The organism is Streptomyces sp. NPDC104814 (assembly GCF_055583185.1).
This window is the reverse complement of record NZ_JBVJOL010000001.1, coordinates 1,084,060-1,996,127: the sequence shown is the minus strand read 5'-3', so window position 1 is coordinate 1,996,127 and position 912,068 is coordinate 1,084,060. Positions and strand designations below refer to the sequence as shown.

757 protein-coding genes, 16 pseudogenes and 1 riboswitch (2 of these 774 only partly in view) are annotated in these 912,068 nt (G+C 72.7%); of the genes and pseudogenes, 360 read left to right on the top strand and 413 right to left on the bottom strand.

The genetic code is table 11. From position 1 onward, the window contains the following. Both ACZ64A_RS08380 and ACZ64A_RS08375 read right to left on the bottom strand, forming a co-directional pair. Positions 1-892, bottom strand: the 5' portion of a protein-coding gene (locus tag ACZ64A_RS08380) for an MDR family MFS transporter (RefSeq protein WP_469808992.1). 692 nt of this gene lie to the left of the window's left edge; 892 of the gene's 1,584 nt are visible here — the first part of the coding sequence; it begins with the start codon at positions 890-892; its stop codon lies beyond the left edge, outside the window. Positions 893-952: 60 nt separating this feature from the next. Next, a complete protein-coding gene (locus ACZ64A_RS08375; RefSeq protein WP_469808991.1) occupies positions 953-1,558 on the bottom strand; it encodes an NADPH-dependent FMN reductase in 606 nt (201 codons plus the stop codon). A 116-nt stretch (positions 1,559-1,674) separates the two neighbouring features. On the opposite strand from ACZ64A_RS08375, the gene ACZ64A_RS08370 reads away from it, so the two are divergent. From ACZ64A_RS08370 to ACZ64A_RS08355, 4 genes are all read left to right on the top strand, one after another. Then, the gene (locus ACZ64A_RS08370) at positions 1,675-2,412 is read left to right on the top strand and encodes a TetR/AcrR family transcriptional regulator (protein ID WP_469808989.1); all 738 of its coding nucleotides are present in this window, start codon (positions 1,675-1,677) and stop codon (positions 2,410-2,412) included. Between the two features lie 552 nt (positions 2,413-2,964). Beyond that, positions 2,965-3,792 carry an FAD binding domain-containing protein gene (locus ACZ64A_RS08365; RefSeq protein WP_469809102.1) on the top strand — a complete coding sequence of 276 codons (828 nt, stop codon included), beginning with the start codon at positions 2,965-2,967 and terminating at the stop codon, positions 3,790-3,792. Then, complete coding sequence (locus ACZ64A_RS08360) at positions 3,789-6,506, top strand: molybdopterin-dependent oxidoreductase (protein ID WP_469808988.1); 2,718 nt, start codon at positions 3,789-3,791, stop codon at positions 6,504-6,506. The genes ACZ64A_RS08365 and ACZ64A_RS08360 overlap by 4 nt, the downstream gene beginning before the upstream one ends. A gap of 6 nt (positions 6,507-6,512) precedes the next feature. After that, a complete protein-coding gene (locus tag ACZ64A_RS08355) occupies positions 6,513-7,484 on the top strand; it encodes an antibiotic biosynthesis monooxygenase (protein WP_469808987.1) in 972 nt (323 codons plus the stop codon). Between the two features lie 403 nt (positions 7,485-7,887). On the opposite strand, the gene ACZ64A_RS08350 is transcribed toward ACZ64A_RS08355, so the two are convergent. Beyond that, complete coding sequence (locus tag ACZ64A_RS08350) at positions 7,888-8,670, bottom strand: GvpL/GvpF family gas vesicle protein (RefSeq protein WP_469808986.1); 783 nt, start codon at positions 8,668-8,670, stop codon at positions 7,888-7,890. After that, positions 8,667-9,074, bottom strand: a complete 408-nt coding sequence (locus ACZ64A_RS08345; RefSeq protein ID WP_469808984.1) for a gas vesicle structural protein GvpA — start codon at positions 9,072-9,074, stop codon at positions 8,667-8,669. The genes ACZ64A_RS08350 and ACZ64A_RS08345 overlap by 4 nt, the downstream gene beginning before the upstream one ends. 318 nt (positions 9,075-9,392) lie before the next feature. On the opposite strand from ACZ64A_RS08345, the gene ACZ64A_RS08340 reads away from it, so the two are divergent. After that, on the top strand, positions 9,393-10,157 hold the full coding sequence (locus ACZ64A_RS08340; RefSeq protein ID WP_469808983.1) for a MerR family transcriptional regulator: 765 nt from the start codon (positions 9,393-9,395) through the stop codon (positions 10,155-10,157). 219 nt (positions 10,158-10,376) lie between these two features. Here ACZ64A_RS08340 and ACZ64A_RS08335 read toward each other — a convergent pair whose 3' ends face one another. Then, positions 10,377-11,066, bottom strand: coding sequence for a hemerythrin domain-containing protein (locus tag ACZ64A_RS08335; protein ID WP_469808982.1), 690 nt, complete (start codon positions 11,064-11,066; stop codon positions 10,377-10,379). Positions 11,067-11,151: 85 nt separating this feature from the next. Here ACZ64A_RS08335 and ACZ64A_RS08330 point away from each other — a divergent pair, with 85 nt between their 5' ends. Next, positions 11,152-11,598 (top strand): MarR family winged helix-turn-helix transcriptional regulator, encoded by a 447-nt coding sequence (locus tag ACZ64A_RS08330; RefSeq protein ID WP_469808981.1) that lies wholly within the window; start codon positions 11,152-11,154, stop codon positions 11,596-11,598. A gap of 61 nt (positions 11,599-11,659) precedes the next feature. Here ACZ64A_RS08330 and ACZ64A_RS08325 read toward each other — a convergent pair whose 3' ends face one another. From ACZ64A_RS08325 to ACZ64A_RS08315, 3 genes are all read right to left on the bottom strand, one after another. Beyond that, positions 11,660-12,892 (bottom strand): RNA polymerase sigma factor, encoded by a 1,233-nt coding sequence (locus ACZ64A_RS08325; protein WP_469808979.1) that lies wholly within the window; start codon positions 12,890-12,892, stop codon positions 11,660-11,662. Between the two features lie 13 nt (positions 12,893-12,905). After that, entirely contained in the window at positions 12,906-13,307 is a 402-nt protein-coding gene (locus ACZ64A_RS08320) for a YciI family protein (RefSeq protein ID WP_469808978.1), read from the bottom strand. A gap of 246 nt (positions 13,308-13,553) precedes the next feature. Then, entirely contained in the window at positions 13,554-14,201 is a 648-nt protein-coding gene (locus ACZ64A_RS08315) for a TetR/AcrR family transcriptional regulator (protein WP_469809100.1), read from the bottom strand. Between the two features lie 216 nt (positions 14,202-14,417). Here ACZ64A_RS08315 and ACZ64A_RS08310 point away from each other — a divergent pair, with 216 nt between their 5' ends. From ACZ64A_RS08310 to ACZ64A_RS08295, 4 genes are all read left to right on the top strand, one after another. Next, positions 14,418-15,872: an MFS transporter gene (locus tag ACZ64A_RS08310; RefSeq protein WP_469808977.1), complete on the top strand. Its 1,455-nt coding sequence runs from the start codon at positions 14,418-14,420 to the stop codon at positions 15,870-15,872. A 201-nt stretch (positions 15,873-16,073) separates the two neighbouring features. Next, the gene (locus tag ACZ64A_RS08305) at positions 16,074-17,621 is read left to right on the top strand and encodes an MFS transporter (protein ID WP_469808976.1); all 1,548 of its coding nucleotides are present in this window, start codon (positions 16,074-16,076) and stop codon (positions 17,619-17,621) included. A gap of 356 nt (positions 17,622-17,977) precedes the next feature. Then, the gene (locus ACZ64A_RS08300; RefSeq protein ID WP_469808975.1) at positions 17,978-18,778 is read left to right on the top strand and encodes a MerR family transcriptional regulator; all 801 of its coding nucleotides are present in this window, start codon (positions 17,978-17,980) and stop codon (positions 18,776-18,778) included. After that, complete coding sequence (locus ACZ64A_RS08295; RefSeq protein ID WP_469808974.1) at positions 18,775-19,989, top strand: glycosyltransferase; 1,215 nt, start codon at positions 18,775-18,777, stop codon at positions 19,987-19,989. The genes ACZ64A_RS08300 and ACZ64A_RS08295 overlap by 4 nt, the downstream gene beginning before the upstream one ends. 59 nt (positions 19,990-20,048) lie before the next feature. Here ACZ64A_RS08295 and ACZ64A_RS08290 read toward each other — a convergent pair whose 3' ends face one another. Beyond that, a complete protein-coding gene (locus ACZ64A_RS08290) occupies positions 20,049-20,492 on the bottom strand; it encodes a nuclear transport factor 2 family protein (protein WP_469808973.1) in 444 nt (147 codons plus the stop codon). Between the two features lie 141 nt (positions 20,493-20,633). On the opposite strand from ACZ64A_RS08290, the gene ACZ64A_RS08285 reads away from it, so the two are divergent. Beyond that, positions 20,634-21,227, top strand: coding sequence for a TetR/AcrR family transcriptional regulator (locus ACZ64A_RS08285; RefSeq protein WP_469808971.1), 594 nt, complete (start codon positions 20,634-20,636; stop codon positions 21,225-21,227). A gap of 492 nt (positions 21,228-21,719) precedes the next feature. On the opposite strand, the gene ACZ64A_RS08280 is transcribed toward ACZ64A_RS08285, so the two are convergent. From ACZ64A_RS08280 to ACZ64A_RS08235, 10 genes are all read right to left on the bottom strand, one after another. Beyond that, positions 21,720-22,805, bottom strand: coding sequence for an endo-1,4-beta-xylanase (locus ACZ64A_RS08280; protein WP_469808970.1), 1,086 nt, complete (start codon positions 22,803-22,805; stop codon positions 21,720-21,722). Between the two features lie 64 nt (positions 22,806-22,869). Further along, positions 22,870-25,092, bottom strand: a complete 2,223-nt coding sequence (locus ACZ64A_RS08275; RefSeq protein ID WP_469808969.1) for a beta-xylosidase/alpha-l-arabinosidase — start codon at positions 25,090-25,092, stop codon at positions 22,870-22,872. 54 nt (positions 25,093-25,146) lie between these two features. After that, the gene (locus tag ACZ64A_RS08270; protein WP_469808967.1) at positions 25,147-25,992 is read right to left on the bottom strand and encodes a carbohydrate ABC transporter permease; all 846 of its coding nucleotides are present in this window, start codon (positions 25,990-25,992) and stop codon (positions 25,147-25,149) included. Further along, entirely contained in the window at positions 25,989-26,978 is a 990-nt protein-coding gene (locus ACZ64A_RS08265) for a carbohydrate ABC transporter permease (protein ID WP_469808966.1), read from the bottom strand. The genes ACZ64A_RS08270 and ACZ64A_RS08265 overlap by 4 nt, the downstream gene beginning before the upstream one ends. A gap of 6 nt (positions 26,979-26,984) precedes the next feature. Then, complete coding sequence (locus tag ACZ64A_RS08260; RefSeq protein ID WP_469808965.1) at positions 26,985-28,319, bottom strand: extracellular solute-binding protein; 1,335 nt, start codon at positions 28,317-28,319, stop codon at positions 26,985-26,987. Between the two features lie 125 nt (positions 28,320-28,444). Next, positions 28,445-29,506, bottom strand: a complete 1,062-nt coding sequence (locus tag ACZ64A_RS08255; protein ID WP_469808964.1) for a LacI family DNA-binding transcriptional regulator — start codon at positions 29,504-29,506, stop codon at positions 28,445-28,447. A 126-nt stretch (positions 29,507-29,632) separates the two neighbouring features. Beyond that, complete coding sequence (locus ACZ64A_RS08250) at positions 29,633-30,634, bottom strand: acetylxylan esterase (RefSeq protein WP_469808963.1); 1,002 nt, start codon at positions 30,632-30,634, stop codon at positions 29,633-29,635. Positions 30,635-30,699: 65 nt separating this feature from the next. Beyond that, positions 30,700-32,676, bottom strand: a complete 1,977-nt coding sequence (locus ACZ64A_RS08245; protein ID WP_469808962.1) for an alpha-glucuronidase — start codon at positions 32,674-32,676, stop codon at positions 30,700-30,702. Between the two features lie 199 nt (positions 32,677-32,875). Continuing rightward, positions 32,876-34,330: a glycoside hydrolase family 30 protein gene (locus ACZ64A_RS08240; RefSeq protein ID WP_469808961.1), complete on the bottom strand. Its 1,455-nt coding sequence runs from the start codon at positions 34,328-34,330 to the stop codon at positions 32,876-32,878. 609 nt (positions 34,331-34,939) lie between these two features. Next, positions 34,940-35,323, bottom strand: a complete 384-nt coding sequence (locus tag ACZ64A_RS08235) for a family 20 glycosylhydrolase (RefSeq protein WP_469809099.1) — start codon at positions 35,321-35,323, stop codon at positions 34,940-34,942. On the opposite strand from ACZ64A_RS08235, the pseudogene ACZ64A_RS08230 reads away from it, so the two are divergent. The 3 genes and pseudogenes from ACZ64A_RS08230 to ACZ64A_RS08220 form a co-directional block, all read left to right on the top strand. Continuing rightward, a pseudogene (locus ACZ64A_RS08230) lies at positions 35,309-36,016 on the top strand (ABC transporter ATP-binding protein); the annotation flags it as partial. The gene ACZ64A_RS08235 and the pseudogene ACZ64A_RS08230 overlap by 15 nt on opposite strands. Further along, positions 36,013-36,861, top strand: a complete 849-nt coding sequence (locus tag ACZ64A_RS08225; protein WP_469808959.1) for an ATP-binding cassette domain-containing protein — start codon at positions 36,013-36,015, stop codon at positions 36,859-36,861. The pseudogene ACZ64A_RS08230 and the gene ACZ64A_RS08225, both read left to right, overlap by 4 nt. 353 nt (positions 36,862-37,214) lie before the next feature. After that, positions 37,215-37,595, top strand: coding sequence for a cupin domain-containing protein (locus ACZ64A_RS08220; protein WP_469808958.1), 381 nt, complete (start codon positions 37,215-37,217; stop codon positions 37,593-37,595). A gap of 163 nt (positions 37,596-37,758) precedes the next feature. Here ACZ64A_RS08220 and ACZ64A_RS08215 read toward each other — a convergent pair whose 3' ends face one another. Then, positions 37,759-38,682 carry a helix-turn-helix transcriptional regulator gene (locus ACZ64A_RS08215; protein ID WP_469808957.1) on the bottom strand — a complete coding sequence of 308 codons (924 nt, stop codon included), beginning with the start codon at positions 38,680-38,682 and terminating at the stop codon, positions 37,759-37,761. A gap of 195 nt (positions 38,683-38,877) precedes the next feature. Between ACZ64A_RS08215 and ACZ64A_RS08210 the strand changes: the two genes are divergently transcribed. Next, positions 38,878-39,468, top strand: coding sequence for a non-oxidative hydroxyarylic acid decarboxylases subunit B (locus tag ACZ64A_RS08210; protein WP_469808956.1), 591 nt, complete (start codon positions 38,878-38,880; stop codon positions 39,466-39,468). 62 nt (positions 39,469-39,530) lie between these two features. Then, the gene (locus ACZ64A_RS08205; protein ID WP_469808955.1) at positions 39,531-41,018 is read left to right on the top strand and encodes a UbiD family decarboxylase; all 1,488 of its coding nucleotides are present in this window, start codon (positions 39,531-39,533) and stop codon (positions 41,016-41,018) included. A 166-nt stretch (positions 41,019-41,184) separates the two neighbouring features. On the opposite strand, the gene ACZ64A_RS08200 is transcribed toward ACZ64A_RS08205, so the two are convergent. Both ACZ64A_RS08200 and ACZ64A_RS08195 read right to left on the bottom strand, forming a co-directional pair. Next, the gene (locus ACZ64A_RS08200; RefSeq protein ID WP_469808954.1) at positions 41,185-41,655 is read right to left on the bottom strand and encodes a hypothetical protein; all 471 of its coding nucleotides are present in this window, start codon (positions 41,653-41,655) and stop codon (positions 41,185-41,187) included. 518 nt (positions 41,656-42,173) lie between these two features. Continuing rightward, entirely contained in the window at positions 42,174-43,595 is a 1,422-nt protein-coding gene (locus tag ACZ64A_RS08195; RefSeq protein WP_469808953.1) for a non-reducing end alpha-L-arabinofuranosidase family hydrolase, read from the bottom strand. A gap of 703 nt (positions 43,596-44,298) precedes the next feature. On the opposite strand from ACZ64A_RS08195, the gene ACZ64A_RS08190 reads away from it, so the two are divergent. Beyond that, positions 44,299-45,729: an endo-1,4-beta-xylanase gene (locus ACZ64A_RS08190; RefSeq protein WP_469808952.1), complete on the top strand. Its 1,431-nt coding sequence runs from the start codon at positions 44,299-44,301 to the stop codon at positions 45,727-45,729. A 266-nt stretch (positions 45,730-45,995) separates the two neighbouring features. After that, complete coding sequence (locus tag ACZ64A_RS08185; protein ID WP_469808951.1) at positions 45,996-46,517, top strand: hypothetical protein; 522 nt, start codon at positions 45,996-45,998, stop codon at positions 46,515-46,517. A 91-nt stretch (positions 46,518-46,608) separates the two neighbouring features. On the opposite strand, the gene ACZ64A_RS08180 is transcribed toward ACZ64A_RS08185, so the two are convergent. From ACZ64A_RS08180 to ACZ64A_RS08155, 6 genes are all read right to left on the bottom strand, one after another. Beyond that, on the bottom strand, positions 46,609-47,016 hold the full coding sequence (locus ACZ64A_RS08180; protein ID WP_469808950.1) for a hypothetical protein: 408 nt from the start codon (positions 47,014-47,016) through the stop codon (positions 46,609-46,611). A 235-nt stretch (positions 47,017-47,251) separates the two neighbouring features. Further along, on the bottom strand, positions 47,252-47,989 hold the full coding sequence (locus ACZ64A_RS08175) for a flavodoxin family protein (protein WP_469808949.1): 738 nt from the start codon (positions 47,987-47,989) through the stop codon (positions 47,252-47,254). 369 nt (positions 47,990-48,358) lie between these two features. Beyond that, positions 48,359-48,664, bottom strand: coding sequence for an SHOCT domain-containing protein (locus ACZ64A_RS08170; protein ID WP_469808948.1), 306 nt, complete (start codon positions 48,662-48,664; stop codon positions 48,359-48,361). A 186-nt stretch (positions 48,665-48,850) separates the two neighbouring features. Beyond that, positions 48,851-49,294, bottom strand: a complete 444-nt coding sequence (locus tag ACZ64A_RS08165; protein WP_469808947.1) for a DUF6325 family protein — start codon at positions 49,292-49,294, stop codon at positions 48,851-48,853. Positions 49,295-49,625: 331 nt separating this feature from the next. Further along, positions 49,626-50,933, bottom strand: coding sequence for a chloride channel protein (locus ACZ64A_RS08160; RefSeq protein WP_469808945.1), 1,308 nt, complete (start codon positions 50,931-50,933; stop codon positions 49,626-49,628). 481 nt (positions 50,934-51,414) lie between these two features. Continuing rightward, on the bottom strand, positions 51,415-51,990 hold the full coding sequence (locus tag ACZ64A_RS08155) for a rhodanese-like domain-containing protein (protein WP_469808944.1): 576 nt from the start codon (positions 51,988-51,990) through the stop codon (positions 51,415-51,417). A 76-nt stretch (positions 51,991-52,066) separates the two neighbouring features. Between ACZ64A_RS08155 and ACZ64A_RS08150 the strand changes: the two genes are divergently transcribed. Next, positions 52,067-52,348 carry a metal-sensitive transcriptional regulator gene (locus ACZ64A_RS08150; RefSeq protein ID WP_010358257.1) on the top strand — a complete coding sequence of 94 codons (282 nt, stop codon included), beginning with the start codon at positions 52,067-52,069 and terminating at the stop codon, positions 52,346-52,348. Between the two features lie 48 nt (positions 52,349-52,396). Here the strand turns inward: ACZ64A_RS08150 and ACZ64A_RS08145 are convergent, their stop codons facing one another. From ACZ64A_RS08145 to ACZ64A_RS08125, 5 genes are all read right to left on the bottom strand, one after another. Further along, positions 52,397-53,149: a sulfite exporter TauE/SafE family protein gene (locus ACZ64A_RS08145; protein ID WP_469808943.1), complete on the bottom strand. Its 753-nt coding sequence runs from the start codon at positions 53,147-53,149 to the stop codon at positions 52,397-52,399. Beyond that, complete coding sequence (locus tag ACZ64A_RS08140; protein WP_469808942.1) at positions 53,146-53,508, bottom strand: rhodanese-like domain-containing protein; 363 nt, start codon at positions 53,506-53,508, stop codon at positions 53,146-53,148. The genes ACZ64A_RS08145 and ACZ64A_RS08140 overlap by 4 nt, the downstream gene beginning before the upstream one ends. 38 nt (positions 53,509-53,546) lie before the next feature. After that, positions 53,547-54,923, bottom strand: coding sequence for an MBL fold metallo-hydrolase (locus ACZ64A_RS08135; RefSeq protein WP_469808941.1), 1,377 nt, complete (start codon positions 54,921-54,923; stop codon positions 53,547-53,549). A 375-nt stretch (positions 54,924-55,298) separates the two neighbouring features. Next, on the bottom strand, positions 55,299-56,156 hold the full coding sequence (locus ACZ64A_RS08130) for a dioxygenase family protein (RefSeq protein WP_469808940.1): 858 nt from the start codon (positions 56,154-56,156) through the stop codon (positions 55,299-55,301). A 34-nt stretch (positions 56,157-56,190) separates the two neighbouring features. After that, complete coding sequence (locus ACZ64A_RS08125; protein WP_469808939.1) at positions 56,191-57,129, bottom strand: helix-turn-helix domain-containing protein; 939 nt, start codon at positions 57,127-57,129, stop codon at positions 56,191-56,193. Between the two features lie 106 nt (positions 57,130-57,235). On the opposite strand from ACZ64A_RS08125, the gene ACZ64A_RS08120 reads away from it, so the two are divergent. Further along, entirely contained in the window at positions 57,236-58,318 is a 1,083-nt protein-coding gene (locus ACZ64A_RS08120) for a LysR family transcriptional regulator (protein ID WP_469808938.1), read from the top strand. Positions 58,319-58,386: 68 nt separating this feature from the next. After that, positions 58,387-59,745, top strand: a complete 1,359-nt coding sequence (locus ACZ64A_RS08115) for a carbohydrate-binding protein (protein ID WP_469808937.1) — start codon at positions 58,387-58,389, stop codon at positions 59,743-59,745. A 480-nt stretch (positions 59,746-60,225) separates the two neighbouring features. Here ACZ64A_RS08115 and ACZ64A_RS08110 read toward each other — a convergent pair whose 3' ends face one another. The 3 genes from ACZ64A_RS08110 to ACZ64A_RS08100 all read right to left on the bottom strand — a co-directional run bounded on the left by ACZ64A_RS08110 (position 60,226) and on the right by ACZ64A_RS08100 (position 61,569). Beyond that, complete coding sequence (locus tag ACZ64A_RS08110; RefSeq protein ID WP_469808936.1) at positions 60,226-60,408, bottom strand: hypothetical protein; 183 nt, start codon at positions 60,406-60,408, stop codon at positions 60,226-60,228. 64 nt (positions 60,409-60,472) lie between these two features. Beyond that, complete coding sequence (locus ACZ64A_RS08105) at positions 60,473-60,715, bottom strand: NAD(P)H-dependent flavin oxidoreductase (protein WP_469808935.1); 243 nt, start codon at positions 60,713-60,715, stop codon at positions 60,473-60,475. Between the two features lie 374 nt (positions 60,716-61,089). Next, positions 61,090-61,569 carry an ATP-binding protein gene (locus ACZ64A_RS08100; protein WP_469808934.1) on the bottom strand — a complete coding sequence of 160 codons (480 nt, stop codon included), beginning with the start codon at positions 61,567-61,569 and terminating at the stop codon, positions 61,090-61,092. A 169-nt stretch (positions 61,570-61,738) separates the two neighbouring features. Between ACZ64A_RS08100 and ACZ64A_RS08095 the strand changes: the two genes are divergently transcribed. After that, positions 61,739-62,116, top strand: coding sequence for an STAS domain-containing protein (locus ACZ64A_RS08095; RefSeq protein WP_469808933.1), 378 nt, complete (start codon positions 61,739-61,741; stop codon positions 62,114-62,116). 77 nt (positions 62,117-62,193) lie between these two features. Here ACZ64A_RS08095 and ACZ64A_RS08090 read toward each other — a convergent pair whose 3' ends face one another. Continuing rightward, positions 62,194-63,393 (bottom strand): PP2C family protein-serine/threonine phosphatase, encoded by a 1,200-nt coding sequence (locus tag ACZ64A_RS08090; RefSeq protein WP_469809098.1) that lies wholly within the window; start codon positions 63,391-63,393, stop codon positions 62,194-62,196. 383 nt (positions 63,394-63,776) lie between these two features. Between ACZ64A_RS08090 and ACZ64A_RS08085 the strand changes: the two genes are divergently transcribed. The 4 genes from ACZ64A_RS08085 to ACZ64A_RS08070 all read left to right on the top strand — a co-directional run bounded on the left by ACZ64A_RS08085 (position 63,777) and on the right by ACZ64A_RS08070 (position 68,197). After that, a complete protein-coding gene (locus ACZ64A_RS08085; RefSeq protein WP_469808932.1) occupies positions 63,777-63,968 on the top strand; it encodes a hypothetical protein in 192 nt (63 codons plus the stop codon). Between the two features lie 474 nt (positions 63,969-64,442). Beyond that, positions 64,443-65,519, top strand: a complete 1,077-nt coding sequence (locus ACZ64A_RS08080) for a hypothetical protein (protein ID WP_469808931.1) — start codon at positions 64,443-64,445, stop codon at positions 65,517-65,519. A 53-nt stretch (positions 65,520-65,572) separates the two neighbouring features. After that, a complete protein-coding gene (locus ACZ64A_RS08075; protein WP_469808930.1) occupies positions 65,573-66,664 on the top strand; it encodes a hypothetical protein in 1,092 nt (363 codons plus the stop codon). A gap of 261 nt (positions 66,665-66,925) precedes the next feature. After that, positions 66,926-68,197, top strand: a complete 1,272-nt coding sequence (locus ACZ64A_RS08070; RefSeq protein WP_469808929.1) for a hypothetical protein — start codon at positions 66,926-66,928, stop codon at positions 68,195-68,197. A 635-nt stretch (positions 68,198-68,832) separates the two neighbouring features. Here ACZ64A_RS08070 and ACZ64A_RS08065 read toward each other — a convergent pair. Then, entirely contained in the window at positions 68,833-69,192 is a 360-nt protein-coding gene (locus ACZ64A_RS08065; protein ID WP_469808928.1) for a DUF4190 domain-containing protein, read from the bottom strand. 411 nt (positions 69,193-69,603) lie between these two features. On the opposite strand from ACZ64A_RS08065, the gene ACZ64A_RS08060 reads away from it, so the two are divergent. Beyond that, positions 69,604-71,064: a nucleobase:cation symporter-2 family protein gene (locus ACZ64A_RS08060; protein WP_469808926.1), complete on the top strand. Its 1,461-nt coding sequence runs from the start codon at positions 69,604-69,606 to the stop codon at positions 71,062-71,064. 99 nt (positions 71,065-71,163) lie between these two features. On the opposite strand, the gene ACZ64A_RS08055 is transcribed toward ACZ64A_RS08060, so the two are convergent. After that, on the bottom strand, positions 71,164-71,871 hold the full coding sequence (locus ACZ64A_RS08055) for a transcriptional regulator (protein WP_469808925.1): 708 nt from the start codon (positions 71,869-71,871) through the stop codon (positions 71,164-71,166). A gap of 666 nt (positions 71,872-72,537) precedes the next feature. Between ACZ64A_RS08055 and ACZ64A_RS08050 the strand changes: the two genes are divergently transcribed. Further along, complete coding sequence (locus ACZ64A_RS08050) at positions 72,538-73,827, top strand: MFS transporter (protein WP_469808924.1); 1,290 nt, start codon at positions 72,538-72,540, stop codon at positions 73,825-73,827. A gap of 2 nt (positions 73,828-73,829) precedes the next feature. Here ACZ64A_RS08050 and ACZ64A_RS08045 read toward each other — a convergent pair whose 3' ends face one another. After that, on the bottom strand, positions 73,830-75,065 hold the full coding sequence (locus ACZ64A_RS08045; protein WP_469808923.1) for a PucR family transcriptional regulator: 1,236 nt from the start codon (positions 75,063-75,065) through the stop codon (positions 73,830-73,832). A gap of 322 nt (positions 75,066-75,387) precedes the next feature. Here ACZ64A_RS08045 and ACZ64A_RS08040 point away from each other — a divergent pair, with 322 nt between their 5' ends. After that, entirely contained in the window at positions 75,388-75,996 is a 609-nt protein-coding gene (locus ACZ64A_RS08040) for a helix-turn-helix domain-containing protein (RefSeq protein ID WP_469808922.1), read from the top strand. Here ACZ64A_RS08040 and ACZ64A_RS08035 read toward each other — a convergent pair. Next, complete coding sequence (locus tag ACZ64A_RS08035) at positions 75,935-77,464, bottom strand: APC family permease (protein WP_469808921.1); 1,530 nt, start codon at positions 77,462-77,464, stop codon at positions 75,935-75,937. The two genes, ACZ64A_RS08040 and ACZ64A_RS08035, sit on opposite strands and share 62 nt — an antisense overlap. Positions 77,465-77,979: 515 nt before the next feature. On the opposite strand from ACZ64A_RS08035, the gene ACZ64A_RS08030 reads away from it, so the two are divergent. The 15 genes from ACZ64A_RS08030 (at position 77,980) to ACZ64A_RS07960 (ending at position 95,329) form a co-directional block, all read left to right on the top strand. Then, positions 77,980-79,515 carry a flavin-containing monooxygenase gene (locus ACZ64A_RS08030; protein ID WP_469808920.1) on the top strand — a complete coding sequence of 512 codons (1,536 nt, stop codon included), beginning with the start codon at positions 77,980-77,982 and terminating at the stop codon, positions 79,513-79,515. Further along, positions 79,508-80,443 (top strand): alpha/beta fold hydrolase, encoded by a 936-nt coding sequence (locus ACZ64A_RS08025; RefSeq protein ID WP_469808919.1) that lies wholly within the window; start codon positions 79,508-79,510, stop codon positions 80,441-80,443. The genes ACZ64A_RS08030 and ACZ64A_RS08025 overlap by 8 nt, the downstream gene beginning before the upstream one ends. After that, a complete protein-coding gene (locus ACZ64A_RS08020; protein WP_469808918.1) occupies positions 80,427-81,821 on the top strand; it encodes a flavin monoamine oxidase family protein in 1,395 nt (464 codons plus the stop codon). The genes ACZ64A_RS08025 and ACZ64A_RS08020 overlap by 17 nt, the downstream gene beginning before the upstream one ends. Next, the gene (locus tag ACZ64A_RS08015) at positions 81,818-82,522 is read left to right on the top strand and encodes a transporter (protein ID WP_469808917.1); all 705 of its coding nucleotides are present in this window, start codon (positions 81,818-81,820) and stop codon (positions 82,520-82,522) included. Before ACZ64A_RS08020 ends, ACZ64A_RS08015 begins: the two co-directional genes overlap by 4 nt. Beyond that, the gene (locus ACZ64A_RS08010; protein WP_469808916.1) at positions 82,519-83,907 is read left to right on the top strand and encodes an NAD-dependent succinate-semialdehyde dehydrogenase; all 1,389 of its coding nucleotides are present in this window, start codon (positions 82,519-82,521) and stop codon (positions 83,905-83,907) included. Before ACZ64A_RS08015 ends, ACZ64A_RS08010 begins: the two co-directional genes overlap by 4 nt. A 31-nt stretch (positions 83,908-83,938) precedes the next feature. Beyond that, complete coding sequence (locus ACZ64A_RS08005) at positions 83,939-85,054, top strand: Zn-dependent alcohol dehydrogenase (protein ID WP_469808915.1); 1,116 nt, start codon at positions 83,939-83,941, stop codon at positions 85,052-85,054. Positions 85,055-85,092: 38 nt separating this feature from the next. Next, a complete protein-coding gene (locus ACZ64A_RS08000; RefSeq protein ID WP_469808914.1) occupies positions 85,093-86,328 on the top strand; it encodes an aspartate aminotransferase family protein in 1,236 nt (411 codons plus the stop codon). A 98-nt stretch (positions 86,329-86,426) separates the two neighbouring features. After that, positions 86,427-87,983, top strand: a complete 1,557-nt coding sequence (locus ACZ64A_RS07995; RefSeq protein ID WP_469808913.1) for a long-chain-fatty-acid--CoA ligase — start codon at positions 86,427-86,429, stop codon at positions 87,981-87,983. Between the two features lie 42 nt (positions 87,984-88,025). Beyond that, positions 88,026-89,705, top strand: a complete 1,680-nt coding sequence (locus ACZ64A_RS07990; RefSeq protein WP_469808912.1) for a class I adenylate-forming enzyme family protein — start codon at positions 88,026-88,028, stop codon at positions 89,703-89,705. A gap of 54 nt (positions 89,706-89,759) precedes the next feature. Next, positions 89,760-90,068 carry an SDR family NAD(P)-dependent oxidoreductase gene (locus tag ACZ64A_RS07985; RefSeq protein WP_469809096.1) on the top strand — a complete coding sequence of 103 codons (309 nt, stop codon included), beginning with the start codon at positions 89,760-89,762 and terminating at the stop codon, positions 90,066-90,068. Then, positions 90,025-91,263, top strand: a complete 1,239-nt coding sequence (locus tag ACZ64A_RS07980; RefSeq protein WP_469808911.1) for an acyl-CoA dehydrogenase family protein — start codon at positions 90,025-90,027, stop codon at positions 91,261-91,263. The genes ACZ64A_RS07985 and ACZ64A_RS07980 overlap by 44 nt, the downstream gene beginning before the upstream one ends. Then, positions 91,263-92,363 carry a phosphotransferase family protein gene (locus ACZ64A_RS07975; protein ID WP_469808910.1) on the top strand — a complete coding sequence of 367 codons (1,101 nt, stop codon included), beginning with the start codon at positions 91,263-91,265 and terminating at the stop codon, positions 92,361-92,363. Before ACZ64A_RS07980 ends, ACZ64A_RS07975 begins: the two co-directional genes overlap by 1 nt. 99 nt (positions 92,364-92,462) lie before the next feature. Continuing rightward, complete coding sequence (locus tag ACZ64A_RS07970; protein WP_469808909.1) at positions 92,463-92,738, top strand: hypothetical protein; 276 nt, start codon at positions 92,463-92,465, stop codon at positions 92,736-92,738. After that, positions 92,735-94,300: a sodium:solute symporter family transporter gene (locus ACZ64A_RS07965; RefSeq protein ID WP_469808908.1), complete on the top strand. Its 1,566-nt coding sequence runs from the start codon at positions 92,735-92,737 to the stop codon at positions 94,298-94,300. Before ACZ64A_RS07970 ends, ACZ64A_RS07965 begins: the two co-directional genes overlap by 4 nt. A 162-nt stretch (positions 94,301-94,462) precedes the next feature. After that, complete coding sequence (locus ACZ64A_RS07960; RefSeq protein ID WP_469808907.1) at positions 94,463-95,329, top strand: phytanoyl-CoA dioxygenase family protein; 867 nt, start codon at positions 94,463-94,465, stop codon at positions 95,327-95,329. A gap of 49 nt (positions 95,330-95,378) precedes the next feature. Here the strand turns inward: ACZ64A_RS07960 and rpsR are convergent, their stop codons facing one another. From rpsR to rpmG (ACZ64A_RS07940), 4 genes are read right to left on the bottom strand one after another with little or no spacing between them, the layout of a single operon-like run. Further along, on the bottom strand, positions 95,379-95,621 hold the full coding sequence (gene rpsR / locus ACZ64A_RS07955; RefSeq protein WP_469808906.1) for a 30S ribosomal protein S18: 243 nt from the start codon (positions 95,619-95,621) through the stop codon (positions 95,379-95,381). A gap of 18 nt (positions 95,622-95,639) precedes the next feature. Further along, on the bottom strand, positions 95,640-96,794 hold the full coding sequence (locus tag ACZ64A_RS07950) for a GTP-binding protein (RefSeq protein WP_469808905.1): 1,155 nt from the start codon (positions 96,792-96,794) through the stop codon (positions 95,640-95,642). After that, positions 96,791-97,048, bottom strand: coding sequence for a type B 50S ribosomal protein L31 (locus ACZ64A_RS07945; protein ID WP_469808904.1), 258 nt, complete (start codon positions 97,046-97,048; stop codon positions 96,791-96,793). The genes ACZ64A_RS07950 and ACZ64A_RS07945 overlap by 4 nt, the downstream gene beginning before the upstream one ends. Before the next feature lie 5 nt (positions 97,049-97,053). Continuing rightward, positions 97,054-97,218, bottom strand: a complete 165-nt coding sequence (gene rpmG / locus ACZ64A_RS07940) for a 50S ribosomal protein L33 (protein WP_469808903.1) — start codon at positions 97,216-97,218, stop codon at positions 97,054-97,056. An 83-nt stretch (positions 97,219-97,301) separates the two neighbouring features. On the opposite strand from rpmG (ACZ64A_RS07940), the gene rpmB reads away from it, so the two are divergent. Both rpmB and rpsN read left to right on the top strand, forming a co-directional pair. Then, a complete protein-coding gene (rpmB, locus tag ACZ64A_RS07935) occupies positions 97,302-97,538 on the top strand; it encodes a 50S ribosomal protein L28 (RefSeq protein ID WP_469808902.1) in 237 nt (78 codons plus the stop codon). Further along, on the top strand, positions 97,538-97,840 hold the full coding sequence (rpsN, locus tag ACZ64A_RS07930) for a 30S ribosomal protein S14 (RefSeq protein WP_469808901.1): 303 nt from the start codon (positions 97,538-97,540) through the stop codon (positions 97,838-97,840). The genes rpmB and rpsN overlap by 1 nt, the downstream gene beginning before the upstream one ends. 83 nt (positions 97,841-97,923) lie before the next feature. On the opposite strand, the gene ACZ64A_RS07925 is transcribed toward rpsN, so the two are convergent. Beyond that, positions 97,924-98,724: a TIGR03943 family putative permease subunit gene (locus ACZ64A_RS07925; protein ID WP_469808900.1), complete on the bottom strand. Its 801-nt coding sequence runs from the start codon at positions 98,722-98,724 to the stop codon at positions 97,924-97,926. Continuing rightward, complete coding sequence (locus ACZ64A_RS07920) at positions 98,721-99,779, bottom strand: permease (RefSeq protein WP_469808899.1); 1,059 nt, start codon at positions 99,777-99,779, stop codon at positions 98,721-98,723. The genes ACZ64A_RS07925 and ACZ64A_RS07920 overlap by 4 nt, the downstream gene beginning before the upstream one ends. A gap of 419 nt (positions 99,780-100,198) precedes the next feature. Between ACZ64A_RS07920 and ACZ64A_RS07915 the strand changes: the two genes are divergently transcribed. Then, positions 100,199-101,419 (top strand): S53 family peptidase, encoded by a 1,221-nt coding sequence (locus ACZ64A_RS07915; RefSeq protein ID WP_469808898.1) that lies wholly within the window; start codon positions 100,199-100,201, stop codon positions 101,417-101,419. Between the two features lie 492 nt (positions 101,420-101,911). On the opposite strand, the gene ACZ64A_RS07910 is transcribed toward ACZ64A_RS07915, so the two are convergent. From ACZ64A_RS07910 to ACZ64A_RS07885, 6 genes are all read right to left on the bottom strand, one after another. Then, positions 101,912-105,331 carry an amino acid adenylation domain-containing protein gene (locus ACZ64A_RS07910; protein WP_469808897.1) on the bottom strand — a complete coding sequence of 1,140 codons (3,420 nt, stop codon included), beginning with the start codon at positions 105,329-105,331 and terminating at the stop codon, positions 101,912-101,914. Between the two features lie 90 nt (positions 105,332-105,421). After that, entirely contained in the window at positions 105,422-106,684 is a 1,263-nt protein-coding gene (locus ACZ64A_RS07905; protein WP_469808896.1) for an MDR family MFS transporter, read from the bottom strand. Continuing rightward, positions 106,681-107,973, bottom strand: a complete 1,293-nt coding sequence (locus tag ACZ64A_RS07900; protein WP_469808895.1) for a condensation domain-containing protein — start codon at positions 107,971-107,973, stop codon at positions 106,681-106,683. Before ACZ64A_RS07900 ends, ACZ64A_RS07905 begins: the two co-directional genes overlap by 4 nt. Beyond that, complete coding sequence (locus ACZ64A_RS07895; RefSeq protein WP_469808893.1) at positions 107,963-111,106, bottom strand: amino acid adenylation domain-containing protein; 3,144 nt, start codon at positions 111,104-111,106, stop codon at positions 107,963-107,965. The genes ACZ64A_RS07900 and ACZ64A_RS07895 overlap by 11 nt, the downstream gene beginning before the upstream one ends. Then, positions 111,103-111,309, bottom strand: coding sequence for an MbtH family protein (locus ACZ64A_RS07890; RefSeq protein ID WP_469808892.1), 207 nt, complete (start codon positions 111,307-111,309; stop codon positions 111,103-111,105). Before ACZ64A_RS07890 ends, ACZ64A_RS07895 begins: the two co-directional genes overlap by 4 nt. Before the next feature lie 53 nt (positions 111,310-111,362). After that, complete coding sequence (locus tag ACZ64A_RS07885; protein ID WP_469808890.1) at positions 111,363-114,101, bottom strand: non-ribosomal peptide synthetase; 2,739 nt, start codon at positions 114,099-114,101, stop codon at positions 111,363-111,365. Between the two features lie 190 nt (positions 114,102-114,291). On the opposite strand from ACZ64A_RS07885, the gene ACZ64A_RS07880 reads away from it, so the two are divergent. Next, complete coding sequence (locus ACZ64A_RS07880) at positions 114,292-115,041, top strand: thioesterase II family protein (RefSeq protein ID WP_469808889.1); 750 nt, start codon at positions 114,292-114,294, stop codon at positions 115,039-115,041. Between the two features lie 85 nt (positions 115,042-115,126). Here the strand turns inward: ACZ64A_RS07880 and ACZ64A_RS07875 are convergent, their stop codons facing one another. The 8 genes from ACZ64A_RS07875 to ACZ64A_RS07840 all read right to left on the bottom strand — a co-directional run bounded on the left by ACZ64A_RS07875 (position 115,127) and on the right by ACZ64A_RS07840 (position 124,627). Continuing rightward, positions 115,127-116,680 carry an AMP-binding protein gene (locus tag ACZ64A_RS07875; RefSeq protein WP_469808888.1) on the bottom strand — a complete coding sequence of 518 codons (1,554 nt, stop codon included), beginning with the start codon at positions 116,678-116,680 and terminating at the stop codon, positions 115,127-115,129. Continuing rightward, positions 116,677-117,321: a 4'-phosphopantetheinyl transferase family protein gene (locus tag ACZ64A_RS07870; protein ID WP_469808887.1), complete on the bottom strand. Its 645-nt coding sequence runs from the start codon at positions 117,319-117,321 to the stop codon at positions 116,677-116,679. Before ACZ64A_RS07870 ends, ACZ64A_RS07875 begins: the two co-directional genes overlap by 4 nt. An 8-nt stretch (positions 117,322-117,329) precedes the next feature. After that, positions 117,330-118,691 (bottom strand): KamA family radical SAM protein, encoded by a 1,362-nt coding sequence (locus ACZ64A_RS07865; protein WP_469808886.1) that lies wholly within the window; start codon positions 118,689-118,691, stop codon positions 117,330-117,332. After that, positions 118,688-120,367, bottom strand: coding sequence for a carbamoyltransferase C-terminal domain-containing protein (locus ACZ64A_RS07860; protein WP_469808885.1), 1,680 nt, complete (start codon positions 120,365-120,367; stop codon positions 118,688-118,690). Before ACZ64A_RS07860 ends, ACZ64A_RS07865 begins: the two co-directional genes overlap by 4 nt. A 99-nt stretch (positions 120,368-120,466) precedes the next feature. Next, complete coding sequence (locus ACZ64A_RS07855) at positions 120,467-121,648, bottom strand: acyl-CoA dehydrogenase family protein (RefSeq protein ID WP_469808884.1); 1,182 nt, start codon at positions 121,646-121,648, stop codon at positions 120,467-120,469. Next, positions 121,641-122,831 (bottom strand): acyl-CoA dehydrogenase family protein, encoded by a 1,191-nt coding sequence (locus ACZ64A_RS07850; RefSeq protein ID WP_469808883.1) that lies wholly within the window; start codon positions 122,829-122,831, stop codon positions 121,641-121,643. The genes ACZ64A_RS07855 and ACZ64A_RS07850 overlap by 8 nt, the downstream gene beginning before the upstream one ends. Then, a complete protein-coding gene (locus tag ACZ64A_RS07845) occupies positions 122,828-123,079 on the bottom strand; it encodes an acyl carrier protein (RefSeq protein ID WP_469808882.1) in 252 nt (83 codons plus the stop codon). The genes ACZ64A_RS07850 and ACZ64A_RS07845 overlap by 4 nt, the downstream gene beginning before the upstream one ends. A 351-nt stretch (positions 123,080-123,430) precedes the next feature. Beyond that, the gene (locus tag ACZ64A_RS07840) at positions 123,431-124,627 is read right to left on the bottom strand and encodes a phosphopantetheine-binding protein (protein ID WP_469808881.1); all 1,197 of its coding nucleotides are present in this window, start codon (positions 124,625-124,627) and stop codon (positions 123,431-123,433) included. A 361-nt stretch (positions 124,628-124,988) separates the two neighbouring features. Here ACZ64A_RS07840 and ACZ64A_RS07835 point away from each other — a divergent pair, with 361 nt between their 5' ends. From ACZ64A_RS07835 to ACZ64A_RS07820, 4 genes are all read left to right on the top strand, one after another. Further along, positions 124,989-125,696 carry a maleylpyruvate isomerase family mycothiol-dependent enzyme gene (locus tag ACZ64A_RS07835; protein ID WP_469808880.1) on the top strand — a complete coding sequence of 236 codons (708 nt, stop codon included), beginning with the start codon at positions 124,989-124,991 and terminating at the stop codon, positions 125,694-125,696. Between the two features lie 67 nt (positions 125,697-125,763). Beyond that, on the top strand, positions 125,764-127,377 hold the full coding sequence (locus ACZ64A_RS07830; protein ID WP_469808879.1) for an AMP-binding protein: 1,614 nt from the start codon (positions 125,764-125,766) through the stop codon (positions 127,375-127,377). A gap of 115 nt (positions 127,378-127,492) precedes the next feature. After that, positions 127,493-128,908: a type I glutamate--ammonia ligase gene (glnA, locus tag ACZ64A_RS07825; RefSeq protein WP_469808878.1), complete on the top strand. Its 1,416-nt coding sequence runs from the start codon at positions 127,493-127,495 to the stop codon at positions 128,906-128,908. A 199-nt stretch (positions 128,909-129,107) separates the two neighbouring features. After that, positions 129,108-129,932 carry a DUF1684 domain-containing protein gene (locus tag ACZ64A_RS07820; RefSeq protein WP_469808877.1) on the top strand — a complete coding sequence of 275 codons (825 nt, stop codon included), beginning with the start codon at positions 129,108-129,110 and terminating at the stop codon, positions 129,930-129,932. Between the two features lie 63 nt (positions 129,933-129,995). On the opposite strand, the gene ACZ64A_RS07815 is transcribed toward ACZ64A_RS07820, so the two are convergent. Next, positions 129,996-131,015, bottom strand: coding sequence for an LLM class flavin-dependent oxidoreductase (locus ACZ64A_RS07815; protein WP_469808876.1), 1,020 nt, complete (start codon positions 131,013-131,015; stop codon positions 129,996-129,998). 225 nt (positions 131,016-131,240) lie between these two features. On the opposite strand from ACZ64A_RS07815, the gene ACZ64A_RS07810 reads away from it, so the two are divergent. Together ACZ64A_RS07810 and ACZ64A_RS07805 are read left to right on the top strand one after the other, a co-directional pair. Beyond that, entirely contained in the window at positions 131,241-132,440 is a 1,200-nt protein-coding gene (locus tag ACZ64A_RS07810) for a cytochrome P450 (protein ID WP_469808875.1), read from the top strand. 32 nt (positions 132,441-132,472) lie between these two features. Next, complete coding sequence (locus ACZ64A_RS07805; RefSeq protein WP_469808874.1) at positions 132,473-132,688, top strand: ferredoxin; 216 nt, start codon at positions 132,473-132,475, stop codon at positions 132,686-132,688. Here the strand turns inward: ACZ64A_RS07805 and ACZ64A_RS07800 are convergent. Both ACZ64A_RS07800 and ACZ64A_RS07795 read right to left on the bottom strand, forming a co-directional pair. After that, entirely contained in the window at positions 132,648-133,691 is a 1,044-nt protein-coding gene (locus ACZ64A_RS07800; protein ID WP_469808873.1) for an LLM class flavin-dependent oxidoreductase, read from the bottom strand. The genes ACZ64A_RS07805 and ACZ64A_RS07800 overlap by 41 nt on opposite strands. Before the next feature lie 331 nt (positions 133,692-134,022). Then, positions 134,023-135,516: an MFS transporter gene (locus tag ACZ64A_RS07795; RefSeq protein ID WP_469808872.1), complete on the bottom strand. Its 1,494-nt coding sequence runs from the start codon at positions 135,514-135,516 to the stop codon at positions 134,023-134,025. 170 nt (positions 135,517-135,686) lie between these two features. On the opposite strand from ACZ64A_RS07795, the gene ACZ64A_RS07790 reads away from it, so the two are divergent. After that, positions 135,687-136,292, top strand: a complete 606-nt coding sequence (locus ACZ64A_RS07790) for a TetR/AcrR family transcriptional regulator (RefSeq protein WP_469808871.1) — start codon at positions 135,687-135,689, stop codon at positions 136,290-136,292. A gap of 53 nt (positions 136,293-136,345) precedes the next feature. Continuing rightward, positions 136,346-137,725: an NtaA/DmoA family FMN-dependent monooxygenase gene (locus ACZ64A_RS07785; RefSeq protein WP_469808870.1), complete on the top strand. Its 1,380-nt coding sequence runs from the start codon at positions 136,346-136,348 to the stop codon at positions 137,723-137,725. On the opposite strand, the gene ACZ64A_RS07780 is transcribed toward ACZ64A_RS07785, so the two are convergent. From ACZ64A_RS07780 to ACZ64A_RS07725, 12 genes are all read right to left on the bottom strand, one after another. Then, positions 137,709-139,253, bottom strand: a complete 1,545-nt coding sequence (locus tag ACZ64A_RS07780) for an ABC transporter substrate-binding protein (RefSeq protein ID WP_469808869.1) — start codon at positions 139,251-139,253, stop codon at positions 137,709-137,711. The genes ACZ64A_RS07785 and ACZ64A_RS07780 overlap by 17 nt on opposite strands. A gap of 78 nt (positions 139,254-139,331) precedes the next feature. Further along, the gene (locus tag ACZ64A_RS07775; RefSeq protein WP_469808868.1) at positions 139,332-140,150 is read right to left on the bottom strand and encodes an ABC transporter ATP-binding protein; all 819 of its coding nucleotides are present in this window, start codon (positions 140,148-140,150) and stop codon (positions 139,332-139,334) included. Then, positions 140,140-140,955 (bottom strand): ABC transporter ATP-binding protein, encoded by an 816-nt coding sequence (locus ACZ64A_RS07770; protein WP_469808867.1) that lies wholly within the window; start codon positions 140,953-140,955, stop codon positions 140,140-140,142. The genes ACZ64A_RS07775 and ACZ64A_RS07770 overlap by 11 nt, the downstream gene beginning before the upstream one ends. Continuing rightward, positions 140,948-141,817, bottom strand: a complete 870-nt coding sequence (locus ACZ64A_RS07765; RefSeq protein WP_469808866.1) for an ABC transporter permease — start codon at positions 141,815-141,817, stop codon at positions 140,948-140,950. Before ACZ64A_RS07765 ends, ACZ64A_RS07770 begins: the two co-directional genes overlap by 8 nt. A 10-nt stretch (positions 141,818-141,827) precedes the next feature. Then, positions 141,828-142,859 (bottom strand): ABC transporter permease, encoded by a 1,032-nt coding sequence (locus ACZ64A_RS07760; RefSeq protein ID WP_469808865.1) that lies wholly within the window; start codon positions 142,857-142,859, stop codon positions 141,828-141,830. Beyond that, entirely contained in the window at positions 142,859-143,857 is a 999-nt protein-coding gene (locus ACZ64A_RS07755) for an aldo/keto reductase (RefSeq protein WP_469809095.1), read from the bottom strand. The genes ACZ64A_RS07760 and ACZ64A_RS07755 overlap by 1 nt, the downstream gene beginning before the upstream one ends. A 68-nt stretch (positions 143,858-143,925) precedes the next feature. Further along, a complete protein-coding gene (locus tag ACZ64A_RS07750; protein ID WP_469808864.1) occupies positions 143,926-147,075 on the bottom strand; it encodes a type I polyketide synthase in 3,150 nt (1,049 codons plus the stop codon). 275 nt (positions 147,076-147,350) lie between these two features. Further along, on the bottom strand, positions 147,351-157,847 hold the full coding sequence (locus tag ACZ64A_RS07745; RefSeq protein WP_469808863.1) for an SDR family NAD(P)-dependent oxidoreductase: 10,497 nt from the start codon (positions 157,845-157,847) through the stop codon (positions 147,351-147,353). Positions 157,848-157,973: 126 nt separating this feature from the next. Next, positions 157,974-159,005, bottom strand: coding sequence for a 3-oxoacyl-ACP synthase III family protein (locus ACZ64A_RS07740; protein WP_469808861.1), 1,032 nt, complete (start codon positions 159,003-159,005; stop codon positions 157,974-157,976). Between the two features lie 6 nt (positions 159,006-159,011). Continuing rightward, positions 159,012-159,536 carry an allene oxide cyclase barrel-like domain-containing protein gene (locus tag ACZ64A_RS07735; RefSeq protein WP_469808860.1) on the bottom strand — a complete coding sequence of 175 codons (525 nt, stop codon included), beginning with the start codon at positions 159,534-159,536 and terminating at the stop codon, positions 159,012-159,014. Between the two features lie 143 nt (positions 159,537-159,679). Further along, positions 159,680-178,393 carry an SDR family NAD(P)-dependent oxidoreductase gene (locus tag ACZ64A_RS07730; RefSeq protein WP_469808859.1) on the bottom strand — a complete coding sequence of 6,238 codons (18,714 nt, stop codon included), beginning with the start codon at positions 178,391-178,393 and terminating at the stop codon, positions 159,680-159,682. Between the two features lie 261 nt (positions 178,394-178,654). Then, positions 178,655-180,526: a helix-turn-helix transcriptional regulator gene (locus ACZ64A_RS07725; protein WP_469808858.1), complete on the bottom strand. Its 1,872-nt coding sequence runs from the start codon at positions 180,524-180,526 to the stop codon at positions 178,655-178,657. Positions 180,527-180,785: 259 nt separating this feature from the next. Between ACZ64A_RS07725 and ACZ64A_RS07720 the strand changes: the two genes are divergently transcribed. Further along, the gene (locus ACZ64A_RS07720; RefSeq protein WP_469808857.1) at positions 180,786-181,646 is read left to right on the top strand and encodes a 2-oxo acid dehydrogenase subunit E2; all 861 of its coding nucleotides are present in this window, start codon (positions 180,786-180,788) and stop codon (positions 181,644-181,646) included. Beyond that, positions 181,643-182,740, top strand: coding sequence for an alpha/beta hydrolase (locus ACZ64A_RS07715; RefSeq protein WP_469808856.1), 1,098 nt, complete (start codon positions 181,643-181,645; stop codon positions 182,738-182,740). Before ACZ64A_RS07720 ends, ACZ64A_RS07715 begins: the two co-directional genes overlap by 4 nt. 63 nt (positions 182,741-182,803) lie before the next feature. On the opposite strand, the gene ACZ64A_RS07710 is transcribed toward ACZ64A_RS07715, so the two are convergent. Continuing rightward, positions 182,804-183,067, bottom strand: a complete 264-nt coding sequence (locus ACZ64A_RS07710) for a DUF6059 family protein (RefSeq protein ID WP_469808855.1) — start codon at positions 183,065-183,067, stop codon at positions 182,804-182,806. Positions 183,068-183,227: 160 nt separating this feature from the next. Between ACZ64A_RS07710 and ACZ64A_RS07705 the strand changes: the two genes are divergently transcribed. Genes ACZ64A_RS07705 through ACZ64A_RS07685 form a run of 5 tightly spaced genes read left to right on the top strand, consistent with a single transcriptional unit; the run spans position 183,228 to position 187,546 of the window. Then, the gene (locus tag ACZ64A_RS07705; protein ID WP_469808854.1) at positions 183,228-183,998 is read left to right on the top strand and encodes an AfsR/SARP family transcriptional regulator; all 771 of its coding nucleotides are present in this window, start codon (positions 183,228-183,230) and stop codon (positions 183,996-183,998) included. 33 nt (positions 183,999-184,031) lie between these two features. Beyond that, positions 184,032-184,814, top strand: a complete 783-nt coding sequence (locus ACZ64A_RS07700; protein WP_469808853.1) for a thioesterase II family protein — start codon at positions 184,032-184,034, stop codon at positions 184,812-184,814. 14 nt (positions 184,815-184,828) lie between these two features. Next, the gene (locus tag ACZ64A_RS07695) at positions 184,829-186,772 is read left to right on the top strand and encodes an HAD-IIIC family phosphatase (protein ID WP_469808852.1); all 1,944 of its coding nucleotides are present in this window, start codon (positions 184,829-184,831) and stop codon (positions 186,770-186,772) included. Then, positions 186,769-187,035, top strand: coding sequence for a phosphopantetheine-binding protein (locus ACZ64A_RS07690; protein WP_469808851.1), 267 nt, complete (start codon positions 186,769-186,771; stop codon positions 187,033-187,035). The genes ACZ64A_RS07695 and ACZ64A_RS07690 overlap by 4 nt, the downstream gene beginning before the upstream one ends. Next, complete coding sequence (locus tag ACZ64A_RS07685; protein WP_469808850.1) at positions 187,025-187,546, top strand: flavin reductase family protein; 522 nt, start codon at positions 187,025-187,027, stop codon at positions 187,544-187,546. The genes ACZ64A_RS07690 and ACZ64A_RS07685 overlap by 11 nt, the downstream gene beginning before the upstream one ends. Before the next feature lie 32 nt (positions 187,547-187,578). Here the strand turns inward: ACZ64A_RS07685 and ACZ64A_RS07680 are convergent, their stop codons facing one another. The 3 genes from ACZ64A_RS07680 to ACZ64A_RS07670 all read right to left on the bottom strand — a co-directional run bounded on the left by ACZ64A_RS07680 (position 187,579) and on the right by ACZ64A_RS07670 (position 190,388). Then, positions 187,579-188,106 carry a hypothetical protein gene (locus ACZ64A_RS07680; protein WP_469808849.1) on the bottom strand — a complete coding sequence of 176 codons (528 nt, stop codon included), beginning with the start codon at positions 188,104-188,106 and terminating at the stop codon, positions 187,579-187,581. 177 nt (positions 188,107-188,283) lie between these two features. Further along, positions 188,284-188,520, bottom strand: coding sequence for a hypothetical protein (locus tag ACZ64A_RS07675; protein ID WP_469808847.1), 237 nt, complete (start codon positions 188,518-188,520; stop codon positions 188,284-188,286). Positions 188,521-188,621: 101 nt separating this feature from the next. Further along, entirely contained in the window at positions 188,622-190,388 is a 1,767-nt protein-coding gene (locus tag ACZ64A_RS07670; protein ID WP_469808846.1) for an ATP-binding SpoIIE family protein phosphatase, read from the bottom strand. 413 nt (positions 190,389-190,801) lie between these two features. Here ACZ64A_RS07670 and ACZ64A_RS07665 point away from each other — a divergent pair, with 413 nt between their 5' ends. From ACZ64A_RS07665 to ACZ64A_RS07655, 3 genes are all read left to right on the top strand, one after another. After that, positions 190,802-191,557, top strand: coding sequence for a dienelactone hydrolase family protein (locus ACZ64A_RS07665; protein WP_469808845.1), 756 nt, complete (start codon positions 190,802-190,804; stop codon positions 191,555-191,557). 303 nt (positions 191,558-191,860) lie between these two features. Continuing rightward, entirely contained in the window at positions 191,861-193,099 is a 1,239-nt protein-coding gene (locus tag ACZ64A_RS07660) for a PP2C family protein-serine/threonine phosphatase (protein WP_469808844.1), read from the top strand. Positions 193,100-193,369: 270 nt separating this feature from the next. After that, the gene (locus ACZ64A_RS07655) at positions 193,370-194,650 is read left to right on the top strand and encodes a geranylgeranyl reductase family protein (protein WP_469808843.1); all 1,281 of its coding nucleotides are present in this window, start codon (positions 193,370-193,372) and stop codon (positions 194,648-194,650) included. Between the two features lie 47 nt (positions 194,651-194,697). Here ACZ64A_RS07655 and ACZ64A_RS07650 read toward each other — a convergent pair whose 3' ends face one another. The 3 genes from ACZ64A_RS07650 to ACZ64A_RS07640 form a co-directional block, all read right to left on the bottom strand. Then, entirely contained in the window at positions 194,698-195,354 is a 657-nt protein-coding gene (locus ACZ64A_RS07650) for a fasciclin domain-containing protein (protein ID WP_469808842.1), read from the bottom strand. A gap of 80 nt (positions 195,355-195,434) precedes the next feature. Next, complete coding sequence (locus tag ACZ64A_RS07645) at positions 195,435-197,000, bottom strand: sulfite oxidase (RefSeq protein WP_469809093.1); 1,566 nt, start codon at positions 196,998-197,000, stop codon at positions 195,435-195,437. Positions 197,001-197,265: 265 nt separating this feature from the next. Further along, positions 197,266-197,682: an ATP-binding protein gene (locus ACZ64A_RS07640; RefSeq protein ID WP_469808841.1), complete on the bottom strand. Its 417-nt coding sequence runs from the start codon at positions 197,680-197,682 to the stop codon at positions 197,266-197,268. 283 nt (positions 197,683-197,965) lie between these two features. Between ACZ64A_RS07640 and ACZ64A_RS07635 the strand changes: the two genes are divergently transcribed. Together ACZ64A_RS07635 and ACZ64A_RS07630 are read left to right on the top strand one after the other, a co-directional pair. Continuing rightward, positions 197,966-198,550 carry a sigma-70 family RNA polymerase sigma factor gene (locus tag ACZ64A_RS07635; protein WP_469808839.1) on the top strand — a complete coding sequence of 195 codons (585 nt, stop codon included), beginning with the start codon at positions 197,966-197,968 and terminating at the stop codon, positions 198,548-198,550. After that, positions 198,547-199,305: an anti-sigma factor gene (locus ACZ64A_RS07630; RefSeq protein WP_469808838.1), complete on the top strand. Its 759-nt coding sequence runs from the start codon at positions 198,547-198,549 to the stop codon at positions 199,303-199,305. The genes ACZ64A_RS07635 and ACZ64A_RS07630 overlap by 4 nt, the downstream gene beginning before the upstream one ends. Positions 199,306-199,461: 156 nt before the next feature. Here the strand turns inward: ACZ64A_RS07630 and ACZ64A_RS07625 are convergent, their stop codons facing one another. Then, the gene (locus tag ACZ64A_RS07625; protein WP_469808837.1) at positions 199,462-200,514 is read right to left on the bottom strand and encodes a glucose 1-dehydrogenase; all 1,053 of its coding nucleotides are present in this window, start codon (positions 200,512-200,514) and stop codon (positions 199,462-199,464) included. Positions 200,515-200,995: 481 nt separating this feature from the next. Between ACZ64A_RS07625 and ACZ64A_RS07620 the strand changes: the two genes are divergently transcribed. Together ACZ64A_RS07620 and ACZ64A_RS07615 are read left to right on the top strand one after the other, a co-directional pair. Next, positions 200,996-207,568 (top strand): RHS repeat domain-containing protein, encoded by a 6,573-nt coding sequence (locus tag ACZ64A_RS07620; RefSeq protein ID WP_469808836.1) that lies wholly within the window; start codon positions 200,996-200,998, stop codon positions 207,566-207,568. A 103-nt stretch (positions 207,569-207,671) separates the two neighbouring features. Continuing rightward, complete coding sequence (locus tag ACZ64A_RS07615) at positions 207,672-208,343, top strand: hypothetical protein (protein WP_469808835.1); 672 nt, start codon at positions 207,672-207,674, stop codon at positions 208,341-208,343. A gap of 82 nt (positions 208,344-208,425) precedes the next feature. Here the strand turns inward: ACZ64A_RS07615 and ACZ64A_RS07610 are convergent, their stop codons facing one another. The 3 genes and pseudogenes from ACZ64A_RS07610 to ACZ64A_RS07600 form a co-directional block, all read right to left on the bottom strand. Continuing rightward, positions 208,426-209,346 (bottom strand): L,D-transpeptidase family protein, encoded by a 921-nt coding sequence (locus ACZ64A_RS07610; RefSeq protein WP_469808833.1) that lies wholly within the window; start codon positions 209,344-209,346, stop codon positions 208,426-208,428. An 85-nt stretch (positions 209,347-209,431) separates the two neighbouring features. Then, positions 209,432-214,369, bottom strand: a complete 4,938-nt coding sequence (locus ACZ64A_RS07605; RefSeq protein ID WP_469808832.1) for a LamG-like jellyroll fold domain-containing protein — start codon at positions 214,367-214,369, stop codon at positions 209,432-209,434. A 429-nt stretch (positions 214,370-214,798) separates the two neighbouring features. Then, a pseudogene (locus ACZ64A_RS07600) lies at positions 214,799-215,236 on the bottom strand (MarR family winged helix-turn-helix transcriptional regulator); the annotation flags it as partial. Between the two features lie 249 nt (positions 215,237-215,485). Here ACZ64A_RS07600 and ACZ64A_RS07595 point away from each other — a divergent pair. Then, positions 215,486-216,250: an alpha/beta hydrolase family protein gene (locus ACZ64A_RS07595; RefSeq protein ID WP_469808831.1), complete on the top strand. Its 765-nt coding sequence runs from the start codon at positions 215,486-215,488 to the stop codon at positions 216,248-216,250. 77 nt (positions 216,251-216,327) lie between these two features. On the opposite strand, the gene ACZ64A_RS07590 is transcribed toward ACZ64A_RS07595, so the two are convergent. Next, positions 216,328-217,167, bottom strand: a complete 840-nt coding sequence (locus ACZ64A_RS07590) for a COG4705 family protein (protein WP_469808829.1) — start codon at positions 217,165-217,167, stop codon at positions 216,328-216,330. 270 nt (positions 217,168-217,437) lie between these two features. On the opposite strand from ACZ64A_RS07590, the gene ACZ64A_RS07585 reads away from it, so the two are divergent. Further along, on the top strand, positions 217,438-218,043 hold the full coding sequence (locus tag ACZ64A_RS07585) for a dihydrofolate reductase family protein (RefSeq protein ID WP_469808828.1): 606 nt from the start codon (positions 217,438-217,440) through the stop codon (positions 218,041-218,043). A gap of 49 nt (positions 218,044-218,092) precedes the next feature. Here ACZ64A_RS07585 and ACZ64A_RS07580 read toward each other — a convergent pair whose 3' ends face one another. Further along, entirely contained in the window at positions 218,093-219,289 is a 1,197-nt protein-coding gene (locus tag ACZ64A_RS07580) for a Cmx/CmrA family chloramphenicol efflux MFS transporter (RefSeq protein WP_469809091.1), read from the bottom strand. A gap of 336 nt (positions 219,290-219,625) precedes the next feature. Between ACZ64A_RS07580 and ACZ64A_RS07575 the strand changes: the two genes are divergently transcribed. Beyond that, positions 219,626-220,204, top strand: coding sequence for an antibiotic biosynthesis monooxygenase (locus tag ACZ64A_RS07575; protein ID WP_469808827.1), 579 nt, complete (start codon positions 219,626-219,628; stop codon positions 220,202-220,204). Here ACZ64A_RS07575 and ACZ64A_RS07570 read toward each other — a convergent pair. The 3 genes from ACZ64A_RS07570 to pdxR all read right to left on the bottom strand — a co-directional run bounded on the left by ACZ64A_RS07570 (position 220,188) and on the right by pdxR (position 223,484). Then, complete coding sequence (locus tag ACZ64A_RS07570; RefSeq protein WP_469808826.1) at positions 220,188-220,988, bottom strand: polysaccharide deacetylase family protein; 801 nt, start codon at positions 220,986-220,988, stop codon at positions 220,188-220,190. The two genes, ACZ64A_RS07575 and ACZ64A_RS07570, sit on opposite strands and share 17 nt — an antisense overlap. A gap of 136 nt (positions 220,989-221,124) precedes the next feature. Then, positions 221,125-221,883 carry a metallophosphoesterase gene (locus ACZ64A_RS07565; RefSeq protein ID WP_469808825.1) on the bottom strand — a complete coding sequence of 253 codons (759 nt, stop codon included), beginning with the start codon at positions 221,881-221,883 and terminating at the stop codon, positions 221,125-221,127. A gap of 194 nt (positions 221,884-222,077) precedes the next feature. Further along, a complete protein-coding gene (gene pdxR / locus ACZ64A_RS07560; protein ID WP_469808824.1) occupies positions 222,078-223,484 on the bottom strand; it encodes a MocR-like pyridoxine biosynthesis transcription factor PdxR in 1,407 nt (468 codons plus the stop codon). A 157-nt stretch (positions 223,485-223,641) separates the two neighbouring features. On the opposite strand from pdxR, the gene ACZ64A_RS07555 reads away from it, so the two are divergent. Then, on the top strand, positions 223,642-224,037 hold the full coding sequence (locus tag ACZ64A_RS07555; protein ID WP_469808823.1) for a VOC family protein: 396 nt from the start codon (positions 223,642-223,644) through the stop codon (positions 224,035-224,037). A gap of 46 nt (positions 224,038-224,083) precedes the next feature. Here ACZ64A_RS07555 and ACZ64A_RS07550 read toward each other — a convergent pair whose 3' ends face one another. Continuing rightward, positions 224,084-224,824 (bottom strand): class I SAM-dependent methyltransferase, encoded by a 741-nt coding sequence (locus tag ACZ64A_RS07550; protein WP_469808822.1) that lies wholly within the window; start codon positions 224,822-224,824, stop codon positions 224,084-224,086. A gap of 135 nt (positions 224,825-224,959) precedes the next feature. Continuing rightward, positions 224,960-225,892: an alpha/beta fold hydrolase gene (locus ACZ64A_RS07545; RefSeq protein ID WP_469808821.1), complete on the bottom strand. Its 933-nt coding sequence runs from the start codon at positions 225,890-225,892 to the stop codon at positions 224,960-224,962. Positions 225,893-226,011: 119 nt separating this feature from the next. On the opposite strand from ACZ64A_RS07545, the gene ACZ64A_RS07540 reads away from it, so the two are divergent. Both ACZ64A_RS07540 and ACZ64A_RS07535 read left to right on the top strand, forming a co-directional pair. Beyond that, positions 226,012-226,635, top strand: coding sequence for a TetR/AcrR family transcriptional regulator (locus tag ACZ64A_RS07540; protein WP_469808820.1), 624 nt, complete (start codon positions 226,012-226,014; stop codon positions 226,633-226,635). A 153-nt stretch (positions 226,636-226,788) separates the two neighbouring features. Further along, the gene (locus ACZ64A_RS07535) at positions 226,789-227,205 is read left to right on the top strand and encodes an ester cyclase (protein WP_469808819.1); all 417 of its coding nucleotides are present in this window, start codon (positions 226,789-226,791) and stop codon (positions 227,203-227,205) included. A 167-nt stretch (positions 227,206-227,372) separates the two neighbouring features. Here the strand turns inward: ACZ64A_RS07535 and ACZ64A_RS07530 are convergent, their stop codons facing one another. Beyond that, positions 227,373-227,543 (bottom strand): hydrophobic protein, encoded by a 171-nt coding sequence (locus ACZ64A_RS07530; protein WP_121790737.1) that lies wholly within the window; start codon positions 227,541-227,543, stop codon positions 227,373-227,375. 105 nt (positions 227,544-227,648) lie between these two features. Further along, positions 227,649-228,280: pseudogene (locus ACZ64A_RS07525) on the bottom strand (LysE family transporter). A 270-nt stretch (positions 228,281-228,550) separates the two neighbouring features. Between ACZ64A_RS07525 and ACZ64A_RS07520 the strand changes: the two are divergent. Further along, complete coding sequence (locus ACZ64A_RS07520; RefSeq protein ID WP_469808818.1) at positions 228,551-229,375, top strand: isocitrate lyase/PEP mutase family protein; 825 nt, start codon at positions 228,551-228,553, stop codon at positions 229,373-229,375. 117 nt (positions 229,376-229,492) lie between these two features. On the opposite strand, the gene ACZ64A_RS07515 is transcribed toward ACZ64A_RS07520, so the two are convergent. Further along, positions 229,493-230,008 carry a 2'-5' RNA ligase family protein gene (locus tag ACZ64A_RS07515; RefSeq protein WP_469808817.1) on the bottom strand — a complete coding sequence of 172 codons (516 nt, stop codon included), beginning with the start codon at positions 230,006-230,008 and terminating at the stop codon, positions 229,493-229,495. Positions 230,009-230,193: 185 nt separating this feature from the next. On the opposite strand from ACZ64A_RS07515, the gene ACZ64A_RS07510 reads away from it, so the two are divergent. From ACZ64A_RS07510 to ACZ64A_RS07485, 6 genes are all read left to right on the top strand, one after another. Next, positions 230,194-230,478 carry a cupin domain-containing protein gene (locus ACZ64A_RS07510; protein WP_469808816.1) on the top strand — a complete coding sequence of 95 codons (285 nt, stop codon included), beginning with the start codon at positions 230,194-230,196 and terminating at the stop codon, positions 230,476-230,478. 21 nt (positions 230,479-230,499) lie between these two features. Next, entirely contained in the window at positions 230,500-230,814 is a 315-nt protein-coding gene (locus tag ACZ64A_RS07505; protein ID WP_469808815.1) for a DUF6980 family protein, read from the top strand. A 137-nt stretch (positions 230,815-230,951) separates the two neighbouring features. Continuing rightward, complete coding sequence (locus tag ACZ64A_RS07500; RefSeq protein ID WP_469808814.1) at positions 230,952-231,662, top strand: alpha/beta fold hydrolase; 711 nt, start codon at positions 230,952-230,954, stop codon at positions 231,660-231,662. Between the two features lie 82 nt (positions 231,663-231,744). Beyond that, positions 231,745-232,032, top strand: a complete 288-nt coding sequence (locus ACZ64A_RS07495) for a hypothetical protein (protein ID WP_469808813.1) — start codon at positions 231,745-231,747, stop codon at positions 232,030-232,032. 198 nt (positions 232,033-232,230) lie between these two features. Further along, the gene (locus ACZ64A_RS07490) at positions 232,231-232,755 is read left to right on the top strand and encodes an HPP family protein (RefSeq protein WP_469808812.1); all 525 of its coding nucleotides are present in this window, start codon (positions 232,231-232,233) and stop codon (positions 232,753-232,755) included. Between the two features lie 242 nt (positions 232,756-232,997). Next, positions 232,998-234,266 (top strand): extracellular solute-binding protein, encoded by a 1,269-nt coding sequence (locus ACZ64A_RS07485; RefSeq protein WP_469808811.1) that lies wholly within the window; start codon positions 232,998-233,000, stop codon positions 234,264-234,266. Positions 234,267-234,444: 178 nt separating this feature from the next. Here the strand turns inward: ACZ64A_RS07485 and ACZ64A_RS07480 are convergent, their stop codons facing one another. Beyond that, positions 234,445-234,984: an allene oxide cyclase barrel-like domain-containing protein gene (locus tag ACZ64A_RS07480; protein WP_469808810.1), complete on the bottom strand. Its 540-nt coding sequence runs from the start codon at positions 234,982-234,984 to the stop codon at positions 234,445-234,447. A gap of 107 nt (positions 234,985-235,091) precedes the next feature. Here ACZ64A_RS07480 and ACZ64A_RS07475 point away from each other — a divergent pair, with 107 nt between their 5' ends. After that, positions 235,092-235,991 carry a LysR substrate-binding domain-containing protein gene (locus ACZ64A_RS07475; RefSeq protein WP_469808809.1) on the top strand — a complete coding sequence of 300 codons (900 nt, stop codon included), beginning with the start codon at positions 235,092-235,094 and terminating at the stop codon, positions 235,989-235,991. Positions 235,992-236,441: 450 nt separating this feature from the next. Beyond that, positions 236,442-236,660, top strand: a complete 219-nt coding sequence (locus ACZ64A_RS07470) for a DUF5133 domain-containing protein (RefSeq protein WP_469808808.1) — start codon at positions 236,442-236,444, stop codon at positions 236,658-236,660. A 109-nt stretch (positions 236,661-236,769) separates the two neighbouring features. On the opposite strand, the gene ACZ64A_RS07465 is transcribed toward ACZ64A_RS07470, so the two are convergent. Further along, positions 236,770-238,023, bottom strand: a complete 1,254-nt coding sequence (locus tag ACZ64A_RS07465; RefSeq protein WP_469808807.1) for a cytochrome P450 family protein — start codon at positions 238,021-238,023, stop codon at positions 236,770-236,772. A gap of 184 nt (positions 238,024-238,207) precedes the next feature. On the opposite strand from ACZ64A_RS07465, the gene ACZ64A_RS07460 reads away from it, so the two are divergent. After that, positions 238,208-238,621, top strand: a complete 414-nt coding sequence (locus ACZ64A_RS07460; RefSeq protein WP_469808806.1) for a YunG family protein — start codon at positions 238,208-238,210, stop codon at positions 238,619-238,621. A 293-nt stretch (positions 238,622-238,914) separates the two neighbouring features. Beyond that, the gene (locus ACZ64A_RS07455; protein WP_469808805.1) at positions 238,915-239,616 is read left to right on the top strand and encodes a hypothetical protein; all 702 of its coding nucleotides are present in this window, start codon (positions 238,915-238,917) and stop codon (positions 239,614-239,616) included. Here the strand turns inward: ACZ64A_RS07455 and ACZ64A_RS07450 are convergent. From ACZ64A_RS07450 to ACZ64A_RS07440, 3 genes are all read right to left on the bottom strand, one after another. Then, complete coding sequence (locus ACZ64A_RS07450) at positions 239,601-240,197, bottom strand: HD domain-containing protein (protein ID WP_469808804.1); 597 nt, start codon at positions 240,195-240,197, stop codon at positions 239,601-239,603. The two genes, ACZ64A_RS07455 and ACZ64A_RS07450, sit on opposite strands and share 16 nt — an antisense overlap. A gap of 141 nt (positions 240,198-240,338) precedes the next feature. Next, positions 240,339-240,797, bottom strand: coding sequence for a hypothetical protein (locus ACZ64A_RS07445; RefSeq protein WP_469808803.1), 459 nt, complete (start codon positions 240,795-240,797; stop codon positions 240,339-240,341). A 167-nt stretch (positions 240,798-240,964) separates the two neighbouring features. Next, a complete protein-coding gene (locus ACZ64A_RS07440; protein ID WP_469808802.1) occupies positions 240,965-241,576 on the bottom strand; it encodes a hypothetical protein in 612 nt (203 codons plus the stop codon). A gap of 306 nt (positions 241,577-241,882) precedes the next feature. On the opposite strand from ACZ64A_RS07440, the gene ACZ64A_RS07435 reads away from it, so the two are divergent. After that, the gene (locus ACZ64A_RS07435; protein ID WP_469808801.1) at positions 241,883-243,220 is read left to right on the top strand and encodes a helix-turn-helix domain-containing protein; all 1,338 of its coding nucleotides are present in this window, start codon (positions 241,883-241,885) and stop codon (positions 243,218-243,220) included. A gap of 52 nt (positions 243,221-243,272) precedes the next feature. Here the strand turns inward: ACZ64A_RS07435 and ACZ64A_RS07430 are convergent, their stop codons facing one another. Next, entirely contained in the window at positions 243,273-243,476 is a 204-nt protein-coding gene (locus ACZ64A_RS07430) for a cold-shock protein (RefSeq protein WP_469808799.1), read from the bottom strand. Between the two features lie 295 nt (positions 243,477-243,771). After that, positions 243,772-244,302: a GNAT family N-acetyltransferase gene (locus ACZ64A_RS07425; protein WP_469808798.1), complete on the bottom strand. Its 531-nt coding sequence runs from the start codon at positions 244,300-244,302 to the stop codon at positions 243,772-243,774. Between the two features lie 76 nt (positions 244,303-244,378). Here ACZ64A_RS07425 and ACZ64A_RS07420 point away from each other — a divergent pair, with 76 nt between their 5' ends. Continuing rightward, the gene (locus tag ACZ64A_RS07420; protein WP_469808797.1) at positions 244,379-244,957 is read left to right on the top strand and encodes a TetR/AcrR family transcriptional regulator; all 579 of its coding nucleotides are present in this window, start codon (positions 244,379-244,381) and stop codon (positions 244,955-244,957) included. A 167-nt stretch (positions 244,958-245,124) separates the two neighbouring features. After that, entirely contained in the window at positions 245,125-245,826 is a 702-nt protein-coding gene (locus tag ACZ64A_RS07415; protein ID WP_469809090.1) for a hypothetical protein, read from the top strand. Positions 245,827-245,943: 117 nt separating this feature from the next. Here the strand turns inward: ACZ64A_RS07415 and ACZ64A_RS07410 are convergent, their stop codons facing one another. Then, positions 245,944-246,486, bottom strand: coding sequence for a GNAT family N-acetyltransferase (locus ACZ64A_RS07410; protein ID WP_469808796.1), 543 nt, complete (start codon positions 246,484-246,486; stop codon positions 245,944-245,946). 151 nt (positions 246,487-246,637) lie between these two features. On the opposite strand from ACZ64A_RS07410, the gene ACZ64A_RS07405 reads away from it, so the two are divergent. Then, positions 246,638-246,811 (top strand): hypothetical protein, encoded by a 174-nt coding sequence (locus tag ACZ64A_RS07405; RefSeq protein ID WP_469808795.1) that lies wholly within the window; start codon positions 246,638-246,640, stop codon positions 246,809-246,811. Positions 246,812-246,871: 60 nt separating this feature from the next. Here the strand turns inward: ACZ64A_RS07405 and katG are convergent, their stop codons facing one another. Beyond that, complete coding sequence (katG, locus tag ACZ64A_RS07400) at positions 246,872-249,064, bottom strand: catalase/peroxidase HPI (protein ID WP_469808793.1); 2,193 nt, start codon at positions 249,062-249,064, stop codon at positions 246,872-246,874. 403 nt (positions 249,065-249,467) lie between these two features. Between katG and ACZ64A_RS07395 the strand changes: the two genes are divergently transcribed. The 4 genes and pseudogenes from ACZ64A_RS07395 to ACZ64A_RS07380 all read left to right on the top strand — a co-directional run bounded on the left by ACZ64A_RS07395 (position 249,468) and on the right by ACZ64A_RS07380 (position 250,965). Next, positions 249,468-250,298: an SDR family NAD(P)-dependent oxidoreductase gene (locus ACZ64A_RS07395; RefSeq protein WP_469809089.1), complete on the top strand. Its 831-nt coding sequence runs from the start codon at positions 249,468-249,470 to the stop codon at positions 250,296-250,298. A 106-nt stretch (positions 250,299-250,404) separates the two neighbouring features. Then, positions 250,405-250,665: a hypothetical protein gene (locus ACZ64A_RS07390; protein ID WP_469808792.1), complete on the top strand. Its 261-nt coding sequence runs from the start codon at positions 250,405-250,407 to the stop codon at positions 250,663-250,665. Then, positions 250,656-250,793: pseudogene (locus tag ACZ64A_RS07385) on the top strand (MFS transporter); the annotation flags it as partial. The gene ACZ64A_RS07390 and the pseudogene ACZ64A_RS07385, both read left to right, overlap by 10 nt. 10 nt (positions 250,794-250,803) lie before the next feature. Further along, positions 250,804-250,965 carry a hypothetical protein gene (locus ACZ64A_RS07380; RefSeq protein ID WP_469809109.1) on the top strand — a complete coding sequence of 54 codons (162 nt, stop codon included), beginning with the start codon at positions 250,804-250,806 and terminating at the stop codon, positions 250,963-250,965. Positions 250,966-251,079: 114 nt separating this feature from the next. Here the strand turns inward: ACZ64A_RS07380 and ACZ64A_RS07375 are convergent, their stop codons facing one another. Next, on the bottom strand, positions 251,080-251,910 hold the full coding sequence (locus tag ACZ64A_RS07375; protein ID WP_469808791.1) for a dienelactone hydrolase family protein: 831 nt from the start codon (positions 251,908-251,910) through the stop codon (positions 251,080-251,082). Between the two features lie 121 nt (positions 251,911-252,031). On the opposite strand from ACZ64A_RS07375, the gene ACZ64A_RS07370 reads away from it, so the two are divergent. Beyond that, positions 252,032-253,072, top strand: coding sequence for a GlxA family transcriptional regulator (locus tag ACZ64A_RS07370; protein WP_469809087.1), 1,041 nt, complete (start codon positions 252,032-252,034; stop codon positions 253,070-253,072). 35 nt (positions 253,073-253,107) lie between these two features. Here ACZ64A_RS07370 and ACZ64A_RS07365 read toward each other — a convergent pair whose 3' ends face one another. The 8 genes from ACZ64A_RS07365 to ACZ64A_RS07330 form a co-directional block, all read right to left on the bottom strand. Then, positions 253,108-253,992 (bottom strand): TauD/TfdA dioxygenase family protein, encoded by an 885-nt coding sequence (locus ACZ64A_RS07365; RefSeq protein WP_469808790.1) that lies wholly within the window; start codon positions 253,990-253,992, stop codon positions 253,108-253,110. A 56-nt stretch (positions 253,993-254,048) separates the two neighbouring features. Further along, positions 254,049-254,885, bottom strand: a complete 837-nt coding sequence (locus ACZ64A_RS07360; RefSeq protein ID WP_469808789.1) for an ABC transporter ATP-binding protein — start codon at positions 254,883-254,885, stop codon at positions 254,049-254,051. Continuing rightward, complete coding sequence (locus ACZ64A_RS07355; RefSeq protein WP_469808788.1) at positions 254,872-255,921, bottom strand: taurine ABC transporter substrate-binding protein; 1,050 nt, start codon at positions 255,919-255,921, stop codon at positions 254,872-254,874. The genes ACZ64A_RS07360 and ACZ64A_RS07355 overlap by 14 nt, the downstream gene beginning before the upstream one ends. Before the next feature lie 144 nt (positions 255,922-256,065). Continuing rightward, entirely contained in the window at positions 256,066-256,944 is an 879-nt protein-coding gene (locus ACZ64A_RS07350) for an ABC transporter permease (protein WP_469808787.1), read from the bottom strand. Between the two features lie 350 nt (positions 256,945-257,294). Continuing rightward, a complete protein-coding gene (locus tag ACZ64A_RS07345; RefSeq protein ID WP_469808786.1) occupies positions 257,295-258,164 on the bottom strand; it encodes a DMT family transporter in 870 nt (289 codons plus the stop codon). 205 nt (positions 258,165-258,369) lie between these two features. Then, positions 258,370-259,062 carry a histidine phosphatase family protein gene (locus ACZ64A_RS07340; protein WP_469808785.1) on the bottom strand — a complete coding sequence of 231 codons (693 nt, stop codon included), beginning with the start codon at positions 259,060-259,062 and terminating at the stop codon, positions 258,370-258,372. 117 nt (positions 259,063-259,179) lie between these two features. Continuing rightward, the gene (locus ACZ64A_RS07335; protein ID WP_469808784.1) at positions 259,180-261,159 is read right to left on the bottom strand and encodes an oxidoreductase; all 1,980 of its coding nucleotides are present in this window, start codon (positions 261,157-261,159) and stop codon (positions 259,180-259,182) included. A 21-nt stretch (positions 261,160-261,180) separates the two neighbouring features. Beyond that, positions 261,181-261,759 carry a TetR/AcrR family transcriptional regulator gene (locus ACZ64A_RS07330; RefSeq protein WP_469808783.1) on the bottom strand — a complete coding sequence of 193 codons (579 nt, stop codon included), beginning with the start codon at positions 261,757-261,759 and terminating at the stop codon, positions 261,181-261,183. Positions 261,760-261,868: 109 nt separating this feature from the next. Here ACZ64A_RS07330 and ACZ64A_RS07325 point away from each other — a divergent pair, with 109 nt between their 5' ends. After that, positions 261,869-263,326: an APC family permease gene (locus tag ACZ64A_RS07325; protein WP_469808781.1), complete on the top strand. Its 1,458-nt coding sequence runs from the start codon at positions 261,869-261,871 to the stop codon at positions 263,324-263,326. A gap of 25 nt (positions 263,327-263,351) precedes the next feature. Here the strand turns inward: ACZ64A_RS07325 and ACZ64A_RS07320 are convergent, their stop codons facing one another. Next, positions 263,352-263,741 (bottom strand): VOC family protein, encoded by a 390-nt coding sequence (locus ACZ64A_RS07320; protein ID WP_469808780.1) that lies wholly within the window; start codon positions 263,739-263,741, stop codon positions 263,352-263,354. A gap of 115 nt (positions 263,742-263,856) precedes the next feature. Between ACZ64A_RS07320 and ACZ64A_RS07315 the strand changes: the two genes are divergently transcribed. The 4 genes from ACZ64A_RS07315 to ACZ64A_RS07300 all read left to right on the top strand — a co-directional run bounded on the left by ACZ64A_RS07315 (position 263,857) and on the right by ACZ64A_RS07300 (position 267,262). Next, positions 263,857-264,504: a TetR/AcrR family transcriptional regulator gene (locus tag ACZ64A_RS07315; protein ID WP_469808779.1), complete on the top strand. Its 648-nt coding sequence runs from the start codon at positions 263,857-263,859 to the stop codon at positions 264,502-264,504. A gap of 137 nt (positions 264,505-264,641) precedes the next feature. Then, a complete protein-coding gene (locus tag ACZ64A_RS07310; protein ID WP_469808778.1) occupies positions 264,642-265,427 on the top strand; it encodes an alpha/beta fold hydrolase in 786 nt (261 codons plus the stop codon). Between the two features lie 128 nt (positions 265,428-265,555). Continuing rightward, positions 265,556-266,209 (top strand): HEAT repeat domain-containing protein, encoded by a 654-nt coding sequence (locus ACZ64A_RS07305; RefSeq protein ID WP_469808777.1) that lies wholly within the window; start codon positions 265,556-265,558, stop codon positions 266,207-266,209. Positions 266,210-266,227: 18 nt separating this feature from the next. Next, positions 266,228-267,262 carry a MerR family transcriptional regulator gene (locus tag ACZ64A_RS07300; protein ID WP_469808776.1) on the top strand — a complete coding sequence of 345 codons (1,035 nt, stop codon included), beginning with the start codon at positions 266,228-266,230 and terminating at the stop codon, positions 267,260-267,262. Between the two features lie 67 nt (positions 267,263-267,329). Here ACZ64A_RS07300 and ACZ64A_RS07295 read toward each other — a convergent pair whose 3' ends face one another. From ACZ64A_RS07295 to ACZ64A_RS07265, 7 genes and pseudogenes are all read right to left on the bottom strand, one after another. Further along, entirely contained in the window at positions 267,330-267,629 is a 300-nt protein-coding gene (locus ACZ64A_RS07295; RefSeq protein WP_469808775.1) for a hypothetical protein, read from the bottom strand. A 242-nt stretch (positions 267,630-267,871) separates the two neighbouring features. After that, complete coding sequence (locus ACZ64A_RS07290; protein WP_469808773.1) at positions 267,872-268,795, bottom strand: RNA polymerase sigma-70 factor; 924 nt, start codon at positions 268,793-268,795, stop codon at positions 267,872-267,874. Positions 268,796-268,975: 180 nt separating this feature from the next. Then, positions 268,976-269,449: a carboxymuconolactone decarboxylase family protein gene (locus tag ACZ64A_RS07285; RefSeq protein WP_469808772.1), complete on the bottom strand. Its 474-nt coding sequence runs from the start codon at positions 269,447-269,449 to the stop codon at positions 268,976-268,978. Between the two features lie 88 nt (positions 269,450-269,537). After that, positions 269,538-269,967: pseudogene (locus tag ACZ64A_RS07280) on the bottom strand (hypothetical protein). A 261-nt stretch (positions 269,968-270,228) separates the two neighbouring features. Then, entirely contained in the window at positions 270,229-272,133 is a 1,905-nt protein-coding gene (locus ACZ64A_RS07275; protein WP_469808771.1) for an SMI1/KNR4 family protein, read from the bottom strand. 93 nt (positions 272,134-272,226) lie between these two features. Beyond that, positions 272,227-273,057: a methyltransferase domain-containing protein gene (locus ACZ64A_RS07270; RefSeq protein ID WP_469808770.1), complete on the bottom strand. Its 831-nt coding sequence runs from the start codon at positions 273,055-273,057 to the stop codon at positions 272,227-272,229. A 164-nt stretch (positions 273,058-273,221) separates the two neighbouring features. Next, entirely contained in the window at positions 273,222-273,959 is a 738-nt protein-coding gene (locus tag ACZ64A_RS07265; RefSeq protein WP_469808769.1) for an alpha/beta fold hydrolase, read from the bottom strand. A 292-nt stretch (positions 273,960-274,251) separates the two neighbouring features. On the opposite strand from ACZ64A_RS07265, the gene ACZ64A_RS07260 reads away from it, so the two are divergent. From ACZ64A_RS07260 to ACZ64A_RS07245, 4 genes are read left to right on the top strand one after another with little or no spacing between them, the layout of a single operon-like run. After that, positions 274,252-275,169, top strand: a complete 918-nt coding sequence (locus ACZ64A_RS07260) for an SDR family oxidoreductase (protein ID WP_469808768.1) — start codon at positions 274,252-274,254, stop codon at positions 275,167-275,169. Beyond that, entirely contained in the window at positions 275,169-276,044 is an 876-nt protein-coding gene (locus tag ACZ64A_RS07255) for an amidohydrolase family protein (RefSeq protein ID WP_469808767.1), read from the top strand. Before ACZ64A_RS07260 ends, ACZ64A_RS07255 begins: the two co-directional genes overlap by 1 nt. Positions 276,045-276,056: 12 nt before the next feature. After that, positions 276,057-277,616, top strand: coding sequence for an o-succinylbenzoate--CoA ligase (gene menE / locus ACZ64A_RS07250; RefSeq protein WP_469808766.1), 1,560 nt, complete (start codon positions 276,057-276,059; stop codon positions 277,614-277,616). Continuing rightward, positions 277,613-278,068: a MaoC family dehydratase gene (locus ACZ64A_RS07245; protein WP_469808764.1), complete on the top strand. Its 456-nt coding sequence runs from the start codon at positions 277,613-277,615 to the stop codon at positions 278,066-278,068. Before menE ends, ACZ64A_RS07245 begins: the two co-directional genes overlap by 4 nt. Positions 278,069-278,281: 213 nt before the next feature. Here ACZ64A_RS07245 and ACZ64A_RS07240 read toward each other — a convergent pair whose 3' ends face one another. Further along, entirely contained in the window at positions 278,282-279,814 is a 1,533-nt protein-coding gene (locus tag ACZ64A_RS07240; protein ID WP_469808763.1) for an MFS transporter, read from the bottom strand. Positions 279,815-280,089: 275 nt separating this feature from the next. Here ACZ64A_RS07240 and ACZ64A_RS07235 point away from each other — a divergent pair, with 275 nt between their 5' ends. From ACZ64A_RS07235 to ACZ64A_RS07225, 3 genes are all read left to right on the top strand, one after another. Next, the gene (locus ACZ64A_RS07235) at positions 280,090-280,710 is read left to right on the top strand and encodes a TetR/AcrR family transcriptional regulator (protein ID WP_469808762.1); all 621 of its coding nucleotides are present in this window, start codon (positions 280,090-280,092) and stop codon (positions 280,708-280,710) included. Positions 280,711-280,850: 140 nt separating this feature from the next. Continuing rightward, on the top strand, positions 280,851-281,858 hold the full coding sequence (locus ACZ64A_RS07230; protein WP_469808761.1) for a YihY/virulence factor BrkB family protein: 1,008 nt from the start codon (positions 280,851-280,853) through the stop codon (positions 281,856-281,858). 196 nt (positions 281,859-282,054) lie between these two features. Further along, on the top strand, positions 282,055-282,306 hold the full coding sequence (locus ACZ64A_RS07225; RefSeq protein ID WP_469808760.1) for a DUF5133 domain-containing protein: 252 nt from the start codon (positions 282,055-282,057) through the stop codon (positions 282,304-282,306). Positions 282,307-282,381: 75 nt separating this feature from the next. On the opposite strand, the gene glgX is transcribed toward ACZ64A_RS07225, so the two are convergent. The 8 genes from glgX to ACZ64A_RS07185 form a co-directional block, all read right to left on the bottom strand. Continuing rightward, positions 282,382-284,475 (bottom strand): glycogen debranching protein GlgX, encoded by a 2,094-nt coding sequence (glgX, locus tag ACZ64A_RS07220; RefSeq protein ID WP_469808759.1) that lies wholly within the window; start codon positions 284,473-284,475, stop codon positions 282,382-282,384. A gap of 199 nt (positions 284,476-284,674) precedes the next feature. Further along, entirely contained in the window at positions 284,675-285,232 is a 558-nt protein-coding gene (locus ACZ64A_RS07215; protein ID WP_469808758.1) for a MarR family winged helix-turn-helix transcriptional regulator, read from the bottom strand. A gap of 44 nt (positions 285,233-285,276) precedes the next feature. Beyond that, the gene (locus tag ACZ64A_RS07210; RefSeq protein WP_469808757.1) at positions 285,277-286,281 is read right to left on the bottom strand and encodes an SDR family oxidoreductase; all 1,005 of its coding nucleotides are present in this window, start codon (positions 286,279-286,281) and stop codon (positions 285,277-285,279) included. Positions 286,282-286,285: 4 nt separating this feature from the next. After that, positions 286,286-288,052 carry a glycoside hydrolase family 15 protein gene (locus ACZ64A_RS07205; RefSeq protein ID WP_469808756.1) on the bottom strand — a complete coding sequence of 589 codons (1,767 nt, stop codon included), beginning with the start codon at positions 288,050-288,052 and terminating at the stop codon, positions 286,286-286,288. A 19-nt stretch (positions 288,053-288,071) separates the two neighbouring features. Then, a complete protein-coding gene (locus tag ACZ64A_RS07200) occupies positions 288,072-289,883 on the bottom strand; it encodes a thiamine pyrophosphate-requiring protein (protein WP_469808755.1) in 1,812 nt (603 codons plus the stop codon). Between the two features lie 60 nt (positions 289,884-289,943). Then, a complete protein-coding gene (locus ACZ64A_RS07195; RefSeq protein WP_469808754.1) occupies positions 289,944-293,021 on the bottom strand; it encodes an FAD-binding and (Fe-S)-binding domain-containing protein in 3,078 nt (1,025 codons plus the stop codon). A gap of 167 nt (positions 293,022-293,188) precedes the next feature. Next, a complete protein-coding gene (locus tag ACZ64A_RS07190; RefSeq protein ID WP_469808753.1) occupies positions 293,189-295,978 on the bottom strand; it encodes a S9 family peptidase in 2,790 nt (929 codons plus the stop codon). Next, positions 295,975-297,756 carry an N-acetylglutaminylglutamine amidotransferase gene (locus tag ACZ64A_RS07185; protein WP_469808752.1) on the bottom strand — a complete coding sequence of 594 codons (1,782 nt, stop codon included), beginning with the start codon at positions 297,754-297,756 and terminating at the stop codon, positions 295,975-295,977. Before ACZ64A_RS07185 ends, ACZ64A_RS07190 begins: the two co-directional genes overlap by 4 nt. 159 nt (positions 297,757-297,915) lie before the next feature. Here ACZ64A_RS07185 and ACZ64A_RS07180 point away from each other — a divergent pair. Continuing rightward, a pseudogene (locus ACZ64A_RS07180) lies at positions 297,916-298,110 on the top strand (SPW repeat protein); the annotation flags it as partial. A gap of 83 nt (positions 298,111-298,193) precedes the next feature. Here the strand turns inward: ACZ64A_RS07180 and ACZ64A_RS07175 are convergent. Together ACZ64A_RS07175 and ACZ64A_RS07170 are read right to left on the bottom strand one after the other, a co-directional pair. Next, positions 298,194-299,399, bottom strand: a complete 1,206-nt coding sequence (locus ACZ64A_RS07175; RefSeq protein WP_469808751.1) for a cation:proton antiporter — start codon at positions 299,397-299,399, stop codon at positions 298,194-298,196. Between the two features lie 146 nt (positions 299,400-299,545). Further along, on the bottom strand, positions 299,546-300,484 hold the full coding sequence (locus ACZ64A_RS07170) for a UTP--glucose-1-phosphate uridylyltransferase (RefSeq protein WP_469808750.1): 939 nt from the start codon (positions 300,482-300,484) through the stop codon (positions 299,546-299,548). Between the two features lie 113 nt (positions 300,485-300,597). Between ACZ64A_RS07170 and ACZ64A_RS07165 the strand changes: the two genes are divergently transcribed. Then, positions 300,598-300,921 (top strand): HAD-IA family hydrolase, encoded by a 324-nt coding sequence (locus ACZ64A_RS07165; protein WP_469808748.1) that lies wholly within the window; start codon positions 300,598-300,600, stop codon positions 300,919-300,921. A 2-nt stretch (positions 300,922-300,923) separates the two neighbouring features. Here the strand turns inward: ACZ64A_RS07165 and ACZ64A_RS07160 are convergent, their stop codons facing one another. The 10 genes from ACZ64A_RS07160 to ACZ64A_RS07115 all read right to left on the bottom strand — a co-directional run bounded on the left by ACZ64A_RS07160 (position 300,924) and on the right by ACZ64A_RS07115 (position 311,736). Beyond that, entirely contained in the window at positions 300,924-302,156 is a 1,233-nt protein-coding gene (locus ACZ64A_RS07160; protein WP_469808747.1) for a GNAT family N-acetyltransferase, read from the bottom strand. Positions 302,157-302,293: 137 nt separating this feature from the next. Next, on the bottom strand, positions 302,294-303,583 hold the full coding sequence (locus tag ACZ64A_RS07155) for a JmjC domain-containing protein (RefSeq protein WP_469808746.1): 1,290 nt from the start codon (positions 303,581-303,583) through the stop codon (positions 302,294-302,296). Further along, complete coding sequence (locus ACZ64A_RS07150) at positions 303,580-304,803, bottom strand: hypothetical protein (protein ID WP_469808745.1); 1,224 nt, start codon at positions 304,801-304,803, stop codon at positions 303,580-303,582. Before ACZ64A_RS07150 ends, ACZ64A_RS07155 begins: the two co-directional genes overlap by 4 nt. Then, positions 304,800-307,151: a DUF4135 domain-containing protein gene (locus ACZ64A_RS07145; protein ID WP_469808744.1), complete on the bottom strand. Its 2,352-nt coding sequence runs from the start codon at positions 307,149-307,151 to the stop codon at positions 304,800-304,802. The genes ACZ64A_RS07150 and ACZ64A_RS07145 overlap by 4 nt, the downstream gene beginning before the upstream one ends. A 90-nt stretch (positions 307,152-307,241) precedes the next feature. Beyond that, entirely contained in the window at positions 307,242-307,397 is a 156-nt protein-coding gene (locus tag ACZ64A_RS07140; RefSeq protein ID WP_361624005.1) for a hypothetical protein, read from the bottom strand. A 148-nt stretch (positions 307,398-307,545) separates the two neighbouring features. Beyond that, positions 307,546-308,622: an NADPH:quinone oxidoreductase family protein gene (locus ACZ64A_RS07135; protein WP_469808743.1), complete on the bottom strand. Its 1,077-nt coding sequence runs from the start codon at positions 308,620-308,622 to the stop codon at positions 307,546-307,548. Positions 308,623-308,668: 46 nt separating this feature from the next. Next, positions 308,669-309,034, bottom strand: coding sequence for a MerR family transcriptional regulator (locus tag ACZ64A_RS07130; protein WP_469808742.1), 366 nt, complete (start codon positions 309,032-309,034; stop codon positions 308,669-308,671). A gap of 18 nt (positions 309,035-309,052) precedes the next feature. Beyond that, positions 309,053-309,580: a hypothetical protein gene (locus tag ACZ64A_RS07125; RefSeq protein ID WP_469808741.1), complete on the bottom strand. Its 528-nt coding sequence runs from the start codon at positions 309,578-309,580 to the stop codon at positions 309,053-309,055. A gap of 194 nt (positions 309,581-309,774) precedes the next feature. After that, on the bottom strand, positions 309,775-311,070 hold the full coding sequence (locus tag ACZ64A_RS07120) for a phosphatase PAP2 family protein (RefSeq protein ID WP_469808740.1): 1,296 nt from the start codon (positions 311,068-311,070) through the stop codon (positions 309,775-309,777). Positions 311,071-311,256: 186 nt separating this feature from the next. After that, the gene (locus ACZ64A_RS07115; protein ID WP_469808739.1) at positions 311,257-311,736 is read right to left on the bottom strand and encodes a cupin domain-containing protein; all 480 of its coding nucleotides are present in this window, start codon (positions 311,734-311,736) and stop codon (positions 311,257-311,259) included. Positions 311,737-311,945: 209 nt separating this feature from the next. Between ACZ64A_RS07115 and ACZ64A_RS07110 the strand changes: the two genes are divergently transcribed. The 3 genes from ACZ64A_RS07110 (at position 311,946) to ACZ64A_RS07100 (ending at position 314,485) form a co-directional block, all read left to right on the top strand. Next, positions 311,946-312,368 carry a CASTOR/POLLUX-related putative ion channel gene (locus ACZ64A_RS07110; protein ID WP_469808738.1) on the top strand — a complete coding sequence of 141 codons (423 nt, stop codon included), beginning with the start codon at positions 311,946-311,948 and terminating at the stop codon, positions 312,366-312,368. 337 nt (positions 312,369-312,705) lie between these two features. After that, positions 312,706-313,449, top strand: coding sequence for an SOS response-associated peptidase (locus ACZ64A_RS07105; RefSeq protein WP_469808737.1), 744 nt, complete (start codon positions 312,706-312,708; stop codon positions 313,447-313,449). A 340-nt stretch (positions 313,450-313,789) separates the two neighbouring features. Continuing rightward, positions 313,790-314,485: a GAF and ANTAR domain-containing protein gene (locus ACZ64A_RS07100; RefSeq protein WP_469808736.1), complete on the top strand. Its 696-nt coding sequence runs from the start codon at positions 313,790-313,792 to the stop codon at positions 314,483-314,485. 53 nt (positions 314,486-314,538) lie between these two features. Here ACZ64A_RS07100 and ACZ64A_RS07095 read toward each other — a convergent pair whose 3' ends face one another. The 16 genes from ACZ64A_RS07095 to ACZ64A_RS07020 all read right to left on the bottom strand — a co-directional run bounded on the left by ACZ64A_RS07095 (position 314,539) and on the right by ACZ64A_RS07020 (position 349,469). Then, positions 314,539-315,408 carry a class II glutamine amidotransferase gene (locus ACZ64A_RS07095; protein ID WP_469808735.1) on the bottom strand — a complete coding sequence of 290 codons (870 nt, stop codon included), beginning with the start codon at positions 315,406-315,408 and terminating at the stop codon, positions 314,539-314,541. An 85-nt stretch (positions 315,409-315,493) separates the two neighbouring features. After that, a complete protein-coding gene (locus ACZ64A_RS07090) occupies positions 315,494-317,062 on the bottom strand; it encodes an alpha-L-arabinofuranosidase B (RefSeq protein WP_469808734.1) in 1,569 nt (522 codons plus the stop codon). 222 nt (positions 317,063-317,284) lie between these two features. Next, positions 317,285-318,016 (bottom strand): 4'-phosphopantetheinyl transferase family protein, encoded by a 732-nt coding sequence (locus tag ACZ64A_RS07085; protein ID WP_469808733.1) that lies wholly within the window; start codon positions 318,014-318,016, stop codon positions 317,285-317,287. 9 nt (positions 318,017-318,025) lie between these two features. Beyond that, on the bottom strand, positions 318,026-319,279 hold the full coding sequence (locus ACZ64A_RS07080) for an MFS transporter (protein ID WP_469808731.1): 1,254 nt from the start codon (positions 319,277-319,279) through the stop codon (positions 318,026-318,028). 183 nt (positions 319,280-319,462) lie between these two features. Beyond that, positions 319,463-320,008 carry a hypothetical protein gene (locus ACZ64A_RS07075; RefSeq protein WP_469808730.1) on the bottom strand — a complete coding sequence of 182 codons (546 nt, stop codon included), beginning with the start codon at positions 320,006-320,008 and terminating at the stop codon, positions 319,463-319,465. Next, on the bottom strand, positions 320,005-321,297 hold the full coding sequence (locus tag ACZ64A_RS07070) for a glutamate synthase-related protein (RefSeq protein ID WP_469808729.1): 1,293 nt from the start codon (positions 321,295-321,297) through the stop codon (positions 320,005-320,007). The genes ACZ64A_RS07075 and ACZ64A_RS07070 overlap by 4 nt, the downstream gene beginning before the upstream one ends. Further along, positions 321,294-323,705, bottom strand: coding sequence for an amino acid--tRNA ligase-related protein (locus ACZ64A_RS07065; protein WP_469808728.1), 2,412 nt, complete (start codon positions 323,703-323,705; stop codon positions 321,294-321,296). Before ACZ64A_RS07065 ends, ACZ64A_RS07070 begins: the two co-directional genes overlap by 4 nt. Next, positions 323,702-324,124 carry a cobalamin B12-binding domain-containing protein gene (locus ACZ64A_RS07060; protein WP_469808727.1) on the bottom strand — a complete coding sequence of 141 codons (423 nt, stop codon included), beginning with the start codon at positions 324,122-324,124 and terminating at the stop codon, positions 323,702-323,704. Before ACZ64A_RS07060 ends, ACZ64A_RS07065 begins: the two co-directional genes overlap by 4 nt. A gap of 153 nt (positions 324,125-324,277) precedes the next feature. After that, on the bottom strand, positions 324,278-324,484 hold the full coding sequence (locus tag ACZ64A_RS07055; RefSeq protein ID WP_469808726.1) for an MbtH family protein: 207 nt from the start codon (positions 324,482-324,484) through the stop codon (positions 324,278-324,280). Then, entirely contained in the window at positions 324,481-331,599 is a 7,119-nt protein-coding gene (locus ACZ64A_RS07050) for an amino acid adenylation domain-containing protein (protein ID WP_469808724.1), read from the bottom strand. The genes ACZ64A_RS07055 and ACZ64A_RS07050 overlap by 4 nt, the downstream gene beginning before the upstream one ends. 756 nt (positions 331,600-332,355) lie before the next feature. Then, positions 332,356-337,659, bottom strand: coding sequence for a condensation domain-containing protein (locus ACZ64A_RS07045; protein ID WP_469809086.1), 5,304 nt, complete (start codon positions 337,657-337,659; stop codon positions 332,356-332,358). A gap of 11 nt (positions 337,660-337,670) precedes the next feature. Then, positions 337,671-339,512 carry a non-ribosomal peptide synthetase gene (locus ACZ64A_RS07040; protein WP_469808723.1) on the bottom strand — a complete coding sequence of 614 codons (1,842 nt, stop codon included), beginning with the start codon at positions 339,510-339,512 and terminating at the stop codon, positions 337,671-337,673. A gap of 8 nt (positions 339,513-339,520) precedes the next feature. Further along, complete coding sequence (locus ACZ64A_RS07035) at positions 339,521-340,567, bottom strand: TauD/TfdA family dioxygenase (RefSeq protein ID WP_469808722.1); 1,047 nt, start codon at positions 340,565-340,567, stop codon at positions 339,521-339,523. Positions 340,568-340,621: 54 nt separating this feature from the next. Next, a complete protein-coding gene (locus ACZ64A_RS07030; protein WP_469808720.1) occupies positions 340,622-341,410 on the bottom strand; it encodes a thioesterase II family protein in 789 nt (262 codons plus the stop codon). An 11-nt stretch (positions 341,411-341,421) separates the two neighbouring features. Further along, positions 341,422-347,799 (bottom strand): amino acid adenylation domain-containing protein, encoded by a 6,378-nt coding sequence (locus tag ACZ64A_RS07025; protein WP_469808719.1) that lies wholly within the window; start codon positions 347,797-347,799, stop codon positions 341,422-341,424. Positions 347,800-347,927: 128 nt separating this feature from the next. Then, the gene (locus ACZ64A_RS07020; RefSeq protein WP_469808718.1) at positions 347,928-349,469 is read right to left on the bottom strand and encodes a helix-turn-helix domain-containing protein; all 1,542 of its coding nucleotides are present in this window, start codon (positions 349,467-349,469) and stop codon (positions 347,928-347,930) included. A gap of 279 nt (positions 349,470-349,748) precedes the next feature. On the opposite strand from ACZ64A_RS07020, the gene ACZ64A_RS07015 reads away from it, so the two are divergent. Further along, positions 349,749-349,976, top strand: a complete 228-nt coding sequence (locus ACZ64A_RS07015) for a hypothetical protein (protein ID WP_469808717.1) — start codon at positions 349,749-349,751, stop codon at positions 349,974-349,976. A 69-nt stretch (positions 349,977-350,045) separates the two neighbouring features. Here ACZ64A_RS07015 and ACZ64A_RS07010 read toward each other — a convergent pair whose 3' ends face one another. Continuing rightward, positions 350,046-353,618 (bottom strand): AfsR/SARP family transcriptional regulator, encoded by a 3,573-nt coding sequence (locus tag ACZ64A_RS07010; protein WP_469808716.1) that lies wholly within the window; start codon positions 353,616-353,618, stop codon positions 350,046-350,048. 324 nt (positions 353,619-353,942) lie between these two features. On the opposite strand from ACZ64A_RS07010, the gene ACZ64A_RS07005 reads away from it, so the two are divergent. The 3 genes from ACZ64A_RS07005 to ACZ64A_RS06995 all read left to right on the top strand — a co-directional run bounded on the left by ACZ64A_RS07005 (position 353,943) and on the right by ACZ64A_RS06995 (position 356,117). Further along, complete coding sequence (locus ACZ64A_RS07005) at positions 353,943-354,275, top strand: nuclear transport factor 2 family protein (protein ID WP_469808715.1); 333 nt, start codon at positions 353,943-353,945, stop codon at positions 354,273-354,275. Positions 354,276-354,504: 229 nt separating this feature from the next. Further along, positions 354,505-355,041 carry a hypothetical protein gene (locus ACZ64A_RS07000; RefSeq protein ID WP_469808714.1) on the top strand — a complete coding sequence of 179 codons (537 nt, stop codon included), beginning with the start codon at positions 354,505-354,507 and terminating at the stop codon, positions 355,039-355,041. A 164-nt stretch (positions 355,042-355,205) separates the two neighbouring features. Further along, entirely contained in the window at positions 355,206-356,117 is a 912-nt protein-coding gene (locus tag ACZ64A_RS06995) for a poly-gamma-glutamate hydrolase family protein (RefSeq protein ID WP_469808713.1), read from the top strand. Positions 356,118-356,342: 225 nt separating this feature from the next. On the opposite strand, the gene ACZ64A_RS06990 is transcribed toward ACZ64A_RS06995, so the two are convergent. Continuing rightward, a complete protein-coding gene (locus ACZ64A_RS06990) occupies positions 356,343-356,804 on the bottom strand; it encodes an ATP-binding protein (protein WP_469808712.1) in 462 nt (153 codons plus the stop codon). Positions 356,805-356,980: 176 nt separating this feature from the next. On the opposite strand from ACZ64A_RS06990, the gene ACZ64A_RS06985 reads away from it, so the two are divergent. Beyond that, positions 356,981-357,376 carry an STAS domain-containing protein gene (locus tag ACZ64A_RS06985; protein ID WP_469808710.1) on the top strand — a complete coding sequence of 132 codons (396 nt, stop codon included), beginning with the start codon at positions 356,981-356,983 and terminating at the stop codon, positions 357,374-357,376. 83 nt (positions 357,377-357,459) lie between these two features. Here ACZ64A_RS06985 and ACZ64A_RS06980 read toward each other — a convergent pair whose 3' ends face one another. Further along, positions 357,460-357,894: a hypothetical protein gene (locus ACZ64A_RS06980; RefSeq protein WP_469808709.1), complete on the bottom strand. Its 435-nt coding sequence runs from the start codon at positions 357,892-357,894 to the stop codon at positions 357,460-357,462. 302 nt (positions 357,895-358,196) lie between these two features. Here ACZ64A_RS06980 and ACZ64A_RS06975 point away from each other — a divergent pair, with 302 nt between their 5' ends. The 5 genes from ACZ64A_RS06975 to ACZ64A_RS06955 all read left to right on the top strand — a co-directional run bounded on the left by ACZ64A_RS06975 (position 358,197) and on the right by ACZ64A_RS06955 (position 363,795). Beyond that, positions 358,197-359,318: an AI-2E family transporter gene (locus tag ACZ64A_RS06975; protein ID WP_469808708.1), complete on the top strand. Its 1,122-nt coding sequence runs from the start codon at positions 358,197-358,199 to the stop codon at positions 359,316-359,318. 367 nt (positions 359,319-359,685) lie between these two features. Next, positions 359,686-360,606 (top strand): NAD-dependent protein deacetylase, encoded by a 921-nt coding sequence (locus ACZ64A_RS06970; RefSeq protein ID WP_469808707.1) that lies wholly within the window; start codon positions 359,686-359,688, stop codon positions 360,604-360,606. Between the two features lie 163 nt (positions 360,607-360,769). Further along, positions 360,770-361,858: a carboxylate-amine ligase gene (locus tag ACZ64A_RS06965; RefSeq protein ID WP_469808706.1), complete on the top strand. Its 1,089-nt coding sequence runs from the start codon at positions 360,770-360,772 to the stop codon at positions 361,856-361,858. Between the two features lie 49 nt (positions 361,859-361,907). Next, positions 361,908-362,042 carry a hypothetical protein gene (locus tag ACZ64A_RS06960; protein ID WP_469808705.1) on the top strand — a complete coding sequence of 45 codons (135 nt, stop codon included), beginning with the start codon at positions 361,908-361,910 and terminating at the stop codon, positions 362,040-362,042. A 124-nt stretch (positions 362,043-362,166) separates the two neighbouring features. Continuing rightward, positions 362,167-363,795, top strand: a complete 1,629-nt coding sequence (locus tag ACZ64A_RS06955) for an alkaline phosphatase D family protein (protein WP_469808704.1) — start codon at positions 362,167-362,169, stop codon at positions 363,793-363,795. Between the two features lie 198 nt (positions 363,796-363,993). Here ACZ64A_RS06955 and ACZ64A_RS06950 read toward each other — a convergent pair whose 3' ends face one another. The 6 genes from ACZ64A_RS06950 to ACZ64A_RS06925 form a co-directional block, all read right to left on the bottom strand. Next, positions 363,994-364,536 (bottom strand): DUF3618 domain-containing protein, encoded by a 543-nt coding sequence (locus ACZ64A_RS06950; RefSeq protein ID WP_469808703.1) that lies wholly within the window; start codon positions 364,534-364,536, stop codon positions 363,994-363,996. Next, on the bottom strand, positions 364,533-364,904 hold the full coding sequence (locus tag ACZ64A_RS06945; protein ID WP_361624062.1) for a phage holin family protein: 372 nt from the start codon (positions 364,902-364,904) through the stop codon (positions 364,533-364,535). The genes ACZ64A_RS06950 and ACZ64A_RS06945 overlap by 4 nt, the downstream gene beginning before the upstream one ends. A 191-nt stretch (positions 364,905-365,095) precedes the next feature. After that, complete coding sequence (locus ACZ64A_RS06940; RefSeq protein ID WP_469808702.1) at positions 365,096-366,661, bottom strand: phytoene desaturase family protein; 1,566 nt, start codon at positions 366,659-366,661, stop codon at positions 365,096-365,098. Positions 366,662-366,839: 178 nt separating this feature from the next. Beyond that, positions 366,840-367,979, bottom strand: a complete 1,140-nt coding sequence (locus ACZ64A_RS06935; protein ID WP_469808701.1) for a winged helix DNA-binding domain-containing protein — start codon at positions 367,977-367,979, stop codon at positions 366,840-366,842. 87 nt (positions 367,980-368,066) lie between these two features. Next, on the bottom strand, positions 368,067-369,623 hold the full coding sequence (locus ACZ64A_RS06930) for a prenyltransferase/squalene oxidase repeat-containing protein (RefSeq protein ID WP_469808700.1): 1,557 nt from the start codon (positions 369,621-369,623) through the stop codon (positions 368,067-368,069). A 71-nt stretch (positions 369,624-369,694) separates the two neighbouring features. After that, a complete protein-coding gene (locus tag ACZ64A_RS06925) occupies positions 369,695-370,180 on the bottom strand; it encodes an NUDIX domain-containing protein (RefSeq protein WP_469808699.1) in 486 nt (161 codons plus the stop codon). Positions 370,181-370,321: 141 nt separating this feature from the next. Between ACZ64A_RS06925 and ACZ64A_RS06920 the strand changes: the two genes are divergently transcribed. Continuing rightward, positions 370,322-371,602 (top strand): cytochrome P450, encoded by a 1,281-nt coding sequence (locus tag ACZ64A_RS06920; protein ID WP_469808698.1) that lies wholly within the window; start codon positions 370,322-370,324, stop codon positions 371,600-371,602. Between the two features lie 19 nt (positions 371,603-371,621). Here the strand turns inward: ACZ64A_RS06920 and ACZ64A_RS06915 are convergent, their stop codons facing one another. The 12 genes from ACZ64A_RS06915 to ACZ64A_RS06860 all read right to left on the bottom strand — a co-directional run bounded on the left by ACZ64A_RS06915 (position 371,622) and on the right by ACZ64A_RS06860 (position 386,314). Continuing rightward, a complete protein-coding gene (locus ACZ64A_RS06915; RefSeq protein WP_469808697.1) occupies positions 371,622-372,731 on the bottom strand; it encodes a ferritin-like domain-containing protein in 1,110 nt (369 codons plus the stop codon). Between the two features lie 212 nt (positions 372,732-372,943). Then, entirely contained in the window at positions 372,944-373,360 is a 417-nt protein-coding gene (locus tag ACZ64A_RS06910) for an ATP-binding protein (RefSeq protein ID WP_469808696.1), read from the bottom strand. A 135-nt stretch (positions 373,361-373,495) separates the two neighbouring features. Next, entirely contained in the window at positions 373,496-374,995 is a 1,500-nt protein-coding gene (locus ACZ64A_RS06905; RefSeq protein ID WP_469808695.1) for an APC family permease, read from the bottom strand. A gap of 150 nt (positions 374,996-375,145) precedes the next feature. Continuing rightward, positions 375,146-376,513: an aminotransferase family protein gene (locus tag ACZ64A_RS06900; protein WP_469808694.1), complete on the bottom strand. Its 1,368-nt coding sequence runs from the start codon at positions 376,511-376,513 to the stop codon at positions 375,146-375,148. A gap of 69 nt (positions 376,514-376,582) precedes the next feature. Continuing rightward, entirely contained in the window at positions 376,583-378,055 is a 1,473-nt protein-coding gene (locus ACZ64A_RS06895; protein ID WP_469808693.1) for an aldehyde dehydrogenase family protein, read from the bottom strand. 318 nt (positions 378,056-378,373) lie between these two features. Beyond that, on the bottom strand, positions 378,374-379,303 hold the full coding sequence (locus tag ACZ64A_RS06890; RefSeq protein WP_469808692.1) for a LysR substrate-binding domain-containing protein: 930 nt from the start codon (positions 379,301-379,303) through the stop codon (positions 378,374-378,376). 237 nt (positions 379,304-379,540) lie between these two features. Continuing rightward, positions 379,541-380,965 (bottom strand): MFS transporter, encoded by a 1,425-nt coding sequence (locus ACZ64A_RS06885; RefSeq protein WP_469808691.1) that lies wholly within the window; start codon positions 380,963-380,965, stop codon positions 379,541-379,543. 63 nt (positions 380,966-381,028) lie between these two features. Further along, entirely contained in the window at positions 381,029-382,471 is a 1,443-nt protein-coding gene (locus ACZ64A_RS06880; protein WP_469808690.1) for an aspartate ammonia-lyase, read from the bottom strand. A gap of 139 nt (positions 382,472-382,610) precedes the next feature. After that, the gene (locus ACZ64A_RS06875; protein ID WP_469808689.1) at positions 382,611-383,816 is read right to left on the bottom strand and encodes a M20 family metallopeptidase; all 1,206 of its coding nucleotides are present in this window, start codon (positions 383,814-383,816) and stop codon (positions 382,611-382,613) included. Positions 383,817-383,875: 59 nt separating this feature from the next. Beyond that, complete coding sequence (locus ACZ64A_RS06870; protein WP_469808688.1) at positions 383,876-384,550, bottom strand: DUF1028 domain-containing protein; 675 nt, start codon at positions 384,548-384,550, stop codon at positions 383,876-383,878. Beyond that, positions 384,547-385,017: a RidA family protein gene (locus ACZ64A_RS06865; protein WP_469808687.1), complete on the bottom strand. Its 471-nt coding sequence runs from the start codon at positions 385,015-385,017 to the stop codon at positions 384,547-384,549. Before ACZ64A_RS06865 ends, ACZ64A_RS06870 begins: the two co-directional genes overlap by 4 nt. Before the next feature lie 10 nt (positions 385,018-385,027). After that, entirely contained in the window at positions 385,028-386,314 is a 1,287-nt protein-coding gene (locus ACZ64A_RS06860) for a flavin-containing monooxygenase (protein WP_469808686.1), read from the bottom strand. A gap of 251 nt (positions 386,315-386,565) precedes the next feature. Between ACZ64A_RS06860 and ACZ64A_RS06855 the strand changes: the two genes are divergently transcribed. Further along, positions 386,566-386,985 (top strand): YciI family protein, encoded by a 420-nt coding sequence (locus ACZ64A_RS06855; protein WP_469808685.1) that lies wholly within the window; start codon positions 386,566-386,568, stop codon positions 386,983-386,985. Further along, the gene (locus ACZ64A_RS06850; RefSeq protein WP_469808684.1) at positions 386,982-388,127 is read left to right on the top strand and encodes an RNA polymerase sigma factor; all 1,146 of its coding nucleotides are present in this window, start codon (positions 386,982-386,984) and stop codon (positions 388,125-388,127) included. The genes ACZ64A_RS06855 and ACZ64A_RS06850 overlap by 4 nt, the downstream gene beginning before the upstream one ends. 106 nt (positions 388,128-388,233) lie before the next feature. Here the strand turns inward: ACZ64A_RS06850 and ACZ64A_RS06845 are convergent, their stop codons facing one another. Then, the gene (locus ACZ64A_RS06845; RefSeq protein WP_469808683.1) at positions 388,234-388,818 is read right to left on the bottom strand and encodes a cysteine hydrolase family protein; all 585 of its coding nucleotides are present in this window, start codon (positions 388,816-388,818) and stop codon (positions 388,234-388,236) included. Positions 388,819-388,961: 143 nt separating this feature from the next. Between ACZ64A_RS06845 and ACZ64A_RS06840 the strand changes: the two genes are divergently transcribed. Further along, positions 388,962-389,960 carry a GlxA family transcriptional regulator gene (locus ACZ64A_RS06840; protein WP_469808681.1) on the top strand — a complete coding sequence of 333 codons (999 nt, stop codon included), beginning with the start codon at positions 388,962-388,964 and terminating at the stop codon, positions 389,958-389,960. 18 nt (positions 389,961-389,978) lie between these two features. Here ACZ64A_RS06840 and ACZ64A_RS06835 read toward each other — a convergent pair whose 3' ends face one another. Next, on the bottom strand, positions 389,979-390,902 hold the full coding sequence (locus ACZ64A_RS06835) for an NADP-dependent oxidoreductase (RefSeq protein ID WP_469808680.1): 924 nt from the start codon (positions 390,900-390,902) through the stop codon (positions 389,979-389,981). A gap of 130 nt (positions 390,903-391,032) precedes the next feature. On the opposite strand from ACZ64A_RS06835, the gene ACZ64A_RS06830 reads away from it, so the two are divergent. Next, a complete protein-coding gene (locus tag ACZ64A_RS06830; protein WP_469808679.1) occupies positions 391,033-392,076 on the top strand; it encodes a GlxA family transcriptional regulator in 1,044 nt (347 codons plus the stop codon). Positions 392,077-392,110: 34 nt separating this feature from the next. Here the strand turns inward: ACZ64A_RS06830 and ACZ64A_RS06825 are convergent, their stop codons facing one another. Then, positions 392,111-392,716 carry a TetR/AcrR family transcriptional regulator gene (locus ACZ64A_RS06825; protein WP_469808677.1) on the bottom strand — a complete coding sequence of 202 codons (606 nt, stop codon included), beginning with the start codon at positions 392,714-392,716 and terminating at the stop codon, positions 392,111-392,113. A gap of 78 nt (positions 392,717-392,794) precedes the next feature. Here ACZ64A_RS06825 and ACZ64A_RS06820 point away from each other — a divergent pair, with 78 nt between their 5' ends. The 3 genes from ACZ64A_RS06820 to ACZ64A_RS06810 all read left to right on the top strand — a co-directional run bounded on the left by ACZ64A_RS06820 (position 392,795) and on the right by ACZ64A_RS06810 (position 395,118). Continuing rightward, positions 392,795-393,487, top strand: a complete 693-nt coding sequence (locus ACZ64A_RS06820; protein ID WP_469808676.1) for an NAD(P)-dependent oxidoreductase — start codon at positions 392,795-392,797, stop codon at positions 393,485-393,487. An 83-nt stretch (positions 393,488-393,570) separates the two neighbouring features. Further along, entirely contained in the window at positions 393,571-394,392 is an 822-nt protein-coding gene (locus ACZ64A_RS06815; RefSeq protein ID WP_469808675.1) for an SAM-dependent methyltransferase, read from the top strand. Positions 394,393-394,608: 216 nt separating this feature from the next. Next, a complete protein-coding gene (locus ACZ64A_RS06810; RefSeq protein ID WP_469808674.1) occupies positions 394,609-395,118 on the top strand; it encodes a molybdenum cofactor biosysynthesis protein in 510 nt (169 codons plus the stop codon). A gap of 60 nt (positions 395,119-395,178) precedes the next feature. Here the strand turns inward: ACZ64A_RS06810 and ACZ64A_RS06805 are convergent, their stop codons facing one another. Continuing rightward, positions 395,179-396,975 carry a RecQ family ATP-dependent DNA helicase gene (locus ACZ64A_RS06805; RefSeq protein ID WP_469808673.1) on the bottom strand — a complete coding sequence of 599 codons (1,797 nt, stop codon included), beginning with the start codon at positions 396,973-396,975 and terminating at the stop codon, positions 395,179-395,181. 229 nt (positions 396,976-397,204) lie between these two features. Here ACZ64A_RS06805 and ACZ64A_RS06800 point away from each other — a divergent pair, with 229 nt between their 5' ends. The 4 genes from ACZ64A_RS06800 (at position 397,205) to ACZ64A_RS06785 (ending at position 400,361) form a co-directional block, all read left to right on the top strand. Continuing rightward, positions 397,205-398,056: an MBL fold metallo-hydrolase gene (locus ACZ64A_RS06800; RefSeq protein WP_469808672.1), complete on the top strand. Its 852-nt coding sequence runs from the start codon at positions 397,205-397,207 to the stop codon at positions 398,054-398,056. Positions 398,057-398,204: 148 nt separating this feature from the next. Continuing rightward, positions 398,205-398,777, top strand: a complete 573-nt coding sequence (locus tag ACZ64A_RS06795) for a hypothetical protein (RefSeq protein ID WP_469808671.1) — start codon at positions 398,205-398,207, stop codon at positions 398,775-398,777. A gap of 215 nt (positions 398,778-398,992) precedes the next feature. Further along, the gene (locus tag ACZ64A_RS06790) at positions 398,993-399,703 is read left to right on the top strand and encodes a YqjF family protein (RefSeq protein WP_469808670.1); all 711 of its coding nucleotides are present in this window, start codon (positions 398,993-398,995) and stop codon (positions 399,701-399,703) included. Next, complete coding sequence (locus ACZ64A_RS06785) at positions 399,669-400,361, top strand: hypothetical protein (RefSeq protein ID WP_469808669.1); 693 nt, start codon at positions 399,669-399,671, stop codon at positions 400,359-400,361. Before ACZ64A_RS06790 ends, ACZ64A_RS06785 begins: the two co-directional genes overlap by 35 nt. 24 nt (positions 400,362-400,385) lie before the next feature. Here ACZ64A_RS06785 and ACZ64A_RS06780 read toward each other — a convergent pair whose 3' ends face one another. After that, entirely contained in the window at positions 400,386-400,949 is a 564-nt protein-coding gene (locus ACZ64A_RS06780) for a TetR/AcrR family transcriptional regulator (protein ID WP_469809085.1), read from the bottom strand. Between the two features lie 263 nt (positions 400,950-401,212). On the opposite strand from ACZ64A_RS06780, the gene ACZ64A_RS06775 reads away from it, so the two are divergent. From ACZ64A_RS06775 to ACZ64A_RS06765, 3 genes are all read left to right on the top strand, one after another. Continuing rightward, positions 401,213-402,637, top strand: coding sequence for an APC family permease (locus ACZ64A_RS06775; RefSeq protein ID WP_469808668.1), 1,425 nt, complete (start codon positions 401,213-401,215; stop codon positions 402,635-402,637). A 91-nt stretch (positions 402,638-402,728) separates the two neighbouring features. Then, positions 402,729-404,372, top strand: a complete 1,644-nt coding sequence (locus ACZ64A_RS06770; RefSeq protein ID WP_469808667.1) for an amidohydrolase — start codon at positions 402,729-402,731, stop codon at positions 404,370-404,372. Between the two features lie 84 nt (positions 404,373-404,456). After that, a complete protein-coding gene (locus ACZ64A_RS06765) occupies positions 404,457-405,230 on the top strand; it encodes an SDR family NAD(P)-dependent oxidoreductase (protein WP_469808665.1) in 774 nt (257 codons plus the stop codon). 143 nt (positions 405,231-405,373) lie between these two features. Here the strand turns inward: ACZ64A_RS06765 and ACZ64A_RS06760 are convergent, their stop codons facing one another. Further along, positions 405,374-406,210 (bottom strand): enoyl-CoA hydratase/isomerase family protein, encoded by an 837-nt coding sequence (locus ACZ64A_RS06760; protein WP_469808664.1) that lies wholly within the window; start codon positions 406,208-406,210, stop codon positions 405,374-405,376. A 355-nt stretch (positions 406,211-406,565) separates the two neighbouring features. Here ACZ64A_RS06760 and ACZ64A_RS06755 point away from each other — a divergent pair, with 355 nt between their 5' ends. After that, positions 406,566-407,381: an alpha/beta fold hydrolase gene (locus ACZ64A_RS06755; protein ID WP_469808663.1), complete on the top strand. Its 816-nt coding sequence runs from the start codon at positions 406,566-406,568 to the stop codon at positions 407,379-407,381. 32 nt (positions 407,382-407,413) lie between these two features. Here ACZ64A_RS06755 and ACZ64A_RS06750 read toward each other — a convergent pair whose 3' ends face one another. Beyond that, a complete protein-coding gene (locus ACZ64A_RS06750) occupies positions 407,414-408,718 on the bottom strand; it encodes a YhgE/Pip domain-containing protein (protein WP_469808662.1) in 1,305 nt (434 codons plus the stop codon). A gap of 298 nt (positions 408,719-409,016) precedes the next feature. Here ACZ64A_RS06750 and ACZ64A_RS06745 point away from each other — a divergent pair, with 298 nt between their 5' ends. Further along, the gene (locus ACZ64A_RS06745) at positions 409,017-409,565 is read left to right on the top strand and encodes a hypothetical protein (RefSeq protein WP_469808661.1); all 549 of its coding nucleotides are present in this window, start codon (positions 409,017-409,019) and stop codon (positions 409,563-409,565) included. A gap of 43 nt (positions 409,566-409,608) precedes the next feature. Here the strand turns inward: ACZ64A_RS06745 and ACZ64A_RS06740 are convergent, their stop codons facing one another. Then, on the bottom strand, positions 409,609-410,940 hold the full coding sequence (locus tag ACZ64A_RS06740; RefSeq protein WP_469808659.1) for a phosphatase PAP2 family protein: 1,332 nt from the start codon (positions 410,938-410,940) through the stop codon (positions 409,609-409,611). Positions 410,941-411,121: 181 nt separating this feature from the next. Beyond that, complete coding sequence (locus tag ACZ64A_RS06735; RefSeq protein ID WP_469808658.1) at positions 411,122-411,667, bottom strand: helix-turn-helix domain-containing protein; 546 nt, start codon at positions 411,665-411,667, stop codon at positions 411,122-411,124. Positions 411,668-411,811: 144 nt separating this feature from the next. On the opposite strand from ACZ64A_RS06735, the gene ACZ64A_RS06730 reads away from it, so the two are divergent. The 3 genes from ACZ64A_RS06730 to ACZ64A_RS06720 all read left to right on the top strand — a co-directional run bounded on the left by ACZ64A_RS06730 (position 411,812) and on the right by ACZ64A_RS06720 (position 416,674). Continuing rightward, positions 411,812-413,083, top strand: coding sequence for a benzoate/H(+) symporter BenE family transporter (locus tag ACZ64A_RS06730; RefSeq protein ID WP_469808657.1), 1,272 nt, complete (start codon positions 411,812-411,814; stop codon positions 413,081-413,083). 25 nt (positions 413,084-413,108) lie between these two features. Then, positions 413,109-413,780 (top strand): maltokinase N-terminal cap-like domain-containing protein, encoded by a 672-nt coding sequence (locus ACZ64A_RS06725; RefSeq protein WP_469808656.1) that lies wholly within the window; start codon positions 413,109-413,111, stop codon positions 413,778-413,780. 239 nt (positions 413,781-414,019) lie between these two features. Then, positions 414,020-416,674, top strand: a complete 2,655-nt coding sequence (locus ACZ64A_RS06720; protein WP_469808654.1) for a glycosyl hydrolase — start codon at positions 414,020-414,022, stop codon at positions 416,672-416,674. Between the two features lie 68 nt (positions 416,675-416,742). Here the strand turns inward: ACZ64A_RS06720 and ACZ64A_RS06715 are convergent, their stop codons facing one another. From ACZ64A_RS06715 to ACZ64A_RS06700, 4 genes are all read right to left on the bottom strand, one after another. Further along, a complete protein-coding gene (locus ACZ64A_RS06715; RefSeq protein ID WP_469808653.1) occupies positions 416,743-417,849 on the bottom strand; it encodes an XdhC family protein in 1,107 nt (368 codons plus the stop codon). 125 nt (positions 417,850-417,974) lie between these two features. Next, positions 417,975-419,378 carry an MFS transporter gene (locus tag ACZ64A_RS06710; protein ID WP_469808651.1) on the bottom strand — a complete coding sequence of 468 codons (1,404 nt, stop codon included), beginning with the start codon at positions 419,376-419,378 and terminating at the stop codon, positions 417,975-417,977. A gap of 90 nt (positions 419,379-419,468) precedes the next feature. Beyond that, complete coding sequence (locus ACZ64A_RS06705) at positions 419,469-420,041, bottom strand: hypothetical protein (RefSeq protein ID WP_469808650.1); 573 nt, start codon at positions 420,039-420,041, stop codon at positions 419,469-419,471. 206 nt (positions 420,042-420,247) lie between these two features. Beyond that, on the bottom strand, positions 420,248-420,871 hold the full coding sequence (locus ACZ64A_RS06700; protein ID WP_469808648.1) for a TetR family transcriptional regulator: 624 nt from the start codon (positions 420,869-420,871) through the stop codon (positions 420,248-420,250). 83 nt (positions 420,872-420,954) lie between these two features. Here ACZ64A_RS06700 and ACZ64A_RS06695 point away from each other — a divergent pair, with 83 nt between their 5' ends. After that, the gene (locus ACZ64A_RS06695; protein WP_469808647.1) at positions 420,955-422,382 is read left to right on the top strand and encodes an FAD-dependent oxidoreductase; all 1,428 of its coding nucleotides are present in this window, start codon (positions 420,955-420,957) and stop codon (positions 422,380-422,382) included. Positions 422,383-422,425: 43 nt separating this feature from the next. On the opposite strand, the gene ACZ64A_RS06690 is transcribed toward ACZ64A_RS06695, so the two are convergent. The 3 genes from ACZ64A_RS06690 to ACZ64A_RS06680 are packed head-to-tail and all read right to left on the bottom strand — an operon-like array spanning position 422,426 to position 423,971. After that, complete coding sequence (locus tag ACZ64A_RS06690; protein ID WP_469808646.1) at positions 422,426-423,256, bottom strand: hypothetical protein; 831 nt, start codon at positions 423,254-423,256, stop codon at positions 422,426-422,428. Continuing rightward, positions 423,253-423,627: a TraR/DksA C4-type zinc finger protein gene (locus ACZ64A_RS06685; RefSeq protein WP_469808645.1), complete on the bottom strand. Its 375-nt coding sequence runs from the start codon at positions 423,625-423,627 to the stop codon at positions 423,253-423,255. The genes ACZ64A_RS06690 and ACZ64A_RS06685 overlap by 4 nt, the downstream gene beginning before the upstream one ends. A 29-nt stretch (positions 423,628-423,656) precedes the next feature. Beyond that, positions 423,657-423,971 carry a TraR/DksA family transcriptional regulator gene (locus tag ACZ64A_RS06680; RefSeq protein WP_469808644.1) on the bottom strand — a complete coding sequence of 105 codons (315 nt, stop codon included), beginning with the start codon at positions 423,969-423,971 and terminating at the stop codon, positions 423,657-423,659. 326 nt (positions 423,972-424,297) lie between these two features. Here ACZ64A_RS06680 and ACZ64A_RS06675 point away from each other — a divergent pair, with 326 nt between their 5' ends. The 3 genes and pseudogenes from ACZ64A_RS06675 to ACZ64A_RS06665 form a co-directional block, all read left to right on the top strand. Further along, entirely contained in the window at positions 424,298-425,287 is a 990-nt protein-coding gene (locus ACZ64A_RS06675) for a HAMP domain-containing sensor histidine kinase (RefSeq protein ID WP_469808642.1), read from the top strand. A gap of 3 nt (positions 425,288-425,290) precedes the next feature. Continuing rightward, positions 425,291-425,974 carry a response regulator gene (locus tag ACZ64A_RS06670; protein ID WP_469808641.1) on the top strand — a complete coding sequence of 228 codons (684 nt, stop codon included), beginning with the start codon at positions 425,291-425,293 and terminating at the stop codon, positions 425,972-425,974. Positions 425,975-426,219: 245 nt separating this feature from the next. After that, a pseudogene (locus ACZ64A_RS06665) lies at positions 426,220-426,522 on the top strand (hypothetical protein); the annotation flags it as partial. Here the strand turns inward: ACZ64A_RS06665 and ACZ64A_RS06660 are convergent. From ACZ64A_RS06660 to ACZ64A_RS06625, 8 genes and pseudogenes are all read right to left on the bottom strand, one after another. Further along, a complete protein-coding gene (locus tag ACZ64A_RS06660) occupies positions 426,470-427,624 on the bottom strand; it encodes an enolase C-terminal domain-like protein (protein WP_469808639.1) in 1,155 nt (384 codons plus the stop codon). The pseudogene ACZ64A_RS06665 and the gene ACZ64A_RS06660 overlap by 53 nt on opposite strands. 126 nt (positions 427,625-427,750) lie before the next feature. Further along, a complete protein-coding gene (locus ACZ64A_RS06655) occupies positions 427,751-428,662 on the bottom strand; it encodes an alpha/beta hydrolase (RefSeq protein ID WP_469808638.1) in 912 nt (303 codons plus the stop codon). 146 nt (positions 428,663-428,808) lie between these two features. After that, positions 428,809-430,059 (bottom strand): D-inositol-3-phosphate glycosyltransferase, encoded by a 1,251-nt coding sequence (gene mshA / locus ACZ64A_RS06650; RefSeq protein WP_469809083.1) that lies wholly within the window; start codon positions 430,057-430,059, stop codon positions 428,809-428,811. Positions 430,060-430,115: 56 nt separating this feature from the next. After that, on the bottom strand, positions 430,116-431,498 hold the full coding sequence (locus ACZ64A_RS06645; protein ID WP_469808636.1) for an L-serine ammonia-lyase: 1,383 nt from the start codon (positions 431,496-431,498) through the stop codon (positions 430,116-430,118). Positions 431,499-431,646: 148 nt separating this feature from the next. Beyond that, positions 431,647-432,825, bottom strand: a complete 1,179-nt coding sequence (locus ACZ64A_RS06640; RefSeq protein WP_469808635.1) for an NAD(P)/FAD-dependent oxidoreductase — start codon at positions 432,823-432,825, stop codon at positions 431,647-431,649. Positions 432,826-433,051: 226 nt separating this feature from the next. Next, entirely contained in the window at positions 433,052-435,757 is a 2,706-nt protein-coding gene (locus tag ACZ64A_RS06635) for a SpoIIE family protein phosphatase (protein WP_469808633.1), read from the bottom strand. A gap of 290 nt (positions 435,758-436,047) precedes the next feature. Further along, positions 436,048-436,464: pseudogene (locus tag ACZ64A_RS06630) on the bottom strand (SRPBCC family protein); the annotation flags it as partial. A 3-nt stretch (positions 436,465-436,467) separates the two neighbouring features. Next, positions 436,468-437,859, bottom strand: a complete 1,392-nt coding sequence (locus ACZ64A_RS06625; RefSeq protein ID WP_469808632.1) for an MFS transporter — start codon at positions 437,857-437,859, stop codon at positions 436,468-436,470. 262 nt (positions 437,860-438,121) lie between these two features. On the opposite strand from ACZ64A_RS06625, the gene purU reads away from it, so the two are divergent. Together purU and ACZ64A_RS06615 are read left to right on the top strand one after the other, a co-directional pair. Beyond that, positions 438,122-438,994 carry a formyltetrahydrofolate deformylase gene (gene purU / locus ACZ64A_RS06620; RefSeq protein WP_469808631.1) on the top strand — a complete coding sequence of 291 codons (873 nt, stop codon included), beginning with the start codon at positions 438,122-438,124 and terminating at the stop codon, positions 438,992-438,994. Between the two features lie 98 nt (positions 438,995-439,092). Beyond that, positions 439,093-439,890, top strand: coding sequence for an IclR family transcriptional regulator (locus ACZ64A_RS06615; protein ID WP_469808630.1), 798 nt, complete (start codon positions 439,093-439,095; stop codon positions 439,888-439,890). Positions 439,891-439,906: 16 nt separating this feature from the next. Here ACZ64A_RS06615 and ACZ64A_RS06610 read toward each other — a convergent pair whose 3' ends face one another. From ACZ64A_RS06610 to betA, 14 genes are all read right to left on the bottom strand, one after another. After that, positions 439,907-441,169, bottom strand: coding sequence for a MalY/PatB family protein (locus tag ACZ64A_RS06610; RefSeq protein WP_469808629.1), 1,263 nt, complete (start codon positions 441,167-441,169; stop codon positions 439,907-439,909). A gap of 83 nt (positions 441,170-441,252) precedes the next feature. Then, on the bottom strand, positions 441,253-442,203 hold the full coding sequence (folP, locus tag ACZ64A_RS06605; RefSeq protein ID WP_469808628.1) for a dihydropteroate synthase: 951 nt from the start codon (positions 442,201-442,203) through the stop codon (positions 441,253-441,255). A 46-nt stretch (positions 442,204-442,249) separates the two neighbouring features. Next, complete coding sequence (locus tag ACZ64A_RS06600) at positions 442,250-442,852, bottom strand: sarcosine oxidase subunit gamma (protein WP_469808626.1); 603 nt, start codon at positions 442,850-442,852, stop codon at positions 442,250-442,252. Further along, a complete protein-coding gene (locus ACZ64A_RS06595) occupies positions 442,845-446,126 on the bottom strand; it encodes a sarcosine oxidase subunit alpha family protein (protein ID WP_469808625.1) in 3,282 nt (1,093 codons plus the stop codon). The genes ACZ64A_RS06600 and ACZ64A_RS06595 overlap by 8 nt, the downstream gene beginning before the upstream one ends. A gap of 10 nt (positions 446,127-446,136) precedes the next feature. Next, on the bottom strand, positions 446,137-447,369 hold the full coding sequence (locus ACZ64A_RS06590) for a sarcosine oxidase subunit beta family protein (protein ID WP_469808623.1): 1,233 nt from the start codon (positions 447,367-447,369) through the stop codon (positions 446,137-446,139). After that, positions 447,366-448,649, bottom strand: a complete 1,284-nt coding sequence (glyA, locus tag ACZ64A_RS06585; protein WP_469808622.1) for a serine hydroxymethyltransferase — start codon at positions 448,647-448,649, stop codon at positions 447,366-447,368. Before glyA ends, ACZ64A_RS06590 begins: the two co-directional genes overlap by 4 nt. Next, positions 448,646-449,506, bottom strand: a complete 861-nt coding sequence (locus ACZ64A_RS06580) for a bifunctional methylenetetrahydrofolate dehydrogenase/methenyltetrahydrofolate cyclohydrolase (protein WP_469808621.1) — start codon at positions 449,504-449,506, stop codon at positions 448,646-448,648. Before ACZ64A_RS06580 ends, glyA begins: the two co-directional genes overlap by 4 nt. Positions 449,507-449,528: 22 nt before the next feature. Then, positions 449,529-451,994, bottom strand: coding sequence for a GcvT family protein (locus ACZ64A_RS06575; protein WP_469808620.1), 2,466 nt, complete (start codon positions 451,992-451,994; stop codon positions 449,529-449,531). A 218-nt stretch (positions 451,995-452,212) separates the two neighbouring features. Continuing rightward, positions 452,213-453,175, bottom strand: coding sequence for an ABC transporter substrate-binding protein (locus tag ACZ64A_RS06570; protein ID WP_469808618.1), 963 nt, complete (start codon positions 453,173-453,175; stop codon positions 452,213-452,215). Positions 453,176-453,188: 13 nt separating this feature from the next. Beyond that, positions 453,189-455,165 (bottom strand): ABC transporter permease, encoded by a 1,977-nt coding sequence (locus tag ACZ64A_RS06565; RefSeq protein WP_469808617.1) that lies wholly within the window; start codon positions 455,163-455,165, stop codon positions 453,189-453,191. Beyond that, the gene (locus tag ACZ64A_RS06560) at positions 455,165-456,256 is read right to left on the bottom strand and encodes a quaternary amine ABC transporter ATP-binding protein (RefSeq protein WP_469808615.1); all 1,092 of its coding nucleotides are present in this window, start codon (positions 456,254-456,256) and stop codon (positions 455,165-455,167) included. The genes ACZ64A_RS06565 and ACZ64A_RS06560 overlap by 1 nt, the downstream gene beginning before the upstream one ends. Before the next feature lie 20 nt (positions 456,257-456,276). Beyond that, positions 456,277-457,746, bottom strand: a complete 1,470-nt coding sequence (locus ACZ64A_RS06555; protein WP_469808614.1) for an aldehyde dehydrogenase family protein — start codon at positions 457,744-457,746, stop codon at positions 456,277-456,279. A gap of 147 nt (positions 457,747-457,893) precedes the next feature. After that, complete coding sequence (locus ACZ64A_RS06550; protein ID WP_469808613.1) at positions 457,894-458,727, bottom strand: methylenetetrahydrofolate reductase; 834 nt, start codon at positions 458,725-458,727, stop codon at positions 457,894-457,896. A 2-nt stretch (positions 458,728-458,729) separates the two neighbouring features. Continuing rightward, positions 458,730-460,400: a choline dehydrogenase gene (gene betA, locus ACZ64A_RS06545; protein ID WP_469808612.1), complete on the bottom strand. Its 1,671-nt coding sequence runs from the start codon at positions 460,398-460,400 to the stop codon at positions 458,730-458,732. A 157-nt stretch (positions 460,401-460,557) separates the two neighbouring features. Here betA and ACZ64A_RS06540 point away from each other — a divergent pair, with 157 nt between their 5' ends. Then, positions 460,558-461,355, top strand: a complete 798-nt coding sequence (locus tag ACZ64A_RS06540) for an IclR family transcriptional regulator (protein ID WP_469808611.1) — start codon at positions 460,558-460,560, stop codon at positions 461,353-461,355. A 110-nt stretch (positions 461,356-461,465) separates the two neighbouring features. On the opposite strand, the gene ACZ64A_RS06535 is transcribed toward ACZ64A_RS06540, so the two are convergent. The 5 genes from ACZ64A_RS06535 to ACZ64A_RS06515 form a co-directional block, all read right to left on the bottom strand. After that, on the bottom strand, positions 461,466-462,599 hold the full coding sequence (locus tag ACZ64A_RS06535) for an aromatic ring-hydroxylating oxygenase subunit alpha (protein WP_469808610.1): 1,134 nt from the start codon (positions 462,597-462,599) through the stop codon (positions 461,466-461,468). Positions 462,600-462,769: 170 nt separating this feature from the next. Beyond that, positions 462,770-463,930 carry an NAD(P)/FAD-dependent oxidoreductase gene (locus ACZ64A_RS06530; RefSeq protein WP_469808609.1) on the bottom strand — a complete coding sequence of 387 codons (1,161 nt, stop codon included), beginning with the start codon at positions 463,928-463,930 and terminating at the stop codon, positions 462,770-462,772. After that, positions 463,927-464,289 (bottom strand): bifunctional 3-phenylpropionate/cinnamic acid dioxygenase ferredoxin subunit, encoded by a 363-nt coding sequence (locus ACZ64A_RS06525; RefSeq protein WP_469808608.1) that lies wholly within the window; start codon positions 464,287-464,289, stop codon positions 463,927-463,929. Before ACZ64A_RS06525 ends, ACZ64A_RS06530 begins: the two co-directional genes overlap by 4 nt. Positions 464,290-464,619: 330 nt before the next feature. Continuing rightward, positions 464,620-465,255 carry an MBL fold metallo-hydrolase gene (locus ACZ64A_RS06520; protein ID WP_469808606.1) on the bottom strand — a complete coding sequence of 212 codons (636 nt, stop codon included), beginning with the start codon at positions 465,253-465,255 and terminating at the stop codon, positions 464,620-464,622. After that, positions 465,252-466,337: an S-(hydroxymethyl)mycothiol dehydrogenase gene (locus ACZ64A_RS06515; protein WP_469808605.1), complete on the bottom strand. Its 1,086-nt coding sequence runs from the start codon at positions 466,335-466,337 to the stop codon at positions 465,252-465,254. The genes ACZ64A_RS06520 and ACZ64A_RS06515 overlap by 4 nt, the downstream gene beginning before the upstream one ends. A 499-nt stretch (positions 466,338-466,836) precedes the next feature. Between ACZ64A_RS06515 and ACZ64A_RS06510 the strand changes: the two genes are divergently transcribed. From ACZ64A_RS06510 to ACZ64A_RS06500, 3 genes are all read left to right on the top strand, one after another. Then, a complete protein-coding gene (locus ACZ64A_RS06510; protein WP_469808604.1) occupies positions 466,837-467,562 on the top strand; it encodes a GNAT family N-acetyltransferase in 726 nt (241 codons plus the stop codon). A gap of 271 nt (positions 467,563-467,833) precedes the next feature. Continuing rightward, the gene (locus ACZ64A_RS06505; protein ID WP_469809082.1) at positions 467,834-468,889 is read left to right on the top strand and encodes a PP2C family protein-serine/threonine phosphatase; all 1,056 of its coding nucleotides are present in this window, start codon (positions 467,834-467,836) and stop codon (positions 468,887-468,889) included. Positions 468,890-469,071: 182 nt separating this feature from the next. Beyond that, positions 469,072-469,422: an ANTAR domain-containing protein gene (locus ACZ64A_RS06500; protein WP_469808602.1), complete on the top strand. Its 351-nt coding sequence runs from the start codon at positions 469,072-469,074 to the stop codon at positions 469,420-469,422. Between the two features lie 3 nt (positions 469,423-469,425). Here ACZ64A_RS06500 and ACZ64A_RS06495 read toward each other — a convergent pair whose 3' ends face one another. Next, entirely contained in the window at positions 469,426-470,379 is a 954-nt protein-coding gene (locus ACZ64A_RS06495; protein ID WP_469808601.1) for a helix-turn-helix transcriptional regulator, read from the bottom strand. A 275-nt stretch (positions 470,380-470,654) separates the two neighbouring features. On the opposite strand from ACZ64A_RS06495, the gene ACZ64A_RS06490 reads away from it, so the two are divergent. Then, positions 470,655-471,008 (top strand): STAS domain-containing protein, encoded by a 354-nt coding sequence (locus ACZ64A_RS06490; RefSeq protein ID WP_469808599.1) that lies wholly within the window; start codon positions 470,655-470,657, stop codon positions 471,006-471,008. A 173-nt stretch (positions 471,009-471,181) separates the two neighbouring features. On the opposite strand, the gene ACZ64A_RS06485 is transcribed toward ACZ64A_RS06490, so the two are convergent. Both ACZ64A_RS06485 and ACZ64A_RS06480 read right to left on the bottom strand, forming a co-directional pair. Further along, entirely contained in the window at positions 471,182-471,658 is a 477-nt protein-coding gene (locus tag ACZ64A_RS06485) for a (2Fe-2S)-binding protein (protein ID WP_469808598.1), read from the bottom strand. A gap of 9 nt (positions 471,659-471,667) precedes the next feature. After that, the gene (locus ACZ64A_RS06480) at positions 471,668-473,998 is read right to left on the bottom strand and encodes a molybdopterin cofactor-binding domain-containing protein (protein ID WP_469808597.1); all 2,331 of its coding nucleotides are present in this window, start codon (positions 473,996-473,998) and stop codon (positions 471,668-471,670) included. A gap of 175 nt (positions 473,999-474,173) precedes the next feature. On the opposite strand from ACZ64A_RS06480, the gene ACZ64A_RS06475 reads away from it, so the two are divergent. After that, the gene (locus ACZ64A_RS06475; protein ID WP_469808596.1) at positions 474,174-475,382 is read left to right on the top strand and encodes a PucR family transcriptional regulator; all 1,209 of its coding nucleotides are present in this window, start codon (positions 474,174-474,176) and stop codon (positions 475,380-475,382) included. Positions 475,383-475,562: 180 nt separating this feature from the next. Continuing rightward, positions 475,563-476,312 carry a hypothetical protein gene (locus ACZ64A_RS06470; RefSeq protein WP_469808595.1) on the top strand — a complete coding sequence of 250 codons (750 nt, stop codon included), beginning with the start codon at positions 475,563-475,565 and terminating at the stop codon, positions 476,310-476,312. 69 nt (positions 476,313-476,381) lie between these two features. On the opposite strand, the gene ACZ64A_RS06465 is transcribed toward ACZ64A_RS06470, so the two are convergent. Next, positions 476,382-478,016 carry a sigma-70 family RNA polymerase sigma factor gene (locus ACZ64A_RS06465; RefSeq protein ID WP_469808594.1) on the bottom strand — a complete coding sequence of 545 codons (1,635 nt, stop codon included), beginning with the start codon at positions 478,014-478,016 and terminating at the stop codon, positions 476,382-476,384. 491 nt (positions 478,017-478,507) lie between these two features. Between ACZ64A_RS06465 and ACZ64A_RS06460 the strand changes: the two genes are divergently transcribed. Next, positions 478,508-480,016: an MFS transporter gene (locus tag ACZ64A_RS06460; RefSeq protein WP_469808593.1), complete on the top strand. Its 1,509-nt coding sequence runs from the start codon at positions 478,508-478,510 to the stop codon at positions 480,014-480,016. Positions 480,017-480,168: 152 nt separating this feature from the next. On the opposite strand, the gene ACZ64A_RS06455 is transcribed toward ACZ64A_RS06460, so the two are convergent. The 6 genes from ACZ64A_RS06455 to ACZ64A_RS06430 all read right to left on the bottom strand — a co-directional run bounded on the left by ACZ64A_RS06455 (position 480,169) and on the right by ACZ64A_RS06430 (position 488,772). Then, positions 480,169-482,925, bottom strand: coding sequence for a bifunctional YncE family protein/alkaline phosphatase family protein (locus ACZ64A_RS06455; RefSeq protein ID WP_469808592.1), 2,757 nt, complete (start codon positions 482,923-482,925; stop codon positions 480,169-480,171). Between the two features lie 4 nt (positions 482,926-482,929). Beyond that, positions 482,930-484,288, bottom strand: a complete 1,359-nt coding sequence (locus ACZ64A_RS06450; RefSeq protein WP_469808590.1) for an ABC transporter permease — start codon at positions 484,286-484,288, stop codon at positions 482,930-482,932. Beyond that, on the bottom strand, positions 484,285-485,229 hold the full coding sequence (locus ACZ64A_RS06445; protein ID WP_469808589.1) for an ABC transporter ATP-binding protein: 945 nt from the start codon (positions 485,227-485,229) through the stop codon (positions 484,285-484,287). Before ACZ64A_RS06445 ends, ACZ64A_RS06450 begins: the two co-directional genes overlap by 4 nt. A 258-nt stretch (positions 485,230-485,487) precedes the next feature. After that, positions 485,488-486,435: a hypothetical protein gene (locus ACZ64A_RS06440; RefSeq protein ID WP_469808587.1), complete on the bottom strand. Its 948-nt coding sequence runs from the start codon at positions 486,433-486,435 to the stop codon at positions 485,488-485,490. 67 nt (positions 486,436-486,502) lie between these two features. Then, on the bottom strand, positions 486,503-487,867 hold the full coding sequence (locus ACZ64A_RS06435; protein ID WP_469808586.1) for an APC family permease: 1,365 nt from the start codon (positions 487,865-487,867) through the stop codon (positions 486,503-486,505). Continuing rightward, a complete protein-coding gene (locus ACZ64A_RS06430; RefSeq protein WP_469808584.1) occupies positions 487,864-488,772 on the bottom strand; it encodes a carbon-nitrogen hydrolase family protein in 909 nt (302 codons plus the stop codon). The genes ACZ64A_RS06435 and ACZ64A_RS06430 overlap by 4 nt, the downstream gene beginning before the upstream one ends. 243 nt (positions 488,773-489,015) lie before the next feature. On the opposite strand from ACZ64A_RS06430, the gene ACZ64A_RS06425 reads away from it, so the two are divergent. Next, positions 489,016-489,735 (top strand): TetR/AcrR family transcriptional regulator, encoded by a 720-nt coding sequence (locus ACZ64A_RS06425; RefSeq protein WP_469808583.1) that lies wholly within the window; start codon positions 489,016-489,018, stop codon positions 489,733-489,735. 148 nt (positions 489,736-489,883) lie between these two features. Here ACZ64A_RS06425 and rpmG (ACZ64A_RS06420) read toward each other — a convergent pair whose 3' ends face one another. Beyond that, the gene (rpmG, locus tag ACZ64A_RS06420; RefSeq protein WP_469808582.1) at positions 489,884-490,048 is read right to left on the bottom strand and encodes a 50S ribosomal protein L33; all 165 of its coding nucleotides are present in this window, start codon (positions 490,046-490,048) and stop codon (positions 489,884-489,886) included. Positions 490,049-490,202: 154 nt separating this feature from the next. Here rpmG (ACZ64A_RS06420) and ACZ64A_RS06415 point away from each other — a divergent pair, with 154 nt between their 5' ends. Next, positions 490,203-491,189, top strand: a complete 987-nt coding sequence (locus ACZ64A_RS06415) for a tetratricopeptide repeat protein (RefSeq protein WP_469808580.1) — start codon at positions 490,203-490,205, stop codon at positions 491,187-491,189. A 13-nt stretch (positions 491,190-491,202) separates the two neighbouring features. On the opposite strand, the gene ACZ64A_RS06410 is transcribed toward ACZ64A_RS06415, so the two are convergent. After that, positions 491,203-491,760: a pyridoxamine 5'-phosphate oxidase family protein gene (locus tag ACZ64A_RS06410; protein WP_469808579.1), complete on the bottom strand. Its 558-nt coding sequence runs from the start codon at positions 491,758-491,760 to the stop codon at positions 491,203-491,205. A 156-nt stretch (positions 491,761-491,916) separates the two neighbouring features. Here ACZ64A_RS06410 and ACZ64A_RS06405 point away from each other — a divergent pair, with 156 nt between their 5' ends. From ACZ64A_RS06405 to ACZ64A_RS06385, 5 genes are all read left to right on the top strand, one after another. Beyond that, the gene (locus ACZ64A_RS06405) at positions 491,917-493,176 is read left to right on the top strand and encodes an MFS transporter (protein WP_469808578.1); all 1,260 of its coding nucleotides are present in this window, start codon (positions 491,917-491,919) and stop codon (positions 493,174-493,176) included. Between the two features lie 414 nt (positions 493,177-493,590). Beyond that, complete coding sequence (locus tag ACZ64A_RS06400; protein WP_469809081.1) at positions 493,591-494,202, top strand: phosphatase PAP2 family protein; 612 nt, start codon at positions 493,591-493,593, stop codon at positions 494,200-494,202. Positions 494,203-494,756: 554 nt separating this feature from the next. Beyond that, the gene (locus tag ACZ64A_RS06395; RefSeq protein ID WP_469809080.1) at positions 494,757-496,115 is read left to right on the top strand and encodes a uracil-xanthine permease family protein; all 1,359 of its coding nucleotides are present in this window, start codon (positions 494,757-494,759) and stop codon (positions 496,113-496,115) included. Positions 496,116-496,122: 7 nt separating this feature from the next. Further along, positions 496,123-497,556, top strand: coding sequence for an amidohydrolase family protein (locus ACZ64A_RS06390; protein WP_469808577.1), 1,434 nt, complete (start codon positions 496,123-496,125; stop codon positions 497,554-497,556). 31 nt (positions 497,557-497,587) lie between these two features. Further along, on the top strand, positions 497,588-498,298 hold the full coding sequence (locus ACZ64A_RS06385) for a sulfite exporter TauE/SafE family protein (protein ID WP_361638211.1): 711 nt from the start codon (positions 497,588-497,590) through the stop codon (positions 498,296-498,298). Between the two features lie 222 nt (positions 498,299-498,520). On the opposite strand, the gene ACZ64A_RS06380 is transcribed toward ACZ64A_RS06385, so the two are convergent. From ACZ64A_RS06380 to ACZ64A_RS06370, 3 genes are all read right to left on the bottom strand, one after another. Further along, positions 498,521-499,576 (bottom strand): LacI family DNA-binding transcriptional regulator, encoded by a 1,056-nt coding sequence (locus ACZ64A_RS06380; protein ID WP_469808575.1) that lies wholly within the window; start codon positions 499,574-499,576, stop codon positions 498,521-498,523. Between the two features lie 167 nt (positions 499,577-499,743). Further along, positions 499,744-501,039: an amidohydrolase gene (locus ACZ64A_RS06375; protein WP_469808574.1), complete on the bottom strand. Its 1,296-nt coding sequence runs from the start codon at positions 501,037-501,039 to the stop codon at positions 499,744-499,746. Continuing rightward, positions 501,036-502,457 (bottom strand): MFS transporter, encoded by a 1,422-nt coding sequence (locus ACZ64A_RS06370; RefSeq protein ID WP_469808572.1) that lies wholly within the window; start codon positions 502,455-502,457, stop codon positions 501,036-501,038. Before ACZ64A_RS06370 ends, ACZ64A_RS06375 begins: the two co-directional genes overlap by 4 nt. A gap of 125 nt (positions 502,458-502,582) precedes the next feature. Here ACZ64A_RS06370 and ACZ64A_RS06365 point away from each other — a divergent pair, with 125 nt between their 5' ends. Further along, entirely contained in the window at positions 502,583-503,584 is a 1,002-nt protein-coding gene (locus ACZ64A_RS06365) for an AsnC family transcriptional regulator (RefSeq protein WP_469808570.1), read from the top strand. 37 nt (positions 503,585-503,621) lie between these two features. Here the strand turns inward: ACZ64A_RS06365 and ACZ64A_RS06360 are convergent, their stop codons facing one another. After that, a complete protein-coding gene (locus tag ACZ64A_RS06360) occupies positions 503,622-505,235 on the bottom strand; it encodes a glycosyltransferase family 2 protein (RefSeq protein ID WP_469808569.1) in 1,614 nt (537 codons plus the stop codon). Between the two features lie 618 nt (positions 505,236-505,853). On the opposite strand from ACZ64A_RS06360, the gene helR reads away from it, so the two are divergent. Continuing rightward, the gene (helR, locus tag ACZ64A_RS06355) at positions 505,854-508,046 is read left to right on the top strand and encodes an RNA polymerase recycling motor ATPase HelR (RefSeq protein WP_469808568.1); all 2,193 of its coding nucleotides are present in this window, start codon (positions 505,854-505,856) and stop codon (positions 508,044-508,046) included. A 145-nt stretch (positions 508,047-508,191) separates the two neighbouring features. Here helR and rox read toward each other — a convergent pair whose 3' ends face one another. Then, positions 508,192-509,619 (bottom strand): rifampin monooxygenase, encoded by a 1,428-nt coding sequence (gene rox / locus ACZ64A_RS06350; protein ID WP_469808567.1) that lies wholly within the window; start codon positions 509,617-509,619, stop codon positions 508,192-508,194. Between the two features lie 331 nt (positions 509,620-509,950). Here rox and ACZ64A_RS06345 point away from each other — a divergent pair, with 331 nt between their 5' ends. The 3 genes from ACZ64A_RS06345 to ACZ64A_RS06335 all read left to right on the top strand — a co-directional run bounded on the left by ACZ64A_RS06345 (position 509,951) and on the right by ACZ64A_RS06335 (position 514,445). After that, positions 509,951-510,748, top strand: a complete 798-nt coding sequence (locus ACZ64A_RS06345; protein WP_469808566.1) for an SAM-dependent methyltransferase — start codon at positions 509,951-509,953, stop codon at positions 510,746-510,748. A 277-nt stretch (positions 510,749-511,025) separates the two neighbouring features. Next, positions 511,026-512,147 carry a tryptophan--tRNA ligase gene (gene trpS / locus ACZ64A_RS06340; RefSeq protein WP_469808564.1) on the top strand — a complete coding sequence of 374 codons (1,122 nt, stop codon included), beginning with the start codon at positions 511,026-511,028 and terminating at the stop codon, positions 512,145-512,147. Positions 512,148-512,294: 147 nt separating this feature from the next. After that, complete coding sequence (locus ACZ64A_RS06335) at positions 512,295-514,445, top strand: FUSC family protein (RefSeq protein ID WP_469808563.1); 2,151 nt, start codon at positions 512,295-512,297, stop codon at positions 514,443-514,445. Between the two features lie 130 nt (positions 514,446-514,575). On the opposite strand, the gene ACZ64A_RS06330 is transcribed toward ACZ64A_RS06335, so the two are convergent. After that, positions 514,576-515,583 (bottom strand): DNA polymerase Y family protein, encoded by a 1,008-nt coding sequence (locus ACZ64A_RS06330; protein ID WP_469808561.1) that lies wholly within the window; start codon positions 515,581-515,583, stop codon positions 514,576-514,578. 147 nt (positions 515,584-515,730) lie between these two features. Between ACZ64A_RS06330 and ACZ64A_RS06325 the strand changes: the two are divergent. Together ACZ64A_RS06325 and ku are read left to right on the top strand one after the other, a co-directional pair. After that, positions 515,731-515,934 (top strand): annotated as a pseudogene (locus ACZ64A_RS06325) (DUF6233 domain-containing protein); the annotation flags it as partial. A gap of 274 nt (positions 515,935-516,208) precedes the next feature. Continuing rightward, positions 516,209-517,345 (top strand): non-homologous end joining protein Ku, encoded by a 1,137-nt coding sequence (gene ku, locus ACZ64A_RS06320; protein WP_469808560.1) that lies wholly within the window; start codon positions 516,209-516,211, stop codon positions 517,343-517,345. Between the two features lie 110 nt (positions 517,346-517,455). Here ku and ACZ64A_RS06315 read toward each other — a convergent pair whose 3' ends face one another. Beyond that, positions 517,456-519,906: an ATP-binding protein gene (locus tag ACZ64A_RS06315; protein ID WP_469808558.1), complete on the bottom strand. Its 2,451-nt coding sequence runs from the start codon at positions 519,904-519,906 to the stop codon at positions 517,456-517,458. A gap of 181 nt (positions 519,907-520,087) precedes the next feature. On the opposite strand from ACZ64A_RS06315, the gene ACZ64A_RS06310 reads away from it, so the two are divergent. Both ACZ64A_RS06310 and ACZ64A_RS06305 read left to right on the top strand, forming a co-directional pair. Further along, on the top strand, positions 520,088-520,543 hold the full coding sequence (locus tag ACZ64A_RS06310; RefSeq protein WP_469808557.1) for a carboxymuconolactone decarboxylase family protein: 456 nt from the start codon (positions 520,088-520,090) through the stop codon (positions 520,541-520,543). A gap of 166 nt (positions 520,544-520,709) precedes the next feature. Then, the gene (locus ACZ64A_RS06305; RefSeq protein WP_469809079.1) at positions 520,710-521,105 is read left to right on the top strand and encodes an iron chaperone; all 396 of its coding nucleotides are present in this window, start codon (positions 520,710-520,712) and stop codon (positions 521,103-521,105) included. Between the two features lie 66 nt (positions 521,106-521,171). On the opposite strand, the gene ACZ64A_RS06300 is transcribed toward ACZ64A_RS06305, so the two are convergent. The 3 genes from ACZ64A_RS06300 to ACZ64A_RS06290 form a co-directional block, all read right to left on the bottom strand. Then, positions 521,172-522,446, bottom strand: coding sequence for a hypothetical protein (locus tag ACZ64A_RS06300; RefSeq protein ID WP_469808555.1), 1,275 nt, complete (start codon positions 522,444-522,446; stop codon positions 521,172-521,174). Positions 522,447-522,524: 78 nt separating this feature from the next. Next, positions 522,525-523,097 (bottom strand): dihydrofolate reductase family protein, encoded by a 573-nt coding sequence (locus ACZ64A_RS06295; RefSeq protein ID WP_469808554.1) that lies wholly within the window; start codon positions 523,095-523,097, stop codon positions 522,525-522,527. A gap of 151 nt (positions 523,098-523,248) precedes the next feature. Further along, positions 523,249-523,674 (bottom strand): OsmC family protein, encoded by a 426-nt coding sequence (locus ACZ64A_RS06290; RefSeq protein ID WP_469808552.1) that lies wholly within the window; start codon positions 523,672-523,674, stop codon positions 523,249-523,251. 162 nt (positions 523,675-523,836) lie between these two features. On the opposite strand from ACZ64A_RS06290, the gene ACZ64A_RS06285 reads away from it, so the two are divergent. Then, on the top strand, positions 523,837-524,757 hold the full coding sequence (locus ACZ64A_RS06285) for an LLM class F420-dependent oxidoreductase (protein ID WP_469808551.1): 921 nt from the start codon (positions 523,837-523,839) through the stop codon (positions 524,755-524,757). 7 nt (positions 524,758-524,764) lie between these two features. On the opposite strand, the gene ACZ64A_RS06280 is transcribed toward ACZ64A_RS06285, so the two are convergent. Further along, a complete protein-coding gene (locus tag ACZ64A_RS06280; protein ID WP_469808549.1) occupies positions 524,765-525,223 on the bottom strand; it encodes a GNAT family N-acetyltransferase in 459 nt (152 codons plus the stop codon). 328 nt (positions 525,224-525,551) lie between these two features. Then, on the bottom strand, positions 525,552-526,292 hold the full coding sequence (locus tag ACZ64A_RS06275) for an SDR family NAD(P)-dependent oxidoreductase (protein WP_469808547.1): 741 nt from the start codon (positions 526,290-526,292) through the stop codon (positions 525,552-525,554). Between the two features lie 174 nt (positions 526,293-526,466). On the opposite strand from ACZ64A_RS06275, the gene ppk2 reads away from it, so the two are divergent. Then, entirely contained in the window at positions 526,467-527,270 is an 804-nt protein-coding gene (ppk2, locus tag ACZ64A_RS06270; protein WP_469808546.1) for a polyphosphate kinase 2, read from the top strand. Positions 527,271-527,358: 88 nt separating this feature from the next. Here the strand turns inward: ppk2 and ACZ64A_RS06265 are convergent, their stop codons facing one another. Together ACZ64A_RS06265 and ACZ64A_RS06260 are read right to left on the bottom strand one after the other, a co-directional pair. Further along, positions 527,359-528,258 (bottom strand): universal stress protein, encoded by a 900-nt coding sequence (locus ACZ64A_RS06265; protein ID WP_469808544.1) that lies wholly within the window; start codon positions 528,256-528,258, stop codon positions 527,359-527,361. 181 nt (positions 528,259-528,439) lie between these two features. After that, positions 528,440-529,558 carry a DUF2637 domain-containing protein gene (locus tag ACZ64A_RS06260; protein ID WP_469808543.1) on the bottom strand — a complete coding sequence of 373 codons (1,119 nt, stop codon included), beginning with the start codon at positions 529,556-529,558 and terminating at the stop codon, positions 528,440-528,442. 374 nt (positions 529,559-529,932) lie between these two features. Between ACZ64A_RS06260 and ACZ64A_RS06255 the strand changes: the two genes are divergently transcribed. After that, positions 529,933-530,337 carry a cupin domain-containing protein gene (locus ACZ64A_RS06255; RefSeq protein ID WP_469808542.1) on the top strand — a complete coding sequence of 135 codons (405 nt, stop codon included), beginning with the start codon at positions 529,933-529,935 and terminating at the stop codon, positions 530,335-530,337. A gap of 15 nt (positions 530,338-530,352) precedes the next feature. On the opposite strand, the gene ACZ64A_RS06250 is transcribed toward ACZ64A_RS06255, so the two are convergent. Then, the gene (locus ACZ64A_RS06250) at positions 530,353-531,099 is read right to left on the bottom strand and encodes an SAM-dependent methyltransferase (protein ID WP_469808541.1); all 747 of its coding nucleotides are present in this window, start codon (positions 531,097-531,099) and stop codon (positions 530,353-530,355) included. A gap of 149 nt (positions 531,100-531,248) precedes the next feature. On the opposite strand from ACZ64A_RS06250, the gene ACZ64A_RS06245 reads away from it, so the two are divergent. Continuing rightward, on the top strand, positions 531,249-531,926 hold the full coding sequence (locus ACZ64A_RS06245; RefSeq protein WP_469808540.1) for an adenosylcobinamide amidohydrolase: 678 nt from the start codon (positions 531,249-531,251) through the stop codon (positions 531,924-531,926). 205 nt (positions 531,927-532,131) lie between these two features. Here ACZ64A_RS06245 and ACZ64A_RS06240 read toward each other — a convergent pair whose 3' ends face one another. After that, a complete protein-coding gene (locus tag ACZ64A_RS06240; RefSeq protein ID WP_469808539.1) occupies positions 532,132-533,103 on the bottom strand; it encodes a LysR substrate-binding domain-containing protein in 972 nt (323 codons plus the stop codon). A 216-nt stretch (positions 533,104-533,319) separates the two neighbouring features. On the opposite strand from ACZ64A_RS06240, the gene phnA reads away from it, so the two are divergent. From phnA to ACZ64A_RS06225, 3 genes are all read left to right on the top strand, one after another. Next, complete coding sequence (gene phnA, locus ACZ64A_RS06235) at positions 533,320-534,600, top strand: phosphonoacetate hydrolase (RefSeq protein ID WP_469808538.1); 1,281 nt, start codon at positions 533,320-533,322, stop codon at positions 534,598-534,600. A gap of 206 nt (positions 534,601-534,806) precedes the next feature. Beyond that, entirely contained in the window at positions 534,807-536,108 is a 1,302-nt protein-coding gene (locus tag ACZ64A_RS06230; protein WP_469808537.1) for an MFS transporter, read from the top strand. A gap of 40 nt (positions 536,109-536,148) precedes the next feature. Next, entirely contained in the window at positions 536,149-537,285 is a 1,137-nt protein-coding gene (locus tag ACZ64A_RS06225; protein ID WP_469808536.1) for a TIGR03364 family FAD-dependent oxidoreductase, read from the top strand. Between the two features lie 59 nt (positions 537,286-537,344). Here ACZ64A_RS06225 and ACZ64A_RS06220 read toward each other — a convergent pair whose 3' ends face one another. From ACZ64A_RS06220 to ACZ64A_RS06205, 4 genes are all read right to left on the bottom strand, one after another. Beyond that, positions 537,345-538,829, bottom strand: coding sequence for an aldehyde dehydrogenase family protein (locus ACZ64A_RS06220; protein ID WP_469808535.1), 1,485 nt, complete (start codon positions 538,827-538,829; stop codon positions 537,345-537,347). A gap of 103 nt (positions 538,830-538,932) precedes the next feature. After that, entirely contained in the window at positions 538,933-539,796 is an 864-nt protein-coding gene (locus tag ACZ64A_RS06215; protein WP_469808534.1) for an oxygenase MpaB family protein, read from the bottom strand. A 111-nt stretch (positions 539,797-539,907) separates the two neighbouring features. After that, a complete protein-coding gene (locus tag ACZ64A_RS06210; RefSeq protein WP_469808533.1) occupies positions 539,908-540,222 on the bottom strand; it encodes a hypothetical protein in 315 nt (104 codons plus the stop codon). Between the two features lie 91 nt (positions 540,223-540,313). Next, a complete protein-coding gene (locus tag ACZ64A_RS06205) occupies positions 540,314-541,294 on the bottom strand; it encodes a hypothetical protein (protein ID WP_469808531.1) in 981 nt (326 codons plus the stop codon). A 178-nt stretch (positions 541,295-541,472) separates the two neighbouring features. On the opposite strand from ACZ64A_RS06205, the gene ACZ64A_RS06200 reads away from it, so the two are divergent. After that, positions 541,473-543,731 carry a heavy metal translocating P-type ATPase gene (locus tag ACZ64A_RS06200; protein ID WP_469808530.1) on the top strand — a complete coding sequence of 753 codons (2,259 nt, stop codon included), beginning with the start codon at positions 541,473-541,475 and terminating at the stop codon, positions 543,729-543,731. 122 nt (positions 543,732-543,853) lie between these two features. After that, entirely contained in the window at positions 543,854-544,144 is a 291-nt protein-coding gene (locus ACZ64A_RS06195; protein ID WP_469808528.1) for a heavy-metal-associated domain-containing protein, read from the top strand. 253 nt (positions 544,145-544,397) lie between these two features. On the opposite strand, the gene ACZ64A_RS06190 is transcribed toward ACZ64A_RS06195, so the two are convergent. Next, positions 544,398-545,606, bottom strand: coding sequence for a cytochrome P450 (locus ACZ64A_RS06190; protein ID WP_469808527.1), 1,209 nt, complete (start codon positions 545,604-545,606; stop codon positions 544,398-544,400). A 202-nt stretch (positions 545,607-545,808) separates the two neighbouring features. On the opposite strand from ACZ64A_RS06190, the gene ACZ64A_RS06185 reads away from it, so the two are divergent. Together ACZ64A_RS06185 and ACZ64A_RS06180 are read left to right on the top strand one after the other, a co-directional pair. Next, entirely contained in the window at positions 545,809-547,038 is a 1,230-nt protein-coding gene (locus tag ACZ64A_RS06185) for a cytochrome P450 family protein (protein WP_469808525.1), read from the top strand. Positions 547,039-547,090: 52 nt separating this feature from the next. Then, complete coding sequence (locus ACZ64A_RS06180) at positions 547,091-547,861, top strand: class I SAM-dependent methyltransferase (protein ID WP_469808524.1); 771 nt, start codon at positions 547,091-547,093, stop codon at positions 547,859-547,861. A gap of 33 nt (positions 547,862-547,894) precedes the next feature. Here ACZ64A_RS06180 and ACZ64A_RS06175 read toward each other — a convergent pair whose 3' ends face one another. The 3 genes from ACZ64A_RS06175 to ACZ64A_RS06165 all read right to left on the bottom strand — a co-directional run bounded on the left by ACZ64A_RS06175 (position 547,895) and on the right by ACZ64A_RS06165 (position 549,716). Then, the gene (locus ACZ64A_RS06175) at positions 547,895-548,074 is read right to left on the bottom strand and encodes a hypothetical protein (protein WP_469808522.1); all 180 of its coding nucleotides are present in this window, start codon (positions 548,072-548,074) and stop codon (positions 547,895-547,897) included. Positions 548,075-548,114: 40 nt separating this feature from the next. Next, on the bottom strand, positions 548,115-548,468 hold the full coding sequence (locus ACZ64A_RS06170) for a hypothetical protein (RefSeq protein ID WP_469808520.1): 354 nt from the start codon (positions 548,466-548,468) through the stop codon (positions 548,115-548,117). A 231-nt stretch (positions 548,469-548,699) separates the two neighbouring features. Continuing rightward, a complete protein-coding gene (locus ACZ64A_RS06165; protein WP_469808519.1) occupies positions 548,700-549,716 on the bottom strand; it encodes an urea transporter in 1,017 nt (338 codons plus the stop codon). A 202-nt stretch (positions 549,717-549,918) separates the two neighbouring features. Here ACZ64A_RS06165 and ACZ64A_RS06160 point away from each other — a divergent pair, with 202 nt between their 5' ends. Next, complete coding sequence (locus tag ACZ64A_RS06160; RefSeq protein WP_469808517.1) at positions 549,919-551,115, top strand: cytochrome P450 family protein; 1,197 nt, start codon at positions 549,919-549,921, stop codon at positions 551,113-551,115. A gap of 16 nt (positions 551,116-551,131) precedes the next feature. Here ACZ64A_RS06160 and ACZ64A_RS06155 read toward each other — a convergent pair whose 3' ends face one another. From ACZ64A_RS06155 to ACZ64A_RS06145, 3 genes are all read right to left on the bottom strand, one after another. Beyond that, entirely contained in the window at positions 551,132-551,923 is a 792-nt protein-coding gene (locus ACZ64A_RS06155) for a VOC family protein (RefSeq protein ID WP_469808515.1), read from the bottom strand. 122 nt (positions 551,924-552,045) lie between these two features. Next, positions 552,046-552,531, bottom strand: coding sequence for a flavin reductase family protein (locus tag ACZ64A_RS06150; RefSeq protein ID WP_469808514.1), 486 nt, complete (start codon positions 552,529-552,531; stop codon positions 552,046-552,048). An 82-nt stretch (positions 552,532-552,613) separates the two neighbouring features. Further along, positions 552,614-553,357 (bottom strand): AraC family transcriptional regulator, encoded by a 744-nt coding sequence (locus tag ACZ64A_RS06145; RefSeq protein ID WP_469808513.1) that lies wholly within the window; start codon positions 553,355-553,357, stop codon positions 552,614-552,616. Between the two features lie 54 nt (positions 553,358-553,411). On the opposite strand from ACZ64A_RS06145, the gene ACZ64A_RS06140 reads away from it, so the two are divergent. Beyond that, on the top strand, positions 553,412-554,599 hold the full coding sequence (locus tag ACZ64A_RS06140) for an MFS transporter (RefSeq protein WP_469808511.1): 1,188 nt from the start codon (positions 553,412-553,414) through the stop codon (positions 554,597-554,599). A gap of 37 nt (positions 554,600-554,636) precedes the next feature. Then, positions 554,637-555,485, top strand: a complete 849-nt coding sequence (locus ACZ64A_RS06135; protein ID WP_469808510.1) for an aldo/keto reductase — start codon at positions 554,637-554,639, stop codon at positions 555,483-555,485. Between the two features lie 24 nt (positions 555,486-555,509). On the opposite strand, the gene ACZ64A_RS06130 is transcribed toward ACZ64A_RS06135, so the two are convergent. From ACZ64A_RS06130 to ACZ64A_RS06120, 3 genes are all read right to left on the bottom strand, one after another. Further along, the gene (locus ACZ64A_RS06130) at positions 555,510-558,122 is read right to left on the bottom strand and encodes a SpoIIE family protein phosphatase (RefSeq protein WP_469808508.1); all 2,613 of its coding nucleotides are present in this window, start codon (positions 558,120-558,122) and stop codon (positions 555,510-555,512) included. 638 nt (positions 558,123-558,760) lie between these two features. Further along, on the bottom strand, positions 558,761-560,194 hold the full coding sequence (locus ACZ64A_RS06125; RefSeq protein WP_469808507.1) for an aminotransferase-like domain-containing protein: 1,434 nt from the start codon (positions 560,192-560,194) through the stop codon (positions 558,761-558,763). 106 nt (positions 560,195-560,300) lie between these two features. After that, on the bottom strand, positions 560,301-562,061 hold the full coding sequence (locus ACZ64A_RS06120) for an MOSC domain-containing protein (protein ID WP_469808506.1): 1,761 nt from the start codon (positions 562,059-562,061) through the stop codon (positions 560,301-560,303). A 168-nt stretch (positions 562,062-562,229) separates the two neighbouring features. Between ACZ64A_RS06120 and ACZ64A_RS06115 the strand changes: the two genes are divergently transcribed. From ACZ64A_RS06115 to ACZ64A_RS06105, 3 genes are all read left to right on the top strand, one after another. Next, positions 562,230-563,414 carry a PP2C family protein-serine/threonine phosphatase gene (locus tag ACZ64A_RS06115; RefSeq protein ID WP_469808505.1) on the top strand — a complete coding sequence of 395 codons (1,185 nt, stop codon included), beginning with the start codon at positions 562,230-562,232 and terminating at the stop codon, positions 563,412-563,414. A gap of 342 nt (positions 563,415-563,756) precedes the next feature. Next, complete coding sequence (locus ACZ64A_RS06110) at positions 563,757-564,623, top strand: SGNH/GDSL hydrolase family protein (protein WP_469808504.1); 867 nt, start codon at positions 563,757-563,759, stop codon at positions 564,621-564,623. Between the two features lie 49 nt (positions 564,624-564,672). Then, complete coding sequence (locus ACZ64A_RS06105) at positions 564,673-565,203, top strand: GNAT family N-acetyltransferase (protein ID WP_469808503.1); 531 nt, start codon at positions 564,673-564,675, stop codon at positions 565,201-565,203. A gap of 57 nt (positions 565,204-565,260) precedes the next feature. Here ACZ64A_RS06105 and ACZ64A_RS06100 read toward each other — a convergent pair whose 3' ends face one another. Continuing rightward, the gene (locus tag ACZ64A_RS06100) at positions 565,261-566,784 is read right to left on the bottom strand and encodes an alpha/beta hydrolase (RefSeq protein ID WP_469808502.1); all 1,524 of its coding nucleotides are present in this window, start codon (positions 566,782-566,784) and stop codon (positions 565,261-565,263) included. Between the two features lie 90 nt (positions 566,785-566,874). Here ACZ64A_RS06100 and ACZ64A_RS06095 point away from each other — a divergent pair, with 90 nt between their 5' ends. The 5 genes and pseudogenes from ACZ64A_RS06095 to ACZ64A_RS06075 all read left to right on the top strand — a co-directional run bounded on the left by ACZ64A_RS06095 (position 566,875) and on the right by ACZ64A_RS06075 (position 573,801). Then, a complete protein-coding gene (locus ACZ64A_RS06095) occupies positions 566,875-567,819 on the top strand; it encodes a helix-turn-helix domain-containing protein (protein WP_469809077.1) in 945 nt (314 codons plus the stop codon). Between the two features lie 213 nt (positions 567,820-568,032). Next, complete coding sequence (locus ACZ64A_RS06090) at positions 568,033-569,604, top strand: APC family permease (protein ID WP_469808501.1); 1,572 nt, start codon at positions 568,033-568,035, stop codon at positions 569,602-569,604. Positions 569,605-569,753: 149 nt separating this feature from the next. After that, on the top strand, positions 569,754-570,509 hold the full coding sequence (locus ACZ64A_RS06085; RefSeq protein WP_469808500.1) for a DedA family protein: 756 nt from the start codon (positions 569,754-569,756) through the stop codon (positions 570,507-570,509). An 81-nt stretch (positions 570,510-570,590) separates the two neighbouring features. Then, positions 570,591-571,055, top strand: a pseudogene (locus ACZ64A_RS06080) (SRPBCC family protein); the annotation flags it as partial. Between the two features lie 478 nt (positions 571,056-571,533). Continuing rightward, complete coding sequence (locus ACZ64A_RS06075; protein ID WP_469808499.1) at positions 571,534-573,801, top strand: catalase; 2,268 nt, start codon at positions 571,534-571,536, stop codon at positions 573,799-573,801. 225 nt (positions 573,802-574,026) lie between these two features. Here ACZ64A_RS06075 and ACZ64A_RS06070 read toward each other — a convergent pair whose 3' ends face one another. Beyond that, positions 574,027-574,440 (bottom strand): SRPBCC family protein, encoded by a 414-nt coding sequence (locus ACZ64A_RS06070; protein WP_469808497.1) that lies wholly within the window; start codon positions 574,438-574,440, stop codon positions 574,027-574,029. A gap of 164 nt (positions 574,441-574,604) precedes the next feature. Here ACZ64A_RS06070 and ACZ64A_RS06065 point away from each other — a divergent pair, with 164 nt between their 5' ends. Then, positions 574,605-575,993, top strand: coding sequence for a diacylglycerol/lipid kinase family protein (locus ACZ64A_RS06065; protein ID WP_469809076.1), 1,389 nt, complete (start codon positions 574,605-574,607; stop codon positions 575,991-575,993). 7 nt (positions 575,994-576,000) lie between these two features. On the opposite strand, the gene ACZ64A_RS06060 is transcribed toward ACZ64A_RS06065, so the two are convergent. Together ACZ64A_RS06060 and ACZ64A_RS06055 are read right to left on the bottom strand one after the other, a co-directional pair. Then, entirely contained in the window at positions 576,001-576,174 is a 174-nt protein-coding gene (locus tag ACZ64A_RS06060; protein ID WP_469808496.1) for a hypothetical protein, read from the bottom strand. Positions 576,175-576,369: 195 nt separating this feature from the next. Further along, positions 576,370-576,636: a hypothetical protein gene (locus ACZ64A_RS06055; RefSeq protein ID WP_469808495.1), complete on the bottom strand. Its 267-nt coding sequence runs from the start codon at positions 576,634-576,636 to the stop codon at positions 576,370-576,372. A 331-nt stretch (positions 576,637-576,967) separates the two neighbouring features. On the opposite strand from ACZ64A_RS06055, the gene ACZ64A_RS06050 reads away from it, so the two are divergent. The 5 genes from ACZ64A_RS06050 to ACZ64A_RS06030 are packed head-to-tail and all read left to right on the top strand — an operon-like array spanning position 576,968 to position 580,807. Continuing rightward, complete coding sequence (locus ACZ64A_RS06050) at positions 576,968-577,147, top strand: hypothetical protein (RefSeq protein WP_469809108.1); 180 nt, start codon at positions 576,968-576,970, stop codon at positions 577,145-577,147. 21 nt (positions 577,148-577,168) lie between these two features. Next, the gene (locus tag ACZ64A_RS06045; protein WP_469808493.1) at positions 577,169-577,861 is read left to right on the top strand and encodes a hypothetical protein; all 693 of its coding nucleotides are present in this window, start codon (positions 577,169-577,171) and stop codon (positions 577,859-577,861) included. Further along, positions 577,858-578,805: a DUF6895 family protein gene (locus tag ACZ64A_RS06040; RefSeq protein WP_469808492.1), complete on the top strand. Its 948-nt coding sequence runs from the start codon at positions 577,858-577,860 to the stop codon at positions 578,803-578,805. The genes ACZ64A_RS06045 and ACZ64A_RS06040 overlap by 4 nt, the downstream gene beginning before the upstream one ends. Beyond that, a complete protein-coding gene (locus ACZ64A_RS06035; protein ID WP_469808491.1) occupies positions 578,802-579,719 on the top strand; it encodes a DUF6895 family protein in 918 nt (305 codons plus the stop codon). The genes ACZ64A_RS06040 and ACZ64A_RS06035 overlap by 4 nt, the downstream gene beginning before the upstream one ends. Beyond that, positions 579,716-580,807 carry a serine hydrolase domain-containing protein gene (locus tag ACZ64A_RS06030; protein WP_469808490.1) on the top strand — a complete coding sequence of 364 codons (1,092 nt, stop codon included), beginning with the start codon at positions 579,716-579,718 and terminating at the stop codon, positions 580,805-580,807. The genes ACZ64A_RS06035 and ACZ64A_RS06030 overlap by 4 nt, the downstream gene beginning before the upstream one ends. A 74-nt stretch (positions 580,808-580,881) precedes the next feature. On the opposite strand, the gene ACZ64A_RS06025 is transcribed toward ACZ64A_RS06030, so the two are convergent. Beyond that, positions 580,882-582,252: an alpha-lytic protease prodomain-containing protein gene (locus ACZ64A_RS06025; protein WP_469808488.1), complete on the bottom strand. Its 1,371-nt coding sequence runs from the start codon at positions 582,250-582,252 to the stop codon at positions 580,882-580,884. A gap of 522 nt (positions 582,253-582,774) precedes the next feature. Between ACZ64A_RS06025 and ACZ64A_RS06020 the strand changes: the two genes are divergently transcribed. Then, positions 582,775-583,416, top strand: a complete 642-nt coding sequence (locus ACZ64A_RS06020) for a class I SAM-dependent methyltransferase (RefSeq protein ID WP_469808487.1) — start codon at positions 582,775-582,777, stop codon at positions 583,414-583,416. Here ACZ64A_RS06020 and ACZ64A_RS06015 read toward each other — a convergent pair. Then, entirely contained in the window at positions 583,346-584,632 is a 1,287-nt protein-coding gene (locus tag ACZ64A_RS06015) for an amidohydrolase (protein WP_469808486.1), read from the bottom strand. The genes ACZ64A_RS06020 and ACZ64A_RS06015 overlap by 71 nt on opposite strands. A 175-nt stretch (positions 584,633-584,807) precedes the next feature. Between ACZ64A_RS06015 and ACZ64A_RS06010 the strand changes: the two genes are divergently transcribed. The 5 genes from ACZ64A_RS06010 (at position 584,808) to ACZ64A_RS05990 (ending at position 589,002) form a co-directional block, all read left to right on the top strand. Next, positions 584,808-586,271, top strand: coding sequence for an aminotransferase class I/II-fold pyridoxal phosphate-dependent enzyme (locus ACZ64A_RS06010; RefSeq protein WP_469808484.1), 1,464 nt, complete (start codon positions 584,808-584,810; stop codon positions 586,269-586,271). 102 nt (positions 586,272-586,373) lie between these two features. After that, a complete protein-coding gene (locus ACZ64A_RS06005) occupies positions 586,374-587,048 on the top strand; it encodes a nucleotidyltransferase family protein (protein WP_469808483.1) in 675 nt (224 codons plus the stop codon). Then, on the top strand, positions 587,045-587,290 hold the full coding sequence (locus ACZ64A_RS06000) for a BON domain-containing protein (protein WP_469808481.1): 246 nt from the start codon (positions 587,045-587,047) through the stop codon (positions 587,288-587,290). The genes ACZ64A_RS06005 and ACZ64A_RS06000 overlap by 4 nt, the downstream gene beginning before the upstream one ends. Further along, entirely contained in the window at positions 587,287-588,051 is a 765-nt protein-coding gene (locus tag ACZ64A_RS05995; RefSeq protein ID WP_469808480.1) for a metallophosphoesterase family protein, read from the top strand. Before ACZ64A_RS06000 ends, ACZ64A_RS05995 begins: the two co-directional genes overlap by 4 nt. 15 nt (positions 588,052-588,066) lie before the next feature. Continuing rightward, positions 588,067-589,002: a hypothetical protein gene (locus ACZ64A_RS05990; protein WP_469808479.1), complete on the top strand. Its 936-nt coding sequence runs from the start codon at positions 588,067-588,069 to the stop codon at positions 589,000-589,002. A gap of 37 nt (positions 589,003-589,039) precedes the next feature. Here the strand turns inward: ACZ64A_RS05990 and ACZ64A_RS05985 are convergent, their stop codons facing one another. Together ACZ64A_RS05985 and ACZ64A_RS05980 are read right to left on the bottom strand one after the other, a co-directional pair. Next, positions 589,040-589,816 carry a chitosanase gene (locus ACZ64A_RS05985; RefSeq protein WP_469808478.1) on the bottom strand — a complete coding sequence of 259 codons (777 nt, stop codon included), beginning with the start codon at positions 589,814-589,816 and terminating at the stop codon, positions 589,040-589,042. A gap of 233 nt (positions 589,817-590,049) precedes the next feature. Beyond that, positions 590,050-590,763 carry an ANTAR domain-containing protein gene (locus tag ACZ64A_RS05980; RefSeq protein ID WP_469808477.1) on the bottom strand — a complete coding sequence of 238 codons (714 nt, stop codon included), beginning with the start codon at positions 590,761-590,763 and terminating at the stop codon, positions 590,050-590,052. A gap of 136 nt (positions 590,764-590,899) precedes the next feature. Here ACZ64A_RS05980 and ACZ64A_RS05975 point away from each other — a divergent pair, with 136 nt between their 5' ends. From ACZ64A_RS05975 to ACZ64A_RS05965, 3 genes are all read left to right on the top strand, one after another. Beyond that, on the top strand, positions 590,900-591,247 hold the full coding sequence (locus ACZ64A_RS05975) for a helix-turn-helix transcriptional regulator (protein WP_469808476.1): 348 nt from the start codon (positions 590,900-590,902) through the stop codon (positions 591,245-591,247). Between the two features lie 115 nt (positions 591,248-591,362). Then, a complete protein-coding gene (locus tag ACZ64A_RS05970) occupies positions 591,363-592,421 on the top strand; it encodes an ABC-2 transporter permease (protein ID WP_469808474.1) in 1,059 nt (352 codons plus the stop codon). A gap of 76 nt (positions 592,422-592,497) precedes the next feature. Then, positions 592,498-593,028, top strand: a complete 531-nt coding sequence (locus ACZ64A_RS05965; RefSeq protein WP_469808473.1) for a DoxX family protein — start codon at positions 592,498-592,500, stop codon at positions 593,026-593,028. A 91-nt stretch (positions 593,029-593,119) separates the two neighbouring features. Here the strand turns inward: ACZ64A_RS05965 and ACZ64A_RS05960 are convergent, their stop codons facing one another. Further along, entirely contained in the window at positions 593,120-593,308 is a 189-nt protein-coding gene (locus ACZ64A_RS05960; RefSeq protein WP_469808472.1) for a hypothetical protein, read from the bottom strand. Here ACZ64A_RS05960 and ACZ64A_RS05955 point away from each other — a divergent pair. Further along, positions 593,307-593,579 carry a MarR family winged helix-turn-helix transcriptional regulator gene (locus ACZ64A_RS05955; protein ID WP_469808470.1) on the top strand — a complete coding sequence of 91 codons (273 nt, stop codon included), beginning with the start codon at positions 593,307-593,309 and terminating at the stop codon, positions 593,577-593,579. The genes ACZ64A_RS05960 and ACZ64A_RS05955 overlap by 2 nt on opposite strands. A 93-nt stretch (positions 593,580-593,672) precedes the next feature. Next, a complete protein-coding gene (locus tag ACZ64A_RS05950) occupies positions 593,673-594,359 on the top strand; it encodes an alpha/beta fold hydrolase (RefSeq protein WP_469808469.1) in 687 nt (228 codons plus the stop codon). Between the two features lie 113 nt (positions 594,360-594,472). On the opposite strand, the gene yicI is transcribed toward ACZ64A_RS05950, so the two are convergent. After that, positions 594,473-596,743 (bottom strand): alpha-xylosidase, encoded by a 2,271-nt coding sequence (yicI, locus tag ACZ64A_RS05945; RefSeq protein ID WP_469808468.1) that lies wholly within the window; start codon positions 596,741-596,743, stop codon positions 594,473-594,475. Positions 596,744-596,970: 227 nt separating this feature from the next. Between yicI and ACZ64A_RS05940 the strand changes: the two genes are divergently transcribed. From ACZ64A_RS05940 to ACZ64A_RS05925, 4 genes are read left to right on the top strand one after another with little or no spacing between them, the layout of a single operon-like run. Continuing rightward, a complete protein-coding gene (locus ACZ64A_RS05940; RefSeq protein ID WP_469808466.1) occupies positions 596,971-598,188 on the top strand; it encodes an ABC transporter substrate-binding protein in 1,218 nt (405 codons plus the stop codon). Between the two features lie 12 nt (positions 598,189-598,200). Continuing rightward, positions 598,201-599,148, top strand: a complete 948-nt coding sequence (locus tag ACZ64A_RS05935) for a carbohydrate ABC transporter permease (protein WP_469808465.1) — start codon at positions 598,201-598,203, stop codon at positions 599,146-599,148. Between the two features lie 7 nt (positions 599,149-599,155). After that, entirely contained in the window at positions 599,156-599,992 is an 837-nt protein-coding gene (locus tag ACZ64A_RS05930; RefSeq protein WP_469808464.1) for a carbohydrate ABC transporter permease, read from the top strand. Positions 599,993-600,009: 17 nt separating this feature from the next. After that, entirely contained in the window at positions 600,010-601,392 is a 1,383-nt protein-coding gene (locus tag ACZ64A_RS05925; RefSeq protein WP_469808462.1) for a GH1 family beta-glucosidase, read from the top strand. A gap of 30 nt (positions 601,393-601,422) precedes the next feature. Here ACZ64A_RS05925 and ACZ64A_RS05920 read toward each other — a convergent pair whose 3' ends face one another. Together ACZ64A_RS05920 and proP are read right to left on the bottom strand one after the other, a co-directional pair. After that, on the bottom strand, positions 601,423-602,268 hold the full coding sequence (locus tag ACZ64A_RS05920) for a DUF72 domain-containing protein (RefSeq protein ID WP_469808461.1): 846 nt from the start codon (positions 602,266-602,268) through the stop codon (positions 601,423-601,425). Positions 602,269-602,469: 201 nt separating this feature from the next. After that, positions 602,470-603,978 carry a glycine betaine/L-proline transporter ProP gene (gene proP, locus ACZ64A_RS05915; protein WP_469808459.1) on the bottom strand — a complete coding sequence of 503 codons (1,509 nt, stop codon included), beginning with the start codon at positions 603,976-603,978 and terminating at the stop codon, positions 602,470-602,472. 320 nt (positions 603,979-604,298) lie between these two features. Between proP and ACZ64A_RS05910 the strand changes: the two genes are divergently transcribed. The 3 genes from ACZ64A_RS05910 (at position 604,299) to ACZ64A_RS05900 (ending at position 612,152) form a co-directional block, all read left to right on the top strand. Further along, complete coding sequence (locus ACZ64A_RS05910) at positions 604,299-606,809, top strand: SpoIIE family protein phosphatase (protein ID WP_469808458.1); 2,511 nt, start codon at positions 604,299-604,301, stop codon at positions 606,807-606,809. Between the two features lie 997 nt (positions 606,810-607,806). After that, complete coding sequence (locus tag ACZ64A_RS05905) at positions 607,807-610,614, top strand: SpoIIE family protein phosphatase (RefSeq protein WP_469808457.1); 2,808 nt, start codon at positions 607,807-607,809, stop codon at positions 610,612-610,614. Between the two features lie 173 nt (positions 610,615-610,787). After that, entirely contained in the window at positions 610,788-612,152 is a 1,365-nt protein-coding gene (locus ACZ64A_RS05900) for an FAD-dependent oxidoreductase (protein WP_469808456.1), read from the top strand. A gap of 58 nt (positions 612,153-612,210) precedes the next feature. Here the strand turns inward: ACZ64A_RS05900 and ACZ64A_RS05895 are convergent, their stop codons facing one another. Together ACZ64A_RS05895 and ACZ64A_RS05890 are read right to left on the bottom strand one after the other, a co-directional pair. Then, positions 612,211-613,227, bottom strand: a complete 1,017-nt coding sequence (locus ACZ64A_RS05895; protein WP_469808455.1) for a hypothetical protein — start codon at positions 613,225-613,227, stop codon at positions 612,211-612,213. Continuing rightward, positions 613,224-613,607 (bottom strand): PadR family transcriptional regulator, encoded by a 384-nt coding sequence (locus ACZ64A_RS05890; RefSeq protein ID WP_469809075.1) that lies wholly within the window; start codon positions 613,605-613,607, stop codon positions 613,224-613,226. The genes ACZ64A_RS05895 and ACZ64A_RS05890 overlap by 4 nt, the downstream gene beginning before the upstream one ends. 222 nt (positions 613,608-613,829) lie before the next feature. On the opposite strand from ACZ64A_RS05890, the gene ACZ64A_RS05885 reads away from it, so the two are divergent. From ACZ64A_RS05885 to ACZ64A_RS05875, 3 genes are all read left to right on the top strand, one after another. Further along, positions 613,830-614,528, top strand: coding sequence for a hypothetical protein (locus ACZ64A_RS05885; RefSeq protein ID WP_469808454.1), 699 nt, complete (start codon positions 613,830-613,832; stop codon positions 614,526-614,528). A 384-nt stretch (positions 614,529-614,912) separates the two neighbouring features. Next, entirely contained in the window at positions 614,913-615,233 is a 321-nt protein-coding gene (locus ACZ64A_RS05880; RefSeq protein ID WP_469808453.1) for a hypothetical protein, read from the top strand. 120 nt (positions 615,234-615,353) lie between these two features. Next, entirely contained in the window at positions 615,354-616,796 is a 1,443-nt protein-coding gene (locus ACZ64A_RS05875) for a hypothetical protein (RefSeq protein WP_469808452.1), read from the top strand. On the opposite strand, the gene ACZ64A_RS05870 is transcribed toward ACZ64A_RS05875, so the two are convergent. Next, positions 616,739-617,425 carry a maleylpyruvate isomerase N-terminal domain-containing protein gene (locus ACZ64A_RS05870; RefSeq protein ID WP_469808451.1) on the bottom strand — a complete coding sequence of 229 codons (687 nt, stop codon included), beginning with the start codon at positions 617,423-617,425 and terminating at the stop codon, positions 616,739-616,741. The genes ACZ64A_RS05875 and ACZ64A_RS05870 overlap by 58 nt on opposite strands. 127 nt (positions 617,426-617,552) lie before the next feature. Here ACZ64A_RS05870 and ACZ64A_RS05865 point away from each other — a divergent pair, with 127 nt between their 5' ends. The 3 genes from ACZ64A_RS05865 to ACZ64A_RS05855 are packed head-to-tail and all read left to right on the top strand — an operon-like array spanning position 617,553 to position 621,212. Then, positions 617,553-618,101: a (2Fe-2S)-binding protein gene (locus ACZ64A_RS05865; protein ID WP_469808450.1), complete on the top strand. Its 549-nt coding sequence runs from the start codon at positions 617,553-617,555 to the stop codon at positions 618,099-618,101. After that, the gene (locus tag ACZ64A_RS05860; RefSeq protein ID WP_469808449.1) at positions 618,098-619,090 is read left to right on the top strand and encodes an FAD binding domain-containing protein; all 993 of its coding nucleotides are present in this window, start codon (positions 618,098-618,100) and stop codon (positions 619,088-619,090) included. The genes ACZ64A_RS05865 and ACZ64A_RS05860 overlap by 4 nt, the downstream gene beginning before the upstream one ends. A 22-nt stretch (positions 619,091-619,112) precedes the next feature. Then, entirely contained in the window at positions 619,113-621,212 is a 2,100-nt protein-coding gene (locus ACZ64A_RS05855) for a xanthine dehydrogenase family protein molybdopterin-binding subunit (protein ID WP_469808448.1), read from the top strand. A gap of 159 nt (positions 621,213-621,371) precedes the next feature. Here ACZ64A_RS05855 and ACZ64A_RS05850 read toward each other — a convergent pair whose 3' ends face one another. Continuing rightward, on the bottom strand, positions 621,372-622,472 hold the full coding sequence (locus ACZ64A_RS05850; protein ID WP_469808447.1) for a hypothetical protein: 1,101 nt from the start codon (positions 622,470-622,472) through the stop codon (positions 621,372-621,374). A 1,115-nt stretch (positions 622,473-623,587) separates the two neighbouring features. Here ACZ64A_RS05850 and ACZ64A_RS05845 point away from each other — a divergent pair. The 3 genes from ACZ64A_RS05845 to tgmB all read left to right on the top strand — a co-directional run bounded on the left by ACZ64A_RS05845 (position 623,588) and on the right by tgmB (position 625,127). Further along, complete coding sequence (locus ACZ64A_RS05845; protein ID WP_469808446.1) at positions 623,588-623,725, top strand: hypothetical protein; 138 nt, start codon at positions 623,588-623,590, stop codon at positions 623,723-623,725. A gap of 206 nt (positions 623,726-623,931) precedes the next feature. Beyond that, positions 623,932-624,123, top strand: a complete 192-nt coding sequence (tgmA, locus tag ACZ64A_RS05840) for a putative ATP-grasp-modified RiPP (protein WP_469808445.1) — start codon at positions 623,932-623,934, stop codon at positions 624,121-624,123. A 17-nt stretch (positions 624,124-624,140) separates the two neighbouring features. Further along, positions 624,141-625,127, top strand: a complete 987-nt coding sequence (gene tgmB, locus ACZ64A_RS05835) for an ATP-grasp ribosomal peptide maturase (protein WP_469808443.1) — start codon at positions 624,141-624,143, stop codon at positions 625,125-625,127. A 30-nt stretch (positions 625,128-625,157) separates the two neighbouring features. Here tgmB and ACZ64A_RS05830 read toward each other — a convergent pair whose 3' ends face one another. Further along, the gene (locus ACZ64A_RS05830; protein WP_469808442.1) at positions 625,158-625,373 is read right to left on the bottom strand and encodes a hypothetical protein; all 216 of its coding nucleotides are present in this window, start codon (positions 625,371-625,373) and stop codon (positions 625,158-625,160) included. 185 nt (positions 625,374-625,558) lie between these two features. Then, a complete protein-coding gene (locus tag ACZ64A_RS05825) occupies positions 625,559-625,816 on the bottom strand; it encodes a DUF5133 domain-containing protein (RefSeq protein ID WP_469808440.1) in 258 nt (85 codons plus the stop codon). A 264-nt stretch (positions 625,817-626,080) separates the two neighbouring features. Here ACZ64A_RS05825 and ACZ64A_RS05820 point away from each other — a divergent pair, with 264 nt between their 5' ends. Next, the gene (locus ACZ64A_RS05820) at positions 626,081-626,410 is read left to right on the top strand and encodes a hypothetical protein (protein WP_469808439.1); all 330 of its coding nucleotides are present in this window, start codon (positions 626,081-626,083) and stop codon (positions 626,408-626,410) included. A 168-nt stretch (positions 626,411-626,578) separates the two neighbouring features. On the opposite strand, the gene ACZ64A_RS05815 is transcribed toward ACZ64A_RS05820, so the two are convergent. Then, positions 626,579-627,160, bottom strand: coding sequence for a hypothetical protein (locus ACZ64A_RS05815; protein ID WP_469808438.1), 582 nt, complete (start codon positions 627,158-627,160; stop codon positions 626,579-626,581). A 295-nt stretch (positions 627,161-627,455) separates the two neighbouring features. Here ACZ64A_RS05815 and ACZ64A_RS05810 point away from each other — a divergent pair, with 295 nt between their 5' ends. Together ACZ64A_RS05810 and ACZ64A_RS05805 are read left to right on the top strand one after the other, a co-directional pair. After that, positions 627,456-627,686 carry a DUF397 domain-containing protein gene (locus ACZ64A_RS05810; protein WP_469808436.1) on the top strand — a complete coding sequence of 77 codons (231 nt, stop codon included), beginning with the start codon at positions 627,456-627,458 and terminating at the stop codon, positions 627,684-627,686. Positions 627,687-627,817: 131 nt separating this feature from the next. Then, positions 627,818-628,732: a helix-turn-helix domain-containing protein gene (locus ACZ64A_RS05805; protein ID WP_469808435.1), complete on the top strand. Its 915-nt coding sequence runs from the start codon at positions 627,818-627,820 to the stop codon at positions 628,730-628,732. A gap of 97 nt (positions 628,733-628,829) precedes the next feature. Here ACZ64A_RS05805 and ACZ64A_RS05800 read toward each other — a convergent pair whose 3' ends face one another. Beyond that, positions 628,830-629,648, bottom strand: coding sequence for an SAM-dependent methyltransferase (locus ACZ64A_RS05800; RefSeq protein WP_469808434.1), 819 nt, complete (start codon positions 629,646-629,648; stop codon positions 628,830-628,832). Between the two features lie 292 nt (positions 629,649-629,940). Here ACZ64A_RS05800 and ACZ64A_RS05795 point away from each other — a divergent pair, with 292 nt between their 5' ends. After that, positions 629,941-630,168, top strand: a complete 228-nt coding sequence (locus ACZ64A_RS05795; RefSeq protein ID WP_469808433.1) for a hypothetical protein — start codon at positions 629,941-629,943, stop codon at positions 630,166-630,168. 130 nt (positions 630,169-630,298) lie between these two features. Then, positions 630,299-631,183, top strand: a complete 885-nt coding sequence (locus ACZ64A_RS05790; RefSeq protein WP_469808432.1) for a Gfo/Idh/MocA family protein — start codon at positions 630,299-630,301, stop codon at positions 631,181-631,183. Here ACZ64A_RS05790 and ACZ64A_RS05785 read toward each other — a convergent pair. Beyond that, positions 631,180-631,521, bottom strand: a complete 342-nt coding sequence (locus ACZ64A_RS05785; RefSeq protein WP_469808430.1) for a hypothetical protein — start codon at positions 631,519-631,521, stop codon at positions 631,180-631,182. The genes ACZ64A_RS05790 and ACZ64A_RS05785 overlap by 4 nt on opposite strands. A gap of 129 nt (positions 631,522-631,650) precedes the next feature. On the opposite strand from ACZ64A_RS05785, the gene ACZ64A_RS05780 reads away from it, so the two are divergent. Beyond that, positions 631,651-632,760: a PP2C family protein-serine/threonine phosphatase gene (locus tag ACZ64A_RS05780; RefSeq protein ID WP_469808429.1), complete on the top strand. Its 1,110-nt coding sequence runs from the start codon at positions 631,651-631,653 to the stop codon at positions 632,758-632,760. Here the strand turns inward: ACZ64A_RS05780 and ACZ64A_RS05775 are convergent. Further along, positions 632,717-635,032, bottom strand: a complete 2,316-nt coding sequence (locus ACZ64A_RS05775; protein WP_469808428.1) for an MMPL family transporter — start codon at positions 635,030-635,032, stop codon at positions 632,717-632,719. The genes ACZ64A_RS05780 and ACZ64A_RS05775 overlap by 44 nt on opposite strands. Positions 635,033-635,311: 279 nt before the next feature. Here ACZ64A_RS05775 and ACZ64A_RS05770 point away from each other — a divergent pair, with 279 nt between their 5' ends. Beyond that, entirely contained in the window at positions 635,312-635,518 is a 207-nt protein-coding gene (locus tag ACZ64A_RS05770) for a hypothetical protein (RefSeq protein ID WP_363268192.1), read from the top strand. A gap of 96 nt (positions 635,519-635,614) precedes the next feature. Here ACZ64A_RS05770 and ACZ64A_RS05765 read toward each other — a convergent pair whose 3' ends face one another. Then, positions 635,615-636,091: a DUF5709 domain-containing protein gene (locus tag ACZ64A_RS05765; RefSeq protein WP_469808426.1), complete on the bottom strand. Its 477-nt coding sequence runs from the start codon at positions 636,089-636,091 to the stop codon at positions 635,615-635,617. 321 nt (positions 636,092-636,412) lie between these two features. On the opposite strand from ACZ64A_RS05765, the gene ACZ64A_RS05760 reads away from it, so the two are divergent. Further along, positions 636,413-637,885 (top strand): APC family permease, encoded by a 1,473-nt coding sequence (locus ACZ64A_RS05760; RefSeq protein ID WP_469808425.1) that lies wholly within the window; start codon positions 636,413-636,415, stop codon positions 637,883-637,885. 15 nt (positions 637,886-637,900) lie between these two features. Next, positions 637,901-638,887 carry a hypothetical protein gene (locus ACZ64A_RS05755; RefSeq protein ID WP_469808424.1) on the top strand — a complete coding sequence of 329 codons (987 nt, stop codon included), beginning with the start codon at positions 637,901-637,903 and terminating at the stop codon, positions 638,885-638,887. On the opposite strand, the gene ACZ64A_RS05750 is transcribed toward ACZ64A_RS05755, so the two are convergent. The 3 genes from ACZ64A_RS05750 to ACZ64A_RS05740 form a co-directional block, all read right to left on the bottom strand. Continuing rightward, positions 638,823-640,331: a hypothetical protein gene (locus ACZ64A_RS05750; protein WP_469808423.1), complete on the bottom strand. Its 1,509-nt coding sequence runs from the start codon at positions 640,329-640,331 to the stop codon at positions 638,823-638,825. The two genes, ACZ64A_RS05755 and ACZ64A_RS05750, sit on opposite strands and share 65 nt — an antisense overlap. 215 nt (positions 640,332-640,546) lie before the next feature. Beyond that, positions 640,547-642,889: a glycoside hydrolase family 65 protein gene (locus ACZ64A_RS05745; protein ID WP_469808421.1), complete on the bottom strand. Its 2,343-nt coding sequence runs from the start codon at positions 642,887-642,889 to the stop codon at positions 640,547-640,549. Beyond that, positions 642,886-643,626 carry an HAD family hydrolase gene (locus tag ACZ64A_RS05740; protein WP_469808420.1) on the bottom strand — a complete coding sequence of 247 codons (741 nt, stop codon included), beginning with the start codon at positions 643,624-643,626 and terminating at the stop codon, positions 642,886-642,888. Before ACZ64A_RS05740 ends, ACZ64A_RS05745 begins: the two co-directional genes overlap by 4 nt. Before the next feature lie 85 nt (positions 643,627-643,711). Between ACZ64A_RS05740 and ACZ64A_RS05735 the strand changes: the two genes are divergently transcribed. Together ACZ64A_RS05735 and ACZ64A_RS05730 are read left to right on the top strand one after the other, a co-directional pair. Further along, the gene (locus ACZ64A_RS05735) at positions 643,712-644,356 is read left to right on the top strand and encodes a nucleoside/nucleotide kinase family protein (protein ID WP_469808419.1); all 645 of its coding nucleotides are present in this window, start codon (positions 643,712-643,714) and stop codon (positions 644,354-644,356) included. A gap of 91 nt (positions 644,357-644,447) precedes the next feature. After that, complete coding sequence (locus tag ACZ64A_RS05730) at positions 644,448-646,106, top strand: ArnT family glycosyltransferase (protein WP_469808418.1); 1,659 nt, start codon at positions 644,448-644,450, stop codon at positions 646,104-646,106. 174 nt (positions 646,107-646,280) lie between these two features. Here ACZ64A_RS05730 and ACZ64A_RS05725 read toward each other — a convergent pair whose 3' ends face one another. Both ACZ64A_RS05725 and ACZ64A_RS05720 read right to left on the bottom strand, forming a co-directional pair. Then, entirely contained in the window at positions 646,281-646,679 is a 399-nt protein-coding gene (locus tag ACZ64A_RS05725) for a DUF3662 domain-containing protein (protein WP_469808417.1), read from the bottom strand. 13 nt (positions 646,680-646,692) lie between these two features. Beyond that, a complete protein-coding gene (locus ACZ64A_RS05720; RefSeq protein ID WP_469808416.1) occupies positions 646,693-646,887 on the bottom strand; it encodes a hypothetical protein in 195 nt (64 codons plus the stop codon). 139 nt (positions 646,888-647,026) lie between these two features. On the opposite strand from ACZ64A_RS05720, the gene ACZ64A_RS05715 reads away from it, so the two are divergent. From ACZ64A_RS05715 to ACZ64A_RS05685, 7 genes are all read left to right on the top strand, one after another. Further along, positions 647,027-647,944, top strand: a complete 918-nt coding sequence (locus ACZ64A_RS05715) for a MurR/RpiR family transcriptional regulator (RefSeq protein ID WP_469809074.1) — start codon at positions 647,027-647,029, stop codon at positions 647,942-647,944. 257 nt (positions 647,945-648,201) lie between these two features. Then, positions 648,202-648,567 (top strand): hypothetical protein, encoded by a 366-nt coding sequence (locus ACZ64A_RS05710; RefSeq protein ID WP_469808415.1) that lies wholly within the window; start codon positions 648,202-648,204, stop codon positions 648,565-648,567. A gap of 725 nt (positions 648,568-649,292) precedes the next feature. Next, complete coding sequence (locus ACZ64A_RS05705) at positions 649,293-649,868, top strand: antibiotic biosynthesis monooxygenase (protein ID WP_469808413.1); 576 nt, start codon at positions 649,293-649,295, stop codon at positions 649,866-649,868. A 59-nt stretch (positions 649,869-649,927) separates the two neighbouring features. Next, entirely contained in the window at positions 649,928-652,474 is a 2,547-nt protein-coding gene (locus tag ACZ64A_RS05700) for a SpoIIE family protein phosphatase (protein ID WP_469808412.1), read from the top strand. Positions 652,475-652,561: 87 nt separating this feature from the next. Continuing rightward, on the top strand, positions 652,562-653,338 hold the full coding sequence (locus ACZ64A_RS05695) for a TetR family transcriptional regulator (RefSeq protein ID WP_469808411.1): 777 nt from the start codon (positions 652,562-652,564) through the stop codon (positions 653,336-653,338). Between the two features lie 160 nt (positions 653,339-653,498). After that, positions 653,499-653,933: a Zn-ribbon domain-containing OB-fold protein gene (locus ACZ64A_RS05690; protein ID WP_469808409.1), complete on the top strand. Its 435-nt coding sequence runs from the start codon at positions 653,499-653,501 to the stop codon at positions 653,931-653,933. Between the two features lie 300 nt (positions 653,934-654,233). Beyond that, positions 654,234-656,972 carry an alpha/beta hydrolase family protein gene (locus ACZ64A_RS05685; RefSeq protein WP_469809072.1) on the top strand — a complete coding sequence of 913 codons (2,739 nt, stop codon included), beginning with the start codon at positions 654,234-654,236 and terminating at the stop codon, positions 656,970-656,972. A gap of 99 nt (positions 656,973-657,071) precedes the next feature. Here the strand turns inward: ACZ64A_RS05685 and ACZ64A_RS05680 are convergent, their stop codons facing one another. Next, on the bottom strand, positions 657,072-657,461 hold the full coding sequence (locus ACZ64A_RS05680) for a PPOX class F420-dependent oxidoreductase (protein WP_469808407.1): 390 nt from the start codon (positions 657,459-657,461) through the stop codon (positions 657,072-657,074). 328 nt (positions 657,462-657,789) lie between these two features. Here ACZ64A_RS05680 and ACZ64A_RS05675 point away from each other — a divergent pair, with 328 nt between their 5' ends. Together ACZ64A_RS05675 and ACZ64A_RS05670 are read left to right on the top strand one after the other, a co-directional pair. Continuing rightward, the gene (locus ACZ64A_RS05675) at positions 657,790-658,590 is read left to right on the top strand and encodes an SAM-dependent methyltransferase (protein WP_469808406.1); all 801 of its coding nucleotides are present in this window, start codon (positions 657,790-657,792) and stop codon (positions 658,588-658,590) included. Positions 658,591-658,689: 99 nt separating this feature from the next. Continuing rightward, on the top strand, positions 658,690-660,045 hold the full coding sequence (locus ACZ64A_RS05670; protein WP_469808405.1) for a S1 family peptidase: 1,356 nt from the start codon (positions 658,690-658,692) through the stop codon (positions 660,043-660,045). Between the two features lie 341 nt (positions 660,046-660,386). Here the strand turns inward: ACZ64A_RS05670 and ACZ64A_RS05665 are convergent, their stop codons facing one another. The 3 genes from ACZ64A_RS05665 to ACZ64A_RS05655 all read right to left on the bottom strand — a co-directional run bounded on the left by ACZ64A_RS05665 (position 660,387) and on the right by ACZ64A_RS05655 (position 662,099). Next, positions 660,387-660,572: a hypothetical protein gene (locus tag ACZ64A_RS05665; protein ID WP_469808404.1), complete on the bottom strand. Its 186-nt coding sequence runs from the start codon at positions 660,570-660,572 to the stop codon at positions 660,387-660,389. A 129-nt stretch (positions 660,573-660,701) separates the two neighbouring features. Next, the gene (locus tag ACZ64A_RS05660; RefSeq protein ID WP_469808403.1) at positions 660,702-661,400 is read right to left on the bottom strand and encodes a L,D-transpeptidase family protein; all 699 of its coding nucleotides are present in this window, start codon (positions 661,398-661,400) and stop codon (positions 660,702-660,704) included. 78 nt (positions 661,401-661,478) lie between these two features. Further along, complete coding sequence (locus ACZ64A_RS05655; RefSeq protein ID WP_469808401.1) at positions 661,479-662,099, bottom strand: maleylpyruvate isomerase family mycothiol-dependent enzyme; 621 nt, start codon at positions 662,097-662,099, stop codon at positions 661,479-661,481. Between the two features lie 70 nt (positions 662,100-662,169). Here ACZ64A_RS05655 and ACZ64A_RS05650 point away from each other — a divergent pair, with 70 nt between their 5' ends. Continuing rightward, the gene (locus ACZ64A_RS05650; RefSeq protein ID WP_469808400.1) at positions 662,170-663,093 is read left to right on the top strand and encodes a LysR family transcriptional regulator; all 924 of its coding nucleotides are present in this window, start codon (positions 662,170-662,172) and stop codon (positions 663,091-663,093) included. A gap of 71 nt (positions 663,094-663,164) precedes the next feature. After that, on the top strand, positions 663,165-663,707 hold the full coding sequence (locus ACZ64A_RS05645; RefSeq protein ID WP_469808399.1) for a hypothetical protein: 543 nt from the start codon (positions 663,165-663,167) through the stop codon (positions 663,705-663,707). 172 nt (positions 663,708-663,879) lie between these two features. Here the strand turns inward: ACZ64A_RS05645 and ACZ64A_RS05640 are convergent, their stop codons facing one another. The 4 genes from ACZ64A_RS05640 to ACZ64A_RS05625 form a co-directional block, all read right to left on the bottom strand. Beyond that, on the bottom strand, positions 663,880-664,794 hold the full coding sequence (locus ACZ64A_RS05640; RefSeq protein ID WP_469808398.1) for an SDR family oxidoreductase: 915 nt from the start codon (positions 664,792-664,794) through the stop codon (positions 663,880-663,882). A 107-nt stretch (positions 664,795-664,901) separates the two neighbouring features. Beyond that, a complete protein-coding gene (locus tag ACZ64A_RS05635; RefSeq protein WP_469808396.1) occupies positions 664,902-665,534 on the bottom strand; it encodes an MBL fold metallo-hydrolase in 633 nt (210 codons plus the stop codon). Beyond that, positions 665,531-666,619: an S-(hydroxymethyl)mycothiol dehydrogenase gene (locus ACZ64A_RS05630; RefSeq protein ID WP_469808395.1), complete on the bottom strand. Its 1,089-nt coding sequence runs from the start codon at positions 666,617-666,619 to the stop codon at positions 665,531-665,533. The genes ACZ64A_RS05635 and ACZ64A_RS05630 overlap by 4 nt, the downstream gene beginning before the upstream one ends. A 176-nt stretch (positions 666,620-666,795) precedes the next feature. Beyond that, on the bottom strand, positions 666,796-667,086 hold the full coding sequence (locus ACZ64A_RS05625) for a hypothetical protein (protein ID WP_469808393.1): 291 nt from the start codon (positions 667,084-667,086) through the stop codon (positions 666,796-666,798). 176 nt (positions 667,087-667,262) lie between these two features. Between ACZ64A_RS05625 and ACZ64A_RS05620 the strand changes: the two genes are divergently transcribed. The 4 genes from ACZ64A_RS05620 (at position 667,263) to ACZ64A_RS05605 (ending at position 671,376) form a co-directional block, all read left to right on the top strand. Further along, positions 667,263-667,628, top strand: a complete 366-nt coding sequence (locus tag ACZ64A_RS05620; protein WP_469808392.1) for a nuclear transport factor 2 family protein — start codon at positions 667,263-667,265, stop codon at positions 667,626-667,628. 111 nt (positions 667,629-667,739) lie between these two features. Continuing rightward, a riboswitch (ZMP/ZTP riboswitch) is annotated at positions 667,740-667,823 on the top strand. A 21-nt stretch (positions 667,824-667,844) separates the two neighbouring features. After that, the gene (locus tag ACZ64A_RS05615; RefSeq protein WP_469808391.1) at positions 667,845-668,699 is read left to right on the top strand and encodes a bifunctional 5,10-methylenetetrahydrofolate dehydrogenase/5,10-methenyltetrahydrofolate cyclohydrolase; all 855 of its coding nucleotides are present in this window, start codon (positions 667,845-667,847) and stop codon (positions 668,697-668,699) included. 90 nt (positions 668,700-668,789) lie between these two features. Continuing rightward, positions 668,790-670,019: a glycosyltransferase gene (locus ACZ64A_RS05610; protein WP_469809071.1), complete on the top strand. Its 1,230-nt coding sequence runs from the start codon at positions 668,790-668,792 to the stop codon at positions 670,017-670,019. Between the two features lie 103 nt (positions 670,020-670,122). Beyond that, positions 670,123-671,376: a YncE family protein gene (locus ACZ64A_RS05605; protein ID WP_469808389.1), complete on the top strand. Its 1,254-nt coding sequence runs from the start codon at positions 670,123-670,125 to the stop codon at positions 671,374-671,376. A 220-nt stretch (positions 671,377-671,596) separates the two neighbouring features. Here ACZ64A_RS05605 and ACZ64A_RS05600 read toward each other — a convergent pair whose 3' ends face one another. Next, a complete protein-coding gene (locus ACZ64A_RS05600; RefSeq protein WP_469808388.1) occupies positions 671,597-672,097 on the bottom strand; it encodes a metallophosphoesterase family protein in 501 nt (166 codons plus the stop codon). Positions 672,098-672,237: 140 nt separating this feature from the next. Between ACZ64A_RS05600 and ACZ64A_RS05595 the strand changes: the two genes are divergently transcribed. Then, positions 672,238-672,693 (top strand): MarR family winged helix-turn-helix transcriptional regulator, encoded by a 456-nt coding sequence (locus ACZ64A_RS05595; RefSeq protein WP_469808387.1) that lies wholly within the window; start codon positions 672,238-672,240, stop codon positions 672,691-672,693. A 77-nt stretch (positions 672,694-672,770) separates the two neighbouring features. Further along, a complete protein-coding gene (locus tag ACZ64A_RS05590; protein WP_469808386.1) occupies positions 672,771-673,355 on the top strand; it encodes a hydrolase in 585 nt (194 codons plus the stop codon). Positions 673,356-673,413: 58 nt separating this feature from the next. Here the strand turns inward: ACZ64A_RS05590 and ACZ64A_RS05585 are convergent, their stop codons facing one another. The 3 genes from ACZ64A_RS05585 to ACZ64A_RS05575 all read right to left on the bottom strand — a co-directional run bounded on the left by ACZ64A_RS05585 (position 673,414) and on the right by ACZ64A_RS05575 (position 676,673). Beyond that, a complete protein-coding gene (locus ACZ64A_RS05585) occupies positions 673,414-673,596 on the bottom strand; it encodes a hypothetical protein (protein ID WP_469808384.1) in 183 nt (60 codons plus the stop codon). A gap of 148 nt (positions 673,597-673,744) precedes the next feature. Continuing rightward, positions 673,745-674,164: a CBS domain-containing protein gene (locus ACZ64A_RS05580; protein WP_469808383.1), complete on the bottom strand. Its 420-nt coding sequence runs from the start codon at positions 674,162-674,164 to the stop codon at positions 673,745-673,747. 67 nt (positions 674,165-674,231) lie between these two features. After that, positions 674,232-676,673 (bottom strand): SpoIIE family protein phosphatase, encoded by a 2,442-nt coding sequence (locus tag ACZ64A_RS05575; protein WP_469808382.1) that lies wholly within the window; start codon positions 676,671-676,673, stop codon positions 674,232-674,234. Between the two features lie 193 nt (positions 676,674-676,866). On the opposite strand from ACZ64A_RS05575, the gene lanKC reads away from it, so the two are divergent. From lanKC to ACZ64A_RS05555, 4 genes are all read left to right on the top strand, one after another. Beyond that, positions 676,867-679,431 carry a class III lanthionine synthetase LanKC gene (gene lanKC / locus ACZ64A_RS05570; RefSeq protein WP_469808380.1) on the top strand — a complete coding sequence of 855 codons (2,565 nt, stop codon included), beginning with the start codon at positions 676,867-676,869 and terminating at the stop codon, positions 679,429-679,431. Positions 679,432-679,495: 64 nt separating this feature from the next. After that, positions 679,496-679,612, top strand: a complete 117-nt coding sequence (locus ACZ64A_RS05565; RefSeq protein ID WP_361629739.1) for a SapB/AmfS family lanthipeptide — start codon at positions 679,496-679,498, stop codon at positions 679,610-679,612. Positions 679,613-679,711: 99 nt separating this feature from the next. Then, positions 679,712-681,448 (top strand): ABC transporter ATP-binding protein, encoded by a 1,737-nt coding sequence (locus tag ACZ64A_RS05560; protein WP_469808379.1) that lies wholly within the window; start codon positions 679,712-679,714, stop codon positions 681,446-681,448. Beyond that, the gene (locus ACZ64A_RS05555) at positions 681,445-683,340 is read left to right on the top strand and encodes an ATP-binding cassette domain-containing protein (RefSeq protein WP_469808377.1); all 1,896 of its coding nucleotides are present in this window, start codon (positions 681,445-681,447) and stop codon (positions 683,338-683,340) included. The genes ACZ64A_RS05560 and ACZ64A_RS05555 overlap by 4 nt, the downstream gene beginning before the upstream one ends. Here ACZ64A_RS05555 and ACZ64A_RS05550 read toward each other — a convergent pair. Next, a pseudogene (locus ACZ64A_RS05550) lies at positions 683,263-683,841 on the bottom strand (LuxR C-terminal-related transcriptional regulator); the annotation flags it as partial. The gene ACZ64A_RS05555 and the pseudogene ACZ64A_RS05550 sit on opposite strands and share 78 nt — an antisense overlap. Positions 683,842-684,182: 341 nt before the next feature. Here ACZ64A_RS05550 and ACZ64A_RS05545 point away from each other — a divergent pair. Next, on the top strand, positions 684,183-686,327 hold the full coding sequence (locus tag ACZ64A_RS05545) for a PP2C family protein-serine/threonine phosphatase (protein ID WP_469809070.1): 2,145 nt from the start codon (positions 684,183-684,185) through the stop codon (positions 686,325-686,327). Positions 686,328-686,435: 108 nt separating this feature from the next. Here ACZ64A_RS05545 and ACZ64A_RS05540 read toward each other — a convergent pair whose 3' ends face one another. Continuing rightward, entirely contained in the window at positions 686,436-687,836 is a 1,401-nt protein-coding gene (locus ACZ64A_RS05540; protein ID WP_469808376.1) for a S1 family peptidase, read from the bottom strand. Between the two features lie 176 nt (positions 687,837-688,012). Here ACZ64A_RS05540 and ACZ64A_RS05535 point away from each other — a divergent pair, with 176 nt between their 5' ends. The 5 genes from ACZ64A_RS05535 (at position 688,013) to ACZ64A_RS05515 (ending at position 695,066) form a co-directional block, all read left to right on the top strand. Beyond that, a complete protein-coding gene (locus ACZ64A_RS05535; protein WP_469808375.1) occupies positions 688,013-688,426 on the top strand; it encodes a PaaI family thioesterase in 414 nt (137 codons plus the stop codon). A gap of 483 nt (positions 688,427-688,909) precedes the next feature. Continuing rightward, positions 688,910-689,125 carry a type A2 lantipeptide gene (locus ACZ64A_RS05530; protein WP_469808373.1) on the top strand — a complete coding sequence of 72 codons (216 nt, stop codon included), beginning with the start codon at positions 688,910-688,912 and terminating at the stop codon, positions 689,123-689,125. 94 nt (positions 689,126-689,219) lie between these two features. Then, entirely contained in the window at positions 689,220-690,026 is an 807-nt protein-coding gene (locus ACZ64A_RS05525; protein WP_469808372.1) for a hypothetical protein, read from the top strand. Further along, positions 690,023-692,248 (top strand): NHLP family bacteriocin export ABC transporter peptidase/permease/ATPase subunit, encoded by a 2,226-nt coding sequence (locus ACZ64A_RS05520; RefSeq protein WP_469808371.1) that lies wholly within the window; start codon positions 690,023-690,025, stop codon positions 692,246-692,248. The genes ACZ64A_RS05525 and ACZ64A_RS05520 overlap by 4 nt, the downstream gene beginning before the upstream one ends. 1 nt (position 692,249) lies before the next feature. Beyond that, entirely contained in the window at positions 692,250-695,066 is a 2,817-nt protein-coding gene (locus ACZ64A_RS05515) for an NHLP bacteriocin export ABC transporter permease/ATPase subunit (RefSeq protein ID WP_469808369.1), read from the top strand. Between the two features lie 149 nt (positions 695,067-695,215). Here ACZ64A_RS05515 and ACZ64A_RS05510 read toward each other — a convergent pair whose 3' ends face one another. Both ACZ64A_RS05510 and ACZ64A_RS05505 read right to left on the bottom strand, forming a co-directional pair. Beyond that, entirely contained in the window at positions 695,216-695,743 is a 528-nt protein-coding gene (locus ACZ64A_RS05510; RefSeq protein ID WP_469808368.1) for an SRPBCC family protein, read from the bottom strand. Between the two features lie 6 nt (positions 695,744-695,749). Then, positions 695,750-696,124 (bottom strand): ArsR/SmtB family transcription factor, encoded by a 375-nt coding sequence (locus ACZ64A_RS05505; protein ID WP_469808367.1) that lies wholly within the window; start codon positions 696,122-696,124, stop codon positions 695,750-695,752. Between the two features lie 91 nt (positions 696,125-696,215). On the opposite strand from ACZ64A_RS05505, the gene ACZ64A_RS05500 reads away from it, so the two are divergent. The 5 genes from ACZ64A_RS05500 to ACZ64A_RS05480 all read left to right on the top strand — a co-directional run bounded on the left by ACZ64A_RS05500 (position 696,216) and on the right by ACZ64A_RS05480 (position 699,643). Continuing rightward, positions 696,216-697,226, top strand: coding sequence for a Ppx/GppA family phosphatase (locus tag ACZ64A_RS05500; RefSeq protein ID WP_469808366.1), 1,011 nt, complete (start codon positions 696,216-696,218; stop codon positions 697,224-697,226). Continuing rightward, positions 697,223-697,426 carry a hypothetical protein gene (locus tag ACZ64A_RS05495; RefSeq protein ID WP_469809107.1) on the top strand — a complete coding sequence of 68 codons (204 nt, stop codon included), beginning with the start codon at positions 697,223-697,225 and terminating at the stop codon, positions 697,424-697,426. Before ACZ64A_RS05500 ends, ACZ64A_RS05495 begins: the two co-directional genes overlap by 4 nt. 287 nt (positions 697,427-697,713) lie before the next feature. Then, entirely contained in the window at positions 697,714-698,739 is a 1,026-nt protein-coding gene (locus ACZ64A_RS05490; protein WP_469808364.1) for an iron-containing redox enzyme family protein, read from the top strand. A 21-nt stretch (positions 698,740-698,760) separates the two neighbouring features. Further along, positions 698,761-699,414: a HemK2/MTQ2 family protein methyltransferase gene (locus tag ACZ64A_RS05485; protein WP_469808363.1), complete on the top strand. Its 654-nt coding sequence runs from the start codon at positions 698,761-698,763 to the stop codon at positions 699,412-699,414. Next, positions 699,395-699,643 (top strand): CDGSH iron-sulfur domain-containing protein, encoded by a 249-nt coding sequence (locus ACZ64A_RS05480; RefSeq protein ID WP_469808361.1) that lies wholly within the window; start codon positions 699,395-699,397, stop codon positions 699,641-699,643. The genes ACZ64A_RS05485 and ACZ64A_RS05480 overlap by 20 nt, the downstream gene beginning before the upstream one ends. A 282-nt stretch (positions 699,644-699,925) precedes the next feature. Here ACZ64A_RS05480 and ACZ64A_RS05475 read toward each other — a convergent pair whose 3' ends face one another. Beyond that, positions 699,926-700,348 (bottom strand): subtilase-type protease inhibitor, encoded by a 423-nt coding sequence (locus ACZ64A_RS05475; protein WP_469808360.1) that lies wholly within the window; start codon positions 700,346-700,348, stop codon positions 699,926-699,928. A 379-nt stretch (positions 700,349-700,727) separates the two neighbouring features. Between ACZ64A_RS05475 and ACZ64A_RS05470 the strand changes: the two genes are divergently transcribed. The 3 genes from ACZ64A_RS05470 to ACZ64A_RS05460 are packed head-to-tail and all read left to right on the top strand — an operon-like array spanning position 700,728 to position 703,908. Then, on the top strand, positions 700,728-701,897 hold the full coding sequence (locus tag ACZ64A_RS05470) for a lactate 2-monooxygenase (protein ID WP_469808359.1): 1,170 nt from the start codon (positions 700,728-700,730) through the stop codon (positions 701,895-701,897). Then, positions 701,894-702,868, top strand: a complete 975-nt coding sequence (locus ACZ64A_RS05465) for a 2-hydroxyacid dehydrogenase (protein ID WP_469808358.1) — start codon at positions 701,894-701,896, stop codon at positions 702,866-702,868. Before ACZ64A_RS05470 ends, ACZ64A_RS05465 begins: the two co-directional genes overlap by 4 nt. A 23-nt stretch (positions 702,869-702,891) precedes the next feature. Beyond that, positions 702,892-703,908, top strand: a complete 1,017-nt coding sequence (locus ACZ64A_RS05460; RefSeq protein ID WP_469808356.1) for a YhjD/YihY/BrkB family envelope integrity protein — start codon at positions 702,892-702,894, stop codon at positions 703,906-703,908. A 20-nt stretch (positions 703,909-703,928) separates the two neighbouring features. Here the strand turns inward: ACZ64A_RS05460 and ACZ64A_RS05455 are convergent, their stop codons facing one another. Then, positions 703,929-705,335: an MFS transporter gene (locus tag ACZ64A_RS05455; RefSeq protein WP_469809068.1), complete on the bottom strand. Its 1,407-nt coding sequence runs from the start codon at positions 705,333-705,335 to the stop codon at positions 703,929-703,931. A gap of 13 nt (positions 705,336-705,348) precedes the next feature. Further along, a complete protein-coding gene (locus tag ACZ64A_RS05450; protein WP_469808355.1) occupies positions 705,349-707,262 on the bottom strand; it encodes a glycoside hydrolase family 15 protein in 1,914 nt (637 codons plus the stop codon). A gap of 203 nt (positions 707,263-707,465) precedes the next feature. Between ACZ64A_RS05450 and ACZ64A_RS05445 the strand changes: the two genes are divergently transcribed. The 3 genes from ACZ64A_RS05445 to ACZ64A_RS05435 all read left to right on the top strand — a co-directional run bounded on the left by ACZ64A_RS05445 (position 707,466) and on the right by ACZ64A_RS05435 (position 711,123). Beyond that, positions 707,466-710,114: a winged helix-turn-helix domain-containing protein gene (locus tag ACZ64A_RS05445; RefSeq protein WP_469808353.1), complete on the top strand. Its 2,649-nt coding sequence runs from the start codon at positions 707,466-707,468 to the stop codon at positions 710,112-710,114. Positions 710,115-710,286: 172 nt separating this feature from the next. Next, a complete protein-coding gene (locus tag ACZ64A_RS05440; protein WP_469808352.1) occupies positions 710,287-710,805 on the top strand; it encodes a hypothetical protein in 519 nt (172 codons plus the stop codon). Between the two features lie 120 nt (positions 710,806-710,925). Next, positions 710,926-711,123, top strand: a complete 198-nt coding sequence (locus tag ACZ64A_RS05435) for a hypothetical protein (protein WP_469808351.1) — start codon at positions 710,926-710,928, stop codon at positions 711,121-711,123. 45 nt (positions 711,124-711,168) lie between these two features. On the opposite strand, the gene ACZ64A_RS05430 is transcribed toward ACZ64A_RS05435, so the two are convergent. Beyond that, positions 711,169-712,590 (bottom strand): DUF2252 domain-containing protein, encoded by a 1,422-nt coding sequence (locus tag ACZ64A_RS05430; RefSeq protein WP_469808349.1) that lies wholly within the window; start codon positions 712,588-712,590, stop codon positions 711,169-711,171. Then, complete coding sequence (locus ACZ64A_RS05425; protein ID WP_469808348.1) at positions 712,587-713,207, bottom strand: potassium channel family protein; 621 nt, start codon at positions 713,205-713,207, stop codon at positions 712,587-712,589. The genes ACZ64A_RS05430 and ACZ64A_RS05425 overlap by 4 nt, the downstream gene beginning before the upstream one ends. A gap of 193 nt (positions 713,208-713,400) precedes the next feature. Between ACZ64A_RS05425 and ACZ64A_RS05420 the strand changes: the two genes are divergently transcribed. The 5 genes from ACZ64A_RS05420 (at position 713,401) to ACZ64A_RS05400 (ending at position 717,993) form a co-directional block, all read left to right on the top strand. Further along, a complete protein-coding gene (locus ACZ64A_RS05420) occupies positions 713,401-714,093 on the top strand; it encodes an HdeD family acid-resistance protein (protein ID WP_469808347.1) in 693 nt (230 codons plus the stop codon). A gap of 24 nt (positions 714,094-714,117) precedes the next feature. Continuing rightward, a complete protein-coding gene (locus ACZ64A_RS05415) occupies positions 714,118-715,491 on the top strand; it encodes a hypothetical protein (protein WP_469808345.1) in 1,374 nt (457 codons plus the stop codon). Positions 715,492-715,617: 126 nt separating this feature from the next. Beyond that, complete coding sequence (locus ACZ64A_RS05410) at positions 715,618-716,097, top strand: SHOCT domain-containing protein (protein WP_469808344.1); 480 nt, start codon at positions 715,618-715,620, stop codon at positions 716,095-716,097. Positions 716,098-716,124: 27 nt separating this feature from the next. Then, the gene (locus ACZ64A_RS05405; protein WP_469808343.1) at positions 716,125-716,577 is read left to right on the top strand and encodes a DUF7144 family membrane protein; all 453 of its coding nucleotides are present in this window, start codon (positions 716,125-716,127) and stop codon (positions 716,575-716,577) included. A 48-nt stretch (positions 716,578-716,625) separates the two neighbouring features. Continuing rightward, positions 716,626-717,993: a diacylglycerol/lipid kinase family protein gene (locus tag ACZ64A_RS05400; RefSeq protein ID WP_469808342.1), complete on the top strand. Its 1,368-nt coding sequence runs from the start codon at positions 716,626-716,628 to the stop codon at positions 717,991-717,993. A 907-nt stretch (positions 717,994-718,900) separates the two neighbouring features. On the opposite strand, the gene ACZ64A_RS05395 is transcribed toward ACZ64A_RS05400, so the two are convergent. The 4 genes from ACZ64A_RS05395 to ACZ64A_RS05380 form a co-directional block, all read right to left on the bottom strand. Next, the gene (locus ACZ64A_RS05395) at positions 718,901-720,520 is read right to left on the bottom strand and encodes an RICIN domain-containing protein (protein ID WP_469808341.1); all 1,620 of its coding nucleotides are present in this window, start codon (positions 720,518-720,520) and stop codon (positions 718,901-718,903) included. A 435-nt stretch (positions 720,521-720,955) separates the two neighbouring features. After that, positions 720,956-721,333 (bottom strand): toxin Doc, encoded by a 378-nt coding sequence (locus ACZ64A_RS05390; protein ID WP_361629685.1) that lies wholly within the window; start codon positions 721,331-721,333, stop codon positions 720,956-720,958. 3 nt (positions 721,334-721,336) lie between these two features. Beyond that, on the bottom strand, positions 721,337-721,582 hold the full coding sequence (locus ACZ64A_RS05385; RefSeq protein ID WP_469808340.1) for a hypothetical protein: 246 nt from the start codon (positions 721,580-721,582) through the stop codon (positions 721,337-721,339). A gap of 123 nt (positions 721,583-721,705) precedes the next feature. After that, on the bottom strand, positions 721,706-724,804 hold the full coding sequence (locus ACZ64A_RS05380) for a glycoside hydrolase family 2 TIM barrel-domain containing protein (RefSeq protein WP_469808339.1): 3,099 nt from the start codon (positions 724,802-724,804) through the stop codon (positions 721,706-721,708). A gap of 271 nt (positions 724,805-725,075) precedes the next feature. Here ACZ64A_RS05380 and ACZ64A_RS05375 point away from each other — a divergent pair, with 271 nt between their 5' ends. Next, positions 725,076-727,490: a SpoIIE family protein phosphatase gene (locus ACZ64A_RS05375; RefSeq protein ID WP_469808337.1), complete on the top strand. Its 2,415-nt coding sequence runs from the start codon at positions 725,076-725,078 to the stop codon at positions 727,488-727,490. A gap of 50 nt (positions 727,491-727,540) precedes the next feature. Beyond that, a complete protein-coding gene (locus tag ACZ64A_RS05370; protein ID WP_469808335.1) occupies positions 727,541-728,236 on the top strand; it encodes a DUF4232 domain-containing protein in 696 nt (231 codons plus the stop codon). A gap of 69 nt (positions 728,237-728,305) precedes the next feature. Here ACZ64A_RS05370 and ACZ64A_RS05365 read toward each other — a convergent pair whose 3' ends face one another. Both ACZ64A_RS05365 and ACZ64A_RS05360 read right to left on the bottom strand, forming a co-directional pair. Continuing rightward, complete coding sequence (locus tag ACZ64A_RS05365) at positions 728,306-729,274, bottom strand: aldo/keto reductase (protein WP_469808334.1); 969 nt, start codon at positions 729,272-729,274, stop codon at positions 728,306-728,308. A 93-nt stretch (positions 729,275-729,367) separates the two neighbouring features. Next, positions 729,368-729,826, bottom strand: a complete 459-nt coding sequence (locus tag ACZ64A_RS05360) for a nuclear transport factor 2 family protein (RefSeq protein ID WP_469808333.1) — start codon at positions 729,824-729,826, stop codon at positions 729,368-729,370. A 138-nt stretch (positions 729,827-729,964) separates the two neighbouring features. On the opposite strand from ACZ64A_RS05360, the gene ACZ64A_RS05355 reads away from it, so the two are divergent. Further along, the gene (locus ACZ64A_RS05355) at positions 729,965-730,516 is read left to right on the top strand and encodes a TetR/AcrR family transcriptional regulator (protein WP_469809067.1); all 552 of its coding nucleotides are present in this window, start codon (positions 729,965-729,967) and stop codon (positions 730,514-730,516) included. Between the two features lie 506 nt (positions 730,517-731,022). On the opposite strand, the gene ACZ64A_RS05350 is transcribed toward ACZ64A_RS05355, so the two are convergent. The 3 genes from ACZ64A_RS05350 to ACZ64A_RS05340 form a co-directional block, all read right to left on the bottom strand. After that, positions 731,023-731,223, bottom strand: a complete 201-nt coding sequence (locus ACZ64A_RS05350) for a ferredoxin (RefSeq protein WP_469808332.1) — start codon at positions 731,221-731,223, stop codon at positions 731,023-731,025. A gap of 14 nt (positions 731,224-731,237) precedes the next feature. Beyond that, positions 731,238-732,449, bottom strand: coding sequence for a cytochrome P450 (locus tag ACZ64A_RS05345; protein WP_469808331.1), 1,212 nt, complete (start codon positions 732,447-732,449; stop codon positions 731,238-731,240). A gap of 275 nt (positions 732,450-732,724) precedes the next feature. After that, positions 732,725-733,639 (bottom strand): cation diffusion facilitator family transporter, encoded by a 915-nt coding sequence (locus ACZ64A_RS05340; protein ID WP_469809066.1) that lies wholly within the window; start codon positions 733,637-733,639, stop codon positions 732,725-732,727. A gap of 183 nt (positions 733,640-733,822) precedes the next feature. Here ACZ64A_RS05340 and ACZ64A_RS05335 point away from each other — a divergent pair, with 183 nt between their 5' ends. Both ACZ64A_RS05335 and ACZ64A_RS05330 read left to right on the top strand, forming a co-directional pair. Continuing rightward, positions 733,823-734,842: a glutathione S-transferase family protein gene (locus tag ACZ64A_RS05335; protein ID WP_469808330.1), complete on the top strand. Its 1,020-nt coding sequence runs from the start codon at positions 733,823-733,825 to the stop codon at positions 734,840-734,842. A 40-nt stretch (positions 734,843-734,882) separates the two neighbouring features. Then, positions 734,883-735,185 (top strand): DUF4235 domain-containing protein, encoded by a 303-nt coding sequence (locus ACZ64A_RS05330; protein ID WP_361629656.1) that lies wholly within the window; start codon positions 734,883-734,885, stop codon positions 735,183-735,185. Positions 735,186-735,228: 43 nt separating this feature from the next. On the opposite strand, the gene ACZ64A_RS05325 is transcribed toward ACZ64A_RS05330, so the two are convergent. From ACZ64A_RS05325 to ACZ64A_RS05315, 3 genes are all read right to left on the bottom strand, one after another. Beyond that, on the bottom strand, positions 735,229-735,621 hold the full coding sequence (locus ACZ64A_RS05325) for a VOC family protein (protein WP_469808329.1): 393 nt from the start codon (positions 735,619-735,621) through the stop codon (positions 735,229-735,231). A gap of 68 nt (positions 735,622-735,689) precedes the next feature. Then, positions 735,690-736,154, bottom strand: coding sequence for a pyridoxamine 5'-phosphate oxidase family protein (locus tag ACZ64A_RS05320; RefSeq protein WP_469808328.1), 465 nt, complete (start codon positions 736,152-736,154; stop codon positions 735,690-735,692). A 47-nt stretch (positions 736,155-736,201) separates the two neighbouring features. Continuing rightward, the gene (locus ACZ64A_RS05315; RefSeq protein ID WP_469808326.1) at positions 736,202-736,918 is read right to left on the bottom strand and encodes a TetR/AcrR family transcriptional regulator; all 717 of its coding nucleotides are present in this window, start codon (positions 736,916-736,918) and stop codon (positions 736,202-736,204) included. A gap of 136 nt (positions 736,919-737,054) precedes the next feature. Here ACZ64A_RS05315 and ACZ64A_RS05310 point away from each other — a divergent pair, with 136 nt between their 5' ends. Beyond that, positions 737,055-738,533, top strand: a complete 1,479-nt coding sequence (locus ACZ64A_RS05310; RefSeq protein WP_469808325.1) for an APC family permease — start codon at positions 737,055-737,057, stop codon at positions 738,531-738,533. 50 nt (positions 738,534-738,583) lie between these two features. After that, on the top strand, positions 738,584-740,215 hold the full coding sequence (locus ACZ64A_RS05305; RefSeq protein ID WP_469808323.1) for an amidohydrolase: 1,632 nt from the start codon (positions 738,584-738,586) through the stop codon (positions 740,213-740,215). 4 nt (positions 740,216-740,219) lie between these two features. Here ACZ64A_RS05305 and ACZ64A_RS05300 read toward each other — a convergent pair whose 3' ends face one another. After that, positions 740,220-741,179, bottom strand: coding sequence for a GlxA family transcriptional regulator (locus ACZ64A_RS05300; RefSeq protein WP_469809065.1), 960 nt, complete (start codon positions 741,177-741,179; stop codon positions 740,220-740,222). Between the two features lie 113 nt (positions 741,180-741,292). On the opposite strand from ACZ64A_RS05300, the gene ACZ64A_RS05295 reads away from it, so the two are divergent. Together ACZ64A_RS05295 and ACZ64A_RS05290 are read left to right on the top strand one after the other, a co-directional pair. Then, positions 741,293-742,246, top strand: a complete 954-nt coding sequence (locus tag ACZ64A_RS05295; RefSeq protein ID WP_469808322.1) for an NADP-dependent oxidoreductase — start codon at positions 741,293-741,295, stop codon at positions 742,244-742,246. A 158-nt stretch (positions 742,247-742,404) separates the two neighbouring features. Next, entirely contained in the window at positions 742,405-742,785 is a 381-nt protein-coding gene (locus ACZ64A_RS05290; protein ID WP_469808321.1) for an anti-sigma factor antagonist, read from the top strand. A 78-nt stretch (positions 742,786-742,863) separates the two neighbouring features. Here the strand turns inward: ACZ64A_RS05290 and ACZ64A_RS05285 are convergent, their stop codons facing one another. Continuing rightward, positions 742,864-743,820 carry a ribose-phosphate diphosphokinase gene (locus ACZ64A_RS05285; RefSeq protein WP_469808320.1) on the bottom strand — a complete coding sequence of 319 codons (957 nt, stop codon included), beginning with the start codon at positions 743,818-743,820 and terminating at the stop codon, positions 742,864-742,866. A 158-nt stretch (positions 743,821-743,978) separates the two neighbouring features. On the opposite strand from ACZ64A_RS05285, the gene ACZ64A_RS05280 reads away from it, so the two are divergent. The 3 genes and pseudogenes from ACZ64A_RS05280 to ACZ64A_RS05270 all read left to right on the top strand — a co-directional run bounded on the left by ACZ64A_RS05280 (position 743,979) and on the right by ACZ64A_RS05270 (position 745,843). Next, the gene (locus tag ACZ64A_RS05280) at positions 743,979-744,581 is read left to right on the top strand and encodes a TetR/AcrR family transcriptional regulator (RefSeq protein WP_469808319.1); all 603 of its coding nucleotides are present in this window, start codon (positions 743,979-743,981) and stop codon (positions 744,579-744,581) included. 25 nt (positions 744,582-744,606) lie between these two features. Further along, positions 744,607-745,101: pseudogene (locus ACZ64A_RS05275) on the top strand (GTP-binding protein); the annotation flags it as partial. 67 nt (positions 745,102-745,168) lie between these two features. Next, complete coding sequence (locus tag ACZ64A_RS05270; RefSeq protein WP_469808318.1) at positions 745,169-745,843, top strand: DUF4230 domain-containing protein; 675 nt, start codon at positions 745,169-745,171, stop codon at positions 745,841-745,843. Here the strand turns inward: ACZ64A_RS05270 and ACZ64A_RS05265 are convergent, their stop codons facing one another. The 6 genes from ACZ64A_RS05265 to ACZ64A_RS05240 all read right to left on the bottom strand — a co-directional run bounded on the left by ACZ64A_RS05265 (position 745,844) and on the right by ACZ64A_RS05240 (position 749,781). Then, on the bottom strand, positions 745,844-747,604 hold the full coding sequence (locus ACZ64A_RS05265; RefSeq protein WP_469808317.1) for a complex I subunit 5 family protein: 1,761 nt from the start codon (positions 747,602-747,604) through the stop codon (positions 745,844-745,846). Then, positions 747,604-747,951 (bottom strand): sodium:proton antiporter, encoded by a 348-nt coding sequence (locus ACZ64A_RS05260; RefSeq protein WP_469809064.1) that lies wholly within the window; start codon positions 747,949-747,951, stop codon positions 747,604-747,606. The genes ACZ64A_RS05265 and ACZ64A_RS05260 overlap by 1 nt, the downstream gene beginning before the upstream one ends. After that, entirely contained in the window at positions 747,951-748,721 is a 771-nt protein-coding gene (locus ACZ64A_RS05255; RefSeq protein ID WP_469808316.1) for an MnhB domain-containing protein, read from the bottom strand. The genes ACZ64A_RS05260 and ACZ64A_RS05255 overlap by 1 nt, the downstream gene beginning before the upstream one ends. Next, a complete protein-coding gene (locus tag ACZ64A_RS05250; RefSeq protein WP_469809063.1) occupies positions 748,718-748,987 on the bottom strand; it encodes a Na(+)/H(+) antiporter subunit B in 270 nt (89 codons plus the stop codon). Before ACZ64A_RS05250 ends, ACZ64A_RS05255 begins: the two co-directional genes overlap by 4 nt. A 162-nt stretch (positions 748,988-749,149) precedes the next feature. Beyond that, entirely contained in the window at positions 749,150-749,602 is a 453-nt protein-coding gene (locus tag ACZ64A_RS05245; RefSeq protein ID WP_469808315.1) for a monovalent cation/H+ antiporter complex subunit F, read from the bottom strand. Continuing rightward, positions 749,599-749,781, bottom strand: coding sequence for a hypothetical protein (locus tag ACZ64A_RS05240; RefSeq protein ID WP_469808314.1), 183 nt, complete (start codon positions 749,779-749,781; stop codon positions 749,599-749,601). Before ACZ64A_RS05240 ends, ACZ64A_RS05245 begins: the two co-directional genes overlap by 4 nt. A gap of 219 nt (positions 749,782-750,000) precedes the next feature. Here ACZ64A_RS05240 and ACZ64A_RS05235 point away from each other — a divergent pair, with 219 nt between their 5' ends. Continuing rightward, positions 750,001-750,534: a VanZ family protein gene (locus ACZ64A_RS05235; protein ID WP_469808313.1), complete on the top strand. Its 534-nt coding sequence runs from the start codon at positions 750,001-750,003 to the stop codon at positions 750,532-750,534. A gap of 175 nt (positions 750,535-750,709) precedes the next feature. Next, positions 750,710-751,978: a lectin gene (locus ACZ64A_RS05230; protein ID WP_469808312.1), complete on the top strand. Its 1,269-nt coding sequence runs from the start codon at positions 750,710-750,712 to the stop codon at positions 751,976-751,978. 12 nt (positions 751,979-751,990) lie between these two features. On the opposite strand, the gene ACZ64A_RS05225 is transcribed toward ACZ64A_RS05230, so the two are convergent. The 3 genes from ACZ64A_RS05225 to ACZ64A_RS05215 are packed head-to-tail and all read right to left on the bottom strand — an operon-like array spanning position 751,991 to position 754,120. Then, complete coding sequence (locus ACZ64A_RS05225) at positions 751,991-752,230, bottom strand: hypothetical protein (protein ID WP_469808311.1); 240 nt, start codon at positions 752,228-752,230, stop codon at positions 751,991-751,993. A gap of 35 nt (positions 752,231-752,265) precedes the next feature. Further along, a complete protein-coding gene (locus ACZ64A_RS05220; protein ID WP_469808310.1) occupies positions 752,266-753,300 on the bottom strand; it encodes a DNA topoisomerase IB in 1,035 nt (344 codons plus the stop codon). A 10-nt stretch (positions 753,301-753,310) separates the two neighbouring features. Further along, on the bottom strand, positions 753,311-754,120 hold the full coding sequence (locus ACZ64A_RS05215) for an SDR family oxidoreductase (protein WP_469808308.1): 810 nt from the start codon (positions 754,118-754,120) through the stop codon (positions 753,311-753,313). Positions 754,121-754,299: 179 nt separating this feature from the next. On the opposite strand from ACZ64A_RS05215, the gene ACZ64A_RS05210 reads away from it, so the two are divergent. From ACZ64A_RS05210 to ACZ64A_RS05195, 4 genes are all read left to right on the top strand, one after another. Further along, on the top strand, positions 754,300-755,340 hold the full coding sequence (locus ACZ64A_RS05210) for a PHP domain-containing protein (protein WP_469808307.1): 1,041 nt from the start codon (positions 754,300-754,302) through the stop codon (positions 755,338-755,340). Positions 755,341-755,379: 39 nt separating this feature from the next. Next, the gene (locus ACZ64A_RS05205; RefSeq protein WP_469808306.1) at positions 755,380-756,036 is read left to right on the top strand and encodes an HAD family hydrolase; all 657 of its coding nucleotides are present in this window, start codon (positions 755,380-755,382) and stop codon (positions 756,034-756,036) included. Between the two features lie 43 nt (positions 756,037-756,079). Further along, positions 756,080-757,246, top strand: coding sequence for an FUSC family protein (locus ACZ64A_RS05200; RefSeq protein WP_469808304.1), 1,167 nt, complete (start codon positions 756,080-756,082; stop codon positions 757,244-757,246). A gap of 399 nt (positions 757,247-757,645) precedes the next feature. Beyond that, positions 757,646-758,617, top strand: a complete 972-nt coding sequence (locus ACZ64A_RS05195; RefSeq protein WP_469808303.1) for an SDR family NAD(P)-dependent oxidoreductase — start codon at positions 757,646-757,648, stop codon at positions 758,615-758,617. 7 nt (positions 758,618-758,624) lie between these two features. Here the strand turns inward: ACZ64A_RS05195 and ACZ64A_RS05190 are convergent, their stop codons facing one another. After that, positions 758,625-759,656: an alpha/beta fold hydrolase gene (locus ACZ64A_RS05190; protein WP_469808302.1), complete on the bottom strand. Its 1,032-nt coding sequence runs from the start codon at positions 759,654-759,656 to the stop codon at positions 758,625-758,627. On the opposite strand from ACZ64A_RS05190, the gene ACZ64A_RS05185 reads away from it, so the two are divergent. Beyond that, positions 759,622-760,650, top strand: coding sequence for an SDR family oxidoreductase (locus tag ACZ64A_RS05185; protein WP_469808301.1), 1,029 nt, complete (start codon positions 759,622-759,624; stop codon positions 760,648-760,650). The genes ACZ64A_RS05190 and ACZ64A_RS05185 overlap by 35 nt on opposite strands. Before the next feature lie 140 nt (positions 760,651-760,790). Here ACZ64A_RS05185 and ACZ64A_RS05180 read toward each other — a convergent pair whose 3' ends face one another. The 3 genes from ACZ64A_RS05180 to ACZ64A_RS05170 form a co-directional block, all read right to left on the bottom strand. After that, positions 760,791-761,051: a hypothetical protein gene (locus ACZ64A_RS05180; protein WP_469808300.1), complete on the bottom strand. Its 261-nt coding sequence runs from the start codon at positions 761,049-761,051 to the stop codon at positions 760,791-760,793. A gap of 105 nt (positions 761,052-761,156) precedes the next feature. Further along, complete coding sequence (locus ACZ64A_RS05175; protein ID WP_469808299.1) at positions 761,157-762,446, bottom strand: ROK family protein; 1,290 nt, start codon at positions 762,444-762,446, stop codon at positions 761,157-761,159. A gap of 116 nt (positions 762,447-762,562) precedes the next feature. Continuing rightward, a complete protein-coding gene (locus ACZ64A_RS05170; RefSeq protein WP_469808298.1) occupies positions 762,563-765,751 on the bottom strand; it encodes a cytochrome P450 in 3,189 nt (1,062 codons plus the stop codon). 141 nt (positions 765,752-765,892) lie between these two features. Between ACZ64A_RS05170 and ACZ64A_RS05165 the strand changes: the two genes are divergently transcribed. Then, positions 765,893-766,540 carry a PAS domain S-box protein gene (locus ACZ64A_RS05165; RefSeq protein ID WP_469808296.1) on the top strand — a complete coding sequence of 216 codons (648 nt, stop codon included), beginning with the start codon at positions 765,893-765,895 and terminating at the stop codon, positions 766,538-766,540. A gap of 290 nt (positions 766,541-766,830) precedes the next feature. On the opposite strand, the pseudogene ACZ64A_RS05160 reads toward ACZ64A_RS05165, so the two are convergent. Further along, positions 766,831-767,685, bottom strand: a pseudogene (locus tag ACZ64A_RS05160) (DUF3626 domain-containing protein); the annotation flags it as partial. Between the two features lie 76 nt (positions 767,686-767,761). On the opposite strand from ACZ64A_RS05160, the gene ACZ64A_RS05155 reads away from it, so the two are divergent. The 4 genes from ACZ64A_RS05155 to ACZ64A_RS05140 all read left to right on the top strand — a co-directional run bounded on the left by ACZ64A_RS05155 (position 767,762) and on the right by ACZ64A_RS05140 (position 772,399). Then, a complete protein-coding gene (locus tag ACZ64A_RS05155) occupies positions 767,762-768,256 on the top strand; it encodes an FBP domain-containing protein (protein ID WP_469808295.1) in 495 nt (164 codons plus the stop codon). Between the two features lie 262 nt (positions 768,257-768,518). Continuing rightward, positions 768,519-769,838, top strand: a complete 1,320-nt coding sequence (locus ACZ64A_RS05150; protein WP_469808294.1) for an FUSC family protein — start codon at positions 768,519-768,521, stop codon at positions 769,836-769,838. A 50-nt stretch (positions 769,839-769,888) separates the two neighbouring features. Further along, positions 769,889-770,950, top strand: a complete 1,062-nt coding sequence (locus ACZ64A_RS05145) for a hypothetical protein (RefSeq protein WP_469808292.1) — start codon at positions 769,889-769,891, stop codon at positions 770,948-770,950. A gap of 237 nt (positions 770,951-771,187) precedes the next feature. Further along, a complete protein-coding gene (locus tag ACZ64A_RS05140) occupies positions 771,188-772,399 on the top strand; it encodes a lactonase family protein (RefSeq protein WP_469809062.1) in 1,212 nt (403 codons plus the stop codon). Here the strand turns inward: ACZ64A_RS05140 and ACZ64A_RS05135 are convergent. Then, complete coding sequence (locus tag ACZ64A_RS05135) at positions 772,367-773,092, bottom strand: DUF2470 domain-containing protein (RefSeq protein WP_469808291.1); 726 nt, start codon at positions 773,090-773,092, stop codon at positions 772,367-772,369. The two genes, ACZ64A_RS05140 and ACZ64A_RS05135, sit on opposite strands and share 33 nt — an antisense overlap. An 81-nt stretch (positions 773,093-773,173) precedes the next feature. After that, positions 773,174-773,782 (bottom strand): TetR/AcrR family transcriptional regulator, encoded by a 609-nt coding sequence (locus ACZ64A_RS05130; RefSeq protein WP_469808289.1) that lies wholly within the window; start codon positions 773,780-773,782, stop codon positions 773,174-773,176. A 108-nt stretch (positions 773,783-773,890) separates the two neighbouring features. Between ACZ64A_RS05130 and ACZ64A_RS05125 the strand changes: the two genes are divergently transcribed. Continuing rightward, positions 773,891-775,429, top strand: coding sequence for a cytochrome P450 (locus tag ACZ64A_RS05125; RefSeq protein WP_469808288.1), 1,539 nt, complete (start codon positions 773,891-773,893; stop codon positions 775,427-775,429). Between the two features lie 6 nt (positions 775,430-775,435). Here the strand turns inward: ACZ64A_RS05125 and ACZ64A_RS05120 are convergent, their stop codons facing one another. The 9 genes from ACZ64A_RS05120 to ACZ64A_RS05080 form a co-directional block, all read right to left on the bottom strand. Continuing rightward, the gene (locus ACZ64A_RS05120) at positions 775,436-776,338 is read right to left on the bottom strand and encodes a sigma-70 family RNA polymerase sigma factor (protein WP_469808287.1); all 903 of its coding nucleotides are present in this window, start codon (positions 776,336-776,338) and stop codon (positions 775,436-775,438) included. Positions 776,339-776,373: 35 nt separating this feature from the next. Next, positions 776,374-777,114: a PIG-L deacetylase family protein gene (locus tag ACZ64A_RS05115; RefSeq protein WP_469808286.1), complete on the bottom strand. Its 741-nt coding sequence runs from the start codon at positions 777,112-777,114 to the stop codon at positions 776,374-776,376. 79 nt (positions 777,115-777,193) lie between these two features. Continuing rightward, on the bottom strand, positions 777,194-778,495 hold the full coding sequence (locus tag ACZ64A_RS05110; RefSeq protein WP_469808284.1) for an alpha/beta fold hydrolase: 1,302 nt from the start codon (positions 778,493-778,495) through the stop codon (positions 777,194-777,196). A gap of 113 nt (positions 778,496-778,608) precedes the next feature. Then, positions 778,609-779,631 (bottom strand): LacI family DNA-binding transcriptional regulator, encoded by a 1,023-nt coding sequence (locus tag ACZ64A_RS05105; RefSeq protein ID WP_469808283.1) that lies wholly within the window; start codon positions 779,629-779,631, stop codon positions 778,609-778,611. A gap of 52 nt (positions 779,632-779,683) precedes the next feature. Next, positions 779,684-780,004: an L-rhamnose mutarotase gene (locus ACZ64A_RS05100; RefSeq protein WP_469808282.1), complete on the bottom strand. Its 321-nt coding sequence runs from the start codon at positions 780,002-780,004 to the stop codon at positions 779,684-779,686. Positions 780,005-780,025: 21 nt separating this feature from the next. Continuing rightward, on the bottom strand, positions 780,026-781,108 hold the full coding sequence (gene rhaS / locus ACZ64A_RS05095) for a rhamnose ABC transporter substrate-binding protein (RefSeq protein WP_469808281.1): 1,083 nt from the start codon (positions 781,106-781,108) through the stop codon (positions 780,026-780,028). Positions 781,109-781,232: 124 nt separating this feature from the next. Further along, positions 781,233-782,231: an ABC transporter permease gene (locus ACZ64A_RS05090; protein WP_469808280.1), complete on the bottom strand. Its 999-nt coding sequence runs from the start codon at positions 782,229-782,231 to the stop codon at positions 781,233-781,235. Beyond that, a complete protein-coding gene (locus ACZ64A_RS05085) occupies positions 782,224-783,294 on the bottom strand; it encodes an ABC transporter permease (protein ID WP_469808279.1) in 1,071 nt (356 codons plus the stop codon). The genes ACZ64A_RS05090 and ACZ64A_RS05085 overlap by 8 nt, the downstream gene beginning before the upstream one ends. Further along, positions 783,291-784,805, bottom strand: coding sequence for a sugar ABC transporter ATP-binding protein (locus ACZ64A_RS05080; RefSeq protein ID WP_469808278.1), 1,515 nt, complete (start codon positions 784,803-784,805; stop codon positions 783,291-783,293). The genes ACZ64A_RS05085 and ACZ64A_RS05080 overlap by 4 nt, the downstream gene beginning before the upstream one ends. Before the next feature lie 290 nt (positions 784,806-785,095). Here ACZ64A_RS05080 and rhaI point away from each other — a divergent pair, with 290 nt between their 5' ends. The 8 genes from rhaI to ACZ64A_RS05040 all read left to right on the top strand — a co-directional run bounded on the left by rhaI (position 785,096) and on the right by ACZ64A_RS05040 (position 795,357). Next, positions 785,096-786,256 (top strand): L-rhamnose isomerase, encoded by a 1,161-nt coding sequence (gene rhaI, locus ACZ64A_RS05075; protein ID WP_469808277.1) that lies wholly within the window; start codon positions 785,096-785,098, stop codon positions 786,254-786,256. Positions 786,257-786,396: 140 nt separating this feature from the next. Next, entirely contained in the window at positions 786,397-788,436 is a 2,040-nt protein-coding gene (locus tag ACZ64A_RS05070) for a bifunctional aldolase/short-chain dehydrogenase (protein ID WP_469808276.1), read from the top strand. Then, positions 788,433-789,881, top strand: a complete 1,449-nt coding sequence (locus tag ACZ64A_RS05065) for a rhamnulokinase (RefSeq protein ID WP_469808275.1) — start codon at positions 788,433-788,435, stop codon at positions 789,879-789,881. The genes ACZ64A_RS05070 and ACZ64A_RS05065 overlap by 4 nt, the downstream gene beginning before the upstream one ends. 72 nt (positions 789,882-789,953) lie before the next feature. After that, positions 789,954-790,709, top strand: coding sequence for a (Fe-S)-binding protein (locus tag ACZ64A_RS05060; RefSeq protein WP_469808273.1), 756 nt, complete (start codon positions 789,954-789,956; stop codon positions 790,707-790,709). Then, on the top strand, positions 790,706-792,196 hold the full coding sequence (locus ACZ64A_RS05055; protein ID WP_469808272.1) for a lactate utilization protein B: 1,491 nt from the start codon (positions 790,706-790,708) through the stop codon (positions 792,194-792,196). Before ACZ64A_RS05060 ends, ACZ64A_RS05055 begins: the two co-directional genes overlap by 4 nt. Continuing rightward, entirely contained in the window at positions 792,193-792,837 is a 645-nt protein-coding gene (locus ACZ64A_RS05050; RefSeq protein ID WP_469808271.1) for a LutC/YkgG family protein, read from the top strand. The genes ACZ64A_RS05055 and ACZ64A_RS05050 overlap by 4 nt, the downstream gene beginning before the upstream one ends. Positions 792,838-793,135: 298 nt before the next feature. Next, a complete protein-coding gene (locus ACZ64A_RS05045) occupies positions 793,136-793,993 on the top strand; it encodes an AAA family ATPase (RefSeq protein ID WP_469809061.1) in 858 nt (285 codons plus the stop codon). Next, positions 793,990-795,357, top strand: coding sequence for a vWA domain-containing protein (locus ACZ64A_RS05040; protein WP_469808270.1), 1,368 nt, complete (start codon positions 793,990-793,992; stop codon positions 795,355-795,357). The genes ACZ64A_RS05045 and ACZ64A_RS05040 overlap by 4 nt, the downstream gene beginning before the upstream one ends. Before the next feature lie 22 nt (positions 795,358-795,379). Here ACZ64A_RS05040 and ACZ64A_RS05035 read toward each other — a convergent pair whose 3' ends face one another. The 5 genes and pseudogenes from ACZ64A_RS05035 to ACZ64A_RS05015 form a co-directional block, all read right to left on the bottom strand. Next, entirely contained in the window at positions 795,380-795,736 is a 357-nt protein-coding gene (locus tag ACZ64A_RS05035) for a cupin domain-containing protein (RefSeq protein WP_469808269.1), read from the bottom strand. 166 nt (positions 795,737-795,902) lie between these two features. After that, entirely contained in the window at positions 795,903-796,874 is a 972-nt protein-coding gene (locus ACZ64A_RS05030; RefSeq protein ID WP_469808268.1) for a pyridoxal-phosphate dependent enzyme, read from the bottom strand. Further along, positions 796,871-797,542 carry a helix-turn-helix transcriptional regulator gene (locus tag ACZ64A_RS05025; protein WP_469808267.1) on the bottom strand — a complete coding sequence of 224 codons (672 nt, stop codon included), beginning with the start codon at positions 797,540-797,542 and terminating at the stop codon, positions 796,871-796,873. Before ACZ64A_RS05025 ends, ACZ64A_RS05030 begins: the two co-directional genes overlap by 4 nt. A gap of 94 nt (positions 797,543-797,636) precedes the next feature. Beyond that, positions 797,637-798,062, bottom strand: a complete 426-nt coding sequence (locus ACZ64A_RS05020) for a CBS domain-containing protein (RefSeq protein ID WP_469808266.1) — start codon at positions 798,060-798,062, stop codon at positions 797,637-797,639. 138 nt (positions 798,063-798,200) lie between these two features. Continuing rightward, positions 798,201-798,652: pseudogene (locus ACZ64A_RS05015) on the bottom strand (flavodoxin family protein). A gap of 92 nt (positions 798,653-798,744) precedes the next feature. Between ACZ64A_RS05015 and ACZ64A_RS05010 the strand changes: the two are divergent. Together ACZ64A_RS05010 and ACZ64A_RS05005 are read left to right on the top strand one after the other, a co-directional pair. Then, on the top strand, positions 798,745-799,197 hold the full coding sequence (locus ACZ64A_RS05010; RefSeq protein ID WP_469808264.1) for a YbhB/YbcL family Raf kinase inhibitor-like protein: 453 nt from the start codon (positions 798,745-798,747) through the stop codon (positions 799,195-799,197). 50 nt (positions 799,198-799,247) lie between these two features. After that, positions 799,248-800,126 carry an SDR family oxidoreductase gene (locus tag ACZ64A_RS05005; RefSeq protein ID WP_469808263.1) on the top strand — a complete coding sequence of 293 codons (879 nt, stop codon included), beginning with the start codon at positions 799,248-799,250 and terminating at the stop codon, positions 800,124-800,126. A gap of 133 nt (positions 800,127-800,259) precedes the next feature. On the opposite strand, the gene ACZ64A_RS05000 is transcribed toward ACZ64A_RS05005, so the two are convergent. Then, positions 800,260-800,928: a dienelactone hydrolase family protein gene (locus ACZ64A_RS05000; protein WP_469808261.1), complete on the bottom strand. Its 669-nt coding sequence runs from the start codon at positions 800,926-800,928 to the stop codon at positions 800,260-800,262. A gap of 166 nt (positions 800,929-801,094) precedes the next feature. Here ACZ64A_RS05000 and ACZ64A_RS04995 point away from each other — a divergent pair. Both ACZ64A_RS04995 and ACZ64A_RS04990 read left to right on the top strand, forming a co-directional pair. Then, positions 801,095-801,286 (top strand): annotated as a pseudogene (locus ACZ64A_RS04995) (hypothetical protein); the annotation flags it as partial. A gap of 186 nt (positions 801,287-801,472) precedes the next feature. Continuing rightward, positions 801,473-802,051: a DUF6069 family protein gene (locus ACZ64A_RS04990; RefSeq protein ID WP_469808260.1), complete on the top strand. Its 579-nt coding sequence runs from the start codon at positions 801,473-801,475 to the stop codon at positions 802,049-802,051. A 107-nt stretch (positions 802,052-802,158) separates the two neighbouring features. On the opposite strand, the pseudogene ACZ64A_RS04985 reads toward ACZ64A_RS04990, so the two are convergent. After that, positions 802,159-802,828 (bottom strand): annotated as a pseudogene (locus tag ACZ64A_RS04985) (alpha/beta fold hydrolase). A 173-nt stretch (positions 802,829-803,001) separates the two neighbouring features. Here ACZ64A_RS04985 and paaK point away from each other — a divergent pair. Then, positions 803,002-804,300 carry a phenylacetate--CoA ligase PaaK gene (gene paaK, locus ACZ64A_RS04980; protein ID WP_469808259.1) on the top strand — a complete coding sequence of 433 codons (1,299 nt, stop codon included), beginning with the start codon at positions 803,002-803,004 and terminating at the stop codon, positions 804,298-804,300. A 158-nt stretch (positions 804,301-804,458) separates the two neighbouring features. On the opposite strand, the gene ACZ64A_RS04975 is transcribed toward paaK, so the two are convergent. Then, positions 804,459-805,616, bottom strand: coding sequence for an FAD-dependent monooxygenase (locus tag ACZ64A_RS04975; protein ID WP_469808258.1), 1,158 nt, complete (start codon positions 805,614-805,616; stop codon positions 804,459-804,461). Between the two features lie 111 nt (positions 805,617-805,727). On the opposite strand from ACZ64A_RS04975, the gene ACZ64A_RS04970 reads away from it, so the two are divergent. Then, the gene (locus ACZ64A_RS04970; RefSeq protein WP_469808257.1) at positions 805,728-806,285 is read left to right on the top strand and encodes a TetR/AcrR family transcriptional regulator; all 558 of its coding nucleotides are present in this window, start codon (positions 805,728-805,730) and stop codon (positions 806,283-806,285) included. Positions 806,286-806,291: 6 nt separating this feature from the next. On the opposite strand, the gene ACZ64A_RS04965 is transcribed toward ACZ64A_RS04970, so the two are convergent. Beyond that, complete coding sequence (locus ACZ64A_RS04965; protein ID WP_469808256.1) at positions 806,292-807,791, bottom strand: acyl-CoA synthetase; 1,500 nt, start codon at positions 807,789-807,791, stop codon at positions 806,292-806,294. Positions 807,792-807,983: 192 nt separating this feature from the next. Between ACZ64A_RS04965 and ACZ64A_RS04960 the strand changes: the two genes are divergently transcribed. Then, positions 807,984-810,386 carry a penicillin acylase family protein gene (locus ACZ64A_RS04960; protein WP_469808255.1) on the top strand — a complete coding sequence of 801 codons (2,403 nt, stop codon included), beginning with the start codon at positions 807,984-807,986 and terminating at the stop codon, positions 810,384-810,386. Positions 810,387-810,441: 55 nt separating this feature from the next. On the opposite strand, the gene ACZ64A_RS04955 is transcribed toward ACZ64A_RS04960, so the two are convergent. Further along, complete coding sequence (locus ACZ64A_RS04955) at positions 810,442-810,861, bottom strand: hypothetical protein (protein WP_469808254.1); 420 nt, start codon at positions 810,859-810,861, stop codon at positions 810,442-810,444. 19 nt (positions 810,862-810,880) lie between these two features. After that, a complete protein-coding gene (locus ACZ64A_RS04950; RefSeq protein WP_469808253.1) occupies positions 810,881-811,414 on the bottom strand; it encodes a DUF2231 domain-containing protein in 534 nt (177 codons plus the stop codon). Between the two features lie 105 nt (positions 811,415-811,519). Here ACZ64A_RS04950 and ACZ64A_RS04945 point away from each other — a divergent pair, with 105 nt between their 5' ends. After that, complete coding sequence (locus tag ACZ64A_RS04945) at positions 811,520-812,266, top strand: helix-turn-helix transcriptional regulator (protein ID WP_469808252.1); 747 nt, start codon at positions 811,520-811,522, stop codon at positions 812,264-812,266. Positions 812,267-812,343: 77 nt separating this feature from the next. Beyond that, positions 812,344-814,218 carry a serine hydrolase domain-containing protein gene (locus ACZ64A_RS04940; protein WP_469808251.1) on the top strand — a complete coding sequence of 625 codons (1,875 nt, stop codon included), beginning with the start codon at positions 812,344-812,346 and terminating at the stop codon, positions 814,216-814,218. A 79-nt stretch (positions 814,219-814,297) separates the two neighbouring features. Here the strand turns inward: ACZ64A_RS04940 and ACZ64A_RS04935 are convergent, their stop codons facing one another. The 4 genes from ACZ64A_RS04935 to ACZ64A_RS04920 form a co-directional block, all read right to left on the bottom strand. Then, positions 814,298-814,867 carry a GNAT family N-acetyltransferase gene (locus tag ACZ64A_RS04935; protein WP_469808250.1) on the bottom strand — a complete coding sequence of 190 codons (570 nt, stop codon included), beginning with the start codon at positions 814,865-814,867 and terminating at the stop codon, positions 814,298-814,300. Positions 814,868-815,014: 147 nt separating this feature from the next. After that, positions 815,015-817,435, bottom strand: coding sequence for a serine/threonine-protein kinase (locus ACZ64A_RS04930; RefSeq protein ID WP_469808249.1), 2,421 nt, complete (start codon positions 817,433-817,435; stop codon positions 815,015-815,017). A gap of 62 nt (positions 817,436-817,497) precedes the next feature. Next, positions 817,498-818,346 carry an oxygenase MpaB family protein gene (locus ACZ64A_RS04925; RefSeq protein WP_469808248.1) on the bottom strand — a complete coding sequence of 283 codons (849 nt, stop codon included), beginning with the start codon at positions 818,344-818,346 and terminating at the stop codon, positions 817,498-817,500. A gap of 194 nt (positions 818,347-818,540) precedes the next feature. Next, entirely contained in the window at positions 818,541-819,554 is a 1,014-nt protein-coding gene (locus tag ACZ64A_RS04920; protein WP_469808247.1) for a methyltransferase, read from the bottom strand. A gap of 37 nt (positions 819,555-819,591) precedes the next feature. On the opposite strand from ACZ64A_RS04920, the gene ACZ64A_RS04915 reads away from it, so the two are divergent. Beyond that, positions 819,592-820,107 (top strand): DinB family protein, encoded by a 516-nt coding sequence (locus ACZ64A_RS04915; RefSeq protein WP_469808246.1) that lies wholly within the window; start codon positions 819,592-819,594, stop codon positions 820,105-820,107. 78 nt (positions 820,108-820,185) lie between these two features. On the opposite strand, the gene ACZ64A_RS04910 is transcribed toward ACZ64A_RS04915, so the two are convergent. Then, entirely contained in the window at positions 820,186-820,560 is a 375-nt protein-coding gene (locus ACZ64A_RS04910) for a four-helix bundle copper-binding protein (RefSeq protein WP_469808245.1), read from the bottom strand. A 122-nt stretch (positions 820,561-820,682) separates the two neighbouring features. On the opposite strand from ACZ64A_RS04910, the gene ACZ64A_RS04905 reads away from it, so the two are divergent. Continuing rightward, positions 820,683-821,087 carry a ChaB family protein gene (locus ACZ64A_RS04905; RefSeq protein WP_469808244.1) on the top strand — a complete coding sequence of 135 codons (405 nt, stop codon included), beginning with the start codon at positions 820,683-820,685 and terminating at the stop codon, positions 821,085-821,087. 37 nt (positions 821,088-821,124) lie between these two features. After that, positions 821,125-821,481 carry a DUF6479 family protein gene (locus ACZ64A_RS04900; protein ID WP_469808243.1) on the top strand — a complete coding sequence of 119 codons (357 nt, stop codon included), beginning with the start codon at positions 821,125-821,127 and terminating at the stop codon, positions 821,479-821,481. Between the two features lie 679 nt (positions 821,482-822,160). On the opposite strand, the gene ACZ64A_RS04895 is transcribed toward ACZ64A_RS04900, so the two are convergent. Next, positions 822,161-823,033, bottom strand: coding sequence for a fructosamine kinase family protein (locus ACZ64A_RS04895; RefSeq protein WP_469808242.1), 873 nt, complete (start codon positions 823,031-823,033; stop codon positions 822,161-822,163). Between the two features lie 173 nt (positions 823,034-823,206). On the opposite strand from ACZ64A_RS04895, the gene ACZ64A_RS04890 reads away from it, so the two are divergent. Then, the gene (locus ACZ64A_RS04890; protein ID WP_469808241.1) at positions 823,207-824,037 is read left to right on the top strand and encodes an MIP/aquaporin family protein; all 831 of its coding nucleotides are present in this window, start codon (positions 823,207-823,209) and stop codon (positions 824,035-824,037) included. Here ACZ64A_RS04890 and ACZ64A_RS04885 read toward each other — a convergent pair. Continuing rightward, the gene (locus ACZ64A_RS04885; protein ID WP_469808239.1) at positions 823,958-824,701 is read right to left on the bottom strand and encodes a hypothetical protein; all 744 of its coding nucleotides are present in this window, start codon (positions 824,699-824,701) and stop codon (positions 823,958-823,960) included. The two genes, ACZ64A_RS04890 and ACZ64A_RS04885, sit on opposite strands and share 80 nt — an antisense overlap. Before the next feature lie 269 nt (positions 824,702-824,970). On the opposite strand from ACZ64A_RS04885, the gene ACZ64A_RS04880 reads away from it, so the two are divergent. From ACZ64A_RS04880 to ACZ64A_RS04865, 4 genes are all read left to right on the top strand, one after another. Then, positions 824,971-826,398 (top strand): amidase, encoded by a 1,428-nt coding sequence (locus tag ACZ64A_RS04880; RefSeq protein WP_469808238.1) that lies wholly within the window; start codon positions 824,971-824,973, stop codon positions 826,396-826,398. A 2-nt stretch (positions 826,399-826,400) separates the two neighbouring features. Beyond that, a complete protein-coding gene (locus ACZ64A_RS04875; protein ID WP_469808237.1) occupies positions 826,401-826,619 on the top strand; it encodes a hypothetical protein in 219 nt (72 codons plus the stop codon). A gap of 133 nt (positions 826,620-826,752) precedes the next feature. Continuing rightward, entirely contained in the window at positions 826,753-828,231 is a 1,479-nt protein-coding gene (locus ACZ64A_RS04870; protein WP_469808236.1) for an SPFH domain-containing protein, read from the top strand. 44 nt (positions 828,232-828,275) lie between these two features. Further along, complete coding sequence (locus tag ACZ64A_RS04865; protein ID WP_469808235.1) at positions 828,276-828,722, top strand: type II toxin-antitoxin system PemK/MazF family toxin; 447 nt, start codon at positions 828,276-828,278, stop codon at positions 828,720-828,722. On the opposite strand, the gene ACZ64A_RS04860 is transcribed toward ACZ64A_RS04865, so the two are convergent. Continuing rightward, positions 828,707-829,534 (bottom strand): TIGR02452 family protein, encoded by an 828-nt coding sequence (locus ACZ64A_RS04860; RefSeq protein ID WP_469808234.1) that lies wholly within the window; start codon positions 829,532-829,534, stop codon positions 828,707-828,709. The two genes, ACZ64A_RS04865 and ACZ64A_RS04860, sit on opposite strands and share 16 nt — an antisense overlap. Positions 829,535-829,805: 271 nt before the next feature. Between ACZ64A_RS04860 and egtA the strand changes: the two genes are divergently transcribed. From egtA to egtD, 4 genes are read left to right on the top strand one after another with little or no spacing between them, the layout of a single operon-like run. After that, positions 829,806-831,128, top strand: a complete 1,323-nt coding sequence (gene egtA, locus ACZ64A_RS04855; RefSeq protein ID WP_469808233.1) for an ergothioneine biosynthesis glutamate--cysteine ligase EgtA — start codon at positions 829,806-829,808, stop codon at positions 831,126-831,128. Beyond that, a complete protein-coding gene (gene egtB, locus ACZ64A_RS04850; protein ID WP_469808232.1) occupies positions 831,125-832,444 on the top strand; it encodes an ergothioneine biosynthesis protein EgtB in 1,320 nt (439 codons plus the stop codon). Before egtA ends, egtB begins: the two co-directional genes overlap by 4 nt. Beyond that, on the top strand, positions 832,444-833,226 hold the full coding sequence (egtC, locus tag ACZ64A_RS04845; protein ID WP_469808231.1) for an ergothioneine biosynthesis protein EgtC: 783 nt from the start codon (positions 832,444-832,446) through the stop codon (positions 833,224-833,226). The genes egtB and egtC overlap by 1 nt, the downstream gene beginning before the upstream one ends. Continuing rightward, positions 833,223-834,185 carry an L-histidine N(alpha)-methyltransferase gene (egtD, locus tag ACZ64A_RS04840; protein ID WP_469808230.1) on the top strand — a complete coding sequence of 321 codons (963 nt, stop codon included), beginning with the start codon at positions 833,223-833,225 and terminating at the stop codon, positions 834,183-834,185. Before egtC ends, egtD begins: the two co-directional genes overlap by 4 nt. Before the next feature lie 23 nt (positions 834,186-834,208). Here egtD and ACZ64A_RS04835 read toward each other — a convergent pair whose 3' ends face one another. Then, complete coding sequence (locus ACZ64A_RS04835) at positions 834,209-835,468, bottom strand: extracellular solute-binding protein (RefSeq protein ID WP_469808229.1); 1,260 nt, start codon at positions 835,466-835,468, stop codon at positions 834,209-834,211. Between the two features lie 241 nt (positions 835,469-835,709). Here ACZ64A_RS04835 and ACZ64A_RS04830 point away from each other — a divergent pair, with 241 nt between their 5' ends. After that, positions 835,710-835,925, top strand: coding sequence for a dodecin (locus tag ACZ64A_RS04830; protein WP_469808228.1), 216 nt, complete (start codon positions 835,710-835,712; stop codon positions 835,923-835,925). A gap of 16 nt (positions 835,926-835,941) precedes the next feature. Here ACZ64A_RS04830 and ACZ64A_RS04825 read toward each other — a convergent pair whose 3' ends face one another. After that, on the bottom strand, positions 835,942-836,457 hold the full coding sequence (locus ACZ64A_RS04825) for a phosphatase domain-containing protein (RefSeq protein WP_469808227.1): 516 nt from the start codon (positions 836,455-836,457) through the stop codon (positions 835,942-835,944). Positions 836,458-836,498: 41 nt separating this feature from the next. Here ACZ64A_RS04825 and ACZ64A_RS04820 point away from each other — a divergent pair, with 41 nt between their 5' ends. Beyond that, positions 836,499-836,954: a (2Fe-2S) ferredoxin domain-containing protein gene (locus tag ACZ64A_RS04820; RefSeq protein ID WP_469808226.1), complete on the top strand. Its 456-nt coding sequence runs from the start codon at positions 836,499-836,501 to the stop codon at positions 836,952-836,954. 6 nt (positions 836,955-836,960) lie between these two features. Here the strand turns inward: ACZ64A_RS04820 and ACZ64A_RS04815 are convergent, their stop codons facing one another. Beyond that, entirely contained in the window at positions 836,961-837,761 is an 801-nt protein-coding gene (locus tag ACZ64A_RS04815) for a chaplin (protein WP_469808225.1), read from the bottom strand. A gap of 169 nt (positions 837,762-837,930) precedes the next feature. Between ACZ64A_RS04815 and ACZ64A_RS04810 the strand changes: the two genes are divergently transcribed. Beyond that, entirely contained in the window at positions 837,931-838,926 is a 996-nt protein-coding gene (locus ACZ64A_RS04810; protein WP_469808224.1) for an LLM class flavin-dependent oxidoreductase, read from the top strand. A 40-nt stretch (positions 838,927-838,966) separates the two neighbouring features. Then, entirely contained in the window at positions 838,967-841,300 is a 2,334-nt protein-coding gene (locus ACZ64A_RS04805) for an ATP-binding cassette domain-containing protein (RefSeq protein ID WP_469808223.1), read from the top strand. Between the two features lie 160 nt (positions 841,301-841,460). Here ACZ64A_RS04805 and ACZ64A_RS04800 read toward each other — a convergent pair whose 3' ends face one another. From ACZ64A_RS04800 to ACZ64A_RS04780, 5 genes are all read right to left on the bottom strand, one after another. Further along, a complete protein-coding gene (locus ACZ64A_RS04800) occupies positions 841,461-842,330 on the bottom strand; it encodes a lysophospholipid acyltransferase family protein (protein WP_469808221.1) in 870 nt (289 codons plus the stop codon). Further along, the gene (locus tag ACZ64A_RS04795) at positions 842,330-843,103 is read right to left on the bottom strand and encodes a GNAT family N-acetyltransferase (RefSeq protein WP_469808220.1); all 774 of its coding nucleotides are present in this window, start codon (positions 843,101-843,103) and stop codon (positions 842,330-842,332) included. Before ACZ64A_RS04795 ends, ACZ64A_RS04800 begins: the two co-directional genes overlap by 1 nt. Positions 843,104-843,298: 195 nt before the next feature. Further along, positions 843,299-844,048, bottom strand: a complete 750-nt coding sequence (locus ACZ64A_RS04790; RefSeq protein WP_469808219.1) for a succinate dehydrogenase/fumarate reductase iron-sulfur subunit — start codon at positions 844,046-844,048, stop codon at positions 843,299-843,301. Further along, positions 844,045-845,994 carry a fumarate reductase/succinate dehydrogenase flavoprotein subunit gene (locus ACZ64A_RS04785; protein ID WP_469808218.1) on the bottom strand — a complete coding sequence of 650 codons (1,950 nt, stop codon included), beginning with the start codon at positions 845,992-845,994 and terminating at the stop codon, positions 844,045-844,047. The genes ACZ64A_RS04790 and ACZ64A_RS04785 overlap by 4 nt, the downstream gene beginning before the upstream one ends. A gap of 1 nt (position 845,995) precedes the next feature. After that, positions 845,996-846,667 carry a succinate dehydrogenase gene (locus ACZ64A_RS04780; protein WP_469809059.1) on the bottom strand — a complete coding sequence of 224 codons (672 nt, stop codon included), beginning with the start codon at positions 846,665-846,667 and terminating at the stop codon, positions 845,996-845,998. A 120-nt stretch (positions 846,668-846,787) separates the two neighbouring features. Here ACZ64A_RS04780 and ACZ64A_RS04775 point away from each other — a divergent pair, with 120 nt between their 5' ends. Continuing rightward, complete coding sequence (locus tag ACZ64A_RS04775; protein ID WP_469808217.1) at positions 846,788-847,672, top strand: LysR family transcriptional regulator; 885 nt, start codon at positions 846,788-846,790, stop codon at positions 847,670-847,672. A gap of 224 nt (positions 847,673-847,896) precedes the next feature. Here the strand turns inward: ACZ64A_RS04775 and ACZ64A_RS04770 are convergent, their stop codons facing one another. From ACZ64A_RS04770 to ACZ64A_RS04760, 3 genes are all read right to left on the bottom strand, one after another. Then, positions 847,897-850,032, bottom strand: coding sequence for a putative bifunctional diguanylate cyclase/phosphodiesterase (locus ACZ64A_RS04770; RefSeq protein WP_469808216.1), 2,136 nt, complete (start codon positions 850,030-850,032; stop codon positions 847,897-847,899). After that, positions 850,029-850,841 carry an SAM-dependent methyltransferase gene (locus tag ACZ64A_RS04765; RefSeq protein WP_469808215.1) on the bottom strand — a complete coding sequence of 271 codons (813 nt, stop codon included), beginning with the start codon at positions 850,839-850,841 and terminating at the stop codon, positions 850,029-850,031. Before ACZ64A_RS04765 ends, ACZ64A_RS04770 begins: the two co-directional genes overlap by 4 nt. 290 nt (positions 850,842-851,131) lie before the next feature. Then, positions 851,132-852,079: an SCO0930 family lipoprotein gene (locus ACZ64A_RS04760; RefSeq protein ID WP_469808214.1), complete on the bottom strand. Its 948-nt coding sequence runs from the start codon at positions 852,077-852,079 to the stop codon at positions 851,132-851,134. A 760-nt stretch (positions 852,080-852,839) separates the two neighbouring features. Here ACZ64A_RS04760 and ACZ64A_RS04755 point away from each other — a divergent pair. From ACZ64A_RS04755 to ACZ64A_RS04745, 3 genes are all read left to right on the top strand, one after another. Next, positions 852,840-852,968, top strand: coding sequence for a hypothetical protein (locus ACZ64A_RS04755; RefSeq protein WP_469808213.1), 129 nt, complete (start codon positions 852,840-852,842; stop codon positions 852,966-852,968). 18 nt (positions 852,969-852,986) lie between these two features. Then, positions 852,987-853,751 carry a bestrophin-like domain gene (locus ACZ64A_RS04750; RefSeq protein ID WP_469808212.1) on the top strand — a complete coding sequence of 255 codons (765 nt, stop codon included), beginning with the start codon at positions 852,987-852,989 and terminating at the stop codon, positions 853,749-853,751. A 323-nt stretch (positions 853,752-854,074) separates the two neighbouring features. After that, positions 854,075-854,626: a hypothetical protein gene (locus tag ACZ64A_RS04745; protein ID WP_469808211.1), complete on the top strand. Its 552-nt coding sequence runs from the start codon at positions 854,075-854,077 to the stop codon at positions 854,624-854,626. A 146-nt stretch (positions 854,627-854,772) separates the two neighbouring features. Here the strand turns inward: ACZ64A_RS04745 and ACZ64A_RS04740 are convergent, their stop codons facing one another. Beyond that, a complete protein-coding gene (locus ACZ64A_RS04740; RefSeq protein ID WP_469808210.1) occupies positions 854,773-855,270 on the bottom strand; it encodes a hypothetical protein in 498 nt (165 codons plus the stop codon). Positions 855,271-855,602: 332 nt separating this feature from the next. Here ACZ64A_RS04740 and ACZ64A_RS04735 point away from each other — a divergent pair, with 332 nt between their 5' ends. Continuing rightward, complete coding sequence (locus ACZ64A_RS04735) at positions 855,603-856,274, top strand: class F sortase (RefSeq protein ID WP_469808209.1); 672 nt, start codon at positions 855,603-855,605, stop codon at positions 856,272-856,274. 37 nt (positions 856,275-856,311) lie between these two features. Here the strand turns inward: ACZ64A_RS04735 and ACZ64A_RS04730 are convergent, their stop codons facing one another. Together ACZ64A_RS04730 and lysX are read right to left on the bottom strand one after the other, a co-directional pair. Continuing rightward, positions 856,312-857,148 (bottom strand): polysaccharide deacetylase family protein, encoded by an 837-nt coding sequence (locus tag ACZ64A_RS04730; protein ID WP_469808208.1) that lies wholly within the window; start codon positions 857,146-857,148, stop codon positions 856,312-856,314. Between the two features lie 147 nt (positions 857,149-857,295). Further along, positions 857,296-860,574 carry a bifunctional lysylphosphatidylglycerol synthetase/lysine--tRNA ligase LysX gene (gene lysX, locus ACZ64A_RS04725; protein ID WP_469808206.1) on the bottom strand — a complete coding sequence of 1,093 codons (3,279 nt, stop codon included), beginning with the start codon at positions 860,572-860,574 and terminating at the stop codon, positions 857,296-857,298. A gap of 89 nt (positions 860,575-860,663) precedes the next feature. Between lysX and ACZ64A_RS04720 the strand changes: the two genes are divergently transcribed. Further along, the gene (locus ACZ64A_RS04720; protein WP_469808205.1) at positions 860,664-861,140 is read left to right on the top strand and encodes a universal stress protein; all 477 of its coding nucleotides are present in this window, start codon (positions 860,664-860,666) and stop codon (positions 861,138-861,140) included. A gap of 231 nt (positions 861,141-861,371) precedes the next feature. Here the strand turns inward: ACZ64A_RS04720 and ACZ64A_RS04715 are convergent, their stop codons facing one another. Both ACZ64A_RS04715 and ACZ64A_RS04710 read right to left on the bottom strand, forming a co-directional pair. Continuing rightward, positions 861,372-861,995, bottom strand: coding sequence for an ankyrin repeat domain-containing protein (locus ACZ64A_RS04715; RefSeq protein ID WP_469808204.1), 624 nt, complete (start codon positions 861,993-861,995; stop codon positions 861,372-861,374). A 148-nt stretch (positions 861,996-862,143) separates the two neighbouring features. Then, positions 862,144-862,716, bottom strand: coding sequence for a GlcG/HbpS family heme-binding protein (locus ACZ64A_RS04710; RefSeq protein ID WP_469808202.1), 573 nt, complete (start codon positions 862,714-862,716; stop codon positions 862,144-862,146). A 290-nt stretch (positions 862,717-863,006) separates the two neighbouring features. Between ACZ64A_RS04710 and ACZ64A_RS04705 the strand changes: the two genes are divergently transcribed. Then, positions 863,007-864,446, top strand: coding sequence for an amino acid permease (locus tag ACZ64A_RS04705; protein ID WP_469808201.1), 1,440 nt, complete (start codon positions 863,007-863,009; stop codon positions 864,444-864,446). Positions 864,447-864,603: 157 nt separating this feature from the next. On the opposite strand, the gene ACZ64A_RS04700 is transcribed toward ACZ64A_RS04705, so the two are convergent. Continuing rightward, positions 864,604-865,761: a CapA family protein gene (locus ACZ64A_RS04700; protein ID WP_469808200.1), complete on the bottom strand. Its 1,158-nt coding sequence runs from the start codon at positions 865,759-865,761 to the stop codon at positions 864,604-864,606. A 211-nt stretch (positions 865,762-865,972) separates the two neighbouring features. Here ACZ64A_RS04700 and ACZ64A_RS04695 point away from each other — a divergent pair, with 211 nt between their 5' ends. The 3 genes from ACZ64A_RS04695 to ACZ64A_RS04685 all read left to right on the top strand — a co-directional run bounded on the left by ACZ64A_RS04695 (position 865,973) and on the right by ACZ64A_RS04685 (position 868,153). After that, positions 865,973-866,527 carry a sigma-70 family RNA polymerase sigma factor gene (locus ACZ64A_RS04695; protein ID WP_469808199.1) on the top strand — a complete coding sequence of 185 codons (555 nt, stop codon included), beginning with the start codon at positions 865,973-865,975 and terminating at the stop codon, positions 866,525-866,527. Between the two features lie 132 nt (positions 866,528-866,659). Beyond that, positions 866,660-867,163: a hypothetical protein gene (locus ACZ64A_RS04690; protein WP_469808198.1), complete on the top strand. Its 504-nt coding sequence runs from the start codon at positions 866,660-866,662 to the stop codon at positions 867,161-867,163. Between the two features lie 339 nt (positions 867,164-867,502). Further along, a complete protein-coding gene (locus tag ACZ64A_RS04685; RefSeq protein ID WP_469808197.1) occupies positions 867,503-868,153 on the top strand; it encodes a zf-HC2 domain-containing protein in 651 nt (216 codons plus the stop codon). Here the strand turns inward: ACZ64A_RS04685 and ACZ64A_RS04680 are convergent. The 4 genes from ACZ64A_RS04680 to ACZ64A_RS04665 form a co-directional block, all read right to left on the bottom strand. Further along, on the bottom strand, positions 868,134-868,598 hold the full coding sequence (locus tag ACZ64A_RS04680) for a universal stress protein (RefSeq protein ID WP_469808195.1): 465 nt from the start codon (positions 868,596-868,598) through the stop codon (positions 868,134-868,136). The genes ACZ64A_RS04685 and ACZ64A_RS04680 overlap by 20 nt on opposite strands. 15 nt (positions 868,599-868,613) lie before the next feature. Continuing rightward, positions 868,614-869,861, bottom strand: a complete 1,248-nt coding sequence (locus ACZ64A_RS04675; protein WP_469808194.1) for an SLC13 family permease — start codon at positions 869,859-869,861, stop codon at positions 868,614-868,616. A gap of 66 nt (positions 869,862-869,927) precedes the next feature. Next, positions 869,928-870,791, bottom strand: coding sequence for an Fpg/Nei family DNA glycosylase (locus ACZ64A_RS04670; RefSeq protein WP_469808193.1), 864 nt, complete (start codon positions 870,789-870,791; stop codon positions 869,928-869,930). A 127-nt stretch (positions 870,792-870,918) separates the two neighbouring features. After that, a complete protein-coding gene (locus tag ACZ64A_RS04665) occupies positions 870,919-873,024 on the bottom strand; it encodes a SpoIIE family protein phosphatase (protein ID WP_469808192.1) in 2,106 nt (701 codons plus the stop codon). Positions 873,025-873,180: 156 nt separating this feature from the next. Between ACZ64A_RS04665 and ACZ64A_RS04660 the strand changes: the two genes are divergently transcribed. Both ACZ64A_RS04660 and ACZ64A_RS04655 read left to right on the top strand, forming a co-directional pair. Then, positions 873,181-874,602: a lipase maturation factor family protein gene (locus tag ACZ64A_RS04660; RefSeq protein WP_469808191.1), complete on the top strand. Its 1,422-nt coding sequence runs from the start codon at positions 873,181-873,183 to the stop codon at positions 874,600-874,602. A gap of 123 nt (positions 874,603-874,725) precedes the next feature. After that, complete coding sequence (locus ACZ64A_RS04655) at positions 874,726-876,192, top strand: serine/threonine-protein kinase (RefSeq protein ID WP_469808190.1); 1,467 nt, start codon at positions 874,726-874,728, stop codon at positions 876,190-876,192. A 69-nt stretch (positions 876,193-876,261) separates the two neighbouring features. On the opposite strand, the gene ACZ64A_RS04650 is transcribed toward ACZ64A_RS04655, so the two are convergent. The 6 genes from ACZ64A_RS04650 to ACZ64A_RS04625 are packed head-to-tail and all read right to left on the bottom strand — an operon-like array spanning position 876,262 to position 885,736. Next, positions 876,262-879,276 carry an alpha-mannosidase gene (locus ACZ64A_RS04650; protein ID WP_469808189.1) on the bottom strand — a complete coding sequence of 1,005 codons (3,015 nt, stop codon included), beginning with the start codon at positions 879,274-879,276 and terminating at the stop codon, positions 876,262-876,264. A gap of 29 nt (positions 879,277-879,305) precedes the next feature. After that, entirely contained in the window at positions 879,306-881,339 is a 2,034-nt protein-coding gene (locus ACZ64A_RS04645) for an endo-beta-N-acetylglucosaminidase (protein WP_469808188.1), read from the bottom strand. Next, positions 881,336-882,592, bottom strand: a complete 1,257-nt coding sequence (locus tag ACZ64A_RS04640) for a glycoside hydrolase 5 family protein (RefSeq protein ID WP_469808187.1) — start codon at positions 882,590-882,592, stop codon at positions 881,336-881,338. Before ACZ64A_RS04640 ends, ACZ64A_RS04645 begins: the two co-directional genes overlap by 4 nt. A 49-nt stretch (positions 882,593-882,641) precedes the next feature. After that, positions 882,642-883,547 carry a carbohydrate ABC transporter permease gene (locus ACZ64A_RS04635; RefSeq protein WP_469808185.1) on the bottom strand — a complete coding sequence of 302 codons (906 nt, stop codon included), beginning with the start codon at positions 883,545-883,547 and terminating at the stop codon, positions 882,642-882,644. Next, positions 883,544-884,437, bottom strand: coding sequence for a carbohydrate ABC transporter permease (locus tag ACZ64A_RS04630; protein WP_469808184.1), 894 nt, complete (start codon positions 884,435-884,437; stop codon positions 883,544-883,546). The genes ACZ64A_RS04635 and ACZ64A_RS04630 overlap by 4 nt, the downstream gene beginning before the upstream one ends. A gap of 6 nt (positions 884,438-884,443) precedes the next feature. Next, the gene (locus ACZ64A_RS04625; RefSeq protein ID WP_469808183.1) at positions 884,444-885,736 is read right to left on the bottom strand and encodes an ABC transporter substrate-binding protein; all 1,293 of its coding nucleotides are present in this window, start codon (positions 885,734-885,736) and stop codon (positions 884,444-884,446) included. Between the two features lie 281 nt (positions 885,737-886,017). On the opposite strand from ACZ64A_RS04625, the gene ACZ64A_RS04620 reads away from it, so the two are divergent. The 4 genes from ACZ64A_RS04620 to ACZ64A_RS04605 all read left to right on the top strand — a co-directional run bounded on the left by ACZ64A_RS04620 (position 886,018) and on the right by ACZ64A_RS04605 (position 893,656). Beyond that, complete coding sequence (locus tag ACZ64A_RS04620; protein ID WP_469809058.1) at positions 886,018-887,028, top strand: LacI family DNA-binding transcriptional regulator; 1,011 nt, start codon at positions 886,018-886,020, stop codon at positions 887,026-887,028. 50 nt (positions 887,029-887,078) lie between these two features. Next, positions 887,079-887,432, top strand: a complete 354-nt coding sequence (locus ACZ64A_RS04615) for a CU044_2847 family protein (RefSeq protein WP_469808182.1) — start codon at positions 887,079-887,081, stop codon at positions 887,430-887,432. Between the two features lie 2 nt (positions 887,433-887,434). After that, on the top strand, positions 887,435-892,183 hold the full coding sequence (locus tag ACZ64A_RS04610) for a trypsin-like peptidase domain-containing protein (RefSeq protein WP_469808181.1): 4,749 nt from the start codon (positions 887,435-887,437) through the stop codon (positions 892,181-892,183). A gap of 117 nt (positions 892,184-892,300) precedes the next feature. Continuing rightward, complete coding sequence (locus ACZ64A_RS04605) at positions 892,301-893,656, top strand: amidase (RefSeq protein ID WP_469808180.1); 1,356 nt, start codon at positions 892,301-892,303, stop codon at positions 893,654-893,656. Positions 893,657-893,665: 9 nt separating this feature from the next. Here ACZ64A_RS04605 and ACZ64A_RS04600 read toward each other — a convergent pair whose 3' ends face one another. Then, complete coding sequence (locus tag ACZ64A_RS04600) at positions 893,666-894,652, bottom strand: helix-turn-helix domain-containing protein (RefSeq protein WP_469808178.1); 987 nt, start codon at positions 894,650-894,652, stop codon at positions 893,666-893,668. A 57-nt stretch (positions 894,653-894,709) separates the two neighbouring features. Here ACZ64A_RS04600 and ACZ64A_RS04595 point away from each other — a divergent pair, with 57 nt between their 5' ends. After that, positions 894,710-896,023: an MFS transporter gene (locus ACZ64A_RS04595; RefSeq protein WP_469808177.1), complete on the top strand. Its 1,314-nt coding sequence runs from the start codon at positions 894,710-894,712 to the stop codon at positions 896,021-896,023. Positions 896,024-896,127: 104 nt separating this feature from the next. Here ACZ64A_RS04595 and ACZ64A_RS04590 read toward each other — a convergent pair whose 3' ends face one another. Then, a complete protein-coding gene (locus tag ACZ64A_RS04590; RefSeq protein ID WP_469808176.1) occupies positions 896,128-896,610 on the bottom strand; it encodes a GNAT family N-acetyltransferase in 483 nt (160 codons plus the stop codon). A gap of 60 nt (positions 896,611-896,670) precedes the next feature. Further along, positions 896,671-896,844 (bottom strand): hypothetical protein, encoded by a 174-nt coding sequence (locus ACZ64A_RS04585; RefSeq protein WP_107082809.1) that lies wholly within the window; start codon positions 896,842-896,844, stop codon positions 896,671-896,673. Between the two features lie 468 nt (positions 896,845-897,312). Between ACZ64A_RS04585 and ACZ64A_RS04580 the strand changes: the two genes are divergently transcribed. Continuing rightward, positions 897,313-897,762: a hypothetical protein gene (locus ACZ64A_RS04580; RefSeq protein WP_469808174.1), complete on the top strand. Its 450-nt coding sequence runs from the start codon at positions 897,313-897,315 to the stop codon at positions 897,760-897,762. A 46-nt stretch (positions 897,763-897,808) separates the two neighbouring features. Here ACZ64A_RS04580 and ACZ64A_RS04575 read toward each other — a convergent pair whose 3' ends face one another. From ACZ64A_RS04575 to ACZ64A_RS04555, 5 genes are all read right to left on the bottom strand, one after another. Further along, entirely contained in the window at positions 897,809-899,302 is a 1,494-nt protein-coding gene (locus ACZ64A_RS04575) for an SDR family NAD(P)-dependent oxidoreductase (protein WP_469808173.1), read from the bottom strand. A gap of 103 nt (positions 899,303-899,405) precedes the next feature. Beyond that, positions 899,406-900,755 (bottom strand): wax ester/triacylglycerol synthase family O-acyltransferase, encoded by a 1,350-nt coding sequence (locus tag ACZ64A_RS04570; RefSeq protein WP_469808172.1) that lies wholly within the window; start codon positions 900,753-900,755, stop codon positions 899,406-899,408. A gap of 327 nt (positions 900,756-901,082) precedes the next feature. Next, positions 901,083-902,303 (bottom strand): glucose-1-phosphate adenylyltransferase, encoded by a 1,221-nt coding sequence (glgC, locus tag ACZ64A_RS04565; protein WP_469808171.1) that lies wholly within the window; start codon positions 902,301-902,303, stop codon positions 901,083-901,085. 50 nt (positions 902,304-902,353) lie between these two features. Then, positions 902,354-903,526, bottom strand: coding sequence for a glycogen synthase (gene glgA / locus ACZ64A_RS04560; protein WP_469808170.1), 1,173 nt, complete (start codon positions 903,524-903,526; stop codon positions 902,354-902,356). A gap of 51 nt (positions 903,527-903,577) precedes the next feature. Continuing rightward, complete coding sequence (locus tag ACZ64A_RS04555; protein WP_469808168.1) at positions 903,578-904,450, bottom strand: (2Fe-2S)-binding protein; 873 nt, start codon at positions 904,448-904,450, stop codon at positions 903,578-903,580. Positions 904,451-904,677: 227 nt separating this feature from the next. Between ACZ64A_RS04555 and ACZ64A_RS04550 the strand changes: the two genes are divergently transcribed. Beyond that, positions 904,678-905,955: a DMT family transporter gene (locus ACZ64A_RS04550; RefSeq protein WP_469808167.1), complete on the top strand. Its 1,278-nt coding sequence runs from the start codon at positions 904,678-904,680 to the stop codon at positions 905,953-905,955. Here the strand turns inward: ACZ64A_RS04550 and ACZ64A_RS04545 are convergent. Beyond that, a complete protein-coding gene (locus ACZ64A_RS04545) occupies positions 905,945-907,204 on the bottom strand; it encodes a transglycosylase family protein (protein WP_469808165.1) in 1,260 nt (419 codons plus the stop codon). The two genes, ACZ64A_RS04550 and ACZ64A_RS04545, sit on opposite strands and share 11 nt — an antisense overlap. Positions 907,205-907,519: 315 nt before the next feature. Here ACZ64A_RS04545 and gndA point away from each other — a divergent pair, with 315 nt between their 5' ends. Continuing rightward, complete coding sequence (gene gndA / locus ACZ64A_RS04540; RefSeq protein WP_469808164.1) at positions 907,520-908,959, top strand: NADP-dependent phosphogluconate dehydrogenase; 1,440 nt, start codon at positions 907,520-907,522, stop codon at positions 908,957-908,959. A gap of 1,045 nt (positions 908,960-910,004) precedes the next feature. Here gndA and ACZ64A_RS04535 read toward each other — a convergent pair. The 4 genes from ACZ64A_RS04535 to ACZ64A_RS04520 form a co-directional block, all read right to left on the bottom strand. Beyond that, on the bottom strand, positions 910,005-910,478 hold the full coding sequence (locus ACZ64A_RS04535) for a carboxymuconolactone decarboxylase family protein (RefSeq protein ID WP_469808163.1): 474 nt from the start codon (positions 910,476-910,478) through the stop codon (positions 910,005-910,007). 117 nt (positions 910,479-910,595) lie between these two features. Next, positions 910,596-910,940 carry a GNAT family N-acetyltransferase gene (locus ACZ64A_RS04530; RefSeq protein ID WP_469808162.1) on the bottom strand — a complete coding sequence of 115 codons (345 nt, stop codon included), beginning with the start codon at positions 910,938-910,940 and terminating at the stop codon, positions 910,596-910,598. Between the two features lie 32 nt (positions 910,941-910,972). Beyond that, entirely contained in the window at positions 910,973-911,392 is a 420-nt protein-coding gene (gene panD, locus ACZ64A_RS04525) for an aspartate 1-decarboxylase (protein ID WP_469808160.1), read from the bottom strand. Between the two features lie 419 nt (positions 911,393-911,811). After that, a protein-coding gene (locus ACZ64A_RS04520; protein WP_469808158.1) for a hypothetical protein crosses the window boundary here: on the bottom strand, positions 911,812-912,068 show its 3' end. Its footprint extends 5,731 nt past the window's final position; only the last 257 of its 5,988 coding nucleotides appear in the window; its start codon lies off the right edge, out of view — the gene reads right to left on this strand; its stop codon occupies positions 911,812-911,814.

Genomic DNA, 912,068 nt, shown 5'->3' with positions numbered 1-912,068 from the left:
GGTACTGAGGCAGGTAGTTGATCACGCTGACGAGGACGGCACCGACCAGGAAGCTGAGGACCTGGGCGAGGGTGAACGCGCGGCTGCGGAACAAGCCCGGGGGTGTGATCGGGTCCGTCGCGCGCAGCTCGACGCGGGCGTAGCACGCCAGGCTCGCTGCGGCCAGGGCGCCGAGCCCGGCGATCTGGGGAGAGGACCAGGCGTAGCTGGTGCCCGCCCAACTGGCCAGCAGGCTGAGGGCGAGGATGCCGGTGGTGAGGAGAACCGCACCGAGGTAGTCGACCCGGATCATTACGCGTTCGGTGTGCAGCCGTACGCCTCTGGAGACTGCCAGCAGCGCGGCGACGCCGACCGGTACGTTCACGTAGAACGTCCAGCGCCAGTCCATGGAGTCGGTGATGAACCCGCCGAGCAGTGGTCCGCCGACGAAGGCGACGGGCAGCATCATGCCGACCATCGACTGGACACGGCCCCGCTCCTGCGGTGGCACCAGCACCCCGATGACCGAGAGCGCCCCGACCATCAACCCGCCGGCACCAAGCCCCTGGAAGGCCCGGAAGGCGATGAGCTGGCTCATGTCCTGTGCCAGGCCGCACAGCATCGATCCGATCAGGAAGACGACCACCGCCGACACAAAGGCGCCCTTGCGGCCGTGCAGGTCACCGAGTTTGCCCCAGAGCGGGGTGGAGGCGGCTGTCGTGAGCAGGTACGACGTCACCGACCATGAGAAGCTGTCGAGGCCTCCGAGGTCACCCACGATCGTGGGAAGTGCGGTACTGACGATCTGACCGTCCAGGGTGGCCAGGAAGATGCCGAGCATCAGTCCGAAGACACCGAGGCGGGGAAGGCCTGGCCGGACGCTTGCGGAGGCGCCGGCTGTGCGGTCGATCATGGGTTCCCCCATCCGTGTGTGGCGTGGTGTGTCAGGCGACGTACGGGCGGGAGCGTGGCGTCAGGCGACGTACGGGCGGGAGCGCTTGGCCTCACGCAGGGCGTGCCCCCACCAGTTGAGCTGGTCGAGCATGGCCTTGACGGCCACATCGCTCCCTGGGTCCGACGGCTTGCCGTCGGCGCCGAAGACCGTGCCGTAGTTGTGGAAGCTGACGGTGTTGCGAATGGTCACCGCGTGCAGCTCCGCCAGTACGACGCGGAGCTGTTCGACGGCGCGCAGCCCCCCGGCGAGACCGCCGTAGGAGACGAATCCGACCGGCTTGGCGTGCCACTGCTCGTTGTGCCAGTCGATGGCGTTCTTCAACGGCGCCGGGAAGCTGTGGTTGTACTCCGGCGTGACGATGACGAAGGCATCGGCCGCTGCCAGCCGCGGTGACACAGCGCCGAGCAGCCGCACGACTTCTTCGCGCGGTGTCTGCCCGAAAGCCGGGAACACCGTCGGCAGGGGCGTCTCGACGAGGTCGACGACGTCCGCCGTCATGTCCTCCTGCTGCTGGATGTGGTCCTGCAGCCAGTTGGCCACGACGGGACCGAACCGTCCGTCCCGGGTGCTGCCGATGATCACAGCGGTGCGCAGAGGGCTGTCACTGTCATTGCGGTCGCCCATGGGAACCCCTCCGATGTGTACGTCGTATTCGATGCGTACAACGTACACAGGCGCGCGTACGGCGTCCACTCTTGATACGATGTACACGAGTTACTTGACAGAGGGAGTCCCGATCGATGCCGGCCCAGAAGCGACACGTACAAGGCGAGGACGGAGACCAGGTCTCCCTGTGGGAACGCCTCGACCGCCCGGCACCCGCGCCTCGCACGGCCCTCACCGCACGGCGGATCGCCGAGGCCGCGGTCGGAATCGCCGACGCGGAGGGACTCGACGCCGTCACCATGCGGCGCCTGGCCACCGAACTCGGCGCAGCACCCATGGCCGCGTATCGCTACGTCTCCGGCAAGGACGAACTCCTGGAGCTGATGGTCGACTTCGTCTACGGTGAGCTGGAACTCCCCGAGGAGACGATGGACTGGCGTGAGGCCATGCGGACCCTCGCCCTGCGCATCCGTGCCGTCCTCCTCAAGCACGCGTGGGTGACCCGCGCGACCTGGTGCCCACCGACCCCGAACCAGTTGGCGGTGCCGGAGAGGGCTTTGGCCGCGCTCTCCGCTCTCGACCTCGACGCCGACACGGCGATGGCGGTCTTCAGCACCGTCACCGCATATGTACATGGAGCCGTCGACTCCGAAATCGGCCTGACACAGATGCTGAGGGGCCGCGGCTGGTCGAGCCGCGAGGAAGCGCGCTCCGGACTGGCCTCACACATGACGTGGCTCATGAACACCGGCCGCTACCCGAAGTACGAGCACTACCTCGGCAACGCCACACGCAAGGACGACCTGCAATGGCAGTTCGAGACCGGCCTCGACTGTGTCCTCGACGGAATCGCGGCACGCCTCGGCACCTGAAGCGCCCGCGCCCGTCACGCGTCCCCCCGCGCCTCCTCCGCGCCGCAGACCGCCCGCTGCGCCGGTATGACGGCCGCGGACCAACGTCGCGGACGACGCCCTTCGTAGCGGCGAGGGCGGGGCAGGAATCCGTCCAGGTCCCTTGCGATGACGCGCCACCCCTGAAGCAGCCGCTCCGCGATGACCTGACGGGCATCGAAGTCGGCGTCGCAGTCACCCTGAGGGATCTGGGCCGGCGTATGCCTGCCTGACGCAGGGACAGCCGGACCTGAATGCAGCCTTCGCCGCTGGCCTCCCCAGGTCGATCAGAGCCCAACAGTCTGCGGCGTGACTGTCCGGAGTGCATCGGCCACTCTCAGCTGTCCTCACCCGCGCCGTCATCCGCATGCTGCGATAAGCTGAGGCAAAACTGTGTGTGCCCGCGGTCCCGTCGCGATTCGGCCGCCCGACAGTGCGGCACTGTGGTACCTGCTCGGTCAGCGGGAAATCCACGCCAACAGCCCCGGGGACGATTGCCTTCCCCTGGATGCGTTCTCCCGTAGGTCGGTTTTCATGGACCTCAACACCATCACCGACGTAGTCCGGCAGCCGTCCGAGCAGCCAGGCATGGACTGGCACGAGGGCGACGCCTGGCTCGCAGGCGGAACATGGCTCTACTCCACGGAGCAGCCGGACCTGCGACGGCTGATCGACCTGACGGCGTTGCATTGGGAGCCCCTTGTTCCGACGGACGAGGGTCTGGAGATCAGCGCCACCTGCACCATTCGCGACCTGTACGCCTTTCCATGGCCGCAGACCTGGACCGCCGGAATTCTCTTCCGCAAGAGCTGCGAGGCATTCCTGTCCTCGTTCAAGGTCTGGAACGCGGCCACCGTCGGCGGAAACATCTGCATGTCCTTGCCCGCCGGCCCGATGATCACGTTGACGGTCGCGCTCGAGGCGCGGTACGAACTGTGGGCGCCCGACGGCTCCGTACGCTTCGTCGACGCCCTCGATTTCGTCACGGGCGCCCACCGCAACATTCTCGCCCCCGGAGAGATCCTTCGGCGCATCACGATTCCGGAGTACGCGCTGCGCAAACGCACCGCGCACCGTCGCTTCACACTGACCCGGCTCGGCCGCTCGACGGTGTTCCTCGTCGGCACGCAACGTCCGGGAGCGAATGACCTGCTGCTCACCGTCACCGCCGGCACCACACGGCCGGTCCGCATCGCCTTCGTCTCCCTGCCCGATGCCCGGACCCTGCGGCAGAGCATCGACGCCGTGCCTGCCGACGTCTGGTTCGCCGATCCCAACGGGGCCCCGGACCACCGTCTGCACCTGTCACGGCACTTCGCCGAAGAGATCCGCCGCGAACTCACGGCTGGGGACCTGCCATGACCTACATCGTGAACGGCCGCAGATTCGACCGGGAACCGGCTCCGGGCCAGTGTCTGCGCACGTTCCTGCGCGCACTCGGCCACTTCGGCGTCAAGAAGGGGTGCGACGCGGGCGACTGCGGCGCCTGCACGGTGTGGCTGGACGGCGTGCCGGTACACAGCTGCATCACCCCCGCCTTCCGCGCGAACGGCCGTGAGGTGACCACGATCGAGGGCCTTGGGCGGCCAGGCGCCCTGCATCCCATGCAGCGGCAGTTCGAGGACGCCCCGGGATTCCAGTGCGGTTTCTGCACCGCAGGCATGATCATGACGTCGGCGACCTTCACCGAGGACCAGAAGGCGGATCTGCCACGGGCGTTGAAGGGTAACCTCTGCCGCTGTACCGGATACCGGGCGATCGAGGACGCCGTGAAGGGCGTCAGTGCGGTGGAGACGGCAGCACCGGGCAAGGCCGTCGGGACGAGCGTCGGCGCGCCCGCGGGCCATGACGTGGTGACCGGTCACGCCGAGTTCACCATGGACACGCGGATCGACGGCATGCTGCACCTCAAGGTGCTGCACTCGCCCCACGCCCACGCCAGGATCCTCTCGATCGACAAGAGCGCCGCCCTCGCGGTGCCCGGCGTGCATCGGGTCTACACCTGGGAAGACGTACCCCGCAGACGCTTCACCACGGCGATCCACACCGACCACCTGGTCGACCCGGACGACACCTACATCCTCGACGACACGGTCCGCTTCGTCGGCCAGCGCGTCGCCGCGGTCCTGGCCGACACGGTCGGGGCGGCGGAGCAGGGCTGCCGGCGTCTCGCGGTCGAGTACGAGGTGCTACCCGCGGTGTTCGAACCCGAGGCGGCGATGGCCGACGGCGCACCCCAGCTGCACGGCTCCGACGATCCGTTCGTCCGCGACCCCGGCCACAACGTCCTGCTCGAACTCCACTCGCACATCGGTGACGTCGACGTGGGCTTCGCCGCGGCCGACGTGATCCACGAAGGCACGTACTTCTCACCGCGGGTGCAGCACGCGCATCTCGAGACCCACGGCTCGATCGCCTGGATGGAGGACGGCCGGCTGAACGTCCGCACCAGTTCGCAGTCTCCGTCGATCGCGAAGGTCAAACTGGAGTACCTGTTCGCGCTGCGCCCGGACCAGGTGAGGGTGTTCTGCAAGCGCGTCGGCGGCGGATTCGGCGGCAAGCAGGAGGTGATCGCCGAGGACCTGGTCGCGCTCGCCACCCTGGACACCGGACGGCCCACCTGTCTCGAGTACACCCGCGAGGAGGAGTTCACCACGGCCTCGCCGCGCCACCCGATGACCCTGACGGTCAAACTCGGCGCGAAGGCCGACGGAACGCTCACCGCCTTCCAGGTCCGCAACGTGTCGAACACGGGCGCCTACGGCAACCACGGCGGCGAAACGGTGTACGCGGGCGGAGCCGCCGTCATGATCTACCGCTGCCCCAACAAGAAGTACGACGCGTACTCCGTCTACACCAACTCCGTGCCGAGCGGGGCCCTGCGCGGCTACGGCATGACGCAGCCGGCGTTCGCCGTGGAGTCGGCGATGGACGAACTGGCCCGCGCCCTGCACATCGACCCGCTCGAACTGCGCCGGCGCAACATCGTGCGGCCGGGTGAGCCCCTGCTCGCCATGCACGAGGGCCCCGACGACGTGATCTTCACCGAGGACGGACTCGCCAAGTGCATCGACCTGGTGGGCGACGCCCTGGCCCGTACGGCCGACCGGCCGCCGCCCGGCCCCGAGTGGCTCGTCGGAGCCGGCGTGGCGAGTTCCCTGCATGAGACGGCGCCCCCGACGGAACACATCTCCGAGGCCTGGGTCACGCTGGGCGACGACCTGATCTACGAAGTGGCCGTCGGCACCGCCGAGTTCGGGGAAGGGACCTCCACGGCCCATGTCCAGATCGCAGCCGGCCAGCTGGGTACGACGCCCTCGCGGATCCGACTGGTGCAGTCCGACACCGACCGCACGGGATTCGACACGGGTGCCTTCGCCAGCGCGGGCCTCTTCGTGGCGGGCAACGCGGTCCTGCGGGCGGCCAATGCCGTGCGCGACCGCATCCTGCACTTCGCCGCGGCGCACACGGGCGTCCATGTCGTGATGTGCACGATGGACGACGACGGTGTCGTTTGCGGGGACCGCCGGGTGTCGCTGGCCGAACTCGTCGCGCTGGCCCGGATCCGTGGAATCCGTTTCACCGCCGCCCGCAAGGCATACGGCTCACCCCGTAGCGTCACCTCCAACACGCAGGGGTTCCGGGTCGCCGTGCACCGCGTGACAGGTGAGATACGGATCCTCTACAGCGTGCACGCGGCCGACGCCGGGGTGATCATCAACCCGGCGCAGGTCCGGGGACAGGTGGAGGGCGGTGTCGCCCAGGGAATCGGCTTCGCGCTGACCGAGAACCATCAGGTCGACGGCAACGGCGTCATGGCCAACCCGAACCTCCGAAACTACCGCATCCCCACGTACGCCGACATCCCCCGTACCGAGGTCCTCCTGGTGGGCTCGGCGGATTCGGTCGGGCCCCTGCGGGCGAAGGGGATGGCGGAGTGCTGCATCAACCCAGTGGCCCCCGCGCTCGCGAACGCGGTGCATGACGCCACGGGTGTCCGCTACCGTGCGCTGCCGCTGACTCCGGAACGCATTTACGGCCGACTCCCCTCGGAGCAGTCGGTGCCGACAGGTTGAGCCACCATGAACACCGAAAAGAACGTAGCCGCCGCGGCGACGGCGATCATCGGCCAGAAGGTCCTGCCCGGGACGGAGCGGGAGTTCCGGTCATGGCAGGAGGATCTCAACGCCGCGGCCGCCTACTACCCCGGTTTCCTCGGCGCCGAGATCTCCCCGCCGACGGCGCTGCAGTCCGACTGGGTCGTCGTGTACCGGTTCGACTCGGTGGCGCATCTGCAGGCGTGGATCAACAGCGCGACGAGGCAGACGTATCTCGACGTCGGCGCCAAGTACTTCGACGGTCCAGCGACCCAGCAGGTGGTCAGCAGCGGCACCCAGTCACTGGATCCGCTGGTCACCGTGGTGGTCACTCACCGCGTTTCCCCAAACCAGGTCGACGACTTCCTCGCCTGGCAGCACCACATGGTCCAGGAGGAGAGCAAGTTCGAGGGGTTTCGCGGGACCGAGCTCTTCCGCCCCATCGAGGGGCTTCAGGAGGAATGGACCACGCTGTACCGCTACGACAGCGCGGAACACCTCGACGCGTGGCTGACGTCGCCCCAACGGCAGCGGATCCTGGCCGAGGGCGAGAAGTTCAGCGACTTCCAACTGCGTACGATCGACAACTCGTTCGGCAGTTGGTTCGCCTTCGAGGGCAACGGCAAGGAGGCACCGCCGCCACCCTCCGAGACCAGGACCTCCCTCGCAGTCTGGGTCGGCCTGTACCCGACTGTCGTGCTGCTGACGCTTGCTCTGTCCCCGCTGCACATGCCGCTCTGGATCGGCCTGCTCGTGGGCAACCTGCTGTCGAGTTTCCTCATGAGCTTCCTGACCATGCCCTACTACGTGAACCCGATACTCGGGCGATGGCTGCGGCCGGCACCGAACGAACCGGCCAGGGCCAACGTCCGTGGTCTAGGCATCGTCGCGGTGTCGATGGCCCTCTGGGCCGTCGTCTTCTACCTCGTCACGGTCAGGTTCTGGACGCTGCCCTGACCGGCGGCATCGATAGCTGCCGCCCTGAAGCCGAGCGGCTTCTGCACGACGCAGTGCTGGTCGTCCCCTCGCCCGCGGGGATGGCCCCGTCGTTGTCGCGCCATCGACGACGACTACCACCTGATCCACTCAGACTGGGACGCCAGCATTCGCCGGTAAGGGGACGCCCTCGACGCACCTATCGGTCAGGATCACACGTCCGCCGTCACAGCCCAGGTAAGACGGTCTGGTTCGTGCTGCCGAAAGGCGGCTGCCCCGACGACGCAGCGGCCGGGGCCGGGCCCTCCTGCAGCTTCGCGGACAGCCGTGGGGCTGCATGACCGGCCAGATGCCGCGAACGAGAGGGGGCTGGGAGGATCTCGTCGTCGGGCATACGGCATCTTCACTTGCGGACAGTCGCGGCTCACGCGTTGGTCTGATCGGCTGCGGCTCCGAATGCTTCCGCGGTGCCCTCGGCATGCTCGGAAGCGTCGTCGACGAAGCTGTACGGCGGCAGGGGGCCGTTGACGCGGAGCTCGAGGTGGGGGTGGCGCCGGCGCAGTTCGTCGACCGCGGTGAAGAACCCCTGGGCCGAGCCGGCGTCGACCAGGAAGGAAAGATTGGCCAGCCAGCCGGTACTTCGCGGTCCGACGCTGACCGCCGAGGCCGTCGGGCCCAGTTCCCGCTGGAGCAGCTCGGCATCTGCTGCTTCCCGTGCCGTGAGCGCGGCGGCGATCATCTCTCCGAGACGGACCTTGTCCTCGTGCGAGCCTCCGCCGGCCTGTCGGTTCGCTTCCGCCAGGGAGCGGATCTCGTCGTTGTCCTCCACCACCAGCCGCAGCACGGCGTCTTCGTCGTGATGGGCCTTGAGGTTGTACTCCGTCTTGCCGTCCAGCGCCCGCAGCCGCCCCCACAGGTGATCCGCGCGTTCGGCCAGCACCGTGGCAACCGTCGCGTCGTCCGGTGAGACGCTTGCGAACCGTATCGGCAGGACGACGCCGCCTTCCCCGGCCGCGTCCAGCACGCGCTGGTGGGCGAGCAGGTCACGCCGCTTGGGTCGCAGCTCGTCGGGGGCGTCACTGACGAGGGCGGCCAGCTCGTCCTGGCGCACGACGCGTACTGGCCGCGGCGGATCGCCGACGCCGTCCACGTCCACGGGAAGCGAGGGGTTCGAGGCGTGGGTGATCCCGTAGACGTAGGTACTCATCGCCCTTCCTCCCGCTGGCGCGCGGACCGCGTTCCCTGCCTCTGGCGCCCCTCGTCACGGGCTTGCTGGAAGGCCTCGGAGATCGTCTCGGCGGCCCCGGACAACGCTCCCTTGGTCTTGCCGCGAGCGCCGGACTCGGTGAGCTTTCCCGTGAGCTCGGTCAGCCCGGCCGGCTTGCGCGGCCCCGCCTCCAGGTCGAGGCGGTTGCACGCCTCGGCAAACCGCAGATACGTGTCGACGCTGGCCACCACGACCCGTATATCGATCTTGAGTATCTCGATGCCGACCAGGGAGACCCGCACGAACGCGTCGATCACCAGCCCCCGGTCGAGAATGAGCTCCAGCACGTCGTAGAGACCGCTGGAACCTCCACCACCGCCGCCCTGCTGCGTTGCCACCGTCATCACAACCAGCCCCTCGCCATGTTTTCGACGTCCGCCCGCGTGAGCCTCGCCCCGCCACACCCGAGCTCCCGATACGGGAGTGCCGTGCGCATTCCCACAGGGCACCAGGAGCTTCAGCCGCGGGCGAGGTTCTGATTGCGAGTAGCCCCCCGCCCAGGGTGGCAAACATATGTACGAGGCAAGCCGCCGAAACTCGTCCGCAGCCACGCCCTGCCGCTGCTGCCCGCAGGCGCGCACGGGGCTTGCGCTTTCCGTTGCGGCAACTTCTACGGTCATGTGTGTGGCCGGAGAGACCGGCCCGGCGAGGGAGGCACCGGCATGGCCTGGTCGATCGCGGAGGTGGCGCGGATGTCCAAGGTGACATCGCGGACGCTGCGGCACTACGACGAGATCGGTCTGCTGCCGCCCGCATGGATCGGGAGCAACGGGCATCGCTACTACGAGGAGGCCGATCTGCTGCGGTTGCAGCAGATCCTGCTGATGCGGGAGCTGGGCCTGGGGCTGCGCGAGATCCAGGCGGTCCTGAACAGTCAACTCGACCAGGTGGCCGTGCTCCGTGAGCACCACCAACGGCTGCTCGCGGAACGGGACCGGCTGGAGACGCTGGCCCGTACGGTCGGCCGCACCATCGCCGAACTGGAAGAAGGCAGGGATCACGGGAAGATGGCGAAGATCAACAAGCCGGAGAACCTGTTCGAGGGTTTCCAGGCCTCCTCCGAGGCCGAGGCCGAGGTACGGGAGCGGTGGCCGCAGGCGTGGGAGCAGTCCCGGCAGGCAGTCGAGGCGATGAACTCCGAGGACACCGAGCGCTGGCAACGTGAGGTGACGGCGCAGATGATCCGTATGGCGGAGTTCATGGTGGCCGGCACGCCGGTCTCCGACCCCGCGGTACAGGCCGAGGTGGACGTAAACTACCAGCAGATCTGCCGGTTCTGGACCCCGAACGCGGCCGCGTACAAGGGAGTGGGCCAGGCCTATGTCGATGATCCGCAGATGCGGGCCAACTTCGACAAGATCGCCGAAGGTCTCGCCGTCTACCAGCGCGATGCGATGACCGTGTACGCCGACGCCCGGCTGAGCTGACCGATCGGGACTGGCGGCGATCCGTGCGTGGTCGACGCGCCGGGTGGCGGTGTCGGCGGGCCTGTGACGGATGCCGGAGCGGCCTTGCCGGTCCAGGACCGTGGCGGTGGCGTCGTCCGGTAGTGACCCGGCCGTCGCATGGCCGGGGACCGCGCCGGTCATAGTGCGGACCGCACCACCGGGCGTGCGTCGGGGCCTGCGTGGCCGGAGAGCCGCAGGTCAGGGCTGAGCCTGGAGCGCCCCTGCCTCTGGCGTGCCGAGGTCTTCATGCAGCTGCCGGCGCTGGCTGGGGCTGAGGGTGGTGGTGACCGCGGACAGGAGGCCGGCCTCCTGTCCCGCCGCCGCCTCGACGACGCTCCGCACGATGTCCGACCGCACTGCCGGCGGGAGTGCGGGCAGCATCCGCTGAAGGTCGGTGAGAGCTTCCTCGGATGTGCGGGAGGCGCGGAAGGCGGCAAGGACGGCGCCCAGTTCTGTGTCGCTCGCGTACTGCCGCAGGGCCGGCATCGCGACCGTCTCCTCCAGGTGAAGGTGTGCGAGGTAGGCGCTGATGACCTCGTTCAAGGCGAGGTAGAGCGCGTGCTGGGCCTCCGGCAGGGTCTCGGCGGGGGTGCCGGGCAACGAGCGCGCCTGCTCGTCGAGTGTGGCGAAGGCGGCGTCGAGACGTATGTGCTCGGCGTCGAGTGCGTCGGCTGCCTCGGGGGCGCGCTCGCGCAGGAGCTGGTGGATGAAGGCGTCCTCGTGGTCGGCGTGCTCGCGCAGTTCCGCGGTCATGGCCAGGCAGCGCTGGGCCTGCTCGGCGGCGGCTCCGCTGCGGGTGATGTCCGCGGCGCCGAGTTCGGTGGCGAGGGTGAACAGGCGTGCACGCTGTCCCATGTGGACGTTCCGGTAGAGGTCGATCTTCGGCATGGTCTGTCCTTCCGTAGGGCCCGATCCGGTACGATGACAACACATTGTCGCTCTAGCAATATGTTGTCAAGTGAAGGAGTGTGGGATGACGGACGAGGCAGCCCTGCTGATCGCCGACGTCTTCGAGGCAGCCGGGGCCCTGCGCCGGCTCGGCGAGCAGACCGCCGCCACGGAGGGACTCACCCAGGCCCGGTGGCAGGTCCTCAGCGTCGCCTCCGAGGACCCGCTCACGGTGCCCCAGGCCGCGCGTCGCCTCGGCGTCAGCCGTCAGAACGTCCAGCGCGTCGCCAACGACCTCGTCGCCCAGCGCCTCGCCGCCTACGAGTCCAACCCGGACCACCGCGGATCTCCCCTGCTGGTACTGACCCCTCAGGGCAGGGAAACACTCACTCGCGTCACCGCAAGGGCCGAAGAACTGCACCGCACCCTCTTCGCGGCCATTCCCGAAACGGAGATCCGCGCCACCAGAGCATCACTACGCCGTCTGCTGACCGAACTCGACCGCCACGAAGGCAAAGCAGGCGAGCGTTAGCGAAGCCGCGTACCGGAGGAAGCGTTCGGTGACGTGCGTCGGCTCGGGCATGAGCGGCACGTCAAGTGATGTCGCCGAGGCGGGCCGCGCGGGCCCGGAGGTAGCGCTGTTCGGGCAGGCTCAGGGTCTTGGCGGCGGCCGACTCGTAGGCGGCCCGGGCGGCCTCGGGGTCGCCGGCGCGTTCCAGGAGGTGGGCGCGGACCGAGTCCAGGCGGTGACCCGTGGTCAGCTCCGGTGCGAGCAAGTCCAGTTCGGCCAGTCCGGCCGTCGGTCCGTGGACCATGGCTACGGCCACGGCACGGTTGAGGCGTTCGACAGGGCTGGGGACGAGGTGGATGAGGATGTCGTAGAGGCCGAGGATCTCGGGCCAGTCGGTGCTGTCGGGCGAGTCCGCCTCGTCGTGGACGGCGGCGATCGCGGCCCTCAACTGGTAGGGACCCGGACGGCGTTGGGACAGAGCCCAGGTCACCAGGGCCACGCCCTCCTCGATCGCGGCCTTGTCCCAGAGCCCGCGGTCCTGCTCGTCGAGGGGGATCAGTTCGCCGCCCGCCCCGGTCCGCGCGGCGCGCCGGGCGTCGGTGAGGAGCATCAGGGCGAGGAGGCCGGTGACCTCACAGTCGCCAGGCAGCAGACGATGCACCGCACGGGCCAGCCGGATGGCCTCGCCCGCGAGTTCGGCCCGCTGGAGGGAGGCTCCGGAGGTGGCCGTGTAGCCCTCGTTGAAGATCAGGTAGAGCGTGTGGAGGACGGCGGGCAGCCGCTCCCCCCAGTGATCGGGGCGGCCGAAACGCGTGCCCTTCACCCGCTGCTTGGCCCGGCTGATCCGCTGGGCCATCGTGGCCTCCGGCACCAGATACGCGCGGGCGATCTCGGCCGTCGTCAGACCGCCGACGGCCCGCAGCGTCAGCGCGATCTGGGCGGACGGGGGCAGATCCGGGTGGCAGCACAGGAAGAGCAGGGTCAGCGTGTCGTCCTCGGAGGGCGCACGATCGGGGCCGGGCGGCGGCGCGGTGAAGGCGTCGCGCGGGGTGAGCGCCACCGCCTTCTCCTCACGCAGCCGCCGCGCCTGATCGCTGCGCAGCGCGTCCGTGAGCCGCCGCGAGGCGACCCTGATCAGCCAGCCCCGCGGATTGTCCGGAACCCCCGACTCGGGCCACTGGCCGGCCGCTGCCAGCAGCGCCTCCTGTACGGCGTCCTCGGCGGCGTCGAAGTGCCCGTACCGGCGTACGAGCGCACCGAGGACCTGCGGCGCGTGCAGGCGCAGCAGGTCCTCGACCTCGTTGGTACGTCTCAAACCTCTCCCCTGCTCACACTTCGCCGAGCGGCCGGATGACGACGGGGTACGTCTTCGCGCCCTCGGGAACGGGGCACTGGGTGACCCGCGCCGCGATCTCCGTGACCCGCTCCAGGCTCTCGCACTCCAGGAGCCAGTAGCCGGCGATCACTTCCTTGGTCTCGCCGTACGGCCCGTCGGTGATCACCGGCTTGCCGTCCGTGCCGGCGCTGACGAGGCGGGTCCTGGCGGGCTCGGCCAGCCCCTGGGCATCGATGAACTCGCCCGTCTCGGCGAGGTCGTCGTTGATCGCCCCCATGTGCTGGAACATCGCCTGAATGTCCTTCTCGCTCCAGACCGGGAGACCGGCGGCGGGCTTGCCCGCCTGGGCCTCGTAGTCCGCCTGCGTGCCCTGCACCATCACCAGGTACTTCATGAGTCCGCTCCTTCGACTCGGACCGCCCGTCGTGGGCGGCTCTCACAGGGGACGTCGGAGCCGGCCCGCGCTTCTCTACACGATCGCGGAAGTTTTTTCTGGCTCATGGGAAGAGCGCCAGGAGGCCCGCTGCTCGGCCCTGTCGACCGCCGGTCCGCCCTCCGTGGTGGACGAGCTCCGACTCGGTCTCTTCCGCCTCGTTCGCCTGGCACTCAGGGTTCTTGTCCTCCGAGAATATGACCCAGGTCAGGTTCCCGCCTGGAGGCGCAGGCCTGCCAGGGTCAGGTCCAGAGCGGCGAGGAACTGGTCCCGGTCGTCGTGCCCCGCGAACTCGTCGACGATCTGGTGCACGAACGGGAACTCCGCGGCGTCGAGTGAGCGCCACATCGTGGCGAAGCGCCCGAGGAACGCGTCGCGGTCCACCTCACCGTCGAGCAGCTCCTGCGGGATCTCCATTCCGAGGTCGGCGGCCGTACCGACGACGACGCCCGTGATCGCCGAAACGGCGTGGAACCGCTGGCGAGGCGTGAGGTCGAGGCGCAGTGTCTGCTCGCCGAGCTTCTCGTACAGCCTCAAGGTATTGATCTGGACGTCGGTGTTGCGCATGAAGTAGGCCGACAGCCATGGCCGGTCCACGATCGCGTCGAACAGCGTGACGGCCATCGCGCGCAGGTCGGCGATCGGGTCGTCGCTGCTGGGCTGCTCTTCGACGGCGGCCAGGATCTCCCCCACCGCGTGGTCGGTGGCGCGGTCGAGCAGCTCGTCCTTGTTCGCGACGTACCAGTAGATGGTGCCGACTCCGGTGCCGAGCCGGGCGGCCAGAGCGCGGAAGGTCAGCGCCGATCCGCCGGCCTCGTCGAGGAGGGCGACGGTTGCGGCGAGGACGGCCTCCAGGGAGTGCGCAGCGCGCTTGCGCCCACGAGCGGGGGCTGCGGCGGCGGGGCGGGTTCGCGGGGGTGCCATGTCACTCATCCAATCACGACTTGCATGACATCGAACGTCGTTCTACTCTCGAACCACGTTCCATCATCGAACAACGTTCGTTCATCGAATGTTGTTCCACAGAGAGCGTCGTTCGATGTCAGGCGACGTTCGGAGAGGAGGCCGGCCATGACCACGACCACCGAGCCCGCCATATCCCGCACCTACGCGTCGCTGAGCGCGGCGTGGATTCCCCTGGCCGCGCTCTGCCTGGCCTTCTTCGTCGAGATGGTCGACAACACGCTGCTCTCGATCGCGCTGCCCACGATCGGCCGCGATCTCGGCAGCGGCACGACGGCCCTGCAGTGGGTCACCGGCGCCTACTCGCTGACGTTCGGCGGTCTCCTGCTCACGGCCGGCTCCATCGCCGACCGCTTCGGACGCCGCCGCGTGCTGCTGATCGGCCTCGCCATGTTCGGCCTGCTGAGCCTGTGCGTCATCGCCGTCGACTCCACCGGACAGCTCATCGTCCTGAGGGCCGGGCTCGGCGTCGCCGCCGCGGCCATGGCCCCCATCACCAACTCGCTGGTCTTCCGGCTCTTCGACGACCAGGCGCTGCGTATGCGCGCCATGACCCTGATGATCGTCGTCGGCATGTCCGGTTTCATCCTCGGCCCGCTGCTGGGCGGCACCGCGCTCGCCCACGTCAGCTGGCAGTGGCTCCTGCTGATCAACGCGCCGATCGCGTTGATCGCAGCCATCGGCGTGCGGCTCGGCGTCGCGGCGGACGACCCCAAGGGCCTGACCCACGACCGGCTCGACCTGCCCGGCGCAGCCCTGAGCGTGCTGACCATCGGCCTGGCCTGTTACGCGCTGACCAGCGGCGTCGAGCACGGCTGGCTCTCCGCCCTCGCCCTCTCCTCGATCCTCGGCGCCGTGGCCTCGGGCATCGCGTTCTTGTGGCACGAGCGCCGCAGCAAGGCGCCCATGCTGGACCTCAGGATCTTCACCGGCGGTACCGTCCGCGGCGCGGCCATCGCCCAGGTCGGAACGTCCATCGCGATGGCCGGTGCGATGTTCGGGCTCATCCTCCATTTCCAGTACGCCTACGGGTGGAGCCCCGTGCGGGCCGGCCTGGCGAACCTGCCGCTCATCGCGACCATGATCGTCGCGACTCCGCTGTCGGAATGGCTCGCGAAGACGTTCGGCCACCGCATCGCCTGCCTGGTCGGGGCGGCCTGCCTGGCCGGCGCGCTGGCCGGCCTCGCCTGGGGCGTCGGCCACGGGTACGCCGCCATCGCCGTCTGCATGGTCGTGATGACCATCGGGCTGCGCACCGTCATGACGATCTGCGCCATCGCCCTGGTCGAGGCGATGCCGGAAAACCGCACCTCGATCGGCACGGCGCTCAACGACACCGCCCAGGAGGTCGGAACCAGCGTCGGCACCGCCGTGGTCGGCACCATGATCGCCGCCCTGGTCACCACCCGGCTGCCCGCGGGTGTCTGGAGCAGCGACCTCGTGCAGTCGTTCTTCCACGGCGAACGCATCACCTACGCCGTACTGGCGGTGATCGTCGGCCTGATCGCGGGAGGCGGCGCCCTCACCCTCACCGACTCGCACTCCGTCGAAGAGCCCGCCTGAACGACACCCTCTACGGGGCGTATGGCCTCCACCGCCCGCTGGCACGTCACCCGAGATCGTCAACGGCCGGTGGGCCGGTCGCGCAGCGCTCGGCGTGGGTACGGAGCGTTTCGGACCAGGGTGGCAAGTGGTAGGGGGCGTGAGTGCAGTGTCATCGACGGGCTGGCGGCAGGCGCGGCTGCGGATCTAGGTTGAGGTGTGATGTCAGCTCGGTACTGGCGCGGCACCAGGGAGCGGCGGCCGGCGGCCCCCGAGGGGCGGGCCAGGCCGCCTGCCCCGGGCGGTGGGTTGCTGGTGCGGTCGCCCGCGGGGCGGTGGGTGCTGGCGGCGACGGTGCTGGGCTCGGGGATGGCGCAGCTGGACGCCACGGTGGTGAACGTGGCGTTGCCGTCGATCGGACGGAGCCTGCACGCCGGGGTGGGTCCGCTGCAGTTGGTGGTGACCGGGTATTCGGTGACGCTGGCCGCGCTGATCCTGCTGGCCGGCACGCTGGGTGACCGCCTGGGGCGGCGGCGGGTGTTCGTGGCCGGGGTGGTGTGGTTCGCTGTGGCGTCGCTGCTGTGCGCGCTGGCCCCGACGGTGGGTGTGCTGGTCGGGGCGCGGGCGCTGCAGGGCATCGGGGGCGCGTTGCTCACGCCGGGCAGTCTGGCGATCATCGAGGCGAGCTTCGAACCCGCGGAACGCGGCCGGGCGATCGGGGCCTGGTCCGCCCTGGGAGGTGTGGCCGCGGCGGTCGGGCCGCTGATCGGCGGATACCTGGTGCAGACGGTCTCCTGGCGGGCGATCTTCTTGCTCAACCTGCCGCTCGGCGCGGTGGTGTGGTGGCTGGCGGTGCGGCACGTGCCGGAGAGCCGCGACGAGACGGTCACGGGCCGGCTCGACTACCCCGGCGCGGTCCTGATCACCGCTGGGCTTGCCGGGGCGACGTATGCGATGGTCTACGGGCCCGCCCGCGGACTGGGCTCGGCGCCTGTGGCGGTCGCGGCGCTGGTCGGCATCGTGGGGCTGGGCGGATTCGTGCTGGTCGAGCGTCGCAGCGCCCACCCGATGCTGCCGCTGGACATCTTCGCCGCGAGGCAGTTCACCGCTGCCAACCTGGTCACCTTCATCGTCTACGCCGCGCTGGGCGGGGTGTTCTTCCTGCTCGTGGTGGTGTTGCAGGGCGCACTGGGCTACTCGCCGGTCCAGGCCGGCGCCGCGTCGCTTCCGGTGACCGCGCTGATGCTGGGGCTGTCCTCGCGCGCCGGCGCGCTCGCACAGCGGATCGGGCCGCGGATCCCGCTCACCGTCGGGCCGCTGCTGATCGCGGCCGGGATGCTACTGATGACTCGGATCGGGCCCGGTGCGGGCTACGTGTCGGCCGTGCTGCCCGCGGTGGTGGTGTTCGGCCTCGGCCTGGCGGCCACCGTCGCCCCGGTGACCGCCACGGTTCTCGCCGCCGCCGGCCCACGGCACGCCGGGACCGCCTCCGGGGTGAACAACGCGGTGGCCCGTACCGCCGGGCTGCTCGCCGTCGCCCTGCTCCCGCCGATCGCCGGGCTCACCGGTGACACGTTCACCCAGCCCGAAGCGCTGGCCACCGGCTTCCACACGGCCATGCTGGTCACCGCCGCCCTCGCCGCCGCAGGGGGTGTGCTCGCCTGGTTCACCATCTCCAACGAGGTGCTCACCGGCACACCGCCCCGCGATCATCCCCGGTCCTGCCCCCTGGCCGGCCCGCCGGCATACCCGCGGCGACCGTCGAGCTGATTCGGACAGTGGGGGGCCTGGGGACACCTGCGCCCGGCTCACCCACGACGAGGTACGCGACTACAAGCAGCCTGCGGCTGGGGGAAAGGCCGGCGACCTCCGTCGGCCAGGGTGCGTCAGTCGATACGAGCTCGACCCCAGCCGGCCGGTGCAGCGGGAGACGGAGGCGCTCGACCCGACCGAGCCTCAGCGCCGGGCCTCGCCGCCACGGACACGCCGTACATGGACCGCACCCTCCTCACGGAGCGGATCGCGGACGAAGAACGGCAGGTGACCCTAGCCGACGCGCGGGCCGCGCGAGTTGACCCTCCCCTTACGTCAGGCTTGAGGCTGTGTGCCGACGAAAGGGCAGGTGGATGAGCTACTCCGTAGGACAGGTCTCGGCCTTCGCCGGGGTGACGGTGCGGACACTGCATCACTACGACAAGGCGGGACTGCTCTCGCCCAGTGACCGCAGCCACGCCGGATACCGGCTCTACAGTGAGGCTGATCTGGTCCGTCTCCAGCAGATCCTCTTCTACCGCGAGCTCGGCTTCCCCCTCGACGAGATCGCCTCGATCTTCAAGGATCCGCAGGTGAACCCGTTGGAACGGCTCCGGGCACGGCAGCGGCAGCTGAGTGAGGAGATCACCAGGCTGCAGCGGCTGGCCGAGGTGGCGGAACGGGCGATAGAGGTGCAGAAGACCGGGCTGTCGCTTACTCCTCAAGAGCGTTTCGAGGTCTTCGGTGAGGTCACGTTCGACTTGAGTTACGCCACCGAGGCCGAGCTGAAGTGGGCGCACTCACAGGGACAGCGTGAGGCAATGGCGCGCGCGGCCGCCCACACCAAGGAGGACTGGCGCCGGCTCATGGGCGAAGCCGCCGCTTGGCGTGCCGAGCTGCTCGCGGTCTTCGACGAGGGGGAGCCGAGCGACGGCGAGCGGGCCATGGACCTCGCCGAGGAGCATCGGTTGCACATCGCGCGCTGGTTCACCGCCTGCCCGCCCGACATGCATCGGCGCATCGCGGACGACTTCGTCGCCGATCCGCGCGCGTTCGCTCTCGTCGTACCGCCCTCGCAGCAACGCCCGGGCCTGGCCGCCTATACGTGCAGAGCGGTCCACGCCAACGCAGCCCGCCACGCAGGTGGCGGCCCCGAACACGAGGAGAACCGTTGAGGATCCTGATCGCCGCGGCCGGATCGCGCGGCGACGTCGCGCCCTACACGGGCCTGGGTGCCGAACTGCGCCGGGCCGGGTACGACGTTGCCATCGCCGCCACAGATACATTCGCACCCCTCGTACGTGACGCAGGACTGGAATTCCGCAGCCTGCCCGCAGACACACGGGTACGTGGCGGCGGCACAGGCAAACGTGACCTGATGCGTACCGCTGCGGCGTTCATCACCGAACTGGGCCAGGGATTCGCAGACGCGATGGACGACGGCGCGGACCTGCTCCTGCTGTCGACCACCACGGCCCCACTCGGCTGGCACCTCACCGAGGCCACGGGCACACCGAGCCTCGGCGTGTACCTCCAGCCCACCACACCGACCGGCGACTTCCCGCCCGTGGTGACGGGCTCCCGCTCACTGGGCCGTCTCCTCAACCGAGCAACGGGACACTTCGCACTGCGGATGGCCGACCGCGTCTACGAACCGGCGGTCGCAACGCTGCGCCACCGCCTCGGACTACCGCCGACCACCCCTTCCGAGATGCGCCGACGACAGGAACAGGCGCATTGGCCCGTCCTCCACGGCTTCAGCACGATCCTCGTGCCTCGCCCCTGCGACTGGCGCTCCGGCCTGGAGGTCGTAGGCAACTGGTGGCCCCATCACGATCCGATCGAACAGCTGCCTCCTGATCTTGAGGACTTTCTGCGCGCTGGGCCGCGGCCCGTTCTCATCGGCTTCGGAAGCATGGCGTCCGGCGACGGACAACGTCTGAGCGAGATCGCCGTACAGGCCCTGCGCCGCGCCGGGCTGCGCGGCATCCTCCAAGCCGGCAGCGCAGCCCTCGCCGCCGACGGGGACGACGTGCTCACCATCGGGGACGTACCGCACGCCCTGCTGTTTCCACGGCTGGCTGCGGTGGTCCACCATGGCGGGGCCGGCACCTCGGCCGCCACGTTGCGCGCCGCAGTGCCCTCGGTGGTCGTGCCGGTGACCGCAGACCAGCCGTTCTGGGCGCGGCGACTCGCCGCCCTCGGCGCCGCCGCCGCCGCGATACCTTTCCGCGCCCTCACCGCCGAACGGCTCGCCGACGCGCTCGACCAAGCGGTGAAGCAGCCGGCACACAACCAAGCCGCCGCGAAAGCCGCGCACCACCTGGCAGCCGAGAACGGAGCGGCTCAGGTAGTCAAGGCCCTCCAGCAACTGACCGATGCATGACGCCCAAGCCGGTACTCGTCGTCATCGGCTGTTCATCACCCTCGTCGCCCAGAGCGTCCTCACCCCTGCTGGTCCAGCGCTGCGAGCAGCTGGCTCGCGCGTCCGTCCGCCGCGGCGAAGGCGAGATGATCGTGGTAGTCACGGGTCTCGACGATCAGCCCGTCCCTGACGCGTAGGACCTGGATGTTGGCGGTGCGGAAGGTGCGGCCAGTGGCGGGGTACAGGCCCTCGTAGTCGAACTCGGCGATCACCACTTCGGGGTCGTCGGTCTCGTGGAGGCGGATGTTCTCGGTACGCAGGCGGATGGCGTTGGAGGCCTCCAGGGCGTCGAAGCGCTTACGGAGCTCCGCCCGGCCGTGGACGCGGCGTGGGGGAACCGGCGAGAAGACGATCTCCACCTCGGCGTCCTCCGCGTAGAGCTCGCAGAGTTCGCTCCACTTGCCCGCCGAGATGAGACCCGTCAACTGCCCGAAGATCTCGCGGGGCGTAGCTGGTGCAGACATGGCTGACCTCCGCAATCCGCCGCCTATAATCGGATAGGCGACTCCGGTTCCGACGATACGGATACGCGACTCCGTTTGTCCAGGCATGATGAGGATCACTTGACGACAGACCAGACTCCCCCCGCCCCGGGCGCTAAGCCCTTGCGCGCCGACGCACGGCGCAACCGCGCGCGGCTGCTGGAGGTCGCCGAGGCGGTCTTCACCGAGCGGGGCACCGGCGCGTCGACGGAGGAGATCGCCCGGGAGGCGAAGGTCGGCATCGCCACCGTGTTCAGGCATTTCCCCACCAAGGAAGCACTGCTCGAAGCGGTGCTCGTCCGGCGGTTGGAACGGCTGGCCGAGGAGGGGCGACGCCTGATGGCCGAGACCGGGCCTGCGTACGCTCTCTTCGCGTTCTTCGACCTGGTACTGGATCAGTCTCCGGTCAAGAATGCCTTCGCCGCGGCGCTCGCGGACGCGGGAGTCGATGTACGGGCCGCCACCTCTGAGGCCGGGCGTGCCCTGCGCGAGGTGCTCACCACGCTCCTCGACGATGCCCAGCAGGCTGGTGTGGTGCGACGGGACCTGGAGGTACCGGAGCTGACGGCGATCCTCGTAGGCACCTGCCGCATGCTGGAGCACCTGGAAGGACACCCGGAGTCCGCGAAACGTGCCCGAGCGGTGGTCCGCGACGGGCTGAAGACATGCACCGGCAGCCCGGAAGAGTCTTCGCCACAAGGACATGCCCACTCCTGACGGAGGACCGGGCCGGCAGATCGTCGCACGTCGGAGTCTGCTTGCCGTTCTGCAGGCGCGACACCTTGGACATCTGTCAGCCGAGCCCGCCCGCAACGTCCCTGCCTTCCAGGGCGCAACTGCCAGGCCTGCCCGGGTGAGGTGGCCGGTGGCCTCCCCCGCCGCGGCATTGCCGGGCGCGCCGGCGAGCGGGAACCGACGCCCGATGCGGCGGGCCGGTCGCACGGGTGGGTTACGGCCGCTGCGCGAGGCGGAGTGGCGGGGGTACGTCCCCGGACGCGAACGGGGGTGGCCTCCGTGTCGGCCGGCGGCGTCCACTGAGATGGCGGGGTGGGTCGCGTCCGGCTGAGGGGCGATCAGCGGGCCCGTCGACGACCACTGGAAGGTGCTGCTGAGCCGCCGTCGGCCGTCGCGGCGGGCGCCGTATCGAGCACGGCGACCAGGGCGGCCACCGCCGCCGCGACACTGGACCGGCGGGTGCGGATACGAATCTCAGTCCTTCTGCGCGGCCGCGGCGAGGGCGTCGTGAATCGCGTCGTACGCCGGCTTGTGCCGCAGGTTCTCGTCCCACGGCAGGGCGGCGCCCTCGCCCGGGAAGACCGACGGGATCCACGAGTGCCGGTCGGTGTAGCCCCACACCGTGATGCCGACGCAGCGCCGCACAGCCAGGCAGGCGTCGGTCACCTTCCCGTACCAGTCGGCCTGCTCGGCCAGCTTGGCCGGGTCGGACGGCAGGATCATGCGGATGTCGAGCTCGGTGATGGCGACATCGACACCGAGGTCGGCGAACCGCTGGATGTTCTGCTGGAGCCGGTCGGGAAATCCGTACTGCAGCGCGAGGTGGGCCTGCATGCCGAAGCCGTCGATCGGGACGCCGTCGGCCTTGAGCCGCTTGATGAGCGTGTAATAGGCGTCCGACTTGGGTCCGATGGCCTCGACGTTGTAGTCGTTCAGGTAGAGCTTGACGCGCGGGTCGGCGGCGCGGGCCCAGCGCAGGGCGTCGGCGATGTAGGACGGGCCGATGGTGTTGTAGAAGATGTTCTGGCGGTACGTGCCGTCCTCGTTCATGATCTCGTTGGCGACGTCCCAGGCGAAGACCTTGCCGCGGTAGTGCTTGACGACGTTCGTGATGTGGTTCTTGAGGATCGAACGCAGTTCGTCCTTGGTCCAGGTGCCGGAGGTGAGCCAGCTCGGCAGCTGGTTGTGCCACAACAGGGTGTGGCCGCGCACCTTGAGGTGCTCGGCCTTCGCGTAGTTCACGATCTCGTCACCCGCGGTGTAGTCGAAGACGCCGCGCTGCGGTTCGGTGGCGTACCACTTCATGCCGTTCCCGGGCGTCGTCTGGCCGAACTCCTTGCCGAGCAGATCGGCGAACTCGGTGTCGGCGAGCTCCGGGTTGTCGACGGCGGAGCCGAAGTAGCGCCCGGTCTCACGGGCGAGCTCGTGCAGCGTCCTCGTCTTCTTCGCGCCGTCGGTGCCGGCCTGGGCGGCCGGGGCGACGGCGAGGCCGAGCAGCAGGGCCGCCGAGGCAGCGAGCGCGGCGGATCCGATGCGCAGACGGCGTGCGGGTGTGCTCATTGTTGCTCTCCTCAACTGTCATGACAGGTAGGTCGGTTGCCTTGCGCGGGGCTGGTCCGTGGGGTCACTTGACGCGGAGCTCGCAGCGCATCCTGCGGTCGTGGCCGACCTCGCGCACCGGACCCGTGAGGGTGAGCGGCACGGTGTGGTGGACGTGTTCGCTGGATGCGGCGACGCGCAGCTCGAGGGCGCCGGGTTCGACGACGCGGCGGCCGTCGGCGCCGGTGTACGCGGCGAGGTCGGCCGGGAAGGTGGCGTGCACCTCGGCCGACGCTCCGGCGTCGAGCGTGACGCGGGCATAGCCGACCAGCCGGACTTCGGGCCGGGCGACGGTGCCGACGGGGTCGTGGAGGTAGAGCTGGACGACGTCGGTGCCGGGCCGATTGCCGGTGTTGCGGACGGTGAGGCGCAGGGTGGTCTCGCCGTCGGTGGGCAGCTCGGGGGTGTCGCACCGGGGCGCGTCCCAGGCGAACGTCGTGTAGGACAGGCCGTGGCCGAACGGGTACAGGGGGGTCGGGTCCACGGTGCTGGGGAAGCCGTGCCGGCCGAGCGGCGGGGCCAGGTACGGGGCGGGCTGGCCGCCGGGCGTGCGGGGCACCCCGATGGGCAGGCGCCCGGACGGGTCGACGCGCCCCGACAGAACGCCCGCGACTGCGGCGCCACCCGCCTGCCCGGGGAAGAACGCCTGGACGACCGCTGCCGCCCGGTCGGCCCAGCGGCCGAGCGCATAGGGTCTGCCGCTGAGCACGACGATGACGACCGGCACGCCGGAGGCCATCGCCTCGTCCAGCAACTCGCCCTGAGCATAAGGCAGTTCCAGGTCCTCGGCGTCGCATCCCTCACCCGACGAGCCGCGTCCGAACAGACCCGAGCGGTCACCGACGACAACGACGCAGACATCGGCGGCAGCCGGGTCCTCGCCGAGGACGGTGCCCGGCAGTTCGGCGCGGAGCGCCTCGGCGAGCGTGGGCACCTCGACGCCGGTCGGCAGGCCGGGGTGGTGGACGCCCACATGCCGCGGGAAGGTGTAGCAGCCGAGCATGGCCGCCTGCTCGTCGGCGAGCGGACCGAGGAGCGCGATGCGCAGCCCGTCGCTCAGCGGCAGCACCCCGGAGCCGTTGGCGAGCAGGACGACCGACTCCTCGGCCACCTTCTGCGCCAGCTCCCGCATGTGCGGGGGGTTCAGGTCGACGGGCGTGTCGCCGGTGACCGGTTCCCAGTCGGCGTCGAGCAGTCCCAGCTCGCACTTCTGGGTGAGGACGCGCAGCACCGCCCGGTCGAGCAGCTCCTCGGGCAGCGGGTCCGCCGGGCTGAAGCAGCGGGCCGCCGGCAGTTCCACGTCGACACCGGCCGCCAGCGCAAGGCGCGCCGCCGCGCCCTCGCCGTCGGCGATGCGGTGGGCCTCGTCGAGCAGCGAGACGCCGTAGTAGTCCGAGACCACGGTCCCCGCGAACCCCCACTGATCGCGCAGGAGTTGGGTGAGCAGTCCGGCGTGGGCGTGGGCGGGCAGGCCGTCGATGTCGTTGTAGGCGGGCATCACGGAGCGGGCACCGCCCTCGCGCACTGCCATCTCGAACGGCGGCAGGATCACGTCGGCGAGCTCACGTGGGCCGATCGAGGCGGGGGCGTGGTTGCGCGCGGCGCGCGAGGCCGAGTATGCGGCGAAGTGCTTCAGCGTGGCGACGACGCCCGCGGCCTCAAGTCCCCGTACGTACGCGGTGCCGATGGTGCCGACCAGGTACGGGTCCTCACCGATGGACTCCTCGGTGCGGCCCCAGCGGGCGTCCCGCACGACGTCGAGGACCGGGGCGAGTCCCTGGTGGATGCCGACCGCGCGCATCGACGTGCCGATGGCCTGGGCCATTTCCATGATCAGCGCCGGGTCGAAGGTGGCGCCCCAGGCGAGCGGCGTCGGGAAGACGGTGGCCTGCCAGGCGGTGAAGCCGGTCAGGCACTCCTCGTGGGCGATGGCAGGCAGGGCGAACCGGTTGCCCGCGCGGATGGTGCGCTGCAGTTCCGCGAGGCGGGCCGCACCCTCGGCCGGTTCGACGGGCACGGTGCCGAACGGCCGGGTGAGGTGGCCGAGCCCGAACGGGAGCAGCGCGTCGAGGGCGGCGCTGCGGGAGGCGTAGGTGTGCTGGCCGGGGGCGACGTCGGCGCCTTCGGTGTCGGCGCCGATCCATACGCTGGACAGCTGGGCGGTCTTCTCCTCGGTGGTCATACGGGCGAGCAGGTCCGCCGCCCGGGTGTGCGCGGGCAGGGTGGTGTCCTGCCATGGCTCGACCATGGAACTCCTCAAGCTCACTGGAAGGTAGGGGGTGTTGACGGATAGGCGGTGCTGTCAGCCCTTGGTCGCGCCCATCGTGATCCCGCCGATCAACTGCCGTTCGGCCACCGCGTAGAAGCCGAGCGCGGGCACCATGGCGAGGACGAGGTACGCGAAGACGCGGGCGATGTCGGCGGCGTACTGGCCTTGGAACTGCTGGACGCCGACGGGGATCGTCCACCAGGTGGGTTCGCTGAAGACGAGCAGCGGGAGCAGGAAGTTGTTCCAGCTGCCGACGATGGCGAGGACGGAGACGGTGCCGAGCGCGGGCCGCGCCATCGGCAGCAGGATCCGCCAGAAGAAGCCGAACGGGGAGCAGCCGTCGAGCGTGGCGGCCTCCTCCAGCTCGCCGGGGATCTCCCGGAAGAAGCCGCGCAGGATGACGATGGTCATGGGCAGACCGAACGCTGCCTGCGGCAGGATCACACCCCACGGGTTGTCGAGCAGCCCGAAGGTGCGCAGCAGGATGAACAGCGGCAGGATCGCCACGGCGAAGGGGAACATCAGCCCGATGGTGAAGAGAGTGAACATCAACTCCCTCCCCTTGAAGGCGAATCGGGCGAGCGCGAACGCCGCGAGCGCGGCGGCGCCGACGGTGAGGACCGTGGTGCCGACGGCGACCAGCGTGGACGAGCCGAGCATCCGCCAGAACGAGCTGTCGGCCAGGATGTCCGTGTAGTTGGACACGACCCAGGGCGAGGGCAGCCCGAAGGCGTTCTGTGAGAGCTGGGCGGTGGACTTGAAGCCGGACACCAGCGCGTACAGGAGCGGGGTGACCATGACCACGCCGACCAGCCACACGATGACGTACAGCGGTGTGGAGCGCAGCCGCCGGCGGGCTGCGGGTGTCAGGCCGCTCATCGGTTGCCTCGCATGGTGGTGAGGGCTCCTTCGGTGTCACGGCGCAGCACGAACCGCTGGTAGGCGAGGGCGAAGACGAGGCTGATGAGGAACATGGCGATGCTGATCGCGCTGGCGTAGCCGATCTGGTAGCGCTTGAAGCCGAACTGGAAGAGGGTGACGGCCATCGTCTCGGAGTTGTGGTCGGGGCCGCCCTGGGTGGTGACCCACACCAGGTCGAAGAGCTGGATGGCGCCGATCACGGACAGGAAGACGCTGATCCGGATGGTCGGTCCGAGCAGCGGCAGGGTGATGGTGCGAAAGCGCTGCCAGGGGCCCGCGCCGTCGATCCGGGCGGCCTCGTGCAGCTCGGCGGGAATGCCCTGCAGGCCGGCCAGGTAGAGCATCATGTGGAAGCCGAAGTACTTCCACATCATGACGAGGAACAGAGTGGGCAGGACCCAGTCCTGGTCGGCGAACCAGAGACCGCCGAGGCCGTCGAGGCCGATCGAGCCGAGCACCTTGTCGGCGAGTCCGTCGTCCGGCGCGAAGATCATGGAGAACAGGACGCCGGTGATGACCTCGGACAGGACGTACGGGGCGAAGAACAGCATCCGGTAGACCGCACGGCCACGCAGCTTCTGGTTGAGCAGGACGGCCATGGCGAGCGCGAACGGAAGCTGCAGGCCGACGGAGAACACGACCAGGAGCAGGCCGCGCCACAGGTCGCCGAGGAAGACCGGGTCGTCGAACAGGCGGGTGTAGTTGTCGGTGCCGGTGAAGTCCGAAGGGGCCCCGAAGCCGCCCCAGTTGAAGAAGCTGACGTAGAGCGCGTAGAGGATGGGCGTGAGGACGAACAGGGCGAACAGAACGAGGGCCGGCACCGTGAACGAGAAGGCGGTCAGCCAGTCCCGGGCCCTCAGCACCAGCGGGCGCCGGTTCTGCGCCGGGGCCGCCGGTTCCTTGGCGAGAGCGGGCGGCGCGTCGTTGATCTGGGTCGAGGTCATCGTGGGCTACTGGCTCTTGGCGACCTGCGTGATGGAACGCGCGACCTGCTCGGGAGACTTGGCGCCGGCGATGAGGGCGGCGACCGAGTCGTTGATCTCCTGGCCGACGGCGGGCGGGTACGCCTGGTCGAGGTAGAGCTGGAATCCGGTCGCCTTGTCCAGGGCGGCGGACACGAGTTTGAGGTTGGGGTCGGTGAGGGAGCCGGTGGCGTCCTTCACGACGGGCATCATCGAACCCTTGGACACGAGGATCTTGTCGGACTCGGCCGACAGGAAGAACTTCAGGAAGTCGACGGCCGCCTTGGGCGCGCCCTTGCGCACGGCGTAGCCGCCGCCTCCGCCGAAGATGTCGGTGGCGGCGCCCTTGCCTCCCGCCACGGTCGGGAAGGTGAAGAACCCGAGGTCCTTGCCGATGCCCTTGCCCGCGTCGGCCTGCACGACCGGCGCCCACTGGCCCATCAGCTCCATCGCGGCCTTGCCGTTGCCCATGGCCGCGGCCTCGCCGTTGGGCGTGGAGTACGCGGCGCCGAGGAAGCCCTTCTGGAACGGCTGCAGGGCGATGAGCTCCTTGAGGCGTTCACCGGCCTTGACGAAGTCGTCGCCGGTGAAGTCCTTGGCGTCGGCGGCCTTCTGCATGCCGTCGACACCGGCGATGCGCATCGCCAGGTAGGCCCAGAAGTACATGCCGGGCCACTTCTCCTTGCCCGCCAGGGCGATGGGCGTGATTCCGGCGCTCTTCAGCTTCTTCACGGCATCCAGGTAGTCGTCCCAGGTGGCGGGCGGGGAGGTGATGCCGGCCTGCTGGAAGAGCGCCTTGTTGTACCAGAAGCCGACGCCGCCGATGTCGAAGGGCATCGCGTACGACTTGCCGTCGAACTCGTAGGCCTTTGCGGAGACCCCGACGAGGGTGCCGGCCATGGGCTTGACGGTGTCGGTGAGGTCCTCGACGAGGCCCGCGTCGATCTGCTGCTTGAGAACGCCGCCACCCCACGTGTGGTAGATGTCCGGAAGCTTTCCGGAACTGGTCAGTGCCGTCATCTTCGATTTGTAGGCATCGTTCTCCAGCGTGACGAGCTTGATGTGCACGTCGGGGTGCTCGGCCTCGAACGCCTTGGCCCGCTCGGGCCAGACGCTCTTGGAGGGCTCGGTGGTCTGGATGTTCCACCACTCCACGACAGTACGGCCCTTGCTGTCGGTGGTGCCGGAGTCGGAGTCGGAGCAGGCGGACAGACCGGCCGCGCCCAGGCCCACCGCTGTCGCGGCGCCCAGGAACCGGCGACGGGAGAAGGCAGATGACGCGGCGCTGGAGGCGATCGCAGCGACTCTGTCGAAGGTTGACATGGCGCACCTTCCGGAAGTGGATCCGAAACTGTCGGGACAGGCCACGAAAGTTACGGGCACGCGTCGGGGGTGTCAACGGCCTTAACAAAAAGGGCCGTCGACACCCCCGGGAGTGTCTCCTTCCGCTACGCCCGGCGCGGCGGCGCGGTACTCGCGCGGACCACCAGCTCGGTGGCGACCTCCACGCGTGGTGACGCGGGTACGACGGACCGGGCCAGGTCCAGTACGACCCGTGCCGCCAGCTTGCCCATGTCGGACAGCGGCTGGCGGACCGTCGTCAGTGGCGGCGACGACCAGCGCATCTCCGGCAGATCGTCGAAACCGACGACGCTCATGTCCTCGGGCACACGCAGCCCTCGGCGGCGCAGTGCCTCCATCGCGCCGAGCGCCATCTGGTCACTGGCCGCGAACACGGCGGTCGGCGGGTCGTCCAGGTCGAGCAGCTGGTTGCAGCCGGTGAACCCGGACTCGTGGTAGAAGTCGCCGGGCACGATCAGTTCGCCGTCGACCGGTACTCCGGCGACGTCGAGTGCGGCCCGGTAGCCGTCGAGCCTGGCCCGTGAGCACATCAGGCGGGACGGCCCCTCGATGAAGCCGATCCTGCGGTGTCCGAGGCCGAGCAGGTGTTCGGTCGCGGCCATGCCGCCCGCCCAGTTGGTGGCGCCGATGGTCGGCTCCTCGGACGCGGGCGAGCCGGCCGGGTCGATCACCACCAGCGGCACACCCAGGCGCCGCAGTTCGTCGTGGAGTTTCGGTTCCAGGACGGAGGTCACCAGGATCACTCCGTCGGACGCGCGGGCCCGTAGATTTGTCATCCACTGACGGGCCGCTCCGGTCCGGTTGTGGATCGCGGAGACCACCGTCCCCACGCCCGACTCGTGTGCGACCTCTTCGACACCGCGGATGATCTCCACGGCCCAGGGGCTGTCGAGGTCGTTGAAGACCAGGTCGAGCAGGACCGCTCGGGCGCCGGGCGCGGGCGGGCGGCGCCGGTAGCCGTGCCGGTGCAGCAGGTCCTCGACCCTCGCCCGGGTGGCCGGCGCCACGTCGGAGCGTCCGTTGACGACCCGCGAGACGGTCGGCACGGAGACCCCGGCCTCCCGGGCGATCTCGGTGATGGTCACCTTGGCCGGCCCGTCCGGGCTCCGCGTGGCTGTCTTGTGCTGGGCGCCGTTCCGGGCCACCATCCCCCACCTCCGTAGCTCTGCGCCCGGAAAGCTTCCGCGCATCTTCCGGAAAGCGTAGAACACGCCACCGACTCGCTCACCGTCGCGACGGCGTCCGTCCGGCCCGTCGGATGTGCGGACTCACATCTACGCCTGCTCGCCGTCCAGCACCGCGTGCAGCCAGGTGAGTTGCCGCCGGGTATGCACGGCGTCTCCGTGCTCGTGCCCGTTGAACGGATACGCGTGGATCTCCCGCGGGGGATCCTGCCCGGTCAGCTCGCCATAGCGGTGGTAGGCGGCGTACGCGCCGCTGGGCGGACAGACCGTGTCGCGCAGGCCGACCCCGAAGTGGGCGGGAGCGTACGCCCGGCGCGCGAAGGAGATCCCCTCGACGTACGCCAGCGTCCGGTACGCGGCCTTCTCGGCGCCCCGGTGCACGGCCAGATAGGCGGCGACCTCTCCGTAGGGCCCGTCGTCGGTGAGGTCCAGGGCGCGCCGGATGCCACACAGCAGCGGCGCGCTGACCAGCACGGCCGCCAGGTCCGGGACGAGTCCGGCGACGGCGAGGGCCACTCCCCCGCCCTGACTGTTGCCGACGGCGGCGACCCGGTCCGCGGCGACGCCGGGCAGCGCGCGCAGCGCGGCGACGGCGCACACCGCGTCGGTGATCAGCCGCCGGTAGTGATGGTCGTGCGGGTCGAGGATGCCGCGCACGATGGCGCCGGGGCCACCGGGCGCGCTCGCGTGCGGGTCGGGGGTGGCGCCGCCGTTGCCGTACTGGTCGCCCTGGCCGCGGTTGTCCATGAGCAGGTGCGCGTATCCGGCGTTCGCCCAGGTGAGCCGCTCGTGGGGGAGGCCGCGTCCGCGCCCGTACCCGGCGAACTCCACGACGGCGGGCAAGAGTCGGCCGTCGGTGCCGGCAGGCCGGGTGTACCAGGCGCTGACCGGGTCGCCGGCGAATCCGCGGAACGTCACGTCCCATGTCTCGACGAGCCGCAGCCCGCTGTCGATCCGTTCGGCGCTGACGACCGGCCGCGGATGTTCGGCGCCTTTCAGGGTGGTCTGCCAGAAGGCGTCGAAGTCGGCGGGTTCGTCGAGGGATGGGCGGTGGCGCTCGAGCTGGTCGAGGGGGAGATCGACGGCGGGCACGGACACCTCACACGGGTCTGGGGAGCCAACTCCCTCATGGACGTCACACTGCGTTGGCCGAAACTTCAGTAGATGCGTCTGCCGTGCGCGTCCGGCACCCCGGACTTGCGCAGGAAGTAGCTGTTGATCTGGTCCCGCCACTCGCGGGCGCAGCGCAGCTGCTCCTCGTACAGCTCGGTCACCCGGGTGTGCCGGGCGGGCGTGACCAGATCGGCGAGCTCGGCCCAGGCCGCGCGGGCGGCCTCGACCTCCTCGACTCCCTCGAAATGGGTGTCGTAGATGTGCTGCACGACGGTCTTGCCGCTGTGCAGCACGTGTGTGTAGGGCACATGGTGGAAGAAGAGCAGCAGTTCGTCGGGGCAGCTGTCCACCCGTTCGTACGTGTCCGCCCACGGCTTCGCGTACTGCGCCGCGTATCCGGTGCCGGTGGCCCGGCTGCGGTCGACGCCGACGCCGTCGCGGTCGGCGAAGTGGTACGTCCCCCAGGGGCTGTACTCGTAGCCGTCGACGCTCGGCCCGTAGTGGTGCCCGGGCTGCACCATGAAGCCGACGCCGAGGGGCGCGGTGTACTTCTCGTACGTGGCCCAGGAACCGTGCAGCACCGCCCGCAGCCCCGCGCGAAGCCGTTCGGGGTCGCCAGTGAGATCCGGCGTGAACGTCGACTCCGCCCATTCTTCCAGGAGTTGATGTGGCTCCGCGATGGGATCCCAGGCGAGGCGGCCATACGTGTAGAGGTTGGCCTGGGCGAGGGGATGGCCCGTCCAGAAGGGATCGTCACCGACGTTCGCCACCGCCACCAGCCCTCCACCGGCAGCCAATTGGCCGACGGTCCGGCCGCCCTCCCCCTCCGGCCGGAAGGCGAGTACCTGGGACCACATCGGCGCGAGTGCGCACACGTGCCGCTGCTGGCCCGTGTACTCCTGGGTGATCTGCAACTCGACGGCGACGCGGGTGCGGGGCAGGGCGCCGATCACGGGCGAGACGGGCTCGCGAACCTGGAAGTCCATCGGCCCGTGCTTGACCTGGAGGATGACGTTGTCCGCGAACTGGCCGTCCAGCGGGGCGAAATGCTCGTACGCGGCGCGAGCCCGGTCCGTCGAGCGGTCGCGCCAGTCCTGCCGGTGGTCGTAGACGAAGGCCCGCCAGTGGACGGTGCCTCCGTGCGGGGCGAGCGCGTCGGCCAGGAGGTTCGCGCCGTCTGCGTGGCTGCGGCCGTAGGCGAACGGGCCCGGCTGCCCCTCCGAATCGGCCTTGACGACGAAGCCGCCGAAGTCCGGCACCAGCGCGTAGACCCGGTCGGCCGCCTGTCTCCACCACGCACGCACACCCTCGTCGAGCGGATCGGCGGAGTCGAGATCGCCGAGCTGGAGAGGTGCGGCGAAGTTCACGGAAAGGTGGGTTCGGATGCCGTACGGCCGCAACACCTCGGCAAGGGCGGCCACTTCCTCGAACCGTTCGGTGAGCAGGCGGGTCTCGCTCGCGTGGACGTTGACGTTGTTGACCGCGAGCGCGTTGATGCCGCAGGAGGCGAGCAGCCTTGCGTATGCGCGGATCCTGGAGAGGTCACCTCGCGCCCGTCCGTCCCGCCAGAACAGCGAGCCGCCCGCATAGCCCCGCTCGACCTGCCCCATCACGGGGTGCACGTCGACGTTGTCCCAGTGGTCCAGCATGCGCAGGGTGAGGGCGGGGCGGTGGATCTCGTCGGGGCCTTCCGTGAAAGCGGCCTCGCCGATCCGTACGACATGGAAGAAGCCGTAGAGGAGCCCGGCCGGGGCTGCGGCGGTGACGGTGGTGTTCCGCGCGGTCCGTGTCAGCGTGAACCCCTCGGGACCTTGGTCACCGCCGGCGGCCACCTTCAGCAGCAGGTCGCACGTCCCCTCGTCCGCGTCGTCAGTGCCGCCGAACTCCACGCACGCACGACCGACTTCGGCCCGTACGGTGTCGACGAGTAGCCCTTCACCGCGCACGCACACCCTCCGTGTGCCCACGCCGCGCAGTGCCTCGTCGGGCAACCAGGCGGGGTCGATTCCGTCGGTGGTCATGACGCCGCCACCTGAAGGGCCGCGATGCCGAGGGCGCCCTCGACGGCTCCGGGCTTGCTGCTGGTCATGTCGGGGCGGATCCTTCCGGTACGTAGGACGTCGAAGGACGGTGCCGTACCGCCGGTTCGGCGGCGCGGGGTGCAGCAGTCGGGCCGGCCCGCGACGCCCTCCTGTTGCTTCAGCCCGGGACGAGCCCGTGTCAGCCCCGGGACCGGCCCTGATTGAGGACCACGGTGACGACCGAGCGGGCCGGGAGCTTCGCCGTCAGATGTCCGCGTGTGACCTGTGCGATGCCCTCCACCGCCGTCGTCTCGTGATCGCCGTCGGTGAGGTGTCCGATCACCCTCCGCTCCTTCGTGCCCTTCAGAGCCATGTCCGTCGTCGTGGCGTGGGTACCGGTGTTGATGAGGACGGCCACGTCGGTCCCGTCCGTGTTCCGGTACGCCGACGCGAGCACCGCCTCGTCACCGGTGGAGGCCTCCACACGGACTGCACCGGGGCGGATGAACCGGCTGAACGCGGTCATCGCCCGCAGCCGTGTGGAGACCAGGTAGCTGTCGCCGTCCATGCGGATGAGCGCGCCGGTGTCGCCGATCGAGGCGCCGAGCCAGAAGAGGTAGGCGGAGGCGTCAGCCCGGGCAAGGGCGTTGTGGATGTTCTCGGCCACGTACAGTCCGGCCGCGTTCGTGCCGTCGTCCCACTTGCTCGGCCAGACGCCGCTGCCGGCCCATTCCGACATCCACGTCGGCTTGTCACTGGCGATCAGCGGGCTGGTGGCGGCGGAGGCGTAGCCGTGTGCGCTGTACGCGGCCACCTCCTTCTCGGCGGCCGGGTCGGCCGCGATGGCAGCCGCGTACGCCTTACCCTCGTTCCAGCCGAAGCTGTCGCAGCAGTACAGCTTGGTGCCGGGGGCCTCGGCGCGCAGCACCGGGCCGATCGCCTTCACCGCGTCGGCGGCCTGTGCGGGGGTGAAGAGCATGGAGGCGTACGACGCCTTCCAGTCGGGCTCGTTGGTGAAGTTCAGGTCGGTGATGCGGATGCCCTCCTGCTTGTAGAACTTCACGTACTGGGCGAGGTACTTGCCGTAGGCGGTGCGCCAGTCACCGGTAGCGCAGTCGGTGCCGACGACTCCGCACAGGGTGCCGCCGTTCGAATCGGAGTTGTTGTCCTTCATGTACGCGGGGGCGCTCCACGCATCCGCGATGAACCGCTTCACCCCGTACTTCCGGGCCTCCTTGGCGAGCCAGACCTGACCGCCGTCGTTTCCGTCCCAGGTGTACGTCAGCGGATCGCCGGGGCTCACGGGCGCGTTCGGGGCGATGGTCCGCATGTGGTCGTACACCTCGTCCGTGGACGAGCCGACGCCGAGGCGCAGCATGCTCAGGCCCGCGCCGTCCTTCGTTGAGAAGAGGAGCTTGACGATCTCGTCGCCCTTCTCGGCGGACAGGCCCTTCAGGCCGTGGATGACGGCGGCGCGCTGGAAGGCCTGCGAGACGCCGAAGCCGTCGATGCGCTGGTGGCGTGCCGAGAAGTCGATGCTGCCGGGCGCGGTGCGGGCGCTTGCCGGGGGTCCGGCCAAGGTGAGCGCGGCCGAGGCCAGCGTCAAGGCGGAGGCGAGCAGGGTGAGGCGGCGGGGTGTGAGCGTCGACGGCATCCATGTGCTCCCGTAGTCCGGTGAACCTGTGATCGAAAGGTGCATGCGGTGCGGTGGCCGGTACACGTGCGTCGTGCTCCAGGTACGGTCGCCAGCGGCGACCAATCTGTCAAGGCACTTAACAAATTCAGCCCGAGGTCGGGAGCGGCCCTTGCCCGACGGACATCCCGGCGGACAGGATGTGCGCGCTCACGCACAAGAGGGCCGCGATGGGCCAGGAGGGGCAAGCGGCAGGGCGTCGACCGTGGAACCCGACCTCGACTCCCCCGACCCCCTGGCCGTGTCCGCACACACACCTTTCCCATCGCCGCCCGGCAACAACGGCCCGCACCATCGCACCGTCGCTCCTCCGGCCTTCGCCCCGGCCGTGCTCACCGTCGGCCGGCGCCGTGGACCGCGACGCCACGGGCGGGACGGACGGGGAGTGGGCGCCGACGCCGCAGCCCTGCCCCAGCCGCAGGCCGCCCTCACCGCGCTTCCTTCCCGAGTGTGCGGGCTCCTTCTGGAAGCGCCGGGAATCCGTCGCAGCCGGCGGCCACGGACGGCGCCGACAGCACCCAGCTACCCGAACCGATCACCTCATCGAAGCGGCGGGCCACGCCGCGGCGGTCACGGCCACGGAATCTCCTTGGACGCCAGGTACGTCAGGCCTCGCTCTTCCCAGATCCGTGCATGGTGGGCCAGACGGCCCCGGTGGTCCGTCCACTGCGGCGCGCGGCCGGTCCACGCGGTCTGCGCCACGGACACGAGGCGCGGCAGCAGCAGTGTCGTCACGTCGTCGAACCCTGCGACCGACTCGCCGAAGAGTGTCGCCTCGATCCCCGCGATCCGCGCGTCGGGGATCGCGTGGGAGGCCGGGTCCCATGCGGCGGCATGACGGACCCCGCGCGGCCGGTACATGGGGAATCCCAGGCGGGCGGAAGCAGCCTGTTCAGGAGGCGTCACGTCCGCGGCGTAAGGACGGTCCAGGTAAAGGTGGGACTGGGGGGACAGCAGGCCGCTTTCTCCGTGCTCGGCATCCTGCCGGACGGCGGGCGGATCGGTGCCGGAAGCATCACGGTCAAGGGACAGGAAGTCGTCGGCCTGCCCGAGCGCGCCCATCGCGCCCTGCGAGGGGCCACCATGGCCTACGTCCCCCAGGAACCGATGAGCAACCTCGACCCCGCCTTCACCATCGGCAGCCAGCTCATGGAACCCATGCGCCACGTCCTCGGCGTCTCCCGCCGGGAAGCGGCCCGCCGAGCCGCCGACCTGCTGCGTTTGGTGGAAATTCCCCACCCCGAGCGCACGCTGCGTCTTTACCCCCACGAGATCTCCGGAGGCATGGCCCAACGCGTCCTCATCGCCGGCGCGATGTCCTGCGACCCCGAACTCCTCATCGCCGACGAGCCGACCACCGCGCTCGACGTGCGCGTCCAAGCGGAGGTGCTCGACCTGCTGCGCCGTCTGCAGAAGGACCGCGGCCTGGGCGTACTCCTTGTCACCCACGACCTCGGCGTCGTGGCGGATCTGTGCGATCGCGTCGCCGTGATGAACGCCGGCCGGATCGTGGAGACCGGCACCACCGAACAGGTCCTCCACGCTCCCCGTGATCCCTACACCCGGACCCTGCTGGGAGCCGTCCTCGACGACGCACCGCCGAGGGCGCCCTGGCAAGCCAGAGAGACGAGGAGCGCCACCGCATGACCGCGATCGAAGCCACCACCGGGGACGCTCTGCTCCAAGTGCGGGACCTGCGGGTTTCCTTCCCCGGCAAGGGCTGGCGTGCTCCGCGCAACGAGGTCCTCAAGGGCGTGTCGTTCGACATCCGACCGGGGGAAACCCTCGGGCTGGTCGGCGAATCCGGCTCGGGCAAAACCACCATCGGCCGTGCGGTCCTCGGGCTGGTCCCGGTCCGGTCGGGCACCATCACCTTCGCCGGGGAGCGCATCGACCAGGCCCGTCCAGCCGTCCGCCGCCGGCTGAGCCGTGACCTGCAGGTCGTCTTCCAGGACCCGTACACCTCGCTGAACCCCTCCCTCACCATCGGGGACACGCTCGCCGAACCCCTGCTCGGGCACGGCATGAGCGCCAAGGAGGCGCGGGACCGGGTCGGCGACCTGCTCGCTCGCGTCCGCCTCCCCGCCGACGCTGCGGCCCGCCTGCCCCGCGAGTTCTCCGGCGGGCAGCGTCAACGCGTCGCCATCGCCCGGGCGCTGGCTCTGCGGCCCCGACTCGTCATCTGTGACGAGCCGGTGTCCGCCCTCGATCTCACCACCCAGCGAACCGTTCTCGACCTGCTCCTGGAAATCCAGGAGGAGACCGGGATCGCCTACCTCTTCGTCACGCACGACCTGTCGGTGGTGCGCTTCATGAGCCACCGGGTCGCGGTGATCCACCACGGGAACATCGTGGAGGCCGGCGAAGCCCTCACCGTCACCACCGCACCGCTGCACGACTACACCCGGGCCCTGATGCTCTCCGCCCCGGTGGCGAACGTCGCCGAGCAGCGCCGGCGCAGGGAGTCCTCCCGCGGATCGTGCAATCCCTGAGGGAGGGGGCTGCCGAGGACGCCGGGGCGCCGGCCGATGGGGCTCCGGTGGCGGTGGCCGCCTGCCAAGAGCAGGCCTCGCGGCCGACAGAACCACGCGCCTGGGCTGCCAGGTTCCCTATTGCTACTCGACTGCCCGGGCGATGACAGCCAAGCGGTGGGTGGGGGCCTGCTGAGGAGTGCGGTGAGGCCCACTCCGCGTCCTGCCGTCCGGCGAGGCCGGGCGGCGGCCACGGGTCGCCCGAGGCCAGCTGAACGGGGGAAGTACCTCGCCGATCGGGTGTGGCGGCTGCGGGAGGGATCACCGGTTCGTCATCCTCCAGACATGTCGCCCGAGGCCTAAGGAGTGAACGGATGCCGAAGGTGTCCAAGCAGTCAGCAACGACGGTTCAGGAGTTCGGCCCGGTGACCGACCGCCGGGAGGAGATGAACGGCTACACGGTGGAGTTCGTTTCTTTCGGCGCCGACTCCGACCTCGACGGACCACTTCAGGCGCTCCCCGGCGGAATGTGTCATTGCCCGCACTGGGGTTACGTCATCGCTGGACGCATGCGCTTCGCCTTCGAGGACCACGAGGAGGTGTACGAAGCCGGTGACGCCTTTTACCAACCGCCGGGCCACCGGCCGTACGTCGACGCCGGCACCGAACTGCTCCAGTTCAGCCCCACCGACCAACTGGCGAGGACCGAGCAGGCGATCGTCGACTGGATGAGTCGGCAAAACGGTACGCCATAGCCACCACTCGCTGGAACATCACGCCGTAGCCGCCACCCGCTGGGCAGCCGCGGCAGCACCCACAATCCGGGACACAGGACCGGTGTCAGGCAGCGCAGCTGCACCGCTCGGCTCGCCAGGAGTGCCCCGCCGCGCGGGCCCGGTCGTCCGGGCTCGCGCGTTCCTACGTCCTGGGCGCGCCGCGCGGGCGTCCCCGGCCGGAGGGCGGTGGTGAAGGCTGTGCGCGTCGGGGACGGACTCGGAAGCCGGTGGGGGTGTCGCCCGTGCGGTGGCGGAAGAATCTGGCGAAGGCCGTCGCGCTGGGAAAGCCCAGGCGTTCGGCGATGGAGGCCGCGGGGAGATCCGTGTGCAGCAGCATGCGGCGCGCCTCCAGCAGGACCCGGTCGTCGACGAAGCGTTTGGCGCCGAGTCCGACGGCCGCCTGGGTGACGCGACTGAGGTTGCGCACGCTGTAGCCGAGCCGGGCCGCGTAGTCCTCCACGCGGTGGGTGTGGGTGAAGTGGTCCTCGACGGCCTGGTGGAAGCGGTGGAAGGCTTCGCTGCCCGCCGCCGGCGCCCGCGGTGTGGCCGGCAGATGGGTCAGCCGCAGCAGGAGGACCGCGAGCAGATGGCGGACCACCTGGGCATGCGCTTCCAGGGGCAGCAGTCCGAGCTGACGGTACTCGTCGGTGAGCATGGCCAGGGTCTGGCGTACCGAGGTGTCGGCGTCGGCCGCCAGAGTGACCGGCAGACGCCACGCCCGCTGGTCGAGTCCGATGGCCGTGACCGCGTCCGCTCCCAGCGCGTGGGCCATGAACAGCACCGCCGTCCCCTGGGTCTCCAGGCTGCCCGCGCCGAGCTGGAGCACCTGCCCGGGGCGCACCCACAGCCAACTGCCGCTGGTCACCAGGCATTCGGTGTCGTCGACGGCGCACACCAGGTGCCCGGTGTGCACGGTGAACAGCAGATGGAAGGCGGGCCGCATCGGATCGAACCGGCCGTCCGCGGGGCGGGCCGCACGCTCCAGGAGCTCCGGCAGGTCGACCACCTGCACACCGGGGAGGCTTCCCGGCCGGTGGGGGAAGGCCAGCTGCGGAATCCCTGTCATAGGTGACTGCACGTCTCCTTTTGCACATCACGTGGCGACTTTTCTGCCCGGATCGACCGGGTCCGATGCCTAGAGTCTAAGAAGTCCCAGGTCAGGAGCCAATCGGGCATGCGGTCCGCTCTCATGGACGCATGGCCGAACTTGTCCTGCCCGCGACCTGGGCCGCAGGAAACGAGTGAGAGACGAGGTGGTCCGATGCGGCTGATCGTGGGGATGACCGGCGCGACCGGCGCTGTTCTGGGGGTCCGGCTGCTGGAGGTGCTGCGGGGCCTGACGGAGGTGGAGACGCATCTGGTGCTCAGCCGCTGGGCCCGTACCACCATCGAGCTGGAGACCGGCCGCTCGGTCCGCGAGGTGTCGGATCTCGCCGACGTGGTCCACAATCCCTCCGATCAGGGGGCGGCGATCTCCTCGGGTTCCTTCCGCACCGACGGCATGGTCATCGTGCCGTGCAGCATGAAGACCCTCGCGGGCGTGCGCGCCGGCTATGCCGAGGGCCTCGTGGGCCGGGCGGCCGACGTGGTGCTCAAGGAACGCAGGCCCCTGGTGCTCGTGCCGCGTGAGACCCCGCTCAGCGAGATCCATCTGGAGAACATGCTCGCCCTGGCCAGGATGGGCGTGCGCATCGTGCCGCCGATGCCCGCCTTCTACAACCACCCGGCCTCCGTCGACGACATCGTCGACCACCTCGTCTGCCGCGTCCTCGACCAGTTCGACCTGACCGTTCCGCAGGCCCGTCGCTGGGACGGCATGCGCGAGGCCCGCCGCCGGGCCCCGGCGGCCTGACCGCGCCGGCGGAGCGCTTGAGTCACCGATCCCGTACGTCCGTCATCACCAGGAGAGATCTCATGCCCCAGCACGGCCCGGCACTGAATTTCCGGGACTTCGTCGATGAACTGCTGCGCCGCGAGGACGCCGTACGGATCGACAGGACCGTGGATCCGCATCTGGAGGTCGGTGCGGTGACCCGCCGGGTCTACGAGACGCACGCCCCCGCGCCGCTGTTCACCTCGCTGTCCTCGGGCTCCGCCGGGATGCGGATCCTCGGCGCTCCGGCGGGCCTGAGCAGCGCCCAGGGCGGCGCCCACGGCAGGCTCGCCGCGCACTTCGGCCTGCCCGGCCACAGCACGCCGCGGGACATTGTGGAGAAGCTGGTGGCAGCGATGCACGCCGACCCGGTGCCGCCACGGATCGTGCCGACCGGGCCGTGCAAGCAGAACATCCTGCTCGGTGAGGACGTCGACCTTGAGGTGCTGCCCGTGCCGCTGCTGCACCAGGAGGACGGGGGCCGTTACCTGGGCACGTACGGCTTCCATGTGGTGCAGAGCCCCGACGGCACGTGGACGAGCTGGTCCGTGGCCCGCACCATGCTGCACGACCGCAGGACGCTGGTCGGACCGGCCATGGCCCAGCAGCACGTCGGCATGATCCGCGACATGTGGCGCGCGCAGGGCGAGCCCACGCCGTGGGCCATGGTCCTGGGCGCGCCTCCGGCGGCGCTGGCGGCCGCGGGCATGCCGCTACCGGCCCGGGTGAACGAGGACGGCTACGTGGGCGCACTCACCGGCACCGGCGTCGAGGTCGTACGGACGGAGACGAACGGCCTGTACGTGCCGGCCAACGCGGAGATCGTGCTGGAGGGGTACATCAGCGCCGACGAGACCCTGCCCGAGGGGCCGATGGGCGAGTATCACGGCTACGCGTTCTCCGACAGCAAGCCCCAGCCGGTGTTCCATGTGGAAGCGATGACCTTCCGCGACCAGGCCGTCCTGCCGGTGTGCGTGGCGGGTCTGCCGCCGGAGGAGAACCACACGATCTGGGGCACGATGATCGCCGCGGAGGCCACGGACGTGCTGCGCTCGGCCGGACTGCCGGTCGACCTGGCGTGGTGCTCGTACGAGGCGGCGACCTGCTGGATGGTGGTCTCCGTCGACCGGCGCCGGCTGGCAGCCCGCGACACCACGGAGGCGGAGCTGGTCCAGGACGTGGCGAAGGTGCTGTTCGACTCGCATGCCGGCTGGCTGGTGCCCAAGGTGATCCTGGTCGGCTCCGACATCGACATCACCGACATCGGCCAGGTCGCCTGGGCTCTGGCGACTCGCTACCGGCCCGGCACCGAGTACACCTTCCCCGACGCCCCCGGGATCCCCATGGTCCCCTACCTCACCGCGGAACAGGTCCGCACGGGCCGGGGCGGCAAGTCGGTGCTCAGCTGCCTGCGACCGGAGGAGTTCGGCGGAAAACTTCGTGGTACGACCGCCTCGTTCGCGACCTCCTATCCGCGGGAGCTGCAGCAGAGGGTGCGCGACAACTGGGTTGCCTACGGATACCGCTGACGACGCCGGCCGACGACCTCGGCGGGTGGATCGTCACCGGCGGCGGTGAGGCTCACACCCGGAGCTGGTGGCACCGGCCCGTCTCATCCCCAGTGCCGGCACGCCGCCATGTGCGGAAGTGCGCCCCGCCGGCTGCGAGAGCAGGCGAGGCGCGGCGGCACCGCGGTCAGAAGCAGGTGCTCGGGGACTCCACCCAGGACGATGTGTACGTACCGTTGGTGAACCATATGCGGGTGTAGTAGCAGTTCCCCGCAGCGCCCAGGTGCGTCGGATCCTTGAAGTCCTGGGGCACATAGTCGTAGGTGGTCGGGGAGACGACACCGCCGGTGACCGGCGCGTCGAAGTAGATCGGTTCCCCGGACAGGTACCACGGCTTCCAGCCGACTTGCAGCCAGATGCGAACGTCGGTCTGAGGGCTCTTCGCGTGGCCGAAGATGTCGCTGTAAACGCCCCCGGTCACCCCGTTGCACGGCTGCAGCTGGACGCCGTAGGGGTAGAAGCCCTCTGGCGTCATGGCGCGGCACGGGTTGGCCACGGAGGCACTGGACGGTGCTGCGGTGCCGATTGTGAGGCCGGCGACGGCTGCGGCGATGGCGGCGATCGTGGTCATGGCGTGACGTGCTCGTTCGATCAGCATGATCTCCCCCTGTGGGTGACTGAAGCACGACCGCGAGGGACTATTCCACCAATAACCGGACGTGTACATGCTCAATTCCTGACAACGAGTAACCAGCGCCTGATCACCGGAGCCGGACTGGTCATCCAGGCCGGAGCCTGGCAGGTCACCACGGCGGCGGACAGCGTTGGCCACACCTGGCCTGACTGAATGGCTCTGCTGACCCCACGTCAGCGGCGTTCCGCCTCAGCGCGAGCCACCTCGGCGTCGTACTGGCTCGCGTCGAAATGGAGTTCCGGCGGAGGGTGGGGCGCAGGGGTGTGCGTCGCCCACGGAACTTCCCAGTCGGACCACTGAACGATGTCCCCGAACCGCTGGACAACCTTGTTCTTCACGCGGCCATGCCGCCGGCCACCGCCGACAGCGCCGCGCGGCGCCTGAGTCGTACGTCCGGAACCGAGGGGAACCCCGGCCGCCCGAACGGCTGGGGTTCCCGCAAACATGAGTGTCGGTCAGCAGGTGGAAGGGGTCCGGGGAGGTCAGCGGCGCAGGGTGAGGACACCCGGCCGCCATGGCAGCTGGTCGTAGGGGCCGCCCGCGGTGGGGGACTTGCCCTGGTAGAGGAGCTGCAGGTTGCAGGGGTCGATGGTCATGGTCTGGTCGGGGTTGTTGCGGACCAGGTCACCGTGGCTGATGTCGTCGGTCCAGGTGGCACCGCTGTTGGCCTTGCCCGCGAAGGGGTTGCTCTCGCTCGCGGCCTGCGGGGTCCACGAGCCGCTCAGGCTGGAGGCCGTGAAGGAGCGGAAGTAGCGCTGCTCATTCGCACCCCGAGCCTCGACGATCATGAGGTACTGGTTCTGGCCCTGAACCTTGTAGACCTGCGGAGCCTCGAACAGGTTCTTCACCGTGTCGCTCATGACCGTCGTGTACGACGAGCCGAAGTTGCCCGGGAAGTTCCCGATCGGCATGCTCGCCCGGTAGATCTTGCCGTTGTCACCGGCAAAGAACAGGTACATGTTCTGGCCGTCACCGATCAGGGTCTGGTCGATCGGGCCGGTGCCGGAGTCGGGAAGGCTCCCGGTGAACAGGGGCTGCGGAGCCGACCAGCCGTTGGGGTTGGTGGGGTCGCTCGACGTGCGGTAGACGAAGGGAGACGCACCCCACTGGTAGGCCAGCACCCAGATGTTCTTGGGCGCGAAGTAGAACAGCGTGGGTGCCACCGCGGCCTGGCTCATCCCGGTCTGGCCGGCCGACGCCATGTCCGACCAGTTCGTGAAGGGACTGAACGCCATCGAGCCGTAGGACGATCCCGACACGTTGGACGCGTAGACCAGGTGCTTGCCGTTGTAGACGACGTCGGTGAAGTCCTTCAGCGCCGCCCACCCGTTCGCCGGCTGTGCCAGGACACCCGTCGACGTCCACCGGTACGTCGACGGAAGGGAACACGTGCCCGGCGTGGTCCCGGTCAGGCCGGTCCACTTCTGGCCGTTGCCGCCGTTGCACGTCCCGATCTGCACCGTCGTACCGTTGGCCGTACCGGAACCCGCGGCCTCGAGACACAGCCCGGACTCCATGCCGACGACCGTGCCGTCGGAGTTCACCTGCCACTGCTGGTTCGCACCACCCGAGCAGGACCAGATCTGCACGCGGGTACCCGGCAGGGTGGCGTGACCGGGAACGTCCAGGCACTTGTTGCCGTACACGGTCAGCTGATGGGCATCCGTCAGCGTCCACTGCTGATTCGTCCCACCCCAGCAGTCGTAGAGCTGCAGGTACGTGCCGTTGTCCTGGGCGGCGCCCGGCACGTCGAGACACCGGTTCGAACCGACACCGCGCAAGGCGCCGCTGGTGGCCGCCTGAGCCGGGGTGACGGCAAGCATCGCCGCCACCGCGGCCAGGACCGCGATCACGGCGGCGAGCACCGCAGACGTGTGCCTGCGGCTGAGCATTCCTGTGTGCATGGGGGCTTCCTCAACCTAGAGGGGCGATTCCGGCACGCTGTTTGGCAAGGTCATGACATGCACCTGCATGCGACACGACCCCTGCGGCTTTGCGTTCGAGGCGGTGCTGTCGGAGCTGCCACACAGAGGACGACGCATTGGGTGTTCGATATAACGAACGCAAGTCGAGGTGTCGAGCATCTGAATGATAGGCAACCCGTGAAGGGCGTCAACCGCTCACGCATGATTCGCCGTCAACTCCGAAATGAGTGAGGTTACCTGCGCGCGAGACGACACCCATCGACAGTCACCTTGCCGGCGTGCGGGACCACCCGATCAGACCCCGCTCCGGTTCCACGACTGACAGCACAAAGACCGTCAGGAGGCACACCTCACCGTTTGCCGATCCCGAATGTTTCGACATAGCGGTTGAAACTTTATTGGCGATGAGTATTGACGATGCGTCACCGTCACCTCAATCATTTCTGCCGGAGCAACCGGCCACAGGTCGGCATCCCGAACCCGCACGGGCCTTGGGCAGCCCGTGCCGCACGGCAGACCCCCGCACAACCGCACCATCCGCACACCAGCACACCGAGGTGTCCGGTCATCCCGTGCTGCCCGGACTCCGGCCTGCCGCGTCCGTTCCCCTGCCGCACGGCAGCGCAGGACGCAGCACCCCTGCGCTTCAGTCCTTCCGTGATTCCCCCTTGGAGGCACAGTGATGGGCTCGTACGCCCTTCCCCGGTCCGTTGTCCGCCGCCGGACCCGCGGCCCGTTATTGACGCTGGTCATCGGCGTCCTCGTCGCGGCCGCCGCACTGGTCGCGCCGCCGGCGGCACAGGCCGCCGAGAGCACGCTCGGCGCCGCGGCGGCGCAGAACGGCCGCTACTTCGGCACCGCCATCGCCTCGGGCAGGCTGGGTGACTCGACATACACGTCGATCGCGGCCCGTGAGTTCAACATGGTGACGGCCGAGAACGAGATGAAGATCGACGCCACCGAACCGCAGCGCGGCCAGTTCAACTTCACCGCCGCCGACCGCGTCTACAACTGGGCGGTGCAGAACGGCAAGCAGGTGCGGGGCCACACCCTGGCCTGGCACTCCCAGCAGCCCGGCTGGATGCAGAGCCTCAGCGGTAGCCAGCTGCGCCAGGCGATGATCGACCACATCAATGGCGTGATGGGCCACTACAAGGGCAAGATCGCGCAGTGGGACGTCGTGAACGAGGCCTTCGCCGACGGCAGTTCGGGAGGCCGCCGCGACTCCAACCTGCAACGCACCGGCAACGACTGGATCGAGGTCGCCTTCCGCACCGCGCGCGCCGCCGACCCGTCGGCCAAGCTCTGTTACAACGACTACAACATCGAGGACTGGACCTGGGCCAAGACCCAGGGCGTGTACGCCATGGTCCGGGACTTCAAGCAGCGCGGTGTGCCGATCGACTGCGTCGGCTTCCAGTCGCACTTCAACAGCGGCAGCCCCTACAACAGCAACTTCCGCACCACCCTGCAGAACTTCGCCGCGCTCGGCGTCGACGTGGCCATCACCGAACTCGACATCCAGGGCGCCCCGTCCTCGACCTACGCCGCCGTCACCAACGACTGCCTGGCCGTCGCGCGCTGCCTCGGCATCACCGTCTGGGGGGTACGCGACACCGACTCCTGGCGCTCGGGTGACACGCCGCTGCTGTTCAACGGCGACGGCAGCAAGAAGCCGGCCTACACCGCCGTACTCAACGCGCTCAACGGCGGCTCCACCACGCCCCCTGCGGGTTCCGGGCAGATCAAGGGTGTCGGTTCGGGTCGTTGCCTGGACGTGCCGAGCGCCAGTACCACCGACGGCACCCAGCTTCAGCTGTGGGACTGCCACAACGGCACCAACCAGCAGTGGACGTACAGCGGCGCCGGCGAGCTGAGGGTCTACGGCGACAAGTGCCTGGACGCCGCGGGCACCGGCAACGGCGCGAAAGTGCAGATCTACAGCTGCTGGGGTGGCGACAACCAGAAGTGGCGCCTCAACTCCGACGGTTCCATCGTCGGCGTCCAGTCCGGCCTCTGCCTCGACGCCGTCGCAGGCGGAACCGCCAACGGCACCCTGATCCAGCTCTATTCCTGCTCGAACGGCAGCAATCAACACTGGACCCGTACCTGACGGCACCTCCCACGAACGACGGCTCGCATCGATGACGACCCACGGTGCGCTCTCTCCCGCGCCGCCAGGGAGACGTCGCTGACGGATTCCGGGCCGCCGCCGTCCTGGCGGCGGCCCACGCCACCGGCATGCCCACGGCGGCACATCCGGCACCATGCGGAACCGGAGGTGAGGAGCCGGGATCAGCCCCTCGGCGCGCAGCCCATCTCGGCCGCCTGCGCCCAGCCCGCGGACCTCGTATGGTTCACGTGGGAGGGGAACTGACTTTGGCACGCAGGACGAGGTCCGCCGGCAGTGCCGTGGCGGCCGTCCTGGGCGGGCTCCTCGCGGGCTGCGCCTCGGGCGGCGGACATGGCTATCAGGCCGATTACAGCGATCACCAGCCGCTGCATGTCGTCGGCTACCCGTCCGCGGGAAGCCTGGAGGCCGTGCAGAAGGCCGTGTGGCGGCTCGCGGACGGGGACACCGAGGGACTGGCCGCACTGGGCATCGACGACAAGGACGCCGACGCGACGGCCCGCAACTGGGTCAGGTCGTTCGGCACGGCGGCCAAAGGCGAGGTGACGGCGGATTTCTACGACGAGGGATCGGTACGGCAAGTGGTCGTGCTGTACTTCGCCAGAACCGGCCAGATGAAGGAGATCGAGACCCGCGTCGGCGAGGGCGACGCCTGGGGACTGACCCTCGCCGAACCCGACCCCGACCAGGCATCCGCCAGGCCGAAGTGGGCCCCGGCGAAGCCGGGCGCCACCGGCTCCCGCACGCCGGGCACGCGGCCGAACAACTGACGCTCACGACGTACAGGGCCGGCTGCGGCGACCGCGTAAACGGCGGCGGGTGGAAGCCGCCGAAACCCGCCCTGCCTGGCCGCAGCAGCCGCTATCCCCAGCGGCTGCACTTCTGCGGGTCGTACCAGTTTTCCTTCCCGAGGCAGACCCGCACCAGCACGCGATTCTTCTTCCGGTACGTGAAGCTCACCGGCTTCGCGGTCCCCTTGGGGCAAGCCCTCGCGCCGGCGCTGTACACGGTGCCGTCCACCCAGACCTGGGCCTTGGCGCAATATCCGTCGGCCTTGGTGTCCTCCACATACCCGGACACCTTGCCGCTGTAAGGCCCGCGGCCCGTCCATGAGATGTCCATGTTGCCGAACGCGCCGCTGGTGGACACCTTGGCGTTGCGAACTGCTTGAGCGCTCGCGGTGTCCGCGCTCGCCGACGGTGCGATGGCTGCCGTAGCCGTGATCAGCGCCAGGGTGCTCCCTGCCACCAGTGCCTTCCGCAGATCCATGTTTCCTCCCCGATATGTGGTGAAGCACGAAGCTACGGCCGTAGCCGGGAAAGGGCATTCACCGCAGGGTTGGTGTCCACCTACCGCGTACGGTGGAGCGGCGCCACGTGTACATCCAGTGCGGTAGGTGGGTGGGTGCGGCTCAGCCGACGTCCGCATCGGCCGGCCGGGAAGCGCCCGACGCTCCGGTGGGCAACCACCGCGTCCCTGCTGCAGCCGTCGAGCCGTGGATGTGCTAACGGTGTTCGGGGTTCTCGTAGTCGTGGCGGCAGCCGGCGTCCCAGGCGGTGCGCTGGTTGCCGTAGGCGGGGATGCCCCCAAGGTCCTTCAGCGCCCGGGCCAGGTGCAGGAGGTTCCATGTCATGAAGGTGGTGTTGCGGTTGGTGAAGTCATTCTCCGGGCCGCCCGAGCCGGGGTCGAGGTAGGAGGGGCCGGGCCCGGCCTCGCCGATCCATCCGGCATCCGCCTGGGGCGGGATGGTGTACCCCAGGTGCTGCAGGCTGTAGAGGACGTTCATGGCGCAGTGCTTGACGCCGTCCTCGTTGCCCGTGACCAGGCAGCCACCGACACGGCCGTAGTAGGCATACTGACCCGCTTCGTTGAGCAGGCTGGAGCAGGCGTAGAGGCGCTCGATGACCCGCTTGGTCACGGAACTGTTGTCACCCAGCCAGATCGGGCCCGCGAGGACCAGGATGTCGGCGGCCATCACCTGCCGGTACAGGTCGGGCCAGGCGTCCCTCTCCCAGCCGTGCTCCGTCATGTCGGGCCACACACCGGTGGCGATGTCGTGGTCCACCGCGCGTACGACATCGACGTGCACTCCCTGGGCGTCCATGATCGCGGTGCTCCGGTCGATCAGGCCCTGAGTGTTGCTGGTCTCCGGGGAACGCTTGAGGGTGCAGTTGATCACCAGGGCCCGCAGATCGTCGTAGCGGGCCGGCGGCGTGTCGGTGGCGGGCGACGAAACGGTCACACGGTCCTCCCAGACCCTCTGCGCGGCACAACGTTCGCCGGCGCGCGTCCACATCCGGCCTCAGCTTGCAGGCAGCCCGCCGCGGTCGCCATCGCAGTGCCTCCGAACGGTTCCGGCATCCGGCGTCGGACGCCGCACGGGAACCTGCCTTGACTCACAGTCGCGGGCCGGGCTCGGGGTGGTGCTGGGGACTTCGGACATCGGTGACGGTCCCGGTCTCGGCGATGCGTGTCGCTCCAGGTCACCGTGGGCGCACAAGCCCCGCTGTAGCGCAGTCGTCAGTGAGCGGGACGCCCGCGATGCTTCCGATCATCTGGCTTTCGGCCAGGCGCATTCCGTGGGCCTGGCCATGACGTGCCAGTGTGGGCGTCAGGCGAGCAGCCGTCGCTTCTGTTCCTCGAACTCGGCCTCCGTGAGGATGCCTTGTGCCTTGAGCTCACCGAGTTGCTTGAGCTGGTCGATCTTGCCGGTCATGTCGTCGGCTGGGGGCGCCGCCGGTTCGGGCGGAGGCGCCGGATAGGCTTGCTGGTAACCCTGGGGCTCCTGGTAGACGGGCTGTTGGGCTGTCTGGGCGGCCCAGCGGCCCTGCTGCCGGCGGGACACCCGGTTGGAGACCGCGGTCGCCGTGCCCGCGACCACGGCAGTGCGGGCAATTCCGCGAAGAAGTCCGGGCATGGTGATCGCCTCTCACCCGGTCGATGGAAGACTCCGTGTCCATTGGACCATTGCCCTGTCCGGAGGGCATCTCGATGGCGCCCGCGCGTCAGCGGCCTGCTTCTATGAGCTGCTCACGTGCGGTACGACGAGATCAGGACACGGGGCCGGCGGTACGGTGCCGTGTTCCCGCGCCTGTACATCACGTCACGACGCGGCCTCGGCCGCTTCGAGGGAAGCGAGGATGGCCTGAACGGGCAGGCGTCCCGAGGCGACCAACTGTGCGCCGCCGCGGCGCAGAGCGGTGGCGAAAGGTGCCGCCCACAGGTTCTCGTAGATCAGCAGGCCGGCTGAGCTGCCCGGCTCGATCGCCGAGGCGGCCTCCTCCACGTCGTCCTGACCCAACAGGCCAGAGCGCGCGCCTTCGAAGACGGCGAGGTCGTGCGGTCCGCCACCGGTGATGTCGGAGATCTCCAAAGCGATCACCGAGCCGTCCTCGTTCTTCTTGACGAACAGCAGGTCCAGGATTCGGATGATGCCCCTCTCCACCAGGTCGACCAGCAGTGGGAAACCCTCACCCGTCCGGTGATCGTTCGGAAACTCCACCACCACGTAGTCGATGGGTCCCATTTCGTCCAGTTGCTCGCTCATGGCGATCACCTCTGTACGTGTGAGCCCTCTGTACATTGCAGCACCGGCGATGTACAGGCGCACCCCGTGTCACTCCGCCGGTGCGGTCGTCGTCCGCGCATCCTGGGCCGTCGTCTGGGCCCACCCGTACCAGCCTCCCCTGCCCTCCGGCGGTTCCTCGGCGGACGGGCCCGCGCCCGGCACTCCGTCGCTGCGGTTGCGCTCTTCCTTCGGGTGACCGATGGGGAGGGCAGACCGGACCGGGCAAGCGGCACCACGTCTCCGAGTTACATGACGGAGAGGGTGTCGGATCAGGACAGCCTCGCGCAGCTCTGCCTCCGCGGCCCGCTCGTCATGCCCCCGGCATCCCTTGGCCACTCGTCCGGTCGGCCCCGCGTTCGCCGAACGCCGGAATGCGGGGGCCCTGCGGCAGCCGCTGGCTGAGGACGAAGGACGCAACCGCGGCAAGCACCACCAGCGCCACTGTTTCCACGTTGCCCAGCAACAGCACGACCAGGACGACACCGCTGACGGGCAGCCGCAGGGCAGCGGTCACGGAGGCTGCCATCCCGATCGCCATGGCCGGCACCAGCCCGAGACCCGGCAGCGGTGCCAGCAGGACTCCGGCAGCACCTCCCAGGAACAGCGCGGGGAACACCGGACCACCGCGAAGGCTGCCCAGACACAGCGTGTAGGCAAGGCCCTTGAAGACCAGTACCGCGACGAGGGCGCCCACCGGCCAGGCGTGCGGATCATGCGCCAGGCCGGACAGCGCCGACTCCCCCGACAGAGCGGCCTCCGCCGGTGAACGGCCGGTGACGAGCGCGTAGAGCGTGACACAGCCCGCCGCGCCCAGCGCGCACACCACGGTGTTCCGTACGATGCGGCTCGCCACGAAACGCGCGGCGAATCGCCCGCAGACGAAGACCCAGTGGACGACAAAGGCAATCGCGGGCGCCAGCACCAGCACCCAGAGCACGTCCGCCCCGTCGAGGGGTGGTGGCTTGGGCAGGCCGATGTTCAAGCTCCCGGTCTCGAAGCCGGTCCAGTGAACGAACCCGGTGAAGATCAGGTCTCCCACACCGCTGGCCAGCAGAGCCGGCAGCATCACCGCGAACAGTTGTGGGCCGCCCACCCCCGCCACTTCCATCAGGAGTACGGCGCCCACCACGGGATTGCCGAAAAGCGCCGAGATGGCTGCCGCCGACCCGGCGGCACCGAGCAGAGCCGTGCTCGCTTCGGTCCGCGGCACCCGGACGAGACTCGCGAAGAGCAACGCCAGTCCACCGCCCAGCGCGATCAGCGGAGCCTCGGGGCCCAGGACGGCACCGAGCGGCAGACCGACCAGCGCGGCGATCACGACGCCCGGCAGCGCCCCTTTCGTGACCCCGCCCGCATGCAGCCCGCCCGCCGGAATGTGTCCGCCCCGGCCGGGAAGGCGTGCGACCACCAGGGCGACCACAAACCCGGCCGGCGTCAGCAGGGGAAGCCCCCACCACCAGGGAGCCTGCCGCCATCCCATGTCCTTGGGCCAGTCCGTCCAGATCAGCTGTTCCAGCTGGTGCACCGCCACGAGGAACCAGAAAGCGGCCAGCGCCACTGGAACACCGATCAGTCCACAGAACACCAGCGCCCTGCGGTACTCGGGTCGGCCGAGCATGGTCCGCAGCAGGTCGGCTTCCGGAGGCTGACTTCCCGAGACGATCCCGGAGCCGCTCTCCGACGTCGTTCCGGCGATGGGTCCTCCTGAGTCCTGTGCGACGCATGTGGCCGCGTCACTGTGAACACCTGATGCGCCATGGCCACATATCGGGTTGAACATACCTACAGCGGGAGCTGCATGCTCGTCGTCCTGCTTCTGGCGAGGCGGCTCGGCCCCGCCTGGCCGCCTGGTCCGCAGGGCGGTGAGCGGCAGTGACGACGGACGGCACGACGCCGTGCCACGGGCATGGCGGATGAGCCTGTCCGATCGCGTGGAAGCCGACCGTGTGTGCTCCCCCGCCAGGCGGGTGAGGTGCAAGGCGGCCCTTGCGGCTGTGGTGGCAGCCGCGGCCCGGGCCGACTGCGCAGCGCCCGTGTGACCAGGTCCTGAGGGCGCGGGCTGTGGGTGAAGGTCGGGGCCCCGCGTTGCGGGCAGGGTGTCAGCCGGTCAGGGCGGCGAGGGTGTCGTCCAGGTCGGTGGCCTTGGGCTGGTTGTGGGGGAGCTTGGCCAGGATTTCGGCCATGCCGCAGGTGTTGGTGAGGGCAGAGAAGACCAGGCCGCCGGCGACGCCCGCGGCAAGCCAGCGGCCGGCACGGCAGCGTTCTCCGGTGATCAGGCCGGTCAGGACCAGTGATCCGGCGGCGAGGCGGACCTGGCGGTCCATGGCCCAGGGAGTGCGGGTGCCGGCCGGGCGGTGGGTGTCGTGGCCGAGTTGCGTCCAGGCCGTGGTACCGCCGGTGAGAGTGGCGGCGGTGATGCCCTGGTCGGCGAGGCGCCGGCATGCCTGGGCGGAGCGGGCGCCGGAGGCGCACACGAGGAGGAGGTCGCCGCGCTCTGCGGCGGCCTTCAGCGCGGCCAGGGCGGCATCGAGGCGGTCGAGGGGGATGTTGTGGGCGCCGGGCAGGTGGCCGGAGGCGTATTCGCCGGGGGTGCGCACGTCGATGACGGTCAGCTCGTGCAGGCGGGCGTGGGCCTGTTCGGCAGTGAGGGCGGTGAGCGCGGTGAGGGGTGCCACAGGGATTTTTCCTTGCTCGGTTCGGGTTACCCCTTCGATAGGATACCCAAGGGGGTATCTCGAAGGAGTGTGGACTGTGGAACTGGCGATGGCGGCCGAGGAACTGAAGACGGTGGTCAACCGACTGCGCCGAGCGCAGGGCCAGATCGCCGGTGTGATCAAGATGATCGAGGAGGGGCGGGACTGCGAGGACGTCGTCACCCAGCTCGCCGCGGCGTCCCGGGCCCTGGACAAGGCCGGTTTCGCGATCATCGCCACCGGTCTGCAGCACTGCCTGACCGACGCGGACATGGCCGCCTCCGGCGACCGGGAGCAGATGCGCACCCGGTTGGAGAAACTGTTCCTGTCTCTGGCCTGAGCCATGGTGTGCCGCGACGCCCGATCATCCGTCTGATGCTCGTGATTCTCAGGTGAGGGCGTCGACGAGCATGAAGGCGGCCACGGCCAGCAGCACGACGGCGAAGGTGCGCTGCAGCAGGGTGCCGGTGACCTTGGCCGCCAGACGTTTGCCGTCCCAGGCGCCCAGGATCGCGGCCCCGGTGAAGGGGCCGATCACCGCCCAGTTGACGCCGGCAGTGGTGGCTCCGCGGGTGACCAGGGAAGCCAGCGAGTTCGCCGAGATGACCAGCAGGCTGGTGCCGACGGCAGCCTGCATCTCGAACGCCAGCACGGTGACCAGGGCCGGGACGGCGAGGAAGCCTCCCCCGACCCCGAGCAGACCGGTCAGTGCGCCCAGCCCGGCGCCGGTTCCGGCGGCCCGGGCGGACCGCGCCGCGCCGGCCGCCTCTTTGGAGGCGGTGCGGCTGGGGCGCAGCATCCTGACGGCGGCGAGTGCGGCGATGGCAGCGAACGCGGCGGTCAGTACCGGCTGGGGCAGGCGCGATGCCATGGCTCCTGCCACGGCCGCGGGCAGAAGTCCGGCCGCGGCGAACAGGAAGCCGGCTTTCCAGCGGACGTTGCCGGTGCGGGCGTGGACGTACAGGGCGGTGAGCGAGGTGGCCGTGACGATGAGCAGGCTCGCGGTGGTCGCGGCGGCCGGTGTGAAGCCGAGCAGGTAGATCAGCGCCGGGACGGCCAGGACGCTGCCGCCCCCGCCGAGCGCGCCGAGCGCGAGCCCGACCGCGGCCCCCGCGATCAGGGCCAGGATCAGAGCACTCACGCTATGACGCCGTTGCTGCCGCTCGGACCGATGACCGGCAGGCCCGCACGCGCCCAGGCGGTCATGCCGCCAGTGACGTCCGTAGCCCGCACGCCGCGTCCGGCCAGCACCTTGGCAGCCTGCCGGGAGCGGTGTCCGGAGCGGCAGATCGTGACCACTGGCCTGCCCTGAGCGGCTGCCGGGAGCGACGCCCCGGCCACCAGACGGGAAAGGGGCAGGTGCAGTGCGTCGGGCGCGTGCCCGGCGTTCCACTCCGGCGTTTCGCGTACGTCCAGCAGGACGGCGGTGCGGTCACTGGTCTGCTGGTGGGCCGGCTGAGGGGTGAGGCGGCCAGGGCCGCGGCGGAGAAGCGAGAACATCGTGTGATCGCTTTCGTGCAGGGGAGCGGAAGGACGTGTCAGTCGGTGCCGTGGGGGCGGGTGAGGGTCACTCCCGCCTTGGTTGCGGCGTCGAAGGCGTCGTCGATTGCGATCACGTCGCGGCCGGCGGCGTCGAGCAGGGAGGCGGCGATCGCCGCGCGCATCCCGCCCGCGCAGTGCACCCACACCGTCCCGTCCGGCACCTCGCCGATGCGGCCGTGCAGCTCGGGGACGGGAATGTGGACGGAGCCGTCGATGTAGCCGCCCGCACGCTCCGCGTCCCGGCGTACGTCCAGAACGACCACGTCGTCGCCGTGCTCACGGACCTCGGCGAGCTGAGCGAACCGCGCGCGGGGGAAGGAGGCGAGCTGCTCGCCCTCGCGGATCCAGCCGGCCGGCTCGCCGGTGGCGGCGGCGGCCGGGCGGTCGATGCCCAGCCGCGCCAGCTCCCGCTGCGCGGCGGCGATCTGCTCGGGTGTGTCGGCGAGCAGAGTGACGGGCTTGCCCCACGGGATCAGCCAGGCCAGGTAGGTGGCGAGCTTGCCCTCGCCCTCGAAGTTGAACGACCCGGCCACATGCCCCGCGGCGAAGGCCATGCGGCTGCGCAGGTCCACCACCCACTCCCCCGCGGCCAGCCGGGAGGCGATCTCCTCGGCGTCCGCCCGCCTCGGCGGGGTGAGGTCGACCGGCGCGGGACCTGCGGCGTTGGCCGGGCCCATGTGGGCGTAGTACGCGGGCACGTCGTCCAGCCCGGCGAGGATGCGGGCGACGAAGGTGTCCACGTCCAAGGTCAGCGCGTCGTTGGTCTTGCGCTCCGTGCCGATCGTGGTCGCGTCCCCCTCGGCCTGGGACGAGGAGCAGAAGCTGCCGAAGCCGTGGGTGGGCAGCACCTGCACCTCGTCGTCCAACTCGTCGGCCAGTCGGCGCGCGGAGGCGTGCTGGGCTCGGGCCAGCTGCTCGGTCAGCCGCGGCTCGACCAGGTCGGGGCGGCCCACGGTGCCGATGAGCAGCGATCCGCCGGTGAAGGCCGCGACACCGCGCCCGTCCTCGGTGAGGACGTAGGAGGTGTGGTGCGGGGTGTGTCCGGGAGTGGCGATCGCGCGCAGCACCAGCCCGTCGTCGACCGTCACGGTCTCGCCGTCGGCGACCGGGGTACGGGGGAACGACACATGCGCCCCGGCCGGCACCAGGTACTGGGCACCGGTGACTCGCGCCAGCTCCGGACCGCCGGTGACGTAGTCGTTGTGCACATGAGTCTCGGCCACCCAGGCGATGCGCACCCCGCGTCGGGCCGCTGCCGCAATGACCTGGTCGATGTCCCGCGGCGGATCCACGACCACCGCGGCACCGGCTCCGCCGGCCAGGTAACTGCGATTGCCCAGGCCCTCGAACTCCAGGGTGTCGACGAAGAACACGACTCATGACTCCTCTCGGACGCTGTACCCCGGGGGGTATCTGACACCCACAGTAACAGCTATACCCAGGGGGGTATTCCGGAGGCAAGAAGTCGGGCCCGGGTTTCTGGCGAGGGGTTCCTGGCGGCCGAGCCGAGCTGGGGCCGTGCGTCGGTCGCGGGCCGGGCAAGGGGCGACCTGATGCGTTGCGGCTGTGCGGCAGTGTGGGTGGTCGGAGACGTCCTTGGAGGCGTGTGAGACCGGTGGGGGAAGCTGACGAATCCCTCAGGGGGACGTCAGTGACCCCGTGGGGGCGGACGGTAGCCCGTCCGCCCCCAGGCCCCCCGGTGCGGCGGTCTTCGGTGGGCTAGCGGTGGCGGATGCGCGGCGGCTTGCTCAGGCAGCCCGCCACAGGGCCGGCACGGCCGGCGGCTCCCAGCCCGGCTGCGCGGTGTGCGGCTGGAGGCAGACGTAGGCGCGGCCGGCGTACGTGACCCGGTCACCCGCCCGGTAGGCGGTGCCCACCGCCCAGGTCCCCGCCGGCGGTGGGGTGGGGCCGGGCCCGGGTTCCTGCGCGACGTCCAGGACGAAGTCGAACGCCGCCTCCCGGCCGCCGCCCCCGTCCCGTACGGTCATCAGCAGCCGCGGGTCGAAGATCGTGTCGGTGTTGTTGCGTGGCTCGTTCGGGAAGTAGAGCTGCGTGGTCAGGACCGGACGGCCGGGCGCCTGCAACTTGACGTGCAGATGGCGCGTACGGCCGGGATACAGGCCCGGCACGATGGTGGTCAGCGCGAAGGAGCCGCGGGAGTCGGTGAACTGGTGCCCGCGCAGCCTGAAGCCCGAGTTGTCGTAGGCGCCGTTCGCGTCGGCCTGCCAGAAGTCCAGCAGGACGCCGGCCAGCGGAAGGCAGGCGCGGCCGAAGACGTAGCCGCTCACCGTGAGCGGGGTGCCGGGCATGCCGGGCTCCAGCAGACTGGTGCGCTGCGGCGAGTTCGGTTTGAAGTAGGGGCCCTCTATCTGCTCCGGGGTCGGGTGGTCGCCGTCGTCGCAGGACGGCGTGAGGGCCGGAGCCGTACCGCTCGCCGCCGCGGTGCGGGCGAGAGCCGGGCCGCCGACCAGGGCAACGGGGATCGCGGCGGTGGCGGCGAGCGCCGCGCGCAGCACCGTCTTGCGGCGCACGAGCCGGGGGGATCCGGCCTCGCTGTCGGCTCCGGGGTCGTCCTGGCCCGCGCCGTGCCTGCCTGCTCCGTCCATGTCTCCTCCTCGTGGGGGACGGTGGGCAACGAAACTAGGCGGGCCCGGACGGAGCTTCGAGGGACTGATGGTGGCGGTCGTGGTGTTTTCGGAAGGCTCCCGGACTGCTTCCCGTCTCGCGCCGGAAGAACCGGCCGAAGTAGGCGGGGTCGCTGAACCCGGTGCGCGCGGCGACCTGCCTGACCGACAACCGGCTGTGGGCCAGCAGCTGTTGTGCCTGGTACACCCGCGCCTCGATCAGCAGCCTGCCGGGCGGGCGGCCGGTGGCGGCCCGCACCGCCTGAGTGAGGTACCCGGGCGTGACCCCCAGCCGGCCGGCGCACTGCTGCACGCTCCACCCCGCCGCCTCGGAACGGGCGATGAGTTCCGTGAATGCCTCCGCCACGGCGGCCGCACGGCCTTGCGCACGCGGCCCGGCGCCGTGTCCGGCCGGGCCGGGGAGCCGGGCGGCGCGCAGGACGAGTACGTGCAGCAGGGACCGCAGCACGCTTTCGAATCCCGCCGCGCGCTGACGGTGTTCCGCGACCAGTTCGGCGAACAGGCGCCCGATCGCCCGGTCGTGCTCCGGACGCAACGCGAACAAGCACCGGGTCCCGAGCTCCCGCAGCACCTCGCGGTCGCCGGGGTGGTCCACCAGGAAGTCGTCGGTGAACAGCGCAAGCGACCCCTCCGGGCCCCGGCCGCCCTCCCAGTGGTGCACCTGACCGGGCAGGATCACGGCCAGCTGCGGAGGGCGTACCTGCCAGCGGGCGAGATCGACGACATGGGTACCCGAACCGGCGGTGATGTGCACTATCTCGTAGAAGGTGTGCCGGTGCGGCCGGTCCCACCGGGAGAGCGGACCCACCTCCTCGAAGGAGCCCACGGCGAACGGCGGGGCGCCCGGTGTGGCCACCTCCAGCCGGTGCAGCGCCACGTCCCCCGCGCCGGGGGGCAGGCTCGGAACTCCTGGTAAGACCGTGGTGCTGCGCATCGGGCGCACTCCTTCCTGGGGCACCGGCCGGATCGGGCACATCCGTTCCCCCTCTGGTCTGAACCAACCCCTTGCCCCTCGCCGCTGTGCGTCGCAAGCTCCCTGCATGGAGCTGGAGTTGCGGCATCTCAAAACCATCCGGGCCATCGCCGACGCGGGCAGCCTGACCAGGGCGGCCACGGCGCTCGGCCTCGCCCAGCCCGCCCTCAGCGCGCAGCTGAGACGCATCGAACGGGCTCTGGGCGGGGCCCTGTTCGAACGCGGCCGGCACGGCGTCCGCACCACGCCCCTCGGTGAGCTGGTCCTGGAACGCACCCGGATCGTGCTGCCCGCGGTGAGCGAACTCCAGCAGGAGGCCGCTCGGTTCGCCCGGACCCGGCGGGTCGGACAGCGACTGCGTCTCGGCGCCACCCACGGACCGCTGCTGGGGGCGCTGGTGGACCGGCTGGCCGACGCCGCACCCGGCACCACCGTGACCACCTGCGCCTCCTGGTCGGAGCGACAACTGGCGGAACTGCTGGCCGAGGGACGCCTGGACTTCGCACTCACCGGCACTTGCGGTACCGCCCCGCCGCCGGACCCGCCGCACCTCGTCTGGGAGGACATAGCCGTCGACCCCGTCTTCGTCATGCTCGCCGACGGTCATGGGCTGGCCCACGAGCGGGAGATCGACCTGGCCGCGCTGGCCGGCGAGGAATGGGCCTGCGTCCCTGGCGACGGCTGTTTCGCGGACTGCTTCACCGCGGCCTGCGCCCGCGCCGGCTTCACCCCGCGACGCATGTACGAGACGGACACCGCATCGTGCGTGCACCTGGTGCAGGTGGGCCGGGCGGTGGGGCTGTGCCGGGCCACGTTCCCGCCGACACCCGGTCTCGCGATCCGTCCGCTCGTCGGGGCGCCCCTGATGTGGCGTCACCTGCTCGGTCGTGACCCCGCCGGACAGCGGCAGGAGATCGCGGACACCGTGCTGACCCAGGCCCGCGAGGCGCACGCGGGCGCGGCGGCCCGCAGCGACAGCTATGCGCACTGGCTCGCGCAGCGCCGTCCCGCACCGGACGCCGTGCCCCGGCCGACACCGGACCCCACGTCCTGCCCCGTACCGGCGACGGCGCCCACGACGGCGCCCCCACCGGCACCGGCGACGGCGTCCCGAGCGGCTTCCATAACGCGCGGGCAGGGGGTCGGCTGACGTCTTACGGAGCGAGGCGGAGCCTTCCTACGGTGTCGCCACCCCACCGAACCCGAGGAGACCTCCCCATGCTCCAACGACAGCTCAGAGCCGCGTGCGCCGCAGCCGCGGCGGCGGGTGCCCTGCTCGTGGCCGGGCTCAGCGGCTCCGCGAGCGCCCTGCCGTCCCCTTCTCCCGCCGCACCTACGGCGGCCGAGACCCTGCGCACCGACGCGGCCACGCCCGGCCTCCTCGCCGCGCTCCAGCGGGACCTCCACCTGAACCGGCAGCAGGCGGACCGCCGGCTGGTCAACGAGGCCGAGGCGGGCGCCACCAACGGCCGGCTGCGTACCGTCGTGGGCGCGCACTACGCGGGCGCCTGGGTGAGCGGCACGCTGTCGGACACCCTGACGGTGGCCACGACCGATCCGGCCGACGTGCGCGCCATCCGGGCCCAGGGCGCCGACGCTGTGGTCGTGGACCACTCGCTGGCCGCGCTGGACGCCGCCAAGGCCCGCGTCGACCGGGCCGCCGAACACCACGGCACCACCGACGCGCCGGTCTGGTACGTGGACGTACACACCAACACGCTGACGGTGGAGGCGGTACGACCGCAGGCCGCCCGCTCCCTGCTCGACGCGGCGGGCGTCGACACCTCCCTCGCCCGGATCGTACGGTCCACCGAGCAGCCGCGCCCGCTCTACGACCTGCGCGGTGGCGACGCCTACTACATCGACAACAGCAGCCGCTGCTCGATCGGCTTCCCGGTGACCCGCGGCGCCCAGCAGGGGTTCGCCACGGCCGGCCACTGCGGACGCGCCGGCAGCAGCACCATCGGCTCCAACCGGGTCGCGCAGGGTACGTTCCAGGCGTCGGTCTTCCCCGGAAACGACATGGCGTGGGTGGCCACGAACGCCAACTGGACGGCGACACCGTACGTCAACGGCTCCAACGCGCAGGTCACGGGGTCCACACAGGCCGCGGTCGGCTCCTCCGTGTGCCGCTCCGGCTCCACGACCGGCTGGCATTGCGGCACGGTGCAGCAGCTCAACTCCAGCGTGACGTACCAGGAGGGCACCGTCGCGGGGGTCACCCGCACCTCGGTGTGCGCCGAACCGGGCGACTCGGGCGGCTCGTTCATCTCCGGCAGCCAGGCGCAGGGCGTCACCTCGGGCGGCTCGGGCAACTGCACGAGCGGCGGCACGACCTACTTCCAGCCGATCAACCCCATCCTCCAGAACTACGGCCTCACCCTGAAGACCACCGCCTCCGGCCCCGGGGACCCGGGCGACCCCGGCGACCCGGGCGGCACCTGGGCGGTCGGCACGGTCTACCAGGCGGGCGCGACTGTGACGTACGGCGGCGCCACCTACCGCTGCCTGCAGACCCATCAGGCCCAGCCCGGCTGGGAGCCCCCGAACACGCCGGCCCTGTGGCAGCGGGCGTGAGCGGCTGACCCGCCAGGCGAAAGGCGGCCCCGGCCCCTGAGACCGGGGCCGCCCCGCGCGTCCCGGCGCCGTCGAGCCAATAATCCCGGCAGAACGGAGGCTGTGCCCGAACTCCCAGTCTCCACACCCTCGCTTCCCCGTCTGGTGCCCACTCACGGGCGGATCGCGACGTTTCGCGCACTTACCGTTGTTTGGTCAGCATCCGCGCCGCTTGTGAGAAGCAGATCAACGCAAAGCCGAGGCCGACGGCCAAGTCTGCATCGCTCCTGCCCGTGTGGTCTCCCAGCAGAAGCCAACAACCTCCTGCAACGAGGAGAAGGGCTCCCGTTGCCAGCAAGCCGATCGTCAGTCTGCGGTCGTTCATCACGGGCCCCGCTCCTCGTCATTGTCGCGTCCCAACAGCCGGCCAGGAAAGTCAAACTCGCCAGTTGAACAAGCGTAGTAGTCAGGCACCCTTTCCGGTCGATGTCGCCCCTTGTTTCACCGGCGAAGTTCGGCGAGGCGACCGATGACCTTCTCCACGTCGGTCACGATGCCGGTGACGATCTCCTCGCAGGTGCGGACGGAGTCGATGAGGCCCTCGGCCTGGCCGGCCCACCACAGACCGTCGTCCATGTGCCCCTGCTCCAGCACCCGGGTGCGGCCCCGGACTCCGGAGGCCAACCCTCGCGGTGTTGTCGAACTCTCGGAAGACCAGCTGGGTGGCGTGTTCGTCGTTGGCGACGATCTACTCCTTGAGGTTGCGGTGCACCGGCGCCTCCTCGCTGGCGACGAAGCGGGTGCCCATGTTGATGGCGCTCGCCCCGAGCACGAGGGCGGCGGCCAGGCCGTCGCCGGTCGCGAAGCCGCCGCTGGCGATGACCGGGATGTCCAGCTTCCGCACGGCGGCAGGGATCAGGATCAGACCGGGGATGTCCTCGTTGCCCGAGTGCCCGGCGCACTCGAAGCCATCGATGCTGACGGCGTCCACGCCGAGACTCTGCGCCTTGAGGGCGTGCCGTACGGCCACCGCCCGGCGCTTCGGCCGCGGCGTTCATTCTGCTCGCCCTCGACGGGGCAGGTCGGCGGGCCGGCGCGTTCGCGCCCGAGGACTGGGCCGATCCCGATGCCTTCTACGAAGCCCTCGAACGGGTCGGTGTCCCGCGGGCGGAGATCGTGGAGAGGACCGGACCACAGCCGAGCAGGCCCGGGTGATCCAGCGAAGGGTGGGGCTGGGCGCCGATCCAAGATCGTGTGGCGTGTGAGTGCCACTGCCTGCTCGGCTTAGTCAGCCGGCGTGCCGGGCGGTCGCCATGCCTGTGGCGGCCGGCGCCACTGCCGGTCAGCGGAATCCGGGATCGCGCACTAGAGGCGGCTGCGCCCGAAGACGGCGCCGCCTGGGTCGTCGGTCAGGGCGATGCGCACGGTGATGCGTTTGCCGACCGGCTGGCGCTGGACTTCGAAGCCCTGGGCGACTGCCATCACGATCTCCAGGCCGTGCTGCCCGACCCGGCCCGCGTCCCCGGCCCGGGCCACCGGCAGGACCGGGTCCGAGTCCCACACGACAATCTCCACCAAGTCCCCGAGGATGCGCAGATCCAGCAGCACCGGGCCGGGGGCGTATTTGCGGGCATTGGTGACCAGCTCGCTGACCACCAGCTGCGTCAGTTCCATGGCGCGCTGGGAGACGGGCAACCCGTGTTCGGCCTGGACACGCGTGAGGAAACCGGCGGCCATGTGGCGCGCCTGTGCGATGACCGCACCATCGCCGTCCAGGGCCACCGTGGTGTGCGGAACCTGCTCGTCGGGCATCGTGCCGTCCTCGCCCACGGGCGTTGAATACATTCCGACCGCTTTCCTTACCCCGTTCACGACACGCGTTTACCCTCGCCCACGTGATCGACGCCTGTCGGCGCTCGAACAGCTGCGTCACATTTGCATCACGCCCGGGATCAGCCGGTGGCTGCGGGGGCAGCGATCCACAGCAAGGGCATGATGTGCCAGGATCACCGACATGGGTGAGGAAGAAGTGCCAGGTAGCGATCACGCGGTGCAGCCGGGTCAGCTGTCCGTAACGGCCTCCGCCGCAGACGGCATCACCGTGCTGAGCCTGGCCGGGGAGATCGACCACCACACCGCTGACACGCTCCGCCAGGCCCTCGACCCGGCCGACGGCGCCCGTCCCCGCGTCGTGGTGGACATGCGGCAGGTGACCTTCATGGACTCCAGCGGAATCAACATCCTCATCGCCTCCCACCACGCTCTGGCACAGGGCGGCGGCTGGCTGCGCCTGGCAGGCGTCGGCCATTCCGTGATGCGCACCCTGCAGCTCGTCGGCATCGACGCCCTGATCGACATCCGCGAAACCCTCGATCAGGCGCTCACTGACTGAAGGGTATGGCCCCGCCGTACACACGGTCCTCGTCGTCGGCGGCCGGCGCTGCTCTTCCTGCCGCAGGCAGTGCGGGCTCAGGTGTTGGAACCGCCGTCGGTGTGGCGCTGTCCGGTGAGACTGCCGTGCCAGTCGAGGACCATCGTGGTGGCATCGTCGGGCAGAGATCCCCGGCAGGCCTTGTGGACCGCTGAGGTCAGGGTCCGGACCACTTCGCGGGGGTGTTCGTCGCGGGTGGCGTGGAGGAGGGCGGGGAGGTCGACGGTGGCGGCCGCGCGTTCCCGCATGCCGTCGGTGATCAGGACCAGTCGGTCGCCGCGCCGCAGGTCGAGCCGCTGCACCTGGTAGGCGACCGGGGCCGGCACTCCGAACGGCATGTTCACCTTGATGGTCAGCTCCTCCACGCTGTCGCCGCGCAGGCGCAGTGGCCAGGGGTGGCCGGCGTTGACCAGTTCGCAGGTGCCGGTCTCCAGCTGGATGCGCAGCAGCTGGCCGGTGGTCATGCCGCGGCCGTGGCTGGTGATCGCCCGGTGGGCGGCGTAGGCCTGGTCGAGGAGGCTCTGGCCGGCGCGTCGGGCGCCGCGCAGGGCGTTCACCGTCAGGGTGGCGAGCAGTGCGGATGCGGTGTCGTGCCCCATGGCATCCGTGATCGACAGGTAGAGCGCGTCTTGGTCGAGGGCGTAGTCGTAGGTGTCGCCGCCGATCTCATCGGCCGGGACCAGACCTCCGACCAGGGTGAACTGTGCGGCCTCACAGCAGGACGCCGAGGGCAGCAGCTGGTGCTGGATCTCCGCGGCCAGGCTCATCGTGGTCGTGCGCCGGCCCCAGTGGTAGAGGTCGGTGAAGCGACGGTCGGTGACCACGATGTACGCCAGGGCATGCGCGGCGTGCCCCACCGCCTCCCGCACCGCGTCGTCCGCTTCGGGTACGACCAGGTCCAGAACGCCGATGCAGTCACCGCGGTTCGTCACCGGGGCCACCAACCGGCAGCCGCCCTCGCCGTCCGGCTCCTGGTGCAGGCGCTGGGAGCGCAGCACCCGGTCGTAGACGCTGCCTGCCAGCCCGCGTCTCTGCGTCTCGCCGCGCATCTGCGCGGCCGTGCCGGCCCTGGGCAGCCGGACGGCTTCCTGCCCGATCATGTCCACGAGCCAGAAGGACACCTCGCTCGCCGAGAACCGCTTCTCCAGGTTCCGGGCCACCACGTCGACCGACTCCACGGGCGCGGCATCCTCCGCGGCGCGCAGCACCTCATCCAGGCCCAAGCCCTCACCGTCCAGCACAGGCACCACCTCCCTCTCCTCCACCCCGCATTCCCGGGACGGCCGTCCTGCAAGCCGACGTCGCTGGACGATCATCGCGCTGAGGGCGGTCGTGGGCGAAGTCAGCGCCACGTGGACCCTCGCCAGCAAGGTCATCACGGGGGCGCCGGCCGCTCTGCCGGCCCTGGCTGCCAGTCCGGCGACCCGCGCGGCGGGGCGCGGGTAAGCCCGAGCAGATATGCCGACGCCTTACACATAGCGCTGCTGAGCCTTCAGAGGCGGGCGAGGACCGTTGTCCCGTCCATGCCGGCCGCAGTCGTCCGCCTTCGGGGTCCGCGCGTCACCCGGCGTTTGCTGGGGACCCGGACCGCAGCACGCACCACCACGAGGAGGTCCCGAGCATGCCGAATCCGCAGCAGCCCGAAGTACGGCGCGACGACAAGGGTGCCGCCACCCCCGAGGACAGCCGCCAGTTGAAGGCCGGCCAGGCGGGCGGCAGCGCAAGCGGCCACCCGCATGGCACGGACAAGGGAGCGAAGGGCGGAGGAGAGGGCGGCGGAGTGCCTCCGGCACAGCAGCCCGATCACCCCTGAGCCACATCGCAATACCCGGCACGCAGTGAACGGCCCCCGATGGGGCCGTTCACTGCGTGCCGGACCCATCAGACCTATGCCTGCGTGAAGGTCCTTACGACTCAGTCGGCCACCGGCGTCGCCTAGCTCGCCGCGGCGGAGGTTCCAGTCGCCGCCACTCTGCACCTCTCCCCGCATCTGCAAGCTACACAGCCGACTTTCTGGGTAGATGCTAGGCCAAGTCGTTGCTATAGTCCGCACTTGCTGCTCTCAAAAGGGCGGCGAGATGGCCGGCCCGACACCCCCGTCTGCCCCTGAGCGGCGTACATCCGCGAGGCAGTCGGCCGTTGTGATGCCGTGGCGCTTCCGCATCCGTGACGCCCGTGCCTCTCTTGCGGACACCGTTCGTACCAACCCGAGCCGCGCCACGCCCCTTTCGAGGCCCTCGCCCGCTCAGCGCTTCTTGCTCATCGCCCGACAGACGGGGAGATCCACATGAACACAGGACTTCTGCACCGCTTCGCCCCAGGCAGGACGGTGCTGCTGGGTGCCGTCCTGGCCCTGGCCGTGCCGGGTACGGCGTACGCCAACACCGTGAGCGTGACCGTGAGAACTCCCGGGGCCACCAGCGGCCCCGCCACGTCCAACTCCGAGATATCGGCCCACGGGGACTGCTCCAGTGGGCTCGTTTCCGGCGGTGGCATCAACCAGGCCATCGGCACCGGCACGGGGGTGAACGGCAACCACGTCAACGGCACCTCGCCCAGCGCCGACGGCACCACCGAATACACCGGCTCCACCGGTGTCGTCGGCACCGATGCGACCCACTGGCTCGGCATCGGCGGAAGCGGAGGCCAGGTCAACGCCTCCTTCTCCACCACTCCTTACGCCATGTGCCTCACCAGCAACCTGATCATCCACACCCAGGTCGTCATGAACAAGGCCAACGCGCCCACCGCCGGAGCGACAGCGGGCGCCGTCACGGCGACCTGCCCGGCCAACACCCGCCTGCTGGGCGGCGGAGCCCGGACCACTCCGGGCACCACAGGCACCCTCAAGACGATCGCCGGCTTCCCCACCTTCAACAACTCCGCCCACAGTTTCGGCTTGAAGGCCGCAGCGGACGGAGAGTCCAACCCCGACTCCTGGACGGCCGTCGGCTGGGATTCGGGCCCCAACAGCTCCAACACCACCTACGTCTACGCGATCTGCAGCGGGACCGGCATCGACGTCAGCGGGGCAACGGTGAAGGTCCGCTATACGGAGGTGAGCGGACCGACTTCCGGGAGCGCCGGGCAGACGGCGACCGTGGGCTGCGCCGTGGGTGACGGAAAACTGGTCAGCGGGGGCGCCGCCATCAGCGGAGGCAGCGTGACCTCCACCAACTTCACCGGCCCGGCTTCGGGCGGCGACCACCTCAATGGAAGCTTCCCCAGCACCTCCGGCGGCGCGGCGGTCGGCGACGGGGCCACGACGGCGGCGTACTGGACGGCCTCCGGCCACACCGGAGGACAGTCGTCCCCCGGTACCTACACCGATGCCTGGGCGCTGTGCGCCAACGACGGCGTCTGAGGCAGCCGTTGCGGACAACCGACCCTGCACGAGGAAACAAGAGAGAGAATCCGATGAGAACGACACTTCGGCGGGGCTCCGCCGCGGGCAAGGCCCTGATCCTGGCCGCCCTGCTGGCCGTGGCGGTACCGGCGACCGCGTACGCCAAGACCGCGGACGTCACCATCAGCACCCCAGGCGCCACCCTGGGCCCCGCGACCCCCTTCACCGGGGTCTCCTCGCACGCGGACTGCGCCGAGGGCCTCGTCTCCGGCGGCGGTGCCGACCAGACCATAGGGAACGACGGAAGTTCCAACGGCAACCACGTGATGGGCATGGCGCCCAGCGCCGACGGCACCACGGAGTACACCGAGAGCCCCGGGATCGTCGGCACCGACGCCACACACTGGATGGCCTTCGGGGGAAGCGGGAGCCACAGCAGCCCCGACTTCTCCACCACTCCGTATGCGATGTGCCTGCACAGCAACCTGATCAGGCACACCCAGGTGGTCATGAACAAAGCCCCCGGGCCCTCCGTCGGGCTGTCGTCCCTCATCGTGACGGCGACCTGCCCGGCCAACACCGTCCTGCTCGGCGGCGGCGCCCGCACCACTCCCGCGAGCGTCGGCAGCCTGAAGCCGATCGCCGGCTTCCCCACCTTCGACGACGCCGAGCATCACTTCGGCGCCATCGCCGCGGGCGACGGGGAGACGGACCCCGACTCCTGGACTGCCGTCGGCGGGATCGGCGGCGGACGCGACCAGAACAACATGACCTACGTCTACGCGATCTGCAGCGGGAACGACATCGACCTCAAGCACGTAGCGACGACGGTCCGCTTCACTGAGATGAGCGGACCGAACACGGGCTCCACGGGACAGACCGCGACGATCGGCTGCTCCCGCGAGGACGGGCAGTTGGTCAGCGGGGGCGCCGCCATCAGCGGGGGCAACGTGACCACGACGGACTTCACCAAGGCGACCTCGGGCGGCCCCCACCTCAACGGCAGCTTCCCCAGCGACGCCGCCGGCAACCCGTACGGCGACGGCAGCTCCAACCCGTCGTACTGGACGGCAGCCACCCACAGCGGGGGGTCGCCCTCCCCCGGCAGCTACTCCGACGTCTGGGCCCTGTGCTTGGACGTGCGGCACGGGCACAAGCGGTAACTGCCCGGGGCAGCTTCGCCTGTACGGCGGTCGACCCAGGCACTGTCCTCAGACAGGCGGGGCCGCGCTGCCCGGATCTGCCAGGCCTCGACCGGCACACACCACAACGACCGAGCCGCGCAGAAAGAGCGATCCGGCCTGCGGGCGTGGCAGGCATTTCACCTACTCGTCATCTGCAGGCTGCCATTGATGCCATGTTGCGCTTCCCCCGGATCCAGTTCACTGGGGCGCCCCCCTCAACTGGATCTGAAAAAGGGACGCATGTTTAGACGCACGCTGAAGCGCGGACTTGTCACGCTCGTCGCCGTCGGTCTTGCCTCTTCTGTGGGGCCGGCGGCCACGGCGTCGCCGGCCGACGGTCCACTGACGCTCGCCGTCTTCGGCGACTCGCCGTACGGCAGGTCGGCGTACGCGCCTGCGGGCCAGACGGCCGACACCTCGCAGTTCCAGAAGACCCCGGCGTTCATCGGCACCATCAACGGTGACCCGGCCGTCAGCGATGTCATCCACGTGGGCGACATCCACTCGGGCAAGGAGTTCTGCACAGAGGACTACGACGCCTCGATCGCGTCCGAGTGGCAGACCTTCACCAAGCCGCTCGTCTACACGCCGGGCGACAACGAGTGGGCCGACTGCCACAAGGCATCAAGCCTCACCTCCCCAGGTCAGGGCGGTGGCTTCTACGACTCGGCCACCGGTGACGTCAACTACATCGGTACAAGCGGCCTGTCGACCAACCCGCAGGACTGCGTCAGCTACCACTGCGGCAACCCGCTCGACAACCTCGCCGAAGTCCGGAAGGACTTCTTCGCGCAGCCCGGTCGCACCCTCGGCAGCGGCACACTGAACGTGGTGTCCCAGGCCACCGCCTACGACCCGAGCCATCCCGGCGACGCGCAGTACGTCGAGAACGTGATGTGGGAACAGAACGACATCGTCTTCGTGACCATCAACGTGCCGGGCGGCTCGAACAACGACAGCGACCCCTGGTACAAGGCGCCGACCGCGACTCAGGCGCAGACCGACGAGCGGACCAACCGGACCGGGGCCGACGTCCGCTGGCTCGATGCTGCCTTCGCCGACGCGCGGGCCCAGCACGCCAAGGCGGTGGTGATCACGTCACAGGCCGACATGTGGGACCTCGACGGCAAGACCAAGGACCACCTGACGAACTTCGAGCCGATCATCAGCAAGGTCGCGGCGAAGACGACCGAGTTCGGCCGGCCGGTGCTGATGCTGAACGGTGACTCGCACCTGTACCGCTCGGACAACCCGCTGTCGCCGACGTCGACCTGCACCGGCGAGACGGACCCGGCCACCGGCGCCAGCGTGTGCGCCCACGACCCGGGCAACAACGCGTGGAACGAGCACCCGTACTACGACGTCTCGAACTTCCATCGGATCGTCGTGCACGGCAGCACCACCCCGCTTGAGTGGCTGAAACTGACCGCAGACCCCAACGCCAACCACGCCGCCACGGGCACAACCTACGGACCCTTCACCTGGCAACGGATGCCGCAGCCCCAGCTGTAACCGACTGAGCGCACACGACCTCCCAGGGGACCTCGGCGCCCGCTGGGAGGTCGACCTGCTGCCGGGGGGGGGCCGCCACGTGCAGCCCCTGTCACGAAGCCACACCCTCGCGCACCGTTGCTGCCGCGGGCTGGGGGTCAGCCTCGCCGGTATCGAACAATCGCCATGCCCGCACCGACTGCGAGGATCACAGGAAGGGAATAGAGCCAGGCCTCCTTCGGCGCTGATCCGCTGACACTCCCGATCACGCCGAACAGTACGTACACGGCCAGGGCCACGCCCGCAATCATCAGCAGGCCGCGTGTGCGATGGGCAGCTCTCTCGCCACCATCTCGGTTCATCATCACCATCCCTTGTCGGCACAGAGGATCGTCATGGAGTCCAACGTGCCCGCCGGTTCGCGGATGAATCCGGTGTTTCCTGGTGACCCGGCAGCGGCGTGAGGAACGGCTGCCCTGGCTGAGCCCGGGTGCCCGCACCGAATCATCGCTGGGACCTGTCCGGGTCCGGACGGTTCTTTCACTTACTCTGTCGCGGCGCCGGCTGGGGCTTGCAGGTCCACTCCTCACACCACCTGGAGGCGAATACTCCGACGGGTCGACGCACCAAGTCCAGCCCGGGCGCCGGCGGAGCGGTCAGTGAAGGGCTCCGAACAGCACGGCGAATCCGGCGAACAGCCCGACAACCACCACCATGACAAGACTCGCGTACACCGCGCACGCCCACCCCGTCACGATCGAGGCGAGCGCCAGCCATCGGCCGGGCAGTTTCTGGCGCTTGGCCCGACGGCGCGCCACATGACCAGAGACGATTGCGGTCAGCGCGGACAACTCCACCAACAAGAACCAGCCGACCGTCGCCGGCATGTAGAAGCTCGCCGCCGACGCCCACATACTGCCGCTCGCCACGATGGCCGCCGTGAGGGCGGCGCCAACGCTGATCGAAGCGGCGCGGTTCTCCGGTTGGGTCTGTACCTCTTCCCCCGTCACGACCATGGCTGGAGCTTAGCAATCGCCCGCGCCCTCATCCGCCGCACCTACCCAGGCACTCACGGCGCGCAGGGATCCTTCGTATCCAAGCCTCCGGGCTGCACTTCACCCCTTCTTCTTGCCTTCCATGGGCAAACGGCCCGTCAATTCCGAGGACGGATGGTCTCAGGGCAGTGAAGAGATGATCACGGATCGCCCTGACGTGCGGGTAACCCCGTCCCGGGCTTCTACTGTGTGCCCTTCCGTCCCTCTGTCCGTCCCCCACCCCATCGGCGGATCGACCTCCGCCGCGACGGACGTGTTCCCACTCCTGCCATCCAGGACATCCGCTGCGCCCTGCCCTCCCACCCGAGGATGCACGCCGGCCCGCAGCGGCCCTCCTCTCTCATTCACCTACCGCTCAAAGGCAAGGCAGAGATGGCACATCCGACCCCGGCTCCCGACACGGCCCGGCGCCGGCACCCCCACCCCGTCGACGAGATACTCCCGCTCCCCCGGCTGTCCCTGTACGGCTTCCAGCACGTGCTCGCGTTCTACGCCGGTGCGGTGATCGTCCCCGTCATCCTCGGCGGCAGCCTTGGGCTGAGCGACGAGGACCTCGTCCACCTGATCAACGCGGACCTCTTCACCTGCGGCATCGCCTCGATCATCCAGGCCCTCGGGTTCTGGCGGATCGGCGCCCGGCTGCCCCTGGTCCAGGGCGCCACGTTCACAGCGGTCTCCCCCATGATCGCCATCGGCCAGGGGGCCGGCGGCGGCACGGCCGGCCTGCTGCTGATCTACGGCTCGGTGATCACGGCCGGAATCGCCACGTTCCTCGCGGCACCGTTCTTCGGAAGGCTCGTGAAGTACTTCCCGCCCGTGGTCACCGGGACGATCCTGACCATCATCGGCTTCACGCTGATCCCCGTGGCCCTCCAGGACATCGGGGGCGGCGCCGCCCTGAAGGACTCCCCCGCGTTCGGCGACCCGGTGCATTTGGCGTACGGCGGCGGCACGCTGCTGTTCATCCTGGTCGTGTCGCGGTTCGGCGGGGCCTTCGTCAGCAGCATCGCTGTCCTGCTGGGTCTCGTCGGCGGCACCGGCGTCGCGTATCTGCGGGGCGACGCCGGCACCTACGCCGTCTCCCAGGCGGACTGGTTCGGGCTCACCACGCCGTTCCACTTCGGCTTCCCCACCTTCGAGCCATTGCCGATCCTCGCGATGGTGGTCGTCATGCTGATCACCATGATCGAGACGACCGGCGACGTGTACGCCGTCGGCGAGGTCACGGGCAAGCGCGTCGACGGCGAGACCGTGGCCCGGGCGCTGCGCGCCGACGGCCTCTCCACGGTGCTGGGCGGGGTGTTCAACTCCTTCCCCTACGTGGCGTTCGCCGAGAACATCGGTCTGGTTCGCATCACCCGGGTCCGTAGCAGGTACGTGGTGGTCGCGGCCGGCGTCATCATGATCGTCCTGGGTCTGCTGCCGAAGGTGGCGGCTGTCGTCGCCTCGGTGCCGCAGCCGGTGCTGGGCGGCGCGGCGGTCGCGATGTTCGGCATGGTGGCGACCGTGGGCATCCAGATCCTGGCCAAGGTCGACCTGCGGGACGAGCGCAATGCGCTGATCCTCGCCGTCAGCCTGGGGGCGGCCCTGCTGCCGACCGCGTTGGAGGCGGTTTTCGACCGGCTGCCGGGCGGGCTCCAGGCGGTGCTCGACAGCGGAATCACCCTCGGCAGCCTCACCGCCATCCTCCTCAACCTCTTCTTCCACGCCTTCAACCGCAGTGCGCCGGCGAAGATCGGCTGGGACGAGCTGGCGGCTCCGGAGGCGGACACCGGGCTGGTGCCCGGGGTCTCGTCGCCGTGGGGCAACGGGCCCACAGGGGACCGTTACTGAGGTGAAGGCCGCCGTATCCGGCTGAAGGCTCCGCGGGGTGTGACGCACCGTCCGTTCCGCACCCCGCGGGCCCGATGCCGGACCGCGATGAGATCGTGGTCAGCTTCGCGGGAACCCGGCGCCGTCGGCGAGAAGCTCGCGGAAGCGGTAGGGCAGGGCCCTCAGCCAGGCGGCCCGTTCCCGTGCCGTCTCCCTCAGCCGGGCATCGCCGTTGCGAGCGACGAGATGCCCCATGTACCGCTCCTCGAAGGCGGCGTACTCCTCGCACAGCGTGCGCAGGGCGTCGGCCACCAGCGACTCGGCTGCACCGGTGGCCCGCGACAGTGATCTGACGTGCGGCTTCCACCGGCCCGCGACCGCCGTCCGCAGCCGCTCGACCAGCTCGGTGTCCTGGCCGATCACCGCGATCAGGTACGGCAGCGGCACGCCGAGGACCTCGGACAGCTCCCTGGTCTGGACGGAGTCCCCGGTCCAGAACTCCTCGTACTCCGCGCGGCCGTACTCCCCGGGGTCCATGCCTATGCGGGCCGCCACCTGGTCGGCGTTCAGCTGCCGCGCCAGGCGGAACTCGCGCAGCGTACGCGGCTGCACGCCCATGAGGTCGGTCACCGCGCACCACAGAACCGATGCCAGCGCGAACAGGTAGGACTCGCCCGGCCGGTGTACTCCCTCCTCCGCGGCGACGACGGTCCGCGGCAGGGTCGGTACGCCGATCCGCGTCATCGCCTCGGCGACCTGATCGGGGGTCATACCCATGCGGAGCCGGGCGGCTTTGGCCCCGGCGGGAAAGAAGGGAACTTCGGACATGTCGTCGGCACCTCGCTGGAGCCCGCCACGAGCCGGACAGGGCTGGGGACAGGACGGGGGGGGAAGGGGTTCCAGGAGGCCGTGACCTTAGCAATCGGACCCTGCGAGGCGCTGTCCGAGCGACTCCGTATCCGTCGCGACCGTTGACGCCGTCGGAGCGCCTTGGCGGAACGTCCTAGTGCGCCGCGCTGACCTGGGCTGATCCGCCACACGTCGGACCGGCGACGCGAGGGGAGGCTGGTCCGACGGGCGACACCCGAGGCCACTCGCCATGTCGCCACAACGGATCGAGTAGATATTCCGCCGAAATTCGACGGAAAGACGCCTATCGGAGGGGCTAATTCTACGAATTCCGTGGCCACCTTACCGTGGGTATTCAAGTCGTCGCTACCCGCTCCCGGCGGAGGCGGCCCTGCCCGCGTGCCGCCTGTCACCGCTCCGCGGTGCGAATGCCCGCCACGGGGGCGCTGGACATGCCCCGGTAGTGCCGAGTGCACAGGGCAGCGCAAACCCAGGTGCAGTGTGCCGTACCCAAGGACGATCCGGATCGCGACAGTGGAGCACCCCCGATCGACCGACAAGGACAATGAGATGCCGGAGTTGTCGACCGCTCGGCGACGAGCGCGCGGAGCTGCCGCCGTAGGTGTAGGCGCAGTCGCCACAGTCATGATCCGACGCAGCGCCCGGAAGCGCGGCGAGTCGTTCGGTCGTCACGCGCCCCTCACCAGCGCGAACGAGAACGCACGCGTCGCCGCGATGACGGCTGCGCCGCACGTCGAGCAGCAGGCGAAGAGCCGGTGGTCGGTCTTCCTCGCCTACGGACTCCTGGCGGCCGCGACCCAGGCGCTCTTCGTCAACTACGCGCCCGTTACGCAGGACGCCGCGCGGCACTTCGGCGTTTCCATCGGCGCGATCGGCCTGCTGTCCCAGGTCTTCCCGCTGATCTACGTCCTCCTGGCCATCCCTGCGGGCATCGCGCTCGACAGGTTTCTTCGTCCATCCCTCGTGGTCGGCGCGATGCTCACTGCGTCAGGGGCGTTCTTGAGACTGGTTGCCGACGACTTCACGTGGGCGTTCATCGGACAGGTCGTCGCCGCTGTGGGACAGCCCTTCATCCTGAACGCCATACCGGGCCTTGCCGTGGGCTACCTCGCCGAAAGGCACCGCGCCACCGGCATCGCCGCCGCCTCCTCCGCCACGTTCGCCGGCATGGTCCTGGGCTACCTGCTCGGCGCGTTTCTGCCGGGCGAGAGCCACATCCGTACCCTCACCCTCATCACCGCCCTGATCGCCCTCGACGCCGGGCTGTGTCTCGTCGGGGCACTTCGCTTCCCACCGCGGGCGAGCCGCGAGTCCGCCTCCGTGACCAGCGGGCTGCGGGCATTTCGCGCGGCGATCGGCAATCGCCACGTACGCCGTTTGTGCGCGGTCGTCGCCATCCCGATGGGCACGTTCATCGCGCTCGCGACGTTCGTGCAACCACTGTTGGCGCCGGCGGGAGTTTCGGAGTCCACTGCCGGCCTCATCCTCGCCCTGACCATGATCGCCGGTGTGATCGGCTGCGCTGTCCTGCCCATCTGGGCGGATCGGCGCGGCCGCGAGGTTCAGGTCATGGGCGCCGCGATCGCTTTCACCGCCGGGGCCTGCCTCCATCTCGCCCTGGTCCCGAGCGCGCCCATGGCCTTCCTCACGCTCCTCGGGACAGGCTTCGTGCTGCTCCCGGCTCTTCCCATCGTGCTCTCCCTGAGCGAGCGGCACGCACCCGAGGCCGAGAGCACGGCGGCTGGGCTCATCTGGATGGCGGGCAATCTGGGAGGAGTACTGCTGACCACAGCAGTCGGACTCTTCGTCACCCGCCCCGAGATCGCGTTCGGAGTCCTGTCCGCCGCCACCCTGCTCGCTCTCCCGGCACTTCACTGGTTCAGGAAGCTCGAGCACCACGACCCTGTGACGTGAGCTCAGCTCGGTCCGGTCGCCACGAGGTCAGGCGCGATGTCCAGCACCAGGAGCGCCGCCGCCACATGGGTCGGGTTGTCCTCCACCTTGACGGCCGAGAGCTCGTTGGCGCGCGAGACCCGCCGCTCGACCGTGTTTCGGTGCGCGTAGAGGTTGGCGGCCGCTCGGGTGGTGTTGAACCCGCACTGCACGTAGGTGAGCAGTGCCTGCCGTAGTGCTGTGTCTGCTTCGGCCAACGGCCCGAGAGTGTTGATGACGAACCGACGGGCGCCGGCCCGGTCCTTTGTGAGCGCGTCGATCAGCTCGACGTCGGCGTAGGCGGTGAATCGCCGGTCGGACCCGAGGCGGATGATCAGGGCCTGCGCCGCGAGGGCGTCCTGGTGGCTGGACCTGAACCCTTCAAGTCCGCGTCCGGGCCGACCCACGGCAGCGCGCACCTCGTCAGCCATTGCCAGGACCTTCTCCACATGGTGAAGGTCCGGGACACCCGGCCCCGAGAGCCAGATCCACCGCGATGTCGCACTGGCACGCGCCACCAGGGCGCTTCGGCCTGCGGCTGTGGAACGCGCGGCCGGGATCGCCTCGTCCAGTGCATCGACGTGCTCAGGATCATCGACCCACAACACGAGACCCACGTGCCACCGTGCCAGCCGGTACCGCAGGCGCCCTTCGGCGAGGTCCTCCGCCATCGGCGCCCCGCTGGCGATCAGCTGAATCAGTGCGATCGCATCGGCACCCGCATTTCCCATCGCAGCGGCGAGGCCGGCCTCGCGCAGGGCAGCGACCGAATCGAGGGCGTACTGCACCAGCGACTTCCCCGACACGTCCAGGACCCCCACGAGCAGGTCGGGGTCGGCGCAGTGCGCCACGCATTCCTCCAGCCATCGCCGCCAGCCGATCCCCAGTGCCACACGCCAGGCACCAGCGAAGTCGGGTGCGATGCCACGGGAGACGAGATCGTTGATGTACGCCGTGGTCCGCGGGCCGACGTAGGGCTCCACCCGCCGCCCCGGTTGCTGGATGTTCGCGGTCAGCCATTGGACGAGATCCGAACGGTTGAGCTCCCGATCCTCCTCGACCAGCGAGGCGTCGGCGAGGAGGGCGGGATCGTTCTGGGCCACGAGAGAGGGCCTTGCGAAGGCGTCGACCAGGGCGTCCGTCTCCGTCAGCAAGCGCTGGCACAGTGACCTCATCGCATCAGCGACCTCGCGGGAGGGCGGGGGCCACAGATCTTCCATTTCTCAAGTCTCCCTCTGATCCTTTGAAGCCGACGCTCCCGACGTGCCGTGTCACAGACAGAGGAAGGGCCGGCCGGCGGCATGGCCGCCGGCGAGGTCGGGTGCCATGCCACCGGCCGACGACAGCGAGAGGCGCCGTACCGCCACACCAGCGGCGGCTTCCGGCCCCGCAGGTGGTCTCCAGCAGCGTGGTGTTTAGTATGAGTAAACGGCGGAAGGTTTATCACGCCGTCAGGGGTGCTGCAAGGGGTTCGGCGACGTCGTCGCCCCTTCTCCCGAAGGGCCACATGATGTCGACCTCAGGACGGGCGGTGAGCACACCATGGCCATCGATGACAGTGGACGAGCAGGCGGAGCAGCCAAGGGCTCCCCTGCCCTCGAAGCGTCCACAGGCGCGCAACTGAGGGAGATCAGGCTCAGCCGCGGGTTGTCGTTGACGGAGGTTGCGCAGCAGGCAGACGTCACCAAGGGCTTCCTGAGTCAGTTGGAACGTGGTCTCACCAACGTCTCCGTCGCGACGTTGCTGCGGGTCTGCGATGTGCTGAAGATCGGGGTCGGCGAGCTGTTCGCCTACCCCGAGGAGCAGGTCGTGGAGGGCGGAAGCCGGATCGACATGGGCGGTGAAGGAGTGACCGAGTACCTGCTCACGCCCGCCGGCACCACGGCGTTCCAAGTCTTCCGCTCAGTGATCGAACCAGGCGGGGGAACAGGCGGCCCCTATCGGCTCGACACCACCACGATCTTCGCGCTGGGACTGAGCGGCTCGACCCGTCTGATCGTCGGGGGCGAGACCCGGATGCTGTCAGCCGGTGTGTCCACCTCGTTCTCCGGTCGGACGCTGCACCAGTTCGACAATCCGGGTACGACGGTCAGCGAGGTCCTGTGGGTCCTGTCGCCTCCGCTCCTTCCTGTCGCCCGCGAACCCTCCTAGAGCCGCCCGCATCGAGTCGCTCGTAGACAGCCGGACGGCACGCCCTCAGGACGAGCGCCTGCACCAAGCCGGCCACGGCCGAGAGGGCGACGAACCCTCCGATCACCCAGGCGCCCTCGGTGGTGCCGACGAGGAGCGGGAAGTTGGCGACCACCAGGTAGACCACACAGGTCAGGCCGAAGAAGGCCAAGGCCGGGGCCACGGCCGTGCGCCACACCGACCGCTGCCCATCCTGCTCATCGACGTGCCGGAAAAACCCGATCACCGCAAGGCTGGTGGCCGCCATGAGCAGGACGATGCCGAGGGTGGCGGCGCCGGAGAACCAGGCGTAGACGTTCGTGATCGGGTCCAGGCCGAGCTCGACGACGACGATCGTGGTGACGCACGCGACCGCCGAGACGACGCCCGACGACGCTGACGGCGCCCGGTGCCGGGGATGAACGACGCTCAGCCGCGCCGGAAGGGCGCCGGCCCGGGACAGCGCGAACTGGTAGCGCGTCACGACGTTGTGAAAGGCGAGCGCGCACGCGAACTGACTGGTGATCAGGAGCAGCTGCATCACGTCGAACCAGACGGGTCCGACGTAGTTCCGCGCCAGTGTCAGGACCAGGCCCTCGGGGTCCGCCTTCGCCGCGCCGGTCACCGCGTCGACGCCGGCGCCCACCACGACCGCCCACACGGTGAACGAGTAGAAGATCCCGACCACCAGGATCGCGACATACGTCGCTCGCGGAACCGTGACGTCGGGATCCTTGGCCTCGTCGCGGAACACGGCCGTCGCCTCGAAGCCGATGAACCCGAAGAAGGCGAACATCATGCCGAGGCCCGGGGAGCCATTCCCCAGGATCGAAGGCAACAGCGGCTTCACTGTCAGGCCATGGGTGCCACCGTGGCCCACGATGCCGAGGTCCATGACGAGGAGCAGGAGGGATTCCAGCACCAGGACGACACCAAGCACCTTGGCACTCAGCTCGATGTCCCGATAGCCGAGGAAAGCGATGATCCCCAGCGAGACGAACGCCCACACCCACCACGGGGAGCTGAAGTCGGCATACCGCTTGATGACATTGCTCGTCGCGACGCCGACGTAGGCGTTCACCCCGACGAGAATCAGCGTGTAGGAGAAGAGCGCCAGAGTCGCGGCCGAGAGACCGGGTATCCGGCCCAGCCCAGCCTGGACATAGGCGTAGAAGGCGCCCGCGTTGCGCACCCGTGCAGCCATCAGCGTGAAGCCGACCGCGAAGATCAGCAGCATCACGGTGGTCAGCGCGAAGAACAGCGGCATCCCCGGGCTGCCGCTCACGGCGAAGGCGATCGGCACCCCGCCGGCCACCAGCCCGAGCGGCGCCGCCGCGGCGACGACCATGAACACGATCTGCGGTACACCGAGCCCGCGGTGCAGCGGGTTGCCCGGGCCCGCTTCCCTGCCGGGTGCTTCGAAGTGCCCTGTCTCGGAGAGGTCGGCCATGTCGACCACCTTTCAGCTCACGGGCCGGTGACGGCTCGTCATGAGTAAGGAGTTGGGTGCGGGCACGTGCGCGGGGTGCATCAGGGCGTGCCTCGCTCGAGGGCTCGAAGCGGGCTCAGTCCTGAGAGGTCGTGACCGAGAGCGGCATCCCGGACCGCCAGTCGTCCCCTTGGGCCACGGCCGCACGTCCCGGGAAATCTCCATCGACGCGACCGCGCAGGTGTTTAGTACTGGTAAACGCCGCAAAGCTCTATCACGCCAGTGAAGTCACCGCAAGAGACGCGGCGAGGCCGGCCACGTCGGAGAGATCCGCGGATTCCCGGCTTCTTCGAGAGCCGGCCAGACCTCGGCCAAGGCCGTGTTCGGGTGTCGACAAGCGCCAGCGGACGGCGCTGCCGGACCGGCTTGTGCATCGTGCACCGAGCCCCGGGCCCAGCCGGTGCACGCTGTCGTTCCGCCCGTGGCCGTGGCTGGCGACAGTGAGATCACCACCCCGGGAACAGCGAGGAAACACCATGACAACTGAGGTGCTTGACGCCGTCGAGGAGTTCGACGTGGTCATCATCGGAGCGGGGATCTCCGGAATCGGCGCGGCCAGCTATTTCAGCCGGGAACTCCCCGGCAAGTCCCTGCTCGTGCTCGAGGGACGGGACAACATCGGTGGCACGTGGGATCTCTTCCGCTACCCGGGCATCCGCTCGGACTCGGACCTCCACACGTTCGGCTACGAGTTCAAGCCGTGGCGTCACGAAGCCGCGATCGCGGACGCGCCGCTGATCCGGGACTACCTTCGGGAGACGGTCGAGGAGAACCACCTGGAGCCCCTCATCAGGCTGCGCCACCGGGTCGTCGGGGCCGAATGGTCCTCGCACGAGGCGCGGTGGACCCTCACCGTCGAGGCAGCCGACCCCGCCGGCGGAGGCACGGTAACCAAGACGATCCGTGCCGGATGGGTGTTCGCCGCCACCGGCTACTACCGGTACGACGAGGGGTTCTCCCCCCAGTTCCCGGGACGCGACGACTTCGAAGGCACGATCGTCCATCCGCAGCACTGGCCCGAGACGCTCGACTACAGCGGCAAGAAGGTCGTCGTCATCGGCAGCGGCGCGACCGCGATCACGCTGGTGCCGGCCATGACCAGCGGGACGGGCGCGGCCCGGCACGTGACGATGCTGCAGCGGACGCCCACGTACGTGCTGGCGCTGCCTCGCGTCGACAAAGTCGCCCTGGCGCTCACGAAGGTGCTCGGGGAAGAGCGCGGGTACGCCGTGACGCGGTTCAAGAACATCTGGCTCGACCGCGCCGTCGTCAAGGGACTGCGGACGTTCCCGAAGGCCGGGCGGCAGTTGATCCGGCGCGAGAACGTGAAGCGGCTGCCCAAGGGGTTCGACGTCGACAAGCACTTCAATCCGCCGTACGACCCGTGGGACCAGCGGCTGTGTCTGGCGCCGGACGGCGACTTCTTCGACGCGATCAAGAAGGGTTCCGCGACCGTCGTCACCGACACGATCGCGCGGTTCAGCAAGCGCGGCATCGTGCTGAGCTCGGGTGAGGAACTGGAAGCCGACGTCATCGTCACCGCGACGGGGCTGAACCTGCAGCTCTTCGGCGGCATGCCCATCGTGGTCGACGGGCGTCAGGTCGACGTCGCGGACGCGCTCTGTTACCGCGGAATGCTGCTGAGCGGGATTCCGAACTGGGCGATGGCGATCGGCTACACCACCTCGTCCTGGACGCTCAAGGTGAGCCTGATGTGTCGCTACTTCATCGACCTGGTCAGGCACATGGACGCCCGCGGATACGACACGGTGGTTCCGGTCGCGCCGGCGGGGACGGAGCGCAGGCCCGTCATGGACCTTCAGGCCGGGTACGCCAAGCGCGCCGAGAAGCGCATGCCCAAGCAGGGCCTCGAAAAGCCCTGGCGGATGGCGATGTCCTACCCCGAGGACGCCAAGGCCCTTCGCGGCCCGGTGGCCGACGAGCACCTCCAGTTCGGCTCCCGTGTGGCGGCCGCGCAGTCGCCCGGTGGGAGGCGAGCCACCCATGTCTGAGGCGAGCAGCGCGGAGAGCAGCGACCTGTACGCGGCCCTCCCGTCCGGGATGAGGATCTGCTTCCGGGACTTCGGCGACAAGGCCGACCCCGCCATCCTCCTCATCGCCGGAATGGGCGAGGACCTCACCTTCTGGACCGACGCGTTCTTCGGCTCGCTCGTCGCCCGCGGCTTCCGGGTCGTCGCCATCGACAACCGTGACGTCGGCCAGTCGACGTTCGTCGCCGCACCCCCACCGGCGCTCTGGCGTCAGATCGCCGCGCGCCCGCGCAGCGACGCGTATGCGCTGGCCGACATGGCCCAGGACGCCGTCGGCGTACTCGACTGCCTCGGGATCTCGCGGGTGCACCTGGTGGGGCGGTCGATGGGCGGGATGATCGCGCAGACGATCGCGGCCACGGCCCCCGAGCGCGTTCTGTCGCTGACCTCCATCTACTCGACCACCGGGGCGAAGAAAGTGGGCCAGCCGGCGCTGTCGACGATCCGGCTCCTGGCCGCCCCACCGGCGAGGACCAGAACCGCGGCGGTCCGGGCCCACCTGCGGCTCACCAGGCATATCGCGGGAACGGGCTATCCCATCGACGACGCGGCCGAGGCGGCCATCGCAGCCCACGGCTGGGATCGCAGCGCGGGTGACCCGGCGGCCGGCGTGGCGCGCCAGGTCCAGGCGATCCAGCGCTCCGGAGACCGGACGGCCCAGTTGAGCAGCATCACGGCACCGACGCTGGTCATCAACGGCGACCGGGACCTGCTGGTCCACCCGAGCGGCGGTGAAGCGACGGTGAAGGCGATCCGCTCGGCTCAGCACGTGGTCATTCCCGGCATGGGCCACCACATTCCCCAGGCCCTCGTCGGCCCCGTCACCCAGTACATCTCGCAGCACGCGGACCGCGTGGGCGAAGGAGGCAACCATGTCCGGATCTCGTAATCCCGGCTCCGGGGACACCGCGGTCGACGTCGTGGTCGTCGGTGCCGGCTTCGCCGGCCTGAGCGCTGCCGAGCGACTGGCGAGCATGGGGCAGTCCGTCCTGGTCGTCGAAGGCCGCGACCGGGTCGGAGGCCGATCGCTCTCCGGCGAGGTGGCAGGCGTGAAGGTCGACCTCGGAGCAACGTGGGTGGCACGGCGCCACACTGCCATCCGGGACCTTGCGAGCCGGGTGGGGTGTACCACGACCGACCAGTTCAACCAGGGTCGCAACGTGCTGTGGATGGCAGGCCGGCGCCGCACCTACAGCGGCACCATTCCCAAGGTCTCCCCCGCAGCCCTGGTGGACATGGCCCGCATGCAGATGGCGGTGAACAAGCTGGTCTCCACCATCGACGTGGACGCCCCGTGGGAGTCGCCCGAGGCCGGCCGGCTCGACGCCATCTCGTTCGGCGAGTGGCTCGACCGGAAGAACGCGCTGCCCGGCACCCGTGCGCTCATGACCGTCATCAGCAAGGTGCAGTGGGGCTGTACCCCGTCGGACGTCTCCCTGCTGCACGCACTGCGCTACATCCGTGCAGCGGGCGGCATCGACCACATGCTGGACGTCGAGGGCGGCCAGCAGCAGGACCGGCTCGTCGAGACCACCCAGGAGATCGCCAAGCGGGTGGCGGAGAAGCTCGGCGACCGCGTGCGCCTGGGGACACCGGTGCGCCGTATCGCGCAGCACGACAACGGCGTCACCGTCCACACCGACTCCGGGGAGATCCACGCCACGTACGGGATCGTCACGGCCGCGCCGGCGCACCGCGCCGCCATCGAGTTCTCGCCCGCTCTGCCCGAGCAGGCCGAAGGGCTCACGCGAACGTGGCGCATGGGCGTGCTGAGCAAGGCTTTCGCGGCCTACGACGTGCCGTTCTGGCGGGCCGGCGGACTCTCCGGTGAGGCAGTGACCGACACCGGAACCGTGTTCATCACCTTTGATGTGTCACCCGCCCACAGCGGACCGGGCGTGCTGATGGCCTTCTGCGATCCGCGCGTCTTCGACGGATTCAGCCCCGAGACCCGACGCGGCCGGGTCATCCAGCAGCTCGTCGACCTCTACGGTCCGCAGGCCCGCAACCCCATCGACTACGTGGACCACTGCTGGGGAGCGGAACCGTTCGCCCCGGGTGGCCCCAATCCTGCCGTCGCCCCCTACGCGACCACCAGCTACGGCAAGGCGCTGACCGAGCCCCACGGGCGCATCCACTGGGCCGGTACCGAAACCGCCGGCGAATGGGCCGGCACCATGAACGGCGCGGTCCTGACGGGCCAGCGTGCCGCCGAGCGCGTCGCCGCCCTCCTGTCCCGCGACGTGCGAGAGGGGGCGCTGCGATGAAGGAAACGGTCTTCCTGCTGGCCGACCTGTGGATGATCTTCGCCGGCTACTTCTACGGATGGCGGTTCATCCGCCGGTACGGCAATTACCTCCTCGGTCTCGAGTGGATGGTCGTCGCGACGTCCGGCAGCAACTTCCTGCTCTGGTCGCTGCTCGGAGCCAACAGTGGCAGCGTCCTGTACGACGTGGCCTACTTCTTCGACGCGTTCTCCAGGTCGGTCGGCATCACGCTCATCCTGATCATGGGCTTGATGCAGGTCACCCATCGCTACAAGCCGAGCCTCGGCGTCGATGTGGCCGTGTTCGCGGTCGCAGTGGTGGCCGGCCTGTTCCTCCGGCACTTCCACGGCGCGGATCTCCACACCGACCGCGCCGCGTTCTCGGTCGCCGTGTTCTACCTCGTCGTCAACCTCCTCACGGCCGTCTTCCTGGGCTACTTCGTCAAGCGGCTCTGGAACGCGGGCGCGAGGCGGCCGGCGATCTGGACGGGACTGGTCACGGCCGCAGGAACCGCCATCGCGATCACCTACGACCTGTTCCCCATGCCGTTCGACGACGCGAACCGCACGATCTTCTACACCGCCGCGCTGGCGACCTGGGGCACCCAGGGATTCGTCTACTTCCGCGCCTACCGCGCGCTGGACCAGCACAACGCGGCCGTGGACGCGAACCCGGCCCGCGCGACCGGGGCCCTCGCATGAACCCCGAACACGAAGAAGGAGTCAGTATGGCGAGCAGGCGTGTGTACGCGGTGGTGGACCCTGCCAGCGGCAAGTTGGTCAAGGAGTACCCCATCGCGACGGACGAGGCCGTCGACAGGGCGCTCGACTCGGCGGCGAAGGCCTACGCGCACTGGTCGAGGCAGACCTCCGTGGATCGGCGCGCCCAGTTGCTGAACACCGTCGCCGCCCTGCACGTCGAGCGCAGCGGACAGCTTGCCGAGATCATCCACCGGGAGATGGGCAAGCCGGTGGACCAGGCCGTCGCGGAGGTCGAGTTCAGCGCCTCCATCTACCGGTACTACGCCGAGAACGCGCAGAAGTTCCTCACCGACGAACCGATCGAGCTTCTCGAGGGAGAGGGCACCGCTTTCATCCGTCGCCAGCCGATCGGCGTGCTGCTGGGGATCATGCCCTGGAACTACCCGTACTACCAGGTGGCTCGATTCGCCGCGCCCAATCTCGCGCTGGGCAACACCATTCTGCTGAAGCACGCATCGCAGTGTCCGGAGTCGTCCGCGGCTCTCCAGCAGTTGTTCACGGACGCGGGCTGTCCCGAGGGCAGCTATGTCAACGTCTACGCCACGAGCGAGCAGATCGCTCGCGCCATCGCGGACCCCAGGGTGCAAGGCGTCTCCTTCACCGGTTCGGAGCGGGCCGGCGCGGAGGTCGCCGAGAAGGCCGGGCGCAGCCTCAAGAAGGTGGTGCTCGAACTGGGTGGCTCGGACCCCTTCATCGTGCTGTCGACCCACGACCTCGACGCCACGGTCCAGGCGGCGGTCGAGGCCCGGTTCGAGAACACCGGGCAGGCGTGCAACGCCGGGAAGCGATTCATCGTCGCCGAGGACATCTATGACGCCTTCCTCGACGCGTTCACGCAGAAAGTGCTCGCCCTGACCCACGGCCTGGCGCCGCTCTCCTCGGTTGCCGCCGCTGAGTACATCGAAGAACAAGTCCAGCGAGCCGTCGACGACGGGGCGACTTTCGTCTCCGCAGGACAGCGCGACGGGGCGTACTTCCCGCCCGGGGTGCTGACGGGCCTCTCGCCGACGTCGCCGATGGCCGCCGAGGAGCTCTTCGGCCCCGTCGCGACTGTCTATCGGGTGGGGTCCGAGGACGAAGCCGTCGATCTGGCGAACGGAACACCGTACGGGCTGGGCTCCTACGTGTTCACGACGGACGCCGAGCAGGCGATGCGCGTCGCCGACCGGATCGAGGCGGGCATGGTCTTCGTCAACGGCGTCGGACTCGAAGGTGCGGAACTGCCTTTCGGTGGGGTGAAGCTTTCCGGTTTCGGGCGCGAACTGGGCCGGGGCGGAATCGACGAGTTCGCCAACAAGAAGCTCATCCGCACCGCTCGGACGTGATCCCCACAGCGCGGACAGAAGGAAACCTGCCATGACCATCGAATTCGACGCCGCTGTCTTCAGGGCACCGAACGAACCACTGACCATCGAGAAAGTGACTCTCCCTTCGACGCCTCCGCCCGGTGAGGTGCTTGTGCGGCTCAAAGCAAGCGGGGTGTGTCACAGCGACCTTCACGTCGTCGTAGGCGAATGGGACGTGCCTTCGCCGATGATTCTCGGCCATGAAGGGTCCGGGATCGTCGAGAGTGTCGGCGACGGCGTCACGACGCTCAAGAAGGGCGATCACGTCGTGCTGTCCTGGACGCCGTCCTGTCGCCGCTGCCGCTATTGCATCAGTGGCAGACCGGTCCTTTGTGACATGGTCAGCCAGCACTCGGCGAATCACCTGTCGTTCGACGGCCGGTCTCGGATCACGTCAGTGGGCGAGGGCGACGTCTACAGCTTCGCGGGCCTCGGAACGTTCGGCCAGTACGCTCTCGTGCCCGAATCGGGCGCGATCGTCGTCCGGGACGACGCCCCGTTCGAACAGTCGGCTCTGGTCGGATGCGCCGTCACGACAGGCGTCGGCGCGGCCGTCAACACGGCCAAGGTGCGTCCGAGCGACACCGTGCTGGTCCTCGGCTGCGGCGGCGTCGGCCTGAACGCGATTCAGGGTGCTCGGCTCGCCGGCGCGCGGAGGATCATCGCCGCGGACATCTCCGAGGAGAAGCTCGAGCAGGCACGCGTCTTCGGTGCGACAGATCTGATCAACAACGGCCGCGAAAATTTCGCCGAGAGAGTGCACGAGCTCACCGACGGACGCGGTGTGGAGATCGCCATCGAGGCCATCGGGCTACCACGCACCATCGAGTCGGCCTACGAGGTCCTGGCCCGAGGCGGCACGGCGGTGGTCGCCGGGCAGGTGGCGGACGGCATGAGGATCTCCATCGACCCGTTCGTCATGTCCGATCAGGAGCTGTCGCTCATCGGCTCCAACTACGGCTCCAGCAAGCCGGATGTCGACTTCCCCATGCTGATCGACCACTACATGAACAACCGCATCGATCTCGACTCCCTTGTGACGCGTGTGATCGATCTGAAGGACATCAACGAGGCGTTCGACGAGATGCAGCGCGGCATCGGCATCCGCTCGGTGATCAGGTACTGAAAGGCAGGGGCAATCGCATGGCCCTGGAATCATCACGCTTGGCGTTCGAGCGAGCTCGACGCAGCGTCGGCGGGGGTGTGGGGTCGGGCCTGCGCGCCGCGATGCCTCCCCATCCGCTCTTCGTGCAAGAGGCGCAGGGCGCGTACGTCTGGGACCTGGACGGCGACCGGTACATCGACTACGTGATGGCCTGGGGCCCGCTCGTCCTCGGTCACGGTGACCCGCGCGTGCTGTCCGCGGTGTCCGAGGTCGCGAGGAAGATGCAGGTCGTCGGCACCGGCCACCCGCTCGAGTATCGCGCGGCGGAAGCGGTCCTCGAAGCCGTGCCGCACGGCGAGCGACTGCTGTGGAGCAACACGGGGACCGAAGCGGTGCAGGTCGCGCTGCGCCTCGCGCGAGCCGCCACCGGGCGACGCCGCGTCCTCAAGTTCGCCAAGAGCTACCACGGCTGGCATGACACCGTGTATGCCGGGATGTCCGAGGACGACTGCGATCGCCCCGCAGCCCCCGGTGGGCCGGGGCAGTCGGCCAGCGTGCTGGACGACCTGGTCGTGGCGCGCTTCAACGACGTACAGCTGGCGGAGCGCCTGCTGGGCGAGTCGGTCGAGCGCGACATCGCGGCCGTGCTCGTCGACCCGGTGATGAGCAACGCCGGCGTCGAAGCACCCTCACCGCACTTCCTGTCGACGCTGCGAACCCTCTGTGACCGGCACGGCGTCGTGCTCATCTTCGACGAGGTGATCGCCGGGTTCCGGATAGCCCGGGGCGGGGCGGCCGAGAAGTACGGCGTGCTGCCCGACCTGTCCGTCTTCGGGAAGGCGATGGCCGGCGGTTTCACCCAAAGCGCCGTCGTCGGCCGAGCGGAGCTGGTGGATCAGGTGACGTCCGGCGTCGTTCATGCCGGAACCTTCAACGCCAATCCGGTCGCACTGGCAGCCGTCGAGGCGACGATGCGCGTCCTGGCCGATCCTGCGGTCTACGAGTCGCTCGAACGGACCTCGTCCCAGTTCGAGGCCCTCGTCGGTGGTGTCCTCGGTTCATCTCCCGAGTTCGGCCGCTTCAACCGGGTCGGATCGCTCCTCCAGTACGTCCCCGCCGGTGGGGCCACCGGGCTCCACGGAACCAGCGGGCTCTGGACCGCGATCCTCGAAGGGATGCTGCGTCAGGGCTTCCTCTTCATGCCGTCCGGCAAGGTCTTCATCAGCACGGCACATACCACTGCCGACATCGAGGCGACGGCTGACGCCCTCGACCAGCTTCTGCGGAAGTTGTGACGTCCGCATCAAGCCACGTGTGCACCCCACCCGCTCAGGGCCAGGCCGTGTGTCCCATTCCCCGCGGCCTGGCCCGGTCCAATTTCCCGGAAGACACCATGCTGAACCTCTCGGTCCTGCTCGAGGACTCCGCCCGCGCGTACCCGAACCGGGACGCAGTCGTCCTCGGCCCGACGCGTCTCACCTACGCCCAGGTCGACGCCGCCGCCAACCGGATCGCCAACCTCCTGGTCGACCGCGGCATCTGGCCCGGTGACAAGGTCGCGCTCAGTTGCCCGAACGTGCCCTACTTCCCGATCGTCTACTACGGGATCCTCAAGGCCGGCGCCGTCGTCGTCCCGCTCAACATCCTGCTCAAGGGCCGCGAGATCGCCTACCACCTGGCCGACTCGGAGGCGAAGGCGTACTTCTGCTTCGAGGGAGACGCGGGTCTGCCGATGGGTGCGGAGGGACACGCCGGGTTCACCGACACCGCGGGCTGCGAGCACTTCTTCCTCATCACCGCCGACCCCGAGGCGGAAAGCCCGATCGAGGGCGCCGAGACCCTGGGCGCCGCGCTGCAGGGCACGCCGACGACGTTCGACAGCATCGGGACCACCGGGGACGACCCGGCGGTGCTGCTCTACACGAGTGGTACGACAGGACAGGCGAAGGGCGCCGAACTCACCCACGCCAACCTCGTTCTCAACGCCCTCGCCTGCAACCGGCTGTTGGACAACCAACCGGCCTCCGACACCCACCTGCTCGCGCTGCCGCTGTTCCACTCCTTCGGCGCGACCGTGCAGATGAACGCCGGCTTCTCGACGGCGAGCACGCTGGTGCTGCTGCCACGCTTCGACGCCCGGCAGGCCGTGTCCCTGATGCAGCAGGAGGACATCACCTTCTTCGCGGGCGTCCCCACCATGTGGTGGGGCCTGCTGCAGGCGCTCACCGACAACGTGGACGTCGAGAGGATCGCAAGGAACTTGCGCGTCGGCGTCTCCGGCGGTGCCTCGCTCCCTGCCGAGATCATCAAGCAGGTCCGGGAGCGGCTGGGCGTCCAGGTCCTGGAGGGCTACGGCCTCTCCGAGACCTCGCCGGTGGTGACCTTCAGCGATCCGGCGCGAGAGCCGCGGCCCGGCTCCATCGGCGTGCCGGTCTGGGGCGTGGAGCTCAAGCTCGTCAACTCCGACTGGTCCGAGGTCGAGGACGACGGCACCGGCAGCGCCATCGGGGAGATCGCGGTCAAGGGCCACAACGTGATGAAGGGATACCACGGCCGCCCCGAGGCCACAGCCGAAGCGATCAGGGACGGCTGGTTCCGCACCGGTGACCTGGCCCGCAGGGACAAGGACGGCTTCTACTACATCGTCGACCGGGCGAAGGACCTGATCATCCGTGGCGGCTTCAACGTGTACCCGCGCGAGATCGAGGAGGTCCTGATGACGCACCCGGCGGTCAGCCTGGCCGCGGTCGTCGGCGTGCCGCACGAGAGCCACGGCGAGGAGATCAAGGCGTTCGTCATCCTCGACCGCGGCGCCGAGGCCAGTCCCGATGAGCTGATCGCGTGGGGCAAGGAGCAGATGGCCGGCTACAAGTACCCGCGCGTCATGGAGATCGTCGAGACCCTGCCGATGACGTCCACCGGAAAGATCCTCAAGCGTGAACTCGCATGACCGGCACGGCAAGCGCAGGGACATGGGTGGGAAGGACGGCAGATGACAGTGCATGAGGGCCGGCAGAGGGACACGTTCCCCGACGGGCTCGGGGCGGGGACGGATGCGGTTCCCGACTCGCTCGTGGCCGCCTGGAAGGCACGCGTGGCGAAGAACCCGGAGGGCACAGCGCTCCGCTTCTTCGACGGCGCTCTGTCCGCGCGGGAGGTGGACGCGGCGTCGGACGCCCTGGCTGCCGCGTTCGAGGCCCGCGGAACCGGCCGGGGTGACCACGTCGGCGTGTACCTGCAGAACATCCCGCAGTACCCGCTGGTGCTGCTGGCCCTGTGGAAGCTGGGGGCCACGGCACTGGGGCTCAACCCGATGTACCGGCGCCAGGAGCTCCGCCGGATCATCGACGACTCCGGGGCGGTCGGGGTCGTCTGTGCGGACGCGGACGTCCACGAGACGCTCGGCACGCTGGCGGGGAGCACGGTCCGCTGGCTGGTCAGCACGTCGGCACTGGACTACCAGTCCCGCAACGATCCGCGGGTCTTCGCCACGACGCAACGCCACGCCCCGGCTCCGGACGGCGACTTGGTGGGTCTGATCCGCGAGTTCACGGGCCGCAGCCCTTCACCCGTACAACTCACCTGCGACGACGTCGCGTTCCTGACCTACACCTCCGGCACGACGGGACCGCCGAAGGGTGCCATGAACACCCACGGCAACGTGCTGAGCGTGGTGTCGACCTACGCGTCCTGGACCGGTCTGAGCGACGGGGACGTCGTGTTCGCCATCGCCCCGCTGTTCCACATCACCGGCGCGGTGGTCAACGCGACGATCTCCCTGCTCACCGACACCACGCTCGTCCTCACGGGCCGGTTCCACCCCGAGGTCGTACTGGAGGCCTTCGCCGAGCACGGGGTGACCTGCACGATCGGCTCCATCACGGCGTACAACGCGATCTACGAGCTGCCGCAGGCCGGACCGGAGCACTTCGCGTCGGTGAAGGCCCTGTACTCCGGGGGCGCTCCGATCCCGCCGGCGACCGTCGAGCGGTTTCAGGAGCGGTTCGGCGTCTACCTCCACAACGGTTACGGGATGACGGAGACGACGTCCGCCGTCATCGCCGTGCCTCCGGGGGACAGGGCGCCCGTGCATCCGCCGAGCGGGACGCTGTCCATCGGCAGGCCCCTGCCGCACGTCACCGCGCGCGTCGTGGATCTGCACGGCAACCGGCTGCCGAGCGGGGAGCAGGGCGAACTGGAGTTGAGCGGGCCGCAGGTGGTGCCCGGGTACTGGGGCAAGCCCGAGGCCACCCGCCGGACGATGCCGGAGGGCCGGCTGCGTACCGGTGACGTCGCCGTCATCGACGAGCAGGGCTGGGTCTACCTGGTGGACCGGCTCAAGGACCAGATCAACGTGTCCGGTTACAAGGTCTGGCCCCGCGAGGTCGAGGACGCGCTGTACGAGCACCCGTCCGTATTGGAAGCAGCGGTCGTCGGGCAACCCGACGCGTACCGCGGCGAGACCGTCGTCGCCTACGTCTCGCTCAAGGCGGGTCTGACCGCCACGGCGCAGGAGCTGATCGCCTTCGTGCGTGAGCGGCTGGCCGCCTACAAGTGCCCCCGCGAGATCCATTTCCTCGCCGACCTGCCCAAGACGCAGAGCGGCAAGATCCGGCGTGCCGAGCTCCGCGGCGTGGGCGGCACCGGGCCGGTATCACCCTCGAAGGACTGATCGTTGAGCGAGAACCAAACCGACCAGGGCCGTTTTTCGGGCCGCACCGCCGTCGTGACCGGAGCGAGCCGGGGTATCGGCCTCGCCGTCGCCGAGCGCCTCGTCGCCGAAGGGGCGCGCGTGCGCATCACCGCGCGCGAGGCCGGACCGCTCGAGGTCACCGCGTCCTGCACCCAGGCGAGGGTGGCGAGGACGTCGACCTCCAGCACCTCACGGGCGACATCGAGGTCGTCGACGGCGGCCTCAGGGTCGCCGGCGGCGGCCTCAGGGTCGCCGGCGGCACCGCGTAACGACCGCGCCCATCAGACGAAGGACTTCCATGACTTTCCCTCACCTTCCGCCGGACATAGCGGAGTTGCGTGAGCGCACGCGCCGGTTCATCCGCGAGGTCGTCATCGACTCGGAGCCCGCTCCGGGCGGACGTCTCGACCAGCCCACCCGTGACCGGCTGCAGGCCGCGGCGAAGGACGCCGGTGTCTTCGCGCCGCTCGTGCCGACGGAGTACAGCGGCCAAGGCCTGCCCATCGAGCACTGGTCACCGATTCTGCAAGAGGCCGGCTACTCGCCGATCGGTCCCGCTGCCCTCAACTGCATGGCACCCGACGAGGGGAACATGCACATGCTCAACCTCATAGCCACCGAGGAGCAGAAGAAGCGCTATCTCGCGCCTCTGGCGGCGGGGGACGTCCGGTCCTGCTTCGGCATGACCGAGCCCCACCCCGGAGCGGGATCCGACCCGGCGGCGCTGCGGACCACGGCCGTGCGCGCCGACGGCGGCTGGATCATCGACGGCCACAAGCGGTTCACCAGCGGCGCTGTCGGTGCCGGATTCTGCATCGTGATGGCGCGGACCCCGGCCGTCGGCGGCTCCCCCGAGGGGGCCACCATGTTCCTCGTCGACATGACGAACCCGGGGATCCGCCTCGGCGAGGCGATCCACACCGTCGACCGCTCCATCGACGGCGGTCACCCGCACGTGTACCTCGAGGACTGCTTCGTCGCCGACGACGCGGTGCTCGGCGAGGTGGGGCTCGGATTCCGGTACGCGCAGGTACGACTGGGCCCCGCGCGTCTCACACACTGTATGCGGTGGCTGGGGCTGGCACGGCGGGCGCACGACATCGCGCTGGACCGGGCCGGCAAGAGAGAGCTGTTCGGCGGTCCGATCGACTCGCTGGGCCTGGCGCAGCACCTGATCTCCGAGTCCGTGATCGACATCGAGACGTCCGACGCGATCATCACCAAAACCGCGGCACTGCTGCAAAGCGACCCGAAGGCGGGGTCGGCGATGTCCTCGGTCGCGAAGGTGCACTGCTCGGAGGCGATCTTCCGGGTCATCGACCGCGCCATCCAGATCTGTGGCGGGGACGGCGTCTCCGACGGGCTGCCGCTGGCGCAGTACCTGAGCGAGGTCCGTCCGTTCCGCATCTACGACGGCTCCAACGAAACCCACAGGTGGGCCATCGCCCGGCGCGCCTCGGCCGGCCGCCACGCCGCCGTCCGGGACGGAGAGCGGTACCGGGGCGATGCCGTCGTCGGCCGGGAGGGAGACGCGTGATGCACACCGTCCCCGACGGCGTGGAAGTCGTCGCGAGCTGGGAGAGGGCCCGTCACCTCGACAGCCCTCCTCTCCTGGTCCTCGACGCGGTCACCGGCTTCCTCGACGCACACGGCATCGGCAGCGGCCCGCTCGCGTGGCAGCGCATCGGAGACGGCCACTCCAACATCACCTATCTGATCCAGCGCGGTGGCGACTGCGTCGTACTACGCCGTGGACCGCGCCCGCCCCTGCCCAGGTCGACGCACGACATGGTGCGCGAGGCCCGCATCCAGAAGATCCTCGGCGAGCACGGGGTACCGGTACCGCAGATCGTCGCCGTCTGCGAGGACGAGTCGCTGCTGGGCGTGCCGTTCTACCTCATGTCCCGGCTCGACGGGATCGTCATCACCGACACGATCCCGCCCCACCTCTCCTCCGCCGAACAGCGCCGGGCCACCAGCGAGGCGGTCGTCGACACCCTCGTCGCCCTGCACGGCATCGACGTGACGGGAGGGGAACTCGCCTCCCTGGGCTACCCCGAGGGGTATCTCCGGCGCCAGGTCGACAGGTTCCGCGGGTTGTGGGAGGTCAACACCACACGCAGCCTCCCTGCGGTGGAGCGCATCGGGGACTGGCTCGGCCGCAACCTGCCGATGAGCCAGGCGGCCTCGGTGGTGCACGGTGACTACCGCATGGGCAACCTCATGTTCGCTCCCCAGGCGCCGGCCAGGGTCCTCGCGATCCTGGACTGGGAGATGGCCACGCTGGGTGACCCGCTCGCGGACCTGGGATACCTCACCGCCACCTACTCCGAGGCCGGCAGCCCGGCCACCCCGCTCGAGCTCACCCGGGTGACCCGGTCACCCGGCTACCTCCCCCAGCGCCGGCTGGCAGAGCGCTATCAGTCCCGCACGGGTCTCGATCTGACCCCGCTGCCCTGGTACCAGACCCTCGCCCTGTGGAAGGCAGCGATCTTCTGCGAGGCCATCTACACCCGCTGGCAGCGTGGGGAGCGTCCCCACGACACGACCTTCGGGCCGTCGCTCGAAACGGGTGTCCCCCGACTGCTGGAACGGGCCGGGCGATACGCCGGCCTGACGGCGACCACTCGCCGCTGACACCCCGACGCGTCCCGGCACGGGGGCTGTTCACCCACCTCGGCCCCGCGCCCCCTCGCGCCGTGTCCGTCCTTCTTTTCTTCCTCAGAGAGAGGTCCCGTGCCCTCCGCTTCCTCCCGGCACTCTCCCCGTGACACACGGGTGCTGGTCATGGTCAACGCCCTGCCGCTCGCCATCGGTGTCCTGCTCTCCTGCTCCAGGGCCCTCGGAGAGATCTCCGTGTACGGACGTCTCACCCTCGGCATGGCGTGGGCGCTCACGCAGCTCGTCGTCCTCGTCGGCGGGACGTGGTGGTACGAGCACCGGGCCACGTCCGCCGGCGAACCGGCGTCGGCGACGACCGCTGTCTCTCGTCCGGCCGGGGGCGAGTGGTGACGGTTTCCGTCCTGAGCTTCAGCTCGCCCGACCTCATCGGCTCCGCCGCGAGGAGCGCGGTCGTCATCGCCTTCCTCGTCTTCATCGGCCTGTGCCTCCTGTGGGTCTTCACCCTCGCCAGTCAGGACGACGACCCGGAGCGCCTCTACGTCGCCGACCGCTCCTTCCGGCCCGTCTTCAACGGCGTCGCGATGGCGGGAGAACAGATCACCGTCGTCATTCTGGTCTCGCTGCCGGGAGCGATCGCCCTCTTCGGCTACGACGGAGTCTCGACCGCCGTCGACAGTGCCCTCGCACTCGGTGTCTTCCTCCTCCTCGCCTCCAGGATTCGCGCGACCCGCCGCTACACACTCGGCGACCTGTTCTCGCTGCGTGCTGAGGGACCGGGAACGCGGATCGCCGGTGCGGTGGTGACGTTGTGCATCGCCGTACCCCTGCTCATGGTTCAGCTGCGCGCCGGCGGCATCACCGCCGCCCTTCTGATCGGCGTGCCGACCGAGACGGCCCGGGTGGTGTGCACGGTGCTGATGGGATTCCTCATCACCTGCTTCGCGGCGGTGGCCGATCTGCGCGGCACGAGTTTCGTACAGGTCGCCAAGGTGCCCGTAGCCCTGGCGACGCTCGCCGCCGTCACCCTGCTGGCGCTCCGCCTGTTCGACTGGAGCCCTGAATCCTTGCTGTCGGCCGCCATGGACAAGAGCATGTCGCCGGACGACTACCTCAGCCCCGGGCTGTGGGCGCACACCGCCGGCTTCGGGCCGCTCGGCACGATCAGCGACCACATCGTCGTCATCCTCGGCACCGCGATGATGCCCCATCTGCTCCTGCGCGTCAGCGCCAGCCGGGACGTGCCCGCCGCTCGGCGATCACTGAGCGTCGCCGTGGGCCTGACCGGCCTTTTCTACCTGCTCCTGATCACGACCGGCTTCGCCGCGGCCGCGGTGGTGGGCAGCGGACAGATCGGGGCGGTCGATGCGAAGGGACAGGGATCCCCGATCCTCCTGGCGTCGGAGGTCCTCCCCCGCCACTCCACCGGCCGAGTCGTGCTCATCACCCTCGTGGCCTGTGTCGCCTTCCTCGCCGTCCTCACGGCCGTGGCGAGCGTGACCTTCGCCGCCGCCGTCTCCGTGACCCGCGACCTGCTCGGGCGAAAGGGCCGTGTCAGGAACTCCATCGGAGAGCCGGCCGTCATGCGACTGTCCGTTGTCGCGCTCTGCGCGGTGAGCCTTCTCCTCACCACCGCCCTGCACCGCTACCCCATCGAATTCCTCCTCGCCTTCTCACTGAGCCTCGCGGCCTCCTGCGTGTTCCCCGCGCTCGTCTACTCCTTCCTCTGGGCCGGCTTCAACCGCCGAGGGCTGCTGTGGCTCGTCTACGGAGGGCTGTCCCTCTGCATACTCCTGACCCTGGCCTCCCCCGTCGTGTCCGGGACGGCTTACGCGCTGATGCCGGATCAGGACTTCGACCTGTTCCCGCTCCACACCCCCGGGCTGGTCTCGGTCCCCGCGGCCTTCCTCCTCGGATGGCTCGGCAGCGCGCGACCGTGGGAGCGGACGACGTGACCGGAGTACGAGAGCGGGGGTGCGACCGACCGGTGCATCCTGCACCAAGCCCACGCAAGCCAGGTGCCCGCTGTCGTTCTCGACAGCGGGCGTGGCTGGCGAGAGTGACTGGCACCAGCTACAGGAACGGCCAGGAAGCAACGCGCGAGGGAGAGCATTCACATGACAGCACAGAAGCAGCCCCAGACCCTGTCGTCGGTGGCGTCTGACACGCCGACGGGCGAGATACTCAAGCTCCTGACCCGCGACGGAGGGCTCATCGTCAAGAACTTCCTGACGACGGAGCAGATGAACCGCTTCAACGCCGAGATCGAGCCCCCGTTGCAGGCACTTCGCCCGGGCTCGACCCACGAGAACGACTTGGTGGCCGCGTTCCACGGCAGCAACACCAAGCGACTCACGAACCTGGTCACGCACAGCCCCACGTTCCGCAACGAGATCCTCGAACACTCACTGGTCCACGAGATCTGTGACCAGATCTTCCTCCCGGAGTCGGGCACGTACTGGATGACCACCGCGCAGGTGATCGAGATCGGCCCCCACAGCCAGGCGCAGATGCTGCACCGGGACCTGGAGAACTGGTTCCCGTTCATCGGGATGGGGCCCGACGGCCCGGAAGTCACCCTCAACTTCCTCATCGCCCTCACCGACTTCACGGAGGAGAACGGCGCCACCCGTGTCATCCCGGGAAGCAACCACTGGAGCGACTTCGAGGATCGCGGGACTCCTGAGCAGACGGTTCCCGCGCTCATGAACGCCGGAGACGCCCTTCTGTTCAGCGGCAAGACCGCGCACGGTGGTGGCGCGAACCAGACCGGCGACGAGTACCGGCGGGCTGTGGCCTTCGCCCTCAATCCGGGCTTCCTCACCGGCGAGGAGGCGTATCCCTTCCTGGTCGACATGGAGGTCGCCAGGACGCTCTCGCCGCGTGTCCAGCGCCTGCTCGGGTTCCGCTCCCAGTACCCGACGGGCTCCCCTGGCCTGTGGCAGGTCGACTACGCCGACCTGGGTGACTACCTCGATCTCTGAGAGCCGACTCGATCAGCCCCGCGCCGGGGCGATCCGTTGGCCGTGCCCGCTACCGGGTGCCGTAGGGCAGGAGCGCCATGTCCCGTGCGTTCTTGACGGCCTGTCCTACCTGGCGCTGCTGCTGACGGGTCACGTGGGTCACCCTGCGGCTGCGGATCTTCCCGCGGTCGGAGATGAACTTCCGCAGCAGGTCGGTGTCCTTGTAGTCGACATAGGTGATGCCGGCGGCGTCCAGCGGGTTGGCCCGCTGCCGCTTGGCGGTCTGCCGCCCGTTGCTCGTACGTCGGGGCATGGTGGTCGGTCCTCTCGGTCAGGTTACCGGGTCGAGCAGGTCGTCGAAGACGTGCGGGAGCTGTTGCCAGCCTTCTCTGCCCGCCCGGTACTCGTCGTCGGTGAGGAGGCACGCGTCGAGCAGGGAGAGCAGTCCGTCGCGGTCCAGGCCGGGCGAGGTGAAGGTGAGGTACTGGCAGCGGTCACCGTGCTCGGGGTGCCAGTCCAGGGAAGCGGCGAGCCGCCGTTCGGCAGGCACCATCTCCCACGCGGCGTCGGGCAGAGCGGCCAGCCAGGGACCCGCCGACTCCACACACAGGGCGCCTCCCGCCGCGTCCCAGGACAGCAGGGTGTCGGGGCGGTCGGCCAGCCAGAAACGACCACGGCTGCGCGCGGCGGCACAGGTCAGGTCCTCCAGAGCGGCGTACAGACGCTGCGGATGGAAGGGCCGGGTGCGCCGCCAGACGAGGGTGGTCACGCCGTGTTCGTCGCACTCCTGCGGCAGCAGCGCGCAGGCTGGGTGCAGGCGGGCGGCGGCCGCCGCCACGTCGAAGCCTGCCAGCAGAGCGGGCCCCAGGGAGCCACCGTCCAGGCGAAGCTTTCGCGCACCCGGTGTGAGCTGGGCGAGCAGAGCATGGTCGGTGTCGTCGGCGCTCTCCGCTGACGCGCCGTTGTCGACGACGGCGATCACCGTCGGGTGTTCCAACTGCCGGGCGAAGGTGTCGGCGACGGTGCGCTGGTCGGTCGGCGCTGCGGCGGGGCCCACATCGGCCAGGTCGTCACCGTTGCAGAGGTACGGCAGGACGAGGGCCGGGTCGACCGCGGTGGCGACGCCGGTCAGAGACAGCGGGACGCCCGCGGCCGCGATCACCGCGGCCATCGCCTGAGGCTCGACCGAGTCCCACAGTTCCACGACCGCCAGCCGGTACCTGCCCTCGTGCGCGAGCCGCAGCAGTTCGGGAACCAGGTCCTCACGCAGGGCGCAGCACGCGCAGTCGTTCACCAGGGACGCGTCGCCGCTGCTCACCAGACCTTCGGCGTCGCGGACCGTGCGGTGCACCGCACGGTCGGCGGCGGACGTCAGGTCGTGGTGCAGCGCGATGGAGCCGGGGACGGTGCGCAGGATCTCCTCGACGGCGGCGCTACGGGCGTCGGCGTGCAGCCCGCCGACGATCGCGACGGGCAGCCCGTTCATCGTTCACCTCGTCCGCGGCCGTAGCGCCGGTCGAAGCGCTCGACCCGTCCCGCGGTGTCCAGGACGCGCTGGGTGCCGGTGTAGAAGGGGTGGCTCGCCGAGGAGATCTCGACGTCGATGACCGGGTACGTGTTGCCGTCCTCCCACTCGACGGTCCTGTCACTGGTGGCCGTCGAGCGGGTGAGGAAGGCGAAGTCGGCGGCCCGGTCACGGAAGACGACCGGGCGGTACTCGGGGTGGATTCCGGGCTTCACGGCTCTCAGCGCTCCTCACGGAAGTCGACGTGGCGGCCGGCGATCGGGTCGTACTTGCGCAGCGTCAGCCGGTCGGGGTCGTTACGGCGGTTCTTGCGGGTCACGTAGGTGTAGCCGGTGCCGGCGGTGGACCTCAGCTTGATGATCGGGCGGACTTCGTTTCGGGCCATGCACAGCACCATACATGATTCTGGTTTTCGTTTTCATTTAGCTGCTAGTGTGCTGGCGTCATCGACCCACCGAGGAGGAACCCATGTCCGCCCACTGCCAACTCACCGGCCGGCAGCCCGGCTTCGGCCACCACATCTCCCACTCACACCGGCGCAGCAAGCGCCGCTTCGACCCGAACATCCAGCGCAAGCGCTACTGGCTGCCGAGCGAAGGCCGGCACGTCCGGCTCACCCTGTCCGCCAAGGGCGTCAAGACCGTCGACGCGATCGGCATCGAGGCCGCGGTGGCCCGCATCCGCGCCCAGGGAGGGAAGGTCTGATGGCGAAGAAGAGCAAGATCGCGAAGAACGCGCAGCGGCGGCTCGTCGTAGCACGCTATGCCGCGCGTCGAGCCGCACTGAAGGCGATCATCTCCTCACCTCGCAGCTCCGAGGACGAACGGGGCGCTGCCCAGCGGGAGTTGCGTCGGCAGCCCCGTGACGCCAGCGCCACCCGCGTCCGCAATCGCGACGCCGTGGACGGACGCCCCCGCGGCCACCTGCGCACCTTCGGCCTGTCCCGCATCCGGATGCGCGAGATGGCCCACGCCGGTGAACTGCCTGGCGTGACGAAGAGCAGTTAGTGAGCAAGGACGCGCGGACCGCCGCGGAATGCGCTCTCTGAGGGAAGGGGGAACGTCCAGAACGGCCGCGCGTGTTCGGCCTTTTACTGGTTCCAGCTCTCGTCGTACGGATCGCGCGGTGTCGGTACCGGCACCGCCTCCGTGACCCGCACATACGGGATCGGGCGGTTGTTGACCGGGTCCCTGGTCTGCTTCGGGGTGTACGTGCCCCTCACCCGCAGCCAGGTGTCCGGTTGCAGGACCGGCGGGACGTTGCCCGTCAGGGCGAGCTTCACGGGCTGTGCGTCCGCGGCGCAGCAGTTCAGGGACATGCGGACCAGGAACGGTGTGCCCTCGGCGTCCAGGGCGACGAATCCCGTGATCTGCACGGTTCGTCTGCCCAGTGACCGGCCGTGGTCGTACACCGCGCGGCCCGCGTAGTCGACCAGGCTGATCGGCACGGGATCCGAGTCCGGAAGTTTCGAGTAGCCGTACGGCTGCTGCAGCGCCGTACCGGCACGCATCGCGCTGAAGGAGCCGAGTGCCGGCGGCGCCACCAGGATCAGGGCCAGGAGAGGGATCAGGAGGAGCCACGAGACGCGTGGTTCTCGGTGTCCGTGATGGTCGTCCATACGGTGGTCATGTTCATCACCGACGTCTGAGCCTTGCTCATGAGTCCGGTGGGACTGCGCGTCTTCGAGTCCGTGCTGCTGGATGCGTCTCCGCCGGCTCTTGACGTCGTACCACACCACTGCCAGGGCGCCCGCCATGAGCACGGCCCCCGCCGCCAGCAGCAGCGGCCGAAACCCTGCCTTCACGTATCGCAGATACAGGTCCGTGATCCCGGCATGCAGGGTTACCGCGCCGACCAGGAACATGACCACCGCCTGGGCCTGCCGGTTCACCAGAGCACCGCCCCTGTCAGCACCGCCACCACGACCGCCAGCAGGAATGTGGCCGGGGCGAAGCGGAACGCGAAACCGCGGCCGAAGGTACCCGCCTGCATGGCGAACAGCTTCAGGTCGATCATCGGGCCGACCACCAGGAACACGAGCTTCGCCGTCAGCGAGAACTGCGTGAGGGACGCCGCCACGAACGCGTCCGCTTCCGAGCAGATCGACAGCAGCACGGCCAGAACCGCCAACGCGGTCACGGCAGCAAGAGGGTTGCCCGCCGCTGTGCGCAGCCAGCCGTCCGGGGCCGCCGCCTTGAGCGTCGCGGCCGCCATCGCCCCCAGGACCAGGAAGCCGCCCGCGTGCATCACATCGTGCCGGACCGAGTCCCAGAACGCCTCCCCCTTGCTCTGCCCTTCGTGGCTCGCACGGGCCGGCGGACGCAGCCACTCCGTGCGGCCGAGCCGCTGCCACAGCCAGCCCATGGCGCACGCGACGAGCAGGCTGGCCGCGAAACGCCCCAGCACCATGTCCGGATGGCGCGGGAAAGCCACCGCCGTCGCCGTCAGCACAACCGGGTTGATCGCCGGGGCGGACAAGAGGAACGCGATGGCCGCGCCGGGCGTCACCCCACGACGCACCAGCGCACCCGCCACCGGGACCGACGCACACTCGCAGCCCGGCAGCACCGCGCCCGCCAAGCCCGCGACCGGCACGGCCAGCCCCGGGCGGCCGGGCAGTGCCCGGGCGAAGAACGAGGGAGGGACGAAGACGGCGAGCGCCGCGGACAGCAGGACCCCCAACACCAGGAAGGGCAGGGCCTGGAGGACCACCGCCACGAACACCGTCATCCAGCTCTGCATCACCGGAGCGGCCAGGGCCCTGCGCATCGGGCCCTGCACCATCACGATCAGGAGCAGGACCGTGACCAGCGCGACGGAGGAGTTCAGGTGCCGACCGTCACCGGCCGCGCGTTCCACCCGTTCCGCACCGGCACGCCCGTTTGCGGTCTCCGCCGGCCGACCCCGGTCATCTGGAGCCCGTGGCATCGCGTGCTGATCGTCCATCCCGGTGGTGGTGGCTGGTCTCGTGGCGGCCACGGGTACGGCACCTCCGGCGGGCAGTGTTTGCGGGAATGGCTCCTCCTGACTACGGCGGCCGTGGCCCAGGCGTTCAGCGCGCGCTCGAACCGTGGGCACCGAGTGCTCGCCGAGGCCGCACCGGCACACCACTGAACCCTGGTTGCAGCACCGTCCGCGGTTCCGTCAAGTCACGGTCGGGCCGAATTTCGGCCACGACTCCCCCAGCAACGGCACATGAACACTTCAGGAAAGGCAAAGGAACGTTCCGGTTTCAATGACTGTCTTGTTGTCGTGGCCCCGACATCCATACGGTCTGCGCGGCCCCGGCGCACACCCCGCGTCGAGGTCGCATCGCGCACCCCCCACAGCCCTTCCCGGTTCACCCACCATGCGGAGGACGTACGTTGCGCAGAACCGTTTCCCTCACTGCCGTGGCCGCGCTGGCCACGACCGCTCTTGCCCTGGCCGCCCCCGTCGGCCAGGCAGCCCAGAACACCGCCTCACCGTCCCACGGCGTCACCGTCGCCCACGCCTGCGCCGCCCCGACGAAGAAGGGCGAGATGGCCTGCAACGCCCTGCAGGTCACCGCGGGCACCCCGCAATCGGCACACGCCGAGAGCGCACTGACGGCGGCAGCCGCTCCCTCGGGGTACGGCCCCGCCTCGTTGCAGGCGGCGTACAACCTGCCGTCGGCGAGCGCAGGTTCGGGCCAGACGGTGGCCATCGTCGACGCCTACGACGACCCGAACGCCGAGTCCGACCTCGCCGTCTACCGCTCCCAGTACGGCCTGCCCGCCTGCACCACCGCCAACGGCTGTTTCAAGAAGGTGGACCAGAACGGCAGCACCAGTTACCCGCGTGGTGACTCCGGCTGGGCCGAGGAGATCTCCCTCGACCTCGACATGGTCAGCGCGGCCTGCCCGAACTGCAAGATCATGCTGGTCGAGGCCAGTTCGGCCAGCATGACCAACCTGGGCACGGCCGTGAACACCGCGGTGCGGCTGGGTGCGAAGTTCGTCTCCAACAGCTACGGCGGCTCGGAGTCCTCGAGCGACGCGACGTACGACTCCTCGTACTTCAACCACCCGGGCGTCGCCATCACCGTCTCCTCCGGCGACAACGGCTACGGCGTGGAGTACCCGGCCGCGAGCAAGTACGTGACAGCGGTGGGCGGTACGTCCCTGACCACCGCCTCCAACGCGCGCGGCTGGACCGACAGCGTCTGGAGCGGGGCCGGCTCCGGCTGCTCCGCGTACGACGCCAAGCCCAGTTGGCAGAAGGACACCGGCTGCGCCCGCCGCACGGTGGCGGACGTGTCAGCGGTCGCCGACCCGAACACAGGCGTCGCGGTCTACGACAGCTACCGCTCGGCCACCGGCTGGATGGTCTTCGGCGGCACCAGCGCCTCGGCTCCCCTGATCGCGGCCACCTACGCGCTGGCCGGCGCCCCGTCCTCCGGCTCCACGCCGGCATCCTTCCCCTACGCGCACACCGCGGCGCTGTACGACGTCACCAGCGGCTCCAACGGCACCTGCGGCGGCTCCTACCTGTGCACCGGCACCACCGGCTACGACGGCCCGTCCGGTCTCGGCGTCCCCAACGGCACCGCCGCCTTCACCGGCTGAACGGCGCCATTGCACTGAGCGGGTAGTCAGTTCGCAGCATGCGGGGGACCAGCGCTCCGCCGCCGCCTTCTCGCGGCGCTCCTGGTCCCCCGCGACCGGGCCCGGAGCCGGCCACAGCGTCGGCCCGGGCCGACGGCGCATCCCAGTGGTCATGCCGGGAGGAAGCTCCACCAGGACGGGACGTCGCCCGGGCACGACGGGGCGGGGTTCCGCTCTGGCGTTGACGACGGTCAGGGCGAGGGGTGGCGGCGACGCGACACGAAGGCGTGGTCCGTCGTCGCGGCCGTGCTCGCGGAGGGGCTGACCTACGATCACCGCCCCGGCTGCGGCTGCTCGGAGCTCCCGTCCTTCCGGCCCCGGACCCGAGCTGAGGTGCGCGTCAGGCGATGGGCGGCCGAGCGGCTGGACCTGCCTGTGTCGGTGGCCCTCGCTCGCCGCGACGCCTTCACCCCGGAGAGCCGCGACGAGTAGCCACCCTCCGGCCGGCGGTCTCTAAGCGGTGACGGGGCGCCCGTGTTCCGCCTTGTCCGTCGGTCGTGGCGTGGTACCGGCGGCGTGGCAAGGCGGGGTGTGCGGGCGCCCTCCGTCGGGCGGTGAGCTGGCGGTCACCAGGTCGGACAGTGCTGAGCGGAAGCCGGTGAGGAGGCGGTCGGCGTCGCTTGGAGTGAGCAGGCCGGCGCGGCATTCAAGACGTCCCGACAGCCGGCCTTCGCCGTGCAGCAGGGACAGGGTGACGGGGTACTTCGCTCGGTCGGGGGTCACCGGAACCCTGCGGCTCACCAGGCCGTCGAGGTGGACCGTGGGGGCGTCGTCGACGCTCAGATACAGCGGGGGGAAGTGCGGCGGCAGCGGCAGCCGTGCGCGCAGTGCGGTGAGGAGCCGGGGGAAGGGAATGTGACCGTGGCCCCTGACGGCTCGGTCGAACTCGTCGCGTACCTGGTCCAGCAGTGCCCGGTCGGTCGTCGTTGTCGATCGGAGCGGACCGAGCAGGACGGTGTTCAGCAGGCAGCCCACGACGCTTTCCGACTCGGGTGTGTCGCGGCCCGCGACGGCGACGGCGAGCGAAGTCCGGTCGGGTCCGAGCACGGCGGCCAGGGCGCGGCGGTAGGCGGTGCACAGGAGGACGAACGGGGTGTGCCCGGCCTGTGCGGCGGCGGTGGACGCCGCCTGCGCGAGATCGTCCGTCAGTTCGAACTCGACTGTGTGCACGTCCCCTTGGGCGAAGCTGTCGGTGTGGTTGTCCAGCGCCGTGTCGAGTAGCGGGGTCAGGTCCTCCACCGCGCGGGCGAGGTCTGGCTCCCGTTTCCGGTCGGTCTCGTCCCCTTGCGCCCAGGTGTTGATGTCGCAGAGGGTGACGGGCCCGGGATCGGATGGTGCGCCGGGCGTGTTGTGGAACCGGCAGAGGTCGTCGAGGAAGAGCCGTAGGCCCCATCCGTCCATGATCAGGTGATGCCAGGCCAGGAGCAGGGCGGACGGTGCGGCGCCGGGCGCGTTGAACAGCACCGCGCGCAGCAGGGGCCCGGTGTCGGCCTGTACGGGCCGGGCGGCTTCCTGCCGGGCCAGGGTGAGGGCCGCGCCCGGTGGCAGTTGTGCCGGCAGGTTCCGCACGGTGAGGGCGATGCTGTGGCGTCCCAGGACGAGGTGGGGCTCTCCGTCTCGGGTCTCCACGGCGGCGCCCACCGCGGGGTGCCGCCTCGCGGCGCTGCGCACTGCGTCGGCCAGGCGCTGGACGTCGAGGTCCCCGGTCAGTTGCAGGCAGTGGGTCTCGGTGTAGAGCAGGGGGTCCCCGGCGAGCTGCTCGTGGGCGAGGATCGCCCGTTGACCGGCGCTGAGGGGGGCACGGGTCCGGCCCGTCTCACGGTCGGCGTCCGGGTCGGGGTGCGGCGGGGCGGTGGCGAGGGTCGCGGCCAGGTCGCCGGCGGACGCGGCGCGCAGGACGTCCTCGACGCTGACCGAGCGGCCGGTCTGCTCGCGGAGCCGGGCCACGGCACGGGCGGCTCCCAGGGAGGTGCCGCCGAGTTCGGCGAAGGTGCGTCCGGGGTGTACGGGGCTGCCGGTGGCGTGTTGCCAGGCGCGGGCCACCGCGCCGAGGAGACTCTCGTCGTGCGGGAGCGCGTCCTGCGCGCCGGGGAGGGGTTCGGCGGTGGTGGGTGACCCGGCGAGCGCCTTGCGGTCGAGCTTGCCGTTGGGGGTGAGCGGGAAGTCATCGTAGGCGGTCACGGTGGAGGGGACCATGTAGTCGGGCAGGGCGCGGGCCACGAACGCGCGCAGGGCCAAGGGGTCGACGCTGCGGCCCGGCACGGGGACGACGTGGCCGACGAGGCGCGTGTCACCGGGGTGGTCCTCGCTCACGGTGACCGCTGCCCGGGCGACGCTGTCGTGCTGCTCCAGGACGTTCTCGATCTCGGCGAGTTCGACGCGGAAGCCGCGGACCTTGACCTGGAAGTCGACGCGTGTGAGGTAGGTGAGGGTGCCGTCCGGCTCTGCGCGCACCAGGTCCCCGGTGCGGTACATGCGGGTTCCGGGGGGTCCGAAGGGGTCGGCCACGAAGCGCTCGGCCGTCAGGGCGGCCCGGCCTAGGTAGCCCTGCGCGAGCCCGGCGCCGGCGAGGTAGAGTTCGCCGGCCGTCCCGGCGGGCACGGGTCGGAGTGCGTCGTCGAGGACGTACACCTGGGTGTTTCTGATGGGGCGCCCGATGGAGCCCGGGGCTGTGGTGCCGTCGACGGTGTGGGCCGTGGACCAGATCGTCGTCTCCGTGGGGCCGTAGAGGTTCGTCACGCGGCGGCCGAGGGCACGCATGCGCTCGGCGAGGGCTGCGGGAAGGGCTTCGCCACCGACGAGCATGTCCAGTCCGCGGACGGCGTCGGGCACCTCGGCCACCAGGGCCTGCCACAGGGAGGGGGTGGCCTGGAGAGTGGTGGCACCGGTCCGGGTGAGCAGCCCGGCCAGGGCCCAGGGGTCTCGTACCTCCTCGGGTGCGGCAAGGACCACGGTGGCGCCGCAGGCCAGCGGCAGGTACAGCTCCAGGGCGGCGATGTCGAAGGCGACCGTGGTGACGGCGACCAGGCGGTCGCCGGGGGCCAGGGGAAAGAGCTCGCGCATGGCGGCGAGGAAGTTGGCCAGTGCGGACCGGGGGACGACCACACCCTTGGGGCGGCCGGTCGACCCGGAGGTGTACAGGACATAGGCGGGCCGATCCGGTTGCTCGGCCGCTGACGCACGGGAAGGCTCCGCGGACGACGGCGCGACCTGCGGCTCCCCGGGCGACAGCAGGAAAGGTGCCTCGGGCGGCGATGGGAAGGGCGCCTCGGGCGACGGCCGGCCGTCCCGCACCGGGATGAGCGGAAGGCCGGGGGCGACCGTGGCCGCGAGGCGCCGGGCGTCCGGGTCGGCCGCCGTCAGCAGGGCCTTCGGCGCGGCGTCGGACAGGACGTGGGCGAGCCGCTGAGCCGGGTGGTCCGGGTCGGCGGGCACGTAGGCCGCGCCGGTCTTCAGGACCGCGAGGAGGGCCACGAGCAGGTCCGCCGCACGGGGCAACAACAGCGCCACCCGGTCCTCGGCTCCGATACCCCGGTCCGCGAGGACGCGGGCCAGCGCCTCGGCGCGTGTGTTCAGCTCCGCGTACGTCAGCCGGGTGGTGCCGCAGATCAGGGCGAGCGCGTCCGGGGTGCGTCCGACCCACGTCTCGAACAGTTCGGCAGGCGAGGGGTCGTGGGGCGCGGCGGGGGCGGCCGGCCAGATGTCGTCCGCGCGTTCGGTGACGTGGTCCAGGCAGCCCTGACGGCCGTCCGGGCCGTGCACAGCCGTCCATCCGGCGGGAGTCGCGGTGCCGGCCGGCCAGAGGGAGAGCCGGCCCCGGTCATCGGCGAGCACCAGGTAGGCGGTCTCCGGGGCCTCGAAGGGGTTGGTCACGATCTGCCTCCGTGCGCCGCGGCGTGCAGGTGGCCACGGCTTGGTGTGCGGGCGTCCGTACGCTCCGCGGATCGGTTGGCGCGCTGCCGTTCAGGGCGCCGTGACGGACGGCTGCGGGGCCTGGTCGCGTCGGGCGGCGCCTCGGTTGCGGGCCGCGCCGGCCGCCAGGTGTCCCAGCGCGGTCAGTGCGCCGAGCCCCAGGCATCCCAGCCACAGGCCGCGGTCGGCGTGCTGCAGGACGTAGCCGCCCAAGGACGGGCCGATGAGGCCGGCCACGTTGTACGACACCGTGAAGAACGCCTGATAGCGGCCGCGCATGTGGTCGGGCGAGAGCGAGGCCGCAAGGGCGGGCCCGGTGGCGGCGTTGAGCATCTCACCGGTGGTCCACACGAGCGTCGAGACGACGAAGAAGGCCGCGGATTGCCCGACCGCGATCACGGCGAACCCGCCGCCCATGAGCGCGGCGGCCAGGGCGAGGACCCGTTCGGGCCGCCGCTTGTCCACCAGGCGGGGCACGAAGAGCTGTCCGAGGACGATGACGACGCCGTTGAGGGTGATGAGCCAGCCGTATGCGGCAGGGGGCAGGCCGGCGTCCTGCACGGCGAGCGGCAGTGTCGACATGTGCTGCATGAACACCACGCTGAACAGCACCGCCAGGCCCACCAGCGCCAGGAACGGGCGGTCGCGCAGGACGACATCCACACCGCCGCCGCGCTCGGAGCGGCCCGTGGCTGCCGTGGCCGATGGCGGCCCGGCCGTTTCGCGCGCGGGTTCGGGCACCGCCAGGAAGACGACCACGGCCGCGAGCAATGTCGTCCCCGCGTCGAGCAGGAACAGCAGCGTGTAGTCGACGTCGATGACGAACCCGGCCAGTGCGCCGGCGACCGAGAAGCCGAGGTTCACGGCCCAGAACTGCAAGGAGAAGGCGCGTGGCCGGTGTTCCTCGGCCACGAGGTCGATCATCAGCGCGTTCACCGCCGGCCGGATCATGTTGCTGGCCATGCCCACGCCGACGGCGAGCAGCAGGATGCTCGCCCGGTCCCGGGCGAAGCCCAGCCCGGTCATGAGGACCACGGTGGCGAGGTTGCCGCTGAGCAGGGTGCGCCTGCGGCCGAGGAAGTCGGCGACGAATCCGCCGGCGAGCGTGCCGAACATGCCGCCGCCGCCGAAGGCGAGGCCGACGACCAGACCGGCGAAGGAGGCGGAGAACCCGCGTTCCTTCGTCAGGTACATCGACATGAAGAGGATGACGAAGGAGCCGAGCTGGCTGACCAGGGTGGCGCCCCACAGGAACCAGAAGGCGCGCGGCAGCCCTTGCGTGGCACGCGCCGCCCGGTTGCGCAGCCCGGTCATGTGCTGCTCCCGGGGCCGCAGTCCGCCCCGATGGCCTCGGCCACGGACGCGGCGAGGCCCGCGCCGAACACGCTCGCGTCCGCGACCAGCCGCACCGCGGCGCCCCTGCCGTCGGCTCGTTCGGTGCCGTAGACGCGCAGGGCACCGTGCAGCCGGTAGGCGCCCATCGGCGGTATCTCCAGGGCCCTGCCCGGCCGGCCGCCGATCCGCGGCGGCTCTTGCTGCGTCAGGTAGTTGAACAGGGCGTAGGGCGGCAGGGGTTCGCTCGGCAGGTAGCGCGCCCCGTACCACTGGGGTTCGAGACGGCGGACGACCTCGGCGTGATGCAGGGGGTGGCCGCGCAGGGACCGGAAGACGGCCTGGGTGACCTCGTGGACGGTGTCGTCGGTGGTGTCGCCGACCGTGAAGGAGGCAACCTGCCAGTTGGAGAGGAACCCGGCCATGTTCAGCTTCTCGGGGCTGGATCGGCGGGAACTCTGGAGCAGGAAGCGCAGGGGCGCCGTGCGGTCCGCTGGTTCCAGCACGCGCAGCAGGGCGGTGGAGACGGCGGCGAGGACCCGGGCGGAACGGCCCAGCGGGGTGCGGGAGTACGGGGCGCCGGGGTCGAAGTCGACCGTGGTGTGGGCGGTCTCGGGTGCCACCGCGGCGCCGGCCGGGCGGGCGAGGTGCGGGTGCAGCGGCGGGTAGGCGGCGCCGCCGGTGGTGCGCCGCCAGTAGTCCAGGACTTTGCCCGCGGCGGCGGAGTCGGCCGCCTTCAGTTCCTCGTGGAAGAAGGCGTCCGCGGGGGCGGGGGGCGGTCCGGCGGGTTCCTCACCGCGCAGCAGGCCGAAGAAGTCCGCTACGACACGGTGGTAGCTGTGGCCGTCGATGACGAGGTGGTCGATGCTCAGGCCGATCAGGGTCTCGTCCGCCCCCTGGCTGACGACCAGCCGGGCGAGCGCTCCGCCGATCAGGCCGAGGGGCGCACACAGCACGCCGAAGAAGTCCTCCGGCGAGGTGACGGCGAAGGTCTGTGCGGTGACGGTGGCGGCGTCGTCGCGGTGGCAGGTGAACGTGCCCTCCCCCGTGCCCTCGAAGACGCTGCGCAGGGTGTCGTAGCGGGCGACGACCGCGTGCCAGGCGGCCCTGGCCCGCCGTATGTCGACGGCGCCGGGGAAGGACCAGGCGAAGGTGGGCTGGTCCTGGCTCGGCCGCCCTGATGCCCACAGGGTGAGCCGTTCGCGCTGCGCCAGGGACACCGGTGGCGCCGAAGCGCCGGGCGCGGAGGGCGGGGCGGGGTCAGCAGTCATCGAAGGGGTCCTCACACATGCGTCGCAGGGCGTCGAGAAGGTGCTCCGCGAGGGCGGTACCGAAAGCGGGGGTGGTGCGGGTGCGGTCGACCCGGACGGTCAGTTCCCAGTTCTTGTCCATCGGCTGCCGGCCCACCTCGACGACGACGGGGAAGCTGGTGCGGTCGCAGAACCACCAGTCGACGACGTGCACGGCGTGCAGCTCCGCGAGCGTGTCGAAGGGCCGGAAGTCGGTGTAGTTGAAGAGCACGGAGAACGGGGCGCCACCCGCGAGGGCCTGGATGTCCGCGAGCGGGAAGCGGCGGAACGGGGCGCTCTCCCGTTCCTCGGCGAACACGGTCCGGATCAGGTCCGCCCAGGTGCCTCCGGGTGGTGCGGCGCGCAGCGGCACGCTGTTGAGGAAGAGTCCCAGAGCCTGTTCGCCTCCGGCGGTCTCCGGACGGCCACCCGTGACGACCCCTGTGACGGGCCGCGGGTCGCCGGTGGCCGCGCGCAGTGCTCGCAGGTGGGCTGCGAGGTACACGGACTTGACGGGCACGCCCAGGCGGTCGCCCACCGCGCGTACGGCGTCGACGAGGTCAGCGGGGAGCCCCATCCGCTCGTCGGGGTCCAGGGCCGGGGTGGTGTCGGCGGCGTCGGGCGGGGGCAGCCGGGTCGCACGGGCGTCGCGCACGACGCGGGTCCAGTGGTCCCGGGCGGCTTCGGACCGGCTGTCGGCGCGTTCGAGAGCGACGTAGGCGTGATACGGCAAGGTGGGCGCGGCCGCTGGTGCGGGGGCCGGGTCCAGTTCGCGGGCGTAGGCGGTGATCAGCTCGGTGACGAGGAGGGCGAAGCTCCAGCCGTCGAGGATGCTGTGGTGGGCCGAGAGCGACAGCTGGAAGGTGCCGTCGTGATGGTCGTGGACGTGGCAGCGCCACAGGGGTGCGCCCTCCAGCGTGAACGCCTGCTGCCACTGCCCCCGCCACCAGGTCCTGACCGCCTCCGCCGCGGTGGCCGCCGGGGGCAGTTCCTCCCCGTGGTGCAGGGGCACGGTGACGTGGTCGTGCACCAGTTGCAGGGGCTCCGCGTAGCTGCCGAGGTCGAACGTGGTGCGCAGGATGTCGTGCCGTGAGGCCAGTGTTTCGAGGGCGCGGTGCAGGGCGTCGGGGACGAGCGGGCCTTGGAGGCGCACGCTCACCAGGTCGTGGTAGAGGGTCGGGTCCCCGGCGAGCTGGGACTCGAAGATCATGCCGAGCTGGAGGGAGGTCAGCGGGCAGGCCGTGGTGACGTCCGGAGGCAGCGGGTCGGCGCCGTCCGGTGCCGCGCCGCCGGCGGTTGGCTCGGTGGCCTCGGCGGGAGCGGTGATCGCGTGCGGGGCGAGGGCGGCGACGGTCGGGTGCTGGAACAGGTGCTCGACCCTGAGGTCGATCCCGGCCTCGCGGGCCAGGCCGACGACGTGCAGCGCGACGAGGGAGTCCCCGCCCAGTGCGAAGAAGTTCTCGTCGGTGCCGAGCCGTTCGCGGCCGAGGGCCCTGCTCCATATGCGGACCAGGAGCTGCTCCACGGATTCACCCGAGCCGGGCCGCGGTACGTCCGCGGGCGCCTGCGGTGGGGCGGGCAGGGCCTTGCGGTCCAGCTTGCCGTTCGGGGTCAGCGGGAAGGAGTCGAGGAGGACGAGGGCCGAGGGCACCATGTGTGCGGGCAGCCGCTCGGCAAGGGCCCGGCGCAGGTCGTCCGCCGTTGCCGTGGCCGTCGGTGCGAGCACCGCGTAACCGGCGAGCACCGGCTCGCCGAACGCGTCGGTGCGCAGCGTCACCGCCGCCTCCCGCACGCCCTCCAGGGCGCCGAGCGCCGCCTCGACCTCGCCCAGTTCCACGCGGAAGCCGCGCAGCTGCACCTGGTCGTCGGCGCGTCCCCGGAACTCCAGCTCGCCGTCCGCCGTGAGCACCGCCAGATCGCCGCTGCGGTAGAGCCGTTCACCCGGGTCGCCGAACGGGTCGGGCACGAAACGCTCGGCGGTCAGCGCCGGCCGGCCGAGATAGCCCAGGGCGACACCGGTGCCGCCCACGTGGATCTCGCCCGTGTCACCGGGTGCCACGGGGTTGCCGGCGGGGTCGAGGAGGTGGACGCGGACCCCGGGCAGCGGGCGTCCGATGGGGCTGCGTGCGGTGAGGCAGTCGTCGGGGGTGAGGGTCTTCCAGGTGACGTGCACGGTCGTCTCGGTGATGCCGTACATGTTGACCAGGCGCGGGCGGTCGGTGCCGTACCGCTCGATCCAGGGCCGCAGTCCGGCCGGGTCGAGGGCTTCGCCGCCGAAGACGGTCAGGCGCAGTGCGGTGTCCGGGAAGTCGGCCGCCTCGGCGGCGCGGAGCAGCTGCCGAAAGGCCGTGGGGGTATGGCTGAGGACGGTGACGCGTTCGGCGCGCAACAGCCGCAGGAAGGACTCCGGGGAGCGGCTGGTGGCGTAGGGCACGACGACGAGGCGCCCGCCGTGCAGCAGTGCGCCCCACAGTTCCCATACGGAGAAGTCGAAGGCGCAGGAGTGGAAGAGCGTCCACACGTCGTCCGAGTCGGCAGCGGCGATGCCGAGTTCGTCCCGGCACCCGTCGAAGAGGCGGACGACGTTGGCATGGGTGACGACGACGCCCTTGGGGGTGCCGGTGGACCCGGAGGTGTGGATGACGTACGCGGGGTCATGCGCGCTCGCGCCGCACCCTGGGTCGGTGTCGCTCTCCCCCGCCGCGTCCTGCGCGGACAGGTAGTCCGTGCCGGGGAAGGCGCCGCGGTGCCGCTCCTGCCCCACGACGACGCCGCACCCGGTGTCGTCCAGGGTGAAGCGGAGGCGCTCGGCGGGGTAGGACGGGTCCAGCGGTACGTAGGCGGCACCGGACTTCAGGACCGCGAGGATCGCCACCACCAGGTCGGCGGAGCGGTCCGCACACACCCCGACGAAGGCGCCCGGTCCCGCGCCCCGGCGCAGCAGCGCGTGCGCGAGCCGGTTCGCCGCGCGGTTGAGCTGTGCGTAGGTGAGGGTGCGCGGCCCGTCGGTGAGGGCGACACGGTGACCGGCGCGGGCGGCGCGGTGTTCGAAAGTCCCGTGCAGGGTGCCGGTGGCACTCCCCCTGGCGTCGGTGCCGGGGTGGGGGGCGGTCATGCGGTGGTCTCCCGCCGGGTGGTGAGCGGGCGGATGTCGGTCCACACCTCGGCGATGTGATCGAGGCACTCCTGGTGCGACCCGCCGAAGCCGAGGGGCCGCCAGCCGGCCGGCCGGGTCCGGTCGGCCGGCCACAGCGAGTGCCCGCCTTCGTCGTTGACGACGACATCGAAGCGGCGGGTGGGGTCCTGTGATTCGTACATGACACCTTCCTGTTGCGCAGAGGTCACCGGGACCGGGCGAAGGCCGGCGTCGGTCACGGCTCGCGGCCGCCGAGGAACGGCGCGGCCTCCCGCGCGAAGTCCCGCAGACGGGGGTGGTCCATGAGGGTCCGGATCGGGATGTCGGCGCCCAGGACCACCTTCAGGCGCGCGATGGCACGGACGGCGAGCAGCGACTGTCCGCCGAGCGCGAAGAAGTCGCTGCCGGCGTCCACCGGCCGGTCCAGGATCTGCTCCCATACGGCCGCGACCGCCGCCTCGAGCCGTGTGGCGGGCGCCTCGCCGGGCGCGGCACCGGTGGTGGCGGCCCGTCCGGGATCAGGCAGGGCGCGCCGGTCGAGCTTGCCGTTCACGGTGGCGGGCAGCGTGTCGAGGACGACGATGTCGCCGGGGACCATGTAGGCGGGCAGGGTCTGCGCCAGCCGGTCCCGCAGGGCGGCTGGGTCGAGCCGTGCTCCGGGGGTGGGCACGGCGTACGCCGTCAGCCGGGCGGACTCGCCGGAGCCGTGGACGTGGGCCACGGCGCTGCCGACGCCGTCGAGGACGCGCAGTGCGGCCTCGACCTCGCCGAGTTCGATCCGGAAGCCGCGGACCTTGACCTGACTGTCGGTCCGGCCGAGGAACTCCATCGTGCCGTGGGCCCACAGCCGTGCCCGGTCCCCTGTGTGGTACATACGGGCGCCCGGTGTGTCCGCGTACGGGTCGGGCAGGAACTTCCGTGCCGTCAGCGCGGGTTCGCCGTGGTAGCCGGAGGCCAGGCAGTCGCCGCCGATGTACAGGTCGCCGGGGACACCGACCGGTGCCGGGCGCAGCTCGCCGTCGAGGACGTAGTAGCGCGCGTTCTGGATGGGGCGGCCGTAGGGGATGCTGGGCCACTCGGGGTCCACCTCGGTGATCCGGTGGAAGTTCGACCAGATGGCCGCCTCGGTGGCCCCGCCCAGGGACACCACTTCGGCACCGGGGAAGGCGGCGCGCACGGTGTCCGGGAGACTCACCGGGATCCAGTCGCCGCTGAGGAAGACCAGGCGCAGCGCCGCCGTGGGAGCAGGGTCCCGCAGCTCGAGCAGCGGTTCGAGCTGCTGGAGGGCGGCGGGTGCGGAGTCCCAGAAGGTGACGGGCTCACTGTCGAGGACGGCCAGCAGGCGCCGTGGGTCACGGATCTCCTCGTCCGAGGCGACCCGGACGCTGCCGCCCGCTGCGAGCAGCCCGAACACGTCGTACACCGACAGGTCGAAACCGAAGGCGGTCAGGAACAGCACCCGGTCGCGGGGGCCCACGGCGAATGTGCCGTTGACCCACCGGATCAGGTTGACCACGGGCGCGTGCCGCAGCAGGACGCCCTTGGGCGTACCGGTGGAGCCCGAGGTGAAGATGACGTAGGCGAGGTCGTCCGGTCCTGCCCCGCGTGGCCGGGGAGCGTCGCCGGGGACCGGGGCGAGGGCGGCGTCCACGATCGCCGGGCCGGCCGGTCCTGCCTGGTGGACCGGCGCGGTGTCCGGTGCGGTGGGTGCCTGCGCCGGGGTGTCCTCGGGTGGGTCGATCCAGAGGATGTGCCGCAAGTGGGGGAGCTCGGCGGAGAGTTCCCGGAGGAAGCCCACGCGGCTTCCCGCGCAGACCACCGCCGGGCAGCAAAGCGACTCCAGCAGGTGCCGCACGCGCGCGGCGGGCAGCGAGCACTCGACGGGGGCGTACGCGGCACCGGACTTGAGCACGCCGAGCAACGCGACCACGCTGCGGACGGTGCGCTCCAGGTGCACGGCCACGAAGTCACCGGGGCCGATGCCCCGGGCCGCGAGCCTGGCGGCCAGCAGATCGGCCTCCCGGTCGAGTTCCGCGTAGGTGAGCCGTTCCTCGCCCTGGACGACGGCGACGGCGTCGGGGGTGCGGGCGGCCTGGCGCTCGACCAGCTCGTGGATGCAGGCGGGCTCCTGCGCAGCGGTTCGGGTGTCGTTCCACTCGTGCAGGATCTTCCGTGCCTCGTCCGGGGAGAGCACGTCCAGTTCACCGAGGCGCGTCGCGCCGTCGGCGGCGCCGAGAGCGGCGAGGGCCTGGCGCAGGTGCCGCAGCATCCGCGCGGCGTCGGCGCGGTCCGTACGGGTGGTGTCGTGGTCGAGGCGCAGGCCCGGCCGCTCGCCCAGGGTCGCGGTGACCTCCACGGCGAGGGTGGGGTCGGCGGGCTCTGCGGGGCGGCGGGCGATCCTGATGGCCTTGTCGTAAAGCGGCGCGTCCGGCTCGAGGTCGCTCAGTGCGGCAATCTCGTCGGCCGTGAGCACCGTGTGGCGCGGCTCGTGGAGGGCCGCTTGGAGAGCGGCGAGGAGTTCGCGCACGCTCTGGCCGGGATCGGTCTCCACGCGCAGGGGCAGTGGGGCGGGGGTGGCCGTCACCGGGGCGGTGGCGGCGGTCGCCGGGGCGGTGGCGGACCACGGATACGGCTGCGGGTCCGCCCCGTCCTGCGGCTCGGCTGCCGGTCGCGGGTCGGACACGGGCCAGGCGGCCGACGCGGGGACGGCCGCCCCGTACACGAGGTCGCTGCCGCCGCCGTAGCGGACGAGCAACAGGGTCCACGCGGCGAGGACGAGCAGGCTGGGGTCGACGCCGAGTCGGTGCGCGCGGGTCTGCAGCGCCTTCTCCTCGGCCGGGGTCAGAGCCAGCTCGTGCACGGCGCGCGGGCCCGGCGCGGAGGCGGGGCGTTCGATGCCGAGCACGGTCGGTTCGCGGAAGCCGGCGAGCCGGTGGCGCCAGTACTTCTCCGCTTCCCGCACGTTCCGTTCCACTTTCTCCCCGCTCTTCCTCGACACACCCACCACTTTTCCGCCCAGCGGAATTGAGATTTCAAACGCCTGAGACACTAGGCCGGATTTCGTGAACCCGTCAAGCAAGGTCATGTAATTTCTCTTCCGTCGCCCGAACCGGCGGCCGACCCCCACCCGTCGTTTCTCCCCTCGCTATTCGGAGATGATTCACGTGTCCGATCACCCCTGGCTCACCGCGATACCGCGGTCGCGTTCCGGCGTCCGCCTCTTCCTGTTCCCGCACGCCGGCGGCGCGGCCTCCGCCTACGCGAGCTGGCTGGACCTCGGCGGTGACGCCCTGGACGTCCGGGCGGTGCAGTACCCGGGCCGCGAGAACCGGTCCCGGGAGCGTGCGCCCTCCGACCTGGTGCAGCTCGCCAAGGGACTCGCGGACGCCGTCGCCGCACAAGACGATGCCGGCGCGCCCTGTGCGTTCTTCGGCCACAGCATGGGGGCCCTGGTCGCCTTCGAGACCGCCAGACACCTTCGTGAGCTGGGGGAACGCGGTCCCGACCATCTTTTCGCCGCCGCCTGCGCGGCTCCGCAGATCCCCCGCGAGCCGCACCTGAGCACCCTGCCGGACGAACAGCTGCGCGCCTGGCTGGAGGGCCAGAACCCCGCGGTCGCCGAGGTGCTCGCCCATCCCGAGCTGGCCGCCCTCGTCCTGCCTGCGGTGCGCGCCGACCTGACCGCCGTCGAGCACTACCGCCTGCTTCCCGGCCCCGCCCTGGACTGCCCGATCACCGTGCTCACCGGACATCAGGACACGGTGCGGGGCGCGGAGGTGACCGGGTGGAAGGAGCACACGACCGGTAATTTTAGGCATCACGAATTTCCCGGCGGCCATTTCTTCGTGCAGCCGTCGGCTTCCGCTCTCATCACTCTGATCCGGGACCTCGTCACCCCGCCCGGCATGAATTGACCCGGAAATACGGGACCCCGGAAAACCAGCACAGAACCGAAAAGGTACGGTCCTGGTTTTCCGGCCCGGTCCGGCAGTTGTGCGGCTAACGTCCCTCCGGTCCGGAAATTCCCAGGGCCGCCGCGACGGCCGGACGGTCGATCTTGCCGTTCGCGTTCAGCGGCAGGACCGGCAGGGCGATCAGCGTCTCGGGCACCATGTACGCCGGCAGCCGGTCCCGCAGGGCCGCGCGCAGCCCGGCCGGGTCCACGGCCGCCTCGCCCGTCGGGCTGAAGGCGGCCGCCAGCCGCACGCCGGAGTCCGAGGCGGGGGCGAGGACGACGGCGTCGGCCACCCCCGGATGGCTTCGCAGCGCCGCTTCCACCTCGCCCAGTTCCACCCGGTAGCCGTGCACCTGGACCTGCTGGTCCAGCCGCCCCAGGTGAACGAGCACGCCGTCGTCCCCTCGCTCCACCCGGTCGCCGGTGCGGTACCAGTGCGCGTCGGTGAGCGCCGTCGCCGGGTCGTACGGCGACCCGTCGGGCGCCAGGAACCGTCCGGTGTTGTCGGCCGGGTCCAGGTAGCCGCCGAACCGCTGCGGGCCCCGTACGCACAGCTCGCCCTCGTGCAGCAGGATCTCGGCTCCCGGATGCGGGAGGCCGATGGGCACGGTGCCGTTGGCGGGCTCCGGCCAGTCGGACGGGTCGGCGGGCAGACGGTGGGTGACGCAGGTGACGGTCAGCTCGGTCGGGCCGTACCCGTTGTCCACCGTGGCGCCGGGTGCCGCACGCTGCCATGCCAGCGCCTGCCGCAGCGTCAGCGGCTCGCCGCAGAACATGCTGCGCCGCAGCGTGGGCATGCTGCCGGGGCTCAGAGCACGCAGCCGGCCTGCCAGTGTGATCACGGACGGGACCGAGTTCCAGTGGGTGAGGGCGTGTTCGGTGACGAACCGGACGGGGGTGAGCACCTCGTCGCGGGTCGGCACCACCAGGGTCGCTCCCGACCCCCAGGCCGCGAACATGTCGAACACCGACGGGTCGAAGGTGAGGTCGAAGGTCTGCGAGAGCCGGTCGCCGGGCCGCACCCCGTACCGGCCCACCGCGTGCCGCAGGTACGCGCACACGTTGCGGTGCCGGATCGGCACGCCCTTGGGCACCCCGGTGGACCCGGACGTGAACAGGATGTACGCCAGGTCGTCGGGACCGGGCCGCACCGGTTCGCGCACCGCACCGGACGCCTTGACGGGGGAACGCCGCGCCGAAGCGCCCGGGTCCCACTGCCGGATCTGCAGGCCGGTGTGCCCGGCGACCTCTCCCCCGCCGTCGGTGAGCACCATGTCGACGCCGGCCGCCGCCGCGGCGGCCGCGTTGCGTGCCGCCGGGAAGGAGACGCCCAGGGGCACGACCGCCGCGCCGAGCCGCTGGACGGCGAGATATCCGGCGTACGCCTCCGCGGTGCGCCCGGCGAGCAGCCCGACGCGCCCAGGCCGGTCGCCGCCCCCGCGGCGGACGACTCCGTCGGCGATCCGCCCGGCGTATACGGCGAGTTCGGCATACGTGAGCCGGCGGCCGGACACCTCGAGGGCGGTGCGGTCCGGGTACGCGGCGGCGGAGCGCGCGAACCAGTCGTACAGCGTGTCGTGACACTCCTCGGTCGTCATCGGTCGATCGCCTCGTTCGGTGTGCTGGAGCCGGAGTCGGGGAGTGCGGTGAACGCGCAGCTGAGCGGTGTGCCGAACCGTTCGCGGAGGCTGTGCCAGGCCAGCCCGCGCCAGGTGCCGGAACGGGCCCCGAGCGGCACGTCGATCGTCCAGGGGCGGACCGCCAGGCCCCGTCCGGTGGCCTTGGCGCAGGCCTCCTGCGCGGTCCACACCCAGGCGAGTTCGCGCGCGGCGTCGGGTGCGGGCAGGGTGTCGAGTTGCGCCGTTCGCTCCCGCAGCAGGCGCCGCGCCAGCGTGGGCGAGGGCCGATGCGGCGGGTGCTGCACGTCCACGCCGACCGCCCGGCCCACCGCGACGGCGGCGGCCGCGGTACCGGCGTCGTGCGCGATGCTGACGCCGAGACCGGGGTGGCCGTGGAGCCGGGGCGCGCCGTGCGGGCCGGCGACGGTGGGAGCGTCGGCGGCCTCGGGACAGACCTGGTTCAGAAGGCGGCGGAGCAGACCGCGTCCGGTGAGGAACTCGCGGGCCCGCCAGGCGGGCATCGAGCGGGCCGCGTGCCGGTCGTCGGGATGGGGGCTGACGGGCAGATCCCCGCCGTCACCCGCGGCCAGCCACACTCCGGGGGCGACCGGCACCGTCACGAGCCCGCTCATTCGGCGCCGGTCCGCGGCCGGCCGCGGACCGCGTCCCGCAGGCCGGCCGGGGTGTCCGGGTGGAGTTCCAGGTCGTGCAGCCAGGCGGCGTCCGCGTCGTACCGGGCCCGGAACGGCCGCCCCACCAGGGACGGGTCCCGGGCTTGCAGCATGCGCAGCTGGAACCAGCGTTCCCCGCCCGTCTCGTCGATCCCGTCGACGACGACTTTTCCGGGGGTGGCGGACATGACCGGTCCGCGGACCGTACGGGCGAGCCCCGGCAGTGTGCGGTAAGCGTCCTGGAAGATCTCGGTGGCCCTGGCGAGGGGCACCTTGAAGTACTCCTGTGGGCCGGTGTCGCGCTCCACGAACATGTAGTACGGCACGGCCCCGGCGGCCAGTTCCGTCCGCCACAGCCGCGCCCACACCTCGGCGTCGTTGTTGACGTGGGAGATGAGCGGGGCCTGGCAGTAGATGACGGCGCCCGTGTCGCGGATGCGGCGCAGCGCCTGCCGGGCGAGGCTGGTGGACAGCTCGCGCGGATGGCTGAAGTGCGCCATGACCGCGAGCTGCCGGCCCGACGCCACCACACGCTCGAACAGCCGCAGGACGTCGTCGGCGTCCGGGTCGGTGACGAAGCGCTGCGGCCAGTACGCCACCGACTTGGTGCCGATCCGTACGGTACGGACGGACTCGACGCCCAGCAGCGGTTCCAGGTGGCGGCTCAGCCGTTCGGTGGACATCACCATCGGGTCGCCGCCGGTGACGAGCACGTCGTGCACGTCGGGGTGGTCGGCCAGGTAGGCGAGGAGGCCGGACGGGTCGGGGGCGGCGAACCGCAGGTCGGCGTCGCCGACGAACTGCGCCCAGCGGAAGCAGTAGGTGCAGTAGGCGTGACAGGTCTGCCCCTGGCTGGGGAAGTACAGCACCGTCTCGCGGTACTTGTGCTGGAGGCCGGGCAGGGCGGCGCCGTTGTGCGAGGGCACGTTGAGCTGCTGCTGGCCGGAGGGATGCGGGTTGAGCCGGCGCCGTATGGCCGAGACGGCGTCGCGCAGCAGCAGCCGGTCGGCCGGGTCGGCGGACAGCTTCTCCAGCTCGCGCTCGTCCTCCTCCGTGAGCATCCCCGGCTGCGGGAAAGTCAGCTGGAACAGCGGATCCTCGGCGCCCCGGTCCCAGTCGATGAGCTGGTCCAGCACGTAGCCGTTGACACGGAAGGGCAGCACGAGGGAGATGCGGCGCACCGTCTCGCGGGTCTCGGGCGCCAAGCCGTACCGTTCGGCGATCTCGTCGATGTGGCGCGGCCCGAAGGCCCGGAAACGCTCACCGGGCGGGCCGGCCGGGCCCCGCGTGGCCCCCGCTGCGGTGACGACGGGCTTCATCGTGCGGTGTTCCCTTCGTGCTTCTTGCGGAACAGCGCGTCGCCCAGGACGAGGAAGTCCAGGTCGAGAGCGCGGAACGTGGCCAGGGCGTCTCCCTTGGTGTTGACGATCGGTTCGCCTCTGCCGTTGAACGAGGTGTTCAGCAGGACCGGTGGCACGCCGCGCCGCTCCAGGGTGTCCAGGACCGCGCCGACGGCGGGGGCCTCGTCGGCGTGCAGCACCTGAGGCCGGGTGGTGCCGTCGACGTGCACCACGCCCGGCGCGACCCGCCGGCCCAGGTCGGTGGCCCGGGCGGCGCCGAGCATGTACCGGCTGAGGTGTTCCTGGCGCTCCCACAGCCGGGCCCCGTAGTCCGGGCGGGTCACCCCGGCGAACGGGCGCCACTGCTCCCTGGCCTTGATGGTGTTGACGCGGGTGTTGACCTCGGCGGTGTCCGGCACGGCGATGATCGAGCGGCGGCACAGCGCACGCGGTCCCACCTCGGCACGGCCCTGCGCCACGGCCCCCACACGGCCCGCCAGGAGCAGATCGGTGACCCGGTCGATGTCGAGGTCCTCCCGGATCAAATCCGAGGTGTCCGCGGCGGAAGCGGAGCGGGAGCGGGACGGGCCGTCGATGTCCGTGCCGAGGTAGGGGTCCAGGGGTGCGCGGGTACGGTCCTTGGGCGGGCACACCGTCCAGGCGGCACCCAGGGCGACGCCGGCGTCGTGCGGGACGGGAGGCACGTACACGGGGCCCGGGAGGGTGCCGTTGGTGCTGCAGTTCAGGGCCACCCCGCCGGCCAGGCAGAGGGCGTCGGTACCGGAGATCTTCCGGGTGACGGCGGCCAGAGCGGTGACCGTCTCCTCCACGATGCGCTGGGCGGTGTAGGCGACGCGGACGGCGTTGGGGTCGTCGGCCAGGCTGCCCTCGGGCGCGGCCGGGGCCTCGGCGCCCACGATGGTGGAGTAGCGCTCGCGCCAGGCGGCGACTGTCCGGTCGTACTGTTCCCTGACCTCGTCGGCGGTGGCGCGGCCGGGACGCTCGGCGAGAGGGGGGACGGCGAGGCGGAAGTCGTCGGCGTCCACGTCGACCAGGGATTCCACCGCGAGGCCGCGGGCCCGCCCGTAGGCGGCCAGTCCCATGGTCTTGCCCGCGTTGAGGAAGGAGAAGCCGAGCCAGGTGGAGGCCGCGTCGTAGGCGTAGCCGAGCGAGGAGGTACGCGGCCAGTCTCGTTCCCGTCGCGGCTCGGCGCCGTCCTCGAACGTCCAGATGCTCGTGGACTCGTTCTCGCCGTGCCCGTCGATCACGAGGACCCCGGCCTTGGGGAAGGGGGAGGCGTAGAACGCGGAGGCGGCGTGTGCGGCGTGGTGCGGTACGCGCACCACCTCGGGCAGCCGGTCGCCGAAGTCGAGGCCGACGGCGAAGTCCAGGAATTCGGCGTCGTCGGCGAAGCGCCCCGGGTGGAGCTGCTCGGTGTCCCAGCCTATGGCGACGACGTCGAGGTCGGCGGCGGTGATGCCCGCATGGTCGAGGCAGTGGCGGGCCGCGTGGAGCGGCTTGCGGTAGAGGGAGTGGCGCACCCGGTTGCAGCGCTCCTCCTCCGAGAAGGCGATCACCCGGCCGGTTCCGTCGATGAGACAGGCGGCTGTGTCGTGCCAGCCGGTGGGGGGCGCGTTCACACCGAGAATCCACATGGGTCGCTCCATAGGTCGTGGGGGGCGGAAGGAAACGGGGTCCGCTCCGGAGTTACGGCGCGGAGGTGAGGCGCTGCAGGTCGAGGTCGGTCTGTCGTGTCATGACGCGGCGGTCGGCGCGGTGGTGAGGCGCAGCAGGTCGAGTTCGCTCTGCGCGGAGTCGGCGACGATGGACCGGACCACTTCGGTGGCTCCGCCGCTGATGGCGAAGATGGCGGCCTGGGCGCGCAGTTCCTGTATGCCGCCGTGGGAGAATCCGTGGGCGCCCTGGAGCTGGCCGCAGGTCTGAAGGACATGGTTGACGGTGGTGCCGGCCGCCGCCTTGAGCGAGGCCGCCGCGGCGGCGTCGTAGCCGTGCACGACGCGGTCGCGGAGCCTGTCGCACAGCGCCCGCAGTTGCTGGACCTGCACGAGGCTCTCCGCGAAGAGCTGCCGGACACTGTCGAGGTCCCACAGTGTGCCGGTGCCGTGGGCTCTGCCGGTGAGCCACCGCAGGGTGCTGTCGAGGGCGGTGCGGCACAGTTCGACGCTCCACAGGGCGCCGGCGAGACGTTCGGGGCCGATGTGCCGGACGAAGGCGGGCAGCCCCCGTCCGACGCGCCCGATTACGTGGGATCGCGGGAGGCGTACGTCCACCAGGTCGATGTCGCCGGTGCCGGAGCCGTCGAAGAGGGCGGTGTCGGCGGGCCGTACCGTCACGCCGGGGGTGCCGGCCGGGACCAGGAACCAGGTGAAGTGGGTGAAGTGGGGGCCGGGCCGGTGCCGGGCGAGAACCAGCACCTGGTCGGCCGGGACGGCGTTGTTGATCCAGCGTTTGGCTCCGTCGAGCACGGCGTGGTCCGCACCGATCCGGGCTTCGGTGCGCAGGGAGGCCAGGTCCGATCCCGCGGTGGTGTCGGTCGCCGCAAGGGCGGTCACCGCCCGTCCGGCGAGGGCCTCGTGAAGCGCGTCGGTGCAGGGGCCGGGAGCCGTGCGGGCGCCGGTGGCGAGCAGGGGCAGGGTGGTGGCGGCCTGGACGCAGAGGGACATGGTGCTGCCGAACCCGAACCGCTCCCCGGTCACGGCGAGGACCCGGGCCAGCCGCTCGGGCACGACGCCCCGGTCCGCGTGCCCGTCCGGATACAGCCGGGCGATCAGTCCTGCGGTGCCCAGGGCGGCCCAGAGGTCTCGCCCCGTCGCTTGGGGCGGCAGGTGGGCGACGGCGGCCCGCAGTTCCTCGTCCTCGCCGGACGGGCGGTCGCTCTCGGCTCCGGCGGTGCGCTGCGGTGGCCGGTCAGACAAAGCACACCTCCCGGTCGAGCAGGGTGAGCCGGCCGTCCGCCAGGTGCAGCCGGTCGTTGTGGTAGTTCAGGGCCGCCGAGCGCAGGTCGCGCAGGGTCTGCTCCAGCCGGGTCGGTGAGTCCCTGAGGTAGCCGTGCTGCAGGCCGACCGCGTCGATCAGGTCGTCCACGGCGGCGCAGCACTGCTCGGAGGCGCTCAGCTTGAGCCCGTTGAGCAGGAGTTGGGCGGACGGCGCGGTGAGGTCAGGGGTGGTCTCCACCATCCGCAGGGTGTGCCGCAGCTGGGCGTGGACCGCGTCGAGGCGCTGGCGGGTCCGGGAGAGCCGGGTGAGGAGCAGTTCGGAGCCGACGTCGAAGCGTTTGCGCCCCTGCGGGCTGCGGATGAGGTGCAGGACGCGGGAGAGGGCACCGGCGGCGGCCCCGAGCCAGACCGCCGACCAGCCCAGATGCGCATACGGGCCGAGGACCCGGTCGGCGATGGCACGGAAGGGCACGTCGGGGGCGAGTACCTGGTGCGCCGGTACGGTGCCGGTGAGCTTCAGCGGCGCGCTGCGCGTGGCCCGCATCCCCATGGGCTGCCAGTCCCCGGCCGGTTCGGCCAGCAGCTGCTCGCGGGCCGCGTACACCAGGGCGACGTCCCGATCGTGCGTGGCCTGCGCGTTCTTCATGGTGATGAGGAAGCCGTCGGCCTGCTCTCCCCCGGTGACGACCGGGGCGAAGCGGTCGACGACGAGGTCGGCGCCCTCTTCCCGCAGGGCGGCGTGCGCACTGTAGACGTGGCCTCCCTTGCCGCTCTCGGTGCTGACGGACGCCAGGTAGTGACGGCCCTCGCCGAGCACCGGCAGCAGGCGGGAGCGCAGCGGCTCGGCGGCGAACTCCACGACTGCGGCGACCTGTTGGCAGTGCATGGTGAAGATCAGCCCGATCGACATGTCGCACCGGCCGAGGGCAAGGCCCGCATCGACGACCTCGCGCAGACTCCCGCCCATGCCTCCCTGGGCACGGGGCACGACCAGGCCGAGGAGCCCTTCGGCCCGCATCGCGTCGAGGGCGTCGGTGGGGAAGGCGGCGTCGCGGTCGGCGGCGGCCCGGTGCTCCTCGGCCACCCGGGTCACACGGGCCAGCGCCTCGGTGAGGCCTGGGTGCCGGCCATCGGCGGGGCCGGCGGGGGCGGTTGCGGTCACGGGGCCACCGACCCGTCGGCGAGCTGTGCCGTGACGGCTTTCCACAGGTTGCCGGGGGTGGCGAAGGTGGTCTCGTTCAGGTCACTGTCCGGCAGGGTGATGTCGTAGGCCTCCTCGATGCTGAACAGCAATTCGATGGAGCGCATGGAGTCCATGCCGAGGTCGCTCAGACTGGTGTCCGCGGTGATCTCGGTGGTGGTCTCGACTCTGAGCTGCCGACGCAGAAGGTCGATGAAGGCGCTGTCCACAGCGGGCTCCTTTCTGGTGGGTCGTCGGGGGCTGACTCGCGGCGGGTGGGGACCGGCGACGGGAGCGGGTTCGTGCCGGCCCCGGGACGCATCACTGGGCGCTTGACGCGTCCGAGGGCCCGGAACCCTCGTCGGTCAGGAGAGGTGAACTGCCCTGGTGGCGAGGGGCATTGGCGCCGCACCGATGCCGGAACCCGGTTCGTGAGGCGCGTCCCGCACGCCCGGGTACGGGTGAGCCTCACGCGGGCAGGCGGGTGGCCCGGGCGTCGCCGATCAGGAATCGGGTCGGCGGGACGCCGGCTGCCCGGCCCCGGCCTCCACGCGCCCCGGGGCCTCGGCCCGGCGTCACCTTCAGGGCTCGGCCGGCTCCCGGGCGCCCCGGACGACGCGGCACAGTCCTTCCACGCTCCGCAGGTTCTCCGGGACCAGGTCGTCGGAGTCGAATTCGACGCCGAGCTGGGCCTCGAGGCGGTCGATGATGTCGACCATACGGAAGGAGGTGAACCCCTCGACGGTACGCAGGTCGGTGTCGGCGCCCAGCGAGTCCGGATCGCCTCCGAGTACGCCGGCGACCACTGCGGTGACCTGGGCGCGCATGCTGCCGGTGGCGGCGTCTCGGGTGACGTCTGCGGCGGCGCGCGGTGTCGGAGCACCGGGGTCCGGGAAGACGTTCCGGTCGGCTTCGAGGAGTTCGGCCAGCCGGTCCACCAGGCCCGGTGGTTCGGCGCGCCCGCGGGCGACCCGGCGGTAGGCCACGTAGGTGTGAGTGACCAGCTGGTTCCATCGCTCCAGGTGCCGGGCCGTCTCCTCGTCCGGTGCCCCGTCGGCGACGCACAGCGCGTGCAGGGTGCGCGAGCGGGCGAGCAGCCAGGCGTCGCCGGTCAGCCGGTGCAGCACCGCTTCCCGGTCGGCGCCCTGGTGGAACGCGGCGAGGTAATCGTCCATGGGGGCGTGATCCACACGGATGCGGGGGCGCTCACCGGCACCGGGCCCTGGTCCGATGCGGAACAGCTCCACCTCGCCCAGGACGGCCAGTTGGTCCGCGGTCAGCATCCAGGCGCCGGGTCTGGCGGCACCCCAGGGGGTGTCGTTGTCGTAGGCGTCCACGACCGTCCACCCCTCGTCGGCCTCTTCGGGCGCGAGGAGCAGGAAGCTGTGGTCCATGTGCCGCTGACGGTGGTAGGGCAGCCAGGGCATCTCATAGGCGTCCGCGACGGCATAGCGCGGTGCCCCCGGCTGGACGGCATCAGGCAAGTCGTACCCGGTGATGGTTCTCTGGCCGGTGACCCGCAGGTTCAGGCACCTTTCCGCTTCGGCCAGCTGTTCCGCGAGCGGGGGGTCGACGGTGGGCAGACCGTCCCCACCCGGGAACCACCGGCTGCTCAGCCGGGACCCGAGGCGCAGGTGCGTGCCCTGACCGTGGAAGTGGTCGGCCAGCACGGCCAGGTTGGACTGCACACAGTCCAGGAGGTCCGCCCGGACCGCGGACAGGGCCGCGAGCCGGCGCCTCGCGTCCGGGAGCCGGTGTTCTTCGCTGTCGTGCTGCACACATCCCCCATCGGGTCGGCCGCGAACGGCCGGTCGATATCGGTACGGCGGGCCACGGGGCGGCCTTGTCGCCCGTGCGCTTTCGCACAGGGATCTGCCGCTCGGCCCCGCTCAGCACTGCTGTCGGGAAGTGGTGTCCGCCGATGCATCCACTTCCGCAATGCGGAATGTTTCATCCGCATTGCAACATCACGCTGCCACGCATCAACGGCCAGGACAATGCACAGTGACTCAGATCACTTCCTTCAACTGACCTTCGGATTGCGTCGGTTGACGCCACGGAAGCGGCGCACTTACAGTCGGGTAACTTTCCGCACTCCGAACAGCTGTTTCCGCAATATGGATATGTGCGAGGAGCGCCATGCAGGACCTCGGGGCACTGGACCCGATCAACGCATCCACCGCCCGGTTCATCACCACCGTCACCTCCCTCACCGATGCCGACGTCGGCTCGGACACGCTGGTCCCCCCGTGGACCCGCGGCCACGTCGTCACCCATGTCGCCCGGGCCGCGGAGAGCCTGTGCCGACTGCTCACCTGGGCACGCACCGGCGTGGAGACACCGCAGTACGCGAGCATGGAAGCCCGTGCCGCCGAGATCGAGGCCGGAGCCCGGCGCCCCGTCGCCGACCTGGTCGCCGACCTCCGGGACACCGCCGCCCGCTTCGACGAGGCCGTGCGCGCCCTGCCCCCCGCCGCCTGGCACGCCGAGGTGCGGATGCGCACCGGCGAACTGCGCACGCCCTCCACCCTCGTCCCCACCCGGCTGCGCGAACTGGAGATCCACCACGCCGACCTGGACGCCGGCTACCGCTTCGCGGACATACCGGCCGACGCCGCCCGGTGGATCATCGGCGACATCGTCGAGGCGCTCGTCCGGCGGCCGACGACCCCCGCGCTGCGCTTGGAGGCGACCGACACCGGGCTGGTCCATGCCATCGGGACCGGTGGTCCCACGGTCAGCGGACGGCAGTCCGACCTGCTGGCCTGGCTCAGCGGCCGCTCCCCGGGTACGGGGCTCAGCGCCTCCGGCGACGGCAAGGTCCCGCCGGCTCCCTTCTGGATCTGAACGGCGCCCCGCGTCCCGTCCTCCGGGCTCCGCTCCACCCCGCTTCACGAAAGGACCGATGACCGGCATGGTGACCGTCCGTGAGGACGTCCGGCCCCTCCCCCACGCTCGGACGAGCGCGAGCGCAGGGACCCCCGAGGCGCGCCTGTTGCACGAGTTCCTGCTGACGGGCGCCTCCCTGGCACCCGACCGGACCGCAATCCACGAGCTGGGCGAGGGAGGCGTGCCGCAGACGTTCAGCTACCGCGAACTGGAGCGGCTCGTCCACGCCTACGCGGACCTGCTGGACCCGCTCGGCCTCGACGTGGGAGACCGTGTCGTCCTGGAGGCCGACACCTCCGCGCACGCCATCGCCGCGCTGTTGGCCTGCTCCCGGCTCGGCCTGACGTTCGTGCCCGTCAGCCCCGAGACACCGGCCCGGCGTGTGGCGACCATCGTGGAACTCGCCGAGCCCGCGCTGTTCCTGACCACCGCCGAGACGTGCCGCATCCCGGCGCCGGCGGGCATGGGCACCGGACGCCTCGGACCCGCCGGGATCGAGGTGTGGACCCGGCCCCGCGAGCGCGTCCGGCACCGGCGCGCGGTCGTCGAGACCGACCCGGCCTACATCATCTTCACCTCCGGTACGACGGGACGGCCCAAGGGCGTCGTCATGACGCAGCGCGGCATCGTGTCCTACTTCCGCATGCTCATCGCGGACAGCGCCATCGCCCCGGACGAGCGCGTCGCCACCACCGCTCCTCTCCAGTTCGACCTGTCCCTGTTCGACGTCGGGATGGCCCTCGGCAGCCTCGCGTGCTGCGTGCCGGTCCCGCGCGCGCTGCTGCGCTGGCCGCGCCGCTTCCTGCGGTTCCTGGAGGAGACCGCCGTCACCCAGGTCAACGGGGTACCGTCGATGTGGCGGCAGGTGCTGCGGCACGAGCCCGACATGTTCGCGGGTCTCACCGCCCTGCGCGCGATCCTTTTCTCCGGCGAGGAGTTCCCGCTGCCGGAACTGCGCCGGCTGCGTGAACTACGCCCCGGTATCCGGGTGCTGAACAGCTTCGGGCACACCGAGTGCATGTCGTGCTCGCTGACCGAGGTACCCGACCCGCTTCCCGCCGACGCCGTACGGCTGTCCATCGGCACCCCTCATCCCGGCTCCGAGGGGATGCTCGTCGACGCCGAGGGACGGCCGATCGAGGAGGCCGGCGTCACGGGCGAACTGTATCTCCGCTCGCCGGCGATGTTCGCGGGCTACTGGGGGGACCCGGAGGCGACGGCGGCGGCCCAGGTGCCCGACCCCGTCAACCCGCGCTCGGGGCAGCCCGTCTTCCGCACCGGTGATCTCGCCTACCGGGGTGCCGGTGGTGAGCTTTACTACTGCGGGCGCAGGGACTCGCAGGTGCAGCTCCGGGGCAACCGGGTGGAACTCGGCGAGGTCGAGGCCCGTATCGAGGAGCACCCCGACGTGGCCGCCGCGACGGCGCTCGTCCTGCCCGACCCCACCGGGGAACAAGTGCTGTTCGCCTTCGTCACCGGCAGGTCGAAACAGGCGGTGATCGATGCCCGCGCCGTCCGCGCGTTCTGCGCCGAATCCCTGCCCGCCTACATGATCCCCGAGGAGGTACGGATCCTCCCGGAGATGCCACTGACCCCCAACGGCAAGGTGGACCGCGCCGCCCTGCGTGAACAGGCCTGAGCACATCGTCCAGCCGCGTCGGCCCATGACGATGCGGCGACCGGACATGGCCGCACCCCCTGCGCTCCCCTGGAGCCCGACTCACCACCGCACACCCCCGCAAGGAGCAAGCCACGTGTCACCGAGCCCGGACGACCTCGTACGCCGTATCGCCGACGAGGAGGTGCGGTTCCTCGACATCAGGTTCTGCGATCTCCTCGGCCGGGTGCAGCACTTCAGCCTGCCCGCCGCCGCAGTGACGCCGTCGCTGCTCGCCGAGGGCGTCGCGTTCGACGGGTGCTCGATCCGCGGCTTCACATCCATCGACAAGTCGGACATGCTGCTCCGGCCCGACCTGGACTCCGCCTGGATCGACCCGTTCCGCGAGCGCAGGACGCTCGTCGTCAACTCCTTCGTCCACGACCCGGCCACCGGCGAGCCCTTCAGCCGCGACCCCCGCCACGTCGCACGCAAGGCCGAGGCGCACCTGGCGGCGTCCGGCGTCGCCGACCGCGCGTACTTCGGCCCCGAGCCGGAGTTCTACATCTTCGACTCCATTCGCTTCGGCGAGGACGCCCACACCGCCTTCCACCACATCGACTCCGCCGAGGGCTGGTGGAACACGGGCCGTGAGGAGGAGGGCGGCAACCTCGGTTACCGCATCCCCTACAAGGAGGGGTACTCGCCGGTCAGTCCCCACGACCGCTTCGCCGACCTCCGCGACACCATGGTCGCCCTGCTGGAGGACTGCGGGATCGCCGTGGAGAAGTCGCACCACGAGGTCTCCACCGGCGGCCAGACCGAGATCAATTACGTCTACGGCACCCTGCTGCGCTCCGCGGACGAACTGCAGCTGCTCAAGTACGTGGTGAAGAACGCCGCCTGGCAGCACGGCAAGACCGTCACCTTCATGCCGAAGCCGCTCCAGGGCGACAACGGCAATGCCCTCCATGTGCACCAGTCACTGTGGAAGGACGACCGACCGCTCTTCCACGACCCCCTCGGGTACGGCGGGCTGTCGGACACGGCCCGGTACTACATCGGCGGCATCATGCGGCACGCGGCGAGCCTGTGCGCCTTCACCAACCCGTCGCTCAACTCGTACCACCGCCTGCTCCCCGGCTTCGAGGCCCCCGTCAACCTCGCCTACTCGCAGGGCAACCGGTCGGCCTGTGTGCGGATTCCGGTGACCGGGGACGACCCCCGCGCCAAGCGGGTGGAAATCCGCTTCCCGGACGCGACCGGCAATCCCTACCTCGGCTTCCCGGCACTGCTGATGGCGGGACTCGACGGCATCCGCAACAAGATCGAACCCCCCGCGCCCATCGACGCCGATCTCTACACGGCCGACGGGCAGCCCCACGAACGCCTGCCGGAGTCCCTCGCCGAGGCCGTGCGCGCCCTCGAGGAGGATCACGGCTACCTCCTCGAAGGGGGCGTCTTCACCACCGACCTCATCGAGACCCACATCCGGCTCAAGCGCGAACGGGACATCGACGCGATCCGCCACCGCCCGCATCCGTACGAGTTCGCGCTGTACTACGACGCCTGATCCGCTCGAGGAGCGGCGGCGGCCGTGGGCCGGCCCCCGCCTCAGGACCGCGTACACACGACTGACATGAAGCTGTCACACGCAGACCGGAATGCGGGCCCGGCCGAGGCCCGTTCCGACTGACATGACTGCTGGACCAGCGCTCGATGCGTCCGGCGCGCCGAACCAGGTCGGCGACAGACGACGAAGGAGAGCCACCATGACCACCGAGGCCACCACGACCGACCCGCATGCCTTCGCCGAGGACTGGCAGGAGTGGCACCGCGCCCAGGAGGCCCGGCTCGCCGCCCCGCACGGGTTTCTGGCGATCACCGGACTGCACTGGCTCGACGAGCGGCCCCAGCGCTTCCCGGACGCGCCCGGTGCATGGCGCACCGGCCCGGACGGAGTCGTCGTAGCCCTCGACGACGGCGAGGAACTGGTCGTCGACGGCAGGCCGGTGCACGGTGAACACCGCTTCGGCGTGCTTGCCGAACGCAGCAGTGTGGAGGCCGTCTGGAAGGACGCCGTCATCGAGGTGGCCAAGCGCGGCGGGCAGGACATCGTGCGGCCCCGGCACCCGGACGCGCCGCTGCGCACGGCCTTCGCCGGAACGCCCACGTACGCCCCCGACCCGCGATGGGCCGTGACCGGCCGCTACGTCCCCTTCGACACGCCACGACCGACCACCGTGGGTGCCGCGGTCGAGGGGCTTGAGCACGTGTACGACGCCCCGGGCAGGGTCGACTTCGAGCTGGACGGGCGCCCCCTGTCGCTGACCGCGTTCCCCGGCCATGGCGCGGGCCGGCTGATGGTGCTGTTCACCGACGCGACCTCCGGCGTCACCACCTACGCCGCCAACCGGGCCCTGGCCCTGGAGCCGCCCGCCGCCGACGGCACCGTACTCCTGGACTTCAACCGCGCGGCGAACCTGCCGTGCGCCTATACGGACCTCGCCACCTGCCCGCTGCCCCCGGCCGAGAACCGGCTGCCGGTGGCGATCGAGGCCGGCCAGAAAATCCCCCGCGAGCGCGGCGGTTCCTGAGCCGTTCTGCGAGCTGCCGGGCGCCGTGACGTCCGTGACGAGCACGACGGCGGGTCGGGCTCGTCAGAGCGGCAGGACTTCCTCGGCGAACAGACGCAGGGACGCGAAGGCGGTCTCGGGCGGCAGCGCGCCGTACTCGAAGGCCGCGTTGACCTGGGTGACGCCCGCGTCGGCGAGTTCGGCCAGTTGTTTGCGGATCTCGTCCGGGGAGCCGGCCAGCAGGCGTTCCGCGGCCAGGGCCTCGTCCGCAGGGTCGACGCGGGCGGGCAGCGGCGGCAGCCCGCCGGCCGGTACGGCGCCCTGGGCGAGAGCGCGGGAGGTCTGTATCTGGCGGGCCACCTCACGTGCCGCCGCGCGGCGGCCGTCGGGGTCGGTGCCGCAGTACACGAACCGGTTCACGCCGTACTCGATACCGTCCGTGCCGGTGCCCTCCTGCGCGGCCAGGTCCTGGGCCGTCCGCCATTGCTGCGCCAGCTCGGCGGGGGTGGCAAGAGCGAGCCCCAGCAGGTGGAAACCGCGGCGTACCGCGAAGCGCGTCGACTCGGGGCTCACGGCCGCCAGCCATACGGGCGGGCGCGGGTCCTGCACCGGGCGGGGCAGGACCGTGACCGGGGCGTCGACGGAGTGATAGGTGCCCGCGTAGGAGTCGACGGGGCCTTCGAGGAGCCGGACCAGAAGGTCGGTGGCTTCTTCGAAACGGTCGCGGCTGGTGTCGAGTGCCCGCCCGAAGCCCTGGAATTCGTGCGGCTGGTAGCCCCGTCCGATGCCGATGTCCAGGCGGCCGTCGGAGAGGGTGTCGAGTGTGCCGAGGTCGGCGGCGAGCCGCACCGGGTCCCACAGCGGCAGCACCAGGATGCCGGTTCCGATCCGCAGGGCCGGGGCCGCGGCGGCGGCCCGGGTGAGCAGCAGCAGTGGTGAGGCGCTCAGGCTGTAGCCGGAGAAGTGATGCTCGGTGATCCAGATGCCGGCGAAGTCGTGGCCGCCCGCCCACTCCACCTGCCGCAGGAATTCATGATATTTCTCGCGGGCCGATTCCCGGTCGACGGTGGGCGATACGCCGAGATAGGTGATGCCGATCCGCACGGGAATCCCCTCAGGCCGGTGACATGGGCAGTGACGACGGTGGTTCGCATCCAGCGTCGAGGGGCCGCGCAAACCCCGCCTTCGCGCCTCCTAAACCGATGCCTAAGGCGATGCAAGGGGGCGCCAAACCCCGGCTGATGCTGCGGGATTCGCGCATTGCCGGTCTTTGTGCGGCGTGGTTACGGTCGGCTTCGTTCCCCCTGTCCCGAGCCCACGGAGGCCGCTTTGTCCGCCGACGCCGTCGAGGCACCGTCGTTCCCGCAGCGCCGTACCTGCCCCTATCAACCGCCCGGCGTCTACCGGGACATAGCGGAACGCGGCCCGATCAACCAGGTCACCCTGTGGAACGGACGTCGGGTCTGGCTCTTCACCGGGTACGCGGAGAGCCGTGAGATCCTCTCCGATCCGCGTCTTTCCTCCGACCGCAGCTTTGACGAGTACCCCACGATGGCGCCGCATCTGGGAGCCGAGGAGGCCAGGAAGCTGGTGCTCGTCGGGGAGGACCCACCCGTACACGACATCCATCGCCGGCTGCTCAACCCGGAATTCGGTCTGAAGCACGCGCGGGCGCTGCGGCCGCGTATCCAGGCCGACATCGACGCCCTGATCGACGCCATGGTCGAAAAGGGGCCGCCGGCCGACCTGGTGACGGATTACGCCACGCCGATTCCCGGACTCGCGATGTCCGCGCTGCTCGGTATTCCGTTTGAGGATCACGCCTTCTTCCAGGACGCGACGCGCGGCGTCATGCAGGCGAGCACACCGGAGGAGACCAACGCCGCCGGCAAGGCTCTGTTCGGTTATCTGGACGGGCTGGTCTCGGCGCAGGAACGCGACCCGGGCGACGAGTTGCTCGGGCGGCTGGCACGCCGGGTCCTCGCGGACGAGCTGGGCCATGACGAGCTGGTGCAGCTGGCCATGGTGCTGCTGATCGCCGGGCTGGAGACCACCTCCTCGATGATCCCGCTGGGGGTGGTGGCGCTGTTCGACCATCCGGAACAACTGGCCGCGCTGCGCGAGGGCCGGGTACGGGTCGGGGACGCCGTCGAGGAGTTGCTGCGGATCACGGCGGTGACGGACTTCGGCGGGGTGCGCTGGGTGACCGACGACATCGAGATCGCCGGGCGGCACATCAAGGCGGGCGACGGGATCGTCGTCTCCTCGACGATGGCCAACCGGGACCCGTCGGTGCACGCCGACCCCTACACCTTCGACCTGTCGCGCGGCAGCCGTCAGCACCTCACCTTCGGTTTCGGCATCCACCAGTGCCTCGGCCAGAGCCTGGCCCGAACCCAGCTGGAGGTGGCGTACGAGACGCTGGTGCGGCGCCTTCCGGGGCTACGGCTCGCGGTGGATCCCGGTGAGCTGACCATGCGTCAGTCCGGCACCATGCAGGGGCTCGTGTCCCTGCCCGTCACGTGGTAGCCCGGCGCGGCAGGGACAAGGAGTCCGTCATCATGCGTGTCATCGTCGACCGGAACAGGTGCATCGGCGCCGGCCTGTGCGTCCTGAGCGCCGAGCATGTCTTCGAACACGACGAGGACGGGCTCACCGTCCTGCTCGCCGCGCGCCCCGGTGAGGCACAGCACGACGCGGTGCGGGAGGCCGTCGCACTGTGCCCGTCCGGTGCGCTCACACTGTCCGAGGAGGGTGCGCCGCCACCGCCGGAGTGAGTCGCAGGGCCTCGGCGAGGCGCCGGTAGGAGGCGCGGCGCTCGCCGGGGTCGTAGGTGTTGGTCAGCGCCATGATCTCGTCGGCGCCGGACGCCTCGATCAGCGCCTCGAGCCGTTCGCGCACGGTGTCCGGTCCGCCGACGATGTCCGAGCGCTGGTCCAGCGGTGCCGCGACGGCGCGCTCTGCCTCGGTCGGGCGGTGGGCCAGCGCGGTCTCTTCCGGCAGCAGACGCGGATCCTGGCCGGTGAGGATCTGCAGCACGGCGAGTTTCGCGGGGGCCGCGATCCGGTGGGCGTGTTCGTCGTCCTCGCCGGCCCACACGCGCAGCGCGAGCACGGCGTGCGGGTGCGCGTCCGGGGTGTGTGGCACGAACACCTCGCGGTAGCGGCGCAGCGCGGCGACGGCGACGTCCGGGTTCACATAGGCGGCGAAGAACGCGTACGGCAGGCCGGCGCGCGCCGCGCGTTCGGCGGAGCCGACGCTGGAGCCCAGGATGTGCACCGGCGGCAACGGCACTTCCATGGGGACGGCGCGCAGCCCGGAGTAGGGGTGCTCCGCGGGCAGCGGGCGCAGGCCGCCGTACCCGAGCAGTTCGGCGAGCAACTCCTCGAATCGGTCGCTGCGTTCGCGGCTCCAGCCGAGCGCGGCGGCTGTGGTCTCGTCGCCGGTTCCCGAGGAACGCCCGACCCCGAGGTCGATGCGCCCGGGATACAGGGCGTTGAGGGTGCGGAACTGCTCGGCCAGGTGCAGCGGGTGGTGGTTGGGGAGCATGATGCCGCCGGTGCCGAGGCGCAGGCGTGTGGTGTGGGCCGCGAGGTGGCCGATCAGGATCTCGGGCGCGGAGGTGCCCATCATGGCGGTGGAGTGGTGTTCGGCCACCCAGTAGCGGCGGTACCCCAGTTCCTCGACCAGTCGGGCCAGTTCGAGCGCGTCACGCAGGGCGTGGCCGGGTGCGCCGCCGGCACGGACGGGGCCTTGGTCGAGCACGGAGAGCGCGGTCATGCGGGGCTCCTGGTGAGTGGTGTTCGTCGGTTCGGGGCGGTACGGGAGGTTCGGGTGGCACGGGCGTGGGGACGCACGGACGCGGGTGATCGCACCCGAGTCTGCGCCCCTCCCCCAAGGCGGACCTTGTCCGGAACTTGGTCGGGTCTAAAGCCCCGCGTCGCGGTGTGCTGAGGTGTCGACGCCGGGCACGGTGGCGGAACGCGGAGGACGGCCGGGCGAGCGCGCGGGATGTCGCTCGTCCGGCCGTCCGGTCATCGGCGGGCGGCCAGGGGCCGGTGGTCACCGGTCCGATGCTGGCGGTCCACGATCACCAGCCTGCGGCCGGCGGTCAGAGCTGCTCGGCCGGGTCCGCGGCCGGGGCCGGCTGCTCGGCCGGCTCGCCGCCCTGGCCGGGCTGTGCGGCCGTGCTCGTGCCGCCGCCCGTGAACCAGAACCCGGCGACGACGAGGGCCGCCGCCGCGGCGAGGCCGCTCGCCCACCAGAACAGCGACGAGATCGTCTCGGCGGGGTCGCCGCTGCCCGAGGTGAAGGGGATGAGCAGCACGGCGAGGCCGATGGTGCCGCCGACGGTCAGCGCGGTCTGCAGGATGCCGGCCGTGATGCCGGTGTCCTCGGGCCGTGACGTGGCGAGGATCGTCATGTTGATCGGCACGATCGCCAGGCCCACCCCGACGCCGAGCACCACGATGGGCGGCAGGACGTCGGCTGCGTAGGAGCTGGTGCCGTCGAGCCGGGTCAGCCACAGGACGGCGGCGACGACCACGAGGAGGCCGATCACGCCGCGCGCCTTGACGCCGATGCCGGACAGGTATGAGGCCAGCACCTGCGTGGTGAGCAGCATGCCGAGGCCGAAGGGCAGGATGGCCAGACCGCGCTCGAGCGGGCCGAGTCCCAGCACGGCGTCCAGGTACTGGACCACGTAGAACAGGAACGCGGTCAGGACGGCGGCCAGCAGGATCAGGCCGAGGAAGCCGCCGACGCGCTCGCGGTGCGCGAAGACCCGCAGCGGCAGCAGGGGCTCCGACGCGCGCGAGTCGACGGCGAGCAGCGCGGCGACCAGGACGACGGCAGCGGCGAGGGAGGCCAGGGTCAGGGTGTCGCCCCAACCGTGTTCGGAGGCGCGGACCAGGCCGTGCACGAGGGCCACGAGGGCGCCGGTGACCAGGATCGCGCTGGCGACGCCGAGGGAGCGCCGGGTGGCCGGGGCAGGGGTGCGCGTGAGCACGCGGGCCCCGATCAGGACGATGGCGAGGGCTACGGGGACGTTCACCAGGAGCGTCCAGCGCCAGTCGCCGGCCCAGGTCAGCACGCCGCCGAGGATCATTCCGGAGGCGGCGCCGAGGCCGGTGACCGTGGAGTAGAGGCCGAACGCCTTCTGCAGGCGCTCCCCCTCGAACTCGATGGTGAGCAGGGCGAGCCCGGTGGGTCCGGCGATCGCGGCGCCCGCGCCCTGCAGCACGCGTCCGGTGAGCAGCACGGCGATGTTCGGGGCGAGGCCGGCGAGCAGCGAGGCGAGGCCGACGAGGGCGACGCCGGCGAGGAAGACCCGGCGGTGGCCGAGCACGTCGCCGAGGCGTCCGGCGAGCAGCAGCAGTCCGCCGAAGGCGAGGAAGAATCCGTTGAGCACCCAGGAGGCGCTGGTGACGTTCAGGCCGAGGTCGGCCTGCAGGCCGGGCAGCGCGACGTTCACGATCGTGCCGTCGAGCTGGAGCATGAACTCCGCTCCGACGAGGGCGAGCAGGACGAGACCCCAGGCTGCGGGGGGCGCGTGCGCCGGGGACTGCGCGGCGGGCCCGGCTCCGGAACTGGTGTCGGTGGACATGGGGATGCCTCCTTGGAGGGCGGGGGAGGACGAGAGACGCGACCGCATGGTGAGCGGCCCTGGGTGGGTGGCCCCGGCTGACTCAGCGCACTTAACCTGAGGCCACCTCAGGTTGTCTCGGTCAGTTAAGCTGAGGCTGCCTCATGTAGTCAACCGCGGGAGGAACGGCCATGGCAGCCAAGGGGCCCTACATCGCCCAGCGCCCCAAGCGGGCGGACGGCCGGCGCAACTACGACACGATCCTCGCCGCGGCACGCAAGGCCTTCACGGTCTCCGGCTCCGACGCCTCCCTGGAGGACATCGCCGCGCAGGCGGGCGTGGCCATCGGCACCCTGTACCGGCACTTCCCCACCCGGGCCTCCCTCGTGGAGGCGGCCACCCGGGACGGCCTGGACACCCTCGTCGCCGAGGCCCGGCAGTACGCCGAGGACAGCGATCCGCTGGACGCCCTCGCCCGCTGGATGAAGAGCGCCGTCGCCCACATCAGCACCTTCCGCGGCCTGGTCGGCATCCTCACCGAGGCGATGTACGACGAGGGCACCCCCTCGCACGTGGCGTGTACCGCGATGCACCGCTGCGGCGCCGATCTGCTGCGGGCGGCGCAGGAGGCGGGCCAGGTCCGCGACGACCTCACCCCCGACGATCTGTTCGACCTGCTCACCGCGGCCGGCTGGGTCAGTGAGAACGCGGCGCCCGGCCGGGACGCCGGCACCCGGGTCCTGCGCCTGATGCTGGAGGGCGTGGTGCTGCCGGGAAAGGGTTCAGTGCGGCTTTAGAGCGCGTTGGGACGATGCGGCCCACCCGTCCACACGACCAGGGAGGACCTGTCGTGCCTGCGCACAGCCAGCCCAATGCCCCCCGTACCCTGCACCTGAACGTGCACCCCGTGGCTGCCGGCCACCACCCCGGCGCATGGCGGTGGCCGGGTGCCGATCCGGTGGCCTTCTCCCGGATCGAGGGGTACCTGGACGTGGCGCGGACCGCCGAACGGGGGCTGTTCGACGCGGTGTTCCTCGCCGACGTGCCCGGGCTGCACGCGGACCTCACCGACTATCCCGTCGTCAACGGCCTGGAACCGACGCTGATCCTGACCGCCATGGCCGTCGTGACCGAGCGCATCGGCCTGGTCGGCACCGCCTCCACCACCTACAACGAGCCCTACAACATCGCCCGCCGGTTCCGCGCCCTTGACCTGATCAGCCACGGCCGGGCCGGCTGGAACGCGGTGACGACGTCGGGCCCGCGCGTCGCCGGGAACTTCACCGCCCACGAACCCGACTCGGCCGAACGGTACGCGCGCGCCCAGGAGTTCGTGTCCGTCGTACTGAAGCTGTGGGACAGCTGGGCGCCGGACGCGCTGGTCACCGATGTGGCGTCCGGCCGGTACGCCGACATGGCGCGGATACGGCCGATCCACCACCACGGCGCCCACTACGACGTGGCCGGACCGATCAATCTGCCCCCGTCCGAGCAGGGCCACCCGGTGCTCTTCCACGCCGGCGTCTCCGACAGCGTGCGGACGCTGACGGCCCGCACGGGCGAGGTGATGTTCAGCGCCGTCGTCGACCCGGACGCGGCGCTCGCCGACATCTCCGACATCCGCTCGCGCGCTCTGGCCTTCGGCCGCCCGGCCGGATCGGTGCTGTTCCTGCCCGGGCTTGTCACCTCCGTGGGCGGCACCGAGGAGGAGGCGCTCAAGCGCCGCGAGGAGCTGGACGAACTCAGCGGCAACGAGGGCGCCTTGGCCGCGGTGGCCGCCCTCCTCGGTCTCGATCCCGGTGATCTGGCGCTCGACCGGCCCGTCCCCGAGGCCCTGCGCGGCGGTCTGCACCGCGTCGGCGGTCACGCCCGCGCGGTGGCACGGCTGGCGCTGGAGGGCCGTACCGTGCGCGACATCGTACGGCGCGGCGGTGGCGGCGGGCATGTGGTGGCCGTGGGCGCGCCCGAGCAGGTAGCCGACCGGATCCAGGCGTGGTTCGAGTCGGGTGCCGTCGACGGGTTCACGCTGATGCCGGACGTCACCTTCGACGGGCTGCCCGCCTTCGTCGAGGCGGTGGTGCCGATCCTGCAGCGCCGTGGCCTGTTCCGTACGGCCTACGAGGGCAGCACCCTGCGCGAGCACTACGGTCTGGCGCTGCCGGACGTCGCCCCGCGGGACCGGGCCGCGGTCCCGCGGGCGAGCGCCGAGCGGATCACGAGCTCAGCCTGACGCCCTCCAGCCGCGGCGAGGTGATGGCCGGGGCGAACCCCGTGACCTGCTTCGCCCGTCCGAACAGCCACGGTGACGTGAACAGCATGATGTTCGAGCCGCTGCGCACGGTCTGAGCGGTGACCCTGCGCAGCGCCGGGGCGTAGCCGGGGCTGTCCACGGGCTGGTCACCGGCGTCCCGAAGCGCCTTTGTCAGGGCGGGGACGTCGTAGCTGCCGTAGGGGGTGTTCGCGAACGACAGCTGCTGCGTGGGCGACTCCCGGCCGAAGACACCGCTCGGGAAGAACGCGACCTGGTGCTTGACGTACACCTTGTCGGCGACCTGGGCGACGGGGATCTGCTCCAGGGTGGTGTTGATGCCGGCCTTCTTCAGCTGGGCCTGGAGCAGTTCCGCCTCCACCCGCCGGTCGATGCCGCCGGGGCTGGAGAACCAGGTGATCGGAAACGGCCTGCCGTCGTACTTCGCCTGCTTCAGCAGCGACTTGGCCTTGGGCAGGTCGTAGGCGTAGGCGTCGGCGCTGCCCGGGTCGTAGGCGAGGTAGCTGTCGGGGAAGGGCTGCACGGTGGGCTCGCCGTGGCCGCCGTTGAGGACCTTCACCAGGGCGCTGCGGTCGATGGCGTGGTTGACGGCCTGGGTGAACAGCGGGTTGTCGAACGGCTTGAGCTTGGCGTTGACCTCGATGCTGGACACCTGCAGGCTGGGGAACTCGTCGACGGCGAGGCCGGACGCCTTCAGGGAGGCGACCTGGGTGCCGTTGATGAAGCTGGCGAGCTGGGTCTCGCCGCTGCGCAGCGCGGAGACGATGGCCTGCGGGTCGGACAGGAACTTCAGAGTGACACCGGCGAGATGGATGTCCTTGGCGTCCCAGTAGTGGGGGTTGCGCTTGAGGACCGCCTGCCCGTCGGGGCTGTAGCTGGTGAGCGTGAAGGGGCCGGAACCCACGGGTGCGGTGGCGAGCTTCTTCGGGTCGGCCGCGGCCGCCTTCGGGCTGACGACCATGCCGGTCTTGCCGCCGAACGCAAGCGGCAGCGCATAGTCCTTGCGCCCCAGGTGCAGGACGATGGTGGTCGGGTTCGGGGCGTCGATCGTGGCGATGGAGTCGAGCTGGCCGGTGATGCCGGAGTCGGCCTGGGTCTTGCCGCGTTCGATGCTCTTCTTCACGGCCTCGGCGTTCAGCGGACTGCCGTCGGAGAACGTCAGGCCCGGGCGGAGGGTGAAGGTCAGGGTCCGGCCGTCCTTGCTGTACGCCCACGTGCTGGCGATGCCGGGGCGGGCCTCCCCCTTGGGGCCGAGCCGGGTGATCGAGTCGTAGACCAGGCTGAGCGGGGTGACGTCGATGCCGGACTGGGAGGTGACCGGGTCCCAGGTGGAGGGCGTCGGCAGGGACCAGCTGAGGGTGCCGCCGGGGGCGGCGCCGGCCGCGCCGGCGGTGTCGCCCTCGGTGCCGCTGCACGCGCTGAGCAGGACGGTGAGGGCGACGACCGCGGCGGCCGTTCGGGTGTGCGGTGTGGTGCTGTGCGGTATCACTGGGGTTCCTTTCCGGGCCGGGGCCGTGGTGGGCTCCGGGCGGCTGGTGCGTGACTGAGCGGTCGGCGCGTCGTCGGTTCACGCCGGGAGGCGGGCGAGACGGGCCTTGAGGGTGCGGGGGGCGGAGTCCAGGAGCAGCTCGGTGTAGGGGTGGGCCGGAGCGGTGAGGACCTGGCGGGTGGGGCCGTCCTCGACGATGCGGCCCTCGTGCAGGACGGCGACACGGTCGGCGACCTCGGCCATGCTCGGCAGGTCGTGCGAGATGACGGCGACGGCGAGTCCCAGGTCGTCGCGGAGCCGGCCCAGCAGGGCGAGGATCTGTGCGCGGCCGGAGGCGTCGAGTGCGCTGACGGGTTCGTCGCACACGAGCAGCCGGGGACGGGTGGCCAGGGCGCGGGCGATGGCGACGCGCTGGCGCTGTCCACCGGACAGCCTGCCGGGGATGCGGTCGGCCAACGCCGGTTCCAGTCCGGCGAGTTGTAGGAGTTCGGCGGCGCGGACGGCGCGTGCGGCGGCGTCGCCCTCACGGCGTACGGCCAGGCCCTCGGTGATCGACTCGGCCGCCGTCAGGTCGGGGTCGAGGGAGCGCAGCGGGTCCTGGAAGACGTACTGCGCCGTGCCCTCGCGGCGCAGTGCGCGGCGGGCGCGGCGGCCGAGGCGGGTGATGTCACGGCCGTCGAGGTGCACGGTGCCGGCGGTGGGGGTGACCAGGCCGAGCACGGCACGTGCCAGGGTCGTCTTGCCTGATCCGGTCTCCCCGATCACACCGGTGACGGTGGCGGCGGGGACACTGAGGTGCACGCCGTCGAGGACCCGGTGCCGGGTGCCGTCGGGGGCTCGGTAGGAGACGCCCAAGCCGGTGACGCGCAGAACGGGTTCGGGTGCGTCAGCCGGCATACGGCTCCTCCTCGATGAGCCCCGCGGCCGTGAGGAGCGAGCGGGTGTACGGGTGGGCGGGGCGGTGCAGCAACTGCCGCGCGGGGGCCGTCTCGACGAGTTCTCCGTGGCGGAACACGCCGATGTCGTCGCAGAGTTCAGCGACGGCCTCCAGGTCGTGGGAGACGAACAGGACGGCGAGGCCCAGGCGTTCGCGCAGGGAGCGCAGCAGGGCGAGGACGTCCCGCTGGGTGCGCGCGTCGAGCGCGGTGGTGGGCTCGTCGGCGACCAGCAGGTCGGGGCGGCAGGCGACGGCGAGGGCGAGCATGGCCCGTTGCTGCATGCCGCCGGACAGCTGCGCGGGGATCTGCCGGGCGACACGCGCGGGCTCGCGCAGGCCGACCTCGACGAGCAGACCGAGGGCGCGTTCGCGGGCCTCGGCGCGGGTGGCCCCGCCACGCACCCGCAGCACTTCGCGCAGTTGCCGGCCGATGGTCAGGGACGGCGTGAGATACGAGCCGGGGTCCTGGAAGACGGCGCCGATCCGGACGGCTCGCAGGGGCTGCCAGCCGCGCCGGTCGAGCCGGGTGACGTCCCGGCCGGCGAACCGGACCCGCCCGGCCGTGACGGTGCACCCGGCGGGCAGTACGCCGAGCACGGCACGGCAGGTGAGGGTCTTGCCGCTGCCCGACTCGCCGACGAGGCCGAGAGTGCGTCCGCGGCGCAGGGTGAAGCCGGCACCGCGCACGAGCGGCGTGTCCGTGCCCGCGGCGCGGATCGTGAGGTCCTCCACGGACAGCAAGGGCTCGGAATCGGGGTCAGACACGGGTGGCCTCCTTCACCGTGCCGCGCTCGGCGGTCACCGGTTCGCCGCGGCGCAGGGTGTCGGCGAGGGCGTTGCACGACCACACGGTCGCGATGATGAACAGGCCGGGCCACAGCGGGCCCCACGCGTCCTGCCACAGCTGCTGGACGGTGCCGGCGAGCATGCCGCCCCAGGTGGGGTTCGGTGGCTGTACGCCGAGGCCGAGGAATCCGAGGCTCGTGGTGGCGAGGACGGCGTATCCGGCGGTCAGGGCCGTGGTGACACCGAGCGTGGGCAGGGTCTTGCGCCAGATGTGCCGGCGCACGATCCACAGCCGGGACGCGCCGAGCAGTTCCGCGGCCTCCACGTACTGGGTGTGCGCGTAGCCGAGGGCCTCGGCCCGCACGACGCGCAGCAGGCGGGGCGCGAAGAGAGCGCCGACGGCGAGGGCGGCGGTCGCCGGGCCGTTGCCGAAGACACCGGCGACGGCGATGGCGACGACGACACCGGGCAGGGTGAGCAGCGCGTCGACGCCTCGCAGTGCGACGCCCGCCGCCCTGGGGCCGAGCAGCACCGACGCGATCCCGGGCAGGGCGCCGCCCACGACGCCGATGCCGACCATGGCGAGCGCGCTGAGGACGGTGGGCCGGGTGCCGGTGACGATCCTGCTCAGGACGTCCCGGCCCAGTTCGTCGGTGCCGAAGGGGTGGTGGGCGCCGGGGCCGCGCAGGATGGCGTCGGAATTCTGGGCCAGCGGGTCGTGCGGCGCGAGCGCCGGGCCGAACGCCGTGAGCACCAGCACGCCGAGCAGGATCACGGCCGCGATGCGGGCCGGCGCCGTGGGCAGGGCGGCTGCGAGGCGCCTGCCGGTCCGAGTGATCATGGCGAGGTGTTCATGCCTTCCGGGTCTCGGGTCTCAGCCGTCCGATGAGGGCGTCGACGAGGAGGTTGGCGGCCAGCACCACGCCCACGGTGACCAGGAGCACGCCCTGGACGACGGCGGTGTCGTGGGAGGCGGCGCCGCCGAGCGCGTACTGGCCGAGGCCGGGCAGCCCGAACACGGTCTCCACGACCACCGCGCCGCCGAGGAGTTCGGGTACTTCGAGGCCGATCAGGGACACCGCGGGTCCGGCGGCGGTGCGCAGCACGTGCACGAACAGCACGCGGCGCGCGCTCAGGCCGCGCAGGGTGGCGCCGACGACGAAGTTCTCGGCGAGGGCGCCGGCGAGCGAGGTGCGCAGCTGCCGGGCGAGGGCGGTGGCGACGACGAAGCTCAAGGACAGCCCGGGCAGCAGGACGTGCCGCAGCCACTCCCCCGAGCCCCCGGCGGGCGGCGCGTATCCCGTGGCCGGAAGCCACTTGAGGTGCACGGCGAACAGCTGCACGAGCCAGATGCCGAGGAGGAACACCGGCACCGTCACGGCCAGGGAACCGAGCGCGGTCACCGCCTTGTCGACGCGGCCGCCCGGCCGCACGCCCGCGGCGATCCCTGCCGGGAAGCCGATGAGCACCGCCGCCACGAGCGCGACGAGCGCCACCGACAGGTCGACGGGCAGGCGCTGGGCGATCGCGTCGGCCACGGGGATGTCCGTCAGGTACGAGCGGCCCAGATCGCCGGTGAGGGCGTGACCGAGCCAGGACAGGTACTGCTGCGCGAAGGGCTGGTCGAGGCCCCAGAGCCGGTGCAGCCGGGCCACGTCGGCGGGGGTGGCGTTCTCGCCCAGCCGGGCGGCGGCGGGGTCCACCGGCGACAGGTGGCCGAGCGTGAAGACGATCAGCGAGCTGAGCAGGACCACCGGCACGACGACGAGGAAGAGCAGCACGAAGGCGCGGCGCAGGGGCCGTGCGATTCCCGGGCGGCGCCGGCGGACGTCCACCGGGCCGAGCACCGCCGGGGCGTCGCGGGACAGGGTCGGGGCGGCCATCAGCGGTCGGTGAACTGCAGGCTGAACTCGGTGAGCCGGGTTCCCTCGACCTCCTGCGCGGGCAGCGCCTCCTCGACGGCTGCGAGTTCGTCGGCGGTGAGGTCGAGCGTGGCGGCCGCGAGGTTCTCCTCGAGGTGGTCGACGCGCCGGGTGCCGGGGATCGGTACGACGTCGGGGCCGCGGTGGTGGACCCAGGCCAGGGCGAGCTGGCCCACGGTGACGCCCTTGTCCTCGGCCAGCGGGGCGAGCCGGTCGACGAGGGCGAGGTTGTGGGGCAGGTTGTGGGCGCTCAGCCGGGGCTGTGCCAGGCGCCGGAAGTCGTGCTCGCCGAAGGCGGACACCTCGCGGTAGCGCCCGGTGAGGAAGCCACGGCCGAGGGGCGCGTTGGGCACGATGCCGATGCCCAGTTCGCGTGCCGTGGGGGCGATCTCCGCCTCGATGCCGCGCGACCACAGGGACCACTCGGTCTGCAGGGCGGTGATCGGGTGGACGGCGTGTGCGCGCCGGATCGTGGCCGCGGCGGCCTCGGACAGACCGATGAAGCGGACCTTGCCCGCGGTGACGAGTTCGGCGAGCGCGCCGACGGTCTCCTCGATGGGGACGGCCGGGTCGACGCGGGCCTGGAAGTACAGGTCGATGTGGTCGAGGCCGAGCCGGCGCAGCGAGTCGTCGGCGGCCTGCCGCACATGGGCGGCGTCACCGCGCACGGCCTGGCCGATGCCACTGCCGCTGCGCACCACGCCGAACTTGGTGGCGACGACGGCCTGTTCACGCCGGCTGCCGGCGAGGGCCTTGCCGATGAGTTCCTCGCTCGCGCCGTGTCCGTACACGTCGGCGGTGTCGATGAGCGTGACGCCCAGGTCGAGGGCCCGGTGGATGGTGGCGATCGACTCGGCGTCGTCGGTGGGCCCGTAGAACTCGCTGATGCCGAGCCCTCCGAGCCCCTGCGCGCCGACTTCGAGTGTGCCGAGGCGGCGCGTGGGCAGGCCGTCGCTCATGGGTTCCTCCCGCTGGTCATGCCGTACGTGCGTGCGCTGCTGCGTGGCGCTCAGCATGTCCGGGCGGGCTAAACCGCCTCTGAAGCCGGCGCGGGGTGTGCGGGCAGCGTGCGGTGCAGGTGGGCGGCGAGGGCTGCGGGGGTGGGGTGGTCGAAGACGACGACTGGCGCGAGTTCGAGTCCGGTGTCGGCGCACAGCCGGTTGCGCAGGTCGAGCAGGGCGAAGGAGGTCAGCCCCGCTTCCTGGAACGCGGCGTCGTCGGTGACGGCGTCGGGGCCGTCGTGGCCGAGGACCTCCGCGGCGTGCGCCCTGATCCGCTCCAGCAGCAGCCGTTCGCGTTCCGGCCCCTCGGCGGCGGTCAGCAGGCCCGCGAACCCGCCGTCGGTCTCGGGCGGTCGAAGATCCTGCGGTACGGCCGCGTCGGGGCGCTGGCCGGGTGTGGTGAGCCAGTACCGCTGCCGCTGGAACGGGTAGGTGGGCAGGTCGGTCGGCGGGGTCACGGGAGTGTGCCGCGGGGACTCCTCGCCGGATGCGACGGTGCGGCCGTGCAGGGTGAGCGTGGCGAGCGCGAGGTCGAGGGCCTGGGTCTGCGGCAGGTCGCGGCGCTGCAGCGGCACAGGGACGGCGTCGGGCCGGGCGACGGCGATCAGCGGGGTGAGCGTGGCGTCGGGGCCGACCTCCAGGTACGTCGTATGGCCCGGGTGGGCTTCGGCGAGGGCGTTCAGCCCGTCGTGGAAGCGGACGGTGCCGCGGGCGTGCCGGGCCCAGTAGCCGGGGTCGGCGAGGTCGCCCGGGCCGGCGGTCGTCCCGGTGACGTTCGAGGCGAGCGGCAGCCGAGGCGCGGCCGCGGTGAGCGTGCGGGCCGTTTCCCGCAGGGCGTCGAGCACGGGGTCCATGTGCGGGGAGTGGAAGGCGTGGCTGACGGTGAGCCGCCGGGTGCGGTGGCCGAGCTTTCCGCAGCGCTCCTCGACGGCGCGTACGGCGTCGACGTCGCCGGAGACCACGGTGGACCGGGCCCCGTTGACGGCGGCGACGGCGATCCGGTCGGCGTGCGGGCGCAGCAGCGGACGGACGTGGCGTTCGGCGGCCTGGACCGAGAGCATCGCGCCGCGCTCCCGCGGCAGCCGTTCCATCGACAGGGCGCGGGCCGCGACCAGCGCCACGGCGTCGTCGAGGCCGAGGACACCGGCGACGTGGGCGGCGGCGAGTTCCCCGATGGAGTGCCCGATGACGGCGTCGGCGTGCAGCCCGTGCGCCTCCAGCAGCCGTACGAGGGCGAGCTGGAAGGCGAACAGGCCGGTCTGGGTGTAGCCGGTGCGCTGCAGCAGGTCGGCTGCTGGGGTGCCGGCGTCGGCGAACATGACCTCCTTCAGCGGCAGCGGAAGGTGGCCGTTCAGCTTCGGGGCGAGGCGGTCCAGTACGTCGTCCAGGGCGTCCGCGAACACGGGGTGCGCGGCGTACAGTTCGCGCCCCATGCCGGCCCGCTGGGCTCCCTGCCCGGAGAAGGCCAGGACGAGTGCCCCTGCGGGTCGGGGTGCGGCGAGGGCGAGGCCGGGGGCGGGCCGGCCGTCGGCGAGGGCGCGCAGCGCGTCCCGCAGCGAGGCGCGGTCGGTGCCGGTGACGGCCGCGCGGCGCTGGAAGCGGGTGCGGCCGTGCGCCAGCCAGTGAGCGATGTCGTCGGGCGGGATGCCGGGCGCCCGGTCGAGCTGGGCGAGCAGTGCGCCGGCGGCGTCGCGCAGGGCCTGATCGGTGCGGGCGGTGATGACCCAGGGGCGGGGGCGCGAGGGTGCCCGGTGGGGGACGTCCGTGGCGCCGGGCGCCGGGAGGTCCGGGGCCTCTTCGAGGACGACGTGGGCGTTGGTGCCGCTGATGCCGAAGGAGGAGACGGCGGCGCGGCGTGGCCGGCCCTCGGTGCGGGGCCAGGGCCGGGGTTCGGTGAGCGGGCGGACGGGACCCGCGGACCAGTCGATGTGCGGCGAAGGACGGTCGGCGTGCAGGGTCGCGGGGAGCTTCTCGTGGCGCAGGGCCTCGATCGTCTTGATGACACCGGCGACCCCCGCGGCCGCCTGGGTGTGCCCGATGTTGGACTTCAACGACCCGATCCACAAGGGCTCTTGTCGACTGCTCCCGTACGTGGCGAGCAGCGCGTGGGCCTCGATGGGGTCACCGAGGGTGGTCCCGGTGCCGTGCGCCTCGACGGCGTCGACCTCGGCAGGGGTGAGACGCGCCTGGTCGAGGGCGCGGCGGATGACGCGTTCCTGTGCCGGGCCGCTGGGCGCGGTCAGTCCGTTGCTCGCGCCGTCCTGGTTGACGGCGCTGCCGCGCACCAGCGCGAGGACGGGGTGCCCAAGTCGCAGGGCGTCGGAGAGCCGCTCCACGAGCAGCATCCCGGCGCCCTCGGCGAGCCCCGTGCCGTCCGCCGCGGCGCCGAACGCCTTGCACCGGCCGTCGGGGGCGAGGCCGCGCTGCCGGCTGAACTCCAGGAACACCCGGGGTCCGGCCAGCACGCACACACCGCCGACGAGGGCGAGCCGGCACTCCCCCGCACGCAGCGCCTGTCCCGCCAGGTGCAGGGCGACGAGGGAGGAGGAGCAGGCCGTGTCCACGGTGACGGCGGGGCCTTCGAGGCCGAGTGTGTAGGCGAGGCGGCCGGAGGCGACGCTCGCGGCGTTGCCGGTCATGAAGTGGCCGTCGAGTTCGCCAGGGACCTCGTGGGGGCGGGGTGCGTAGTCCTGGGCGACAAGGCCGACGAACACCCCGGTGTCGCTGCCGCGCAGGGACACCGGGTCGATACCGGCCCGTTCGACGGCCTCCCAGCCGGTCTCCAGAAGCAGACGCTGCTGCGGGTCCATGGTGAGGGCCTCGCGCGGCCCGATACCGAAGAACGCGGCGTCGAAGTCGCCGGGCGAGGTCAGGAAGCCGCCGTGCCGGGCGTAGCTGGTGCCGGGCCGGGCCGGATCGGGGTCGTAGAGCGCGTCGAGGTCCCAGCCGCGGTCGTCGGGGAACGGGCCGATCGCGTCGCGCCCTTCGTCGACCAGCCGCCACAGGGCGGCGGGTGAGTCGACGCCGCCGGGCAGGCGGCAGGCGGTGCCGATGACGGCGAGGGGTTCGCGGGCGCGTTCCTCGGCGTCGTCGAGGGCCTGCCGGGTGCGCCGCAGATCGGTGGTGGCCCGCTTGAGATAGTCGCGGAGCCGGTCCTCGGTGGTCGTGGTCGTCATGGCGTGTCTGGACTCCTGGGCGTGCGGCTTGCGCGTCCGGCGTTCTCGCCGGCGCTGTCGAGGTCGTATCGGCGCCTTCGCGGGCGGTGGCGACGACCGGCGCCCGCCCGCCGGTGGCGACGGCCGTCATGGGCGCGGGCCGGTGGCGACGGCCGCCGCCCTCGCGGGGCGGTGGCGACGGCCGTCATGGGCGCGGGCCGGTGGCGGCGGCCGGCGCCTTCCCGGGCGGATGGCGGCGGCCGTCGTCGGCGCGGGGCCGGTGGCGGTGGCCGGCGTCAGCGCGGGTCCGGGGTCTCGATCTCCTGGTCCAGCGCCGCGAAGAGTTCCTCGTCGGTGACGTCGCTGAGGTCGTCCTCGACAGGTCCGGGCACCGTCGCCGCGCCTGCCGGTACCTGCTCGTCGAGCCTGCGCAGCGCGGCCCGCAGCCGGGCGCGTACGGCGCTGTGGGTTTCGCTTCCGTGGCGCAGGGTCGGTACGAGGGCCTCGATCCGGGCGAGTTCGTCCAGCGGCGAGGTGTCCTGCCCGGTGCCGGCGGGTGCGAGGCGTTCGGCCAGGTGGCGGGCCAGCGCGGTCGGTGTCGGGTGGTCGAAGACGGTGGTGGCGTTGAGTTTGAGCCCGGTCGCGCCGGCGAGCCGGTTGCGCAGTTCGAGGGCGGTCAGGGAGTCGAACCCGACGTCCTTGAAGGCCCGTTCGTCACCGCCCGCGGCATGGTCGGCGGACCGCCCCAACACGGCGGCGGCGTGCGCCTGGACGAGGATGAGCACGGCCTCGACGCGCTCCTGCGGGCCGAGCGCGGCGAGCCGGTCGCGCAGGGCGTCGCCGTGTTCGCCGGTGGCCGCCTGTGCGGCGATCCGCCGGCCGGGTGCGCGCAGCAGCCCGCGCAGGATCACGGGCACACTCTCCGGCGTGGTGCCGGGCGGCAGGTGGAAGCGTGCGGCGGCGACGGCCGGATGCGGTGCCCCTACGGCGGCGTCCAGGAGGGCGAGCCCCTGGGCGGTGTCCATCGGGGCGACACCGCCGCGCGCCATCCGCGCCCGGTCGGTGTCGTCCAGGTGCCCGGTCAGGCCGCCGTCTTGCGCCCACAGGCCCCAGGCCACGGAGGTGACGGGCAGCCCGTCGGTCGCCGCGGCCCGCGCCGCCAGGGCGTCCAGGTAGGCGTTGGCGGCGGCGTAGTTGCCCTGTCCCGCGCCGCCGACGAGGCCGGACAGGGAGGAGTAGAGGACGATGCCGGCGAGGTCCGCGCCGCGCGTCAGTTCGTACAGGTGGCGCGCCGCCGTCGCCTTGGGCGCGAGCACGGCCTCCAGGCGTGCGGTGTCCAGGGAGGCGAGGACGCCGTCGTCGAGCACACCGGCGGTGTGCAGCACCAGGGTGAGCGGGTGGGCGTCGGGAATCCGGGCGAGCACACCGGCCAGCTGCTGCCGGTCGGCGACGTCGGCGGCCTCGACGGTGACCTCGGCGCCCGACTCTCGGAGTTCGGCGATGAGTTCCGTGGCTCCGGGGGCGTCGGTCCCGCGCCGTCCGACGAGCACCAGGTGCCGGATGCCGTGCCGGGTGACGAGGTGGCGTGCGGCGTGCGCGGCCAGCGATCCGGTGCCGCCGGTGATGAGGGCGGTGCCGCCCGGGTCGGGCGCCTGCGGCAGGGTCAGCACGAGTTTGCCGGTGTGCCGGGCTTGGGCGAGGTGCCGCAGCGCGGCGGGCGCGTGGGCGACGGGCCAGGCGGAGACGGGCAGCGCGGGCAGGGTGCCGCTCTCCAGGAGCGGCAGCAGCTCACCGAGGATCGCCGCGATCCGCTCGGGCCCGGCGTCCATGAGTTCGAACGCCCGGTAGGACACGCCCGGCCGGATCGCGCGCACCGCGTCCGCGTCCCGGATGTCGGCCTTGCCCATCTCGACGAACCGTCCTCCACGGCCGAGGAGCCGCAGCGAGGCGTCGACGAAGTCACCGGTGAAGGAGTTCAGGACGACGTCGAACCCGTCGTCGCCTGCGGCCGCCCGGAAGTGTTCCTCGAAGTCGAGGGTCCGCGACGACGCCACGTGCCGTTCGTCGAGGCCCAGCCCGTGCAGGACCGGCCACTTTCCGGGACTTGCGGTGCCGAACACCTCGGCACCGAGGTGGCGTGCCAGGTGCACGGCGGCCTGCCCGACACCGCCCGCCGCCGAGTGCACGAGGATCCGCTGCCCGGCCTCCAGTCCTGCCAGGTCCACGAGGGCGTACCAGGCGGTCAGGTAGGCGGCGGGAAGGGCGGCAGCCCGGGCGAACGTCCAGTCGTCCGGTATCCGGGCGGCCAGCCGGCGGTCGGTGACGGCGACCGGCCCGATCCCCCCGCCGAACAGCCCGGTGACGCGGTCGCCGACGGCCAGGTCCGGCACGCCGGATCCGACCTCGGTGACGACGCCGGTGGCTTCGGTGCCGAGCGGGGCGGTACCGGGGTAGCTGCCGAGTGCGATGAGGACGTCACGGAAGTTGAGCCCGGCGGCGCGCACGGCGATGCGGATCTCCCCGGGAGCCAGCGGCCCGGTGGCGTCGGGCGCAGGCTCCAGGGTGAGGTCGTCCAGGGTGGTGCCGGCCGGAGCGAGCCGCCATGCGCCGGCGCCGTCCGGCGGGGTGAGCGCGGCAGCGGTCAGCGGCACGAGCGCCGGCACGTGAAGCTCATGTCCTCGCACGGCGACCTGAGGCTCGCCCAGCGCCAGCGCGGCGGCGAGCACGGCGTCGTCGAGACCGTGGGCATCCCGAGGTGTGGGGGCGTCGTGCGCACCCTCGGAGTCCGTGTCGACCAGCACGAACCTGCCCGGGTTCTCGGTCTGGGCACTGCGTACGAGACCCCACACCGCCGCCGTCGCCGGGTCGGCGAGGCGGTCGGCACGGCCGGTGGCCACACCGCGCCGCGTGTGGACGACGAGGGTGGCGTCCTGCGTCCGCTCGTCAGCCAGCCAGGCCTGGAGGACACCGAGAACGGTCCCGACGGACGGACCGGGCAGCTCGTCGGGGCCGGACGAGACGGGCAGGACAGCCACGGGCGGTACGTCACCCGCCGCGAGCCAGTGCCCGACGGCCTCCTCCGGCCTTACGGCTCGCACGCCGTCGATCGACGGGACGGCCTCTGGCCAGGCCCGTGCCACCCATTCGACGACGTGAAGACCGCCGTCCTGAGCGCCCTCACGGGTGGCGGGCCGCAGCAGTGACCCTTCGGGAAGTTCGCGCAGTACGAGCTCCTCGGCGTGCGCGACGAGTTGGCCCTCTGGATCGGCCAGGACCACGCTGATTCCGCCGCTCGCCGTCCTGCGCAGCCGTACCCGCACCGCCGTGGCCTCGGCGGCCTGCAAGGTGAACCCGCTCCAGGAGAAGGGGAGCCGGGTCCCCGCGCCGGCGTCCTCCGAGTCCAGCAGCCCCGCGGCGAGCGGGTGCAGGGCGGCGTCGAGGAGCGCCGGATGCAGGGGGTGCCGGGACACGTCCGCGCGCAGCCGTCCCTCGTCGGGAAGGGCGACGTCGGCGAGGACGTCGGCGCCGTGCCGCCACACCGCTCGGACGCCGCGGAAGGCGGGCCCGTACGTGTAGCCGCGCGCCGCGAGGTCGTCGTAGAGCCCCTCGACCGGTACCGGTGTCGCACCGGGCGGTGGCCAGGCCCCCGCCGTCCGGAAATCCGGCTCGGCGGCGAGCGGCGGCACGCGCGTCAGGACGGCCGTGGCATGGCGCACCCAGGGCTGGTCCGGACTGCCGGTGCGCCGGGCGTGCACGGTGACTTCGAGCGGCCCGTCGTCCCCGTCGGGGCGTACGGTCGCCTGCAGGTCGACGGGCGTGCCGTCCAGGACGAGGGGCGCCCACAGGGTGAGTTCGTCGACGTGGGGAGCGCCCGCCTGTTCCCCGACGAGCAGGGCGAGGTCGACGAACGCGGTCCCCGGCACGACGACCGTGTCACCGACGGCGTGGTCGGCGAGCCACGCCGGGTCGGCGCCGGTGCCGATACGGCCGGTGTACAGGGTCGTACCGTCGGCGAGGGTCGTGGTGGCTCCGGTGAGCGGATGGTCGGTGACGTCGAGCCCCAGGAGGCCCGGGTCACTGCGGTCGGGCGTGATGTCGAGCCAGTAGGGCTGGTGGTCGAAGGCGTACGTCGGCAGTCCGGCGGGCGGCGCCGCATGTGCGGGCACCCGTACCGGCCAGCGCACCGGATAGCCGTGCACGAACAGCGTGGACAGCGCCGTCAGCAACGGACCGTGATCCTCACGGTCACGCCGCAGCGTGCCCGTCACCACCACACCGTCGGCACCGGCCGCATCCACCGTGTCCTGCACCCCGGCCGTCAGCACCGGATGCGGACTGCTCTCCACGAACGCCCGGAACCCGTCCACAAACAACGCCTCCACCGCGTCCTGGAACCGCACCCGCCGCCGCAGATTCTCGAACCAGTACTCCCCCGTCAACTCCCGCGTGTCCGCCAGCAACCCGCCCGTCAACGTCGAATAGAACGGCACCGACGACTCACGCGGACGAATATGACCGATCAGCCCGGCCAACTCCTCCCGCAAGGCATCCACGTGGTGGGAGTGCGAGGCGTAGTCCACCGGGACCTGGCGCACGCGCACCTCACCGCTGCGGTGGGTGGAGACGAACTCGGCCAGTGCCTCGGCGTCGCCGGAGACGACGGTGGACCGCGGCCCGTTCACCGCCGCCACCCCCAGCCGGCCCGCCCAGGCCTCCAGCAGCCTCTCGGTGTCCTCGACCGGCAACCCCACCGACGCCATACCGCCAGTCCCCGCCAGCGCTGTCAGCGCCCGAGAGCGCAGCACCACCACCGCCACCGCATCCTCCAGCGACAACGCCCCCGCCACACAGGCCGCCGCGATCTCCCCCTGCGAATGCCCCACCACCGCATCCGGCTCCACGCCGTAGGAGCGCCACACCTCCGCCAGCGACACCATCACCGCGAACAAAACCGGCTGCACCACGTCCACCCGGCCCAACGCCACCGGATCCCCCAGCACCTCCTCCAACGACCAATCCACATACTCCGACAACGCCTCGTCCACCTCGGCGAACCGCCGCCGGAACACCTCCGACTCCCCCACCAGCGAACGCGCCATCCCCACCCACTGCGCACCCTGACCCGGGAAGACAAAGACCACCCGGCCAGGCTCACCGGCCACACCCTCCACCACCGCCGGATGCGGCACCCCCGCACCCAACGCGGCCAACCCCTCCCGCACCACAGCCGGCTCCCAGCCCACCACCACCGCACGCCGCTCCAACACCCCACGCCGCGACGCCAACCACCCCACCACATCACCCAACGCGGCTTCGTGCTCTGCTGCTTCGAGATACGTGGCGAGGTTGCCGGCCTGCGCGGTGAGTGCGGGGGCTGTGCGGGCGCTGAGGATCAGCGGGACGGGCAGGGCCTCCGGGGTCTCGGGCGCCGGCTGGGGCTGTGGCGGCGCGGACTCGAGGATGACGTGCGCGTTGGTGCCGCTCATGCCGAAGGCCGAGACTCCCGCGCGCCGTGCGCGTCCGTCGGTCTCCCAAGGACGGGACTCGGTCAGCAGCGACACCGCACCGCTCGACCAGTCGACCTGCTCCGTCGGCGTCTGCGCGTGCAGCGTGCGCGGCAGCACCCCCCGCCGCAACGCCTCCACCACCTTGATCACACCCGCCACACCCGCAGCCGCCTGCGTGTGCCCGATGTTCGACTTCACCGAACCCAGCCACAACGGCACCTCACGACCCTGCCCATACGTCGCCAAAAGCGCCTGCGCCTCGATCGGATCACCCAGACGCGTCCCGGTGCCATGCGCCTCCACGGCGTCCACGTCCGCCGGGGCGAGCCCCGCCGAGGCCAGCGCCTGGCGGATCACCCGCTCCTGCGAGGGCCCGTTCGGCGCGGTGAGGCCGTTGCTGGCGCCGTCCTGGTTCACGGCCGAGCCCCGCAGGACGGCGAGCACCGGGTGGCCGTTGCGCCGGGCGTCCGACAGGCGTTCCACGACCAGCAGGCCGACGCCCTCGGAGAATCCGGTGCCGTCAGCGTCCGCCGAGAAGGCACGGCAGCGCCCGTCCGGGGACAGTCCGCGCTGCCGGCTGAACTCGATGAGCATGTCCGGTGTCGCCATGACGGTGGCGCCGCCGACGAGCGCCAGGCTGCTCTCGCCCTTGCGCAGCGACTGCGCCGCCAGATGCAGCGCCACCAGCGACGACGAGCAGGCCGTGTCGACGGTCAGGGCCGGGCCGGTGAACCCGTAGGTGTAGGACAGGCGGCCGGAGGCGACGCTGCCCGCGCTGCCGGTGCCGAGGTAGCCCTCCACCTCCGCGTCGGGCCGGCCGAGCCGGGACCGGCCGCCGTACTCGGTGTAGATCAGTCCGGTGAAGACGCCGGTGTCGGAGCCGCGCAGGGAGGCGGGATCGATGCCCGCCGACTCCAGTGCCTCCCAGGAGGTCTCCAGCAGGAGGCGTTGCTGCGGGTCCATCGCGGTGGCCTCGCGCGGGCTGATCCCGAAGAAGTCGGCGTCGAACTCGGCCGCGTCGTACAGGAATCCGCCGTGCCGGGTGGAGGTGGTGCCGGGGGCGGACAGGTTGGGGTCGTAGAGCGCGGAAACGTTCCAGCCGCGGTCCTCGGGGAACGCCGAGATGGCGTCACGGCCCTCGGCGACCAGCTGCCACAGGTCCTGCGGGGAACGCACCCCACCGGGATAGCGGCAGGCCATGCCGACGATGACGACGGGGTCGTCGGCCTCGGCAGCACCGGCGTTCCGCGCGGGGCCCTGGTTCTCGGTCGTGGCGCCGGCCGGGGCGAGGAGTTCGCTGTGCAGGTGGGCGGCCAGCTCGGCCGGGTTCGGATGGTTGAACACCAGCGTCGCGGGCAGCCGCAGACCGGTGATGCGGGCGAGGCGGTTGCGCAGTTCGACCGCGAGGACGGAGTCGAAGCCGAGGTCCTTGAAGGCCCGGTCGGCGGCCGGGGTGGCCGTACCGTCGTAGCCGAGGACGGCGGCGACCTCACCGCGGACCAGGTCCCTGAGCGTGGCGTGCTGCTCGCGCTCCGACTGGCGGCGCAGCCGGTCGGCCAGGCCTCCGCCACCGTGCCCCGCCTGTTCGGCGACCCTGCGCCGCGGCCGCGGCACGGGCCGGCGGTCCTCGGTCGGGCGGCTCGCCGCCGGTGCGGCGAGGTCGGCCGGGGCGGGCGCGCGCAGAGTGATGCTGTCGACGGTCAGAACGGCCTGGCCGCTGGGGTCGGTCGCGGTGAGGGAGACGGCGCTCCGGTCGGCCGTGGGTGCGATCCTCACACGGAGCAGCCGCGCCCCGGTCGCCCGGAGCGTGATCCCGGACCACACGAACGGCATGCGCACGCCGGCCGGGGCCTCGTCGAGGAGCGCGCGGGGGTGCAGCGCGGCGTCGAGCAGCACCGGGTGGATGCCGAAGGCGGCGGTGCCGTCGTCGGGCAGGGGTATCTCGTCGGGCAGGGCGACCTCCGCGTACACGGTGTCGCCGTCCCGCCAGGCGGCCTGTACGCCGTGGAAGGTGTCCTCGTAGGTCACGCCGAGGTCCGCGAGATGCGCGTACAGGCCCTGTGTCGCGAGAAGTTCCGCCCCGGCGGGTGGCCAGGCCGTGGGCGGGCCCAGGGGGTGGTCATCGTCCGTGGCCTCGGCTGCCCGGGACAGCGTGCCCTCGGCGTGCTGTTCCCAGCCCTGCTGCCCGTCGCCGCTGCGGGCGTGGACGGCGAAGGCGCGGCGGCCGTCGTCCTCGGGCGGCGCCAGCACAACCTGGACGGCGACGGCCGTGTGCTCGTCGTCCGGCAGGACGAGGGGCCGGGTGAGCACCAGTTCCTCGACCTGGTCGAGACCGGCCGCGTCGGCTGCGTACAGCGCGAGTTCGGCGAGGGCGGCGCCGGGGAGCAGCGGGGTGTCGTCGAGTGCGTGGTGGCCGGTCCAGGGCTGGGCGGTGCGGGAGACGGCGCCTTGGAGGACCAGGCTGCCGTCGTCGGCGCGGTCGACCAGCGTGCTCACGAACGGGTGCCGTTCGCTGCGCACGCCACCGGTCGGTGCCGGGGTGTCGAGCCAGTAGGGCTGGTGGTCGAAGGCGTACGTCGGCAGTCCGGCGGGCGGCGCCGCATGTGCGGGCACCCGTACCGGCCAGCGCACCGGATAGCCGTGCACGAACAGCGTGGACAGCGCCGTCAGCAACGGACCGTGATCCTCACGGTCACGCCGCAGCGTGCCCGTCACCACCACACCGTCGGCACCGGCCGCATCCACCGTGTCCTGCACCCCGGCCGTCAGCACCGGATGCGGACTGCTCTCCACGAACGCCCGGAACCCGTCCGCAAACAACGCCTCCACCGCGTCCTGGAACCGCACCCGCCGCCGCAGATTCTCGAACCAGTACTCCCCTGTCAACTCCCGCGTGTCCGCCAGCAACCCACCCGTCAACGTCGAATAGAACGGCACCGACGACTCACGCGGACGAATATGACCAATCAGCCCGGCCAACTCCTCCCGCAAGGCATCCACGTGGTGGGAGTGCGAGGCGTAGTCCACGGGAACTTGGCGCACCCGTATGTCGCTGTCCCGGTGTCGGGCCACCAGCTGTTCGATCGCTTCGGCGTCGCCGGAGACGACGGTGGACCGCGGCCCGTTCACCGCCGCCACCCCCAGCCGGCCCGCCCAGGCCTCCAGCAGCCTCTCCGTGTCCTCGACCGGCAACCCCACCGACGCCATCCCGCCAGTACCCGCCAGCGCGGTCAGCGCCCGAGAGCGCAGCACCACCACAGCCACCGCATCCTCCAGCGACAACGCCCCCGCCACACAGGCCGCCGCGATCTCCCCCTGCGAATGCCCCACCACCGCGTCCGGCTCCACTCCGTAGGAGCGCCACACCTCCGCCAGCGACACCATCACCGCGAACAAAACCGGCTGCACCACATCCACCCGGCCCAACGCCACCGGATCCCCCAACACCTCCCCCAACGACCAATCCACATACTCCGACAACGCCTCGTCCACCTCGGCGAACCGCCGCCTGAACACCTCCGACTCCCCCACCAGCGAACGCGCCATCCCCACCCACTGCGCACCCTGACCCGGGAAAACGAACACCACCCGGCCAGGCTCACCCGCCACACCCTCCACCACCGCCGGATGCGGCACCCCCGCACCCAACGCGGACAGCCCCTCCCGCACCACAACCGGCTCCCAGCCCACCACCACCGCACGCCGCTCCAACACCCCACGCCGCGACGCCAACCACCCCACCACATCACCCAAGTCATGCTCGGGGGCGGAGGAAAGGTGGTCGTCGAGCCGGCGTGCGGCGGCGGTGAGGGAGGCTTCGGAGCGGGCCGTCAGGATCAGTGGCGTGGGGAGGGACGGGGTTTCCGACGGCGCGACCTCGTCGGTGGAGGGGGCCTGTTCGAGGATGACGTGCGCGTTGGTGCCGCTGATGCCGAAGGAGGACACGGCGCCCCGGCGTACACGTCCGTCGGTCTCCCAAGGACGGGATTCGGTCAGCAGCGACACCGCGCCGCTCGACCAGTCGACCTGCTCCGTCGGCGCCTGCGCGTGCAGCGTGCGCGGCAGCACCCCCCGCCGCAACGCCTCCACCACCTTGATCACACCAGCCACACCCGCAGCCGCCTGCGTGTGCCCGATGTTCGACTTCACCGAACCCAGCCACAACGGCACCTCACGACCCTGCCCATACGTCGCCAAAAGCGCCTGCGCCTCGATCGGATCACCCAGACGCGTCCCGGTGCCATGCGCCTCCACCACATCCACCTCGCCCGGGGCGAGCCCCGCCGAAGCCAGCGCCTGACGGATCACGCGGACCTGGGAGGGGCCGTGGGGGGCCGTCAGCTGGCTGCTCGTGCCGTCCTGGTTGACGGCCGAGCCCCGCAGGACGGCCAGCACCGGGTGGCCGTTGCGCCGGGCGTCCGACAGCCGTTCCACGAGGAGCAGCGCGGCTCCCTCGCTCCAGCCGGTGCCGTCCGCGTCGGCCGAGAACGCCTTGCATCGGCCGTCGGGGGCGAGGCCGCGCTGCCGGCTGAACTCGACGAAAGTGTTGGGTGTGGCCATGACGGTGGCGCCGCCGGCCAGGGCGAGGCTGCTCTCGCCCTTGCGCAGTGACTGCGCCGCCAGATGCAGGGCCACCAGCGATGACGAGCAGGCGGTGTCCAGGGTGACGGCCGGGCCGGTGAACCCGTAGGTGTAGGACAGGCGGCCGGAGGCGACGCTGGGCGCGCTGCCGATGCCGACGTGGCCCTCGTGGGCGGGCGGTGTCGGGTGGGGGTGCTGGAGGCGGCTGCCGTAGTCGTTGTACATGATCCCGGTGAAGACGCCGGTGTCGGAGCCGCGCAGGGCGGCCGGGTCGATGCCCGCCGACTCGACGGCTTCCCAAACGAGTTCGAGCAGGATGCGTTGCTGCGGGTCGATGGTCAGTGCCTCGCGCGGGCTGATCCCGAAGAAGGCGGCGTCGAAGTCGCCCGCGTCGTGCAGAAATCCGCCGTGCCGGGTGGTGGTCGTTCCGGGGTGCTCGGGGTCCGGGTCGTAGAGGGCGTCGGGGTTCCAGCCGCGGTTGCGCGGGAACTCCGAGATGGCGTCGCGGCCCTCGGCGACCAGCTGCCACAGGTCCTCCGGGGAACGCACCCCGCCGGGATAGCGGCAGGCCATGCCGACGATGGCGATGGGCTCCGAGTTCCGCGCGTCGGCCGATTCGAGTTCGGCGACGCGGCGGCGCGTCTGCTGCAGACTCTCGGTGACCTTCTTGAGGTAGTCGCGGAGCTTTTCCTCGTTCGCAGTCATACGCCCTTCAGGCCTTCCCACAGAGCGGAACACATATCGACGGAACACGTTGCGGCGGCACACGTATCGGCGGAACAGATTGCGGCGGAAACGTTTTGGAACGGATCCGGATTCGGCGGTGGTTTCTCAGAGTTGTTCGAGTGCGAAGCCCGATTTGATCCACTTACTGGATTCGATGGCTATTCCGGCGACACGGTCTCCGGGTACCAGCCGGTCGAGCAGCGCGTGCAGTTGGAAGAAGACGAGGGCGTTACCGTTGTTCCCGGTCTCGCCCACGCAGTTGATGTGCCGGGCGCCGGTCACGGCGAGATGCCCGGTGATCTTCTCGGTCATCCGGACGGAGAGCTGGGGCGGCAGGAGATAGTCGAGGTCGTCCCTCTTCCAGTCCAGTTCGGCCAGTACGTCGTCCAGGATCTCGGCGGCGAGCAGCGGAACGGATTCCTCGATGGCCTTGTAGTCCTCGTGGGCGGCGATGTCGGGCCCGGGCGGATGGGCGGGGCCGAACCATTCGAGGATCTGGCCGGGCGCCCTGCCCTTGCCGACCAGGCGGAAGCGGGTGGTGCGCAGCGCCGTGTCCCCGGCGTCGGGGTCGGCGCTGAGGACGGCAGCGCCCGCGCCGTCGCCGAAGAGGACGAAGTTGACCAGTTCGGCGGGCGGGATGCGGCGCAGGTCGGCGTCGAGGACGTAGTGCTTGGCGATCACGTCTCCGCCGATGACCAGAGCGGTGCGGTGGCGGCCGGTGGACAGCAGCCGGCGGGCCAGATCCAGAGCCTGGACGGCGCCGGAGCAGCCCGACTGGATCTGGTAGGTGACGACGTCGTCGATGCCGAGCGCGTCGGCGATGACGTTGACGGTGGCCGGCATCAGCGCGTCGGGGGTGGCGGTGCCGAGGACCAGCAGGTCGATGTCCTCGGCGGCCACGCCGGCCGCGGCCAGCGCCTGATGGGCGGCCGCGGTGCCGAGGGAGGCGAGGGTGTCGCGTTGTTCACCGGTGCCGAGGTCCACGGCGAGGTGGCGGGTACGGGTGCCGATGAAGGCCTCGATCCACTGCTGCCACAGCGTGTCCATGCGGAAGTGCTTGCCCAGGGCGACGTTGTCGATCGGCGGGCCCGGCAGGGCGGTGCCGACGGACAGCAGGCGGGTCTCGGCGGGGTCCATGCCCGGTCACCTCCGGTAGAGAACGATCTGCGAGAGGTACGACTTGTGCGTCTCGACGGGCTTGAACTGGCGGTACCCGACGGCCCCCTGGAACGGTCCGGCGACACCCACCGCGGGGATCGTGGCCTGTTCGCCGGCCGTGAGCCGGGCGTCGTCGACGAGGCCTCCGGTGCGGATGACGGTGCCGTCGGTGAGGGTGATCTCCTCGGAGTAATAGGCGATGAAGTGGCCGTCCGTGCTCTTGCGGAGCATGCGGCCGACGCCCTGGGTGGTGCCGACGACGTTTCCTTCCGCGTCGCGCAGTTCGTAGGAGACACGGGCGAAGTCATCGAGGGTGGGGTTCTTCCCCTCGAAGTCGTCGTTGGTGGATTCGTAGGCGAGGAGGTTCTCGTTGAGGTCGGCGAGCCAGAGCACATTCTCCGGGTCGGAGAGCAGGGGGTGGTCCTTCTCCGGCGCGAAGGGCGGGGCGGCGAGTTCCGCGATCCGCTGCGCCCTGGCTTCCGCTGTCGTTTCGTTTTCCGTTGCGGTCATGCGTTCACGGTAGGGAGGGCTTCTAAAGCCCTCCTAACCCATCGGACTTCCTGACCGATCAGCCCTTCCTGGCCGCCGACCAGCCCTTCCCGGCCGCCGTTTCGCCCGTCGACCGCCCGTCGTCCGCCTGGGCGCCTGGGCGCCTATTCACCGTCGAGTTCCTCGTCGATGAGCCGGAAGAGTTCGTCGTCGCTCACGGACTCAAGGGTTTCCGCCGTGTCCCCGGCCGGTGCCGGCGCCTCGGCCGGGGCCAGGGACTCGGCGAGGTGATCGGCGAGGGCCTGTGCCGTGGGGTGGTCGAAGACCACCGTGGCGGGCAGCCGCAGTCCGGTCGCCGTGGAGAGACGGTTGCGCAGTTCCACGGCGCCGAGCGAGTCCAGGCCGAGCTGCAGCATCCCGCGGTCGACGGGTACGGCACGGGCGGAGCCGTGCCCGAGCACCTGCGCGAGGTCCCCGCGGACCAGCTGCAGCAATACCGTTCGCCGTTCCTGTGAAGGGAGTTGGGCGAACGCGGGTTGCGGGGCGGTCTCCTGCCGGACGGCCGAGACGGGCGCCGGGATCAGCGTGCGCAGCACGGCGGGCGGTGTCGTGCCCGCCGCCTGGCTCCTCCTGAGCGCGGGCACGTCCCAGCGGGCGGCGACGCGCACCCCGCCCTCGGAGGTGAGCGCCTCGTCGAGCAGCGCCAGCGCCTCGTCCTCGGTCAGCGCCAGCACGCCGCCGCGTCCGATCCGGGCGACGTCCGCCGCCGTGAGAGCGGCGCCCATGCCGTCCGTGCCGGTGTCCCACAGCCCCCACGCCAGCGAGAGTCCGGGCAGACCGTCCGCCCGCCGTGACTCCACCAGCGCGTCCAGGAACGCGTTGGCCGCAGCGTACGCCGCCTGCCCAGCGGTCCCGAGGACGCCGGCCACCGACGAGAACAGCACGAAGGCGTCCGCCGAGTGGGCCCGTGACACCTCGTGCAGATGCCAGGCCGCGTCGACCTTCGCCCGCAGCACCCCGGACACCCGCTCCGGGGTCAGCGCCTCGACCGTGCCGTCGTCCAGCACGCCCGCCGCGTGCACGACCGCCCGCACCCGGAACTCGGTGAAGAGCCGCTCCACCTCGGAGCGCAGGGACACGTCCGCCGCCGCCCACACCACCGAGGCACCCAGGCCCTCCAACTCCTGCGCCAGCTCACCGGCCCCGGGCGCGGCGGCGCCACGCCGGGAGACCAGCACCAGTTCCCGCGCCCCGCACGCCTGCACCAGATGACGTGCCACCACACCACCGAGCGCTCCCGACGCCCCGGTCACCAGGACCGCGTCGGCCAGTGCGGGCGAGTCGCCGGGGGAACGGGGTGCTTCGCTCAGGCGCCGCACGTAGAACTCGCCCTTGCTGTGCACCAGTTCGGGCTCGCCGTCGGGAAGGGCGGTGGGCGGCTCGGCGGTGTCGGTCTCCACGAGCACGAACCGTCCCGGATGCTCGGCCTGCGCCGACCGCACCAGCCCCCGTACCGCGGCACCCACCACATCCGAGCCCGTCACCACCACCAGCGTCCCCTCGGCAGCGGCCACATGCCGCTGCACCACACCCAGCGCCTCACCCACCACCTCGTGCACCACGGCCGGAACATCCGCACCGGCCTCCCGCCGCAGATCCACCACCCCCGCCGTCCGCGCAACGTCGAGGACGGGTGCCGAGGCCGGCACGGGGTCGTATCCGACCTGCCACAGGGTGCCCGCGTCGCCGGGCGCCTTGAGCGCGTCGGCGTCGACGGTGCGCAACACCACGGTCCGCGCGGTCAGGACCGGCTCACCTTGCTGTGTGGTGATGCCGAGCGCCGCTCCGTCCGCCGTCCTGGTCAGGTGCACGTGCAGCGGCTGCGGTGCGAGCGGGCCGTCGGTGTGCAGTCGGACCCCTTCCCAGCTGAACGGCAGCCGCAGCTCGCCCGCGGGCTGCCAGAGGATGAGCGGATGCAGGGCGGCGTCGAGAAGCGCCGGGTGGAGCGCATGGCCGTCGGCGGGTACGAGGTCGAGTTCGGCGTGCAGGGATCCGTCGGGCGCCCGGTGCACCGCGCGCAGCGACCGGAAGGGGCCGGCGTAGTCCAGGCCCACGTCGGCGAGGCGGGTGTGGATCTCCTCGACGGCCAGAGGTTCCCGTGGGCCGTCGGCCACCAGCGGGGGCGGCACGTCGTCGGACGCCTGCTCCAGCCGCCCGGTGGCGTGCAGCGTCCACGGGCGCCCGTCCGTGCCGGTGTCCGCTGCGTCGTCCGTCGCGGTGTCGGGCCCGGTGTACGTCGCGGGCCGGGCGTAGATCTTCAGATCCCGGTGTCCGCCGGTGCCGGCCGGCTCTACGACTGCCTGGATCTCGACGTCCGCGCCCCCGTCGGGCCCGGCCGCGGTGGGCAGGGGCAGAGGTGCGGTGAGCGTGAGGTCGCCGACGACCGGGTGCCCGGTGCGCCGTCCCGCGTACAGGGCGAGTTCGAGGAGGCCGGTGCCGGGCAGGACCGGCGTGCCGTGCACGGCGTGCCCGGCCGTCCACGGGTGATCGGCCGATGTGATCCGGCCGGTGAAGACGGTGCCGAGGCCGCCGCCCAGGTCGAGGGTTCCTTCGAGGAACGGGTGACCGGACTGCCGCGTGGTGCGCCGGCGCCGCGGCGGGTTGAGCCAGTAGCGCTCCCGCTGGAAGGGGTAGGTCGGCAGCGCGTCGGGGGTGGGCACCGCCTCCGGGTGTGCGATCCGAGCCGCGGTCGTGTACCAGGTGCGCCAGTCGACGTCGGCGCCAGCCGCGTGCAGGACAGCGGCAGCCGTGAGAGCCGTACGGGTCTCGGGCCGCCCGCGCCGGCCCGCGGCCGCCAGTGCGCCGGGCCGCTCTCCGTCGGGCAGGGACTGCGGGACCAGCGCGGACAGGACGGCGTCGGGCCCGATCTCCAGATAGCGGGTGACCCCTTCGGCGTGCAGGGTGCTCACCGCGTCGGCGAAGCGCACGGCATGACGTACGTGCTCCGCCCAGTAATCGGGCGAGGTGAGCCGGCCGGATTCCGCCAGACGGCCGGTCGTGTCGGAGACGTAGCGGATCGCGGGTTCCCGCAGGCGCAGACCGGCCACGGCCGTCCGGAACTCTTCCAGCATCGGTTCCATCAGCGGGGAGTGGAAGGCGTGGCTGACCCGCAACCTGCGGGCGCGCACACCCAGGCCGCTCAGCCGCGCCGCGACCGCCAGTACGGCGTCCTCGTCGCCGGAGAGCACCGTGGCGCGAGGCCCGTTGACGGCGGCGACGCCGACCAGTCCGCGTTCGTCGCCCAGTTGCGCCAGGACCTGCTCTTCCGGCGCCTCGAAGGACAGCATCGCTCCCTCGGCCGGCAGCGCGTCCATCAGCCTGGCCCGGGCGGCGACCAGGGCCGCCGCGTCCTCGAGGTCGAGGACGCCCGCGGCATGGGCGGCGGCGATGGCACCCACCGAGTGACCGACGACCAGGTCGGGACGCAGTCCCCAGCTCTCGTAGAGCCGGAACAGGGCCGTCTCGAAGGCGAACAGGGCGGGCTGGGTCCAGAGGGTACGGCCGAGCAGTTCCGCCTCGGGCGAGTCCGGGTCGGCGAACACCACGTCCCGCAGGGGTCGTTCGAGTCCGAGCCGTGCGTCGAGGGCGGTCGCGGCGGCGTCGAAGGCGTCCGCGAAGGCGGGGTACGCGGCATGCAGGTCGCGTCCCATGCCGGGGCGCTGGCTGCCTTGCCCGGTGAAGAGGAAGGCGGTGCGTCCCTTCACCGCCTCCGTCACGGGCGTGCGCGCGTCGGCCAGCGCGGACAGCTCCTCGACGAGGTCGGCGCGCCCGTCGGCGACGACGACGGCCCGGTGCTCGAAGGTGGCCCGGGACCCGGCCAGCCCCGCCCCCAATGACGCCGGTGTCAACGCCTCGTCGTCCCGTACGAGTTCGCGCAGCCGTGCCGCCTGAGCGCGCACCGCTTCGGGCGTACGGGCGGACAGCGGTACGGGGAACGGTGTTGCCGTGTCTGCGACCGGCACGGCGGCTTCCTCGACCGCGCCCTCTCCCGGTACGGCCGTCACGGGCGCCGGGGCCCCGGCGACTTCCTCGACGATCACGTGGGCGTTCGTGCCGCTGATGCCGAAGGAGGAGACGGCGGCGCGGCGCGGCGCCCCGTCCGGGCCTGCGGGCCAGGCCCGCGCCTCGGTCAGGAGGCGGACGTCGCCCGCTTCCCAGTCGACCTGCCGGGTCGGTGTGTCGGCGTGCAGGGTGCGGGGCAGGACGCCGTGCCGGATCGCCTGCACCATCTTGATGACCCCACCGACACCGGCGGCAGCCTGCGTGTGCCCGATGTTCGACTTCAACGAACCGAGCCACAGCGGCGTTTCGCGGTCCTGTCCGTACGTCGCGAGCAACGCCTGCGCCTCGATCGGGTCGCCCAGTCGCGTTCCGGTGCCATGGGCCTCCACGGCGTCCACGTCGGCCGGGGTCAGTCCGGCCGACGCCAGGGCCTGCCGGATCACCCGCTCCTGCGACGGACCGTTCGGCGCGGTCAGACCATTGCTGGCCCCGTCCTGGTTCACGGCCGAACCCCGCACCAGCGCCAGCACACGGTGCCCGTTGCGCCGCGCGTCCGACAGCCGCTCCACCAGCAGCAGCCCCACGCCCTCGCTCCACCCCGTGCCGTCGGCGTCCGACGAGAAGGGCTTGCAGCGGCCGTCCGGCGCCAGCCCCCGCTGACGGCTGAACTCCACGAAGGTCGCCGGGCTGGCCATGACGGTGGCACCGCCCGCGAGGGCCAGGTCGCACTCACCGGTGCGCAGTGCCTGCGCTGCCAGATGGAGCGCCACCAGCGACGAGGAGCACGCCGTGTCCACCGTCACCGCCGGCCCCTCCAGGCCGAAGGTGTACGCGATACGGCCGGAGGCGACGCTGCCGGCGCTGCCGCTGACCAGATAGCCCTCGGATCCGTCCGGTGCCTCGGCCGCCTGGTGCAGCCGTGCGCCGTAGTCGTTGTACATGACGCCCGCGAAGACGCCGGTGCGACTGCCGCGCAGGGCGGCGGGGTCGAGGCCCGCCCGCTCGAACGCCTCCCAGGCCGTCTCCAGCAGCAGCCGCTGCTGCGGGTCGGTGGTCAGGGCTTCCTTGGGGCTCATGCCGAAGAAAGCGGGGTCGAAGTCGGCGGCGTCACCGAGGAACCCGCCGTGCCGTGTGTAGGAGGTGCCCTGGCGGTCGGGGTCGGGGTCGTAGAGCGCGTCGAGGTCCCAGCCGCGGTCGTCGGGGAACGGCCCGACCGCGTCCGTACCGTTCTCCACCAGCCGCCACAGGTCCTCCGGCGAGGCGACCCCGCCGGGGTAGCGGCACGCCATCGCCACGATCGCGATCGGCTCGTCGGCCGTCGCCGTGGGCACGGGCCTCGGGTCCTCCTGCGCCTGTCCCGTGTCGCCGAGCAGTTCACCGAGCAGTTCGTCGTGCAGACGGCGGGCCAGGGCGGTCACGGTCGGGTGGTCGAAGACGAGCGTGGCGGGCAGTCTCAGGCCGGTGACGGCGGTGAGCCGGTTGCGCAGTTCGACGGCGCTGAGGGAGTCGAAGCCGAGCTCGGCGAAGGGACGTTCGTCAGCAATCGTTTCGGGGTCGCTGTGTCCGAGCACACCGGCCACCGCTTCCCGTACGACGTCCAGGACCCTCGTGCGTCGCTCGTCTCCGTCCAGCCGGGCGAGTTCCTGGGTGAGGGTGTCCGCATCGGACTGTCCGCTGCCGACGGTCGCGGTGGGCGCGGTGCGCGGGAGGAGGCCGCGCAGGAGGGCGGGCGGGGGTGTGCCGTCGTTCTGCCTGCGGCGCAGGCCCGCCAGGTCCCAGCGGGTCGCGACCCGCAGGCCGCCGTCCGGGAACGCCAGCGCCTCGTCGAGCAGCGCCAGCGCCTGCTCCTCGTCCAGCGCCAGTACTCCGCTGCGCGCGATCCGGGCCACGTCGACCGTGGACAGGCTCTCGCCCATGCCGCCGGTGGACGCGTCCCACAGGCCCCACGCCAGTGACAGCCCGGGCAGGCCCTGCGCCCGCCGCGACTCGGCGAGCGCGTCGAGGAAGGCGTTGCCCGCCGCGTACGCCGCCTGTCCTGCTGTGCCCAGCACGCCGGCCACGGAGGAGAACAGCACGAAGGCGCTCACGGAGTCGCGGGACACCTCGTGCAGGTGCCAGGCCGCGTCGGCCTTCGCCCGCAGCACCCCGGAGACCCGCTCCGGCGTGAGCCCTTCGACGGTCCCGTCGTCGAGGACACCGGCCGCGTGCACCACCGCGCCCACGTCGAACCGGTCGAACAGGGCTTCCACGTCGGCCCGCACCGAGACGTCCGCCGCGACGAACTCGGCGTGTGCCCCGAGCTCCTCCAGTTCCGCGGCCAGCTCCCCGGCCCCGGGCGCCGCGGCACCGCGCCGGCTCGCCAGCACCAGCTGCCGCACGCCGTGCGCCCGGACCAGATGCCGTGCCACCACGCCGCCGAGGGCCCCGGAGGCGCCCGTCACCAGCACCGCGCCCCGCAGCGCCCGGAGGTCGGAGGCGGTGGCCGCCGGTGCCGTGGTCAGCCGCGGTGCGAGCAGGCGGCCGTCGCGTACGACGACTTCGGGCTCGCCGTCGGGAAGGATGGCGGGCGGCTCGGCGGCGTCGGTCTCCACGAGCAGGAACCGTCCCGGATGCTCGGCCTGCGCCGACCGCACCAGCCCCCGTACCGCGGCACCCACCACATCCGGACCCGTCACCACCACCAGCGTCCCCTCGGCAGCCGCCACATGCCGCTGCACCACACCCAGCGCCTCACCCACCACCTCGTGCACCACGGCCGGAACATCCGCACCGGCCTCCCGCCGCAGATCCACCACCCCCGCCGTCCGCTCCGGCGTGAGGGGCGCTCCGAGCGCCGGGGCGAGTTCGACGGCGTAAAGGGGGGTTTTGCGTGCCGCGGCGCCGAGCTGTGCGGGGTCGATGTGCCGTACGGCCACCTCCTCTGCGGTGAGGACGACCGTCCCGTCGGCGCCGGTCACCGTCAAGCCGTAGCTCGTGCCGTCCGGCCCGGGCACCAGCCGGGCACCGGCCGCGGGCGTCCCCGCGTCGTGCAGGCGAACGCCCCGCCAGGCGAACGGCACGACGATCCCGTCCCCCGCGTCCGCCGCGGCGAGCGCGATCGGGTGCAGCGCGGCGTCCAGCAGTGCGGGGTGCAGGACATAGCCTCCGCCGCTGTCCGTGCCGGCGGCCGGCTCCAGCCGGGTGTGCAGGTGCCCTTCACCGCTGCGGGCCATGGCCCGCAGGGCGCGGAAGGCGGGCCCGTAGTCGTATCCGGCCGCCGCGAGCCGCTCGTAGGCGTCGCCCGCGTCGTCGTACGTCTCCGGGGCCCGGCCCTGCCCACCGGTGGGCGTCGGCTCGGGTCCGGGCGGTGCCAGCTCCGCGCTGACGTGCCGGATCCACGGGGTGCCGGGGTCCGCGTCGTCGGGGCGGGTGTGCACGGTGAGGGTCCGCCGGCCGTCGGCGTCCGCCGCTCCGGCATGGACGCGCAGATGGACCGACCCGGTCTCCGGGAGGGGTAGCGGGGCCTCGATCAGCAGCTCGTTCAGCGTCGGCGCGCCGAGGCGGCCGCCGGCGTGCAGGGCCAGTTCGACGAGCGCGGCGGCGGGCAGCAGGGCCCGTCCGGTGATGGCGTGGTCGGCGAGCCAGGGATGGCCGGCCAGGGACAGCCGGCCGGAGAGCAACAGGCCTTGGCCCTCCGGGAGTTCGATCTCCGCTCCGAGGAGCGGATGGTCGGCGCTGCGCAGACCGGCTCCGGTGACGTCGGCGGCGTTGTGCGGGACGTCCAGCCAGTGCCTGCGGCGCTGGAAAGCGTACGTGGGCAGCTCGACGCCACCGTGCGTCCCGGGGTACAGAGGTGTCCAGTCCACCGACGCCCCCGACACATGGGCCTTCGCCAGGGCGTCCACGAACGTGCCCACGGCCTCCTGTCCCCGGCGCGCGGCGGGCACCGCCACGACCTCTGGCAGCGCCTCCCGCACCAGACCGGTCAGCACACCGTCGGGACCCAGCTCGACCACGCGGGCCGCTCCGGAGGCGCCCAGTTCCTGTACGACGTCATGGAACCGCACCGCCTCCCGCACATGCCGCACCCAGTACTCGACCGACCGCAGCCGGTCCACGCCCACCCGTCCCGCACCGTCGAAGGCGACGATCTCCCGCTGCGGCTCCCGGAACTCCACCGACTCCAGCACCGCACGGAAATCCTCCAACGCCCCGTCCATGTGCGCCGAATGGAAGGCGTGACTGACGTCGAGGCGCCGCACACGACGGCCTCGCTCCTGGAAGAGGGCGGCAACGGCCAGTGTGCTCTCCTCGTCGCCGGAGATCACGACGGCCCGTTCACCGTTGACGGCGGCGACATCCACCCCGTCCCGCAGCGCGTCCCGGACCTCGTCCTCGGTGGCCTGCACCGCCACCATCACCCCGCCTGAGCGCGCCCCCTGCATGGCCCGCCCACGCGCCACCACCAGCCGCACCGCGTCGCCCAGCCCCCACAGACCGGCCACATACCCAGCGACCAGCTCACCGACCGAATGGCCCGCGACCCACTGCGGCGCCACGCCGAACCGCTCCAGCAGCCGGAACTGTCCCACCTCCACCGCGAACAACCCGGCCTGCGCCCACTCCGTACGGCTCAACAGAGCCGCACGACCGTCGTCGAACACCACTTCCTTCAATGAGGCGGCACCGTCACCGTCCCGCACCACCGCATCGACGGCCGCCACCACCTCGTCGAACGCCTCCGCGAACACCGGGAACGCCTCGTACAGCGCACGCCCCATCCCCGGCCACTGACTGCCCTGCCCCGTGAACACGAACGCCGTGCCCCCAGGGGATGCCTCGCCTTCGACGAGTGCGGGATGCGGGACCCCGCCGGTCAACGCACGAAGAGCGGCGATGAGTTCGGCGCGGTCAGTGGCGCGGGCGAGCGCTCGGTGCGACAGCGCGGAGCGGGTGGTGGCCAGACTGTTGCCGATCACCTGTGCCGGTGTGTCCACGTGTGCCTCGGCGAACGCGGCGAGGGCTCGGGCCTGTGCGCGCAGCGCTTCGGGGCTGCGCGCCGACAGCGGCCACACCACCGGCAGGCCACTCTCGCCGGTGGTGGGTTCCAGTTCGCTCTCGGCCGGCGCCTGCTCCACGATCACATGCGCGTTGGTCCCGCTGATCCCGAACGACGACACCCCCGCACGCCGTACCCGGCCCACCTCGGGCCAGTCCACCGGCTCTGCCAGGAGAGCCACCCCGCCCGACGACCAGTCGACGAGCGGTGAGGGTGTGTCGGCGTGCAGGGTGCGGGGCAGAACGCCGTGCCGGATCGCCTGCACCATCTTGATGACACCACCGACACCGGCGGCAGCCTGGCTGTGCCCGATGTTCGACTTCAACGAGCCAAGGAGAAGGGGGGTTTCGCGGTCCTGGCCGTACGTCGCGAGCAACGCCTGCGCCTCGATCGGGTCACCCAGCCGTGTGCCGGTGCCATGGGCCTCCACCGCGTCCACGTCAGCCGGAGTCAGTCCGGCCGACGCCAGGGCCTGCCGGATCACCCGCTCCTGCGACGGACCGTTCGGAGCCGTCAGCCCATTACTGGCGCCGTCCTGGTTCACCGCAGAACCCCGCACCACCGCCAGCACACGGTGCCCCTTGCGCCGCGCGTCCGACAACCGCTCCATCAGCAGCAGCCCCACGCCCTCGCTCCACCCCGTGCCATCGGCGTCCGCCGAGAACGCCTTGCAGCGGCCGTCGGCGGACAGTCCGCGCTGACGGCTGAACTCGACGAAGGTGTTGGGGCGGGCCATGACGGTGGCCCCGCCGGCGAGCGCGAGGTCGCACTCACCGGTGCGCAGCGCCTGCGCGGCCAGATGCAAGGCAACCAACGACGAGGAGCACGCCGTGTCCACGGTCACCGCCGGCCCCTCCAGGCCGAAGGTGTACGCGATGCGGCCGGAGATGACGCTGCTCGTGGAGCCGGTGAGCAGATAGCCCTCGTAGCCGTCGGGTGCCTGCGGGAAGCGGGCGCCGTAGTCGTCGTACATGGCTCCGGCGAAGACGCCGGTGCGACTGCCGCGCAGGGCGGCCGGGTCGAGGCCGGCCCGCTCGAACGCCTCCCACGCGGTTTCCAGCAGCAGCCGCTGCTGCGGGTCCATCGCCGCCGCCTCCCGCGGGCTCAGCCCGAAGAACTCCGCGTCGAACTCGGCCGCGTCGTAGAGGAATCCGCCCTCGCGGGCGTAGGACGTTCCGTGGTGGTCGGGGTCGGGGTGGTACAGCGCGTCGAGGTCCCAGCCGCGGTCGGCCGGGAACGGCCCGACCGCGTCCGTACCGCTCTCCACCAGCCGCCACAGATCCTCCGGCGAGGCGACTCCACCCGGGTAGCGGCACGCCATGCCGACGATCGCGATCGGCTCGTCGGCCGCTACGGCCGCCACCACGGGCGTGGGCGCCGGACCGGCCGCTCCCGCGCCCAGCCCGTCCAGGAGCCGCGCCGCCAGCGTCGTGGGGGTGGGGTGGTCGAAGACGATGGTGGCGGGCAGCCGCAGTCCGGTGGCCGAGGCCAGCCGGTTGCGCAGTTCCACGCCCGTGAGCGAGTCGAAGCCGAGGTCCTTGAAGGAGCGCTCGGCCGCGACCACCTCAGCGCCCGTGTGCCCGAGCACTTCGGCGACTACACCGCGGACCAGATCGAGCGCGGCGCGCTCGCGTTCGGCCGGGGCGAGCGCCGCCGTCCGTGCGGACCAGGTGGTGTCTGCGCCGGCCGTGGACGCCGCGGCCCGCCGCCTGACGTGCGGGGCCACTTCCCGGAGCACGGCCGGGAGTTCACCGCGGGCCGCGCGTTCGCCGAGCGCCCGCTGGTCCAGGCCCGTGGCGACGTGGAGCGGGTGCGGTGCGGCGAGGGCGTCGTCGAGCAGGGCCAGGGCCCGTTCGGCGGTGAGGGGGGTGAGGCCGCTGCGCGTCCAGCGCGCGCGTGCGGCGGCGCCGAGGGTTCCGGCCATGCCGGCCTCCTGCTCCCACAGACCCCAGGCCACGGAGGTGGCGGGGAGGTCCCGGGCGCGGCGGTGCAGGGTCAGGGCGTCGAGGAAGGCGTTGGCAGCCGCGTAATTGGCCTGGCCCGACGTTCCCACGATGCCGGAGACAGAGGAGAACAGGACGAACGCGTTCAGCTCCAGCCCGAGTTCGAGGCTCAACTCGTGCAGATGCAGCGCCGCGTCGGCCTTGGGACGCAGCACCGCTTCCAGGCGGTCCTGGTCGAGGTCGCCGAGCAGCCCGTCGTTGAGTGTTCCGGCCAGATGGAAGACCGCGCTGACCGGCGGCGTGGCCTCGGACAGCACGGTGGCCAGGGCCGCGCGGTCGGCACTGTCGCAGGCCGCGAAGCGGACCGTGGTGCCCAGGCCGGCCAGTTCGTCGGCCAGTTCCCGCGCACCGTCGGCCGTGTCACCACGGCGGCTGACGAGCAGCAGATCCCGCACGCCGTGCCGTTCGGCCAGGTGACGGGCCAGGAGCGTGCCGATGCCGCCGGTGCCGCCGGTGATCAGAACGGTGCCGTGCCCGCCGAGACGACGGACGGGGGCGCTGCCGCTCTCCGAGCGTTCGGCCTCCCTGGCGACCCGGGGCACCAGCAATGCGCCGTCCCTTACGGCGAGTTGGGGCTCAGCGGTGGCGAGGACGGCAGCGATCGGCACGTCCTCGTCGGTCGTGTCGAGAAGCACGAAACGGTCCGGGTGTTCGGTCTGGGCGGTGCGCACCAGGCCCCAGGCAGCGGCGGCCGCGAGGTCCGGCACCGGCTCCCCGTCCCGTACGGCCTGCGCGCCCCGGGTCACGAACACGAGACGCGTCTGCCCGAACCGCTCGTCGGCGATCCAGCCGTGCACCAGCCGCAATGTGCGCGCGGCGACGGCGTGCACGGCGTCGGGGCCGTGCGGGCCGCTGGCCGGCGCCGCGAGGTCGGCGGGCGTCGCGAGGTCCACCACCACGGCCTCCGGTGCGGCCTGCCCGTCACCGGGGGCCACGGCGGCCAGGTCGTCGCCGGAGAGCCGTACCCAGCGGCGATCCGCGTCCCTGAGGGATCGGTCCCGGACAGGCGTGGTCAGGGAGCGCCATACGACGGGATACAGACCCCCGGAGGAGGCGTTCCCCCGAACCGCGGACCCGAGCCGCTCGATCTGCTCCCGCGGTACCTCCCGCAGCCCGGCGGCATCCAGGGTCAGCACGACGTTCCCGGCCGGGTCGGAGGCGTACAACCGCCATCCGTCGCTCCCCCGCGTCCAGCGAACGCGCAGCGCCGCCGCACCCGAGGCATGCAGCCGCACGCCGGTGAAGGTGAAGGGAAGGGTGATGTGCCCCGGAGCCGCGTCCTCGGCGAGGGACTCGACGAGCGGATGCAGCGCGGCGTCGAGCAGAGCCGGATGGATCCCGAAGTCACCGGCGTCGTCCTTGAGTTCCTCCGGCAGAGCGACCTCGGCCTCGATGACGCCGTCGGCGCCGCGCACGCCGCGCAGGCCTTGGAAGGCGGGGCCGTAGGCGTAGCCGTGCGTGGAGAGGCGCTCGTAGGCGCCGTCGACGGACGCCCACGGTCCCGGCAGCTCGGGTTCCGCGTCCTCGGCCGCGTGGTCCTGCGGGGCGGCGAGGGTTCCGGTGGCGTGCCGGGTCCACTCCGCCGTGCCCGTACCGCCCTGCCCGTCCGCGCCGTCCCCGTCCCTGACGTCCTCCGGCCGCGCGTGGATGGCGACGGGCCGGTGGCCCCGGCTGTCGGGGGCGCCCACGGTCACCTGGACGAGCACGGCCGCCTCCGGGGGCAGCAGCAGGGGCGCTTCCAGGGTGAGGTCGGCGGTGTCGCCGCCTCCGACCCGGTCGGCCGCCGCCCCGGCGAGTTCGAGGAACGCGGTGCCTGGCACCAGGGTGTGGCCGAGGATGGTGTGGTCGGTGAGCCACGGGTGGGTGACGGCCGAGAGCCGGCCGGTGAGGACGATCCCGCCGTCCTGCGCCAGTTCGACGGCGGCACCGAGCAGGGGATGCCCCGCGCGTCGAAGCCCCAGCCGGCTCACCGCACCGCTCGCGTCGGGTGTCGCGGTCCAGTACCGCCGTCGCTGGAAGGCGTACGTGGGCAGCTCGACACCGCCCCGCGCCCCGGCGTACAGCGGCGCCCAGTCCACCGACGCCCCCGACGCGTGCGCCCGAGCCAGGGCATCCACGAACGTGCCCGCCGCGGCACGGTCGCGCCGTATCGACGCGACAGCGGTGACCTCCGGCAACGCCTCCCGCACCAGTCCGGTCAGCACACCGTCCGGGCCCAGCTCGACCACGCGGGCCGCTCCGGAGGCGCCCAGTTCCTGTACGACGTCATGGAACCGCACGGCCTCCCGCACATGCCGCACCCAGTACTCGACCGATCGCAGCTGGTCCACGCCCACCCGTCCCGCACCGTCGAAGGCGACGATCTCCCGCTGCGGCTCCCGGAACTCCACTGACTCCAGCACCGCACGGAAATCCTCCAACGCCTCGTCCATGTGCGCCGAATGGAAGGCGTGGCTCACCTCGAGGTGCCGTACGCGACGGCCCCGGTCACGCCATACCTCGGCCACCTCGCCGGCCGCCTCCGCGTCACCGGAGACGACCACCGACGCCGGTCCGTTCACGGCAGCCACGTCGAGCCGACCCTCGTACGGCGACAGCGCGTCCCGGACCTCGTCCTCGCTGGCCTGCACCGCCACCATCACCCCGCCCGAGCGCGCCCCCTGCATGGCCCGCCCACGCGCCACCACCAACCGCACCGCGTCGCCCAGCCCCCACAGACCGGCCACATACCCCGCGACCAGCTCACCCACCGAATGACCGGCCACCCACCGAGGCACCACGCCGAACCGCTCCCACAACCGGAACAGCCCGACACCGACCGCGAACAACCCGGCCTGCGCCCACTCCGTACGGCCCAACACCGCCGCACGACTCTCGTCGAACACCACCTCCCTCAACGAGGCGGCACCGTCAGCGTCCCCCACCACCGCATCGACGGCCGCCACCACCTCGTCGAACGCCTCCGCGAACACCGGGAACGCCTCGTACAGCGCACGCCCCATCCCCGGCCACTGACTGCCCTGCCCCGTGAACACGAACGCCGTGCCCCCGGGCCGGGCGGTGCCCACGGCGAGGCCGGGTGCCGGGGTGCCTTCGGCAAGGGCACTCAGCGCGTGCCGTAGGTCCTGGAGGTCGCTGCCGGTGACGACGGCGCGTTCGGGCAGGGTCGTACGGGTCGTGGCAAGGGCGCGGCTGAGGGCGCGCGGGTCGGTGCCGGGAGCGTCGGCGAGGAGGCGCAGCAGCTTCTCCGCCTGGCCGCGCAGCGCTTCGGGGCTGCGTGCCGACAGGGGCCAGGCCACGGGCAGCCCGCTCTCGTCGGTGGCGGGTTCCGGCTCGCTCTCGGCCGGCGCCTGCTCCACGATCACATGCGCGTTGGTCCCGCTGATCCCGAACGACGACACCCCGGCACGCCGTACCCTGCCCACCTCGGGCCACTCCACCGGCTCCGCCAGGAGCGCCACCGCACCCGACGACCAGTCGACGCGCGAGGTGGGCTGTTCGAGGTGGAGCGTGCCCGGGAGACGTCCGGTGGTGAGCGCGTGGACCATCTTGATGACACCGGCGACACCCGCGGCGGCCTGCGTATGCCCGATGTTGGACTTCAACGAGCCAAGGAGAAGGGGAATTTCGCGGTCCTGGCCGTATGTCGCCAGCAGGGCCCGCGCCTCGATCGGGTCGCCGAGCCGTGTGCCGGTGCCATGGGCCTCCACGGCGTCCACGTCAGCCGGAGTGAGTCCGGCCGACGCCAGGGCCTGCCGGATCACCCGCTCCTGGGACGGACCGTTCGGAGCCGTCAGCCCATTGCTGGCGCCGTCCTGGTTCACGGCCGAACCCCGCAGCACCGCCAGCACACGGTGCCCCTTGCGCCGTGCGTCCGACAGCCGCTCCACCAGCAGCAGCCCCGCGCCCTCGCTCCAGCCCGTGCCGTCCGCCGCGTCCGCGAACGGCTTGCAGCGGCCGTCCGGCGCCAGCCCCCGCTGACGGCTGAACTCCAGGAACATGCCCGGTGTGGACATCACGGCGACGCCACCGGCGAGGGCCAGGTCGCACTCGCCGGTACGCAGCGCCTGCGCGGCCAGATGCAGCGCCACCAGCGACGACGAGCACGCCGTGTCCACGGTCACCGCCGGCCCTTCGAGGCCGAAGGTGTAGGCGATACGGCCGGACAGGATGCTGCTCGTGGAGCCGGTGAGCCGGTGTCCCTCGCCGCCGCCCGCGTTCTCGTGGAGCCGGGGGCCGTAGTCGAGGGTGGTGCCGCCGACGAAGGTGCCGGTGCGGCTGCCGCGCAACGCCTCCGGGTCGACGCCGGCCCGCTCGAACGCCTCCCACGCCGTCTCCAGCAGCAGTCGCTGCTGCGGGTCCATCGCCGCCGCCTCGCGCGGGCTCAGCCCGAAGAACTCCGCGTCGAACTCGGCGGCGTCATACAGGAATCCGCCCAGGCGGGCGAAGGTCTCCGGCGCGTCGGCCAGGTCCCAGCCGCGGTCCTGCGGAAAGGGGCCGATCGCGTCCGTGCCGCTCTCCACCAGCCGCCACAGGTCCTCCGGCGAGGCGACCCCGCCCGGGTAGCGGCACGCCATGCCGACGATGGCGATCGGGTCGTCGGAGACCGGGGGCAGGGCCGGCGCGGGCCCCGGTTGTCCCGGTCGCAGCGTTTCGCCGGCTGCCGCCGTATCGAGGCGGGTCCGGAGGACGTCGGTGACGGACTGCGGGGTGGGATGGTCGTAGACGAGGGTCTGCGGCAGGTCGAGGCCCGTGGCGGTGGCGAGGCGTTCGCTCAGTTCGACGCCGCCGAGCGAGTCCAGGCCGAGGTCCTTGAAGGGGCGGGCCGGGTCGATGGTGTCGGGGGTGACATGGCCGAGCACGAGGGCGACCTGTGTGCGGACGAGTTCGGCGAGGTCTTGGCCGGTGCGCGGGTCGGGCCGTACTCCGATGTCACGCGGCGCGGGCGCCTGGGGCGACGGGGCGTGCGTCTCGGATGCCTGGGTGTCGGCCTCGGGCAGCCAGTGCCGTTCCCGCTGGAACGCGTAGGTCGGCAGGGCGATCCGCCGGGCCGGGACGCCGTGCAGCGGGCCCGTCCAGTCGGCGCCGAGCCGGGCCAGGGCCGTCAGCAGCGTCGCGGGTTCCGGGTGGCCGCGGCGCAGCGCGGCCGTGGCGGGCACCGCCGGGTGCGGGCCGGGGAGTGCGGCGAGGGTGTCCCGGACGGCCGTGGTGAGGGCCGCTTCGGGGCCGAGTTCGAGGTGGGCGCGGATTCCGAGCGCGTGCAGGGCGCGCACGCCGTCGGCGAACCGGACGGCTTCACGCGCGTGCCGGACCCAGTAGCCGGGCGTGGTCAGGTCCGTGCCCTCGGCGATACGGCCGGAGAGGTTGCTGACGACGGGCACGCGCGGTGGCCGGTAGTCGAGCTCCTCGGCGACCGCACGGAACGCGTCGAGCATCGGCTCCAGGTGCGGGGAGTGGAAGGCGTGGCTGACGCGCAGCAGCCGCGTGCGGCGGCCGTTCGTCTCCCACCGCGCCGTGAGGGCCCGTACGGCCGTGCCGTCGCCGGAGACGACCAGCGCCCGCGGGCCGTTGACGGCGGCGACGGCGACCCCGGGGCCGGCTTCGGTGAGCAGCGGCAGGATCTCCTCCTCGGTGGCCTCCAGCGCGGCCATCGCGCCGTCGGTGGCGGGGAGTTCCTGCATCAGACGGCCCCGGGCCGCCACCAGACGGGCCGCGTCGTCGAGGGTGAGGACGCCCGCGGCGTGGGCGGCGGTCAGTTCGCCGATGGAGTGGCCGGCCAGGGCCGTCGGGGTGATGCCCCAGGAGCGCACGAGGCGGTCGAGGGCCGTCCCGACGGCGAAGAGCACGGGCTGGGTCCAGGCCGTGGTGTCGAGCAGTGCGGCCTCCTCGCTGCCGTCGGCGGCGAAGGCGATGTCGTGCAGGCGGCGGGGCAGCCGGTCGCCGAACGCGTCGGCCACCTCGTCGAAGGCGTCGGCGAAGACCGGGTAGGTGGCGTACAGCTCGGCGCCCGCGCCCGCGCGCTGGCTGCCCTGGCCGGAGAACACGAACGCCAGGGCGGGTGGTGCCGGGTCGGTCCGCGCGGGTTCCGGCGGCGCGTTCCAGGTCGGGCGGGCGCCGCCGGCCAGGGCGTCGAGTTCGGTGAGCAGCGTGGTGGGGTCACCGGCCGTGAGCAGGGCGCGGTGCGGGAGGCGGCTGCGGGTCGTGGCGAGGCTGTGGGCGACGTCCGCGACGCGTGCGGTGGGCCGGTCGGCGAGGTGGGCGCGCAGCCGGGCCGCCTGCTCGCGCAGGGCCGGTTCGGTGCGGGCGGTGAGCAGGACGGGCAGGCCCGGCGTGGGGCCCCCGGCCGGGGTGCCGGACTCGGTCGCCTCAGCTGCGGCCGGGGTGCCGGCGTCGGCCGGCTCGGGTGTGGCCGAGGTGCCGGGTTCCGTCGCCTCAGGTGCGGCCGGGGTGCCAGGTTCGGCCGGCTCGGGTGCCGCGGTGAGGACCAGGTGGCAGTCGGTGCCGCCCATGCCGAAGGAGCTGACCCCGGCGAGCGGAGTTGCGCCGCGCTCGGTGGGCCACGGCCCGTGGGCGGTGCGGTAGATGAGGCCGAGGACGGCCAGCGGAATGTCCGGGCGTGGGGTGTGCTCGCCGGGGGTGCCGGGCAGTTCGCGGTGGCGGAGGGCGAGGGCGACCTTGACGAGGCCGACGATGCCCGCTGCGGCCTCCAGGTGCCCGACGGACGCCTTCGACGACCCTATGTGCAGGGGGGCGGGGCCGTCGCCGTACACGACGCCCACCGCGCGCGCCTCGACCGGGTCGCCCACGCGGGTGCCGGTCCCGTGGAGTTCGACGTACGCGACCTCGTCGGGCGCGGCGCCGGCGCGGCGCAGGGCGGCCCGCAGGACGGCCTCCTGGCCCTCGGCGCCGGGCACGGTGAGGCCGTCGGTGGCTCCGTCGTTGCCGATGGCGCCGCCCAGGACGACGGCGTACACCGTGTCGCCGTCGGCGCGGGCCGCGGCGAGGGGTTTGAGGACGACGACCGCGCCGCCCTCGCCGCGGCCGTATCCTGCGGCGCGCTCGTCGAAGGGGTGGGAGCGGCCGTCGGGTGAGAGGCCGCCGAAGCGGCTCGCGGCGAGGGTGCTGTCGGGGGCGGCGATGAGGTGGACGCCGCCGGCCAGGGCGACGGTGGATTCACCGGAGCGAAGGCTCTCGCAGGCCAGGTGCACGGCGACGAGCGAGGACGACTGTCCGGTGTCCACGGTCAGACTGGGGCCGCGCAGCCCGAGCACGTAGGAGAGACGGTTGGCGATGATGCCTCGGCTGAGACCGGTGAGGGTGTGCCGTCCCACCGCGGCCGGGCCGAGGCGGTGGGTGAGGGCGGCGTAGTCGTCGGCCATGGCACCGACGAACACGCCGGTGCGGGTGCCCAGCAGAGCGGTGGGCGGCACGCCCGCGTCCTCCAGGGCCTCCCAGCCGAGTTCCAGCGCGAGCCGCTGCTGCGGGTCCATCGCGGCGGCCTCGCGGGGGGAGATGCCGAAGAACTCCGCGTCGAAGGTGTCGATGGAGTCGAGGAACGCACCGTGGCGCGGCACGCCGCTGCCGTCGGCGGGCCACCGCCCCTGCGGGGCCGGGCCGAACGCGTCCCGGCCCTCGCGCAGCAGCCGCCAGAACGCCTCCGGCCCGTCGGCTTGCGGCAGCCGGCAGGCGATGCCCACGACGGCGATGGCGCCGTCGGGGTCCTCGGCGGCGGAGTGGACGGTGTCGGCGGACTCGGGACGGTGCGCGACGCTCATCTCGGCTCGGTGCTCCCTCATCATGGACGCCGGGCCTTCTCGGCCCGCTGCTGCGGGGCCCGAAGGGCCCCTGGCCATGGTCGGAACAGGTTCTAAACCGGCCCTGAAAGTGGGCTGCGCGGGTCGGGCGGTGCCGCGCGCAAGTGACCGGCCGACGGCCGGGCCGGACCGACCCGCGCGCGGTCACCCGGGAGGTGACCGCCGCCGACCCGGGTCATACGGTGCGGCGCAGCGCTCACCCGGACGTGCCGTCGGCCCGTGTCAGGCCGTTCCGCGCAAGGTGCGCCCGGGGAGTGACTCGGTGATGAAGCGGGCGAGTTCGGCTCGGGAGGCGACGCCGAGCTTGCGGTAGATGCGGCTGAGGTGGACGTCCACGGTGCGTGGGCTGAGCCGCAGGTGCGCGGCGATGTCCCGGGTGCGTTTGCCGGTGGCGGCGATCTCGGCGACCTCCCGCTCCCTGGTGGTCAGTCCGGTCAGCCGGTCCGACGCCGCGCGGGAGGCGGTGGCTCTGCGGGCGGCGTGCGCGACCTCACGCGGGACCGGTACGTCGACGTCGCGGACCAGCCGTGCGGCCTCGTCGCGCAGTGCGCGGCGCCCCGTGCGGGCGGTCAACTGCTCAGCGAGTTGCAGCAGTTCGGCCGCCTGCTCGGCACGGCAGCGGGCGGTGCGCCCGGCGGCCGCCGGACCCGGGCCGCCATGCGGTGCCGCCGCCTTCCCGCTGTGCTGCCCGTTCCCGCCGAGGTGCCCGTTCCCGCCGTGCCGCGCCTCCCGCTCGCGGATGTCCGCCCCGTCGCCGCCGCCGACCAGCCGTAGCGCCAGCGCGAGCCGTTCGCCGGCGGAGGCGAGGTCGCCCGCCCGCATCGAGTCATGGGCCGCGGCGGCCAGGATGCCGATGTCCTCGGGAGCGCTGCCTGGCTCGGACCGCTCCACGTGCAGGGCGAGCGTCTGCACCGGCGCTGCGCGCGTCACGAGGACGGTCAGCGCGCGCCGGTGCGCGCCGCGCCGCCAGCACGGATCTGTCTCCTGGTAGAGGACCCGGCGCAGCAGCGGGTGCCGGAAGCGGTGGTCGCCGCGGTCGGCCGCTCGGACGACGTCGAGCCGCTGCAGGCGCTCCACGACCCGGCAGGCGGCGCTCTCGGTCAGTCCCGAGACGGCACTGACCCCAGCCAGGTCGAAGGTGTCGCCGAGCACGGCCGCGGAGGCCGCGACGAGGCGCTCCTCGCGGGTGAGCGGTTCCAGTTCGGCCTCGGCGCGGGCGGTGAACACGGATGGCAGGGCAGGCCCCCGCCCGAGCCAGGCGTCTGCCTGGAGGTCGTCGCCCGAGAAGGCCGGCCACCGGTCGAGGGTCAGCAGGTACAGGGGGACGCCGCGCGAGGCGTGGTGCAGGGAGCGCAGCCGCGGTGAGTCGGCGGGCAGTCCGGTCAGCCGGCCGGCCTGGGCCAGGGACAGCGGGCCGAGTTCCACGCTGACCGCCGTGCCGTCGTCCACCCGCTGGGCGAGCAGTCCCCGCAGCCGGGGCGGGGTCTGGGCGGGCCGGTGCGCCACGACGATCGACACCGGGGCCTCGGTGGGCCAGCGCAGCAGGTACTCGAGCAGTTCGAGCGAGCCGGCGTCCGCGGCGTGCACGTCATCGAGGACCAGGGCGAGCCCGCCGTCCGGGCCGGGCCGGTGCGCGGCCCAGTCGTCGAGCAGGCCGGTGACGGCGGAGAAGGCCCGGCAGCGGTCGTCGACCACGGAGCTGGCGTGGCTCGCGCCGGCCGGGAACGGTCCCACGGCGAGCTCGCGCATCAGCCAGGCCGCGGCGTCGCGCCGGTCGCGGTGGCCGCGGTCGGCGAGCCAGCGGCGCAGCGCCTCCACGAACATGTCGCAGCGCAGGCCGGGTTCGCCGCTCCCGCCGCTGCCGCGCAGCACGAGCCGGCCGCGCTGCCGGGCGAGCCGGGTGAAGTCACCGAGCAGCCGGGACTTGCCGGAACCGGGCTCTCCCATCAGTTCGACGACGCACTGTCCTCCCGTCCCGGCGGCGAGCGCCGCGTCGAGGAAGCGGGCCTCCTCCGGCCGCAGCGGCGACGGATCGCCGGGCGGAGCCTGGAAGGGGCGGTCGATGGATGACGTCGTCGAGGCGCTGGCGGCCACGGTCCGCACGGTTCTTCCCTTCCACAGGCTCCTCTGGTGTTCGCGGTAGCGGTGACTGTAGCCCGAGCGTCCGGGCCAACGGCCGCTCTGCAACGCAGACTTAATTTTCAACTATTTGTGCCGCTGTGCTCCCGGGACAGCGGTACGCACCAGGTTCAGGAGGGGTTTAGCGAGGAGGTAGGGGCGGCCACCAGCGTGGGGGTCCGGGCCGGTGCCGTACACGGTGCGCCGGCGGACGACCGGAAGGGCGGACACCGCCATGGGAGAGGGCTTCTCCATCACCGAGCCCGCGCAGCGCCGCCGCCACACTCTGTTCTTCCTGGAGGAGATCCGCGACTTCGCACCCGTCTTCCTGGACACGGAGGTCGACGCCGGCGCGATCGTCGCCCACCGGGCCGCTGCCGCCGGGGACGACGGCGAGCGGCCCGGCGCGCCCTACTCGTTCGTCGCGTACGTCGTCGTCGCGGCGGCCCGGGTGCTGGCGGCCCATCCGGAGGCCAATGCGGCGTACCGGGGCGGCCGTCGTCCGCGCCTGGCGAGGTACGAGCAGATCGCGGCGAAGGTGACGCTCGACAAGCAGGTCGACGGAACACGCCTGGTGCTGGCCACCGTTGTCCCGCAGCCGCACGTCGACGGCCTCGACGGGGTGCAGCGGGTGCTCGACCGGATCCGGGACACCGAACCGCACCGGCTGCCCGAACTGGCGCGGCTGCGCGAGCTGCACACCCTGCCCTGGCGCAAAGGCAGGGCCCGGTTCCGCAAGGCCGCCCGGTCGCTGGCGCTGCGGCCACGGCTCACCGGCACCTATGCGGTGACGTCCCTCGGGCACCGCGCCGTCGACGCCTTCCACTCGGTGGGCGGCACCACGCTCACCCTGGGCGTGGGGCGGGTCGCGGACCGTGCCGTGGTGCGCGACGGACGCGTCGAGGTGGCGCCGGTGCTGCGGCTGAGCCTCTCCTTCGACCACCGGGTGATCGACGGCGCGGAGGCCGCCGACATCCTCACCGAGATCCGGCAGACCCTTCAGGACTGGCCCCCGGCGACGGCGGCCGACCCGCGACGAGAGGAGGACGGGGCCGCCCCCGGCCTCGCGCCGGGCGCGGTCCCGGCACCCGAATGAACGACCTCGACGAGTTGAAGCAGTACGCGATCGCCCAGGCCCGCTCCCAGGCCGTGGACGACGCGGCACTGCGGCCCCTGCTGGACGCCATCCGCACCGATGAGGACGGCACGGCCGGATCGTGGGTGTACGAGTGGACGCGCGCCGCGGAGCGGCTGGAGGAGCAGGGGCGGCTGCTGGAGGCGGTGCGCTTCCACACCCTGGCCCGCTTCCCGTTCCCCGACGGCGCGGCCCGGCAACTGGCGCAGGAGCGCGCTACGGCCGTGTTCACCCGCTGGGCCGAGCAGTTCCCGCAGCTCAGCCGTCTGGAGGTGCCCACTCCGCGCGGCCCGGTGCGGGCCTGGGCCACGGGTCTTGACCCGGCGCGGCCGCGGCCGCTGCTGCTGATCAGCGGCGGCATCATCTCCACGAAGGAGCAGTGGGCACCGGTGCTTCTGGAACTGGCGGCGTTCGACCTGGCCGGGGTGGTCGTGGAACTGCCTGGCGTCGGCGAGAACCCGTTGCCTTACGACGCCGACAGCCACCGTCTGCTGTCCTGGGTACTGGACGCCGTCGGAGACCGGGCCGACACGTCACGGACGTACGCGCTCGCCCTCAGCTTCAGCGGCCATCTCGCCCTGCGTGCCGCGCTCACCGACCGCCGGCTGCGCGGTGTGGTCGGTGCGGGCCTGCCGGTGCGGGACTTCTTCACCGACCGCCAGTGGCAGGCCAAGGTTCCCCGGGTCACGGTCGACACGCTCGCCCATCTGCTCGGCACCGCCCCGCACGAGGTGTTCGACGCGATCCGCGACTGGGGGCTGTCGGAGGACGAACTGCGGTCCCTGGACATCGAGGTGGCGCATGTGACGAGTCTGCGCGACGAGATCATCCCGCCGTCGGACTCCGCGTTGCTGCGCCGCGCGCTCCCCTCGGCGGACATCCGCGTCCACGACGACGTGCACGGCTCACCGGCGCACTTCCCGGAGACCCGGCTGTTCACCCTGCTGTCGGTGCTGCGGATGCGCGGCGGGGCACCGGAGGCGGTGCGCGCCCTGCACGAGCAGCTCATCGCGGCGGAACGTGCAGCGGCCGGGGCCGCCGGTCAGCCGAAGTGACGGAGCGGGAACGGCATTTCGCGCTCCGGTTCAAGTGCGGCCGCCGGGCCCGAAGTTCACGCTTCAGCTCAAGTGACCGAGTGAGGCCCACAGTTCACGCTCCACCTCGCTCACCGGAAGGTCGGTCGCCAGCCGCTCGGGATGCCCGGGCGGCGGGCCGGCCGGCTCGTCCGGCTCTTCCGGCACGTGCGGCTCGTCAGCCTGAGGCACGACGAAGCCTGTGAAGACACCCCACGACCAGGCGACCGCCGCCAGCGACGCGGGGCACGGCAGCAGCCACGCCAGCAGGGAACCCGCCGCCGCCCGCCATCGTCTGCGTCGCCCCATCGTGACCCCTTCCTCGACCTGGTCCCTGTGCCGGCCATCGTGTCGAGCGGCGCTGAACCGCGCCTTAAGCACCCCCCGGAGACGTACGTAGTTTCTCTGATGTGCCCGGCATGGCCCTCGGCGAGGCTGTGGCTGAATCACGAGCCAACAGGGGGCACGCATGAGGTACGAGGTTCTCGGCACGCTGCGCATCCGTACGGTTGACGATCATCTGACGGTCAACGCCCGCAACATGGAGGTGGTCCTCGGGGCGCTGATCGCGCGGGCGGGCGAGACCGTCTCCACCGCCCGCCTGGTGACCGAGATATGGGGTGAACATCCGCCGCGGCGACATCTCGCCGCGATCCACGTCTACATATCGCAGCTGCGCAAGCTGCTGGCGTCCGACGGCCGGCCCACCGCGCGGATCGTGACGCGCTCACCCGGTTACCTTCTCCGGCTGGACGGCGACCAGCTGGACGTGGACGACTTCGCGCGGCTGGTCCGCGCCGGCCGGGAGCACGCCCGTGCGGGCCGCCACCACGAGGCGCTGGGCGTCTTCGAGACGGCCCTCGATCTGTGGCGGGGTCCCGCCCTCGGTGACCTGCGCGCGGGCCCGATCATCGACACGTTCGTCACCTGGGCGGAGGATGCCCGCATCGAATGCGCGGAGCTGCGCATCGACTCGGCGCTCGAACTGGGCCGTCACCGCGAACTGATCGCCCCGCTGCACACCCTCATCAGCGAGCACCCGCTGCACGAGGCGTTCCACCGCCAGTTGATGATCGCGCTGTACCGCTCGGAGCGGCAGGCCGAGGCGTTGCAGGTGTACCGCTCGGCACGCCGCACGATCAACGAGGAGCTCGGTATCGAGCCCTGCCGTTCCCTGCGCGATCTGCACCGGGCGATCCTCCAGGCCGACCGGGGTCTGGACCTGGCGAACGCCGCGTGACCGGACCACCGACACCAGCCTTCCGGAGGAGCCATGTCCGTTCTGACGTCGCACAGCCCGTCCACCGCCGACTGGATACGCCGCTACCGGCCCCGCCCGAGGGCCGCGGTGCGCCTGGTGTGCTTCCCGCACGCGGGCGGCTCGGCGCCGGCGTTCCTGCCCTGGGCCGACGCGTTCGGCCCGGCCGTCGAGGTGCTCGCCGTGCAGTACCCCGGCCGCCAGGAACGCCACGCCGAGCCGCTGGTACCGGATCTGCACCGGCTGGCCGACCTGGTCGCGCCCGCGGTGCGCGCCGCCGTCGGGGACGGCCCGTACGCGCTGTTCGGGCACAGCATGGGCGCGTCCCTCGCCTTCGAGGTCGCCCTGCGACTGGAACGGTCCGGCTCCTACCCGGCCCTGCTGGCGGTGTCGGGACGGCGGGCACCCTCGATGCCGGCGGACCCGGGCCGCTCCGTCCACCACCTGGACGACACCGAACTGATCGCCCATCTCAAGGACCTGAGCGGTACCGATCCGCGTCTCCTGGACGATCCGGAGGCCCGCGCGATGATCCTCCCGGTGGTCCGGGCGGACCTGCGGGCGGTGGAGACCCACGGGGCCGGCCGTGAGACGCGGGTGAGCGCGCCGATCCTGGCGCTGACCGGCGACGCCGACCCGTGGACGGCCATCGACGAGGCCGCGGAGTGGAACGCGCACACGAGCGGGCCGTTCGAACTGCGGGTGTTCCCGGGCGGCCACTTCTTCCTCACCGATGTGCGCGAGGAGGTGGTCGCGCTGGTGGACGAGCGGATCAGCGCCGGGTCAGCCCGGGTTTAGCCCGGGCCGCCAGCATGACGTCGAAGTCCCCTCCGCCCGGACGAAAGCGAGTCACCGTGCCCAGCTCCCCGCCAGGCGCCCTGGACGAGCTCACCGCCCTGCACCGCGCGGGCGAGCTCGCCGCACACTACCCACGCGTCGCCGCCCTCCTGAGCGACGAGGGCGTCGACGACGACGCCCTGGCCCACGCGGGCCGCCTGCTCTCCCGGACCGCCCCCGACGACGTACTGCGCCATCACCCGCGCACCCCCGTGCTGAAGGTGGCCGTCACCGGCCATGGCACGCTGCACCAGCTGCAGGCGCCGCTGACCGCGCAGTTCGCCCGGCACGGTCTGCTGCTGCGGCCGCACTTCACCGACTTCGACAGTTATGTCTTCGCGCTGTCCGATCCGTCGAGCGACCTGTACGCCGCCGACCCGGACCTGGTGCTGTGCGTGCTGGATCCGGGGGTGATCCTCGACGAGCTGCCGCTGCCGTGGGGCCCGGACGACGTGGAGCGTGTCCTCTCCCGCAAGCTGTCCCTGCTGGAGCAGCTCGCGGCGCGGTTCGCGGCCACATCCCGCGGCACCCTCGTCCTCAACACGCTGCCGCTGCCGCGCACGCACACCGCCCAGCTCGTCGACCACCGCTCGCGCGCACGCCTCGGCGCGGTGTGGCGGGAGGCCAACGCGGCGTTGCTGCGGCTGCCGGAGACCGCCGCGTCCGTCGTGGTCCTCGACCTCGATCCGCTGCTCGCGGAGGGGGTGGCCGTCCAGGACCCGCGGCTCGCCGCGTACACGGGGGCGCCGTTCACGGCACAGCTGCTGGCGTCGTACGCCCGGGAGGTCGGTCATCTGGCCCGCCATCTGACCGGCCGTACCCGCAAGGTGCTGGTCCTCGACCTGGACAACACCGTGTGGGGCGGGGTGCTCGGCGAGGACGGGCCGGAGGGCATCGAGGTGGCCGGAGGCCGCCGTGGCAACGCCTTCCGGGACCTGCAGCGCACCGCACGCCAACTCGCCGCGCAGGGCGTGCTGCTGGCGGCGGTCAGCAAGAACGACCCCGGCCCGGTGGCCGACGTCCTGCGCAGTCATCCCGAACAGGTGCTGCGCGAGGAGGACTTCGTCCGGGTCATCGCCAACTGGCAGCCCAAACACGACAATCTCGCCCGGCTCGCCGACAGCCTCGGTCTGGGCGTCGACTCGTTCGTCTTCGCCGACGACAGCGCCTTCGAGCGCGGCCTGGTGCGCCACGAACTGCCCGATGTGGCGCTGGTCCCGCTGGACGACGAGCCGGCGCTGCATGTGCGGCGTCTGCTCGCGGACGGCTGGTTCGACGTACGGGAGGCGACCGAGGAGGACCGGGCGCGGGCGTCCCGTTACCGTGAGGAGCTGGCCCGCGGCGACTTCCTGCAGGAGTTCGCCTCCCTCGACGACTATCTGGCCGAGCTCGACGTCGAGGTCCGCGTCGCCCCGCTCACCCCGGCGGACACCGCCCGCGTCTCACAACTCTCCTTGCGCACCAACCAGTTCAACCTCACCACGCTGCGCCTGCAACCGGCCGAGGTGTCGGCGCTCGCCGCGGACCCGGCCGCCTCCGTGCTCACGGTCCGCAGCCGGGACCGGTTCGGGGACAACGGGCTGGTCGGCGCGGTGTTCCTGCGGCGCGTCGACGACACGGTCACCATCGACAACTTCCTGCTCAGCTGCCGGGTGTTCTCCCGCGGCATCGAGCAGGCCGTTTTGGCCACGGTGCTGCGCGGCGCCGCCGACCACGGGGCACGCGAGGTCGTCTCGGCGTTCCACCCCACGGCGAAGAACCATCATGTGCGCGACTTCTATCCGCGCGGCGGCTTCAAGGAGCTGGGCCCGTGCGGCCCCGGCGGCTCCGGCACCGCGTACCACCGCTCGCTCCTGGACCGGGACGAGCTGCCCGAACCGCCCGCCCACATCACTCTTGTCGCGGAGGCGACCCTGTGACCGGTATCGACGATCTGCTCTCCCTGCTGAGGGACGACCTCGGCCTGCCCGTGGACGAGGGCGAGGACGGCTCCCTGCGTCTGGACGCCATCGCCGGCTGGGACTCCGTACATCTGCTGTGGCTGGTCACCGCCCTGGAGGAACGGACCGGCAGCCGGCTCTCCCTGCCCGACCTGCTGGACGCGGTCACTGTGGCGGACGTCCACCGGCTGGCCACAGCCGGGCCCGGCTCCCAGGACACGGTGACGGCCGATGCCCGGTAGTCCGGTAGTCCGGTACGACGCCGTCGCCCCGGAGGACTTCCGGGCGGCGCTCGGCCGGTTCGCGTCCGGTGTGGTCGCGGTGTCGGGTCTGACCGAGCAGAACCGGCCGGCCGGCTTCGCAGCGAGCTCTTTCACCTCCGTGTCACTGGAACCGCCGCTGGTGGCGTTCTGTCCGGCCCGCACCAGCCGTACCTGGCCCCTGCTGCGGACCACGGGACGGGTAGCGGTCAGCGTCCTCAGGGCCGGCCAGGAGGACGTCTCGCGCACGCTGGCCACACGGGACGACGACAAGTTCACGGCGATCGCGTGGTCCCCGTCGGCGTCCGGGCTGCCCCTCATCGACGGCGCACTGGCGTGGCTGGAGTGCAGCGTGACGGCGCAGCACCAGGCGGGCGACCACGACATCGTGATCGCCCATGTCGACCGCCTGTCGATCGCCCCCGATACGCACAGGCACGTCCACGAAGGCCCGCTGATCCACTACCGGGGCAACTACCGGCGCTTCGCCTAGAGCGCGTCCCGGCCCCGAGTGCCGGCCTCCAGTTACCCATCGACGTGGATCGGATCGCGCCGGTGCTCGGTGTACCCGCATGATCGGCCGCGCAGGTCCTGGCCGCGCGCGGCTGGGACCGTTGCGCGCACACTCTGTTTCCGCCTCACCAGGAGGCAGGCGAAGCCGAGCAGCCCCACGGCGGCCAAGACGGCGGCAAGGAACAGCGGAAGTCCGACATCGATAGGACGGGGCGTGGCGTTCACGGCGTGATGAGGGCGCTCCGGGGAGCTGTTGCCGTCTCCGAACGAGTCCTTGAGTATGTAGAGCACTACATCGAGGGCGTGGAGCAAGCGGTTCTGCGCATGCAGGCTGATCTGTTGACCCAACGCCTCGCACCACTGCACCACGGCGTAACCGGCACACAGGAACGCCAGCCCGAGCGATGTGCCGGGAACGGCGTACCAGGCCCCGCGTAACGGCGGGAGTCGAGGCGGTTCCCTTGTCGGGCTCGGCCGGGAATGGTCACGGGATGAAGAGGCCATGGGCTGATCCTCCACCGGGGCGCCCAGCGCCGGCATGAGTACACCTACTCAGCTGCCCTGGGGCTCACATGGCCCACCATGGCCCGCGATCTGCCGGCTCTGGAATCGGCAGGGGCCGCGCTGCAGCGGATCAAGCCCAGCTGGCCGTGTTCCGGACGCCCCGGCGAGCAGGTGCTCGCGGGGCGTCCGTACGTGACGTACCGCCCTCGCCGATCAGGAGGGGTCGAGGACGTTGCCGTTCACGCAGTGGTTCACGGTGTTGCCCAGCCAGTCGCCGCCGACGGGGACAACGGCGAGTTCCTGGAAGCAGACGGCTGCCGCCGTGAAGTTCCAGTTGTTGGCGGCGTTGACGCCGGGCCCGGAGTTCGAGTCGTTGTCGGCGTGGGCGGCCGGGGCGGACAGAGCCAAGGCGGCGAGCGGAAGGCCGGCGAGCGTCATGATCTTCTTCATGTCGATCGCAACGACTGGTCATCGGCAAAGGTGCGGTGGCTGCGCCATATTCACTCAGTGAGCGCGAAGGCAGTGCGGGCAGGCCTTCTCGATCCCGATGATCACCCGGGCACGTCCTGTTCCGCCCAGACGATCTTGCCCGTCGGTGTCCGGCAGGACCCCCAGCGGCGGCAGAGTGTGTTGATCAGCTGCAGACCGCGGCCGCCCTCCGCGCTGAGCGAGGCATGCTGGATCTGCGGCAGGTCCGGGCCGTTGTCGGACAACTCCACGCACAGCCGCTCGGCCAGCATCAGCCGTAGCCGATCGGGCCCCTGCCCGTAGCGCAAGGCGTTGCCGACGAGCTCGCTCACCACGAGTTCCGTGACATCGGCCACCTCGCCCAGTCCCCATTCCTCCAGCTGGTCGCGTACGAGACGGCGGGCAGTCCTGGCGGCCGTGCCGTCGGCGGGCAGATCCCAGACGCACTGCAGCGACTCGGCCGGGGGCCCCGGTTCGGCGATCAGCATGATCGCGTCGTCGAAGCGCCGCCCGTCGCCACCCACCGTGCGCTCCCAGACCGCCTCGCACATCTCCGCGAGCGCGGGCCGCGACGCGCTCGCCGCCCGTCGCAGGCCGTCGAGCCAGTCGTCCACATCACCTGTTCGACTCTTGACCAGCCCGTCCGTGCACATGAGCAGACGGCTGCCCGCCTCCACACCCACCGTCACCGGGTCGTACGGGATGACGCCCGCACCCAGCGGAGCGCCCGGCGGCACCTGGACGAAGCCGGCCGACCCGTCACCGTCGATCAGCAACGGCGGCAGATGCCCGGCGCTGGCCAGCCGATAGGTGCCCTCCGCCGGGTCGTACAGGGCACACAGACAAGTCGCGACCTGGTCCTCCTCCAGATCACGGGCCGCGAGGTCCAGCCGGGCCAGCACCCGTTCCGGAGCGATGTCGAGGTTCAGCAGCGTCCGCGCCACCGACCTCAGCCGCCCCATCGTCGCGGCCGCCGCCAGGCCGTGCCCCATCACGTCCCCGACGACCAGCGCGGTACGGCCACCGGGCAGCGGCACGATGTCGTACCAGTCGCCGCCCACCCCACCGGGGTCGACGGCGGGCCGGTAGCTGGAGGCCACCTGAAGGCCGGGCGTGGGCGGTGCGGTCCGGGGCAGCAGGGCGCGCTGCAACGTGACCACCGTGTCGCGCTCCCGGCTGTAGAGCCGGGCGTTGTCCACGAACACCGCGGCCTTCGCCGCGAGCGCGCAGGCCAGCGCCAGGTCTCTGGGGCCGAACGGCGATCTTCTGCCGCACCGGATGAAGTCGGCGATGCCGATCAGCACCCCGCGGGAGACCAGCGGCACGACCATGTAGCTGTGCACGCCCGCGTCACGCATCAGCCGAGCGGCTCTCGGCGTCGGCGCGATCTGCTCGTACTGATCCTCGGGGATCCGGCGGACCAGCACCGGTCGACGCGAGGTCAGACAGTCGTAGGCCACCTTGGGCGCCGGATGAATGGTGGACAGCTCGCCCACAGGGGCCGGCTCCAGATGCCCGAGCCGGTCGACGGCGGTCACCGCCATCGCCCGGGTCAGCGGCACCCGCGCACCGCCCGGCGGTTCGCCCTCGCCCCCGTGCAACACGGACTCCAGCAGGTCGACCGCTGCCCCGTCGGCAAGCGAGGGCACGGTGAAGTCGGCCAGTTCCTGCGCGGTGCGCTCCAGGTCGAGCGTGGTGCCGATACGCCCGTCGGCCTCGCTCAGCCAGGCCAGCCGACGGCTGTCCGCAACGGCCGATACGGCGTCGACGGCCGAGCGCACGCCCCGGGCCCCCAGCAGGCGGTCGAGAGCCAGGCTCCCGGACAGACGTGCTCGACCAAGGGCCGCCATACCGCGTACCTCCTGCCCTGGAGCTGTGAAACAGTCCGCGACGGTGCACCACTCTGACGGGACCGGACCGTGATCGCCACGCGAGACGGTCTGGGCCGAACGGGTGGCCGGACCGGCCGAGGGGACGACCACACGAGTGACCCATGGGCCGGAGACGGACCCGCCGCTCCCCGCCACGCCCACGCAGCAACCCGCGACGGCCCCTTGCAGGCCGCCCGGCGATGGAGACCCCGCACAAACCGCTTTGCCCACGAGGCGATCACTGCTAGGTTTCCGGTGGCCGTGCAACAAGAGCGAGGAGGTGGTACCCGTGAACGCAGTACTGACATGGGTGCTCCCCTCCGGGGTCACGGTCGGGCGATAGGCAGGTCGTCCGGGAGCGCCGTTCTGGTGCACTCCCGAAAGGCACGACCATGCATTTCACGTCCGAGCAACGCCTCGACGACGGCGTCCGCGAACGCGAATTCACCCTCGGTGACATTCCCGGCATTCTCTGGACGCCCGCAACGGCATCCGCTTCCGCGCCGGTGCCATTGATCCTCCTCGGCCATCCCACGCTCGGGCTGCGCAGGATGTACCCCCGACTGGCGGCGCGGGCCCGGCGCTCCGCGCGGGAGGGCTTCGCCACGGCCACCATCGAGCTCCCCGGAAGCGGCGACCGTCCCAGTTGGCCCGCCCTCGACCAGGCCCGCGCCGACCTTCGCCGGGCGATGCAGGCCGGAGAGCCGGTCGGCGACGAGATGGTCGACGCCCTCGTCCTCCCGCTGGTCGACAGAGCGGTCCCGGAATGGCAGACCGCACTGGACGCCTTCCTGTCGCTGCCCGAGATCGGCGGTCCGGTCGGGTACTCGGGCGGAGTCATCTCCATCGGCATCCGGCTGGCGGTGGTCGAACCACGCATCGTCGCCGCCGGCCTGTTCGCGGGGAGCCTGGTGCCTCGCGTCATGTTCGAGGAAGCCCGGCAGGTCACCATTCCGCTGCACGTGCTGCTGCAGTGGGACGACGAAGGCAACGACCGGCAGGCCGCCCTGGACCTGTTCGACGCCTTCGCGTCCGAGGAGAAGACACTGCACGCCAACATGGGCGGTCACACCGGCGTCCCGCAGTTCGCCGGCGACTCCGCGGCCGACTTCTTCGTACGACACCTGAAAGGGCGGCCGAGCTGTTAGACCGCCGTCGGACGGTGGCTGAGGCCGGCGGCTGCCTTTCATCGGGGCCAGGTGCCGGCCTCCCGTGACCGTCCACAACGTGGGCCCCTGCCGGACTGGCCGCAGGGGCCCACGCTGTATGACGTCATGACCCATCCGAATCGACTTCTCCGTCACCGCGATCCGCACCCCACCAGCGAGGGAATGCGCAGCCCCGCCGGCGGCAGCCTCTGGCGGGCCGGGCCATCGGATCGCTCGTAGAGTGGTCGTGTGAGTGGGCGCGCTCCCCGATCGCGGTGAGCGTGCCGAGGACAGCAGACCGCGATGACGGTGGATATCGACTTCACGGCCTTCTTCGAGGCCACCCCGAGCCCGTACCTGGTGCTGGACGCGGACTTGATGATCCGCTACGTCAACCCCGCCTATCTGGCGGTCACCGGCCGCAGGCGGGAGGAGCTGGTGGGCCGGCACTTCTTCGACGCTCTGCCGGAGAACCCCAGGGCCCCCGACGACCCGCAGCACAACCCGAAGGCGTCGCTGATGCGGGTGCTGGACACCGGTCTTTCCGACACTCTGGTGCTACAGCGTTACGACCTGTCCCTCCCGGGCCGGCCGGAACAGTTCGAGGAACGGTGGTGGACCGAGGTCCACACTCCGCTCGCCGGCCCCGACGGCGGGGTGGAGTGGATCGTCCAGCGGGTCGAGGACGTCACCGCCTTCGTCCTCTCCCGCAAGGCAGGCGCGCTCACCGAGAGGCTCACCGAGCGGGAGAAGGGCATGGCGGCCGAGCTGTACGTGCGCGCCCACGAGCTGTCCCGGCTGAACCAGGAACTGCGCGAGGCCCACGCCCGTGAACGGCAGGTTGCCGTCACCCTGCAAGGCGCCATGCTCTCCGCCCCCGATCTGATCCGGCACAACGACGACATCGCCGTGCGCTACCTGCCGGCCGCCACCTCGCTGAATGTGTGCGGCGACTGGTACGACGTCGTCGACCTGCCACCGGACCGCTACGCCGCGGCCGTCGGAGACGTCGTCGGGCACGGCCTGCACGCCGCGGCGGTCATGGGCATGCTGCGCAGCGCCCTGAGCGCGGTCATCCGCGCCATCCCCAGCCCCGCCCAGGCCCTGGAAGTCCTCGGTCTGTACGCCCGCTCCATCGACGGTGCGACGGCCGCCACCGCGGTCAAGGTCCTCATCGACACCCGCAGCCGTCTGATCATCTACAGCAACGCCGGGCACCCTCCGCCCATCCTGCTCCACGGCGACGGCACCTGCGAGTTGCTGGACAAGGCGACCGATCCGCCGCTCGGCGCCCGTCCGCACCATGTCCCACGCCCCCAGGCCGGCCTGCCCTACACCCCCGGGGACACCCTCGTGCTGTACACCGACGGGCTCATCGAACGCCGTGGCGAGGACATCGACGAGGGCTTGGGGCGCCTGTGCTCAGCCCTGACCGAATACAGGGCCCTCGCGCCCAGTCGGCTGGCCGACGCACTGCTGGCCCGGCTCGACGTCGCCGGTGGCGCCGCCGACGACGTCGCCCTGATCGCCATGCACCTATGAGCTCATGGCTTCGAGGTGCGGGAGCACGGTCGCGGTACGGTCGCGGTGCGGCGGCTCGGATCGGCGGGTACAAAAACAACTGGGGGACCGGGAGGTACCCGCTCCGCCACCACCGCTGGACGCAGTCCCTGATGTGCAGCCGGCACGCGTGACGTGGCCGAAGGGCCCCGCGGCCCTCGGCGTCCCCCGAGTGCGGCGTGACCAAAACCTCGGGGGCCGGTTGCACACGGCGACCCCGCCACTCCGGCAGTTCCGCCGGAAAAGAAAGAGATGCCCGTGCCTTCCCCTGCCGCTCATGAAACCGCAGATGCGATCGTCGTCGGTGCCGGCCCAGCCGGATCGACCGCCGCCTACTACCTGGCCGCGGCGGGCCACAGCGTGCTGCTGCTGGAGAAAGCAGCCTTCCCCCGGGACAAGATCTGCGGGGACGGGCTGACGCCCCGGGCCGTGAAGGAGCTGGCCGCGATGGGGGTCGGCATCACTGGTGACGGCTGGGTGCGCACCAGGGGCCTGCGCGTCCACGGCGTCGGGGCCACAGTGGAGATGCCCTGGCCCACAGTCGACTCCTTCCCGACCTACGGACTCGTCAGGACCCGTGAGGACTTCGACCAGCTCCTGGCCGATCACGCCGTGGCGGCAGGAGCCCGTCTGCTGCAGTCGACCAAGGTCACAGGACCGGTCCTCGACGCTTCCACCGGTCGCGTCACCGGCGTCGTCGCCCAGCACGGCGGGAGCAGCCGCACCTACCGGGCACCGGTGGTCGTCGCGGCAGACGGTGCTTCCAGCCGCCTGGCTGTCGCACTCGGCCTGCACCAGCGCATCGACCGGCCCATGGGGGTGGCCGTACGTCGTTACTACACCGCTGCGCGCCGCAACGACGACCACCTCGAGATCTGGCTCGACCTGCAGACTCGCAACAGGAGCGGACGCACGTACATGCCGTTCGGTTACGCGTGGATCTTCCCGGTCGGCGGCAGCACCTTCAACGTCGGTCTCGGCACCTTCCATGTCGGGCACAAACCGGACGTGGACCACCGGCGCATGCTGGAGGAGTGGACGCAGCGCTTGCCTGCGGCGTGGCGTTTCGACGAGACGCACGCGACCAGCCCGGTCCGCGGGGCTCCCTTGCCGGCCGGCTTCAACCGCCACCCGCAGTACACGCGGGGCGTGCTGCTGACCGGCGATGCCGGTGGGATGATCAATCCGCTGAGCGGCGAGGGCATCGACTACGCCCTGGAGTCCGGCCGCCTCAGCGCAGAGACCGTCATCCATGCTCTCGCCCAGCCCACCGCCGCCCAGCGCGAGCAGGTTCTGCAGTCCTACCCTCACCTCGTCCGCGGTTCCTACGGCAGCTACTTCACTCTCGGACGCCTCATCGTGCAGGCCCTCAACCACCCCGCGATCATGAAAGTCGTCGCCACCCACAGCATGCGCCTCCCCGCCGTACGCAAGCTCATGTTCAAGCTGTGGACCAATCTCTCCGACCCGTACAGCAAGGACGCACTCGACCGTGTGATCACGGCGTTGCAACGCCTGGTACCGCCGGCCTGAGCCGGGCGCACCACAGGTCTGTGCGTGCGCCCGGGTCCGGCCGTGTGTCAGCTGGTCGGCATCAGGACGGTGTCGATGATGTACACCGTGGCGTTGGCGGTCTGGACGTTGCCGCACACCACCTTGGCGGAGCCGTTGACGGTGTACGTCTCGCCCGAGCCGGATGTGGTGAGCTTGGACTTCTCCAGCGTGTCGAAGGAGCCGTTCTCAAGGTCCTTCGGCGCCAGCCTCTTGCCGACGACGTGGTAGGTGAGGATCTTCGTCAGCTGTGCCTTGTCGTTGAGGACCTTGTCGAGGGTGGCCTTGGGGATCTTGGCGAAGGCGTCGTTGGTCGGAGCGAACACGGTGATGTTCTGTGCGTTGTTGAGGGTGTCGACCAGCCCGGCCTTCTTCACCGCGGTGACGAGGGTGGACAGCGCGGGGTTGTTGGAGGCGGCGGTGGCCACCGGGTCCTTGGCCATGCCGTCGAACGAGCCGGCGCCGCTCTTCGGTACGGCGGAACAAGCGGGGCCGAAGGGCTGGTCGGCCATCGTGGTCTCACCGGCGCCGGTCATGCCGTCGTCGGTGGCCGAGGCGGCGGGTGCGGAGGCGGAGGATTTCGCGGAGGAGTCGGACTCACTGCCGCTGGAACATGCGGTGAGTGCGACGGGCAGGACGGCCGCGGCCGTAGCGAGGGCGGCGAGACGGCTGATGCGGGTCTTCATGCTGATGTTCTCCTGTGGTCGGTGCAGCGAATGCGGCACGGAACTGATGAAAGGGATGGTTGGTTCGGGGGCGCCGGGCTTCATTCGACGGTGACCACGACGGAGTGCCGGCCGTCGGCGCCGTCGGGGATGGTCCGGGTGCGTCTGTCGGTCTGCACCCGCCCGGTACGGTCGGTGGCGCGGACGGTCAGGGTGTGACCGCCTTTGGTGGCCTGCCAGGGGAAGGACCACTGCCGCCAGGTGTCGCGGGTGTCCTCGGCGGCGAGGGTGGTTTCCTGCCAGGGGCCGTCGTCGACGCTGATTTCGACCTTGCCGATGCCGCGGTGCTGGGCCCAGGCGACACCGGCGACCATGACCGTGCCGGCCTCGGGCCGGGCGAACGGTTTCGGGGTGTCGATGCGCGACTGCGTCTTGATCGGCGCTCTGCGGGCCCAGCCGCGCTTGACCCAGTAGGGGTCGTAGGCGTCGAAGGTGGTCAGCTCGATATCGGTGATCCACTTGCAGGCGGAGACGTAGCCGTACAGGCCAGGCACCAGCATGCGGACGGGGAAACCATGCTCGAACGGAAGCGGCCGGCCGTTCATGCCGACGGCCAGCAGGGCATCGCGGCCGTCCATGACGTCTTCGACGGGGGTGCCGATCGTCATGCCGTCCACCGAACGGGCCACCAGTTGGTCGGCCTGCCCTCCGCGGGACGGTGGCTTCACCCCTGCTTCCGCGAGGAGGTCCGCGAGGCGTACGCCGGTCCAGCGGGCGTTGCCGACGTAAGGACCGCCCACCTCGTTGGACACGCAGGTGAGAGTGATGTCGCGTTCGACCAGCTCGCGGCGGAGCAGGTCGTCCAACGTCAGCGTCATGGGGTGCTTGACGCCGCGGCCGTGGATCCGCAGCCGCCAGCTCGTCGCGTCGACCTCGGGTACCACGAGGGCGGTGTCCACACGGTAGAAGGAGCCGGCCGGGGTGATGAACGGGCTGACGCCCGGCACCCGGACCTCAGCGCCCTTGGGTACCGAGGCGGCCGGCGAACCGGGGGCGGGCAGCAGCAGCGATGTGCGGGAGGCTGCGGCGCCTCGCCCGCGGGCCGTGTTCAGGGAGCGCCCGAGGGCGCCGACGCCCGCCGATCCGGCCGCCGCAGCGGTCGCCGCGATGACGAACTGCCGGCGGTCCCAGCCGACGGCGGCCATTGAGTCTTCGCCCTTGGAATCTGCGGGCGTAGGACGCCGCAGGAAGCCGATCAGGAAGTACAGCAGCAGCGCACCGACGACGGCGCCTGCAGCGGAGGGCAGTGCATCGGCCGGGCCCGATGAGTCGGGACGGCTCGTGGCGGCCACCGCGCCGACCACACCGAGGAGAAGGACACCGGCGGCCCCGGTCCGCCGGAAACGCAGCGCGAACACGCCGAGGAACACCGCGAACAGCACCAGAGCGACGAGGATGCCGAGTTGCAGCACCAGCTTGTCGTCGGTGCCGAAGTGGCGGATCGCCCAGTCCTTCACCGCGGCCGGCGTGCGGTCGATGGCCGCACCGCCGACCGCGACGACAGGCCCGGCCTGCGGACGCACCCACGCGGACACCAACTCGGCCACCGCCAGTGCCGCACCTCCGGCCACCAGACCGCTCACCGCGCCCAACGCGCCGAGCTGCAACCGGTGTCCACGGCGGCCCGGGTGATGTGAATTCGTCGTGTCGTCCCTCACGCCGGTAATCCGGGCCCCGCGAGGAAGGGGATTGGTCTCTCCCCCGATCTCGTGAATCCTTTTTCTCGGACCAATCCGGCCGTGCCGCGGCTACGGATAAAGCAGTTCAGCCCACACACAATCGAGGGTGCAAAAGCCGCGGGAGTGGGGCTCCGCCTGTGCACGCGACCAGGCGACCGACCGTCCTGGTGGCCTTCAGCCCGGCCGGCGGCCTTCAGTCCGGAAGGGTCAGCTCGGCCCAGACGGTGTGGCCGCCGGCCGTCGGCCGGTCGCCCCAAGCGCGGCAGACAGCCTCCACCAAGGACAGCCCCCGGCCCGTCTCGGTCAGGTCGAACGACGGGTGCCGCCACCGCGCCCGCACCATCCCGACGTCGAGTGCGGCGCCACCGTCCGATACCTCGATGCGCACGCAGGGCCCGGCGTCCCGCAGGCCCGACAGCGTCACGGCGGCGCGCACGGGTGGCCGGCCGTGGCTGTGGGCGTTGGCCACGAGCTCGGTGAGGACCAGGCAGGCGTCGTCGGCGAGCGCCGCCAGACCCCAGCCGGTCACCCGGTCACGCACATCCGCGCGCAGGCCGGACAGATCGCCGGAGCACGGCGCACGGCTGTCATGACCGTAGCAACTGTTCATGGTCGCTCCTTCGACCCGCTGCAGCCCCCGGGTGTGATCCGTTGCCCGCCCGGATACGGATGGGTCAGTGCCCGGCCGGGAGAACCGTCCTGGGAAAACGGTCCTGGGAGAGCGGGCCACCGCCACGCGACCGGGTCCGAAGACGGGCCCAGCCATGGTCCGGGCAAGCTGGTCGCGAAGCAGTCGGCAGCCGGCCGTGAAAAAACAAGCGCAGGTGGACCAATCCGCTGGTCGTTCGGCTTCGGATTCCACCAGACATTGCGTACGCCGCGGGAGGAGCCTCGTGAAAGAACCGGTCTTCATCGGCAGGAGCCCCTCCGCCGAGCCGGACCTGCAACAGCTGATCGCGAGCGTCGCGCTCGGCGATCAGGAGGCCTTCGCCGCCGTCTACGACAACGTGGCGGGCCCGGTCCTGGGCGTCGTGCGCAGCGTGCTGCGGGACCGGTCGCAGTCGGAGGAGGTCATGCAGGAGGTCCTGGTGGAGGTGTGGCGTACGGCGGCCCGCTACCGGCCCGATCGGGGAACGGCGATCAACTGGATCCTGACCCTCGCCCACCGGCGTGCCGTGGACCGCGTCCGCTCCGTCGAGGCCTCGGCGGCCCGCGAGCACAAGGCCGCCCTGCTCGATCAGCTGCCGGAGTACGACGAGGTGACCGAGCAGGTCCAGACCCGCCTGGAGCGCGAGCAGGTACGACGCTGCCTGCGGACCCTGACGGAGCTGCAACGGCAGGCCGTGACCCTGGCCTACTACCGGGGCCTGACCTACCGCCAGGTCGCCGACTCACTGTCGCTTCCCCTGGGCACGGTCAAAACCCGGCTGAGGGACGGCCTGATCCGGCTGCGGGACTGCCTGGGGGTGACCGCGTGAACGCCCGTGCGGACCTGCACACGCTGACCGGCGCGTACGCGCTGAACGCGCTCGGCGAGGACGAGCGCGCCGCGTTCCGCCGGCACCTGGCGCACTGCGCGTCCTGCGCGCAGGAGGTCGACGAATTCTCCGCCACCGCGGCCCGGCTCGGCCTGGCCGTCGCGGACACGCCCCGCCCCGTCCTGCGCGATCAGGTGCTCCACCGCATCACGGCTGTGCGCCAGGAGCCTCCCAGCAGCGCCGGGCCGGCCCACACCCGTCGGCTGGGGGTGCTGCGCACGCGCCGCATCTCCCAGTGGGCGCTCGCCGCCTGCCTCGCCGGCGCAGCGGCCCTGGGTGGCGTCGCCGTATGGCAGCACGACCAGGCCGATCAGGCACGCGCCCAGGCGCAGCGGGCCGAACAGCGAGTGGCCGGCATCAGCGCCGTGCTGTCCGCTGCCGATGCCCGCACGGTCACGGCCCGGCTGGCCGGCGGGGCCAGCGGCACGGTCGTCGTCTCCCGCAGCCGCAACCAGGCGGTGTTCATCGCCGCCGGGATGGACCGGCCGCCCAGCGGCAAGGTGTACCAACTGTGGCTGAACGAGCACGGCACGATGCGCCCGGCCGGTCTGATGAACCCCAACCGCAGGAGCGAAGCGGTACTGCTGCACGGTGACGTCACGCCGGCGTCGGGCCTGGGCATCACCGTGGAACCGGCCGGCGGATCGAAGGAGCCGACGTCCGCGCCGATCGCGCTCGTGGCCTTCCCGGCCTGAGGGCCGTGCGGGCCGTCCCCCTCCAGGCGGCGGCCCGCACGATGGTGCGTGCAGAGCGGCTGTCGTCCGATACGGGCATCAAGGCTGCCGGACCACACCGCCGAAGTGCCCGCCGAACGGCTGACCTCGATCTCGTGCCTCAGGTCCGCTCGATCTTCAGCTTCCGCTCAGCGTGATCACGACCTTGACGTCGTCGTGGCGCTCGAAGGCCTCGGGGGCGCGTTCCAGCGGGACCCGCCTGGTGATCAGCCCGTCCAGCCAGCCCAGGTCCGCCCGGGCCAGAGCGTCTGCCGCCTGCTGGTAGTGACGCAGGTTGGCGTTGACCGAGCCGACCACGGCGTCGTTCTGCAGGACCACTTCCCGGTTGAGGGCGCCGGCGTCGACGGACATGGTCCGGCCCTTGGGTGAGACGCCGGTCAGACAGACGATCCCGTACGTCGCCGTTCCCGCCATGGCCTCGAAGACCAGTTGTCCCACCCCGGTCGCCTCGATCACCACATCGGGGCGGAGCTTCGTCATGACGTCGTGGATGTCCCCGAGGTGGAAGGTCGCGCCGAGATCCCTGACCAGAGCGGGCTTCGGCCCAGTGGTGACCCGGTCCAGGACATGGACGTCCAGGCCACGCTGGACGCCGAGCAGTGCGGCCAGCAGGCCGATCGGGCCTGCTCCGGTCACGAGTACGCGCCGGGGCTCGAACCAGGCCCGGTTGCCGACCCGCTCGACCTGCTCCCAGGCCTTGGCGACGACGGTCGTGGGCTCCAGCAGCATCCCCACCTGCTCCAGGGCGGGTTCGAGTTTCACGGCATAGTCGCTCTCCACGGTCCACATCTGGCTGGCGTAACCGTCGCGTTCCTTGATGCCACGCTCGGTGTAGCGGCCGTTGCGGCACATGTCGAACTCACCGCGCGCGCACGCCCCGCAGGGCACCGGGTCGGGACGGCGCACCACACCGACCACCAGTTCTCCGGCATCGAAGCCGCTGCCCGGCGGCGCCTGGCGCACCCGGCCGAGTGACTCGTGCCCCAGCACGAGCCGTTCCCGGCCCGATGGCGCCCATCCGTACTCCCCCGCTGCGATCTCCCTGTCGGTGCCACAGACCCCGACCGCCAGCCCTTCGACGAGCAGCTCCCCCGGAGCGGCCACGGGATCGGGCACGTCTTCGATGCGCAGCGACCGGGCAGTCAGCGGACGGACGGTGAGGGCGCGCATCACTTCTCCCTTACGAGGCCGGCCGGTCACCGGACACAGGCGCCGACAATTCTGGGTGCCCGCCTTCGTCCCACCCGTACGGCACGCCGAACACCGGAAACGAATATGCGGGCGGGGTCCCCGGGCCTCTCACCGCGACCGCCTCCTCCCTTGGCCGGCGCCAACCGTTCGCGCCCGCGATGTACCGGTCGTCTCGCGCCCCACTTCGGCGGTCACGCCGAAGAAGAAACGACCGGGGTCGTTTTACTTCCTCTTAGGTATTCGACTATCCGGCCATGAGACCCCCTGATCGAATCTTTACTTCTTTGATCAAAGGATTGACATGGACATTGCTGACAAAGTGGTGGCGTGACGTCACAAATGCCCAACCACCGGAAAGTTGCGGCGCGCGTCGGCCACCTACTGTGGCCCTGCTTCCCTGAGGCCGCCTTTCCGGCCGATGACGACTGACAGGAATCCGATGCACATATTTCGCGCGAGAATGCGCCGCAAAGCGACCGGCGGGAGGATGCTGCGCGGCGTCATTTCCTCCGCAGTCACGGCCGCGATAGCCGCTGGGACCCTAGGAGCGGCACCCGCCGCCCACCGGCACGCCCCGACGGTCCCGCACACCAAGCCCGTCCCCGTCCAGCCGGTCGTCTCCCACTACCACCGCCCCAAGGCCCTGCCCACGTACCGCGCCCCCGCGCCCGACTGGCCGGCCGGCACCGCCGAGGTCGCGCTCCCCGCGGCGGTCCCGGGCCCCGCGCGGCAGGCCGAGCCGAAGGCCACCGGGAAGACGCAAGCCATTGGCCGTACGGCAACGGCTTCGCGGAACGCGGCACGGGCCGGCACCCTCCCCGTCTGGTTGAGCACGGACTCCCAGAAGACTGGCGGGACGAAGGTCGCCGTACGCGTCCTTCCCCAGCAGACCGCCCGCGCCGCCGGCGTCAACGGCGTGCTGCTCACCCTGACTCCGGCTCAGGCGACCGGCGCTCGCCTGCACGTTGCCCTCGACTACCGTGGATTCCGGCAGGCTTTCGGCGGCGACTGGGCCTCACGCCTGCACTTCGTCGAGCTTCCCGCCTGTGCTCTGACCAGCCCGCAACGGCCGGCCTGCCGTACCGCGACCGCGGTTTCCTCGGCCAACGACACACATGCCGGCCGCCTGACGGGCGGCATCACGAGCCCCGCGCCCGCTCCCGCAGCCGGCAGGGGGTCGTCCTCGAAGACGACCACGACCTCGGCCATGACGCCGTTCGTGCTCGCCGCCGTCTCTTCCGGCAATGGAGGTGGCGGCGACTTCTCCGCCACCACGCTCAAGCCCTCGGGATCGTGGCAGGCCGGCGGCAGCACCGACGCGTTCACCTGGTCCTACCCGATCACCGGACCCGGCGTCCCCGGCGGGCTGGCCCCGAACCTCTCGCTGGGCTACGACTCGCAGAGCGTGGACGGCCTGACCTCGTCCACCAACAACCAGGCCTCGGTGGTCGGCGACGGCTTCTCGCTGCCGAGCAACTACATCGAGCGTTCCTACGCCTCCTGCCACGACAACCCCTTGGGCTCCACCAAGACGTGGGACAACTGCTGGTCCGCCGACAACCAGCTCACGCTGTCGCTCAACGGCACCACCACCACCCTGATCAAGGACGACACCACCGGCGTCTACCGCGCACAGGGCGATTCCGGCGAGCGCGTCGAGCGGCTGACCGGCGCGACCAACGGCGCCCAGAGCGGCGAGTACTTCCGGGTGACCACGCCCAACGGCACCCAGTACACGTTCGGTCTGAACAGGCTGCCGGGCTGGGCGTCGGGGAACGCGACCACCGACTCGGTACTGACCGAGCCGGTCTACGCCACCGCCTCCGGCCAGCCCTGCTACAACAGCACCTGGGCGAGCTCCTGGTGCCAGCAGGGCTACCGCTGGATGCTCGACTACGTCAAGGACACCCACGGCGACGTGATGTCCTACTTCTACACTCCGACCACCGCCTACTACGCACGCAACCTCGGCAAGACGGCCGACACCTCCTACGTGCGCGACGCGGCCCTGCAGAAGATCCAGTACGGCCAGCGCGACGGCTCGGTGTACTCCACCAGCCCGGCCGCCCAGGTCACCTTCACCTACAACGGCCGCTGCAACACCTCCGCCACCGGCTGCGCCACCTCCACCCTGACCAGCACCACGGCGTCCAAGTGGCCGGACGTGCCGTTCGACCTGAACTGCGCCAGCGGCGCCTCCTGCTCGACCAACTCCCCGACGTTCTGGAGCGAGAACGAGCTGACGGGCATCCAGACCCAGGCGCTGGTCGGCACCACCGAGACGAACGTCGACTCCTGGGCGTTCACCTACTCCTTCCCCGCGACCGGGGATGCGACCACGCCCTCGCTGTGGCTGAACTCGGTGACCCACACCGGCCAGGACACCTCCGCCGGCGGCTCCACGGCGGCGATCCCCATGCCCCCGGTGACCTTCTCCGGCACCCCGCTGTCGAACCGGGTGAACCTGACCGACGGCTACCCGCCGATCACCCGCTACCGGCTCAACACCGTCACGACCGAGACCGGCGGCATCCTCAGCGTCGGCTACTCCGCCCCGGCCTGCGGCGGCGGCACCCCCAGCGACGCCAGCCAGAACACCACACTGTGCTACCCCGGTTACTGGACTCCGACCGGGCAGACCAGCCCGATGCTGGACTGGTTCAACAAGTACGTCGTCACCACGGTCACCCAGCAGGACCCGACCGGCGGCGGGGTCAACGACACCGTCGTCACCCGCTACCTCCCGGTGTCCACGCCGGCCTGGCACTACGACGACAACCCGCTGACCCCCGCCGCCCAGCGCACCTGGGACCAGTGGCGCGGATACGGCGGGATGAAGGTCACCACCGGCACCGCGCCCGACCCGGCCACCGAGACGGACTACACCTACTTCCGCGGCATGGACGGCGACACCCTGCCCGGCGGCAAGACCCGCTCGGCCACCGTCACCGACTCCCGCGGCGACCCACCCGTGACGGACTCCGCCCAGTACGCGGGCCTGACGTACGAGGCGATCCTGCACAACGGCCTGAACAGCACGGCGGTCGTCAACGACACGGTCACCGAGCCGTGGAGCAGCGGCGCCACCGCCACCCACGCGCTGTCCGGCGGCCTGCCGGCGCAGAAGGCGTTCCTGACGGGCCAGAGCGACGTCAAGGTCTACACTCCGCTGGCGTCCGGGACCACCCGGGAGACCGAGACCGCCTCCACCCACGACTCCTACGGCCGGGTCACCCAGGCCGACGACAAGGGCGACGTCTCCACCGCGAACGACGACCTGTGCACCACGACGACCTACGCGGACAACACCTCGTCCTGGATCCTCGACCTGGTGGACGAGACGAAGACGGTCTCCGTCGGCTGCTCGGCCACCCCGACGCTTCCGGCGGACGCGGTCAGCGACAAGCGGGTCTACTACGACGGCTCGACCACCCTGGGCGCCGCACCCACCGTCGGTGACCCCACCTCGACCCAGCAGGCCACCTCGTACAGCGGCTCCACGCCGGTCTACTCGACCATGTCGTCGATCCACCCGGACGTCTACGGAAGGCCGCTGACCAGCACGGACGCCGACCAGCGGACCACCACGACCAGTTACACCCCGACCACCGGCGCCACACCCACCTCCATCGTCTCCACCGACCCGATGGGTCAGACACTCAGCCAGACCTACGACGCGCTGCGCGGGGTGATGCTGACCCAGACGAACGCGGCCGGCTATGTCACCAAGGCGCAGTACGACGCGCTGGGGCGGATCACCGCCGTGTTCCGGCCCGGGATCACCGCCGCCGCCACCAAGTACAGCTACACGCTCGCCGCCGACAAGCCCAGCTCCGTCGTCACCCAGACCCTGAACGACGACGGCAGCTACCGCAGCAGCGAACTGCTGCTGGACGCGCTGCTCCGGGCTCGCGAGACGCAGATCGCCACCGCCGACGGCGGCCGGGACGTCACCGACACCGTCTACGACACCAACGGCTGGGTGGTCAAGACCACCTCTCCCTACTACACCACCGGCGCCCCCAGCTCCACGCTGGTGCAGGCGCAGGACGGTGACATCCCCTCCGAGAGCGGCTTCACCTACGACGGTGCCGGCCGCAAGACCGTGGCCACGGCGTACGCGCTGGGCACGGCCACCTGGAACACCACCACCGTCTTCGGCGGCAACTTCACCACCACCATCCCGCCGAAGGGCGGCGTGGCCGAGACCACGATCACCGACGCCCGGGGACGCAAGACCGACCTGTACCAGTACCACGCGGGCGCCGCGGCCGACCCGGTCCACGACTCCCCCACGGACTACTCCGACACGCACTACACCTACTACCCGGACGGTCACCAGGCCAGCCAGACCGACCCGGCCGGCAACACCTGGACCTGGACCTACAACCTGCTCGGCGACCAGGTCGCGGCCACCGACCCCGACTCCGGCGGTTCCTCGGCGACCTACGACAACGCCGGTCAGCTGCTGACCACCACCGACGCCAGGGGCGACCAGGCCAGCTACAGCTACGACAAGGACGGCCGCCGGACAGCGGTCTACGACACCACCGGCAACGCCGCGCCGTCCACCGCCAACCAGGTCGCCTCCTGGACGTACGACACGCTCAAGAAGGGGTTCCTGACCTCCTCGACGTCGTACTCCATGGGCACCGGCAGCGCCTCGGTCACCAACGCGGTGCTGGCCTACACCAGCATGGGCGAGGTCGCGGCCTCGAAGACCACGCTGGCCAACCTGCCGAGCACCCTGGCGGCGCTGGCGCCGTCCGCCGGCTACACCGAGTCGTACACCTACAAGACCACCGGCACCCTGGCCACCCAGCAGGACCCGGCCGGCGGCGGACTGTCCGCCGAGACCGTCAACTACGGCTACGACCAGTACGGCCAGCCCACCAGCGTGGCCGGCACCGGCACCAACGCCTGGACCTACGTCTCCGCCGTCGGATACGACGAGTACGGCGACCCCCTGCAGTACTCCATGGGCCCGTCCACCAGCTGGGTCGACCTGACCCTGCAGTACGACCCGCAGACCGGTCAGCCCACCGACGCAAAGACCACGGACTCCAGCAGCAGCACCGTCGTCGACGACACCAGCTACACCTGGGGGAACTCCGACGTCTCCAAGGGCGCCGGACTCCTCACCGCCACCACGGACAGCCAAAGCGGCGGCTCGACGGTCGACACCCAGTGCTTCGGGTACGACTGGGCGGCCCGCCTGACCGCGGCCTGGACCGCCACCGACAAGTGCGCCGCCACGCCCGCCACCGGCAGCAGCACCACCGTGGGCGGCCCCAACCCCTACTGGCAGACGTGGACGTACACCGCCGACGGGCAGCGTCTGACGCAGACCGACCACGCCACCAGCGGCGACAGCGCCAACGACACCACGACCACCTACCACTACCCGACCGCCGGCTCGAAGACCGACCAGCCCCACACGCTCGGCAGCACCACCTCCACCGGCCCCGCGGCCACCGCGAACACGGCGTCCTACCAGTACGACGCCTCCGGCAACACCACCACGATCCAGGGCGGAGCGCTGGGCGACCAGACCCTGACCTGGAACCACCAGAACCGGCTGGACACCGACACCACGGCGTCCGGCACCACCGGCTACCTCTACGGCCTCGACGGCAGCCTGGTGCTGCGCACCGACCCGACGCAGGCCACGCTCTACCTGGGCGACGAGGAACTGGTGGAGAACACCACCACCCAGGCCCTCAGCGCCACCCGCTACTACCGCCTCAACGGCACGATCGTCGCCGCCCGTTCCAGCAGCGGTGACGTCCAGTACCTGGTCCCCAACCGGCAGGGCACCGACTACCTGTCCGTCGACTACCAGACGCAGGCGGTGACCCGGCGCCAGTACCTGCCCTTCGGCGGCACCCGCGGCGCGGCTCCCGCCACGTGGCTGGGAGACAAGGGCTACGTCGGCGGTTCCACCGACACCGCGACCAGCCTGGTCAACCTGGGTATGCGCGAGTACGACACGGTCACGGGCCGGTTCGTCAGCCGCGACCCGCAGCTGGAGACCTCCGACCCCTCACAGCTGACCGGCTACGACTACGCCGCCAACGACCCGGTCACCGGCAGCGACCCGACGGGGCAGAGCTGGTTCAGCTCCCTGTCCAACGCGGTCTCCAGCCTGGCGGACACCGCGTCGCAGGTCATCGACCGGACCAACGCGCCGATGGCGGCGCTCGGGTTCGGGCAGCTGCTCCTCGGTGCGGGCATGGACGCCCTGGGCGGAGCCCTGTGCGCCACGGGCATCGGGGCGCTCGGCCCGGGCGAGGCCCTCATCCTCGCGGGCTCCGCTCTCGCGGTGACCGGCTCGGCCACGGTGGCGACCGCGGTCGCGGCCCCGAACATCGCCTACGCCGTACAGAACGGCGACGGCGGCGGAGGCGGTGACGAGGGGGGCGGGTCCGACGGTTCGTCCTCCGAGGACCCGAGCCGGGACGCCGATGCGCAATCCCTGCGGAAAGAGCACAAGGGCGAGGACGGCCAGCCGCAACTCACCTTGGACAACGCCTACCGTGCGCTGGACGGCGCTCCCGAAGGAACCCGGGCCCGGGTGATGCCCAAGGAGAACGAGCTCACGAGCAAGCCAGGAGCCAAGGGGAAGGACAAGGTCAAGAACGCCGACCTCGAATATCTCGACCAGCAGGGTGAGATCGTCGGTTACGGCGAGGTCAAGACCATCGGAGAGGCCGACGAGGGGAGGTTCTCCGAGCAACTTGCCAGTGCTGTCAAGCAGCTGCGCTGGCGGCAGGACTGGAAGGGCGGCACGGACGTCAACGAGATCTTCATCCAGGTTCCCGACCTGGCCGATCCGCCGGCGATCAAGCAGTGGGTGCGCAGCTATCAGAAGGCCCGCAGGGGTGGCATCAGTTCGATCCGCGGGTTCCATCTGAGGGTCTACAACGAGAGCGGCACCCAACTGGGCGACTTCGACCTCGGCAGCGACGCCGACGCCGGCCATTACGACGAAAGTACTCATACCTACTATTCGTCGAACGGGTACTCCTACTGAGCCGCCTGCTGCCGCTGACTGGCACCAGGCCGTAACTCGGGGCAGGGACGGACGCGTACCGTGAGGGCGCGTCCGCCCTGCCCCTGTCCGAAAGGCACGTTCCTTGTCCTCGACGCTCTACCGAGTACGCGAGCCCTTCTCCGACGCTGTGAGCGCGCTGGCGCGGGCGCGGGCGATCATGCGTGATCTGGCCGGCTGGTCCACCGCTCCCTGGCCGCGGCTGGAACCGATCAAAACGGCCGAGCAGTACGCGTACGCCATCCGTTCCTTCGGCACTGCCCGCATGGTCGTCGACCGGGAACCTCGCGTCTTCCCTTTCCTGGACGAACTGGCGCGCCGCGAGGCCCTCACCTTCGACGCCGAGCAGCCGACGTCCTGGCTGACGGCGACGCTGCGGCTCAGCCCCGGCCTGGCCGATATGTGGCCGTTGCCCGAGGGCGTGGTGGTCTCCCTGGACACGACCCCGCCGTTCGGCACACCCGAAAGCGAAGCCGAGGATGATGCCACCGAGGAGGAGCTGGACCGGATGGTCTCCGTGCTCGGCCCGCTGAGTCTGGACGTCAGCTGGGACTGCGGCTGGCGTGGCCTGTCCGAGACCAAGGACTGTGGCGTGCGGCTCGGCCTGAACACCGTCCGGTCGGAACAGACCTCAGAAGGGTCTCTCGGCGCGTTCGGCGTCTGGATCGCCCTCGGCGCCCGCGTCGCCCGGACACCCGAGGGCGATGCGTGGCTGCGCGACTCAAGACTTCCCCTGGGCGAACCGCAGGCGGGGTGACGTACCGAAGAACAAGGCGGACGCCCGCCGCACCCGTGGTCGGGTGCGGCGGGCGTCGTCGTGGATACGGCCTCGCTGCCGGTCAGCCGATGGCGATCACCGGGTGGTCGCCCGGGTTGATCCACTTCATGACGTCGGTCATGAAGGAGGAGGGGACCGCGACGCAGCCGCCGGTGGGTCCGGCCTGGGGGCCGAGGTCGTGGAGGAAGATTGCGGCGCCCCGGCCCTTCACGGCGGGGCCGGTGTTGTAGTTGATGACGAGCGCGTTGTGGTACTGCGTCGGGTAGTTGATCAGGTGTTCGCTCCCGTCGTCCCCGGACTCGGTGAGGTGGAAGCCGCCCTGGGTGTCGGTGCGCATCTGGTTGTAGTAGGCCGAGGTGGGATCCTCGACCCACCAGTCGTGGCTGGTGACCTGGTGGTACGGCATCTTCGTGCCCGGGTTCGCCGCGACCCCGAAGCCCTGGGTGATGGTGTACGTCCCGGTGGGCGTGGTGCTGGTGCCCTGCTTGCGGGTGGCGCCGTCCGTGATGCCGTGGGCGCCGACGCGGGCCTGGGTGGTGCTGACGACCTGCGACCAGCCTCTTTGGGACTTCTGCCACAGCGTGACCGTGGCATGGGTGCCGTTCGCCTTGACCGTGATGACCTGAGTGGCCTTGCCGACGGTGACAGGTACCGGGAAGGGGCTGCTGCCGCTGACGGTGTAGGAGCCTGCGGGGAGGGTGAGTCGCTCACCGGGATGGATGACGTAGGGCGCGGCGATGTGGTTGGCCTTCGCCAGCGCCTGCCAGCCACCGGGGACGTGCTCGTGGGCGGCGATCCCCGAGAGGGTGTCGCCGCTTTGGACGGTGCAACTGCTCTGCGGGGTCTGTGTGGCGGCGTGCGCGCTGACGGCGCCGATCAGGCCGGCCGCGGCGGCCGCGGTGCCGATGGCACCGCCCGTCGCCGCTCGGCGCATCACGGGTGTGCGGGGCTTGGCGTGGCGGCCACGCGGATTGGCGGACATGTCGGACGAACTCCAGTCTGGGCAACAAGGTCCGGGGGGCGGGGGTGCGGGGGTGGCATGCGCCCGCACCCCCGCCCGGCGTCGGCTACGGGATCTGGTCGTACAGCGCGCTCACCTGGTTTCCGGTGAGCGCGTAGTCGTACAGCTGGGCGCCGCTGATCTCGCCCGGGAAGTAGTCACCGATCGAGCCGTTGTAGAGGGCGGCGCCGGCGTTCAGAGCCCCGGCGGCCCTCCACGACGACACGCCGGTCGCGGTGCTCACCAGACTGCCGTTGACGTAGAGCTGTGCCGTCTTGGCGGCGGCGTTGTACACACCGACGAGGTGGGTCCAGTTTCCGGCGGAAGGCGTTCCACCGCCGGGCCCCTTGAAGGCCGGCGCGGCGGTGTCCGCCGACGTGAAGACGAACGCCCACTTGGGCGACCCGGAGTTGGGGTCGTACTTGAGGTAGAACGGGCTGTCGGTCGTGCCGTTCACCGAGAACGCGGTGGCGCTGCCGCTCGGCGTGCCGGACAGCTTGACCCAGGTGGAGAGGGTGAAGCCGGCCGAGGTGTCCGGGGCTCCAGTGGTGGCGCCGGCCGCGTAGTCCGTGGTGCCGTTCAGGGAGAGCACGGTGCCGCGGGTGGCGTCCGTGGCCCAGGTCGCCGAGTTGGTGAGGGTGAGCGGATTGTTGCCGAGGTTGGGGTCGGCGCCCGCGGCGTTGAGGGTGTTGAGGGTGTCGGTGGCCGCGGTGTCCGTGGCGACCGGCATTCCGTTGCCGTCGTCGAAGTTCCAGATGTCCTCGGGTGACAGCAGAGCGGTGCTCAACGCACCGAAGCCGGGCAGCGAGAGGTTGACATGGTCTCCGCTGTCGGCGGCCGCGGAGAGTTTCTCCTCGCCCGTCGTGCTGTCGGTGACGGCCACGGCGGCGTCGAAGTCGGCGAAGTAGACGGCGGGCGTGGCCCAGGGGTTGCCCAGGTTCATGCCGCCGAGGAACGCGTTGACGTCGGTGCGGTTGGCGTCGACCGTGCTGGTGCACGGGTCGTTGGGGGTGGCGCCGTCCCCGGCGAAGCCCTCGCACGGGGTCTGCGAGGTGAGGACGACGTTGATGCCCCAGCCCTGGAGCTGCTGGACGAGGGCGGTGTAGCCGTCGGCGTCGAGGCTGTCACTGGTGGCACCGGCGAGCAGGTCCTCCAGGCCCTCGTCGACGACCACGGTGGTGACACCCGGCTGGTCCAGGACGTCGCGGTCGAGACGGGACAGGGCCGCGGGTCCGCCGACGGTGGTGCCGTTGTACGTCTCCGGGTCGTCCGCCATGAGCTGGTTGGACTCGATGCCCTCCGCGAGGACCCCGTACGGGCTGGGCGTGGAGGGTTCGGCGGCGGTCAGCGCGTCGGAGACACGGGAGCCGTTGGAGTTGGGCAGGGTCGTGTTCGGCTGGAAGGGGTCGGCGAGGTTGTCGCCGAGCACCGCCTCGGTCGGTACGTTCGCGGACTGCACGTCCAGGCCGGTCACCAGGTCGGTGAAGTTGCCGTAGGCGGCGGCGTTCGTGGTGAACGGGGTGGCGCTGGTGCTGGTGGTCAGGTCTCCGGAACCGACGGAGGTGACGTATTCGTAGGAACCGTTGGCGTAGGAGTGCTGCACCAGGTACGGCACGGAGTTGGTGAGCTGGTAGGAGACCAGCAGGTACTGGCCCGCGGTCACGGTGAAGGGCAGCGGGTCGCTGTAGGCCATGCCGCCCTCGGGGACGGTGACCGACTGACTGCCGCCGAACTTCAGCGTGGTGGGTGTGCCGGACGGTACCGAGCCGACGGCCGCCGGGGTCGAGCTCAGCGCGATGGTGGCGTGGCCGATGGAGAGTTTGCTGGTGCCGAGCGCGTTGTCCAGCTTGACGCGGACGGTGGAGCCGGACACCGACGGCTTCAGCGCTATACGGAAGGTCTGGTTGGAGAAGTTGCTGTTGAGCAGGTTGTAGTTGCCCTCGGTGGCGTTGGCCCAGGCTCCGGTCCAGGACGTGCCCGCCGGCGCGGCGGCGTAGGTGCCGTTCGCCTCGGCGGTGCCCGCGGTGGTGTTGCGGGTGCCCAGGGAGAAGATGTGCAGGCCCTGCTGGTGCGTCCGGACGGCGGCGCTGACGTCGGGCAGTGTGACCGACGCGATCGTCTTCGACGCGTCGAGCGGCACCGAGAACGCGTACAGGCTCCGGGTGGCCGCGGTCTGGGAGGTGCCGTTGACGTGCGGGAGGGAGACCGCGGAGATCGGGCTCGCGGCGGTCGACCAGTCCGGGACGGTCAGGTCGTAGCCGGTGCTGGTGCCGTCGGTATAGGTGATCGTGCCGGTCGCCGGGCAGGCGTCGGCCGGGTCGGTGCCGCTGAAGCAGTACGACCCGCTCACCGCTGTTCCGCTCGGTACGTACGGGGCGGTGTCGTCACCGTCGATCGCTCCGGGGTCGCTCATCCCGGCCCAGGTCGAGGTGGCCAGGAACACCAGGGCGTTGCCCGAACCGGAGTAGGTGACGGTCTGGTTCGCGGCCAGGACGTTGTCCTTCTGGCCGGAACCGAAGCCGGGCAGCGTCAGGGTGGCCCCGTCGACGGTGACCTTGCCGCCGCTGTTCCAGCCGGCGCCGGAGAGGTCGGTGGCGGAGAGGCTGTGGCCGCCGCCGTCCAGGTCGGCCTGGCTCATGCTGGTGTCGGAGCTGATGCCCACGTTGTTGTAGCAGGCCGCGAGGCTGGCGCAGGTGGTGCCGGCGTGGCCCGCGGCGATGAAGGGGTAGGCGAAGTCGCCGGAGTCGTCGCCGGCGCCGTCGACCGCGTACACGTAGAGGGTGTGCGGGCCCGGGGACGGCGGGGTGATCTTGATGGTGGCCTTGTTGCTGCTGGCGGTGGCGGTCTCGGAGGCCGGGGGCGCGCTGGTGGGCGGCGGGACGTCCAGGTTGTAGACGAACTTGGTGGCCGTGGTGCCGGCGCCGGCGATGTCGAAGGCGCCGGTGGTGCCCGCCGCCGCGCCGACGGCGGAGTCGACGTCGTCGGTGTTCGGGTAGAGGTTGTTCTCCGAGGTCACCGACGGGGTGTCCGGGGCGGTGGGCTCGGCGGTGAAGTGGCAGGTCGGCGACTTGCTGTAGGACGTGGTGTCCATGCCGTCGGTGACCTTGACGTCCCAGTCCACGGTCTTGCCGTCGGTCAGCGAGGAGATGAAGCTCGCGGGCAGGGAGACGGTGGCGTACGTGCCGGAGGCGAGGTTGTCGCCGCTGGTGAGCGTGTACTTGGTGGTCGTGCCGTCGACCCAGTACTGGAAGGTGGCCTGGAGCTTGTCGGCGTTGGGGTCGGAGACCTTGGCCTTGAGCACCGGCGGCGTGGCGGCGATGGTCTTGCCCATGTACGGGTAGGGCGCGGTGGTGTCGCAGCCCGCGCGGTCGGCGCCGGAGACGGCGGCCATGGTGGACGCGTTCGGGTTGCTCGGCACGTTGTTGTAGAAGATCTGCAGGGTCGGGTTGTGGTCGAAGCGCTTGAACCCGAGGTCGTTGTGCGAGGACTCCATCGAATCCTCGCTCAGGGTGGCGGTGAAGCTGCTGGAGTGTCCGCTGGCCGCGCTCCGGATCGGGGTCAGTACGTTGAACCCGTTGGTGACGCTGCCGTTGCCCGAGCAGTAGGTCGGGTTGTAGGTGGGCCCGTAACTGGCCGAGGTGGAGTAGCTGTTGTAGCCGGGCCGGTTGCTCCAGTCGGTGCCGGAACCGATGCCCTTGGACCAGTGCAGGTTCACGGTCGCGGTCGTGGAGCAGGACGCGGAGTAGATCTCGGTGGCGTCCACCTCGGCGCTGTGGATGTCCGCGCCCCAGATGGTCTTCGACAGGCTCCACTGGTAGATGGCGTGCTCGTCACCGGTGTTGCACGAGCCCTCGGGCCAGCCGTTGTATCCCACGCCCAGATAGCCGTTGTCGGCCAGCGATCCCGTCTGGTTGTAGAACGAGTGCCCGGGGCAGCCCTGCTTGACCTCGTCGAAGGCGGGCTTCTGATAGTCGGTGGGGTGCCAGTTGACCGACGGGTCGACGTACACCGGCCAGACCGTGTTCTTGGCCGCGAGCATGGCGCGATCGGGAAGCAGCGTCAGGGAGCCGGGGGCGACCGTCGCGCGGACGGGCGCGATACGGGCGGCCAGTCCCGGGTGTGCGGCGTCGGAGGCGTCGGAGGCGACCTTCGCGTCGGCCGACCGGTGAGGACCGGCGGCGGGCAGGACCCGGTTGGAGTCCCACTGCATGGCCGCGGGGGCGTCTGCCACCTGCTTGCCGTGGCTGTCGGTGACCGCCAGGCCGCCGTCGGCCCGGCGCTCCAGACGACCTCCCCGGACGGTGGTGGCCAGCCGCAGCGCGGCGAGTGCCGGGTTCTTCGCCGCGGCGGCGGAGCGGACGACCAGGGTGTCGCTCAGGCCGCCGGCGGGAGTGGCGGCCACCTTGAGGTCGACACCGGGCAGCACGGAGGCGTAGGTGGCGGTCGCCCCGGAGACGTGCGGCCGGGGCAGGGCCGTGGGCCAGGTCAGGGACAGCGAGACCTTGCCGGAACGGGTGACGGCCAGCGGGCCGGTGCCACCGCCGGAGAACGTCACGGTGCCGTAGGCGGTGGCCTTCGGCCCCCAGCCGCCGTCCGCGTGCTGAACCAGCGTCAGGTTCACCGGGACCCAGCGGCCGGCCTGCTCGGTCCGCACGGGAAGCGGTTGGGCGGCCATGCCGAAGCGGCCGTCCGGAAGGGCCTGGACCTGGGTGGTGGGAGTGGTCAGCGAGGGCACCGTCACGGGTTTGCCGGTGGCGCGAGCGCGGACTCCGGCGGCCTGCATCGCGGCTCGGTCGGCGGGGCTGGGGCCGTAGCCGCTGGGCAGCGGTGTCAGATCCTTCGGGACTGCGGTGTGGCGGCCGGTCGGGGCACCTGCGCCCGACATCGCGACCCCGTGACCGCTCGGCTCGGCGGTCGTGACGGCGTGAGCAGGCTCCACACCCACTGTGCTGAGCGCCAGCGCCGCGAGGGCCGCCAGCGTCGCGCCCTGTCTTCTGCGGTGCATTCTCCCGCGAAATATGTGCATCGGATTCCTGTCAGTCGTCAAAGGCCGGGAAAGGCGGCCTCGGGGAAGCAGGGACACAGTAGGTCGCCGACGCCCGCGGGAACTTTCCTATGGCTGGGCATTTGTGACGTCACGCCACCACTTCGCCAGCAATGTCCATGTCAATCCTTTGATCAAAGAAGTAAAGATTCGATCAGGGGGTCTAATGGCCGGATAGCCGAATGGCTAAGAGCCAGTAAAAGGAACAACTCGAAGATCCTCCGGGAATGCAAACGACTCCCGAGCGTCCGACCCGGCGCCGGGCTCACCCAACTCCCAGCACAATTGCCAGACAGCCCTTAAAGGCTGTTGCACAAGTCCACGAGCCGGGCACCTCTTCTGACCGGCCGCGTAGTCATACGCCTCGTCTGTCCGCGGTGTCCGGCCGGCCCAGCCCATGCACCTCCAGCTCGTCGCAGCCGGTGCCGGAGGCTCCCCGCCGGCCTCGTTGAACGCCGAGAGCGCCTCCACGAGGGCGGCCTGCTGGCCGGGCTCGAGCCGTTCCACGATCGCGCCGAGCTCCGCCCTGCGCCGCGCGGTGACCTCGGCCACGGTACGCCGCCCCTCGTCGGTCAACTGCAGCAACGTCTCGCGCCGGCTCTCCGGATTGATCTGCCGGTCCACCAGCCCCTCGGCTGTCAGCCGGTCGGCCATCCGCATCGCGGTGGAGGGCGCCACCTGAAGCAGCTCGGCCAGCGTCGCCGACTTCATGGCTCCACGGCTGGACAGCACGACCAGCAGGCGGAACTGCGGAACAGTGACCCGGTCCTCCACAGCGGCCAACGATCGCACCGACACCGCAATCAGCAGCCGGGACGCGGTCAGCACCGCGCGGGTGACCGCCTCGACACATCCACGCCCTCGCCGAGGGTCTCACGCTCCCGCATGGCTCTTTTCTACAACGCCGCGGCACCATCGACGTGGTAGTTTCCCGGTCGACCGTGACACCGCCCGAGGAGGTGAGACCCATGAACGCAGGACCGACGTGGGTGCTCCCCCTCTCCGTCACGGCCGGCGATTGACGCAGGTGTCGCCGGGAGCGCCTTCCTCACCAGGCACTCTCGAAGGGCAACCGCCATGAACACTCTCGTCTTCACCGCTGAATCCACCGCCGACGGCATCATCGAGCGCGACTTCACGCTCGACGGCGTCCCCGGTGTCCTCTGGTCCCCCGAGTCCGGCACTGACCGGGCCCCGCTGGTCCTCCAGGCCCACGGCGGCGGCAACCACAAGAAGCACCCCGCCATGTCGGGCCGGGCCAGGCATCTGGTGCACGGTTGCGGCTACCACGTGGCCGTCCTCGACGCTCCCGGTCACGGCGACCGGCCGCGCACCGAGCACGACGAGCGGGAAATCGCCGCACTGTTCGCGGCCCGGGCGGCCGGCGAGCCCGAGGGCCCGATCGTGGTCCGCTACAACGACCACCTGGCCAAGCTCGCCGTGCCCGAGTACCAGGCGCTGCTGGACGCCCTCCAACAGCTCCCCGAGATCGGAACCGACGGGCCGATCGGTTTCTGGGGCATCAACATGGGCACCGCGATCGGCGTACCGTTCGTGGCCGCCGAGCCCCGGATCACGGCCGCCGTCTTCGGACAGCACTGGCCCGACGTACTGGCCGACTATGCGAAGCGGATCACCGTCCCGATCGAGTTCGACCTGCAGTGGGACGACGAGCACATCTCCCGCGAGGAGGGCCTCGCGCTGTTCGACGCCTTCGCCTCGGCGGAGAAGTCCCTGCACGTGAATTCGGGCAAGCACAAGGAACTGCCCCGGTTCGAGGTCGACAGCGCGGTCCGGTTCTTCACCCGGCACCTCGGCACAGCGGCCAACAGGGCCGCCTGACAGGGGGTTTACGGTACGGTCGCGACGTCCGGAGTGCCGGCCGGACGCCGCGACCGGCCCCCTCCGCCGGCTCTCAGTCAGCCGGCTCGGCGGCCCGCCGCGTCCCCGTTCAGGTCGCCGGCCGGCACGACGGAGGCGTTGTGCTGAACGTCCTTGCGCGAGACGGCCAGGTAGCCGACGAAACCCAGGATGGCCACCGTCCAGGACAGGGTGACCGGTCCCAGGCCCAGCGCGAGCCCGCCCCGGTCGTGGCCGAGGGCCATCCAGTCGGCGACGGAGGCACCGAGCGGTCGGGTGATGACGTACGCGGCCCAGAACGCCGCCACCGCGTTCAGGGTGCCCCAGCGATGCGCGACGGCCGGAACGGCGATCGCGGCCGCGTACAGGACCGCGGAGCCCAGGTAGCCCAGGCCGATCGTGGCAGTGAGATCCCCGGCGGCGGTGCCCAGCGCGAACGTGGCCAGCACAGCGGCCCAGTAGAACACCTCGCGGCGCCGGGTGTGGATGCTGTGGATGGACAGGGTGCCTTCGCTGCGGAACCAGAGGACGAAGACCGCGGCCAGCGCGACCATGAAGAAGGGCGTCGAGAGCGTGTACGGCACCCCGAGCCCGACGTGCAGCACATCGGCGGCCATCGTCCCGAACACGCTGACCATGACGATCGCCGTCCAGTAGATCCACGCGACGTACCGCCGGACGGCGAACTGCACGGCCAACGCGGCCGCCAGGGCGATCCCGCCCAGGCCCACAGCCGGAATCGGGCCGAGCAGGTGGGCCAGATAGTCCGAAGCCGTCTCTCCCATGCCGGTGGTCAGCACCTTGATGATCCAGAAGTAGACGGTCACCTCTGGCACCTTGCTCGCCGCGTGACGGATGTGGCCGGCAGGCCGTTCGTGAATGAGGTGATCAGTCGACATGGCAGGCACGATGGCACAAGGCCCAGCCGTCGCCCCAGACCCTTTTGCCAGAGCTTTGGTGCTTGTGGAACCTGAATTTTCCAAGATCGTGCCGAGCCTGAACGCAACCTGAACAGGGCGGCCGGCAAGCTGGCCGACGGCGTGCAGGGGTGCTACGACAAGCCGCTGCGCCGAATGGGCGCTGCTGGTCCCGGCCCAGCAGTCGGCGGACGTTGCGCCGATGAGTTTCGGGCGGCTGTGTGGTCTACCCGTCGTCGAAAGGAGCGCACCATGCGCGAGATCATCGTTTGCACGTTCCTGACCCTGGACGGCGTCATGCAGGCCCCGGGAGGTCCGGACGAGGACACCCAGAGCGGCTTCGAGCACGGCGGCTGGCAGAAGCCGGTGTCCGACGACGAGGTCGGCGCGGCCATCGCCGGCTGGTACGAGCCCGCCGACGCGATGCTGCTCGGCCGCAAGACGTACGAGATCTTCGCGTCGTACTGGCCGACCGCCGATCCCGGCAATCCGTTCACCGAGCGGATGAACAGCATGCACAAGTACGTGGCGTCCCGGACGCTGACGTCCCTCGACTGGCAGAACTCCACACTGCTGGAGGGCGACACCGTCGACGCCGTACGAGAGCTGAAAACGTCCGAAGGCGGCAACATCAACGTCGTCGGCAGCGGTGACCTCGCCCAGACCCTCATGCGGCACGGTCTAGTCGACGAGTACCGGCTGACCATCCACCCGGTGATCATCGGCACCGGCAAGCGGCTGTTCGCCGACGGAGCGATCCCGACCGCGCTGGAACCGGTCAGCGTCACGACGACGAAGGGCGGCACCGTCGTCGGCGTCTACCGGCCGAACGGCAAGCCGGAGTACGACAGCTACTAGACCCGCGCCCGAGGTCGATCCCGGGTGCTGAGCGACCCCGGCTACGGTCTCAGTGGCGCCCCTCTCCTCGCGCGGTCGAGGCACCGGTCACCGTGCGGGAGGACTGCCTGGTGAGCCGGAGGGCGACGGTGACCGTGGCCAGGGCGAGGACGGTCATGGCGGCTCCGGCCCAGGCCGGGGACGCGTAGCCGAAGCCGGCGTCGATGACGCCGCCGCCGAGCCAGGGACCGCCGGTGTTGCCCAGGTTGAAGGCCGCGGTGGTGGTGGCGCCGGCCAGGGTGGGCGCGGCGCCCGCGACGTTGAACATCCGGGCGTTGAGGGCGGGCGCGGTGTAGAACGCGGACACGCCGAGGAGGAAGGTCAGGATGATCGTGGCGACGGGGCTGGAGGCCAGCAGCGCCAGCGCCACGAGGAAGACGGTGGAGGCGGTGATGCCGCTGAGCAGTACGCCGAAGAGGTGCGCGTCGGCGACCCGGCCGCCGATGTACGTACCGATGAGGGCGCCGATGCCGAACAGGGCGAGGACGGCGGAGACCCAGCCCGCGTCGAGGCCGGACACGTCGGTGAGCAGCGGGGCCAGGTAGGAGAAGGCGCAGAAGACACCGCCTGCCGCGAGGGCGGTGATCAGCACGGACAGCAGGACCTGCCGGTCACGGTAGATCACCAGCTCGCCCTTGAGGCGGGGGCGGTTCTCCGGCACCGGGATGTGCGGGATGCGGGTGACGACGCCGGCGAGGGCGATCGCGGAGGCGACGGCGACGGCCCAGAAGGCGGAGCGCCAGCCGAGGTGCTCGCCGAGGAAGGCGCCGGCGGGTACGCCGAGGACGTTCGCGATGGAGAGGCCACCGATCATCACGGCCATGGCGCGAGCACGCGCACCCATGGGCACCATCGCGATGGCGACGGCCGCCCCGACCGCCCAGAACCCGGCGCAGGCCAGCGCGCTGACCACTCGTGAGACGAACAGCACCGCGTAGTTCGGTGCGAGGGCGCCGGCCACCTGGCCGAGGCCGAACAGGCTGATCAGCGCGACGAGCGTCGTCTTGCGCGGCAGCCGCAGGGTGGCGACGGCGAGCAGCGGGGCACCGACGACCATGCCGATGGCGAAGGCGGAGATGAGCAGTCCGGCGCGCGGGATGGAGACGTGCATGTCCTGCGCGATGGGCGGCAGCAGCCCGGAGAGCATGAACTCGCTCGTACCGAGCGCGAACACGGACAGGCCGAGGATGTACACGGCGAGCGGCATGCGCGCTGACGGCGGTGAGGACGCGGGAGGCTCGGCCGGGGGCTCGGCGGGCACGCGCTTCGCGGGCTCGGCGGGGTCCGGCTTCATGGACTCGACAAAAGACGGCATGACATGGGCAACCTGCCCCTTTGTGCCTGTCATTCCTGCACCGGCGAAACGTCTCGCGATTCGGGACGGCGTCCGGGGCGGGCCGTTGACGGCGTCGTCCGCGTACAGATCGGCCAGATCGTCCGCGGACTTGTCTCCGCCCAAGCGACCCCCGCCATCGCGGAAGCCACCCGCGCCGGGATACGCGTACAGTGTGCACGGGCGCGGTGACATCACGAGGAGTCTGTGTTGACCGCCGTCAGCCTTGAGCACACCACCATCCCCGCCGACACCGGCGAGGTGACCCTGTTGATAGCCCGCCGGGTGGAACCCGGTCACGAAGCCGCCTTCGAGCGGTGGGCGAAGGGCATCCTCGAAACCGCGGCGACCTTCCCCGGCCACCTCGGGTACGGGCTCTTCCGCTCCTCGGGCGGTGACGCGCCCTGGTTCCTCGTTCACCGGTTCCGGGACGCGGCGGCCTGCCGGGCGTGGCAGGATTCGCCCGAGCGGGCGGCCTGGTTCGCCGACTGCCAGGGACACCACCACACCGAGATCGCCCGGCGCCAACTCAGTGGTATGGAGACGTGGTTCGCCAAGCCGGGCTCCACTCGCCCCGCGCCGCCCAAGTGGAAGATGGCGATCAGCGCAACGCTGGCCATCTATCCCATCTCCGTCCTCGGCAGCCTCTTCCTGGTGCCGCACCTGACCTCCCTCCCTGTCCTGGTCAGCAGCGCGGTCCTGGCCTGCGTCTTCAACGTGCTGATGACGTACGTCTCGATGCCGGCCGTGAGCAGGCTCCTTCGCCGCTGGCTCACTTCCGGGGGCTGAGGAGGCTGCGCAGGTCGATGACGCGGTAGCCGCGGGCGGTGATCGCGTCGAGGATCCGGGGCAGTGCGTGGGCGTCGATCACGTCGGTCCGCCCTTCGGACGCGCCGACGTGCATCTGCAGAATCGCCCCGGGACGCAGAGCGTCCAGCGCCCTGCGCACCGCACGGTCCACGGTCATGCCGCCATCGGTGCCCATCCACCCGTTGGTGTCGGTGGTGAATTCGATGTCCGCGTATCCCAGCTCGTTGACCTCCCTGATGTGTGCGGGGCTGGTCTCGCTGTAGGGGAAGCGGAAGAACGGGGTCAGGGCGCCGCCTGCCCCGGCCGCGCGCAGGGCCTGGTCCGCCGCTTGGACCTCGCGACGGCGTCCGGCGGTGGTCAGGTCCTTGAAGTAGGGGTGGCTGTAGGAGTGGTTGCCGAGCCCGTGTCCCGCGGCCGCGATCCTCTTCACCACCGCGGGGTAGCGGTCGGCGAAGTCACCGGTCAGGAAGAACGTGGCAGGTGTGTGACGGCGGGCGAGAGCATCCAGGATGCGGTCCAGGCCGGCGTCGTTCCAGGCCGCGTTGAACGTCACCGCGACCACCCGTTCGCGCGTGGCCATCACGCGGTTCTCCGACCCGAACAGTGCCGGCAGGCCCTCGTCTGCTGCGGGCGCTGCCAGACGGGGTGTGTCCGCCTTGGCCGTCACCGCCAGGGGCCCGGGCAGCACTGCCCACAGGACGGCGGACAGACCGGCGACCAACCAGACCAGGCGGCGCGGAGCGATGAGAGAACGCGTTGTCATACCACCGACATCGGTCGGCGGCTTGCCCTCCTTGAGCCGGCCGCCGGTCCTGGATCGCCGCCGACCTCCGCCTCTGCTCCACCGACCCGTACCTGGTCAGAGGTTACGATGCGGACGAGATGATCGAGTCATGTCGTCAAGGCGCGAGCACACTGCGGTAGTGAGTCGTCAGGCGTCCCGTGTCGTCCAGGACATGGAACGCGAGCGCCGGGGGTTGGTCGAGGTGCACGTGGTCCCCCGGATGGTCCCGGTGCTCCCAGGGGAGGCGGAGGGTGGAGACGACACCGGGCGCGACGAGCAGCGGCCGCCCGGCGAAGGTGGTCGCGGCAGCGGTGTGGGCGTGGCCGCAGATGAGGCCCGCGATGTTGGCATGACGCCGGACCAGCGCGGCGAGCCGGTCCTCGCCGAACTGGCGGATGCCGTCGATGTACGGGCTGTGCAGCAGGGCCGGCGGGTGGTGGAAGCCGACAAGAACCGGCGTGTGGCCGGGCGTTTGGGTGAGCACGTCCTCCAGCCAGTCCAGGGTGTCGTCCTCGATGAACCCTTCGTCCTTCCCCGGCACCGAGGAGTCGCACAGCGCGATGGTGAACCTGTCCGTGCGGTGGACGTGGTTGACCGGCGCCGTCGAAGCGGGTTCTCCGAGCAGGAATTCACGGAAGGCGCCGCGCTCGTCGTGATTTCCCGGGCAGACGAGCAACGGGTGCCGTGACGACAGCAGTTGGCGGGCCAGTTCATATTCCGACGGAAGTGCGTGGTCGGCGATGTCGCCGGTCACCAGGACGGCGTCGAGGTCGTAGGGCAGGGCGTCGAGGTAGTCCATGACCGCCCGTGTGCGGCCGATGCTGCGCTCGTCACCGTCGATATGGATGTCGCTGAGATGTGCTGTCACGATCACGGCTGTGCCTGGTCCTTGTCAGTGTCGGTCGGCCCGGGTGCGGTGGGCAACGGGCGCTCGGGTGTGCGATGCCCTTGGTCGCCACGGCAAGCGTAGGGAGGGGCTGGACCAGAGGACAGGTCCGGTTCGGTGCCGAAAAATTGGTCCGGTCCCCGTCCGGCATGAGTTCGGAAGCTGCTGTGGACGGTCCCGGCTCACCGGACCCGGGCCTCGGAGGCCAGGACAGTGAACAGGGTGTCGAGCGCCATGGGGTAGGCGCGTTCGGATGGGGCGGCGAAGCCGATGAGCAGGCCCTGCGGACCGGCAGCCGGACGGTGGTGCAACTCGCTCAGACCGCGCAGGGCGAGCCCGTGCCGTGCACAAGAGGCCAGCAGCCGCTCTTCGTCGGGGCCTTCGGCGGGGAGGGTGACGAGGGTGTGCAGGCCGGCGGGGACGCCATGGGCGGTGAGGCCCGGGTGGGCGGCTGTCCGGTCGATGAGGGCTTCGCGTCGGCGGCGGTAGCGAAGGCGGGCCGCGCGGACATGGCGGTCGTAGGCGTGCGTGGTGATCAGGTCGGCGAGGGCGAGTTGGCCCAGTCCTTCGCTGTACAGGTCGGCTTGTTGCTTGGCCTGCACCATCGGTCGCACCAGGTGCGCCGGCAGGATCATCCAGGCCAGCCGGAGCGCGGGTGCCAGGGTCTTGGAGGCGGTGCCGCAGTAGACGACGTGGTCGGGTGCCATGCCCTGGAGGGCGCCGACGGGCCGGCGGTCGTAGCGGTACTCGCCGTCGTAGTCGTCTTCGACGACCAGGCCGCCGGTCGAGCGTGCCCAGTCGCACACGGCCTGGCGGCGGCTCGGATGGAGCGGGACGCCGGTCGGGTACTGGTGGGAGGGGGTGACGAAGACCGCCTGCGTCGCCTGGTCCAGTTCGTGCGTGCGGGCGCCGTGGGAGTCGACGCGCAGGGACGCGACGGTGAGCCCGGCGCGCCGGACGGCCTCGCGGTAGACGTTGTGTCCCGGGTCCTCCATCGCCGCGGTGCGGGTGCCGCTCGCGGCCAGTACGCCGCTGAGCAGGCTCACGCCCTGGTAGTAGCCGGAGGTGATCAGGATGCGGTCGGCTGTCGTGATCACGCCGCGTGTGCGGCCCAGATGGTCGGCGAGGGCCTGGCGCAACTCGATACGGCCCTGGGGGTCCCCGGCGCCGAACACCTCGGGCCGGGCACCGGTGAGCACGCGTCGCGTGGCGGCCAGCCAGGCCCGTCTGGGAAACGCGGTGACGTCCGGGTGCCCGGGGCGAAGGTCGTGCCGGGGAGCGACGGCCTGCGGGGCGGGGGGTTCGGGAGCCTGCGCGCGCCGAGGGGTCTCGGCCACCGTGGTGCCCGACCCCGGACGCGTGATCAGGTAACCCTCCTCGACCAGTTGGCCGTAGGCCGCGGTGACCGTGCCGCGCGAGAGTCCGAGCTCCTGGGCCAGCCCCCGGGTGGACGGCAAGGACGTTCCGACGGACAGGCGCCCCTGCTGGATCGCCTCTCGCAGCGCGGACTCCAGGCCGGAGCGGCGCCCGGTCGCGGCGCGGAGGGTCAGGTGCAGGTCGAGGCGCGAACTGGACCACGAGTGGGACATGGATGCGGATCCTATGCTCAGACGGGCACGGCGGGGCGTATGGCCCGAGCTGGGCGGTTTCCTCCGGATGAAGCCCGCTGATCTGTGGTCGCCAAGGTCTCGGATCTGTCGGGCGGGCGCCCTACGCTGAGCCCAGTCCGCACTATCGGGGAGAAGCATGACAAGCAGGTTCACCGAGCTGACCGTTGACTGCCATGATCCGGAGAGGCTCGCGGCCTTCTGGTGCGAGGTCCTGGACTTCAAGGTGATCGACCGTGGCGAGGGCATGGTCGAGATCGGCTCCTGGGTGCCGACCGTCGAGGAGGTCCGGGCTCGCCAGATGCCGCCCACCCTGGTGTTCATCCGTGTGCCGGAGGGCAAGACCGTCAAGAACCGCCTTCACCTCGACGTCAGCCCGGTCGACAGCAGCACCGAGGACGAGGTGACCAGATTGCTGGGTCTCGGCGCCGTCAAGGTGGACGTGGGCCAGGGCCCGGACCGGAGCTGGGTGGTCATGGCCGACCCCGAGGGCAACGAGTTCGACGTCGTGCGCACCTTGGCACCGCAGGACTAGGTTCTGTCCGGAAGGGTGATGCCTTCACGTCTCGGTGCGGCGGAACTCACGGTTTGTGGGTCACCCAGAGCAGTTCCGCCGGCCAGCGGTGGGCCCAGTCGGGTGGGTCCGTTTCGTTGTAGCCGTTGGGTGTTCCGCGTTCGGGCCGCGGCTCGATGAGATCGTCGATGACGAGACCCGCGCCGCGCAGGACCCTGACCCAGTCGCCGTAGGTGAGCTGGTAGCTGGTCGCGCCGTCGTCTTCGGCGATGGTGTTCAGCCCGAAGTAGTCCTGCTGCAGCGTCGTGGTCACACGGCTGGCGGCTTCGTCGTAGCACGCTTCGAACCAGGGGCTGGCGACGTTGAACACCAGGCGCCCGCCTCGGCGCAGGACGCGTGCGGCCTGCGGGACGGCGAGGTGCGGGGGCGCCCAGCTGAGCCCACCGAAGTCGCAGAACACCAGGTCGAAGGTGTCGGCGGCGAAGGGGAGTTGTTCGGCGGCGCCCTGCACCAGCGGGTAGCGGTCCGCTCCCATCGCGCCAGCCGCTGCGGCGAGTTGGGCTTCGGAGAGGTCGATACCGACCACGGCGGCGCCCTCGGCGGCGAGCACCCTGGACCACTGTCCGGCGCCGCAGCCGAGTTCGAGGACGCGCTTGCCCGTGACGTCGCCCAGGGCCTGCAGGTGCGCGTCGGGGATGGAGTACATGCCCCACAGCCGTGGTGCGGCGCCGATCTGAGGATCGTGCTCGTGCTGGTAGGCGCGGCTGATCCGGTTCCAGAGCCGCCGGTTGGCGGGGATGCTGTCCACGCGCCGACTCCAGCACTGCCGGCCCGGGGCGGTCAACAGGATTACGACACCGGCCGCAGCGGCTCGATCCGCGCCCACCGGGCAACAGGCGACGGCACACAGGGACCGGCGATCGGATGATGCGAGGGAGCCGGCCTAGGCTGCGGTGTGCTCCCGGGCGTCGATGTCGTCCATGAAGCTCAGCAGGCGGGAGTTGACCACGTCCGGGTGGTCGATCTGGGGGCCGTGGCCGGTGGCCGCGACGATCTCGGCGCGGGCTCCGGGGATGACGCGCGGCACCCGTTCCAGCTGGCGCTTGGGGTGGACCAGCAGGCTGCGCTTGCCCATGATCAGGTAGAACGGCGTCCGGATGGTGCCGAGTTCGGTGTCGGACAGCGGCAGCGGCGCCGGGCGGCGGATCCGGAAGGCCCGCACCCCGGCGTGGATCCACTTGCGCAGTTCCGGGACGACGAGGACCGGCTGTTCGAGCCAGGCCGCGAGGCGCGGGCGCAGCGGCTTCGGAGCGAAGGTGGCGAACAGGCTGGCGAAGATCCAGGCGAAGAAGCGCAGGCCCACCTTCTCCAGGCCGCCCGGGTCGAGGGCGGTGACCGACGCCAGCCGGCCGGCCCGGAGATGTGCCTGGTTGATGACCAGCCAGCCCCCGTAGGAGGAGCCGACCAGGTGCACGCGGTCCAGGCCGAGCGCGTCGAGGGTCTCGTCCATCCATTGCGCCGCACGCTCGGGCTGCCACATCGGCTCGCGCTGCACGCTGCGCCCGGGATCGCCGGGTGTGTCGAGGGCGTAGACGGGGCGTTGCGCGCTGAGCGCGGGGGTGTTGGGGTACCACTGGGCGGAGCAGCCGCCGGACCCGTGGATCAGGACGATCGGCGTACGGGACTCGGCAGCGGGGTCCGTGGGCCCGTACCGGTAGACGTGCGTCGTTCCGAAGCTGGTCTCGACGTCCGTCTCGGAGCGGATGGGCGCACCCATGGCGTACAGGGTGTCGCAGGTGGCGAAGTAGCGGTCGCGCAAGGTGTCGTTCACATAGCGCCCGACGTCACGGGGCTTGCGGGTCTTGTTCTCGGGCACGGCGGCACCTCCCGGTGGGACCGTTCTCGGTCCTCGATCCGTTGTTCGTGATACGAACGTACCACGATGTTGGTACGGCGGTACCATAAAGGCCCGGCGGACGGACGGAGACAGCACGCATGCCGAAGCGCGTGGATCACGAAGAGCGGCGCACCCAGATCGCGGAGGCACTGGTACGGGTCGCCGGGCGCCGCGGACTGCACGCCGTCGGCATGCGGGACGTCGCCGCAGAGGCCGGAGTGTCGCTGCGGCTGGTGCAGTACTACTTCGAGACGAAGGAAAAGCTGCTCCTCCACGGACTGCAGCACCTCACGGACCGCTTCACCGCCCGCGTCGGCGCCCGCCTCGCCGCCGCCGGGCCGGCACCCGGGCTCCGCACGACCGCCGAGGCTCTGATCCTGGCCTCGCTCCCGACCGACGAGGAGAGCCGCACCTTCCACCTGCTCTACTCCTCGTACGCGATCCTCTCCGTCACCGACGAAGCGCTGGCCGCCCAGCCCTTCATCGACAACCCGGACGCCGCGGAGAACACCCTGGCCGGGCTGATCGCGCAGGCACAGGCGGACGGTCTGGCCGATCCGAACGCCGACGCGCGCATCGAGGCCATCAGCCTCCTCGCCATGGCCGGCACCCTCGGCACGAGCGTCCTCGTGGGCCAGCGCGGTCCCGAATCGGCCGCCACGGTGATCCGCCATCACCTCGACCGCATCTTCACGACCCCCGAGACCGGGCCGCCCGCCTAGTCGGTGCCGCGTGTTGCCGAGTTCTCGCTCGGCTGCGGGTGTCGGGCCGCGGCTTGCTCCAGTCGTGGGAGGCTGCGGCCTTGCACCGGCCGCGGGAGAACTCACGCGTGTCAAGGTGAACCGATCGGTTTCCCACTTGTGCGGAGGCATCACGTGTCCACCGAGGCCAACAAAGCGCTCGTGCGTCGGTTCTACGAAGAAGTCCTCAACGATCGGCGCGTGGACGTCGTCGACGAGCTGGCCGTCCCGGACTACGAAGAGCATGACCCCCTCCCCGGTCAGGACCAGGGCCGCGAGGGTCTCAAAACCCGCGTGACCATGCTCGTGGAAGGGCTGTCGCCCAGGTTCACGATCGACGACATCATCGCCGAGGACGACCGTGTCGTCGTCCGCTGGACCAACAACGCCACGCACTCCGGCGCGTTCCTGGGCATCCCTCCCACCGGACGCACGGCCAGCTTCGCCGGAGTCGACATCTACCGGCTCGACGGCGACCGGATCGCCGAACACTGGCACGTGGTCGATCAGCTCGCCATGCTCCAGCAGCTCGAACTGCTGCCATCTCCTTGACCACGCGCGTGGCATCGGCGCCGGTTCCCGAGACATGAGGCCGGGACCAGCGCCCCAGTCCTACTGCCAGTTGCACCGGCATCGTTTCTCCGCGCACGCCGATGCGGGCCCGGCCGCACTCGGCCGGGCCCGCATCGGGCATGCTGACGCGTCTGCTGCTGCCTACGTCACCAGCGGTACCAGCGGCCCTTCCGGCCCGCGCCGTCTGCGGATCGGACGACGAAGCCGAGCAGCCACACGATCAGTACGATCACCGCGATCCACCACAGCGCCTTCAGGGCGAAGCCCGCGCCGAACAGGATCAGAGCCAGCAGGAGAACCAGAAGCAGGGGAACCATAGATATCAACCTCCTGGCCACCGAATGCCCTTAGATCACCCCGATAAGCACAGGGATGACACGTTAGTTCGTCGGCGTGGAGGGCATGAGCCTGCCCCACCGCATCTACGACCGGGACAGCAGCAGGCGGGCCGCGAGCCCCATGATCACGGCGCTGGAGAGCAGGGCAGTGAACAAGCGTCCCGGGGGCCGGTCAGCGCGCGGCCCAGCAGCGCTCCGCCGCCGGCAAGCAGCAACTGCCAACTGGCGGACGCCACGAAGGCCGCCAGGACGAACACTTGCCTGGCCCACTGACCCGACAATGTGGTCCCTTGGCTCGTCATCACCAGGGCCGCGAAGTAGATCATGGTGATCGGGTTCATGATCGTGACACCCAGAAGCGCGAGATACGCCCGCAGCGGACTCACCAGTGCCCCGTCCGCACCGGCGCTGACCCGCCGCTTGCGGTACCGGACGATGGCCGTCACGGCACCCCTGCAGGCCAGGGCAACGAGAACGCCGGCCGAGGCCCACCGCAAGGGCAGCGAGATCGTCCTGATCGTGGGCGCGAGCGCCGAGCCGGCGATCACGGAGATCAGCGCATACAGACCGTCAGCGGTCGCCACGCCGAGAGCGGCAGCGGCACCCACCCTCAACGATGTGCGAGCAGTGAGGGCCACGAGATACGTCGCGACCGCTCCCACGGGCATGGCGATGCCATAGCCGGCCAGGAGCCCCGCGACCAGCGCCGCGCTCATGCGCGGTGTGTATCGGGCCTCCACGGGCATCCCGGCTGCTGCCGGCCCCGTGCCGCAATGGCGGAGGAGGGCGTCAGCAGCACGGGCACGGTCGTCGCGGTCATGGACAGATCCTCGGCGTCGCCCGACCACCCGGGCAACCGAATTACTCGAGGTCAATTTCGGGTCACCGACTGGTGGCGGCGGATCCACTCTCGTGACAGATCCTTGGGCTATGTCCGTGTCGGATTCCTGCCGGACGGCAAGCCGCAGGGGTGGTTGGCTGACCGCATGACCACAGCTCAGACGGACACGGCTCTGCTCTTCCGCTCCCTCCACACTCCCGCACGCCCCCTCGCGCTCGCCAACGCCTGGGACGTCGCGAGCGCGAGTGTCATCGCGGCCGCGGGGGCGCCCGCAATCGCCACCACGAGCGCCGGGACCGCCTGGTCGCTGGGCCATCCGGACGGGCAGGGCCTCACCCCTGACCGGGTAATGGAGCTGATCGGCCGTATCGTCGCGGCGGTCGACGTCCCCGTCACCGCCGACATCGAGGGCGGGTACGGGCAGGACGCCGCAAGCGTCGCCGATACCGTCACACGCGTGCTGGAGGCGGGTGCCGTGGGCGTCAACATCGAGGACGGCGCCCGGCCTCCGGCCGAACTCGAGGCGCGGCTGGCGGCGGCCCGGAGCGCGGCGGAACGCGCGGGAGTGCCCCTCTTCGTGAACGCCCGGACCGACACCTATCTGCTCGGCCTGGGCGACCCCACCACTCGGTTGCGAAACACCCTGGAGCGGGCGCGCAGATACGTCGACGCCGGCGCCGACGGCATCTTCGTCCCCGGCGTCACCGACCCCGCCATCATCGGGGAACTGGCGGCGGGCATCTCCGTACCGGTGAACATCATGGCCGGCCCCGGCGCACCGGACGTCGCCGCGCTGGGTGCGCTCGGCGTCTCCCGCGTCAGCCTGGGCTCAGGCGTCGCCCAGGCCGCCTACGCCGCCACCCGCCGCGCCGCACAGCAGCTGTACGACAGCGGCGAGTACGGCCCGCTCTCCGACGCCCTGACGTTCTCGGAGCTCAACGACCTCTTCCCCACCCGCACGCTTACATGAGGCTCGGCCCGCCGCAGGGCCGCTTGTCGGCGGCGGCCCGCCCGGTCGACGAGGTCGAGTAACAGTAGGAGTACGAGTACGCGTACCCATGCACACGACCGCGAGGTGGGAAGCGTCTCAGGAACGCGGCGCCAGCACCTCCAGGGCCCCTGTTTCGGTGTCGTAGCTGCGTAGCGTGGTGAGATGGGCCGACAGTGGCGGTGCCGGCAGCAGGTCCGGGACCCTTCTGTCGGCGAACGCGCCGGCCCGCCGGGTCCGGCCGAGGGTGATGTGCGGGCTCCAACGCCCGGGCTCGTGGAAGGGGTTGAGAGCCTCGGGCGGGCTGTCGGAGACCACTGCTTCCCACACCCGGCGGTGCACATCGGCCAGCGCGGAGTCGAGGTCCAGTGCCCATGCCAGAACCGAGGTAGGTCGCTCGAAGCGGATCAGACCGGTGAACCGCACCGGGAGCGGCAGCGCTGCGGCCACCTCGGCGAGCTCCCAGCGAATCGGGGCGGTCAGCTCCGGGCAGGCGGCCAGGGTGAGGTGCGGCCTGTTGGTCGGTGAGCGGTGCCGGGCCTGACTGGGCAGCCCCGCGTCCGCAAGCCGCCGCCAAGCCTCCCGGACCGAACCGTCCGCAGCTTCATCCAACAAGAGTTCGACCGTACGCACCGCCGCAGACTACCGACGGTCAGGGCAGGTTCCGCCACAACCGGCGCGACCACCGCCCCGGACGGCCCCACCGCGTCGCCCGCGCGGGCGGCGGATAGCCTGCCACCTGGGATGTTGCCGCTCCGGTCCGCAGTGGAGGCGCGGCACGGACGACGAGGAGATCAGTGATGACGACCACCGCCAGGGCAACGTTGCAGCACGAGGACGAGCGAGTACGGGTCACCCGCTGGGACTTCCAGCCAGGAGAGAGCACCGGCCGTCACGTCCACGAGTACGACTACGTCGTCGTACCCGTCACCGACGGGCAGACCGACGTGATCACCCCTGACGGCACCGTCACCTCATCGCAGCTGCGGGCGGGCCAGTCCTACGCCCGCCCGGCCGGAGGCGAGCACGAAGTCGTCAACGCCGGCACCGCCCCGCTGGCCTTCGTCGAGGTCGAGCTGAAGTAGCAGGCGCAGGAGGCCGAGGTAATGACCCATCACTGCTGCGAGGCGATGACCAGTCGCGTCAACGTGCGCTGCGACCAGCACGACGACCCCTTCGCCTGTCCGGACGCGCTGGTCGACTTCAGCGCCAAGTTCCAGGAGTACGGGCTGATCATCCATGACGGTGGCACGTCGAGCCTCACGATCGACTTCTGCCCCTGGTGCGGACGACGCCTTCCCGAGTCGCAGCGGAACCGATGGTTCGACGAGCTGGAGCGCCGAGGGATCGATCCAGGGGAGGACGACGTGCCTGCCGAGTTCCAGGACGACCGCTGGCTCAGCTCCCTTCACGAGGGCTGATGAAGACGGACAAGGCAGCAGCCAACTCCATGACCCCGCCGGGGCCCGGGCGGGGTCATCGTCGAGAATGATCGAGCGCACGACCTGTCCTAGCGGCAGCCCGCCTCGATGTCGCGGCTGGAGAAAAGGGGAAACGCATGGCGACGTTCGTCCTCGTGCCCGGGGGCTGGCACGGATCCTGGGCGTTCGAGACGGTGGTTCCGCTGCTGGAGCGTGCCGGTCATACGGTGCATGCCCTGACCCTCACCGGTCTGCGGCCGGAAGACGATGCCGCGACGGTCGCGAACGCCAACCTCGACACCCACGCCGATGACGTACTGCGGCTCCTCGATCGCGCCCACATCACCAACGCGACGCTGGTAGGCCACAGTTACGGCGGCATGGTGATCGCCGCTGCCGCCGACCGTGCCGCTGGCCGGGTCTCACGACTGGTGCATCTCGACGCGTACGTCCCGCGCGACGGCGAATCGTGCTGGTCTGCGACGACCGAGCGCTACCGTCAGGCATTCGTGGCCGGCGCTGCCGACACCGGCTACGCCGTTCGCCCACCGGAAGGTGGCGATCCTCGCCGCCGCCCTCATCCCCTCGCCTCGTTCCTGCAAACGATCCGGCTCACAGGCACGGTCGACCAAGTCCCCCGCCGGGAGTTCATCTACTGCTCGGGATGGGAAGACCGGACGCCGTTCACCGAACTCCGCACCCGTCTGAAAGCCGATCCCGGGTGGCACGTCCATGACCTCCCCACCCGGCACGACGCCATGCGTGAGGACCCGGAGGCCGTTGCCGCACTACTGCTCGGCGAAGACAGGGCGGGCGGCGGGCCACACACGCGCCGGCCTTCGCCCTGACAGCCTCAAGGCCCGGTTCCACCCACGCGGACCGTTGTGAGATGTGCTTTCCACGCCGCCGAGCAGTCTGCGAGGACTCGGCGTGACAGGCCATGACGACCCGGTCCGACGGGCGCTTGTCCGCCGTGGCTTCGCCCTGGAGTACGTCACGCTCGGATGGAACGTGATCGGCATCGTCGTGCTCGCCATCGCCGCCGTTACGGCGAGGTCCGTGGCGCTCGCCGGGTTCGGCCTGGACTCCCCGATAGAGATCGGCGCCTCCACCGTGGTGATCTGGGAGCTGTCGGGCAGGGGAGAGGACCGCCAACGCCGTGCACTGAAGCTGGTCGGCGTCGGCTTCGCGCTGCTGGCACGTCTCCAGCCGTGGTGAGCGGGGCCGGGCACTGGCAGGGGCCGCTCGCAAGACGGCTGTCACCTGCTGGTTTAATAAGACGCAGGACTGCGCCGCCCCCATCGGATGCTCGGCGCAAGGTCAGCCCACGTCGATCACGGGGCGCGTTGCACGTCAGCACGGGACCGTTCCAACTCAGCCGCATTCAGGGCCTTCGGCCCCGGTCCCGAGAGACACATGAGTACCGACACCAGACCACGCCCGGCTGCCCAGCGCCTGCTCGCCGGCCGCGCGCCGGCCCCGGCCGGCCACCGTCACGCCCTGCACGCCACCACCTCCGTGATCTCGGTGCTGCTGCTGTTGGCCGCGGTAGGCGCGGTCCTGCACGAACCACTGCTCATACCGCCCCTCGCAGCCAGCGCCGCCCTCGTGCACAGCACCCCGCAGCTCCCCCTCGCGCAACCGCGCAGCCTGATCGGCGGCCACCTGCTGTCCGCGATCGGCGGCTACCTGATCCTGGCCGCCTTCGGGAGCTCCACCTGGGCCGCCGCACTGGCAGGCGGCCTCGCCCTGGGCACCATGATGGTCACGCGGACGCCGCACTCCCCCGCGGCGCCCACCGCCGTCATCGTCGTACTCCAGTCACCCGCCCCGCTGAGCTTCCTCACCCTGCTGCTCGTCGCGAACCTGCTTCTGGTCAGCGCCGGGACCATCGCCGGGCTGCCGAGGAACGCCCTTCGCTACCCCGTCTACTGGTGGTGACGAGCGAACCCACATGTTCGGCCGCTTCGCCGAGGCGTCCTGAGCGGCGGGCGAAGTGCGGCAGCCGGCCTTTCCGTTGCACGGCCCGTGCACCCGGAATCGGCGTCGACATATCGGAAGACACCATTCGGAATCGGTGCAGTTGGAGCTATGGCCACAATTCCTTCACAGGGGGCCCATATCTCCCCGGGCCGAGAGAAGATTCCGGATGCACTGTTGGAAATGATCAAAAGGAACGATCCGTGCGACCAAGACTCTTCGGCATAGCCGCTTCCGTGGCCGCATTCGGACTGCTGGGCTCCCTCACCACCGCCTGCGGCTCGTCCGGAAGTGACGGGACGACACTGCGCCTGGTGGTTCCCGAGTACGGCGACAACCCGGCGAACACCTCCAAGGCGTACTGGGACAAGCTGACCGCCGCCTTCACCGCCGCCCACCCCGGCAAGAAGGTGGAGGTGACGGTCTACCCGTGGGCCGACGTCGACCGTGAGGTCACCCGCATGGTCCACGACGACGACGCCCCGGACGTGGCTCTCATGGGTGCCTACTCCGACTTCGCCGCGCAGGGCCGCCTCTACGCCGCCAGTGACCTGCTGCCGATCAGGGCGGAGGCGAACTTCCTGCCGCCGCTCGCCGAAGCAGGCTCCATCGACGACACCCTCTACGGCTTGCCGTTCGTCGCCAGTAGCCGGCTGCTCTTCTACAACGAGGAGCTGTTCGACAAGGCCGGAGCAAAGCCGCCCAAGACCTGGTCGGACCTGAAGGACGCGGCGAAGGCGCTGAAGAAGGACGGCGTCCTCTACCCGTACGCCCTGCCGCTCGGCCCCGAGGAGGCACACGCCGAAGCCCTGATCTGGGAACTGAGCAACGGCGGCGGGTACACCGACGGCAGCGGCGGTTACAGCATCGCGTCCCGGCAGAACGCCGAGACCTTCCGCTGGATCAAGGACAACCTGGTCACGCCCGGTCTGACCGGCCCGACCCCGCCTGCCGAGCTCAACCGGCAGGACGCCTTCGCCGCCTTCCTGCGCGGCGACGTCGGCATGGTCAACGGCTACCCCTCGCTCCTCAACGAGGCGAGGGCGAAGGGCATCAAGGTCGGCACGCTGACCATGCCGGTCTCGGACACGCTGAGCGACGGCATCACCCCGCCGTCAGTGGGCGTCGCCGACTGGATGATGGCCTTCAAGCACGACGGCAACAAGGAACTGGTCGGCTCGTTCGTGAACTTCGTCTACGAGGACAAGAACCTCAGCGCGTTCGCCGAGCGTTACCACCTGCTGCCCTCGACGGTGACTGCCTCCCAGGCCACGGCGACGGACCCCGACGCCGAACAGTTCCTGACCGCACTGCGCACAGCCCAGCTCTACCCGGTCAACGATCCGTCCTGGCTGCAGGTCAGCAACATCATCAAGCGGAACATCGGCAAGGCCGTCGCTCCCACCGCCGACCCGAAGGCCGTGCTGGAGGACATCGCCCAAGAGGCCCGGGTCGTCACCCAGCGGCAGTGATGCGCTTCCGCATCTGCGCGGTTGCGAGTTACGCCGCCGAGTCGGCACCCCGGGCGGCCGCGGTGCCGACTCGACCCGGCAACGGCCCGGCGGCATCTGCCGGTGCCGGGGCGCGCTGCACCGGTCAGGCGTGCTTGGCCGGTCAGGCGTGCTTGGCCGGTCAGGTGTGCTTCACCGGTCAGCGCCGGATGTCGGCGCGCATCCTCTCCGTCGGGGTCGCGATGTCCCAGTAGTGGGCGGTGCCCCGTGCGGTGCTGTAGACGCCCGTACCGCCGGTGATGGCCATGTCGAGGGCATTCGTCCCGCTCGTCCAGAGGGACTGCATCGTCAGAGAGCCCCGCTCGAGTTCTATCGTGATCAGGCACTGTGTCGTACGTTCCTCGCCCTGGAGACGGACGACCTGACACGACCCGCCTCCACGTCCGACCGTGCGGCCGTCCTGGACGGCGGTCCCGGAGTAGACGTCCATGTCTCCCACGCTCGGCCCCGCCGGTCCGAGGTCGGCGGCCGCGTACTGATCGTTGTGGATGGCGAGCTCCAGGACCTCGGCGCGGTCCCGTTCCGGAGTATCGGCGTCGGCACTGCCCACCGCGCAGAAGCCGACCACAGCGGCGACCACCGATACGGCGAAGGACTTCTTCAGTGTCAGGCGTGTCCTGCTGTTCCGCTGCTCCCTGCCTCGCCGCGCGTCAGCCGATTCCGGAGTGCTGGTGACCATGTGGATCTCCTCACTGTGATCTCCCTTGCGGGCACATTTCGACGCTATGACTCCGGAGTTATGGATGTCTAAGATCAATATCGCTATGGCGTTATGACCACGGAGGCATGATGGAGCTGAACTCGCTCAGGCAGTTCCTGGTCGTGGCGCGGCTGGAACACCTCAGCCGGGCGGCCGACGAGCTGCGCGTCGCTCAGCCGTCGCTGAGCCGCACCATCGCCCGTCTGGAGAGCGAGCTGGGCGCCCCGCTGTTCGACCGCAGCAACCGGCTCCGGCTCAACGACGCCGGCAAAGCCTTCCGCGACCATGTCGAACGCGCCCTCGGTGAACTCCAGGCAGGACAGCGCGCCGTGGCCGAGGCCGCCGACGAGGGCCTGGGCACCGTGCGGCTGGCGTCGGAAACCTTCCTCACCCTCACCGGCCCGTTGGCGGCCTACAAGCGATCCCACCCCTCCGTCGACCTCGACCTCCAGTGGTCGCCGGTCGAGGACATGGCCCGCCGTCTGCGCACCCAGCAGGTGGACCTGTGTGTCGCTTCGCAGCCGATCCACGCCGAGGGCCTGGAGGCGGTGCAGTTGTTCGACGAGGCGGTCGGGGTGAGCGCGCCCAGCGACCATCCCCTTGCCCGCCGTACGTCCGTGACCGTCCACGAACTCGCCGGCCAGCCCTTCGTCACCGCCCGCGAGGGCCACTGGCTCCGCCGGCTGCTCGACCGGCTCTTCGCGGCCCATGGCCTGACTCCGAAGATCGTCTGCGAGAGCGACGAACACAGCGCCCTCGCGGGTCTGATCAGCGCAGGACTCGGCATCGGCCTCGTCCCCTCCTTCGCCCGCCACCTGGCCAAGGACACCTCCCTCGCCTGGATCCCCGTCGACAGCCCCGACTGCCGCCGCACGGTGACCCTGTGCTGGCGCGCCGACGGCCACCTGCCGACCGCCGCCCGGCTGATGCGCACCGCCCTGACCACCTGGAACTGGCACGCCGACGGACCGCAGGACACCCTCTGAGCGGCCTCATGACGGCTCGCCGGGCCGCGACGAACCCCGGGGCGTCGGCGGGCGTGCTCGGCAGGCGGCCGTGGCTGACGGTACGAGGCCGGATGCAATGAGTGAGACAAGGGCGGCTCCGAGGTCTTTTGTCCCGCCCTCCCCTGAACTAATGTGAGCGCCGTCACGCAGCGAGGGCGCTGGACCGAGACCCGGCCGACGCACCTCCGCGTGGTTTCAGGAGTTGCACTCCGCCCTCCCCTGCCCCCGTCCGCCGTCCAGGCGGTCGTCGGGGCGTTCAACGGCCCGGTCGGTACCACAACGGTTTCGCGGACCGGCACGCCTGCACGGGGAGTCGAATCAGCTGGTTCCACGGACGCGGCACGCCCGTCGTCCGGCGGAAGCACATGTGCCTCAGCAGCGCAGTCGAGACGACACGAAGGCCAGATCACGCACCTGCGAGGTGCGGGAATGGAAGCCGAGATGCCTCTGATCAACCTTTCCGTACTTCGTGACCTGCTCAACGAGTTCGATGCGCTCACTCCCCGACCCGACCCGGAGCCGGACGTCCGACGGCGGCTGGAGGACGTTCAGTACACCGTGTGCGTCTACACCGGCGTACGTGACCCTCAGCAGGCGGTGTCCCACGCGCGGGGGCTGCTCGGCCGAGCAGCGGCCGGATCGAGATGAGGCCGACGACGTCGATCTCCGGCCGGGGATGAGGGGGTGAGGCCGCCGGTGCGCGGAACAGACTGACCCCGGCCGCAAGGAGCGGCCCGGGTCAGCCGGACTCATAGGCTCAGCGGCGGACCAGGCGCACCGGGAGCGCTTCGACACTGTTGCCGATGAAGCTGCGCTGGCGTGGAAGTCCGGTCTCGGGGACCGCGAGGTCGAGGTCCGGGAAGCGAGTGAAGAGACGCTCCAGGGCGATCGTCGCCTCGAGACGGGCAAGGGGCGCGCCCACGCAGTAGTGGGCGCCGTGGCCGAAGGAGAGGTGCCGGGACGCGCCGGGCCGGGTGACGTCGAAGCGGTCGGCGTCCGGGCCGTGGAAGGCCTTGTCGCGGCCGGCCGCGGTGTAACCCGCGAGGACCGGGGTTCCCTGCGGGATCACGGTGCCGACGAGGTCCAGGTCGCGGGTGGGATAGCGGAAGGGGAACCAACTGACGGGGCCGTCCCAGCGGAGCGTCTCGTCCACCACGTCCGACCAGCCGGCCTTGCCGTCCAGCACCAGCGCCAGCTGATCGCGGTGGGTGCACAGTGCCCGTACGGCGTTGCTGATCAGGTTGAGGGTGGTCTCGTGGCCGGCGACCAGCATCAGGCGCATGGTGCCGATGAGTTCGGCCTCGCTGAGCCGGTCGCCGTCGTCCTCACGGGCGGCTATCAGGGCGCTCGTCAGGTCGTCGCCGGGGGCTGCCCGGCGGGCGGCCGCGATCGTGCCGAGCAGGTCGACGAGCTCGCGTACGGCGGCCATCACCTCGGCCGGGGTGGTGTCGGTGGCGATGATCACCGTGTAGGTGAGGTCGTGCAGCCGGTCACGGTACTCGGCGTCCACACCGAGCAGCTCGCAGATGACGCTCATCGGGAGCGGCAGCGCGAAGTGGGTGCGCAGGTCAGCGATGCCGTCCGGGTCCCCGGCGGCGGCTCGGCCGAGGTCGTCGAGGAGGCCGGCGGTCAGGTCCTCGATGCGCGGCCGCAGCCGCTCGACCTGGCGGGCGGTGAAGGCGTTGCCGACGAGGGAGCGCAGCCGGCGGTGGTCGGCTCCGTCGGCGGTGTGCATGCCCTGGGCGTTGGCGAACACGCGCAGTGGCCAGTCCGCGGGGATCGTGCCGTCGTTCAGCGCGGGGCAGTGGCGGGCGTCCTTCGCCACGTCGGGGTGGGACAGGAATTCTTTGAGCGCCTCGTGCCCCAGGACGACGGCTGCGGGCACCCCGCCCGGCAGGACGATGTCCGCGACGGGCCCCCGGGCCCGGAGGCCGGCGTTCAGAGTGTGCGGGCAGCCGCCGGCGGGATCGACGACGTGGGGTGGCGCGGGAACGGGGGTTTGGGAGGACAAGCCGGAACTCCTGACCGTATGAACGAATATCGGCCAACAGTGCGATGTCGACGGGCGATTGCACAAGTCCGCCACGCGGTACCGCCGGAGCTGCGCACGCTCCCGGGGGAGAGAAGTCCGTCACGGCTCGGCTGCCGACCGGAAGCCCCTGTCGTTGTCAGTGGCGGCTGACAGGATCAGCGGCATGAAACCGTTGCTTCTCACCGACATCGAACGAGCCGTCCGCAGCAGCTGGAGCGCCGAGACGTGCACGCCTGAGTTCCGATCGAGCTGGACCGAGGACAACCCTGCTCGGGACCAGTGCGGGGTGACCGCCATGGTGCTCAATGACCTGCTCGGGGGCGAGTTGCTCCGAGGCGAGGTCCACGTGGACGGAGAGCGTGTGGACTACCACTGGTGGAACCGTCTGGGCGCGGGCATCGAGATCGACCTCACCCGCGAGCAGTTCCGTCCGGAGGAAGTCGTCACGGGAGGCATCGTCATTCCACGCCCACCCGTGACCGAATGGCGCAGACTCCGCGAGGAGTACGAACTCCTCCGCGAACGCGTCCTGGAGAAGCTGCTGCATCAGCAGGGGGCGCCGGTACACCAAGGGTAAGCGCCCTCAGAGGTAAGGGTGTTGCAACAGCGGACGGTCCTTCCCGCAAGGGGCAGGGCCGCCACGGCCCCTCTTGACGGCGCACGTTGCCCGGATGCGGCAAGGACCGGGGTCGGGTGGCTGCCGAGGGGGCTCGTTGTCTGCCTGGGGGGAGGGCGGAGAAGGTGGGCCTTCGGTGGACGGCAGAGGGGAGATGAGCGATGACGGCGAGGATCGGTGTCGTCCGGGAGGCGGGCGGATCATCGCCCCCTTCGAGGGCCGGCCGGAACAGGCTGGTAGGTGCGGCGCTCATCGTGCTGTCGCTGATCGCCGCGCCGGCGTGTTCCTGGGTGTTCACCACCTGGTTGCCCACTGATCGTGTCCTGCACAGGGAATACACGGCGGCCCGAGCGTGCCCCGCCGATACGGCGATGCGTCCGGCGGAGGACTGTCTGCGGCACGTCACGTTCACCGTGGAGGCCACCAGCACGGCCAGGAAGAAGATACGGGCGACCCTGCTCGGCCCTCGCCCGCTGGGGAGAGTCGTCGTGCCGTTCGGCGGCCAGGGACCGGTGCTGAGCGACCTTCACAGGGGTGACCGGATCACCGGCACCGTCTGGCGTGGCCTCGTCGTCGAGATCGCCCAGGGCGACGAACGGCAGGTTTCAGCCGACGCGCCTCGCGACGAACCCCAGATGACGGCCGCCATCGGCACGTTCGCGGGGCTGCTGGCAGGCCTGGCGCTGGTGTTCGGCGCGGTACGTCTGGTCAGACCCCGCGATCCGGGACTCTTCGTCTGGCTCCCGTACGGCAAGGTGCTCCTCATCGTCGCGGTGGCCGGTTGCGGCGTCGTCGGGCTGGTCGCCGTGTGGACGGGCCTCCCCTGGATGCTCGTTCCCATCATCTGCGGGACGGTGCTCGTGGGTACGGCGTACTTCCTTTACCGAGGCCTAAGGCGAGGGATCGCCAGGCAGGCCGGACCGGACGCGGCAGGTGATTGCTACTCCAGCGCGTGACCGTAGTGCGCGGCCAGGGGTGCAGGGTCCGGTTCACCGAATTCCGCGCGCAGGGTGTTGAACCTGTCGACCTTCTCGTCACCGAATCGCCGGACGTACCGGGCGTAGGCGGGCGCGGACAGGAATTTCGGCGGCGTGGTCTTGCTGTGGAATTTGTCGGCGTACATGACGAGCCGTTCCTCTGTGGATTCGGCGAGGTAGTCGCACGGCGGCAGCGGGAGGCCTTGTGAGACGACGTCATGCTTGGTGATGCCCACGCCGGTGTGGCACGAACACATCCGGCAGAGGTGGTCGGGGTATCCCTCGTTGCTGAGGATTTCGTGCCCGAGGACGCCGTGACGGATGTAGTTGTCCAGGTCGATGCGTCCGTCCTCGGTGCACAGGGCGTAGACCCCGATGTCGTGCAGCAGGCAGCCGGCCCTCACCAGGTCGACGTCCACCCGCAACGACGAACGCGCCACGAGCTGCTCGGCGACACTCCACACGATCTCGCAGTGGGTGCGGACGACGTCGAGTACTTCTGCTGTCGGCGCGTACTTCTCGTGCAGGGCGCGGATTTCTTCAACGCTGGGAAGGGACACGCCCGGAGCCTAGCAAGGGCTGTTCCCTGTCACGCCGAAGCGTCCGGTCCGGAAGCGACGGCTCGATGTGCGCATGCCGCACGCCGGTCGACGGCGCCTCCGGACCGGCGGCAGACCCCGTCCGTGGGGTCTGCCGGGCCGTCACTTCCCGCCGATGCCCTTGTCCCCGATGTGGAAGATCTTGCGGCCGGAGCGGGTCATGTCGACGACCAGCCTGGTCGTGCTGTTCTTGCTCCAGGTGAGAGTGATCACGGCCTCCGTGTAGCCGGCGGTGCCGTTGTCGGTGACCTTCCAGGCGAGCGGCACGTTCTGGGCGCGCAGCACGCCGTCGGCGTGGTTCTTGGCCTCCCAGGCGTTCAGTTCCTTCTGGAAGCCGGCGCTGAGGTAGTGGCTGCGCAGCGCCTGGCCCAGGCCGCCGCTGTTCTCGTCGGTCACGGCGTCGATGTAGGCACCGTAGAAGTCGGCGATGCGGGTGATGTTGTCGGACGGCTTGCCGCTGACGCTGCGCGGAGTCCCGGCCGAGGCCTGGACGGTGGCGCCGACACCGAGGGCGACGGCGAGGACTCCGGCGGTCAGGGCGGTGCGGGTCGTGCTGTTCATGTCTGTTCCCCGTGTTCTTCTGTGTTCGACTGGTCTGGTCGTCGGTGATCGAGTGGTAGGGCGTTCGAGTGGCAGGGCGGTCGAGTGGTCGGGCCGTGCCGTGGTTGTCGGTGGCCGGGCGGCCCTCCCGACCCCCGTGGCGGGAGGGCGGCCCCGGACGGCCTCCGTCAGCGGAGTTTGTTCACGGCCGTGGTGGTCGTCTTCTTGAACGCCTGCACCGGAGCGCCCTCGAAGCCGCCGAGCTGGGCCCAGTTCACGACCGTGACGGTGCGGCCGTCGCGGCCCACCGACAGCAGACGGACGTCGCTCGCGCCCCAGGACGTCTCGGTGTGGACGCCGTAGACGTGGGCGCCGTCCTCGACGCGCAGCGTCCCGTAGTCCTTGCCGGTGGCCTGGGTGTCCGGGTGCTGTTGTTCGATGCGGGCCGCGCAGGAGGCGATGTCCGCGTCGAGCCTCGAGGTCAGCTGCTCGGCCGAGCGGGTGTCGGGCAGGACGACCGTGATCTGCCGGGCGTTGGTGTCGAGGTCGGTGCGGAAGTCGCGGTGCCAGGCGGCCTTGTGCCGCGGCAGCGCCCGCAGGCAGGCGTCCTCACCCGTCTCCTGCGGTACGCCGGCCGTGACCTGGCCGGCTGTCCAGGACGAGGCGGGGTGGGGCGGCAGGTCAGCGGCCGCGAGGAAGCCGGGCGTCTTCGCAGCGGCGGCGGCCGGCCCGGCCAGCGCCACGGCCAGACCCGTGCCGGCGAAGGCCAGGAGCGTACCTGCTCGGATGCGGTTGGGCATGGGTTCCCCCCGTTGACGGAGTGCGGTGCATTTCATGGGTCGCTACATGCCTGCGATGCCTGCGGTACATGCGGTCATGCGGTCATGCGGACATGCGGGGCATGCGGTGCACGTGTGCCGGACCTCGCCCGGGGGCCGGTCGGTCTCTCCGGTGCGGTCGGTGCGACAGCAAGAGCATCGGCCGTGGCCGGACAGCGGCGCAACGGATGGCGGCCCTTTGGCGACGGTGGAACCATCCCATCCCGTTTGACGTGCAGGTATGTGAGTGCCTGGGATACGGGATCGCGGCGGGACGACGGGGGAACGGTGTCAGCTCGGGACGATGTCGAGGAGTTCACGGCCCTGCTGCGCCGGCTGAAGGACCGCACCGGCCGCAGCTACGGCTCCCTGGCCCGCCGCGTCGGCATGAACACCTCGACGCTGCACCGCTACTGCGCCGGCGAGGCCGTACCGCAGGACTTCGCGCCCCTGGAACGGCTCGCGGCGTTCTGCGAGGCGACGGCGCAGGAGCGCCTGGAACTGCACCGGTTGTGGCTGGCGGCGGCCGCCACCCGGCAGCGGAGAGGTACGGCCGGTTCCGGGCAGGCGCGGGCAGCCTCCGCACCGGGCGCGACAGCGACACCGGCGCCGACAGGCCGTCCCGACCCATGCCCTGCCGGCTCGGACGAGCCCGCCGCTTCGCCCTCCTCCCCCGCTCCCCGCCCCTGGTACCGGCGCCGGCGCGTCCTGGCATCCGCGGCCGTCACCTGCGGACTCCTCGCCACGGTGGGCAGCCTGTCCGCCCTGTCGCACGACCGTTCCTCGCAGGCGGGCGCCTCCCCCTCCGCGCTCCCCAGGACGGCCGTAACCCCCGGCATGTCCCACCGTTCGGCGAGCCCGCCGGCCACCGCCTCCGCGTCCCCCTCCCTCTCCACCAGCCCTTCGCCCAGTTCCCCGTCACCGGGCCCTGGGCGCAAGTCGCCCGACCCGGGTTCCACCGGCGGCCGCCCCGCCTCGCCCGTGAAGCCGCCCACCGGACCGCCCTTCACCTACAGCGCCGATTCCCAGGTGTGGAACATGGGATGTGGTCACGACTACGTCGTCGACAAGCCGCCCGCGCAGGTGCCTCCGCCGCCGGTGCAGCAGGACGCCGGGGCGTGGGCGGCGTCGCTGGGCGCGGTGCACGGACGGCAGACGATGGTGCAGGTCTCCGTGCAGGGCCGGTCCTCCACGGCCGTGGTCCTGGAGGCGTTGCGCGTGCGCATCGTCAGCCGGGGCGACCCGGCCGCCGGGAGCGCGTACGCCATGGACCAGGGCTGCGGTGGCGAGCTGACGCCCCGCAGCTTCACTGTGAATCTCGACGCGGACCGCCCGGTGGCCCGTCCCAAGGACGGGGCCGACAGTGAACACAGCCTGCCGGCCGTGCACTTCCCCTACCGGGTCTCCGCCGAAGACCCGGAGGTCCTGCTGGTCGACGCGACGACAGTGGCCCACGACACCCGTTGGTTCCTGGAACTCGACTGGTCCAGTCAGGGCCGCACCGGAACGGTCCGTATCGACGACCACGGCCGCCCGTTCCGCACGACCGGCATCGCCCGCATGCCCCGCTACTGGTACGGGACGACGGACGCGGGTGGGCGTGCGTGGGTGCCGTACGGCAACTGAAACGCGACTGCCCCGGAGCTCATGCTCCGGGGCAGGTCGATCATGCTGCCGGTCAGACGGCGGTGATGTTCTCCGCCTGCGGGCCCTTCTGGCCCTGCGTGATGTCGAACGTCACGGCCTGGCCCTCGAGGAGCTCACGGAAACCGGAAGAGTTGATGTTGGAGTAGTGCGCGAAGACGTCCGGGCCTCCGCCGTCCTGCGCGATGAAACCGAAGCCCTTTTCGGAGTTGAACCACTTCACGGTTCCGCTGGCCATGCCAATACCTCTCAGTCGATGTCGGGCCGCACCGCGCGGCCCGGAGGTGGTCGTCCTGGTCCGGTACTGCACAGCAAAACGCCCACGCCAAAGCGCGGGCAGGAACTGCGAACCACGACAGCTGAGAGTGAAACTACACGGTGAAACTGCTCATCACCATAGAGCAACGACTTCCAGCCGCCACTTGAGCGTATGGACCGCCTCCGAGGGCGGGTGAGCTGGGCATGTTTCCACCCTGACGTCGCCGTTCGTCCCATGTCCGGGTTCCGGCGCACGGCCCGGACCGTACGGTCGGTCAGCCGTCGTCGCCCGCCGTGTCGGCGCGCAGGTCGAGGGTCCAGTTCTGGCCGACGAGATCATGGCCGAAACTGTGGTGCGGTTCCTCGTCGGCGAGGGTGAAACCGAAGCTCTGGTAGATCGTGCGCGCCGCCACCAGCACGTCGTTGGTCCACAGCGTCACCTGCTCGTAGCCCGCCGCACGGGCGAACGTCAGGCACTCCCCGACCAGACGGGCCCCGAGACGCAGTCCCCTGCCGTCCGGAGTGACGAGCAGGATGCGCAGCCTGGCCACCTTCGGCTGGTCGCCGGCGACCAGAAAGACGCAGCCCACGCGCCGGCCGTCGACCTCGGCGATCCAGCCCGCCTCGCGGGCCGCGTCGTGCTTGGCGGCGTAGTCGGCGACGATCTTGGCCACCAGGGCCTCGAAGTCCGTGTTCCAGCCGAACTGCTCGGAGTAGACCTCGCCGTGGGCCATCACCACCCACCCCAGGTCGCCGGGACGGTCGGCTCGACGCACGACGACGTGCCTCAGATCCTGCTGTGACATGAGGTGTCCTCCCGGCTCCCGTGACCGCACCCTCCACGGACTGAAACAGTTGTTTCAGTTACGTTAGGCTAGCCCCGTGCCCCAGGAAACGCCAACCCCCTCGGCCCGGCAGCGCGAGCTGCTGGAGGCGGCGTACCAGTACGCCCTCGCCCATGGCCTGACCGATCTGTCGCTGCGCCCGCTGGCCGAGGCCATCGGGTCCAGCCCGCGGGTCCTGCTCTTCCTCTTCGGCAGCAAGGACGGCCTGGTGCGGGCGCTGCTCGCGCGTGCCCGCGACGACGAACTGGCGCTCCTGGCCCGCGTCAGGCAGCCCGGACACCCCGCCGGGCTGGTCGCGGCCGTCGAGCAGGTCTGGACATGGCTCGCCGCGAAGGAGCACCGGCCGCTGCTGCGGCTGTGGGCCGAGGCGTACGCCCGCTCGCTCGTCCAGCCCGACGGGGCCTGGGCCGGGTTCGCCCGTGCCACGGTGGAGGACTGGCTCGGCGTCCTGGCCGACTGTCAGCCGCCCTCCGAACGGGACAGCGCAGACGGCGCCGTCCGCCGCACCCTGGCTCTGGCCGTCCTGCGCGGCGCCCTGCTCGATCTTCTGGCGACGAACGACGAGAAGCGGCTCACCGAAGCCGTCGAGCACCAACTCGCCCTGCTGCGGGACTGACACGGGCGCCAGCCGCTCGGCCTGAGCTTCCCGGTGGCCCGTGAAGAGCGTTCCCGAAGGGGCGGTTCACGTCGCTGCGGGAGGCCTTCGTGCGGGGGCTGTCCCGGGGGAAGGAAATGGTTCGACGCCCGGTGCGGTGACGGGTCATGATCACCCCCGTGAGGACGATGGAGCAGTTCGTGATCCGGGCCGCTGCCCGCAACAACGCCGAGTGGTGCGCGTCCATGAGCCGGTCGCACGGCTTGACGGGCGAGTTCGGAGCGCAGGCCTGGACGGTCCCGGCCCGGCCGCCGCTGTACTACCCCGACGCGGTGACGCTGGCACCGGGAGCCGACGCCGCCGCGCTGGTGGACCGGATCGACACCGCCGCCCCCGGCGCCTGCGTCAAGGACAGCTTCGCCGACCTCGATCTGACGGCGGCCGGCTTCGACGTCCTCTTCGACGCGCAGTGGATCCACCGTCCGGCGGGCGCGCCGACCGTCTCACCGGATGCCGCCTGGGACGTGGCCGGCGACCGGGACACCTTGCGCGCCTGGGCGCTGGCCTGGGACGACGGGGACGGCAACGCCGGCCTCTTCCGGCCCGAACTGCTCGACGATCCGGCCACCTCCGTTCTCGTCGGGCGCTCCGCCGACGGCCTGGTGACAGCCGGGGCGGTGGCCAGCCGGAGCGAGCACGTGGTGGGAATCTCCAACGTCTTCGCGGTGGAGGGTGGCGCCGACCGGGCCTGGCCCGGCGCGCTGGACGTGGTGCACCGGCTGTTCCCCGGCCTGCCCGTCGTGGGCTACGAGCACGGGGCGGATCTGGATGCCGCCGTCCGCCATGGCTTCGAGGCGGTCGGCCCGCTGCGGGTCTGGCTCCACGGATAGTCGGCCGCCGTCAGCCCGGGGCACCCGAACAGGAGCCGAGGCGGCGACGGGAACACCCGGGACCGCTCGACGACGCCGGGTGCGCGTCGGCGAGCGGTGACGCGCTCGCCGTGACGGTCAGGCCGCGGGCTGCGTTCGTACGCCGAACCACTGCTCGGCGCCGTACTCCTCGAACCGCTGCACTTCGGTGAAGCCGAGCTTCGCCGCGAGACGCATCGCGCGGGAGTTGGCCGTCTGGGTGCAGAGCACCACGGGCTCGCCGGGGAGCACGCCGGCGAACCAGTCGAGTACGGCCGCGCACGCCTCGGCGGCGTATCCGCGACCCCAGAACTCCGGCAGGAGCAGGTAGCCGAGTTCGGCCTCCCCTTCCTCCGGACGGACCTGCCCCGGCCGCCCTGGGTCCCGCCGTTCGAGCGTGACCATGCCGATCATCGCTCCGTCGAGATCGATCACGAAAACGCCCGGACGCCGCCCGGGCACCTCGGGCACCAGCTGCTGGAGCTCCGTACGCGGGCGGGGACCGCCGAGGTAGGTGCCCACCTGCGGCGAGGCGAGGAGCTCGATGAACGCCGCACGGTCCCGGGCCTCGGACTCGCGGAGCACGAGCCTTTCGGTCCTGGCCGGGACGGGTGGCCAGGGGACGGGTCCGAGTCCGGTCATGGCGGGCAACCTATCGCAGGCCGTGCGAGCGGGCCCGTGCGAGCGGTCCGGCAGAGAAGGCCCGGCGACCCGGGACGGATGCCGGACCGGACCGGTTTCCGTCCGGCCGTCAAGGGCAGGCGGATGAGGGAGAGCCCAGGAAGGGACCGACATGAGTGCCGGAGAACGAGCCAAGGCCAAGGCCGAGCAGGTGCTCGGGAAGGCCGTGCGGAAGGTGGCCCACGCGGCCGGTAACAGGACCACCGAGGCCAAGGGCGCCGCGCTGGAGGCCCGTGGCAAAGCCCGCTCCGCCAAGGAGAGGACCAAGGGCGCCTTCGGACACTGACGACGTCCGCCCCAGGGCCCCGTCCACGCGGACGGGGCCCTTCGCCGTGTCGCGGCGGGCTCAGGCGAGGTCGAACCGGTCGAGGTTCATCACCTTGTTCCACGCGGCCACGAAGTCGCGGACGAACTTCTCCCCCGCGTCCTGGGAGGCGTAGACCTCCGATACGGCGCGGAGCTGGGCGTGCGCGCCGAAGACGAGGTCGACCGCGGTGGCGGTCCACTTGACCTCGCCCGTGGCACGGTCACGGCCTTCGAAGACGTTCTCGTCGGTGGCCGACGCCTTCCACTCCGTGCCCATGTCGAGCAGGTTGACGAAGAAGTCGTTGGTCAACACCTCGGGCCGGTGGGTGAAGACGCCGTGCGGGGCCCCCTTGAAGCCGGTGCCGAGGGCCCGCATGCCGCCGATCAGCACCGTCATCTCCGGAGCGGTCAGCGTCAGCAGGTTGGCGCGGTCCAGCATGAGGGTCTCCGGGGACAGCTTCTCGCCCGCCGGAAGGTAGTTGCGGAACGCATCCGCCTTCGGCTCCAGCACCGCGAACGACTCCGTGTCCGTCTGCTCCTGCGAGGCGTCCGTACGCCCCGGCGCGAACGGGACCGTGATGTCGTACCCGGCGTCCCTCGCGGCCTTCTCCACGGCCGCGCACCCGCCGAGGACGATCAGGTCAGCGAGGGAGACGCGCGTGCCGCCGGTCCGGGAGCCGTTGAAGTCCTGCTGGATCCGCTCCAGGCCGCGCAGCGTCTCGGTCACCTCGGGGAGGGCGTTGAGCTCCCAGTCCTTCTGCGGCGCGAGCCGGATCCGTGCCCCGTTCGCACCGCCCCGCTTGTCGGTGCCGCGGAAGCTCGCCGCCGACGCCCAGGCGGTGGTGACCAGCTGGGAGACGGACAGGCCCGAGTCGAGGATCCTGCTCTTGAGGGCGGCGACGTCCTCGTCCCCGACCAGCTCGTGGTCGACGTCGGGCACGGGGTCCTGCCACAGCTGCGGCTCGGGAATCCACGGGCCGAGGTAGCGCGAGACGGGTCCCATGTCGCGGTGCAGCAGCTTGTACCAGGCCTTGGCGAAGGCCAACGCGAGGTCGTCCGGGTTCTCGTGGAACCTCTTCGTGATCGGTCCGTAGACCGGGTCTACCCTGAGCGCGATGTCCGTCGTCAGCATCATGGGGGCGTGCCGCTTCGACGGGTCGTGCGCGTCCGGCACGGTGCTCCTGGCGGCGGGATCGGTGGGAGTCCACTGGTGTGCGCCGGCGGGGCTGCTCGTCAGTTCCCACTCGTACCCGTACAGGTTGTCCAGGTATCCGTTGTCCCACTTGGTCGGCTCGTTGGTCCACGCGCCTTCCAGACCGCTGGTGAGCGCGTGGGGGCCCTTGCCGCTGCCGTACGTGTTCCGCCAGCCGAGGCCCTGCTGCTCGATGGGGGCGGCCTCGGGTTCCGGGCCGATGTAACTGGCGTCGACCGCGCCATGGCACTTGCCGAACGTGTGGCCGCCGACGATGAGGGCGACGGTCTCCTCGTCATTCATCGCCATGCGTCCGAACGTCTCCCGGATGTCCCGGGCGGCGGCCATCGGATCCGGGGTGCCGTTGGGCCCCTCCGGATTGACGTAGATCAGTCCCATCTGAACGGCGGCGAAAGGACCGGTGAGTTCCCGGTCGCCGCTGTAGCGTTCGTCCCCGAGCCAGGTGTCCTCGGGTCCCCAGAAGATTTCCTCGGGTTCCCAGATGTCCTGCCGCCCGAAGCCGAACCCGAACGTCTTGAATCCCATGGATTCCATGGCGCAGTTCCCGGCGAACACCAGAAGATCGGCCCAGGAGATTTTGCGGCCGTACTTCTGCTTCACCGGCCACAGCAGACGGCGTGCCTTGTCCAGGCTCGCGTTGTCCGGCCAGCTGTTGAGGGGGGCGAAGCGCTGCGCGCCGCTGCCGCCCCCGCCGCGGCCGTCGGCGATGCGGTACGTCCCGGCGGCGTGCCAGCTCATCCGGATGAAGAGGGGTCCGTAGTGGCCGTAATCGGCGGGCCACCAGTCCTGGGATGTCGTCATCACCTCGAAGACGTCACGCTTGAGCGCGTCGACGTCGAGGGTCGCGAACTCCTTCGCGTAGTCGAAGTCCTCGTCCATCGGGTTGGAGCGGGGCGAGTGCTGGTGGAGAACCTGAAGGTCCAGCTGATTCGGCCACCAGTCCCGATTCGTCCTCGGCCGCCGAGTCGGCGTGGGCGTCGGGGAAGGGATTACTGGGTTCTCGCTTTCGCTGCCGGACATGCCCGTCCTTCTTCCTGTCTCGGTGTTCCTTCTTCTGGCTGACGCTCTTGAAGAAAATGTGTTGTGCCGCGTCCGTATGGTCGCTCACCGCAGACCACACCGCTATGGAACACGCAGGGCGCGCCCCCATGAAAGACATGAGAGAAGGGGCTGGCTTTTCCCTCCCGCTCCGGCTTACGGCGCCGAGCGAAAATGCAGGGCAGCAGCACTGGGACCTGGGCCGCCGGGGACGTCGCCGCCGTTGAGCACTGCTGTACACGTGCACAGCCGCTGTACACCTGCACGGCCGCACGGCCGCACGGCCGCACGGCGAAGCGTTGGCCAAAACTCATCGGCGTGGCGGGCTCCGGATCTAGAGTCGGGCCGGACGTTCGGGTGATCTGGTGCGAGGGGTGTGGCTGCGGTGGCGGACGAGCGGGTGGTCGTGGTGACCGGCGGTGGCTCGGGCATCGGTGAGGCCACGGCCCGGTTGCTGCGCGAGCAAGGCCACCACGTGGTCGTCTCCGGACGCCGGCCCGAACCGCTGCACCGGCTCGCGCGGGAGACGGGGGCGCTGGCGTTCCCGTCCGACGTGGGGGACCCCGAGGCGGCCGAGGGGATCGTCAAGGCGGCCGTCACCACGTACGGACGGCTCGACGGGGTCGTGCTGAACGCGGGCATCGGGCGCGGCGGAGCCGTCGGGGACCTGTCATTGCAGGACTGGGACGACGTGCTGCGCACCAATGTCACCGGGCCCCTCTTGCTGCTGCGCGCTGCCCTTCCGCGGCTGCTGGAATCCCGCGGGGCGGTGGTGGCCGTCGCCTCGGTCTCCGCGCTGCGCAACGGCACCAGCAACGCTCCCTACGCCACGTCCAAGGCGGCGCTGCTCCAGTTGTGCCGCTCGGTCGCCGTCGACTACGGGCGCCGCGGTGTGCGGGCCAACGTCGTGTGCCCGGGGTGGGTGCGCACGGAGATGGCCGACCGGCGCATGGCGCGCTTCGCCGAGGAGGCGGGCCTGCCGGGCGGTACAGAGGCGGCCTACCAGGAGGCGACCGGCTTTCTGCCGATGGGACGGCCGGGCGAGCCGCGTGAGGTCGCGCAGGCGATCGACTGGCTGCTCTCCCCCGCGGCGTCCTACGTCAACGGCGCGGTCCTCACCGTCGACGGCGGAACGACGGCCCTCGACCCGGGAACGATGGGCTTCGACCACACCATCACCCCTCGCACCACCGACCCCTCCGACAGCGCCGTCTGAGCCCGTGGGGGGGGATCGTCGTGCTCCTCGCCGAGTGCCTGCCCATCGGGCGCCACACCGGAAGCGGACGCGCACCCATTCGGCGCTCAGCCAGAAGGTCGCCGCGATGCGCACGGCCGGCTGGGTCCGCACCGGCGTGGGCGAGGACGCCCGTACCAAGAAGGTGAGACTCACCGACAAGGCCCGCGACGTAGTCGGTCGTCTGGCGGCGGAATGGCGGGCCACCGAGGCCGCTCTCGCCGATCTGGAAGCAGAGATCCCGTACCCGCTCTCCCAGGTCGTCACCGGCATCGAGCGAGCTCTGGAGCGCAAGAGCCTGCACGACCGGATCGCCGAGAAGCCGGCCGAGGATCCCGCGTGGGGCTGAAGCGCACGCTGATCGACACGGCTCCGTTGCGGTCGTCGCCGCCGTTCCGGCGGCTGTGGATCGGCCAGGCCGTGTCCGGTCTCGGCAGCCGGATGACGCTCGTCGCCGTCATGTTCCAGATCTGGCAGATTCGGCAACATGCGGGCCGGTCTCGTGGCGGACGCCGCCTCGGGAACGGTGGCCCTCGTCAGCGGTGGCCTGCTCTGCCTCGCCGCCGACGCCGCGGTGGGTGCCGCCACAGCGGACCTGCGCGCCTCCTCCGTGTCCCCGACGGCTCAACCGGCCCCGGCCGGCGCGTAGACCTCGCAGGAGACGAATGCCTGGCCGGCGCGACCCTGCGGCATCCGCCGGCCGCATCCGACCACGGTCAGGTGGCGGGCACCCGCCCGGACGCGTGCGGGTGCAGGCGGTCGGTCAGGTGGCGGGCAGTCGTCCGTTCGCTTGCGGGTGCAGGCGGTCGGCCAGGAAGGTGAGGATTTCGTCGCGGGCCCGGATCGTGGGGTGGCCGGCCTCGTCGACGAGATGGGCGGTGACGACGCTGTGCGGGGTGCCGACCAGGTCGGCGAAGAAGGGCGGCGGGGCCTGGTTCGCGGCGCTGTCCGGGAGCACGCGCCCGTCGAAGGCGTCGCCGAGCAGCGCTCGGTAGGCGGCGAAGCGCTGTCCCGTGCACCAGCGGTCGCCCTCGAAGCGGTAGGCGAGGACGGTGAGTTCGTCACGGTGGAGCCGGTCCCGTATCGCGCGCGCGTCCGCGTCGTCGAGTTCGAGTCCGCCGGGGTCGTCCAGCGGCAGCGACGGGTGGTTGACCACGGGGGCGATCACCGCCGGCTCCAGGGCCATGGTGAGGGCGAAGTTGCCGGTGAAACACAGGCCGATCGCGCCCACCCCCGGCCCGCCGCACTCGGCGTGGGCCTGGCGTGCCAGGCCGCGCAGCCAGACCGTCACCGGGCTGGTGCCGCCTCCGCCGAAGGCGCGGAACTCGGCGCTGACACACGCACGGCGGACGACTTCGCGGCCGCCCTCGACCGTCGGAAAGGCGCCGTCCGTTCCGAACAACGAGGGCACATGGACGGTGAAGCCCGCGTCGCGCACCCAGCGCGCGAGGCGCAGGACGTCGGGGCTGATGCCCGGCATCTCGGGCAGCACTACGACCGCGGGCCCGGCCCCGGCCACGTACACCGTCTTCTCCACCCCCTCCACGGCCACGCTCCGGCGGGTGAAGTCGGTGATCGGATCGTCGTCGCTCATGGGGCCAGGGTGGCGGTGGGACCGGCCACGGGGTGAGGGGCGGGATCGCCAACGCCGCCGGTAATCTCGCCACAGGCGAGGGCGCCCGAGCGCTGCACGGGCGGGGAGAGCGGGGGTGGCGATGACGCATGACGGCGCCGGGCCGGGTGCGCTGCGGGTCGGGGTCCTGGCGTACCCGGACTGCTTCGCGTCCGAAGTGTTCGGCATCCCCGACCTGCTGACGATGGCCGGGCATGTCGCCGGAGCCGACGCCCCCGGCCACCGGGTGTCGGTCGTCTCGCCCCGCCGCCGGGTCACCGCCTCGGGCGGCGTGAGTCTGGATGTGCGTCCCTTGCGCGAGGTCGACGTGCTCGTGGTGCCCGGCTTCGAACTGCGCCCGGACGCGGACCTCGACGCGCGCCTCGCCCGGCTCGGCCCCGAGATCGCGGCCATCCGCGCCCAGGCCGCGGCCGGCACCGCCGTCGTGTCCCTGTGCGTCGGCGCGTTCCTGCTGGCCGAGGCGGGGCTCCTCGCCCGGCGCCGGGCCACCACGTCCTGGCTGCACGCCGGTGAGCTGGCCAGGCGCTGCCCGGACGCCGAGGTACGGCCCGAGCACCTCGTGGTCACCGACGCGGGAGTGACGACCACGGCCGCCTTCAGCGCCATGTACGACTTCGCGCTCGACCTGATCCGCCGGCACCACGGCGCCCGGGTGGCCCGCACCACCGCGCGGCTGGCGCTCGTCGACGATGCGCGGACCTCGCAGACCCCCTACGTCGATCCGCGGCTCCTCCCGCAGCCCGGCCGGGAGTTCTCCCAGCGGGTCATGCGGCATCTCGACCAGAATCTCGCCGAGCGCTACGACCTCACCGCCCTCGCGGACGCCTTCCAGGTCAGCACCCGCACGCTGCTGCGCCGTTTCGCCGAGGAGACCGGGCGGAACCCGCTGGCCCATCTGCAGTCCTCCCGCATCCGCCGCGCCCGCCATCTCCTGGAGACCACCGACCGCACCGTCGCCGCCGTCGCCGCGGCCGTCGGATACCGGGACCCGGGGACCTTCGCCGCGCTCTTCGCCCGCCACACCGGCCATCGCCCGAGCGCCTACCGGACCGCTTTCGGCCGCACGGGCAGGGAGTCCGGCGGGGACGGCGACGCGCGGGCCTCGTCCCGCACGTCTGCTTGAGGGCATGCTCTCCCGCCGGTCCTGCCGTGGGGCCGTCAGCGGTGGGCGGTCCGCGGTCCGACAGGGGTGTCGCCGCGCAGGGTGATGCGGTGCATGACCCGGTGCTGGTCGCCGTAGTCCCGGTTGGCGTAGTGGGCCGTGCTGCGGTTGTCCCACAGGGCGACGTCCCCCGGCTGCCAGCGGTGCCGTACGACGTGTTCGGGCTTGGTGAGGTGGGCGTAGAGGATGTCGAGGAGGCCCCGGCTCTCGTGTTCCGAGACGCCCACGATGTGCGAGGTGAAGCCGGGGTTCACGAACAGGCCCTTGCGGCCGCTTTCGGGGTGGACGCGCACCACCGGGTGCTCCACCGGCGTCAGCTGCGTGAACGTCTCGCCCTCCCACAGGTTGCCCCGGCCGCCCCGGCGCTGGGCCAGGTAGTACCCGAACTCGCGGGTGCCGTCGTGAACGGCGGTCAGCGTGTCGACGAAGTCCCGCAGGCCCGGGGACAGAGACTCGTAGGCCAGCTGGCTGTCGGCCCAGTTCGTGTCGCCGCCGATGGGCGGCAGCACCACCGCTCGCAGCACGGAGATCGCCGGTGGACGCCGTACGAACGTCACGTCCGTGTGCCAGACGTCGGCGAACCCGTTGTCCTGGCTGTCCAGCGCGTACACCTCGGGGGCCACGTCACCGGAGTCGTGGACCGGGTGGCCGACGGTGACCTCGCCCAGCCTTCTGCCGAACTCGATCTGCGCGGCGTCCTCCAGGGTGTGCTGGCCGCGTACGAAGAGCACCTTGTACGTCACCAGGGCTTCGCGCAGTGCGAGGACTTCGTCGTCGTCGAGGCGGGCGAGGTCGATGCCGTGGATCTCGGCGCCGAAGTGCGGGCCGAGTTCGGTGATCGGCAGCCGTGTCGTGGCGGGCCGTTCGCTGAGGATGCTCACCTGTGTGTCCTTCCTGAGCAGGGGCAGGGGGCAGGGGGTTTTCCGCGTACGGGGGATCAGGCCGCGGCGGCGGCTTTGACGGCGTGGGAGACCTGGGCGCGCAGCTCGGCGAACTCGGCCGAGTCCCGCAACTCGTCGCTGTCGACGTCGCCGCGCGGCAGGGGAACCGGGAGGTCCAGGGCCACGGTGCCCGGGCTCCTGGTCAGCACGATGATGCGGGAGCCCAGGAACACCGCCTCGTCGGCGGAGTGGGTCACGAACACCGTGGTCCGGCCGGTCCGTTCGCTCATGCGGCGGACGTCCTCCTGGAGCCGTTCCCGGGTGAGCGCGTCGAGCGCCGCGAAGGGCTCGTCGAGCAGCAGGAGGGGGTTCTCCGCGGCGAGGGCCCGGGCGATGGCGACGCGTTGCTGCTGGCCGCCGGAGATCTCCCAGACGCGGCGCTTCTCGGTGCCCTCCAGGCCGACACGGGCCAGCAACTCGGCTGTGCGGTCCGCCCGTTGGGACCGCTCCAAGCCCGCGTACCGCAGCGCCAGGTCGATGTTGCCGCGTACGGTCCGCCAGGGGAACAGCCGCGGCGTCTGGAAGACGACACCGGCCGACTCCCCCGGGCGTGGTGCGGCGCCGGAGACACGGACCGAGCCGCTCGTGGGCCGCTCGAAGCCCGCGATGAGCCGCAGCAGTGTGCTCTTGCCGCAGCCGGAGGCGCCCGCCAGCACCAGGAACTCCCCGGCGGGCACGGTCAGATCGACGGGCCCTACGGCGGTGACCGCCTCACCGCCCCGGCCGTACCGGTGGACGACCTGGTCCAGGCGGATGCCGCCGGCCTGCCCGGCGTCCGTCCCGGGCCGGGTCGCGGACGTGGGGGCCGTGCGGGTGATTTCACTTGAGGACATCGGGCAGCCCCTTGAGATAGAACGCCTTGCGGACGGCGTCCGCGGACGGTGCGGCGTCGATCTGCCGCTGGCCGGCGAGGAAGCGGGCGGTGTCGGTGACGTAGGTGAGCAGCTTGCCGGGGCGGCCGTCGGTGCCCAGCCAGTCGGCGGAGGCAACCTGTTCGGGCGTGAGGAACACCCCCTGCCTGAGCTGGGACCTGGCGGCCGCCGCGCTGATGCCGAGTTCGGCGGCGACGTCCGCGACCGAGCCGTCGCGGTCGGACTTGAGCAGGCGCAGGGCCTGGGCCTGCGCCTTGCGCCAGGCGTCGATCGCGCGCGGGTTCCGGGCGATGAGGTCGTCCGACACGACGGCCAGGTCCAGCGTCGGCTTGGTCGCTCCGATCTCCTTGCTGCTGGTGAGCTGGGTGCCGCTCCGGCGCAGTTCGTCCAGGGTGGGCAGCCACACATAGGCGGCGTCGATGTCGCCCCGCTGCCAGGCGGCGAGGATGGCCTGCGGCTGGAGGTCGACGAGCTTGACGTCGGAGGTCTTCAGCCCGGCCGCTTCCAGGGCCGCCAGCAGGCTGTAGTGGGAGGTGGAGGCGAAGGGGGTGGCGACGGTCTTCCCCTTGAGCCCGGCGACATCGCGGATGCCGGTGCTCGTCCGGGCGACGAGGGCCTCGTTCTCCCCCGCGACGTCCAGGACCCAGGCGACCTTGTACGGGATCGGTGAGCTGCCCGAGATGCCGCGGGCGAACGGGCTGGAGCCCAGCGCGGCGATGTCGAGCGACCGGCCGAGGAAGGCCTGGTTCACGGCCGCGCCCGAGTCGAACTTGATCCAGGTGATGCTGTGGTCGGGGAGCGCCTTCTCCAGCAGCTTTCTGTGCTTCACGAGCAAGTCGCCGCTGGGGAAGGCGAAGTAGCCGATGCGCAGCTGCTTGGAGCCGCCGGACGTCGACGCCTCACCGGCCGTGGAGCATCCGGTGACGGCGGCCGAGACGGCGGCGAGGGCGCCGGCCAACAGGAGCCGGCGGGAGGGGTTTTCGGGCACACGGGACATGGCGAAGCCGTTCTGTGCGGGGGTCGTGGCAGGAAAGGGCGGCGGCGGGGGTCGGGGCAGATGGAGGCGGCGGTGGGGGTCGGTGCCGACGAGGTGGGCGGGCCGCCCAGGAGGTCCGGGAGGTCCGGGCAGGCGTTCGGGGCTTTACGCGCGGCCGCGCCACGGCACGACGGTGCGCTCCAGTCGCAGCAGCAGACCGTCGATGATCAGGCCGGAGATGCCGATGGTGATGATGCCGACCAGCACGACCGGGGTGTTGTTGTAGTTGGCGGCGTCCTTGACCATGCCGCCGATGCCGGGCAGCCCGTTGACGAGTTCGGCGGCCACTAGGGAGGAGTAGGCCACTCCCACGGCGAGCCGGACGCCGGTGAGCGTCTCCGGGAGGGCGGACGGTACGACGACGTCCTTGACCACGTCCCACCCTGAAGCGCCGAGGGCACGGGCGGCCTCGATCAGGCTTCTCGGCACGGCCGCGACGGCCGTCGTGGTGGACACCGCGACGGGCGGGAAAGCGGCCACCGCGAGCAGCGTGATCTTCGGTTCCTCGTTGATGCCCAGCCAGATGATGAGCAGGGAGAAGTAGGCCAGGGGCGGCAGTGTCCGCAGGAAGGTGATCCAGGGCTCGAACAGCGCGCGCAGCCATCCGACGGTGCCCATGAGCAGCCCGAACAGCACACCGAGGGCGACGCCGAGGCCGGCGCCGACCGCGATGCGGCGCAGGCTGATGGCCAGGTGCTCGAGCAGGAAGGTGCCGTTGTAGCCGCGTACCCCGTCGTGTGTCGTGGACACGTTGACGAAGGCGTCCCAGACCTTGGCGGGCGGCGGTACCAGTGTCTCGCTCCATGTGCCGCTCGCCGCCAGCAGCTGCCACAGCACGAGGAAGGCGAGCAGGGATGCGGAGGGCAGCAGGGCGGGGCGTGTACGCGCCCAGAGCCGTCGTGCCGGGAAGGGTGGCCGGCCGGGCGGCACGTCGAGCCGCGGCTCGGCGTCTTCGGGTGCGGACAGCCGGGAAGGCGTGGACATGGGCGTCTCCAGGGGGCGCCGGTGAGGTGCGGCCTTCCGTCTACCGACGGGAGCAGCCGTACCCGGCGCACGTGATGCTGAACGATGCGGACTGGGCGCCCAGGGCAGGGCGCGGCGACGACCCTCGTCCCGGTGGAGTCACCGGACGGCGAAGGGTGCGGGAGAGGGCATGTTCAGCAACAACACGAGCCCGCGCGCCGGCACAGGTCGATGACCAGGCGTCGCACCAAGAGCTCGGAGATCATGAGGCCCATTTGTACAACAGGCGCGGCCGCCGACCAAGAGCCGTCCACTCTTCGGAACGGACCCTGGCCGTCGGTGAGACCGGCGCCCCTCACCCTGGCGTCACCTCAGGGGCTGTCGCCGTCGTCGCCGGGGTGGCCGGGCATGACCGGGTGCCGGGCCAGTACGAAGACGCCCGCGACGATCGCGGCGAGTCCCGACGCCTGCCAGGTGAGGGCGGCGACGTCCGTGCGCAGACGGTCGCCGAGGAAGCCGACGCCGCAGAGGATGCCCGCGAGGGGTTCGGCGGCCGTCAGGGCCGGCAGGGACATGCGCAGCGGCCCCTCCTCGAAGGCGCTCTGCACCAGCATCAGGCCGGTGACGGCCAGGGCGACCACTCCGTACGGCTCCCAGCGGACGAGCAGTGCGCCGATCCCGTCGGAGCCGATGATGCCGGTGGACACCCGAGTCAGGGCGTCCTGGAGGCCGTACAGCATCCCGGCGGCGGTGGCCAGCAGGGGTGGCTCCTCGAACAGCGGCAGATGGCGCGCGAAGGCGATCAGGACCAGTGCCAGGCCGACGATCACGCCGATGACCACCCACTGCCGGAGGCCGCCCGTGGCCGCCGAACCGGCACTGGGGCGGCCCGCGAGGGTGAACGCCGCGACGCCGCCGCCCAGCAGGAGCACGCCCACCCACCCGGATACGCCGATGCGCTGGCCGCTCAGACGGCGTGCCAGGGCGAAGGCGAACAGCAGGTTGGTCGCCAGCAGGGGCTCGACCTGGGACAGATCGCCCGCGGCGAGGGCGAGGGCGCCCAGCACCTGGCCCGCGACCATGCAACCGATGCCGCCGAGCCAGAGACGGTTGCGGGCGAGGTCCCACAGGATGCGGAAGCGCAGGACGTCACTCTCGGGTGCTCTTTCGGCAGCGTGCTGCTGCAGCACGAAGCCGATACCGAGCAGGCAGGCCGCGGACAGGCCGAACACGTACACCATGACATCGATGGTTGCCCCGTCCCGGCCCGGCGATCGCGCTCACGCGAGGACTGCGACCTGGGGAGGCCCGGTCCCCCTGGGCGGCTTCCCGCACGTCACTCCATCGGTCGCCATCCGCATGGCGGACCCGCTCACCGCCACTGCCCCGGCCACCCCGTCCTTCGTCCGGAGCCCTGGGCCGGCGGTTCGGGCGCCGCGGTCGCCGTCAGATGTGCAGTTCGGGCGGAAATCCCGTCCAGCGCAGTTCGTCGGGCAGATGCCGCGTGTCGTTGGAGAGGAGGACCGAGGCCGGACGGGAGGGTGCGTAGCGAATCACGGTGAGTGCGGCGTTGCCGTGGTTGAGGCCGAGCCAACGCCACTTCGGCGCATGCATGGCGTCGCGGACGAGCCAGGCGACGAGGAAGTTGTGGGTGACGACCAGTTCGTGCCGGTCCTGTTCCCCCGCCACCGGCCCGGTGAACAGCTCCAGCGCCTGGCGCGCCAGCACGGGGCCCTGCGCGCGCTCCTCCGCGGTGGCACCGGAGAGGAAGTCGAGATAGAAGTCGGCGGAGCCGTCGGGGAGTTCGTCCGCTTCCGGGACGTAGGGCACATAGTCACCGGCCACGTCGGTTCGGTTCAGCGGTACGTCCGGGAGGTGCCCGGCGATCAGGCGGGCCGTCTGCTCCGCGCGCGGCAGCGGACCGTGGTGCACGGCCGTGAACGGGATGTCCCGCAGGCGCCGGCCGAGCAGCGTGGCCTGCCGTCGGCCGGCCTCGGTCAGCGCGCTCTCGTCGGGCGATGCCTCGCCGTGCCGGACGAGATAGAGGTAGCGGGTCCCGGTGGACTCCTTCGCCGTGTGGTCCCTCGCCGTGGGCTCCTCCGCCGTGGTCTCGGAAGGGTGTGCGGCCGTGCCGGTCATCTCGGACTCCTCCGCGCCCACGGGTGATCTTGTACGGCTAGGGACGCCACTCCCCGTGTGCCGGTTCCCTCCCCCTGCCGTCCTGTTCCGTCGCCTCCTCGTCCCGCGGGCAGGGCGTCACAGCTCGCTCGCCACGGTCAGCCCCTCCAGGACCGCCTCCTCCACCGTGCGGGGAGTGACACAGTCCCCGATGGCGAAGACGCGGTCGGCCGGGACGCCGAGGGCGACGGGGTCGAGATCGTTGACCGGGTCGTGCCCCTGCGCGAGGACGGTGCCGGCGATGCCTTCGAGCAGCACCGGCTCCTCGGTCAGGGTGTGCTGGAGGTACACCGTGTCGCTGTCGGCGCCGTAGAGCCGCACATTGGGCACGATCTCCACGCGTGCCCGTGCCGCCTGCGCCAGCATGGCGGTGCGTACGTACTGCTGCAGGTGCTCGCCGGCCGCGAAGCCCGTCACGCACAGCGTCACTTTCCTTCCCTGGCCCGCCAGTTGGAGGGCGACGCCGAGGCCGATCCAGTCGCCGCGCCAGTCCGCCACCACGATCCGTCCGCGTGGCACCTCGCCGCCGCGGATCACCGTCCAGGCGTCGAGCACCACGGGGTCGTCGATCAGCTCCAGCCGCGGGCGGCGGGGGCGGGCGCCGGTCGCGAGCACCACGGCGTCCGGCGAGGCGGCGGCAAGGACCGCGCCGTCCACCGGCGAGCCCACGTGGATACGCGCCCCGGCGCGGCGGGCCTCGCCCTCCAGATTGGTGGCCGCTCCCCCGAACTCGGCCCGTCCCGGCAGCAGTTGAGCGAGGAGGACCTGACCGCCGACGCGGCGCGCGGCCTCGTGCAGTTCCACTTCGTGGCCGCGCGCCGCCGCCACGGCTGCGGCCTTCAGGCCGCCCGGCCCGCCGCCGACGACCAGCACCTTCTTGCGCCGAGTGAGCGTCGGCAGGACTCCGAAGCGGCGCTCGCGGCCGGTCTCGGGGTGCTGGATGCAGGAGATCGGGTAGCCGAGCTGGAAGTGGCCGATGCAGGCCTGGTTGCAGCCGATGCAGGCGCGGATCTCCTCGGCGCGGCCGTCCGCGGCCTTCGCCGGCAGGTCCGGATCGCAGATGAGGGCCCTGGTCATGGCGCAGGCGTCCGCCTGACCGCTCGCGACGATCTGCTCCGCTTCCTGCGGCTGGTTGATCCGCCCGGCCACCATCACAGGGACACCGACGACGGCGCGCACCTTGGCGGCGAGCGGGGCGGTGTAGCCGGCGGGCTGGAACATGGGCGGAGCGATGTGCTGCGCCCCGGACAGGCTGGACGAACTGCCCGCGCACACCGAGACGTAGTCGACGAGTCCCTCGGCGTCGAGTGCGGCGACGGCGTTCAGCACCGGCTCGACGCCGAGGCCGTCGTGGTTCAGTTCGTCTCCGGAGATGCGCAGGCCGACCACGAAGCCGTCCCCTGCCGCCGTCCGCGCGCTGAGCAGTGCCTCGCGCAGGAAGCGCAGCCGGCCCTGCTGGTCGCCGCCCCAGTCGTCGGTACGGACGTTGACCTCGGGGTTGAGGAACTGCGCGGGCAGGTAGCCGTGGCTGGCGACGATCTCCACACCGTCGAGCCCGGCCCGGCGCAGCCGGTGCGCTGCCTGGCCGTAGCCGACGAGGACTTCGCGGATCTCGGCCTCGGTCATGGCGCGCGGCATGACGTGGAAGCGTTCGCTCGGTGTGGCCGAGGGTGCCCAGGCGACCGGGGCGCTGCCGTCCGCGGACTCCAGGATCTCCCGGCCGGGATGGAAGAGCTGGCCGAAGACCTTGGCTCCGTGCCGCTGGACCGCCTGCGCGAGCCGGGCGTAGCCGGGGACGCAGGTGTCGTCCGTGGCCATGAGGACATGGGTGGTGTAACGGGCCGACTCGTGCACGCCCGAGACCTGGAGCACGATCAGGCCGGCACCGCCCCTGGCTCGGGCCTCGTGGTAGGCGATCAGTTCATCGGTGACCTCCCCGTCCCTGACGAGGACCGTGTCGTGGCCCGAGGACAGGATCCGGTTGCGCACGGTCACCCCGCCTATCCGCAAGGGCCTGAAGAGGTGCGGGAACCGTCCTCCCATGGCATGTCCTCCCATGGCGTGTCCTCCCTGGAGGTCCTAGGCGCGCACGCCGAGCAGGACGCGCGCGGTGCCGAGCATCACCTCGGCATAGCGTCCGGCGGTGAGTCCGGACCCGGACGCCACCGCCATCTCGCAGCCGTCGACCAGGGCCATCAGCGATGGGACGGCGAGATCGGCGGCGACGGTCGGCTCGAACTCTCTCGTTTTGAGACCCTGTTGGACGATGTCGCGGATCAGTGCCTGCCACGCGGCGTGGACCCGGTGGACTCCGTCGCGCAGCTCCTCGCGGCGGGAAGCGCTCGCACAGAACTCGGTCCAGGTGGCGCAGCGCCGGGTGAGGGTGGGATCGCCGGTGAGCGCGGCGACGAGCAGTTCGAAGCGGCGCCAGGCACTGGTGGCGTCCGCGGCCGCCGTCCGCCAGCGTCCGATCAGATCGTCGATCGACCAGGCGAAGGCTTCCCTGAAGAGGGCGTCACGGGTTTCGAAGTGGTGCTGCAGCGCTCCGATGGACACGCCGGACGCCGTCGCGACGTCCCGCAACCGCCCTGCGTCGAAGCCGCGTTCGGCCAGCACCTCGGCCGCGGCCCGCAGGATGCGTTCCCTCTGCTCGTCCATGGCAGCTCCCCCTCCGCATGTTCTCGCCGCCCCTCTTGCCATCCAATAATAACGCATTATTGTGACGGCCAACACAATGCCGTATGTCCCCTCGAGAAGGGCGATCGACGTGCACCACGATGAGCACTCCCCCGAGCTGCGCAAGACCCTCACCTGGCGCGACGGTTTCGCCATCGCCCTGGTGATCCCCAACGGCCTGCTGCTGACGGTGGGTTACGGCATCGGCGCGGTCGGCGGCTGGACCGCCATCGCCCTGTGGGCCGCCGGCGCGGTCATCGGCCTGCTGCAGAACATGCTGTTCGCGGAGACCGCCGCGATGTTCCCGGACATGTCCGGCGGCGTCAGCCGCTACGCCACCGAAGGCTGGAAGCGCTACTGCGCCCCGCTCGGCGCCGTGGCGTCCTTCGGGTACTGGATCGGCTGGTCGTTCAGCATCGCGGTGAACGCGGCGGCGATCGGCGCCCTGGTACGCACCCAGTGGTTCCCGCACTCCGGGCACGTCGAAGTGCTGGGTCGCAGCCTGGGACTGACGGAAGGCGTGGCCGTGGCGGCGATCGCCGCCGGGTGGGCCTGCAACTACTTCGGCACCCGGCTCGCCGCCCGCACGACCAAGGTCATCGCGACGATCGTGCTCACCGCGCTGGCCGTCGTCGCCGTCGCTCCCCTCATCCATGCGGGCAGTTGGCACGCCAAAAGGCTGACCTGGTACCACGGCGGCGACTGGATGACCCTGGCTGTCTGGTTCTACGTCACCGCGTGGACCACCTACGGCACGGAGATCTGCGCCTCGTTCGCACCCGAGTACCGGGACACCGTCCGTGACACGGCCAAGGCGCTGCGCTGGACCTCGCTGGTGGCCCTCACCCTCTTCGTCGTCGTACCGCTGTCGATGGTCGGTTCGATCGGTGAGGACGCCTTCCGTGCCGATCCCGTCGGCTCCTTCGCCGTCGCTCTCGAACGGGCTCTCGGCGGGTTCTCCACGGCCGGCGTCGTCGTTCTGATCGTCTCGATGTTCTTCGGCATGGTGTCCACCACCGCCGACGGCGGCCGGGCGCTGTACGGGCTGGCGCAGGAGAAGATGACCCTGCGCCAGCTCGACCACCTCAACCGCTGGGGCGTGCCCGGCCGGGCACTCACCCTCGACGCCGTCCTCAACAGCCTGGTCGTCCTGCTGCTCGGGGAGCCCCTGGCGATCCTCGTGGCCAGCAACTTCGGCTACCTCGTCGCGATCACCCTCGCGGTGGGCGCCTTCCTCCTGCTGCGCCGGGACCGCCCCCACTGGCCCCGCCCGATCAGGCGCGGCCGGGCATGGATCCCGGTCGCCTGGCTGCTGCTCGCCTTCAACCTGCTCATCGTCCTCGTGGGCGTCAGCCACCCCTCCCTGGCCGGCTACGGCGGGATCACACAGTCACTGGTGGGCGTCGGCATCCTGCTGCTGTCCGTGGTCCTCTACGCCTACCGGCGGCTCGTACAGGACGGCGAGCGCATCGCCTGGCGCATCGAAACCCCGGCGCTGCCCGAGACCGCCGCACCGCATGCCGCGCCCCGGACGGGAAGGGCCGTGTGACGTCAGGCGGGACCGGCAGCATACGTCAGGCGTGATCGGCAGCGACCCATTCGACGAACTGGACGATCACCCCGTTCGGGTCGGTGATCTGGAACAGCCGCTCGCCCCAGGGTTCCTGACGCAGCGGCATGGTGATCGGGACACCGGCGTCGCGCAGTTCCTTCTCGCGCTCCTCCAGACCGGAGGCGACGGTGAAGGCCAGGACCAGACCGGCGGCGTGCTGGTCGCGCTGGTCGGGCGGCAGCACTTCCAGGCCGCGGGCGAGCAGGACGACATCGACCGCGTCGCCGTGTGTGAGGGACGCGAAGCCGTCGGCGGCCTGACGGACCGTATAGCCCAGATGAGCGGTGAAGAACTCCCGGGACGCGGCCACGTCGTCGACGGTGAGCGCGACGGTGGAGGTGGTGAACTGCACAGAGAGCTCCCTGGGTCATCAATGGTTCTACGGGAGCAAACTTACTACGGACGTAAAGTTGCCGAGCAGTCAATACCCGTCAACGTAAAATTACGACGAGAGTAAGATCACGCTCATGGTTACGCAGACGACCAGCCCGTCCGGCGGGCTGCGCGCGGAGAAGAAGCAGGAGACCCGGCAGCTCATCTCCGACCACGCGACCCGTCTCTTCATCACCCGGGGTTTCGAGCAGACGACGATCGCCGAGATCGCCGACGCCGCCCGCGTGGCCAAGAAGACCGTCACGAACTACTTCGCCCGCAAGGAAGACCTCGCCCTGGACCACCAGGAGGAGTTCGCGACCTCTCTGGCGCGGACGGTCGCCGCCCGGCAGGCGGGGGAATCCGCCCTGGCCGCGCTGCGCCGCGCGTTCGCCGACGCCGTCGCCGCGCAGGATCCGGTCGCCGGGTTCTCCGGCCCAGACTTCGCGCGCATGGTCGCCGGCAGTCCCACTCTGAGCACCTGTCTGCGTGGCCTCCACGACCGGCGTGAACGGCACCTCGCGCAGGCCCTCGCCGAGACCACCGGTGCCGAGCCCGACGACATCACCGTCCGGACCGCGGCCGGGCTGCTGGGCGCCGTCCACCGCGTGCTGTTCCACCGCATCCAGGAACTCACGCTGGACGGGCAGCCCAACGACCGGATCGCCGAGACCATCGGCGCCGAAGCCGCCCGGGCCTTCGCCCTGCTGGAACCTGCCCTGTCCGACTACGCCACCGCCTGACAGCATCCTCGCGGCAACGCGCTGGGCCGCCTGCCGGCCACGTCAGAGGACCCTTTCGGCGACGCACGTACGCACCGGTCACCGGCGGCCGGCCGTCCTGCATGCGCGGTCGGCGTACCTCTGGCAGCCTGGGAGATGTGAGCGTCACCTGGGACATACGCCGGGCGGGGCCTGCGGAGTCCGCCCACGGCATCCTGCTGATTCCCGGCGGCATGTGCACCACCGAGGCCTACACGGACCTCATGGCCGAGAAGGCCCTGGCGGACATTCGCCTGGTGGCCGTGACCCAGCCCGGCTTCGGGCACACCCAAGCCCCCGACGACGTCAGCATGGAGAACTACGCCCGCCTCCTCGCCGGTATCACCGCCCGCGAGCGCTGCGACGTCGTCGCGGGCCACAGCCTGGGCGCCAATGTGGCGCTGGAAATGGCGGCCGCCGGCCTGTTCACCGGCCCCTTGGTGCTGCTGTCACCCACCTTCTCCCGCGGCGACGAGGCAAAGGCGCTGACCGTGCTGAACACGGTCGGCCGGGTGCCGGGGCTGGGCATCCTCGCCTGGAGCGGCATGCTCAAGACGGTGCCCCGGGCCGTGCGCGGCAGCCTGCCGCCCCACCAAGGGGCGGTCATGGAACGGGCGATGGCCCACAACGACCCGGCCGTCTGCCGGCGGATGGTCCGCGAGTACTACAGATATCTGGACCGGTACCCCTCTTTGGTGCCCCGGCTGTGCGAGGCCGGCGTCCCGGCCTGGGTGGTGCGCGGTGAGCACGACGAGATCGGCCTCACCCAAGGCGAGCAGCGGGGCCTTGAAGCCTGCCCGCACGTGACCACCGTGACCGTGCCCGAGTCGGGCCACCTCTTCCCCGTCCAGCAGCCCGCGCGGGTCGCCGACATCCTGCTGGAAGCGGTCGCGGCGAGCCGCTGAACCGCCCACCCGGCCCGAAGGGACCGGCCATGACTGGGCCACCACGGACGAGGTGAGCCGTCTCGGCAGGTCGCCGCTTGACCTTGACACAGTGACAAGCCCTTCACTGTGGCCGAGGAGGTGGTCCCATGACCATGCCGGAAGAGAACACCACACGAAGAGCCCTACAAGGGCTCGAACACGCCGACTCGTCGGTCCGGCTGCGGTCGGCGCTGGCGGTCGGCACGGCCCCCGACCCGGCCTTCATCGGCAAGCTCGTCGAACGATGCGCGATCGAGCCGGAGTTCCCCGTACGCGAGATGCTGACGTGGGCACTCACTCGCCACCCGGCTTCGCTGACCGTCCCGTTGCTGGTCGGCGAGGTCCGCTCGGCACATGCGCAGGCACGCAGCCAGGCGTTGCACACACTGTCCAAGATCGGGGACCGGCAGGCGTGGCCCGCGGTCACCCCCGCACTGCTGTCCGACGCGGACGACGAGGTCGCCCGGAGCGCCTGGCGGGCGGCGGTCGTCCTCGTGCCCGACGGGGAGGAGCACGAGCTGGCCGTAGTGTTGGCGGCACAACTGGGGCGCGGCGGACACGAGACGCAGCTGAGTCTCAGCCGGGCGCTGATCGCGCTCGGGGAGGTGATGCTGCCGGTGGTGGCCGCCGCGACGACGGATCCCGACCCTCGGGTGCGCGCACACGCGATCGCCACGCAGCGGCTGTGGCGCGACCCCGACGCCGGGTTCGGGTTCGCGATCGAGGAGGCGAAGCGCGTCGTGGCGCTCGGCGGGGCATGACACGAGGGGCGGTAGGCAGTGCTGATCGGTGAGGTCGCGCGACGGTCCGGGGTCAGCGCCCGCATGCTCAGGCATTACGAATCGCTCGGCCTGGTGCGGCCGACGGGCCGTACCGGCTCCGGCTACCGGGAGTACGCCGGCGACGACATCCGCCGGATCTTTCACATCGAGAGCCTGCGGTCATTGGGGCTGTCGCTGCGCGACGTCGGGCGTGCGCTCGACGACCCGGGCTTCGCACCAGGTGAGCTCGTGGACGACCTGATCCGGCAGACGCAGGACCGCATCGCGGCGGAGAGGGATCTGCTCACCCGACTGCGCCGGATCGGTGCCGCTGATCCAGGGGACTGGGAGGACGTCCTGCACACCGTGGCGCTCCTCCAGGCATTGGGGTCGAAGAACGCGGGGGCGCGGCAGCGGGCGGCGCTGGCCGCGGTCGCGGAGAGCCCCGTGCCGGTGGAAGCGCTGGTCGAGGCGGTGCTGCGCGAGTCCGACCCGAACGTCGCCGGAGCCCTGCGCTGGGCGCTGGCGCAGTCGGGCGGGGACGGCCTGGAACTGCTGGCGCGGGGTCTCGGCTCGCCCCTTGCCGAGGTACGCAAACGTGCCGTGCAGTCCGTCGCCGAGTTTCCGGACGGTGAGGCGACCGCACTGCTGCGGCACGCGCTCGGCAACCCGGACACCGTCGTGTCCGGCTACGCGGCCCTGGCGCTCGGCGCGCGCGGAGTGGCCGACGCGGTCCCGACTCTGATCGGCATGATCGTCGACGGGAGCAACGACACCGACGCGGCGGATGCGCTGAGCACGCTGGCCGGTGACCCCGAGGCGGCGGATCACATCGCCACCGGGCTCCTCGACCGCCTGGCCGACGACACCGTGGGAGCGGCCGCACGCGGACGGCTGACGCAGGCGCTCGCGGACATCCCGGGTGCCAGGACATCGCGTGCCCTCGCGGCACTGTCACAGGACAAGGACCGCGCGGTCGCGCTCACCGCGACCTACCTCCTCGAGCGACGCCGTGCGCGACGGCCGGGGGCCGGCTCCGGGGACGCCGGCTGACGCGGACTGTGCCTCGCGGTCGTCGTACCCGGTCACCGGTTGCCCGTTCTCGAACAGTCCGGACGGGTCACCGGCTGCCCTTCTCGAACAGCGCGAGCTGGTCCTTGACCCACGGGTCGAACACGGCGAGCCGGTGAGCGGACGACGGGTAGAAGGTCGCCAGCTGGTCCTCGATCCACGGGTCCGTGGGCTGCCGGGCGGCAGGGTGGCGGTCGGCGGTGTGCGGCGTGCCGGCCGGGGCGGGCACCGTGTGGTGGGCGGGCGTCCCAAGCGTGGCCGCTGTCGCGGGACCGGTGCCGATACCCACGGCGGCCGCGGCGAGAGCGGTGGAAGCACCGACGATGGCCATCCGTCGCGTCATCTGCATGATCTCTCCTCCTTGCCGAGCCCGCGTCGCCCTGTCCGTCCCGGCGGAACACCGGATGACGTCGACCTCAGCAGTGGTCCGGACGCGGTCAGACGGCGCGCGTACCCGCTCCCCTCACCTGGCACACCCACCAGGACAATCCAGACATCAACATGAATTTCTGCGTAAATACTGCCTCGCAGACCGTGTGCATCGGTCACGCCGCGTAGCGCTGCGGGACACGGATGCCGCTCGACCTGGGCCTACGCCGTCCGGTGGCGGGCCTGCTTCACCTCGCGGTCGATGGCCCAGGCGTCGGCGACCGGCCCGAGATGGCTCAGCTTGTCGGGGTTGATCACGGAGCGGATGGTCTGGATCTGTCCGCCGAGCACCTCCAGGGCCAGCACGTGGAGCACCTTGCCGTCCCGGTCGCGGAAGATCGCCCCCGGCTGGCCGTTGACCTCGTGCAGCTCGAAGCCCACGTCGACCCGGGCCAGGAGGGGGACGACGGCGGCGAGCAGCCGGGCCACGTTCTCTGCACCGACGACGGCACGGGCCAGCTGGGGGGCCTTGCCGCCGCCGTCCCCGACCATCGACACATCGGCGGCGAGGAGATCCCGCAGGCCGACGACATCGCCCTCGCGAAGGGCGTCGAAGAAACGCGCCGCCAGCTCCTGCCGCTCCTGGCGGTCCGCTTCGAATCGTGGCCGTCCGGCCCGCATGTGCCGCCGCGCCCGTACCAGCAGTTGCCGGCAAGCGGCCTCCGACCGGCCGACCGCCGCGGCGATCTCGTCGAAGCCGAAGCCGAACACCTCCCGCAGCACGAACACCGACCGCTCGAGCGGGCTGAGCCGTTCCAGAAGCAGCAGCGCCGCCATCGACACCGAGTCCGCCAGCTCCGCCGAGCGTGCCGGATCCTGGTAGGGATCGGCGAGCAGCGGCTCGGGGAACCACGGCCCGACGTACTTCTCCCGCCTCACCCGTGCGGAACGCAGGACGTCGATCGAGATCCGCGTCACCGTGGCCGAGAGGAAGGCCTTGGTCGACGTCGGCCGGGTCGACGAGCCGTCGAAGCGCAGCCAAGTCTCCTGTACCGCGTCCTCGGCCTCACCCACGCTGCCCAGAATCCGGTAGGCGATCGAGAACAGCAGCGGCCGCAGCTCCTCGAACTCCTCGACCTTGTTCACGGCTCCCCCTGCGATGCTTCTGCCCGGCCTGCTGGTCGGCGCCGGCGTCTTCTGGTCTTGATCATCCGGTCGTGCGGCGGTGCGTGGCAAGGCCGCGGGGCTCCCGGACGAGCCCCGCACGCCGGACGCGGAACGCACGTTGCCCTTACCGGCCGCCGAACACCCATGGCCGGTTGCCGGTCAGTGGAACTGCCCGGCCTCGTAGTCGCCCGCCGGCTGCTGGGCGAGGATGTTCAGCCGGTTCACCGAGTTCATGAAGGACACGAGGAACACCAGTGCGGTGAGCTGTTGCTCGTCGTAGTGTTCAGCGGCACGCGCCCAGAGGCCGTCGCCGACCCCGCCGGCCCCGTCCGCGACCCGGGTGCCCTGCTCGGCCAGCTCCAGCGCGACGCGCTCGGCCTCGGTGAAGACCGTGGCCTCCCGCCACGCCGCCACCAGGTGCAGCCGGACGGGGGTCTCCCCCGCGGCGGTCGCCTCCTTGGTGTGCATGTCGATGCAGACCGCGCAGCCGTTGATCTGGCTCACGCGCAGCGCCACCAGCTCCTGGGTCGCGGCGGGCAGCGGGGAGTCCTTCAGGGCCTTGCCCGCCGACATGAAGTGCTTGAGGGCCTTGCCGACGGTCGGGTCTGCGAAGTAGTTCAGTCGCGCGTCCATCGTGTTCCTCCGTGGTCGTCCGTGGCTACACCCTTGGGACGAGGTGGCCCGGCGCCCTGTGACATGGCCGCGTGTGACCCCGGTCACCTCAGCCTGCGTTCCCCGCTGTCCGGTGAAGGTCCGGTGAGCCGGTGGGCGCGTGCCGGGTGGCGCTGCGGACGGTGGAGATGCCCAGGGCGAGCATCCAGTAGCCGAGCACCCCCATGAGGGCGGTCGTACCCCAGCCGTTCGCCGCGTAGAAGTGCGCGGGCGTGTTGCCGAGGAACAGGGACGGCACGAAGGCCAGGTTGACCCCGGCGAGGACGAAGGCGGAGCGGCCGGTCCAGCGTGGCAGCGGGCCGGTGCGAGAGAGGGCGCAGCCCACGGCGGTCAGGAAGAGCGCGAGCCAGCCTGGCCAGGACGTTGGAGTCCGGGGGCGGGCCCGAGTAGAGGAAGTACAGGGGCACTTCGACGATGAAGGCCGCTGCGGCGGCGATGCCGGCCAGGCCTGCCAGACGCCTGGCGACGGCTTCGTTCATGCCTGTCCCCCTGGAATTCGTGTGGTGGGTTCCTCGTCGGTTCGCGGCCTGCGGCATACGGTCCGCCGGCCGCGCTCCCTTGGCTCACAGCGGTCGCGTCCGGGGTCACCCGAGGGTGTTCCAGAAGGCGCAGTGGTGGCGCGCCGCCACCGTCCCTGTCCGGACGATGTGGTCCGGCGCCAGGGAAGGATGGATGCGGGTCCGCCCGTGTCAGGGCGGGTGCGGGTGGGCCGTGTCAGGGCGGCAGCGGCTCCGTCCGGGTCAGGGCCTGTGCCGCGCGACGCTGAAGGTGAGGTGGGCATACCCCTCACCCGCGTGGGGAGCACGGGTCCAGGACCGGGTGGTGAAGGTACCGAGTCTGCCCCGGGTGAGCGCGAAACGGGGCAGCGACAGGCCCAGTTCGTGGTGCAGGGCCGCCAGCATCCGCTGCTCGCGGACCGGTTCGGTGTCCTGCGGGCGGAACAGGCGTGCAGGGTCCAGGGCTTCGGGTATCGCACCGGAGCGCTGGACCTCCGTCCCCCGCACGGTGAACGCGTAGAGCTCCGCACCCCGTTCGGCCACCGACAGATGGAACGCGGCCGGGTGCTTGTCCGGGAAGGCACTCTTCGGATCGCGCCACACCACCACGGCACGGCCGAAGGAGGACGCGGCCGCTGCCGGGGACTCGAACAGCTGATTAACGCGGTGGGCGGAGTAGCCGTCGAAGGCGAAGGCCCACTTCTCGGAGCTGCGGCCCACGGCGACCACGGCCCGGTCCTCCCACCACTCCACGCCCTCCCGCTCGCCGGGCCGGCGACGGCGGAGCGCCGTGTACAGGTTCACGGGAGCGCTCAGCTCGGCGCCTTCCTCACCGATCAGGGCGGGCAGGCCGGCCGGCTCGACGCCTTCGACCCAGATACAGCGGTATCCGTCGAGCGGCTGCCCGTACAGGGCGGGCTCGGTCAGCCAGTGCAGGCCCGGCGGGTCGAGATCCGGCACCGGCTCCGGAGCAGGGCCCGTCTGTCCGGCCCGCGGTGTCGCGAGGATCTCCCGCCCGCGCTCGGGGGTGACCAGCGGGCCCAGGACCGGATCGGCGAGCAGGCCGATCGGGGCGATCAGCGCCGGCCCGGGCGCCTCCCAGTGGGGAAGCGCGGCGCGCAGCGTCCGCCAGGCGGCGTCGGTGGCCCCCCAGCGGGCCGACTCACGGGCCTCGGCGACGGCCCGGCCCCACGGTCCCGCGGGTGCGTAGCGGTAGGTGCCGTCCCGCACCGTGCCGAGCACGGCCTCGGCGGTCGTCCGGGACACGCCGCGGGCCGTCATCATTCCGAGCCAGTGGTCGTCCCCGCCCGGGCGCCATCCGCCGCTCGCCGGTGTCATCGCCTCCAGCGGCAGCAGCTCGGGCAGGTAGCGCGGGTCGGCCACCAGGGTGCCGTAGCTCGGGGTGCTGCCCGGAGTCAGCAGATGCCGGAGCTGGGTCAGCATGTCCGCGCTGAGCGGCCGGCCGAAGGAGAACGCCTCCTCGAGCAGGGGCAGGGCTTCCTCGTGGCGTCCGCGCAGCGCCAGCAGGCGGGCCTCGTCGACCCGGGCGTCCTGGGTGCGCGTGGTCGCGTTGACGAACCCGGGGACGGCGGCCCGGTCGGCGTGGAAACCGCGGTACATCGCCTCCATGTAGGCGCGGAACGAGGGGTAGCGGTCCGGCATTTCGCCGCTCCAGCCCTTGTGGACGTAGAGCGCCCACTCACCGTCCTGGTCGGTGTCTCCCGGGTCGAGCAGGGCGTGGGACATGTCGGAGTCCGTCTCGAGCCGCAGTGCCCGTCGCCACATCCCGGCCAGCAGGACATCCTCCGTGCGCGGGGCGTCGCCCAGGTTCTCCTCGTACAGCGGGGTCAAGTCGTACGGGTCCCGGAACCAGTCGATCTCCGTGGTGCCACCGAGGTGGTGGATCCCCGCCGACTGCTCCACATGCCATCCATCGCTCACGGCGAGGAACTCCCGGTACGAGGGCGGGAGTCGGCGTCCGAGCCTCTCCTCGGCCGCGGCGACCGCCGCCGGGTCCGCCCCGGGCCTGCCCAGGGGCGCGAAGGCCTGTCCGTCACCCGCGTCCTCGGCGTTCCCGTCGGCGCGCGGAATCCACTCCTCCTGCCAACGTCCCAGAAACGCGGACCAGTTGATCGGCTCCTCACTCATGGCCCGATGGTGCCACGCCGCACCGACAACGCCGCCGGTCCCTGCTGGGCAGCAAGCGGCAGCCCGCGCGCGACGATGCCGCCGGGCCGGCTGTCACCGCAGGTCAGCCGTGGCGGTCTCGCCCGGTTTGCGACCCCACACCGTGAGCATTCCGGCCGACAGCGCGGCGCATTCCTCGGAGTCCAGGTACCGGACCGCCTCATCGACAGCAGCCGTGTCGACCAGCCCGGTGGCGAGCATCGCCGCTCGGCTCCGCTCCCATGTGTCCGCCCAGAACCGGCTGATGGGGCTGCCGGGCAGCAGCGGAGGCACATGCATCTCGGCGGCCACGGGCCGGAGTCCGGCCTCCCGCAGCAGCTGCGGATAGGACGGCACCCAGGAGACGTCCGTGCCGATGGTGTCCCTCAGCCCCTGCCACATCGCCCGCATCACCGCGGTGTACGGCGTGCTCGGCGCACGGTCGCTCGTCAGGTCGACGGCGTCGCTGAGGACCAGCACGCCGCCCGGTTCGACGAGTTCGGCCAGAGCTGTGACCAGACGGCGGTGCTCGGGCAGGTGCATCAGCACGAAGCGGGCATGGACGAGCCGGAACCGCCCCGAGACGAAACCCTCTGTGGTGACGTCGGCCTGGCGTACGTCGAGGCCGGGTACGGGCCGCTCGGCGAGAAAGCGTGGGTCGCGGTCCACGGCGACCACACTCGTCACTCCGCACTCCTCGAGCAGCCGGCGCGACACGGTGCCGGTGCCCGCGCCCACGTCCAGGCAGCGCCACCCCGGGCCCACTCCGAGGGCCTTCAGTCGCGCCAGGGTGATGTCGTCGTAGGCGAGTGCGCCGTAGTCGATGCGCTCGCCCTCGCCCCTCTGATCGGGGCGGAAGACGGCCTCGCCGTAGCGGCCACCGCCCGGGTCCCCGGCAGCGCTCACAGCGCCACCGCCCTCATACCGAACGAGTTCGTCACCGGACCTCCATACACGGTGAGGCAGGAGCGGACGGCCCGTCCCGGGGCCGCCCGCCCTCGATACTCCACCAGCGCCCGCCCGTGCGATCGAGGCGCGCCGAGACACCCCCTAGGCGTTCTGCACACCCACTAGGCGTTCTGCAGCAGCCCCTCGCCCTCCCCGGCGGCGGCACGCACCAGTACGTCGGCGAGTTCGGCCGGTGCGGAGAGCATCGGCCAATGGCCGGTGGCCATCTCGAAGAAGGTCACCCCGGGCTCGGCGAGCTTCGCGAATCGGGGGTGGCCGGTGGCGTGCAGGGAACGGACCATCTCCAGGCTCAGGCCACCCGCCAGGCAGAAGACGCCGGTGGTCGGCACCTTCAGCCAGGCCCCGGTCAGCGTGGCCGGCTCGGTGACGGTGCGCGCGGGATGCGGCGTGGCCAGACGACGGTAGCGTTCCAGCTCGGCCTCCGGCACACCGTGCACCGGGTCGATCCCGCCCGGCACCGGCAGGACGCCGTCGGAGACGATGTCCAGCAGATGCGGCATCTGGGTGACCACCGACTCCCCGGACTCGGGCGCGCCGGTGTCCACGAACACCAACCGCCCGACCTTCTCGGGCAGCCGGTCGACCGCGGCGACCGCGGGGAAGGCGGCGTAACTGTGCGCCACCAGCACCACCTCCTGCTGCTGCGCCGCGAGCAGCTCGGCCAGCGCGTCGGCGTGGTCGGCGAGTCCGATCCCCGCACCCCCCTCACCTGCCCGGTCCCCGAGACCGGGAAGCGTCACCGCGATCGCCCGGTGCCCCCGTGCGGACAGGTCGGCGGCCACGGCCTCCCACGCCCAGCCACCCATCCACAGACCGGGAACCAGCAGGAATGTCGTCATCATCGACTCCTTCGTTCGGCTGCACTACCGGCGTGGACCGTACGTACTCCCCCAAGGGGAGATTCAACGTCCCGTACCGGGGCGGAGACGTCGTCGACCAGGCCGACGACGGCGCGCTCACGTCGCCACACTGCCGAAAAAAGAGGTCGATCACAACTGTTGACGAGAACAATGATTGTCCATAGCTTCATGTACGACCGACGGCTTCGATCGCGACGCCGCTCCCCACCCTCGCCCGCGCCGCAGCGTCGCGGCGCCGGTGGCTGCCGTTCCGACTGAAAGGCACCCGCTCATGCCCCCCATCGATCTCACCGGCAAGGTCGCCGTCATCACCGGCGGCGGCCGGGGCCTCGGCCTGGCCTACGCCCGGGCCCTGGCCGCCCGCGGCGCCGCCGTAGTCGTCAACGACATCGACGAAGCCGTCGCCGGACAGGCCGTCAAGTCCCTCATCGAGGCGGGCGGCACCGCCGTCGCCGAGGTCGCCGCCGTCGGCACGACGGATGCCGCCGACCGCCTGGTGAACCGTGCCGTCGAGGAGTTCGGCCGGCTGGACGTGCTGGTCACCAACGCGGGCATCCTGCGCGACAAGGTGCTGTGGAAGATGACCGACGACGACTTCGACGCCGTCGTCGCCACGCATCTGAGGGGAACTTTCACCTGTGCCCGCGCCGCAGCCGTCCGCATGCGCGAGCAGGGCCAGGGCGGCAGCCTGATCCTGGTCGGCTCCCCGGCCGGGCAGCGCGGCAACTTCGGGCAGACCAACTACGCCGCCGCCAAGGCCGGTATCGCCGCGATGGCCCGCACCTGGTCGATGGAGCTGGCCCGCGCGCAGATCACCGTCAACGCGATCGTGCCGGTCGCCGCCACCGCCATGACCGAGACCATCCCCGCCTTCGCCCCGTACGTCGAGGCACTGAAGCAGGGCGAGGCGCTGCCCTCCTTCCTGCGCGCGGGCGAGGGTTTCGGCACCCCGGAGGACTGTGCTGCGCTGGTCCCCTTCCTCGCCTCCGAGCACGCCCGCTCGGTGACCGGCCAGTGCATCGGCATCGGCGGCGACAGGGTCGCCCTGTGGTCGCATCCGCAGGAGGTCCGCGCCGCCTACGCCGACGGCGGCTGGAGCCCCGAGGCCCTCGCCGAGACCTGGCCCACCTCGGTCGGCGCCGCACTCGAGACGGTCGGCATCCCCGCGCCCCGGCTGCCGGAGGCCTGATGGACCTCGAACAGCTCACCGCGATCGACGCCCACACCCACGCCGAGGTCTCCTCGAAGGGCCAGGCATCCCTGGACGAGGACCTGCACGCCGCATCCGCCGCCTACTTCAAGGTGGCGGGCAAGCGGAAGCCCACCCTTCAGGAGACGGCCGCCTACTATCGCGAGCGCCGGATGGCAGCGGTGATCTTCACGGTGGACGCCGAGTCCGCCACCGGCACGCCACCGGTGCCCAACGAGGAGGTCGCCGAGGCCGCCGCCGCCCATGCGGACGTGCTGATCCCGTTCGCCTCGATCGACCCCTTCCGCGGCAGGGCGGGCGTGCAGCAGGCCCGGCGCCTGGTCGAGGAGTACGGGGTCAAGGGCTTCAAGTTCCACCCCAGCATCCAGGGCTTCTTCCCGGACGACCGCTCGGTGGCCTACGGCCTGTACGAGGTGATGGAGGAGACGGGGAGCATCGCGCTGTTCCACACCGGGCAGACCGGCATCGGCGCCGGTGTGCCCGGCGGCGGAGGGATCCGGCTGAAGTACTCCAACCCCCTCCATGTGGACGACGTGGCCGCGGACTTCCCGCATCTGAAGATCATCCTGGCACACCCGTCCTTCCCCTGGCAGGACGAGGCGCTCGCCGTCGCCACGCACAAGCCGGGCGTGCACATCGACCTGTCCGGCTGGTCGCCGAAGTACTTCCCGCCGCAGCTCGTGCAGTACGCCAACACGCTGCTGCAGGACAAGGTGCTCTTCGGCTCCGACTTCCCCGTCCTCACCCCCGACCGCTGGCTCGCCGACTTCGCCGAGCTGCCGGTCAAGGACGAGGTCCGGCCGAAGATCCTCAAGGAGAACGCCGCCCGCCTGCTCGGGCTGACGACACCGTAAAGGGGCGCGACGATGCGCAACACCGGACTCGGTTCCTGGCCCGCACGCCGGGCGCGCAAGTCCCCGCACCGCACCGCGCTGATCCACGACGGCACCCGGATCAGCTACGCCGGCCTGTACCGGCGTACCACCCGCCTGGCGCACGCCCTGCGCGCGCGGGGCGTGCGGCGCGGCGACCGGATCGCCTACCTCGGCCCCAACCATCCCTCCTATCTGGAGACGCTGTTCGCCGCCGGTGCCCTCGGTGCCGTCTTCGTCCCGCTCAACACCCGCCTCGCCGGGCCGGAGATCGCCTACCAGCTCGCCGACTCCGGAGCCCGGCTCCTCGTCCACGCGCCGTCGTCGGCCGCCCTGGTCGAAGACCTGCCGGACACCACGGGGGTACGCGTCCGCGTGGAAGTGGGACCGCAGTACGAGGAGTTGCTGGCGTCCGGGGACGACGAACCGATCGACCAGCCCGTCGCCCTCGACGACACCTGCATCATCATGTACACCTCCGGCACGACGGGCCGCCCCAAGGGCGCCGTGCTCACCCACGGAAACCTCACCTGGAACGCCTTCGACGTGCTCGTCGACTTCGACCTGACCGCCGGCGAACGCGCCCTGGTGTCCGCGCCGTTGTTCCACACGGCGGCGCTGAACATGCTCACCCTGCCGGTACTGCTCAAGGGCGGCGCCTGCGTCCTGACCGAGCGCTTCGAACCGGCGGCGACCCTGGATGTGATCGAGGAAGAGGGCATCACCTTCATGTTCGGGGTGCCCACCATGTTCGAGCAGCTGGCCCGCCATCCGCGCTGGCCCGACGCCGACCTGTCCACCGTGCGTCTCCTGACCTGCGGTGGCGCCCCGGCCCCCACCTCGCTCCTCACCACCTACCAAGAACGCGGACTGACCTTCCTCCAGGGCTACGGGATGACCGAGGCCTCCCCCGGCGTGCTCTCGCTCGACGCCGAGCACGCGCTGAGCAAGTCGGGTTCCGCCGGGGTGCCGCACTTCTTCTGCGACGTCCGCGTCGTCCGGCCGGATCTCACCCCGGCCGGCCCCGGCGAGACGGGCGAGGTCGTGGTGAGCGGGCCCAACGTCATGGCCGGGTACTGGGGTCTGCCCGAGGAGACGGCGGCCTCCTTCACGGAGGGCTGGTTCCGCAGCGGGGACGCCGCCCACACCGACGAGGACGGTTACGTCTACGTCGTCGACCGCATCAAAGACATGATCATCTCCGGTGGGGAGAACGTGTACCCGGCCGAGGTCGAGGACCTGCTCCTCGCCCACCCGGGTGTGGCCGAGGCCGCCGTCATCGGCGTCCCCGACGCCACCTGGGGCGAGGTGCCCCGGGCGGTCGTGGTGCCCCGGGACGGCGTCCCGCTCGACCCCGGCGACATGCTCGCCTCGCTGACCGGCCGCCTGGCCAAGTACAAGATCCCCAAGTCCGTCGTCGTCGTGGGCGAACTGCCCCGCACGGCGTCCGGAAAGCTCCTCAAGTCCCGGGTGCGCGACCGGTACGGCGCCTCTGTCCCCGGCTCTCCCCCCGGCTCCCTCCCCGAGCCCCACCCCGAAAGGAACGGCGCATGAGCATCACCGTCACCGGCCTCGACGCCCTCAGGAAGCTGGCCGGCAGCGACCTCGGCACCAGCGCGTGGATCGACGTCACCCAGGAGCGCATCGACACCTTCGCCGACGCCACGGACGATCATCAGTGGATCCATGTCGACCCGGCCCGGGCGAAGGACGGCCCCTTCGGGGCGACCGTCGCGCACGGATATCTGACCCTGTCCCTCTTCATTCCGCTCTTCACGGACCTGCTCCAGGTCGAGGGCGTGACCACGAAGGTCAACTACGGCCTGAACAAGGTGCGTTTCCCCGCGCCCGTGACGGCAGGCTCGCGGATCCGGCTGGCGGCGCGCCTGACGTCGGTCGAGGACGTGCCCGGCGGAGTACAGGTCCAGGTGGACGGCACCATCGAGATCGACGGCGGCGCCAAGCCGGCCGCCGTACTCCAGAGCCTGTCCCGGTTCTACGCCTGACCGGCCTGACCGGCCTGACCGGCCTGACGCCTGACACGCCGGACGCGCCGGACCCGCCTGACGGGCCTGACACGACGCCTGCCGTCCACGCTCGCACGCCGAGCGCTCGGCGTGGCCCCGGCCGGCCGTCCGACCGGCCGGGGCCACGTGTGCCGTCCCTGCGTCCAGAACGCTCACCTGCCGGGCGTAAGGCTCCGGGAGGCTTCGGCTCGGCTACGGGGCTCGCCGACGGAGGCGGTCGCGGTCGCGGAAGCGTCGGGGCGGCCTGCTCGCCTCATGAGCAGCGCGACGGCGACGGCGGCCACGGCCGCTGCCACGGCGGCGCCCAGCAGGGCGACGTGCATGCCCTCGATGAACGCGCCGCGGGCCTGCGCGGCGACGGGGCCGCCGATGGCATGGGCGGCGGCCAGCGAGGACCGGGCGGCCTCGGCCACCGGTTCCGGAGCACCGGCGAGGTGGAGGTGGCCACGGTAGGAGGCGCTCAGCATGCTGCCGAGGACGGCGATGCCGAGGGCGCCGCCCAGTTTCCCGGGAGAGATCGTTCATGGCCGAGCCCACGCTCTGCAGGGACCGCGGCAGGGCGTCGGTGATGGCGGTGGTCGCCGGCGTCATGGCGAGGCCCATTCCGGCACCGAGAGCGACCAGGCCGGCGGCGATCAGCCCGTAGGAACTGTCCGCGTCGACCCGGCACAGCACGCCCATGCCGACGGCGACGGCCACCAGACCCAGGGTCCACGGGGCCCGGAAGCCGAACCTGGTCACCAGGCGCGGTGTGAGGCGCGAGACCGGCACCATGGCCAGCGCCATGGGGATCATCGACGTCGCGGCCATGAGGGCGCTGTCGCCCCGCACCAGTTGCAGGTACTGCATCATCACGAAGATGAAGCCGAAGAACACGAAGAACTGCAGCATGATCGACAGGGAGCCCGCGGCGAAGGGCCGGTTGCGGAACAGGCGCGGGTCGAGCAGCGGGTTCTGGCGGCGCAGTTCGTAGAGCACGAAGGCGGCCAGGATCAGCAGACCCAGCCCGATGCCACCGATGGTCGCCGGGTCGCCCCAGCCCCGCGTGGGAGCCTCGATGACCGAGTAGACGAGCGCGACCAGGCCGACGACCGTCAGGGCGGCGCCGCCCACGTCCAGCTTCGGCCGGCCGGCCTCGGCCGACTCGGGTACGAACACCAGCGTGCCCACGAGCGCGGCGAGGGAAAGGGCCACGTTCAGCCAGAACACCGACCGCCACGACCACTGTTCGAGCAGCGCTCCGGTGGCGAAGACGCCGAGCAGCGCGGAGGCTCCGGCGACGGCCGCCCAGACGCTCACCGCGCGGGCCCGCTGGGCGCGCGGGAACGTGCTGGTGATCGTGGACAGGGTGGCCGGCATGACCAGCGCGGCTCCCAGGCCGAGGACGCCGCGCAGCCCGATGAGCGCGGTGGGGCTGGTGGTGAAAACGGCCGCCGCCGATCCCGCACCGAAGACGGCGAGGCCCGCGAGCAGCGCCCCGCGCCGGCCGAACCGGTCGCCGAGGGCACCGGCAGGCAGCAGCAGCGAGGCGAACACGAGACTGTAGGCGTCGATGACCCAGGACAGCTGGGTCTGTGTGGCGTGTGTGTCCCGAGCGAGGTCGGGCAGCGCCACGTTCAGGGACGCCATGGCCGCGACCACGGTGCCCAGGGCCAGACAGGTGACGACCAGCACCGGACGGTGACGTACCGCGGGCGGGGCAGCGGGGGCGTGGGGAGAGGGCATGCCGTTCCTGCTTTCCTCGGGGCCGGACCGGGGCCGGACCCGTGCGTTCGGATACCCCACCAGATTCGGCGTACGGTGCCGGTGGCACCAGGCTGATGAAATCGCCATCCGCAAGGGCGGGGTGTCAGCCATCTGTCGTGCCCGCACTGTCAGGGCTCTGACCTGCGAGGTGACCACGAGGCTGCCATGCGGCTCGTTTCCGCCCGGCACCGTGGGCACCGGAAGCTGTCGCAGGAGAGCCGAAGTGATGAATTCCTGGGGTTAGCATCTCGACCATGACCGACGAAGGGCCCAAGCGGGGGCGCAGGCCGGGACGACCCGACACACGCCGGAAGATCGTGGCCGTCGCCCGCCGGCGGTTCCTCGACCACGGGTACCGGTCGGTCACCATGCGGTCCATCGCCGCCGAGGCGGACGTCGACCTGGCCCTGCTGAGCTACTACTTCGGTTCCAAGAAGGGCCTGTTCGGAGCCGCCCTCGCCCTGTCGGCCAACCCTGCCGAGCTCGTGGCCCGGCTGGTGCGCGAGGGCGACCGCGACTCCTTCCCCGAGCGGGTCCTGCGGCAGGTCACCGCCGTATGGGAGGCCCCGGAGTCCGGGCCGGCCCTGGTCACCATGTTCCAGAGCGCCCTCCAGGACGACGCCGTGGCGGCACTGGTCAAGGAGGCGCTGGAGGGCGAGATCGTGGAGCGGCTCGCCGAACTCGCCGGCGGACCGCACGCGCGGCGGCGTGCGGCCGCGTTCTCCAGCGTGCTGGCGGGTCTGATCACCACCCGCTATCTGCTGCGGCTCGAGCCCGTCGGCTCGATGAGCCGCGACGAGGTGATCCGTCTGTTCGAGCCGCAGCTGCGGCTGGCCCTGGAGCTGCCGCTGCGCCGCCCGCCGCGCCGGCGCTGACGGCATCGAGCGGCCGGAAACCTGCGGATGATCCGAAACGCCCTTGTGCGGGCAGTGTGGGATCGGTCCGGTAGGGCACCGGAATGCTGCGGGCGTCCGCCGAGGGGCGGAACTCGCCCCCGAGGGTTGTGGGAGCGCACATGAACGTGCTGACCCGGCTGGACAGATATCAGCGACGGCACCGGTGGGCGGGCATGCCGCTGGCCGTCGTGTACAAGTTCTTCGACGACCAGGCCACCTACCTGGCCGCACTGCTGGCGTACTACGGCTTCGTCTCGCTCTTCCCTCTCCTGCTGTTCCTGGTGGCCGTCCTCAGCGCCGCCCTGCACGGCAACCCCGACCTGCAGCACTCGGTGCTCCATTCGGCGCTCGGCGAGTTCCCGGTGATCGGCGACCAGCTGGGCCAGAACATCCACTCCTTCCACGGCAGCGGCGCCGCCGTCGCGGTCGGCGTCGCCGGCAGCATCTACGGCGCGCTGGGCGTGGCCCAGGCCGTGCAGCACGCCCTGGACAAGATCTTCGCCGTACCGCGCCACGCCCGGCCCGACCCGCTGCGCTCACGGATGAACAGCCTGTCCTTCCTGCTCCTGCTCGCCCTCGGTCTGGTGCTGACGACGGCGCTGTCGACCGCGGAATCCGCCACCGGCATCTTCGGCACCCGCCTGGGACTGGGCCTGCGGATCGCCATCGGCGCGGCCGGAGTGGTCGTCAACGCCGCCCTGCTGCTGGTCAGTTACCGGCTGATGACACATCGCCATCTGCCGCGGCGGGTGATGTACGGACCGGCTCTGGGGGCCGCGTGCGCCTGGCAGGCGTTGCAGTGGGGCGGCTCGTACTACGTCGGACACGTGCTGCGCGGCACCACGGCGACGTACGGCATGTTCGGCATCGTGCTCGGCCTGCTCGCCTGGATCTACCTCGCCGCCGTCGTGTACCTCACCGCGGCCGAGGTCATCGCCGTGCGCTCCCTGCGGCTGTGGCCGCGCAGCCTGCTCACCCCGTTCACCGATCGGGTCCATCTCGCCACGGGCGACCTGCGTGCCTACCGTTCCTACGCGACGACGGAGTCCTTCAAGGGGTTCGAGAAGATCTCCGTCCGCTTCGACAGTCCCCCGCCCCCGACCATGGGTGACAAGGGACCTCCCTGACGTCGCAGCGCCGGCGGCGGGGCGTGTGAGGTCGGCGGAGCGCCGAAAGAGCGGTGCATACGGTGATGCCGCCGGGGCACACGTCTCACCGGATCAAGCGTGTGCTTCCCGTAGGCCTCCGGGCGTGCAGTCGAGGGTGCGCGTTCACGTGTCGCGAGGGCCGGTGTCGGCTCGCCTGTGCAGAGAGGGTGTCGCTGTGTTGCTGCCTGCGGAGAAGGAACTGCGTGCGGTGCTGGCTCGTTTCGCCGATGCCCGGTTCCGTCATGATCTGCAGCCCACCGGCCGCTCCAGCCGGGAGCTCGAGGACACCGGCTACACCCTGTGCGTGATGACCGGCACCCGGTCGGTGGACGAGGCTCTCGCCGCCGCCGACGCGCTCCTGGAACGGATGCGAGCGAGCCGCGGCGCGGCCACAGCCGCCGCCACCGGCCAGGTGCTCGCCGCCTGACCTCGCCCCGAAGAAACCGCGCTCCGGCCCGTCGCCTTCTCCTCGGCGACGGGCCGGACGCGTGTCGTGGCCAGGTCAGCCGTGCTCGTGGCCGCGCAGGACGAACATGGCGCGGGCTTCGACCTCGACGTCGCTGCCGCCCTTGATCAGCGGCCGGTACTCGACGTAGGGAATGGCCGTGTCCACCTCCACCGCCCACCAGGGACCGAGGTCCTCCGGCAGGGTGAAGGTGAGAGCCTGGCTGTGGGCGTTGAACAGCAGGAGGAACGAGTCGTCCTCCACGCGCAGGCCCCGCAGGTCGGGTTCGGTGATGGCCTTGCCGTTGAGGTGGACCATCAAGGACCGGGCGAAGCCGGTCTCCCAGTCCCGGTCCGTCATCTCCTGGCCGGCCGGCGTGAACCAGGCGATGTCCTTCGCCTCCGTACGCGTTCCCTGAGGAGCCCGTCCCTTGAAGAACCGCCGGCGGCGGAAGACGGGGTGCTCACGGCGCAGGGTGATCAGCCGGCGGGTGAAGTCGAGCAGTTCGCTTCCCTCGATGGCGTCCGACCAGTCGATCCAGGTCAGTTCGTTGTCCTGGCAGTAGGCGTTGTTGTTGCCCTGCTGGGTGCGGCCGAGTTCGTCGCCGTGCAGCAGCATGGGCACGCCCTGGGAGAGCAGCAGGGTGGCGAGCAGGTTGCGCTGCTGGCGGGCGCGCAGGGCGAGGACACCGCGGTCGCGGCTGGGGCCTTCCGCGCCGCAGTTCCAGGAGCGGTTGTGGCTCTCCCCGTCCCGGTTGTCCTCGCCGTTGGCCTCGTTGTGTTTGCCGTTGTACGACACGAGGTCGCGCAGGGTGAAGCCGTCGTGGGCGGTGACGAAGTTGACCGAGGCGTAGGGGCGGCGCCCGTCGCTCTGGTAGAGGTCGGAGGAGCCGGTCAGCCGGGAGGCGAACTCCCCGAGTGTGCCGCCCTCACCGCGCCAGAAGTCGCGGACGGTGTCACGGTACTTGCCGTTCCACTCGGTCCACAGCGGCGGGAAGTTGCCGACCTGGTAGCCGCCGTCCCCGACGTCCCACGGTTCGGCGATGAGCTTGACCTGGGAGATGACCGGGTCCTGCTGGACGAGGTCGAAGAACGACGACAGCCGGTCGACCTCGTGGAACTGCCGGGCGAGGGTGGCGGCGAGGTCGAAGCGGAAGCCGTCGACGTGCATCTCGGTGACCCAGTACCGCAGCGAGTCCATGATCAGCTGGAGGGTGTGCGGGTGGTTCATCCGCAGGCTGTTGCCGGTACCGGTGGTGTCCCAGTAGTAGCGCGGGTCCTGTTCGGACAGGCGGTAGTACGCCGCGTTGTCCAGGCCCCGCAGCGACAGCACCGGGCCGAGGTGGTTGCCCTCGGCGGTGTGGTTGTAGACGACGTCGAGGATGACCTCGATGCCGGCCTCGTGCAGCGCCTTGACCATCGCCCGGAACTCCTGCACCTGTTCGCCCCGCTGCCCGGAGGAGCAGTAGGCGTTGTGCGGGGCGAAGAAGCCGAGGGTGTTGTACCCCCAGTAGTTCGACAGGCCCTTCTCGACCAGCGCGTGGTCCTGGACGAACTGGTGGACCGGCATCAGTTCCACCGCGGTCACGCCGAGCTTGACGAAGTAGTCGACCATCGCGGGGTGCGCCAGCGCGGCGTACGTGCCGCGCATCGCCTCCGGTATCGCCGGGTGGGTCCGGGTCATGCCCTTCACATGGGCCTCGTAGACGACCGTCTCGTTGTACGGGGTCCGCGGCGGGTGGTCGCTGCCCCAGTCGAAATAGGGGTTCACCACGACCGACTTGGGGACGTACGGCGCGGAGTCCAGGTCGTTGCGCCGGCCGGCATCGCCGAAGTGGTACGGGAACAGCGCCTCGTTCCAGTCGACTTCGCCCTCGATCGCCTTGGCGTACGGGTCGAGCAGCAGCTTGCTCGGGTTGCAGCGCTCACCACGCTCCGGCCGGTACGGCCCGTGCACGCGGAACCCGTACCGCCGGCCCGGGCCGATGTCCGGCAGGTAGATGTGGTGGACGAAGCCGTCCACCTCTTTGAGCGCGACGCGCTCCTCGGTGCCGTCCTCGTCGAAGAGACACAGCTCGACCCGCTCCGCCACTTCCGAGAACACGGCGAAGTTCGTCCCCGCGCCGTCGAAGGTGGCACCCAGCGGCGACATGTGTCCCGGTCGCGGACCCACCTCTGTGCTCTCCTGCCATATACGCACGACCACGCCCCTCCCCGACGCGGCCGGTCGGCAGCCGCGCACCCGTTCGTTCCCGTTTGCCCGTGTCGGCGGTGAACATTCGCACCGCCCGTGCGTCGAGGAGGTCGGCGTTGCGCGGGCACGGCGAAGGCCCACGCCCCGGGTCTCCACCTCATACCGTGGGTAAACCGGCGCTCCGGTCGGTGTCGCTCGACGGTTCGGGCCCGAGATCCAGTGCGTCGGCCGCGGCGGTGAGGGCCGTGAGAGCGGGGACGAGGACGGCGCGTTCCTGTCCGGGGAGCCGCTGCACCAGGGCGCGGATCGCCGTGCGCCGGTGGTGCAGGACCCGGTCGACCAGTTTCTGCGCCTTCGCGGTCAGCTGGAGGAGGGTCTCGCGGCGGTTGTCCGGATTGGCGCGGCGGTCGATGAGGTCCTGCGCCTCCAGGCGCTCGACCATCCGCAGGGCCGTGGAGGGGTTGACCCCCAGGTCGGCCGCCAGGCTCGTCAGGGTGATCGGGCCCCGGGTGCGCAGGGTCACCAGCGAGCGCAGTTGCGGCAGCGTGAGGGGCACGTCGACCGAGGCGAGGGCTCGTGCCGAGAGCGCGACGATGAGCCGTGACGCGGCCATCAAGGCCACGGTGACCTCCTCCGCCTCCCGGTCCAGACCCCCTTCGCCCGCCTCGGGCCTGGAGAAACGGTCCGTCTGCACCTCGGGCCGGTCCTCGGACATCGCCTCTCACTCCTCCCTCGCGGTGCGGGAACGAGATACGGCGTTCACCGGCCGCGTCGGCCGAGTGCGGCCTTCGCGGTGACCGCGGCGCCGACAGCGAGCACGGAGGCCACCGCGGCCGGGTGGCGGGTCAGCGCGGCCTCGAAGGACCGGCCGTGCGACTCGTCGTCGAACATGCCGTGCGCCCCGTGGTCGGTGCCGGCCGCCGCGTCCGCCGGTTCGAAGAGGTTGCTGACGCCGGTCGGCGGGCGCGCGTCCGTCTGCTGGGAGTCGAAGCCGGTGCGGGCCAGGTAGCGGTCGAGCAGCGCCGGGAAGAAGCGGTTGGCCCAGACGGTGGCCAGGGTCGTGGCACCGACGTAGTACTGCTTGCGGCGCGGGTGGTCGGCGGCGTACACGACACCGCGTGCGGCGACCTCCGGCTGGTAGATCGGCGGGACCGGCTGGGGGTGCTTGGACAGCTTGCTGGTCACCCACGAGAACTGCGGGGTGTTGACGGCCGGCATCTGCGCGATCGTGACGTGGACGTTGCTGCCGCGGTGCAGCAGTTCGGTGCGCAGCGAGGAGGTGAAGCCGTTGATGGCGTGCTTGGCTCCGCAGTACACCGACTGCAGCGGCACCGACCGCTCCCCCAACGCGGATCCGACCTGCACGATCGTGCCGCGGTCGCGGGGCAGCATCCGCTTCAGGGCGGTCCGGGTGCCGTTGACGAAGCCGAGGTAGGTCACCTCGGTGGCCCGCCGGTACTCCTCGGCGGTGATCTCGTCGAACGGCGCGAAGACGGTGCTGAACGCGCAGTTGATCCAGACGTCGATGGGACCGAACCGTTCCTCGGCGGCCGCGGCGGCGGCCTCCACCTGGTCCGGGTCGGCCACGTCGGTCTCCTGCACCAGCGCCCGGCCGCCCAGGGACTCGACTTCCTCGGCGGCCGCGTCCAGACCGGCCCGGCCGCGGGCCACGAGGACGATGTCGGCGCCGCGGCCGGCGTACAGGCGCGCGGTGGCCCGTCCTATGCCGGCGCTGGCGCCGGTGATGACGACGGTCTCGGTCATGGGTTCAGCTCCCTCCTTGGCGGGATGCGGGATCGTGGGTGAGGCGGGCGGCGGTCTCCAGCAGCAGGGCGTGGACGAACGCCTGGGGAAGGTTGCCGCGCAACTGCCGCTGGGCGATGTCGAACTCCTCCGCGTACAGCCCGGAGGCCCCGCAGGCGCCCCGGTTGCGTTCGAACCAGCGGTGCGCCTCGACGGCGTTGCCCTGCTGCTGCTCGGCCAGCGCCATGAGGAAGCCGCACAGCAGGAAGGCGCCCTCGGCTGCCGCCAGCGGCCTGTCGTCGTGGCGGAACCGGTAGATGAAGTGGTCCTCGGTCAGCTGCGCGCGGCAGGCAGCCAGGGTGGCGCGGGTGCGCGGGTCACCGGCGGGGAGGGCGCCGCGCAGGGCGGGCAGCAGCAGGGCCGCGTCGACCGCGGGGTCGTCGGGGGTGCGCTGCCAGTGCCCGTCGGGGTGCACGCTGGTCGCCGCGGTGTCCGCGAACAGGGTGTCGGCGAGGTCCGTACAGGTGCGGGCGAGGGGCCGGCCGGGTGCGGCGGCGGCCAGGGCGCGCAGCCCGGCGACGCAGGTGAGGCGGCTGTGCGTCCAGGGCCGGTCGTCGAGTTCCCAGATTCCGGCGTCGGGCTCGCGCCACCTCTCGGCGATGGCCCGGACCGCGGTCTCGGCGGCCTTCCAGCCGTCGCCGTCGAGACGGTCGCCGCGTTCGGCGGCGGCGAACAGCAGCAGCGCCTCGCCGAAGCAGTCGAGCTGGAACTGCTTCTCGACGTGGTTGCCGACGCGGCTGAAGCCGCCCGGGTAGCCCGGCAGGTCGAGCTCGCGCTGGTCGGGGACGGGCGCGCCGTGCACCGTGTACGCGGGTGCCAGGCGCGGGCCGTCGGCGAGCAGACGGGAGCCCACGAACCGGACGGCGGGGTCCAGGAGGTCGAAGGCGCCGACGGCGGCCGCCGCCTGCCCGGCGTAGCCCTGGTCGCGGATCCAGACGTACCGGTAGTCGTAGTTGCGGCCGGCCTCGGCCCGTTCGGGCAGGCTGGTGGTCGCGGCGGCGACCATGCCGCCGCCGTGGGAGGTCAGACCGCGCAGTACGGCGTAGGAGCGGCGCGCGTCATCGGGGGCGGCGGTGTGTCCGAGTCCGGGCACGGTCCGCCGCCAGGCTTGCTCCGTGTCGGCCCAGGCCCGCTCCGCCACCGGAGGGTCGTGCGGCAGCGGCCCGTCGGAGCACTCCAGCACCAGGTCGTGGGTCCGGCCGGGCTCGAGCCGCAGTTCGGTGCGCAGGCCGTCGGCGCCCGCGACCGCCGACGGAGCGCCCTGCCAGCGCAGCCGGTAGCGGCCGGTGGTGAGGTGCCAGAGTCCGTCGTCGGAGCGGTGGGCGGACGTCAGGGGTGCGCGACCGTAGTCGGCGCGCGGGTCGAGGACGACCCTGACGCGGGCGGTGCCGTGCACGGCGCGCAGCCGTCGCAGCAGCACCAGCCGGTCGGCGTCGCCGGGGAAGGCCAGGGCCTCGCGGCACTCGACGACGCCGTCGGTGGTGACCCAGCGGCTGCGCCAGATCAGCGTGCCTTCCTCGTAGTAGCCGCCGGGCACCCACCGACTGCGCGGGGTCACGGCATAAACCCCGGCGCCGCCGATGAGGGAGGCGAACACGGCGTCGTCGTGCCAGGTCGGCGCGCACAGCCAGTTCACGGCTCCGTCGGGCCCGATCAGTGCGCCGCGCTCCCCGTCGGCCAGCAGCGCGTAGTCGTGCAGCGCGTGCGGAGGGAAGGGCGTGGTGGTGCTCATCGGTCGCTCTCTCCCGCTGTCAGGTGCCGGGCCGGTCCTCGCGGTGGCGGCCGCCGGGCAGGAACTCCTGCACCTTGGCCTTGAAGCCCTGGCGGACCATGCCCGTCCGGTCACTGTCGCCCTTGAGGATCGACGTCGCCGCCGCCTCGATCTGGTCGAGGGTGGCGTGCGGCGGGATCGGCGGGACGGCCGGGTCGGTGACGAAGTCCAGGACGCACGGCCGGTCGGCGGCCAGCGCGGTCTCCCAGGCGCCCCGGACGTCGTCGGGCTTCTCGATCCTGATGCCGTGCAGGCCGATCATGCGGGCGAAGTCGGCGTAGGGGATGTCGGGGATCGACTGGGAGGGCAGGAACTGCGGCGCGCCGGCCATGGCACGCATCTCCCAGGTGACCTGGTTGAGGTCCTGGTTGTTGAGGACGGCCACGATCAGGCGCGGGTCGTCCCATTCGCCGTAGTACTTGGCGATGGTGATCAGTTCGGCCATGCCGTTCATCTGCATGGCGCCGTCGCCGACCAGCGCGATCGCCGGGCGGTCGCCGTGCGCGAACTTGGCGCCGATGACGTACGGCACGCCCGGGCCCATCGTGGCGAGGGTGCCGGAGAGCGAGCCGCGCATGGCGCCGCGCAGCCTCAGGTGGCGGGCATACCAGTTGGCGGCGGAGCCGGAGTCGGAGGCGAGCATGACGTTGTCGGGCAGCAGATCGTTGAGGGCGTGCGCCACGTACTCGGGGTTGACCGGGTCGGCGTCGACCTCGGCCCGCCGCTGCATGACCTCCCACCAGCGGGCGGTGTCCTTCTCGATCTTCTTGCGCCAGCCCTTGTTCTTGCCCGCCTTGAGCAGCGGCAGCAGCCGGGTCAGCGCTGCCCGGGCGTCCCCGACGACGTTGACCTCGAAGGGGTAGCGCATGCCGACCATGTGCGGGTCGATGTCGATCTGCACGGCCCGCGCCTGCCCGAACTCCGGCAGGAACTGCGTGTAGGGGAACGAGGAGCCGATGACGAGGAGCGTGTCGCACTCCGTCATCAGCTCGTACGACGGCCGGGTGCCGAGCAGTCCGATGGAGCCGGTGACGTAGGGCAGGTCGTCGTCCAGGGCGTCCTTGCCGAGCAGTGCCTTGGCGACGCCCGCGCCGAGGCGTTCGGCGACCGCCATGACCTCCTCACGGGCGCCTCGGGCCCCCTGGCCGACCAGGATGGCTACCTTCTCGCCGGCGTTGAGCACCTCCGCGGCCCGCGTGATGTCCTCGTCGCTCGGGACCGGCGCGTAGTGGGGCATGCCGAGGCTGGAGGGGACCATCTTGAAGGCGTGCTCGGGCGGCGAGTAGTCCAGTTCCTGCACGTCGGCGGGGATGATGACGGCCGTGACGGACCGTCGCGCCATGGCGGTGCGCATCGCGCGGTCGAGCACGTTGGGCAGCTGCTCGGGGACGGTGACCATCTCGCAGAAGTCGGAGGCGACGTCCTTGTACAGGCTCAGCAGGTCGACCTCCTGCTGGTAGGAGCCGCCCATGGCGCTGCGGTTGGTCTGGCCGACGATCGCGACGACCGGGACGTGGTCGAGCTTGGCGTCGTACAGGCCGTTGAGCAGGTGGATCGCGCCGGGGCCGGAGGTGGCCGCGCAGACGCCGACCTTGCCGGAGAACTTGGCGTAGCCGACGGCCTCGAAGGCGGCCATCTCCTCGTGGCGGGCCTGGATGAAGCGGGGGTTGTCGTCGGCGCGCCCCCAGGCCGCGAGCAGGCCGTTGATGCCGTCGCCGGGGTAGGCGAAGACATGCTCCACCCCCCAGTCACGCAGGCGTTCGAGGATGTGGTCGGAGACCTTCATCGACATGTTCGAGGACCTTTCCGAAGAGTGTTCGCGCGGTGCGCGGGTCGCGGCCCGGTGGGCCGGTCAGCGGCCGCGCAGATGCTTGTAGGCGGTGCGTACGGTGGCGGTGGCGGCCGACGCGGCGAGGGCCGAGACGCCCGCGGTGACCGCCCACCGGGCGGTGCGGGAGGGTGGCGCGGGCCGGGCCGCCAGTCGTTCGGGCTGCCGGCTCGGCAGGTTCCCGTCGAGGCCGAGGGCGAGCGCCTCGGCCAGGTGCAGGGCCCGGCGGTCGGTGTCGCCCTGTTCGATCTGGGTGCGGCAGCTGAACCCGTCGGCGAGCACCAGGCTGCCGGGGGCCGCGGCCCGCACCCCGGGCAGGACGCCCTGCTCGGCGATGGCCATGGAGACCTCGTGATGGCCGCGTTCGAAGCCGAAGTTGCCGGCCAGGCCGCAGCAGCCCTCGTCCAGGACGTCGGCGGTGATGCCGGCGCGGCGCATCAGTTCCCGGTCGGCGTCGAACTTCATCACGGCGTGCTGGTGGCAGTGCGTCTGCACGGTCGCCTGCCGGCCGAGGAGAGGCGGCCGCCAGCCGTCCGGTGCGTGGTGCACCAGCTGTTCGGCGAAGGTGCGGAACTGTCCGGCGAGCCGTTTGACGTCCTGGTCGGCCGGCATCAGCTCGACCGCGTCGGCCCGGAACACCGCGGTGCAGGAGGGTTCGAGGCCGATGACCGGGGTGCCCGCCTCGATGTAGGGCCGCAGCACCTGCAGAGTGCGCCGCAGCACCTTGCCCGCGACGTCGAGCTGCCCGGTGGAGATCCAGGTCAGGCCGCAGCAGACGGGCTCGGTGGGCACGGCGACCCGGAATCCGGCGTCCTCCAGGACCCGCACGGCGGAGATGGCGATGGACGGGTGGAAGTAGGTGCTGAAGGTGTCGGGCCACAGCACGACCGTGCGCGGATCGGCCGGGTCGGGCTGTTCCCCTCCGCGCTCCTGCCACCACTGCAGGAAGGACTGATGCGCGAACATCGGCGCCTGCCGCTCCTCGGCCACCCCGGCGAGCCGCTTGCCCAGCGAGGACAGCACCGGCGCCCGCAGCAGGGTGTTGACCAGGCCGGGGGCCAGGCGCGACAGCCGCGCCCACAGCGGCAGCCAGCCCAGGGAGTAGTGGGCGGCGGGCCGCACACGCCCCTCGTAGTGGTGGGAGAGGAACTCGGCCTTGTAGGTGGCCATGTCCACGTTCACCGGGCAGTCCGACTTGCAGCCCTTGCAGGCCAGGCACAGATCGAGGGCGTCCTTCACCTCCGTCGAGCGCCAGCCGTCGGTGATCAGCGAGTCGTCGTGACCGTCGAGCATCTCGAACAGCAGCCGGGCCCGCCCGCGGGTGGAGTGCTCCTCCTCCAGCGTAGCCCGGTACGACGGGCACATCACGCCGCCGGAGTGGCTGCGGCAGTTGCCGATGCCGACGCAGCGCATCACCGCGCGGGTGAAGGAGTGCTCGTCCTCCGGATACTGGAAGTGCGTCGCGGGGTTGTCGGGCCGCCACGTCGGGCCGAGGCGCAGTTGCCCGTCGACCGGGTTCGGGTCGACGACCTTGCCGGGGTTCATCCGGTTGTCCGGGTCGAACAGCCGCTTCACCTCGCCGAAGGCGGTCACCAGCCGTTCGCCGAACATACGGGTCAACAGTTCGCCGCGGGACTGGCCGTCACCGTGCTCGCCCGACAGGGAGCCGTCGTAGGAGGCGACGAGGTCGGCGGCCCGCTCCACGAAACGGCGGAAGCGGGCGACGCCCTCGGCGGTCTTCAGCCCGAACGGGATGCGGGTGTGCACGCACCCCTGCCCGAAGTGCCCGTACAGCGACGGGTGGTCGTAGTCGAACTCCTCGAACAGCGCCTTCAGATCCCGCAGATAGTCGCCGAGCCGCTCCGGCGGTACGGCGGAATCCTCCCAGCCCTCCCAGGTCTCCCGTCCGTCCGGCGGACGCGCGGTGACGCCGAGGCCGGCCTCGCGGGCCTTGAGCATCTTCTCCTCGCGCCCGGGGTCGTCGGAGAACGCCACCCGCGCGTCCTTCTCGTCACGGCCGACGGCACGCAGCAGCGCGTACGCCTGCCCGTCGACGTCCTCCGGGCTGTCGCCGCTGAACTGCACCATCAGCCAGCTGTCGCCCTCGGGGAGAATGTTGAGGGAGTCGAGATAGGCACCCTCTTCCCGCATCAGCTGCGCCATCCGGCCGTCCAGCGCCTCCAGCTGGCTGGGCGAGCAGTGCTGGAGCAGGTGGGACACGTCGTCGGCGGCGGCGCAGATGTCGTCGTAGCCGAGGACCAGCAGCGACCTGTACGGCGGCACGGGCACGAGGTCCAGTTCCGCGCGCAGGACGGTGACCAGGGTGCCCTCGCTGCCGACCAGGGCCTTGGCCAGGTCGAAGCCGTTCTCGGGCAGCAGGGAGTCGAGGTTGTACCCGGAGACGCGGCGCGGGATCTTCGGGAAGCCGCGGCGGATGTCGGCCAGGTACTCGGTGGCGACTCGGTCGAGGCCGGCGTAGATCTCGGCCTTGCGGCCGCCCTCGGCGGCGATCCGCGCCCGCTCCGCCTCCGAGGTCGGCCCCACCCACATGCGCAGTCCGTCGTAGGTCAGGATCTCCAGCCGGCGGACGTTGTCCACCGTCTTGCCGTAGGCCTGCGCGGACGCGCCGCACGAGTTGTTGCCGATCATGCCGCCGAGCGCGCAGTGGCTGTGCGTGGAGGGCTTGGGGCCGAACTGCAGCCGGTGGTCGGAGAGCAGCCGGTTGAGTTCGTCCAGGACGATGCCCGGTTCGACCACACAGGTGCGGGCGTCGGGGTCCACCGAGATCAGGCGGTGGCAGTACTTCGTCCAGTCGATGATCACCGCGGTGTTGGTGGTCTGCCCGGCGAGGCTGGTGCCGCCGCCGCGGGAGAGCACGGGTGCGCCGAAGCGCGCGCACACCTCGACCGCCTGCGCGCCGGCCTCCACGGTCCGGGGGACGACGACGCCGATCGGTACCTGACGGTAGTTGGAGCCGTCCGTGACGTAGGCGCCTCTGCTCCCGGCGTCGAAGCGCACCTCGGCGTCCACGGTGTCCCGCAGCGCCGCCTCGAGGCCGGTCACGTCCAGGGCTGAGGCATCGACGGGGGTGGTGTCGGTCATCAGGTGTGTCCGCCTTCCTGCAACGTCGCACGCGCACAGTGGGGCCTCGCGGACCGCTGTCCGCCGCCGCAGCACGCGGGTACCCGCTCTTGCAGTATGCAAAGGTCCCGTTCGAAGCGCGCGTTGTCCGATGACGCAGCGCAACGGCACACAGGGGTCGCGGCCCGTCACCGTCCGTCGACGAGGTGCCTCTGGAGCCAGTCGGCGGCCGCGCGGCGGAACAGGCGGCGGTTGTCGGCACGCAGGAAGTCGTGCCCCTCGTTGCGCAGAGTGAGCAGTTCGGCCGGCCGGCCGCGTTCCCGCGCCGCCCGCACGAACTGCTCCGACTCCCGCGGCGGCACATTGGTGTCGTGCTCCCCGTGGACGGCCAGCACGGGAACCCGCAGCGCGTCGATCCGGGTCATGGGCGACAGCGCCCGCAGCAGTTCGCTGTCACGCTCCGGATGCCCGTACTTGTGCGCCGCTGACTGCGCGATCCACGGCTCGGTGCCCTCGAAGAAGGTCGCGAAGTCGGACATGCCGCAGACCGCCACGCCGGTGCGGAACAGCTCGGGGTGCCACACGAGGGAGGCGAACGTGAGATAGCCGCCGTAGGAGCGGCCCATCACGGCCAGCCGGGCCGGATCGGCGGGGCCCGCCAGTACGGCGTGGGCGGCGCAGTCCGCGACGTCGTCCAGTGCGGCGAACCGGCCCCGGCCCAGGTCGGCGTCCACGAACGAGCGTCCGTGTCCGGAGGATCCGCGCACATCGGGCGCGAAGATGTCGAGCCCCCGCCCGAGGATCTCGTGATACAGCGGGTTGAAGACGGGACGTTCCTGTTCCTCCGGGCCACCGTGCAGGTGGATCACACAGGGGGCGGGTTCGCCGGGGCCGCGTCCCGGAGCCCGGTAGTACCAGCCGTGCAACGCGAGGCCGTCCCGTGCGGTCACGCCCACCGGCACCGGCCGCACCGGCGGACGGCCGGGGGGCACGGCGTCCTCGTCCCGCGACGACCAGGGCGTGCGGACCAGTTCGACCCCCGAGGACAGCCACCACACGCCGGGACGGCGCTGCGACCCGGACAGGGCCAGCACCAGCCGTCCCGGGCCGGCGCCGACGATGCGGGTGACCACCTCGTGCGGCAACGACACGGGGTGGGGTGCGCCGACGGCACCCGCGGCCGCACCCGATGCGGGCAGGTCGACGATCTCCGTCTCGCTGGCGCCCCGGACGTTCCAGGCCAGTACGGCGGTGTGACCGTCGTCGGCGAAGGCCAGCAGCTCCAGCTCGCTGCTCTGTCGCTCCGCCACGACGGACCAGCCCTGAGGACGGCCCTCGTCGTCGAGCCGGGCGGCGATCAGGGCCGCGAACTCGCGATCGGCGTCGCTGCGCAGCCAGAGGGTGTCCGCCTGAGGAGAGAACCGGCCGATCCAGGGATCGCCGTCGGCCACGGGGACGACGCACGTCGTGGCGAGATCGGTCGTCCGCACCACGACCGCCTCGCGCCGTCCGCGCGGGCCGCGCCGCAGCAGCGCGAGACCGCCGTCGGGGCTGAGGTCGCACACGCGCAGCGTCGCCGCGTCCTGCTCGGTGGCCAGCAGGACGGGGGCGGCCAGGCCGTCGGGGTCGATCAGATACGCCGACAGCCCGTCGCCGGACCCGGCCGCCGGCGCGTACCCGCCGTGCCGTGGATCGTCGTACGCCGTGGGGACCCGGCCGTGGGGCGCGCCGGTGAGCAGGGCGGCGATGCCGGTGGGCGGCGGCCCGGCGGCCGCCGGGGTCTCGTCGCGGGGCGTCGGCCTCGGCTCCGTCGTGGTGAGCGGTGCCGGTCCGAGCAGGACGGCGTCGCCGCCACGGCCGGACCAGCCGGCCGGCAGGCCGCCGCCGCTGTACTCGACCGGTGCCTGGACGGCCGTGTCCAGGGGCGGGCCGGTGGGAACGGCCACCGTGACGGCGACCGCAGATCCGTCGTGCGCCCAGCACCCGAGGTAGGCCGTGGTGCCGGGTTCGGCTCCGGCCAGGATGCGGCGGTCGGTGCCGTCGGGGCGCACGCACAGCACGCGTGAGTGCTCTCCGCCGCCGGGGGCGGTGGTGTAGGCGATCCAGCGGCCGTCTGGCGACCAGGACACCTCGCGGACCGGGTCGGGGCCCGCGTCGAGGAGCCGCACGTCGCCGCCGTCGACGGGACCCGCCCACAGCTGCGGCACGCCGCCGCGGTCGCAGATGAAGGCCACCTGCGTCCCGGTGGGGTCGGCCGACGGGTACCAGCAGCCGTGCGCAGTGAGCCGCGTCGTCCCCTCGCGGGGGCCGGAGGCGTCGGTGAGGGGGACGTGGGCGGGGGCGGCATACGGGACACCGCGCCCGTCCGGATCCAGCACGGCATGTGGGAGACCATGCCCGTCCGGGTCCAGCACGGCATGCGGAAGGCGGCCGGCGCCGCCGGGGTTCTGGACGGCGTGCGGAGCCCGCCCGGGCAGGTCCGGTGTGTCCTGCGGAACGCCGGGCCCGTCCCGGTCGAGTGCGGTGCGCGGACGGCGGTCCGGCCCGGTCGCGTCCGGGGCGGGCTGCGGCAGGGGCCGCCCGGCCGGATCGGGGGCCGGCAGGGGGGAGCTGCGCCCGGTCGGGTCCGGGGTGGTGCGCGGGAGGCCGTGGCCGGTCGGGTCCGGGGTGGTGCGCGGGAGGCCGTGGCCGGCCGGGTTCGGGCTGGTGCGCGGGAGGCCGCGGCCACCCTGATCCGCCGCGGCTCCGCTCGGGCCTCGCCTCCGCAACCGGTCCGTGGGCGGCCCGGACGCCGCGCCGGTGTCGGCCCTGCCGGACCCGCCGGCCGCGCCGGTGCGCGCGGCTCCGGACCCCCTCGCCGCGCCGGTGTCGTCCGGCGCGGGCCTGCCGAGCGCCGTACCGTTGTCGTCCGGGGCAGGCCTGCCGACCGCGTCGGGGGGCCTGCCGACCGCGTCGGGCGTGCTGCGTTCGCCGGTCATATTCCGTGCGTCTGAAGCCATGTCTCCAGCAGGGCCACCTGCCACAGGGCGTTCGCCCCGCGCTTGGTCCGGTGTTCCTCGGGCGCCGCCAGCAGCTCGGCGACGTACGCGTCCTGGAACAGTCCGCGCCGCCGCGCCTCCGGAGCCTGGAGGGTCTCCCGGACGCGTTCCAGGACGGGCCCGGCCATATGGGTGATCGCCGGGACGGGGAAGTAGCCCTTGGGCCGGTCGATCACGTCGTGGGGCAGCAGTTTGCGGCCCGCTTCCTTCAGCACGCCCTTGCCGCCGTCGGCCAGTTTCAGCTCCGGCGGGCACGCGGCCGCCAGTTCCACCAGCTCGTGGTCCAGGAAGGGGACGCGGGCCTCCAGGCCCCAGTCCATGGTCATGTTGTCGACGCGTTTCACCGGATCGTCGACGAGCATCACGTGCGTGTCCAGGCGCAGCGCCGCGTCGAGCGCCGTGTCCGCCCCGGGCTGCGCCATGTGGTCCCGGACGAAGCGGCCGGAGACGTCGTCGGGCGCAAGCATGTCCGGTTGCAGGATGCGGGCGAGGTCGGCGTGGGGACGGTCGAAGTAGGTCTCCGCGTACCGGTCGGCCGCTCCGGCCCGGTCGACGGCGGCGAGCTGCGGATACCAGTGGTAACCGGCGAAGACCTCGTCCGCTCCCTGCCCGCTCTGGACGACCTTCACCTCCTTGGCCACCTGTTCGGACAGCAGGTGGAACGCGACCACGTCATGGCTGATCATCGGCTCGCTCATCGCCGCGATCGCCCCGTCGAGGGCCGTCGAGACACGCTCGGAGGGCACCCGCAGCCGGTGGTGATCGGTGGCGAACTCCCGGGCGATGAGATCGGAGTAGGGGAACTCGTCCCCGTCGGTGCCGCCCTCCGACTCGAAGCCCACGCTGAACGTCGCCAGGTCCCGCTGTCCCTCGTCGGCCAGCAGCGCGACGATCAGGCTCGAGTCCAGGCCGCCGGAGAGCAGGACGCCGACCGGCACGTCCGCGACCATCCGCCGGCGTACGGCGGTGCGCAGGGCGTCGAGTACCGCGTCCCGCCACTCGTCGGGTCCCATGTCCGCGTGTTCGGGACGGCGGGTGTACGACGGCTGCCAGTAGCGGTGATCGCGGTGGCTGCCGTCCGGCTCGACGACCCGCACGGTGGCCGGCGGCAGCTTGCGCACGCCGTTCAGCACGGTGTGGGGCGCCGCGACGGTCGCGTGCCAGCTGAGGTACTGGTGTATCGCCACGGGGTCCAGCGAGGTGTCGACGTCGCCGGCCGCCAGCAGGGCCGGGAGCGAGGAGGCGAACCGCAGGCGCCCTGGTGTCTCGGCCAGGTAGAGCGGCTTGATGCCCAGCCGGTCACGCCCGAGGATCAGCCGGCCGGTCCGGTGTTCGGCCAGCGCGAAGGCGAACATCCCGTGGAAGTGGTCGACGCAGTCGGTCCCCCACTGCCGGTACGCCTTCAGGATGACCTCGGTGTCGGAGGTCGACTCGAACCGGTGCCCGAGGGCGAGCAGTTCCTCGCGCAGCGCGCGGTAGTTGTAGATGCATCCGTTGAAGACGCCGGTGACCTGCTGTTCGGCGTCCGTCATCGGCTGTGCGCCGAGCTCGGACAGGTCGATGATCTTCAGTCGCCGGTGGGCCAGCGCCACGGGGCCGCGGGACCACACTCCCTGGCCGTCGGGGCCGCGGGCGGCGAGCTGGTCACTCATGCGCCGGACGGCCGCGAGATCGGGCCGTTCACCGTCGAAGCGTATTTCTCCGCTCAGGCCGCACATCACGCACCACCTCCCCGGCGTGCGATCAGTACCTGGGCCTGGGTGGTCGACATGTACTGCTTCACCTCACGAAAACGCGCTCCTACGGACCACCCAACACAGGGTTCCCTGGTGACCGGCGAATACGCATGGGCCGCTCTCGTGACATCGACGCCCCCAATGGAGACGCACCCGGACATCGTCGAGATGCGTCAGCGCCATGAGATGGCCGAGCGCGCTACCAGCACACCACAGGGCCAGGCCGTCGGCACGTTGGCCTTCCTGACTGGTATCTACCTGGCGGCGTCCCCGTGGATCACGGGATTCAACGGCCTGTCCACCCTGACTGTGACCCACCTGCTCGTCGGACTCGCCGGAGGCCGACAGCCGTCGCGGCAACTCGCCCGGTTCCACGACGCGCCGTCCGTCACAGCCCGGTGAACAAGGCGAGGACGCGGTCAGCGGTCGTCCGGCTGCCCTCGCCGGGCGTAGAAGCGGGCGATCGGTTCGGCGCTCAGCCCGTGGAGCACGATGCTGGCGAGGACGGTCATCACCATCCCCGGGGCGATGAAATCCGCCTGACGGGTGGGGAGCTCGACGACGGCGAGCGCCCCGAACACGATCGAGGTCACCCCGCGCGGCCCCATCCACCCGAGGAACAGCCGGTCGGCGAGCCCGATCCGCGTGCCCGTGAGGGAGAGCAGCACGGGCACCGGGCGCACCAGCACCACGGCGACGAGTCCGTAGAACACCACGGCGAGGGGAACGTCGCCCCCGAAGACCTCGTTGACGATCTGCCCGAAGATGAACCACAGCGCGAGGGTCAGCAGGGTGACCAGGTCGTCGGTCATCTCCACCGCGGTCTCCGGCAGGTGCCGCATCGCCGGTGCGAAGCTGACTCCGGCCACGAAGGAGGCCACGAAGCCGTTGCCGCCCACAGCGCCGGACAGGGTGTACGCGGCGACGGGCACGGCGAACACGCCCAGCCGCACGGCGGTCGGGCGCGTCCATCCGTGCAGCCAGGACTTGCCCAGCAGCCATCCGCTCGTCCAGCCCACGACGACGCCGGTGCCGACGGCCCACGCGGAGGCGACGACCGCCGTCAGCAGCGCGTCGACATAGTCGGAGTGCGTTCCGTGTGCCTCGACGCCCACCGTGATGCACAGCAGGAAGACCGGGGAGAGGATGCCGTCGTTGAGTCCTCCCTCCACGTTCAGCACCTCCCGCAGCCGGCCGGGGATCCGGCGGTCGCGGACCACGGACGCGGTGGGCGCGAGGTCCAGGGGTACGACGACGGTCGCCAGGACGGCGAGCAGCCACAGGGGCTGAGCGGGGAAGAACAGGTACCCGACAGCGAAGGCGGCGCCGAGGGTGAGCGGCAGCGCGATGCCCAGCAGCCGCACGTACAGGCCCCTGTCCCGTCTGATGACCGACAGCGGGACCTCTACGGCGTCGACGAACAGCAGCAGGGCGAGCACGACCTCGACGGCGTGCTCGAACGCCTTCGTGTCGAAGTCGAAGTGCAGCGGCGGATCGGACCCCGCGGTGAGTGCGACGCCGGCCCCGATCATGGCGATGGGCGCGGTGATGCTCCACCGGGAGAGCCGGTGCGCGAGCAGCGACCAGACGAACAGGATTCCCGCGATGACCGCTACGGCGAGCACGGCGCCCCGCCTTCCCAGACTGCACGCTCCGATTCCGCGCAGAGCCTAGGACACGTGATCCACTCTCCGGCTCCGCCACTTCCCGGCACGCACGGAAAACCGCCCGGGCAGTGGCGTCACACGGGACAGGAGCCGCTCGGGGTGGCTCAGGCGGTGGTGCCGGGGCCGGTGCGGGCGTCCGCGTCGAGCCGCCGGACCAGGTCGCGCAGGACGGGCCCGTACTGGGGGTGGGCCAGTGCGTGGGCCATCTGGGCGACGAGGTAGTCGGCGGGGTTCCCGGTGTCGTACCAGGTGCCCTGGATGACCTGGCCGTAGACGGCGCGACCGGCGGCGTACGCGTTGATCGCGTCGGTCAGGTAGACCTCGCCGACCGGGCGGCCGCTGTCCCGGGCCTCGTACCAGCGGCGGGTCTGCTCACGCAGTTCGTCCACGATGCCCGGGGTGATGACGTACCCGCCGATGGCCGCGAACGCGGAGGGCGCGTCGGCCGGCTCGGGCTTCTCCACCAGGCCGGTGATGCGCAGCTGGCCCTGCCCCAGGTCCTCCTTGACGATGGGCACGCCGTAGCGCCGGGAGTCGGCGGGAGCCATCGGCATGAGTGCCAGGACGGGGCAGCCGGTCTGCTCGTAGGCGCGGATCAGCTGCTGGGCGCGCGGCACCTCGGCGACGAACACGTCGTCGGGCCACAGGACGAGGGCCGGCTCGTCACCGAAGGCACGGGCGGCGTTGAGGACGGGGGTGCCGTTGCCGTACGGGCCGTACTGGTCGAGGTAGGTGATGTGGCCGTCGCGGGCCAGCTCGGCGACCTCCTCCACGGCGTCCGCGTACGCCGTCCTGCCGTCGGCCCGCAGCTGCTGCACCAAGGCCGGGTTGGGCCGGAAGTGGTCCTGGATCAGGGACTTCCCGCCGGAGACGACGATGGTGATGTCGGTGATCCCGGAGTCCACCAGCTCCCGCACCGTGTGCTCGACGACCGGCTTGTCGCCGACCGGGAGCATCTCCTTGGGGATGGCTTTGGTCAGGGGCAGCAGGCGGGAGCCGAGTCCGGCGGCGGGGATCACGGCCCTGCGGATCGTCGGGGACATCAGGTCTCTCTCGGTCGACCGGCACACCATGCCGGCCGGCACGGTACACCCCGACGCTACGCCGCCACGGCCGCAGCACCACCGAACCGACGCCGTCCGCCGGAGCTTCCCTGATGCAACGGGGCTGCCACAAGATCTCGAGCGTCCTTGACCTCGCCCCGGAGAGAAGGGCGACGCTGCCCCCCGCGGACCACCGGGCACACGAGGGGATCGGCGTCGAGAAGCCGGACCCGCACGCCTTCGCCACCGTGTGCGAACGCCTTCGGGTGCGGCCGGAGGACTGTCTCCTCATCGACGACGCCGCGGCGAACGTCCGGGCGGCCCAGGCGTTCGGAATGCAGGCCCAGCTGTTCGAGGACAACGCCGGTGCCGTCAGACGCATGGCCGCTCATCTGGGCGCTCGTACCGGGGATGTGGGGCGTCTCCCGCTCGTCTGAACTCAGAACCAGTGCAGGCAGTGTGGTGGGCGGTCGGCTTGGAAGAGGGTGTCTGCGTGGGGGGCCGCTCGCGGGTGGTGGGCCCGGATGTGGCCGGCTCGTACGAGGGTGCTCGGGGTGGTGCCGCCCAGGTAGAGGGAGCCCAAGTCGCGTATGTCCAGGGAGAGGTCGGGGTCCCGGTCCGTCGGGACGCAGTCGGCCTCGCCGTCCCGGACGGTCAGCAGATGGCGGCCGTGCTCGCCGAGGAAGGGGTCCTCGACGTCCAGGACCAGTTCACCGTCCGTGAGCCAGCCCCGCGCGGTCAGGGCGCGCGGTACGTCCAGCAGCCGCACCCAGAGCCAGTCGGTGTCGCCGCTCACCTCGCCGGCGCGGAAGTCCGCGAGCTGCCAGCGCAGGGGATGACCGGGCGGGAAGTGCTTGAACACCACCTGATCGACCAGGTCGTGACCGAGGAGGAATCCGGCCAGGGCCGTGAAGGCGGCATCGTCGCCGGCGATGGTCTCGTCGACGGTCAGGGTGCCGGGCTCGCCGAGCGCGTAGCTGGCGTAGCCGTCCGGCAGGCCGTCGGCGTCGCGGTGGACGGCGATGTAGCGCTGGGCCGGGGAGATCGGGGGCTGTCCCGCGCCCGACTTCCACCAGCGGTGCGGGCGGGACAGCGCGCCGGGCTGGGCCCGGCGGTACCGGTCGTAGACCTCTTCCAGGAGGTCGCCGCACTCGGCACGCCGTAGCACCTCGACCGAGCCGCTGCCCGCACCGTCACCCGGTGCGTCGGCCGTCCCCCGCGCCCGGGGCAGGGCGAGGGCGGCCCGGTGGCGGGGCACCGTCAGCCGCTGTGTGCAGGTCGCCGGTCCGTAGCCGAACCGGCCGTAGATGGGCGCCTCGGAGGCGAGCAGCACGGACAGGAACTCGCCGCGTTCCCGCAGCTCCGTGAGCTGATGCCGCATCATCGCGCTGAGCACGCCCCGGCGTCGGTGCGAGGGCACCACGCCGACGGCCGTCACTCCGGCGGCGGGCGCGATCGTCGGGCCGGGCAGGGTCAGCTCGAAGGAGTACGCGCCGGCGGTGCCGACGGGCCGCCCGTCCGGCGACACGGCGAGCAGGTTGCGGTCCATTTCGAGCGCCGACCACCAGACGCCCTGCCCCTCCGCCGGTGCTTCGGGGAAGCGCGCGAACGCGGTGTGGAGGGTGTCGACGAAGACGTCGAGGTCTTCATCGGTCGTCGGACGAATCTCCACCGCTGCGGCCTCCCCGGATCCCGGCACCACGGCTGCGTGGTGTCCCGCCACAGTGCAGCGCCGTCGCATGATCGGGTCAAGCGATTTACGGCCCGCCCCGTGGCAGGGCAGAGCACGGCGCTCGCCTCGCCCGCCGGTCACGGTGCGCGGTGGACGGCGTGGAAGCTCTCCAGCACCTCCAGCAGCGTGCGGGCGTCGTCGCGTCGCGTGCCCGGTGCGACGGTGGCCAGCAGGTCGCCGACCGGCACGGGCGCGCGTCCGGACAGCGCGTCGGTCAGTCGGCACAGCTCGTCGGGGTCGAGGGGGGTGCGGGTCTCGTGGCCGTTCGCCGCGCACAGGGTGCCGGCGGCACCGTCCGGGGCCCACCGGATACGCGCGTGCCGGTCGCCGCGCAGCCGGTCCGTGTCCGCCAGGGCCCGGGGAGCGGCGGCGGGCGGTACGGGTTCGAAGCCGCCCGCCGTCCAGCGGCGCAGGGAGAGCACGGTGACACGGCGGCTGATCGCGGCGGGATCGGCGAACGCGTGCAGTGCGTGCACGGCGGTGGTGAACGCCTCCGGCAGCGCAGGGGCGAGCAGGCCGCCTGGGCCGGGGCCCGGAGCGGTCAGGGCGGCGTCGGGGGTGGCGAGCAGCGTGTCCAGGCCGCCGTGTCCGGCGAGCCGGGCCGGGTCGAGGTCGGCGAGCAGGTCCTCGAGTTCGTAGCCCGTGTGGTGCTCGTCCCGGGGAACGCCGACGTTCACGCTGGTCGCGGGGGCGGCCCCGGCGCTCTCGCCGACGTGGTAGTAGTCGGCCGGCCAGTACAGCAACTCGCCGGGGCCGACGTCGGCGTACACCGAAGCAGCGGTGTGACGGGCGTAGTCGGTCTTCGTGGACACGGCCTCCTCCCACGGCCTGCGCGGCCAGAACCGCATCCGCTTGCGGCCCCGCAGACCGAACATGAAGGTGGCGAAGCGGTCCTTGTGCACGCCGACGGGACTGTGCTCGTACGTCCCGTGGAACAAGGTCGTGATCGCGCCGGTCAGCGGCAGGCCGACGGACCGCCACAGCGGGTCGAAGAAGGCACGCTCGCGGGACCACAGCGCGGAGTCGAAGGCATGGAATCCGTTGACCACCAAGGCGTGGCGACGGCCGTCCAGTCGGGCGGCGAGTCGTGCGTCGTACGCGTCGAAGGAGCCGTCCTCTCCGGCGGGCAACACCCCGCCGGGGGCGTCACGTTGGACGTCTTCGACGGTGAACTGCACATTGGGTGGCATACAGCTGTCGTCGTGCCCGGGACGACTGCCGGCCACGGCGGCGCGGAACACCTCCGACGCCTCGAAGGGCGCCGGGGTCACGGAACGGAACAGCACCGGGCGCCGGTCCCAGTACCGCTCGATGAGGGTGTCCCAGGAGAACTCCGTCTCGACCGCCAGGATCGGTTCCTCGCTCATGCCGTGTCCGTCCTCCCGACCGTGTCCACGCCCCGCAGGGCGTCCAGTTTCTCCAGCAGGGCGACGACCTGCCGCTCGCGCCCCGGCCCGGCCGCGGCGCACAGTTCCGCCACCGTGCGGGTGCCGTGCTGCCGCAGCAGGTCGAGAACCCGTTCGCCGAGCGCACCGCGCAGCGAGAAGGCATGGCCGTCGACGGCCCAGATCCACCCCTGGCCCTCGTCGAGAGGCATGCGCACGACGGGCGAGGCAGGCCGCAGCCGGTCTTCGGGAGCGAGACGGATCGGGGGCCGTGGCGCGGGGGCGGGCTCCAGGCCGGCGGCGCTGACCCGGCGCGCCCACAGGACGCGCAGGGCGACCCCGAGCCGGTCCTCGCCGGTCACCTCGCGCAAGCCGGCGCCCGTCTCGGCCAGTTCGGGCACCTCGCGGAACCCGGCGCCCGCATCGCCCAGTTGGGCTGCCTCGGGCCTCAGCGTCCGGTCATCTGCGGGCGGGTACGGCAGGTAGGGCACCTGGTCGTGGCCGCGCCGTTCGTGCAGCATCCCGGCGACGACGTCCTTGACGGCCTCGGTCAGCAGACGCGCGTCGGCCGGCACCAGCAGCCGCAACGCCAGGGTCCGCGGCCCGTACCGCAGGGCGTGCGGTCGTCCCGCCGGCCAGTGCAGCAGCTCCCCGGCCCGGGCGGTCAGCGTGGGTCCGTCCTGCTCGCGGGCCGGGACGGCGGTGACGCTTCCGTGCAGCACCCGGACGAGGCTCGCGTGCACCGGCTCCCGTCGCAGACCGTCGCCGTCCGTGATGCCCTCGCCCAGGGCGAGTTCGGTGACGACCGGCAGCACGGGATGCCCGATCCGCTCCCACAGGGGTACGACCAGGTCGCGCACCTGACTCCACAGGGCGTGGTCGAGCAGGAGGGGCTGCTCCACGGCGAGCAGCCGGCCGTTGCCGCGCAGGCGGGCGTCGAGGCGCGCCGCGTACTGCTCGGCCGTGCCGTCCCCGGGGCCGGGCAGCAGGTCGCCCGGGGCCCGGATCCGTCCGCCCTCGACGAGGAACCGCACGTCGGGCAGGGCCCGGAACCGGGTGCCGGCCCGGAACGGGTCGGCCGCCCCGACCATGACCGTGTAGGCGTGGTGGGCGTCCAGGGCCTGCGGCCCGCCCGGAGCCGGCAGCACAACGGGCGCCTGCTGCCAGTGCCGGGCGGCGAAGTCGTCCCAGGCGGCGCTCAACCGGTCGGGGACCCGTAGCGGCGGCGCAGGCGGGCGGCGTAGCGGGCGAGCGGTTCCATCCCCAGGCGGCGGCGCAGTTCGTCCACCCGGTCGGGCTGTTCGATGGGACACGGCTCCAACTCCCCTTCCCGCATGCGGAACTTGGTTCCGTAGACCTGCGGCCGGCCTTCGTGGACGCGGACCGCGTCGGTGACGTAGGCGATCTGACGTGGCGGCAGATCGTCGTCGGCGGCGGCCTGTTCGATGAGGTGCAGGCACTCGTGCTGGAAGCCGCGCGGGCCCTCGGCGTGCTGGACGAGCCGGCAGGCCGCGGCCGCGGCCGCCGGGCCGACGAGGGCACGGCCCGGCCAGCCGTGGGCCGCGACGACGTCCGCCAGCCAGCGCATGCCCGCCTCGGTCAGGGCGCGCAGCCGCTTCTCGGTCTCCTCGTCCGCGAATCCGGAGGCGACCCAGCGTTCACGCAGGGCCGCGTCCAGCCGGTCGGTGCGCAGTAGGCGGCGCCGCACCTCCGGTACCGGCGCGGGACGGACGAACGGCTCGGTACGGATCCGCACCGTGTCGCCGGCCCAGCTGTAGACGATCCTTCGCCCTGCCGCCGCCCAGGTGAAGCATGCCTCGCCGGTGTGCCGGTCGCTGATCCGCACCCGGACGCCGTCGCCGTACTGCGTGCCGGGCCCGACGGTGTCGTGGGCGTAGGCGACCGCGTCGCGCAGTGCCACACCCAGCCCCGCCAGATCACGGCCGCGCTCGTCCGCGACGGCGGCCGAAGGCGGCCAGTCGGGGTACGGGTCGCCGGGGAGGGGAAGGTGCGCCTTTTCCGTGGCGCGGAGCAAGGGGCCGCCGTGCGCGGAGCGGAAGAAGTAGGGGACGTCCCCGGCGCCGAGCTGGGCGGTCTCGGCCGGGCCGAAGCCAGGGGTGGTTGCGGAAGCGGGCCCGGTGGTTGCGGGTGCGGTCCCGGTGAGCCGGTCGGCGAGGGCCTCGGTGTAGGCGGCCGTCGGCTTGAGCAGCACCCGCACGTACGTGTCCGCCGGGGTGTCGCGGAGGACGGCGCGGATGCGGTCGTGGTGGCGCGACATCAGCGTCCACGCGTCGAACATGCCGCGCAGGAAGGAGGGCAGGTACGGCCCGTATCCGGTGCGCCCCCGGGCGTCGGAGACGACGGTGCGGGAGCCGCCGCGGGTGCACGGCCGGCGTCGCCGTACGAGCCGTAGGCCTCCGCCCGTGGTCTCGGTGAAGCAGGCCACCGGTCCGTCGACCGTGCACCAGCGGGCCCTGTCCTCCAGTCCCGGGTGGTGGTGGTCCCCCGCGGCCGTGTCGGCGACGAGCCCGGTGTCGTACAGGCGCGGCAGCGGCGTGAGGAAGATTTCCAGGTCGACGGGGTGGAACAGGGGCTCCTGGTCCTGCGGGCGAGTACCGGCCAGGAGGTTGCCCTCGCCGAGGTCGGCGATGCCGAAGCGGAACGCGGCTGCGGTGAGGGAGCCCGCCCGGTGCCAGAACCGTTCCGCCTGACGGCGGCCGAGGCGGGTGCCGTACAGCCGCCGGCCGGGCGCCGAGCGGATCACGCCCCACTGAGCGGGCGGCTCGATCCACTCCTGCCAGGTGTAGTCCCGTCCGTCCGGGCCGGTGCCCGGCGTGCAGCGCAGCACCGGCAGACGGACGGGACCCGACGTCGGCGGCAAGCCGTTGAGGAGGGCGAACACGGAGGTGTCCGGGGTGAGGAACAGGACTTCGCCGCCTGCTGGGCGTGGCTTGTAGGCGACGCTGCCGCCGCGGCTCAGGCGCACGCGCAGCACCCGGCGCCCGCCGTTGTGGGTCTCGCCGTCCTGGGCTTCGATGCCCGTCACCGGCAGCCGCAGGGAGGGCAGGTCGAACCAGGGGGTGCCGGTGTCCCGGGCGAGGCGTTGCAGGAACCGGTCCAGAAACGCCGTCCAGCGGGCACACTCCTCCCCCGCCGGGTAGGCGGCGCCCGCGGCGCAGGCGGTGAACGCCTCGCTCACCAGCGGCCCGAACAGCGCGCCGTAGGTGACGTCGAGGACGCCCGGGGCGAGCAGGCCCGCGGTGCGGACGGCGGTGCGGCGGCACCAGGCGTCGAGGGTGTCCAGCAGTGCGCCGAGCGGGGCGAAGCGGGGTGTGGCGAGCGCGGCCGCCAGCAGCTCGGCGTCCTGCTCACCGGCCGGGTAGCGGTCGTGGGCGAGCAGACCGTCCTCGACCGGCCGCAGTACCGGCGGGAACAAGCTGCCCGCGGTGCCCGCCCGCACGGCTTCGATCACCTTGCGGACGGCAGGGCTGTGCACGGGAGCACTCCCCCGGCGGGCCGGGGCGACGGACTCCCACAGCACCTCGGTCATGGCGTCCTTCCTGCGCGGTGCCGTCCCGCCGGCGGCGGGACGGCACCCGGTTACCGTGCCGTGGCGGCCTGTTCCCGGCCGCGGCCGGCGTCAGATGCAGTAGACGCGGATACAGGTGCCGGGCGTCGCTCCGGAGCGGGCCGGGATCTCCTGCTCCAGCTCGCCGATGACGAGGTCGAGCTCCTCCTCGGCGGAGGCGAGGGCTTCGGTGCGGGACTGTCCTTCGTGGGTGGTGGCCTGGTTCACGGTGGTCCTCCTGGATCGTCAAGAGACACTCGGTGATGCCGCGACAACCCGGCCGAGCTTAGGCAGCGGGAGACGAGGGAAACAGGGGCGGCGTCGATGACTTCTCGCCAATTACCGACCGTCCGGAAAGGGGTAGCCCACCTTCCGTTTACTGCGCCGCCGCGGTGCATGAGGGTCCGTGGTCCGCCTGACCCCACGGGTCGAGGGCGTGCTTGCCGCTGGTCCGGCCGGCTTCCAGTTGCCGGAGCACTGCCGGTCCCTCCGCCAGGGGATGCACCTGAGGGGAGCCCGGCGGGTACACGCCCTCGGCGATGAGCGTCTCGAGCTCCGCGAGCAGGGACCGGTAGAGCGACGGTGCCGCGGCCGCCAGCGCACCGATGTGCAGGCCCTTGATCTGGACCTGGTGGGTGAAGACCAGGTCGTGCGTGCTCAAAGTGGCGTCGCCGGAGGCGGCACCGTACACGACGACGCGTCCGCTGAAGGGTTTGGTGACCGCCAGACTGACCTCGAAGGTGGCCCGTCCCACCGACTCCAGGACCAGGTCGACCCCGCCGGTCAGGCGGGTGATCTCCGCTGCCAGATCGGGGCGGGCGCTGTCCAGGACCACGTCGGCGCCGAGCGCCTCGACGGTGTCGTGCTTGGACGGTGACGCCGTGGCGATCACGCGGGCGCCGTAGTGGCGGGCGAGGCGGACCGCGGCCTGTCCCACACCTCCGGCCGCGGCGTGGACGAGCACCGTGTCGCCTGGCTCGATCTCACCCAGGGGCTTCAGTGCCGCGAGGGCGGTGGCCCAGTTGAGCACCAGGCCGAGGGCTTCGGCGTCGCTCCAGCCGGCGGGCACGGGGAGGACACCCGCGGCCGGCATGGTCATGTATTGCGCGAAGGCGCCGGGGCCGGTGCCGACGACATGGGTGCCGGTCGGCAGGGGGCGTTCGACGCCGGGGCCGGCACCCACGATCTCGCCGGCGGCTTCGAAGCCGGCCACGTAGGGCGGCTGCGGACCGCCCGCATACGTCCCGTGGGCCTGCATGACGTCGGCGAAGTTGACCCCGGCGGCGCCGACACGGATCAGGTACTCGCCCGGCCCCGGGGTCGGGCGCGGCCGATCGGTCGTGAGGGCGGCGTCCTGCGGCCCTCGGTGGGACCGCTGGACCAGTGCGCGGATCGGCTGCCCGGCGGTGTGCGGCTGCTCGTCGATCTTCATACCGTGATCGTTGATCTTCATGCCGTGACCGTAGGAGTCTGACACTTGCGTCAAGGTCAAGCGGTTGTCAGAAGGCCGTGCTGCGGGCCTCCCGCAGGTAGGCGTCGAGTGCCGCCTGCTGTTCGCTGAGCACGGCGATGCGTGCGGCGAGCCGGTCGCGGTAGCTCTGCACCTCGCTGAGGAACTCCGCGCATTCCGCGTCCTCGCCGGCGCCCGGTTCGTCCGTGAGACGGGGCAGCAGCTCCCTGATCAACCGGATGGGCAGCCCGGACTCCAGCAGGGAGCGGATGACGAGCACCCGGTCGAGGGTGGACGGGCAGTAGTCGCGGAAGCCGTTGCCGCACCGTCCGGGGACGATCAGGCCCTCGTCCTCGTAGTGCCGCAACGATCTCGCGCTCACACCGCTGACTCTGGAGGCTTCACCGATCTTCACGCCTGCCCCCGTCGCCGCTCAGCCCGCCCACTCGCGCAGCAGGCGTTCCCGCTCCGCCCGGCCGGGCGAGCCGCCTTCCCAGGCGCGGCCCCACCGGGACATCGCCGCCAGCGTGGTGGCCATCGTCGCGGCGCCCTGGGTGAGACGGGACAGCACGGTGCGCGAGAGGTCGACCTCTGCCGGTGAGTAGCCGACGGCTGCGGCGGTGTAGGCCGTCAGTTCGTGCTCGCCGTCGGGTGACTCCACGCGCAGGCTCATCATCGGCGGGGTGTCGTCCGTGAGGGCCGGGCCTATGGGCATGGCCAGGTTCGCCACCGTGTCCACGGCGAAGCTTCTGACCGCGCCGATCTGCCGCTTCAGTGTCTTCACGGGCACGTCCGCCACGGTCAGGGCCCGCACGTCCTCCCACAGGAAGAAGCCGGACTGCCGGTCGCCGAGGGCCACCACGCCCTCCGGGGTCAGCCGCACCCCGGGCGCCAGACCGGACGGCTTCGCGCCCACGTACACATCGCCCTCGGCGATCCAGAACAGGCCCACCATGGCCATGGCTTGCTCACTTCCCCCCGACGGCGCCACGCCGTCGTACCGCACAGCAAATGATCAGGTCGTCCTCAGCAACGCGCGAACGAGCCGGGAAGTTCCCCGCTGCCGAACGAGCCGGGAAGTTTCCCCCTGCCGAACGAGCCGGGAAGTGTCCCCCTGCTGAACGAGCCGGGAAGTGCCCCCCTGCCGGGACCGGCTCACACCGGTTCGGGTTGGGGTTCGGGCTGCCGCACGGGCACGGCCACCGGCTCCCAGAGTCTGGTGGTGCGGACGTAGCCGTAGATCACCGAGGTCATCACCAGAAGGAGCAGCGGCCCGAACAGCGCCGGGTGGGCGGCCATCTGCTCGGGCAGGAAGCGGTACGCCAGCAGCAGGGCGGTGAAGACCGTGGTGCCGTAGAGGACAAGTCCGGTTCCCGGGCGGTCCCAGCCGCGGTCGAAAGCGCGCAGCCCCGCCTCGATGGTGAGCGCGAACACCACGCCGGCGACGAGGTCCACGCCGTAGTGGTAGCCGAAGCCCAGCGTGGCGCTGAGGGTGGCGATCAGCCAGAACGCTCCCGCGTAGCGCAGCAGCCGGGGGCCTTTCCGGGAATGGATGAAGATCGCGGTGGCCCATGCCGTGTGCAGGCTGGGCATGCAGTTGCGGGGGGTGAGGTCGTCGTAGGGCACCGGGTGCAGGGCGGCGATCCCCGGCGGTGTGTGGGGCCACAGGTTGGCCACCGCCCACTGCACGCCGCCGGTTCCGGAGGCGCCCGGGCCGTAGGCGAAGACCGGCCCGACCACCGGGAAGATCATGTAGACGGCCGGTCCGAGGAGGCCGATCAGCAGGAAGGTGCGCACCAGATGATGGCGGGGGAAGCGGCGCTCGCCCGCCACGTTCCGCAGCTGGTACAGCGCGACGACGATCGCGGCCACCGCCAGCTGCGCGTAGACGACGGCGAGGAGGTGGGTGCCGATGGGACCGGTGGCCTGCAGGAGCCGCCCGGCCAGCCACGACGGGTTGCCCAGTGCGTGGTCGGCGGTCGCCACGTACGGGTCGAGTACCGTCGGGTGGGCCTTCGCCGTGACCAGCAGCCAGGTGTCGCCCGTCTTGCGGCCGGCCACCAGGAGCAGGCCGAGACCGACGCCCTTCAGCAGCAGGACGCGTTCCTCACCGGTGCGGCGGGTGACGGCGATGACCGCGCAGCCCAGCATCACCCACAGCGCGCCGTTGCCGAAGGTGTGCCCGTCGGTCATCGGGACGCCGGCCGCCCATCGCACGAGCACGAAGACGACGTCGATGCCGATCGCGACGCCGGCCGCGATGAAGCGCTGCCGCCAGGTGAGCACGACCATCGTCAGCGCCAGACCGCCGTACAGCGGTCCCGGTTTCGGCGCGAGGATCATGGCGTTCAGCTGGTCGGTGATCGGCCCCGGTTGGCCGTAGTGGCGCGCGGCGATCTCCAGCGCGACAAGGAGTCCGAGAGCCGCCAGACCCGCCGCGGCCCACAGCATCACTCGCCGTTGACGCCCTGCGATCAACGGACTGCTGTCGTCTGTGCGCGGAGGATTCCGCAACTCTTTGGATATCAATCTATTTGGCCAATTTGTTCGTTATGGGTTTACTGAATGAGGGCGATGAGTTCCATCACCGCGAGCCCGGACATGGTAGGGGAGTGCCGCCGGGCGGCTTGTCTCCGGTCAGGTCTGCGGGTAGGAGCTGGTCCGGTACCGGCTGCGGAATTCGGCCAGCAGCTCGTCGGTCGCCTCGGCTCCGGCGCTGACCGCGGCGTGCACCTCGCGGAAGTAGTTCTCGTACCCGGCGGGCGTGTACAGGCACAGGGCGCGGGCGGTGACCGGGCCGGCGTTGCGGAAGCCGTGGGGGGTGCCGCGGGTCGCGGCGAGCAGGTCCCCGGGGCCGGCCGTGACCTCCCCGTCCCCGGTGTGGAGCGTCAACTCCCCTTCGAGTACGTAGAAGTACTCGTCGTGCCCGTCGTGCACATGGGGTCGGGCGCCGACCGTTCCGGGCGCGAGGCTGAACTCCTCGAAGGCGAAGTGCCCGCCCGTGTGCTCGCCCGTCAGCCGGAAGAAGTGCGCCACACCGGCGACGTCCATCAGCTCACCCTCCGTGGGGCGGCGCAGCAGCGGGCGGGCCTCGGCCCGGGAGTGATCATCTGTCATGCGGGCATTGTGGCCCAGGCCGTGTTCCTCGAAGGGATGAATCGGCGCCGAGCTGCCCTTGGCCGGGGTTCCCGGTCAGGACACTGCCCGGTAGGGGCGTCCCGCGGACAGCGGCGAGGCCGGCCGGGGGGCCGCGTCCGGTGAGGTCCCCGCGGGAGGGTGCGTGCGGCAAGGAGCGACGGTGTCCGGGGGCGGGGGGCGGGGGCGGCGTGCCCGTCGTGGCCGCGGTCCGCGACAGCCGCTGGCTGACGGCGGCCCGGCTGGCCGCGGGAGCGCGGGGCGTGGTCGTGGAGAGCGAGGCCCTCACCGCCCGGCTCATCGCCCAGGCGGCGCGCCACCCCGGGCTGTCCCTCGTCCATCGCGAACTGCTCGACTTCGCCGGGCACGAGTTCTATCTGGCCGCGCCTCTGTCGCCGTCCGGCCGGGACTTCGTTGACGCGCTGCTCTCCTACGCCGACGCCTGCGCCGTCGGGCTGGTCCGTGACGGGCGGCCATGGCTGAATCCGCCCCCACGGACGGTGCTCCGGCCGGACGACCGGCTCGTCGTCATCGCCGCGGACGACGACACCGCCGAACCCGCCGACTGCGCGCATGCGGTGGAGGAGCACGTGATGGCACGTCCCCGTCCGTGATACGGGCTGCGCGTCAACCCGGCCAAGACCTTCCGCCGCCGCTGGGCCGCGGACGACGAGGTCGTCGTCATCGTGGGCGGCCGCGACGGCGTGCCAGAGCTGCCGGAGCTGCTCGAAAGCCCCGGCCGGTCCGTTCCGCACAGCCGCGACGCCGGGCACGAACGGGCAGCGGAACGGGGCCCCGGGGAGGAGGCCGAAGCTGCCCGGGACGCCACCGACCCGCCGGCGCGGTGACCTCGGCAGGGTCCGGTGCACGCCGGGCGGCTGCGCCGGCGACATGCGCCGGGCGGCTCCGCAGGTCTCTCGCACGGGCGGGACGTCATGGCACAGTGGCCCTATGTGCGGCCGCTACGTCTCCACCCGCAGTCCGCAGGACCTGAGCCACCTCTTCGACGTCGCCGAGTGGCGCCCCGACGAGACCCTGGCGCCCAGCTGGAACGTCGCCCCGACCGACGACGTCTACGGCGTCCTGGAACGCGCTCCGCGCACCGAGGGCTCCGGCGCCCGCCCGCGCAGGGAGCTGCGGCCACTCCGCTGGGGACTCGTGCCGTCCTGGGCCAAGGACCCGTCCGTCGGTTCCCGGATGATCAACGCGCGCGTGGAGACAGTGCACGAGAAGCCCGCCTACCGCCGCGCCTTCGCCCGGCACCGCTGTCTGCTCCCCGCCGACGGCTTCTACGAGTGGACCGAGGTCGAGGACGCCGCCACCGGCAAGAAGCGCAAGCAGCCGTACTTCATCCACCCCGAAGACGGGGGGATCATGGCGCTCGCCGGCCTGTACGCGTACTGGCGCGACCCCCGGGTCGGCAACGACGACGACCCCGCCGCCTGGCTCACGACCTGCACCATCATCACCACCGAGGCCACCGACGCGGCCGGCCGGGTCCACCCCCGCATGCCGCTCGCCCTGACCCCGGACCACTACGCCGCCTGGCTCGACCCCGGTCACGACGACGCGGACGAGCTGCGCGCCCTGCTCACCCAGCCGGCCGGCGGCCACCTCGACGCCCGCCCCGTCTCCCCCGCCGTGAACAACACCCGCAACAACGGCCCGCAACTCCTGGACGAGCCCACGCCGTAAACCCCGGCCGCGAACGCCGCGGGCAGCGGGACGCCGCCGGCCCGCTGTGACGCGCGTCCGCGGGGCCGTCCCCGCCCCTGCGGAAGCAGCGGTGCGCGCGGCAGGCCGGGACTAGGGGGTGTCTCGTCGATCAGGCCGGATCAGGGAGCGGCGTCTGGTGCCGTGCATCGCAAGGCGGAGGAGGGAGTCGATGCGGAGCATTGGGGGTCCCCCCTGCTCGTAGAGCTTGGGGGAGAGTGACGACAACGCGGCGAGGTGCGGTGCCAGACGCCGCGAGCCCGGCGTGATCGGCGAGACACCCCCTAGGGTGGGCGTAGGGGCTAGCGAGGCGGGTGGGTGGATGGACTGGCGGGAGTACGCCGAGCGGATGGCTGGGCTGGCGAGGGATCTGCTGGCCCAGGACTCGGTGCAGGCGACCCTGGACCGGATCACGGCGGCGGCGGTGCAGCTCGTGGACGGCTGCGACGCGGCGGGCATCCTGGCGGTGCGCAAGGGCCGGGCGGTGACGCTGGCCGCCTGCGGCGACATGGTCGAGGAGTCCGACCGGTTGCAGGCCGAGCTGGGCGAGGGGCCCTGCTTCGATCTCGCGCGCCGCCGGGGCAGCGGGGAGCGGGTCTTCCGCATCGCGGACATGACGACGCCGTCGGCGTCCTGGCCGCGGTACTCCGAGGCGGCCCGCAAGCTCGGCATCGGCAGCATGACCGGCATCCTGCTGTACACCGACGACGAGGATTTCGGCGCGCTCAACCTGTACGCGCGCCGTCCCGGCGCTTTCACCGAGGAGTTCGAGACCGCCGGCTGGCTGCTGGCCTCCCACGCGGCCGTGGCCCTGTCCAGCAACCGCACCATCGACCAGCTGGAGCAGGCGGTGGAGACCCGCCACGCCATCGGCGAGGCCATGGGCATCCTCATGGAACGCCACCACTTGAGCGAGGAGGACGCCTTCGGCGTGCTGCGCCGCCTCTCGCAGCACCACAACGTCAAGCTCCGCGACATCGCCCAGCAGGTCCGTGCCCCGCGCCCGCCGGCCGAGTGACCCGCGTGGCGTCCGGTGCGACGCGGCGCAGGAGCGATGTGGCCCCGCGCGCGTCAGGCGGCCTTCTGTGAGGCTGCCGCGGCCGGATGCAGGTCGTCGAGGGTGAGCTGGTGGGCCGGGGGGTCCGGCAGGACGATCCGGTGGGTGGTGTGCAGGTCGGGGCCGACGTGCAACAGTTCCCCGGATTCCATCGGGCGCCAGTGAGGATTGTCGTCCATGCGCTCGCTGGCGACGACGACGGCGGGGTGGTCGGCGAGGGGTTCGGAGTGGACCCGCATGCGGCCGCCGCTGCCGCTGTGGTCGAGGTGCCTGCTGCCGTGCTCGCCGCCCGCCGGGCGCTGAAGGACGTAGAGCTCGTGGGTGTCCGGGTAGCGCAGCGCCCACAGTTCCTGCGGGGTGATGAGGATCAGGTTCATGGCGTAGACCGGCAGGTGTGCGGCGATCCAGCGGGCGGCCTCCCGGATGCCGGTGGTGACGTCACCGTCGTGGAGCCGGGTCTCGCGGGTGATCAGGGCGAAGAAGCGTTCGGAGTCGGTGTCGCCCCGGACGAGGGCCCGGTCCTCCCCCAGGTGGTCGTCGAGCTCGTCGAGGCCCTCGATGACCCCGTTGTGCGCGAGGAGCCGCCCCTCCTGCTCGAAGGGATGGGTGTTGCGGACGTCCAGGCTGCCGGTGGAGGCGAAGCGCACATGGGCGATGAAGGTCGCCGACTCCTCCTGCCGGGCCTCCCGTGCGAAGGCGCGGTCGCGGTAGGCCGCGATGGGCGCCTTGTCGACGCATGGGGTGCCGTCCGCGGCGAAGTGGCCGAGTCCGGTGCCGTCGGGGTCGTGGTGGCTCTGCCGGCTGAGGCTGTCGGGGGCGTCCAGGAGCCAGAAGGTGGCGTGCGTACGGCGTGGAGCGCTGCTGAGGCCGAACAGACGGCACACGGGAACCTCCTGCGTCGGGCCCTGCGCGGCGTGCGGGGCGGGTGAGGGTCCTCGGCCGAGTGCCCCCGCCCGCCCCGGGTACGCGTCAGGCCCAGGGGCTGGTCACGGCCCAGGTGGTGTCGTCGGCCCAGAGTGCGGCGCTGTCCCAGGTGTGGGATCCTCCGTCGCCGGCGATGTAGGCGGCGTGGTCGTAGTGGCGCACGAAGTCGCCGGGGTAGTTGGCGGACCGCAGCGAGATGCCCTGCCCGGTGTGACCGGCCTGCGGGCAGAAGGTGGCGTCCTGCCGGGACACCGCACTGTTGTCGATGGAGTCGAGGCGCAGCCGGAAGTCGTAGTGGCGCAGGTACTGGCCCGGCTTGTCGGCGGACTCGAAGGAGACGCAGGAGGCGTCGCCCAGGCCGGCGCGCACGATCCAGGTGGCGGCGCCCTTGTCGGCGGAGGAACTGGCCGCGGAGACGGGCGAGATGGCCGCGTTGCTGTCGGCCGTGTCGTGCCGGAGGTACTCACCGGTGCAGCAGGACGTGGTGGCGCGCAGCGAGACCCTGGCGCCCGGCGTGAGTCCGCCGACCGGGGCGGGCGCCGTGTAACCGACCGCGTTGATGTTGGCCTGCACCGCGTTCTCGGTGGCGTCCGAGGGGTAGCCGGACGTCATCACACCTTCGTAGAAGGTGCCGGCGGAGCCGTTGCTGTTGTCGCCGCCGATGCCGAGGATGATGGCGCCTTCCTTCTTCATCGGGTCGTAGCCGGAGGCGTTGGGGCGTGGCCCGCTGTAGTAGGTGGACAGTCCTCCTGACTGGGCGTTGCCGGCCCGGATCGCCCACCGGCCAGGACCGCCCTTGACGATCGCGGTCAGGAACGGGTGACTGACGCTCGGATCGTTCGCGTTGTAGCCCGGGTTGACGCCCGAGAACAGGCCGTTCTCCAGGTCGGCCATGACCCACGGCCCGTTGCCGGTGCCGTAGCCCCAGACCTTGATGTCGCCGAAGTAGATGGCCTCCATCGTGCCGTTGCCGTTGTCCCGGCTGTTGGTCTCGGCGTTGCCGTAGTCGAAGCAGCAACCGCCGTTGCGGTGGCTGCCGTCGAGGATCGCGTACATGCCTTCGGGCTGGTCCCCGGTCGCGATGCCGCTCGTGTGGTTGTTGCGGTAGCCGGTGCCGGGGGCGATGAACACTCCGTACGCCTTGTGGCCGCCGGCGGTGACCGGTGCGGCGGATGCCTCGGCGAGGTTGTCGTATCCGCCGGCGGCGGGGCCGGAGAACCCTCCGGGCGGTGCCTGGGTCAGGTGGTTGCCCCGGCCGGACTGGTCGTAGATGACGGTGATGAGGCAGCTCGTGCCCGCGCAGAAGGAGTCCTGCGCGGCGGCGTCGGCGTAGCCGCCCGCGCCGAGCGCGGCGATGTCCCGGGTGGCGCCGTCCGAGGCGCGTTTGACCTGGTAGAGGCGGCCACTGTAGGCGGAGTACAGCGCGCGGGTCGTGCTGTGCGCGGCGACGCAGGGGGTGCCCCCGGAGGCGTACAGGTCGCAGGGGAGAGTGCCCGCGGCCGCGGCTTGCGGGTCGGCGGCGGCCGGGCCGCCGAGCAGGGCGGCGGCCAGGGCCAGCGCGAGCGCCGGCAGGGCGAGCGGCGCTCGCCTCAGACGGCTGAGGAGGGAGGACATGCACGGTCTCCTGGTGTGAGTGGGGGGCGGGGTCAGCCGCCTGGACAGAGGGAGCCGGTCATGCACCTGTCATGAGACAGATGGTCGATATATCGAACGTTGGTCGCAGTGACGGACAGAGATTGATGATAGGAACCCGCCGAGGGGTGTCAACAGGGTGCGCACAGCACATCGGTGCCGGGTCAGTCCGACCCGGCACCGATGAACAGACGGTCTTTGCGATCACGGGGTGCGCAGAGCCACCGCCGCGCAGTGGCCCTCCGGGACGGCGACGTCCGCCAGACACCATCCGGGCACGTGGGCCGGTTCGGCGCCCGAACCGACGTAGTCGGCCGCCGGATCGGCGGACAGGCCGACGCCCAGCCCCTTGAGATACGCCTCCTTGCGGGTCCACACCCGGGTGAAGGCGGCCGGCCGCTCCACTGCGGGGAGCCGGGAGAGTTCCGCCGCCTCCCGGGGATGCAGGACGTCGGCGGTCTCCAGGATGGTCGCCGGCGCCACCAGCTTCTCCACGTCCACCCCGACGGGGGCGGTGGCGAACGCCAGCAGACTGAGCCCGGCGCAGTGGGAGAGCGAGAAGTGCAGGGTCGCTCCCGGCAGGACGGGCCTGCCGTGCGGTTCGTCGCAGTGCACGCAGGGCGCGCGTTCGATGGCGACCTCGCCCGGCGCCACCCCGAGATAGCGGCCGAGGAGCCGGCGCAGCGCCACATGGGCGCAGACGTAGGAATCGCGGTCGGCGGCCTGGACGAACTCCGCGGCCCGCGCCAGTTCCTGGGCGTCGAGGGTCGCCGGGGCCCGGCGGTCCGCGTACGGCCGGTATTCGCCGGTGTCAACGAGCCACACCTCCGGGCCGGGCGCCGGACGGGGTGTTCCGTCCGGTCCGCTGCCGGGGTCCGGGTCGGAACCGGTCAGCCTCCGGGGCAGCAGCATCCGGGGAACGGTCAGGACGGTCATGGCCCTCCTTCAGGCTGCGGCCGGCACGGGCGGTTCGGCGGCCGTCGGCGCCGGCTCCTCCACCCGCGCCGGGTGGCGCAGGGCGAGGACGGCGGCCAGCGGCGAGACGAAGGCGATCGTTCCGCACAGCAACCAGGTCGTCTGGACGCCCAGGGCGAGCGACAGGCTGCTGAAGACGGCGATGGAGATCGGCGCGGTGCCGATGCCGGCGAGCGAGAGCGTGGACATCGCCGCGCCCATCCGCTCCTCGGGCGCCGCCTCCTGGTACAGCGTGACGATGGCGGGGCCGTTCAGCCCGGACAGCAGGCCGACGCCCGCGGCGACCGCGGTGAGCGACACGACCGACGGCATCAGCGCCATGACCAGGATGCCCGCGGCCAGCCCGGCTCCCGTCACCACCAGCCGGACGTACATCGGGATGCGGTGCGCCAGGACCGCGCCGAGCGCGCTGGAGCCGAGGGCGCCCGCGCTGAACGCGGCCAGTACCACGCCGACCGCGCCCACGCCCCAGCCCCGCTCGGCGACCAGCAGCGGCAGGGCGACCTCCGCGGGCCAGCTGAAGGCCATGTCGAGGGACAGGGAGGCGAGGAACATCCAGCGCAGCCGGGGGTGGCGCGCGAGCAGCCGGAACCCGTCACCGGAACGCTTGATCAGCGAGGCGCCGGGCTCCGGTTCGGGCCGGCGGAAGCCGTGGGTGACGTGCAGCAGGCAGCCCAGCCAGATCGCCCCCGTCACCGCTCCGGCGGCCAGCGCCACCCACAGCTCCCCCACCGAGATCAGGAACGCTCCGGCGGGGGCGCCGAGGATCGGCGCCACCCTGAGCACCATGGCGTACAGGGAGTTGGCGCGCGCCAGCTGGCCGCCGCGGGCCAGCATCGGCAGCAGGACACCGGAGGCGGGCCCGGCGAGGCCCAGCAGCACGCCCTCCACGAGGGCGATCAGCACCAGCGGCCAGAGGTTTTCGGCGGTGGCGGTGATCAACGCGCCCGCGGCCAGCAGCACCACACGCGCGCTGGTGGTGCGCAGCAGGACGAAGCGCGGGCCGAGGGTGTCGGCCACCGCCCCGCCGAAGATGAGCATCAGCGCGCGGGGCACGGTCGCGGCGAGTGTCAGCAGCGTGACGGCACCGGTGCCGCCGAGCTGGACGGCCGTCCAGTTCATGGCGATCAGCAGCGCGAAGCTGCCGAGCTGGACGGCGGCCTGACCGCCGACGAGGGAGGTGACCCGTCCCCAGGGGACCGGGTGCTGTGCGGGGGTGTCCATGGAGGAACCTGTTCTGTGCGAGGGAAGGGAGGGTGAGACGGGGGCGAAGAGCACGTTCGAGGGCGGCGGGCGAGGGCCGGAGTGCGGCCTGGGACGGTGGGCGACCGAGAGGCGTGCGGTCAGGGACGGCGGGCGACCGCGGAGAGCACGGTCACGGACAGTGGGCGCTCTCGATGAGCGCGGTCAGGGGCGGTGGGCCGCGGCCACGGCGCGGTGTACGGCTCGGTGGGCGGCGTGCGCCGTGTCGGCGTCCCGGGGCGACCGGCCGTACGTGCGCAGTTCCAGGTGTCCGCCGAGGTGGGCGAGGCCGGCCTCGCGCAGGGCCCGGGTCGCGGCCGCCCCGGCGGGACCGGCCCCCGGCCCCGGCGCGACGCTGATCCCGGGCATCGCGTCCGCGCCGGCGAACCGGAACCGGGCCCGCACCAGGCCGAGGCCGCGAGCGGGACGGGCGGGGCCCGCGGAGCCGCGACGGCGGCGTCGCGAGGCCGGCCGGATCGTGGCCCCGTGGTGGGCGATGCGGGGCACGGCCGGGCGTGGCGGCCGGGAGCGCTCGGCGGACGCCGGGCCGTCGTCCGCGCCCCGCGTACCGGCCGGGTCGCGCACCGCGCCGCTTACGGCCCGGCCGTCGTCCGCGCCCCGCGTACCGGCCGGGTCGCGCACCGCGCCGCTTACGGCCCGGCCGTCGTCCGCGCCCCGCGTGCCGGCCGGGTCGGGCCCGGTGCCGCTCACGGCAGGTCCTGCACGGGTACGGCGGGCGGCCGGGCGGGTTGGGCGGTATGGTCCGCGGCCGGGTCCCACAGGTCGTCCGGTGCGAGGTCGGCGATCCGGTACTTGCCCAATGCGCTGATCAGCAGCCGCAGTTCGAGGGTGAGCGCGTCGGCGAGCCGGATCAGGCCCTCCTCGGGGTCCTCGTCCACGGCGAGCAGGGCCGCCCGGCCCAGGCCGACCGCACGGGCCCCCAGCGCGAGGGCGCGCAGGGCGCGGCCGCCCTCCCAGATCCGGCCCGTGGCCAGCAGGTCCCCGGCCCGCGGCCCGATCCGCCGCAGGCACTCGCCGAGCGGCAGTCCCACCTGGTCGAGGAAGACGCGCGGCGCCCAGCCGGTGCCGCCCTCGGCGCCGTCGACGGTGACGGCGTCGGCGCCGGCCGCCCAGGCGGTTTCGGCGGCCCTGGCGATGTCGCGGCCGGGATGGAACTTCACCCAGGTACGGGCGAGGGGGAAGTTGTTCCGCATGAACCGCAGTTGCTGGCGGACGATCTCCTCGGTGAAGGTGCCGGGGGTGGCGCAGCGCAGCCGCCGGCCTGAGGCGCCGAGTACGTCCCGTACCGTGAACCGCCCGGCCAGCCGCTCCGCTTCGGCGGCGGCGACCACGGTCATGCCGCCCAGGCCCGGCTTGGCGCCCTGGCCGGCCTTCAGTTCGAAGCCGAGCCGGCCGGAGTCGCGCAGGGCACGGGTGCCGGGGTCGCTGTACAGGAGGTTCCACACCTCGGAGTCGGCGTCCTCGGTGGACTGCTGGACCACGACCCCGCCGACGCCGTCGGCAACGGTCTCCGCGTAGGCGGCGATCCGCTCCAGCAACGCCGAGCGCACACCGCCGGCTTCGGCGCCGCGGCGGTAGCCGTGCACCGGCACCATGTTCTCGCCGATCACCATGGGGATGCCCAGCCGTGCCGCCTGCCGGGTCGCGGCCAGGGCGAGGTCGCCGCTGCCGGCCCGGGTGGAGCCGAACGCCGAGAGATACAGGGGCAGTCGGGTGGCGAACCCGCCGGTGCGGCCGGTCAGGTCCACGTCCTCGTGGGAGGGTTCCCGGCCGAGGTCGATCAGCTTCTCCAGGCGGCGCGGCATGAACACCGGCGGGGCGATGCGCAGCCGGTCCAGGGCGTCGGGGGCGTCGGCGGCCGTGGCTCCGAAGAGCGCGCCGCCGTACTCCTCGGCCGCCGGGAAGACATCGGCGGTGCCGTTACGGGCGCGCGCCCGTACCGGTTCTTCCGGGAATCCGCTCGCGTGCAGGGCGCTCACGGCGCGATCACCCCCGGCAGCTTCGGGTAGGCGCTGACCTGCCACAGGGCGTCGAGGCCCGTCAGGAAGCGGACCAGCCGTTGCAGGCCCATGCCGAAGCCGGCGCTGGGGCGGATGCCGTCGCGGGCCAGCTGCAGGTACCAGGCGTACTTGGCGGGGTTCTCGCCGCTCTCACGCATCCGCGTCACGATCGTCGCGTATTCGCACTCGCGCTCGCTGCCGCTGGCCAGCTCGCCGTAGCCGCCGTGGGCGAGCAGATCGAAGTTGCGCAGCACGCCCGGGCGTTCGGGGTCCTCGCGGTCGTAGAAGCCGCGTGAGCCCTTGGGGTAGTCGTCGACGAAGAACGGGCGGTCGGCTTCCAGGGACAGCAGCCGTTCGCCGGTCCAGTCGATCTCCGCGTCCGGGCTCTGCGGGTGCCCCGCGGCGATCAGCCGGGCCACGGCCTCGTCGTGGGTGCGGGTGTCGAACTTGCCGGACCGCAGCTCCGCGAAGTCCAGCTCGTCGCGGCCCAGTTCACGCAGGACGTCGGGGACGGCCGTCCAGACGTGGTCCACGACGTGGGTGAGCAGTCCGGCGGCGATGTCCTGGGCTTCCTGGCGGGTTCCGTCGGCCAGTTCCACGTCGATCTGGTGGAACTCCACGAGGTGGCGGCCGGTGCCGGCGGTCTCCGGGGGTTCCACGCGCACGTTCGGGGCGACGTAGAACAGCCGCGGGAAGCCCTTCAGGGATGCCTGCTTGTAGAGAATGGCGCTGGTCATCAGCTTGTAGGGCTGTCCGTAGTAGTCCACGTCGAGCGCCTTGGCGCCCCGGCCGCCGGGATCGGTGACGGGTCCGACCAGGGGCGGCAGCAGCTCGACGAAGCCCTCACCGCGCAGGAACTCGCGGGCGGAGTAGAGGACTTCCTGCTGTACGAGCATCGCCGAGCGCAGCCAGGGGGATGCCAGGTGGTCGCCCAGCGCGGGAGGGGTGGTGGCGTCCATGTCGTCTCCTTGTCGTGAGGCTGGTGGGGCGGGTGGGGCGGAGCGCGCGTGCGTGGTGTGGCTGGAAGGGGTGCCGGGGCCGTCGTAGCGGTCGGCGAGCGTGTGCAGGGCCCGCAGCAGCCCGGTGGAGGCCATGGGCGTGGCGGCCCCCGGCGCCGCGTACGGCACGACGGGCATCCGCCCTACGGCGGACCAGCGCAGCCGTCCGTCGGCGGCCAGGTAGCTGCGGCTGCGGCCGGCGTTGTCCGGGTGCAGGCAGTAGGGAACGTCGAGCACACCGCGCGCGAACGCGGTGCGCAGCGCCCGCCCCGGGTCCTCGGAGAGTTCCAGTACGGCCTCCACGAAGGCCCGGGCCTCGCGGTAGACCTCGCCGTCGGTGCCGGGAGCGTCGTCCCGTTCGGCGAGGGTGGCCGCGGCGGCGGCCGTCTCCAGTGCCCGGATGTTCTCCTCGACCGTCGGGATGCGGTGCGCCTCGGCGGCCGTCTTGACGATCAGCCGGGCGGCTCCGGAGCGGACCGCCAGCTGCGCCGCGTCCTCCAGCAGCCGGGCGGCGCCGTGCGCGGTGCGGGGGAAGACACCCATGTAGGCGTAGAGCACGACGTGCCGGTCGACGTCGGCGGGCAGGAACTCGTCGGCCAGCCGGCGCAGCGCGCGTACCGCCTCCATGTCCTGGGCGGGGTCGGTCTGCTGGGCGTAGCTGAGGGAGACGCTGCGGATGCCGTGCCGGACGAAGAAGAGCCCTTCCAGCAGGCTGAGCGCGACAAGAAGTCCGGGCGGGCAGAGCTGTCCGAGCATGCAGCCGCCGAAGCTCTCCAGATGCGGGGTGCGGGGTGCGGGCGCCAGGGTGGCCAGCAGCTCGCAGGAGCGCGCCCAGTTGTCCACGGACTCGGCGAGCGGGGTGCGGCCGTAGGGCAGGCAGTACGAGACGGGGCCGCCTTCGGTGGCGTCGAGTCCGGCCGCGGTGAGGGCCCGGACGATGGGCTCGGGCCGGGACGAGCCGTGGCGGACCTGGACGGGGAAGGCGGGGGCCTGGACGGACCGGAGCAGGTCGCGGGTGACGTCCAGGGGATGGGTGGCGAGCGGATAGCCGTTGAGCGGGGTGCCCTCGGCGAGCGCGGCCCGTGCGGCGGCGAGGTCGCCGGTGCGGGTGTAGCTGTCGATGGTGAGGGTGCCGACGGTGGTGGCGACGGCGGAACGGGTGCGCCGCAGTCCCTCGCGCATCCGCCGGGGGTCGGCGAACCCCATGCGGGGCTGGACGACGAGCCGGCCGGCGGCGGCCGCCGCGGCGACGAAACCCCCGAAGGACGGGGCTTCCAGCGGCCCCGCGCCGGATGGGGTCGCCTGCGGGCGCGTGCGGGATGCGGCCGGCTGCTGTCCTGCTCCGGATGCGGTCGCGGGCGGTGAGGCGAGCGTTGCGGTCGGGTTCATGCGGCGGCCCGCCCCTCGAAGGCCTCGTCCAGCCAGGTGCGCAGGGCGGCGGTGTCGCCGTCGTCGAAGACGGCAGCGCAGCCCGCCTCCAGCAGCCGGCGGCGCTGGACGGGGTCGGCCCGGCCGGCCACGCCGAGCTTGCCGCCGATGACGACGGGCGGGTGCGGACCGGCCGCGCGCAGGGCACGCACGGCGCTGAGCCCGTCGCGGTACCCGTGCCCGTTCACGCTGCTGATGACCACCAGCTCGGGCCGCTCGGCCGCGCAGGCGCCGGTCAGCAGGTCGTCGGTGACGCAGGGGCCGAGGTTGCGCACCCGGTGCCCGTGCTCCTCCAGGATCAGCTGGAGGTAGACGAGGTTCCAGGTATGGGAATCCGAGGCCGTGCCGGTCAGCAGGGTGTTCACATTCCGTCGTCGCATGCTCAGAAATATAGAATCCGGCCGCATTCCCGAGAGGCAGTTGGGGCGGCAGGATGACGGGAAGAAAAGAGGGTGCCGGCGGTCCGAAAAAACGGCCGCACCCCGTGAATTCACGGGGTGCGGTCGGCGAACGGGAATGCTGGGCGGCGTCGGTCAGGAATACTGCGCCACCAGGCTCAGCGGGCGGATGTCGGTCCAGTGGGCCTCCACGTACTCCAGCGCGGCGGCGCGCGGGCCCGGCCCCCACACCGTGTCCCAGCCTGCGGGGATCTCAGCGAAGACGGGCCACAGGGCGTGCTGGCCCTCGGCGTTGACCACGACGTGGAAGGTGCCGTCGGCGTCGTCGAAGGGGTTGGTCATGACAGGCTCCTCAGTTTCTCGGAAAGAATACGGCCGATCAGGGCGAGCGGTTCGGGTTCTCCCATTCGGGTGTGGGGAACCCCGATCAGATGGTTCTCGACGGTGCCGTCGATGTAGGGAATCCAGTTCTGCGCGAGGGTGTTCTCCGTTTCCCCTTCCTCCAGTGCGCCGAGGAACAGCAGGTCGGTTTTGACCGGGCGCGGGGAATACAGGTTCATGATTTCCGCGTGGTCGATGGAGGCGCCGATCACCGAGCGGATCTCGTCGTCGGAGAAGGCGCCGAGCACCGGGTCCTTGAGGCGGACCAGGTCGATAAGGGCCTCCACGTCGAAGGGGGCGTCCTCGGGTTCGTCCGTCGCGTCGCCGACGAGCATGTCCCGCTTCTGCGCCGGCGTCATACGGCGCCGCCGCGGCTCGGTCGGCAGCAGGTGCACGTCCATCATCGCCAGCAGGTCGCACCGCTCCCCCAGTTCGGCCAGGCGCACGGCCAGGGCGTGGGCGACGGTGCCGCCGAAGGACCAGCCGAGGAAGCGGTAGGGGCCGTGCGGCTGGACCTCGCGGAACAGCGGCAGATAGTCGTCGACCATCTCCTCCACCGACTGCGGGGAGTGGCCCAGTTCGCCGAGGGCGCGCGCCTGGACGGCGTACAGCGGCTGGTCGGGGCCGAGGTGGCGGGTTAGGCCGGCGTAGGTCCAGCCGACGCCGGTGCCGGGGTGCAGGCAGAACAGCGGGGGTCTGCTGCCCTTGGTCTGCAGGGGCAGCAGTACGCCCATGGGGTCGAAGCCGCTGGGTTCGTCGGCCAGCAGTCCGGCCACGGTCGGGGTGCGGAACAGGTCCCGCACGCCGAGTTCGAGTCCCAGCACCGCCCGCATACGGCTGATCAGGCGCACGCCGAGCAGCGAATGGCCGCCCAGGGTGAAGAAGTTGTCGTCGATGCCGACGCCCTCGACGCCCAGCACCTCGGCGAACAGGCCGCACAGCAGGTCCTCGCGCGGGGTGCGCGGCGCCCGGCCGGCGGTGCGGACGGCCGGTGCGGGGGCGGGCAGGGCCCTGCGGTCGGGTTTGCCGTTGACGGTCAGCGGGATCGCGTCCAGCAGGACCGCCGCCGACGGCACCATGTGCTCGGGCAGTTCGTCAGCCGCCCACCGCAGCAGGCCGGCGCCGGTCAGCTCGTGGCCGGCACGCGGCACGGCGTAGGCGACCAGCCGCTTGCCGCCGGGACCGTCGTCGTACACGACCACCGCCGCCTGTCCGACGGCCGGGTGGCGGGCCAGGGTGGCCTCGATCTCGCCGGGCTCGATGCGGAAGCCGCGCAGCTTGACCTGGCCGTCGGCCCGGCCGAGGAAGCGCAGTTCGCCGTCGGGCGTCCAGCACACGAGGTCGCCGGTGCGGTACATCCGCCCGCCGTCGGCGCCGAACGGGTCGGCGACGAACCGCTCGGCGGTCAGCCCCGGGCGGCCGATGTAGCCCCGCGCCACCTGGGTACCCGCGATGTACATCTCGCCGGCCACGCCCGGCGGCACCGGCCGCAGCCGCTCGTCCAGCACGTAGATCCGGGTGTTGTCGAGGGCGGCGCCCAGATACACGCCGCGCAGGGTGCGTTCGGTGACCGGGAAGTGCTGGTGGTGGGAGGCGAAGGTGGTCTCGGTCGGGCCGTAGCTGTGCACCAAGACGGTGTCCGGGCAGTGCGTCAGCACCCGCTGGAGGGCCTGCGGGGACGCCACGTCGCCGCCGGTCCACACCTCGTCGAGCAGTTTGAGGGTGTCGAGGCCCTCGTCGGCCATGATGTGGAACAGGCCCATGGTGAAGTAGGCGGCGGTCACCCGGTGGGTGCGCACGGTGTGGTCGATCTCCGCGAGGTCCGTGCCGTCGCCCGGGCAGATCACCAGTTCGCCGCCGCCCAGCAGCGGCACCCACAGTTCGTAGGTGGAGGCGTCGAAGCCGATCGCCGAGTGCACCAGCATGCGGCGGTGATGCCGGCGGTTCCAGCAGCGGTCGGTGACCAGCTCCACCACGTTGCGATGGGTCACCCCGACGCCCTTGGGTCGGCCCGTGGAGCCGGACGTGAACATCACGTACGCCAGCGCGTCCTCGCCGACCCTCACGCCCGGGTCGTCGGTGCGGGCCGGGTCGACCGCGCCCGGCGCGTCCACGGCCAGCACACGTACCCCGGCCGCCGCCTCGGCCGCCACCGACGGCGCGTCCCGGTGGATCTGCTGGGTGAGGAGCACCGTCGCTCCGGTGTCCTGCGCCATCATGCGCACCCGGGCCTGCGGCAGCCGGGGGTCCATCGGCACGTACGCCGCACCGCACTTGAGCACCGCGAGCACCGCCACCGGCAGCAGCGGCGTGCGGTCCATCAGCACGCCGACCGCCGCGTCCCGGCCCACCCCGGCGTCGAGCAGGGTGTGCGCGAGGGCGTTGGCGCGGGCGTCCAGTTCGGCGTACGTCACCCGTTCGTCGCCGTAGGACAGGGCGGTCCGGTCGGGGGTGCGCCGGGCCTGGGCGGTGAACCGCTCGTGCAGCAGGCCGCATTCGACGGACGGGGCGGCGGTGTCGTTGTAGGCGGTCAGCAGCCGGAACTCCTCCTGCGGCGACAGCAGGGCGAGGTCGGCGATGCGTTGCGCCGGGTCCTGCGCCACCGCCCGCAGGATGCGCTCCAGATGGGCCGCGAGCATCGCTGCCGTGGGCGCGTCGTACAGGTCGGTGGCGTATTCGAGGACGCCGGCGAGTCCGGCGGCACGGCCGCTCGCGGTGCGGGTCTCGCGCAGGGACAGTGTCAGGTCGAACTTGGTGAAGCCCGACGCGGTGGAGAGCGGGGTGCCGGCCAGCGCGGTGTCCGCCGCGGTCGCCGTATCGGCCGGTTCCACCTGCACGATCGTCTGCACCAGCGGGTGCCGGCCGGCCGACCTGGGCGGGTTGAGCCGCTCCACCACGAGGTCGAACGGCAGCTCCTGGTGGGCGAAGGCGGCGAGGTCGGTGGCGCGCACCCGGTCCAGCAGCTCGCCGAACTCCGGGTCGCCGGAGGTGTCGCAGCGCAGCACGAGCGTGTTGACGAAGAACCCGACGAGGTCGTCGAGGACCTCGTCGTCGCGGCCGGCGACCACGGTGCCCAGCGGCAGGTCGGTGCCCGCGCCGTGCCGGGTCAGCAGTGCGGCGAGGGCCGCCTGCGCGACCATGAACAGGGTGGCGCCGTGGTCCAGGGCGAGCCGCTCGAGGCGGGCGTGCACCTCCGCGTCCAGGACGACCGGCACCGAGGCGCCGCGCCGCGACGCCTCGGCCGGGCGGATCCGGGCCGGGGTCGGCTCCAGCACCTCGGGGGCGCCCGCGAGGGTTTCCCGCCAGAAGGCCACGTGCTCCTCGGCTGCCTCGCCCTCCAGCGCGGCGCGTTCCCACAGGGTGTAGTCCGTGTACTGCACCGGCAGCGGCTGCCAGCCGGGGGCGGCCCCGGTGCTGCGGGCCGCGTAGGCGGTGGCCAGGTCGGCCAGCAGCGGGCCGGTGGACCAGCCGTCGGCGGCGATGTGGTGGACCAGCAGCACCAGGATCTGCCCGGCGTCCTCCTCGGTGATCAGGGTGGCGCGCAGCGGCAGGTCGGCGGCCAGGTCGAAGACATGGCCCGCGGCCGCGTCGACGGCCGTTTCCGAGCCGCCGGCCGGGCAGTCCACGAGGTCGAGCACCGGGCGGGCCGCATCGCCCGTCAGCACCTTCTGATACGGCTCCCCCTCCACCGCCGGGTACACCGTGCGCAGCACCTCGTGCCGTGTGGCGACATCGGCCAGCGCGTCGGCGAGGACACCGGGGTCCAGCGGCTGTTGCAGCCGCAGCGCGAAGGGGATGGTGTACGACCGGCTGGGGCCCTCCAGCTGGTCCACGAACCACAGCCGGCGCTGCGCGTAGGACAGCGGCACCCGCGCGGGCCGCAGCCGGTCGGGGACGGGAACGGGTCCCGGCCGCCCGGACGGCGTGGCCTGCCCGGCGAGGCGGGCCGCCAGCTCGCGCGGGGTGGGAGCGAGGAACAGGTCCCTGATCCGGGCCTGGAGCCCCAGCGTGGCGCGGATGCGGTTGACCAGGCGCACCCCGTACATCGAGTGGCCGCCCACGGAGAAGAAGTTGTCGTCCGGGCCGATCTCCTCACGGCCGATCACCTCGGCGAACAGGGTGCGCAGCACCTTCTCCACCTGGGGTTGCCCGGGGACCGCGGCGGCCTGGGCCGCCTCCGCCTGCTCCCGGCGGGCGCGCTCGACCTCCTCCCGCAAGGTGGCGACCCGGGCCTTCTCCGCCGGGGTGAGCAGCTGTGCGGCGGCGGTGACGGCGTGCGGGTCGGCGGCGGCCCGCTCCAGGGCCCGCACGAAGACGTCCAGCAGCAACCGGGCCGTGTCCGGCTCGAACAGCTCGGCCGCGTACTGCCACCACACCTGGAGGCCGCCGTCACCGGGCAGGGCCACGCAGGACGCACTGAGGTCGAACTTTGCCGCCTCCAGGCCGACTTCGGCGAAGCGCCCGGCGAGCGGTCCGCTCGTGGCGGTGCCGGAGCCGTCCTCGGTCTCGGCTGTGAGCATCACCTGGAAGAAGGGGTTGACGGCCAGGGAGCGTTCCGGTGCCAGATGCTCCACCAGCAGGTCGAACGGCAGGTCCTGGTGGGCGTAGGCGGTCAGGTCCGCGTCCCTGGCCCGCTCCACCAGCTCGGCGTACGAGGCGGGTCCCGACACGTCGGTGCGCAGGACGAGGGTGTTGACGAAGAAGCCGACCAGGCCGTCCAGCGCCTCGTCGCCCCGGCCGGCGACCGGGGTGCCCACGGCGATGTCCTCGCCGGCGCCGACGGCTGCCAGGGCCAGGGCCAGCGCGGGCTGGACCACCATCAGCAGGCTCGCCCCCTGCTCGTCGCCGAGGGCGCTCAGCCGGCGCAGGACGTCCGCGCCGAGCCGGGCGGTGAGGGTGGCGCCGGCGCCGGTGGGCTCGGCGGGGCGGGGGCGGTCCGCGGGCAGGTCGAGCACGGTCGGCATGCCGTCCAGCGCGGCCCGCCAGTGCGCCAGCAGCGGCGCGGGGTCGGCCAGCAGGTCCCGCTGCCACAGGGTGTAGTCGGCGTACTGCACCGGCAGCGGCTCCCAGTCGGGGGCGGCGGCTGCGCGGCGGGCCGCGTAGGCAGTGCCGAGGTCGTGCAGCAGGGGCCCGACGGACCAGCCGTCCGTGGCGATGTGGTGGGTGAGCAGCACGAGCGTCGCCGTCGGGTCGCCGCCTCCCTCATCTTCGCCTTCGGTGAGCAACAGGGCTGCGCGCACGGGAAGTTGGGCAGCCAGGTCGAAGGTTCCGGAAGTGAAGCGGGTCACCTCGGCGGCGACGTCCTCGGCGGCGCACGTGCGCACGTCGAGCGGGACCGGCGGCGCGTCGAGGACGTGCTGGTACGGCTCGCCGTCCACGGCCGGGTACACGGTCCGCAGCACCTCGTGGCGTTCCACGAGGTCACCGAGGGCGGCGGCCAGGGCGGCGGTGTCGGGCACCTCGTCGAGCCGCAGCACCACCGGGAGGTGGTAGGTGGTGGACGGGCCCTCCAGCCCGGCGAGGAACCACAGCCGGCGCTGCGCGTAGGACAGCGGCACCCGGTCCTCGGCCGGCAGCGGCTCCCCGGCGAACACGTCGTACGCGGGGTCCGGTGCCGCGGCGGTGGCGGGGCCGGACGCACGGGCGGCGCGGGCGCGCAGCGCCTTGCGGTCGATCTTGCCTGAGGAGGTCCGGGGCAGGGACTCCACCGGTTCGAAGGTCGTGGGCACTGCGGCCGCCGGGAGGGCCCGCCGGGTGTGCTCGCGCAGTGCGGACGTGGTCACGCCGTCCTCCGCGGCCACGAAGGCGGTCAGTTGCATGCCGCCGGCGGGCGCGTCCACGGCGACCACGGCCGCCTCGCGCACTCCCGGGTGGCTGGAGAGCACCGACTCCACGGACGCCGGGTCGACCCGGTGGCCGCTGATCTTCACCTCGTCGTCGACGCGGCCCTCGAAGCCGAGCCGGCCGTCCTCGCGGACACGCACCAGGTCGCCGGTGCGGTAGGCGCGTTCGGTACCGAGCCGGGTGAACCGACGCTGCGTCAGCTCCGGGCGGCCCAGGTAGCCGAGGGCCAGCTGGTCGCCCAGCAGCCACAGTTCGCCGTCCACGACGGCGGCCCGTACCCCGGGCAGCGGGGTGCCGATGGGTACCGGACCGCCGGTGTGACGGGACAGGTCGGCGACGGTGGCGACGACGGTCGCCTCGGTGGGACCGTAGGTGTTCAGCAGCCGCACTCTGGCGGGGTCCACGGCAGCGCACCACTGGGCCACCCGCTCCGGCAGCGCGGCCTCGCCGCCGATCACCACGGTCCGCAGGGCGGGCGGCAGTTCGGCGAGTCCGGCGGCGAGCGCGTGCGCCAGCTCGTGCCAGTAGGCGGTCGGCAGGTCCAGCACGGTGATCCCGTGCGCGGTGCAGCCGGCCAGCAGGCCCTCCACGTCGAGCATGTCCTCGTCGCGCAGGACGAGTGTGGCGCCGGCGCCCAGCGTGAGGAAGACCTCCTCGACACTGGCGTCGAAGTGCAGCGGGGCGAACTGGAGGACCACGTCGTCGGCCGTGATGCCGTAGACGCCGGTGGCCGCGGCCGTGAAGGCGGCGAGCGCGTCCTGCCCGACGACCACGCCGTTCGGGGTGCCGGTCGAGCCCGAGGTGTAGATCACGTACGCGGCGTCCGCCTCGACCCCCGGGCCGGGCAGTACGCACTCGCCGTCGACGGTGGCGAGGTCGGTTCCGGTGCAGTCGGCGAGGACCGCCGCGGTACGGGCGGCGGGGGCCGCGGGGTCCAGCGGGAGGTAGGCCGCTCCGGTCCGCAGGGCCGCGAGCAGACCCACGATCGCGTCGATGCCGCGCGGCCGCCGCACCGCCACCAGCCGGCCCGGGCCGGCCCCCTGGGCGGCCAGCTTGTCGGCGCGGAACGCCACGGCGAGGGCCAGCTGCCCGTAGGTCACCCGGCGTTCGCCGTGCACGAGGGCGATCCGCTCGGCGTCCTGACCGGCGATCCGGTCCAGGACGCGGGACGCCGGGCGGGGCGCCGGGCCGCCGTCCAGGACGGCGGAAGCGGTAGGGGCGGTCGAGGGCATCGCGGAGCCTCCAGGCGAGGGATCGGGGAGGTGCAGCTGACTGACGTGCCCTCACGCTAGGCAGCGCGCGTGGGCCCGGCGGGCAGTCGGCGGGGCAGCTGCGCGGCGGCTTGCCACCCGCCGACTGCCGCCGCCGACACGAACTGCCGCCCGGACTGCCGCTCCCCGCATCCGCGGCGGCCGCCGGGGGGCTGGAGGCGGGGGGCGAATGCGGACCGGGGCACTTTTACGGTGTCTGCCGTGGCTGCGGACCGGGGGCACGACCACCGGCGCCCGGCCGTGGCTGCGGACCGGGGGCGCCGCCGCAACCGACCGTGACTGCGGACCGGGTGGCGCAGCCACGGGGCGCTCCGGCCGGGGCTCAGGACCGAACGGCGCATCCACGAGCGCTCGCCGGCCGGGGTTGCGGACAAGAGGAGCATCCACAGGCGCCCCGAGGCTGCGGGCCGGGGCACGTCCGCCGGCCCCGGCCATAACTGCGCACCTGGGACGCCTCTCCTGCCCCGCCGGGGCCGCGGACCGGAAGACGTGTCCCCGGGCCCCGGCCGCCCCTCCCGGACCGCGTCGCGGCACACGGGCCGCTCCGCGTCCCGGAAACAGCCGCTGTGGCGTGCCCGGGGCCCCGGCGCATGCGTCCCGGAGCGCCGGGTCACGCCGCGCACGGCGAAGCCCGGAGCAGCCGACCACGGGGGCCGGGTGCTCCGGGCTGGACCGTGCGCGGTGGTGCCCGGTCCGGCGGGGCCGGGCCGCCGGCCGCTACGGCCGGCTCACCCGGCTTCCGCCGCGCGTACGGCGCCGCAGGGGCGGGGCCGGTGCCGGGCGCGGCGCGGCGGTTGCGGCCGCGAGGTACGCGGCGAGCTTCGCCGGGGTCGGGTGGCGGAACACCTCACGCAGAGTGAGTTCGCGGCCCAGTTCGGTGCGGACCCGGTTGACCAGGCGCACCGCGAGCAGCGAGTGGCCGCCCGCCTTGAAGAAGTTGTCGGCCGGGCCGACCTCGCGCCCGTCGAGCACCTCCGCGAACAGCCGCAGTACCCCGGTCAGCAGGGTGTCCCCCGGGCCGGCCGCGGGCTCGCGGGGTGCGTCGGCCACGTCGGAGGGGCCGTCCGACGCGAAGGTGATCACCGCCGGCACGCTGTACTCCGGCAGCCGCTCGGCCGCCCACGCCTGCAGCTCCGCGTCGGTGAGCCCGGCGCCCGTCACCTGCGCCGTGACGCGGTCGGCGGCCACCCGCACCCGGGCGTGGCGCACCGCCGGGTGCTCGCGCAGCACCGCCGCCACCTGCTCCACGTCGATGCGGTAGCCGTTCGCCGAGGGGCGGTCGCCCCGCCGGTCCGCCGGGGCCGGGAGGTCCCCGACCCGGGCGCCGGGGTCGGCCGCGTACAACTCCAGTGCCGCGGTGAGAAGTTCGGTGAGCCGTGCCGCGCCGGACGGTCCGTACAGATCCGTGGCGTATTCGAGGACGCCCGCGAGGGAGCCGTCCGGCTGCTCGGTCAGCGCGAAGGTGAGGTCCGACTTGGCGGTCCCTGACGCGTACCCCAGCTCGGTGCCGGCCAGCGGGCCCGTCGGCGTACCACCCGCCTCCGGCAGGGAGTTGACCTGGAGCATCACCTGCACCAGCGGGTGGTGCGCGGACGAGCGGTGGGGGTTGAGGTGTTCGACCAGCCGGTCGAAGGGCAGCTCCTGGTGGTCGTAGGCCGCCAGGTCCGCGTCGCGCACCCGCTCCAGCAGCGTCCCGAAGTCCGGGTCGCCGGAGGTGTCGGTCCGCAGGACCAGCGTGTTCACGAAGAAGCCGACCAGGCCGGACAGCGCGTCGTCGCCGCGCCCCGCCACGCTCGTGCCGAGCGCGAGGTCGGTGCCCGCGCCCAGCCGGGTCAGGCAGGCCGCCAGCGCGGCCTGCACCGCCATGAACAGCGTGGCGCCACGGGACCGGGCCGCCCGCACGAGCGCCCGGTGTGTCGCGGCCGGCACCGTGAAGGCGGTGAGCGCGCCGCGTCCGGACGGCAGCGCGGGCCGGGGCTGGTCCGTCGGCAGGTCCGTCAGCGGCGGCAACCCCGCCAGCGCGTCCTGCCAGAACCCCAGTTCACGGTCGGCGCCCCCGTCCGACAGCAGCCGGTGCTGCCACAGGGTGTAGTCGGCGTACTGGAGCGGCAGCGCCGGCCGGTCCGGCGCGCGTCCGGCCGCCCGCGCCTCGTACGCGGCGGACAGATCGGCCAGCAGGGGGCCGGTGGACCAGCCGTCGGCCGCGATGTGGTGCAGCAGGAGCACGAGGGTCTGCGGGCCGTCGCCCTGCGGGTGGAACAGCCAGGCGCGCAGCGGGATGTCCCGCGCCAGGTCGAAGACGTGCGCCGCGGCCGCGTCCACGGCCGCCGTCACATCGGCGGGACGGCCCAGCTCCAGGTGCGGACGCGCCCCGGGCAGCACCTCCTGGTACGGCTCGCCGCCCTCGGCGCCGTAGACCGTGCGCAGCACCTCGTGCCGTTCGGCGACGTCGGCGAGGGCGTCGGCCAGGGTCATCGGGTCCAGCGGCCGCTCCAGCCGCCGTACCAACGCGATGTTGTACGTCGCGGACGGGCCCTGGAGCTGGTCGACGAACCACAGCCGGCGCTGTGCGTACGACAGCGGCAGACGCGCGGGGCGCTGATCGGCGGGCACGGCGACGGGGGCGGGCCGGGACACCGCTTCCGCCGCGCTCTCGGCCAGCCGCCGGTGCAGGGCGAGCGGCGTCGGCGCGAGGAACAGGTCACGGATGCCGGCCTCGACACCGAGCACCGCCCGGACGCGGTTCACCAGTTTGCTGGCGAGGAGGGAATGGCCGCCGGACTTGAAGAAGTTGGCGTCGGCGGCGTACGTCTCCCGGCCCAGCGCCGCCGCGAACAACCCGGTGAGGATCTCCACGCGGGGCGCGCTCGTGACGTGTGCGGCGGGGTCCTCTCCGGGCCGCACCGAGGTCGCTGCCGCGAGCCGCTCGCGGCGTGCGGCCAGGGCCGTCTCCTCCTCGGGCGTCACCAGTCGCAGGTCCGACAGCCGGGCCGTGGCATCGGCGGCGACAGCCTTCAGCGCGCGGGTCAACACCTGCAGCAGGAGATGAGCCGTTTCCCCGTCGAAGAGGTCCGAGGCGTATCCGAGGTGCAGGTCCACCCCGGCGGGCCGGCCGTCCGCCGCGTGCCGCACGGCGCAGTGGAAGGACAGGTCGAACTTGGCGGCGCCGAGGTCGGTGCTGGTGGCGCCGGCGGTGAGGGCGCCGAGGCGGACCTGCTCGGCGGCGGCCTCCTGGACGGTCAGCATCACTTGGAAGAACGGGTGTTCGCCGAGCGCCCTGCCCGGGGTGGCGAGTTTCTCCACCAGCAGGTCGAACGGCAGGTCCTGGTGGTCGAAGGCGGCCAGGTCGGCGTCCCGGATCCGCTCGACCAGCTCGCCGAGCACCGGGTCGCCGGACAGGTCGGCGCGCAGGACCAGGGAGTTGACGAAGCAGCCGACCAGGTCGTGCAGGTCCTCGTGGGAGCGGCCCGCCACCGGCGTGCCCACGGCGAGATCCGTGCCCGCCCCGACAGCGCGCAGCGCGGCGGCCAGCGCCGTCCGGACCACCATGAACAGGCTGGCTCTGCGCTCCCGTGCGAGCGTCGCCAGCGCCCGGTGCACCACGGCGTCCAGGGCCGCCGTCACCGCCGCTCCGCGGCCCGACGGCTCGACGGGCCGGGGCCGGTCGTAGGGGAGGCCGGTCCGCTCCGGCAGGCCGTCCAGGGCCTTCTCCCAGAAGGCCAGCAACCGCCGGCGCGCGGGCCCGGCGAGCAGTTCGCGCTGCCACAGGGCGAAGTCGGCGTACTGCACGGGCAGCGCCCGCCAGGCCGGTGCCCGGCCCGCGAGGCGCGCCTCGTAGGCCTCGCCCAGGTCCCGCAGCAGCGGGGCGAGGGACCAGCCGTCCGTGGCGATGTGGTGCACGAGCAGCACCAGGACGGCCGTGCCGTCACCGGGCAGGAACACCCGCGCCCGCAACGGTCCGTCCGCCGCCAGGTCGAGGACGGAGCGCCCGAAGTCGGCCACGCGCGCGTCCACTTCGCCGGCCGGGCACTCCTCCCAGTCCGGGAGCCCTCCCGGGCACCGGTCCGCCGGCATCACCCGCTGGTGGGGCTCGCCGCCCTCCGCCGCGTACACCGTGCGCAGCACCTCGTGCCGGGCGCGCACGTCGGCCAGGGCGGCGGCGAGCGCCCGCCGGTCGGGCACCCCGTCGAGGCGCAGCACGAGCGGCGCGTTGTAGGTGGCCGACGAGCCCTCGATACGGCCGAGCAGCCACAGGGCTCGCTGTGCCGCCGACAGCGGCAGCAAGGCGGGCCGCTCCCCCGCCAGTACGGCGCCCAGTGCGGGCCGGTCGCCCGCGTCGGCGGTGTGTGCCGCCTCGGCGAGCCGCCGGTGCAGGGCGGCCGGGGTCGGTGCGAGGAACAGATCGCGGATGCCCGCCTCGACGCCGAGCGCGCCGCGTATCCGGTTGACCAGCTTGCCCGCGAGCAGGGAATGGCCGCCGTTGCGGAAGAAGTTGTCGTCCGCGGCGAGGGTGTCGCGGCCCAGCACCTCGGCGAACAGCCCGCACAGGATCTCCTCGCGGGGCGTCAGGACGTCCGTCCGCCGGGCCGGGGCGGTGCACTCGGCCTGCGCCGTGCGCCCGGTGCGTGCGCGGCGCCGCTCCAGCTCCTGCCGTTCCGCCGCGGACAGCAGCTCCAGTTCACCGAGGGTGCGCAGCGGTTCGGCGGCGAAGGCGGCCAGGGCGTGCAGATGGGCGCCGAGCAGAAGCCGGGCGGTGTCCTCGTCGAAGAGGTCCGCGGCGTAGGTCAGGGCCACGTCGACGCCGTCCGGGCGGCCGTCGTCGGTGTGGCGTTCGGCGCAGTACCAGGTCAGGTCGAACTTGGCGGCGTCCAGGCCGGTGTCGGCGGCGCGTCCGGTGATCCCGCCGGCCAGCCGGAGCGCTCCGGGGCCGGTTGCGTCCGCGGCGACCGTCAGCATCACCTGGAAGAACGGGTGGTGGCCCAGGGCCCGTTCCGGGGCCAGCTGCTCCACGAGCACGTCGAAGGGAAGCTCCTGGTGTTCGTACGCGGCCAGGTCGGTGTCGCGGACCCGGTCGACCAGCTCGGCCACGGACGGGTTCCCGCTCAGGTCGGTGCGCAGAGCGAGGGAGTTGACGAAGAAGCCGACCAGGTCGTACAGGTCCTCCTCGGGGCGGCCCGCGACGGGCGTCCCGATCATCACGTCGTCGCCGGCTCCGGCGGCCGCGAGGGCCGCGGCCAGGGCGGCCCGGGTCACCATCGTCAGCGTGGCCCCGCGGCTGCGGGCCAGGGTGAGCAGCCCGCCGTGGGCGGCGGCGTCCAGCCGGCCGGTGACCGTGGCCCCGCGCCCGGACGGTTCCGCGGGGCGCGGCCGGTCAGCGGGCAGGTCGATCACGGCGGGCGCCCCCTCAAGCGCGACGCGCCAGTGGGCCAGTTGCTCGGCGGCCAGGCTGTCCGGGTCGGCCGGGTCGCCCAGCAGCTCGTGCTGCCACAGGGTGTAGTCCGTGTACTGGACGGGCAACGGCTCCCAGCCCGGCGTGCGGCCCGCGCGCCGGGCGGCGTAGGCCGCCGCCAGGTCGCGCAGCAGCGGGCGCAGGGACCATCCGTCGGTGGCGACGTGGTGGAGCAGCAGAACGAGGACGGACGTACCCGTGGTGTCCGTGGTCCCGTCGCCGGACCGGAACAGCCGGGCGAGCAGCGGCGGCCGTGCGGTGATGTCGATCGGCTGCCGCACGAACGCGGCGACGGCGGCGTCGCGTCCGTAGGGCGCGCAGTCCTCGACGGCCAGCGGGTCGACGGCAGCGGCCGGCCGTACCTGCTGGTACGGCTCCCCGTCGGGGCCGGCCGCCAGGACGGTCCGCAGCACCTCGTGCCGCTCGACGACATCGGTCAGGGCGGCCCGCAGGGCCCCGGTGTCCGGCACGCCGTCCAGGTGGAGCACGACGGGCGCGTTGTAGGCCGCGGAGGGCCCGTGCAGGCGGCCCAGGAACCACAGCCGGCGCTGGGCGAACGACAGCGGGATCACGGTCATGGTCCTTACGCGTCCTGGCCCGGCGCGGCGGCGACGAGCGTGTCGATGTGGGCGGCGAGGTCGCGCAGCCGGGGGTTGGCGTAGACGGCCTTCACGGGGAGGGCGACACCGAGTTCGGCGCGCACCCGTGACACCAGCTTGATGGCGAGCAGGGAGTGTCCGCCCAGCTTGAAGAAGTTGTCGTCGGGCCCGATGCGGGAGGCCCCGAGCACGGTGGACCAGACCCCGGCGATCAGCGCCTGCGAGCGGGTCAGCTCCGGGCCGACGACCGCCTCGGCGCGGTCGTCCACCGCGGCGGGCGCGGGCAGCGCGGCCCGGTCCAGTTTGCCCTGGGTGGTAGTGGGGAAGCGCTCCACGGCCACGAAGGCCGCCGGGACCATGTAGGCGGGCAGCATCGCCGCCAGGTGTCCGCGCAGGGCTGCCGCGTCCGCCGGGCCGGCCGCCGGGTCCTGCGGGCGGTGGTAGGCGACCAGGCCGGGGGCGCCGTTGACCTCGTCGCGCAGCACGACGACGGCCTCGGCGACCTGCGGGTGGCCGGTCAGCGCGGCCTCGATCTCGGGCAGTTCGATGCGGTGGCCGCGCAGCTTGACCTGGCCGTCGGCGCGTCCCAGGTAGACCAGCGTGCCGTCCGGCAGCAGCCGCACCAGGTCGCCGGTGCGGTACATGCGGGCCCCGCCGCCGTCCGGTTCCGCGACGTACCGTTCCGCCGTCAGGCCCGGGCGGCGCCGGTAGCCGCGGCCCACGCGGGGCCCCGCGAGGTACAGTTCGCCGCTGCCGCCGGGACGCACGGGGTGCAGCTTCTCGTCCAGCACGCGCATGCGCAGGCCCGGCAGCACCGCTCCGATGTGCGGCTCGTCGGCGCCGTCGATCCAGCCCGCCGTCGCGTCCACGGTGCATTCGGTGGGCCCGTACAGGTTGACCGCGCGCAGCACGCCGGCCGTGGTCTGCTCGCCGATCCGCCGCCACAGGGCGGGGCCGATGGCCTCACCGCCGATGAGCAGGGTCAGCGGGCGCGGCCCGCCGTCGGCGGTCAGCAGTTCCAGCAGCGGCTCGGCGTGCGCGGGGGTGATGTCGAGTGCGGTCAGGGCCTGCTCGTCGACGAACCGGGCGAGCAGCGCGGGGTCGGCGCGGGTGTCGTCGTCGACCATCACCAGGGTGTCGCCGCGGCACAGCCGTATCCACTGCTGCACGGAGGCGTCGAAGGACGGGGAGGCGTTCCAGCCGACCCGGCCGGCGCCCGGCCCCGCGATGCCCTCGGACTCCAGCTCGGCCAGCAACGCGGAGACGGAGGCCCGGCCGATCTCCACGCCCTTCGGGCGGCCGGTCGAACCGGAGGTGTAGATGACGTACGCGAGGCCGCCGGCGGACACGGGCACCGGCCGGTACGGCTGCTGCGCGGCGCCGTCGGGCGCGGTGAGTTCGCCGACGGTGAGGTGCGCGGTGCCCGGTGCCAGGGTCTCGGTGGGCCCGTCGGCGGTGACGACCAGGTCGGCGCCGGAGTCCTCCACCAGGTAGCGGCGCCGGTCGGCGGGGAGCCTGGGGTCGACGGGCAGATAGGCGGCTCCCGCGGTCAGGGTGCCGATCAGGGCGGTCACCAGGTCGGCGCCGCGCGGCAGGGCGAGGGCGACGACGCTCTCCGGGCCGATGCCCCGCGCGGCCAGCCGGCCCGCGATCCGCATCGCCTCGGCGCGCAGCTCGGCGAAGGTCAGCTCACGGTCGGCGGCGACCACGGCGGTACGACCGGCGGGCGCCTGGGCCAGGCGGTCCAGCAGATCGGCGGGGGCCGGGGCGGCAGCGGCGGCGGTGGCCGCGACGGTACGGGAGCGCTCGGGGAGGACAGCGGTCATGGCGGCGGTCACTTTCCGGTGAAGACGGTCGTGGACGGCTGGGCGGTGGGGGCGCAGTCGGCCAGCGCGACCGGCTCGCCCATGGCGACGAGGATCTTCCGGTCACCCTTGAACGCCTCGCGGCCGTGCGCGCACAGCAGGTTGTCGACGAGCATGAGGTCGCCCTCCTGCCAGGTCTCCCGGACGGTCACCCGGTCGTAGACGGCGTTGATGGCGTCGACCTCCTCGTCGGTGAGGCGGCTGCCGTCGCCGAGGTAGGTGTTGAACGGCAGACCGTCCTCGCCGTACGTCTCGACCAGCACCTCGCGGACGTCCGGGTCGAGGGTGCGGCTGTTCCAGAACGCGAAGTGGTTGAACCAGCTGCGTTCCCCCGTGACCGGATGGGTGATGATCGCGGAACGTCGCTGACGGGTGACCAGGGAGTCGTCGTCGAGCCACTCGAAGCCGACGGTGTTCTCCGTGCAGTACGCCTCGGCCACGGCCTTGTCCTCGGTGGCGAAGGTCTTGTACCAGGGCAGCCCGGCGAGTTCCGAGTAGTTGCGCACCAGCAGCCAGCCCATCGTCTCGAACCGTGCGACCAGCTCGGGCGGCAGCAGCCGCAGCGCCTCACGCATGTCACCGACCGTGGTGGCGCCCCCCTCCTCGGGCGCGGTGACGCAGCCGAACAGCAGCACGCCGGGGAAGTCGAGGGTGTAGCTGTTCTCGTTGTGCAGCCGGATCGGCTGGACGGCCGGCAGGTCGGTCGAGGAGAAGACGCCCTCGCCGAAGTCGGTGCGCGGGGTGGCCTTCTCCTTGTAACCGGCGCGCTGCGAGATCAGGGCGTCACGGGCGGCGGCGAAGCTCGCGGCGTCCCGGACGGGCAGCCCGCGCAGCAGGACGGCGCCGGAGCGGTGCAGTTCGGCCCGGATCTGCTCGCGGTGGGCGGTCAGCCAGGCCACCGCCTCGTCGAGTCCGGCGCCGGCGGGCGTGTGCACGATGACGGGCTTGCCGGGCTCGCGAACGGGGGTGACCGGGTCCGTGGAGAGGGCGGCGGGGGCGTCTGCGTGGATGGTCATGAGCAGTCCTTGGGAAGGTCGGGGCAACGGATGAGGTGCGGAGGAAGGGGGCGGTCAGGCGGCGGGGGCCGTGACCCGGCCGCCGAGGACGGAGGACAGCACGGTGAAGAACCGCGGCAGCTGGTCCTGGAAGTAGAAGTGACCGCCCGGCAGGGTGTGCTGGGCGAACGCGTGGTCGGTGACCTCGGCCCAGCGGCCGAGGGAGGCGGCCGGGGCCACCGGGTCGGCGTCCCCGCCGATCACGGTCACCGGGCAGTCCACCCGGGCCTCGTCCGCCGGGCACCGGTACACGTCGTCGATGGCGAAGTCGGCGCGGATCGACGGGACGACGATCTCCCGCAGCTCCGGGTCGTCGAGGATGGCGTCGTCGGTGCCGCCGCGCTCCTTGATGGCGGCCACCAACTGGTCGTCGTCCAGCCGTTCGGGATGCACGACGGCCGGGTTGTCCAGGAACGGCGCTCGGCAGGCGGAGGCCACCAGCGCCCGCGGCGTGCGACCGGCTGCCTGGAGCAGCCGCACCACCTCGAAGGCGACCAGGGATCCCATGCTGTGCCCCAGCACGACGAGGTCGTCCGTGGCCCCGGCGGGCAGGCAGGCGGCGACCGGTCCGGCCAGGTCGGCGATGTCGCGCGGCAGGTCCTCGGCGAAGCGGGCGCCTCGCCCCGGGTACTGGCCGATCAGCAGCCGTACGTCGGCGGGCAGGTGCTCGCGCCAGCCGGCGTAGGCGTGGGCGTTGCCACCGGCGTGCGGCAGGACCAGCAGCGCGGTGCGCTGGGGGCCCTCGCCGGGCAGGTCCCACACGACGTCGTCGGGGGCGGGCGTCCAGGAGGCGTGGTCGGTCATCGTGGGCTCCGTTACTGGTCGTCGGATCGGCGGCGGAGGGTGGGTCGGACACGGCGGGGCGCGGCGGCGCCGGACGCCGGCCGGGTCTCGATGTGCTGGGACAGAGCGGCCGGAGTCGGGTGCTGGAAGATGTCGCGGAGGGTGAGGGTGACACCGAGCGCGGTGGCGATCCGGTGGCTGAGACGGGCGGCGAGCAGCGAGTGACCGCCGTGGTCGAAGAAGCTGTCGTCGATCGACAACGGCCCGGCGGCGGCCAGCACCTCGGTGAACAGGCCGAGCACCGTGGTCTCAAGCGGGGTGCGCGGGGCGCGTCCGCCTGAGGTCAGGGGCGCCTCCACGGCGGGCAGCGCACGCTTGTCGATCTTTCCATTGGGGGTGAGGGGCAGCCTTTCCATCGGCACCACGAACGCGGGGACCATGTGGTCGGGCAGCCGCTCCCGCAGCCAACGCCGGATCTCCTGCGGTTCGGGACCGGGAAAGGCCGTGGGGACGACGTATGCCGTGAGGTGGTCGGTGGCGAGGACCGCGGCCTGGGTCAGGCCGGGGTGGGTGGTCAGAACGGCCTCGATCTCGCCCGGCTCGACACGGAACCCACGGATCTTCACCTGCCCGTCCGCGCGCCCCGCGTAATGCAGGTTGCCGTCGCGGTCCCAGTGCGCCCGGTCCCCCGTGCGATAGAAACGGCCGCCCGCAGGGCCGAACGGGTTGGGAAGGAAACGAGCCGCGGTCGTCGCGGGCTGCGCAAGATAGCCGTGCGCGACACCCTCGCCCGCCAGATACAACTCACCGATGACACCCGGCGGGACGGGACGCAGACGCTCGTCCAGGACGTAGGCGAACTTGTTCACCAGCGGACGGCCGATCGACACACTCGCACCCAGGGGAACCGTCCGGTCCACCGTGTGCGTGGTCGTGAAACCCATCGACTCCGCCGGACCGTAGCCGTTCGTCACGGTCACCCGCGGGTGCAGCCCATGCAGACGGCCGATATGCGTCGAAGACGCCGGCTCACCACCGGTGAACACGATCCGCGTCGCAGCGAACGCCTCCGGATGCTCATCGACCAGATAGTTGAAAAGGCTCGACGACACCTGAAGCATCGACACCCGATGCCGCGCCAGCAACTCCGCCACCACCGCCGGCTCCGGCCGCTGCCCCGGCTGAAGGACTGTCGAACCGCCGTGCAGCAACGCGCCCCAGAACTCCAGACTGAACGCATCCCACGACACCGGCGAGCACTGCAGGAACACCTCACCCGGACCGAAATCCGCATACGACTGCCCCGACACCGTCGACACCAGATTCCGCTGCGACGACACAATCCCCTTCGGCCGCCCCGTCGAACCCGACGTGAACATCACGCACGCCGCATCCTCACCCGACAACGCGACACCGAGATCCCGCGCGTCGTGCGCCGCGATCGCCGCCCGCTCGACATCGACCAGTACCTCGGCCCACGGCCCGTCGATCCCACGAGCGTGCTGGACGGAATCCGTGACCAGAACACGCAGCCCCGCCTCCTCGGCGACGCCCCGCAACCGCTCATCGGGGAACTCCGGATCCAGCAGCACATACCCGGCCCCCGCCTTCGCGACCGCCACCAGCGCTACCGCGAACTCCAGCCCCCGCTCCAGCAACACACCCGCCAGATCACCCCGCCCCAACCCCCGCTCCCGCAAACACCGCGCCAGACGATTCGCCCGAGCATTCAACTCCCCGTACGACAGCGACCGTTCACCGAACACCACCGCCACCGCGTCCGACCGCAACCGCACCTGCTCCTCGAACCGGTCGGGCAGTACGGCAGGTTCACCGATCGGAGCCGAGCTGCCCGCCCACTCCGCCAGCACCTGTCGGCGTTGCCCGGCGTCGAGGATTTCCAGCTCGGACAGGGCGGCCTCAGGAGTGGCCACGGCGTGTTCCAGTACGCGGCGCAGAACCTCCACCATCTGCTCGACGGTCGTGCGGTCGTACAGGTCGGAGCTGTAGAGCACCGTCCCGGACAGACCGGTGTCGTCGTCGGCGGCGAGCAGGAACTCCAGGTCGAACTTGACCGCCCCGGTGGCGGGTGGTTGCGCGGGAGCGGCCTGCACCCCGGGGAAATCAGGGAGCACGGCCGGCCCGGACTCCAGAGTCAGGCAGACCTGGAACAGGGGGTGCCGGGCCAGGGACCGGGCCGGGTTCACGGCCTCCAGAACGAGGTCGAAGGGCGCGTCCTGGTGCGTGAAGGCGTCCAGGTCCGCCGCCCGCACCCGGGCGAGCAGTTCACGGAACTGCGGGTCACCCGATGTGTCGGTCCGCAGCACCAGTGTGTTGACGAAGAAGCCCACCAGGTCCGTGAGCGCTTCGTCGGGACGGCCCGCGACCGGTGAACCGAGCGGGATGTCCGTGCCGGCGCCCAGCCGGGTCAGCGTCGCGGCCAGTGCGGCCTGGAGCACCATGAACGGCGTGCACCGCTCGGCGCGGGCCAGTTCCTGTACCCGCTTGTGCAGGTCCCGGCCGAAATCCAGCCGGATCGCGTCGCCCCGCCGCCCGGCGACCGCCGGCCGTGGCCGGTCCGTCACCAGGGGGAGTTCCTCGGGCAGGTCCTCCAGAGCGGTCCGCCAGTACGCCAACTGCTCGTCGAGCACCGGCCCTTCGAGGGCCGGGCGCTGCCAGAGCGCGTAGTCGGCGTAGTCGACGGGCAGCGGCTCCCATTCGGGTACCTCACCCGTCAGGCGGGCCACGTAGGCGGCGGACAGGTCGGCGAACAGGGGCCGCAGCGACTGCCCGTCGGTGGCGATGTGGTGCAGCAAGACCAGCAGCGTGGCCTGTCCGGCACCTTCGCGCAGCAGTGTCACTCGCAAGGGATGCTCGGCGGCCAGGTCGAAGGCGTGCCCGGCGGCCTTGCTCAGCTCGCTCTCCGCTTCGTCCGGCGCGACGTCTCGTACGTCGACGAAGACACCGGCCGCGGCTTCCTCGGCCGGGGCGATGACCTGGTACGGCTGCCCGTCGGCGGTCGCGAACCGGGTGCGCAGCGGTGCGTGCCGCCGTACCAGGTCCCCGACGGCGGCCCGTAGTGCCGCCGTGTCCACCTCACCGTTCAGCCGTATCGTCATCGGCACGTTGTAGGCCGTGTCCGGACCGTGGAGCCCTGCCACCAGCCACAGCCGCTGCTGCGCGCAGGAGAGCGGCAACCGGTCGGGGCGTACGGCGGCACGGGTGAGGGCCGGCATCGCCGGGCGGCCGGAGGCTTCCGTGATCCGGCGGGCCAGGGCGGCGGGGGTGGGATGCTGGAAGACGTCGCGGAGGGTGAGCGTGACGCCGAAGGTGGCCGTGATCCGGTGGGCAAGGCGGGCGGCGAGCAGGGAGTGGCCGCCGTGGTCGAAGAAGCTGTCGTCGATCGACAGCGGCGCTGCCGAGCCGAGCACCTCGCCGGTCAAGTCGCGGACCAGCTCCTCCAGTTCGGTCCGGGGAGCGCGTCCGCCTGAGGTCAGGGGCGCCTCCACGGCGGGCAGCGCACGCTTGTCGATCTTTCCGTTGGGGGTGAGCGGCAGCCGATCGAGAATGGCGAAGTGCGCGGGCACCATGTGCTCGGGCAACCGCTCACGCAGCCAAGCTCGCAGAGCGGCGGAGGTCACGGAGGCCGTGAGGACGACGTATGCCGTGAGGTGGTCGGTGGCGAGGACCGCGGCCTGGGTCAGGCCGGGGTGGGTGGTCAGAACGGCCTCGATCTCGCCCGGCTCGACACGGAACCCACGGATCTTCACCTGCCCGTCCGCGCGCCCCGCGTAATGCAGGTTGCCGTCGCGGTCCCAGTGCGCCCGGTCCCCCGTGCGATAGAAGCGGCCGCCCGCAGGGCCGAACGGGTTGGGAAGGAAACGAGCCGCGGTCGTCGCGGGCTGCGCAAGATAGCCGTGCGCGACACCCTCGCCCGCCAGATACAACTCACCGATGACACCCGGCGGGACGGGACGCAGACGCTCGTCCAGGACGTAGGCGAACTTGTTCACCAGCGGACGGCCGATCGACACACTCGCACCCAAGGGAACCGTCCGGTCCACCGTGTGCGTGGTCGTGAAACCCATCGACTCCGCCGGACCGTAGCCGTTCGTCACGGTCACCCGCGGGTGCAGCTCATGCAGACGGCCGATATGCGTCGAAGACGCCGGCTCACCACCGGTGAACACGATCCGCGTCTCAGCGAACGACTCCGGATGCTCGTCCACCAGATAGTTGAACAGACTCGACGAAACCTGAAGCATCGACACCCGATGCCGCGCCAGCAGCTCCGCCACCACCGCCGGCTCCGGCCGCTGCCCCGGCTGAAGGACTGTCGAACCACCGTGCAGCAACGCGCCCCAGAACTCCAGACTGAACGCATCCCACGACACCGGCGAGCACTGCAGGAACACCTCACCCGGACCGAAATCCGCATACGACTGCCCCGACACCGTCGACACCAGATTCCGCTGCGACGACACAATCCCCTTCGGCCGCCCCGTCGAACCCGACGTGAACATCACGCACGCCGCATCCTCACCCGACAACGCGACACCGAGATCCCGCGCGTCGTGCGCCGCGATCGCCGCCCGCTCGACGTCCACCAGCACCTCGGCCCACGGTCCGCCGATCCCACGAGCGTGCTGGACGGAATCCGTGACCACAACACGCAGCCCCGCCTCGCCGGCGACACCCCGCAACCGCTCATCGGGGAACTCCGGATCCAGCAGCACATACCCCGCCCCCGCCTTCGCGACCGCCACCAGCGCTACCGCGAACTCCAGCCCCCGCTCCAGCAACACACCCGCCAGATCACCCCGCCCCAACCCCCGCCCCCGCAAACAACGCGCCAGACGATTCGCCCGAGCATTCAACTCCCCGTACGACAGCGACGTTTCACCGAACACCACCGCCACCGCGTCCGACCGCAACCGCACCTGCTCCTCGAACCGGTCGGAGAGCACCGGCTCTTCGCGGTGCGGCGCCGATGTTCCGGCCCACTCCCCCAGCAGGCGGTGTCGTTCGTCCGTGCGCAGGACCTCGGTCCCGGACAGCGCGAGCCGGGGGTCGGCCAGCAGGCGTTCCGCGAACGCCACGAAGCGGTCCTGGTGGCCGGCCACCACGGCGATGTCGCTGACCTCGGGAGAGGCGTCGAAGTCGATGCGCAGGCCGTGCTCGGGTCCGAGGTCGTACACGCCGACCGCCAGGTCCTCCACCGGGCCGTTGCCGAGATTGTGCTGGACGGTCGGCAGACCGAAGAAGCGCATGCCGGGCGCGAAGGCCATCATGTTCACCTGCGGGGACGCGATCCGGCGGCCCGTCTCGGCGAGGCCGAGGTCCCGGCAGATGTCCTCGTACCGGGTCCGCTGGTGCTTCAGGCCCTCCTTCGTCACGGCCCGCACGGTGGCGATCAGTTCGGTGAGGGAGTCGTCGGCGGAGACCGGCAGCCGCAGCGGGATGACGTTCGACATCATGCCGGGGGTACGGCGGGCCAGTTCGGTGCGCCGGCCCGTCACCGGCAGCCCCAGCACCGGTTCGTCGGTGCCGGCGACCCGGTGCACGTAGGCCGCGACCAGCGCGAGGACCAGCATCGTCCAGGGGGTCCGGTGGGCGCGGGCCACCTCCTTCAGCCGTTCGGTCCGCTCGGCTCCGAGGAGCACGGTGCGGCGGGTGAACGGCAGGGCTCCCGGCCCGGTTCGCGCGGTGTGCCCCTCGGCCAGTCTCGGCACGGGCTCGACGCCGGCGAGGTGTGCGGCCCAGTGCGCCCGGTCCTCGGCGGCCTCCGGCGACTCGCGATAGGCGGTGTCCTCGGCGAGCAGTTCGGCGAGCGAGCCGAACGGTGTCTCGCCCCACGGCCGGCCGGCGGCCGCCCGGTCGTACAGCTCCACCAGACGCTCGTCGAGCAGGGCGATGCCCATGCCGTCGATCGCCAGGTGGTGAAAGGCGTGGAAATAGAACCAGCGCTCGTCCCCCGCCTCGGTACGGCCGGCGCGGATCAGCACGTGCCGGGTGAGCCAGTCGTGCGCCAGGTCGAAGGGACGGGCCAGTTCGGCGTCCATCCAGGCGCGGGCCGCCGCCACCGGGTCGGGTTCGTCGCTCAGGTCGACCTGGCGCAGGCTGCGGCCGACGGGCTTCGCGTGGACCTCCTGCCACACGGTGCCGTCCTCGTCTTCGCCGATGCCGCGGATGCGCAGCGCGTCGGCCTCGCAGGCCAGCCGGTACCAGCAGCAGGCCAGCAGGTCCGTGTCGAGCGGGCCGGTCAGTTCCCGGTACTCCCCGATGTTGTAGCGGCAGCCGGAGCTGTCGAGTCCGTGCGCCATCCAGATGTCGCGCTGAGCCGCCGACAGGGGCAGGCGCACAGTGGAGGGCCCGTACGCGGTGCCCTGTTCCGACGCGTTCGGGGACATGAGGGTGCTCCTCGGAGTCGTGGGGCGGCGGGAGGTTCGTGAGTGGCGGGCCGTGGTACCGGCCGCGGTCCATACAAGCCCCGTCCGTCGACAGGGAGCGGCAGTTGCTCCGGCAATACGGGAGCAGGTCAGCGGGCGGCGGCAGTTGCCGCGGCAGGCTGGGCCAGGGTGGCGCGCACCAGGTCGAGGACGCGGAACCGGGAGGCGCCGTCCCGGTATTCGGCGCGCACGGCGCCGCTGAGCAGCAGTTCGCGCAGGAAGCGGCCGCACTCGGCCAGGGGGAGACCGGTGAGCGCGGTGAGTTCGGCCAGTTCGTGTCCCCGGCTCGGGGTGGCGGCGGGAGCGGCGTGGGTGTCCGGTGCCGTGTGCCCGTGCAGGGCGTCCGCCGCCGTATGCGCGCACAGGTCACTCGTCGTGTGGGTGCACAGGGCGTCCAGCAGGATGCGGGGGCCGGTCGGCAAGCGCGACAGGTGATCGCGCAGGTCTGCGCGCAGGTTGCCCGCGCCGCCCGCCGGGTCGAGGTGGTCCAGCAGCGCGGCCGGGTCCGCTGCCAGGCAGCCGCTCAGGGTCGCCAGGTCGTACACGACCAGCCAGGAGGCGGCCGCGACGAGCGCCCCGGGGTGCCCGTCGAGGAGCCGGCAGACCGCGGTGGCCCGTTGCAGGTCCGCCGGACCGGCGGCGAAGTCGGGGCGGGTGCGGCGCACCTGGTCCAGGAAGAGCCGGACGGCCGGGGCCTCGGGGTCGGTGGTGCCGTCCGCGGGCAGCTCCAGCGGGGACAGCAGGAAGATCCGCTCGCCCGGCACCCCCCACGGGGCATCGGAGGTCACCAGCAGCCGCAGGCCCGGGCAGGCACGCAGGATCGCGGTCAGCCGCTCGGGCCTCGGCGGTGACGCCGGGGCGCCGTCCAGCACCAGCAGCGCGGGGCCCTCGCCCACCAGTTCGGTCAGGGAGACGGCCGCGGCCTCCGTCGTTCCCCCGCCGGAGCCCTCGGTGCCGAGCAGGTCGGCGACCAGTGCCGCGACGCGGGCGGTGAGGTCGTCGTCCTCGGTCGCCAGATATGCGCCGCCGGTTCCGGGGAAGGCGTGCCAGAGCACCGGCAGGCCCGTGCCGTGGAGCTGCTCGGCGACCGCCAGGGCCAGCCGGGTCTTGCCGACGCCCGTCAGTCCCACCACGTTGACCAGCCGTTCCATGCCTGTCGCCGACAACTCGGCCGCCAGGATGTGCGCTTCGCCCTCGCGGCCCACCATCGCGTGCAACGCGGTCGGAGGTGCCGTCGGCTCCTGCCGGCCCAGGCCCGTGCCCCGGCCGTGGTGGGCCGCTTCCTCCAGGGCGGCCCGGGCGCGCGGGCCGAGCCGCAGGGCGTCCGCCACCAGCTGGACGGTGCCGGAACGCGGCCGTCTCGCCTTGCCCTGCTCCAGGTCGCGGATGGCCCGGACGCTGATGGTGGACAGGTCGGCGAGCTCCCGCTGGGTGAGCCCGATGCGCTGCCGGTGGGAACGGATCAGCATGCCTATCGGGGTCGTTTCCCGGGCGCTCGCCCCCACCGAGGTGGAGGAGGCCGAGGTCACGGCGGAGGAGGTGGGGTGAGCGATGCCGAGGGGGCCGGCCGGCTGGGAGGTCGCGGTACCGGCGAGAGCGGTGAGAGCGGTAGGGGCGGCGACGGTGTCCATGGTGACGCTCCGGGTGAAAGCGGTGGTCGATGGCGGGGCGGGGCGGCGGGCCCGGTTCCCGCTCTCCATCGTCCGCAGGGCACTATCCCGCCGACATCGTGCGGCGGGCGCCGGCCCGCCGGCCCGCTATCACCGGCCGTCCCCGCCCGGGTTCAGGGCGTGATAGCGCCGCGATAAGGGCGGGACCGGTGCCGGGATTCCGGCCGTTCCTAGCGTGGTGCCCACGAAGAAGGAAGCGCCCCGGGAAGCCGGGGACGCCCTACCGAAAGGACACCGATCATGACGTTCGTCCCCGCCCTCCGCGCCGCTCTCGTCACCGTCGCCGTCGCCGGAGCCACGCTCCTGGGCGCGCAGATCGCGCAGGCCGACGGCCCGGCCGCCACCACCTCCACCACCACGGGCGTGAGCACGTCCACCACCGGCGCCGGCACCTCCACGGGAGGCGTGACCACCGCGCAGGTCACCCCGTCGCCGACCGCGTCCGGCGACACCAACCCGTGGGACTGACCGCGGCGCCGCCGACGTCAGACCCCGGCGGCCCCCACGGCCACCGAGATCACCCCGGTCGGCCGTGCCCTACCGGTCAGCGGTCCAGCCGGCCGCCCCGTCGGCCCGCATGGCGCCCGTCGCGTCGAGCAACCGCTCCGCCTCCGCCAGTTCCGGGACCATCCGCCGCTCGCGGAACGCCGCCGTCGCCGTCTCCAGCAGCTCCCGCGACCACGCCCGGTCCGCCGCGTCGCCGCGCGCGGTGAGCAGCCGCGCCAGGTCCAGCCGGATCAGCGCCGCCCCGCCGTGGTCCATGATCTGCTCACGCACCGTCAGCGCCTGTGTGTAGAACCCGCGTGCCGCCTCGCCCCGTCCCATCTCGGCGTGGGCGTGGCCCAGGTCGCGCAGCAGATGCCCCTCGCCGATCACGTCCCCGTGGTCCCGGCACAGCTCCAGCACCTCGGTGAACGTCCTGACCGCGTCCTCGTGCCGGCCCTGCCCCTGCTGAAGCTGTCCGGCCCGCCGCAGGGTGCGCGCCTCACCGCCGGTGTATCCCACCGAGCGGTAGATGCCGAGGGCTTCGTCGAGGCGGGCCTGTGCCCCCGAGGTCTGCCCGCGCCGCATCCAGATGTGTGCGCTCTGGGTGAGCACGATGGCCCGGCCCACCACGTCACCGGCCTGGTCGAAGTCCCTGAGCGCCCGGTCGTACAGGGTGAGTGCCCGGTCGTCGTCGCCCCGCATCCGCGCGAGCAGCGCGAGGTCCCGGTGGCACAGGGCGAGGCCCTGCCGGTCGCCGAGGACCTGGAAGAGGTCCAGGGCGGAGGTCAGTGCCGCCTGCGACTCCTCGTGCTGGCTGCGGCCGAGGTGCAGTACGCCGAGGGAGCTGAGCAGGGCGGCGGTGCCCCGGGTGTTGCCGGCCGCGCGGACGCACTCCAGCGCCTGCTGGTGCGTGCGCTGCCAGTCGTCGAAGTATCCCTTGCCCTCGAACAAGGTGGCGAGGGTGGCCGCCAGGTCCCAGCACAGCTCGTCCATCCCCGCGGCGGCGGCCTGTTCGACGGCCTGGACGAGACCGGCGTGCTCGCTGTCCAGCCACTCCAGGGGGTTGACGAGCAGCTCGTCCACGCAGTTCTCCGGCGGCACCCAGCGCGGGGCCGTGCCGTGCAGCACGGTGAAGTCACCGCCGTAGATCCGCCGGTGCGCCTGCTCCGCCAGGGAGAGCCAGCCGCCCGTCATCCGTTCCAGGGCGGCCGTCTGCACGGCCGGCTCGTCGTGCAGGACGAGCTGCTCCCGCGCGAACACCCGGATGATCTCGTGGAAGCGGTAGCGGAAGCCGCCGGTGGACTCCACCCCGACCACGTCCAGCATCTGTACGTCGACCAGCGGCTCGAGCAGGTCCGACGGGTAGGGGCGGTGGTCGTCGAGGAGGGCCCCGGCCAGCCAGCCCGGCAGGGTCGCCGCCTGCGAGAGGCTCAGCAGCCGGAGCAGCCGGCGGTCCTCGGGCGCGAGCCCGTCGTGGGTGAGGGAGAGGCTGGCCCGCATGGTCATCTCACCGTGCGTCAGCTCGTCCAGCCGGTGCCGCTCGTTGGCCAGCCGCTGCACCATCGACGCCAGGCTCCAGTGCGGGCGGGCGGCGAGCCGGGCCGCCACGATCCGCAGCGCCAGCGGCAGCCCGCCGACGGTCCGGACCAGCATCTCGGCCGCCGCGCGCTCTCTTCCCACGCGGTCCGGGCCGATCACCCGGGCGAGCAGTTCCAGGGCCCGCTCGGTGTCCATCACGTCGAGTTCGACGCGTTCGGCTCCCGGCAGCCCGGTGAGCCGGATGCGGCTGGTGACCAGTACGGCGCAGTGACTGCTGCCGGGCAGCAGCGGCCGTACCTGGCTCTCGGAGACCGCGTCGTCGAGCACGACCAGGACCCGGCGCGAGGCCAGCAACGTGCGGTACATCTCGGCCCGCTCGTCCTGGGACTCGGGGATGACCGGCCCGGGGATGCCGAGCGCCCGCAGGAAACGCCCGAGCACCTCGCCGGCCGCGGCGGGTGCGCCGGTGGTGCCGCGCAGGTCGCAGTACAACTGGCCGTCCGGGTAGGCGTGCTGAGCGAGCCGGTGGGCGACGTGCGTGGCGAGGGTGGACTTGCCGGTGCCGGGTTTGCCGACGATGACGGCCAGCCCGACGAAGCGGCGCAGGCCGTCGCCGAGCAGGGTCCTCTCCAGTCCGGTGATCTGCTCCTCGTCACCGACGAAGTCGGAGGTGTCGGCGGGCAGTTGCCGCGGGATCTCCTCACCGGCGGGCGTTGCGCCGTGCGTGTGCGCGGATGGGCCCTGCACGGACGGGGTGTGCGTGGATGGAGTGGGAGCGGACGGACTGTGCGTGGACTGGCTGTGCGTGGGCCGGCCGGCCGCCGTGTCCTGGGCGTCCTCGGCGCGGCGCGGGGCGCCGCCGGGAAGGGGCGGCGTCGTGGACGGTCCGGGCGGGACGGTGCCGCCGGGGATCTCGGTGCCCTTCGGCCACAGGCCGGGCAGGAGCATTCCCGCCGCCCCGGCCACCGGCGGCATGGCCGGTGCCGTGCTGCCCGGCCCCGGCTGCCCGGGCGTGCCGAGGAGCAGGGTGGCGGGCAGGCCGGCCGGGTAGCCGTCCGGGGCGGGGCAGGGGCTGCCGTCGCCGCCCATGACGGGCAGGGCCGCGTGATCACCGCTCGCCGTGAGCCCGGGTGCCGCGTCACCGCCGAGGGTGGGGCCGGCCATGGCAAGCGCCGCTCCTTCTCCGGCTGTGGCCGCCGCACTCAGCCGTACCGCTCCCGCCGGACCGGCCGGTTCCAGCCCCGCCGCCTCCCTGGTGCGGGGACCGCCGTCACCGCGCGGTGTGCCGGTGCCGGGCGCCGGGGGCACCTCGCCCGCCAGAATGGCCGCTTCCAGTCCGCGCAGTTCGCTGCCGGGCTCCAGCCCCAGCTCCTCGACCAGCAGTCCGCGCCCGGCGCGGTAGGTCTCCAGCGCCTCGGCCTGCCGCCCCGAGCGGTACAGGGCCAGCATCAGCTGGCCGCGCAACCGTTCCCGCAGGGGGTGGGCATGCACCAGCGTGCGGATCTCGGCGACCAGGTCGTGGTGCCGGCCGAGGTCCAGCTCCAGGTCGATGCGGGTCTCCGCCGCGGTCATCCGCTCCTCGTCCAGCTGGAGCGCCTTGCTGCGCAAGGTGTCGCTGGGCACCCCGTTCAGGCAGTTGCCCTGCCACAACCCGTCCGCCGCGCGCAGCAGTGCGGCGGCGGCGTCGAGGTCGCCCTGCCGGGCCGCGGCGCGTGCCTCGGCCACCTGGCGCGCGAAGAGCAGGGCGTCCACCGACTCGCCCTCGGTCCTGAGGACATAGCCGGGCGGGCGCGTGGTGATCGCGGCGGCGATCTCGGCCTTGGTGAACAGCTTGCGCAGGCGTGACACACAGATCTGGACCTGAGTGCGGGCGGTGTCCGGCGGCTCGTCGTCCCAGATGAGGTCGACGAGGTAGTCGGTGCTGACGACACGGTCGGCCTCCAGCAGCAGCGCTGCCAGGATGACCTCCTGACGTCCGGGCGGGACCCGTACGGGTCCGCTCGGGCCGGCGACCGTCAACGGGCCGAGGATACGGAAGGCCACCGGTTCCGGAGCGCACAGAGCCCCGCCGGGCGAAACAGTCATAAGTCTCCCAGCCGGAGCCGCACCTGGACAGATGGTGGAGCGGGGCACAGTCTTGCTGAAACGTTCAGGCGTTGTCCATGGTGTGGAGATTTCATGGCGATGAAGCGACGTTGGCCGGATTTCATCGGTCGGCCCGGCGTGCCGGGAGCCGCTTCCCCGCAGGCCGCGGCCCCTCTCGTACGGCGCCTTCGGTCTCTGCCGGCGGTTCTCGGCCCGGGCGTGATAAGGGTGCGATAGCAGCGGGATACGGGCGTGTCCGAGGGTGGTGTCACGGCACCGCCCCCACCGTCGCCACGCGGTACGGCCGAACGAAAGGACCCCGCCATGAGCATCCCGCAGCCCCGCCGCCTCAGCCCCAGCCGCGTCGTCACCGATTCCGGGGTCGACCACGTCCGCCTCGCCTACGACTACCTCGACGCCGGCGACATCGACGGCTACGGCTCACTCCTGGACACCGGCACCCTCGGCGCGGAGCTGGAGCGACCGCGCCCGCCCGGCGCCCGGCACCTGATCAGCCGTATCGTGGCCGACGGCGACTGTGTGGTCGTGGTCGGCCGACTGGCGCCCCAGCAGCGGGAGTTCGTGGACGTCTTCACCCTCTCGGCCCAGGGCATGCTCCGCGCCTGCCACCGCTATTACGCGGCGACGGAGCACTGAGCGGGGGCGCGGCGGCCACCACCACGCCCCGCGCGGCACACGGCCCGTACGACTGCTCGCCCTGGCGGCGGCCCGGCCACCGGGCGACTGACACGCGGCCTGCGCCGACGGCTCGCTCACGCCGTCCGGGAGCGGCCGATCGGGGATTCGCCCGGCCCTCGTCGCGGCGGCCGTCTACTGTTCGGAGACGGCGCAGTTGCCCACCGAGGTCACCCGAGGAGGAAGTCCCGTGCCGTCACCCTGTGACCCGCTCCATGCCCCCGCCGGCGATGTGAGTGCGGCGCTCATGATGGTCGACTCCCGGCTGAAGGCCGTCCACGACCGCCGGATGCGGCCCGATCCCGAACAGCAGGCGCTGGTGAAGCAGTTCGCCGCGTCCCTGGGTCCCGGTGGCGTCGACGACCTGCTGGACGGCGCCTGCACCCTCATCTACATGTTCATGCAGTGGCTGCGGATGGCCTACGAGGACCACGACAAGGACGTCATCGAATGCGTGGTGCCGAACCTCGTCGCCTCGATGCGCATGATGACCAAGAGCGTCCGCCCCGAGGCCATCCCCACCATGGCCGGCCTGGTCATCGCCGCGGGCACCGGCCTGAGTCCCAGCCTGTGGCGCAAACAGTACGGCTACTGGACCGAGCCGGAGCTGACACCCCTGGAGGCCACGGCCTTCCTGCTCGCGGAACACATCAACCGCATCACCGACGACGAGGACTTCGCCACCCGCATGATCACGGAAGCCCTTGCCCAGGTGGCCGAGGACTGACCCGCCGGCCCGTAGAGGACGAGGACCTGTGGCAGGAGACGGCTCTGTCGCCTCGTCAGGCCGGCACCGCATCACCTGGGGTACACCGGAGCCCGTAACCGGATTGTCATGTTCAGGGAGACCCCGCCTCGGCGGTCGCCGGGTCATGGTGCATGATCACCGGCGTGAAGAACACCAGCAGACGCACCGTCCTCGCTTCCGTCGCCGCCGTCGCCGCCGCCGTGCCCACGCTCAACGCCGTGGTCGGCAACGGGGCCACGCCGGCCGCCGCGGCCGACCAGTACAGCTCCAACACCAACCTGTACACCCTCACCGCGGACAAGGAGGGCACCGACTGGATGCGCCGGTTCCGTATCGGCGCACCGGCTCAGATCACCGACAATGCCCGCACCACCAGCAACCCCGTCAACAGCACCGCGGTGATCGCGCCGCACGGCGGCGGGATCGAGGCGGGGACCAGCGAACTGTGCCTGGCCATCGCGGGGTACACGCCGTTCGACTACAACACCGACCCCTCCAGCGCGGCGGTGCCCGGTGAGACGCAGCGGGACTACTGGATGTTCGAGGCCCTGGCGAACTCCTCCGCGCAGCACGTGACGTCCACCCACTGCGACGACCCGGCCGCCCTCGCCGTCACCACGGGCAACCTGTACGCCGTCTCCCTGCACGGCTTCGACGACACCACCGTGAAGAAGATCAACATCGGCGGCCGGGACGAGCGGCTCAAGCGGAACCTGAAGGCCGCCTTCACGAAGTACGGCCTGACCACCAACACGGGCAACGCCGACTGGGAGGTGACCGTCGTCTTCGCCGGCTCCACCGACCCGATCAACGGCGACGACCCCACCAACATCGTCAACCGCACCCGCACCGGCGCCGGCGCCCAGCTGGAGATGTCCACCGCGCTGCGCAAGGCGATGTTCGGCGACTTCTCCGGCGCGTCCAAGCGCCGCACGACGGCCGGCGTGCCGAGCACCGACAGCCCCTACGCCGACCGCTTCTGGAACGGTTTCGTGGGCGCCGTCCGCGAGGCGATCAAGAACCACGAGCTCGGCCTCGACGCGCCTCAGGCCTGACCGTCCCGCCCCGGCGCCTTCCCGGGTGCCGGGCCGTCCGCGGTGGCTGACGGCGGCCGGTGGCTGACGGCGGCCGGTGGCTGACGCCGGGCGTCCACGCATACCGTGGCCGCCGGGCACACGGCCCCCGAGCCGACACCGCTCGTGTGCCGCCGGCCGTACGGCCGGGCGCCGCGCTACAGGAACCCGTACGAGCGGTCAGATCCTGTCGGACCGCTCGAATGGTCAGCCTCTGCCGGCCCCGCCGTCGTGCAGGGCGATCCGGGCCATGACCCGCTTGCCGGTCTGCTGCCGCTCCACCTCGAACGCCTCGGCGACGGCCCGCACGATCTCCAGTCCGTGCTGCCCCACCCTGGTCGCATCCGCCGTCCGGGCCTCGGGCAGCGTCGGATCGGAGTCCCGGACGGCCACCTCGACCAGGTCGCCGACGATCCCCAGATCCATGGTCACCGGGCCCGGCGCGTACTTCTGGGCGTTGGTGACCAGCTCACTCACCACCAGCTGGGTCACATCCAGCGCCCGCTGCGAGACCGGCACCGCGTGATCGTCCCGCATACGCACGAGAAACGCCGCCGCCCAGTGCCGCGCCTGGGCGATACGCGCGCTGCTCCCGCCCAGGGTCACCGTGGTCCGCAGACTCCGCGCATCCACTATCACACCGACGTCACCCCACGGGACCGAATCCACCCTGACCGCCTTCACTCCGTGCTCCACACCCCACCGCGTACCCCGGCACGCCCGAACAGCCCCTCATACCCCTCTCCCGGCCCACAGACCCGCACCTCCCGGCTCACGGACCCACCACGGCCCCGCCACCGGACCAGGCGTTTCCGCCGCGGCACAGGTATGCCAGTATCGCCCGCATGGCAGAGGAGAGACGTGCGCACCCCGGAAACGACGGCGAACACGGCACGCACGCACAGCGGCGGACCGGTCTGTCGGTCGAGTCGTCGGCGGCCGCGGACATCCAGGTGCTCACCGTGGCGGGCGAGATCGATCACGACACGGGCGGGCAGCTGAGGGAGGCGCTGGACGCGGCACGCGCCGCCCGGCCCAGAGTGGTCGTTGATCTGGGCCAGGTGACGTTCATGGACTCCACCGGGATCAACATCCTTCTCACCGCCCACAACGCCCTCACCGGGGCCGGTGGCTGGCTGCGTCTGGCGGCACCGACGGGGCCCGTCCTGCGCACCCTGCAACTCGTCGCCATCGACACCGTCATCGACTGCCGCCCCACGCTGGACGCGGCACTCGCCTGACGGAACGGAGCAACGGACGGCGCCCGGATCACGACCGGGCCGACGGCAGGGGCCCCGCGCACCGGCGCGGGGCCCCTGTTCCGTCAGATGCGGCCGCCCGTCAGCCGGGTGAGCGGCCCCTGCGCGCCGCGTGACGCACGGCGGCCCAGGGCGTAGGACGCCGCGCTGAGCGCCGTCGCACCGGCACCGACCCCCGCGGCGACGAGCTTGCGCCGGGCGACGACCGTCCATGCGGTCCTGGCCACCGCGCCCACCTGTCCTGAAGCGGTGACCACGGCACGTCGGCCCGCGTCGAGCCCCTTGGCCGCGGCGTTCACGGCACCGGCCGCCTCGCCCGCGGCCCGCCCCGCTCCGGTCCTCGCGGTCGACACCCCGTCACCGGCCTTGGCCTCCGCCTTCTTGACACCGCGGGAGGCCGCGGACGCGGCCGCCTTGCCGGCGCTGCCCCGCGAGCGGGTGGCGGCCGCCGCCTTGGTGGTGTCCGAGTTCTGATCGGTTCCCTTGTTCGCTTGACTCATGGAGTTTCGGCTTGCCCCGGACCACGCCCACAAACCCGGTGCGGCGTACGGAGCGTGCGACGGCCCCGCGTTGACGCTCCGGGGCTCCGGCCACCGCGAGGGTCACGGTCCGCGGCCCCCGGAGCACCCCCCACCGAGCGGGTGCCCCTCCCGGCGTTGCAGACCGCTCCCCGCCACGATCGTGCATACGGTGCTCTGCAAGGTGACCGGTGACGCGGTGAACGAAAGAGGCATGCGGCGTGGTGGCGGAATCAGGTCGCGGGGCGGCCGGCGAGGGGCGCGGGGGCCGCGCGGGCGGCCGTGTGGCACTGGGCAGCCGCCCCGCGCACACCGTACGGCTTTCCCTGCGCCGCCCACGCGGGGCAGCCGCTGCCACGACCGATCACACCGGCCCCTGGCTGCGTTCCGCCGCCGCCCACGCCTGGCGGCTGATCCTCGTCGGCATCGTCGTCTACGGTGTCTTCACGGTGCTGGGCCGCTTCCAGATCATCGCCGTGGCCCTGTTCCTCGCCCTGGTCATCACGGCGGTGCTGCGTCCCGCCACCGACCTGCTCGACCGCCTGCTGCCCAGACCGCTCGCCGTCGCCCTCGCGCTGGTCGGCAGCATCCTGGTGCTGCTCGGGCTGCTCGCCCTGGTGGGCGACGCGGTGGCGAACGAGTCCTCCAACCTGGCCGACGAGTTCCGCAACGGGGTGCACCGGATCGAAGTGTGGCTGCAGCGCCCTCCGTTCCGGCTGAGCCAGAGCAAACTGTCCGATCTGCAGAACCAGATCGTCCACTACCTCTCCGCGCACCGGGCCGGGCTGCTCAGCAGCGCCCTGAGCGGTATCGGGCGCGCCGTGGAGTTCGTCACCGGGGGCGCGCTCGCGCTCTTCGCCTCGGTCTTCTTCCTCCATTCCGGCGAACGGCTGTGGACCTGGTCGCGTGACGAGGTGGTGCCCGGCCGCGCGCGATCGGCGTGGGACAAGGCGGGCCGGGCAGCCTGGAGGGCCTTCGCCGGCTACACGCGGGGCATCATCATCGTGGCCGCCACCAACGCCGTACTCGTCGGGATCGCCCTGCTGGCACTGGAGGTGCCGCTGGCACTGCCGCTGGCGCTGCTGGAGTTCTTCGCCGCCTTCGTACCGCTGGTCGGCTCGCCGTTCGCCCTCGGCGTGGCGACGGTGGTGGCGCTGGCGGGGCGGGGGCCGGTCATCGCGCTCGTCGTGCTGGCCCTCATCGTGATCGTCGGCCAGCTGGAAGGGCACGTCCTGCATCCCCTGGTGATGAGCTGGGCGGTACGCCTGCACCCGCTCGTCGTGGCCGTGTCCGTCCTCGCGGGCGGCACCGTGGCCGGTGTCATCGGCGCGGTCGTGGCGGTGCCCTTCATCTCGGTCGCCTGGGCGGTGTTCCGTGCCCTGAGACCGGGGCCTCCGCCGCACTGACCGGGGGCCGCGCGCCGCTCCCCGCTGCGGGAGGGGCCCGGCATCTCGCCCCGCGCCGGGACGCGCCGACTCACGCCCGCGGCCGGGCACGACGGCTCGCCGTGCGGCGGAACGCGACGGCTGCCTCATGACGGGGTGCCACAGCGGCCCCTCGTCCGGGCACGACACCCGCCGCGGCCAGGCACCGCTCGCCCCCCTGGCACAGCGTGCACCGCTGAGCCGCACCCCGCTGAGCCGCGGCCCCCTGAGCCGCGGCCCCCTGAGCCGCGGGTCGGGGGCCTCGCCGCCCGGCGCGCCTGCTCGGGGCGGTGCCGCGGCTGACCGGTGAGAGACACCGACGGGAGCCGGTTTCCGTACCCTGGGCGGCATGCGCATGCGCCCGACACTGAGCTGGACCCCACCCCAGGACCTTCCGCCAGGCACCACCGATCTGCAGCCGGTCGCCGACGCTCTGGGCGCCGGCGGTGTGCTGGTGCTCAGCGGGGCGGGTATCTCCACCGAGTCGGGCATCCCCGACTACCGGGGCGAGGGCGGCAGCCTGAGCCGGCACACTCCGATGACGTACCAGGACTTCACCGCCAGCGCCCAGGCCCGGCGCCGGTACTGGGCGCGCAGCCACCTCGGATGGCGGGTCTTCGGCCGGGCCCGCCCCAACGCCGGGCACCGGGCCGTCGCCGCGTTCGGACGGCACGGGTTGCTGTCCGGCGTGATCACCCAGAACGTCGACGGACTGCACCAGGCCGCCGGCAGCGAGGACGTCGTGGAACTCCACGGCAGCCTCGACCGGGTCGTCTGCCTGTCCTGCGGCACCTTCAGCCCGCGCCTCGAACTCGCCCGGCGCCTGGAGGAGGCGAATCCGGGCTTCGACCCGGTGGCCGCCGGAATCAACCCCGACGGTGACGCGGACCTCACCGAAGCGCAGGTCGGGGACTTCCAGGTGGTGCCCTGCACGGTCTGCGGCGGGATCCTCAAGCCCGACGTGGTGTTCTTCGGCGAGAACGTCCCGCCCCGACGGGTCGAGCAGTGCCGCACGCTCGTCCAGGAGGCGGCCTCGCTGCTGGTCCTCGGCTCCTCACTCACCGTGATGTCGGGGCTGCGTTTCGTCCGCCAGGCCGCCCAGGCCGGGACACCCGTGCTGATCGTCAACCGCGACCCCACCCGCGGTGACCCGCACGCCGTCACCCGCGTCGCCCTCCCCCTCGGGACGGCCCTGACCACGGTCGCCGACCGCCTGGACGTCCCCGTCGAGCCCGATACGGCGGCCGGGCCGGAGTCACCGCTGCTGTGACGCACCGGGCCGCTTCGGACCAAGCCGGACGTTTGGGACGAGGGCAGGCAAGGCACTCTTCAGCCACGGCCCGCGCAGTCGGCACACACGAGGCACAATCGGTGTCGGGGGCCCGGACAATCGCACTGCTGCGAGGCGGTGCCGGGCGGTTGGGGTACGACTGATGACAACCGTCGGTGTGGAAGAGGAGTACTTCCTGGTCGACGCGGCCACAGGACGGCTGAGTGCGTACGGCGAGAAAGTACGGGCCGCGGCCGGTCTCGAGCCGTTCGTGGCCGCCGGGGAGATCCAGCTCGAACTTCTGCAGGCGCAGGTGGAGGTCGCCACCCCGGTGTGCCACACGCTGGAGGAGGTCGGCGGGCACCTGCTGCGGCTGCGGCACGCGGTGGTGGAGGCGGGCGAGACGTTCGGCTGCCGCGTCCTGGCCAGCGGCACCTCTCCGATGGTGCACGACGCTCCGGTGCAGGTCACGGACAAGGCCCGCTACAAAGCCATGCTGCGCCAGGCGCCGCAACTCGTGGCCGAGCAGATGGTCAACGGCATGCACGTGCATGTGGCCGTGCCGAACCGGCACATGGGCGTGGAAGTGCTGAACCGGATGCGGCCGTGGCTGCCGACCCTGACCGCCATGGGAGCCAACTCGCCGTTGTGGGACGGTGACGACACCGGGTTCGCCAGCTGGCGCACCCTCGTCTTCGACCGGTGGCCGGTCAGCGGCATCCCGCCGCACTTCACCGACGACGCGGACTACGACCTGCGGGTGGAACGCCTGCTGGACACCGGTGTGATCGCGGACCGCGGGCAGCTGTACTGGCAGGTCCGGCTGTGCGAGCGCTATCCCACGGTCGAGGTGCGCTGCGTGGACGTCCAGCCGCGCACGGACGACGCCGTGCTGTTCGCGGGCCTGGTGCGCGGTCTCGCCCTGACGGCCATGCGCGAGGTCGCGGAGGGCCGTACGACGCCGGACGCCGAGCTGCTGAAGGCGTCGATGTGGCAGGCCGCGCGGCACGGGTTGAGTCAGGAACTGATCGACCCCGAGGGCAGGCGCTGCCGCGCCGGTGACGTGGTGTACCAGCTCCTGGAACATGTCGAGCCGGCGCTGGCCGAAGCCGGTGACGCTCGCCAGGTCACCGCGCTCGTTCACCGTCTGCTGCAGCAGGGGACGGGAGCGGACCGGCAGCGGATGGCGTGGGCCCGGGGCGGACTGCCCGCGGTGATGGACATGCTCGCCGAGGCGACCGTGCTGCCCTGACGCCGCCGCGGCCGTAGGGCGCAGACCGGATACAGGATGGGAGCGGGGCATGGACCAGGTGGGCGACAAGCCGGAAGAGGTGCGCAAGCACCTCGAGCAGGAACAGACCGAGACCGGGACGAAGCAGCCGTCCGAGGACGCCCAGGGCGAGAGCAAGGACGCGAAGGAACAGAGCGGGCAGTAGAAGCCGGTCGCAGCGGCCGGTGCCGCGGCGCGGACCTCGGTGCAGGGACCGTCCGCCACCCAGCCCTGTACGGTTCAACGGTCGTCGTTTCCACCGTACGGAGTGGCGCGGGAGGTCTGTCGCCGTGGTCGAACTGTGTCTGGGACCGCTGCTGAGGTACACCGACAGCTCGAGCGCCACGGTATGGGTGGAGACCAGCCGTCCGTGCGTCGCGCGGGTGCGCTGTTCGGACGGCGCGGGCGGCTCGGCGCCGACCTTCCAGGTCTGCGGGCATCACTACGCGCTCGTCACGGTGACCGGACTGCAGCCGGGTACCGCACCGTCGTACGAGGTGTTCCTGGACGACACCCCCGTGTGGCCCCTGCCCGACTCCCGTTTCCCCGCCTCCGTCATCCGGGTGCGGGCCCCCGACGACGCCGTCCGGGTCACCTTCGGTTCCTGCCGCTGGGCCGCTCCCCCGGCCGACGGCAAGGACCCCGTGGGTGCCGACGCCCTCGACTCGCTGGCCCGGCGGCTGTCGGCCGGCCCCGACGCGCAACGCCCCGACGTCCTGCTGCTGCTCGGGGACCAGGTGTACGCCGACGAGACCAGCGAGGCGACGCGGAGCTGGCTGGCCGGCCGCCGGGATCTCGAGGAGCCGCCGGGCAGTCAGGTCACGGACTACGAGGAGTACTGCCGCCTCTACCACGAGTCCTGGCTCGACCCGGAGGTCCGCTGGCTCCTGTCCACCGTGCCCAGCTTCATGATCTTCGACGATCACGACATCGTCGACGACTGGAACACCTCCGCCGCCTGGCTCGCCGACATGCGCACCACCGACTGGTGGCAGAAACGCCTGCTGAGCGGTCTGATGTCCTACTGGGTGCACCAGCACCTGGGCAACCTCTCCCCCGCCGAACTGGCCGACGACCCCACGTACAAGGCCGTCTGCGCCACACCGGACGGCACGGACGCGGTGCGCGCCCTCGCCGAGAGGGCCGACGCCGACCCGGCCTCGGTGCGGTTCAGCTACCGGCGCGACGTCGGCCGGGTCCGGGTGGCGATGGTGGACTCCCGGGCGGCGCGGGTTCTTCAGGAGGACCGCCGTGCCATGCTCGACCCGGGCACGGAGGACTGGCTGCGCGAGCAGGTGCTGGGTGACGTGGGATCGTACGACCATCTGCTGATCGGCACCTCGCTGCCCTGGCTGCTGCCTCATCTCGTGCACGACATCGAGGCCTGGGACGCGGCGCTGTGCGCCGGCGAGCGGGGCCGGCGCTGGGCCCGCTTGGGTGAACGCCTGCGCCGGGCGGCCGACTTGGAGCACTGGGCGGCCTTCCCCCGCTCGTTCGCCGACCTCGCCGGCTTGATCGCCGAGGTCGGCAGCCGTCCCGACGCGCCCGCCACGGTGTGTGTCCTGTCCGGGGACGTGCACCACGGTTACCTCGCGCAGGCATCGTGGCGATCCGGCGGGCCTTCTCTCCCCGTCGTCCAGCTCACCTGCTCCCCGGTGCACAACTCCGTTCCGCTGACGATGCGGCTCGGCTTCCACTTCGGATGGAGCGCACCCGCGCGTCTGCTGGGGCGCGTCCTCGCCCGCCACGGCCGGTGTGCCCGGCCGCCGGTGAGGTGGCGCAAGAAGGGCGGCCCCTGGTTCGGCAACCAGCTCATGACCCTGACGATGCGGGGGCGCTCGGCCCGGCTGCGACTGGAACGCACCGGTGCCGACACGACCCTGCACACGGTGGACCACCGCACCCTCGCCTCCGCGTGACGCCGCCGCAGCAGAAGCGGGCGAGCGGCCGCTTACTCGCGGGGGGGCTTGAGACACCTGCGGTGCAGAGGCGCGCCACCAGGTGGCGGCGAGCAGGCCGGAGGGCCGGCTGCTCGTGGCAGCCGGCCCTCCGGGTTCACCGCGGAAGGCCGCCGCGCCAGGTTCCCGTCCGGCGGTACGGGCGCGGCCGGCCGCCGCTCATCCCTTGCGGCGGTACAGCAGCCAGATCCCGGTCGCCGCGGCGGCCGCCAGCAGCAGCCCGCGGTTGTCCCGGACGAGCCGGCCGCCCCGTGCCGTGCCGGTGCGCACCGGCTCGGGCGCCTTGTCCTGCCACAGCCGGCCGGCCCGGGCCGCTGTACCGCGGGCCTGATCGGCGGCCTGGGCGGCCTTGTCCCGCACCGGCTCGGGCAGCCTGTCCTGCACCCGGGCGGCTGCCTCGGCGGCCTTGGCCTTCACCTCACCGGCCTTGAGCACCGCCTGCTCCTTGACCTCACCGGCCTTGAGCACCGCCTGTTCCCTCACCTCACCGGCCTTCAGCGCCGCCTGTTCCTTCAGCTCGCCGGCCTTCGCGGTGGTCTGTTCCTTGACCTCGGCGGCCTTCTCCTGGGCGCGCGCCTTGACGTCCGTCTTGGCCGCCAGCGCCTCCACGGTCTCCCCGAGTTCCTTGCGGGTCTGCTCCACCTGCTCGCGCAGTTCCTCGGGGCCCGCGGCGGTCGGCTCGTCGTGCGGGGGCTGGGTCATCGGTGGGCACTCTCCTTGATCTCGGCCACATCGGCCTTGACGTTCTCGATGGTCTGCTGCGGCGTCGGGGGGGCGGCCCGGTCGACCTGCTTCTTGCCGGTGAGCGCCATCACCGCGGCGATCACCCCGAGGCAGGCGGTGACGATGAGGGCCGCGGCCCACACCGGGAGCGGTACCGCCAGGGCGGCGATCGCGGTGGCCACCAGCGCCTGGAGCATCAGGAACCCGACGAGGCCGGCTCCGCCGAACAGCCCGCCGCCCTTGCCGTACCGCTTCCCCTTCTCCTTCATCTCCGCCTGCGCCAGGCGCAGCTCGCCGCGTACCAGTTCGGTCAGCTGCTGCGAGGCCCGCTGCACCAGCTCGGCCACCGGCTCTCCACCGGATGTGTGCTGCCCCGGTCCGGTATGGGGTTGCGTACTCGGCACGACGATCACCTCCCGTCTCTCGCTTCGTCTGCCACCGGACCGTGCCGTGGCACGGTCCGGTGCGCGCGCGAGTACCCGCTTCCGGCCGGTTCAGGGCATGCGGAAGGAGCCTTCGGTGGAATCCGGCCGAGGACTCATGCGCGGAGCACGGCCATCGCGGCGTTGTGGCCGGGGATGCCGCTCACCCCGCCGCCGCGTACGGCGCCGGCGCCGCACAGCAGCACGTTGGGGTACGCGGTCTCCACGCCCCAGCGTCCCGTCGCCTCCGTCGCGAACGGGAAGGCCAGCGAGCGGTGGAAGATGTTGCCGCCGGGCAGCCGCAGCTCGCCCTCCAGGTCGAGGGGTGTCTTGGCCTCGATGCAGGGGCGGCCCTCCCCGTCGTGCGCGAGACAGTCGGCGATGGGCTCGTCGAGCACCGCGTCCAGCTCGGCCAGGGCCGCCTTGGTCAGAGCCTCGCGGGCGCCCTGGTTGTCCTCGGCGAACAGGCGGGCCGGGGTGTGCAGTGCGAACATCGTCAGGGTGTGGTAGCCCTGCGCGGCGAGCTCGGGGCCGAGGATGGTCGGGTCGGTCAGCGAGTGGCAGTAGATCTCCGACGGCGGGGCGGACGGGAGCCGGCCGGCGTCGGCCTCCCGGTAGGCGCGCGCGAGTTGGTCGTAGCTCTCGGAGATGTGGAAGGTGCCGGCGAAGGCGTCCCGGGGGTCGACGGCGGTGTCCCGCAGCCGCGGCAGTCGGCGCAGCAGCATGTTGACCTTGAGCTGGGCGCCCTCGGCGGGTTCGGCGACGGTGTCGCCGAGCATCGCGGCCAGGGCCTCGGGCGAGGCGTTGACCAGGACCGTACGGGCGCCGACGGTGGCCTCGCCGGACCCGTCGTCGTACGTGACCGAGCCGAGGCGTTCGTCCGGTTCGATCCGGACGACCTCGTGGCCGGTGACGAGTTCGGCGCCCGCTTCCCGGGCCGCCCGCGCCAGCTCGCCGGTGAAGGCGCCCATGCCGCCGACCGGCACGTCCCAGTCGCCGGTCCCGCCGCCGATGACGTGGTAGAGGAAGCAGGCGTTCTGGGCCAGCCCGGGGTCGTGCGCGTCGGCGAAGGTGCCGATGAGGCCGTCGGTGAGGACGACACCGCGCACCACGTCGTCCTGGAAGCGGTCCTCGATGGCGACGCCGAGGGGTTCCTCGAACAGCATCCGCCAGGCGTCCTCGTCGCCGATACGGGCCCGCAGTTCCTCCCGGCTCGGCAGCGGCTCGGTGAGCGTGGGGAACACCCGCCGAGCGACCCGCGCGGTCATGCCGTAGAAGTCCCGCCAGGCGGTGTACTCGGCGTCGGAGCCGGTGAACTCCCGGAAGGCCGCCCGGGTCCGCTCCTCGCCGCCGCCGACCAGCAGACCGGTGGCGCGCCCCTCACGCACGGCCGGGGTGTACGACGAGATGGACCGCTTGAGCACCTGGAAGCGCAGCCCCAGATCGTTCACGATCTTCGCGGGGAGCAGGGACACCAGGTAGGAGTAGCGCGACAGGCGGGCGTCCACTCCCGTGAAGGCTTGGGTGGAGACCGCCGCGCCGCCCGTGGTGCCGAGCCGCTCCAGCAGGAGCACGGAGCGCCCGGCGCGGGCCAGATAGGCGGCGGCGACCAGGCCGTTGTGGCCACCACCGACGATGACGACGTCGTAGACGTCCCGGGAGATCGAGGGGTTGCGAGGCATGTCCCTTGCTAACACGCACGGGGCACGGCAACAAGAGCGGGAACGACCGCCTCGTGGGCGGCTTTGCTGACTGTTCCGTCAGTCAGCGGCGACGGCGCCGCCGGCCGTGCGCACCCACCGGTCGGGGCGGCCGCTGTGCGAGCAGTCCGCCGTACTCCCGGCCACGCGGCCGCCCCCGCTACGGCTTGACCGTGCGGCTCTCGACGCCGGGGAACCCCTTGTCCCACCAGTGGCCGTAGTAGCCGTAGACCGCCGGATCACGCGGGCTCAGCAGCGCGGCCAGTCGCTCCGCCTCCTCGGTGAGAGCGCGCCAGGCGGTCGCGTCGAGCCGGTGGAAGGCGGTCAGCTCGATCCCGCCTTCGCGGGCGCGCCAGACGCCGGCGACCTGCCCGTCGACGAGCAGACACGGGAGCGTGTCGCCATTGCGCCGGGCGACCAGGGGCCGGTACTCCTCGGGGACGAGCCGTCCCGGGCCGGCGTGGGCCAGCAGGGCGCTGTCCCACATGGGCAGCAGCCGCGGCGGCGCCGGGGTGTCCTCGGCCGGCACGGTGGCGTCGGGCAGGTCGAACAGCGGGGCGCGGCCCGGGCCGGCCACGCGCACGAGCCGGTCGCCGAGCTCGTGCACCGCCTGCGTGATCACCGGGCTGGTCAGCAGGGTGAAGCGGGCGAAGTCCCGTGCGGATGCCGGGCCGAACGCCTCCAGGTAGGCGAGCAGCAGCCGTCGTACGCCGGCGGCCGCCTCCTGCGGCGTCGCCTCGAAGGCGGCGGGAGCGGCGCGGTAGGCGTTCCGCTGCCGGAACGACCACGGTCCGCCGGTCGGCGCGTGCTGCACGGGCGCGTACGTGCGCAGCGCCCACCACACGCGCTGCGCGTGCTCGCCGAACCGTGCGGTGATCTCCTCCTGCACCTCGGCACCGGTGCGGGGGTGCGCCAGGTACCGGGCGAGCTCGGGCATCAGCGCGTCGGCGTCGGCGGGGGTGAGCCCCGTCGCGGTGAACCGGCGGTCGTACAGCCGCGCCCCGCGCAGGGTGCTCAGCATGCCGGCGCGGAAGGGCGCGTAGTCCTCGGCGTGCACGGCGTGCAGCGTGAGGCGCATGAGGGTCGCCTTCACGATCCGGCGGTCCGCGAACGCCGCGTCGAGATCTTCGGGCGCGAAGTCGCGCACGCGGTTCCACAGCGCCAGGTAGGGCGACGCCGGTGACTGTGCCTGCAGGGCGCAGACCCGGCGGACCGCCTCGACGACCCCGAGGGGCCGGCGTTCGAGCAGAAACTGGCGGTCCAGGGTGGCCAGAGCGAGTCGGCGCGCGGTGAGTCTCACCTTCGGATTGTGCCGCGTCGGCCCGGGGGTCCGCTGCCGGTCTGCTGATGTCGGTGCGGCAGCTGAGCCGACCGGAACCGGCGGCGGTCACCGCGCGGTGACCGTCGGCGTGGGGACGGTGGCGTGGGACAGGGCGAGCAGGACGAAGACGTCCGCCAGGACCGGTACGTCGAACAGCAGGGGGCGGGGGCCCGCCTGGTCGGGGCGGCTGCGGTAGCCGCCGTCGGGCTGTTGCCGGGCGACGAGGTGGGCGAGGGCCCGGTCGCGTGCGGCGCGGTGGCCGGGCAGGCTGCTGAGGGCGATGACGGCGTAGGCGGTGGTGACCGGGTCACTGCTGTCGCCGGGGGTGTGGCCCCAGCCGCCGTCCTGGTGCTGGGTGGCGGTCAGGTGGCGCAACGCCCGCTCGGCCGCCGCCGTGAACGCCGGCGTCTCGGGGTCGTCCGGGTCCGTGCAGCGCAGGGCGAGGACCGCGCGGAAGATCGCGTTCGTGGCGCTGCGGCTCCAGCTGCGTTCGAAGGTGCCGTCGGCCTGCTGACTCCGTGCGACGTGACGGACGGCCGCGCGGACCGTCTCCCGATGGGCGGGGTCGGGGGCAAGCGCGGTGGCCGCGGCCGCCGTCATGGCGATCTCGGAGCTGGTGCCGCGGGCGAAGGTGGGGAAGCCGCCGTCGGGGTTGCGGACGCCGAGCAGGTACCTCTCGGCGGCGCCGATGGCCGCCCGGTGCCGCTCGGGCGCCGCCCGGCGCAGGAACTCCAGTGCGTAGCAGGTGTCGTCGACGTCGCTCTGCCGGACGCCGGGGTGGAAGCCGAATCCGCCGTCGGCGTTGCGGCGGACGGCCAGGGCGTCGGCCATGGCCGGCACTTCGGCGGCGGCCGGATGGATGCGGCACAGGGCGAGCCCGGCGACCGCGGTGGCGAAGAGGTCCAGGCCGTCGACGAAGGGCACGCCGCCGTCCGGGCGCAGCCGGCCGGCGACATGCTTGAGGGTGTCGCCGAGAGCGGCGCGGTGACGCGGACGGTGGCGCAGGGCGAGCAGGGCGAGCAGTTGTGCGAAGTTGTTGCGTTCCCAGGCGGGCCCGGGTTGCAGGGCCGGCAGGAGGGCGTGCCAGTCCGCGTCGTCCACCATGTCGGGGCGGTGGGTGCCGTGGGCGGTGAGCACCTTCAGCGCCGCCATCTCCATCCGCAGCCAGCTCTGCTGGCCGGTGGCGTCGTACGCCTCCCAGGGGACACGGGGGTACTCGGTGGCGCCGAGCGCGGCGAGCAGCGTCTGGAACATCAGCCGCTTGCGGTCGGCGGTGAAGTGGTCGAAGGCGCCGAGTGCGTCGCGCAACGCGCCTTCGGCGTCGCAGCCTTGGCCGAGGGCGGCGTGGGCGACGGCACGCTGCAAGGGGTCCGGCGGGTCGCTGTGCAGCGATGAGCGCAGGAAGGCGGTGAGGCGGCGGGCCGCTTCCGGTTGTGCGTGCTCCGCGTTCAGCAGGGCGAGAGCGAGGGCGGATTCCAGGACCCGGCCGGCGCACGGGGCGGGCAGCAGGCCGTCCGGCCCTACGGCGGCCGTGATCCGCCGGGCCAGCCGGTCCCGGCAGCGGGTCACGGCGGCGTCGAGGTGTGCGGGCGTCGTGCCCGTGGGCGTCGGAGATGCGGTCACGGTGTCTTTCTCGCGTCGGGCGGGTGGGGGTACCCGGACAGGGTGGGGACAGATGCGCGCCGTGGCCCGGGTCAGGCGAACAGGCGGGTCAGGACGCGGTGCCCTTCGGGGACGAAGGGGCTCGGCATCCGTGCGAGCAGCCGGCGCGGCGGAACGAAGAAGTGGTCGGCGATCTCCCGCGGGTTCACCCGCAACCCGGCCGGGATCTCGGCCAGATGGACGGCGAGCCAGCAATCGCCGACCGGGGACTCGCACTTGGTGCGGAGCACCGGGCGCGGTGCGGCCCGGACGCCCAGTTCCTCGCGCAGTTCACGTACGGCCGCCTCCCGGTAGCTCTCCCCGGCCCGGGGACAGCCGCCGATCAGGATGTCGTGGTGGGACGGGTAGACCGGGGCGCGCGGGGATCTGCGGTAGACCAGGAGACGTCCCGCCCGGTCCAGGCACACGGTCGCGGCGACCCGGTAGCACAGGCCCCGAGCGGCGGCGCCTCCGCGAGGACCGCATGCCACGGGGCGGTCGTCCGCGTCCACGTAGTCCACGGTTTCCAGTCCCGTCACACTGGTGTCCTCAGCTGCCGATGGCCATTCCGCCTGCGGATACTACTGCACGTGATGATCTTTACTCGCAGGGTAATATCCCGGCCTGTCGCCGCGGTGCCGTCCCACGGGTGCCGTCGGCCCGTCCGACCCTGGAGCCTCATGACCCCCGACGAAGCCGGCAGCGCCCCTGCGCAGGCGCCGAACGACCTGATCGACGTGTTGCGGGAGGCCGCCGCGGCCGGCCCGCTGACCGCCGTCCGCCTCGGCGACCGGTCCTGCGTCCTGGTCACGGGCCCGGAGCCGACGCAGCAGGTCCTGGCCAGACGCCCGGACGTCTACGTCAAGCGGGGGCACCGCGCCCGGCCGCTGCTCGGCGACGGTCTGATCTCCGCCACGGGCGAGGCCTGGAAGCGGCAACGCAGGCTGCTGCAGGCGCAGTTCACCGTCACCGGCACCAGACGCTGGGCGCAGCACATCACCGCGGCCGCCGAGTGCGTCGCCCACCGCTGGGAGGCGGCCGTCAGCGCCGGCACCCCGGTGGACGTCGGGCAGGACATGCGGTTCTTCGCCCTCGACACCATCTGGCGCTCCCTGACCGGCTCCGCCCTGGACGAGGTCACGCGACGCGAACTGGACGCCGTGGACACGGTGGTCGCCTCTCTGCCCACCGCCGGCGGCGCGTCCGACCCGTCACTCGCCGTCGACGCCGCTCTGCGGCAGATCGACACCACCGCCCACCGCGTCATCACGGCGGCCCGGGCCCATCGCGCCCGGCAGACGTCGCGCCCCTCCCCCACGCTGCTCGGCCTGCTCCTCGACGCGTCCGGGACCGACCCGCACTACACGGACCGGCTCATCCGCGACGAGCTGGTGACGCTGCTCGTCGCGGGTCACGAGACGACGGCCCAGACACTGTGCTGGCTCTTCGTCCTGCTGGACCGGCACCCCGACGTCCACGAGCGGTTCCTCACCGCCTGGGCCTCCGCGCCGGACGCCGCCCGGCGCGATGCCCTGCTCGGCGCCCTCGTCCAGGAGACGCTGCGGCTGTATCCGGCGGTCTGGCTCGTCCCGCGCCACGCGGCGCGGGACGACGTCCTCGACGGGCATCCGGTCTCCGCGGGAACGAGCGTGCTGCTCTGCCCGTATCTCACCCACCGCATCCCGGGCCTGTGGCCGGACCCCGAACGCTTCGACCCGTTCCGCTTCCTGCCGGGGGGCGAGCGCCCCGGCCACCCGGCCGCCTACCTGCCGTTCGGCAGCGGAGCCCGGGCCTGCCTCGGCCAGCACTTCGCGCTCCAGGAGATGGTCACGCTGCTGCGCCTGCTGCTTCCCGCCTGCCGGCCGCGCCTCACCGCCGCTCCCCGTACGGCCGTGTTCGGAGCGAACCTGCGGCCTGAGGGGTCGCTCCGGGCGACCCTCACCGGGGTTCCGGTCCGATGAGGGGCGCCCCGTGCGGAGGCTAGCGGAGCACGCGGAACTGCGGGCCGTACGTGCTGCGGGAGCCCGGGATCTCCGTCTCCATCAGACGCACGGCGGACTCCTCCAAGCCGTGCATGGCGTGGACGGCCCCGCCCAGGGCGCGGGGGCCGCCGTCGGCCCAGGCCGCGTCGAGGGCGTCCAGCACCGTCGTGTAGGTGGTGTCGAACCGGTGCAGGAGCTGCTGGACGGGCGCCGCCGGCCGGGGCCAGCCGCCCGCCGGGACGCGGGCCATGGGGCGCGCGTCGGGGAAGGGGACGGGCGGACCGCTGAACGTCCAGCCCTGGTGGGTCTCGCGCAGCTGCCGGCCGTGGTAGATCTCGCTGAAGGCGTAGTAGTGGGCCGGGTGGTCGTCGTCGAAGGAATCGGCCGGGGACCTGCTCGTGCCCTCGCCCTGCTCCCGGATGATGTCGAGGGAGCGCTCGACGTCGAGGAGGGTCTCGACCGGCCGCAGTTCGTCGGTGCCGATGCGGGCGTTCAGCTGTCCACGCGCCGACAGCTGCGGGGCCACCGTCCAAAAACCCTTCAGCAGGTCGCCGTAGAAGACGCCGACGGTGGGCGAGGCGGTGCCGCTGCGGGCGAGTGATTCCTCGGGAGCCTCGATGGCCATCATCACGTCGTGGACGTAGGCCCTGGTCAGGCCCGAGAGATACAGGGTCACTCCGGTGCGGACGCCGCCGGGCAGCGGGCCGGGGTAGGTGGGTGCCGCGGCCTTGATCCGTGGCCGGCCGCCGACCGCGACGAGCAGATTGCACACCACGCCCAGGTGGTACATCTCGTCGTCGATGATGCGCCGGATCAGGCGCGCCGCTTCACCGCCGCGGTCCTTGACGGACCACCAGGCGCACAGGTACGGCGGGATGGCGGACAGTTCCAGCTCCACGGCGACCTGAAGGGCCGATCGCAGCCAGTCGACGCCGCGTCCTGCCTCGGGCACGGCCAGCAGCCGCGCGACGCAACCGAGCGGCTCCGGCTCGGGTGGTCCGGCGTGGGGCCTCGCCGCGGCCGCGGCGGGATCGGCTGCCGCGGTGACCGACGCACCGGCCGCCACGGCGGCGGACGCCAGGAAACTCCTGCGCTTGAACGGAGTCACAGCCGGGTTCTCCGCGTCTTCCCTCACACCCGCCACCCTCGCCTCGGCTCACAGTCGTGGCCCCGCCTGCGCTGGAGGCGTGCGGGGCCCTCGGAACAGCTCGCGAAGCTAGCAAGGATCATCGCGGACGTGCGGCTCGACGGGCGCGCGCGGCGGCTGCACCACCCTGTCGGTCCAACCCTGCGTCATGCCGGAGGCGGTCCGCTCCGCCGTCAGCCGTCCTGGCGGGACTGCGGCCGGAAGCAGGCGATGACGCTCTTGCCGTGCGGGCAGGACTTGGCCGCCCAGTGGTCGGCCAGCGCGTCCATGAGCAGGATGCCGCGGCCCCCGGGCTGGAGCGCGTCGGGCCGGCGGGGGGCCGGCAGGACGGGTGAGGAGTCGTGCACGGCGACGTGCAGGCACTGGCCGTCCCAGGACATCACCAGTTGGGCGGAGCTGTGGCCGTGCACATGCGCGTTGGTCACCAGTTCCGACACGACCAGCAGGACGTCGTCCGCCGTATCGGGGGCGCTGCTGGTCCAGCCCAGTTCGTCCAGATGGCCGCGCGCCCAGTCGCGTGCCGTTTTCACCTGACTGCTGAGCGGCAATGAGCGCGCCCAGCCCACCGCTCGAAGCGAACGTCCGTCCACGTTTTCCCTGCCTGTGCCGATGTCACGGGGTCGACAGTGCGGCTACCCGCGCAGGGCGTGGGTAGCCATTCCGACTTCGGGTGGTCGGCGGTTCGCCTGTTCGAGCCGTGCGGACCGGCGTCCCGGCGGGGTACGTCAGGACGGCCGCGTCGTCGCAGGTGTGGGCTGTTCGCGGCGGGCCACCGCCACGCCGACGACGCCGACCGCGAGCAGGAGGGCGACGGTCCCGAGGGTGAAGGTTTCGAACGCCGCGCGGGAGACGCCCCAGACGTCACGGAAGACGTAGTCGATGCCGAAGAGGTGTTCGAGCACGCCGGGGAAGAGCGCCGACCACGATCCGATCAGGATCCAGGCGTAGACCAGTGCCGCGCAGATCAGGAAACCGCGGTCGCCGAAGGGGACGCGGTAGGGCCGCGGGACGTCCGGCCGGCGCAGGCGGAGCAGGACCAGCGCGGGGACGACGACCAGATAGGACAGCAGCAGGGTGGTGACCGCGACGGTGAGGACCACGGCGAACACGTCGGCCGCGTCACCGCCCGCGAACCGCATCGCGGCGAGCATGAACACGGTGGCCACGGCTCCGGAGAGCAGGTTGGTGCGCACGGGTGTGCCGAGGCGAGGGTGGAAGGCGCCCAGCGCGCGGGTGAAGAAGCCGCCGTCGGCCGCGGCCATGGCCTGCATCCGGTCGCTGACGATCATCCAGGCGCTGCCCTGGGTGAGCAGGGCGAAGACGAACATCACGGCGGTGGTCTTCAGCAGGGGGCCGGCGGCGCCGCCGTAGACGGTGAAGACAAGGCGGGCGCCTTCCATGAAGCCGCCGATGCCGGTGACCTGGTGGGCGGGGACGACGGCCAGCAGGGCCAGGACGGGCAGCAGGTAGCAGCAGGCGGCGACGGCCGCGGAACGGCCGAGTGCGGCGGGCACGTCACGCTGGGGGTCGTGCATCTCCTCACCGGCGGCGTTCGGCGCCTCGAAGCCGACGTAGGCGAACAGCAGGATCGGCACCAGGGCGAGGAAACCGGCGGTGGTCGGCGCGAAGCCGGTGCCGGTCAGGCCGTGGAAGCCGTGCCGGATGCCGTAGAGCAGGGCGGTGAGGGTGAACCCGGCGAGGGCGAGGACCTTCGTCGCCGCGCCCGCCGTGGTGATCCACTTGCCGCGGCGCAGGGAGACGACGGCGGTGAGGATGGCGGCCCAGACGAACAGCAGCTTGAAGGTGTAGTCGGCGACCGTGCCCGAACCCAGGTGGAAGACGAAGCCGTCCCAGGTCTGCGCGGCGAGGAAGACCAGGGAGCCGCCCAGCCAGATGGGGTTGGTGACCCAGTACATCAGGGTCGTCAGCGCGGCCGCCGGACGGCCGAGGGCGAGCTTGACCCAGACGTACGGGCCGCCCTCCTGCGGGAACGCGGCGCCGGTCTCGGCGAACAGCAGGGCGTAGGGGACGAGGAAGAACAGGGCGATGGCCGCGGTCCAGGTGGCGGCCTCGCCGCCGCCGGTGGCGATCTGCCCGACGGTGTCGAAGGAGATGACCGCGGCGATGGCCATGGCGGTGATGTCGAAGCGCTTGAGGCTGCGTTGCAGGGTGCCGTCCGCGGGCTGGAAGGCACGGGGGCGGGGCGTGGAGAGCTTGGAGGACACGGGCAGTTCCTAGGAGGGGAGGGAAGAGACTGCGGGTGGCGCGTGCGGAGCGCCGCTACGGTGTGGGGTCCGTGTCGGAGGGTGCCGGGTGCCGAAGGCCCGGCCGGCGCGGCCGGGCCCTCGATGCGCGGGTGTAGCGCGGTGCGGGCGTCAGGCGGCGCGGATCTCGCCGGTCGGCTCGGTGCGCTCCAGGACGCTGCGCAGCGCGGAGGCCGCTTCCTTCGCCTCGGCCTCGGTCATGATCAGCGGCGGGGAGAGCACCAGGCTGTGCGCGGAGTCGCGCACGATGACACCGGTCTCGCGGCGGATGACGTCGTGCGGCATCCGGTCGGGGTGCAGGGGCAGGGGCGCACGGGTGGCGCGGTCGGCGACCAGTTCGACGGCGAGCATCATGCCGACCGAGCGGATCTCACCGACGATCGGCAAGTCGCCGAGCTGGGCCTGGAGTTCGCCGTGGAGGGCGGCGCCGAGGCTGGTGGCGCGGGCGAGGAGGCCCTCCTTCTCGATGATGTCCAGGTTGGCGGTGGCCACCGCGGTGGCGACGGGGTGGCCGTTGTAGGTGTAGCCCATGGGGAAGCCGTGCTCACGCAGCAGGACCTCGGCGACGTGGTCGCCGACGAGCAGCGCGCCGAGCGGGACGTAGCCGGAGGTGATGCCCTTGGCGGTGACGATGATGTCCGGGGTGACGCCGAAGTACTGGGCGGCGAACCACTCGCCGACGCGGCCGTAGGCGGTGACCACCTCGTCGAAGATCAGCAGGATGCCGTGCCGGTCGAGGACCTCGCGCACCCGGGGCCAGTAGTCGGCCGGCGGGACGAGCATGCCGCCGACGCCCATGATGGGCTCGCCGATCATCGCGGCGATGTTCTGCGGGCCGATCTCCTCGATGCGTTCCTCGAGTTCGCGCACGAGGAAGTCGGTGACCCCTTCGGGGCTCAGCGGCTGGTCGCCGTACAGCTCCGAGCGGTACGGCCACGGGGGCGTGAGGTGGGAGACGTGCGGCATCATCGGCGCGAAGCCCTCGTGGTAGACGGGGAAGCCGGTGGCCGAGCCGCCGCCGTAGCCGATGCCGTGGTACGCCTTGCTGCGGGCCAGGATCCAGGTCCGGCTGCCCTCGCCGCGCCGGTGGTGGTAGTAGCGGGCCATCTTGATGGCGGCCTCGTTGCCCTCGGAGCCGCCGGAGGTGAAGTAGACGTGGTTCAGCGGGTCCGGGGCGATGGCGGCCAGCCGCGCGGCGAGTTCGATGGCCCGCTCGTTGGAGAACTCCCAGAAGCTGGTGAAGTACTCCAGCTTCTTCATCTGTTCGTGGGCCACGTCGGCCAGTTCGGTGCGCCCGTGGCCGACCTGGGCGAGCCAGAGCCCGCCGGTGGCGTCGAGGTAGCCGCGGCCCTCGGTGTCGGTGAGCCGGCAGCCGGAGCCGGAGGCCATGACGACGCGCTCGGTGGCGCTGCCCGGCAGGTAGGGGTGGATGATGTGCGCGCGGTCCAGGCGGACGAGGTCTGCGGCGTCGAGGGTCATGGGTGCTGCGTCCTTTGCTGCGGTGGTGAAGGGTGGGTGGTCGGTGGTGCGGCCGTCGGGTCCGCGTGGTCAGCCGTACGCGATCCAGGTCGTCTTGCGGCCCGTGTACTGGTCGAAGGAGTGCAGGGAGAGGTCACGGCCGTGGCCGGACTGCTTGAAGCCGCCGAACGGGGTGGCCGGGCTCAGCGCGTCGACGGTGTTGACGGACACGGTGCCCGCCCGCAGCGCGTCGGCGACGCGGTGCGCGCGGCCGAGGTCCCGGGTCCAGACGGACGCGGCCAGCCCGTAGGCGGAGTCGTTGGCGAGGCGCACGGCCTCGGTCTCGTCGTGGAAGGGCAGCACGGTGAGCACCGGGCCGAACAGTTCCTCCCGCCACAGCGGTGCGTCGGGCCCGAGGCCGGTGACGACGGTGGGGTCGAGGTAGGCGCCGTCGCGGTCGGGGCGGGTGCCGCCGCACACGAGGGTGCCCTGCGACGAGCCGAGTGCGGCCAGGATGCGGTCCACCTGTGCCTCGTCGACGAGCGGTCCGAGGCGGGTGGCCGGGTCGAGCGGGTCGCCCGGCTGCCAGGTGCGCGCGTGGTCGGCGACCCGCGCGGTGAACTCCTCGGCCACCGACGCCTCGACGAGCAGACGGGTGTTCGCCGAGCACACCTGTCCGGCGTTGTAGACGAAGCCCCAGGCGGCGCGTTCCGCGGCGGCCTCGAGGTCGGCGTCGGCGAAGACCAGGTTGGGGCTCTTGCCGCCGGCCTCTGGCCAGACCTGCTTCATGTTCGACTCGGCGGCGTACGCGAGGAAGCGCTTGGCCACGGCGGTGGAGCCGGTGAAGACCAGGCTGTCGACGTCCGGGTGGAGCCCGAGCGCCCGCCCGGTGCTCTCCCCCGGCCCGGGAACGACGTTGAGCACGCCGTCGGGCAGGCCGGCCTGCGCGGCGAGTTCGGCCAGCAGCAGCGCCGACAGCGGTGACTGTTCGGCCGGCTTCAGCACGACGCTGTTGCCGGCGGCCAGGGCGGGCGCCAGTTTCCAACTGGCGATGTCCAGGGGAAAGTTCCACGGCACCACCGCGCCGACGACGCCCAGCGGGGCGCGGCGCACGAGGGCCAGGTTGCCGGGCGGGGCCGGGGCGATCTCGTCGTACAGCTTGTCGACGGCCTCGGCGTACCAGGCGAAGACACCGGTCGCGCCGGGCACGTCGGTGCCGTGCGACTCCGCGATGGGCTTGCCCATGTCGAGGGTGTCGCACAGGGCGAGTTCCTCGCCGTGCTCCTCGATGAGGCGGGCGAGGGCGAGCAGGACCCGCTTGCGCTCCGCCGGTGCGGTGCGTGACCAGCGGCCGTCCTCGAAGGAGGCGCGGGCGGCGGCCACGGCCCGGTCGACGTCGGCGGCCGAGCCGGCCGCCACCTGGGCGGTGACCTTGCCGGTCGCCGGGTTGACGGTCGGGATCCAGTGGTCGTCGGCGGGATCGGCCCACGCTCCGTCGATGAACAGGCGCGTGCGGGGCGCGAGGTCGGCGGCGCGCTGCCGCCAGTGGTCGTACGTCTGCATGCTGTGGCCTTCGATTGCGTCGTCGGGCGTGGCGTACCGGTGCCGGGTTCGGCTCGGAGGTGTTTCCGGGCCGCCTCGGGGGTGCCGCCTCGAAACGGCGGGGGCGCGGCGGGTGGGGGCTCCGGAGGGACGCCCGCACCGTTCTTTGAGTTGAGATTCAAACAATAGGAGAACCGCTCGTCAATGCTGCGGACAGTAACTTCTCCATGGGTTTGATGCGCACAGCAAAGAACCGGCCCGCCCTGCGGAAGGCAGGGCGGGCCGGCTGGCCGGACGGCGTTGATCTCCGGCGGTGGACTCGGCAGTGATCTCCGGCGCTCAGGCCTCGGTGGGCCGGGCGGCGGCGATCCCGCGCAGCAGGTCCATCACCGCGCGGGCGCGGGCGGTCTGGGTCATGCCGTCCACCGAGGCGATCTTGACCTCCAGCGGGGGACCGCCGTCGCGCAGCCGCAGCTCGGCGACCTCGCCGCCGCCGTAGGTCTGGCTGGTCGCGGGCCGCTGGTTGAGCACGGAGTAGCCGAGTCCCTGGGCCACCAGGGAGCGCACGGTCTCGTAGCTGCGGGTGCGGTAGCGGACGTCGGGCGCGGTGCCGGTGGCGGCGACCAGCGAGCGGAAGTAGTCGCGGCTGTGGGCCAGGTCCAGCAGGACCAGCGGTTCCGCGGAGAGTTCGGCGAGCTCCACACTGTCCTGGCCGGCCAGCGGGTGATCGGCGGCGACGATGACGTAGGCCGGGGCCCGGGCGATGGTCTCGCTGCGCAGGTCGGGCCGCGCGGAGAGGCCGAGGTCGTAGGTGAGGGCGAAGTCGACGCGGCCCGCTGTCAGGGCCTCGACGAGCTGGTCCGTCTCCGCCTCCAGCACGTCGATCTCGATGCCCGGGTAGCGCCGGGTGCACTCGCTGAACAGGGGCGGCAGATAGGAGGGGGCCAGGGTCACGAAACAGCCGACGGTCACGGGGCCGGAGATCGTCTCCCCGTCGCCGCGAGCCTCCCGTGCGATCTCGCGGGCGCGGGCCAGCAGGTCCCGCGCCTGCTGCTGCAGCCGCTCGCCGGCCGGGGTGAGGGTCAGGCCCCGGCCCCGCCGGCGGATGAACAGCTGCACCTGGAGGTCCCGCTCGAGGTTGTAGATGGCCGCGGACACGGCGGACTGCGCGATGTGCAGTTCCGCCGACGCCTCCGTCATCGAACCCCGCTCGGCCGCGACGAGGAAGTAGCGCAGCTGAACGAGCGTGAAACCCACTGGTGACGTCATACGTGAACCTTGTGCCGGTGACCTCTGTCCGGGACGACCTTATGCGGCTCCCACTCCGGCCGGCGGCTGCCGGGGGCAGGCGACCGGCTAGCGGGGCCGGGTGCGGGCGGCGCCCCCGGCCGGCGGGCAGCTGGGGCGGTCGGCGCCCCGGCCGGCCGTCGTCGGGGGCGGTCGGCGCACGGCTGCCGGGAGCCGCGGGCGCAGGCGCATCGGCCGGCGGACCCCTCGGCAACCCGGCTAGCGGGTCCCCGGGGTGGTCGGCGCCGCCGGGAGGTCCTGCGGGGCCGGGGTCTTCGGCGGCTGATCGCCGGTGGCCGCGCCCTGCGCCATGGCCTCCTTGTCCTCCGGGCGCAGCAGGGCGGAGCCGGCCGTCTCCCGCAGGGACAGCGCGGCGACGAGCCCGCCGGCGGCGAACACCATCAGGTACGGGCCGGGCACCAGCGTGCTGCCGGTCGCGGAGATGAGCACGGTCATCAGGTACGGCACGGTGCCGGCGAACAGCGCGGCGGTGAGGTTGTACGCGATGGACAGTCCGCTCTGCCGGGTGCGGGTGGGGAAGGCCTCCGCCGACCACACCGCGTACGTGCCGAGGATCGCCGCCAGGATCACGCCGAGCAACAACCCCGCGGCCCAGGTCCCGGCGAGCCCCGTGCGCATCAGCCAGAAGGCCGGGGTGGACACGACGAGCAGGGCCGCCGTCGCGCCGACGAACACCGGTTTGCGCCCCACCCGGTCGGACAGCAGACCGAACACCGGCACGAGGACGAGGCCGAGCAGCGAGATCACCGTGGACAGCAGGGCGGCGCTGTCGGCCGAGTGGCCCAGGTGGTCCGTCTCGTAGGTGACGAGGTAGGTGAGCACGGCGTAGAAGGGCACGTGCATCGCCGCCATCAGACCCGCCGCCTGGAGCAGTTGCCGCTTGTGGGAGCGCAGCAGCTCCCGTGCCGGGCTGCGCGGGACGGAACCGCCCGCTTCGAGCATCCGGTACTCGGGCGTGTCCTCGATCTTGGTGCGGATGATGTACCCGATGACGCCGAGGGGCGCGGCGACGAGGAAGGGGATGCGCCAGCCCCAGGACGTCAGCTGGGCGTCGTCGAGTCCGGTGGACAGCAGCAGGAAGGCGAACGAGCCGGCGAGGAAGCCCAGCAGGGAGCCGACCTCCAGCCAGCTGACGCCGAATCCGCGACGGTGCCGGGGCGCGCTCTCGGCGAGGAAGCTCGCCGCGCTGCCGAACTCGCCGCCCGCGGCGAAGCCCTGGATCAGGCGCAGGACGACCAGGAGCACCGGGGCGGCGGTGCCGATCGAGGCGTAGCCGGGCAGCAGTCCGATCGTCAGGGTCGCGCCGGACATCAGGAAGATGACCAGCGACAGGGTGCGCTTGCGGCCGATCCGGTCGCCGAGCGGGCCGAACACCAGGGCCCCGATGGGCCGGATGCCGAACGACACGGCGAAGACGCCGAAGACGGCGAGCAGCCCCGTCGTGCTGTTCTCGGCCGGGAAGAACACCGTGGCAACGGTGCCGGCGAGATAGGCGTAGGCGGCCCAGTCGAACCAGTGCACGAACACGCCGACGGCGCCCGCGGCGACGTTTCTGCGCAGGGCGACCGCGTCGGCGGCCGTCGCGGCCTCGGCCGGCGGGCCGCCGATGTTGCTGGTGCGCATGCGCACCTCCTTGGGGATGGGGTGGGGAAGCCGGAGTCGAGCGGGGTGGCCGGCGTGCTGCTGTCAGCGCGCGGGCAGGCCGGTCAGGGCGGCCGGGCTGGTGAGGTCGCGCAGTTGGGTCTCGCTGAGCAGCTCGCGCTCACGGACGAGGTCGAGCGCGGGCCGGCCGGTGTGGTGCGCCTCCAGGGCGAGGGCGCAGGCGGTCTCGTAGCCGAGGGCGGGGCTGAGCGCGGTGACCACGCCGGTGGAGGCGGCGACGGTCCGGGCGAGCCGGTCCCGGTCGGCGGTGATGCCGCGCACGCAGTGCTCGGCCAGGACGCCGATCCCCGCGCCGAGATGGTCGAGGCCGGCACTCAGGGACCGGTAGATGACCGGCTCGAAGGCGTTCAGCTGGAGCTGGCCTCCCTCGGCGGCGAGGGTGACGGTGACGTCGTTGCCGATGACCTCGAACGCGATCTGGTTGACCGCCTCGGGGATCACCGGGTTGACCTTGCCCGGCATGATGGACGAACCGGCCTGGCGCGGGGGCAGACTGATCTCGCCGAGGCCGGCCTGCGGCCCCGAGGACAGCAGGCGCAGGTCGTTGCAGATCTTCGACAGCTTGACGGCGATGCGCTTGAGCACGCCGGACAGCTGGACGAAGACGCCGACGTCCTGGGTGGCCTCGACGAGGTCGGGCGCGGACACCAGGGTCGGTATGCCGGTCAGCCGGCGCAGGTGCTCCAGGGCGCGTCCGCGGTAGCCGGGGCGGGCGTTGAGGCCGGTGCCGATCGCCGTGCCGCCGAGGTTCAGCTCGTGCAGCAGCAGCCGGGCCTCCGCCAGCCGCTGCTCGTCCTCGGCGAGGGTCGCGGCGAACGCCCCGAACTCCTGGCCCAGTGTCATGGGCACGGCGTCCTGCAGCTGGGTGCGGCCCATCTTCAGCACGTCGGCGAACTCGGCGGCCTTGGCGGCGAACGCCTCGCGCAGGCCGGCCAGGGCGGCGAGCAGTTCGGCGATGTGCGCGTCCAGCGCCAGTTTCACGGCGGTGGGATAGACGTCGTTGGTGCTCTGCCCGAGGTTGACGTGGTCGAGGGGGTGCAGGACCGCGTACTCCCCGCGGCACCGCCCCAACAGCTCCAGGGCCCGGTTGGCGACGACCTCGTTGGCGTTCATGTTGGTCGAGGTGCCCGCGCCGCCCTGGATGAGGTCGACGACGAACTCTTCGCGCAGCGCGCCCGCGCCGATCTCGGCGCAGGCGTCCGCGATCGCGGCCGCGCGTGTGCCGTCCAGGGCGCCGACGTCGGCGTTGGCGCGGGCAGCGGCGTGCTTCACCGCCGCCAGGGCGGCGATCAGGTGCGGCCGGGCGGCGAGCGTCTCCCCGGTGAGGGGGAAGTTGGCGACCGCCCGGACGGTGTGCGCGCCGTAGTAGGCGTGTGCCGGTACGTCCACCTCGCCGAGCATGTCGTGCTCGGTGCGGTGCCCGTGGTCCGCCGGGGCGGTGTGCCGGGGGCCGGATGTCAGGGACATCGGTGTCCTTGGGGTCGTAGGAAGTCGGGGGTCGCGGCGGCGTATGCGGGGCCAACGGCCCGTGCCCAGGAGCGGCGCCCACGGGGTCCGTCTCGTCGCACGAGGCTGATCCACGCGGCCGGGCGGGCCGTTGTCCGCGTCATGCCTCTCCTCCCCCGCCCGCCGTGGCGCGGTCGACGCCGGTCCAGGCCAGCGCCGTCGCGCCGTCGAGCAGGGCCCGTTGGGCCGCTGCGCCCACGCAGTACGCGGCGAACTCGTGCTGGTGGTTGGTGGCGGGCAGGGAACCGATGCCGATGTAGGGGTGGATGGCCGGCACCACCTGGGAGACGTTGCCCATGTCGGTGGAGGCGCGGTTCATCCGGGCGGCCTGGCCGGGCGGCGCGAACTGCCGTCCCAGAGCGAGGGCGTTGGCGCGGTAGTGCCCGAGGGCGCGGTCGTCCGTGCGGAACTCCGCGTACGGCTTGCTCTCAGGTTCGATCTCCAGCGCGCAGCCGGTCGCGAGGGCGCCGGCCTCGAAGGCCCGCATGACCCGGGGTTCCAGCTCGGCCAGTTCGGCGAGCGTCTCGGCGCGTACGTACCAACGGCCCGTGGAGCGCTCGGGGATGGCGTTCGGGGCGTCCCCGGCGTGCGTGACCACGCCGTGCACGCGGGCCGAGCCCGGCAGTTGCTGGCGCAGCAGACCGATCGCGACCTGGGCCACGGTGAAGGCGTCGGCCGCGTTGACCCCGGCCTCCGGATAGGCCGCGGCGTGCGCGGACTTGCCGGTGTAGGAGACCCGGGAGTGGCTGACGGCGAACGGGCGGGCCTCGGCGACGTCGACCGGAGCCGGATGCACCATCATCGCGAGGTCCACCCCGGTGAACGCGCCCCGGTCCAGCATCTCGATCTTGCCGCCGCCGCCCTCCTCGGCCGGTGTGCCGTAGACCTCGACGGTCAGGCCGGCGTCGTCGGCGACGGCGGCCAGGCCGAGCGCGGCCCCGACCGAGGACGCCGCGATCAGGTTGTGCCCGCAGGCGTGGCCGAGGCCCGGCAGCGCGTCGTACTCCGCGCACAGCGCGATCCGCAGGGGCCCGCTGCCGAACCGGGCATGGAACGCCGTGTCCAGGCCCAGGTAGGACGAGGTGACGTCGAAGCCGGCGCGGTCGAGCAGGTCCGGCACGCGGGCGGCGGCCCGGTGCTCCTCCCAGGCGGTCTCCGGGTCGGCGTGCAGCCCCTCGGACAGGCCGGTCAGCTCCTCGGCGCGACGGCCGACCGCCTGCCGGGCGGCCTCCTTCAGCGCACCCACGGCCGCCTTCGGCAGCGCCCGCGCGGCCGACTCCTCGTGCGCCCCGACAGCCACCTCCATCGACGCGCCCGCGGCCGTCTGCGTCGGCGCGGCCGCGGTCGTCTCCCTCCGCGCGCCGCTCACAGGTCGCCCGGGACGCCGTACGACGGTGCGGAGGCCGGGTCGAGGCCGCGCCGCACGTAGTCGTCGCGCTGCGGCAGCCAGACCCCGACGAGTTCGGCGAGCCGCTCCACCGGATCGTCGGCCCAGTCCACTCGCAAGTCGGTCACCCGCCAGTCCACGTCCGCGACGACCGCCAGTCCGGCGGAGTGCACCGGCCCCTCCTCGCCGCCGGCCGCGACGGCGGCCCTGAGCGCGGTGAGCAGCCGCTCCTCCAGCTCTCCGGTGGCCGAGGTGTAGGCGTCGAGGAGGACGCCGGGGATGTGCGCGCCGGAGAGCATGTTGCCGGCCGCCACCGCGCCGTCCGCGGTGACCGAGGCGTGCGTGCCGAGCGTCCGGGCGCCGCTGTGGGCGAACCCGGGGCCGGTGCGGCCCAGGACGGTCAGCTGGCGGTACTCGATGGTCTTGGCGGTGTCCGGCGCTGCGGTGACGTCGGCGAGGGCGCGCTCGGCGTCGCCGTGGGCGGTCAGCCCGTCGAGCAGGCGCATGCCGAGGGTGGGGTCGGTGACGTTCTGCGACGCGGCCGCGCCGATCCCGGGCCGCAGATGGGCGACGCGGGCGGCGACCGCCGGGCTCGAGGAGCTGACCACGATGCCGAACCGGTCACCGTCGCGTACCACGAGGGAGAGGGTCATGCCCGGTCCTCCTCGGGGATCACGGCGACGGCGTCGATCTCGCACAGCCAATCCGGGCGGGCGAGGGCGGAGACGACCAGACCGGTGGAGATGGGGTGCACGCCCTTGGTCCAGCGGCCCACGGTGCGGTACACCGCCTCGCGGTAGCGCGGGTCGATCAGGTAGACGGTCAGCTTGACCAGGTGCTCCATCCGGCTGCCCGCTTCCTCGAGCAGCATCTTGATGTTGGCCATGGCGCGCTCCGCCTGCGCCTCGGCGTCGCCGATGCCGACGGACTCGCTGGTGTCGAGGTCCTGGCCGATCTGGCCCCGGACGTAGACGGTGTCGCCGGCGACGACGGCCTGGCAGAGGTCGTTGTCCAGGCTCTGCTCGGGATAGGTGTCGCGGGTGTTGAACGGCCGGATGCGGGTGTGCCCGCCGGTGACGATCGGGGCGTTCACCTGGCGGCCCTCGCTCGTGGACGTCATCGTCTCCTCCTCAGTTCCCGACGGGGGCCGGCGCGGTGCCGGACCGGTCGGTGGTGCCGTACGCGAGGTAGCCCCGCTGGATGGTGATGTGGTCGGCGATGTGGCGGGCGTCGTGCCACACGCCCCAGATGAAGCTCGACCCGCGCCGGGACAGCCAGGGCAGGCCCAGGAAGTAGACGCCGGGTTCACGGGACACGCCCCGCCGGTGGTCCGGGCGGCCCCGGTCGTCGAAGGCGTCGACCTGCAGCCAGCCGTAGTCGGTGGCGAACCCCGTCGCCCAGACGATCGAGGCGACGCCGGCCGCGGCCAGGTCGAGCTCGAGGCGCGGTGTGCTCACGCAGTCGGGGTCCGGCCCGAGGAGGTGGGCCTCGGGTTCCTCGGGGAAGTCCAGCCCGTTGCGCTCGACGTAGGCGTCGGCGGCCTTCAGGAAGGCGAGGTACTTGGCGTCGCCGTCGGCGATGTTCGTGGCGAGATCCGGCGCGAAGCGCAGCACGCCGTTGTCGTACGACGCGGTCAGCCCGACGAGTTCGACACCGGAGGCGGCCAGGGCGCGGAAGTCCACGGTGTGACCGCCGTGGGCGCCGCTGACCGCGATGGTGACGTGCTCGGCCCCCTGGGGAGGAGTCTCCGCGTCCCAGATCCCGAGCACGCCGAGCCACCAGCAGAAGTCCCGGCCGCGGTACTGACGGGGAGGACGGTCGTGGGGCCCCACCGACAGCAGGACCCGGCGGCCGGAGCGGCGCAGCTCGTCGGCGATCTGGACGCCCGAGGATCCGGCTCCGACCACGAGGACCGCGCCGTCGGGCAGCTGCCCGGGGTTGCGGTAGCCGCTGGAGTGCAGCTGCACGGTGACGGCGCCGTCCGGGACGATGGGCGGGATCACCGGCCGCTGGAACGGCCCGGTCGCGGCCACGACGAACCGCGCGTCGATGGTGCCCTCGGAGGTCTCGACGCGAAAGCCGGCCCGGCCGGTGTGCCGGCGCACGGAGGTCACCTCGACGCCGCACCGGACCGGGGCGCCGACCTTCTCGGCGTACGCGGCCAGGTAGTCCGCGACCTGCTCCTTCGAGGCGAACCCGTCGGGGTCGACATCGGGGAACTCCAGACCCGGGAAGCGGTCGTGCCAGGCGGGCCCGTTCGCGACCAGGGAGTCCCACCGCTCCGAGCGCCACCGCTCGGCGACCCGGTGCCGCTCCAGGACCAGGTGCGGTATGCCCTGGGCGCCCAGGTGCTCGCTCATCGCCACGCCGGCCTGGCCCGCTCCGACGACGACTACTTCGGTCTCTTCATTCGGCATTTCAGCCTCCACTCAGGCGGTAGTCCATCCCGGTGCCGCGTCGACCGTGCTACCGCGAGCACCATCCTGTGGGCGGCCGGAAAAGCTGTCCAACAGATGTTTCCGGGGAAGGGGATCGGTTTTTCCGATGTGGAAGCCGGTCAAAAAATCGCCGGGAAAAATTCCGCGGCGATGTCGAGAACCGGGGATGTGCTCCGTCCCCGGGGTGAACGCGACCACAATGGGTCGCACCCGCACCAAGGAGACGGACCATGGCCAAGTACCTGCTGCTGAAGCACTACCGCGGCGCCCCGGAACCCGTGAACTGCGCACCCATGGACCAGTGGACCCCGGACGAGATCTCCGCTCACATCCAGTACATGCAGGACTTCGCGGCCCGGCTGGAGAAGACGGGCGAGTTCGTCGACGGTCAGGCGCTCGCCCCCGAGGGTGCCTGGGTCCGCTACGACGGCGAGGGGCGCCCGCCGGTCACCGACGGCCCGTTCGCCGAGACCAAGGACCTCATCGCCGGCTGGATGGTGATCGACGTCGACAGCTACGAGCGCGCCGTCGAGCTGGCCGGGGAGCTCTCCGCCGCGCCCGGCGCCGGGGGCAAGCCGATCCACGAGTGGCTGGAGGTGCGCCCGTTCCTCGCGGCGCCCCCCACCGTCCCGGAGTGCCCGCACGGATGAACGAGACCCTGCTGCGCGCCCTCACCCCGAGCGTGCTCGCCGTCCTCGTCCGCCGCGGAGCCGATTTCGCGGCGGCCGAGGACGCCGTCCAGGACGCCCTGGTGGAAGCGGTCCGTGTCTGGCCGGCCGACCCGCCGCGCGACGCGAAGGGCTGGCTGGTCACCGTGGCCTGGCGCAAGTTCCTGGACGCGGCCCGCTCGGACGCCGCCCGCCGCCGGCGGGAGGACGTCGTCGACGGCGAGCCCGCGCCCGGCCCGGCACCGGGGGTGGACGACACGCTCCAGCTGTACTTCCTGTGCGCCCACCCGTCGCTGACCCCCGCGTCCGCCGTCGCGCTCACGCTGCGCGCCGTCGGGGGCCTGACCACCCGTCAGATCGCTCAGGCGTACCTGGTGCCCGAGGCGACCATGGCGCAGCGGATCAGCCGCGCGAAGCGGACCGTGTCCGGGGTGCGCTTCGACCAGCCCGGCGACGTGGCCACCGTGCTGCGGGTCCTGTATCTGGTCTTCAACGAGGGCTACTCCGGTGACGTCGACCTGGCCGCGGAGGCGATCCGGCTCACCCGGCAGCTCGCGGCCCATGTCGACCATCCCGAGGTGGCGGGCCTGCTCGCCCTCATGCTGCTGCACCACGCGCGGCGCGCCGCGCGGCTCGCGCCCGACGGCAGCCTGGTCCCGCTCGCCGAGCAGGACCGGGCCCGCTGGGACACCGCGGCGATCGCCGAGGGCGTGGCGATCCTGCAGGCGGCGCTCGCACGCGACCGGCTGGGCGAGTTCCAGGCCCAGGCTGCCGTCGCCGCGCTGCACGCCGACGCGCGCACGGCAGAGGAAACCGACTGGGTGCAGATCGTCGAGTGGTACGACGAACTGGTGCGGCTGACGGACAGCCCGCTGGTCCGCCTCAACCGCGCCGTCGCCGTCGGCGAGGCCGACGGACCCCGCGCGGGCCTGGCGGCGCTCGCGGAACTGGACCCCGCCCTGCCCCGCCACACCGCGGTCGCGGCCCACCTGCACGAGCGCGACGGCGACCTCGCGGCGGCGGCACGGCTGTACGCCGAGGCGGCGCACAAGGCGCCCAACCTCGCCGAACGCGACCACCTCACCCGCCAGGCCGCCCGGCTCAACTCCCGCCTGCACGGCTGACGAGCCGGGCGGCGGGAGGGTGGCGGCCGATCGTCAACCCCCGCCGTACGCGGTCGCGGTGGCGGTGTGACGGCCGCCGGGGCGGCAGGGGCACGGCGCCTTCGCGTCAGACGATCTCCTTGTGCGAGGTGACGACGACCCCGTAGAGGTCGGCGATGGTGGCGAGGGCGGCGTGGTGCACCTGGCCGGCGTCCAGATCGGTGCCGGCGACCGGCAGGGAGCGGGTCGCGGTGGCGTCGGCGACGACCGTCGGGCGGTTGCCGCGCAGGAAGGCGCCCTCGGCGGTGAACGCCACGCACATGTGCGTCATCCAGCCGGCCAGGATGACATCCTGGCCGTCGGGGACGTGCGCGCCCAGGTCGGTGCCGTGGAAGGCGTTCGGGACCTGCTTGACGACGACGGCCTCGCCCTCCACGGGTGCGAGGCGCGGGTGGATCCGCCCGATCTCGGCCCGGATGTCGTACGGCGTTCCCTCGCCGCCGTCGTTGACGACGTGCACGACCTTCGTGCCCGCGGCCCGGGCGCGCGCGAGCAGTTGCCCGGCGGCGTCGAGGGACGCCTCCCACCCGTCCAGTGCCATCACGCCCTGGGTGTAGGTGTTCTGGAAGTCGATGAGGATGAGCGTGGAGTCGGCGAGCTTCGCGGGCGTCTCGTCGAAGCCGTTGAGCTGTCGCAGTGTCGTCCTGGACATGGGTGTGCCCCCTGGTGGTGTCGGGTGGGATGTGCGGCCCGGGCGGTGCGCCGGGCCGCGTCCCTCACGCTATGCAGCGGCACCGATGGCGGCAATGACGTCTAACATGCAGATACGGACACGCCGTTCACGTGGGGGGATTCGTGCCGGGGAGCATCGGACGACTCGTCGTCATCGTCGTCTTCGAAGGGGTCGACCTGCTCGACGTCACCGGTCCGCCGGAGGTGTTCTCGCTGGCCCGGCGTGAGACGCGGGAGGCGGCGGACTACGAGGTCGTGCTGGCGGCCGAGACGCCGGAGCCCGTCGTCACCGGTGCGGGTGTCCGGGTGCTCCCGGACACCACGTTCGAGCAGGTCGCGGCCCGCCGTATCGACACTCTCATCGTGCCCGGATCGGTCGAGGTGGACGGCGAGCGCCGTGTGCACCCCTTGGTCGACGCCGGGCTCGTGCGCCGGGTCGGGCAGCTCGCCTCCTCCAGCCGGCGGATCACGTCGGTGTGCGTCGGCGCGCACATCCTCGCCGCCGCGGGCCTGCTGGACGGCAGACGAGCCACCACGCACTGGTCCACCGCGCAGCGTCTCGCCGCCGACCACCCGGAGGTCGAGGTCGACGCCGACCCCATCTTCATCCGGGACGGCGACGTCTGGACCGGGGCGGGGATCAGCGCCTGCCTCGACCTGTCGCTCGCCCTCATCGCCGACGACCTCGGCGAAGCGGTCGCACTGCGGGTGGCCCGGCAACTGGTGATGTACCTCAAACGCCCGGGCGGGCAGAGCCAGTTCAGCGTTCCGCTGGAACAGGTCTCCACCACGCGCCGCATCGAGGACCTCCGGCACCACATCATGCGCAACGTCGGCGGGCCGCTGACCATCGCGGACCTCGCCGCCCACGCACATGTCAGCGAGCGGCATCTGACCCGGCTCTTCAAGACCGAGCTGGGGACGACGCCGCACGCCTACATCGAGTCCGTCCGCGTCGAGAAGGCGCGCGCCGAACTGGAGTCCACCGACGCCACCTTGGACCGCATCGCGTCCCTCACCGGGTTCGGCACGACGGACACCCTGGTCCGGGCGTTCCGCCGCCGCCTGAACACCACGCCGACGGAGTACCGGCGCAGGTTCAGGACCCCGCGGGCGGTCTGAGGTCCGGGCGGGCCCGGGTCAGGCGACCGTCAGGACGATCTTGCCGGTGGTGCGGCCCTGCTCACCGATCTCGTGCGCCTCGGCCGCCTGCGCGAGCGGCAGGACCGTCTCGACCACCGGCTTCAGCGCGCCCCGCTCCGCCAGGGCGGCGATCTCGCGCAGCCCCAGGTGGTCGGGCTCGACCAGCACCCAGGCCGCCCGCACCCCGTCAGGGGCGGTGGGGACGTCGTCGGGGCCGGGCAGGGTGATCAGCCGGCCGCCGTCGCGGAGCACCGCGAGGGAGCGCTCGGCGGTCTCTCCGCCCAGGCCGTCCAGGACGACGTCGACATCGCTCACGACGTCCTCGAAGCGCACCGCACGGTAGTCGACCACCTCGTCCGCGCCGAGCCGTCGCACCAGGTCGTGCTTGGCGGCGCTGGCCGTGCCGATGACATGGGCGCCGCGGGCCTTGGCGATCTGCACCGCGAAGTGGCCGACCCCGCCGGCGGCCGCGTGCACCAGCACCCGCTCGCCGGGCCGCACGTCCGCCGCGTCCACCAGCGCCTGCCAGGCGGTCAGCGCGGCCAGCGGCAGCGCCGCCGCCTCGACATGGGTCAGGTTGGCCGGCTTCGGGGCGAGGTGCCGGGCCGGTGCGACGACGTACTCGGCGTAGGCGCCGGCCTGGCGGGGGAACAGCGGCATGCCGAAGACCTCGTCACCGGGGCGGAAGATCCCCACGCCGGGTCCGACGGCCTCGACGGTCCCCGACACGTCCCAGCCGACGGCCGGCACGTCGCCCCACTCGATGAGGCCGCCGCTCGCCCGGGTCTTCCAGTCCACCGGGTTCACTCCGGCCGCGTGCACCCGCACCAGGACCTCGTTCAGGCCGGGCTCCGGGCGCTCCAGCTCACGCTCGACCAGGACCTCGGGACCGCCCCACTGCTCCACGACCACTGCACGCATGCTGTCCGACTCACTTTCCGTACTCGACCGGCTCGGCGCCGGGACGTTCCCGGCGCGACGCGGACAACTCTGCGGCACGGGGACCGGCCGCGGGATTGGCCGTCCGGCCACTATGTGACAGGATCTGGCCATGAGTACGGCGCAGCAGACGACCACCCGGCCCGAGCGGAACAGCACGCGGGCAGCGACGCGGCCGCACCGCGTGGCGGTTCTCGCCCTGCCCGGGGTGCCGCCCTTCGAGCTGGGCATCCCCTCGCGCGTCTTCGGCAGCGTGCAGGACGCCGGGGGCCGCCCGCTCTACGACGTCACCGTCTGCACCGCCGACGGCGCCCCCGTGCTCAGCGACGCCGGGTTCACCGTGCAGCCGGCGGCAGGACCGGAGGCCCTGGCCGACGCGGACACCGTGATCGTCCCGCCCACGCACGCCATGCCCGAGCTCGGCCGCGGCGGCCCGCTGCCCCCGGAGGTCACCGCTGCCATCGCCGGCATCCGGCCCGGGACCCGGCTCGTGTCCATCTGCACCGGCTCCTACGTCCTCGCGGCGGCCGGTCTGCTCGACGGCCGCCCGGCGACCACCCACTGGAACCTGGCGCCCGAGTTCCGCCGGGCCTACCCGAGGGTCAAGGTGGACGAGGACGTCCTCTTCGTGGACGACGGCGATGTGCTCACCTCCGCGGGCGTGGCGGCGGGCGTCGACCTGTGCCTGCACCTGATCCGCCGCGACCACGGCGCGGCCGCCGCCAACCGGGCCGCCCGTATGTGCGTCGTGCCGCCGTGGCGGGACGGCGGGCAGGCCCAGTACATCGACCGCCCGGTCCCCGAGCCGACCCTGGCCAGCACCACGGCGACGCGTGCCTGGGCTCTGGAGCACCTCGGCGAGCCGCTGTCCCTCGCCCAGCTCGCCGAGCACGCCCGGATGAGCCTGCGTTCCTTCACCCGGCGCTTCCGCGACGAGGTCGGCATGACCCCGGTGCAGTGGCTCACCGCCCAGCGCCTGGAGCTGGCCAAGCAGTTGCTGGAGACGACGGACCTGACGATCGACCTCGTGGCGCACCGGGCCGGCTTCGGCTCGGCGAACTCCCTGCGCGCGCACATGCGGGCGGCGTTCGGGATCTCACCCGCCGCCTACCGGCGCACGTTCAGCCCCCATGACGTGGCGGCGGCCGCGGGCTGAGGCGTCGGCGCACGCGGATCCGGCGGCCGGTCCTTCAGCGGTGGCGCGTTCCCGGGGCGAGCGCCGCGTGCAGTGAGGGGGCGAGGATCCGGCGGATCTCGGCGGGGGTGAGGGCGGCAGCCGTCGGGAGGGGGTTGAGATAGCGGGTGTAGATCAGTCCGCCGAGGACGGTGACCACAGCGGTGGCGCGCGCGGTGGCGGTACGGCCCCCGAGAAATTCAACGAGACGGGCCAGGAGTTCGGATTCCAGATAGTCCCGGACGGCCGCGGCGACCTCGTCCCCCTGGCTGGTGAGCCGGCGGAACCCGGGGTCCTCCCACATCCCGGTCACCGTGTCGATAAGACGGTCGGGCAGGGTGGCCGGGTCGCCGGCCAGGACGCGGTCGACGGTGAGCGCGTTGGCGCAGTGGACCTGCATGACGTCGGCGAACAGGGCTTTCTTCGACCCGAAGTGGTAGGCGATCGCGGCCGGGTCCACCCCGGCGGCCTCGGCCACGGCGCGCAGCGTGGTGGCACGGTAGCCGCGCTCGACGAAGAGCGGGCGGGCGGCGGAGACGATCGACGCGCGGGTGGGCGGGTTGCCGCGGGGACGGCCCCGCCCCCGGGGGCCGGCCTGCGCGGGAGACGGCGTTTTATTCATCGGCGTTGAGCTTGCGCCGCCCCGACCGGCAGGGTCAAGGGCGTTCCGCCGCCCGTACGAAGGGAAGGACCCGCCGTCATGCGTATCACCGTCTTCGGAGCCAATGGACCCACCGGCCGCCGGCTCGTCGACCAGGCTCTCGCCGCCGGCCACGAGGTCGTCGCCGTGACCCGGCGGCCCGGGTCGATCGCCGAGCGTCCGGGCCTGTCCGTGGCGGTCGCCGACGCCACCGATCCGGCCGGCGTCGGCGCGGCGGTCGGCGGTGCGGACGCCGTGCTGTCGGTCCTGGGCACCCCGTACAGCAAGAAGGAGATCACCACGTACTCCGCGAGCGCCCGGGCGATCACGGAGGCGATGGCCCGGCACGGGATCAAGCGTCTCCTCGCGGTGAGTTCGAGCATCGCGGACCCGCACTGGCGTCCCACCGGTGCACACTTCTTCAACCATGTGCTCGACCCGCTGGTGAACCGCCGCCTCGGCCGCACCCTGCACGAGGACATGCGCCGTATGGAGGCCGTGATCCGTGAGACGGACCTCGACTGGACGCTCGTACGGCCCTCCGGGCTGTTCGAGCACCCGGTGGTGACGGACTATCACACGGCGGAGACGAGCGCGGACGGGGTGTTCACCGCTCGCTCCGATCTGGCCGCGAGCATGCTCCGCGAGCTGGGTGAGCGCCGGTATGTGCGCACCGCGATGGGGGTGATCACCACGGCGGTGAAGCCGAACATCGCCAAGCTGATCTGGAACGAGGGCGTGAAGAAGAAGTGAGTGCACCCACTGCGGGCGTGCGAAAGACTTCAACAAGCCAAAGTCGTGGTCAGCGGGGGTGGTTGGAGGGGAAGATGGTGGCCATGACGCATGAAGGCTCCGCCATCGACTCCACCAAGCCCAGTATCGCCCGTGTGTACGACTACCTGCTCGGCGGCAAGGACAACTACGCCGTGGACCGGGAGATCGGTGACGTCTTCAAACGTGACCTTCCCGGTTCCGTGGCGATCGCCTTCGCCAACCGGGCGGCCCTGACCCGGGCGGTGCGGGAGATCGCGACGACCACGGACGTACGGCAGTTCGTCGACCTGGGAAGTGGTCTGCCGACCGCCGACAACGTGCACCAGGTCGCGCAGCGGCACGCGCCGGAGTCCCGCGTCGTCTACGTCGACATCGATCCCCAGGTGCTGGTGCACGGGCGGGCGTTGCTGGAGGAGAACGAGCACACCCGGGTCGTCCCGGCGGACGTGCGCGATCCCGAGGCGATCCGCAACCACCCGGACACCGTGGAGCTGATCGACTTCGACCGGCCGGTCGCCGTCATATTCAGTGCCATCCTCCACCACGTCAACGACGAGGAGGACCCCGCGGCCATCGTGCGCTACTGGCGCGAACAGGTGCCCGCCGGGAGCTACTTCTTCGTCAGCCACTTCCGTTCCGGCAACAACCCCGAGACGGAGGAGGCGGAGAAGGTCCTCCAGCAGACCTTCGGCCGCGGCCGGTGGCGCAACGACGAGGAGATCGAGGCCCTGCTGGAGGGCCTGGAGATCCTCGAGCCGGGTGTCGTCCCCGCCAGCCTGTGGCGTCCCGACGTCGTCGACAGCCGCTGGAACCGCGGCGGCGGGCAGCGGGAACTCACCGTCTGGGAACACCTGATCTCCGCCGGACTGGCCAGGAAGTCCTGATCGCTCCTGCGTCTAGGGGGTGTCTCGTCGATCAGGCCGGATCAGGGAGCGGCGTCTGGTGCCGTGCATCGCAAGGCGGAGGAGGGAGCCGATGCGGAGCATTGGGGGTCCCCCCTGCTCGTAGAGCTTGGGGGAGACTGACGACAACGCGGCGAGGTGCGGTGCCAGACGCCGCGAGCCCGGCATGATCGGCGAGACGCCCCCTAGGCTGTGGGCATGACCGAGGTCGCGGTGGTGCAGCTGCTGGTGTCACCGGCGCACCGGCTGTCCGGCCGGCCCGCGGACGGGCCCGCGCCAGGACCGGACGACGAGTCGGTGACACGGGTCGAGGTGCGCCGCGGGCTGGGTCTGGTCGGTGACCGCTACTACGGCAGGGCCGCCCACCGGGACGCCTCGGTGACGCTGATGTCGGCGGAGAACCTCCCCCGGGACATCGACCCGGACGCCGGCCTGCGGCACACCCGGCGCAACGTCCTGCTCAGCGGGGTCGACATCGACTCCTTCGTCGGTGCGACGATCTCCCTGGACTGCGGCACCGGGCCCGTCGTTCTCGCCGTGAACCGTCCCGCGCGGCCCTGCGCCTGGATGGACGTGACCATCGGTCCGGGGGCGCAGCGGGCCCTGCGGGGCAAGGGCGGTGTGCGGTGCACGCCCCTGAGCGACGGGGTGATCACGCTGGGACCGGCGACGTTCCAGGTGCTGAGCGAGCCGGGCGCGGCGCCCTGACGGGGCAAGCGCCCTGACCGGGCAGGCCGGCCGTCACGCCGCGGCGGTGAGGGGGTGCGCTCAGCGGTCGGACTGCTCCCCGCCCGGCTCTTCCCGCTCGTCCCGCTCTTCCGGCTCTTCCCGCTCTTCCCGCTCGTCCGGCCCTTCCCGCTCTCCCGGTTCTCCCGGCTCGCTCGCGGGGGTGAGCAGGTCGTCCCGGCCGGCCAGGGCTTCGAGGGAGAGCGTGCGGTAGCCGACGTCGTCGAAGAGCACAGTGATGCGGTCCCCGTCCTCGCTCAGCACCGTGCCCCTCCCCCACCGGCCGTGCCGCACGGCCGTCCCGACCGGATAGGCGCCGGCGTCCGGATGCACGGCCTGCGTCTCGTCCCGTGTGCCGTCGCCGCCCTCGGCCCGCCTGGCGTCGCAGATGTCGCAGTTCCCGCACGGGGCCTCGTACTCCTCGCCGAAGTACCCCAGCAGGAACCGCCGCCGGCAGCCGGTCGTCTCGGCGTAGGCCCGGGCCATGTCGACCCGGGAGCGGTCCATGCGCTGATGGGCCTCGGCGCTTTCCTCCGCTCGCTCCACCGCCCGGGCCGGCTCGGTGTCCGGTTCGGGCCGGACGGCGCCCGAGGCGTCCGTGACCACGGCCCCGGCCTCCTCCAGCAGGTTCACGGCGGTGGTGACCCTGGTGCGGGACAGGCCGGTGTCCTGGCGCAGTTCGTCGAGCCCCGCCGGATCGTCCGCGTGATCGTGGACGGCCCGTACGACCGCGTCGACGGTGTCCGTGCCGGGGGCGCGACCGGTGAAGTAGGCCTGCATCCCGGTGTCCTCGGGACGGTAGTGCAGGACGGCCAGGGCGGGCCGTCCGTCCCGGCCGCACCGGCCGATCTCCTGGTAGTAGGCGTCCAGGGAACCCGGCAGCGCGGCGTGCAGCACGAACCGCACGTCCTCCTTGTCGATGCCCATCCCGAAGGCCGTGGTCGCCACCACCACGTCCGCCTTGCCCGCCAGGAACGCCTCGTGGATCCGCCGGCGTTCCGCGGCGCGCAGGCCCGCGTGGTACGCCTCGGCGGCGAGTCCGAGCGAGGCCAGCTCCGCGGCGTAGTGCTCGGTGTCCTTGCGCGTCGCGGCGTAGACGATGCCGGGCTTGGCTTCGGCCGCCGCCCGCTCGACGACCAGGCGGCGCCGTTCGTCGTCCTGGAGGTGGCGGTGGACCTCGAGCCGGATCTCGGGGCGGTCGAAGCCGGTGACGAGGTGCCGGGGCCGGTCCATGCCGAGCCGCTCGACGATGTCCTGGCGCACGGGCGGCGCCGCGGTCGCGGTGAGCGCGAGGACGGGAGGCCGGCCCAGGCGCCGTACGGCCTGGGCGAGGCGGAGGTAGTCGGGCCGGAAGTCATGGCCCCAGGACGACACGCACTGGGCCTCGTCGACCACGAACAGGGCGGGGCGCGCCTCGGCCAGCCGCCGCACCACCTCGTCCTTGGCCAGCTGCTCCGGGGACAGGTAGACGTAGGTGACCCCGCCGCCGCGCACCGCCTCCCAGGCCGCCTCGGTCTCGGCCGCGGAGAGGTCGGAGTTCACGGCGACGGCACCCGGTCCGCGCTCGCCGCCGGGCAGCCCGGCGATCTGGTCCCGCTGCAGGGCGAGCAGCGGCGAGACGACCACCACGGGTCCCGGCAGCAGCAGGGCGGGGACCTGGTACACGGCGGACTTGCCGGCTCCGGTCGGCATCACGACGAGGGTGTCCCGTCCCTCGAGCACCCATTCCATCGCGGTGAGCTGCTCGGGTCGCAGCTCGTCCCAGCCGAACACCTCGGCGGCGGTCTCCCGCAGACGCCGGGCCCGCCGTGCGCCGTCACGGGGTCCGTCGCCGGTCATGGCCACTCCTTCGCTCCGCCTTCGGGGAGCGGCTCGTACCCCGCCCCGCACGGCTGTGCTGGGTACCCCCGGCTGCCGCCACCACGCACCGGGCCGGGTGACCCGTCGAGTACGGCAGGCCGTTTCCGGGCCGGGGCGCCGGGGAACCCGCGGCGGATCGGAAGAGAGACGACCTGACGCGGTGGCAGCGTGTGGCAGGCCCCGCGACCCCGGCGAAGGGCGGGCGACCATGTCCCCGATCACGGACGACGCCCCCGACGACACGCTCGACGTCCACTTCATCGGCAACGCGACGGTCCTGCTGCGGTACGGGCCGCTCACCCTCCTGACCGATCCGAACTTCCTGCACCGCGGGCAGTACGCCTACCTCGGGTACGGGCTGCTGAGCCGGCGGCTGACCGAACCGGCCCTGGACGTGGACGAACTGCCCCGCCTCGACGGGATCGTGCTCTCCCATCTGCACGGGGACCACTGGGACCGGCGGGCGCGCCGGGGCCTGGACCGCAGTGTGCCGGTGCTGACCACGCCGCACGCCGCGCGCCGGCTGAGAGTACTGCACGGCTTTCCCCGTACGGCGGGGCTGCGCGCGTGGCGGCACTTCACCCTGCGGCGCGGTGAGGCGCAGGTGAGGGTCACGGCTCTGCCGGCGCGGCACGCCGGTCACCCGGTGCTGCGCGGGCTGCTGCCGCCGGTGATGGGCAGCATGCTGGAGTTCGGCCCGCCGGGGCGCCCCGCGCGGCTGCGGCTGTACGTCTCGGGCGACACCCTGCCGTACGAGGGGCTGGCCGAGATCGCCACCCGTTTCCCCGCCGCCGATCTGGCCGTCCTGCACCTGGGCGGCACCCGTCTTCCCGGCGGGTTCGTGGTCACCATGGACGGCGCGCAGGGCGCGGAACTCGCCCGGCATCTCGCGCCCCGGCGCATCCTGCCGGTCCACTACGGCGACTACACGGTGATGCGCTCACCGCTGTCCGCGTTCCTCGCCGAGGCCGACCGGGCCGGTCTGGGTGACCGCGTCGTCGTCTGCGGCCACGGCGGACGGCTGCGGCTCGCCCCGGGGACGGCTCCGGCCCTGCTGTGAGCGGTGCCGGCGTGTGCGGTCCCGCCGCGCGCCGCCCGGGTGCGAGCGGCCCCGTACTCCGGGGGCCGGCGAGGCCCGCGCCGCGCCCGGCGGGTGTGACACTGGGAGACAGGAGCCGCCTGTCGACGACACGCGGGAGGAGTTCGAAATGAGCCAGGTCGGAAGCCGTCCGTCGGGTCTTCTCCAGCCGCTGGGGGCCGTCACCTCGGGGCTCCGGCGCCTGCCGGGAGCCGAGCAGGTGGGCCGGTTCGCCGACGGTGCGCTGGACCGGATCGGAGCGATCTCCCCGCGCGGCCGCCGGCTGGCCGTCTACACCGGGGCCGGCGTGCTGGGTGTCGCCGGAGTGGTGGAGTGGCCCGTGGCGCTCGCGGGCGCCGCCGTCGCCTGGCTGACCCAGCCGCGTCCCGAACGCGGCACGCAGGAGGGCGCGGGCCGGGGCACCGGCAGCGTCCCGGGCGAACGGCACGAGGACGAGCGGAGCGGGCCGGCCGACGGGGCCGAGGGGCCCGGCCCGGTGCCCGTGCACACCGACGGCGCCGCCACGGAGGACGACCAGGGCGCGGGCGACCGGCTCGCCCCGTCCCGCTTCCACCGCGGCGGGCCCGAGGAGCATGTGCACGAGGAGCCCGCCAAGGTCGGAGACCCGGCCACGGCGTCGGCGCTCAAGCAGGTCGCGGAGGCCTCGGCGCATCACCACGGTCCGGATCACCGGCCCCCCTGACCGCGGCACCGCCGACCTCGGGCCGGCTGGCTGCGGCCCGGCTGATATCGGCCCCGCGCTGATGTCGGCCCCCGCTGGCGTCGGCCCCGCGCTGACGTCGGCCGCGTGCGGTGGTCCGCGTGCGGGGGGCCGCCCGGTGCGCGGCCGCGCCGGGCGTCGAGCCCGCGGGAGCAGGGACGGCGTTTTGCCCTCCGGCGGCGGGGAACGCAGGGTTGGTGGTCGCGTATGGAGCCGAGCAGCGGGTGCGCCTCCCCGCGCTCCGGACCGGCTGGCTGCGGCAGACGTTCGTGCACTGGCCGTTCCCGCCCGAGGTGGTGCAGGCCCTGCTGCCGCCGCAGCTCGTCGTCGACGAGTACGAGGGCGCGGCCTGGGTGAGTCTGACGCCCTTCGTCATGGCCGGTGTCCGCCCGCCCGGTGTGCCCTCCGGGCTGCCGGGTCTGCCGACGTTCGCGGAGACCAACCTGCGCACCTACGCCCGGCACCGGGAGTCCGGGCGGGACGGGCTGTGGTTCCTGACCATCGAGGTGGGCTTTCCGCCGATGCTGGCCGCGCGGGCCGTGGGTGTGCCGTACCACCTGGGTGCCCTGCGGGTCCGCACGGACGGGAACGCCGTCGCGTACTCGGGCTCCCGGCGGCGCGGCTCCATCGGCTACCGGCTGGTCGTCCGTCCCGGCGAACCGATCAGGCCGACGGAACGGGACGTATGGCTGACGTCGCGGTGGCGGGCGTACACACACCGGTACGGCCTGCTGTGGCAGACGCCGGTCGAGCACGAGCCGTGGCCGCTGCGGGCGGCCTGTCTCGACGTGGCCGAGGAGACCCTGACCCGGTCCGCCGGTCTCCCGGCACCCGCCGGCGAGCCCGTGGTGCACTTCTCGGAAGGGGTGAGGCATGTCCGGCTCGGTCCCGCCCGCCCCTGCCGCTGAAGAAGCCGGAGCGCGTCAGGAGGGCCGCGGCAGCGGGTACCTCAGGGACAGGCGGGTGCGGTGGCGCTTCGACGGCTGGATCGCGGGGCTCGGCACCTCGTCGGGGACCCGGATCGTCGTGGGCCACTGGCCGCGGTCGCCGTTCGGCCCGTTCAGCGACGTGATGATCGAGCGGCCCGACGCGCGACGGCTGCTGCTGGCCCCCTCCCGGCGCGTGGCCGATTTCGTCAGCGGCACCTATCTCTTCGACTCGGTGCGCGTCGTGCCCGTCGACGTGACGGCGGCCGGCAGCCGTTGTGCGGTGCGCGCGGGGCCGCTGGAGCTGTGCTTCACGGTCGGCCGGCCAGGACCGCTGGGGCTGCTGCTCGCGGCGGTGCCCGGCCCGCTCGCCCGCGGTGCGGCCTGGACCGTGGTGACGGACCCGGTGGCCCGGCTGCTGCTGCGCGGTGTGCGCACCCGCGGCAGCGCGGTGCCCGGACGCCGCGAGTGGTACGGCGCCGCCGGGCTGTGGCCGGTCACCGGGCTGTCGGCGGCCTTCGCGGGCGACGATCTCGGCGCCCTGGCACCCGTCGACCCGCCCGTGCGCTTCGGGTTCGGTTCCGTGCCCCGCCGCCCGGCCCTGACCCGCGTCACCACGACCCTCGCCCCGAACGGCTGACCCCGGCCCCTTGCGGGCCACAGGTCATGCGAGGGGGCGCACGGCGTCGCGGGCTGCACGACGCGCGGTGCGGACGGCTCCCTCGCGGGTGGCTCCGCGCAGTCCCAGCACCACCCGGGTGCTGAGCCCGTCGAGGAGGGCGAGCAGCGCGTCGGCCGCCTCCGGGACCTCCTCCTCGGGCAGGCCGAACCGCCCCTGGCGCACGCCCTTCAGCAGCAGCTGTTCCAGGTCCTCCTGCCAGGCCCGGTCGAACTCCTCCTGTGCCGTGGTCAGTTCACTGTTCCCGGCGGCACGCGCCCACAGTTCGATCCACAGCATCCAGCGGGAATCGCGCGGACCCTGGGGCAGATAGAGCCCGACGAACGCGTCCAGGCGGCGGGCGACGGTGGTGCGCCGCGACAGCAGGGCCCGCCGGTCCTCGGTGAGCCGGTCCTCGCTCCACCGGAGCGCTTCGAGGAGCAGCCGGTCCTTGCTGCCGAAGTAGTACAGGATGTGCCCGCCGGAGGTGCCGAGGCGTTCGGCGAGTCCGGACATCGTCAGCTCGGCCAGACCGTGCTCCGCGATGGCCCGCATCGCCTCTTCGAGCATGCGCTCGCGGGCGATCGCCCCGCCGCGTCTGCGTCGTGCCACTGGTGCCGTCACGCCGGACAGTCTAGCGGCGCACTTATCGGAGCTTGAATGGCGTTCAAACTCTGGGACTCCTCGGCCGACCCCTTGACAGAGCCGCATCGACATCCACATCTTGTATGACGTTCAAACTTCCTTGAACCGCATTCAAGGAACTGCGCCTCTCTGCTCAGCCCTTCGCCTCTCCCGCCGGCGGCCAGCCGCCCGAACCCGGGGACACCTCCATGACGCACACGCCCGCCGACACCCCGCCCGGCGACGCACTCAGAACGCCGACGTCGCCGCCGGCGTCCACGCCCGCGCCCGCCGCCCTGGCGCGGGTCCTCGGCCCCGTGGGTGCCGTGCTGCTCACGCTGTCCTGCATCACCCCCGCCTCCTCGCTGTTCATCCTGGTCCCGGAGCTGTTCGCCGGTCAGGGCACGGGCGCTCCGCTGACCATCGCGGTGGGCATCGTCATCTCGATCGCGGTGGGCGCCTGCTACGCCGAACTGGGCACGCTCACCCCGAGTTCCGGCGGCGAGTACGCCATGGTCGACGCGCTGCTCGGCCGGTTCCTGGGCTGGGTGACCTTCGCGATGACCATCGCCATGCTCGTGGTCATCCCGCCGGTGATCGCTCTGGGCACGGCCGACTACCTCGCCGATATCGTCCGGGTGGACCCGCAGGTCGCCGGCTGTGCCGTCATGCTCGTGGCGATCGCGACGGCCGTCCTCGACGTCAAGTCCAACGCCCTGGTGACCGGGGCCTTCCTGGTCCTTGAGGTGGTGGCCGCCGGGGTGGTCGCCGTCCTGGGACTCGTCCACGCCCAGCGCTCCCCGTCGGTGCTCGTCCACCCGGAGGTGTCCCAGGCGACCGCCGGGCACTCGACGTTCACCCTGGGGCTCCTGGTCTCCGGGCTGGCCGCCGCGATGTTCGTGGTCAACGGCTTCGGCACCGCCTCCTATCTCGCCGAGGAGATCCACCGGCCCCGCCGCAACGTGGCGCGCGCCGTGTTCTGGTCGCTGTTCATCGGCGCCGCCGTCATCGTCGTCCCCGCCGTGGCGGCGGTGCTGGGCACCGCGTCGACCGACACGCTGTCCACCGCCACCTTCTCGGACCTGGTGCGCGGCTGGGCGGGCGACACCACCGCCACGGTCATCGACCTGTGCGTCGCCCTGGCCATCCTCAACGCGGTCCTGGTGATGGTGCTGCAGAACGCCCGGGTGGTCTACGCGTCGGGCCGGGACCGGGCCTGGCCCGCGGCCGTCAACCGCGCGCTGACCCGGCTGCACCCCCGTTTCGGCTCGCCGTGGGTCGCCACCCTCGTCATCAGCCTGCCCGGAGCGGCGCTGGCCTGCTTCGCCGACCTGTCGACGCTGTACGAGGCCACCGGCGCCATCCTCGCCGTCGTCTACGTGCTGCTCGCCCTGGCCGCGCTCGCCGCCCGCCGCGCACCGCTGCGCGGCCGCCCGGCCTGGCGGATGCCGCTGTGGCCGCTCGCCCCCGTCGTCGTCCTCGCCTCGGTCGGCTACGTGCTGTACCAGCAGGCCGGCCGCGACCTCGCCATCACCGGCGGGGTCATCGCGGCGGCCGCTCTCTACTACGTCCTCTACCTGCGCCGCCATCCGCACGACCGCTGGCAGGTCACCGCTCCCGACGCCGACGACTGACACCGGCCCGCGCAGCCGTCACTGCCGACCGACACAGAACGCACACCACAGCACCCCGTCCCACCCCCGCACGCACACTGGAGAACACACCGTGACCCTCCCCTCCCCCGCCCAGCTGGTCCTGCGCAACGCCCGTATCCACACCGTCGATCCGGACCTGCCCTCGGCCGAGGCGCTCGCCGTGCGGGACGGCCGTATCGCGTGGCTGGGGTCCGATGCGGACGCCGACGCGTGGACGGGCCCCGCGACCGAGGTCGTCGACGCGGGCGGGCGGCGGGTGCTGCCGGGCTTCGTGGACGCGCACAACCACGTCCGGCTGGGCTCGGACGAGGAGTGCGTGCAGCTGGCCGGGGCCCGCTCGCTCGCCGAGGTCGCCGCCCGGATCGGCGCCTGGCGCGAACAGCACCCCGGCGCCGGGTGGATCGAGGCGGAAGGGTTCGACTACTCGGTCCTGCCCGACGGACGGATGCCCCGCGCCGGGGACCTCGACGAGCTGACCGGCGACACCCCCGCCTTCGTGCTCAGCTACGACGTGCACACCATGTGGCTCAACAGCGCCGCGATGGCCCGCCTCGGCGTGACCCGCGGCTGCGGCGCGCTGCCGTTCGGCGTGCCCGAGACCGACGCGAGCGGCGAACCCACCGGCTTCGTAAGGGACTTCGCGGTGCGCGGCCTGTCCCGCGAGGGGCATCGGGCGCTGCGCGAGCTCGGCGTGCCGTGGGCCTCACCGGAACGCCAGTACGGGCGGCTGCTGCGCAGCCTGGACGACGCCGTGCGGTTCGGCATCACGACCATCGTGGAGCCGCAGAACTCGCTCGACGATCTGGAGCTGTTCGTCCGCGCACGCAAGGAAGGGCGGCTGCGCTCGCGGCTGGTGGCCGCGCTGTTCCATCCGCGCGGCACCACAGAGGCCGACCTGGACGAATTCGAAGAGGCCGCGCGGCGGTTCGACGACGAGTGGATGCGGGTGGGACCGCTCAAGCTCTACATCGACGACGTGGTCGAGCCGCGCACGGCCGCCCTGCTGGAGCCGTACACGGGCTGCCGGCACCGCGGTGACACCTTCTACCCGCCCGAGGAGTTCGGCGAGTTGCTGACCCGGCTCGACGCGCGCGGCTTCCAGTGCTTCGTGCACGCCACCGGGGACCGCGGCATCCGCACGGTGCTGGACGCGGTCGCCCGTGCCCGCGCCGGGAACGGCCCGCGCGACGCCCGCCACCAGATCGTCCACGTGGAGTGCTGCGACCCGGCGGACGTGCCGCGCTTCGCCGAGCTCCGGGTCGTGGCCTGTATGCAGCCGCGTCACTGCGCCCCCGAGATCGCCGGTCCCGGGCAGGACTGGGCGCGCAACGTCGGCCCGGAGCGCTGGCACAAGGCGTGGCCCATGCGCAGCCTGCACCGGGCCGGGGCGACGCTGGCGTTCTCCAGTGACTGGAACGTCGCCGAGATGGACCCCATGGTGGGCCTGTACACGGCGGTGACGCGCCGGCCGCTGGGCGGAGGCGAGGCGTGGATGCCCGAGGAGACGGTGGACATCGAGACCGCGGTGCACGGCTACACGATGGGGTCGGCGTACGCCAACTTCCTGGAGGACGAGCGCGGTTCGCTGTCCGTCGGCAAGGTGGCGGACCTCGTCGTCCTCTCCCGGGACGTCCTCACCGTCGAGCCGGACGCCATCCCGGGGACCGTGTGCGACCTGGTCATGGTCGGCGGGGAGATCGTCCACCGCGGCTGAGCGAGCGGGTGTCTCCTATGCTTGCGCCGTCCAGGTACGTCGGCGAAAGGGCCCCCGCATCGTGACCACCGTGCAGGATCTCTCATGAGCGTGGCCGCGTCCGCGTCCGGGCGGCGCGTGCTGGTCAGCGGTGCGTCGCGGGGGCTCGGCCGGGCCGTGGCGCAGGCGTTCGCCGACGGCGGCGACCGGGTCGCCGTGCACTTCGGGTCGCGGGCCGACGACGCCCGGGTGACGCTCGATTCCCTCGCCGGTTCCGGGCACACCCTGGTCGGGGGCGACCTTGCCGATCCGGCGGGTGCGGCGGCCGTCGTGGACGCGGCGGCCGACGCGCTCGGCGGTGTCGACGTCCTGGTGAACAACGCGGCGGTGAACGTCCGCCATCCGCTGCCGGAGACGCCGTACGAGGAGTGGGTGGCGCTGTGGCAGCGGCATGTCGCCGTGAACCTGCTCGCCACGGCGAACCTCAGTCATCTCGTGGCCCGGCGCATGATCGACCAGGGCACGGGCGGACGCATCGTCAACATCGGTTCGCGCGGCGCCTTCCGGGGCGAGCCGGACCACCCGGCGTACGGGGCCACGAAGGCCGCGGTGCACGCCCTGGGCCAGTCGCTCGCGGTGTCACTGGCGCCGTACGGCATCGCCGTGGCGTCGGTGGCGCCCGGCTTCTTCGAGACGGAGCGCGTCGCCCCGCGGCTGGAGGGCGCGGAGGGCGCCGCGATCCGTGCGCAGAGCCCCTTCGGCCGTGTCGCCTCCGCGCAGGAGATCGCGGCGGCGGTCGTGTGGCTCGCCTCCCCGGCCGCGGAGTGGGCCTCCGGCACGATCCTGGATCTCAACGGGGCGTCACATCTGCGGACATGAGCGGCCACGGGGGGATTCCGTCGCCGGGTGGGCGGTGAGTAGGTGGCTGGTCGCGCGATTCCTCACCGGGTCGACGCGGGACGAAGACGGTTGCGGCACTCGCGCGCGAGATACCGGACGCAGCCTGCTCGGCGGGCGGCATGTCAACGGCGGAACTCCCCCACCGCTGTGCCGAGGTCGCGCTCGAGCTCCCCGGCACGCTGGAGACCCCGGTCGGTCAGGTGGTCCAGGCGCTCGCGGGTTTCGGGCAGGGTGATCAGGCTCTGAAACGTTGCGGCGTCGGAACGGACGTGTACGGGCTGCGCCAGCGTGAGGTCGTTGATGGCGCGCTTGGCGGCCTGGACCCCCTGGGGCGGGAAGCCGGCGATGCGCTTGGCCAGGCGCTCGACGAAGCCGTCCAGTTCGGCATCGGGCAGGGCACGGTTGATCCAGCCGTAGCGTTCAGCCAGATCGGCGTCGAAATCGTCCGCGCCGGCGATGGCTTCGATGGCGCGCATGCGTCCGAGTCGACGGGTCAGGTGCTGGATGCCGCCGGCGCCGGGCAGGGCGCCGGTCCCGCACTCGAACTGGCCGAAGACCGCGTTCTCACGCGAAGCGAAGATCATGTCGCAGGCCAGGGCGAGTTCGTTGCCACCACCGCGGGCTCGGCCGCGCACCTTGGCGACAGTGATCACCGGGACGCACGCCAGCCGGTGCAGGAACATGCCGAGCGAGGCGTCACCGGGGCCGCCGGCCTTGGCAGCCTCCGCGGTGTACTGCGGGACCTCGGTGAGATCCACGTGCGCTGAGAAGTAGTCCGGCGAGGCGCTGTCGATGATGACGACGCGCACGTCACCGGCGTCGTTGTGCAGCATGTCGACGAGGGAGACCAGGTCACGGACCAGATCGACACCGAGGAGGTTGAGGGGGCCGGCGTCGAGGGTGGCGGACAGGACGCCGTCGTCGAGTCGGGTCCGGATCGAGGAGCAGGCGAAGGTCACGACGACTCCGGTGAGTGAAGGGATGCGGGACGCGGCAGGCCGGCCACGGATGCCGCTGGAACGACTCCGGAGCGGCGGCTGCCGTCCGGAACTGCATGCCGTCGCCGGGTGCGGCTGTCCGTGCTGTCATGGAACTCATGACGGCACGGTGGCCGGTCGCAGACATGGACAGAGAAACACGCGCCGTCGGCCGGTGCTCACGTGACGCCACCTGAAAACCGAGGCGCTGCCCACTCGCCGCCCATGCACCTCTCAGCCGTCGAGAGCGCAGCGTGATCAACGACGCGCGCTCGCTGACGTCTGCCCACTGGACGCGACCCTCGCATGGTCCGGCCACTTCTGAGAGGACGGGAAAATGAGTGAGATCAGGCCTCGCTTCCGGACGATCGACGGTCTGTCCGTCCGGTACGCAGAGAGCGATGTGCCCGAAGACCGCGAGGCCCTGCTGCTCAGTCCATGGCCTGAGACCCTGTACGCGTACGACGCGACCTGGTCGAAGCTGGCACAGCACGCTCGTCTGATCGCGGTGGACCTGCCTGGTTTCGGGCATTCCGAACTTCGCGAGGACCTGCTGTCCCCGACCGCGATGGGCGAGTTCATCGTGACGATCGCCGACGCGTTCGGACTGGCACAGCCACACGTCGTGGGCCCCGACATCGGCACTCCCGCGGCGCTGTTCGCCGCGGCCCGCCACCCGAACCGGTTCCAGACCCTGGTCGTGGGCGCCGGTGGGACGGCCGTCCCTCTGAAGCTGGGAAGCCCTCTGAAGGATTGGGTGCTCGCCGAGGACCTGTCCCGTTATCGGGCCATGAGCCCCAAGGCCGCCGTGACGGCCGCGATCGACAACATCAACGGCTACGAGCTCCCGGACATCGTGCGCGAGGACTACCTCGCGTCGTACGCGGGACAGCGGTTTGCCGCCCAGTTGCCCTACGTCCGCGCGTACCCGACCGAACTGCCCGTCCTCGGCGAGCTGCTGCCCATGCTGGAGACGCCGGTCCAGATCGTTGCGGGACGCAACGACGCGGTCGTGCCCCCGGAGAACGCCGAGTATCTGCACATCCATCTGCCCCACAGCAAGCTGGACCTCATCGACGTCGGCCACTTCGCCTGGGAGGAAGGCGCCGACGACTACGCTGACGTCATCGCCCGCTGGTGGGAGGCCAACTGACCGAGGTGGGCCGACCACCGGTCTGACGCCGATCACGGTGCCTCGTCGGCTGGTGCGGGAGAGCGGGTGATCAGACGGTGCAGTCCCTTGCGGTCGTAGTAGAGGGTCATGACGAACCCGAACAGCAGGGCGAGGGCAACACCGATGGCGATCATGATCCAGCCACGGGTCAGCCCGGCGTCGGCCCGGGCGTCGAAGTAGAGGATGGCCCGCACACCATCACTCAGTTGCCGCATCGGTTCGAACAGCGCCAGGAAACGGTAGAAGCCCGGGACAGCAGTGAGCGGAATCGTCGCCCCCGAGGACGGCAGGGCCAAGGCGATGAAGACGAACATCGACACCACTTGGCCGATGCCGCCGAAGGCCGCGTTGATGGCCTGCACGCCCAGGCCCACGGCCAGGCTCGCGCAGAAGGAGAAGATCCACAGCAGCGGCAGGTGCGTTGCGTCCATACCCAGAATCGCGATCGCGGCGATCATCAGCAGGCTGGTGGTGAGAACGGTGATGCCCGCAGTCATGAGCATCTTCAGCAGCAGTGTCTGGGTGCGGCTGATCGGCACCGTCGGGCGCCGGGTGTGCCAGGGCCCGATCTCGCTGTCCGTGTAACCCAGGCCCGCGTCGACGCCGCTGTTGATGATGTTCCCGCCGACGAAGCCGGTGAGCACCAGGAGCAGAGTGAAGTAGAAGGCGGTCAGGCCGAGGCCGCTGTGTTTGCCGATGGGGTGGCCCACCCGGCTGGTGACGGTGACCGGGTCGCCCAGGAGCGCACGGGTCGTGGCGTCGGCACCCTGGGCGGCTGCCTGTCTTGTCAGTTGTCGGCCGATCTCCACAGACGCCTGATGAGCCGCACGCTGGGTGATCTGACTGGCCAAGGAGGAGCCGAGGCTGCCCAGCCCGGGGTTGGTCAGGACCGTGAGGACCGGCCGCGCCGTGCCCCGGGGGGTCGCCAGCGCTGCCACCGAGGTGGTGAAGTCGGCTGGGACGACCAGGGCCCCGTAGATCTTGCCGGACGCCAGCTGGTCCTGCATCCGGGCCTGGCTGACCCGGCGCCACTGCACCGTGCCTGCCGGGGTCGCTGCGATGACCGACCGGCTGACCTGTGCGCCCAACGTCTGTCGTTGTCCTGGCAGCGGCGGTCCCTGGTCCATGTCGACCAGGGCGATCGGCAGACGGTGCAGGTTCCCTTGGGGGTTGAGGATGCCGCCCATGTAGAGCAGCGTCAGGAACAGCGTCACCAGTGCGCACAGGACCGTCGGCACCAGCCAGAGCTTTCCATGACGCGCCACAGCGAACGAGCGCACGAGCGCTTGCTGCTTTCCGGAACCCGCCGAGGTCATGGGAACTCCAATGGGGAGACGGCCGGTCTGTCTCGATGCGCCTGCGGGATCAACCGTTGCCAGGCACCACTCGGTGGACCTACCAGGGACGATAACCGTCTGCCATCGGAGCGTCGCACAAGGACACGTCGTGACCAGTCCTCGTGCGTGCACGTCGTAGCCGCCGGATACTTGTCTGGGCAGGCCCGGCACGGGTTCGCACGAGGTGCCCTCGAACCGCGTCGCACGGCACGGCATCCGCCGCAGCCACTGGTGCGAGGGCTCACGACGTCGACCGGCCCACGAGGAGGACTGCGTCATGCGCTCCCTGAGGAATCCGCCGACTCCACTCGCGTCGGTCGTGGCCGGCGTGCTGGCCGGGGCCGGGGGAACGGTTTGCCTGGATGCTGTCCACTACCTGAAGTACCGGCGCTCAGGCGGGACGGACAGCCCGCGCGCTTGGGAATTCGCGCCGGTCGAAGGCTGGGAGGAGGCGCCTGCTCCAGGTCAGGTGGCGAAGCGGGTGATCGAGGGCTTCACCGGGCGCCGGCTTCCCGATGGTTCCGCCTGGCTCGTCAGCACCATTGCCCACTGGTCCTACGGATCGGCGGCGGGTGCGGTCTACGGCATCTTGGCCGGATCGCTGTCCGAGCCGTCCCCCGTGTACGGGGTGCCTTTCGGTGCCGCGGTGTTCTCCGGCGGCTACGCGGTGTTGCCGATCGCAGGGCTCTACAAGCCGATCTGGCAGTACGACACCACGACCGTGGCCTGGGACCTTGCCGCGCACCTCGCTTATGGCACCGCCACGGCAGCCGTCTTCCGGCTCCTCACCCGGCGTCGGCAGAACGGGGCGCCCGCCAAGACGTGAGCGGCGCCCGGGTCTCACCCGTGGCGCCGCTCGGAGAACCTGCCTACACCAGCTCCGGTTGAGGCCGGGGCCGGCGGGCCGGCACGGTCTTCACTTCCCACAGCCCCATCGTGCGCGCATAGCCGTACACCACGGAGGCCATGGCCAGAAGGAGAAGCGGACCGCTCACCCACGGGTGGCGGGCCATCTCCATCGGCAGATACCGGTACGACACGAGGAGCGCCGCGAAGACCACCGTTCCGTGCACGACCAGCCGGCTTCCCGCCCGGTCCCAGCCGCGGTCGAACGAGCGCAGAGCCGCCTCGACGGTGAATGCGAACACCACACCGGCGACGAGATCCACGCCGTAGTGATAACCGAATCCCAGCGTCGCGGTCAGCGTGGCGATCAGCCAGAACGTGCCCGCGTATTGCAGGACTTTCGGGCCCTTGCGGGAATGCAGGAATATCGCCGTGGCCCACGCGGTGTGCAGGCTGGGCATGCAGTTGCGCGGGGTGATCTCGTCGTAGGGCATCCAGTGCGGGGCACTCAGCGCCGGCACGGTGTGGGGCCACAGGTCGGCCACCGCCCAGTGCAGCCCGCCGGTGCCGAACGCGCCGGTGCCGTAGGCGAAGACCGGCCCGACGGTCGGGAAGATCATGTAGACGCCCGGGCCGACCAGACCGATCACCAGGAAGGTGCGCACCAGGTGGTGGGCCGGGAAACGGCGGTCACGGGCGACGTGCCGCAGCTGGTACAGCGCGACGACGACCGCCGCCACCGCGAGCTGGACGTAGACGTAGTCGAGGATGTGGGCGCCGATCGGGCCTGTGACCTCGACCATCCGTCCCACCAGCCAGGACGGGCTGCCCAGCGCGCGATCGGCCACGGCGACGTACTGGTCGAGCACCGTCGGGCGGGTCTTGGACGTGATCAGCAGCCAGGCGTCGCCCGTCTTGCGGCCGGCCACCAGCAGCAGCCCCAGCCCGACGCCCTTCAGCAACAGGGTCCGTTCCGGGCCGGTGCGGCGGGTGAGCGCGATCACTCCGCAGCCCAGCACCACCCACAACGCGCCGGTGCCGAAGGGGTGGCCGCCGGTCGGCAGAGCGCCGGCCATCCATCGCACCAGCCAGAGGACGGCGTCGACACCGACCGCCACGCCGGCCGCGATCCAGCGTTCCCGCCAGGTGAGCACCACCATCGTCAGCGCCATGCCGGCGTACAGCAACGGCCCTGATTTTGGCGCGGATATCAGCTCGCGCGCCTGGTCGGTGATCGGTCCCGGCTCCCCGTAGTGACGTGCGGCGATCTCCAGGGTGACGAGGAATACGAGGGTCACCGCGCCCATCGCGGTCCACAGCGCCGCCCGCGACCAAGGCCACGCGCCGGACTTCATTGTGTTGTCTTTTCGCGAAGGCACCCGCGATGGTCTGGATATCAATTTTTCAGCCGATTTGTCAGATATAAAAGCGATCGTCTTTTAGGTCGATCATGTTAGCGGAGGAGGTGTGTTTCGTCGTCACCCCGATACGAAAGCGCGAAGTCGCCTTTCTCACCGGGCTGTTCCCCGGTGCGCGTCACAGAGCTGCGGCCGAATAGCGCACGAAGAGGATGCCGTGCACGTCGCCGCGCGGGGCGCTGTACAGGTGCGGGATGTCGGCCGGCCAGGACACCGACATGCCCGGCCCGGCCGTGGCCGGGGCGTCCAGGACGCCGACGACGGCGGTGCCGCTGAGGATCATCAGCGTCTCGCTCGTGCCCGGGACGTGCGCGGCGGATTCCTGGGTGGCGCCGGCGGCGATGGTGATGCGGAAGATGTCGGTGACCGCGTCGGCGTCCTCGTGGCGCTCGATCAGGGCCGCCGTGACCGCGCTGCCGGAGACCGCACCCTCGTGCTCCTCGGCGCGTGCGGGAGCGGCGTCGCTGAGCACCGCGCTCAGCGGCCGGTTCAGGGCCGTGGTCAGCGCGTAGAGGGTCTCCAGGGTGGGGTTGCGCGTACCGCTCTCCAGCTCGGAGAGGGTGCCCTTGCCCACGCCGGAGCGCCGCGCCAGCTCCGACAGCGACAGGCCCCGTTCCGTGCGCAGCTCGCGGAGCCTGCGCCCCACCTCGTCGTTCAGCCCCATCGCCGGATCATGCCCCCGCTCTCGTCGGCCGTGGTTGACGGTCACGGCCCTCCTCCCTAGTGTTCCACATACAGAACGTTCCATTTACAGAACGCTCCTCTCCGGACCGTTCGCGGAACACCCCTCCACCCTGAGAAGTCGCCCATGCCCTCCTCCTTCACCGCGCGCGTCCGCGCGCTCGCACCGCCGTCGGCCGTGGTCGCCGGGCTGATCGCCGTCACCGTGGGCGTCACCAGTTCCGCCGCGCTCGTGTTCACCGCGGCCAGGGCCGCGGGCGCGGGCCCCCGGGAGATCGGCTCCTGGATGCTCGCACTCGGCGTCGGGCTCGGCGTCACCTGCGTCGGCCTCTCGCTGCGGTATCGGGCGCCCGTCGTCACCGCCTGGTCGACGCCCGGCGCGGCCCTGCTCTCGACCGCCCTCGCCGGGGTGCCGATGCGGCAGGCGGTCGGCGCGTTCGTGTTCTCGGCGCTGCTCGTCCTCGTCACCGGCGTGACCGGCTGGTTCGCCCGCGCCATGGACCGCGTCCCCGTACCGCTCGCCGCGGCCCTGCTCGCGGGGGTGCTGCTGCGGTTCGGCACCGGTCTCTTCAGCACGATGCACGGCCATTTCGCCATCGCGTTCCCGGTGTTCGCGCTCTACCTCCTGGCGCGCCGCTTCGCGGCCCGGTACGCGGTGCTCGTCGCGCTGGCCGGTGGTGTTCTCGCCTCGGTCGTCACCGGCGGCTGGCACATGGACGCGCTGCGGGTCTCCCTCGCCTCGCCGGTCCTCGTCACGCCGGACTTCGACTGGAAGGTCCTGGTCAGCGTCGGCGTTCCGCTGTTCGTCGTCACGATGGCCTCGCAGAACCTGCCCGGCGTCGCCGTCCTGCGCGGCTCGGGCTACGACGTCCCCGTGTCGCCCCTGATGTCGTGGACCGGAGCGGTCAACGCCGTGCTGGCCCCCTTCGGCGCGTTCGGGCTGAACCTCGCCGCCATCACGGCCGCCATCTGCACCGGCCCCGAAGCGCACCCGGACCGCGCCAAGCGGTACGCCGCCGGCGTGTGGGCCGGGATCTTCTACCTCTGCGTCGGTGTCTTCGGAGCCACGGTCGCCTCACTGCTCACCGCCATGCCGCAGGCGCTGGTGCTCGCCACGGCCGGCGTCGGCCTGCTGGCCACGATCGAGAACTCGCTGGCCACGGCCCTGTCCGACAAACAGTCGCGGGAGGCCGCGATCGTCACCTTCCTCGCCACCGCCTCCGGCATCACCCTCCTCGGCATCGGCTCCGCCTTCTGGGGTCTGCTCGCCGGCGCCCTCACCGCCCTCGTCGCCCGCGCGGGACGCCCGGGCACGCGCACACCGGCGGCCCCCTCGCCCGTACCCGGCCGCGAACCGGGCACCCCGGCCCCGCACCGGTGCGAGGATGTCGGGGCTTGATCGCCCAACGGAAGGGAACCTCGGCATGGCCGTCATCCACCGGACTTTCCTGAAGCCGACCAAACTGGAACTGCTCACCTCCTGGCTCCCCTCCCGCCCGTGGTACCGAGGGGGCGCGGCCGGGCCGGAGTTGGCCAAGGCCGGCGGCTTCCGGCTGGACGACCCCGACGGCGCGGTCGGGATCGAGTTCATGGCGGTCAGCGACGTCTCCGGGGCCGAGCCGGCCACCTACCTGGTGCCGCTCACCTACCGCGATGCCCCGCTCGACGGTGCCGAGCACGCCCTCGTCGGCACCGCGGAACACGGTGTGCTGGGCCGCCGCTGGATCTACGACGGCTGCCACGACCCGGTGCTGGTCGCGCAGTTGCTGGCCCTGATCGAGGGCTCGGCGGTGGCCCAGGACCAGAGCACCAGCGACACCCCGGCCCCCGAGGTCACCCGCTCCCGCAGCGGCGAGGGCGCGCTCGCCCCGGACCGAGGCCGGATCCCCGCCGACGACCGGGACGGCACCGAACTGCCCCTGTCGCACGGCGCGACGCTTCGCCTGCACCGGGTCCTGCGGCCCGCCCCGGACGGTGCCCCGCTGCTCCCGCAGGGAGCGAGCGGCCATGTCGCCGCGCCCTGGACCCTGCCGGACGGCACCCGGGTGAAGGGGCTGGTGGCCGTCCTGCTCAACGGCGTTGGGGCCGCGGAGTGACACCTCACGGGCCGTACGCGCTGTAACCCACAGGGGAGGACGGCCCCTTGAGAGATCTGAGCGTGATGCGGTGAACGAGCGCATTTTTGGCAATTATTACGTTTGCCAGGCTCTAAAGTCGCCGTAAACCTCTGTGATCGGCCCCTGGCACAGGAGTACGGTTCCGGCGCTCGGCAGTAAGAGATCCCGCGGCCGTAGGGGCGGCCGCCCCTTACTCCGAAGAAGCCGGAGACAAGTCCATGGGTGTGTTTTCCGCACGGCGCGGACCGCGCCGCAGCGCGGACGGCGGCGGCAGACCGGCGATCGCCGTCGCCGCCGCCGCACTTCTGCTGGCGGGGGCGATACCGGTCGCCGCCTACGGGGCGGACGGTGACGCGGGGTCCGGCCGCCACGACGTGGCGGGCGAGGAGTCCCACGAGCTGATGGAGTCCCTCGACGCGTACAACGAGCCGAGGCTCTCCCCCGACGGCCGCATCGCCCCGGGCGCGTACGCGGATGCGTGGGCGCACATCAAGAACATGCCGGTCAGGGCAGGCAGTTGGAGCGAGGTCACCACCGCGCCGTACAACGAGGACGCGCTGCACTACCGCGACCGGTCGGCCTCCAACTCCGGTGGGGGTGCCGGGCATTCGGCCGGCCGGATCGCCGCCCTGGCCACCGATCCGACGCACCGGGGCGTGCTCTACGCGGGCGCCGCGGGCGGCGGCGTGTTCCGCTCCTCGGACGACGGCCGGACCTGGACGCCGATCGCCGACCGGCTGCCCGCCCTGTCCGTGGGCGCCCTCGCCGTCGCGCCCGACGGCTCGCTGTGGCTGGCCACCGGCGAGGCGACCACCGCCTCCGACAACTACCTGGGCAGCGGCGTCTACCGGCTCGCGAATCCCGTGACCGGCACCTTCAGCGACAGCGACAAGGTGGGCGGCACGGAACTGGACTCCTCCTCCGTCCACACCCTCACCTTCGACACGGCCGCCGGCTCCGTCTTCGCGGCCTCTTCGCACGGCGTCTTCCGCCGCCCGCTGACGGCTGGCTCGTCCACCGCGTGGACCAAGGTCCTCGCCCCGTGCGCCGGCGTCGGCATCGCCGGCGTGAGTTGCGGGGTGGACGGCCACTACGCGGACATCGCCAACGACATCGCCGTGCGGCCCGGCAGCGACGGCAGGAAGCTGCTGGCCAACGTGGCCTGGCGCGGCGGCGCCGCCTACAACGGCTTCTACTACTCCGACGACGCGGGCACCACCTGGAAGCGTGCCAACCCGACCGGCGCGATCAACCCCGCCGAGATCGGCAACGCCGCCTTCGCCTACGCGGCCGACGGCAGCAGGCTGTATGTGTCGATGGAGTCCCCGAAACTGCTCAACAAGACCTCGGGCTCCGGCGTGTACTCGGTGCTGGCCGGCGTGTACGTCAGCCGGAACGGCGACGCCGGCGGCCCCTTCAAGCAGCTCGCCACGTCCTCGGCGCTGTCCGCGACCGGCTCCGCGATGAAGATCAACGAGATCGGCAGCGGCTACCAGCCCGGCTCCCAGGCCTGGTACGACCAGGTCATCGCCGTCGACCCGAGCGACCCGGACCATGTCTACCTGGGCCTTGAGGAGATGTTCGAGTCCCGGGACGGCGGCGCGACGTGGAAGACGGTCGGCCGCTACTGGGACTTCGGCATGCCGTGCTTCTCGTACGATCCGGCCGCGAACTCCTGCGACGGCGACGTGATGCACTCCGACCAGCACGCCCTCGCCTTCTCGCAGTGGAAGGACGGCACACCGGAGGTGTTCGTCGGCAACGACGGCGGCGCCTACGCCCGGCCGACCGCGCAGACGGCGCCCGGCTGGCGCAACCTCAACGAGTCCGGCACCCTGCGCAACCTCCAGTACTACTCGGTGCGCGCGGGCCGGATGACCGACGGCAGCGGTGACGCCGTCTGGGGCGGCCTGCAGGACAACGGCGTCTCGCTGCTCGCCCCCAAGGGCGCCACGTACCAGGGGCAGCGGCTGAACCCGGACGGTGAGATGGTCTCGCCGTTCGGCGGCGACGGCGGCGACCAGCTGGTCAACCCCGCCGACGGCTGCCAGACGGTCGGCGAGTACGTCGACCTCGCCCTGCAGATCACGGACAACTGCGGCTACACCGCGAGCGACGACGGCGCCGAGGACGTGATCACCGACATCGCGCCCGGCGACCCGGGGGCCCGCTTCATCGCCCCGTTCGTCGCGGACGAGACCGACCCGAGCGGCCTGTGGGTCGCGGGCGGCCAGTACGTCTGGGGCAACACCAGGACGTGGCAGAGCACTTCGGGTGCCGACTGGACGAAGCTGTACGACCTGGGCGCCGGCCACTCCGCCACGGCGGTCGCCAGCCGGGGTCATGTGTCATGGGCGGCCTGGTGCGGCCCGTGCTCCGCCGTCGACGGGACCTTCGGACGGGGGATCGCCACCGACTACGGCGGCGCCTGGCACCAGGTGAGCCTGCCCGCCGCCTTCCCGAACCGCTACATCTCCGGTCTGACCATCGACCCGGCCGACGCCTCCGGCAAGACGGTCTACGCGGTCGTCAACGGCTTCTCGCGGCACTGGAACGAGGGCCCCGGCGCCGGCTACGGCCACGTCTGGAAGACCACCGACGGCGGTGCGACCTGGACGGACGTCAGCGGTGACCCCGCGGCCGCGGACTCCTTCCCGGACGCCCCGGCCAACGCGGCGCTCGTCACCCGGGACGGCACCCTCGTCGTCGCCACCGACCTGGGCGTGTTCGCCGCCACCTCGGCGGGCCACTGGGCGCGTCTCGGCACGAACCTGCCCACCGCGCCGGCCGTCTACCTCGCCCCCAGCCCCGACGGCGGCCAGGTGTACGTGGCCACGCACGGCCGTGGCATCTGGAGGACGCCGACGCCGTGACCCCCTGCCGGCCGGGCGAGCCCTCGGGACCCGCCCGGCCGGCATCCGGGCTGCCGCACGGCTCGCTCTCAGCCGGCCGAGGGCGCGTGGATGGCCCCTCCGGTCGCGGTGAGCGGTGTCCCGGTGCCGCCCCAGCGCAGGGCGACGATCTCGGCGGCGACGGACACCGCGACCTCCTCGGGGGTGCGGGCCCCGAGGTCGAGGCCGAGCGGTGAGCGCAGCCGGGACAACTCCTCCGCACTGACCCCGGCGTCCCTCAGCCTCGCCATCCGGTCGTCGTGGGTACGGCGGCTGCCCATCGCCCCGATGTAGGCGGCCGGCCTGCGCAGTGCCTCCTCCAGGAGCGGCACGTCGAACTTGGGGTCGTGCGTGAGGACGCAGATCACCGTGCGCTCGTCGGTGACGGTCCCGGCGAGATAGCGGTGCGGCCAGTCCACGACGACCTCGGCACCCGGCGGGAAACGCCTGGGGGTGGCGAAGACCGGGCGGGCGTCGCACACGGTGACCCGGTAGCCCAGGAAGTCGCCGATGCGGGCCACCGCGGCCGCGTAGTCGATGGCGCCGAAGACCAGCATGCGCGGCGGTGGCGCGAAGGACTGCAGGAAGACCGTGACCTCGTCCTCGCGGCGCTCCCCGCGCGGCCCGTAGTGCCGCTGGACAGTGGCGCCGAGGGCGAGTTCGCCGCGCGCGTCCGCGGTGACGGCCGCGTCCAGCCCGGTCGTGCCGAGCGTGCCGGCCACGCGGTCCGGCCACACCGCGAGGGTGGCCCCGCGCGGGGCGGGCCCGTCGACGACCGTGGCCAGGGTCACCGGTTCCCGCGCGGCGACGGACGCGCCGAGCGCCCCGAACACCGGATCCGTCACCGCCGTCACGGGCCGCACCAGCAGGGTGATCTCGCCTCCGCAGGTCAGGCCGACGGCGAAGGCGTCGTCGTCGCTGTAACCGAACGTCGCCAGGCGGGCCTCGCCGCTGGTGACGACCTCCTGGGCCAGGTCGAACACCGCGCCTTCCACACAGCCGCCGGACACACTCCCCACGACCTCGTCTTCCGGCCCCACCGCCATCGCGGCACCGGGCTCGCGCGGCGCGCTGCGGCTGACCGCGACGACCGTGGCCAGTCCGAACGGGACACCGGCGGCGTACCAGCGCTCCAGCGCCGGCAGGATGTCACGCACACTGCACTCCTCGGGGCGGAGATCGACCGGTCCGGACGTACGTCACTGTAGAGCCGCCCTTCGCACGGCGGCGAGCGCTCGTCCCGGGGGGTGTCTCGGCGAACCCGGCGTGATCGGCGAGCCCCCTACGCGCGCGCCGCCGGGCCGGCCGGCACGCACCGCCATGCAAGCACCGCGGCGGCCAGGTAGGCGAGCGCTCCGATGGCCATGCCGTGCCGCAGCCCGGCCGTGTAGCCGGCGGTGGCGAGCAGGCTGCCGCCGAGGGCGACACCGGTGGCGCTGCCGATCTGCCGGGCGGTGTTGAACAGGGCGGAGGCGGCCCCGGCGTGGTCGGTGGGTGCTGCGGCCATCACGGTGGTGGTCGCGCCGGTGAGGGCGAAGGACGTACCGAATCCGGCGGCCATCATGGGCGCGACCAGCAGCGCGTAGGCGGGATCGTCGCCCGCCGCGGCCCAGCCGGCGAGCCCCAGGGCGGCCACTAGCATGCCGCAGACCACCAGCGGACGGTCGCCGGTACGGCGGGTCAGCCGCCCGGACAGGACGGAGGCGAACATGGTCATGGCCACCGCCGGGAAGAGCGCGAGACCGGTGCCGAGGGCGCTGTAACCACGCTGGTGCTGGAACTCCACGCTGGCGGCGAACACCATGCCGTAGAAGCCGAAGTTGAACAGCAGGCCGATGAGCGAGGCGCCGCCCATCGGGCGGGAGCGCAGCAGGCCCAGCGGCAGGGCGGGTGAACGGGCCAGCCGCTCCCGCACCGCGAACGCCGCGGCGGCCGCCCCGGCCAGCAGGAGCCCGGCGAGGACGGCGGGGTCGGACCAGCCTCGCCGGCCGGCCTCATTGAGGGCCGCGGTCAGCAGCGCCACCGTCGCCACGACCGCGCACTGCGCCGGCCAGTCCAGGGACCGGGCGGCTCGCCGGGGCGAGGGTGCGACACAGCGCAGCGTCAGCAGCAGGCAGGCCGCTCCGACGGGCAGGTTGACGAGGAACACCCAGCGCCAGCCGACGGTGGAGACCAGCAGACCGCCCAGCAGTGGTCCGGCGGACGCCGCGATGCCCGCCATCGAGCCCCACAGGCCGAAGGCGCGCGAGCGTGCGGCCGGGCGGGGGTAGGCCTGCTGGAGCAGGGCCAGGGAGCCCGGCACGATCAGCGCGGCGCCGAGGCCCTCCGCCAGCCGGGCGGCCACCAGGAACGGGGCGTCCGGCGCGAGCGCGCACGCGGCCGACGACGCGGTGAACACCGTCACGCCCGCGCAGAACACACGGCGGTTGCCGAGCCGGTCGCCGAGCGCGCCGGCGGTGAGCAGGAACCCGGCGAAGACCAGGGTGTAGCCGTCGGTGATCCACTGGACGCCGGTGAGGGACGCCGACAGCTCGCGGCCGATCACCGGCACGGCGACGTTGATGACCGTGACGTCGAGGATGACCATGAAGTACCCGGCGCACACCGCGAGCAGCGGAGCCCAGGACGGCCGTCCGCTCCTCCGCTCCGGTGCATGCCCGCTGTCGCCGGCCTCCGCGAACGCCACGGTCTGCACCCCTTCCGTTCACGGACGTACGGCACGAGACGTCACCGTAAGGGACACCGTGCCGTGCGCCGGGCAGCGGCGCCGCGGGCTTCAGCCCTGTCGCGCCTCGCCGGCCCCTCGCTCGTCGAGGGCGTCCCGCAGCAGCCGCAGGCGGTCGGCGGGCCGCCCCAGGCCGTTGAGCTCCAGCCGGGCCGCCTCGGTGCGGGCGTCGGGGTGGATGGTGAACGCCAGGTTGAGGGCCTGGTGCACCATCCACTGGTGGTAGGCCAGCAGGCGGCCCGCGTCGTCCCGGGCGTCCACCAGATCGGGTTCGGTGATCGGCAGTTCGTCCAGGCGTGCGTGCAGCCGGTGGAAGCCGCGGGCGGCCCGGCCGCAACCCTGAGCGGCCTGCCATGTCGCACCGTCCGGCGCCCCGCACGCGGCGACCGCGACGTCGGCGGACGACAGGGCCGCCACGGCGTCGTCCAGCACCGCGACCAGCATGTGCAGCTGCGACGCGCGCGGCACCCGGCCGGGCAGCTCCGGTGTGCGGCGCCGAAGACGGCGCAGGGCGCGACGCCACAGGCCGGCCCGGGCGGCGGACTCGGACGGGGCGGGCGCGCCGGGACCTGGCAGTGCGGGCGAGCCGCGACCGCGGGGTGCGGGCGAGCCGGGATCGGGCATGGCACCTCCGCGCTCGGCCCGGGTCACCGCCTCCCACGGGACCGGCACACCTCTGCGACACCTACGGGCGGATGTACTCCAGTGTGCGCGCCGGGCACGTCGAGGAGGGGCCCGGGTTGGGATGCTCCCTCGTCTCCGTCTCCGTCTCCGTCTTCGTCGCCGTCATCGGGGCAGGGCCGCCGGCCGTGGGGCGGGCGGCGGGCGCGCTACAGGTGCGGGGCCAGCCCCTCCGCCAGGAGCGTGAAGGCGTGTTCGGCGTCGGCCACGGCCTGCGGGTGACGCTCGTCGGCGGACTGGCCGCCGTCCAGGGCCCGGAAGTTGTCCATCGACAGCAGCCAGTGCGTGCTCACCACATGGGTGGCCGCCAGACGCGCGGTCAGGGCCGGTACTCCGGCGGTGTCCCGGAGCGCCTGGGTGAGCGCTCGCTCGGACGCCTCCTGGAAGCCGATGGCTCTCGTCCGCAGTGCCGGTGTCTCGCGCACCATGCGGGTGAAGGCGAGGATCTGCGGGATGTCGTTGAGACCGGTGACCGGGTCGCGCTCGCCGAGCGCCCGCAGGAAGTGGTCGCGCAGGGCGTCCAGCGGAGCGACGCCGGCCGGACGGGCGCACACGACGCGGGCGGCCTCGTCCTCGTGGTCGGCGAAGCGGTGGACGACGAGGTCCTCCTTGGCCGGGAAATAGGCGAACACGGTCCGCTTCGACACCTCGGCGGCCTCCGCGACCTGCGCCACCGACACCTGGTCGAACCCGCGCTCAAGGAAGAGCGCGATGGCCGCCTCCGAGATGGCGGCATGCGTCCGTGCCCTCTTGCGTTCCCGCAGCCCCGTCATGCCGCCATCGTAGCCGAAAACTGCACTTGGAGACTTTCTGCACTCGGTGTACTTTTGCCCTCAGTGAAGCAATTGGAGGAACGATGACCGACGTGATCGTGGTGGGCGCCGGGCCCACCGGTCTGACCATGGCCTGCGAGCTGGCCCTCGCCGGGGTGGACACCGTGGTGCTGGAGCGCCTGCCGCACCGCGTCCGGCAGACGAAGGGGGGCGCGATCCAGCCGCGCACCCAGGAGTTGCTGGAGCTGCGCGGCCTGCTGGAGCCGATGCAGGCCAGGGCCGTCTCCCGCGAACCGGTGGGCGGCCACTTCGCGATGCTGCCCGTACCGCTGGACTGCACGGCGTGGGACACCGCCCACCCCTACGTGCTCCCGATCCCGCAGTGGGAGATCGAGGAGGTGCTGGAGGAGCGCGCCACGGCACTGGGCGTGAAGGTGCTGCGCGACACCCCGGTCACGGCGGTGGAACAGTCGGACGACGGCGTGACGGTGACGGCCGCGGACCAACGGCTCGAAGCCCGCTTCGTCGTGGCCTGCGACGGCGCGCACAGCACGGTCAGGAAGCTGCTCGGCGTGCCGTTCCCCGGCAGGCCGGGCACCTTCACGGCGGTGCTGGCCGATGTGCGCCTGGCGTCGGCGTCCGGACTCGTACCCCAGGCACACGGACACATCAGCACCCTCACACGCGAGGCCGAGGACAGCTGGGGCATGCTGGTGCCGCTGGGCGGCGACCGCTACCGCTTCACCGGCGGATCGGTGGACGCGGAGGAACCGGCGAAGGACAAGCCGGTGACGCTCGGGGAGATCGCCGACCTGCTGCGCCGGGTGTACGGCGAGGAGACCGTCCCGGCCGCACTGGAGAACGCCTCGCGGTTCGGCGACGCCACCCGGCAGATCGACAGCTACCGGACGGGCCGGGTGTTCTTCGCGGGCGACGCCGCGCACATCCACCCGCCGTTCGGCGGCCAGGGCCTCAACCTCGGCGTACAGGACGCCTTCAACCTGGGCTGGAAGCTCGCGGCCGTGCTGCGGGAAAGCGCCCAGGCGGACCTGCTGGACACCTACCACACCGAGCGCCACCCCGCCGGAGCCTGGGTCCTGCACATCACGCAGGCACAGCGTGTCTTCGCCGCGCCCAGGGCCGGCGCGGACGTCGTCGCCCTGCGGGAGGTCTTCACCGACCTGATGCGCCTGCCCGAGACCAACCGGCACCTGGCCGGGCTCATGTCGGGGCTGTCGCACGCGTACGACGTGCCGGGCGGCCACCCGCTGACCGGTCACCGCGTCCCGGGCGTCGACCCGGCGCTGTTCCGGTCGGGCCGGCCGGTCCTGCTCGACCTGGCCGGCATCCTCCCGGACGGTCTCGGCGCCGTCCGCGCGGCGCCGTCGGCCGGGCTGCCCGGCGCCGTACTGGTCCGCCCCGACGGCTACGCGGCCTGGGCGGCGGACACGGACCCCGACCTGGACGCCCTCACCGCTCAGCCGTGCTGGTCCCTTCTCCGGGTGGGCTGACAGGAATCGACTCCGCGCGAGTCCCGTGGTGGGGCCACGCGCCTCACAGGAGCGTGGCCGGCCCCGCCATGTCCGGGAGCGTGGACGGATGGCCGAGGGCGGCGTGCAGAAGGCGGGCGGCGCCGCGGACGGCCGCGGTGTGCGGGGCCGGAACCACGCGCAGCGGCGCGGTGAGCCGGGCGGTGAGGTGACAGGTCACCTCGGGACGCAGGGCGCCGCCGCCGGCGAGCAGGGTGCCGCGGCGCAGGGCGTCGAGGGTGAGGGAGGTGCGGTCCTGGCGCAGCATCGCCGTGAGCATCCGGGCCGCCGCCTCGGCCAGGTGCTCGGCCGACGTCTCCTCGTCCAGGTCGCCGGTGCCGAGGGCGGTGCGGCGGGCGTCGGTGACGGCGCCGTCGCACAACAGCACCGCCTCGGTGAGATGGGCGCCGATGTCCAGGACCAGCAGCGGACCGGACAGATCCGCGCCCGCCGCCAGGGCGATCCCGCGCGCCGCGGGCACGGTGAGCACGGTGTGCGGGCGCAGCGCCTCGACAGCCGTGCGGGCCTCGGCACGGTAGGCGATGCCGTCCAGGACGGGGGTGGTGACCAGGACCATCGGGCGGACGGAGCGGGGCAGGTGGTCGCCCAGCAGACGCTGCAGCATCCGCGCGCAGCCCGGGGTGTCGATGATGGCGCCGCGCTGGATGGGGTGGACCGCCCCGGTGCCGGGACGGGTGACGGTCGGCACGTCGACGACCACACCGCGGCCGGTGAGCCAGGCGCGGGTGCGGGCGCTGCCCATGTCGAGGGCGATGCCGTGCCGGCGGCGCCGGATCGGCCAGGGCAGCGTGCGCAGCCCGCCGGCTCGCGCGGCGGGGTGGCGGGCGCCGGTCACCGGACGGCCTCCTTCACCTGCTGGCAGCGGGCGCAGTAGCGGGCCTGCGGCACGATCGTCAGCCGTTCCCGGTCGACGGGCCGCCGGCACAGATGGCAGGTGCCGTACGTGCCCGCGTCCATCCGCTCCAGGGCCGCTTCCACGTCGGCGAGGACCATGCGGGCGGAGGCGGCGAGCTTGACGCAGACCTCGAGCCGCGCGGCGGTCTGCTCCCGCAGCCGGTCCTCCGTACGCGAGCCGGCCGGAGCGGCCAGCCGGCCCAGCTGCTCCCGGCGGAACAGGCGCTGCTCGTGCAGGTTCTCGCGCAGCGCGGCGAGGTCCGCGGCCGACAGGTGCGTCGCACGGTCGCCGACGGTCTGGTGGTTCACCACGTCACCTCTTTCCGAGGGCAGGGCGGTGGTCAGGCGGCTCGGCGCCGGCAGGCGACGCAGTGGCGGGTGTAGGGCAGGATCTCCAGCCGCTCGGCGGGGATGGGCTTGGCGCAGTCCAGACAGGTTCCGTAGCTGCCGTCCTGGATGCGGGTGAAGGCTTCCTCGATCTCCTTCAGGACGGCCTGCATCGCCGTGCGCTGCGCGGACAGCAGGGGATCGTCCTGGCTGCTGCGCCCGGTCTCGTCGAGCGCGTGCAGCTGGGCCAGGCGGGAGGTACGGGCGCGTTCCAGGCGCTGGCGGGCCTCGTGCAGGTGGGGTTCGGCCCGGGTGGCGTCGAGCGTCATGGTCCATCCCTTCTCAGACGGCGTACGGCACGTGCTCCTTCAGGAGCGTGCGTGCCTCCCACCCTCGCCCGGCCGGCGGCCCCTGCCTATCGGGCGCAGACCCCATTCGGACGGGGGCACGGGGTGTATCCGGCCGCGCCGTGAGCAGGGCGCACCCCGGGAAATGGGGGTTGGGCCCCATCGACCGCCGGCCGGTGGGACGGCAGGCTGGCTCGGGCTCCTGCGAGCACCCGTCGGCCGCCGGGGTCCGACACGCGACGGCCGCGCACACCCACGGCGAACAGCCGTGGACACCACTTCACGACACAGAGGAGAGGCGCGGTCCCGTGTCCTTGTTCTGGCGGATCTTCGCCCTCAACGCCGTGGTGCTGGGTACGGCCACCGCCCTGCTGCTGTGGGCACCGGTGACCGTGTCGGTGCCGGTCGTGCTCACCGAGGCGATCATCCTGGTCGGCGGTCTGGCCGTCATGCTGGTCGCCAACGCCGCGCTGCTGCGGCTGGGCCTGGCGCCGCTGGAGCGGCTCACGAAGCTGATGACCACCGTGGATCTGCTGCGCCCCGGCCAGCGTCTGCCCGCCCGGGGCGGCGGCGAGGTCGCCGAGCTGATCCGCACGTTCAACGCGATGCTGGAGCGGCTGGAGCAGGAGCGGGCCGCCAGCAGTGCCCGGGTGCTGCTCGCTCAGGAAGCCGAACGCCGCCGTATCGCACAGGAGTTGCACGACGAGGTCGGCCAGAGCATGACGGCGATCCTGCTGGGCCTCAAGCGCGCCGCGGACGACGCGCCGCCACCGCTGCGCGCGGACCTGCACGAGGTACAGGAGATCACCCGGGACAGCCTGGACGAGGTCCGCCGCCTGGTACGGCGGCTGCGGCCCGGCGTGCTGGACGACCTCGGGCTGGTCAGCGCGCTGACCTCGCTCACGGAGGAGATCGCCACCCACACCGGGCTGAAGATCACCCGCCGTTTCGACGCCGACCTGCCGGCGCTCGGGCCGGAGACGGAGCTGGTGCTCTACCGGGTCGTCCAGGAGTCGCTGACCAACGCCGCCCGGCACGCGGACGCGGAGCGGGTCACGGTCGCCCTGCGGCAGACCGGCGGCCGGATCGTGCTGACGGTGACCGACGACGGCTGCGGCATCAACGCGCCCTGCGAGGGCGCCGGCATCCGCGGCATGCGCGAGCGGGCCCTGCTGATCGGCGGCAGCCTCGCGATCTGCCCGGCGGACGGCGAGACCCCCGGCGACGGGATGCGGTGCGGGGGCGGGACCGGCACCCAGGTCCGGCTCACCGCGCCCCTGTCCGGAAAGCAGGCGTGAGCCATGACCGACACGAGCACGTCCGCCTCGGCGCCGTCGCGCACGATCCGCATCCTGCTCGCCGACGACCACGCGCTGGTGCGCCGCGGTGTGCGCCTCATCCTCGACCAGGAACCGGACCTCGACGTGGTCGCCGAGGCCGGGGACGGCGCCGAGGCCATCGAGCTGGCCCGCACCCACGACATCGACCTGGCCGTGCTCGACATCGCCATGCCCCGGCTGACCGGGCTGCAGTCCGCCCGCGAACTGACCGCCCTGCGGCCGGGCCTGCGGATCCTGATGCTCACCATGCACGACAACGAGCAGTACTTCTTCCAGGCCCTCAAGGCGGGGGCCAGCGGGTACGTACTGAAGTCGGTCGCCGACCAGGATCTGGTGGCCGCCTGCCGGGCAGCGATGCGCAACGAGCCGTTCCTGTACCCGGGCGCGGTCACCGCGCTGATCCGCAACTACCTCGAGCGGGTCGGGCACGGCGAGGAGGCCCCCGACCAGATCCTCACGCCGCGCGAGGAAGAGGTCCTCAAGCTCGTCGCGGAGGGACATTCCTCCAAGCAGATCGCCGACCTGCTGTTCATCAGCGTCAAGACCGTGCAGCGGCACCGCGCCAACCTGCTGCACAAGCTGGGGCTGCGCGACCGTCTGGAACTCACCCGGTACGCCATCCGCGCCGGCCTGATCGAACCCTGAGCGCACGGTGTCCCGGCTGCCCGCGCGCCTGACGGCCGCCGTCCTCGCGCTGCTGGCCACCCTCACCCTCGCCGGCCTGCCCCCGGACACCGCCGGGGGCCTTCCGGTCGCGGCGACGGCGGCCGGGCAGGCCCGGGCATCCGGGCCGCTCGCCGACGACGTCGGTGACGCCGTCGCGAGTGCGCTGCGGACGGTCAGCCGCCACGAGCAGCACACCGACCACCCGGCTCCGCACGGCCGCCGCGGCAGTACAGGCGATCGTGCAGACGCTGCCCCGCACCCTGAACACCGGCACGGGGGCGGCGTTCGTCCTGACCGCCCTGGCGGTGCTCGGCGGTCCCGCGCTCACCGACTTCGCGCTGGCCCTGCTCATCGGTCTCGCCGTGGGCACCTACTCCTCGGTCTTCACCGCCGCTCCGGCCGCGATCCGGCTCCACGAGCGAGGCTCCCGTGGCCGCGGACCCAGTGCACGGGCACGTACGAGCCGCAATCGAGTCACTCGCTCCGGGACCCGTACACGCGGTGGCGTTCGGCGTCGGGCCACTTGACGTCCAGGCCGAGGCCGGGCCGGGAGGGGTCCGGGCGCAGGGCGCCGCCGTCGGGCGACAGCGTGCCGTCGAACAGCAGCCGCTCGACGCGCACGTGGTCGTGGAAGTACTCCAGGTGCCGCAGCCGGCGCACGGCGCAGAAGGCGTGCGCCGACAGCGCCGGCGCGCAGTGGGCCGACAGGTCCAGGTGGTGGGCGGCTGCCAGGCCGGCCGTCTCGAGGACACCGGTGATGCCGCCGCAGCGGGTGACGTCGGCCTGGAGGCAGTCCACGGCGGGGCCCTCGACGAGGTTGGTGAAGTCCTGGGTGGTGTACGCGTACTCGCCCGCGGCGATCTCCAGCCGTCCCGGGCCCTGCTCGCGCAGCATGCGCAGGCCCTCCAGGTCGGCGGAGGAGACGGGCTCCTCGAACCACCGCACGTCCCACTCCTCGTGGAAGCGGCGGGCCCAGTACAGCGCCTCCTTGCGGCTGAGCGCCCCGTTGGCGTCGGTGAAGATCTCCGTCGCGTCACCCACCGCCTTGCGCACGGCCGTCAGCCGCTGCGGGTCGCGCTCCGGCTCCCGCGAGGTCTTGAGCTTGACCCGGGGGATGCCCTGGTCGGTCCACCCGCCGAGCTGCTCGGTGAGCCGGTCCAGCGGGTAGTTGGTGAAGCCGCCGCTGCCGTACACCGGGACCCGGTCGTGGAAGGCGGGGAGCAGCCGCACGAGCGGCAGGCCCAGGAGCCGTGCCTTGAGGTCCCACAGGGCGACGTCCACGGCGGAGACGGCCATGGCGCCGACGCCGGGGCGGCCCGCGTTGCGGATCTGCTGCTGCATGCGGTGCCACAGCGCGGCCGGCGAGGTGACCTTCTGCTCCTTCAGCAAAGGCGCGAGCTCGGACTCGGCGAACGCGGCGACCGAGACGTCCCCGTAGGTGTACCCGAGGCCGAAGGTGCCGCCGGCGTGCACCCGGACCAGGACCATCGTCGTGGAGTCCCACTCCAGGGTGCCGTCCTGCTCCTTGCCGCCGGGGCCGTCCGTCGGCACCTCGAAGGCGTGTACGTCGACGGCGTCGACACGGCATGCGTCGAGCCCTGCCGGATCCACCCCTGTGCTGTCCACCACGACGGACTCCCTCCACACGCGTGTGTCCTCAAGGGGTGACCCGTCGGGGCGGCGGGTAAACGGCCGCCGCACCGCACCGCCCGGCCGTCGGCCACCGGCCACGGAACCGGACCCCGGCAGGACCGGTCAGGCGGTGTGCCTCAGGCACTCCTCCGCGAACGCCAGTGCCCTGAGGTGGTACGTCCGCGCGGCCCAGCCGAGGCTGATGTTGTGCCCCGCTCCGGGCATCCGGTCCACGCGTACGCGCGGCGCGGCGGTCAGCCGGCCGGCCATGTCGGCGACGTCGGCGTCGCCGTGCCGCCACCAGGCCTCGTGCTCGGCGAAGGTCAGCCGGACGGGCACCCGGACCCGGGGCAGCACCTCGGCGGACAGCCGCTCCCAGTCACCGGCCGACGCGGCCTCGCGCGGCGGCATCGGCGCGACGACCGTCGCGGCGGCCTGGAAGGTGCCGGGCGGATACAGGCCGAGCGGCCCCCAGTTGAGCCGTCGCACGTTGCGGTCGTTGCGCACCTGGTCGTAGGGCACGGCGAGTTTCGTGCCGCAGCCCGAGACGTCCAGTCCCAGCAGCCCGTCGGGGGCGTGCTCGGCGGCGAGCAGGAAGGCGAGCTTGCCGGCGAAGGAGTGGGCGAGCACGAACACCCCGCCGCCCACGGGGTCGTCGCAGGCCAGCCGGCGTACCGCGGCCGCGATGTCGGCCGCCTGCTCGACGAGCGTGCGCCCGTCGGGCAGTTCGGCGGCGGAGGCGCCGTAGCCGGGGCGGTCCAGGGCGACCACCCGGTAGCCGAGGTGCGCGCCGAGGGTCAGCAGGGACAGGTCGGGGTGGGCCTGTCCGTCGAAGTAGCCCGCGCTGGTGCCACCGCCGTGCAGGGCGACGACGAGCGCGCGGGGCGGGCTGTGCGGCGGTTCGCCGCACAGCCCGGAGAGGGTGACGTCGCCGGCCCGCACCGTGATGCGGCGCACCCGCCGCGAGAGGGGCGCCGCCGGTGCCGGGCCGACGGCGGTGCCGGGGGACACGGTGGCCTCCGAGAGGTCTGCCATGGGGTCCGTCCTTGCTGTCGCGGCTGCGGCGCCGCCCGACGCGGGGTGTCCAGAATCGGCCGGGAGGGGTGGCCGTTCAAGCACCGCGGTCGCCGCGTCACCGGGGAGAACCCGATGGCCGGACGAACGGACGGGCGCGGTCGCCGTCAGCCGCGCAGCCGGCGCTCCCGCATGGCCTGGGTGTACACCCGCGCCGTCGCCGCAGCGGCGGTGTCCCAGCCGAAGGAACGGGCGTGCCGGGCGGCGGCCGTGCCCATGCGCAGGGACAGGGACGGGTCGTCGGCGAAGCGGCTCAGGACGCGGGCGTAGTCCGCGGGATCGTGCCCCGGTACGAGGACGCCGCTCACGCCGTCGCGTACGGCCACCGGCAGACCGCCGACGCGGGCGGCGATCACCGGCGTGCCGCAGGCCTGGGCCTCGAGGGCCACCAGGCCGAAGGATTCGCTGCGCGAGGGCATGACCAGGACGGACGCCGCGCGGTACCAGTCGGCGAGGCGGTCCTGACCGACCGGCGGCCGGAACAGGACGACGTCGGAGATGCCGAGCGAGGCGGCCAGTTTGTGCAGGCCCTCGGGCCGGGCCAGGCCGCTGCCGCTCGGCCCGCCGACGACCGGGACGAGGAGCCGCTCGCGCAGCCGGGGCCGCTCGCGCAGGAGCCGGGCCACCGCGCGCAGTAGGACGTCCGGTGCCTTCAACGGCTGGAGGCGTCCGGCGAACAGGGGGATCAGCGCGTCCTGCGGCAGCCCCAGGCGCGCCCGGGCCGCCGCCCGGCCCGCGGCCGCGCCGCAGGCGCCGGGCCGGAAGCGGTCCAGGTCGACGCCGGGGTGGACGACGGCGACGCGGCCGGTCTCGGCGTCGTAGTGGCGCAGCAGATCGACCGCTTCCCGCTCGGTGTTCGCTATCAACCGGTGGGCGTCCCGTACGACCTGGTTCTCGCCGGCCACCCGGATCGCCGGCTCGGGGACGTCGCCGTCGGCGAGGCGGGCATTCTTGACCTTGGCCATGGTGTGCATGGAGTGCACGAGCGGTGCGCCCCAGCGGGCTGCGGCGAGGCGGCCGACGTGCCCGGAGAGCCAGTAGTGGGAGTGGAGCAGGTCGTAGTGGCCGGGGCGGTGGCCGGCCCACGCCCGGGTCACCGCGTGGGCGAAGGCGCACAGCTGAGTGGGCAGGTCCTCCTTGGCCAGGCCCTCGTAGGGTCCGGCGGTCACGTGCCGGACCAGCACACCGGGTGCGAGGGCGACCTCGGAGGGGAGGCCGGCGGAGGTGGCCCGGGTGAAGATCTCCACCTCGATGCCGCGGGCGGCGAGGCGCCGGGCGAGTTCGACGATGTAGACGTTCATGCCGCCGGCGTCGCCGGTGCCGGGCTGGTGCAGCGGCGAGGTGTGGACACTGAGCATCGCGACGCGGCGGGGGCGGCGTCCGGGAGAGCCTGACACGCGGGTGCCTCGGTTCCTCAGCACTCGATGACGTTGACGGCGAGGCCGCCGCGAGCGGTCTCCTTGTACTTGACCTTCATGTCGGCGCCGGTCTCCTTCATCGTCTTGATGACCTTGTCGAGGGAGACGTGGTGCCGGCCGTCGCCGCGCAGGGCCATGCGGGCGGCGGTGACCGCCTTGACCGCGGCCATGCCGTTGCGTTCGATGCACGGGATCTGCACCAGGCCGCCGACCGGGTCGCAGGTCAGGCCGAGGTTGTGCTCCATGCCGATCTCGGCGGCGTTCTCCACCTGTTCGGGTGTGCCGCCCAGCACCTCGGCGAGACCTCCGGCGGCCATGGAACAGGCGGAGCCGACCTCGCCCTGGCAGCCGACCTCGGCGCCGGAGATGGAGGCGTTCTCCTTGAAGAGCAGGCCGATGGCGCCGGCCGCGAGCAGGAAGCGGACGACACCGTCCTCGTCCGCGCCGGGCACGAAGGTCAGGTAGTAGTGCAGGACCGCGGGGATGATGCCGGCGGCGCCGTTGGTCGGGGCGGTGACGACCCGGCCGCCGGCGGCGTTCTCCTCGTTCACCGCCATGGCGTACAGGGTCACCCACTCCATCGCGCGGGCCGCCGCGTCCCCCTCGCTGCGCAGCGCCCGGGCCGCCGCCGCGGCCCGCCGGCGCACCTTCAGCCCGCCGGGGAGGATGCCCTCACGGGACAGGCCGCGGGCCACGCAGCCCTCCATCACCCGCCAGATCTCCAGCAGTCCGGCGCGGATCTCCGCCTCGGTGCGCCAGGCCTTCTCGTTCTCCAGCATCAGGGCGGAGATCGACAGCCCGGTCTCCTTGGTCAGTTCCAGCAGTTCGTCGCCGGTGTGGAAGGGGTGGGTGAGCCTGGTGGTGTCGGGTGTGATCCGGTCGGCGCCGACGGCGTCCTCGTCGACGACGAAGCCGCCGCCGACGGAGTAGTACGTCTTCTCCAGCAGCGGGACGCCGTCGTCGTCGTAGGCGAAGAGGGTCATGCCGTTGGCGTGGTACGGCAGGGAACGGCGGCGGTGCAGGACCAGGTGGGTGGAGGCGTCGAAGCCGATCTCGTGGGCGGGGCCGATCTCGGCACCGAGCAGGCGGATGCGCCCGGTGGCGCGGATGCGCTCGACGTCCTCGTCGGCCCGCACGACGTCGACGGTGTGCGGCTGGTTGCCCTCGAGGCCGAGCAGGACGGCCTTGGGGGTGCCGTGGCCGTGGCCGGTGGCGCCGAGGGAGCCGAACAACTCCGCGCGTACGGCGGCGGTCTGGGCGAGCAGGCCGTCCGTCTTCAGCCGGGTCGCGAACATCGCGGCGGCGCGCATCGGGCCGACGGTGTGCGAGCTGGACGGGCCGATGCCGATGGAGAACAGGTCGAAGACGCTGATTGCCACGCCATACTCCGGGGGACGGGCGGGGCGTGCCACGGGGGCGCACCCCTGCGGGGAGGGTTGTCGCTTGCGTGCCGGCGGGGCGGGCCCCGAGGGGGCGGGACCCTTGCGGGCCCGGGTCCGCGCGGTGGGGGTGCCGGGCGGGCCGGGTTCAGACGGCGACGGGCGCGGCGGCGGGGACGAGGGTGCGGCGCAGGCGGTTGAACAGCTTGGTCTGGTTCAGGGAGAGCACCGCGACCGGGGTGTCCTCGCGCCGGTACACGGCGGTGAAACAGCGGTTGTCGACGTCGCCGTCGACCACCTCGGGGACGGCGCCGGGTGCGACGTGGCCCGCGAGCTGGATGCGCACCTCGTACTGGTCGGACCAGAAGTAGGGCGCGGTGCGCGGGGCGGGCGCCGAGACTCCGGTGAGCAGGGTGCGGGCGGCGGTCGTCGCCTGCTCGGTGGCGTTGCTCCAGTGCTCGATGCGGGCGTACCGCCCGGTGAAGGGGTGCGGCCAGCGGGCGACGTCACCGACGGAGACCACGCCGGGGACGCTGGTGGCGCAGCCGGCGTCGCACACCACACCGTCGCCGACCTGGACGCCGGAGCCGGCGAGCCAGTCGGTCGCGGGCCGCACGCCCACGCCGACCACGACGATGTCGGCGGGCAGTTCGCGCCCGTCGGTCAGGCGCACGCCGGTGACCCGGTCTTCTCCGGTGAGTCCGGCCACGCCGGTCCCGGTGAGCAGGCGGGCGCCGTGGTCGGTGTGCAAGGAGGAGCACACCCGGCCCATGGCGCGGCCCAGTTGGCGTTCCAGCGGCACGTCGAGCGCCTCGACGACGGTGACGTCGAGTCCGAGTCCGCGGGCGGTGGAGGCCACCTCGGCGCCGATGAAACCGGCGCCGATGACCACGACCCGGGGCAGGCCGTCGTGCAGTTCGGCGCGCAGGGCCTGGGCGTCGTCCAGGGTGCGCAGGGTGTGGACGCCGGCGAGCCCGTCGGTGCCGGGCAGGGTGCGCGGGCTCGCGCCGGTCGCGACGACGACGCCGTCGGTGGACAGCCGGCGCCCCGAGGAGAGGGTCACCGAGCGGTCCGCGGGGTCGAGGCGCACCGCGCGCTCGCCGAGCTGCCACCGCACGTCCAGGGCGTCGTACTCGGACCCGTCGCCGAGCGCGAGGGCGTCCGCGTCGAGGGTGCCCTTGAGGAAGTCCTTGGACAACGGCGGCCGGTCGTAGGGGAGGTGGCGCTCCTCCCCCACGACGACGATCCCACCGTCGTACCCCTCCGCGCGCAGAGCGCGGACCGTGCTCAGTCCTGCCAGCGACGCTCCGACGACGGTGATGCTCATGGGGACCTCCGGGGTGCCGGACAGGCGGTCTGTTTCAGATACCACAACTACGATCGTTATGCGCAACATGCTTTCGGCGCACCGGAGGGTTGTCAAGAGAACGAGCCATATCGGTTTCTGATGGCGCGCGATGTTGCGCATGGCGAATCACGCGCCGGGCTCAGGGATCCGCGTCGCCGGGCTCAGAGTTCCGCGTCGCCGGGCTCGGGGTTGCGCGTCGCCGGGCTCAGAGTTCCAAGTCGTCCCACTGCTCCAGCAAGGCGTCGGCCGGGACGTCGTCCGCCCCGGACTCGGGGGTGTCCACGGCCTGCTCGCTCCAGATGACCTTGCCGCGGGCGGTGTAGCGCACGCCCCACCGCCGGGCCAGCCGGGCGACGAGGAACAGTCCCCGTCCGCCCTCGTCGGTGACGGCCGCGCGCCGCAGGTGCGGGGAGGTGCTGCTGCCGTCGGCGACCTCGCAGATCAGGCTGTCCCGGTCGTACAGCAGCCGCAGCCGCACCGGCTGGGCGCCGTACCGGATGGCGTTGGTGACCAGCTCGCTGAGGATCAGCTCGGTGGTGAAGGCGATCGCGTCCAGCCCCCAGTCCCCCAGCCGGCGCATACAGGCGGCGCGCAGCGGGGCGATGGCGGCGGGGTCGTCGGGCACGTCCCAGTCGGCCACCCGGTCCGGGTCCAGCAGCCGCGTACGGGCCATCAGAAGGGCGATGTCGTCGCGGGGGCGGTCGGGCAGCAGGGCGCCGAGCACCGCCCGGCACGCCTGCTCCGGGTCCTGGCCCGGATGCGAAAGGGCACCCGCGAGGAGTGCGAGGCCGGCGTCGAAGTCCCGGTCGCGGTCCTCCACGAGCCCGTCGGTGAACAGGGCCAGCATCGAGCCCTCGGCGAGCCGCAGTTCGGCCGTCTCGACCGGCAGGCCGACGCCCAGGCCGAGCGGCGGCGAGACCGGGACGTCGGGGAAGGCGACGGTGCCGTCGGGGTGGACCAGGGCGGGCCCGGGATGGCCGGCCCGGGCCATGCAGCACTGCCCGGACACCGGGTCGTAGATCGCGAACAGGCAGGTGGCGCCCGTGATCCCGGCGCCCTCGCCGTCACCGCGGACCTCCGATTGCTCGGTCGCGTCGATGTGGGCGACCAGTTCGTCCAGGTGACTCAGCAGCTCGTCCGGGGACAGATCGAGCGCGCAGAAGTTGTGCACCACCGTGCGCAACCGGCCCATGGTCGCGGCCGCGTGCAGCCCGTGCCCGACGACATCGCCGACCACCAGGGCGACCCGCGCGCCGGGCAGGGCGATGACGTCGAACCAGTCGCCGCTCACCCCGCCGCCCTGCGCGGGCAGATAGCGGTGGGCCACCTCCAGGGCGGACTGCTCGGGCAGCGAGCGCGGCAGCAGGCTGCGCTGCAGCGTGACCGCCATGGTGTGCTCACGGGTGTACCGGCGGGCGTTGTCGAGGGCGACGGCCGCCCGGGCCGCCAGCTCCTCGGCGAAGGCGAGGTCCTCCTCCGTGAAGGCGTCCTGGTCCGAACGCCAGAACTCGACCGTGCCGAGTGCCGTGCCGCGGGCCCGCAACGGCGCGGTGATCAGCGAGTGGATACCGAAGTCCAGCACCTGACTTGCCCGCTCCGCGTCCCGTGCCCGCCAGTCGTGCGCGGCCCGCAGATCGGCCTCCAGCACGGCGCGACCGCGTTCGAGGCCCAGCGCCTGCGGGGTGTCCGGCGCGAGGGCGATCCCGGTCCGTGCCGGGTCGAGCGGATGGCCGTCCCGTACGCCGCGTACGGCGGTGCGGTGCAGAACCGTGCTGCCGGTGTCCGGTTCCTCGCCTCGGCGTACCGCGTCGAGCAGTTCCACGGTGGCGAAGTCGGCGAATCCCGGCACCGCGACCTCGGCCAGCTCCTCGGACGTGCGCACCACGTCGAGGGTGGTGCCGATCCGCAGGCCCGCGTCGTACAGCAGTTGGAGGCGTTCGCGTGCCCGCCGGGCCCGCCCCGCGAGGGCCCGCAGTTCGGTGGTGTCCCGCAGCGTCGCCACGCTCCCGGCCGGGCCCCCGTGCGGCGCGGTGGGCCGCACGTTGACCGCCAGCAGCCGCTCGCCCTCCAGCAGCACCTCGTCGGTGGCCGCCTCACCCGAGGTCAGCAGCGCCGCCGTGCGCGGGGCGAGCCCGATCTCGGCGACCCGCCGGCCGTCCGCGTCGGCGGGCAGGTCCAGCAGCCGGCGGGCCTCGTCGTTGGCGAGCAGCAGCCGGCCCTCGCCGCTGACCACGAGCACGCCCTCGCGCACCGAGTGCAGCACCGCGTCGTGATGCTCGTACATGCGGGTCATCTCGGCCGGTTCCAGCCCGTGCGTCTGGCGTCGCACCCGACGGCTCACCAGCACCGATCCGGTCGTGACCAGGATGAGTCCGGCGGCGGCGGAGCCGAACAGCAGGGGCAGCTGGTCCGTCACCCTGCGCTCCACGCTGCGGACGGTGATGCCGACGGACACCAGTCCGACGACCTTGCTGTCGGTGTCCGTGACGGGGACCATCGTGTCCACGGCGCGTCCGACGCCGGGCGTGTCGTACGTGGCCTGGTGGACGTGCCCGGCGAGCGCGTCGGCGTAGGAGCCCACGACGTGCTTGCCGATCAGCCGCGGGTCGGGGTGGGTCCAGCGGACGCCGGCCGGGCTGAAGGCGATGATGTAGTTGACCCGGGCCAGCTTGCGGGCCTCCTCCGCGCGTGGCTGCAGCAGGGCGCTGGGGTCGGACGACTTCATGGCCTGCAGGGTTCCGGGGGCGTGCGCGAAGGTCTCGGCGGCGACGAGCGAGCGTTCCCTGGCCTCCTGGAGACCGGCCCCCCGGGCCTGCAGCACCAGGGCCGCCACGGCGGCGACGACGAGCAGCAGGACGACCGCCACCTGCAGGACGAGGACCTGGCCGGCGACGCTGTGGACGTTCAGCACGGACGGCAGGCGGGCGGGTGGCCGCGGCGGGCCGTCCTCGGCCCGGTCCGGCCGCTGTGGACCGTCGCGGCCGTCCTTGGACCCGTCCGGCCTCTGTGAGGCGTCAGTCCCGTCCTCGGACCGTTTCTGCCGCTCTGGGCCCGACGGACGGGACTCACCCCGTTGCATGCCCATGCCTCCAGTATGGGTGGCCTCCCCCGGCACGGATCCGCGGCGCGCAGCGAACGCGGTCCGTCCGCCTGCCGGAGGGGCCGGTCGGCAGGCGGACGGGCGGTACGGGGGCGGCGGGGTCAGCCGACGGGGTGGACGCCGAGCCTGTCCTGCAGCCAGGTGTGGAAGGCGCCGATGTGTTGCTCGCTCGGCACCAGGACGCCGCCCTTGGCGTAGGCCCGCGAGCTCATGCCCGGCTGGGTGCGCTCACAGGCGTCGAAGTCCTGCTGGTTCACCCGGTGGAACAGTTCCACCGAGCGGTCCACGTCCTTGCCGCTCTCCACGACGTGCGGCAGGTACAGCCAGTCGCACACGACGACCGTGCGGTCGTGCGCCAGCGGATACATGCGGTGGAGGATCACGTGGTCGGGCACCAGGTTGATGAAGACCTGGGGCTTGACCGTGATCGCGTAGTAGCGGCAGTCCTGGTCGTCCGCGACGCCGGGGATGCGGTCCAGGCCCTCGGAGCCGTCGACCGTCAAGCCCTTGACCTCGTCGGCTCAGGAACGCTCGAGGTCGTGCTCGCGGCCGGGGGCCGACGCACGCCGGGAACGCCCGGGCAGGGCGCTGGTCTCCGCGAGGGTGCGGCCACGCGTCTCCTCGGCCCACGCCAGGGACACCAGCCAGCCCACGGCCGTGACTCCGGCGCCGATCAGCATCGTCGTGCCGATGCCGAGCCGGTCCAGGGAGAGCGGCAGCAGATAGGTGCCGGCTGCCGCACCGATACGGCTGATCGAGGTGGCCACGCCTCCCGCGGTGGCCCGGATCGCCGTCGGGAACAGCTCGTTGGGATAGGTCCACTCCAGAACCGTCGGCCCGCCGGAGAAGAGGGCGTAGGCGCAGAAGCAGGCGACGACCACGCCCATGGGCAGCGCGGAGCCGCCGCCGAGCACGGCGAGCGGGACCACCATCAGCGCGAACGACCACACGATGACGGGCCGGCGCCCCACCCGGTCCACCAGGCGCAGCGCCGGGACACAGCCGAGCACGAAGACGACGCTGATCAGCGCCGAGCCCAGGTTGCCGCTGTTGCCCTCCCCGAGGCCGAAGGAGCCGAGGATGGCGGGCCCGAAGGTGTAGAGGGCGAACATCGGCGTGATCTGGCACATGTAGAACAGGCCGCAGAACAGTGTCCGCCGCAGATAGGCGCCGTGGAACAGATCGCGGAAGCGGCTGTGCCGCTCCGCCTGTTCGGCGGCCGCCGCCTCGACCAGCTGCGCGACCGGCACGGTACGTCCGAGGGCCTTGTGGATCGCCCGTTGCGCGTCGGCGGTACGGCCCCTGTTCACCAGCCACAGCGGTGATTCGGGCGTCCCGATCCGCAGCAGCAGGATGACGGCGCTGAGTACGGCCCCCGAGGCGAGCATCCACCGCCAGGTGCCCGTGCCGCCGATCTCCGCCATCGCGTAGCCGACCACATAGGCGGCCGCGGCGCCGATGTACCAGGCGAGGATGAGGACACCGAGGAGCCTGCCGCGGTGCCGGCCCGGCACCCACTCGGCCAGCAGGGAGGTCGCGATCGGGTAGTCGGCGCCGATGGCCATGCCGAGGACGAAGCGCAGGACGACGAACTGCCAGGTCTCGGTGGCGAACACCGAGAGCACCGACCCGGCGACGAGCACCGCCAGGTCGAGGGTGTACATCGCCTCGCGGCCGAGCCGGTCGGTGAGGGCGCCGAAGAAGAGGCCGCCGACGAAGATCCCGACCAGGGCGGCGGCACCGATGAGGCTCTCGTCGCCGGTGGTCAGGTGGAGTTCGCCGCTCATGCCGACGAGGGCCACGCCGATGATGCTGAGCAGATACCCGTCGAGGAAGGGACCGCCCGCGCAGGCCCAGGTGAGTTTGCGATGGAATCTGCTCAGCGGTGCCTCGTCGATGGCACGGATCGACATCGAACCTCCTGTGTCGCGGGGAACGCCGGATAGAGTTGCGCTGGGCAAAACCCGTTTCTGCCAACGCAACCGAACCTCGGCCGCGTTTCGACGTCAAGACACAGAGCGGAAGCTCTTGTAACTTCCACGACGCCCGAAGTTGTTGCGCATTACGCATCGCAACGCACTCTATGGAACGTACCCCTTGACCACCCCCCGTCCCCACGGGACGATGTTGCGTATCACTCTTATCGTTGCGTATTACGCACCCACGGAGGATGCCATGTCTCCTCGCCCGCAGCCCGGCCGCGAGTTCGTCCTCACCCTCTCGTGCCCCGACCGGGCCGGCCTCGTCCATGCCGTCACCAGCTTCCTGGTACGGCACTCCGGCAACATCCTGGAGAGCCAGCAGTTCGACGACCGCCTCCAGGACCGCTTCTTCATGCGGGTGCACTTCGACGTCTCCCATCCGGGCGTCTCCCTGGAGCAGCTGCGCACGGGCTTCGGTCCGGTCGCCGAGGCCTACCGGATCACCTGGCAGCTGCATGACGCCGCGACCCCGACCCGGACCCTGATCATGGTGTCCAAGTTCGGCCACTGCCTGAACGACCTGCTCTTCCGCCAGTCCACCGGCGCGCTCAACATCGAGATCCCGGCGATCGTCTCCAACCACCGCGACTTCGAGCCGCTGGCCCGGAACTACGGCATCCCCTTCCATCACATCCCGGTCACCAAGGACACCAAGGCGGAGGCAGAGGCCAGGCTGCTGCAGCTGGTCGACGAACTCGGCATCGACCTGGTGGTGCTCGCCCGCTACATGCAGATCCTCTCCGACGACCTGTGCAAGCAGCTCGACGGGCGGGCCATCAACATCCACCACTCCTTCCTGCCGAGCTTCAAGGGCGCCCGGCCCTACGTCCAGGCGCACGAACGCGGCGTCAAGCTCGTGGGGGCCACGGCGCACTACGTCACCCCGGACCTCGACGAGGGCCCGATCATCGAGCAGGACGTGGTCCGCGTCGACCACTCCCAGGCGCCGGACGACCTGGTCACCATGGGCCGCGACGTCGAGGCCCGGGTCCTCGCCCGGGCCGTGCAGTGGCACAGCGAGAGCCGTGTCCTGGTGAACGGCCGCTGCACGGTCGTCTTCGGCTGAACCCGGCTTCCCGGACGGCCCCCACGGACCCGGGGGCCGTCGTATTCTCCCTGTGCGAAGCCGGGTCCACGGGGCCCTGTCCCACGTATAGTTGCGTCATGAGCAACTACACCGCAGATGGCGAAACAGCGGCTCCCGCGGTGAACGGCGTGCAGTCCGTCGACCGTGCCGTCAGCGTCCTGGAGATCCTCGCCCAGCGCGGGGAGGCCGGCGTCAGCGAGGTGGCCGCCGAGATAGACGTGCACAAGTCGACCGCGTTCCGCCTGCTCGGCGCCCTGGAGGCGCGCGGCCTCGTGGAGCAGTCGGGCGAGCGCGGCAAGTACCGGCTGGGCTTCGGGATCGTCCGGCTGGCCGGCGCGGTCACCGGCCGGCTCGACATCACCCAGCAGGGCCGGGAGGTGTGCGAGCGGCTCAGCGAGGAGATCGGCGAGACGGTCAACATCGCCGTCCTGCAGGAGCACTACGCCGTCAACCTGTACCAGGTGCGCGGACCGGGCGCCGTCGGCACCCACAACTGGGTCGGGCAGCTCACCCCCGTGCACGCCACCTCCAGCGGCAAGATCCTGCTCGCGCACCTGCCGGACGCGCGGCGCGACGAGGTGCTCGAGGAGTCCGGGCTGCCGAAGCTCACGCCGCGCACTCTGACCGCCCGGACCGGCCTGGAGAAGGATCTCGCCGAGGCACGGGAGCGCGGCTACGCGGTGACGCTGGAGGAGCTGGAGATCGGCCTGCACGCCATGGCCGCCCCGATCCGCGCCCACCACGGCGAGGTCGTCGCCGCGCTCAGCGCCTCCGGACCCGCCTACCGCTTCACCGAGGAACGGATGCACGAACTGGCACCCTTGCTGGTCAAGGGCGCCGAGGAGATCAGCCACCGCATGGGGTACGTCGGCTGAGGCGCCGCGGGCCGGATCAGCCGGAGGTGCCGGCCGGGGCGTTAACCGCCGTGAGCAGGCGCCGGATCGCCTCGTCGACCGTGGCCCGGGGACAGCCGAGGTTCACCCGCATGTAGCCGTGGCCCTCGACGCCGAACTTCTGCCCCTTGTCCAGCCACAGCCGCGCCCGGGTGAGCATGAACCTGTCCAGGGACTCGGCGTCCAGGCCGAGCCCCCGGCAGTCCATCCACGCCAGGTAGAGCGAGTCGGCCGGCAGGACCCTCAGCTTCGGCGTGCCGTTGTTGACCGCCTGCGCGAAGTGGGCGTGGTTGCCGCGCAGATAGGTCAGCAGCTCCTCCAGCCACGGCTCACCGTGGGCGTAGGCCGCTTCCGCGGCGACCATGCCGAGCACGTTGACCAGCGGGAACAGGTTGCGTTCGTACTGGCGGGCCAGTTCCTCGCGCAGTCTCGCGTCCGGCACGAAGACGTTGGCGCTCTGCAGGCCCGGCAGGTTGAACGTCTTGCTCGGGGAGGTGCACGTGATGCTGTTGCGCGCGAAGCCGGGGCCGAGCGAAGCGAAGGGGACGTGCGTCTTCGCCGGGTCGAGAACGAGGTCCTGGTGGACCTCGTCGGAGACGACGAGGACGCCGTGGCGGGCGCAGATCTCGCCCATGGCCGTCAGCTCCTCCTCGGTCCAGACGTTGCCCGTCGGGTTGTGCGGGTGGCTCAGGACGAACAGTTTCGTGTCGGGCCGGATCGCGGCCTCGAAGGTCCGGGCATCGAACCGGTAGCCGTCACCGGCCCGCTCCAGCGGGGCGTACGCCAGGTGCCGGCCGTTGAGCCGGACGTCGTCGTGGAAGTGCGCGTACACCGGCGGCTGGATCAGGACCGAGTCACCGGGTGCGGAGAACGCCTGCACGACCGTCTTGAGCGTGGTGATGACGCCGGCGGTCTGCAGCACCCACGCGCGCGGCACCTCCCAGCCGAACCGGCTGGCCTGCCAGCCGGTCACGGCGTCGAGGTAGCTGTCGGTGGCGCCGCCGGGGTACCCGAAGACACCGTGGTCCACGGCCTCGTGGAGCGCGTCGAGCACCACCTGCGGAGCCCGGAAGTCCATGTCGGCGACCCACATCGGCAGCGGCTGCGCCGCGACCTCGTCGGGGGCGAGGAACTCGTCGGCGCGGGCCCACTTCATGGAGTTGGAGCTCCTGCGGTCCACCACGGTGTCGAAGACCGACCCCGTCGCGGCCGCGGCGGGATCCGGTCGGTCCGGGACGGAGGGGCTGCTTTCCGTTGCCATGACAGGATGCTAGGGGGTGTTTCCCCGATCACGCCGGGCTCGCGGCGTGATCGGGGAAACACCCCCTAGAAGCAGACCGCTGCTCAGCGCGTGTGCCCTGCCCCCACCGGCCGTGCGGAGGGGCTGGTGGGCAGCCCCCACGGCGCGGGCCGTGCACCGGCGCCCCAGCGGGCCGTCACCCGGACCGCGTCGAGCGTGGAGGCCACGTCGTGCACGCGCAGGCACCACACGCCCTGGGCGGCGGCGAGGACGGAGACCGCGGCCGTGGCCGTGTCCCGCGAGGCTGCCGGACGCGGGCGTCCCGTCGCCGGGTCGGCCAGCACCTGGCCCAGGAACGACTTGCGGGACGCGCCCACGAGGACGGGCAGGCCCAGCGCCCGGATCTCCTCGAGACGGCCCAGCAGCTCCCAGTTGTGCTCGGCCGTCTTGGCGAAGCCCAGCCCCGGGTCGACGACCAGACGGTCGGGCCGGACCCCGGCGTCCAGCGCGGCGTCGATGCGCAGCCGCAGTTCGCCGGCCACGTCGCCCACGACGTCGTCGTACACCGCGTTGCCCTGCATCCCGGCGGAGTGGCCGCGCCAGTGCATGACGACGTACGGCACGTCGGCGCGGGCCATCAGCGCCGGCAGCGCCGGGTCGGCCAGGCCGCCGGAGACGTCGTTGACCAGCCGTGCGCCCGCGTCGAGGGCGCGGGCGGCGACCTCGGCGCGCATGGTGTCGACGCTCACGGTCGCCCCGGCCGCGGCCAGCGCCCGCACGACCGGCAGGACGCGCCGCAGCTCCTCCTCCACCGGCGGGCGGGCCGCGCCGGGCCGGGTGGACTCCCCGCCCACGTCGACGATGTCGGCGCCCTGCTCCAGCAACGCCAGTCCGTGCGCGACGGCCGCGTCCGGGGCGTGGGCGAGTCCGCCGTCGGAGAACGAGTCGGGGGTGACGTTGACGACGCCCATCACCAGCGTCCGCCCGGGCCTGGGCAGCCCGGACGGGTACCGCTCCGGCACGCCCGGGCGGGACGCGGTGACGGCGGGGGCCATGGCGGTCACGGGGACCCGGCCGGGAGCGTCGGGGGCACCTCGCCCCTCACCGGTACTCCACGGACGCGTCGAGCAGCCAGTCCGTCAGATAGCCGGCGAAGGAGGACCGCACCAGGACCCAGAAACCGGCCCGGGACTCGTCGCGGGCCACCAGGACGACCTGGGCGCGGGCCAGCATCGTCTGGGCGCAGCGCCCGGGGCCGAAGGCACGCGGGTGCAGGTCCAGCGAGCAGCCGTGGGCGAGCAGGTCGCGGGCGCGCGGTCCGCCGACCAGAAGGGTGGTGCGCTGGGCGGAGACGTCGGTGACGGAGACGTGCTCGTCACCGGCCGCCGCGCGGATCCGGCTCTCCAGCTCCCGCTGGGTGCCGGGCCGACCCACCACCAGCCATTCGTCGGGGCCGAGCCACACCACGGTGACCTCCCCGGCGTGGACGACCGTGTTGGGTTCCAGGGGCAGCTGGAGGCCCAGGGCCAGCCCGACGGCGTCCGCGGCCGGACCCTTGGCGTCCAGGCGCACGTTCACCTGGGCCAGCAGGGGAAGTTCGGCCAGGCGGATCGCGCCCCGCGAGGCGCGGGTCGCGGCGGCCAGGCGGGCGGCGGCGTGCGCCAGGGGGCTGCGCTGCCGTGCGGTCAGGGCGGTGTCAGCCATCGCGGCGGGCTCCCTCGGGGTCGAAGAGGACGGGACTGGCGACGGTCACCGGGACCAGGCGGTCGCCGACGGGGGCGTAGAGGCGTTCGCCGATGCGCTCCCGGCCGCCCTTGACCAGGGCGAGCGCGAAGGGCCGGCCGAGCGCGGCGCTGCGGTAGCTCGAGGTGACGTGCCCGAGCATCGGCACGGGCGGCGCGGGCAGCTCGCTGTCGGCGACCAGGTGGGTGCCCTCGGGCAGGAAGTCGGCCGGGTCCTCGGGGAGCAGGCCGACGAGGTGCTTGCGGTCGGGGCGGAGGGTGTCGGCACGGGCGTAGGAGCGCTTGCCGATGAAGTCGGGCTTCTTCTTCGACACCGCCCAGCTCATGCCGAGGTCCTGCGGGGTGACCGTGCCGTCGGTGTCCTGGCCGATGATCGGGTAGCCCTTCTCGGCGCGCAGGACGTGCATGGTCTCGGTGCCGTACGGGGTGATGCCGTACGGGGCTCCGGCCTCGTACAGCGCCTCCCACAGGGCGAGCGCGTCCCACGGCGAGACGTTGATCTCGTAGGCGAGTTCACCGGAGAAGGAGATGCGGCACACCCGGGCCTCGATGCCCGCGACGGTCGCCTCCCGCCACGCCATGAACGGGAAGTTGTCGTTGGAGACGGCCAGTTCGGGCGCGAGCGCGCCGAGGACCGCACGGGACTTCGGTCCCACCAGGGCGACGGTCGCCCACTGTTCGGTGACGGAGGTGCAGTGCACCTTCAGGTCGGGCCACTCGGTCTGCAGCCACTCCTCCATCCAGTCCAGTACGGCCGCCGCGTTGCCGGTTGTGGTAGTGACCAGGAAGCGGTCCTGGGCGAGCCGGATGACCGTGCCGTCGTCGAAGACCATGCCGTCCGGGCGGCACATCACGCCGTAGCGGATCATGCCGGTCTTCAGGGTGCTCATCATGTTGGTGTAGAGCAGATCGAGGAACGCCCCGGCGTCCGGGCCCTGCACATCGATCTTGCCGAGCGTGGAGGCGTCCATGAAGGCCACGCCCTCGCGGGCGGCGCGGCACTCGCGCAGGACCGCTGCCTCCATGTCCTCGCCGGGCCGCGGGTAGTACCAGGGCCGCTTCCACTGGCCGACGTTCTCGAACAGCGCGCCGTGCTCGACGTGCCAGGCGTGCAGCGCGGTGGTGCGGACCGGGTCGCTCAGCACCCCGCGGTCGCGGCCGGCGAGGGCGGCGAAGGACACCGGTGTGTACGGCGGCCGGAAGGTCGGCAGGCCCAGCGCCGAGATGTCCACGCCGAGGAGTTCGGCGACGACCCCGCTGGCCAGGACGCCGGCCGTGCGGCCCTGGTCGCCGCCGGTGCCGGCGGTGGTGTAGCGCTTGGTGTGCTCCACCGAGCGCAGTCCGGCCCCGGTGGCCCGCCCGAGGTCCTCGACCGTGACGTCGCGCTGGAGGTCGACGAACCGGGGGGCGCCGGTGGGCGTGGGGATGGTGAAGACCTGCAGCGGCGGCGTGGACGGCTGCGCCGTGACGGCCGGCAGGGCGGGCGTGGTGGCGGTCCAGCCCTCCGCCTCGATGGCCCGGGCACCGGCCGCAGCGCCCTCGGCGAGGGCCGTGGCGAGGTCGAAGGCGCCGTTGGCGCTGCCCGCGGCCTCGACGGCCTGACGGGCGCTGTCGGGCACGAACGTGCCGAGCGTGTCGTCGTGGCGGAGCTTGCCGCCGGACTGGCTGAACAGGTGCGCGACCGGGTTCCAGCCGCCGGAGACCAGCAGCAGGTCGACGGCGAACTCCCGCTGTCCGGCGCTCTGTCCGAACGGGGCGACGGTCACGGCGGTGAGCCGGTCCCCGCCCTCCGTACCGGTGACCGCGTGCCCGGCGAGCACCTCGATCCCGGCGGCCCTGGCGCGCTGCGCCCACGGGCCCGGCTCGGGCCGGGGGTCGACGACCGCCGCGATGTCCACCCCGGCGGCGGCGAGGTCGAGTGCGGCGGCGTAGGCGCTGTCGTTGGTGGTGAACACCACCGCGTGCCGGCCGGGGACGACCCCGTAGCGGTGCAGATACGTCCGGGCCGAGGCCGCCAGCATCACGCCGGGACGGTCGTTGTCGCCGAACGCCAGTGACCGCTCGTGGGCGCCGGTCGCGAGGACCACGCGGCGGGCGCGGATGCGCCAGACCCGCTCGCGGGAGACGTTGTCGGGGGCGTCGGCGCCCAGATGGCCGGTGCGGCGTTCGACGGCGAGCAGATGGTTGTCGTCGTAGTACCCGAAGACGGTGGTACGGCGCAGGACGCGCACCTCGGGGGCGAGGTCGAGCCGGGCCCGGGTCTCGGCGACCCAGTCGAGGTGCTCGCCGGTGCCGAGGAGGCTGCCGCCGAGCTCGGGCTGGTCGTCGGCGAGGATGACGCGGGCGCCGCTGTCCGCTGCCGCCGCCGCGGCCGCGAGGCCGGCCGGGCCGGCGCCGACGACCAGCAGGTCGCAGTGGGCGTGCAGGGCGTCGTAGCGCGCGGGGTCGGGTTCGGTGGCGAGGCGGCCCTGGCCGGGCAGGCTGCTCGCGACCAGGCCGTCGTACAGCTCGATCGCGGGGGCGGGGAGCATGGGCTCGGGGAAGGGGGCCTCGATCTGGACGACCGCGTTGGGTTCCTCGACACCGGCGGAGAAGATGCCGCGGGGGCGGCCGAGCTTGATGCTGGTGCCGGCCTGGATGACGCCGTTGGCGAGGAGGGCGGAGGCGAGGGTGTCGCCTCGGTAGCCCTGGTATTGCGTGCCGTCGAAGGTGAAGGTGAGGGGTTCTTCGCGGTCGATGCGGCCGCCGGTGGGGCGGCGGAACGGCTGGGTCTCGCCCCCGCCGCCCCTACCCGTCCCGTCCTGAAGGGGCTCCGCCCCTTCGACCCCGCCAGGGGGCTGCGCCCCCCGGACCCCCGTCGGCCCTGGACGGGCCTCGTCCTCAAACGCCGGACGGGCTGATTCGTCCGGCCTCGGCTGGGAAGTGACCGCGCTCGGCCGGGAGGTGACCGGGCGGCTCTGGACGCTCTCCGGGCGGGGTTCGTCCGTCTTGTAGATCGCCAGGATCTCGTTCGTCGCCGTGTTGCGCACGGCGTTGAACCACTTGCGGCAGCCCGCCGCGTGGCTCCAGCGTTCGGCGAAGGGGCCCTTGGGGTTGTCGCGGAAGAAGAGGTAGCGGGCCCACTCCTCGTCGGTGAGGGCGGCGGGGTCCTCCGGGTAGGGCACATGGGCCTGGCCGCCGTAGTGGAACTCGGCCTCGTCGCGGGGCCCGCACCACGGGCAGGAGATCAGCAGCATGGGTCGGCTCCTAGTGGGCCACCGCGGCAGCGCCGTGCTCGTCGACGAGCGCGCCGGTGGTGAAACGGTCGAGCGAGAAGGGGGCGTTCAGCGCGTGGGGCGTGTCGTGGGCGATGGTGTGGGCGTAGACCCAGCCGACTCCCGGGGTGGCCTTGAAACCGCCGGTGCCCCAGCCGCAGTTGAGGTAGAGGTTGTCGACCGGGGACAGGCCGACGATGGGTGAGGCGTCCGGGCTGACGTCCACGATGCCGCCCCAGGTGCGCAGCACATGGGCGCGGGCGAACACCGGGAAGAGCTCCAGGGCGGCCGCCATCTGCTCCTCGATGATGTGGAACGCGCCGCGCTGGGTGTAGGAGTTGTACGCGTCGATGCCGGCGCCCATCACCAGCTCGCCCTTGTGCGCCTGGCTGACGTACACATGGACGGCGTTGGACATGACGACCGTCGGATGGACCGGTTCTAGGAGTTCGGAGACCAGGGCCTGCAACGGGTGGCTCTGCACGGGCAGTTCGATGCCGGCCATCGCGGCGAGGACCGAGGTGTGGCCGGCCGAGCACAGCGCCACCTTGCCGGCCGCGATGGGCCCGCGCGTGGTCTGTACGCCGACGACCCGGCCGCCGATCACATCGAGGCCGGTGACCTCGCAGTTCTGGATGATGTCGATGCCGGCGGCGTCGGCGGAGCGGGCGAAGCCCCACGCCACGTAGTCGTGCTTGGCGATGCCGGCACGCGGCTGGTAGGTGCCGCCGAGGACGGGATAGCGCACGTCCGGTGAGGTGTTGACGATCGGGCAGACTTCCTTGACCCCGTCGGCGTCCAGCCACTCGGCGTCGACGCCGTTGAGCCGGTTTGCCTCGACACGGCGGACGCTGTCGCGGACGTCCTGGAGGCTGTGGGCGAGGTTCAGCACACCGCGCTGGGAGAAGAGGATCGGGTAGTCCAGCTCCTCCTCCAGCCCCTCCCACAGCTTCAGGGCGTGCTCGTAGATGCCGGCGCTCTCGTCCCACAGGTAGTTGGAGCGGATGATCGTGGTGTTGCGGGCCATGTTGCCGCCCGCGAGCCAGCCCTTCTCCAGCACGGCGACGTTGGTGATGCCGTGGTTCTTCGCCAGGTAGTGCGCGGTGGCCAGGCCGTGTCCGCCGCCGCCCACCACGATCACGTCGTAGGACGGCTTGGGGTCGGGGTTGCGCCACAGGAAATCGGGGTGGTCGGGGAGGTCGGCGCCGGGGGTGCGGGGGCTCATCGGGCGTCTCCGTCGTGCGAGAGGTGCGGGTAGAGCGGGTGCTTGGCCGCGAGGGCCTCCGTGCGGGCGCGCAGCGCGGACACGTCCGGCTCCGGCTGGAGGGCGAGCGCGATGACGTCGGCGACCTCGGCGAAGTCCGTCTCGCTGAAGCCGCGGGTGGCCAGCGCCGGGGTGCCGATGCGCAGGCCGGAGGTCACCATGGGCGGGCGCGGGTCGAAGGGGACGGCGTTGCGGTTGACGGTGATGCCGATGCGGTGCAGGAGGTCCTCGGCCTGCTTGCCGTCCAGGGGCGAGTCGCGCAGGTCGACGAGGACGAGGTGGACGTCCGTGCCGCCGGTCAGGACCTTCACGCCGGCCGCGGCCGCGTCGGGCCTGCCGAGCCGTTCGGCGAGGAGGTGCGCGCCGGCCAGGGTGCGGGCCTGGCGTTCCGCGAACGCCGGGGTGGCGGCGACCTTGAACGCGACCGCCTTGGCGGCGATGACGTGTTCCAGCGGGCCGCCCTGCATACCGGGGAACACCGCCGAGTTGATCTTCTTGGCGAGGTCGGCGTCGTCGGTGAGGATCACGCCGCCGCGGGGTCCGCCGAGCGTCTTGTGCGTGGTGGTGGTGACGACATGCGCGTGCGGGACCGGACTCGGGTGCAGTCCGGCGGCGACCAGTCCGGCGAAGTGCGCCATGTCGACCATGAGGAGGGCACCGACCTCGTCGGCGATCCGCCGGAAGGCCGCGAAGTCCAGCTGCCTCGGGTACGCCGACCAGCCCGCGATGATCATCTTGGGGCGGTGTTCCTTGGCGAGCCGCTCCACTTCGTCCATGTCGACGAGGTGGTCCGCCTCGGAGACGTGGTAGGGCACGACGTTGAGCATCTTGCCGCTGTAGTTGATGCGCATGCCGTGGGTGAGGTGGCCGCCGTGCGCGAGGTCGAGGCCGAGGACGGTGTCGCCGGGCTTCAGCAGCGCGAAGAAGACGGCGGTGTTGGCCTGGGCGCCCGAGTGCGGCTGGACGTTGGCGTAGCCGGCCCCGAAGAGGGACTTGACGCGCGCGATGGCGAGCCGCTCGGTGACGTCGACGTGTTCGCAGCCGCCGTAGTAGCGCCGGCCGGGGTAGCCCTCGGCGTACTTGTTGGTCGCGACCGAGCCCTGGGCCTCCATCACCGCGGTGGGCGCGAAGTTCTCGGAGGCGATCATCTCCAGGGTGGTCTGCTGGCGGTGCAGCTCGGCGCGGAGGGCTTCGTGGACCTCGGGGTCCAGCTCCGCCAGCGGCGTGTTCAGCGCGTTCATACGGTGTTCGCGTTCCTCTCGGCGGCCTCGACGACATTGGCGAGCAGCATCGCCCGGGTCATGGGTCCCACTCCCCCGGGCATCGGGGCGAGCCATCCGGCGACCTCGGCGGCGTCCGGGTGGATGTCGCCGACGAGCCCCTGCTCGGTGCGGGTGATTCCGACGTCCAGGACGGCCGCGCCGGGGCGCAGCATGTCCTTGGTGATCAGTCCGGGTGAGCCGGCCGCGGCGACGACGATGTCCGCCTCGCGGGTGTGCCGGGCCAGGCCCTTGGTTCCGGTGTGGCAGAGGGTGACGGTGGCGTTCTCGGACCGGCGGGTGAGCAGCAGTCCGATGGGCCGGCCGACGGTGATGCCCCGGCCGACGACGCACACGCGCGCTCCGGCGAGCGGGACGTCGTGGCGGCGCAGGAGTTCGACGATGCCGCGCGGGGTGCAGGGCAGCGGGGCGTCGGTGCCGAGGACGAGCCGGCCGAGGTTGACGGGGTGCAGTCCGTCGGCGTCCTTGGCCGGGTCCATGCGGGCGAGGACGGCGTTCGTGTCCAGGTGGCGCGGGAGCGGGAGCTGGACGATGTAGCCGGTGCAGGCGGGATCGGCGTTGAGTTCGTCGATGACGTCCTCTACCTGCTGCTGGGTGGCGTCGGCGGGCAGTTCGCGGCGCAGGGAGGCGATGCCGACCTGGGCGCAGTCGCGGTGCTTGCCGCCGACGTAGGCGTGGCTGCCGGGGTCGTCGCCGACGAGGACGGTCCCGAGGCCCGGCGGGCGGCCGGTCAGGGCGGTCACCTTGGCGACGCGTTCGGCGAGTTCGCGGCGGACGGAGGCGGCGGTCGCCCTGCCGTCCAGGAGTTGTGCGGTCACCGGTGGTGCTCCTTCCGGAGTGTCAGCCACGCAGACGGGACATGGTCGGGTCGAACAGCGGCTCCTCGGCGACGACCGCCTCGATGCGCTGGTCGAAGTAGCCGATGTGCACGGTGGTGCCGGGGCTGGTGAGTTCGGCCGGGAGCCAGGCGTAGGCGATGCCCTTGCCGACGGTGTAGCCGTGGGCGGCGCTGGTGACGTAGCCGACGGCGCGGCCGCCGGCGTGGACCGGTTCCTTGCCGAGGACCACGGCCCGCGGGTCGTCGATGGTGAGGCAGGTCAGCTTGCGCCGCACGTCGGCCTTGCGCAGTTCGAGCGCGGCCTTGCCGATGAAGTCGGCCTTGTCGAGCTTGACGGCGAAGCCGACGCCGGCCTCGTAGGGGTCGTGCTCGTAGGTCATGTCGGTGCCGAAGGAGCGGTAGCCCTTCTCCAGGCGGAGGCTGTTGAAGGCGCCCCGGCCGGCGATGATGCCGCCGAGCGGCTCGGCGGCCGCCCACAGGGTGTCCCAGAGCTTCAGGCCTTGGTCGGCGGTGGTGTACAGCTCCCAGCCGAGTTCGCCGACGTAGCTCAGGCGCATGGCGGTGACGGGCACCGAGCCGATGTAGGCGTGCTTGGCGCGGAAATACTTCAGACCCTCGTTCGAGAAGTCCTCGTCGGTCAGCGGCTGCAGGACTGTGCGGGCGAGCGGTCCCCACAGGCCGATGCAGCAGGTTCCGGCGGTGATGTCACGGACCTGGACGGTTCCTCCCCCAGCTACCGCTGGGAGGTGCCCCCAGGCGGGCAGGTGCCGGCGGAACCAGTCGAGGTCGAGGTTGCCGTTGGCGCCGACCTGGAAGCGGTCGCGGGCCAGGCGGGCGACGGTGACGTCACTGCGGATGCCGCCGTCGTGGTCGAGGAGCAGGGTGTACGTCACCGAGCCGACCGACTTGTCGATCTTGCCGGTGCACAGCCGCTCCAGGAAGGCCGCCGCACCGGGGCCGGTGACCTCCAGCCGCTTGAGGGCCGTCATGTCGTACATCGCGACGGTCTCGCGGGTGACCTGGGCCTCGGCGCCGACGATCGGGGACCAGAAGCGCGCGGCCCAGTCGTTGGGGGTGGTGATCTCGCGGCCCTCGACGAGGGGGGCGTTGGCCTCGTACCACTGGGGGCGCTCCCAGCCGTTCGCCTCCAGGAAGAACGCGCCGTGGCCCTGCTGGCGGGCGTAGAAGGGGCTGGTGCGGATCGGGCGGGGCTCGCCGGAGGGCTGGAGGGGGTGGAGGATGTCGTAGACCTCCTCGAAGTTCCGGCAGTCGCGGGCCAGCACGTACTCCGGGGAGAGCTGGTGCGGTTCAAAGCGGTTGACGTCGCACTCGTGCAGGTCGAAGGAGGAGCAGTAGCCGTCGACCAGCCATTCGGCGACGGCCCGGCCGACGCCCGCGGAGTGGGTGACCCAGACGGCCTCGGCGACCCAGAAGCCCTTGACCTCCGCCGACTCGCCGAGCAGCGGGTAGCCGTCGGTGGTGAAGGAGAACAGGCCGTTGATGCCCTCCTCGACCTTCGCCTCCTGTGTCGCCGGGAGCAGCGACTGCGTCTCGGTCCAGGCCGGCTCGAAGTCCTCCTCGGTGAACTTCAGCACCGAGGGCATCTCCTCGGCCTCGTCCACGGAGAGGATGTCGTCCGCGGAGACCGGCATGGGGCGGTGGCCGTAGTAGCCGATGCCGAGGCCGTCGTAGCGGTCGCGGTAGTACAGGTCCGCGTCCTGGTGGCGCAGGATCGGGCGGACCGCCTCCTCCGTCTGGCCGGCGAGGGCCGGGACGGGTCCGGTCCAGGCGAGCTGGTGGCCGAGCGGGGTCAGCGGCAGGTTCATGCCGACCATGCGGGCGATCTTCGGGCCCCAGATGCCGGCACAGCACACCACGATGTCGGCGTCGAGCTCGCCGTGGTCGGTGACGACTCCGGTGACGCGGCCCTCGCCCTGCTTGATGTCGAGGACCTCGTGCCGGGCGAGGAAGCGCACACCGCGCTCGGTGGCCCGGCGGATCTGCGCCTCGACGGCGAGGACGGCCTTGGCCAGGCCGTCGGTGGGGATCAGCAGGCCGCCGAGGATCCGGTCGCGGTCGAGCAGCGGGTGCTGCTCCACGCACTCGTCGGGGGTGAGCAGGCTGCCCTCGATGCCCCAGGAGGTGATCCAGCCGTGCCGGCGCTGAAGCTCGGCGAGGCGCTCCGGGCTCGTCGCCACTTCGAGGCCGCCGACCTGGAGGAAGCACGGCTTGCCGTCCACGTCGAGGGAGCAGAACTTCTCCACCGTGTAGCGGGCCAGCTCCGTCATGGTCTTCGAGGCGTTCGTCTGGAAGACCAGGCCCGGGGCGTGCGAGGACGAACCGCCGGTGGCCGGCAGGGGGCCCTGGTCGACCACGGTCACTTCGGTCCAGCCGCGTGCGGAGATCTCATCCGCGAGGGCCGCTCCCACGACGCCCGCTCCGATGATGACCACTCGGGGTCCCGCCATCGCCCAACCTCCGAACTCGAAACCGCTCAGTTGCCTTCTGCGCAACTCGATTCAGGTTGCGCAACTCAATCTGCCTGTCCGGCTGATGGGTGTCAAGGGGTGCGTGACGTCGGAGAACGGGCCGCGGAACGGCCCGGACGCGGCGATGCCCGGCGGGCGGCACGCTGGTGTGCGCGCCGCCCGCCGGGCATCCTCAACAGCTCTTTCGTGCGGTCCCGTTACTTCAGCCAGGCCTCCACCTTGTCGCGGTTCGCCTCCACCCACTTCTTGGCCGCCGCGTCGTCGGACATCTTGTCCACGGCGATGTACTTGGCGACCAGGTTCTGGTCCTCGTTGGTCCAGTGGAAGTTCTTCACCAGCTTGTACGCCGGGCTGCCCGACTTGGCGAACTGCGCGCTGACGATCTTGTCGAGGCCGTAGACGGGGTAGTCGCAGGCGATCTTGGCCGCGTCGGCGTCACAGCCGGTCCTGTACGCCGGCAGAGCGACTTTGACCAGCGGTACCTCCGTCATGAACCACTGCGGCTCGTAGAAGTAGCCGACCAGCCACTGCTTGTTCTTCTCGGCGTTGCGGAACGCCTGGATGAGCGCGGTCTCGCTGCCCGCGTACACCACCTTGAAGTTCAGCTTCAGGTTCGTCACCAGGGCCGCGTCGTTGGTGACGTAGGACGGGTCGCCGTCGAGGAGCTGGCCCTTGCCGCCGGACTCGGAGGTCCGGAAGTTCGCCGCGTACTTGTTGAGGTTGCGCCAGTCGGTGATGTCCGGGTGGGCCTTGGCCAGCCACGGCGGCACCCACCAGCCGATGACGCCCTTGTTGCCGGTCGGCCCGGCGGCGACGGCGGTCTTCTGACCGGTGATGTACTTCTTCTTCAGATCGTCGTGGCCCCAGTTCTCCAGGACCGCGTCGACCTCGCCCGTCCCGAAGCCCTGCCAGGCGATCTCCTCCTTCAGGTCCTTCTTGTTGACCTTGCAGCCGAGATCGTGCTGCGCCACGTACGCGACGACCGCCGCGTCCGCCTGGTAGCCCACCCACGGGTTGACGGCCAGGTTGAAGGTGCCGCAGGAGCCGTCCGCGTTCTTCGCGGCGGAGGTGTTCTCGCCGACCTTCGCTCCCACGCACCCGGTGAGCGTCAGTGCGAGAACGGTCAGGCCGGCCGCGCCGGTTCTGAAGTGTCGTGCCATGGTGTGGTGCTCCTTACGCCCGGGTGCGTCGCGCCGCAGCCTGAGTGATCCGGTCGAACATGACTCCCAGCAGGACGATGGCGAGCCCCGCCGCCAGGCCCTTGCCGTACAGCTGTCCCTGCGAGAAGCCGGCCACGACGTCGTAGCCGAGGGCGCCGGCGCCCACCAGGCCGCCGACCACGACCATCGACAGGACGTAGATCAGGCCCTGGTTGGTGGCGAGCGTCAGGGCACTGCGGGCCACGGGCAGCTGGACCTTGGTGATGATCTGCCAGGTGTTGCAGCCGGCCGAGGTGGCCGCCTCGACGGTGGACTCGGGCACGGTCCGCACCCCGTCCGCGATGATCTTGATCGCCACCGGTGCCGCGTAGACGACGGCCGCTACGATCGCGGTGAACCGGGTCGCCCCGAACAGCGCCAGGAACGGAACCAGATACACGAAAGGCGGCATGACCTGCGCCGCGTCCAGTGTGGGCCGCACCAGCCGGTCCACGAGGGCGCTGCGCCCCATCCACACGCCGAAGACGGCGCCGAGCAGCATCACCAGCACCGTGGCCACCGCCGTGGAGGCCAGCGTGGTCATGCCGTCCGACCACAGCCCCGTCCCGACGAGCAGCCCGACGCACACGGCGGCCGTGATCGCGGCGCGCCCGCCGCCGAGCACCGCGCCGAGCGCGACGAGGGTGAGGCCGACGAGCCACCACGGGGAGTCGGTGAGCAGCGTCTGGAAGGGGTTGAGCAGGCCGGTGGTGATGACGTCCCGGATCGCGTTGGTGAGCCCCGACAGATGGTCCTGCAGCCAGGTGGTCGTGGTGTCGGCCGCGCTCGCGATGTGCGTGCCGATCGTGCCGTCACCGGGGAACCCGGCCGCGTAGACATAGGTGTGGGAGACGTAGAGCAGGAAGGCGGTGCCGACGCCGCCGGCGGCGAGCAGGGGCCGGCGCCACTTCGCCGGCCGTCCGCTCGCGCGGCGGGCCGTCTCGGCGCGGCCCGCGGCCGCCGTGGTGACGCGGTCGAGCACGATGGCCATCACGACGATGGCGAGACCGGCGTTGAAGGCGGTGCCCACGTCGAGGGACTGCAGGGCCTGGACGACGGTCTTGCCGAGGCCGGGCGCGTCGATCAGGGCGGCGATGGTCACCATGGCGAGGGCCGCCATGATGGTCTGGTTGACGCCCATGACCACCGTGCGCTTCGACATCGGCAGCAGCACCTTCACCAGTTGCTGTCCGCGGGTGGTGCCGAGCGAGTCCGCGGCCTCGACGGTGGTCTCGGGCACGGAGCGGATGGCGTGCGCGGTGATGCGGATGGCGGGCGGGGCCGCGTAGATCACGGTGGTGATCACCGCGGAGGCGCCGCCGATGAGGAACACCAGGGTCAGCGGGGCCAGGTAGACGAAGGTCGGCATCGTCTGCATGAAGTCCAGGAACGGCGTCATGACCTTGTTGAACCGGTCCGAGAGGCCGGCCCACACACCGAGCGGGATGCCGATGAGCAGCGCCACGAAGACGGCCGACAGGGTCAGCGCCAGCGTGTCCATGCTCTCCTGCCACAGGCCCTGGAGCCCGAAGAAGGTGAATCCGGCCACGGCCAGCAGGGCGACCCGCCAGTTGCCGACGGCCCAGGAGAGGTAACCGGCGAGGCCGACGACCCCTAGCCAGCCGATCTGCGGGACCGGGCGGCCCGCGGTGGGCTGGGAGATCAGGGACTGGACGAAGGTGACCAGATGGTCGATGCCCAGCCGGATCTCGTTGAAGAAGTACAGGAAGAGCGGGTTGGAGTTGCGGTTGGCTCCGATGGTGTCGTTGACGTCGTTCAGCCAGCGGTGCAGCCCGGTGAGGTCGGCCGCTGCGAGGGTGAGGGTCTGCCGGCCGCGCAGCACGGCGAACAGCACCAGCCAGGCCACGAAGATCGCCCCCACCACCATGGGGCGGCTGATCCTCTCGCGCAGGGAGGCGACCGGCGCGGTCGTGTCGGCGACGGCGGCCATCAGGCACCGCCCTCCTGCCCGGCGACGACGGCGAGGATCTCCTCGTCGCCGACGATGCCGAGCAGCTTGCCGTTCTCGACGACCTTGACCGGCTTCTCCGCCGCCAGCACCGCGCGGGTGGCCTCGCGCACCACGACGTCCGGGCCCAGCTCGGGGCCGTCGAGCGCGTCGTCGGGCTGGGCGGGGCGCATGATCCAGCGCAGGGTGAGGACGTCGCCGCGCGGCACGTCCTGGACGAAGTCGCGTACGTAGTCGTCGGCGGGGGCGCCGACGAGTTCGTCGCCGGTACCGCACTGGACCATCTTGCCGTCGCGCATGATGAGGATGCGATCGCCGAGCTTGAGGGCCTCGGAGAGGTCGTGGGTGATGAAGACCATCGTCTTGCCGACCTCGTGGTGCAGGCGGATGACCTCGTTCTGCATGTCACGGCGGATCAGCGGGTCGAGCGCGGAGAACGGCTCGTCGAAGAAGAGCACCTCGGGGTCGCCGGCCAGGGCGCGGGCGAGGCCGACGCGCTGCTGCATGCCGCCGGAGAGCTGGTCGGGATAGGAGTTCTCGTATCCGGCGAGACCGACGAGTTCGACGACCTCGCGGGCCCGGCGCATGCGCTCGGAGCGGCCCATGCCCCGGATCTCCAGGCCGAACGCCACGTTCTCCACGACCTTGCGGTGCGGCAGCAGACCGAAGTGCTGGAAGACCATGGAGAACTTGCGGCGCCGCAGTTCACGCAGCCGCTTGGCGTCGGCGTCGCGGATGTCCTCGCCCTCGAAGACGACCTCGCCCGAGGTGGGTTCGATCAGCCGGGTCAGACATCGCACCAGGGTGGACTTGCCGGAGCCGGACAGGCCCATGACGACGAAGACCTCGCCGGGCGAGACGTCGAAGCTGACGTCGCGCACGGCGGCGGTGCATCCGGTGCGGTCCATGAGTTCGCGGCGGGTCAGCCCGCACAGCTCATCGGACTGCGGCACCTGGTCGGCCTTGGGCCCGAACACCTTCCACAGCCGGCGCACGGAGATGACCGGGGTGCGGTCCTCGGGGTTCTGGGACGTGCGGCGCCGCTGCGGCACCTCGGTCTGTGCTGTGGTCACGTTCGACCTCTTTTCGGCGTTCAGCCGCTGAACCAGTGCTGCGGCCGGGGTTGGATGTTCTGCCAGACGTGCTTGGGCTCTCGGTACTCGGCGAGGCCGGTCGGCCCCAGTTCCCGGCCCACACCGGAGTGGCCGAAGCCACCCCATTCGGCTTGCGGGACATAGGGGTGGTAGTCGTTGATCCACACGGTGCCGTGGCGCAGCCGGCGCGCGACCCGCTGGGCCTTGCCGGCGTCCTGCGTCCAGACGGCTCCGGCGAGTCCGTACTCGGTGTCGTTGGCGATGCGGACGGCGTCGTCCTCGTCGTGGAAGCGCTCGACGGTGAGGACGGGCCCGAAGGACTCCTCGTGCACCACGCGCATCTCCTGGTGGCACTCGTCCAGGACCGTGGGCAGGTAGTAGAAGCCCTCGGAGAGGGCGGGGTCGTCGGGGCGCGCCCCGCCGCAGCGCAGCACGGCGCCCTCGGTGATCCCCGCGGCGACGTAGGCCTCGACCTTCTCCCGGTGCTGCGCGGAGATCAGGGCGCCGGTCTCCGCCTCCGGGTCGAAGGGGCCGCCGAGGCGGATCCGGCGGGCGCGGCGCACGACCTCGTCGACGAAGGCGTCGTGGATCGAGTCCTCGACGACGAGCCGGGCGCCGGCGGAGCAGACCTGCCCGGAGTGCAGAAAGACGGCGGTGAGCGCGAAGTCGACGGCCGCCTCGAAGTCGGCGTCGGCGAAGACGACGTTGGGATTCTTGCCGCCGAGTTCCAGGGCGACCTTCTTCACGGTCGCCGCGGCGGTGGCCATGATGTGCCGGCCGGTGTTCAGGCCGCCGGTGAAGGAGACCATGTCGACGTCCCGGTGCTCGGCCAGCGGGGCGCCCGCCTCGGCTCCGGCACCGAGGACCAGGTTGGCCGCGCCGGCCGGCAGCCCCGCCTCTTCCAGGGCCTTCATCAGCAGGACGGAGGTGGAGGGGGTCAGCTCGCTGGGCTTCAGCACGATCGTGTTGCCGGCGAGGAGGGCCGGGGCGACCTTCCACGACGCCTGCAGCAGCGGGTAGTTCCAGGGGGTGATCAGTGCGCAGACGCCGACCGGTTCGTAGGTGACCCGGCTGACGGCGTCGTCGCGGCCGGTGTCGACCACCCGGCCGGCGTCACTGCCGGCGATGCCGCCGTAGTAGCGGAAGCAGGAGACGACGTCGGCGATGTCGTACTCGCTCTCCACGAGCCGCTTGCCGGTGTCGAGCGACTCGGCGCGGGCGAAGTCCTTCGCGTCGCGTTCCAGGATGTCGGCGGTGCGCAGCAGCAGGGCGCCGCGCTCGCGTTCGGGGGTGTGGGGCCAGGGGCCGGTGTCGAAGGCCCGCCGGGCCGCGGCGATCGCCGCCTCGGTGTCGGGACGGGTCGCCTCGGAGACCGTCGCGACGAGTGTGCCGTCCGCCGGGCAGCGGATCTCCCGGCTGCCACCGGCCACGGGGGCGCGCCATTCGCCGTCCACATACAGATCTGCCATGCGCCGACCCTTCAGGATTTCGTTGCGCATTGTGCATCGCATTGCTTGTGGTGGAACACCCTGACCGACGGGGCGACCACCGTCAAGGGGTCTGCGAACCCCGGTTCCCGCAGCGCCGCACGGCCGTGCGGGCGCGGCGGCGGCGTATCAGCCGAGGCGGTCGAGCAGCGCGCGTCGCCACCGCTCGGTCTCGGCGATCTGGTTGAAGGTGAACAGGTGCAGGCCGGCCACCGCGGCGGGCGGCGCGGTGAGCGCCTCGGCAGAGCGCCGCAGGAGCTTCTCCGGCGCGTAGCCCCCGGGCGTGGCGAACCGTACGAACCAGGAGGCGTGCCGGGTGAGGAAGCGCGTCGACTCCCCCACCCCGATCTTCGTCGCCATGGCCAGCAGTTTCGCCCGCTGTACCGGCCCGGCCACCCCGACGTGGACGGGCAGGGTGACCCCCCGCTGCCGTACCCGGGCGATCCAGTGGGCCAGCACACGCGGGTCGAAGCAGAGGTTGCTGACGATGTACGTGGCGTGCGCCCGCTTGTCCCACATCGCCTGGACGGTGATGTCGTCGTGGATCAGCGGATGGCTCTGCGGATAGCCGGTGATGCCTCGCTGCGCGAAGGGCGCGCCCAGCTCGTCCAGCAGGCGCAGCACCGGCAGCGCTCCCTCGTACGGCCCGGCGGGCGGGTCGGCGTCGCCCGCCGGCACGAAGACGTCGTCGACGCCCGCCGCGCGCAGCCGCTCGGCGACGTCCTTCAGATGTGTGTCGTCCCGCAGCAGCCGCGCGGGCACGTGCGGGACGACCCGGTATCCGTGCGCCGCGAGCCGCTCGGTGAGGGCGAGGGTCGGCTCCAGACCCTTGACCGGTGACGCCGTGACCGTGACCACGACGTCGCGCGGGACATGGGTGACGACCTTCTCCTCGGTCGTCCGGGCCGGCAGCACCTCGTAGCGGACGCGGCAGAGCAGCGAGCGCAGGGCGTCGGCGGACACGGCTACCCGACCTGCTGCTGGGCGTCGCGGTGCCGGTAGTACGCGGCCTTGGACGGCTCCAGCGGCTGCTTGCCGAGGATGAGGTCGGCCGCCTTCTCGGCCACCATCATCACGGGTGCGTAGATGTTGCCGTTGGTGACGTAGGGCATCACGGAGGCGTCCACCACGCGCAGTCCCTCCGTGCCGTGCACCTTCATGGTGAGCGGGTCGACGACCGACATGTCTTCGGTGCCCATCTTGCAGGTGCAGGACGGGTGCAGGGCGGTCTCGCCCTCCTTGGCGACCCAGTCGAGGATCTGCTCGTCGGTCTCGACGGAGGGTCCGGGCGAGATCTCGCCGCCGTTGTAGGGGGAGAGCGCCGGCTGGCTCAGGATCTCGCGGGCGACCCGGATGGCCTCCACCCACTCCCGGCGGTCCTGCTCGGTGGAGAGGTAGTTGAAGCGCAGCGCCGGATGGACGCGCGGGTCGCGGCTCTTGATCTTCACCGAGCCGATGGCGTCGGAGTACATGGGTCCCACGTGCACCTGGTAGCCGTGGCCGCCGGCCGGCGAGGAGCCGTCGTAGCGGACCGCGACGGGCAGGAAGTGGAACATCAGGTTCGGGTACTCGACGTCCTCGTTGCTGCGCGCGAAGCCGCCGGCCTCGAAGTGGTTGGTGGCGGCCGGCCCCTTGCGCATCAGCCACTGCAGCCCGATGAAGGGGGCGCGCCACTTCGCCATGTACGGCTGCATGGAGACGGGCTGCTTGCAGGCGTACTGGACGTAGACCTCCAGGTGGTCCTGGAGGTTCTCGCCGACGCCCGGCAGGTCGTGCACCACGTCGATGCCGAGGGCGGACAGCTCGGCGGCGTTGCCGACACCGGACAGCTGCAGCAGCTGCGGGGAGTTGATCGCGCCGCCGCACAGGATGACCTCACCGGCCCTGACCTGCTGCGGGGCGCCGCGCCCGCGCCGGTACTCGACACCGACGGCGCGCTTGCCCTCGAACAGGACGCGGGTGACGAGGGCGCGGGTGGTCACCGTGAGGTTCGGCCGCTTCATGACGGGCTTGAGGTAGGCCTTGGAGGCCGACAGCCGGCGCCCGCGGTGGACGTTGCGGTCGAACTTGGCGAAGCCTTCCTGCCGGTAGCCGTTGACGTCGTCGGTGGGGGCGTATCCCGCTTCCTGGGTGGCCTTGAGGAAGGCGCCGAACAGCGGGTTCTCGGCCGGGCCGCGCTCGAGGACGAGGGGCCCGTCGTGGCCGCGGAACTCGTCGTCCGGGTCGGCCGCGAGACAGTTCTCCATCCGCTTGAAGTACGGCAGACAGTGGGCGTAGTCCCAGGTCTCCATGCCGGGATCGGCGGCCCAGCGCTCGTAGTCCATGGGGTTGCCGCGCTGGAAGATCATGCCGTTGATGCTGCTGGAGCCGCCGAGCACCTTGCCGCGGGCGTGGTAGATGCGCCGGCCGCCCATGTGGGGCTCGGGCTCGGACTCGTACTTCCAGTCGTAGAAGCGGCTGCCGATCGGGTAGGTCAGCGCCGCGGGCATCTGGATGAAGACGTCCCAGGGGTAGTCGGAGCGGCCCGCCTCCAGGACGAGCACCCGGTTGCCGGGGTCGGCCGAGAGCCGGTTCGCCAGTGCGCTGCCGGCCGATCCACCGCCGACGATGACGAAGTCGTAGTGCAGGACAGCCATGGTGCCTCGTCTCACTCGAAACGCGCCGTCGATACGCGACGGATGCTAGTACGGGTAGCGCTATACGCACTAGGTTGCGGACGGCGCAACTTGCACGATTCTTTGTTCACACTGCGTCACTTGCCATCGCGTTGTTTACCGCGCGTATAGTTCCGCTATGAGCAACTACAGTCCGGATACCGAAACGAGCGGCGCGCCGTCCGGCGGTGTGCAGTCCGTCGACCGTGCCATCAGCGTGCTCGAGATCCTCGCCCAGCGGGGAGAGGCCGGCGTCAGCGAGGTGGCCGGAGAGCTGGACGTGCACAAGTCCACCGCCTTCCGACTGCTCGGCGCCCTGGAGGCGCGCGGCCTGGTGGAGCAGGCGGGCGAGCGCGGCAAGTACCGGCTCGGCTTCGGCATCGTGCGCCTGGCCGGCGCCGTCACGGGGCGTATCGACATCACCCAGCAGGGCCGGCCCGTGTGCGAGCGCCTCGCCGAGGAGATCGGCGAGACGGTCAACATCGCCGTGATGCAGGAGCACTACGCGATCAACCTCTACCAGGTGCGCGGCACGGCCGCCGTGACCGCGCACAACTGGGTCGGCCAGCTCACCCCGCTGCACGCCACCTCCAGCGGCAAGGTCATGCTGGCGCACCTGCCGGCCAAGCAGCGTGCGGCGCTGCTGAGCGAGTCCGGCCTGAAGAAGGTGACCCCGCACACGATCTCCTCCAAGGTCAAGCTGGAGAAGAACCTCGCCGAGGCCCGGGAGCGCGGGTACGCCTGGACGCTGGAGGAGCTGGAGGTCGGGCTGCACGCGATGGCCGCCCCGATCAGGGACCGGGAGGGCCAGGTCATCGCGTCGATCAGCGCCTCCGGCCCCGCCTACCGGTTCACCGAGGACCGCATGCACGAGCTGGCTCCGGTCCTGGTCGAGGGTGCGCGGGAGATCAGCCACCGCATGGGGTACCTGGGCTGAGCGCCCGGACCCGGCCGCAGCACCGATCCAGGGCCACTGAGCCCGCAGCACGACCGCCGCACGGCCCGCGTACGCCCCCCGCGCGGGCCACGGGCGCTCCTGCCCCGCCGTCACCGCGGCTGCTGCGTGCCGAGCCGCTCGTTCACCCAGTCGTGGAAGGCGCCGATGTGGTGCTCGCTGGGCACCAGCACACCGCCCTTGGCGTACAGCCGCGAGCTCATCCCGGGCTGGGTGCGCTCGCAGGCGTCGAAGTCCTGGCGGTTGACCCGGTCGAACAGCTCCACGGACCGGCTGACGTCCTTGCCGCTCTCCACCACACCGGGCAGGTACAGCCAGTCGCACTCGACGACCGTGCGGTCGACGGCGACCGGGTACATCCGGTGGAAGATCACATGGTCGGGCACGAGATTGATGAAGACCTGCGGCTTGACGGTGATCGCGTAGTAGCGCCGGTCCTGGTCCTCGGACACCCCGGGGATGCGGTCCAGGCCCTCGGAGCCGTCGACCGTGAAGCCCTTGACCTCGTCACCGAACTCGGCGCCGTGCCCGACGTAGTACTGCGCGGCGTAGCCGTCGGCGAACTCCGGGAGCACCTCGGTCAGTTCGGGGTGGATCGTGGCGCAGTGGTAGCACTCCATGAAGTTCTCGATGATGAGCTTCCAGTTCGCCTTGACGTCGTAGACGATCCGCTTGCCCACCGCGAGGCTGTCGATGTCGTAGCGCTCGATCGCCGCCACGTCCCCGAGGCGCTCGACGACCGCACCGATCACGTCCTCCTCGAAGGAGGGCGGGTTCTCCGCCAGGCACACCCAGACATAGCCGAGCCATTCCCGGACGGCCACGTCGACCAGGCCGTACTCGGTGCGGCCGACGTCGGGCATCTTGGTGAGGTTGGGCGCCGCGACGAGCTTGCCGTTCAGGTCGTAGGTCCAGGCGTGGTACGGGCACTGGAAGGCACGCTTGACCTCGCCGGTCTCCTCCGTGCACAGCTTGGCGCCGCGGTGCCGGCACACGTTGAAGTACGCGCGGATCGAGTGGTCCCGCGCACGGGTGACGAGGATGGACTCGCGGCCCACGTCGACGGTGCGGAAGGCGCCGGGCTTCGGCAGGTCGGAGGCGCGCGCGACGCAGAACCACATCGCCTCGAAGATGCGCTCCTGTTCCTGGGCGAAGACGCCCGGGTCGGTGTAGGAGGAGCCGGGGAGGGTGGCGATCAGGCTGTCCGGCAGGCTGGTCGAGGTCACGGGTGCACTCCTCGGGAGAACGTCGTGGGTCGGTAGGTCACGCGCCGGGAAGGGCGACTTCGTACGGCGTTGTGTGAGAAGCGTGGTGCGGCGGCATGCCGTGCGATGTTGCGAATGACGCAGTGTCGCGTGTGATGCGCAACGCAGCATCGATGGCCGCGTGAGGGGTGTCAAGAGGTCGCGGCGAGCTGCTTGCGCCAGCGGGTGAACAGCCGCGGCTGGTTCATCCCGAGCGCGGCGACGGGTGCTCCGGCACGCCGGTACACGGCGAGGAAGCTGCGCTCGTCGGTGCGCCCCTCCTCGACGGTCACACTGTCGGCGCCGGCGGCGTGCCCGGTGAACTGGATCTTCACGCCGTACTGGTCGGACCAGAAGTACGGCGGCCGGGGCACCCCCGGCTCCCGCGCGCCGTGGGCGAGCAGCGTGGCCACGGCGGCGTCGGGCCGCTCCAGCGCGCCCGTCCAGTGCTCGACGCGGCGGTGCGTGCCGGTGTGCGGGTCGTACCAGTTGGCGCAGTCGCCGACGGCGACCACCCCGGCAAGGCTGGTGCGGCCGTCGGAGCCGCAGGTGACGCCGTTGTCCAGGGCGACACCCGAGCCGTGCAGCCACTCGACGCCGGGGCGTGCCCCGATGCCGACGACCACGAGGTCCGCGGGGACGGTGCGGCCGTCCTCCAGCAGGACGGCGTCCACGCGCCGCTCGCCGCTCAGCCCCTTGACGCCCACCCCGCACACCAGCCGTACCCCGTGGTCGGCGTGGAGGGCGGAGACGACCGCGCCCATGTCCGCGCCGAGAGGTCCGGCCAGCGGTGTCGGGGCGGCCTCGATCACGGTGACGTCGAGGCCGAGGGCGTACGCCGTGGAGGCGACCTCGGCGCCGACGAAGCCGCCGCCGATCACCACCAGTCGTCCACCCAGGGCCAGTTCGTCCCGCAGGGCGCGGGCGTCGTCCAGGGTGCGCAGCGTATGGACGCCGGCCAGGCCGTCCGTGCCGGGCAGGGTGCGGGCGGCGGCGCCGGTGGCGAGGACGACACCGTCGGCGCGGATCTCGCGGCCGTCGGCGAGCCGTATCGCCCGCTCGGTACGGTCCAGTGCGGTGGCGCGGGTGCCGAGCACCCACTCCGCCTGGAGGTCCTCGCCGTCGCGCTCCAGCGCCAGGTCCGCCTCGCCGAGGGTTTCGGCGAGGAACTCCTTGGACAGCGGCGGCCGGTCGTAGGGGCGGTGGGGCTCGTCGCCGACGACGACCAGCCGGCCGTCGAAGCCCTGCCGCCGCAGCGAGCGCGCGGCCGACAGGCCGGCCAGGGAGGCGCCCACGACGGCGACGGTCCTCACGCGGGGCCTCCGGCCAGGCGGGCGGCGACGCACGGGGGCAGGTTGGGTGCCTCGGTGGAGAGCCGGACGTGGATCATGCCGTCCTCGACGACGACCTCGTGGGTGCGGACCGGGAGCTTGGCCGGCGGGGCGTCCACCGCCCCGGTCCTGAGGTCGAACTTCGAGGCGTGCAGCGGGCATTCGACCTCGCAGCCCTCCAGCCAGCCGTCGGCGAGCGAGGCGTCCTGGTGGGTGCAGGTGTCGTCGATGGCGAAGAGCTCGCCGTCGTCGGTGTGGAACACCGAGACCGGCGGGTCGATGTCGAGCCGGTGGGCCTCGCCTCGCGGCAGATCCGCGAGACGGCACGCGGGAATCATCATGACACCTCGGTGCGTATAGCGAAACGGATTGCGGTTAGCGCAACGCCAGTCTGCGGGCCGCCGAGAAGCGTTGTCAAGGCGTTCACCGGGCTGGTTGCGCGTGGTCCGGCGGCGTTTTCCGGGCACGCCGGAGCACCTGCGAAAGCGCAGGTGAGAAAGGGGAGCAGGCGCACGTACGAGGCGTGAGCGAGACGGCGCGGGGGCGCCGGAGGGGGCGCCGGCGAGAAGGCGGGGGGCGCGGGGTCGCCGCGGATGGCGCGCCTCGCGCGGTGCGGGGACGGCCCTGCCGCCGGCGCCGGGGCAGGGCCGCCTTCACGCCGGGGCGGCGGCTCAGAAGCCGCGGTCGATCCACTCCTGGAGATGCGGTGCCTCGGCACCGACGGTGGTGGTGTCGCCGTGCCCGGTGTGCACGACGGTGTCGTGCGGCAGCGAGAGCAGACGCCGACCGATGGAGTCGATGATGGTCGGGAAGTCGCTGAACGACCGTCCCGTGGCCCCCGGCCCGCCGGCGAACAGCGTGTCGCCGCTGAACAGCGCGGTCAGCGCTGGCGCGTGCAGACAGACGGCTCCCGGGGCGTGCCCCGGGGTGTGCAGCACGGTCAGCTCAAGACCCGCGACCGTGATCCGCTGCCCGTCGGCCAGCTCGCCGTCGGGTTTGCGGTCCGGATGGGTCTGCTGCCACAGCGGCAGATCGTCCGGGTGCAGCAGGATCGGGGCGCCGGTGCGCTCGGCGAGGGCGGGCGCGGCGTCGATGTGGTCGTTGTGCGCGTGGGTGCACACGATGGCGCGCAGGGTGCGTCCGCCGAGGGCCCGTTCGATGGCGTCGGCGTCGTGCGCCGCGTCGATCACCACGGCCTCGTCGTCGTCCCCGATGATCCAGACGTTGTTGTCGACGTCCCAGGTGCCCCCGTCCAGGGAGAACGTCCCGGAGGTGACAAGGCGTTCGATGCGGGCGCCGGCCGTCACAGGACCACCACCGAGCGCAGGACGTCACCGTGGTGCATGCGCTCGAAGGCCTTCTCGACGTCGTCGAGCGCGATGGTCTCGGTGACGAAGGCGTCCAGGTCGAGGCGGCCCTGGAGGTAGAGGTCGACGAGCATCGGGAAGTCCCGGGAGGGCAGGCAGTCGCCGTACCAGGACGACTTCAGCGCCCCGCCGCGCCCGAAGACGTCGAGGAGCGGCAGCTCCAGCTTCATCTCCGGGGTGGGAACCCCGACCAGCACCACCGTCCCGGCGAGGTCGCGGGCGTAGAAGGCCTGCTGGTACGTCTCCGGGCGGCCGACGGCCTCGATGACGACGTCGGCGCCGAAGCCGCCGGTCAGCTCGCGCACCGCCTCGACCGCGTCGGTCGCCTTGGAGTTGACCGTGTGGGTGGCGCCCAGCTTCTCGGCCGTGGCGAGCTTGCGGTCGTCGATGTCGACGGCGATGACCTTCGCGGCGCCGGCCAGCTTGGACCCGACGATCGCCGCGTCGCCGACCCCGCCGCAGCCGATCACGGCGACGGTGTCGCCGCGGCCGACGTTGCCGGTGTTGATCGCCGCGCCGAGGCCCGCCATCACGCCGCAGCCGAGCAGACCGACGGCGGCCGCCGAGGCGGCCGGGTCGACCTTGGTGCATTGCCCGGCGGCGACCAGGGTCTTCTCGGCGAAGGCACCGATGCCGAGGGCCGGCGAGAGCTCCGTGCCGTCGGTCAGGGTCATCTTCTGCTTGGCGTTGTGCGTGTCGAAGCAGTACCAGGGCCGGCCGCGCAGACACGCACGGCACTGGCCGCACACCGCGCGCCAGTTCAGGACGACGAAGTCACCGGGCGCCACGTCGGTGACGCCCTCCCCCACCGCCTCCACGACACCGGCGGCCTCGTGCCCCAGCAGGAAGGGGAAGTCGTCGCTGATGCCGCCCTCGCGGTAGTGCAGATCGGTGTGGCAGACCCCGCAGGCCTCGATCTTGACCACGGCCTCACCCGGACCGGGGTCGGGCACGATGATCGTTTCGATACTGACGGGGGCACCCTTGCTGCGTGCGACGACCGCGCGGACCTGCTGAGCCATGGCCACTCCTCGGCTGACAGAGGATCGAGATGTTGCCTAATGCGATACGCATCTCGTATGTCGCAACTCAGCATCGCGGAGAGGGAGGCGGCGGTCAAGGAATCCGACACAACGGCGACGACCCGGCGTCCTTGCCGCCACGCCGCGTCGTCACGGGTACGGATCAGACGGGCGGGGTTGCCGCCGACGATGCCGGCGGGCACGGGCATGACGGGCTCCGGCGCTCCCTCGGCAGCGGGGTTCGGCGACCGGCCCATGCTCGCGGAGACGCGCTGCCGAGGACACCGGATTCCTGTTGCCCGTTACGCCCGGCTTCCCTTACGTGACCTGCGGCGACACACGGCGCGCGCCTTGCGGAATCACGTCATCCGGCCGTCTACTGTCCTTCACGTCTTCGTTGCTCGCACAACGGGACCTCTGACGCATCCTGTCTCCCTCCCCTTCGCACCGGGTCACCGGTGACCGGGAGGGCCCCCATCACCAGAAAGACCGAAGGTCCGTGCCCGTTGCCGTCGTTCTCACCGGTCGCCTGACGCGGCTGGAGCCCCTCGCGACGCACCATGTCGAGGGTCTGGCTCAAGCCGCAGCCGAGGACCGCAGCTCCTATGCGTTCACCCCCGTCCCGCACGGCCTCGACGGGGCCGCCCACTACGTCGACCGTGCGCTCGCCGAGCATGCGGCGGGCCGGGCTCTGCCGTTCGCCGTGGTCCGCGCCGACGACGGCCGTGTCGTCGGCTCCACCCGCTTCGTGGAACTCGACTACTGGCAGGGCCCCCCGGTGTGGCCGGCCGTGCCCGGCCTGCCGTACGGCGACCCGGTCACCGCCGTCCCGGACGCCGCCGAGATCGGCAACACCTGGCTGTCCGCGCGCGCCCAGGGCACCGGGATCAACGCCGAGGCCAAGCTGCTCATGCTGCGCCATGCCTTCGAGACCTGGCGGCTGCGGCGGGTGTGCTTCCGCGCCGACGCCCGCAACCTCCGCTCGCGCGCCGCCATCGAACGCCTCGGCGCCACCTGCGAGGGCGTGCGCCGGGCCCACTCCCGGGGGCTGGACGGGGTGGTGCGCGACACCGCGTTCTACTCGATCCTGGACGAGGAGTGGCCCGCCGTCCGCGCCATCATCGAACTGCGGCTGACGGCGGCGCGCACCCGGACACCCCTCGGCGCCGTACAGAGCGGCGGCCCCCAGCCGGGCGGCTTCGACGAACGGCTCGTCCCGGCCTGAGCCCGGCCTCGCGGGGCGGCGGGGGTGGCGGGGGTGATCGGCTCGACCCGTCCTCGCCCGACCGCCGCCCCCGCGGGGGCGGCCTGCTCAACCGTCCCCGCCCAAGTGCCGCCCCGGCGACGCCGGCCGGCCGGAGCGCGCTGCCCAGGGGAACGGCCCGGTTCCTCCGGTGGACGCCGTCCCGGCGGCAGGTGGTGGTGGGGCTGCCGAGGTGAGATCATGGCGTGTGCCCCTGCAGGAGTTGCGGCGGACGCGATCGGGGCGGGCGTTGATCCTCATCCCCGTCGGGCTGGTCGTCGCGGTGTACGTGGTGGACGTCCTGGCACCGTCGGACGTCCATCTGGGGCCGTTGCTGGTGGCGGCGCCCGCGCTCACCGCCGCGTTCGCCGGTCCCCGGCTCACCGCGCTGATCGGTCTGCTGGCCGTCGCCGCCCAGCTCCTCATCGGCGTGTCACGGGGCGTCCTCGGCACCGAGAACCTCGCCGCACAGGTGGGGGCACTGGTCCTCGTCTCCGGCCTCATCGTGCTGTTCTGCCTGGTCCGGGAGAGACGCGAGCGCCAGCTCACCGAGAGCCGTACGGTCGCCCAGGCCGTCCAGGAGGTGCTCTTCCCCGCGCTGCCCCGGCGCAGCGGCCCGCTGGACCTGGCCTGCCTCTATCTCGCCGCGCAGGACGAGGCGACCATGGGCGGGGACCTCTACGCCGCCGTCCGCACCGATGACAGCACCCGGCTGCTGATCGCGGACGTGCGCGGCAAGGGCCTGCCGGCGATCACCCATGCCGCGCTGCTGCTCGGAGCCTTCCGAGCGGCGGCGCACCGCCGGCCCACGCTGCCCCGGCTCGCCGTCCACCTCGACGGCAGCATGCGCTGGGAGTCCCACCAGTGGAACCCGCCCGGGACGCCCGACACCGAGGAGGCGTTCGCCACCGCCATCATGCTGGACCTGCCCGACGGGGAGCCCGTCGTGCACCTCGTGGTGTGCGGGCATCCCTCTCCTCTGCTGCTGAGCGGCGGGCACGCAGAGCCGCTGCCGCTCAAGCGGATCGCGCCGCCGCTGGGCCTCGGCGGGCTGTCCGGCGGCACCTCGTACGTCGTGGAGTCGTTCGCGTTCCTCCCCGGTGACGTGCTGCTGCTGTACACCGACGGCATCCTGGAGGCCCGCGACGAGCGGGGCGCCTTCTTCCCGCTGGCCGACCGTGCCGAGGCCTGGGCCGCCGAACCCGCCGACGATCTGCTGCACCGCCTGCGCGAGGAACTCATGGCGTACGCCCACGGCCGGCTCGGCGACGACGCCGCGGCCGTGACGATCATCCGCCGCACGGAGTGAGACGGCGCCCCAGCCCCGGCTCCGCCACACGAGCAGCGGCGGTCGGCCCCGTCGACGGAATCGGCGATTTCGTTTTCTGGACCGCCAACCCGGCAGGTCTTCGTTTCCGGTGCTCCGCAGTGCGCACGGCCCGGGCAGGAGGACCCTGACCAGCCGATCGCCGCGTCAGGAGCACCACCACCATGCCGGACCACGAGGACCAGCAGCACACGATCCTCGCCCTCCAGGAGGAGATCCAGCAGCTGAAGCACGCCGTCGTCTCCCGCGCGGTCATCGACCAGGCGATCGGGGTCGTGATCGCCCGGGGCAGACTGCCGCCGGAGTCGGCCTGGAACGTCCTGAGGGAAGTCTCCCAGCACACCAACACCAAACTGCGGGAAGTGGCGGAACACGTGGTGCAGTGGCCGCGCTGCGGCTGGCTGCCGCCGGAGATCCGCCGGGCCCTGCGCGCCGCGCTGCAGCGGACCACGTGTGCTGCCGGTCCGGGCAGAGCGGGTGAGGCCGTGCCGCCGGCCTGCTCAGGCTCAGGCTGATGCTCAGCCGCGCAGGGTGCCGGCCGGGCTGGTGCCGTACGCCTCGCGGTACAGGGCGGCGAAGCGGCCGGGGTGGGCGAAGCCCCAGCGTGCGGCGATGTCGGCGACGGTCGTGTCCGTGGGATCGGCGGCCCGCAGTTCCTGATGGGCATGGGCGAGACGCACCCGGCGCAGATAGCCGAGCGGGGTGGTGTCGAGGTGGCGGCGGAAGGCGTACTGCAGCGCCCGGACGGTGACGTGCGCGGCGGCGGCGATGTCGGCGACGGTGAGGGGCTGATGGGCGTGGTCCTCGATGTATGCGACGGCCCGCCGCAGGGTGACGGAGTGGGCGTCGGTCCTGTCCTGCGCGGTCGGATCGGTGTGGGCGGTGTTCGGGAAGGCCGCCAGCACGCTCGCCGCCAGCAGCTGGCCGCTGGTCGAGGCGATCAGCGGCTGGCCGGCGACGGCCGGGTCGGCGAGGACGTGGTCGCGCAGATAGACGATCGTGCTCTTGAGCTGGCGGGCGGCGGACGGCGAGTGCGGCCGGTGACCGGTCAGCCGGACCGGCTCCAGAACCGGTTGCGGACCGGTGGCGGCGACCTGGTCCAGCAGGGCGCTGTCCAGCATCGTGATGTTGTAGCGGGCGCTGCAGATGCGCCCGGCGTAGGGCAGGTCGGGGGGTGCGAAGAGCACCATGTCACCGGGGCCGAAGTCGTCCCGCACGCCCTGGAAGACATGGTCCTGGACGGTGCCCTCGTGGACCATGCACAGGCAGATCTTCCCGAGCGGGGTCACGGCGTAGCTCATCTCGAAGCCGAGGTCGAGCTCGTCGACGCTGACCGAGGGCATGGCGGCGCGGCGGATGTGTGCCCTGCTGTCCTCCGGCGTGTTGCTGCCGATGGTCATACGGGCGTAGGCCCGGCACAGGAAGTCCTCGGTCTCGGCCAGATCCTGGCTGTCGAACACCAACGAGTCCATTGCGTCACCGCCCCGGCGAGATCAGAAGGTCCAGTGACCCGGTCGCGGGACGCGGGCCGGCGGCCGGGCATGCCCTGCGACGCCTACCCCGTCGCCGGGCGACGATGCGCCGGGGGGTGCGCCGTGTTTCGTCTCACGGACAGCCGCGCACCGGTGCTTCGCCCGGTGGGCTTTGCGTCGGGCCTGTGCAGGGAACATATACGCGGCAGCGTTGCTGCTCCGGGACCGCGTTGCGTCATGGGCAACCGGGGTGGGAGACAACAGAAGGAGCCACCGTGAACTCCGAGGTGCGCATCCAGGTGACGGAAGAGCCCGGCCAGGCGCCGCTGGTCACCGTGACCGGCCCGCTGGACCTGTTCAGCGGCCCCCCTCTGTACCGTCAGGTCACGCGCGTGCTGGAAAGGCACGCGTCGCTCATCGTGGACCTGGCCGGCGTCACGGCCTGTGACTCCTCGGGTCTCAACACCCTCCTGCGGCTGTGCCGCCGCGCTCGCGAGGCCCGGGGCCGTCTGGTCCTCGTCCCGCCGGCGGCGCTGCTGGACCGGCTGGCACCGCACGCGCTCCGGGAGAGCGCACTGGTGGTGTACGGCAGCCTCGAGGAGGCCCGCACGACGGACCTCGCCGCCTGATCACCGCGCCAGCGTCACCTCCACGGCCCCGCCTCCCCCCTGACGGCCCGGCCCCGGCTCCTTCCCCAGGGTCGGTTCCAGTCCTCACGGCCGCGGCCGGGCAGGTGCGGCGGTAACCGGCGTCGGGGGTTCTGGGGCGGGCGCCGGGCGAGACGTCCGGCGCCCGCCCGGGCTCAGTACTTCTTCGCCCCGGCCACGATCGCCTCACGGATGCGGTGGTAGGTGCCGCAGCGGCAGACGTTGCGGATCTCGTCGAGGTCGGCCTCGGTGATCTCCCGGCCCTCCTCGCGGGCCTTGCGCACCTTCGCGACGGCGGTCATGATCTGGCCGGGCTGGCAGTAGCCGCACTGGGCGACGTCGTACTCCAGCCAGGCCTCCTGCATCGGGTGCAGGGCACGGCCGACGGTGGCGGGCAGTCCCTCGATGGTGGTGATCTCGTCGTCCGGGCCGATGGCCTCGACCGGCACCGAACACGGGTTGAACGCCTTGCCGTTGACATGGCTGGTGCAGGCCTGGCAGACGCCGAGCCCGCAGCCGTACTTCGGACCGGTGACCCCGAGGACGTCGCGGAGCACCCACAGCAGCCGGACGCCGTCCTCGATGTCCACGGTGACGCGCTCGCCGTTGAGGATGAAGGTGTGTTCGGGCACGGAACTCTCCTAGAAGGCGCGGTCGAGACCGTCGGTCGGGGACGCCGGGACCGGCGGGGTGGTGGGCAGCGGCTCGAAGCCGAGCGGGCCGGCGTGGTTGACCGGGAAGCTGGTCGGCATGGCGCCGGTGGCCCGGCCGTAGGCGCAGGCCACGGCGGCCGCCGCGCCCGCCACGGCCAGTTCGCCGGCGCCGCCGGGCTCGCCGGTGGTGGGGGGCATGACGACGATCTCCAGCTCGGGCGGGGTGTTCCACTGCCGGGTGTAGAAGTAGTTGTCCCAACTGCCCTCCAGGAAGTGCCCGTCCCGAAGGTGCAGTCCCGAACTCAGCGTGATGGCGATGCCGTCCATGATCCCGCCCATCATCTGCGCCTGCAGTCCGCGCGGGTTGACGGCCAGCCCGACGTCGACGGCGCAGACGACTTTGGTGACCCGGGGTCCCGCGTAGCCGTCGCGGACCGTGCGGCCGGTGGTCTCGGGCCGGCAGTCGATCTCCGCGAGGACGGCCACGTATGCGTGGTACTCGGGGTGGAGCGCGATGCCCTGGGCCGTGCCGGCGGGCATGGCGCGGCCCCACTTCCCCACCTCGGCCACCTTGTCCAGCACGGCCCGCGCCCGGTCCTCCTTGAGGAATTCCCGGCGGAACCGGTAGGGGTCCTTGCCCAGCCGCTTCGCCAGCTCGTCCACGACCAGCTCCTGCGCGCAGCGCGCGTTGGGCGAGTAGATGTTGCGCATGGAGCCGGTGTGGAAGCCCTTGTCGGTCTCGCTGAGCAACTGGGTGACGACCCCGAAGTGGTACGGCGTCTGCTGGGTCAGCGCGAAGATCGTCTCCGAGAAGGTGAGGTCGCCGACCGGCAGCCGGGCGGCCTCGGCGGTGATGATCTCGCCGACGCCGTGACCGAAGTCGGTGGCGACGGAGGTGTGCCGCTGGTCGAGGGTGAGCACCTGGCCGAGCGCATAGGTGGCGCGGACCCGTGAGGTGGCCATGGGGTGGACGCGGCCGTGCCGGAAGTCGTCGGTGCGGTGCCACATCAGTTTGACCGGCTTGCCCATCGCCCGGGAGATCTCGGCGGCCTCGGCGGCGGCGTCGTGGAAGAGCTTGCGGCCGAAGGAACCCCCGCCCTCGGTGACGTGGACCTGCACGGCGGAGACGGGCAGCCCGAGCTGCGCGGCGATCTGTTCCCGGGCGACGATCGGGGACTTCAGGCTCGCCCAGATCTCGGCCGAGTCCGTCCGGACGTCGGCGATGGCGCAGTTGGTCTCCAGGGCACTGTTGCCGGCGAAGTGGAAGGTGAACCGGGCGTCGACCGACTTGGTGAGCAGGTCCAGAGCGGGCAGCGGGAGTTCCGCCTTGCGCAGCTCGTCGCGGACGGTGTCGTCGCTGCGGCCCTCGACCGTCCCGGGCCCCCAGGAGGCCTTCAGCGCGCGCACGGCGTCGATGCACTGCCCGAACGTCCGCCCGCGCACGGCCACCCCGGTGGAGACGGTGACGACGTCGGTGATGCCGGGCATCGCCCGGACCGCGGCCAGGTTGTCGACCGCGCGGAGCGTGCCGTTGATCGTCGGCGCCCGGCACACCATCGTCGGCAGGGCGCCGGGGACGTGCAGGTCCATGGCGAACCGCTTGCGGCCGGTAACCGCCTCCAGCGCGTCGATGCGCCGCCGGCCGGTGCCGATGACCGTGAACTCGCCGGGCTCCTTCAGGGTGACCGGCACCTGGGCCGTCGTCACGGCTGCGGCCTTCTGCGCCAGGTCGCCGTAGGTGAGGCTGCGCCCGGTTGCCGCCGAGGTGACGACGCCCGCCTTCGCGGTCAGGGTGTCCACCGCCTCGCCCAGTTCGAGGGCGGCCGCGTGCAGCAGCCGGCCCCGGGCGACGGCGGCCGCCACCCGGATCGGGGTGAACGTCGAGATGGTGGTGTTGGAGCCGCCGGTGAGCTGGTTGAACAGCAACTCCGGCCGGGCGTCGGCGAGCGTGACCCGGATCCGCTCCAGCGGCAGGTCGAGTTCCTCCGCGATCAGCATGGCGCTGGACGTCGTGATGCCCTGCCCGACCTCCGCGCGGGGCAGCGCGAAGGAGGCCGTGCCGTCGGCCTCGACCCGGATCGTGATCAGGTTCGCCGTGGGCAGCGCGGCATGCGTGAGCATGTCGTTGAGGTCGTAGATCTCCGCGGGGCCCGGGACGGAGGGGACGACCGCCGCCGCCTCGGCGGGGGCGAGCACGGCCTCGCCGAGTTCGGCGGCGACGGTCAGGGTAGAGGCGGCCAGCACATAGCCGAGGAATCTGCGGCGTTCGATCCCGGGACGAGGGGGCCGCTCCTCCGGGTCCGTCAACGGTCCTCCCACGCGTTTCTCCTTCACTCCGCCACGAGTTGTGCACAGGCACCCGTGCGCGCTGCGACGATGCCGCACACTGCCGGTGATTCCACCGCTCAGCACCGGTTTCGGCCATGGGCGGGCGGCGGGAAAAGGCGGCCCGTGTTTGTGCCGGCGCACAACCACGCCCGGCTACACTGCGCCCGTGACGCCACAGCTGAGGGCCGGCGACCGGGTCGTGGAACTGGTGGGCCGCCTGCTGACGGAGGTCGACCGGCTCGCGGAGGACCTCACCGACCAGATCCTCGGCGGTGAACACGCCTACGCCGAGAGCACGGTGCTGGGCCGCGCACAGCTGCGCACCGTCGTACGCGACAACCTGACCACGATGTTCACGGCGCTCCAGGGGCGCCCCACGACGCTGGACGCGCCCCGCGCCGCGGGCCGGCTGAAGGCCGAGCAGGGCATCGAGCTGGCCGCGCTGCTGCACGCCTACCGGCTGGCCGGCCGCTTCGTCTGGGACCGGCTGCTCGCCGCCGCCGTGGACGACGGGAGCACCGTCCAGTTGCTGCACCTGGCCTCGGACATGTGGGCGGCCATCGACGACTACTCCGGCGCGGCGGCGGACGCCTACCGGGCCGCTGTCGAGGAGCGCTCGCGGCGCGACGCCGCCGCCCGTTCGATGATGCTCACCACGCTGCTCGAGGGCCGGGCCGGCACGCACGCGAGCGCGTGGGAGATCGCCCGCGTCCTGGAGCTCGACCGGCAGGGGCCGTTCGTGGTGGTCTGCGCGGAGGTCCACGACCGGGTGGAGCCGCTGCCCAGCGTCCGCGGCCGCCTGGGCGGCGCCGGGATCGGCTCCGAGTGGCTGCAGCAGATAGGGGCCTGGGTGGGCCTGCTGGCCCTCCCCCACGAACAGGCCCTCGCGGTGGCCGTCGAGCAGCTCACCGCGATCGCCCTGTCGAGGGTCGGCGTCAGCCGCGCCTTCACCTCCCCCGTCAACGCCCCGGCGGCCTGGCGGCAGGCGCAACTGGCCGTGCAGTGCCTGCCGTACGGCACCCACGGCACCCATCTGTACGGCAGCGCGCCCGTCTCCCTGCTGGCCGCCGCCTCACCCGACACCGCGCAGGAGGTCGCCGGGGCCGTGCTCGGGCCCGTCCTCGCCCTGCCCCCGCAGGAGCGGGCCACGCTGCTGGCGACCCTGCACGCCTGGTTCACCGCGGGCGGCTCGACGACGGCGGCGGCCGGCCGGCTGCACTGCCACCGCAACACGGTCCTGTACCGCCTGGGCCGCATCGCCGAGCTGACCGGGCGGCGCACCACGGACGCGGAGTCCTCCGCCGAGCTGTACATCGCCCTCGCCGCCGTACGGCTGAACGGGCAGCCGGGATCGTTCGGCGCGCCGCCCTCGTAGACGGGTTCCCGTCGGTCGGCCCGGACCAGGGAGCGGCGACGGGGCGGGTCCGGCGTGATCGGACGGCCGCTCCCCGGGTTCTGACGGCGCGCCATACGGGGGAGGAATCGGGTGCGGCGGGCAGGGCGGCGGACCAGATGGTTATGCATCACTCGTCCACGCCCCCCGTCGGAGGTCGCAGTGAACCGCAGCAGGGCCCTGGCCTTCCTGGTCGCAGCCGTGTGCGTCGTCGTGCCGGGCACCGCCGGGTGCGAACGGCCGGCCGGGCACCCGTCCGCGCACGGCGCGCCGCCGGCCGGCGGGCCCTCGGCCCACTCCGCTCCCCCGCGCGTCGTCCCGCGCCCGCTGCCCGGCGTCGGGCCGGCCATGCGCGCCCGTATCCCGGCGGCCTCGCGGCAGGTGCTGGTGGTCAGCGGCGCGACCGCGGACACGAACGAGGCACGGGCCGTCCTGTACGAGCAGACCCCCGGCCTGGGCTGGCACGCCGTGGCCGGTCCCTGGCCCGCCCGCAATGGGCTGCGCGGCTGGACCGAGGACCACGACCTGAACGACCTGCGCACGCCGATCGGTGTCTTCCGGCTCAGCAACGCCGGCGGGCTGCTGCCCGACCCGGGCAGCCGGCTGCCGTACGACCAGGACGAGGCGTTCACCGCGTCCGGCACCGGCCATCTCGGGGAGCCGCTGGAGGGCGCCTTCGACTATGTGATCGCCATCGACTACAACCGGGTGCCGGGCAGCAGCCCGCTGGACGAGGCCCGGCCCCTGGGCGAGGACAAGGGCGGCGGGGTCTGGCTCCATGTGGACCACGGCGGCCCGACCAACGCGTGCGTCGCGATGGACAAGTCCTACATGCTCGCGCTGCTGCGCGTCCTGGACGCGGCCAAGGAGCCCGTGGTGGTGATGGGGCCGCAGGAGGCGCTGCTGAGCTGAAGCCGCCCCCCTGGGACCTGCCATCCGGACCACGCCCGGCGTCGCGGGGTGCTCCGGTCGCTGCGTGCTCTACAGCTCGGTGCCGAAGTCCTGGGTCCACCACGGCCCGCCGTCGCCGTCGTGGATTCCGACGCCGAGGTTGCGGAAGGAGCAGTTGAGGATGTTGGCGCGGTGGCCGGGGCTGTTCATCCACGACGTCATCACCGCGTCGGGAGTCTGCTGCCCCTTGGCTATGTTCTCCCCGTACGTCGACCAGCGGTATCCGGCGGCCGTGATCCGCTGGCCGGGATCGGTGCCGTCGGGCGTGTTGTGCTCGAAGTAGTTCCGGGCGGCCATGTCGTCGGAGTGGGCCTGGGCGGCGTTCGTCAGCTTGCCGTCCTGGGTGACGGGGGCGCAGCCCGCCGCCTGGCGTTCCTTGTTGACCAGGGCGATCACCTGCGAGACCGGGTCGGACCCGGCCGGCTGGGCGGCCGCACCGCGTGCCGCGGCCGGCTGCGACGTGGCCCGGCGCGGCGCGCTGCGCGCGGGCGCCGCCTTGCCGGGGCCGGTCGTGGCGCTCGCGCTCGGCGACGGGGAAGCGGTGGCCGACGCGGACGGGCTGGGGGTGGGGCTGGGGCTGGGGCTCGCGGAGACGGACGGTGCGGTGTGCGCGCCGGGGCCGGCCGAGGCCGGCTCCGGCACGATCGCCGGCTCCACGCTCCGGGCCGCTGCGGCGTCCTCCTCCGTGCCCCCACCGGGCAGGAGGGTGTAGACCAGGCCGCCGCCGGCCAGGCAGGCCGCCACGACGGCGCCACCGACCGCCCGCCTGCGCAGCCGCCGCCTGCGACGCGCCGCGCCACGGGAGCCGGGCCTCGTCGCGCCGTGCCCGCCCGTCCGTACCGACACGGTCGCCCCGGCCGGGACGACGGTGTCCGCGGCGAAGCGGAGCCGGTCCAGGAGCGCGGGGACGACCGGGACCAGCGCCAGCCCCGCCAGCAGGCCCTCCGCGGGCAGCAGACCGCTCCACAGGCCCGAGCAGCGCGCACAGCCGCGGGCGTGCCGGGCGATGCGCTTGCGCCACAGCGCCGAGGGCCGGCCGTCCCAGCCGGTGAGGTCGGCGTGCAGCTGCGGGCAGCGCGGCCGCGCGTCCAGGGCCCGTACCACGACCCGGGCCGCCTCCAGCTGGGCCTTCATCCGCTGCACCCGCACGGCCGTGTGCTGCGCGGTCAGCTCCAGCGCGGCGGCGACCTCGGCCCGGGTCAGTTCACCGGCGGTCTCCAGCCACCACAGCGACAGCAGCCCCCGGTCGTCGGGCTCCAGCCAGCGGGTGGCGCGCGCGGTCTCCTGCCGCTGCCCGGACAGCTGCAGCCTCACGATCGTCAGGTCGACGAAGTCGGCGCCCGGGTCGGCGACGTCCCAGGCGTCCTCCACCGGGCCCTGGGCGGGCTGCTGCTTGTGCCAGTGGGCGCGCACCTGGTTCATCGCGATGGCGACCAGCCAGGAACGGAAGCTCGCGGGGTCGCGCAGGTCGTCCAGCGAGCCGAGCGCCCGCAGCATGGTGTCCTGCACGACGTCGTCCACGTCCACCGAGCCGTTCAGCGCCCGGCCCACGATGTTGTAGACCAGCGGCAGGAACGCGCCGACCAGCGCGTCCTGGGCCGCCTGGTCGCCGTCCCGGGCGGCGGTCACCAGTGCCGCGGGATCCATCGTGTGCCCTGTGTTCATGCCCAGCTCCCCTGTCGTCGACGTCGAACGTCGTGGTCCGTCACATGGGAGATCCCTGAGGGAACACCGGATAACGGTTTTTCGTCCAGACGTGCGAAGAGAGGTCACCGCATCGGACGCCCCGCGTGCAAGGAAGCACGTCACATCGCACGTCACATCGGGCTGCGCCCGGTGGACGGCGGGCCCGCGCGGCGCGTCCGTTCGAGTGGAGGCCGCGTCTGTGGCGATGCGGGACGGCCGTGACCGGCGTTGAGCAGGTCCGTCACCTCCCCCTGCCCCCACAAGGAAGGAACCCGTCCATGCGACGTACCGCCCTGCTCGCCGTCTGCGCCCTGATCTCCGCCGCGGCCACCGGCTTCTTCACCACGGCGGCCATCCACAGCCGGTGATCATCAAGCCGTCGTCTCGGGTTGCGGGCACCCGTGTGTGCCCGTACTCCGGTGGGGGAACCTGATTCGTCTCTGCACCGGCCCCGGGTGGAAGGAGCCCTTGTGACAGCGCAGGTGTCAGCGGTGAACGACCGGGACCCGGACGCCGGGTACCGGCCGGATCCGCACCGCTGGCGGGCCCTGTGGGTCACTCTGGTGGCCGGATTCATGAGTCTGCTGGACGTGACGATCGTGGCGGTCGCCCTGCCCACGATCCAGCACGACCTGCGCGCCTCCCCGGCGCAGGTGCAGTGGGTGGTGTCCGGGTACGCCCTCACCTTCGCCCTCGCCCTGGTCACCGCCGGACGGCTCGGCGACGCCCTGGACCGGCGCCGGATCTTCCTGCTGGCCCTGACCGGCTTCGTCGTCTTCAGCGCGGCCTGCGGGGCGGCCCCCGACATCACGCTGCTGGTGGTGGCCCGTCTCGCCCAGGGCCTGGCGGCGGGCTTCATGGCGCCGCAGAACTCCGCGCTGATCCAGCAGATGTTCCGCGGCGCCGAACGCGGACGCGCCTTCGGCTTCTTCGGCGCGACCGTCGGAGTCTCCGCCGCCGCCGGACCGATCACCGGCGGCGCCATCCTGGCCCTGGCGTCCGGCGCGCAGGGCTGGCGGTGGATCTTCTACGTCAACGTGCCCATCGGCATCCTCGCCGTACTGCTCGGCCGCCGGCTGCTGCCGCGCACCCGCCGCTCGGGCCGGGGGCAGGTGGACTGGCCTGGTGTGGCGCTGCTCGGGCTCGGTGTGCTGGCGCTGATGTACCCGCTGGTGCAGGCGGACTCCGGCGGGATCGGCCGAGTGTGGTGGCTGTTCCCGGCCGGTGCCGCGGTCCTCGTCGCCTTCACCTGGTGGCAGCACCGGCTCGTCGCGCGCGGCGCCCAGCCACTGCTCGATCCCCGGCTGTTCACCACGGTGCGCGGGTACGCCGCGGGTGCGGCCGTGGGCACGCTGTACTTCGTCGGCTTCAGCGGGGTCTTCCTTGTCTTCGCCCTCTTCTACCAGCACGGGCTCGGCTTCTCGCCGCTGCACTCGGGTCTTGCCGTGACGCCCTTCGCCTTCGGCTCGGCGTGCGCGGCGGTCGGCTCCGGCCGGCTGGTGGACCGGTTCGGGCGGCTGCTCACCGTGTGCGGTCTCGCGGCCGTGGTCGTCGGCCTCGGCGGCACCGCGCTGCTGCTGCTCCTCGCCCCCCTGGACATCGCTCCGTGGATCGCAGCGCCGCTCCTGCTCGTCGGTGGCGTCGGCAGTGGTCTGGTCGTCTCCCCCAACATCACCCTGACCCTGCGGGACGTGCCGGTGCGGATGGCGGGGGCGGCGGGCGGCGCCCTGCAGACGGGGCAGCGGCTCGGCGCGGCCGTGGGTACGGCCGCTCTGCCGGGCCTGTTCTACCTGGTGCTGGGCAGGAGCGACGACTATCGCCGTGCCGTGGTCACGGCGCTGGCCGCGGCCCTCGTGGGCATGCTGGCGTCGCTGGCGCTGGCGACGTTCGACTGGCGGCGTGACCGCTGCTCCCGCGGGGAGCACGGGAGGTGCCCGGACGAGGTCGCCCACGATCCGGTGCACGCCCGGCATCCCTGAGCCGCCCGCCGCACCAGCGACGAGACGGCGGCCGGCGGCTTTTCCCGGCCGCAGACGGTACGGCGAGGCCCCCGGCCGGCGCTGCTGCCGGCCGGGGGCCTCGTTCATGGGGTGGCGGACCGCGTCAGCCGTCGGGCGGGAACCCGGGGGCGTCAGCCGTCGGATTCCGCCGAGGGGATGAAGGCGCCGGGCACGTCCTGCGGGGCGTAGATCGTGTTCTCGCCCGGGTAGGGCTTCTTCCACTCGTGCGTCTGGTACCACGTGAAGTGGTTCATCTGCGCGGGGTTGGCGAAGTCCGGCACCGCGTGCGGGCCCGTCAGGCGCTGCTTCGCCTTCCAGGCGTCCCACTCGGCCGCGAGCTGCCGCTTGTCCGCCGGGACCTTGGCCGACGGCACGGCCGCCGCCCGCGGGTTCTGTGCCGCCGGGGTGTCGGTGCCGCAGGGCGGCGGGGTCTTCAGTCCGTCGGTCAGCGAGGCCCGGTTGGGCAGCGCCTTGAACGGCGTGAGGTCGGCGCGCGGGGTGAAGGCGCCGCGCATCGGGGTCGCCGCGCTGTCCTTCTGGTTCATCGGGTGGATCCCGAGGATCTGCTCGATGGTCCGGATCATCGTGATCTGGGTGTAGTAGTGGCTGTCGACGACGCCGTGCCGGGCCCAGGGGCTGATGATCTGGACCGGCGCGCGGTGGCCGTCGACGTGGTCGAGGCCGGCCTGGGAGTCGTCCTCGACGACGAAGATCGCCGAGTCCTTCCAGTACTTGCTGTGGGAGATCTCCTCGACCATCCGGCCGACCGCGAGGTCGTTGTCGGCGACCTGCGCGGTCGCGCTCGCCGGGCCGCCGGTGTGGTCGTTGGAGAACCAGAACATGTTCAGGTCCGCCGGGCCGTGCTTCTCGAAGTCCTGCTTCCAGATCTCGTACTTGTAGACGTCCGGGACGTCGAGGTCGAACATCGGGAAGCCGGGCGCGGAGACGGCGTTCAGCGAGGGGATCGCCGAACCGGTCTGGATGGGGTACGCGGTCGGCTTGCCGGTGGCGGCCATGTCCTTGGCGTCGCAGTACAGGTTCTGCCAGGTCGCGCCGGCCGGCTTGGTCTCCACCGACTGGAACTCTCCGAAGTCCCGTACGGACTTCCCGGCCGCCTGCGCGCCCGTCCACAGGAAGCCGGACTTCTGGTGGCCGAGCGCGTCGTTCTCGGTGTCGTAGCTGCGCTGGTACTCACCGGCCGAGGACTCGGTGTACTCCGGGTCGTCGGCCTGCATCAGCCAGTTGTGGCCCTCGGCGGAGTTGGTGCCGATGTCGTAGGTGTTGTCGTACAGGCCGAACTGCCGGGCCAGGGCGTGCTGGTTCGGCGTCACGTTCTCGCCGAACTGCGTCACCGACGCGTCGCCGTTGCCCTCCGGCATGTCACCGAAGACCTGGTCGTAGGTCCGGTTCTCCTTGACGATGAGGAACACGTGCTTGATCGCCGAGGGGTCTCCGAGCCGCGCCGGCACCGGCACCGGGCGCGGGTTGCTGCGCGGCCGGCTGAAGGCGACCCTGCCGCCGTTCCAGCCGTTCTGCCGGAAGACCTTGGCGGTCTGCGCGCGGGTGACGCTGTCGTCGGGCAGCGTGAAGCGCTGCACGCTGGACGTGGTGTCGTGGGTGGCGTGCCCGGCCTTGGTGGTGGGGCGGCGGGCGTCGATGCCGCGGGTGTTGGAGACGTACACCTGGTCGCCGGCGGTGGCGATCTCCGCGGGGAAGTAGTCGGTCGGGAGCAGACCGACGTAACTCACGGGCTCCTGCGCGCTGGTGTACCGGTAGACGGCGACCGCGTTGGCGCGGCCGAGCGTGACCAGCAGGTGGCCGTCGTCGGTGACGGTGACGGCGTCCGGCTCGTAGCCGACGGACGCCTCGGGCCACGGCTGGGTGGCGATCGTCTGGACGACCTTGTCACGGGCGGTGTCGATGACCGACACGTCGTTGGAGGCCGTGTCGGTGACGAACAGCGCGCCCTTCTTGGCGTACAGGGCGGTCGGGTGCAGTCCGACGTCGATGCTGCCGGGCGCGGCGGCCGGGTGCGCGAGGTCGATGACGCTGACCGTGCCGGTGGTGGTGGCGCCGGTCTTCGGGTCGGCCGGCACCTGGGTGCCGTAGGAGTTCATGGTGGTCTCGCCGGGCTTGGCCGGGCGTCCGCCCTCGTTGCTGACGTAGAGCTTGCCGCCGACGCGGACCATGTCGCGCGGCGCGTTGCCGACGGCCCAGCTCTGCCGGATGGCGCCGGTCGCCGCGTCGAGGGCGACGACCCGGTTCTGGCCGTTGACCGCGGCGTACACCGTGGAGCCGTCGGCGGAGAAGACCGGCTCGCCGACGAGGGCGTGCTGGGTGCCGTCCGCGGGGATCGTGACGGACACCGGGCTGGTGACGGTGCCGTCCGGGTTCACGGTGAAGCGGGTGTAGCCGTCGGTCTGGCCGAGCCACAGCTGCTTGCCGTCGGGTGAGTAGGTGGGGCCTTCCTGGCCCACACTGTTGCTCTTCAGGCGCGGGTTGGACGCGGCGGCGGTGCCGACGACCTGCTGCACCTTGTAGGTCTTCAGGTCGACGAGGGCGAGCGCGCTGCCGCCGTCGGTGACGGCGGCGGCGAGGTGGCTGCCGTCCGGGCTGAGGGCCGACGACATGATCTTGCCGTCGTTGATGACGAGACGGTCGCCGTAGGGGGCGATGTACTGGTCGCTGGAGATGACCTGGCCCTGATCGGTGTTCTGGCCGACCTGGTCGGTGCCGAACTGGTGGGTCTGGGCGTAGGCGACGCCCGCGGCCACGACGGCGAGAGCGGTGGTGCCGGCCGTGACCAGGGGTATACGGCGGCCGAGGCGTCTGGCGAGAAGGCCGGGGGCGCCCTTCTCGACACGCCGGCGACGGCGTGTTACCTGCATGGAGTCATCCCTTCGGGGTGGCGGGGAGAAGCTCGACGTTGCCGTCGAACTGCCAGAGGGGGTTCGGTGCGTCACCGGTCGCGGTGCGCACCAGGAAGTAGCCGTTGACTTCCTTCGGTCCGTCACCGTCGGCCATGAAGCGGCCGTCCGCGGTGACGTCGAGCTGGTAGACGGCCGTCCCTGCGGCCTGGATGCCGGGCAGGTGCCAGGTGACGACGCAGCGCCAGTCGTTGCCCGGGCCCTCGGCGGCGGTCCTGAGACCGCCCTTGGTGCATGCCGCCGTGGTCTTCAGCGCGGCCTCGGTGACGTCGGGCCGGTTCAGCTGCCCGGTCTGCATGCGGTACAGGTGCGCGAACTCGGTGGCCAGGGAGCGCTGCAGCTTGTCCTGGTCGATCCCGGAGCCGGTGGCGCCCGTCGTCGCGGTGACGACGGCCGCGCCCGCGGCGACCAGCAGGGCGAGCGGCAGGACGCCGGCGGTGAGCGCGCGGCGCGGCGATCCGTCGTAGGCCGGATTGCTGAAGTCCCGCCGCAGGAACAGGACATAGGCCAGCACGGTCGCGGTGACCGCCCAGACCAGGCTGACGGCGACGCCGATGAGCAGCGGGGCCGGCTGGGCGGGGCTCGTGAACAGGCCGCTGAAGGAGACGAAGGCGTAGCCGGGCAGGGCGAGGCGGACCGCCACGGGCAACGGGAGCATCTGCGCGAGCTGCATCGCCAGGGCGACCAGCGCGGGCAGCAGCAGTCCCATCGGCGAGCGGCCCAGCAGGACGGAGCCGAGCAGGCCGATCGCGGCCAGGGCCAGGGTCGGTGCCAGGGCGCAGGCCCAGGCGAGCAGGACTTTCGCCGCGGCGTCGCCGGGGGTCAGGAGATGGCCGTCGAGGCCGACCAGCGGCTGGTTGCCGACCGCCAGCAGTCCGCCGGCGATGCCGGAGGCGACCAGGCCGGCCACGGTGAGCAGGATGACGGTGAGGCCGGCCAGTGCCTTCGCCGCGAAGATCCGCCGGGGTGAGCGCACGGCCACGAGCAGATGGCGCCAGGTGCCGAGCCGGTCCTCGACGGCGAAGACGTCACCGGCGACGACCGAGGTCAGCAGCGGCAGCGCCCAGGTCCCGGCGAAGCCGAGCAGCACCAGCGGCCCGGCCCAGCCGGTGGCGTGCATCCAGCGGCCGAAGAGGGTGTCGACGGGCAGGGTGCTCTGCCGGCTCACCGCGGCGACGAAGAGTCCCGGCGCGAGCCAGCAGACGAGGAGGAGCAGGCGGATCCGCCACTGCGAAAGGAGTTTGACCAGTTCGAAGCGGTAGCCGCGCGGCACGGACACCCGGGGGGTGAGGGCAACGCTGTCATGGGTGACGGTCGCGGTCATCGGCCGGCCTCCTGCGGCTGCTCGGTCAGGGCGAGGAAGGCGGCCTCCAACGGCGAGACGACGGGGGCGAGTTCGCGTACCGCGACGCCGGCGTGCACGAGCGCCGAGACCAGCGCGTCCAGGGCGGGCACGGCCGCGCGGACGACGATCGCCTCGCCGTCGGGCCGTGGCACGGCGTCGTCGGCGACGTTCACTCCGGCGGCGTCCGCGGCCAGCCGGCGTGCGGCGCGCGGGTCGGAGGTGAGCAGCCGGTAGTCCAGGGCGCTGTTCTGCGTGGCGAGTTTGCCGAGCGGTCCGGAGAAGACGACGCGTCCGGTGGCCAGGATGGTGACCTCGGAGCACAGGGCTTCCAGGTCGTCCATGCGGTGGCTGGAGAGCACGACGGCGGTGCCCTCGGCCGCGAGGGCGGTGAGCACGCCGCGCACATGCCGGGTGCCCGCCGGGTCGAGGCCGTTGGCGGGTTCGTCGAGCACGAGGAGCCGCGGGCGGTTGAGCAGGGCGGCGGCGAGGCCGAGCCGTTGCCGCATGCCGAGGGAGAAACCGCGGACCCGGTCGTCGGCGACGTCGCTCAGCCCGACCCGGTCCAGTACGTCGCCGACCTCGGGCGTCCGGGCGCCCCGGCCGCGCAGGGCGGCCAGCGCGGCGAGGTTCTGCCGGGCGGTGAGCGACGGGTAGAGCCCGGGCCCGTCCACGAACCCGGCGACCCCCTCAGGGGCGGACAGCGACCGCCCGACGGCGGTGCCGAGGATGTCCAGGCTGCCGCTGTCGGCGACGGCGAGGCCCAGCAGGAGGCCGAGCAGGGTCGTCTTGCCGGCGCCGTTCGGTCCGACCAGACCGTGGATCTGACCTGGCGTCACATCGAGGTCGACGCCGTCGAGGGCGACGACATCGCCGAAGCACTTGGTGATCCCGCGAGCCCGGACCACGAGGTGATTGCCCATGAGTCCCTTCTTCCGCAACGCTCAGGGACCTTAGGGACGGCACACGGCTGGGGCGACGACCGTTGGTTGAACCCCGACCGAACAGATCGTCAAGGCCTCGCAAGCACAGGGGCGCGAAAGGGCGGGTATCGGGCCGTACGCGGACAATGACCTGCCCGACATCGGGGAGCCGGGCACCGCTCCGCGCCGTCTTCCTCCGACGAGGAAGGCCCGGACCGGTGACGGTCCGGGCCTTCCGGCTGCTCGGGGAACGAAGGGTCAGCGTGCCTTGCTGCGTGCCGTCTCGAACGCGGCGACGGGGTCACCGTCGACGTTCCAGGGCCAGCTGGTGACCTTTCCGCCGATGGCGTCGAACACCGGGGCGGTCTCCCGGGGGCCGCCGGCCGCCGTCAGGGCGTAGGCGAGCAGATTGAGGTCGGCGACGGCCGCGGCGTGCGAGAAGAACGCCGGGCTGGGCCAGGTGGCCAGCGCCCGGTCCAGGTACTGCGCCGCCCGCTCGCCGTTCCAGTGGTTGCGTGCCAGCAGCGCCTCGGTCCCGCCGCGGGCCATGGCGGAGTGGTACTGCAGGAGGTGCGCGGCGAGTTCGACGGACGCGCAGGGGGCGTTCGCCGGCATCCGGGTGCGCAGCGAGCCGACGAACTCGAGGACCTGGCCGAGGGAGCCGGCCTCCTGCGGGCTGAGGTAGGCCAGCATGCTCAGATAGGCCTCACGGTTCCAGCGGTCCCGGGCCACGGTCTCGTTCCAGACGGCGAACACCTCGCGCTCGGCGTAGCGCTCCAGGCGGGCGATGCCCAGCATCACCACCCAGGGCGAGGGATCCTCCGGGGCGAGTTCGGCGGCCAGCAGGCACTGCTTCCAGGCCGCCGCGGCATCGGCCATACGGCCGGTGCCGCGCCCGTGTTCGAGTGCGGACCAGGCGTGCAGCACCAGCGCCCGGGCGTTGCGCGGTTCCCGCCTCGCCCAGGCGCCGGGCAGATGGGACGCCGAGAGGAACTCGGCGAGGACGGCCAGACGGTGTGCCCTGCGGTCGGTGCTCTGGTCGTCGGGCTCCAGAACCTGGGCCATCTGCGCCACGCAGATCTCCGTCCCTCCGGCCATGCTGAGCCTGGACGCCGAGAGCAGGCGCTTCAGCAGCTTGCCGAGGTCGGCGTCGTCGAGTTCCGGGGCGAGACGCGGGGTGCGGCCGCGAGTCGAGAAGAAGGGCATGATCGGATGCTAGAAGGGGGGCAACCTGCCACAAGGTGCGCAGGGAGATCGTTACCGGATACTTGTCTCAGGTGCCCGACAGCGACTGTGCCGCGGGCCGGCGGGTCTCGGCTTCCTCGTCCGCGCCCAGTTCGGGGGTGGGGCGTCCGAACCCCCGGGTCAGCCAGAGCAGCCAGGCGCATCCGGCGGCCAGCCAGCAGCCCCCGATGGTCAGCGCGGTCGTGCTGAGGCGCGTGATGAGCCAGACGGTGACACAGGCCCCGAGGGCGGGGACGACGACGTAGCCGATCAGTCCGACGCCGCGGGTGCCGCGGTGGCGGATCCCGTAGGTGATGACGCACACGTTGACCACGGTGAAGCCGAGGAACGCGCCGAAGTTGATGAACGACGTGGCGGTGGCCAGGGAGATGTCGAGCCCGAGCACACACATGGCTCCGGTGACCAGGATGCCGTAGACCGGTGTCATGGTCCGGGTGTTCAGCGCGCCGAACACCCGCCGGGGCAGCACGCCGTCGCGGCCCATGATGTACATCAGACGGCTGGAGCTGAGCTGCACGGCGAGGCCCGAGGCGAATCCGCCGACGATGCCGGCCAGGTTGGTCCAGTCGGCGAAGGTCTGGCCGCCGACCTGGACGGACATCGTGTAGGCGACGATCTCGGGGTTGTCGAACACGCCGCCGGGGTGGACCAGTTGCATGAGGTAGGCGACCGCGGCGAACAGCAGGCCGCCGATCGCGATGACGAGGACGACGGCGCGCGGGATGGTGCGTTCGGCGTCCCGGGTCTCCTCGGACAGCGTGGTCACGGCGTCGAAGCCGAGGTAGGAGTAGGCGGCGACGGCAGCCGCGGTCGACAGGCCGCCGAGGCTGGTCGCGTGGTTCCACAAGGGTGCCGTGTACGACGTGGGCGCGTGGTGGGCGAGGTGGACCAGGCAGTAGGCGACGAACAGCAGCACGAGGAAGACGGCGAGAGCGGTGAGCAGCTTGTTCACGCGGTCGGTCAGGGTGAGCCCGATGACGTTGACGAGTGTCGTGAGACCGGCGTTGAGCAGCATCCACGCCCAGACCGGGACGGCCGGGAACTGCGCGTTCAGATAGAGGGACTGGACGAGCCAGGCCACCATCGGCAGGAACAGGTAGTCCAGCAGCACGGCCCAGCCGACGAGGAAGCCGACCGGGGCGCCGATGAGCTTGCGGGCGTAGACGTACGCGGAACCGGAGACGGGGTGGTGCCGGGCCATCTTGGCGTAGCTCAGCGCGGTGAGGAACATGGCACCGGTGGCCACGAGGAACGCGGTCGGCGCGGTACCGGCGCTGGCGCCCGAGATCACGCCGAAGATCACCATCACCAGGCTGGGCGCCATGTAGGCCAGGCCGAACGTCACGACCGAGGCCAGTGACAGGCGGGGCGACAGCTGCACCTGTGCGCTCATCGGGCCTCGCTCCCCTCGGCGGGGCGCAGCGCGGCGGGGGTCTCGGGGGAGACCGCCGGGCGCCAGGTCGCGGGGTCGATACGGCCGCCGTACAGCGGCAGTTCCAGGGGGCTGTCGCCGGGCCGGAAGTGGTCCCAGGGCCAGGAGTCGCCGCTCGTGCCGTACTTGCGGGCGGCCGGGACGCGGTCGAAGTCGACGACGCTGAGCAAGGTGGTGTCCTCAGCGCCGGTGGAGCAGACCTGGATGTGGCCCTCGGGGTCGACGAGGAGACTGCGGCCGTGCGCGGTGGGGGCGGCGGCGTTCACACTGGCCACCCAGACCTGGTTGACGATGGCGTTGGCCTGGTTGAGGGGGATCTCCTGAGCGCGTCCGGCGGTCGGTGTCTGGACGACGTTCAGGACCAGTTCGGCGCCCATCCAGGCCAGGTGCCGGGTCAGCTCCGGGTACCAGCTGTCGTAGCAGACGGACAGGCCGACCCGCCCGTGGCCGGGCATGTCGAAGACGACGAACTCGCGCCCTGGGCAGACCGGTTCGTACGGCCGCCAGGTGAAGATCTTCCGGTAGCGGGCGACGAGGTCGCCGTGGGGGTCGTAGACGACGGCGGTGTTGTGCACCCGGCCGTCCGGCGCCCGTTCCAGCACGGTGCCCGGGACCAGCCAGATGCCGAGTTCACGGGCCAGGCCGCCGAGCGCCTTGCCGCGCGGTCCGTCCAGCGGTTCCGCGTGCGCATCGCAGATCTCCTCCTCGGTCAGCGCGTCCGTGCCCTGGGAGTACAGATGGGCCTCGGGATAGACGACGAGGTCGGCGCGGTTGGGTGACGTCATGCGCCGCCGCAGTCCCTCGGCGAACTGCTCGAAGGACTCGGCGGGGGCCTGGACGAGAGCCAGGCGCAGGTGTCGACTCATGGGATTCCTGACTGCGCGGAGGCGGAGGGGACGGCGGGGCGGCCGGTGCGGGAGCGGCCGCGGGTGGCCGGGGCGCATCGCCCGGTGGCCGATGTGGTGCGACCAAGGAACCGGACTCCAACGGTGTTGTCAACGCTGTTGGCAGTTTCGGTCCGTACCCATTGGTAAGGTCGCTTCGCGGCAGGCCGGCGCCGTGGGCGCCGGGTGGCCGGTGTGCCGTCGCAGCCCTGACCGAGGAGATCCATGCCGAAGAAGACGGCGACCGCACCCCATCGGGAGCAGCCCGGGGGCACCGGGCGCACGGGGCGGCGCGAACGCAGGAGTGTGCGGCAGGAGGCCGTCGTGAACGCCGCCTTCGCACTGGCCGAGCGCGAGGGTGTCGGCGGTCTGACGATGCGCCGGCTCGGTCAGGAGCTGGACGTCGACGTCACCATCCTGTACCGGCTGTTCCGCGACAAGGACGAGCTGCTGCTCGCCCTGAGCGAGCGGACCCTGGAGATGATCCTCGACGAGCTCGGCGAGACACCGGCCGGCGAGCCCTGGCAGGACACCCTGCGCCGGATCGCGGAGGTCACCTGGCGGGTCCAGACCCGGCTCCCGGCGATCACGACGCTGACGTTCGCCCGCACCACCGGCGGGCCGGCCGAGCGCCGGCTGGTGGAGCTGCAGCTCGCCACCCTGGCGCGGGCCGGGCTGTCCCCCGCCGAGACCGTGCTCTTCTACCGGACCTTCGTCGACACCACACTGGGACTGTGTGCGCACTCCGCCGCACTGGCTTCGCTCGACCCGGAGGTCCGGGAGAAGGACAGCACGACCTGGACCCGCGTGTACGCCCGGCTCCCGGAGGGCGACTACCCCGTCACCCGGGCCCACATCGACGAGCTGAGCGCCGTCGACCCGAAAACCCTGTACGACACCGCCGTGGAGGCCGTCCTCGCGGCGATGGAACGGGCCGCGGCCTGATTTGCCGTACAGGTCACGTCTTGATCACTCTCACCGGCACGCGGCGGACCCGCGCCTCGTGTGAGGCCCGGGCCGGCCGTCGGCGCCGGGACACCGGCTCCGGCGCCTGTCGTTCGGATCGTCCCCGCGTCGCGGCGCGTCGCGGGGCCTAGCGCTCCTCGCGGAACAGGACGTGCTGTCCTGCCACCGGGTCGTACTTGCGCAGGATCAGCCGGTCGGGGTCGTTCTGGCGGTTCTTGCGCGTCACATAGGTGACACCGGTCCCGGCCGTCGACTTCAGCCGGACGACGGGACGCACGGTGCTGCGTGCCATGGGGGCTCTCCTTTCCCGGACCGACACGACCACGATCTTGGTCGGTCCATGTCAGCCACGAGAGCTGTAACCGAGGTGTCCGCCCGGGCATTCCCTCAGGCACCGGGGACCCGGAGCCTTCTGCCGGTGATCACCGCGGGGATATCCTCCCGGCGTGTCGAACCAAGGAATCACGGCCGGTGTCGGTCTCGCGCGCGTCATGGCGCACTGCGGGGGCAGCCCGGCGGCAGCGGTGCACTTTCTCGCGGGTGCCATCGCCTCCGCGCCCGAGGACCCGGAACCGTACGGGGCGCTGGCCGAGCTGTGGACGGAGCGGCGGGCCGAGACGGCCGGGGCCGTCCAGGGCGGCGGCTCCTTGGCGAACGTACTCGCGCAGTCCTACGTCGGCTTCCTCGACGGCGACATGGACACCGCGGCGCTGGCCATCGGTTCGGTCACGGGAGTACGACCGGACGTCGCCTGGGCCCGCGCCCCCTGGTTCGGCGACGACCGGTTCGTCGGCGCGGTGAGCGCCGAGGCGCTGGCCGAGGCCGCGATGCGGACGATGGACCACGGCCACGACCTGGACAGCGACGAGACGCGGGAGCGGCTGCGGCCCTGGTTCCGCGTCATCGACGCGGTCGCCTCCCGCCGGCCGGCCCCGTCACCGGACCCGCTCGCCAAGATGGCGATACTGCTGCGGGCCTGCGGGCTCACCGACGCGTCCCTCGCCCTCTGCGACCGCGCGGACCGCGTCGAACGGATCATGATGACGGAGGTCGTGCGCGCGGGCACCTGGCGCAAGCTCGGCGATCACGACCGGGCCGCGGCGGCGTTCGAGCGGGCGCTCGTCCTGGACCCGGGCAACTGGTCGCTGTACCTCGATCTCGCCGACCTGCGGGCCGAGCAGGGCGACTTCGCCGCCGCGGTGCGGCTGGCCGGCCAGGGGCTGGCGCACGAGCCGGCCGAGTCCACCCTGCGTGCCGCCGGCGCCGCCTACCGCGCACGGCTCGACGGCTCGTCGGCCGCCCTCGACGAACTGCTCACGGTGGCAGCCGGCATGCCCCGCTCTGCCTACCGTGACCTGCTGATCGACGTCGCCTGCGCCGGCCCGGGGCTGCCCGCCGGCCTGGTGGAGGCGGCCCGTCGTCTGCGGGGCTGACGCTCGTCGTCCTTCAGAACGACCACCGCGTGTGGGAGTACACCCCGCCGTCGCGTCCGAAGCCGTACGCCGTGGCCGGGGCGACCGCGAACGCCGTCACGTCGCCCTTGCGCAGGGCGTCGCCCATGCCGTGGAAGGTGCCCTCGGCCGAGGTGATGTGCGCGCCGTACTTCTCCTCGTACGCCGTGATCACCTCCTCCAGCAGCGCCGGATCGGTGACGCGCTCCGCCGTGCCCTCGACGACGAGGTCGAGGCCCGAGGTGAGGGAGTTGCCGCCGGTGGTGAGCGCGCACTGCGCGTGCCGGCCGAGGTTGCGGGCCTTCTGCTCCGCGGGGCCGGTGGCGAAGTACAGCACTCCGTCGTGCCAGACGGCGATCACGGGCGTGACGTGCAGCCGGCCGTCGGGGCGCACCGTGGACACCCAGAAGATCTCGGCGGCCGCCAGGAGCCGCTCGGCCTGTGCCCATGCGGTGGCGGTGACGTCCTCGGCGCCCGGGCGGGGGTTGAGCGCGGAGCTGTAGCGGGCGTCGAGTTCGGTGACGGGCTGCCGTGCCGCCCTGTGTTCCGGCATGACGGATCTCCTTACGTGGCCTCCAGACGAAGGGATGACCCGCTGACGGGCAGAAAATCATCGCCTCAGCCGTACGGCTCCGGGTGAAGCACCCGCGGCAGCGGCGCCGCGTGTACCTCGAGCCGCGCTCATGAGGCCTGCCGCAGGATGACGGGCGTGACCGCTCCCCTGTCGTTCCGCTTCCGCGCCCTGCGCACCCGCAACTTCCGGCTGTTCGCCGCCGGACAGATCGTGTCGGTGGCCGGCACCTGGATGATGGTCGTCGCGCAGGACTGGCTCGTGCTGGGCCTGACCGGCGACTCCGCCGTCGCTCTGGGGACGGTGACGGCACTGCAGTTCACGCCCATGCTGTTCACGCTGTACGGCGGCCGGCTGGCCGACAGCCACGACAAGCGGACCCTGCTGACCGTGGCCAACCTGGTGTCGGCGGTGCTCGCGCTGCTGCTGTCGCTGATGGTTTTCGCCGACGCGGTGGCCCTGTGGCACATCCACCTGTTCGCGCTCGGCCTCGGCCTGGTGAACGCCGTCGAGGTACCGGCCCGCCTCGCGTTCATCAGCGAGCTCGTCGCCCCGAGCGTGGTGCCGAACGCCTCCGCGATGAGCGCCGCGTACTTCAACATCGCCCGGGTGCTCGGGCCGGCGCTCGCCGGACTGCTCCTCACCGCGTTCGGCACCGGCTGGGTGATGCTGGTCAACGCCCTCAGCTATCTGGCGACCGTGGCCGGGCTGCGGCTGATGCGCCCCGCCGAACTGCTCCGGCCGCCCCGCGAGGCACGCCGCGCCCGGGTGATCGACGGGCTGCGCTACACACTGGGGCGGCCCGACCTGGCCGTCCCCATGGCGCTGGTCGCCGTGATCGGGCTGGTCGGCCTCAACTTCCAGCTGACCCTGCCCCTGCTGGCGAAGACGGTGTTCCACACCGGCGCCTCCTCCTTCGGGCTGCTCACGACGGTCTTCGCGGCCGGGTCGCTGCTGGGCGCGTTCGCCACCAGCGGGCGCAGCAGCCGGCCCTCCGCACGGCTCGTGACGGGCGCCGCGATCGGGTTCGGGCTGCTGGAGGCGGCGGTCGGCTGGGCTCCCGCGCCGGCCGCCACCGTCGCTCTGCTCTTCCTCACCGGCTTCGCCACGATCTACTTCGCGCAGGCCGCCAACCACCGGGTCCAGCTGGGCAGCGACCCGCGCTACCGCGGCCGGGTCCTCGCGCTGTACACCCTGGTGATGCAGGGCTCCACACCGCTCGGCGCGCTGTGCGTCGGCTGGCTGAGCGAGCGCTGGGGCGCCCGCGCCGGGTTCGTCGTCGGCGGCGTGGTGTCGCTGGCCGCCGGCCTGTTCGCCCTGGCCGCGGACCGGGAAACCCGCCACCCGACCGCCCGAACACCGGAAACGAGGCCCGCCTTGGAGGACGCACAGCCGTGACGGGTCACCCAGGGATGGCGTACGACCGTGACCGGCCAGCCCGGGGAGGACGTACAGCCGTCACCGCCCACCCCGGGGAGGACGTACAGCCGTCACCGGCCAGCCCGGGGAGGAGACGGGGCCGTCACCGGCCACCCCGGGCAGGAGGCGGGGCCGTGACTGGCCCCCCGGGAAGGGCGTACCGCCGTGACCAGACCCGGAGGACCCACGGCCAGGACGGTCCGCCCCCCACAGCCCGCCGCAGCATGGCGGCCGGCTCCTGACTCACCCGTACGGACCGGCCGGGACGCTCTCAGCCGCGGCAGTGCGCAGGCTGGGCACGGCAGCGCCCACCCGGGCGACGGAGCGAGCAGCACCCGGACCGTGCCCGCGGCACGGCGGCCCCCGAGCGAGGAGACGACCGTGCCCCACCGCATCTCCGCCCCGCCCGCCGCGGCGGCCCGCCGGGCCCTGACGCGGGCCGAGGCCACCGCCGCCGCCGTCCTCGGCGACCTCCGCGCGGTCGACGGGGCGCTGTACGCGGCCGTGGCCGCCACCCCCACGCCCACCCTGGACCGCGCGCTGCGGCGGCTGTCGCACGCGGCCGACCACTCGAAGATCTCGCTCACCGTCGCGGCCCTTCTCGCGCTCGCGCCGGGCCGTTCCCGGCGGGCGGCGCTGGCCGGAGTGGGCGCGGTCGCGCTGGCCTCGGCGGCGGCGAACCTGTGCGGCAAGCGGATGGTCCGCCGTCGGCGGCCCGATCGCGAAGAGGCCCGGGTGATCGTGGACCGGCACGTCCCCATGCCGAAGTCGGCGTCCTTCCCGTCGGGTCACACGGCGTCGGCGACCGCGTTCGCCACCGCCGTCGGCGTCGCGCTGCCCGCGGCGGCCGTGCCCCTCGGGGCGCTGGCGGTCGCCGTGGGCTACGCCCGGGTCCACACCGGCGTGCACTACCCCGGCGACGTGGCGGCCGGCGCAGTCCTCGGCTTCGCCGCCGCGGCGGTCTCCCTGACGGTGATCCGGAACTCCCCGCGGCAGCGACCCTGAGCGTGCCCGGTCCGCGCCCCATGCGGCAGCGACCCTGAGCGTGCCCGGTCCGCGCCCCATGCGGCAGCGACCCTCAGCGTGCCCGATCCGGGGTCCCCCTGCGGCAGCGACCCTCAGCGTGCCCGATCCGGGGTCCCCCTGCGGCAGCGTTCCTGAGCGGCAGCGTTCCTGCGCGTCCCCCGCCACGGCGCGCCCGACCGTCGTCCGCCCGAGGAGCGCACGACTCCGGCGGGCCCGGGAGCGGAATGCGGAGCGGAATGCCGGAGCGGAATGCGGGAGCGGCACGCTCATGTGCCGTCCCGCAGCGGCTCGCCGCAGCCACTTGACTCACCCCCTCAGCCCTTCCATACTGGCGGCCAAATCGATTTGGCCAAATCGATTTGGCCGCCGTCCGGGCCATCGAAGAAGGCCGAACCACCGAGCGAGTCGACCTCGAAACGGAGTCCCCCGTGTCGCTACGCACCGCTCCACCCGCTGCCCCGGACCCCGAGACCGCCGCACAGGCCGACGACCGGCGCCGCCACCCCGTCGACGCCTACCGTCCCGTGCACCGGATGCTGCTGTTCGGCATCCAGCACGTGCTGGTCATGGCCGCCACCCCGATCTCCAGCGTCTTCCTGGTGAGCGCGACGCTGCACCTCACACCCGCGCTGACCGCCAACCTGCTGGCCGCCGCCTTCGTGCTCTCCGGCATCGGCTCCCTGATCCAGTCCCTCGGACCGTGGGGCATCGGGGCGCGGCTGCCCTTCGTCATGCTGCCCGGCGGCGCGCCGCTGGTGCTGTTCCTCTCCATCGCCGACCAGCACGGAGTGCGGACGGCGACCGGCGCGGTCATCATCACCGGCGTCTTCTACTTCGTCGTGCTGCCGGTGTTCTCACGGCTGCTGAAGTTCTTCCCCACCCTGGTCATCGGCACGATGATCACCATCGTCGGCGTGAACCTGGTGAAGGTCGGCGCCCTGCTGGTCACCGGACGTCCCGGCACCAGCGGCTTCGGTGAGCCGCGCGCCCTGCTGCTGGGCCTGGCCACCGTCGCCTTCACCGTCGTCGCCTACGGACTGCTGCGCGGCACCCTGCGCCAGCTCTCCGTCATGCTCGGCCTGCTGGCCGGCACCGCGCTCGCCGCCCTGCTCGGCGAGGTGCATCTGGCGGGCGGCGGCGGACTGCTGCACGCGCCGGAGCTGATGCCGTTCGGCACCCCGCAGTTCAACCTCGTCGCCGCGCTCCCCCTGCTCGTCTACAGCCTGGCCTCGATGGCCGAGGCGACGGGGCAGACCGTGGTCAACAGCGAGGCCGTCGGCCTGGAACCCGACGCCCGCCGGGACGCGCCGAGGACCATCCGCGGCGACGCGCTCGTCTCGCTCGCGGGCGGCTTCTTCGGGCTGCCCCTGATGGTCACCAGCGGCGAGAACATCGGCATCGTCAAACTCACCGGCGTACGCAGCCGCTTCGTCACGGTGGCCGCCGGACTCGTACTGATCGTCATCGGGTTCCTCGCGCCCGTCGCCCGGCTCGTCAACGCGATCCCCGCGCCCGTGGTGGGCGGCACCGCACTGGTCGTCTTCGGCGTCATCACGGTGCTCGGCATCCAACTCCTCGGCCGGGCCGGCCTGGACGACCACACCGACACCTTCATCGTCGCCGTCGCCCTGGCCGCCGGCCTGCTCCCGATCCTCGTGCCCGGCGTCTACGCCCAGCTTTCGCCCACCCCGCGCATCCTGCTGGAGAGCGGCGTCGCCGTCGGGGCGTTCACCGTGGCCCTGCTGCACGCGCTCTTCCACCGGGCGCCGTGGGTCTCCCGATCCCTCAAGTCCGCCCCCGCCGAGGCCTCCCCGGCCGAGGCCGCCCCCGCCGAGCCCGTCCCCGCGACCACCGCGGCCGTTGACGCCCCCTCGGACCAGCACCACCCCTGAGCCCCGAATGAACACCTACGACAAGGACACCATGCACCCCCTGTCCAGCCCCGATCCCGGGCCACTGCTGCGCGACGACGCACCGCTGCTGCTGGTCCCCGACACCGTTCTGCTGCCCGACGGGCCCACCGAGGACCACGCCGTCGTCGTGACCGGTACCGCCTTCACCGACGTCGGACCGACCGCCCGCGTGCTGCGCGACCACCCCGGGCTGAGCCCCGTACGGCTGCCCGGCCGGGCGCTGCTGCCCGGCTTCGTCGACGCCCACCACCACCTCACCCAGAGTTTCGGCGCCGCGCTGGCGTTCGGTGAACCCTCGGAGATCTTCCGCCGGGTGTGGGTGCCGCTCGAAGGCGCGCTCGACGAGGAATCGGCGTACGTGGCGGCGAAACTCGCCGCGTGGGAGTCGCTGCGCGGCGGCTTCACGACCGTCGCCGACGCCGGGACGCGCGCGCCGATCGATGTGGAGGCCGTGGCCAGCGCTGCCCGGGACGCGGGCCTGCGCTGCGTCCTGGGCGCGATCTGCAACGACGCCGACGAGCCCGGCGCGGACGACGTGATCGCCCGCGCCGGCAAGCACCTCTCGCGCTACACGGGCGATCCGCTGGTGCACCCCTCGCTGGCCGTCTCCATTCCGGAGGCGGCCACCGAGGCCACCCTCGCGCGCCTGGCCGCCCTCGCCGCCGAGGCGGGCGCGGTCCTCCAGATCCACGTCAACGAACACCTCGCGGCGGTGGAGCGCTCTCTCGTCCAGCACGGTCTGCGCCCGCTGGAGCACCTGCACCGGCTCGGCGTGCTCGGGCCGCACCTGCTCGCCGCCCACGCCACCCTGCTGACGCCCCGTGAACTCGCCCTGCTGCGCGACACCGGAACCGCCGTCAGCTACAACCCGGTGGCCAGCGCCTGGAAGGGCAACGCGGTCGCGCCCGCCCTGCTCATGGCGGAGGAGGGCATCCGCTTCGGCCTCGGCACCGACGGCACACGCGGCGACGCCTTCCGGCTGCTGGACGCCGCCGAGACCGCCCAGCGTCTCAGCCACGGGCTGGCCACCGGCGACTCCTCCTGCGGCGGCGGCTGGACCTGGCTGGACCACGGCACCCGGCTGGGCGCCGACGCGGTCGGCCTGGGCTCCGGCGCCGGTGTCGCGGGCGTCAGCGCGGGCGTGGTGGCCACGGGCGCGGCGGCCGACTTCCTGCTCGTCGACCTCACGGTCCCCGAACTGGCCGCCTCGCACGACCTGCCCTGGGAACTGCTGCGGCGCGGCAACCGCGACCAGATCACGGCGGTGTTCACGGCCGGACGCCTGCGGCTGTGGCACGGCTCGCCCCTGACGTGGGACGGCCCCGCCCTCGTGGCGCGGGCCCGGGAACTCGCCGCCGACGTCGTCGGGCGGGCCCCCATCGTCCGGGTGCACCGGCCCTCCACGGAGGCCGTCCGATGACCCGCACCGAGAACGTCCGGGAGGTGCGCGCATGAGCGGCGACGCCCTTGCCCTGCTGGCTGTGACCGTGGCCGTGGCCGCCTTCGTGCAGGGCGCCAGCGGCCTCGGCTACGCCCTGATCGTCGCGCCGGTGGCCGGCCTCGCGGACCCGGGGCTGCTGCCCGTCTTCCTGCTCGCGTCGATGATCCCGCTGAACCTGTACGTGGCCTGGCGGGAGCGGTCCAGCATCGATCTGCGCGGCGCCGGGTGGATCACCGGGGCGCGCCTCGCGGCCACTCCGGCGGGGCTGGTGCTGCTCGCCGCCGTTCCCGAGCACGACCTCGGGCTCCTGGTGGGCGTGGCGACCGTGCTGGCGGCGCTGGTGAGTCTCGCCGCGCCGGCGTTCGCGCCGGGCCGTGCCGCGTATGTGGGCGCCGGGCTGGTCACCGGGATCACCGAGACGGCCACCGGGGTGGGCGGTCCGCCGCTCGCGCTGGTCTACCAGCACCGGCCGCCGCCGGAGCTGCGTGCCACGGTCGCCGTGTGCTTCCTGCTCGGTGAGGCCGCCTCGCTGGTCCTGCTGTTCTGCACGGGGCGCGCGCATCTGGACCACCTGGGTACGGCGCTGTGGATGCTGCCGGCGCTGGCCGCGGGGGCGGCTCTGAGCCGGCTGGTGCACCACCGGCTCAACGCACGGCGCCTGCGGCTGGGGGTGCTGGTGTTCGCGCTGGTGTCGGGGCTGGTGCTGATGCTGGGGATCTGAGGGCCGGCCCTGCGGGGCCTTGCGGGTCGGCCACCCGCGGCCGGTGTCCGGCGCGGGGGCCGGACCCTCGGCCCCGGACGCCTTTGTGGTTTTTCGGGTGCGGGCCGGTGGGGACGGACGGTCGCGCAGTTCCCCGCGCCCCTTGTGCGTTGGGCGGCGCGCCCCGCGTCTGGAGTGCCCGTCGGCCTTGCCCGCGGTGGGGGGCGCGTACCGCGGCCGGGGTCAGGCCTTCTCTCTCGGTCGGTGTGTTGAGGAGGCTCGGGGGATCAGGGTGGGGGTGGGGAGCGGTGGGGGCTGTGGTGTGTCGGGGGTGGTGCTGCGCAGTCGGCGCAGCAGGAGGTCCAGCGCCCGGGCGGCGGCCTGTTCCAGGTGCAGGTCCACCGCGGTCAGCGGGGGCATGCACGTGCGAGCCCGTACGCCGTCGTAGCGTGTGACGACCAAGACGTCGTCCGGCACCGCGCGACCGCTGTCGTGCAGCGCGCGCACCGCGCCCACCGCGAACGCGTCGACCATGACGCACAGCGCGTCGATACCGGGGTGTTCGCTCAGCAGGGCGGCGCACGCCTCGTAGCCCGCCTGTTCGCCGCCGGACTCCTCGGCGACCGCCGTCACCGGCGGCCAGCCGTGACGTTCGGCGGCGCGGGCATAGGCGGTCCGCGCGTCCACGGCCGAGGACCGGGTGCCCGGCGCGGTGAGCAGCGCGGGACTGCGGGCGCCCTCGCGGGCCAGATGGTCCAGCAGCAGCTCGGTGACCGCCTCGCCGTTGAGGTCGACGTACGGCGCCTCGGCGGCGTCCGGCACCGGACGGCCGAGCGCCACCCACGGCAGGCCGCGTTCGCGCAGCTCGGCGACGACCGGATCGTCCTCCCGGGGCTCCACGACGATGGCGCCGTCCACGTCGACCGTGCGCAGCCCCGCGCCGGACTCCCCCGGCGGCAGCAGCACCAGCGCGAACCCGTGGGCCAGCGCGTGCTCGGCCGCGGCGGCCGCGACCTCCATGTAGAAGCCCAGCCGGGACGGTCCTCCAGCCACGGCGAGCGGCATCGACGACAGCAGGGCGATCGCCCGGGCCTCGCCGCGCCGCAGTCGCTGCGCGCGCAGGTTGGGGCGGTAGCCCAGTTCCCCGGCGACCTGTTTGACGCGTTCACGGGTGCGCGGGTCGACCTTTCCCAGCCCGTTCAGCGCGTGCGAGACGGTCGTACGCGACACACCGGCGGCGCGCGCCACGTCGGCGATCGTCGGCTGACGGGACGCGGAGGCCCGGCGGGGTTCGGTCATCGGCGGCTGTTCTCCTCCTACGCTGCGTGCCGCCCAGTCTTCCCGATGCCCCGGCGGTCCGGCACGCCGCCTCCCCCGAAGCCGCGGCAGGGCCGGCCCGCACGTCGTGGCAGCGGTGGGGCCGGCGAGGTGCCCGCCGGCCCCGGGAGGTCACCGCCCTCGGCCGCTCACGCCGTCGTGGCCTCACCGCGGCGCGCCGCCACGCGGTCCAGGAACAATCGCCGTCCGACCGGGTCCGTGGCCAGTTCCACGGCGACGTGGGCGAGGGCGATCGCTCCGTCCAGGACGGCCCGGTCGGCGCCGGGGCTCGTGCCGTAGCGGGCGAACGGCTCGGTGTGCTGCAGCGCGCCCTGGGTGTCGTAGCCGATCGTGGGGTGCAGCGACGGTACGGCGTGGGAGACGTTGCCCATGTCGGTGGACGCCATCCGCTGCCCGTGCCGGTCCACCGGCTCGCGGCCCAGGGCGCGGGCGGCACGCACGTAGGCGTCGGTGAGGTAGGCGTCCTGGCGCAGGTCGGCGAAGTAGTGGCCGTGGGCGGCGACGTCGAGGGCGGCTCCCGTGGCCAGGGCGCCCGCCTCCAGGCAGGCCCGCACCCGCTGCCGGGCGTGCGCGAGGTCGTCGATGGTGTGGGCCCGCAACTCGTAACGGCCGCGCGCGACTTCGGGGATCACGTTCACGGCGTGGCCGGCTTCGAGGACGATGTCGTGGACCAGGGTCCCGGGCGGCAGCTGCTGGCGCAGCAGGCCCACGGCCGTGTGCGCGAGGGTCATCGCGTCGAGCGCGTTGACGCCCTCCCAGGGCGCGAGCGCGGCATGGGCCGGACGTCCCCGGTAGGTGACGTCCCAGGCACCCACGGCGAGGGAGGAGGCGCCGACCGAGTCCTCGGGCGCCGCGTGGACCATCATCGCCGCGGCGACGTCGTCGAAGACACCCGCCCGGAGCAGCAGGACCTTGCCGCCGATGTCCTCCTCCGCCGGCGTGCCCACGAGCTTGACGGTGACGCCGATTTCGTCCGCCACGGCGGCGAGGCCGAGCGCGGCGCCGACGGCGGCGGCGCCGTTGACGTTGTGGCCGCAGGCGTGGCCGATGCCGGGCAGCGCGTCGTACTCGGCGCACAGGGCCACCACCAGGTCGCCGGTGCCGTAGGTCGCCACCAGGGCGGTCGGTACGCCGCCCGCGCGTTCGGTGACCCGGAAGCCTGCGTCGGCGAGCACCGCGGTGATCTTCGCGGCGGACTTGAACTCCCGCAGGGCGGTCTCGGGTTCCGCGTGCAGGCTGTGGCTGAGTCCGACGAGGGTGTCTCGCCGGGCGAGGACGGCGTCCGCGGCCGTGGTCAGGGCCTGTCCCCGTGAGTGGACGGCGGCGTCCGCAGTCGCGATCGGCGCCTGGCCGCGGGCGAGGACGGCGGCCTCCACGGTCGGGGCCTGGCCGGTGGACGGGGCGAGGGGCTGAGGGTGCGTCATGCGGTTTCCCCGGTGGTGGTCATCAGGGTGGGCGTCGGGGCGGTGGCGGGTGCTCGGCCGCCCTTGAAGAGCAGGCCGATCGCCGCTCCGGCGAGAGCGACGGCCGCGCAGACGGCCCAGGCCCACAGGTAGCCCGCCGGCGCGATGCCGCCGCCCGGTGCCGGGTGGGCCGCGAAGAGCGCGCCGATCACGGCGGCGCCGATCGCCGCGCCCAGCGACAGGGCGAGTTCGTTGATGCCGACGGACAGCGCGGTCTCGGCGTCCTCGACGACCTCCACCGACAGGGTGCGGGTGACGGCTTCGAACATGCCCGTCGCGATGCCGACGACGAGGGCTCCGGCGAGGTACTGCGGCAGGGAGGCGTGGAAGAGCACGAGCGAGGCGAACCCGAGCGCGCCCACGCCGCCGCCCGCGGCGAGGGTGGCCCGGTCCCCGATCAGCCGGGCCAGACGGGGGGTGGCGGTAGATCCGGCGCAGCCGGCGACGACCATCCCGAGGGAGATCAGCGCGATGTCCTGCGAGCCGAGTCCTCGGCCGTAGCCGTTCCCGTCGGGGTGGGCGCCGAGGAAGACCGCGTTCGCCCCGAGGAAGCCGATGGTGCCGAAGGCGGCGCAGAAGGTGTGCGCGCTGACCACGGCGAGCCCCGCGTTGCGCAGCAGCCGGACGTCGACCAGGGGGTGGGCGGAGCGCTGCTCGACCCGCACCCACAGCGCGAGGGCCACGACGGCGACGGCGACCGTCGCGAGGGAGGGCGCCGAAGTCCACCCCCAGGTGCCGCCCTGGGCAAGGACCAGGACGAGCGCCCCGAGTCCGACGGTGAGCAGCGCCGCCGCCGGCGTGTTGAAGCGGCCGGCACGCTGCGTCGTGCTGTCGGGCAGCGCCAGGGCCGCGGCCAGGGCGAGCAGTGCGAACGGCACGGCGGTCCACAGCCCGGCCGAGGCGTGTTCCTCGCTGAGCGAGCCGGCGACCAGGCCGCCGACGCCGATGGACAGCAGCAGCGCGCCCACGAGGACGGACATGCCGGTGCGGCCGCGCTCGGGCGCCCGGGAGCGCAGGATGCCCGCCAGCAGCGGGAAGAAGCCGACGACGGCGCCTTGCAGGATCATGCCCACCGCGAGGGTGACGGTGGCCGGGTGGACGGCGATGAGCACCGAGCCGGCCGCGACCATGGCGACGGCGATGCGCAGCAGCCGCCGGTGGCCGTGGATGTCGCCCCAGCGTGACAGCAGCGGTGTGAGCACCGCGAACGCGAGCTGGGACAGCAGGTACAGGTTGTTCTGGCCGACGCCCGAGAGGCCGATGTGCCGCCCCACGACGGGCAGCAGCGGGGTCAGGTAGCCCTGGACGACTCCGCTGCACACCACGATCAGAGTCATGGTCGCGAGCAGTCCGCGGCCGCGGCTGATGGTTCCGGTCACTGTCTCACCGTCTTCCCTTGGCTGGAATCCGAGGTGATGGCTAGAGTGCGACCCCCGGCCGAAGGGTCCGGGAACATCGTGGAAATCCTGCACGGAGGCCGCAGCGGGTGAAGGAATCGGACACCGTGAGCGAGCTCGATCTCGCTCTCGTGCACGCGCTGCAGATCCGCCCGCGTGCGGCGTGGTCCGATCTGGCCCCATTGCTGGGGGTCAGCGCGGTGACGCTGGCCCGGCGCTGGGAGCGGCTGACGCGGGAGGGGCTGGCCTGGCTGTCCGTGGTCCCGGGGCCGGCCTTCACCCGGACCCGCTGCACGGCGTTCGTGCTGGTCGGCTGCGCTCCGGCGGAGCGTGAGCGGCTGGCGGCGCGGGTCGCCGCGCTCACCGAGGCGGTGACCGTGGAACTGACGGCTCCGGGCTCCGCCGATCTGCTGCTGGACGTGCTGGCACCGACGCCCGCCGCGCTGCACCGGTTCGTCAGCGAGCGCCTCGCGCTGCTGCCCGGGGTGACCGCAGTGGAGTGCCTGTTCGCCACGTCGCTGTACGCCGACGGCACGCGCTGGCGGCTGGGTTCCCTGGACGCCGCCCAGCTCAGCGCCCTGGATCCGGCCGGATCACGCGAGCGGGACGGCGGGGCCGTACCGTCGCTCGATCCGCTGGACCGGGCGCTGCTGGACCTGCTCGCCCGGGACGGGCGGCTGGGCCTGGCGGAGCTGGCCCAGCACACCGAGACCAGTGCCGCCACCGTGCGGCGCCGGCTGCACCGGCTCACCGCCTCCGACATGGTCCGCTTCCGCTGCGACCTCTCCCCCGCGCTGAGCGCGCTGCCCGTGGCGGTGACCTTCCGGGGCCGGGCGCCGGCCCGGGACGTGAACGGCCTGCACCGCACGCTGGGCACGCTGCCGGAGTGCCGGCTGGTGGCGGCCGTCACCGGGACGTCGAACGTTCTCGCCACCTACTGGATGCGCGATCTCGGCGCGGTGCAGCACCGGGAGACCGCGATGGGCGCCCGGCTGCCGTCGCTGGAGATCACCGACCGCATCGTCGGCGTACGCACCGTCAAGCGGATGGGCCACCTGCTGGACGCCGCCGGACGCCGGACCGGGACCTGCCCGATCCGGCCGTGGTGACGTCCCGCGCCCCTGGGTGAGGCAGGTCCCGGGGTCGCTAGGTGAGGCGGGAGCGCAGGGCGCGGGCGGCCTTGCCGGTGACGCTGAAGGCGTAGGCGGTGACCGCCGAAGGGGCTGGCCGCAGCTGCAGGACGAGCTGTCCCTCGTCGGGCCGTACCCGGGCGGTGTGGACGCGTCTGCCGTGTCCGGGGAGGGACAGCGCGTGCGGGCCTCGGCGCCCCACGCCGTTGCCAAGTGCCCCGCCCAGAGGGCCGCGCGCGCTCATGCCGTGCCCGGTGCACCTCAGGAAGAGATGCCAGTCACCGGAGGGCAGGGCGCGCCCGTCGTCGACGCTCGCCAGGTCGATACGGACCCGGAAGCAGGCCCGCCCGTAGTCGTACGTCTCCCTGCCGCGGGCCACGGTCAGGTGCGGGGAGGGCACCTGCTCGCACCGGACGGCGATCTCCTGGCCGCTGCGGGTGTGGCGCAGGACGAGTTCGGTGACCAGGTCGTCGGTGTCCACCTGGTCGAGGTAGCCGTAGCCCCCCAGTTCGAGGACGCTGCCCTGCCAGCGGAGGTGGTCGAGCCGGCGGCGCGGGCTGACCCTGAGCATGTCGGAGGTGATGTCGCAGAGGTCCTCGTACTCGGGTGAGTCCGCAGTGGGGCAGGGCGGCGCGGCGTACAGCCTGCCGTTCCTCGTGAGCGCCTTGCCGGGGCGGTCGGCGAGCTCCCACTCGACGACGGCGGCGAGTTCGTCCGCGAGCCCCTCGCGCAGGCAGTGGCTGACGAGCCGCTCGTGGAGGCCGAACTCAGCCAGCACCGCGGGCGTGATCCACTTACGGGCGTAGGGGCGGGCCAGCTCGACCAGTTCCTTGCGGGTGGTGGCATCCGCGTCGAGGAACCGGCGGTCGAAGCGGCGCACCATCTCCACCCGGGCATGACGGGTGATCAGATGGTTGCGCAGCCGGCCGGGCTCGGTCATCCCGGTGACCAGCTCGACCATCTCGTCCGCCTGTTCCAGGACGGTGCCCAGCTCCAGGCCGTTCGCGGTGATGTTCCCTTCGTCGCCCCGCTTGACGAGGTAGTAGCAGTCGTAGTCGCCGACGATCGAGATGACCTTGCTGTGCAGATAGGCGCGGGCGACGAAGTGCTGGTCCTCGCTGATGCGCATGTGCTCCGGGAAGCGGATGCCGTGCGCCTCGAGCATGCTGCGCCGGAACAGCTTGAACGGCATCAGCGTGTAGTAGACGTCGCCCTTCGACAGGTCGGCCTTGTCGACGTTCTTGGCGAACACCTGCCGCGGCACGCGCCGTCCGACGCCCACCAGTTTGCCGAGGACCACGTCGGAGCGGTTCTTCTCCGCCATGGCGACCAGCCGCTCCAGCGCCTCGGGGCCGAGGCAGTCGTCACCGTCCAGGAAGAACACGTAGGTGCCGAGGGCGTGGTCGAGTCCGACGTTGCGCGGACGGCTCGGGCCGCCCGACGGTTCCTGGTGGATCACTTTCATCCGCCAGGGCTTGTCCTTCGCCCAGGCGTCGAGCCGCTCACCGCTGCCGTCCGTGCTGCCGTCGTCGACGGCGATGATTTCCAGCGCGTCCATGCCAATCGATTGCTGGGCGATCGAGGAGAGCGTCTGTTCCAGATAAGGCAGCGCGTTGTAGACCGGTAACACGACGGATACCAGTGGTACGTACGACCCCTTCACGGGATTCCCCCCCATGCAGATCATATGAAAACCGCTGTGGGTGCGATCGGAGTCCGATGGACATCCGCGCTGGTCAGACCCCAACGGGCTGATTCACCGATCGAGCATAAATGATGGATCGCGCGCGCGTTTCACGACCTGCCGGCAGAGAAACGGAGTTTCGCGGTCCGGAGGGGGCGCGAAGGAGTGAAGAAGGAGTGAACAGGGAGTCACTCGCGCGAGAAAAGAGGCTGTGCACTCCGGAAAAAGAGAGTTCGTGCTCCGGATGGGCGGGGCGCTCGGCGCACAAAAAAGGGAAAGGACGCCCTCCGTTCCTTTCCACTCTCAACCTATAGCGCACCGGGGGGCTTGCCGCAAGGCCCCCCTGGTGGCGCACAATCGGCGGCCGAAGCCAGGACCGGCCGCAACCCGGGGGGAGTCGCCCCGTCGTACGCCTGACAAGGGGCCGCCGACCTTCGCCCGCCCATTCCACGAACCACCACCGGTGCCCGGTGTGCCAGGCCGACGGCGTACCCTTCCGCGGCCGGGCACCGTCCGGCGCGGCCGACCGGGCACCCCGTACGCCGCATGTGAACGGAGCTGATCTTGAACCCCCTGACCATCCGTGCCTTCGATCTTCCCGAGCGGCTTTCGGCGAAGGCGGACCCGGCACTGATCGCCGACGACGAACGGCACTTCGCCGCCCTGGCCGCCTGCCTGGAGGAGTCGATCGCCGAGCTGTCCGACCGTCTCGCCGCCACGCGCAGGGCGCCGGGCGGCACGGGCCGGGAGGCGATGGACCGGGACGCCGAGATCCACCGGCTGACCGCCCGTCTGCGTACCCTGCACCGTTTCGGCCTGGACCTGTGCCTGGGCCGCATGGTCGGCGCGGACGGCGGCGAACCCGTGTACGTCGGGCGGCTCGGGCTGACCGACAGCAGCGGGCGCCGGCTGCTGCTCGACTGGCGCTCCCCCGCCGCCGAGCCGTTCTTCGGAGCCACCCACGCCGACCCGATGGGGCTGGCCGCCCGCCGCCGCTACCGGTGGACCCGCGGCCGGATCAGCGACTACTGGGACGAGGTGTTCACCGCCGACGGGCTGGAGGGGCACGCGGCGCTGGACGACCAGTCGGCCTTCGTCGCCGCTCTGGGCGGCGCCCGGTCGTCGCGGATGCGGGACGTGCTCGCCACCCTCCAGGCCGACCAGGACGCCATCATCCGCGCCGGATCCCGCGGCGCCCTCGTCGTCGACGGCGGGCCGGGCACCGGCAAGACGGTCGTCGCGCTGCACCGCTCGGCCTACCTCCTCCACTCCGACCCGCGTCTCGGTCACCGCCGGGGCGGCGTGCTGTTCGTCGGCCCGCACCGGCCCTATCTGGCGTATGTCTCCGACGTCCTGCCCAGCCTCGGCGAGGAGGGCGTGCAGACCTGCGTCCTGCGGGACCTGGTCCCCGAGGGGGCCACCGCGGGCGTCGAGACCGATCCGGAGGTGGCCCGGCTGAAGTCGTCCGCTGCCCTGGTGGGCGCGATCGAGAAGGCCGTCCGCTTCTACGAGGAGCCGCCCGCCGAGGGCATGACGGTCACCACGCCCTGGTCGGACATCGCGCTCACCCCCGGCGACTGGGCCTCGGCGTTCGACGCGGCGGAACCGGGCACGCCGCACAACGAGGCCCGCGAGCAGGTCCGGGAGGAACTCCTCACCATCCTGGTCGACAAGCACGACGGCGACGCCTCCCCCGAGGAACTGCGCCGGTATCTGCGCAAGGACCGGGAACTGCTGGCGGCCTTCCATCGCGCGTGGCCGCTGCTGGAGGCGCCCGACCTGGTCGCGGACCTGTGGTCGGTGCCCGCCTATCTGCGGATGTGCGCGCCCTGGCTCAGCCGCGACGAGGTGCGCGCACTGCAGCGCGCGGACCCCCGGGCCTGGACGGTGTCCGACCTGCCACTGCTGGACGCGGCGCACCAGCGTGTCGGCGACCCGGAGGTGGCGCGCCGCGCCCGGCGGCGGGTGGCGGTGCTCGCCGCCCAGCGCGAGCGCATGGCGCACGTCGTCGACAACCTGATCGCGGCCGTGGCCGACTCGGGCGCCGACGGTGACGACGGCGAGGGCCTGGTGAGGATGTTGCGCGGTGAGGACGCCCAGGTGAGCCTGGTCGACGAGTCGGAGCTGGCGTCCGTCGACCCGGATCTGCTCGCCGGGCCGTTCGCGCACGTCGTCGTGGACGAGGCGCAGGAACTGACCGACGCGGAGTGGCAGATGCTGCTCTCGCGGTGCCCGTCCCGCAGCTTCACCATCGTCGGGGACCGCGCCCAGGCCCGGCACGGCTTCACCGAGTCGTGGCAGGAGCGGCTGGAGCGGGTCGGGCTGGACCGGGTCACGCAGGCCTCCCTCACCATCAACTACCGGACGCCGCAGGAGATCATGGCAGAGGCCGAGCCGGTCATCCGGGCCGCGCTGCCGGACGCCAACGTGCCGGTCTCGGTGCGCAGCAACGGACTGCCCGTCGTGCGCGGTACGGCGTCGGAGCTGACGTCGGTCCTGGAGTCCTGGCTCGCCGCCCATGCCGAGGGGGTCGCGTGTGTGATCGGCGACCCGTCGTTCCGGGAGCGGCCGCGTGTGCGGTCGCTGACGCCCCAGCTCGCGAAGGGACTCGAGTTCGACCTGGTCGTCCTCGTCGACCCGGAGGAGTTCGGCACAGGCGTCGCCGGGGCCGTCGACCGCTATGTGGCGATGACCCGGGCCACCGGCCAGCTCGTGGTCCTCACCGGTTCGGGCCAGGTCACCGGCCCACGACCGTGAAGGGTCCCCGCACGGCAACGGCGCCCGGACAGGGCGCCGTTGCGGGGATGTCCCGTGCGAGGACGGACTCGGCGGGCCGGTTCGGTCCCGGGCGTCCACCGAAGTGACGCTCCGGAGCGGGACCGCACCGGAACCGTCCGACCCATCAGTCCGCCGGCCGGCCGAACCACGCCCGCAGCGGGCCGAGGAGAACCTGCTGGTCGTCGCCGGCCCAGACGACGTGGCCGTCCGGCCGCAGCAGTACGGCGGGCACGTCCAGTTCCTCGGTGGCGTCGACGACATGGTCGACCCGGTCCGCCCAGCCGGCCACCGACAGCGCGCCGGTGCCGTCGAGCAGGAGTCCGCGGCCGCGGTGCATCAGCTCGTACAGGCGGCCGCCCTTCAGCTGCACGTCCCGCAGGCGCCGGCCGACCAGCTCGTGCCCCTCGCCGAGGTCGTAGCGGACACCGACCGCGAAGGCCGTCTCCGTCATGTACCGGTTCACCTCGTTGAAGTCCATCAGCTTGGACAGCAGCTCGCGCAGCGCCACTGCCCCCGGCTCGGTCCCCAGCAGTGTCATCTGGGCGCGGGTGTTGGCGAGCACGGCGGCGCCCACCGGATGCCGTTCGGCGTGGTAGCTGTCCAGCAGGCCCTCGGGCGCCCAGCCGCGCACCTCGGCGGCGAGCTTCCAGCCGAGGTTGAACGCGTCCTGGATGCCGAGGTTGAGGCCCTGCCCGCCGGTCGGCGGGTGGATGTGGGCGGCGTCGCCCGCCAGCAGCACCCGGCCGACCCGGTACTGCTCGGCCTGCCGGGTGGCGTCGCCGAACCGGGACAGCCAGCGGGGAGAGTGCGCCCCGAAGTCGGTGCCCGCGACGGCCCGCAGCTGCGCCTTGAACTCCTCCAGGCTCGGCGCGCCCGCGTCCTCCCCGGACACCTCCGACGCGGGCACACCGACGCGGAACACCCCGTCCCCGTTGGGGATGACACCGAACCGGAGCTGGGTCTTGCGGACCTCGGTGACGACGGCGGTCACCGTGTCCGGGTCGGCGGTCAGCTCCATGTCGCCCAGCAGCGTCTCGACCTTGGCGGGTTCGCCGGGAAATGCGACGCCGAGCTGCCTGCGCACGGTGCTGCGGCCGCCGTCGCAGCCGACCAGGTAGCGCGAGCGCAGCCGGGTGCCGTCCGCCAGCTCGACGCCCACCCCGTCCGCGTCCTGGCTCACACCGGTCACTTCGCAGCCGGTCCGCAGCTCGGCGCCGAGTTCGAGCGCCCGCTCGCGCAGCAGCCGCTCGGTGACCGGCTGCAGGGTGGACAGGCCGTAGGGGTGGTTCGTGTCCATCCCGTCCGGCCAGGGCTTGTGGATGCCGCCGAAGAAGCCGCCGACCTGGAACTTCTCGCCGACCGCGAGGAACCGGTCCAGCAGGCCGCGCTGGTCCATCATCTCGACGCTGCGCACGTGCAGGCCGCGCCCGCGGGACTCCTTGGTCGGCTCGGTCAGCTTCTCAAGGACGACCACGTGCACGTCGTGCAGCCGCAGCTCGGCGGCGAGCATCAGGCCGGTCGGACCACCGCCCGCAATGAGCACATCAATCATGAAAAGTCCCCGTTTCCGCAGGTTGTTGCGTTGCCGGGCGATTCTGCGGCATGAGGGGGGCCTTGCCGCAAGCCCCCCTGTGCGCTATATGTTGAGAGTGGCGAGGAGAGCGTGACCTCCTCGCCTTCGTGTTTCTCCCGCCCCGGCGACGCTCAGCAGCAGGGTGGCGGACAGCCGACGGGCCGTCCCAAAACCGGCGTTCGGGGGTGGCCCGTTTCCACCGGAGGGACTCCACCGCCGGAAAACCCGAACTGGCCGGTGGGAGGTGGATGTTCGGACGTAAGTTGTGCGGTGAATGATCCACGCCTCGGCTGAAAGACGGTTAGGACTCATGACCGACCCCGCGACGACGCAGCAGAACATCGACACGTCGGTGCCGCACTCCGCCCGCATCTGGAACTACTGGCTCGGCGGCAAGGACAACTACCCCGTCGACGAGGAAGCCGGCGACGCCTACACCGCCGTCTTCCCCGGCATCGTCACCATCGCCCGCAGCAGCCGAGCGTTCCTGCGCCGCACCATCACCCATCTGGTCACCGAGGCCGGCATCCGGCAGTTCCTCGACGTGGGCACGGGCCTGCCGACCGCGGACAACACCCATGAGGTCGCCCAGCGGCTCGCCCCCGAGGCGCGGATCGTCTACGTCGACAACGACCCCATGGTCCTGGCCCACGCCCGCGCCCTGCTGTACTCCTCCCGCGAGGGCGCGACCTCCTACATCGACGCCGACGTCACCGACCCCGAGCGCATCCTGGCGGCCGCCGAGAAGACGCTGGACTTCGGCCGGCCCACCGCGCTGATCCTCAGCAACATCCTGGGCCACGTCGGCGACCACGGCCAGGCCCGCTCCATCGTGACCACGCTGATGTCCGCCCTGCCGTCGGGCAGTTACCTCGTCGTCAACGACGGTTCGCGCGGCATCGACCCCGTCTTCGAGGCCGCTCAGGACGCGTACAACACCAGCGGCGCCGTGCCGTACAACCTGCGTACGGTCGACGAGATCGCCGCGTACTTCGACGGTCTGGAACTGGTCGAGCCCGGCGTGGTCCCGGTCACGCAGTGGCGTCCGGAGCCGGGTTCCACGCAGGAAGTCGTCGCCGAGCACGGCGGGCTCGCCCGCAAGCCGTAGCCCCCGGCAGGCCGTGGAGTTCGTCCGCCGCACCGGCCGCCCCCCTCCTCAGCACCGCGGAGGGGGGCGGCTGCGGCGCCGAATGTCCCCTCGGACCGGCGCGGGCGACGGTATGATGTGCGTATGCATCGTGTCGCGTGTCCGAGCTGGTGGCGCTCCTTTTAGGAGCGGCCGCCTCACACGCATGACAAGGGCCGTTCGGACGAACGGCCCTTTTCGTGTCCCCTGGAACAGGGCTGGTGTCGTCCAACGGCGTCCACCACCACCAGGAGATCTCATGGACACCACCACCCTCACCGCCACGGCCACGCACGCGGACGCCACCGTCACGGCTGCCTCCTCCGACGCCCTCGGCGTGGCCGGCGCCCGGGCCCGCAGCGCGGTGCTGGAGGAGCTGATCCGCAAGGAACCCGGCCGGTTCCGGGTCCTGACCGGCGACCGCCCCACCGGACGGCTGCATCTGGGGCACTACTTCGGCACCCTGCACAACCGGGTCAGGCTCCAGGACCTCGGTGTGGAGCTGTTCGTGCTGGTCGCGGACTACCAGGTGCTGACCGACCGTGATGTGGCGGACAACCTCGCCGGGCACGTCGAGGATCTGGTCCTCGACCACCTCGCCATCGGCGTCGACCCGGCTCGCAGCACCATCTTCACGCACAGCGCGGTGCCCGCCCTCAACCAGCTGATGCTGCCCTTTCTCAGCCTGGTCTCCGTCGCCGAGCTCGGCCGCAACCCCACCGTCAAGGACGAGATCGCCCACTCGCGGCAGTCCGCGGTCAGCGGCCTGATGTTCACCTATCCCGTCCACCAGGCGGCCGACATCCTCTTCTGCAAGGCCAACCTGGTGCCGGTCGGCCAGGACCAGCTCCCCCACCTGGAGATCACCCGCACGATCGCCCGCCGCTTCAACGACCGTTACGGCGACGGCACGGCCGTGTTCCCGCAGCCCGAGGCGCTGCTGTCGAGCGCGCCGCTGCTGCTCGGCACGGACGGCACCAAGATGAGCAAGAGCCGGCGCAACGCCATCGCCCTGGCCGCGGACGACGACGAGACCGCCCGCCTGATCAAGGGCGCCAGGACCGACTCCGAGCGCCACATCACCTACGACCCGGTCGCGCGCCCCGAGGTGTCCTCCCTCCTGCTGCTGGCGGCCCTCTGCCTGCGGCGCACTCCCGAGGAGGTGGCCGACGACATCGGCTCGGCGGGTGCCGCCGCGCTGAAGAAGACGGTGACCGAGGCGGTCAACGAGTATCTGGCCCCGATCCGGGCGCGGCGAGCCGCCTACGCCCAGGACCGCGCCCATGTCCGCGAGATCCTGCGCGAGGGCAACGAGCGCGCCCGGGCCGTGGCCGACACCACGCTCGCCGAGGTACGGGCGGCCATGAACAGCCGGTACTGAGCGACCGTCGGCGCCCGCCCCTCCGGACGGCGCGGGGGGCGCGGGCGGGTGCCGGGTCCGGCGGTGCGGGGCGCGGGCGGGTACCGGGTCGGACGGTATGGGGCGCGGGCGGGTGCCGGGTCCGGCGGTGTGGGTGATGCTGAAGGGGTGCGGGGTGTCGTAGCCCGGTGGTTGAGCCCGGCGGCCTACGCCGCCTCGGGGCGCCGAGCCGTGCGGGTGGCGCTGGTCGCGGCGACCGGCTTCTACGTCTTCCGCTACGGCCTGGACCGGCCCGTGGCGGCGACCTACGCGCTGTTCGCCGCCATCGCGCTGGGCGGCCTGTCAAGGATCCCCGGCACCGGGCGGCAGCGCGCAGCCGTGCTGCTGCGGGCCATGCCGCTGTGCTGGGCCCTGGTGGTGGTCGGCACCTATCTGTCGGTGCGCACCTGGAGCGCCGCCGTCGGCATGCTGGTCGTCGGCTTCACACTGGCCTTCTCGGCCGTGGGCGGACCGCGCGCGGCGGGGACGGCACCCGGGCTGCAACTGCTGTACATCCTCCCGTCGTTCCCGCCGTACGACCCGGAGTCGCTCGGCGACCGGCTGATCGGGACCACCACCGGTGTGGCACTGCTCGTCGTGGCCGAGGCACTGCTGCTGGCCGAGCCGTCCCCGCCGTCGTACGAGGAACGGGCCGCCGGGGCCGCGCGCACGGCCGCGCACTGCGCGCGGCGCCTCGCCGCACCGCCGTACACCCTGACCGGCGCGGACCGGGCGGCTGCGCAGGAGGCCGGGCAGGCGCTGCGGCCGCTGCACGTGCCGGAGGCGGAACGTCCGGCGGGGCCGGGCAGACGGCAGCGCGCCCTCGCGCACACGGGTCTCGCGACCCGCACCCTGCTGAGCCGGCTGGCAGGGCTCGGCCCCGGCCGCGGCGGGTCGGGCCCCGAGGTCACGGCGGTGCTGCACGCGGTGGCCGAGCTGGCCGTGGCGACCGCCGGGTGTCTGCGGTCCGGACCGTCCCCGGCCGGGCCCTACGAGGCGCTGGTCGCCGCACGCGCCCGCCTGTCGGACGTGTCCGCGGGCCCGTACGGCGGCACCGGTGCCCCGCGTTTCGCGCCGGCGGTGCTGCGCGCGCACGCCGCCGTGCTGGAGGTCGCCGACGCGGCGCTGGCCATGGGCGTCGCCGCCGATCTGGCCGTACGGGGCCGGCATGAGGCGGTGCCCGTGCCGCCGGGCCGGTTCTGGTACGCCCGGATGTGGGCGCCGCTGCTGTGGTGGCACCGGCTGCGCGGGCACGCCGGGCGCCGGTCGGTGTTCTTCCAGAACGCGGTGCGCATCGCCCTGGCGCTGACGGCCGCACGGCTCGTGGCCGGGGTGGACACGCTGCCCCACGGGTTCTGGGCCATGCTGGCCACGCTCACGCTGACCAGGACGACCATGGACGAGACCTGGCACACCATCCGCCTGGCGTTGGCCGGCACCCTGGCCGGTGCGCTGTTCACCGCCGCAACCCTGACCCTGGCCGGGACGGACACCCGGTTCTACGCGGTGCTGCTGCCGGTTTGGATGCTGTTCGCCTTCACCGTCGGGCCGGTCCGGGGCGTCGGCTGGGCGCAGGGCCTGTTCACCGTGCTCGTGGCGCTGGTGTTCGCGCAGCTCGCGCCGCCGACCTGGCACCTGGCGGAGGTGCGGATGCTGGACGTGCTGGTCGGCAGCGTGATCGGCGCGGTCTTCGGGGTGCTGGCGTGGCCGCGCGGCGCCCATGACGAGCTGCGCTACACGGCCGCGGAGCTGCTGCGCAGGGCGGCGGAGATCGTCGTGGCGACCAGTACCTCGGCCGCGCACGGCACAGGGGTGGCCCCGCCGTCGGGAGTGCCGCCCGGGCACCGGTCGCTGCACCGCTCGGTCATCCTCGCGGAATCCGCGTACGCGCAGTTCCAGAGCGAGCCGACGCGCTTCGGCGGCCGGACCCGCGCGGCGCCGGCCGCGGTGGACTGGCAGGCGACGCTGATGGCCGGCCATCACACCCTGTGGGGGTCGCAGCGGCTGCTGGAGCCGCCGCAGACCGAGCTGGGGCCGCTGGCGGCCGAGGCGCTCGCCGGGGTCGGGGAGCGCGTGGCCGGGCGGATGCTGCTGGTCTCGGCGGCGCTGGATCCCGGCGGGGACACACCGAGCGCGTCCGTGCCGGCGATCGACGTGACCTTCGCGGAGTTCGCCGCCGAACCGCCGGACGCGCCACGGCTGTACTACGCGACGGTGTCCTGGCTGGAGTCCCTGACGGCGGACCTGGCACGGATCAGCGCCGGTCCCCGGCGGGAGTGAGGCGGACGGCGGGGCGTCACGGTGAGGGGGACGGCGACGCGCCCCGGTGAGGGATCGGGACGGCGCGCGCCCCGTCCGGGGCGGCCCTCCCGGGGGCGGCGAGGTTGCCGGGGTCGGCCCGGGCCGGGGCTCAGGAGGCGTTGCGGAAGATCGCCGCGGGGCCGATGACGCCCGCGCCGAACCGGTCGCGGATGCGGTCGACGGCGCCCTCCGCCATCAGCCGCGCCTCGTGGCCGGCCTCCAGGCTGAGCTGCCGGGCGACCCGTTCGGCGTCGACGAGGTCCTCGCCCCTGAGCGTGATCCGGGTCAGCCGGCCCCGTTGCAGGCCGGCGGCGTCCATCAGCTGGTAGGCGAGGACGCGCAGGTCGTCGTCGTGCGCGGAGGGTTCGGGCAGGCGGCGGGTCTTCTCCCAGCTGCCGCCGGCGGCGAAGGACAGCTGCAGGGTCAGGGCGCGGGCGGCCTGGCCCCGGCCGCGCAGCAGCATGCCGAGGCGGACGACCAGTTCCAGCAGGGCGGAGCGGACGGCGGCGCCGTCCAGCGCCTCGCGCGGAAAGGTGTGCCGCACGCTCGCCGAGGCGGGCAGGGCACGCGGGACGACGGGGCGCGGATCGACACCGCGGGCGCGGTCCGCCGCCAGCCGCCCCGCGCGGCCGCCCAGCAGCCGCTGCACGGTGGCGGGCGGGGCGGCGGCGAGCAGGCCGGCACAGTGGATGCCGTAGTCGCGCAGGATCTGCGCCTGGCGGGGTCCGATGCCGTGCAGGGCCTCGACGGGGAGCGGGCCGAGCCAGTCGGCCACCTGGTCCGGTTCGACGGCGAGGACGCCGCCGGGGGGCGCGATCCGTCCGGAGGCGGTGGCGGCGACGGTGATGGACGGACCGATGCCGACGCGGACGTCGACGCCGAGGCGGGAGATGGTGCGTACCCGCAGCATTTCGCCGAGCCGGCGCGCGTCCGCGCCGTGGTAGCGCAGGGCGCCCTTGAGTTCGACGAGGGCCGCTGACGGCGGCAGGGCCTGCACGACCGGTGACAGCTCCGTGAGCTGCTCCAGGACCTGCCGGTAGGCCTCCTCGGGCAGCCGGTCCGGGCAGCGCACGTGCATGACCGTCGCCGTCCGACGTGCGGGAACGCCGATGTCCATGGTTCTCACCTCCCGCACTCACGATATCGAACGGAAAATCGAACACGCGAGTGCGCAAGGGTGGATCTTGGGCCTAGAATCAAAAACGTGTTCGATGACCTGCCGCCCGACCTCGACCGCCTGCACACCCTGCGGGTGTGGCACGCCATGTGGCTCGAGCGCATCGACCGCAAGATCGCGGCGATCCAGCGGCGTCAGGCCGAACAGGAACGCGGCCGGCGCAACCGGCCCGCACGCCCGGAGTGGATCGTCCAGCTCGGCATCGGCGCCGGGCGCCCACCGCTCCAGGTCCACGCCGGCGACTGCCGCATGGCAGGCTCCCGCCACCGCCCGATCGGCCGTGACGAGGCCCGCCGCCTGCTCGCCGGCGGCCTGCCCGCCTGCGTCCACTGCCGCCCCGACGCACAGTTGCAGATCATCGACTTAGATCCGCCGTCGGTCTCGGCCGGGGGCCGCCCTCGAGGGGCCGGCGCGCCCAGTCGGGTTCCCTCGTCCGCGCAGCCGGAGCGCGCGGCCGGACTGCCGGCGTTCTACGTTGAGGGGAGGCAAGCGCTCGCACCAGCGGCCATCCCGGTCGGTGAGGCCGCTGACGGGCGTGCGGGCGGTCCGGACGGGAGGGTCGGTCATGGCGCGCGCGATCTGGACGGGTGTGATCACGTTCGGGCTGGTCACGGTACCTGTCGGGCTGTACTCCGCGACCGAGGACCACACCGTCCACTTCCATCAGCTCCAGCGCGGCACCGCGGACCGCATCCGCAACCGGCGGGTGAACGAGCGCACCGGCAAGGAGGTCGACTCCGACGACATCGTCAAGGGCTACGAGGTCTCCAAGGGCGAGTACGTGATCGTCGAGCCCGATGAGCTGGACGAGATCGCGCCGGGCCGCTCCCGGACGATCGAGATCAGCGACTTCGTCGACCTGGACGCCATCGAGCCGGTCTACTTCGACCGCACGTACTACGTGGGGCCGCGCGGCAAGGAGTACCAGAAGGTGTACGAGCTGCTGCGGGCCGCGCTCGCCGAGGCGAACAAGGCCGGCATCGCGACGTTCGTCATGCGCGGCACGGAGTATCTGACCGCGCTGCGGGCCGAGGACAAGGCCGTGGTGCTGCAGACGCTGCACTGGGCCGACGAGGTGCGCGACCCCCGCAAGGAGCTGCCGGAGCTCCCGTCCGGGCGGGCCGGGCGCGGCAAGGAGCTGGATGTCGCACTGCAGCTCGTCGACGCCCTGAGCGCGCCGTGGGAGCCGGGCCGCTATCACGACACGTACCAGAAGAAGGTGCGGGAGCTGGTGCAGGCCAAGGCGCAGGGCGAGGAGATCGCCCACGCCGAGGAGGCGCCCGAGGCGACCAACGTCATCGACCTGATGAAGGTGCTGGAGAACAGCCTGGACAACGCCCGCTCGTCCGGCGGGGGCCGCACGCGGAAGGGCGGGGCGGGCGGGTCCCGGGGGGCGCCGTCCGGCCGCACCAAGGCGTCGGCGAGCGGCAGCCGCGCCACGCGGGCCAAGAGCGGCGGCCGCGGCACCGGCCCGAAGAGCAGCGACCGGGGCACCGGCCCGAAGAGCGCCGGCCGCGGTGCGGGGGCCAAGTCCACCGGCTCGAAGAGCAGTGTCCGCGGCCGGGGTGCGAAGCGTGAACTGGCCGGGCTGAGCAAGGCCGAGCTCTACCAGCGGGCCACCGACCGGGAGATCCCGGGCCGCTCGAAGATGAGCCGCGAGCAGCTCATCGACGCCCTCTCCTCCCGAACGGCAGCCGCTTGACCGGCCGTCCCGTCCGTCACCCGGTCCGTCGCCCCGTCACCCCGTCCATCCCGTCCGTCGCCCGGGCCGTCGCCCCGTCATCCCGGCCATCCCGTCCGTCGCCCCGCCGGTCACGCCGTCCGCAGCTCCCTCAGCAGAGACTGTGCCGCCGCGCGGTGTTCCGCGGCCACCGCCGGGTCGCCGCCCTCCAGCAGGGCCGCGATGCCCTCATGGGCCAGCGCCTCCTCGTGGCGGTTGCCGAGTCTCGGGGCCAGGTCCAGTGCCTGCCGGTGCAGCCGCAGGGCCTCCCCGGGCAGGCCCGCGAGACGGCAGGTCTCGGCGTAGCCGTTCAGGAAGTGGATCTTCCAGTGTTCCTCGAACAACTCGTCGAGCAGCGCGAACGCCTCCCGGTGGCTGGCCAGCGCCTCCTCGTAGCGGCCCATCCGGCGCAGGGCGACGCCCCGGCAGTTCAGGCACCACGCCTGGTTGTGCAGATGCCCGTCGGCGCGGGCCACCGCGAGCGCCTCGTCCAGCTGTGCGGCGGCCTCTTCGGGTGCCTCCTCGGCGATGGCGACGCCGAGGGTGATGCGGGCGGTCAGGGCGGGCGGCCAGGCGGCGTCGGCGTGCGGGACGGCGAGCACGTCGCGGGCCCGGCGCGCGGCCTCCTCGCGCTGTCCGAGCCGGAGCATGGCCCAGGCCTCCGCCGCGGCAGCGTCGGCCGCGCCGGTGGGGAAACCCGCCTGCTCGTACAGCGTCCCGGCCAGCCGGAACAGGTCGAGCGGTTCCTCGACGTCACCCGCGTCCCAGCTCAAGTAGCCCCGGCGCAGGGTCAGTTCGGCCTCGGTGCGGGTGTCACCGGCCCGGGCCACCAGGGTGCGGGCGGTCTCGTAGGCGTCGGCGGCCTCCGGCAGCCGGCCGACGTTGTAGCGCGCGAAGCCCAGGTCGCTGTGTGCCTCGGCGAGCCGCAGCGGATCGCCGAGGCGTTCGGCGGCGGCCAGGGACCGTTCGAAGAGGTAGTTGAGGTGCATGGTGCCGCAGCGGCGCGCGAAGTAGGCGCGCAGGAAGCGCGGCAGCTCGCACACATGGACGTCGGCGCCGACGGCCGCCGCCGTTTCGAAGGCGGCGATCAGGTTGGCGTACTCCGCCACCAGCCAGGCGAAGGCGGCGTTCTTGTCCGCGAACCGCGGCAGCACGGCCGGGGCCGGCCCGGCGGTGACCGCATGCCCGGGTGACAGGAACGGCATCGCGGCGTCGGCGGCCGCGGCCGCGTGCACGTAGTAGCCGAGGACGCGGCCGAGGGCCCGTTCCCGCTCGGCCGCCGGGTCCTGCTCGGCGGCGGCACGGCGCGCGTGCTGGTGCACCAGGTCGTGCAGCCGGTAACGGCCCGCCGTCGGCTGCTGGACGAGGTGGGCGTCGAGCAGGTCCTCCAGCATCGCCTGTGCGGTGCGCAGCGGCACGTCGGCGAGTGCGGCCGCCACGTACTCGTCGAAGGACTCGCCGGGCAGCAGGCCCAGCATGCGGAACAGGCGGGCCTGCGCGCGGTCGAGTTGGCGTACGGACATGGCGAACGCGGTGTCGAACTCGTTCGCGCCCTCGGCCATCCGCTCGACGAGGATGCCCACCGTCCAGCCCGGCCGGTGCCGCAGCCGTGCTGCGGCGAGCCGCAGGGCGAGCGGCAGATGGCCGCACAGCCGCAGCACCTCGGCGGCCGATGCCGGGTCACGGGCGAGGCGGCCGTCGGGGCCGCCCCCGTCGCCGCTGGCGCGGGCGAGGAGTGCGGCGCTCTCCTCGGGGGTGAGCACGTCGAGCGAGAGCGGGGGCACCTCGTCCAGACCCAGGAGCCGGTTGCGGCTGGTGATCAGGGCGACGGAGTCTCCCGCGCCGGGCAGCAGCGGGCGGACCTGCTCGGCGTCGGCGGCGTTGTCGAGGACGACGACGACCCGGCGGTGGGCGAGTTCGGAGCGCCAGCAGGCGGCCAGCTGTTCCAGGCCGTCCTGGGGGACCCGCTCGGAGGGGACGTCGAGGGCGCCGAGCAGCATGCGCAGCGCGGAGTCGGGGTCGAGCGGGGGGCGGCCCTCGGTGAAGCCGTGCAGGTCGACGTAGAGCTGGGCGTCGGGGAAGTCGGCGGCGAGCCGGTGCGCGGCGTGCACCGCGAGGCAGGTCTTGCCGACGCCCGCCATGCCGTCGACGCAGACCGCGCGATGGCCGGCGACCGTGTCGAGCAGCGTGGTGAGCTGGGCCTCGCGTCCGGTGAAGTCGGTGACGTCGCGCGGCAGGTCGTTGCGGGGCCGGGGCCGGCCCTGGCGGCTGCTCTTCGGGGGCGCCGGGAGCGGGTTCGAGGTGCGCTCCCACAGCGGGCGCAGGGGGCGCGGGTCGCGCTTGACGAGACGGCACAGCGCGACCACGGCGGGCCAGGGCGGCGCGGTCTGCCCGTTGAGGTAGCGCGAGAGGGACGAGGAGCTGAGACCGGTGTCCCGGGCGAGGGCCCGCACCCCGAGCCCGGACAGTTCCTGCAGCGCGCGCAGCCGTGCCGCCAGCTCGTCCTGCGGTCCGGATCGAGCCGCCCGTTCCGTCACGTCCACCGTGGTCCCCCCGCTGTCGCGTCCCGTGGCCGCAGAAGTCTCCCCGGCCAAGTAGCCGCTGGTCAAGGCTGTTTCAGCTGTCCCACGGTGTCCCATCGCCGTGGTCGTGACGCGCCGGCCGGGCTGTCATGGAGTCACGCCCCGCCGGGAGCGGGGCACCGGTTCGAGAAAGGAGCCCGACATGCAGTCGCGCATGCAGAACCCCGCCGTCGTCCTGTCCGACGCCATGCAGCCCATCCAGCAGCTCTTCAAGGCCGTGCACGGTGGTGGTGTGGACGGACAGATCCTGGAGCTGGTGCATCTGCGGGTCAGTCAGATCAACGGCTGCAGCGCCTGCGTCGACGGCGGCGCCAGGACGGCGCGCAAGGCCGGGCTGAGCGACGAGCGGCTCGCCACGGTCGTGGCCTGGCGGGAGGCGCCGTACTTCTCCGACGAGGAGCGGGCGGCCCTCGCGCTCGCCGAGGCGGCGACCCGGCTGGCCGACCGTCCCGACGCGGTGAGCGACGAGATCTGGGACACGGCCGCCACGTACTTCGACGAGAAGCAGCTGGCAGCGATCGTGCTGATGATCGGTGTCACCAATCTGTTCAACCGGCTCAACGCCACGACCCGGCAGATCGCCGGCGCCTGGGGATGACCTCGCTCGCCGGCCGGGCGGGCCGGCGAACTCGCCCCATACTGAAGCCCGTTGTGATCCACGTCCCAGGAGGGAAACCACAGTGAAGGACGCCCAGAAGCCCGCGCAGAGCAGCACGGCCGCCGACGAGCCGTCGGAGGGGTTCACGGCCGAGGAGCGGGCCGCGATGAAGGAACGCGCCAAGGAGGTCAAGGCCTCGGCGCGCCGCACCTCGAAGGCCGCGAAGGCGGCGGAGGACGAGGCCGCGGTGCTGGCGAAGATCGCCGAGATGCAGGAGGCGGACCGGGCTATGGCCGAGCGGGTCCACGCCGTGGTCAAGGAGAGCGCGCCGCAGCTCGCGCCGAAGCTCTGGTACGGGATGCCCGCGTACGCCCTGGACGGCAAGGTGGTCTGCTTCTTCCAGAGCGCGGAGAAGTTCAAGTCCCGGTACGCGACCTTCGGGTTCAGCGACCAGGCGAAGCTGGACGACGGCAGCATGTGGCCGGCGTCGTACGCCCTGACCGGGCTGACCGCCGCCGACGAGGCGCGCCTGGCCGAGCTGGTGAAGCGAGCCGTCCACTGACGAAAGGGGCGTCCCGGCGGGGTGGCGCGGAGCGCGCCACCCCCGGAGCGTGACCGTCCGGCGCGGTTACGACCCGTCGGCGTGGACGGCGTAGACGTACCGCTTCCCGGCGTACTCGCTGAGGTTCCAGATCACTGACTCGCTGTAGGCCCAGCCGGTGGTGGCGCTGCTGTGGAAGCTGAGGTCCTCGCAGCCGACGGCCAGGTTGCACACGGCGCTCGCGGTGGAGGCGCCGGAGGTGAAGGTGCGCAGCGATCCGGCGGAGGAGCCGTTGCTGGTGGAGAGGTAGTGCTTGGTGTTCTGGGAGACGACGCCCTGGATCTTCTGCTGGGCGACCGTCACGGCCTCGGACGCGGTGGGCGAGGAGATCTGCCGGTTGGTGTAGTCCAGGTTCCAGCGGACCACCTTGGGCGTGGTCGTGGCGACGCCGGTGCCGCTGAACGTGCCGTCCGTGTAGTCGACGCTGCCGGACACCGAGTACTCGCCGACCACCAGGGAGTCGGGGCTGCTGGCGCGGTCGAGGCCGATGGCGCTGTAGCGCACGTACTTGCCGGAGTTGTCGTAGGCGGCGCTCTGCGGCAGGACGTACTGGTAGGAGTAGCCGTAGTACTTGCCGTCGGTGTGCAGGCCGCACACGTCCTTCTCGGCGGTGTCGACCGTGAACATCTTGGTCAGGTCGAAGACCCGCAGCCCCTTGAAGGTGTCGACCATGTACAGCAGGTTGCCGTACCACATGATGCCGCCGGCGTGGCGGCGGACGGGGTTGAAGGAGTACTCGCCGGAGGACGTCTTCACCGGCTCGACGAGCAGGACGTGGCGGTAGGTCGGTGCCGCGGCGTTGGTGGTGTCGACGAACGACAGCCGCACGCCCTTGTCGATCGGGTACTCGTCGACGCCGTCGCCGTCCGGGTCGGTCTCGAAGTACCAGGAGACCGCGACGACCCGGTTCGAGCCGTTCGACGGGTAGAGACCGTCGGCGTAGGCGTCGGCGCTGGTGGTGACGCCCTGCGGAATCCAGTAGTCGACCGTCTGGTCGCCGCTCTCCCAGGTGAAGCCGGCCGCGAACGCCTGCACGGTGCCGGGGGCGCTGGTGAGGCGGGTGGCGCTGCGGTTGGTGTCGGCGATGACCGCCGCGGCGTCGACGGTGGGGAGCTTGCCGGCGAGTCCGGCGACGAGGTCGGCGTAGGCGCCGTAGCTGTTGCCGGTGCGGTAGGTGAGGGCGAACTGGCTCGCGTCGATGGTGGCCGCCTGGGCGACTGCCGGGAAGAGCGCGCTGCCCGCGGCGGCGGCAAACGGTGCCGCGGCCATGCCCTTGAGGATCGTCCTCCGTGTCATGTCCATGGGGCGGAACCTATGCGCACGTGATCACGTGGCACAACTCCGCCCCCTGGGACACCTGCCGGCCGGCCCGGCGGACCGTCAGCGGACGACGTCGAAGATCTGCTTCTGCAGGCCGTTGGCGTACGCCTCGTGCTCGACCAGCTTCAGCTTCTGGGCGTCCTTGTCCGTCGCGCTGAACAGGCGCTTGCCCGCGCCGAGGAGCAGCGGGAAGACCAGCAGGTGGTAGCGGTCGATCAGGCCGGCGTCCGACAGGCTGTGGTTCAGCTCGGCACTGCCGTGGACGATGATGGGGCCGCCCTCGGTCTCCTTCAGCGCGGCGACCTCGTCGAGCGAGCGCAGGATCGTGGTCTCACCCCAGTTGGTGACCAGGTCGTCCTCGGTCAGGGTCGTCGAGACGACGTACTTCGGCATCACCTTGTAGTCGGCGAATTCCGCCATGTCCGGCCACACCGGGCTGAACGCCTGGTAGCTGACCCGGCCCAGCAGCATCGCGGTGGCCTCCTTCTGCTCCTGGCCCTTGATGCCGAACGCCTCGGGAAGGAACTCGACGTGCTTGAAGGTCCAGCCGGCGTTGCGGTAACCGGACTCTCCGCCGGGGGCCTCCACGACACCGTCGAGCGAGACGAAGGCGGTGCTGATCAGGGTGCGCATGGTCGTTCCTCCGGGTCGTGCTTCTCAGGGGATGATGCGTGGTGCGTGCGGTGCGCGCGCCGCTTTCGCGGGGGTCATGCGCACCAGCTGTCTTTTCGACTGCCGGCCAGGGGAAAACTCATCGGCGGTCGCGGGAAGACCCCGGGCCGGGTCATGCCTCCTGGATCGTGGTGCTGACGGGTGTGCCGATCTCCACGGTGCGGCTGACCGTGCAGAGCCGGTCGTGGGAGGCCTTGACCGCGCGCGGCAGGATCGCGCGGGCGCGCTCCGCCTCCTCGCCGTCCGGGAACACGACGGAGAACGTGACGGCGAGGTCGGTCAGCCGGTTGCCCTGTTCGTCGCTGACCTTGTGACCTGTGACGGTGACCTCGAAGCGGTCCGGTTCGGCGTGGCGGGTGGTGGCGACGTCGACGTCTACGGCCGTGCAGCCGCCGATCGCGGCGAGCAGCAGCTCGACCGGGGTGAAGGCGGCGCCCTCGGTGGCGAAGCTGATCGTCCCGCCGCGGGCGTTGGTCGCGGTGAACTGCCCGGTGCCGGTTCGCTCGACGGTGACGGAGCGCAGGGAGTCTTCGGTCATGACAGGGACCCTAGTACGCGCCACCGCCGGGGGGCGTGCGGGACATGGGCGCTGTCCCCGCTGCGCTGCCCCCGGGTGGGACCGGGGCCGCGGACGCGGGACGACACACAGAGTTCACGAGCGGAGCGGAATCGCCTTGGCCGTGCGGGAGTTGACGTCGTCATGACTGTAGGAGTGACCATCGACACGCCCAGTGCCGCGCTGACCGTGGACGAGGTGGTGCGGCAGGCGCGCGAGGCGCGGGCGGCAGGCGTCAGAAGTGTGTGGTTCGGCCAGACCTTCGGCTACGACTCCCCCACGATCGCCGCGATCGTGGGCCGCGAGGTGCCCGACATCCACCTGGGCACATCCGCGCTTCCGGTGTTCGGCCGGCATCCGCTGCTCGTCTCGAGCCAGGCGCAGACGGTGCAGGCCGCGACCGGTGGGCGCTACCACCTCGGTCTGGCCCTCGGCACGAAACTGTTCACGGAAGGCGCCTTCGGGCTGCCCTTCGAGCGGCCCGTCGGCCGGCTGCGCGAATTCCTGCTGGCGCTGCGGCAGTTGGTCGACACCGGCCGCGCGGACTTCGAGGGCGAACTGATCACCGCCCGCACGCCGCTGCCCGCGACCGTGCCGGGCGCCGAGCCCGTCGTACCGCTGCTCGTGGCCGCGATGGGGCCGCAGGCCCTGCGGGTCAGCGGTCGGCTCGCCGACGGGATCCTGCCGTACCTGGCCGGGCCGCGGGCCCTGGAGCAGCACATCGTGCCGGAGCTCACCCGCGCCGCCGAGGAGGCGGGACGGCCCCGCCCGCGGGTCGTCGCCTTCGTGCCGGGGGTGGTGACCGCCGACCCCGAGCGGGTCCGGGCCGCGGCGCACGAGGCACTCGGCTTCTACCGGCAGATCCCGTCCTACGCCCGGGTCATCGAGCAGTCCGGCGCCACGCACCCGGCGGAACTGGCGGCCATCGGCGACGAGAAGCACCTCGCCGAGACGGTACGCCGCTACCGCGACGCCGGGGCCACGGAGGTCGTCGTCGCCGCCGGCGAGCTGGGCGGCCCCGACGACCGGCTGCGCACCTGGGAGGCGCTGGGCGAGCTGGCCTGACGTACGGTCAGGCGCGGGCCGGCAGCTGAACCGGCGCGCGCACCATCCACACGTCCACGGGGTCCTCGCGCTCCATGGCGAACCCGTGCCGCTCGTACAGCCGGCGGGCCGCGCTGCCCTGCAGCACGTTCAGCCGGACGGGGACGCCCGCGCGGTCGGTCCGCTCCAGCAACCGGCGCAGCACGGCGGAGCCTATGCCGTGGCCCTGCAGTCGCGGGGCGAGGAAGAAGTGCTCCAGCCAGTGGGCGTCCTCGGCCGGCCGCAGCGCCACGCAGCCGGCCATGACGCCGTCCACCTCGACGACCCAGGTGTGCGCCGGCTCGAACCGGTCACGCAGGCGCTGCCGCACGCGGTGCTCGTCGTACCGCCCGAGACGCTCCAGATCCGGCCTCATCGCCGCCGCACGCAGTTCCACCGCCGCATCGATGTCGGCCATCGACGCCGGGCGCAGCTCCCAGTCCACCATGATCACCACGCTACCGCGCGGGGTCCCGGCCCCGGCGGGGCCCTGACCTGGGCCGGCGACCGTCGGCCCGCGCCGAGCTCCGCCGTCTCACCGCGGCGGCCCACCGCCGAGCAGGCGCCCGAGGGCGGCACGGCCGCCGTCCACCGGCTGAACTCCTCGCGCGAGGCGGGTCGTTCGGTCTGCCAGGGCCCGGGGCGCGGCGGCCGTGCCTCTGCCGCTTCCGGCGCCGAGCGGACCGCGCCCGGGTCGCCCTCAGCCGACCCCGGCCGCCGGGGCGGATCCGGCGGCCGGGGCACGACCGAGCAGGGCTTCGGCCCGGCAGCCGGCGTCAGGTCAGGTTCAGGCCTCCGTCGAGCAGGATGACCTCGCCGGTGAGGTAGCCGTTGGCGATCACGGATGCCACGAGGCCGGCCACGTCGGCGGGGCGGGCCGGTCGGCCCATGGGGGCGCGCTCGCGCCACAGCGTGTGGGCGTCGGCCCAGTCCTTCGTCATGGGTGTGTCCACCAGGCCCGGCGCCACCGCGTTGACCCGCACGCCGGGGGCGAGCGCGGCCGCGAGCAGCCGGGTCACGTGGTTCAGCGCGGCCTTGCTCGCCGCGTACGGCACCGACGAGCCCTTGGGGCGCACCCCGGCATGGCTGGTGATGTTCACGATGCTGCCGCCGGACGGCGCCGCGCGCAACGCCGGAAGCGCCGCTGTGCACAGCACCCACGGTGCGATCAGGTTGACCTCCAGCACCTCCCGCCATTCCTCGGGGGCGGCCGCGGCCAGGTCGTGGTGCGGGATGGGCCGGCTGATGCCGGCGTTGTTCACCAGGACGTCCAGCCGTCCGTACCGGTCGCAGGCCGCCTCGGCCAGTCCCCGGGCCTCGTCCGCCACGGCGAGGTCGGCGCGCAGATACGTCCCGCCGAGCTCGGCCGCCAGCTCCTCCCCCGTCTCCGTGCTGCGCCGTGAGTGCACCACGACCCGCATGCCGTCCGCCGCCAGCCGCCGTGCCACGGCCTCCCCGATCCCCGACGTGGACCCGGTGACCAGGGCGACGGGCCGCTCCTCTCGCTTCATGCTCATCCGGCCGATCCTGCCATCGCGGCCGCCGGGCTCGCGCACCGCCACCGCGCACCGCGGGCGGGCCGCGGGCCTGAGGTGCGGTGCCCGTTCTGCGGGCGCCGGCGCGGCCCGGGTGCCTACACTGCGAGCGTCCACGGCGGCGGGTCCCGGGCTGGGGCCGGGAAGGCGGGCGACATGGCCGACTGGCAGGTGGCGAAGGTGCCGCGCAAGGTCTACGAGCAGGAACTGCTGCGGCTCCAGACGGAGTTGGTGCGGCTGCAGGAGTGGGTGCGGGCCGAGGGGGCCCGGCTGGTCGTCGTCTTCGAGGGCCGGGACGCCGCCGGGAAGGGCGGCACCATCAAACGGGTCACCGAGCATCTCAACCCGCGCGTCGCGCGCATCGCGGCCCTGCCCACGCCGACCGAGCGCGAGCGCTCCCAGTGGTACTTCCAGCGGTATGTGACGCACCTGCCCGCCGCCGGGGAGATCGTCCTGTTCGACCGGTCCTGGTACAACCGCGCCGGTGTGGAGCATGTGATGGGCTTCTGCACGAAGGAGGAGCACCAGCGCTTCCTGCACCAGTGCCCCATCTTCGAGCGGATGCTGGTGGAGGACGGCATCCTGCTGCGCAAGTACTGGTTCTCGGTGAGCGACACCGAGCAGCAGGAGCGGTTCCGCAAGCGGCTGGAGGATCCGCTGCGCCGCTGGAAGCTGTCCCCGATGGACCTGGAGTCGATCACCCACTGGGAGGCGTACTCACGGGCCAAGGACGACATGATGGTGCACACCGACATCCCGGAGTCGCCCTGGTACGTCGTCGAGAGCGACGACAAGCGGCGGGCCCGGCTCAACATGATCGCCCACCTGCTCGAGTCGGTTCCGTACCACGGAGTGCCGGAGCCCTCGCTCGAACTGCCGGAGCGGCCGCCGTCCACGGGGTACGAGCGCCCGCCGCGCGAGCTGCGGACCTACGTCCCGGATCACGCGGCCGGCCTGTGACGCGCGTACCGCCGCCGCGTCCGGAGGCGGTACGGGGCCGGGGCGGCCGCCGGCCGGTCGGCGCCGGCGTCGGCGCGGGCCTCGGCGCTCACGCGTGCGGGACCAGCGCGACCGGGCACCGCACGTGGTGGATCAGCGCGTGCGCGACCGGCCCGGTGCGCGGGCGGGCGGGCGTGTGGCGCCTGCGGATGCCCGCGACGACCAGTCCCGCTCCGCCCGCCGCTCGGACGAGGACATGGGCCGGCCGTCCTTCGTGCAGGTTCTCCCGGACGGCGACCGCCGGGAACCTCTTCCGCCAGGGCGCGAGGAGTCGCGCCAGTTCGTCCTCGGCGAGCGCCCTGGCCCGGGCGCGCTGCTCGGCGGCCGTGAGGCCCGGGGAGTACGGCACGTGCCAGGCGTGCACCGCCCGCAGCGGGGCCGGGCGCAACTCGGCGGCGCGGAAGGCGAAGTCCAGCACTTCCTCGTAGACGCCGTCCACGTCGACGGCGACTGTGACGTCACGGAACGGGGTGCGGTGCGACGGCTGCCCGTGGGCGTCGCGCAGATGCTCGGCCTCCGCGGTCTCGTCGGCCCGGACCAGCACGATCGGCCGTTCCATGCGGGCCGCGGCGGCCATGGCGACCGCGCCGGAGACGAAGCCGCTCAGCCCGCTGCTTCCCTGGCTGCCGATCACGAGCAGGTCGGCGCCCTGCGCCTCTGCGAGCAGCACCGTGGCAGGCGGTCCGGCGACCTGCTCGGCGGAGACGGCCAGCCCCGGATAGCGCCGGCCCAGCTGCTCCAGCGCGTGGTGCAGCACTTGGCGGGCGTGCTGCTGCGCAGCCCGCAGTCCGGGCACGGCACTGTCGGCGCCGCCCTCCGGCAGACCACCTTCCCAGGCGTGGACGAGGCGCAGGGGAACGCCTCGGCGCAGGGCCTCCCGCGCCGCCCAGTCCGCCGCCGCGCTGCCCTCGCGTGAATCGTCCACGCCGGCCACGACCGATCTGATCACGGCCTCACCTCCCTGGCCATCCGGTGCGTGCGCGAAGGACGGGGCCGCCCCCGGGCCCGCCCCGGAGGTCGGGCCCGGGCGGAAGACGCACCTCTCCGCCCGTCACCAGGGTCCCTCTCGGAACGACGGCGGGAAAGGCGTGCCGGCCCGTCCGTGCCCTTCCCCGGCCTGCCGTCGCTGTCTAGGGCCGGGCCTCGGCATAGGCGCGGTCGCGGGCGGTGGCGGCCGTGGCGGCGGGGGCGGGCTCCTCGGGGTCGGCCCCGTGGCGTCGGCGCAGGGCTTGCAGCAGCGGGCCGAGGGATGCCTCCGGGAACGGGGTGCCCGACGTGGTGGACGTGCCGTAGCCGTCGTGCAGCCAGAAGGCCCACTGGGCGGTCGTCGGCGTGACCCGGAAGCGGTCGACGAAGGCCCGGTAGGCGTCCGCGAACCGGTCCGCCGCCGCGTCCGGCGTCTCACCCGGGCGCAACGGCGACTCCGGCTCCGCGGGCTCCTCGGCCGGCTCGGGGACGGCGGGCGGCGCCGGCAGGGCGAACCGGAGCTCGCCCGCGCCCCGGCGGATGCGGCGTACCGTCTCGGCCACGGGAGCGGCGGGGAGCACGGGTGCGAGGCCCGGCGCTGCGGTACGGTCGGCCGCCGCGCCGATGCCGGCTGCGGCGAGGCCGGCGGGTGCGGTCTCGGAGAGGGGGACGCCGTAGCGGGCGAGGCGCAGCGGCATGAGGGATTCGACGGGGGCCTTGCGGCGCCAGGCGCGGCCGAAGCGGGAGCGCAGGCGGGCCTGGTAGACGAGGCGTTCCTGTTCGAGCTTGATGACCTGTTCGTAGGAGCGCAGTTCCCACAGTTTCATGCGGCGCCACAGCAGGAAGGTGGGCAGCGGGGAGAGGACCCAGCGCATGAGCCGCACGCCCTCCATGTGGCGGTCGGCGGTGATGTCGGCGATGCGGCCGACGGCGTGCCGGGCGGCCTCGACGGAGACGACGAACAGGATGGGGATGACGGCGTGCATGCCGACGCCGAGGGGGTCGGGCCAGGCGGCCGCGCCGTTGAAGGCGATGGTGGCGGCGGTGAGCAGCCAGGCGGTCTGGCGCAGCAGCGGGAAGGGGATGCGGATCCAGGTCAGCAGCAGGTCCAGCGCGAGCAGGACGCAGATGCCGGCGTCGATGCCGATCGGGAAGACGTAGGAGAAGTTCCCGAAGCCCTTCTTGATCGCCAGTTCCCGCACGGCGGCGTAGGAACCGGCGAAGCCGATTCCCGCGATGATCAGGGCGCCGGACACGACCACACCGATCAGAATCCGGTGCATCCGAGTCAGCCGCGGTGGCCCGTCGGGCGGCCTCGGTGTCCCGCCGCTCGCCGCGGACGCGTTGTGCCCGTCCGTGGCCTGTCGTTCCGCCGTGACCTGTCGCGTTCCTGTGGCCTGTCGCGCTGCTGTGGCCTGTCGCGTTCCCGTGACCTGTGGCTGTTCCCTGGCGTGTGGCTCCCCCGCCGGCACGTGGCATTCCCCCGTTCGAACCTCGGACTTGACCGGTTCTCACACTCTCATGATCGAGCCGCGACGGGCCGGGCACCCGGCCCGGGCGGGTGCCGCCGGATTCCGTGGCGGAAGATGGGGCGGACGGCCACCGCGTGCGACGGGCCGAGGATCAGGCCGGGACGGCCGAGGAAGGAGCACCGCCGATGGCTGAGACGGAGGACGCCGCGGACCGGCGGGGTGAGCCGCCCGTGCCGCGGACACTGTGCGACGTACGGGCTCTGGCCGTGCCCGGTGCCGCGCCCGGTGTGTCGTGGAAGCTCGCGGAGGCCGGGCGGCAGCTGGACGCCAATGTGGTCCATCTGCCGCCGGGCCGGAGCGTGGACACCCATGTCGAACCCGACCTGGACGTGCTGCTCCTGGTGGTCGCGGGCGAGGGCACCGTCAGCGGCGGCGGTGCGGACGAGCAGGTCCGGGAAGGGGCGCTGGTGTGGCTGCCCCGGGGCAGCAGCCGCAGCCTGGCCGCGGGCGGCAGCGGGCTGCACTACCTGACGGTCCATCAGCGTCGGCCGGGGCTGCGGATCGGACGGCGCGGACCCGCCGCGCCGTGAGCGCCGGGAGTGACGTCAGCGCAGCGGTTCGGGGGTCGGCCGCAGGACCAGCGTGACGAAGCCGAAGGCGTCGCGGTAGCCGTTCAGCCACTCGCTCCGGTGCGTGGTGGCCGCCTCCAGGGCCTGGGCGCTGCCCGGATCGCCGGCGTGGTCCAGTGCCCATGCGGCCAGGGAGCCGGTCCAGGACCACTCGTAGGCGTCCAGTTCGTGCCGCGTGCTGATGTGGGCGTGGACGGGGGTCCAGCCGTCGGCCACGATCCGGTCGACGGTGGTCGGCAGGTCGTCCAGGTCGCCGAGCATTTCGACGGCGTCGGGGCCGGGCTCACGCTCCCAGAAGCCGTCGCCGACCAGGACACGTCCGCCGGGGGCCAGGTGCTTGCGGGCGGCGGCCAGGGTGGCGAGCAGGCCGCCGAAGGCGTGGGTGGCACCGACGCTGATCACCAGGTCGAAGGGGTCGGCCGCGGTGAAGTCGGTGGCGTCCTGGTGGTGGAGCACGAGACGCTCGTCCACGCCGAGATCGCTCGCGCGTTCACGGGCGTGCGCGAGCCCGCGTTCGGATATGTCGACGCCCTCCGCCCGTAGCCGGGGGTGTGCGCGCAGGGCGCGCAGCAGCCACTCCGCGCCGCCGCAGCCGAGGTCGAGGACGCGGGCGTCGGCGCGCGGGACGGCACGGTCGAGAAGCCGTCGTACGGCTTCGTCGTCGAGCGGGGCCGCGATGGGGTGGTCCGCGTGGGCGAGTCGGGAGATCTGTTCACGATTCACCGACGGAGCGTGCCACGGCCGACGGCCGCACGCATGCGGTTTTGCCGACCGGCGGTCCGCCCGCCGAGCCGGTGGGACCGGCCCCGCCCGTCCGGTCCGGGCGCCCCCGTACGATCACCTGGTCCCCGTCCCGCGAGGAGTCCCGTCCGGTGAGTGTCGTCGTGCCCCCGTCCCGTTCCGCTTCCGCGCTGCTGCCCGTGCGGCCGTGGGCCCGCTGGGAGGGCGGCGACCGGCTGCACGCGCTGGTGTGGCGGGCCGGGCCGGGCTGGCGGATGATCAGCAGCGCCGTCCTCGGCGGTGGCGTCGGGGAGCGGTGCTGGGTGCTCAACGCGCAGGTGTCGCACGGGTACCGGCGCACGGATCCCGACCGTCACCTCGCCGAGCTGGCCGCGGAGGCCGGGGTGCGGGGGCCCGGGGTGGGTCTGCTGACGGCCGCCGACGTCTCCCGTTCCGGTCAGGCGTGCGACGGGGGTGTGGAGGCGGTGGTCACGGCGGGGCTCGGGGTGCGGGGCTGGGCGGCCTCACCCGCCGAGGGCGCAGTCGTGCCGGCGCCGCCGGGCACGGTCAACATCGTCGTCGCGCTGCCCGTCGCGCTGACCGACGCCGCGCTGGTCAACGCGGTGGCCACCGCGACGGAGGCGAAGGTGCAGGCGCTGCTGGACGCGGGGTACGACTGCTCGGGCACCCCCACCGACGCGGTGTGCGTCGCCGCGCGGACGCCGCGAGCCGGCGAGGAGGCCCACCCCTTCGCCGGTCCGCGCTCCCTGTGGGGCGCCCGCCTGGCCCGCGCCGTCCACGCCGCCGTACTCGACGCGGCAGGGCGCTGACGGACGCAGGTCCCGGGCCTCGCCCGCCTTCGGGTGCCTGCCGCGCGGGCGCCGCGCACCGCCACCGTCCCGGCCGTCGCGCTCATCCGGTGCCCGCCGCGCGGCCGTCGCGCACTACCACCGTCCCCCGCGTCGCCCGCCTCCGGTGCCCGCCGCACCGGCGTCGCGCACCGCCGTCGGGGCGTCGACGCGCGGGCGGCCGACCTCAGCCGGGCCCGCGCTCGGGGCCGTCGTGCGTCGCTGCTCGCTGCTCCTCGTGGGCCAGTTCGCGCGGCCAGCTGCTGCCCGGCGAGCGCAGCAGGTGGACGAAGGCGCGTTCGGCCGGGGACAGCAGGCGGTCTCGGCGGCGCACCAGGGACACCGGGCGGGGCTCGGGCTCCGGGCGGACGGCCAGCACGGCGAGCGCGCCGGAGCGTTCGACGTCGTCGACGACCGCGTGCTCCGAGATCAGCGCGATGCCGAGCCCGGCGGCCACGCACTGTTTGACGGCTTCGGGACCCCACACGTCGGAGCGGGACACGCTCTGCGCGAGGCCCCACGCGTCCAGGACGCGCTCCTGCTCGGTGCGGGTGTGCGAGCCCGGTTCCCGCATCAGGAACCGCTCCCCCGCGAGCAGCCGGGGCTCGAGCGGGCCGCCGCGCCCGGCGAGCGGATGGCCGGCCCGGGCCACCAGGACCAGTTGCTCCCGCAGCACCGGTTCCACCAGCAGCTGGGTGCCGGACGGGCCGCCCGCGACCACCGCGATCCCGATGTCCCCGGCGAGCAGCCGCTCGGCGACGGCCCGGTTGTTGCCGACGAACACATCGCACTCCACCCCCGGGTAGCGCTCGCGGAAGCGGGACAGCAGGGCCGGCAGCAGATAGGTGCCGACGGTCGTGGAGCCGCCCACCAGCAGCCGTCCGTGTTCCAGCGACGAGACCTGCTGGACCGCGGCCACCGCCTCGTCCGCCAGCAGGAACACGCGCTTGGCGTACGCGGCGAGCACCTCGCCCTCCGCCGTGGGCCGGGCCCGCGCTCCGGACCGGTCCACCAGCGTCACCTTCAGGGACTGCTCCAGGCGCCGTACCTGGTTGGAGACCGAGGGCTGGCTCATGTACAGCTCATGGGCCGCGGCGGAGAACCCCTGGTGCTCCACCACTTTCAGGAAGATCCACAGGCGGTGCAGGTTGAGCTCCATGTCTCCTCCCGAGCCGGAAGATCAACGGCCGGCCGAGCGTAACCCACACCCGCCGCACGCGGACAGGCCCGTTCACCAGGTGGTTCCGCGGGGCCGCACGGCTATGGCGGCCATAGCGAACTTCGTGGTTCTGCGCCGCCGAAGCCCGGTGGTACCCATGACAGCGAGGCAGGCCCGACGGCCTTCCGCACCTTCGACCCACAGGGGTGGACGTACATGAATCCTGTCGCCGACACCGCGTGGCGGACCACCGCCGACGGCCGGCTGACCCTCAACGGACGCAGCTACCCGCGCCCCGGCCGCCCGGTCGTGGTGGTCTGCGTCGACGGCAGCGAGGACGCGTATCACGAGCGGGCCGTCGCCGACGGTCTGATGCCGTTCACGGAGGCGATGCTCGCGCGCGGCAGCGACCTGCGCGGCACGTGCACCATGCCGTCCTTCACCAATCCCAACAACCTGTCCATCGCGACCGGGGTGCCGCCGGCCGTGCACGGCATCTGCGGCAACTACTTCTACGACGCCGACGCGGGCGAGGAGGTCATGATGAACGCGCCCGAACTGCTGCGGGCGCCGACGCTGTTCGCCGCGTTCTCGCACACCGGCGCCAAGGTCGCCGTCATCACCGCCAAGGACAAGCTGCGCCGGCTGCTCGGGCACGGCCTCGCCGAGGGCGGCATCTGTTTCTCCGCCGAGAAGGCCGACCGGGTCACTCTCGCCGAGAACGGCATCGAGAAGGTCCTCGAGTCCACCGGTTTCGAGCTGCCGTCCGTGTACAGCGCGGAGCTGAGCGAGCTGGTGCTGGCCGCGGGCTGTGACGTGCTGGAACGCGACCGGCCCGATCTGATGTACCTGTCCCTCACCGACTACATCCAGCACAAGCACGCACCCGGCTCCCCCGTCGCCAACCGCTTCTACGCCATGCTGGACCGCTGGTTCGCCCGTATCGACGCCCTCGGCGCGGTGCTGGTCGTCACCGCCGACCACGGCATGAACGCCAAGTCCGACGGTGACGGCGAGGCCCAGGTCGTCTTCCTGCAGGACTGGTTCGACGCCCGCACCGGCGCCGGGGCGAGCCGGGTGGTGCTGCCGATCACCGACCCGTACACCGTCCACCACGGAGCGCTCGGCTCCTACGCCACCGTGCACCTGCCGGAGGGTGCCGACCGGGCCGCGCTGCTCGGTGAACTCGCCGCCGTCGACGGCATCGACACCGTGCTCACCCGCGAGGAGGCCTGTGCGCGCTTCGAGTTGCCGGGGGACCGGATCGGCGACCTCGTCGTGATCGCCGCACGCAACACCGTGCTCGGCACCACGCCTGCCCGGCACGACATCTCCGGCTTCACCGAGCCGTTGCGTTCCCACGGCGGCCTCTCCGAGCAGCGCGTCCCCGTCCTCGTCAACCGCCGCGTCGAGCTGCCGGCCGGACACCGGCTGCGCAACTTCGACGCGTACTGGATCGGCTGCCACCTGGCCGCGGGCGAGCCGCTCCCCGCCTGATCCGCCGCCGCCGACCCCCCACGGCCAACTCACCGCCCCCGGCCCACGACCGGTGACCCCGGGGGCGGTCACCGTCCCGGCCCCGGCGCGCCGCCGAGGTGCGCGCCGGGGCCGCGCCGTACCCGCCGCCGTAGGCGTTGCTCCCCCCTTCGCGCCGGCGTGCCCGGGCCGAGCCCATCCGCTCCCCAGAGGAATGGACCCACACCATGGCCGAGACCGAACCGCCCGTCACCACGAGAGAGGCCCAACGGGCCGTCCACCCGCACCTGGTGAGCCGGCGGACGCGCCGGCGGATCTTCGCCGTCACCTGGATCGCCTACGCGGCGTTCTACTTCGTCCGGCAGGCGTTCTCCGTCGCCAAGCTCGGCATCCTCGACGACCCGCTGGTCTCCACCACGCTCACGGAGCACGCCCTCGGCGTGATCGACGCGGTCTATCTCGCCGCCTACGCCGGCGGGCAGTTCCTGTGGGGCACGTGGGCCGACCGCTTCGGCCCGCGGGTCGTCGTCATCGGCGGGATGATCGGTGCGATCGGCGCCTCCTGTGTGATGGGCGCCTCCAGCGCGCTGCTCGTCTTCGGCGGGGCGATGGTGGTCCAAGGCCTCGCCCAGTCCACCGGCTGGGCACCGCTGTGCAAGAACATGGGCGCTTTCTACCCCGTCGAGCGACGCGGACGGGTGCTCGGCATCTGGTCCACCAACTATGCCTTCGGCGCGCTGGTGGCTCCGCCGTTCCTGGGCTGGCTCGCCTACTCCGTGTTCGACAGCTGGCATGTCGCCTTCTTCGCGGGCGCGGCGACCCTCGCCGTCGTCCTGGTGCTGTTCGTCCTCTTCCAGCGCAACGCGCCCGAGGGCGCCGACGCACCGGCAGAGCGGCCCGCCCACGGCACGCCGCGGCGAAGTCCTGCGCTGTACCGCAGAACCCTGCGCGACCCCATGGTGCTCACCCTGGGTGCCGCGTACTTCCTCCTCAAGCCGGCCCGGTACGCGATCCTGCTGTGGGGTCCGGTGCTGGTCAGCCGGCGGCTGCCGGAGATCGACAACGCGGGCGCGACGTTCATCCCGGTCGCGTTCGGCGCGGCCGGTGTGCTCGCCCCGATCGCGGTGGGCTGGGTGTCCGACCGGCTGTTCGCCTCCCGGCGGGTGCCCGCGTGCGTGCTCTCACTGGCCCTGCTCACCGTGGTGCTGGCGCTGTTCATGCCGCTCACCTCGACCGACAGCATCCCGGTCATGGTTGCGGTGCTCGCCGTGATCGGGCTGGCCGTCTACGCCGCCGACTCGATGATCTCCTGTGTCGCCGCGGTGGACTTCGGCACCGAGGAAGGCGCGGGCACCGCCGCCGGCCTGGTCAACGGCTGCGGTTCCGTCGGCGCGATCCTCGGTGGCCTGCTGCCCGGATTCCTGTCCGCCTCGGCCCTGTTCACGCTGTTCGCCGTCGCCGCGGCGCTCGCCGGGGTGGTCATGGCCCCGCAGTGGAACCGCCGTCCGCGCCCGGCCGTGGCCCCGTGACCCTTCTGCCCTCCATGGACCCCTGCGAAGTGAGGCATTCATGAAACGCCAGCACACGCACACCGTAGTCGTCGACGCCGGCATCGTCGGCCTGGCGCACGCCCTGGCCGCCGCCCGGCTCGGCCGCAAGGTCGTCGTCTTCGAACGCGACGACTTCGCCGTCGGCGCCTCCATCCGCAACTTCGGCATGGTCTGGGCCGTCGGGCAGCAGCGCGGCAAGGTCTACGAGCGGGCGCTGCGCAGCCGCGAGGTGTGGCTGGAGATCGCCGCGAAGACCGGGCTGTGGGCCGCGGAGACCGGCTCGCTGCACTTGGCCCACCAGGAGGACGAGGTGGCCGTGCTGGAGGAGTTCCTTCAGCTGAGCGCTCCGGCGCGGGAGCGCGGCGCCCGGATGCTCACCGCCGACGAGACCGCCGCACGCTCCGGTTTCGTACGCCGTGACGGTCTGCGGGCGGCCCTGTGGAGCCCGACCGAGGTGAATGTCGACCCGCGCCGCGCGATCCCCGCCGTCGCGGAGTATCTGGCGGCGGAGTACGCCGTGGAGTTCCGGTTCGGCACCCATGTGCGCGGGATATCCCTGCCGGCGGTCTCCACCACGGCCGGTGAGTGGCGGTGCGAGGAGGTGTACGTCTGCTCCGGCAACGACTTCGCTTCCCTGTACCCGGAGGTGTTCGCCGGCAGTGGCCTGGTGCGCTGCAAGCTCCAGATGATGCGCACCGCGCCGCTGGCCGGCGGGCGGGCCCTCGGCCCGATGCTGTGCGGCGGTCTCACGCTGCTGCACTACGCGGCGTTCGAGGGCTGTCCCTCACGGGCCGCGCTCGGCGAACGGATGGGCCGCGAGCTGCCGTTCCACCGCGAGCGCGGCATCCATGTGCTGGTCTCGCAGACCGCCGACGGGCGTCTGACCCTCGGCGACTCGCACGCCTACGGGGCCACGCATCCGCCGTTCGCGGACGGCGCGGTCGACGACGCCGTCCTCGACTACCTGGACGCCTTCACCGTACGTCCGCCCGAGGCGCAGGTCACCGAGCGGTGGGTGGGCTACTACCCGTCCCTGCGCGACGGCCGTACCGAACTGGTCGTGCGGCCCGAGCCCGGTGTCACCGTCGTCAACGGCGTCGGCGGCGCGGGGATGACGCTGTCCTTCGGGCTGGCGGAGGAGACCCTGGCCCGCTAGCGGCGGGGGCGGCAGAAGGGCCGGTGCTCCCGCGCGGAGCACCGGCCCTTCGCGCTGTGTCAGTAGGAGATGCAGGCCGAACGCCACTCGGTGTAGAAGTCGAAGACCTCCGGGGAGCACTCCGGCGGGCCGTACTGGCTGGCCTTGGCGCCGGTGTGCGGCAGATGCGCGTACGCGCCCACGCCCGGCCGGTTGACGTGCAGCATGCCCGCCTCGAACCGGTCGAAGGCCTCGAACGCCCGGGACTGCGAGGCGGTGAACACCGTCGCGGACATGCCGTACTTCACCGAGTTGGCGATGCGCAGGGCGTCGTCGAAGCCGTCCGCGTCCACCACGGCGAGGACCGGCCCGAACACCTCCTCCTGCGCCAGTTCGGCGTCCCACGGCACGTCACGGATCACGGTGGGCTGCACATAGCAGCCCTCGGGCAGGCCGGCGCGCTCCTCGCGGACACCGCCGCACAGCACCTTCCCGCCGTTGCGCTGGGCCCCGGCGACCGCGGCGAGGGCCGCCTCCATCCGGTCGGCATTGACCACGGGACACAGCTGGGACGCCGGGTCGTGCCCCGGTCCGACACGCAGCCCCGCGACCCGGGCGACCAGTCGCGCCAGGAACTCCTCGCGCACCCGCACGTCGACCACGGCCCTGCTGGTCGCCGAGCACCGCTGCCCGGCCTGCCCGAACGCCCCGTGCACCACGGCGTCCACGGCCTTGTCGAGGTCTGCGTCGTCGCACACCACGACCGCGTTCTTGCCGCCCAGCTCCAGCTGGGTGCGCAGCAACCGGTGGGCGCCGCCGGTGTGGATCGCGGTGCCGATGGCGAGCGATCCGGTGAAGCTGATGCCGGCCACCGCGGGGTTGGCGACCAGCGCCTCGCCGGCCGCCGCGTCGCCCTGCACCAGGTTGAGCACCCCGTCGGGCAGGCCCGCCTCGTGGAAGGCGTCCACCAGCAGGGCCGCGGTGAGCGGGGTCAGCGGCGACGGCTTCAGCACCGCCGTGCACCCGGCGAGGAGCGCGGGCGCCACCTTCCACATCGGGATGGCGAGGGGGAAGTTCCACGGGGAGACGAGCCCGACCACGCCGATCGGCCGGCGGAAGGTGTAGGCGAAGGTCCGCTCCTCCTCCGCCGGCGCGGTCACCCCGCCGAGGAGGCGCGCCTGACCGGCCGTGAACTCCAGTACGGCGAGGGCCCGTTGCACCTCGCCGCGCGCCTCCTTCAGCAGTTTGCCCTGCTCGCGGGTGATGGCGTACGCGAGGTCCTCGGACCGCTCGTGCAGCACGCGCAGTGCCCCGGTGAGGAACGCTGCCCGGGCGATGGGACCGCGACCGCGCCAGCCGTCCAGGGCCCGCCGTGCGTGATCGACGGCGAGGTCGACGTCGGTGCCGCCGGATTCCGCGAACTCGCCGAGGACGTCGGAGAGGTCGGCCGGGTTCACATCGGCGCGGCGCTGCCCGGACTGGGCGTCGGTCCACTGCCCGCCGATGAAGTTCCCCGTCAGTCGCCCCGCCACCTCGAACCGGATGTCTCTCGCTGTCACAGCCATGTGCCGCTCCTTCACAGCCGGTGGGATAGCCTCCCCGCCACCCTCACCCGGCCCGTGGTCCGACAGCTACGGGCGAATTGCCAATGCCGGGTATAGGGGACGGCTATGCGGGGCCGCCCTGGGAGCGCACGGGGTGCATGGCCCAGCGGATGGTGCGGGTCACGGCCTCGCCGGCCGGGCGTACCGTGAGCTCCTCGACGAGGGGCAGCCGGGGCAGCCACAGCAGGGTGCGCGCCCAGGGCGGCAGCAGGGCCACGGCGTTGGCGGCGAGCGGGGCGTACAGCGGCCGGACGGCGAGCGGCAGGGGCGGGTTCAGCAGCAGGAAGCGTGCCGCGGCCCGGGCTTCGGCGGTGGCCCGCAGTTCGGGCCGGTAGGCCTCCAGTACGGCCGTCAGCTCTTCCCGGTCGCGGGGCGGGTCGGGCACACCGAGCGCCTCGGCGACGCGTGCGGTGTCGGCGACGTAGGCGTCGTAGCCGGCGGCGTCCAGCGGGTGGGCGCCGAAACGCTGGTGGGCACGCAGGAAGGTGTCGGTCTCGGCGGCGTGGACCCAGCCGAGCAGGTGGGGGTCGGCGGCGTGGTACGGCGTCCCGTCGGGTGTGGTGCCGCGGATCCTGTCGTGGACGGCGCGGACGTGGTCGACGGCCCGCTGGGCGTCGACGGCGGTGCCGTAGGTGGTGACGGCCAGGAAGGTGCTGGTGCGCTGGAGGCGGCCCCAGGGGTCGCCGCGGAAGCCGGAGTGCGCGGCCACGGCCGCCATGGCGAGCGGGTGCAGGGACTGCAGCAGCAGGGCGCCGAGGCCGCCGATGAACATGGACGCGTCGCCGTGCACGGTGCGGATGGGGCGGTCGGCGGCGAACCAGCGCGGGCCGGGGGTGTGGTGGATGCGGGCGCGGGTGCTCGGCCCGTCCGGCCCTGCCACCCGGCGGAACAGGGCCTGCCCCAGCTGCGTGCGCACTTGCGTCAGCACGGTCACCTCCCGCGGTGCGTTCAGTCTCCGGCATGCCCCGCGGCCGGGTCCAGCCCCGGGCCGGACGACATGCGCTCCACCGGGGGCGCCGCCGGAGGTGCCACCCGTGCGTCAGGCCGCGCGCGCTCGTGCTCTCGCGGCCGCCGGGCGGACCCGGTACGTCGTCTTGGCCGGGTCGACGAGGGGCTCGCCGAGGATGATCCGCCCGGCGCGGTGCAGGGTGTCACAGGCGTCGGTGGGCAGGGCCACGTAGCCGCCGCCCGTGCCGCCGCGGCCGTCGAGCGGGCGCCAGTAGCCGTACCGGCGGCGGCCGCCGGTGTGCACGGTGAGGAAGACGGCCGTCGCCGGGTCGGAGATGATGCGCAGAAGGTCGGCGGCGGCAGGGCCGACGGGGGCGAGGGACCGGCTGCGGTGCGACAGGATCATCCCCTGCCCTTTCCACGTCGTTGATCAGTTATGCCGCATCATGCAGCACCCCACTGACAACGACGCCGACGCCGGCCGCCGGTCCGGCGGCTCAGTGGGCATGGCCGGGCGCTTCCTCGCGCACGGTGGACGTGGTGGGCGTGGTGCCGCCCGCGTGGACCGTGAAGGCCGCCGTGCGGACCTTGCCCTCGTGCTTGAAGTCGAGGAAGAGGCGGTAGGCGCCGGCGCTCGGCGCCACGGCGGTGAAGGAGATCCGGGGGCCCGGTCGCGTCGTGCCGTCGCCGGGCTCCCCGTTCGGGTGGACGTGGAGGTAGGCGAGGTCTCCGGAGCGCAGGGCGACCAGGTGGCCGTAGGCGCCGAGGTAGGGCTGGAGGTCGCGGACCGGCCGGCCGGCGCGGGTCACGGTGAGCGTGAGCTCGCTGTCCCGCCCGGGGGTGAGCGTGCCGTCGAGACGCACCTCGTAGCCGTCGACCCGTGCGGTGGCACCGGTCTCGGGCAGTGCGGCCGGCCGGTACGGGCCGGAGACGGCGAGGTCGGCGCCGAGGGTGAGGGCGTCGCCGCCCGCCGGCTTGAAGTCGGCGAAGACCCGGTAGCCGCCGGCCGCGGGCAGGTCGACCGGGGTGGACCAGGTGCCGTCGGCGGCCCGCACGGGGTGCAGATGGCGGAAGACGGTGAGGTCGCGCGAGGCGACGATCAGGTGGAGCTCCTTGTCGTGCTGCGCCTGGTAGGCGGTGACCTTGCGGCCGGTGCCGTCCCGGACGACGGCGAACCGAAGGACGGTGGTGCGCCCGGCCGCCACGTGTGGGGTCTTCAGGTCGAGGGTGTAGCCGTCCCGGGCGATCTCCAGGCCGCCGGGCGGTGTCTCCGCGCGGCCGCCGACGTGCGACGCCCCGTGCCCACCCTCCGCGTCCATGTGCCCGCCCCCGTCCCTGTATCCGTCGTGGCCCTCGCCGTGGGCGCCGGTCCTCGCCGCCGGGGACACCGGATCGATCGCGGTGCCCACGCCGTAGGCGGTGCCGAAGGTCGCGGCGAGCGCCGCGGCGAAGACGGTGATCCGCACACCGGTGTTCATGGCCGACTCCTGTTCCCGGCCACCGCGATCGGCGGCCGACACGCCTCAAGATACCCCCCAGGGGTATGGAGTCAAGCCGGCAGAAGAGGTTGCCATGCATTACGGGAGGGGGGTATACCTAGGGTCGAGCACATACCCCCCCGGGGTACAAAGAGCCTCACGGACGCGAGGAGCAGACATGACCACCACCACACCCGGTACCACCGAGGTCGAGCTCGCCATCGGCGGCATGACCTGCGCCTCCTGCGCCGCCCGCATCGAGAAGAAGCTCAACCGCATGGACGGGGTGGAGGCCACCGTCAACTACGCCACCGAGAAGGCCAAGGTCACCTTCCGGGAGGACATCGGCGTCGCCGATCTGATCGCCACGGTGGAGGCCACCGGATACACCGCCCAGGAGCCCGCGCCGCCGCGCACCGGACCCGAGGGCGGCGCGGTGCCGGACACCCCCGACGAACTACGGCCGCTGCGGCAGCGGTTGACCGCCGCCGTACTCCTCGCCGTGCCCGTGATCGCCATGGCCATGGTTCCGGCGCTGCAGTTCACCTACTGGCAGTGGCTGTCGCTGACCCTGGCGGCACCCGTGGTGACGTACGCGGCCTGGCCCTTCCACAAGGCGGCCTGGACCAACGCCCGGCACGGCGCGGCCACGATGGACACGCTGATCTCGGTGGGTACGTCGGCAGCGTTCCTGTGGTCGCTGTGGGCGCTGTTCTTCGGCACCGCCGGCTCCCCCGGCATGACGCACCCGTTCGCGTTCACCATCGCCCGCAGCGACGGCGCCGGGAACATCTATCTGGAGGCGGCGGCCGGTGTCACCGCCTTCATCCTGGCGGGCCGCTACTTCGAGGCCCGGTCCAAGCGGAAGGCAGGCGCGGCGCTCAAGGCGCTGCTAGAGCTGGGCGCCAAGGAGGTCACCGTGGTGCGCGGGGGCCGCGAAGAGCGCGTCGCCGTCGCGGAGTTGCAGGTCGGTGACCGGTTCCTCGTCCGGCCCGGCGAGAAGATCGCCACCGACGGTGTCGTCGTCGAGGGGTCCTCCGCGGTGGACGCCTCCATGCTCACCGGCGAATCGGTGCCCGTGGAGGTCGCCGCGGGGGACGCGGTCACCGGGGCCACGCTGAACGCCGGCGGACGGCTCGTCGTCGAGGCCACCCGGGTCGGCGCCGACACCCAGCTCGCCCGCATGGCCAGGCTGGTGGAGGACGCGCAGAACGGCAAGGCCGCCGCCCAGCGGCTCGCCGACAGGATCTCCGCCGTCTTCGTGCCCGTGGTGATCGCCCTGGCGCTCGGCACCCTCGGATTCTGGCTCGGCAACGGCGCGGACCTGAGCGCCGCCTTCACCGCCGCGGTCGCCGTCCTCATCATCGCCTGCCCGTGCGCCCTGGGCCTGGCCACGCCCACCGCGCTGATGGTCGGCACCGGGCGCGGCGCGCAGCTCGGCATCCTCATCAAGGGCCCGGAGGTGCTGGAGAGCACCCGCAAGGTCGACACCATCGTGCTGGACAAGACCGGCACCGTCACCACCGGCCGGATGACCCTCCTCGCCGTACGCACCGCCGAGGGCACCGACGAGTCGGACGTGCTGCGCCTGGCCGGTGCCCTGGAACACTCCTCCGAACACCCCGTCGCCCAGGCCGTGGCGGCCGGTGCCGCCGCCCGTGTGGGCACCCTGCCGGCGCCGGAGGACTTCGCCGCCATCCCCGGACTGGGCGTGCAGGGTGTGGTCGACGGGCACGCCGTCCTCGTCGGCCGCGAGCAACTCCTCGCCGAGTGGGCGATGTCCCTTCCCGGCGATCTGCGGCGCGCCAAGGCCGAGGCAGAGGCGGCGGGCCGTACGGCCATCGCGGTGGCCTGGGACGGTGAGGCCCGCGCGGTCCTGGAGGTCGCCGACGCCGTCAAGGACAGCAGCCCGGAGGCGATCCGGCGGCTGCGCTCCCTCGGACTGACCCCGATGCTGCTCACCGGTGACAACAAGGCGGTCGCCCTGGCCGTCGCCGCCGAGGTGGGCATCGCAGCCGGGCACGTGATCGCCGAGGTGCTCCCGCAGGACAAGGTCGACGTCGTCAAGCGCCTGCAGAGTGAGGGGCGTTCGGTGGCCATGGTCGGCGACGGCGTCAACGACGCCGCCGCCCTCGCCCAGGCCGACCTGGGGCTCGCCATGGGCACCGGCACCGACGCGGCGATCGAGGCCGGCGACCTCACGCTGGTGCGCGGCGACCTGAGGGTGGCGGCGGACGCCATCCGGCTCTCCCGCCGGACCCTCGGCACCATCCGCTCCAACCTGTTCTGGGCCTTCGCCTACAACGTGGCCGCGCTGCCGCTGGCCGCCGCGGGCCTGCTCAACCCGATGATCGCGGGTGCGGCCATGGCCTTCTCCTCGGTCTTCGTGGTCGGCAACAGCCTGCGCCTGCGGGGTTTCCGGCCCGCCGACCGCTGAGGACACCTCGTCACCGTCCTCGTCACGGGGCGTAAGGAAGAGGGACGCTTTCCGGTGGCGACATCACCGGGGGCCGGTCCACGCACTCACCCATCCATCCATCCATCCAAGGGGACTCGACAATGAACGATAAGACGAACTCCGGCTCCTGCTGCGGCTCTTGCGGGAGCGGCGCCGCGACCGATGTGCGGACTCCGGGCGGGGTCACCGCCGTCTACAAGGTCTCCGGCATGACCTGCGGGCACTGCGAGGGTGCCGTCTCGCAGGAGATCTCGGCCCTGGACGGCGTCACCGCGGTCACCGCGGTCGCCGGGACCGGGGAGGTCACCGTCACCTCCGCCGCCGCGCTGGACGACGCGGCGGTCCGCGCAGCCGTGGACGAGGCCGGGTACGAGCTCGTCGGCAAGCTCTGAGGCCGACCGGACTGAGGCCGACCGGACTGAGGGTGGCCGGACTGAGGCCGACCGGACTGAGGGTGGCCGGGCTGAGGCCGACCGGGCACAGGCCGACCGGCCCTGACTGCCGGCCCCGCCTGCGCCTTCGCCCCGGCCCTCGCCGGAAAAAAGGGGGCCGCCCGCCGCGCGGTGTGCGCGGCGGGCGGCCGGGAGCCGGGTGTCCGCCGTGACGCCGGCGGGCACCGCTCCGCTCAGTTTCAGTGCCAGTACTTCATGTCCGTACCTCCTCCCCCGCTGCTCGTGGGCGCAGCGTGACCTCGAAGCGGTCGAGACCGCGCAGGGTCAGGTTGCGCCGGTGGCTCGGTTCCGCGACCGCCCGCGCCTCGGGGTACTGCCCGGCCAGGGTGGCGAGGACCGATCCGGCGAGCCGGATGGCCATCGACGCGCCCAGGCAGGCATGGGCCCCGCGTCCGAACCCGAGGTGCGGGTTCGGGGCGCGGTCGAGCCGCAGCTCGGTGGGGTGGGCGAAGCGGAGCGGATCGTGGTTGGCCGCTCCCAGCAGCAGCGTGACCGGGTCGCCCGCCCGGATGGTGACGCCGCCGAGGTCGGTGTCCGCGACACAGACGCGGGCGTCCGCCTGGACGGGCGCGTCGTAGCGGACGAGTTCGTCGACCGCGGCGGCGAGCGGCGCCGCGCGGAAGGCCGCCAAGGCGCCGGGGGTGGTGAGCAGCGCGGCCGCGGCGTTGCCGAGGAGCCTCGACGCGGATTCGTAGCCGGCGTGCAGCACGGCGCGCAGACTGTTGCGCAGGATCGTTTCCTCGACGCCGGAGGACTCGGCGTGCTCGGCGACGTACGCGATCAGCCCCTCCTTGGGGGGATCGGTGAGCCAGCCACCGGCGTAGGCGGCGAGTTCGGCGCGCGCCGCGACGGCCGGCTCGTTCTTCTCGGGCCACAGACCCGCGTCCATGCCGTCGACGACCGTGCGTGACATCGGCACGAACCAGTCGAGGTCCGGGGCCGGGACGCCGAGGAAAGCGGTGATGAAGCGCAGCGCCAGCGGCTCGGCGAGCTCTGAGACGAAGTCGAAGGAGGGCCGGGTCGCGAGGCCGGCGAACAGCGTGCGCACCTCGGACTCCAGCCGCTCGTGCAGGGCCTGGCGGTCCTGGGCACGGAAGCCGTCGAGGAGCAGATGCCGGATCGCGGTGTGCTCCGGCGGGTCGAGCGTCTGCACGCTGAGCAGCGGGGCCGGGATCTCCTCGCCGGCCCGGCGCCAGTCGGAGGCGAAGCGGGCGCTGTCGGTGAGGACGGCGAGGCAGTCGGCGTGCCGGGTCAGCACCCAGGAACCGAGCAGTTCGTGCCAGAAGACGGGCGCGCTCTCCCGCAGCCGGGCGTAGGCGGGGTACGGGTCGCGGAGCACCTCGGGCCGGGCGAGATCCAGCAGCGGATCCCCGGCGATCGCCTGTACGGCGCCCTGTTCCACGAACGTCTCCCCCCGCACACAGGCCCTGGTGGGGCCGCAAATGCTTCTGGCGAAACCGCTTCCGCCCCCCAAATCGCCGGTAGGCAACGGGGATTGGCGGCTACTTCTTTCGATCCGAACGCCGGTGACGCTACCACGCGACCCGGTCGGCTGGTATGACTACCTGCCTCGGATCTTCCACAAACATCACGGGGAGCAGCGGATGCCCGAGCAGAGCCCGACGATCGTCCATGACGTGCCGGTCAATGTCGCTCAACAGCCCGATCCCTACCCGCTGTTCGAGCGGATCCGCGAGCACGGGGCGGTACAGCGGGTACGGCTGAATCCGACCCTTGAGGTCTGGATGGTCACGGGGTACGACGAGGCCGTCTCGGCGCTCACCGACCCGCGGCTGAGCAGCAGTCCGGTGGCCGTGCGGGGCCTCGAGGACGAGATGGCCGAGCAGCAGCGCACCAACATCCTGATGTCCAGCATGGTGATCGCCGACGGGGACACCCATGTGCGGCTGCGCAACCTGGTCTCCAAGGCCTTCACCGCGCGCCGGGTGGAGGCGCTCGCGCCGCGGGTGCAGGAGCACACGGACGCCTTCCTGGACGGGTTCGCGGCGCGCGGATCGGCCGATCTGGTCGAGGAGTTCGCGCTGCCGCTGCCCATGGCCGTGCTCAGCGACCTCATCGGCATCCCGGCCGAGGGACAGCCGGATTTCGCCAAACTGGCCGTGGGGCTCATCATGCCGCCCAACACCCCGGAGCGGCTGGCGAAGGGCGCCCGGGCCCGCGCCGCGCTGGTGGAGTTCTTCCAGCCGCTCATCGAGCGGCGCAAGGCCGAGCCGCGCGACGATCTGCTCAGCGCGCTGTGCGCGGCGCAGGCGGAGGAGCGGATCAGCGACCATGAACTGACCGCGATGACCATCCTGTTGACGCTCGCCGGACACGAGACCGTCGCGAGCCTCATCGCCAACGGCGTGCACGCGCTGCTGCGTCACCCGGACCAGCTCGCCGCCCTGCGCGCGGACCCGGAGCTGCTGCCCGGCGCGATCGAGGAACTCCTGCGGTACGAGGGACCGGTCAGCCGGGGTGTCGCGCGCTTCACCGTCGAGGACTTCGAGATCGCCGGGGTGACCATCCCGGCCGGTGAGATGATCATTGTCGGCCTCGCCGCGGCCAACCGGGACCCGGCCCGCTTCGACCGGCCGGACATCCTCGACGTCGCCCGCCGCGAGGTGCCGCAGCAGCTCGCCTTCGGGCACGGCGCGCACTTCTGCCTCGGGGCGCCGCTGGCCCGTATGGAGGCCAGGATCGCCATCGGCACCCTGTTGCGCCGCTTCCCGGACCTGTCGCTCGCCACGCCGGACGAGACGCTGTCGCGCCGTGAGGGCATCCTGCGCGGGATGGCGACACTGCCGGTCACGTTCACCCCGCAGCACGCGTAGGCGTCCGACGAGCCCGGCAGCACGCGCGGGCCATTCGACGAAGGGACTTTTCATGGCATCGGCCTCCCCCGCGGCGGAGTTCGACGACATCGCCCCGGTGTACGACGCCTCCCGCGGCGGCACGGACCGGGCCGCCGGCTTCGCCGACCAGCTCGCCCCCCTGCTCGATCCGGCGCATCCGGTGCTCGACGTGGGCGTGGGCACCGGCATCGTGGCCGAGCAGCTGACGGCCCGCGGCCACACGGTGGTCGGCGTCGATCTCTCCCCCGGCATGCTCGCGCTGGCCCGCGGGCGGCTCGGTGACCGGGTGGCGGTGGGCGACGCCTGCCGGCTCCCCGTACGGACGGCCTCGGTGACGCAGGCCGTGTCCACCTGGCTGCTGCACACCGGACCCGACCGGACGTCGGTCTTCCGTGAGGTGGCGCGCGTACTGCGGCCCGGTGGCCGGTATCTGGTCGTCCCGGCCCGTGGCCGGCGTCCCGTCGACGACATCGGCCGGATCGTGGGCGTACTGGAGGACCGGCTCGACCCGGAGGGGCGGCGCCAGGACGGTCCGGACCATCTGGTCCCGGTGGCGCGGGCCCAGGGGTTCGCGTACGCGGGCACGGCGAGCGAGCGGCCCGCCACCTTCGAGGTCTCGCCCCGCGCGATGGCGAAGTCGCTGACCGGCGGGCTCTTCACCGGTGCGTGGCAGCCGGCGGGGGAAGCCGACTACGCCGCCATCGCCGAGGCCCGGGAGCAGCTGCTCGCGCTGCCGGACCCGGACACGCCCCGCGTGCGGCAGATGGCCGACTTCGTCATGGTCTTCACACGGGGCGTCTGACGGCGTACGGGGTCCGCCCGCCCGGCGGGCCCCTCAGGCGTGGTGACCGGTGTACTGCTGGTGCTGGGCGGCGTACGGTCCGCCCAGCAGCTCCGCCGCCCGGTGCTGGGTGTGCTCGGCGGCCCTCTGCGCCTCCGCGACGACGTCGCCGCGCTCGCGCAGCAAATCCTCGTAGATCGGCGGATGTTCGCTTTCTTTGACGCCATACATCATTTTTTCCGGTCCTTTCCGCTGTCGTGCGCTCCAGATTTCCTCATGCCCGGTTGAGCCGGGCGGCGATCCCGTGGCCGATCAGCAAATAAATGATGGCGGGAAGGCCATGATTGAGGACGACGCGCAGACTCTCTGTGTCCATCGTGAAAATGTCCTGCGCCCATCCGGAGAGCCAGTCGGCTGCCGCGTGCACGACATCGACGAAGGCATTGCCCTCGTTCGCGCCGAGCAGGTGAAGAAGGACCCACAGAACCAGCACACCCGCCGCGACGTCGGCGATCGTACTGATGGTCAGGGCCGCCCGCCGGGCGGTGCCCTCCGCGGGGGCGGCGCGGCCGGGCGGCGGGGGCTGGTCGTGGACGGGGTATCCGGAAAACGGGTCGGTACTGTTCACGGGCAATCCGATCTGCTGCGGCGGCGGGCGAAGCCCTTTTCCTCCTTCTTCTGCGCCCCGCATTCGCCACGGTGTTACACCGCGCCGCCAATCCCGCATATGTCCCGGCTCTTCGGGCACGTGCCGCCATATCGGTATCCGAACCGCCCGCGGATGGACACCCCAACGGCCGGTCGATCGATATCGGAACGGCCCGCCGGCCGGTGCCCGAAGGGCTTGCGCCCGGCGTCTTCAGCCGGTCTGCGGGCCGGCCTCGGGAGCGGCCAGGGGGCCGGCGGGCCGGGCGGGAACGCTCAGGTGCGGGAAGGAGCGCGCCGCCGCGAGGAACGCAAGGGTCGTCAGCACGAACGGCCAGGTGAAGGGGTGGCCGCCGGACGGGGCCAGCAGAGCGGCGACGGCCGGGGTCACGGCGGTCGCGGTCGCCGCACCGAGCAGCGCGTACAGCAGGGTGCGCCGGGTCGCCGCGAGGAACACCCCGCACAGCGCGAGCGCGACGAGCACCGCGCTGCACCCCGCCGTCCCGTCCGCGATGCGCGCGGCCGGGATGCCCAGTGTCCAGGCGGTGAGGACTCCGGTGGCGCTGCCGGCGCAGGCGACGAGCCCGGCGACTCGGCTCACCAGGAAGAGCCCGGCGAGCAGCAGCCCACCCGCGTACCACTCGTCCAGGAAGAAGACCTGTCCCACGTTGCGCAGGAAGCCCCGCCACAACTCGGCCGGACGCAGGTCCAGCGGGCCGGCGACGGCGCGGGGCAGCGCGGCCAGGCTGTCCCCGTTGGGCCAGATGCGGCCGAACGCGGGCGCGGCGACGGTCACGGCGCTCGCCAGCAGGCAGTACGGAGCGGTCAGCGGCGGCAGGTGCCACACGCGCAGCAGCCGGACGACCGCCGCGGTGGCGACCGTGACGACGAGGGACCCAGCCACGGCGAGCAGCAGCGTGGACGGCCGTCCGGGGTCGAGGAACACGGCGCAGCACAGCGCGAACAGACAGCCGTTGAAGCCCTCCAGTCCCGCCTCGACCCGCTCACGGGCCACGCCGAACAGTTGCGCGCCGACGGCCCCTGCCGCCGCCCCGGTCAGCGCGTAGACGGCGTAGCGCCAGTCGGCCACGAGCAGGGCGAGACAGAAGGCCGCGCCCGCCCAGGTGCTGCGCAGGAACATCACCTGTGCCACCCCGCGCAGCGCCTGCGCCCCGATCCGCGAGCCGTGTCCCGCCCGCCCGCGTCGAACGCCGCCGCCGGACCGCTCCATATCCCGCCCCCTTACCTCTCGAATCGCCCAATTTTCCGCGATGCGGAATAATATTTCCTCCATACGATACAGAAGCACCCTGCATCCGGACAGACGGCCTCCACACGCCCCCGCCGGCCGGCCTGGGCCGGTGAACCACTGGGCCCACGGCGCGCGCTCGGCCAGGATGAGTGCCTGAACGTCTCCTGTGAGGTGGTAGTCCATGAGCATCGTCGATCTCGCCGCGCTCGGTGAGTCCTTCACCCGCGACCCGTATCCGGTGTACGCCCGGTTACGTGAGCAGGGCCCTGTCCATCACGTCCGGATGCCCGAAGGGGGCGCCCTGGCCTGGCTCGTGGTCGGCTACGAGGCCGGGCGCGCCACGCTCGCGGACCCCAGGCTGACGAAGGACTGGAGCAAGGCCTCCCCCTCCCTGCCGATCGGCTCCGTCTCCTCCGGTATGCACATGCTCCGGGCCGACCCGCCGGACCACACCCGTCTGCGCAAGCTGGTCGCCCGTGAGTTCACCCCGCGCCGCGTGGAGGAACTCGCCCCGCTCGTCCAGAAGACCACCGACGCGCTGCTGGACCGGATGCTCGCGTCCCCCGGCGGGCGCGCCGACCTCGTCGAGGCGCTGTCCTTCCCGCTGCCGATCACCGTGATCTGCGAACTCCTCGGCGTGCCGGACCTGGACCGGGAGTCCTTCCGCACCTGGTCGAACGAGGCGCTCGGCGGTGTGGACCCGCAGGTCCGCAAGGCCGCCGCGGTGTCGATGGCCGGCTATCTGGCCGAGCTGGTGGAGGGCAAGCGCGAGCGCTCGGGAAGCGACCTGCTGAGCGCGCTGATCCACAGCTCGGACGACGACGGCGACCGGCTGTCCCACGACGAACTGATCGGCATGGCCTGGCTGTTGCTCGTCGCGGGCCACGAGACGACGGTGAACCTCATCTCCAACGGCGTCCTCGCGCTGCTGACGCACCCCGCGCAACTGGCGGCCCTGCGCGCGGACCTGACGCTGATGGACGCCGCCGTGGAGGAGATGCTGCGCTACGACGGCCCGGTGGAGACGCCCACGTACCGCTTCACCGTCGACCCCGTGACCATCGGCGACACCGTCGTCCCGGGGGGCGGCGAGCTGGTCCTGGTCGCGCTGGCCGACGCCAACCGCGATCCCGGCCGGTTCGCCGACCCGGGCCGGTTCGACATCACCCGGGACGCCCGTGGCCATGTGGCGTTCGGCCACGGCATCCACTACTGCCTGGGCGCACCCCTGGCCCGGCTCGAGGCGCGCATCGCCATCCGGGCGCTGCTGGAGCGGTGTCCCGATCTGGCCCTGGACATCCACCCCGCGGCCGTCACCTGGCGCTCGGGAATGCTGATCCGCGGTCCGCAGAGCCTGCCCGTGCGGTTCACCCGGTAGCGGCGCGGCGGCCGCGTCAGCTCTGGGCGGGGGCGAGCACGACGAAGTCCGCCTGGGACGGGTCGAGGCAGACCGCGAGTCTGCCCACGCCCTCCATGTCCGCCGGGCCCATCTGCACGCTGCCGCCGCCCTCGGTGACCTTGGCGATGGCCGCATCGCAGTCCGGGACGTCGAAGACCGGGTGCCAGTAGGGCCGGCCGCCCGTCAGGCTCAGGTCCTCCGGGCGCAGCTGCATCAGGCCGCCCTGCATGCGCTCCTCGGGCTGCCCGGCGGGCGTGATGATGGTGTACGTGCCCTCGCCGCCCGGCATCTCCATGGCGGAGTACTGCCAGCCGAGGACGGAGCCGTAGAACTCCTTGGCCGCGGCGGCGTCGGTCGTGTAGAGCTCGGTCCAGGACAGCGATCCGGGCGCGCCGACCAGCTCGAAGCCGGTGTTGCGCCCCGGCTGCCAGACGGCGAACTGAGCGCCCTGCGGGTCGGTGAACTGCGCCATCTTCCCCCAGTCGCCCAGGTCGCGCGGCTCGACGCGGACCGTGCCGCCGGCCTGCCGCACCGCCTGGGTCGTGGCGTCGGCGTCGGTGACGCAGTAGTAGATCATCCAGGCCGAGCGCGCACCCTCCTCGGTCAGCCTGCCGAGGCCGGCGACGGTCTTGCCGTCCTTGCGCAGCGCTCCGCCTTCCATGTCGCCGCCCATCGGCTCGAACTCCCAGCCGAGCACCGAGCCGTAGAAGGAAGCGGCGGCCTTGATGTCCGGGGCGCCGAGGTCGATCCAGCAGGGCACGCCCGGAGCGAGGTCAGTGGTGAGCACGGTCGGTTCCCTTCCGTAGGTTCGCTGCCACCCAGAGTGACACCGGCCACTGACAATCGCGCGCTGAACGACCCCTGGTGCGGTGACGCCGGGGAGCCCCTCCCGGCCCCGCACGCCGGGATTCAGTCCGCCGGGTGCCCCGGCTCGATGTCCAGGGCGTCGCGCAGGCGCAGCAGGGGCGCGTCGGTGGGCCGGGCGCCCCAGCGCTCCGGTTCCAGGACGAAGCAGACGTGGTCGCCGCTGTCCAGGACGTCCCGCACGGTGCCCGTGAACCACGCAGCCGCGTCCTCCAGGACGACCGCGTCGCCGTCCTCCCGGCGCCAGCGCGCCCGTGCGAACTTGTCGACGCTGTCGCCGGTCTCTCCGCCGAACAGCTCGGCCAGTTCGTGCTGGTCACGGGTGAGGAGATGCACGGTGAGCCGGTCCGCGGCGCGGGCCACGCCGTAGGTGTGATTGGCCTTGGACAGCCACACCGCGTACCGGGCCGGCTGGATGGAGCACTGGGCGGAGAACCCGACGAGGCAGCCCGAGCGTTCCTCCCCCGCCACGGCCGTGACCACGCACATCTCGGGGTTCAGCCGGTCCATGAACGCGTCGGCGCCCGCCATCTGCCCCAGCACTCCCGTCCCCGGCCACCGCCGGCCCCACGGCACCCTTCCACGATCACCCTACGACTGCCCCGCTCCCGCCTCACCACGCCTGGTGGCGGCCCGGGGTGTGGCCGAAGGTACGCCGGAAGACATCGATGAAGGCGCTCGCGGACGCCCAGCCGCACCGGTGCGCCACCGTCGTGACCGGGGTGTCCTCGGCCAGCAGCACCAGGGCGTGGTGCAGGCGGACCTGGGTGCGCCACTGCGGGAAGGTCATGCCGAGGTGGCTGCGGAACAGCCGGGAGAGCGTGCGTTCCCCGGCGCCGACCTCGCGGCCGAGTTCGGCGAGGGTGCGGCCGTCGGCGGGATCGGCGCGCACGAGCGCGCACAGCGCCCGCAACCGGGGCTCGGCCGGCATCGGCAGGTGCAGGGGTTGCTGGGGCGCGGCCCGCACCTGGTCGAGCAGCACGGCCATCAGGCGCCGCCGCTCGGGGCTCTCGGTGCCGGGGGCGTGCGTGCAGGCGATGATCAGCTCGCGCAGCAGCGGGCTGACGCTGAGCACGGTAGGCGTGTCCAGGCCGAGCGGGTTGGCGGTGGTGGGCAGGCCCAGCAGGTGCAGTTCGAGGTCGCCGTGGGCCTGGTGGGCGTGCACGGTCCCGGCCGGGATCCACAGGGCCCGGGTGGCCGGTGCGATCCAGGACCCCGCGTCGGTGGTGACGGCCAGGACACCGCGCCCGGCGTAGGCGATCTGGTGGTCCTCGTGCCGGTGGGCGTCGATCCCGGCCCCCGGCGCCAGACGCTGGGTGCGAGTCGGCGCGACCGGCGTGTGGCGGATCGTCGTCATTGATTGGCAGATTATCGGAAGTACGACATCGGGCGCGGCGCCGAGCATGAACGGGTGCGCAGGAACTCATCGATCATGCTGCTGTCCGTCGGCCATGCCTGTGTCGACATCTACCAGGGGGCCGTGGCGTCCCTCGTCCCGTTCTTCGTCGCCGAGCGTGCCTATGGCTACGCCGCGGTCTCCGGGATCGTGCTCGCCGCCTCGCTGCTGTCGTCGGTGGCGCAGCCGGTGTTCGGGCTGCTCACCGACCGCCGGCCGTTGCCCTGGCTGCTGCCGTGCAGCACGCTGCTGGGCGGGCTGGGCGTCGCGCTGTGCGGACTCGGCGGCTCCTACGCCCTGACCCTGGCGTGCGTGGCGCTCTCCGGCATCGGTGTCGCCGCCTACCATCCGGAGTCCGCCCGCGTCGCCCGGATCGCCTCCCGGGGCAGTCACAGCGCGATGGCCTGGTTCTCGCTGGGCGGCAATCTGGGGTTTGCCACCGCTCCCCTGCTGGTCGCCGCCGTCGTCGCTCCGGCGGGACTGCGCTGGACGCCTTTCCTCGCCGTACCGGCGGCCGTCGGCTGCGCGCTGTGCCTGCCGGTCCTGCGCGCGCTGGGGCACGGCGGACGGGGCGGCCCGGCCACGGCGGTGGCGGCCGGGCGCGACGACACGGCGTCCTTCGTGAAACTGACGGGTGTGGTCGTGTGCCGCTCCGTCGTCTTCACCGGCCTGAGCACGTTCGTGGCCCTGCACGTCGAGCAGCGCACCCACGGCGGTACGGCGGCGGGCACGGCGGCGCTGTTCGTGCTGTACCTCGGTGGCGCGGTCGGCTCGGTGCTCGGCGGGCACCTGGCCGGCCGCTGGGACCGTGTGACGGTCTCCCGTTGGTCGTACCTGCTGAGCGTCGGCGCGGTGGCCGGGGTCGTCCTCGCAAGCGGTCCCGCCCTCTTCGTCTTCGTCGCGCTGACCTCGATCGGGCTGTACGTGCCGTTCTCGCTCCAGGTCACGCTCGGGCAGGACTACCTGCCGAGCCGGATCGGCACCGCGAGCGGCATCACGCTCGGGCTGACCGTCAGCGTCGGCGGACTCGTCAGCCCGCTCGTCGGCGTCCTCGCCGACGCGACGTCGCTGGGTACCGCGCTGACCCCGCTGATCCTCATGCCCGCGCTGAGCTGGCTGCTGCTGCGCACCCTGCCCGAACCGGCCGCGCCCGTCGTGCCCACTTGGAGCACCGGCCGGGACACGACGCCGTCCAGCGGGTAACGGTGCACCGACCTTCCGTCGAGCGTGGGGACAGCGCATGCAGACCGTCACACTGAACAACGGCGTCGAGATGCCGGTCCTCGGCTTCGGCGTCTACCAGATCCCGCCGGAGCAGACCGAGCAGGCCGTCGCCGACGCCCTCGCCGCGGGCTACCGCTCACTGGACACCGCGGCCGCGTACGGCAACGAGGAGGCCGTGGGCCGCGCGATCAGGAGCAGCGGCATCCCGCGTGAGGAGCTGTTCGTCACGACCAAGCTGTGGGTCTCGGACGCCGGGGAGGACCGGGCCCGGCGCGCCTTCGAGACCTCGCTGCGCAAGCTGGGCCTGGACCGCGTCGACCTCTACCTGATCCACCAGCCGTACGGCGATGTGTACGGCTCCTGGCGGGCGATGCAGCGGCTGCTGGGCGAGGGCCTGGTGCGGGCCATCGGGGTGTCCAACTTCTACCCGGACCGCCTGGTGGACCTCATCGACCACAACGAGGTCACGCCGGCGGTGAACCAGATCGAGACCCACCCGTTCTTCCAGCGCACGGCGGACCAGGACCTGATGCGCGAGCGCGGGGTGCAGATCGAGTCGTGGGGGCCGTTCGCCGAGGGCCGCAACCGGCTGTTCACCCACCCCGTCCTCGCCGGCATCGCCACCGCGCACGGCAAGTCCGTCGCGCAGGTGGTGCTGCGCTGGCTGATCCAGCGCGACGTCGTCGTGATCCCCAAGTCGGTGCGCGCCGAGCGGATGGCGGAGAACATCGACGTCTTCGACTTCGAGCTGACCGGCGAGGAGATGGCGGCGATCGCCGCGCTGGACACCGGGGCGTCGCTGTTCTTCGACCACCGCGACCCGGCCATCGCCGGCCGGCTGGGCACCGTCACCCTGGAGTCCTGAGCCGCCGGCCGGCCGCGGGCGCCGTCACCACGCCATCTCGTCGATCAGCAGCGTCGCGTCCGGCAGGGCGCTGCCGCCCAGGTTCTGCTCGGCCCAGATCACCTTGCCGTGCGCCGCGTACCGGGTGCCCCAGCGCTCGGCGAACTGGGAGACGAGGAACAGGCCCCGGCCGCCCTCGTCGGTGGTGGCGGCCCGGCGCAGCCGCGGGGAGGTGTTGCTGCCGTCCGACACCTCGCACACCAGGGTGCGGCCCAGCAGCAGCCGCACCCGGACGGGCGCGGCGCCGTAGCGGATGGCGTTGGTGAGCAGCTCGCTGAGGATCAGCTCCGTGGTGAACGACTCCTCCTCCAGCCCCCACTCCTGGAGCCGGCGGCCGACCTCCGACCGCACGCGCGACACCTCCGTGACGTCGAACGGCACGTCCCAGGTGGCGACCTTGTCCTGGTCGAGCAGCCTGGTCCGGGCGACGAGCAGCGCCACGTCGTCGGTGGGGTGCGCGGGCAGCATCGTGTCCATCAGCGCCCGGCAGGTCTCCTCCGGTGTGCCGCCCGGGCCGGTCACGGCCGTGCGCAGCAACGCGAGGCCGTCGTCGATGTCACGTCCCCGGTCCTCGATGAGCCCGTCCGTGAACAGCACCAGGCGGCTGCCCTCGGGCAGCTCCAGCTCACCGCACTCGAACGGGAACCCGCCGACGCCGAGCGGCGGGGACACGGGGACGTCGGGGAACGTGACCCGGCCCTGCGGGTCCACGACCGCCGGGGCGAGGTGCCCGGCGCGGGCCAGGGTGCAGCGGCCGCCGACCGGGTCGTAGATGGCGTACAGGCAGGTGGCGCCGGTCAGCGGGGCCGGGGCGGTGTCCGCGGTCTCCGCCTGCGTGTCCAGCCGTGCCACCATCTCGTCGAGGTGGCCGAGCAGTTCGTCGGGGGCCAGGTCCAGCGAGGAGAAGTTCAGCACGGCGGTGCGCAGCCGGCCCATGGTGACCGCCGCGTGCAGCCCGTGTCCGACGATGTCGCCGACGACCAGCGCCACCCGGAAGCCGGGCAGCGGGATGACGTCGAACCAGTCGCCGCCCACGCCCGACTGCGCCGGCAGGTAGCGCCAGGCGACCTCCAGCGCGTCCTGCTCCGGCAGGTCCCGCGGGAGCAGGCTGCGCTGAAGGGTGACGGCCATGGCGTGCTCGCGCGAGTAGCGGCGGGCGTTGTCGATGGCCACCGCGGCCCGGGCCACGAGTTCCTCGGCGACCGCGACGTCCTCCTCCTCGAACGCCGGTGAGCCCTCGCCGCGCCAGAAGTTGACCATGCCGAGGACGACGCCGCGCGCCCGCAGCGGCACCGTGATGAGCGAGTGGATGCCGTAGTCCAGGGCCCGTCTCGCCCCCGCCGGGTCGTGGGCCCGCCAGTCCTCCGCGTGGTGCAGGTCCGTCACGAGGACGGCCTTCCCGCCGTGCAGGGCGGCGACCATGGGCGTGTCGGCCGCCACGAACCGGATCAGATCACCGACCGGCTGCAGCGGATGCCCGGTCTGCGACTCGCTGAGCGCGGTGCGCCGCATCTGCTTCACGGCACCGGAGGGCTCCTCGCCGCGCAGTACGGAGTCCAGCAGCTCGACGGTGACGAAGTCCGCCATGCGCGGTACGGCGACCTCGGCCAGCTCCTCCGCGGTGCGCCGCATGTCCAGCGTGGTGCCGATGCGCACACCGGCCTCGTACAGCAGGGTCAGCCGGCCGCGGGCCACCTCGGCCTGGCCGGAGAGGGCGCGCAGCTCGGTGGTGTCGCGGAACGTGGCCACCAGGCCCTGGACGCCGCCGTAGGGCTCGGTCAGCCGGGTGTTGACCGCGAGCAGCCGGTCCCCGGCCGGGACGACCTGGTCGGAGACGGCCTCGCCGGAGGCGAGGATGCGGGTCGGGCCGGGACCGAGCCCGAGGTCGGTGACCTGCCGCTGGTCGGCGTCCGCCGGGAGGTCCAGCAGGCGGTGCGCCTCGTCGTTGGCGAGCAGCACCCGGCCGTCGGGGCCGACGATCAGCACGCCTTCGCGCACGGCGTGCAGGACGGCGTCGTGGTGCTCGTACATTCTCGTCATCTCGGCGGGGCCCAGGCCGTGCGTCTGCCTCCGCAGCCGCCGGCCGACCAGGGCGGCGCCACCGGTCGCGAGGGCCAGCGCCACCGCCGACGCGCCGAGCATCACCGGCACCTGCTGGTTCAGCACATGGCCGAGCGTCTCGATCTGGATGCCGGCGCTGACCATGCCGACCACCCGGCGGCTGGCGTCGGTCACGGGCACCACCGCGCGCACCGCGTCGGACGGCTCTCCGTGGAAGGTCTCGGTGAAGGCCTCGCCCGCGGCGGCCCGTTCCACGCCCTGGGCGCGGGTGCCGATCAGCGAGGGCTGGGTGTCGGTGATCCGCACGCCGCGCCGGTCGAGGACGGTGATGAAGTCGACCCCGGATCCGTGGGCGGCCTGTTGGGTGGGGTCCTCCAGCAGGGCGGTGGCGTTCGGGGACTGGAGCGCGAGGGCGGTGCCGGGGGCGTGCGCGAACGCCTCCGCGGTGGCCAGGGAGCGGTTCCTGGCGTTGCGCTCGCCGTCGTAGCGGCCCTGCACGACCAGGGCGGTGGCGGCCGCGGCGACGAGGACCAGCATGATCAGGGCTTGGAGCAGGAAAACCTGGGTGGCGAAGGTGCGGACGCTCAGTGACGGGGACAGACGGTGACCCGGCGACCGGCGGTCCTGGGCGCCGTCGCGATCCCCGCGGCCTGCCGCGCCCGCCCGGCGGGCCCGGTTTCTCCGGGCTCCCGGGGTTTCTTGGTCCCCCTGCGGCCGAGGCGCATCACGCAGCCGCCGTGCGCCGCTCGGCGGCGGCGCGGCCCTCGCCCGGGACCAGCGCGACCGTCCGCCCATGTCCCCCTTTGTAGCACCGCACCTTGGGGACGGGCGAACGGTGACGGCCCGTCCGGGGCAACGACGGCGGTCACGCACAGCAACCGTGTGCCGCGGCGGCAGCGGGGCGGCGGGCCGCCGGAGCAAGGCTGCCCCGACCGTGCGCCGTCACCGGCCGGAACAGCGTCGGCCCGACCGCGCACAGCCACCGCCCGCGGCGAGCCGCCGGGATCACGCGTCACCGCCCGCGGGAGCAGCGCTGCCGCCACCGCCGCGTGGGGCAGGATTGCCCCGCAGGGCCCCGGCGAGAACGTCGTTCAGCGACCGCGGGCCCGTGCCGGGCGGCCCGGTCGAGGCCGCCGTTCGGCTCTCCTTCCTGTTCCTTCATCCCGGCTTGTCGTCTACACCCGGGTGGTGGTGGACCACGTCGGGCGGCCGCGGGAGAGGGCGTCGGTCAGGGTGTGCAGGGCGCCGGTGAGCGTGCCGACGTCGGGGGCGTTGCCGAGGCACAGCCGGAAGGCGCGCGGTGGCGGCTGGTCGGCGGCGCTGTAGTAAAGGGTGGGGCTGACGGAGATGCCCTGGCCGTCGGCGAGGGCGAGCGCCTCGGAGGCGGTCCAGGGCGCGTGCAGCTCCACCCAGGCATGCAGGGCGTCGGCGCGGACGTGACGGATCGCGGGCGACTCGGCCAGCAGGTGTACGGCGGCGGCGCGGCGGCGGCCCATCTCCTGGCGCTGCCAGGCGAGCAGGCGCTCGGCCGTGCCGTCCTCCAGCCAGCGCAGGGCGACCGCGGTGGCGAGCGGGGACGGGTTGAAGACGGTGGCGCGGATGAGCGCGCCGAGGCGGCCGGCCAGCTCGGGCGGTCCGGCGAGGAACCCGCAGCGCAGGCCCGGGGCAAGGGTCTTGGACAGGCTGGTGAGGAAGAGGGTGCGTTCGGGGGCCAGGGCGGCCAGCGGGGGCAGACCGGTGTGGTCGGAGAGCAGCCCGAAGACGTCGTCCTCGATGATGACCAGGTCGTGGCGGCGCGCGATGTCGACGATGGCCTCGCGGCGGCCGAGCGGCTGGGTCGCGGCGGTCGGGTTGTGGGCCGTCGGCATGCAGTACAGGGCGCGCGCGGAGGGGGTGGCGGCGCAGGCCTCCTCCAGCGCCTGTGGAACGAGGCCCTCGTCGTCCATGGCGACGGCGGACATGCCGAGGCCCAGCATCTGGGCGGCGGTCTTGGCGCCGGGGTAGGTCAGCGCCTCGGTGAGCAGGGTCTCACCGGCGCGCAGCACGGCGCCGAACGCCACGAGCAGCGCGTGCTGGCTGCCGGAGCAGATCGCCACCTGTTCCGGGGTGATGTCCAGTCCGCTGCGGGCGAGCCAGCCGCAGGCGGTGCGCCGGTGGTCGTAGGCGCCGATGTCGGACTCGTAGCCGAGCAGGCCCCCCAGGTCGGCGGTACCGGCGAGGGTCGTGAGGGTGCGGCGCAGCAGCTCCTCGTGCCGGCCGCGCGCGGGGGCGTTGACCGCCATGTCGTACCGCACGGGCGCGTCGGCGTCGCCGGGGTCCGGCGTGTCGCGCAGGTGCGGGATGCCGGAGGCGCCGGCGACGAAGGTGCCGCGTCCCACGGTGCTGGTGACCAGGCCCTGTTCCTCGGCCTCGCGGTAGGCGCGGCTGACCGTGGGGACGGCGACGCCGAGCGCCCGGGCCAGTTCCCGGTGGGTGGGCAGGCGGTCGCCCGCCGACAGACGGCCGGTGGTCACGGCGGTGGCGATCGCCTCCGCGATGCGCCGGTAGACCGGCCCACTCGTCCCGTCGTCGGCCAGCAACTGCGCGAACAGGCGGGGATCGGCCGCCATCGTTCTCCTCTTCTCGTCCAGGCGTCTCTCGTCCAGGAATGGCGTTCTCGTCCGGGCGTCGCGGACGGTGCTCGCGGGGACCGTCGGACGGTCGTCCGTGGGCCCCTTACAGGTCGATCATGACGCTTGTGGTGGGACGAGCACAGCACACGGGGACCTGTCCCGGCTCCACGGGGGCCGTCGGTTCGATCACATAGGCGACCTCGCCGTCGTCGAGACCGGTCACACAGGTGCCGCACAGGCCGGTGCGGCAGGAGGCGTCGGGTCGCAGACCGGCCTGTTCGGCGAGGGCGAGCAGGCTGAAGGTGTTCTCCCGCCAGGGCACGGTCACCCCGGAGCGGGCGAAGGTCACCGTGACCGGCCGTCCGTCGGCGTCCCGCGCCACGGCACCGGCGTCCGCCTGCTGCTCGGTCCGCTCCTCGCCGTCCAGGGGCCGGGCCGCGCCGAAGAACTCGTGGTGCACCCGGTCGGCGGGCACACCGAGACCGGCCAGCGCGGCGACGACGTCCGCCATGAAGCCGACGGGTCCGCAGACGTAGTAGTCCGCGTCGAGCGAGGGCAGGATCCGCTCCAGGACGTCCGGGGTGAGCCGGCCCGTCTCGTCGAAGTCCCGTCCCAGGGTGTCCTCGGGCAGGGGGCGGCTGAAGAGCAGGTGGGTGCGCAGCCCGTCCCGGGATTCGGCCAGCCGGCGCACGTACGGCCCGAAGGCGAGCTCGCGGGACGAGCGGGCCTGGTGGACGAAGTGGACCGGACGGGCCGGTGCACCGTCCTGCCCGGCGAGTTCGGTGAGCATGGCCAGCACCGGGGTGATGCCGATGCCCGCGCTGACGAGCACGACGGGGCGGCGGCCCGGCTGGACGACGAACCGGCCACGCGGCGCCCGGGCCCGCAGTCGCGCGCCGACCTCGATCTCCGTGTGCAGATGGTTCGAGGCGACGCCCGCGGGGACGCCCGGCGCGCCGGCGGGGGCGGGCTCGCGCTTGACGGCGATGCGGTAGCCGAGGCCGTCGTCGGTGCGGCCGGCCACGGTGTAGGTCCGCACGACGGGCCGCGGCGTCCCGGGGACGTCGAGCGAGAGGGTCAGGAACTGTCCGCCCGCGAAGTCCGGCAGCCGCTCGCCGTCCGGGTCGGCCAGGTCGAAGGAGACGACGTCCGCGGCCTCCCGGCGGCGGCCCGTGACGACGAGGGCACGCTCACCCGCCCATCCCTCGGCGGTTCCGCGGACCCGGGCCAGCAGCCCTTCCGCCTTGGCACGCAGGAGCGGCGGCAGGTCGGCGCAGTCCAGGACGCGGGTGAGGGCCGCCTCGTCGGGCCGCTCCCGGTGCAGGACGCGGGCGAGTTCCGCGACGGACAGACCGCTCTCGCCCCGGCGCACCCGCTCGATCTTCTCGCCGGCCCGGATCGGGCCGGGCTGGAGCACACGGCAGAAGAAGCCCACGCGTCCGCTGCTCAGATAGCGGGCCGGGAACTCCTCGTCGCCGAGCCGGACACCCATCTTGCGGCAGGGGATGCGCGGTTGGGTGACCCTCAGGAGCACGTCGCCGATGCGCAGCTCGTCACCTACGGCGATCTCGTCGTCCGCGGGGCCGTCGACGGTGAGGTTCTCCCCGAAGGTGCCGGGCGCCAGCTCGCGGCCCAGTTCGCGCTGCCAGTCCTCGTAGTGACGGAGCTGGTAGCACAGCACGGCGCGGTCGCGGTCGTCGGCGTCGTCGACGTGGTCGTCGGCGGCGAGGCCGTCCGGTCCCACGGGCACGGCGCCCTGCGCGGGGTGCTTGTCGAAGCCGGTGACGATCGTCTCGCCCTGGACGGTCATCGGCTGCGCCTGCCCGAGGTTGACCGAGAGCAGCTCTCCGAAGATGTGGGTCATGCGGGAGAAAGTAACAGTACAATTTGCGACCACGCAAGACATTGTCCAAGGACAAAGACTCCGCAGGTGAGGCCTCCATACGGCCGCTTCCGCCCTGCGCCGTGCCTCGGGCGGTGTGAGACTGCTGAGCGGTGACGGCGCTGGCGCGACGAGGGGAGCACGGTGGTGATGACACCGGAGACCGGCGACGATCTGCTGGAGGAGTTCCTGGCCGACCCGGCCAACTCCACTCTGGACCTGGGCGCCGCCGCGGCCCGCGTGACCAAGGCCCTCGGGCTGCAGCAGTCCGTGGTGTACCTCGCCGATCTGCAGCAGCGTCACCTGATCCCGCTCACCGACGTGACGTCCACGCTGCCCATCGACGGCTCGCTCGCCGGGTGGAGCTACCGCACCCAGTCGCTGCGCGTGGAGGAGTCCGAGACCGGGGCGATGATCGCCTGGTTCCCGCTGCTGGACGGCGCCGAACGGCTGGGCGTCCTGGCGGTCCACACCCCCGCGCTCACCGCCGCCTCCCTGACCCGCGGCCGCGCCCTGGCCATGCTCCTGGCCATGATGATCACCTCACGCCGGGCCTACCAGGACTCCTTCGTACGACGGACCCGCACCGACCGGATGCAGCTGCCCTCGGAGATGCTGCGCGCCTTCCTCCCGCCACGCACGATCGGCAACTCCCGGGCCGTCTCCACGGCCGTCCTGGAACCCGCCTACGAGATCGGCGGCGACGCCTTCGACCACGCGCTGACCGAGACGACACTGCACGCCACGGTGCTGGACTCGCTGGGGCACAACCTGGCCTCCGGGCTGACCAGCGCCGTGTCACTGGCCGCGTGCCGCAACGCCCGCCGCTGCGAGCTCGATCTGCCCGACCTGGTCAACAGCGTGGACAGCGCGCTGGCGACCTGGCTGCCCGAGCAGTTCTGCACCGCCGTCGTGGCTCAGCTGGACCTGGCCACCGGCATGCTGCGCTGGAGCAACTGCGGCCATCCCGCTCCGCTGCTGATCCGCGACCACCGGCTGATCGTCGACGCTCTGGAGCGCGAGCCGGACCCGCCGCTGGGGCTGGCGCGGCTGCTGTCCGACCGGGAGCGCAAGACCCACGAGATCGCCCTGCAGCCCGGCGACCGGGTGCTCCTGTACACCGACGGGGTCACGGAGGCGCGGACCCCGGACGGTGAGCTGTTCGGGCTCCAGCGGTTCGCGGACTACGTCATCCGGGCCACCGCGTCCGGAGAGCTGGCCGCGGAGACCCTCCGGCGTCTCATCCACTCGATCCTGGACGGCCAGGCCAGCCGTCTCCGGGACGACGCGACGATCCTGATGTTCGAGTGGCAGCCGCCGGCGACGGTGACGTGACCGGGCCCGTGACGGGGGACGGCGGTCGGCGCAGCCGGGCCGCGTTCAGGGGAATGGTGGTCGGCGCAGCCGGGCCGCGTTCAGAGGGTTGATGTTCAGCGTTTCAAGAACTTCCGTCCGGCTTGTTGACTCGTTGTCTCACCGGCTGCACATTACTTATCGGTAGAACCGTGCAGTAACCCTGCGGGCGGTCCTCCCCGGCCGCGCTGCCATGCGCCCCCCACGCTCATGACCCGGCCGTAGGCACTTCCTCTGCTCGAGCCGCTTCTCGCTCCCCTGCACGCCACACGGGCACGGCCGTGCCCGCACGCGCGCGTGCGCCTCCCGAGAAAGAGAGAGCACATGCCGAAGCATGCCCTGCGCCATGTCATGACCGCGACAGCCGCGACCGTGACCCTGAGCTTCACCGCGGCACCCGCCCACGCCACCCCGGCCCCGCTCGACTACGTCGCCCTCGGTGACAGCTACAGCGCCGGATCAGGGGTCCTGCCCATCGACCCCACGAATCTGCTGTGCCTGCGCTCCACGGCCGACTACCCGCACGTCCTGGCAAACCGGACGGGTGCCCTCCTGACGGACGTGACCTGCGGCGGCGCCCAGACCAAGGACTTCACGCAGGCGCAGTACCCGGGCACCGCGCCGCAGCTCGACGCCGTCGGCGCGGGCACCGACCTGGTGACCCTGACGATCGGCGGCAACGACAACAACACCTTCATCAACGCCGTCGTGTCCTGCGGCACGGCCGGTGTCCTCAGCGGCGGCAAGGGCAGCCCCTGCAAGGGCAAGTACGGCACGTCCTTCGACGACCAGATCGAGGCGAACACCTACCCGGCGCTCAAGGCAGCGCTCGCCGGCGTGCGCGCGAAGGCGCCCCACGCGCGCGTGGCGGCCCTCGGGTATCCCTGGATCGTCCCGCAGACCTTCGACGCGTCGTGCTTCGTCAAACTCCCCCTGGCCCAGGGCGACGTGCCCTACCTGCGCGCCATCCAGGCCCATCTCAACGCCGTGGTGGCGCGCGCCGCCCGGGAGACCGGGGCCGCCTACGTCGACTTCGGCGAGGCGTCCGAGGGCCACGACGCCTGCCAGGCCCCCGGTACCCGCTGGATAGAGCCGCTGCTGTTCGGGCAGAACATCGTGCCGGTCCACCCCAACGCGCTCGGTGAACGGCGCATGGCCGAACGCACGATGAGCGATCTCGGCCTCGGCTGATCCGGCGCACGGCCGTCGCGGGGCGGGCGGCGATGCGATGATCACATGCATGTCGTCATCGCCGCTTGCCGGGTCCTGGCCCCGCGTGCTGCACACGCCCCGGTTGCTCCTGCGTCCCGCCGAGCCCGCCGACGCGCCGGAGTTCGTCCGCCTGTGGACCGACACCGAGGTGCGCCGCCACCTCGGCGGACCGGTCGCCGAGGAGCGACTGCGGGTCTACCAGCGGCACTTCGCCGGCCGCCCGGGGCTGTTCGCCGTCACCGCCCAGGACTCGGGGGCGGTCCTCGGCTCGGTGTCGGTCGATACGGCCTCCCGGTTCGACGGCCGCCGGGAGCTGTCGTACTCCTTCCTGCCCGAGCACTGGGGGCGCGGGTACGCCCGCGAGGCCGTGTCGGCCGCCGTCGACTGGGCTTTCGACCACGTGCCCTCGGCCGACCCCACGGTCGTCGCGGTCACCCAGGAGGCCAACCTCCGCTCGCGCCGGCTGCTGGAAGCCGTCGGCATGCGACTGACCGAGACCTTCGTCGAGTGGGGCGCCCCTCAGACGCTGTACTCGGCCCGGCGTGCCGCGCCCGCCTGACGTCGGACGCCACGGGGCCCGTGGCCGGGCAACCCGGCGGTCGGACGGCGCGCGGGGTCAGGCGGTCAGATGGCGCACCACCGAGCGCATCGCGTGGCGCAGGGGCGGGCCGGTCTCCTCGGGCGGGTCGAGGGTCTCGAAGCCGTGGTGACCACCGAGGACGTCGATCAGCTCCAGATCCGCACCGCACTCCTCGGCGGCCGTCACGAACTCCTCGACGGTGGCCGCGATCTCCGGCTGCTCCAGCCCCGCGCGCAGGAGGACGAGCGGCAGCGCGCCCGCCTGCGCCACCGCGCGGGCCGGCTGAAACCGGGCATCGGTGAGGCCCCAGTTGGGCAGCGGGGCCAGGATCGGATAGGAGGCCGCCACGCAGCGCAGCCACGATGGGGGCGCGGCCAGCCAGGGTGCGGTGAGCAGGCCGCCGCCGGAGAACACCCACACGGCGATCCGGCCGGCGTCCACCCGGGGGTCGGCCCGCACCAGATCCACCGCCGCGGTGACGTCCGCGGCGGCGCGCTCGTAGTCGCCGAGGCCGTGCAGCCGGTGGTCCAGGGTCACGCCGATCATGCCGTGGTCGGCGGCCAGGCGGGCGTACCCGACCAGGGTCGGCCACTCGCGCGGGGTGGGGCGGGAGCCGGCGGGCAGCGGTCCACCGTGCACGAACAGCACGGCCGGGCGGGGGCCGTCGGCGTCGGGGACGTACAGGTCGACGTGTCCTCGTCTCTCCCGGGGCAGTTCGGGCACCTGGAGCGGGAACGGGCGCAGATGGGCGGGCGGTTCGCACAGGCCGGGCGGTCGCAGCCGGTGGCCCTCGCCGGCCGCCGCCGCCCGTAGCGCCTCGGCCAGTTCGGCGGGGCACGACAGCATGGGCCAGTGCCCGGTGTGCAGTTCGAAGAACGAGACCCGGGGGTCGGTCAGGGCCTGAAGGGCCGGGTCGCCGAAGTCGACGAGCCGTTGCACCAGCTCGATGCCGGAGCCGTTGCCGGTGCACAGCACGCCGGTGGTGGGCACCACGGCCACCGCGCCCGTCAGCCGCAGCGGCTGGAGCAGGGTGGCGAGCGGCTGCGGGGCGGCCTCCGCGGTCAGCCGGTCCAGCGCCGCGTCCGGGACTCCGGCGGTGCTCCCCCAGCGCTGCCACTCCTCGCGGGTCGCCGGAGGCGTCAACTCACCTGCCGCTTCGCCCCGTTCTGTCTGTTCGGCGAGGCGGGCGCGCACCTCCTGGTCCGGTACGGCGGCGAGGGCCGGGACGCCGTCCCGCGGCAGACCGGAGTCCAGGTACACGATGCGAGCGACGCGCTCGGGACGCCGGTCGGCGGCGCCGAGCACCGGATGGATGCCGTAGTCGTGGCCGACTAGCACGATGCTCCGGCCGGCCGCCGGGTCCACCGCGTCGATCGCCGCGAGCACGTCCGCGATGTGGGTCTCCAGATCTGTTCCGGCCCCCGCCGCCGGGCGGTCCGGGTCGAGTGCGGTGAGGGGCACCGCGTGCGCCTCGGCGCCCGCCTCGGCGAGCCGCGCGGCCGTCGCCTCCCACACGTGGGCGCCGGTGAACGCACCCGCCACCATGAGGAACACGGTCATGATCGTCTCCTTGTCCGGCTGTCCTTGTCCGGCTGTCCTTGTCCGGGCTGACGGCCGGTACCGTAGGAACTCCTCTGGGGGGAGGTTCAACTGTCCGCATCGCACGAGGGCTTGTGGAGCATCGGCGAGCTCGCCGAGCGCGCGGCCGTCACCGTGAAGACCGTCCGTTTCTATTCCGACCAGGGTCTGCTGCCGCAGGCCCGTCGCAGTGGCGGGGGGCACCGCCGCTATGGTCCGGACGCGCTGGAGAGGCTGCGGCTCGTCCGCGCCCTGCGCGCCCTGGATCTGCCGCTGCCCGAGGTGCGCCGGGTCCTGGACGACGAGGAGGGCGCCGGGCCCGCGCTGGAGGACGCCGTCGCCGGGCGGCTGAGCGATCTCGGTTCGCAGCTGCGGGCGCTGCGCTGGCGGGAGGCGGCACTGCGGCTGGTCCAGGAGTGTCCGCCCGGGGAGCGGGCCGACCGGCTGCGGCTGCTGGGCGCGGTGGCCGCCCCGCCGAGCACGGACCCGCTGGCCCGGTTCTGGCGGGGCTGGCTGCCCGCGCGGATGCCGGCCCGGGCGACGGCCGCGTTCCTTGAGGTGGCCGTTCCGCAGCCGCCGGCCGAGCCGGCCCCCGAGCAGGTGCTCGCCTTCGCCCGGCTGCACGCGATGACGAGCGCCCCGTGCCCGGGCGGCACACAGCCCCGCCCGGACGTGCACAAGGTGGCAGGTCCCAGCGGGGCGGCCGTGCTGTACACAGGGCTCGCCGAGGCGTACGAGCTGACCGGTCCGCACCTGCGCAGGGAGCGGACGCCTCGGCCCGGTGAGGCGCTGGACGCCTATGTGGCGGCGTACGCGAGCGCCTACGGCACCCGGGACACCCGGGACTTCCGGCGGCGGCTGGCGGGGCTGCTCGCGGCCGAGCCGCGCCTGGACCGGTACTGGGAGCTGACGGCCGTGGTGATCTCGGTCCCGGGCGGCCGGCCGGAGCCCACTCCAGGAGCCGCCGACGCCTGGCTGCGAGCGGCGCTGGACGCCGACAACGCCGGAGCGGCGTAGATCACACGGCAGAAATGGAACCGGACATTCCTGGCGGGCGCACGATTCCCGCACCCCTGCCGGGATGCCGACTTCCTTGGTTCGCGAGGCTTGGATGATGCTTCACCCACGCAATTAACGGTCCCACCGGTCCATGGCCTATAAATATGAGGCCGCCGGGTGCTTGCGCGAGAGCGCTATGTACGGATATCGCATGATTTAACGTCATCATCCATGACTGACACGGCGACACGTCCCAAAGGCGGGACACGGCCACCGGGCGACGGCACGGCCCTCGGCGAGGGCGTACGGGGCAAGGGACTGGGCGGGAACTCCGTAGGACTGCTGGGCAGCGCGGTGATCGGCGTCTCCACCGTCGCCCCCGTCTACTGCCTCACCTCCACCCTCGGTTCCACCGCCGGCGAGGTCGGTGTGCACATGCCGGCCGTGTTCCTCGCGGGGTTCCTGCCGATGCTGCTGGTCGCCTTCGCCTACCGGGAGCTGAACAAGGCCGTCCCGGACTGCGGCACCTCCTTCACCTGGACGGTCAAGGCGTTCGGCCCGCACGTCGGCTGGATGTGCGGCTGGGGCCTGGTGATCGCGACCGTGATCGTGCTGTCCAACCTGGCGGGGGTCGCCACCTCGTACTTCTGGCTGCTGGCCGGCCAGCTGTCCGGCAGTGACGCGGTGGCCGCCCTGGACGGCGACAAGGCCGTGCACATCGTCACCTGTCTGGCGCTGATCGGCGGCGCGACCGCGATCAGCTACCGCGGCATGACGACGACGAAGGGCGTGCAGTACGCGCTGGTGGGCATCCAGCTCGTGGTGCTCGCCCTTTTCGTCGTCCTGGCCCTGCGCGCGGCCCATGCGGGCTCCTTCGCCGGGCACCTCGACTTCTCCTGGTCCTGGCTGAACCCCTTCGGGGTGAAGTCCTTCGCGTCGTTCAGCGCCGGACTGTCCCTGTCGATCTTCATGTACTGGGGCTGGGACACCTGTCTGACGGCGAACGAGGAGACCATCGGCAGCGACAAGACGCCCGGCCGGGCCGCGCTGATCGCGATGGTGGTACTCGTCGGCTCCTACCTGACCACCGCGGTCGCCGCCCAGATGGCGGTCGGCTCCGGCACCTCCGGCCTGGGCCTGGCCGACCCGGACACCTCCGACAACGTATTCGCCGCGCTGGCCGGCCCGGTCATGGGCGACGCCCTCGGCATCCTGCTGTTCGTCGCCGTCCTCGCCTCGGCCGCCGCCAGTCTGCAGACGACGTTCATCCCGGTCGCCCGCACGGTCCTCGCCATGGCCACGTACGAGGCCCTGCCGGCGTCGTACGCGCGCGTGCACGAGCGGTTCCGCACCCCCGGGCGCGCCACCGTCGTCGCCGGTGCCGCGACGGCCGTCTTCTACACCGCCATGACCCTGGTCAGCGAGCACGTCCTGGTCGACACGATCTACGCGCTCGGCCTGATGATCTGCTTCTACTACGCCCTGACCGCCTTCGCCTGCGCCTGGTTCTTCCGCGGCGACCTGACCCACTCCGTGCGCGACGCCGTCTTCAAGGGCCTCTTCCCGGTGCTGGGCGGCGTACTGCTCACCGCCGTCTTCGGCAAGACGCTCTACGACATGTGGAATCCGGCGTACGGCAGCGGGTCCTCCGTCCTCGGCGTGGGCTCCGTCTTCGTGATCGGCGTCGGCCTGCTGCTGCTCGGCGTGGTGATCATGCTGGTGATGCGCCGCCGCAGCCCCGCTTTCTTCCGCGGCGAGATCCTCACGGCCGGCACCCCGGCCCTCGTCGTCGACGAACCGTAGACCCCGCTCCCAGGCTTCCCCCATGGGCGGCGACCGGCTGCGCGCCGGTCGCCGCCCATGCCTGTCGGCCCGGTTCACGCGATGCTGGTGGGGGCGGCGGGTGCGGCCGCCCCCAGGAGGATCCGACCGACGGCCGGGAGGCGAACGCGGTGATCGCCGTCAACCCGACGGACAGCGCCTCGGTGCTGGCCGCGTTCGGCGCGCTCGGCGTCCTCGTGGTGATCTTCGCGGAGTCGGGGCTGCTCGTCTTCGGCTTCTTCCTGCCCGGGGACACCCTGCTCTTCCCGGCCGGTGTCCTGTGCGCGGACAGCTCCGGGCACGGGGCGCGGCTCCAGCTGTGGCAGGTGCTGCTGTGCGGAGCGGTCGGGGCCGTGGCCGGCGGGCAGGTCGGCTATCTGCTGGGGCGGCACGGCGGAAAGGCTCTGCTCGCGCGCCCCTCCAGCCGGCGGCTGCGGGAGGGCGCGGGCCGGGCGGAGCGGTTCCTGGCCCGCTACGGCTACGGCAAGGCGCTGGTGCTCGGCCGTTTCGTGCCGATGCTGCGGACCGTGCTGCACCCGGTCGCCGGGGCGCTCGACGTCCCGGTGCGGACCTTCACCCTGTGGCAGACGGTCGGCGGTGTGCTGTGGTCCCAGACGCTGGTGCTCGCCGGTTTCCTGCTGGGCACGTCGGTGGCGCACGTCGACGTCTATCTGATCCCGATGGTCGCCGCGATCGTCGTGCTCTCCATGGTGCCCCTGCTGTGGGAGGCACTGCGGGCCAGGCGCACGCGGGGACACGCGCGCGCCCCGCGACACGGCCGGGAGGACTCCGCGGCCCGGCGGCCGCCGGGCGAGGACTCCCCGGCGCGGACCCCCGAACCGGAGCTGCCGGCCTCCGCGGAATCCCCGGCCCCGGAAGACGACTGAGCTCGCAGGTGGAGATCTCTGCCGGTCGGGTACCCGCCGCTTCGTACCGATCCGTCACGCCATGAACACGGAGGAACGAAGATGAGCACGGTCAAGGAAACCGTCGAGGTCGAGGTGCCGGTCCACACCGCGTACAACCAGTGGACGCAGTTCGAGGAGTTCCCGCACTTCATGGAGGGCGTCGAGGAGGTCAGGCAGCTGGACGACCGCCACAACCACTGGACGACGAAGATCGGCGGCGTCACGCGCGAGTTCGACACCGAGATCGTCGACCAGCTTCCTGATGAGCGCATCACCTGGCGCACGACCAGCGGCGACACCGACCAGAAGGGCAGCGTCCGCTTCCAGCGCGTCGACGACACGCACACGCGCGTGGAACTGGTGATGGAGGTCGAGCCCAGCGGCGCCGTCGAGAAGGTCGCGGACCTGATGGGCACGATCGACCGCCGCGTCAAGGGCGACATGAAGCGCTTCAAGCAGTACATCGAGGAGCGCGGCGCCGAGTCCGGCTCGTGGCGCGGCCGCATCGCGCCCGGCGACACCGGCGGCATGCCCGGTGGCACGGGCGGCGGCATGCCCGGCGGCACGGGCGGGATGCCCGGCGGCACCGGTGGCATGCCCGGTGGCACGGGCGGCATGCCCGGCGACCCGGCTCTCTGATCATCGACACCGCCGGGCGCACCCCGCGCACGTCGGTTCACCCGCACGCCGCGCGTCCCGTGCGCGGCGCCCCGCGCCGTGGGACGTTGGCAGTGCTCGCGCCCCCGACGGGGCGCCCTGACATCGGCACGCCGACCAGCTGTCGCACCGGTCCGGCGGCGGAGCCCGGCTCCGCCGCCGGACCGTCCGCGCCATGCGTCGGGGCCGGCCCGGGCCGACGCGGTGCCGGCGCCCGTACGCGCCCCGGCGCCGCGCACCCGGGATGGCGCCCACGGCGGGCGGTGCGGCGCGGCGGACGGTCATCCACCCGCAGGGCAGCCCGGCCGCACCACGCGGCACTCCGGCCGGAGACAAAGGATCACACATGAGCGAAAGCAACCCGTTGAAGAAGGCGGCCGAGAAGGTCTTCGGCGGTGACACGGGCCCCGCCGACGGCATCCCCGGTCGCCCCGGGCCCGAGCCGCCGTCCGTCGAGGAGCCCACCGAGGCGCGCGAGCCGCTGCCGCCGAAACCGGACCAGACGGGCCCCGACACCTACTCCCCCACCGGCGTCCCGACCGGCGCGGACCAGGCGGCGATGGCGCAGCAGGGCGCGTACCTGACCACCGCGCAGGGCGCCCGGCTGTACGACACGGACCACTCGCTGAAGGCGGGGCCGCGCGGCCCGGTGCTGCTGCAGGACCACCATCTGCGCGAGAAGGTGATGCACTTCGACCACGAGCGCATCCCGGAGCGGGTGGTGCACGCACGGGGCGCCGCCGCGCACGGCATCTTCCGCGGCTACGGCACCGCCGCCCCGGTGACCAAGGCGGCCTTCCTCGCCAAGGACGCCGAGACCCCGGTGTTCGTGCGTTTCTCGACCGTCCTGGGCTCTCGCGGCTCCTCGGACACGGTGCGCGACACCCGGGGTTTCGCGACGAAGTTCTACACCAGCGAGGGCGTCTTCGACCTGGTCGGCAACAACATCCCCGTCTTCTTCATCCAGGACGCGATCAAGTTCCCGGACGTCGTCCACGCCGCGAAGCCCCACCCGGACCGGGAGATCCCGCAGGCGCAGAGCGCGCACGACACCTTCTGGGACTTCGTCACCCTGCACACCGAGGCCACCCACCACACTCTGTGGAACATGTCCGACCGGGGCATCCCGCGTTCGTACCGGACGATGGAAGGCTTCGGCGTCCACACCTTCCGGCTGGTGAACGCCGACGGGAAGACGACCCTGGTGAAGTTCCACTGGAAGCCGAAGCTGGGCGTGCACTCCCTGGTCTGGGAAGAGGCGCAGATCGCCAATGGCGTCGACCCCGACTTCCACCGGCGGGACCTCGCGGACGCGATCGAGGCGGGCGCCTACCCGGAGTGGGAGCTGGGCATCCAGACCTTCCCGGACACCCCCGAGCAGACCTTCGAGGGCATCGACCTGCTCGACCCGACCAACCTCGTGCCGGAGGAACTGGCCCCGGTGCAGCCGATCGGGCTGCTCACCCTCAACCGCAATCCGTCGAACTTCTTCGCCGAGACCGAGCAGGTCGCCTTCCACCCGGGCCATCTCGTGCCCGGCATCGACATCACCGACGACCCGCTGCTGTCCGGGCGCCTGTTCTCCTATCTGGACACCCAGATCACCCGGCTCGGCGGCCCCAACTTCCCACAGGTGCCGATCAACCGTCCGCACGCGCCGGTCAACGACATGCTGCGGGACGGCTTCCACCAGACCGCCGTGCACCGTGGCGCGGCTCCGTACCGGCCCAACTCCGTCGACGGGGGCTGCCCGTTCACCGCCGGAGCTGACATGGGCGCCTACGTCGAGACGCCGGTGCGGGTGCCGGAGGCGACGAAGGTACGAGAGGCGCCGCAGTCGTTCGACGACCACTTCAGCCAGCCGCGCCGCTTCTGGCTCAGCATGAGCCCGGTGGAGCGCGAGCACATCATCGGCGCGTACACCTTCGAGCTCGGCAAGTGCTACGAACAGGCCGTCAAGGAACGAGCGTTGCAGGTGCTGGCCAACATCGACCCCGAGCTGTGCGCGGGTGTCGCGGCCGGACTCGGGCTGCCCGAGCCCAAGCCGACCGTGCCGCTGGCCGACGTCGAGCCGAGCCCGGCGCTGTCCCAGGTCGGGCGGACCTGGCCGACGGACGGCCGCATCATCGGGATCGTCACCGGCCGCGACGGCGACCTCGCCGGCGTGCACGCGCTGCGCGAGGCGGTGCTCGAGGGCGGCATGGTGCCGCTGGTCGTCGCACCGACGGGCGGCGTCCTCGGCGCCGGCGACGGCGCGGTGACGGTGCAGCGCAGCTACGCCACGGCCCGCTCGGTGGAGTTCGACGCCGTGCTGGTGGCCGGGGCGCCGGGTGTGGGCGCCGACGCCTACGGCGCCCGGGACGCCAAGGGCGCCCCCGCGGCCGTACCTCGGAGCCCTGGTGACCCCCGGGTGGCGCTGCTGCTGTCGGAGGCGTTCCGGCACGGCAAGGCGATCGCCGTGTGGGGCGGCGCAGAAGGGGTGCTGCAGGCGGCCGGTGTGCCCGCCGACGCCCCGGGCGTGATCCGCGCCGACAGCGCCACGGCGGCCCTGGGCGAGGTCACGCGCCTGCTGGGCACCCACCGGGTCTGGGAACGGTTCACGGGCGAGGCCTGAGCAGGACCGGGCGGCCGACAGCCGTACCGATCGGGGCCGCGTGCAGCGGATGTGCTGCACGCGGCCCCCGCGCGTGCGGGCGTGCCGGGCATGCGGGAGTGCCGAGCATGCGGGAGTGGCGGTCGTGCGGGTGTCCGCCGGACGGCTGAAGGGACGGCGGACCGCCGAGCGGCGCGGGACTCCGTGTCACGGGTCCCGCGCCGCTCGGCGGTCACGCCGGTGGGGTCAGCCGGCCGCGCCGTCCTCCCGGATCCTGACCTGGTGCTCCAGGCGCTCCAGGCTGGCGTCGAGGGCTTCCTGCACCCGCTGCTCGCCGGGGTCGTGGTCCTCGTCGAAGAACGACAGGTGCACGGTCACCTCGCTGGCTCCGCTGCCCATCCCGGCGACCTGGAGCCAGCCGGTGTAGTCGCCCTGGTCGCGTGTGCCCCACTCGATGCGCATCTGCTCGGGCCGGGGCCTCAGAAGGGCGGCCGTGTCGTGGTCGCCGCTGTCGTCGTGCACGGTGACGGCCGGCAGGTCCTCGGCCCGCACATGCAGGGCCCGTGGCAGCCAGGCGTCCAGCTGATCGACCTGCGCTGCCTGGTCGAAGACGTGCTCGGGCTGCGCCGGCATCGTGCGCGAACGCTCGTACTCGCTCATCGCTGCACCGTTCCTCGGGTCGGGAGCTGCACCTCGTTCCGCGTGCCCCTCCTGGCGTGGTCCAAGCCGTCCCGCGCACGGCGAAGGTTCCCGGCTCGCTCACCACTGCGCCGGCCGTCTCGGACGAGCGCCCCGCGTGGGCGCTGGGCGCCGCGGCGCCTACGATGAACGCGGTGTGGGAGGAGGCGGGCGGCGTGGACTTCGGCGGACATGTCCCCTTTGGACAGCGGTGGGCCGCGCGGGCGTCCCTGGCGGCGGCCGCGGCCGCCGTGCTGTTGCCCGTCCTGGTCGGCGGCGTCAATGGGCTGCTGCTCATGCTGGCCGGCACGGCCGGGCTCGGTGTGACGGCCGCCGCCCTGTGGTGGGCGCTGTCCCGGCGGGGCCCGGTCCGGGTGGCGGCGGCGGTGCTGGCCGTGGTCACGCCGGCGGCCGTGGTCGCGCTGTTCGCGGTGACGCTCCTGTGGGCGCTCCTCGTCTCCCCGGCGCTGTGGGGCGTGGCCGTGTGGTGCGGCCGGTACGCCCTGCGCAGCACCGGTGAGCACACCCCCCGGATGCGCGAACGGACGGCTGTGCCGGCCCGCCGGCCGTTCCTGATCATGAACCCGCGGTCCGGGGACGGCAAGGTGGAGCGCTTCGGCCTGAAGGAGAAGGCGGAGGCGCTCGGCGCGGAGGTGGTCCTGCTGGATCCGGCCGAGGAGCAGGACGTCACCGCGCTGGCGCAGGCGGCCGTCCGGCGCGGCGCGGACCTGCTGGGCGCGGCGGGCGGCGACGGCACACAGGCGCTGGTGGCGGCGGTGGCCGCGGAGCACGGACTGCCCTTCCTGGTGATCAGCGCGGGCACCCGCAACCACTTCGCCATGGATCTCGGGCTGGACCGGGAGGACCCGGCCGCCGGTCTGGACGCCCTCGTCGACGGGGTGGAGCTGCGGGTGGACCTGGGCTTCGCGGGCGGGCACCCGTTCGTGAACAACGCCTCGTTCGGTGCCTACGCCGCGGTCATCCAGAACCCGGCGTACCGGGGTGACAAGGTCGGCACCGCGCTGGAGATGCTGCCCGATCTGCTGACCCGTCAGGACGGTCCGCGGCTGACGGCCCGGCTGCGAGGGGCCCCGGCCGAGGCTTCCGAACTGCACGAGCCGCACGCGGTGCTGGTGAGCAACAACCCCTATCGCACGGGGGATCCGCTGGGGCTCGGCCGGCGGGACCGGCTGGACACGGGGACGCTCGGCGTGCTGGGCGTCCGGGTGGACAGCGCGGTGGAGGCGGCGGCGCTCCTGCTGGATCCGCAGCCCGCCGGGCTCACGATCGCCGCGGCGCGTGAGGTGGTCGTGGAAGCGGATCAGGCGGCCGTCGAGGTCGGCATCGACGGCGAGGCGCATGTGCTGACCACCCCGGTGCACTGCCGTATCGCCCGCCGCGCGCTGCGGGTGCGGGTGCCCCGGCAGCGCCCCGGAGTGCCGGAGCCGCCGCCCCGGATGAACTGGCGGCGGGTGCGCAAGCTCGCCGCGTCGGTGGGCCGCACGGCCGTGCCACGGCGGGTGCGACGCGGCTGACGCCGCGTCAGTGCTCGGGTGAGCCAGGGCCGTTGTGCTGCCGACGGGCGTTGTTGTAGATGCGCATCAGGTGTTTGGCGACGGCGCAAGCGGCCTGGTCGGCGTGACACTGGCGGCATGTGCGCAGGTGCTGCTGATAGGTGGCGCGGGCTTCTTCGAGGGCCGCATTCTCAGAGGGCATGACACATCTCCGGATGAAGGCGCGTGGGTCGGACGGCGCCGGAATTGACTGTACGGGGCACCCGGAGACAAGGTGATCATGTTACTGGCGGTACTGGAAAGTCGGCCCCGCACCGCCCCCGCGGACACGGACAGTAGCCGCCAGTCGGTCGGCCAGGCGGGCTGGGCCGGGGGGCGCCTGCCCGCCCGAAGCCGGTCAGGGGACGTCGCCCTGCCAGTCGAAACGGCCCGGGTCCGACGCGCGGGGCGCGTACACCGCGCGGCCCCCGGGCCCGTGGCGGCCTATCTCGGTCGGCAGGGCCACGCTCCCGCCCGCGCAGGGCTGCGCCGCGTCGGTGACGTCCAGCAGTAGTCCGTCCAGCGGGCCGCCCACCAGCTCGGCGTAGACGCGGCCCGGGCGGGGCGAGGCGTCCTCGTGGTCGGCGCCGTAAACACGGCCTCGCATGAACTCCGTCTCGTCCATGGCCACAGCCTCGCATCCACCACTGACAACGGCGCGCGCCCGACTCCGGCTGCACCGGCAGGCCCGCCACGTCGGCCATGCCCGGTCCGGAGCGCAGCAGCGCGGCGGCGTGGCCGCAACAGCCGCCGCCACAGGGGTCGTTGACGAACGGGCCGGGGTGAACCGGTCATCACGGTGACCTCGGGAGGAACAGCCGCCGGGCCTGCGCAGCCCCCGTGCCGACTGTTGAAGAAGTGACGAAAAGTGATTTATGGGATTTTATGCATCATCAGCCCAAAACGGGTGAACCGGTGAAGTGGGTATCCGCTCAACCGCACAGGGAGATGGTCATATGCCTTCCACCGACCGCATGATCGACGAACTCGTCGACGTCGAACTGGACGAAGTCCTGGACCCCGCCGAGCCCGACGGTGTCTACCGCGACAGCAGGGAGTGCGCCGCGCTCGCTCTGCAGGCCGGCACCACCACCCTCCTGCTGTCCCCGCCGACCCCCCGCCCGAAGAAGGGCTGACGGATCGAACGGGAGCATCACATGGAGCAGTCAGGTACTTCGACCCTTCTCCAGGGCGTGGTGCAGGACCTCGCTTCCGGCGTGGCCTCCGCCCTCCGCGGCGGCGGCCACGCCCCCCTGCCCGGCGAGGCCCTGAACGACCGGGCGGACGGCGTCACCCTCGCCGCGGTGCGGGTGCTGGGAGCCGATCTGCTCCTGCCGTACGTCCTGTCGGACACGGCACCCGCCGCACACGAACTGGCCACGGTGCACACGGCGGCCCAGGCGTTCGCGCCCCGCCTCGACGCCGCCCCCGCGGTGGCGTGGAGCCACTGGGGCATGATCCGTGCCCTGCGCGGCGTCGACCCCGCGTTCTCCGGCCCCCTGCCCGCCGAGCCCGGCACCGACTGGCTGCGGGACGAGCCCTGGCAGGGACTGACCCATCGGCTGGCCGTCCTGGCTCCCCTCGCCGTACCGGGCGAGGACAGCGCCGTGTCCCGCGGGGCACAGCAACGGGTCGTCGACGTCAGCCGGGGCTTCGTACGCGCCGTACGCCGCCGCGACTGGCGGCAGGCCGCCGGAGCCGGACGCTGGCTGGTCCTGCTCGAGGACGTTCCCGAAACCCTCGGGCTGGACGCCGGGCTGGACTTCGTGGACCTGATGGGCGGCGGCGACGCGTGCGTGGCCCTTCAAGTGGCGGCCGCACGTCTGATGCGCAGCGGAGTCGCGGCGTGAGCGCGGCCCGGGTGCGGGAGGTGACCGAGGCGGCGTTCGCCTGGGTGTCCGCCGAACGCGAGCGGTTCGTCCTCGGCGACGGCACCCTCGACGACCCGCAGGTGGTGAACACCACCTGGAAGCCGCTCGGCGAACTCGCCCAGGTCTGCTCCACCACGCTGGCCCGCACCGCGCCCGCGGACCCCCTGCACGCCCAGGCCACGGACCTGCTGGAGTACGCGTGGAAGCTGACCGGGCAGGGCGACCTGCTCGTGCGTCAGCAGCGCCGCGAGCCCTTCGCCACGTATCCCCTGGAGGTGTACGCCGCGTTCGCGTCGGCGGGCCTTCGCCACGAGGGTTTCGCCGCGCTGGCCGCCCGGGTGGCCGGCACCCGCGGCCGCCGGCTCGTCGAGCAGTGGCCGGTACGGCGGCTCGGCGTGCTGCTCGCCGAACGGCACTGCGGCCGCCGGCCCGACGGCGAGGTGGCGGAGGTGCTGCGCCGCACCTGGCTCGGCGGTCTGCCCGAGCCGTGGACGTTCGAACGCCTCTCCGGCTACACGCTGACCCATGTCGTCTACCACCTCACCGACTGGGGGCGCGGCGGCCCCGGCCTCCCGCCAGACCTCGCCGACTATCTGGCGCTGTGGCTGCCGGCCTGGCTCGACACCTGCCTCGACGCGGGCCAGTGGGACCTGTGCTGCGAACTGCTGGCCGTGGCGGCGAGCGTGCCCCGCGCGTCCGACCCCGCCGGGCACGATGCCGCCTGGACCGCGCTCGCCGCCGCCCGGCACCCGACGGGCGCCGTCCCCGAGGAGGCCGGCGGCGCGGCCGGCCCCGACGACCCCCCGGACTTCCTCGGCCACTACCACTCCACCCTCATGGCGGCCTTCGCGGGCGTGCTGGCCCTCGGCCGCCTCGACGGGGACTCCCGGATCCCCCAGGGCCGACAAGGAGCACCCGCATGACCGGCGCACGCCTGATGCACACCGTCGGGGTCCGCGCCCTCGAATGGCTGTGGGACCACCGCGACGGCTTCCGCCTGGAACCCGACGTGGATCCGGAGGTGGGCTTCCTGGAACGCTTCAAGCCCCTCGGCGAACTCGCCCTGGTGTGCACCGTCCTCTTCCGCGAGGGCGTGGCCGGTTCGCGCCAGACGGAGCTGGCCCGCCATCTGCTCGACCACGTGTGGCGCGACACCCTCGACGGCGGCCGCATGCTCGACCGCGGACAGCGCACCGAGCCCTTCTCCCCGATCCCGTTCGAGGTGTACCTGCCGTTCCGGGAACTCGGTTACAGCCGCCCCGAGATCGAGCGGACCACCGCCCTCAACCACCGGCTGGAGAGCTGGTCCGCCTTCGAGACGACCCCCACCCGCAGGCTCGGTCTGTCGGCGTTCCAGCGCCGCTTCGGCCTGACCCCGCGCACCCCGGAGGCCGAGGCCTACCGCGGCACCTGGCTCGCCCGCCGTCCCGAGCCGTGGACGGTCGAGGGCCACACCGCCTACGACATCACCCACGCGGTGTTCCACCTCACCGACTGGGGTGAACACCCCGAGGGCCTGCCCGCCGACGCCGCCGACTACCTGGCCCTGTGGCTGCCGGTGTGGCTCGACGACTGGCTGGACCTGCAACGCTGGGACCTGCTCGGCGAGTTGCTCGTGGTCGACGCCTGCCTGCCCCGGCCCACCCTCGACGCAGGGGCCTGGGAGGGCTTCGCCGCAGCCCAGCAACCGGACGGCGCCATGCCCGCGGTGCGCACCATGCCACACGGCGAACGGGACGAGGTGTTCGACATGGTCTACCACCCCACCCTGGTCGCGGCGTTCGCGTCCACGCTGGCCCTGTCCCGGGCCCTGTCCGAACTGGCCCACGCGTCATGAACGGCGAGCACCGCACGCGGTGGCCGGGCGTGGCCGCCCTCGACGAGACCCGGTCCGGCGCGGCTCCCCCGGTGTCCGGCGACGAGGACCGCGCCCGCGAACGCCTCACGGCCGCCGTGGACGCCGTCGACGCGCCCGACGCCGTGTTCGCCCTCTCCCGGCGCGGGCACCGGATCGTCCACAGCGGCGGCCATCGGGCCGCCACCACCGCCCGCGAAGAGCTGCGCTACGAGATCGGCTCGGCCTCGAAGACCTTCACGGGACTGCTCCTGGCCGAGCTGATCGCGCGCGGCACGCTCACCGGCGACGAGCCGGCCGCCGCCTGCCTGGCACCCGGCCGGGCGACGCACACCGCCGGGATCACCCTCACGCACCTGATCACGCACACCTCGGGACTGCCCGCCCTGCCGCGTGACTTCCTGCCGCGCGCACTGCCCGCCTGGCACACCCAGCCCTACGCCCGCTACCCGGCGGAACGGGTCGTCGAGGCGTTCCTGCGCGCCCGGCCCCGGCACCGGCCCGGCAGCCGCTGGCACTACTCCAACTTCGGCGTCGCCGTGCTCGGCCACGCCCTCGCCGCGGCCACCGGAACGTCCTGGGAGGACCTGGTCGCCACCCATGTGCTGGGCCCGCTCGCCCTGCACGCCACGGCGCTGCGGGCCGGCTCCCCCGACACCGACGCCGTGGGGTACACCAAGGACGGCCGGACGCTCGTCGCGGCCTTCGACCCCGGCGGGTTCCAGGCCGCCGGCGCCGTCCGGGCCGCCCCGCACGACCTGCTCACCTTCCTCGAGGCCCACCTGGAACCGGCCGGCTCCGTGCTGGGCGACGCGCTGGCGGCGGTGCGGGTGCCGGTGCTGCGCCGGGGACTCGGGCACCGGCACACGCACACGCTCACCTGGTTCCGGCATCCGACCGACGGCGGGCCGATGTACTTCCACAGCGGCGCGACGCTCGGCCAGCAGGCGTTCCTGGGGTTCCGGCCCGACACCGGCACCGCGCTGGCGGCCGTGTGCACCCGCCGGTTCCGCTCCGGTGACCCGTTCGTGTCGACGGCGTACTCGCTGCTGGCCGACGACGAGACCTGAGCGCCGGCCGCCTGGGTGACCCCGCGCCGGTCCGGCGCCCCGGGGGCCGGGGCGCCGGACCGCTCAGGCGTCGCTCACACGCGCTGCCACAGCGCCGGGGTGCTCTCCGGCGCCCAGGCGGCTTGCGCCTGGTGGGCCTGCAGGCACTGGTAGCGCACCTTGCCGAACGTCACGGTCGCGCCGGTCTCGTACACCCGTCCCGTGGCCCATGCGTCGGCGGCCGTGTCCTGCGGCAGCGGGGCGTTGTTCTGGGCCGTGGCGGTCACCAGGGTGAGCCCGAAGTCGCTCAGCGTCGGGTTGATCGGCTGGAAGAAGGTCGTACCGCCGCTCGTGCAGTCCCCGGAGCCGCCGGAGGTCGTGCCCTGGGCCTGCGCGCCGGCCATGTACGGGCCGCCGGAGTCGCCCGGCTCGGCGCAGACCGACGTCTGGGTCAGGCCGTTGACGGTGCCCTCCGCGTAGCTGACGGTGGCGTTCTGCTCCTGGATCGTGCCGCAGTGCCAGCCGGTCGTGGAACCGGAACGGCACACGGACGCACCCACCATCGCCTCGACGGAACCGGCGACGTTCACCGTCGCCCCGCCTTCGCCCCGCACCGTCGGGGTGACGGTCCAGCCGCTGGTGACCCCCACCCAGGACATGTCCTTGCCCGGGAAGGTGGAGGCCTGGAAGGTGCCCTGCGCGGTGCCGTTCGGGTCGGTGGTGGTGTCGCCGGGCTTGCCGCAGTGGCCCGCCGAGGCGAAGCCGTTCTGCTCGCCCTTGGTGACGGAGAAGCCGATGGAACAGCGGAATTCGTTGTTGATGTGGTAGGCGTCGCCGCCGACGAGGTCCGCCAGCGGGCGGGGCCGTTCCTTCGAGACCCGCACGGTGACCTGCTTCGCGGGTACCCCCGCGGCCTTGACCAGGGCGTTCCCGGCCTGACGGCTGGTGGCCTGGACGACCACACGGTTGGTGCGCACGTCGACGTACCGCACCGGCGTGGTCACGGCCTTCGCCCGCAGTACGGCCTTGTCGAGCTTGTCCTTGACCGCCCGCAGGTCGCTCAGCGACGTCTTGACGACGACGGCCTTCGCGCCCTGGGCGCGGATGGCGGACGCGTCGGAGGCGCGCGTGGTGGCGACCGTGAGCTGGGCCGCGGTGGCGCCCTTGACCCAGGCGCCGGCGAAGCGCGTGCCGAGCGCGTTGCGCAGCCGGCCCGCACGGGTCCCGGCCTCGGCCTCGTTCACCAGACGGGCCGTGGCCTGAGCGGAGGTCAGCTTCAGGTCTCGCTGGAGTGCTTGGAGCATCGCCGCCGAGGGCCGGTCAGCCCCGAGCGTCTGCGCCGCGGACGGGACGGGACCGGGGGCGGGCGGGGTGGCGCCCGCGGCGGGGTGGACCGCGGCCAGGGCGAGGGCGCCGGCCGCCACCAGGGCGGCGCGGCCGGTGCGCGCGGTGTGTCTGCCGACCATACGAAGGGCCTCCTTGAGCTCGGACGAGGGCGACGAGACGTCGGACGTCGTGGAGCCATAGGCCTTGCCGCGTCGTCCCCGCCTCATGGCGCCGGCGCGGCTGTTTCCCGCGATGGGGGACGCAAGAGGGGGCAAGTGCAGTAGGCGCGGCGGTCCGGTGGGGGTGCCGGTCCGCGCCTGTGAGGGCCGCGCCGACGGGAGCCGCGCCGGGACCCGTCCGAGGCGGCCGCCCGCGAGCACGGCCTGCAGGAGCGGGGTCGCGAGCCGGAGGGCCGCAGGGCGGAGGGCCACAGGGCGGAGGGCCACAGGGCGGAGGGCCACAGGGCGGAGGGCCACAGGGCGGAGGGCCACAGGGCGGAGGGCCACAGGGCGGAGGGCACAGCGCGCAGGGAAACGTCTGCGGTCGCCCGTCGTCCACGCGTAGGGTCCGGCAAGGGTGGGCAGATCCGGTGCGCACCCGTCAGATCCGGCAGGCGCCCGCCCGATCCGCGCAGGCCCGCACAGACACAGGCAGGAGGCACCGTGAGCGAGTCCGAGGAACGGTCACCGGCGGCGGTGGTGTTCGACGCGCTGGGCGCGGACTACGAGAAGGCGTTCGCCGCCTCCCCGGCCCATCTGGCGTCCCTGGACTGGCTGCTCGGGCGACTGGCGCCGGGCAGCCGCGTGCTGGACGTGGGCAGCGGAACCGGCCGCCCCACGGCCGCCGTGCTGGCCGGTGCGGGCCATGACGTGCTGGGCGTCGACGTCTCCCCCGTCATGGTGTCCCTCGCTGCCCGCCAGGTCCCGGACGCGCGCTTCCGCCGCGCCGACATCCGGGAACTGCCGCTGGAGGACGCGTCGTTCGACGCGGTGTGCGTGTACTTCTCCCTGCTCCAGATGTCCCGGCAGGAGCAGACCGGGGTCGTCGGGAGACTGGCACGGGCCCTGCGCCCCGGCGCGAGCATGGTCCTCGCCACGGTACCGGCGGACGTGGAGGACCTGCCGATCGACTTCATGGGGCAGCCCGTGCGCGCGACCAGCTTCGGCGCCGAGGACTTCGCCGCGCTGGCCCGCTCGGCGGGCCTGACCGTGCTGGCACGTCACGCCCGGGAATTCACCCCGGCGCACGCCTCGGCGGCGCCGGAGCCGCATCTGTTCCTGTACTGCTCGAAGACGGAGGGCTGACCCCCTCCTTGTCGTACGGCCGGTGCGCGGACGCCACGCCGTCGCCCTGCCGGTGCCGCGCCCACGCGAAGGCGCGCAGGCCGGCGTCGAACAGGACGTCCGCCGCCGTGCACGCGAGGGCCTGCGCGGCGGCGGTCAGCACGGCGCGGGCCCGGGGCGAGGCCGCCGCCCGGGCGAACTCGGGAGTGTGGTCGGACCCGTCCGCGTCCATGATGGCGACGAAGGGGTGGATGGCGGGGACCCGGGCGCTGACGTTGCCGATGTCCGACGACCCCAGCTGCACGCCGGGCACGGGCGGCGTCAGCGTGATGCCGGCCTCTGCGGCGTGCGCGGCGAACCGCTCCGAGAGCACCTCGCTGTCCTGGAAGTGGTCGTAGCGGACCGCGGCCCGCTCCACCTCCGCCCGGGTCCCCGTGGCCCGCGCGACACCCTCCGCGCACGCGCGCAGCTGCTCGGTCAGGGTGTCCAGTTCGGCGGTGGTGGCGGCGCGCAGGCCGAAGCGGCCCTCGGCGTACTCGGGGACGATGTTGGTGGCGGTGCCGCCGTGCGTGACGATGCCCTGCACATGGGAGGCCGGCGGCAGGCGCCGCCCGAGCGCGTGCACCACGTTGAACAGCTCGATCAGCGCGGCCAGTGCGTCGATCCCCTCGGTCGGGTTGCCGGTGGGGTGGGCCGCGCGGCCGTGGAAGCCGATCCGGTACTGCACCTGTGCGGTCAGCGGCGCGCGCACCCAGTCGTACACCCCGGGATGGAACATCAGTGCGGCGTCGACGTCGTCGAACACGCCGGCGTCCACCTCCAGTGCCTTGCCGCCGCCGCCCTCCTCGGCCGGGGTGCCGACGGCGAGCACGCTGCCGGGCGCCCCGCCGAGCACCGTGTGCAGGGCGAGCGCGGCGCCCAGGCCCGCGGCGGCGATCAGGTTGTGGCCGCAGGCGTGGCCGAGACCGGGCAGCGCGTCGTACTCCAGGAGCAGGGCCACCGTCGGCCTGCCCTGGCCCGAGCGGGCGGTGAACGCGGTCGGCATGCCCGCCACCTCCCGTCGTACGCCGAACCCGGCGCGCTGGAGCTCGCCGGTGAGCAGGGCGGCGGCCCGGTGTTCGGCGAAGGCGTACTCGGGGTCCGCGTGGAGGCGCAGGGCGACGTCCCACAGTGCGTCGGCCCGGCCGGCCACGTCGGCGCGCAGGGTGTCGTGGACGCCGTCCGGTGTCACGGTCACACGTCCTTCCGGGGGCCGGTGTTCATGGCGGGACGGGTTCCAGGGTCCGCGGCCCTGACACCCCCGGAGTTTCACCCGCCGTGGCGGTGCAACACGGTGGGTACGGCCGCTCGACGCGGCCGCTCCGCGCGGCCGTCCGGCGCGCGGCCGGTGACCCGTGCGATCGGGAGGAACGATGGACCACTCGCGTGCCCCTGTCCTGGAGGCGCTGCAGGAGTTCCGGCGCCGTGGCGACATCTCCTACGGCCCGCCGGGCCACAAACAGGGCCGGGGTGCGGACCCGCGCGTGGTGGACGTCGTCGGGATGGACGTCTTCCGTTCGGACGTGCTCAGCCTCAACGGGCTGGACGACCGCCGTCAGTCGCAGGGCGTGATCAGTCAGGCCCAGGAGCTCATGGCGGACGCGGTCGGGGCGAGGGAGGCGTTCTTCTCCACCTGCGGCAGCTCGCTGTCGGTCAAGACGGCGATGCTCGCCGCGGCGGGTCCCGGGGAGAAGCTGCTGATCTCGCGCAACGCCCACAAGTCCGTGGTGGCGGCCGTCGTCGTCAACGGGGTGGAGCCGATCTGGGTGCACCCCGAGTTCGACACCGAGCGGCATCTGGCGCATCCGCCGGAGCCCGACGACGTGCGCAGGAAGCTGCGTGAACATCCGGACGCCAAGGGCATGCTGCTGATCACCCCGACGGACTGGGGGTCCTGCGCGGACATCGCGGGTGTGGCCCGGGTGTGCCACGAGTTCGACGTACCGCTGATCGTGGACGAGGCGTGGGGCGCGCATCTGCCGTTCCATCCCGAGCTGCCCGTCTGGGGCATGAACGCCGAGGCCGACCTGGTCCTGACGAGCGTGCACAAGATGGGCGGGGCCGTCGAGCAGAGCTCCGTCTTCCATCTGCAGTACGACCGGATCTCCAGCGAGGCGCTCAAGCAGCGCGAGGACCTGCTGGGCACCACCAGCGCGTCGACGTTGGTGTTCGCGACCCTGGACGGCTGGCGGCGCCAGATGGTGGAGCAGGGACACGGGCTGCTGGACGCGGCCCTGCGGCGGGAGCGGCGGATCCGGGCGGCGGCCGACGAGCTGCCGGGGCTGCGGGTCATGGGCCAGGAGATCGTCGAGGAGGGGCTGGCCGCGGACTTCGACCCGCTCAAGATCGTGATCGATGTGCGGGAGCTCGGCATCAGCGGCATGCAGGCCACCGAGTGGCTGCGCGCGAACCGGCACGTGGACATGGGCGGCTCCGACACCTGCCGGATCAGCGCCTCGATCACGCACTCCGACGACGACACCACCGAGCGGGTCCTGCTGGACGCGCTGCAGGCGCTGGTCGAGAAGGCCGACACCATCGAGCGCCGGCCGTACGTGCGGCTGCCGGAGCCGTCCACGCTGGAGCTGGAGCAGGCGATGCTGCCCCGCGAGGCGTTCTTCGCGCCCGTCGAGCATGTGCCGGCCGAGCGGGCCGCAGGGCGGATCAGCGCCGAGATGATCAGCCCGTACCCGCCGGGTGTCCCGGCGGTCGCGCCGGGCGAGGTCATCACCGACGCGGTGCTGGACTACCTGCGCAGCGGCGTCGAACACGGGATGCTCATCCCGGACGCCGCCGACTCCACGGTGCAGACGCTGAGGGTGGTGGCCCAGCGGTGATCCGTGTCGGGGCCGGTGCCCCGGGTACTTGGAACCAGCTACGGGGTGCGACGAACGGGGCGGCGCGGTCCACGCCGCCCTGTCGCGCCGAAGGGAGTGGTGATGACGCAGCACGGTGACGACCCCGCCTCGGCACGGCGTGCGTCGAGCGGCGGCCTGCGGCTCGCGACAGTGCTGCCGCCCGAGGTCACCGGGGCGCAGGATCTGCCACGGGACCGTACCCAGGCCATCCTGGAGGCGACCAAACAGGTCGGCGCGCTGCTGAAACAGCAGGGCCACCGGTTCGCGCTGGCCGGCAGCGTCGCCGCGTACGCGCACGGCGCCGGCACCAATCTCCAGCACGACGCGGACTTCTGCGTCCGCGCCGAGGACGCCGACACGATCGCGGAGACCCTGCGCGAGGGCGGTCTCGAAGTGCTCGTCCCCCCGGAGGACTGGCTGCTGAAGACCGAATGCTTCGGCCAGTCCATCGACATCATCTTCGAGCTGGCGCACCGCCCCGTGACGACGGAGATGCTCGACCGGGCCGAGGAGATCCCGGTGGAGTCGGTCGTCATGCCGGTGCTGTCGGCGACGGACCTCGTCGCGAGCCTGGTCTCCGCGTTCTCCGAGCACTACTGCGACTTCGGCGCGGTCCTGCCGGTCGCCCGCGCCCTGCGCGAGAAGGTCGACTGGGAGCAGGTGCGGCGCGAGTGCGGTGAGGAGCCGATGCCCGCCGCGTTCCTCTTCCTGCTCGAACGTCTGAACGTGATCGCCCCGCAGAAGGAGCTTCCATGAGCACCATGGACTACCGCGTCGCCCATCTGCGCGAGCGCCTCGCCGAGGGGACGCTGGCCGAACTGGGCGTACAGGTCGCCGTCCACGGCGAGTCGGTCCTGGTGACGGGCACCGTGCCGTCCGCGCACTGCCGCGACGAGGTCGCGCGTCTCGTGTCCGAGGCGCTCGGCGGTCTCACGGTCCACTGCGACCTCGTCGTCGCCGAGGCGTCGTCCCCCGACCAGGCGGAGGAGCTGGCATGATCCGCATCGCAGCCGTCGGAGACATCCACATGGGCCCCGACAGCCAGGGCGTGCTGCGGCCCGCGTTCGAGACCCTGCCCGACTGCGCCGACGTGCTGTTGCTGGCCGGTGACCTGACCCGGCACGGCACGCCGGAGGAGGCCCGCGTGGTGGCGCGGGAGATCGCGGCCCTGGGCGTCCCGGTGGTCGCCGTGCTCGGCAACCACGACCACCACGACGAACGGCCCGAGGAGGTCACGGCGATCCTGAAGGACGGCGGCGCGCACGTCCTGGAGGGCGAGGAGACCGTGCTGGACTGCCCGGCGGGCCGCATCGGGGTGGCCGGCACGAAGGGGTTCGGCGGCGGCTTCGCCGGGCGCAACGCCGGGGAGTTCGGAGAACCGCTGATGAAGGAGTTCGTGCGCTACTCGCGCCGCTGCGCCGACGGGCTGCGAGGGGCGCTGGAGCGGCTCGCCGGGCAGGACTGCGCCGTACGGATCGCGCTCACCCATTTCTCCCCGGTGCCGGACACCCTCGCGGGCGAACCGCTGGAGATCTACCCCTTCCTCGGCAGCTATCTGCTGGCCGAGGCCATCGACGAGACGGGCGCGGACCTGGCGGTGCACGGGCACGCGCACGCGGGCACCGAGCACGGGATGACGAGCGGCGGGGTGCGGGTGCGCAACGTCGCCCAGCCCGTGATCGGGCGGGCGTTCCACGTCTACCACCTGCCGGCGCCGGACCGGATGCCGGCCGCCGCGGGGGCGGAACCCGCGCGCTGACGCCGGGGATGACCGGTGGACCTGGACAGCGTCGCCGACGAGCTGTACGGGCTGCGGCCGGAGGAGTTCACCGCCGCCCGCAACACCCGTGCGGCGGCGGCCCGCACGGCCGGCGACCGGACGCTGGCCGGCCGGATCGCCCGGCTGCGCCGCCCGAGCCTGTCGGCGTGGGCCGCCAATCTGCTGGTGCGCGAGCGGCCCGACGCGGTCGCACCTCTGCTGGAGCTCGGCGAGGGGCTGCGGCAGGCGCACCGCGAGCTGGACGGCGGGCAGTTGCGCGAGCTGACGCGCCGGCAGCGCTCGCTCGTCGGCGCGCTGGCCCGGCAGGCCCGGCAGCTCACCGCCGACGCCGGGCATCCGATCGGCGACGACGCCCAGCGCGAGGTGGAGGCCACGCTGCACGCCGTGCTCGCCGACCCCGAAGCGGCCCGCGAGTGGGCCGCCGGGCACCTGGTCAAACCGCTGGAGCAGCCGGTCGGATTCCCCACCGCGGGCCCGGAGGCGGTACGCCGGGCGGGCACGGCGCGGGCCCCGACCGGCCCGGCGTCCGGCACTACGGCTGAGCCGACGGCCGAGACCACGGCCGGACGGGCGTCCGCGGCGGCCCGCCGGGACAGGGCGCGGGAGGCGGAGCGGCGGCGCCGGCTGGAGCGGGCGCGCAAGGAGGCCGAGGCCGCGCAGCGGGAACTGGACGGCGCGGAGAAGGAGGCGGCGGCCGCCGCGGCGCAGGCCGACGCGGCCGGACATCGCGCGGAGGAACTGCGCGAGCGGGTGAGCGAGTTGCGTGAGCGTCTGCGGCAGGCCGAGGAGGAGCAGCGCGAGGCGCACGCCGACGAACGCGAGACCCGTGAGCGGGCCCGGTCCGCGGACCGCCGCCTGCGGGACGTGCGCCGCCACGCGATGACGGCCGCGACGAAACTGGCGGAACTGGAGGGCGCGGACGAGTCCTGACCGTGCGAGGCCGGTCAGGACCGGCCCTGCCCGCACGTCAGCCGATGTGGTAGCTGTCGCCGTAGACCTTCCAGTCCAGCGGCGGGTCGAGGTTCAGATTGCCCTGGCGCAGGAAGACCCGTTGCGCGGTGTCGACGCGGCTGGTGTCGCTGTGGGCCTCCTCCTGTTTCATGGCCCACACGCGCGCGTCGAGGAACGCGTTCAGGTAGCGCACCTCGTCGCCGCCCCGGGCGGGCGGCTCGGCATTGCGCAGGGCCCGCTTGCGGATGCCGGAGAAGCTGGTGGGGTCGTCGCCGTCACCGTGCATCACGATGGCGTCGTAGTAACAGAACTGGCCGAGGACGCGCAGCCCGTCGCTCTTGCCCTGGCGGACGGCCGGGTCGAAGTAGACACGGTCGCGTTCGTCGTTCTGCGCCTGCTGGAAGGCGCTGTCACGGGCGGCCTTGCGCCAGTCGCGGGGGAAGTCGGGGTCCAGGCCCGCGTGCGAGTCGCTGCCGTTCACACGGCGCAGGGCCGGCAGGTAGCGCGCGAGGACGTTGCCGGGCTTGCGGTCGGTGTAGAGCTGGACGAGGTCGAGCATGTCACCCGTACCGGAGCAGAATCCGATGATGCCGGCGGTGTAGCCACGGCCGTCGCCGATGTCCTCGATGTACTGGTACTGCGCCTTCCAGTCGAGCGAGGAGTTCTCCGCGCTCGAGACGAGCTTCATGGCGATCTCCTTCTTCGCCGGGTCGTCGAGCCCGCCGGCGGACGAAGGGGCCGCCGCGGCCCGGGAGATGCCGAAGAAGGATGCTGCGGTGAGAGCGCCGGTCATGCCGAGAAGCGTACGCCGACGCAGACCGGGCTCAGGGCGGGGATGCGACACGGAGACTCCAAGTGAAGGTGGGGGGTGGGGAGTTGAACCGTGATGCCACTGATAGGAAGGTTTACTATCAGACCGCTCGCACCGTAACCCGCCGACGACGAACTTCGTACGATCCGCCAAAGCGGCCCCCGGGCACGCGGGGGCGCAGAGCCGCAAGGCCGCAGGCCGCCCGGGGCCCGGAGTTACTTCGGCGCGGGACCGGTGGTGATCTTGGCTACCGCTGCCGCCAGGTGCTGTTGCGTGGCTTCGGGCAGGGGGTCGCCGTGGACCGCGTCGACCAGGTCCCTGGCCAGGTGGTGGAGCTTGGTATTGGTGTTCTGGGAGGCCGTGACCAGCACCGTCCAGGCGTCCTCCGCGCTGAGCCCGAAGGACGCCATCAGGATGCCGCGGGCCAGGTCGATCAGCGGGCGGGTCTGCATCGCCCGGCGCAGTTGCACGACCTCGGCACGCAGGTCCTCCAGGGCGTCGTCACCCGTCGACGTGGACTCCCCCGCGTCGTCGTCCATGACGAACAGCGCGAGCGCGCCGGTCAGTTCCATCAGCCGCAGGACCGCGGGGGCGGCCCCGCCGAGGACGAGCGCCTTCCCCTCGTCGAGGGCGCGACGCCGGTGCGTCAGCAGCACATTGAGCGCCGAGCAGTCGCAGAAGTCGACACCGGACAGGTCCAGTTCGACATCGCCGGCGGACAGCGCCAGCGCGGAGCGCAGCGCACGGTCCAGCGCGTCGTCGGCGTCGAGGTCGAGATCCCCGCGCACCGTGACCCGTACCCACTCGCCCTCGGGGCGTACGTCGATGAGCGGCAGACGCCGTGGACGCGCCGGAGACACACCCGTCCTGACCGTGTACGTGAGGCCGTCCCCGACGAAGGACCGCTCCTCGTCCACAGGCTCCGGCATGACCGCCTCCGCCTCCCCCGGTCAGTGATGACCGTCTCTCGCTCCAGGCTCCCCCGAGCACAGCAACCCGTCAACCTATACATGAAAGCTACTTCAGGTTTTTGTATACACGAAGCAGAAGCCGTACAATCGCCCCATGGAGGGAGTGCCTGAGTCGCATACCGGGTGGACGTTCCTGACCAATCACGCCCGGGTCCTGGCGGCCATCGCAGACAATCACAGCGCGCGCATCCGCGACATAGCGGCGCACTGCCGGCTGACGGAACGCGCCGTGCAGAAGATCATCGCCGATCTGGAGCAGGACGGCTACCTCTCGCACACCCGCGAGGGCCGGGGCAACGTCTACAGCATCGATCCCTCCCAGGTGCTGCGACACCCTGCCGAAGCCGGGCTGACCGTCGCCTCGCTGCTCTCGCTGCTGGTGCAGGACGAGGCGGACCGCTTTCGGTTGCCCGGCGCGACGCAGACGGCGGAGAGCGGCTGACCTTCGCCCCCGGCCGCCGACGCCGTGCGTGCGGCCCCCTCCAATGCACTGCCACCTCGTGCCGGTTCGTCCCGGATGTGTCAGGGTCGTGCCTGGTGGAGGGAGGGTGCGCGCGATGGCCGACACGCCCCACGGCGACCACGGCAGGCCGCCGACACCTGCGCAGCGCTGGGCCGCGTTCCGGCACTCCCCGTTGCTGCCGGCGACCGTGCTGGCGCTGATCCTTGCCGCGGCCGCCGGGCTGTTCGCGGGCTCCTACACGTACTCGATGGCCAACCCCACCCCGCACTCGATCCCCTCGGCCGTCGTCGGCTCCTACCAGCAGGCCCGGGGCCGGGCCTTCCTGGACGGCATGGAGAAGGCGCTGAACGCCTCGGTGAAGGTGCACACCTACGGCACCGTCGCCCAGGCCCGGCAGGCACTCGACGAACAGAAGGTGTTCGCGATCTTCGACGTGCACGGGGACGGGCGCAGCGTGACGCTGAACGTCTCCGGCGCGTCGGGCGCCTCCGTGGCGCAGGTGCTGTCCGAAACCGCGCCCGCGGTGGGTCGCGCGACAGGGGTCGCCGTCATCGTGCGGGACATCAAGCCCTTGCAGGAGGGTGATCCGCGCGGGCTGGCCATCTTCTACATCTCGCTGGCGGCCGTGATCATCGGTTTCGTCGGGGCGATCCAGCTGAGCGTGCACGCTCGGGCGCTCACCCCGGTGGAGCGGATCGCGTTCACCATCGGCTACGCCCTGCTCGGCGGTTTCGCGATCGCCGCCGTCGTGGACTGGCTGCTCGACGCCGTCCATCTGCCGTTCCTGGAGTCGTGGCTGATCCTCGCGCTGACGATGTTCGCGTCCGGCATGGTCTTCACGATGTTCAACACCCTGATCGGCCGCTGGGCCATGCTGCCGACGTGGGGACTGATGGTGCTGCTGGGCAACCCTTCGTCCGGTGGCGCGGTCTCCTGGCCGCTGCTGCCCTCGCCGCTCGGTGTGATCGGCCGCTGGCTGCCGCCCGGCGCCTCGGTGAGCGCCCAGCACACGGCCGTGTACTTCGCCGGGCACCAGCACGCGTTCCCCTTCCTGGTGCTCGCCGGGTGGGCGCTGCTGTCGTGCGCGGTGTTCTGGACCTGGCGGCACCGGCATCCCGGCAGCCGCGAACGCCGACCCGCCCATGCGGCGTGACGAGGGGCGCGCGCATGGGCCTGTCCGCCGCCGGGAACCCGGCGATCACTGCCCGTCGAACCATTGGAGAGTTGCCATGAGTGTGCTGCGCCTTGTCGGCCGTCCCCTGCTCGCGTCCATGTTCGTCTCCGGCGGCCTGAACTCGCTGCGCTCCCCCGAGAAGGTCGCCCCGGCCGCGGAGCCCGTGGTCGGCCCGATCAAGGAACGGGTACCGCTGCTGCCCGAGCGCACCGAGCAGGCCGTACGGCTGAGCGGCGCGGTGCAGGTGGTGGGCGGGCTCATGCTGGCCACCGGGCGCATGCCCCGGCTGGCGGCGCTGGCGATCGCCGGGACGCTGGTGCCGACCACGCTCGCCGGGCACCGCTTCTGGGAGGCGGACGACCCCGGGCAGCGGGCGCAGCAGCGCATCCACTTCCTGAAGAACCTGTCCATGCTGGGCGGGCTGCTCATCGCGGCCGACGACACCGGCAGCGCACCGTCGCTGCTGTGGCGCAGCCGGCACGGCGCCCGGGACCTGAGCCGTGAGGCCCACCTGGTGCGCCGCACCGCCCGCGCGACGGCCCGTCCGGCGGCGACCGCGGGTGCCCTGCGCGCCAAGGTGCGCTGACGCCTCCTCGACGACACCCCCTCGGTGACACCCCCTCGGTGACATCCCCTCAGTGACACCCGCGGTGACACGGCCCCTCGGCGACGCCTCCTCAGCGGCGCCGTAGGACCCGCTCGGCGAACTCCACGGACTGTGCGAACACCTCCTCCACGACGGCGTCCGGCACCCGGTCCACGGCTGCGTGACCGAGGAGCAGCGCCTCCGGGGTGTGCGCCGCGGCGCCGGTGAGGCTGCTCGCGGACGCCCGCCGCTGGTTCGAGGACGCGCTCTTCGCCGGCATGCGCGCGGCCGGCGAGCAGCCGGTCACCAGCGCCCAGGGCCTGGTCTTCGCCAGCCTCGATCCGGAGGGCACCACGGTGTCCGACCTCGCGCGCCGGATCGGGGTGACCCGGCAGACCGCCCACCAGGCCGTGCACGGCCTGGTCGTGCTGGGGCTGCTGGAGCAGGTGCCCGACCCCGCCTCCGCGCGCACCCGGCTGATCCGCATCACCCCGGAGGGCGAGCGGGTGCACGCCCGCGCCCAGGCCGTCCTCGCCGACGGCTGCCGCTAGAGGACTCCCCCTTGACCGTTCTTCGTCGACGGTTCCTTCTGCGGACAGCGAATTCCGGGCCGGGTGCGGCCGCTCCGGGGCTAGCCTCCGGGCATGGTGGATCACCGCACGATCGTCGTGAACGGCATCCGGCTCGCCTACCAGGTGTCCGGGCCGCGGGAGGCGCGACCCGCCGTGCTGCTGCACGCGCTCGGCGAGGACGCCCGCAGCTGGCACGCGGTGGCGCGGGCGCTCGCCAGCGGCCGGCGGGTGTACGCCCTGGATCTGCGCGGGCACGGCCGCAGCGCGTGGCCCGGGACCTACTCGCTGGAGCTGATGGCGTCCGACGTGCTCGGTTTCCTCGACGCCCTCGCGCTCGGTGCGGTGGACCTGGTCGGGCACTCGCTGGGCGGGGTCGTCGCCCATCTGCTGGCGCAGCGGCATCCGCACCGCGTGACGCGGCTGGTACTGGAGGACGTGCCCGCGCCGCTGCCCCGGAAGCCGGCCGTTCCGGTCCGTCCGGAGGGCGAACTCGGCTTCGACTGGGACATGGTGACGGCCGTGCGACCGCAGCTCGACACGCCCGATCCGGCCTGGCTGGACCGGCTGAGCGCGATCACCGCCCCGACGCTCGTCGTGGCGGGCGGACCGGCCAGCCACGTCCCGCAGGACGGCGTGGCGGAGCTGGCCCGGCGCATCCCGCACGCCCGGATGATCACGATCCCGGTCGGTCACATGGTCCACGACGAGGCACCCGAGGACTTCACCCGGGCCGTCGCGGAGTTCCTCTCGGAGCCCTGACCCCGCGGCGGAAGCAGTCAGCGCGGACCTGCCCGAGCCCGAGCCTTCCCGCGGGGGCGTACGGTCCCGCCCCCTACGGCGCCGCCGCGCAGGCCGCCCGCAGTCCGCACCGCTCAGCCCAGCGGTACGGTCACCTCGCCCGCGCCGGTCGCGCTCGCGCCGCCCGCCACCGTCACCGTGAACCGCCGGTCCGTGCCGTGTGCGGTGACGCGCAGCCGGTCGCCGTCGCGCCGCACGGTGAACGTGGCCGCCGGGGTGCCGGCCGGGTCGGGCACGGTGACCTCGGCGCGGTAACCGGGTTCGGCGGTGGGATGGACGAGCAGCGTCGGCGTGTCCAGCCAGTCGCCGTCGGGCCGGCTGTCGTCCGACGCCAGCGGCAGGACGGCGCCCTCGCGGACGTACAGCGGCAGGCTGTCGTAGCCGTGCCGCTCGGTGCGCCAGGCCGGGCCGGTGACGCGCTCGCCGGTCAGCAGGTGGGTCCAGGTGCCGGCGGGCAGGTAGACCTCGACCTCGCCGTCCGCGGTGAAGACCGGGGCGACCAGCAGGTCGGGGCCCAGCAGGTACTGGCGGTCCAGCGGGCGGCACGCCGGGTCGTGCGGGAACTCCAGGACCATCGGGCGCATCACCGGCACACCGGTGCGGTGGGCCTCGACGGCGGCGCCGTACAGGTACGGCATGAGGCGGTGCTTGAGCAGGGTGAAGCGGCGGGTGACCTCGACCGCTTCCTCGCCGAAGCGCCAGGGCACCCGGTAGGAGTCGGAGCCGTGCAGCCTGCTGTGCGAGGAGAGCAGGCCGAAGGCGAGCCAGCGCTTGAAGACGGCCGGGTCGGGGGTGCCCTCGAAGCCGCCGATGTCGTGGCTCCAGAAGCCGAAGCCGCTCAGCGACAGGGACAGCCCGCCGCGCAGCGACTCGGCCATGGCCTCGAAGGACGACCAGCAGTCGCCGCCCCAGTGCACCGGGTACTGCTGGCCGCCCGCGGTCGCCGAGCGGGCGAACAGCACGGCCTCTCCCTGACCGCGCTCCTTCTCCAGCAGCTCGAAGACGGTCCGGTTGTACAGGTGCGTGTAGTAGTTGTGCATGCGCCGCGGGTCGGAGCCGTCGTGCCAGACGACGTCGGTGGGGATGCGCTCGCCGAAGTCGGTCTTGAAGCAGTCCACGCCCTGGTCGAGCAGCGCCTTGAGCTTGCCCTGGAACCAGGTGCGGGCGTCGGGGCGGGTGAAGTCGACCAGGCCCATGCCGGCCTGCCACAGGTCCCACTGCCAGACGTCGCCGTCCGGGCGGCGCACCAGGTGGCCGAGGCGTGCCGCTTCCTCGAAGAGCGGCGACTTCTGCGCGATGTAGGGGTTGATCCAGGCGCTGACTTTCAGGCCCTTGGACTTCAGCCGGGCCAGCATGCCCTCCGGGTCGGGGAAGACCTCGGGGTCCCACTCGAAGTCGCACCACTGGTACTCGCGCATCCAGAAGCAGTCGAAGTGGAAGACCGACAGCGGGATGCCGCGCTCGGCCATGCCGTCGACGAAGGACGTCACCGTCGCCTCGTCGTAGTCGGTGGTGAAGGACGTGGTCAGCCACAGGCCGAAGGACCAGGCGGGCGGCAGGGCGGGCCGGCCGGTCAGGGCGGTGTAGCGGGTGAGGACGTCCTTGGGGGTGGGGCCGGCGACGACGTAGTACTCGATCGTCTGGTCCTCGACGCTGAACTGCACCTGCCCCACGGACTCGGAGCCGACCTCGAAGGAGACGGCGCCGGGGTGGTTGACGAAGACGCCGTAGCCGCGTGAGGAGAGGTAGAACGGGATGTTCTTGTACGCCTGCTCGCTGCTGGTGCCGCCGTCGGCCTGCCAGATGTCGACGACCTGGCCGTTCTTGACGTACGGCGTGAAGCGCTCCCCCAGGCCGTAGATCTGCTCGCCGACGCCGAGGGCGAGCTGCGTGAGGACGTGGTGGGCACCGTCGTCGGTGGTGGCGAAGGCGGTGCCCTTGCGGCCGGCACGGGTCAGCTCCCGGCCGTCGGCGTCGTGGAAGCTCAGCGTCCACGGGGCGGACCGGTCCAGGCGCAGGGTGAGCGGGCCGCTGGTCAGCTCGGTGAGCGTGCCGTCGTCGCGCACCGCGCCGGCGCCGCCGGGGTCGGCGGCGAGCGCGAAGCCGGGGCCCGGGTCGCGCCTGCCCGCGTGATGGGTGACGCGCACGCCGATGACGCCCTCGGCGGGCGAGAAGCAGTCGACCGTGAGGAGCGGCGCGTTGAGCGTGTCTCCTCTGCGGGTCACCTTCTGCACGGTGGCGGAGGCAGTGAAGCGCTTCGATTGTACGCGCACATCGCGCACCTCGGTGGCGTACGCGATGCGGACGCCGTCACGGATGCGCCAGAAGCCGTCGGTGAACTTCATGGTCTTCCTCGCAGGGAGAGGCGGAGGTCGAAAGGGGGTCGCACTGAGCGTCGCCCGAGGGTTCGGATCGTACATAAAACCGGGCGGCAGCGGGGGTCTCGGTAGAGGCGGCCGGAGATTGACCACGCCGGAGGTCTGGCGCCGGAGCCAGGATTGCCGTATTAGTCATCGCAGAAAACAAACGCGTCCGGCAAGGTGGCCGGGCGGACGACAGCAAGGTCCACCCTATGTCGAAGCGCTTCAACAACTCGCTCGCCGCGGCGTTGGTGCTGCTCGCCGGCACGGCCCTGACCGGATGCGGCCAGCAGCGCGACAGCGGTGTCTACACCGTCCTGAACTCCTCGACCGACGAGTCGTACCACCGCTGGGACGCCCAGGCGATGGCCCGCTGCAGCGAGCGGCTGGGGGTGACGATCAAGCAGCAGAGCGTCCCGGCCGCGCAGGTGATGACCAAGGCCCTGCGCATGGCGTCCTCGAAGTCGCTGCCGGACATCGTGCAGTTCGACGCCTCCGAGATGCCCACCTTCGCCGAGGCCGGCGGGCTGACCGACCTGCGCACGCTCGGCCTGAGCACCGACGGCGTCCCGCAGGGCATCGTGAACTTCGGGTCGTACCGCGGCACGTACTACGGCGCGGCCCGCTCGGTGAACACGCTCGCGCTGTTCTACAACAAGGACCTTCTCGCCGAGGCCGGCCTGAAGGTGCCCGCCACCTGGGACGAGCTGCGCGCGACGGCGAAGAAGCTCACCGCCGGCAAGCGCTACGGCATCGCCCTCAGCGCGGGCGGCGCGGAGGACGGCGTCTTCCAGTTCACGCCGTTCATGTGGTCCAACGGCGGTGACGAGACCCGGCTGGACGGGCCGAAGGTCGTGCAGGCCCTGGACTTCTGGAAGGCCCTGCTGAAGGACGGCTCGCTGTCGAAGTCGACGGTCGGCTGGACGCAGGCGGACGTCAACGACCAGTTCATGGCGGGCAACGCCGCCATGATGATCAACGGTCCCTGGCAGGTCGAGACGCTCAACACCAAGAAGTCGCTGCACTGGGGCATCGCGCGGATCCCGGTGCCGAGGGCCGGTGAGAAGTCCGTGGGCCCGCTCGGCGGCGCGGTGCTGACCGTGCCGAACACCGGCGACACGGCCCGGGAGAGGACGGCCGGGCGGGTCGTCGCCTGTCTGTCGAGCGAGAAGGAGCAGCTCACCTACGCGCTCAACAGCTGGATGGTCCCCGCCGACGCCAGGGCCGCCGCCGTCTGGCGCACACGGGTGCCGGAGCTGGGCGCGCTCGCCGACCAGGTCGCCCAGGCCCGCTCGCGGACCGCCGAGCTCGGCGCCGGCTGGTCGGGCGTGTCACTGGCCCTGCAGAGCGCCTTCCAGTCCGCCCTGACCGGGCAGTCCAGCGAGTCCGCCCTGAAGCACGCCCAGCAGCGGGCCACGAGCGGGAACTGAGGTACGCGTTCCATGACCACGTCCACCATCACCGCCCCGGCGCCCTCCGCGGCCCGTCCGCAGGCCGCCGCGCCGGGTTCACGCGGGCTGCGGCAGCGGCTCGCGCAGTGGGGGTTTGTCGCCCCCGCCGTCGTCTTCATGCTGCTGTTCTTCGGCTACCCGCTGGTGCGCAACGTCGTGATGAGCTTCCAGCACTACACGCCGAAGACGTTCTTCACCGGCGAGGCTCCCTTCAACGGTGCCGACAACTGGTCGCACGTCTTCAAGGACGCCCTGTTCGGCAAGGCGCTGTGGCACACGCTCGTCTTCACGGCCGGCTCGCTGCTCGGGCAGTTCGGCATCGGCCTCGCCCTCGCGGTGTTCTTCAACCGGCGTTTCCCGCTGGGCGGCGTCCTGCGGTCGCTGATCCTGCTGCCGTGGCTGGTGCCCATGGTGGTGTCCGGCATCGTATGGCGGCGCATTCTCGACCAGGACACGGGTGTGTTGAACACCTTCTTGGACACGATCGGACTCGGCGGCCACACTCCATGGTTGACCAGTCCGCACATGGCCCTGCTGTCGGTCATTGCCGTCAACATCTGGATCGGCATCCCGTTCAACATGGTCATTCTGTACGGCGGTCTGCAGGAGATCCCCAAGGATCTGTACGAGGCGGCTTCTCTTGACGGTGCGTCGGCATGGCGGACGTTCCGGTCCGTCACCTGGCCGATGCTCAAGCCGGTCGTCACCGTCGTCCTGGTCCTGGGTTTCATGTCGACGGTCAAGATCCTCGACCTGATCCTCGCCCTGACCGACGGCGGTCCCGCCGACGCGACGCAGACCCTGGGCACGCTCACCTACCAGAACTCCTTCGTGCAGCTGGACTTCGGTGCGGGCGCGGTGGTCGGCAACGTGCTGATCCTGATCTCCGCGGTGTTCGCGGTGTTCTATCTGCGGGCCAACCGCACCGAGGGGAAGTGACGAGACGATGGCCACCGAGACCACCGCGCGGCCGAGCACCGCGAAGCGCCACTGGGGCTCCACCGCCGTGGGCCTGCTGGTGCTGTGCGTGATGCTGTTCCCGCTGTACTGGATGCTCAACACCGCGCTGCAGCCGCAGGCCGGGCTGCTGGAGGTGGATCCGGTGCCGCACGGGCTGGACCTGTCCGGCTTCTCCAAGGCACTCGGCGACCAGGGCGGGCACCTGCTGACCTCGCTGGTGGTGTCCCTGGGCGCCGTCGTGATCTGCCTGGCCGTCGCCGCCCCGGCCGCCTACGGGCTCGCCCGGTTCCGGCTGCGCGGCAGCCGCGGCATCGTGTTCGGCACGCTGATCACACAGATGGTGCCGGGGATCGTCATCGCCAACGCCCTGTACAACAGCTACGTCGATCTGGGCCTGGTCAACTCCTACGCCGGCCTGATGCTGGCGGACGCCTCGCTCGGCATCCCCTTCTCCATCGTGCTGATGCGCTCGTTCATGGTGTCCATCCCCGGCGAGGTCGTCGAGGCCGCGCAACTGGACGGGGCCGGCCGGCTGCGGACGTTCGTCCAGGTGGTCCTGCCGATGAGCCGCAACGCGCTGATCACCTCGGGGCTGTTCGCGTTCCTGTTCTCCTGGAGCGACTTCATGTTCGCGCTCACGCTGAACACCACCGACGACGTCAAGCCGGTCACGCTCGGCATCTACCAGTACATCGGGGCGCACGTCGGCGACTGGGGCTCGGTGATGGCCGCATCCGTGCTGTCCGCGGTCCCCGCGGCGATCCTGCTCGTCCTCGCCCAGAAGTACATCGCCGCCGGGATCACCGGCGGTTCCGTCAAGTGACCGCGAAAGCCTCCCCCATGACCGACTTCCCCCGTTTCCCGCCCGGCTTCGTCCTCGGCGCCGCGACCGCCTCGTACCAGATCGAGGGCGCCGCCCATGAGGACGGCCGCGGTCCCTCCATCTGGGACACCTACAGCCACACCCCCGGACGGACCACGAACGGCGACACCGGCGACATCGCCTGCGACCACTACCACCGCTACGCCGAGGACGTGGCGCTGCTGCGCGGCCTCGGCGTGGACTCCTACCGCTTCTCGATCGCCTGGCCGCGGATCGTGCCGGACGGCTCGGGCCCGGTGAACCCCAAGGGGCTGGACTTCTACGACCGCCTGGTCGACGAGCTGCTCGCGGCCGGGATCGAGCCGGCGGCCACCCTCTACCACTGGGACCTGCCGCAGGCGCTGGAGGACCGGGGCGGCTGGCGGATGCGCGCGAGCGCCGAGCACTTCGCCGCGTACACGGCCGCGGTCGCCGAGCGCCTCGGGGACCGCGTGCCGCGCTGGATCACCCTCAACGAGCCGTGGTGCAGCGCGTTCCTCGGCTACGCGGTAGGCCGCCACGCGCCCGGCGCCCGGGAGGGCCGCGGCGCGCTGGCCGCCGCCCACCATCTGCTGGTCGGCCACGGGCTGGCGGTACAGGCGCTGCGGGCGGCCGGGGTGCGGGAGGTGGGCATCACGCTCAACCTGGACCGCAACCTGCCGGCCTCCCCCGGCTCCCCTGCCGACCGGGCGGCGGTGCTGCGCGCGGACACCCAGCACAACCTGGTGTGGACGGAGCCGCTGTTCGCGGGCCGCTACCCGGCGAGCGAGGAGGAGACCTGGGGCGAGCTGATCACGGGTCAGGACTTCCGCCGCGACGGCGACCTGGAGCTGATCGGACAGCCGCTGGACTTCCTCGGCATCAACTACTACCGGCCGATCGTGATCGCCGACGCCCCCTACCAGGAGCCCGACCCCGCCCGGCGCGTGGCGACGGACAACCGGTACGCGGAGGTCAGGCTGGAGGGCGTGCGGCACACGGCGATGGACTGGCCGGTCGCGCCGGACACCTTCACCGACCTGCTGGTGGATCTGAAGAAGCGCTACGGCGCGGCGCTGCCGCCGGTGCACATCACGGAGAACGGCTCCGCTGAGCACGACGAGGCGGGCGACGACGGCGCGGTGCACGACACGGACCGGGTGGCCTATCTGCGCGACCATCTCGGCGCGCTGCGGGCCGCGATCGACGCGGGCGTGGACGTGCGCGGGTACTACGTGTGGTCCCTGCTGGACAACTTCGAGTGGGCGCACGGCTACGGCAAGCGGTTCGGCATCGTCCGCGTCGACTACGACACGCAACGGCGCACGCCGAAGGACAGCTACCGCTGGTACCGGGAGTTCATCGCCGCGCAGCGCGACTGAGCCGCCGGTGGGCACGGCCGGCGCGGGCGCTCACACGCCCAGCAGGTCCCGCATGCGGGCGGCGGCGTCCACGGCGGCCGTACCGCAGCAGTTGTTGAACAGCACATGGAGCCGGGCGGTGCCGTCGGCCAGGTCCCGCAGCCGTGGCACCCACTCCTTCAGTTCCGCATCCGTATAGGCGTGGCGGAAGCGGTCCTCCTTGCTGCCCGTCCCCCACGCGGGGCTGCGGCCGTGGAAGCGGACGACGGACAGTTCCGGTGAGGCGACCGGGGTGACGGGCGGCACGGAGGCCGGCAGCCCCTGCGCCATGTCGACCCCGACCGCGGCGAACCCGTGGTGTCGCAGCAAGGCCCGTGTCCCGTCGTACCGTTCGCCGCTCCACCACTGCGGGTGGCGGAACTCGACCGCGACGGGCCAGCCGGCGGTCCGTGCGGCGCAGTCGGCGAGGACCTCCTCGGCCCGGGCGCCGGGCTTCAGCCAGGGCGGGAACTGGAAGAGCAGCGTGCCCAGCCGGCCGGCCGCGCGCAGCGGTGCGAGCGTGTCGGTGAAGCGCGACCAGACCGCGTCCAGTACGGCGGGGTCCCGGTTGTCGGCGGGCAGGCCGTCCGGCAGGGCGGCGGCCCGTGTGGGATGCCCGGTGAGCAGGGAGAAGGCCTTGACGTCGAAGACGAACCCGTCGGGTGTGCGCTCCGCCCACAGGCGGCTGTTGCGTGCGGAGGGCAGGGCGTAGTAGGTCGCGTCGACCTCGACGACGGGGAACTGCTCGGCGTAGTACCGCAGCCGTCCCTCGGGGTCCCGCCGCCCGGCCGGGTACCAGCCGCTGCCGACCAGTGCCCGATCGGTCCACGAGCATGTGCCCACGAGAATCTCACCCATGGCCGCCTGTTACCCCGACACGGCGGCCCCATGGGGCGGTTGGGGGCACGGGCGCGGACGGAAGCGGGGTGGCTCCCGATCAGGGGGCCACCCCGCTTCGTTTCGGCGCGGTGGGTCAGGGGAGGCACCCCACTCCGGTTCGGCGCGCCGGATCAGGGTGGGGCCATCCCGCTTCAGCCCGGCGTGCCGGCCGACAGGTCGTCAGAAGCGCGGCACGGGTGCCTGTTCCTCGCACAGGCGGGCCGCCTCCTCCGCCGTCTCCACCGACGGCGGGGAGCCGTCGAGGGGGCGGCGGGCCGTCTCCTTCATGCACGCCACGGCCACGACACCGACGAGGGCGGCGGCCACGGCGTAGTACGCGGGCATCAGCTCGCTGCCGGTGGCCGAGATCAGGGCCGTGACGACGAGCGGGGTCGTCCCGCCGAAGAGGGAGGCGGAGAGGTTGTAGCCGATGGACAGCGAGCCGTAGCGCACCTGGGTCGGGAACAGCGCGGGCAGCGCCGCGGACATCGTGCCGAGCAGACACACCAGGGACAGCCCGAGCATCAGCATGCCCGCCGACACCGCCGCCAGGCTGCCCTGACCGACCAGCAGGAACGCGGGCACGGACAGCACCAGGAAGCCGAGCATGCCGGCCATCAGCAGCGGCTTGCGGCCCACCCGGTCGGAGAGCCGGCCGACCTGGTTGATGAGCAGCATCAGCAGCACCATGGTGGCGATGAGGATCAGCAGGCCGTGCGCCTCGGAGTACCCCATCTCGTCCGACAGGTAGGTCGGCATGTACGACAGCAGCATGTAGTCGGCGATGTTGTACGCGCCGACCAGGCAGACGCACAGGATCAGCGTCCGCCAGTGCTCCCGGAAGATCTTCGCCAGGTCGCCGCGGGCACTGGTCTCCACGCCGGACGCCGCCTCCGACGCCCGGTGCACGGAGTCGTCCTCCAGCTTGCGGAAGGCCGGCGTCTCGTCCAGCCGCAGCCGCAGATACAGGCCGACGAGCCCGATGGGACCGGCGACCAGGAACGGCACCCGCCAGCCCCAGTCCTGCATGCCGGTGTCGCCGAGCCAGGCCGTCAGCGCCGTCACCAGGCCGGCCGCGCCGACGTATCCGGCGAGGGTGCCGAGCTCCAGGAAGCTGCCGAAGAAGCCGCGCCGCCGGTCGGGGGCGTACTCGGCGATGAAGGTGGACGCGCCGCCGTACTCACCGCCCGTGGAGAAGCCCTGCACCAGCCGGAAGAGGATCAGCAGGGCCGGCGCCCAGAATCCGATCACGGCGTAGGACGGGATCAGCCCGATGGCGAAGGTGCCGACCGCCATCATGATCATGGTCAGGGCGAGCACCTTCTTGCGGCCGATCCGGTCGCCGAGCGGTCCGAACACCATGCCGCCGAGCGGTCGTACCAGGAAGGACACCGCGAAGGTCGCGAACGACGACAGCAGCTGGACCGTGCCGTTCCCGGACGGGAAGAAGACATGCCCGAGGGTGACCGCGAGATAGCTGTAGATGCCGAAGTCGAACCATTCCATGGCGTTGCCGAGCGAGGCCGCCTTCACCGCGCGTTGCACGGCCTGCTCGTCGGTCACCGTGATGTCGGTGCGGCGCAGCGGTGGGTTGCGGCGCCGTCTCGCCGCGCGGAACAGTGCGCGGTGTCGGCGTTCGGCCTCCGGATCGGCGGCTTCCTCGAAGGTGTCGGTCACGCCGGGCACCATGGGGACTCCTTTCCTGCGGACTCCTGGGTCTCCTGGGGAACCCTGCGGACACCCGGGGACTCTGCGGACGGTCACAATCGCAAGATCGCCTGCTCGCTCGTGGCAGACGCAAACCCGGCAATGCGGCAGAGGGATGTTCGTCACTCCACCGGTGCGCGGCCGAGGTGCCCCCCCCACCCGCGCGGCCGATGTGCCGCCTCCCCGTACCGGGTGAGCCGCGCGAGCGCTCCGCGCGGATGCGGCCCACCCTCCGGGAGGCGCATTCTTGCTGTGTCTTCTTGCTGTGCCGTCGCACGGCGGCACACCGACGAGGTAGGGCCATGAGTGGGAGCGCCGGGGACGGACAGCGGCCGCCGGGGTCGTCGGCCGCGCTGCTGACCGACGCCGTGTCGCAGGCGGCGCGTGCGGCCGACGGCCGGGTCGCGGCCGTGTACCTGCCCTCGTCCGCCCCCGGGCTGCTGCGCCTTGCCGTGCTGTGCGGGCTGCCCGGGGCGCTGTTCCGGCCGTGGTGGCGGTTGCACGTGGAGTGGCCGTTCCCGGTGACCGACGCGTATCGGCTGGGAGCGCCGGTGACGCTGGCGAACCCGGCCGAGACGATGCGCCGCTATCCGCAGTTCGCGGCCGGTCTGCCGTTCCCGTTCGGATCGCTGTGCGTGCCGATCGCCCGGGACGAGCGGGCGCTCGGGGTGCTGGCCGTGCTGGGTCCGTCCGTGGCGGACAGCGAGGAGCTGGTGCCGCAGCGCCAAGCGCTGGAGGCGCTGGCCGGCCGGCTGGCCACGGAACTGGACGGCCCGGCGGACAGGGGTCCGGCCCTCACCTGGGACGCGGTTCCGCTGGAGGTGCGACCGCCGGGGCCGGGCCCGGCCGGCGGGCGCGTCGGCTGCCTTTCCTGGGATCCGGTGGCCGACCGCCTCACCGCCGACGGCCCGGCGCAGGCCCTGCTCGGGACCCCGGCCGGCCGGCTCCCCGGCGCCCTGGAGGCGCTGCGGCCGGTCGCTCCGGAGCTGCCCGCCCTGCTGCGGGAGGCGGCCCAGGGCCGGCCTCCGCCCCTGCCGGTGCCGGTGCGCGGCGCGGACGGCGCGCAGCGGCTGGTGCTGTTGTGGGCGCCGCGTGCGGGGGACGGGGGGCGGGCGCGGTCCGTGGACGGCGTCGTCCTCGACCCGGGGTCCGGCGCCCTGGCCGACGGGGCGGCCGATCTGCTGCCGCAGGGCGTGTTCTGCCTGGACCGGCTGGGCGTGGTCGGCTACGCCAATCCACGCGCCGCCCGGCTGCTGGGGGCGGAGCACGACGGGCTCCTCGGCCGCCCGCTGTGGGAGGCCGTGCCATGGCTGGGCCAGTCCGGCTGCGAGGACCAGCTGCGCCATGCCCTGCTGTCCCTGGAGCCGGTGCACTTCCAGGTCCGGCGGCCGCCTGCGCACGCGCGGCAGTCGTACGAGGGCGACTGGCTCGCCGTGTCCGTGCACCCCGGCACCCACATCCTGACCTGCACGGTCGTCCCCGCCAACCGGGTGCCCGAGGCACCGCCGCCCGCCGCCGCGGACGGCACACCGCACACCGCCGCGGCCGCGGACGGCACACAGCGGGCTGCCACGGCCGCTCCCCAGTACCGCCCGATCGCGCTGGCCATCGCGCTGTCGGAGGCGGTCACGGCGCGCCAGGTGTCGGCGGTGGTCGTGCAGGAGCTGCTGCCCGCGTTCGGCGGTCGCCGCCTGGCGATCTACCTGCTGCAGGAACGGCATCTGTATCTGGCCTGGGAGACCGGTTTCCCGGAGGGCTTCCTCACGCCCTTCGAGGGGGTGGCGCTGGACGCGCGGCTGCCCGGTGTCGAGACGCTGGTGACGGGCCGGCCGCTGTTCTTCGAATCCATGCAGCAGCTCCAGGACGCCTACCCGGGCATCCCGCTGGACGCCACCGAGGGCTCCCGCGCGTTCCTGCCGCTGATCGCCTCCGGCCGTCCGGTCGGCTCGTGCATCCTCGGCTTCGACCGCTCGCGCGGCTTCAGCACCGAGGAGCGCACGGTCCTGACCGCGCTCGCCGGCCTGATCGCCCATGTGATGGAGAAGGCCCAGCGCTACGACACCGAGGCCGCCCTGGCGCACGGGTTGCAGCAGGCGCTGCTGCCCCGCCGCCTGCCCACGCATCCCCGGGTGGCGACAGCTGGGCGGTATCTGCCGGGCACGGAGGGGATGGACGTGGGCGGCGACTGGTACGACGTCGTGCCGTCCGGGGACGGGCTGGCGCTGGTGATCGGGGACGTGCAGGGGCACGGGGTGCAGGCGGCGGCCACGATGGGGCAGCTGCGCAGCGCGGTCCGGGCGTTCGCGCTGAGCGACCGGCCGCCGGAGGAGGTGCTCGGCGGCACCAACCGGCTGCTCATCGACCTCGACCCGGGTCAGTTCGCCAGCTGCTGCTACGTCCGGCTCGATCCGGTCAGCGGGGTGGCGCGGGTGGTGCGGGCCGGGCATCCGCCGCCCCTGCTGCGGGAGCCCGACGGCCGGACCCAGGCGGTGGACCTGCCCGGCGGGGTCGTCCTCGGCGTGGACCCGGCCGCGCGTTACCCGGTGTCGGAGCTGCGGATGACGCCGGGCGCGGTGCTCGCGCTGTACACGGACGGGCTGGTCGAGCGGCCCGGCTTCGACATCGACGACGGCATCACGGCGCTGCGGCTCGCCCTGTCCCGGGCGGGTACGCCGGGCACCGACCCGGGCTGCCGCTCCCTGGCGGACGTCGCCGACCGCCTCACGGCAACGGCCCGCCACGCAGCGGACCGCCCCGACGACATCGCCCTCCTGCTGGCCGCACTCACACCGACGGCGACGCGGGGCAACTGACGAACGCGACGACGCACGGCCACCACCGCAGCCCCGCCGCCGACGCGCGGCCCCTGCATCGGGCGCGCCGTGGGGGCCACGCACGCCCTGGCGGGCGGCCACACCCGGCCCGACGCCCGGCGCCCCGCGCGGAGCACGCACGCCCTGGCGGGCGGCCGCACCGGGCCCGACGCCCGGCGCCCCACGCGGGCCACGCAGCCCCCGGGAGGGCGGCCGCACTGGGCCCCGACGTGTGACGCCTCGCGCGGACCACGTACGCCCTGACCGGCGGCCGCACCCGGCCCCGACCTCCGGGGCCCGTGCGGCCACGCAGCCCCGGCGTGCGGCCGCAGCGCGACCCGCCCCGCGGGCACGGCACGCATGCGTCGCCGTCGTCTCCGTCGCGCGACGCCGCCCGCGTCCGTACGGCCCGCTCATCCGACGGGCCACCGCCCCGACACCTCGGCCCCGGCCACGCGCGCCCCCCCCCCAGCGGACCGCGGCGCCCCGCTGCTGCGGCCCCGCCGGCCCGCCGCACCCCGTCCGCTGCGGCCCCGGCCGGCCCGCCACACCCCATCTGCTGCGGCCCCGCCGGTCCGCCACACTCCGTCCGCCACACTCCGTCCGCTGCGCCCCCAGCGGATCGCCGCACCGCATCCGCGGTGACCCCCACCCGGCCTGCCGCACCCCGCTGCTGCGACCGGCACCGAACCGCAGCCCAGTGGCCCGGCGTCCCGCCCATGTCGCGCACCCCCCGCGACCCGGCGCCCCGCCCGCGCCGCGCACCCCCGCGCGCAGCCCGCGTCACGCAACCCCGCGCCCCCGCGCCCCGCCCGCGTCGCGCACCCCCGCGGCCCGCCGGCCCCGCGGCCCGCCAGCCCCGCTCCTGCCGCGCTGTCGCGCAGCGGCGGCGGGTGGGGTCGCTGCGGCGTGGTGTGCGGCTGTGGGTGTCCCAGGGGGCGCTGCCGCGGTGTGACGCCCCTCGCCTCACGGGGCGCGGCAGTGTAGACATGGGCACATGGTCCGACTTCTGGGTCGATCCGGGACCCGCTCGCCCCGGCGTCCCGGCAGCCGGCGTGAACCGCACGGCCATGACGGCGTACCCCGCACGGGCGGTGAGCGCCTGCGGCGGGCGGCCGCGGCGCCCGCGCCCGGCGCCCGGCGCAAGGGCCCCGGCCGCACCCGCCGCCAGCCGGCGGCGGGCCTGCGCGCCCGGCTCGGCGGCCGCAGCCTGGCCGGGCAGGTGTTCGTCCTCAACGTCGTCATCGTGCTGCTGCTCGTCGTCGCCGCCGTGGTCGCGCTGCTGCTGCAGGTCCGCAACGACACCACGCAGGAGGCCCGCAACCGCTCCCTCGCGGTCGCCGAGACCTTCGCGAACGCGCCCGGCACCCGGGCGGCGCTCAGCACGCCCGACCCCACGGCGGTGCTGCAGCCGCACGCCGAGGCGGCCCGTGTAGCCGCCGGTGTGGACTTCATCGTCGTCACGAACACCGACGGCATCCGCTACACCCACCCCAAGCCGGACCGCATCGGCAAGAAGTTCGTCGGGACCATCGCCCCCGCCCTGGCCGGCGGCACCGTGGTGGAGGAGGTCAACGGCACGATCGGCCGGCTGGTGCAGGCCGTGGTGCCGGTGAAGGCACCCGACGGGAAGGTGGTCGGGCTGGTGTCCGCGGGCATCACGACCGCGCACGTGGGCGGCGCGGCCGACCGCCAGCTGCCGCTCGTGCTGGCCGCCGCGGCCACGGGGCTGGCACTGGCCACCGGCGGCACGGCCCTGGTGAGCCGGCGGCTGCTGCGTCAGACGCACGGCCTCGGCCCGCGCGAGATGACCCGCATGTACGAGCACCACGACGCGGTGCTGCACTCCGTGCGCGAGGGCGTGCTCATCGTCGGCGGCGACGGCGACCTGCTGCTCGCCAACGACGAGGCGCACCGGCTGCTCGACCTCCCGGCCGACGCCGAGCGGCGGCACGTGCGGGAGCTGGGCCTGGACGCGGACACCGCCGAACTGCTGGCCTCGGGACGCGTCGCGACCGACGAGGTGCACCTGGTCGGCGAGCGGCTGCTGGCGATCAACCAGCGGCCGACCGATCTGGAGGGCGGCCCGGCCGGCAGCGTGGCCACGCTGCGCGACTCGACGGAGCTGCGGGCCCTGTTGGGCCGGGCGGAGGCGGCCCGCGAGCGCCTCGACCTGCTCTACGCCGCCGGCGTGGGCATCGGCACCAGCCTGGACGTGGCCGGCACGGCGAAGGAGCTGGCCGAACTGGCCGTGCCCCGGTTCGCCGACTTCGTCACCGTGGACCTCTTCGACGCCGTCCTGTCCGGGGAGGAACCGGAGCCGGGCGGCGCGCTGCGCCGGACGGCGGTCAGCGGGGTCCGCGACGACACCCCGCTGTTTCCCCTCGGCCACCAGCTGCGGTTCGTGGACTCCTCGCCGCACGGGGTGAGCCTGCGGACGGGCCGGGCGGTCAGCGAGCCGAGCCTGGCCGGGGCGGCGGGCTGGCAGGCGCAGGACGTGGAGCGTTCGGCGCTGGTCGTGGAGTACGGCATCCACTCGCTGATCACCGTGCCGGTCCGGGCGGGCGGCCGGGTGCTGGGCGTGGTGACCTTCTGGCGCGCCGAGCGGCCCGAGCCCTTCGACGAGGAGGAGCTGGCGCTGGCGGAGGAGCTGGTCACGCGGGCGGCGGTGGCCATCGACAACGCGCGCCGCTACACCCGTGAGCACGGCCTCGCGGTGACGTTGCAGCGCAGCCTGCTGCCCCGCAGTCTGCCCGCGCAGAACGCGCTGGACATCGCCTACCGCTATCTGCCGGCCCAGGCGGGCGTGGGCGGCGACTGGTTCGACGTACTGCCGCTGTCGGGTGCCCGGGTGGCCCTGGTCGTCGGCGATGTCGTCGGCCACGGGCTGCACGCGGCGGCGACCATGGGCCGGCTGCGGACCGCGGTGCACAACTTCTCCTCGCTGGACCTGGCGCCGGACGAACTGCTCACGCTGCTGGACGAGCTGGTGGGGCGGATCGACCAGGACGAGGCCGCCGACGGCTCCGCCGCCCCGGTCACCGGCGCGACCTGCCTGTACGCGGTGTACGACCCGGCGGCGCGGCGCTGCACCGTCGCCCGGGCCGGCCATCCGCCGCCCGCGGTGGTCCACCCGGACGGCAGTGTGGTGTTCGCCGAGGTGCCGGCCGGTCCCCCGCTGGGGCTCGGCGGCCTGCCGTTCGAGGCGGTGGAGCTGGACCTGGCGGAGGGCAGCCGGCTCGTGCTGTACACCGACGGGCTGGTGGAGGACCGGGAGCGGGACATCGACAGCGGTCTGGAGCTGCTGCGCGGGGCGCTGGCCGGGGCCGGTCCGTCGCCCGAGGACACCTGCCGGTCGGTCCTGAACGCGCTGCTGCCGGCCCGGCAGGCCGACGACATCGCGCTGCTCGTCGCCCGGACGCGGGCGCTCGGCCCCGGCCGGGTCGCCGAGCGGGAGGTGCCGATGGAGCCGTCGGCCGTGAAGGAGGTGCGCGCGTTCGTCACCCGGCAGCTGGCGGAGTGGGGTCTGGAGGAGCTGGAGTTCACCACGGAGCTGATCCTGAGCGAACTGGTCACCAACGCGATCCGGTACGGCAGCGCCCCGGTGCGCGTGCGCCTGCTGCGCGATCGCAGCCTGATCTGCGAGGTCTTCGACGGCAGCAACACCTCGCCGCACCTGCGGTACGCGGCCCTGTCCGACGAGGGCGGGCGCGGCCTGTTCCTGGTCGCGCAGCTGACGGAGCGCTGGGGGACGCGCTACACCCAGCACGGAAAGATCATCTGGGCGGAACAGCCGCTGCCGTGACCCGGCCGGCGGACCTGTGACCCGTCGAGCAGCCTTTGCCCATCAAGCGGGTCTTTGACTTCCCATAAGGCCCGCTTATGAGGTCATAGAGCCGACCCGCGTACCGACTTAGGCTTGCCTTAGTTTAGGCTTCCCGTCGAGTCGATCATTCGCCGCTCGAAGGGAAACCCGTCATGCCTCGCCCCCTGCGGGTCGCCATCGTCGGTTCCGGCCCCGCCGGGATCTACGCCGCCGACGCGCTCCTCAAGTCCGAGGTGGCCGCCGAGCCCGGCGTGTCCATCGACATCTTCGAGCGCATGCCCGCCCCGTTCGGCCTGATCCGCTACGGCGTCGCCCCCGACCACCCGCGGATCAAGGGCATCATCACGGCCCTGCACCAGGTGCTGGACAAGCCGCAGATCCGCCTCTTCGGCAACGTCGACTACCCGACCGACATCTCCCTGGACGACCTGCGCGCCTTCTACGACGGGGTGATCTTCGCGACCGGCGCCACGGCCGACCGCGCGCTGCCGATCCCGGGCATCGACCTCGACGGCTCCTACGGCGCCGCCGACTTCGTCTCCTGGTACGACGGCCACCCGGACGTGCCGCGCACCTGGCCCCTGGAGGCCGAGAAGGTCGCGGTGCTCGGCGTGGGCAACGTGGCCCTCGACGTGGCGCGCATCCTCGCCAAGACGGCGGACGAACTGCTGCCCACGGAGATACCGGCGAACGTCTACGACGGCCTGAAGGCCAACAAGGCCGTCGAGATCCATGTGTTCGGCCGCCGTGGCCCGGCGCAGGCCAAGTTCAGCCCGATGGAGCTGCGGGAGCTGGACCACTCGCCGAACATCGAGGTCATCGTCGACCCCGAGGACATCGACTACGACGAGGGCTCCATCGCCACCCGGCGCGGCAACAAGCAGGCCGACATGGTCGCCAAGACCCTGGAGAACTGGGCGATCCGCGACACCGGCGACCGCCCGCACAAGTTGTTCCTGCACTTCTTCGAGTCGCCCACCGAGATCCTCGGCGAGGACGGCAAGGTGGCCGGCCTGCGCACCGAGCGGACCGAGCTGGACGGCACCGGCAACGTGCGCGGCACGGGCAAGTTCACCGACTGGGACGTGTCGGCGGTCTACCGCGCGGTGGGCTACCTCTCCGACAAACTCCCCAAGCTGCCCTGGGACCTGGACAGCGGCACGGTGCCCGACGAGGGCGGCCGGGTCGTCGAGGAGGGCGGCACCCACCTTCAGTCGGTGTACGTCACCGGCTGGATCCGGCGCGGCCCGATCGGCCTGATCGGCCACACCAAGGGCGACGCCAACGAGACGGTGGCCAACCTGCTGGACGACCACGCGAACGGCCGTCTGCAGACGCCGGCCTCGCCCGCTCCGGAAGCGGTCGACGCCTTCCTGGCCGAGCGGAACGTCCGCTTCACGACCTGGGACGGCTGGTACGCCCTGGACGCGGCCGAGAAGGCGCTGGGCGAACCGCAGGGCCGCGAGCGCGTGAAGATCGTGGAGCGCGAGGAGATGCTCAAGGCGAGCGGCGCGTAGGCATGTGTGGACAGCCGGGTGCGGGGCCGTGAGGGCCCCGCACCCGGCTGCCGGCATGTCACCGCCCGCCCCGGTGGATCCCGAGGCACCGTCCGCCGATCACCGCCGGTGCCGCGGTGAGCAGCAGCACCGCGCCCGCCTGTGCGAGCAGTCCGGCCCGCAGCGCGCCGGGGAGGGGCACGGAGAGCCACGGATACAGGGCCGCGACGCGCACCGCGAGGACCAGCAGGCCGAGCGCGGTGAGGGCGGCGGCCGTGCCCGCGTCGGCCGCTCCCCGTCGGCGACCGCGCCACAGGAGCCAGCCGAGGACTCCGACGACGAAACAGGTGCTCGGCGCCCACACCGCGTCGACCGAGCCCGGCACCAGGACGAGCGAGGCGCCGGTCACCACACAGCAGGCCAGATAGGCGAGGCCGGGCGAACCGGCGGGCAGGGCGGCCGGGGGCGCGTCACGGTGGTGGGCCGCGCACACGGCGAGCGCCGTCAGCCAGGAGAGCAGCGCGGTGGCCGTGGCGTAGGCCGGCTGCGGCGGGAACGCGTCGGAGACCAGCGGCGCGAGCGGCGGCCACAGCGTGGGCAGCGCGGCGAGCAGCACCGCGACACGGGCGGGGCCCCTGCGGTCGTGCAGCAGGGCGAAGTATCCGGCCGTCCACAGCAGCGGCAGGATCCACTGGGCGAGCGCCGCCACGGTGCCGACGGTTCCGCCCGGGCCGGTGAAGCCGGACAGGAACATGCGCCACTGCGCGGGACCGTGCGTCCCCGCCCAGGCCACCTCCAGGACGCGGTCCACGACCGCGGCGGCGGCCTGGAGCAGGACGGCGAAGAGCGCGAACTGCCGTACGGCGGACCCCAGCAACGCATAGCGGCGGGGTGCGCCGGAAGCGCCGAGCCGGGTGCGCAGTGCGAGCCCCGCGATGCTCGCGGCCTCGCCGAGCGTCGGCCGGGACTGCTCCTGCGTGTCCAAGTCGACGTCCCACAGGTAGACCTCGACCATCTCCTCCTCACGCTCGGCCCGGTAGTAGGCGGGGAGCAGGCGCAGTACGGCGCGGTAGCGCTTCTCGAGGAGTGTCGTCATGCCAGGCCTCCGGCGAGTCCGGGTCCCGCGGTGGGCGGGACGGCGGGGTGGTCGGCGGGGTGCGCGGGGGCGCGCCGGCCCTCGGCGATGCGGCGCTTGGCCGCGTTCGCCCCGGCGGCCATGCGCTCGGCCTCGGCGTCCAGGGCGCGCAGCCCGTCGTCGGTGAGGCGGTAGTAGCGCCGCAGCCGTCCTTGCTGCACCTCTTCGCGGTCCAGGACGATCAGCCCGTCCGCGGTGAGCCGGTCGAGCACGCCGTACAGCGTGCCGACGCGCAACTGCACGTCTCCGCCGGACAGTTCCTCTATCTCGCGCAGGATGCCGTAGCCGTGCCGGGGCCGGTCGGCCAGGGCCGTCAGCACGAGGAACGCCGCCTGCGTCATGGACTTCGCTGCCATGCGTCCACAATATATCGGCGGCCGATATATTCCGCAGCGCGAAACACCGGTCCGCGCGCTGGAGTGAGCCGGGCCGCGGCTTCCGCGTGGGAGGCGGATGGCGCGGGCCGAGCGTGGGCATGCTGTGAGCGAGGCCACTTCCGGGGGATCGGTGGATCATCCTCGGTGCCTGCCCGCCTGATCGGCTCCCACGAAGGACAACCGCTCTTGTCTCTGACGATTCCTGACGCCCCCTCGGCGCGCCGCCCGGGTCGTTGCTGGACGATCCGGGTGGTCGGTCACCGCGACCGCAGCGCCTCGGTCACCTGCTCCTCGGCGTGTGTGATGCCGTCCCGTTCCCGTGACCTCGCGGCGCTGCGCCGGTTCGCCGAGGCCCATGCCCTCGCGCACGCCCGCGCCGCGGCCGTGCGCTCCGACGCCGCCTGCTGGTGCCGTCATCACGGCTGCGCCCAGCACGAGGGCACCCGTGTCTCCTGCGCGGGGACCGTGGTGCTGGTGCTGCGCCACGATCCCTCGGTCGGACAGGTGTGGACGCTGAGCGAGGTGTGTTCCGCCTGCGCCCCGCTGATGAGCCACGCGCGCGTGGTGGCCCGCGCCGCGGCCCGGCCCGCCCCGGCCGTTCCCCGACCGGCGGCCACCGGGCACCAACCAACCACTGGGCACCGCCCGGCCGACGACGGACAAGCGGCCGCCGGGGAACGAGCGACCGACGGGGGTCAACCGGCCGGCGGGGGCCTTCCGGCCGCCGGTCAGCGGTCCTCGGCCCGTTCCGGTCGGATGGCGGCGCCGTTCGTCCCGGGAGGGTTCAGCGCACCCCCGGCCGACGGCGTGCCCACGCCGAGGGAACCGCGTCGGCGCGGCCGGCGCCGAGGCCGCCCCGAGCGGGAGGGCAGCGGCGGTTCCTGAGCCGCTCAGGGACGGGCGAGGGTCTGCTCCAGCAGGCCCTGCACCTTGCGCGGGCGGCTGAGCCATACGGGCCGCCGGCGCAGGGCCGAAACGGACAGGGCCCGTCCCGATGCGGATGGTGGACGGGCCCTGTCCGCCCGGACGATTGTGCTGGGCCGCGCCCGGCCGGAACCACGGGTGCGCAGCGCTCGCCGTGGTGAACGGCGCACACGCCGTGCGCGCGGCGTGCGCCCCGTGTGCGGCGGCCGAAGACGGTGAGCCGGGCAGTCCCCGGAAGGGCACGGCCCGTGCGGAGTGAACCGCCGCGACATGCCGCCGTACGCCGGCCCGCCCGGATGGACACCCCGGCGACATGCCGCCGTACGCCCCGGGTACCCGGCCCGCATGAACGACCGCAAGACACCTGATCCGCGTGAGGCCGCCCAGGCGGCGGAGACCGCCGACGAACAGCGGGCCGCCTCCCGCCCCTTCAGCTACCCCCACGAAGAACGGCGTGCCGGCGTCCGCGCCACCCGGCACATCAGCCGCGAACAGGCCGACGCCGAGAGCGTGCCGGGCGTGCCCGGCGGCTACGGCACCACGGGCGGTGGGCAGCCGAACACCCGGGGCGCCGGCGCCCGGCCGGGACGGGACCAGGCCGACGACGAGGCCGGCGTGACGGACATCGTCGGGGGCCGGGAACCCCACACCGACCGCACGGAGTGACACCGGCGCAAGGCGGCCGGGCCGAACACGGAGTACGCCCCCCTCACCCCCGTGTGATCCACGGGGGCCGCGGCGACGATACTGGCAGTGCACGTCGTCCCCGCGCTCACGAACGGACCCATGCCGACCTCGCCCACGGACCGCCCTGATCCCTCCACGACACCCCCGACGCTGTGGCCGGCCCGCGGCCGGTTCCTGGGGTCCGCAGCCGCCGGTGTGCTGCGCAGACACCTGCAGCGGCTGAAGGACGACGGGGCGGTCCAGGACTTCCTCGAACTGCCCGAGGACGAGTCCCCCGCCGGCCGGCGCGTCTTCGAGGCGCGCTGGCAGGTGGCGGACGGCGTCACCGTCCGTGCGCGGCTGACGGTCGCCATGGGCGCGGGACACGGTCAGGAATGGCTGCTGGTCGCGGAGGCCGAGCGGCCGTGGGACCTGCGCTGGCCGTCGCCGGCCGGTGTGTTCTGGCCGGGTGAACCGGACGGCGGATGGGCCCACGAGTCGGCTACCGGACTGCGTTTCCTCCAGGTCAACGCGTTGCCGGAGGACGACAAGGCGCTGCGGCGGGTCCTGAAGGACGCCCTGCGCGACCGCTGGACCGTCCATGTCGTCGTCCACGAGGCGATGACCCCCGACGAGCGCGGCCGCGGCCCGCTCACCCCCTTCCTGCCGCCGGGCCTGCACCACCGCGTCGTGGAGCACCGGGCCGCACCGCACCAGCTGCGCGCCCTGAACTACGCGCTGCGCGACGCCGGAGTCGAGGTACCGCGCGGCGGTGCCGCGGTGCTGCCCGGCGCCCCCGTTCCCGAGGGCTGGAGCGCCGCGGACTTCTCGGTGCGCAGTGTGTTCCTGGACGGCTCCGAGCCGGTGGAGCTGGTCGACGCGGTGACCCGGTTCGCCGCCCTGTCACGTCCGCTCCCGGACGGTGCCGCAGGACAGCTGGGCGCGCTGCGGGAGGAGTGGCACCTGTACACGCTGGAGGAGGAGCTGGAGCGCCAGCGCGCCCTGGTCGCCATGTACGCCGACGCGCTGGAGGCGATGACACGCTCCCGTGACCTGTACCGGGAGGCCGCCGAGCGGGCGCACGAGGCGCTGGCCGCCTACCGGGAGACCGCCGCGCCGACCGCCGGTGACCCGCCGGCGCCGGCCAGGCCCGCCGGCCGTCCGCTCCAGCAGCTGACCCGGACCTTCGAGCGCCTGAAGATCTCCGGCCGCTCCCTGCGGCCCACCGCTTCCCGCGAGCCGGCCGCCACCCCCGCGACGGCCGCCCTGGCCGGACCGGCCGCCGCCGAAGGGGCCGCTTCCGAGGGTGACCCCGTGGACGGGACCCCGTCCGTGAGTGAACCCGGGACCCCGGAAGCGGCTCCCCCTTCGGGTGACCTTGCGGCCTCCGGTGGGAACACCCCTTCGGGTGAAACCGCCGCCGAGACGCCGGCCTCGCCAGGTGGACCGGCCACGTCCGGCGCGGGCACGCCTCCCCGTGAAAGGGTCGTCGTCGCCGAGTCCGGTCAGGACAGCAGCGGCAGCCGGTCCGCGTCGGAGCCCAGCGCGCGCCGTTCCTCGTGAGTGAGGGGCGCGCGGCCCGTCGCGGCACGCGCGTAGTGCTCGTCGCTCCAGTCCAGGGGCACGGGCCGGCCCAGCAGTCCGTCCAGGGTGGCGCGTACCGCGGCCAGGCCCTCCGGTGCCGGGCGCGGCGCCTGAGGCAGGGACACGGTGAGGTCGAGGTGGTGCACGGTGGCCTCGACGGCGCGCGTCGTCAGCAGGTCGCCCGCGGTCAGGACGTGGCCCTGGGTACGCACGGCCCGGGCCGGGTCGGCCGCGGCGCCCGCGGTGACGGTGGCGGCCGCGGTCTCCAGGTACAGCTCACGCAGCGCGCCGAAGTCGAGGAACATGCTCGCGCTCACCCGCGCCCAGCGCCGCCCGTGCGCCGCGCCGGCCGGATCCGGCGCCCAGTCGTGCCAGTAGGTCACGGCGTCCCGGTCCGGTGATGCGCTCGCCGGCGTGTGCAGGGCGACGAGGGCCCGCTGGGCGTCGGAGAGACAGTGGAAGACCAGGTCGCGCACGGCCCAGCCGGTGCAGCCGGTGGGCAGCCACGACGCGTCGTCGCCGAGCGGCTCGACGACCGCCGCGAAGGCGCCGTAGGAGGCGCGCAGAGCGGCGACGGGGCCGGTGTCGTCCCGGTGATCACCTGTCATGCGGCCGGCCCAGGAAGCCCGCCCCGGCGCCGCGCCACCGCTTTCCGGCCATCCGCAGGTGTCACCCGGCGCGGTCGGGATACGCGGAGGGGACAGGACGACGCCCCCGTCCGGAGGGGAACACGACATGGGCAGCGAGCACCCCGCACCGTCGGCCGCGCACCGCTCCGACACGACCCTCCGGGTCAACGGCAAACCGCACACCCTCACCGTCGACCACCGGCGCACCCTCCTCGACCTGCTGCGTGAGGACCTGGGCCTGACCGGCGCGAAGAAGGGCTGTGACCACGGCCAGTGCGGCGCGTGCACGGTCCTGGTGGACGGGCGCCGCGTCAACGCCTGCCTGCTGCTGGCCGTGGCCGCGGACGGCTGCGAGGTGACGACCGTGGAGGGCCTCGCCGGCGACGGCGAGGCGTCCCACCCGCTCCAGCGGGCGTTCGCCGAACGGGACGCCTTCCAGTGCGGCTACTGCACACCAGGCCAGCTCTGTTCCGCGCTCGGCGCGCTCGCCGAGGCGGAGGCCGGGCACCCCTCGCACGTCACGGACCCGGCGGCGCCCTCCGGCCGGCCCGTACCGCTGACCCGGGAGGAGATCCGCGAGCGGCTGAGCGGCAACCTGTGCCGGTGCGGGGCGTATCCACGCATCGTCGACGCGGTGGAGGACGTGATCCCGTGAAACCCTTCGGCTATGTGCGCGCGGGCAGCGTCGCGGAGGCCACCGAGGCGTACGCCGCCCATCCCGGCGCCCGCTATCTCGGCGGCGGCACCAACCTGGTCGACCTGATGAAGCTCGGCGTGGAACAGCCGGCCGTCCTCGTCGACGTCACCCGGCTGCCGCTGGCGGGGGTGGAGGAGCTGGCGGACGGCTCCCTGCGGGTGGGCGCCCTGGTGCGCAACAGCGACCTCGCCGCGCACCCCTTGGTCCGCGACCGCTACCCGGCGCTGTCGCAGGCGCTGCTCGCGGGCGCCTCCGGGCAGCTGCGCAACGCCGCCACCACCGGCGGCAACCTGATGCAGCGCACCCGCTGCCCCTACTTCCAGGACCTGTCCAAGCCGTGCAACAAGCGTGAGCCGGGCACCGGCTGCAGCGCTCTGGACGGTGTCCACCGCGACCACGCGGTGCTCGGCCACTCCGAGCAGTGCATCGCCACGCATCCCTCGGACATGGCGGTGGCGCTGGCCGCGCTCGACGCGCGGATCGAGGTGTACGGCCCCGGCGGCGCCCGGCAGATCGGGGCGGACGTCTTCCACCGGCTGCCCGGGGACCGTCCGGAGCAGGACACCGAGCTGCGCCCGGGTGAGCTGATCACCGGGGTGCTGCTGCCGGCGGCGACCGCCGGGCTGCCCTCGCGTTACCGCAAGGCCCGCGACCGGGCGTCGTACGCCTTCGCGCTGGCGTCCGTCGCGGCGGTGCTGCATGTCGCGGACGGGGTCGTGGACCGGGCCGGGATCGCTTTCGGGGCGCTGGCGCACCGGCCCTGGCGCGCCCGCCGCGCCGAGGAGGCGCTGCGCGGAGCGGCGCCCACCGCGGCCGCGTTCGAGCACGCCGTCGATCTGGAGCTCGCCGACGCGCGCCCCTTGCGGGACAACGCGTTCAAGGTGCCGCTCGCCCGCAATCTCGCCGTGGACGTCCTGACCGGCCTGGCCCGGCCCTCGGGGACCTGACCGGCATCCGCCAGGAGGAACCATGACCGCCACCGCCGTGGGCGCGCCGGCCGAGCGCCGTGAAGCGCGCCTGAAGGTCTCGGGCACCGCCCGCTACGCCGCCGAGCACGACCTGCCGGGCCGGCTGTACGCCCGGCCGGTGCCCGCCACCGTGCCGCGCGGCCGGGTGACCGCCGTCGACACCTCCGCCGCGCTGGCTCTGCCCGGCGTCGTGGCGGTGCTCACCCACGACGACGCGCCGCGCCTGGGCGAGTCCGACGATCCGACGCTCGCCGTGCTGCAGGACGCGCGGGTGCCGCACCGGGGCTGGTGCGTGGCCCTGGTGGTGGCCGAGAGCCTGGAGGCGGCCCGCGCCGGTGCCGCCGCGGTCCGGGTGACGTACACGGAGGAGCCGTACGACGTGACGCTCACCGAGGACCATCCGGAGGCGTACGTTCCCGAGAAGGCCAACGGCGGGTATCCGGCGGTACGCGAACACGGCGACCCGGAGGGCGCGTTCGCCTCGGCGGCCGTGCGCGTGGACGCCACCTACCAGGTGCCGCCGCTGCACAACCATCCGATGGAACCGCACGCCAGCACCGTGCACTGGGACGGCGACCGGCTCACGGTGTACACCTCCAGTCAGGGCACGTCCGTCGTGCGCATGACGCTCGCCGGGCTGTTCGGCCTGCCCGAGGAGCGGATCTCGGTGGTGGCCGAGCACGTCGGCGGCGGCTTCGGTTCCAAGGGCACGCCGCGCGCGGACGTCGTCCTCGCCACGATGGCGTCGCGGGCGACGGGACGGCCGGTCACGATGGCCTACCCGCGCCGCTACCTGCCCACCTCCGTCGGCCATCGCGCGCCGACCGTGCAGCGGCTGCGCCTGGGCGCCGACGCCGACGGCCGGCTGACCGCCCTGCTGCACGAGAGCACCACGCACTCCTCGCGGATCAAGGAGTTCGTGGAGCAGGCGGCGGTGCCCGCCCGCGTCATGTACGGCGCCCCCGGGCACCGCACCGCGCACCGCGTCGTCCGCCTCGACGTGCCCACCCCGTCCTGGATGCGGGCACCCGGCGAGGCGCCGGGGATGTACGCGCTGGAGTCCGCGATGGACGAACTGGCCTGCGCGCTCGGTATGGACCCGGTGGAGCTGCGGGTCGTCAACGAGCCGGAGACCGAGCCGGACAGCGGCAAGCCGTTCAGCAGCCGGCACGTCGTGGACTGTCTGCGCGAGGGGGCCCGCCGGTTCGGCTGGGCGGAACGCGACCCGCGGCCCGGGACACGGCGCCAGGGACCGCTGCTGCTGGGCACCGGGGTGGCCGCGGCAACGTATCCGGTGCTGATCCAGCCGTCGACCGCGCGGGCCCACGCCCGGCCCGACGGCACCTACCTCGTCGAGATCAACGCCACCGACATCGGCACGGGTGCCCGGACGGTGCTGGCACAGGTCGCCGCCGACGCCCTCGGCGTACCGCTGGACCGGGTGCGTACCGACGTGGGGTGCAGCGACCTGCCGTACGCCTCACTGGCCGGCGGGTCCTCCGGCAGTTCCTCCTGGGGCTGGGCGGTGCACGAGGCGTGCGCCCGGCTGGCGGAACGGCTGGCCGCGCGGACCGGCCCGCTGCCGTCGGAGGGGCTCACGGCCGAGGCCGACACGGCCGGTACGGCCGACGCCGACAACCCCTACTCCCGCCACGCCTTCGGGGCGCACTTCGCCGAGGTCGCCGTGGACACCGTCACGGGCGAGGTCCGGGTGCGCCGGCTGCTGGGCGTCTACGCGGCAGGGCGGATCCTCAACGCCCGTACCGCGCGCTCGCAGTTCGTCGGCGCGATGACGATGGGCCTGGGCATGGCGCTGACGGAGGACAGCACCGTGGACCCGGCGTTCGGCGACTTCGTCCAGTCCGACCTGGCGTCCTACCACGTGCCCGTGAACGCCGACGTGCCCGACATCGAGGCGCACTGGATCGAGGAGGACGACACCCACCTCAACCCGATGGGGAGCAAGGGCATCGGCGAGATCGGCATCGTCGGCACGGCCGCGGCCATCGCCAACGCCGTCCACCACTGCACGGGCACCCGGCTGCGCGACCTCCCGCTCACGCCGGACAAGGTGCTGGGGGCACTGACGGGCAGCGGCTGACTCACGGCTCACGTACGACGGACGTCGGGCGGGGGCCCTGGCGAAGGCGACGGCCGCCACGGGGTCGTGCGACCCTCGTGGCGGCCGTCGCGCCGCGTGATCCCCGGACCCGGGCGTCCCGGGAGGCCCGAACTCCCCTCCTCGCAGGCCCCGGCTCCCTTACTCGGAGGAGGCCCGCTCCCGCACCGCAGGGGGTGCGGCGGGTTGCGGAACCGGGCGTTCGCCGGCCGGCCGCACGCACAGCGCCGCGAGCGCGGTCAGGGCGGCGGCGAGGGCCAGCGGACCGGTGACCCAGGGCGGTGCGGCCGTCAGCTCGAGGGAGCGTGACAGGCCGGCCACGTCGATCCGGCCGACCAGCAGTCGCGCCGCTGCCAGGGCCGCCGGCACGGCCACGGCCGCGCCGAGCACGGGCAGTGCCGGGCGCCGCCGGGTCAGCAGCAGGGCCAGCAGCAGGCACAGGGCGGACAGCCCGAAGGCCACGCCGTACACCCGGGCCGACGCGCCGTCACGGTGCAGCGGGAACCAGGCGGCGCCGCACAGCGCGAGCACGAGCGCGGCCAGCCGGCCGGCCCAGGACGCGAGCGCGGCGGGCGGCCCTTCCTCGCGGGACGGCGGCGCCGGTTCGACCGCACGGTCCGCCTCGGCCGCCGGTTGCTCCGTGCCGGCCGGCGCGGGCGGCGCCTGCGCGGCGCGCTGCTCCCGCTCACGGGCCAGCCGCCCCACGAGCTCCACCAGTTCCTCCACCGGGCGGCCGGTCGCGGCCGCGCGCACGGCCTCGTCGCCGCAGTGCTGCTCCGACGGTTCGCGGTAGAGCAACTCCATCAGCCGGGTGACCTCCGCGACCGGCCGGTGCTCGGCGGCGGCGCGGATCATTTCGTCGGCGTCCCCGGGGCGGTACGGGGGCCGGGAGAACACCGCGACCAACCGGCTGACGTCCTCCACTGGCCGTTCGATGCCGACGGCACGCAACACGTCGGCCGCCGCCCCCGCGTACTCCCCGGACTGCTGGAGGAGGGTGATCAGCTGGACGATGTCCTCCAACGGCCGCTGTGCGGCGGCGACATGGAGCAGGCCGCCGACCGGGTCGGCGCCGCCGACGGGATCACGCTCGGCAACGGCCGCGGCGGGGGCGCCCGGGGTGGCAGGCTCGCGGGGGACCTCGTCCGCCGAGGCGGGGGCGCCGGGCGGCACGTCCGTGCCGGGGTTGGGACCCGCACCCTCCGGAACGGCCGAGTGCGAGGACGGCTCCCCGCTGGCCAAAACATCCCCGGCCGGGGACGGTCCGGGGCCGGCGGCGGCCTCCGCACTCGGGGACGGTCCGGGGCCGGACGGGGCTTGCGCGCCCAGTGCCGTATTCAAGCCGGACGGGGCTTCCGCACTCCGGATCGCCCCAGCGGCGGACGGGACTTCCGGCGCAGGGGACGGGCCCGCGCTGGAAGGGGCAACCGGACCGGGGGGCGACCCCGCGCTGGACGGTGCCTCCGTGCCCGGCTGGGCTGCCGCGCCGGCCTGGACTTCCGTGGCCGCCTGGACTCCCGCGGCCGCCTGGGCATCCGCGCCCACCTGGGTTCTCGCGCCGAACGGGACATACGGAACGTACTCGACCGAGGGGGCGTCCGCGCCCGCCCCGGCACCCGCACCGAACGGCGCGCCCGTGCCCCCAGCGGCACTGACTCCGGACGCGGCGCCCAACCCTGAGGCGGCGTCCAACCCCGAGGCGGCGCTGACTCCGGACGCGGCCGCCACGGCCTCCGCCGTTGCGGAAGGGTCGACCCCCGGCGGGGGCCAGGCCGCAGGCATGGTGTCCGGCTCCGCGCCGGGCCGTGTGCCGGGATCGGAGGCCGGGGCGGCTCCGGGTGCGGGCCGGGTCTCCTGTGCGGGACTCGGTGCGCACTGCGTGGCGGGGTCGGGTGGCGGTTCGGTGGAACACGCCGGACCGGCGTCGCGGACCGGGGCCGCGTCGGGCGCGGGGCCCGGATCGGGGCCGGCGGGAAAGGCGGCGTGCCCGGCGCCCCGCGATACGGCCTGAGCCTCGGCGGGGTCGGTCTGGGCGGTGTGGGGACGGTCCGGACCTTGCCGTGAAGAGCGGGTGATCATCATGGGCTCTCTCTGAGGGGTGCGGTCGCGCCTGGCCCCCGAGCTGCGACACGCGGCTTGCCCTGCCCATTACTAAGGGGCGGAGGGCGAGCCCGCCACTCCACCCGCGCACACGTGTGAAGACGGAAACCCCCGGGGCGCGGGGGCCTTGCGAGCGGACGTCCGCGGGAACGGTTTCGCCGCGCGGTGCGGTAACCGGGCCCGGAAACGGGAATCCGTCAATCGAAAGCGGGGGAAGAGCAGACGTGGCGCGGCGCTCCGCGCCAGGGGGAGGACTCGTGGAGACGACCACCACGCGCGCCGTCCTGCCGGCCGACGTTCTGCCCGACGCCCTCCATCCGGACCACATCGCCGCGCTCCTGCGCGCACCGCGCTCCCTGCGCGCTCTCGCGCACCGCGCCGCACCGGCGAGCTGACCACCGGGGAGCCCCGGCCCGCACATCCTCTTCACCACCCTGTCACGACGGGCGATGAGGCCCAACTCCGCGCCGATCACGCAGAGTAAGGAAACCAATCACCCGTTCGATTCGTATAAGTGACTGGAGGTCGCAGGAACGCGCTGGCCAAGGGGCGCCGCACGGCGGCACCACTTGTTCGATGCAGTACCGACGAGGGAGAGACGATGCAACCGTTCGCGCTCAACTACGCACGGCCCGCTGCGGAGTTGGAGTCCTCCGTTCCGTACAGCTACGACTCCGGGCTGCAGTTGAACGTGCTCATCGACGGCCGGATCGCCGCCCGCGACTACGCGCTGCTGAGGGAGCTCGGGACCACGACGTCGACGGCGGGCTCCAAGACCCACTTCGACGACTGAACGCGAGACCGCCGATAATGACCGTGCTGATCCTCACTTGTGAAGAGGACGTGACGGCCGACATGGTGGTGGTCCACCTGAACGCCGCCGCGATACCGGTGGTCCGGCTCGACCCGGCCGATCTCACCGGGGGCGTCGCGCTGTCCGGCGAGTACGTCCACGGGGCCTTCCGCGGCCATCTGTCGTCCGCGGGACGGCTGGTGAGCCTGGACGGCCTGCGCTCCGTGTGGGTCCGCAGACCCGGCGCCGCGGCCGCGCGGGCGCCGCACGCCTCGGCGTGGCTGACGGAGGAGTCCGCGCACGCGCTGTACGGCATGCTCCGCGGCAGCGGCGCGCGCTGGATGAACCACCCCGACGCGGCCCGCCGTGCCCGGCACAAGCCCTGGCAGCTGCACCTCGCCCAGCGCTGCGGGCTGCCGGTTCCGGCGACGCTGATCACGACGTTCCCACAGGCGGCCCGGGAGTTCGCCGAGCGCTATCCGGACCTGGTCGTCAAGCCGGTCTCCGGCGCGCATCCGCAGGATCCGCCGCGGGCGGTGCCGACCAGCCGGGTCGCGCCGGACACCGACTTCTCGGCCGTCGCCTACGGACCGACGCTGTTGCAGCGCCGGATCGCCAAGCGGGCCGACATCCGGCTCACCGCCGTCGGGGAGCGCCTGCTGGCCGCCCGCAAACCGGCCGATCCGCACGCCCACCCGGACCTGGTCGACGTCCGTTTCGACACGTCGGGCCGGCCGTGGGAGCCGGCCGAGGTGCCCCCACGGGTGGCGGAGGCGGTGCGGGGCTATCTGCGGGAGGCGGAACTGGCCTACGGCGCCTTCGACTTCGCCGAGGACGCCGACGGGACCTGGTGGTTCCTGGAGTGCAACCAGTCAGGTCAGTTCGGCTTCGTGGAGGTGGACACGGGCCGGCCGATCGCCCGCGCCATCGCCGAGTGGCTGGGGCGGCCCCTGACGGACCCCCGGCCCCAGCACGTCAACTGCACCGGCTCCGTCCTGCCCTGAACTCGCGGGCGGTCGCGGCCGGCGCGGGGGTCACTGCGGACGCGGAGCGGGCAACATGGCCGTGCGCTGCCAGCCTGCGCCGGGATGGGCGACGCGCGGGGACGGGTCGGGGTAGCCGTGCGAGCGCAGCGGGCGCATGACCATCTCCAGCTCCCTGCTCACGCGCTCGGCCTCCCGGCGCACCTCGGTGGGCACGTCTCCGCATTCGGCGATCAGTCGGTCGTAGATGGGGGAATCCTGGAACACCCGGCGCTCTTCCTCTCGTGGGCCCGCGTGGTGGGCACGAGGGTCGAGTCTAGGCGTCCTCGCCCATGCCCGGGTGCGTTACCCCGCAGTCCCGCACACCGGCGATCGGGCCGGTGCGCGGGTCGTCGGTCTTCGCCTGGTCTTCGCCGGGTCTGCGTCAGGTCCTCGTCAGGCCTTCGTGCGGGTCAGACCGCGAGGGACAGGCCGTTGTCGCCGTCCGTCGCACTGGTCTGCGGCTGTGGCCGGTTCGCGGCCAGAAGCAGGGCGTCCGCCTTGGCGATCGCGTCGTACACGCTCGTGGTGCCCATCAGGACGCAGAGCGTGTAGCTCACGTCCTCCAACTCCCGGGCCGTCGCCGGCCTCTCCCTCTCCGCCTGGGCGATCTTGAGTGATGCGTACTGCGTCAGCAGATGCCTGACGACCTTCGGGTCCGGAACCAGCACGGAGCTCCCCTCTCTCGACTTTTTGCTCCGTATGCCCCGCCCTGGCAGGATCATGCACGCTTTCCGGGCCCATTGGCAGGATTTACGGCGATGACGGGCCGAGGCGACCGAAAATGTCACGTGTGCGTCGCGGAACCATCACGGCACGGGCACGTCCGCCGAATTCACCCGAACCGTGGGCGAGTCGCGGGGAACCGCTTCTTCGCCGCGCCGGGGGCAGTTGGACAGGAGGCATCACCCCCTGTCTACGAACGGTGTCCACCGATGAGTTGGTCCGCCCGCGCCCTGTGCGCGCTCTACGTCGTCACCAGCGCCGGCCTGGCCTGGACGGCCGTCCTGGAGTTCGGCCACGCTCCCGCCTGGGCCGGTTGTCTGTTCAGCGCAGCGAGTCTGGTCCCGCTGATCGCCGTCGTCCGGGAGACGGAACGCCCCGGTCCAGGCGGCACGGCCACGCCGTCCGCGGTCCCGGACGCCACCGAGGCCCTCGTCCGCGCGGAGGTGGGCGCGGCGTGCTGCGAACGCTGGTGGACCAGTCTCGGCACGTCCCACGATGCGACCTGCCGCCACCACGCTCACCGCAGCAGCACGGCCTGACGCCCGCCGCGCCGCCGGTGCGCGGCTCAGGCCTCGGCCGTCAGGGCGGCCACGAGACCGTTCAGCCGCAGACGGGGGGCGCCGCGCAGGTGCGAAAGGTCATGCTCCGGGCCCAAGGGTCATACTCCGGGCCTGCGGCCGTCCGTAATTACACCAGGCGCGCCGGCCTCACACCCGCTGTCCGCTGTCCGAGACGTGCGATCCCCACTCGCCGAGGGCGCGGGCCAGTTCGGTGGTGGCCCGGGCGATCTCGTCGTCACCCTCGGCCATCAGATGGCGCAGCACACCGCGCCGGTCGCGCACGGCCTGCCGGGCGGCCCGCTCCCAGGTCACATGGTTCTCGCGGTGGTTGAGGAGCTTGGGGTAGGCGGCGGCGGTGCTCTCCCACTGCCGGGCGTCCGCGATGCTCTTGAGCAGCTGGATGATCCGCGCCCGGCAGGAGACGTGGGGCAGCTGGGCCAGCTCCCACAGGAAGGGGACCGTGACGGCGGTGGCCTGCTCGACCACGAAGCCGTACTGGCAGATGCGTTTCCGCACATCCTCCAGCGCGGCGCGGGCCGTCGCGGGGTCTCCCCAGGCGATCTGGTCGAGCAGCAGCGGGATCGCGGCGGCGGAGCCGGTGGAGTCCTTGATCTCCGCCCAGGGCACCTGCCCGAGGCCGGCGAGCGGCGCCTGCCGGGCCGCTGCCGCGGCGGGGGCGTCGCCATCCGTGCGCGATGTGCTCTGCTGTCCGGTCGGAGCGGTGCGCATGACGTGGGGCCTTTCCACGGCGGTCGGGTCAGCTCGCAGGGGCCGGTCGGCCCGGGAGGCCGGACGGTTCGCCGGCCGAGTGCCTCACGTGCCCGCCCACCCCGGCGGCGCCCGTCGGCGGCGGCGCTGTCGGCGCAGGTGAGAGCACGTTTTCTCCCTGAAATGACGTCAGGACCGGGCGGCAACCCGAGGGTTGACGCCACGGCTATTATCCACGCAGACGGCGCCCGCGTGCAATTGCACGAGAAATTGCGCGACACTGCGTCGACGAGTCGGTCACGGCAAGGAGACTGCGATGCCACCAGTACGCAACGGAGTGCGAGCGAGTTCGCTGGAAACCCGGTGGATGAAGAGCCGGCACAGCAACGCCGAGGGGAACTGCGTCGAAGTGGCCCCCTTGACCGAGGGCGGCGTCGCGATGCGCAATTCCCGTGACCCGGACGGGCCCGCGCTGATCTACACGGCCTCGGAGATGGCGGCGTTCCTGGCGGGCGCGAAGGACGGCGAGTTCGACCACCTGGTGTGAGGCGGACCCGGGACCCGTTCGGCCGATCCGGGCGCGGACCCAACTCCCCCGGACCGGACGGATGATGGCCCGCATCGGGAACGAGTGCGATATTCTGGCCGTCAGGTCTGCCGGTCAACGGGGAGTGAAGGATGTCCGCTCAGTCGCATCGCCTCTCCCGGCTGGAATCGTATCTGGATCACTCGGAGCCCGCGCCGACTTTGCTGAAGATGCTGGTCGGCGTCCAGCTGGCCGGTTTCCGCGAGGACGCCGGGTACTCCCAGGACCAGGCCGCCAAGGAAGTCGGTTTCAGCGGCGCCAAGCTGTCCCGCATCGAGTCCGGCAAGAGCCGCCGTCCTCCGGCCGAGGGCGATGTGCGCGCCCTGCTGTCGCTGTACGGCACCGACGAGTACGAGGCCTCGGTGCTGCTGAGACTGTTGCAGCGGGCCGGTCAGCCCGGCTGGTGGCAGCGCTACGACAAGCGGCTGATGCCGGAGTGGTTCGAGCGGCTGGTGGGGCTCCAGGAGGCGGCGGCCACCATCCGTACCTTCGAGATCCAGTACGTTCCCGGTTTGCTGCAGACCTCGGCCTACACCGAGGCCGTCGTCAAGCGCGGCCTGCCGAACGCGCCGGCGGGTGAGGTCCAGCGCCGCGTGGAGCTGCGGATGCGCCGCGCCCAGCTGCTGCGCCGCGAGGACGCCCCGCAGCTGTGGGCGGTCATCGACGAATCGGTCCTGCTGCGGGTCCTGGGCAGCAAGGACGTCATGCGCGAGCAGCTGGAGCACCTCATCGAGATGGCCGAACGGCCGAACGTGACCGTCCAGGTCGTCCCGCTGGACGTGACGGACGCATCGGCGCCCGCCATCCCGATCACCTATCTGCGCTTCGACGGTCTCGACCTGCCGGACGTGGTCTATCTGGAGCACATCCGCAGCGCGAACTTCCTCGAGGACCGCGACGAGACCGAGGAATACCGGTTCGCCCTGGACCGCCTCGCCGACGAGGCCCTCAAGCCGCGCGAGACGATCGAGCTGCTGCGCGACACGGTGAAGAGCCGCTACAGCTGAGGGACGCCGAAGGCGGCTGCGACGGGACACACCGCCGCAGCCGGCCGGCCGTGAGACGAAGGGCGAGCCGACGCCGTGCGCCGGCCAGGGCGTGCGGTCAGACGATCCGGCCCACTCCGCCGAACTCGATCCACTCATGCGTGAGCTGGCGCGGTGCGACCTCGGTGTCCGGGCGCCATGTGGAGACCTCCACCAGCCCGGGCTCCAGGATCTGGAGACCCTCGAAGAGTGCGGCGACGTCCTTCTCCTGGCGCACGCGGCCCCAATGACCCTGCGTCGCCTGGTCCATGAAGTCGGTGACGAACGCGCGCACCTCCGGGTCCTCGCTGACCAGCTGGCACATGACCAGGAAGCTGCCGGGCACCAGGCGCCGCGCGACCCGGCGGGCCACCGCGAGCGGGCCGTCGGTGTCACTGTCGGGGATGCAGTGGAAGACGGAGTTGAACAGCACGGCGACGGGCCGGGAGAAGTCGATCAGGCGCCGCGTGTCCGGGTGGTCGAAGATCTGGTCCGTGTCGCGCAGGTCGGCGTGGATGACGCTGGTGCGCTCGTCCTGCTCCAGCAGCGCCCTGCCGTGCACCAGCACCATGGGGTCGTTGTCGACGTACACGACATGAGCCGTGGGATCGAGACGCTGGGCGACCTGGTGGACGTTGTTCTGGGTGGGCAGGCCGGAGCCGTGGTCCAGGAACTGCCGGATGCCGTGCTCCTCGGCGAGGGTCCGCACGACACGCTGCAGGAAGTGGCGGTTGTTCAGGGCGAGCCGGCGGGTGCTGGGAACGACCTTGTCGAGCTGCTCGCACGCCGCGCGGTCGGCCGCGTAGTTGTCCCTGCCGCCCAGATAGTGGTCGTACATGCGCGCGGCCGTCGGCACATGGGCGTCGATCTCCGTGGACAGCTTCCTGTCTTCCTGCACCGTGCCCCCAACTCCGCACCCCGTCGCCGAAACCGGCAGCACAGAGCGTACTGGCCCGACCGATGCGACTCGGACCGTTCGCGCATATGCGCACGGCGACTTTCGGACACACGCGCGGCGCCTTCCGTCGCAGGAACATCGCCCCACCGTGTTGCGCTTGACACGTTTGTGGCATATCACCGTTTTGTACACATCTTCCCTGGATCGTCACGCATTCTTCACCGGCGTCGAACGCATCAGCGGGTCGGTTCGGAGCACCCGTGAAGACATTCACCTGGCCTAGGGGGCTGCCGTGGTCTGGGTCGCCGTTCTGCTGTTGCCGTTGCTGTCCGTTCTGCTGCTGATCATGGATCGTGTCGAGGACCACTTGTTCACCGCCGTGCCGGCCAAGCACCGGCACGCGGCGCGCCGACGCCATCTGCGTCTGGTGCGCGGCGGACGGGCGAGTCCCCCGCGCAAGGCGGCGGCGAGCGTCACCCCGCCCGATCCGGCGGGCCCCGCCGAACGCCCGGCGGCGTGAGCCGTACCGTTCGAACGCCCGGCGGCGTGAGCCGTACAGGTGCGGGGTGTCTCACGGGACCGGCGGTGTGTCACGCTCGTCCGTGGCCTCGCCCGAGGCCGTGAGGCCGACGACCCTGTGAAGGAGCGGCATGCGCATCGGACTGCTCGGCACCGGCCCCTGGGCCCGCCTGGTGCACGCCCCGGCACTCGCCGCCCACGAGGCCGTGGACCTGGTGGGCGTCTGGGGCCGCCGGCCCGAAGCGGCCAAGGAGCTGGCCGAGAGCCACGGCGCCCGGGCCTATGACGACGTGGACGCCCTGCTCACCGACGTGGACGCCGTCGCCGTCGCGCTGGCGCCCGACGTACAGGCCGACCTTGCGGCGCGGGCCGCGCGGGCGGGCCGGCATCTGCTCCTCGACAAGCCGCTGGCCACCTCCGTCACCGGCGGGCGGGCCGTGGCCGACGCGGTGCGTGAGGCCCGGGTCGCCTCGGTCGTCTTCTTCACCACCCGCTTCCAGCCGGAGTCCGAGGCGTGGATCGCCGAACAGGCGGCCACCGGCGGCTGGTTCACGGCGCGGGCGCAGTGGCTGGGCGCGGCGTTCGCCGAGGGCAGCCCCTATGCGGCGTCGCCGTGGCGCCGGGAGCGCGGTGCGCTGTGGGACGTCGGCCCGCACGCGCTGTCCGTCCTGCTGCCGGTGCTGGGGGACGTCGAACGGGTGGCCGCCGCCGCGCACGGGCCGAAGGACACCGTGCACCTGGTGCTGCGGCACGCCGGCGGAGCCTCCAGCGCGCTGGACCTGAGCCTGACGGTGCCGCCGGCCGCGGCCGGCGCCGTGGTGGAACTGCGCGGCGAGTCGGGCGTGACCCGGCTGCCGGAGCGGACGCAGGGGGCGCAGCAGTCGTACGCCCGGGCCGTCGACGCCCTGCTCGCCGCCGCGGACGGCAGCCCCCACCTCTGCGACGCGGCCTTCGGCCTGCGGGTCACGGAGATCCTCGCCGAGGCGGAGAACCTGCTCGCGACACCGGCGGGTTAACGTCCGGCCTGGCGGCCCGGGCCCTCGCCGACGGGTGCGTCGCTCCAGCGGAACCAGGCGCGGTCGTCCTCGATGTGCAGCAGGAACTCGGCGACGGGGCCGTCCGGGGCGTGCAGGGTCACGGTGCGGGATATGTCGTCCCACACCCGCTCCCACGCGTCCCAGTCCTCGTCGTCGGTCAGCGCCAGCTCGCGCTCGAACAGCTCACGCACCGAACCGAAGGCCGGGCCGGCGGTGAACCGGCCGCGCAGCCAGGGGAAGTCGGCCTCCTCGACGACGACCTCACCGATCGCGCCCGCCGTACCGGTCAGTCGCCACACCTGGCCCGTGAACCCCATGACGCCTCTCCCCCTCGCCGGCGACCGCCCGTCGATCACGCCGTTCGCCCAGCATCGCACCCGGCACTGACAACGCCGCGCGGCCGGACCCGGCGTGCGGGAAGCGCAGGGTCGTAGGAGCGTGGGGGTGTGGCGAGGCTGCGTGGTGTGGTGGCGGGCCGGGAACGGGACCGGCGGGGCTGGCTGCGTGGTGCGCCGCCGCCCCCGTGGGTGCGCGTGCTGCCCCTGCTGCTGGTCGTCGGTGTGTGCGTGGCCACGCTCCTCACTCCCGAGGCCCAGGACATCGGGTTCCTGCTGGGCGCGATCCCGCCGCTGGCCGTCCTGTCGTACGGGCCGCTGGCCACCGCCCTGCTGGGCGGCGCGGCGCTCGCCATCCTGAACATCCCCGTCTTCCATCTGAACCGCCCGGGCAACACCGACCTGCTCACCCTGGCGTTCGTCTCGGTGCTGAGCGTGTTCGTGTCCTTCGTGCGCAGCCGCCGCGACGCGCAACTGGACCTGGAGCGCACGGTCGCCGAGGCCGCGCAGCGCGCCGTCGTGCCGCCGGTACCCGAGCGGGTGGGGCCGGTGCGCTGTGCCGGGCTGTATCGGGCGGCGGAGCGCGGCACTCTGGTCGGGGGCGACTTCTTCGACGTCCGCAGTGGTCCTTATGGGGTCCGGGCCGTGCTCGGCGATGTGCAGGGGCACGGGCTGTCGGCCGTCGCGACGGTCGCCTCCGTGCTGGGCGCCTTCCGGGAGGCGGTGCTGGACGAGACGGACGTGGAGTCGGTCGCCGCCCGCCTGGACCGCCGGCTGGTGGTGGACTCGGCGCGCACGGAACACGCGGAGCTGTTCGCGACGGCCGTGCTGCTGGAGTTCGCGCCGGACACGCGGGCGGTCCGTGTCGTCTCCTGCGGGCATCCGGCGCCTGTCCTGCTGCGCGGCGGCACGGTCAGCGAGGTGCCGGTGAAGCCGTGGACGCCGCTCGGCCTGGGGCTGGCCGACACGCCTCCGCAGGCCGGGGCGGTACTGGCGCTGCTGCCCGGTGACCGGCTGCTGCTGGCCTCGGACGGGGTGCTGGAGGCGCGGGACGGGACCGGTGAGTTCTATCCGCTGCAGGAGCGGCTCGCGGGTTTCGCCGGCGCCGGCCCGGACACATTGCCGGGGCTGGTCTGGGCCGACCTCGAGCGGTTCTGCTCCGAGATCCGCGACGACGTCACGATGCTCGTCCTCGCGCCGATGCCGCCGGGCGCCCGCTGACGCCGGCCGGCTGCTCGGCCGACTCCCCCTCGGCGTCGATGTGCGGCATGACCCGGTCCAGCCAGCGCGGCGTCCACCAGGCGTGCGGGCCGAGCAGGGTCATCACCGCGGGCACCATCAGCAGCCGGACCACGGTGGCGTCGATGAGGACACTGACGGCGAGCCCCAGGCCCAGCATCTTGACCACGATGTTGTCGCTGACGATGAACGCGGCGAACACGCTCACCATGATCAGTGCCGCGCAGGTGATCACCCGGGCGGTGATCTCCAGGGCGTGCGCGACCGCCGCTTTGGCGTCCCCGGTGTGCATCCAGGCCTCATGGACGCGGGAGAGCAGGAAGATCTCGTAGTCCATGCTCAGGCCGAAGATGATCGCGAACATCATCATCGGCACATAGCTCTCGATGGGCACCTTGCCCGAGACGCCGAGCGCCGGCCCGCCCCAGCCCCACTGGAAGACGGCGACCACCACACCGTAGGAGGCGGCGATGGACAGGACGTTGAGGACGGCGGCCTTGAGGGCGACGAGCAGTCCGCGGAAGACGGCGAGGATGATCAGGAACGCGAGGGCGACGACCACGCCGATGATCAGCGGCAGCCTGCTGGAGACGATGTCGCGGAAGTCGACCTGGGTGGCGGTGGTGCCGGTGACGTACCCCTTGGCCGCGGTGCCGGACACCGCGTCGGGCAGGGTGTGGTCCACCAGGCGGTTGGTCAGGTCGGTCGTCCGGGCGTTCTGCGGCGAGTACGTGGAGTAGACCGTGGAGATCAGGACGTCGCCGTCCTTGGTGGCCGTCAGCGGTGTGACGGTGGCGGCGTCCGGTACGGCGTTCAGGGTCTTCTGCGCCGTGGAGGCGAGCGCGGAGCGCTGCCCGGACGGGACGCTGCTCTGGTCGATGACGACGGTCAGCGGGCCGTTGGAGCCCGGTCCGAAGGCGTCGGTCATCAGGTCGTAGGCGCGCCGGTCGGTGAACGAGGTCGGGTCGGCGCCGTCACCGATGTGGCCGAGCTGGATGGAGAAGACCGGGATGGCGAGGACGACGACGGTCACCACACCCGCGGCCAGGTAGTGCCAGGGTTTGCGCTCCACCCGCTGGGCGTAGCGGTGCCAGGTGCCGTGCGGTGTCGCGCCCGGCTCGGCGTCGGTCTCGGCGACCGGGCGGCGCACTTTGTAGCGGTCGATGCGTCTGCCGATCAGCCCGAGCAGCGCGGGCACGAGGGTGAGCGCGCCGAGGACGGCGGAGACGACCGTGACGGCGGCGGCGATGCCGAGCAGCCCGATGAAGTTCACCCCGGACGCGTACAGACCGGCCAGGGCGATGATCACGGTGGTGCCGGAGACCAGGACGGCCCGTCCGCTGGTCGTCGCGGCCGCGCCGGCGGCGCGCACGGGATCGTCGCCGTCCATGAGGTGCTGCCGGTGCCGGGTGATCAGGAACAGGGCGTAGTCGATGCCGACGCCCAGGCCGATCATCGTGGCCAGGGTCGGGGAGACGGTGGCGAAGGTGAACGCGGCGGCGAGCAGGCCGAGGCAGGCCAGGCCGCCGATGACGCTGATCAGCGCGGTGACCAGGGGCATGCCTGCGGCGATGACGCTGCCGAAGCCGACCAGCAGCACGACGATGGCCACGGCGAAGCCGATGAGCTCGCTGACCCGGTCGTCGGCGGCGGGCCGGGCGAGTTCACCGAGGGGCCCGCCGTACTCGACCTGCGCGCCGGCCGAGCGCAGCGGCTGCACGGCCTTGTCCACACCGTTGAGGTAGCTGTCGCCGAGGGTCGAGGGCTGCACGTCGAAGCGGACGGTGATGTAGGCGGTGTGTCCGTCGGTGGACAGCGGGCCGACACTGCTCGGTGGCGGCTTGCCCTGGGTGGAGCCGGGAGCGGTGAGCGGGTTCTGCGCCGACAGGACGTGCGGCATCTTCTGCAGATCCGCGACGGTCGTGGACATCTGCGAACCGAGCGCGGTCAGCGACTTGCTGCCGTCGTGCATGACGATCTGGCTGCCGTAGCCGCCGGCCGCGGGATCGTGCGCTTTGAGGACGGCCAGGCCCTGCTGCGACTGCACGCCGGGCAGGGAGAAGTTGTCGGAGTACTCCCCGCCGAAGTTCCGGTTGATGACCTGGAGTGCGGCGAGGGCGACGAGCCAGGCCACGATGACGACGACGGAGTGCCGCGCGCACCACTCCCCCAGTCTTCGCAGGCCCCCGGTGGCCTTGGTGCCGTCCCCTGCGGCGCCGTGGTGTCCCCTGGTGCGTTCCCGGGTGCGTGCCATGGGCCCGGCCCTTCCTGGCGTACGCGGGGCGGGGTGCTCGACCTCTCCCGTCCGACCTTTCCCATTAGACGTCGCGTACCACGGCGCGGCATCCCGGACGATCGCCGCCGGCAGGGTTACGCCGGGCGGCACCGCGGTACTCCGGCGGCACGACACACGGCTACGGCCCGCGTGCGCGCGCCGTCCGGATGCAGGGTGCGCCGGATGGATGAATGGTGAGAGTGGACCGGTTGCGCGCACCGGGTCGTCGCAGCCGTCCGGACCGGAGGGAGCACTGCCATGCCGACACCACAGCCCGAGGCCTCCAAGCCGTCCGAGGACCGGGCCACTCCCGACAGCCTGCTGCACGCCCGCACCGGCACCGACGTCTCCGCGGAGGACGTCGTGCTGGCCGCGGGCCGGGACATCACTCCGCGCAACCTGGAGTGGGCCAAGCGCAAGCTGGACCGGGAGGGGCCCGCCGCGCTGGACAAGCTGCTGCCCTGACGGGCCGGGCGCTTCGAGCCGGGACCGTGCCGTGGGGCGGTCTCCTCGCCGTCGAGGAGACCGCCCCACGCGTGTCCCGAGGGGGACGGGAGCCGGCTACGGCTGCGTCAGGTCGTCGTCGACGACGTGCATCGCGGCTTCCTCCGCGCCGGCCGCGCCCGCGTCGATGCCCTTGTCCGCGGCGACGGCGTCCTTCTCGGTGTCGGGCCGCACGCCTTCGTCCGGTGCGACGAGACGCCCGGCGCGGTCCGCACCGGCCTCGGGGTCGACGGGTTCGCCCTCGCCGCCGGGCAGGTCGCCGATGTCGTCGCCGGAGGGCGGCTGCACGTCCGGCTGCTCCTGGGCGAGCCGCTGGTCGAGGGTCTCCCCGTCGTGCTGCTCGGCGGCGGTGGTGCCGTGCTTGGTGACGCCGAGCGGCTTCTCCGGGGGCGAGTAGCCCTCGTCCAGGGTGTCGTCATAGGTGCGTTCGCCGACGGCGTCCTGCATGTCCAGGGGCGCGGCGTCCTCCTGCTCCTCGTTGCTTCCGGTGGGCTGGTAGGCGTCGTCGGCCATCGGTTCGGGGCGGGTGCCCATGTGCTGCCTCCCTCGGCTCGCTGTCGCCTCGTGATGTGCGTGTGCGTGCTTTCCGTGTTCCGCGTTTCCCGTTCGGCGAGGTCCAACCCCCTTGCCCGGGCGCTCACGTGCACCCCCGGGAGCGCGTCGTGGCGCGCCTGGCAGTGGGGCTATCATCACTCGCACACTCCGCGTGACCGTCCGTCCACGCAGCGGCGCACGTCCCGCCGGCTGCGCGGTCGCCGCGCCCCGCGGTCTGCCCACGGCCCGTGGCGGCACCCCCCACCCCCCACGTCGCCGGTGCGGTCCTTCCGCGCGCCGGCACGAACGAAGGCAGCGACCATGAGCAACAGCGGCGGCAGAGGGCTGCAGGCCGGCGCCCTGGGCATGTTGGACACCGTGGTGATGGCGGTCGCGGGCAGCGCGCCGGCGTACTCGCTGGCCGCCACGACGGCGGTCCTGGTCGGCGCGGTGGGACTGGCGAGCCCGGCCGCTCTGCTGTACTGCGCGATACCCATGCTCGGCATCGCCCTCGCGTTCAGCCGGCTCGGCCGTCTCGACGCGAACGCGGGCGCCGGCTACTCGTGGGTGGGCCGCACGCTGCACCCCTTCCTCGGATTCCTCAGCGGCTGGGCGCTGGTGGTGTCGGCGACCCTGTTCATGGTGGCCGGTTCGCTGCCCGCCGGGTCGCTGACGCTGGCCCTGTTCGACCCGGGACTCGCGGACGACACCGCGCTGTCCACGCTGGTCGGCGCGGGCTGGTTCCTGCTGATGCTGGGCGTGGTCCTCGGCGGTGCCCGCCTCACCGCACGGGCCCAACTCCTCATGTCCGGCACGGAGTTGGCGATTCTGGTGCTGTTCGCCGTGCTCGCGGCGGGTCGTTCCGGCCACGTCCGGCCCTTCGACTGGTCGTGGTTCGGTCTCGGCCACTTCGACGGCGTCTCCGGGTTCACCTCCGGCGCGTTGGTGGCCGCCTTCTCCTACTGGGGCTGGGACGTCACCAGCAACCTCAGTGAGGAGACCCGCAACAGCCGCCGTACGGCCGGCCCGGCGGGGCTGATCGGGCTGGGCGTGGCGTTCGTGCTGCTGGAGGTGTTCACGGTCCTGGCGAACCTGCTCCTCACCCCGGAGCAGATCGCCGCGCACGGCGCCGACGTGCCGGCCGCACTGGGCGAGGTGATCTGGCCCGGCTGGGGCGGAAAGCTGCTGACGGTCGCGGTGATGCTGTCCACCGTCGCGACGCTGCAGACGACCCTGATCCAGGTCACGCGCTCGCTGTTCGCGATGGGCCGGGACGCCACGATGCCGGCCGTGCTGGGCCTCGTGCACCGCCGCTGGAACACCCCGTGGGTGGCGATCACGGGGGTGGGTGCGGTGGCGCTGGCCCTGTTCGTCGCGTCCACGGCGCTCGGCACGGTGGGTGAGATCCTCGCCGACGCGATCCGCGCCATCGGCCTGCAGATCGCCGTGTACTACGGCCTCGCCGGAGTCGCGGTCGTCGTCGCCTACCGCAGGACGCTGCTGAAGTCACCGGGGGCCTTCCTGCTGAACGGGCTGTGGCCGCTGCTCGGCGCGGTGTTCATGTTCTGGGTCCTCGCCGAGTCGCTGGCGGAGCTGAGCGGGGCGGCGGTCGCGATCGGGCTGGGCGGGCTCGCCGCCGGTGTGGTGCCGATGATCCGGTACTGGCGGCGGGGCAGCGAGTACTACCGGCCGGCGAGGCTCGACGCCTCGCGCACGGTGGAGACCGACTACGTCCCGGCCCCGGGCCCGGCTGCGGCGCCGGGCGGTTTCGAGGGCCTCCCCACGGACTTCTGAGGGGGGAGGCGGACGATGGCACGGGAGCGTTTCACGCCCGACTTCGACCCCGACTGCGGCGACGCCGCCCTGACCTCCGCACGCCAGGACGTCGTCATCGGCCGCTGGCAGGGACTGCGCGCGCTGCTGCGGGCCACCGGACCCGACTGGGCGGCGCGCGGACACCGGGTGCGGCTGCTGGCCCAGGCCTGCGCGGACCGGTCGACGGTGGAGACCTGGCTGTCCGCGGAACCGCACAGCGCCGACGCGCTGGTGCTGCGGGCCGCGACGGAGACGACCCGGGCCTTCGCCCTGGCCATCGCCGCCGGGCGCGGGGTGCCGATCGAGCAGCGGCGCATCGACGCGGCGGTGTCGGCCTGCCACGCGGCGGCCGAGGCCTGCCCGCAGGACCCGACGCCGTGGGTGTCGCTGGTCTCGGTGGCCCGGCTGTACCCGTCGGGGGTACGGCGGCGGGAGCTGGCCCGCTGGTGGGACGAGCTGCACCGGCGCGACCCGTACAGCGTGGAGGGGCACTTGCAGGTCCTGCACTACTACTCCGCGCGCTGGCACGGCAGCCACGCCCTGATGTACGACTTCGCCCGCGACGCCGCCGGGGTGGCGCCGCCGGGCTGCGCCCTGCCGGTGCTCGTGCAGTACGCGCGCGTGGAGGAGTACCGCCACGCCCTGGACGCGGCCCCCGGCCGAACGGCCGCCGTCGCCTTCGGTGAGCACTGGAGCCACCCCGGCGCGGTCGCCGACGTGCGGCGCAGCGGGCAGCGCTGGATCGCCGGGCGCGGGGACGCCCCCGTGGCGCCGGCCGAACTGCGGGACGTGCACCATCTCGCCCACGCGGCGTGCCTCGCCGGGTGCGTGGACCTCGCCGCCGCACTGCTGCGCCTGGTGGGCCGGCGCGCGACCCGCACGCCCTGGTCGTGCACCGGGGACCCGGCCCGCCAGATCACCCGCTGGCGGCGCGAGCTGGGGGTGGCGGGCCGGGCGCCAGGTAGATCCGCAGCGTGCTGAAGCGATACGGCTGCCAGCTGCGGGCGTAACCGGCGGGCGCGCTGCCCGGCAGGGTGAGGTGGGCGGTCGGGACGCGGCCCGCGGTGCGGGTGATGCCGGCCGCGGTGGCGTTCGCGTTGGGTCCCGAGATGGCGGCCGAGGCGCAGCCGGCGTAGAAGGCGATCGGCAGGGCCTCCTGGCCGGTGACCAGGCAGGGCGGGCGCACGCCGAGCCGGTGCAGCTCGGCGGCGGTGCGGGCCCAGGCCCGGTGCTGCGCGGTGGTCCGCCGCACGGTGTGGCTCAGGACGGTGTACTGCACCGCCAGATGCCCCGCGAGCGCGAGGACCACGGCGGCCGTGAGCAGCGGGCGCGGGCGCCCTCGCGGGCCGGTCACCAGGGCGAGCAGGGCGTCGGCGACGGGCAGCGACAGCAGGGCGTACGCCGGGAGCAGGAAGCGCGGGGCGGCGTAGTCGATGAGGAACAGGTACGGCACGGCGGCGGTCACCGCGCAGGCCAGCGGGAGCAGCGTGGGCAGGGTGCGCCCGGCCCGGACGGCCACGGCGAGGCCGGCGGCGGCGAGCAGCGGCAGGGCGCACCACCACAGGATCAGCGCCGGGTGCGGGGCGGGGACGTCGCAGGGGCGGCACAGGGTGCGTCCGTCCAGGCTGCGCAGCTGGTCGTCGACGGCGAAGTGCAGGCCGAGGCCGCCCTGGAGGCGGGAGCCGTCGGCGAGGCGGCGGATCAGGCCGCCGTAGTCGGCGTACGCCTCGATCACCCACTGTGCGGCACCGGCCGTGAGGCCCGACAGCAGGGCGAGAAGCGGTCGCCACCGCCGTTTCACGGCCGCGAGGACGAGCAGCGGGGCGGTGGCCCAGACGGCGTCGGTGGGCCGCATCAGCGCCATGAGCGCGGCCGCGGCCGCGATGCCGCCGAGGGCCCACCGGTCGGCCGGGTTCCGCAAGCCGCGCAGCAAGCAGCCGGCGCAGGCCAGGGCGCCGACGGCGACCCAGTAGTTGGGCATGGCCTGCGGGGCGTAGAAGAGCGTGACCCACAAGGTGGCGAACAGGGCCCCGGCGGTGGCGAGCACCCGGGCGGGGAAGAGGCCCCGCCAGGCGCGCAGCGCGAGGTAGAGGGCGAGGCCCGACAGCACGGCGAGGTAGCAGCGCAGCAGCGGCGTGGACGACGACCAGGACGCGACGGGCGCCGCCAGCAGGCTGACGCCACGCGCGCGTGGCGCGCTGAAGTACGACGCCGGGGCGTGGCCCGAGACCTGGCTGACGTAGACGGTCTCGTCCCAGCCGAGGCCCATCGACGGATGGACCGACAGCAGCTGGGCGAGCGTGAACAGAGCGGCCACGACGGCGAGCGGGCCGCCCGCCCGGGCGGGCGCGGGCCGGGCGGAGGAGGCGACGCGCCGGCGGGCGGGTCGCGGGCCGACGCGGGTGCGGTGCGCGCTGTCGGCCATCGCCGGCCCTTCCCTGCGGTCGCTGGTCCGCACGCGGACCGGGCAACCGGCCCGTGCGTGCGGTGATCAGCGCCAACGTAACCGGCGGCACCGCCCGGGGCCCGCGGAGCGCGGCCGGGCGGAGGACGGCGCGCCGGTCCGCGGCCATGGGCCGCCCGCGCCCGCGCCGGAAGCTTTTACGGTCGCCGCCGGAACACTGCCGCGTCTGCGGCGCTTCAGCGGGCGTTCGGGGCGCGGTGCGGGGGCTGGTCCGGGTCCGGGCGCCGAGGGGCGGGCGGGACGGGGCGTACGGCCGGGCCGTCGGTGGACAGGGTCACTTCCTCGCCGTGGTGCCGGATCGTCAGCGGCGGCCCCGACAGCAGCGTGTAGACGGCCTTCTCGGGGCCGATCTCCACCCGCAGGCAGCTCTCGCGCAACCGCAGGTGGAAGGCGAGCCGGCTGAAGTGCTCCGGCAGGCGGGGCGCGAAGCGCAGGCTCGCGCCGTCGCGCCGCATCCCGCCGAAGCCGGCGACCAGGGCCGTCCAGGTGCCGGCCAGGGAGGCGATGTGCAGCCCGTCGCGGGTGTTGTGCTCCAGGTCTGCCAGGTCCATCAGCGCGGCCTCGGCCGTGTAGTCGTAGGCGAGGCGCAGATGGCCGGCGCGGGCGGCGACGACGGCCTGCACGCACGCCGACAGGGAGGAGTCGCGGACCGTCAGCGGCTCGTAGTAGGCGAAGTTGCGGGCGATGTGCTCCTCGTCGAAGAAGCTGTCGCAGGTGTACATGGCGAGCACCAGGTCCGCCTGCTTGATGACCTGCTTGCGGTACAGGTCGAAGTAGGGGAAGTGCAGCATCAGCGGGTACTGGTCGGCGCGGGTGCCGGCGAAGTCCCAGCGCTGGTAGCGGGTGAACCCCGCGTGCTGCTCGTGCACGCCGAGCTCGGCGTTGTAGGGGATGTTCATCGCCGCGGCGGCGTCCCGCCAGGTGGCCGTCTCCTCGTCGTCCACGCCGAGGCGGGCGGCCTGCTCGTGATGGCGTTCGGCGGCGTCGGCGGCGGCCAGCAGGTTCTGCCGGGCCATGAGGTTGGTGTAGGTGTTGTCGTCGCAGACCGCGCTGTACTCGTCGGGTCCGGTGACGCCGTCGATGTGGAAGGCGCCGGTGGCGTCGTGGTGCCCGAGCGAACGCCACAACCTGGCGGTCTCCACGAGCAGTTCGAGGCCGGTCTCCCGTTCGAAGGCGACGTCACCGGTGGCCGCCACGTACCGCACGACGGCGTCCGCGATGTCGGCGTTGACGTGGAAGGCGGCGGTGCCGGCCGGCCAGTACGCGGAGCCCTCCTGGCCCTCGATGGTCCGCCAGGGGAACGCGGCGCCGCGCAGGCCGAGTTGGGCGGCGCGCTCGCGTGCCGCGTCCAGGGTGTTCTGCCGCCAGCGCAGCGCCTCGGAGACGGCGCCGGGCGCGGTGTAGGTGAGCAGCGGCAGCACGAACATCTCGGTGTCCCAGAAGGCGTGCCCGTCGTAACCGGAGCCGGTCAGGCCCTTGGCTGGGATGGCGCGCTGCTCGGCGCGGGCGCCGGCCTGCAGGACGTGGAAGAGGGCGAAGCGGACGGCCTGCTGGATCTCCTCGTCGCCGTCGACCTCGACGTCGGCGGCCGCCCAGAAGTCGTCCAGATAGGCGCGCTGATCGTCCAGCAGGCCCTGCCAGCCGCTGTGGTCGGCCGCCGCCAGGGCGGCCTCGACCTGGTCGCTCATCGCGGGCCGGGAGCGGGCCCCGGACCAGCCGTGCGCGACGAGCTTCTCCACCCGCAGCCGCTGGCCCGGCTCCAGCACGGAGGTGACCGTGAACCGGGCCACGTCGACGTTGGACTCGCTGCTGGTGGTGGTCCGCTCGGGGCCCTCGACGCGGTGGTCGGCGGCCACGGCGACGCGCAGTCCGCTGCGCTTGGTGCGGTGCACCAGCCGCAGCCGGGGCCCGGACGCCATGTCCTCCTCCGGCTCCAGCGGCGACTTCAGGGCGCGGGCGGCGCGCGGGTCGCCGTTCGGGTCGGGCAGGCTCTCGTTGGCGACCAGCTCCGACTGGATCACCACCCGGGCCCGGCCGCCGACGGGCTCCACCTCGTAGGCGACGGCGGCGATCGCCCGCTGGGTGAGGGAGACCAGGCGGGTGGAGCGCACCCGGACGGTGGTGCCGGCCGGGGAGGTCCACTCGCAGACGCGTTCCAGCACGCCCCGGCGCAGGTCGAGCTTGCGCTCGTGGGAGACCAGCCGGCCGTAGCGCAGGTCGAAGGGCTCGTCGTCGACGAGGAGGCGCAGCACCTTGCCGTTGGTGACGTTGATGGCGGTCTGCCCGGACTCCGGGTAGCCGTAGCCGGCCTCGGCGTACGGCAGCGGGTGCAGCTCGTGGACGCCGTTGAGGTAGGCGCCGGGCAGGCCGTGCGGCTCGCCCTCGTCGAGGTTGCCGCGCCAGCCGACATGGCCGTTGGACAGGGCGAAGACGGACTCGCTCTGCGCGAGGAGGCCGAGGTCGAGAGAGGTCTCGCGGACGGCCCACGGCTCGACGGTGTACGACCGCTCGGTGATCACGCCTGTCCTCCCAGCTCCGCGAGGTCCTTGACGACCCGGTCCGCGCCGTGCGCGTACAGCGCGTCGGTCTGCCCCACGCGGTCGACTCCGACGACGTATCCGAACCTGCCCGCGCGGCCGGCGTCCATGCCGGCCAGGGCGTCCTCGAAGACGGCGGCGTCCTTGGCCGCGATGCCGAGGTCGGTGGCCGCCGCGAGGAAGGTGTCGGGGCGCGGCTTGCCGGGCAGGCCCCGCTCCACGGCGACGACCCCGTCGATGCGCACGTCGAAGAGCTGCTCGGCGTCGATGGACTTCAGCACGTCCAGGGTGTTGGCGCTGGACGACACGATGGCGGTGCGCAGGCCCTTGCCCCGGACGGCCTCGATGTAGCGCAGCGTGCCCTCGTAGGGCTCGACGCCCTGGGTGCGGATCTTGTCCAGCAGCAGCTCGTTCTTGCGGTTGCCGAGGCCGTGCACGGTCTCGGCGTCGGGCGGGTCGCCGGGCGTGCCCTCGGGCAGGTGGATCTCGCGGGAGGCGAGGAAGGTGCGCACGCCGTCGGCGCGGGGCCGGCCGTCGACGTACCTGTCGTAGTCGTCGTCGCTGAACGGCTCGGCGTCCGCGCCCTGCCGTTGCCGCAGGAACGCGTCGAACGTCTCCTTCCAGGCGGCCGCGTGCACCACTGCCGTCTTGGTGACGACCCCGTCGAGATCGAAGAGGCAGGCCTGGATGTTGTCGGGCAGACCGAGATCCGTCGTCATACCTGACACCGTTCCCCACACAGCGACTCCTACGGGGTGTCACACGCCACAGGGCGCCATTCGAGGAGATGGCACACTTCGCTGCGTGCCGACCTTCGACGATCTGCTGACCCGGGCCCGCTCGCTCGCCGGGGCCGCGGGCACGCGCGCGGTGCTCGGCATCGCGGGCAGTCCCGGCGCCGGCAAGACCACGCTCGCCGAGCGGCTGGTGCGGGCGCTGAACGGGGCGGGCGAGCCGTGGGCGGTGCACGTGCCCATGGACGGCTTCCACCTCGCCGACGTCGAGCTGGACCGGCTCGGCCGCCGGGACCGCAAGGGCGCGCCCGACACGTTCGACGCGGGCGGGTACGCGGCGCTGCTGCGCCGCCTGCGCGAGGAGGACGACGAGGTCGTGTACGCGCCGGGCTTCGAACGGGTCCTGGAGCAGCCTCTTGCCGGTGCGATCCCCGTCCCGCCGGCCGCCCGTCTGGTGGTGACGGAGGGCAACTACCTGCTGCTGGGCACGGGCGCGTGGGCGCGGGTACGGGCCGCGCTGGACGAGGTGTGGTTCTGCGAGCTGCCCGAGCCGGAACGGGTGCGCCGCCTGGTCGCCCGGCACGAGGAGTTCGGCAAGGGGCACGAGGAGGCGGTGGCCTGGGTGGGGGGCACCGACCAGCGCAACGCCGACCTGGTGGCGGCCACCCGGGACCGGGCGGATCTCGTGATCACGATGGCCTGCCTGCAGGGGTGAACCGCGGCGGCCCGCGGGCCGTACCCCTGGGCGCGGCGGAAGGTCCGGCGCACGGCTCCTTCAAGGGGGTGGCGCCCGCGCGGGGCGGCAGATGGCGACGAGCGAGCGGCAGCGGGTGCGCGCGACGCCCGCACGGGAGGACGCGCGGCGCTGGCGGCGATGGCTGGTGCCGCTGGTCGTGGTCGTGCTGCTCGGGCAGATGGCCGTCGCGATGGTCACCACCGCCGTGCAGCAGACGCCGACCGTCGACGAGCCCGTCTACGTCGGCGCGGCCGCCGTCTATCTGCACGAGCACAGCCTGGAGATCAATCCCGAGCATCCGCCGCTGGGCAAGCTGGCGATCGCCGTGGGTGTGGCGGCCGCCGGGCCGCACTTCGACGCCTCGTTCCACGGCACGCAGCAGCGGGTGGGGCAGCATCTGCTGTACGGGTCGGGGAACGATCCCTGGCGGCTGATGTTCTGGGCACGGCTGCCGGTGATCGTGTTGACGCTGCTGTTCGGCCTGGTGGCGTTCGCGTTCGCCCGGGACCTCGCCGGTCCGGCGGCCGGCCTGGTGGCGCTCGCGATGTACGCCTTCTCGCCCGATGTGATCGCACACGGCTCGCTCGCCACGCTGGACGCGCCGGCCGCCGGGTTCCTGCTGACGACGGTGTGGCTGTTGTGGCGCGCCCGGCAACGCCCCCGGCGGCATCTGCCGCTCGCCGGTGCGGCGCTGGGCGCGGCGCTGGCGACCAAGGCGACTGCGCTGCCTGCCGTGCCGGTGCTGGCGGTCCTGGCGGCGCTGTCGGCGTGGCACGCGTGCGCCGCGCACGAGCGGCGGGCCCGGTTGCTGCGGGCGGCGGGCGGGGCGCTGGTCGTGGCCGTGACCGCCGTGGCCGTCGTGTGGGCGGCGTATCTGGCGGTCGATCCACGGCTGCAGTGGGCGCCGGAGCAGCACGTGCCGGTGGTGCACGGGCTGCGCAGGCTTCTGGTGAGGCTGCTGCCCCTCCCGCAGGCCTACCGGGACGGGCTGCGCATGCAGTTCGCCTTCGAGAGCCAGCCCTGGCAGGGGTTCCTGTTCGGGCGGCTGTACACCGGCTCGCTCTGGTACTACCTGCCGGCCGCGCTGCTGGTGAAGACACCCCTGGGCATGCTCGTCCTGTGGGTCGCGGGTGTGGTCGCGCTGACGGTGCGGCGCCGGCTGCGGGCCGCGGCGCCGTATCTGCTGCTGCCCACGGCCGTGCTGCTGGCGGCGGCGATGACCGGGGCGCGGGACCTCGGCACGCGGTACGCCCTGTTCGTGCCGGTGTTCCTGGCGGTGGCGGCGGGCTGCGCGCCGGTGCTGCGCCGCGGGTGGGCGGCACCCGCCGTGACCGCCGTGCTGGCGCTGTGCGTCGCGGTCAGCTCGCTGCGGGCGTTCCCGTACTACCTGCCGTACTCCAACGAAGCGTTCGGCGGTCCCGCGCAGACCCATCTGCGGCTGCACGACTCCAACGTCGACTGGGGGCAGGACCTGGGCCGGCTCGCCCACCGCCTGCGCGAGCGCTACCCCGGGGAGCGGGTGTGGCTCGTCTACAAGGGCAGCGGGGTGCCCTCCGCGTACGGCATCCGCGCGGCGAATCCGCTGCGGGTGCCCGCCGGGGACGTGCACGGGCTGCTGGTGGTGTCCGACTCCTCGCTCGCCAAGGCACGGGGCCGGCTGGCCGCCCTCGTCGCCGGCAGCCGGCCGGTCGACGAGGTCGGCCACTCCATCACGCTGTTCCGGCGGTAGGGCGGCCACTGCGCGGGCCGGCCAGGGCGGTGGGGCGGCCAGTGCGCGGCCCGGCTCCGGGGGTGGGGCGGCCAGGGCGGTGCGGCGGGCGGTCCCACCAGTGCGCCGCCTCGACGGTGCGGCGCCGCGACGCCCTGGTCAGCCTGGTGTCTGACGCACTGGTCAGCCCGGTGTCTAGTGCGCCGCTTCGAATCCTTCGGCGCTGACGTGCCGCATCACCGTGCTCGCGACCCGGTAGCGGCCGTTGGGCACCTCGCGGGAGCGGGTGATGTGCACGGTGAGCGGGCCCGCCCAGGCGTAGCCCTTGCGTTCGGCGTGCCGGACGAGACTGTCGGTGAGGTCCTGGCCGACCCGGCCGCCCTGGCGGCTCAGCTCGTCGTGGACGGAGGCGTCGAGCTCCACGTCGTAGGCGTTGGGGACCACGACGAGGTTCTCGCTGCACACGACGGCGTGCTCGTCGCACTCGCGGCGCAGGGCCGCGAGCAGTTCGACCGGTTCCCGGCCGACGACACGCTCCCACAGCGCCTCCCAGCGCTGCTCCAGGGCGCGTTCCAGCCCGCTGAGGGCTCCCATGGAGTCCGCCCCCTCACTTCTCCTCGAAGTCGTCCGGCCGCACCTGGGCCTCCTCCAACGCCTCGCGCAGGGTGCGCCCGCTCGCGCCCTGGTCCCTCGCCGTGCCGCGCTGCTCCTGGGGCCCCTGCGCCTGCCGGGCCGCGCGCCGCGTCCTGAGGGTGTCGTCGGTGGTGTCGGTCTTCGCCCGGTTCTCTTCGGGGACGGTCATCGCGTACTGCTCCTGACGTGTGGTCTCGGATCGTGTCCCGCGTCGGGTTCCCGGCGGGCGCCGGGCTATCCATCCGCCCTGTTCAACCACGGTGGGTGAGCTATGTTGAAGCACTGTGGGAGACAAAGGAGGCGCACCCCTGCCATCGCCGCAGCAGGCACGCGCACAGGCATCGGCGATCACGTCCGGCAAGACCGCACCGGAGGTGGAGGCGTCCCCGACTTCCCAGCTCAGGACGCTCTTCGACCAGCCGCGGCTGTCACCGGGGCAGCGGCGCATCGCGCAGTACCTGATCGAGCACATCACCGAGGCCGCCTTCTTGTCGATCACCGATCTCGCGGAGCGGGCCGGGGTCAGCCAGCCGTCGGTGACGCGGTTCGCGGCCGCGGTCGGCTTCAGCGGTTACCCCGCGCTACGGGAGCGGCTGCAGACGATCGCGCTCGGCACGCTGGCCGGCGGCCCTGCCGAGGTGAACCGCAGCAACGAGCTGCAGGCCGCGGTCGACGCCGAGATCGAGAACCTGGAGAACCTGCGCCGCGACTTCGCCGACCCCGACCGGGTGATCGAGATCGGCCGCAGTCTGTCGCAGTCCGCCCCGCTCACCGTGCTCGGACTGCGCATCTCCTCCTCGCTCGCCGAGTACTTCGCCTACGCCGCCCGCCGGATCCATCCCGACGTACGGCTGGTGACGATGGGCGGGAGCGTCGCGTACGACGCGCTGCTGCAGTCCCGGGAGGCCGGCGGCACCTGGGTGCTGGCGTTCTCCATGCCCCGGCACGCGCAGGAGACGCTCACGGCGGTGCGTGTGGCGCGGCGCGCCGGGCTGAAGGTCGCCCTGATCACCGACCTGGCGCTCGGGCCGGTCGTGGACGAGGCCGACGTCACCTTCGCCACCGGGACCGGCTCGCGGCTCGTGTTCGACTCCTACGCGGCACCCGGGGTGATGGCGGCCGCGCTGCTGCAGGCCATGACCGATGCCGGCCCGGAGCGGACGCAGGGGCGTCTGGAGGAGTACGAGCAGGTGGCCGAGGAGCACCAGTTCTTCTTGCGGGACTGAACCGCGGGAGGCCGGGAGCACCCGTCGTCAAGCAGGCATGAATGTTTTCATACGTCTTGCAAAGCGGACGGCATATATAAATACTGCTCGGGGCCGTACAGCGCCCCCTCCGCCGCCGTCCCCTACCCGCGACGGCGAGGGGCAGTCCGGTCGGGCGTCTCTCCTGTGCGAGCGCCCGTGGTGGCCCCGGTCATCCCCTAGGCCGGGGCCGCCCCACCCCCCTGGAACCACCGCACCCGACGCCGGAAGCGACGATCATGGCCCTGACGACGACGCGCATCAGCCCGGACTGGCCGTGCCAGGTGAAGACCCCCGGCTCCTACGACTGGGAGCGGTCGGCCGTGCGGTGGCTGCGGGAACTGGTGCCGGCGCGTTATGCCGGCTACCCGGCGCTGCTGCGGCACCCGGTGCTGCTCGCGCGGCACGCGCAGCTCCAGGTCCAGCAGGAGATCCGCGTCGCCCGCACCGCCCTGCAGACCGCGCGCGCCGACCTGCCCCGGCTGGGCCTGCCGGAGTCGGTCATCGAGCACACGATCAAACTGTACGCGGCGGAGGTCCTGCAACTGCAGCACATCGCCCGCAGCGTCCGAGCGGTGACAGAGGCCCTGACGGCCCCCCGCTGACCTCCCGCCACACCCCGGACCCCCGCCCCGCGCACCCCGCCTCAGGAGACGCCGGGCACCCTCGACGCGCGGCCCAGCAAGTCCCGGCCCGCAGCCTGCACGCCGGCCGACGGAACGGCCCGCGCGGCCCCCGCCTGCCGACCGGCTCTCCGATGACGGCACGGATCTGCGCGGCCCGGGCGGCCGCACCATGCGACCCCCGCCCCCGAGGGGGCGTGCAGCCCACTCCAAGAGGTTTCACGACGCAGCCCGCCCTGAGGGCCCGCGCACCCAGTCGGGTGCGCCGACCGGCGGATCACTCTCGCCTGAGCGGCGTCGCGCAGGTGCGCGGTACCGCCCCCTAAGGACGGGCCCCGCGCGCGACACCGCCCGCAGGGGCCTTCAGGGGCACCCCGGCGTCGGTGCGCCGCCGCCCGCCGGGCGAGTGGCCGCATCCGTACGGCAGCCCCGCCCGCGGGCACAGCGCCGCGCGAGCCATACCCAGCGCCGCAGGCCGCGGCGGCGGGCGCCCGTCCCGCCGGGGCCCCGTACGGCATCACACGGGGGTGCGGGCGCGTGGCCGGCGTCGAATGCGCCCGCGCCGGCCGGGCGAGCAGCGGCGTCCGCACGGCACCCCGGCACCGGTCCCGCCGGCGCCCCACGCCATCACGCGGAGGCGTGGGCGCATGACCGGGGGCAGGTGTGGGACACGGGGGGACCATGAGGATCCCGACCCACGAGCGGCGATGACCATGAGCAGCATGCAGGAGCGGCGTCCGGAACCCGTCACCACCGTGCTGACGTGGCGGGTGCGGCCCGGGCACGAGCAGGACTTCGAGGAGTGGACGCGGGGGATCTCCCACTGCGCCCGGGAGTTCCCCGGCAACGAGGGCGTCGCCTGGCTGCGGCCCGAGGACGGCGGGCACCGCTTCCACGCCGTGCTGCGCTTCAGCGACACCGACCGGCTCGGCGCCTGGCTGCGTTCCGACGAGCGCGCCGACTGGCACGAGCGGATCGAGGGCATCGCCACCGAGGTCAGCAGCGAGCGGCAGTCCACCACCGGCCTGGAGACCTGGTTCAGCCTGCCCGGCACCAGCGCGCAGTCCCCGCCCCGCTGGAAGATGGTGCTCACGACGTTCCTCGGTGCCTACCCCTTCACCCTGCTGATCCAGTGGCTGGTGACCCCGCGCAGCGCGGCCTGGCCCCTGCCGCTGCGCGCCGCCGTCTTCCCGGTGGTGCTGCTTCCGGTCCTGACCTATCTGGTGATGCCGCTGCTCAGCAGGGTGCTGCGGCTGTGGCTGTACCCCCCGCCGGACCGGTGAGGGTGATCAGCTCGCCCCAGACCGCGAGGGAAGCACCCCTCCTGTGCAATGCTCAAGGCGTGACGAGCGAACCGGCCTTTCCGGCGGAGTCCGGAAACGTGCCCGACCTGGCCGCGCTGAGCCGGGTCGTGGCCCGGCAGCGTGCCGAAATGGACCGACTGCACGACATGGCCGCGACCTCGGCGGTGCTGGAGCGGGCCAAGGGTGCTGTCATGGCGCTGACCGGCTGTTCCCCGGAGACGGCCTACGAGGAGCTGCTGTACCGGGCCAAGGCCGCCGAGCGCACCCTGCTCGAGGAGTGCTGGATCACGCTGGGCACGCTCGCGGCGCCGCCGGCACGCCCCTCACAGACCGGGCGGTCCGGCGCCGAAGCCGACCTCGCCGAGAGCGCGGAGGAGCCGCCGGAGCCGCGCGACGACGCCGCCGCGCAGGCCCGGCTCGGCCGTGCCCTGCTGCGCGTGCACAGCCCGCAGGGCCTCGCCGCGGTGCTGCTGCGGCAGCTGGGGCGCCGCGTGGACGCCACCGCGATCATGATCTACCAGCGGCCGCACACCGGCGGTCTGGAACTCATCGGGCAGGCCGGCCTCGACGAGCTCACCGCCACTCAGTGGCACCATGTGCCGCCGCTGCCCGGCGTGGCCGCACGGGACAGCCTGGAGGCGCAGCAGGAACAGTGGCTGGAGGACCTCGAGACGGCCCGCCGCAGTCACCTGCTCATCGGCGACCCTCCCGAGCGCTGGCCGGCCCGCGCCTGGCTGCCGGTGTGGGTCGGCGGCCGGGCGGACGTGGTGATCGGCGTCCTGTGCGGACGCGCCGGCCCGTTCACCGACGCCGACCGGGCCCATATGCGGGCGGTCGCGCGGCTGTGCGCCGGCCGGCTGCGGTCGCTGGACGCCCCGCGCGAACCCTCCGTGGACGCGGCCGCCGACATCGTCCAGGGCGTGTTCGAGACGCTGCCGGGCGCGGCGCTGCTGCTGACCCCGCTGCGCTCGGCGTCGGGCGAGGTCGAGGACTTCCGTATCGACGCCGCCACCCCGCACGCGGTCGACGCCGTCGGCCGTACCGGACGCGAGCTGGTCGGTCTGCGGCTGCTGGAGTACCGGCCGAGCGTGGCCGGTGAGCAGCTGTGGCAGGGCTGTCTGCGGGTGCTGGCCACCGGCGAACCCTACGAGGGTGAACCGCTCGCCCACCGCGTGGTGGCGGGCGGAGTCGCCGAACTGGTCACGTCCGCCCCGCGCGTGGCCCGCCTAGGCGCGGGGCTGGTCGTGAACTGGGTCCGGCACGACCCTTCCGACCGGCAGGAGCAGCGGCTGGCGGACGTGCAGCGGCTGGGCAACCTGGGCTGGGCCAACTGGAACCTGGTGACGCACGAGGCGACCTGGTCCGCGCAGACCTTCACCGTGCTCGGCCGGGACCCGGCGCGCGGACCGGTGCGGCTGGCCGAACTGCCCTCGCTGGCCGTGCCCGAGGACATGCCAGCGCTGGCCGGCGCGGTCGCGCAGCTGCTGCGGGACGGACAGCGCTTCGACGTGCCGTTCCGGGTGCGCACGGCCGACGGGATACGGCATCTGCGGGTGGTCGCCGAGGCGGTGGCCGACAGCAGCGGCGTCCCCGTCGAGGTGCACGGCTTCGTGCAGGACCTCTCCGCGCGGCGCAACGCCGAGCTCGCCCTGGTGGAGAGCGAGCGGGCGATGCTGACCCAGCACGGTGTGCTGCAGGCCGAGCGGGCCCTCGCCACCCGGCTGCAGCACGCCCTGCTCCCCCTGCCGCGCACCCCGGTCGATCTCGCCGGGCTGCGGGTCGAGATCGCGTATCTTCCCGCGCAGTCGGGGCTCAGCGTCGGCGGCGACTGGTTCAGCGCCATCGAACTGCCCGACGGTGACGCCTTGTTCGTCGTCGGCGACGTCGCCGGTCACGGGATCGACGCCGTGGCCACCATGGCGCAGCTGCGCTTCACCGCCAAGGGCATGATCAGCACGGGGTCGTCGCTGACCGGGGCACTCGCCCGGCTCAACCGGCTGCTGCTGCACTCCCGCGGTCCGCACGGCACCGCCACCCTGATCCTCGCCCGCTACCGGGCCGAGGGCCACCGTCTGGTGTGGGCGCAGGCCGGGCATCCGCCGCCGATGCTGCTGCGCGACGGCCGGGCGCACCCGCTGCGGCGGCCCGCGGGCATGCTGCTGGGGGCCACCGACACGCCGTACTACGAGGAGGCCGAGTGCCGACTGCGGCCGGGTGACCGGCTGGTGCTGTACACCGACGGGCTGGTCGAGCGGCCCGGGGAGTGCATCGACCTGGGGCTCGACCGGCTCGCGGCGGCACTCGAGACGCCGGCGCCGACCTCGTCGGGCACGCTCACGCCCTTGCTCGGCGCGCTGCTGGAGGGCGAACGGCGGGACGACGTGTGCGTACTCGACATCCAGCTCCCCGAAGACTCCGAGGTCCACGAAGACTCCCAGGTCCACGAAGACTCCCGGGTCCACGAAGGCTCCCGGGTCCACGACGACCGCCGGGGACCGGAGGGCTTCCGGGTCTCTGACGCCTTCCGGGTCTTCGAGGATTCCCGGCTGCCCGGCGGGCTGCGGGTGCCCGAAGAGTCCGACTGAGCCCGATCGGCAACGTGCACGGCACTCAGTACCCTGGGAGGAGGGTACTGAGTGCCAAGATGCCCTCCCAGGTGTTACGTTCCGTGCATGAGCTCCAGCGGTGCCGCCCCCGGGCGTGAGGACAAGGCGGAGGCAGGCACACGGCCGCCGATGCGAGAGGCGCTCGTCGCGGCGGCCTTCCGGCTCTTCCTCGAACGTGGTTACGAACAGACCACCGTGGACGACATCGTGACGCTGGCCGGCGTCGGACGGCGGTCGTTCTTCCGCTACTTCCCCTCCAAGGAGGACGTGGTCTTCCCCGACCACGAGCGCTGCCTGGCGGACATGACGGCGTTCCTCGCAGCGAGCACCGACGGTGACGAGCCGGTGCGCCGCGTGTGCGACGCGGCCCGGCTGGTGCTCCGGCTGTACGCGGAGAACCCCGCCTTCTCCGTCCAGCGCTACCGGCTCACCAAGCAGGTGCCCGGCCTGCGCGCCTATGAACTGTCGGTGGTGTGGCGCTACGAGCGGGCCCTCGCGCAGTATCTGCGCGACCGCTTCGCCGGCCGGCCGGACGGCATCCTGCGGGCGGACGTGATCGCGGCGGCCGTGGTGGCGGCGCACAACAACGCGCTGCGCTCATGGCTGCGCTCGGACGGGAAGGGTGACGCGAGCGCCACGGTGGACCACGCGCTCGGCTTGGTGCAGGAGGCCTTCGACGGGCAGGCCGGCCCCGGCGCCACCGAGCGGGACCGGTCCCGGGCCACCGACCGGATCCGGCCCGCCGCCGCGCAGGCCGAGGACGTGGTGGTCGTGGTCGCCCGGCGGGACGCCCCGCTGTGGCGGGTGGTGCAGGAGGTCGAGTCGGCCCTCGGGCGGCCGTAGCCGGGCCTTCGTTCCCTTTTCGTGGTACGCAGTACCTTTACGTGTGGCACTCAGTGCCATACGCTGAGGGCGTGCACGGTCCTCCGGTGAACCGGGCACACGCGTGTGCGGGCTGCCCCGCGCACGCCGGATTCCGGCCGAGTGCAGGGAGTTGAGCCGCGTGTACCACCACTCAGGAACCGCCGTGTCCCCGGTAGCCCGCTCCGCGACGGGCGTCCTCGACCACCCCCCGGCCGGCAGTCCCGGGACCGCCGAGGCCAGGGACGCCCTGCTCTTCCAGCGCTGCACCTGGTGCGGCACCGCCATGTTCCACCGGGTGCTGTGTCCGGTCTGCCGCGGCAGCGAGCTGCTCACGGAGCGCAGCGAGGGAGTCGGCACGGTCCGCCACTCCACGGTGGTGAACCGCAACTCCCCCTCCGCGCGCAACGTCTCCCTGGTCGAGATGGCGGAGGGATTCGTCGTGCGGGGCCGGGTGATGGGCCCGCCCATCGGCATCCACAGCGGTGACCGCGTACGGCTGTCCACCGCCAAGGACCCGGTGCGCGGCGAGCCGGTCTTCCAGCTCATCGACGAGCCCTACCGCGCCTGGACCTGACGGAGCGTCACCGGTACCCGGGGCGAGCCTCCTTCGACCTGACCGGGCGCCGGCTCACGGGCCGGCGAGCAGGCCCTTCGGCCAGGACGGCTCGCCCCGCACGACTCCGACGCCGTACGCGCGTACCGAGACCGCGCAGCCGTGCGAGGTTGACCTGATCCCGTCCCTCGCACAGACAACCCACAGACGACGCTCTCCGTCCTCCGAGGCGCGAGGGGCCCCCGGGACCGACGGGGTGCCCGCGCACGGGGTTGTAAGGAGAGACCATTGTCACCTGCCCGGTTGCCACTGGCCCGGCGCATGGGCATCGCCGCCACGGCGGTGCTCGCGATGACGGGGGCATCGCCACTGGCGGCACACGCCGCCGCACCCACGCGAGAGGCGCACGAGAACGCCCTCCCGCCCGGCTGGCGGATCACCGACGAGGGCGGCACACGCCACCTCGTCTGGCGTTCGGCACCCGCCATACCCATCGGCGACGCCCGCATGGAGTTCCACGCGGGCGGCAGACTGCTCGGCGTGCCCGCTCCGGCACGCGACGGCCACACCTTCCGGCTGGAGCTGGACGCGGCCGACGCCGCCCGCCTGACGGATCTTCAGGTATGGTCCGGCGGACGCCGCCTGGACGCCCCCGGCGACGACACGCGGCAGGGCCGCCGCGGTTCGCTCGCCGCCGTGCGACCACCGGCCCCGCTGCCCGCGGGCGCCGTCGATCCCGGCACGCCGGGCTCCTACCGCACGGCGACGGGCGAGTACGCGCTGCCCTCCGTGCGGCTGCCCGGCTTCAAGGCGCCGGTCGAGATGCGCGCCGTGGTCGTGGCACCGGCGGCCGCCCGCGGTCCGCGCCCGCTGGCCCTGTTCCTGCACGGCCGCCACGCCACCTGCTACAAGGGCGAGGAGGCGACCGGCGACTGGCCCTGCCCGGCCGGGACCAAACCCATCCCGAGCTACCGCGGCTATCTGCGCGACCAGCAACTGCTGGCCTCCCAGGGCTATGTGACCGTGTCGATCTCCGCGAACGGCATCAACGGCCAGGACTGGGAGGCCGAGGACGGCGGCGCGCAGGCCCGCTCCTCGCTGGTCCGGCAGCACCTCGCCCGCTGGGCCGACTGGGCCGCCCACCCGGGCGCGGCCCCGGCGGCGGTCCGCAAGGCGCCGAAGGCCGATCTGTCGAAGGTGCTGCTCGTCGGACACTCCCGCGGCGGTGAGGGCGTCAACCGCGCCGCGATGGACAGCCTCTACCCGCCGCCCGCCGCCCAGGACGGCTACCGCGGCCCGGTCCGCTGGCACGTGCGGGGCACGGTCCTGATCGGTCCGACGATCTTCGGCCAGAACCCGGTGCCCGACGTGCCCTCGGCCACCCTGCTGCCGGGCTGCGACGGTGACGTCTCCGACCTCCAGGGTGAGGTGTACGTCGACGGCACCCGCGGAGTCAGCCGCGGCCGCGCACTGCACAGCGCCGTCTACGTGACCGGTGCCAACCACAACTTCTTCAACACCGAGTGGACGCCCGGGAAGGCCCAGGCGCCCGCCGAGGACGACTTCTTCGACGACCCGGACCACAAGGACCCGGTGTGCTCGCCCGGCAGCCGCACCCGGCTGACCGCCGACCAGCAGCATCGGGCCGGATCGACCTACATCGCGGCGGCGGCACGGCTGTTCGTCGCCGGGGACGACCGCGTGCGCGAGCTGCTCGACGGCACCGGGCGGCGGGCGCCGTCCGCCGATCCCGCACGGGTGCTGACCCACGCGGTGGGCGCGGGCCGAGACACCGGGCTTCTGCCCGACGGCAAGGTGTCCGTGACCGGCGCTCGGCTGTGCTCGGCGGTGGACCCGAGGCCGGCCGTCGCCTGCCTGGGCGAGGACGCCCACGGCGCCTCGCCGCACTTCGCCCGGTGGGAGACCGGCCGGGAGACCGGTCGCCGCGCGGTGGCGCTGCGCTGGACGGCACCGGGGACCCCGGCCCGTGTACAGCCTGCCGCGCCGCTGTCCCTGACCGGTGCCCCGTCGCTGGCGCTGCGTGTCGTCGTGCCGCCGAACAGCAGGGGCACCCAGCTCGACGTCGCCGTCACCGACACCCGCGGCCGGCGGGCCGTCCTCGGCCGGGTCAGCGTCGACGGACTGCCCGGCAGCGACCGCACCGCCTCGTACTGGGCGCGCGAGCTGCGCGTCCCGCTCACGGCGGCGACCCGCGCCGGAGTCGACCTTCGGCAGGTCAAGTCCCTGGAACTGACTCCGCGTTCGCGTGCCGGGCAGGCCTGGCTGCTGGACGCCTGGGCCTGGCGCCCCGGCACTCCCGCGGTGCGGGAGGCCCCGCTCGCCCGGGTGGACCTCGGCCGGCTGTCGGTCAAGGAGGGCGACTCGGGCGTACGCACCTACCGGGTGCCGGTACGGGTGTCCGGGCACGGTGGCGGCCAGGTGCGGGTGTACGTCATGGACCCGGTCACCGGCGAGGCCCGGGACCGGCTGGTGACGGTGCGTCCGGGCCGCGACGACATCGCCGTGACCGTCCAGGTCAAGGGCAACAAGCGCTTCGCGTACGACGTGACGCACGACGTCGTGGTCAAGGCGGTGCACGGCACGGTCGTCGGATCGCACCGCGGCGGGGTCACCGCGCTGAACGACGACCCGATGCCGAAGGTCTCGGTGACCCCGGTGGCGGACCGGGTGACCGAGGGTCAGGCGCTGCGCTGGAAGGTGACGCTGTCGGAGCCCGCGGACACCGAGATCGGCGCGTCCTTCTCCGTGGTGCCGGTGACGGGCGGTCCCGAGCTGTCCACCAAGGACGTCGACCCGGCGTGGCTGCGGGACGCCTCCGGCGCCGAGCCCGACCCCGAGCGGCCTCTGTCGCAGGTGGAGTACCTCGGCGTGTGGGCGTCGGTGCCGGCGGGCACAACGAGCACGGAGGTGTCGGTGCCCACCGTCAAGGACACGGTGGCCGAGCCCGCCGAGTCCGTGCGCCTGGCGGTCACGGACGACTCGGGTGCGCCGCTGCCGGGCGGCCCGGTGCTGACCGGGACGGTCCTGGACGCGTCGTAGCCGACGACAGGCGCCCTGGCCGGCCGCGCGCGGTGCGGCCGGCCAGGGCTCACGGGTCACGGGCTCACGAGACGCTCCGCCCGACGGTTCCTCTCCGGCTCAGGGGTTCAGCGTCACGCGGATGCCCACGGTGCCGTCCCGGCCGCGCCGGATGCGGCTGCCGAGGAGGGTGAGGCGGCCGATGACGCGGTACTTGCGGGCGATCAGCTGCCGGTAACGGCCGGCGGTCGCCGCGTCCGTGATCTCGGCCGTGGCCGGGACCTGCTCCCCCGTCGGATTGCCGCGCACGTCGCACGGGCCGACCAGGACGTCGGCGCGGGCCCTGATCCGCTTGACCTTGTAGGAGTCGGCGACGGTCCACACCCCCAGGGCGTCGCCGTCGCGCACCACCCACACCGGGGTGGAGACGGGCGTGCCGTTCCTGCGGTAACTGGTCAGCAGCAGATAGCTGCCGGCGCCGAGCCGGTCCAGAGGCGTGTCGTCGTCCATGCCGGGCAGTGTAGGTCCGTTCCTCGTGCCACGGCCGGGTTGCGGCCTTCCGGCCGCACGGACGGCGGCAGCGGCGGCCGGGCCGGAGACGACGGCCGGGACGGTTCCCACCGCCATGGCCGCGCCCCGCGCGCCGGCGCCCCGTTGGTGCATCTGCAAGGGGCCCCTCCGGGGCCGGTCGGGGATCACTCGGGGGTCCCGGTACCGGATGCGGCGGAGCATCGCGGCCTGCGGGCCATCGAAATCGGCGGAGTGGCAGCGCGGCCGGATTCCGCCGTCTAGATTGCGTGCTGTCCCCGTATCGTCCCCGTTTCTCCAGGAGCCGGCCGTGACCGACAGCCCACGCGTGCGTATCGACACCTCCCAGCCGCACACGGCCCGCATCTGGAACTACTGGCTGGGCGGCGGCGACAACTACGACGTCGACCGCGCGGCCGGCGACCAGATCCGCCAACTGCACCCGGGCATCGGCGAGTACGCCCGCGAGGACCGGCTGTTCCTGGGCCGGGCCGTGCGGCATCTGGTCACCGAGGCGGGCATCCGGCAGTTCCTCGACATCGGCACCGGGCTGCCCACCGCGGAGAACACCCACCAGGTGGCCCAGCGGCACGCCCCGGACGCCCGGATCGTCTACGTCGACAACGACCCCCTGGTACTCGCCCACGCCCGGGCCCTGCTGTCCAGCACCCCCGAGGGCGTCACCGACTATCTCGACGAGGACCTGCGCAACGTCGACGCGATCCTCGAACACGCCGCCAAGACCCTGGACTTCACGCAGCCCATCGGACTGATGCTGCTCGGCGTGGTCATCTTCGTCGGCGACGAGGAGGACCCGTACGCGCTGGTGCGCCGACTGCTCGACGCGCTGCCGGCGGGCAGCCACCTGGTGCTGTCGCACACCGTCACCCACCCGGACATGCCGGACGTGGACGAGGCGGTGAAGTTCTGGAACGAGCACGGCACGCCGAAGCTCACCCAGCGCAGCCCGGAGGCCGTGGCCCGCTTCTTCGACGGTCTCGAGCTGCTGGAGCCGGGTGTGGTGTCGTGCTCGCGCTGGCGTCCCGACGCGACCGACGGGATCGAGCCGCCGGAGGTGGCGATGTTCGGCGGAGTGGGCCGCAAGCACTGAACACGCCCGGGCCCGGACCCGTATGGACAAGGGGCGCGCGCCGACCGGCGCGCCCCGCGGCCCGCCGGTCGCGCGTTCGGGGTTCGGGAGCCAGGCATCATGAGGCACGCACGACGACGGATCGTGAGGCGAGCGGCGCGGCTGGCCGCCGCCGGTGGGCTGCTGCTGGGCGGGGCCATGGTCACGCAGGCCGTCGCCAGTGAGCCGGCGGCCCCGCCCACGGCACCGCGCACGCTCGCCCAGCCGGCCGGGGACAGCGCGGCGGGGCTGGTGCGGCGCCTGGGACCGGGGCGTACGGCCGGCAGTTGGATCGGTGCCGACGGACGGCCGGTCGTCGCGGTCACCGACCGGGGTGCGGCGGACGAGGTGCGGCGCGCCGGAGCACAGGCGAAGCTGGTCGGACACAGCCTGGAGGAGCTGAAGTCGGCGGCGGGCGTGCTGCGTTCGGCCCCCCGCGTTCCGGGCACCGCGTGGGCGGTGGACTACCGCACCAACGAGGTCGTCGTGCGTGCCGACCATACGGTCTCGGCCACCGACTGGTCGCGGCTGTCCCAAGTCGCCCACCGTATCGGCCGTTTCGTGCGGATGGAGCGCACCAGCGGGACGTTCACGACCCGGCTCAACGGGGCGCAGCCGATCCTGTCGACGGGCGGGCGTTGCTCGGCGGGGTTCAACGTGACCGACGGGCGGGCCGACTTCATCCTCACCGCAGGGCACTGCGGACCGAAGGGTGCGGTGTGGTTCGCGGACGCCCGGGCCGCGCGTCAGGTCGGGCAGAGCGTCGCCTCCGACTTCCCCGGTTCCGACTTCTCCCTGGTGCGCTATGCGAGCGGCCGGGCGGGCGAGGCGGCCGACGTCGTCGCGATCGGCGGCGGCACGGGGGTGCGGATCACGGGCGCGGCGGATCCGGCGGTGGGGCAGCGGGTGTTCCGCAGCGGCAGCACCAGCGGCCTGCACGACGGGCAGGTGACCGGCCTGGACGCCACCGTGAACTACCCCGAGGGCACCGTCACCGGGCTGATCCAGACCGATGTGTGCGCCGAACCGGGCGACAGCGGTGGCCCGTTGTTCTCGGAAGGTGTCGCGCTCGGGGTGACCTCCGGCGGCAGCGGGGACTGCACTTCGGGCGGGACCACGTTCTTCCAGCCGGTGACGAAGGCGCTGCGCGCGCTGGGCGTGCGGCTGATCGTGTCGGCGCGGACCGCGCCGAGCAGCGGGCCCTCCTCCGTCGCCCCTTCGTCGACGCCCGGGGCCGCGTCGCCGGGATCGCCGACCCCGGTGGGCGGTGGGACGCAGGCCACGACACTGCTGTCCCGCCTGGTGGACACCCGCGCCGTCGGGCCGGGCCTGCTGGTGGTGGCGGGCAGCCTGGTGGCGCTGGTCGGAACCCGCTGGCTGCGGGAGGAACAGGACCGCAGGGCCTTTCGCCGGCACTACTCGACGATGTGGGGCTGACGTCCCGGTCGCCCCGGCTGCGGCCGCTGCCCGCACCGGACAGCGCGCCTCAGGCCGGATCGGTGGAGGTGGCGGAGGTGGCGGACATCACCCACGCGGCCGGTGCGTCGAGCAGCAGCCCGCCGACCTGGCCGAGGAAGGTCACGGCACGGAAAGGGGCACGCCGGGACAGCAGGCCGCCCGTGATGGGGGTATCCCCTGCTCGAGCGCAGCCGAGAGCCTCGGGGACGACGACGCCGTAGGCGAGAGCGGAGGTCAGAGCGAGAAGGCACCCACTCGGTCAGGGGTGCCCCAGGACGATGCCGGGATGCGCGGCGGGAGGCAGGAGAGGGCCAGGCGGACTAGGCCGCGTTGACCGGCCGGTGGGCCGCTGCGGCCCACTCCAGGACGAGGCGCTGGTACTCCTCGCGCTGCTCGCCGGTCAGTGTCCCGCCCGACCGGAGCCACAGGGCCCGGATCTCCTCGTTGACCTCCGCGGCCGATCGCTCGGAGACGGGTTCAACAGTGGTGGACATGCTGTGAAGCATACGGCGCTGTAGGTGAAGGCGCTGTGAGCGAGCTCGCACAAACGTGACATTCCGGACGTGTCAATGATCACGTCCGAACGGGGCAACGCGAGGGGGCGGCCATCCGGGCACCGCCCCCGGAGGCTGCCGTCAGGTTCCGGGCTTGCGGCCGTAGACGAAGACGTCGTCGCCGTTGCGCAGCAGTGACCAGTACTTCTTCGCGTCGGTCGTGGTCATGTTGACGCAGCCGTGCGAGCCCGGCGGGTTCCACATGCTCACGCCGACCGAGTGGAAGGCCTGGCCGCCGTCGAAGAACTGGCTGTACGGCATGGACACGTGGTAGAGGGTGGAGACGTGGTCGATGTCACGCCAGTAGATCTTCTTCAGGCCGGTACGGGTCTCGTAGCCGTCCCGGCCGGTGCGCACCGGGACGGGGCCGTAGACGAGCTTCTTGCCGTCCTGGATCCAGCTGAGCTGGAGCGTGAGGTCGACGCAGGCGATCCGGCCCTTGTTCACCGGGCACTTGCCTGACTTGTTGGGGTTCTTCCCGACGGCCTTCTGCCTGTTCATGAGGTCCATCACTCCCCAGGTGACGGACCCGGCGTAGCCGATGTTCGGCGTGATGCCGTGTCTGGTCTGGAAGGCCTGGATGGCCTTGCAGTCGGCGGACGACTGCCGGCCGTCCACCGGGCGGCCGAGGAACTTCTCGACCTGCTTCTGGTACGGGCCGGTGCTGGTGGTGCAACTCGACGCGGCCTGCGCCGGTGCGGCGCCCAGCGCCAGTGTGAGCGGCGCCACCAGTCCGGCGACGCCGAGGGCGACGGCTCCCCGACGGCCTATGTCCCTCATATCCGGTATCTCCCTTGGCTCTCCTGCGAATCTCTGCCAGGTAGACAGACCGGCGGGGGTGTTGGTTGCAGGGGCCGGTCAGGCTGTGACGAATCGGTGAACTTCCGGCCCGTCGAGCCGGACGGCGGGCAGCCGCCGTCCGAAGGCGACGAGCAGCAGATCCTGCGCGGCGCCGTGCAGCGGGCTGCCGCTGCCGTACGACCAGTCGAGGTCGTCGGCGACCAGGCGGACGCCGGTGAGGTCGGCGCCGAAGAAGCGGGCGCCGCGCGGGGAGACCGTGCCGAGGACGATGCGCAGCCGGTCCTCGGGGACACGGCGGTCGAGTCCGAGGGCGACGGTGACGTCCAGTCCGTGCACGACGTCGTGACCGAGCGCCGCGGCGCGCCCGCCCACCGGCGGCCCCCAGGGATGGCGGGCGTGCGTGCGCAGGAAGCCGGCGAGATCGGCGCCGGTGTGCGCGGCCGCGTCGCGGTGCGCCAGCCGGTCGGTCATACGGTGCAGGCTGCCGCGCGCGGCGAGCAGTTCCCGCAGGACGCGGGGACCGGAGTACCGGAACCCCATCGACATGTGGGCCACCACCTCCCGCACCCGCCAGCCCGCGCACAGGCTGGGCTGCTCCCACTGGTCCGGGGTGAGCGAGCCGAACAGGTCGGCGAGGTCGCGGCGTTCGGCGGCGATGGCGTCGTCTGTGGTCCCCATGCGTCCAGGATCTTGCCCGCCCGGCCATAAGTCCAAGAGACGTCTGCTCTGGCATCTAGCATGATCCGTTATGGAGTTGAGGCAGCTGCGCTACTTCGTGACCGTGGTGGAGGAGGGCGGCTTCACCCGGGCCGCCGAGCGGCTGCATCTGGCGCAGCCGGGGCTGAGCGCGCAGATCCGGCGACTGGAGCGGGAGCTCGGGCACCCTCTGCTGGACCGCTCCGGCCGCGCGGTGCGGGTGACGGAGGTCGGGGAGGCGGTACTGCCCTACGCACGGGCCGCGCTGGCGGCGGTGGACGGGGTGCGGCAGGCGGTGGAGGAGTTCACGGGGCTGCTGCGCGGCCGGGTCGCGATCGGGATGGTCCCGGGCACGCTCGGGCACCCGATGGATCTGATCGCACTGCTGGCCGCCTTCCACGAGGAGCATCCCCGGGTGGAGATCACGCTCACCGAGGACACCTCCGACCGGATGCTGGAGGCGGTGCGCCACGGCGGGCTGGACCTCGCGGTGGCGGGGCTCGCCGAGGAGGAGGCCCCACCGGGCGTCGGCCACCAGGTGGTCGTCGACGAACCGCTGAGCGCGGCCGTCGCCGCGGGCCACGAGCTGGCAACCGCCCATGGGGGCCCGGGCGCCCTGCCCGTCGCAGCGCTGCGCGGGCATCCGCTGATCACCCTGCCGCGCGGCACCGGGGTGCGCGGGGTGCTGGAGCGGCTGTGCGGCCAGGCCGGGTTCCGGCCGCGGGTCGCGTTCGAGGCGGCGACCCCACGGGCGCTGGTCGACCTGGCGGCGCGCGGACTCGGCGTGGCCGTCGTACCGGGGCGGCCCACGGGTGAGGGGCTGCGGGTGTGGCGGATCGACGATCCGCGGGCCCGCGGCCGGGTGGCACTGGCCTGGCGTTCGGACGGCCCGGTCTCCCCCGCGGCGCGCGCCCTGCTCGGGCGGCTGCGCGGGGCCGTGGCGCAGGCGAACCCGGAGGCCCCGACCGCAAACTGACGCACCGTCAGAGTGAGTCGGCTTCCGGCCTGCGTCGCGGTGCGGATCACGCGGACGGATACCGTGCCGCCATGTCGACGTTCATACAGCAACTCCCGGCCCTGCTGGGCGTGGTGATCGGTGCGTTCGGTTCCTATCTGGCGGTCGCGCGAGCGGACCGGGTGCGGTTCCGGCGGGAGCGGGCGGCACGGTGGGAGGAGCGGCGGCTGGCCGTGTACACGGACTGGGCGCGGGCGGTGAAGCAGTCGGTGACGCTGACCTACCGGGTCGCCGCCCACTTCGGCAACGACCCGCACCCGCACCCTCTGACGCCCGCGGAGGCGGAGCCGCTGCTGGCCGAGGCGGTGCTGGCCCGGGACCCGTCCGGGGAGGCCCTCCTCATGCTCGGCAGCAGCGCGGTGGTGGAGAAGGCACGCGCGTGGGTCGTCGTCGCGCTCGAGATGGAGGACTTCGTGCGCGCCGGGACCCGGGAGCCGGGGGCCTGGCAGCTCCTGCTCGACCGGCAGCGCGCCGGCCGCGAGGAGTTCTACGCGGCCGTGCGCGAGGACCTGGCACTCCCGCCGGGGCACCCGGCGCGCTGGGCGCTGCCGGGCGCGCCCACGGGCCGGCCATAGGGGGTGTCTCGTCGATCAGGCCGGATCAGGGAGCGGCGTCTGGTGCCGTGCATCGCAAGGCGGAGGAGGGAGCCGATGCGGAGCATCGGGGAGTGACGACAACGCGGCGAGGTGCGGTGCCAGGCGTCGCGAGCCCGGCGTGATCGGCGAGACACCCCCTAGGCCCGTGGGGTCAGCGGTAGCCGGTGGTGTCCGCCGGGCTGCCCGCGTCCTGCACCTCGGTCAGGTAGCGCCAGGCGTCCGGGCGGCTGCCGTCCAGGTCGGTGAAGCCGTACACCCGGGCCAGGCCGCCGCTGGACAGGGACCGGCCGTTGAAGCGGCCCACGTCCGGGTCGGCGGCCAGTGCGGCGACCGCACGCCCCACATAGCGCGGGGTCTCGGAGATCGCGAAGTGCGGCTCACGGGCGAGGGCGTCGCGCCAGTTGTCCTCGCGCACCCCGAAATGGTCGAGCATGATCTCCGAGCGCAGCCAGCCGGGGGTGAGGGCGACGGCGGTGGCGCCGCGCGGGCCGAGTTCATGGCCGAGGGAGAAGCCCATGCGCAGCACGGCCGCCTTGGCGAGGTCGTAGAAGAGGTTGTTGCGGTAGGTGTCGCGGTTGTATTCCGCGGTGCCGTCGGTCATCTCGACGACCAGGCCGCCGGGCTTGCGCAGCAGCAGCGGCAGGGCGTGGTGGCTGGTGACGAGGTGGGTCTCCACGGCGAGCCGCAGCAGCCGCAGCCCGTTGCCGAGGTCGTGCTCCCAGACGGGCGTGTTCCACTCGAAGAGTCTCTCGCCGCCCCAGATGTCGTTGACGAGCACGTCGAGGCGGCCCTGCTCGTCGTCGATGCGCTCGACCACGGCGCGCACCTGTGCGGGATCCAGATGGTCGGCGGGTACGGCGATGCCCTTGCCGCCCGCCTCGGTGACCAGGCCGGCGGTGTCCTCGATGGTCTCGGGGCGGTCGTACTCGGAGCGCCGGGCGCGCGTGCTGCGGCCGGTGACGTACACGGTGGCGCCGGCCGCGCCGAGCTCGATCGCGATGCCGCGGCCCGCGCCGCGTGTCGCCCCGGCGACGAGCGCCACCTTGCCGTCCAGCGGACGTGACATGTCCGGCCTTCCTTTCCCTGGGTGTGGTGTCATCCCCGAGGGTGCCGTGGAAGCCGGACATCTCCTGTCAGGTTTTACGGCCCGTCACCCGCCCGGCCCGCCGCCGTTCAGTGCCCCCGGTCGATCCACTCCTGCAGGTGGGGTGCCTCGGCGCCGATCGTGGTGGCGTCGCCGTGCCCGGTGAGCACCTTGGTCTCCGGCGGCAGCGTCAGCAGACGGTCACGCAGGGAGGTGATGATCGTCGGGAAGTGGGAGTAGGAGCGGCCGGTCGCGCCGGGGCCGCCCTGGAAGAGCGTGTCGCCGGTGAAGACGGCGCCGAGGCCGGGGTCGTACAGGCAGACGGCGCCCGGCGCGTGCCCCGGGGTGTGCAGCACGGTCAGATCGGTGCCCGCGGCCTCGATGACCTGCCCGTCGACCAGATGGGCGTCGGGGTCGCGGTCGGGGTGGGTGAGCTTCCACAGCGGCAGGTCGTCGGGGTGGAGCCAGATCACGGCACCGGTGCGGTCGGCGAGTTCCGGCGCGGCGTTCACATGGTCGTTGTGGGCGTGGGTGCACACGATCGCGGTGAGGCGGCGGTCGCCGACGGCCGCCACGATGGCGTCGGCGTCGTGCGCGGCGTCGATGACGATCACCTCGTGATCGTCGCCGACGACCCACACGTTGTTCTCGACGTCCCAGGTGCCGCCGTCGAGGGTGAACTGCCCCGACGTGACGAGGCGTTCGATGCGGGCGGTGGTCACAGCGTCACCACCGAGCGCAGCACGTCGCCGTGGTGCATCCGCTCGAACGCCTTCTCCACCTCGTCCAGTCGGATGGTCTCGGTGACGAACGCGTCCAGCGGCAGCCGCCCTTGCAGATGCAGGTCGATCAGCATCGGGAAGTCACGGGAGGGCAGGCAGTCGCCGTACCAGGACGACTTCAGCGCCCCGCCGCGGCCGAAGACGTCGAGCAGCGGCAGTTCGAGTTTCATCTCGGGCGTGGGCACCCCGACGAGCACCACGGTTCCGGCGAGGTCACGGGCGTAGAACGCCTGGGTGTACGTCTCGGGGCGGCCGACGGCCTCGATGACGACGTCGGCGCCGAAACCGCCGGTGAGTTCGCGGACGGCCTCGACCGGGTCGGTGTCCTTGGAGTTCACGGTGTGGGTGGCGCCCAGGGTGCGGGCGGTGGCCAGCTTGCGGTCGTCGATGTCGACGGCGATGATCCGCCCCGCTCCGGCCAGGCGCGCGCCGGCGATCGCCGCACCGCCGACCCCGCCGCAGCCGATGACGGCGACCGAGTCGCCTCGGGTGACCCCGCCGGTGTTGATCGCCGCGCCGATGCCGGCCATCACCCCGCAGCCGAGCAGCCCGGCGACGGCCGGCGAGGCGGCCGGGTCGACCTTGGTGCACTGGCCGGCGGCGACGAGGGTCTTCTCGGCGAACGCGCCGATGCCCAGCGCCGGGGAGAGCTCCCGGCCGGTGGCCGCGAGGGTCATCTTCTGCGTGGCGTTGTGCGTGGCGAAGCAGTACCAGGGCCGGCCGCGCAGACACGCGCGGCACTGTCCGCACACCGCACGCCAGTTGAGGACGACGAAGTCACCGGGCGCCACGTCGGTGACGCCGTCCCCTACGGACTCGACGACACCGGCCGCCTCGTGCCCGAGCAAAAACGGGAAGTCGTCGCTGATACCGCCCTGCTTGTAGTGCAGGTCGGTGTGGCAGACCCCGCAGGCCTGGACGCGGACCACTGCCTCCCCGGGCCCGGGATCGGGCACGACGATCGTCTCGATGCGCACCGGCTCGTCCCTGCCCGGTGCGATCACGCCGCGTACTTCCTGCGCCATGCTGCTCCATCCTTCCCTCGACGGGGCATCCGTCCCGGTTCCGACCCTACGCGTGATCAAGCGCCGGAGGGCCGAGGACGGGACAGAGCGTGGAGTGCGGGCCGAGGGGGGTCAGAGGGTCGTACATACCGAGGGGCCGCCTCGGCGGGCGGCCCCTCGGGGTGGTGTGCGGGGTCTCAGCCGACGGGGAGCAGGCTGGTGACCGGGGCGACGAGGTCGGTGAGCTGGTGGAGCTCGTTCAGCTTGTTGAGGTCGTTCGCCTGGTTCAGCGAGGACAGCTGCTGGGAGACGGTGGGAACCTCGTCCTTGTGCTCGGCGGGGATGTCGCTGGTGGCGAGCGAGTCGAGCACGGCGACCGGGTTCAGCTGGTCCGAGCCCAGGACGCCGGCGTTCGCCGCGGGGGCGGTGATACCGGCGATCCCGGCGGCGAGTGCGGCGGCGGCGACGATACGGCGAGTGGAGATCATGCCTACAGCAACGGCGGTGGCGGCCCGGTGGACACGGGCACGCGGGCCGGCTCACCCGTCAGGCGGAGTGAGCGGACTGCGCTTGCCGAGCCCGACGGGGCGGAGGAGCCTTTGGGGTAGGCCACGTGCGGCCCGTTCCCCTCGCTGTCGGGCCGCGGCCGGGCAAGGAGGTCACCATGGGCACCACGGCACACACCGGCTTCGACACGGAGACTCTGCGCAGGGGCATCGAGGACCGCACCGCCGACGCGCTGCTGTCCTTGTACGCGGACGACGCGGAGATCCGTCTCGTGAACCGCAACGCTCAGCCCAGCAACCCGGCGGTGCTGCACGGCCGGGACGCGATCCGCGAGATGCTCGAGGACGTCTGCAGCCGCGACATGACGCACAAGCTGGAGCAGTGCGTGGTCCAGGGCGACCGCGCGGCTTACTGCGAGTCCTGCGAGTACCCGGACGGCACCCGGGTGCTGTCCGAGTCGATGATCACGCTGACCGACGGCAAGATCTCGGAACAGATCATGGTCGAGGCGTGGGACGAGTGACGAGCGACGAGACGGAGGGCCAGGTCCAGGTCGGCCACGGCTGACCTGGACCTTCTTCGTCTTCTTCGCACGGGACGGGGGCAGGGACGGCGGACGGGCTCGGTTACCCTGGTCGCGGGCCGTGACTGGCGCTGAGGTGGAGCACCACCGGGGAGCGGCCCCATGGAGTCGATGCCGTGCGCCTGGGCGATGCCGTACCCGCTCAGGAGTTGCATCATGACCCAGGCCCGTCTCATGGACGGCACCGCGCTCGCCCGTCGCACCGTCGAGGAGACCGCCCGGCGCGCCGCCGACCTCACCGGGCGCACCGGGACGAAGCCCTGCCTCGCCACGGTGCTCGTCGGCGAGGACCCCGCCTCCGTCACCTATGTGCGCATGAAGCAGAACCGCTGCCGCAAGGCCGGCATCGACTCGCGGCATGTGGCGCTGCCCGCGTCCGTCACGACCGAGGAGCTGGTGGCGACGGTCCGGGCGCTGTCCGCCGACCCGTCCGTGCACGGAATCCTGCTCCAGCACCCGGTGGGCGACCACGTCGACGAGCGCGCCGCGTTCGAGGCGATCGCGCCGGAGAAGGACGTCGACGGTGTCACCTTCGCGTCCTTCGCGACCATGAGCTTCGGCCTTCCCGGCTTCGTGTCGTGCACACCGGGCGGGATCATGCGCCTCCTCGACGCGTACGGCGTCGACCCGTCGGGCAAGCGGGCGGTCGTCGTCGGCCGCAGCGCGATCCTCGGCAAGCCGGCCGGGATGCTGCTGCTGGCCCGTGACGCCACCGTCACCTACTGCCACTCGCGTACCCCGGATGTGTCGGCGGCCGTGCGGGAGGCGGACATCGTCGTCGCCGCCGTGGGCCGGCCCCGGCTGATCCGCGGGCAGGACCTCAAGCCGGGCGCGGTGGTGATCGACGCGGGCTACAACGAGGGCAACGTCGGGGACGTCGACTTCGACTCGGCGGTGGAGCGTGCCTCGCTGATCACCCCCGTGCCGGGCGGGGTCGGCCCGATGACCATCGCCACGCTGCTGGAGCAGACGGTGGACGCGGCGGCCCGGCAGCTCGGGACGACGGTGTGATCCCGTAGCGCCGAAGTGGCCGTTTCCCGCGGGTCGTTCCTGCGGACGCGCGGGATCCTCGCCATACTGCGCTGCGTGCGTGTGGCGATCATGACGGCGGGATCCCGGGGCGACGCGGCCCCTTTCACCGGTCTCGGGCACGCCCTGGTCCGGGCGGGGCACGAGGTCACCCTGGTCACCCATGAGCGGTTCGCGCCGCTCCTGGCGGGTTCGGGGGTGGCTTTTCGCGCGCTGCCGGTGGATCCGCGGGCGGAGCTGGAGTCGGCCCGCGGACGGGGCCTGCACCGCAGCGTGACCGGGGTGGGCAAGCTGGTGCGGGTGGTGGCGATGGCGCGGGCGCTGGCCGGCCGGATGACCGACGCGCTGCTGGCGGCCGCCGAGGACGCCGACGTGCTCCTCCTCGGCGCCGCGCTCGGCCCGCTGGGGCACACCGTCGCCGAGGGCCTGGGCCGGCCGAGCGTGGGCCTGCATCTGCAACCGCTGGCCGCCACAGGCGAGTTCGCGCCGCCTCTGCTCACCACCGGTTCCTGGGGCGGGGCGGTGAACCGGGTCGCGGGGCTCGGGGTGAACCTCGCCGTGGAGCACGTCTTCGCCTCCGCCGTGCCGGCCGTCCGAGCCCGGCTGGGGCTGGCGCCGGTCCGCCCGGCGGCGGCACTGCGCGCCCGGGAGCGGCAGCGCTGGCCGGTGCTGCACGGCTTCAGCCCCCTGGTGGTGCCCCGGCCGCGGGACTGGCGGCCGGGCCTGGAGGTGACCGGCTACTGGTGGCCGTACGACCTCGAGCGCGAACTTCCGCGGAAGCTGCGGGAGTTCCTGGACGCCGGGCCGCCGCCGGTGTTCGTCGGGCTGGGCAGTGCCACCGTGCCCGACGCGCGCGGCTTCAGTGCGGCCGTCGCGGGTGCGCTGCGCCGGGCGGGACTGCGCGGGGTGATCCAGCGCGGCTGGGGCGGGCTGAGCGCCGACGGTGACGATCTGCTGCTCGTCGACGACGTGCCGCACTCGCTGCTGTTCCCGCGGATGGCGGCGGTGGTCCACCACTGCGGTGCCGGGACGACCGCGGCGGGGCTGCGGGCCGGCGTGCCGGCGGTGCCGGTGCCGGTCCAGTTCGACGAACGCTTCTGGGCAGGCCGGCTGGTCGCCCTGGGCGTCGCCCCGCGCACCCTGCCGCTGCGCCGCCTCACGGCCGGCGCCCTGGCCTCCGCACTCGTGGAGGCGGTCACCGACCCGGCGTACGGGCGGCGGGCCCGGGACCTGGGGGCGCGGATCCGCGCGGAGGACGGCGAGGCGCCGGTCCTGCGGGCGCTGGAGAGGATCTCGGCATAGGTGCGTCCGCACTCTTGCCGGGGCGGGCACCCCTTCCTTACTTTGCAGTAAGTCCCTTGTGCATCACGTGTGTTCGGGTTCCACCCCACCCCGAGGAGCCGTCATGCCCGCCTTCCGACCCCGCCTTGTGTGCACGGTCGCCGCCGCGCTCGCGCTCACCGCCGTCTCTCCCGCCACCGCCGCCCGCGCCGATGCCCGCTCCGATGCCCCGGGGCTGCGGGAGGTGCTCTTCGTCGGCAACAACTGGGACGGCACGGCCGACGTCATCGCCTCCAGCGGCGACTTCGCGCGGATCGGCCGGATCGACGTCGTACCGGACAAGGAACAGCGGCTGGCGGAGATCAACGCCGATCCGGTGAAGTGGGTGTACTTCATGGCGATCCGCAACAGCGTCGGCGAGGGACACGACCAGTTCGCCGACGACATGTACTCCACACCCGACGGCCGCTCGGTCGTCGTCTCGCGGCCCAGCTTCGCCGACGTCGTCTCGATCGACCTGGCCACGGGCAGGCTCAACTGGCGTTTCCCGGTGTCCGGTCACCGCGCCGACCACATGGCCGTCTCCCCCGACGGCACCCGGGTCGCGGTGTCCGCGTCCACCGCGAACACGGTGCACGTCCTGGACATCGTCACCGGCCGGCAGCTCGGCTCCTTCGCCACCGGGGACAAGCCGCACGAGAACATCTTCACCAAGGACGGCAAGTACCTCTGGAACATGGCCATCGGCGACGTGAACACCGCGCTGGACGCGCCCTGGCTGGACTGGACGAAGGGCGACCGGCACATCACCGTCGTCGACGCGACGACGTACAAGCCGGTCAAGGTGATCGACATGCGCGAGCGGCTCGACGCGATCGGGCTGAAGGACTACTCCGACGCGGTGCGGCCGGCCGTGTTCTCCCCCGACGAGTCGAAGCTGTACTTCCAGGTGTCGTTCTTCAACGGCTTCTTCGAGTACGACCTCGCCACCGACCGGATCACGCGGACCAAGACCCTGCCGAAGAACCCCGCCACCAGTGACGACCGCACCACCTTCGTCAACGACTCCCGCCACCACGGCCTGTCGATGAAACCGGACGGCAGCAAACTGTGCGTGGCGGGCACGATGGACGACTACGCGACCGTCGTCGACCGCGCCACCCTCCAGGAGGGCCCGCTGGTCCCCGCGTCCAAGCCGTACTGGGCCACGGTCAGCGGCGACGGACGGGACTGTGTGATCTCGGAGAGCGGCGCCGACCAGGTCACGGCCATCGACTTCGCCACGGGACGCAAGCGGATCTCGGTCCCCGTCGGCGACCATCCGCAACGGGTGCGCCTGGGCCATGTCACCGCCGGCTGGACCGGTTCGAGCAGCTGAGCGCCGATCCGCGGGGGCGGAAAAAAAGTTCCGCGGCGTCTGTGTGTGACCGGGTCGGTATGGGGTAGTCGCGCCATATATGGACGAGGCATGCACCGCATGCGTCGCCCTTGAGGAACCGCCCATCGAAGGAGGTCCGTGTCAGCGCAATCCACTCGCAGCGCCCGGGCCGCTTCCATCGAGGTGAGCGGCCCGGCCCATGCCCGGACCCGGGAGGGTGTCAGCGGCGTGGCAGCCGGTGCAGAACGACATCCGTGAGGCGTCCGTCCGCCACCGTGGCCGTGAGGTAGGTGCAGTGGGGCTGACGGCGGCGGTCCGTCGGGGAGCCGGGGTTGAGCAGCCGCAGGCCGCCCGGCGCGGTGGTGTCCCAGGGGATGTGGCTGTGCCCGAAGACCAGGACGTCCAGGTCGGGGAAGCGGGCGGCGCAGCGGGCCTCGCGGCCCTGGGCGGGGCCGGTCTCGTGGACCACGCCGAAGCGCAGGCCGCCCAGGTCGGCGCGGGCCACCTCGGGCAGCCGGGCGCGCAGCCCGGGGCCGTCGTTGTTGCCGTGGACCGCGATCAGCCGGCGGCTGCGGCTCTCCAGCAGGTCGAGGGTGACGGTGTCGACCCAGTCGCCGGCGTGCAGGACGACGTCGGCCTCGGGCAGCTCGGCGAGCAGCGGCGCCGGCAGCTCCTTGGCGCGCTTGGGGAGATGGGTGTCGGACATCAGCAGCAGGCGCACGGTTTCAGCGTACGGCGCGGGCCCGCGGCGGCGGGGTGGCGGCTCGCGGCAGGTGCGCTCGCTCGTCCGCGGGGGACGTGCTCAGGAAAACTGTTCAGGTGAAACTGGACAGTTTTGCCTGAAGAAATTACCGTCGGGGCATGGCCCGCGACGAGAACGCCTCGCAGATCTCCGGCAGCGCCGCCCGCGCCGCCCAGGAGCTGCGCGTCCTGATCGGGCGGCTGCGCCGCCGCGTCAGGGAGGTCGCCGGGGACGACGCGCTCACCCCGTCGCAGGTCTCCGCGCTCACCCTGGTCGGCAAGCACGGCGCCGCCACGGCGAGCGCGCTCGCGTCCGCCGAGGGGGTGCGTCCGCAGTCGATGGCGGCGACGCTGGCCGCGCTGGAGCAGCACGGCCTGATCCGGCGCAGCCCCGATCCCGCCGACGGCCGCCGTCAGCTGGTCACCCTGACCGAGTCCGGCCAGGACCGTATCGCCGGTGACCGGCAGGCCCGCGAGGAGTGGCTGACCCGCGCCCTGCAGGACCGGTTCACGGAGGCCGAGCGGCGCACGGTGCTCGAGGCGCTGGCGTTGCTGGAGCGGCTGTCGCAGCCGTGACCCGTCCTCGCTCCCGGAAGAGCCCGAGCCCGGGGGCCTCACCCGAAGTCCGCAGTACCCGAACGAAAGGCCCGACCATGGCAGTCACCGCTCTCGATCCGCGCACCGCTCTCGTGGTGATCGATCTCCAGGCGGGGATCGCCGGCGCGCCCGTGCAGCCGTACTCCGGCGCCGATGTCGTCGCCCGTTCCGCCCGGCTCGCGGACGCGTTCCGGGAGCGCGGCCTGCCGGTCGTGCTGGTGCGGGTGTCGTTCGCCGCCGACGGCGCCGACGCGGTCCCCGGGCGCACCGAAGCCCCCAGGGCGGGGGGTGCCCGCCCCGAGGGCTGGGACGTCATCGTGCCGGAACTGGCCGGGCACGCCGGCGACATCATCGTCACCAAGCACAACTGGGGTGCCTTCCACGGCACCGACCTGGACGTGCAGCTGCGCCGCCGCGGAGTGACGCAGATCGTGCTGACCGGCATCGCCACCAGCATCGGCGTCGAGTCGACCGCCCGGGCCGCGCACGAGCACGGCTACCACGTCACCCTCGCCACGGACGCCATGAGCGACATGGACGCCGAGGCGCACGCAGGCAGTGTGCGGCGGATCTTCCCGCGGCTGGGCGAGACGGGCACGACCGAGGAGATCCTCGAACTCCTCGCCAAGACGCACGCCTGACGCGCGCCGGCCGGCCGGTCCTGCCCGGGTCCGCCTGCGTACCGGCCGGGGCCTCGCCTCAGTCTTCGCCCCGGACGATGTTCCCATCGGTTCCGGTGCGCGATGCGGGCTCCGCGCCGGGGTCCGCCACGGCGGGCAGGCAGGTGCGCAGCGCGCGCTGGCGGCGTAGCCTGCGGGCCCTCGCCCAACCGGTCTCGGCTCGGCGTACCACGGTTTTGTCCTGGGAGTGAGCGGTCGTCACGGCGTCTCATCTTCCTTCTGCTGCCCGCGCGTTCCTTCGGTCGCACTACGCCGCCGGGTCCCCGGACGTCCCGGATTCAAACAGACGTCCGTCGACCGGGCGGGCGCTCGGCCGTGCGTCGAGGGCGGGGCCCGGGCCGGACGGGGCGTCAGACGTTGGGGGTGGCCGCGCTGATGTCGCCGAGGGCCGAGTCGGGGTCGCGTTCCATGGCGGTGTCGCCGAGGGAGACGATGCCGACCGGGTGGCCGTGGTCGACGACGGGGATACGGCGTACGGCGTGCTCGCGCATGAGGCGGATGGCGAGACTCAGGTCGTCGTCGGGGCCGACGGTGACCACGTCGTCGCTGCAGATGCCGGCGACGGTGGTCTGCTCCGGGTCGCCGCCGTCGGCGATACCGCGTACGACCAGGTCGCGGTCGGTGACCAGGCCGCGCAGGTCGTCGCCGTCGGTCACCAGGACCGCGCCGAGGTCCTCGTCGCGCATCAGCCGCGCCACGGCCGTGACGGAGGCCTGCGGCTCCACGGCGACCGGGTCGGCGGTCATGATGTCGCGGACGTGCTGGGTCATGACGTACTCCTTGTCTCACGAGGGTGTGCGACCCGGGTTACCCGCGAAGGCCCGGTGACACAGGGATTCAGCGGGCGATGTCGATCTCGCTCCAGACTTGCTTGCCGCCGCTGACCGGGACCGCGCCCCACGCGTCCGACATGGCCTCCACCAGGAGGATGCCGCGGCCGCCGGTGGCCTCCCAGCCGATGCTGGTCGGTTTCACGGGGGTGCGCGGGGAGGCGTCGGCGACCGCGATGCGCAGCCGGTGGTTGACCAGGGTGAGGCCAAGGCGGACCTGCCCGCCGGTGTGCACGAGGGCGTTGGTGACGAGTTCGGAGACGACGAGCAGCGCGGCGTCGACGTCGGCCGCGGGGACGCCCCAGGCACGCAGGGTGCGCCGGGTGAAGCGGCGGGCGTGTCCGACGGCCTGCGGTACCCGCCACACCGTCCAGCTCTCCCGCAGCGGGCGCGAGGCCATCCCGTCGTAGCGCAGCAGGAGCAGGGCGACGTCGTCGCTGCGGTGGGCGTGGCCGAGGAGGGTGTCGGCGACCGTGCCGAGGTCGCCGACCCCGCAGCCGCCGAGGTCGCGGGCGAGCCGGGCGAGGCCGGTGTCGATGTCGGCGTCCGCCGACTCGACCAGGCCGTCCGTGGTGAGGGCGAGCACCGTGCCGGGCCGCAGGGACAGCGGGCCGAGCGGGAAGTCCGCCTGCGGGAGCACCCCGAGCGGCGGGCCGCCGTCGGACTCGACGATCTCGGTGCTGCCGTCGGGGTGGCGCAGCACCGGCGGCAGATGCCCGGCCCGTACGCACCACGCCGAGCCGGACTCCAGATCGAGGTCGACGTAGGCGCAGGTGGCGAACAGGTCGGTCTCCAGGTCGGCCAGCAGCCGGTTGGCGTGCGAGACGACCACGTCCGGCGGGTGGCCCTCGACGGCGTAGGCGCGCAGCGCGGTGCGCATCTGCCCCATGAGGGTGGCGGCGGCCGTGCTGTGGCCCTGGACGTCGCCGATGACCAGGGCGACGTGGTGGTCGGGCAGCGGGATCACGTCGTACCAGTCCCCGCCGACCTCCAGTCCCGCCGTGGCGGGCAGGTAGCGGGCGACCGCGACGGCGCCGGGCAGCGTGGGCAGGCGGCGCGGCAGCAGCTGGCGCTGAAGCATGCCGACGAGTTCGTGCTCGGCGTCGAAGGCGTGGGCGCGCATCAGGGCCTGCCCGGCGAGACCCGCCGAGGCGGTGAGCAGGGCGCGTTCGTCGGGGCCGAAGTCGTGCGGGGTGTCCCAGCCGATGAGACAGGCGCCGGCCATGCGGTGGCCGGCGGGCAGCGGCAGCACGGCGAGGCCGCCGGGCCCGACCTCGGCGAGGGCGGGTTCCAGGGCGGTGCCGGCGGGCCAGATCTGGGCGCGGCCCTCCCGCAGCGCGGCGGCGAGGGTCGGCATGGCCCGCACGGGCGCGTCGGGCCACTCGGCGCGCCACTCCAGCCGCCACAGCTCCGGCCACGCCTCCGGCTGCGGCGGGTCGAGGACGGTGACGACGAGCCGGTCGCCCTCCAGCTCGGCGAGCGCGATCCGGTCGGCCCGCAGCGGTTTGCGCAGCGCGGACACGACGGCCTGGCTGACGTCCCGTACGGTGCCCGCGGTGGCCAGCGTGGCGGCCAGGCGCTGCACCCGGGCCACGTCGGTGACGTCGGAGCGCAGCGCGGAGGTGTCCTCGACGGTGCCGACCAGCCGGGCGGGCCGGCCTTCCCCGCCGGGCAGCAGCCGGCCGCGCAGCCTGAGCCACCTGGGTGCCCCCGTGGGCTGCAGGATGCGGAACTCCAGCTCACGGTCGCCTATCGACATGTGGTCGGCCTCGACGACGGACATCAGCGCGGGCAGGTCCTCGGGGACGGTGAGCCGCAGCAGGGTCTCGACCTTGCCGTCGAAGTCCTCGCGGCCCAGCCCGAACAGCCGCAGGATGCCGTCGCCGACCGCGACCCGCCCGCTGTCCATGGCGAGGTCGAACGCGTCCGCGGGCAGCTCACCGGCCTCGGCGGCCGCGACCGGCACGCGCGTGGTGACGGCCGCGGCGACCAGCTCGAGACAGATGCGCGCCTCTGGGTCGAAGCCGCCGCTGTCCTCGCTGACGGCGAGCAGGCAGCCGCCGGTGCCCGGCAGGGGCAGCGCGGCCAGGTGGAAGTCGAGCGCGGGGACGCGCCGGGACGGCGCCCGCGCGGCCAGCTCGTGCGGCCCGAGCCACACCGCGCGCCCGGTGCGGTGCACATCGGCGGCCGGCGAGCGCCCGGACATCGGGTAGCTCTCGCGCAGGCCGTACACGGACCTCGGCACCCCGGCGGACTCCATCAGACACAGCAGGTCGCCGTCCCCACCCGGGGTGTAGACGGCGGCCAGCTGCGCGCCGGCGAAGACCAGCGCCTGTTCGAGGACCTGCCGGACCCGTTCGGGTGAGTCGCGGCCGGAGGCGAGCGCTTTGAGGGCACCTTCCGCGCGCAGTGTCCGCGGCTTGCGTCCCGCAGCTCCCTCACCGACCACGTCGGTATTACAGCGCGCATCCCCTCCGCGCGCAGCCCCTGCGACCGCGACCGCGCCGCGGCGGCCGAGCTGCTCGAAACGATCCGAACATCTGTTGACGCATGCGTTCTGCACGGCGATGTGATGACACACGTGACTGTCGGTGGCCGGTCACTCACTGGAAATCTCGAGGGCGGCCCAGGGAAGGGGAGGCATGGACAAGCGGTACGAGGTGTACGCCCTCGCGGACCGTCACTTCTACGACACGCCGGACCGGCTGTCGGACGGCGAGCAGGCCGCACCGCTGTTCGCGGCGGCGAGCCGTGAGGTGCCCGCGGGCTGGAGCGCGGCACGCGTCGGTGACTGGCTGACGCTGACCCCGCTCGCGGCGGACGGCCGGCCGCACTTCGGGCCGGCCCAGGGCTGGAAGATCCACGCCTCGGCCACCCGGGCGAACGCCGAGCGGATCGCGGCGATCGTGTGGGACTACTGCGTGCCGCGCCGCATCCCGTTCAAGTTCGTGCCCGGCCCGCACCTGCTGCACCTGCGCAACGCCAAGTACGCCGGGCGCGACACCAGCGGCAAGTTCGTCACCGTCTACCCGGACGGCGAGGAGCAGCTGCACACCGTGCTGCGCGAGCTGGGCGAGCTGCTGGAGGGCTTCGAGGGCCCCTACATCCTCACCGACCTGCGCTGGGGCGAGGGCCCGCTGTACGTCCGCTACGGCGCTTTCGCGCGCTCCTTCGTCGTGGACGAGCGCGGCGCGCTGGTGCCGGCGGTGCGGGACGGGGAGGGCCGGCTGGTGCCGGACCGGCGCTCGCCGTCCTTCCAGGTGCCCGAGTGGGTGACGCTGCCCGCGTTCCTCGAGCCGCATCTGGCGGCGCGCAACACCACCACGGTGGGTGACCTGCCGTACCGCATCGACAAGGCGCTGCACTTCTCCAACGGCGGCGGGGTGTACGCGGCGACCGACACCCGCGACGGCCGCAAGGTGGTGCTGAAGGAGGGCCGCCCGCACGCGGGACTCGCCTCCGACGGGGCCGACGCGATCGCCCGGCTGGAGCGGGAGAAGGAGGCGCTCGAGCGGCTGACGGGCACCGGTGTGGTGCCGGAGGTGCGGGACTGGTTCACGCTCGGCGACCACCGGTTCCTGGTGACGGACTTCGTCGAGGGACGGCCGCTGAACGCGTTCTTCGCGGAACGGCATCCGCTGCTCGCGCCGGACCCGGACCCCGGCGAGGTCGCCGCCTACACGGCGTGGGCGGTGCGCATCCACCGGGCCGTGGAGCAGGCGGTGGAGAAGGTCCACGCGCGCGGGATCGTCTTCAACGACCTGCACGTCTTCAACATCATGGTCGCCCCCGACGAGGAGTCGGTGTATCTGATCGACTTCGAGGCGGCCGCCCCGGTCGAGGAGCACGGCCGCCAGATCGTGGCCCACCCGGGATTCTTCGCGCCGCCCGACCGGCGCGGCGCCGACGTGGACCGCTATGCCCTGGCCTGTCTGCGGCTCGCGCTGTTCCTGCCGGTGACGACGCTGTTCGTGGTGGACCGCGGCAAGGCGGCCCATCTCGCCGAGGTGATCGCCCGGGAGTTCCCGGACGTGCCCCGGGACTTCCTGGAAGCGGCGGTCGCCGAGATCACCCGGGGGACGGCCGGCCGGTCCGCGGGATCCGTCCCGCTCGTCGATCCCGCCGACTGGCCGCACAGCCGGGACTCGATGACCAAGGCGATCCTCGCCTCGGCGACCCCGGAACGCGACGACCGGCTCTTCCCCGGCGACATCGCCCAGTTCTCCGACGGCGGCGGCCTGGGGCTCGCCCACGGGGCGGCCGGTGTGCTGTACGCGCTCGCCGCGACCGGCGCCGAACGCTACGACGAGGGCGAGCGCTGGCTGCTGGACCACACCGACCCGGCGCCGGTGGGCACCTCCCTGGGCCTGTACGACGGCCTCGCGGGCGTCGCCCACGTGCTGAATCTGCTGGGGCACCGGCAACGGGCCCTCGACCTGGTCGAGGGCATCCTCCGCGAACGCTGGCAGAACCTGTCCTCGGACCTGCACGGCGGACTCGCCGGGCTCGGCCTGGTCCTCGGCGCGCTCGCGGACACCACCGGCGAGAGCGAACTGGGCGAGCGGGCCGCCGAGGCCGCGCGGATCCTGGTCGGCCGCCTCGCCGAACCGCCCGCGGCGAAACGGCGGGCCGGCCTGTTGCGCGGCGCCACCGGACCCGCCCTGTTCCTGCTGCGGCAGTACGAGCGCTCCGGCGACAAGGAGCTGCTGCGGGCGGCCGGTGCGGCGCTCCAGCGCGACCTGGAGCGCTGCGTGGTGCGGCCGGGCGGCTCGCTGGAGGTCGACGAGGGCTGGCGCACCCTGCCGTACGTCGGCGACGGCAGCGCCGGGATCGGCATGGTCCTGGACGACTTCCTCACCCACGCGCCGTCGGCCGCCGAGCAGTTCGCCGCCGTACGGGCGGGCGTGCTGACGGCCGCGACCTCCCGCTTCTACGCGCAGCCCGGGCTGTTCCAGGGCCGCGCCGGAATGATCCTGCATCTGAGCCGCACCGGGGCGGCGCCGGAGCACCTGGCCGGCCAGATCTCCGGGCTCGGCTGGTACGCGATGGCCTACCAGGGCCAGCTCGCCTTCCCCGGCCACCAGATGATGCGGCTCTCCATGGACCTCGCCACCGGAACGGCGGGTTGTCTGCTGGCGCTCGGCGCGGCCTTCGACGGCCCCGGCCCGGCCCACCTGCCGTTCCTCCCGCCGCTCACGCGGCCCTAAAAGACGCGGCCGCAGTCCCGCGGTCGTGACACCACCCCTGTCCCCATGACGAAAGGACACGATCATGGCTCTTCTCGACCTGCAGACGATGGAGTCCGACGAGCACACCGGCGGCGGCGGCGCGAGCACCGTCAGCCTGTTGTCCTGCATCAGCGCCGCGAGCGTCCTGCTCTGTGTGTGACGCCCTCGGCGTGACACCCCTCGCGTGACCCCGGCTCCGGGTGGCCCCTCCGAGAGGGGGGCCACCCGGGGCCCTCACTCTTCTCCGGGAGCAGGCACGATGGCAGGTCCGCACGAGCGAGGCGACACGGTGGCCCGGGAGAGCCGGGAGCTGCTGCGCACGGCCGCCGGACACAGCGCGGCCCGGCGCACGGCGCTGTCCGTGGCCTCCGTCGCGTCGGCCGGCGCCGGGCTGCTGCTGCCCGCCGCGCTGGGCCGGGCCCTTGACCTGCTGCTGGCGCGCGAACCCGCGACGCGCTGGGTGCTGCTGTGCGCGGGGCTCGTGCTGCTGACCAGCGTCCTCGACGCGGCCGAGACCGTGCTGCACGGCACCGTCGACGCCCGTACCACCGCCTGGCTGCGCCGCCGTACGACGGACCATGTCCTCGCGCTCGGCCCCCGGGCGCAGGACCGCTTCCCGGCGGGCGAGCTGGTCGCCCGGCTGGTCGGGAACGCCGCGGCGGCCGGAACGGCACCCGCCGCCCGCGCCGCGCTGCCGGCCGCGGTCGCCGTGCCGGCCGGGGGTGTCGTCGCGCTGGCGCTGATCGACCCGTGGCTGGCGGTCGTCCTGCTCGCCGGGGCGCCACCGCTCTACCTGCTGCTGCGCGCCCTGGCCCGGGACACCTCCGCCTGCGTCGCCGACTACCAGCGGGTGCAGGGCCGGATGGCGGCGACCCTGGCGGAGGCCGTCGCCGGCCGGCGCACCATCCGCGCGGCCGGGCTCCAGGAACGGGAGACGGCGCGCGTCCTGACGCCGCTGCCCGAACTGTCCCGCGCCGGCCACCGCATGTGGCGGGTGCAGGGCCGGGCCGCGGCGCAGGCGGTCGCGGTCGCGCCGCTGCTGCAACTGGCGGTGGTGGCGGTCGCGGGCCTGCTGGTGGCACGGCACCGGCTCACCGCCGGGGAGCTGCTCGCCGCGTCCCGGTACGCGGTCCTCGCCACCGGTGTCGGCGCGCTCGTCGGACAGCTCACCTCGGTGGCGCGGGCGCGTGCGGCGGCGGGGCGGCTGGGTGAGCTGCACGCCGTGCCCGCGCCGCGGCACGGCCGGCGCCGGCTGCCCGAGGGCGGCCCCGGCCGGCTGGAGCTGCGCGGGGTGACCGCGCGACGCGGCGAGCGCACGGTGCTCGACGGGGTCGACCTGGTGGTGCCCGGCGGGAGCACCCTCGCTCTCGTCGGCCGCTCCGGGACGGGCAAGTCGCTGCTCGCCGCGCTCGCCGCACGGCTCACCGACCCGGACGCCGGGGAGGTCCTGCTGGACGGGGTCCCCCTGCGCGAGCTGTCCCACGAGGAGCTGCGCACCGCGGTGGCCTGCGCCTTCGACCGCCCGGTGCTGCTCGGCGCCACGGTGGAGGACGCACTCGCCCTGGGGCTGCCGCACCCCTCCCCCGCCCGCGTCCGGGAGGCGGCGCGTACCGCCCACGCCGACGACTTCGTGCGCCGCCTGCCCGCCGGGTACGCCACCGTCTGCGCCGACGCGCCACGCTCCGGCGGCGAGTCGCAGCGCCTGGGCCTCGCCCGGGCCTTCGCCCGGGGCGGACGGCTGCTCGTCCTGGACGACGCGCTGTCCAGCCTGGACACGGTCACCGAACATCGCATCACCGAGGCCCTGACCGCGCCCGGCCGGCACGGCACCCGCCTGCTCGTCGCCCACCGCGCCGCCACGGCCGCCCGCGCGGACGCCGTGGCCTGGCTGGACGGCGGACGCGTGCGGGCGGTGGGGCGGCACGAGACGCTGTGGCGGGACCCCGGGTACCGGGCGGTGTTCGCCGCTGCCGAGCCGGAAGAGGCACGACGGTGAGCGGCGCGGGGCGTACGCCCTCGGGGGCCGGGCTCCTCGCCAGGGGCGCCCGTTTCCTGCGCCGGCGGTGGCCCGTGCTGCTGCGACTTGCCGGCTGGTCGGTGCTGGAGACCGGGCAGACCTTCCTGCTCGGCTACGCCCTCGCCCGCGCCCTGGACGACGGGTTCCTCGCCGGGCGGGCCGGGACGGGGCTGGTCTGGCTGGCGGTGGCCGGCGCGGGCGTGCTGGTCGGCGCGCTGGGCACCGGGCGGGTGTACGGCGCCGTCGCCGCGCTGGTGGAACCGCTGCGGGACCGGCTGGTGACCCGGGTGGTGGAACGCGGGGTGCGCGAGGCGGACGACGGGGCGCTCTCGGGGCTCACCCAGCAGGTTGAGATCGCCCGGGACACCTTCGCCGGGCTGGTGATGGTGGCGCGGTCGTTCGTGTTCACGTCCGTCGGCGCGGTCGCCGGGCTGCTCGCCCTCGCCCCGCCGCTGCTGCTCGTCGTGGGACCGCCGCTGGCCGCCGGGGTGGCGCTGTTCGCGCTGACGCTGCGCCCGCTGGCCCGGCGCCAGGAGGCCTACCTCGCCGCCGACGAGGCCCTCGCCGCGCACCTCGGCGCGGTCTGCCCAGGGCTGCGGGACATCACGGCGTCCGGGGCGGAGGACCGCATCGCGGCGGACGTCGCCGCCGGCATCGACGCCGAACTGCGAGCGGCACGCTCCCTGGCCCGCTTCTCCATGCTGCGCACGGCGGCCCTCGCGGTCGGCGGCCACCTGCCGGCCGTCCTGGTGCCGGCCGCGGCGCCCTGGCTCCTGGCCCGCGGTGTCACCCCGGGCGCCCTGGTCGGCGCCCTCGCCTACGTCACCCAGTCCCTGCTGCCCGCGCTGCGCACCCTCGTCCACGGCCTCGGCACGAGCGGCGCCCGCCTGACGGTGGTCCTGCGTCGGCTGGCACCCGAGGGGGACGCCGGACGGCCGGTACCGGACGGTGAGCGGGGGGCGGCGGCCGCGGGGGGCCGCACGGCGGCTCCGGCGCCCGCCGAACCCGCCCTGCGCCTGACGGGGGTGACCTTCTCCTACGGGCCCGGCGCGGCCCCCGTCCTCGACGACCTCGGCCTCACGCTCCCGCCGGGCGCCCATCTGGCCGTCGTCGGGCCCAGCGGCATCGGCAAGTCGACGCTCACCGCGCTCGTGGCGGGGCTGCTCGAACCGGTGCGCGGCGGCATCCGGGTGTACGGCGCGCCGGTGCCCTCGGCGCGGGCCGCCGCGCTGCGGGTGCTCGTGCCGCAGGAGGCGTACGTCCACAGCGGCACCCTCGGTGAGAACCTGAGCCTGCTGCGGCCGGATCCGGTGCCCGAGCCCGAGCTGCTCGCGGCGGCCGACGCGGTCGGGCTCACTCCGTTGCTGGAGCGGCTCGGCGGCCCGGGGGCACCGGTGGACCCTGCGGCGCTGTCGGCGGGCGAGCGGCAGCTGATCGCGCTGGCCCGGGCCCATCTGTCGTATGCGCCGCTGGTGCTGCTGGACGAGGCGACCTGCCATCTGGACGCGGAGGCGGAGGAGCGCGCGGAGCGGGCCTTCGCCCGGCGGCCGGGCGGGACGCTGGTCGTGGTGGCCCACCGCATCAGCTCGGCGCGGCGCGCGGACCGTGTGCTGGTGCTGGACGGCCCGCGCACGGCGTACGGCACGCACGGCGAGCTGCTGGCCGGCTCGCCGCTGTACCGCGACCTGGTCGGCCACTGGGCCACGTGCTCAGACCCAGCCCTGGCCCTGGGAGATGCGGATGGCGTCGATGCGGTTGCGGGCGCCGGTCTTGCGGGTGATGGCGGCCATGTAGTTGCGCACCGTGCCGTGGGACAGGTGCAGGCTGCCGGCGATCTCCGCGAGGGAGGCGCCGCCGGCAGCCAGGGATAACACGCTCAGCTCGCGGCGGGTCAGCGGCATCTCGGCGGCCTCCAGGAAGCCGAAGCCGAGGGAGTCGTCGACGAAACGTTCCCCCTTGGCGACGCGCCGGATGCCCTCGATCAGGCGCTCGGGCGCGCCCTCCTTGCCGATGTAGCCGAGTGCCCCCGCCTCCCTGGCTCTTCGCAGCTGCCCCGGCCGGTGCGCGTCGGCCAGCACCAGCAGCCGCGGCCCCGTTCCGTCCGCCGGCCGCCCGCACAGATCCCCGAGCGGCGGGACACCCGGTGCGTCGGAGCACTCCAGGTCCGCCGCGCACACGTCGGGCCGTACCGACCGCAAGCGGACCGGTGCGGCACGCCATGAGGTGTCGTAGACGCGCAGGTCGTCCTCCCGGCGCAGCCAGTCCGCGAGGACGGACCGCACCAATGACGCGTCATGGACCAGAAGTACCCGGATCAATGCTGCCCCTTCAGCTCGTTGCGCCGGAGTCGTGGTGGTGAACGCGTGCCCCATTGTTGGCGTTCGTGACGTTCCCCGGTGGCAGAGATCCGGCCAACGCGGGGCGCGGGGGCGCACGGGTGCAGGCCGTGCACCGCCCCGCGCTCCGGCTGCCCGGGCATGATCGCCCGCGGGGCGGGGTAGCCGGATGGGTTTGCTCGGGCGCAGGGGCGCCGGCGGGCGATCCTGCCGCTCACCGGGCCGCCGCGACGGCCTAGGGGGTGTCTCGCGGGTGTTCGCCGTGCGCGGTCCGGCCCGGCGAGGCAGATTTGATCCCTGGGACCTCCCCGGGGCTTTCCGGCGTGCCTGCGGGGAATGCGTGCAACGTCGGGTCCGCGGCCGAGGCGGGCGAGGAGGTGGTCGGCGTGACCGACGGGCAGCCGCCCGGGCATGCTGCGCCGGCCCCCGGGGAGCCGGATGGCGGCCCCCTGCTGTCGCTGGCGCTGACGGCGATGCTGGAGGACGTCGGGGCGCACTCCGGCGCGGTGTACCTGCGCCTGCCCGACGAACCGGTGCTGGAGATGGCGGTGATGGTCGGCATGCCCCGGGCGTTCGCCGCGCCGTGGGAGCGGGTGGGGCTCGGCGCCCCGATCCCGGTCGCGGAGGCGGCCCGCGAGCGGCGCCCGGTGTGGGTCGGCGGCGAGGAGGAGATGGCCCGCCGCTACCCCCGGATCTCGGTGGTGCTCCCCTACCCCTTCGGGCTCGCCGCGTTGCCGGTCGCCACCGCCTCCACGGTGTACGGGGCGGTGTTCGTCACCTGGCCCGGCGGGCGTCCGGCCGAACCGCAGGAGGACGAGCTGCGGCGGCTGGCCACGGCCTGCGACCGCCTCGCGCGGCAGCTGGAGCGCGCCGCCGCCGAGGGCCGGCCGCTGCAGCACGAGCCGGATCTGCTGGCCGCGCCGCCGCCGGAGGGGCTGACCGGTTCGCTCGGCTCGGCGGAGGCCGCCCGGATGGTGGCGCGGCTGCCGTACGGGCTGTGCTCGCTGGACCTGAACGGCCGGGTCTCCTTCGTCAACGCGGCGGCGGCCGAGCTGCTGGGCGTCGACGTCGGTGCCCTGCTCGGCAACCAGCCGTGGACGACGCTGCCCTGGCTGCGCGATCCGATGTACGAGGACCGCTACCGGGCCGCGCTGATCAGCCAGCAGGTCACGTCGTTCGTGGCGATGCGCCCGCCCGGCACCTGGCTGTCGTTCCGCCTGTATCCGAGCACGACCGGGCTGAGCGTGCGCGTCTCCCGGGCCCGGGCGGTGTCGGAGCTGTACCGGGCCGGTCCGCAGCCCGGGGACACGCCGTCCCGGCTGGTGACCATCTCCCAGGTGCTGAGCCTGGCGGGGGCGCTGACCGAGGCGGTGGGTGTGCAGGACGTGGTGGAGCTGGTGGCGGCGGAGCTGGCCCCGGCCGTCGGCAGCCGGGCCGTGGTGCTGCTCGGCTCGCGGGCCGGCCGGCTGCACGTCCTGGGGCACCGCGGCTATCCGGACGCGCACGTCGTGGAGAGGTTCGACGGGACCCCGCTGGCCGAGCCGACACCGGGCACCCAGGCCCTCAACAGCGGGGTGCCCGCGTTCTTCGCCTCGCAGCGGGAGCTGGAGCGGCTCTACCCGTCCCGCCACTCCACCCCGGACGGCTTCGCGGCCTGGGCGTATCTGCCGCTGATCGCCTCCGGACGACCGGTCGGCACCTGCGTCCTCGCCTACGCCGAGCCGCACCCCTTCCCGGCCGACGAGCGCGCGGTGCTGACGAGCCTCGGCGGACTGATCGCGCAGGCGCTGGAACGCGCCCTGCTGTACGACGTGAAGCACCAGCTGGCGCACGGCCTGCAGGAGGCCCTGCTGCCGCACTCGCTGCCGTCGCTGCCCGGCATCGACGCCGCCGCGCGCTATCTGCCGGCGACCCGGGGCATGGACATCGGCGGCGACTTCTACGACCTGGTGCCCTCCCCGCCGCTGGCGGCGGCGGTCATCGGGGACGTACAGGGGCACAATGTGACCGCGGCGGGGCTGATGGGCCAGATCCGCACCGCGGTACGGGCGTACACGACCGTCGGGCACAGCCCGGGCGAGGTCATGAGCGCCACCAACCGGCTGCTGATCGACCTCGGCTCCGACCTGTTCGCCTCCTGTCTGTATCTGCGGCTGGACCCGGGACGCGGGCGCGCGGTGATGGCGCGTGCGGGGCATCCGCCGCCGCTGCTGCGCCGGCCGGACGGGCGCGTGAAGGTGCTCGACCGGGCGGGCGGTCCCCTGCTGGGCATCGATGCCGGGGCCGCGTACGCGACGACCGAGTTCGCACTGCCGCCGGGCGCGCTGCTCCTGCTGTACACCGACGGGCTGATCGAGTCCCCGGGCACCGACATCGAGGAGGCGCTGGCCGAGCTGTGCGAGCGGCTCGCCGACTGCGGCCGCGGGAACCTGGACGAACTCGCCGACGCCCTCGTCACGCAGTACACCGCCGGGGAGGACCGGATGGACGACGTGGCGCTGCTGCTTCTGCGGGCCCGCTGAGCCGGGCCGCGGTGAGCGGTCCGGCCCTCCCGCCGGAGGACCGGACCGTCTCCCCTGCCGGCCGGGAACCGCGGGTGAGGCCGGTCAGGGGGTCGGGGTGGGGCGAGGTCAGTTCGTCCCGGTGAGCGCGGAGCCGCCGCCCGCGCCGGAGCCGTCCTGAGCGCCGGAGTGGCCGGCTGCGCCTGAGCCGTCCTGAGCACCAGGCTTGTTCTCAGCGCCGGGTGCATTCTGAGCGCCAGGCGTGTTCTGAGCGCCGGAGCCGTCGCCCGTGCCCGAGCCGTCGCCCGCTGCCGAGCCGTCGCCCGTGCCGCTGCCGGACGCGGCACCGCCCGTCTGCTGGTCGCCCGCGCCCTGGCCGGTGCCGCCGGCACCGGACCCGGCACCCGCGGCGCCGCCCGCGCCCAGCGTCGCCCCGGTCGCCTGCAGTGCCGTCGTGACCGGCTGGAAGAACGTCTCCCCGCCGGACGTGCAGTCGCCGCTGCCGCCGGAGGTGAGCCCGACCGCGAGGCCGTCCTGGGTGAACAGGGAGCCGCCGCTGTCGCCGGGTTCGGCGCACACGTTCGTCTGGATGAGCCCGGTGACAGTGCCCTCGGGGTAGTTGACGGTGGCGTCGAGCCCGAGGACCTGCCCGTCGTGCAGTCCCGTCGTGCTGCCCATCCGGAGGACCTGCTGGCCGACGGTCGCGTCCGCGGCCTGGCTGATCTGCACGGTCTGCCCACCGCCCGCGTTCACCTCGCTGGGCGCCTGCGTGTTCGGGTCGTCGTACTTCACGAGGGAGAAGTCGCCGTTGCCGGGGAAGACGGCCTGGTCGACGGTGGCGATCGGCTGCCCGTTCTGGGCATCGGACCACTGCTTGGCCGCGACCCCGCAGTGACCGGCCGTCAGGAAGGCGGGCGAGCCGTCGGACGCCGTGACGTTGAAGCCGAGGGAGCAGCGCGCCCCGCCGCCGAAGATGGCGTCGCCGCCGGAGACGAACGTCTTGAAGGTCCCGGCGGACTTGTTCACGGTGGCCATGCCGGCGCCGAGGCTGCGCACGGTCGACTGGAGCCGGTCCCACCGCGCGCCGGTGACGGTGCGGTCGGCGGTGACCCGGAGTTTGTTCGTGCGCGGGTCGATCGCCCAGGCGGTGCCGGGTATGGAGGCGCGGGCCCTCAGCGTGCGGGCGCCCGACTTCAGGTCGGCCAGGCTGTGGGCGACCTGGCGCACGGCCGCGCCCGCCTTCTTGGCCTGCGCGACGACGTCGTTGTTGTCGCCGGGGACGACGTCGACGACCAGTTGGCGCTTGCCCGCGTCGTAGTAGGAGCCGGCGAAGGAGTCGCCCAGCAGGCTGGAGAGCTGGGCGGCCAGGCCCTGGGCGTCGGCCGCCTTGAGGGTGCGCGGGGCCGGTGTGCCCGAGGCACTGTCCTGCGAGGCGTTGGCCTGGGGCAGCAGGATCGCCGCCGCGCCGAGCGCCGCCACACCGCCCGCCGCCATCGCTGCCTTGCGCTTCGGGATTCGCTTGTGACTCAACCTTCTCGCCCTCCTGGGGGTTGTGGGGGTAGGGACCCTGTCAGCGGCGCCTGGACGGCCGTTGGTACGCAGGAGGCGGGTGGGGCGTTCAACGCGGTGCGCCAACGGGCGGGCCGCGGGCGGTGATTCGGCCAGGACGCGGGCGGAGCGGCCGCGTGGTGGGAACAATCCCCTGCATGACGATGACCACCGCCGAGGCGGACAAGATCCTCTCCGCCAACTTCGCGCCCTGGGTGCTGGATCTGGGGCTGTCCGTGCAGGAGATCGAACCGGGCCGGGCCGTGTTGCGGCTGCCCTGGTCGGACCGGCTGGCCCGGGAGGGCGGGGCGCTGTCGGGGCAGGCGCTGATGGCGGCCGCCGACACCGCGACCGTGCTCGCCGTGTCGGCGGCGCGCGACGGCTACGTCCCGATGACGACCGTGCAGCAGTCGACGTCGTTCCAGCGCGCCGTGACCGGGGCGGACGTCCTGGTCACGGCGGTGCTCACCAAGCTGGGCCGCCGGATGGCCTTCGCGGACGTGTCGCTCACCGACGCGGCCTCCGGCGAGCTGGCCGCCCATGCCACCACGGTGTACGCACTGCTCGGCTGACGCCCTCGGACTCGGTCCGGCGTCGGCCGGCACGACAGGTACGACTCCGACTCCGACTCCGACTCCGACTCCGACTCCGACTCCGACTGCACGATCAGTATCGATCCGGCGACGGTCGGTTGCGGACACGTAACGGAATACCTGCTTCAGGGAATCTGCACATCGAATGCTCAACCAGGTCACCGGGCGCCGCGTTTCTGCACAACCGCGCGGCGCCCGGACTTCGTTTGCGCCAAGTGCCCGTTTCGGCGGGCGAGCGGCAAGCGGGGGTGTGCGGTGATGCGGGGCGCGGTGTGAAGAAGTGGCCGACACGGCGTGCGCACGCCTGCACCTTTGGGTCGGCAAGCGGCACAAGTGCCCAGGTGAGAGCGATGGTTGATTGGAAGCGCGCGGTCACCGCGTGCTTTTATCCAACGCACCGCAGGGATCCCCGTGACCCCGGTACCCCCCTTGTGAAATACCCATACGAAGGGAAGTTCCATCATGAACTCCACCCCCCAGGTTGAGACCGTCGAGATCTCCGACGCCGAGCTGGACAACGTCTCCGGCGGTCTGTCCGTCAACGCCCTGAACACCGCCACCGGTGCCCTCAACGGCGTTGCCCCGGTCGCCGGCCTGGTCGACACGGTCGTCGGCACGGTCGAGGGTGTCACCGGCCTGAACACCGCCCCGGTCACCAACCTGGTCGCCGGTCTCTGATCGCACCCTTTGTGCCCCCGGGTCCCGGAAGCCGCCCCCCGGCTCCGGGACCCATGGGCGTGCCATCGGTGCAGTTGTCTCGATGTAGGTGATCGTGCAGTTCCGCCAACAGGCCCTCGCCAAGCTCCAGTCGCCGGAGGAGCTCGATCTTCCGGTGCGTCTCGCCCGCCCGCAGGGCTGGCTCGTGCTGTCGGTGACGGTGGTCGCGATCGTGGCCGCCTCGGTGTGGGCGGTGACCGGTTCGGTGGCCTCCACGGTCAGCGCGCCCGCCGTCCTCACCCACGGAGAGGGCAGTTACGTCCTGCAGAGCCCGGTCGCGGGACAGGTGACGGCGGTCCTCGCCGAGGAGGGCGCGCGGCTGCCCGCGAACGCCCCGGTGCTGAAGGTCCGTACGGCCGAGGGCGAGACCACGGTCCGCACGGTCGCCGCCGGCCGCATCACGGCGCTCGCCGCCACCATCGGGCAGATCATCTCCACCGGCGCGAACGTCGCCGCCGTCGAGAAGGTCGCCCACGCCGGTGACCCGCTCTACGCCACCGTGTACGTCCCGGCCGAGAACGCCTCCACCATTCCCGCGCACGCCGCCGTGGACCTGACCGTGCAGACGGTGCCGGCCCAGCAGTACGGCGTGCTGCGCGGCCATGTGAAGTCCGTGGAGCGCACCGCCCAGTCGGCGCAGGCCATCGGCGCGTTCCTCGGCGACAGCCAGCTCGGCGAGCAGTTCACGAAGAAGGGCCGGCCGGTGGCCGTCACGGTCGAGCTGGACACCTCCTCGCGCACCCGGAGCGGCTACCGGTGGTCGTCCGCGGACGGCCCGCCCTACGCCCTCACCTCCATGACGCTCGCCACGGGGTCGATCCGGCTGGCCGATCAGCGTCCCGTCGATTGGCTGCTGCCGTGACCACCGCCGCACCCGAGACCCGGGGCCGGCGCCGCGCCGCCCCGCCGAAGCGCTCCGTGCCGAAGCCGCGCGCGAAGACCGTGCGCACGCCGACCGTGCTGCAGATGGAGGCCGTGGAGTGCGGCGCCGCCTCCCTGGCGATGGTGCTCGGCCATCACGGCCGGCACGTCCCGCTGGAGGAGCTGCGCATCGCCTGCGGCGTCTCCCGCGACGGCTCACGCGCCTCCAACCTGCTCAAAGCGGCCCGCAGTTACGGTCTGACGGCCAAGGGCATGCAGATGGACCTGGCGGCACTCGCCGAGGTCACGGCGCCCGCGATCCTGTTCTGGGAGTTCAACCACTACGTCGTCTACGACGGCATGGGCCGCCGTTTCGGCCGCCGCGGCGTCTTCGTGAACGACCCCGCCAAGGGCCGCCGGTTCGTCACCCTGGAGGACTTCGACGGCAGCTTCACCGGCGTGGTGCTGGTGATGGAGCCGGGCGAGAACTTCACCACGGGCGGTCGCAGGCCCGGGGTGTGGGGCGCGATGCCCGCCCGGCTGAAGGGCACCGCCGGCACCCTGCCGGCCGCGGTGCTGGCGAGCCTGCTGCTGGTGCTGGTGGGCGCCGCGGTCCCCGCACTGAGCCGCACCTATATCGACATGTTCCTGATCGGCGGGCAGACCTCGCTGCTGGGCGTGCTGTTCACGTCCATGGCGGCCTGTGTCGCGCTCACCGTCGTACTCACCTGGCTGCAACAGGCGAACCTGCACCACGGCCGGATCATCTCATCGACGCTCTCCAGCGCCCGCTTCCTGCGGCATCTGCTGCGGCTGCCGGTCACCTTCTTCTCCCAGCGCAGCCCCGCCGACCTGGTACAGCGGCTGCAGTCCAACGACCAGGTCGCCGAGACCCTGGCCCGCGATCTGGCGGCGGCGGGCGTGGACGCGGTGGTCGTCGTGCTGTACGCGATCCTGCTGTACACCTACGACCCGCAGCTGACGGTCGTCGGCATCGGCGTGGCCCTGCTGAACGTCGTCGCCATGCGGGTGGTGATCCGGCTGCGCTCGACGCGCACGGCGAAGCTGCGCGCCGACAGCGCCCGGCTGACCAACACCGCCTACACCGGCCTGCAGCTCATCGAGACGATGAAGGCGACCGGCGGCGAGGACGGCTACTTCCGCAAGTGGGCCGGGCAGCACGCCACCACGCTGGAGGAGCAGCAGCGGCTCGGCGTGCCGAGCGCCTGGCTGGGCGTGGTCGCGCCGACGCTCGCCACGCTGAACAGCGCGCTGATCCTGTGGATCGGCGGCATGCGGGCGATCGAGGGGCACCTCTCGGTCGGTCTGCTGGTGGCCTTCCAGGCGCTGGTGACCCGCTTCACCGCCCCCCTGACCCGGCTGAACGGCGTCGCGGGACGCATCCAGGACTTCGCCGCGGACGTGGCCCGGCTGAAGGACGTGGAGAACTTCCGCGCCGATCCGCTCTACGGCCGCAAGGGCGGCGCCGACTCCACCCGGCGGCTGCACGGCCATGTCGAGCTGGAGAACATCACCTTCGGCTACAGCCCCCTGGACAAGCCGCTGCTGACCGGCTTCGACCTGACGGTCGGTCCCGGCCGGCAGGTGGCCCTGGTCGGCGGCTCCGGAAGCGGCAAGTCGACGGTGTCCCGGCTGATCGCGGGCCTGTACACACCGTGGGAGGGCGTGATCCGCATCGACGGGCAGCGCCTGGAGGACATCCCGCGCGGCGCGCTCGCGGCCTCGGTGTCCTTCGTCGACCAGGACGTGTTCCTGTTCGAGGGAACGGTCCGCGACAACGTGGCGCTGTGGGACCCCTCGATCCCCGACGACGCCGTGCTGGAGGCGCTGCGCGACGCGGCGCTGTACGACGTGGTGATGCGCCGGCCCGGCGGCGTGCACAGCAGGGTGGAGCAGGACGGCCGCAACTTCTCCGGCGGGCAGCGCCAGCGCCTGGAGATCGCGCGGGCCCTGGTGCGCCGCCCGAGCATCCTCGTCCTGGACGAGGTCACCAGCGCCCTGGACGCCGAGACCGAGCAGATCGTCATGGACAACCTGCGCCGCCGCGGCTGCGCCTGCGTGGTGATCGCGCACCGGCTGAGCACCGTGCGCGACAGCGACGAGATCGTCGTGCTCCAGCACGGCCAGATCGTGGAGCGCGGGCGGCACGAGGAGCTGGTGGCGCACGGCGGCGCATACGCGGCGCTGGTCAGGGAGCGGTGAGATGACGGCCGTACACGAAGGCGACCTGGTGCTCGGCGCGTTCGGGCAGCTGGGGACGCCGCTGCAGTGCGCGGGCCTGGGCCGGCTCGACCTGGAGGGTCCGCAGGTGCTGTGGCTGGTCGCGGCCGGGGCACTGGACCTGTTCGCGGTCGACGCCGCCCAGCAGGGCCACTGGCACCACCTGGGCCGGCTGGAGGCGGGCTCGCTGCTGCTCGGCCCGGTCGCCGGGCCGCAGCACACGCTCGTCGCCCGCCCGGTGCGCGACTGTGTCCTGCACCGCATCGCGCTGCGCGAGCTGTACCAGCCCGCACAGACGCAGACCTGGTCCTACGACGAGTACGGCAACCCGCAGTACGTGCCGCCGACGACCAGCCCGCTGGAGTACGCCCTCGCGCTCGGCGTGGGCCGCGGCCTGTCGGTCCTGTTCCAGGCGCCGATGGCCGACGAGCGCCCCGCGGAGATCACCGACGACGACGTGTTCTGGATGCAGGTGCCGCCCGGCAGCGTCCAGTACGGCTCCCTGTACGGCCAGGAAGCCGCCGCTGACCTGCTGATGGACCCGGCGGTGTGGCAGGGCATGGTCGACCAGCAGTACCGGCTGCTGGCCACGCTGGACCGCTGGATCGAGCAGCTGGAGCGCACCCACGAGACCCGCACGGCCGCCGGCATCAAGGCCGGTGAGGCGGTGCGCGCGCAGGCCGACCGCACCCTGCTCGCCTCCATCGGGCGCACGTCCGGAAAACGCGCCACGTCCGCCGACGCGGACGCCACCTACGCGGCCTGCAAGCTGGTCGCCGAGGCCGCCGGGATCACGCTCACCGCGCCGCCGCAGTCCGGCACCGGTGACGACCGGCTCGACCCGGTCGAGCGGGTCGCGCTCGCCTCGCGGCTGCGCACCCGGGCCGTTCGCCTGCACGGCCGCTGGTGGCGGGAGAACGCGGGACCGCTGGTCGGTCAGCGGGCGCTGTCCGGGGCACCCGTGGCGCTGCTGTGGCGGCGTGGCGGCTATGTCGCCGTCCACCCGGCGACCGGCCGGGAGACACCGGTGGAGAAGGCGAACGCCGGGGAGTTCGAGCCGCGCGCGGTGATGTTCTACCGGCCGCTGCCGGACAAGGGGCTCGGGCCGCTGGGGCTGCTGCGGTTCACGCTGCGCGGCACCCGCTCTGACCTGGTGTGGCTGCTGCTGGCGGGGCTGGTGACGGTGGCGATCGGCGCGCTGGTGCCGGTGGCGACGGGCCGGGTGCTCGGCGAGTACGTGCCCCGGGCGCAGTCCGGGCTGATCGTGCAGGTGTGCCTGGCGGTGATGGTCTCCAGTGTGGTGGCGGCGGCGTTCATGCTGCTGCAGAACCTCACCATCCTGCGGCTGGAGGGCCGTATCGAGGCCACCCTGCAACCGGCCGTGTGGGACAGGCTGCTGCGGCTGCCGACGAAGTTCTTCGCGCAGCGCTCCACGGGTGAGCTGGCGAGCGCGGCGATGGGGGTCAGCGCGATGCGCCGGCTGCTGGCCGGTGTCGGCCCGTCGGTGGCGCAGGCGGTCACGGTCGGCGCGATGAACCTGGGGCTGCTGCTGTGGTTCAGCGTGCCCATGGCCATGGCGGCGATCGGCATGCTGGTGGTCATCGCGGGGGTGTTCACCGGGCTGGGGCTGTGGCAGGTGCGCTGGCAGCGCAAGCTCGTGGTGCTCACCAACAAGCTGAACAACCAGGCCTTCCAGACCCTGCGCGGGCTGCCGAAACTGCGGGTGGCGGCGGCCGAGAACTACGCCTACGCGGCCTGGGCCTCGGAGTTCGCGCGCAGCCGTGAGCTGCAGCAGCGGCTCGGGCGGATCAAGAACCTGAACTCGGTGCTGGGCGCGGTGTATCTGCCGCTGTGCTCGCTGCTGATGTTCATGCTGCTGGCCGGACCGGCGCGCGGCGCGCTGTCGGCGGCCGACTTCCTCACCTTCAACACGTCGGTGACGATGCTGCTGACCTCGGTCACCCAGCTGACCGGCGCGTTCGTCTCGGCGGTCGCCGCGCTGCCGCTGTTCGAGGAGATCAGGCCGGTGCTGGACGCCGCGCCGGAGGTACCCGCGGCCAGCACCCGGCCGGGTCCGCTGTCCGGGGCGATCGAGGCGCGCCGGCTGTCGTTCCGCTACTCCGACGACGGGCCGCTCGTCCTGGACGACGTGTCGTTCGAGGTGCGCCCGGGCGAGTTCGTGGCGGTCGTCGGCCCGAGCGGCTGCGGCAAGTCCACGCTGCTGCGCCTGCTCATCGGCTTCGACCGGCCGCTCTCCGGCAGTGTCCTGTACGACGGGCAGGACCTGGCCGCCCTCGACCAGTCGGCGGTGCGGCGGCAGTGCGGGGTGGTGCTCCAGCACGCGCAGCCGTTCACCGGGTCGATCCTGGACGTCATCTGCGGCACCGAGCCGTACACGCCGGAGGAGGCGATGGCGGCGGCCGAGATGGCGGGGCTCGCGGAGGACATCCGGCGGATGCCGATGGGGCTGCACACCATCGTCGCCGGCAACGGGGCGATCTCCGGCGGGCAGCGGCAGCGGCTGATGATCGCCCAGGCGCTGATCCGCCGCCCGCGCATCCTGTTCTTCGACGAGGCGACGAGCGCCCTGGACAACGAGACGCAGCGCACGGTGATCGAGTCCACCAAGGCGCTGAACGCGACCCGGATCGTCATCGCCCACCGTCTGTCGACGGTGCTGGACGCGGACCGGGTGATCGTGATGGAGAACGGCCGGGTGGCCCAGCAGGGGCCGCCCGCGCAGCTGCTCGCCGACACGGGCGGGCGGCTGCACGAGCTGGTGCGACGACAGATGACGTGAGGTTCGCCTGCGGCGCGGTGGGCCGGTGCTGGGCTGGTGCCCGGTGCAGGCCGGACTCCGGCGCGGCGGGCCGGTGCTGGGCCGGTGCCCGGTGTGCGTGGCGGGTACCGGCGCGGCGGTCGGTCCGGGCCGGGCACGGACGCCGTGGGTCAGTCCAGGCCGGGTACCGACGCGCCGGAGGGGACTCCGGCGTCGATGTAGGCGGCGTAGAGCGCCTTCCAGTCGGCGGTGGGGCCGGCGTGCGGCCCCTGGAAGCGCTCGCCGCGCGCCGCGGCGTCGAGCGCGGCGAGGCAGACCTCCCAGCCGGCGCCGTTGCGGGCGGCGGCGTCCGGTGCGGCGAGGACGTTGGTGAGGGTGAAACGGGTGCGTCCCTCGGCGAGTTCCTCCAGGTCGAAGCGGAGTTCGTCGTCGCCCCAGGAGAAGGACAGGTGCCGGGGCGGGTCGACCGCGATGACCCGGCCGGTGGAGTCCGGCATGGCCGGGTCGCCGCGGAAGGTGACGGTGGCGCCGGGACGCAGGTCGAACTCGGCGCGGGACGGGAACCACCGGGCGAGTTCGTCCGGATCGGTGACGAAAAGCCACACACGGTCCACGGGATGGTCGTAGGTGCGGCTGAAGCGGACCGCGGAGCGGCCGTCGTCGAGGGTGAGGTAGGTGCCGGTGAGGTCGGCGGCCATGGCGGATCAGTCCTTCGAGGTGGGGGGTTCCTGCGGGGGCTCGGGGGCCTCGGTGTGCGCGGACGCGTCCGGCGTGCCGTCGAGGCGGCGGCCGAGGGTGTCCAGGCTCGCGTTCCACAGCCTGCGGTAGGGGGCGAGCCAGGCGTCCAGCGCGGCGATCGGGGCCGGGTCGAGGGCGTAGACGCGGCGCTGCGCGTCCTGCCGTACCCGGACCAGGCCGGCCTGTCTGAGCACTTTGAGGTGCTTGGAGATGCTGGGCTGGCTCAGTCCGCGGGCCTCGACGATCTCCCCGACGGACCGCGGCCGCTCCAGCAGCAGCGCGACGATGGCGCGCCGGTGCGGGTCGGCGAGGGCGGTCCAGAGTGAGGGATCGTCGAACACCCCACCCATATTCCTCCGCGGTTATATTCCTGTCAAGGAATACACAGGTGCGCAGGGGCATGATCCCACCGCGCTGGGTACTCGCCACCTCATGCGGATGAGTGTGGTGGACGTCGGATCGAACACAGTCCGGCTGGTGGTCGCGGACGCGGAGGGCGGGGTGCCGCTGCCGGTGCACACCGCCAAATGGCGGCTCCGGCTGGGGCAACGGGTCAGACCCGGCGACCCGATACCCGAGGAGGACATGGTCCAGCTCGCCGACGCGGTCGCCGGAGCGAGCCGGACCGCGGCCAAGTGGGGCGCGGCGGGGCCGCTGGCGTTCGCGACCGCGGTCGTACGGGCCGCGCCGAACCGGGTCGACGTACTGCGGGAGGTGCGGGCCCGCACAGGAGTGGACCTGTGCACCCTGCCGGGCGAGCTGGAGGCCGAGCTGACGTTTCTCGCGGCGCGGCGCTGGATGGGCTGGCGGTCGGGTCCGCTGGCCCTGCTGGACATCGGCGGCGGCTCGCTCGAGGTCGCCTTCGGACGCGGACGGCTGCCGGACTTCGTGGCCTCGCTGCCACTGGGCGCGGCGCGGCTGACCCATGAGTTCCTGGAGGGCGGCCAGGATCCGCCGGCGCCGGAACAGCTGCGGGCGCTGCGCCGCCGGGTGCGCCACGAGCTGCGGGACGTGGCCGCGCGGATCCGGTGGGAGGGGCCGCGCACGGCGGCCGCCACCTCGCGCACCTTCCAGCAGCTGGGACGGCTGTGCGGGGCGGCGCCGGGCCGGCACGGGCCGTTCGTGGAGCGGGAGCTGCACCGAGCGGACCTGCGCCGGGCCGCGGCGCGGCTGGCCGAGCTGCCGGCCGCGGAACGGGCCACGCTGCCCGGTATCTCCGCGCCGCGGGCCACGCAGAGCCTCGCCGGTGCGGTGGTCGGGCACACGGCGATGAAGCTGACCGGGCTGAGGTCGGTCGCGGTCTGCCCGTGGGCGATCCGCGAGGGCGTGATGCTCCGCCATGTCGAGGACGGACCGTCCTGGTGGGCGGAGATCTGCCGGCGCGCCGAGGAGACGGCGCCGCCCGAGCCGGTGCCGCTGCGGATCGCGGCGGCGACCAAGTGAACGGCAAGAGCGAGGAGGACGACGACATGGCCGACAACAGCAGCCGCCGCCCCGAGACGGCGCTGGAGGAAGTCCTGCACGAGGTGGAGGACGCCGAGAAGCGCGTCACGGACGACGAGCGCGACAAGCGCCACCGGGGCGAGGCCGGCGAGGCCATCACACCGAACGTCCGCGCCGAGGAGGAATCCCAGGGCGACTGACCCTGCCGGGACGCGACGGACCGCTTCCGCACCGCCGCCCACCGCGCAACCAGCCGCCTCCGGCACACGAGCCGGGACCCCGAACCGTTTCCGGGGCCCCGGCTCTGGCGTGCAGAGGGCCGGGGCGGGGTTGAGGATGCGGGGTTCGCGGGGGCGGGGCTGTGCGGGGCTGCGGGGCCGTCGGCGCACGGCGCTGACCAGGGCGGCGGCAGCCGAGCGCGTACGGCCGGTCGGGCGTCGGCGTGGACGTCACGCGTGTCTTCAGCCGGCCCGGGTACCCAGGCGGCATGGCACATGATCTCCGCGAACCTCGGCTGCCGTCGGCCCGCGGTCCCCTCTCGGGGGCCGTCCTGGACCATCTGCGCGGCACCGGTCCGCTGCCCCCCGCTCCCGTGGTGGCCGGCGCGGACCCCTACGGCGACGACCTGCAGCTCGCCTTGTACCTGTGCTACGAGCTGCACTACCGGGGCTTCGCGGGCGTGCCCGCGGACCGGGAGTGGGACCCCGACCTGCTGCGCACCCGGGCCGCGCTGGAGGCCCGCTTCCTGTCGGCGCTGCGCGCGGACGCACCCGCGCACGACAGCGTCGAGGAGGCCGTCGGCGACCTGCTGGTGGAACCGGCCGACGGCACCGGTGTCAGTCACCACCTGTGCGAGAAGGGCGAGCTGTGGCAGCTGCGCGAGTACGCGGCGCACCGCTCCCTGTACCACCTGAAGGAGGCCGACCCGCACGCCTGGGTGCTGCCCCGGCTGACGGGCCGGGCCAAGGCGGCCATGGCGGCCGTGGAGTTCGACGAGTTCGGCGGCGGCCGCGCCGACCGGGTGCACGCCCGCCTGTTCGCCGATCTGATGACGGACCTCGGCCTGGACACCGCCTACGGCCGCTATCTCGACGCGGGCTGCGCTGAGATGCTGGCCGTCGTCAACCTGATGTCGCTGTTCGGCCTGCACCGCGAGCTGCGCGGTGCCCTGGTGGGCCACTTCGCCGACGTCGAGATCACCTCCTCCCCCGGCTCCCGGCGGCTCGCGGAGGCGTTGCGCCGCGCCGGTGCCGGTCCGGCCGCCGTGTTCTTCTACGACGAGCATGTGGAGGCGGACGCCGTGCACGAGCAGATCGTCCGGCACGAGGTGATCGACGGCCTGCTGGAGGACGAACCGCATCTCGCGCCCGACGTGGTCTTCGGCATCGACGCCACCGAATTCCTGGAGGGCCGCCTCGGCGACCGCCTGCTCGACGCCTGGCGCTCCGGCACCTCTTCGCTGCGGACGCCACTGGACGCTCCGACGGCCACAGAAGTCCCCCATATTTCCTGATGAAGGGGGAACTCGACGCGCGTGACTCCTCTGGTACTTCCGGGCGTGTACGCCCCTCAGGACGACACCCGGCTCCTGGCCGGGGCCCTGTGCGACGAGCCGCTCCCCGCGGGAGCGGCCGTACTGGACGTGGGAACCGGCAGCGGCGCGCTGGCCCTGGAGGCCGCGCGTCTGGGTATGCGGGTGACCGCTGTCGACGTGTCGCGGCGGGCGGTGTGGAGCGCGCGGCTGAACGCCTGGCGGTCCGGGCTGCGGCTGCGCATCCGGCGCGGCAACCTCTTCGAGCCGGTGCGCGGACAGTCCTTCGACCTCATCGTGGCCAACCCGCCCTATGTACCGGCCCCCGACGGCCCCGGGGCGGCGCGCGGGGCGGCCCGCGCCTGGGACGCCGGCGGCGACGGCAGGCTGCTGCTGGACCGGATCTGCCGCGAGGCGCCCGGGCTGCTGCGCCCCGGAGGGATCCTGCTGATCGTCCACTCCGCGCTGAGCGATCCCGAGCAGACACTGACGTGCCTGCGTGCGGCCGGGCTGAAGGCGTCGGTGACCCGGCGCCACCGGATCGGCTTCGGTCCCGTACTGCGTGAGCGGCAGGGCTGGCTCAGGGCGCGGGGGCTGCTGTCCGCGCAGGATACGAGCGAGGAGCTGGTGGTGGTCCGTGCCGAACTCCCCGTCTGACCCGCCGCGCAGGATCAAGGTCCAGCGCCCCGGCCCACTGCTGGTGGAGGGGCCGGTGGAGGTGGAACTGGAGGACGGCAGCACCGTCTCCTCCGACCGCTTCCGGGTCGCCCTGTGCACGTGCAGGCGCAGCCGCCGCTACCCGTGGTGCGACACGAGCCACCGCAGGAAGGCGAAGCCGGAGGACCCCGCCGGAGACCGGGCGGACCCCGCCCGGCACGACGGCTGACCCCTTCGCAGGACACGACGAGCCGGGCCCGACAAGCAGGGCCCGGCAAGCAGCGCCCGGCAAGCCGGACACCGCAAGGAGGACACCACAGAGCCCGGCCCTCCGGTGTGACCGGAGGGCCGGGCTCTGTGGCACGTACACGATGCCGGGGGTCGGCCGGCGGCCCCACTCCGCCTGGCCGACCCCCGGTGCGAGATCACACGGCGCCCCGCAACAGGGGCTCGCACTCCCCACCTGCGAGCCTCGCGCGGCGTTACACGGGGATCCGTGCGATCCCGGTCCTCAGAACGCGAAGACGGTCGGCCCGTGGGCGGTCTTCACGCACTCGTTGGCGAAGGTCCGTTCGTAGGAGACGCGCTTGCCCTGCCAGACGCCGTCGACGGTGACGACGACGGGGTCGTACTGCTTGGTGCACATCGGCTCGCTGCCGGTGCTCAGCGCGTCGAGGTCGCCGCCGGCCAGGCGCAGTTCGGCGCAGGCCGCGGCGGGGTCCGGGTGGGTGCCGGTGGCCGTCGGCGCGCAGGAGAGGGTGACCGCGCGGGCCGGTGTGGCGCTCGCGGCGCTGTCACCGTGGCCGACGGTCAGGACGAGCGCCGAGGGCGCGTAGAGCGAGGCCGGGGCGGCGTGGGCGGCGCCGGCCAGGGGGCCGCAGACGGCGGTGGCCGTCAGGGTCAGGGCCGCTGCCCAGCGCGCGGGGTTCCGCATTGTGTGCATCCTTCCGCTTCGGTTCGGGGGTGGTGCCGGCCGTGCCCTCGGTCGGAGGCCGCGGCGGCGAGCGCAACTCTGCCGAGTCCGCCGCCGAAACTCACATCGACCCCATGGGTTTCAGTAACATTGCGTATTGAATCAGTGGCGTGAAGTGACGTAATTCGAACGTTCCAATGACGGTTCCAAGCGCTTTCGATCATGAGAACCGGTCAAATGACGCGATTCGCTTCGTCAGTTAATCGTCCGGAAACATTCCGCTTCCGCGTCCGCAGGTCGCCGGATCGATCCATTCCGTTCACCTTTCACCTGCCCTGACCGCCCTACCGGTCGGTATGGTCTGGGCACCACGGTCGCTGTGACGAGAGGCTGATCCCGCATGGCCAAGCACTGGGCGGACTTCCAGTACGAGATCTACCTGAACGGGATGACGGGCGCGGTGCCCCGCCTGCCCACCGATCTGACCCGGCTGGAGGAACTGACCGAGCAGCGGCTCGGCCCCGGCCCGGTCGGTTACGTGGCGGGCAGCGCGGGCGACGGCAGCACCGCCCGCGCCAACCGGGCCGCCCTGGAACACCGCCGGATCGTGCCGCGGATGCTGCGGGACGTACGCGAACGGGACCTGTCGGTCCAGGTGCTGGGCCGCTCGCTGCCGGCACCGCTCGCGCTGGCCCCGGTCGGCGTCCTGTCGATCATGCACCCGGACGCGGAGCCCGCCGCCGCCCGGGCCGCCGCCGCCCAGGGCGTGCCGTACATCCTGTCCTCCGCCTCCAGCACGCCGATGGAGCAGGTCGCCGAGGCGATGGGCGACGCCGAGCGCTGGTTCCAGCTGTACTGGCCCAGGGACCCGGAGGTGGCCCGCAGCTTTCTCGACCGGGCGAAGGCGAGCGGGTTCAGCGTGCTCGTGGTCACGCTGGACACCCCGCTGCTGTCCTGGCGGCCCCGCGACCTCGACCAGGCGTACCTGCCGTTCCTGCACGGGGTGGGCACGGCCAACTACTTCTCCGACCCGGCCTTCCGGGCGGGGCTCGCCAAGCCGGTGCACGAGGACCCGAACGCGGCCGTGATGCACTTCGTCGGCATGTTCTCCGACCCCGGCAAGACCTGGCCGGACCTGGAGTTCCTGCGCGAGAACTGGGACGGCCCGATCGTGCTCAAGGGGGTCCTGCATCCGGACGACGCCCGCCGCGCGGCGAGCGCCGGGATGGACGGCGTGGTGGTGTCCAACCACGGCGGCCGCCAGGTGGCCGGCTCCGTCGCCGCGGCCGACGCCCTGCCTCGCGTGGTCGAGGCCGTCGGCGACCGGCTCACCGTCCTCTTCGACAGCGGGGTGCGCACCGGCGACGACGTCTTCAAGGCGCTCGCGCTCGGCGCGCAGGCGGTGCTTCTGGGGCGGCCGTACGTCTACGGGCTGGGCCTGGACGGACAGGCCGGCGTGGAACACGTGATCCGCTGCCTGCTCGCCGAACTGGACCTCACCCTCGCCCTGTCCGGGCACGCCGGCCCCGCCACCGTCGGCCCCGACGACCTCGCCGAGGAGACCGCGTGAGCGCCCGCCGCAGTGTCCTCGCGATCGTCCCGCCGCACGTCGGCGGACGTGCCTCGGGCGCCGCACTCGCCTCCCTCTTCCCCGGCGACGCCCAGGTCACCGTCGTGGAGAGCGCCGACGAGGACCCGGCCGCTCTGCGCGCGGCGCACGTCCTCGTCACGGCGCTCGCCCCGGTGACGGCACGCCATCTCGCCGCCGCCGAGCGGCTGGAGCTGGTGCAGTGCGCGAGCCACGGCTACGACTACGTGGACGTGGCGGCGGCGCGCGCCAGAGGCGTCACCGTGTGCACGATCGGCTCCACCGGCGCGGAGGCGCAGAACGTCGCCGAGCAGGCGTTCGCCCTCATGCTGGCGCTCGCCAAGCAACTCGTCCCGGCGCACACGGCGTTGACGCGGGGCGACTGGGCGCTGCCCCGGCTCACACGGTCGCTCACCGAGCTGTCCGGCAAGACGCTCGGCATCGTCGGCCTCGGCCGGATCGGGCAGCAGGTGGCACGCCGGGCCGCGGCGTTCGACATGACGGTGCTGTACACGGCCCGCCGCCGGGTGCCGGCGGAGACGGAGCAGCGGTTCACCGCCCGGTACGTCCCGCTGGACGAGCTCCTCGCCGCCTCCGACTACGTCACCCTGCACGCGCCGCTCACCGAGGAGACCCGGCACCTGCTCGACGCGCGCCGGCTCGCGCTGCTGAAGCCGACGGCGTTCGTGGTCAACACCGCGCGCGGCGCCCTGACCGACCAGGACGCCCTCGCCGACGCCCTGGAGCGGGGCGCACTCGCCGGGGCCGGGCTCGACGTCTTCGACCCCGAGCCCCCGGCGCCGTCGCTGCGTCTGCTGAAGGCGCCGAACGTGGTGCTCTCCCCGCACGTCGGCGGCGTCACCCGGGAGACGGTCGTGCGCATCGGCGTGGCCGCGGTGCGCAACGCGACGGCGTTCCTGGCGGGCGAGCCGCCTCGGGACGTGGTGGCGTAGGCCCGGGCGGCCGAACGGTCCGTGTGGCGCGCCCGGCGGCCCGCGCACGGTGGTTAGGCTCACCGCCACACCACCGTTCGCGCACAGTCAGGAGGCAGACGACGGCCGGCATCCATCGCGAACGCGCGCTCAGGACGCTGACCTTCTGGCTGCGTCCCGCCTTCGCCCTGCGGGTCCTCAACCGGTTCCAGAAGGTCGTCGGCTTCGACCGCTCGATGGCCCTGGCGTCCAGTGCGTTCACCGCGCTGGTGCCGCTGGCCCTCCTGGCCGGCGCCGTCCTCGGCGGCATTCTGCACGTCGATGCCGCGGAACGGATCATCCGGCGCTACGACCTCAACGGCGCCGGGGCGGACGCGGTGACCTTCCTGTTCTCCCCCAGCCAGAGCACGGACGCGAGCACCGGCGTCTTCGGGCTGCTCTTCCTGACGATCTCGGTGCTGAGCTTCGCGCGCGCCGCTCAGCGGCTGTTCGAGCAGACCTGGGAGCTGAGGCCGCTCAGCGTGCGCAACTCACGCAACGGACTGTGGTGGATCCTCACGCTCGCCGTCTACGGGCTGCTGCTGGGCGGGGTGTCCTCCGTGCTCGGCGACATCGCGGCAGGGGTGCCGGCCGCGATCTGCCACGCGGCGCTGACCGCGGTGTTCCTCGTGTGGAGCGGCTGGGCCCTGTCGGCGAGACGCATCCCGTGGGCGGCGCTGATCCCCTTCGGCGTCACGGCCACGGTGCTCACCACGGTGTACTCCTGGGGCGCCGCCCTCTACCTGCCACGGCTGTTCAACACGTACGCGGACCGCTACGGCGTGGTCGGTGCCGTCTTCGCGATGCTCTCGGCCCTCTTCTCGGCCATGTTCGTCCTCGTCGCGTCGGCCGCGCTGGGGCGTGAGGTGGCGGACGAGCTGAGCCGGATCCGGCAGGGCCGGCGCCCCTCCGAGCACGAGGTGCGCCAGGAGTGGGACAGCGTCCTGGAACAGACCCGCTCGCGCTGGCGCAAGGCCCGCGAGGACGTCTCCCACCGGCGCAGGACGCCTCCCCCCGGCTGAGCGTGTCCCCGCGGTGGGCGTCAGCGGCGCTGCTGACGAAAGTCCGTGGGGTGCGGGACCCGCTTCGCGCCGGCGTCCGCGGAGCGGGGCAGGCGCGCCGCGGCGACCAGGCCGCCGAGCCCCAGGACGGCCAGCGTGAGCATCGCGGCGGCGTAGGCGCCCTTGGACAGTCCGGCGACGAGGATGGTGCCGGCGATGGCCGTGCCGAACGAGGAGCCCAGGTTCGACACGCTGCGCGACAGACCCGAGATCTCGCCCTGCTGCTCCTCCGGGAAGCTCGACTGCACGACGTTGACCGAGGGTGTCAGCATGACCCCGAGTCCCGAGCCGACGAGCAGAAGACCCGGCACGAAGGCCCACGCGCTCGTGTACGCGGCGACGAGGACCACGAGGACGACGATGCCGGCGACGCTCGTGACGAAACCGGTCATGATCAGCGTCCGCTGCGAACGCCACCGGGCCAGTCGCTCGGCCGCGAGCGAGGTCAGCAGCAGACCCAGGGTGGCAGCCGTGAACACGACCCCCGTGCGGATGGCGTCGTAATGACGCACGACCTGCAGATAGGCCGCCGCGGTGAAGGACGTGCCCATCAGGATCAGCCACTGCACGTTCTGGGTGATGAGCCCGAGGTTGCTCGTGCGGTCACGGAACAGGCCGAGCGAGAGCAGCGGTTCTCCGCCGGCGGCCTCCTTGGCGCGCACGGTGCGGAAGAACCACCACAGCACGGCCGCGCCGGCGGCCAGGAGCCCGATCATCAGCCCGATGTTGTTGTCGGCCGCCAGGATGCCCATCACGACGAGGACCAGACCGGCCGCACACAGCACCGCACCGAGGACGTCGAAGGAGCGGGCCGGATCCGGTGGCAGGGGATCGGCCATGCGCCGGGCGAGAACCAGGATCACCACGATGACCAGCGCCTGGAACACGAACGCGGCGCGCCAGCTGACGGCGGTGGTGATGAGTCCGCCGATCAGCGGTCCGGCGGCGGCGCCCACACCGCCCAGCGCCATGACGATCCCGAAGGCCCGGGCGCGGGAGGTCAGGTCCGGGTACAGCAGGGTCGTCAGGATGTAGACGGGCGGAATGAGCAGGGCGGTGCCGATGCCTTCCAGGATCGAGTTGCCGAGGATCAGCACGCCGAGTCCCGGTGCGGACGCGCTGAGCACGGCGCCGATCGCGTAGACGACCAGGCCGGTCACGAAGCAGCGCTTGCGGCCGTAGCGGTCGGTGAGCTTGCCGCCGGGGATCATCAGCGCCGCCATCACCAGCAGGAAGACGGTGATCGCCACCTGGACGCCCTGGACGCCGGTGTCCAGGTCCTCGCTGATGTCGTTGATCATCACGTTCATGTTGGAGCCGGCGAAGCTGCAGATGAACTGGGCGAGGGCCAGCGCGGCCAGGGCGCGCCGTCGTCCGGCCTGCTGCATGCCCACGGCGGCCTCACCCGCCCCCGGAACCACCTTCACGGCCTTCCGCCGGCACGGTCAGTCCATGGGTCACCGGACGGCGGCGCGCACCGGGCCGCCGTCCGCCGTCCGTCCGGGCCAGTTCCTCGTCGAGGGCCATGGCCGCGGTGACCAGAGCGAGATGGGTGAACGCCTGCGGGAAGTTGCCCAGTTGCTCACCCGAGGGCCCTATTTCCTCGGCGAACAGCCCGACGTGGTTGGCGTAGGTGAGCATCTTGTCGAAGGCGTACCGGGCCTGGTCGAGCCGGCCGCTGCGGGCCAGGGCCTCGACGTAGAAGAAGCTGCACAGGTTGAAGGTGCCCTCCGAGCCGCGCAGGCCGTCGGGGGAGGCAGCCGGGTCGTAGCGGTAGACGAGGCTGTCGCTGACCAGTTCGCCGTCCATGGCGTCCAGGGTGCTGAGCCAGTCGGGGTCGCGGGGGGAGAGGAAGCCGACCTTGGGCATGAGCAGCAGGGAGGCGTCCAGGACGTCGGCGGCGTAGTGCTGCACGAACGCCTTGCGCTTGTCGTGCCAGCCGCGCTCGACGATCTGGCGGAAGACCTCATCCCGCGCCCGGGTCCACCGGTCGGTGTCGGCCGGGCGGGAGAAGTCGCGGGCGGCTCTGACACCGCGGTCGAACGCCACCCAGGTCATCAGACGGCTGTAGGTGAAGTCCTGCCGGCCGCCCCGGGTCTCCCAGATGCCCTCGTCCGGCTGGTCCCAGTGCTCGACGAGCCAGTCGAGGACCTCGCCGAGCGCCTTCCAGCCCCGGATGGCGCCGACGTCACCACCCACGATCAGGGCGTCCGAGGCCTCGCCGTAGATGTCCAGCTGGAGCTGGTCGGCGGCCGCGTTTCCGGCGCGCACGGGATACGAGCCCTGGTATCCCTCCAGGTGGCTCAGGACCTCCTCGGTCAGGTGGGGGTCGCCGTCGATGCGGTACATGATCTGCAGGGGGTCGCCGCCGGTGGCGTCCCGGGCCTCGATGCGGTCGCGCAGCCAGCGGCGGAAGGCGTGCGCCTCGTCGTGGAAACCGAGGTCGAGCAGCGCCCGCACCGAGAGGGAGGCGTCCCGCACCCAGGTGTAGCGGTAGTCCCAGTTGCGCTCGCCGCCGATCTGCTCCGGCAGCCCCATGGTGGCGGCGGCGATGGGGGCGCCGGTCGGGGCGTACGTGAGCAGCTTCAGGGTGATCGCGGAGCGGTTCACCATGTCCTGCCAGCGGCCGCGGTAGGTGCCCGAGTGCAGCCACGACAGCCAGAACGAGCGGCACGCCTCGAAGTCGTCGGCGACCGCGTCCAGCGAGGGGCGTTCGGGGGTGGGGCCGCCCGCCGCCGCGCTGGTCAGCACGATCGCCGCGGCTTCGCCCGCCGACAGCGTGAACCGGGCGGTGACGTCGTCACCGTCGGCGCGCAGCGCGACACCGCCCGTGGTCTGCACGTGCAGGTCGGTGCCCGGACCGTGGAACACGGCGCAGTGGTCGTCGGGCAGTTCGAGCGTGTGGGAGGCCCGGGCGTAGTCGAAGCGCGGCCGGCACTCCAGGGCGAAGGGGACGCTGCCGCGTACGACCCGTGCGACCCGCACGAGACGGTGGCGGTCCTCGGCCCGCGCGGAATCGATGGGCGGCATGAAGTCGGCCACCTCGGCCACCCCGTCGGGAGCCATGAACCGGGTGACCAGGATCGCGGTGTCGGACAAGTACAGCTGCCGGACGGTCATCCCGCTCCCGGTGGAGGAATGCGCGGCGAGCCGGCAGTGGCCGCCGCGCTCACTGTCCAGGAGCGAGGCGAAGAGACTGGGCGAGTCGAAGCGGGGGCTGCACCACCAGTCGATGGATCCGCCGGAGGACACCAGGGCAGCAGTCTGAAGATCGCCGACCATTCCGTGGTCGGCGATGGGCGGGTAGGCGTTCACGGTTTCCTCCACGCACAGACGTGCCCTTCGGCACGGGGCCGGGCCGCCCGGCACGCGTCCAGCGTCCGCACACGGCGGGGCCCGGGCATCACCCACCGCGGGTGAGAGAACCCCGCGCCGGGCCCCGGCCCCGAACCGCCCGCCGCGCTCCTGGGCCGAAAGGATGTCATGGTGGTCTTGGGGGCAGCCGTGACCAGACGGTGGTGAACGCGGTGACAGGCGACGACGAAATCCATCCGTACAATGCCGCCGACGACATCGATCCACTGGGCGACCCGTATCTGCTGACCCGGTTCGCTCTCCCGGCCCGGCCCTCGACCTTCCTCCGCCGAAAACGGCTGACCGGCCTTCTCGACGCGTCCGGTTCCACGCCGCTGGTGATGGTCAACGGGGCGGCGGGCGCCGGCAAGACCCTGCTCGTGGCCGACTGGGCCGACGGCCTGCGTCAGCCGGTCGCCTGGCTCACGCTGGACGCGGTGGTCCGCGGACCCGACATGTTCTGGCCGTACCTGGTCAGGGCGCTGCATCTGAGCGGGGTGCTCCAGCCCGGCGACGAGGTCGCCTCCGGCGGGACCCGGCCCGGTCACGCCCTGCTGAGCCGTATCGCGGGGCGTCTGCGGGACAGCGGCCGGCCCGTGACCGTGGTGCTCGACGAGTACGACCGCGCCACCCCGGAACTCTCGGAGCAGCTGGCCTTCGTCCTGCGCCACGCCGGGCCGGCGCTGCGCCTGGTCCTGGTCACCCGAACCGAGCCGCTGCTGCCGCTGCACAGGTACCGGGCGGCCGGGCTGCTCACCGAGGTCCGGGGGAACGAACTGGCCTTCACCGTCGAGGAGGCCGTCGCACTGCTCGACCTGCACGGCCTGCGGCTGACCACCCCCGCGGCGCGTGCCCTGGTGGAGCGCACCCGCGGCTGGGCGGCCGGCCTGCGGCTGTGCGCCCTGGCCGCGCGGCACCACCCGGATCCGGAGCGTTATCTGAAGGAGTTCGAGGCCGGGCACAGCACCGTCGCCGACTTCCTGCTGGCCGAGGTGCTCAAGCGGCAGCAGCCCCGCACCCAGGAACTGCTGCTGCGGGTCAGCGTCGTCGACCGCTTCTGCGCAGACCTGGTGAACACGCTGACCGGACAGCCCGACGCCGCGGCCCTCCTCACGGCTCTGCACCGTGAGAACGCGTTCGTCGAGGATCTCGGACACGCCTGGTACCGGCTCCATCCGCTGTTCCGTGAGATCCTCCGCGTGCGCCTGCGGGAGCGCTCACCCGAACTGGAGCCGGAACTGCACCGCAGCGCGGCGCACTGGTTCCGGCGCCACGGGGCGCTGCCCGAGACGCTCGCCCACGGCGCGGCCGGCGGCGACTGGGACTTCACCGCCCGCACCCTGGTCGACGAACTGGCGATCGGTCAGCTGCTCGCCGGTCCGTCCTCCGACGACCTGGCCGACCTGATCGACGGCATGGAACCAGGCCCGGCCGGACCCGAGACGTATCTCGTCCGTGCGGCCCGTGAGCTGTCGGAGCACAATCTGCGGCACGGTCTGGCGGATCTGCGGCACGCCGTGGCGCGTCTGTCAGCCGACGAGCAGGGAGATGCGGCCGCCCAGTTGAGCTGCGCTCTGCTCGAGGTGATGGCGGCGCGGCTCTCCGGAGCGCCGCGCCGGGCGGAGCAGGCGGCACGGGCGGCCCGTGAACTCCAGCGGGAGGTGCCCGCGCGACTGCTCGACCGGCACCCGGAGCTGCCCGCACTGGTGCTCACCCACGTGGGGTCGGCGCGCCTGTGGGCCGGAGACTTCGACGAGGCCCGCAAAGCCCTGGGCGCCGTCGCGGACGGCCAGGACGACGCCGCGACCGCCGTCGCACGGCAGGACTCCCTCGGCCACCTGGCGCTGCTCGACTATCTCGACGGATGGCCGGGCCGGGCGGAGCGCCGTGCCACCGCCGCGCTGGCCGCGGCGGAAGGGCCGGGCTCCCCCCGGCACCACGGCGAGGGCCTCGGGCGGCTGGTCCTGGCCGCGGTGGCCGTCGAGCGCAACGAACTGAGCCGGGCCCAGGAGCTGATCGACCAGACACCCGGTACGGCCGCCGAGGACCCGGTCACCGCCGCCGGACGGTCCATCGCCCGGGCCCGGCTGCTGCTGGCGCGGGGAAGGGCGCGCGACGCCGTGTCGGCCGCCGAGGCGGTGACGCCGACGGATGCCGCCTCCCCGTGGGCCCAAGGTCACGCCGCGCTGATCGCGTCGACCGCCCATCTCGTCGAGGGCCGCCCCGAGGAGGCGGCGAAGGTGCTGCGGGACGTGGCCGACGAGGAGCCGGCGTGTGCGGTGGGCATGGCGTCGGCGCAGCTCGCCGCCGGGAACCCGCAGACGGCCCTCAGCACGCTCGACGGCATGCCGGGCGAGGAGCGGATCGGCCCCGCCGTACGGGTCCGCGCCACGCTGGTGCGGGCGCGGGCCGCGGACGCGGCCGGCGAGGTGACCGCCGCCCGGCGGCTGGTCGCCGGCGCTCTGGCGGCCTCCAGGCAGGACCGCCTGCGCCGCCCCTTCCTGGAGGCGGGCGGCTGGCTCGAACCGCTCCTGGCGCACCCGCCGTTGCGGGCTCTCGCCGCCGGGTGGCTCACGCCGGACGGCGCGGCCCTCGACGCGGGACCCGAGCCCCTGCTGGTCGAGGAGCTGAGCGCCCGGGAGCGCGACGTCCTGGCGCGGCTCGCGCAGATGCTGTCGACCGAGGACATCGCCGCCGACCTGTACGTGTCGGTGAACACGGTGAAGACCCACGTCAAGAGCGTCTACCGCAAGCTCGCGGTGAACCGGAGGTACGACGCGGTGCGCCGGGCGCGTGAGCTGGGCCTGCTGTGAGCCCGGCGCGTCCCCTCCCCCGCACGGGGTGAGGTACGCACAGCGCGAGCGGGGTGGGATGGGGACGAGTGCCTGCCGGTTCGCGCGACGTCGAGGGCGCGCGCCTTTGTCGCGGTCGGCTCGGTGCCGGGTGCCCGCGGGACGGTCCCCTCCCCCCGTGAACGGAGTGGCGATGCTGACACACGACCAGGCGGCCTCGCGTGCACGCCGGAAGGAGCGCAGGGCGCACGCCGACTACACGGGTGGCGTCTACGGCTCCCTGCTCGCCGCCACCGTGGTGATCGGCGCCGGCACGCTGGGCGACTTCCCCCGGCTGGAAGTGGTCGTGCTGCTGCTCCTGAGCGGGGTGGTGTTCTGGGTGGCGCATGTGCACGCGCAGCTTTTCGGGGCCCGCCTGGCGCGCCGTGCTCTCGACCGGGCCACCGTCCTGCACGTGTGCCGTGACGAGTGGCCGATCGTGAAGGCGGCCGTGCCGCCGGCCGTCGCGGTGGCGGTCAGCCCCCTGCTCGGACTGGATGTGACCGGGACGCTCTGGCTGGCGGTCGCCGTGGCCGTGAGCGGTCAGGTGGGGTGGTCGGTGGCCGCGGCACGACGGGCCGGGGCGACGGGGCGTGAGATGGTCCTCACCGCCGGCGTCAATCTGCTCCTCGGGCTGCTGATCATCTCGTTCAAGGTGGTGCTCAAGCACTGACGGCACCCGCGTCCCGGGCGTCTCACCTGCGCGGGGTGAACCGACGGGTGCCCGCCCGATCGACCATGGAGGGTGAAGGCCACCGGACTGCCGTCGGCCGACGGCGGGAGGAAGCGGCACATGCGCTACGAGATCCGCGTCGAGGGACACCTCTCGGAGACCCTGGCCAAGGTCTTCCCGGAGCTGGACCACGTGGTGATCTCCGACGAGACGGTGCTGTTCGGCCCTGTCGTCGACGAGGCTCACCTGTTCGGGCTGCTGGGCCGCTGCCAGTCGCTCGGGCTGCGGGTGCTGGAGATGCGACGGCTGCCGGACTGAGGAGCGTCCCCGGGCCGGTCGCCCGGGGGCACACAGCGCCCGGGGTCACACCGTGCTCGTCGCCCGGACCCGGCCCGAGGCGACGGCCGAGGCCAGGGCCTGCACATCCCGCTCGTTCTGGTCGGCATACGCCTGGGCGAAGAGGCTCAACGCGCGATCGAACCGGTCGCTGCCGCCCAGGTAGGCCGCGATCGCCACCGGATCTCCGGACCGGGCGTGGGCCCGGGCCAGGGCCGCCCCGCACAGGTGGGCGAACAGGCGGAACAGTCCGGGGTCCATGGTCTCCGGGCGGGCGATGCCCTTCCAGTCCCGCAGCTGGCGGACGTAGAAGTCCCTCCCGACGCCGTCCAGGCCGACCGCGTGGGTCCAGCCGAGGAAGATGTCACTGGTCGTCTGGATCAGCCGTTGCCCGGCCACCACGCGGCGGCCCTGGTTGTCGTAGGCGGGGCCGCCGGTGTGGGCTGCCAGCACCGACTCCTGTGCCTCCTTGGCCTGCAGCAGCAGCGGATCGTCGTCTCCCCTGCCGAGCATGAGCAGGATCCAGCAGCGGGTGCCGACGCTGCCGACGCCCACCACCTTGCGGGCCATGTCGACGAGCCGGAAGCGGCCCAGCAGGAAACGGCGCTCCGACGAGAGGGTCCGCGCATAGCTCTCCACGACGGTCCGCAGCTCCTTCTCCTGCCGGTCGTCGGAGGCGTCGGAGGCGTCGGCCAGCAGGTCCCGCAGGGGGGTGATGAGCGGGGGGTCCGGGGCGATGCGCCGGCCGTCGGCGGTGACCCGGGTGAGCTTGTCGAAGGCCTCGAGATGGGTGCGGGTGCGGGCCCGGGCCGCCGCCTCGGCGGTACGGCGCCTGTGCTGCTTGGTCATCGACGACGCCATCAGCGACTGCATCCGGTCCGCGTCGTCCTGCGCGTACCAGACGTCCAGCGTCGGCATCGCGGCGAACTCCCGCATACGGGTGCGGTAGGCCCGCACGCACTCGCGTACGGCGCTGTCCTGTTGCGCGGCGGAGAAGCCGTTGCCGCGGCCGGCGATCACGAAGCTGGCCGCGAGTCGTTTGACGTCCCATTCGAACGGACCGGGCAGGGTCTCGTCGAAGTCGTTGATGTCGAAGACCAGGTGCCGCTCGGGTGAGGCCAGCAGCCGGAAGTTCAGCAGGTGGGCGTCGCCGCACAGCTGCACGGTCAGACCGGAGTGCGGGAGCCCCGCGAGGTCCATGGCCATGAGGGCCGCGGCTCCCCGGTAGAAGCGGAACGGCGACTCGAGCATGCGGCCGTACCGGATCGGCACCAGGTCGCTCAGGCGGGTGGCCGACTGTTCCTGCAGGACGGTGACCGGGTCGGGCCGCTGCCGTGACGCCTCGAACCAGCCCTGGCAGGAGCGTGAGGCGCGCTTGCGCGCGTCCTTGCCGTACGCCGCCCGTTCGGACGGCGAGGCCGCGGCATGGACGGTCGTGGATGTGATCATGGCTTCCTCTCGGTTTCCCGCTCCTCCCGGCCCGGTTCCGGCCCCTGCCCGGCCTTGCGCCGCAATCCGGTCTGCACGGCGTGGGCGAGGATGCGCGCGGCGACGCCGAAGAGCATCAGCCCGCCCACCATCTGCAGCATCGTCACCACGCGTCCCGTCTCCGAGCGGGCGGTGATGTCCCCGAAGCCGACGGTGGTGAAGGTGGTCAGCGTGAAGTAGAGCGCGTCGGTCCTGCTGAGCGGTGCGCTGAAGGAGCCGGGTGCATGCCGCTCCAGCAGGTAGTAGGCGCAGGCGAAGAGGACCAGGAACAGCAGCACCGTGACCGTGAGCGCTTCGACGGCTCTCAGCCGCGGATGGGGCGAACGGGCGATGGTCCACGCCTCCCAGGCGAAGACGACGACCACACCGAGCAGCCCGGCGGCCAACACCGCCGTGGTGCGGACCGTGCCGGTCCGGTCCAGCGGGAGCAGATAGTAGGCGGTGAGCAGGACGGCCGCGATCAGCACGGGCCGGGCGAGGGCGACCGCCGTCGCGAGCCGTCCCGACGGCCGCGCGGACCCGGAGGCGGTGCCGGCCTTCCCGGATGCGTGCGTCTGCGCCTCGGTGGCTTCGTTCATGGCGTCGCGCTTCGCCTCCCTGGGCCCGATCGCGTGTCGGCATCCAGCCCACCGCCCACCCCGCCCGCACGGATCACCCGTCGTGGGTGACCCTGTCCGGGCTCACGCGAGCGACGCTGTGGGGGTGCGGGAGTCCCGCACGGCGTCCTGTCACCGGTCCGGTGGGCGCGCCGCCCTCACGCGAGGAGGAACCATGACCGTGTCGCGTGGCCCGGCGCCGCTCTCCGGATCCGAACCTCCGGTCGACGGGACATCGCACGCCCCGGGCGGGGACTTCGCGGATCGGACCGCGGCGGAGCCCGCCCGGGGTGCCGACCCCGAACGGCAGCTCGCGGAGCTCGGCGGTTCCTGGGCCTGGTTGCTGGGCTCGGCGATGACGACGCTGGTGCCCGGCGTGCTGATCCTGGCCTGGCCCGACGAGACGCTGCACGTGCTGGCCGTACTCATCGGGCTGTACCTGCTGGTGACCGGTGGTTTCCGCTTCGTGGCCGCGTTCGCCCGTGAACGCGGCGACCGGCACACCGGCCTGCTCGTCGCGGTGCTCTACGTGCTGGCCGGAGTCCTGTGCCTGCGGCACCCCCTGCAGACGATCGCCGCGCTGTCGCTGATCACCGGCGTCGTGTGGCTCGTGAGCGGCCTGCTGACCGCCTGGGCGGCCCTCGCCGTCAAGGCCCTGCCGCACCGCGGGTTCGTCCTCGGCGTCGCCGCCCTCGCGGCGGTGGCCGGTGTGGTGGTGCTGGCCCTGCCCTCGGAGTCGGCCGTGGCCCTGACCCGGCTGCTCGGCCTGTGGCTGGTGCTGCTCGGCGTCGCCGAAGTGGGGCTGGCCCTGGCGCTGCGGGCCGCGTCGAGAAGGGGCCGCTCAGGATCCGGCCCGCCGCCTGCGTGACGACCCGACACCCGAGGAGTTGCCATGGCCTCGAAGACGTCCACCGAGAGCCCGGGCCCCGGCCGCGACGACGACAACGACACCGTGGTGCTCAGCGCCGAGGAGCACGCCCGTTACCGGCGACTGCACCGGGCCGCCACCGTCCGTCATCGCAGGACGCGCTACGCGGGGGCGTCCGTCCTGCTGGTCATCACCCTGCTCCTCGCCCCGCTGGCCGTGGTCGCGGCCTGGGTGGACGCCACGGTCACCGACACCGGCCGTTATGTCCAGACCGTCGCCCCGCTGGCGAAGGAGCCGGCGGTCCAGCGGGTCGTCACCGACCGGCTGACGGCCCGCGTCGTGGCGAACGTGGACGTCGACGCCGTGACGGCGTCGCTGAGCAAGGCACTGGCGAACGCGGGCGCCCCGCCCGCCGTCGTGGACAAGTCCTCCGCTCTGGCCGGACCCCTGCGCGGTGCCCTGACGAACGCCGTGCACGGGATCGTGGACCGCGTGGTCACCAGCGACGTCTTCCAGCAGGTGTGGGAAGGCGCCAACCGGCGGGCCCACGCGTCGGTGGTGGGCATGCTGACCGGCGACGAGAGCAGGGCGGTGCGGGCCCAGGGCGACAAGATCACACTGGACCTCGGCCCGCTGGTGGACCAGGTCAAACAGCGGCTGGCCGACCAGGGATTCGAGAAGGCCTCCGCGATCCCCACGCCGGACCGGCAGATCACCTTGTTCGAGACCGCCAAGCTCTCCAAGGCGCAGGACGCCGTGCGCCTGCTGGACATCATGGGCGCCTGGCTGCCCGTGCTCACCCTCGTACTCGCCGCCCTCGCCGTCTGGACCGCCCCCGCGCACCGGATGATGCTGCTGATCACGGCCTGCGGCGTGGGCGTGATGATGATCGTGCTGCTGGTCGGCCTGGCCGTCGTCCGCCGCGTCTATCTCGACTCGGTGCCACCCTCCGCGCTGCCCCCCGACGCCGCCGCGGTGGTCTACGACCTCTTCGTCCGCTTCCTGCGCAACAGCGCCCGCACCCTGCTGATCGTCTCCGTGATCACGGCCCTCGCGGCGTTCCTGTACGGCCCGAGCCGGGTCGCGCGCGCAACACGGTCCCTGACGGGACGCGGTACGTCGGCGGCGGGCCGTGCGCTGCGGGACGCCGGCGTGAACACCGGCGCCACCGGCCGCTGGCTGGCCGGCCACCGCTCGTGGACCACCGGCGTCGTCATCGGGCTGGGAGCGCTCGCCCTGGTGCTGTGGAACTACCCGACGGTGGGAGCCGTGGTCCTGGTGGTCGCCCTGGTCGTCGTCGTTCTCGCGCTGCTCGCCGTGCTCGCCGCGGCGACCGGACGGCCCGCCGCGGCAGGGCCGCCCGCCGGGGCGGCGCAACCGGGCGGGGCGGGCCCCTGAGCGAAGCGGACGGGGACTTCACCCGCCGCGGGTGAGGCCCCCGCACCCTCGGCGTGTGCACGCTGAGACCAGCCGGGGACGGCGGCGAAAAGCGCGCCCGGAACCGAGAAGAGAGATGAGTACCCCATGGAACTCGCCTACGACTACCCGCTCCTGAGCATGTTCTGGACCATGCTGTGGTTCTTCCTGTGGATCATGTGGTTCGTGCTGCTCTTCCGGATCATCGGCGACATCTTCCGCGACGACGAGCTGAGCGGCTGGGGCAAGACCGGCTGGTTGATCTTCGTCGTCGTACTGCCCTTCCTCGGCGTCTTCGTGTACGTCATCGCCCGCGGCAAGAGCATGGGGCACCGGGAGATCTCCCACGCCCGAGCCCAGCAGGCGGAGTTCGACGCCTACATCAAGAAGACGGCGGGCGGCAGTGAGCGTCCCACCAGCGCCGACGAACTGGTCAAGTTGTCCGACATGCGCACCCGCGGAGACATCACGGAGGAGGAGTTCCGCAGGGCCAAGGCGCTGGTGCTGAGCGAGACCGGCACCCCTGGGGGTTCCGGCGCCACCGCGGCATCCGCATCCGGCACCACCACCGCATCCGCACCCCGCTGAGCGCGGACAGGGAAACGAGGCAGACATATGACCGCCACCCACGCGCCCCGGGCGGCGCACTCCACGAAGTTCGCATGGGCCGCGGGCCTGATGACCTTCGCCGGCGTCATGCTCACGCTGGTGGGACTTCTCGACATCTTCCGCGGCATCATGGCAATCGCCGAGGACGACGTGTTCCTCAACACCCGCAACTACGTCTTCCAGTTCGACCTCACCGGCTGGGGCTGGATCCACCTCGCCCTGGGCGTGGTCGCCGTGGTGATCAGCATCGGGCTGTTCCAGGCGGCGACGTGGGCCCGGGTCCTCGGCGTCGCCATCGCCGGACTCGTCATCATCGCCAACTTCCTCTCGCTGCCGTACTACCCGGTGTGGTCCGTCATCATGATCACCATGTCCGGGTTCATCATCTGGGCCCTGTGCGTCGCCCGGAAGGAGGACTTCGGCGACCCCTTCGACACGGTGCCGCGCGGCGACAGGTGAGCCGCGTCCGGCGCACCTCGTGAAAGCTCCCCCGGGAAAGGACACCCCGTGGTCCACTCCCTGTCGCGACGGGACCGGTCCGACGGCCCGGCCCGTCGCGGCGTCCCTGCCCCCGGCACGGGGCGCGCCGCCGTGTGGCGGGCGCGTTCGGCTCTGCTCGCGCTGCTGGCCGGCATCCTCGTGCCCCTGGTCGTGGCCGGGCTGCGCAGCGCGCTGTGGATCCTGCTCGGCATGGCCGGGCTGGCCCTCGCGGCCGTCGGCGTGTGGTGGACGCTGGCCCACACCGGCGTGGTGCGCGCCGTGGGCGCGGCCGTGGCCGTGGGCGCGCCCCTCGCGGTCCTGGGCCTGTACGCCGCCCACGGCATGCTCGGCCCGGCCGTGATCAGCGCCGCCCTGCTGGTGCTCGCCGCGACCGCGGCCCGCAGCGCCGTGGCCCCGCCCCACGCGTCCGCCCCGGACGCGGCCGCACCCGCGGCGGCCAAGACGGCGGAACGCCCGTGGATCTTGATGAACCCACGCTCCGGCGGTGGCAAGGTGGGGCGGTTCCATCTGGTGGAACGGGCCCTGGCCGCCGGCGCCTCGGTGACCCTGCTCGACGCCGGTCGGCAGGACGCGGCCGGCCTGGCCCGGCGGGCCGTCGCCGAGGGAGCGGACCTCCTGGCGGTGGCGGGCGGGGACGGCACCCAGGCCCTGGTGGCCGAGGTGGCCCATGAGCACGACCTTCCGTTCGTGGTCGTGCCCGCGGGCACCCGCAATCACTTCGCCCTGGACCTCGGTCTCGACCGCGACGACCCGGCCGCGGCGCTGCAGGCCCTGACCGACGGGGTGGACCGCCGCGTCGACCTCGGTTTCGCGGCCGGGCGGGTCTTCGTCAACAACGCCTCGTTCGGCACCTATGCGGCCGTGGTGGGCGACTCCGCGTACCGGAACGCCAAGGTGCGTACGGCGCTGCGCGACCTGCCGGAGCTCCTCACGGGTGACGACGCGCCCCGGCTGAGCATGCGCTCCGACGGCCGTCGGGCCGAGGGCCTGCAGGCGGTGCTGGTCAGCAACAACCCCTACACGTACGCCCTGGGGCGGGGGCAGAGCCACCGGGGCGGCCTGGACCGCGGCCTGCTCGGAGTGCTGTGCGTGCACGTCGCCAACGCCGCACAGGCGGCGCGGGCGGTACGGGGGGCGCGCGGGGGCGGCCTCACCCGGCTGACCGCCGGTGAGGTGGTCGTCACCGCGGACACCGCGACCGTCGCGGCCGGGATCGACGGCGAGCATGTCGTGCTGCCCTCCCCTGTCGTCTGCCGGATCGCCCCCGGCGCCCTACGCGTACGCGTCCCCCGCGCCCGCGCCGCAGCGACCCGCCCCCACCCCAGCCTCGACTGGCCCCAAGTCCTCCACCTCGCCCGCGGCACCCCCAGCTGAGCTGACGGGGCGACGGAAGCAGCCCCGAACAGGGCGGCCCGTGGGGGCCGGCCGCCCGGCCGGGCCGGGGCCGGGAGGCCGGACCGAGGCCGAGACCGGGCCGGGGCCGGGAGCCCGGGACCGGGAGGCCGGGCCGGGGCCGAGACCGGGCCGGGGCCGAGGCCGAGACCGAGACCGGGCCGGAGCCGGGAGCCCGGGACCGGGAGACCGGGCCGGGGCCGGAGACCGGACCGTGAACCGGACCGGCGGCCGGACCGGTTCAGCCGGCGCGCGCGCCAGGCCGGGGGCACGCCGGGCGGGCCAAGGGCGGTGCGCCGGGGGCGCCGCAGCGCACCGAGATGAGGCTCCGGGACGACGGACGCCACCCCACCCGGGCCGGGGTTCCGGCCGCCACTGCGGCCATGGAGACCGGCGCGCCCCGGGCCATGGTTCTCGGCATGGCGGGGCAAGGGGCTGCGGCGCACCGAGCTGAGGCTCCGGGAAGGCGGGCGCGGCCTTGGCCGGCCAGTGGGGACCGACGGCCGCGCCGTGACCCTGGGCGGCCGCCACCGCGCCGCGCCGCGCATACGGCCGCGCGCCGCGGCGGGGTTCGGCGGTGTGCGCCGAGGTCCGCACCGGTGGTCACGCCGGGCGTCAGCCCCCGGCGTTTTCGGGCGGGCGGTACACCCGGTCCAGGGCCGTCAGCCGGAGGTGCGGCGCGACGCGGGTGGCGAGCCCGCGGGCGGCGCGGGACGGATGACGCCGCCCGGCATCCCGTCGCCGGCTCGACGGCCGGGCCGAAGCGGACGACGGCGAGCCGGCCCCCGGTCGCCCCGTCTCCCTCCGCGCCCGAGAGCCGCGGTCCGTCCCCTCGGTGGGGCGTCGGCTGTCCGGCACGGGCGGCGAGGTGCCGGGCAGCCGGGGGTTCTCACGTGCCGTTTGCCGGGTGGGCCTGGCCTGTGGCCGTGCCGACCGCCGGTCGGGAGGCGGACGACGGGAGCGGGGTGTCCCGGACCCAGCGCCGGGCGTCGGAGCCGTCGCGGACCTTGACGACGATGTCGGCGCCGATGTCGTCGGTCGCCGCTGCCAGGGCGAGCGACTCGTCCCAGCGGGGCAGCAGTTCGCCCCGGACGGTGAGGTCGTAGCGCACGTCACCGGACCGCCGGTCGCCGCGCGGTGCGCAGGGGCCGAGGATGACGACCCCGGCGTCCGCGTGCGAGTCCAGGCACAGCTGGGGCGCGGCCGTGCTGCGCAGCAGTCCGTCCTCGTCGTACGACCACTGCTGGGTCGCGGCCGAGGAGCACACCGCGAGCTGGACCTGGGCGCCGGCGGCAGCACGGCCGCGGATGTCGAGGCACAGGCCGGCGGCGACGTTGCGCAGCCTGCTGCGCTGCGGCGCGGTCGGCAGTTCGGCGGCTCCGGGCGGCGCGGTGGAGACGGCGGGCGGCAGCGAGGCGGTCGTACCCGGAGAACCGGGGGCGCCCGTGGCGGCGGCCGAGGCGGCCGCGCCGGTGCCGTGGCCGTCGTCGGACCACGCCCCGGTCACCAGGAACATGGTCAGCAGCACCCCGGAGGCGAGCCCCGCCCCGGTGAGCAGTGTCCGTGTGGACCGGGCCCCGGGCAGAGGGCGGCGCGGCAGCAGCCGACGGCCCGGGCGGCCGCCGCGGTGGCGTGCGGAACCCCTGCCGTGGCCGCCGGCCCGGCCGCGGCCGGCCCGGGAGTCGCGATAGCGGCGGGCCCCCCAGCCGAGGACCGCCTCGGCGAGCAGCGTGCCCAACGCGCCCTCGAAGTGCTCCAGTTGCTCGGCCGCCGCGCTGCAGTGGCGGCACTGGGCGAGATGCCGGCGCACCTCGGGCAGCAGCCCGCCGCCACGCCGCAGGGGAATGTCGAGAAGACGGTTGTGATGGCGGCAGTCCTGGCTCGGCGCGAGTTCCCGATGGGCGCGGACACAGCCCTCGCGGAGTTTTTCCCGGGCGTCCTCGTAAGCGGCTGCCGCGGTTTCCTCGGTCATGCCGAGCAGTCCCGCCGGAACGGTTACCGGCTCGGCCTCGACGTCGATGTGCCAGAGCAGGCACTGGGCCTCGGCGGGAAGGGCGTGGAATGACCGCTCGGTCAGCCGGCGGTTTTCCGCTGTCATGTACTTGGCAGCCCGCATACCGCGTCCGCCGGCCGGTTTGCGCAGCTGCGGCAGAACCCCCGTTATCCGGTCGGCGCCGGCCCATTGCCGCACCGTGCCCCGTACGGCCAGCAGCAGCCGCGGGCGCAGCGCGGCGGCGGACTCCCCCAGCGTGAGCCGGTCGAGCACCTGGTGGAACGCGGCGGCCGTGACCATCGCCGCGACCTGCGCGGACGAGGCCAGGCAGATGACGGCGTAGTCGTGCACCGGCTGCCAGTGCCGCGCCATCAGCAGGGCCGTGGCCTGGGCGACGTCGTCGTCGGGTCCGCCGCGGGCCCGGGCGGCGAGCGCCTCGTCGGATTCCTCCACGGCGCCGCCGGAGTGCGCAAAGGGCGGCGGAAAGGGGGGACGAGGGGGGTGGGGGGTGGGCACGGTGAGCGGATTCCTTCCCACGCGCTGGAGGAACACAGGATCTCCGCGCGCCGTGAAAGCAACACGCGGTACGGCCTGCCCTTTCCGGCGCGCGGGAAGCGCTCAGCCTTGCATACCTGACTTGCACGCAACAAGCCGCCGGGAGAGCCTCCCCGCCATTGACAGAAAGTCAGAATGCCGCACCCCGATCCCCCCATGTGGCAAGCGTTTTCGGACATGCCCGCGCCCCGTGTGAAACGCGCGCACAGGTCCGCGCCGCGCGCACGGTCCCGGCCCGCCACGCGCTGTAGTCCACTGGACACGGCCTTTCCTCGGAGGCCCCGCGCGGGACGGCGGCTCTCCCGCGCGAAACGGCCGCCGGCCTTGATCCTCCCGCCCTCGGCCGGCGGCCCGCAGGGGACGTGTCCGGATCCGTCGGCAGCGCAGCCGGCGGCTTCAGATCTGCCAGGAGCGCAGCCGGTCGGCGGCGCGGTACACGTCCGCCTTGCCGGACATCAGGTCGCGGGCGAGGTCGACCAGGGCGCCGTACGGCGGGTCGATGCCCACCCCGCTGACGAACATGTAGGCCACCGCCGTGGAACAGGCGAAGCGGGCGTTGGCCGAGGGCAGCGGCTTGAGCACGGCCAGGGTGTGGAGGAGGGCGGCGGCCCGCCAGGCGGGGTCGGAGTTCACACCGAGCCGGGGCGGGTCGACGCGGTGCCGGGCGACGGCGGCGACGAGCGCGGAGAAGTCGTTGATGGTGGGCTGCTCCGGCAGGACCTCTTCATGGCGCTGCAGCAGCCAGGGCACGTCGATGTGGACGACGGAAGCCATCGCTCAGGCGACCCGCCCCTCGCCGCTCATCGGTGGCTCGTCGTCGGGGAAGGCGACGGCGAATTCCTCGGCGTGGGCCGTGAAGAACCGCCGGAACGCCTCCGCGCCCTCCTTCAGCGCCCGGTGCCGCGCGATGTCGGCGGCGGCCGCCTCCCGCACGAGCGCCTTCATCGACGTACCGCGCTCCTTGGCGATCTGCCGCAGGTCCTCTAGCTCACGCTCACTGAACTCCACATTCAGAGCTGGCATGCCATCACGGTACCGCTCGGGTACTCGCGCGTAAATACCCGCAGGTCAGGCAAGTGGTCATGAGGTACCGCAGGCGGTGCGGCCCGGGTGCGCGGGACGGCGCGCACCCGGGCCGCTCGAGCGTCACACCCCCGGCACCCGGAAACGGCTGATCCGGACCGCGCCCCGCGGCTCGCCCGGGTGAGCGCTGGTCAGGGTCAGGCGCAGGCGGGAGCCGCGCACCGCGGGGAAGGTGACGACGGTGGGGGCGTCGGAGGCGGCGGCCCAGTCGGTGCTCGCCCCGCTGACGGGCTGCCAGCGCCGGCCGTCCCAGACGTCGACGGCGAGCGCGGCCGGCAGGCTGTGCGTGGCGTCGGCGGTGAAGGAGACCTCGACGCGGTCGACGGTCCGGGTGCGGCCCCAGTCCAGCGACACCCAGTCCTTGGCACGGGCTCCGCTGAAGCCGGGCAGCAGCCCGGTGGGCGCCTTGCTGAAGCCGTTGGACCAGCCGGTGGCCGGATCGCCGTCGAGCATCGCGGCCGGGAGCGTGTCGGGGCGGCCGGAGTAGCTCGCGTCCGCGTACGGGTGGACGGCCGGCGCCGGAAGGTCGGGCACGAACACGGCGGGCGGGGTGGTGGCCGCCGAGCGGGCCGGGCGGGTGCGCACGGTCGCCGTGCCGGAGCGCAGCCCCTCGGCGCGGGCGGTCACCTGCAGCGCGCCGGGCTTCGTGCCCGCACGGACGATGGCGAGCGCCTTGCCGTGGAAGGCGGTGCGGGTGCTGGCCTGGTAGCGCTCGGCGCTCTCCTGGCGGCCGTTGTCCAGCCCGGCGAGCGAGCCGCCGGTGACGTCGAAGGAGATCAGGTGCTCGGCGTCGGGCACCACCACGCCGTGCGCGTCGACGATCTCGGCGGTGACGAAGACCAGTGAACGGCCGTCCGCGGCGAGGGACTTGCGGTCGGCGGTCAGTCGCACGGCGTGCGCCTCCCCCGCGGTGCGCAGCACGTCGGTGGCGACCGTCCGGCCGTCGCGGCGGGCGACCGCCTTCAGCTCACCCGGCCGGAAGGGCACCTTCCAGCTCAGGTGCAGTTTGCCCGCACTGCCGTTGGGGCTGGTGTAACTGCCCGGGTAGGGGCCGCCGGTGAAGGTCTTGTCGTCGCCGGTGGGTTCGGTGGTCTCCAGGTACTCCCGGCCATCGACCGTCTTCTTGCGGTCGAAGGTGCGCACGCCCAGCGACTCGCCGTTCAGGAACAGCTCGACGGTGTCGACGTTGGCGTAGGCCCAGACCTCGACCGTCTCGCCCTCGTCGTGGTTCCAGCTCATCGGGAGCAGGTGGACCATCGGCTCGCTCGTCCACTGGCTCTTGAAGAGGTGGTACATGTCCTTGGGGAAGCCGGCCGTGTCGACCGCGCCGAAGAAGGACGCCTTCACCGGGAAGACGTCGTACGGCGTGGGCTCCCCGATGTAGTCGATGCCGGACCACAGGAACTGCCCGGCGAACCACTTGCGGTCCCGGTCCTTCTTGTGGCCGTACTCGCCGCTCATGGTCCACGAGGCGAGGTTGTTGTCGTAGGAGGAGGTCGCCCGGCGGCCCGGGGTGTGGTTCTCGCCGGTGTTGAGGTGCTCGGGCTCCTGGTACGCGCCGCGGGTGGAGGTCTCCGAGGACGATTCGGACTCGAAGAGGAACAGGTGCGGGTAGGCGGCGTGCAGGGCGTCCACCGACTTGGCGGTGTTGTAGTTCAGACCGAGCCCGTCGAGCTTGGCCAGCATCAGGTCGGCGGGGGAACCCTTGGCGGGCAGTCCCCGGTATTTGTCGGAGCCGATGACCAGCGGGCGGGTGTCGTCGGCGGCCCGGATCGCCGTGATGATCCGGTCCGCCATGGCGAGACCCGCGGTGGAGGTGGAATCGGGGATCTCGTTGCCGATCGACCACAGCACGACAGCGGGTGAGTTGCGGGCGGCGCGCACCATCTCGGCGGCGTCCCTCTCGCACCACTCGTCGAAGAAGCGGCCGTAGTCGTACCGGTTCTTGCCGGTGCGCCAGCAGTCGAACGCCTCGACCATCATCACGATGCCCAGTTCCTCGCAGACCCGGATCACCTCGGGCGCGGGCGGGTTGTGCGAGGTGCGCAGGGCGTTGACGCCCATCGACTTCATGATGCTCAGCTGGCGGCGGATCGCGTCGATGTGCACGGCCGCGCCGAGGGCACCGAGGTCGTGGTGGAGGTCGACGCCCTTGATCTTGGTGTGCACACCGTTGAGGTGGAAGCCGTCGTCGGGGTCGAACCGGAACGTGCGGATACCGAAGGGAGTGCGGCAGGTGTCCGTGGTGCGCCCCGCGACCAGCAGTTCGGTGTGCAGCGCGTAACGGTGCTCGGGGGTGGCGAAGTCCCACAACAGCGGCTCGGCAACGGCCAGTTCGTGAGCCTCCGTGTGCTCGCCGGTGACGCGCACGGTCGACGACGTACGGGCGACGGTACGGCCGCGCGGGTCGGTGATCCGGGAGACCACCTCCACCTCGGCGGGGACTCCCGAGTTGTTCACCACGTCGGTGCTCACGCGCACCACGGCCCGGTGGGGGCCGACCTCCGGGGTGATGACCCGGGTGCCCCAGCGGGCGACGTGCACCGGCTCGGTGACGACCAGGCGGGCCTCGCGGTAGATGCCGCTGCCGGAGTACCAGCGGCTGCTCGGCAGCTGGTTTCGCACCTGGACCGCGAGGACGTTCGCGGTGCGCCCGTCGGTGTGCACATGGCCGGTGAGGTCGAAGGCGAAACCGGTGTAGCCGTAGGGGTGGCGGCCGAGCTCGGTGCCGTTGCAGTGGACGCGGGAGTCCATGTAGACGCCGTCGAACTCGACCGCGATCCGCTTGCCCGCGTACGCCGGCGGCAGGGTGAAGGACAGGCGGTACCAGCCGAGCCCGCCGGGCAGGAAGCCGGTGCCGGCGGTGGTGCCGTGTTCGGTGGTGGGGGTCTGCTCGATGCTCCAGTCGTGCGGTACGGCCACCCGGCGCCAGCCGCTGTCGTCGTATCCCGGGTCGGCGGCGTCCGCGTAGGCGCCGGTCGGGTCGGTGATCCCGCCGGGGTTCACCAGCGCGAAACGCCAGCCGTCCCGCAGCGGGACGGTGCTCCGGCCGGCGCCACCCGGGTCCGCCGCCACGGCCGGGACCGCCCCGGATCCCAGCAGCGCCGTGGCCGCGGGCACGCCCGCGGAGGCGATGAGGACCGATCTCCTGGTGACCGACACAGCGGCTCCCCTTTCATGAGGGCGCAGAAGTACACACAAGACAACGTGATCGAACAGATTCTGACGGGATGCATCGCTCGTCCGTCAAGAGTCGGGGTATCGCTTTCTGCCCGGGCGCCACGACGCGCCACGCTGTCCGGATTTGCGTCTTGACCATCAAGGGCGGAAGGCGGTGAAGGCCGGGGGTTCCCGACCGCGCGCGGCGGGGACGCACTACTCTGGAACCGAGTGACACACCGTTCACTGTGAGTGTGCGCAATGGAGTGCGAGGATGAGCCCGGACCACCCGTTCGACGACGCCGCGACGGCCCGGGCTGTCATCGCCGACGACGGCACGCTGACCGGGTGGAACGCCGGTGCGCAGCGCCTGCTCGGCTGGACCGCCGCGGAGGTGGTGGGCCGCCCCGCCGCCCGTCTGCTGGCCGACCCGGCGGGCGTGTCGCCCCGTCCGGCGCAATCGCGCCACGACGGAACGGTGACTTTGCGCCACCGGGACGGCCGTGCGGTCGAGGTGTGGGTGCTCGCCCACCACCTCAGGCCCCACGACGACGAACCCAGCCACTGGCTGGTGGTCGCCCCCGTGGACACCACCGGCCCCCGCCCCCCGGACGACGCGCTGGACGCGGCGGCGCTCGTGCAGTCCCCCTGCGCCCTCGCCCTCTTCGACGAGCGGCTGCGGCTGCACCGGATGAACGACGCCATGGTGGAGCTCGTCGGGCTGCCCGAGGAGCGGGTACGCGGGCTGCGGCTCGCCGAGATCGGCGGGACCCCGGCGAGCGACGACCTCGAGGACCGGCTCGCGCAGGTGCTCACCACGGGCCGGCCGCTGGACACCCAGACACGGCTGCGCGTCGGCGGTACGGGCCGTCCGCGTGCCTGGCTCGCCCGGATGGCCCCCGTCACCGACGCCGCGGGCCGGGTGCGCGGGGTGTGCGTGACCGCGCACGACTTCTCCGACCAGTACCTGTCCCGTGAGCGGCTGCAACTGGTCAACGAGGCCAGCGTCCGCATCGGCACCACCCTCGACGTCACGCGCACCGCCCAGGAGCTGGCTGCCGTGTGCGTGCCGGTGCTCGCCGACTTCGTCAGCGTCGACCTGCTCGACCCCGACCAGTACGGCGGTGAGCCGCCGGCCCGGCTGGTCCCGCCGGTCGTGCTGCGCCGGGCCGCCCACCACTCGGTGAATCCCGGCAGCCCCGGGGCGGTGACCATGCTGGGCGACGCGGAGGAGTACCCGGCGCCCTCCCCGCAGGCCGCCGCGCTGCTGGCGGGCCAGGCGATCGTCCTCTCCGCTCCCTCCACCGACCTGGAGCAGTGGCTGTCCTGGGACGAACGCCGCCACCGCCTGTTCCACCAGTACGGCGTGCACTCCACGATGGCGGTGCCGCTCCAGGCCCGCGGCTCCACGCTCGGCGTCGCCGTCTTCCACCGCTTCCGCCACCCCGATCCCTACACCGAGGACGACGCGCTGCTGGCGGAGGAGATCACCGCCCGGGCAGCCGTCTGCATCGACAACGCCCGCCGCTACTCGCGCGAGCGGGAGACCGCCCTGGCCCTGCAGCGCAGCCTGCTGCCGCGTTCCCTGCCGCGCAGCGCCGCCGTCTCGGCCGCCTCCCGCTATCTGCCCGCGGCCCGCTCCGGAGTGGGAGGCGACTGGTTCGACGTGATCCCGCTGTCCGGACTGCGGGTCGCCCTGGTCGTCGGGGACGTCGTCGGACACGGGGTGCAGGCGTCGGCGACCATGGGCCGGCTGCGTACCGCCGTGCGCACGCTCGCCGACATCGACCTGCCGCCGGACGAACTGCTCACCCATCTCGACGATCTCGTGCTGCGGCTGTCGGAGGAGGCAGGCGGCGAGGGCAGCCCCGGCGAGGTCGGAGCGACCTGTGTGTACGCCGTGTACGACCCGGTGTCGCGGCGCTGCACGCTGGCCAGAGCCGGGCATCCCCCGCCGGTGCTGCTCCCGCCGGGCGGTCCGGCACGCCGGGTGCACCTGCCGTCCGGCCCTCCTCTGGGCGTGGGCGGGCTGCCGTTCGAATGCACCGAGCTGGAACTCGCCGAGGGCAGTGTGCTGGCCTTCTACACGGACGGGCTGATCGAGTCGCGGGAGCGGGACGTCGACGCCGGGCACCGTCTGCTGTGCGGCGCGCTGGAGGCCGACGCGGGCTCCCTCGACGAGACCTGCGACCACATCCTGCACACACTGCTGCCGCCGGGCGGAGTCGCCGACGACGTCGCCGTGCTGCTGGCGCGCACCCAGGGGCTGCCCTCCGCGCAGGTGGCGACCTGGGACATCCCCGCCGACCCGTCGCTGGTCGCGCCGATCCGCAAGCAGGTCGTCGACCAGCTCGCCGCCTGGTCGCTCAGCGACACGACGTTCACCGCCGAGCTGGTGGTCAGCGAGCTGGTCACCAACGCCATCCGGTACGGGGCGCCGCCGATCCGGCTGCGGCTGATCCACGACGACACCACGCTCATCTGCGAGGTGTCCGACACCAACCACAGCGCCCCGCATCTGCGCCGGGCCAAGACCTGGGACGAGGGCGGGCGCGGACTGCTGCTGGTCGCCCAGCTGACCCAGCGCTGGGGCAGCCGGCACACCACCGACGGCAAGACGATCTGGGCGGAGCTGGGGCTGCTGGAGGAGGGCTTGGCGGACGGTCTGGCGGAGGGACTGGCGGAGTGAACCCGCGCGCTCCCGGCATCACGACCGTGCGCCCTGGGCAGACGTCCGGCATGGCCCCGTACACGCGATTTCCCGTCCTGCTCGTGAGCACGGTCGCCGCGCTGGGCGCGCTCAGCGCCTGTGGCGGCGGTGACGGCGGCGGCACGGCCGCGAGCACCGTCCAGCCGCCGGCGACGACCGCCACCGGCTCCACGGAGCCCACCAGGACGGCCGCCCCGGGCTCCGCCGAGCCCAGCAGGACGGCCGGGCCGGGGGCCGCCGAGCCCACCGGCACGGCCGTCCCCGGGGCCGTGCAGCCCACGACGTCCGCGCGGCCCGCCGCGTCCTCCCGCTGCCACACCGGCGATCTGCGTGCCGCCGTCGGGCGCAACGACCCGGGCGCCGGGCAGGAGAACTTCCCCGTCGTGCTGACGAACACCTCCACCCGCACCTGCACCGTGTACGGCTTCCCGGGGGCGGCGTTCGTGGACGCCTCCGGCCGGCAGCTCGGCCCCGACCCGCGGCGCGGGGACGGCTCGGCCGCGGCTGCGGTGACGCTGGCGCCGGGCCGGAGCGCCTGGGCCGGGCTGACCTTCTCCAACCCCGAGATCAGCGGGGCCCGTACGGCCACCCCGGCCGCGCTGCTCGTCACGCCGCCCGACGAGCGCGCGTCGCTGAAGGTGGTGTGGCGGGGCGGGCCGGTGCCGGTCGGCGGCAACGCCTCCACGGTGACGCTGACACCGTTCAGCCCGGGCACCGGCCCCTGAGCCGTCCCGTCGGCGCCCGGCGGGTCGGTGGCCGACAGGTCAGGGACCGGCGAATCGGGGACCGGCGGATCAGTGACCGGCGACCGGGTGCGGCACGTACGGCTGCTGGAGTTCCTCGATCTCCTTCTCCGACAGCGTCAGGTCGACGGCGGCCACCGCGTCCTGAAGGTGCTGCGGCTTGGAGGCGCCGACGATCGGGGCGGTCACCACGTCCTGGTGGAGCAGCCAGGCCAGGGCGACCTGGGCACGGGGGACACCGCGCTCGTCCGCGATGCGGGTGACGGTCTCGACGACGGCGCGGTCGCCCTCCTGGTAGAGGGTGCTGCCGAAGTTGTCGGTGGTGCTGCGGCCCGTGACGGTGCCCCAGTCGCGGGTGAGCCGGCCGCGGGCGAGGGGGCTCCACGGCAGGACGCCCACGCCCTGGTCGGCGCAGAGCGGCAGCATCTCCCGCTCCTCCTCGCGGTAGAGGAGGTTGTAGTGGTTCTGCATCGACACGAACTTCGTCCAGCCGTGCCGTTCGGCCGTGTACTGCGCCTTGGAGAACTGCCAGGCGTACATCGAACTCGCCCCGATGTAGCGGACCTTGCCCGCCTTCACCACGTCGTGCAGCGCCTCCATCGTCTCCTCGACGGGAGTGTGCGGGTCCCAGCGGTGGATCTGGTAGAGGTCGACGTAGTCGGTGCCGAGGCGGGCGAGGCTCCGGTCGAGCTCGGACATGATCGCCTTGCGGGACAGCCCGCCGCCGTTCGGGCCGGGGCGCATCCGGCCGTGCACCTTGGTGGCGAGCACGATGTCGTCGCGGCGGGCGAAGTCCTTCAGCGCGCGGCCGACGATCTCCTCGCTGGTGCCGTCGGAGTAGACGTTGGCGGTGTCGAAGAAGTTGATCCCGGCGTCCAGGGCCTGGCGGATGAACGGCCGGGAGGCCTCCTCGTCCAGGGTCCACTCGTGCGTGCCGCGGTCCGGAACGCCGTAGGTCATGCAGCCCAGGCAGATCCGGGAGACGTCCAGACCTGTGGAACCGAGCTTCACGTACTGCATCGTTGCTGCTCCTGCCTTGGTCGGCGGCTGACGGTCCGAGCCTAAGCCTCGTGCGACGCGAAGATCGCCGGATCGCCTCCACGGGACGCCGGTCTAACGGAGCGGGAAGCTGCTGCCCCGCTCGCTCTCCGGGCGCGGGCCGTGGATGCGGCGCTCGTTCTCCTCGATCGGTACGTCGTCGATGCTGGCCTCGCGCCGGGTCATCAGGCCGTGCTCGTCGAACTCCCACAGCTCGTTGCCGTAGGAGCGCCACCACCGGCCGTCGGTGTCGTGGCATTCGTACTGGAAGCGGACGGCGATGCGGTTGCCGTCGAAGGCCCACAGGTCCTTGCGCAGGGCGTAGTTCAGCTCGCGAGCCCACTTGGCGGTCAGGAAGCCGATGATCTCGGCGCGTCCGGTGAGGAAGGTGTCGCGGTTGCGCCAGACCGAGTCCTCGGAGTAGGCGAGGGCGACCTGGTGCGGGTCCCGGGTGTTCCAGGCGTCCTCGGCGGCCTGCACCTTCCGGGCCGCGGTCTCCCGGGTGAACGGGGGCAGGGGCGGGCGGTCGGCCATGGGTCCTCCTCGAAGGAACGGCAGGGAGAACGAGCGTTCTCCTTCTGGTCGGCTAAGGTAGAGAACGATCGTTCTCAGGTCAACGTCCCCTGTTCTCCGCCGTGTCGAGGAACCACCGAGGAGTGATGCCCCGTGCCCGTGGACAGCGCGACCGCCCGCACCCGGGCCCTGGACGCAGCGGAGGAGCTGTTCTACCGGCGCGGTGTGCGCTCCATCGGCATGGACGACATCCGCGGCGCCTCGGGGCTGTCGCTCAAGCGGCTCTACCAGCTCTTCCCGGCGAAGGAGCAGCTGGTGGAGGCATATCTGGAGCGGCGTGACACGCAATGGCGCGGGCGGCTCGCCGCGCATGTGGAGCGGCACACGGACCCGTGCGAGCGCATCCTGGCCGTGTTCGACTGGCTGCGCGGCTGGTTCGGCGAGGAGGGCTTCCGCGGCTGCGCGTGGATCAACGCGTACGGCGAGCTGGGCGCCACCTCCGAGGCGGTGGCGCGTCAGGTGCGGGCGCACAAGCGGGCGTTCCGGGAGTACCTCGCCGGGCTGGTCGCGGCGGCCGGGCTGGCGCCGGAGCTGGCCGGGCAGCTGTTCCTGCTGGCCGAGGGCGCGATGGTCACGGCCGGCGTCACCGGCAGCACCGCACCGGCCGACGAGGCCCGAGAGGCGGCCCGAACACTGATCGCGCCGCGATGACAGATGGCCGACGCCCGCGCACATCCCCACGGCGGGACCGGTAACGGATGCGCCTCGAGGGTCGCTTCGTCGGAAACGGGGGCGGCGACCGGCGAGATCCCCCACGGCGACCACCGCATCGACGACACCACCGGCACCGCAACACGCCGAGGCGAGCGCCGGCGCCGGTGTCGGACCGAAGACGCCCGCCTTGCCGGACCCAGGCGGTACGCCGACACCGGCGCCGGTCCCGAAGACGTCCACCGTGCCGGACCCGGGCGGAACGCCGCTGCCTGGCCGAAGACGCCCGCTGGCGTCAGGCGTGGGCGGTACGCGGACGCCGGGCCCGAAGACCCCCGCCGTGCCGACCCCCGGCGGAACGCCCGCGCCGGACCGAAGCCACGCACCGGTGCCGGACCGAAGCCGCACACCGGCACCCCGCCCGGGCGGCACCCCCGCCGCGGCGATGCGGCGCCCGGACTTCCGCGGCCGGCCCGCCGCCCGCCCTGACGCGACCTCCGCCGGGGTCAGTTCGTCGTTTCGGTCACCGTGATCGCGTTCACCGGGCAGGCGCGGGCCGCCTCGCGGGTCATCGGGTCGGGGGTGGGGGTGTCGTGGCCGGGGACCAGGGTGCTGAAGCCGTCGTCGTCCTGGGTGAAGACGTTCGGCGCGGCGAGGGCGCACTGGCCGGCGCCGATGCAGACGTCCCTGTCGATGTGGATGCGCATGGTGCGTCAGCCTCTTACCAGGTCACGGGGAGTTCCAGCATCCCCTGGATGGTGTCTCCGGGCTTGAAGGGGATCTCCTCGGCGGGGACCGCGAGCCGCAGGCCGGGCAGCCGCTCGAAGAGGGTGCGCAGGGCGATCTCCAGCTCGGCGCGGGCGAGGTTCTGGCCGAGGCACTGGTGGATGCCGAAGCCGAAGGCCACGTGGTGGCGGGCCGAGCGGCCGAAGTCCAGGCTGTCGGGGTCGGCGTAGACCGCCTCGTCGCGGTTGATGACCGACGTCGCGAACAGCACGCCCTCGCCCGCCCGGATCGTCGTCCCGGCCACCTCGATGTCCTCGACGGCCAGGCGCACCAGCCCGTCGGCGATGGAGAGCATCCGCAGCAGCTCCTCCACCACGCCGGGCAGCAGCCCCGGGTCGGCCCGCAGTTCGGCCAGCCGGTCGGGGTGCTGGAGCAGGGTGTAGGTGCCCAGGGAGATCATGTTGGCGGTCGTCTCGTGGCCCGCGACGAGCAGGATGATCGCCAGCGAGACGACGTCGGCCCGGGTCACCTCGCCGGTGCGCAGCCGCTGGTGGACCAGTTCGTCGAGGACGCCGTCGCCCGGTTCCGCCTGCTCGGCCTTGTGATCGATCAGATCGCCGAGGTACGCCTCGAGCCGGTCGCGTGCCGCGAGGACGTCCTCGACGCCGGGGCCGCGCAGCAGCCGCCGCGACTGCTCCTCGAAGAACTCGTGGTCGGCGTACGGCACGCCGAGCAGCGCGCAGATCACCATCGAGGGCACGGGCAGCGCGAACGCGCCGACCAGCTCCGCGGGCGGCCCCTGGGCGACCATGGCGTCCAGCAGGTCGTCGACGATCCGCTGGATGTCCGGCCGTAACGCGTTCGCCTGCTTGAGCGTGAAGCGGGGCACGAGCATGCGCCGCTGGACGTGGTGCTCGGGGTCGTCCACGCCCAGCAGCGCCGGCCGGCGGTCACGGCCCGCGGTGAAGCGGGGCGAGGGGGCGGGGAAGCCCGGCCGGGTGCGGTCGGTCGACAGACGCGGGTCGGCGAGGAGGTCACGGGCGACGGCGTGCCCGGTCACCAGCCAGACGGCACGTCCGTCGTAGAGGGTGACGCGGGCCAGCGGGGGGCCGGCGCGCAGCGGGTCGTAGGCGGTGGGCGGGTGGTAGGGGCAGGTGCGGTCCTGCGGGAAAGCGACGGGTGCCGGCTGGTCCGTCAAGTCCGTCATGGAAGACCTCGCAGACGATGAGTACGCCGTTCCGATCTTCATTAGATGCCTCGGGCATCTATGCGGCGACGCGAAGTTCGGCCACATCGGCGAACGGGGGAATCTGGCCGGAACCTTTCACTCCGCCACCGGCCGGCCCGGACCGATGCACCGGCCCGGTGGGCGAGTCGACTCCCCCGGTCCGCCGAGACCGCTCGCCGCGCCCCGCGCCGCACCTGCGCGGAAAAATCCGTGCGCCGGGGGGCATGGCCGGGCGCGCGGCGGGCACGTGAGTGTCAGGCCCCGCCGCGTTCCCCCGTCGCGGCGGGGCTTTCGTGCGACTCGCGCGCGGCGCGGTCGGTGATGTCGAGGAAGATCTGCGCCGCCTCCGGCACCGCGTCGGCGATGGACCGCTTGATGCGGACCGAGACCTCCTCCACCCGCTCGCTGTCCAGCCCCGGCGCCAGGTCGACACGGGCGGCCACGAGCGCCGAGTCGAGCCCGGTCTTCATGCTGAACAGCGCCTCCACGCTGTCGATCTCCGGCTGCCCGTCGAGCAGGCGCCGGATCCGCTCGCTCGCCTCGGGGTCGGCGGCCTCCCCGATCAGCTGGTCGCGGGCCTCACGGCCGAGGTGGTAGGCCACGCACACCAGCAGCACGCCGATGGCGAAGGAGGCCGCGGCCTCGTAGGCGACCTGCCCGGTGGCCATGTGCAACGCCATCCCGGTCATGGCCAGCACGACGCCGAGCACCGCCGTGCCGTCCTCGGCGACGACCGTGCGCAGCGCCGGGTCGCGCATGCCTGCCGCCACGCCGCCCTGCCGGCGCACCTGGTGCACGGCCCGCAGCAGCGAGGCGCCCTCGGCGAGCAGGGCCACACCGAGGACGACCAGCCCGGCGACGTACCCGCCGAAGCTCTCCTCGGCGCCGTCGCGCAGCGCCTGGAAGCCCTGGAAGACGGAGAAGCAGCCGCCCATCACGAAGATCCCGACGGCGGCGAGCAGTGACCAGAAGAAGCGTTCCTTGCCGTAGCCGAAGGGGTGGCGCCGGTCTGCGGGGCGGCGGCTGCGGCGCAGCGCCGCCAGCAGGAAGACCTCGTTGAGGCTGTCGGCGACGGAGTGCGCCGCCTCCGACAGCAGCGCGGGCGAGCCCGCGAGGAGGCCGCCGACCGCCTTGGCGACCGCGATGAGAAGGTTGGCCGCCAGCGCCACCAGGACCGTGACCCGCGTCCTGTGGTCCGCCGCGCGTTCCCTGTCACGTCGTGTGGGTGTACCGCTCACGCTGAGCCGGTTGCCCCGGCCGTGGGGGATCACACCGTGCCGGTGAGGTGTTTCAGGGAACCCGGGGAAGGCAGAAGGGCAGGAACGCACCCCGGCAGCAGTGAGGAGCGGGTCATGGGGCGGGACGGCGACGGCAACAGCGCATACGGCAGGAAGGCCTTCAGCCGGTCCAGGAGTCATTTCGCGGACCGGATCACCGCCGACGGCCGCGACGGCTGGCCGGTGGAGGCCGGGCGGTACCGGCTGGTGGTCAGCCGGGCCTGCCCGTGGGCGAGCCGGGCCGTGATCTCGCGGCGGCTGCTCGGCCTGGAGGACGCGCTGTCGATGGCGATCGCCGACCCGGTCCAGGACGACCGCAGCTGGCGCTTCACGCTCGATCCGGACGGCCGCGACCCGGTGCTGGGCATCCGCTACCTCGCCGAGGCCTACGACCGGCGGGAGACCGGCTATCCGGGCGGGGTGAGCGTACCGGCGATCGTGGACGTCCCGAGCGGACGGCTCGTCACCAACGACTACCAGCGGATCACGCTGGACCTGGCCACCGAGTGGCGGGCGCTGCACCGCCCCGGGGCGCCGGATCTGTACCCGGAGGAGCTGCGGGGCGAGATCGACACGGTGATGGCGGAGGTGTACGAGGACGTCAACAACGGCGTCTACCGGGCCGGCTTCGCCACCGGGCAGGAGGAGTACGAGGCGGCCTGCACCGGCGTCTTCCAGCGGCTGGAGAAGCTCGCGGCCCGGCTGGAGCGGCAGCGCTATCTGGTCGGGGACACGATCACCGAGGCCGACATCCGGCTGTTCACCACGCTGGTGCGTTTCGACCCGGTGTACCACGGCCACTTCAAGTGCAACCGGTGGAAGCTGGCCGAGAACGAGGTGCTGTGGGCGTACGCCCGGGACCTGTTCCAGACACCCGGCTTCGGCGACACCGTGGACTTCGACCACATCAAGCGGCACTACTACCAGGTGCACACCGGCATCAATCCGACCGGCATCGTGCCGCTCGGCCCCGATCTGGCGGGCTGGCTGACGCCGCATCACCGTGAGCGGCTCGGCGGGCGGCCCTTCGGGGACGGGACCGCGCCGGGACCGGTGCGCCCCGCGGAGGAGGTGCCGGCCCGCGGCCGTCCCTGATCCCGCAGTCCCCCACGACACCCCAACCCGAGGAGACCCTGTGGCCAAGACGAAGAAGAAGACGCTCCCGCTCGCCTACAAGCCCGTCGGCTTCGTGCTGGGCTGGGCCGGTGGTGCGCTGGCCGGACTCGCGTTCCAGAAGACGTGGAAGCTGATCCGGCACGAGGACGACGCGCCGGACGCGCTGGACCCGGACCGCGGCTGGGGCGAGATCCTGCTGGCTGCCGCGGTGCAGGGTGCGATCTTCGCCGCGGTGCGCAGCGCCGTGGACCGCACGGGCGCCAAGGCCATCGAGCGCTCGACCGGTGTGTGGCCGGTGCAGGACAAGGGCGGCCGGGACTGACCGGCCTCGCCGCCCGCCGGACCGGCCGGGCCGCCCCCGCCGCTCAGCCGAGTTTCGGCGCGGTGGGGGCGACGCGGCGCAGGGTGAAGGAGTGGCCGGCCGGGTCGGAGTAACCGCGTTCCTCGTACGGGCCGGAGGCGTCCTTGGTGTCCAGGGGCCGCCCGCCCAGGCCCACGATCCGGCGCTCGGCCTCGTCCAGGTCCTCGACCAGGAAGTCGAGGTGCACCTGGAGGGAGTTCTCGGGGCGCGGCCAGCTCGGCGGGGTCGCGTTCATGTCGCGGCGGAAGGCGAGCCGGGTGCCCTCGGCGGCGCGGATCTCCACTCGGTTGGCGGTCGCCTCGACCTGCTCGCCTTCCAGCAACGCCGTGTAGAACTCGGCGAGTTTCTCCGGTTCGGCACAGTCGAGCACCACGACGCCGGCCGTGAACAGGGGCATGTCTCCTCCGCGGGTCCGTTGACGCGGGGCGGCAGGGCCCGCCCCTCGCTCCTGCGGATACCCCGGTTTCAGTCCGTCACCAGCCAGCGGCCGTCGCGCATCAGCTCCCGGCCGTCGAGTTCGTCGGCCTCGCGCCAGGCCTGGACACGGCGGGGCAGGACGCGGAAGTACAGGTAGGGCGTGGTCAGTTCGCGCGGGTCGAAGCCCGTCTTGGCGGCGAAGATCTCGGCGTCCTCCTCCGGCAGGTCGTGCGGTTCCACGGCCGTGGCGGTGCCCTCGACGAGGACGACGTCGCGGGTGGGGCCGATGCCGATGCGGGCGACGCCGGTGGCGGTGAGATTGCGCCCGGTGCGGCTCGCGGCGGGGGTCGCGAACAGCAGGGTGGCACCGTCCCACACGAACGACAGTGGGACCAGATAGGGAGCCGCGCCGTCCTCGGCGGCGGTCGCGACCCAGGCGTCCACGTCGCGTTCGAGCCGGTGCAGGGTGTCGCGCTTGCGCTGCTGCGCGCTGCGCGGAGCTGTGGTGGTCATGCCACCAGTGTGGCCGCCGCCTCCCCGTCCCCGCGGACGACGCGCCCTCACTGCGTCCGCCCCTGCACCTCCGCCAGCCGGGCCGCCGCCGCGGTCAGCAGCAGGTCCAGGGCCGCCGGGTAGGAGCTGCGGCGCATGGTGGTGATCAGGTGGGGGGCGGTGGCGGCAATGTGCGGATGGGTGGCGGCCGGCAGGCGGGCGTACGTGGCCCGCCACACCGCGGTCTCCGCTTCGCGGGCGGCCGGCGGCAGGGCGACGCCCGCCGCGTCGAGGGCGCCGAAGGCGAGGGCCTGGTCGACGAAGGCGTGGTAGATGCGGACGGCCTCCACGTCCGGGAAGCCTGCACCACGCAGCACCCCGAGGATCGCCTCCACCGCGGCGATCTCGTGCCCGCGCCCGGTGACCCGGTGCGCGCTGAGCACCGCCGCCCGCGGGTGGGCGAGCGCGCCGGCGTGCATGCGCAGGCCGAGGTCGCGCAGGTCGGCCAGCCAGTCGCCGGTGGGCCGCCAGGTGCGCAGACCGCGGCCGATCAGCTCGTCGGCGACGGCGAGCATCAGGTCGTCGGTGTGCCGGAAGTAGCGGTACAGGGAGCTGGGGTCGGCGCCCAGGGCACGGCCCAGACGGCGCACGGAGAGCGCCTCCGCGCCGTGCTCCTCGATCAGCCGCAGCGCCGTGGCGACGATCAGCTCCTCGGACAGGACCACGCCCGTCTTGGTGGGCCGCCGGCGGCGGCGCTCGCCGGACGGGACGACACGGTCGGTCATGGAACGCCTCCAGGGTGCGCGATGCCTCCGGGAGCCGTGACCTTATGACAACACCGTTGACCTGTGAAGCCCGGCGGCAGTTTCATGTCCGCTCACCGGGGCCCGCCGGGCCCCCTGGTGCGAGGAGAGTGCCGGCATGGCCCATCAGCCACCCGCGCTGCGAAGAACCCTCGGCGTGCTCGACGGCGTCGCCATCGCCGCGTCCAGTACGGCGGCCACGACCAGCATCGGTATCGGCCTGGGCGTCACGGCCGGCGTGGTCGGTCTGCATCTGCCGGCGATCATGCTGCTGGCGTTCCTGCCGGTCCTGGGCATCGCCGGCGCGTACGCCCGCCTGAACCGCGTCGAGCCCAACGCGGGCAACGGCTATGTGTGGGTGGGCCGTTCGCTCTCGCCGTGGCTCGGCTTCCTGGTGGGGTGGGTGAACATCGTCGCGACGGTGGCGTTCCTCGCGTACACCACGGCCGTCACCGGCTCGGCCCTGCTGCAACTGGCCGGGGACGCCGGGCTGCACCGCTTCGCGGGGCTGACCCTCGATGCCGGCTCGACCGCGCAGACCACCGGATGCGGCATCGTCGTCCTGGCCGCCGTCACGCTCACCGCGGTGACCGGCGCGCGCACCGCGGCCCGTCTGCAGACCGGGCTGCTGATCTTCGAGTACGCGGTGCTGCTGGGCTTCTGCGGCTACGGCCTCGTCAGTGGCCCGCATCCGTTCCGCTGGGCGTGGTTCGACCCGTTCGCCCTGCCCTCCCCGCAGGCGCTCGCGCAGGGGCTGCTGCTGTCGGTGTTCTGCTACTGGGGTTTCGAGTCCGCGTTCAGCGTGAACGAGGAGGTGCGCGAGCCGCGTGACGCGTCCCGGGCCGGGTTCATCACGCTGGCGACGATGCTGGCGCTGTTCCTGCTCGGTTCCCTCGCCTTCCAGCGGGTCCTGAGCGAGCCGGAGCTGGTCGGGCACGGCGCGGAGGGCCTGGCGTTCTTCGGCGACCGGCTGGCGGACCGGCCGCTGGCCGTGCTGCCGCTGGTGGCGCTGATGTTCTCGGCGGTCGCCTCGCTGCAGGCCGGGGTGATCCCGACGGCCCGCGCGATGTTCGCGATGGGCCGGGACGCGACGCTCGGCCCCGTGTGGTCCCGGGTCAGCCCCCGCTACGGCACCCCGGCGGCCGGGACGCTGCTGATCGGGGCGCTGGCCGTGGCCGTCGCCGCGCTGTCGCTGGTGATCCCCCGTCTGTCGGACATGATCATGGCGACGGTGAACGCCGTCGGGATCGTCGTCGCCCTCTCCTACGCGCTCACCGCGCTCGCCGCCGCCGTACGCTTCCGCGCCCTGCTGCGCACCGACCCCTGGCAGGGGGTGCGGGCGGTGGTGCTGCCCGCGCTCAGCGCCGCCGCGCTGCTCGGCCTCGGCGGTTACCTCGGCTGGTCCTTCTTCACCTCCACCGACCACTTCGCGCTGCGGGCGGACAACGGCTGGTTCCTGCTGCTGACGCCGCTGATGATGATCGTCTCCGGATGCGCCGCGGCGGCGTGGGCGAAGTGGGGGCGGCGATCGCCGTACTTCCGCACCGGCCGGGGCACCGACGCGGACACGCCCGAACTGCTCACCACCGCCCCGTGACCCACGCGCACCACCTGCCCGCGACCCACGTTCACCCTCGGAAGGAACCCATGCACCCCGACCTGCTCTTCATCGACGGACCCGTGTTCACGCCCGGCGGCCGCCCCGCCACCGCCGTGGCCGTCACCGGTGGCCGGATCACCGCGGTGGGCGGCGACGAGCTGCGCGAGCTGGCCGGGCCGCGCACCGAGATCGTCGACCTCGCCGGGCGGCTGCTGCTGCCCGGCTTCCAGGACGCGCACGTCCATCCGGTGCCGGCCGGCCTGGAGCTGTCCCAGTGCGACCTGACCGGCGCGCGCACGGCCGAGGAGAGCGTCGCGGCCGTCCGCGCGTACGCCGCCGCGCACCCGGAGCGGGAGTGGATCACCGGCGGCGGCTGGTCGATGGAGGCGTATCCGGGCGGTACGCCGACGAAGGAGCTGCTGGACGCGGTGGTGCCGGACCGGCCGGTGTACCTGCCCAACCGGGACCATCACGGCGCCTGGGTGAACAGCCGCGCCCTCGCCCTCGCCGGCATCACCCGGGACACGCCCGACCCGGCCGACGGGCGGATCGAACGGGATGCCTCGGGCGAGCCGAGCGGGACACTGCAGGAAGGGGCGATGCAGCTGGTCGGGCGGCTCACCCCGGCGGCCACACCCGCCGATCTGAGGGCGGCGCTGCTGCACGCCCAGCGCACCCTGCACGCGCTCGGAATCACCGCCTGGCAGGACGCGCTCGTCGGGAACTTCCCCGGGATGCCGGACCCTTCCGAGGCGTACCGCGCCGCCGCCCGGGACGGCTCGCTCACCGCGCGGGTACGCGGCGCGCTGTGGTGGGATCGCGAGCGCGGGGCCGAGCAGATCCCCGAACTCGTCGAGAAGCGGGCCGAGCTGAGCCACGGGCGGTTCCGGGCCGGCAGCGTGAAGCTGATGCTGGACGGGGTCGCGGAGAACGGTACGGCGGCGCTGCTGGAGCCGTATCTGGACGGGTGCGGCTGCGTCACCGGCAACCGCGGCAAGAGCTTCGTGGATCCCGCTCTGCTGCCGAAGTACGTCACCGAGCTGGACGCGCTCGGCTTCCAGTGCCACTTCCACGCGCTCGGCGACCGGGCCGTACGGGACGCGCTGGACGCGGTCGAGGCGGCGCGGGACGCGAACGGACCGAGCGACACCCGCCCGCATCTGGCGCATCTGCAGGTCGTGCACCCCGACGACGTGCCGCGCTTCGCGCGGCTGGGCGCGGCGGCGAACATCCAGCCGCTGTGGGCGGCGCACGAACCGCAGATGGACGAGCTGACGATCCCGTTCCTCGGTCCCGAACGGGCCGCGTGGCAGTACCCGTTCGGCTCGCTGCTGCGCTCGGGCGCGCGGCTGGCCGCGGGCAGCGACTGGCCGGTGAGCAGCCCCGACCCGCTGCAGGGTCTGCACGTCGCGGTCAACCGTGTCGAACCCGGCGGTGACGGGCCGGTGTTCCTGCCGGATCAGCGCCTCACCCTGGCCGCCGCCCTCACCGCGTACACGTCCGGCTCGGCCCATGTGAACCACCTGGACGACACGGGCGAAATCCGCGTGGGCGCCCTGGCCGACCTGGTGGTGCTCGACCGGGACCCGTTCGCCGCCCCGGCGGAGACGCTCGGCGAGACGCGGGTGGCGCTGACGTACGTGGGCGGGGAGCGGGTGTACGCGGCCGCCGGGGCGTGAACGGTCAGCGCGTGGCCTGGAACGTGCGGCGGTAGGACTGCGGGCTGACGCCGATGGCGGTGTGCAGGTGCCGGCGCAGGGAGGCGCCGGTGGCGAAGCCGACCTCGGCGGCGATCTGGTCCACCGGCAGGTCGCTGGTCTCCAGCAGGTGCCGGGCGCGGGCCACGCGCTGCTGGATGAGCCAGCGGCCGGGGCTGACGCCGACCTCGTCGTCGAAGCGGCGGGCGAAGGTGCGCCGGCTCATCCGGGCGTGGGCGGCGAGGCCGGCCAGGGTGAGCGGCTCACCGAGGCGTTCCAGGGCCCAGGCCCGGGTCGCGGCCGTGCTCGCGGCGGCGCTCTCGGGCACCGGTCGCTGGATGTACTGCGCCTGCCCGCCGTCGCGGAACGGCGGGACGACGCAGCACCGGGCGATGGTGTTGGCCAGGGCGCTGCCGTGGTCCTCGCGCAGGATGTACAGGCACAGGTCGACGCCGGCCGCGGCGCCGGCGGAGGTGAGGACCCGGCCGTCGTCGACGAACAGCACGTCCGGGTCGAGCGCGATGTGCGGAAACATCCGGCGGAAGTCGTCGGCGAGCAGCCAGTGCGTGGTGGCCTTGTGGCCGTCCAGCAGTCCGGCCGCGGCGAGCACGAACGCGCCGGTGCAGATGGAGACGAGCCGCGCGCCGGGGCGGACGCGGGCGAGCGCGGCCCGCACCGCCTCGGGCAGGTCGGCGGTCACCCGGGCCGGTTCGACGGGCGCGACGATCACGGTGTCGGCGGTGTCCAGGATCTCGGGCCCGTGGTCCACGGCGACGGCGAAGTCGGCGTTGGTGCGCACCGGTTGCCCGTCGGCCGTGCAGGTCCGCACCTCGTAGCGGCCGGTGGGGCCGAAGATGCGGCTGGGCATGCCCAGTTCGAAGGGGTAGACGCCGTCGAGGGCCAGGACCGCGACCCGCTCGACACGCCCGGACGGCACGGCGCTCATGGCACTCGTCGCACTCGTGGCACGCGTGGCACTGGCACTCATGGCACGATCGTAGCGAAGGGTGGCCATCATGCCATTGTCCCGGCGGCCGCCGGACGACAGGCTGGACGACCATGAGCGATGACAACACGACGATGCGCGCCGTCCGTCAGGACGTCCTCGGCGGTCCCGAGGTGCTGAAGGTGGAGGAGGTGCCGCGGCCGAAGCCGCGGCCGAACGAGATGCTGGTGCGGGTGCGCGCCGCCGGCCTGAACCCGACCGACTGGAAGCACCGCGCCTTCCCTGCCTTCCTCGGCGAGCCGCCGTTCGTGCTCGGCTGGGACGTCTCCGGGGTGGTCGAGGCGGTCGGGATCGGCGTCGCCCGCTTCCGGCCGGGCGACGAGGTGTTCGGCATGCTGCCGTACCCGTTCGGTCACGGCTCGCACGCGGAGTACGTCACCGGGCCGGCCCGCGCCTTCGTCCCGAAGCCCGCCGGGATCGGTCATGTGCAGGCAGGGGCGCTGCCGTTGGTGTCCCTCACGGCGTGGCAGGCGCTGGTGGAGACGGCCGGGCTGCGGGCCGGGCAGCAGGTGCTGATCCACGCGGCGGCCGGCGGTGTCGGTCATGTGGCGGTGCAGATCGCCAAGGCCCTCGGCGCGTACGTCATCGGCACGGCGAGCGCCGGCAAGCACGCCTTCCTGCGCTCCATCGGCGTGGACGAGTGCGTCGACTACCGGGAGCAGGACGTCACCGGGGTGGTGAAGGACGTCGACGTGGTGCTGGACACGCTCGGCGGCGAGACCTCGGTGGACTCCCTGCGGGTGCTGCGGCCGGGCGGGATCGTGGTGTCGATCCTGCCGGTGGGCTCCGACGACTTCCCCCGGGAGGCCGAGCGGCTCGGGGTGCGCGCGGTGCGGATGCTGGTCGACGCCTCGCGCAGCGGTATGGAGCGGATCGCCGAGTTGGTGGAGGCCGGGAAGCTGCGCGCCGAGATCGCGGGCACCTTCCCGCTCGCCGAGGCCGCGGAGGCGCACCGGTTGGGCGACACCGGCCGCACCACGGGCAAGCTGGTGCTGGTGATGGACTGAGCCGCGCGGTCCCCGCCACCCTCCCGATCAAACTCGGCCGCAATTCGACGACATATGTCAATCGAACATGCTCAAATACTGTCGGCCGAGGGTAACTTGCAGAGCGGGAGCCCCTGTTGGGGTTCCCGTCCACGCAGCGGGTTGGAGGCGATGCCGTCGTGCAGCAGGACCCTGCGCCGCCCACGCGTCATCTGCGCGTCCGCGCCGACCGGGGTCACACGGTGCTGGAGTTCCGCGGCGAGATCGACATCGCCGCCGCGGCCGAGATCGCCCCGCACCTCGACCGGGCCACCGCAGGCCCCGCGCCCCGCGTGGTGATCGACCTGAGCGAGGTGGAGTTCTTCGACTGCTCCGGGCTGCGCCTGCTGTACCGGGCCCGGCGACGCGTGCTGGAGCGCGACGGCCGGATCCACCTGGTGTGCAGGCATGCCCTCACCCTGCGGGTGCTGCGGCTGACCGGCCTCGCCCGGCTGCTGCCGCCGCAGCCGACCCGGGACGCGGCGCTGGGCCGGCCCGGAGCGACTTCCGGCCATCTGTAGCGTCCGCGGACCGCCGGGGACACGGCGCCCCGCAGGCGTTCACGGCGTCCTGCGCCCGCCCGTGGCGCCCGTGCGCGGTCACGGGGTCTCGCGCGGTGCGTCGAACAGGGCGCTGACCGACTCGCCGTTGTGGATGCGCCGTACCGCCTCGGCCAGCGCCGGGGCGACGGTGAGGACGCGCAGCTTGCCGGTGCGCTCCTCGGCCGGCACCGGCACGGTGTTGGTGCACACGATCTCCAGCACGTCCGGCTGCTCGCTGAGCCGCTTGAGCGTGCCGGCCGCGAACAGCCCGTGGGTGCACGCCACCCGCACCGAGCGCGGCCCGGTCTCCCGCAGCCGCTCCAGCAGTTCCAGGACGGTACTGCCCTTGGCTATCTCGTCGTCGAGGACGATCACGTCCCGCCCGGCGACGTCACCGATGACCGAGCTGATGCTGACCCGGTCGTCCGAGTAGCGCTGCTTGGCGCCGGCCGCCACCTGCGCGCCGATCATCCGGGCGAAGGCGGCCGCCTCCTTGGCGTTGCCGAGGTCCGGCGAGACCACCGTGGTCCGGCTCAGGTCGTAGCGCCGGAAATACGCGGCCAGTTCACGCCGGGCGTGCAGATGGTCCACCGGGACCGAGAAGAAGCCGTGCACCTGCGGCGAGTGCAGCGTCATGGCCAGCACCCGGCCCGCACCGGCCGCCACGAGCAGATCGGCGACGAGCCGCCCGCCGAGGGAGATGCGCGGCGCGTCCTTCTTGTCGGAGCGGGCGTAGGAGTAATGGGGCAGGACGACGCTGATGCGTGCGGCGGAGGCGCCGCGGGCGGCATCGCACATCAGCAGCAGCTCGACCAGATGCTCCTGGACCGGCCTGACCAGCGGCTGGATCAGGAACACGTCCCGCTCCCGGCAGTTGGCCCGCAGCTGCACCTCCAGACAGTCGTTGGCGAACCGGCTCACCCGGGTGGGACTGAGCGGGACCCCGAGCTGGGCGCAGACCTCCTCGGCCAGTTCGGGATGGGCGCTTCCGCTGAACACGGCGATGTCTCGCACCTGGGTCTCCTCGTGGGCAGTTGCGGCCGACCGTCCCTGCCGACTGGTGTACCCGCCGATTCTTTGCATCAAAAATCAAGAAACCTGATCCAGACTCCGCGAAGCTCGACCCCGGATCCACTTGAACAACTCGAACCAGCCGGTAAAGAATGGCGGGCATGGCGAGACCGAAGAACCAGGGCGCGCGCCGCGAGGCGCTGATCGAGGCGGCCGGCCGGGCGATCTCCGAGCGGGGCATCGCCGCGCTGCGGATCAAGGACATCGCCGCGGAGGCGGGCGTCTCGGCGGGGTCCGTGCTGTACTACTACCCCGAGCTCGACGACCTCGTCTTCGAGGTGCACAGCGGCGCCGTGGAGCGTTTCCTGGGCCGGCGCCACGCGGTCACCGACGCCCTGCGCGACCCGGTCGAGCGGCTGCGCGCCGCCGCCGAGTCAGGTCTGCCCGCCCACGCCGACGACGCGGACCACCGGCTGCTGTACGAGCTGCACGGCCTGGCCGACCGCAGCACCGCGCACGCCGCGCTGATGGGCTCGCTCTTCGCCCGGGAGACCGCGCTCTACTCCACGATCCTCGAACTGGGCGCGGCGGCGGGCGAGTTCACCCTCACCGACCCGGTGGCGGACGTCGCGCGCAACCTGGTCACCCTGGAGGACGGCTACGGCCTGCACATCATCAGCCGCAACGCCGCCGTGGACCGTGCCACGGCCCTGCGCCTGCTGCTCGGCTACGCCCGCTCGGCCACCGGCTGCCCCCGCCTGTGACGGCCCGGTCCCCACGGCACGCGCGCCGGGGCCGCCCGGCTCCGGCGGGGTGTTCGCCTACGAGACGGAGCTGGGCGCGCTGCCCCGCGCCTTCCACCAGGCGATCGAGGACACCGTCCACACGACGATGCACACCGGCCCGCACGGCTGGGAAGTCACCGACTACCGGGTCACCCTGGTCCGCTCCGGCTTCTGCTCCCCGGTCAGCGCCGCCGCCGACTTCCGCGGGCTGACCCCCGTCGTGCTGCGCCGCGCCCTCGAGCGGGCAGGAACGCGGGTGTACGAGCCGTACCACGCGTTCGAGGCGGAGGTGCCGCCGGACACGCTGGCCGCGGTGACCGCCCGGCTCGCCGCCTGTGCGGCGGACGTCGTGGCGACGGCCCCGGCGCCGGCGGGCTGGCTGATCACCGGCGAGTTGCCGGCCCGGCGGGTGCGCGAGATGGAGCTGGGGCTGCCCGGACTCACTCGGGGCGAGGGGGTGTGGTGGTCGCGTCCGTCCGGTGACCGGCCCGTCCGCTGAAGGCCAACAAGGCGGTCTGGAAGTGGCGTTGGCGGGCAGGCGGTCTTCAGGAAGGAGGGACGTCGTCATGACCGATGCCCCCGCGCCGCCCGCCCGTCCGTCGCGTCGTCTGCCCGGCTGGGCGAAGGTGCTGCTGTCCGTGGTGCTGGTGTTCGCCGTGTTCTTCGCGGGGCTGCGGCTGAGCGTGCTGCCGGGCCTGCGTGACCTCTTCGGCACCGACACCCACGACCGCTCCGGCCCCGCCCTGCTCAAGTCCGTCAAGGACTTGAGCCGTTACGACGCCGCCTCGGGCACCTTCCAGGTCGTCGTCGACCTGGAGAAGGACGCCCGGTTCCTGCCGGACGCGATCCGCGGCACGCGCACCCTGTACGTCGGCGCGGGCACGGTCGACGCCTACGTCGACCTCGGCGCGCTCGGCGAGCGGGACGTACGCGTCGACGCCGACCGTACGACCGCTACCCTGCGCCTGCCGCACGCGCAGTTGGGCCGGCCGGCCCTCGACCCCGACCACTCCTACGCGGTCGCCAAGCAGCGCGGCCTGCTCGACCGCCTCGGCGACCTGTTCTCCGGCAACCCCAACAGCGAGCAGGCCGTGCAGAAGCTGGCCGTCCGGCACATCGGGGAGGCCGCGCGCGGCAGCGGACTGACCACGCGGGCCGAGGCCAACACGACCGCCATGCTCCAGGGGCTGCTGCGCTCCCTCGGCTTCGAGGAGGTGCACGTCTCCTACGGCGCCACGTGATCAGCCACCGAGCACCCCGGGCAGGGCCAGCACCCCGAGCAGGGTCGTGCCCACCAGCAGCCACGCCACGTAGTCGCCGATGTGTCCGGACTGCAGACGGCGCAGCGGCAGCGCCCAGTGCGGGGCGGCCAGCAGCTTCGGACGGGTGACGGCGACGGCGGCCAGGGCCACGGCGAGCAGCGAGGACAGCAGGCCCAGCAGCACTCCGGGCAGCGTCCAGTGCACGTCGCTGCGCACCCCGCCGGAGCCGGCCTCGTTGACGGCGTCGGCGACGGACGTGCCGGTGCCGGGCACCACGCCGACGGCGAGCGAGCCGGCCAGCAGCAGCGCCGGGACGGCCCGCATCGTGTCGGGAACGCGGGTGAGGCGGCCTTCCGTCTCGGGTTCCTCGTCGGCGCCGGTCGTCTCGTACTCCTCGCTGTCGGGCGGCCTGGGACCGAGGCCGAAGAAGACCCGTGCGGTCACCCGGAGCACCGCGCCCGCGGTGAGGGCGGACACGGCGACGTAGAGCACGGTGAGCGCGCCGCCCGCGGCCTCCTCGCCGACGGCCTTGCCGAGGCCGGTGCCGAACGGCGGCAGTCCGGCCAGGGCGAGCCCGCCGACGGCGAACATGAGCGCCACCCCGCGCATCCGGCGGGCCCGGCCGTGCAGTGCGTGTTCGTCGAGGCTGCCGTAGCGGTCCAGGAGGAGGCCGGCGCAGGCGAACAGCGCGGCCTTCACCCCGGCGTGGCCGAGGAGGTAGATCGCCACGCCGTCGTCGGCCTCGGGCGTGAGCTGTCCGATGCCGAGCAGGAACAGGCCGGTGTGGGCGACGGTCGAGTAGGCGAGCAGCCGTTTGATGTGCCGCTGGTACCAGCACATCACCGCGCCGACCACGGCGCTCAGCGCGCCCGGCACGATCAGGGCGTGCCCGGCGTCGGCCGCGGGCACCCCGCCCGGCCCGGAGAAGATGGTGGAGTACACCCGCCACACGCCGTACACGCCGAGTTCCACCATGACGCCGGAGAGCAGCATGCACACCGGGGTCGGTGCGACGGCGTGCGCGTCGGGCAGCCAGAAGTGGAACGGCACAGCGGCCGCCTTGACCATCAGCCCGGTCAGCACCAGTACGAACGCGGTCAGGACCAGGGCGTCCGGCCTGCCGTGCGCGTCGAGGCCGCGCCCGATCGCCGTCATCGCCAGTTCCCCGGTGCGCCCGTACAGCAGGCCGAGGCCCATCAGCATCGCGTAGGCGCCGAGGGAGGTGACCACGGCGAAGGTCAGCCCGCCCTGCACGGCGCTGGGTTCGTCGATGCGGTAGCCGGTCAGGGCGTAGGCGACGACGCTCATCAGCTCGAAGAACACGAACGCGTTGAACAGGTCACCGGCGATCGCGAAGCCGCACATCCCGGCCTGGAAGGCCAGCATCAGCGCGGGGAAGGACCCGGCGTGCCGGCGCGGCGGCTCGTCGAAGTAGTGCCAGGAGTACGCCAGGGCCGCGAGCGTGAGCAGGGAGGCGAGGGCGGCGAGGCCGAGGCCGGGGCCGTCCCCGACGACGACGATGCCGACGCTCTCCCCGTTCACGGGCAGCCAGCCGCCGACCCACTCCACCATGGGCGGCGAGGAGTTGGACAGCAGCACGAGCGCCAGGGCGAGCGTGCCTGCCGAGAAGAGACAGCCGATGGTCTCGGCGGCGAGGCGGGGCAGCCGACGGCCGACGGCGACGAGTACGCCCGCCCCGAGCATCGGCAGCGCGGCGAGCAGCGGGATCAGATGGTGCATCAGCCACGCAGCTCGGACAGCTCGTCGGGATCGACCGTGTCGTGCCGCTTGGCGATCTGCACGACGAGGGCGAGCAGCAGCGCGGTGACCGTCGCGCCGACGACGACGTCGGTCAGCGCGAGCGCCTGCACCACAGGGTCGACGACGGGACGCGAGCCGGGCTTGATGTCGGAGAACACCGGTGCGGTGGCGCCGTCGCGGTAGCCGACGGCCAGCAGCAGGACGTAGGTGGCGGCCTGGCAGACGGACAGACAGCCCACGGCGTGGATGAGGTTGCGGCTGGTGGCGAGGCCGTAGGCGCCGGCCAGGAACACCCAGGCGGCGACGAGGTACGGCAGGACGTGCATCACGTCTGCCACCCGTTCTCCTTTCCTTGCCCGTTCCCCGGCTCCTCCACGATCTCCACGGCCTGGTCCAGGAAGCGGGCGAGCAGGACGACGATCGCGCAGGTGACCTCCATGCCGATGGCCGCGTTCAGCAGCGGGACGAGCCCGCCGGAGGAGAGCGTGTTGAAGGTGCCGTACGGCAGCAGTGTGTTGGCGAGGAAGGCGGCGCCGGCCAGGAGGCAGGCGATGCCGGTGACGAGGTAGGCGCAGGCGGCGAGGGCGTCCGCGGACTCGAACAGGCTGACCGGGCGGATCCGTTCGAGGGCGCGGTAGTCGGCGCCGAGGTAGAGCAGGTGCAGGGCGGTCGCGGTGACGACACCGCCCTGGAAGCCGCCGCCGGGGCTGAGCTGCCCGTGGGCGATCACGTACAGGCCGGTGAGCACGGCGACGGGCAGCACGACGAGGGCGTAGCGGCGCACCGGGCGGGCCACGTCCGCGGGCTGTGGGGCGGCACGGTGTTCGTCGCGGGCCTGGCGCAGCAGGACGACGCAGCCGAGCACCGAGGCGAACAGGATGCTCATCTCGCCGAGGGTGTCGTAGGCGCGCAGGTCGAAGTTGACCGAGGCGATCGTGTTGGCGGTGTGCCGGCTGAGGGCGGCGCGCACGGCGCGGACGCCGTAGGGATGGCTGCGGCCGCCGAAGGAGGGCAGGTCGAGACAGGCGGCGACGAGCAGCGCGGCGAGGCCGGCACCGCCGAACACCACGAGCCACAGCCGGGCCCGCCGGCTCACCGGGTGCTCCCCTTGCCGTCGGTGTCCTTGGCCCGGCGGCGGACCTTGCGGACCGTCAGCAGCAGCAACAGCGGGGTGACCGCGGCACCCACGGCGAGCTGGGACAGGCCCACGTCGGGTGCCTGCAGGACGGTGAACAGCACGGCGAGGACCAGCCCGAGCACGGAGAGCACCAGCGACTGCCGCACGGGGTCACGGGTGACCACGGCGGTGGTCGCGGTCCCGGCCACGAGCACCAGCGCGACGACGATCACGGCATCGGTCACCACGCCATCACCGCCTCGGACACGACGCCGCCGGACCGCCGCAGGCGGTCAAGGGGCGCGAGCAACGGCGCGACCAGCCACAACGCAACCCGCACAGGCCGCCGCAGGCGACCGCGGACAGCCACCCCCGCACGGAGTGCACCGCGCACAGGGGAACGGACGTCAGCCACCCCGCACCCCCGTGATGCCACCGGACAGCGCGCGGGAGGCGACCAGGTTGCCCGCGATCAGCAGCGCGCCGATCACCAGGAGCTTCACCATGGCCCGGCCGGGGCCGGTCGCCACGCAGAGGGCCACCACGGTCACCGCGCCGACGCCGGCGGCCGCCCAGGTCGCGCCCCGGGCACGCGGCGGGTCGTCGGCGAGTTCGTCGGCCAGCAGCCGGGCGAAAACGAGGGTGCCGACCGGGCCGAGCAGCGCGAGCAGCAGGGCGAGGTCGACGTAGGAGGTGCGCTGGTAGCCCTGGGAGAGCAGCAGCAGACCGGGGCAGACCAAGGCGGTGGACAGGTTCTGGGCGATGGCGCGGCGGCGCAACGGGCCGGTGGCGACGCCCCACAGGGCCGCCCCGGCGCCGCCGGCCAGGACGACGGCCGCCGCGAGGAGCCAGCCGTTCACCGTTCGGTCACCGCCCGCCGGGCGGCCCGCGCGGCGACCGCACCGACCGCCGCGGCGCCGCCGCCCACCGCGAACTCCAGCGGATAGACGGCGCTGATCAGCATCAGCCACAGCACGGCGAGCGCGGCCCACCAGGCGAGGAGTTCGCCCGCGGCGCGCAGTGCCGTACGTCTTTGCACCGCGCCACCTCCTCGTCGCCGCCGTCCCGCATCCTGCGGGCATCCAAGCACCGCGCGTGCTCCGCCGGGCGGCGGCACGCGCGGGTCTGCACCCGGAGTGCCCCGAGCGCAGGAACGGAAACCGGGCGGCGGGCCCCACGGTCGGGAGCGAGCAGCGGAGTGGCCGGGCGGATCGCGGGTAACCGCCGTGCCATGCAGGGAACTTGGAGGCAATCCACGATGGCCAGGCTGCCCTTCGCCGGGCGCAAGCCCCGCGCGCCGCGGCAACCGGAGGCCGGTCAGGGGCCGCTGCGCCTGGCCGTGCGGCTGCTGGTGATGGCGGTCGCGTTCGTCCTGATGGTGGCGTTCGCCGTGGTGCTGGCCCGGCTGACGCTGCGGCCCTCGCCGGCCTCGGTGGCGTTGACGCACACCAATCTGCACCCCGGGCGCTCCCTGAAGGCGTATCTGGACCAGCCGTCACTGCGCGACGCCGTGAAGCAGATCGGCGGCAATCTGCTGCTCGGTGTGCCGTTCGGGGTGCTGGTGCCGCTGGTCGCGCCGCGTGCCCGGCGGCTGTGGCGGGTGCTGCTGCTCACGGCGACCGTGATGCTGCTGGTGGAGCTGGCGCAGGGGGCGATGATCACCGGGCGGGCCTTCGACATCGACGACGTCATCCTCAACACGACCGGGGCGCTGGCCGGTTACCTGCTGTTGGGACGGCGGATGGGACGGGCGGTGCACGCACGGGCGGGCCGCGAACGCCGCGATCGGTGACATCACGGGCGGCCCACCCGGCGGGCCGCCCGGTCGGCAATCGCAGGTCCGTACCAGGGTATTGACGACCCCTTACTTCACTCCTTAAATCAAGAGGCGACACGCACCACTCCCCCACCCCCCACCTCGGTCCGGCCCGCCCGCGCACACGGGCCGCCGGACGGAAGGGAGAGCCGTGGTCCGCCCACGCCTGCTCCGCAGATGTCTCCTCGCCGCCGCCTCCGCCCTGCTCGCCGCGTCCGCCGCGGCGATCCCGGCCCGGGCGGCGGCCTCCGACGCGGCCCGGACCGCCGCCGTCACCGTGGCCTCCGACGCGGCCCCGGCCGCCGCCACGGTGTTCTCCGACACCTTCGACGGGCCCGCCGGTGCGCCGGTGGACTCCTCGAAGTGGCAGCTGGAGACCGGCGACAACGTCAACAACCACGAGCGGCAGTACTACACGTCCGGCACGAAGAACGCCGCTCTCGACGGGCAGGGCCATCTGGTCATCACGGCCCGGCGCGAGAACCCGGCCGGCTACCAGTGCTGGTACGGCACCTGCCAGTACACCTCGGCACGGCTGAACACCGCGGGGAAGTTCACCGCGCAGTACGGGCACGTCGAGGCCCGGATGAAGATCCCGCGCGGCCAGGGCATGTGGCCCGCGTTCTGGATGCTCGGCACCCCGGTGAACTGGCCGGACTCCGGCGAGATCGACGTCATGGAGAACGTCGGCTTCGAGCCGGCCACCGTGCACGGCACGATCCACGGCCCCGGCTACTCGGGCTCCGGCGGCATCGGCGCCGCCTACACCCTGCCCGGCGGCCAGGCCTTCGCCGACGCCTTCCACACCTTCGCCGTGGACTGGGCCCCGGACTCGATCACCTGGTCGGTGGACGGCACGGTCTACCAGCGGCGCACCCCCGCCGACCTGGGCGGCAAGAGCTGGGTGTTCAACAAGCCGTTCTTCCTCATCCTCAACCTGGCCGTCGGCGGCTACTGGCCCGGCGACCCGGACGGCTCGACCGTCTTCCCGCAGCAGCTGGTGGTCGACCACGTCTCGGTGACGACCGGCGACACGGCCGCCGGGGCGCCGATCCGGGGCCTGGCCGGCAAGTGCGTCGACGTCGCCGGGGCGAATGCCGCCAACGGCACCCCCGTCCAGCTCTACGACTGCAACGGCACCGCCGCACAGACATGGACGGCCGGCGCGGACGGCACACTGCGCGCGCTCGGCAAGTGCCTGGACGTCACCGACCGCGGCACGGCGGACGGCTCGACGGTGCAGCTGTGGGACTGCTCGGGCGGCGCCAACCAGAAGTGGGTCGTCACCGCCGCGCACGACATCGTCAACCCTCAGGCGAACAAGTGCCTGGACGTCACCGGGGGCGGCTCCGCCAACGGGACCCGGCTGCAGATCTGGACCTGCACGGGCGGCGCCAACCAGAAGTGGACACTGGGCTGAGCCGCCCGGCGGTCAGCGGCGCAGGGTCCAGGTGAACTTGCCCCCGCCCACCCAGCGGACGACATCGGGGTCGTCCAGGTCGTGGACCGTGATCCCGTACGCGGCGGCTGCCTCGAGGACGCCGATCACGCTGGTCGCCTCACCGACGACCTCGCCGTCGATTTGCACGATGCGGAACGGCGGCGTGCCCGGCTGAACCCCGAGCACCGTGATGCGCGGTTGGGAGATGTGAGGGCTCGCGACTTCGGTCATGTCATCGAGAGTAGAGCGGAACCGGGACGAACGGGTCATCCGGACCGTCCGTCCAGCAGCTCCAGCACCGCCGCCTCCACGGCGCCCTGGGTGGCCGGACGCCCGAACGCCCCGTGTTCGCCCAGCCGGGTGAGCACGGGCGCGATCGTCCGGCCCTGTTCGAAAAGTTCGAAGACGCGCGGGTCGATGTAGGAGGCACGGCAGACCGCGGGCGTATTGCCCAGGTAGTGGCTGACCTCCTTCACGGCCCGCACGGTCTGGCGGTGCCGGGCCGCCTTGGTGGTCCGGCCGTCCTCGCCGGTCCCGGCGACCGCGACGGCCGCGACGGCCGCGAGGACGGTGGCGTGCCAGGTACGGAAGTCCTTGGCGGTGACCTCGGTGCCGGACAGCCGGCGCAGCGCCTCGTTCAGGTCGGCGCCGTGCAGCTCGCGCCAGGCACCGCGCTCCCAGTACGTCAGCAGGCGCTCGCCGCCGTTCCGGCGCCGCAGCAGGGCTTGTACGACGGCGTAGGCCTCCTCGTCGACCAGGGCCCGGACGATCTCGGTGCCGCCCTTGGCCGGAAAGCTGAAGGAGATCTCGCCCCGGTCGCATGTGACGTGCTCACGCAGCATGGTGGTCAGGCCGTAGGTCTCGCTGTTCCTGGTGTGCCGGTCGCTGCCGATGCGGAAGAAGCCCCGGTCCAGCAGGCGCACCGCGCAGGCGGTGACGCGGGGGCGGCTCAGACCGCGTCCGGTGAGGTCGGCGCGGACCCGGCGGCGCAGGTCGGGCAGGGCACGGGCGACCTCGCGCACGTGCTCGTGCTTGGCCTGCTGCTGCCGGGCGCGGAACTCCTGGTGGTACAGGTACTGGCGGCGCCCGGCGTCGTCGGTGCCGACGGCCTGGAGGTGGCCGTTGGGCCAGGGGCAGATCCACACGTCACGCCAGGCGGGCGCGACGGCCAGGGCGCGGATGCGGGCCAGGTGCCCGGGATCGGTGACGGCGCGTCCCTGCTTGTCCAGGTAGCGGAAACCGCGGCCGTGACGGACGCGCCGCAAGCCGGGACGGTCGCAGGAGACGGTACGCAGGCGCATGGCCGGCCGCTCAGGGCCGACGCCAGGCGTCGCTGTCGAGGTGCGAGCCGGCCTGCGGCCCCATCCGCAGCATCCCGCCGTCCACGGTCCAGGACGCGCCGGTGACGTAGGAGGCGTCGGGTCCGGCCAGGAACGCGATGACGGCGGCGACCTCGCGGGCGTCGCCGGGCCGGCCGAGGGGCACACCGGGCCGGGACTCCGTGTGCACGTCGGTGTCCTCCTGGCCGGTCATGGGGGTGGCGATCTCCCCGGGGGCGACGGCGTTGACGGTGATCCGGTGCTCGGCCAGCTCCAGCGCCATCACCTGCGTGAGCAGGCCGAGGCCGCCCTTGGCCGCGCAGTACGGGGCGGCGCCGACGCGGGGCTGGTGCTCGTGCACGGACGTGACGTTCACGATCCGGCCGCCGTCGCCCTGGCGGATCATGTGCCGGGCGGCCTTCTGCCCGCACAGGAACGGGCCGACCAGATCGACGTCCAGCACCTCGCGCACGGTGTCCAGGTCCAGGTCGAGGAACGGCGTCATGGTGCCCGTACCGGCGTTGTTGACCAGCACGTCGAGGCGGCCCAGCCGCTCGCACAGCGCGTCGACGGCGTCGGCGTCGCCGGGCAGCCGCGTGAGGTCCATCCGCTCCACCTCGGCCCGCCGCCCGAGCGCGCGGACCTCCTCGGCGGTCTCCTCGGCGCCCTTGCGATCGGTGTGCCAGGTGATCCCCACGTCCATACCCGCCCGGGCCAGCCGTACGGCGGTGGCCCGCCCGATCCCCGAATCGGCACCGGTGACCACGGCGACCCTGCCGCCGGTCGGGCTCGGATCCGGCATGGGAAGCCTCCTCGTCATAGGGGAACCACGGTGAGTCACCGCAGTACCCGGGCGGACTCCCGGCAAACAGCGGACCCCGGCGCCGGGCGCGGCGGGCGGGGCAGCGGCCCGTCACTGCCTCGTGTGCGTCGCCGTGCGTGCCCTGCCGCCGTGGGGAACCCTGGGGGCAGGAGGTGGCGATGGATCCCGTGGCGGCTCTGGAGCGGATCGCGTTCCTGTTGGAACGGGCCCAGGAACCGACGTACCGGGTGCGTGCCTTCCGTACCGCGGCGCGTGTCGTGCGGGAGCTGCCGCAGGAGGAGCTGCGGGAGCGGGTACGCACCGGGACGCTGGAGTCGCTCAAGGGCGTCGGGCCGAAGACCGCGCAGGTGGTGCAGGAGGCGCTCGGCGGGCAGACCCCCGGCTACCTGCGCAAGCTGGAGGAGGAAGCGGGCAAGGCACCCGCCGTGCGGGGCGGTGAGGCGCTGCGGGCGGCGCTGCGCGGTGACTGCCATCTGCACTCGGACTGGTCCGACGGCGGCAGCCCGATCGAGGAGATGGGCCGGGCCGCCGCCGCGCTCGGCCACGACTGGGCCGTCCTGACCGACCACTCCCCCCGTCTGACGGTGGCCCGCGGCCTGTCCCCGGAGCGGCTGCGCGAGCAGCTCGGCGTGGTGGCGGAGCTGAACCGCACCTGGGCGCCGTTCCGGCTGCTCACCGGCATCGAGTGCGACATCCTCGACGACGGCTCCCTCGACCAGGAGCCCGAGCTGCTGGCCGAGCTGGACGTCGTCGTGGTGTCCGTGCACTCCAAGCTCCGTATGGACGCCCGGGCGATGACCCGCCGCATGGTGGCCGCCGTCCGCAACCCGCACGCCGACATCCTCGGCCACTGCACCGGACGCCTGGTCACCGGCAGAGGGCGCCCGGAGTCGCAGTTCGACGCGGACGAGGTGTTCGCCGCGTGCGCCGAGTCCGGCACCGCCGTGGAGATCAACAGCCGGCCCGAACGGCTCGACCCGCCCCGCCGCCTGCTGCGCCGCGCGGTCGAGGCGGGCGTGCTGTTCTCGATCGACACCGACGCGCACGCGCCCGGCCAGCTGGACTGGCAGATCAACGGCTGCGCCCGCGCCGAGGAGTGCGAGGTGCCCGCCGAACGCGTCGTCACCACCTGGTCCGCCGACGACCTGCTCGCCTGGACCCGCATCCGACGGGTGCCGTCCGGCGTGACGGGCGGCTGACGTGGTACCCGTGCGAGCCGCGAGAGAAAGGATCACCGCATGGACCGTGCCGCCGTCTTCGACGTCGACGGAACCCTCGTCGACACCAACCATCTGCATGTCGTCACCTGGTGGGAGGCCCTGCGCCAGGCGGGCCACCGGGTGCCGATGCACGCCGTGCACCGGGCGGTCGGCCTCGGCTCCGACGATCTGATCGCCCATCTGCTGGGCGACGACCGCGACAAGGACCAGGACGACCAGCTCAGCGCCGCACACACCGCGCTCTACGGCCAGTACTTCGACCGGTTGCCCGCCCTGGCGGAGGCCGGGGCGCTGCTGAAACGGCTGCACGGCGACGGCTGGGCCGTGGTGCTGGCCACCTCCGCGAGCGGCCCCGAGCTGAAGGCGCTGCGCGCCGCCATCGACGCCGACGACGCCATCACGGCGACCGCCAGCTCCGACGACGTCGAGGAGGGCAAGCCCTCACCGGAGCCCGTCGAGCACGCCCTGGAGCTGGCCGGGGTCCCGGCCGAGCGCGCGGTGTTCGTGGGCGACACGGTGTGGGACATGCGGGCCGGCCGCCGCGCCGGCGTGCACTGCGTGGGCGTGCTGTGCGGCGGCATCCCGCGTGCCGACCTGGAGGAGGCGGGCGCGCAGGCGGTGTACGCCGATCCGGCCGATCTGCTCGCCCGGCTCGACGACAGCCCCCTTGGGTGATCGAAACGGTGATCGATACGCACCTGCGGGATACCCGTCGCGCATGACACGAGCGACGGAGGCCGTACGGGGTGAGGCCCTTGCCATCGGCCGGGCGGTGAGTGCGGCCGTGCGCGGCCCGGGGCGCGAGCGGGATCTGGTGGTGCAGTCGCTGAAGGCGGCGGCGGCCGGGCTGCTGGCGTGGGTGGTGGCACGGATCTGGCTGAACGATCCGATGGCGCTGATGGCGCCGTGGGTGGCGGTGGTCCTGGTGCAGGCGACCGTCTACAGCTCGCTGCGCCGGGGCACCCAGCAGTTCGCCGCGATCTGCGCGGGCGCGCTGATCGCTTCGGGGGCGCAGGCGGTGACCGACGACACGACCGGCGCGCTCGCCCTGTCGCTGCCGCTGCTGATGCTGCTGGCGAACTGGCCGCGCTTCGGTGACCAGGGCGTGTACGCGGCGACGACGGCGATCTTCACGCTGACGGCAGGCGCGGTGTCGGCGTCCACGGTCGGCCACCGCATCGGCCAGGCGGCGCTCGGCGCGGTGATCGGGGTCGCGGTCAACGCGTTCGTGCTGCCGCCGGTGCATCTGCGGGACGTGCGGGAGAACCTGTCGGCGCTGGCCCGGGAGGCGGGCGACACGCTGCACCTGGTGGCGTCGGGGCTGCGCGAGGGCGACTGGGACGCGTCGGTGACCGACGAGTGGTCGCGTGCCGCCGACCGGCTGCAGCGGCGGTGCCGGGCGCTGGGTTCGGCGCGTGCCTGGAGCGAGGAGAGCCTGCGGCTGACCTCCGCGCCGCTGCGGGCGCTGCACCGGGTGCCGCAGGGGGTGCCGCCCCGGTCGGAGGACGAGCGGTTCGGACGGATCGCCGGGCACGTCACGGCCCTGACGCGGGCGCTCGCGGTCGCCGCCGACGACGCGCGCACACCGGCGCCGCCGCAGGGCGAGGCGCTGCGGTTGTACGCGAGCCTGCTGGAGCTGATCGGGGACGCCTGCCATGCCGAGGCGGACCGGTTCGGTGATCCGCACGCCGGGCCGCCGGTGGGCGACGCACAGCGCGAGGAGGAGTTGGAGGAGCTGCGGCGCCGGCTCCAGAAGAGCCTTCAGGAACACGTGGGTCTGGGCGCCTCGGTCGCGACGGTCCTGGGGACGCTGCTGCTCCAGGCGGAGAACATCTGGGCGGAGGCGGTACCGGGCCAGGACGCCGACACCGCTTCTCCCGCGTGACGCAGATCACCTCGAACGGCGACGAGCCGGGGAACACCGGCCGCCAGTTGCCCGTTGAACCAACCGTGGGTGCGGATGGGACAGTGTCCCCGGGCCTCACCTTTTGCCCACAGGGACGATCGTTCGGCTGAAGCCCTGTGGAGCCTTTCGCCGAGAGGCGACCGCCATCCGCGCCCACCACAGTCCGCCCCGACCGGTCTCCCCCGTCCGGTCGGGGCTCTTTTCTGTCCGGGCCCCGGCAGGGAGCGCCGGAGAACATGTCCTTTCCCGGGCCCCGGGAGTGGCGGCCCCACCGGCAGCGGGGCTGCCCGTGCGGGCCGGGGATTTTCCCGGCCCGGTCCGCCGGCTCAGGGAGTGGCGCTTGACTTCGAGTGCGCTTCAATTCCTAGCGTGCCGGGCATGAGCGACAGCGTCATCACCGCACAGCACAAGATCGGCTCCGGTTTCGGCGCCCGGTCCACCGCCGACGACGTCCTGGCCGGCCTCGACCTCACCGGCAGGCTCGCCCTCGTCACCGGGGGCTACTCCGGCCTCGGCCTGGAGACCACCCGGGCCCTCGCCAAGGCCGGCGCCCGGGTCGTGGTGCCCGCCCGGCGTCCCGCCGCCGCGCAGGAGAACCTGGCCGGCATCGACGGCGTCGAGGTCGACGACCTGGACCTCGGCGACCTGGACAGCGTCCGCGGCTTCGCCGAGCGTTTCCTCGCCTCGGGCCGCCGCATCGACTACGTCATCGACAACGCCGGCATCATGGCCTGCCCCGAGACCCGGGTCGGGCCGGGCTGGGAGGCCCAGTTCGCCACCAACCACCTCGGTCACTTCGCCCTGGTCAACCGGTTGTGGCCGGCGATCGAGCCGGGCGGCGCCCGTGTCGTGTCGGTCTCCTCACGCGCCCATCACTTCTCCGGCATCCGCTGGGACGACCCGCACTGGCAGCGGGGCTACGACAAGTGGGAGGCCTACGGCCAGGCCAAGACGGCGAACGTGCTGTTCGCCGTCCACCTCGACCGGCTCGCCCGGGACCGGGGCGTACGGGCCTTCTCCCTGCACCCCGGCGGCATCCTCACCCCGCTCCAGCGGCACATCCCCAAGGACGAGATGATCGAGCGCGGCTGGATCGACGAGAACGGCACCGTGCTCAACCCGGAGGGCTTCAAGACCCCCGCCCAGGGCGCGGCCACCCAGGTGTGGGCGGCGACCTCCCCGCAGCTGGACGGCATGGGCGGCGTCTACCTGGAGGACTGCGACATCGCCGAGCCGGCCGTCGAGGGCGCCACCACCGGGGTCAAGTCCTGGGCCACCGATCCGGAGCAGGCGGCCCGCCTGTGGGAGTTCTCGGCCGGACTCACGGGCGTGAACGCCTTCGCGGCCTAGCCGCGGTTCAGCGGGCTGTCGCGAAGTCCCGCAGGTCCGAGGTGAGTTGCGCGGCGTGGGTGGCGAACAGGCCGTGGCCGCCGTTGTCGTACACCTTCAGCGTGGCGTCGGGCGCCAGCTCGGCCGTGCGGCGCCCGGTGAGCTCCAGGGGCGCCGAGGTGTCGTGCGTGCCGTGGATCACCAGGACCGGCAGGTCCAGCTTGGTGATCTCCGGCGCCAGGTTCAGCTCGGCGATCAGCTCGCGCAGCGCGATCCCGGCGCGGGGTGTGGAGACGTGGCAGGCGCGGACCATGGACTGCACGTACGCGTCGGACAGCTCGTTGCCCGGCAGGTCCCGGGCGAAGAACGAGTCCGCGCCGTCCGCGAAGAACGCCGAGCGGTCCCGTCGCACGCCCTCGTTGAACGCCCGCATCGCCTCGGGTTCCAGGCCGTCGGGGTGGTCCGCGCACCGGACCAGGCCGGGGGCCACACCGGACACCAGGGCGAGCCGGTCCACCCGCGTGGTGCCGTGCCGGGTCAGGCAGCGCACGGCCTCCACCGTCCCGACGGAGTGGGCGACGAGGGTGACGCCGCGCAGGTCGAGGTGGTCGAGCAGACCCTGTACGTCGTCGGCGAGGCTGTCGAGGTCGAAACCGCCCCAGGCGTCGTCCGAGCGGCCGTGCCCGCGCCGGTCCAGGCCGACGCACCGGAAGCCCTCTTCGGCCAGCGGGTTCGTCTGCGCCTCCCACATGTCCGTACCGAAGTACGCGCTGTTGACGAAGACGAGCACGGGGCCGTCGGCCGGTCCGTGGTCGACGAAGTGCAGCCGGGTGCCGTCGACGGGGCTGGCGAAGTACGGCATGGGATGGCCTCCTGCGATCCGGTGGGCGGGTACGTCCCTCATCTTCGGCGAGGCCGGGGGCACGGGTCGATTACCCCGGAGGTCATGGCCGTCGCCGGGCTGCGTGTGCGGCCGGGCGGCGGGTACCCGGGCCGTCCAGCCACCGCGCGGAAGGGAGCCGAAGGTGAGCAGCACCTCGGGCAGCAGGATCGTCGTCACGGGCGCCACCGGTAATGTCGGCACCAGCGTGGTCCGGCTGTTGTCGGAGGACCCGCAGGTCGGATCGGTACTGGGGCTGGCCCGCCGGGTGCCGGACTGGTCGCCGCCGAAGACCGAGTGGTCGGCCGTCGACCTGTCCTCGGAGCGGGCCGGGCTCGCGGAGCGCTTCGCGGGCGCGGACGCCGTGATCCATCTGGCGTGGGCGTTCCAGCCGACGCACGATCCGGCGACCACCTGGCGGACGAACGTGCTCGGCAGCATCCGGGTGTTCGAGGCGGTGGCGGCCGCGGGGGTGCCCGCGCTGGTGCACGCCTCCTCCGTGGGGGCGTACTCCCCGGGCCCGAAGGACCACGCGGTCGACGAGTCCTGGCCCACGCACGGCTGGCCGGACGCCGCGTACTGCCGGGAGAAGGCGTATCTGGAGCGGACGCTCGACACCTTCGAGCGGGAGCATGCCGGGACGCGGGTGGTGCGGATGCGGCTGGCGTTCCTGTTCAAGCGGGAGTCGGCGAGCGAGCAGCGCCGCATCTTCGGCGGCCGCTTCCTGCCCGGACCGCTGGCCCGCCCGGAGCTGCTGCCCTTCCTGCCGGACATCCCGGGGCTGCGGGTCCAGGCCCTGCACACCGACGACGCGGCCCGCGCCTATCAGCTCGCGGTCGCCGGCGACGCGCGCGGTGCCTTCAATCTGGCAGCCGAGCCCCCGCTCGACGCGCGGGTGCTGGGCGAGCTGCTGGGCGCGCGCCCGGTGCGGCTGCCCCGTACGGCGGCCCGCTCGGCGATCGCCGCCGCGTGGGGGCTGCATCTGCTGCCGGCCTCCCCGCACCTGTTCGACGCGGTGCTCCGGCTGCCCCTGATGGACTGCACCCGGGCCCGTGTCGAACTGGGCTGGCGGCCGGAACGCTCGGCGACGGACGTGATCCAGGAGTTCCTGGAGGGCCTCCAGCAGGGCGCGGGCGCGAAGACGGCCCCCATGGCGGGCCGGAAGGTGGGCTGAGGCGGGCGCCGAGGTGGGCTGAGGCCGGCGGCCGCCCCCAGGGCCCGCCTGCCTCGCCTCGGACCGCCCCCTCAAGGCCTCTCAGCCCCCTTGAGGCCGCTCAGCCGCGGCGGTCGTCCAGGGGCGGTCGTTGTCGTCCCTCAGCCCGGCGGCTCGTCCGGGAGCGGCTCGTCCTGGTGGACGCCCCGGGGCTGCGACGCGCCCTCGCGGCCCGTGCCCGCCTCGTCGGTGTCGGGCACGTCGTCGGCTCCGCCGTCGTCCTCGGCGCCCTGGCCGGAAGGCCTGGCGGCCGGGGTCGGCACGTCCCAGCGGTCCTCGCCGCCGTCCGCCTGCTGGTCGGGCAGGTCCCGCGGGACCGGGTCGCCGTTCTCTCCGGGCGCCTCGGCACGATGTTCGGCCACGACATGCTCCTTTCCGCTCGTCCGGCCCCCGCGAGTACCGTGCCGGGGGCCCGCGAAACCCGCTTGACGATCAAGGAAGCCGCAGCCCTGGCGGACGCTCCCGGGTCAGCGCGGCACCCGGTCCTCCAGCGCCGTGCGCCAGGCCGGCTCCGGGCTCTGCGCGGCCGGTTCGGGGCGGCGGCCGCCGCGGCCGAAGAAGTCGGCCAGCGGGAGGATCGCCGCGCCGACCGTCACCGCGTCGGGGCCGAGCCGGCCCAGTTCGATCGTGACCTTCTCCGCCGGGTGCCGCAGCGCGTACGCGGTGGCGTGGCGGCGCACCGCGGGCAGGAAGCGGGCGCCGAGCTGGAGGCCGGCCCAGCCGCCGATGAGGATCCGCTCGGGCTGGAAGAGGTTGATCAGGTCGGACAGGCCGGCGCCCAGGTACTCGGCGGTCTCCTCCAGCACGGCCAGCGCGACGGGGTCGGCCGCGCTGCCCTCGGGCGGGTACGCCGCGGCGAGCATGGCGGTCAGGTCCGCCTCCTCGTCGCCGCCCTGCGGTGGCCGGCCGCCTTCCTCCGCCCAGCGTGCGAGCAGCGACTCGGCCCCGGCGTACGCCTCGAGGCAGCCGAGGGCGCCGCACCGGCAGCGCCGTCCCCGCACCCGTACGGTCAGATGGCCCCACTCCACGGCGCGCCCGTGTTCCACGTCCGGGGTGACCAGGCACGCACCGACGCCGGAGCCGAAGAGCACGACGACGGCGTTGCGGGCGCCGCGTCCGCCGCCGAACCACATCTCGGCCTGGCCGAGCGTCTTCGCACCGTTGTCGATGAAGTACGGCACGGTGTCCGGCAGCGGGGAGCCGGCGCGCAGCAGCGCCTCCAGCGGCGCGGCGTCCCAGCCGATGGTCTGACCGTGCACGACGGCCCCCTGCCCGGGCGTGTGCTCCACGATGCCGGGGACGCCGATGCCGACGCCGAGCAGTGCCTGAGCGCCGGTGCCGGAGGCGGCGAGCACCTCGGCGATGCCGTCGCGGATGTGGCCGACGATCGCCTCGACGGCGTATCCCCGCCGCTCCAGCGGACGCTCGGCGCGGGCCAGTTCGGTGAGGGTGAGATCGAACAGCTCCACCCGTACCCGGGTCTCACCGACGTCGACGCCGATCATGTGGCCGCTGCCGGGGGCGACGCGCAGCAGGGTGCGCGGACGGCCGCCGTCGGAGTCGACGCTTCCGGCCTCCTCCAGCAGGCCGTCGGCGATCAGATCGGCGACGACGTTGCTGATGGAGCCGGAGCTCAGCCCGGTGGCCGGGCCGAGCTCGAAGCGGCTGAGCGGCCCGTCGAAGTACAGGCGCTGGAGTACGGCCGTACGGTTGGCCCGCCTCAGATCGCGCACTGTGCGCCCGTTCCGCCCCGCCATGTGGCTCCTTCCGCCCCTGCCGACCTGCACCCTATCGCCGTACGGGGCGGGACGACACTTTCCCCACCACTTAGTTCACGGAGAAAGGTAAGCCGGTCGTCGGGCGGAACGTGCCGTCACCCGGCCGCGTACACGTCCTCGACGTACCGCCCGGCGGCGACCAAACCGTCCAGCCACCGCTGCGCCGCGGCCTCGTCGGCGCCCGGGGTGCGCTCCCGGTACAGCGTACGGAACGCCTCGCGCACGCCCGGGGCCATGCGCGCCCCGTCGCCGCAGACGTGGACGCGGGCACCGGCGTCGAGCAGCCGGCCGACCTCCTCGGCCTCGGCGGCGATGCGGTGCTGGACGAACATCCGTCCGTCTACCGGGGCCGCGCTGAAGGCGGGGCGCAGGGACACCGCGCCGGCGGCCTCGGCGGCCTGCAGTTCCTCGGCGTGCAGAAAGTCGGCGTCCGGCGCGTCGCAGCCGAAGTAGAGCAGCGCGGGTGGGAGGTGGGCGCCCGCGGCCAGGGCCGCCGCACGGTCGGCGATCGCACCGCGGAAGGGGGCGAGCCCGGTGCCGGCGGCGACCAGGACCACCGGGGCGGACCGATCCACGCGGAAGGCCTCCCGGCACGGCTGCACGCGCGCGTACACCGTGTCCCCGGGCCGTACGGCGGCGAGATGGCCGGATCCGGTGCCGGTGTAGTCGCCCTTGCCCGAGCGGGCCGGGGCCTGGAGCACGGAGACCATCAGGTCGGCGTGGCACGGGTCCTCGGCGGGGGACGAGGAGATCGAGTAGTGGCGCGGGCGCAGCGGGGTGAGCAGGCCGAGCAGCGCCGGCCAGTCGAGGGCACCGCGCAGGGCCGGATGGTCCTCGAACAGCTCGATCAGGGTGCGCGGGTCGTCGGCGGGGAGGGCGGCGAGGGCGGCGCGCTCGGGCGGGCAGGGGTTGGCGGCGGACAGGGTAGCGATCCGGTCGGGGCCGGGCCGCTCCTGCAACTCGACGTGGTGGGTGAGCAGTTCCCGCACCGTCACCGGCCGGTCGACGGCGAGTCCGTCGCGCCGGCGGCGGGTGGGGCGGATGTCCAGGACGGTGTCGAGGGCGACGCCGAGGGCCGCGGCGGCGCGCTCGACGAGACGGGGCGCGTTGGCGGGCAGCACCGTGAGGTGGTCGGCGGTGCGGTAGGTGACACCGTCGGGCAGCGCGAGGCGGACGAACCGCTTGCGGCGCGGGTGCCCGGGCGCGGTGAGGTCGTACGCCTCGGTCACGGTCATCGGCACCAGTGCGTGCCGCTCGGCGAGCGCGTCGAGCGGACCGCCGACGAGGGCCCGCACCTCGTACGCGGCGGCCGGTTCCGCGTCCTGCGCGGGGGCCGCGTCGGGGTCGCCGTACCGCTCCAGCAGCGCGGCGCGCAGCCGTACGGTGAAGTCGCGGACGGTGCCGGTGAGGTCGCCGGAGGCGTCGGCGGCGGCGCGGTCGGTGAGCCGGACGGCGCCGAGGGCGGCGAGGCGTTCGTCGATGCGGGTGGGCACGTGCTGGTAGGTGGCGGCCCAGGTGCGGTCGCCGACGCCGAGGACGACGTAGGTGACGCCACTCAGGTCGGGTTCGCCGTCCAGCCAGGCGGTGAAGGCCGTGGCGTCGTCGGTGGGGCGGCCGTTGTAGGAGGCGGCGGTGATGATCACGGGCCGGTCGGTGGGCAGTGCGTCCGCGTACGCGTCCAGGGCCGCGACCTCCGCCGCGCAGCCCAGCTCGGCCGCCTCGTCGGCGAGTTGGGTGGCGAAGGCGCGGCAGGTGCCGTAGTTGCTGCCGTGCAGGAAGAGCGCGCCGGTGCCGGGGCGGACCCGGGCGGGGAGGGTGCCGGGGGCGGCCGTCCGTTCCGCCTGGGCCGGGGCGGCGCCGGGCAGCGGCGGGTGGGCGCGGTCGGCGGCGGTGCGCGGGGTCAGGGTGAGCGTGAAGCCCTCGGGCTTGAGGGTGAGGGTCTCCATGACGTCGAGCCGGTAGCCGGCGTGGTCGTGCAGCCGGTAGCGGTGGACCAGCATGGCGAGCAGCATGGTGGCCTCGTGCAGGGCGAACTGCCGTCCGATACAGGCGCGTTCGCCGGTGCCGAAGGGTTTGTAGGCGTGCGCGGGGCGGGCCGCCTCGGCTTCCGGCGCGAAGCGGGAGGGGTCGAAGAGTTCGGGGTTGTCGCCCCACACGGGCTGCCGGTGCAGCATCGGTGTGAGCACGGTGACGGCCTGTCCGGCGCGCAGCGGGACGCGCCCGCCGAGCAAGGTGTCCTGCAGCGCGTGCCGGCTGAAGGCGGCGGCGGTCGGCCAGAGCCGGAGCGCCTCGCTGAGCACCTGCCGGGTGCAGGGCAGCCGGCCCACGTCCTCGTACGTCGGTTCCGGCTCGGCGGTGTCGCCCCACAGGGCGTCGACCTCACGTCGTACGAGGTGCAGGGCGGTGGGGTCCTTGGCCAGGTGGTACAGCGCGAACGACATCGCGCCGGAGGTCGTCTCATGGCCCGCGATGAGGAAGGTGATGACCTGGTTGCGGATGTTCGCGGGGTCCAGCGTGGTGCCGTCGGCGGGGTGCCCGGCGGTGAGCATCAGGCCGAGCAGGTCGGTGGCGTCCGGGGCGCCCGCACCGGGCTGCGTGCCGGTGCGGGAGGCGATGACGTCGTCGACGACCTGGGCGAGGTAGGCGGCGTCGTCCCGGAAGGCGCCGTCGGCGGCGGAGCGGTCCTCGCCCGGGGTGCGGGCCAGGCTGGTCATGCTCCAGTGCAGGCAGCGGACCATCGACTCGACGAAGGGGTGGGGGCGTTCGCGCTCGAAGGAGCCGAAGTCGTAGCCGAAACCGGCCAGTCCGATGGTGTCCAGCGTCATCCGCGTCATGTCGTCGGCGACGTCGACCGGCCGTCCCTCGGCGGCGGCGCGGTCCCAGGCGGCGATCAGCCGGCGCGCCACCTTCAGCATGACGGGGTGGTAGGTGCGCATCGACCCGAGCGCGAAGGCCGGCATCAGGATGTCGTGCGCCTTGGCCCAGTTGGGTTCGTCGTTGTACGCGGTGAACAGGCCGTCGGCCGCGAACTCGCGGACGTTGCGCAGCGCGGGGCCCACGTGCTTGGCGAACCGCTGCTCGTCGGCGAGGTCGGTGACGAGCTCGAGATCGGCGACGAACAGGGTGTCCCGTCCGTGCAGCCGGCGCACCAGCACCGGCCCGTGTTCCCGCATCAGGTCCATGACCTGCTGAATCGGGGTGAGACCGGGGCCGGTGGCGGTGATGTCGACGACGGGGACGCCGGGGAGGGCGGCGGTCCGGGGATGCGCTGCGGTGGGGGGCATGGCGCGACAACTGCCTTTCGCGGTAAGGACGTGCTGCGCTCCACCCTGGTCGACGAGCCCCGTCAGCCCGCGCCGGGCGACTACATGATTGTGTAGTGCGCGGATACGGGTCGCCCTTGCGCCGAGTGACTGGAGGTGCTGGTGGACTGGGGTCGGCAGGAGGCCGTGGTGTGGCGCAACCGCGCGCTGACGCTCTTCGACCGGGTGGCGGTGCCCGTCGCGGTCTGCGATGTGTACGGCGCGCTGCTGCTGGCCAATCCGGCGATGGCCGCGGAGTGCGGTACGACACCGGGGCGGCTGCGCGGCCGGCAGGTGCTGGAGCTGTTCCGGCCACTGGAGGAGGCGCAGGTCGAGCGGATCGCGCAGGCGCTGCGGCTGCGCCACCGCTCCCGCTATCAGGTCTCCGTGCGCTGGACGGCGCCGGGCGGGGCCGAGCGGCTCGGTGAGCTGACGGCCGACCCCGTGAGCGACACGGCCGACGACACGCCGGCGCTGCTGGTGATGCTGCGGGTGCTCGGCGAACGCACGCCGCAGGACCGGCCGTCCGCGCGGGTCACCGCGGTCGAGGCCCGTATCCTCGCGCTGCTGGCGGAGGGCGCCACCACGGCGCGCGCGGCGCGGGAGACGGGCCTGACGGCGGACGGCGTGACGTATCACCTGCGGCGGCTGTCCGCCCGCTGGGGCGCGGCGAACCGCACGGAACTGGTGGCCCGCGCCTACGCCTCCGGCGTGCTGGCGGCCGGAGTGTGGCCACCGGTGCCGTCGGCGACCGCGGACGGGCCCGCGTAGGCCGCGCCGGCGGCACCGGCATCGACGCCCGCCGCAGACCGGCGGCGACCGACGCCCACCGAGACTGCGCCCGTCGCCTGGGGACCGGGGACGGAGGCACCACCGGAAACGGAGACCGCCGGGGCGACACCCGTCACGTCGGGGCCGGGAACGGAGGCACCGCCGGAAGCGGAGGCCGCCGGGGCCTCGCCCGCTGCCACTCCGCCGGAAGCGGAGACCGCCGCCGCGGGGGCGGCGACCTGGGCGGACGCGACGGCGCTCACCTGCTCGGCTGCTCGCGCCGGGGCGCAGGCCGTGCCCGCGCCCTCGGGGGCGCCGAAGCGGGCGAGGGTGTGCCAGACCATCTTCAGGTCCTGCAGCGCGTACCGCCCGCTGCGGGCCGCGTCACCCAGGGCGCGCGGGTCGACCACGCCGTCCCGCGCGATGCGGGCGCCTAGTTCGGCGTACTCGGCGCCCCGGTAGTCGGCGTGACGGCGCAGCCCGTCCACGGTGAGCCGGTAGCCGGGGTGCCACTCGACGGGGCAGGGCAGCAGCCGGGCGGCCGCCTCCACGGGGGTACCGCGGTAGCAGGCGTCCAGGACCAGCGCCTCCACGTCCCGGGCGAGGAGGACACCGCCGTGCACCTGCGCCTCGATGTAGTCGTTCAGGGGGTCCTGGTCGTCGGCCTCGGCGAGGGCGATCAGGTGCGTGCCGGCGGCGACGCCGAAGTCGGCGGGTTCGGCCGCGCTGTCCGGGTAGCAGAAGGTGGCGCGGGCGAGCGCGGCCGGGGTGAGCCGGAAGTGCGCGGAGCCGAAGCGGGGTGCGGCGCCGACGACCTGGCGGCGGAAGTCCAGCGCACCGTACACGGGCCGCTCGTGCGGGTCGGCGTCGTCGTAGGCGCCGCCGAAGATGCGGCTCTCCCAGCGGAAGCGGTCACCGCCGGGGTGCGCGGTGAGGCCGCCGTTGCTGGTGCCGGTGACGAACTGCGAGTGGTAGACGCCGTCCCGGGCCAGCGCCCGCAGGATGGGCACCCCGTGGACGAGCCGGTCGGGGTGGAGGTTCAGGGTGATGCGGAGGTCCTCGGGGACGGGCGGGCCGGCCGAGCGGGCCGCGATGTAGCGCAGTGCGGTCCGCGCCCGCGGGGTGGTGTTCTCGGGGAAATCCATTGGCGTCTTCTCCTCGCCCCTGCCTAACCTAGGCGAAAACCTAGGGCTCCTAGGAATCGGATACCAGGAAGCAGTCATGAGATCACTCACCGAGCGGGACATCCGCAACTCGTTTATCAACTGCTCGAAGGGCGAGGCGAAGCGGCTGACGGTGCCCCGGGACCTCGACGGGCGCCCCTGGGACGACCTCGACTTCCTTGGCTGGCGCGATCCGGGCGCTCCGGACCGCGCCTACCTGGTGACCGAGCGGGACCAGGAGGCCGTCGGTGTCACCTTCCGCTTCACACCCGCCCAGCGCGCTGTTATGCAGCGCAGCCTGTGCGCCCTGTGCCTGACCTCGCATCCACGCGGCGGCGTGTCGCTGATGACCGCGCGCAAGACGGGTGCGGCGGGGCGGGAGGGAAACTCGGTCGGGCTGTACATGTGCACCGACCTCGCCTGCTCGCTCTACGTCCGTGGCAAGAAAGTGCCGGAGAACGGCACCCGTTTCGAGGAGAGCCTGACGGTGGAGGAGCAGATCGCCAGGACGACGGCGAACCTCTTCGCCTTCCTCGACAAGATCCGCGCCTGACCGGCCGGACACGGCTTGGCGCAGACCGCCGCAGGTCAGCGCGGGTCGCCGCCCGGTCGCCCGGCTCCTGCGGATGCCGTGAGCCGCTCCGGTCGCCGTCATCGGCGCGCCGGAACGAGCCACGCCACGCTCCTTCCTGCCGCGCGTGCGGCCCGGAAATCCCCGCCAGAGCGGCTCACTCCGGGTGTCACGGTGGGCCGTAGGCGTTCGGTTTCGGCCATGAGGCGTTCGAGGTCGGAGGGGAACGGGAACAGGCCAAGGGATGCGAGATGTACGTGAGTGGACGCCGGACCTCGAGCGACTGAGGCAGTGGCTCGCGCGGCTGTGGCAGTGGCGGCGGGACCCCGCGGTCGTACAGGCACTGCGGTCGGCGGCCGCGGCGACGGTCGCCTACGTCGTCGCGGTCCGGCTGAGCCCCGAACCGGCCCCGCTGACCGCCCCGCTGACCGCCCTGCTGGTCGTCCAGGTCACCTTGTACGCGACGCTCACCAACGGCATCCGCCGGGTGAACGCCGTGGTGGCCGGCGTACTGGTCGCGATCGCGTTCAGCCTGCTGGTGGGCCTGACCTGGTGGAGTCTCGCGCTGGTGATCGTGGCCGCGCTGGCCGTCGGGCACCTGGTGCGGGTCGAGGAGTACGTCCAGGAGGTCGCGATCAGCGCCATGCTGATCCTCGGGGTGACCGCGCACGGCGCGACGGCGTGGGCGCGGGTCCTGGAGACGCTGATCGGCGCCGTGGTCGGCATGGGGTTCAACCTGCTGCTCGCCCCGCCGGTCTGGGTGGACGAGGCGGGCGAGTCCATCGACGACCTGGCGCGGCGGATCCGGCAGATGATGCTGCGCGTCGGCGAGCAGGCCGCCGGACGCCCCTCCTACGAGCTGGCTGCGGCCCGGCTGCACGAGGCACGCCGGCTGGACCACGCCATCGCCGAGGTGGACGCGGCGCTGCGGCAGGCCGAGGACAGCCTGCGGTTCAACCCGCGGGTGCGCGAGGGACTGCTGCACCGGGTCGTGCTGCGCACCGGCCTGGACACCCTGGAGATCTGCACGGTCGTCCTGCGGGTGCTGGCGCGCACGCTCACCGACCTGGCCAAGGAGCGCGATCCGGAGCCGCTGTTCCCGCAGGCCGCGGGCGCGGCGATCGAGGAGCTGCTCTCCGAGATCGCCGACGCGGTGGTCAGCTTCGCGGTGCTGGTCACCACGCACACCAGCCACAGCGCCGAGTCGGCCGAGGAACGGCTCACGGCCCAGCTGCGGCAGGCCGCCTCCACCCGGGACAAGGTGGCCAAGCTGCTGCTGGAGGAGGTGCAGCACGACACCCGGCACTGGCAGCTGAGCGGGGCCGTGCTGACCGAGGTCAACCGCATGCTGGACGAGCTGGACACCGAGCACCGCTCGCGCCGGCTGCTGGAGGAACTGGACCGGCACACCCGTGAGCAGCGCGAACGGCTGCCGTGGGTGGTGGGGCTGCGGGAGCGCCTCGCGCTGTCGCGCCGGCTGCGGCGGGGCGGCCGGCGGCTGCGGGCCCGCATTCCGGAGCGGCTGCGGGGGAACCGCGGGGCGGGGATCCGGCGTTCTCCGTGACGGCACCGCGTGCGCGGTGTCCGACAAGGCACCACTGAGGGAGCGTGCGGATGAACGGTGGCGTGCGGATCGACGGGAACACCCTGCGGCTGCCGGGCGGTGTGGCGGTGCGGTTCATCCGCACGCTGCGGCTGCCCGAGTCGGGCACCCATGCGCTGCCGCCGGGGCTCGGCGAGTTCCCGGTGCGCCGGGTCGCCGACTACCCGGACACCGTGCCCGAGGCGTGGCGGGCGCGCGGTGGCGTGATGCTGCCGGTGTACCTGCGCGAGGCGATGTGGCTGTCGTTCGCCGGCAGCAGCGAGCCGGCCGCCCTGCAGATCGGGGCGGGCAAGGTGTGCGCGGTCTCCGGCAAGGCGTGGACCGGGCGGCTGTCGCGCCGACCGCAGAACTACGTCGTCCTGCCCCGCCAGCCGTGGCTGGACGGCATCAACTCCGGCCGCGGCACAGTGCGGCAGTTCGTCGCCGTGCCGCTCGGCCTCGGCGCGACCGTCGAGGGGCAGGTCACCGGCGAGGAGGTGTGGGGCGGCGTGCAGTTGCAGTCGTTCCCGCTCGGTGAGCGGGCGCTCCAGCGGTGGCGGGAGGAGCAGCGGCGCCTCGCCGAGACGATGGCCCGGCCCGCGTTCGGCGGCTACGGCGGCCCTCCGCCGGGAGCCGCGCCCACGATGGCGCCCGCGATGGCGCCCGCGCCGGGTGCCGCACCCGCCGCCCCGGGCGCCGCGCCGCGCGCCGCTGCGGCGATGGGGCTCGGTGTGGGCGGCTCCATGCGCCAGGAGGTCTACCGCGACGAGCGCAAGCTGTCCGACTGGGCGAGCGAGCCCGCCGGGCGGGTCTTCGTGCACCTGGTGACCCCGCCGGAGTGGCGCCGCATCACGGGCGAGGCCCCGCCGCCCTCGCCCGTCGACCGCGCGGCGTACACCCGGGCGGGCCTTCCCTGGTACGACTACTACGACGCCGACGCCGACGATCTGGCTCCCGCGGACCCGCTGCAGTCGGTCAAGCCGGTCGGCGAGTGGCTCGGCGACGACCACGACCCGTGGCAGGCCCCGGCCCCGCACCAGATCCATCCGCTGAAGGACGCCCCGGGCAAGCCGGTCACGGACGGCGACTGGTAGCGGGAGCGACGGGCGTCACCGAAGGCCGAGCCGGGCGGATCGCGGCAGCCGAGTCCGGCGCCCCGGTGCGTGCCGGGTGCCGCGGGCCCGGCGGCCCCGCTACACGCCCGGTACCGCGCACCCGGTGCCCCCGTGCACGCCCGGTGCACGCCTTGCAACAGGTGTTGCACGTCATCGGCTCGTCTTGCGAGGGTGACGGTCACGACCGGCGAGGCGGACGACACCTGGGGTGCGGGCATGGGCAGTGGTGGGCAAGGGGCGCGCGGGGCGGGCTGGAGCCGGCGCGGTGTCGTGGGCGCGCTCGGTGGCGCCGCCGCCTCCGTGGCGCTCGCCGCGTGCGGGACGGACCGGGACTCCGCCGGCCCCGGCGCCTCGCGTACGGCGGCCGCGCCGTCCCGGCGGGCCGACCGGTCGGCGTCCGGGCCGCGCCCGCTCTACCTCGGCACCTACACCTCCGCGCCGGGCGGCGGCACGGGCATCGGCCTCGCCGTCTACGACCCCGGCACGGGCCGGATCACCGGGCAGGGCACGCTGACCGGCGTGCCGGACCCGTCGTATCTGGCGGTGCACCCGGACGGCCGGACGCTGTACGCGGTCGACGAGCGCCAGGACGGCGCGGTGACCGCGATCCGGCGTGCCGACCGCACGGTGCTGGGCAGCCGGAGCACCGGGGGTGCGGCGCCCTGTCATCTGTCGGTGCATCCGGGCGGGCGGTGGCTGCTGAGCGCCAACTACGGCTCCGGGAGCGTGGCGGTGCATCCGATCGACGCCTCGGGCGCACTGGGCGAGCGGGCGGAGCTGGTCACGCACACCCGTCCGGCGCCGGGCCCCGGGCAGTGGGGGCCGCACGCCCACCAGGTCGTGACGAGCCCGGACGGCGGTCACGTCCTCGCCGTCGACCTGGGCACGGACACCGTGTACAGCTACCGTCTCGATCCGCGCACCGGACGGCTCACCGAGGTCGCGCGGGCCTCCGCCCCTCCCGGCACCGGCCCGCGGCATCTGGCCTTCCATCCCGGCGGCCGCCACGCCTATCTGGCCGGCGAGGTCGGCAACAGCGTGATGGTGTGCGGTTACGACCCGGAGAGCGGACGGCTGGGCATCGGCGCCCCGCAGTCCACGGGTGCGGAGTCCGGCACCAACTACCCGGCGCAGTTCGCCGTCACCGCGGACGGCCGGTACGCCTTTCTCGGCAACCGGGGACACAACAGCGTGGCGCGGTACGCGGTGGAGGCGGCCGGCGCCCGCCTCAGGCTGCTGGGCACGACCGATGTCGCGGGTGACTTCCCGCGGCAGATCGCCCTCTCCCCCGACGGCGGGCTGCTGTTCGCGGCGAACCAGAAGTCGGGCACGGTCAGCGTCTTCCATGTGGACGGCCGCACCGGTGATCTGCGCATGTCCGGGGAGCCGTTCCCGTCACCGGTCGCCGTCTGCGCGCTGCCGCTGTAGGGCGCGCGGGCAGCCGGAGCCGCTCGCCTGGGCGAGCAGGCGGTGCATGCGCTCGGTCAGCTGTCCGACGTCGTCGGCGGGTGCGTGGAAGGGCAGGCGTACGTCGCCGTGGGTGCTGGCGCGTTCGATGCGCAGTGTCAGCCCGTGCCGGTCGACGGCGAGCGGGCGGACCCGGACGGCGCCGTGCAGGCTGCCGGCGTCGATCAGACGGGTGAGCCGTTCGACGGCGTCGGGGTGGGCGTCGGCGAGGTGGGTGAGCAGCCGCGCCTCGGCGTCGGTCAGCGGGTCGGGCGCGGCGGCGGTGAAGTCGTCCACGGCGACGACGGCGGCCCCGGAGGGGCGGCGCAGGACCACCCGGCTGGGGTGGAAGGCGAGCTGGTCGTCCTCGTCGGCGAACCAGCCGGCGAGCCACAGCCGGGCGCGGATGCGGTGGCGGACGGGTACGGGGGCGACGTCGGCGAATTCGAGCACGGCGCCGGGCTCACCGCGGGGTGCGCAGATCGCGGCGGCGAGCAGCGGGCTGTCGTCGGGCAGGCGCAGCAGCACCCGCCCGTCGTCGCTCACGGTGTGCGCGCCGACGAACTCCTCGCGCCCGCCCTCGGCGGTCACCGCGCAGGACCACGCGGCGGCGAGCACGGACCGTGCCCGCTCGGCCGCTCCGGGCGCCGCGGCCCACGTCTGGCTGTCACCCATCACCACTCCTCCTAAGGTAAGGCTCACCTAACCTATCTGAGATCAGGGTGTGCGCCAACCAGGCCCCCGCCCTGGCGGCGCTCAGCCGGCGAGGACCCCGAGCAGTGCCCGCGCGCACAGGTCCCGTACCTGCTCGCGGCCCAGGTCCGAGCCGCGCAGCCATTCCAGGCAGACCGCCGTCGTGAACGCCAGCCAGCCGCGCACGGCGAGCCGGACGTCGGGGCGCCGCTCGAAGAGCGGACCGAACTCCGGGTCCACCGCCAGGGCGGCGAGGATCTGCCGTTCCTGCACGGCCAGCGCCCGCCGGTAGACCTGCCGTACCGCCTGGTCACCGGCCGCGTCGGCGCGATGGAAGGCGCGGTAGCCGTGGGCGTGGGCCCGCACGTGCTCCAGGTACGCGTCCAGGCCGGCGACGAGCTGCTCGCGCACCGGCACACCGGGCACCGCGGCCGTCATCCGCAGCATGCGCTCGCTCTCCCGCTCCACGACCGCGGCGAAGAAGTCCCGCTTCGTCGGGAAGTAGTGGTACAGCAGGCCGCGCGAGACACCGGCGATCTCCGCGACCTGCTCGATCCACACCTCGTCGTAGGGGCTCTCCGAGAACAGCCGGGCGCCGACCGTGAGCAGCTGCTCCCGGCGCTCCGCGGTGCTGAGCCGGCGGCGCGTGCGCTGCCCCTGGTTCGCGGCCATGCCCGCACTTTACTTGACGCGGATTCAACAACGGGACGAGACTGCTCCACGCTATTGAACCGGCGTACAACACTGCTCAACATGCCGCAGGATCAAGGGAGATCGCGCATGGCCGACGCCAAGGCGGACCACGGCCGTCAGACCAGGGGGTTCCGCAGCGCCGAACTGGGCTGGCCCGAGCTGGACCGCATTCCGCACCCACCGCACCGGCTGCCCCTGCTCGGGGACGTCCTCGGCGCGAACCGGACCACTCCCGTGCAGGACTCGGTGCGGCTCGGCCGCCGGCTCGGCCCGATCTTCCGGCGCCGGGCCTTCGGCAAGGAGTTCGTGCTCGTGTGGGGCGGCGGCCTCGTCGCCGACCTGTCCGACGAGTCGCGCTTCGCCAAGCACGTGGGACTCGGCATCGCCAATCTGCGTCCGGTCGTCGGGGACGCGCTGTTCACGGCGTACAACGACGAGCCCAACTGGCAGCTCGCCCACGACGTCCTGGCGCCGGGCTTCAGCCGCGAGGCGATGGCGGCCTACCACCCGATGATGCTGGACGTCGCCGCACGGCTGACCGAGCACTGGGACCGGGCCGCCGCGGCGGGTCACGGCGTCGACGTGCCCGGCGACATGACCAAGCTGACCCTGGAGACGATCTCCCGCACCGGCTTCGGCCATGACTTCGGCTCCTTCGAGCGCCCCCGGCTGCACCCCTTCGTGACCGCCATGGTCGGCACCCTCAGCCACGCGCAGCGGCTCAACACCGTGCCCACCGCCGCGGCCCCGCTCCTGCTGCGGAAAGCGACCCGGCGCAACGCGGCCGACATGGCGTATCTGAACCGGACCGTCGACGAGGTGGTGCAGGCCCGGCGCGCCACGGGCGGCGGCGACGGCGATCTGCTCGACCGGATGCTGGAGACGGCCCATCCCGAGACCGGGGAGCGGCTGTCGGCGCTGAACGTACGGCGGCAGGTCATCACGTTCCTGGTCGCCGGGCACGAGACCACCTCCGGGGCGCTCTCCTTCGCCCTGTACTACCTCGCCCGGCACCCCGAGATCGCGGCCCGCGCCCGCGCCGAGGTCGAGCGGGTGTGGGGCGGGACCGGGGTGCCCGCCTACGAGCAGGTCGCCAAGCTGCGCTACGTGCGCCGGGTGCTCGACGAGTCGCTGCGGCTGTGGCCGACCGCGCCCGCCTACGCCCGGGAGGCACGCGAGGACACGGTGCTCGCCGGGGACCACCCCATGCGGCGCGGTGCGTGGGCGCTGGTGCTGACGCCGATGCTGCACCGCGACCCCGAGGTGTGGGGCGCGGACGCCGAGCGGTTCGACCCGGACCGCTTCGACGCCGCGGCCGTACGGGCCCGGCCCGGCCACGCCTTCAAGCCGTTCGGCACCGGGGCGCGCGCCTGCATCGGCCGCCAGTTCGCGCTGCACGAGGCGACCCTGGTCCTCGGCCTGCTGCTGCGCCGCTACTCCTTCCTGCCCGACCCCGGCTACCGGCTGCGGGTGGCCGAACGCCTCACCCTGATGCCGGACGGGCTGCGGCTGCGGCTGGAACGCCGGGCGCCCGCCGGCGTCCCGGCGACCCCGCGAACGGACGGCGAGGAGCAGGCGGACGAGCCGCGCACACCCCGCTGTCCCGCCCACGGGGCCGGGAGCTGAGCCGGATCAGCCGGCGAAGGCCTCCAGGTCCAGCCGCTCCAGCCGCTCGGGGTCGGAGAGGATGTACAGGCCGGTGATGCGGCCGTCGGCGACGGTGACGCCCATGACCGACGCGGGACCCTGCTCCGGCACGTTGACGAACCCGAGCGCGCCGTTGACCAGGACCATCCGCGCGGACGGCGCGAACCGGGAGAACAGCAGCGCCTGCTCGGCCACCGTCTTCGCACCCTGGAGCACCTTGGAGGCGCCCGCGCCCCGCACCAGTGCCCCGGCGTCGACGCGCAGCACGACCTCCGGGTGGAGCACGCCGACCAGCGCCTCGAAGTCACCGGCGCGCGACGCGGCGAGGAAGGCCTCCAGGACCTGCTTCTGCCGGCCGAGGTCCGGCTCGGCGGCCGGCTCGGCGCCGCGCACCCGGCGCCGGGCCCGGCTGGCGAGCTGCCGGGTGGCGGCCGGGGTGCGGTCCACGATCGGCGCGATGTCGTCGAACGGCACGGCGAACATGTCGTGCAGCACGAACGCGAGCCGTTCGTCGGGCTCGAGGTTCTCCAGGACGACCAGCAGGGCGAGGCCGACGGAGTCGGCGTGCAGGATCTCCTGTTCCGGGTCGACCAGGGCGAGGGGCCGCAGTTCGGGGTCCGGGACGTAGGTGTCGAACCGGTCGTCGATCGACTCCTCGCGGCGTGCGCCGCGCGAGCGCAGCAGGTCGAGGCAGACCCGGCCGGTCACCGTGGTCAGCCAGCCGCCGAGGTTCTCGATGGCGTCGCTGTCGGTGCGGCTGAGCTTCAGCCAGGTCTCCTGCACCGCGTCCTCCGCCTCGGCCAGCGAGCCGAGCATGCGGTAGGCCACGGCCCGCAGATGCCCGCGGTGCTCCTCGAAGCGGTCGGCCAGTTCCTGACTGGTGTCCATCCGTGCCTTACCCCCGTCGTCGCCTTGGTGCCGCGTCATCTGCCGAACAGTTCGAAGGCCACCGCCGGGCGGCCGCCGAAGCGCTCCGCGGCCGCCTCGGCGTTCGCCGTGAGGAAGCCGCGGGCGTAGGTCTGCGGGTCCTCGTCGGTCAACGCCTGGATGTAGGTGCGGTGTTCCAGCAGCGAGCGCACCGCGCGCTCCAGGCCCGGTGTGGCGTCCACGGCGTGGGTGGGCGAGGCCGACCCGGCGACCGCGACCCAGCGCACGCCGTTCCACGGCTCGAGTCCCTGCTCGGTCAGTTCGGGGAAGATCCAGCGGTTGCCCGCGTCGCCGGCCGCGTCCAGCACGGCCCGGCCCACCGCCACATGGTCGGGGGTGTTCCAGGCGACGCCGCCCCAGGTGTCCCGGTGGTTGAGGGTGATGACCAGCTCGGGCCGGTGGCGGCGGATCGCGGCGGCGATGTCCCGGCGCAGCGCCGGACCGTACTCGATCACCCCGTCGCGGTGGTCGAGGAACTCCACGCTCGACACGCCGACGACCGCCGCGCTCGCCCGCTGCTCCCGTTCGCGCAGCGGGCCGCACTCGGCGGGCTCCAGCGAGTCGATGCCGGCCTCGCCGCGGGTCGCCAGGACGTACGCGACCTCACGGCCGGCGTCGGTCCAGGCGGCGACGGCCGCCGAGCAGCCGTATTCGAGGTCGTCCGGGTGGGCCACCACGGCCAGGGCGCGCTGCCAGTCCTCGGGCAGGGGCAGTAACGCTGTCGTCGGCTCGGTCATGGGCGCAGACTAACCCCTGCCGGTGACAGCGGCCCGCCCTTTTCGATCTTGCGGGTGGGCGAGGCAGGGACAGGGGACGTCACACCTCGTCGCGGGCGAGGGCGAGGAGGCGGTCCAGGACGCGCGGGCCGCCCACCCGCACCCCGTCGTGCTCGAACTCGTCGGTCACCCAGGTGCGCAGGCCCCGGATCGAGCGCGCGGTGGCGAGGGAGTGGTCCGCGTCGACGTACATGTCGTCGTGGTACACGGCCGCGGCGGCCGGCACCTCGTTGCCGGCCAGGCGCTCCCGGTCGTACAGGGGCGCCCAGTCGGTGCGGGCGGCGAGCAGTTCGGCGGTGTCCTTCAGCGGGCGCAGCGCCGGGTCGCAGTCGAACATCCAGGGGTGGATCGTCTCGCCGGTGAACAGCAGGGGCCCGTCGCCTTGGAGTGCCTTGGCCGCGTCGAACTGGGGGAACTCGGCCCGGACCCGTTCGGCGGCCCAGGCGGTGGGGCGGGCGTCCTGGCCGTAGATCGACTCGTGCACGAGGGCGTACAGCGGGTGCGCGGCGTACGACAGCATGCCGCGCACCTCCTCCTGGAAGGTGTCCGACAGCTGCCGGCCGCCCGGAGTGGGCACGAACGCGTCCTCCAGCAGGTAGTGCAGGCGGTGGCTGCCGTCGCCGGAGCCCAGGTGGATGCCGAGGGACTGGAAGGCCTCGACGGTGAGACGGTACCCGCCGGGCAGGACCACGTCGTGGCCGAGCAGGTGCTCGGCGATACGGCGGGCCCGCTCGACGTCCTGCGGGTAGCGGGCGTAGTGCGCGGCGACCTTGCGTTCGATGCGCGGGTAGGCGGCCCGGTAGACGTCGTCGGCGTGGGCGTCGAGGGAGGGCAGCCCGCCGGTGATCAGCGCCATGGCCAGGCCCTCGGGGGCGGTGGAGAGGTAGTGGACGGTGCAGAAACCGCCGAAGCTCTGTCCGAGCACCGTCCAGGGGGCGCCGCCGGTGACCTGCGGGCGGATGGCCTCGCAGTCGCGGACGATGGAGTCGGCGCGGAAATGCGTGAGGTAGTCGGCCTGTGCGGCCGGGCCGCCGCGCAGCGGCAGCGTCTGGCGGTTGGCGGGGGTGGAGGCGCCGGTGCCGCGCTGGTCCAGCAGCAGCACCCGGAACTCGCGCAGCGCGCGGTCGAGCCAGCCCGTGCGGCCGGTGAAACGCTGCGCTCCGAAGCCCGGGCCGCCCTGGAGGTAGAGCAGCCACGGCAGGTCCTGGCGGGCTTTGTCGCTCGCGACCACCTCGCGGGCGTACAGCTCGATGGTCTCCCCCGCGGGGTCGGCGTGGTCGAGCGGCACGGTGAAGCGGCGGTCGGTGAGCTGGACGCCGGGCTGGCGGTAGCGGTCGGTCAACGCGTCTCCCCGGTACGGACGGTGGGTGCGGGTGAGCCCAGTCCAGCACACGCCCGGACACCGTGGGCCGCCGGGGCGACCGAACGGCGCTTCACCCGTCGCCGGCCGGTGGATCAGCGTCCCTGCAGGCTGGAGCGGCGCACCACCAGCTCCGGCTGGAGCACCACGCGACGGTGCTCGTGCGGCTGCTCGCCGCGTTCCTCCGTCTCCTCCAGCAGCAGCTCGGCGGCGAGCGCGCCGAGGGTGACGGCGGGCTGGCGCACCGAGGTGAGCGGGACGGCCGCGGCGGCGGCGAACTCGATGTCGTCGTAGCCGACGATCGCCAGGTCGTCGGGGACGCCGACGCCGGCGGCGTACATCGCCTGGAGCACGCCGAGGGCGAGCAGGTCGTTGGCGCAGAACACGGCCGTGGGCCGGTCGGCGAGGCCGAGCAGGCGGGCGCCGGCGTCCCGGCCGGCGGCGACGTCGAGACGCTCGGTGGGGATCTCGCGCAGCGCTTCGGGGCCGAGCCCCGCCTCGGCGAGGGCGCTCAGGGCACCGGTGCGGCGGTCGCGGACCTGGTTCAGTCCGGGCGGTCCGCTGACGTACGCGATCGAGCGGTGCCCGGCGTCCACCAGGTGCCGCACCGCCAGGGCTCCGCCGGCGATGTCGTCGACGGACACCGAGCACTCGGCGGCGCCCTCGGCGACCCGGTCGACCAGTACGAACGGGATGCCGTGCCGGCGGAAGGCGCCGATGTTGCGGCCGGAGGCGTCGGTCGGGGTGAGCAGCACGCCCCGCACGCGCTGCTCGGCGAAGAGGGAGAGGTACTCGGCCTCCTCACCGGCGCTCTGGGCGCTGTTGCAGACCATCACGCCGAGCCCCGCCTCGCGCGCGGCCCGCTCGGCGCCGCGCGCGACGTCCACGAAGAACGGGTTGCCCATGTCCAGCACCAGCAGGCCCATGATCCGGCTGCGGCCCGCGCGCAGCTGGCGCGCGGACTCACTGCGGACGTAGCCGAGCCGGTCGATCGCGGACAGGACCCGCGCCCTGGTCTCATGGGCGACCGTGTCCGGCCGGTTGATCACGTTCGACACCGTGCCGACGGAGACTCCGGCGGCGCGGGCGACGTCCTTGATACCCACCGACTGGGCCATCGGGCAGGGACCTCCTGGGGTACTGGAGCGGCGGGGAGAGCTTCACACTACGTCACGCGAGGTGGAAGACCTCGGTGAGCGGTGTCATCGCCTCGTCGGGACGGGAACCGTCGAGGGACTCGAAGAAGGACCCCATCTCGGCCTGCCAGCGGGCGTTGACCTCGGTGGCCCCCATCGCGGCCCTCGCGGCCTCGAAGTCCTCCGTCTCCAGATAGCCGACCAGCAGGCCGTCGTCGCGCAGGAAGAGCGAGTAGTTGCGCCAGCCGGTGGCCGAGAGCGCGGCGCGCATCTCCGGCCACACGGCGGCATGCCGTTCCCGGTACTCGGCGATCCGCTCCTCGCGGACCTTCAGCAGGAAGCAGACGCGTCGCATCGGGCGGTCCCCCCTCGTCGGTCAGAAGTCGAACCGGTCGATGTTCCTGGCGTCGAACACGGTCGGCTTGCCGAGGCTGATCACGCCGTCCTTGCCGATCGTGTACGTCGTGGAGCCGGCCTTGAACGTCTCGCCCTCCTTGCCGGTGATCTGGCCGGACGCCAGCGCGACGGCGGCACGGGCCGCGAGGTCGCCGAGCTTGGCCGGGTCCCACAGCTCGAACGCGTCGACCGTGCCGTTCTTGACGTACTTGCGCATGTCGTTGGGCGTGCCGAGGCCGGTCAGCTTGACCTTGCCCTTGTACTTGGAGCCGGACAGGTACTGGGCCGCCGCCTTGATGCCGACGGTGGTCGGGGAGATGATCCCCTTCAGGTTCGGGTGCTCCTGGAGCAGGCCCTGGGTCTGCTGGAACGACTGCTGCGGGTCGTCGTTGCCGTACGCGATCTTGACGAGCTTGACGTCCTTGTACTTCGGGTCCTTCAGCTCGTCCTTCATGAAGCCGATCCAGGTGTTCTGGTTCGTCGCGGTCTGCGCGGCGGACAGGATCGCGATCTCGCCCTTGTAGCCGATCTGCTGAGCCAGCAGCTGCACCTCGGTACGGCCGAGGTCCTCGGCGGAGGCCTGCGAGACGAAGGCGTTGCGGCAGTCGGTCTTGGTGTCGGAGTCGTAGGTGACGACCCTGATGCCGTTGCTCATGGCCTGCTTCAGCGCGGTGCACAGGGCACCGGGGTCCTGCGCCGACACAGCCATGGCGTTCACCTGCTGCTGGGTGAGCGTGTTGACGTAGGACACCTGCCCGGAGGTGTCGGTGGCGCTGGACGGACCGACCTCCTTGTACTTGCTGCCCAGTTCCGCGAGCGCCTTCTGGCCGCCCTTGTCGGCGCTGGTGAAGTAGGGATTGTTGACCTGCTTGGGCAGGAAGCCGACGGTCAGCCCCTTCTTGGTGGCGGCATTCGGGTCGGCCTTCCCGGCGGCCGCCCCGGCCCCGGGACCCTCGTTCTGCACATCGCTCTTGGTGGTGCCACCGCAGGCGGTGAGGGCGAGGGCGAGAGAGGTCCCGGCGGCGAGGGCGGCACAGGTGGGGCGGAGGGATGACTTGCGCATGGCGGAGAGTCCTTACATACGAAGGTGAGCTGGACGCGCCCAAAAGGGGCGCGGGGCTGTGTTGACATGCGGCTCCGCCGCGCGGGCGCGACCAGCCACAACCGGCTCGCAGCCGGAAACCGGCCTACCCAGCGGAGCGAACCGCGGAGCGAACCGCCGAGCGTGCCGCCCGCGCAACGGCGATCTGACGAGCAACGCGAGGCCCGAGCACGGAAACAACGAGCAACACCCCGGTCACGACGATCTGCGACTGCGCGGAGACGTTCAGCAGACTCATCACGTTCTGCAGCGCACCGAGCAGGAACACCCCGGCGATCGCGCCGCCCAGCGTGCCCTTGCCCCCGTCGAAGTCGATGCCACCGAGCAACACCGCGGCGACGACGGACAGTTCGAGACCCGTCGCGTTGTCGTAGCGCGCACTCGCATAGTGCAGGGCCCAGAAGATCCCGGTCAGCGAGGCCATGAGCCCCGTGGCGACGAACAGCAGCAGCTTGGACCTCTTGACCCGGATGCCCGCGAACCGCGCCGCCTCCTCGCTCGCACCGATCGCGAACAGCGACCGCCCGAACGGGGTGGCGTGCAGGACGAGCACGGCGACGACGAGCAGTGCGAGGAAGGGCAGGAAGGCCTGGGGCAGGAAGCTGTCGCCGACCCGGCCGGCGGCGAAGTCCAGGTACTGGGAAGGGAAGTCGGTGACCGCGTCGGAGCCGAGCACGATCTGGGCGATGCCCCGGTACAGGGCGAGCGTGCCGATGGTGACGGCGAGCGAGGGCAGGCCGAGCCGGGTCACGAGCAGGCCGTTGACCAGGCCGCAGACCACGCCGAGCAGCAGGCACAGCGGGATGATCGTCTCGATGGCCATGCCCTCGTTCCACAGCCGGCCCATCACCGCGCCGGACAGCCCGGCGGTCGACGCGACCGACAGGTCGATCTCACCGGAGACGACGAGCAGGGTCATCGGCAGGGCGATCAGGGCGATCGGCAGGGTGTTGCCGATCAGGAAGGACAGGTTCAGCGCGTTGCCGAAGCCGTCCACGAAGGAGAACGACAGCAGGAGCAGGACGATCAGCAGGGCACCGACCACCGTGTCCCAGCGGACGGCACGGGTCAGGGACTCAGGCATGGCGGGTGTCCTTCTGCGGGAGCGGCTTCACATGGGCCGGCTTCTTCTTCAGGGCGGCGGCCACCCGCAGGGCGACGATCCGGTCGACCGCGATGGCGAGCAGCAGCAGCGCGCCGTTGATGGCGAGCACCCACACGCTGCTGACGCCGAGCGCGGGCAGCACGCTGTTGACGGAGGTCAGCAGCAGCGCGCCGAGGGCGGCGCCGTAGACGCTGCCGGAGCCGCCGGTGAAGACGACGCCGCCGACCACCACCGCGCTGACGACGGTGAGTTCGTAACCGCTGCCGGTGCCCGAGTCGACGTTGCCGAACCGGGCCAGGTACATGGCACCGGCGAGTCCGGCGAGCGCGCCGCAGAAGGTGTACGCGGCGAGGATGCGCTTGCGCACGGGGATTCCGGCGAGCCGGGCGGCTTCGGGGTTGGAGCCGAGCGCGTACAGCTCACGGCCGCTGCCGTAGTGCTTGAGGTAGTACGCCGTGGCCACGAGCACCACGAGGGCGATCAGCGCCAGGTACGGGACCGCGGAGAAGCCGCCGGAGCCGAAGTCGACGAAGGAGCCGGGCAGGTCGGCCGCGGTGATCTGGCGCGAGCCCACCCAGATGGAGTCGACGCCGCGGATGATGTAGAGCGTGCCGAGGGTGACGACCAGGGCGGGCACCTGGCCGAGGCTGACGAGCAGACCGTTGAGCAGGCCGAAGCCGACGCCGAGCGCGACGGCGAGGACGATCGCCACGACGGGGTTGCCGCCGCCCTGGAGGTAGGTGCCGGCGGCGAAGGCGCTGATGCCGAGGGTGGAGCCGACGGACAGGTCGACGTTGCGGGTGATGACGACGAGGGACTGGCCGGTGGCGACCAGCACCAGGATCGTCGCGTTCAGCAGCAGGTCCTTGACGCCCTGTTCGGACAGGAACTGGCTGTTGCCGGCCTGGGTGACGGCGATCATCACCAGGAAGACGACCAGGATGGCCAGTTCGCGCATCCTGAAGACACGGTCGACGAGCCGGGTCCCGCCCGACTTGGGCACGTCGGCGACGGGGGCGGGGTCGGGAGTGATCACGGTCATGCCGCCCTCCCCGTGGCCGCGGCCATCACGGTCTCCTCGGTGGCTTCGGAGCGGGGGATCTCGGCGGTCAGCCGGCCCTCGTGCATCACGAGCACGCGGTCGGCCATGCCGAGGATCTCGGGCAGGTCGGAGGAGATCATCAGGACGGCGACCCCGTCGGCGGCGAGCTGGGAGAGCAGCCGGTGCACCTCGGACTTGGTGCCGACGTCGATGCCGCGGGTCGGCTCGTCCACGATGAGCACCCGGGGGCTGGTGGCCAGCCACTTGGCGAGGACGACCTTCTGCTGGTTGCCGCCGGAGAGCGTGGAGACGGCGTCCGCGATCCGGGCGTACTTCACCTGGAGCTTGACCGCCCAGTCGAGGGAGCGGCTGCGTTCGGCGCCTCGGTCCATGAGTCCGGCCTTGACGGTCGTGCGCAGACCGGTGAGGCCGATGTTGCGCTCGATGGACATGTCCATCACCAGGCCCTGGGCCCGCCGGTCCTCGGGCACGAGCGCGAGTCCGGCGGCCATCGCGGTGGAGGGCGCGCCGTTGGTGAGCCTGCGGCCGGCGACCTCGACCTCGCCGGCGTCCCAGCGGTCGATGCCGAAGACGGCCCGGGCGACCTCGGTGCGGCCCGCGCCGACCAGACCGGCGAGGCCGACGATCTCGCCGCGGCGCACCTCGAAGGAGACGTCGGTGAACACGCCCTCCCGGGTCAGCCGCCGCACGCTCAGGGCGACTTGGCCGGGCCGGACGTCCTGCTTGGGGTACAGCTCGTCGAGGTCGCGGCCGACCATGCGGCGCACCAGGTCGTCCTCGGTCATGCCGTCCAGCGGCTCGCCGGCGATCCAGGCGCCGTCGCGCAGGACGGTGACCTTCCGGCAGATCTGGAAGATCTCCTCCAGCCGGTGGGAGATGAACAGCACCGCCGCGCCCTGCTCGCTCAGGGTGCGGACGACACCGAAGAGGCGGGCCACCTCGCTGCCGGTGAGGGCGGCGGTCGGCTCGTCCATGATCAGCACGCGGGCGTCGAAGGAGAGCGCCTTGGCGATCTCGACGATCTGCTGGTCGGCGATGGACAGGCCGCGCGCCGGGCGGTCGGGGTCGAGGTCGACACCGAGGCGCTGCATCAGGGCGAGCGTGGCGGCGTGGGTGGCCTTGTGGTCGATACGGCCGAGGGCCTTTCTCGGCCGACGGCCCATGAAGATGTTCTCGGCGATGGACAGGTCCGGGAAGAGCGTGGGCTCCTGGTAGATCACGGCGATCCCCGCGTCGCGGGCGTCGCCGGGGCCGTGGAAGGTGACGGGACGGCCGTCGAGCAGCACCTGGCCGGCGTCCGGCCGGTGCACCCCGGCGAGCGTCTTGATCAGGGTGGACTTCCCGGCGCCGTTCTCCCCGGCGAGGGCGTGCACCTCGCCGGGGAACAGCTCCAGGCGGACGTCCCGCAGGGCCCGTACGGCACCGAAGGACTTCGAGACGTCCTTGAGCGCCAGCACCGGGACCGGCCCCGATTCGGACGGGTGGGTCATGTGGGCTCCTCGACGACGCCGGCGGGTCGGACCTTCGCGGCGCCGTGAAAGGTTTCAACTGGATTGCCGGGACCGTAGGCAGCGTCACTCGTCTGCGTCAATGGGTTCGTATCGAAAAACTCTCGACGCCAGAAGGTCACGCCCAGATTACGACGAAGAGGGCTCGACCGGGGCCTTGACACGCTTCCGGGCGGCTCATAGCTTCGCTGTCTGAATCGTTTCACCGATGGCGTAGTGGGATGCCGTCGCATCGATACCCCTGATTCACCGATGCCACCAGGAGTCCGGAAGTGACCGACCTCGCCGCGGTGAAGGCCGCGCTCAAGTCCCAGGCCGTCGAGACGCCGTCATGGGCGTACGGGAACTCCGGCACCCGCTTCAAGGTGTTCGCCCAGGCGGGAGTACCCCGTGACCCGTTCGAGAAGCTGGACGACGCGGCCCAGGTGCACGCGGTCACCGGTGTCGCGCCGACGGTGGCGCTGCACATCCCCTGGGACAAGGTCGACGACTACGCGGCGCTGGCCAAGCACGCGCAGGAGCGCGGGCTGACGCTGGGCGCGGTCAACTCCAACACCTTCCAGGACGACGACTACAAGCTCGGCAGCATCTGCCATCCGGACGCCGCGGTGCGCCGCAAGGCCGTCGACCACCTGCTGGAGTGCGTCGACATCATGGACGCGACGGGCTCGGCCGACCTAAAGCTGTGGTTCGCGGACGGCACGAACTATCCCGGCCAGGACGACATCCGCGCCCGGCAGGACCGGCTCGCCGAGGGGCTGGCCGAGGTGTACGAGCGGCTGGGCGAAGGGCAGCGGATGCTGCTGGAGTACAAGCTGTTCGAGCCGGCCTTCTACACGACGGACGTGCCGGACTGGGGAACGGCGTACGCGCACTGTCTGCGACTGGGCGAGAAGGCCCAGGTCGTCGTCGACACGGGACACCACGCACCGGGCACGAACATCGAGTTCATCGTCGCGACCCTGCTGCGCGAGGGGAAGCTCGGCGGGTTCGACTTCAATTCGCGCTTCTACGCCGACGACGACCTGATGGTGGGGGCGGCCGATCCGTTCCAGCTGTTCCGGATCATGTACGAGGTCGTACGCGGCGGCGGGTTCACCTCCGAGGTGGCGTTCATGCTCGACCAGTGCCACAACATCGAGGCCAAGATCCCGGCGATCGTCCGTTCGGTGATGAACGTTCAGGAGGCGACGGCGAAGGCGCTGCTGGTCGACCGGGCGGCGTTGGCTTCGGCTCAGGCCGCCGGGGACGTGCTCGGCGCCAATGCCGTGCTGATGGACGCGTTCAACACCGACGTACGGCCGTTGCTGCGGGAGGTGCGGGAGGAGATGGGGCTGGACCCCGAGCCGCTTGCCGCGTATGCCCGTTCCGGGTGGGCGGAGAAGATCGTGGCTGAGCGGGTTGGTGGGCAGCAGGCCGGTTGGGGGGCGTGAGCGTCTGCCGGGATCTGTCGTCTTCGGGGTGCCGGCCGGTTCGTGGCTGGTCGCGCCCGCGAGGCGGAGCCGCACATCACCTACAGCCCCGCGCCCCTTCAGGGCGTTTCCCTCCCCTCGTTGCAAAGGACTGGACGTTCATGACCACCCATCCCGAAGCCGCCGCTCTCCTCGCCCGTTCCCATCGGCTCGGCTCCGATCCCCGGAACACCAACTACGCCGGCGGCAACACGTCCGCCAAGGGCACCGCCACCGATCCCGTCACCGGTGAGGACGTCGAGCTGATGTGGGTGAAGGGGTCGGGTGGCGACCTCGGCACGCTCACCGAGAGCGGGCTCGCCGTGTTGCGGCTCGACCGGTTGCGGGCGCTCGCCGGGGTGTATCCCGGTGTGGAGCGTGAGGACGAGATGGTCGCCGCGTTCGACTACTGCCTGCACGGCAAGGGCGGGGCCGCCCCGTCGATCGACACGGCCATGCACGGACTCGTCGACGCCCCGCACGTCGATCATCTGCACCCCGACTCCGGTATCGCGCTGGCGTGCGCCGCCGACGGGGAGAAGCTGACCGCCGAGTGCTTCGGCGACACCGTGGTGTGGGTGCCGTGGCGGCGGCCCGGGTTCCAGCTGGGGCTGGACATCGCCGCGATCAAGGAGGCCCACCCGCAGGCCGTCGGCTGTGTCCTCGGCGGGCACGGGATCACGGCGTGGGGTGACACGTCCGAGGAGTGCGAGGCCAACTCGCTGCACATCATCCGTACCGCGGAGAAGTTCCTCACCGAGCGGGGCGTGGCCGAGCCGTTCGGGCCGGTAATGGCCGGGTACGAGGCGCTGCCCGAGGGTGAGCGCCGGGAGCGGGCGGCGGCGCTGGCGCCGTATGTCCGGGCCGTCGCCTCGCAGGACCGTGCGCAGGCCGGGCACTTCACCGACTCCGACGTCGTCCTCGACTTCCTGGCGCGGGCCGAGCATCCGCGGCTGGCCGCGCTCGGCACCTCGTGCCCGGACCACTTCCTGCGGACCAAGGTGCGGCCGCTGGTGCTGGATCTGCCGCCGACCGCGCCCCTTCAGGAGGCGGTCGACCGGCTGAAGGAGCTGCACGCCGCCTACCGCGAGGAGTACGCCGCCTACTACGAGCGGCACGCCACCGCCGACTCCCCCGCGATGCGCGGCGCGGACCCGGCGATCGTGCTGGTGCCGGGCGTCGGCATGTTCTCCTTCGGCAAGGACAAGCAGACCGCGCGGGTGGCCGGCGAGTTCTACGTCAACGCCGTCAACGTGATGCGCGGCGCCGAGGCGGTCTCCACGTACGCGCCGATCGAGGAGTCGGAGAAGTTCCGCATCGAGTACTGGGCGCTGGAGGAGGCCAAGCTCCGGCGGATGCCGGAGCCCAGGCCGCTGGCGACCCGGGTGGCGCTGGTGACCGGGGCCGGCAGCGGGATCGGGAAGGCGATCGCGCACCGGCTGGCCGCCGAGGGCGCGTGTGTCGTCGTCGCCGATCTCGACGGGGAGAACGCCGCCAAGGTCGCCGAGGAGCTGGGCGGGCCGGACCGGGCCGTCGCCGTCACCGTGGACGTCACGGACGAGGAGCAGATCGCCGCCTCCTTCCGCGAGGCCCTTCTCGCCTTCGGCGGGGTCGACCTGGTGGTGAACAACGCCGGGATCTCCATCTCCAAGCCGCTGCTGGAGACGACCGCGCAGGACTGGGACCTGCAGCACGCCATCATGGCCCGCGGTTCCTTCCTTGTCTCGCGGGAGGCCGCCCGGGTGATGATCGCGCAGGGGCTCGGCGGTGACATCGTCTGCATCGCGTCCAAGAACGCAGTCTTCGCCGGGCCGAACAACATCGCCTACTCCGCCACCAAGGCCGACCAGGCCCACCAGGTGCGGCTGCTGGCCGCCGAGCTGGGCGAGCACGGGATCCGGGTCAACGGCGTCAACCCCGACGGTGTGGTGCGCGGCTCCGGCATCTTCGCCGGCGGCTGGGGCGCCCAGCGGGCCGCGGTGTACGGGGTGGAGGAGGAGGAGCTGGGCGAGTTCTACGCCCAGCGCACCCTTCTCAAGCGGGAGGTGCTGCCCGAGCATGTGGCGAACGCCGTCTTCGCGCTCACCGGCGGCGACCTGACCCACACCACCGGCCTGCACATCCCGGTCGACGCCGGCGTCGCCGCCGCCTTCCTGCGATGAGCGGGCGCGTGAAGACGTACGCCGCGGTCGATCTCGGCGCCTCCAGCGGGCGGGTGATGACCGGACGGGTCGGCCCGGACGCGCTGGAGCTGACCGAGGCGCACCGCTTCCCCAACCGGCCCGTGCACACGCCCGAGGGGCTGCGCTGGGACATCCTCGCGCTGTACGCCGGGGTGCTGGACGGGCTGCGGGCGGCCGGCCGGGTCGACTCCGTCGGCATCGACGGCTGGGCCGTCGACCACGGCCTGCTGGACGCCGACGGGGCGCTGCTGGGCAACCCGGTGCACTACCGTGACCAGCGCACCGAGGCAGTCGCGGAGAAGGTGTGGGCGACGGTCCCGGCGGCCGAGCTGTACGCGGCGACCGGCATCCAGTACGCGCCGTTCAACACGCTCTACCAGCTTTCGGCGGCGGCCGGCACCGCCCAGTTCGCGCTCGCCGAACGGCTGCTGCTCATCCCCGACCTGCTGACGTACTGGCTGACCGGACAGCAGGGCACCGAGCTGACCAACGCCTCCACCACCCAGCTGATCGATCCCCGGACGCGGTCGTGGGCGTACGGGATCGCCGACCGGCTCGGGATCGACCTGGGGCTGTTCGCGCCGCTGCGGCAGCCCGGTGACCCGGCGGGCGTGCTGCGGGACGAGGTGCTGCGGGAGACGGGGCTCGGCGGGCCGGTGCCGGTGACGGCGGTCGGCTCGCACGACACCGCCTCGGCGGTGGCCGCGGTGCCGGCGACGGACGAGCGGTTCGCCTACATCTGTACCGGCACCTGGTCGCTGGCCGGCGTGGAGCTGACCGCGCCGGTGCTGACCGAGGAGAGCCGGGCCGCCAACTTCACCAACGAGCTCGGGCTGGACGGCACGGTCCGCTATCTGCGCAACATCATGGGGCTGTGGCTGCTCCAGGAGTGCCGGCGGGCCTGGGGCGAGCGGGATCTGGGCACGCTGCTGCGGGAGGCGGCCGCGGCGCCGGCGCTGCGGTCGGTGGTCGACGCCGGGGACGCGGCGTTCCTGGCGCCGGGCCGGATGCCGGAGCGGATCGCCGAGGCCTGCCGGGCGTCCGGTCAGCCGGTGCCCGGCACCCCCGGGGAGATCACGCGCTGCATCCTGGACTCCCTGGCGCTCGCCCACCGGCGGGCCGTTCAGGACGCGCAGCGGCTCGCCGGGCATCCGGTGGACGTGGTCCACGTGGTCGGCGGCGGCACCCGCAACGCGCTGCTGTGCCAGCTGACCGCCGACGCCTGCGGCCTGCCCGTGGTGGCGGGGCCGACGGAGGCCGCCGCGTTCGGCAACGTCCTCGTGCAGGCCCGGGCGCACGGGCTGGTCGGCGATCTGCCCGGCATGCGGCGTCTGCTGGTGCGCACCCAGCCGCTGACGCGGTACGAGCCGCGCGGTGACGCGGGGCGCTGGCGGGCGGCCGAGGCGCGGCTCACCGCACGGTGAGCCGGGTCTCCCCCGGCCACCGGGGCGCCGACTACCCTGCACTGGTCCGATGATCGATTCCAAGGAGCCGCGATGCGTGTCGCCCTGTTCCTGACCTGCGTCAACGACACGCTCTATCCGGACACCGGCCGGGCGGTGGTGCGCCTGCTGAACAGGCTGGGCGTCGACGTGGACTTCCCCGCCGGGCAGACGTGCTGCGGGCAGGCGCACTACAACACCGGCTACCGGCACGAGGCGGAGCCGCTGGCCCGGCGCTACGCCGAGGTCTTCCGCGACTACGACGCCGTCGTGACGCCGTCGGGGTCGTGCGGGGCGATGGTGCGGGAGCTGTATCCGCGCATGGGTGAGCGGGCCCGCGACGAGGGGCGCGGGAACGCGCTGGCCGAGGCGGTGGCGCCGGTCGTGCCGAAGACGTACGAGCTGACGGAGTTCCTGGTGGACGTGCTCGGCGTGACCGACGTCGGCGCCTGGTACCCGCACACCGTCACCTATCACCCGACGTGTCACGGGCTGCGCTCCCTGAGGCTCGGCGACCGGCCGCGGCGGCTGCTGGAGGCGGTCAAGGGGCTGGAGTTGGTGGAGTTGCCGGGCGCCGAGGAGTGCTGCGGGTTCGGCGGCACGTTCGCGGTGAAGAACGCCGACGTCTCGGCGGCGATGGGCGTGGACAAGGTCCGCAACGCCGAGTCCACGGGCGCACAGGTGCTGTGCGCGGCCGACAACTCCTGTCTGATGCACATCGGCGGGACCATGGCCCGGCTGAAGGCGGGCATGCGGCCGGTGCACATCGCGGAGATCCTGGCGAGCACCGAGGAGGAGCCGGCGGTATGAGCGGCACGTATCTGGGGATGCCCGCGTTTCCCCCGCCCTTCCCGGAAGCCGCGCGCGAGGCGGTGAACAACGCGACCCTGCGCGGGAATCTGCGGCACGCCACCCACACCATCCGCGCCAAGCGGGCCAAGGCGGTCGCCGAGGTCTCCGACTGGGCGGCGCTGCGGGAGGCCGGCAAGCGGATCAAGGACCACACGCTGCGTCACCTCGACCGGTACCTCCTGCAGTTGGAGGAGTCCGTGACAGCGGCGGGCGGCGTCGTGCACTGGGCGGCCGACGCCGAGGAGGCCAACCGGATCGTCACCGAACTGGTCAAGGCGACCGGTGAGTCGGAGGTCGTCAAGGTCAAGTCGATGGCCACGCAGGAGATCGGGCTGAACGAGGCGCTCGAGGCGGAGGGCATCCGCGCCTACGAGACCGATCTCGCCGAGCTGATCGTGCAGTTGGGCCACGACCGGCCGTCGCACATCCTGGTCCCGGCGATCCACCGCAACCGGGGCGAGATCCGGGACATCTTCCGCTCGGAGATGGCCGGCTGGGGCCGCCCGGCTCCCGACGATCTGACCGACACGCCCGCCGAACTCGCCGAGGCGGCGCGGCTGCATCTGCGGGAGAAGTTCCTGCGGGCCAAGGTCGGCATCTCCGGCGCGAACTTCATGGTCGCCGAGACGGGCACGCTGGTCGTGGTGGAGTCCGAGGGCAACGGGCGGATGTGCCTGACCCTGCCCGAGACGCTGATCTCGGTCGTCGGCATCGAGAAGATCGTGCCTGCCTGGCGGGACCTGGAGGTGTTCCTGCAGACCCTGCCGCGCTCCTCCACGGCCGAGCGCATGAACCCGTACACGTCGACCTGGACGGGGACGACGGACGGCGACGGCCCGCGGACGTTCCACCTGGTGCTGCTCGACAACGGCCGCACCGACACCCTCGCCGACCGGGTCGGACGCCAGGCACTGCGCTGCATCCGCTGCTCGGCGTGCCTCAACGTCTGCCCGGTGTACGAGCGGGCGGGCGGACACGCCTACGGGTCGGTCTACCCCGGCCCGATCGGCGCGATCCTCAGCCCCCAACTGCGGGGTACGGGAAGCGAGATCGACGCCTCGCTGCCGTACGCGTCGTCCCTGTGCGGGGCGTGCTACGAGGTGTGCCCGGTGGCGATCGACATCCCCGAGGTGCTGGTGCATCTGCGGGAACGCGTCGTCGAGGGCGGACCTGTGGTGCGCGACGGCAACAAGGTGGTGCTCAGGCCCGCCAAGGGGCACGCTGCCGAGCGGGCCGCGATGCGTGCGGCGCGCTGGGCCTTCACGCATCCCGGTGCACTGGGCGCCGGACAGCGGCTGGCCTCGCGCACCCGCCGCTTCCATCCCCGCGCCCTGCCGGGGCCCGGCCGGGCGTGGACGGGCAGCCGGGATCTGCCGGCGGTGCCGGCGGAACCGTTCAGGGACTGGTGGCAGCGCACCCACGGCGGGAAGGACGGGGCGAAGTGAGCGGCAGCAGGGAACGGATTCTGGGCCGGGTGCGGCGGGCCCTGGCGGATGTGCCGGCGGACGACCTCGCGTACGAGCGGGCGGTGCCCCGGGACTATCTGCGCGAGCACGGGGAGCGGACCGTCGAGCAGACGGTGGAGCTGCTGGCGGAGAACCTGGCGGACTACCGGGCGATCGTGCACCGTACGACCGACGAGGAGCTGCCGTATCTGATCATGCGGCTGCTGGCCGAGCGCGGATCCGGCTCGGTCCTGGTGCCGCCGGGACTGCCGCCGGAGTGGATGTCGGCCGCCGATGCGACGCGGGTGCACGACCGTGCGGTGAGCACCCCGCACGAGCTGGACCGGGTCGGCAGCGTGGTCACCGGGTGCGCGGTGGCGATCGCCGAGACCGGCACGATCGTCCTCGACGGCTCTCCCGACCAGGGGCGGCGCCGGATCACCCTGGTCCCCGATCACCACATCTGTGTCGTCCGGGTGCCGGAGCAGGTCGTCTCCTCGGTGCCGCAGGCACTCGGACGCCTCGACCCGGCCCGGCCGCTGACCTGGATCTCCGGCCCGTCGGCGACGAGCGACATCGAACTCGACCGCGTCGAGGGCGTCCACGGCCCGCGCACCCTGGAGGCGGTCCTCGTCGGCTGAGCCACCCTCGACCACCCCGGCCGCCCCGGCCGCCTCCGGCCGTCGCCCGGCCATCCCCCGGCCGCCGGGGGGCTGGGGCCGCCCCCCCCGCCGCCGGGGGGGCATCGCCCGGCCGTCCCTCGGCCGCCCCCCGGCCGCCTCCGGCCGTCGCCCGGCCGCCCCTCGGCCATCCCCCGGGCCGCCCCGGGGCCACCCCGGCCCCCGAGGCCGTCGCCCCGGCCGGCCGTGACAGGTGGGTGAACAAGCGCTTAGATAGGTGGCGTACGCCGCTCAGTCCGCGACCGCACCGGAGGCGCAGTTGTTCACGTCCGTCGACGATGTCTCCGCCCGTCTCGCCGAGACCGGCTACCTCGCCTCCCCGGCCGTGGCCACGACCGTCTTCCTCGCCGCGCGACTGGGCAAGCCGCTGCTGGTGGAGGGGCCCGCCGGGGTCGGCAAGACGGAGCTGGCCAAGGCCGTCGCCGAGGCCGCCGCGGCCCGGCTGGTGCGGTTGCAGTGCTACGAGGGCGTCGACGAGTCCCGGGCGCTGTACGAGTGGAACCACGCGAAGCAGCTGCTGCGGATCAGCGCCGGCCGCGACGAGACCTGGGACGAGACGCGCACGGACATCTTCAGCGAGGAGTTCCTGCTCTCCCGGCCGCTGCTCACCGCGATCCGCGGCGAGGAGCCGAAGGTGCTGCTGATCGACGAGATGGACAAGGCCGACGTCGAGGTGGAGGGGCTGCTGCTGGAGGTGCTCAGCGACTTCCAGGTGACCGTGCCCGAGCTGGGCACGATCACGGCGACGCGCCGCCCGTTCGTGGTGGTCACCTCCAACGCCTCCCGTGAGCTGTCGGAGGCGCTGCGCCGGCGCTGTCTGTTCCTGCACATCGGCTTCCCCGAGCAGGAGCTGGAGCGGCGCATCGTCCGGCTGAAGGTGCCGGACCTCGACACGGCACTGGCGGAGTCGGTGGTCCGGGTGGTCGGCGCGCTGCGGGCGATGGACCTGCGCAAGGTGCCGTCGGTCGCGGAGACCATCGACTGGGCGCGCACCCTGCTGGCGCTCGGCGCGGACAGCCTCGGCGAGACGGTGGTCCACGACACCCTCGGCGTGCTGCTCAAGCACCAGGACGACGTTTTGAAGGCGGCGGCCAAGCTGGACCTGGACGCCGTATGACGCTGCCGGCCGAGCAGGACGACGTCACGGCACGGCTGACCGGGTTCGTCGCCGCGCTGCGGGCGCACGGGGTGCGGATCGGCACCGGGGAGAGCGTGGACGCGGCGCGGGCCGTCCGCGCGCTGGGCCTGGCCGACCGGGAGCTGCTGCGGGAGGGGCTGGCCGCCACACTGCTGCACGGCGCGGGCCAGCGGCAGGTGTTCGACCCGGTCTTCGACCTGTACTTCCCGCGCGCGGTCGGCGGGCCCGGGCAGGAGCCGGCCGGGCGGGAGGACCTGCGCCGGCGGCTCGCGGCGGCCCTGGCCGCGGGCGACACCGAGGCCATGGGCCGGCTGGCCGTGGAGGCCGTCGACGCCCTGGGCGGATACGGGAATTCGCCCGGCTCGGACGGCTTCTCCTCGTACCAGACCCTGGAGCGGCTGCGGCCGCAGACGCTGCTCGCGCCGGTGCGGGAGCAGGTGCGGGCGCGGGGCGGGGGCGGCGGGTTCACCGGCCGGCTGCTGGAGGACGAGATCCGCCGTCGTATCGACGCCTTCCGTGCGCTGGTCGCGGCGGAGGCACGGCGACGGGTGGCGGAGCGGCGCGGCCGGGACGAGATCGCCCGGCGGGCGGTGGCCCCGACGGTGGACCGGGTCGACTTCCTGTACGCGGGCCGGGAGCAACTGGCCGAGCTGCGGCGGACGGTGCAGCCACTGGCCCGCAAGCTGGCGACCCGGCTCGCCGCGCGCCGGCGCCGGGCCGCGCGCGGCACGATCGATCTGCGGCGCACCCTGCGCGGTTCGCTGTCCACGGGCGGGGTGCCCATGCGGCCGGTGCTGCGCCGGCGCCGGCCCGCACGGCCGGAACTGGTGCTGCTGTGCGATGTGTCGGGGTCGGTGTCCGGGTTCTCGGACTTCACGATGCTGCTCGTGCAGGCGCTGCACGACCAGTTCGGCAAGGTGCGGGTGTTCGCGTTCGTCAACCGGGTCGACGAGGTGACCGGGCTGCTGGTGCGCGGCGCCGCCGACGCCGAGGGCCTCAGCGGGCGCATCCGCGCCGAGGCCACGCTGACCGGCTGGCACGGCAGCAGCGACTACGGCGTGGCACTGGGCGAGTTCGCCGAGCGGTACGGCGCCGCGGTGGGCCCCAGGACCACGGTGTTCGTGCTGGGGGACGCCCGCACCAACATGAGCGACCCGAACCTGCCGGCGCTGCGGCAGATCGCCGGGCAGGCCCGCCGGGTGTACTGGCTGAATCCCGAGCCGCTCGCCCAGTGGGGCACCGGTGATTCGGCCGCACCGGTGTACGCGGAGGTCGTCGAGATGCACGAGTGCCGCACCGTGCGGCAGTTGAGCGCGCTGGTGGGGCGTCTGCTCCCGGTGTGACGCCCCACCGGCCGACGTCGCCTCACTTCTTGGCGTACTCCTTGGCCATCTGGCCCTCGAAGTCGTAGGCGACGCACTGCTCGTCGCCCACGACCCAGGCGTCGTGTCCGGGCGAGCACACGAAGACGTCACCCGGACCGAGTTCGCTCTCGGTGCCGTCGTCCATGCGGATGCACATCCGTCCCTGGACGATGTAGCCGTTGTGGTTCACCTGGCAGCTCTCGGTGCCCGCGATCGGCCCCACCGACTCCGACCAGCGCCATCCGGGTTCGAACGTCGCGATGGCGAAGTCGCACCCGGTCAGATGGACGGCTTCGATGTGACCCTTGGGGAAATCGCGCCGCTCGTCCGGCTTGTCGAGCGTCTTGGCCTCCAGCATGACGCTCCTCCCTTCCCGCCGCGCCGCGCGCGGCCGGGGCCGGTCTCGTCCCCCTGCGGACGCAGGTGTGAGCGGCGGGGCCGGGCCCCGTACAGCCATCGTCCGCCCGTCCGCGCGCGACCGCCATTCGGGTGAACACCCCCCGGTTCTTTGGCCTGCGGGCCGCTCAGCCCTCTCCGCGGACGATCCGGGAGAAGCGTTCGGTGTCGACGTTTCCGCCGGAAAGGATCAGCCCGACGCGCCCCGTGGGGGTCCCGGTCCGGCCGGCCAGCAGGGCGGCGAGCGGGGTGGCGCCGCTCGGCTCAAGGACGATCTTGAGCCGTTCGAAGGCGAATACCATCGCCTGCCGGATCTCGTCGTCCGTGACCAGGGCGATGTCGTCCACGAGCCGCCGGTTGACGGAGAACGTCAGCTCACCGGGCGTGGGGAGGGCCTGACCGTCGGCGAGGGTGCGCGGCACCGGGATCTCGATGCGCCGGCCGGCCGCGAGGGACCGCTTGGTGTCGTCGCCGGCCTCGGGTTCCACGCCGATCATGCGGATACCGGGGCACAGGCCGGTGGCGGCGGTGGCGCTGCCGGCCATCAGTCCGCCGCCACCGACCGGGACCACCAGGGCGTCCAGCTCTCCGGCCTCCTCCAGGAGTTCGAGGGCGGCCGTGCCCTGCCCGGCCATGACGTGCGGGTGCTCGTAGGGCGGGATGAGCGTCAGGCCGCGCTCGGCGGCCAGCGCCTGCGCGAGGGCGACCCGGTCGCCGGTGTAGCGGTCGTACGTCACGATCTCGGCGCCGTAGCCTTCCGTGGCCGCCCGCTTGGACGGCGGGGCGTCCTCGGGCATGACGATCACGGCGGTGGTGCCGAGTTCGCGGGCGGCGAGGGCGACGGCCTGGGCGTGGTTGCCGGAGGAGTAGGCGGCGATGCCCCGCTGGAGTTGCCCGGGGGTGAGCCGGGAGGCGGCGTTGTAGGCGCCGCGGAACTTGAAGGCGCCCACGCGCTGGAAGTTCTCGCACTTGAGGAAGACCTCGGCGCCGACGCGCGCGTCGAGGGTGCGCGAGCGCAGGACGGGGGTGCGGTGGGCGACGCCCTTGATCCGCTCGGCGGCGTCGCGGACGTCGTCGAGGGTGATCGGCGCGCTCGTCATGTGCGGTCTCCGTTCGGGGTGCGGGACTGGGCGAGATAGCTGTAGGCCGAGGCGCGGGAGATCCCTAGGCGGCCGGCGACCTGCTCGACCGCGCGGCGCACGGCGAAGACGCCCTGGTCGTCCAGGCTGCGGAACAACGCGAGCCGGCGGGAACGGTCCAGCCCGGCCCAGGTCCGGTCCTGGCGGCGCAGATGGGCGTCGACGATCGCGTCGACCACGGAGTCGATGTCGTCGCCGAAGGTGGTGACCGGCGGTTCGGACGCGCCGCCCGCGGCCCCGGCGAGCGCCCCGAGCAGGGCGTGCGCCCGGTCGACTGCGGTGACGTCGAGGTTGACGCACAGGGCTCCGAAGACGGCGCCGGCGGAGTCGCGGAGCACGATCGTGGAGGACTTGAGGCGGGTGCCGTCGGCGGTGCGGGTGACGTAGTTCAGGTCGTCGCCGGCCTCGTCGCCGCGGGCCAGGACCCGCATGCCGATCTCGCTCATCGCGCCGCCGACCGCCCGTCCGGTGACCGATCCGGCCACGGCGACGACCGACTTCTCCGGCTCCCGGTAGTCGTGCAGCACGACCTCGCACACCGGGCCGAAGGTGGCCGCGATCCCGTGCACCACCGGCACCAGGGCGGCGAGGATCGCGTCGCGCTCGGCCTCCTGGGAGGTCGGTGTCATCGATGCGCTCCCTTGGATTGTGCGTCCAGCCGTTGGACGCACAATCCAAGCAGAGGGCGGAGGCCGGGGCAAGACCCGGGCGCGCCGCCCTCACTCAGTGGTTGGGGGTCGCCGCGCTGATCTCGGCCAGGGCCGTCGTGGAGTCCTCCAGCGTGGCGAGGTCGCCGAGGCTGACCATGCCGACCGGGCAGCCCCCGTGTTCGACGACCGGGAGGCGGCGTACGGCGTGCTCGCGCATGAGCTCGATCGCGTGGTCGGTGGTGTCGGTGGGCGCCACGGTCACCATGGGCGGCCGGCTGCACACCTTCCCGACGGCCGTGGTGTGCGGGTCGAAGCCGTCGGCGACGGCACGGATCACGATGTCGCGGTCGGTGAGGACGCCGAACAGGTCGCAGTCGTAGGCGACGAGGACGTCACCCACGTCCTGTTCGCGCATCACCCGGGCGGCCCGCTCCAGGGTGGTCATCGGTTCGACCGCGACCGCGCCGGGGTGCATCACGTCACGAATGAGCCGGCTCATGGGGTACCTCCCATGCCCGCGGAACGCTGACTGCTTGCAGCGTAGCCCGAACGGCCGACGGCAAACCGGACGGACGGGCGCCCGCGGGAAACCCCCTTCGGACCGGGGCCGGACACCTCCCGGCCCCACGGGCCGGGGTCACTCCATGAGGCCGGCCGCCAGGGTGGCCCCCAGCTCCCAGCACGCCTCGATGTCGGCCTTGGCGGGCTCACCCGTCACCGTCACCGGCTCGGCGGCGCGGCGCCAGCCCAGGCCGGTCGTGATCGCGTCGAGAGCCCGCAGCGCACCCGTCACGTCGTTGCCGCCGTGCACCCAAGCGCCGAACGGCCGGCCGCGGGTGGCGTCCAGGCACGGGTAGTAGATCTGGTCGAAGAAATGCTTCAGGGCCCCGGAGATGTAGCGAGGTTGGCCGGGGTGCCGAGCACGCAGGCGTCGGCCTCCAGCACGTCCGAGGCGGTCGCGGCGAGCGCCGGACGCCGTACGACCCGGACGCCCTCGATCTCCGGGGCGGTCGCGCCGGAGACGACGGCCTCGAAGAGCGCCTGGCAGTTCGGGGACGGCGTGTGATGGACGATCAGCAAGGTGGCCACGGCCCCCCACCCTGCCGGGACGCCCCCGCCGCACGCAACCCGCGCACCCCCGGCCCCCGCATGCACGAGGGTCGCACGGGTACTCCGGCCGCATGGCCGGTATCGAACTGAGAAGCAGCGCGTTCAACGACCATGCCGTGATCCCGCGCCGTTACGCCCTGGAAGGCGAGAACGTCTCCCCTCCGCTGGCCTGGTCCGGTGTGCCGGAGGGCACGGCGGAACTGGTGCTGCTGTGCGAGGACCCGGACGCCCCGTCGGGCACGTTCGTGCACTGGGTCGTCGTCGGCGTCGACCCGGGCAGCACGGGCGCGGAGACGGGCAGCGGCCCGCCCGGCGGCACCGAACTCGTCAACGGCTACGGCAGGCGCGGCTGGGGCGGCCCGCATCCGCCGCCCGGCGACGAGGCGCACCGGTACTTCTTCCGCCTGTACGCCCTCGGCGAGCCGTGCGCCCTGCCCGACGCGCCCTCGGCCGAGCAGGTGCACGAGGCGATGGAGAAACAGCAGCTCGCGAGCGGCACCCTGGTGGGCCTCTACCAGCGGTGACCGGCACGCGGACCCCCGTAAGGCGTGAGGAACGTCGAGAAAGGCCGATCGTGAACGAACCCCAGCACCCCGCCGAGCAGCACCCGCAGCCCGAATTCCCCGCCCAGGACCAGCCGCACCCCGGCTGGACCGGCCCCATGGACCCGCCGCCCGACCACGGTGAGGAGTCCTACCGGGGCAGCGGACGGCTGACGGACCGCAAGGCCCTGATCACCGGCGGCGACTCCGGTATCGGCCGTGCGGTCGCCCTCGCGTTCGCCCGCGAGGGTGCCGACGTGCTGTTCACCCATCTCGACAGCGAGAAGGACGAGGCGGCCGAGACCGTCCGCCTGGTGGAGCAGGCGGGCCGCCGGGCGGTCGCGGTGCCGGCGGACATCCGCGAGGAGGACACCTGCCGGGCACTGGTCGACCGGGCGGTGCAGGAGTTCGGCAGGATCGACGTCCTGGTGAACAACGCCGCCTACCAGATGTCCCAGCCGGACGGCATCGAGGCGATCTCCACCGAGCAGTTCGACCGGGTCATGCGCACGAACCTGTACGGCATGTTCTGGCTGACGAAGTTCGCCGTGCCGCACATCCCCGAGGGCGGCAGCGTCATCAACAGCGCCTCGGTGCAGGCGTACAAGCCGAGTCCGCATCTGCTGGACTACGCGATGACCAAGGGCGCCATCGTCACGTTCACGCAGGGCCTCGCGCAGATGCTGATCGACCGGGGCATCCGGGTCAACGCCGTGGCGCCGGGGCCGGTGTGGACGCCGCTGATCCCGGCGACGCTGCCGGACACGGCCGAGTTCGGCAAGCAGGCGCCGATCGGACGGCCCGCCCAGCCCGCCGAGATGGCGCCCGCGTACGTGTTCCTCGCCTCGCAGGAGGCGTCGTACATCACGGCGGAGATCGTCAACGCGACGGGCGGCACGCCACTGCCGTGAGCGCCACTGCCCCGGGCGTCCGGGACGGGGCTGTCCTCAGCCGTCCCGGACGCCCGGACGCCGCTGTGTTCGGCGCGTCGGACGCCTGGACGCCACTCTGCCCAGCGTGTCGGACGCCGGGTCGCCGCTGTGTTCAGCCGTTGCGGACGCGTCCGGCGGCCTCCAGTCGGTCGACGCACCACCGGCGGGCCGTGTCGGCGACCTCCTCCAGGGTGCCGGGCTCCTCGAAGAGATGCGTGGCGCCGGGCACGACGTGCAGGGTGTGCGGACCGGCCAGCTCGCGCGCGGCTGCCTCGTTGAGCCGCAGCACCTCCGTGTCCCGGCCGCCGACCAGCAGCAGGACCGGCGCGCGTACGGCACGCAGCGCGTCGCCCGCCAGATCGGGACGGCCGCCGCGGGAGACGACCGTCAGGACCCGCTCGGGCCGCCGGGCCGCCGCGACGAGCGCCGCCGCCGCGCCCGTGCTGGCGCCGAACAGCGCCACGGGCAGCTCGCCGGTCGACGCCTCCCGGCCGAGCCAGTCGAGGGCGGCCGAGAGCCGCGCACCGAGCAGAGCGATGTCGAAGCGGTGCTCGGCGGTGATCCGGTCGCGCTCGTCCTCCTCCTCGGTGAGCAGATCGACCAGCAGCGTGGCCAAGGCCGCCTCGCGCAGCCGCTCGGCGACCATCCGGTTGCGCGGGCTGTGGCGCGAGCTGCCGCTGCCGTGCGCGAACAGCACCACGGCCCGGGCGCCGTCCGGCACCACGAGGTCCCCGGTGAGCCGGGCGCCGTCGGCGGGCACCCGGACGGTTCGGGTGGTCATGGCCACTCCTCCCCTCGAAGGGGTCGTCTGCGCCTGCCGCAGTACCCCCGGACGGGGGCGGTCAGACACCGCCGTGCCGCCGCCTAGCAGCCGCCCCCCGCCCGCAGCAGCGCCTCGCGCGCCCGAGTGACGTCCGGGTCGTCGCCGACGCCGGGGCGCTGAACCAGGAAGCAGTCCCGTCGAGGACCTGGCGGTCGACACCGGCTGCGGCCGGCTCCTGACCGAGGCGCTCGCCGCCGGCCCACCGCTCGGTGTGGTCTGCCACGGCCCACCGCTCGGTGTGGTCTGCCACAGCCCGGCGGCGCTGCCGGCGGCCCGGTCGGCGGACGGCACCAACGCCTTCGCCGGCTACCGGGTGGCCGCCCTCGGCAGCCGGGGGCCACGCGCCCGGGTCTCCGGCCCGCCCAAGGCCAGGGCCCGCCCAAGGCCAGGGCCCGTCCGGGTGAACCGTGGTCTGCCGGGCCGCCCCGACATGCGGCCGGGGCGCCGGGGCTCTTGACTGAGGGCAGCGAAGCCCCGGCAGCAGCACGGCAGGAGGTCACGCATGGAGACATCCGACCCGCCCGAGAACGCCCCCCGGCCGGCCCAGGACTCCCCGCAGTCGGCCCAGGGGGCGCACGCCACCACTGCCTCACCCACCCCTCCCCCTCGCCCGCAGACGGCGCCCTCCGTCGGCGGCTCTCCCCCGCCCGCGCGGCCCGCACCGGGGCTGAACGCCGGGCGGCTGTGGGCCGGCGGGGTGATGGCGGCCGGCGTGGCCGGGCTCTCGGCCGTCGCGGCGCTGCTGGTGGTGCGCGGGGTGCTGGGGGTCGCGCTGTTCGTGCCCCGGGGCGACGACGTGATGCAGAGCGCCTCCACGGGGATGCTGGCGGCCGGCTCCGCCGTGGCCGCGCTGGCCGCGACCGGCCTGGTCCATGTCCTCGTGCTGACCGTCAAGCGTCCCGGCCGCCTGTTCACCTGGCTGGTCGTGACGGGCACGGCGGCGGCCGTGCTGCTGCCGTTCACGACGGCCGCGAGCACCGGCGCCCGCCTCGGCACCGCCGCGGTGCACCTGGCCGTCGGCGCCACGATCGGCTCCCTGCTGTCGGCGGTCGGCCGGGGAGCGGTACGCCGCGGGTGGTGACCACAGCCGTGTGCGCCCCGCCCAGCACCTGACAACAAGGCCGACCACCGGCCCCCCGCCTCGCGCCGGTCCACCCACACGTCGCGCCGGTCCGACCTGCCGCGCGCCTACGCCGCCATGTCGAGGAACGCCGTCACGCGGTGTACGAACCACTCCGGGTCGTCGAGCCAGGGGTAGTGCCCGGCGCCGGGCTGTACGGCGGCCTCCGCCTTCGGGAAGGCTTCGGCGGCCTGGCGGACCAGCGCCGGGGTGGGGCGAAGAAGAACGCCACGTCGGCGTCGTACTCCCGCTCCCCCGCCGGCCAGGCGCGCAGCGCAGCGAACGCCTCTTCGAAGCCTGGGCGGCCCTGCCGCAGCCGGGCGGCGGCCAGCCTGTCCTCGGCGCTCGCCCGCAGGCCCAGGGGCCGCAGGGCGGTGGTGATCAGTGCGAGCCGGGTCAGCCGGTACGGGTGGCGGGCCGCGTACAGGGCGGCGAGGCTGCCGAGTGGCCGAGGAGGTCCATCCGGTCCAGGCCGAGATGGACCCGCAGCGCCTCGGCGTCGTCCACCAGCCGGTCGCAGCGGTACGTCGCCGGGTCGGCCGGTGCCGCCGAGCCGCCGGTGCCGCGCAGGTCCAGCAGGACCAGACGGCGGTGCCGGGCGAGGCCGCCCAGGTCGCCCAGGTCGCCCAGGTAAGCGGAGGCCCGCTTGGGGCCGCCGGGCACGACGAGGGGGTCGCCGGAACCGCGCTCGTGGTAGGCCAGTTCGGTTCCGTCGGCGGTGGTCAGGATCGGCGTGATCGAGAGTCTTGCCCGCCGTGTTCCTGACGGGCGAGGGGGTTTCCGGGGTCCGCCGCGAAAAAGTGCGCCCCTCCCTCTTGCCTGCTCCCCTGTCGCCTGGATTACTGATCCCCAGCACCTCGACCGAATGATCGGTCGTCCGGATTAGCATGGTTGGTGAGGGAGAAGTCCCGATGGCGGATGCGACGGCGGACCTGCTGGACCCGGGGGAACGGCTCGACCGTGACGCCCTGCGCGCGCTGCAGCTCGACCGACTGCGGTCGTCGCTGCGGCACGCGTACACGAACGTGCCGTTCTACCGGGAGGCCTTCGACAAGGCGGGAGTTCACCCGGACGACTGCCGCACACTGGAGGACCTCGCGAGGTTCCCGTTCACCGTCAAGGCCGACCTGCGGGAGAACTACCCGTTCGGGCTGTTCGCCGTCCCCCGCGACCGCATCCGCCGGCTGCACGCCTCCAGCGGCACCACGGGCCGCCCCACCGTCGTCGGCTACACCGAGGGCGACCTGTCGCTGTGGGCGGACATGGTGGCCCGCTCGATCCGCGCGGCGGGCGGCCGCCCGGGCGACACCGTGCACATCGCCTACGGCTACGGCCTGTTCACCGGTGGCCTGGGCGCCCACTACGGCGCCGAGCGCCTCGGCTGCACGGTCGTCCCCGCGTCCGGCGGCATGACCGCCCGCCAGGTGCAGCTGATCCAGGACCTCGGGCCGCGGATCATCATGGTGACGCCGTCGTACATGCTCACCCTGCTCGACGAGTTCGAGCGGCAGGGCGTCGACCCGCGCTCCACGTCGCTGGAGGTGGGGATCTTCGGCGCCGAGCCGTGGACGGAGGAGATGCGCCGGGAGATCGAGGAGCGGTTCGGCATCGACGCCGTCGACATCTACGGGCTGTCGGAGGTGATCGGTCCGGGCGTGGCGCAGGAGTGCGTGGAGACCAAGGACGGCCTGCACATCTGGGAGGACCACTTCTACCCGGAGGTTGTCGACCCGATCACCGGCGAGGTGCTGCCGGACGGCGAGGAGGGCGAGCTGGTCTTCACCTCGCTCACCAAGGAGGCCATGCCGGTCGTCCGTTACCGCACCCGGGACCTGACCCGGCTGCTGCCGGGCACGGCCCGCGCGTTCCGGAGGATGCAGAAGATCACCGGGCGCAGCGACGACATGGTGATCCTGCGCGGCGTGAACCTCTTCCCGACCCAGATCGAGGAGATCGTGCTGCGCACGCCGGGTGTCGCGCCGCACTTCCAGCTGCGGCTGACCCGGGAGGGCCGCATGGACGCCCTCACCGTGCGCGCCGAGGCCCGCCCCGACGCCGGCCCCGAGGCCCGTGAGGCCGCCGCCCGGTCCATCGCGGCGGCCGTCAAGGACGGCGTCGGGGTCTCGGTCGGGGTCGAGATCGTCGATCCGGAGTCCCTGGAACGCTCGGTCGGCAAGATCCGCCGGATCGTCGACCTCCGCCCGCGCTGAGACGCGCGCCCCGCGCTGGGACGTGCCGCCCCGCACTGAGCGGTGCGCCGCGCGCGAGACCTGCGCCCCGCCGGGACGCGCGCCCCGCGCCGAGACGTGCGCTCCGCACCCAGACCTGCGCCCGCGCTGGCACGCGCGCCCCGCCCTGGGGCGCGCCCTCAGCCGAGCGTCGGCGGTGTCCAGTCCGCGTGCCGCAGCAGGCCGCGCAGCATCACGGCGGGCGGAGTGAGCCGTACCGCGGTGTTGCGCAGGCCGACGGCGAGCGGGTGGGTGAGCTGGTGGCCCATCCGGCCGGCCTGGCGCGCGGCGCGGGCGACACCGGCGCTGCGCGGGCGGCGCTCGGCGTCGTAGCGGGCCAGGGCCGCCTCGACGGAGGGCTCGGCGCCGAGCGCGGCGGCGAGCACCACCGCGTCCTCCAGGGCCTGGCAGGCGCCCTGGCCGAGGTTGGTGGTCATGGCGTGCGCGGCGTCGCCGAGAAGCGCCACCCGGCCGGAGGTGAACGTGGGCAGGGGCGTGGCCAGTTCGTGGATGTCGTGGTGCAGGACGTCCTCGGGACGGGTGGCCGCCAGCAGCGCCGGAATCGGCTCGTGCCAGCCGGCGAACCGGTAGCGTACGGCGGCCAGGGCGTCGGCGTAGCGGGTGCCCGGCGGTGCGCCGAGCACCGCGAACCACTCCGCGCGGCCGTCCGCCAGGGCTAGGTGGCCGAACTCCACGCCCGGGCCCCAGGTCAGAGAGAAGTCGGTGGGCACGGCGAGCGGCCCGTCGGTCAGGGCCCGCAGGACGGTGGAGCCGCTGTGCACCGGTCCCGGATGACCGGGCAGGAGCTGCGCGCGCAGCCGGCTGTTGACGCCGTCGGCGGCCACCACGAGGTCGGCCTCCAGGGCGCCGTCCGTGAGCAGTACCCGCGGCCGGGCGGGGTCGGTGCGGTCGATCCCGGTGGCCTGCGTGCCGACGTGCAGCCGGTCGGCGGGCAGCGTCTCGCGCAGCAGCCGGTGCAGGTCGGCCCGGGTGATGCCGTGGATGGGGTCCCCCACGGCGCGGGCGAGCGCGGCGCCGTCCAGGCGGGTCAGCCAGCGGCCGTCGGGGGTGCGGGTGCCGCCGGTGTGCACGGGCCGCGCCGCCTTCCGCACCGCCGCGCCGGCCCCGAGCGCGTCCAGCGCGCGCAGCCCGTTGGCGTGCAGGGAGATGCCGGCGCCGACGTCCGTGAGGACCGGCGCCCGTTCCACGACGGTCACCTCCCAGCCGGTCCTGCGCAGTCCGATCGCGGCCGCCAGCCCGCCGATGCCTCCGCCCACGACCACCGCACTTGCGCGCATGCCGCCCCCCTTCCTGGTGTTCCTCGTCGCCACGCTTCTACATCTGTAGAAGACGGCAGCAGCGTACGCCCGTCCTCTACAGCTGTAGAAACCGGGGTGTAGAAAGGACCGGTGACCACCGACCGACGTACCGTGCTCGCCGACGCGGCCATCGACGTCCTGGCCGAGGCCGGGATGCGCGGGCTGACCCATCGCGCCGTGGACCGGGCGGCCGGCCTGCCGTCCGGCACGACGTCGGCGTACTTCCGCACCCGGCAGGCGTTGCTGACCGCGCTGGTCACGCGGCTGGTGGCGCTCGACCAGGCGGAGCTGGAGGCGGCCGGGGCGGCCACGCCGGCGCCGCGGACGGCGGACGACCTGGTCGCCGGGATCGCCGCGCTCACCGGGCGCCGGCTCACGGGCGAGGGGCGGCGCCGCTCGCTGGCGCGCTACGCGTGCGCGCTGGAGAGCGTGCGCCATCCCGAGCTGCGGGAGATCCTGCGGCCGCGCGAGAACACGGGCCGCGACCTCGTGCGCGCCTTCGTCGCGGCGCACGGGCACGCGGACGCCGAGGAACGCACGCTGACGCTGCTGACCTGCGTGGACGGGCTGGTCTTCGACCGGCTGGTGAGCGGCGGGGCGGTGTGCGCCGAGGAGATCCGGCGTCTGGTGGACACGGCCCTGCGCTGAGTCCGCTCAGCCCTTCGTGAGCCGGTCCCGCAGCTCCCGCTTGAGGATCTTCCCGCTGGCGTTGCGCGGCAGCGCGTCGACGAAGACGACCCGCTTGGGCGCCTTGAACGGGGCGAGCTTCTCCCGGGCGTGGGCGATGAGTTCGGCCTCCGTCACCGCGCCGCGCGGGACGACGACCGCGGTGACCGCCTCGATCCAGCGTTCGTCGGGCAGCCCCACCACCGCCGCCTCGGCGACGGCTTCGTGGGTGTACAGGGCGTCCTCGACCTGGCGGGAGGCGACCAGGACACCACCGGAGTTGATGACGTCCTTGACCCGGTCGACGATGGTGAAGTAGCCGTCGGCGTCGCGCACCGCGAGGTCGCCGGAGTGGAACCAGCCGTCACGGAAGGCCTCGGCGCTCTCCTCGGGCCTGTCCCAGTAGCCCTCGCACAACTGCGGGGAGCGGTAGACGATTTCACCGGGGGTGCCGGCCGGCACGTCCTTGCCGTCCTCGTCGACCACCCGCGCGTCCACGAACAGCACGGGCCGGCCGCAGGAGTCCATGCGTCCCTCGTGCTCGTCGGGTCCGAGCACGGTCGCCAGCGGGCCGATCTCGCTCTGTCCGAAGCAGTTGTAGAAGGCGAGGTGCGGCAGCCGCCCGCGCAGCCTCTCCAGCACGGGCACGGGCATGATCGAGGCCCCGTAGTAGGCCTTGCGCAGCCCGCCGAGGTCGCGGGTGGTGAAGTCGGGGCGGTTCGCCAGGGCGATCCAGACGGTGGGCGGTGCGAAGAGGCTGTCGCAGCGGCCCGTCTCGATGAGGTCGAACAGCCGCTCGCCGTCCGGGGCGTCGAGGATCACGTTGGTGGCGCCGACGGCGAGGTAGGGCAGCAGGAAGACGTGCATCTGCGCCGAGTGGTACAGCGGCAGCGAGTGAACGGGGCGGTCACCTGCGCTCAGGTCGAGGGCGGTGATCGCGCTGAGGTACTCGTGGACCAGCGCGCGGTGGGTCATCATCGCGCCCTTGGGCAGCGCCGTGGTGCCGGAGGTGTACAGCAGCTGGACCAGGTCCTCGGCGCGCGGCTCCGGCCCGTCGTACGGCGCGGTCGCGGGCAGCCGTTCGAGCAGCGCGTCGTCCGTGTTCCGCAAGGGCAGGGTCGCCACGCCGCCGGGCAGCCGGCCGGCGAGGTCCGGGTCGGTGAGCACCAGCGAACTGCCCGACTGGTGCACGAGGTAGGCCAGGTCGTCGCCGGTGAGGTGCTGGTTGACCGGCACGTGCACCAGGCCGGCGCGGGCGCAGGCGAGGAAGGCGATGAGATAGGCGTCGGAGTTGTGGCCGTATGCGGCGACCCGGTCGCCCGGCGCGAGGCCCTCGCCGCGCAGCAGGCCGGCCGCGCGGGAGACGGCGTCGTCGAGTGCCTCGTACGTCCAGGAGCGCTCGCCGTAGGTGACGGCGACGCGCGCGGGGGTGCGGCGGGCGCTGCGGCGCAGCACGCCGTCGACGGTGCTGCCGTGTCCGGGCGTCATGCCTCATGATCCTCGACGCGCACGCCGGGGCGGTCAAGACATGTGCGCGCTCCGGGGGACCCCGGCCGGGGTCGCACACGCCCGGCGCCGTTCCCCGCGGTGCGGCCGGAGCCTTCAACACGCCTGCCGTCACGGCGACATACCGGCTGGTACGCTTCTGCGCTCCTTCCCCCGACGATGTTGGGAGGCACGATGCGCACCCGCCTGAGACGCGCCGTCGTCGCGGCCGCGGCCCTGCTCACCGCCGCGTCCGCGCTGCCGGCGGCCGCCGCCGAGCGGCCGGTGAGGCAGGACCGTCCCGCGCACGGCGGTCTGTCCGCCGTCATCCGGTACACCGAGTACGGCATCCCGCACATCCTCGCCCGCTCCTACGCCGACCTCGGCTTCGGCACCGGCTGGGCCCAGGCCACCGACCAGGTGTGCACGCTGGCCGACGGTTTCGTGACCGTACGGGGCGAGCGCTCGCGGTACTTCGGCGCCGACGCGGCGACCGACGGTTCCCTGTCCTCGGCCTCCGGCAACCTCTCCAGCGACCTGTACTTCCGCGGCGTACGCGAGGCGGGCACGGTGGAGAAGCTCCTGCGGCAGCCCGCGCCGGCCGGGCCGAGCCGGGAGGTGAAGGAGCTGATGCGGGGCTTCGCCGCCGGGTACAACGCCTGGCTGGCGCGGCACCGGATCACCGACCCGGCGTGCCGGGACGCCTCCTGGGTGCGCCCGGTGACCGCGCTGGACGTCGCCGCCCGCTCCTACGCGCTCGCCGTGCTCGGCGGTGAGGGCAGGGCGATCGACGGCATCACGGCCGCGCAGCCGCCGATGGCGGGACCCTCCGGCGCGCAGGCACCCGACGCCGCGGACGCCGCGCGGGCCGCCCGGGCGCTGCTCGCCACCGACTCCGCGGACATGGGGTCCAACGCGGTCGCGTTCAGCGGCGCGACCACCGCGAACGGCCGCGGCCTGCTGCTGGGCAACCCGCACTACCCCTGGCAGGGCGGCCGCCGCTTCTGGCAGTCCCAGCAGACCATCCCCGGTGTGCTGAACGTGTCCGGCGGCTCGCTGCTCGGCTCGCCGACGATCTCCATCGGCCACACCCCGTACGTCGCCTGGAGCCACACGGTCGCCACCGGCGTCACCCTCGATCTGCGCCAACTGGCCCTGGATCCGGCGGACCCGACGGTCTACCTGGTCGACGGGAGGCGGGAACGCATGACACGGCGGACCGTCACCGTCGCGGTGAACAACGGCGCACCGGTGACCCGCACCCAGTGGTGGACCCGTTACGGCCCGGTCACCACGTCCCTCGGCGCCTCCCTGCCGCTGCCGTGGACGGCCACGACGGCGTACGCCGTGGGCGATCCCAACGCGGCCAATCTGCGCGGCGCCGACACCGCCCTCGGCTTCGGCCGCGCCCGCTCCACAAACGACGTGCTGGCCTCGCTGCGCCGCACCCAGGGCCTGCCGTGGGTGAACACGATCGCGGCCGACTCCCGCGGCCACAGCCTGTACACCCAGTCGCAGGTCCTGCCGCGGGTCACCGACGATCTGGCGCAGCGCTGTCTGACCCCGCTGGGCCGGGCCACCTACCCGGCGTCCGGCCTGGCGGTCCTGGACGGCTCGCACGGCGACTGCGCGCTCGGCAGCGATCCCGACGCCGTCCAGCCCGGTGTGTTCGGGCCTTCGCGGATGCCGGTGCTCAAGGACGCGCCGTACGCGGAGAACTCCAACGACAGCGCCTGGCTGGCCAACGCGGAGCGGCCGCTGACCGGTTACGAGCGGATCTTCGGCACCGTCGGCACCGCGCGCACGCTGCGCACCCGGGGCGCACTGCAGGACGTGGCGGCGATGGCGGCGCGCGGCGGGCTGACCGTGCGGGACCTCCAGGCGCAGCAGTTCGCCGACCGGGTGCCGGCCGGTGATCTGGCCGCCGCGGACGCGGCGAGGGCCTGCTCGGCGCTGCCCGGCTCCACGGCGACCGGCAGTGACGGCGCGGCGGTCGACGTGCGGGAGGCGTGCGAGGTGCTCGCCGCCTGGGACCACACCGTGAACACCGCGAGCCGGGGCGCGCTGCTCTTCGACCGGCTGTGGCGCAGGCTGCCGTCGGCGCAGCTGTGGAAGGTGCCGTTCTCGCCGGCGGACCCCGTGGGTACGCCGAACACGCTGAACACCGGCACGCCGGCGTTCGCCACGGCTCTCGCGGACACGGTGGCCGAGCTGCGGGCGGCCGGCATCGCGCTGGACTCCCCGCTCGGTGAGCACCAGTTCGTGGTGCGCGGCGGCCAGCGCATCCCGGTGCCGGGGGGCACGGAGTCGCTCGGCGTGTGGAACAAGGTGGAGCCGGTGTGGAACGCGGCCGGCGGCGGTTACACCGAGGTGGCCCACGGCTCCAGCTACATCCAGGCCGTCGGCTTCGACGGCTCGCGCTGCCCGGTGGCCCGCACCCTGCTGACGTACTCCCAGTCCTCGGACCCCGGCTCGCCGCACTTCAGTGACCAGACGCGGCTGTTCTCGGCGGGGCAGTGGGTGACCTCCCGCTTCTGCGAGAAGGACATCCTCACGTCGCCGGCGCTGCGGGTGATCAGGGTCGGCGAGAAGGGGTGACGCGGCGCGGCGCCCGGGGTCCGTCTCCCGGGCGCCGCGCGTCCCGCCCCGCGGCTCAGCTGCCGCCGACGCCCAGTGCCGCCAGCAGCACCAGCACCAGCGTCGTGGCGCCGAGGAGACCGTGGGCGGCGACCACGGGGACGGGCAGGTGACGCTCCGGGGGCGCCGTCTCGCCCGAGGTGCCCTGGTACACCGGCAGCCAGCGGCCGAACAGGGTGAAGCCGAGCAGGGCGACCGCGACGAGCAGGCCGAAGGAGGTCCAGGCCAGGGCGTGCTTGTCGGCGGCCAGGTAGACGATCCACACGACCAGGCCGGCCGCGGCGAGCAGGAAGTGCCCGAAGACGACGGGCGCGGGCAGGCGGGTCGGCGCCGCCTGCCGCGCGGGGCGCAGGCCGCCGCGGGCGATCCAGCGGGCGAGCAGGACGAAACCGCCGAAGGCGGTGACGACCCAGGCGACGAGAGCGGCGATGTCCATGGGCGGTCTCCAGAGTGCGTCAGGACGATGACGTGCTGCGGTAGCCGTCGGCCTGTGTGGCCTCGTCGGCGACCCGCACGCCGTAGCGGTAGGCGAGTTTTCCGCCGAGATACCCGGACAGGCCGAGGAGGGCGAGGGCGACGGCGGAGAGCGTCAGCTGCCCGGCGCCGACGCCCTCCTGTCCGGCGGTGCCGGCGCCGTGCCGCCAGGCCCAGCCGCCCGCGTAGGCGGCGGTGACGCAGAGGTTCAGCGTCATGTGGACCAGGGCCGTGCGGAAGGCCGGGGTGCCGGTGGGGATCGCGAACAGATCGAGGAAGCCGACGCAGGCCGCCGCCAGCGCGCCGATCACCCCGATGGCGATGAGCCACATCGATCCCTGCACCAGGAAAGCGGGCCGGTGGACGACGTGGGAGGCGATGTCGAAGACCAGGCTGCTCACCCAGGCGCCGATCGGCACCGTGACCAGGATCGGATGGAAGGGGTGTCCGTACGGTCCCGCCAGCGCACCGCTGACCGGCTGCTTGGCCTGCCGAAGATCAGTGTTCACGGTCATACCGGCACCTCACCTGTGGGTTATTTCACCAACGATTGTTGGTCTTATTCGAGGCGCCGGTCAAGCCCGGCGTCAACCCGTGGCTCACGGAGTTACCGTGGGCGCGTGACGTTCGATTCCTCCGCCACCGGCTCCCCGGCCCGGACCACCACCGACTCCGTGGCCGCGCTCGCCGTACTGGGCGACGAGTCCCGGCGGCGGCTGTTCGACTTCGTACGGCGGGCCCGGCGTCCGGTCACCCGGGAGGAGGCGTCGGCCGCGGTCGGGATCTCCCGCAAGCTGGCGGCCTTCCACTTGGACAAGCTCGTCGACTCGGGGCTGCTGCAGGCCGGGCACGGCGGGCACGGGCCGCGTCGCGTGGGGCGCGCCCCGAAGGTCTACGAGCCCAGCGCGCAGACACTGGAGATCAGCCTCCCGCCGCGCCGGCACGAGCTGCTGGCCTCCCTGCTGGCCGAGGCGGTGACCGCGGTGCGGCCGGGCGAGAGCGCGCACGAGGCGGCGCTGCGGATCACCCGGGAACGCGGCACGTCGCTGGGCGCCGAGGCGCGCGGCGGGGATGTGAACGCGTTCCTGGAGTCCCTCGGGTTCGAGCCCGCCGACGACGGCGGGGGCCGTACCGTGCTGCACAACTGTCCGTTCCACCCGTTGGCCGCGCAGGCACCGGAGCTGGTGTGCGGGATGAACCACGCCTTCCTGTCCGGCTATCTCGCCGCTTCCGGGCACCGGCGCACCACGGCGGTGCTGGAACCGCACGCGGGTGTGTGCTGCGTCGAGCTGGTCGACGAGGCCACGGACAGCGCGGAGGGCACCACGCCCCCCTCCTGCGCCCGCGACGAGGCCGACCACGCGTAGCGGCCCCTTCCGTCCCCCCGTCAGTTCCCTTGTGATGCACGCCCGTTGACATGGCCGCAGGCTGACGCGAAAGTTTCATGCGGCTCCACCATTACGGAAAGATACTTTCAGGGGTTGCGGGGGAGGCAGCGGTGGACGGACTGACGCGACGCCAACTCGGTTCCGGGGTGGCGGCATTGGGGGGCGCCCTGGCGCTCGTGCCGTTCCCGGCTGGACCGGCGGCGGCCACCGGAACGGGTGGCGGCGAGGGGGGCGACAGCGAGCCGGAAGGCGGCGGATCGGGTGGCGGCCGTTCGGGTGGCGGCGGGCCGACGCTGCGGCACGGCTCGGCCGAGCGCGCCGGACTGCTCGACGGGCATCTGCGCCGGCTCGTCACCGACGCGAAATCCTTCCTCGGCCCCTCCCCCAAACACCCCTGGTACGCGGGCGCGGTGCTGCTCGCCGGGCGCGGCGGCACCGTCGCCCTGCACGAGCCGATCGGCATGGCGGTGCGCTACCGGGCGTACGACGAGAAGACCGGCACCGGCGTCGAGTTCCCGCCGGAGCAACAGATCCCCATGGCCCGCGACACCGTCTTCGACCTCGCGTCGGTGTCCAAACTCTTCACCTCGCTGCTGGCCGTGCAGCAGATCGAGCGCGGCGCAGTGCGCCTGGAGGCGCCGGTCGCCTCGTACGTACCGGAGTTCGGGGCCGCCGGCAAGCAAGATGTGACCGTTCGTCAGCTGCTGACCCACACCTCCGGCTTCCGCGCCTGGATACCGCTGTACAACGCGCCGACGCGGGAGGAGAAGCTGCGGCTGATCTACGACGAGGCGCCACTGAACCCACCGGGCACCGCCTACCTCTACTCCGACCTGAACCTGATCTCCCTGCAACTCGTCCTGGAGCGGATCACCGGACGCCCCCTGGACACACTGCTGCACGAGGAGATCACCGGCCCGCTCGGCCTGAGCCGCACCCGCTACAACCCACCCACGTCCTGGAGAGCGGAGATCGCCGCCACCGAGGACGCCCGCAGACCGTGGTCGGGCCTGGACCGGGGCCTGGTGTGGGGCGAGGTGCACGACGAGAACGCCTACAGCCTGGGCGGCGTCGCCGGCCACGCGGGGGTGTTCTCCTGCGCCTGGGACCTGGCCGTACTCGCACGCACCCTGCTCAACGGCGGCCGCTACGGCCGGACCCGCATCCTGCGCCCGCGGTCCGTGGAGCTGATGTTCACCGACTTCAACACCGCCTTCCCCGGCGACGAACACGGCCTCGGCTTCGAGCTCTACCAGCACTGGTACATGGGCGCGATGGCCACGCCGCGTACGGCCGGCCACACCGGCTTCACCGGTACGTCGCTGGTGCTGGACCCGACGACCGACTCGTTCCTCGTCGTGCTCGGCAACTCCGTGCACCCGGTGCGCAGTTGGCGCTCCGGATCCGCGCCGCGGGTCGCCGCCGGGAACAACCTGGCGCGCGCCGTGCCGGTTCGCCCGTGGCAGGGCCGCAGCGCCTGGTTCTCCGGGATGGCGAGCGCGGTCTCCGCCACGCTCACGCTGCCACCGCTGGACACCTCGGCGGACGGCTGCCTGCTGACCTGCGCGCTGTGGTGGGACACCGAACCGCAGGCCGACGTGCTGGCGCTGGAGGCGTCCCCGGACGGCGGCACCACCTGGCAGCCGGTGCCGTTCACCACGACCGGCGCCGCCGACGGCCGGCGGGAACACCCGGCCGGCACGGTCACCGGCTGGTCGGGCCGCACCTGGCACCGGCTCGCGGCCACCCTGCCGCCCGCCCGCTCCCTCACCCTGCGCTGGCGCTACAGCACCGACCAGCTCTACGTCGGCCGGGGAGCGTACGTCGACGCACTGCGCGTGGAGACACCCGACGGCCCGGCCTTCGACGACCGCCGGCCGGCGGACGCGGCCCGGATCGAGGCGAAGGGATGGTCGGCGTCGGCCGATTAGGAGCTGTCCGGTCGGTCGGGCCGGGCGTCAGGCCGCGTGATCGGCGAGCCCCTGAGACCGGCCGACCGTCGGCACCCCGTCAGGGCCGGCCGGCCCGCCAGATGTGCAAGTGGCCCGTTCCCGGGAACGCGGGCGGGGCCGCGGGCAGCACGCCCTCCAGTGCGTAGCCGGCCTTCTGCGCCACCCGGCAGGAGGCGGCGTTGTCCGTCCGGTGCAGCAGGTCGAGGCGCGTCAGGCCCAGGGCGGTGAACGCCCAGTCGGTGAGGGCGCGCAGGGCACGAGGTGCCACGGCACGGCCCCGTGCGCGGGAGACGGTCCAGTAGCCGACCTCGGCGCCCGCTGCCGTCCGCTTGAGGACGACATGGCCCGCCAGCATCTCGTCGGCTCCGGCAGGCATCTCGTCGGCTCGGGCAGGCTCCACGACGGCGAAGGCCAGGCGTTCGCCGCTGTCCCAGCCGCTGACGCGGTCCCGCACCCAGCGCGCCGCGCTCTCCTCGTCGTGCACCACAGCGGTGATCCAGCGGCGCAGCTCCGGGTCGCGGTGGGCCTCGATCAGCTGCGGAATGTCGCGCGGGCTCCAGGGCCGCAGCAACAGGGCCGACGCGCCCTCGGCCGCTTCTGTCCGAAGCGCGACGGAGGTGGTGTCCATCCGCCGAGCCTACGCGGCCGGGGACGCGCCGGGGACACGGGCGCCGGGGGGTGTCTCGTCGATCAGGGAAGGGGCTGAGGTCCGCAGGTCGTGTTGGCGATGTGCGCTTTTCCGTTTCACCCGGGTATCCGGAGGTCTGCGGCCCATTCACCTTGTCTGCCGCCGCTCCTGTACGGCGGCCGCCTCGGCGGGCCGGCCCAGTTGCCGCAGACAGTGGGCCTCGTCGGTGCGGGCGGCGAGCGTGTCGGGGTGGCCCGGCCCCAGCAGGTGTGCGCGGGCGTCGGCCACCCGCCGGTACTCGGTGAGCGCGTCCGCCCAGCGGCCCAGCCAGCCCAGGGCGACGGCGATCTCCCGGTGACTGAGCAGGGTGTCGGGGTGGTCGGCGCCCAGAGCGCTCTCCCGCAGCCCGGCCACGTCCCGGGCCTCGGCCAGCGCCTCCGCCCAGCGGCCGAGCCGGCCCAGATTGACGCCGAGGGCATGGCGGGCGCGCAGGGTCTCCGGGTGGGCGGGGCCCTGGATCCGGGTGCGGTCCTCGACCAGCTCGTCGTACAGCCGCAGCGCCTCCGCGCCGCGGCCGAGCCGGCCGAGGCTGATGCCCGTCTCGTAGCGGGCGGCGAGCGTGTCGGGGTGGTCCCGGCCGAGGACCCGCGTACGGGCCGCCGTGACCTCCCGGTAGGCCTCCAGGGCCTGCGCCCACCGCCCCAGCTGCCCGAGCGCGTAGGCGACCTCGTACCGGGTGACGAGCGTGTCCGGGTGCTCGGGCCCCAGGACCCGGGCGCGCGCCTCCGCCACCTCGCAGGCCAGGCGGTACGACTCCGCCGTCCGGCCGACACGGCCCAGGCTGGCGGCGAGGTTGTGCCGGCAGCGCAGGGTGTCGGGGTGCTCGGCGCCCATCGTGCGCTCCCGTGCGGCGAGCACCGCCGCGTACACCTGGCGGGCGTCGTGGTGCCGGCCCAACTGGCCCAGTGTGTACGCCATTTCCTGCCGCACCGCGAGGGTGGCGGGGTGATTGGCGCCCAGCAGCCGGGTGCGGTGGGCGGCCACGTCCTTGTGGACGCGCAGTGCCTCGGCGGCCCGGCCGGTGCGGCTGAGGGCGACGCCGTATTCGTAGCGGCTGGCGAGGGTGTCCTGGTGATCCGGGCCGAGCAGCCGCTCCCGCTCGGCGGCGATGTCCCGGTGCGCCGCCCCCGCCTCCGCCCACCTGCCGAGCGTGCCGGACCGCAGGGCCGCCCGGTGCCGCTCGGCCAGCCCGGCGAGCACCACAGGGCCGGCTCCTTCGGGGCGGCGGTCCCCCGCGTCACTTCCGGCCCCCGAGCCCTTGCCCTCCCCGGAGCCCCTGCCGTCCCCGGAGCCCTTGCCGTTCCCCAAGCCCTCCCCCGTGCCGTTTCCGGCCCCCCTGCCATTTCCGGCCCCCCTGCCATTTCCGGCTCCGGGACCTCTGCGGTTCCCCGCGTCGCTTCCCGCCCGCGGGCCGCTGCCGGCACCGCCCCCACTGCCGGGCCCCCCGCCCGGTCCGGGGCCGCCGGGTTCGCGCGGGATCCACTCCCGGCTCAGGCCCCCGCCAGGGTCCGGGGCTGGGGCGTGCGGGCCCGGACCGGCGGCCTTGTGGCCCGTGGTCATGCCGCGCGTCCAGGACGGCAGGCGGCGCTCCCGCGGCGCCGGCTCCGGCATCCAGGCCGGAGCCGGCGCGGGCGGCGCGACGGACGCGTACACCGGCTGCGGCCGGCCCGCGCCGAGGCGGCGGGCCACCTCGTGGGCGTCCCGGGGGCGCTCCTCGGGCCGTTTGGCCAGCAGGTCGAGGATGATCTCCTCGAGCGTGCCGGGGAGTTCCGGCCGGTGGCCGCGCGGCGGGCGGGGCGGGGTGTCCCGGTGGCCGACGAGGACCGCCCAGGGGTCGTCGAGGTCGAACGGCGGCACTCCCGTGGCCATCTCGTACAGCACGCAGCCCAGCGAGTACAGGTCGCTGCGCTGGTCCACCTCGTCGCCGCCGATCTGCTCGGGCGACATGTAGTGCGGGGTCCCCATGGCGATACCGGTGCCGGTCAGCCGGGAGGTGAGGCCCATGTCGTGGCCGAGACGGGCTATGCCGAAGTCGCAGATCTTCACTGTGCCGTCGGCAAGGCGCACGATGTTCGCGGGCTTCAGGTCCCGGTGCACGATCCCCTGCTCGTGGGTGTGCGCGAGCGCGGCGGCGACCTGCCGGCCGATGTCCACGACGTCGGGGACGGCCAGCGGTTGGTGCTTGTTGTCCTCCAGCAACTGGCTGAGGTTGCGGCCGTCGAGCAGTTCCAGCACCAGGAACAGCACGCCCTCGCTCTCGCCGAAGTCGTGCACGACCGTCACCCCGCGGTGCTGGAGCGCCGCGGCCACCCGCGCCTCGCGCCGGAACCGCTCGCGCAGCACGCGGCCGAAGGACCCGTCGGCGTGCGCCCCCAGCGGCTTGAGGCACTTGACGGCGACCCGGCGGCCCAGCGACTCGTCGCGGGCCCGCCACACCTCGCCCATGCCGCCGCGTCCGATCAGGTCGAGCAGCCGGTAACGGCCCTGGATCAGCCTGGTGTCCCCCATCAGACGCGTCGCCCCCGTAAGCGTTCGCCCCGCCCTGGCCCTGGCTTGCCCAGTATGGCGGGCTATCGCCTTGCTTTGTACGGTGCCGGACGGGTGTCCGGGCCGAGCCGGGCGACCGCGCGCAGGATGTGTTTGGGCGGCAGCTGCCAGCGCAGACCTGCGGGTATGCGGCGCAGCAGGGCGCCGGTCGCCCGCAGTCGCCGGGTCACGACGGCGGGCGGCGGGGCCGCTTTGCCGTACAGCGCGTGGGCGTACGGCGGCAGTGAGGCGTACGCCAGCTGCGCCACGCGCCGCCACAGCACCTCGCGCGCCGGGACGAGCAGGGGGTGCGTCGGCGGGCGGCGGAGGAAGTCGTCCACGGCGCGTGCCTCGGGCGTGACGGCGAGCCGCGGCCGGACCTGCTCGAAGTAGGCGGCGAGCCGCGCCCGGTCGGCGGGTACGGCGTCGGGGTCGAGGCCGACCAGGCGGGCGCTGACGCGGTGTTCGGCGAGGTAGCGGTCGGCGGCGGCGCCGGTGAGCGGGAAGCCGGAGCGCCACAGCACGTGCAGATAGGAGTCGATCTCGGCGCAGTGCACCCACAGCAGCAGGTCGGGGTCGTCGATCCGGTAGCGCTCTCCCGTGTCCGGGTCGGTGGCCGTGAGCCGGCGGTGGATGCCCCGGACGCGTTCACCGGCCCGTTCGGCGGCCTCGCGGGTGCCGTACGTCGTCGTCCCCACGAAGTTCGCGGTGCGCCGCAGCCGTCCCCAGGCGTCGTGCCGGAAGTCGCTGTTCTGCATCACGCCGCGCACCGCGCGGGGGTGCAGTGCCTGGAGGTAGAGCGCACGGATGCCCGCGACCCACATCATCGGGTCGCCGTGCATCTGCCAGGTCACGGAGTCGGGGCCGAACAGCCCCGGGTCGGCGTCGCTCATGTGGTCCCCCTCGGCGGGCCTGCGGACATCGGGCTGACTTGCGCTGCGGAGGCGGCCGTCGGACGGCGGCCGTACGGGCGGACTTGCGCTGCGGGAGCCGGCCGTCCGACGGCGGTCGTTCGGGGCCGGATCCGGCCGGGGCGCCGAGCCGCCCGGGCGGCCACCCCGGGAGGCCGCCCGGGCGGCCTCCGGGGTCATGTGGCCCGGAAGTCCATCAGCAGATGCCCGGACGGGGTGGTGCGGACCTGGGCCGGGGCGAGTCCGGCCGCCGCGGCGAGCGCCGTGTACTGCTCGACGCTTCGTTCGTGCCCGCCGGAGATCACCAGCATGCGCAGGTCCATCTCGGCACGCATGGCCGCGTCGTCGCCGGCCCTGCCGTGCGTCTCGACCAGCAGGACCCTGCCGTCCCGGCCGGCGGCCTCGGCGCACCGGCGCAGCACGGCGACGGCCGGCTCGTCGGCCCAGTCGTGGATCACGGCGCTGAGCACGTACACGTCGGCGCCGGCGGGCAGCGGGTCGAAGAAGCTCTGCCCGGCGAACGCGCAGCGCTCCGCCAGCCCGCGCTCGGCCAGGAACCGGCGTCCGCGGGCGACGGTCTGCGGCAGGTCGACCAGGGTGCCGCGCACGCCGGGATGCGCGCCGAGCACCTCGGCCAGCAGTGCGCCGGTGCCCCCTCCGACGTCGACGACGTGCCGCACACCGGACCAGTCGTAGTCGGTGGCCGCCGTTCTGCGTAGCGAGCGGGCCATCGTCGCGTCGAAGGAGGCGGCGAGGGCGGGGTCGGCGGCGAGGTGGTCCCAGAAGGGCGCGCCGAAGACCTCCTCCCAGGCGGGCCGGCCGGTGCGGACGGTGTGCAGCAGCCCGGTGAACACCAGGTCCATCCGGCCGCCGAAACCGTCCAGGTCGAACCAGTCCCGCATCCCCGCGGGATGGTCCGAGCGCAGCAGTTCGGCCCGCTCGTCGAGGACGAACCGCCCGGGGGACGCCTCCTGGAACATCCCGTGGCGGGCGAGGTGGCGCAGCAGCCGGCCGAGTGCGTCGGCGTCGGTGCCGCTGCGCTCGGCCAGCTCGTCCACCTGCTCGGCGCCGGCGGCGATGAGGTCGGCCAGGCGCAGGGTCGCGGCCACTCTGACCGCCATGGGGGTCACCAGGTCCACGAGCGGTGCCAGCAGCTGCCAGTCCGAGGGCTCGCTCCGTTGTGACGGCATCCGCCCATGCTAACCAGGGCGTTGGTAGCGTGCCCGCATGACGACGTGCACGGAGTGCGGTTTCGCCTACGACCTCTCCCTGGCCCCGTCGGTACCGCGTCTCGCCGCGGACGACGCGGACGCCTACGGGCGGCTGCTGCGGCGCGACGCGTCGGCGCTGCGGCGCCGTCCCGCACCGGAGGTCTGGTCACCGCTGGAGTACGCCTGTCACGTCCGTGACGTGCTGTTCGTGCAGCGGGAGCGGGCGCTGGCCGCGTTGCGCACCGACACGCCGGTCGCGGAGTCCATGGGACGTGAGGAGCGGGTCGAGCACGACGGTTACGCCGAGCAGCAGCCGGCCGATGTCGCGCGGCAACTGCGTGACGGTGCGCTGATGTTCGGCCAGGTCCTGGGCCGGCTGTCACCCGCCGGCTGGGAGCGCACGCTCGTGTACGCCTTCCCCGAGCGCGCGGAGCGGACCCTGCGCTGGCTCGCCGTGCACACCCTGCACGAGCTGCGCCACCACCTGTTCGACATGCGCCGCGCCCTCGACGACCGGGAGACTGCTCGGTAGGAAATCTCGGAAACGGGGATCTGCGGGCCACCTCCCTTGTCGAGGGCCGTCGGAATCCGTCCTGTCCTGGGTACGTCGTCAGGCGAGCGTGCGGAGGAAGTCCGAACACGCCCGGGCGCAGTCCCGGCAGTGCCGTGCCGTGTCCTCGGCGCCGGGGTGGCGGTCGAAGACGTGGGCCGCTTCCAGGCAGACGGTCCGGCACCACTCCACCTGCACGCGGATGCCGGCCTCGTCCACACTGTTCTGCTCGGACAGCACGCGGCAGGTGGCATCGCACACCTCGGCGCACATGATGCCCTTGCGTCGTGTCAGTTCCTGCTCCGCGGTCCCTCCCGGGTCCACCAGGCTCGCCCGCAGCGCGCAGGCCCTGGCGCACTCGGTGCACGCCTGGGCACAGGCGAAGCGGTCCTCGAGGAACCGTATGAGCTCCTGCTGGGTCGTCGTCGAAGTCACGCGGTGCGGGTAGCCGGTGCCCACCGCACCAAACCCGGCCGCGGCCCGTCTCCGCGCCCGTTATCCGGGCGCCGTCGCGGGAACCCGGACCGTCCCGGAGGCCGGAGCGGAGGAGGTGGACGATGCCCGGACGACAGGAGCTGCCGTCGACCCTGGAGCGCTCCTCGAAGGACGCGCAGGAGACGTGGATCAAGGCGCACGACTCCGCGGTCGGGACGTACGGCGAGGGCGAGCGGGCCCACCGGGTCGCCTACGGGGCGCTCAAGCACACGCACGAGAAGGTCGGCGACCACTGGGAGCGCAAGGAGGGCGGCCGCAAGGGTCCCTCGGACCCGCGCTCGGCCCGGCCACGGCAGCAGGGCGGGCGCAGCGGCGAGGGCGTCGACGAGCAGGCCACGAAGGAGCACCTCTACGACCTCGCTCGGCGCCTGGACATCGAGGGGCGCTCGCGGATGTCGAAGTCCGAGCTGCTGGACGCGGTCCGCAAGGCCAATCGCTCGAAGACCCGGCAATCCCGTTCGCGGTGACCTGGTAGCGGGGCCGTTTGGGGGGTATTCGTGTGATATGAGCAGCGCAATGATGCAGATGGCCGCCCCGAGCGGCGCTTGGGTCCTGGGCCCCGTCATCGCCGGGGTCTTCCTCGTCGGCGGACTGATCGGCGCCTTCTGGTTCGGTGACGTCTTCAAGAGCCGTGAGCCGGCCCCGCCGCGTCCGGAGGAGCAGCCGCATCTGCCCCCGGGCGGCGCGGTGCGCGGCATCCAGCAGAACCGGGAACCGGAGGAGGTACCGCACGACGGCCGTCGCCGGCTCCCGCACGAGTTCGGCAATCTCGGCACCCGGCCGAGCGAGTCCCAGGAACGGCCGAAATGGGGCAAGGGCTCCAGCGGCTCGTTCGGCGGAGGCGGCCTGGGCGCCCACTGAGCTGCGGCACCCCGCGGTCGTACGCCCCGCCCTCGCGGGGCGCGCGGCCTCCGGGAGGCACACCCGCCCGGACCGGAGTCCATGCGCGAAGGGAAGTGACGTCCGCCCCGAGCAGGGCGAGGGCCACACCGGCTCCCCCCGTGTCCGGCGACCTCCCCCCAGCCCCCGCCCCACGGCACCTCGGACCAGCGCGGCAAGCCGAAGGGCAACCGGACCTGACCAGGTCCCCCGACGCCCCCGCCACCCCGGCCCCCGGGGTGGCGGGGGCGTCTGCGCGCGCGGGGGGCGGGGGCGGTTTTGCGCAGGGGGGTGCGGGCGGTTGCCGCAGGGGGACGCTTGAGGGCGGCGCACTGCCGGCGAGCCGACGCGCGGGCCGACCCACGACGGCGAAGCCCGCCGTCGGGGGCGAGAAGCAGTAGGCGAAGGCCGGTACGCAGGCGCGAAGCCACGCCCCTCCCGGGCCCGGAGCCCGGCACTCGGGGAGAGTGCCGCAGCACGGGCCAAGTCGCGAAGCAACGGCCCTGCGGCGCCACCGGAGCGCAACCCCGACCGGGCGGAGCCCCTACACGGCAGCGTCCCCCAAGGGGGCGCGCAGGGCCGACGCCAACCCGGCACTGGGAAGACCCGCAACCCCCGCACCGCCGAGCGAACTCGCCGGGCGGGGCCGCGGGACCGGCGCTCAGGCTGTCGTGGCCGTCCGGGCCGCTGTCAGGGCCTGGTCGGCGTAGCCGCGGCCGAACAGGACGGCATGGACCAGCAGCGGGAAGAGCTGGTGGAGGGCGATACGCTCGCGCCAGCCCGCGGCGAGCGGGGCCGCGTCCTGGTAGCCCTCCAGCACCCGCTGAAGGTGGGGGCAGCCGAAGAGGTGCAGCATCGCGAGGTCGCTCTCGCGGTGCCCGCCGTGCGCGGCCGGGTCGATCACCCAGGCGTGCCCGTCGGCTCCCCACACCACGTTGCCGTTCCACAGGTCGCCGTGCAAGCGGGCGGGCGGCTCGGCGGGCCCGGCGAGCTCGGGCAGCAGCTCGCAGACCCGTTCGACCACCGGCGCCTCGGTCGCACGGACGGTCCCCTGGTCGACGGCGCGGCGCAGATAGGGCAGGACCCGGTGCTCGGCGTACCAGCGCGGCCAGTCCGGGCCGGGCGTGTTGCGCATCGGGGCCCGTCCGATCCAGGCGTCCCGCGGCCCGCCGGGCGGCGCGGCGCCGAAGGCGGGGGCGCCGGCGGCGTGCAGCGCGGCCAGCTCACGCCCGAAGCGGACCGCGGCTTCGGCCGTTGGCGGCCCCTCGGGGACGCGGTCGGTGACCAGCCAGCGCTCGTCCTGCCCGTGCACCGCCGGCACCGGCACGGCGCCGGCGTCCGCGAGCCAGCGCAGTCCGGCCGCCTCGGCGCGCACCATGCCGGTCTCGTCGCCGCGTTTGACCATCACCGCGCGCCCGTCGTCCAGTGCGACCTCGGTGAGCGCCCCGGACAGCCGCTGCTGCCGGGTCACCCGCGCGCCGGTGAAGCGGGCCGCCACGGCCCCGGCATCGACACCGTCGGAGCTGTTCCACACGGCGCCCAGCGTACGGCCGTACACCGGGCCACCGGGCCGCGAACGCCCGCGGAATATGGCGCTCCGGTTGACGTTCCGGCTCTGAACGTCCAGCATCAAATCACTACGCTCGCACGCAAAACGCCCCATCGTCATCACACCCATCCCCCCTCAGAAGGTGGAGGCGGTGCTCCATGGCAGACAGGACGACCGCCAGAGGAATGACCGGCGAGTTGATCTCGGAATTCCTCGGCACCATGGTCCTCATCCTCTTCGGAGTCGGCGTGGTCGCCCAGGTCGTGGCCGCCGGCCTCGGAAATCACGACAGCATCGCCTGGGCCTGGGGGCTCGGCGTCACCCTCGGTGTGTACGTCGCCGCCCGGATCAGCGGTGCGCATCTCAATCCGGCCGTGACCGTGGCTCTGGCCTGCTTCAAGGGCTTCTCCTGGCGCAAGGTCCTGCCGTACGCGGTGGCCCAGACGGCGGGCGCGTTCGTCGCCGCGCTGATCGTGCGCTGGAACTACACGGAGGTCCTGGCCAAGTTCGACCCCGGTCACACGATCAAGTCACAAGGCGTGTTCTCGACCCTGCCCGGCAACGGTGTCTTCCCGGTCAGCCAATGGGGCGCGCTGCGTGACCAGGTGATCGGCACAGCCATCCTGGTGCTGCTGATCTTCGCGGTCACCGACCTGCTCAACACCCCGCCCGGCGCCAACCTCGCGCCCTTCATCATCGGCCTGGTGGTCGTGGCGATCGGTATGGCCTGGGGCACGGACGCGGGGTACGCCATCAACCCGGCCCGTGACTTCGGCCCCCGGCTGGCGAGTTTCATCACCGGGTACGGCACGGCATTCAGAGACCAGTACGGCGATCTCTACTTCTGGGTGCCCATCGTCGGGCCGCTCGTCGGCGGTGTGGTCGGAGCGGCGATCTACCACCTGCTGATCACTCCGATCCTGCGGCGCGGCGTGGAGGAGCAGGAACCCGGCCGCGTTCCCGCACCCGACGCGGGAGACCACGAATAGACGGCCGCCGCAGGCGTCCGTGCAGCACACCCAGGACGATCGCCGCGCCCACCGCGACCAGGTGTTCGCGCCCGGCCAGGTTGGGCACGGCGATCGACTCCCACACCATCGACCCGCCGGTGAGCGTGAACAACACGGGCGCCCGGCGGGTCACCGCCATGTACGTGAACAGCCCCACGACCGCCGCCGACGGGCCGGTGTCGAGCACCTGGCCGGTCTCCGGCGGCAGGCCCAGCCCCCACCAGCCCGGGCCGATCGCGATCATCAGCCGGGCCGCGAGCGTCCCGGCCAGCGTGGTCACGTAGGCGACGGCCAGCGTCCGGACGCGGCCGAGGGCCACCTCGGCCAGCGCGAACGCCAGGAACAGCGACGTGAGGCCCGCCCACACCGGCAGGTCCAGCGCCGGCACGTACAGCGACACCGGGGTGCGCAACAGCGCCAGCCACAGCGGCAGGTCGCCCCGGACGCCGCCGAGGACGCGCACCACGGTCGCGCCCACGGGGTACTGCGCGATCGCGTGGAAGAAGATCACCCCGACGCACGCCACGCATCCGAGCAGCAGCGCGCCCGGCCCGCGGCGCACGAGCCGGACGACCGGGTCGGCCACGACGCCGCGGAACTCGTTCCACAGCGTCCGCCCGACGAACCCCACCGCCCGCCGCATCGGCCCCCGTGGCCGCCGGCTCTCCCGCACCGCCGGCGGCACGGCTCCGGCGCCGCCCGCCCCTTCCCCGTATGGACGCCCCTCGCCCCGGTACACACCCGCCCCCTGACGCGGGGCCCGCCCCCGCCGCCCCCTCCAGCACGACCACCGCCATCGTAAGGAAGGCTCCCGGCCGGCCCGGGCAACCCCGGCCGGACGCCGGGCCGTTCCCCTGGCCGCGCCCCGCAGGTTACCGTTCGGTAGACAACGGGGTTCCGGAGGTGCGCCGTATGACGCTCGACCACGCAGGACTGGCCGACACCGCCCGTGCCCTGGCCCGGGGCGAGGTGAGCGCGCGGGAGCTGGCCGAGCGCACGCTGGAGCGGATCGAGGCGTCGCAGACGACGGTGAACGCGTTCCGCATCGTGCGGGCCGAGGCCGCCCTCGCCGAGGCCGGGGCGGCCGACCGGGAGCTGGCCGCGGGCGTGCGCAGGCCGCTGCTCGGGGTGCCGGTCGCCGTCAAGGACGACATGGACGTCGCGGGCGAGCCGACCGCGTTCGGCTGCTGCGGCGACCACCCGCCCGTCACCGAGGACGGGGAGGCGGTACGGCGGCTGCGCGCGGCCGGGGCGGTGATCGTCGGCAAGACCAACACCTGCGAGTTCGGGCAGTGGCCGCACACCGAGGGCCCCGCGTTCGGCGCCACCCGCAACCCGTGGAGCCCCGCGCACACGCCGGGCGGTTCCTCCGGCGGGTCGGCCGCCGCCGTCGCCGCCGGTCTGGTGCCCGCGGCGCTCGGCTCGGACGGCGCCGGCTCGGTGCGCATACCGGCCGCCTGGACCCATCTCGTCGGCATCAAGCCGCAGCGCGGCCGGATCTCGACCTGGCCGCGCGGCGAGTCCTTCCAGGGCATCACGGTCAACGGCACCCTGGCCCGCACGGTCGCCGACGCGGCGCTCCTGCTGGACGCGGCGAGCGGCAACCACGCGCGCGACCCGCACCGGCCGCCCGCGCTCACCGTGTCCGACGCGGTCGGCCGCGATCCCGGACGGCTGCGGATCGCGCTGTCGCTGAGGCCGCCGTTCACCGCGGTACCGGCCCGGCTGCGGCCCGAGGTGCGCGCCCGGGTCGTCGAACTCGCCGAGAAACTGGCCGGGTTGGGGCATGTGGTCGAGGAGGCCGACCCGCCGTACGGACCGATCGGGCTGACCTTCGTGCCGCGCGCCACCGCCGGCATCGCCGAACGCGTCGCCGAATCGCCGTTCCCCGAACTGCTCGACGCCCGCACCCGGGGCGCCGCCCGGCTGGGCCGGCTGCTCGGCGGCGTACCGCTGCGGACGGCCCGGCGGGCGGAGGCGGTGCTGCACCGCCGTATCGGCGCGTTCTTCACGTCGTACGACGTGATCCTGGCGCCGACCACGGCCGCTCCCCCGCCCCGCATCGGGGCCCTGCACGCGCTCGGCGGGTTCGCCACCGACCGGGCGATGATCGCGGCCTGCCCCTACGCCTGGCCATGGAACGTGCTGGGCTGGCCCGGCGTCAACGTGCCCGCCGGCTTCACCGGCAACGGGCTGCCGGTGGGCGCCCAGTTGCTCGGCCCCGCCCACAGCGAACCGCTGCTGGTGTCGCTGGCGGCCCGGCTGGAGGCCGAGGTGCGCTGGCACGAACGGTGGCCGCCCGGGGCATGGGCCGCGCCCGGACCGGCCCGTACGCTGTGACCATGGACGATGCGTCGATGGTCGGGCTCATGGGGCGGGTCACCGGAACGGTCGGGCCCGGACTGGTCGGCGAGGTGATCGTCCGGGTGCGGGGCGGCGCCGAGCACTTCCTCGCCTACCCGGCCGCCGGCACCGACCGGATCGAGCGCGGCACGGTCGTGATGGTGGTCGAGTATCTGCCGCCACGGACCGTCTACGTCACGGCCGCATACGACAGTTGAGCCCGCTGCGGCGCAGGTGAGAGGCGTCTGCGTCAAGATTGCAACAAGGATTCTCGGACGTCTTCCCGCGCGGGCCCGCCGGGCGCACACTCCCTTCGTTCGGTGCCGAAAGGGCACCATGCAAAGGGGGCGAATGCCGATGGTCGTCGGCGTCGTTGCGGGGGCGGTCGTCGTTGCCGTCCTGCTTCTGATCGGTCTGTTCAAGCTCATGTGGCGCGTCGCCGAACCGAACGAGGCGCTCATCATCTCCGGCTCCAAGCACCGCACGGAGGGCCTGGAGGAGGGCATGGGCTTCCGCATCGTCACCGGGCGCGGCACGCTGGTGCTGCCCGGCGTGCAGGCGGTGCGCAAGCTCTCGCTGGACCTGAACGAGACCGAGCTGCAGGTGGACTGCGTGACGCACCAGGGCATCCCGCTGAAGGTGCGCGGTGTGGTCATCTTCAAGGTGGGCGACGACTTCGTGTCGATCGCGAACGCGGCCCGCCGTTTCCTGGACCAGCAGCGGCTGATGTCGGAGCGGGTGCACAACGTCTTCGCCGGTCATCTGCGGTCCATCGTGGGCGGGTTGACGGTCGAGGACATGATCCGCGACCGGGAGAAGCTGACGGGTCAGACGCGTGCCGCGTGCGGCACGGAGATGGAGAAACTGGGCCTGATCGTGGACTCGTTGCAGATCCACGAGATCGAGGACCCGACCGGGTACATCCAGAACCTGGCGATGCCGCACGCGGCGGCCGTGCAGCGGGACGCGCGGATCGCGCAGGCCGAGGCCAACCGGCTGGCGACCGAGGCCGAGCAGCAGTCGTTCGCGCGGATGGCGGAGGCCACCCGGGACAGCGAGATCCTCCAGGCCGGCTACCAGGCCGAGCGGGACAAGGCGGCCGCGAAGGCGCGTCAGGCCGGTCCCCTCGCCGAGGCCGGGGCCCGGCAGGAGGTCGTCGTGCAGGAGACCCGCGTCGCGGAGCTGGAGGCGCACCGGCGCGAGCAGCAGCTCCAGGCGGACGTGCGCAAGCCGGCCGACGCCCGTGCCTACGAGACCCGCACGCTGGCCGAGGCCGAGCGTGACGCGCGGATCTCGGCGGCGCAGGCCAAGGCTAAGGAGACGGAGCTGGCCGCGGCGGCCGAGGCGACCCGGGTCAAGACGGCCGCGGGCGCGGAGGCCGAGGCGACGAGGACGCGCGGTGAGGCCGGCGCCGCCGCCACCCGGGCCACCGGTGAGGCCGAGGCGGCCGCCGCCCAGGCCAAGGGCCTCGCGCAGGCGGAGGCGGTCAAGGCCCAGGGTCTCGCCGAGGCCGAGGCGATCAAGGCGCGGGCCGCCGCCCTCGCCGAGAACCAGGAGGCGGTCGTCGCCCAGCAACTGGCCGAGAAGTGGCCGGAGATCGTCCAGGCCGGGGCCTCCGCCTTCGGCAACGTCGACAACATGGTGCTGCTCAACGGCGCCGACGGCATGGCGGACGTGTTCGCCAAGGCGCTCACCATGGGCGGCACCGGTCTGGGGCTGGCCCGCCAGCTGCTGGCATCGATGAACGCGAACGGCCAGAACCCGGGCGGTCCGTCGCTGAACGGGTCGGCTCCCCAGGCACCGCAGAGGGTGCCGGTCCAGGACGCATGAGGCATTGACCGCGTCCTCACGGGGGCACCCCCTAGGGTGCCCCCGTGACTGCGTTTACCGAAGAGGACGTCCCGGGCCGCCACGGCCCCACCGCCACCACCGAGGCCGACCCGCGTGAGGTCGGGCGGGTGCGCACCGAGTACGCGCCCGCCCACGACGGCGATCCCGATCCCGGCGAGATCGTCTGGACCTGGGTGCCGTTCGAGGAGAACGACGGCCGGGGCAAGGACCGGCCGGTGCTGGTCGTCGCCCGCGAGGCGGCCGGGACCGTGCTGGCCGTGCAGCTGTCCAGCAAACGGCACGACGGCGACAGGGAGTGGGTGCCGATCGGCAGCGGGCCGTGGGACCGCTCCGGGCGCGACTCCTGGGTGGACGTGGACCGCGTGCTGCGCCTGCACGAGCAGGGCATGCGCCGCGAGGCCTGCGCCCTGGACCGGATGCGCTTCGACCTGGTCCGCAGGCGGCTGGCGGAGCGCTACGGCTGGACCTGAGCGGCCACACCCTCGAAGCAGCGCTCGAAGGCGGCCCGGGTGTCGCCCTTGCGGTCCAGCACGCCGAAGACGACGTGCTCGAACCGCTGGGCGAACCGCCCGCCGGGGGCGAGCAGCGCGCGAAACGACGCCGCCACCTGCGCCGGGTCGTTGCGGAACACCCCGCAGCCCCAGGCGCCCAGTACCAGCCGCCGGTAGCCGTGCGCGGCCGCCACCTGAAGGACCCGTTCGGCCCGTACCGCCAGGGCGCGCGGCAGCTCGGCCGCGCGCTCCGGGGCCGAGCGCAGGACGACGCCGGCGTTCGGCGCTGCGGCGGTCAGGAAGCCGGCGTGGAAGGGCTCGTCCAGCAGGCGGCCCCGGTCGTCGCGGAAGACGGGCACGCCCGGGGAGTGGACGACCCGGTCGGTGTAGAACGGGTCGCGGTGGGCGCGGTGGTGGTCGTAGAACTCCGGAGCCCGCAGCAGGCAGGTATGCAGCGCAGAGGCGCGGCACAGGGCCTCCTCCTGGGCCTGCGCGCCGTTCAGGTAGCCGCCGCCCGGATTGCGGGCGGAGGCGAAGTTCAGGACGGCCACCGGGCCGTGCGCGAGGCGGCGGGCGGCCTGCAGGCTGCTCTCGCCGGTGACCTCGATCCGCGTGTCGGCCTGCGGCGCCCCGGGCACGGGCACCGGCTCCGGGCCGAACATCCGCGTGTCCTGCCGCGCCGCCTCGATCGCCCCCGCGAGGGACACCGTGTGCCCGTCCGCCCGGACGTACCGGCCGGTCTCGACGATCTTCTCCGTCTCCCGTGCGATGCCGCGAAGGCGCGCGCTCACGGCGTCACCCCCGTGGACGCCACGAGCGCGCGTTCCCCCGTCGTGCTCATGCACGCATCCTGAGCGATGCTGGTCGTGCGCCGCAACGCGTTTTCCCGGGCGTGGAACGCGGCGGAAAACCTGCGGGAAAGGAACCTTACGAAGCCCGGAACGTGTCGCCTGGCACTCTTGTGCGATTCGGCAGGAGCGTCTTGGCTGGGACGAGCGCGCCGCGCCCGGACCATCCCGGAGCCGGGCCGGCGGCATGGTGGACTCTCAGGAGGATCCCGACATGTCCGATTCGTCGTCTACCGCGGCGGGTGACTGTACGGAGCATCGCGAGCCCCGTACCCCTGTCACCGAGGCCGAGGTGGAGGCCCTGGTCAGGGGCATCTGCTTCAAGACCGGACCACCCCGCCGGCTCGGGGTGGAAGTGGAATGGCTCGTCCACGAGGAGCGCGACCCGCGACTCCGTGTGACACCCGACCGGCTCGACGCGGCCTACGCCGCACTGCGGAACGTACCCCTGGTTTCGGCCCTCACCGTCGAACCCGGCGGCCAGCTGGAGCTGAGCTCGCCGCCCGCCGCCTCCCTGATGGAGTGCGTCGGCACCGTCTCCGCCGATCTCGCCGCCGTCCGCGCGGTACTGCGCCGCGACGGCCTGGTCCTGGCCGGCATCGGCCACGACCCCTGGCACTCCCCGCGCCGGTATCTGCACGAACCCCGCTACGACGCCATGGAGACCTCACTGGACCGCGCCGGGCCGGGCGGGCGGCGCATGATGTGCTCCTCCGCCTCCGTGCAGGTCTGCGTGGACGCCGGACACGAGGAGCCCGGTCCGCTGGGCCACGGGCGCCGCTGGTGGCTGGCCCACACGCTCGGCGCCGTACTCGTCGCGGCCTTCGCCCACTCCCCGATGGCCGGGGACCGTCCCACCGGCTGGCGCTCCACCCGGCAACTGCGCTGGATGGAGATCGGGCCGGGCCGCGCGGGCGCCCCCGTCCAGGGCGGCGAACCGCGCGCCGCCTGGGCCCGGCACGTGCTGGACGCGCCCGTGATGTGCGTCCGGCGCGAGGACGGCCCGTGGGAGGTGCCCGACGGGCTCACCTTCCGTGAGTGGACCCGTTCCGGGGCGCACCGGCCGCCGACCCGTGCCGACCTCGACTACCACCTCACGACGCTGTTCCCGCCGGTGCGGCCGCGCGGCCATCTGGAGCTGCGGATGATCGACGCCCAGCCCGGCGACGACGGCTGGATCGTGCCGCTGGCGGTGACCGCCGCCCTGTTCGACGACCCGGAGGCCGCCGAGACCGCGTACCGCACGGTGAAACCGCTGGCGGAGCGGACGCTGGGGCTGCCCGCACCGCACAACCCGCTGTGGGCCGACGCGGCCCGTGACGGCCTCGGCGACCCGGAACTCGCGGAGGCGGCCGCCGACTGCTTCGCGGCGGCGCTGCAGGCACTGCCCCGCCTGGGCGCCACCACCGAGGTCACCGACGCCGTCGCCGCGTACCGGGACCGCCATGTGCTCAGGGGCCGCTGCCCCGCCGACGATCTGCTGGACGAACTGCACGGCGCGGACGCACGCGCCCACGGGAAGGACGACCTGCGATGACCGAGCCCGCGCCCGACGCCGACACGCTCCGCGAGCGCGCCCTCACCTCGCTCACCACCGCCCGCGAGCGCACCACCCTGCTCACCACCTGCGTGGAGGGGCCCGACCTCACCGCGCAGCACTCGCCGCTGATGTCCCCACTGGTCTGGGACCTCGCGCACATCGGCAACCAGGAGGAGCAGTGGCTGCTGCGCACGGTCGGCGGACAGGAGGCGATACGCCCCGAGATCGACCACCTCTACGACGCCTTCGAGCACCCGCGCGCCGAACGGCCCTCCCTGCCGCTGCTCCCGCCCGACGAGGCCCGCACATACGCCGCCCAGGTGCGCACCCGGGCCCTGGACGTGCTGGGGTCCGCCCGGCTGGACGGCACCCGGCTGACCGAGGCGGGCTTCGCCTTCGGGATGATCGCGCAGCATGAACAGCAGCACGACGAGACGATGCTGATCACCCATCAGCTGCGCACCGGACCGCAGGCGCTGACCGCCCCGGACCCCGACCCGGCTCCGCTGTTCACCGGTCCCGCCGAAGTCGTGGTGCCCGGAGGCCCGTTCACCATGGGCACCTCCGGTGAGCCGTGGGCGCTGGACAACGAACGGCCCGCGCACGTACGGGAGGTGGCACCGTTCGCGATCGACACCACCCCGGTGACGAACCGCGCCTACCAGGCGTTCATCGACGACGGCGGCTACGACGACCCCCGCTGGTGGGCCCGCGAGGGCTGGGACCACATCCGCCGCCACTCGATCCACGCACCGCTGTTCTGGCGCCGCGACGGCGGGCAGTGGCTGCGCCGCCGCTTCGGCGTCACGGAGGTCGTCCCGCCCGACGAGCCGGTGCTGCACGTGTGCTGGTACGAGGCCGACGCCTACGCCCGCTGGGCCGGGCGCCGGCTGCCGACGGAGGCGGAGTGGGAGAAGGCGGCCCGCTTCGACCCGGCGACCGGCGGCTCGATGCGCTACCCGTGGGGCGACGCCGACCCGGAGCCCGAGCACGCCAACCTCGGCCAGCGCCATCTGCGCCCGGCCCCGGCCGGCAGCTACCCCAAGGGCGAGTCCCCGCTCGGCGTACGGCAGTTGATCGGTGACGTCTGGGAGTGGACGGCGAGCGACTTCCTGCCGTACCCGGGCTTCACCGCGTTCCCGTACAAGGAGTACTCGGAGGTGTTCTTCGGCCCCGACCACAAGGTGCTGCGGGGCGGCTCGTTCGCGGTCGACCCGGTCGCCTGCCGCGGCACCTTCCGCAACTGGGACTACCCGATCCGGCGGCAGATCTTCTCCGGCTTCCGCACCGCCCGCTCGGTGGAGGCCGTCTGATGTGCCGTCATCTCGCCTGGGTGGGAGACGAGGAGCCCCTCGGACGGCTTCTGGTGGAGCCGGAGCACGGCCTGTACCGGCAGTCCTGGGCGCCCCGCCGGCAGCGGTACGGCACGGTCAACGCCGACGGTTTCGGGGTGGGCTGGTACGCAGAGGGCGACCCGGTGCCGGCGCGCTACCGCCGGGCCGGGCCGATCTGGGCCGACCAGTCCTTCGCCGACCTCGCCCGCGTGGTGCGCACCCGGGCGCTGCTGGCCGCCGTACGGGACGCGACGCTGGCCGGGGCCGACGCGGAGGCCGCCGCCGCGCCGTTCGCCTCGGGCCGCTGGCTGTTCAGCCACAACGGCGCGATCGCCGGCTGGCCGCGCTCCCTGGCCGCTCTCTCGCGCACCCTGCCCGCCGAGGACCTGCTGGCCCTGGAGTCCCGCACCGACTCGGCGCTGGTGTGGGCGCTGGTGCTGGCCCGGCTGCGGGCCGGTGACACGGCGGGCCAGGCCCTGGCCGACACGGTCGCCGAGGTGGCCCGGGCCGCGCCGGGATCCCGGCTCAACCTGCTGCTCACCGACGGCGACACGATCACCGCGACCGCCTGGGGCGACACCCTGTGGTACCTGGCCGAGCCGGGCCGCCGCACGGTCGTGGCCTCCGAGCCGTACGACGACGACCCGCTGTGGTGCGAGGTCGCCGACCGCACCCTGCTGACGGCGAGCCGCACCGAGGTGCTGCTCACCGAGCTCAAGGACCTCGATCAGGACGTACCCCCCAAGGAGCCCCGACCGTGAGCCCGTTCCGTATCACCCGCACCCTCCCGGAGGACGCGACGGACGCCGCCCTGCGCGCGGACGTCCTGGCCGGACTCGCGGCCACCCCGAAGACGCTGCCGCCGAAGTGGTTCTACGACGCCCACGGCAGCGATCTGTTCGAGCGGATCACCGCGCTGGACGAGTACTACCCGACGCGCGCCGAGCGCGAGATCCTGATCGACCGGTCCGGCGACATCGCCGCCGCCACCGGGGCCCGCACCCTGATCGAACTGGGCTCCGGCTCCTCGGAGAAGACCCGGTACCTGATCGACGCGCTGACCTCGCTGCGCACCTATGTGCCGGTCGACGTCAGCGAGAGCGCGCTCACCCAGGCCGGGCAGGCGCTCGCCGCCGAACGGCCGGAGTTGGAGGTGCACGCCCTGATCGCCGACTTCACCGGCGCGCTCGCCCTGCCGGACACACCGGGGCCGCGGCTGGTGGCGTTCCTCGGCGGCACGATCGGCAATCTGCTGCCGGCCGAGCGGCGCGCTTTCCTCGCCTCGGTGCGAGGGCTGCTCTCCCCCGGCGACGCGTTGCTGCTCGGCACGGACCTGGTGAAGGACGAACGGGTCCTGGTCCGCGCCTACGACGACGCGGCCGGGGTGACGGCGGCGTTCAACAAGAACGTCCTCACCGTGATCAACCGCGAGCTGGGCGCCGACTTCGACGCCGACGGCTTCGACCACGTCGCCCGGTGGGACGCGGAGCGCGAGTGGATCGAGATGCGGCTGCGCTCCCGTACCGCGCAAACGGTGAAGGTTCCCCCGCTCGGCCTCGCCGTCGACTTCGCGGCGGGCGAGGAGCTGCGCACGGAGGTCTCGGCGAAGTTCCGCAGGGAAGGGGTCGCGCAGGAACTCGCCGCGAGCGGCATGGAGTTGTCGCACTGGTGGACGGACCGGGAGGGACGGTTCGCGCTGTCGCTGGCCACGGTGCGCTGAGGGTTCCCCGCCCGAGGGGGGCCTCAGCCGAGACCCACCTTCAGTTCCTCGGTGATCCGGCGTGAGGCGCGCCGGGCCTCGGTGGCGGGGTCGGCCCCGGTCAGCACGGCGGTCATGTACCGCTTGATCGGGTTGTCGGCCTCGACCACCGCCCACTCGGGCGTGCTCGGGGTCGCCCGGCCGTGCGCGGCTCCGGCCGCCATGGCCGCGACCCCCTCCACCCCGTCCACGGCCGGGGCCAGCCTGGCCTTGTTGGGCACGTAGTTCATGGTCCGCGCGAGGTCGCTGTCCCACCGGGCGCCGGTGAGGGCCTCGACGACGGCGAGGGCGCCCTTGCGTTCGTCGGTGTTCTGCGGCACGACGAGGTCGGAGCCGCCGGTGAACACGGCCCCTGTACGGCCGGCGCTCTTGCCGGGGACGGGGAAAAAGCCGAGCTTGTCCTTGAGGGCGGGGTTCTGCTGCACGATGGACTGGGCGAGTCCGGGGACGGCCACGATCTGGGCCACCGTGCCGGACGCGAACACGCCTGCCTGCGGGGGGTGTTCCTCGTCGGCGCCGGCCGGCCCCTCGCCGAGGGCGTGCAGCCGCCGGTAGAAGTCCATGCCGCGCCGTGCGGCCGGGGTGTCGAGGGTGCCGCGCCAGCCGCCGTCGCCCTCCACGGCGAGTTCACCGCCCTCGTCCCAGATGAACCCGGCGAGGGTGTACCAGTCCTGACCGGCGAGGTAGATGCCCTGGTGGCCGCCGGAGTTCAGCTTCCGGGTGATCTCCAGCCACTCCTGGCGGGTCTTCGGCGGTGCGGTGACACCGGCCTCGGCGAAGAGGTCCTTGCGGTAGATGACGACGCGGTTGGCGGCGTACCAGGGGATGCCGAACTGCTGTCCGTCGCGCTGCCCCGGCTCGGCGAGTCCGGGCAGCCAGTCGTCCAGGCCCCAGTCGCGCATGGACTCCAGGGTCAGGTCGAGCAGTCCGCCCTTGTCGATGTACTGCGGGACCTGGGTGTTGCCGACCTCGATGACGTCGGGGCCGTCGCTGCCGTCGGCCTTCAGCGCGGCCTGCACCTTGGCGCCGATACCGGTCCACTGCTGGACGCGGATGTCGAGCGCGAGACCGGGGTGGGTGTGCTCGAAGTCGTCGGTGAACCGGCGCAGGAAGTCCGGTGAGGCGCTGTCCTTCATCAGCCAGACGGTGACCGTGCGGCGGGCCGCGCCGTCGTGCGGCAGGACACCGCAGGCGGTGAGCAGGCAGGCGGACGCGCAGGCGAGGGCGAGGAGACGGCGTGGCACGAGGGGGCTCCCGGGGTCCTGGCTGGAGGGCTTCAGGCTGCGGACAGACGAATGGGACCCGACGTGGGGGACGAGCGACTGACTCGAACGGGTGTGCCGGATTTTGGTATGGACCAATGCGAGGGGTCAAGGGTTTCCGCGAGTAAGGCCGAGCCGACCGCCTCGCGCCGAGCCGCACTCTGGGGCACGGTGGAGTGACGCGTGACACACATGTGCCCGCGCCCGCGAGAGGAGCACCCGCATGTCGAACCACACCTACCGGGTCACGGAGATCGTCGGCACCTCCCCCGACGGTGTCGACGCAGCGATCCGCAACGGCATCACGCGCGCGTCGCAGACCCTGCGCAATCTGGACTGGTTCGAGGTGACGCAGGTGCGCGGGCAGATCGAGGAGGGCTCGATCGCGCACTGGCAGGTGGGCCTGAAGGTGGGCTTCCGCCTGGAGGAGTCCGACTGACGCGCCCCCGGTCGGCTCAGGTGCGGCCCTCGCGCTCCTGCGCCACCTTCAGCTCGGTCGACGGCGTGGCCCAGCGGGCGCGCAGCACGGTGAAGCCCTCCCGCTCGGCGTCGTCGCACACCAGCTCGTCGTCGTCCACCAGGACCCGGACCTCACGGTTGCGGGCGAGCCGGCGCAGGGTCTGCAGCTTGGTGTGTCGGGCGGGCCGCCGGTCGTCGTCACGGCGCATGTACACGCGCCCTTCGGGCAGCCCGTGCCCGGCCAGCCACTCCAGGGTGTCGGCCCGGCACCGCTCGGGCCGACCGGTGAGGTAGACGACCTCGCACTCGCGCGCGCTCTCCACGGCCAGCGCGACACCCTCGGCGAGCGGCGGATCCTGCGGCGCGGCGGCGAAGAAGCCGTCCCAGTCCTTCGGCCGCCGCTCGAGGAACCGCTGCCGGTGCGCGGTGTCGGCGAGCGTGTTGTCGAGATCGAACACCGCGAGCGGACGACGGGACGCACGGGCAGCAGACGTGCGGGACGTAACAGTCACGCGGTCCACCCTAGCCCCGCCCCATGGATCATGCTTCTCCCATGCGAACCCCCGCCCGAACCCCCGCCCGAACCCCCGTCCGGACCCCCGTCCGAGCCCGCGTCCCCGCCCCCCGCCGGTCCTTCGTCGGTGCCGCCCGGCAGCGGCCCTGCACCCTCGTGGTGTGCCGGGGGTGCTGCTGCGGCAACGCCCGCAAGCACCCAGGCACCGATCACGACTGGCAGCTGCAGCGGTTGCGTGCCGCGGCCGAGGAGCACGGCTTCCAGGTCCGCACGACCGACTGTCTCGGCCCCTGCGACCAGGCGAACGTCATCGTCGTCCAGCCGTCGGCCGCGGGACGCCGGGCCGGCGGGCGGGCCGTGTGGGTGGGGTTCGCGATGGACGACGACTGCACGCAGGAGGTCATCGACTGGGCGGCCGCGGGCGGCCCCGGCGTGGCCGCGCCGCCGGTGACGCTGGAGTTGCAGGTCATCCGGCGGCCGGGGGCACGCGGGTAGGGCGCGTCAGTGGCGCGCGCCCGCCCGGTGACGCCGGTACAGGGCCGCGCCGCCCAGCAGCAGCGCCCCGCTCGCCAGAGCGGCCGGGAACATGCCGTCCGTCCCGGTCTCGGCCAGGGAGCTCACCGCGCCGACCTCCTCGACCGGGGTGCGCCCCAGCTCCGTGTCGTGGTGCGGGGCCGGCGGCTGCGCGTGCGTCGGGGGCACCGACCGGTCGATCGGCTGGTCCGGCGTCTGCGGCGTGCCGGGCTGCTGCGGCTTGGCACCGGAGGTGTTGGACGACTCGTTGCCGAACACCGGGTTGCCGATGCCGACCACGTCGGCCGTGTTGCCGCTGATGTTGACCGGGAGGTCGACCGGCAGCTGGACCCCGTTGCCGGAGATCACCCCGGGCGAGCCCTCGTTCGTCTGCCCCGCCGACGCGCCACCGCCCGTGCTCGACGAGCCGCCCTTGTCCGAGCCGTGCCCGCTCGAACCGCCCTTGTCGGAGCCGTGCCCGCCGGAGCCGCCCTTGTCGGAGCCGTGCCCGCCGGAGCCGCCCTTGTCGGAGCCGTGGGCGCCCGAGCCGCCCTTGTTCGCACAGGTGTTGCCGAACGCCGGATTGAGCAGGCCCACCACGTTCACGCTGTTCCCGCACACGTTGACCGGCACGGCCACCGGGAGCTGGATCCCGTTGCCCGAGCCGACACCGGGCGAACCGGCCAGGTTGCCGTCCGCCGTCGAGTCGGCGTGCGCCGCCGGGACCATGGCCATCGCACCGGACGCGGCGGCCACCGCGATCAGGGTGTTCCGGGTAACCCGCTTCATAGGTTCCCTGCCTTCCACAGATGAGAGAGATGCGGTCTTTCGCCCGCAACAGATGCAACGCCCATGAGCGGGAGGAGTTATGAAGAATCCACCGTTCGCGCGGCCGTGTCGGCGCGGCGGCACCCCGTGACGGCGGGAATCCCTCGCGCCCGCGGGCGTTGAACAGGGTGTGAGTGCTCTGATCGCCCGGACCCGTTTCTCCGTCCTCGACCGCTCCCGCACCCGGGAGGGACATCCCGTGGCAGAGGCGCTGCGCGACACCGTGCGCCTCGCGCGTGAGGTGGAGCGGCTCGGCTACCACCGCTTCTGGGTGGCGGAGCACCACGGTGTGCCCGGCGTGGCCGGTTCGGCGCCGACGGTGCTGGCCGCCGCGGTGGCCGGCGCCACCGAGCGGATCCGGGTCGGCACGGGCGGGGTGATGCTGCCCAACCACCAACCCCTGGTCGTCGCCGAGCAGTTCGGCGTGCTGGAGTCCCTCTTCCCGGGGCGAATCGACATGGGGCTCGGCCGGTCGGTCGGTTTCACCGACGGGGTGCGCAGGGCGCTGGGCCGCGACAAGGGCGACGCCGAGGACTTCGCGGCGCAGATCGGGGAACTTCTCGGCTGGTTCGGCGGCACCTCCCCGACCGGGGTGCACGCCCGGCCCGCCGAGGGGCTCACCGTGCCGCCGTTCGTACTGGCCATGGGCGAGGGCGCGCGGATCGCCGCCCGGCTCGGCCTGCCCCTGGTGATCGGTGACCTGCGCGGCCGGGAGAAGATGCGGCACGGCATCGAGGCCTACCGGGAGGCGTTCCGGCCCTCGCCGTGGGCGAGCGAGCCGTACGTGGTGATCTCCGGCACGATCGCGGTGGCCGGGACCGAGGAGGAGGCCCGGCGCCTGCTCCTGCCCGAGGCCTGGTCGATGGCGTACTCCCGCACGCACGGCACCTTTCCGCCACTGCCGCCCGCCGAGGCGGTTCGGACCCGGCCGATGACCGCGAAGGAGCGCGGCTTCTACGAGGCGGGGCTCGCCGGGCACATCGCCGGCACCGGGGAGCAGGTCGCCGCGGAGCTGGAGACGCTGCTGAAGGAGACGGACGCGCAGGAGGTGCTGGTCACCACCAGTACCTACGACCGTGCGGCGCTGCTGGACTCCTATCGCCGGCTGGCCACGCTGTTCGCATAGAATCGCGGGGTTTGTCCCCCCAGCGGTACGGAGTCCCGCCATGCACAGCCCCCACGACCCGTACGTCCGGGTGCGCGGCGCCCGTGAGCACAACCTCCGGGGCGTGGACGTCGACATCCCGCGCGACGCGGTGGCGGTGTTCACGGGCGTCTCGGGGTCGGGCAAGTCGTCGCTGGCGTTCGGCACGATCTACGCCGAGGCGCAGCGCCGGTACTTCGAGTCGGTGGCGCCGTACGCGCGGCGGCTGATCCACCAGGTGGGCGCGCCGAAGGTCGGCGAGATCACCGGGCTGCCGCCCGCGGTGTCGCTGGAGCAGCGGCGCTCGGCACCGACCTCGCGTTCCTCGGTGGGCACGGTGACGAACCTGTCCAACTCGCTGCGGATGCTGTTCTCCCGGGCCGGCACCTATCCGCCGGGCGCCGCGCGGCTGGACTCCGACGCGTTCTCGCCGAACACGGCGGCCGGCGCCTGCCCGGCCTGCCACGGCCTCGGCCGGGTGCACGACACCGGCGAGGAGTTGCTGGTCCCGGACCCCTCGCTGTCGATCCGGGAGGGCGCGATCGCCGCCTGGCCGGGCGCCTGGCAGGGCAAGAACCTGCGGGACATCCTCGACGCGCTCGGCTACGACGTGGACCGGCCCTGGCGGGAGCTGCCCGCCGAGCAGCGGCGGTGGATCCTGCTCACGGACGAGCAGCCCGTGGTGACGGTGCACCCGGTGCGGGACGCCGACCGTATCCAACGGCCGTACCAGGGCACGTACATGAGTGCCCGGCGGTATGTGCTCAAGACGTTCGCGGACTCCAGAAGCCAGACGCTGCGGGCGAAGGCGGAGCGCTTCCTGACCAGCGCGCCCTGCCCGGCCTGCGGGGGCAGCCGGCTGCGGCCGGAGGCGCTGGCGGTGACCTTCGCGGGCCGCACGATCGCCGAACTGGCGGCGCTGCCGCTGGCGGAGCTGGCGGACACCCTGACCGCCGACGGCGAGACGGCCCGCGTCCTCACCGAGGACCTGAAGTCCCGTATCGCGCCGGTCCTCGAACTGGGCCTGGGCTATCTCAGCCTGGACCGGGCCACCCCCACGCTCTCGGCGGGCGAGCTGCAGCGGCTGCGGCTGGCGACGCAGCTGCGCTCCGGGCTGTTCGGCGTGGTGTACGTCCTGGACGAGCCGTCGGCCGGGCTGCACCCGGCGGACACCGAGGCGCTGCTGACGGTGCTGGCGCGGCTGAAGCAGGCCGGGAACTCGGTGTTCGTGGTCGAGCACCACCTCGACGTGGTGCGCGGCGCCGACTGGCTGGTGGACGTCGGCCCGCGGGCCGGGGAGCACGGCGGGCGGGTCCTGCACAGCGGGCCGGTCGCCGGACTGGCGGGCGTGGCGGAGTCGGAGACGGCCCGCTTCCTCTTCGACGACTCCCCCGCGCCGGTGCGCGAAGTGCGCGCCGCACGGGGGCGGCTGGAGGTCGGGCCGGTCACCCGGCACAACCTGCGGGGGGTGACGGCCGTGTTCCCGCTGGGGGTCTTCACGGCCGTCACGGGCGTCTCGGGGTCCGGCAAGTCGACGCTGGTCGGTGAGATCACCGAGGACCTGCCGGGCGTGGGCCGCCTGGTCTCGGTGGACCAGAGGCCGATCGGCCGCACCCCGCGCTCCAACCTGGCGACGTACACGGGCCTGTTCGACGTCGTACGGAAGGTGTTCGCGGCGACGGACGAGGCGCGTGAGCGGGGTTACGGGGTGGGGCGGTTCTCCTTCAACGTGCCCGGCGGCCGGTGCGAGACCTGCCAGGGCGAGGGCTTCGTCAGCGTGGAGCTGCTGTTCCTGCCCAGCACCTACGCGCCGTGCCCGGACTGTGCGGGGGCCCGCTACAACCCCGAGACGCTCGAGGTGACGTACCGGGGACGGACGATCGCCGAGGTGCTGGATCTGACGGTGGAGGCGGCCGCGGAGTTCTTCGCGGACATCCCGGCCGCAGCGCGCAGCCTCGGCACGCTGCTCGACGTGGGTCTCGGCTACCTCCGGCTCGGCCAGCCGGCGACGGAGCTGTCCGGCGGTGAGGCGCAGCGGATCAAGCTGGCGAGCGAGCTGCAGCGCGGCCGCCGCGGCCACACCCTGTATCTGCTGGACGAGCCGACGACCGGTCTGCACCCGGCGGACGTGGAGGTGCTGATGCGCCAGCTGCACGGCCTGGTGGACGCCGGGCACACGGTGGTCGTCGTGGAGCACGACATGACCGTGGTCGCGGGCGCCGACTGGGTGATCGACCTGGGCCCGGGCGGCGGCGACGCGGGCGGCCGCATCGTGGCGGCGGGGCCCCCGAGGCAGGTGGCCCAGGAGGAGGGCAGCGCGACGGCGCCGTATCTGGCAAGGACACTGGGGCGCTAGTGCTGTGACCGGAAAGGTTTGCCGGAAAGCTCGCGGCGTCCGGTGCGGTGCATCGCAAGGCGGAGCATCGCCCGCGTACTGGATGTACTCGGGTGATGCGACAACGCGGCGAGGTGCCGTGCCGGGCGTCGCGAGCCGGTGAACCTTTCCGGTCGCAGCGCTAGGCCGCGTCCAGGGGCCGGAGGGCGGTGCGTCGGGGGGCGGGCACGGGTGTCGGGGCGGGGGCGGGCAGGTGCGCGCAGATGGGCGGCGCCGGTTCCGCGGCCCGTGCGAGGGCGCGGCGGTCCGGGTGCCGGTCCGGCGGGATCGGGGCGCGGACCTCGGCCTCGGCCACCAGATGGCGCGAGGACACCACCCGCCACACGCTGCTGAGCAGGGAGTCCTCGCCGACGAACGCGGGCGTGGTGGAGGACGAGCCCCCCGCTGCCCGGGAGCGCCGGTAGTAGCGCAGGCGCACCGGCTGCACGGGGACACCGGCGTCCAGCGCGGCCTGGAAGGCGGCATGGCGGAAGCGGCCCCGGGCGCGGCCGCACCAGGTGCTGCCCTCGGGGAAGACGGCGACGGCCTGCCCGGCGCGCAGCGCGTCGGCGATACGGGCGACCGTGCCGGGCAGGGCGCGCAGGCGGTCCCGGTCGATGAACAGGGCGCCGCCGCGCGCGGCCAGCGCCCCGGCGACGGGCCAGTGGCGTATCTCGGACTTGGCGAGCATGCGGGCCGGGCGGACGGCGGCCAGCAGCGGGATGTCCAGCCAGGAGATGTGGTTGGCGACCAGCAGCAGGCCGCCCGTGGGTGCGGCGGCGGTGCCGGTGATGCGGACCCGCACACCCGCCGCCCGCACGATCCACCGGCACCAGGCACGCACGGCCGGCGCGGGGATCCTCCCGGCGAGCGGGGACAGGGCGATCCCGGCGAGCAGCAGCGCGACCACTGCGGCCAGCCTGAGCACCGCGCGCGGTACGGCGGTGACGCGGGCGCTCGCCTCCACGCACGCCCCGGGAGTGCAGGGGGCGCTCGGCAGCCAGACGCTCATCAGGCCGGGACGAGGGAGAGGAAGTGCCGCAGATAGCGCGGGTCGACCCGGCGCATCGACAGCAGCACGTACAGGTCGGCGACCCCGAAGTCCGGGTCGTGGGCGGGTTCCCCGCACACCCAGGCGCCGAGCCGCAGATAGCCGCGCAGCAGTGCGGGCAGCTCGGCCCGGGAGGCCGGCGCGGCGGCGGTGCGCGGCGTCCACGGCAGCAGCGGCCGTACCCGGAACTCCTCCGGGGCGAGGTGCCCGGCGCGCACCCGGTCCCAGGTGGCGGCGGCGAGGGTGCCTCCGTCGGCGAGCGGCAGGGAGCAGCAGCCGGCCAGCCACTCGTGACCGTGGTCGACCATGTAGCGGGCGATGCCGGCCCAGATGAGGCCGATGACGGCGCCGTCGCGGTGGTCGGGGTGGACGCAGGAGCGGCCGACCTCGACCAGGCCGGGGCGGATCGCGTCGAGCGCGGCGAGGTCGAACTCGCCCTCGGAGTAGAGCCGTCCGGCGACGGCGGCCCGCTCGGGCGGCAGCAGCCGGTAGGTGCCGACGACCTGCCCGGTGATCTCCTCGCGCACCAGCAGGTGGTCGCAGTACGCGTCGAAGGCGTCGATGTCGTACCCGGGCTGCGGGGTGGTGAGCAGGGCGCCCATCTCCCCGGCGAAGACGTCGTGCCGCAGCCGCTGGGCGGCCCGCACCTCGGCCTCGTCCCGGGCGAGGGAGACGGTGTAGCGGGTGGGCGCGGCGGGCCGCGGCGGACGGTCGAGCGTGGAAACACCGGTCATGGCTGACTCCTGGTACGGCCGTGAAGGGGACGAAAGGCGGTACCCCTCGTTTCTTCCGACGCCGGTTGGCGCGGACGTGACCGGAGCCGGGAGCGAGGATGTGGAGCTGTTGAATGGCAGGCACCGAAGCGAGACGGGACCGGGGAGAGCACCATCCCCCGGTCCCGCCCGTTCGCGCCCGACGGCGAACGTCTGTCAGCGCCTGGCGACCTTGCGGGTCGCGCGCAGCCACTCCTTGTTCATGTGGGTGATGGAGGTGAGAGGAATGCCCTTCGGGCAGGCGGTGGCGCATTCACCGGCCAGGGTGCAGCCACCGAAGCCCTCGGAGTCCATCTGGGTCACCATGTCCAGCACACGGGTCTCGCGCTCGGGCGAGCCCTGCGGGAGGACCCCCAGGTGGTTGACCTTCGCGGAGGTGAAGAGCATCGCCGCGCCGTTGGGGCAGGCGGCCACGCAGGCGCCGCAGCCGATGCACTCGGCGTGCTCGAAGGCGTAGTCCGCGTCGGCCTTCGGCACGGGGGTCGCGTGGGCCTCCGGCGCGGAGCCGGTCGGGGCGGTGATGTAGCCGCCGGCCTGGATGATCCGGTCGAAGGCCGAGCGGTCGACGACCAGGTCCTTCACGACCGGGAAGGCCGCCGCCCGCCACGGCTCGATGTCGATCGTGTCGCCGTCCCGGAAGGACCGCATGTGCAGCTGGCAGGTGGTGGTGCGCTCCGGGCCGTGCGCGTCGCCGTTGATGACGAGGGAGCACGCGCCGCAGATGCCCTCGCGGCAGTCGTGGTCGAAGGCGACCGGGTCCTCGCCGGCCAGGATGAGCTGTTCGTTGAGGACGTCCAGCATCTCCAGGAAGGACATGTCGGGCGAGATGCCGTCCACCTCGTAGGTGGACATGGTGCCGTCGGCGTCGGCGTTCTTCTGCCGCCAGACGCGCAGGGTGAGCTTCATGCGTAGCTCCGCTGGGTGGGGTGGACGTACTCGAAGACGAGGTCTTCCTTGTGCAGGGCGGGGGCCGCGCCGGTGCCGGTGAACTCCCAGGCCGCCGCGTAGCCGAACTCGTCGTCCCGGCGGGCGGCCTCGCCGTCGGGCGTCTGGGACTCCTCGCGGAAGTGACCGCCGCAGGACTCTGCGCGGTGCAGCGCGTCGAGGCACATCAGCTCGGCCAGCTCCAGGTAGTCGACGATGCGGTTCGCCTTCTCCAGGGACTGGTTGAACTCCTCGCCGGTGCCGGGCACCTTGATGCGGCGCCAGAACTCCTCGCGGATCTGCGGGATGCGGTCGAGCGCCTTGCGCAGGCCCCCGTCGGTGCGGGCCATGCCGCAGAACTCCCACATCAGTTCGCCGAGTTCGCGGTGGAAGGAGTCCGGGGTGCGGTCGCCGTCGACGGACAGCAGCAGGTTGAGCCGGTCCTCGGTCTCGGCCAGGACCTCCTGGACCACCGGGTGGTCGTCGGTGACCGTGTCCCCCAGCGGGTTGCGCGCCAGGTAGTCGTTGATCGTCGCCGGGAGGACGAAGTAGCCGTCGGCCAGGCCCTGCATCAGCGCGGACGCGCCGAGCCGGTTGGCGCCGTGGTCGGAGAAGTTCGCCTCGCCGATCGCGAACAGGCCGGGCACGGTGGTCTGCAGGTCGTAGTCGACCCACAGGCCGCCCATCGTGTAGTGCACGGCCGGGTAGATCCGCATCGGCACCTCGTACGGATCCTCGTCGGTGATCCGCTGGTACATGTCGAAGAGGTTGCCGTACTTCGCCTCGACGGCCCCCCGGCCCATGCGCTGGATCGCGTCGGCGAAGTCCAGGTACACGCCTTGGCCGCCGGGTCCGACACCACGGCCCTCGTCGCAGACGTTCTTCGCCGCGCGGGAGGCGATGTCACGCGGGACGAGGTTGCCGAAGGACGGGTAGATGCGCTCCAGGTAGTAGTCGCGCTCGTCCTCCGGGATCCGGTTCGGCGGTCGGGTGTCGCCCTTCGCCTTGGGCACCCAGATCCGGCCGTCGTTGCGCAGCGACTCGCTCATCAGCGTCAGCTTCGACTGGTGGTCGCCGGTGCGCGGGATACAGGTGGGGTGGATCTGTGTGAAGCAGGGGTTGGCGAAGTACGCGCCGCGCCGGTGCGCCCGCCAGATCGCGGTCGCGTTGGAGTTCATCGCGTTCGTCGACAGGTAGAAGACGTTGCCGTAACCGCCGGACGCGAGAACGACCGCGTCGGCGAAGTACGTCGAGATCTTCCCGGTGATCAGGTCGCGGGCGACGATGCCGCGGGCCCGGCCGTCGACGACGATCAGGTCGAGCATCTCGGTGCGCGCGTGCATCTCCACGTTGCCCGCGGCGATCTGCCGGCTCAGGGCCTGGTAGGCGCCGAGCAGCAGTTGCTGGCCCGTCTGGCCCCGGGCGTAGAAGGTGCGGGAGACCTGGACGCCGCCGAAGGAACGGGTGTCGAGCAGGCCGCCGTACTCGCGGGCGAAGGGAACGCCCTGGGCCACGCACTGGTCGATGATCTCCACCGAGATCTGCGCCAGACGGTGCACGTTGGACTCGCGGGCGCGGAAGTCGCCGCCCTTGACGGTGTCGTAGAACAGGCGGTGCACGGAGTCGCCGTCGTTGCGGTAGTTCTTCGCCGCGTTGATGCCGCCCTGCGCGGCGATGGAGTGGGCGCGGCGCGGGGAGTCCTGGTAGCAGAACTGGACGACGTGGTAGCCCTGTTCGGCGAGGGTGGCGCCCGCGGAGCCGCCCGCGAGTCCGGTGCCGACGACGATCACCGTGTGCTTGCGCCGGTTGGCGGGGTTGACGAGCTTCGCCTCGAAGCGGCGCGTGTCCCAGCGCTCGTTGATCGGGCCGGCGGGGGCCTTGGTGTCGGCGATCGGCTCGCCGAGCGTGTAGTCGACGTAGGAGGTCATGTCAGCTCACCACTCCGGTCATGACGCCCACGGGGACGGCGACGAAGCCGGCCGTGAGCAGCAGCGCGAGGATGTTCGCGACGGTCTTCAGGGCCCTGTTGCGGGTGCGGCTGCCGGCGCCGAGGGTCTGGGCGGCGCTGAAGAAGCCGTGCCGGATGTGCAGGCCGAGGGCGAGCATCGCGACGATGTAGATCACGTTGCCGTACCAGGTGGAGAAGGTGTCCACGACGTTCTGGTACGGGTGGCCCTCCTGGAAGCCGCCGGAGTGCACGGTGCCGGTGGTCAGGTCCAGGATGTGCCAGACGATGAACAGGCCGAGGATGATCCCGCCCCAGCGCATGGTGCGCGTCGCGTAGCTCGCCCGCGGCTTGGCGTGCACGTACTTGCTGGGCCGCGCCTTGATGTCGCGGCGGCTGAGCTGGTACGCGGACACAGCGTGCGCGACGACCGCGACGACCAGGACGACGCGGACCAGCCACAGCGTCCACTCGTAGTGCATGAAGGGTTCGCCGACGGTGCGCAGCCAGTGCGCGTAGTGGTTGAACTCCCCCGCGCCGAAGAAGATCTTCAGATTGCCGATCACATGGGCGACCAGGTACAGCAGCATGATCACGCCGCTGACGGCCATGACCGTCTTCTTGCCGACGGTGGAGTCCCACACGGTGCGTGCGATGGACGGCCGTCGGTCCGTCCGCGTTGCCAGAGCCATGTCTCAGCACGCTAGGGGCTGGGAGTGCGATCGGTCCAAGACATGGTGCGGCTTGAATCGATAGGTAGAGCCTATGCTGGCTGGATGCAGTTCCAGCAGCTCCAGTACTTCGTCGCGGTCGCCGAGACCCGCCACTTCACGCGGGCCGCGGAGCTGGTGCACGTCGCCCAGCCGTCGCTGTCCCAGCAGATCAAGGCGCTGGAGCGGGAGCTGGGCGCCGATCTGTTCCAGCGGGCGCGCGGCAACATCACCCTGACCGACGCCGGGGAGGCGCTGCTGCCGCTCGCGCGACGGATCCTGGCCGACGCCGACACCGCGCGCCACGAGGTGCAGGAGCTGGCGCAGCTGCGGCGGGGCCGGGTGCGGCTCGGCGCCACGCCCAGCCTGTGCACGGGCCTGCTGCCGGACGTGCTGCGCGCCTTCCACGACCGCTACCCCGGCATCCAGCTGCTGATCGAGGAGAGCGGCTCGCACGACCTGGTGCGGGAGCTGGCCCGCGGCGCGCTGGACCTGGCGCTGGTGGTGCTGCCCCTGCCGACGCCGTCGCCGGCGCTGACCACGGTGGAGCTGCTGCGCGAGGACCTGGTCGTGGTGTCCTCACCGGAGGCGCCGAAGCCGGGCGGCGGGCGGCGGGCGGTGCACATCGCCGATCTGGAGGGCGAGCGGCTGGTGATGTTCCGGCACGGGTACGACCTGCGGGAGCTGACGGTCGCGGCGTGCCGCTCCGCCGGTTTCGAGCCGGACTTCGCGGTGGAGGGCGGCGAGATGGACGCGGTGCTGGGGTTCGTGCGGGCGGGGCTGGGCGTGGCGGTCGTGCCGCGGATGGTGGCGGCGCGGTCGGGGCGGGGCCTGCGGGTCACTCCGCTGGTGCGGCCGGGGTTGCACCGGACGATCGCGTTGGCACACCGCAGCGATGTGGCTCCGCCTCGGGCCGCGAGGGAGCTGCAGCGGATGCTACTGGAGCGGTGAGGGTGGGTGCGGTGCGCTGGGACGCCGTCGTGCCTTGCCCCCTGTTCGGCGCCCGCGGGTTCATCGTGGTTGCTCGCGCAGTTCCCCGCGCCCCTGGCGGTCGGCACTGCGCGCCGCCGCCCGTATCGCCTCCAGCCGGCGGGTGCCGCCTGGGTGCGCCCCGCCTGTTTCGGAGGCGGGGCGCATGAGGGAGGCGCGGTCCGGTCGCCGTGTTCGCGCGGACGTCATCCCGTTGCGTCGGCCATGGCCAGTTCGTGCAGGCGCTCCGGGGGGCCGGGGCGGGCGTAGTACCAGCCCTGGGCCGTGTCGCAGCCCAGTATCCGCAGCTGTTCGGCCTGGGCGCCGGTCTCCACGCCCTCGACGGTGACCGCCAGGTCGAGGCTGTGGGCGAGCGAGACGATGCCCTCGACGATCTTCAGGTCCACGGGGTCCGCCGGGAACTGCTGCATGCCCTGCGTGAACGAGCGGTCCAGTTTCAGCACGGACACCGGCAGCCGGCGCAGGTTCGCCAGGTTCGAGTAGCCCGTGCCGAAGTCGTCCAGGGCGATGTCCACGCCCATCTCGGCCAGCCGGCGCAGCGGTTTGAGCAGGTCGTCGTCGGCGCCGATCAGGGCCGACTCGGTCACCTCCAGGCACAGCGCGTCCGGTGCGACGCCCGCGCGCTCCAGGATGTCCACGGTGTCCTGCACCAGGCCGGGATGGGTGAGCTGGCACGGCGAGAGATTGACGTTGATGCGCAGCGGCCCCGCCCCGGCCTCGCGTTCGCGCCACTGGCGTGCCTGGCGCACCGCCTGGTCCAGTACCCAGCGGCCGAGCGGCACGATGAGCCCCGTGTGCTCGGCGAGCGGGATGAACCGGTCGGGACCGAGCACCCCGTGCTGCGGGTGCAGCCAGCGCACCAGCGCCTCCGCCCCGCGCACACTGCCGTCGCCGAGGTGCACCAGCGGCTGGTACTCGATGAAGAACTCGCCGCGCTCCAGGGCCGCCGGCAGCGCCGTGGTCAGCCCGTGCCGGGTGATGGCACGGGCGTCGGCCTCCGGGTCGGCGAGTTCGAACCGGTTGCCGCCGGCCGATTTCGCCCGGTACATGGTGATATCGGCGCTTCGCAGCACCTCGGCCGCGCTGCGCTCCCCGGCGGCGCCCTCGACGATGCCGATGCTGCCGCGCACGGTCAGCTCACGGCCGTCGATGCGGACGGGGGCGAGCAGGGCGTTCATGATGCGCGCGGCGAGTTCGTCGGCCTCGCGGCGGCTGTCGGGGTGGGTGGTCAGCGCGACGAACTCGTCGCCGCCGAGCCGGGCCACCATCTCGCCGGGCGCGGTCGCGCAGGACTGCAGCCGGTCGGCGACCTCGACGAGCAGCCGGTCGCCGGCCGCATGGCCGAGGCTGTCGTTGATGGTCTTGAAGCCGTCCAGGTCGAGGTAGCACAGCCCGAAACGCTGTCCCCCGTCCCGGGCCAGGACCTTCTCCAGCCGCTCGAAGAACAGGGTGCGGTTGGGCAGGCCGGTCAGCGCGTCGTGCGTGGCCTCGTAGCGCAGTCGCAGGTTGAGCAGGCGGCGCTCGGTGGTGTCCTCCATCAGCGCCAGCTGGTACTGCGGTTCGCCGTCGGCGTCACGCAGCAGGGAGACCGTCAGATTGGTCCACAGGACCGTTCCGTCGGGGCGGTAGAACGCCTTCTCCACGTGGTAGTGCTCGCGTTCGCCGCGCACCAGCTCGTCGTACAGACGCCAGACCTGCGGGGCGTCCTCGGCGTGCGTCCAGTCTTTGACGTTGCGGCCGCGCACCGCCTGCTCACTGCCGCCGAACATGCGCACCAGCGCGCCGTTGACCTGCAGTATGGTGCCCTCGAGGTCGGCGATGCCGATCCCTATGGCCGCGCCCTCGAACACCGCGCGGAACCGGGCCTCGCTGGCGTGCAGCGCCTGCGCCACCACACCCTGCGCCCGCAACGCCGCCTGCGCGATGGCCTCCTGCTCGCCCAGGGTGCGCTCCCGCAGCGCCCGCGCGTAACCGGCGGCCATGGCGTGCTGGAGCCGGGAGCAGCGGGTGCGCAGCTCCTGCGGGTCGCCGTCGCCACCGCAGTAGAGCACGAGGTAGGCGTCCACGCAGTCCAGGGTGCGGCTGAGCGCCTCCGGGTCGGTGCAGTGCGCGGCGACCAGCGCGGCGCCGACGGCCCGGCCCTCCTCCGTGACCGTGGCCGGCGTGTGCAGGGCCTCGCTCAGCCGCCGGGCCAGCGGCAGCAGGTGCGCCTCGAACTCCGGCCGGGTCGCCGATGTGGAGGTGAGCGGGAACACCGCCCGGGTCCAGATCGTGGCGAACCGGCGCAGTCTGTCCTCCGGCCCGTCCGGCTCCGCGATCACGCCGTACGCCCCACGCCCGCGAACCCGGAGAAGGCGAACGGATCCTCGTCCTCCGGCGCCGTCTCGGGCCGCCACAACGGCATCGGCACCAGTCCCGGCTCCACCATCTCGTACCCCTCGAAGAACCGCGCGATCTCGTCAGGCGAGCGCATGACCAGCGGGTTGCGAATGTCGTCGTACACGTCCACCACGCCCCCCGCCCGCTGTGGAGGCACCGGGATTCCCTCGTACGAGGCATGCGTGAGCACCAGCAGGCTGCCGGGCGCGAGCGCGTCGCGCAGCTCGGCCACCGCCGCGTACGGGTCGTCCTCGTCCTCCACGAAGTGCAGTATGGCAACCAGGAGCAGCGCCACCGGCCGGTTCAGGTCGATCAGCCGCTGCACCGGCTCACTGGCCAGGATCTCGTGGGGCTTGAGCAGATCCGCCGCGACGACGTCGGAGTCCTCGTCGCCCGCCAGGACGGCCTGGCTGTGCGCGACCGCCACCGGGTCGTGGTCGACGTAGACGACGCGCGCTCCGGGGCGGGCGGCCCGGGCGACCTCGTGGACGTTGCCGAAGGTGGGGATGCCGGAGCCGATGTCGAGGAACTGCGTGATGCCCTCGTCGGCCGCGAAGCGCACGGCCCGGCGCATGAACGCCCGGTTCGCCTGCATGATCTTGGGCAGCCCCGGCAGGAACTCCATGGCCCTGCGGGCGGCTTCCCGGTCCACCTCGAAGTTGTGCGAACCGCCCAGGTAGTAGTCGTAGATGCGCGAGACGCTCGGCACCGAGATGTCGATGCTTCGGGGAGCCCAAGCGGGACGCTCCATCCATCTCTCCAAGGCGTAGGCGATCCGGTGTTCGAGCAGAGGCTACTGATCGTCGGGTCAAGTAGCGAGGGGAACCGGAAATTGACCGTCCGTTCCCGGTCACTGCCTGCGGCACGTGCGCGTGCGGCGCCGCGTCACGTTACTACCGCATGTGTCCGGGGTGCTGCGCAGGGTACAGGGTGCCGCACGCAGCGGACCGCCCCCTCCGTGCGGTGCGGAGGGGGCGGTCCGTCGGCCGTGCGCGCCGCCCGGGCGAGGGGGGGGCGGACACCCTGGGGAGGTGCGATCCGTCACTTCTTCGGCGCGCCGACCGGCTTTCCGTCGGGTGCGACGGCGTACCAGGTGCCGCCGACGCCCTGACCGTTGATGTCCCCGGGGGCCTTGTCACCGGAGAAGGTGTAGACGGGCCAGCAGTTGACCGTCTGCTGCTTGACGCCGTCGGGCCGGGTGAAACTCATCAGCCCCTTCTTCTTCACACCCTTGGTGTCCCCGGCGTCGACGGGTTCGACGGCCGGCCACTTCTGCAGGCAGGCACCGGTGCAGGCGGAGACCGGCTTGGGCCAGGCCTGGTCCTTCAGGAAGCGGTAGACGGTCATGCCGTTGCGGTCGACGATGATGTCACCGAGGTTGGGGTCCTTGCGGACGGACAGTCCGGGCAGATCGGACGCCTTCGCCTTCTTGCCGTCGGGGGCCAGCGCGAACCACTTGCCCTTGAGCCCCTGCCCCTTCACCTCGCCCGCCTTGGTGTCCTTGGCGTAGCGGTACGCCGGCCAGCCGCCGATGGTGAGCTGCTTGGTGCCGTCGGCGCGGGTGACCTCGCCCAGCTCCGACGGGTCGATGCCGGTGCCGGCGGTGACGTCGTCCGCGGGCACGGGCGGCCACACCTTGGCGCAGTCACCGTTGCAGGTCGACTTGGAGGGCTCGGCGGTGTCCTCGTCGAAGCGGTACAGGGTGCGTCCGGAGCCGTCGGTGAGCACCTTGCCCAGTTCCGCGTTGCCGGTGACGGACAGCTTGCCCGCGGGGACCGGCCGGGCCTGCGGTGCGGAGCTCGGGCCGGGAGAGCCGTTGCCGACGCCGTACCCCCCGCCGGCGGTGCCGTAGCCGCCGACCGGGGCCGTGGCGCCGACGTTCTGGGCGGCCGCCTGGGCGCCGCCGTCGCCCTGCCCGCACGCCGACGTCAGCGCCAGTACGGCTACGGCACCCACCGCGAGCGAGGCGCTCCGCCACGAGGTCTTCATCGTCAACTCCCCACGTTCACACGTCTGTTGCAGCGCCCTGTTCCGTCGCTGCACGGCATGGGGTACGCACGGGGACGGTGGGTGTGTTCAACGGCGGTGCGGAAATCTTTGCGGACGACGCCATTCCGTCGGGCAGGTGTGCGGCGGGTCGGACGTACGAACGTCAGCCGCGCAAGGCGCCACGCCGATCCGTGTCCCTCGTTCGGAGCATTCCGCGGCCGACCGGGCATGACGGGGTCCGGCGCACCTCATGATCTCCGTCGTGCATGGACCCGAACCGACCCGATCCGCCGTGGGGGCACGGGTGCTGGCCGCGGTGACCCTCAGCTGGTTCCTCGTGGGCGCACCGGCCGGGACGGCGGCGGCCGACGCCTGCGCCTACGCCTCGACCGGCCCCGACGGGGTGACGGCGGTGGCGGTGGCCGGAAGCCTCGACTGGCCGATCCCGCCCGGGTGTTCACCGAGCCCGACGCCCAGTCCGACGCCACCACCACCGCCACCACCACCGCCTCCTCCCCCACCACCGCCACCGCCTCCCCCGCCGCCGCCTCCACCTCCGCCCACGCCGAAACCGCCGCCGCCCAAGCCGGCACCGAAACCCCCGCCGCCCAAGCCGCGGCCGGTGCCTGCGGCCCCCGCACCACCGGCACCGGCACCCCGGCCCGCACCGGCCCGCCCGGCCCCGCCTCCGCCGCCCCCGAAGCCCGCCCCGACCCCGACACCCACTCCGACGCCGACACCACGCCCCTCCGCGAGCCCGGTGAGCTACCCGCGGTATCACGCCGCGCCGCACCGACGGCAGCCCAGCCACCACGTCTCACCCGTCGTCTATGTCCTGCTCATCACCACGCCCGCGATCGTGGCCGTCGCCGCGCTCCGCCCGCGCTGAGCCCTGGAGGTACCCCCGTTGCCGGAATGGCTTGTTCTCACCCTCGCGATGCTGGCCGCCTGTGTCGTGGTGGTCGTCATCACCCTCGTCCGCCACCGCACGGCGTCCGAGGACGAGGACCCCAGTGAGACTCCGGACGTCATCGAGTACATGACCATGTGGATCGGCGTGGTCTACGCCATCGTCCTGGGCCTGGCGATCGCGGGCGTGTGGGAGGCACGCAGCGCCGCGCAGGACCATGTGCAGGCGGAGGCGCAGGCGCTGCACGAGATCGACCAGCGCGTCCGGGTCTATCCCGCTCCGGTCCGTGACCGGATCCGGGCGGATGTCAACGCCTATGTCGGACACGTCGTCACCAAGGAGTGGAAGGCGATGGAGGACCACGGTGAGATGACCGAGCGCGGCACCCAGCTGCTCGGTCAGCTGCGCCGGGACCTCACCGACTACCAGCCGCGCAACGACTTCGAGGCGCAGGCCTACCAGCCGTTGCTCGACCAGATCACCGCGGCCGACGAGGCACGCACCGCCCGCGCGAACGCCACGTCGCCGACCATGCCGGGGGTGGTGTGGTTCGGGCTGCTCACCGGGGCGGTGATCACCATCGGCATGGTCTTCGCCCTCCAGATCCGCCGCACCCCGCGCGAACTGGTCCTGGCGGGCCTGTTCTCGGCACTGATCGCCTTCCTGCTGTTCCTGATCTGGGACTTCGACGCGCCCTACAGCCGGGACACGGCCGCGTCGATGGAACCGCTGCTCAGCCTCTTCCCCCATGCCAGGGGATGAGCCACGGCATGCCAGGGGACGAGCCACGGCCCGCGTGATGCCGCCGCGCCGGGCGCCTGCGGCCTTGGCCCGGCCGGCATGGACCGGGCCAAGGCGCCACGCCGACGGTGTCCCCCGGGGGATGCAGCCGCGTCACCCGGGCGATGCGGGTGGATCCCCCGGGTGACGCGGGTGCGTCGCCCGGGTGGAGTACACGCTTGACCCGTTCGCGCTACTGAGATCGCGGGGGTGCGGTCCCGTTCCTAGCGTTTCGGTCATCGAGGAGCACTTGTCGTGCACGCGGAGCAGGTCCGCCGCCGCTCCTCGGAGACCGGAGGAAACACATGCGCGCGATACGCGTCGCTTCGGCCGCTCTGCTGGGTCTCGGCGCCCTCGCCCTGACGGCGCCGGGCGCCGTCGCGCTGGGCGGCGGCAGCGACATCACCCCGTTCGGTTTCAGCGTCCTGCCGTCGACGGTGTCCGCCGGCGGGCAGGTGGTCCTCCAGGTCGACCGGGACCACGGGGGCTGCCGCGGAGCGGTCATGGTCTCCTCGGGCGTGTTCGACACGGTCACCATCGCGCCGCGCCGGTCGTCGGCGACGGCGACCGTCGACTGGGACGCACGCCCCGGCGCCGTCTACCAGGTGACGTTCACCTGTGACGGGGTGAGCGGGTCGACGGGACTGGCCATCGCCGGCGGACGGCCGGTGCCTCCGACGCCTTTGACGCCTCGGCCCCCGCGGCAGACGGTGCCGGGCGCGGTGCACGCCGGTGAGGGCGGCAGCACCGGCGGCTTCGACGCCCGCGAGATCGGCATGGGCGCGGCGCTCGTCGCCGGTGCCGTCGGTGCGGCGTATCTCTTCACGCGGCGGCGCGGCGGCGAGAGCGGCAACTGACCGGTGTGTCCCGCGCCGGCCGTGTGTGCCACAGGGCGTCGCCCCGGGCCCCGCTCGGGGGTCCGGGGCGACGCCCGGGTGGGGTGCGCGGTACGTCGCGCGCGGTGCGTCGTGCCTCGTGCGAAGGGGAAGGCGCGACGCGGGGGTCAGAAGCGCTTCTCGGCGCGGCGGCGCATCCAGAACACGCCGCCGCCGATGACGGCCGCGGCGACCAGCCCGCCGCCGATCGCCATGTCGGTGGGGGTGGCTCCGCTGGAGGTGCTGCCGCCCAGACCGCCGCGGACACCGCCGATGACGGTGAAGGCGGCCGGGTTGGTCAGCGTCTGGCCGTTGCAGTTGACCGTGATGCTGTGGGCGCCGGGGCGTGCGTTGTGGTTGATCGTCGCGGTCCCCTTGGCGGTCTGGTTGGCGCCGTGGATCGGGGTGAGCGGCGTGGGCTGGAACGCGTCCGAGGTGGCGGTGCCGCCGGACGGGCAGCCGTCGACGGTGATGGTGAGCTGCCCACCGCGGGCGATGACGCTGGGCAGCGCGACGATGTTGCTCAGTCTGAAGTTCATGCCGTCCCGCGCGGCGGCCGAGGGGGCGGCGAGGCCGAGGGCGGCGACCGCGGCGGCCGTGGCCGCCAGGGCACGAGAGTTGCGCATCTGATCCTCCGCGGAAGACACCCCGGGACCCGTCCCCGGTCGATCGGCGAGAAAGCGTCTCCCGGAGAAACCCTCAGATGCCGTGCGCGCTCCCGCATTTCGGGGATGGTCCGTCCCGGTGAGACCGCACCCGGCGCCTGAGGGCCACGGCCGGACATCACCGCAGGTCACGGTCCGTCAGAAACGATCCGTTCGGCCGCGCCACGGATGGCGCACAGGGGAACTCCCGCCACCCGTTCGCCGTCGCCTCCTCGCCGCTCGCGGCCACCGGACTTAGCGTTCTTCCATGCGCACCATGGCGCGGCGACGGCCGTGTCGAAAGGGGATGGCGAATGTCTGCGTCCGAGCTGTCCGAACTGGCCGAGGAGGCGGAGCGGCGGAGAAAGCGCGCCCCCTGGGGGGTGATAGCGCTGGTTCTGCTGACCGGTCTCGCGCTCATTCGCAATGGCTCCGGGGAATTCGACGTGGGCCCGCCGCAGCCGGCTTCGGCCGCGGCCGCCGACAGCCGCAGCGCCCCGGACCTGCTCGGGCGCGCGCCCGAGCCGCTGGCGTTCTCCGTGGCCGACCGGGTGCGTATTCCGGCGATCCAGGTCGACGCGCCCGTCATGCCGGTCGGCCTCGACGCGGACGGCTGGGTCGACGCGCCGCCCCCGGAGGACCCGAATCTCGCGGGCTGGTTCACCGGTGGTGTCTCGCCCGGGGAAAAGGGCACGGCGGTCGTCGTCGGGCACGTCGACAACAAGCAAGGCCCCGCGGTGTTCTACGGGCTGGGCGCCCTGAAAAAGGGAAATCGTGTCGAGGTGCACCGCCAGGACGGAAAGACGGCGGTGTTCGAGATCTACGGCATCGAGGTGTTCGCCAAGGCCGACTTCCCCGGCGACCGCGTCTACGCGTCCAAAGGCGCGCCGGAATTGCGGGTCATCACCTGCGGGGGCGGCTTTTCCAAGAAGAACGGTTACGACGGGAACGTCGTCGTCTTCGCCCGCCTGACCGAGGTCCGCTGAGCGGCATCCCGGCCGGCGGGCGAAGGCCCGCGCACTCCTACGTGTACGGGCGGCTCGGCACGCTCAGGTGGTAGCCGGAGTCCAGCAGGTGCGGCAGGTATCGGCGCAGCGCGGCCACGCTCTCGGAGCGGTCGCCGCCGGCGTCGTGCGAGAGCACCACGACGCCGGGACCGGCGCCCTCCTCGACGGCGCGGACGATGGCGCCGGTGCCGGGAACGGTCCAGTCCTCGGTGTCGACGGTCCAGGCCAGCGGTTCCATGCCCATCTCGGCGCCGAGCTGGAAGGCCGCGCGGTTCCAGGCGCCGTAGGGGGCGCGGAACCAGCGCGGGCGCTCGCCGTAGGCCTCCTCGATGACATCGCTGGTGCGTTCCATCTCGCTGCGGATCTCCGCCCGGCTCAGCTGGGTGAGCAGCGGGTGGGACCAGGTGTGGTTGCCGACGACATGGCCCTCGTCGGCCATGCGCGCCAGCAGGTCCCGGTTCCAGTCGGCCTGTTCCCCGCACACGAAGAACGTGGCCCGCACGTCGTGCTCGCGCAGGGTGTCCAGGATGCCCGGGGTGTAGTGGGGGTCGGGCCCGTCGTCGAAGGTGAGGAACATGGTGCGGCCGCGGGCGGCGAGCTTCAGCAGCGGTTCGCGCCGCACCGGTGTGCGCGGCGGCGCCGCCTGCGGCGGCCCGTACCCGGTCAGGGGCTGCAGACGGTAGGCGGACGGTTTTTCCGGAAGCCGCGCGGGGGCGCCGGCGGCGGGCGGGGCGGGGCGGGCCGGCTCGTCGGCGCCCTCCAGTGCGAACAGCCCGGCGGTCCCGGCCGCGCCCAGGGCGGCGGCCGCGGCGGTCAACGCCCGGCGCCGGGTGAGGAACTGATCCTTCTTCATGACCAATCAGTCGCCCGGGGACCGCGCGACGCACCACGGCACCACCGGACCGGGGGCGGGAAAACACCCGCTCGGCGCAAGCGGGCGTCCAGGCGGGCGAGCCCGGTCGCCCGTCCGGGCGCGCCGAGAGGGCACGCGAGCGGGCGCTCAGCGGCGGCGGACCAGGGGGAACGGGAGGGTCTCCCGGATGGTCAGACCGGTCAGGAACATCACCAGACGGTCGACTCCGACGCCGAGACCGCCCGTCGGGGGCATCGCGTACTCCAGGGCGTCCAGGAAGTCCTCGTCGAGTTCCATCGCCTCCGGGTCGCCGCCCGCGGCCAGCAGCGACTGCTCCGTCAGACGCCGCCGCTGCTCGACCGGGTCGGTCAGCTCGGAGTAGGCGGTGCCCAGTTCGGTGCCGAAGGCCACCAGGTCCCAGCGTTCGGCCAGGCGCGGGTCGGTGCGGTGCTGGCGGGTCAGCGGGGAGACGTCGGTCGGGAAGTCCTTGTAGAACGTGGGCAGCTGGGTGCGCTCCTCCACCAGCCGCTCGTACATCTCCAGGACGACGTCACCGCGCCCGTCGTCCTGGGTGTACGGCACGCCGGCGCGGTCGCACAGCAGGTGCAGCCGGGCCAGTTCGGTGCCCGCGTCGATCTCCTCGCCGAGGGCCTCCGAGATCGCGCCGTACACCGTCTTGACCGGCCAGCGCCCCGAGATGTCGTACTCCCGGCCGTCCTTGCGGGCCACGGGCGAGCCGAACGCCGCCGTGGCCGCGCCCTGGATCAGTTCGCGCACCAGGTCGAGCATCACGTCGTAGTCGGCGTACGCCTGGTAGGCCTCCAGCATCGTGAACTCGGGGTTGTGCTTGTAGGAGACGCCCTCGTTGCGGAAGGTGCGGCCGAGTTCGAAGACCTTCTCCATGCCGCCCACGCACAGCCGTTTCAGATACAGCTCGGGCGCGATCCGCAGATACAGGTCGAGGTCGTAGGCGTTGATGTGGGTGGTGAAGGGGCGGGCGTTGGCGCCGCCGTGGATCTGCTGGAGCATCGGTGTCTCGACCTCGAGGAAGCCGCGATCCAGCAGGCCCTGGCGCAGGGCCTGGACGGCGGTGGAACGGGCCCGGACGACGTCGCGGGCGGCGGGGCTGGTCACCAGGTCGAGGTAGCGCATGCGCACCTTGGCCTCGGGGTCGGCCAGGCCCCGCCGTTTGTCGGGCAGCGGGCGCAGGCACTTGCCGGTGAGCTGCCAGGAGGTGACGAAGACGGTGGGTTCGCCCTTGTCGCTGGCGCCGGCCCGGCCGGTGGCGGTGATGTGGTCGCCGATGTCGGTGCCGGTGCGGAAGCGGGCCAGGGCGGCGCCCGTCCCCTCACGGGTCAGCGCGAGCTGGTGGTCGCCGGACCAGTCGCGCAGCACGACGAAGACGATCCCGCCGAAGTCGCGGACCAGCATGATCCGCCCGGCGACGGTCACGTCCTGTCCCTGGCGGACCTCGGCGAGGGTGTGGGTACGGGCGGGCACGCCGACCGGGTAGGGGTCGATGCCGTCGCCGCGCAGCCGGTCCAGCGTGCGGTGGCGGACGCGGACCTGCTCGGGCAGGCCCGCGTCCGCACCGACGGACCCGGTCTCGCCCCCTCCGTCGAGACCGAGCGCCGTGAGCGGCGGCAGCCCCTCGGTGGTGGTGGGCCGCCGCACCCCCTTCGGATGCGCCTTGCCCCGCAGCTTGCGCAGCGACGGTACGGCGACGAAGCCCTCGGCGATACCGGAGGCGAGGCCGATCCGGGCGAGGGCGGCGGCGTCGCCGTAGCACAGGAAACGCGGGTACCACTCGGGGTGGTACTTGGCGTTGGAGCGGTACAGCGCCTCCAGCTGCCACCAGCGGGAGAAGAACAGCAGCAGGCGGCGCCACAGCCGCAGCACCGGTCCGGCGCCGATGCGGGCGCCCTCCTCGAAGACCGAGCGGAAGACGGCGAAGTTCAGGGAGATGCGCCGCACGCCCAGCTTCGGCGCGGCCGCGCACAGCTCCGCGACCATGAACTCCATGATGCCGTTGGGGGCGGCGCGGTCGCGGCGCATGAGGTCCAGGGAGATCCCGTCGCGCCCCCACGGCACGAACGACAGCAGGGCGAGCAGGCGGCCGTCCTCCGCGAACGCCTCGACCAGCAGGCAGTCGCCGTCGGCGCTGTCCCCGAGGCGGTCCAGGGCCATGGAGAAGCCACGCTCGGTCTCGGTGTCGCGCCAGGCGTCCGCCTTGCCGACGATCTCCTCCATCTCGGCGTCGGTGAGCGCCTCGTGGCGGCGGATGCGGCAGGTGGCGCCGGTGCGCCGGACCCGGTGCACGGCCTGCCGGGTGACCCGCATGTCGCGGCCGTCCAGGTCGAAGGCGTGCACGTGCACGATGGCCTCGTCGCCCAGTTGCAGCGCGCCGAGGCCGGCGCGGGCGTAGGCGGTGGCGCCCTCCTCGGAGGCGCCCATCACGGCGGGCGCCCAGGCGTGCCGGCGGGCCACGTCCAGCCAGGCGGCGATGGCGTGCGGCCAGGCCTCGCGGTCGCCGACGGGGTCGCCGCTGGCCAGGCACACCCCGGCCTCGACACGGTAGGTGACGGCGGCCTTGCCACTGGGCGAGAAGACGACGGCCTTGTCGCGCCGGGTGGCGAAGTAGCCGAGCGAGTCCTGCTCGCCGTAGCGGCCGAGCAGGGCGCGGATGCGCTCCTCCTCGTCGTCGTGGAGGGCGGCTTCGAGGCGCTGGGAGCGGAAGAGGGTGGCGGCGGCGTTCAGCAGGGCGAGCGCGCCGAACAGGCCGAGCAGGAAGAACAGGGCGTGCGGCGGACGGCCGCCGAAGGAGCCGGCCGAGGCCAGACCGCCCAGGACCCGGTTGGCGGCCCAGGTCAGCCGCTGCCCGTACGGCAGGGTGCCGGGGAAGAGTGCCACCAGGCCCCAGCCGAGGAGGATCGCGAGGGCGAGCCCGCCCACCAGCACGGCGAGGGCACGGCGCAGCGCCCCGCGGCGGGAGGCGGCGTAGAACTCGCGGCGGGCCACGACGAGCAGCGCGAGGGCGAGGGCGCACAGCACCAGGGAGGGCAGGGACTCGGCGTACAGGCCGACGGCGACGCCTATGACGTCGGTGAGGACGACCAGGCCGAGGTAGACGACGACCAGCCACCAGGCGACCTTCTTGCGGGCGGCGGTGGCGGCGGCGAGCAGGAACAGGAAGACGGCGTAGGCGAGGTTGGCGCTGAGGGGGACCAGCAGTTGGTCCAGGAAGCGCACGACGGGGCTGAGCAGGTCGCGCAGGGGCTCGATGAGGGCGAGCAGGGCGCACAGCAGGCCGAGGGCGCCGAAGATGGTCGCGAAGCCTTCGGGCACCCGGCTGAGGAAGCCGCTCCCGGCGGGTCGTGTCGGTCCCGGGGCGCCCCGGCCCGGGGCGGCGTCCACGGTGGCACTCATGCATCCGACTGTAGGAAGGCCGCGGCCCGCTCGCCCGTCGAGCCGTCCCGGCTGGCGGGCGCGTCGGTGGCCTCCGATAGCCTCGGGTCGTGACGGAACAGCACTCTCACCGGTTCGGCTCTCACCAGTTCGAACGGGGTACCGACGGGCCGAAGGTGATCGTGGTCGGGGTGGACGGCTCCGACTCCTCGCTGCGCGCCGCGGCCTACGCGGGCGGCCTGGCCAGGCGGCAGCACGCGCTGCTGGCCGTGGTCTACGTGCAGCCGGTGCTGGCCGCGGGCGCGGCGCTCGGCGCGCCGGTCGTGGAGACGACCGACGAGATCGCCGAGGACATCGTCGCGCAGATCCGGGAGGCGACCGAGCGGGTCAAGGGGATATTCGAGGTGCGCTGGGAGTTCCACACCTTCCGCGGCGACCCGTACAACGGCCTGGTGAAGGCGGCGGACGAGCTGAAGGCGGACGCGGTGATCGTCGGCGCCTCCGAGCAGGCCGGCCACCGGATCATCGGCTCGGTCGCGGTACGGCTGGTGAAGGCCGGCCGGTGGCCGGTGACGGTGGTGCCTTAAGGACCCCGGCGGTACGGCGACGGCGAGCGGGCGCCGGCTCGCGGGCAGCCGAGTGACCGTGCCGGTGGCCGTGGCGACGACGCTGACGCCGTTCGGTGGCCGTCGCGGGTGAAGCCGCCGGAGACGCAGGCGGTGCGGCCGTCGGCGGACACCGCGACACTCGCGTGCGGGCCGTCCAGCGGGACGACCCGCTCCGAGCCGCGGCGAGCGGGCCGGTGGCGGCGCGGTGGTTCATCGCCGCCGGCCTTGCGCGGCGCGCAGTACGGCCGCGATGCCCGTGAAGCCGCGGCGCTCCGCATGCGCGAGGGCCGTCACACCGTCGCCGTCGGGCAGCGTCGGGTCGGCGCCCGCGGCGAGCAGGATCTCGACGACCTCCTGGTGGGTACGGCCGCCGTCGCCGAGGATGACGGCCTCCAGCAGGGCGGTCCAGCCCAGCCGGTTGACGTGGTCGACGTCGATGCCGGTCTCGGCCAGCACGGCGCGGACGTAGTCGACGTGGCCGCGTTCGCTCGCCGGGATGACGGACACGCCGCCGAAGCGGTTGGTGCGCGTCAGGTCCGGGCCGCCGGGCAGCAGCGCGCGCATCATGGCGACGCTGCCGGTGACGCCGGTGACCAGCCACGGGCTGTCCTGCCGGTCGTCCTGCGCGTCGACGTCGGCGCCCGCGGCGACCAGGACGCGGGCCACCTCGACCTGGTCGGCGAGCGCGGCGCGCAGCAGCGGGGTGCGGCCGGCCTCGTCGCGGGCCTCCAGGTGTGCGCCGCGGGCCAGGGCCGCCCGGACGGCGTCGGCGTCGCCGCGTTCGGCGGCCGCGAGCAGGGCGAGGCCGGCGGCGGACGGTTGCTCATGGGGCACGGCGTAACTCCTCCACAGGGTGGCGACGGGCGTCAGGACGGCGCTCAGGCGGGAGCGCCGGCGGCGCGCGGCCGGGGGAAGGCCGCGCGCCGCCGGTCGCCGGGCGCCGCGCCGGGTCAGGGGGCGCTCACGGGGGTGGTACGGCCGGTCAGCGGCCGTTGCTGATCGCGTCGACGCCGGCCTGCGCGAACTTCTCGTCCAGGTCGCCGGACGGGGCGCCCGCGACGCCGATGCCCGCGATCGGCGCGCTGTTGTACGCGACCGGGGCGCCGCCCGCCAGGAACAGCGTGCCGGGGATGTCCTTGAGGTGGGGGGCCTTCTCCAGGCGCTGGGCGAGCTCCGAGGTGGGCGCGTTCCAGGAGACGGCGGTGAACGCCTTCCTGACGGCGGAGTCGTAGGACTGCGGGCCGGCGCCGTCGCCGCGCAGGGTGACGACCGTGTTGCCGTTGCGGTCGACGACGGCGACGGTGACGCGCTGGCCGTCCTTCTCGGCGGCGTCCAGGGCGGCCCGGGCGGCGTCGGTGGCGGCGTCGATCGTGAGGTGGGTGCTGGTCGTGGTGGTCTTGCCCTTGAGGGTGGCCGGGGCGGCGGCGGGCGCGGCGGCCGGGGTGCCGGCGGAGGCGGAGACCGCGCCGGCCACACCGGCGCCGACGGCGGCGAGGAGGGCGGCCGAGGTGACGACCTTGGCGCGGGTGGAGAACTTCTTGGCCTTGTGCTGCATGCCGGACGGCTCCCTGTCATATCGCGTCGGCGCGGACCGCGGTCTGCTGCCGGGTCCCGCTCAGCGCTTCGTGCGCTGTGCCTCCAGCCTCCGCCCGGAGCGGGCCCGGGCCCGTCGGCGTCCCGGCTCGTCCCGGCGCACGCATCGGGTGACCTCCGGGTCATCCGATCGGATGACCCCCACCCCGGCCGGGGTGACCCTTCCTCGTGCGTGGCGTCTTCCCAGGACGGGTGGGCTGGGCCATCATGATCCGCCGTCAGCCGTTTGCCGATCGTGAAGAGGTGAGGCGTGTGGCCGGGCTCAGAATGGGCGAGGGCATTCTCCGTCGCAAACCGATCGAGCACATCGAGGAGACGGAAGTCGGGGAGGGCGCGCGACTGGAGAGGTCGCTGGGCCTCGGGCAGCTGACCGCGATCGGCGTGGGCGGCATCATCGGCGCCGGCATCTTCACGCTGGCCGGAACGGTGGCCAACGGCACGGCGGGCCCGGCGGTGCTCGTGTCGTTCCTGATCGCCGGTGTGGCCAGCGCCTGCGCGGCGCTGTCGTACGCCGAGTTCGCCGGGCTGATCCCGAAGGCGGGCTCGGCCTACACATACGGCTACGCGGTCCTCGGGGAGTTCGCGGGCTGGTTCATCGGCTGGGACCTGCTGCTGGAGTACACCGCGATCGTGGCGGTGGTGGCGATCGGTATCTCGGGCTACTTCAGCTTCCTCGTGGAGGAGATGGGCGCGAACCTGCCGCACTGGATGCTGGGCGCCCCGGGCACCGGCTCCGGTCACAAGGTCGATCTGTTCGCGGCCGTGCTGTGTCTGCTCATCGCCTGGCTGCTGAACCTTGGCATCCGCAGCGCGGCACGCTTCGAGACCTTCGTGGTGGTGCTGAAGGTCCTGGTGGTGCTGCTGGTGATCGGCGTCGGCTTCTTCCACATCGACACGTCGAACTACCACCCGTTCTTCCCGTTCGGTGTCAGCGGCGCCTTCACGGGTGCGGCCACGGTGTTCTTCGCGGTGTTCGGCTACGACGCCATGTCGACGGCGGCCGAGGAGTCCAGGGACGCCCAGCGGCACATGCCGAAGGCGATCATCTACTCGCTGGTGATCTCGATGGTGCTGTACGTGCTGGCCTGCCTGGTGCTGACGGGCATGCAGAACTACAAGGACATCGACCCCAAGAGCGGTTTCTCCACCGCGTTCAAGTCGGTGGGCCTGGACCGGCTCGCGGACGTGATCGCGGTGGGCGCGATCATCGGCATCCTCACGGTGATGTTCACGTTCATGCTGGGTGTGACCCGGGTGTGGTTCTCGATGTCCCGCGACGGGCTGCTGCCCGCGTGGTTCGCGAAGACGCACCCGACCCGCCATGTGCCGACCCGGGTGACCTGGATCGTCGGGGTCGCGTCGGCCGCCATCGCCGGGTTCGTGCCGATCGGCTCGGCGGCCGAACTGACCAACATCGGCATCCTGCTGGCCTTTGTGGTGGTGTGCGTGGCGGTGATCGTGCTGCGCTACCGGCATCCGGAACTGCCGCGGAGCTTCCGTACGCCGTGGATGCCGGTCATCCCGATCGCCGGGGTCGTCTTCTCGATCTGGCTGATCACGTTCCTGATGTGGGAGACCTGGGTGCGGTTCGCCGTCTGGTTCCTGATCGGCTGCGTGGTCTACTTCGGCTACTCCTACAAGCACTCGGCGCTGACGCGCCAGGACGCCACAGGGGCTCCGGAAAGCCGGTGAGCAGCGCGAGGAGGCCTCGGGACGCTCCCTGGTGAGGTAGTGGGCGGTGCCGTCGACGGTGGCGGCCCGCCGGTCGCGCACCGTGGACCAGCCGGCCGGCCCTGGGCGGCCGGCCGTCCGCGTCGACACCCCCCGGGCGTCTACCGCCGCCGGGCGGCTACTGCCCCATCACCAGGCCGTCCTTCGCCGCGCCGCGGCTGAGCACGACCTGGCGGATGCGGTCGCGGACCGCGCGCAGCTCGGCGCCGTCGGCGAGGGCGCGGTTGAGGTCCACCACCCGGCCCGCGTCCACGTCGAACAGCAGCGGAACGAACTCGGCCCTGGCCACCTCCCAGCGGCCGCCCGGCCGCTTCGGCGGTAGGAAGGTGAAGCGGCCCAGGGTGGACTGGTTGCCGCGCTGGTCCTCGACGCCGTTGTCGTCGTACATCTCGCCGGCGATCTCGTCGCCCATGCCGTAGACCACCCAGGTGCCGTTGACCTTCTCGTAGGCCTGCGGCACATGGGCGTGGGTGCCGAGGATCAGGTCGATGTCGGGGCGGCCGCCGTCGCGGGAGGCGGTCAGCCGGCGGGCCAGGTCGAGCTGGCGGCTGTCGGGCGCGTCCTGCCAGGGGGTCCCCCAGTGCAGGGAGACCACGACGACGTCGGCACCGGCCTTGCGGGCGGCCCGGGCGTCCGCGACGATCTTGCCCTCGTCGATGAGGTTCACGGCCCACGGCTGCCCGGGCGGCAGGGCGAAGTCGCCGGTGCCGTAGGTGTAGGCGAGGTGGGCGACCTTCGCCGGGCCGGCGCTCAGGAGCGTCACCGAGTTCGCCTCCGCCACGGTGCGCGCCGAGCCCGTGTGCTTGACGCCGGTCCCGTCGAGGGCCTCGAGGGTGCGCCGGACACCGTCCGCGCCGTCGTCGAGGGCGTGGTCGGAGGCGGTGGAGCAGCTGTCGTAGCCGGTGGCGGCGAGGCCGTCGGCGATCTCGGGCGGCGACTTGAAGACCGGACGGCCGGTGTAGTCGCCGTTCGCCCCGTAGGGGGTCTCCATGTGGCACAGCGCCAGGGCGGCCGGGGCGACGAGGGGTCTGACGCCGGCGAGCATGGGCCGGAAGTCGTAGCCGGTGCCGCCGGAGTCGAAGCGCGCCCGTTCGATGACCGAGGTGTGCGGCAGGACGTCCCCGGAGGCGACCAGGGTGAAGCCGCGCGGACCGGCCGGCGGGGCCGGGCGTCCGGCCTGTGCGCGGCGATCGGCCTGACAGGCGGCCCCGGCGGCGAGTAGGGCCGTCAGGGCCAGTGCCAGCAGTCGTCTGCGTGTGTGTGCGCGTACGATCATCAGTCACCCCAGCCTGGTCACATTTCCCTACGAATAGGTATGAGGGGGGCGGGCGCCGCAAACGGTTCGGGCGCCCCTTTGACCCGTCCGGTGTCCGCCGACCGGGAGGGACCGACCGTTCGCCGCACCGTTCACCGACGCGATCGACCGCCCGCCGCACAGCCGCGTACGCGCCCTGTCCGCCACCGGCGCCCTGCGGTGGCATACGGCCATGACGGCCGGAAACACCCTCACCACCCGGGCGACGACCGCCGAGCACGAACTCGCCGCGTTGCAGCGCGAGCACGGCCGGCCGCTGTTCGCGCTGCTGCTGCGGCTGTGCGACGGCGACCGGCAGCGGGCCGAGGACCTCGTACAGGAGACCCTGCTGCGGGCCTGGCAGCATCCCGAGGCCCTGCACGCCGACTCCTTCGACTCGGTACGGCCCTGGCTGATGACCGTGGCACGGCGGCTGGCCATCGACGCGCGCCGGGCACGGCAGGCGCGGCCGGCGGAGGTGTGCGACGAGGTGCTGGCGCAGGGGCACGCGCCCCTGTGCGCGGATCACGCGGAGCGGGCCGCCGCGACGCTCGACCTGCGGGAGGCTGTGAAGACACTCACTCCGCACCACCGTGACGTGCTGGTGCTCGTGTATCTGCGCGGGGCCAGTGTGGCGGAAGCAGCGACGGAGCTCGGCATTCCGCCCGGTACCGTGAAGTCGCGCGCGTTCTACGCGCTGCGCGCCCTGCGCCGGGAGCTTCCGGGATACGCGGCGGACCTGCGGTGAAACCGACCACAAGGTCAAAGCTTCGTAAAACGCCTGCTGCCGACCATGGTTGAGTAATCGGCTGTCTTCATCCGTGTTCCGGAGGAGGGCCCGCACCGGGCGACGCGCGACACCGGAGGAAGGCAGGAAGGGATGCTGTACAGAGGTCACCAGGGCACGGAGGGTGCCGGCGGCGGGGAACTCGTCGTCCCCATGGCCTGGTTGTACGCCGAGTACATCGCGGACGAGCTGCTGCGCACCGGCGATCTGATGCCGCCGACGTCGTTCGAGTTCCGCGCCGGGCGCGACGCACTGGCCCTGACGATCTTCCTGTCCGACACCGAGGGCGAGCTGTCCGGCATCCGGGTGGTGACCCAACTGGAGACCTGGCTGTCGCTGACGGCGTACGACCAGCCGTGGCAGGACTGGGTGCGCGAGCGGATGGCGGCCCTCACCGCGGAGGGCTCCGCCGGGCCCGACCTCGCGCTCGCCCGCGCGGCCTGGCGCTGGCTGGAGGAGACGGAACTCCTCGCCCCGGACCTGAACGCGGTGCCCGGCGGTCCGAGTGCCCTCGGCGAGGACGACGGGCCGAAGGTATGGACCCCGGCCTGGCAGCTGGGGCTGCCGCTGGGGCACCTGGCGATCCACCTCTTCTGACAGGACCGGCAGCCTGAGCGCCGCGGGCCCGGATTGCGGGGCGCCGAGCCCTGGCGGCAGGGCCACAGCGCGCTCCTGCCGGGCGAACGCCCAGGTCAGCGGGCGCGCCGCGGCCCGGTCGGCGCGCCCGGTACTCCCGGTCGGCGCGCCCGGCGTCCCCGTCGGCGCGTGTGCGCGAGCGCGCCGGAAGTTTCTGCCCTCCCGGACCAATCCGGGGGCCGGCCCGCTCCGAATCCCCCGCGGAGCTTTCCGTGCCTGGCTTGAGTCAATCGGTGGCGTGGTCCGTACCGATGGGTGCAAGGAGTGACCCCACCCGCACCCAACGGCACGAGGATTCGCATGAGGTCCCTGGAACGGCATCGCGACGTCGCCGCTTACGCGCTCGGCGTGCTGGACGAGGCGGAAGCCTTCCGCTTCGAGGACCACCTCATGGAATGCGCCGGCTGCTCGGCGCAGGTGACCGAATTCGGGCCGGTGACCCGGCAGTTGATGCTGTACCGGCGGGCCACACCGCGCTTCGTGCACCCGGCGCCGACCCCCGGCTCACGGTTGCTGGACCGGCTGCTCGCCGAGATCGGCCGCCGCCGGCGCACCGCACGCCGGCGCCTGCTGTACGCCGTCGCCGCCGCGGCCGTCGTCGCGCTCACCGCACCGGCCGTCGCCGTCCTCACGGCCGGCGGGGGCACCCGGGCGCCGCTCGCCGCGACCGACCCCCGCACCGGGGTGTGGGCACAGGTCACCACCCACGACGCGGACTGGGGCAGCCAGGTGCAGCTGAAGGTCAGGGACGCGGCCGGCACCCGCTCCTGCCGTCTGGTCGTGATCGGCCGGGACGGCTCGGAGCAGACGGTCAGCACCTGGAGCGCGCCCGGCGCCGACGGCCGCACGGCCACCATGGAGGGCAGCGCGGCCTTCCACCCCGACCAGATCGCCCGCTACGAGGTCCGCACCGCCGACGGCCACTCGCTCATCACCCTGCGCCCGCACTGATCCCCCGCGGCCACACCAGCAGCACCGGACACAGCGCATGGTCCACGACGAAGCGGGTCGGCGGTGACAGCGTCCTGGGGCCGGGCCGGCTGCGGTCGCCGTCACGGCCGAGGATCAGCAGGTCGGCGTCGCGGGACGCGGCCACCACCTCCTGTTCGGGCCGGCCGGTGCGTGCCGTGGACGTGCAGGGGCGGCCCAGCCGGTCCGCGGCGGCGGACAGCAGCCGCTGCCCCGACTCCGCGGCCAGCCGCTCCAGCCGGGTGCCGGGATCGTGCCCCGGGTCCGCTCGTCCCAGCAGCCCCGCGAACGCGCCGTGCGCGGCGTCCGGCACGTCATGGCCACTGACATGCAGCAGGACGACCTCGGCGGCGCCCGCGGCGTACGTACGCGCGGCGTCCACGCACGCACGCCAGGTGCCCTCGGCCACCCAGACGACGACGGCCATGCGGTCGGCCTCCGATCAGGCTCCGATCAACTGCAGGGAACCCCACAGTGCCACCACGGCCGCGCCCAGGGACAGGGGCACGGCGAACAGACCCAGAATGGTGAACTCCTTCAGCTCGACCTCGTGGTCGTGCTGGTGCACGATCCGCCGCCACAGCAGCGTGGCCAGCGAGCCGGCGTACGTCAGGTTCGGCCCGAGGTTGACGCCGAGCAGCACCGCGAGGACCGCTCCGGCGCCGGACGGCGCGGCCAGCGGCAGCAGCACGAGCACCGCCGGCAGGTTGTTGATCAGATTGGCCAGCACCGCGGCGAGCGCGGCCACCGCCAGCAGCGCCGCCGGCCCGGTGCCGCCCGGGACCAGATGGCCGAGAGCGCCCGCGAGGCCGTTGTCGACGACCGCACGGACCACGATCCCGAGGGACAGGACGAACGCCAGGAACGGCACGGACGCGGCCCGGACGATCTGGGACGGGCGGGTCCGCCGACGGGCCAGGGCGCGCACCGCCAGCACCAGCGCCCCTGCGCACGCCGCCCACGCCGGGTCCAGACCGACCGCGGAGGCGAGCAGGAAACCGGCGAGCGTGCCCGCGACCGTCACCAGCGCGAACACCGGCAGCGCGGGCGGCTCACCGGCCTCCGGCGTCTCGGCGCCCGCGCCGAGGTCGGTGGCGAAGAACCGCCGGAACACCGCGAACTCCACGGCGATCGCGGCGAGCCACGGCAGCGCCATCAGTGCGGCGAACCGGGCGAAGCTCAGCCCGCTGACCGAGAACGCCAGCAGGTTCGTCAGGTTGGACACCGGCAGCAGCAGCGAGGCGGTGTTCGACAGATGGGTGCAGGCGTAGACGTGCGGCTTGGGGCGCGCGCCCAGCCGGGCGGCCGTCGCGAAGACCACCGGCGTCAGCAGCACCACCGTGGCGTCCAGGCTGAGGACGGCCGTGATCACCGACGCGGTGACGAAGACGTACGCCAGCAGCCGCGTCGGGCTGCCCGCCGCGGCCCGCGCCATCCACGCCCCGCACGCCTGGAAGAGCCCCTCGTCGTCGCAGAGCTTGGCGAGGACGAGGACGGCGGCGAGGAATCCGATCACCGGGCCGAGGCGGGCCGCCTCCTCACGGGCGTGGTCCAGGGAGATGGCACCGGTGCCGACGACGATCGCGGCGGCCGGTACGGCGACGACGGCCTCCGGCCACCCCCAGGGGCGGACGACCGCGCAGGCCAGGACGAGGACGAGCAGAACGGCGGACAGCGACTCGGCGAGCATGGTGTTCAGGGGTGGGTCCTCTCGGGCGGACGGGTCACCCGAAAGTTCACCACAGGAGCGTGCCGCTCACTTCAGCAGCCGGGACAGCCGGCGGTCGGCGAGCGGCTTGCCACCGGTCTGACAGGTCGGGCAGTACTGCAGCGAGGAGTCGGCGAAGGACACCTCGCGGATGGTGTCGCCGCACACCGGGCACGGCTCGCCGGTGCGCCCGTGGACGCGCAGCCCGCTCTTCTTCTCCGCCTTCAGCCGGCCCGCGGCGACGCCCCGGGAGCGCTCGACGGCCTCGGTGAGCGTCTCCCGCAGGGCCCGGTAGAGGCGGGTGGTCTCCTCGGGGGTGAGGGAGGCGGCCAGTTTGAAGGGGGACATCTTCGCCGCGTGCAGGATCTCGTCGCTGTAGGCGTTGCCGACCCCGGCGATCAGGCTCTGGTCGCGCAGCGCGCCCTTGAGCCGGCGGCGCTCCTTGCCCAGGAGGGCTGCGAGGCGGGCCTCGTCGAAGTCGCCGGCGAGCGGGTCGGGGCCGAGGCGTGCGACGCCCTCGACCTGCCGCGGGTCGTCGACGACGTACGCCGCGAGGCGTTTTTGCGTGCCGGCCTCGGTGAGGTCGAAGCCGGCGCCGGTCTCCAGTGCGACGCGCAGCGCCAGGGGTCCCTTGCCGGGGCGGGGCGGCCCGTCGGGCAGGCGGTCCTTCCAGTGCAGCCAGCCCGCGCGGGCCAGATGGGTGACCAGGTGCGGGCCGCCGTCGGTGGCGAGGTCGAGGAACTTGCCGTGCCGCCGCACGGCGGTGACCTCGCGGCCTTCGAGGGCGCTCAGGGGCGGGTCGTAGGTTTTCAGGACGCTGATCGCGACGGGCAGCACGCGGACGATCTCGTGGCCGACCAGGTGCTCGGACAGGAAGTCCTTGAGCGCTTCCACCTCGGGCAGTTCCGGCATACGTCCAGAGTGCCATCCGCCGTCGCGGTGCTCAGGTCGGCGACCGCACCGGGTGTCGCCGCGCGCGGGCCCGCGGGGGCGCCCGGGCGGAGCCCGCAGCCCGGCGTCCGGGCCCGGCCGGTGCCGGTCACGTCGTCGTCGGCACCACGAACTCGCACCACACGCACTTGCCGCCGCCGCGCGCCTCCACACCCCACGCATCGGTCAGCAGGTCGACCAGGAGCAGACCCCGTCCGGAGACCCCCTGCACACCGGCCTCGCGGCGGCGCGGCAGGGCGCTGGAGGAGTCCTCGACGTCGACGCGCAGCCGGCGGTCCGGGCCGCCGAGCACCCGCAGGGTGACGATCGCGGCTCCCTCGGTGTGCATGAGGGCGTTGGTGATCAGTTCGTCGGCGACGAGTTCGATCTCGTCGGCGCGGTCCCGGGCGCCCCAGGCCCGCACGGCCGCACGGATCATGTGCCGGGCATGGGTGAGCCCCTCGGCGTCGCCGGGGGCGACGTGCTGCTGGAGGCGGCCGCCGGGGCGCGGTGTGTCCAGTGGGCGGCGGCGCAGCAGGAGCAGGGCGACGTCGTCGTCTCCGGCGCGTTCCTCGGCGACCTCGATCATCCGGTCGGCGAGCGCGCGCACGTCGTCGGGGCCCGCGGCGACGAGCGCGGCGAGGGCCCGCATGCCGTCGTCGAGGTCGGCTCCGGGCTGTTCCACCAGGCCGTCGGTGGTGAGCACGAGGGTGTCGCCGGGATCGAGCTCGACGGTGGCGACCGGATACTCCAGGCTGCCGAACTCGGCGGACAGCCCGAGCGGCAGCCCGCCGGGGACGGGGAGACGGCGGCAGGCGCCGTCGGCGGCGCGTACCAGCGGGTCGATGTGACCGGCGCGCACCACCTGGACGACACCGGTGGCGAGGTCGGCCTCGGCGTACAGGCAGGTGGCAAAGCGGTCGGTGTCGAGTTCGTGCAGGAAGACGGAGGCGCGGGCCATCACCGTGGCCGGAGTGTGGCCCTCGGCGGCGTAGGCGCGCAGCACGATGCGCAGCTGGCCCATGACGGCGGCGGCGTGCGTGTCGTGGCCCTGGACATCGCCGATCACGGCGCCGACGCGGCCTGCCCCGGCGGCGGTACCGCCGGGCAGCGGGATCAGGTCGTACCAGTCGCCGCCGATGTCCCGGCCGAGGACTCCGCCGGCGCTGCCGGCCCGGTAGCGGACGGCGACGTCGGCGCCGGGCACGCTGGGGATGGTGCGGGGCAGCATGGCCTGCTGCAGGCCCTGCGCGACGTCCTTCTCCTCCTCGTAGAACATCGCGCGCTGCAGGCTCTGCGCGATGCTGCTGCCGAGCGCGACGAGGATGTTGCGCTCCTCGGGCGTGAAGCCGCGCCGGTCGTTGTAGAGCAGGCCCATCGCGCCGATGGGGCGGGCCTGCACGATGAGCGGCAGGTAGGCGGCGGAGGTGATGTGCAGACCGGTGAGGTGCGGCCACAGGATCGGGTAGTCGGCGGCGAACTCCTCGGGCGACTCGATGAACCGGGGGCTGAGGGTGCGCACCACCTCGCCCATCGGGTACGGCTCGTCGACGCGGGTGATGCGGGTGCCCGGGACGGAGGCGCCGGCCGGGCCCTCCGCGATCAGCCGGATGCGCCCGGCCTCGACCAGGCCCATGACGAGGCTGGCCGCACCGAGGTGGATCAGGCCGTGGGTGTCCTTGAGGACGTCGATGACGTCCTGCACGGTGCGGGCGTGGGCGAGGGCGGCGGTGGTGAGCTGGACGACGTTGGTCTGCCTGCGGCGGTCCTCGTCCACGAAGGCCTGCTGGCGGTGGGCGGCGAACTCGTCGAGTTCCGCGGTGGCGTCACGGACGATGCCGACGATACGGCGGGGGCGGCCGCTGTCGTCGCGGCGGATGTAGCCCTGGGTGTGGGTCCAGCGCAGTTCGCCGGTGCGGCAGCGGATGCGGAAGTAGGCGCCGTAGTTCTCGCTGCCGTCCTTGATGGCCTGGGCGACCAGGGCGTCCAGCCGGCGGGCCTCGCCGGGCGGGACCCGGGCGGCGAGGGTCTCGGGGCGGCCGTCGTACTCGTCCGGGGACACGTCGAACGCCTCGTGCGCCTGGGCGTCCATGCTCATCAAGCCCGTGTCCAGGTCCCAGTCGAAGCTGCCCATGCGGTTGAGCGCCAGGATCGGATCCGGGTGGGCGGGCCAGTCGTCCGGGAGGGACAGCGCGCTCGCTCCCCGATCAACCATGCGCCCACCTTGCCAGGATTTGCCCGATTATTCGACCGGGAGGCAGGGGGGCGAGGGGGGGCGGCTCGCCCTCGTACGGGTTACCCGGGCGCAGTCGTGGCACACGGAGCGTGACGATCGGGCGGCGGGAGAATGTCGGGAGAGGAGCGCCGAGGCGTGGACTGGTTCACCGCATCCGACTACTGGCTGAGCCGGCTGGTCTTCCAGCGGGCGCTGGCCGGTGTCTACCTGGTCGCGTTCCTCACGGCGGCGTTGCAGTTCCGTGCGCTGCTGGGTGAGCACGGCATGCTGCCGGTCCCGCGGTTCGTCGCCCGGGTGCCGTTCCGGCGTGCGCCGAGCCTGTTCCAGCTGCACTACTCGGACCGCTTCTTCGCCGCGTGCGCGTGGGCGGGCTGCGCGGTGTCGGCCGCGCTGCTGGCGGGGGTGGACGGACATCTGCCGCTGGGGGCGGCGGTCGCGCTGTGGCTGGTGCCGTGGGTGCTGTACCTGTCGATCGTGAACGTCGGCCAGACCTGGTACGCGTTCGGCTGGGAGTCGCTGCTGCTGGAGACCGGGTTCCTCGCCGCGTTCCTCGGCAACGACGACGTGGCGCCGCCGGTCGTGGTGCTGTTCCTGCTGCGCTGGATCCTGTTCCGGGTGGAGTTCGGCGCGGGCCTGATCAAGATGCGCGGGGACGAGTGCTGGCGGAAGCTGACGTGTCTGTACCACCACCACGAGACCCAGCCGATGCCGGGCCCGCTGAGCTGGTTCTTCCACCACCTGCCCAGGCCGCTGCACCGGGTGGAGGTGGCGGCCAACCACGTCACCCAGCTGATCGTGCCGTTCCTGCTGTTCACTCCGCAGCCGATCGCGACGGCGGCCGCCTCGCTGATGATCCTCACCCAGCTGTGGCTGGTGCTGTCGGGCAACTTCGCCTGGCTGAACTGGATCACGATCGTGCTGGCGGTGCCGGCCCTGCGGTTCCCGGACGGCGGCGCCCCGGCGTCGGCGCCCGGCTCGGCGCCCCTGTGGTACGAGGTCCTCGTCCTGGCGGTGGCGGCGCTGCTGGTCTTCCTCAGCTATCACCCGGTGCTCAACATGATCTCCCGCCGCCAGGTCATGAACCGCTCCTTCGACCCGTTGCACCTGGTCAACACCTACGGCGCGTTCGGCAGCGTCAGCCGGGTCCGCTACGAGGTGGTGGTCGAGGGCACCCTCGACGAGGTGCCGCGCGAGGACTCCGACTGGCGGGAGTACGAGTTCAAGGGGAAGCCCGGGGATCCCGCGCGCTGGCCGCGCCCGTACGCGCCGTACCATCTGCGTCTCGACTGGCTGATGTGGTTCGCGGCGCTGTCCCCGGCGTACGCGGGCGCCTGGTTCGAGGGACTGGTGGAGCGGTTGCTGGAGAACGACCGGGACACCCTGCGCCTGCTGCGCCGCTCCCCCTTCCCGCCGGACACTCCCCCGCGCCATGTGCGCGCCCGCCTCTTCCGCTACCGGTACACGACCTGGACGGAGCTGCGGGAGACGGGCGCCTGCTGGGAACGGACGTACATCCGCGACTACCTGCCACCGACCCGGCTGGCCGGCCTGCCCTGAGCCGGCGCCGGAACGGGTGCCGGGTGGCGGGAGGATAGGGCGCCCCGACCTGGGTACGCGTGTGCGGCACCCCCCGGTGCCGAGCGCCCAGCACGCAGTGACCTTGAAGCAGTGGGAGATGACATGCGGCTCCGTCAGCCGGCCCCGGCACCGTCCCGGTGCTCCGCGCCCGTCCTCGCCGGACGGTACCGCCTGGACCGGCTCATCGGTTCCGGCGGCGCCGCCGACGTCCATCAGGCCCGGGACCTGCGTCTGGAACGCCCGGTGGCCGTCAAGGTCTTCCGCACCGGCGCCGACGCCGACTTGGAAGAACGCTTCCACAACGAGGCCGTCATCCTGGCCCGGTTGCAGCATCCCGGACTGGTCACCGTCTACGACGCCGGCCGGCACGACGGCCGTCCCTACCTGGTCATGCAGCTGATCGACGGCCCCACCCTGAAGAGGCGTATCGCGGCAGGCCCGTTGGCCCCGGGCGGGACGGCCGCGCTGGGTGCCGGTCTCGCCCGGGCGCTGGCCCACGCGCACGGCGCGGGGATCGTGCACCGTGACGTCAAGCCCTCGAACATCATGCTGGACGGCTCCGGACGGCCCCATCTGACCGACTTCGGCATCTCCAGGCTGCTCGACGCCACCACCCGCACCGCGCCCGGCTCACTCATCGGCACGGCCGCCTACCTGGCGCCCGAGCAGGTCCTCGGCCAGTTCGTCGGCCCGGTCGCCGACGTCTACGCCCTCGGGCTGGTGCTCCTCGAATGCCTCACGACCAGACTGGAGTACGACGGCGCTCCACTGGAGGCCGCCGTCGCGCGACTGCACCGCCCTCCCGTACTGCCCGAGTCCGTACCGGAGGAACTGGCCGGGCTGCTGCGGGACATGACCGCCCTGGACCCGTCCGACCGCCCCTCGGCACACGAGTGCGCACGGACGCTGACCTCACTGGCCCCTGCCGTCGGCCGCGGGCCCGCCCGGGCCGTGGTGACCGCCGTGCCGGCCGGGATGGCCGCCGGCGCAGTGCTCCGCGACCCGGACCCCACCCGCCCGGGTTCGTCACCGGTCACGGGCGCGGCCGGTGCCGGACGTGCCACGGGCGGGGCCGTCGACGGGCGTGCCACGGGCGGGGCCGTCGACGGGCGTGCCACGGAGGCGGCCATGCCGAAGGGCGTGCGCGGACGCCGTCTGGTCACCGGCGGAGCCGTCGCACTCGCCACCGCCATGGCCGCCACCCTCGCGGTCGCCGACGGCGCCTCCCACGCCGGCCGCGGCGAGGCGGCGACACCGGCCGTCAGCCGCCCCTCTCCGAAGGCGGCGAACACGACGGGCGCCAGGCCCGGGCAGGCCCCCGCCGTTCCGGTCTCCCCGACCGGCGACGGACCCGTGCGGCTCCGCGACGCCGCCCTGCAGGAGACTCCCCGTTCCGCCCCGGCCGGCCGGCCGGCCACGGTCGCTCCGGGCCCGGAGCGGGGCAACGGCAGGTCAGGCCACGGCAACGCGGCCTCACCTCATCACTCCGGTCCGGGCGACGCGCCCGAAAAGACCCAGAAGAAGGCCGAGCAGTCCCGGCACAAGGGCCACAAGAAGGACAGGCACTGACCGCCGGACGGGGCGCCACCCTGGCAGGCGCCCCGCCCTCCGCTCACGACCTGACAGCCGCCTGCCTGCTCACCCCCTGCGCAGCCGCAGCGTCACCAGTTCGAACGGCCGCAGGCGTACGGCGATCCGCTCGCCCTCGACGGCCGGGGCCGGCGCGTCCGGCAGCGGGCGTTCCAGCAGGTCGGTGACCGTGACCCCGGCGAGCGGGAATCCCGCGGTCAGCGTGGCACGGGTACGGCCGCCGTGGGCCTCGTGGAAGCGGACGACCACGTCGCCGCTGCCGTCGTCGGCGAGCTTCACCGCCGTGATCACGACCTCGTCCCGGTCGGCGGAGACCAGCGGGGCGACCTCGCCCGCCCCGGTCAGCCGCCGCTCGGGCAGATTGATCCGCCAGCCCTCGCGCACCGCGTCGCCGATCCCGGCGCCGGGCACCAGCGCGTGCCGGAAGCGGTGCACGCCCTGGTCGGTCTCGGGGTCGGGGAAGCGCGGGGCGCGCAGCAGGGAGACGCGCACCGTCGTGGTCGTACCGCCGTCGGCGCGGACCGTGCGGGTGACGTCGTGGCCGTAGGTGGAGTCGTTGACGATCGCGGCGCCCCAGCCGGGTTCCTCCAGGTGGAGGAAGCGGTGGTTGCAGGCCTCGAACTTGGCCGCCTCCCAGGAGGTGTTGGTGTGGGTCGGGCGGTGGAAGTGCCCGAACTGCGTCTCCGACGCGTACCGTTCGGCGTGCACGTCGAGCGGGAAGGCCAGCTTCAGGAACTTCTCCGTCTCGTGCCAGTCGACCTCCGTGTCGATCAGCAGCCGCCGCTCGCCCGGCGCCAGGGACAGCACCTGGGTGACCTTCGAGGAGCCGAAAGAGCGTGTCACCCGCACGGACCGCCCGTCCTCGCCCGCCTCGACCGCGTCTGTGCCGGTCAGGTCGGTGACGGTGTTGCGGTAGAACGTGTCGACGTCCCAGGCGTCCCACATGTTCGGGAAGTCCGGGTGCAGCTGCAGGAGGCCCGCGGCCTGCCCGGGTGCGAGGGCCTCGCGGTCGGCGTCGACGTCGTACACGGAGACGACCAGGCCGCGTCCGTCGATCTCCACCCGCAGATGGCCGTTGCTCAGCACGTGTCCGCCGCCGGTGTGGTCCTCGCGGGTCGTCTGGCCCTCGGTCGCCGGGGTCCCGGCGCCTCCGGCCGGGACGCCGGAGCGGGTGTGCGGGGCCGCGTTGAAGACCAGCGGCACCTGTCCCTCACCGGCCAGGGCGCGCTGGGCGGCCTCGATGATGCCGGTCAGCTCGGCGGCGACGCGTGCGTAGGTGGCGCGGGCCTCGCGGTGCACCCAGGCGATCGACGAGCCGGGCAGGATGTCGTGGAACTGGTGCAGCAGGACCGTCTTCCAGATGCGGTCCAACTCCTCGTAGGGGTAGGGAAATCCGGTGCGCACCGCCGCCGTCGCCGCCCACAGCTCGGCCTCCCGCAGCAGGTGCTCGCTGCGCCGGTTGCCCTGCTTGGTCTGGGCCTGGCTGGTCAGGGTCGCGCGGTGCAGTTCCAGGTACAGCTCGCCGACCCAGACCGGGGGTTCGGGGTGTTCGGCCTCGGCCTTGGTGAAGAAGGCGTGCGGCGGCTCCCAGACCACCGTGGGCGAGCCCTCCAGGTTCTTCAGCCTGGCCGCCTTGGCGACCATCTCCCGGGTGGTGCCGCCGCCCCCGTCGCCCCAGCCGGTCGGGGCGAGGGAGCGCCGGGCGACGCCCTTGTCCTTGAAGTTGCGTTCCGCGTGGGCGAGTTCGCTGCCCTTCATGGAGCAGTTGTAGGTGTCGACGGGCGGGAAGTGGGTGAAGATCCGGGTGCCGTCGATGCCCTCCCAGCGGAAGGTGTGGTGCGGGAACCTGTTGGTCTGCGACCAGGAGATCTTCTGCGTCAGCAGGTACTTCGAGCCGGCCGCCTTGATGATCTGGGGCAGGCCGGCGGCGAAGCCGAAGGTGTCCGGCAGCCACGCCTCGTCGTTCTCGATGCCGAACTCGTCGAGGAAGAACCGCTTGCCGTGTACGAACTGCCGGGCCATGGCCTCCGAGCCGGGCATGTTGGTGTCCGACTCCACCCACATCCCGCCGGCCGGCACGAACCGCCCGTCCGCCACGGCCTTCTTCACCCGGGCCCACACCTCGGGCCGGTGCTCCTTCACCCACGCCCACTGCTGGGCCTGCGACATGGCGAAGACGAACTCCGGCTCGTCCTCCAGCAGGGCGGTCATGTTGGAGGTGGTCCGGGCGACCTTGCGGACGGTCTCGCGCAGCGGCCACAGCCACGCCGAGTCGATGTGCGCGTGCCCGACCGCGCTGATCCGGTGTGCGGAGGGGACGGCCGGGGCGGCGAGGACGTCGGTCAGCTCGGCGCGGGCGCGGGCCGCGGTGCCGTTCACGTCCTGCAGGTCGACCGCGTCCAGGGCCCGCTCGACCGCCCGCAGCACGTCCCAGCGGCGCTGGGCGTCCACCGGCAGCTCGGCCATCAGCTCGCCGAGCACCTCCAGGTCGAGCACCAGCTGCCACACGTCCTCGTCGAAGACGGCGAGGTCCATCCGGGTCAGCGTGTACTGCGGCTCGCTGCCGGCGGTCTCCTGGTCGCCGAGCTGTGTGGGCACGAAGGGGTGGTAGTCGAGGATGACCGGGTTGGAGGCGGCCTCGATGTGCAGCCGTACCTCCTCGCCGCCCTCGACGGGCGCACCGATCCGCACCCACTGGTTGCGCGGGTTGAGGCCCTTCACGGGGGTGCCGTCGGGCCGGTAGACCAGGCCCTCGCACTGGAAGCCGGGCATGTTCTCGTCGAAGCCGAGGTCGAGCAGCGCCTCGACGGTCCTCCCGGCCCACGTCTCGGGCACGGTGCCGGTGACCCGGAACCAGCTGGTGCCCCACGGAGCACCCCAGCGGGCGCCGACCGCGATCGGCTCGGGCGTCGCGGCCAGACCCTCCTCGACCGGTACCGGCTCGCCGGGCGCGTGCCACACCGCCACGTCCAGCGGCACGGACTCGGGGTACACGGCGGGGCGGATGCGCTCGTCGAGGACGCGCTTGAGGCGGGCTTCGACCAGGTTGCGGTCGTCATGCATGCGGGTGCTCCGTAATCGTCCGCGGGTGGTTACCAGGGGTGGGTCAACGTCGCGGGGGCCGACGAGGTGTACAGCTCCCCCACCGCGCGCACTTCGAACCGTGCGGCGCGCTCGCCCTGCTCGGGCCGCAGGCCCGCGGCGTGGAAGGCGTACTGTCCGGTGGCGCCGAGGAAGCGGCGGGTGCCGTCGGGCAGGACGCGGTGCAGGGTGTACTGGCGGACGTCGCCGCCCGGCCGGTTCCACGCCAGGCGCACCTCGCCGCCCGCGGCGGCGGTGACCCGGAAGCCGGTGGGGGCGGCCGGCGCGGGGCGGGTGGTGCGGACGGCGAGCCGCCCCAGCCGCCAGCGGACGGGACCGCCGGCGGCGGGGACGAGCCGGATGCCGAGGGCGCGCAGGGTACGGCCGGCCAGTCCCGTGAGCGGCACGGTCACGGTGTGCCAGCCGTTGACGGACCTGGCTGTGGAGCCGCCGACCACCGGCGTGAAGGTGTACGGCGGCGGCGCCCCCGGTGCGTCCGGCTCGGCGGTGGCCGCACCGAGCTCGACGTCCACCTCTCCGGCATCGCCCCGGTACGTCAGCTCGACCACCGTGTTCCCGGTCACCGGCAGCCGCGTCGCGTACAGCTCCACGACGACCGGGTCGGTGAGCTCCCCGTCGACCAGCACACTGCTGCCGCCCCGCCAGGCATCGTCGAAGTCGAAGGAGACGGCGGGCCGCCGCCCGGCCGTGTGCACCGCCCACCGCCGCGACGGCAGCCGGTCCTGGAGCCCGAGATGGTTCCAGGGCGTCCCGGAGACCACCGCGCCGTCCTCGTACCAGCGCAGCCCGTGCCCGGTGTTGAAGACGCTGGCGAACGGCACGGACGTCACCGTCGAGCGGTCGGCCAGCGATACGGCCGGTGCCCGCCAGGGGTCGCCCGGATCGGGGTTCGTGGGGTCCAGCGAGCGCCCGGTCCAGAACCGGTCGTCGGCGGCGTGGAACACGGCCGGCTCGCGCTGCCCGTCGGGCAGGTGGTTGCGGGTCCACTCCGGCCGGTAGAAGCCGATCGAGGTGACGTGGTCCGACCCGGCCGGCACGACCGCGTCCCAGTTCACGGAGGTGTTCCAGCCGTTGGCCTCCACGTCCACGCCCGCCCACAGGTCGTACCGGCTGCGGCCGAGCCGCTCGGCGGTGGCGCCGGAGGAGGCGAGGCCGGACGTGCTCCAGCCGAAGTTGACGAACATGTCGTCGGCGGCCCGGAAGAAGGGCTGGTTGCGGCTGGTGAGCGCGTTCTGCCAGTCGACGTCGCCGTCCACGGTCATCGCGTCGTACCAGGTGATCCGCTGGCCGTGCGCCGCGCCCAGCGTCTTCAGCTCGCGCACGAAGCCGAGCATGTCCGTCCCGAGCGCACTGTCGCCGCCGCCTGTCTCGGCGTTGAGGAACCACCCGTCGAAGCCGTGGGCGGCGGCGACCGCGACGAGTCGCGCGGCGAGCGGATAGTGCCCGGTGGCGTCCTTCTGCACCAGGTCGCGGGTCCAGCGCAGCTGTCCGCCGTAGGCGGCGGGCGGCAGGAAGACGTTCCCGAGGACCGGCACGCCGTGGCGGTGCGCGGCGTCCACGATCGGCGCGTTGGGCGCGAGGATCAGTCCCTCTCCCGACGAGCCGCCCCAGAAGACCAGTTCGTCGATGTACGCCCAGCGGGTGAGGGCGTAGTAGTCGGCGGTCGCGGAGCCCTGGGAGGGGTTGCCCGCCGTCGGCCCGAAGGAGACGAGCGCCTGGACGCGGGCCTGCCCGGGGCGGGCGGTGGCGTTGGCCGGTGCCGGGGTGAAGCGGGGCGCGAGCGGGACGGAGGCCGCGTTGAAGGCAAGGTCGGGGTCGGTGGCCGCGCGCCAGGACTTCAGGCTGCGCCAGGTGATGCCGGGGCCGGGGCTGCCGGCGGGCAGGGAGTCGGGGTACCAGTAGGAGGCGTACGGCTGGAGTGACGGCGCCGCCCCGGGGGTGGCCCGGGCGGACGGCGAGGGCAGGAGGGCGGCGGCGCCGGCGGCCCCGGCGGCGAGCAGGACGGTGCGTCGGGTGGGGTTCACGAGCGGGTGCCTCCGGGTGGGGTGGGGAGTACCTGTTCGGGAGCGACGACCTCGGTGATGCCGCGCGCGGCCAGATGGGCGGTGTCCCGGGCGCGGGTGTCGAGGACGGTGGTGGGGCGGACGCCGTCGGCGACCAGTGAGAAGAAGGCGTCGAAGACGGGGCCGCCGGGGGCGCAGCGGGAGCGCTGAGCGGGGTCGGCGGGCACCACTAGGGCCGTGGTGCGGGCGGCGGGCGTGTCCCGGGGCGTGCGGGCGGCGCGGGCGAGGACGCGGGCGGTGTCCTTGGGCCGGCGGTCGTTGGTGAGCAGTCCGAGGCCGTATTCGAGGTCGGGGAAGTCGGCGAGGGAGCGGGAGACGTCGTGGGAGCACCACCAGGTGACGCCCCACAGGTCGGGGCAGTCCAGGGCGGCGGCGATGGTGGCCTCGGTGAAGGCGGCGGCGTGCTCGGGCGGGATCAGCGGCGCGGGGGCGCCGACCTCCTGGAGCCACACGGGCCGTGCCGGATCGCCGGCCCAGGCCTTGCTCAGCTCGATCAGATAGGCGGCGTGGTGTTCGGTGGGGATGCCGGTGCGGCCGTGGCGCTGGGCCGTGCCGTTGAACACCCAGGAGTGGACGGCGGTGACGGCGCCCTGGCGGGCGGCCTGGGCGGGGGTGAAGGGCTGGTCGTCCTGGTACCAGGTGGCGTCGTACTCGGCGTGCAGGTGCAGCCGGCCGGGGGCGCCCTTCTCGCAGGCGGCGAGCATGCGCTCCAGCCAGGCGTCGATCGCCTCGGCGCTCGCCCGGTCGGGGTCGGGGTGGGGGCCGGCGGAGAACTGGTTGATCTCGTTGCCGAGGGTCATGCCGAGGAAGGTGGGGCGGTCGGCGAGGGCGGCGGCCAGGGCGTGCAGGTAGGCGGCCTGGCCGTCGAGGACCTCGGGGTCGGTGAAGAGGTTGCGCCGGTGCCAGGTGCGGGTCCAGGCGGGCAGGAAGTCGAAGCTGCTCAGGTGGCCCTGGAGTCCGTCCACGTTGACGTCGAGGCCGCGTTCGGCGGCCGCGTCGACCAGGTCGAGGAGCTGCTCGATGGCGCGGGGCCGGATGAGGGCGCGGTCGGGCTGGAAGTAGGGCCACAGCGGGAAGACGCGGACGTGGTCGACGCCGAGGGCGGCGATGGAGTCCAGATCGGCGCGGACGGCGCCGGGGTCGTAGTCGAGCCAGTGGTGGAACCACCCTTCGCTGGGGGTGTAGTTGACGCCGAAGCGCGGGGCAGCGGGCATGTGCGAGGTCCTTGAGAGGGTCCTGGGAGGCGGGGCGTCGACAGGGGGGTCAGCCCTTCACCGCGCCCTCGCCGACGCCGCGGAAGAAGTACCGCTGGAGACAGGCGAAGAGGACGATGAGCGGGGCGACGGCGATGACGGTGCCGGCGGCGACGAGACGCTCGTCGTTCGCGAACGTGCCGTGCAGGTAGTTGAGGCCGATGGTGAGGGTGAAGCGGGAGGGGTCGCTGAGGACGATCAGCGGCCACAGGAAGTCGTCCCAGGCGCCCATGAAGGCGAAGATCGCGACGACGGCGAGGGTGCCCTTCACCGCGGGCAGCGCGATACGGGTGAAGCGCTGCCAGACGTTGGCGCCGTCGACGAACGCCGCTTCCTCGATCTCGTAGGGCAGGTTGAGGAAGGCGTTGCGCATCAGCAGCACGTTCATCGCGCCGATCGAGCCGGGCAGGACGACGCCGACGAGGGTGTTGTTCAGGCCGAGTTCGCGCATGGTCGTGAACTGGGCGATGACGATGCCCTCCACCGGCACCAGCATCGCCAGGATGAAGGCCAGGGTGGCGGCGCGCCGGCCCCGGTAGCGCAGCCGGGCGAGCGCGTAGCCCGCGAGGGCGGAGCCGACGCAGTTGGTGACGACGTTGGCGGCGGCGACCTTCAGCGAGTTCAGCGCGTAGTCCCAGACGGGGATGGTGTTCGCGACCCGCTCGTAGTTGTGCAGGGTGGGGTGCTCGGGCAGGAAGCGGGGCGGGGAGCTGAAGAGGTCCTCGGTCGGCCCCTTGAGGGAGGTCGACAGCTGCCACAGGAACGGTCCGACGGTCAGCGCCAGCACGGCGAGCAGCAGGACGTACCGCCAGGCCAGCTCCCACGCCCGGATGCGCCGGCCGTGTTCGTCGGTGAGGCGGGCTTCGCGGGCCGCCTCGGTGTGCGGTGCGGGGCGTGCCTTCTCGATGACGCTCACCGGTCCTCCTTCCGGTCGGCGCGCAGCACGAGCAGCATCAGGGCGACGGTGACGACGAAGACGACCAGGGAGATCGCGGAGGCGTAGCCGACGCGGCCGGTGAGGCCGGTGCCGGTGCGCTGGACCAGCATCACGAGGGTGGTGTCCTCGCCGGCCGGGCCGCCGCTGGGGCCGGCCATCAGGTACACCTCCGAGAACACCTTGAACGCGGCGACCGAGGACAGCGCGCCGACCAGCACCATGGTGGAGCGCACGGCGGGCACGGTGACCGTGAAGAAGCGCCGGACCGCGCCCGCGCCGTCCACGGCGGCGGCCTCGTGCAGCTCGCGCGGCACGTTGGCGAGCGCCGCCAGGTAGATGATCATGTAGTAGCCGAGGCCCTTCCACACCGTGACGGCCATGGCGCTCAGCAACAGCAGCCACTGGTCGCTCAGGAAGCCGATCCGGCCGACGCCGACCGTCTCCAGCAGGGAGTTCACCAGTCCGCGCTCGTCGAGCAGCCACACCCAGATCAGGCCGACCACGACGATCGAGGCGACGACCGGGGTGTAGAAGGCGGAGCGGAAGAAGGCGATGCCGGGGATGCTCTTCTGCACCAGCAGGGCGAGCAGCAGCGGCAGTACGACGAGGGCGGGGACGACGCCGACGACGTAGAGCGCGCTGTTGCGCAGGCCGATCCAGAACATGTCGTCGTGCAGCAGCTCGCGGAAGTTGGCGAGCCCGACGAACCGCCCGGGGATCAGGGTGCGGCGGTCGGTGAAGGCGTTGATCACCGTGGAGACGAACGGCCACAGGATGAACGCGCCGATGATCAGCAGCCCGGGGGCGGCGAACAGCCAGGGGCTGGTCGGCAGTTGGCGCCGCACCCGGGAGACGGTGGAGCCGGCCATGGTGGGTCAGCCCTGCTGCTTCAGCAGCGTGTCGCACTGCTTGACAGCGTTGTCCAGTGCGTCCTGGGGGCTCTGCTTGCCCTGGAGCGCCTTGGCGACCTCGTTGCGCAGCGCGGTCTTCATCTGCTCGCTGAACAGCACCGGCGTGTAGTTGACGGCGTTCTTGAGCGACTGGGCGGCGGCGATCCGCACCCGGGTGACGTCGGTGCCGTCCTGCCGGGTGAAGTACGGGTCGTCGAGCGAGCCGGCGGTGGAGGGGAAGATGGCGACCTTCTTGGCGAAGGACATCTGGTGCGCGGCGTCGGTGACGAAGTGCGCGAAGGCGATCGCGGCGGGCTTCTTCTTGGTCTGCGCGTTGACCATCACGCCCATCACGTACATGTTGACGTGCCCGGTGCTGGTGATCTGGTCGGTGATGCCGATGTTCTTGTACAGGTTCGGCGCGTTCTTCTTGAAGTTGTCGAGGTCGAGGGCGCTGCCCGGGTTCATGGCGACGGCCCCGGTGAGGAACTTCTTTCCGGACGACTCCGGGGTGGCGGTCAGCGCCTGCGGGTCGAGGGCCTTGGCGTCGTACAACTCCTTGTACTTGGTGAGGAGTTCCACGCCCTTGGCGTCATTGAACGTGAAGGCGGTGCCTTCCTTGTTCATCAGCTCGACGCCGTAGCGGCCGAAGTCCTCGACGGTGGGCACGTTGGCGAGGGTGGCGACCTTGCCGTCGGTCCGGTCGGCCATCTGCAGGGCGTCCGCGAAGAGTTCGGCGTAGGTCTTCGGCGGCTTGGCCGGGTCCAGTCCGGCCTTCGTGAACAGGGACTTGTTGTAGAACAGCGGTCCGGTGTTGAGGTACCAAGGGAAGGCGTAGGTTCCGCCGAGCCCGGGGACCCGGTGGCTCGCCCAGGCGCCGTCCAGGTACTCCTTCTTGTACTGCCCGGCCGCCTTGTCCAGGTCGAGGGCGAGCCCGGCCTTGGCGAGCGGGGCGACCAGGTCCGGGGAGACGTTGACGACGTCGGGCAGGGTGCCGCCGCCCGCGTCGGCGCTGATCTTGTCGGCGTAGCCCTCGGCGGGCTGGTCGATCCACTTGACGTGCGTGCCCGGGTACTTCTTCTCGAACTCGGCGACGACGCCTTCGAAGTAGTCCTTGAAGTTGGCCTTCAGGTTCCAGGTCTGGAACGTGATGTCGCCCTGGACCTTGCCCGAGGCGTCGTCCGAACCGCCGTCGTCGCCGCCACTGCCGCAGGCGCTCAGCGGCAACAGGACGACGGCGGCAGCGGCGGCGGCGAAGGTTCTGCGGGAGATGCGCACGACGGTGTGCTCCTTGTCGGGGACGGTGTGCGGTGGGGTGGACGGCCGGCCGGTGGCGCCGGGGCAGACCTTGCCCGCCGATTCCCGACGCCGTCAATGGATTCACGCGAACTAAAGTCTTTAGTTGGCCATTTGAGCAGGTCAGCGAGTTTGACAACGATCTCTTGCGGGAGATCACTAATGCGCTTTAGCCTGTTCGCACTCAAGCGCATTAGTGCATCGGGAGTTTGCGATAGGGGGACGGGTTGTCGGGCAAGCGGGTGCCGGCGCGCCGGCCGACGATGAAGGACATCGCACGGCGTGCCGGTGTCTCCGAGAGCGCGGTCTCCTTCGCGCTCAACGGCCGCCCGGGCGTCTCGGAGGTCACCCGGGACCGGGTGCGCCGGGTCGCCGAGCAGCTGGGCTGGCGGCCCAGCACGGCGGCGCGCGCGCTGTCCGGCGAGGGCGCGGCGACGGTCGGTTTCGTGCTGGCCCGGCCCGCCGACACCCTCGGCGTGGACTCCTTCTTCCTCCAGCTGGTCTCCGGCATCCAGGAGGTGCTGGCCGAACGCCATCTCGGGCTGCTGTTCCAGGTGGCGCGGGACGTCGGCGAGGAGTGCGCGGTCTACCGCCGCTGGTGGGCCGAGCACCGGGTGGACGGCGTACTGGTGGTCGACCCGCGCAGTGACGATCCGCGGCTCGGCCTGCTGGACGAACTGGGCCTGCCCGCCGTGGTCATCGGCGGCGCCCCGGACGAACGGCACCCGGGGCTGTCCTCGGTGTGGGCGGACGACGCCGGGGCGATGGCGTCGGTGGTGGACCGGCTGTACGCGCTCGGCCACCGGCGGATCGTGCACATCGCCGGGCTGCCCGGGCTGGCGCACACCGAGCGCCGGGTGCGCACCCTGCGCGCCGAGGCGCGGCGGCGGGGCCTGACCGGGGTGGAGTCGGTGACCACGGACTACTCCGACGCGGAGGGCGCCGCGGTGACCCGCCGGGTGCTGGAGCGCTCCCCCGCGCCGACCGCGCTGATCTACGACAACGACGTGATGGCCGTCGCCGGGATCGCCGCCGCGACGGGCCTGGGCCGCGCCGTGCCCGGCGACGTGTCGGTGGTGTCCTGGGAGGACTCGGCGCTGTGCCGGCTGGTCAAGCCGTGGCTGTCGGCGCTGTCCCGGGACAGCGTGGAGTTCGGCCGCACGGCGGCCCGCGAACTGCTCGCACTGCTGGACGGGGGGCCGGCCCGGACCGTGCGGGTACCGGTGCCGCGGCTGATCGAACGCGACAGCACGGGGGCGGCGCGGCCGACTTGACCGATACGATGGACTCACCGTCAGATACCTGGCAGAAAAGGGGAATCGGGTTGGACGAGGGTGCGGCGGCAGTGGTCCCGGTCGAGATCGACGGGCAGCAGGTGCTGCTCTCCGTCGCTCCCGGCCGACGCGGGCCGGGATCCGGTCCTGCCGAGGAGCGGGAGATCGGCTGGCGTGCGGCGCGCCTGGATTCCGTGCTGGACGGTCTGACGGCGGCGGCCCGCGCGATGGGTGAGCGCCTGCGGCAGACCGGCGCGGCCAAGGCGACCATCGAGTTCGGCTGCGACGTCTCGTACGACAGCGGGCAGTTGCTGGCGGTGCTCGGCAAGGCGTCCGCCAAGTCCGCCTGGAAGGTGACCCTGGAGTGGACGGCCCCGGAGACACAGGGCCCGTCCGGGGACTAGCCGTGGACCGCTGGAAGGGACTGCTGGAGTCCGCGACGGTGGCCCTGGACCTCCCGGACGGCCGCGGCGGGGGCACCGGATTCGTCCTCGCCCCCGGGACCGTGGTCACCTGCGCACACGTGGTCGCCGGAGCGGAGATGCTGCGCGGGCGGACAGCGGCGACGGGACAGGAGTTCGTCCTCACCGCGTCCGCCGAGGACATCCACCGGTCGGCCGGCGGTCTCGACATCGCCTTCCTGCGCTTCGATCCGGGAGGCGTCTCCCCCGGCCCCGGGACCGTCCTGACGTCGTCCCACACGCGACTCGGCGACCCCCTGTGGGTGTACGGGCATCCACGCGGCACCTACCGTGCCGGGCAGGGGGCCGCACTGGAGTACCAGGGCGAGTCCCGGCCGGCCTTCGGCGACGCCGTGCCGCTGCCCCGCGGCTACGGCACTCCGGTCGGCGAGGGGTTCAGCGGTAGCCCCGTGGTCAACCTGCGGACCGGAGCCGTGTGCGGCATGCTCACCACGTCCAACGAGGCGGGCAGCGCCCACATGATCCCGATCGCGGAGATCCTCGCCCGCCACCCCGTCGCCGAGCCGCCCACCGCCTGGCTGCACGCGCTCACCAACGATCAGATACGCGCCGGGGAGTTCCGTCATCCGGGCCCGCTGCTGCGGGACTATCTGACGGCGGCCCGCGAGGGAGCCGACGAGCACCCGTACGCGGCACTGCTGACCGACACCGGTGACGTACCGCTGTCGACGGTCTACGTCCGCCAGGAGGTGTCGCACACCGACGCCGCCGACGGTCACGGCCCCCGGCGGCGCCCGGTGCCGAACCGTCCGGCGGAGAGTGTGCTCGCCGACGAACGGCACGTGCTGTTCACCGGCGGCGCGGGCGTGGGCAAGTCGAGCCTCCTGCGCCGGCTGACATACGTGGCCGCCACCGCCTGGCTGGAGGACCCCGCGCAGGCCCCGCCGTACATGCCGGTCCGGGTGGCCGCAGCGCAGCTGACCAACCGTCCGTTCCCCGAGGCCCTGGCCGCCGCGGTGGGGCAGGATCTGCCCGGGCTGCGCCGCTCGCCCAGCCCGGAGTTGTTCGACGCCGGGCCGTTGCCGCAGGTGGACTGGCTGGTGTGCGTCGACGGCCTCGACGAGGTGCTCGATCCCGAGGAGCGCGGCGCCGTCATCCGCCTGATCCAGCGGTGGGCGCGCGAACCCCACCTGCGGTTCGTGGTGGCCAGCCGCTCCCTGGTCACCGCCGAGATGAACCGGCTGGGCGCGCTGGGCCGCTACGTCCTCGACGGGTTCGGCGACCGGGAGATCACCGGGGTGGCCACCGCGTGGTTCGAGGCACTCGGCGTGCCCGACGCCGGACGCCGCGCGGCCGGACTCGCGCTCGACATGCGCCGCGGCCGGATGGGTGAACTCGCCCGCAATCCGCTGTACCTGACCATGATCTGCGCGGTGGCGGCGATACGCGACCTTCCGCGCAACCCCGCCGAACTGTACGAGCAGTTCATCGCCGTGCTCCGAGAGATGGGCGCACGCCGCCTGGCCCGCAGCGGCGGCCCGGTGCACGGCATCTCTCCCGGCCTGCTCGACGAGGTGCACGAGGTCCTCCGGGCGGTGGCCGAGCGACGGCAGGGCGGAGACCCGCGGCCCCTGCTCGACCAGGCACTCGACCTCCTCCGGGACCGGCATCCCGGGCAGCCGGCCGAGCGGGAACCGGTGTTCCGCGCCCTGATCTCCACCGGACTGGTGCGGCAGCACGGAACGGAGCTGGAGTTCCTGCACCACACTGTCCAGGAGTACCTGGCCGGGCAGGCCCTCGCCGACCGGCTCAGCCCCAAGGACCCCGAGGCGCTGCGCATCGTCCGTGAGGCGATCGCGGGTGAACGACCCAACCTCGTGCTGTTCATGGCCGCGCGCTGGCACGCACGGGGCATGCCGCTGGAGGAGTTCCTGCGCGCGGCCGTGGACAGCGGTGGCTGGCGCGACCTGTTGCTGTGCGCCACCGTACTGAGCGACGAACTCGCCACCGACGACGAGCTGACGGCTCGGTTCACCCGAGCCGTGATCAAGCTGCACGAGCGGTCGGTGCACGTCGGCGACCTGACCGTGGAGTCCGTACTCGACCGGCTGTACGCGGTGCTCGCCGAGGAGGAGCTGGCCGCCGTCGTGGCGGACCCGTCCGTCCCGCACCAGCCACGGATCGGCGCACTCCAGCACTACGTGCGGCGTGGCGGCGCCCGGGCCGCCGCTCTGTCCGACGCGCTCGCCAGCGACGGTGACCTTCCGGCGCCCCTGCGGGTGGAGGTGGCGCGGCTGCTCGCCGAGGCGGGTGAGCACGCCGCGGCCTGCGCACGTCTCGCCTGTCTGGCAGAGGACCTGGACTGTGTGCCGGAGACCCGCCTGAAGGCGGCACTGGCACTGCTACACCTGGACCCGTCCGCCGCGACCCGCTCTCTGTGTGTCGTCCTGCGCACAACCGACTTTCCCGAAGGGCACGTCGACGACCTGATGAAAAGCCTCCCGGCCGGCACGGACCTGCTCACCCGTACCGCGCTGGCCGATGCCGTGGCGAAGAACCCGGTGGTCTCCCGGGCCGGTCCGCAGCTGGTGCGGTATCTGCGCGTGACGCTGCTCGCCCGGGTGCGGCCCGACGATCTCGTGGACCTGTGTGCGGACCCCTCCGTTCCGGTGCACCTGCGCTACCGGGCGGCCCGCCGCCTGACCGCCGCGCCGGCCTCGGCGGGCGGCGCCGCGGCCCGGGACCTGTACGAGCGCCTGGCCGGCGCCCCGGAGTCGTCCGACGACCTGGTTGGACTCGTCGTGCGCCACATCGACGACGTACACCTGATCGAGCGGGTCGCGTGCGACGAACGGCGGTCCGTCCACACCCGGACCGAGGCGCTCAGACGACTCGTCGCGCTCGGTCGGGTCTCCGTCGCCGAGGAGCAGGCCCTTGCCCTGGCCGCCGCCGGGGTGGAGCCGTGGTCGGCGCACCACGTGGCCGGCGTCCTGCACGACCTGGGGCAGGCGAAAGCGAGCCGGCGGCTCCTCCTCGACGCTCTCAACAGCCCGGAGGCGGGCCGTTTCGAACTCGCCCTGTGCGGAGAGGCCCTCACGGACCTCGGGGCTTCGGCCGAGGTCCGCAGTGTGCTGGGGCGGGCGGCCACGGACGGCCGCATCGCCGCTTTCGACCGGCTCGCGGCCGCGGAGACTCTGGAGGACATCGACCCGGCGGCGGCCGGCGGTCTCCTCACCGGGATCGCCCTGGACCGCACCCTGCCCGGGGACGTGCAGCACTCGGCGGCGAGCAGCCTCCTCGACGCCGGGAACGGCGTGGTGTCCGCACAGGTGCTGCGGCGCGTGGCCGAAGACCCGTGGGCGGGGACGAAGAACCGCGTCGACGCGCTCACCGACCTGGCCAAGGTCGACGTACGAGGCGCGGCGGAGATCCTGCACCGGCTTCTCGACGAGTCCGGCCTGGCGGACGATCACGTGTGGCGGCTGCTCGACCTCGCCGACGCCCTGGCTCCCGATCTGACGCTGCGCAGACGGTTGGAGGCGATGATCGACGACGAGACCGTGCCGGCGGAGGACTTCCTGCGGGTCGTGAGCGACGGCCCACGCCGGGCGGCGTCCGTGCCGCGCCTGCGCCGGGCCCTGCGGCGGATCGCGGGCGACGCCGCCGGCCGGCCGGCGATCCAGGCTCCCGCCGTCGAGGGACTGCTCGGTCTGATCCCGTACCGGCGCTGGCGCACGCTCATGGCGGACCTGGGCGAGGACCGTCTGGAGGCGCTCGGTCTGCATACGGTCATGGGCGCGCATTCCTACGACACCGGGTTCCCCGAGTCCTCGGTGCGTCTGGCGTTCTACCACGAGGACGAGGGCGTCATCGGGCCCGCCGGACGCCTGGCGGACATCGACGTCGGCGAAGCCCTGGGCCGGTGGAGCGGGCTCGTGGCGCGACGGCAGCCGGAGGCCGTGACGCGCCTGCGCCACCTCTGCCGGCTGATCCACGACGACGCGGCGGCCGAGCGCGTGCAGGCGGCACTGCTCGGCTGGGCCCGGGATGCGTCGGCCCCGCTCGCCGAGCGGATCGCGGCCGCGGAGACCGCACACGCCTACCCCCCGGCAGTCTGGTACGCCCTGGCCGCCGACCCGGACACACCCTCCCCGCTGCGCGTGGCCGTCTGCGGGTACCTGCCCACCCAGGGCACGCACAACCGCATCCCCCTCGCCCGCGACCTCGCGAGGGACCCCGCCCTGCCCGTGGAGGTCCGTGCCCGGGCCGCCGCCCTGCTCGCGCAGGATCTGGGCGAGGAGGGGCGCCGTCTCCTCCGGGGCCTCTCGGGCCCGCACACCACGGACCCCGCGGCCCACGCGGCCGTGGCCGCCGCCTGGGAGGAACTGGACATCGGGGCCGAGGCCGTGTCCGCCTACCGGCGGGTGCTGGACGACGAGCGGGCCGAGGCACGGCAGAGGGTCGAGGCCGCGGCACGGCTCGCACGTTGGCGGGAGGCGCGCGACACGGCACGGCGGACCCTTCGCGCGGTCCTGTACGAGGCACAGGCCCCCGTCGACGTGCGGATCGACGCGGCCGAGGGGCTGCTGGCCCAGCGGGAGAAGGCCGAGGCGCATCTGGGACTGCTGCGGCTGGCCCGTGAGGGCGCACCCGGCACGGCCCAGCGGCAGCGGATCGCGGACCTGCTGCCGGACGACCTGCGCGCCCTGGCCCGGCTGGACCCGTCCGCGTGAAGCGGTGTCCGCGCGCACGGCTGGGGGCGAGCGGCCCCTCGACGTGCGGCGCCCGGCAGGGCACAGTTCTCGCTGCGCATCGCACTACTCACCGGTAATCACCTCGAGGAGCTGCCCATGACCAGCTGGGTCGGTCTGTCCGCCGCCGAGATCGCCGCCGCCGTGCGCGGGAAGCGGGCCACACCGCGGGAGGTGGTGGCCGAGCACCTCGCCCGGATCGACCGGCTGGACGGCCGGATCGGCGCCTTCCGCACGGTCCGCGCCGAGGCGGCGCTCGCCGAGGCCGAGGCCGTCGGCAGCCGGGGCGACCTCGGCGAACTCCCGCTCGCCGGGGTGCCGGTGGCGGTGAAGGACAACCTCGCCGTGCGCGGCGAGTCGACGCGTGTCGGCTCCGCCGCGACCCCGGACACGCCCGCCGAGGCCGACCATGTCACCGTGTCCCGGCTGCGCGCGGCGGGCGCCGTCGTCGTGGGCCTGACGAACGTCCCCGAACTGTGCGTCTTCGGTACGACGGAGGGGGTGCACGGCACCTCCCGCAACCCGTGGGACACCTCCCGCACGGCGGGCGGCTCCTCGGGCGGCAGCGCGGCCGCGGTCGCCGCCGGTTTCGTCCCCCTGGCACTCGGCAACGACGGCATGGGCTCGCTGCGCATCCCGGCCGCGAACTGCGGGCTGGTCACGATCAAGCCGGGGCGCGGCGTGGTCCCGGCCGGCATCGGGGAGGGCGACTGGTTCGGCATGGCGGAGAACGGCCCGCTGGCCACGACGGTCGAGGACGTGCGCCTGGCCCTGTCCGTCCTGGCCGGCACCGACGCCGTACGGCCTGCCGCGCCCGGTGCCCGCAGAATCGCCGTGTCCCTGCGCAGCCCGCTCGCCGGGGTCGCGGTCACCGCGCCGTACACGGCGGCGGTGCGTGCGGCGGCCGGACTGCTGGCGCGCGCCGGGCACACGGTACGGCGCGCCGAGCCGCCGTACCCCCTCTCGCTCGGGGTGACGGCGCTGACGCACTGGACGGCGGGCACCGCCGTCGACGCGGCCGCCCTGGACCGGCGGCTGCTGACCCGCCGCACCCGCGTCCACGCGGCCGTCGGCCGCCGCTTCCTGAACACCGTGCGCACCGGGCGGGCCCGGGAGCAGCTCGCGGGGCGGCTGGAGCCGTTCTTCGCGCACTACGACGTCCTGCTCACGCCCGCGCTGGCGCGCCGCTCCCCCGAGGCGGCGCCGTGGCACGAGCGGGGGTGGCTGCGCAACATCGCCGCCAACACCGCCTACTCGCCGTTCACCCCGCCGTGGAACCTGACCGGCTGGCCGGCCGCGACGATCCCGCTCGGCACCCTGCCCTCGGGCGCCCCCACCGCCGTACAGCTGGTGGGGCGCCCCGGGACGGAACCCGAACTCCTGCAGCTCGCCGAACAGTTGGAGGGCCTGCTGCCGTGGCGACGAACGGCGCCGCTGGAGGATTCCGGAGAGTAGCCCCGCGGCCTAGCGGCACAGGTCGTCGCCGAGCGGGGTGCGGGCGTAGTGGACGAGGCGGCCGGTGCGGGTTCGGGTGAGCAGGCCCGCGTCGTAGAGGACCGTGAGGTGCTGGCTGACCGCGCCCGGGGTGACGCCGAGGCGGTGGGCCAGTTCCGTGGTGGAGGCGGGTTCGGCGAGCAGGAGCAGCAGGCGGGCGCGGGGGCGGCCGAGGAGGCGGGCGAGCGCGTCACGGGTGACCGGCGGGGGCTCCTCGGACAGGGTGGCCCGGCCGCGGGCGGGATAGACCAGCACCGGCGGGCGGGACGGATCGATCAGCGGCTGGGCGCCCCGGGCGAACAGCGTGGGCAGCAGGACCATCCCGCGCCCGGCTATGCCCACGGCGTCGCTCCAGGGCGCGGAGACCGTGAAGTCCCGTGTGGACAGCCGCAGCCGGTCCTCGGTCCAGGTGAGCCGGTCGTCCAGCCCGGTCAGCATCGCGGCAGCGCCCTGCTCGGCGAGTACCCGCCCGCGGTGGGCGAGATCGGCCTCCAGGATGGTCTGCACCCGCGGCCACCAGTCGTCGCGCAGGCAGGTGTGCCAGTAGGCGTCGAGGGCGTCCGCGATCCGGGTCAGCAGCGCCGGCGGGTCGGCCAGGCCGCCTGCGATGACCGGGGGCAGCCAGGCCTCGGTGCGGTAGGTGGCGCGGAAGCCGGCGGCGACGACGTCCGGCGGAGTGCGGCGGAGCGTGCCGAGTTCGTCGGCGAAGGCGGGGCGGGCCCGGGAGGGGCGCGGGGTGAGGAAGTCGGGCACCCACAGCCACGGCGCGGACAGGGCGGTCAGCACCTCGTGGTCGAGGCCGGCCAGGCGCGGCCGGATACGGCGCAGCCAGGGCCGGTGGTGCGGATAGCGCGCCGGGTCGTGCAGGCAGCGCAGCGAGAACACCGTCTCCTGGAGCGGGGAGCAGGCGAAGGAGGTGGTGGCGAGGTCTCCGACGCCGAAGCGGAACTCGATCATTGAGCGCCAGGCTAAATCAATGCCGGAGCGCCCTGCCGACCGGGTTGTCTGATCGGCATGACCACGACACCCGTGTCCCCTGCACCGGGCCAGGACGGCGCCCCCGCGCCGGGCCGCGCCACCCGGGCCGGCGGACTGCTGCCCGCCGACCCGGCACTGCGCCTGGCGACGACGCTGACCGCCATCAACTCCCTCGGCAACGGCCTGTACTTCCCGCTGGGCGTCCTGTATTTCACCCGCATCGTCGGCCTGGACGCGACCGCGGTCGGCGTCGGCCTGACGGTCGCCGGACTGGTCGGTGTGGCGGCGGGGGTGCCCGCCGGGCGGGCGGCTGACCGGTGGGGCGCCCGGCGGGTCGGGGCGCTGCTGTGGGGCGGTACGGGTCTGGCGACGGCCGCGTACACGCTGGTGCACTCCTACGCCGCCTTCCTCGTCACGGTGGTCGTGGCGACGGGCCTGCAGACGGCGAGCCGTGGGGTGCAGGGCGCGCTGTACGCGGACGTGCTGCCGGCGGCGACCCGGGTGGAGGCGCGGGCGTATCTGCGGATGGTGACGAACGTCGGCATGGGGGCGGGCGGCGCGCTCGGCGCGGTCGCGCTGCAACTGGACTCGCGGGCCGCGTACACGGCTGTGATCCTGCTGAACGCGCTGTCGTTCGCGGGTCCGGCCGTGCTGCTGCCGCGGCTGCCGCTGGCCGCGCATGTCGCCGCGCGGCGCGGACCGGACGGCGGCGCGCCCGCCGACAGCCCGTGGCGTGCGGTGCGCGATCTGCCGTTCCTGGCGGTGACGGTGCTGAACGCGGTCCTGGTCGTGCAGTACTCGCTGTCCGAGGTCGGGCTGCCGTTGTGGATCGTGGAGCGGACCGGGGCGCCGCGCTGGACGGCGGCGCTGCTGATGATCGTCAACTGTGTGCTGGTGGCGCTGCTCCAGGTGCGGGTGGCCCGGCGCACGGCGCGGGTACCGGCCGCGGTGCGGGCGATGGCCTGGTCGGGCCTGCTGCTGGCCGCGGCCTGCGCGGTGTACGCCCTGTCCGCCGGCCTCTCGCCCCTGTGGGCGGTGCTGGCGCTGACGGCCGGCTCGGTGGTGCAGGTCTTCGCCGAGGTGCTGTCGGCGGCCGGTGGCTGGACGCTCGGCTACGAACTCGCCGACGCCCGCGCGCACGGTGTCTACCAGGGCGTCTTCGGTGCGGGCATGTCGGCGGGCATGATGGCGGGCCCGGCGTTGGTCACGGTCACCGCGATCGCCCACGGGTCGCTCGGCTGGGCGGTGTTGGGCGCACTGTTCGCCCTGGCCGGGCTCGCGGTCGCACCCGCGGTGCGCTGGGCCCACCGCGACGGCGACTGGCGCGGGGAGAAGGCCGAGGCGGGTTGAGGGAACGGGCGCGTCCGAGGCGGGCCGTGCGCAGGGACGCCGGGCGCGCGAACAGTGAGGCCCCTCAGGGACCGGGCGTACGCAGGGCGCGCGAACTCCGTCGGCTACAGGGCCTTGTACATGATGTGCAGTCCCACCAGCCCGTGCCGGGGGTGTTCGTACGCCTCCGGGACGGTCCCGAGGATCGTGAAGCCCAGGGACTGCCACAGGCCGACGGCCGGGTTCGTCTCGACGACGGCGTTGAAGACCATCCCCCGGTAGCCGTGGGCCCTGGCCTCGGCCAGGACGTGCCCGGCGAGTGCGCGGCCGACACCGCGTCCCCCCTGTCCGGGATCGACCATGAAACCGGCGTTGGCGATGCGGGCGGCCGGTCCGCCGTAGTTGGGCGTCAGATACGCGGAGCCGACGACGGCCCCGGTCTCGTCCTCGGCGACGTAGACGCGTTTGGCCGGGCTCATCCACAGGGCGCGGGCCGCTTCCTCGGTGGTGTCCGGGTCCCAGGCGTAGGTCTCGGCGGCGGCGACGATGCGGTGCCAGAACGGCCAGATCTGCGGCCAGTCCTCGGCCGCGGCTTCTCTGATCAGCATGGGCGTGAGTCTGGCACGCCCATGCGGTCGGCGATCGCGATGGTCCTGCCCCGGGGCGGGTCAGTCCACGCTGGGCAGGATGTGCGGCTCGGCGAGGTCGTCCTCGTATCCGGCGAGGCGGATGGGGGCGGACCGGGCCCACACGTCGAGGCTGCCGATCTCTCCGGGCCGGCGGCCGGCGCGCTCCGTGCGTTCCTTGGGGCGCTGCTCGCGATTCGTCTTCTCTGGTGTCACCGCGCACTCCTTATGTGTCGGTCACCCGGGGGGCGTACCGGCCATACTGCGGCCTGCTCTTCGACGCCCGCTCGGGTATGTCTCAAGGCGTTCGGACGCGGTGGCGTCGACAACTCACAGTGGATCAGGCCGTGGTGGACCGGCTTGCCCCATGACGGACGGTGGGTGTGGGTGGGACCCCGTTCTGCTGTCCGTCCGCTACAGATTAACCAAATGAGCGGGGGCCCGCTCGATGGGGCTGAAAATTTGGGGTAACCATGGCAAGTCACGCACATGTCCCCACTAGGGAATTGAACCCTTTTGACCGGTTTGATGCCTTTTATCAGTCACTCGATCGGCCTATGTGCCCGCGCGGGTCTTCGACTTCGGCCCGCCGTTCAAGTCCCGTTGGCCGAGCGATAAGCCGGCCGTGCTCTGCTGGCATGCCGGCACCGGCGGTCTCGCGCGAGGACACGGGAGGACAGGCGCATGGAACTGCGCAGCGTCGAGGAGCTGATGGATCTGCTGTACGCCTGCCGGGGCGTGCGGGACCTGCCGGCGCGCGCCGCCGGCCCGGCCGATCTGCACGACCACGCCCTGCGCACCGCGGCACTGCTGCGCCGGCGCCGGCCCGCCGACAAGGAGCTCCAGGTCGCCGGACTGGTGCTCGCCGTGGGACGCTTGCTGCGCCCCGGGGACGCCACCGGCGGCGCCGAACGGGCGGCCGGGGCCGTGCGCTCACTGCTCGGCGAGCGGGTCCACGAACTGGTGCGCGCGGTCCCGTCCGAGACCGCCGCCGCGGACGACGCGCTGCTCGCGCTGCGGCAGGCCGACGAGGAGGCGCGCACCGACGCCCTCGACGGCGGGGTCCTGGAGGACTGGCGCACGGTGCTGGAACTGCTCGCCGCCCCCCACGCCCGGACCGGCGCCGTCGACTGAACGGCGCGCCGGGCGCCCTCCACGGACCCCCGGCCGGTACGCGCTGTCACCACTTGCCGGGTGCGTAGTCCTTCAGGAAGACGCCGTACAGGTCCTCGCCCGCCTCGCCGCGCACGATCGGGTCGTAGACCCGGGCCGCGCCGTCGACCAGGTCGAGGGGCGCGTGGAAACCGGCCTCGGCCAGGCGCAGCTTGTCGTAGTGCGGGCGCTCGTCGGTGATCCAGCCGGTGTCGACGGAGGTCATGAGGATGCCGTCGCTGTCGAACATCTCCTGGGCACTGGTCCGCGTGACCATGTTCATGGCGGCCTTCGCGGCGTTGGTGTTGGGGTGCCCGGCGCCCTTGTAGCCGCGGTTGAAGACGCCCTCCATCGCGGAGACGTTGACGACGTACGCCCGGCCGCTGGCCGCCTTCTTCGCGGCGTCCGCCATCGCCGGGCGCAGCGCGCTGATCAGGATGAACGGGGACGTGTAGTTGCACAGCTGGGTTTCGAGCAGCTCGACGGGCGAGATCTGGTCGATGGTCTGCACCCAGGTGTTGGTGTCGACGACGTCCGGGACGAGACCGCCGGCGTCGATGGCGGTGCCGTCCAGGTGGCGGGCGACACTGGCGTTGCCCGCGACCAGGGCGAGGTCGGCGACCTTCTGCGCGTCCAGGCCGCTGGTGCCGATGGGCAGTGCGGCGATGCCGTCGACCGCGCCGGAGTTGAAGGCGCCGATCACATGGTGGGCGGGGAGCTCCCCGGCGGGCAGCGGGGCGCTCTCGCCGTCGACGAGCGCCGCGTACGCGGAGGGCCGGCGGCGTACGGTCTGCGTCGCGTTGTTGATCAGGATGTCGAGCGGGCCGGCCTCGGTGACCTGCTCGGCCAGGGCCACGGCCTGTGCCGGATCGCGCAGGTCGATGCCGACGACCTCGAGGCGGTGCAGCCAGTCCGCCGAGTCCTCCATCGCCTTGAAGCGGCGGATGGCGTCCTTCGGGAAGCGCGTGGTGATCGTGGTGTGCGCGCCGTCGCGCAGCAGCCGCAGCGCGATGTACATGCCGATCTTGGCGCGGCCGCCGGTGAGCAGGGCCCGCTTGCCGGCGAGGTCAGCGCGGACGTCGCGCTTGGCGCGGTTCAGGGCGGCGCACTCCTGGCACAGCTGGTGGTAGAAGTAGTCGACCTCTACATAGCGCTTCTTGCAGGTGTAGCAGGAGCGGGGGCGCTGGAGTATGCCCGCGATCCGGCCGGGCTCGACCTTGGAGGACGGCAGGATGCCCTCGGTCTCGTCGTCGATGCGCTCGGCGGAGCCGGTCGCGGTGGCCTCGGTGACCGCGCGGTCGTGGGCGGTCTTGGCGGCGCGGCGCTCCTGACGGCGGCGCTGCTTGACCGTGCGGTAGATGTGCGAGGTCGCCCGGCGCACCGCGATCGCGTCGGGGTGGTCGACGTCGATCCGGTCGAGCTCCTCCAGCACGCTCAGGCACACGGCCAGCCGCTCGGGGTCGATGCCGGGCCCGTACACCACCTCGTCCGTGATCGCCGAGCCGTCCTCTGTCACCGTCATCGCGCTGCCGATCCCTGTCCTGGTCCCGCGGCGCTCCGACCGCGCCCACTGTCGAACGCGGAATTCTAACGGAGCGCCGCACCCCGGGACCAAACGCGCGACCTCAGTGCGCGCAAGCTGTGAGCAGGGTCTCCACCTCACGGGTCAGGGCCGCCGCGAACCGGTCGAGATCCGGTACGGCCTCGGCGTCGGCGACGAGTCCGTAGTGGACCCGGCCCTGGTACGTGGAGACCGCGACCGCCAGGGACTGACCGCGGGCCAGCGGCGCCAGCGGATGGACCGCGGTGAGCGGGTTCCCGCCGAGCTTCAGGCTGAGGCTGGGCAGCGGCACGCTGGTGACCAGGATGTCGAACCACAGCCGGGCGGCCTGCGAGACCAGCGGCCCGCCGAGCCGGTGGCCGAGCGCCGGGACGTGGTCGGCGAGCAGCGCGACCGCGCCGGCGCCCCGGCCCGGGCCGGCGTCCTTGTTGCGGTCCATGGCGACGCGGACCGCGGCGAGCCGGCCCAGCGGGTCGCTCTCACCGACCGGAAGCCGTATCAGGTAGCCGGAGAGCCGGTTGCCCTGCGGGTGGGCGGTGCGCGGGCGGCGTTTGGACACCGGGATCAGGGCGCGGGGCGCGACGCCCTCGCTGCCGTCGCCGCGCTCGTCGAGCCAGGTCCGCAGCGCCCCGGCGACGACCGCGATCAGCACGTCGTTGACGGTGCCGCCGACGGTCTTGCGGACGCGGTGCACGTCGTCCAGGTCGAGGACCACGCCGGCCGTGCGGCGGGTGCCCGACGGCTCGGCGGTCAGCGCGGGCGTGCTGCGCATGGCGAGCGTGGACGCGGCCACCGAGGCGCCGATGTCGAGCGCGCGGCCGACGTCGGACAGCGCACCGGAGACCGCGCCGCGCACCAGCGAGGGCAGCCGGCGCATGTCGGGCAGGAGTCCGCGGGGCGGCTCGGCGGGCCGGGGCCGGGGCTCGGGCATGTCGATCGGGTCGAGGATGGCGGCGGCCAGGCCGAGCGCCCGCAGCCCGTCGGCCAGGGCGTGGTGGAACTTGAACAGCACCGCGAACGACACCCCGTCGGCGCCGGGCAGCACATGCGCCTCCCACGGCGGCCGGTCGCGTTCCAGCGGACGCTCCATGAGCCGGCCGGCCTCGGCGTGGAAGTCGGCGGTGGGGGCGTGCAGCCGGATGTGGTCGAGCGGGTCGAAGTCCGGCACGGGTTCGCGGACGGCACCGCCGAAGGACAACGGGGAGCGTGCCCGCGAGGGTTGCCACACGTCGCGGATGCGCATGCGCAGCCCGGGTACGGCCGCGGCGCGCGCGGCGAGCAGGTCGGCCGCGTGCGCGCCCGCGGTCGGCGAGTGCGCGGCAAAGATGCCGAGGGCGCCCAGATGCATGGGATGCTCGGGGGTCTCGATGTTCCAGAACGCCAGGTCGAGGGGTGCGAGCAGATCTGAAGTCAAGGGCTTGCCTCGCGTCGACGGACGGATGAACCAGCAGTCAAACCCCTGCACCCGATTACGGTCAAGTACGATCAGGCTACGCTCAGTTAACAGCAGATTAAGTCCCACCCTTTGAGTGGGCGGTGGGACACATGGGACCACTGTGGCCGGTTCGGCGCGGCAGGCACACGCTGTGCACGACACCCCACCCGGACGGCCGCGGGCCGACCGGGGTGGCGGTCGTGGCCGGCGGCCCGTTCGGGCCACCGCACACCGGCCGGGCACGGCCCGCCCAAGGGCAGCTCACGTCCGGGCGATGCGGGGGCCAGCGGCCGGCCGGTCCGCCGGCTACAGCACCCGCTGGCCCTTCCCGAGGGCGATCACTCCACCCTTGGAGACGGTGTACAGCTCCGCGTCCCGGCTCGGGTTGACGCCGATCGTGGCGCCCGGCGGCACCTCCACGTTCTTGTCCAGGACCGCACCGCGCACGATCGCACCCCGGCCGACATGCACGTTGTCGTGCAGCACCGAACCCTGCACCACCGCGCCCGGGTCGACCACCACGCCCGGCGACAGCACCGACCGGGTGACCTGGCCGCGGATCAGGCACCCGGCACTGATGATCGACTCACCGGCTATGCCCCCGGCGTTGAAGCGGGCCGGCGACAGGTCGGTGGAGTGGGTGTAGATGGGCCAGTGCCGGTTGTACAGGTTGAACGCCGGACGCTCGGCGATCAGGTCCATGTGCGCCTCGTAGTACGCGTCGAGGGTGCCCACGTCCCGCCAGTAGCCCTGGTCGCGGCTGGTCTCGCCGGGCACGTGGTTGGCACTGAAGTCGTACAGCTGCGCCTCCCCGCGCTCGGTGAGCTGGGGCAGGATCGAACCGCCCATGTCGTGCACCGAGCGGTCGTCCTCGGCGTCCCGGTGGAGGGCCTCGATCAGCGCCTTGGTGGTGAAGATGTAGTTGCCCATCGAGGCGAACACGCACGCCGGGTCGTCCGCGAGGCCCGGCGGGTCGGCGGGCTTCTCCAGGAAGCGCTGCACCGTCCGGCCGTCCGAACCCGGGGTGATCACACCGAAGGACGAGGACTCGCTGCGCGGCACCCGGATCCCGGCCACCGTGACACCCGCGCCGCCCTCGATGTGCTGGGCCAGCATCTGGCGCGGGTCCATCCGGTAGACGTGGTCGGCGCCGAACACGGCGACGTACTCCGGCTGCTCGTCGTGGATGAGGTTCAGCGACTGCAGGATGGCGTCGGCGCTGCCCAGGTACCAGCGCGGGCCGAGGCGCTGCTGGGCGGGCACGGGCGTGACGTAGTTGCCGAGCAGGCTGGACATCCGCCAGGTCGTGGTGATGTGCCGGTCCAGTGAGTGCGACTTGTACTGGGTCAGCACACAGATGCGCAGGATGTCGCCGTTGACGAGGTTGGACAGCACGAAGTCGACGAGGCGGTACGTCCCGCCGAAAGTGACCGCCGGTTTGGCGCGATCGGCGGTCAGGGGCATCAGGCGCTTGCCCTCTCCGCCCGCGAGCACGATGCCGAGCACCGAAGGACCACCACGACGCATGGCCGCTCCCCTCACCTGGTTGACCGATGCCTGCCCCTGGTCAGGGCGCGTTACGCCTGTTCGATGCCGCCGAGAATCTCCTCGTAGAGCGCTACGGTGCGCCGAGCGACCGCGTCCCAGCCGAACCGGGTGACCGCCCGCTCCCTTCCCGCCTCACCCATCCGCCGGGCTGCCGCCGGATCGGCGAGGACCTCGTCCAGCGCGCGGGCCAGACCCGCCTCGAAGTGTTCGTCCACGTCGACGAGTACCCCGCTCTCGCCGTCCTCGACGACCTCGGGGATGCCGCCGACCCGGGAGGCGACGACCGGGGTGCCGCAGGCCATCGCCTCCAGGTTCACGATGCCCAGGGGCTCGTACACCGACGGGCAGACGAAGGCCGCCGCGTGCGTGAGCAGCTGGATCACCTCGGGGCGCGGCAGCATGCGCGGGATCCACAGGACCCCGTCGCGTACGGCGCTCAGCTCCTCGTACAGCGTGCGGAACTCCCGGTCGATCTCCGGGGTGTCCGGCGCCCCGGCGCACAGCACGACCTGCGCGCCGCGGTCGATGTCGCGCACGGCCCGCAGCAGGTGCGGGACGCCCTTCTGCCGGGTGATGCGGCCGACGAAGAGCACGTACGGGCGGCTCGGGTCGACGCCGGCCCGGACGAGGGCGTCGGTGCCGGGGTCGGGCCGGTACAGCGCGGTGTCGATGCCGTTGTGGACGATGTGCACCCGGGCGGGATCGAGCGCCGGATAGCAGGCCAGGATGTCCTCGCGCATCGCGCCGGAGACGGCGATCACCGCGTCGGCCGCCTCGATCGCGGTGCGCTCGGCCCAGCCGGAGAGCGCGTAGCCGCCGCCGAGCTGCTCGGCCTTCCAGGGGCGCAGCGGCTCCAGCGAGTGCGCGGTCACCACGTGCGGGACGCCGTACAGCAGCTTCGCGAGGTGGCCGCCGAGGTTGGCGTACCAGGTGTGGGAGTGGACCAGGTCGCGGCCCTGCAGGGCCGCGGCCATCGACAGGTCCACGGAGAAGGTGCGCAGCGCGTCGTTGGCGTCGTCGAGGCGGGCCCAGGGACGGTGGCGCTGGATGCCGGCCGCCTTGTCCGCCGAGGAGCCCTCACCCCAGCAGTGCACGTCGAGATCGACCAGGGGCGCCAGTTCGCGGGCCAGGAACTCCACATGGACGCCCGCGCCGCCGTACACGTCCGGGGGGTACTCCCGGGTCAGCAGTCCCACTCGCACCCGTCGACCCCCTGTGCTCGGCGGCAGTTGCCCAACGGTCTCCTTTCATGGTCACCCAGACGGGGCGCGTGGGGAAGAGCGCGGGGGCCTCAAGAAGCAACAGTCGCCGCACACGCCTCCCCCGGGCACCCGGTAGTACAGGCAGCAACTGCGGCGGCGGAACGCCGGGAAACCGGTAGGACCGCCGGTGCCGGGGACGGTCGGGGTGCCGGTCGCGGGACCGGTCTGGGTGCCGGTCGTGGTGCCGGCGCCGACGAGGGCGGGGTGGGCGAGCAGGGCGGCGGTCAGGGTGCGGGCGTGGGACGCCGTGTCGGGGCGGTCGTGGGCGAGCGCCCAGCCGTGCAGTTGGCGGCCGGCTCCGGCCAGCGCCGAGGCGGCGTTGCCGCGCAGCAGGCCGGGGGCGAGGCGGTGACGGGCGCGCAGGGCCGCGGCGAGCGGGTGCAGATGGCCGTCCAGGACGGCGCGGGCGAGATCCGGCGGAGCGGAGCGGGGGTCGTCCCCCGGTGCGGCCGGGGCGTGCGGGCCAGGGCGCAGCTCCGTGAGCCACAGGTCGTCGGGCGTGCTGCCCTCCGGGTCCCAGCGCAGCAGCCGCGGGTCCAGGTCGGGGAGCGTGCCGTACAGCACGGCGCAGCCCAGGGCGACGGACCACAGCCTGGCCGCCAGCCCCTGGTGCGCGAGGGACGCCGCGACCCGCGCTTCGGGCGCGCGGACACCGGCGGCGACCCTGCGCACCCGGACGTCGAGCGGATCCGGGTGGACCTGCCCCCGTCCGCCACCGCAGGAGTCCGCGGGGGTGGGCAGCGCCCGTCCGGCGTCGTAGGCGTCCGCGAGGGTGGGCAGCCCGCGGTGCTCGGGTCCGGCGGCGCGCAGGACGAAGAAGCCGCCGAGCGGGCGGAGGGCGGCGAGGCCGGGGTCGAGGTCCACGGACAGCAGTAGTACCAAGGGCGTTCGAGGCCGTGATCACCGGGTCGGCGGCGCTGTCACCCCTCTGAGGGATGACGGGAGCCGAGTCGTACTCCATCGGCAGTAGGAAGCATTGCGTGCTCAGGGACGACGACGGGAAGAGGGCGAAGCGGCATCGTGTTGCTCATGCAAGCCGACTGTTCGTCGCGCCGGGCCCGGGGCCCCCGCCTCCCGCGAAGGAGCCGCTGATGAGCGCCCTCGCGCTGTCCGTGCTGCTGTCGCTCGTCTCCGCCGTCGCCTACGCGGCCGGGGCGATCGTGCAGGAGCGGGTCGCCGCGACCGGCCCCGGCGAGAGCTACGCCCCCATGCGCCGGCCCGCCTGGTGGGGTGCCCTGGCGCTGAACGGCCTCGGCGGTCTGCTGCACGTGGTGGCGCTCGCCTGCGGCCCGCTCAGTCTGGTGCAGCCGCTCGGCGCGCTCACGATCGTGCTGGCGCTGCCCATGGCGGCCGTGTTCGTCGGCCGCCGGGCCGGGGCGACCGCCTGGCGGGGCGCGATCATGGCCACGGTGGGACTGGCGGGTCTGCTGGCCCTGGTCGGGATGTCGGCGGCGCAGTCGCTGGACACGGCGCAGCGCGTGGCCGGCGCGCTGGTCGCCGGCGGTGCGGTCGCGGCGCTGATGGTGGCGGGCCGGGCCGCGCACCGGCACCCGGCGGTGCGCGGCGTTCTGCTGGCGACCGCCGCCGGTGTCGCGTTCGGCATGTCCTCGGTGTTCACCAAGACCGTCGCCGTGGACTTCACCGACGGCCCGGCGCTGTCCGACGTGCCGTCGCTGGCGGTCATCGGCGCGTTCGCCTGCGCCGGGGTCCTGCTCTCCCAGGCCGCCTACCGCGGCGCCGGCCTGACGGCGCCGCTGGCCACACTGACGGTGGTGAACCCGGTGGTCGCGGCGGCGGTGGGCATCACGATGTTCGGCGAGACCTTCCGCCACGGCACGACCGGCACGGTGCTGGCGCTGGGCTGCGGGATCCTCGCGGCGGGCGGGCTCATCCTGCTGACGACGGAGCGGCTGGCGGAGACGGCCGGGGCGCGCGGGGCGGAGCGGCCGGTACCGCCGGTGCCTGCGGCGGGACCGGACGAGGTGCCGGGGCGGGTGTCGACACCTGTACTGGGGGCCGTCGAGATGCCGTCGGACGTGCGGGCGTCTGTACCGGGGTCCGCGGAGATGCCGCCCGCGGTGCCGGCGCCCGCACTCGGGTTCGCCGGGGCGCCGGCGCCGGAACCGGCGTCCGTCGAGGTACCGGTCGTGGCGGCCGTGCCCGCGCAGGGAGGCGTACGGCCCGCTCCCGCGGCCTCGGCGGGTTACGGCGGGCGTGCGGCGGCGTACCGGGGCGGGGAGCCGGCGAGCGCGCCGGACGAGGTGCTCTACGTCTGTGCCCCGCTCTACGTCAGCCCCTGTGTCCCGGTGCTCGTGCCGGGCGTACCGGTCCTGGTACCGGACCGGCACCGCGCCCGGGTCAGATCCTGACGCCGCCGGCCCGCAGATACGCCAGCGGGTCCACGTCCGTGCCGAAGCCGGGTCCGGTACGGACCTCGAAGTGCAGGTGCGGGCCGGTGCTGTTGCCGGTGGAGCCGGTACGGCCGATGCGCTGACCACCGCCCACGGACTGTCCCGCCCGCACGGAGATCGCCGACAGGTGGGCGTACTGGGTGTAGCGGCCGTCGGCGTGCCGGATGACCACCTGGTAGCCGAAGGACCCGCCCCACCCCGCGTCCACGACCTCGCCCGAGCCGACGGCGCGCACGGACGTGCCGGTCGGCACGGGAAAGTCGACGCCGGTGTGGTAGCCCTTCGACCAGGAGGAACCCGCGACGTGGTACATCGTGCCGACGCCACCGCTGACGGGCGCGACGAGGGCGTGAGCGCCGGTTGCCTTCCGGCTCGGCCCCGGCGCGGCTTTCCTGGCCTTCTCCGCAGCCTTGTCCGCCGCCTTGTCCGCGGCCTTCTTCGGTGCCTGCTTCGGCGCCTTCTTCGCGGTCCTCTCGGGCGACTTCTGCGCCGGCGCCGCACTGCCCGCGTGGCGGTGGCTCGGCGGGGCGGCCTTCGTGGCACCGCCACCGTGCACCCGCAGCCGCTGGCCGGGGATGATGAGGTCGGGGTCGGCGCCGATGGTGGTGCGGTTCGCCTCGTACAGCCGCTGCCAGCCCCCGGGCACGTGCTCTGTCTCGGCGATGCCGGACAGGGTGTCACCGTGGATCACGGTGTACATCTCGGTGCGGCCCGCCCGGGACTGGGGCGTGGTCTGCGGCTGGACGTCGGGCAGCGAGCGCTCGGCGGACCGCTGCGCGGGCCGGGCGGCGGTGCGGGCGCTGTCCGGATGGACGTCGGCTGCCGGGCCACCTCTGGTCAGCCCGGCGCGTACCGAGCACACCGGCCAGGCGCCGGGGCCCTGTCCGTCGAGCACCTTCTCGGCGACGGCGATCTGCTGCTGCCGCGTGGCGAGGTCGGCACGCGCGGCGTACTTGCCGCCGCCGTACGCCGCCCAGGTGGACTGGGTGAACTGCAGGCCGCCGTAATAGCCGTTGCCGGTGTTGACGCTCCAGTGGCCGCTGGACTCGCAGGCGGCGACCTTGTTCCACGTGGACAGGTCGGCGGCGTGCGCGGCACCGGCACCGATGAGCGGCAGGGCGATGCCCGCACCGCCCGCCGTGACGGTGAGTGAGGCGCGGTTGATCCTGTTCGGCTGGTACCGGCGGTGCCGGCCGCGTACGGCCATGCTGGGAGCCCCCCTCGACACGCGTGAGCGTCAGGAGCGGCACAGTAGGCGCCGGGAACAGACCGTGACAAGACAGCGAATCAGCCTCCCCCGGTGCCAAGTGGCCGGGAACAGCCGTCCGTTGAGCCGGAGACTGAGGCACCGGGCACCTTCCGTGCGTACTGGGGGTGCGGCGCCCGCCGGATGTGCGGCGGGCGTAGCGGCACGTCAGCATGGTCGAGAGGCGATACTGGCGGGCAGGAACGGCACGATCTTCCCCCACCCTTCCCATGTCTTGCAGTCCCCATGTCTTCTAGGTCTTCGGGAGCAGACGGTATGAGCACTTCAGCGCAGATCGGCGTCACCGGACTCGCGGTGATGGGCCGCAATCTCGCCCGTAATTTCGCGCGCAACGGCTATGCGGTGGCGCTGCACAACCGGACGGCGGCGCGGACGCACGCGCTGGTGGAGGAGTTCGGGCACGAGGGCGACTTCGTCGCGACCGAGACCGCCAAGGAGTTCGTGGATGCGCTGGAGCGGCCGCGCCGCCTGGTGATCATGGTGAAGGCCGGCGAGCCGACGGACGCGGTGATCCAGGAGTTCGCCCCGCTGCTGGAGCCCGGCGACATGATCATCGACGGTGGCAACGCGCACTTCGCGGACACCCGGCGCCGCGAGCGTGAGCTGCGCGAACGCGGCATCCACTTCGTCGGCACGGGCATCTCCGGCGGCGAGGAGGGCGCGCTCAACGGCCCCAGCATCATGCCGGGCGGCTCGACGGAGTCGTACGACTCGCTCGGTCCGATGCTGGAGAAGATCTCCGCGAAGGCGGCGGACGGGGCGCCCTGCGTGACGCACGTCGGTCCGGACGGCGCCGGGCACTTCGTGAAGATGGTGCACAACGGCATCGAGTACGCCGACATGCAGCTGATCGGCGAGGCGTACCAGCTGCTGCGCGAGGTCGCCGGATACACGCCGGCGGAGATCGCGGAGATCTTCCGCACCTGGAACACCGGCCGGCTCGACTCGTATCTGATCGAGATCACGGCGGAGGTGCTGGCGCACGTCGACGCGGCCACGGGCAAGCCGTTCGTGGACGTGGTGGTGGACCAGGCCGAGCAGAAGGGCACCGGCCGCTGGACGGTCCAGATCGCCCTCGACCTCGGCGTACCGGTGTCGGGCATCGCGGAGGCGGTCTTCGCCCGGTCGCTGTCGGGCCACGCGGCGCTGCGGGCCGCGTCCCGCGAGCTGGCCGGTCCGAAGGCGGCGCCGCTGTCCAAGGCGGACGCCGCGACCTTCGCCGACCGGGTGGAGCAGGCGCTGTACGCCTCGAAGATCGTGTCCTACACGCAGGGCTTCCACGAGATCGCCGCGGGCAGCGAGGAGTACGGCTGGGACATCGACCTGGGAGCGGTGTCGTCGATCTGGCGCGGCGGCTGCATCATCCGGGCCGCGTTCCTGGACCGTATCCGCGCCGCGTACGACGCGCGGCCGGACCTGCCGAGCCTGCTGAGCGACGAGACGTTCGCCCGGGAGATCGCGGCGGCGCAGGACAGCTGGCGCGAGGTGCTGGTCGCCGCGACCCTCCAGGGCGTGCCGACCCCGGGCTTCGCCGCGGCCCTCGCCTACTACGACGCCCTGCGCGCCGAACGCCTCCCGGCCGCCCTCACCCAGGCCCAGCGCGACTTCTTCGGCGCGCACACCTACCGACGGGTGGACCGCGACGGCTCCTTCCACACGCTGTGGGGCGGGGACCGGTCGGAGGTCACGGCGTAGGGGCGGGGGGCTGTCCGGCGGGGGGGTCCGGCGGGGGCCAGGGATTGCCGGGGGGCCGCCCGCCCGCTGTCCGGCGGGGGGCCTGTCCGGCGGCGGGCCAGGGATTGCCGGGGGGCCGCCCGCCAGGGGGCCTCACGTACTGCCGGCAGGCCGCCCCCGGCGGTTCCCCCCCGCCGTAATGCCGGGAGGCCATGCCCCAGGCAGTGCCGCGGACTGCCGGAGAGGCCGTCCCCCGGGCGGTGTCTGCACGTACTGCCGGAGAGACCGCCCACCGGCGGTGCCCCACGGGCTGCCTGGGGGCCGCACAGCGGTGCCGCCCGGACCACCAGGGCGGCCGCGCCTCTTCGCCGCGCCGTACAGCGCCCCGGCTAGGTCAGGGGTGGCCCGGGTTCCGGGCTCGGAACGGGCTCGGGGCCCGGCGGGATCGGGGAAGGGTCCGGCTCCGGGAGCGGGGTCGGCCCCGGTGGCTGCGGGTTCGGGCCGGGCCCGGGAGGCGGGATCGGCCCGGGACCCGGCGGCGGAGGCGGAGTCGGCTGCGGACCCGGCCCCGGCGGCTGGGGAGTTGGTTCGGGCCCGGGGCCCGGGGGCTGCGGGGTCGGCTCGGGGCCTGGGGGTTGAGGAGTCGGTTCGGGCCCCGGCCCCGGGGGCTGAGGGGTCGGCTGGGGGCCCGGGCCGGGTGGTTGGGGGGTCGGGGTGGGGTCCGGGGGCGACACCGGATCCCCGTAGGGCGGCTGGGGATCCGGGCCGGGTGTCGGGCCCGGATGCACCGGGTCATGGAACGGGTCGGTCATGGCGTCCTCCGGCCGGTCGGTCGACGGTGGCTGCTGGACTACTCCCCCGCGTACCCGGCGCCCCCGCGGCCAGTCACCCGGTGGAGCCGTGACGCGCCCTCCGCATGGCCCAACGCCGGTGCGTGCAGCGCGGACCCGACCGCCACGGCCGGCGCGGGGGGCGAGGCCGGCCCGGCCCTCCGCCCTGGCGGACGGGCCCCCTCGCCCCCTCACGGCTCCCCCTTACCACGTCGCCCGGACGACCGGACGATCCGTCAGCCGAACATGCCCGGCTCGTAGCCGCCCGCCGGCTGCTGGACGAGGACGTTGGCGCGGTTGTAGGCGTTGATGAGGGCGATCAGCGCGACCAGCGCCCCGAGCTGCTCCTCGTCGTAGTGCTTGGCGGCGTTCGCCCACACCTCGTCGGGGACACCGCCGGCCGCGTCCGCGATCCGCGTGCCCTCCTCGGCCAGTTCCAGGGCGGCGCGCTCGGCGTCGGTGAACACGGTCGCCTCCCGCCAGGCGGCGACGAGATTGAGGCGTACCGAGGTCTCGCCGGCGGCCGCGGCGTCCTTGGTGTGCATGTCGGTGCAGAACCCGCAGCCGTTGATCTGGCTGGCCCGGATCTTCACCAGCTCCTGGGTGGAGGCGGGCAGCGAGGAGTCGCCGATCACCTTTCCGGCGGCGTTGAAGTGCCGGAACAGCTTGCCCGTCACCGGGTTCTCGAAGAGGTTCAGCCGAGCGTTCATCATGGGCTCCCTGTGAGTCGTCGTCACGTGCACCCATACGACGCGGCAGGCGGCCCCGATGTGACAGCTCCGAATGTGACCTGCGCCACTAGGGGCGCAGGGCACCGGCGCCGGGCTCTAGAACCGCCCGGGGTGGGCCGCCAGCCATGCCTTCGCCGCGGTGCGCAGCTCGGGGTCGGCGGCCGGGGCCTCGTCGGGATGCTTGGCGGCCCACTTCACGACGTACGGGCACAGCGGGGCGACCGGAACGCCCTCGCGCGCGGCGATGACGTACAGCTCGCGCGCGAGGGAGGAGGCGATGCCCTTCCCCTCGTGCGCGGGCTCGACGATCGTGTGGACCGGGACCAGGGCGGTTGCCGGAGCGTCGAGCACGAAGTACTCGATGTGCCCGACGACCTCGCCGTTGCCGAGGGCCTCCAGCCGGCCGGCGGCCCGGTCGTCGCGGATCTCGATGTCGCTCATGCCACGCTCCTGATCATGGGTTCCGGCTCGCGTCAGGCCGAGACGGCCTGCGGGCTGCGCTCCTGGTCCGAGCCCGGCACCGGCTCCGACGGGTCGGCACCCAGGGCCACGATCCGGTTGCCCTGGTCCACGTGCACCACCCGCGGCGTCAGCGCCCGCGCCTCGGCGTCGGTGACCTGAGCGTAACTGATGATGATCACCAGGTCGCCGGGGTGCACAAGATGGGCGGCGGCCCCGTTGATCCCGATCACCCCGGACCCGCGCTCCCCCTCGATGACATACGTCTCGAGCCGCGCCCCGTTGGTGATGTCGACGATGTGCACCAGCTCACCGGGCAGCAGATCGGCGGCCTCGAGCAACTCGGCGTCGATGGTCACGGATCCCACGTAGTGCAGGTCGGCCTGGGTGACGGTGGCGCGGTGGATCTTGGACTTGAACAGAGTACGCAGCACTTTGGACTCCTGGAAGACGGCTCCCTGCCAGCTTTCTGCAGGTCAAGGGCGGTCTTAACTCTACACCGGCACGCGTCGAAGTCGATGTTTGTGAGGAACATCGCTTGCCAGTGGGGGCAAGGCTCCCTGCCTGGGCTTTCGCGTCAACCACCCTGTTGAGACGCCACCGACCAGGTACCTGTTCGGACAGCCTAGTCAGGATGTCCGGGAACTGATGCTGACCAGATGCTGACTTGTCTGACGTTGCATCAGGTGCGTGCGCCTCACAGGTATCAGCGCGAAGGGTTTGCCATGGCAAAGCAATCTCGGCAACGAGATAGAAAGGGGTGTCGAAACTCCGATTGTGCCCGTTGACAGTAGGCGGGTGTGCTGGTCGAGTCTCAGTGGGGCCGGGGGCGACCCCGGCCCCACTCGGTGGGTCAGACCTTGGCCTCAAGTACGCCCAGCGCCGTATGGAGGACCGGCTCCACGCGCAGGCGCGTCCCGTCCCGGTCGAACACCTGGAGGGCCTCCAGGCAGACGACGGCACCACGCGCCTCCCCGGACGAGAGACCAGCCATCTCGGCCGCAGTGACGAGGTAGGCGTCGTCATGCCAGTCGGTACCGAGCTGCTCAACGACCCCGTCGTAAGCGGCCTTGAGGGTGTCGTTCTCCAGTAGTCCCACGGCGTCGACGA

Excerpts from the sequence above, each read along its gene's own strand:
- ACZ64A_RS06705 (WP_469808650.1), bottom strand. The coding sequence starts at position 420,041 with ATGCCCGATCCCGGCTCGCCCGCACCCCGCGGTCGCGGCTCGCCCGCA.
- ACZ64A_RS06275 (WP_469808547.1), bottom strand. The coding sequence starts at position 526,292 with ATGAGCATGAAGCGAGAGGAGCGGCCCGTCGCCCTGGTCACCGGGTCC.
- ACZ64A_RS07085 (WP_469808733.1), bottom strand. The coding sequence starts at position 318,016 with ATGACCGTCCTGACCGTTCCCCGGATGCTGCTGCCCCGGAGGCTGACC.
- ACZ64A_RS07115 (WP_469808739.1), bottom strand. The coding sequence starts at position 311,736 with ATGACAGATGATCACTCCCGGGCCGAGGCCCGCCCGCTGCTGCGCCGC.
- ACZ64A_RS06160 (WP_469808517.1), top strand. The coding sequence starts at position 549,919 with ATGAGCATCGTCGATCTCGCCGCGCTCGGTGAGTCCTTCACCCGCGAC.
- ACZ64A_RS08200 (WP_469808954.1), bottom strand. The coding sequence starts at position 41,655 with ATGCTGATCGAACGAGCACGTCACGCCATGACCACGATCGCCGCCATC.
- ACZ64A_RS06640 (WP_469808635.1), bottom strand. The coding sequence starts at position 432,825 with ATGAGCATCACCGTCGTCGGAGCGTCGCTGGCAGGACTGAGCACGGTC.
- ACZ64A_RS08170 (WP_469808948.1), bottom strand. The coding sequence starts at position 48,664 with ATGCCCGGACTTCTTCGCGGAATTGCCCGCACTGCCGTGGTCGCGGGC.
- ACZ64A_RS05895 (WP_469808455.1), bottom strand. The coding sequence starts at position 613,227 with ATGACGACACTCCTCGAGAAGCGCTACCGCGCCGTACTGCGCCTGCTC.
- ACZ64A_RS06050 (WP_469809108.1), top strand. The coding sequence starts at position 576,968 with ATGCCTTCCACCGACCGCATGATCGACGAACTCGTCGACGTCGAACTG.
- ACZ64A_RS05425 (WP_469808348.1), bottom strand. The coding sequence starts at position 713,207 with ATGAACGAAGCCACCGAGGCGCAGACGCACGCATCCGGGAAGGCCGGC.
- ACZ64A_RS07275 (WP_469808771.1), bottom strand. The coding sequence starts at position 272,133 with ATGAGTGAGGAGCCGATCAACTGGTCCGCGTTTCTGGGACGTTGGCAG.
- paaK (WP_469808259.1), top strand. The coding sequence starts at position 803,002 with ATGGCGGATGCGACGGCGGACCTGCTGGACCCGGGGGAACGGCTCGAC.
- ACZ64A_RS06450 (WP_469808590.1), bottom strand. The coding sequence starts at position 484,288 with ATGACCGCGACCGTCACCCATGACAGCGTTGCCCTCACCCCCCGGGTG.
- ACZ64A_RS07185 (WP_469808752.1), bottom strand. The coding sequence starts at position 297,756 with ATGTGCGGCCTGAGCGGAGAAATACGCTTCGACGGTGAACGGCCCGAT.
- rpmG (WP_469808582.1), bottom strand. The coding sequence starts at position 490,048 with ATGGCACGCAGCACCGTGCGTCCCGTCGTCCGGCTGAAGTCGACGGCC.
- ACZ64A_RS06795 (WP_469808671.1), top strand. The coding sequence starts at position 398,205 with ATGAGCCAGGTCGGAAGCCGTCCGTCGGGTCTTCTCCAGCCGCTGGGG.
- ACZ64A_RS08115 (WP_469808937.1), top strand. The coding sequence starts at position 58,387 with ATGCTCCAACGACAGCTCAGAGCCGCGTGCGCCGCAGCCGCGGCGGCG.
- ACZ64A_RS06175 (WP_469808522.1), bottom strand. The coding sequence starts at position 548,074 with ATGATGTATGGCGTCAAAGAAAGCGAACATCCGCCGATCTACGAGGAT.
- ACZ64A_RS06310 (WP_469808557.1), top strand. The coding sequence starts at position 520,088 with ATGCAGTCGCGCATGCAGAACCCCGCCGTCGTCCTGTCCGACGCCATG.
- folP (WP_469808628.1), bottom strand. The coding sequence starts at position 442,203 with ATGGCCCCCGCCGTCACCGCGTCCCGCCCGGGCGTGCCGGAGCGGTAC.
- ACZ64A_RS04880 (WP_469808238.1), top strand. The coding sequence starts at position 824,971 with ATGACGCTCGACCACGCAGGACTGGCCGACACCGCCCGTGCCCTGGCC.
- ACZ64A_RS06730 (WP_469808657.1), top strand. The coding sequence starts at position 411,812 with ATGCCCTCCTCCTTCACCGCGCGCGTCCGCGCGCTCGCACCGCCGTCG.
- ACZ64A_RS07990 (WP_469808912.1), top strand. The coding sequence starts at position 88,026 with ATGACAGTGCATGAGGGCCGGCAGAGGGACACGTTCCCCGACGGGCTC.
- ACZ64A_RS06865 (WP_469808687.1), bottom strand. The coding sequence starts at position 385,017 with ATGACGTCCACGAGCGAGGGCCGCCAGGTGAACGCCCCGATCGTCACC.
- ACZ64A_RS06100 (WP_469808502.1), bottom strand. The coding sequence starts at position 566,784 with ATGACCGTGTTCCTCATGGTGGCGGGTGCGTTCACCGGCGCCCACGTG.
- ACZ64A_RS08015 (WP_469808917.1), top strand. The coding sequence starts at position 81,818 with ATGAAGGAAACGGTCTTCCTGCTGGCCGACCTGTGGATGATCTTCGCC.
- ACZ64A_RS07540 (WP_469808820.1), top strand. The coding sequence starts at position 226,012 with ATGCCGAAGCGCGTGGATCACGAAGAGCGGCGCACCCAGATCGCGGAG.
- ACZ64A_RS06045 (WP_469808493.1), top strand. The coding sequence starts at position 577,169 with ATGGAGCAGTCAGGTACTTCGACCCTTCTCCAGGGCGTGGTGCAGGAC.
- ACZ64A_RS06880 (WP_469808690.1), bottom strand. The coding sequence starts at position 382,471 with ATGTCCCTGACATCCGGCCCCCGGCACACCGCCCCGGCGGACCACGGG.
- ACZ64A_RS06210 (WP_469808533.1), bottom strand. The coding sequence starts at position 540,222 with ATGATCCTGTCGCACCGCAGCCGGTCCCTCGCCCCCGTCGGCCCTGCC.
- ACZ64A_RS04775 (WP_469808217.1), top strand. The coding sequence starts at position 846,788 with ATGCAGTTCCAGCAGCTCCAGTACTTCGTCGCGGTCGCCGAGACCCGC.
- ACZ64A_RS04805 (WP_469808223.1), top strand. The coding sequence starts at position 838,967 with ATGCACAGCCCCCACGACCCGTACGTCCGGGTGCGCGGCGCCCGTGAG.
- ACZ64A_RS06890 (WP_469808692.1), bottom strand. The coding sequence starts at position 379,303 with ATGACGTCACCAGTGGGTTTCACGCTCGTTCAGCTGCGCTACTTCCTC.
- mshA (WP_469809083.1), bottom strand. The coding sequence starts at position 430,059 with ATGCTCAGTGTCCACACCTCGCCGCTGCACCAGCCCGGCACCGGCGAC.
- ACZ64A_RS05090 (WP_469808280.1), bottom strand. The coding sequence starts at position 782,231 with ATGCCTGAGTCCCTGACCCGTGCCGTCCGCTGGGACACGGTGGTCGGT.
- ACZ64A_RS04600 (WP_469808178.1), bottom strand. The coding sequence starts at position 894,652 with ATGATCGAGTTCCGCTTCGGCGTCGGAGACCTCGCCACCACCTCCTTC.
- ACZ64A_RS08085 (WP_469808932.1), top strand. The coding sequence starts at position 63,777 with ATGCCGAATCCGCAGCAGCCCGAAGTACGGCGCGACGACAAGGGTGCC.
- ACZ64A_RS07190 (WP_469808753.1), bottom strand. The coding sequence starts at position 295,978 with ATGACCGGCGAACGCAGCACGCCCGACGCGGTCGGCAGGCCCCCCGAC.
- ACZ64A_RS08045 (WP_469808923.1), bottom strand. The coding sequence starts at position 75,065 with ATGGAAGATCTGTGGCCCCCGCCCTCCCGCGAGGTCGCTGATGCGATG.
- ACZ64A_RS05580 (WP_469808383.1), bottom strand. The coding sequence starts at position 674,164 with ATGACCCAGCACGTCCGCGACATCATGACCGCCGACCCGGTCGCCGTG.
- ACZ64A_RS04885 (WP_469808239.1), bottom strand. The coding sequence starts at position 824,701 with ATGCGGCGGGCGGTGGGGTTCGTCGGGCGGACGCTGTGGAACGAGTTC.
- ACZ64A_RS08075 (WP_469808930.1), top strand. The coding sequence starts at position 65,573 with ATGAGAACGACACTTCGGCGGGGCTCCGCCGCGGGCAAGGCCCTGATC.
- ACZ64A_RS06750 (WP_469808662.1), bottom strand. The coding sequence starts at position 408,718 with ATGACCTCGGCGGGTTCCGGAAAGCAGCAAGCGCTCGTGCGCTCGTTC.
- ACZ64A_RS08195 (WP_469808953.1), bottom strand. The coding sequence starts at position 43,595 with ATGCACACAGGAATGCTCAGCCGCAGGCACACGTCTGCGGTGCTCGCC.
- ACZ64A_RS05350 (WP_469808332.1), bottom strand. The coding sequence starts at position 731,223 with ATGCGCATCCACATCGACAGGGACGTCTGCATCGGCGCCGGCCAGTGC.
- ACZ64A_RS04790 (WP_469808219.1), bottom strand. The coding sequence starts at position 844,048 with ATGAAGCTCACCCTGCGCGTCTGGCGGCAGAAGAACGCCGACGCCGAC.
- ACZ64A_RS08040 (WP_469808922.1), top strand. The coding sequence starts at position 75,388 with ATGGCCATCGATGACAGTGGACGAGCAGGCGGAGCAGCCAAGGGCTCC.
- ACZ64A_RS06200 (WP_469808530.1), top strand. The coding sequence starts at position 541,473 with ATGACCACCACCACACCCGGTACCACCGAGGTCGAGCTCGCCATCGGC.
- ACZ64A_RS04820 (WP_469808226.1), top strand. The coding sequence starts at position 836,499 with ATGCGAACCCCCGCCCGAACCCCCGCCCGAACCCCCGTCCGGACCCCC.
- ACZ64A_RS08140 (WP_469808942.1), bottom strand. The coding sequence starts at position 53,508 with ATGTTCTCGCTTCTCCGCCGCGGCCCTGGCCGCCTCACCCCTCAGCCG.
- ACZ64A_RS04530 (WP_469808162.1), bottom strand. The coding sequence starts at position 910,940 with ATGAGCGACATCGAGATCCGCGACGACCGGGCCGCCGGCCGGCTGGAG.
- ACZ64A_RS06805 (WP_469808673.1), bottom strand. The coding sequence starts at position 396,975 with ATGACCGGCGACGGACCCCGTGACGGCGCACGGCGGGCCCGGCGTCTG.
- ACZ64A_RS06540 (WP_469808611.1), top strand. The coding sequence starts at position 460,558 with ATGAGCAACTACAGTCCGGATACCGAAACGAGCGGCGCGCCGTCCGGC.
- ACZ64A_RS05955 (WP_469808470.1), top strand. The coding sequence starts at position 593,307 with ATGCGCGCGGCCGGCGAGCAGCCGGTCACCAGCGCCCAGGGCCTGGTC.
- ACZ64A_RS06875 (WP_469808689.1), bottom strand. The coding sequence starts at position 383,816 with ATGGAGGTGGCTGTCGGGGCGCACGAGGAGTCGGCCGCGCGGGCGCTG.
- ACZ64A_RS06060 (WP_469808496.1), bottom strand. The coding sequence starts at position 576,174 with ATGCCCTCTGAGAATGCGGCCCTCGAAGAAGCCCGCGCCACCTATCAG.
- ACZ64A_RS05070 (WP_469808276.1), top strand. The coding sequence starts at position 786,397 with ATGACCACCCATCCCGAAGCCGCCGCTCTCCTCGCCCGTTCCCATCGG.
- ACZ64A_RS08375 (WP_469808991.1), bottom strand. The coding sequence starts at position 1,558 with ATGGGCGACCGCAATGACAGTGACAGCCCTCTGCGCACCGCTGTGATC.
- ACZ64A_RS05420 (WP_469808347.1), top strand. The coding sequence starts at position 713,401 with ATGACCGTGTCGCGTGGCCCGGCGCCGCTCTCCGGATCCGAACCTCCG.
- ACZ64A_RS07790 (WP_469808871.1), top strand. The coding sequence starts at position 135,687 with ATGGCAGCCAAGGGGCCCTACATCGCCCAGCGCCCCAAGCGGGCGGAC.
- ACZ64A_RS06395 (WP_469809080.1), top strand. The coding sequence starts at position 494,757 with ATGCTGCTGTTCGGCATCCAGCACGTGCTGGTCATGGCCGCCACCCCG.
- ACZ64A_RS05670 (WP_469808405.1), top strand. The coding sequence starts at position 658,690 with ATGAGGCACGCACGACGACGGATCGTGAGGCGAGCGGCGCGGCTGGCC.
- ACZ64A_RS07035 (WP_469808722.1), bottom strand. The coding sequence starts at position 340,567 with ATGACCATCCACGCAGACGCCCCCGCCGCCCTCTCCACGGACCCGGTC.
- ACZ64A_RS06495 (WP_469808601.1), bottom strand. The coding sequence starts at position 470,379 with ATGGACTCGTTGGTGTTCGACAGCCAGGATCTGGCCGAGACCGAGGAC.
- ACZ64A_RS04925 (WP_469808248.1), bottom strand. The coding sequence starts at position 818,346 with ATGAGCGACGCCGACCCGGGGCTGTTCGGCCCCGACTCCGTGACCTGG.
- ACZ64A_RS08005 (WP_469808915.1), top strand. The coding sequence starts at position 83,939 with ATGACCATCGAATTCGACGCCGCTGTCTTCAGGGCACCGAACGAACCA.
- ACZ64A_RS07340 (WP_469808785.1), bottom strand. The coding sequence starts at position 259,062 with ATGACCGGCACGGCCGCACACCCTTCCGAGACCACGGCGGAGGAGCCC.
- ACZ64A_RS06680 (WP_469808644.1), bottom strand. The coding sequence starts at position 423,971 with ATGACGCTCGACGCCACCCGGGCCGAACCCCACCTGCACGAGGCCCGC.
- ACZ64A_RS06815 (WP_469808675.1), top strand. The coding sequence starts at position 393,571 with ATGACGCATGAAGGCTCCGCCATCGACTCCACCAAGCCCAGTATCGCC.
- ACZ64A_RS05900 (WP_469808456.1), top strand. The coding sequence starts at position 610,788 with ATGCCTCGCCCCCTGCGGGTCGCCATCGTCGGTTCCGGCCCCGCCGGG.
- ACZ64A_RS05620 (WP_469808392.1), top strand. The coding sequence starts at position 667,263 with ATGGGCACCACGGCACACACCGGCTTCGACACGGAGACTCTGCGCAGG.
- ACZ64A_RS05220 (WP_469808310.1), bottom strand. The coding sequence starts at position 753,300 with ATGCGCCTGCGTACCGTCTCCTGCGACCGTCCCGGCTTGCGGCGCGTC.
- ACZ64A_RS07735 (WP_469808860.1), bottom strand. The coding sequence starts at position 159,536 with ATGACCGCAACGGAAAACGAAACGACAGCGGAAGCCAGGGCGCAGCGG.
- ACZ64A_RS04605 (WP_469808180.1), top strand. The coding sequence starts at position 892,301 with ATGACCAGCTGGGTCGGTCTGTCCGCCGCCGAGATCGCCGCCGCCGTG.
- ACZ64A_RS05725 (WP_469808417.1), bottom strand. The coding sequence starts at position 646,679 with ATGGGAGCCCTCAGCGGGCTGGAACGCGCCCTGGAGCAGCGCTGGGAG.
- ACZ64A_RS06120 (WP_469808506.1), bottom strand. The coding sequence starts at position 562,061 with ATGACCCACATCTTCGGAGAGCTGCTCTCGGTCAACCTCGGGCAGGCG.
- ACZ64A_RS06765 (WP_469808665.1), top strand. The coding sequence starts at position 404,457 with ATGAGCGTGGCCGCGTCCGCGTCCGGGCGGCGCGTGCTGGTCAGCGGT.
- ACZ64A_RS04740 (WP_469808210.1), bottom strand. The coding sequence starts at position 855,270 with ATGCGCAACTCTCGTGCCCTGGCGGCCACGGCCGCCGCGGTCGCCGCC.
- ACZ64A_RS04695 (WP_469808199.1), top strand. The coding sequence starts at position 865,973 with ATGACGGCCGGAAACACCCTCACCACCCGGGCGACGACCGCCGAGCAC.
- phnA (WP_469808538.1), top strand. The coding sequence starts at position 533,320 with ATGAATCCTGTCGCCGACACCGCGTGGCGGACCACCGCCGACGGCCGG.
- ACZ64A_RS07425 (WP_469808798.1), bottom strand. The coding sequence starts at position 244,302 with ATGTCACAGCAGGATCTGAGGCACGTCGTCGTGCGTCGAGCCGACCGT.
- ACZ64A_RS08305 (WP_469808976.1), top strand. The coding sequence starts at position 16,074 with ATGTCAGCTCGGTACTGGCGCGGCACCAGGGAGCGGCGGCCGGCGGCC.
- ACZ64A_RS06980 (WP_469808709.1), bottom strand. The coding sequence starts at position 357,894 with ATGAGTCAAGCGAACAAGGGAACCGATCAGAACTCGGACACCACCAAG.
- ACZ64A_RS06025 (WP_469808488.1), bottom strand. The coding sequence starts at position 582,252 with ATGGTCGGCAGACACACCGCGCGCACCGGCCGCGCCGCCCTGGTGGCG.
- ACZ64A_RS07415 (WP_469809090.1), top strand. The coding sequence starts at position 245,125 with ATGGAGCAGTTCGTGATCCGGGCCGCTGCCCGCAACAACGCCGAGTGG.
- ACZ64A_RS04620 (WP_469809058.1), top strand. The coding sequence starts at position 886,018 with ATGAAGGACATCGCACGGCGTGCCGGTGTCTCCGAGAGCGCGGTCTCC.
- ACZ64A_RS04690 (WP_469808198.1), top strand. The coding sequence starts at position 866,660 with ATGCTGTACAGAGGTCACCAGGGCACGGAGGGTGCCGGCGGCGGGGAA.
- ACZ64A_RS06845 (WP_469808683.1), bottom strand. The coding sequence starts at position 388,818 with ATGTCCAGGACGACACTGCGACAGCTCAACGGCTTCGACGAGACGCCC.
- ACZ64A_RS07350 (WP_469808787.1), bottom strand. The coding sequence starts at position 256,944 with ATGTCCACGCCTTCCCGGCTGTCCGCACCCGAAGACGCCGAGCCGCGG.
- ACZ64A_RS07860 (WP_469808885.1), bottom strand. The coding sequence starts at position 120,367 with ATGTGGATTCTCGGTGTGAACGCGCCCCCCACCGGCTGGCACGACACA.
- ACZ64A_RS07595 (WP_469808831.1), top strand. The coding sequence starts at position 215,486 with ATGAACACTCTCGTCTTCACCGCTGAATCCACCGCCGACGGCATCATC.
- ACZ64A_RS07510 (WP_469808816.1), top strand. The coding sequence starts at position 230,194 with ATGACGACCACCGCCAGGGCAACGTTGCAGCACGAGGACGAGCGAGTA.
- ACZ64A_RS06240 (WP_469808539.1), bottom strand. The coding sequence starts at position 533,103 with ATGGAGCTCAACCTGCACCGCCTGTGGATCTTCCTGAAAGTGGTGGAG.
- ACZ64A_RS05710 (WP_469808415.1), top strand. The coding sequence starts at position 648,202 with ATGGCCCTGACGACGACGCGCATCAGCCCGGACTGGCCGTGCCAGGTG.
- ACZ64A_RS07700 (WP_469808853.1), top strand. The coding sequence starts at position 184,032 with ATGTCCGTTCTGACGTCGCACAGCCCGTCCACCGCCGACTGGATACGC.
- ACZ64A_RS05025 (WP_469808267.1), bottom strand. The coding sequence starts at position 797,542 with ATGACACCGACCTCCCAGGAGGCCGAGCGCGACGCGATCCTCGCCGCC.
- ACZ64A_RS08335 (WP_469808982.1), bottom strand. The coding sequence starts at position 11,066 with ATGCCGAAGATCGACCTCTACCGGAACGTCCACATGGGACAGCGTGCA.
- ACZ64A_RS08270 (WP_469808967.1), bottom strand. The coding sequence starts at position 25,992 with ATGAGCGGCCTGACACCCGCAGCCCGCCGGCGGCTGCGCTCCACACCG.
- yicI (WP_469808468.1), bottom strand. The coding sequence starts at position 596,743 with ATGAAGTTCACCGACGGCTTCTGGCGCATCCGTGACGGCGTCCGCATC.
- tgmA (WP_469808445.1), top strand. The coding sequence starts at position 623,932 with ATGCAACCGTTCGCGCTCAACTACGCACGGCCCGCTGCGGAGTTGGAG.
- ACZ64A_RS05100 (WP_469808282.1), bottom strand. The coding sequence starts at position 780,004 with ATGCGACGCGTCTGCTTCCTGCTGAAGGTCCGCGAGGAGCGGATCGCC.
- ACZ64A_RS08050 (WP_469808924.1), top strand. The coding sequence starts at position 72,538 with ATGATCCGACGCAGCGCCCGGAAGCGCGGCGAGTCGTTCGGTCGTCAC.
- ACZ64A_RS04680 (WP_469808195.1), bottom strand. The coding sequence starts at position 868,598 with ATGGCCGTCGTCGTCTGGGTGGCCGAGGGCACCTGGCGTGCGTGCGTG.
- ACZ64A_RS05080 (WP_469808278.1), bottom strand. The coding sequence starts at position 784,805 with ATGACCCACCCGTCCGAATCGGGGCCGGTCCCGGTGCTGGCGCTCAAG.
- ACZ64A_RS07065 (WP_469808728.1), bottom strand. The coding sequence starts at position 323,705 with ATGAACCCGACCGCAACGCTCGCCTCACCGCCCGCGACCGCATCCGGA.
- ACZ64A_RS08165 (WP_469808947.1), bottom strand. The coding sequence starts at position 49,294 with ATGAGCGAGCAACTGGACGAAATGGGACCCATCGACTACGTGGTGGTG.
- ACZ64A_RS06180 (WP_469808524.1), top strand. The coding sequence starts at position 547,091 with ATGGCATCGGCCTCCCCCGCGGCGGAGTTCGACGACATCGCCCCGGTG.
- ACZ64A_RS05270 (WP_469808318.1), top strand. The coding sequence starts at position 745,169 with ATGACCGATGCCCCCGCGCCGCCCGCCCGTCCGTCGCGTCGTCTGCCC.
- ACZ64A_RS05595 (WP_469808387.1), top strand. The coding sequence starts at position 672,238 with ATGGCCCGCGACGAGAACGCCTCGCAGATCTCCGGCAGCGCCGCCCGC.
- ACZ64A_RS07460 (WP_469808806.1), top strand. The coding sequence starts at position 238,208 with ATGAAACCGTTGCTTCTCACCGACATCGAACGAGCCGTCCGCAGCAGC.
- ACZ64A_RS08345 (WP_469808984.1), bottom strand. The coding sequence starts at position 9,074 with ATGACGGTGGCAACGCAGCAGGGCGGCGGTGGTGGAGGTTCCAGCGGT.
- ACZ64A_RS05280 (WP_469808319.1), top strand. The coding sequence starts at position 743,979 with ATGGCGAGACCGAAGAACCAGGGCGCGCGCCGCGAGGCGCTGATCGAG.
- ACZ64A_RS05720 (WP_469808416.1), bottom strand. The coding sequence starts at position 646,887 with ATGACCGTCCCCGAAGAGAACCGGGCGAAGACCGACACCACCGACGAC.
- ACZ64A_RS04875 (WP_469808237.1), top strand. The coding sequence starts at position 826,401 with ATGGACGATGCGTCGATGGTCGGGCTCATGGGGCGGGTCACCGGAACG.
- ACZ64A_RS06125 (WP_469808507.1), bottom strand. The coding sequence starts at position 560,194 with ATGGCGGCCGATCCCCGCCTGTTCGCGCAGTTGCTGGCCGACGACGGG.
- ACZ64A_RS06740 (WP_469808659.1), bottom strand. The coding sequence starts at position 410,940 with ATGAAGTCCGGCGCGTGGCCTTGGTCGCGGGCGGCGCTGTGGACCGCG.
- ACZ64A_RS07695 (WP_469808852.1), top strand. The coding sequence starts at position 184,829 with ATGACGTCGAAGTCCCCTCCGCCCGGACGAAAGCGAGTCACCGTGCCC.
- ACZ64A_RS07490 (WP_469808812.1), top strand. The coding sequence starts at position 232,231 with ATGAGTACCGACACCAGACCACGCCCGGCTGCCCAGCGCCTGCTCGCC.
- ACZ64A_RS08190 (WP_469808952.1), top strand. The coding sequence starts at position 44,299 with ATGGGCTCGTACGCCCTTCCCCGGTCCGTTGTCCGCCGCCGGACCCGC.
- ACZ64A_RS05475 (WP_469808360.1), bottom strand. The coding sequence starts at position 700,348 with ATGCGGAACCCCGCGCGCTGGGCAGCGGCCCTGACCCTGACGGCCACC.
- ACZ64A_RS07895 (WP_469808893.1), bottom strand. The coding sequence starts at position 111,106 with ATGACCGCCCCCCACCCCGGCACCGACGCCAGGGGGAGTGCCACCGGC.
- ACZ64A_RS05065 (WP_469808275.1), top strand. The coding sequence starts at position 788,433 with ATGAGCGGGCGCGTGAAGACGTACGCCGCGGTCGATCTCGGCGCCTCC.
- ACZ64A_RS05905 (WP_469808457.1), top strand. The coding sequence starts at position 607,807 with ATGGTCCGACTTCTGGGTCGATCCGGGACCCGCTCGCCCCGGCGTCCC.
- ACZ64A_RS06230 (WP_469808537.1), top strand. The coding sequence starts at position 534,807 with ATGGCCGAGACCGAACCGCCCGTCACCACGAGAGAGGCCCAACGGGCC.
- ACZ64A_RS07440 (WP_469808802.1), bottom strand. The coding sequence starts at position 241,576 with ATGCCCAACCGCATCCGAGCAGGTACGCTCCTGGCCTTCGCCGGCACG.
- ACZ64A_RS06525 (WP_469808608.1), bottom strand. The coding sequence starts at position 464,289 with ATGATGATTCCCGCGTGCCGTCTCGCGGATCTGCCGCGAGGCGAGGCC.
- ACZ64A_RS08215 (WP_469808957.1), bottom strand. The coding sequence starts at position 38,682 with ATGACAGGGATTCCGCAGCTGGCCTTCCCCCACCGGCCGGGAAGCCTC.
- ACZ64A_RS05965 (WP_469808473.1), top strand. The coding sequence starts at position 592,498 with ATGAGTGTGCTGCGCCTTGTCGGCCGTCCCCTGCTCGCGTCCATGTTC.
- ACZ64A_RS06870 (WP_469808688.1), bottom strand. The coding sequence starts at position 384,550 with ATGACCCTCTCCCTCGTGGTACGCGACGGTGACCGGTTCGGCATCGTG.
- ACZ64A_RS07005 (WP_469808715.1), top strand. The coding sequence starts at position 353,943 with ATGAGCATCCCGCAGCCCCGCCGCCTCAGCCCCAGCCGCGTCGTCACC.
- ACZ64A_RS06830 (WP_469808679.1), top strand. The coding sequence starts at position 391,033 with ATGAGTACGGCGCAGCAGACGACCACCCGGCCCGAGCGGAACAGCACG.
- ACZ64A_RS05535 (WP_469808375.1), top strand. The coding sequence starts at position 688,013 with ATGACGATGACCACCGCCGAGGCGGACAAGATCCTCTCCGCCAACTTC.
- ACZ64A_RS07520 (WP_469808818.1), top strand. The coding sequence starts at position 228,551 with ATGACCACAGCTCAGACGGACACGGCTCTGCTCTTCCGCTCCCTCCAC.
- ACZ64A_RS04655 (WP_469808190.1), top strand. The coding sequence starts at position 874,726 with ATGCGGCTCCGTCAGCCGGCCCCGGCACCGTCCCGGTGCTCCGCGCCC.
- ACZ64A_RS05590 (WP_469808386.1), top strand. The coding sequence starts at position 672,771 with ATGGCAGTCACCGCTCTCGATCCGCGCACCGCTCTCGTGGTGATCGAT.
- ACZ64A_RS07620 (WP_469808836.1), top strand. The coding sequence starts at position 200,996 with ATGCGCCGCAAAGCGACCGGCGGGAGGATGCTGCGCGGCGTCATTTCC.
- ACZ64A_RS05645 (WP_469808399.1), top strand. The coding sequence starts at position 663,165 with ATGTCGACGTTCATACAGCAACTCCCGGCCCTGCTGGGCGTGGTGATC.
- ACZ64A_RS05785 (WP_469808430.1), bottom strand. The coding sequence starts at position 631,521 with ATGGGGTTCACGGGCCAGGTGTGGCGACTGACCGGTACGGCGGGCGCG.
- ACZ64A_RS05660 (WP_469808403.1), bottom strand. The coding sequence starts at position 661,400 with ATGAGGGACATAGGCCGTCGGGGAGCCGTCGCCCTCGGCGTCGCCGGA.
- ACZ64A_RS06800 (WP_469808672.1), top strand. The coding sequence starts at position 397,205 with ATGTCCCCGATCACGGACGACGCCCCCGACGACACGCTCGACGTCCAC.
- ACZ64A_RS05630 (WP_469808395.1), bottom strand. The coding sequence starts at position 666,619 with ATGGCGCAGGAAGTACGCGGCGTGATCGCACCGGGCAGGGACGAGCCG.
- ACZ64A_RS07145 (WP_469808744.1), bottom strand. The coding sequence starts at position 307,151 with ATGACCGAGGTGCTGTGGGAGTCCGTCGCCCCGGCCCGCCGGGGGAGT.
- ACZ64A_RS06625 (WP_469808632.1), bottom strand. The coding sequence starts at position 437,859 with ATGTCGATCCGTGCCATCGACGAGGCACCGCTGAGCAGATTCCATCGC.
- ACZ64A_RS05665 (WP_469808404.1), bottom strand. The coding sequence starts at position 660,572 with ATGCTTCACAGCATGTCCACCACTGTTGAACCCGTCTCCGAGCGATCG.
- ACZ64A_RS05225 (WP_469808311.1), bottom strand. The coding sequence starts at position 752,230 with ATGACCGAAGTCGCGAGCCCTCACATCTCCCAACCGCGCATCACGGTG.
- ACZ64A_RS07030 (WP_469808720.1), bottom strand. The coding sequence starts at position 341,410 with ATGACCGACCACGCCTCCTGGACGCCCGCCCCCGACGACGTCGTGTGG.
- ACZ64A_RS07730 (WP_469808859.1), bottom strand. The coding sequence starts at position 178,393 with ATGAGCGTCGCGCACCGTCCCGAGTCCGCCGACACCGTCCACTCCGCC.
- ACZ64A_RS05215 (WP_469808308.1), bottom strand. The coding sequence starts at position 754,120 with ATGCCGGATCCGAGCCCGACCGGCGGCAGGGTCGCCGTGGTCACCGGT.
- ACZ64A_RS05310 (WP_469808325.1), top strand. The coding sequence starts at position 737,055 with ATGGCCCATCAGCCACCCGCGCTGCGAAGAACCCTCGGCGTGCTCGAC.
- ACZ64A_RS06615 (WP_469808630.1), top strand. The coding sequence starts at position 439,093 with ATGAGCAACTACACCGCAGATGGCGAAACAGCGGCTCCCGCGGTGAAC.
- ACZ64A_RS04785 (WP_469808218.1), bottom strand. The coding sequence starts at position 845,994 with ATGACCTCCTACGTCGACTACACGCTCGGCGAGCCGATCGCCGACACC.
- ACZ64A_RS06105 (WP_469808503.1), top strand. The coding sequence starts at position 564,673 with ATGTCGTCATCGCCGCTTGCCGGGTCCTGGCCCCGCGTGCTGCACACG.
- betA (WP_469808612.1), bottom strand. The coding sequence starts at position 460,400 with ATGGCTGTCCTGCACTACGACTTCGTCATCGTCGGCGGTGGATCGGCC.
- lanKC (WP_469808380.1), top strand. The coding sequence starts at position 676,867 with ATGGACAAGCGGTACGAGGTGTACGCCCTCGCGGACCGTCACTTCTAC.
- rhaS (WP_469808281.1), bottom strand. The coding sequence starts at position 781,108 with ATGCGCAAGTCATCCCTCCGCCCCACCTGTGCCGCCCTCGCCGCCGGG.
- ACZ64A_RS05135 (WP_469808291.1), bottom strand. The coding sequence starts at position 773,092 with ATGGGTGACAGCCAGACGTGGGCCGCGGCGCCCGGAGCGGCCGAGCGG.
- ACZ64A_RS07430 (WP_469808799.1), bottom strand. The coding sequence starts at position 243,476 with ATGGCCAGCGGAACCGTGAAGTGGTTCAACTCCGAAAAGGGCTTCGGT.
- ACZ64A_RS05870 (WP_469808451.1), bottom strand. The coding sequence starts at position 617,425 with ATGACAGGTGATCACCGGGACGACACCGGCCCCGTCGCCGCTCTGCGC.
- egtA (WP_469808233.1), top strand. The coding sequence starts at position 829,806 with ATGTCCGATTCGTCGTCTACCGCGGCGGGTGACTGTACGGAGCATCGC.
- ACZ64A_RS06285 (WP_469808551.1), top strand. The coding sequence starts at position 523,837 with ATGACTGTAGGAGTGACCATCGACACGCCCAGTGCCGCGCTGACCGTG.
- ACZ64A_RS07680 (WP_469808849.1), bottom strand. The coding sequence starts at position 188,106 with ATGCCGGCGCTGGGCGCCCCGGTGGAGGATCAGCCCATGGCCTCTTCA.
- ACZ64A_RS05260 (WP_469809064.1), bottom strand. The coding sequence starts at position 747,951 with ATGCACGTCCTGCCGTACCTCGTCGCCGCCTGGGTGTTCCTGGCCGGC.
- ACZ64A_RS08290 (WP_469808973.1), bottom strand. The coding sequence starts at position 20,492 with ATGTCTGCACCAGCTACGCCCCGCGAGATCTTCGGGCAGTTGACGGGT.
- ACZ64A_RS07380 (WP_469809109.1), top strand. The coding sequence starts at position 250,804 with ATGCGGGCCGGTCTCGTGGCGGACGCCGCCTCGGGAACGGTGGCCCTC.
- ACZ64A_RS04990 (WP_469808260.1), top strand. The coding sequence starts at position 801,473 with ATGGAGACATCCGACCCGCCCGAGAACGCCCCCCGGCCGGCCCAGGAC.
- ACZ64A_RS06960 (WP_469808705.1), top strand. The coding sequence starts at position 361,908 with ATGGACCAGGTGGGCGACAAGCCGGAAGAGGTGCGCAAGCACCTCGAG.
- ACZ64A_RS07715 (WP_469808856.1), top strand. The coding sequence starts at position 181,643 with ATGAACGACCTCGACGAGTTGAAGCAGTACGCGATCGCCCAGGCCCGC.
- ACZ64A_RS06390 (WP_469808577.1), top strand. The coding sequence starts at position 496,123 with ATGAACACCTACGACAAGGACACCATGCACCCCCTGTCCAGCCCCGAT.
- ACZ64A_RS07650 (WP_469808842.1), bottom strand. The coding sequence starts at position 195,354 with ATGAAGACCCGCATCAGCCGTCTCGCCGCCCTCGCTACGGCCGCGGCC.
- ACZ64A_RS04650 (WP_469808189.1), bottom strand. The coding sequence starts at position 879,276 with ATGCATGACGACCGCAACCTGGTCGAAGCCCGCCTCAAGCGCGTCCTC.
- ACZ64A_RS06755 (WP_469808663.1), top strand. The coding sequence starts at position 406,566 with ATGAGTGAGATCAGGCCTCGCTTCCGGACGATCGACGGTCTGTCCGTC.
- ACZ64A_RS07235 (WP_469808762.1), top strand. The coding sequence starts at position 280,090 with ATGACCGACGAAGGGCCCAAGCGGGGGCGCAGGCCGGGACGACCCGAC.
- ACZ64A_RS05040 (WP_469808270.1), top strand. The coding sequence starts at position 793,990 with ATGACGCTGCCGGCCGAGCAGGACGACGTCACGGCACGGCTGACCGGG.
- ACZ64A_RS08060 (WP_469808926.1), top strand. The coding sequence starts at position 69,604 with ATGGCACATCCGACCCCGGCTCCCGACACGGCCCGGCGCCGGCACCCC.
- ACZ64A_RS06035 (WP_469808491.1), top strand. The coding sequence starts at position 578,802 with ATGACCGGCGCACGCCTGATGCACACCGTCGGGGTCCGCGCCCTCGAA.
- ACZ64A_RS06135 (WP_469808510.1), top strand. The coding sequence starts at position 554,637 with ATGCAGACCGTCACACTGAACAACGGCGTCGAGATGCCGGTCCTCGGC.
- ACZ64A_RS06300 (WP_469808555.1), bottom strand. The coding sequence starts at position 522,446 with ATGGACATGACACGGAGGACGATCCTCAAGGGCATGGCCGCGGCACCG.
- ACZ64A_RS06850 (WP_469808684.1), top strand. The coding sequence starts at position 386,982 with ATGAACGAGACCCTGCTGCGCGCCCTCACCCCGAGCGTGCTCGCCGTC.
- ACZ64A_RS07230 (WP_469808761.1), top strand. The coding sequence starts at position 280,851 with ATGAACGTGCTGACCCGGCTGGACAGATATCAGCGACGGCACCGGTGG.
- ACZ64A_RS08275 (WP_469808969.1), bottom strand. The coding sequence starts at position 25,092 with ATGGTCGAGCCATGGCAGGACACCACCCTGCCCGCGCACACCCGGGCG.
- ACZ64A_RS05995 (WP_469808480.1), top strand. The coding sequence starts at position 587,287 with ATGATCCGCATCGCAGCCGTCGGAGACATCCACATGGGCCCCGACAGC.
- ACZ64A_RS07745 (WP_469808863.1), bottom strand. The coding sequence starts at position 157,847 with ATGACTGCGAACGAGGAAAAGCTCCGCGACTACCTCAAGAAGGTCACC.
- egtC (WP_469808231.1), top strand. The coding sequence starts at position 832,444 with ATGTGCCGTCATCTCGCCTGGGTGGGAGACGAGGAGCCCCTCGGACGG.
- ACZ64A_RS05060 (WP_469808273.1), top strand. The coding sequence starts at position 789,954 with ATGCGTGTCGCCCTGTTCCTGACCTGCGTCAACGACACGCTCTATCCG.
- ACZ64A_RS04535 (WP_469808163.1), bottom strand. The coding sequence starts at position 910,478 with ATGAACGCTCGGCTGAACCTCTTCGAGAACCCGGTGACGGGCAAGCTG.
- ACZ64A_RS06940 (WP_469808702.1), bottom strand. The coding sequence starts at position 366,661 with ATGCCTCGCAACCCCTCGATCTCCCGGGACGTCTACGACGTCGTCATC.
- ACZ64A_RS07960 (WP_469808907.1), top strand. The coding sequence starts at position 94,463 with ATGACAGCACAGAAGCAGCCCCAGACCCTGTCGTCGGTGGCGTCTGAC.
- ACZ64A_RS08360 (WP_469808988.1), top strand. The coding sequence starts at position 3,789 with ATGACCTACATCGTGAACGGCCGCAGATTCGACCGGGAACCGGCTCCG.
- ACZ64A_RS07685 (WP_469808850.1), top strand. The coding sequence starts at position 187,025 with ATGCCCGGTAGTCCGGTAGTCCGGTACGACGCCGTCGCCCCGGAGGAC.
- ACZ64A_RS06655 (WP_469808638.1), bottom strand. The coding sequence starts at position 428,662 with ATGGCAGACCTCTCGGAGGCCACCGTGTCCCCCGGCACCGCCGTCGGC.
- ACZ64A_RS07740 (WP_469808861.1), bottom strand. The coding sequence starts at position 159,005 with ATGGACCCCGCCGAGACCCGCCTGCTGTCCGTCGGCACCGCCCTGCCG.
- ACZ64A_RS05950 (WP_469808469.1), top strand. The coding sequence starts at position 593,673 with ATGGTGGATCACCGCACGATCGTCGTGAACGGCATCCGGCTCGCCTAC.
- ACZ64A_RS04595 (WP_469808177.1), top strand. The coding sequence starts at position 894,710 with ATGACCACGACACCCGTGTCCCCTGCACCGGGCCAGGACGGCGCCCCC.
- ACZ64A_RS05985 (WP_469808478.1), bottom strand. The coding sequence starts at position 589,816 with ATGACCGGCGCTCTCACCGCAGCATCCTTCTTCGGCATCTCCCGGGCC.
- ku (WP_469808560.1), top strand. The coding sequence starts at position 516,209 with ATGGCGCGCGCGATCTGGACGGGTGTGATCACGTTCGGGCTGGTCACG.
- ACZ64A_RS06305 (WP_469809079.1), top strand. The coding sequence starts at position 520,710 with ATGAAGGAACGCGCCAAGGAGGTCAAGGCCTCGGCGCGCCGCACCTCG.
- rpsR (WP_469808906.1), bottom strand. The coding sequence starts at position 95,621 with ATGCCCCGACGTACGAGCAACGGGCGGCAGACCGCCAAGCGGCAGCGG.
- ACZ64A_RS07705 (WP_469808854.1), top strand. The coding sequence starts at position 183,228 with ATGAGGTACGAGGTTCTCGGCACGCTGCGCATCCGTACGGTTGACGAT.
- ACZ64A_RS08220 (WP_469808958.1), top strand. The coding sequence starts at position 37,215 with ATGCCGAAGGTGTCCAAGCAGTCAGCAACGACGGTTCAGGAGTTCGGC.
- ACZ64A_RS05300 (WP_469809065.1), bottom strand. The coding sequence starts at position 741,179 with ATGAGCGCCGTGCCGTCCGGGCGTGTCGAGCGGGTCGCGGTCCTGGCC.
- ACZ64A_RS05375 (WP_469808337.1), top strand. The coding sequence starts at position 725,076 with ATGAGCCCGGACCACCCGTTCGACGACGCCGCGACGGCCCGGGCTGTC.
- ACZ64A_RS05650 (WP_469808400.1), top strand. The coding sequence starts at position 662,170 with ATGGAGTTGAGGCAGCTGCGCTACTTCGTGACCGTGGTGGAGGAGGGC.
- ACZ64A_RS07285 (WP_469808772.1), bottom strand. The coding sequence starts at position 269,449 with ATGGACGCGCGACTGAACTACTTCGCAGACCCGACCGTCGGCAAGGCC.
- ACZ64A_RS07295 (WP_469808775.1), bottom strand. The coding sequence starts at position 267,629 with ATGCAGATGACGCGACGGATGGCCATCGTCGGTGCTTCCACCGCTCTC.
- ACZ64A_RS07580 (WP_469809091.1), bottom strand. The coding sequence starts at position 219,289 with ATGCCGCTCGCCGTGTACATCCTCGGCCTGTCCGTGTTCGCGCTCGGT.
- ACZ64A_RS07625 (WP_469808837.1), bottom strand. The coding sequence starts at position 200,514 with ATGCGCGCCCTCACCGTCCGTCCGCTGACTGCCCGGTCGCTGCGCATC.
- ACZ64A_RS05755 (WP_469808424.1), top strand. The coding sequence starts at position 637,901 with ATGGCACGGGAGCGTTTCACGCCCGACTTCGACCCCGACTGCGGCGAC.
- ACZ64A_RS06515 (WP_469808605.1), bottom strand. The coding sequence starts at position 466,337 with ATGGCTCAGCAGGTCCGCGCGGTCGTCGCACGCAGCAAGGGTGCCCCC.
- purU (WP_469808631.1), top strand. The coding sequence starts at position 438,122 with ATGTCTCCTCGCCCGCAGCCCGGCCGCGAGTTCGTCCTCACCCTCTCG.
- ACZ64A_RS06280 (WP_469808549.1), bottom strand. The coding sequence starts at position 525,223 with ATGGTGGACTGGGAGCTGCGCCCGGCGTCGATGGCCGACATCGATGCG.
- ACZ64A_RS05500 (WP_469808366.1), top strand. The coding sequence starts at position 696,216 with ATGCGGATGAGTGTGGTGGACGTCGGATCGAACACAGTCCGGCTGGTG.
- ACZ64A_RS04630 (WP_469808184.1), bottom strand. The coding sequence starts at position 884,437 with ATGGCCGGCTCCACCGTCTCCCGGGTGCGGCGCCAACTGCCGACCAGC.
- ACZ64A_RS06145 (WP_469808513.1), bottom strand. The coding sequence starts at position 553,357 with ATGACGACGATCCGCCACACGCCGGTCGCGCCGACTCGCACCCAGCGT.
- ACZ64A_RS05680 (WP_469808407.1), bottom strand. The coding sequence starts at position 657,461 with ATGGACGACGACACGCCTCTGGACCGGCTCGGCGCCGGCAGCTATCTG.
- ACZ64A_RS04795 (WP_469808220.1), bottom strand. The coding sequence starts at position 843,103 with ATGACCGGTGTTTCCACGCTCGACCGTCCGCCGCGGCCCGCCGCGCCC.
- ACZ64A_RS06090 (WP_469808501.1), top strand. The coding sequence starts at position 568,033 with ATGACTGACACGGCGACACGTCCCAAAGGCGGGACACGGCCACCGGGC.
- ACZ64A_RS08095 (WP_469808933.1), top strand. The coding sequence starts at position 61,739 with ATGGGTGAGGAAGAAGTGCCAGGTAGCGATCACGCGGTGCAGCCGGGT.
- ACZ64A_RS07265 (WP_469808769.1), bottom strand. The coding sequence starts at position 273,959 with ATGACGACATTCCTGCTGGTTCCCGGTCTGTGGATGGGTGGCTGGGCG.
- ACZ64A_RS07330 (WP_469808783.1), bottom strand. The coding sequence starts at position 261,759 with ATGGACGAGCAGAGGGAACGCATCCTGCGGGCCGCGGCCGAGGTGCTG.
- ACZ64A_RS05295 (WP_469808322.1), top strand. The coding sequence starts at position 741,293 with ATGAGCGATGACAACACGACGATGCGCGCCGTCCGTCAGGACGTCCTC.
- ACZ64A_RS07120 (WP_469808740.1), bottom strand. The coding sequence starts at position 311,070 with ATGCTGTGGGCCGCGGCGGGTCTGGCGGCTCTCGGACTCCTTGTCGCG.
- ACZ64A_RS07390 (WP_469808792.1), top strand. The coding sequence starts at position 250,405 with ATGCGCACGGCCGGCTGGGTCCGCACCGGCGTGGGCGAGGACGCCCGT.
- ACZ64A_RS04870 (WP_469808236.1), top strand. The coding sequence starts at position 826,753 with ATGCCGATGGTCGTCGGCGTCGTTGCGGGGGCGGTCGTCGTTGCCGTC.
- ACZ64A_RS04975 (WP_469808258.1), bottom strand. The coding sequence starts at position 805,616 with ATGCGCGCAAGTGCGGTGGTCGTGGGCGGAGGCATCGGCGGGCTGGCG.
- ACZ64A_RS05765 (WP_469808426.1), bottom strand. The coding sequence starts at position 636,091 with ATGGGCACCCGCCCCGAACCGATGGCCGACGACGCCTACCAGCCCACC.
- ACZ64A_RS05210 (WP_469808307.1), top strand. The coding sequence starts at position 754,300 with ATGGATCCCGTGGCGGCTCTGGAGCGGATCGCGTTCCTGTTGGAACGG.
- ACZ64A_RS07100 (WP_469808736.1), top strand. The coding sequence starts at position 313,790 with ATGGACTGGCGGGAGTACGCCGAGCGGATGGCTGGGCTGGCGAGGGAT.
- ACZ64A_RS08320 (WP_469808978.1), bottom strand. The coding sequence starts at position 13,307 with ATGAAGTACCTGGTGATGGTGCAGGGCACGCAGGCGGACTACGAGGCC.
- ACZ64A_RS05565 (WP_361629739.1), top strand. The coding sequence starts at position 679,496 with ATGGCTCTTCTCGACCTGCAGACGATGGAGTCCGACGAGCACACCGGC.
- ACZ64A_RS06820 (WP_469808676.1), top strand. The coding sequence starts at position 392,795 with ATGCGTATCACCGTCTTCGGAGCCAATGGACCCACCGGCCGCCGGCTC.
- ACZ64A_RS06900 (WP_469808694.1), bottom strand. The coding sequence starts at position 376,513 with ATGACCCTCGACGCCGCAGACCTCGTCCGCCTGGACCGCGCGCACATC.
- ACZ64A_RS07505 (WP_469808815.1), top strand. The coding sequence starts at position 230,500 with ATGACCCATCACTGCTGCGAGGCGATGACCAGTCGCGTCAACGTGCGC.
- rpsN (WP_469808901.1), top strand. The coding sequence starts at position 97,538 with ATGGCGAAGAAGAGCAAGATCGCGAAGAACGCGCAGCGGCGGCTCGTC.
- ACZ64A_RS08260 (WP_469808965.1), bottom strand. The coding sequence starts at position 28,319 with ATGTCAACCTTCGACAGAGTCGCTGCGATCGCCTCCAGCGCCGCGTCA.
- ACZ64A_RS06150 (WP_469808514.1), bottom strand. The coding sequence starts at position 552,531 with ATGGCGGGCGCCGACGCGTTCATGGACCGGCTGAACCCCGAGATGTGC.
- ACZ64A_RS07375 (WP_469808791.1), bottom strand. The coding sequence starts at position 251,910 with ATGAGCGACGACGATCCGATCACCGACTTCACCCGCCGGAGCGTGGCC.
- ACZ64A_RS04765 (WP_469808215.1), bottom strand. The coding sequence starts at position 850,841 with ATGGAGCGTCCCGCTTGGGCTCCCCGAAGCATCGACATCTCGGTGCCG.
- ACZ64A_RS05890 (WP_469809075.1), bottom strand. The coding sequence starts at position 613,607 with ATGACGCAGGCGGCGTTCCTCGTGCTGACGGCCCTGGCCGACCGGCCC.
- ACZ64A_RS07040 (WP_469808723.1), bottom strand. The coding sequence starts at position 339,512 with ATGACCGCTGTCCTCCCCGAGCGCTCCCGTACCGTCGCGGCCACCGCC.
- ACZ64A_RS05805 (WP_469808435.1), top strand. The coding sequence starts at position 627,818 with ATGTCCGCTCAGTCGCATCGCCTCTCCCGGCTGGAATCGTATCTGGAT.
- ACZ64A_RS05935 (WP_469808465.1), top strand. The coding sequence starts at position 598,201 with ATGACCACGTCCACCATCACCGCCCCGGCGCCCTCCGCGGCCCGTCCG.
- ACZ64A_RS05205 (WP_469808306.1), top strand. The coding sequence starts at position 755,380 with ATGGACCGTGCCGCCGTCTTCGACGTCGACGGAACCCTCGTCGACACC.
- ACZ64A_RS06410 (WP_469808579.1), bottom strand. The coding sequence starts at position 491,760 with ATGCCGGAACACAGGGCGGCACGGCAGCCCGTCACCGAACTCGACGCC.
- ACZ64A_RS05760 (WP_469808425.1), top strand. The coding sequence starts at position 636,413 with ATGAGCAACAGCGGCGGCAGAGGGCTGCAGGCCGGCGCCCTGGGCATG.
- ACZ64A_RS08265 (WP_469808966.1), bottom strand. The coding sequence starts at position 26,978 with ATGACCTCGACCCAGATCAACGACGCGCCGCCCGCTCTCGCCAAGGAA.
- ACZ64A_RS07200 (WP_469808755.1), bottom strand. The coding sequence starts at position 289,883 with ATGTCGATGAAGGTCTCCGACCACATCCTCGAACGCCTGCGTGACTGG.
- ACZ64A_RS05610 (WP_469809071.1), top strand. The coding sequence starts at position 668,790 with ATGACGGCGGGATCCCGGGGCGACGCGGCCCCTTTCACCGGTCTCGGG.
- ACZ64A_RS08070 (WP_469808929.1), top strand. The coding sequence starts at position 66,926 with ATGTTTAGACGCACGCTGAAGCGCGGACTTGTCACGCTCGTCGCCGTC.
- ACZ64A_RS06075 (WP_469808499.1), top strand. The coding sequence starts at position 571,534 with ATGAGCGAAAGCAACCCGTTGAAGAAGGCGGCCGAGAAGGTCTTCGGC.
- ACZ64A_RS05790 (WP_469808432.1), top strand. The coding sequence starts at position 630,299 with ATGCGCATCGGACTGCTCGGCACCGGCCCCTGGGCCCGCCTGGTGCAC.
- ACZ64A_RS07260 (WP_469808768.1), top strand. The coding sequence starts at position 274,252 with ATGCCCCCCATCGATCTCACCGGCAAGGTCGCCGTCATCACCGGCGGC.
- trpS (WP_469808564.1), top strand. The coding sequence starts at position 511,026 with ATGGACACCACCACCCTCACCGCCACGGCCACGCACGCGGACGCCACC.
- ACZ64A_RS08120 (WP_469808938.1), top strand. The coding sequence starts at position 57,236 with ATGGAGCTGGAGTTGCGGCATCTCAAAACCATCCGGGCCATCGCCGAC.
- ACZ64A_RS05920 (WP_469808461.1), bottom strand. The coding sequence starts at position 602,268 with ATGGGTGAGATTCTCGTGGGCACATGCTCGTGGACCGATCGGGCACTG.
- ACZ64A_RS08330 (WP_469808981.1), top strand. The coding sequence starts at position 11,152 with ATGACGGACGAGGCAGCCCTGCTGATCGCCGACGTCTTCGAGGCAGCC.
- ACZ64A_RS06985 (WP_469808710.1), top strand. The coding sequence starts at position 356,981 with ATGGCAGAGGAGAGACGTGCGCACCCCGGAAACGACGGCGAACACGGC.
- ACZ64A_RS07475 (WP_469808809.1), top strand. The coding sequence starts at position 235,092 with ATGATGGAGCTGAACTCGCTCAGGCAGTTCCTGGTCGTGGCGCGGCTG.
- ACZ64A_RS05880 (WP_469808453.1), top strand. The coding sequence starts at position 614,913 with ATGAACGACCGCAAGACACCTGATCCGCGTGAGGCCGCCCAGGCGGCG.
- ACZ64A_RS04940 (WP_469808251.1), top strand. The coding sequence starts at position 812,344 with ATGCGGCTCCACCATTACGGAAAGATACTTTCAGGGGTTGCGGGGGAG.
- ACZ64A_RS05390 (WP_361629685.1), bottom strand. The coding sequence starts at position 721,333 with ATGGCTTCCGTCGTCCACATCGACGTGCCCTGGCTGCTGCAGCGCCAT.
- ACZ64A_RS05750 (WP_469808423.1), bottom strand. The coding sequence starts at position 640,331 with ATGGCCGACAGCGCGCACCGCACCCGCGTCGGCCCGCGACCCGCCCGC.
- ACZ64A_RS06835 (WP_469808680.1), bottom strand. The coding sequence starts at position 390,902 with ATGCGTGCAGTGGTCGTGGAGCAGTGGGGCGGTCCCGAGGTCCTGGTC.
- ACZ64A_RS07050 (WP_469808724.1), bottom strand. The coding sequence starts at position 331,599 with ATGCCCTCGACCGCCCCTACCGCTTCCGCCGTCCTGGACGGCGGCCCG.
- ACZ64A_RS07500 (WP_469808814.1), top strand. The coding sequence starts at position 230,952 with ATGGCGACGTTCGTCCTCGTGCCCGGGGGCTGGCACGGATCCTGGGCG.
- ACZ64A_RS06555 (WP_469808614.1), bottom strand. The coding sequence starts at position 457,746 with ATGGCAGATCTGTATGTGGACGGCGAATGGCGCGCCCCCGTGGCCGGT.
- ACZ64A_RS08055 (WP_469808925.1), bottom strand. The coding sequence starts at position 71,871 with ATGTCCGAAGTTCCCTTCTTTCCCGCCGGGGCCAAAGCCGCCCGGCTC.
- ACZ64A_RS07155 (WP_469808746.1), bottom strand. The coding sequence starts at position 303,583 with ATGAGCGAGGAACCGATCCTGGCGGTCGAGACGGAGTTCTCCTGGGAC.
- ACZ64A_RS05515 (WP_469808369.1), top strand. The coding sequence starts at position 692,250 with ATGACGGCCGTACACGAAGGCGACCTGGTGCTCGGCGCGTTCGGGCAG.
- ACZ64A_RS08035 (WP_469808921.1), bottom strand. The coding sequence starts at position 77,464 with ATGGCCGACCTCTCCGAGACAGGGCACTTCGAAGCACCCGGCAGGGAA.
- ACZ64A_RS05770 (WP_363268192.1), top strand. The coding sequence starts at position 635,312 with ATGCCGACACCACAGCCCGAGGCCTCCAAGCCGTCCGAGGACCGGGCC.
- ACZ64A_RS07170 (WP_469808750.1), bottom strand. The coding sequence starts at position 300,484 with ATGTCCCCGACGATCCGCAGGGCCGTGATCCCCGCCGCCGGACTCGGC.
- ACZ64A_RS07010 (WP_469808716.1), bottom strand. The coding sequence starts at position 353,618 with ATGACTGTTTCGCCCGGCGGGGCTCTGTGCGCTCCGGAACCGGTGGCC.
- ACZ64A_RS05315 (WP_469808326.1), bottom strand. The coding sequence starts at position 736,918 with ATGACCGACCGTGTCGTCCCGTCCGGCGAGCGCCGCCGCCGGCGGCCC.
- ACZ64A_RS06295 (WP_469808554.1), bottom strand. The coding sequence starts at position 523,097 with ATGCGCACCCTGATCAGCACCGCCTTCGTCTCGCTCGACGGTGTCGTG.
- ACZ64A_RS05430 (WP_469808349.1), bottom strand. The coding sequence starts at position 712,590 with ATGATCACATCCACGACCGTCCATGCCGCGGCCTCGCCGTCCGAACGG.
- ACZ64A_RS05470 (WP_469808359.1), top strand. The coding sequence starts at position 700,728 with ATGGCCAAGCACTGGGCGGACTTCCAGTACGAGATCTACCTGAACGGG.
- ACZ64A_RS06780 (WP_469809085.1), bottom strand. The coding sequence starts at position 400,949 with ATGCTCGAAGAGGCGATGCGGGCCATCGCGGAGCACGGTCTGGCCGAG.
- ACZ64A_RS05105 (WP_469808283.1), bottom strand. The coding sequence starts at position 779,631 with ATGGCCCAGTCGGTGGGTATCAAGGACGTCGCCCGCGCCGCCGGAGTC.
- ACZ64A_RS04900 (WP_469808243.1), top strand. The coding sequence starts at position 821,125 with ATGAGCAGCGCAATGATGCAGATGGCCGCCCCGAGCGGCGCTTGGGTC.
- ACZ64A_RS08300 (WP_469808975.1), top strand. The coding sequence starts at position 17,978 with ATGAGCTACTCCGTAGGACAGGTCTCGGCCTTCGCCGGGGTGACGGTG.
- ACZ64A_RS04700 (WP_469808200.1), bottom strand. The coding sequence starts at position 865,761 with ATGATCGTACGCGCACACACACGCAGACGACTGCTGGCACTGGCCCTG.
- ACZ64A_RS05925 (WP_469808462.1), top strand. The coding sequence starts at position 600,010 with ATGACCGACTTCCCCCGTTTCCCGCCCGGCTTCGTCCTCGGCGCCGCG.
- ACZ64A_RS05085 (WP_469808279.1), bottom strand. The coding sequence starts at position 783,294 with ATGACCGTGATCACTCCCGACCCCGCCCCCGTCGCCGACGTGCCCAAG.
- ACZ64A_RS05115 (WP_469808286.1), bottom strand. The coding sequence starts at position 777,114 with ATGACCGAGCCGACGACAGCGTTACTGCCCCTGCCCGAGGACTGGCAG.
- ACZ64A_RS04915 (WP_469808246.1), top strand. The coding sequence starts at position 819,592 with ATGACGACGTGCACGGAGTGCGGTTTCGCCTACGACCTCTCCCTGGCC.
- gndA (WP_469808164.1), top strand. The coding sequence starts at position 907,520 with ATGAGCACTTCAGCGCAGATCGGCGTCACCGGACTCGCGGTGATGGGC.
- ACZ64A_RS07750 (WP_469808864.1), bottom strand. The coding sequence starts at position 147,075 with ATGACGACCACGACCACCGAGGACCGGCTCCGCGACTATCTCAAGCGG.
- ACZ64A_RS06260 (WP_469808543.1), bottom strand. The coding sequence starts at position 529,558 with ATGCACCGGATTCTGATCGGTGTGGTCGTGTCCGGCGCCCTGATCATC.
- ACZ64A_RS05980 (WP_469808477.1), bottom strand. The coding sequence starts at position 590,763 with ATGCCGGAGCCTGTGGACGAGGAGCGGTCCTTCGTCGGGGACGGCCTC.
- ACZ64A_RS08370 (WP_469808989.1), top strand. The coding sequence starts at position 1,675 with ATGCCGGCCCAGAAGCGACACGTACAAGGCGAGGACGGAGACCAGGTC.
- ACZ64A_RS06330 (WP_469808561.1), bottom strand. The coding sequence starts at position 515,583 with ATGGACATCGGCGTTCCCGCACGTCGGACGGCGACGGTCATGCACGTG.
- ACZ64A_RS05305 (WP_469808323.1), top strand. The coding sequence starts at position 738,584 with ATGCACCCCGACCTGCTCTTCATCGACGGACCCGTGTTCACGCCCGGC.
- ACZ64A_RS05530 (WP_469808373.1), top strand. The coding sequence starts at position 688,910 with ATGAACTCCACCCCCCAGGTTGAGACCGTCGAGATCTCCGACGCCGAG.
- ACZ64A_RS05640 (WP_469808398.1), bottom strand. The coding sequence starts at position 664,794 with ATGTCACGTCCGCTGGACGGCAAGGTGGCGCTCGTCGCCGGGGCGACA.
- ACZ64A_RS06010 (WP_469808484.1), top strand. The coding sequence starts at position 584,808 with ATGGACCACTCGCGTGCCCCTGTCCTGGAGGCGCTGCAGGAGTTCCGG.
- ACZ64A_RS07950 (WP_469808905.1), bottom strand. The coding sequence starts at position 96,794 with ATGAACGGGCTGCCCGTCGCGATCGTCGGCGGGCTGCACGCCGACGCC.
- ACZ64A_RS07660 (WP_469808844.1), top strand. The coding sequence starts at position 191,861 with ATGACGGTGGATATCGACTTCACGGCCTTCTTCGAGGCCACCCCGAGC.
- ACZ64A_RS05200 (WP_469808304.1), top strand. The coding sequence starts at position 756,080 with ATGACACGAGCGACGGAGGCCGTACGGGGTGAGGCCCTTGCCATCGGC.
- ACZ64A_RS06810 (WP_469808674.1), top strand. The coding sequence starts at position 394,609 with ATGACCGAGGTCGCGGTGGTGCAGCTGCTGGTGTCACCGGCGCACCGG.
- ACZ64A_RS05150 (WP_469808294.1), top strand. The coding sequence starts at position 768,519 with ATGCGAGATGTACGTGAGTGGACGCCGGACCTCGAGCGACTGAGGCAG.
- ACZ64A_RS06440 (WP_469808587.1), bottom strand. The coding sequence starts at position 486,435 with ATGCCCTTCTTCTCGACTCGCGGCCGCACCCCGCGTCTCGCCCCGGAA.
- ACZ64A_RS06720 (WP_469808654.1), top strand. The coding sequence starts at position 414,020 with ATGGGTGTGTTTTCCGCACGGCGCGGACCGCGCCGCAGCGCGGACGGC.
- glgX (WP_469808759.1), bottom strand. The coding sequence starts at position 284,475 with ATGTCGCCGCTGGGTGCCACCTTCGACGGCGCGGGGACGAACTTCGCC.
- ACZ64A_RS05365 (WP_469808334.1), bottom strand. The coding sequence starts at position 729,274 with ATGCAGTACGTGAAGCTCGGTTCCACAGGTCTGGACGTCTCCCGGATC.
- ACZ64A_RS07670 (WP_469808846.1), bottom strand. The coding sequence starts at position 190,388 with ATGGCGGCCCTTGGTCGAGCACGTCTGTCCGGGAGCCTGGCTCTCGAC.
- ACZ64A_RS06565 (WP_469808617.1), bottom strand. The coding sequence starts at position 455,165 with ATGGCCGCCGTCGCCGACACGACCGCGCCGGTCGCCTCCCTGCGCGAG.
- ACZ64A_RS07890 (WP_469808892.1), bottom strand. The coding sequence starts at position 111,309 with ATGTACGAATCACAGGACCCCACCCGCCGCTTCGATGTCGTCGTCAAC.
- ACZ64A_RS07585 (WP_469808828.1), top strand. The coding sequence starts at position 217,438 with ATGCGCGAGATCATCGTTTGCACGTTCCTGACCCTGGACGGCGTCATG.
- lysX (WP_469808206.1), bottom strand. The coding sequence starts at position 860,574 with ATGAGTGCCACCGTGGACGCCGCCCCGGGCCGGGGCGCCCCGGGACCG.
- glyA (WP_469808622.1), bottom strand. The coding sequence starts at position 448,649 with ATGAACGCGCTGAACACGCCGCTGGCGGAGCTGGACCCCGAGGTCCAC.
- ACZ64A_RS07980 (WP_469808911.1), top strand. The coding sequence starts at position 90,025 with ATGACTTTCCCTCACCTTCCGCCGGACATAGCGGAGTTGCGTGAGCGC.
- ACZ64A_RS06700 (WP_469808648.1), bottom strand. The coding sequence starts at position 420,871 with ATGACGGGGCTGCGGGAACGCAAGAGGGCACGGACGCATGCCGCCATC.
- ACZ64A_RS05410 (WP_469808344.1), top strand. The coding sequence starts at position 715,618 with ATGGAACTCGCCTACGACTACCCGCTCCTGAGCATGTTCTGGACCATG.
- ACZ64A_RS07555 (WP_469808823.1), top strand. The coding sequence starts at position 223,642 with ATGACAAGCAGGTTCACCGAGCTGACCGTTGACTGCCATGATCCGGAG.
- ACZ64A_RS07920 (WP_469808899.1), bottom strand. The coding sequence starts at position 99,779 with ATGGACGATCAGCACGCGATGCCACGGGCTCCAGATGACCGGGGTCGG.
- ACZ64A_RS07015 (WP_469808717.1), top strand. The coding sequence starts at position 349,749 with ATGACGTTCGTCCCCGCCCTCCGCGCCGCTCTCGTCACCGTCGCCGTC.
- ACZ64A_RS06895 (WP_469808693.1), bottom strand. The coding sequence starts at position 378,055 with ATGCAGACGTACGACCACTGGCGGCAGCGCGCCGCCGACCTCGCGCCC.
- ACZ64A_RS07135 (WP_469808743.1), bottom strand. The coding sequence starts at position 308,622 with ATGAAGATCAACGATCACGGTATGAAGATCGACGAGCAGCCGCACACC.
- ACZ64A_RS05815 (WP_469808438.1), bottom strand. The coding sequence starts at position 627,160 with ATGCGCACCGCTCCGACCGGACAGCAGAGCACATCGCGCACGGATGGC.
- ACZ64A_RS04950 (WP_469808253.1), bottom strand. The coding sequence starts at position 811,414 with ATGACCGTGAACACTGATCTTCGGCAGGCCAAGCAGCCGGTCAGCGGT.
- ACZ64A_RS06575 (WP_469808620.1), bottom strand. The coding sequence starts at position 451,994 with ATGGCGGGACCCCGAGTGGTCATCATCGGAGCGGGCGTCGTGGGAGCG.
- ACZ64A_RS07720 (WP_469808857.1), top strand. The coding sequence starts at position 180,786 with ATGGGAGAGGGCTTCTCCATCACCGAGCCCGCGCAGCGCCGCCGCCAC.
- ACZ64A_RS08160 (WP_469808945.1), bottom strand. The coding sequence starts at position 50,933 with ATGCTCGGCCGACCCGAGTACCGCAGGGCGCTGGTGTTCTGTGGACTG.
- ACZ64A_RS07830 (WP_469808879.1), top strand. The coding sequence starts at position 125,764 with ATGGTGACCGTCCGTGAGGACGTCCGGCCCCTCCCCCACGCTCGGACG.
- ACZ64A_RS06000 (WP_469808481.1), top strand. The coding sequence starts at position 587,045 with ATGAGCACCATGGACTACCGCGTCGCCCATCTGCGCGAGCGCCTCGCC.
- ACZ64A_RS04905 (WP_469808244.1), top strand. The coding sequence starts at position 820,683 with ATGCCCGGACGACAGGAGCTGCCGTCGACCCTGGAGCGCTCCTCGAAG.
- ACZ64A_RS07360 (WP_469808789.1), bottom strand. The coding sequence starts at position 254,885 with ATGTCCTCAAGTGAAATCACCCGCACGGCCCCCACGTCCGCGACCCGG.
- ACZ64A_RS07975 (WP_469808910.1), top strand. The coding sequence starts at position 91,263 with ATGCACACCGTCCCCGACGGCGTGGAAGTCGTCGCGAGCTGGGAGAGG.
- ACZ64A_RS06115 (WP_469808505.1), top strand. The coding sequence starts at position 562,230 with ATGACACCGGAGACCGGCGACGATCTGCTGGAGGAGTTCCTGGCCGAC.
- ACZ64A_RS05030 (WP_469808268.1), bottom strand. The coding sequence starts at position 796,874 with ATGACGAGCGCGCCGATCACCCTCGACGACGTCCGCGACGCCGCCGAG.
- ACZ64A_RS05145 (WP_469808292.1), top strand. The coding sequence starts at position 769,889 with ATGAACGGTGGCGTGCGGATCGACGGGAACACCCTGCGGCTGCCGGGC.
- ACZ64A_RS07105 (WP_469808737.1), top strand. The coding sequence starts at position 312,706 with ATGTGCGGCCGCTACGTCTCCACCCGCAGTCCGCAGGACCTGAGCCAC.
- ACZ64A_RS07665 (WP_469808845.1), top strand. The coding sequence starts at position 190,802 with ATGCATTTCACGTCCGAGCAACGCCTCGACGACGGCGTCCGCGAACGC.
- ACZ64A_RS05440 (WP_469808352.1), top strand. The coding sequence starts at position 710,287 with ATGCTGACACACGACCAGGCGGCCTCGCGTGCACGCCGGAAGGAGCGC.
- ACZ64A_RS08340 (WP_469808983.1), top strand. The coding sequence starts at position 9,393 with ATGGCCTGGTCGATCGCGGAGGTGGCGCGGATGTCCAAGGTGACATCG.
- ACZ64A_RS04575 (WP_469808173.1), bottom strand. The coding sequence starts at position 899,302 with ATGACGGTGACAGAGGACGGCTCGGCGATCACGGACGAGGTGGTGTAC.
- ACZ64A_RS06425 (WP_469808583.1), top strand. The coding sequence starts at position 489,016 with ATGCCGAAGAAGACGGCGACCGCACCCCATCGGGAGCAGCCCGGGGGC.
- ACZ64A_RS06610 (WP_469808629.1), bottom strand. The coding sequence starts at position 441,169 with ATGGCAACGGAAAGCAGCCCCTCCGTCCCGGACCGACCGGATCCCGCC.
- ACZ64A_RS07530 (WP_121790737.1), bottom strand. The coding sequence starts at position 227,543 with ATGGTTCCCCTGCTTCTGGTTCTCCTGCTGGCTCTGATCCTGTTCGGC.
- ACZ64A_RS07410 (WP_469808796.1), bottom strand. The coding sequence starts at position 246,486 with ATGACCGGACTCGGACCCGTCCCCTGGCCACCCGTCCCGGCCAGGACC.
- ACZ64A_RS07820 (WP_469808877.1), top strand. The coding sequence starts at position 129,108 with ATGACCACCGAGGCCACCACGACCGACCCGCATGCCTTCGCCGAGGAC.
- menE (WP_469808766.1), top strand. The coding sequence starts at position 276,057 with ATGCGCAACACCGGACTCGGTTCCTGGCCCGCACGCCGGGCGCGCAAG.
- ACZ64A_RS06290 (WP_469808552.1), bottom strand. The coding sequence starts at position 523,674 with ATGACCGAAGACTCCCTGCGCTCCGTCACCGTCGAGCGAACCGGCACC.
- ACZ64A_RS04930 (WP_469808249.1), bottom strand. The coding sequence starts at position 817,435 with ATGGGGGACACCAGGCTGATCCAGGGCCGTTACCGGCTGCTCGACCTG.
- ACZ64A_RS04550 (WP_469808167.1), top strand. The coding sequence starts at position 904,678 with ATGAGCGCCCTCGCGCTGTCCGTGCTGCTGTCGCTCGTCTCCGCCGTC.
- tgmB (WP_469808443.1), top strand. The coding sequence starts at position 624,141 with ATGACCGTGCTGATCCTCACTTGTGAAGAGGACGTGACGGCCGACATG.
- ACZ64A_RS04745 (WP_469808211.1), top strand. The coding sequence starts at position 854,075 with ATGCGCGCGATACGCGTCGCTTCGGCCGCTCTGCTGGGTCTCGGCGCC.
- ACZ64A_RS07760 (WP_469808865.1), bottom strand. The coding sequence starts at position 142,859 with ATGGCCGCCCCGACCCTGTCCCGCGACGCCCCGGCGGTGCTCGGCCCG.
- ACZ64A_RS05820 (WP_469808439.1), top strand. The coding sequence starts at position 626,081 with ATGAGTTGGTCCGCCCGCGCCCTGTGCGCGCTCTACGTCGTCACCAGC.
- ACZ64A_RS08205 (WP_469808955.1), top strand. The coding sequence starts at position 39,531 with ATGCCCCAGCACGGCCCGGCACTGAATTTCCGGGACTTCGTCGATGAA.
- ACZ64A_RS06950 (WP_469808703.1), bottom strand. The coding sequence starts at position 364,536 with ATGACCCAGCCCCCGCACGACGAGCCGACCGCCGCGGGCCCCGAGGAA.
- ACZ64A_RS06255 (WP_469808542.1), top strand. The coding sequence starts at position 529,933 with ATGGCTGAGACGGAGGACGCCGCGGACCGGCGGGGTGAGCCGCCCGTG.
- ACZ64A_RS05560 (WP_469808379.1), top strand. The coding sequence starts at position 679,712 with ATGGCAGGTCCGCACGAGCGAGGCGACACGGTGGCCCGGGAGAGCCGG.
- ACZ64A_RS04675 (WP_469808194.1), bottom strand. The coding sequence starts at position 869,861 with ATGCTCGCCGAGTCGCTGTCCGCCGTTCTGCTCGTCCTCGTCCTGGCC.
- ACZ64A_RS07755 (WP_469809095.1), bottom strand. The coding sequence starts at position 143,857 with ATGAGCGACGGCCTGCCCACGCGCCGCCTCGGCACACTCGAAGTCGGC.
- ACZ64A_RS04685 (WP_469808197.1), top strand. The coding sequence starts at position 867,503 with ATGAGGTCCCTGGAACGGCATCGCGACGTCGCCGCTTACGCGCTCGGC.
- ACZ64A_RS04665 (WP_469808192.1), bottom strand. The coding sequence starts at position 873,024 with ATGGTTGATCGGGGAGCGAGCGCGCTGTCCCTCCCGGACGACTGGCCC.
- ACZ64A_RS06855 (WP_469808685.1), top strand. The coding sequence starts at position 386,566 with ATGGCCAAGTACCTGCTGCTGAAGCACTACCGCGGCGCCCCGGAACCC.
- ACZ64A_RS04735 (WP_469808209.1), top strand. The coding sequence starts at position 855,603 with ATGTCTGCGTCCGAGCTGTCCGAACTGGCCGAGGAGGCGGAGCGGCGG.
- ACZ64A_RS05345 (WP_469808331.1), bottom strand. The coding sequence starts at position 732,449 with ATGACGGACTTGACGGACCAGCCGGCACCCGTCGCTTTCCCGCAGGAC.
- ACZ64A_RS07605 (WP_469808832.1), bottom strand. The coding sequence starts at position 214,369 with ATGCACCGCAGAAGACAGGGCGCGACGCTGGCGGCCCTCGCGGCGCTG.
- ACZ64A_RS05035 (WP_469808269.1), bottom strand. The coding sequence starts at position 795,736 with ATGCTGGAGGCCAAGACGCTCGACAAGCCGGACGAGCGGCGCGATTTC.
- ACZ64A_RS06185 (WP_469808525.1), top strand. The coding sequence starts at position 545,809 with ATGCCCGAGCAGAGCCCGACGATCGTCCATGACGTGCCGGTCAATGTC.
- ACZ64A_RS05415 (WP_469808345.1), top strand. The coding sequence starts at position 714,118 with ATGGCCTCGAAGACGTCCACCGAGAGCCCGGGCCCCGGCCGCGACGAC.
- ACZ64A_RS04800 (WP_469808221.1), bottom strand. The coding sequence starts at position 842,330 with ATGAGCGTCTGGCTGCCGAGCGCCCCCTGCACTCCCGGGGCGTGCGTG.
- ACZ64A_RS06430 (WP_469808584.1), bottom strand. The coding sequence starts at position 488,772 with ATGAGTCGACACCTGCGCCTGGCTCTCGTCCAGGCCCCCGCCGAGTCC.
- ACZ64A_RS05775 (WP_469808428.1), bottom strand. The coding sequence starts at position 635,032 with ATGGCACGCACCCGGGAACGCACCAGGGGACACCACGGCGCCGCAGGG.
- ACZ64A_RS07210 (WP_469808757.1), bottom strand. The coding sequence starts at position 286,281 with ATGACCGAGACCGTCGTCATCACCGGCGCCAGCGCCGGCATAGGACGG.
- rpmG (WP_469808903.1), bottom strand. The coding sequence starts at position 97,218 with ATGGCCCGAAACGAAGTCCGCCCGATCATCAAGCTGAGGTCCACCGCC.
- ACZ64A_RS06595 (WP_469808625.1), bottom strand. The coding sequence starts at position 446,126 with ATGCTGCTGATCTCCTGCCCGTGGTGCGGGCCCCGCGACGAGGCCGAG.
- ACZ64A_RS07215 (WP_469808758.1), bottom strand. The coding sequence starts at position 285,232 with ATGTCCGAGGACCGGCCCGAGGTGCAGACGGACCGTTTCTCCAGGCCC.
- ACZ64A_RS05175 (WP_469808299.1), bottom strand. The coding sequence starts at position 762,446 with ATGGCGGGGCGGAACGGGCGCACAGTGCGCGATCTGAGGCGGGCCAAC.
- ACZ64A_RS07775 (WP_469808868.1), bottom strand. The coding sequence starts at position 140,150 with ATGCCGGCTGACGCACCCGAACCCGTTCTGCGCGTCACCGGCTTGGGC.
- ACZ64A_RS07195 (WP_469808754.1), bottom strand. The coding sequence starts at position 293,021 with ATGACCGACACCACCCCCGTCGATGCCTCAGCCCTGGACGTGACCGGC.
- ACZ64A_RS04730 (WP_469808208.1), bottom strand. The coding sequence starts at position 857,148 with ATGAAGAAGGATCAGTTCCTCACCCGGCGCCGGGCGTTGACCGCCGCG.
- ACZ64A_RS04830 (WP_469808228.1), top strand. The coding sequence starts at position 835,710 with ATGTCGAACCACACCTACCGGGTCACGGAGATCGTCGGCACCTCCCCC.
- ACZ64A_RS05155 (WP_469808295.1), top strand. The coding sequence starts at position 767,762 with ATGAGATCACTCACCGAGCGGGACATCCGCAACTCGTTTATCAACTGC.
- ACZ64A_RS06500 (WP_469808602.1), top strand. The coding sequence starts at position 469,072 with ATGCCGGACCACGAGGACCAGCAGCACACGATCCTCGCCCTCCAGGAG.
- ACZ64A_RS06465 (WP_469808594.1), bottom strand. The coding sequence starts at position 478,016 with ATGAACACAGGGCACACGATGGATCCCGCGGCACTGGTGACCGCCGCC.
- ACZ64A_RS06785 (WP_469808669.1), top strand. The coding sequence starts at position 399,669 with ATGTCCGGCTCGGTCCCGCCCGCCCCTGCCGCTGAAGAAGCCGGAGCG.
- ACZ64A_RS06600 (WP_469808626.1), bottom strand. The coding sequence starts at position 442,852 with ATGGCTGACACCGCCCTGACCGCACGGCAGCGCAGCCCCCTGGCGCAC.
- ACZ64A_RS05020 (WP_469808266.1), bottom strand. The coding sequence starts at position 798,062 with ATGAGCCGGCTCATTCGTGACGTGATGCACCCCGGCGCGGTCGCGGTC.
- ACZ64A_RS06920 (WP_469808698.1), top strand. The coding sequence starts at position 370,322 with ATGACCCCCGACGAAGCCGGCAGCGCCCCTGCGCAGGCGCCGAACGAC.
- ACZ64A_RS05000 (WP_469808261.1), bottom strand. The coding sequence starts at position 800,928 with ATGACCACCCGAACCGTCCGGGTGCCCGCCGACGGCGCCCGGCTCACC.
- ACZ64A_RS04935 (WP_469808250.1), bottom strand. The coding sequence starts at position 814,867 with ATGGACACCACCTCCGTCGCGCTTCGGACAGAAGCGGCCGAGGGCGCG.
- ACZ64A_RS05685 (WP_469809072.1), top strand. The coding sequence starts at position 654,234 with ATGGGCATCGCCGCCACGGCGGTGCTCGCGATGACGGGGGCATCGCCA.
- katG (WP_469808793.1), bottom strand. The coding sequence starts at position 249,064 with ATGTCCGGCAGCGAAAGCGAGAACCCAGTAATCCCTTCCCCGACGCCC.
- ACZ64A_RS05975 (WP_469808476.1), top strand. The coding sequence starts at position 590,900 with ATGGAGGGAGTGCCTGAGTCGCATACCGGGTGGACGTTCCTGACCAAT.
- ppk2 (WP_469808546.1), top strand. The coding sequence starts at position 526,467 with ATGGCCGACTGGCAGGTGGCGAAGGTGCCGCGCAAGGTCTACGAGCAG.
- ACZ64A_RS05655 (WP_469808401.1), bottom strand. The coding sequence starts at position 662,099 with ATGGGGACCACAGACGACGCCATCGCCGCCGAACGCCGCGACCTCGCC.
- ACZ64A_RS06590 (WP_469808623.1), bottom strand. The coding sequence starts at position 447,369 with ATGAGCCCCCGCACCCCCGGCGCCGACCTCCCCGACCACCCCGATTTC.
- ACZ64A_RS06745 (WP_469808661.1), top strand. The coding sequence starts at position 409,017 with ATGCGCTCCCTGAGGAATCCGCCGACTCCACTCGCGTCGGTCGTGGCC.
- ACZ64A_RS06065 (WP_469809076.1), top strand. The coding sequence starts at position 574,605 with ATGAACGCGGTGTGGGAGGAGGCGGGCGGCGTGGACTTCGGCGGACAT.
- ACZ64A_RS05910 (WP_469808458.1), top strand. The coding sequence starts at position 604,299 with ATGAGTGGGAGCGCCGGGGACGGACAGCGGCCGCCGGGGTCGTCGGCC.
- ACZ64A_RS04955 (WP_469808254.1), bottom strand. The coding sequence starts at position 810,861 with ATGGACATCGCCGCTCTCGTCGCCTGGGTCGTCACCGCCTTCGGCGGT.
- ACZ64A_RS05140 (WP_469809062.1), top strand. The coding sequence starts at position 771,188 with ATGGGCAGTGGTGGGCAAGGGGCGCGCGGGGCGGGCTGGAGCCGGCGC.
- rox (WP_469808567.1), bottom strand. The coding sequence starts at position 509,619 with ATGATTGATGTGCTCATTGCGGGCGGTGGTCCGACCGGCCTGATGCTC.
- ACZ64A_RS07165 (WP_469808748.1), top strand. The coding sequence starts at position 300,598 with ATGCAACGGGGCTGCCACAAGATCTCGAGCGTCCTTGACCTCGCCCCG.
- ACZ64A_RS08020 (WP_469808918.1), top strand. The coding sequence starts at position 80,427 with ATGTCCGGATCTCGTAATCCCGGCTCCGGGGACACCGCGGTCGACGTC.
- ACZ64A_RS07795 (WP_469808872.1), bottom strand. The coding sequence starts at position 135,516 with ATGTCCACCGACACCAGTTCCGGAGCCGGGCCCGCCGCGCAGTCCCCG.
- ACZ64A_RS05960 (WP_469808472.1), bottom strand. The coding sequence starts at position 593,308 with ATGCCGGCGAAGAGCGCGTCCTCGAACCAGCGGCGGGCGTCCGCGAGC.
- ACZ64A_RS06445 (WP_469808589.1), bottom strand. The coding sequence starts at position 485,229 with ATGGGCAATCACCTCGTGGTCCGGGCTCGCGGGATCACCAAGTGCTTC.
- ACZ64A_RS05625 (WP_469808393.1), bottom strand. The coding sequence starts at position 667,086 with ATGATCTCCACTCGCCGTATCGTCGCCGCCGCCGCACTCGCCGCCGGG.
- ACZ64A_RS05385 (WP_469808340.1), bottom strand. The coding sequence starts at position 721,582 with ATGCCAGCTCTGAATGTGGAGTTCAGTGAGCGTGAGCTAGAGGACCTG.
- ACZ64A_RS07470 (WP_469808808.1), top strand. The coding sequence starts at position 236,442 with ATGGAAGCCGAGATGCCTCTGATCAACCTTTCCGTACTTCGTGACCTG.
- ACZ64A_RS05605 (WP_469808389.1), top strand. The coding sequence starts at position 670,123 with ATGCCCGCCTTCCGACCCCGCCTTGTGTGCACGGTCGCCGCCGCGCTC.
- ACZ64A_RS05810 (WP_469808436.1), top strand. The coding sequence starts at position 627,456 with ATGCCACCAGTACGCAACGGAGTGCGAGCGAGTTCGCTGGAAACCCGG.
- ACZ64A_RS07445 (WP_469808803.1), bottom strand. The coding sequence starts at position 240,797 with ATGAACAGCACGACCCGCACCGCCCTGACCGCCGGAGTCCTCGCCGTC.
- ACZ64A_RS06695 (WP_469808647.1), top strand. The coding sequence starts at position 420,955 with ATGACCGACGTGATCGTGGTGGGCGCCGGGCCCACCGGTCTGACCATG.
- ACZ64A_RS06775 (WP_469808668.1), top strand. The coding sequence starts at position 401,213 with ATGACGCACACGCCCGCCGACACCCCGCCCGGCGACGCACTCAGAACG.
- ACZ64A_RS05705 (WP_469808413.1), top strand. The coding sequence starts at position 649,293 with ATGACCATGAGCAGCATGCAGGAGCGGCGTCCGGAACCCGTCACCACC.
- ACZ64A_RS06030 (WP_469808490.1), top strand. The coding sequence starts at position 579,716 with ATGAACGGCGAGCACCGCACGCGGTGGCCGGGCGTGGCCGCCCTCGAC.
- ACZ64A_RS07875 (WP_469808888.1), bottom strand. The coding sequence starts at position 116,680 with ATGACGACCGAGGAGTGTCACGACACGCTGTACGACTGGTTCGCGCGC.
- ACZ64A_RS06570 (WP_469808618.1), bottom strand. The coding sequence starts at position 453,175 with ATGGCACGACACTTCAGAACCGGCGCGGCCGGCCTGACCGTTCTCGCA.
- ACZ64A_RS08225 (WP_469808959.1), top strand. The coding sequence starts at position 36,013 with ATGACCGCGATCGAAGCCACCACCGGGGACGCTCTGCTCCAAGTGCGG.
- ACZ64A_RS05740 (WP_469808420.1), bottom strand. The coding sequence starts at position 643,626 with ATGACGACGGATCTCGGTCTGCCCGACAACATCCAGGCCTGCCTCTTC.
- ACZ64A_RS05455 (WP_469809068.1), bottom strand. The coding sequence starts at position 705,335 with ATGCAGCAGGCCGGACGACGGCGCGCCCTGGCCGCGCTGGCCCTCGCC.
- ACZ64A_RS05195 (WP_469808303.1), top strand. The coding sequence starts at position 757,646 with ATGAGCGACAGCGTCATCACCGCACAGCACAAGATCGGCTCCGGTTTC.
- ACZ64A_RS07025 (WP_469808719.1), bottom strand. The coding sequence starts at position 347,799 with ATGTCCCCGAACGCGTCGGAACAGGGCACCGCGTACGGGCCCTCCACT.
- ACZ64A_RS08310 (WP_469808977.1), top strand. The coding sequence starts at position 14,418 with ATGACCACGACCACCGAGCCCGCCATATCCCGCACCTACGCGTCGCTG.
- ACZ64A_RS05120 (WP_469808287.1), bottom strand. The coding sequence starts at position 776,338 with ATGGACACCAGTCAGGAACTGGCCGACCGCTTCGAGGAGCACCGCGGG.
- ACZ64A_RS07805 (WP_469808874.1), top strand. The coding sequence starts at position 132,473 with ATGCGTGTCATCGTCGACCGGAACAGGTGCATCGGCGCCGGCCTGTGC.
- ACZ64A_RS07370 (WP_469809087.1), top strand. The coding sequence starts at position 252,032 with ATGACGCATGACGGCGCCGGGCCGGGTGCGCTGCGGGTCGGGGTCCTG.
- ACZ64A_RS06670 (WP_469808641.1), top strand. The coding sequence starts at position 425,291 with ATGACCGACACGAGCACGTCCGCCTCGGCGCCGTCGCGCACGATCCGC.
- ACZ64A_RS06130 (WP_469808508.1), bottom strand. The coding sequence starts at position 558,122 with ATGCTGGTCCTCGTCGCCGCGGCCGCCACCGCCCTGGTCGTGCAGGGC.
- ACZ64A_RS06455 (WP_469808592.1), bottom strand. The coding sequence starts at position 482,925 with ATGCAGGTAACACGCCGTCGCCGGCGTGTCGAGAAGGGCGCCCCCGGC.
- ACZ64A_RS07865 (WP_469808886.1), bottom strand. The coding sequence starts at position 118,691 with ATGAAGCCCGTCGTCACCGCAGCGGGGGCCACGCGGGGCCCGGCCGGC.
- ACZ64A_RS05235 (WP_469808313.1), top strand. The coding sequence starts at position 750,001 with ATGGCCAGGCTGCCCTTCGCCGGGCGCAAGCCCCGCGCGCCGCGGCAA.
- ACZ64A_RS06165 (WP_469808519.1), bottom strand. The coding sequence starts at position 549,716 with ATGGAGCGGTCCGGCGGCGGCGTTCGACGCGGGCGGGCGGGACACGGC.
- ACZ64A_RS05940 (WP_469808466.1), top strand. The coding sequence starts at position 596,971 with ATGTCGAAGCGCTTCAACAACTCGCTCGCCGCGGCGTTGGTGCTGCTC.
- ACZ64A_RS04545 (WP_469808165.1), bottom strand. The coding sequence starts at position 907,204 with ATGGCCGTACGCGGCCGGCACCGCCGGTACCAGCCGAACAGGATCAAC.
- ACZ64A_RS08350 (WP_469808986.1), bottom strand. The coding sequence starts at position 8,670 with ATGAGTACCTACGTCTACGGGATCACCCACGCCTCGAACCCCTCGCTT.
- ACZ64A_RS07355 (WP_469808788.1), bottom strand. The coding sequence starts at position 255,921 with ATGTCCCGTGTGCCCGAAAACCCCTCCCGCCGGCTCCTGTTGGCCGGC.
- ACZ64A_RS06885 (WP_469808691.1), bottom strand. The coding sequence starts at position 380,965 with ATGCGCACCAGCAACATCGGCGGCCCGCCGGCCGAGGCCGCGACGGCC.
- ACZ64A_RS05360 (WP_469808333.1), bottom strand. The coding sequence starts at position 729,826 with ATGGCCGACCGCCCGCCCCTGCCCCCGTTCACCCGGGAGACCGCGGCC.
- ACZ64A_RS06435 (WP_469808586.1), bottom strand. The coding sequence starts at position 487,867 with ATGAGCGCACAGGTGCAGCTGTCGCCCCGCCTGTCACTGGCCTCGGTC.
- ACZ64A_RS07905 (WP_469808896.1), bottom strand. The coding sequence starts at position 106,684 with ATGACCGGGCTGCGCAACCGGGCGGCGCGTGCCACGCAAGGGCTGCCG.
- ACZ64A_RS07315 (WP_469808779.1), top strand. The coding sequence starts at position 263,857 with ATGGTTACGCAGACGACCAGCCCGTCCGGCGGGCTGCGCGCGGAGAAG.
- ACZ64A_RS05125 (WP_469808288.1), top strand. The coding sequence starts at position 773,891 with ATGGCCGACGCCAAGGCGGACCACGGCCGTCAGACCAGGGGGTTCCGC.
- ACZ64A_RS07655 (WP_469808843.1), top strand. The coding sequence starts at position 193,370 with ATGCCCGTGCCTTCCCCTGCCGCTCATGAAACCGCAGATGCGATCGTC.
- ACZ64A_RS07345 (WP_469808786.1), bottom strand. The coding sequence starts at position 258,164 with ATGGTGTACGTGTTCGGCCTGTCCGCGGCCTGCCTGCTCGGTATCGGC.
- ACZ64A_RS07090 (WP_469808734.1), bottom strand. The coding sequence starts at position 317,062 with ATGTCCTCCCTCCTCAGCCGTCTGAGGCGAGCGCCGCTCGCCCTGCCG.
- proP (WP_469808459.1), bottom strand. The coding sequence starts at position 603,978 with ATGGTGCCCGGCGTGACCGACACCTTCGAGGAAGCCGCCGATCCGGAG.
- ACZ64A_RS08065 (WP_469808928.1), bottom strand. The coding sequence starts at position 69,192 with ATGGTCGTGACGGGGGAAGAGGTACAGACCCAACCGGAGAACCGCGCC.
- ACZ64A_RS06970 (WP_469808707.1), top strand. The coding sequence starts at position 359,686 with ATGCGCATGCGCCCGACACTGAGCTGGACCCCACCCCAGGACCTTCCG.
- ACZ64A_RS07255 (WP_469808767.1), top strand. The coding sequence starts at position 275,169 with ATGGACCTCGAACAGCTCACCGCGATCGACGCCCACACCCACGCCGAG.
- ACZ64A_RS04920 (WP_469808247.1), bottom strand. The coding sequence starts at position 819,554 with ATGCCGTCACAACGGAGCGAGCCCTCGGACTGGCAGCTGCTGGCACCG.
- rpmB (WP_469808902.1), top strand. The coding sequence starts at position 97,302 with ATGTCCGCCCACTGCCAACTCACCGGCCGGCAGCCCGGCTTCGGCCAC.
- ACZ64A_RS07610 (WP_469808833.1), bottom strand. The coding sequence starts at position 209,346 with ATGTCCGCCAATCCGCGTGGCCGCCACGCCAAGCCCCGCACACCCGTG.
- ACZ64A_RS07125 (WP_469808741.1), bottom strand. The coding sequence starts at position 309,580 with ATGGCCATGGTGGGCCTGTTCTGGATCGCCGAGGGCGATGTGTACGTG.
- ACZ64A_RS06965 (WP_469808706.1), top strand. The coding sequence starts at position 360,770 with ATGACAACCGTCGGTGTGGAAGAGGAGTACTTCCTGGTCGACGCGGCC.
- ACZ64A_RS04960 (WP_469808255.1), top strand. The coding sequence starts at position 807,984 with ATGCGCACCCGCCTGAGACGCGCCGTCGTCGCGGCCGCGGCCCTGCTC.
- ACZ64A_RS08210 (WP_469808956.1), top strand. The coding sequence starts at position 38,878 with ATGCGGCTGATCGTGGGGATGACCGGCGCGACCGGCGCTGTTCTGGGG.
- ACZ64A_RS06055 (WP_469808495.1), bottom strand. The coding sequence starts at position 576,636 with ATGGACGAGACGGAGTTCATGCGAGGCCGTGTTTACGGCGCCGACCAC.
- ACZ64A_RS05405 (WP_469808343.1), top strand. The coding sequence starts at position 716,125 with ATGACCGCCACCCACGCGCCCCGGGCGGCGCACTCCACGAAGTTCGCA.
- ACZ64A_RS07240 (WP_469808763.1), bottom strand. The coding sequence starts at position 279,814 with ATGCCCTCTCCCCACGCCCCCGCTGCCCCGCCCGCGGTACGTCACCGT.
- ACZ64A_RS07995 (WP_469808913.1), top strand. The coding sequence starts at position 86,427 with ATGCTGAACCTCTCGGTCCTGCTCGAGGACTCCGCCCGCGCGTACCCG.
- ACZ64A_RS07640 (WP_469808841.1), bottom strand. The coding sequence starts at position 197,682 with ATGAACAGTTGCTACGGTCATGACAGCCGTGCGCCGTGCTCCGGCGAT.
- ACZ64A_RS06195 (WP_469808528.1), top strand. The coding sequence starts at position 543,854 with ATGAACGATAAGACGAACTCCGGCTCCTGCTGCGGCTCTTGCGGGAGC.
- ACZ64A_RS08365 (WP_469809102.1), top strand. The coding sequence starts at position 2,965 with ATGGACCTCAACACCATCACCGACGTAGTCCGGCAGCCGTCCGAGCAG.
- ACZ64A_RS05370 (WP_469808335.1), top strand. The coding sequence starts at position 727,541 with ATGGCCCCGTACACGCGATTTCCCGTCCTGCTCGTGAGCACGGTCGCC.
- ACZ64A_RS07080 (WP_469808731.1), bottom strand. The coding sequence starts at position 319,279 with ATGGACACCCCCGCACAGCACCCGGTCCCCTGGGGACGGGTCACCTCC.
- ACZ64A_RS07020 (WP_469808718.1), bottom strand. The coding sequence starts at position 349,469 with ATGGACACCGTCGCCGCCCCTACCGCTCTCACCGCTCTCGCCGGTACC.
- ACZ64A_RS07675 (WP_469808847.1), bottom strand. The coding sequence starts at position 188,520 with ATGAAGAAGATCATGACGCTCGCCGGCCTTCCGCTCGCCGCCTTGGCT.
- ACZ64A_RS07245 (WP_469808764.1), top strand. The coding sequence starts at position 277,613 with ATGAGCATCACCGTCACCGGCCTCGACGCCCTCAGGAAGCTGGCCGGC.
- ACZ64A_RS06725 (WP_469808656.1), top strand. The coding sequence starts at position 413,109 with ATGGCCGTCATCCACCGGACTTTCCTGAAGCCGACCAAACTGGAACTG.
- ACZ64A_RS05335 (WP_469808330.1), top strand. The coding sequence starts at position 733,823 with ATGGGGCGGGACGGCGACGGCAACAGCGCATACGGCAGGAAGGCCTTC.
- ACZ64A_RS04640 (WP_469808187.1), bottom strand. The coding sequence starts at position 882,592 with ATGCCCGCTGCCCCGCGCTTCGGCGTCAACTACACCCCCAGCGAAGGG.
- ACZ64A_RS06345 (WP_469808566.1), top strand. The coding sequence starts at position 509,951 with ATGACCGACCCCGCGACGACGCAGCAGAACATCGACACGTCGGTGCCG.
- ACZ64A_RS08080 (WP_469808931.1), top strand. The coding sequence starts at position 64,443 with ATGAACACAGGACTTCTGCACCGCTTCGCCCCAGGCAGGACGGTGCTG.
- ACZ64A_RS08355 (WP_469808987.1), top strand. The coding sequence starts at position 6,513 with ATGAACACCGAAAAGAACGTAGCCGCCGCGGCGACGGCGATCATCGGC.
- ACZ64A_RS04670 (WP_469808193.1), bottom strand. The coding sequence starts at position 870,791 with ATGCCGGAACTGCCCGAGGTGGAAGCGCTCAAGGACTTCCTGTCCGAG.
- ACZ64A_RS06205 (WP_469808531.1), bottom strand. The coding sequence starts at position 541,294 with ATGAACACCGGTGTGCGGATCACCGTCTTCGCCGCGGCGCTCGCCGCG.
- ACZ64A_RS04710 (WP_469808202.1), bottom strand. The coding sequence starts at position 862,716 with ATGCAGCACAAGGCCAAGAAGTTCTCCACCCGCGCCAAGGTCGTCACC.
- ACZ64A_RS06380 (WP_469808575.1), bottom strand. The coding sequence starts at position 499,576 with ATGACCGAACCCCGCCGGGCCTCCGCGTCCCGTCAGCCGACGATCGCC.
- ACZ64A_RS04965 (WP_469808256.1), bottom strand. The coding sequence starts at position 807,791 with ATGACGCCCGGACACGGCAGCACCGTCGACGGCGTGCTGCGCCGCAGC.
- ACZ64A_RS07710 (WP_469808855.1), bottom strand. The coding sequence starts at position 183,067 with ATGGGGCGACGCAGACGATGGCGGGCGGCGGCGGGTTCCCTGCTGGCG.
- ACZ64A_RS05875 (WP_469808452.1), top strand. The coding sequence starts at position 615,354 with ATGCCGACCTCGCCCACGGACCGCCCTGATCCCTCCACGACACCCCCG.
- ACZ64A_RS07800 (WP_469808873.1), bottom strand. The coding sequence starts at position 133,691 with ATGACCGCGCTCTCCGTGCTCGACCAAGGCCCCGTCCGTGCCGGCGGC.
- ACZ64A_RS07765 (WP_469808866.1), bottom strand. The coding sequence starts at position 141,817 with ATGATCACTCGGACCGGCAGGCGCCTCGCAGCCGCCCTGCCCACGGCG.
- ACZ64A_RS06735 (WP_469808658.1), bottom strand. The coding sequence starts at position 411,667 with ATGGGGCTGAACGACGAGGTGGGGCGCAGGCTCCGCGAGCTGCGCACG.
- ACZ64A_RS05055 (WP_469808272.1), top strand. The coding sequence starts at position 790,706 with ATGAGCGGCACGTATCTGGGGATGCCCGCGTTTCCCCCGCCCTTCCCG.
- ACZ64A_RS06375 (WP_469808574.1), bottom strand. The coding sequence starts at position 501,039 with ATGACGCACCCTCAGCCCCTCGCCCCGTCCACCGGCCAGGCCCCGACC.
- ACZ64A_RS08240 (WP_469808961.1), bottom strand. The coding sequence starts at position 34,330 with ATGCCGTCGACGCTCACACCCCGCCGCCTCACCCTGCTCGCCTCCGCC.
- ACZ64A_RS07205 (WP_469808756.1), bottom strand. The coding sequence starts at position 288,052 with ATGAGCACCACCACGCCCTTCCCTCCGCACGCGCTGCACGACTACGCG.
- ACZ64A_RS04760 (WP_469808214.1), bottom strand. The coding sequence starts at position 852,079 with ATGAAGACCTCGTGGCGGAGCGCCTCGCTCGCGGTGGGTGCCGTAGCC.
- ACZ64A_RS05265 (WP_469808317.1), bottom strand. The coding sequence starts at position 747,604 with ATGCACCATCTGATCCCGCTGCTCGCCGCGCTGCCGATGCTCGGGGCG.
- ACZ64A_RS06110 (WP_469808504.1), top strand. The coding sequence starts at position 563,757 with ATGCCGAAGCATGCCCTGCGCCATGTCATGACCGCGACAGCCGCGACC.
- ACZ64A_RS08255 (WP_469808964.1), bottom strand. The coding sequence starts at position 29,506 with ATGGTGGCCCGGAACGGCGCCCAGCACAAGACAGCCACGCGGAGCCCG.
- ACZ64A_RS04580 (WP_469808174.1), top strand. The coding sequence starts at position 897,313 with ATGGAACTGCGCAGCGTCGAGGAGCTGATGGATCTGCTGTACGCCTGC.
- ACZ64A_RS07055 (WP_469808726.1), bottom strand. The coding sequence starts at position 324,484 with ATGACCAACCCCTTCGACGACGCCGACGGCACCTTCCACGTCGTGGTC.
- ACZ64A_RS06005 (WP_469808483.1), top strand. The coding sequence starts at position 586,374 with ATGACGCAGCACGGTGACGACCCCGCCTCGGCACGGCGTGCGTCGAGC.
- ACZ64A_RS08010 (WP_469808916.1), top strand. The coding sequence starts at position 82,519 with ATGAACCCCGAACACGAAGAAGGAGTCAGTATGGCGAGCAGGCGTGTG.
- ACZ64A_RS08245 (WP_469808962.1), bottom strand. The coding sequence starts at position 32,676 with ATGACCACCGACGGAATCGACCCCGCCTGGTTGCCCGACGAGGCACTG.
- ACZ64A_RS07335 (WP_469808784.1), bottom strand. The coding sequence starts at position 261,159 with ATGGGAGGACATGCCATGGGAGGACGGTTCCCGCACCTCTTCAGGCCC.
- ACZ64A_RS07570 (WP_469808826.1), bottom strand. The coding sequence starts at position 220,988 with ATGACAACGCGTTCTCTCATCGCTCCGCGCCGCCTGGTCTGGTTGGTC.
- ACZ64A_RS04590 (WP_469808176.1), bottom strand. The coding sequence starts at position 896,610 with ATGCTGATCAGAGAAGCCGCGGCCGAGGACTGGCCGCAGATCTGGCCG.
- ACZ64A_RS07590 (WP_469808829.1), bottom strand. The coding sequence starts at position 217,167 with ATGTCGACTGATCACCTCATTCACGAACGGCCTGCCGGCCACATCCGT.
- ACZ64A_RS06220 (WP_469808535.1), bottom strand. The coding sequence starts at position 538,829 with ATGGCTGTGACAGCGAGAGACATCCGGTTCGAGGTGGCGGGGCGACTG.
- ACZ64A_RS08030 (WP_469808920.1), top strand. The coding sequence starts at position 77,980 with ATGACAACTGAGGTGCTTGACGCCGTCGAGGAGTTCGACGTGGTCATC.
- ACZ64A_RS07900 (WP_469808895.1), bottom strand. The coding sequence starts at position 107,973 with ATGACTGCTGACCCCGCCCCGCCCTCCGCGCCCGGCGCTTCGGCGCCA.
- ACZ64A_RS07480 (WP_469808810.1), bottom strand. The coding sequence starts at position 234,984 with ATGGTCACCAGCACTCCGGAATCGGCTGACGCGCGGCGAGGCAGGGAG.
- ACZ64A_RS05010 (WP_469808264.1), top strand. The coding sequence starts at position 798,745 with ATGGCCGGTATCGAACTGAGAAGCAGCGCGTTCAACGACCATGCCGTG.
- ACZ64A_RS05615 (WP_469808391.1), top strand. The coding sequence starts at position 667,845 with ATGACCCAGGCCCGTCTCATGGACGGCACCGCGCTCGCCCGTCGCACC.
- ACZ64A_RS05490 (WP_469808364.1), top strand. The coding sequence starts at position 697,714 with ATGGCACATGATCTCCGCGAACCTCGGCTGCCGTCGGCCCGCGGTCCC.
- ACZ64A_RS05130 (WP_469808289.1), bottom strand. The coding sequence starts at position 773,782 with ATGGCCGCGAACCAGGGGCAGCGCACGCGCCGCCGGCTCAGCACCGCG.
- ACZ64A_RS05695 (WP_469808411.1), top strand. The coding sequence starts at position 652,562 with ATGAGCTCCAGCGGTGCCGCCCCCGGGCGTGAGGACAAGGCGGAGGCA.
- ACZ64A_RS08130 (WP_469808940.1), bottom strand. The coding sequence starts at position 56,156 with ATGGACGGAGCAGGCAGGCACGGCGCGGGCCAGGACGACCCCGGAGCC.
- ACZ64A_RS06860 (WP_469808686.1), bottom strand. The coding sequence starts at position 386,314 with ATGCCGAATGAAGAGACCGAAGTAGTCGTCGTCGGAGCGGGCCAGGCC.
- ACZ64A_RS08125 (WP_469808939.1), bottom strand. The coding sequence starts at position 57,129 with ATGCGCAGCACCACGGTCTTACCAGGAGTTCCGAGCCTGCCCCCCGGC.
- ACZ64A_RS06825 (WP_469808677.1), bottom strand. The coding sequence starts at position 392,716 with ATGAATAAAACGCCGTCTCCCGCGCAGGCCGGCCCCCGGGGGCGGGGC.
- egtB (WP_469808232.1), top strand. The coding sequence starts at position 831,125 with ATGACCGAGCCCGCGCCCGACGCCGACACGCTCCGCGAGCGCGCCCTC.
- ACZ64A_RS07405 (WP_469808795.1), top strand. The coding sequence starts at position 246,638 with ATGAGTGCCGGAGAACGAGCCAAGGCCAAGGCCGAGCAGGTGCTCGGG.
- ACZ64A_RS08100 (WP_469808934.1), bottom strand. The coding sequence starts at position 61,569 with ATGTATTCAACGCCCGTGGGCGAGGACGGCACGATGCCCGACGAGCAG.
- glgC (WP_469808171.1), bottom strand. The coding sequence starts at position 902,303 with ATGCGTCGTGGTGGTCCTTCGGTGCTCGGCATCGTGCTCGCGGGCGGA.
- ACZ64A_RS05855 (WP_469808448.1), top strand. The coding sequence starts at position 619,113 with ATGACCGCCACCGCCGTGGGCGCGCCGGCCGAGCGCCGTGAAGCGCGC.
- ACZ64A_RS07835 (WP_469808880.1), top strand. The coding sequence starts at position 124,989 with ATGCAGGACCTCGGGGCACTGGACCCGATCAACGCATCCACCGCCCGG.
- ACZ64A_RS08280 (WP_469808970.1), bottom strand. The coding sequence starts at position 22,805 with ATGAGCACACCCGCACGCCGTCTGCGCATCGGATCCGCCGCGCTCGCT.
- ACZ64A_RS07305 (WP_469808777.1), top strand. The coding sequence starts at position 265,556 with ATGACCATGCCGGAAGAGAACACCACACGAAGAGCCCTACAAGGGCTC.
- ACZ64A_RS05320 (WP_469808328.1), bottom strand. The coding sequence starts at position 736,154 with ATGACCACCACAGCTCCGCGCAGCGCGCAGCAGCGCAAGCGCGACACC.
- ACZ64A_RS05930 (WP_469808464.1), top strand. The coding sequence starts at position 599,156 with ATGGCCACCGAGACCACCGCGCGGCCGAGCACCGCGAAGCGCCACTGG.
- ACZ64A_RS08025 (WP_469808919.1), top strand. The coding sequence starts at position 79,508 with ATGTCTGAGGCGAGCAGCGCGGAGAGCAGCGACCTGTACGCGGCCCTC.
- ACZ64A_RS08180 (WP_469808950.1), bottom strand. The coding sequence starts at position 47,016 with ATGGATCTGCGGAAGGCACTGGTGGCAGGGAGCACCCTGGCGCTGATC.
- ACZ64A_RS05325 (WP_469808329.1), bottom strand. The coding sequence starts at position 735,621 with ATGCCCCTGTTCACGGCCGGCGTCGTGGTGCTCGACTGTGCCGAACCG.
- ACZ64A_RS05865 (WP_469808450.1), top strand. The coding sequence starts at position 617,553 with ATGGGCAGCGAGCACCCCGCACCGTCGGCCGCGCACCGCTCCGACACG.
- pdxR (WP_469808824.1), bottom strand. The coding sequence starts at position 223,484 with ATGTCCCACTCGTGGTCCAGTTCGCGCCTCGACCTGCACCTGACCCTC.
- ACZ64A_RS05510 (WP_469808368.1), bottom strand. The coding sequence starts at position 695,743 with ATGGCCGCCGACCTCACCGGCACCTACCTCACCCTCGACGACGGCCGC.
- ACZ64A_RS05970 (WP_469808474.1), top strand. The coding sequence starts at position 591,363 with ATGGCCGACACGCCCCACGGCGACCACGGCAGGCCGCCGACACCTGCG.
- ACZ64A_RS05435 (WP_469808351.1), top strand. The coding sequence starts at position 710,926 with ATGCGCTACGAGATCCGCGTCGAGGGACACCTCTCGGAGACCCTGGCC.
- ACZ64A_RS05730 (WP_469808418.1), top strand. The coding sequence starts at position 644,448 with ATGGCGACGAGCGAGCGGCAGCGGGTGCGCGCGACGCCCGCACGGGAG.
- ACZ64A_RS06385 (WP_361638211.1), top strand. The coding sequence starts at position 497,588 with ATGAGCGGCGACGCCCTTGCCCTGCTGGCTGTGACCGTGGCCGTGGCC.
- ACZ64A_RS04815 (WP_469808225.1), bottom strand. The coding sequence starts at position 837,761 with ATGAAGCGGGTTACCCGGAACACCCTGATCGCGGTGGCCGCCGCGTCC.
- ACZ64A_RS04890 (WP_469808241.1), top strand. The coding sequence starts at position 823,207 with ATGGCAGACAGGACGACCGCCAGAGGAATGACCGGCGAGTTGATCTCG.
- ACZ64A_RS05170 (WP_469808298.1), bottom strand. The coding sequence starts at position 765,751 with ATGCCCCCCACCGCAGCGCATCCCCGGACCGCCGCCCTCCCCGGCGTC.
- ACZ64A_RS06225 (WP_469808536.1), top strand. The coding sequence starts at position 536,149 with ATGAAACGCCAGCACACGCACACCGTAGTCGTCGACGCCGGCATCGTC.
- ACZ64A_RS07060 (WP_469808727.1), bottom strand. The coding sequence starts at position 324,124 with ATGCGACGACGGAATGTGAACACCCTGCTGACCGGCACGGCCTCGGAT.
- ACZ64A_RS06070 (WP_469808497.1), bottom strand. The coding sequence starts at position 574,440 with ATGAGCGAGTACGAGCGTTCGCGCACGATGCCGGCGCAGCCCGAGCAC.